This is a genomic window from Sphingobium sp. BYY-5, from assembly GCF_022758885.1.
Classification (GTDB): Bacteria; Pseudomonadota; Alphaproteobacteria; order Sphingomonadales; family Sphingomonadaceae; genus Sphingobium.
Map to the genome: position 1 here is coordinate 1 of NZ_JALEBH010000001.1, position 911,993 is coordinate 911,993.

The window sequence follows — 911,993 nt, forward strand, 5'->3', positions numbered from 1 at the left end:
CCGTCATTAGGTCAGATGATGCAAAATGCTCGGGAAGCCCATGCTTTCCCGGTCGATGCTGATTGCGCCTTGTGAACCTGATGTTGGGGATCGATTAATAATGAAGGGCAGGGCTGCGGTGGCTGGATATCAGGCAATGGAAGTACAGGATGTTTCCGGCCTGGAATCCGCCTGGACTGCCATCCGTGCCGGTCTGCGCCGCGATCTGGGCGCGCGCCTGTTCGATCAGTGGCTGAAGCCTGCGCGGCTGGGCGACTATTGTCCGGACTCGCAGACGCTGGACCTGTTCGTTGCGACCGATTTCAGCGCCAATTTTGTGTCCGGTCACTTTGGCGACCGCTTGCGCATGGCATGGCGCAGCGCTGGCGCTGCGGTGCGCGAGGTGCGGGTGCGCCGCGCACCCGACGCCACTGGCCCCCGGCTGCTGGAAGTGGCCAGCGTCGAGTCGGTGGAAGAGGTGGCGCCGTTCGTATCGCCCGTCGCCTCCAATTTTCATCCGCGCCACGGCTTTGCCGACTTCGTGGTGGGCGAGACCAACCGCCTGGCCTATTCGGCCGCACAGGCGATGGCGGGCGAGGCGCAGCCGCGTTTCTCCCCGCTCTTCATCCATGGCGGCACCGGCCAGGGCAAGACGCATCTGCTCCATGCGATCGCCGCCGCCTTTTCCGCCCATTCGCCATCGGAACCGGTACTCTATATGTCGGCCGAGCGTTTCATGATGGAATTTGTGAACGCGATGCGCGCCAATGAGACGATGGCGTTCAAGGCGCGGCTGCGGGCGGCGCGCCTGCTGCTGATCGATGATATCCAGTTCATCGCCGGCAAGGGATCGACGCAGGAGGAGTTTCTCCACACGATCAACGACCTGATCGACACGGGCGCGCGAATCGTCGTGACCGCCGACCGTGCGCCGCAGATGCTTGAATCGATTGATGCCCGCATCCTTTCGCGCCTGGCAGGCGGCCTGGTCGCCGATATCCGGCCGGCCGATCTCGACCTGCGCCTCGCCATCCTCGAATCGAAGCGCGCCGTCGCTGGCGATCCGCCGGTGCCCAATGCGGTGATCGATTTCCTCGCCCGTTCGATTCGTTCCAACGTGCGTGAGTTGGAAGGCGCCTTCAACAAGCTGGTCGCTTATGGCCAGCTCACCGGTCGATCGATCGATCTCGACTTCGCGCAGCAGATGCTGGCCGATGCGGTGCGCGCCAATGCCCGCCGCATCACCGTGGACGAGATTCAAAAGCTCTGCGCCGCCCATTTCAAGATTGACCCGGCCGAGATGCGTTCCAAGCGCCGCGCCCGCGCTGTCGCTCGTCCGCGTCAGGTCGCCATGTATCTCGCCAAGAAAATGACGCCGCGTTCGCTGCCCGAAATCGGCCGCATCTTCGGCGGTCGCGACCACAGCACCGTGATCCATGCGGTGCGCACGATCGAAGCGCTGCGCGAGAGCAATCCCGACATGGATGCCGACGTGCGCGCATTGCTACGCCAACTGGAAGGCTGAAGCGCCACTGGCACAATATGGATGATCGGTTAGGCTGGCGACATGATTCGCCAGCTAGCCCTCATCCTTCTCGCCGCCTTTACCCTGTCCCCCGCGCTTGCGCAGACGGTGCCGGCGGCGTCCAATCCCGCTGACGTGCGGGTCGCGCTGGAAACCGACAAGGGTCGGATCGTCGTCGCCGTGCATATGGACAAGGCGCCGATCACCGCCGCCAATTTCCTGAAATATGTCGACCAGAAACGGCTCGACGGCTCGCTCTTCTACCGGGGTGTCGGTGCGGCCGACTATGGTTTCGTCCAGGGCGGGGCGCAGAATGATCCCAAGCGCATTCTGCCGCCGATCCGGCATGAACCGACGACGCTGACCGGCCTCACCCATGATGATGGAGCGCTGTCGATGGCACGCTATGCGCCGGGTAGCGCGACCGGTGATTTCTTCGTGGTGCTGGGCAAGATGCCCGCTATGGACGCCCATCCCGATGCCGCCGGCGACAATCAGGGCTTTGCCGTCTTCGCCCATGCGGTCGAGGGATTGGACGTGGTGAAGGCGATCCTGGTCGCGCCCAAATCACCGACTGCGGGAGAGGGAGTGATGAAGGGGCAGATGCTGGAGACGCCGGTCAAGATACTGACGGCGCGCCGGGTGCCCTAGGCGCCATCTCCACTGCCCTGATCGATGATGCGTGCGGCCGCCATGTCGGCGGTGACATTGCCCACGGTGCGGAAAATGTCGGGCACCGTTTCCACCGCCAGCAGCAGTGGCAAGGCCTCCACCGGCACACCCATGGCCAGGCAGATGGGACCGGTGGTGGTGAAGAAGGTGATCTGGCCAGGCAGGCCGACCGCCGCCAGATTGACGATCGCGGCCACTACTACGCCCATGACGAGTTGCGTCGGGCCGATCGTCACGCCGTTCATCGCCGCCACATAGAGGGCGACGCCCAGATTGGCCGCCGGGCTGGTGATGCGGAACAATGATATGGCCAACGGCAACACGATGCTGCGGGTGGTTTCCCGCACCGCCAGCGGGCCGTCGCTGGCCTGGATCATGGCCGGCAACGACGCGATCGAGCTTTGGGTGGAAAAGGCGATGGCCTGGACCGGGAAGGCAGCGCGGGCGAAACGGCCGGGCGCGATCCGCCCGAGGATGACGACGATCGGATAGACCAGCAGCGTCACCAGCAGGCAGAGGAGGACGATGAAACCGATATAGTGGAGCAGCGCCCCTGCGGTCGCGAGGCCCGATCGTGCGCCCGCCACCAGCGCCAGCGCGAAGACGCCGATCGGTGCCAGCCACAGCACCCAGTTCACCATTACCAGCAGTGCGTCGGCCAGCCCCTGGAACAGGTCGGTGATCTGCGCGCGGCGGGCTTCGGCGATGCGCGTCACCGCGAAGCCGAAGATCAACGCGAACAGCACCACCGCCACGACCTGCCCATCGGCGGCGGATTTGAACGGATTAACCGGGATGAAGCCGAGCAGCCATTCGGCCGATGGCCGCACGTCAGGCACTTCCGCGACATGGCTGGCGCCCGTCACCGCGCCGATAGCGCCGGCCGGTACGGGCCAGAGATGCAGCATCAGCGGCCCCGCCAGCGCGGTGACAGCCGCTGATCCCAGCAGCAGCGCCGCGAACAGGCCGATGGTCCGGCCCGCCATCCCATTGCTGCGCGCGGTGGTCGCCGCCTGGGCGATGCCGGTGACGAGCAGCGTGAAGATGAGCGGGATGAGCGGCATTTGCAGCCCGTTGAGCCATGCCTTGCCGATGGGCTGGGAGGCCGCCACGATGTCCGTTCCCCAGCCGCCGCCCCATTCAGCAAGCGCGATGCCGCAGGCCAGCCCGGCGACAAGGGCGATCAGGATGCGGACGGTCAAGGACATGGACGGCTTTCCCCTTTCTTGGTCCGCTTCGCTCCGGCGAAACGGACCATGTCAGTCTATGCCGCTATGCCCTTTAGAGGACAGGAAAAACTTCTGCCTCTTTCACTCCCCGAAGCCGCGCGGGGCCGCATCGATCACGGTGAAGGCGCCTGCGCCCACTTCCGACACTTCCAGCGCCCGCTCAGCGACGCCGGTGCGGTTGAAGCGGAACGCGCCGTCGATGCCGGAAAAGCCGCCCGCATCGCGCAGGCGCGCATTGGGGAAGGCGGTGCCCGGCTTCCAGTCCTGCGCAATCCGTACCGTCAGCAGCACCGCATCATAGCCCAGCGAGGACAGGCGGAAGGGCGCGCTGCCGTAGCGGGCGCGATATTTGGTCGCGAGCTGGCGATAAAGGGCGTCGGACACGCTGGCGAACCAGGCGCCGCGCAGCACCGGGCTGGAGGCGAGCGAGGCGTCGGTGTTCCACAGCTCCGTACCCAGCAGCCGCGCGGTCGCGCCGCCATTCTTGCGCACGATCGGCGCGACCTGCAACGCCACCCGGCCGCTGTCGGCGATCAGCAGCGCATCATAGCTAGAGGATGCCTGCAATTTCTTGACCGCTGCGGTGATCGACGCGGGCGACCGGTCGAAGGTCTGCATCGACACCACCGTGCCGCCCGCCTGTTCGACCGCGCGCAACAGCGCGTTGCCCGCACGCTCGCCATAGGTGCCGCGCGGCACCAATGCGCCGAAATTGCTCAGCCCCTTTTCGCGGGCGAAGCCGACGACCCGCTCGATCGACTGGTTGGGATTATAACCCATGATGTAGACGCCGTTGCCGGCGGCGCTGGCGTCGTTGGAAAAACTGATGACCGGCACATTGGCCCGCGCTGCGATCGGCCCGATGATGCGGGCGTCCTCCGCCAACAACGGCCCCAGGATCAGGCGGTTGCCCTCCGCCAGCGCCTTGTTGACCGCCGCCGCCGCGCCCAGCGCGGTGTCATAGGTGGTGATGCGCACCCTGTCGGTCTTGGTATCGAGCAGCGCCAGCGTGGTCGCGTTGGCGATCGACTGGCCGACACCGGCATTGGGGCCGCTCATCGGCACCAGCAGTGCGACGCGATGCCGCGCGGTGTCGGTGGGCAGGCCTTGCGTCACTTCCGGCCCAGTCGGTTGGGTGGGGCCGGTGGGGGTGGTCGGTGCCGGCCCCTTGGGCACGATCGACTGACAGGCGGCGAGGAACAGGGCCGCCCCCATGAAGGCGATCCGCGCGCCCCGTTTCACGGCTGCGAATACATCTGCTTGCCGTGGGGCATCCGTCTCTGTCATCTGGCGTCCTTATGGAAACTCGAAATTCAGGGCTTGAGCCAGGGCTTTACATCGTTGCAGGGCCGATCGGCAACCTCGGAGACCTTACGCCGCGCGGCGCCGAAGTCTTGCGGCTGGCCGATGTGATCGCCGTGGAAGATACACGGGTGAGCGCACGGCTGCTACGCCATGCCGGATCGGACCGGCCGATGGTCCCCTATCACGACCATAGTGCAGAGGCCGTGCGGCAACGGCTGATCGATCGGATGGCGAGCGAATCGGTCGCGCTCCTGTCGGATGCGGGAACGCCGCTCATCTCCGATCCGGGCTATAAGCTGGTGCGCGACGCGCGTGCGGCGGGGCGCAAGATCACGACCCTGCCCGGTCCCAGCGCGGCGATCGCGGCGCTGACATTATCGGGCCTGCCGACCGATCGCTTCCTCTTCATGGGCTTCCTGCCCAGCAAGGCGAAGGCGCGGGGCGACGCGCTGGACGAGGTGGCGACGCTGCGCGCGACTTTGGTCTTCTACGAAAGCGGCCCGCGCCTGTCGGAAAGCCTGTCCGCCATGGCCGCGCATCTGGGCGATCGCGAAGCAGCGGTCAGCCGCGAGATCAGCAAGACGTTCGAGGAAACGGCGACGGGTACGCTCACCGAGCTTTCCGCCCGCTATGCCGATGCCCCGCCCAGGGGCGAGATCGTCGTGATCGTCGGCCCGCCCGGCGAAGCCCCGCCGCCCAGCGACGAGGATGCCGACGCGGCCTTGCTGGAGGCGCTGACCCGCCTGCCCGTGTCCAAGGCAGCGGGCGAGGTGGCCAAGAAACTGGGCCTCGACCGGCGTGCGCTCTACGACCGGGCGATGGAATTGAAGGGGTGAAAAAGCAGGCGGCGGAACAGCGCGGGCGTCAGGCGGAACGCATCGCCGGTTGGTGGTTGCGCCTGAAGGGCTGGCAGATTGTCGGCCGCCGCCTGCGCACTCCGGCGGGAGAGGTCGATCTGGTCGCGCGCCGGGGCAGGATGCTTGCCTTCGTCGAGGTGAAGGCACGTGGTTCTGCGGCGGAACTGGACCTTGCGATCGACGCCCGGCGGTTGGCGCGGGTGGCGGCGGCTGCGGAAATCCTGCGGCACGACCTGGCCAAGCCGGGGGACGACATGCGAATCGACGTCATCCTCCTTGCACCCGGCCGCGCGCCGCGCCATCTGGCCAATGTCTGGCATGGGGGGTGAACATTGGCTCTGCCCACGCTTCGTCACTTTATGAGGTGCGCTGAATGACCATACTCAACCCCCTGACTGTCGCCGTGCAGATGGACCCGATGGAGGGCATCAAGATCGCGGGCGATTCGACCTTCCACATCATGCTGGCGGCGCAGGCGCGGGGGCATCGCCTCTATCATTATCTGGCGCCCGACCTCACCTACCGCGATGGGCGGGTGCTGGCCAAGGCGCACCCGGTGAAGGTGCAGAAGGTGGATGGCGACCATTTCGCGTTCGGCGCGCCGGAAATGCTGGACCTGGGCCGCGATGTCGATGTCGTGCTGATGCGGCAGGACCCGCCCTTTGACCTGAGCTACATCACCGCTACCCATTTGCTGGAGCGGGTGCAGGCAGAAACCCTGGTGGTGAATGATCCCGCCAGCGTCCGTAACGCGCCGGAAAAGTTGTTCGTGCTCGACTATGCGCGCTTCATGCCGCCGACGATGATCACCCGCGACCTTGCCGAGGTGAAGAGTTTCCTCGCCCAGCATGGCGAGATCGTGGTGAAGCCGCTCTACGGCAATGCCGGGACGGCGGTGTTCCATGTCGATGCGAGGGGATCGAATCTCTCCGCGCTGGTGGAAATCTTCAAGGCGTCATGGGTTGAACCCTTCATGGTCCAGGCCTTCGTCCCCGGCGTCGCGAAGGGCGACAAGCGCATCGTGCTGGTCGACGGGGAAGTCGCGGGCGCGGTCAATCGTATTCCCGGCGCGGGCGAGATCCGCTCAAACCTTGCGGTCGGCGGATCGGCGGCCAAGACCGAACTGACGGAGAAGGAGCGCGAAATCTGCGCGGCGATGGGACCGGAACTCAAGCGCCGGGGCCTGTTGTTCGTCGGCATCGACGTGATCGGCGGCGAGTGGCTGACCGAGATCAACGTCACCTCGCCCACGGGTATCGTCTCGATCGACGCCTTCGACGGCACCGACACCGGCGGCATGATCTGGGACTCGATCGACGCGCGCCTAGCGGCGCGGGCTGCGGCCTGATCCTTATGCTTTACCTTCGTCATGCCAGCGAAGGCTGGCATCTCCCTTCTACTTTCCACCCTTGCCATAAGAAGAGAGATGCCAGCCTTCGCTGGCATGACGGAGCAGTAGCTGAATGACCGACTGGGTTCTCCGCCTGATCGACGCGGGTGGCTATTGGGGCATCTTCTTCCTGATGGTGCTGGAAAATATCTTCCCGCCGATTCCGTCCGAACTCATCATGGGGATTGGCGGCATCCGGGTCGGGCAGGGGCGGATGGATATGGGCTGGCTGCTGCTGGCGGGCACTATCGGCACGACCATCGGCAATTATTTCTGGTATCTGGTCGGTCATATTCTGGGCTTTGCGCGGTTGAAGCCGCTGGTGGACCGCTATGGCCGCTGGGCGACGCTGGAGTGGCGCGATGTCGAGGCGCTGGACCGGCTGTTCGAAAAATATGGCCGGATCGTCGTCTTCGTCTTTCGGTTCATGCCCGCCTTCCGCACGATGATCTCGCTACCCGCTGGCCTGTTTCGCATGGGCCATATCCGCTTCCTGCTCTGGACGGCGGGCGGGGCGCTGATCTGGAATATGATCCTGGCCTATGCCGGCTATGTGCTGGGGCAGAATTTCAGCAACATCGACGCCTATGTCGGCCCCGCCGCCACTATCTGCGTGGTCGGCGCGGTGATCCTCTATCTCTGGCGGTTGGCGACCTGGCGGCCGAGAGGGTGAGTCAGGCGCGCGGATGGGCGTTGCGATAGATGTCCAGCAGATGTGCGGCATCGACCTGGGTATAGATTTGCGTCGAGGACAGGCTGGCATGGCCCAGCAATTCCTGGAGCGAGCGCAGGTCCGCACCCCGGCCCAGCAGATGGGTCGCGAAACTGTGGCGCAGCGCATGTGGTGTGGTCCGTTCCGACAGGCCCAGCCGTCCGCGTGCGCCCTGCACCGCGCGGCGGATGAGCGCGGGGGAAAGCGCCCCGCCCCGCGCGCCCCGGAACAGCGGCTGGTCGCGCGCCATGGGGTGAGGGCAGGCCTCAATATAGGCTTCGATTGCCTGCCGTACCTGCGGCAATAGCGGGACGATGCGGGTCTTGCCCCGCTTGCCGGTAACGCGCAGCGTTTCGGCCAGCGGCAGGATGTCGCCGTTCAGGCCCATCGCCTCGCTGATGCGCAGCCCCGCGCCATAGAGCAGCAGCAGCACCGCCCAGTCGCGCGCGCCGATCCAGCCTTCCCGCGCAGTTTCGGCGATGTCCTGTGCCAGCGCGACCGCTTCGTCAGGGGATATGGGACGGGGCAGGCCGCGCTTGACCCGTGGCCCCTTGAGTTGCGGCACACGGGCTTCCTCACCGCCGACGAACTTCAGAAAGCCGCGCACGGCCGACAATTCGCGCGCCGCCGACAGGTTGCCGATTCCGTCCATCCGCCGGCTGGTGAGGAAAGCGCGCAGGTCCGCCTGATCGAGGCTGGCGAGCGTCGCGGCCGTGACCGCTTCGCCGCGATGCTCCTCCAGAAAGGCGATCAGCCGCTCGGCCGTCGCCACATAGGCTCGCACCGTATGCACCGATCGTCGCCGGTCGAGGGCAAGATGCTGGCGCCAGCGTTCGGGAAGGAGAAGGCTCATGTTGGAAAGACCGGGCTTAACTTCGCACATTGCCCGCTGATTTCGACACTTATGTTCAAATGTTGGAAATTAAGTTGCGATGCACATGTCGTTCGGCGGGATGATGCGGCGGCCATGGCTCCAGCCTATCAGAGCCGCCGCGAATAGGACAGTTCGTCAGCCGCCGCCCTTGTAATCCGTCCCGAAATAGGCACATGGGAAGCATGGCTACCCCGTTCGATCCGGCCGATCTGCCGACCGGAATCCTGATGCCGCTCAGCCCCCTGGTGGCTCGCGTGCTGGCGCCCAATCCGTCGCCCTTCACCTACACAGGCACGCAGACCTATGTGGTGGGCGGTGATGCGGTCGCCGTCATCGATCCCGGCCCGGACGATCCGGCGCATCTGGCCGCGCTGACCGCCGCGATCGGCGGGCGGCCGGTGGTGGCGATAATGTGCACCCATACCCATCGCGACCACAGCCCGGCTGCGCGGCCGCTGAGCGAGAGGACCGGCGCGCTGGTCATCGGCTGCGCGCCGCTGACGCTGGACGATGACGGCCCGCGCGCCGACGCCGCGTTCGACGCCGATTATCGCCCCGACCGCGTGCTGACCGATGGCGAGCGGGTGACTGGGACGGGCTGGACGCTGGAGGCGGTGGCGACGCCGGGTCATACCTCCAACCATCTCTGTTTCGCCCTGTTGGAGGAAAAGGCGCTGTTCACCGGCGATCATGTGATGGGCTGGTCCACCAGCGTCATTTCCCCGCCCGACGGCGACATGAGCGCCTATATGCGGTCGATGCAGTTGCTGCTCGACCGGCCTGACATCGTCTATTACCCGGCGCATGGCGAGCCGGTGGAAAATCCGCAGCGGCTGGTGCGCGGCATGATGGGGCATCGCAAGCAGCGCGAGGGGCAGATATTGCGCTTCCTCGAACGCCATGGCGACAGCGCTATCCCCGACATGGTGGCGGAGATGTACAAGGGCGTCGACCCGCGCCTCTATGGCGCTGCAGGGCGATCGGTGCTGGCGCATCTGATCGATCTGGATGGCCGGGGCCTTGCCGTACCGACCGAGGACGGGCGATGGCAGATGCGTTGAGGCGCCACGCCGGGCCGATCGCGCTGGCGCTGCTGGTCCTGGGCGTCGGCGCGGCGATGCTGGTCGGCTGGCAGCGCTATAATCGCGACTATATCGTCTCCATGGAGGATGACGGATCGGCGGTGACGAAGATCATCGCGGAGAAGATTTCCGGCGCCAGCGCCCTGCGCGTCTCGCAACTCAACGGCACGATCCAGAGCACGGCGCAGGATGTGCGCGGTTTCGGCTGGCTCAAGTCCGACCAGGTGGTGAAGATGCCCTATTCGGTCGATTATTTCGTCGATCTCAGCGGCCTGACCGCCGCCGACCTGGAATGGAACGCGCAGACCCGCACCCTGATCGTCAACGCGCCCGACGTGAGGCCGGGCAAGCCCAATGTCGATGAAAGCCGCCGCACGCTGGTGCGCACCAATGGCGTTTTCGTCACGCGCGAAGCGGGCGAGGAACTGAGCCGCCGCACATCGGCCCATGCGCAGGCCCGCGCGGAAGCCTCCGCCCGGTCGCCCGAGCGCATGGCGCAGGCGCGCGACTATGGCCGCGCGGCCCTGGGCAAGTTGATGGCGGCGCCGCTGGGCGCGATGGGCTATGGTGACGCGCGGGTGCTCGTTACCTTCCCGCCGGAGCGCAAGGACGATCATCGCGAGCGATGGGACGTCACCACGCCGATCAACGAGGTACTGGCCAACAAGTCACAGCAGCGCTAGGGCGCGCGCAAAGGGCCAGCAATGGGACCGAGGAGTTACAGGGTATGAACGCTTTCACAGGCATTCCGCAGGGCACGGACCTGCGCGCGGAAATCGACCGGCTGCGCAAGGAACGCAACGCCGTCATCCTCGGCCATTATTACCAGTCGCCGGAAATCCAGGATCTGTCGGACTTTGTCGGCGATTCGCTTGAACTGTCGCGCAAGGCGGCGGAGACGGACGCGGACGTCATCGCTTTTTGCGGTGTGCGCTTCATGGCGGAAACGGCCAAGATATTGTCGCCGGAAAAGATCGTCGTGCTGCCCGACATGGATGCGGGCTGCTCGCTCGAAGATTCCTGCCCGCCCGCGCAGTTCAAGGCGTTTCGCGAGGCGCATCCCGATCATATCGCGCTCAGCTACATCAATTGTTCGGCCGAGGTGAAGGCGCTGAGCGATATCATCGTCACCAGTTCGTCGGCGGAAAAGATACTGGCGCAGATTCCCAAGGAACAGAAGATCATCTTCGGTCCCGACAAGCATCTGGGCGGCTATCTGAAGCGCAAGCTGGGCCGCGACATGCTGCTCTGGCCGGGCGTGTGCATCGTGCATGAGGCGTTCAGCGAAACCGAATTGCTCAAGCTCAAGGCGCAGCACCCGGATGCGCCGATCGCCGCGCATCCGGAATGTCCGCCCTATATCGTCGACCATGCCGATTATGTCGGGTCGACCAGCGGTATCCTCACCTTCGCCAAGACGATGCCCGGCGACACGCTGATCGTCGCGACCGAACCGCATATCATCCACCAGATGGAAAAGGCGGTGCCGGACAAGCATTTCATCGGTGCGCCCGGCGCGGACGGCAACTGCAACTGCAACATCTGCCCCTATATGGCGCTCAACACGATGGAAAAGCTGTACCTTTCGCTGCGCGACCTGCAGCCGCGCATCGAAATGGACGAAAGCCTGCGCCTCGCCGCCAAGAAGAGCCTCGACCGGATGCTGGAGATGGCGAGCAGCACCGTGGGGCAAGGGGATGTGGGCGCGCGCTGAGGAGTCCTCATGATAGAATTAAGCCAATTTATTGAATCGGTCCTTTTTGATATTTCAATGGGGGTCGCGAAGGCGAAAGTGCGAGCTGGCGACCTTGCGGCCATTGCTCCTCCTCTCATTGATGGAAAGCCTGTTAGCGAGGTAACCCATGTAGAGTTTGACATAGGAGTAAAAACGTCTTCAACGGATTCAAGTTCATCTGGAGCGGCCGGCAAAATTGGTGTTCGGGCGCGGATATTCGTCACGGATGCTTCGGCTGAACTTGGCGGGAATAAAGGTAAGAATGTTGAGAACAGGCATGAACATAATCATCGTGTTTTGTTCAAGGTTCCCCTGCATCTGACCGCAAATTATCGCAATAGCCCTAATTTAGAGGTTGATGCAGCAGTCATCGCGAAAGTTGAACAACGAGAGGCGTTGTTAGGGTCATGACCTTCTCGCTTCCCGGTTTCGACCTCGACGCCTTCGTTGCGTCTACGCTGGCCGAGGATCTTGGCCCGGACGGGCGCGATGTCACCAGCGAAGCGGTGATCCCCGCTGATGCGATCTTCGAGGGGGTGATGGACAGCCGCGACGCAGTGACGCTGGCGGGGCTGCCGATCGCCATCGCCTTCTTCCGCGCGCTCGACCCGGAGGTGGAGGTGGAGCAGCTCAGGCAGGATGGCGACCGCATACCGGCTGGGACCGACATATTGCGTATCCGTGGGCGCGCCCGTGCGATGCTGACGGCGGAGCGGTCGGCGCTCAATACCGTCCAGCACCTGACCGGCATCGCGACGATGACGCGCGCCTATGTCGATGCGATCCTGGGCACCGGCGCGACCCTGCTCGACACGCGCAAGACCATTCCGGGCCTGCGTGTGCTGGAGAAATATGCGACTCGCATGGGCGGGGCGACCAATCACCGGATGGGCCTGTGGGACGCGGCGATGATCAAGGACAATCATGTCGCCGTCGCCGGATCGGTCGAGGAAGCGGTACGCCGCGCCGTGGCGGCCGGCACAGAGCGGATCATCGTGGAGGTCGACCGGATCGACCAGATCGAACCCGCGCTGGCCGCCGGCGCCACGCATCTGCTGCTCGACAATATGGACGCGCCCACGCTGCGGGGCGCCGTAACCCTGGTCGGTGGCCGGGTGCCGACCGAAGCGTCGGGCGGGGTGACGCTTGACACTATCCGGGCCAGGGCGGACACCGGCGTCACCTACATCAGCGTCGGTCGCCTGACGCAATCCGCGCCCGCCGCCGATATCGGACTGGATTTCGCCTATGCTTAAGCCGCTGATCGCCTCCGCTTTCGCTCTCATGCTGATCGCCGCGCCGGGTGTGGCTCTCGCCCAGTCGGCGCAATGCCGGCTGCCTGCGCAGATCGAACGGCCCAAGATCGAAGGGCCGACCGCGAAGGAGCCAAAGCGTGTCCTGCCGATCGGCAGCTATACGCTGGCGATTAGTTGGTCGCCGCAATATTGCTCGACCGGGCCGGAGCAGGCCAGCCTGCAATGTAGCGGCCGCAGCGGCAAGTTCGGCTTCACCCTGCATGGCCTGTGGCCCGACGGCTATGGCAAGGAATGGCCGCAATATTGCCGCGCCGCCGATCTGGTCCCGCGCGAGGTGATTAGGCAAAATCTCTGTAACACGCCCTCGGTCCAGCTCATCCAGCATGAATGGTCGAAGCATGGCACCTGCATGGCGACCAAGCCGGAGCTGTATTTCAACCTGTCTCGCGCTTTCTATCAGTCGCTTCGCTATCCCGACATGGCGGCGCTGGCGCGGCGCAAGACGCTGACCGTCGGCCAGTTCGCGGACGCCTTCGCCCGCGCCAACAAGGGGTTGAAGGCGGAGATGATGCGCGTCACCACCACACGCGGCAACTGGCTGAGCGAAGTGTGGCTGTGCATGGACCGGGCGCTGGAATTCACCCGCTGTCCGGGGCATCAGGGCGGAGCGCCGGATAGCGCTTATCTGCGAATCAAGCCGGGGCCGAACATTCCCAACCCGCGCCGGTCTCCCGCTGCGCCCGTGCCGGTACGCCAGCCGGGTCTGCTGCTGGACCTCGATCCTAACGCCCAGCCGCTGACTGGAAGCGGCAACCCATAATCAGCCCAACCCATATCAGCCGTCGATCGTCACCGTCGAGGGATGGTGGCGGTCGAGATGCTTGCGGATGATACGCAGATTCTTGGTGTTCGACTTGTAGAGAAAGTCGAAAATATCCCCCGCGAAGGGAATGGCGCCGATGATCGTATCGACGCCGACATTGGCCGCCATGCGGGTGAGCTGCCATTTCGACATGCCCAGATTCCGGGCTTCCCATACGATCCATGCGCCCATGGCGGCGGTGGCAATGTCGCCGACCACCGGGATCAGCCCGACCAGGCCGTCCAGGCCGACCCGGCGATTGGTGCCGGGAATGACGAACAGCCCCTCCAGAACCGCCTCCATCGCCTCGACCCGGCGACGGATCGAAGCGGGATCGCGGCCGAAGCCGGGCATGTCCCGCATGATGCGGTCGAACTGATCCTGCGAAAGCGCCATGTGCCTGTCTCCTTGTCCCTTAATTGGGGCGGCGGAAGAGATGGTTCAATGGGTGCCGCGCGCGCGGCGAGGGCGTGAATCCGGTCAATCGCTTCGATGCCAGCGACCAACGCACCGGCGCCCCCAGGGCGATATAGCCATTATATCCCTGTACCAGCGCTTCGGCCTGGGCGATGCGGGCAGCCCGCTCATCGGCGCTGCTGGCCAGGCTCGCGGCCTGTAGCTGCGCGTCGGCGGCGGCGCTGCAACGGATTTTCCGGGCGCATCCGACCCGGCCCAGATACCAGAACGCGCTGTCATAGGGGGCGACCTCATCGACCAGGCGCAGGTCCGCTTCGTCGCGCATATCGACGCGGCGCGTATCGAGGCCGACGGCGGCCAGGTTGCGTCGCACCATGCCGAAGAGCAGGGTCGCACCGGGGCCGGCGGGCAACGCGATGCGCAATATCGGTGGCGCGCCATTCTCCGCCCGCCAGTGGGCGATGGTGGCGCCGGCCTGCGTGCGTCGGTCCTCCATCGACAGATTGGCCCAGGCAGGCGGCGTGGGCGCGCGGCCCAGGTCGATCTGCGACGGGACGATCTGCTCAGTCGTCGCCCATCCGCCCAGGGGGAAGATGGCGGGCAACTGGCTACGGTCAATCGCCATGTTGATGGCAGCGCGCGCATCGGCGTCATCCAGCAGTTTGCCGTCGCCCACCACCGCCAGGCCGAACAGACCCTGTACCGGATCGACCCGCACGGCATCGCGGTCGATCCCGGCCGGCACGAGCAGGGGCAGGTCGGTGAACCGTCCACCCAGAATCAGCGCAGCCTGGCCTCCGCGGAAACGAATGATGGCGAGCGCCGCCCGTTCGCTGCGCAGCACCCGAAGCTGGGATCGCGGGACCGGGCCTTCCGCTGATTCGTCATCGCCGCTCAACCGGTCGATCGGCGTCAGCAACAGCGTCTTGCCCTGTTGCGCGCGTCGATAAGGGCCAGTCCCGCCTTCTCGCGAGAGCAGGCCCATTTGCGGCTGGGCCAGCATCTGGAGCACGAAGGGCCGGGCTGCACCCAGGCGAATCTCGATCACCTCGCCAGTCATCGGCACCACCGTCTGCACCGCGTCGAGTGGCCCATCGGGGTCGAGACGCCGGAGCGAGACGATGCGCGCCATCAATATGCGGGCGACATCGGGCGCGGTGACGCGCGTTCCATCCGCCCAAAAGGCGCGACGCAGGCGAAAGATATAGCTGCGCCCTTCATCCTCGACGATCCAGCGCTGGGCCAGGGCAGGCACGATGTCGCCGCCCGCGTCGAAGGCGACCAGTCCCTGCGCGGTGCTTTCCAGCATCAGCTTGGCGGCGGGGTTGGGGAGATTCTGTAGCGGCTTCGCGAAATCGTCATGGCTGCCCACTACGCTGACGACCACTGGCCCGCTGCCTTCGCCAGAGCAGCCGGCCAGCGAAACGCCGAGTGCGATGCTGCCCAGCAACAGGCCGCGTCGGCAAGAGCGGAAAAAGAGGGGCAGGGGATCCATGTCGGCCACAGGAGTAACCCGTCATCGCGCCGCCGCCAACCGGGATCGGGCGATATCGGCAGTCATAAAAATGACATCGTAACTACGCCTGTTTGTAACAGGAAATTCATACGGGCGTCGCCAGACAAGAAAGGGAAACAGATGACGCCCCGATTTCGACTGGCTGCCGGCACCGCGCTGGCGCTGCTGATGATGCCGGCGCCGGCCGTTGCTCAGGCGATCAGTGCGGCGGAGGCGGCTTCGTTGCGAGCGCAGATCGCCGCGCTCAGGGCGCAGGTCGACCGGCTGGAAGCGCGATTGGATGGTCAGACGCCCGCACCCCAAGCCAGCGTTGTCCCACCGTCCCCGGCCGCCGGTGCGCCAGCCCAGATCGCACAAGCCAAGCCCGCGAGCGAGACCGCTGTCGGCTGGAAGGGTGGGCCGGTCTTTTCCAGAGGGGCAGCCAGCTTTCACGTCAAGGGCCGCATCCAATATGATGCCGGGCTGCTGATGACGCCGGGCGGCGTCAATGACCGCGCGAAGGGCTATTCCAACGAACTGCGCCGCCTGCGGCTCGGCGGGGAAGGGCAGTTGGGCGGCGGTTTCGGCTATAAGCTGGAACTGGAGCTTTCGGACAACAGCGTCGATCTGGTCGACACCTTCATCACCTATGAGAAGGGCAAATGGCTGATCACGCTGGGCAATCATAACGCTTTCCAGTCGCTGGATGAACTCATCAGCGATACCGGCGGCGCAGTCATGGAACGGGCAGCCTTCACCGACGCCTTCGGCTTTGAACGGCGCCTGGGTCTTTCGGCGCAATATCGGTCCGGTATCCTGCTGGCGCAGGCGGGTATCTTTTCCGACAGCGCCGATTCGCTGACCAATGACAGCGATGGGGCCGATGGCGGGGACGAGAATAACAGCTATAGCGTCGATGGCCGTGTCGTGCTGGCGCCCCGGCTGGGCAAGACCCAGTTGCATTTCGGCCTGTCAGGTCACTGGCGCGATTTGCAGCGGCTGAGCGAGACTCCCCAGCGATACCGGCAGCGCGCCTATCTCCACAGCGCGAACAGCCGCTTCCTGGCGACGCCCAACATTCCGGCGGATGGTGAGAGCCATTATGGTCTGGAGTTCGGCGGGGAGCGCGGCCCGCTCTGGTGGGCGGGGGAAGCGCACTGGCTGCGCGTATCGCGGCCGGGACTGGCCGATCCCACCTTCTTCGGCGGCTATGGTGAGGTCGGCTATGTGCTGACCGGGGAGAGCCGCGGTTACAAAAATGGCATTTTCGGCGTCGTGAAACCTGACAGTCCGGTCGGCAGCGGTGGCTGGGGCGCGCTGCAGGCGACGCTGCGCTATGATTATCTGAGCCTTAACGACAAGGATATTGTCGGCGGCACGCAGAATGGGATCATCGCGGCGCTGGTGTGGACCCCGATCGAATATCTGCGCTTCAACGTCAACTATGCGCATCTTGCCTATACCGACGCGGCGATCCTAGCTGGTGGACGAAGCGACTATGGGGTGGATGTGATCGGCTGGCGCGCGGAACTGGATTTCTGACCGGCTTGGACGGCCGGCGGAAACCTTATGCCAAGATGCGTAGAGAATGACTCATCAACTTTGGTTGCTTGTTCCCCGGCCTTCGCCGGGGAACGGGTCTATATCGGTTCCAATCAATGCAACCCGCTATTATGCTCAATTGCCATGCAAGCCTATGCTGGCATGACGAAAAAAGGGCGGCAACCTGAAAAGGTGCCGCCCGATATCCTCCGACCCTGGGCCGGAACGATGTGCCCCGGATATCCGGGGCGCACCGATTACTTCAGCTCGACGGTCGCGCCAGCTTCTTCAAGCTGCTTCTTGACCTTCTCGGCCTCGTCCTTGTTCACGCCTTCCTTGACGGCCTTCGGAGCGCCTTCGACCAGAGCCTTGGCTTCGGTCAGGCCCAGGCCGGTGATGGCGCGGACTTCCTTGATGACGTTGATCTTCTTGCCACCGTCGCCGGTCAGGATGACGTCGAATTCGGTCTGCTCTTCAGCAGCGGCGGCGGCGGGAGCACCAGCGGCCGGGCCAGCGACGGCGACGGCAGCGGCGGCCGAAACGCCCCACTTTTCTTCAAGAGCCTTCGACAGCTCAGCGGCTTCGAGGACGGTGAGGGCCGAAAGCTGGTCGACCAGAGCGTTGATGTCTGCCATTTGTCTAATTCCTTTTATGGGGCAATGCGCCCCGTCAGATGAGGGTCAAAAAATCGGATGGGAAACGGCTCAGGCCGCTTCCTTCTCCGCATAGGCGTTGAAGACGCGCGCAAGCTGCGCAGCCGGTGCCTGGGTGACGGTCGCGAGCTTGGTCGCGGGTGCAACGAGCAGCCCGACGATCTTCGCACGCAGTTCATCCAGCGACGGCATCGACGCCAGGGCCTTTACGCCCTCCGCATCGAGCAGCACTTCGCCCATCGCGCCGCCAACGATCTCAAGCTTGTCGTTGGTCTTGGCGAAATCGATCGCAACCTTGGCGGCGGCAACCGGGTCGACCGAGGTGGCGAGGCCGACAGGGCCGGTCAGCAGGTCGCTGATCGAGCCGTAGGCGGTGCCATCAAGGGCGATACGGGCGAGGCGGTTCTTCGTAACCTTGTAGGACGCACCGGCTTCGCGCATCTTCTGGCGCAGGACGGTCGACTGGGCGACGGTCATGCCGAGGTTGCGGGTCACGACGACCACGCCAACTTCTGCCAGCTCTGCGTTCAGCGCGGAAACGACCTCAGCTTTCTGATTACGATCCATGCCATTACTCCACTTCATGTTCGCCGACCTGCATCGGCAAACGACTAAACCCACGCCTTGCGGCATGGGGCACTAGGTCCGAAGGGGAGAGATCGACTGGCCCGCATCCATGAGAAACAGGCAGACCCGAATCGGGCGCATGGCCCGTTCGGCAAAGAACTTTTCCCCGTCTAGGCTGGACATTAAGAAGGGCAGATTCCCTTCACCAACTGTCTCGGACGGAAGACCCACGGCATTGCTGCCAGGAGTCTGCTGCGCGCGCCTTTAAGGGAAAGCGCGCGTTGTGTCACGCGGAATCTGGGGCGACCGGGCGCGCCTCCGTCGCGACAGGAAGGTCACAATCGGGCGACAGGGCGGGGCGTGCTGGTCCATCGGGCAGGATAGATCAGAAGAAATCCTACGGGGCGCAGCTTTCGTGAGATGGAATATCTGACCTTGCATATAGTGAAAGTGATTGGTTTCAGGCGGCCAGAGAGAGACATATTCAGCCTCTCCTGCAAGGGAGGGGAATGTCTTGGTTCCACCCCTCTTCGTCATCCCCGCCTTCGCGGGGATGACGATGGAGCAAAAGGGGCTGTCGCCTACCCATCCCATGCCGTCATGCTGACGAAAGTCAGCATCCATTGGCGCAATGGTTGTACGTTGATGAAAGGCTGAGGCTCATGGATCCCAGCTTTCGCTGGGATGACGGAATATGGGAATGTCCGCCCCACCCATTCCGCCCTTCGCCCCTGTTCCGTTACGCTTCTTCTTCCGGCGCTTCTCCCGGTGCTGCATCCACCCAGCGGCGCGCCACGGCATAATCATGCCCTGCGCGCAGGAAGGCGGCGATCGCCTTTTCGCGCTGTTTGGGGTCGAGCGGCGCCATGGCGTAGGGGCCGAGGCGCTTGCGGCGGGCGAAACGATCGGCCGCCGACCAGGCTTCCGATGCAATCTGCGCGTTCGCCTGTTCGCGATCGCTTTCCGCAATGCCTGCCGCGCGCAGCGTTTCTTCGATCCGGCGCGCACCATAGCCGCGCCGGGCCAGCGCCGCGCTCTTCATCACCGCATAGCCGGCGTCGTCGATATAGCCCAGTTCCACGAAGCGGTCGGCCAGTCCTTCCGGATCGGCGGGCTGTTCGCCACCCCAGCCGCGATCCCGCAATTTTCGTTGCAGATAGGCGAGCAGCTTGCCCCGGCTGATGGCGAAACGCGCGACATGACGCAGCGCCAGGTCGCGCAGCGCTTCCTCGTCAAGCGGCGGAGGGGGGCGTTTCCCGGTCATGCCGAATCTCAATGCCCGATGCGCCATGTTTATGCCACAGTCGGGCCGGAATTTTACCGTGCCTTGTCGGCTATTAAGCAATGCTGGAACGGAATAGGCGGTGCAACCGGCGGCCAAAGCTGCTAACGGCCGCGTTTTCGTAAGTTTAAGACATTGGGTGAAACCAATATGACGGGTTCGCAAGAGATGATGGCACCGACGCCGACCACTGACGATCTGCCGCGCCGCTTCTCTGATTTCGAGACGCTGGGGGAGGCGCTGGACTATGCGGCCCAGGGCAAGCGCGGCCTGAATTTCCATGATGCGCGCGGCAATCTGGCGCGCGCCTATCCGTTCAGCGAACTGCGCGCCGACGCCATCGCCTGCGCCCACCGCCTGATCGCCCATGGCGTGCAGCCGCAGGATCGCGTCGCGCTGGTCGCCGAAACCGGCGCGGATTTCGCGATGCTGTTCTTCGGCATCGTCTATGCCGGCGCCTGGCCGGTGCCGCTGCCGCTGCCGACCAGCTTCGGCGGCAAGGAAAGCTATATCGATCAGCTCAACGTCCAGCTTTCAAGCTGCGACCCGATGCTGTTCCTCTTCCCCAAGGAACTGGAAGAGATGGCGGGCGAGTCCGGTCGCCAGAAATCGGTGGAGAGCATCGCGTTCGAGGATTTCCTGGCCCGCGACGTCATCCCCGCCGACCTGCCCCAGGCGAAGACCGACGAGATCGCCTATCTGCAATATTCGAGCGGATCGACCCGCTTCCCGCATGGCGTCGCCGTCACCCATCATGCGCTGCTCAGCAACCTGTCGGCGCACAGCCATGGCATGGAAGTGCAGGACAGCGACCGCTGCATAAGCTGGCTGCCCTGGTATCATGACATGGGCCTGGTCGGCTGCTTCCTGTCGGTCGTCGCCAACCAGGTGTCGACCGACTATATGAAGACCGAGGATTTCGCCCGCCGCCCGCTGGCCTGGCTGGACCTCATCAGCCGTAATGAAGGCACGTCGATCAGCTATTCGCCGACCTTCGGCTACGACATCTGCGCGCGACGCATGTCGAGCCAGACTAAGGCGGCCGATCGTTTCGACCTTTCCCGATGGAGGCTCGCGGGCAATGGCGCGGATATGATCCGCCCCGACGTGATGCAGAGCTTCGTCGATGCCTTTGGCGACGCCGGGTTCAGCCCGAAGGCTTTCCTGCCCAGCTATGGCCTGGCCGAAGCGACGCTGGCCGTCACCATCATGCCGCCGGGCGAGGGCATCATCGTCGAACTGGTCGAGGAAACCGACCTGTCGGGCGGCGACGCGCCGGAGGGGCGTCCACAGCGTTTCCGTTCGATCGTCAATTGCGGCAAGCCGGCCAAGGACATGATCGTGGAAATCCGCGACGAAGACGGTGGCCTGCTGAACGAGCGGCAGATCGGCAAGGTGTGGACTACCGGTCCCAGCCTGATGGTCGGCTATTTCCGCGATCCCGAAGCGACCGCCGCCTGCATGGCCGACGGCTGGCTGGACACGGGCGACATGGGCTATCTGTCCGACGGCTATCTCTACATTGTCGGCCGCGCCAAGGACATGATCATCATCAACGGCAAGAACCACTGGCCGCAGGATATCGAATGGGCGGTGGAGCAGTTGCCGGGCTTCAAGCAGGGCGACATCGCCGCCTTCGCCATCACCACGCCGGGCGGCGAGGAAGCGCCCGCCGTGCTGGTCCATTGCCGGACATCGGACAATGAGGAGCGGTCGCGCCTGCGCGATCAGATCCGCGAGCGGGTCCGCGCGATCACCGGCATGAACTGCGTGGTCGAACTCGTGCCGCCGCGCACCCTGCCGCGCACCAGTTCGGGCAAGCTCAGCCGGTCGAAGGCGCGCAACCTCTATCTGACCGGCGAGATTCGACCCTACGACATCGCGGCCTGAGAGCAGGTTGCCATTATTGGGAGCTGGTTGTTCCCCGGCGTAGGCCGGGGTCCAGCTCCACGGCCTGAACTGGACCCCGGCCTGCGCCGGGGAGCATGAAATAAGTCCATAATTGGCTTGATGTTATTTCGCGTGCAGTTGCCGTTCCACCTGCGTCCACAGCGCGGAGAAGGCCTGCGCCGGGGGTGACGTAGGCGCGAAGGCGCCGAGCGGTTTGCGGCGTACCGTCATCTGCTCGATCGCGCTGGCCATCGGGATGGCGGGCCAGCCGGATTGTTCTTCCAGCGCCTTGCGATGGAGGCTCCGGCGACGATCGACCATCGAATAGACGGGCAGGATCGGCGCATGATTGCCGCCACGCTGGACCAGATAGCGGGCGACCTCCCCCATGGCGCGTTGCGACAGCGGTGAGGGGATTACCGGGATGACGATCATGTCGGAGGCGCGCAGCACCTGTTCGCTGGTTTCGGTGAGGCCCGGCGGGCAATCGAGGATGATGCGGTCATAATCGCGGCCCAGCGTTTCGATCAGCTTGGCGAGTCGTTTTTTCTTGTCCATCTCGCGGAACAGATGATCCAGGCCACGCAGCGACGTGTCGGCGGCGATCAGGTCCAGCCCCGGCACGGTCGATGGCTGGATCAGCTTCCTGATCTCCACATCCTTGCTGAAGATCGCCTGCGCCGCGTCGCGGCTGGTCTGGTCGGTGGAAATCAGCCAGCTCGATGCCGCCTGCGGATCGAGATCCCAGAGCAGCGTGCGCCGTTTCGAGATGCTGGCCGACGCCCAGGCGAGGTTGATCGCGAAGGTGGTTTTACCCACACCGCCCTTGAGGCTGTAGACGGCGATGGTCGCCAATACCGGTTCCTTTGCCATGAGACGGGAGGCTACGTTTTCCTCCCGTCAAAGCAAGGACTGAAATCATGTGATTGTTACACGGGCATGATGCAGCCTGACGGGACCAGGCGCATCGTCGAAAATGATCGACGATGCGACGGATCAGAGGATGTCGCGCACCATGTCCTGCGGGCGGCAGAAGCGCACGCCCTTTTCGGTTTCGACGAAGGGCCGGTTCACATAGGCGGGATTGGCGGCCATCGCGTCGAGGATTGCGTCGCCGTCCATGTCCGGAAGGCCGCGTTCCTGCGCATCGGTTCCCATCAACCGCAGCGCTTCACGCGGGGTCAGGCCGGCGTCGGCGATGAGTTGCGCGACCTTTGCCCGTGTATAGGGCGTCTTGAGATATTCGATCAACTCGACCTCGACGCCGGGCGTTTCCTGGAGGATGGCCAGCGTCTTGCGCGATGTGCCGCAATTGGGATTATGCCAGATGGTGGCCTTCATGATGTCGGGCTTTCCTGTGGTTGAAGGGACGGGGATGAAGGTGCGGCGAGCAGCCATCCGGCCATATGATAGCCCGCCAAGGCCCCTGCGCTCTGGGCGAGGATGAAGGCCGGGACGTCGAGGGGGCGGATGCCCGCGAAACTATTTGTCAGCGCGCGCGCCAGCGTCACCGCCGGATTGGCGAAGCTGGTCGATGCGGTGAACCAGTAGGCGGCGACGATCCAGGCGGCGACCAAGGCAGGCAGCGCGGCGGGGCGGAAACGTGCGCCCAGGCGAATGGTGAGCAGCAGGCCAAAGGTCGCAATGGCTTCCGCAAGCCACTGTGCCGGGCCGGTGCGCGTGGTTGCGCCAACTTGCAACAGCGACTGCTGGAACATCAAATGGCTGAGGGCCGTGCCCAGAAGGCCGCCGCTGCATTGCGCCGCGATGCGGGGCGCCCATTCGGCGCGGGGAGCGAGCAGCAGCGAAACGACGGGATTGAGGTGCGCACCGCTGATCGGTCCCAACAGGGTGATGAGGGCGTAGAGCATCGCCCCGGTCGCCGCGCTGTTCGCCAGCAGGGCAAGGCCCATATTGCCGCCCGACAGCCGTTCGGCCATGATGCCCGAACCGATCACGGCGGACACGAGCAGGGTAGTGCCGAGCGCTTCGGCGGCGGCTATCCTCTTCATGCTCCGTTGCCGCCCGGTTCACGGGAGCCGCCGCACAGGTCGGGCCGCCCGCCGCAGCATTGGTCGGTCAGAAACTCTACGAGACCACGGACCGCGGGCGGATTGACCGCATAGAGGAGGTGGCGCTGCTGGCGGGTGGACCGGATGAGGCCGGGCCGTTCCAACGCCGCCAAATGGTGGGAGAGGGTGGAAGGAACCACCCCCAGCCGTTCCGCTATTTCGCCAGCCGCCATGCCCTCGCCCGTTCCCGCAGCGAGCAGGCGGAACAGCGCCAGCCGCGTACCATGGGCGAGTGCGCCGAGTGCTTCAATGGCCTGGTCTGATTCCATATTTCGATATTACTCGAAATATGGAAATGCTCAAGCCTGCCCGTCCCGCGCCAGCCATTCTTCCAGCCACTTGATCGTATAATTGCCGTCGAGGAAGTCGGGATCGGTCAGCAGCGCCTGGTGCAGCGGGATGGTGGTCTTCATCCCTTCGATCACATATTCTTCCAGCGCGCGGCGCAGGCGCATGATCGCGCCTTCGCGGGTGCGGCCATAGACGATCAGCTTGCCGATCATGGAGTCGTAATAGGGCGGCACCTTATAGCCCTGATAGAGGCCGCTATCGACGCGGACATGCATCCCGCCCGGGACATGATAGCTGGTGACGGTGCCCGGCGAAGGCGCGAAGGTTTTCGGGTCTTCGGCGTTGATGCGGCATTCGATCGCATGGCCGGTGAAGCGGATATCTTCCTGCGCCACCGAAAGCGGCTTGCCCTCCGCCACGCGGATCTGTTCGCGAACCAGGTCGAGGCCGGTGATCATCTCCGTCACCGGATGCTCCACCTGCAGGCGGGTGTTCATCTCGATGAAGTAAAATTCACCATTTTCCCACAGAAACTCGATCGTGCCCGCGCCGCGATAGCCCATGTCGGCCATCGCCCTTGCGCAGATGCCGCCGATGCGTTCGCGCTCGGCCTGGCTGAGGATCGGCGAGGGGGCTTCTTCCAGCACCTTCTGGTGGCGGCGCTGGAGCGAGCAGTCGCGCTCGCCCAGATGGATGGCATTGCCATTGCCGTCGCCGAAAATCTGGATTTCGATGTGGCGCGGATTGCCGAGATATTTCTCGATATAGACGGTGGCGTCGCCGAAGGCGGCTTTCGCTTCCGAACCTGCCTGCTGCATCAGCGTTTCGAGCTGATCGGGCGAGGTGCAAACCTTCATGCCGCGACCGCCGCCGCCGGATGCCGCCTTGATGATGACGGGATACCCCGCCGCTTCGGCGATAGCTTTTGCTTCCTCAAGCTCGCTGACCGCGCCGTCCGACCCTGGGACCAGCGGCAGGCCTAGCGCGCCTGCGGTGCGCTTCGCCTCGATCTTGTCGCCCATTGTGCGGATATGTTCGGGCTTGGGGCCGACGAAGGCCAGGCCGTGCGCTTCCACGATTTCGGCGAACTTGGCGTTTTCCGACAGGAAGCCATAGCCTGGATGGATCGCGTCCGCGCCGGATATTTCCGCTGCGGAGATGATCGCTGCGACGTTCAGATAGCTGTCTCTGGCTGCGGGCGGGCCGATGCAGATCGCCTCGTCGGCCAGGCGCACATGCATGGCGTCGGCGTCGGCGGTGGAATGAACCGCGACGGTCTTGATGCCCATTTCATGGCAGGCGCGGTGGATGCGGAGCGCGATCTCGCCACGGTTGGCGATCAGCAGCTTTTCAATGGCCATAAGCGATGCGGGCCTTATTCGATGACGATCAGCGGCTGGTCATATTCGACCGGCTGGCCGTTATCGACCAATATCGCCTTGACCGTCCCGGCGGCGGGGGCGGTGATCGCGTTCATGACCTTCATGGCCTCGACGATCAGGATGGTCTCACCCGCGGCGACCTGCGCACCCACGCGGGCGAACGGCGCGGCGCCCGGTTCGGCCGACAGATAGGCGGTGCCGACGATCGGCGATCGGACCATGGTGCCGGCCGGAACGGCGGCTTCGGCGGCGGGCGCAGCGGGGACGGCCGCCGGAGCCGCCGCGACGGGCGCTGCAACGGGAGCGGGGGCGTAGACGGCGGCGGGCGCACCGCCAACCTTGCGCGCGACGCGGATCTTGCGATCGCCGTCTTCCACCTCGATTTCCGTCAGGTTGGTGTCGTCGAGCAGCGCGGCGAGATCCCGCACGAGTTGTACGTCCACCTGCATTGCGCCCTTTTCAATCTTATCGTTCATCGGAAGTCCCTGGACGGTGAATGTCGTATCTGGTGCCCGCGCCTATGCGTATTTACGGCAAAGCGCAACTTTTGTGCGTCGGAATCACGGTCGGCTATAGCTCCAGCGCGGCTTCCAGCGCCAGCATATAGGATAAGGGGCCAAAGCCCGCGATCGTCCCTTTTGCGGCCATGCCGACATAGCTTTTGTGACGGAAAGCCTCGCGTGTGTGCGGGTTGGACAGATGGATTTCGATCACCGGCACCGTCACCGCCTTGATCGCGTCATGCAGCGCGATGGAGCTATGGGTGAGGCCGCCGGGATTCATGATGATGGCGTGGGCGCCTTCCTGATGCGCTTCCTGGACCCAGTCGATCAGATGGCCTTCATGGTTCGACTGGCGGAAGTCGATCTCCACATGAGCGCGGTTGGCGGCATCCTCCATCCGCTCGGCGATATCGTCGAGCGTGTCATAGCCGTAAATTTCCGGCTCGCGGGTGCCGAGCATGTTGAGATTGGGTCCGTTCAGCACATAGATTTTGCGCGTGTCGGCCATGGCGATCCCCCTTCTTCTGTTGCGGCGGGGGCAGGGCCGCCCCTATATGCGGCACGATCCTTAGCCCTTCCTGTCTCGCTTAGTCGAGACATCTTCGCCATTCGGGAAAGCATAGTGAGCATAGACGGCACCATCTCCATCCATATCAATGGCGAGCATCGCCGCATCCGCCAGGGCATGACCCTGGCTGACCTGGCGAGCGAACTGGGTTTCGTGCCGGAAAAGGTGGCGGTGGAGCGTAATCTGGAGGTCGTGCCGCGGTCCACCCTGGCGCAGGTCAGGGTCGAGGATGGCGACGAGCTGGAGATCGTGCATTTTGTCGGCGGGGGCGATGCGTCTCCGGTCGACGACGATAGTTGGACCGTGGCGGGCAAGACCTTCCGATCGCGCCTGATCGTGGGCACCGGCAAATATAAGAGTTTCGAGCAGAATGCGGCGGCGCTGGCGGCGTCTGGCGCGGAGATCGTGACGGTCGCGGTGCGCCGGGTCAATGTCAGCGATCCCAGTGCGCCGATGCTGACCGACTATATCGACCCGAAGAAGATCACCTATCTGCCCAATACGGCGGGCTGCTTCACCGGTGAGGACGCGATCCGCACGCTGCGCCTGGCGCGGGAGGCGGGCGGCTGGGACCTGGTGAAGCTGGAAGTGCTGGGCGAGGCGCGAACCCTCTATCCCGACATGGTGGAAACGCTTCGTGCCACGGAAGTCCTCGCCAAGGAAGGCTTCAAGCCGATGGTCTATTGCGTCGACGATCCGATCGCCGCCAAGCGGCTGGAAGATGCGGGCGCCGTTGCGATCATGCCGCTGGGTGCGCCGATCGGGTCGGGACTGGGCATCCAGAACAGGGTGACGATCCGCCTGATCGTGGAAGGCACCAAGCTGCCGGTGCTGGTCGATGCGGGCGTCGGCACGGCGTCGGAAGCGGCGGTGGCGATGGAATTGGGCTGCGCCGGTGTGCTGATGAACACCGCCATCGCCGAGGCGAAAGACCCGGTGCTGATGGCTGCCGCGATGAAAGCGGGCGTGGAAGCGGGACGCATGGCCTATCGCGCCGGGCGCATGGGCAAGCGCCTCTATGCCGATCCGTCCAGCCCGCTGGCGGGATTGATTTGACCCTGCCGTAAATCCTTTCTTTTCGCTATCGCAGCAAATTGACCGACTCCTTTCCTCTGCCTATGGCAGGAGCAAAGACGGAAGAGGAACAGGCGATGGTGAACAAGCTCTACCCCGATGCCGCGGCTGCGCTGGAGGGGCTTCTCTTCGACGGGATGCATATCTGCGCGGGCGGTTTTGGCCTGTGCGGCATCCCCGAACGGCTGATCGACGCGATCCGCGATTCGGGGGTCAAGGACCTTACCATCGCCTCCAACAATGCCGGGATCGACGGCGAGGGGTTGGGTAAGCTGCTGCGCACGCGGCAGGTGAAGAAGATGATCTCCTCCTATGTCGGGGAGAATAAGGAGTTCGAGCGGCAATATCTGGCCGGCGAGCTGGAAGTCGAGTTCTGCCCGCAGGGGACGCTGGCCGAACGCTGCCGTGCCGGCGGCGCGGGCATTCCCGGCTTCTATACCAAGACCGGCGTTGGCACGCAGGTCGCCGAGGGCAAGGAAGTCAAGAATTTCGACGGACAGGATTATATCCTGGAGCGCGGCATCTTCGCCGATATCGCGATCATCAAGGGCTGGAAGGCCGATGAGAGCGGCAACCTGATCTTTCGCAAGACGGCGCGCAACTTTAACGCGCCCATGGCGACGGCGGCTAAGATCTGCGTCGCCGAAGTCGAGGAAGTGGTGCCGGTCGGCAGCCTCGATCCCGATGCGATCCACCTGCCGGGCATTTATGTGAAGCGCATGATCATCGGCGCGCCTTACGACAAGAAGATCGAGTTTCGCACGACGCGGGCGCGGGAAGCGGCCTGATGCCGGTGATGACGCGCATAGGCCTGGCGTTGCTGCTGGCGCCGCTGGCAGCCTGTGCAACGACGCCAACGGTCTCCGCGCCGCCCGCGACTGTTTCCGCGCCGCCCGCCAATCCGCCCGCAGGGATGCAGTATCTGTACGGGTCGGGCGAGGCGTCGGCGCTGTCGGTGCAGGCTTGGCATGCGCTGCTGGGCTATGTGACGGCGAAGGTGAAGGCGCGCCCGGTCGACAGCGTGGTGCTGGCGGACGGGGCGAGCCTCGATACGCCGAAATTCCTGCCCTGTGGCGACAGGCCGCTTGCTGCGATATTCGATGTCGATGAGACGGTGATGCTCAACATCGGCTATGAATATCATGATGCGAAGACCGGTCGGGGCTGGAACGCCGCCGAGTGGGATGCATGGGAGAAGAGTGGCGAGGGTGCGGTTAGCGCCGTGCCGGGCGCGGTCGAGGGCGTCGCCGCCCTGCGTGGCCTGGGCGTGACGGTCATCTTCAACACCAACCGCGCGGCCGCCAATGCCGATGCGACCGCGCGCGCCATCAAGGCTGCGGGGCTGGGCGATGTCGTGCATGGCCAGACGCTCTATCTGAGCGGCGACGACGCGATGGGTCCGCGCAAGGATGGCCGCCGCTGGACGATTTCCTCCAGATATTGCGTCATCGCCATGGGCGGCGACCAGCTTGGCGACTTTTCCGACCTGTTCAATGCCGGGCAGTCCGTACCCGCGCGCCGCGCCGCGACCCTGCAACCGCCGATCGCGGGTCTGTGGGGCAATGGCTGGTTCGTGCTGCCCAACCCCGTCTATGGCAGCGGCCTGAAGGGCGGGTTTGATGACATATTTCCGATGGACAAAAGGTGGGCGCTGCCCACCGATGGGGAGAAGCAATAATGCCCTGGACTCGTGACGAGATGGCCGCGCGCGCGGCGAAGGAATTGCAGGACGGCTTCTATGTGAACTTAGGGATAGGCATTCCGACGCTGGTGGCGAACCATATTCCCGATGGCGTGGAAGTGACGCTCCAGTCCGAGAACGGGATGCTGGGCATCGGCCCCTTCCCCTATGAGGGGGAGGAGGACGCCGACCTCATCAACGCGGGCAAGCAGACGATCAGCGAACTGCCGCAGTCGGCCTATTTCAGTTCGGCCGACAGCTTCGCGATGATCCGGGGCGGGCATATCGACCTCACCGTATTGGGCGCGATGGAAGTGGCGGAAAATGGTGACATCGCCAACTGGATGATCCCCGGCAAGATGATCAAGGGCATGGGCGGCGCGATGGACCTGGTCGCGGGCGTCAAGAAGATCATCGTCGTGATGGAGCATGTGTCCAAGAATGACGATCCCAAGTTCATCCCTGCCTGCACCCTGCCGCTGACCGGCCGGAATGTGGTCGACATGATCGTCACCGACCTGTGCGTGTTCCAGCGGCCCGACCATGATAGCCCGTTCAAACTCTTCGAACTGGCGCCTGGCGTGACCGCGGAGGAAGTCACTGCTAAGACGACCGCCCATTATATCAGCTAAGGTCACTCCATGAGCCTAGACGGCACCTATGACGACGCCAATGTCTTTGCGCTGATCCTGGCGGGCAAGATCCCGTCGACCAAGATTTACGAGGACGATACGACATTCGCCTTCCTCGATATCATGCCGCAGACGCGGGGCCATGCGCTGGTCATTTCCAAATGGTCCAAGGCCCGCAACCTGCTGGAGATCGAGGATGAGGCGCTGGCGCAGGTGATGGCGACTACCAAGAAGGTCGCCACCGCCATCCGCAAGGCGCTCGACCCCGACGGTATCCAGATCGCGCAGTTCAACGGCGCGCCGGCGGGGCAGACCATCTTCCACCTGCATGTTCATATCCTGCCGCGCTGGGAGGGCGACCCCAGGGGCTTTGCCGCCCATGGCCATGGCGCGCCGGTGGATGTAGGCGAATTGCAGGCGTTGGCCGACGAGATTCGCGCGCAGCTCTGATGCCTCTTTCCTTCTCCACCCCTCTGCGGGACAGGCGCTGAGATGGCTTTGCGTCCCTTCAATGCGCCCGGCGCGCGACTGGCCCTGCGGTCCAAACGCGCCAGCGAGCGGTTCCTGGGTCAGCGTGGCGAGAGCGAGGTTATCCTCGACCTGTCGCGGCTGCTCTCGCGGGCTTTCCATCCGGCGCCGACCGGGATCGACCGGGTCGAATATGTCTATGCCCGCGAATTGCTGGAGCGGCTTCCCGATCGGCTGGCCTTCGCCGCCGTCCATCCGGCGGGCGGCTATTATGGCCGGCTGGACAGTGCCGCCGTTCGCCAGTTCCTAGCCTTCACCGCGGCCAAATGGCGCAACGCCCGATCGGCCGACGCGGGAGAGGGCAAGGCGGCGGTGGTCCGCCACATGTTCGCCACCCGGCCCCGCCCCGTTCCGCGCGCGACCCGCCCGCGCATCTATCTGCAGGTGTCGCCGCACCATCTGGACGATCATGGCCAGGTCGGCGCGATCCTGCGCGCCGAGGGGGCGAAGCTGGTGACGCTGGTTCACGATGTCATCCCGCTCAGCCATCCCGAATATGCGCGGCCCCAGGGCGCCGACGAGCATCGCAAGCGGGTGCGCACGATCGACAGCTATGCCAGCGGCATCATCGGCAACAGCCAGGCGACGATCGACGCGCTTGTGCCGCACATGAGGCAGGGGCTGGATGGGCGCGTGGTGCGCGTCGCCCATTTCGGCGCCGACCCGCCCGACATTTTCGGCGCGCAGGACGAGAGCCTGCCCGACCGGCCCTATTTCGTCTACATCTCGACCATCGAGCCGCGGAAGAACCATCTTCTGCTGCTCAACCTGTGGCGGCGTCTGGTGGAGGAGCAGGGCGACCGCGCGCCGATGCTGGTGCTGGTCGGCCGGCGCGGTTGGGAAAATGAAAATGTCATCGACATGCTGGAACGGGCCGAGGCGCTGCGCGGCCATGTGATCGAAGCGGGCGAAGTGTCCGACAACCGGATGCAGGCGCTGGTCGCCCATGCCAGGGCGATGCTGATGCCTTCCTTTGCCGAAGGGTTCGGTATGCCGGTGGTGGAGGCGCTGGCAGCGGGCGTGCCGGTGATTTGCAGCGACATCATCGCCCATCGCGAGGTGGGTGGCGCTGCGCCCGACTATCTCGATCCGCTCGACGGTCTGGGGTGGATGCGCGCCATCTGCGCCTATGCCCCGCCGGATTCGGCGGAACGTGCGGCCCAGTTGGCGCGGATCGCGGACTGGCGCGCGCCGACCTGGCGTGACTATTTTGACATCGTTGCCGATCTGATCGAAGAAGTAACGGCTTCTGTTTCTTGACCTTCGTTCCCCCGCCGCCCAAGGATGGCGGCGAAGGGGCATGAAGATGCAGTGCGCGATGCGCTCAGGGAAGATGTGGCATGGGGCGGCGGCGGAATCGACTGGTCAGCCGGTTACTGCCGACTCATGCCCATGACTCCCTTTCTGCGATCCCCGCCCTTTCCCCATGTCGCGCCTTCGACGGCGGCGATAACCATGCTGCTTGGCGATGGGCAGGATGGAGAGGCGGTATCGGACAGCCTGCTCGATAGCGTGGTTGCGGCACGGGTGGGTGGCACTTTCTGGGGGCGTCGCCCGCCACCGGTGCGATTGCTGGTGCGGATCGGGACGCCGGTTGACCCCGAAGCGCTGGCGGGGCTGTATCCCGATCAGATCGGCCTGCTGCCGGGGAAGGGGCGAGCGCCCGTGGTCGGCAGGATGCTGCCGGCCGATTGTGATCCCTGGGCGCTGATCGAGGGCGCGCAGGCGCTCCATGCGATGGAGCAGGATGAATGGGCGCTGGTCGCCGGGTTGATGGGCGTGCCGGTGATCGGTTCGGATGGCACGCGGATCGATCCCGCAAGGCTGCGGGCGGCGGCAAGGGCCGCGATCGGCCAGGCGCGGTATCGCGATCCTTTTTCAGGTGAGCCGGTGGATGCGGCCGCAGCCGTTATGCAATTGGCCGACTGGCGGCGGCATCTGGATGGCAATCGCGGCATTGCCGCAGCCAGCGGCATGGCGTTCTGGAAGCGGGAAGCGATCCGCCTATTCTTGTGGGACGGGGTGCAATCGCCGCCCCTTCTGTCCGTATCGCGCGGTTTGCGCCGGGCGCGGCAGGAGAGGGGCGCGCTGGCTGTCTGGCCATCCCGCGTGCCGTCAACCACCGTGCAGGCTGCCGCCACGCAGCACATAGCGCTGGCGCAGGTGGAGGATGGGTTCATCCGATCGAGCGGCCTGGGCGCAGCCTTGCATCCGCCCGGGTCGGTGGTCGTCGACCGCACGGGCATTTATTATGACGCGCGTGCCGCGAGCGATCTGGAGATGCTGCTTGCGACCCATGATTTCCCGGCACCGCTGGTTGAGCGTGCGGCGCGACTGCGCGCGCGCATCTGTTCGGCCGGTGTGACCAAATATGGTCCGGAGGCTGGAGATATGTTGTCGCTCCCGGAAGGCCGGCGCACGGTGCTGGCCATAGGGCAGGTCGAAGATGATCTATCTGTCCGGTTCGGTGGTGCGGATGTCGGTGGCAATCTCGATTTTCTTGCGCGGGTGCGTCGTGCGGAACCCGACGCCTGGATCGTCTACCGCCCCCATCCCGATGTGCAGGCCGGTCATCGCAAGGGACATTTGACCGATGCCGTCGCCCTTGCCCATGCCGACGCGATCGACAGCGGCGCGCCGTTGATGGAACTGGTTCAGGCCGTCGATGAGGTGCATGTCCTCAGCTCCCTGACCGGGTTCGAGGCGCTTATGCGTGGCTGCCGCGTCACGGTACATGGTATGCCCTTTTATGCCGGCTGGGGGCTGACCCGCGACCTTGCCCAGGTGGTCGTCAGGCGGGGGCGGCGCTTGACCCTGGATCAGCTTGTCGCCGCTGCATTGATTCTCTATCCTCGTTATCTGGATCCGTCGACGCAATTGCCATGTGGACCGGAAGTGATGGTCGAGCGCATGGCGAGCGGGTCGACGCCGCCGGTGACATCGCTTATCCGGTTACGGACGTTACAGGGGAAGTTACGAAGATTTATGACATTGTCCGCAGAGTATCTTCGTGGTTGAAGCGTCGATGAAAACTTTCCTGTTCCTGCAAGGACCGCATGGCCCCTATTTCGCGATGTTGGCTGATGCCCTGCGCGACAGGGGGCATCGCGCGTTGCGGATCAACATCAATGGCGGCGACAAGATCGATTGGCCTGGAGTGGCCACGGATTATCGTGGCACTTTCCGCAACTGGCCGCTCTTCTTCGACGATTTCATTGTCAATCTAGGTGTCACCGACCTGATCCTATACGGTGATTGCCGACCCTATCATACATCGGCGCACGGCATGGCGCGCCTGCGCGGTCTGCGCGTCCATTGTATGGAGGAAGGCTATATCCGGCCCGATTTTCTGACGCTGCAGGATGATGGCGTGAACGGCAATTCGACCTTGCCGCTCGACCCGCAATGGTTTCTCGACCAGGTGCAAAACCTGCCTGATGCTGAAGTTGTCGAGCCGACTGTCCCTTCGACTTTCCGGGCACGGGCGCGCAACACCATGCGGAACGGCCTCGCGTCAGCGATGATGCGGCCTTACTTCCCCTATTACAGGACACATCGGCCACACAGTTTTCTGCTCGAATCGGCCGCCTGGTGCTGCAAGCTGATGATGCGGCAGGGAGAAGCGAGGCGATCGCTGGCAGTATGGGAAGCGATCAAGGATCGGCCCTATTTCACCCTGCCGTTGCAGCTCAATTCGGACTATCAGATCCGGGTGCATTCGCCCTTCGGCAATATGCGTGCTGCCTTGCGCTTCGTCATCAAGAGCTTTGCGCAACATGCTCCGAAACATGTCTTGCTGGTCGTGAAGCGGCATCCGCTCGATCCAGGCCTTGTCGCCTGGAATCGCCTGACAAAGCGGCTGGCGACTCATTATGGAGTCGCGGATCGGGTTTGCTATCTGGCTGACTGGGACATTGCCGAAGTGGTGGGCAGGTCGCGGGGTGTGGTGACGGTGAACAGTACGGTGGGAACGCTGGCGCTCAACAGCGGCAAGCCGGTGGTCGTGCTGGGCCATGCGGTCTACAAGGTGCCTGGCGTGGTTCACCATACCAGTCTCGACGATTTCTGGGCAGCGCCACGTCAGCCGGATATGGAACTCTATTCCGCTTTTCGCCGTGTGTTGGAGGACCGCTGCCTTATTCGTGGGGGTCTGCTCAGTGAGGCAGGGTTGCAGATGCTCGTCGCCAACGCGGTCGGGCGACTGGAAAAGGAGCCGTCCGAAGTGTTGCCGATGCCGCAACCGGTCGGACGCAGGCGACGGTCCATGGGTGTGGTGCGGGGTGACGCCGCCTGATCCTGCAGGCCGTGCTTTCAGGGACTGAGGCCAGCGTCGGCATGACGTGACCGATTGCTTATAATTATCTGGAATATCTTGGGAAATGGATGCCCGACGAGGATTCGAACCTCGATTGACGGAGTCAGAGTCCGTAGTCTTACCATTAGACGATCGGGCATCAGAAACGGGGTGGCCCCGCTTGGGAGGCCGCAGATAAGCGGGGTTTGGAGGCCGGTCAAGCCCTTTGTGCGCCTTGCCGGTCGACTTTCGCAAGTTGATCGACAAGGTGCCGCGGATCAGTGGCGCGTCCGCAGCCATCCCCCAGTCTTGGTCTTCTTGCTCACTAATTCTGCGCCGATCACGGTGATTGACGCGCGGCGTTCCGCAAATTCGGGAGACTGGAGGATCGAGCGGAGCATATCCGATTTCGAAACGCCGCTGCTGAGCAACGCTACATGATGCGAGAGGCCTGCGGGGTCGGGGTTGCGCCCAAGCGCCTGCTTGTAGAAAGCTTCGACAAAGGCTTGATCGTCGAGCGCGAGGATAGCGGGTACGTCGACCGTCGCAGACGGCGTGAGGTTGACTGGCGGTGGTGGCGCGACGACTTCACTTGCAAGCTTACGCATAACGTCGCCATCTTCTATTCGATCCATAAGCCGGTCATACAAGTCGGACTTGGCGATCAGATCGGTCGCAAAATCGAACAGCCCTTTCGACCATTCATGCCAATCTATGCCATCCCGCTCGACGACCGTCGATCGCCCGAATTCGACTGCTTTACGGATCTGTCCAGGCAGGTCCTGATCATCAAAATAGAGGAACAGGCCTTCGATCGAATCAAATGACGAAAGAATCTCTCGTGTCGCGGGAATATCGCGAGCCACAATCGGTTTGCCCAGGGTGAGCGCGTGCAACAAGGACAGGCCAAACCCCTCATAATAGGAGGGCAGGACGATCACGCTGCTTGTGGCAAAAAGCTCGTTCATTTCCGAGTCAGGCACCACGCCTGCCTGCAATTCGCGAATATTACGGAGTTCTCCACCATTGCCAGCGCCCATGACGATGACAGAGAGGCTGGGAATATGCTCGGCAATGATGCGTCCCGTGATTCCCGCTGCCTTGTGTGCGAAGTGATTGCCCATCACCAGAACATGCTCACGTCCCGTTGGCAGACCGGCGTAGCGGCCCTTGTAGGCAGCCAGCCTGGTTGGCAGGAGGCGAGTATAGTCGTCCGCCCGATATTTGCGCGAGAATCGGCTGACAAAAATATCGTGTGAGAATCGGCTGTTGAAAAACAGCCCGTTGGCATTGCGCGCAATATGGGACCAGAGTGTATAGACATTCTTGCCGCCATCCAAATTATTGCCGTGCAGATGGCCGCAATCCAAGGCTATGACATCCAGCATTCCGTAAATATTGATGGGGGCCAGATGTTCCATGACATTGACCTCATGCAGGTCGAAAGGCTGGCAGAGCAAGATCGAGATGGCATAGACGGGTGCGATCTCGGTGCGCAGTTTGATATTCTTCAACTTGCTCAGTCCATGAAATTCCGCTGCCGTGCGATCACAGATCACGTAAATTTCGAAATCGCCATGGGGCAGTTCATCCAAAGCATGCAGAATGTTCACATTCTGCTCATTGGTGCCATTGTGATGGCTGCCCATAGTGAGCAAGTTCAGCGCGATCTTGAGCTTGCCGTCGGCGGTCGGCACCAGATTCTTGATCTGGGTCATGGCCCGATATTCGGGTGAACGCTCAAATTCCTGCACCAGCGGCAGGAATTGGGGATGGCGTGCCGTCATTTTCTGAAGGTTGCTCTGCTGCTGTCCCTTCAAGTCCATTTCATGCAGCATGAAGGATGCGGAGCCGGCATGATAGGCGAAGGCATGGTTTGCGAGGGCGGCACGATAGCCCACTTTGCCGGCGCGCATCACCAAGTCATTTTCTTCCTCGTAGCCGATCCCGAATTCTTCATCCAGATAACCGAAATTGGCGATCACCTGCGGGGATATGAGCATGTAGAAGCCTACTGCCGTGGGCGCCAACGTATGGCGCGGTAGATGGCGATACACTGATTCCCATGCGATATGGCAAATCTCCGGCGTGGTCGCGATGCCGGAGAGATTGTGGGGGGACTGAGGGAAGGTGGCAATCGACGCATTGTTCGACCGTGGACAGACGAAGCCGATCTGTGGATCGGATTGCAGCACCGCCACCATTTCCGACAATGTATTCTGGTAGGTGATCGTGTCACTGTTCACCAGGATTGCGCCCGCACCATGTTTTTTGGCGATCGCTAGCCCCTTGTTGACGCTCTTTACGAAGCCGACATTTTCCGGATTGCGAATATAGATGTCGACAAGGCCTGCTGCCTGACACTCGGTCAGGTAGCGCCCGACTGCCTCGTCATCGGGCGAATCGTTGATGACAATGATCGTTGGACTATGGACACGAATTTCATCCAGATGCGCCGTCAGTGATTCCAGGCAGGCCCGAACCAGATCGACATTGCGATAAACGGGAATGATGAGGTCGAGTTTCATCGAAAGTCCTTGCTAACTGACAGTCTGCCCGGTGAAGGGTTCAATCCTGAGTGACGGGAAGGCGATCGCCCGTCAGGCGACCAGCGCAGCCCGCCCGGTCAGCGGACGCCACCAATCCTGATTGTCGAGGAACCAGCTCAGCGTATCGGCGAAGCCCTGCGGGAAATCGCGCGATGGTGCATAGCCCAATTCGGAACGAATCTTGGTCTCGTCGATCGCGTAGCGGCGATCATGACCCTTGCGATCCTGCACATAGGTCATGAGCTCGCCCGAAGGACGGCCCTTTGCGGCAGGCGCGTTCGGGAACATCGTGGCAAGGGCCGGTTTGCGGGCGAAAGCCTCATCCACACCATGACAGATTTCCTTGATGACCTCGATATTCGGCAGTTCCTGGCCGCCACCGACATTGTAGGTCTCACCAACCCGTCCCTTGCGCAGGATGAGTTCGATGCCGATGCAATGATCCTCGACATGCAGCCAGTCGCGGATGTTCATCCCGTCGCCGTAAATAGGCAGATTCTTGCCCGACAGTGCGTTGAGCGTGAAGAGCGGAATCAGTTTTTCGGGAAACTGGTAAGGGCCATAATTGTTCGAGCAGTTGCTCGTGGTCGTTTCCAGCCCATAGGTGTGATGATAGGCGCGTACCAGATGGTCCGATCCGGCCTTGGACGCGGAATAAGGCGAATTGGGCGCGTAGGGCGTGGTTTCGCTGAAGGCCGGATCATCCAGTTCCAGCGTGCCATAGACCTCGTCGGTGGAAACATGATGGAAGCGATGCGGTCGGCCAGTCCCCTTGTCGAGCCAGGCGGTCTTTGCTGCCTTCAGTAGGCTGTGCGTGCCGATCACATTGGTGGTGACGAAGGCGTCAGGCCCGGTGATCGAGCGGTCGACATGGCTTTCCGCGGCGAAATGGACAATGGTGTCGATGTCATGATCCGCTATCAGCCGTGAAATCAGTGAAGTGTCACAAATATCCCCTTCCACCAAGCTTATGTCATCTACCTCGGCAATATTGGCGGGATTGCCGGCATAGGTCAGGGCGTCTAGAACGACGATAGCATCGTTGGGCGACGTCTTGCGCCAATGACGAACGAAGTTTGCGCCAATAAAGCCCGCACCTCCCGTAACGATAAGATTGGCCATGTGTTTGTACTTTGCTCCTTCGCTGATCCACATTCAAATGCGGCGCGTTAAGTTGAAAATTGTGCAAACCCATCGGGAATTGTGATTCCCTCATCCGTTAAGATCAAGAAGTAGCCACAAATTGGCGTGCTTCGCAATCAAGATAAGATTTTCTGCATGACTTTGTGGATTCGGTAGGAACAGTTTCCGGATTCCGCCTCAACGGATATCATAGGGAGGCATGGTTAGGGGAGCGGAGCCGTGCTGAGGAAATGGAATGTTCGGGTTCGTCGATCCCCCATTTTACATCCTCCGATGGAATGGCAGATTGCCAACTCTATCGTATGATTATGACATCTCGGCCATCCAATCCGCGCGTCAGGGGCATCAACTTACGTCCAGCGAAACCAGGCCGACGCCCAATATGCGCCCATCCGGGGCCAACCCTATGGAGGCGGGAGAATGGGTCGTTTCTGGGCGCAGTTGAAGCAGAATATCACCACCGTCAACGCAGGATGGCGGTAGGCGCAACTGTACGAGCTGAGGCAATGGTCCGACACGGAAACTGCCCAGGAAATAGCCGTTGGCGCTGATGTCGACGTTAACCTTATTCCCGCCAAGGGGGATTAAAGCCAACAAAGTCAGGTGCACGGTGACATAGCCGCCGTGATGCTCTTCCAATGCGAAGCGGAGAGTCTGGACTGTGTCTCGGCCCCAGATGCCCCAAGGCTCCATGTCATACCAGCCGCTGGCCAGATAATCCTGCGCGTCCCGATAGTCGAACGGGCGCTCGGTGCCGAAATGGACCGGATAATTGCGTGGAAGAAAGGGGAAACCTGCCGGCGACCAAAGCGAAGCCGTTTCGGGACGAGAGGTGTTCGTCTGGCGGCGTGCAAGCGCTTCGTTGAGGAGCAACTCTACCAGATGCTGCACGCCATCGATGCGACTGATGCTGTGGAGTATCATTCCTTCCAAAGTGCCCAGACGTTGCTCGATCGTGGCGGTTGAGGCAGTTTGCACCTCGTCCGGTGGCGTTTGCGCATCATTATCTTGCTGTTCCATCGGTTTCATTGTTGGCGGCCAATCGCTTTCCTGTCGACCTATTTCATAGTGTGCCGGTTCAATTCTCCGGCATCTCGACGATCAGGTCGGCCAGTCTTTCGGCTTCCCGCAGATCGTGGGTGACGTAGAGGATGGGTAGGCCGATCTCGTCGCGCAGCCGTTCGATCAGTGGCAATATCTCCTCGCGTCGCGCCCGGTCCAGGCCGGTGAGCGGTTCGTCCATCAGCAGGAAGCGAGGGGCCGACAGGAGCGCTCGGCCGATCGCGACTCGTTGCGCCTCGCCGCCAGACAGGCTTGCTGGCATCCGGTGGAGCAGATGGCCGATGCCGAGAAAGGCAAGTACTTCGTCCTGCGAAAGGCGGCCTCCGGAACGGCGGCCATAGCGTAGATTGGCGTCGACCCGCATATGGGGGAAGAGTCGCAGATCCTGGAACAGATAGCCGGCGTGGCGCGCCGCGACCGGCAAGTCGATGCCGATGGCGCTGTCGAACAGCCGCTCGCCACCCACCGCGATATGCCCCTCGTCCGGTATCAGCAGGCCCGCGACCATGTTGAGGATGCTGGTCTTGCCCACGCCCGACGGGCCGGTCAGCGCGATCAGCCGGGCGTCGGCGCGGCAGGTGAAGGCGATGTCGCGATCACCCAGGCGGCGGCGGACGGCGATGTCAAAGGACATGGGTTACATGCCCCCGCGTGACCCGGCGGGCGAGTAGTTCGGACAGGAGCAATGCGCCGAGCGAAAGCAGGACCGAGATGATCGCGAAGCGGCTGACCGTGGTTTCGGCGCCCGGCACCTGCAGTGCAGCATAGATGGCGATCGGCAGGGTGCGGGTTTCGCCGGGAATGTCGGAGACGAATGTGATGGTCGCGCCGAACTCGCCGATCGAGCGGGCAAAGCCCAGCATCGCGCCCGCCAATATGCCGGGCAGCGAGAGCGGCAGTGAAATGGACAGGAAGCTGCGCAGGCGGGAAGCGCCCAGCGTCTGCGCGGCCTGCTCCAACCGCCGGTCGACGGCTTCGATCGACAGGCGCATCGCCCGCACCATCAGCGGCATGGCCATGATCGCAGCGGCGAGCGCCGCGCCGGTCCAGCGGAACAGCAAAGTAACGCCGAACCATTGATCGAGCCAGCGACCGATGGGGCCGTTGATGCCGAACAGGATCAGCAGCAGCCAGCCGGTCACGACCGGCGGCACCACCAGCGGCAGGTGGACCAGCGCGTCGAGCAGCAGCTTGCCGGGGAAGCGCCAGCGCGCCAGCACCCAGGCGAGCGCGAAGGCGATCGGCAGCATGGCTGCCACCGCGACCAGGCTGACCTTGAGCGAGAGGACGATGACGGCCCAATCGTCCGGCGTCAGGGAGACATTCATGTCCCGATGGGTGGGCGATATGGGTCCGCTCGTCAAGAAAGTGCGGCCATGCTCGGCAAGGTTGCGGATAGGGTGGGCGATGGTGTAGCGCGCAGCCGCATGGCGCGCGCCGCCATTCGCTTTACCCTTTCCTCTGACTGGATAGCCGTATGAAAGACTTGATCGCGTTCGACCTTGATGGGACCCTGGCCGAGAGCAAGCAGCCCCTGGGCGAGGCGATGGGTGAGGCGTTGGCCGACCTGCTGGAGGTTGCGCATGTGGCGGTGATTTCCGGCGGCGACTGGCCGCAATTCGACAAGCAGGTGGCGAGCCGTCTGCCGGTGCGCGCGGATGTGACCCGGCTGTGGCTGATGCCGACCACGGGCACGAAGCTGTACACATATGGGGATGGCGGCTGGAATCCGGTCTATGCCGAATTGTTCGATGCGGGGCAGAAGGGCGCGATCCTGGAGGCGTTCGATGCGGCGCTGGAAGCGACCGGCTTTGTGCCCGAACAAGTCTGGGGCGAACGGATTGAGGATCGCGGCAGCCAGATCACCTTTTCCGCGCTCGGCCAGCAGGCGCCGATCCATGCCAAGGAGGGATGGGACCCCGATTTCGCCAAGCGCAAGATCATCCAGGCAGACCTGCGTCGGCGCTTGCCCGGCCTCTCGATCAACATGGGCGGGGCGACATCGATCGACATCACTCGTGAGGGCGTGGACAAGGCCTATGGCCTCAAGAAGCTGCGCGACGCCAGCGGCATTGCGCTCGATGCGATGATGTTTATCGGCGACGCCATCTTCCCCGGTGGCAACGACTATCCGGCCAAGGAACTGGGGCTGGACACGGTGCGGGTGCGCGACCCGCAGGAAACGCTGGCGGTGATCGCGGCCATCGTTGCCTGCCAGAAATGAGGGTCAGGGCGCGCTGAAGCCATAGCGCGTCAGGATCGCGCGTCCCGCCGAAGACAGCAGGAAACGCCGAAAGGCTTCCGTATCCTTGTGCCGGCTGGCGGTCAATCGAGCGACGGGATAGCGGATCGGCGCATGACTGCCGACGGGAAAAGCGCCGATGACGGCAACGCTTTTGTTGGCGCGCGCATCAGTCGCATAGACGATGCCGAGCGGTGCGGCGCCACGCTCGACCAGGGCAAGGGCGGCGCGGACATTGTCAGTGCGGGCCACCTTGCTTTCGACCGACGGCCAGACGCCGAGCGCGGTGAGCGCCGCCTTGCCATATTTGCCGGCGGGGACGCTGTCGGGATCGGCCATGGCGAGGCGCCCGTCGCCCAGCGCGCGGGCGATCGGCATGGCGCGCCCGATCCGCAAGGAAACGGGCTTGCTGGCCGGACGGATCAGCACCAGCCGGTTGCCCGCCAGATTGACCCGCGTGCCGCGCGCCACCAGGCCTGCGCGCTCGACATCGTCCATCCATTCTTCGTCGGCGGACAGGAATAGGTCGGCAGGCGCGCCGGCCTTGATCTGCCGGGCGAGGGCGGAGGAACCGGCGAAGGAGAGGACCGGGCGGGGATGGCCGTGCGCTGCCCAGGCGTCCGCCGCCGCGTTCATCGCCTCCTGCATACTTGCTGCCGCCAACAGCAGCGGTCCGCGATCGCCGGGGGTGGCGTGTGCCATCGAGGAACCGAGCAGGGCGAACAGCGCCAGGGCGCGAAACAGCAGCGTCATCATGCCGCCTCTGTGCGCCGGTCGCGCCGACCAGGCAAGCGGCGCGCGCTTTTGTCCATGGCTTCAATCGGCTAGAGTCGGCGACAATGATCGATCGCATCCGGAATCCGCGCTAACCATGGCGATCGTGAGGAGCCAGTGCGGCCAGTGCGCCGTCGGTTGCGGCATCCGTGTATTGACGGGCGAGGACCGGCAGTTGCGGATCGAGGGCGACGCGACCCATCCGGCCAATGGCGGGTTGCTGTGCGCGCGGGCGCGCGTGCTGGAAGACAGCGTGGACCTTGACGGGCGGTTGCTCGATCCGCTGGTGCATGGGCGGCGGCAAAGCTGGGACAGGGTCATTGCGCAACTGGCGCGGCGTCTTTCCGCCATCCTTGCGCGTCATGGCCCCGGCAGCATCGCGCTGCATGTCGGCGGCGGTTTGCTGACCGAAGATTATTATGTCGCCAACAAGCTGATGAAGGGGTTTTTCGGATCGGCCCACATCCATGCGCCTTGGCGCGGCGGCCTCGCGGAGTTGCAGCGCGCCGCTTATGGCGAGGATGTGATGCCGGCCGCTTGCGAGGATATCGGCAGGGCCGGCGTCATCCTGCTGTTGGGCGCGACGATTTCGCGCGACTATCCGGTGCTGATCGACCGGGTTCAGGCGGCGCGGGCGGATGGCGCGCGGCTGATCCATGTCGCGCCGGCGGGGGAGGGGGATGCTCTGGAAGCCGATCTGCATCTGCCCGTGGCGCAGGACAGCATCGCGCGGTTGATCGGCGGCCTGCTGCTCCATTGTTACGACACCGGCTTGGTCGATCCGGACTGGTTGACGCATGGTGTCGCGGTGCCGCCCGGTTATTGGGATGCGCTGCGCCGGGGGCATGACATCTGGTCGGTCGCCCGTGGCTGCGGATTGCCGCCGGCATCGATTCGCGCCTTCTACGAGCTATGGGCCGCTGATGGTCGAGCGCTGACCCTGTCCAGTGCGGCGGATGATGGAGCATCGTCTGCGATCCTGAACCTGCATCTCGCCACCGGGCGGATCGGGCGGCCGGGCGCGGCGCCCTTCCTGATCGGCGGCGGCGCCAATGGCATGGGCGCGCGTGAGGTGGGGTGCAAGGCTGACAGCCTGGCCGCTCATATGGGTTTCGATGCCGATGCATTGGCCCGCACCGCCCGCTTCTGGGGCGCGCGCAACATGGTGCAGGAGACGGGGGGGCTGGAAGGCGAAGCGCTGCTGGAGGCGATGCGCGACGGTCGGGTCAAGGCGCTGTGGAGCATTGGTGCGGATGCCGGCGCAGCGCCATGGCTAACAGAGGCACGCGCATTGGTGCCCTTGTCGATCCGCGCGACCGATCGGGCTGAACCGGATGCGACCGGCTGGACTTTCCAACTGCCTTCGGCCGCCTGGATCGAGAAGGACGGGACACTGACCGGCATGGATCGGCTGATCAGTCGCCAGCGCCGCCTGCTCGATCTGCCCGGCGCGGCGCGGCCGGACTGGTGGATGCTGACCAAGGTAGCGCAGGCGATGGGATGGAACGACGCCTTCCACTATGAATGGGCCGCCGACATTTATCGCGAGCATGTGCGCCTGACCGCCTATCAGAATGACGGTATGCGGCTGCTCAACCTCAAGCGCCATGCGCCGATTTCCAACCCCGCCTATGAGGAGCTGACGCCCTGGCGCTGGGGCGAGCTGCCGTTCGACGAAGGGTGTTTCCCGACGCCTGACGGTCGCGCCCGGTTGCTGCCGGTCGGCGATCAACCGGACGCTGCAATGTCCTGAAGATGGGCGAGCAGTGTGTCGCCATTCGCTTGCCAGGTGAAGCGCAGCGCTGCTTCGCGCACTGCGGCCTGTGCGGGTGGATTGTCCAGGATCGCCCTGATGGCAGCGGCTATCGTATCGGGATCGCGCGCCACGATCCGGCCCGCATCGGGCCGGTCGAGCAACTCACGCGCGCCGCCCACGTCGCTGATGACGATCGGCGTGCCGCAAGCGAGCGATTCGACCCAGGCATTGGCCAGCCCTTCCGATTCGGACGGCAGCGCCATGACGTCGGCGGCGGCAAAGATACGCGGCAGCTTGTGATGCGGCACTGACCCCAGAAAGCCGATCCGCCGTTCGACGCCCAGGTCGAGCGCCAACGCCTCCAGCGCGCGGCGATATTGGCCCTGCCCCGCCAGCAGCAGGGTGACGTCGGGCAACTGTGGCAGGGCGCGCACCAACAAGTCCTGCCCCTTACGCGGAATGAGCGCGCCGACGCTGAGCACCACCGGCCCATTGAAATCCAGTGCGGCCTTGGCTGCCGTGCGATCGGTGACGTCGAAGCTGTCCAGATCGACGCCGGTATAATGGACCTGGATCTTGTCGGCATCGATGCCCATGCGCACCATCGACCGACGCATCGCGTCCGATACGGCGAGCAATCCGGCCGCGCCATCGGCGGCCCGCCGCACCATCTTGCGCGTGCCGCTTTGCGTGCCCCAATAATGGATGTCGGCCCCGCGTGCCTTGACCGAATAGGGGATGCCCAGCGCCTTCGACAATCGTTGCGCCACCGGGCCGTCCGGGAAGAAGAAGCTGGCGTCGATCACGTCGAACGGCTTTTCTGCATGGAGCCGCCTTATCAGCGGCAGAATCGCACGGGCCATGGCGCCGACATTGGTGCGGCCGCCGAACTTGGGAATGATCGGAAAGGTGGGGCGGTAAACCGTCAGTTCGCGCCAGCGTTCCTTGCGCGCCAGCGCGCGCAGCGGCGCATAGCGGCCGGCGAGCGAGAGCGGCCAGGGTGGGAGGCCGATCGGCGCGATCACGGTGACTTCGGCTTCGGGGCGGCTCGCCAGTTCCAGCGCCTGCCGTTCCACGAACACGCCGAAATTGGGCCGGCTGATGTCGGGGAAGAGGGTCGACAACATGAGGACGTTGAGTGTCATGGTCCCTCTCTGGATGCACAGCTTTTGACGCATGGTTAAGCGCAGAGCGGCGGAATGGCTAGAGTCGTCGGACGAGTTGCTCTGCAACGGCGGCCCAGGGCGGGTCGGTCAGCACCAGTTGGCGCGTGCCGGAGCCGAGCGGCAGCAGTTGCAGGCGGTCGCCTTCGCGGCCGATCAGGCGGCCGAACAGGAAGCGGCCGGCGGGGCGGGGCAGCAGCACGTCGCGGTTGAGCGCGTTGCCATATTCCTCCGGTGCGATGCGGCGGCACCAGATGGCGTCGCCCGCGCGATAGTCGCCGATGCTGGCGCCCACATGCACGCCGACCATGCCGTCCGAGGCGATGGAGGGCGGGAAGGTGAGGGCGCGGGTCGGTGCGCGTGCGCCATCGGGGCCGAGCAGCGCGGCGACGGTGATCTCGCTTTGTCCAGGCAGCGCCACCAGTTCGGCGCTGGTAACGCCCAGCGCCTGGGCGATGCGGTTCAGCCATTTGACCGACACGGTGCGGGTTCCGGTTTCCAGCCGCCCGATCGTCTGGGCAGTGGTGGGCGGATCGCACAAGGCGCCGACCTGCTCCAGGGTCAGCCCCTTCGTCTTGCGGACCTCACGGATGCGGGTAATCATGCGGGCCTCTTGAATAACCTATTTGGTTTTCTCTTTCCTACAAATTATCCGGCGTGGCAAGCATCATCATCCTGATTCTTTGTGATGGAGGCGCGGATGACGAACCATGTCGAACAGCTTGTCGAGGGGCCGGACGGCCGACAGCAGAAGGTGATGGTGCATCTGGGCGAATCGCCGCTGGCCTGGCTGCGGGCACGCGGGCATTTGAGCGAACGTCATTATGTTGCCGGCGACCTGCTGCGCGCAGATTGGGAAAAGGCCGGGCTTAGTGCGCGGGTGACGATGCGCTGGGATGCGGCCCCGCGCGAGGGCGGGCGGCATGGGACGTGGGGACGGGCCGATCCGACCCTGACGCAACTGTCCGCGCGCGAACGGTTCGACGGGGCGGTCAGCGCAGCGGGACCGGGGTTGGCGGATATCCTTTGGCGCGTCGCCTGCGCAGGCGAGGGGCTGGTCGCGGCCGAAAAGGCGCTGGGCTGGCCGAGCCGTGCGGGGAAACTGGTGCTGACCCTGGCGCTGGAGCGGGTGGCGGGCTGGTATCGGGTGCCTTGATGTCGTGTGTCAGGCAACCATGCCCGCGCCGAGCAGCAGGAGCAGCTTCACGTCCATCGCATAGCCTTCTGCGCGCCAGGCGGCGATCTGGTCGGGGAGGGTGTCGAGCGATACGCGATGGACATGGATGTCCTCTCCGTCGACGCCGCCGCCCTCGCCGGTCTTCTTCAGATCATAAGCGCGGAACAGGGTGAAGCTTTCCGACACCATGCCGGGGGAACTGTAGAATTGACCGAGCGATTCGAGGCGGGCCGGGCGATAGCCGGTCTCCTCCTCCAGCTCGCGTGCAGCGGCGAGGCTGGCTTCCTCGCCTTCCTCCTCGTCACCGACCAGACCAGCGGGCAGCTCGATGCATCGGCGGCCCAGTGGCACGCGATACTGGTCGACCAGCAGGATGTGGCGACCATCTTCTGCTTCGTCGATGGCCAGAATGACGGCGGCGTGGATACCGCGCGCTCGACCGACATATTCCCATCTGCCGCGTTTCTTGGCAGTGATGAAACGACCCGCCCACATTATTTCTTCGGGGACGGTCCGGTCGGGGTCGGTCATAATTCGATCAGCCTGTCGGGAAGTTCGTTGATGTCGTCGTCGGCGCGCGGGAAATGCGCGGCGAGCACCACGCCCACCTGGCGCACCGCTTCGGCGAGGCCTTCGCCCGCGCGGTCGGCGCGGATCGCATGGATCAGCGCAGCCATCGCCTCACCCCAGGCTTCGGGGGCGACTTTCTCGTTAATCGCGCGGTCGGCGACGATTTCGGCGCGATGTTCGTCGAGCGAGAGATAGATGAGCACGCCGGTACGCCCGCGCGTGCGGGCTTCGGCAGCGGTGCGGAAGAGGAGGATGGCGCGCCGTCGTACCCGTCGCGCCTTGGTTGCGCGCGGGGTCATCAGCATCCGCAGCGTCATGATCGCCAGCAGATAGCGCACGACCAGATATTTGAGGATGAGGATGCCGAGCAACCCCATCAGCAGTTTCCAGTCGGCCAGTTCATGCTCCCAGTCGAGCAGCAGCATGGAAAGGAAGCCGCGCAGGTGGGCGGGGAAGGCGGCCATCAGCGACAGGGCGATGAATACCGCCGCCACCGCCCAGCTCAGGCCCACATCATGATAGCTGTCGGATCGTCGTGCGACGATGGTGACGATCTCGCCGGAGGTGTGCGCTTCCGCTGCCGTCACGGCGGCGGAGACGAGGTCATGGTCGGCGGTCGTGAGATGAAGCTGCATCACCAATCCCCCGATGCGCCGCCGCCGCCGAAGCCGCCACCGCCTGAAAATCCACCGCCGCCGCTGTCGCCGCCACCCCAGCCTCCGCCGCCACCCCAGCCTCCGCCGCCACCCCAGCCTCCGCCGCCACCTGATCCCCAGCCGGAGCCGCCCGTTCCCGGCCCCCAGATGATGACGGGTGGAATGCCACCGCCACGCATGTAGCGCTTGCCGCCGCGTGCCCGTGACAGCAACGGCAGGACGACGAAGAAGACGATGAACAAAATGGCCCAGAAGCCTATGATCGAGCCGCCGCCATCGTCCTGCTTGCGCGCATTCGCTTCTGCGGTTGCGGCACGCTGCCTCGCCTGGTCAGGGGGCAGGGCGAGCAGGGTTGTGATCTCGTCCACACCGGCATTGACGCCGCCCGCCATGTCGCCGGCCTTGAAGCGCGGAGTAATGGCGGTGCGGATGATCTGGGAAGAAAGGGCGTCGGTCAGGATACCTTCCAGGCCATAGCCGACCTCGATGCGCACTTTCCGGTCGTTAGGCGCAATGATCAGCAGCGCGCCATTATTGTCCTTGTCGCCGATCCCCCAGGCGCGGCCGAGGCGATAGCCATAGTCGGATATGTCATAGCCCTGCAGGTCGGGGATGGTCGCCACGACCAGCGACCGGCCGCTCGCCTGCTTCTGCGCGATCAGTTTCTGGCTGAGCGCCTGTTCCTGCGCCGGATCGAGGATGCTCGCGGCATCGACCACGCCCTTGTCGTCGAACTTGGGGAAATTCTGTGCCCATGCTGCCGGCATGACGACCAGCAGCATGAGGAGCAGGAGTATGTGTGATATCCGCCGTAATGGACCGGCCATGTTCGCTCAGCCTTTCGACCGTTCGCGCTGTTCAGGCGCGGCGCTTGCCCCACCTGAATGTCGAAGGCCTGCACATTTCTTCAAGAACAAGAAAGAGCAGGGCTTCGACAGGCTCAGCCCGAACGGCGTTGTGGGAGGCAGATGTCCTGTGCGCACTGCCTCAATTGCCGAAATCGACCTTCGGCGCTTCCTCCGCGCCCGGCGTGGTCGCCTGGAACGGGGTCATGGGCTTGGCGCCATGGATCAGCTTCGCGCCGATCGCGTCGGGGAAGGTGCGGATGCGGGTGTTATAAGCCTGCACCGAGCCATTATAGTCGCGGATGGCGACAGCGATGCGGTTTTCCGTGCCTTCCAACTGCGACTGGAGTTGCAGGAAATTCTCGTTGGTCTTCAGGTCCGGATAGGCCTCAACCGAAGCGAGCAGGCGACCCAGGCCCTGGCTGAGCTGTGCCTGGGCAGCCTGGAACTGCGCGACCTTGGCGGGGTCGGACAAATCCTCGGCATTGATCTGAATCGATGTCGCCTTGGCGCGGGCTTCCGTGACCCTGACCAGCGTGTCCTGTTCCTGCTTGCCCGCAGCCTTCACCGTGGCGACGAGATTGCCGACCAGATTGGCCCGGCGCTGATACTGCGCCTGGACGTCAGCCCATTTGGCCTTCGCATCCTCCTCGGCGGTCGGCACGCTGTTGATGCCGCAAGCGGAGAGGGCAAGGGCGCCGAAGATCGGCAGCAGAAAAGTGGAGAAGCGGCGCAGGAGCGTCATGGAACATCCTCGGCTTTTGTTTCGACGATGGAAATAGGGCGTTGCCCCGTTCGACGCAACGGGCCATTCTGATATTATCGCAGTCAGTATAAGGGGTTTGTACATGGGCCTGATTTCTGAGTTCAAAACCTTCATCAACCGCGGCAACGTCATGGACCTGGCCGTCGGTGTCATCATCGGTGGCGCTTTCGCCACCATCACCAAATCGCTGACCGACGATCTGATTATGCCGGTGGTCGGCTATCTCTTCGGTGGAGCGGACTTTTCCGGCTATTTCCTCCGGCTTGGCGAAATCCCCGCCGGGTTCAAGGGCAATCCTGCCAGCTACACCGACCTCAAGGCGGCGGGCGTCGCCATGTTCGGCTGGGGCGAGTTCCTGACCGTGTTGGTGAACTTCCTGATCCTGGCGTTCATCATCTTCCTGCTTATCAAGGCAGTGAACAAGCTGATGCCCAAGGAAGATACCGCCGAAGCCACGCCAGAGGATGTCCTGCTGCTGCGCGAAATCCGGGATTCGCTCAAAAAATAATCGTTTATGCGACGAAACGAGGCTGCGGCGGGAACCATCCCTGTCGCGACCAGTTGATCGGCGTCAGGATTCGGCCGGCGTGACGCCGGCCGAATCCCGTACCGAATTGACGTCAGCCCGTGGGGCGCAACAGGAGAATACGCCGTGAAAACCTTCGTCACAGTTCTTGGTCTTGCCAGCATGATCGCACTCGCTGCGTGCGATTCCAAGCAGGAGAACAAGGTCGAGAATGTATACGAAAACCAGGCGGACGCCCTCGACAACCAGGCCGACAATATGGAGTCGGCGGCCGACAATCTGACCGGCAACGCGGAAAATGCAGCCGAAAATGCGGTTGGCACGCTGGAGAACAAGGCGGATGCTGTCCGCGAGGCAGGCGAGAAGGCGGGCGACGCCGTCGAAAAGAAGGCAAAATAAGAGCGAGCGGCTCAATTATCCGAGCCGTGTCAGGGGCGCTGCGATCCGATCGCGGCGCCCTTTTTGCGTCCCGCCGCCTTTAACGGCCCTTTAACCACGTCCCGCCATGATATGGCCGCGCGCCTCTGTGGGACCCAATGGGAATGGACGAACTACTACAGGAATTCATATCCGAGACCCAGGAAACGCTGGAGGCGCTGGCCGGGGAGGTTGTTGCGTGGGAGGCCGATCCTTCCGACCGTGACCGGTTGGATGCTATTTTTCGCTTCTTCCATACGGTGAAGGGAAGCTGTGGTTTCCTGAACCTGCCCCGGTTCGAGCGGCTGAGCCATGCTGCTGAGGATGTGCTGTCCGATATCCGCGCGGGCAATCGGCAGGCCGACCCCGCTACAGTCAACGCGGTGCTGGGCCTGATGGATCGGATCGGCGAATTGACCGAAGCCGTCGCCACGGGCGCCGCGCTCCCGAACGAGAATGACGATTATTTGATCGCGGCCCTTAGTACGCCGTCCGATGCCATGCCGGCCGAAGCGGGGGCGGGTTCCGTCGCCGTCGCGCGGCAGGGCAGCCAGGCAAGCCCGCGCACCATCCGCCTGCCTCTCAGTCTGATCGACCAGCTTATGAACGGCGTGTCGGACATGGTGCTGGCGCGCAACGAACTGTCGCGCAAATTGCGCGAGCGGTCTGCCGATCCCGAACTGGACACGGTGTTCGAGCGGTTGTCGGCCTGTGTGGCGGACATGCGCGACGTGATTTCCAAGACGCGAATGCAACGCGTCGATCGGCTGTTCGCCGCCATCCCGCGCATGGTGCGCGATCTGGGCCGCGAACTGGGCAAGCGCATCGATCTGACCCTGGAGGGTGGCGATGTCGAGATGGACCGCGAGATGGTGGAGATGGTCGTCGACCCGCTCACCCATATCGTGCGCAACAGCATCGATCATGGCATAGAGGCGCCGGACAGGCGCAGAGCCATGGGCAAGCCGGAAGCCGGCAAGCTGCGGTTGGAAGCGCGTCAGTCGGGCAACCAGATCGTCATCGCGATTGCCGACGACGGGGCGGGCATCGACACCGCGCGGCTGGTCGAAAAGGCGGTTGCGGCGGGACGGCTGACCCTCGATGCGGCTGCGCGCATGAACGAGCAGGAGAGGTTGGACCTCATCTTCCAACCGGGCCTTTCCACCGCGAGCCAGGTTACCGCCATTTCCGGCCGTGGTGTCGGCATGGACGTGGTGCGCGCCAATGTGGAACGGATTGGCGGTGTCATCACGCTGGATAACCAGGCGGGGCAGGGGCTGAGCATCACGCTGCGTGTGCCTCTGACGCTGACAATCATTCCCGGCCTCATCGTCCGCGCGGGCGGGCAGCATTTCGCGATCCCGCGCGCGGCGGTGGTGGAAATCCTCCATGACAACAATGCTATGCTGCAGATCAGCGAAGTCGGGGGTGCACAGATTGCCACCATTCGTGGCGTTCGCCATTCCATGATCGTGCTGGAGGATGTGCTGGGGATGGAGAAGGTGACGCAGGCTGGGCCGCGCGCGATCATGGTCGTGCGCTCTGCCACTGGCGTACCCTTTGCGCTGGGGGTGGCGGCGGTCGACAATCATGAGGAGCTGGTGATCCGTCCCGCTTCGCCGTTGGTGATGGCGACGGGCGTCTATGCCGGCATGACCCTGCCGGACAATGGCAGGCCGATGTTGCTGCTGGATGCAGCGGGATTGGCCAATGCCGCGCACCTGCCCAATATCATCGACGATCGGGACGCGCAGCAGCAGGATCAGGTCGATGCGCAGGCCGGGGTCGAAATGGTCGCCGCGCTGCGTTTCGAGGAATTGTCCGGCGAGCGGCGTCTGTTGAAATTGTCGCTGATCGAACGGGTCGAGGATATCGATGCGCGGTTGTTTGGCCGATCGGGCGGGCACGCTTTCGTTCGGCTCGACGGACGGCTGGTCCCGGTGGCCAATGGCCAGTGGAGTGTCGACCGGGACAAGGTTCCGGCATTGCGCCTGCGGGACGGTCAGCGCGAGGCCTGTTATCCGGTCGCCGCCGTGCTGGACATTGTCGAGATGCCGCTGGTGCCCGACATGGTGGTGGCGCAAGGGTTACTGAGCGGTGTGTCGGTGATCGAGGGCGATCATCTGGAAGTGCTCAATCCCTTTGCCTTGTTTGCGGCCCTGCCGGAAGAAACGATGGCCGAACGTCCGCGCGGGCGATGCCTGCTCGCGGATAGCGAGGATGGCTGGACGCGCGAGATACTCGCGCCCCTGCTGCGTCAGGCGGGGCATGATGTGATGCTGGGCTTGCCGGCCGACGCAACGGTCGATCCGCGAGATGTGGTGCTATGCAGCCGATCCGATGTCGTGGAGGCGGCGGAGATACTGGGCTGCCGCGTGGTGCAGCTACGCATCTCGCCGCGCGCGGCCGGGCCGCAGGATGACAGCATCTACCGTTATGACCAGGATGCGCTGATGGCAGCGATCGCCGGTGGACGGGGATAAAGCCATGGACAAACTCTATCTTCTGGCGATGTTGGCGGGCACGCGCGTCGCGGTCGAGGCCGGGGAGGTCGAGGCGGTGGTGAAGCTGACCGATATCTCGCCGGTGCCGGGGATGGGCGCGCATGTCGCCGGGCTGTCCGCGCTGCGTAGCCGCGTGCTGACGATCATTGATGTTGCCGCGATCGTGCACGGCCGGGCGACGGCATACCAGCAGCCCGGATTGGCCATCATCGCAGACATCAGCGGTCACAGCTATGGGCTGATGGTCGAGAATGTGTCCGACATCTGCCATGTGCCAAAGGGGGAGCTGCCGCTGCGCGGGCAGTTGGATGCCGCTTGGGCGCCCTATGCCCGCGCCATTATCGAACATGACGGGCAGTTCTGGCTGCTCGTCTCATTGGCCGGCTTCATCGAGGGCTGCATGGCGGCCCAGGCGGCCTGAATTCTTTCCCCGTGTTTACCAAATGCTTGGTTTTGACGGGTAAGCTCGTGCGTAAGGGCCGCACAATATAAAGGGACGTTTCATGAAGAATTGCCTGGTCGTCGACGATTCGAAGGTCATCCGAAAGGTGGCTCGTCATATTCTCGAATCGCTCGATCTGACGGTCAGCGAGGCGGTGGACGGGCAGGACGCCCTGACCCAGTGCGAAGCGTCCCCGCCCGATGTCGTGTTGCTCGACTGGAACATGCCGGTGATGAGCGGGATGGAATTTCTCCAGGCGCTGTCGAGCGCGCGGATGGAAGCGCGACCCAAGGTCATCTTCTGCACCACGGAAAATGGCATCAGCCACATCAAGGCAGCGGTTGAGGCTGGCGCCGACGAATATGTGATGAAGCCGTTCGACCGGGAAACGCTGGAAAGCAAGCTGACCATCGTCGGCGTCATCTGACCGCTTCGCCAGAGCCTGATCCGGGGCATTTCGTTTCTTTCTTTCATCGTTCGTGCAGAAGGCGACATGATGACTGCCATCGTGCCGATCATGACCAGTCACACCAGAGAACTCAAACCGGTTCGCACGCTGGTTGTTGATGACTCGGTCGTTGTGCGTACGGTCATCGAGCGCATTTTGAACGCAGACCTGCGCTATAAGGTGACGCACAAGACTGGCAGCGCCGAACATGCGCTGGGTTATCTGGCCGACAATGCGGTCGATCTGGTTCTCCTCGACATCGAACTGCCGGGACAGAGCGGGCTTGCCGCCCTGCCGGCCATTTTGCAGGCTGGCGCGGGGCTGAAGGTCGCGATCCTGTCGGGTAAATGCGAGGAGGGCAGCGCCGCGGCGGTCGAGGCGCTGGCGCTTGGCGCAAGCGACATCGTGTCGAAGCCGGGCAGTGGCAGCTTTGGCGAGCATTTTTCCCTGGCGCTGATCGAGCGGCTCAATCGATTGTTCGATGGCGGACCGGCAGAGCCGGTTCAGCCCCGCCCGATCACGCCACCCATCGTTCAATCGGCGGTGCAACCGCTAGCCTGCTTGGGCATCGGGGCGTCGACTGGCGGCATTCATGCTTTGGGCCAGCTTTTCCACGGACTTGCTGCGCCATTGGGCGTACCCATTCTGCTGACTCAGCATTTGCCGCTCAGTTTCACCGTTTATTTCGCGCAGCAACTTTCGCGCATGACCAGTTTGCGCGTGAAGGTGGCCGAGACCGGAGATTTGCTGGCGCCCGACACGGTCTATGTCGCGCCGGGCGACGCCAATCTACGACTGCGCAAGAGCTTGCATGGACGTGTGACGGTCCAGCTCGATCCCGCGCGCACGCCGGCCGGGAACCTGCCGGGCGTCGACCCGATGTTCGCCAGCATGGCGGATGTCTATGGCGCCGGCGCGGCTGGGATCGTGCTGACCGGCATGGGGCGCGACGGCATGGCGGGCGCGCGCGAGATTGTGGCAGCGGGCGGCTGGATCGTCGCGCAGAATGAAGCAAGTAGCGTGGTGTGGGGTATGCCCGGTTCTGTCGCCGGAGCCGGTCTGACCTGCGCGCTCATGGAGCCGGCAGCGATGATGGCCTTCGTCGCCCGGCGTGGAAAGGTATGCGTTTGATGACCTCTTCTCCTCCAATACCGACCGGTCGGCTGAATCAGGGCGCGGCGCGTCTTCTTTCCGGCCTGCTAGAGGCGCGGACGGGCCAGACCCTGTCCGAAGGGCGCGCCTGGCGCATGGAAACCGCATTGCGGCCGGTGCTGCGCGATCATGATTTGGTCGACATGGATAGTCTTGCCGCGACGTTGCTGCGCAACAGCGACGCGCCGCTGGAGGCGGCGGTGATCGACGCATTGCTTAACAATGAGAGCAGCTTCTTCCGCGACCTCCAGATCTTTGACATGATCGCCCGCCAGATCCTGCCGCATGTCCATACCGACCGGCAGGATCGCACGCTGCGCATCTGGAGCGCGGGTTGCTCGACCGGACAGGAGGCCTATTCGCTTGCCATCCAGTTGCGCAATGACTGGTCGCGTTGGAATGGCTGGCGCATCGAGATACTGGCGACCGATGTGTCGGGTGCCGCGATCGATCAGGCGCGTGCCGGCATTTTCTCCCAGATGGACGTGCAGCGGGGGCTGGCGATTGGCGATCTGATCAAATGGTTCGAACCCCATGGGGACGATTGGCGAGCCAGTCCTGAATTGCGGCGGATGATCGATTTTCGTCAGGATAATCTGTTCGATCCGGCCGTGCCAACGGGTGAATATGACCTGCTGCTCTGTCGCAATGTGCTGCTCTATTTCACGCCGGAGCGGCGACAGGTCGTACTCAGCCTGCTGGCGCGGCGCAGTCATGCGAAGTCGGTTCTGTTGCTGGGTGCCGGGGAAACGGTGATCGGTCAGGGCGGCGATTTCATCGCCCATCCTGAGTTTCGCGGCGGCTATGCGCGGCAGGGGTTGCTGCCAATTCCTACAGCAGGCCCGACGCGCCGCGCCGGCTGACCATCCGGGCGCCCCGGTCCTTAACCATGCTTGATTGCCGCGCCGGTCTCGGCCATGGTCGGTCACGGCCGCCGACTGTGAACAGGCGGACCGGAAGGGCGCAATGATCGAGTAGCTGTGGTGACTGGCCTTTCCCGATGAGCGACATTCCCATGATCGATACGCCGTCGCCCAATTTCGACGAGCGTAAATCGCCGGTCACGATGCTGGTGCTGCACTATACGGGGATGCCCGACGCAGCGAGCGCGATCGACTGGCTCGCCAATCCGGAATCGAAGGTGTCGGCCCATTATGTCGTGACCGAGGAAGGGCAGATCGTTCGCATGGTCGATGAAGCCAAGCGGGCCTGGCACGCCGGCCGATCACACTGGCGCGGCACCGACGACGTCAATTCGGCGAGCATCGGCATAGAGATCGTCAATCCGGGCCATGAATGGGGGTATCGCCCCTTTCCCGAAGCGCAGATGGGCGCGCTGGTCCCTTTGATCCATGACATCGTTCAGCGCCATGGCATCACCCGTGGCAACATCGTCGGTCACAGCGATGTGGCGCCTGCGCGCAAGCTGGACCCCGGCGAACTCTTCCCCTGGGGGCAACTCGCACGACTGCGTCTGGCGCTGCCGCGGCCGACCAGGAATCTGATGGACCCGCTCTGGACCGACAGCGCCTTCCTGCTGGCGCTGGAGCGCTTTGGCTATGACATTGCCGAGGCGGATGCGGCGGTGGTTGCCTTCCAGCGCCGTTTCCGTCCGGAACTGATCGACGGGGTGATCGACGGCGAATGTCGCGCCATCCTGCTCGCGCTGCTGCTGCCAAAGCCCCAGGGTGATGAATAAGCGGGATGACGGCGCGCGCGAATCGGGCTAAGGCGCTCGACGCCAGAGGGCCGGGCGGCCGCGGCGTGGCGGGTAACTTCCACGGCGAGGAAAGTCCGGGCTTCACGAAATGACGGTGCCGGCTAACGGCCGGCTGGAGCGATCCAAGGGACAGTGCAACAGAAAGCAGGTCGCCCAGTCTTTACGACTAAGCCTTCGGGCGGGCGAAATTGAAAGGGTGCGGTAAGAGCGCACCGCGCCCCCGGCAACGGGCGGCGGCACGGTAAACCCCACCGGAAGCAAGACCGAATAGGGGCGGCGCGCAGTCGCAAGGCTGCTAGGCAGATTTCGGCCGAGACCGCCCGGGTTGGTTGCTGGAGGAACGGAGCAATCCGTTCCCTAGAGGAATGGTCGCCTATCTCCTGAGCCTCTGCGCTTGGGAGTGGACAGAACCCGGCTTACAGGCCCTCTGGCATAATCCTGATACTTTGCTGCAGTGCGGGGGTGGCGTTTCGGCGCCTGAATCCCTACTCTGAGATGATGGCAAGACAGAGCCGATCCAATGACTGGGGATTTCCCCGTTGGCGCAGCTATGGCGCGACGCGTGAGGCGCAGCAGGTGCGTCTGTGCGATCGTCATGGCTGCGATAAGCCCGGCGATTGCCCGGCACCCAAATCCCCCAACAGCCCTGACCGCTGGTATTTCTGTGCGGATCATGCGGGCGAGTATAACAGGAACTGGGATTATTTTCAGGGCCTGGACCGTGAGGAACGGGAGCAGCGCGAACATGCCGAGCGGCGCGATGCGAGCGGCTTTCAGTCGAGCGCCTATCATGGCTGGGGCGGCCCCGGCGATGGCAGCCGTTCGCGCGATGAAATCCATGCGCTCAAGGCGCTGGAGCTGGAGGATGACGCCAGTTTCGACGCGGTGAAGAAGAGCTGGCGACGGCTGGCCAAGGAATATCATCCCGACGTCAAGCCCGGCGATGCCGATGCCGCCGTGCGGTTCCAGACCATTCAAGCCGCCTATGAAGTGCTGCGCACGGCTGAGGAACGCCGCACCTGGAAACCGACGGGCGTGGCCGATTAAGGACCATGTCCGCTCCAATTGGCGGAACGCCGTGCTGGTCTGCCGCAAATGCTCGAAGAAGCTGGACGGCGGTTTCGGTCCGCGCGGCGACGAACGACTGGCCAAGATGTTGCGCAAGCACCTGTCTCTGAAAAAGGGGCGTAGGGCGGACGCCGGCATTATCGAGGTCAATTGCCTGGGCGTCTGTCCCAAGGGCGCAGTCACGGTGGTGAACGGCGCGGACAGTCGGGAATGGCTGTTGGTGCGGCCGGATGCCGACCTGGATGAGCTGGCGGCGATGCTGGGACTGGCGATCGCCGGTCATCATTAATCCTATTCTTACCTTCTTGCCCCAAAGGCGGGCGGGATGAGATTGCTTACCCCCCTGCGAGGGCGTTGGACCCTGTTTGCGCAATGCGGGCTGATCCTGTCTGGCCTGACGGCGCTCTATGCCGTGCCACCGGCCAGCGGTCGAATGCTGCTCGTTCCGATGACGCAGCAAGGTCGGACGGTGCTGGCTTCGCTCGCTGTCACGCACGGCGCGCGCTTGGTTTCAGCCGGGCCATGGGCCGGATCGTTGCTGGTCGAAGGGCGGCGTGACCGGCTTGCCGTACCGCTGCTTCGTGCGGGGGTAATCGCGGTTTCGACGCGCGCGGGCGGCTGTGGCGAGGAAAGCCGATGAGTGCGCTCAATAGCCTTAGCCGCCTGCGCCTGCACGGGCTTCGCATCCTCGTGCTGGCAAGCTGGCTGTGGGCCGCCATATTGGGCCTGATGGCGCTTGCGCTAGGCCTGGATCATGGCGGTCGGGTGCTGTTCCTGTCCGCGCTGGTCAATGCGCTGCCAACGATCATGGTGCTGCGCCAGCGGAGTGACCTCGACGTGCGGCTTGCGGTCGGCACGCTCGCAGCGGTGCAGCCGGCGCTTGGCCTGTTTCTGATGTCCGGGCATCGCTGGCAGATGGACGGCCATATGTTCTTCTTCGTCGCGCTTGCAGGATTGGCGCTGCTCTATGACTGGCGACCGATCCTGCTGGCGGCGGGCCTGGTGGCGTTGCATCATCTGATGTTCAGCTTCCTTGCGCCTATTTGGGTCTTTCCCGGCGGGGGAGATGTGCAGCGTGTAGCGATCCATGCCGTGGCCGTGATCCTGGAGGCGGCGGTGCTCTGCTATCTGACGACGCGTTTGCGGGCCTTGCTACTGGCGCTTGATGGCCATGCGACCGGGGCCGCACAACTGGCCCAGGCGGCCGAGGCTGGACGCACTGCCGCCGAGGCGGCCATGATATCGAGCCGGGCAGCAAGCGAGCGCGAGGCGGGGCTGCGTGCCGAGCGCGAGCAGGAAAGGGCGCGCCTTGCTGCCGATCGTCGCGCTGGAACATTGCTGCTGGCGCAGGCTTTCCGCCAGTCGATCGCCGATGTGGTTCATTCCGTCAGCGCCGCGACCGGTGAACTGGAGGAATCGGCGCGATCGCTGAACGATGTGGCGCGCCGGGCGAGCGCCGGTACGGACGAAACGGTCGCGGCGGCCGAGCAATCATCCAGCCGCGCGGCGCAACTGGCGCGCCGGATCGAACAATTATCCGAATCGATCACAGCCATTGCGACCGCCGCGACCCAGCAGGCCACGCTGGGCGGCGAAGCGCAGCGTGTGTCGGGCGCGGGACGGCAAGCGATGCACGATATGGAAAATCGGACAGCATCGATCACCGGTTTCGCCGATTCCATCACGGAAATTGCTGCGCGCACCAACTTGCTGGCGCTCAACGCAACGATCGAAGCCGCGCGTGCCGGGGATGTGGGGCGTGGTTTTGCGGTCGTAGCCCAGGAGGTGAAGCAACTGGCGGGTCAGGCCGCCAGCGCGACCGGTGAAATCCAGTCGCTCGCCTCGTCCGCGCAACAGGGTGCAGGAATCGCGCAGGGTGCGCTGTCTGACGTGGCGGGAGCGGTCGAGCAGCTTGCGGATGCTGCGCATGAAATCCAGCGGGCTGTAGGCGATCAGCGCGACGCCACCGCCGCGATCGGGCAGTCAGCAAGGGATACGGCGCGCGATGCGACGCTGATGGCCGATCGCATGGAGCAAGTAGCCGACATGGCGCGTAGTACGGAAAGTCTGTCCGATCGCGTTTCCATCGCTGCTTCGGGGCTGTCGCGGACGGCGCAGGCCTTGCAGCGCGCGACCGATCAGTTCGTTGCTCAGCTTGAGGCGGCCTGAGAGGGAGCAGCCGGCGGGGTGCGATCACCCACGGCTTGGGCCAGCGGGTAGAGTATGCGGTTCTCGCAATCGATCCGCGCGCTCAAGGCATCAAGGATCGACCGCGTTTCCACGCAAAAGCCGGGCCATTCATGGGCGATCCGATCATCGCTCCAGCTCGCCATATAGACAGCGAAGCGATCCGACAGCGCGCCGATTTCCTTCTGCAATGCCATGGTTCGTTCGCGCACGACGGGATTCGTGGATCGCATCAGGGCCGGGTAGAAGATCCGATCTTCCAGTGCGAGATGCGTCATCAACTGCCGCGCCAGTTGCCAGCGTAGTTTCGCTACGCCCTGGGGGTGTCGATCGTCGGATATGGCCTGCGTCAGCAGCTGTGCTGTCAGGCCGATCTCTTCATGCTGCCGTCGCAGATCGCTCAAGTCCATGTCTGGCGCCTTCCGTCGCTACGGAAGGGGGATCATGTTCACGGGAGCCTTAATAAAATCTTGCGCTGCCTCCATAATGGAGGAGCGGCAGCGCCCTCCGCACCGATAGGATGCGGAGGGCGGACGCGGGATCAGGCCGGCTGGTCGGCGCGGCTGGCGCCTTCGCCGTCCAGGTTCAGCGCGGCGAAGTCCCAGTTGATCGCTTCCTTGAGGATGCGGTCGGCATAGCTGGGGCGTAGGTTGCGATAGTCGATATAATAGGCATGTTCCCATACATCGACGATCAGCAGCGGCAGGTGGCCTTCATGCGCGACGGGTGTGTCGGCGTCATGATAGCTGGCGACTTCCAGCTTGCCGTCCTTCAGGATCAGCGCAGCCCAGCCGCTGGCGAAATGCCCGACGGCTTCGGCTTTCAGCTTTTCGATCAGGGCATCGACTGAACCAAAGGCTTCGGTGATGAGGTCGAGCAGCTTGCCGGTGGGCGCGGTCTTGGTGGGCGACAGCGAGTTCCAGTAGAAGGTGTGGTTCCAGATCTGGCCGACCTGGTTGAACAGGCCGCCCTTGGCTGACTTGATCAGCTCGACCAGCGACTTGCCCTGCAGGGCGGCGTCCGCGGCGACCAGTTCATTGGCTTTCACGACATAGGCATTGTGATGCTTGCCGTGGTGGAAGTCGAAGGTTTCGACCGACAGGATGTCGCCGAAGGCATCCTTGGCATAGGGCAGATCGGGCAGAACAAAGGCCATGGCGGAACTCCTCGGGTTCGTTATGGGGCGGCCGCACGCAGGTCGGCGCGGCCGGTTGGTCATATGGTCCAGACGGGGCGTGGACGCCTCCGCCGCTTCCCATATGCTCCCCCAACGCCCAAGAAAACAGATATGTGCCTATTGCGAAACGATCGCAGAAATAAGGGCTTATCCTTGAGGAGGACTTGTCTCGCCGATATCGTCGCTTGCCGGTTCTTCACCCAAAGTCAGGCCATGGCGCATCAGCATCGGGATGTTGGCGGCGGCGAAGACCACCGACACGATGGTCACGCCCCAGACCTTGACCGCGAGCCATGTGTCGAAGTCCATCGACCGGCGCATCACCTCGTTCGCCACCGCCATGGCGACGAAGAAGAGTGCCCAGTTGCGCGATAGCTTCATCCAGCCGGTTTCGGTGAGGCCGTCATAGGCTGCCTGGAGCAGATATTTGAGCAGCGGCTTGCCGCGTAGCAGCCCGGCGAACAGCATCAGCGCGAAGAAGGCGTAGATGATGGTGGGCTTCAATTGAATGAAGCGCTGGTCGTGGAAATAGATGGTGAGGCCGCCGAAGAAGAGGATTAGCATCGCCGACAGCCAGAGCATGGGCGACACCCGGCCCAGCTTCACCTTGGAGATGATGACCGCGATCACGATCGAGGCCATGAAGGCCGCTGTGCCAAAGGTCATGGCGGTGATCGGATTGCCCGATCCCCAGATCCAGCCCGCGCCCTTGTAGGTCAGGAAGAAGACCAGCAGCGGCCCGAAGTCGAGCGCCAGGCTGAGCGTGCCGTTATGAGCGGGTTTGGCGTTAGCCATGTTCGTTTTTCCTATCGTCATCCTGCCGAAAGTCAGGATCCAGGGCGTCTGAACGCTGTGTGTTGGACTCTGGATGCCGGATCAAGTCCGGCATGACGGAGATGGGATGGGCATCACCGCGCATAGGCTGTCCCCGCGATTGCCCGCGCCATGTCGCCCGGATCGAAGGGGCGCAGGTCCTCGATCTTCTCGCCCACGCCGATGGCGTGGATGGGCAGGCGAAATTTCTCCGCTGCCGCGACCAGCACGCCGCCGCGCGCGGTGCCGTCCAGCTTGGTCATGACCAGCCCCGTCACCTGCGCGGTTTCCTTGAAGACTTCGATCTGGTTCAACGCATTCTGTCCCGTGGTGGCGTCCAGCACCAGGACAACGTCGTGCGGGGCGGCGGGGTTCAATCGGCCCAGCACCCGGCGCACCTTGGCCAATTCGTCCATCAGTTCGGTCTTGTTCTGGAGGCGCCCGGCGGTGTCGACGATCAGCACGTCGATGCCGGTGGCCGTCGCCTGCTTGACCGCGTCGAACACGATGCCGGCCGCGTCGCCGCCTTCCTTGCCCGCGACGATGGGGATGCCCAGCCGCTCGGCCCAGACCTTGAGCTGGCCGATCGCCGCTGCGCGGAACGTATCGCCCGCCGCCAGCATCACGCCATAGTCCTGCTCCAGGAAATTATTGGCGAGTTTGGCGATGGTGGTGGTCTTGCCCGAACCGTTGACGCCGATCACCAGGATCACCTGCGGGCGCGGGAAGGCCTCGATCTCCAGCGGGCGGGCGACGGGGGCCAGCACCTTCTCGATTTCCTCCGCGATAATCTCGCGCAGATACTCCTCGGTCAGTTCCTTGTTGTACCGCCCATCGGCCAGCCGATCGCGCACGCGCGCGGCCATGGCGGGGCCAAGGTCGGACATGATGAGCGCTTCCTCGATCTCGTCGAGCGTCTGCGCGTCCAGCGCGGCCTTGGTGAAAAGGCCGGTGAGGTTTTCGCCGAGCTTGTCGGACGTGCGCTTCAATCCGCCGAAGAGGCGGTCGCGCCAGGAAGTTTCAGCCATGTAAGTAAACCATCGTCATTCCCGCGAAGGCGGGAATCCATCTCCCGCCATATCCACAAGATGCAAGCTTGGGAGATGGATCCCCGCCTTCGCGGGGATGACGGAGGATGGGAATCCCTATCATGCCGCCTCTTGCGCGATCAGCGAGCCATTCTCAAGGCCCGTGATGCGCGCGCGCACGATGGAGGAGGGGCATTGTACCGACGCCAACCGCACCGGAGCAAAATTCTCGGCATGGCCAGAAAGCCCGTTCCGTTCCACGAGGACCGACTGCTGTGTGCCGATCAGGCTGCGCAGCCAGGCTTCGCGCCGAGTGGCGCAGGCGTCGCGCAGGCGGGCGGCGCGGGCCTTGATCGTCGCGCGATCGACCTGCGGCATCCGCGCAGCAGGGGTGCCGGCGCGGGGCGAATAGGGGAAGATATGGCCGTGGACGATGTCGCATTCGTCCACCAGCGCCAGGCTGTGTTCGAACATCGCCTCTTCCTCGGTCGGGAAGCCGGCGATGATGTCGGCGCCGATGCTGATTTCGGCGCGCGCGCTTTTCAGGCGCTCGACGATCCGGATCGCGTCGGCGCGGCTGTGGCGGCGCTTCATCCGCTTGAGGATCATGTCGTCGCCCGCCTGAAGCGAGAGGTGGAGGTGCGGCATCATACGGGGTTCATGGGCGATCAGGTCGAATAGGCGGTCGTCGATTTCCACACTGTCGATTGAGGACAGGCGCAGGCGGGGGAGGTCTGGCACGCCCTTCAACAGGCGCTCGACCAGCAGGCCCAGCGAGGGGCTGCCCGGTAAGTCGGGACCGTAGCTGGTGACGTCCACCCCGGTCAGCACGATTTCCCGATAGCCCACGCCGACCAGTTGCTTGGCCTTTTCCACCACCGCGCCGGCGGGGACGGAGCGGCTGTTGCCCCGGCCATAGGGGATGATGCAGAAGGTGCAGCGATGGTCGCAGCCATTCTGCACCTCCAGGAAAGCGCGGGCATGGTCGGCGAAGGCGGACGCCATATGTGGCGCGGTGTCGCGCACGGCCATGATGTCGGAGACTTTGACCTTCTCCGTCACATCAGCCCAATTCGTCACCCCAGCGAAAGCTGGGGTCTCACTTTCTTTGGGTGAGACAGAAGAAAAGAGAGATCCCAGCTTTCGTTGGGATGACGGAAGATAGGTTTCCGCCTCCATCTTCTCCCGATTGCCGATCACGCCGTCCACCTCCGCCATCGCGGCGAAGGTCTGCGGTTCGGTCTGGGCGGCGCAGCCGGTGACGAGGATGCGCGCGTCCGGGCGTTCGCGGCGCGCGCGGCGTATCGCCTGGCGGGTCTGGCGCACCGCTTCGGCCGTCACTGCGCAGCTATTGACCACGATCAGGTCATCCTGGCCCTGCGCCATATCCCGGATCGCCTCGCTCTCCGCGATGTTGAGGCGGCAGCCCATGGTGATGATGTCCGGCCCGCTCATCAGAAGCGGTCCCAGTCAGCCTCACCGTCGAAGACATGGGTGGCGGGGCCGGTCATGCGGATGGTGTCGCCCGCCGCCCAGTCGATCAACAAGTCGCCGCCCGGCAGGCTGACCGTTGTGGGGCCGCTGACCAGCTTGCGGCGGACGGCGGCGACGGCGGTGGCGCAGGCGCCGGTGCCGCAAGCGCGCGTCAGGCCCGCGCCGCGTTCCCACACGACCAGGCGGATATGATTGTCGCCGACGATCTGCGCGAAGTTGACGTTCACCCGCTGCGGAAAGAGGGGATCATGCTCGATCAGCGGGCCGAGCCGGTCGAAGTTCACACCATCCATATCGTCCACGAAGAAGATGACATGCGGGTTGCCGACATTGACCGCGGCGGGGGCGGGCAGGTCTTCCCAGCTTGCGCCCATGGTCAGCGTGTCCATGGGATAGGCGAGCGGGATCGCATCCCAGTCGAAGCGCGGCGCGCCCATGTCGACGCTGGCCCCGCCATCGACCGCCTTGGCGTCGAGCAGGCCGGCTTTGGTGCGGATCAACACGTCGCGCCCGACGAACAGCGGCACGCAGCGGGTCGCGTTGCCGCACGCTTCCACTTCGCTGCCGTCGGCGTTGAAGATCTGCATCGACACGTCGGCATCATCGCCCGTTTCGGCCTCGCCGATCAGGATCAACTGGTCGCAGCCGATCCCGGCATGGCGGTCGGCAATGGTGCGGGCGCGCGCCTCCGTCATGTCGAGCGCGCCGTTGCGCGCGTCGATCACGACGAAATCGTTGCCCAGCCCATGCATCTTCGAAAAACGGCCCATAATGGCCGCGCATGTAAGGCCTGTACGGCGAAAATGCCAGTGGTTCAGTTCCAGGCCAGCCGTGCTCTCCATGTCCCGGCTGCGGGTTGCCGGTTGGCATCCAAGGCCGGCAGGAACGTTACGCGAGCCATCAAGGTGGTGCACAGCGCCTGGTCGTGCATCGGGGAACCGGAACTTTCATCGATGGTGCAGTCCACCACCTTGCCGGTTTCATCCACGTGCAGGACATAAGCTGTGTGATGGCCCGAAGGAACCGGGCGAAGCATGGCGGCGTCCGCACCGGTGAACCATGTCCGTGGTTCGGATCGTGGAATGGGCTTGCTACGATCGAGTTCGTCAAAAGGGATGACCTTGCGCTTTGCCGCTTCTGCTTGTGCCGGCATTGTCAAGATGAGCGCATGAACGACGCCCACCAGCCATCTGTTTCCTGTCATTTGCTGCCAGTTCCCTGTTATCGCGCAACTGCGGCGCGTTTCCTTCCATAAAGGCCATATACAGCCAACCCTATCGCGTTCCATATCAGGCACGCCAAAATCGTCTTCATCGGCAGGCTGATGAAGAGGTAGGCGCAGCCCGCTATCGCGCCGATGCCGACGAACCAGGCGGCGGGGGTGCGGAAGGGGCGTCTGATGTCTGGCAAGCGCTTGCGCAGGACGAGGAGGCACAGGCCCACGGCGGTGAAGGCGATCAGCGTGCCGGCATTGGCGAGGGCGGCGATCTCGTCGATCGGCAGGACGCCAGCGATGATCGCGACCAGCACCGCCGTCACCAGTGTGATGCGGGCCGGGGTGCCGCGCTTCGAAATCTTCGCCAGCGATTGCGGCAGGAAGCCGTCGCGCGCCATCACCAGGAAGATGCGGCTCTGGCCGTAGAGGAAGCCCAGCAGCACGGTGGGCAGTGCGATCACGGCGGCGATGCCGACGATCCGCGCGATCGGTCCCTGGCCCATTTCGCGCAGGATGAGGGCGAGCGGTTCGGGGCTGTCGGCGAAGCGGGTGAAGGGCAGGGCGCCGACGGCGGCGGCAGCGACCAGGACATAGATCAGCGTGCAGATGACCAGCGACCCGACGATGCCGATGGCGAGGTCGCGGTCCGGGTTCTTCGCTTCCTCCGCCGCGGTCGAGATGGCGTCGAAGCCGTAGAAGGCGAAGAAGATGATCGCCGCCGCCGCCATCACGCCGCGCTCCACCCCGTCCGGCCCCATCGACTTGGCGAAGCCGAAGGGCATGAATGGCTCCAGATTCTGCGCATCGAAGGCGGGCAGGGCGACCGCGACGAACAGGCTGAGCGTCGCGATCTTGATGAGGACCAGCAGCGTGTTCAATCGCGCGCTTTCCCGCGTGCCGAACATCAGCAGGCCTGCGACCACGGCGATGATGAAGATGGCGGGAAGGTTGATGACGCCGCCCAGTTCCGGCCCCTTGGTCATCCATTCGGGGAAGCCCAGCGGCGTGAGCAGCGGTCCGGCATAGCCCGACCAGCCGACCGCGACGGTGGATACCACCAGCGAATATTCGAGGATCAGGCTCCAGCCGACAATCCAGGCAATGCCTTCGCCCAGTGCGACATAGGAGTAGCTATAGGCGCTGCCCGCCGCCGGCATCATGGTGGACAGTTCGGCATAGGCGAGCGCGGCGCAGGCGCAGATCGCGCCGGCAATGGCGAAGGAGAGCAGGACGGCGGGACCGGCGCGGTCGGCGCCTACGCCGATCAGGGTCAGGATACCGGTGCCGACGATCGCGCCGACGCCCAGCGCCAGCAGGTGCGGCCAGGACAAGGTACGCGCCATCTGGTGGCCCGCTTCTTTAGGCCTCATCGCCTCCATCGGCTTGCGGCGTGTCCAGCTCATGACGTCTCGGCTCCCCTTTTGCTCTGTCGAGGGCGTGTGCTGGCGCAAATGAGAAAAGTGCGCAAGCGTCGTGCGGCGGCGGGACGGCTTGTTACAGGATCGGGCTGGAGTGCTGTGCGAATCTTGCTTGGTGCCGGGGGTGTGGAGCAATGACGGTCGAGATGCGCGGGCGGGCGCGCCGCCTGAAACGAGTCGCGGACGCGCCACCACCGAAGTTCACACTGTCGTCGGCCTATTTTGACCAATTGCGACAGAAACGCATCGGCTTTGCGCCACAAACGCGACAGGGCGGCGACAGGCGCGCGCCACTGACGCGCCATCCGGGTCACATCAAGGTCACACCAGCGCGACAGGGAGGCGACCGTTGCGCGCCGTGGCGGCGGCGATGTGGCGGCAGTGTGGGAGGCGGGAGCGGTCATCTATCAGGGTAGATCAGACAAGTTCCTATTTTGAAAGGAGAAATGGCGGATCGTTCAGACAGGGCGAGCGGAGGTGCGTCTGGATGCGAGCAAAGGCGGACCTTCTTTCTCCCCTCCCTTCCAGGGAGGGGCCGGGGGTGGGTGCGCCGCGTTAGCGGCGCTCTGGCCTGGCGGTTGCAAGCTCGCTGCGCTCGCCACCCACCCCTAACCCCTCCCTTGAAAGGGAGGGGAATGTCTTGGTTCCACCCATCACAGCCATTCCTTATGGGCGCGCACGGCCCGCTTGCGCTTTGGTCGCCTTTCGCCTAAAGGCCGCGCTGCAATCGGTCGGTTTCCGGTCGATACCCTGATGACTCCAGGACGCCCAGGATGGGGCATCGGATGGACGCTGGCCGGCGAGGTTTCGCCCGCCGGCGATTTTGTCGTTTGACGGGGTAGGCATGTTTTCCGGGCCTTTCGGCCCAAATGAGGTGATGATGTTCGATTCGCTAAGCGATCGTCTCGGTGGGGTATTCGACAAGCTGCGTGGGCGCGGTGCGCTTACGGAGGACGATGTCCGTGCCGCGATGCGCGAGGTGCGAATCGCGCTTCTGGAGGCCGACGTCGCGCTTCCCGTCGTCCGCCAGTTCGTTGAGCAGGCGACCGAACGCGCGGTTGGCAGCGATGTTCTGCGCTCCGTCACGCCGGGCCAGATGGTCGTCAAGATCGTCTCGGACACGCTGACCGAAACGCTGGGGTCGGAAACGTCGGACCTGCTGATCGACGTGACCCCGCCCGCCGTCATCATGATGGTGGGTCTGCAAGGGTCGGGTAAAACCACATCCACCGCCAAGATCGCCAAGCGCCTGAAGGACAAGGAGCGCAAGAAGGTGCTGATGGCGTCGCTCGACGTCCAGCGCCCTGCCGCGCAGGAGCAGTTGGCGGTGCTCGGCACGCAGACCGATGTGGCGACGCTGCCGATCGTGCCGGGCCAGCAGCCGGTCGATATCGCCAAGCGCGCGCTCCAGGCGGCGAAGCTTCAGGGCTTCGACGTGGTGATGCTCGACACCGCAGGCCGTCTGCACGTCGATCAGGCGCTGATGGACGAGATGAAGGCGGTCGCTGATGTGGCGAACCCGGCGGAAATCCTGCTGGTGGTCGACTCGCTGACCGGCCAGGACGCCGTGAACGTTGCGACCAGCTTCTCCGTGCAGGTGCCGCTGACCGGGGTGGTGCTGACCCGTATGGACGGCGACGCGCGCGGGGGCGCCGCCCTGTCGATGCGCGCCGTCACCGGCCAGCCGATCAAATTTGCCGGCACCGGCGAAAAGCTCGACGCGCTTGAGCCTTTCCATCCGCAGCGTGTCGCGCAGCGCATCCTGGGCATGGGCGACGTCGTATCGCTGGTCGAAAGGGCCGCCGAGACGATCGACGCGGAGGAAGCCGACAAGCTCGCCAAGAAAATGGCCAAGGGTCAGTTCGACATGAACGACCTGCGCAGCCAGTTGAACCAGATGCGTCGCATGGGCGGCCTGGGCGCGCTGGCCGGGATGCTGCCGGGCCTCAAGAAGGCGCAGGCGGCGATGGCCAATAGCGGCGCCAACGACAAGACGCTGCTCCATCTCGATGCGATGATCGGCTCCATGACCCCCAAGGAGCGGGAGAAGCCCGCCCTTATCAACGCCAAGCGCAAGATCCGTATCGCCAAGGGCGCGGGTCGGACCGTGCAGGACGTCAACCGTCTCCTGAAAATGCATCAGGAAATGGAAACGGCGATGAAGAAGATCCGCAAGATGGGCGGCCTCAAGGGGCTGGCCAAGATGTTCGGCGGTGGCGGCATGGGCGGTCTGGGTGGCCTTGGCGGCCCGGACGGCGGGCAGGGTGGTCCGCCCGACCTGTCGGGTTTGGGTGGATTGGGCGGCAACATGCCGAAACTTCCGCCCGGCTTTCAGAATTTCATGAAGAAATAAGCAGTTTCAACAGATTAGTTTAGAGTAGAAAGGTAAGTTCCATGGCAACGTCCATTCGTCTGTCGCGCGGCGGCTCCAAGAAGCGCCCTTATTACCGCATCGTCGTGGCCGACAGCCGCGCACCGCGTGACGGCAAGTTCATCGAGCGCATCGGCAGCTACAACCCCGTCCTGCCCAAGGGCGACGAAAAGCGCGTCATCATCGACGTAGAGCGCGCCAAGCACTGGGTTGCCGCCGGCGCCCAGGCAACCGATCGCGTCGCTCGCTTCCTCGACGCCGCCGGCGTGAAGGAGCGCGCTGTTCGCAACAACCCGAAGAAGGCGGAACCGGGCCAGAAGGCCAAGGAGCGCGCTGAAGACCGTGCCGCCAAGCTGGCAGAGGCCGAGGAAGCCGCGAAGGAAGCCGCCGCAGCCGCTGCTGCTCCGGCCGTTGAAGAAGCGCCTGCCGAAGAAGCCGCCGCTCCTGTCGAAGAAGCCGCCGCTCCCGCCGAGGAAGCAGCCGTTCCCGCCGAGGAAGCTGCTGCCGAGCAGGCCGAGGGCTGATCCTCTTGACCGACAAGCCCGTCACTCTGGCCGTCATCATTGGTGCGCATGGGGTGGCGGGCGATGTCCGTCTGAAACTTTTTGGCGAAGGGGCGGAAAGCCTCAAAAGCTACAAGGGTTTCGATGTGGCGGGGCGCACGCTGACGCTGAAGTCGGTGCGCCCCGGCCCCAATGGCGCGGTCGCCCGTTTCGCGGAGATCGGTGATCGGAGCGCGGCCGAAGCCCTGCGCGGGACCGAATTGACCGTGCCCCGCTCCGCCCTGCCGCCTCTGGGCGAGGGCGAATATTATCATGCCGACCTGATCGGCCTTTCCTGCACCTCCAGTACCGGCGAAGCGCTGGGCGAGATCGTCGCGGTCGAGAATTTCGGCGCGGGCGACATCATCGAGGTTCAGCGACTTTCCGTTGGCGACAAGCCGGGCAAGCGCTTCATGGTGCCGATGCATGTCGTCATCCTGGGGGACGGCGGGGCCGTGATTGACGCCGCCTTCGCGGAATAGTATATACACTCCGTATATACGGAGGCTCCCATGGGCGAAGAATATAGGGCCAAGGTGTTCAAGTCGGGCAATAGCCTGGCTTTGCGGCTGCCTGCTGCGCTTGGCCTCAAGGAAGGCGCCGAGATGACCCTGCGTGAGGATAAGGGCAAACTCACGCTGGAACCTGTCGACGTACTGCCGCGCAAGATCGACCTGACCGGCATTGTCGGGACCATGCCCTGGCTCAAGGAAATCCCGCGTGAGGATTTCGATGATTCGCCGCGCGATTGGCATTTGCTGAACGGGCCGCAGGAGAAATAGATGCGGTATCTGATCGATACCAATTGCTGTCTCTATCTCTTCGCTAGCCAATATCCACGTCTCAACGCGCGTATCCTTGCCACCGACAAGGGAGATATCGGCTTGTCGGCTATCGTGTTCGCCGAACTGGCCCTGGGCAGCATGAATGGGAAGGCGCCGCCCATGGCTGCGCTGGAGCTGTTGGCGATGCAGATGCCGCTCCTGCCCTTTGACGCGACGGCAGCGCGATCCTATGGCGCGCTGCCTTTCCGTCGCGGGCGGTTCGACAGGCTGCTGGCCGCTCACGCGCTGGCCCTTGGCTTGACCGTCATCACCCGCAACCTAGCTGACTTCGCGGATATCCCCGGCCTGAAAGTCGAGGATTGGACGCAGTGACGAGACGCTTCTTCCCATGGCTGTTGCTCCTGGCCTTCCTCCCCGTGATGGCCCAGGCCGCCGATGAGAAGAAGATCGCCGCCGCCATCCCCGAGATCGACCGCCTCTTCGCCGACTTTCAGGTCGACAGTCACACGCCCGGCCTGGTCTATGGCATCGTCGCCAATGGGCGGCTGGTCCATGTGAAGGGGCTGGGCGTCCAGGATCTGGTGCGCAAGCGGCCGGTGACGCCCGACAGCCTGTTCCGTATCGCATCGATGACCAAGGCGTTCACGGCGCTGTCGATCCTGAAACTGCGCGAGGACGGCAAGCTGTCGCTGGACGATCCGGCGGAGAAATATGTTCCGGAAATGGGGGGGTGGATCTATCCGACCAAGGATAGTCCGCGCATCCGCATCCGCGATCTGCTGACCCACAGCGCCGGTTTCGTCGACGACAATCCCTGGGGCGACCGACAGACGCCGATGCCGCAAGAGGAATTTACCCGGATGCTGGCGCAGGGCGTGCCGTTCAGCACCGCGCCGGGCAGTCGCTACGAATATAGCAATTTCGGCTATGCGCTGCTGGGGCGGATCATCGCCAATGTGAGCGGCATGTCCTATCGCCGCTATGTCGAGCAGAACCTGCTCGTGCCGCTGGGCATGGCGTCGAGCGGCTATGAGGTGAGCGAGTGGCCGCTCGATCGCCGTGCGATGGGTTATCGCTGGGAAGGTGGGCGCTGGAAAATCGAGCCGACCATGGCGGATGGCGCCTTCGGGGCCATGGGGGGCCTGCAGACCAGCGCCAACGACTATGCGCGTTGGGTCGCCTTCCTGTTGTCCGCCTGGCCGGCGCGGGATGACGACGACAAGGGGCCGGTGTCGCGTTCCGCCGTGCGGATGTTGGCGGAGGGGAGCAATTTCCTGGGCCTGGCCCAGCGCAACGGAAAGAGTGGCCCGACAGCATGCAAGCAGGCAGCGGCTTATGGGTTTGCCATGCGGATCGCGCAGGACTGCGATCTGGGGCTGACCCTGGCGCATGGCGGCGGCTATCCCGGCTATGGCAGCCATGTGATGCTGATGCCCGATTATGGCGTGGGCATCTTCGTCTTCACCAACCGCACCTATAATGGTGGCGCCGGCCCGGCCTGGGATGCAGCAGTGGTGCTCAAGCAGGCGGGCGCGCTGATTGCTCGCACCGTGCCGGTATCGGCGCTGCTGGCGGAGGGCTATGCCGCAGCCGGGCGCATCTATGCGGCGGGTAATGTCGGTGTGGCGCGGGATCATCTGGCGATGAACTTCCTGATGGACAGCGATCCGGACAGTTGGACGAAGAAGCTCGCGGCGCTGAAGGGTGAGGTTGGGGCGTGCAGTACGGATGCGCCGATCATCGCCACGGGCAATCTGTCGGGCAACTTTACGTGGACCTGCGCAAAGGGGCGGGTGGCCGGTAGCCTGTTGCTCGCGCCCATAATGACCGCGCAGATTCAGGAACTCAAGATCGCGACCAAGACGCCCTGAACTGGACGCTGGCCGCACCTTGGCCTAAGCGCGGCCTATGGCCCAGATCATCACCGCTATCTACCTGTTGCTCATGCTCGCCGCAGGGTGGCGGCTGTTCGGTATCGGCTGGCCGCGCGGCGCGAAGCTGGCAGCGGCCGTCGCGCTGGTCTGCCCGATCCCGCTGCTGTTGCTGATCCCGGCGTTGCTGCATCCGGAGCGGCCCTTTAACGATCTGCTGCGGAACATGGGTGTGGCGCTGCTGGTGTGCGGCATCATCTGCATGGCGGGCGGCTGGTCTGTCGCCCGGATAAGGGCGCGCCGGAAATGAGCTTCACCGCGCAAATCCTGACGCTCTATCCGGAGATGTTTCCGGGGCCGCTGGGCGTGTCGCTGGCGGGGCGGGCGCTGGCCGAGGGGAAATGGGCCTGCAACCCGATCCATATCCGCGATTTTGCCGCCGACCGGCACCGCACCGTGGACGATACGCCGGCGGGCGGCGGGGCGGGCATGGTGCTGCGCGCGGATATATTGGCGCAGGCGGTGGATCATGCGCTGGAGGCGCGTCCCGACCTGCCCGTCCTGGCCATGACGCCGCGCGGCAAGCCCATCACCCAGGCGCGGGTGCGCGACCTGGCGGCGGGGCCGGGGGCGACGATCCTGTGCGGCCGGTTCGAGGGGTTTGACGAGCGTATTTTCGACGCGCGCCCGATCGAGCAGGTCAGCATGGGCGACATCATCCTGTCGGGCGGGGAAATGGCGGCGCTGCTGCTGCTCGATGCTTGCGTCCGGCTGCTTCCCGGTGTAATGGGCGCCGCTTCCAGCGGAGTCGAGGAGTCCTTTGAAACGGGCCTGCTCGAATATCCGCATTATACCCGCCCGGTGGAATGGGAGGGACGCGCGATCCCCGAAGTGTTGCGATCGGGGGATCATGCGAAGATCGCCGCCTGGCGGAAACAACAGGCGGAGACCGATACACGGCTAAGGCGGCCGGACCTTTGGGAACGTCATATCGGCGTTCGGGACCAGTCGCCCTCTGGTGCGCAGCAAACGACCAAGGACTGACGTTAGAATGAACATCATCCAGCAGATCGAGGCGGAAAGCATTGCCGCCCTCGCCAAGGACATTCCCGATTTCCGCCCCGGCGACACGCTTCGTGTCGGCGTGAAGGTCATCGAAGGCGAACGCAGCCGCGTCCAGAATTATGAAGGCGTGTGCATCGCCCGCTCGAACAAGGGCATGGGTTCCAACTTCACCGTGCGCAAGATTTCGTTCGGCGAAGGCGTGGAGCGTGTGTTCCCGCTCTATTCGCCCAACATCGATTCGATCACCGTCGTCCGTCGTGGCGTCGTGCGTCGTGCCAAGCTGTACTATCTGCGCGGCCGTACCGGCAAGCGCGCCCGTATCGCCGAGCGTCGCGACGTCCGCAGCGAGGATTGATCCTCCGTATCGCTTTTCGATAAGCGAAGAAACAAGAAGGCGGTGGTCATCGGACCGCCGCCTTTTTTGTTTGGGCGTTCGCGGTAAGGGATCAGGAAGCGTCTTTCCACGCGCGCCGATCCTTTCTATGCCGTTACGATCATGGCCTTGACTCACCGCCTCGCCATACTGGCCGACGAACCGGCCCTGTCCGCGCTGATGCTGCTGGCGATCGACCGGTTGCAGACCGGCTTTCTCGATCCCGCGCAGGTGAAGGCCAGTCACGCCTTCATGGGATTGGATAGTCGGCTGATTGCCGATGGCACCTATTTCGTTATCGAGAACGGAGGCGAAATCGCCGGGTGCGGGGGCTGGAGCCGGCGGGCGACGGCGTATGGCGGTAATCATAGCGCGGGCCGGGATGACCGGCTGCTCGACCCGGCCACGGAGGCGGCGCGGGTGCGGGCGATGTATACCCACCCCGATCATGTGCGCAAAGGCGTGGGCACGCTGGTCCTGACGCTGTGCGAAGCGGCGGCGAAGATGGAGGGGTTCGCCGCGCTGGAGCTGTCGGGCACGATGGCAGGGGTGCCGCTGTATCGCAGTTTCGGGTTCGAGGGGGTGCGGCCGTTCGAGGACAGCGGCGTACCGATGCTGCTGATGCGCAAGCCTATCTGACGGCGGGCGCCCGGCTGGTCCACCACAGGCCGGCCAGGCTGAGGAGCGCGGCTGCCGCCATGTAGAGGCCGACCAGCGCCACGCCCTGCGCCCCGATCAGCCAGGTGGCGACGATCGGCGCGAGCGCGCCGCCCACTATGCCGCCCAGGTTGAAGGCGAAGGACGCGCCGGTGTAGCGGAGCTGGATCGGGAAGAGGGAGGGTAGATAGGCGCCGAGCGGCCCGTAGATGAACCCCATCATGAACAGGGCGAGGCTGAGCGCGACGAAGATTGGCAGCAACGCGCCGGTGCCGATCATCGGCCCGAAGACGAGGCCCATCAGCAGCGTGCCGGCGCAACCCCAGGCTAGGACGCGGGTGGGGCTGCTATGGTCCGACCACCAGCCGGCGAGGATGATGCTCGCCGCCATGAACAGGATCGCGCCGAGCTGGATGGCGAGGAAGATTTCGCGGTCGATCTTGAGCGTGGTGGTGCCATAGCCGAGCGCGAAGGCGGTGGCGATATAATAGACGGCGAAGCAGGCCGCGCAGGCGAAGGTGCCTGCGATCGCCGCGCCCAGGTGGGAGGAGAGCAGGGTCGCCAGCGGCACGGCGGGTGGGGGCGCTTCCTTCTGAGCGGCGGCAAATTCGGGCGTTTCGGTGAGCTTGAGGCGGACCCAGAGGCCCAGGATCACCAGCACCGCGCTGCCCAGGAAGGGCAGACGCCAGCCCCAGGTGAAAAATTCCGCGTCGGTCAGGAACGCGCCCAGGATCAGGAACAGGCCGTTGGCGGCGATGAAGCCGACCGGCGCGCCCAATTGCGGGAACATGCCGAAGCGCGCCCGCCATCCGAGCGGGGCGTTCTCCACCGCCAGCAATGCCGCGCCGCCCCATTCGCCGCCCAGACCAAAGCCCTGTCCGAAGCGGAGCAGGCAGAGGATCAAGGGCGCCCAATAGCCGATCATCGCATAGGTGGGCAGGAAACCGATGAGCAAGGTGCAGCCGCCCATCAGCATGAGCGAGGCGACCAGCGTCGCCTTGCGCCCGATGCGGTCGCCATAATGGCCGAAGACCGCCGCGCCCACCGGTCGCGCGAAGAAGGCGAGGGCGAGGCTGCCATAGGAAGCCATCAACTGCGCCGAGGGTGAGGAGGAGGGGAAGAAGAGAGAGGGGAAGATCAGGCTGGCGGCGGTGGCGTAGATGTAGAAGTCGTAAAATTCGACCGCCGTGCCGATGAGGCTGGCGGCGAGCACGCGCTTGTGCCGCCACATTTCGCCTATGCCGTTTGTTTCCCTCATCTCGTTTGCCCCCACATCCTTCATAATATGCCTACAGACCCGATGAATCGCGTCTGAAATCTGCTCCGATCATCCTCCCCTGTAAGGGGAGGGGGACCACGAAGTGGTGGAGGGGTGTCCCCCTCTCGATAGGGGGACACCCCTCCGTCACGCGCTTCGCGCGCGCCACCTCCCCTGCCAGGGGAGGATGATATGATGCTGCCCTTTATCTTGTCCGTCGTTTCTGGTTCAGCAGTTCATAGGCCATCACCGCCGTCGCCACGGCGGCGTTCAGGCTGTCCGCCTTGCCCAGCATCGGCATCTTCACCAACTGGTCGCATTCGGCCTCATAGGCTTCGGGCAGTCCCTGCGCCTCATTGCCGACCAGCAGGAAGCTGGGGCTTTGATAGCGTGGTTCCTGATAATCTTGGCGGGCTTTCAGGCTGGTGCCAATCAGTTCGCCCGGCCCCTGGCGCAGCCAGTGCATGAACTCGCCCCAGCGTGCCTGGGTGATCGACTGGGTGAAGAGCGCGCCCATGCTGGCGCGCACCGATTCGACCGAGAAGGGATCGACGCAATCGTCGACCAGGATGAGGCCGCCCGCGCCGACCGCGTCGCCGGTGCGCAATATGGTGCCAAGGTTGCCGGGATCGCGCAGCGACTGGGCGACGATCCAGATGTCGGCCCGGTTGCGGTCCAGCTTTTCCAGCGGGGTGAGGCGGTCGCGGTAGACGCCGACCACGGCCTGGGCATTATCCTTGCCGCTGATCTTCGACAGGATGTCGGGCGTGGTTTCGATGACGTCGCCGCCCGCCGCCTCCATCGCCGCAATGAGGTCCAGCGCCAGCGCATGGGTGGAGCCGGCATGGAACAGCATTTCGGGCAGCACGCCTTCCTCGCGCGCTTCGGTGAGGATACGCAGCCCTTCGGCCAGGAACAGCCCCTCGGCCTTGCGGAACTTCTTTTCGCGCAAGGAGCGGACGCGCTTCACCAGCGGGTTGGAAAATCCGGTGATCTCGCGTGCCACGTCTGCTGCTGGTCCCAAATGAAGGAAAGAAGCGGTTTCTCTACCGGGGGAAAGGCGAAAAGGACAGGGGGAGGTTATGATGATCGCTACGCGATGGATTTGGATCACGAATTTTGCGAAGGAAGGGGCATGAACGTCGATACGCCCCCGCCGCTGCACGTCACGCCCAAGCTGGAGGACGGTTTCTTCCTCGGCGTCGTGCTGCTCGTCTCGATCGCCTTCGCGCTGGTCGTCGAGCCATTCTTCGCTGCCATATTGTGGGGCGTGATCGCCGCGATCGTCTTTGCACCGATCAACCGCCGGATATTGGCCGCGATGCCGACGCATCGCAACGGCGCGGCGCTGGCCACGCTGTTCCTGATTCTGGGCGTGGTGATCGTCCCGGCCTTTGTGCTGGGCGCGGCTCTGTTGCAGGAGGCGGCCTATTTCTATGGCAAGATCCAGTCGGGCGAAATCAACTTCGCGCGGCTTTTCTCGCAGGTGGTGGACAGCCTGCCCGACTGGGCGATGCCCTATCTGCGGCGGCTGGGCCTTACCAATTTCTACGCGGCTCAGGACATGGTGACACAGGGCGTCACCAGCAGCTTCCGCACGCTGGCGGCCCAGGCTTTCCAGATCGGGCAGAGCGCCTTCAGTTTCCTGGTGGCGCTGGGCGTGATGCTTTACCTCACCTATTTTCTGCTGCGCGATGGAGAGGCGCTGTCGCAGCGCGTGGCCGCCGCCGCGCCGCTGCGCGCCAGCCAGCGTCAGGCGCTGATCGAGCAGTTCGTCATCGTCATCCGCGCCACCATCAAGGGCAGCATCGTCGTTGCCATCGTGCAGGGGCTGATCGGCGGCATCGTCTTCTGGGCGCTGGGCATTCAGGGCGCGTTGCTCTGGGGGGTGCTGATGGGTGCCTTCTCGCTGTTGCCGGCGGTGGGCACGGGTCTGATCTGGGTGCCGGTCGCCATCTTTCTCTTCGCTACCGGCGCGATCTGGAAGGCGGTGATATTGGTGGTGTGCGGCGTGCTGGTGATCGGCATGGTCGACAATGTGCTGCGCCCGATCCTGGTCGGCCGCGAGACGCGCATTCCCGACTATGTGGTGCTGATCTCCACCCTGGGCGGGATCGATCTGTTCGGTTTCAGCGGCATCATCATCGGCCCGGTGATCGCGGCGCTGTTCATCGCGACGTGGAATATCTTCACGCGGATGCGGGGCGTGGCGGACGCGGGCTGACGCGACACGCCGAAGTTCACAGTGTCGTGGGGCATATCCGGGCCGATTCGCAGAAATTGCGACGGAAACGCGACAGGAACGCGCCGCCGACGCGACAGGGACGCCACAGCGGTGCACCGTCGAGGCGACGGCAGCGCGCCATGCGCGCGCCGGTTGCGCGACGGGTCGGTGGCGGTTGGGGGAGGCGGCAAGGACGGGCTGATCCATCCGACAGGATAGATCAGAGGAAATCCTACATTGGAAGGGTGTCGTCCGTGGGAGCGGTGGCGAAGATCGGGAATGGCAACGCGCCACCCCAAACCGCGTCATTCCTCGCCGAATTTGTCCTGGACCAGGGTGACGAGCTTGTCGAGGGAATCGATGGCGTCGGGGCCGACGGCCTTGATGATGATGCTGTCGCCCATGGCGGCGCCCAGCATCATCAGGCCCATGATCGATGTGCCGGTGACGTGGTTGCCATCCTTGCTGACGATGATGTCGGCGGACAGGCCGCTGGCCAGGGTCACGAACTTGGCGCTGGCGCGTGCGTGGAGGCCGCGCTTGTTGCTGATCCGGACTTCCTGGCTGATCTCGTTCATGTGGTGCTGCCCAACAGTTCCGACGCTACGCTGATATATTTCTGCCCCGCTTCACGCGCGGCGGCGACGGCGGCGCGGACGTCCATCACCTTGCGCGCGCTTTCCAGGCGGATGAGCATGGGGAGGTTGATGCCGGCGATGACCTCTATCTCGCCCGCCTTGAGCAGCGAGATGGCAAGGTTCGACGGGGTGCCGCCGAACAGGTCGGTGAGCAGGATGACGCCCGACCCGTCATTGACGCGGGTAACCGCCGCCGCAATGTCCGCGCGGCGCAGTTCCATGTCATCCTCCGGCCCGATGCAGATCGTGTCGATCTGCTGCTGCGGTCCTACAACATGTTCCATGGCGACAACAAATTCGGTCGCCAGCGACCCATGGGTGACGAGTACGAGTCCGATCATCTGATTTCGCGGCCCACCTTTGTCATGATTATGCTTTCGGGCCTCCCGGACGGCGCTTCTCCAGACTGTCCTGGGGCGCCGATTCTATATTGCGGTGCAAGACCGTGGGCGAAAAGCCCGCTTCTTGCAAGTGTCTCGCGACCCGTTCGGCGACATGGACGGAGCGATGCCGTCCCCCGGTGCAGCCGAAAGCCACGGTAATATATGTCTTTCCGCCCTCCGCATAGCGGGGCAACAGGGTGACGAGCAGATCCTCGATCTTGCCCACCGCTTCCTCATAGGCGGGGTCTTCCATGACATAGGCGGCGACGGCCGGATCGAGTCCGGTCCGGGGTCGCAGCGCGTCGTCCCAGTGCGGATTGCGCAGGAAGCGCATGTCGAACATCAGGTCGGCATTGCGCGGTACGCCGCGCGAAAAGCCGAAGGAGAGGATGGTCAGCACCGGTTCCGACAGCCCCTCGCGCGAGAAGCGGTTGCGGATTTCCTGTTGCAGGGCGTTGCTGGTGAAGCTGGTGGTGTCGATGACCTGGGCGGACCAGCGGCGCAGCGGTTCGGTCAGTTCGCGTTCGCGGGCGATGCCGTCGGCGGCGGGGCGATCGAGCGCAAGCGGGTGGCGGCGGCGGGTCTCGGCGAAACGGCGCTCCAGTTCGGTGCCGGAGCAATCGAGGAACAGGGTTTCGACATCATGGGCGTGCCGTTCGCGCAGCGCCTTGATCCGCTGGACGATGGCATTGGCGTCGAAGCCGCGGGTGCGCGCGTCGATGCCCAGCGCGAGCGGCCGGTCGTCGCCATCGACATGGCCGGCGGGCAGGGGCGTGTCGAGCAGCCGGTCGAGCAGCACGAGGGGGAGGTTGTCGACCACCTCCCAGCCCATATCCTCCAGCGTCTTGAGCGCCGTGGTCTTGCCCGCGCCGGATAGGCCGGACACCAGCAATATCGTCTTGGGCTGGGTCATGACAGGCCCAGCGTCTTGAGCGCCAGTTCGACCTTGATCGGGGCGGATGTTTCGAAGGGCGCGATCTTGACGACCGGCACCTGAATGCCAGCGATCGCGCGGTGCAGCGGGTCCAGCGGCATCCGGTCGACCTTGTCGAACAGGTCGGCCAGCAGGGCGACCGGCGCGTTCTCCATAGCGGGCAGGTCGACGATGCCCAGGCCGCGCACCTCCATCTTGCCCGCGATGGTCGCTGGCGAGGTGGCGAAGAGGCGGCCGTCGATCCGCTGCACCAGTGTATAATCGTCGCTCACCAATATGCCGCCACGGTCGATCAGGCGCAGCGCCAGGTCGGACTTGCCGCTGCCGCTGGGGCCGGATAGCAGGACGGCGCGGCCGCCAATGGCCACGCTGGTCGCATGAAGCGTTTCAGATGAAAGTGCGCGCGCCATATCCCCTGCGATCTTCTAGCCATAGTTGGCGGCGATGGAAATGGCTGTGGGGCCGGACCTATGTATTATTCCGATACGATCCCCGGATCGCGCGCCACCGCCATGGGCAGGCGCACGATGAAACGAGCGCCGCTCTGCGCATCTTCCCGGTCGCCGATGCTGATCCGGCCCTGATGCCCTTCGACGATCGAGCGGGCGATGGCGAGGCCCAGGCCCGAATGTTTGCCGAACGCCTCGCCCTCCGGCCGGACGCTGTGGAAGCGGCGGAAGACATGTTCGCGCTCGGAGACGGGGACGCCCGGTCCCTCATCCTCGACGCTGACCAGCACCTGGTCGTCGGCGACGGTGGCGATGATCCGCACCAGACCGCCTTCGGGCGAGAAGGAGACGGCATTATCGATGAGATTGTCGAGCACGCGGACCAGCCTTTGTTCCTCGCCCAGCACCACCGCGATATCCTTGCGCGGGCGGGCGAAGGCGAGGCGGACGCTGCGCGGCACCCCGCGCGCTTCGCGGGCCAACACCATCTTTTCGATCAGGAGGCCAAGGTCGATCGGCTCGAAACGGGTGCGGGACAGTTCGGCATCGACGCGCGACGCTTCGGCGATGTCGGTGACGAGCCGGTCGAGCCGGCGGACATCGTCCTGCGCGATGGCCATGAGCTGTGCGCGCAGGTCCGGCCGGTCCACCCGGTCGAGCGCGTCGAGGGCGGAGCGCAGCGAAGCAATCGGGTTCTTGAGTTCATGGCTGACATCGGCGGCGAAGGCGTCGGTCGCGTCGATCCGCTGACGCAGCGCCTGGCTCATGTCGGAAAGCGCGCGGGCGAGCATACCGATCTCGTCGCGCCGCTCAGGCAGGCGAGGCACCGTCACCTCGCGCGCGCGGCCCAGGCGCACGCGCACGGCGGCACGGGCGAGGCGCTGGAGCGGCTGGACGATGGTGCGGGCGAGGAAGAGCGAGAGCAGCACCGAGGCGAGCGCCGCGACTGCCAACACCATGCCCAGCCGCAGCCGTTCGGCGCGCACGGTGCGGGTGATGTCGCGCGCATTTTCGGTGGCGAGCAGGCTGGTCCCGTCCCTGCCCGCGACTGCCGCCGAGATCATGAAGGTGCGGTCGGGTGCGTAGCGATTTACCGCCTGGGGATGGCCGGTCTTGCGGGCGAGGGTGACTTCTGGCCAGGCGGCGGCGCGATCGACGGCCGGTTCCTCGAAATCGGGTGGCAGATCGGCCGAAACGACGCGGTCGACCAGCTTGTCGAGGAAGCGGGCGACATGGCGCTGCCATTCCTCCTCGGACGGCAGGCGCAGGCGGTAGCGCGGCGCGTCCATGGTGAAGCTGTCGGCGATCAGCATCCCGTCGGCGCCATAGCGACGGACCCGGTCCCCGGTCTGGCGGGAATAGGCGGCGATCAGGGCGTTCTGCCGGTCCGCCGGTGCATTTTGCAGGCCGATGGCGAGCAATTGCAATTCGCGCGCCGACTGATCCAGCCGGTCATCAACGATGCGCGTGCGATAGCTGTCGAGATAGAAGAAGCCGCCCGCCAGCAGGGCGAGCGCGAACACGTTCACCGCCAGGATGCGCGGGGTGAGGCTGAGCCGCCCCGACCAGCGCACCGCAAGCGGTGCGCATTCATTCTTCTGAGAAACGGTATCCGGCGCCATAGAGTGTGTCGATTGCGTTGAAATCGGAGTCTACCTCGCGAAACTTGCGGCGAAGCCGCTTGATATGGCTGTCGATCGTGCGGTCGTCGACATAGACATCATCCTGATAGGCGGCGTCCATCAACTGGTTGCGATTCTTGACCACGCCGGGGCGCTGGGCAAGCGTTTCCAGGATCAGAAATTCGGTGACGGTCAGGGTGACGTCCCTGCCGCCCCATTTCACCCGGTGCCGGGCCGGGTCCATTTCCAGCCGGCCACGAACGATGGGATCGGCGACCGGTTCGTCCGGCTCGCCGCTGACCTTGCTCACTTCGGCACGGCGCAGGATGGCGCGGATACGCGCGATCAGCAGGCGTTGCGAGAAGGGCTTGGAGATATAGTCGTCCGCGCCCATGGCGAGGCCCAGCGCCTCGTCCAGCTCATCCGCCTTGGAGGTGAGGAAGATGACCGGCATCTGGCTCTTTTCCCGCAGGCGGCGCAGCAGTTCGATGCCATCCATCTGCGGCATCTTGATGTCGAAGACGGCCAGGTCGGCGGGATTGTCGAGCAGGGCTTTCAGCGCGCCTTCCGGGTCGGAATAGATGCGCGTCATAAAGCCTTCCGCCTGAAGCGCGATCGACACGGAGGTGAGGATATTCTTGTCATCATCCACAAGAGCGACGGTGGCGGTCATGCGGCTACCCGGAAAGAACGGAAAGAAGAAGGTCCAGAGCGTTAGACCATGGTTGGCCCGGCCGCAAGGAAGCGGTGGCGGCACGCTCTGCGGCGTGGGCATGGATATTCGGGACGAATGGCCGCCCGACCCGATTTGACGACCGTTCCGCAAAGCCCTATGCCCGATGGGTCTGCAATAGTGCGGCCGCGCGACAAATAGATGCGGCGCATGAGGGGCGGATTGGTCGCAGGATGAAAAACATCGGCGACCCGACATTGTTAGATCAGGAGTAAAGGCGTGCAGGCCAAATCCTCAATCACCCTGGCGGACCAGGGCATTTCCGTGCGTGCCAATCAGTTCTGGAATCTCGGCACGGCGCCGCTGGTCGAGGCGGCTATCCGCAACGGTGAAGGCATATTGTCGAAGGACGGCCCGCTGGTCGTCAAGACCGGCAAGCACACCGGCCGCAGCGCCAAGGACAAGTTCATCGTCCGCGATGCGGAGACCGAAAACACCGTATGGTGGGGCGATACCAACGCGCCTATGACGCCCGCCCATTTCGCCGCGCTGAAGGAGGATTTCTTGCGCGCGCTGGGCGAGAAGGATGCGCTCTATGTCGCCGACCTGTTCGGCGGGTCGCAGCCCGAGCATCGCGTCAAAGTGCGCGTCATCAACGAACGGGCCTGGCATAATCTGTTCATCCGCACCCTGCTGGTGCGTCCCACGGCCGATGAACTGGCCGGCTTCACCCCCGAATATACGATCATCGACCTGCCGACCTTCCAGGCGGACCCGGCGCGCCACGGCACGCGTAGCGAAACGGTGATCGCGGTCAATTTTACCGAGAAGCTGATCCTGATCGGCGGCACGGCCTATGCCGGCGAGATGAAGAAGTCGGTGTTCGGCATCCTCAATTACCTGCTGCCGGTGAAGGGCGTGATGCCGATGCATTGCTCCGCCAATATCGGCCCGAACGGCGACACCGCCGTCTTCTTCGGCCTGAGCGGCACCGGCAAGACCACCCTGTCGGCCGACGCCAGCCGTACGCTGATCGGCGACGACGAACATGGCTGGTCGGACACCGCCGTCTTCAATTTCGAGGGCGGCTGCTACGCCAAGATGATCAACCTGTCGGCCGAGGCCGAGCCGGAGATATTCGCCACCACCAGACGGTTCGGCACAGTGCTGGAAAATGTCGTGATCGACGAGGAAGCGCGCACGATCGACCTGGACGACAACAGCCTGGCCGAGAATAGCCGGGGTTCCTACCCGATCGACTTCATCCCGAACACGTCGGAAAAGAATCTGGGGCCGGTTCCGAAGAATATCATCTTCCTGACCGCCGACGCCTATGGCGTGCTGCCGCCGATCGCGCGGCTGACCCCGGAACAGGCGATGTATCATTTCCTGTCGGGCTATACCGCGCGCGTCGCGGGGACCGAGATGGGCGTGACCGAGCCGACCGCCACCTTCTCGACCTGCTTCGGTGCGCCCTTCATGCCGCGCCATCCGTCGGTCTATGGCAATCTGCTCAAGGAACGGATCAACAAGGGCGGCGTCACCTGCTGGCTGGTCAACACCGGCTGGGCGGGCGGCAAGGCGACGATGCCGGGGATCAAGCGGATGCCGATCAAGGTGACGCGCGCGCTGCTCAATGCCGCGCTCGACGGCAGCCTGAACGATGTCGCGTTCCGCACCGACCCGAATTTCGGCTTCGAGGTGCCGGTGGCGGTGAATGGCGTGGACGCCACCATCCTGGACCCGCGCGCCATGTGGGCGGATGCCACGGCCTATGACGAAACGGCCGCGACCCTGGTCAAGCAGTTCGTGGACAATTTCACCCAGTTCGAGGAGCATGTCGACGACGGCGTGCGCAGCGCAGCGCTGACCGCGGCCTGAGAATTTGTTTGAAAATGCGCCGATAGGCGCCAAATGATCTCCCTTCCGGCGCTTTTGCTTTGGGTTGCGAGCGCAAAATGCTATTCTGACGGCTCATTTCATGCAGGAGTTCTAGGCATGTTCGAAGATCTGATTGGCAAGCTGGGTGGCCTTGAAGCGATTGCAGCGCAGATCGGTGTGTCACCGGAGCAGATGCAAGGGCTGCTGGGTGGGATCAGCGCCAAAATCGGTTCGGGCGAAACCAGCGTGGCGGCTCTGGCCGACACCGCGGCCGAGCATGGCGTGTCGGCCGACAAGCTGCAGGAACTGCTTGGCTCGTTTGGCGGGCCGGAAGCGATATTGGGCAAGCTTGGCGGCTTTTTCGACAAGGATGGCGACGGCAATCCGCTCAATGAGCTGGGCGGCATCGCCAAGGGCCTGTTCGGCTGAGGCCATTAGCTTGGGGCGCCCTGCAAAGGGCGTCCTTTGCTGTCCCCAAGTTTTTTTGGCCTTGCCTTCGCGGCGCTGACGGGCCATTCGCGGTGTCCGATTTTACTGCGAATGATCCGCAAGAAGCATCGCTCCGTGCGGTGTCTGCATGGCAAGGAAAAGGTCTTGACCGACGTGACGATCGAAAAGCCGGTTCTGGAACCCACCGGCGCACTTTCCGTGGAAACCGTGCTGTCGGTGCGCCACTGGAACGAGCATCTCTTCAGCTTCCGCATTACCCGCCCCGCCAGCTTCCGCTTCCGTTCGGGCGAGTTCATCATGATCGGCCTGATGGGCGACAATGGCAAGCCGCTGCTGCGCGCCTATTCGGTCGCCAGCCCCGCCTGGGATGAGGAACTGGAGTTCCTGTCGATCAAGGTGCAGGACGGCCCGCTGACGTCGAAGCTCCAGCTCATCCAGCCGGGCGATCAGATCTATCTCGGCCGCAAGCCGACCGGCACGTTGGTCACGGACGCGCTGCTGCCGGGCAAGCGGTTGTTCATGCTGTCGACCGGCACCGGCCTTGCGCCCTTCCTCAGCCTGTCGCGCGACCCGGATGTCTATGAATTTTACGAGCAGGTCGTCGTCGTCCATTCGGTGCGCCGGGTGAGCGACCTGGCGTTCCGCGACGAGATGGAAGGCAAGCTGGCGGAAGACCCGCTGGTCGCCGAACAGGCCGCGACCCAGTTCCATTATGTGCCGACCTGCACCCGCGAAGCGTTCCACAATAATGTCCGCATCGACAAGCTGGTAGAAAGCGGCGCGCTGTTCGAAGGGATTGAGGGGCCGGCCAGGTTCGATCCCGAAACAGACCGGATCATGATGTGCGGCAGCATGGAGATGATTAAGCAGTTCGCGGCCTGGTTCGAGGAGAACGGCTTCACCGAAGGCTCCAACGCCGCGCCGGGTCAGTTTGTGATCGAGCGGGCTTTCGTGGGCTGAGGCTGCCGGTCTGAGTGATTTGGGAAGGGCCGGGAGAGCGATCTCCCGGCCCTTTTTCATTTCCGTCATCCCGGCGAATGCCGGGATCCAGAGTCCCACAGGCTGCGCCTTGCCGCCCTGGATCCTGACTTTCGTCAGGATGACGGAGGTGTTTATACGGCCCGGCGCTCCGCCACCCAGGCGTCGACATTCTTCGCCAGCACGGTCATCGGCACGCCGCCGCTCTTGACCACGGCGTCGTTGAACAGGCGGAAGTCGAATTTCGGGCCGAGCGCCGTCTTCGCCATTTCGCGCAGGCGGACGATTTCGCCATGGCCGACCTTGTAACCGCAGGCTTGCCCCGGCCAGGCGCAATAGCGGTCGACCTCACCCTGGACATCCTCGACGCTGGAGCCGTTGGTGGTGGCGAACCAGTGGATCGCCTGATCGCGGGTCCAGCGCTTGGCGTGGAGGCCGGTGTCGACCACCAGGCGGCAGCAGCGATAGGCGATCGACTGGAGATAGCCCAGCCGCCCCGCGACATCGCCGTCATAGGCGCCCAGTTCGTCGCCCAGTTGCTCGGCATAGAGCGCCCAGCCCTCGCTATAGGCGTTGAAGGCGAGGAGAGAGCGGATGAGGGGGAGCTTGTAGGTATATTCGCCCTGCCAGATATGGCCGGGAATCCCCTCATGATAGCAGAGGGTGGGGAGCGAATAGCGGGGCCAGATGCTGGTGTCGCGCAGGTTGATATAATAGTTGCCGGGGACCGATCCGTCGATCGATCCCGCGCCCGCATAGGCGCCGGGCGCGCCGGCCTCTATCTCCACCGGCACGCGCTTCACGATCAGCTTGGCGGGAACGAGGGTCGCAAAGGCGCGGGGCAGGCGGGTGCGGATGTCGGCAAGGCGGCCGTCGATGAAGGACAGTATCTGCTGGCGGCCTTTGTCGTCATTGGGGAAGAGATAGCGCGGGTCTTTCCCCATCGCGGTCATGCGTTCGCCGACCGTGCCCCTGGTCATGCCCAGGCTTCTGAGCAGCCGGTCCATTTCCAACTGGAGTGCGGCGAGTTGATCGAGGCCGAGCTTGTGCACCTCCTCCGGCGTGCGGGTGGTGGTGGTGCCGGCACGGAGCGCCCAGGCGTAATATTCCTCACCCTGCGGCAGCTTCCACACGCCCGCATCCATGGTGGCGGTGGCGCGCTGGCGCTGGAGTTCGGTCACTTGGGCGGCGAGGGCGGGGGCGACCTTGTCGCGGACGATCGCTTGCGCCTTGGCGGCATAGTCGCCGGGCATGTCCTTCGTGCGGCGGGCGATGGAGGCGACGGGGACCCACTGGTCGAGCGGCTGGCCCTGGACCGTGGCCATTTGCTTCAATGTCTTGTCGAGCAGGAAGGCGGGGGCAACGACGCCGATCCCCGCGTCATGCCTGAGGCGTTCGGTTTCGCCGTCGAGGTTCGCGGCATAGGCGGTCAGGCGGGCGAGATAGGCATCGGCGTCTGCCGCATCCTTGATGCTGTGATTGGAGTCGAGGAAATCCGGGGTCTCGACGAAGCTGCCGGTATTCTGCGCGACGGCATAGGGCGCGTTGCGATAGGACCAGTTGCTGTTCATCATCGCCATGTCGCCGAAGGGGAAGGCGAAGCCGTCCGCCGCCAGTTCATGGGCGGCCAGCACCACCTCTACATCGGTGCGGGTGGCGGGCGAGAGGGGCGCGAGGTCGATGGCGCGGAGTTTCGCCAGGCGTTCCTGCACATGGGCGGCGATCTGCGCCTGACCGGCAAGGCTCTTGTCGCCCAGGCGGCTTTTGAGCGCGGCGCGGACGCCGGTGTCGATGCCAAGGCCGCTCGCGGTTTCGGGCGCGTCGGCCAGCATCGCTTCGGCCATGTCGGCCAGGACGGCTTCGGCCCGCGCGTCGGGCGTGCCTGTCGCGGCGAAGGCGCGGACGGGGAGAGCGGAAAGAGCGAAGGCGGAAGAGCCGGCGACGAGGAAGTCGCGGCGGGAGGTCGTCATGGGGCAGGGGTCTCCGTAGGAAATCTTTCCCTTAACTTCGCATATTTCCCGCATATTTCGACATGAAATTTCCTGTTCGCGAAAGATTATGATAAAAGATTATGACAGGGCCGCCGGTCCGGCCGATCCCGGCGGCGGGATGGTGACGGCGCGTCTCAGTGCATCCCAGTCGGTCGGGTCGAGCGGTCCCATGGCGCAGATGGTGTCAAGCATATCGCGCAGGGCGATGCGCTGGCGGTGGGGCATGTTGGCGCGCTGTCCCGTTCGCTCCGCGCTGATCGCGCGCAACGCCGCGAGCATGACGCGGTGATTGGAGACGAGCCGTACGCCGACCAGCTCGCCGCGACGGATGATGGGCCGCTCCTCCCGCCCCCCGATCAGGGCGAAGGCGCGGGCGCGGCTTTCGTCGAGGCCCATTTCCAGCGCCCAGTCCCAGGCGGCGGCGAAACTCTCGCCCCCGGCCTTCTGCCGCAGATGATAGGCCGAGCGCGGCGAACAGCCGACGCTTCGCGCCGCCTGCGCTACCACGCCGCAGCGGGACAGGGCGTCGATGCAAGCGCGCTGGGCATCGGCCGTCCAGCCGCGCGCGCGGCGCTGATGCGGGACGGGGGTGAAGTGGAGGAGGGATGGGGTCTTGCTCATGACGCGAAGGCTATCATGGGCGCGGATCTGTAGGACAGAGCCGATATCGGCTGGCGGCGTCGGGGGCCGGTGGCGTGGGGGACGGGCAGATGTGGCGACCCCGGAGGGCTGCCGACGAAAAGATAACTATACGGATCGCTTTGCCAGGTTGATGATCTCGGCCATGTGACCGGTGACTTGAACTTTGACGCCTCTGCCATCTGTATTCGGCGTCAGGATGATTGATTCGATCAGGCTGCGGATCGCGCTGGCGGCGCGTTCGCGGGCTATGCCGTCGGCGGCCAGCGCGATGTCCAGTTCGGCGACATAGGCGCAGTAACGTTCCCCCAAATCCTGCGACAGTTCGATCGGCGTGTCGGCCGCGAAGCTGGCCAGATGGTGTTCGACGTCGAGCAACTCTTTCCGCGCCGCCTGTAGCCGGTCTTTGACTTGCTGAAATTCTCCGGCGCCATCGGCGATCGCATCAACCAGGCGCGTCACGCGGGCGCGAAGGTCCGTCGCCTTGCGTTCGAGCGGCGCGCGATGCGTGTTTGCTTCTGTCTGCCGCGCCCGAATGCCTGCATTGTAGCGGGTAACGAAAAGGCTCACGGCTTCGGAATTGAGAAGCAATTCTTTCAGTTGTCCGAGCACCGCCCGCTCATAATGGACCGTCGAGATGGAGCGCGTATTGGTGCAGTCGCCCTGCGCCTTGTGGATCGAGCAGCCCCAGCGTTCCCGTCCGATGACAGTCCACGGGCCGCCACATTCGCTACAGCGGCCGAGCATCGAAAGTAGACGCTTGGGACGGCGGTTCTGCTTCTGTATGGTGCCATCAAACGCCGTATAGCGGGCTTCGATCTGCGCCCACTGTTCATCAGTTACGATGCGCAGGTGTGGGACTTCGACCGTGCGCCATTCGCTGAGCGGGTTGGAGCGAAGAATGCGGCGGCGCGTCTTGGGGTGATAGGTCTTGCGGAAGCGACCATAGATTTTGATGCCGCGATAGAGGTTGTTGCGGAGGATGCCATTCGCGCGGGCGCGGCCGCCATGGATGACGCTGACGCTCCAGTGCTTGCCTCTGGGGGCAGGAACAGCTTCGTCATTGAGCGCCTTGACAATGGCGCGCGCGGGAACACCAGCGATTGTTTCATCGAAGATGCGGCGGATGATCGCCGCTTCATCGTCATTTATTTCAAGAATGCCGCGCACGATTTCGCCGTCGGGGCCGATGGGCTTGACGACGCGATAGCCATAGGAACGGCCACCCGCGTTGAAACCTCGGCTGTGCTGACCACGCTGGCCGCGCCGCACGCGATCCGCCAAATCTTTGAGAAATCGAGCATCCATCAATCCTTTGATGGTGCCGGTGATTTCATCGACATGGCCATCTGCTAAAGTGAACAGGCGAGCGCCGAAATGTTCCAGATGCTCGCGCACTGCATGGGCATCGCCGATATGGCGCGCGACACGATCGGTCGCTTCGGCCAGAACCTGATCGACATCTCCGCGTTCAACGCGCGTGAGCATCGCATTCAGGCCGGGCCGTTGCATTTCGCTGATGCCAGCACGGCCGCTAATCTCTTCGTCAAAGAAGGTGTCAATTACCGTCCAGCCTTCACGGTCCACACGTTCGCGCAGCGACGCGAGTTGATCGGCGGTCGAGAGGGGATTCTGCAGGTCCGAAGAAAAACGGGCGTAGAGGATCGTGCGCATAGATTAGTGGGCACCCTTCACGTGCAAAGCGGACCTTGGAACACCGCTGCCTTCCTTAGTTCACGGTGGCGCGCGGGGCGGCGGCGGGGGAGGAGATACCGCGTATGCGCGCAATGTCGCGATCGACCATCAGGTCGGCGAGGGCTTCAACGATGCGCACGACGGCGGGGTCGAGAGGACGGGGCGATGTCATGAGATTTTCTTCCTGATGAAGGGGGCCGGGTCGATCTGTCGCCTTTGGACTACCGCCCGGCCAAAAATGTCGGGTGCCGATAATCAATCCATTCCCAACGCGGCGAGATAGGTCTGGAGGATTGCCTCCATTTCCTGCCGGTCATGAGGGGCCATCTTTCGTAGCCGGTAGATCTGGCGCATGATCTTGGGGTCGTAGCCGGTGGCTTTGCCTTCGAGATAGACGTCGCGAATGTCGTCGCTGATACCCTTCTTTTCTTCTTCCAGGCGTTCGATGCGCTCCATCAACAGGCGCAGTTGGTCGGCGGCGGCATTTCCATTGCTCATCGTGAGGTTCCTTTCGTGTTGGCGACCGCCCAAGCGATGATGAAGGGCGTGGCGAAAATGGCGGTGAGGATCAGGAGGATTTTGATCAGGCGCATCGACGGGCACCCTGCGCCTGTTCGTCTTGTTCGCAGCGCGTGCAGATGCCGGGTGTTTCGCGCGACCAAGTCGCAAGGGCGCCCAGGCGATCGGGCTGGTCGGTATGAGCATCCCAACCGCAGCGTGCGCACAACGGCGGATGTTGATGCGGCGGAAGGTCGGCCAATTGGCGATAAACATCAGCGCTGAACGGCATGGCGACCGAAAGGTCAGCTATCTGATGGAACCGAAGGCCCGGCGTCTCGATAGCGCGTAGGTGCCGCGCATAGAGTTTTCCGCCAAGGATGGCTGCGACCTGTTCAATCGACAGGTCGGCAGCGTGACGCCGCATGACAACATAGTCCCAGGGATGGATGATCGGTGTTTCGATAGCGGAGCGAGGCAGATCGGGGTGACGCATGTTCGATACTCCTGGCGTTGGATACAGAGCGGGGCGTTCCGACGCAGAGGGTGCGACGGGTGCGAAAATTCGGTTCGGGGGGAGCAGGCTCGCGTGCCTGCTGACGTCTTAGCTGGTCACGGTGTCGGCGATCTGCCGGCGTTGGGCGGGCCATCATCATCGTTCGCGGCGGGGCCGAATGATGATATTGGCAGCGTTTCGAGAGGTTGCGCCACCAAGCTGGGCCGGATGGTCCGCAGGGGCGACATGCCAACGACGAAGGTGTGCCCACAGGCCATTTCGTTGCGGCAGTGGTAATAGACCTCCCGGTACATCAATGACAGTTTCACGCTCGATCGCGCGAAGCTGTCATTGCCGCAGGCGGGGCAGGACACACGGGGCATACGTCTGTTGTCAGCCGTCACGATCTCCCCCTTGCTCCCAATGCTTCCTCACTTTTGTTTCCCCCATGAACCTGCTCAGCGGCATTGTTGTGCTGGAAGGATTTGAGCCGACCCAGCAGGCGGGCCATGTAAGTGCTGGCCTCTTCCGTTTCGGCAATGGCGCGGTGGATGTCGGTCAGGGACGCGCCGGGCTGCATCACATGGATGCTGCCAAAGACATCGAAGACGTTCCATTTGTGAGCCATGGGCAGGTTGTGCGAAAATTTCCCACAATATGCAAGGCAATTATTCCGTGATACTTTGTGCGAAAATTTCGGATGGTACACGTATGGAACATGTGAGCATTCGGCTGAGAGATTTGCGGAAGGCGGCGGCACCGCGTTTAACCGTGCGTGCTATGGCCGCCGCTCTGGATTTGCCGCTGGGAACATATGCGTTTTATGAAGCGCCGGCTAAGTTTAAAAAGGCAGCACTGCCTTTAGATTTGACGAGGAACATTGCTGCCGTCCTTGCGCGCCATGGTGTCGATTCTGCTGAGGTGATGAAGCTGGCGGGCCTCAAAGATGCGGAAGCAGAACCGGAAGCGCGGGAAATTGAGGCCGCGCGTCCCGCGTTTCAGTTTGTGTCGCTTCCCGTCGCTCTTCCTAGTGAAGCCGCGCTTGCTGATATGTTTGAAAGCTTGTTGGTGCTGGTGCCAAAGGGAGCGACGCGGGCCGAAGCCGCACGAATTCTCGCTCAGCGGCTTCCATCTGGTTTTGCAGCGATCGGACCTGCCGTGTTCGATCAGGGCACGGTTCCATTGATTGGAGGCGTAGCAGCTCCTCGAGCTTCCGCCAAAGATCATCACGGGCCTGCACAATCGTAGCGCAGCGCACGCTGCACTGCTGGCAAGCAAATTCACATCCTGGCGTAAATCGGAAGATACTCCTGCTCAATCCGTCATTCCCTATTTCGTTCTTGATTCGTTCCGTTTTTGACTAAAACGGATCAAGTGGGAAAGGGTTAACGGGCGGGAGAAAATTTCCTTGTAGACGAGGGGTTTGGCTTTGCCGAAGGCATGGCTTCGTTTAGGATAGCAGCTATTGCCCCGCCCGTGGCAAGGCACATGCTCTCCTACGGGATGATAGAGACATAGCTGACCGTCTCAACGCCGGCCAGAATGGAGCATGTACCAGTGCCGATGATGTTCAACATATTCTTGTTGTAGAATGCAGTGATGATCGATGCGGCAAGGCCCTGCCCGGTGGGCGTGGCCATGTCGATTACCCATTGATCGGTCGCACTTCCTGAGACGCAGGAAGCCTTTGGCCTTACCAAGCGGGCGCATATAGAGCCCGCTTTCAACGGCACGGTCGGACATGGGCATTTCTCGCGATATCATGTATCGCGAGCAGAATGGGCTCCGCTCGTAAGGCCAAGCTCGGGGTGCATTACACTAACGAATATGTGGCGTGGCACCGTGGCAAAGCTGCTTCCAATCCGATCCGCGGCCTGGCTGCAAATGATATCAACATTTATGGATTTAGGGGTATGCCTCATGGGACAAAGCCCAAGGACTGGACATAGGCATAGCCATAATTTGTGCATTCCGCCATGTTGGCGGTAACCAGATGATCTGTATCGCTTGCCCGGAAGCAGCGATGCAGTTCGGTCAGACCCGCTGCGTTCGAGGCGGCCGAATAGCCGAGAATGCCCTCCACCGTCTGTCCTTCGCAGTTGCTGGAGGCGGTGACAAAATGATTGCCCCCAGCCGCATCGTAGCAGCGATAGAGGGCGTAGCGCCCTGAACCCCCCGAAGTATAAAGATAGAAGGTGGGACCGGCTGCATCCATGCCGGCATTATGCCCCTCCATAAAGCCGAGCGTATAAAAATGGCCGCGGCTTGGCTCGAAAAAGGTAAAAACCGGGCGCTTTGTTGCATCAGCCTTCGCTACAAAGACGACAGAACGGTTGTCCGCCTTGTCATAGAGATAGATGGAGGTGGTGATCGCCGCAGGCCCCCTATCCGATACCGCGCCTACCAGCCGGCCCAGCTCGTCATAGCCATAGGTGAGCGTCTCGGCGCGCGCGACGCTCGCACAAAGCGATAGAACAGCCAATGCTACAGCCGATGCAAGAAAATGACGCATAAACCCCCGGAGTCTTGACGGATACGCAAGACGATCGATCATAATTTCTCGACTCTTTCTGTCCATGTCAATGGCTTTCCTACCACCGGAAAGATAGCTTCTTGTAAATAAAATAAAATCATGTGTGCTCCGGCTCTTCGCCTGGAATATAAGCGCTTTGATCGCAGGAGTGGGATGGCTCGTAATCCGATTTATTGTTGCATAAGCGATAATCCACTGGCACCGTAACAATATATCTCTCTGGCACGGGCCAGGGAATCGCTTTGTGGGGGCCATAAGGTGTTCGGATTATTTTTGATTGCCGCGCAGGCGGCAACGGGCGTTGCTGCGCCGGTGCAATGCCAGATCATTGCGGAGAAGGAAGAAGCGGCCACGCTTCTGATCGGCGTGTGCGGCGAGCAGGCCGTGATGCTGGGATCAGCCACGACCTACGAGAGCGCAGCACATGCGGGCACGGGCGCGGTCGTCGCGGTGGTGCACCGCCTTGAAGGTACGCAGGTGTTGATGGTGCGGCCCGGGCAAGAGGGAAGCGCCTTCCTGGAGAATGTGACGGGCGACCTTGCAAGGCAGGCGGGGCGATCGGCGGACGCCGGACTCGGTGACTTGACCGTCGACCTTTCGCGCTTTGCCGGGAACGGCATAATAGGGCTGACCGGTGCGACTGTTGCGAGCAGAAATATAGCTGCGCAGACTGCGCCGGCGCTGGGCGGACTCTCCATCGAAACATGGGTTGCCGATGAGGCAGCGCGGCGCGCCTTGCCGAAGGAGGAGCCTCGGGTGGTCGAGGTAATAGCGGAAGGTCGGGGGCCTGAGGCGCAGTGATGGATATTCGGGGGAAAGGTGAAATGATGCGTTACTGGCTCGCCATGCTGGCTGCGCTCGGGATCGTGGCGGCAAATGCTGCCCAGGCACAGGAGGTCGCGCCACCTCCGCCCTCCAGGATCAGTATCGATGGTAATTCGGTGAATCTCATGACCGGTCAACTCATTTCCGATGTCACGGACTTATCGATTGGACCTAGGAATCATCATGGGCTCCAATGGAATCGGCAATGGGTTTCGACCGGATGGGGACCAAGCAGCATTCCGCGCATTAATGGAAGTAGCGAAACGGTTACTGTAACGTTCCAAGGAAAAAGCACCGTTTTCATTTGGAATGGAGCGGATTACAAACCTGAAGATCCAGATGGATCGAAATTGGATCTTGATAGAACTGTATTTACAACGCCCGATGGAACGAGAGTCAATTTTTACCCTGACCAATCAGCCATTGGGATATATGCCGGCTCCAATCTCGGCCGTGTGACGTCTGTCGTATTCCCCGATGGGACAGAGCATCTTTACAGTTACGACCTTGGCTCCTTTCAAACTTGTTTCCCTGGGGGATGCGTTAACGCGCCTGTTTTCCGGCCAAAAGCTATAACTACTTCTATCGGTTATCAGATAAGACTAAAATATATATCTGATATTTTAACTGATAGAAACAGTTTAAATAACTGGTCGACTATAACTCGCATAACCGCACTCAATAATGCTATCGATTACTGTAACCCAACAGGAAATTGTACACCCTCATCTACTTGGCCATATGTCACCTATGCCGGCTCCAGTACACTGGTCTCATCCGTAACGGATGCAGCTGGTCGTGTGACTAACTACAGCTATGCAGGAAGCCGCCTTTCGGCAATTCGCATTCCCGACGCTGCTGTAAACACGGCGGAGGTCACCTATGATGGCTCTGGCAAGGTAGCGACGGTGAAGCAGGCGGGTCAGACGTGGAGTTACAGCTATGGCGCTGGCAGCACGACGGTCACGGATCCGCTGGGCCACCCGCGCTCGATCGGCTTCAACGCGAGCAGCTTGTTGAAGACATCCGAGACGAACGAGAATGGCTATACGACCAACTTCGAATATTGCACGGTCAATGACGCGACCTGCCGGATCAACCTTCTCAAGAAGGTGACGATGCCGGAGAGCAATTCGGCCAGCTATGAATATGACACGCGCGGCAATGTCACGAAGACGGTGCTGACGCCCAAGTCCGGTTCGGGCAATCCGGCCTTCGCGGCCTATCAGGCGACCTTTCCTTCGAGCTGTAGCAACCAGAAGACCTGCAACCAGCCGACAACCACCACGGATCAGGCAGGACAGGTCTCAAATTACGAATATGACGACAGCTCGGGCATGGTGAGCAAGGTCACCGCGCCCGCGCCTGCGGCTGGTCAAGCGCGTCCTGAGAGCCGCACGACCTTCGTCAACTTGCAGGCCTGGGTGAAGGATGCCTCGGGCGCGCTGGTGCCAGGATCGGCCGTGACGCGTTATCCCCTGACCATCTCGACCTGCGCAACCGGCAGCGCGCCGTCATGTGTGGGTACGGCCGCCGAAACGGTCGTCGAATATGCCTATCAAGGCGGGCCAACCACAGGGGCCAACATGCTGGTGGTTTGGCGTAAGGTCCGATCCGGCAATAATGATCCCGGCCAACTTCAGACGGTCAATTTCGGTTATGACGATATCGGAAACGTCACGAGCCAGACCGACGGCCTCGGCAACGCCATGCAGATGCGCTACAACAAGGCCCGCCAGATCGAGAGCCGCTGGACGCCCGATCCGGATGGAGCGGGCTCGAGGCGCCCGCGGATCGAGTTGATCCACTATGGCGCCTATGGCTTGCCGGATTCTGTCACGTTCGGTACGGTTGATTACAACGGTACTAATTTCGCCGCGTTGCAATATTATTTCCCCTATTATGACGGCTATGGCCGGAAGATTTACGATCGCATTCACGCGAACAATGTTGATTATGCGCTGACCCAAACCAGCTACGATGCGCTGGGCCGCGTGGATTGCGTTGCACAGCGCATGAACCCTGCCAATTATGGTGCGCAATATGGATCAGGCTCTCCCGCCTCGGCCTGCACGCACAGCAGTGCGGGCAGCAATGGCCAGGACCGGATCACCAAATATATATGGGAATGGGCCGGCGCGCTCGATCGGACGATCAGCGGCTATGGCACGCCAGCACAGCGGGACGACGCGCATTATCAGCGCAACCTGAACGGCTCTGTGATCCGTGCGGTGGACGGCAAGGGCAATGTGACCTCCTATGAATATGACGGTCACGACCGGCTGCTGCGGACCTGCTTCAACGCGACGACCTGCAACAGCGGGGCAGCGGACAAGTTCCTCTACACCTATGGCACGAGCGGCAATGACACCGGGCGGATCATCCGCAAGGGGCTGCGCGGGCATTCGGAAGCGGTCTATACCGAATATAGCTATGATGCGCTGGGTCGGGTCACCAACACCAATTATCCGGGCGACGGCTTCTTCGATCAGGATGTGAGCTACAGCTACGACAATTTCGGACGGATGACCCGGGCGCTGGACGCCAACACCCATTATGTCTCCTACAGCTATGATGCGCTGGGTCGGGTGACGAGCCAGGGCGACCAGGCCCAGTCCCTCACCATGCAATATGATGCTGCGGGACGGCGCACGCGGCTGACGTGGAACGACGGCTTCTATGTGACCTATGAATATGATCTCACTGGCGCGCTGAGATATATACGCGAGAATGGCAGTGCAGCCTTGGCCACATTTGGTTACGGCGACTGGGGCCAGCGTACCTCGATCACGCTCGGCAATGGCGCCAGGACCAACTATGGTTATACCGGCCCGAACCTGACGGATTTCAATATCTACCCCTCCAGCACGAACACGAGCTACGATCAGAAGATCGATCTTCAATATAATGCGGCCGGACAGATCACGACGCGGATCAGTTCCAACGACAGCTATGCCTGGAATGGGGCAGTCAACACGACGCGCGTCTATCAGACCAACGCGCTCAACCAATATAGCCAGGTCGGGTCGATCACGCCCAGCTATGACGTCAAGGGCAATCTGAGCAAGGCGGGCGGCGACACCTTCGCCTATAATGTCAACAATGCGCTGGTGACGTCGAGCAACGGCACGCAACTCTATCAGGACCCCGTGGGCCGGATGAAGCTGGTGGGCAACGGCACGACCTGGCGGGCATTCGAATATGACGGCCCGCATGTCGTGAGCGAGCGCCGATCGAGCGACCAGGCGATCCAGCATCGCTACGTCTTCGGACCGGATGACGACCAACCGCTGGTGTGGTACGACTATTCATCGGGCAGCCTGGTCAAGAAGTTCCTGTCGGCCGACGAGCGCGGCTCGATTGTGGCGGTGACCAATAGCAGCGGCGGGGTCATGAAGATCAACAGCTATGACGAGTTCGGCATCCCCGCCAGCGGCAATATGGGCATGTTCCAATATACCGGCCAGGCCTGGATACCCGAACTGGGCATGTACAACTACAAGAGCCGCATCTACTCCCCCACCCTCGGCAGGTTCCTCCAGACCGATCCCATCGGATACGGCGACGGCATGAACTGGTATAACTATGTCGGGGGAGATCCGGTTAACGCGCGTGACCCTAGTGGGCTGGCGTGCAAATCGCAAAACTGCAATGGTCCTGGCGAATCGATCGAGGTGAAGGCATCATGCCGCGGTGCTTCATGCGATCCGTTTTTCATGGGAATGGGCTCGCAGACGCTCATTCCATTCCTGAGTGAGCCAGGGCCATTCGATACCCCGATTAAATATGAACCCGTCCGAACGCCGCAAAGTGCGAAAATCCCGGCCTGCGAGTTATCATGGCTGTCAGGCCAGTTAAGTTCTGTCGGCGCTGATGCCAGCGAATTGGGCGACATCACATTTCATAATGGTTTGCCGCCTTTGGGAAGCGGTAACATATTAACTGATTTGGCTTTCAATAATGCCGGAGCGGTCACCAACGGTAACGACATATATGTCAACACCAACTTCTCTACATTTAGTGCTCCGGGAAACCGACTTCATTATGAAGAGATATTTCACGCTGTTCAGTTCAAGATGCTCGACAAGGCAGGCTTTTATGCGACTTACGGACTAAGTTCCTTGATGCAGGGTTTGATGGGCAATGATGCCTACAACGACAATATTCTTGAAAGCACCGCAAAGAAGGCCGCCAAAGCATTGGAGCGTCGATACGCTAGGGACAAGCCTTGCTAGGTAGTGACCGTTGCGGAGATATGATATGAGTATCGGCAAAATCGTTTTGATAACATTGATATTTTTATGCTTTGCCTTTATCTTCTTTGTAGGCTCTATGATGGGGGATTGCGGTCCTTCGATCAGTGATATCGTTTGTTCTGCCCAAAAAACCCATACAGCTCGGATGAGACTGGCCTTCGTCGGAATAGCGTATTTGGTTGCTATCTTTCTGGTCGTAAGGTCGAAGCGCGACAAAGACCTTTGAAAGGCTTAGGTTCGCTGGCTGACGTTCTCACACAGTCCTGCTCGTGCGAGACGGAGTGAACCGCCAGCGGCGGCGTTTTGCATGACTCACCCTTGATCCTGTGAGGCATGATTTCATAGGGATCGGAGCCTCATGAGGCGGTCGATCGTGTAATTGCAAGATTAAAGTAATGGCACCCCCGCCTGTGGCTGGGGTGCCATAAGAGTTTGTCGGCACATCGTTTTTGGGCCGATGAGCGATTTGGAAATGCGGCGGGCGGGGTCAGGGAGCAGTTTCCATTCGGACCTCCGTCCCGAACCCACCGCCATTGTCGAGCCGATGCGTGACCTCGGCGATCAGCCAGGTCGTCGCATCGATTTCGTCCTTGAACCCTGATGCCGTCACCCGCGCTTCGGGGAAGGCATCGGGACGGCCAAGCGCCAGCTTCACGTCCAGGCTGGCGGGCGCGCGTTTCAGCCGGTTGCGCTCCGCGACGGCGGCGCGTTTCGCGGATGCTTCGTCGGGATAGAGTTTGCGCAGCGTCTTCGCCCCGTCTGCCTTGCCCACGGTGACGGCCTGACGCTTCGCGCCCTTCCTGTCGTGCCAACTGGCGGTGACGCCTTCCTGTCCATCGCGCTTCTGGCGCTGCCATATATGCCCATCGCCATCGCGGCGGGCGATGGTGAGGGTAGGCAGCGCCTTGCCGCTGGCGGTAGCGCCAGCGCCCTTGCGGGCAAAGATCAGATGCTTGTCCTTGATCGTCGCCACGGCATCATGCTCGCGGCCGAGGCGGCGCAGGAAGGCGATGTCGCTTTCGCGCGACTGACTGATCGATTTGAGTGCGATCGCGGACAGGTCGGCCGCGACCTTGAGCGTCAGGCCATTGCGGCCCGCCACATCCTTCAGCACCGCGCCCAGCGTCGTGCTTTTCCAACTTTGCTCGCGCCGGTTGCGGATCGCGCTGGTGAAGTCGGCGGCGCGGGCGCGTATCCTGATCTGATCGGGCGGGCCGCTATGGGAGACGTCATCCACCTTGAAGCTGCCCTTTGCGACCAGGCCGATGGTGACGTCCCGCCCCTGTTTCCAGCCCAATTGCACGCTGAGCAGCGCGCCTTCCTTCGGGATCGACAACATCCCGTCCGTGTCGTCCAGCACGATATCCAACTGATCGGCTTCGTCACCGCGCTTTTCCGACAGGGTGAGCGATACAAGGCGCGGGCGCAGCCGGTCCGTCAAATCCTTGCCGTCCAGGGTAACGCGCCAGTCGGGAATATTGCTGATCCCCTCGGTCATGAGGTTGCTGCTGCGTCCGTGCTACTGGCGGGATCATCGACGCGGAGCAGATCGATACCGAAGTCGATCCGGCGCGGGCGGCCGTCAGACATCAGGAAGGCGTGCCGCTCATCGATCGCCTCGATCACGAAATTGCCGAACACTGCGCCGGTCCCGTCGATCAGCGGCAGCGCCTCGCCATCGTCGGCCATGGCGCGCAGATCATCGAGCGACACACGCCCATCGGCAATTTCGGCATAGACCGCCCCCGACAGGCTGATCGTTTCATCGCCCACGCCCAGAAATTGCGTGGCGTCGCGCGCGCCAACGCGACCGGATCGGACATGCCGCCAATCGGTTTTGCGCTGGAGTTCGTCATAGGGCAGCGTTCCGATCTCAAACAGGAACATGCCCAGCGCCATCAAGTGCATTACTTGGTCCCCTTAATCGTCCGCGAAGCTGCGCCCGCGCCGCTCACGCTCCATCTGTTCGATAGCCTCGCGGACTTGGCGTGCGATGTCCTGGGCCGGTGCGGCATTGGCGTGAATGGTGATGGTGTAGGTCGCGGAGACAGGCGCAGACGCGCCGCCATCGGCTCTGTTCGCGGACGAGGCTACTGGTGGCGCAATAGCGGCCATGGCAGGGGCCACCGAACCAGCCGCGATAGCGCTGCTGATCTGACCGGACATGGTGGCGATGCGCGAAAGGAGGGCGCTCCATCCTTCGCTGTCGTTGCCGCTGGCTTGCCCGGCAGAAGCGATCTTCAACCGCTCCGTCATATGGTCCGACAGGTCGGAGATACGGCCAAGCGGCCCGGTGGCATTGTCCGCAAGGCCCTGGTCCAGCCCGTCCATCACAAAGCCGCCAAGCCCGGCGAAAACGCGCGAGGGGGAATGGATGCCCAGCTTTTCCTTGAACCAGTTGGCGACGGCACTGGCCGCGCCAACGATGGTGGACTTGAGCGCGCCGAGCCTATCGGTAACGCCCTTGATAAGCCCCTGGATCAGGTTGCGGCCGATCTCGGTAAAATTGAGCGAGCGCAGATAGGCAAGGGCAGGCATGAAGGCGCGGATCAGCAGGCCAAGGGGCGTGAAGGTGAGGAAGGCGTCGATCAGGAAACCGATTGCCTCGCTGACCATGGCCTTGATGCCCTGCCACAAGCCGCCGAACCACGCCGATATAGCGCCCCAATTATCATAGATCAGATAAGCCACAGCGGCGAGCGTGGCGATGGCCGCGACGATCAGGAGAAGCGGCCCAAGCGCGATGCCGAGCGGTGCGGCAGCGGCGGTCAGTGCGGCGAAGGCCAGAGCGATACCGCCCAGCAGAATGAGCAAGGCGGCTCCTGCGCCCATGAAGATCATGATCCCCTTGGCGAGGGCCGGGTGCGCCTGCGCCCATCCGCGCATGGCGCTGGCGGCGGCACGCACATGATTGGCGAGCGCGACCACGGTGGGCAGCAAGGCGTTGCCCATGGTGATGTTGAGGCCGGAGAGGGCGTTGGTGGCAAGGCCGGTGGCCCCCTCGGTCGTTGCAATGCGGTTGAGGAATTCCGCGTGCATCGACCCGGCGGTCTTGCTGGTGTCGCCGACCAGGGCAAGCCGGGCCTTCAACCCGTCGAGATTGGTCAGCATTGGCGCGATGGCGGAGACGCTTTCGGAGCCGAAGAGCTGGGTCAGTATCCCGGCCTGTTTATCGACATCGAGCTTACCGATCCGCTCCATGACGTCGATGATCGCGCCGGCGGCGTCCTTCTGCATCCGCTTACTGACTTTGACCGCATCCAACCCGAGTGCCTGGTAGGCGGCCCGCTGTGACTTCGTTGCGGCTTCGCCCTTGGTGAGCGCCAGCATTGTGTTCTTGATGCCGGTGGACGCGACCTCACTCTGCACGCCGATGGAATCGAGCGTTGACCCAAGCGCCGCGATCTCCGGCGCAGCAAGGCCCGCCACTTTGCCCAATGGCCCGATGCGCGTAATGATGTCGGTGACGTTGGCGGCCTTACCGCCAAAACTGTTGGTCAATGCATTGACGCGGTCGCCCAGCGCGCGAACCCCCGCCTGGGGCAGTTCAAAGGCAGTGCGCCATTTCGCCATGGTTTCGCCCGCCACATCGGCGGTCATATCGAAGGCGACGCCCATTTCGGCCGCATCATTGGTAAATGCGAGCAATTGTTTGCGCTGATCGCGCAGGGGATTGCCCAATTTATCCATGCCCACGCCAGCGGCCCCCGCAGCGGCGGCGATCTGGGCCAGTTCATTGGCCGCCATGGGGATGGTCTCGCTCATGTCGAGAAAGTCGTTCGACATGCGCTCGATGGCAGGCTGCGCCATGTTGGTGACTTTGGACACGTCGGCCATGGCGCTTTCCAGCGTCATCGCCTGCCGGGTCGCCATGACGATCGGCGCACCGGCGGCGGTGCCGGCGGCCACCATGCCAAGGCCCATGCCGGTCGCTTTCTGGCTGACCGCATTCAGCTTTTCCGAGTTGCGATTGGCCTGTGCGACCTTTTCCAACTGCGCGGTCTGTTTGCGCAACGCCTGATTGGCCTGCGCCGTTTTAGCGGCCAGGCGATCTTCATGGTGGGCGAGGTCAGCGACATCGATCCCGGCAGAGGACAGCTTGGCCGACAGCCGCTGCAATTCTGTGCCCCCGTTTTCAATGCGGTTGGCGAGGTGTGCCGACTGTTTTTCGGTTCGCGCGAATTCGTCGCGCAGCTTCTTGGTCGGCTTTTCCGTCGCATCCAGTTGCGCGCGCAGCGCCGCCAGGCGCGTCTGGCTTTCCTGATATTGGCGATTGTCGTCGGCGAAACGGGATTCGGCCGCCTTATATTTGCCGACCTGCTGCTGGAGCGCATCGAGCGCCTTCAACTGTTTGTGCGTTTCGGCCAAATCCTTGCGCGCGGCCGACGACGCACCGGTGATGGACTTGAGCGGCGCGGTAATGCGATCCAGCCCCTCAAGAATGACCTGCAATCGGAGATTTCTGTCCGCCATTATCGCTTTCCGGGTTTATCAGCGGGTTTGGAGCGCCGGGCGGCCTGCTCGCGCCAGCCCATCAGTTCGGACAGATCCATTCCGTCCATGACGGCGGGCGACCAATGGAAGATGATCGCCACGTCCGCCATCGCGTCATCTACTGATCGAGGACAGCCGCGCGCTGCGACTTCTGCAACAAAAAACTCCCGATCTCTGCGCCGCAGGCCAACAGGTCCGCCGGTTCCATGTTGCTGACTTCGGCTTCGGTCAGGGTCGGCATGGTGATGCGGGGTAGCAGCCTGGTCAGGCTGTCCACCTTCAACTGGCCCAGATCGACCAGGGACAGGCCGCGTAGTTCGCCCGAACGAGGCTTGCGCAGTGTCAATTCTTCAATGCTGGCTTCCCCGCGCACGATCGGCGCATCGAGCGTGACGGTGCGGAAAATGGGGGTGGCGCTATCGCTCATGATAATGGTCCTATTCAAAGGTAGGGAAGGACTGCCCGCGCGCTGCGCGGGGCAGCGAGGATCAGAAGATGCCCAGTGCGGCGCGCTGCTCAGCCAGGCGGTCGACGCCGCCCACCATCTCAACCATGTTGAGCGGATCGATCTCGATTTCGGTGCGGCCGTTCCAAACGAGCTTGTAATAGGCGAGCGCAGAGGTGACGGTGAATTCACCGACCTCGCCGACTTCCTGATCGCCCATTTCGATTTCCGAATGACGACCACGCACGATCAGTTCGATAGTATCCCCAGCGCTGCTGTCGTCGCGCTGATAGGAACCGGCGAAGCGGAGATAGACGCCGTTCACCCGCGTCGTCCCATATTGACGCAGGACATCGCGCATCGGGCCGCCGCAGGTGAAGGATAGTTCCATCGCCTCCTGCCCCATGTCGATCGAGACCGGGCCGCTCATGCCGCCGCCGCGATATTCTTCCAGCTTGCGGGTGAGGGTAGGCAGGGTGACGGTCTTGACCTCGCCAACATAGCCAAGGCCTTCATTGAACAGCATCATATTCTTGAGGGTGCGGGGCAGTCCCATCACAGGCTCCTATGCAGATTGAGAGGGAGGCGCGCCGATCAGGCGGCCTGGGTCAACTGGCTCGCGAAATCGGCGAAATAGCTGTCGGTGATGCGCTGGTTGAAGCCCAGGTCTTCGAGCGGCGGCGGCACGGTGTAATCATAGTCGATGCGCAGCTTGCCCGCCTTGAGGCTGGCGGTGCTGTTGTTCGCTTCATCGAACCAGGCGTTGAAGCCGAGCACGACGCCGGCGGCTTTGAGATCGCGGCCGAAGCCGTTGATCGTTTCGACGATGTCCTTCGCCAGCGACGGGGTCAGCGGCTTGTCGAGCGCCCAGATCATGCCATTGACGACCGTGTCGGTCAGCAGTTGGGCGACGCGCACCGTGCTTTCGAAAGCGAAGAGCGGTTCGTCGGAACAGGTGCGGTTGCCCCAGAAGCGATAGCCGCTGTCGGTACGGATCAGCGCCGTGATTTGAGACGCATTGAGCAGGCCAGCTTCGGTGTCCTGATCTTCGATATCCCAATGCACATCCTTGGTCAGGCCGACGACGCCCTCCACCGCGACGTTGGAGAGGGTCTTGTGCGGCCCGACCTGTTCATCGATCAGCGCGCGCAGGCCCATGGCGCGGGCGGCGGCATAGCTGGTGACATTGGCGCTGGTGGCCGTGTCCCAGCTAAGGAAATCGGGCATGAGCAGCATCAATTCGCGCTGGGCGAAGTTCTTGCGATAATTGGCCGCTTCCCCCACGGTTTCGCCGATCGCACGGGCATAGGCAAAGCCGCGCAGCTTCTTCGCCACGACGGCCAGCGCCGTGGTGACGGCCTGCGTTTCAAGACCAGGCGCGCCGATGATCTTGGGGCGGACGCTGAGTTGCGCCTGTGCGGCCAGCAGCGCCTGCATCCCGGTTTTCTGCCCTTCCGCCGTCGTGGTGCCGATGACATTGCTGGCGGTGGCGGCGTCATCCTCCCCTTCGGCAACGCGGACGACCACGACAATAGGGCGGGTCTGATCGGCGATCGCGCGCAGGGACTTCGCCAGCGTGCCCAGCACGCCCGCCTTGCCGATCGCCGTTTCAATGTCGGTGATGAGGGCAGGCCGATCGAGCGGGAAGGTCGCGGCATCCGCATCGGACGCGGTGGCGACCAGGCCGATGATGGCGGTGGAAACGGCAGTCAGGGTGCGTGCGCCGGTCGTAATCTCGGTGACGGTGATGCCATGTTTGAAGCTGGCCATGGTGGCTCCTTGATAGAGGGGGCGTTAGAGGGTGAGGGGCAGGACAAGCCGGGTTCGGGCATTGGCGGGCGCTGTGTCCGTGCGTTCCGCATCGATCGTGACGATGGCCTGTCCGCGCCGTTCGCCCGTGGAGAGGCCGACGCGGCGCAGGCGGATGCGATCTTCAAAGCGGGAGAGGGCGAGCGCCGTAGCCGCGTACAGGCGCAGGATGTTCGCAGCGGTCATGGGCTGGTCGATCAGGTCGGGTAGCAGTGAACCATAATCCCGGCGGCCGACGCGCGAACCAACGGGCGTGGACAGAATATCACCGACCGATTGCCTGATATGGTCGAGACCATCGAGCGCGGCCCCGCTGCTGCGCGCCATGCCGGTCATCAGACGGGCGCGCCTGTCTGCGCGGTCCCGGCCTGGACGCCGCCATGCTTGTGGCTCTTGAGGCTTTTGCCGCCGCCGATCACGTCATCGGTTGCGTCCACCGTGCCGCTGACCGCGACATTACCATTGATCGTCACGTCGCCGTTGATGGTCGCGCCGCCGGGCGCATCGATCGTGGCCGTGCCGCCACCGGGCAGGGTCGCCGACAGGGTGTGCGCTGCATGATTGTAGATCAGGGTCGCGCCATCGGGGAATTCCAGATGGGTGACATCGGGATCGCTGGACGGGGCCGGGCAGGCGTCGGAGAAAAAGCCCAGCACGACCAGGCCGTTTTCAATATCGCCTTCGGGCGACAGCAGGACGCATTGTTCCCCCACGCTGGGCGGCGACCACAGACGGATGCCGCCCGCGCGCTGCGCGACCCAGGGCAGTTCGCCGGTGACAAGATCGCCGGATTCGACCGTGCAGGTGGCATTGGCATGGTCGACCGACGCGATGGTGCCGATGCGAATGACATCGCCGGTCAATTGTTCGGGGTCTTGGGTCTGTGCCATGGGGCGGACCATGGCGCGCCCGTGCCGCTATTTCGCGGGCCTGCATTTGTAGAGGCGGCCTCTACAAATGCAGGGAGTGGCCTGTCAGGCGGTAGCGGTCGGTTCAGCTTCGCTTGATCCGCCTTCCGGTTCGGGCTGAGGCATGGTGATGACGCCCAGGCCGATCTTGTGCGCGACGCCACGCGCCACATCCTCGACGCGCGTCTTGGTCGCTGCCCGGTCATAGCTGCCGTCATCCTTCAACACGGCATTGACGTCGCGCTTATGGACGATGTCACCGCTGGTGAAGGTCACTGGGATGGTCCTTTTATCGGCGTTGAACGCGCCGATTTTCGTGGTCAGATCAGTCATGGAAAATCCTTTAGACAGAGGGAGGGGTGGGCCATTCGACCGATGCGAGGTCGTTGGCGGTTTCGGTGAGGTCACGTAGGGCCTGACGATATACGCGCCATTCCTCGCGCTTGGCGGCCGTCAGCGGGCTATCGGGCACCTGCGTAAAGTCACAGGCGGCAAGTAGCCGGTCGCGCTTGGTGCGCATCTGGCGGAGCAATTCGGCGGCATCTGGCGCGGGTAGCGGGACAGCGACGGGATTGCCGCTGTCGTCCGCAACGATAGTCGATCCGCTGCACGCCGCTGCGATCAGAGCCTGATGGGCTTGTGCCGTGACGGGCCGCGCATCATCGGGAATATTGCCATGGATAGTGTCGTCCAAAAAGCCGCCAGCGCAGGCGCTGTAGAAAAGAGGCACGCGAATTTCTCCTTATCTGCCGATGGCCATCCACCAGGCGTTGGCCGCCGGGGCGGCGTTCCAAAAACTGGCCCCGTCTCTGCTCACGCTGTAGGGAAGCGGACAGTTGGCTTGCGCATTACCGTTGCCGATTTCGGTGGCGACGCCCGAATGAATATGGAAACAGGCGGTCGGGAACTGGATGGGGAAGGTGATGGACCCATAGGAGTCCGCGTTGCAGTAGACCATGCCCCACTGCATGATGAGGCCGTTGGGCAATCGGCAATAGCCGGTGCTGTCGAGGTTTCCGCTGGGCAGAATGTCGCTGAGTTGCCAGCCATCCAGCAGATCAGCGTCGAGGCCGGAGCCAGAGCCGTCATTGCCAGTGTGCCAGACTAAATTGCCGTTCCAGTGCATGACCCCGGAAGAGTTGAAGCCGAACGCCCCCCAGTTCACCGTCCCATTGTTCGATGTGACCTGAAAATAGGCATCGCCACCGTTGGATGGCGCGCGCAGGCGAAAGCCGCCGGTGACGCCGTTGGCGGGCGAAACCGCCTCTACTATGCCGGTGAATATTTGGCCTGCCACATTGGCGGGGGTGTAACCAAGGCGGGCCGGAATATTGGTGTAATAGCTGCTGTCTTGTCCATCGAGCAGGTCGGCGTCCAGGCCCGATCCCGCGCCGTCATTGCCCGAATGCCAGACGACGCTGCCGCCATATCGGAGCAATTCCTCATTCGCGTTGCAACCCAGCGTGTGGGGTGAGTTGCCGAAGCGGACGAAGCCGGCGTTCCAGTTGCCTACACCCCGGATCGAGAAGCCGTTCGCGATGTTGGAATCGCCAATAAACGCATCGTCGCCAAGGCGGATATTTGCGCCGTCGCCGTTGGCCGTCACACTGAGATAAGGCAGGCTCAAGCTGCCCGTCAGAGTGTCACCTGCCTTATTGACAGGGGTATAACCCAGGCGGGCTACGATATTGGTGTAGTAGCTCCCCTGCTGCCCATCGAGCAGATCAGCGTCCAGGCCCGACCCTGCGCCGTCATTGCCGGAATGCCAGATTTCATAAGCGTTCGCACCGAATGACCAACCGCCCAGCTTGAGCTTATTGTCCGTGTCGAGACCGAAGTAGAAGGCACGCTGGTTCGGACGGTGGAAGCAGAGCATGGCGGCACCTGTCCCATTGCCCCGCACCTCGATCTCGCCGAGGTTCGAGGCCGTGTTTGCCATGGCGCTGTCGCCCGTGCCGTTGCCCATGACCGTGATCCGGCCCGTCGCCACGTCACCGGCCTTGTTCAGCGGGGTATAGCCAAGCCGCGCGGTGATATTGGTGTAATAGCTGCCATCCTGCCCATCGAGCAGGTCGGCGTCCAAGCCCGATCCCGCGCCATCATTGTCGCTATGCCATATAGTGGCGCTGCCCCAGAGCAGGCCCGTACCCAAGGTAAGCCGCAGCGCATCCGGGTTGATCTGCAATCTTGTGCCCGCGTTAGCGGTGCTATTTTCACGAACGCTAAGCGTTGAGCCGTCCGCCACGAGATACCATTGCTTGGCCGTATCCGTTTCCGAAAACAGGATACGAGGCGCATTATGAGAAATGGTGAGGGGACCGGTAAATGTGTCACCAGCTTGGTTTGCTGGTGTGTAGCCGAGCCGGGCGGGGACATTGGCGTAATAGCTGCCCTGCTGGCCATCGAGCAGGTCTGCGTCCAGGCCGTTGCCCGCGCCTTCATCCTTGAGCGCTGCGGATTTGAGGCCCAGCGCCCCGCGCATGGCCACCGCACTGGCCGCCGTCAGCAGGGATTTGACGAAGGCCGATGGCGCACCTTCGCCAAAGCGGGCGTTGATCCAGTTGGTGACGGCGGACTTGACGCCCTTCGGCGTGACCGCACGCGCGCTATCTGCGCCCGCATCCGTTTCCGCATCGGTCGCCAGTTCCACCACGCCCTGCATCGATGTCGTAGCAGGCGGGTTCAGGAAGTTGGCGTTGCCAAAGCTGAGCGCGGTTGCGGCTACGTCAGCGAACTGGACGTCGATGGCCATCAAGAGCATCGCCTGCGCCGATTTCTCCACGATCACGGCGGACTGGCCATAAATGGCGAACAACGTGCCATCGGCCAGATAGAGGGCGAAGCTGCGCACCGTGAAGACGCCGGTGCCTTCATCGCGCACGATCAGGTGGATGGTGTCATCGGCCACCACATCGCCTGACAGGGTGTCGATGCGCTTATGTTCGCCGGGGAGAGATGTCGCGGTCTTGGAAGGGGTCAAGGCCGTGGCCGACAAGCCCACCTTGGCGATGGTGACGGGCGCGGTGCCGGTATTGGCGGCATTGACGAGCGCTGCGCGGCCTGCATTGGTGACGATGATGGTAAGAGCCATGGTTCCTCCGGTCAGGGGGCAGGAGTTTCTGGCGGCGCCACGCAGGACAGCCGCGCGTAGATGGTCGGGCGCGCCGCCGCGATCAGGCCGACGCCGGCCTTTGCGGTGACCCCTTGCGTGAAGGTGAAGTGAGAGCGCACCGGCTTGGCCCGACTGACTTCCGCAATGACCTGATCGACAAAGGCGGCCGACGCAGGCGCGCCCTGCTGGTCAAGGTTCAACACCAGGCTGAAAGAATAGGGATCGCCCTTTGGTGTCATCTGCCACCATTCGCGGATCGCGACCGATCCGCCGAAGCTTTGGACGACAGCGCGCACGGACGCAGCGGTGCCCTTCTGCCGAGCGATCGTGATCGCCTTGCGTACCCGTTCGCGCTTGACCGCTTCGGGCCAGTCCGATGACCAGTTGTCGAGCGACAGGCCCCAGGCAAGCCATGGTAGAAGGGCGATCGGGCAGTTGGAAGGCGACCAGACGTCTCGAACCAGCACGGCGATGTCGAGCAGCCGGGCAACGACCTGTTCCAGCGCCTTTTCCAGATCGGTCGAGGCAGGCGGCAGAATGGACGGATAGGTCATTCGCCCGTCCCCGCGTAGCTGAGCGTGACGCCGGTGCAGTAAGGGGCCTGCTCGCGCGAGATCACGATGTCCGCAGCCGGGGACGTCAGGACGACATTCTGCACGCCCTCAACATGCAAGGCGGCGAAGATGCCCGATCGAGTAATGTCGCGGCCAAGGCGATGGCTGGAGGCGACATAATCGTCCAGCTTGGCGCGGGCCGCGTCCAGCACCACACTGCCATCGGGACCGCTGAATGTCGTGATGGTGGCGTTGACGTTGTAATTGACGATCGCGGCGGACTGGACGGTGACAAAGTCGGTAAGCGGGCGACGCGTTTCGTCGGACACATAGGCGGCGACGGTCGCGATCAGCCCGGCGGATGCCGCGCCGGATCCGATGCGGGACAGGACCGACACCAGCACTTGGCCGGGGCTGGGACTAATCGCGCTGGCGTCCAGCACATCGGAGTCCGCCGACAGGGCGTGGAAGATATAGGCCCCTTCCGGTCCCGCGACCGAATAACCTTCGGGAGCCAGCACCATACGGCGGCGGAAATCAGCGTCGCTTTCCATCACCGCCGGGATCCCCAGCATTTCATCCGCCGGGGTGATGGTCAGGCGGGCGATGCCGAACAGGGCCGCGATATGGTCGAGGTCCGCGCCCACGGCATAGGCAGGCATGACGGCGCGGGCCGCATCATTCACGCGCTGGCGCAGCAATTGGGCGAAATAGGCGAACGTCTGGAGCAACTTCGACGCTGGATCGCTGTCCCGGCTCACAAAATCCGGCATCAGCGTCTGCATATATGCGACGGCGTCCGCATAGATCGTTTCGAAATCTAGCGGGTCGATGATGTCCGGCGCGGGAAGGCGCGACAGATCAACGGCGGTGAAGGTTGCATCGGCCATGGCGCCCATGTCGGCCGTCGGGTATGGCGGATGCTATCGGCTCCATTTGTAGAGGCCGCCTCTACAAATGGACTGGCGACCATCCGGGGGTATGATTGGCGCAGCCCTGCAAACAGAAAGGGCCGTAAAACCAGAGGGTGGTCATCAATCGATATCGCAATATGTTGCGCAAATATTTGCGCATTCCCTCTTGCTATTGCCCTCAGTCATGCGTAAATATTTGCGCATGGAACGGGACAGCAAAAAGATCGTCAGGCGTTTGCTTGAAGAGGGGTTTGAACAAGTGTCGGTCAAAGGATCGCACCACAAGTTCAGAAAGGACGATCGGACTATCATTGTTCCCCACCCGAAAAAGGATCTCCCTATCGGGACGGCCCGGAACATAGCGAAGATGGCGGGGTGGCTCTAAGCCGCCCCAGAGAGGTAAAGTGATGAAGGTTTTTTACGCGATCGTTCACAAGGATGAAGACAGCGCCTTTGGCGTGAGCTTCCCCGATTTACCCGGTTGCTTTTCGGCAGCCGACACGGAGGATGCGGTATTGCCCAAAGCCGTTGAAGCGCTCGACCTTTGGTTTGAGGATGCGGAGGAAGTCGTGCCCCGCTCGATCGAGCAGGTGCGCGCCGAGGTGGCGGATGAACTGGCCCAGGGCGCCTATCTGCTTGCCGTGCCGCGCGTCAGCAACGCCGGGAAAATGACCCGCGTGAACCTGTCCATGGATCGGGGTATTGTCGAGGCCATCGACGCCGCCGCCAGGATGCGAGGGTTGACCCGTAGCGGTTTTGTGGCCGAAGCGGCGCGCAACGAGATTGCGGGCCTGCACTGACCTGTCTTGCCGGTAGCGGAATGTCCGCATCGGAGCCAACTCGCGAGGATAGCTGACCTGCGCGAACTCGCGAGCATTGAGACCGCCCTCATCAATGGTCACTCGACTAATTGGGTGGGATCCCGCGAAACTATCTACCTAATTCGTCGAAAAAACGCGATATTTCTAACTGGCGAGAGCCCTGCCTATCACGGATCAAACCATAATGGGTGTCGGGGCAGCGCTCTCAGCTGCGGCTCAATCCGCAGCGGCGGCTTTGCTTTCAGCAACAGCCGGTTCAGCCTCTAGGACCGTGAGACCGGGCTCGATAGCGCCAAGCAGATCTTCTACCGAGGTCTGGTCGCTGCCCAAGAATTCTGCCGCCAGATCGCCGTCGCTAGTGTTGGCGGCTTCCTGCTCAGTCTTTTTCCGAGCTTCGATCTCAACCCGATCTTTTTCCCAAGCGGATATATATACTTTGTAATATTCCGGCACTTCGATGTCAGCACTACGGTACGCAAGCTTCAACTCCGGCTTTTCGATCCGGTATGCCTGAATGTAGCTTTCTAGATAATCAAATAATGTGCCTATCTCTGCCTCGCGCGGTCTATCAAGCAACTCCGCCTCCAGACACTCAACAGCCTCATGATTTTCATCGCGGCTTGTGATGAGCGAAATTACTGGATATTTTCTTCCACCCACAACGCCTTTGAATACCTGCGGCTCATGAAATGAAAATTTGCAATCAAATTTTGTAGTATCGACGTTGCGTTTTGCCTTGCAGAGCAAATAAGCAAGAGCAGGCGAAAGAGTCATCGCATCAATCGCTGAATTTCGCGAAATGCGAAAGCCGCCGTCGATACCTTTGCCTAGAAAATCGAATTTTCCCGGAGCTTCGTCTACAGCGATCTCGACCTCTTCGGTCAACAGGTCGTATCCTTCCCCGTACAAGGAATCGCCACCATTCAGCGACAATTGGATACTGCGATTAGGCGTCGGGAAAGCGGCGACCCATGCATTTCCCTTGGTGTTGAGATCGAAGGCACTTCCGATTTCCTCGCCAAAATCGATGAGAGCCTCCCTGAATGCGTACACATAGGCCGCTAGATGGGCTATGCTATAAACGCGATTCACAAAGAGAATTTCATCCCCGATGGTCTTCCAGACTTTGGGTAGATCGCTCTGTTCTTTTTCGTCAATTTCTGGATTGGAGGCGCAGAAATCCTCATACCGCTTTCGAAATATCTTCGGAAAGCGGCCATAGAACTTTTGGAAAGCCTTCATCCACACAAGGTTGTTGTGCGATTCTTTCGACTTGAAGGCCGTAGACCCGACTAGATCAACGGAAAGAAACAATCGAATACGATAGCCCGGCTTCGTAGGTAAAACGACGATATCGGCGCTCATACGTCAAAGACCCAATGCACGAGCCCTCGTATCTGCCGCAGAACGACTGACATCGAAGACTTCTTTGGCACCGTCCACGCCTGCAGAACTATAAACTTCGCTGAAAGCTTCCGCCGGCATAAGAAAGGCTGCAGCGAACCAATTAGCCTCAAGTTCGGCCCTGCGCTGATCCGAGTCACCCATGTCTACCCACCGGGTCGCCCGCATGACTGCACTGGGGCACGCCTTTTTAATTTTCGGTAGATGAAGCAGCAGGTGTCCGAGCTCATGAGCTATGGTGAATCTGTCGCGCAAACGAGACGTATTGGGGGACAAATAAATCGTATAATCATTCAGATTTCTAGCTACGATCGATCCGCTATCGTGATCTTCATCGCCACTGGAGCCGATTACTATCTTGCCTCCATGGTGCGCGACCAGCTCCTCCAAACTTTGCCCTGGCTTGTAGTCATAGATTTCAGCTACGCGTTGCGCGAAATCTTCTACAACGCTTTTCGAAGCTCCAACTCCCGTAGGTATCTGGTACAAAGTGCTCATGCTGCCTTACCCTCCTGCGCGAAAGCGCAGTGCCTGCGCGCGCCTACTTGGCCACATTACAGAACACAAACAAAAATCACCTTCTGCCTTGTAGCACGCTCACCAGCTCTCCAACGTCGCTTTGGGCATCTTACCCGAGCCACTGGCCGTTCGAAGTGTGAACATACACAACGATGCAGTGTTCCTGCACCGCCACGCTTCTCAGAAAATAGTGGTCCCACATCACTGGAGCAATAGCGCGGCAGAGTTCCATTCTCGACTTCTCATAGAGGTAGCGCAGCTTCGGCCGAAGGGCAACCAGCCTCTGAGGTCGGGTTCGCAAGAGGCGGTTATTCGAGGTGGCGTTAGCGAATGGCGAGAAAACCCCAGCCCCGGTCATGAGCAGAATGTCCGCTAATTGGTTTGCCGATGATCTCGCTCGAGCGGCTTGGCTGGGCGCAATGCCGATGAGCCGGTTCTATCAAGGCCCCGGCCTGTCCCATGTCCGCAACCCATCCCCTGAAGCTGTTCGCGCCACGGTTCGACGCCGGATTGAAGCTGCCGGGCAACACCCAACCACTTGCGGCTATAGCCACAGAAGAGCAACTGTCTTGAAAGCGGAAGAACGGGATGCAAGGCAGTGATGTCAATTGAGATGTTGAGCACACAAGATGCGTTGGAGCGCATCAAAGCAAGCACACAAGGCGGGCAACAGGTGCTTGGTGTGGACGGCTTCAAAATTGTGCCGGAGGGCTACATCGGACTGCTTGACCTGATTCTCGATTTGTCAGTTCATCCTATTTCCCCTCAGGCTGCCGAAAGCGCCGCTTTGCAATTCGTTGAGGCCAATGCTCGGGACGGCGTCATGTGGGAAATCGTTATCGGGAGGCCGACCATACGCTAACGACCAGTTTTCGTCGTTCATCGGGCTGACATGGATGCTCAATTGCAGACATTCTGCTTATCAGGCAGCATAGTCCCCATGAATTTGGCGGCAGATAGCATTATCGAGGAAATCGACGCCGGATCGCTTCATCCGACGACGCATCTGGTCGTTCGTGCCCTCCATCAGCACATCAATCTCGCTGACGACCTACAGCGTGAGGCGCTTGCAGCTTTTGATCGTGGCGACCAATCAGCCGACACGGGCCTGCAAAGTGCAATGTGGACGAAAATCCGAGAACTTGCGGTGGAAGACCAAAGCGGGATGCGACTTTCGATTTGCCTGACACGGCCGAATGAGGCCATTGACTGGTATCTGGCCGAATACATAATTGGTTGGGCGCGGGAGCAAGGGGTCGCCGAGCGACAGATCATTGATGCCTTCCACGCTCCCTCACGCGGGGGATAACGACCATGAGCGGACATCATTCAAAGTTTACCGTCACGTCTAAACCGGATCCTTACCCACCAAATGCCAGCGGCAATGGGCAGCGCTCCTATTGCCAAATATAGCGGGTAAAAGATCGCTCCCAAGGCAGAAGTGGAGCTTCCCGTCAGATTGGTGGTTCGGAGAAACTCGCGGTAGGGATACAATAAAGCTATCGCGGCTGTGCAAAATAGCCAGCGCATCCAAGCGTCAGGCGAACGACGCGCCAGCCAAAAAAGTCCGAATTGGGATGCCCCAACCACAGGTGCGAAAAGGAAGAGTGCAGGAACTCCGATGAACCACTGCACTAAAATTTCGAGGATAGAATATTCAAACCCAGTGGGGCCGACAGTCTCAGGGCCGCGCGTGAACAGCATGATAAATATGGGAACTGCGCATACCAAAGCATTGATCTTTAGTACGGCGTCAAGGCTTTGCCACCAGCTTGCAATCCGTCGTAACATGGTCGTCATTTGGTGATGATGCGGTATTCGTTTCCGCTTATCAATGTCCGATTACCTGCAATAGCCGCTAGTCCGAAATCCACCTTCGCAGCCATTCGTCAGCCTTCCGCGATGTGGGTATAGAGCAAATCGAGCAGATGCTCGCGATTCGCCGCCGTCGCGCCGAGCAGTTCGCGCTTGGGATAGGGTACCGCCTGCGCCCGCAATGACGGCTTGTCGCGCAGGCCATATTGATGGACACCTGCGATCTGCGACGCCTTGCCGGAAAAGCCGATCCAGAAACCCTGATCGTCCGTCCCACTGCGCAGAAACCGGGCGCTCGCGAGGCGCCGAAGCATCGCCTTGCGCCGGATGCCGCCGCGCCGGCGCAGGCTGCTGCCGCCAGCGCTACGATGCTCTTGCGGCACGGGGAGCCATTTGACGATCTTGTCGAACGCGAAGGAGCGGATCGCGCCCGCCTCAATGTCGAACCCGGTCATCATCCGGCCTGGTGCCCAGGTGAAGCTTTTCATGACGACCTTGCGTGGGCCACCGCCGCCGCTGGATGGATAGAGGAAGCAGGCCGCGCCCCGGCCCGTCATGGGCGGCTGCTTTTCCTTGCGCGCTTCGAAGGCCGCGCCGTCGGGTTGTCGTTGGGCGGCAACACGTTCCCGCTGGCTCGACGCCAGGCTACGGGCCATGCGGCGCATGAGCGCGCGGCGTTCGCCCGATGACAGGGTGCGCAGCAGCGCGCCTGCGATCCGTTCGATTTCGGTGAGATCGTCGGTCATGCCCCGGATATCAGGCAATCGGCGGTATGGCAGGGGTCAGGACGGCGTCGGGATCGTCGGTTTCGACCAGCAGGTCCACATTGCCAAAGCCCTGGAGGAAAGACGCGGTGACGCCATCAAAGGCATCGCCAAAATCCGGTTCGGGGGGATGCTGGACGTCATAGCCGCTCCCATCGGGGCGCGGCACCACCAGCACGGTTTCGGTAAGGTCGATCGACAGCAGGATATCGGACATTTCGCTATCCAGCAGTTCCGCCTCAAATTCGAAGGGCTGCGCGTCATCCCGGCGCAGGAGCTGGGGCTGTTCCTTTTCGATCCATGCCAGCATCGGCACCATGATGGCGTCGGCGTCGCCCGCAAATTCCCACAGGCCCACCTTGAGCGTGTAGCGATAGACGAACGACAAGGTCGCGGATCGGCGCGCGGCGACCTGGCCGCCCTCGACATAGATATGAAGGCGGTCAGGATGGGTTTTCAATTCCGGCAGGAAGGCGGTGAGCCATTGCCGCAGACTGTCGGCTTTGCGCATCGTCAATCCGCCTGTGCATTCGCCATGCGGGCCTGCGCCTGCAATTCGACCAGGGTGGCGCGGATTTGGCCCGCGACGTCATAGAGGGCGATGAGACTGCCGAGGCACTGCGCCCCGCTCATCTCGCCCCCATCAGTCCGCTGGACTTTCGGCAATGGGGCGGGTGTCGCCAACAATCCCCCAGAGATCTTCGCTGTTGGCCGTGGCGGCGGCGCGGTCGAGCAGGCCGACGCCATCAGCATCGATGCAGACATTGCGATAGACCGGACGCTCAATGACCTTCTGACTTTCATGATGGATTTCCCTGACATGGCCCTGCCGGGCATATTCGCTGGCCTGATAGCGTTCGCTCGATGCGTCGATCTGGCCCTGCAGCGCCCTGGTGGCGGCCGCCCGCGCCGCGTCGGCGCGCTTTTGCGCGGCCTGTTCCTGCGCGCTGCCGACGCTGGCACCATAGAAGAAGCCGCCGATCCCTGTCGTGCAGGCGGCCAGCGCGGCGGCCATGACGAGGTGCGATTTGCCGATCATGCCAGCAGCCCTTTGAAATAGGCCCGGCGCGAATAGGTCAGCACCTCCTGGCGGAGCCGGCCACCCCGATAGCTGGCATGAATCCAGCCACTATTGGGCTGCCCGCGCACATAGTTTTCAAGGATCAACTGGTCGAAGGGCAGGCGGTCGCGAATGAAGCTGGCCACCGTCAGATTATCGATGCCGGGGATTTCCAGATCGGCCGCTTCGCCTTTGGCGTGCTGGCTGGAGACGGACGAACCGACCGCCAGGCACAATTTGGGCGCGCGAAAGCCCGACGTGATACGGATCGGCCGCCCGAAATGGGCGCGCAGCGGCTCCAGCACCTTGGTACAGAGCAGCGTCATGGCGGCGATCTGTTCCGCATTGGGGGTGTTGTCGATCCGCTGCGCCTTGGCGGTGGCGGACGCGGTGAACTCGGCAAGAGTGAAATGGGGCGATAGCTGCATGGGGATTTAATCCTTCTTGGGCAGGAAGCGGTCGGCGATGCGGCCCGGCACGCTGGTCAGCGTGTCGGTGATGGCGCGCGCGATGCGGGGCGTGGCGTCGAAGGCCAACAGGGCGATGGCGAAGGCGATCGATTGCGCGACAAAGCCGGTCCAGTCGGTCACGGCGATGATGGCGATGGTCGCGTAATAGCTGACCGTCGAGCCAACCACCCATTGGAGGAAGCGCTGGCGGAAAGGCAGCGCCGGCTTCCATGCCTGGGCGACGGCCGAGCCGATCAGCGAGGGAGAGAGCGATCCGACGATGTCGCTCGCCGATTCCAGAAAGGGGCGCAATTCCATGGTTCAATCCCAAAGCTGAATGAGGGGGCGGACGCGGGTGGCGCCGGCGTCGGTGGTGGCGGGCACGGTAATGACGGTCCCCAGCGGCAGAATGGGGCCAAGGTCGGCCAGCCCCGGATTGGCGTCGAGAACGCGGGTGATTTCTCCCGGTCCAAGGCCAGCGTCGCGCCAGAGCAGCAGGTCCAGCTTGTCGCCCTGCCGGGCCACAAGTTTTCGGGCTATGGGGCGCTGCGTTGTCGCCATCAGATGAGGTCGACTTGTGTGCGGGTGCGGCCCAGTATGTCGCGCACGGCATGTTGCGCATCGCGGCGCAGTTCGCCGATGGTAGGGCCAAGTTCATCCGCCTGCGCGCCGCCGGCGGCCGTCGTATCGAAATCGCGATGGCGGTCGATCAGTTCGGCCTTGGCATAGAGGGCGATGGCGCGGGTGTAGCGGATCATCTGCACGCTCTGGCCGTCCAGTTGCGGCGCGGGCACGTCGGCCAGCGTCGAATGACCGGCGGCGACCGAGGCCATAGCGAAGGCGCGCAGATCGATTTCTACCGTCATGATTGCGCCAAGGATAGCGGCGCGCAGGCGGGCAGGCGTAATGCTGGTCGGGATACGCGCGGCTTCGCGTATCGATACGGGATCGATATCGGGGAAGAAGCCGTCATTGATGACGGGCACTTCCTCTGCCGGGGGCTGCTCCATCTGTGAGGCGGGAGGGCGGGCAACGAAACTCATGCCAGAATGACCTGGGCGAGCCGGTTCATCATCGCGATGCAGACCATGGTGGATAGGAGGCCGATGGCGAGGACGCAGGATGGCATCCAGCGTGGGCGCACATCCTCATGGGCGGCCAGGACACCGCCGACCAGGGCGCAGATCGCCAGGGCGGCGAAGGCCAGCGCGGCCAGCGAAAGGGCAAGCGTCTTGAAGATGAGCCAGATGGCAAGACCAATGGTCATAAATTCTCCGATATTGCCGCCGGCATACAGGGGTGGGGATCGGGTCAGATGGCGGCCCTGCGGCCCGAAAGCCTCCCGCATCGCGCGATCCGCCCCTGAGCGCCGGGGGCGAGCCTGTCAGGCGGCGCTATCGCCGCCCTGTTCGGTGTTGGGGTCGGGTGCGGCGGCGGGGATGGCCGCCAGCAGCTTGATCGCCCGCTTGATCCTGTCCTTGACGCCGATGCGGTCATGAAGGCGCTGGGCCTCGGTCAGGCTTGCCAGCGCCTGTTGCAGGACCGGCTTGCCCTCTTCGGCCACCAGGCTTTCGCCCCTGTCCAGCTGCTCGACGCCGATCGCTTTGAGCAGCTTGGCGCGGACCTGATCATGAATGTCGAGATGGCCGGTCAGGTCGGCCACTTCCTCCAGCGTCGCGAGGGAGAAGCTCTCGTTCGCGCCCTGCGCCTTGATCGCGGCATCGGCGATTTCCTCAATGAGGATAGTCGCCGCGTCGCGCTGGTAGCGCGCCGGCATGGCGACCCTATGTCGCATCACGAATTCAGCCAGGCTGATGGCGTTGTCATAGTCGCCGACATCGATCAGCCAGACCATGCAGGTCGGCACGACTTCGGCGGCAAGGCCCGTGCCCACGCCCGCATCAGCCGCGATGATGCCCTGCACCCAGGGTCGATATTCCGGCAGCATCTCGCGCTTGGCCGCGATCTTCATGTCGATCGAACGGATTTCCTTGAGGCGGCGCAGGTCATGGGTGAGGCGAAGGCCCATCTGCCGCGCGGCGATATCCGCCGGGGAAGGCTTGGCCGTCCCCGCTGCCGGCAGAGGTGCGGCAGCAGGGACGGTTGCCCCTCCATGTGCAGGTGCAAATGCTGCGGTGATGGTCTGGGCAGCGAGGATGCGTTCACGGTGGCGGCGAGCAAGGCTCATGCGCGTGTCCTGTCAGATGGAGGGGATGGGGGAGCGAGCAGGAGAAGCCGGCGATCAGGCCGGTTTCTTGCCCATCACGACATTTTCAACGAGGGCGACGCGGCCAAAATCCTCGACCACATAATCCTCGTTGACCGATTCATAATTTTCGATCTGGTCGAGCGCCGGTTCGTCCTTCACCTGACGGCGACGGGTTTCTTCCTGTACATAGATGGCCAGATTATCGAGGCTCGTGACCATCAGCGCGTCTTCGGGGAAGAAGGGCACGATGATGGCGCGCTTGCCGGCCAACTGCATGGGCAGGGTCAGGATGCGGTGCGCGGCCTCATTTTCGGTCGCGGTCGCGCCGGCACCCTGCAGAAGGTTCAGATACTTGTCCTTGACCAGCTTCCAACCGACAATGACGACAAGGTCGGTGTCGCTTCGGTGCCAGGGATCGAGCAGGTCGAGCGCGTCGAACGCCAGGGCGTCGAGGTTGGCATAGTCGGCCTCAGCCGTGTCGATGTTGGTTGCATCGCCATCGACCACTTCGACGCCGGCGGCGACATAGATCGCCCTGGTGGGATCGGTCGACAGTGCCCCGTCGTCCAGCACGCGTTCGGGCGCGCGGGTGCGGACCTTGTGCAGCCAGCCTTCATTGACGTCCTGCAGCAGCGGGTTGTCGGCGCGGTTCGTGGTTGGGGCGACCGAGGTGCCGTTGAAACCGATCATGATGCGGTCGCGGCCCTGCTGTTTCAGGATGGCGTCGCGAACAAGCGTCTGGAACTCAGGGCGGTGACGCCAGGCGTCCAGCTTGGCATATTTGATCGCCGTGTCATAGTTGGTCTGGCGGCAGTGGTAGCCGCCTTCATCGCTGGTGTCGGTCGGATCGGTCGGCGTGCGGCGGTCGCCGGCATTGGTGTTGGTGCGGCTCGCGATCGGGCGGGTGACGCCGACGCCGACCTTGTCGCCGGTCTGATTGGGGACCATGACGACGCTGATCGAACCCAGAAAGTCGCTCGACTCCTGAATTTTCTCTTCCAGCTTCTGTTCGACAACGGGCGCGACGGTGAATTTGGTGCCGGTGACTTCGGCGGCCTGGACGCCATTGAGCAGCGCGATCTGGCTGACATAGGCGGTGAAGGCGACGCGGGTTTCTTTACGCATGGTGGCTCCTGAGTGCGGGGGCGAGCGGGACGGGTGGGATCAGCAGTCGGTGACGATCGCCGCATTGCCGCCGGTGGCGAGCGCGCGGGTGAAGGAACCGGGCCGCTCGGTCGTTTCGAGGCGGGCCGTTAGCGCGGCCAGATCGGCGCCGATGGCCGCGACCGCATCATTGGCGGGCTTGGTCGCTGCCGCGATCTGATCGGCGACCGATGCACCGAACGCCGTGGCGAAGGCGGCCACGTCAAAGCCATTGTCATTGGCGGGCTTGGGATGTGCCGGCGGTGGAGCCGGTTCCTCCTTCTTCTCCTTCTTGAAGAAGGCCAGGATCGATTCGCCGATGCTCTTGCCGATCGCGTCGCTGTCGAGCGGCGCGGCCAGAATTTCGATCTGCGTTTCGCAGGCGTTGGTGAACAGGTTGGCGCGCGAGAGCGCCGCGAATTTCAGCGGCTCGGTGCCGAGCGATGCGGGCTGATCGGTGACGGCCAGGCCAACCAGATAGGCCTCGCCCGTGCCCGCGAAATTGGGATGAATTTCGCAACTGGTGAAAAGCTTCTGCCCGGCCTTGTTGAGGTCGATCAACTGATCATTGGCGTCGATTTCGGCATAAAGGCCAAGCAGCGTCTTCTTTTCGCCGCCGATCGTCAGTTCGACTTCTTGCGTCTTGAGCGAGACGACGGAGCCATAGGCGTTGAAGGGCGGAAGGCCGCTTAAGCCGACAATGTGGCTGCAGTTGATGCGGGCGGTATAGGTTTGCAGCGCATAATTTGCGGCGCACTGTTCCAGCCATTCGCGCTTGATCTCCCGACCATCAACGGTCGGGCCTTCGACGGCTACGCGGAAAAATTTGCTCTTGGCCATGGTCGGTTCCGGTTCCCGTGGTTGCGGGGCGGCGCGCCCCTGCGGTGATGGGAACAGAAAAGGGCGTTTGGGCGGCCTTTTCTCAAGTCGGTCCATTTGTAGAGGCGGCCTCTACAAATGGACGCCGATGATTAGGGGCAGAAACGCGCGGCATGGTCGCGGCAATGGCAAATCAATCCTCTTCTGGGCCAACCCCTCCGCAGCCCGGTGCACCTTCCGCCATGTGGCAGTTCGATCCGCGCCGTCATGCGCGCAGCCTCTATTGGCGCGGATGGGGCGTCACCCAGATCGCCGACGAATTCGCGCTGCACGGCCTGGTCAACGACAAGGGTGGGCCAATCCCTCGCGCCACGATCGAGGCATGGAAGCAGCGCGATCGATGGGATGATGCGCCATCAATCCGTAGAATCGAGGACGGCCTTGAAATCCGCCTCCTGACGCTGATCGCGAAGGAGAAGAAGACCAGCGCCGATTATGTCGAGATGGACGCGCTTTCGCGCCAGATCGAAAGCCTGGCCCGCGTCCGTCGCCACGATGCCCCCGGCGGCCATGCCGGCGACCTCAACGACAAGATCGCCAACCGCAACGCCGGGCCACGCAAGAAGGCGAAGAAGAACCATTTCACCGAGACCCAAGCGGCCGAACTCAAGCGCATCTTCCTCGACGGTCTCTATGATTATCAGCATCGCTGGTGGCAGGCGAAGGATCAGCGCACCCGCATGATCTTGAAGTCGCGCCAGATCGGCGCGACCTATTATTTCGCCTTCGAAGCGCTGATCGACGCGATCGAGACGGGCCGCAACCAGATATTCCTCTCCGCCTCCAAGGCGCAGGCGCATCAGTTCCGATCCTATATCGTGAGCTTCGCCAAGCTGGTCGGCGTTACGCTGACGGGCGATCCGATGCTGATCACGTCGGATCTGCGGCCAGCGGAGGAGGCGGCGGCCGAACTCCATTTCCTGGGCACCAATTTCCGCACCGCCCAGGGACGCCACGGCAATTTCTATTTCGACGAATTTTTCTGGGTCCATTCGTTTGAGGAACTGAACAAGGTCGCGTCGGGCATGGCGACCCATAAGAAGTGGCGCAAAACCTACTTCTCGACGCCGTCGAGCGTCGCGCACCCGGCCTATCCCTATTGGACCGGCGAGCGCCGCAACCGGCGGCGCAAGAAGGAAGATCGGATCACGATCGACGTCAGCCATACAGCGCTGGCGGCCGGCATGGTCGGACCGGATCGCGTATGGCGGCATATCGTCAATATCCGCGATGCCGAGGCGGGCGGGTGCGACCTGTTCGATATTGAGGAACTGGAAGACGAGTACGCGCCCGACGAATTCGCCAACCTGTTCCTGTGCGATTTCGTGGATGACAGTCTGTCGGCCTTCAAGTTCAACGACATGATCGCCTGCGGCTGTGACAGCCTGGTCGAATGGACGGATTTCAATCCGGAAGCGGCGCGGCCCTATGGCAATCGGTCGGTCTGGGCGGGCTATGATCCGCAGGAAAGCGAGACGGGGGATAATGCTGCCCTGGTGATCGCTGCGCCGCCGCTGATCGAGGGCGGGCAGTTCCGCATCCTTGAACGCCACCAGTTGCGCGGTCTCGATTTCGAGCAGCAGGCCGAATTCATCAAGGCGGTGTTGTCCCGCTATAATTGCTCCTATCTGGGCGTCGACGCGAAGGGCGTCGGTGCGGGCGTCTATCAGTTGCTCGCCAAGGTCGGCGCGCTGCCGGTCTGCGCGGTCGCGAAAATCGAATATTCGCTGGAACTGAAAGCGGGCATGATCATGAAGGCGCAGAACGTTATCCGCCGGGGCCGTCTCGCCTTCGACAGTGGTCTGCTCGACATCGTGTCGGCCTTCGTATCGATCAAGAAGACCCTGACCACCAGCGGGCGCAACGTCACCTTCAAGGCCGGGCGCGGCGGCAATGACGGCCATGCCGATCTGGCTTGGGCCACCATGCACATCCTCATGAACGAACCGCTCGACGGCAAGGAAGTGCCCAAGGGCAAGATGGAGATTTTCGAATGAGCAAGCGCGCACGCCGCCAGAAGACCCTGGGAATGAACCGCCGGGAGTCGGTCGCCGCGGCCAATGACAACCGATCGAGCGCGATCGAGGCCTTCACCTTCGGCGATCCCGAACCGGTGCTGAGCCGGGCCACGATGCTGGACATGCTGGAATGCTGGCATAACCAGCGCTGGTATGAGCCGCCGGTATCGCTGGATGGCCTCGCCCGTGCCTATCGCGCGTCCCCCCATCATTCGAGCGCGATCATCCTCAAACGCAACATGCTGGCGGCCAGCCTGGACCCAACGCCCTATTTGTCGCGTAAAGCCTTTGCGGGATTGGTGCAGGACTATCTGGTGATGGGAAATGCCTATGTACAGGCGATCTCCAACCGGCTTGGCGGGGTGATGCGGCTTGACCATGTCCTGGCCAAATATATGCGGCGCGGGGTCGAGCCGGGCCGTTTCTGGTGGGTGCCGGGATTCCAGAATGAGAGTGAATTTGACCGGGGCACGGTCCACCACCTGATGGCCCCGGACGTCAATCAGGAAATCTATGGCCTGCCCGAATATCTCTCAGCGCTGCAATCCGCGCTGCTCAATGAGAACGCCACCCTGTTCCGCCGCCGCTATTTCGAGAATGGGAGCCATGCTGGCTATATCCTCTATGCCACCGGCGAGTTTGCCGACGGCGATGTGGACGGGATGCGCAATGCGCTGAAAAAATCCAAGGGACCGGGGAATTTCCGCAACCTGTTCGTCCATTCGCCTAACGGCAAGGAAAATGGCATCAAGTTGTTGCCGATCGCCCAGGTGGGCGCAAACGACGAATTTCTGGGGATCAAGAACACGACGCGCGATGATGTGCTGGCCGCGCATCGGGTGCCGCCGCAGTTGTTGGGCATCGTTCCGGCCAACACGGGTGGCTTTGGCGATGTGACCAAGGCCACGGACGCTTTCTTCGAACTGGAGATCGGCCCGTTGCAGTCCGTCTTCCTCGAACTCAACGAGGCGCTGGGGTTCGAGGTGGTGCGCTTTGCCGAGCGGGTGAAGGCGGCGGCTTAGGCCGCCGCTTCGAACTTCATCCGCAGGCCCAGGGCGGGCAGCACCTTTAGCATCGTTTCCAGGGTCGGATTTCCGTCAACGCTCAGTGCGCGATAGAGAGCCTGGCGCTTGATGCCCGTTTCCTTCGCCAGTTCCGTCATGCCGCGTGCGCGGGCCACAATGCCGATGGCGGCAGCGATCGTATGAACATCGCCGGACGCAAGGGCATCGGCCAGCAGTTCGGCCTGATCCTCCGGCTCTGAGATATGTTCTGTCGCATCGAAGCGGGTCAGTTCGATAGTCATCTCCATTTCCTCCAATTGGTACAATCAACGCTAGGGCGGTTCAGGGTATCTGGGCCGCTGAACCATTCGGCAAATGCGGGAGTCTGCATCCTTTCCATGTTGTCACTTATATGTGACGATGAGCGATGTATCAACATTTAAGTGACATATGGTGCGAAGGGCTGGCCCGACGCGCGATCGAGGAGGGCGGTCCAGCCCATCGGTGCGCCGGCGGGGCCGCGACCCCATTTCGCGCGCTTATTCCCCCGCCTCGCCCGCGCACTTTTTATGTCGGTTTTGATGCAGTGGCGGCTATCGCCGCGAGACGGCCTAAGTCCTAGGCCGAAGCCGGCTCGAAGGCTGAGCTACGCTGATGCATTTTGATGCAGCTACAGCGCCGCTTGCGCGACTATCGTGAAATGCACTCGTTTTCACCTGGGCTCCCCCTGGGAAGCCCCCGGAGACGCGCAAGCGGCTCCGGCCCCCGACGGCGCGTCGGGAGTGCTTGATGGCCTTTCCAGGCAACGATGATGGTGGTCCCCTCAAATTACGTCTTGCGAAGCAAGTCCATCGCCCTTTTAATCTTCTACCCCTGGATAGTGTCGGGACTTCCGACTAGCGCTATCCCGCTGTTCGAGGGCGTTGCCCAAAGAATTTAAACGCGACATGAGTGTGGGATCGTCAGCCCTCTTAGGCTGCGATTGCAGGCCTTCTGGAGCCTTCCCGCGCCGTTTGATGAGCTTCCGACGCATTGCCGCCTTGAACGTTGCCCAGACCCGTCTGGGAGCCTGGCTGATGTCGAAATAAAAGGCATTGCTAATCTGTTCGCGCTGGGGGCCAGCCTGGCCGACTGTTTCAGCGACGATCGTGCGGCGGACCCAGCGAAGGCCCAGCCACTTCGCGAATCGCTTGCACGCCTCGATAGCTGTGGCGCGATGACAGCCCGCGCGATCGGCGAGTTCTTGATAACTCGGGTCGAGTTGCCCGGTTTTGAAATCCATCAGCTTGAGAAAGCTAAGTAGGATTCGGCGGTCGCCATCCTGAAGCCGATCACTTTCCTTGTAGCGGGTGACGCGCTGATCATGCAGCAACTCGTCAAATGCCTGAAGGACGGCACCGATCCAGTCCCAGCCATGGCGGACAGGTTGAAAAACCTGCGCGCGCTTGTCATCGATATCGTAGCTGTTGCGACGCGGAGTGCGTTTGCGGTCGGGGTCTTTGCGGTCTGCAAAGGCGCCAGCGATGTCACCGAAGGAGAGCGCCGTCATGCGTGCGCCCCTTGGAAACCGTTGAAAATGATAGGTTGTGTCTTGCGTTCGGTGAGCACAATATGCCCCTCAGAAACGCAAAGCGCCAATGTATCTTTTCGTTGGCGACCCCGGCAGGATTCGAACCTGCGACCATCCGCTTAGAAGGCGGATGCTCTATCCAACTGAGCTACGGGGCCGTGCCGCCTGTCGCGATAGCGGGCGTTACCACTGCTTGCAATCACCTGACCACAGGATAAGCATGGTCGCATGAGCAAGGGGACGCTTCGCAGGGTCGATGCCGGGCAGTTGGGCACGCGCCCGCTGCGCTATTATGATTTCCTCATGGCGGCGTTCGTTGCCATCCTGCTGCTGTCCAACCTGATCGGCGCGGCCAAGCTCTCGACCCTGGGCGGCTTCACCTTTGGTGCGGGCATTCTCTTCTTTCCCCTGGGCTATGTGCTGGGCGACGTGCTCACCGAAGTCTATGGCTATGCCCGCGCGCGCCGCTGCGTCTGGGCGGGCTTCGCCGCGATGCTGTTCATGGCGTTGATGAGCTGGGTGGTCGTTGCGCTTCCCCCGGCCGATGGCTGGCCCGACCAGAAAGCCTATGAGGCGGTGTTTGGCAGCACCTGGCGGATCGTCTTCGCCTCGCTCTGCGCCTTCTGGGCGGGCGAACTGGTCAACAGCTTCGTCCTCGCCAAGATGAAGCTGCTGACGCAGGGCCGATATTTGTGGACGCGCACCATCGGTTCGACCGTGGTAGGGCAGGGGGTCGACAGCCTGCTCTTCTATCCGCTCGCTTTCTATGGCGAATGGACCAACGCGCAGGTGCTGACCGTGATGGTCACGAATTGGGCGATGAAGGTTTTGTGGGAAGCGGTGCTGACGCCCGTCACCTATGCGGTGGTAGGGTTCGTCAAGCGGCGCGAGGGGCTGGACATCTACGATGGAGCCACCAACTTCACGCCCTTCAAGACCAGCCTCTAGTCAGCCCGGATAATCGGCCCGAACGAAATAAAGCCCGTCCGGCGGCGCATTGAGGCCCAGCGTCGCCCGGTCCTTCGCGTCCAGCGCCGCGCGCAGATCATCCGGTGTCCACCGCCCCATGCCGACCAGCGCCAGACATCCGACCATCGAGCGCACCTGATGGTGCAGGAAGGATCGTGCCGCCGCATGGATGGCGACGCGGTCGCCCTGGCGCTCTACCGCCAGCCGGTCGAGCGTCTTGACCGGGCTTTCCGCCTGGCAATGGGCCGATCGGAACGTTGTGAAATCGTGCAGTCCCACCAGTATCTGCGCCGCCACATCCATCGCGCCGGTATCGAGCGGCTGCACCACCCGCCACATCAGTCCCCGTTCGAACGTCAGCGGCGCGCGGCGATTGACGATGCGATAGACATAGGATCGCCCGATGCAGGAAAAGCGCGCGTGCCAGTCGTCGGCGACCGGCTCGCACGCCAGGATCGTCACCGGATCGGGCCGCATCTTCGCGTTCAGCGCCTCCATCAGGCGGAAGGGGGCGATGTCCTTTGCAATGTCCGCATGGGCGCGCATGGCAAGGCCATGGACGCCCGCGTCGGTGCGGCCGGCGGCGTGGATGACCGCGCGTTCGCCGGTGACGTGGAAGATCGCGTCCTCGATCGTCTGCTGCACACTGGGGCCATGGGCCTGGCGTTGCCAGCCCATGAAGGGGCGGCCGTCAAACTCGACGGTGAAAGCGAAGCGGGTCATAGGATAGGGGGCGTTCGTTTCGAGCGAAATCGAGAAAGCTGTGGCGCAGCGCTAGCCGCTTCTCGACACGCTCGAAGCGAACGGAGGTAGCATTTACCCATCCACCCGGCTCCCCGCCGGCATCTCATAGCCGCGCAGCAATTCGCCCGGCGTCATCGCCGCCTTGCCCGCGCGCTGGATCAGCGTCGGGCGGATTGCGTCATGGCCGCAGCCGATCAGCAGACTGTCGTCCAGCAATTCGCCCGGCGTTCCCGCATGATGCTCGATATGGGCGGTGAGGATGCGGAAGCGTTCGCCGCGATATTCGAAGAAGGCGCCGGGGAAGGGGTTGAAGGCGCGGACCTGCCGTTCGACCTGATGCGCGCCCTTCGCGAAATCGACGCGCGCCTCGGTCTTGTCGATCTTGGCAGCATAGGTGACGCCTTCTTCAGGCTGGACCATGGCCGGATGGAGTGCGATGTCGTCGAGCACTTCGACCATCAGGTCCGCGCCGGCCCGCGCCAGTTCGGTGGTCAGCGCGCCGGCGGTTTTGTCCTCGATCGGGGTGATATGCTTTGCGCGCATCGGCCCGGTGTCGAGGCCTGCCGCCATGTCCATGATCGTTACGCCGGTGACATTGTCGCCCGTCAGGATCGCGCGCTGGATCGGCGCGGCGCCACGCCAGCGCGGCAGCAGCGAGGCGTGGATGTTCATGCAGCCATGGCGCGGCGCATCCAATATGGCGCGCGGCAGGATCAGCCCATAGGCGGCAATCACCGCGACATCCGCCTTCAGCGCCGCAAAGGCGGCCTGCACATCGGCATCCTTGAGCGAAAGGGGCGTGCGGACTTCGATCCCCAATTCCTCCGCCCGGACGTGGACGGGGGAGGGGCGCAGCGCCTTGCCGCGGCCTGCCGGGCGCGGCGGCTGGCTGTAGACAGCGGCGATATCGTGCCCCGCCTTCATCAGTGCGTCGAGTGCCGGGACGGCGAAATCGGGGGTGCCCATATAGATGATACGCATGGTGGCCTCTCAAACCCCTTGTCTCCCCGACTTGCAACCCCTTATCTCACGATATGGCTTCTCCCGAAATCGAAGCGCTTACCCAGGCGCTGTCCCGCTTGCCCGGTCTTGGCCCGCGTTCGGCGCGGCGCGCGGTGCTGCACCTGCTCAAGAAACGCGAAGGCGCGATGGAGCCGCTGCTGCGCGCGCTGGAGGCGGTGAACGACCGGCTCGTCACCTGCCATGTCTGCGGCAATGTCGACACGGTCGATCCCTGCGGCATCTGCGCCGATCCGCGCCGCGACGCCCGCGCGCTTTGCGTTGTGGAGGATGTCGCCGACCTGTGGGCGCTGGATAAATCGCGCCTCTTCCCCGGCCGCTTTCATGTGCTGGGCGGTCGGCTTTCCGCGCTGGAGGGGGTGCGGCCGGAGGACCTGACCATCGACGCGCTGGTGGCGCGGCTGGAGCAGGGTGGCGTGGATGAGGTGGTGCTGGCGATGAACGCCACGCTGGAGGGGCAGACCACCGCCCATTATCTGGCCGAGCGGCTGGAGCGCTTCCCCATCCGCCTGACCCAACTGGCCCATGGCGTTCCGGTCGGCGGCGAACTGGACTATCTGGATGAAGGCACGTTGGCCCAGGCATTGCGGGCGAGAAGGCCGGTCGGATAGGCCGGTCGCTTGAAATAGCCCGTCGTTCCATCTATGTTCGGCGCATGGCCATTCTACCGATCCTTGAAGCGCCCGATCCTCGGTTGCGCACCATTTCCACGCCTGTCGCGGCGATCGACGACGATCTGCGGCAGTTGATCGACGACATGTTCGAAACGATGTACGACGCGCCGGGCATCGGCCTGGCCGCGATCCAGGTCGGCGTGCCCAAGCGGGTGCTGGTGATCGACCTGCAGGAACCCGAATCGGACGAAGAAGACGCGCCGCCGGTCAAGAAGCCGATGGTCTTCATCAACCCGGAAATCCTGAAAGGGTCGGAAGACCTGTCGGTCTATAATGAGGGCTGCCTGTCGGTCCCCGACCAGTTTGCCGAAGTGGAACGTCCCGCGGTGATCCGCGCGAGCTGGATGGACCGCGAAGGCCGCATCCATGAAGAACAGCTTGAAGGCCTGCTGGCCACCTGCCTCCAGCATGAGATGGACCATCTGGAAGGCATCCTCTTCATCGATCATCTGTCGCGCCTGAAACGCGACATGTTGTTGAAGAAGCTGAACAAGGCGCGTCGGGCGGCCTGATTACCTGAGCTGATCCACGCCTTTGCTGTGGATGAAAGCGCCTCAACCCTGCGGTTGGGGCGTTTTTCTTGTGTGCGGCAGGCGGCATTGCGCCACTTCTGGTAGGATGCCGTAAAATAGGTTAGGATGGCTTAGGTCAGGGGAGGCGGGTATAGACGCGCTGGCGCTTATCGGACTGGCAAGCAGTGTCAGCCTTCTGGCTGGATGGCGGCTATATCTTTGCATATTTGCCACGGGTCTGGCCATGCGAACCGGTTGGATCGCGCTGCCCGAACATCTCCATGGCCTTGCCATCCTCGCCAATCCGTGGGTGATCGGGGTAGCCGCAGTCGGACTGATTGCCGAATTTTTCGCGGACAAGATATTGTGGCTGGATTCCCTGTGGGACGGTGTCCATACGCTGGTACGCCCGATCGGCGGCGCTCTGCTCGCCATGGCGATCGTCGACCCACGGGACCCGACATGGCAGGTTGTGAGCCTGCTACTCGGCGGTAGCGCGGCGCTGCTGACCCACGGGGCGAAGGCGGGCACGCGCGCCGTCGTCAATACCAGCCCTGAACCCGTGAGCAATGTCGCTGTGTCCGCTGTGGAAGATACCGCGACGGGCACGCTGCTGCTGCTCGCGCTCTATAACCCGGTGATGGCGATAATCATTGCCCTGTTTCTGGCCGTTACAGCCATTGCCGTCCTGTTGCTGCTGCGCCGTCTCTGGCGGCGTATGCGCGCAATTTCATCGGGGGCATCCGATGGAGGAAAGGAACCGCCGCTGCCCATTGGCGGGTCTTGATTGTCGGTAGTAATGGGCGACGCAAGCAGGAGAACAGGAATGGAGTATGGGATTATCGGCTGGATTGTCGTTGGCCTGATCGCCGGCGCCCTTGCGAAGTGGATCATGCCCGGAAAAGACCCCGGCGGGATTATCGTCACGATATTGATCGGGATCGTCGGCGGCTTGCTGGGGGGCTTTATCGGCTCCAAAATCGGCATTTCTGGCGGCAATATCGTCAACATCCTGCTGGCGACCGCGGGTGCTATCATCCTTTTGTGGATCTACAGGCTGGTCAGGGGCCGGGTAGCCTGACGGTCATCAACCCGGTTCGAAAGATCGGAGCGTTTCCGCTCAATGTGGAAACGCTCCGGAGCTGATCCGGATGTGCAAAGGGGAGAGGAGCCATGCTCCTCCCCCCTTTTTTAAATGGCGGGATCAGCGTCCGGTGAATTTCCGGGCCATGCCCAGAATATCGTCAAGAGGATTGCCGTCCCCATTGAGGTCCAGCATCGAACCCAGTCCGCCAATGCCTCCGGCAGCAGGCGCCTGGCCCGCATTGCCCGGCTTTCCACCCAGAATACCGCCCAGGCCTCCGCCTCCAAGCAACCCGCCAAGCAGGCTGCCGAGGCCGCCGCCTGCGCCACCCGCCACCGCGCCACCGGCCTGTTTGGCCATCGCGCCGGCCACCAGCATCGCGACCATCGGCAACATCTTCTTGAGGATGGAGGTGTCAATGCCGCTTGCTGCCGAAGCGTGCTGCGCCACGGCTATCGATCCTTCCTTGGACCCGAACATTTCCCCCAGAAGGGCATTGCCGGAATCCACTGCAGTCGGTTGCGTCCCCACCACATTTTCAAACAGGCCGCCGCCGCCCAGGCCTCCGATCATGCCCAAAAGGCCTTCGACACCGGCCGGCTGATCCTGTGCCGATCGCTTGAAACCACCGAGCACGGCGGGCAGCAATGCCGCCACGCCCGATTGCGCCACATTGGCGGGAACACCCAACTGGCTGGCAATTGCGTCGATGCCGCCGCCCTGACCGATTATCGCCTGAATATCCATGATACCCTCCCAGTCCCGTCTCTCCGCCGATAAGTCGGCCCGGCACGTTAGCATGAGTCGCGATAGCGACGCGATTACTTTACATAGTGGCTGGATCGCGTCACCGCTTGCGAGTCGACAGATGATTACTTGCGGTGGGTTGATCTTAGGAAGGAGTAGCCCATGAGCATTTTCGGCAAGATCAAGGATGCAATCTTCGGCAAGAAGAAGGAACCTGAAGCGGCTGCGGCCGCCCCGGCTGCTCCCGCAGCGCCACCGGCGGGCGCCGCTGCCCCGGCCGCGCCTGTTGCGATCGGCGAAGTCGATGTGGAAAAGATCCTGAGCGAGACGGCCGCCAGTAGCGGGAGCACGCTGAACTGGAGAAGCTCGATCGTCGATCTGATGAAGCTGCTCGGCATCGATTCGAGCCTGGGCAACCGCAAGGAGCTGGCCACGGAACTGGGTTATACCGGCGCGCTTGACGGAAGCGCGGAGATGAACATCTGGCTCCACAAAGCGGTGATGCGCGAACTGGCCAAGAATGGCGGCAAAGTCCCGACCGCGCTGACCGATTGAGCTGAGCCTGACGTATGAGAAGAAGCAGAGCTGGCGGAGTGATCCGCCGGCTCTTTCTTGATTGAACGCCTCCGAGAAGGAGCAGAGGTAAATTTGATCCTCCCCTTACAGGGAGGATTGTTACGTCCATTTTTGGCCGCCTCCCTCTTTCTCAAGGGCCGCCCAGGAAAAAGCGGAATCCCGGATCAAGGCGGACCTTGTCCGGTGCGGGGGAGATACATTTCCTGCAATCGCCTTCGAACGTATTGCATTTGCGAAACAGCCCGCCGAAGCGCAGATGGATTGTGATGCTGCAATGCAGCAATTCACTATCGAGGCTGTAAGATGTTTTCCCTGCTGTCGCTTTATTTCGCCTATCGTCGCGATGTTGTGGTTGCCGAGCGCTATATCGCCGGTCTCGCCAAGGCCCAGGCCGAGGTCGCCGATACTGTGACCCCGACCCCGATCGAAGAGCAACTGCCGCTCGCGGCCTAATCCATGCGAAAAGGGCGGCCGAATGGCCGCCCTTCGCGTGATTTCCGATAGTTGCCCTGGATCAGGCGGCCAGGAACAGGTCCGGATCGAGCGCCATCAGCGCATCGGCGCCGCCCTCGATCTTCCGCCGCAGCGACCCGGCATCGGGCATGACCCGTTCGGCAAAGAAACGCGCCGTCACCAGCTTGGCTTCCAGATATTTGGCGTCGCCTTCCCCCGCGTCGATCAGGGCGGTGGCGACCTTGGCCATGCGCAGCCACATCAGGCCCGTCGCGACGATGCCGAGGATGTGCATGTAGTGATGCGCGCCGGCCCCGGCATGTTCGGGGTTCTTCATCGCATTCTGCATCAGCCACATGGTCGCCGCGCCCAACTGGCCGCTGGCCTTTTCCAGCGCTTCGGCCAGGCTTGCCAGCTTTTCATTGCCCTTCGCCTCGGCGACTTCATCGCCGACCATCTTGAGGAAGGACTGGAGCGCACGGCCACCGTTTGCGGGCAGCTTGCGGCCGACCAGATCCATCGCCTGCACGCCGTTGGTGCCTTCGTAGATCTGGGCGATGCGGGCGTCGCGCACATACTGCTCGACGCCATTTTCCCAGATATAGCCATGGCCGCCGAACACCTGCTGGCAGGCGACCGCCACGTCGAATCCCTTGTCGGTGCCATAGCCCTTGACCACCGGGGTCAGAAGCTGGAGCAGGTCGTCGGCCGCCTGCCGCTCTTCCTCGGTCGCCGCATGATGTGACAGGTCGACCTGCAACGCGGTCCACAGGATCAGGGCGCGTAGCCCCTCCGTGATCGCCTTGGCTTCCATCAGCATCCGGCGCACGTCGGGGTGGACGAACAGCGTGTCGGCCTTCTCATTCGGTTCCTTGGGGCCGGTCAGGGCGCGTCCCTGGCGGCGGTCCTTGGCATAATGGACGGCGTTCTGGAAGGCGATCTCCGCCTGGCCCAGGCCCTGGAGGCCGACGCCCAGCCGCGCCGCGTTCATCATGATGAACATGGCGGCCAGGCCCTTATTCTCCTCACCCACGATCCAGCCGGTCGCGCCGTCATAGTTCATGACGCAGGTCGCGTTGCCGTGGATGCCCATTTTATGCTCGATCGATCCGCAGGACACAGCGTTGCGATCCCCCAGCGATCCGTCATCACCCACGAACAGCTTCGGCACCACGAACAGGGAGATGCCCTTGCTGCCTTCGGGCGCGTCGGGCGTCTTGGCGAGGACGAGGTGGATGATATTTTCCGCCAGGTCATGCTCGCCCGCCGAAATGAAAATCTTGGTGCCGGTGATGGTATAGCTGCCATCGGCCTGCGGCACGGCCTTGGTCTTGATGAGGCCGAGGTCCGTGCCGCAATGCGGTTCGGTCAGGTTCATCGTGCCGGTCCATTTGCCCGACACCATGTTGGGGATATAGCGCTGTTGCAGTTCGTCGCTGCCCTTGGCGATGATCGCCGCGACCGCGCCCGCGGTCAGGCCATGATACATTTCGAACGCCTGATTGGCCGACAGCACATATTCGTCCACCGCCGTCGCCAGCACACTGGGCAGGCCCTGTCCGCCAAATTCCGCGGGTCCGTGGATCGTGGTCCAGCCGCCCTCGACAAACTGGTCGAAGGCCGCCTTGAAACCGGTCGGTGTGGTCACGCTGCCATCGGGATGCCGAGTGCAGCCTTCCTTGTCGCCCACCGCATTCAGGGGGAAGAGGACTTCGGCCGCCATCTTGCCGCCTTCGGTCAGGATCGCCTCGACCAGGTCGGGGGTGGCGTTCTCGAAACCGGGAAGGTTGGCGTAGCGGTCCAGCCCGACGATATGCTCCAGCACGAAGCGGGTGTCACGAACGGGGGCGGCATAGCTGGGCATGATCTTCTCCTGATATATTCTTTAGGTCCCCCCGGTTGGGGGGAGGGGTTATCTTGCTTGGATCGTCTCGACGAAGCTGGCCAGTTCGGCGATGGCGGCGTCGATATCATCCTTCTGCCGGGTCAGCAGGTCGATGCGCGCCTTGCACTTGTCCACGGTGACGCGGCGCTGTTCCTCATGCGCTTCGTCCGCGTCGTAAAGGTCGATCATCTCGCGGATTTCGGTCAGGCTGAAGCCCACCCGCTTGCCGCGCAAAATCCAGGCGAGCCGGGCGCGGTCGCGGCGCGAATAGATGCGCGACAGGCCCTGGCGTTCGGGCGAGATCAGCCCTTCATCCTCATAGAAGCGCAGCGCCCTGGCGGTGACGTCGAACTCTTCCGACAGGTCGGTGATGCTGTAGCTCTGCCGTTCGCTATGGTCGGGCAGTTCGATGCCGGCGATGCTGCTGCGCTTGTCCATGATGCCGATGTAGCCCTGCTTTACGTTTACGTCAAGGTTAGTGAATGGGAGTCCATCCCGCCCCTATGATCCTTTTGCCCCAGCGGCACGCAGGGGCCAAGCCGCTACGGCAAGGAGGAATGAATGGAATGACGGACGCGAATGGGCGCACCTGTCTTGGCGAGGACTGGAGCGGCGGGCCGATTCAGACTATGGGCGGCCCATGATCCGTCTTTCCGGCCTGAAACTGCCCCTCGACCACCCGGCCGAGGCGATGCCCGTCGCCATCTGCGCCCGCCTTGGTCTCGAACCGCAAGAGCTGCGTGGCCACAGCGTCGTGCGGCGCGGCAATGATGCGCGTCGCAGAAGTGCGATCCAGCTTGTCTACACGGTTGATATCGATGTCGCCGACGAAGCGGCCCTGCTCGACCGCTTTGCCACGGACCATGATGTCCGCCCGACGCCCGACACCGCCTATAGCTTCGTCGCCCATGTTCCCGAAGGCTGGCAGGGCAAGCGGCCGGTGGTGATCGGCGCGGGGCCGTGCGGCCTGTTCGCCGGCCTCATCCTCGCGCAGATGGGGTTCAGGCCGATCATCCTCGATCGCGGCAAGGTGGTGCGCGAGCGGACCAAGGACACGTGGGGCCTATGGCGCCGCGGCGAACTCAATCCCGATTCCAATGTCCAGTTCGGCGAAGGCGGGGCGGGTACTTTCTCCGACGGCAAACTCTATTGTCGGGTGAAAGACCCGCGCTTCCTGGGCCGCAAGGTGCTGGAGGAGTTTGTCGCTGCCGGTGCGCCCGATGATATTCTCTGGGAAGCGCACCCCCATATCGGCACCTTCCGCCTCGTCTCCATGGTGGAATCGATGCGCCGCCAGATCGAGGCGCTGGGCGGCGAATATCGCTGGCAGCATCGGGTCGACGATCTGGTGCTGGAGCGGCAGGGCGACGGCACGCAGGCGCTGCGCGGTCTCGTCCTGCACAACGGCGATGTGATCGAGACGGATCATGTCGTCCTGGCGGTCGGCCACAGCGCGCGGCCGACCTTTGAGATGCTGCACCGCCGGGGCGTGCATATGGAGGCCAAGCCCTTCTCGATCGGCGTGCGCATCGAGCATCCGCAAGGCTGGATCGATCGCGCCCGCTACGGCAATTGCGCCGGCCACCCGGATCTGGGCGCGGCGGCCTACAGCCTGGCCCATCATTGCGACAATGGCCGCACCGTCTACAGTTTCTGCATGTGCCCCGGTGGGCGCGTGGTTGCCGCCACGTCCGAAGAGGGGCGCGTCGTCACCAACGGCATGAGCCAATATAGCCGCGCGGAGTTCAACGCCAATTCGGGCCTGGTGGTCGGCATCGATCCGGAGCGCGATTATCCCGGTGGGCCGCTGGCGGGCATCGATTTCCAGCGCCATTGGGAATCGCTCGCTTATGTCGCGGGCGGCTCTTCCTATTGGGCGCCGGGGCAGACGGTGGGCGATTTCCTTGCCGGGCGGCCTTCGACCGCGCTCGGATCGGTCGCGCCCTCCTACAAGCCGGGCGTCACCCCGACCGACCTGTCCCAATGCCTGCCCGGCTTCGTGATCGAGGCGTTTCGGGAGGCGCTGCCCGTCTTCGGTCGCCAGCTTGCCCATTATGATCATCCCGACGCGGTGATGACGGGTGTGGAAACCCGCACTTCCTCGCCGCTGCGGATCACGCGGGGCAAGGATTTTCAGAGCCTCAACGTCACGGGCCTTTATCCGGCGGGCGAGGGGGCGGGCTATGCGGGCGGCATATTGTCCGCCGCGATCGACGGCATCAAGGTGGCGGAGGGCGTCGCGCTGGCGATCACCGCCGACTGACATTTTCCCGTCATCGGGTCGTCACGGCTGCGCCGCCGTCCGGTCTTGGCTGCGTCATCGCCCGGTCAAGGCCCTGTCATGCGGCTGGGGCAAAAAGCCTCGCATGTTGACCCATATTGATCGCTGCGTGCGCATCTCGCTGGCCGACAAGGCTCGGCTGCGCGTCCTTTTTCTCGCCAAACATGCGCGGGCGACCGGCGCGCCCGATGTGGTGGACGGCAATCACGCCATCTATCATCATGAGATGCGTACCACGCTGGAGGATATCGGCCTCAATATCCGTGTCGCCAACAGCTATGAGGCGTTGTTCGAGCGGCCGGATGTCGATTTCGTTGTCACCCTGCTCAATCGCGGCGGCTTCCAGAATAGCGAGATGATGGCGCCGCTCCTGCTGAGCTGGCGCGACGTGCCTCATATGGGCGCCAGTCCGATCTTGCGCGGGGTGTCGGACGACAAATATCTGAGCAAGCTGATCGCTCGCGCCCATGGCGTGCCGACCATGCCGGCACAGATTTTCCGCCGTGGCGGCCTGCCCGCCGAACCGGCCTTTCGCGCTGAACGGCTGGTGGTGAAGCCCAACGCTTCCTCCGCCTCTTGGGGTCTCGCTATGGTCGATAGCTGGGCCGAGGCGCAGGCGCAGATCGATTATCTGCATGGCGAAGGGCATGACGTGCTGGTGGAAGCATGGGCGCCGTTGCTGGACGTCGCCGTGCCGGTTGTAGGCGGCAGCGGGGGGCAGCCCTGGATCTTGCCGCCGATGATGTACGTGCCCGCCGATCCGCATCGCGCGCGCAGCCATGAGGAGAAGCGCGGCCTGATCGACGCGGGCGACGATCCGCTGGTTCTGGTCGAGGATCGCGCGCTGCTCGGCCAGCTGGAGGATATGACCCGCCGGCTGCTGCCCGAACTCTGGCCGTTCGATTATGGACGGTTCGAATTTCGCTATGATCCGGTCAGCGGCGCGGCGCAGTTCATGGAAGTGAACCTGTCCTGCAATCTCTGGTCGAAGAAGACCATTTCGCGTTCGGCCCGGTCGATCGGGGTGGATCACCAGACGCTGGTCGAAACCATCATCGGCCATAGCCTGGAACGGCAAGGATTGCTGACCGAGGCGCCGTTGCGGGTCGCGGCCTGATATGGGCGGCCTCACGACCGCGTTGGTGCTGGCGGGCAAGCGTAATGGCGCGACCGATCCGCTGGCGCTGGAGGCGGGCGTCACGCATAAATGCCTGGTGCCGGTAGCGGGACAGCCGATGCTTGTCCATGTCATCGACGCGCTGGCGGCGAGCGAACGGATCGGCGAGATTCGTATCGCGATCGAGGAACCGCAGGTGCTGGACGGGCTGGCGCAATTGCGCGGGCTGATCGCCACCGGCCGTCTGGTGCCGATCGCGGCGCGACCCAATCTGGTCGATTCGGTTCTGGCGGCTGCCGAGGGCGCACATTTTCCCCTGCTCATCACCACCGCCGACAATGTGCTGCTGACCCCGCCGACCGTGGCCGAGATGCTGGATGGCTGCAAGGCGCAGGCCGCCGACGCCGGGGTCGCCTTCACCCGGCGCGAATCGGTGCTGGCGGCGCATCCGGTAGGACAGCGGAAATTCTACCGCTTCGCCGAAGACAGCTATTCCAACTGCAACAGCTATTGGCTGAAGGACCGTGCGGCGCTGGGAGCGGCAGAGACGTTCCGGTCGGGTGGGCAGTTCGTGAAGCATCCGATGCGCATCATCGACGCTTTCGGCCTGGTGAACCTCATCCGGTTCCGTTTTGGCCTGGGCACGTTGGCGGCGACGTTCGAGCGTTTCTCGCGCCGTTTCCGCATGACGATCGCGCCGGTGATCCTGTCGGACGGTGCTGTGGCGATCGATGTCGATGATGCCCGAACGCGCGGCATCGCGGCCGAACTGCTGGGTCAGCGCGCCAGCCTGATGCAGGCTGCGGAGTAAGATTTGTTCACCATGCGCGCGGTCCCCAAAAGGGACGAGAATAGCCTGCTTGCCGCCTATCATGGCGGGCTGCGGCGGCACTGGCCGCTTAGCGCGCGCGCTTTTGCGCACTTGCTGGCATATGGGGGGCAGGGTGGCTGGTCGGCATCGGAACGGCAGCTGCTGCCGGATGCTGTGCGACGGGCTGGCCTGTCGATGCGCGATCGCAAGGGCTTGCACCGGTTGCTCAACCCCGCCGCTTTTCCCTTCACGGCCAACCCGCTCAAGAACAAACAGCTTTTCGCCCAGGTCGCGCAAGCGGCGGGGCTGCCGATCGCGGCAGCCTGCGACCTGGCGCGCGAGGATCTGGCAGGCTGGCTGGCGGGAGAAACGGATATCATCGCCAAGCCCAGCTTCCGATCCAAGGGGGAGGGGGTAGAGCGGTTCCAGCGCATGGACGGCGGATGGCGGGGCGGCGGCGGGCCGATCGCCAAAGCCGCATTGCAGGCCCGGCTGCGCGACCTCTGGCAGGCGGGCGGTGTGATCCAGCGCCGCCTGCCGACGCATGAAATGCTGGCCGACCTATCGCCCGGCGCCCTGCCGACCTTGCGGGTCGTCACCTGCCTGGACGAGGTGGGCGCGCCCGAAGCTTGCGGCCTGGCGCTGCGCCTGTCGGCGGGTGGCGCGCGACCGGTCGACAATTTCAATGCCGGCAATCTGGTGCTGGGGATCGACGATTGGGGCGCTTGCCTGACCGCCTGGCTGGGCGGCGCGGGACGGCCGACACGGCACGACCGGCATCCCACCACCGATGCGGTGATCGTCGGGACGCCTGTCCCCGACCTGATCGGGGCGATTGCGCTGGCTGGCCGCGCCCATCTCGCCTTTGCGACGGGCTTCACCGTGATCGGCTGGGATGTTGGGCTGACCAGCGCCGGACCGGTGCTGATCGAGGGGAATTGGAACCCCGGCACCGACATATTGCAACTGGTGTCGGGGCGGGGGCTGGCCGACACGCGGTTGGGCGCGCTGTATCGTCATCATCTTGACCAGTTGCCGGCCGATCGCTGGCGCGCGGCGCGGGTGATGGAATGGGACCGGCGCGGCCGTTGATCTGTGTCTATGTCCATGCGCTGGTCGCGACCGGCGTGGTGCGCAATGCGCGTCTGATCGCCGCCGATCTCGCCGCGCAGGGTCATGCCGTGCAACTGGTCACGGCGCTGCCGGGCGGGGAGGGCGTGCCGGGCGTGACGCATCACGCGCTGTTGGAAAAAGCGCGGCCGTCGCGCTTGCGGGAAAAGCTGCACGCCGCCATCGCACTGCGCCGCCATTTGTTGCGCGAACGGCCGACGATGCTGATTTCGGCGGGAAATCACGGCCATGGCACGGCCTGGGCAGGCAGTCGTGGCGTTCCGGGGCTGAAGCGAGTCTATCGCATCAGCAATGATATCATGCGCGTCATCCCCGGCGCGCCTTCGGGTGGTGTCCGGCGGTGGGGCCGGATCGCGATGGCGCGGTTGATCGCGGCGGATGCCGCCCATCTGGTGCTGGTGTCGCCGACTTTGGCCGATACGCCCGCCTTTGCCGGCGCCGCGCGGGAGCAGCGGCTCAGCGTGATCGCCAATGGTATCGACGTGGTCGCGGCGCGGCGACGGATCGGGGACGCTGCGCCCTATCCCTGGCTTAACGAGGATGTGCCGGTACTGCTCGCGATCGGACGGCTCGCGCCGCAGAAGAATTTCGACACCTTGCTTCGCGCCTTTGGGCTGCTGCGCCGGGAAAGGCCCGCGCGCCTCATCATCCTGGGGGAAAGTCGCGACGATGCGCGTGAGAAACTGACCGCGCAGGCGCGACAGATCGGCATTGCCGACGATCTTGCGTTGCCGGGCACGGTCGCCAACGTCTTTCCCTGGCTGGTGCGGTGCGACGCTTTCGTGCTGCCGTCCTGGTGGGAAGGGTCGGCCAATGTGCTGTTGGAGGCGATGGCGGTCGATGCGCCCTGCGTCGCATCGATAAGCGCGGGCAACGCGGCGCAGTTGCTGAATGATGGCCGTCATGGCCTGCTGATCGATCCTGCCGACGCGCAGGCGATGGCGCAGGCCATGGCCCGGCAGATCGATCCGGCTACGCGCATCCGTCCGGGGGATCGTATCGCGATGTTCGGGATGGAGAGCGTGTCGGCCGGCTGGGGGAAACTGGTCGACAGATTATTGACCGGGTGATCGAAACCGCCCGGCCATAGGCGGATCAGGCGGCGTCCTTCGCCAGTCCGGCGATCAGGCCCAGCACCCTTTGTGCATGGTCCTTTCGGCAGATCAGCAGGTCGGGCAGATAGACGTCGCTCTGGTTGTAGACCAGCGGCGATCCGTCGATGCGGCTGACGTGCAGGCCATGGGCCAGCGCCACGGAGGCGGGCGCCATGCTGTCCCACTCATATTGGCCGCCGGAGTGGAGATAGATATCGGCCTGGCCCAGGATGATGGCCATCGCCTTGGCCCCGGCCGATCCCATCGGCACCAGTTCGGCGTTCAGCGTCTGCGCCACCGCCACCGCTTCGGCGGCGGGGCGGGTACGGCTGACGACCATGCGCAGTTTTTCCGGTGCGGGCGGCACCACGCGCGGCTGGTCGGACCGCAGCACCGTGCCGCCATCCAGCCCCGGCAGCGCGACCGCGCCGATCACGGGAGCGCCGTCCACCGCCAGCCCCACATGGACCGCCCAGTCGGACCGCGCCTCGCCATATTCGCGCGTGCCGTCCACCGGGTCGACGATCCACACCCGGCTCTTGTCGAGCCGCGAGGGATTATCCTTTTCCTCCTCCGACAATAGCCCGTCGTCGGGACGTGTTTCGCGCAGCGCGTGGCAGAGGAACTGGTTGGCGGTCTGATCGCCGGCCTTGCCCAGCGCCTTGGCGCTGAACAGGCCGGACGATCGCACCTCGACCAGGATGCGCCCGGCCACCTCGGCAAGATGGGCGGCGAGGTCGGCGTCGGTCATCGCCGCGCTCATGGGATCAGCCTCGCAACGATCAGGTCGGCCGCTTCCTCGGGGGTCAGGCTGGTCGTGTCGATGCGGATTTCCGGATCGTGCGGCGGTTCATAGGGACTGTCGATGCCGGTGAAATTCTTGAGCTGCCCTGAGCGCGCCTTCTTGTAGAGGCCCTTCACGTCGCGGGCCTCTGCGTCAGCCAGCGGCGTGTCGATATGAACCTCGAAGAACTCGCCTGGCTGCATCATCTGCCGCACCATGTCACGTTCCGACCGGAAGGGCGAGATGAAGGCGGTGATGACGATCAGTCCTGCGTCGGTCATCAGTTTCGCGACCTCACCCACGCGGCGGATATTTTCAACCCGGTCGGCATCGGTGAAGCCCAGATCCTTGTTCAGGCCATGCCGTACATTGTCGCCGTCCAGCAGGAAGGTGTGGCGGTTCATTCTGGCGAGTTTCTTCTCGACCAGATTGGCGATGGTCGACTTGCCCGCGCCCGACAGGCCGGTGAACCACAGCACGGCCGGCTTCTGGTTCTTGATGCCCGCATGGAAATCACGGCTGACATCGGTCGCCTGCCAATGGACATTCTGCGCGCGCCGCAGCGAGAAGTGCAGCATCCCTGCGGCAACGGTGGCGTTGCTGATCTTGTCGATCAGGATGAAGCCGCCGAGCGTGCGGTTGGCCTCATAGGGTTCGAACACGATCTGCTTGTCGGTCGACAGGTTGGCGACGCCGATCGCGTTCAGCTCCAGCGTCTTGGCCGCCAGATGCTCCATCGTGTTGACGTTGACCTGATATTTGGGCTGCTGGACCGTGGCGGTCACGGTCTGGGTGCCGATCTTGAGCCAATAGGAGCGGCCCGGCAGCATCTCTTCATCCGCCATCCAGACAATGGTCGCCTCGAACTGATCGGCGGCCTGGGGCGGATTGTCGGCGAGTGCGATCACGTCGCCGCGCGAGCAGTCGATCTCGTCGGCGAAGCAGAGCGTGACCGACTGGCCGGCCACCGCCTGCTCCAGATCACCGCCAAGTGTGACGATGCGGGTCACTGTCGACGTCTTGCCAGAAGGCAGCACTCGCACCGCGTCGCCCGGCTTCACCGTGCCGGTCGCGATCAGGCCGGAAAAGCCCCGGAAGTCCAGGTTCGGGCGGTTGACCCACTGGACCGGCATACGGAACGGCTTGTCCGCGTCGGTCGCGCTGTTGACCTCCACCGTTTCCAGATGCTCGATCAGGGCCGGCCCCTTGTACCAGGGCGTATTGGCCGACGGGCCGGTGATATTGTCGCCCTTGAATCCGGAGATGGGCATGGGCGTGAAGGCCTTGATGCCGATCGATTTCGCGAACTCGGCATAATCCTTGACGATGCCGTCGAACACTGCCTGGTCATAGTCGACCAGGTCCATCTTGTTCACCGCCAGCACGATGTTGCGGATGCCGATCAGATGGGCGAGGTAGGAGTGGCGGCGGGTCTGGGTGAGGATGCCCTTGCGCGCATCGATCAGGATGACGGCAAGGTCGGCGGTCGAGGCGCCCGTCACCATGTTGCGCGTATATTGTTCATGGCCGGGCGTGTCGGCGACGATGAACTTGCGCTTTTCGGTGGCGAAGAAGCGATAGGCGACGTCGATGGTGATGCCCTGTTCGCGCTCGGCAGCGAGGCCGTCGACGAGGAGGGCGAAGTCGATTTCCTGCCCCTGGGTGCCGACCTTCTTGCTGTCCGCTTCCAGAGCGGCGAGCTGATCCTCGAAGATCATCTTGCTGTCGTAGAGCAGGCGGCCGATCAGGGTGGACTTGCCGTCATCAACGCTGCCGCAGGTGATGAAGCGCAGCATCGTCTTATGCTCATGCACCTTCAGATACTGGTCGATATCCTGCGCGATGAGGGCGTCGGTCTTGTAGATGGGTTCTGCGATGGTGTCGGTCATAATGAGAAAATCCCGTTCGGGCTGAGCCTGTCGAAGCCCTCTACTGAGCGAAGCGAAGTACCTCCCTGCGGTCGGTAGAGCCCTTCGACAGGCTCAGTGCGAACGGAGGGAGTGTGCGGGTTCAGAAGTAACCCTCCTGCTTCTTCTTCTCCATGCCGGCGCCACCGGCGTCCTTGTCGATCGCGCGGCCCTGGCGTTCCGACGTGGTGGTGAGCAGGGTTTCCTGGATCACCTCCGGCAGCGTCTTCGCCTGGCTCTCGACCGCGCCGGTCAGCGGGTAGCAGCCCAGCGTCCGGAAGCGGATGGAACGCATCACCGGCTCTTCGCCGGGATTCAGCGGGAAGCGGTCGTCATCGACCATCAGCAACATGCCGTCGCGCTCCACGGTCGGGCGTTCGGCAGCAAAATAGAGCGGCACGATCGGCACGTCGTTCAGGTGGATATATTGCCAGATATCCAGCTCGGTCCAGTTGCTGATCGGGAAGACGCGGATGCTCTCGCCCTTGTTCTTCCGGGCGTTGTAGAGGTTCCACAGTTCGGGCCGCTGGTTCTTGGGATCCCAGCCGTGCGATGCGGTACGGAAGGAGAAGATGCGTTCCTTGGCGCGGCTCTTTTCCTCGTCGCGCCGCGCGCCGCCAAAGGCCGCATCGAAGCCATGGAGGTTGAGCGCCTGCTTCAACCCTTCGGTCTTCCACATATCGGTGTGCAGCGGGCCATGGTCGAACGGGTTGATGCCGCGTTCCTGCGCCTCGGGATTCTGGTAGACCAGCAATTCCATGCCGCTTTCGCGCGCCATCCGGTCGCGCAGGTCGTACATCGCCTTGAACTTCCAGGTCGTGTCGACATGCAGCAACGGGAAGGGCGGCGGCGAGGGGTAGAAAGCCTTGCGCGCCAGGTGCAGCATCACCGCGCTGTCCTTGCCGACGGAATAGAGCATGACCGGCTTCTCAGCCTCCGACACCACTTCCCGCAGGATGTGGATGCTCTCGGCTTCGAGTCGCTCCAAATGGGTCAGAGTCTTTGCGTCCACCACTATATCCTCGATCCTCGCAATTTTCGTGCGCAGAGCCATGGCAGCAAGCGGCGGGACGGGAACCTCCCAAATGGGAGGATGCTTCCTCATCGCCTATGCGATGAGGCCACGTAGCGCGGTATCCGTCGGTCAGCTAATCAGGCGCCAGCCCGCGACGAGCAGCACCAAGGCCAGCAAGGGCTGCAATACCCGTTCGGGCACCTTCGACGCCAGCATCGATCCCAGGATGATGCCGGGGATGGAGCCTATGAGTAGATTGAGCAGCAGGAGCAGGTTGAAATTGCCGATCCACAAATGCCCCATGCCCGCGACCAACGTCAGCGGGACGGCATGGACGATATCGGTGGCGACCAGTTTCTGCAGCCGCATACGCAGCGGATAGAGTGCGAGCAGCAATGTCGCGCCCAGCGCGCCCGCGCCGACCGAGGTCAACGTTACCATCACGCCCAGGAGCGCGCCGGCCGCCATCGTCAATCCGGCCTGGTAACGCAGGAAGGTGCCCGCCGTGTCGGTGCGGGCGTTGACCGCCCAATGATGGAAACGGCTGCGGAACAGGGTGGCGAAGGCGGTCAGGATCAGGACGATGCCCAGTGCGGTCATGATGAGGCCGCTCTTGACCTGATGGGCGTCGACCTGTGCCAGCAGGATTAGGACGATGATGGCGGCGGGCAGGCTGCCGATGCATAGGCGGCGGATCACTTCATAGTCCGGTCCGCCCTGCGCGCCGCCATGACGGTGATGCACAAAGCCGCCCACAGATTTCGTGATGGCGGCGAACCAGAGGTCGGTGCCGACCGCGGTGGTGGGGGCGACGCCGAAAAGCAGGATCAGGATCGGCGCCATCAATGACCCGCCACCCACGCCGGTCATGCCGACCATGACGCCGACGAACAGCCCGGCGATCGCATGTAACCAATCCATTCCTGTTCCTTAGCCAACCATCTTGTGATTTCGTGACGGCTGACAGGGCATATCGGCAGCAATCGGTGGCGGAAAGCCTTTTGTCGACTCATCCTGTTGATATTGGCTTTGCTTCCGTTGCGGTGACGGCGCTTGCGGCAATCGGTGGACCGACGGGAAAAATATCCGTTGTTGCGAGGGCGGATTGCATATCCCCGTTTGCGTCAATAGACAGTGGCCTGGGGGCGCCTTTTCGCATTTGAAGCTGGAAGCGGATACCGAGAAGGCTGCGTTTGACGCTAATTTTATCAGGGGAATCTGACCATTTCTTCCGTATATTTTTCTTCGCCGGTCTACCCGGTGATCTTGTCGGGCGGATCGGGGACGCGCCTTTGGCCTTTGTCCCGGTCCGAATGCCCGAAACAGTTCATGCCTCTCGTGGGCGATCGGTCGATGCTGCAGGAAACCTTGCTGCGTACCACGGACAAGGAAGGGTTTGCGCCGCCGCTGATCGTATCCAGCGTGGATCATGCGGCGCTGATCGAAGAGCAGCTTTCTGCCATCGGTATTGAACCAGCCGGGATCATATTGGAACCGGAAGGGCGCAACACGGCGCCCGCCATCGCCATTGCAGCGCGCTGGATTGCGGAACGGGATCCGGATGCGTTGATGCTGGTGATGCCATCGGATCATGTCATAACGGAAGTCGCCCGTTTTCATGCCGCAATAGCGGCGGCCCTGTCCGCGGGACGGGATGGGCATCTGGTCACGTTTGGAATCCAACCGCATTATCCCGAAACGGGTTATGGCTATATCGCAAAAGGCCCTGCGCTTGATGAGGCTGGCGTCATTCATGCGGTCGCGGAATTTGTCGAAAAGCCGCTGCGACCATTGGCGGAGACTTATCTTGCCAGTGGGCGTCATTATTGGAATGGCGGTATCTTCCTGTTTGGGGCGCGGGCTTTTCTCGATCAACTGGATCGTCATGCGCCGGAAGTCGCCGTTTCGGCTGCGAAAGCCATGGCAAGCGCCAGGGTAGAGGCGGGCTTCACCTTGCCTGATGTGACCGCCTTCCGTGCGAGTCCCAATGTGTCGATAGACGTGGCTGTGATGGAGAAAACCGACCGGGCTGCCGTGGTACCGGTGGATATGGGCTGGTCCGACGTTGGTTCATGGGAAGCGCTATGGGCGATTCGCGCCCGTGATGGAGATGGCAATACGATCAAGGGAGGGGCAGTAACCATCGATGGTGCGGGCAACCTCATCTATGTCGATGGTGGCCCGCCGGTTGCTTCGGTCGGTCTGCGCAACATGGTGGTCGTGTCGACCGCTGCAGGCATATTGGTGATGCCGCGCGATCGGTCTCAGGATGTAAGGCTGGTTATCGATCGAATCCGGATGGGTGCTTTCGACTGAGCAATCTCAGTTTGGGTGGCGAGTGGGCGTCCGCTCGTGCCGTCCTGTCTAAAATCCTGGGGAGGCTCGACCGCTCCCCCGGATTTCTCGATTAGATATACGCGCAATTTGTGCGGATGTTGACCAACTCTCGGTAGGACAGGTCGAAGAAGGTCAATTCCTGTTCACAACATTATCGACCGTAGCGATCGGCAATATGGTCGACGCCAAGAGGTTGATGACCCTCTGAACGTCCGATATCGGATTGCTGGACACGTACAGCACATCCTTGTTGCGGATCTGAAAATACTGCATCATGAAATAGGTCGCGGGATCTTTCATGTCGGCGCGGTAGATGACCGGCACGCGCCCGTCCGGCCTGGCGGCAACGTCAGGACCGAGATTTGGCACCACGGCGGGATCCTCCCAGCGGAACAGGAACACGCCTCTCGGATCGGCCCGGCCATCCTGAAGTCCGCCGATGCGTCCAACCGCCTGTGCAAAGGTGATGCCCGTTGCTTCGAAGGTGATCTCCTGATTCTGGCCGATCGCGCCCAGTGCAATGAAGCTGTAAGGCTGAAACAACGCCGTCACAATGTCGCCTGGCCGCAATACTACATTCTGCCTGGGGTCGTTGATGACGGAGGTCAGCGGCATGGAAAACACCTTGCCGCCGCGACTGATCTGCACCGTCATCTTTTCCGCCGGATGCTTGGTACCGCCCGCGGCAGCGATCGCATCCAGGATAGTCTCTCCCTTGGGTGATAGCGGTATGCGACCGCTCGTTGTGACTTCACCGACTACGGAGGCATTGGCGCTCACGTTGCGAAACAGCCTCGCCGCGACCTCGGGCAGATGCGCCTTGCCGCGCAAGCGGTTCACGATCGCCTTTTCGATATCCGGCAATGTGCGTCCCATAACCTGCACCTGGCCCGCGAAGGGGATCGAAATATAGCCGGACGGATCTACGACAAAATCCGGTAGCACTGTCGAGCGGCTGGTGTCGACATTTGCAATATCGGAGTTACTGCCACCGAACAAAACGGCCGGCGGTGCTTCCCAAATGGTGATTCTCAGTACGTCACCAGCACCAACAATCTCGCTTACGGCAGGAGAAGCGCCCAGTTCGCCGGCGAAATCGGGCGTGGATGTGCGAACCCGCTGCGCGACCATCGGCGCATCCAGGTTGATGACCTGAATGCCCTGAATCGAAATGCTTTCGCTTTTACCAGCATTCGCAATCTGACTCGTACGCGGGCCTACCGTTGTGCAGGCGGATGTCGCAAGCAGTATGCTCACAAGGCAGAGTTTCGGAAGGCGAGCGCCGATCAGGCAATGCGACAAGCGGTTCATGAATTCTCCCAGAGCCCCCCGGCTCGACATGGCATGTAAAATCAGCCTTTCGACGAACCAGTCTTCAAACATGGTCGTCCGCCTCATACTCGCAGTGTTTCCACCTGTCACCTCATGCTCTCAGCATCCAGGACAGTGTTTCGTCAAGCGGAATGCGGGAAAGAGGTCCGATAACCGACTCTATGCGTGCGGCTGATCCGCAGAGAGTCTTCACTTCGTCGGCGCGGACAAATGCGGGATTGACCCGGACCCCGAATTCATGGGGTGAAAGCGCACGCACGGTGTCCAGCACATGCTGAAGACTGATCGCCTCGCCGGAACAGACGTTAAAGGTTCCGCCAATCGCAGCGGGCGCCGCCAGCAATCGGGCATAGGCGTCAACCACCATGCGAACGTCCGAAAAGTCACGGGCGACATCCAGATTGCCAAGTTCGATGACAGGCGCCCCACGGCGGACATGGTCGATGATCTTGGGAATGAGGAAGTTGATGGATTGACCATGACCAGTATAGTTGAACGGCCGGGTCACGATGATCGGCAACCGCGACGCGAACAGATTGCATATCAGTTCACTCGCCACTTTCGTGAGGCCATAATCATTCGCCGGCGCGGGCGACATGGCTTCATCCAATATGCCCGCGCGGCCATTTCCATAAATATTCGCGCTGCTGGCGACGAGGATGGATTGCGGTTTCCGCTTCATCGCCTCCAGCGCACCGAGAAGATTGCGCATCCCGATGACATTTGCGCGGTACATTTCTCCAATGTCGGCATGGGCGACAAAGGCGATCGCAGCGAGATGAACGACATGGTCCGGCTGAGCCGCCTCGATCACGGCGCGCAAACCTTCGGCATCGTCCAGGTCGCATATATAGGAGTCGGCAACGCCCTCGATGGAACTGTCGACAGGATCGCGCAACAAACCGCTGACCTGATGGCCGCTATCAGCAAGTCGCTTGGCAAGATAGCGGCCCGTAAAGCCGCCCACGCCGGTAATCAGGGTCCTGGTCATGGCCGGTCTCTTGTCAGAAGCTTGCGCCGGCTTCATTGCGGCGGAGGTCTGCCAACACCATCATCTCGCACAGCGCTTCCAGGGTCGTTTGCGGTGCCCAGTCCAGCATCTGCTTGGCGTAGCTGGCGTCGCCGATCAGCAGTTCGACTTCGGCCGGTCGGTAGAAGCGTGGATCAATGCGCATGACCGTCTTTCCGCTCGCACGGTCGATGGCGATTTCTTCACTGCCCTCACCGGAAAAATCGACTGCAATCCCTGCAGCCTTGAAGGCAAGGTGAACGAAACTGCGCACAGTTTCGGTACGGTTCGTGGCCAGAACATAGGTGTCCGGCTTTTCAGCCTGCAATATCCGCCACATGCCTTCGACATATTCCTTGGCAAAGCCCCAGTCGCGGCGAGCATCGATGTTGCCCAACATCAGGCAATCCAGCTTGCCCTGTGCGATCTTGGCAACACTGTCTGAGATTTTGCGTGTCACGAACTCGCGGCCGCGCAGAGGACTTTCATGGTTGAACAGGATGCCACTGCATCCGAAAATGTCGTAACTTTCCCGATAATTGACGGTGCTCCAATGGGCATAGAGCTTAGATACGCCATAAGGGCTGCGCGGCCAGAAGGGCGTGTTTTCCGTTTGCGGAACCGCCTGTACCTTGCCGAACATTTCCGACGTGCTGGCCTGATAGAAACGGATTGCCGGATTGACGACGCGAATGGCCTCTAGCAGGTTGAGCGGACCGATGCCGGTGATTTCGGCCGTGGTCAGCGGTTGGTCGAACGAGACGCCGACGAAGCTCTGCGCCGCGAGATTATAGACCTCGGTGGCTTCGGATCGCTGCAACAGCCGGATTGATGCGGATAAATCGGTCAGGTCATATTCGACCAGATGCAGGTCGGGATGAGCGGCGATTCCCAGTTCTTCGATCCGCCAGAAATTGACTGAGCTGGTACGGCGATAGGTGCCATAGACCTTATAGCCCTTGCCCAACAGAAGCTCGGCCAAATAGGCGCCATCCTGGCCTGTAATTCCCGTAATAACCGCTGTTTTCATAGTTTCGTTCTATCCAATTACCGTAGCTAAAATTCAGTTGTCTGTGCCCATTCCGCCGACGCGGGAGAGGGCGAAGCCAGCGTCTGCGGCTTCTGCGAGTGGGTATATGTTGCGCAGGTCGACGAGGACGGGCTGGGCCATGGAGGTGGCGAGGCGCTTGAGGTCGAGGGCGCGGAAGATGTCCCATTCGGTGACGAGGACGAGGGCGTCTGCGCCCTGTGCGGCTTCATAGGCGTCCTTGACCATGGTGACGCCGGGGACGAGCGGCGCTGCGACCTCCATGCCTTCGGGATCATAGGCGACGACCTTGGCGCCGGCATCTTCGAGCGCCTGGACGATGGCGATGCTGGGGGCGTCGCGCATGTCGTCGGTGTTGGGCTTGAAGGTGAGGCCGAGCAGCGCGACCGTCTTGCCGCGCGCGTCGCCGCCCAGCGCCTTGACGATCTTGCGGCCCATTGCCCGCTTGCGCAGGTCGTTGACCTGGACCACCGTCTCGACGATGCGGATCGGGGCGTCATGATCCTGCCCGGTCTTGACCAGGGCGAGCGTATCCTTGGGGAAGCAGGAACCGCCATAGCCCGGCCCTGCGTGCAGGAATTTGGAGCCGATACGGTTGTCCAGGCCAATGCCGCGCGACACGTCCTGCACTTCGGCGCCGACCGCCTCGCACAGGTCCGCCATCTCGTTGATGAAGGTGATCTTGGTCGCCAGGAAGGCGTTGGCGGCATATTTGATGAGTTCGGCGGTGCGCCGGCCGGTGAACATCAGCGGCGCCTGGTTGAGGTTGAGCGGGCGATAGACCTGGCTCATCACCGCAATGGCGCGCTCCGACCCGGTGGTGCCCACAACGACGCGGTCGGGGCGCTTGAAGTCGCCGATCGCTGCGCCCTCGCGCAGGAACTCAGGGTTGGAAACGACCTGGATGTCGAGGTCCGGGCGCAGGTCGCGCGCGATCCGCTCAACCTCGTCGCCGGTGCCCACGGGCACGGTCGACTTGGTGACGATGACCGCCGGGCCATCGAGCGATTCTACGATTTCCCGCGCTGCAGCATAGACATAGCTCAAATCGGCATGGCCATCGCCCCGGCGCGAAGGCGTGCCCACCGCGATGAAGATCGCGTCCGCGCCCTTGACCCCGTCCGCAAGGTCGGTGGTGAAGGTCAGCCGACCGGCTGCCGCATTGCTGCCTACCAACTGGTCCAGCCCCGGCTCGAAAATCGGCATCCGTCCCGATTCAATCGCCGAGATCTTGCCTGCATCCTTGTCGACGCACACAACATCATGACCAAAATCCGCAAAACAGGCTCCCGACACCAAGCCTACATAACCCGTGCCGATCATCGTGATTTTCATGATGCCTAACGGCCCCCGCGATAGGATTTGAGTTTTGCCCTAGCATGCTGATTTCTGATTACAAAGCAAAAGCAGGGGCGGTGTCGGCCTTCCTTTCATCGCACTATTGCAGTGCGTCATTCAAGTCACTGGACTTTGGCGGAAGCACCTCCTAACACAGCGGCGAAGAAGGGGCGTCTGGGTGCCGATGATTAAAATTCCTGAGCGTGTTGGCGGATTGCCGACCTTGTTTGTCGTTGCGGTTTTGATTCCCACGATAATTGCGGCAATTTATTTCGCGTTCAGTTCCGATGTATATATGTCGGAATCGCGCTTTGTGGTGCGCAGCCCCGACAAGGGATCAAATTCCGGCCTGGGTGCCCTGTTCAAGGGCGGCGGCCTGTCGAACGATGCGAACGAAGGTTATGCTACGCATGACTATGTGATTTCGCGTGATGCTCTTGCTACGCTCAATCGCGATGGATTGGTTACACATGCCTATGGCAATCAGGACGTGTCATTGTTCAACCGTTTCGATCCTTTCAAATGGAAAGGCGGACGGGAGCGGCTTTATGATTATTATTCCAATAAGATTGAAGTAAATCACGACACGGTGTCTTCAATCACAACCCTGAGGGTGCGGGCTTTTTCCCCGGATGATGCGTTTGAGATTAACCGCCGCCTGCTTATTCAGGCCGAAGCGCTGGTCAACAAACTGAACACGCGGGCGCGTGAGGATCTCATAAATTACGCAACGAATGAATTGGATGATGCCAAGGGGGTGGCGCGCCGCGCCGCACTCGCCCTGTCCGAATATCGGAACAGGGAAGGCATTGTCGATCCGGAAAAGCAGGCGACCGTCCAACTGCAAATGATCTCCAAATTGCAGGACGAGATGATCGCGACGAAGACCCAGTTGGTCCAGTTGCGTATTTTTACCCCCCAAAATCCTCAGATTCCCGTGCTTCAGGCACGTGTTGAGGAATTGGGCAGGGAAGTTAACCAGCAGATTGGTCTGGTCGCGGGCAGCCAGAAATCGCTTGCGGCGAGTGCGGTCCAGTTTCAGCGGTTGCAACTGGAAAGTCAGCTTGCTGACCGGGAACTCGCTGCCGCCATCAGTTCCTTGCAGGAAGCTCGGAATGAGGCGCGACGCAAGCGCGCTTATGTCGAGCGTATCGTCGAACCGAACAAGCCGGACTATGCTGGAGAACCGCGTCGCATCCGTGGTATTTTGAGCACTTTTGTCGTCGGCCTTGTCGTTTGGGCGGTGCTCTCCATGCTTATCAGCGGCGTCAAGGAACATCACGACTGATGGCTTCCGGCGATCATAACGTCCCGCAGACCAGCTTGCTGCAATCCTGGGTGGTCCAGCGACGCATCATTTTCGCCCTGGTGATGCGGGAGATCATCACACGCTATGGTCGCCACAACATCGGTTTCCTGTGGCTCTTCGTCGAGCCAGCCACCTTTACCATTGGCGTGACGGTGCTTTGGACGATAATGCGTTCGGTACATGGAGCTAATCTGCCAATCGCAGCCTTTGCCCTAACCGGCTATTCCTGCGTCCTTGTATGGCGCAATATGCCGTCGCGGGTGGTCGGGGCGATCGAACCTAACCTGTCTTTGATGTATCATCGCAACGTCCGGGTTCTGGATATTTTCATTGCGCGATTGTTGCTGGAGGGGATTGCCGTCGCCACTTGTTTCCTGGTGTTGACGTTGGTGTTTGCTGCCATCGGTTTGATGAATCTGCCTGAAGATCCGCTCAAGGTCGTTGTCGGTTGGTTGATGCTGGCGTGGTGGGGAGTGGCATTGGGCATGTTCATCGGTGCTCTGTCGTATCGTACCGAGCTTATCGACAAATTCTGGCATCCCGTCACCTATCTGCTTTTCCCTTTATCTGGTGCAGCCTTTCTGGTGGAAATCCTGCCGGAGGGTTTCAGGAAGGTGGTACTTTACCTTCCCATGGTTCACGGCGTGGAATGCGTGCGCGATGGCTTCTTTGGGTCTCAATTTACGCCCCATTATGACCTTTTCTATATGGGGATGATCAACCTCGTTGTTTCTTTTCTGGCGCTGATCGAAATTCGACGGGCCAGCCGGAACCTGGTCCCCGCATGATCCAGTTGGAAAATATCGCGAAAGCCTATCATACGCGGTCGGGGCTTCATTGGGTTTTCCGCGATGTAAACTTCAAGATCGAACGTGGCGAGAAAATCGGCATATTGGGTCGAAATGGCGCGGGAAAATCAACTCTGATCCGGCTCATGGGTGGGATCGAGCAACCCTCAAGAGGGCGCATTCTAGCCGATATGTCGATCAGTTGGCCGCTCGCTTTCTCCGGTGCGTTCCAGCATTCCTTGACTGGAATGGACAATCTGCGGTTCATCTGTCGCGTCTATGACAAGAATCCGGAAGAAGCCGTGGAGAAAGTCGAGGAGTTCGCCGAACTTGGACGTTTTCTGCGAGAACCCATAAGATCCTATTCAGCGGGTATGCGCGCGCGTCTGGGCTTTGGTATTTCTCTTGCCGTCGACTTCGATTGTTTTCTCATCGATGAAATCGTTGCTGTGGGCGATACCCGTTTTCAGCAGAAATGCCATGAGGAACTGTTTGTGAAGCGCCGGGATCGCGCCATGATTATCGTGTCGCACAGCGATAGCTATATTCGCGAACATTGCGATCGGGCATCGGTATTGTCTGGTGGCACATTGCACCATTTCACCGAAATGGAAGACGCCTACGCTTATTATCTGGCGCACGACAGGGAATGAGCTGGTTCGCCCGGCTGCTGCATCCCTTCCTCCCATCGGTAGCCCAGCAGCCCAAGTGGGAAGCGCGACGATTGCTGGTCGATGTTTCCACCATAGCGCAACATGATGCCGGAACCGGCATCCAGCGCGTGGTCCGGGCGATCTGGCTGCATCTTCATGCAATGAATCTGGGCGATATCACGCTCATTCCCGTCGCAGCGACCGCGCGGCGCGGATATAGCATCGCCGGTTTCGATCCGGACACCGGCCGATTGTCGCTACCCGATGCCAAGGCTCCGTTACTGCGGGCTGGGGCAGGGGATATCTTCCTAGGTCTGGATCTTGCGGCACATCGTCTGTCGCGGCATGAGGGGCAAATCGCTCGCTGGCGGCGGCAAGGGGCGAGTATCCATATCCTGGTCTATGATCTACTGCCGCTCCAGCACCCCGAATGGTTCCCCGCGAGCACCGGGCGCAATTTCCGGAAGTGGATAAAGATACTGGCCCGCCACGCGGATAGCGCCATCTGCATCTCGCGGCAGGTCGCGGCGGATTTCGATGAATGGCTTGCGGCGACCGGCGCCCGGCGGCGCGCGAAAATTGCGCTTCCTGTCATTCCCTTAAGCGGGGCGGTCGATGCCACCCGTCCCACCCGCGGTGTCGGCGACAAGGGGCACGAGGTCATTGCCAGTGTTGAACGACGGCCGACCGTGTTGATGGTCGGCACGGTGGAACCACGCAAAGGCCATGATTGCGTGCTCGATGCGACGGCGCATTTATGGCGTGTGGCGGGGGAGGATGCGCCGAGCCTGATTGTCGTGGGGCGTCCAGGCTGGCGCACCGATGAGTTGCAGGCGCGGATGCGGACGCTGGAAGAGGAGGAATCCCGTTTTACCTGGCTTAGCAAGGCATCCGACGAACTGTTGAGCGCTCTCTATGCCCGTGCGGCACTGGTAGTGGTAGCTTCGCGGGGCGAAGGGTTCGGCTTGCCGATCGTCGAGGCATTGCGGCAGGGACGAAAGGTGCTGGCCCGCGACCTGCCCATATTTCGGGAACTGGCGCGGCCAGGGCTGTTTTATTTTCACGATGAGGCGCCTGAGGCGCTGGGCGCGGCGATCCTCAGCACATTGCAAGAGCAAGATCCGGCGCCTTGGGCAGGCGATGGCTGGGATGACAGTACGGCTGCCTTGCTGCAACTTCTTGGCCTGAAAGGCGAGGCGGCGGTTCAACCCTGATCGATCGCGGCGCCAAGGCGCAAAGTCGAACAGACGGGAGCGAGGGCGTTACCCCTCTGCCCTGATGGCATCGATCATGATGCGCAGGTTGGCGCGCCAGTGCGGTGTGGGGCCACCCAGCGCGGCATAGGTCGTCGCCTTGTCCAGCACCGAATAATGCGGCCGTTTCGCCGGCGTTGGATAGTCGCTGGTCGGGATCGGCACGATCCGGGCAGCCTGACTCAGCAAGCCTGCTGCCAGCCCTTCTTCCTGGATAGCGACGGCGAAATCATACCAGCTTGCGGCGCCGCTGTCGGTATAATGATACAGGCCCGTGACGCCGGCGCCCGCCATCGTCCACAGCGCGGCCGCCAGACCCGGCGCATAGGTCGGCGTACCGATCTGGTCGGCGACGACGCGCACTTCCGGCCGCTCCCCCATTAGCCGCAACATCGTCCGCACGAAATTGCCGCCGGTGGGCGCATAGACCCAGGCGGTGCGCACGATGAGCGCATCCGGCCCGGCCAGTTGCTCGCCGCTCAGCTTGGTACGGCCATAGGCGCTCAGCGGGCCGGTGGGCGCGTCGGGCGCATAGGGCACGCCGGATAGGCCATCGAACACGAAATCGGTCGAGACATGGACGAAGCGCGCGCCGACAGCATGGGCGGCACTGGCGAGCGTGCCGACGGCCGTGCCGTTGATTGCCAGCGCCAGTTCCTCTTCCTGTTCGGCCTTGTCGACCGCCGTATAGGCGGCGGCGTTCAGCAGCAGGTCGGGCTTTTCCTGGGCGACAAAGGCTTGCACGGCCTCTGGCCGGGTGATGTCGAGTTCATCTGAGCCGACGCAGGTCAGCACGGCATTGGCGGGCGCGGTCGCCTGCAGTCCGCGGCCCAACTGGCCCTTGGCCCCGACGATCAGCGCCTTCATGCGAAAGCCTCGATCTCATGCAAGGAATGGCCGACCGCGTCCTTGCCGGATAATTGCGGTTCCAGCCCTTCGAGTGGCCATTCGATGCCGATGGCCGGATCGTTCCACATCAGCGAATGTTCGGCGGCCGGATCATAGGTGGCGGTGCATTTGTAGAGGAACTCGGTGCCATCCTCCAACGCGATGAAGCCATGCGCGAAGCCTTCGGGCACCCAGAACATGCGCTTGTTGGCGGCGGACAGTTCCACGCCGACCCATTTGCCGAAATGCGGGCTGGACTGGCGAATGTCGATCGCCACATCCCAGACGCGCCCGGCCGTGACGCGGACCAGCTTGCCCTGCGGATTGGGGTTCTGGAAATGCAGCCCGCGCAACACGCCTCGCGCCGATTTGCTGTGATTGTCCTGTACGAAGGTCAGGTCGAGCCCCGCTGCCTTGAAGGCGGAGGCGTTCCAGCTTTCGTAGAAGAATCCACGATCGTCACCGAACACCCGCGGCTCGATAATCAGCGGACCGGGAATGGCCGTTTCAATGACGTTCATGCGATCGCGCCCTTACCCTTCAACAGGTCCATCAGATAATTGCCATAGCCGCTCTTGCGCAGCGGCAAGGCCAATGCTTCGAGTTGGGCGTCATCGATGAAGCCCTGCCGCCAGGCGATTTCCTCCGGGCAGCATATTTTGAGACCCTGCCGCTCCTCCGTCACACGGACATAAAGGGCCGCATCGAGCAGCGATCCATGTGTGCCGGTGTCGAGCCAGGCATAGCCGCGTCCCATGATCTCGACCGAAAGCGACCCTTCCTCCAGATAGAGGCGATTGAGATCGGTGATTTCCAGCTCGCCGCGGGGTGAAGGTGCCAGGTCGCGGGCCATGTCGACGGCGCGGCCATCGTAGAAATAAAGACCGGTGACGGCATAATTGGACTTGGGCTGTGCCGGCTTTTCCTCGATCGTTTCGGCGCGACCATCCTTGTCGAAGGACACGACACCATAGGCAGCCGGATCTCTGACATAATAGCCGAAGACCGTGGCGCCGCTGTCGCGTTCGCTCGCGTGGGTCAGCAGGTCGACCAGACCGTGACCGTGAAAGATATTGTCGCCAAGAACCAGCGTGGACGGGTTGCCGCCCACAAAGTCCGCGCCGATATGATAGGCTTGGGCCAAGCCCTTTGGTTCAGGTTGGACGGCATAGGACAGGGATATGCCCAGTTCCTTGCCGTCGCCCAGCAGCGCCTGGAAAGATGGCGCATCATGCGGGGTCGTGATGATGAGGATGTCGCGAATCCCGGAGAGCATTAGTGCCGATAGCGGATAATAAATCATCGGCTTGTCGTAGACGGGCATTAATTGCTTGGAGACGCCTTTGGTCAATGGATAAAGTCTAGTGCCGGAACCGCCCGCCAATATTATTCCCTTGCGCACGTCTCTCTCCCATAGAAGGCGTTTTGGGGGTGTAAATGCCGGTCGCAGCGATTGCAAGATGATGTTGCGGTGCATCAAATAACGGTTGCAGGAGCAATCCTGTCATATCTCGTGAAGGAGAATCGTCTACAGCCACCCTCATCGAAAAGTGGTCCGACGAATAGTTGTTTGGATGCGGTCAATTGTGCGTGCGTCTTCAGGAGGGTTGGCTGGCGCGCCCGTTGAATCGTCGGCAGGTTTGATGTGTCGCATAGCTAAGTTGCGCCGCTAAAGTGAGGCATAATGCGGGCTTTCTCATTGACATGCGGGGTGCTGCGGTCAGAGATAAGAGGGATCAGGGGTGAAGAGGCGGGCCTTTAGGTGAATGATACGGTGTCGACGGTAGAAACAGGCGCGGCCAGCGGTGATAAACGGCCTGACCGGGCCGAGGATGATCTGGCCATTGGCATTTCCGGAGAACCAAAACGCACGGCTGTTCTGGTTGTGGCGATGCATCGTTCCGGAACCAGCGCCTTGTCGCGCGCCCTCAATCTTCTGGGTTGCGATGCACCTCCGGATAAGATGCCGGCAGACAAGTTTAATGAATCGGGCTATTGGGAATCCCGGCCTATCTATGAACTGAACGAGAAGATTCTGAGTTCGGGTGGCGGCGGTTGGGCCGATTGGCAGGAATTCAACCCGAACTGGTTCCGGTCTGCCGCCATGGATCGCTATCGCGAACGCGGGGTGGCGTGCGTCGAGGCTGAGTTCGGCAATTCCAACCTGTTCGTCATCAAGGATCCACGCTTCTGTCTGCTGATGCCCTTCTGGCGCAGCGTGTTTGAATCCATGGACATCGAACCGGTCGTTATCCATACGCTGCGCAATCCGATCGAGGTTGCTCGGTCGCTGGAACATCGCAACAAATTCCTGACGTCGAAGGGCGTTTTGTTGTGGTTGCGCTATACGCTCGAAGGTGAGCGCGGCAGCCGTGGCCTACGTCGTTTCTTCACCAGCTATGATGATCTGATGGAAGATCATGTCGGCTTCATCGAACGGTCGCAGGAAGCATTGGGTCTGTTCTGGCCGCGCAATTCGGACAAAACGCGCCGGGAACTTGGCGCATTTCTGACAGACGGATTGCGCCACCATCGCGAGCACGCCAAAGCGCTGCGTTCGCTGCATTATGCCGCCAAATGGGTGGAAACCGCCTATGATGTGTTGCGGGATTTTGCGGCGCGCGGAGAGGATGAGGATGGCCGGACGGCGCTTGATGCCGTCCATGCCGAATTTACCGCAGCCAGTCATGGGCTGGGTTCGATCGCCAAGGACAATGACGAGCGTTTCGCGCAACTGGCGCAGATGCAGGAGGAACGGGAGGCGCTCCAGGCTCGACAGATCGAGCAGGAGCAACATCGGATCGCCCTTGAGCAGGAGCGCGACGGGCTGCTGGAGCAGGCCAAGGCGATGGAAGAGGTCATTGCCCAGTCGAGCGATCGGTCGGTGGCAAGCAGTGCTGAGGCGAAGGCAGCGACTGCATTGCAGCGAAGCGAAGCCGCCCTCAAGGAAAAGGCTGCGATCGAGGAGCAACATCGCGAGGCGTTGGAAGAACGCGAGGCGTTGCGCGCCAAGGCGCGATCGCTGGAAAGCGAAATTGTGCAATTGCGCCAGCGGTCCGATGAGTTGAAGGCGGCGCAGGCGGAGGTGGAAGCGAAAGCTGTGGCGGCGCAAGAGCGCGCCGATGCCATCCAGCGGGCGAAAACGGCGCTGGAGGGGCGTCACCTGGCGACGCAGAAAGAACGAGATGCGCTTCGCCAAATGCAAGCGGAACTTGAGAAGGAGCGGGATACCGCCCTTGCGGATGGCAAGGCCGCGCGGGAGGAAACCGAAACGCTCCGGAGAGATTTGCAACTGCTGCGCGGCGCCTATGTGTCGCAGGCGGAGGTGGAAGCGAAAGCTGTGGCGGCGCAAGAGCGCGCCGATGCCATCCAGCGGGCGAAAACGGCGCTGGAGGGGCGTCACCTGGCGACGCAGAAAGAACGAGATGCGCTTCGCCAAATGCAAGCGGAACTTGAGAAGGAGCGGGATACCGCCCTTGCGGATGGCAAGGCCGCGCGGGAGGAAACCGAAACGCTCCGGAGAGATCTGCAACTGCTGCGCGGCGCCTATGTGTCGCAGGAGGTGCAATATACTGAAACCTACACGGAACGGAACGCGATCAACGCCGCGCTGGCAGAGCGTGAGGCATCACTGACGTCGCTGGAGCGCGAATTCAACGACACGAATGACGTGCTGGAGATGCGAACGCGCGAACTCGCCGATGTCATGCGTTTCCTGGCGGACGTGGAGCGGTCGGCAACCGACAGCCAGATAAGGGCGACACAGACCGAAAAGCTGGCGAAGCAATGGGAATCGCGCTCTGCTGAGTTGGTGGAGGAACTGGCGCAGGCGCGCGCAACCACCGATGCGCAACTTGCGGAGTTGCGAGATAGTTTGGCGCAAACCGAAAGTGCATTGCGGCAACGCCAGCTTGAGACGGAGCAGGCGGCGGATGCTCTGCTCGATGCGAAGAAGCAGGCGCAAAACGAACGTGAGGAATATGCCGGCGCGCAGTCCCGGTTGGAACGCGACTTGGCGGAAGCGCATGGAAAGCTGGAAGAGCTGAAGAATATACGGGCCGAGCTGGAGGAATCGGTCAATGCGCGATTCAACGAGATCGCGCAGATTACCGAACAGCTTGCGACGCGGGAAAACGATCTTGCGCAGATTACCGAGCGGCTTGCGACGCAGGAAGACGATCTTGCGCGCATGCATGGCGCACTGGCCGACCAGGAAAAGATGCTTGCGGACATGGATCGCCAGAAGAGATTGTTGCGCGCAACGGCTGCCGCCAGTCAAGCTGAACTGGAACGCCGGGAGGCGGAAGCAGCAGCATCGCACGTTGCAAGCCTGAATCTGTATCAGCATTTCACATCAGCGCTGCAAGCCATGCTCGCGAACGCCGTGCTTCCCTTCGCTTCCTTAACTCGCAAGCGGACGGAGGCGCGACAACGTGGCATCCTGGCGGAGTATGCGGCCTTTGACGCTGACTGGTATGTCGCTGCGCATCCGGATCTGGTTGATATGACGATGGATCCCGCGCTTCATTATATCCGTCATGGTCTGGCGGAGGGGCGCGCGCCCAATGCTGCGATGGAAGCTGTGCGCATCGCCGCTGTACAGGCTGAATGATCCTGTTCTGGGGCCGATCAACAAGATAATCGGCCTTCCGTCTGACGGCGCGTCAACAACGGCTGTTCGTTCACCCGATGCGAGCGATCTGGCGATGGTGGCCGAATTTTTGAGCTATATGGTCATGGATATCAGCAAAATATTGTTCCATCGACCTAATTACTTACTTATGCTCAAAGTGTTTCTAACAAGATCGTCAAAATTTCTGAACGCATCGTTTATTCCAAATTTGTTCAGAATGTGTCTCTTTATTCGATCACCCTGCCTCTGTACGGATTGAGCGCTGTTGATCGATGCTTCCAGGGCGACGATCCAGTCGCGTAACATGTTCTTGACCAGGCTTATTCCCTCGATGCCCGTGAACATGGCTCGATAGGATGGCACGTCGGAGACGAGCACCGGCAGGCCGAGCGCTGCCGCCTCCATCGCTTCCAGTCCGCTTTGGTGATGGTTGAGGGCGGGGTCGCTCAACGGCGCCAATGCAAAATCGAAATCTTTGGCCAGATCGCGCAACCAGTACACGAAATGCGTATAACTCTGCACGTCGGCTGGTACGTCGATCCGTTCTGCCCAGGCAGGGACGGGATTGTCCTGTACTCCGATCATCGCCATGCGGAAATGGGGGTGCCGTGACGCAATGACGTCAAGCGCCGGTTGGATCATACCAAAATCAGGGGTCTGGATAAGATTGCCGAAATACAGCGCGCGCACATGGCCATCATTCTGTCGGTGCGTCGCAGGTCCGCGCCAGAGTGCCGTGCTAAGCTGGTTGGGTAAATGGTGTGTGTCGCGATCCAATGCCGTCATGCGCGTCTGCAAGGACGCGGTCGATACTGTCACCCCTTTTGCGTTATCGATAAGAGGTTGCAAATGTGGTGCGCAGGCCTTGTACGCACCGTCGGGATCCCTGTCGTCCGGCATGCCCGTCAGATCGTCATCCAAATCGATCATATAGCCGATGCATGCTTCGTCACAGGCGTTTAACAATGGCTCTACCATTGCCGCCGGAATGACGTTTCCCTGGAGAATTGCGCCGTCGATGCTTCGGCTGCGCAGGTTGGCGAGCAAGGCATCGGGCGTCATGCGCACGTAAATGGCGTCGCGGGCAAAATCATTGCGGGAGCGTTCCAATAACCGAACCTCGGTGGAAATGCGCGCGCGTGTCAATGGCGGTTCGGTAGGCGTGGTTACGGCTATGAGGGGCGCGAGCGCCTGGCCGCGCGCCTGACGGTAGATGTTGAGATATCGTCCGCCCATTAACTCCGTCGTTTCGCCCAGGCCGGCCCCTTCCTGCCATGCGGTAAGGGCTGCATCCACGCGATCCTGCTCGCTCTTGTCGAACGCGATGGCCAGTATCTGCTGATAGAGGGCGTCGATATCCTGGTGCGGTAGCACCCAGCCCGCACCGCTTTCTTGAATGCGTGTGGCAACGGTAGGGAAATCAAGGACTATGGAAGGGACGCCAACGGACCAGAGTTCCGTCAAGGTATGGCAGTAGGTTTCGTTCCAGATAGAGAAGATGGCGCCAAGATGGATGTTCAACGCCTGGACGCGCAAAGCGAAGTCGTCCCGCTCATAGCGGCCGTGCCGGATGATGTTCGGATGGTCGATGTTCTGGGAATCGTCGGTCGTGCCCAGGATGTGGAATTGCAGTAGGCCTGCCTTATCGGCTTCTGCCAGGGCCTGTATGACGCCAAGGCCCTTCGCAATATCGATGTTTCCGGGAATGAGTATGCGCAGGGGCTCGCCACGCCGGGGGCGGACGCGCGCACGGGAAAATTCCGAAAAATTGCGGCCATGCGGAATGACATGGAATTTTTCCGGTTCGATTCCAGGTAGATATTCTAGAATCGTCGCACGAGTACTGGGCGACGTGGTGACGAACGCATCGCAAACGGACAGTGCCTGGCCGAAACGTTTGCGCCAATGTCTAATCCAGTTGGCCCCTTGATAGGGCATAGCGTCTTTGGGCCAGAGATCGGAAAACACTTCCCCTGTCAGCGCATCCAGATCGCCGCCATAATAGGTTCCATCCTCCTGCAGCAGTTTGATGGAAGGGCAAAGCGCATAGAAATCATGAAAGGAAAAGACGACGGCGCAACCATGCATCTTGGCGATGTTCGGCAGATTGAGACTGTGCCACGCCAGATGGCGGATATGCACCAGTTCGAAGTCGAAGCGACGCAGCCATTCTCCGACGATTTCGTCATATTCCGACGAAACATGCCGCAATGGTTCTACGGCTTCATGCAATTCGTGGCTGGCGACCTCCTCGAATATATTTCCGTTCTTGCGTATGAGCAGCAGCCGTTTGCTGTCGCAGTGAAGGAGCCAGGAATCAAAGTCGTCTGCCAGCGCGTTCATAAGGTCGAGATTGGTCTGCGGGGTGCCGCCCGCTTGTGTGGCGATGACGAACAACAATCTTGGCTGGGTCGCCCGCGCCGTGCTGCAATCCTGTACGGCCAAATGGACGCACATGCGGGCCAAGTTGATGTCGGCGCTAGTCGAAAAGGCGCGGATGGCGCTTTCATATTCCGGATAGCGCATATCGATCATCACACGACCCGCCTGCATCAACATAGTCTTGGCGGTGGTGGATTTTTTCGGGCGGCCATGAAAGACATAGGTGCGGTCATCGATCAGATGCGTCCATCCCGCCCGACCGGCGCGCATACAGAAATCACGCTCCTCGCCAGAGCCATGGGGGAATGTCCTGTCGAGTATACCGATTTCGTCCAGGCAATCGCGGTTGACGAACATGCAGAAGCCGTTTCCCGTCGGCGCCACGGGATATATGCTCAGGCTGCGGCGCTTGAAAGCGCGGGCAAAGGCGATTTCATCGACGCCAGGGGGCAATATATTATCATCGTCCATGTTCGGCGCCGAAAAGGCGCCGGCGCGATCCGACATGGCTGTGACGGTCGCAACGCGAGGGCGTGAACTGGCGGCCGTCAACATGCCCTCCAGCCAGCCGGGCGTTACGCGCGCATCACTGTTCAGCATGACGGCATGTTTCCGGCCGATGCTGTTCAGCCCCTTATTGATGGCTTCTGTGAGTCCCAAACCATCATCGTTGCGCAGGACGCGCATGTTCGGATGTGCCTGTGCCTGCTTCATCAGTTCCGAAATACGCGGATCGGTTGAAGCGTCGTCGATGAAAAGGATGTCGACATCCTCGGATGTGAAGGCGGCGAGTCGCTCGATGCAGACTTTCACGTCATCCGCCGCATTGTAGATGGGGACGATGACGGCCGTCTCCGCCAGATGGATTTTCGGCACACGGGCATGGCTGCGCAGGGCGCGCCTTCCCGTTTCCACCTTTATGTCGTGGCTTTCGATCTTTCCGTCGGGCAGCCGCAGCGCAATATTATATGTGCCTGGGTCAAGCAAATACAACGGCATGGCAACCTGAATGCCGCCTTGTCCTGCCGATCGCTCGTCGCGCAAGAGGTCATCGCGGCGCTGGTGGTTCCGGACTTTGCAAAAAAGGGCGCCGTCTATGAGTATGTCGACGGAGAAAATCTGCATCTTGTTGCAGCCATTGACGGCCCAACCGCGCAATTCCTTGTCCGTTACGCTGTCGATATGCGCGCTGCAATGATATGCGGCTATATGCTGAAGCGCTTCAATCTGCTCGATGGTTGCACGCAGGCTCACAGGTTGCTGCAACAGGATGGTCCGGTCGGCGTGCGACCGGATTTCGACCATGACCTCTTCCTTGTTGCCCAAATTGTGCGTCAGCCGGCCGTCCGTCACAAGCGAGCAGGCGAAACCATATTCACCGGAGCCAAACCCGGCGGTGATCAGGTCCGGTCGGCCGATATTTGCGGTTGCCGCAACGGCAACGGCTACGCCATCCACCCATATGTCGATGGTCAGCGGTTCGGCTTTGCCGTCCACCTTGATCCAGCCGAGGATAACGCCATCCTTGATCTGATCGATATGGCCAACATAGGCTTGGTCCATTGCCCGGCCTGCGTCAGGGGTGCCGCTGCGTGCGCTAACTAAGCTGGTCATGTAGAATCCTGGCGCATTCTCTATGGTGATAGCCTGTGCATGAGTGCCCGCTTAGCGACGGGGTGGATATTTGGATATACGAACTTGTTATGGAAATGTTTCCAACCATCTAGCGGGATATAGAAGAAACCATGGATTGCCGTTGGTCCCAATGTGACGCCCAAGAATCTTATGACGCTGTTTCCGGGATCACGGTGACGCATTGATTCCTGGTCGATGTTACAGATCAGATGGGCTGACCAGATCACGCAGAACTTCTTTCATCTGCTGCCCGAATCTGCACGAAATCGTTAAGGTAAGCAAAAGATACGTCCTTAATTTAGGGCATTTTGTCGCTTTTGATACTTTTTGACATTCTGGCATCCTTGATTTGAGCCATGCACAGGGTCACGCTGATTGTGTCCCCGATATAATGAACGATAAGCGCAAGTTTTATGCGTCGCAGATGCCTGGGGCCACAGGAGAGGCTACGGACCAATCGGTTCGCCAATTGGCGGTCCATATGGGACATGAGGGGAAGTTGGTGCAGAATGTGAAGCTGGCGGGGGCTGTATCCGCTGAGGACATCGCGCGTATCAGGGAGTCGGGGCTGTTCGATGAAGAATGGTATCTCGATACATATCCGGATGTGCGCATTCTTCAAATGGATCCGGTTGAGCATTATCTCTGGCTGGGCGCGCGCCTGCGACGCGACCCTTCGCGCTTTTTCAGCACGGTGGCGTATCTGGAGGTCAATCCCGATGTAGATGCAGCGGGCCTCAACCCGCTGGCGCATTATGCGAAGAACGGCAAACGTGAGGGGCGCAAGATCGCCCGGCGTCGGCGTGCGCTGGATCCCAAGTCCTGGCGCAAGGGCGATGTGCCGGTCATCGACGATGCGCCGTCCGTGCTGCTGTGCGCGCATGAGGTGAATGAACTGATGTTCGGCGGCGAACGCAGTTTCATCGACATGCTCGAAGCCCTCGCGCAGATGAGGCTCAATGTCTATGTCGCGGTGCCCAGGGAGGATAATCGCGATTATATCGAGCTGTTGCGCAAGAAAAGCGCCGGACTCTTCTCCTTCCCTTACTTTCAGTGGTCGAAAAACCGCAAACCCGACGAGATTTCGATCGAGGATTTCACCCACATCATCGAACAGTGCAATATCAGCCTGGTCTACTGCAATACGATCGTGTTGGTGGACCCGCTGATTGCTGCGCGTCGCGCCGGCCGGCTGACCGCCATCCACGCTCGTGAACTGATCGATCATGATGAGCATCTGCGACACCGTCTGGGCATGGATGCAGCGGGCATCATCGCCCGCATCCTGCAACAGACCGATTATGTGATCGCCAATTCCGCAGCGACGCAGAAGCTGTTTGCCGATAGCCGGCGCAGTTTCCATGTGCCCAACGTCGCCAAGGTCGATTCACTCGACATGCCCAATATGGTGGGCGAAAATGTCGTCTTTGGCATCATCAGCTCGAATATTCCCAAGAAGGGGATTGCCGACTTTGTGGAAGTCGCGCGCAAGGCGGAGGAACTGGTTCCCAATGCGCGTTTTCGCGTCATCGGGCCGAACAATGATTATGTCACCGAACTCCAGGCTGCGGGACTGCCAGGCAATCTGGAATTTGCCGGCTATGCCAACAGCCCGGCGGAAGCGATGGCGCAGGTCAATGTCGTTATGGCGCTGTCGCATTTCGCTGAATCCTTCGGTCGTACCGTGGCCGAAGCGCAGGCGGCGCACCGTCCGGTGATCGGTTATCGCTGGGGTGCTGTGCCGGAATTGATCGATGACGGACAGACCGGCTTCCTGGTGGAGTATAAGGATGTCGAGGCGGTGCTGGCGTGCGTCAATAAGCTCTGCAAGGAGCCGGAACTGATCGCGACCATGGGGGAGGCGGGCCGGCAGAAGATCGTGCGCCAGTTCGCGCCGGTCGTGCTCCGTAACAATCTGCGCCACGCGCTGTCGGCGATCCTGGCCGAAAATGTGCCGCTGCGCGCCGACGAGGCGCGTCGCCTGACGATTATCGTGCCGGTCTATAATGCGCCGGATGCGGTCGAGCGCTGCCTCAATTCCGTGCTGACCCGCACCGACCTTTCCAAGAATCGCGTGCTGATGATTAACGACGGCAGCAGCGACGCGCGTGTGCAGCCCTTGCTGGAAAGCTTTGCCCGCAATCCGGGTTTCCACCTGCTCGTGAACCCGCAGAATATGGGCTATACCCGCACCATCAACCGTGGGATCATTTGGGCAGGCGCGGATGATATCCTGCTGCTCAACAGTGATACGATCGTGCATGACGGCTGGATCGAAGGCATGCAAAAGATTGCCTTCGGCACGCCCAAGGCGGGCACGGTGACGGCGATGGGCGACAATAGTGGCGCCTTCTCCTTCCCGACCGCCAATGTCGTCAATCCCAGGCCCGATGGTCTGTCCCATGACGATTGGGCGAAGCGGATTATCGGTTTTACCGGGGAATCCGATCCGATCGACGTGCCGACCGGCAATGGCTTCTGCCTGTACGTCCGACGCGATCTGATGGACCATATCGGCCTGTTCGACGAAGAGGCTTTTCCGCGCGGCTATGGCGAAGAAAACGACTTCTGTATGCGGACGATCAAGGCAGGGTGGAAGAATTTCATATCCCCGCACGCCTATGTCTTCCATCAGCGCACCGCCAGCTTCGGGAACGAGAAGGAAGGGCTGATCAAGACGGCGATGGAGATCGTCAACCAGCGCTATCCCGATTATGCCCGCAAGGTGAAGGCCGCGTTCGGTTCAGGCCGGATGAAGGCGTTGCGCGCCCTGTCCGCCAAAGCCTATGAGGATGGTCCGGCGCCGTCGCCGCCCGCTTGGCGCGCCGCCGTGCCTGGCGAGCCGACCGACAGCGCCAAATATCGCGTCGGCCCCGAAAAGCGGTTTCAGTCGCTCAACCGCATGGTGATCGACTGGCATAGCCTGCGCGCTCAGGCGCCGCAGCGCGACCCTGATCTGGTGTCGATCATCGTCTGCGTCTACAATCAATATTCGCTGACGAACAGATGCCTCAATGCGCTGGTGCGCGAAGGTGAGCAGGCGAAGATCGAAATCATCATGGTGAACAATGCCAGCGATGAGGAGACGTCCGGTCTGCTCGACAGTTGGGCCGAAAAAGATGCACGCATCAGGGTCATTCACAATTTCGACAATCTGAACTTCTCGCTTGGCAATAATATCGGCTTCGCTGCTTCACATGGCGCACGTGTGATCTTCCTGAACAACGATACGGAAGTACAGGCTGGCTGGATGGAACCGTTGCTGGCGCCCTTGGCGGACCCGGAGGTAATGGGCACGCAGCCCAAGCTGCTTTACCCTGACGGTCGTGTTCAGTGTGTGGGCGTGGTCTTCTCCGGCAAGACGCCGCTCGGCTATCCTATCTATGTCGATGAAGCTGCGGATTCTCCGCTGATAGCCCAAAATCGTCGTTTCCGTGCGATCACCGGCGCCTGTCTCGCAATGCGCGCAACGGATTTCGCCGCGGTGGGCGGGTTCGACACGGTCTTCATCAACGGCCAGGAGGATATCGATCTCTGCTATCGTGTAGGCCATGGCCGGGATGTGTTCGAATATGTCGCAGGCTCGACCGTGACCCATCATGAAGGGCGAACCAAGGGACGAGGCCGCTTCATCAGCCACAACCGCTACAGCTATGCCGCGCGCTGGACCGGCGTGTTTCCAGGCGACGACGCCGACCATTATATCAGGGACGGTTTTGTGGTTGCCGAATATCAGATCGATCGTCCCGAACTGGATGGCACGGGTATCGCCTGCTGGCGAGGACGGATTGAAGCGAAGACTTGAATCTGACGTTCAGACGGCCAAACGATGATATGTCCATGAATGGCTGCCGAGCAGTGAGAGAATAGGAAGGATGCCTTTGGACAATCGTCGGGATGCACGCATGATTGGGTAGCTGTGGCACCTTATCGGCGGTCAGTCGTTGTTCATGGCTGGTGGTTTAGCTGAAGGGATTGCGTCGATCCTTTCCTGTCGACCCCGGTCATGAAGTAGAAGGACATCGATATGATGCGCTGGATGACTGCTGCTAAATGGGTCGGTATCCTGCTAGGCGGAACCGCGGCGGCCGCGGACGCGCCGGAACCGCAGCACCGTCTCTCCATGGATTTTGACGAGGGGCAGAGCGTGGCGGCGGACACAATAGTCGATCGCCGTGGCAATCAGGATTTTCGTCCAACCATCGATAAGGGGACCGAAGCGGCAAATCGGCCCCAGATCGTATCGCAGGGGTGCCATACGCCACCTGGCTGCCTGCGCATCTCCCTGGACCCAAGCGCGAAGGGTGCTCCGAAGAACAAGATCATGTATAGCTTCTGGTCGCATTACAAACCTTTGCCCGGCGGGGAGCAGGGCAGGATGCGCATCGGCGACAATGATATTACACATATCCGTTTTTCGATGAAGCTCGACCAGCACTACGATACGCCGCTTCACCAGATGATTCATTTCCAGATTTTTCAGCCACAGGAAGCGGGCAAAAATCCCGATGGCCAAAATATAACGCCGGGCGGTCCGGTGGTGTCGCTTCGCATCGTGCCGGTTTCACGGCGTCGGGATAAATCGCCTGACGTTGAGGAGTTCATCATCGCCGTCCGTAGCCCCGCAGCGCAAAGCTATTATTATTTCGATACCCGTGATCCTGGTGTCCTTTATCGCGGCGCCATTCGGAAAGGGGAATGGAATACATATGGTTTCGCGCTGCAATCTTCGGATGTTGGGGGTGAAATAGGCGGCAGAATCGCCTTCTGGCTGAACGGTCAGGAAAAGGTCGACAAGGTCGTCCCTTGGGGCTTCGACCCGGCGAAGTTTGCCGTCAGCCAGAATCTGGGCTTTGAACTTGGCAGCTATCGCAGTGCCGACGCCACAGGCCAGCAAACCGTCTATTTCGATGATGTGGAGATTGATCGCTGAAAGGGCAGGCGGCCCAGCCAATCCCATCGATCCACAAAAAAAAGCCCGCCGATGCAACATGCATTCGGCGGGCATTCTTATGCGTTCCTGAGGACGCAAAAGGCCTGGGAGCCGCTTTCCATATAGGAAGCGGCTCCCGTGCTTTCAAAGGTCTTATTCCATGTCCTCGGTGGTGAAGTCTTCACCCTGGACGGCGCCCAGCGGATCGTCGCCGATTGCCGCTTCCGGACCCTGCCGCAGTTCGGCGGCATGTTCCTCGGCGGCCGTTTTGGGAGCGATCAGGTCGACCTGGCTGGCGGCGCGGAGCGCGGCGCGCATCGCCGCATCGCGCGACGAGGCGGCAACGCGCAGGCGGTTCATGCCCGCACCGGTGCCCGCCGGGATCAGGCGGCCGACGATGACGTTTTCCTTCAAGCCGACCAGCGTGTCCTTCTTGCCCTGGACCGCCGCTTCGGTGAGGACGCGGGTGGTTTCCTGGAAGGACGCGGCCGAGATGAACGACCGGGTCTGCAGCGAGGCCTTGGTGATGCCCAGCAGCACCGGCTTGCCCGCGGCAGGCTGGAAGCCCGGCTGGAGCTTGGAGTTGATCTCCTCCATCTCCTCGCGGTCGACCTGCTCGCCCACCAACAGCGTGGTGTCGCCGGACTCGATGATCTCGACCTTCTGCAACATCTGACGAACGATCGTCTCGATATGCTTGTCGTTGATCTTCACGCCCTGCAAGCGATAGACTTCCTGGATTTCGGCGACCAGATATTCGGCCAGCGGCTCGATGCCGAGCACTTCCAGAATGTCGTGCGGATCGGGCGAACCACCGATCAGGTTGTCGCCGCGCTTCACGAAGTCGCCTTCCTGAACGTCGATCACCTTGCTCTTGGGGATCAGATACTCGACCGGCTCGCCGCCATCCTCGGGATTGATGGCGATCTTGCGCTTCGCCTTGTAATCCTTGAGGAACTGCACGCGGCCCGACACCTTGGCAATGATTGCATTGTCCTTGGGCTTGCGGGCTTCGAACAGTTCGGCGACGCGCGGCAGACCACCGGTGATGTCGCGGGTTTTCGCCGCTTCACGGCTGACACGCGCCAGCACGTCACCGGCCTGCACCTGGGCACCGTCGTCGACCGACAGGGTCGCACCCACCGCCAGCATGTAGCGGGCGGCTTCGCCCGACTGGTCGTCGAGCAGGGTGAGGCGCGGACGCAGATCCTCCTTGGTACGGGCGGAACCGCGATGCTCGATGACAACGCGCTGGGCGATGCCGGTTGCTTCGTCGGTCTGTTCGGTCAGCGTCTTGTTGTCGATCAGATCGACATATTTCACGATACCCGGTTTTTCCGTAATCACCGGCATGGTGAACGGGTCCCATTCGGCGAAGCGATCGCCCTTCTTCACAGTGTCGCCATCCGCAAATAGGATGGTCGCGCCGTAAGGCAGGCGGTGCGTTTCGCGTTCGCGACCTTCATTATCGATGATCGCGATCTCGCCGTTGCGGGCGAGCGACAGGCGACGGCCATTCTTGTCGGTGATGGTCGGCATGTCGCGCAGCTCGATCGTGCCGTCCGACAGCGCTTCCAGGTTCGACGTTTCGTTGAAGTTCGCCGCGCCGCCGATGTGGAAGGTACGCATGGTCAGCTGCGTACCCGGTTCACCGATGGACTGCGCCGCAATGACGCCGACCGCTTCACCGATATTGACTGGCGTACCGCGGGCAAGATCACGACCGTAGCATTTGCCGCATACGCCCATCTTGCTTTCGCAGATCAGCGGGCTGCGGATCTTCACGGCCTGCGTACCGATGGCTTCGATCTGCGCGATCATCGCTTCGTCCAGCAGGGTGCCGATCGGGATCAGCACGCTGCCGTCCTTGCTGTCGACGATATCCTGCGCAGTGGTACGGCCCAGGATACGCTCGCCCAGCGAAGCGATGACGCTGCCGCCCTGGACGATCGCCTTCATCTCCAGCGCCTTTTCGGTGCCGCAATCTTCTTCGACGATCGTGCAGTCCTGCGACACGTCGACCAGACGGCGGGTCAGATATCCTGAGTTCGCCGTTTTGAGCGCGGTATCGGCCAGGCCCTTACGAGCACCATGGGTCGAGTTGAAATATTCAAGGACGGTCAGGCCTTCCTTGAAGTTCGAGATGATCGGCGTCTCGATGATCTCGCCGCTCGGCTTGGCCATCAGGCCGCGCATACCCGCTAGCTGCTTCATCTGGGCTTGCGAACCACGGGCGCCCGAATGCGCCATCATGTAGATGGAATTGATCGGGGCCAGGCGGCCGGTCTTGGGATCCTTGGGCTGGGCGCGGATTTCATCCATCATGGCGTTCGCAACCTGGTCGCCGCAACGGCTCCAGGCATCGATCACCTTGTTGTACTTTTCCTGCTGGGTGATGAGACCGTCCTGATATTGCTGCTCATAGTCGGCCACCAGCGCCTTGGTTTCGTCGACGAACGTCACCTTGCTGTCGGGGATGACCATATCGTCCTTGCCGAACGAGATGCCGGCCTGGAATGCGTGGCGGAAGCCCAGCGCCATGATGGCGTCGGCGAACAGCACCGTGTCCTTCTGGCCGGTATGACGATAGACCTGATCGATGACGTCCCCGATTTCCTTCTTGGTGAGAAGGCGGTTGACGACGTCGAAGGGCACCTTGTGGCTCTTGGGCAGGCATTCGCCCAGCAACATGCGGCCCGGCGTGGTTTCGAACCGCTTCATATATTCCTGACCGGCCTCGTCGGTCTGCGGAACGCGGCTGGTGATCTTCGAATGCAGCGTCACGGCCTTGGCATAGAGGGCCTGGTGGACCTCCTGCATGTCGGACAGCAACATGCCTTCGCCCGGCTCGCCTTCGCGTTCCATGGACAGGTAATAGATACCCAGCACCATGTCCTGCGACGGCACGATGATCGGCTTGCCGTTCGCGGGCGAGAGGATGTTGTTGGTCGACATCATCAGCACGCGCGCTTCCAACTGGGCCTCAAGGCTCAGGGGAACGTGCACGGCCATCTGATCGCCATCGAAGTCGGCGTTGAAGGCCGAGCAGACCAGCGGGTGAAGCTGGATCGCCTTACCCTCGATCAGCACGGGTTCGAACGCCTGGATGCCCAGACGGTGGAGCGTCGGCGCGCGGTTCAGCATCACGGGATGCTCGCGGATCACCTCGTCCAGGATGTCCCAGACTTCCTTGCGCTCCTTCTCGACCCACTTCTTCGCTTGCTTGAGGGTCATGGACAAACCCTTGGCGTCGAGGCGGGCGTAGATGAACGGCTTGAACAGTTCGAGCGCCATCTTCTTGGGCAGGCCGCACTGGTGCAGCTTCAGCTCAGGACCGGTCACGATGACCGAACGGCCGGAATAGTCGACGCGCTTGCCGAGCAGGTTCTGGCGGAAGCGGCCCTGCTTGCCCTTGAGCATGTCGGACAGCGACTTGAGCGGACGCTTGTTCGCGCCGGTGATGACGCGGCCGCGGCGGCCATTGTCGAACAGGGCGTCGACGGCTTCCTGCAACATGCGCTTTTCGTTGCGGACGATGATGTCCGGCGCGCGCAGCTCCATCAGCCGCTTCAGGCGGTTGTTGCGGTTGATGACGCGGCGATACAGGTCGTTGAGATCCGACGTCGCGAAGCGGCCGCCGTCCAGCGGCACCAGCGGGCGCAGTTCGGGCGGGATGACCGGCACGACGTCCAGGATCATCCACTCAGGCCGGTTGCCGGATTCCAGGAAGCTCTCAACCACCTTGAGGCGCTTGATGATCTTCTTGGGCTTCAGTTCCGACTTGGTGGTCGCCAGCTCTTCGAGCAGGGCCTGCTTCTCGCCATCAAGGTCGAGGTCCATCAGCATCTGCTTGACCGCTTCCGCGCCGATGCCGGCGGAGAAGGCGTCCTCACCATATTCGTCCTGCGCGTCGAGCAGTTCGTCTTCGGTCAGAAGCTGGAACTTCTCCAGCGGGGTCAGGCCCGGCTCGGTGACGATGTAGGACTCGAAATACAGCACGCGCTCAAGCTGCTTCAACTGCATGTCGAGCAGCAGGCCGATGCGGCTGGGGAGCGACTTCAGGAACCAGATGTGCGCGACAGGAGCGGCCAGTTCGATATGGCCCATACGCTCGCGGCGGACCTTCGACACCGTGACTTCGACACCGCACTTCTCGCAGACGATGCCCTTATACTTCATGCGCTTATACTTGCCGCACAAGCATTCATAGTCCTTGATCGGACCGAAGATGCGCGCGCAGAACAGACCATCGCGTTCGGGCTTGAACGTGCGGTAGTTGATCGTTTCCGGCTTCTTGATCTCGCCGAAGGACCAGGACCGGATGCGTTCCGGCGAGGCGAGGCCGATCTGGATCTGGTCGAAGGTTTCCGGCTTCTGGATCGGATTGGCGAAGTTCGTAAGTTCGTTCATCTTCTTTTCCTCAATTCCCCTCCCGCTTGCGGGAGGGGTTAGGGGAGGGAATGTCTTGCGCTGAGGTTGGACCCATTACAGGCCCTCCCCCGGCCCCTCCCGCAAGCGGGAGGGGAGATAGGAGGCTTACTCCGCCGCCTGCGCCATGCCGTCGTCATCCTCGACCTCGTCCATCGCGGCGAGTTCGACGTTGAGGCCCAGCGAGCGCATTTCCTTGACCAGCACGTTGAAGCTTTCGGGAATGCCGGCCTCGAACGTATCGTCGCCCTTGACGATCGCTTCATAGACCTTGGTGCGGCCGACAACGTCGTCCGACTTCACCGTCAGCATTTCCTGCAGCGTGTAGGCGGCGCCGTAGGCCTGGAGCGCCCACACCTCCATCTCACCAAAGCGCTGGCCACCGAACTGCGCCTTACCGCCCAGCGGCTGCTGGGTGACGAGCGAGTAGGGGCCGATGGAACGGGCGTGGATCTTGTCGTCGACCAGATGGTGCAGCTTCAGGACATATTTGTAGCCGACAGTCACCTTGCGGTCGAAGGCGTCGCCGGAGCGGCCGTCATACAGAACGACCTGACCCGATTCATCCAGACCCGCCAGCTTCAACATTGCCGACACGTCGGCTTCGACGGCGCCGTCGAACACCGGCGTCGCCATCGGCACACCGCCGCGGACATTCTGCGCCAGCTCAACGATTTCCTCGCTGGTGCGCTGGTCGATCTGCTCGATATAGTTGGCGCCGTAGATCGTCTTGAGCAGTTCCTTCACCGCCTCAGGGGGCTGGCCCACCTCAGGGTTCGGATTGGCTTCACGCCAGCTATCCAATGCGCTGCCGATCTGGGCGCCCAGGCCGCGAGCGGCCCAGCCCAGATGCGTCTCGAAGATCTGACCGACGTTCATGCGCGACGGCACGCCCAGCGGGTTCAGCACAAAATCGACCGGCGTACCGTCCTCCAGGAACGGCATGTCTTCTTGCGGCAGGATGCGGCTGATGATGCCCTTGTTGCCGTGACGGCCGGCCATCTTGTCGCCCGGCTGCAGCTTGCGCTTCACCGCGACGAACACCTTGACCATCTTGAGCACGCCCGGCGGCAGTTCGTCGCCGCGCTGCAGCTTGTCGACGCGATCCTCGAACTTCTCGACGATCAGCTTCACCGCTTCGTCATACTGCGCCTTGACGGCTTCGATGCCGGCCTGGCGGACGTCATCCTCAACGGCGAACTTCCACCATTCGTGACGCTCGACCTCGCCCAGCAGGGCTTCATCGATCACCACGCCCTTCTTGATGCCCTTCGGCGCGGCGGAGGCGGTCTGGCCCAGCAGCATTTCCTGCAGACGGTTGAAGGTGGCGCGGTTCAGAATGCCGCGTTCGTCCTCACGGTCCTTGGCGAGACGGTCGATTTCCTCCCGCTCGATCGCCATGGCGCGCTCGTCCTTGTCGATGCCGTGGCGGTTGAACACGCGCACTTCGACGACCGTACCGGCAACGCCCGGCGGCAGACGCAGGGACGTGTCGCGCACGTCGCTCGCCTTTTCACCGAAGATCGCGCGGAGCAGCTTTTCTTCCGGGGTCATCGGCGATTCACCCTTGGGGGTGATCTTGCCGACCAGGATGTCGCCCGGCTCCACTTCGGCGCCGATATAGACGATGCCCGCCTCGTCGAGGTTGCGCAGCGCTTCCTCACCGACGTTCGGGATGTCGCGGGTGATGTCCTCCGGACCCAGCTTGGTGTCGCGGGCCATGACCTCGAACTCCTCGATATGGATCGAGGTGAAGACGTCATCCTTCACGATCCGCTCGGAGATCAGGATGGAGTCCTCATAGTTGTAGCCGTTCCAGGGCATGAACGCGACCAGCACGTTGCGGCCCAGCGCCAGCTCGCCGAACTCGGTCGACGGGCCGTCGGCGATAACCTCGCCGGCCTGCACCAGCTCACCCACCTTCACCAGCGGGCGCTGGTTGATGCAGGTGTCCTGGTTGGAGCGCTGGAACTTCTGCAGCGTGTAGATGTCGACGCCCGACTGGCCGGGTTCGACGTCGCCGGTGGCGCGGATGACGATACGGGTCGCGTCGACCTGGTCGACGATGCCCGCGCGGCGGGCCGCGATGGCCGCCCCGGAATCCCGCGCCACGGTGCCTTCCATGCCAGTGCCGACGAACGGCGCTTCGGCACGGACCAGCGGAACCGCCTGGCGCTGCATGTTCGATCCCATCAGCGCGCGGTTGGCGTCGTCATTTTCCAGGAAGGGAATGAGCGAGGCCGCGACCGACACCAACTGCTTGGGACTGACGTCCATCAGCGTGATGTTGTCCTTGGGCGCCATCAGGAATTCGCCGGCTTCGCGTGCGGAGATCAGATCCTCGGCGAAGCTGTGGTCGGGGTTCAGCTCCGCGTTCGCCTGCGCGATCGTGTGCTTGGCCTCTTCCATCGCCGACAGATAGACGACGTCGTTCGTCACCTTGCCGTCGATCACCTTGCGGTAAGGCGTCTCGATGAAGCCGTACTTGTTCACGCGGCTGAACGTTGCCAGCGAGTTGATCAGACCGATGTTCGGGCCTTCCGGCGTTTCGATCGGGCAGATACGGCCATAATGGGTCGGGTGAACGTCGCGGACTTCGAAGCCTGCGCGCTCGCGGGTCAGGCCGCCTGGCCCAAGCGCCGACACGCGGCGCTTGTGGGTGACTTCCGACAGCGGGTTGGTCTGGTCCATGAACTGCGAAAGCTGGCTGGAACCGAAGAACTCACGCACCGCAGCCACTGCGGGCTTGGCGTTGATGAGGTCGTTCGGCATCACGGTCGACACGTCGACGCTCGACATGCGTTCCTTGACCGCACGCTCCATGCGCAGCAGACCGACGCGATACTGGTTCTCCAGCAGCTCGCCGACCGACCGGACGCGGCGGTTGCCGAGATTGTCGATATCGTCGATCTCGCCCTTGCCGTCCTTCAGGTTCACCAGCTCCTTGACCACGGCGAGGATATCCTCGGTGCGGAGCGTGGTGACGCTGTCTTCGGCATCCAGGTCGAGGCGCATGTTCATCTTGACGCGGCCAACAGCCGACAGATCATAGCGTTCCGGATCGAAGAACAGACCGGCGAACAGCGATTCAGCGGTTTCCTTCGTCGGCGGTTCGCCGGGGCGCATGACGCGATAGATGTCGGACAGCGCCTGATCGCGCTCCTCGGCCTTGTCGGCCTTGAGCGTGTTGCGAATCCAGGGGCCGGTGCCGACATGGTCGATGTCGAGCAGTTCGAGGCGGTCGATGCCGACCTTATCCAGCTTTTCCAGATTTTCCGGCGATACTTCGTCACCGGCCTCGATGTATATCTCGCCGGTCTTCTCGTTGATGAGGTCATAGGCGCTGTAGCGGCCATAGACTTCCTCGGTCGGGATCAGCAGCGTTTCCAGCCCGTCCTTCTCCGCCTTGTTGGCGGCGCGGGGCGAAATCTTGTGACCGGCGGCGAACACGACTTCACCCGACTTGGCGTCGACGATGTCGAAGGCGGGCTTGAGGCCGCGCCAGGCTTCGGCGGTGAACGGAATCTGCCAACCGCCTTCGCCACGCACGTAGACGACCTTATTGTAGAACTGACCCAGGATTTCCTCGGCGGTCAGGCCCAGCGCATAAAGCAACGCCGTGACCGGCAGCTTGCGCTTGCGGTCGATGCGGACATTGACGATGTCCTTGGCGTCGAACTCGAAATCCAGCCACGAACCGCGATAGGGAATGACGCGCGCGGCGAACAGATATTTGCCCGACGAGTGGGTCTTGCCACGGTCATGGTCGAACAGGACGCCCGGCGAACGGTGCATCTGCGACACGATGACGCGCTCGGTGCCGTTGACGATGAAGGTGCCGTTCTGCGTCATGAGCGGCATGTCGCCCATGTACACATCCTGCTCCTTGATATCGAGCACGGAGCGGGTTTCGGTGTCCTGGTCCACCTCGAACACGATGAGGCGCAGGGTAACGCGCATCGGCGCGGCGTAGGTGATGCCGCGCTGACGGCATTCCTCGACGTCGTACTTCGGGTCTTCCAGCTCGTAATGGACGAAGTCCATCTCGGCGGTGCCGGCGAAGTCGCGGATCGGGAAGACGCTGCGCAGGGTCTTTTCCAGGCCCGACACATAGCCGATCGACGGATCGGAGCGCAGAAACTGTTCGTAGCTCTCCCTCTGGACTTCGATCAGGTTCGGCATCTGCACCACTTCGTGGATGTCGCCGAACACCTTGCGGATGCGCTTCTTAGCGCCGGTGTTGATCGTTGGGAGAGCCTTGGTCGCCATGCGTTGTCCTTGCCTTCATTCGTCATTTTTTTCGCATCCCAGCGAAAATTCAGTCCGGCGCAAGCAGTGAAAGGAGGTGATTCGCTCCTCTACCGCCACGCAAAAAGGTGCGGGCCGGGACTGTCCGATCCGCACTCTCAGCGTCTTGTGACCCTATGATTTCCGCCCATTCTACCCGAAACCGTGCGCTAGGCAGTTCGGAACCCGGCGAAAATCAAAGGCCGGTCCATAAGCGCGGGGAGCGCCGTCCGGATCGGATTTCGTTGACCTATATAGGCCCGCCTGTTGGATTTGTGAAGGGGGCAGGGGCTGCTTTACGCTAACTTGGGCCGGAAGCGACCCGCGTTGCTGTCCCAGCTCGGAACGTACTGCCTCTTCAAGCCGCGACAACATCCTCTCGCGGGACGAAGGGCGCAACGGCGGCCATGGCCTGCTCGATATAAAGCGCCTTCTCACCCACCGGTGCGATGTAATGCATCGCTTCTTCGGCGTCGCGCATGGAGGCACGACGGGCGATCACCCATGTCGCCAGATATTGTGAGGCGAGGCAGCCTCCCGCCGTCGCCACATTGCCATGCGCGATAAAGGGGGCATCGATTATCTTCACGCCCGCCTCAATCACCCAGGGCTTGGTAGTCAGGTCGGTGCAGGCGGGCAGATCGCCGATCAGGCCCAGCTTCGCCAGCAACAGCGTGCCCGAACATTGCGCTCCAATCAGTTGGCGGGACGGATCGAGCTTGATGCGGGAAAGCAGGTCCGCGTCCGACGCGATATTCCGGGTCTTGACCCCACTGCCTATCAGGACGACGTCGGCTTCCGCCGCAAACTCCAACGGCTGCTGACGCCGGACAGTCACGCCATTCATCGACGTAACATGTTCGGTCGGCGAGGTGATATGCGCCGCCCATCCCTTCGTTTTCATACGATTGAGGATGGCCGCCGCGACGAAGGAGTCCAACTCGTTGAAACCGTCAAACGTCAGAACCGCGATCTGCACTATAATCTCCGAAAAGGAAGACTTCTGAAAGCAGCTCCGTTTTACGGCGTCGAAATATCCAACGGAACGTCCAATTCCGATCTTTTGGTCTGCAAGCGGATTGTCCGTTCTCCCTGGCTGCCGTCGCCTCCAAGCGCCCTCAGATCACAGGATTCCCCTCGGCCTTCACCACGGTGCCGCCCTTCATCACGAAGCCGACCCGCTCCAGCAGGCGGATGTCCTTGAGCGGATCGCCGTCCACCGCGATCAGGTCGGCATAGCGGCCGGTCTGCACCGTGCCGACATCCTGGCTGCCCAGCAGGTCGGCGGCGCTGCCGGTCGCGGCCTTGATCGCATCCATCGGCGTCATGCCCGCACCGACCATCAGCGCGAACTCCTGCGCATTTTCGCCATGGCGCGACAGGCCGAACGTGTCGGTGCCGAACGCGATCTTCACGCCCGCCGCATAGGCGTCGCGCAGGTTCTTCTGGAGCAGCGGGCCGATCACCAGCGCCTTTTCGGCGGTGGAGGGGTTCAACTGTTCGGGATGCTCCTTCGCCCGCTGATAGACGCGCTCGCCCACCAGCATGGTCGGCACCAGATAGGCGCCATATTGCTTGAAGATCTTGTAGCTGCCCGCATCGGCATAGGAGCCATGCTCGATCGAATCGACGCCCAGCGCGATCGTATGGTCGATCGCCTGCTTGCCATGGGCGTGGGCCGCGACCTTCATCCCCAGCGCATGGGCGGTCTCAATCACCGCCTTGATCTCCTCATCGGTCATCAACTGGTGGGTGGGATCGTCGCCGATCGACATGACCCCGCCCGACGGCATGATCTTGATGAGGTCCACACCCTCGCGCTTCAGCCGCCGTACGGCGACCCGTGCAGCTTCGGGGCTGTCGATGATATTGTCGGCGATATGGGGAATATCCGCAAATTCGGTCCGCAGCCCGTTCACCGCATCGCCATGGCCGCCGGTCGGCCCCAGCGGCGTCCCCGACACCCACAGGCGCGGCCCCGGAATAACCTTGCCCTCGATCGATTTCTTGAGCGCGACGATGACGCCGGTATTGGCGCCGCAGTCGCGTACGGCGGTGAAGCCCGCCAGCAGTGTGTCGCGCACGAAGCCGGTCGCCTCGATCGCGTCCTCATAATCGCTGCGGGTCACACTGTTGCGGATCGGGTCGCCTGTGTGCCAGCCGGCGGTGATATGGTCATGCGTGTCGATCAAACCGGGCAGCACGGTCTTGGCGGACAGGTCCATCACTTCCGCGCCCTGCGGCGTCACGAAACCCGGCTGGATGGCGGTGATGCGGTCGTCCCGGATCAGGATCGACACCCGCTCGCGCGGCGCCGCGCCCGTGCCGTCGATCAGCCGCCCGGCATGGACCACGACATCCTTTGCGCTCGCCACGCCGGCCAGCGCGATCGCCGCCACGCCCAGCGCCCAGGCAGCGCGCTTCATCCTCTTCATGCAAACCCCCTTGTCGATGTCTGTCCGACAAGGTTGCGCGGCTGGAACGATCCGTCAACGGCCCTTGCGCATTTGGCCGTCCTCCCTGGTCAGGGTTGGGAAGCGGGAGCGGCGGCAGGCGGTATGATCTTCACCGTTTCGAACCGTTCCTTGCGCCGTACGCCCGCCAGCCCGGCGTCGTTGGAGGGGACCGGAGCGGGCACGACGACCGTCGGCACGCGCTGGCGCATACATTGGCTCGGGATGGCGCGGGGCGTCTGGGTGCAATTCCACAGCGCCCGCTGCAATCCGCTGCCGACATTGTGGATATAGGCGAAGCTCATCGCCTCGATCGCGCCATCGTCCAGCGGCAGCCTGGTCGGCGCGCCGCCCGCGCGCCAGGCCATGATGCGGCATTCCGGCCGTCCGGCGCAGAAGGTCTGCGCCATCGCCGGCCAGCTATCGGGCGTGCTGTCGCGCGCCAGTTCGACCAGGAAGCTCTTGCCGCCCGGCCCCAGCATCGCCAGCCGCGCGCCGCCGACCGTCTTGCCCAGTGATGTTTCGTTGATGATCTGCTGCGGTTGCGCCGCCAGCACCGCCGCGCCCGTTCCGGCCACCAGCACCGGCGGTCCGTCCGGCACCGTCTCGCCAGCGGCCTGATGGGCGGTTGAAAAGCGCGCGATCCGCGCGATCAGCGGTTCGCCCGTCTCGCCCCCCTTGCGAAAGGCGGGGGGCGTTCCCCACCATCCGCGCCAGCGGAAGAAAAGGTGCGTGCCGACCGCCGTGATCTTGTCCAGGCTGCCGCTCCAATAGGGCACGACCCAGTCGGTATGATAATGGGTGGCATGGCCGACCGCCCCGTAGACCTTGCCCGCCAGCGCATTGCGTGCGATTTCGCGCGCCCGGTCCCAGGCGGCTTGCTGCGGCGTGCGCGCCAACGCCCCGTCGCAGGTGAAGGTGAATTGGCAGCCGGTGCTGCGCTCCTGCCCCTGGAAGACGACGCCGCATACCGTCTTGGGAAAGGCGGGATGGCGCACCCGGTTCAGCACCACCTGCGCCACCGCTTCCTCGCCCACGGCATCGTCGCCCGCTTCGTAGATTTCCGCCGCCGCCAGACAGTCGGTCGCACGGGCAAGGTCCGTTTCCGACCCTGAAAACAGATAGGGCCGCGCGGCCGGATTGGGATCGCGGGAAAAGGGGATGTGGGCGTTGAACGTCCGCGCCTGATCGCGATCCAGTGCATAATTCTCGACCGGCTCAACCGGGGGAGGTGGCGTGCCGGGCTGTCCGGGTCGCGCCATCGTCGCATCGAAACGGGACGCGGCCCCGGCGGGACGCGGACGGCTTTCCCAGCCCGCGACGCAGAGGGGCAGGCCGACGAACAGCAATGCCCAGACCAGCCACATGAAAGCATGTGGCTGGGGTGAGGAGGATGCGTCGGTCATGCCCGGTCCGGTGCGACCTTATTCGGGCAGGAAGTCAGGCACAGACAGATAGCGTTCGCCGGTGTCATAGTTGAAGCCCAGAACACGGCTGCCGGCCGGGAGTTCCTTCAACTTCTGCGCGATCGCGGCCAGCGTCGCGCCCGATGAGATGCCGACCAGCAACCCTTCCTCGGTCGCGGCGCGGCGGGCGTACGCTTTGGCGTCCGCCGGATCGACCTGGATCACGCCGTCGAGCAACTGGGTATGCAGGTTCGCCGGAATGAAGCCTGCGCCGATGCCCTGGATCGGGTGCGGGCCGGGCTGGCCGCCGCTGATGACGGGCGACAGGGTCGGTTCGACCGCATAGACTTTCAGACCCGGCCACTGCTTCTTCAACACCTCGGCGGTGCCGGTGATATGGCCGCCGGTGCCTACGCCCGTCACCAGCGCGTCGATCGGCGTGTCGGCGAAATCGGCCAGGATTTCCTGCGCCGTGGTGCGGACATGCACGTCGATATTGGCGGGGTTCTCGAACTGCTGCGGCATCCAGCTACCGGGCGTCTGCCCCACCAGCTCCAGCGCGCGCTCGATCGCGCCCTTCATGCCCTTTTCGCGCGGGGTCAGGTCGAAACTGGCGCCATAGGCCAGCATCAGCCGGCGGCGCTCGATCGACATGCTTTCGGGCATGACCAGGATCAGTCTATATCCCTTGACCGCCGCGACCATGGCGAGGCCCACGCCGGTATTGCCCGACGTCGGTTCGATGATGGTGCCGCCGGGCTTGAGTTCGCCCGACGCCTCGGCCGCCTCGATCATGGCGAGCGCGATGCGGTCCTTGATCGATCCGCCGGGGTTCGACCGTTCCGACTTGATCCAGACTTCGGTGCCTTCCGGCGCGTCGGCGAACAGTCGGTTGGCGCGGATATGCGGCGTATTGCCGATGGTTTCGAGTATCGTGGCAGCTTTCATAGGGTCTTCTCCTGGCTGGCATCTGCTCGCCCGATTTCGGGTGGATCGAAGCTACGTGCTAGGCGCAATTCGGGAAAGAGTCGCGCCCAAATAAGGGTGATGATGATGGCGCCAACGCCGCCGCCGATGACGGCCGCGACCGGCCCGACCAGCGCGGCGAGGAAGCCGGATTCGGCCTCGCCCAGTTCGTTGGACGCCGAAATGGTGAGTTGCGACAGGCTCGACACGCGCCCGCGCATCGCGTCGGGCGTATGGAGCTGCACCAGCGACTGGCGTACGAAGACGGACACCATGTCCGCGCTGCCCAGCACGATCAGCGCGGCGACGCCCGCCTTGATCGCGATGCCATGCGGCAGGAAGGCGGTGCAGCCAAAGGCGATGGTGGCCAAGCCGAACAGGATGACCGCGCCCAGCATTTTCAGGCCGACCTCGGTCTTCATCGGCCGGAATGAGAACCAGAGCGCGGTGACGGCGGCGCCTATGCCCGGCGCAGCGGCCAGATGCCCCAGCCCCGCCGACCCCACATGCAATATGTCGCGGGCATAGACCGGCAGCAGCGCCGTCGCGCCCGCCAGCAGCACGGCGAACAGGTCCAGCGTGATCGTCGCCAGCACCAGCCGGTTGCCCCGCACATAGGCTAAGCCGTCGGCCATCTGGCGGATCGGGTGGCGGCTGGTGTCGCGTGGTGGCTGCGGCACCTTGCTGATCATCAGCATGGCGGCCAGTGCCACGGCATAGAGGGTTGCCGCCAGCGCATAGGCGCCCCAGGGGGTTGCCGCATAGGCATAGCCGCCCAGCGCCGGGCCGGCGATCATCCCGGTCTGCCAGACGACGCTGGAAATGGCGATGGCGTTGGGCAGCACCTCTATCGGCACCAGATTGGGGGCAAGCGCGCCATAGGCGGGGCCGTTGAAGGCGCGGGCGATGCCGACGATGACGGCAATGCCGAAGATCAGCGGCAGGTTGACCCAGCCTTCATAGGTGGCGAAGGCCAGCAGTGCCGACGCCGCCATCAGCAGCGTCAGGGTCAGCCGGGTGATGATCCGCCGGTCATAATGGTCCGCGACCCAGCCCGTCACCGGGGTCAGGAAGAAGAGCGGCAGGAACTGCGCCAGGCCGATCAGCCCCAGTTGCGCCGACGCACCCGCCGTCGTCATCGAATCGCGCGCGATATTATAGGCCTGCCATGCCAGCACGATCATCATGCTGTACTGCGCCAGCACGGCGCACAGCCGCCCGACCAGATAGGCCCGGAAATTACCGAATCTCAGAGGGTGGCGGGGCAGGGGAGGAGCCTTCATGGCGATGGCTTTAGCCGTGAGGCGGGGCAATAGGCAACCGCATCGCTAGACAAAGTACGCAGCTTTTCTTGGGCGAATGATGCGTCGCCTATCCGCCCCAGAAAACCGATCGGGAAAGCCGGTACCCCTGCTCGCGCAGGGGTCGGATTTCCCTCGATTCTACTGCCGCAACAGCACTCCGCTGACCGATCCGTTACGCACCGAGCAGACGAAGGGAATATCGCCATTTTGTGATGTGACGGTCCCTTCCACTTCCCATCCGGTGGACATGGTGCTGGCGTGGGCGGGGCCGATCAACCTGGAGGCCGGCCCGGCCTGATACAGCGCCTTCGCCGCGCAGGCATCGCGGGCCGCCTCGGCCGACGCGATCGACCCATAGCCGGGCGAGGCATAGGGCGTGCGCCGCGCTTCCCGCTCGGCCTGCCGGTCGCGCACGATGTCGCCGACGATCGCCGCGGCCACGACCTCACGCGGATAGATAACCACTTGTGCATGAATTGGCCCGGCGATCGTCATCATCATTATCATCGCCATAGCTGTACGGGTCGCTGTCTTCCTCATGTCGCTCCACTTCCCTGTTGACGTCTTTTCATAGCCTATTTGAACAGATTGCCCAATATGCCACGCACCAATTGATCAGCAGTGCTGTCCTTTCATGCGGCGGACCATGAAAAATCCTCCCCTGTAAGGGGAGGTGGCTGGCCGAAGGCCAGACGGAGGGGGGTCACCCTATCGAGAGGGGAACACCCCTCCACCGGCTTCGCCGGTCCCCCTCCCCTTACAGGGGAGGATTTTTATTGGCTCGCTCCCGTCACTTACGTTCAGAAAACGGGTTTGCAAACGCCATGATAGCCAAAAGAAAACCCGTTCGGCCCTTCGACACACTCTCCTGAGTGTGTCGAAGGGCCGAACGGGTCTTAGAACCTTAGAGACGGCAAGCGCTGCTTATTTGTCCCGCAGGCGCACCGGCAGGAAGATCGGTTGCTGGCCACGGCGCAGCACCTGCAGCAAGATGGCGTTGCGGCCCTGTCCGGCCACCGCCTTCACCTGCGCGTCCAGCTCCGCCTGGTTGGCGACCGGGCGGTTGTTGGCGGTGATGATGACGTCGCCACGACGCAGGCCCTTGGCGCCCGCATCGGTGGAACCGTCGACGGCGGTGATGACGATGCCGCGCGTGTCGGCCGAAACGCCCAACTGGCGGATGATGCCGGGCGTCAGCGGGATCGCCGAAATGCCGAGCGACTGTTGGGTCGCCTTGCCGGGGTTCGAATCCTGCTGGCTGAAATCCTCATCCTGTTGCGGGGCGAAGCTGTTCAGCTCATCTTCCGACGGACGTTCGCCGACGATCGCCGTCACCGTCTGGCGCTGGCCATTGCGCATGAGGGTGATCGGCACGCGCGCGCCGATCGACTGGCTGGCGATGATCGACGACAGATTCTGGTCGGCGGTCACTTCCTGGCCAGCGACGCTGACGATCACGTCGCCTGCCTTGATGCCGGCCTTGTCCGCGCCCTTGCCCGGTTCGACGCTCTGGACGAACTCGCCGCGATTCTTGGCAAGGCCCAGCGAATCGGCCATGTCTTCGCCCAGCGGGCTGATCTGGACGCCCAGATAGCCGCGCTTGATGCTCTGACCCTTGCGCAGCGTATCGACGATCGGCGCCGCCTGTTCCGACGGAATGGCGAAGCCGATGCCGACATTGCCGCCCGAAGGCGAGAGGATCTGGCTGTTGATGCCGATCACATTGCCGCGCATGTCGAACATCGGGCCGCCGCTATTGCCCTGGTTGATCGATGCGTCGGTCTGGATGAACTTGTCATAGGTGCCGCCGGTGCCGCGATGCACGGCGGAGATGATGCCCGCCGTCACGGTGCCCGACAAGGCGAAGGGGTTGCCGATCGCGATCACCCAGTCGCCCACGCGCGCCTTGGTGCTGTCGCCGAACTTGACGAAGGGCAGGGGCTTCTTCGCCTCGATCTTCAGCACCGCCAGGTCGGTGGCCGGATCGCGGCCGATCAGCTTGGCGGGATATTCTTCCTTGTTGGTGAGGGTCACGGTGATCGAATCCACCGTGGCGCCTTCCGCGCCAGCCGACACCACATGGTTGTTGGTGACGATGTAGCCGTCGGCCGAAATGATGAAGCCCGACCCCAGCGACTGCGCCTGGCGCGTCTGCGGCTGGCCGCTGCCCTGGCCGAACAGGTCGCCAAAGGGCGTGCCGGCGAAGGGGTTTTGCACCTGAACCCGCTGCTTGGTCGAGATATTCACGACCGCGGGTTGCAGTTTTTCGACCATGTCGGCCAGGCTTGCGGGAGCGCCGGTCGGGGCCGCCGCCTGCAAGCCTTCATTCTGCGCGATCTGCGCGCCGACATTGGAACTGGTGGTGACGGCGATGGCGGTACCGCCCAGCAGCAGGGCGCCGGTAATGGCATAAGCGTAACGCACTCGTGACGGTCCTCTTCAAATCTTCTGGGAATGGAAGGCGGGACTTTTAGGGAAGTCCTGACATGCGCCGCCTTGCCTTAACCCTCATTGAATGACGCTGGTTCCGTAATGATCCGTATGGATCATGACGAAAATTTAACGTCGCCCCTGAAATTGCCGCAAGAACTCATTATCCGGCGACAGGATGATGTTGGTCTGCCCGGTCCGGTCGGGCGCGAACGTGTAGCGATAGCTCTGCATGGCCCGGTAGAAATCATAGAATTGCGGGTCCTTGCCATAGCTTTCGGCGTAGATGCGCGCGGCGTTGGCGTCGGCCTCGGCGCGGATGATCTGCGCCTGCTTGGCGCCTTGCGCGCGGATGGTCAGCGCTTCCTGTTCGCGCGCGGTGCGCATCCGGGTGAAGGCGCTTTCCAGCGGCGTGCCGTCGGGCAGGTCGGCGCGCTTGATCCGCACGTCGACGATCTCAGCGCCATATTGACGGGCGACGCGATTGAGTCCCGTCTCGATATTCTGCATCACCTGCCCCCGCTCCGGGCTGAGCAGCGCGGCGAAGGGCCGCTTGCCCAGTTCGTTGCGGAGCGCCGAACCCAGGATCGGGCGCAGCGCGTCGGACACGCGATCCTCATTGCCCGCAGCAATATACATGCGCAGCGGATCGACGATGCGATAACGGGCGAAGGCGTCGACCTGCAAGCGGAGCTGGTCGGTCGAGAGCACTTGCTGCCGCTCCATTTCCACCGACAGCACGCGCTTGTCGATCCAGACGATCTGGTCGATGAACGGCCAGCGCCAGATTATCCCCGCGCCGGTATGGCCGAAATTTTCATTGGCCTGATAGCGGTTGATGATTTCCTTGGGATCGCCGAAGCGGACGATCACGCCCTGCTTGGTTTCCGGCACGATTGCAATGGTGCTGCCCAGGATGATGAGGGCGAGCAGCGCGATCAGGGCGAGGGCTACGGGATGGCGCAACAGGGTCATCACTGGCCTCCCGTGCTGTTCGCGGTTGCGGCTTCGGCGGGCGCCGCCTGCTGCGCCCGCCTCTTCAGTTCGGGCAAGGGCAGATAGGGCGTCACATTGCTTCCTTCGACGATGGTCTTGTCGACGTTCGACAGAACACCCTCCATGGTTTCATAATACATGCGCCGCCGGGTCACTTCGGGCGCAAGCCGATATTGTTCATAGACCTTGTCGAAGGCGGCGGCCTCGCCCTGCGCCTTGGCCGTCACCTGCTGGGCGGCGGCGCGGGCCTCGTTCAGATAGGTCTGCGCCGTTTGCTGTGCGGCGGACACTGCCTTGAAGGCGTCATTGACCGCTGTCGGCGGATCGGCCTGCTTGATCGCGACGCCCTGGATGCGGATACCCGATTTGTAGCCGTCCAATATCTCCTGCATCCGTTGCTCGACCTGCTGTTCGATGCTGCTGCGGCCCGCGCCCAGCGCATCGTCCAGGCTCACGCTGGCCAGGACGGATCGCATCGCGCTTTCCGCCACTTCGCGCACCGTCGCGTCCGGGTCAGAAAGCTGAAACAGATAGAGTTCCGGATTGCGGATGTTCCAGCGCACCGAATAAGCGAGGTCGATGATATTCTGATCGCCGGTCAGCACCAGATTCTCACTCTCCGCGCTCACCGACCCGACGTCGATGGTGCGGATTTCCTCGACATCGACCGTGGACACTGCCTCAAACGGGGCGGGCAAGGTCAGGCTGATGCCGGGAGAAAGCGTGCGGCTATATTTGCCGAGCAGGGTGACGACGCCGCGTTCCTGCGGGCCGACGCGGTGGAAACTGGTCAGCACCAGCCACAGCACCACCAATATGCCGATGGCGATGGGCCACAGCGCCTTGCCGGATGCGCGCGGGGGCAGGCCGCCAAAGCCGCCGCCCTGACCGCCACCGCCCTGGCCGAAGCTTTCGCGGCCCCGGCGCAGCAATTCCTCGATCGCGGACGGGCCTTTCTGTCCGCCGGATGGCTTGCCCGGCTGGGTCCACGGATTGCGCGGGCCGCCGTCGCCGCCGCCCTTCTGTCCGTCCCCGTCCGGTCCGTCATTCTTGCCGCCCCAGGGGCCTTGGACCATCGCTGCGATCGCGGGCATCCACCCGAATATTCTTCTCATGCCACCTTCTATAGGAAGGCTTATCCACGAAAAACAGTGCCAATGGCTGCGAATATTGCCTACAGGGCCTCGTCATGACCGATCTTGCCGATTTTACCGCCCGTCTGAATGCCCTGACCGACGGCCGCGCCAGCGCCCCGCGCGTCAAGGACGGGGTGATGACGCTAGCGCTCGACGTCGGCGGACTCTCCCCTGATCAGCGCGATGGCCTTGCTGCCGCGATCCGCGAAGGCGGCCTGACCGTGCCTGGCGTCACCGACGTTCGTATCGCCCAAACGGCGGAGCGAACGCTGACGGAGAGCAAGCCCCTTCGGATCATCGCCGTCGCCTCGGGCAAGGGCGGGGTGGGCAAATCGACCCTGTCGGCCAATCTTGCCGTCGCGCTGGCGCGGTTGGGCCTGAAGGTCGGATTGGTCGACGCCGATATCTACGGACCGTCGCAGGCGCGGCTGATGGGCAGCGAGGATCAGAAGCCGGTCGCGCGGGATAAGAAGCTGATGCCCGTTACCGGTGCGGCGGGCATTCCCATGCTGTCGATGGCGCATCTGGTCGAACCCGGCAAGGCGCTGGCCTGGCGCGGGCCGATGGCGGGCAATGCGTTGTCGCAACTGATCGATGCCGAATGGGGCGACGCCGAACTGCTGGTGGTCGACATGCCGCCGGGCACCGGCGACATTCAGCTTTCCATGGTGCAGAAGCATAAGCCCGCCGGCGCGGTGATCGTCTCGACGCCGCAGGATCTGGCGCTGATCGACGCCACCCGCGCGGTCAGCCTGTTCAATCAGGCGGGCGTGCCGATGGTGGGCCTGGTCGAAAATATGGCCGGTTATGCCTGCCCCCATTGCGGTGAAATCTCCGATCCTTTCGGGCAGGGCGGGGCGGAAAGCACGGCGGGCGACCTGTCCATGCCCTTCCTCGGCCGTATCCCGCTGGCGATCGACATTCGTCGCCGCTCCGACGCGGGCGATCCCCCGGCGGCGGGCGAAGGCCCCCATGCCGACGCTTTCCGCGCGATCGCGGAAAAGGTGGCGGACTGGCTCAAGCGGGCGGCTTGATTACAGGTCCAGATGCAGGAACTGGTTGAAGGCGCTCTTGGTATAATCGCCGAACGCATCGCCGTCGGTGAATCCATGCGCCCGGTAGAGCGTCAGCGCCGGGTTGAAGGCGGGGCCGCTGCCGGTCTCCAGGCTTAGCCGTCCCATTCCCCGCTGACGCGCCTGCGCGATGATGTGGCGCAGCAACACCGCCGCCGCGCCGCGCCGCAGATGGTCGGGATGGGTGCGCATCGACTTGATCTCGCCCTGGTCCGCGCTCAGCATCCGCAGCGCGCCGACCCCGGCGATCTCCTCGCCATCCCAGGCGGTCCAGACCTGGATGTCCGGCGATTGCAGGCCGGACAGGTCGAGCGCGAACACGGCGTCCGGCGGGCTGTTGGACAACATGCCGGACAGGTGCAACGCCAGTAGCGCGCGGGTTTGCGGATCGGTCAGGTCGTCGGGGCGAATGTCGAACATGCCGCTTCGCTATCGCAATCGCAGCGCCAAGGGAACGTCTTGCAAGCGCCTGCGTCCTCCCCATGTGTCATGAAAAGGAGATCGCCATGCCGCTCGCCGCCTCGCAAGACATTGCAACCCTGCTTCGGGAAACCCGCACCATCGCGCTGGTCGGTATTTCCGACCGTCCGGACCGCCCTAGCTATGGCGTGATGCGCTTTCTGCAGGATCATGGCTATCGCGTCCTGCCGGTCAATCCGCAGATCGCGGGCGAGCATGTCCATGGCGAATTTATCTGGGGCCGCCTGTCCGATATCGGCGTGCCGATCGATCTGGTCGACATCTTCCGCCGCAGCGAAGCGGCGGGTGAGGCGGTGGATGATGCCATCGCCATCGGCGCCAAGGCTGTCTGGATGCAACTTGGCGTCGTTAACGAAGCCGCTGCCGCCCGCGCCGAAGCGGCGGGATTGAAGGTCGTGATGGACCGCTGCCCGGCGATCGAAATCCCCCGGCTCGGCCTCGCGCCGATCGTCGCCGAATAGGTCTAGGCATTCGCGCCGCGCCTCTTTATCAGGCGGGCATGGCGCGCTTACCGCGGAAGCAATCAGACAGGAACAGGGGCATCAGCCGGCGTACCCTGCTGGTCGGTGGCGGCGCGGGCGCGGGGCTGCTGATCGCCTGGGGTGTCTGGCCGCGCAGCTATAAGCCCAATCTCAACGCCGGGCCGGACGAAACGATCGTCAACGCCTTCCTCAAGATCGACCGGTCGGGGCAGGTCATCGTCGTCGTGCCGCAGACCGAGATGGGGCAGGGCGTCACCACCATATTGCCGCAGATTTTGGCGGACGAACTCGGCGCCGACTGGCGCACCGTCGCGGTGCAGAGCGCGCCGGTCAGCCCGCTCTACGCCAACACGCTGCTGGCGCGCCAATGGCTGGCGAGTGACTGGACAAGGCTGCTGGGCGGTGCGGGCGATTGGGCGATCGGCCAATATGCGACCCGCAGCGCGCTGATGCTGACGGGTGGGGGCACATCTGTCCCCATGTTCCACGACGCCTATCGCGATGCAGGCGCGGCCGCGCGCATCCTGTTGTGCAAGGCGGCGGGCGCGCGCTGGAATATCCCCTGGGAAAGCTGCGACATTCAGGAAGGGATCATCTCCGACGGGGGCGATCGCCGGATGAAGATCGGCGATGCGGTCAGGGACAGTGTGAACTTCGACCTGCCCGACATATTGCCGCTGCGTCAGGGGCAGGACGGCCGCCTGACCGGGCAGGATCTGCCCCGGCTCGATACGCCGTCCAAGATCGATGGCAGCCATAATTTCGCCGCCGACATCCGTCTGCCCGACATGGTTTATGCCTCGATCCGGCAGGGGCCGATCGGCGATGCGGTCCTCGCCGGGCTGGATGAGCGGTCAGCCAGCGGCGTTACCGGTTTCCTGAAGCTGGTGCGGCGCGAACGCTGGATCGCGGCGGTGGCGAGCAACTGGTGGGCGGCGAACAAGGTGCTGGACCTGGCCGACCCCGTCTTCACCCTGCGCGGCAGGATGGTCAGCAGCGATAGTATCGGCGAGGCGCTGGAAAATGCCTTTGCCGGTTCCGCTGGACGCCGCCTCTATTCCCAGGGCGATCTGGCGCCGGTGTTCGAAGGGGCGACCATCCTCGCCAGCGAATATCAGGTTGAGGCTGGTCTCCACCTGGCGCTGGAACCGATGGGCGCCACGGCCCGCCTCACGGACAGCGGCGCGGAAGTGTGGATGGCGACGCAGGCGCCCGGCCTTGCCCGCGCCGCCATCGCCGATGCGCTGGGCCTGTCGACAGACGCCGTGACGCTCTATCCGCTCCATGCCGGTGGCTCCTTCGGCCGCAGAATGGATTGGGAGGCGGGTGTGCAGGCGGCGCTTATCGCACGCGAAATGGGCCGCCCGGTGCAACTAACATGGTCGCGGCTGGAGGATGTGATCCAGGACCGTCCCAGTCCGCCCGCCCACGCGCGCATGGCCGCCAGGCTGGGCCGCAACGGCACGGTCCAGGGCTGGCTGGCCAAGGTCGCGACACCCTGCGCCATGACGCAGAGCTGGGCGCGCATCGCCGAGGGCAAGCTGCCCTATGAGGCTGCGGAGGGGGCGGCGGACAAGGCGACCCGGCTGGCCGTCGCCGGCATGGCGCCGCTCTATGCCATCCCCAATTGGGCGGTGGACCATTATCCGACCGACGTCGGCCTGCCGGTCGGTTTCACGCGGAGCAACGCTCATCTCCACAGCGCCTTTTTCACCGAAAGTTTCATCGACGAACTGGCGCATCTAGCGAAGATGGAGGCCACGTCCTTCCGCATCCAGATGTTGGGTGGCAATCCGCGCCTTGCCCATTGCCTTTCCACGGCGGCGGCGATGGGCGGTTGGCAGGGCGGCATTCCCGGAAGCGGGCAGGGTATCGCCACGCACATGATGGACGGCGCCTACGCCGCCGTCATGGTGGAGGCGGCGATGCGCGGCGACAAGCTGAGCGTCAATCGCATCATCGCGGCCGTCGATGTCGGCGACCAGGTCAATCCCGACATTGCCCGCCAGCAGGTCGAAAGCGGGCTGGTCTATGGCCTTGCCTATGCGATGGGCGCGTCCGTCCCCTATGAACGCGGCTTTCCGACCCGCGCTATCCTGGGCCGGATGAACCTGCCGCGTCTGGCGGATGTCGGCGAAGTGACGGTCGAACTGATCCGCAGCACCGCCGCCCCCACCGGCGTCAGCGATCTCGCTGCGCCGCTGATGGCGCCCGCCATCGCCAATGCCCTTTACACCTGGACGGGTCAGCGGCTGCGGAGCCTGCCACTTGTGGGAAGCGCATGACCCGGCCCGTCGATCATCCCGCCGTTGCGATGCCCAAGGTCGGCATATTGCTGATGAACCTCGGCACGCCGGACGCGCCGGACGTCAGGTCGGTGCGGCGCTATCTGGCCGAGTTCCTGTCCGACCCCCGCGTCGTGGAAATCCCCAAGCTCATCTGGCAGCCGATCCTGCGCGGCGTCATTCTCACCACCCGGCCGAAGAAGTCCGCCCACGCCTATCGACAGGTGTGGACCGACCAAGGCTCCCCGCTCGCCGTCCACACCCGCGCCACGGCGCGGGCGCTGCAACAGGCGATGGGCGATGCGGTGACGGTCGACTGGGCGATGCGCTACGGCAATCCCGCCATTGCGAGCAGGCTTGCCGCGATGAAGGCGCAAGGGTGCGATCGCATCCTGCTGGCGCCGCTCTATCCGCAATATAGCGCCGCGACGACCGCCACCGCCAACGACGCCGCCTTCGCCGCGATGAAGGCGATGCGCTGGCAACCCGCGATAAGGACGTTGCCGCCTTATCATGACGACCCGGCCTATATCGGTGCGTTGCAGGCGGTGATCGAAGCGCATCTGGCGGCGCTGGATTTCCGGCCCGACGCCTTGCTCGCCAGTTTCCACGGTATGCCCGAACGCACGCTGCGCCTGGGCGATCCCTATCATTGCCAGTCGGTGAAGACTGTTCGCCTGCTGCGCGAGGCGTTGTCGCTGCCCGTCCATATGAGCTTCCAGTCCCGTTTCGGCCGCGCCAAATGGCTCGAACCGGAAACCGAGGCGACGCTCGCCAATTTGGTACAGGAAGATGTCCGCAATATTGCTGTCGTAACACCCGGATTCGCGGCGGATTGCCTTGAAACCCTAGAGGAAATCGCCCTGCGCGCAAAAGAGGTTTTTTTGACCCATGGTGGTGAAAATTTTGCCTATTTGCCCTGTCTAAACGCATCGGCGGAAGCTATCACTCTCTATCAGAGGCTTATAAGCCGCGAGCTTGCGGGTTGGATGGACTGACCCCCGAATTGGAAGAGGACGCTTTTATGTCGAGAGTGGCGATCGTGACGGGCGGGACGCGGGGCATCGGTGAAGCGATCAGTCTGGCGCTCAAGGAACTGGGCTATACCGTCGCCGCCAACTATGCCGGCAATGCGGAAAAGGCGAAGGCCTTCACCGACAAGACGGGAATCCCTGCGTTCAAATGGGATGTGGGCGATCATCAGGCTTGCCTTGACGGCTGCGCCGCCGTGGCCGAAGCGCTTGGTCCCATCGATATCGTCGTCAACAATGCCGGCATCACCCGCGACGGCGTGCTGGCCAAGATGAGCTTCGATGACTGGAACGAAGTGATGCGGATCAACCTGGGTGGTTGTTTCAACATGGCCAAGGCAACCTTTGGCGGGATGCGGGAGCGCGGCTGGGGCCGCATCGTCAATATCGGATCGATCAACGGCCAGGCCGGCCAATATGGCCAGGTGAACTATGCCGCCGCCAAATCGGGCATCCATGGCTTCACCAAGGCGCTGGCGCAGGAAGGGGCGAAGGCGGGCATTACCGTCAACGCGATCGCGCCGGGCTATATCGACACCGACATGGTCGCCGCCGTGCCAGCGCCGGTGCTGGAGAAGATCGTCGCGAAGATTCCGGTCGGCCGTCTTGGCCAGGCCCATGAAATCGCGCGCGGCGTCGCTTTCTTCTGTAGCGATGAGGGCGGCTTCGTGACCGGCAGCACGCTGTCGATCAACGGCGGCCAGCACATGTATTGATGGGGGAGGGCGGCCCTTTGGAAGCCTCAGGGCCGCCCCTCGCGCCGCCGGTGAAGCGGAGCGTCACCATCGCCGGACACCAGACGGCGATCAGCCTTGAACCGATATTCTGGGATACGCTGCGCCGTGTCGCGGCGGAGGAGAATGTGCCGATCAACGCCCTGATCGCACGCATCGACGTCGCGCGTCTGGCTGCCGACCCGGCGCCCAATCTGGCTAGCGCCATTCGATGCTGGCTGTTTGACCGTACGCTCCGGCAACGAATATAAGAATAGTTCGCATTAGCGTTGACAGTAAGAACGATTCGCAATAGCAGGCGCCCCAACTAAGAAAAGGGGACTCTGCTCCATGAGCAAGATTGCATCGACATCGTTTCTGGCCCTGAGCTGCGTTGGCGCGCTGGCTTTTGCGGCGACCGGCCATGCGCAGGAGGCCGAGCAGGGCCAGAGGCTGGGCGGCATGACCGTCACCGACACCGCGATCGATGAATCCGAAGTGAAGGTCGAAAAGGCAGAGTCGCCCAAATATGTCCGCCCGCTGCTGGACACGCCGCAGACCATCACGGTGATCGGCAAGGCAACCATACAGCAGCAGAATCTGCTGACGCTGCGCGACGTGCTGTCGACGGTGCCGGGCATCACCTTCGGCGCGGGCGAGGGTGGTTTCGGCTATGGCGACCGCATCATCCTGCGCGGCCAGGATGCCAAGAATGACGTGACGATCGACGGCGTGCGTTCGGGCGCGTTCCTGAACCGCAACGAAGTCTATAATATCGAGCAGGTCGAAGTCACCAACGGCGCCAACTCGGTCATGAACGGCGGCGGATCGGTCGCCGGTACGATCAACCTCGTGACCAAGCGCCCGCTGGCCGACGATCAGACGATCCTGAACGCGGGCATCGGCACCGATAATTATTATCGCGCGACGGTCGACGCCAACAAGCGCGTCAACGACCTGATCGCCGTGCGCATCAACGCCGTCTATCACAGGAATGACGTTCCCGGCCGCGATGTGGAGGATTATAAGCGCTGGGGCATCGCGCCCGCCATCACCATCGGCATCGACGGCCCGACCAGCCTGACCGTCCAGGCCGAACATCTCGATGACAAGGCGATGCCGCAATATGGTCTGCGCTATTATGCGAATAATGGCGGTTTCCTGTCGGACTTCGACCGCAGCGGCTATTATGGCTTCGCCAATCTGGATCAGCAGAACAGCAAGACCAATTCGTTGCAGGCGATCTTCTCGCACCAGTTCAGCGACGCGGTGAAGATCCGCAACCTGACCCGCTATGAGAATATTCGCCAGAACACGATCACCAGCCAGCCCAACGGCACCTTCTGCCTGGCGTCGACCGGCCGGCAGCCGATGGACATCAACGGTGTGTCGGCGTCCTGCACCACCACGACCGCCGGTGTCACCACCACGGTTCCGGCGGGCTACTACCTGCCGACCGGCGGTCGCGGCGTGCAGCGGATCATCACCAACGAGACCGCCTATAACCAGCTCGACCTGAGCGCCGATTTCAACACCGGCGGAATCGAACATACGCTGGTGATCGGCGCGTCGGCGATGTGGGAACGCTATCGCCAGAAACAGGGCACGTTGCCGCGCAACGCGGATGGCTCCACCCCGGTCTTCCCGATGGTCAACATCGCCAACCCCGGTGAAGTGGTCCAGGGGCCGGCGGGTTTTACCTATGGCAGCAACGTCTATACCGGCCCGATCAACTTCATCCTGGCCAGCAATAATGTCGGCGAGCAGACCAGCTATGCCGCCTATCTGTTCGACGCGGTGAAGTTCACCGACTGGTTCGAAATCAACGGCGGCGTCCGCTATGAAAAGGTGGAGGGCTTCAACCGCACCTTCACCTATAATGTGACGCCCGGTCCGTTGTTGGGCCAGACCAGCGCCGTGAGCGATCGGCTGGAGGTAGACAATAACCTCTTCTCCTATCGGATTGGTGCGGTGGTGAAGCCGACACCCAACACCAGCATCTATGTTGCCTATGGCAATTCGAAGCTGCCGTCGAAGGGATCGGTCGACGGGGCGTGCGCCGCGCCGAACGCCACGACCGGCCTGAACGGCAATTGCAACCTGAGGCCCGAAACGACGAAAAACTATGAGATCGGCGCCAAGGCTGATCTGTTCGACGCCAAGCTGCTGCTTACCGCGGCCTTGTTCCGCAATGATCGCGATACGATCAAGCTGGCATCCGGGGATGTCGATATCCCCGACCAGGTGTTGGACGGAAAGCAGCGGGTGGAAGGGATTTCGCTTGGCGCATCCGGCAACATCACCAGCAACTGGACCATTTCGGCCAATTACATGTATCTGAAATCGAAGATCCGCCAGGGCGTGTCCGATTTCTGTCTGGCCAACCCCGGCGTCAACAATGCGACGGGTAATTGCAGCGCAATCAACAGCGCCGCCTTCCCTGATCCGACCGCCGGCTATGCCCTTACCAACACCCCGAAACATTCGGGCAGTCTGTTCACCACCTATCGCTTCGGCTTCGGCCTGGAGCTGGGTTATGGCATCACTTACCAGGGCAAGTTCCTGCTCAACCAGCCGACGCTGACGCAGCTCGCGGCCGGCAATTATGTCGGCTACAATGTGCCGAGCTACACCATCCACCGTTTCATGGCGAACTATCCGATCACGGAAAATCTGAAGGCGCAGGTCAACGTCCAGAATTTCACCAACGAGAAATATGTGACGACCGTCCGCAACGCGGTGGGCGGTAGCTGGGCGCAGCCGGCGCCGACGCGGTCGGCCGTGTTCAGCCTGAACTATCAGTTCTGATCCACCATTCCCCCGGCACGTCCCGGCCGGGGGTAAGGATGGGCGGCGATACACTCCATTACTCCTCGGATCGCCGCCCATCCAAACTTTTCCGCACGACCCATAAACGCAATTGATTCGCATTAGGCTTCGCGTTATGGGCGCGGAAAGGGAGGCGCTTCCATGCTGCAAGCCGCGAGCCAGCCGATCGACGATTATGGCCCGTTGGCCGAGCCGGACGAGGCGCGCCCGCCGCTGCCGGTGGCGCAGCCTGTTTCCGCCGCGCTGGTTGCAGCCGGACGCTATCGTGCCCAGTCCCGGCCCAATATGCTTGCGATCATCGCCATCGTGGCGATCCATGCGCTGGCGATCGGCGCGCTGATCCAGGTGCGCAACCATGTGCAGCGCGTGGAAGCGGCCAGGCTGACGGTGGTCAACCTCAACCCGCCGCCACCGCCGCCCGCCGCCGAAACGCCACCCCCGCCGCCATCCACACCGCAGGTCGTGGCGCCACCGCCGATCGTGCGGACGCCGGTGCCGCCCCTGCCGCAGGTGCAGACCACGCCCGATCCCGTGCCGGTGCCGACGCCCGCCCCGGTGACTGTCGCGATCCCCGGCCCGCCCGCGCCCGCCGCTCCACCCGCACCGCCCAGCATGGTGCAGGGAGGCGACCTTGGCACGCAGATGGTAGCGGGCAAGCCGCCGCGTTATCCGATCGAAAGCCGCCGCAAGCATGAGCAGGGGACGGTCGTGTTGACCCTGATCCTGGGCCTGGATGGCGCGGTGGAGAGCGTCACCCTTGCCCAGAGCAGCGGCTCTTCCCGGCTCGACAATGCGGCGCGCGATGCGGTCAAGGGCTGGCGCTGGAAACCGACCATCCGTGGCGGGCAGCCGGTGCGGGTCAAGGGCGTGGTCGAAATCCCCTTTGTGCTGCGGATCGATGCGGCCTGAATTTCCATGCTGATCGCCATTCCCGACCTGATCGACGCCCAGGGCGTCGCCGCTATCCGCGCCGTCATCGACGCCGCCGAGTGGGTGGACGGCAACGTCACATCCGGCCACCAGTCCGCGCTCGCCAAGCGCAACCTGCAACTGCCCGAAGACTGCGACGCGGCGAAGCGGGCGGGGCAGATGGTGCTCGACGCGCTGGGCCGATCGCCTTTGTTCATTGCCGCCGCGTTGCCGCTCAAAATCTTCCCGCCCTTGTTCAACAGCTATGCCGGTGGGCAGAATTTCGGCGTGCATGTCGACAATGCGGTGCGCATCCAGGCGGGGACGGGCTTTCGCGTGCGATCCGACCTGTCGATCACGGTGTTTCTGGAAGAACCGGACGCCTATGACGGCGGGGAACTCACCATCGAGACGAATTTCGGCGTGCAGCAGGTGAAGCTGCCCGCGGGTCATGCGGTACTCTATCCCTCCTCCTCGCTGCATCGGGTTGAGCCGGTGACGCGCGGGCGGCGGATCGCCAGCTTCTTCTGGCTCCAGTCGATGATCCGCGACGATGGCGCGCGGCAGATGCTGTTCGACCTCGACCGCAGCGTGCAGGGCGTGGCGACCGCGCTGGGGCAGGGCCATGATGAGGTGATCCGGCTGACCGGCGTCTATCATAATCTGCTGCGGCGCTGGGCGGACGCCTGAGCCTGGGGTCACGGTTTCGATCTCCGCCGAAGTTCACACCGTCATTGACCCGCATCCGGAGCATTTTTGCGGCAATTGCGCCCGCGAAGCGGCAGTAATGCGTCGGCGACGCGCCACCGGCGCACCATCCGGGTCACGATGACGCACCACCGACGCGACAGCAACGCATCGCCCGCGCGACAGCAAGGTCACACCCTGGGCGCGGGCGGAAGAGGGTGGTGTAAAATGGCGGGCCTGGTTCATCCACCAGGATAGATCAGAGAAAATCCTACATTGGAAGAGGAATAGCGGCGGGTTTGGCGGGGACTGAAGCGAACCTTCTTATACCCGGCTGCGTAGAGAATGACTCATCAAGATCGACCGATTGCTGTTCCCCGGCGAAAGCCGGGGTCCAGATCCACGGTTCGAACTGGACCCCGGCTTTCGCCGGGGAACAGGCCGGCATGAGTTCTCATCAATGCATTTTGGTATTACTCCCCTCCCTGCAAGGGAGGGGTCGGGGGTGGGTAGGCGAGCGGAGCGAGCCTTACTACGTTGCGGCTATGCGCCGGGTTCCCGAACATCTGACGGCCAATGCACGCGCGCTTCGTAATGCGCCCACAGATGCCGAGCGCCTGATATGGCGGCGCATTTCTCAATATCGGCCCCGCTTCACAAGGCAATTGGTGATCGGTTGCTATATTGTCGACCTGGCTTGTCGCCCCGCAAAGCTGGCGGTGGAGTTTGATGGCGCCCAACATATCGACGCGCAGGATTAAGATGCCCGTCGATCGGCTTTCCTTGCGGGGCAGGGTTGGACGGTCATGCGGTTCTGGAACGTAGATGTAGTGCAGAATCCCGACGGGGTGGTCGAGGCGATCTTGCGCAAGGCCGCCGAGTGCCTCGGCGGCACCCACCCCCAACCCCTCCCTTGCAGGGAGGGAAGAAGAAATACGGACTGACCGCTCTCCACCCCCTTCTCGTCATTCTCGCGAATGCGGGGATGACGGTGGAAACTTGCATTTGCGCCCCGCGCCCCAACGTGCCCTTACCCCAGCATCGCCGCCAGCGCGGGGGTCATATATTCCTGCGCGCCTTCTTGCGTGCGCAGCACCAGGCGCGCGGCGAGGTTGTGGCGGGTGGCGAGCGTCATGCCGCGGTCCGGCCCCATGACGGTGATCGCGGTGGCCCAGGCGTCGGCGAGCATGGCGCTGTCGTGCAGCACGGTGACGGAGGCGACGCCCTCCCTGATCGGCGCGGCGGTCGCGGGATCGATGCTGTGGGAGAGGCGGGCGCCATCCTCGACGCGGAAACGGCGATAGTCGCCCGATGTGGCGACGGCGAGGTTGCTGAGCGCTACACGGAGCGTCGGGACGGTGAGGCCAGGCGGGGCTTCGACATCGACCCACCAGGGCTGGATATCGGGCTTGATCCCGTCGCCGCGCAGCTCGCCGCCGATCTCGACCAGGAAATGGGCGACGCCCAGCGCGCGCAGTGCCGCCGCGACGGCATCGACCGCAAAGCCCTTGGCGATGCCGGAGAAGTCGAGCGCGACGTTGGCGAGGCGGCGAGCCTTGCTGCCTTCCACCGCGATGCGGGTCCAGGGGGAGGGGACGGGGAGGGCGGAAGCGGCCCCCCTAGTCGGGCCGAAACCCCATAAGTCCACGAGCCGGCCGATAGCGGGGTCGAAGGCGCCGTTCGACAGCCGGGCAATCTCCAGCCCGGCGCGCAATACGGTCAGCATGTCGGCCGGGAGTGGCATCCATTCGCCGACGGGCGCGCGGTTGAAGCGGCTGATGGCGGAGTCTGCTTCCCAATTGCTCATCTGGTCGATGATGCGCGCCAGCACCGTTTCGATCGCGGTGGCGCAGCCTTCGGGCGGGTCGACGATCTGCGCGGACCAGTCTGTCCCCATGGTGGCGCCGCCCAAAGCAACGACAGCGCCCGTACGCCGCCGCCCGAGAAATGGCTCGGGCGACAGGCCGGGCGCTATCGCGATGCGGAGGCCGACGGGATGGGTCTGGCTCAGGGCGCCAGCACTTCCAGCGTGGTGATGTAGGAGGCGCGGCGCTGCGGCGGGCCGGCGGGCGCTTGCGGGCGTGGACCCTGCGGCGCGCCAGCAGCCGGACCGCCCTGGTTCGGACCGCCGGGACCGCCCTCACCACCGGGGCCGCCCTCACGGCCGCCGCCGATGCTGGCGTTCAGCCAGTACAGGCCCGGCTGTGGCCAGGTGATCGCGACCTTGCCGTCCTTGTCGGCGGCGAGGTCGATCTGGCCCAGGGCATCGCGGTAACGAATGCCGCCGGGGATGACCGTGAGCTTCAGGCCGGCGGCGGGCTTGCCGTCGAGCAGGAACTGGAAGGTCGCCGCTTCGCCCGACACCAGGTCGTTGGGGTGGGTGACGGGGACGAGTTCGATGCCGATGCCGGTCGGCTTGAAGATGGTGCTGGTGGGCGCGCCGAGCGTCACGAAAATCTCGTTGCGGCTGGACATTTCGGCGGTCTGTACGTCGGTCGCGCCAGCGGGAATTGTGCTGGCCAGCTTGTCCTTTGTAGTGCCGCGCGGCAGCCGCTCCCGCTTGCCGTTCAGCATATAGCTGCCCATGAGGGCGGTCGAAACATTGGCGATGCGATAGGTGCCCGGCTGGGTCAGATGCACGTCGAAGGTCGAGCGATATTTGCCGGTGGCGGCATTTTCGATCTTGCCTGCGCTGCCGTCCGGCTGGGTGACGGTGATGCCGTCAGTGCGCATCGGGAAATGTTCGAAATAGAAAAGATCGTTGGAGACGGCAGCGTCCACCGTGACCCAGCTTTCATTACCCGACAGGGTGGTGGACGAGGGCATCATCCATTGGCGATGCGCCTGCGCCGCACCGGCGAGCGACAGGACGGCGAGCGCGCCCGCAATCAGATATCTGGCCTTCATGATAGTCTCCCCCTTATTTGCTGAAGCTGAGGGCGACGGCGCCCAGTTCACTGCTGCCCTGCGCCTTGACGGTCGCGCCCGGCTTGGGCGGCCAGGCGAAGGGCAGGCGGACGACTTCGCGGCCGCCGACTTCGCGCGCGGCTTCGATCAGCAATGTGTAATTGCCCGGCGCGAGCTGTCCCAGCGGTCCCTTACCGGCGGTGAAGGCGATCTTCTGTTCGCCCGGCGCGCGGGTGGCGCCGGTGACGCCGTCGGCCGGGAACTGCATCGCCCGGCCCGAAGCGCGCCACCATTGGCGCACGTCGCGCAGCCATTTGGTGCCTTCGCCATTGCGCTTGTCATAATCATACCAGACCGACAGGCTGCGGGGCGCTGCCCCCTCCTTCTCGATCCAGATGGCGACATAGGGCCGGTGATATTCGGCGACCGACAGGCGCGGGATGGCGACGTTGAGGTTGAGCGTCTGGGCGCTGGCGGGCGCGGCGAGCGTGCCGGCTGCGCCGAGCGCCGCCGTGCCGGTCAGCAACAGGCTGTGGCGGATCTGCATGATATTCCCCCGTTTCAGTGGATGAAGATGATGGCGAGGATCGCCGGAATGGCGAGGCCGGCGGCGACCAGCGGCCAGGTGGTCGGGCGTTTCTTCGCATGAAGCTGAAGCAGCAGCAGGCCGGTGAGGGCGAAGAGGAAGCAGGCGACCGCGAAAATATCGATGAACCATTTCCAGGCGGTGCCGGCGTTGCGGCCCTTGTGCAGGTCGTTCAGATAGCTGATCCAGCCGCGGCTGGTGCTTTCGCTGGTGACGGCGCCGCTATGCCGGTCGATCGCGACCCAGCCGTCGCCGCCGGGGCGGGGCAAGGCGAGATAGACTTCGTCGGCGGACCATTCGGCGACGCCCGCCCCGCTCTGGCCGATGGCCTTCTCGACCCAGGCGGCGACCGGCACGGGCAGCGGCTTTTTCGTGTCGGGCGCATCGTCGGCCGCGACCTGCTTCAACAGAGTGGCGGGGAGGGTGGCGCTTTTTTCGACCGTTTTCGGCGCGCCTTCGACATCGGCGGCGTGGTTGAGGGTGATGCCGGTGAAGGCGAAGAGCAGCAGGCCGATGAGGCTGATTGCCGAGCTGACCCAATGCCAGGTGTGGAGCTGCTTCAGCCAGAAGGCCTTGGCGCTCTTCTTCTTGGGCGTCTGGATGCGGGCGGTTCCGTGCATCGGGAAAGCGATTGGTCCTGCGGGAAATGAGGTAGATCGCATAACGCGAACGACTCGCAATTGCAAATGAGTCGCGGGACATAAATTGTATTAAAATGTAAGGAAGCCGCGCCGGCTGCGATGGAAGCAGTGCAGCGGGCGACGGGCGCCCTGGCGGCGCTATTGACGGGCAGGGCTATCCCGCCTAGCCGCTGTGTTTACCGGACGTAATATGGGTTACATATTGCGCGGTTGTCGCGGTGCTGGATCGGCCTGCTCTTCATGGGCGTGCGGTGATTGCTGTTGGGAAAAAAAATATGCTGCTACCGGCCGTCGCTGCGGGAATGATGATGATGGGCGTGCAGGCGGAAGCCGACGCGCCGCAACTGGCCACGGCGCCCGTGGCGGAGGCCGGGGCGTTGCAGGATGTGACGCCCGCCGGGATCGCGCCGCAGGTGGCTGTGCCACCCGTGACCACCGAACCGGCGTCACCGCCCGCCGTCGTGCCGACCGTCCCGCCCGCTGCGGCCGACGGCGAGGACGGGCAGGACATCGTCGTCACCGGCGAGAAGGGCGCGCCCAAAGGCGATCCGCTGGAGCAACTCAACGCCAAGAGTTTCGAGGCGGTGCAGTCGGTGGACAAAGCAGTCGTGGAACCTGTAGCCAAGGCCTATAACAAGAGCCTGCCGCGCCCGGTGCGCAAGGGGCTGCGCAACTTCTTCTCCAATCTGGGCGAACCGGTCGTGTTCGCAGCCTATCTGTTGCAGTTCAAGCCGGGCAAGGCGGCGGAGACGGCGGGGCGCTTCGGGGTCAATTCGACGCTGGGCTTTCTGGGCCTGTTCGACGTGGCCAAGCGCAAGCCCTTCCACCTGCCGCACCGGAACAACGGCCTTGCCAATACGCTGGGCTTCTACGGCATAGGGCCGGGGCCGTACATGTATCTGCCGATCGTCGGGCCGACCACCTTGCGCGACATCGTCGGCGATACCGTCGACAAGATGATCCTGCCCTTCGCCGTGGGCAAGCCGTTCAACACGCCGGCCTTTGTCCTCCCCGCCACCATCCTCAACCAGTTGGGTGAGCGCGCCGCGTTCGACGAGACGATCCAGGCGATCCGCAAGGAAGATGACCCCTATACGGTCTATCGTACCATGTATCTGAAACAGCGGCAGGCGGAGATCGACGCGCTGCACGGACGCGCGCCCGCCGAGCCGGTGGTGCCGCTCTATGGCGAGGAATTGCCGACGCCGGGCAAGAAGGGCGCGCCCAAGGTAACGTTGCCGGATGCGGATGGGCCGGATGCCGATGTGCCGGATGTCGATGCGCCGGTAACGAACCAGCCGCAATAAGCGGCAAGATTTACAGAAAGGCCGTCATCCCCGCCTCCGCGGGGATGATGGTTGTTTATTACCTTCCCAGCAAACCGCGCGCCTGCCCGGCGATTTCGGCGAGCATCGCGACATTGGGTGTCGCGGCGGCCTTGGCGCGCTGGACCAGGGTGCGGAACTGGCGGACGCGGGCGCCCTTGGTCTGTAGCCATTCCTCGACATGGGTGGCGATGTCCTTGCCGCCATTCTTCCCGCCGCCCTGGGCGAGGAAGTCGAGCCGGACCTGCTGCATGTCGCGCGCCACGCCGGAGATGAGCAGGCGTTCCCACGGATCGGTCGGCTCCATGCGCGCGGCGGCGGATTGGACCCAGTCGATCCCGACCGCTTCACCTAGATGGGTGAAGGCGCGGGTCAGCGCGACTTCGTCCACCTCCATGCGGCCCGCCAGTGCAGCGATGCCGACGGCGCCGTCCAGCTTGAACAGGCCAGCGGTGCGCAGCGCCAGCGCTTCGGGTGCGCCGAGGCCGAGCAGGCGGTCGGTCACGGCATTGGTCCGCCGCTGCGCCTCGCTAGTCAGCAGATCGTCGACCTGCGCCGCCAGCTTGCCGACGCCGGCAGCCAGACGATCATGGCCCTGCGCGGGGAGCGTTCCTGCGGGCAGGGCGCGCAATATGTCCGCGATCTGCGCGCGCATCCCGCTGGCAATGTCGCTGAACAGGGCAAGGCGCGCGCCTTCCGACATGTCCGCCGCGTCGATATCCGTCCAGAGGGTGCGGATGTCGTAAAGCCGTTCGGCGATCAGGAAGGCGCTGGCCAGGTCGGCGAGCGAGCAGCCTTCCTCCTCCGCCAGTTCGAACGGGTGGATAAGGCCCAGGCGGTTGACGATGCGGTTCGCGACCTTGGTGGCGATGATCTCTTTCTTCAGCGCATGGGCGGCGATCGCGTCGGCTTCCTTTGCCTGCATCGCAGGGGGGAAGGCGGCGGCCAGTTCGCTGCCCATGCTGGCGTCGGTGGCGAGATCGCCCTGCTCGATCGCATCCTGCAGCGCGAGTTTGGCGGTGGAGAGCAGCACGGCGAGTTCGGGGCGGGTCAGTCCCTGGCCGTCCTGGCCGCGACGCAGAAGCTGGTCGTTGGCGGACAGCCCCTCCACCTGCCGGTCGAGCCGGCCGGTTTCCTCGAACGTTTCGATCAGGCGGACATAGGAGGCGAGGTCGGCCGCCCCTCCGGCTTCGGCGATGGACAGGCCTAGCGCCTGGAGCCGGTTATCCTCCAGCACGATGTCGCCCACGGCATCGGTCATGCTTTCCAGCAGCGCGTTGCGTGCTTCGAAGGGCAGACGGCCTTCCGCCATTTCCTTGTTGAGCGCGATCTTGATGTTGACCTCATTATCCGAGCAGTCGACGCCCGCCGAATTGTCGATGAAGTCGGTGTTGATGCGCCCGCCATGCAGCGAGAAGGCGATGCGGCCGGCCTGGGTGACGCCCAGGTTCGCGCCTTCGCCGATCACCTTGACGCGAAGCTGTTCGGCATTGACGCGCAGGCGGTCGTTCGCCGGATCGCCGACATCGCCATGGCTCTGCGCGGCGGCCTTCACATAGGTACCGATGCCGCCGAACCAGAGCAGGTCGGCCGGGGCCTTGAGGATGGCGGAAATGAGCGCGGCCGGTTCCATCTCCTTCTCGGTCACGCCCAGGATCGCCTGGATTTCGGGCGTGAGCGGCACGCTCTTGAGGCTGCGCGGGAAGACGCCGCCGCCCTTGGAGATCAAGGACTTGTCATAATCGTCCCAGCTCGACCGAGGGAGTTGGAACAGGCGGTTGCGCTCTTCCCAGCTCTTTGCCAGATCGGGCGAGGGGTCGAAGAAGATGTGGCGATGGTCGAAGGCGGCGACCAGCTTGATTGCCTTGCTGAGCAACATGCCGTTGCCGAATACGTCGCCCGACATGTCGCCGCAGCCCACCACCTGCACCGGTTCACTCTGCACATCGACGCCCATTTCGGCGAAGTGGCGCTGGACGCTGATCCAGGCGCCACGGGCGGTGATGCCCATCGCCTTATGGTCGTATCCGTTGGAGCCGCCGCTGGCGAAGGCGTCGCCCAGCCAGAATTTGCGGTCGAGCGCGATGGCGTTGGCGACGTCGCTGAAGGTCGCGGTGCCCTTGTCCGCGGCGACCACGAAATAGGGGTCTTCGCCGTCATGGATGACGACCTGCGCCGGGTGCTTCACCTTGTCGTTGACGATATTGTCGGTGACGGACAGCAAAGCGCGGATGAAGATGCGATAGCTTTCGGTGCCTTCCGCCAGCCAGGCGTCGCGGTCGATCTGCGGGTTGGGCAATTGCTTGGGATAGAAGCCGCCCTTCGCGCCGGTCGGCACGATGACGGCGTTCTTGACGCGCTGCGCCTTCATGAGGCCCAGTATTTCGGTGCGGAAATCGTCGCGCCGGTCGGACCAGCGCAGCCCGCCGCGCGCGACCGGGCCGGCGCGCAGGTGGATGCCCTCGACGCGCGGGGAATAGACCCAGATTTCGCGCCAGGGGAGCGGCGCGGGAAGGCCGGGGATCTGTGCGCTGTCGAGCTTGAAGGCGATGGCTTCGGCCGCCGCCTTGCCGAAGAAATTGGTGCGCAGCGTGGCGGCGATGACGGCGCGCAGCAGGCGCAGCACGCGATCCTCATCGATGGCGGTCACATGGTCGAGGCCGGCGTCGATCGCCGCCTGCGCCTGTGCGACCCGGTCCTCGGCGCCATCACGGGCGGCGGGATCGTGCAGCGCCTCGAACAGGGTGACGAGGCTGGCCGCCACATCCTGCGCGCGGCGCAGCGTGTCGGCGACGGTCGCCATGCCATAGGCCATGCCGGTCTGGCGCAGATAGCGGTAGAGGGCGCGGAACAGCACGACGGAGCGCGGGGCGAGACCGGCGGTGACGATCAGTTCGTTGAACCGGTCATTTTCTGCATGGCCCTCCAGCACCTGGGCGATGGCTTCGGTCACGATTTCGGCGCGGTCCACCACGGCTGCGGCATTGCCGCCGGCGGGCAGTTCCAGCACGAAGCGCTGGACATGGCCCAGCGTGCCGCCGTCGATCGGCGTCGTCATTTCCTCGATCACGCGGAAGCCGAAATTCTCGAAGACGGGGACGACTTCGGACAGGGCGACGGTGTCGTGGCTGTAGAGTTTGAGGCGCAGCCGTTCTGCGCTGTCTTCCGGATTGCGGTAGACGCGGATGGACTTGTCGCCGGGGCCGGACAGGCCATGGATCAGGCGGATGTCGATCGCCGCTTCGGCCGGACCCGCGCCGTTGCGATAGGCGAGCGGGAAGCCCGATGCGTAGCGCTGCGCCAGGGCGGCGGCACGGCCGCCTTCCTCGGTTTCGACCAGGGCTTCCTCGACGGAGGGCACCCAGCCGCGTACCATCTGCTTGAGCCGATGGTCGAGCGCCTCGTCATCGGGCACCACGCCGCCATCGCGCAGGTCGAGCGTAATGCGCAGCAGCGCCAGGCCGCCTTCCTCCAGCGCGATCGACCAGCTCAGGACCGGGCCATTGGCAGCCTGCGCCAGCATATCCTGCACCGCGACACGGCGCGCGGTCGACAATTCGTCGCGCGGCAGCCAGACAAAGGCGTAAAGGTGACGCGCCAATGCGCTGGTGGCGAGCGCCAGTTGCGGGCGGGGCCGGTCGCTCAGCGACATGAAGGTCAGCGCCAGCCGCTCCAGCGTTTCCCGGTCGAAGCCGATGGTGATGTCGTGCGGCAGGGCGGTCAGCGCATGGGCCAGCGTCTTGCCCGCATGGCCGCCCGGATCGAAACCGAACTTGTCCATCAGCGTGGACAGGGCCGAACGCAGCAGCGGCACCTTGTCCGGGGTCGCCGACAGGCCGGAACTGGTCCACATGCCGGCATGGATCGACAGCGCCTTCACGTCCCGGCCTTCGCGGATCGGGACGATGATGAGGTCGAGCAGCACATGGCGATGCACGCGCGACAGGCGGCTGGACTTGATGATGAGGGGGGTGCGCTTGCCTTCCTCGAACCAAACGAAGGCGGCCTCCAGCGACGTGGGCGCGATCAGCGGCTTGTCATGGCGGGTGCAGATGCCCAGCCGCGCCTCACTGCTGCCGTCGCGGCGCAGGATTTCTTGCCCGACCTGGGTGAAGTGGCGGGCGAGGAACCAGCGCAGCAGCGCGGCGCCTTCCTCATCGGGCACCGCGTCGGCGTCGCTGGCCATGGCGGTCTGCATCGACGCCCAGTCGGCCACCGTGGCGCGCACATCGGCCAGCGTATCTTCCAGCGCCTTTTCCAGCGCCCGGCGCGCCTTGGCGTCGGCGCGGTCGGCCTCGATATAGATCATGGATTCGCGGCGCGCACCGGGCGTGTCGTCGTCCAGGATCGCGGACAATGCGCCATCGCCGTCGCGCGCGACCGACAGCACCGGATGGAGCAGGCGATGGATGGTGATGTCCACCGCCGCCAGCGTGTGGGCGATCGAATCCACCAGGAAAGGCATGTCGTCATTGACGAGCGCGATGCGCATGAACCGGCCGGTGGCGCCTTCACCCAGCGTTTCGATGGCGATTGCCGGTTCGCCGGCCTTGCGGCCATTGGCCGTGCGCCCCAGAAAAGCCGCCGCAGCCGCGACGGCCGTGGTATCGAAACCCTCCCGCTCGCCCGGCAAAGCGCCGCGCGCCAGCGCTGCTTCCAGCGCCTCACGGATAAAAGTGTCAACTTCCTTGATCTTCGTATCAGCCGGCGCCGTCATTCGCTCACCTCTCAGCGCGGGTGGACCCCGCTTGCCTATCAAAACGGAGGAGACGCTGGATGGCCGCCAGGCGACTCCTCGGCATTGGAGGGCCTATATGCGCCGGAGTGATGAACGGCTCAAGACAAGAGCGAAACAAAATTTCCTGCGCGTGAAATAATATGATGCAGCGCAAAATGGGCCGTCCGCGCGAAAGCGGGGCCTGGGTCATGGCAGCGATTATGAGTCAGTTGCAGCGGCCTGTCGAGCGCCGATCTGGCCTGCGGGGAAGCATTTTGCGGCGAATGACGGCCGCCCGGCGGTGAGAGATGCCGGGGGAGATGCTGGGGCGATCGTCACGGCGCGGCGGCGGCGATCACGCGCTGGCCAAGGTCCGATCCTTCGGGCAGGGCGCCCACCAGGGCCAGGGAGCCGTCCGCCTCGCGCCGCGCGATCACGACGGCGAAACCGTCCGCATCGGTGTTGATCGCGACCGGATCGATTGGCGCTGCGGCCTTCATGGCGTCGCGGGCGATCCGGCGCTTGTCGGGACGTCCGGGCCGGGCGGAACGGCGCTGGGCGCGCTCGTCCCGCACCACTGCCTTGAGCCCGCCGACATAGGTGGCGAGATATTCGGCAAGCTGCCCGACGCCCAGGTCCGCCGCCAGCGCATGGTCCAGCGCGGTGGCATATTCGGTGATGCGCGTCTTGTCATAGGTCGCGCCGAAGACGAGCTTGATGATCGCGGTCATCGGGCTGCGTGCCTGGGTCTTGATCCCATAATCGGCCAGCAGTTCGGCATAATCGTCGGGCCGGGCGCGGGCGACCAGCGCGAAGTCATGGGCCAGGCTGACAGCGCGATAGAGGGCGGCGTGGCTGCGCGCCTCGCTGATGCGAACCCGTGCGGCGCCGTCACGCGCGACGGCGAGCCAGTCGGCGAGGGAAGCGTCCTCGCCAGGGCATTCCGTCCCCGTCAGGTCCAACCTGTCGTCATCATTGTTCGGTATCGACAGGCTGGCGGGGCCGTCGGCCCAGACCGGCGTCACCGCACGCGGTTCGGGCGCGGTGCGCAATGCTTCGCCGACTTCCTGTTCCAGCGACTGGTGCGCGTCGTCATTGGCCACTTCCTTCCAGTTGATGACGCCGAACACGAAGTCGATCACGTCCCCATCGGAGGAAAAGGGCATTAATATGCCGCGGTAGAGGATTTCCGCGCCGCGCTGATTGACGAATTCGGCCTCGAATCCGATCGGCGCGACATTGGCGATGATCTGCAGATAATGATCGGTCAGTCGCGACAGCAGCGACCGCGCCGGGACGTCGTTGATATAGTCGATCGTGCCTTCGATATCGCATTCCCGGCGCAAGGCCGGACCAAGATAGACGATCGCCGGGTTTTCAAGGCCGGTGCTGAAGTCCAGCAATACGCTGTGTGGGCCGAAATCCTCCAATTGCTCGGGCGAAAGATCTTCGATCGAGGGCAAGGTGCGGTCGCCCAGCAGCGATGCCCAATAATTATAGGCGCGCACCTGCATCCGCCGTTCGTCGGAACCCACGGCAGGCGGCGTTTCGATCGCCGCATCGGTGGCATCGTCATAATCATTCTGATCGTTGGCGACGGCATGTCCCCGCAGAGTGTCCATTTGGTCGATCCCCAAAACCCATGGAAAGCCTTCCCAAGGAATCGACATTGGCACTCGATGGTAAAGGGCGGGTAAAGACGCCGCCGCGACAAAAGGTTGCCGCCAATGCAATTTGTCCGCTTGTGCCGCGCGCCAACCGCTGTTATCTGCCCGCGCCAACGCCGCTTTAGCTCAGTTGGTAGAGCATCGCATTCGTAATGCGGGGGTCACAGGTTCGAGTCCTGTAAGCGGCACCAGGATCCCCCCCATCTACGGGGCTGAAAATCCTCAAAAACCCCGGAAATACTGGTCTATTGAGGCATTGGCTTTCCAGTGTTGTACGTCCTTGTCCACCTGCATCCAGGTGATTTGGGGGCCACGGATTGGGGGCCACAACGGCAAATTCGAGGTCGTGGCCCCCAATGCTTACCACAGTCGAAATTAATGCGCTTAAGCCAAGAGAGAAGGCCTATAAGGTGGCTGACGGGAAGGGCCTGTACCTTTTGGTCCAGCCATCCGGATCCTTGCTATGGCGCGTCAAATTTCGATTCCACGGGATCGAGAAGAGAATGGCGCTGGGACGATATCCTGACGTCAGGTTGACGTTTGGGCTTGTCGCCCTCGATGTCGGGCAGACGAGAGATGCCGTGTCGCTGCAGGCACCGATGCAGCGCTGAGCGGGTCAGATGCGGGATCGATGGCTGCAACGCATAGAGACAGTCGTCCAGCGGCAGCAGCGTGTGTCGCCGGAATGCGACAACCATCGCCTCCTCCGCCTCGGTCATGGTTGTGGAATGAGGGGCCTTCGGCCCGGTCTTCAGATCATTGACCGTCGTCCGCTTGCGCCACTTCGCCACCGTCTTGGGGTTGATCCCAAGCTCCCGGCTCAGCGTCGCGAGCGAAGCCTGCGATCGCTGTATTGCTGCTCGGACGGCGTGCGTGGTCGTGGCGCTCCCGTGACGTACTTGCCCCATAATGCTTCCTTCCATTCCAACGAAAGGATCGCACCATCAAACTGTGGGATCAAACACCTAGGGCAGGCGCTCGATCACGACGGATTGCAGCCGGTCATGCAGGTATCAACCGCGATCTGGAGATTGTAAGATGGTGGTTTGCTACCTTGGTAGCAGCTTATCGGTTGAGCGTTTAGTTCAGGATTTATACGTTCTATGCAGCGCAACCCCTGCGATGACGAGTGCGATCCCTGCCAACTCGGTCAAGCTTGGCACCTGGCGCAGCACAATGAAGCCGATCACCGTCGCGCTGGCGGGAAGTAGCGATAGGAGCAGGGCAAAGCTCGCGCGCGGTAGGCGCGACATAGCGAGCTGGTCGCAGACATAGGGGATCACTGAGGAAGACACGCCGACTCCGATCGCTGCCGCCAGCAGCAAAGGGTTCGAGAATGCCGGTAACGCGCTGTCGAGACCGAACGGCAGCGCGGCTATGGTCGCGACCAGCATTGCACAGCCGAGCCGGTCGATGCCCGAGACGCCCGCACCGCCGGACGAAATGTGATGCCCGAGAATGATGTAGCCCATGAACAGCGCGCAGTTGGTAAAGGCGAAGACGTAGCCGAGCGGCTCGCCTGCGATACGGATATCGGTCAAGACAAAAATCCCAGCCACTGCGAGGACCAGGGCGAGGAGATTGCGGCGCGCGCGTACGCCGTAGGCTGCAACCGTGATGGGGCCAAGGAATTCGATCGCACCCACCGTCGCCAGCGGCAACCGGGCTATCGCTTCATAGAACAGGGTGTTCATCGCGGCGAGGACAACGCCGAGCGCGACAATGATGGCCATGTCGCGCGATGCCAAAGTAGCGAAGGTTCGCCACGGCCGCCGCCAAATGGCGAAGATCAGCCCGGCACTGGCGATCCGTAGCCAAGCGACGCCGGGCGGAGCGAGACTGGCGAATAGCAGTACGGCGAAGGACGGGCCGAGATAGTGGAACACCGCGCTGACGAGGAAGAAGACGTGCGGCGGCAGCCGATCAACGATCTTCGGCGAAGGAACTGCGATGCTAGTGGCGCTATCAGTGGGCATGAGCGTAGGATAAGCGGAGAGAGCAGGCTATTGAATGTCAACTTGAAGGTGATATTCTAATTTTGCATTCAATTTTGTAAGCGGAGTTACGTTTGATCCTTCAGAAGTCGAAGCTGCTGCATGATCCGCGCAATGTGGAGTTACTCTCTCTGCTCGGGGATAATCCACGGCTTGGTGTCTCGGAATTGGCTCGACGGGTTGGCATGTCGGCGCCCGCTGTGCGGGAGCGGGTTTTGCGGATGGAAGAGGCGGGTGTCATTCGCGGCTATCGCCTGGAATTGGATCCCGCCGCCTTAGGCTATCCAGTTTCGGCTTATGTGCGCGTGCGCCCCGCGCCGGGTCAGCTTTCGAAGGTGGCCGAGTTAGCTCGTTCGCTGCCACAGATAGTCGAATGCCATCGAGTGACAGGCGAGGACTGTTTCGTGCTGAAAGTCCATCTGCCTTCGATCGGTGACCTCGATCAGGTGCTGGATCAATTTCTGACCTACGGCCAGACCACAACCAGCATCGTGCAGAGCACGCCGGTTTCGCTACGCAGCCTGCCTCTCCAGAAAATATTAGGGGAAGAGCGACGGCATTGATGGCCGCCGCCGATTGATGTGAGCCCCTGACGTTGGTCCAGCGCCAGAGGCTCACATCACTACAGTGCCGCTGGTGCGGCCGTCGTGAAATGCGCTCGTTATCACCTGGGCTCCCCCTGGAAGGCCCCGGAGACGTGCGAGCGGCTCCGGCGCCCGACGGTGCTTGATGGCCCAATTGGGCAAGGTTGATGGTAAGCGCACCATTTCCCGCCATATCGATAGTCCCGCGCTTGCGGATCGCGTTGTGGCCACGCTAGGTTTGGGCATGACCGACGCCCCTGCCATCACCATCGACGATATTCTGGATGCCGCGCGGGTGATTGCGCCTGCGGCGGTGCGTACGCCGCTGCTGGAAAATGCTAGGTTGAACGAGCGATGCGGGCGGTGCGTGTTGCTGAAATTCGAAGGCGCCCAGCATACCGGGTCGTTCAAGTTTCGCGGGGCGTATAACCGGCTGGCGCGGCTGGATGAGGCCGAACGGGCGGCGGGCGTTGTCGCCTGGTCGTCGGGCAATCATGCGCAGGGCGTGGCGGCGGCGGCGCGGATGCTGGGGATGCCCGCGACCATCGTGATGCCGGCCGACGCGCCCGCGATCAAGATCGCCAATACCCGCGCGTTGGGGGCGGAGGTGGTGTCCTATGACCGGCTGACCGAAAGCCGCGAGGCGATCGCCACCGATCTGGCGCAAAGGCGGGGGGCGACGCTGGTGCCGTCCTTCGACGATCCCTTCATCATCGCGGGACAGGGCACGGCCGGGCTGGAGATTATCGATCAAGCGGCGCAGGCCGGTGCGGAGATCGGGCAGGTGCTGGTCTGCTGCGGCGGGGGCGGTCTGACGGCCGGGATCGCAACAGCGGTCAAGGCGCGCGCGCCGCATGTCGATATTCATACCGTCGAGCCGACGGGGTTCGACGATACCGCGCGATCGCTCCGCAACGGGCAGCGGGAGGCGGTTGCGCCCGATGCCCGGTCCATCTGTGATGCGTTGCTGGCGCCGAGGCCCGGCGCGCTGACCTTTCCGATCAACCGGGCGCTGGTGACGAGCGGGCTGGTCGTGACCGACGATCAGGTGCGTGAAGCGATGCGCTTCGCCTTTTCGACGCTCAAGCTGGTGGTCGAGCCGGGCGGGTCGGTGGCGCTGGCGGCGCTGCTCGCCGGGCTGACGCCGGAGCGGGACGGCGCGGTGGTTGTCGTGCTGTCGGGGAGCAATGTCGATCCGGCCGACTATGCGGCCATCCTGAGCGGCGACGCCTGATTATCGCCAGGGCTATTGCGCGATCACCCTGACCGCGAAGGCGGCGGCGGCGGCGCGGGTTTCGACGCCCAGCTTTTCGAATATCTGTTCCAGATGCTTGTTCACCGTGCGCGGGCTGATGGTCAATATCTCGCTGATGACGCGGTTGGGCTTGCCATAGCTGATCCAGAGCAGCACCTCCGCCTCGCGCTGGGTGAGGCCGAAATGGCTTTGCAGGCGGCTGATGTCGGCCAGCGGATCGAGATGGTTGAGGCGGATCAGGATTTCGTCGCGGCGGGGGCGACCGACGATGATAAGTTCCACTGTGTCGCCCTGGCCGCTGTCTGCCTTGGCAGTGGTCCCGGCAGGCAGATCGTTGCCCAGCAGGCGCGTGACGGCGGTGCGCAGCAGAGCGGGCGGGGCGATGGCGCCGCGCGACCAACCGGGTTCCAGCGCTTCCATCAGCTTTTCCGCGCCCGGTGTGCTCCAGGAAAGCTGACCCTCGGTCGTGACCGCGATCAGGTTGCGCCCGGTCGCGTCGAGGGCGAACTGGCCGCCCTGGGTCTGGCGGGCGTTGGCCATGTGGACGCGGACGCGGGCCAGCAGTTCCTCGACCACGATGGGCTTGCGCACATAATCGACGCCGCCCGCTTCCAGGGCATGGACGACATGCTCGCTTTCGGTGAGGCCGGTCATGAAGATGATCGGGATGGGCGCACCGATGGGAAGCTGCTTGATTGCGCGCGTGGTTTCGAAGCCGTCCAGGCCGGGCATCACCGCGTCCATCAGGATGAGGTCGGGCGCGACATGCTCCAGCAGTTCCAGCGCTGCGTCGCCGCTGGTGGCGATGAGGACGGAAATATGCGCGGCTTCCAGTGTGTCGGTGAGGAAGCGTAGCGATTCCGGCGTGTCGTCGACGACCAGAACGGTGTCGTTGTGGGAAGGCATGGTCATCGGGCGGCCCTTATGGTTCTGATAAGCCCCTTGAGGTCGAAACGGTCGAGATGGCCGAGCAGGCGTCGGGTGAGAGGCTGGGCGTCGGGCACGATTTCCTCCAGCGCGCGAATGCTGGCTTCGATACCGCGGACATGACCGATGATCGCCTTCTGCTCAATGTCGGCGAGAAGGGGGGCGGCTTCTTCGGGCAAGGCGGGGAGGGCGTCATCCTCCGCTTGCGGAAGCGGCGTCAGGGGGGCGTCGCCGGTCCAGCGGATGCGAAGCTGATCGGCGATCGCGTCCAGCAGCGCGTCGAGATCGACCGGTTTCATCAGGAACATGTCGTGCGCCGCACGTCCGTCGCCGCCGCGATGATATTCATGCGCGTTGGCGGAGACCATGACGATGCGGACAGCGCCGCCCAGCCGTTCGCGCAGAATGCGGCATATGTCCCAGCCGGACTCGCCGGGCATGGAAATGTCGAGCAGGACGATGTCGGGTTTCTCATAGGCTGCGATTTCCAGCCCCACATGGCCGCTCAGCGCTTCGAACACCGTGAAGTCCAGCGGTTCAAGCAGGCCACGCAACACGGCAACCTGCGCGGCGTCATCGTCGATCAGCAATATCTTGCGGCGCGGACCTTCATAGCCCTTGATCGTTTCGACCGGCTGGCCGTCCGTCGCCTGGGCGGCGACATGGCCCAGCATCAACCGCACGGTGAATTGCGTGCGCCCATTCTGCATGTCGCCGCCCGGATCGCTGGTCACGGACAGGTCGCCGCCCAATATCTGTACCAGCGCCTGGGTGATGGCGAGGCCGAGGCCCACGCCCTTCTGCTTCTGCGCGTCGGGATTGGAGCCGCGTTCGAACGGGTCGAAGATGCGTTTCAGGTCGTCCGGCGCGATGCCGATGCCGGTGTCGATAATGTCAAAGGTCGCCATCTGGCTGCGATAGGCGACGCGGAAGGTGACGGAGCCGCTGCGCGTGAACTTGATCGCGTTGGAGAGGAGGTTGATGAGGATCTGGCGCAGGCGCTTTTGGTCGGTGCGCACGAAATCGGGCAGCTTTTCGGGCCGCTCGTACAGAAATTCGATCCCTTTCGCCTGTGCCTGCGGGCGGAACATGTTGGCGATCTGGTCGACGAAGGGGGAGAGGCGGACGGTTTCGTTGCTGATGCGCAGCACGCCGCTTTCGACCTGGCTGATGTCCATCAGCCCTTCGACCAGGTTGGTGAGATGTTCGGCGCTGCGGCGGATGACCTTGGCGGCCTCGATCGGCGCGATTTCATGGCCGCGCTCCATCAACTGGGCATAGCCGTAGATGCTGTTGAGCGGCGAGCGTATCTCATGGCTGACGCTGACGAGGTAGCGGCTCTTCGCAGCATTGGCGGCCTCGGCGGCTTCCTTCGCCCGTTGCAGCTCCGCCCCGGTCACGTCATGGGCGATCACCTCCTCCATCAGCTTCTGCACATGATGCTCGCTTTCCTGCATCGCCGACCGGCGGCTCTGATGGGCCAGCACGATCATCCAGGCGATCACCCCGCCGAACAGCGAGAAGAGCAGGAAGAGGCCCAGCATCAGGCTGCCGGTCTGGGTGGCGATGGAGGGCGCGCGGCGGGCGACCTGCCAGCCGATGCCGCCCAGCACCGCACCATTGGCCAGGGTGATGATTGTCATCACCGCGATGAAATGGCCGACAGGCGTGTGGACATAATCGGCGACGGCGCGCGGAAGCAGGCGTTCCAGCCAGCGCGCCGCCTGCTGCGTGGCGCGGCTGTCGCTCTTGCACCGGTCGTGGCAGCGCGCCTCCAGCGTACAGCAAAGCGAACAGATGGGCGCGGCATACATGGGGCAATGCGCCATGTCGGCGTGCTGGAAGGCGTTTTCGCAGATAATGCAGGTCTGCGCTTGGCTGCCTTCGGACCAGTGGGAGCGGCGGGCAATATAATAGCGGCCATGGGTGACGAGCGCGATGATCGGGGCGCTGGTGAAGGCGACCGCCATGCCGATGACCGGGGCGAAGGCCTGTGCCAGGGGACCGAGCAGGCCGAGATGCGCGCTGCCCGACACTAGGATCGACAGCAGCATCGCGCCGATGCCGACCGGGTTGATGTCATAGAGATGCGCGCGCTTGAACTCGATTCCTGATGGGGAGAGACGGAGCGGCTTGGAGATCATCAGGTCGGCCGCCAGCGCGCCGATCCAGCCCGCCGCGACCGTAGCGTAGAGGATCAATATCGCCTCGATCGCGTCGAAGATGCCGACTTCCATCAAGAGCAGCGCGAGCAGTACGTTGAAGATCAGCCACACGACGCGGCCGGGATGGTTGTGGGTCAGGCGGGCGAAGAAGTTCGACCAGGCGATCGACCCGGCATAGGCGTTGGTGACGTTGATCTTGAGCTGGCAGATGACGACGAAGAGGCCGGTCAGGATCAGCGACAGCCCGGCATGGCCCGACATGGCGGTGTAGATGGCCTGGAACATGGCGGTGGGGCTGGATGCCTCGCTTTGCGCCGCCGCGCTACGGATCAAGAAATGGGCGAGCCAGGAACCGAGCAGCAGTTTCATGCCGCCGATCAGCGTCCAGCCCGGTCCGCCCGCCAGCATCGCCGCCCACCATTTGCCCCGGCCGATCTTCGCCCTGGCGGGCAGGAAGCGCAAATAGTCGGCCTGCTCGCCGATCTGCGGCAGGAGGGACAGGAGCGTTGAAAGGGCGAAGCCGAAATAGAGCAGGCTGACGCTGCCGTCCTTCGCGCCCAACTGGCCGGTGAAGCGGCTCCATTCCGCCAGCGCCGTGGGGCCGGACCAGAGGATATAGGCGATCGGCGCGACCTGGAGCGCGATCCACACGCCTTGCGTGGCGTTCTGGAAGCGGGTGATGGCGCTCATGCCGTAAAGGGCGATGGGGATGACGACGAGTGCGCTCACCAGATAGGCGATGCTCATCGGCATTCCGGTCATGGCTTTGAGCGCCACCGCCATGATCGTCGCTTCCACCGAGAAGAGGAGGAAAGTGAAGCTGGCGTAGATGAGCGAGGTGAGGGTGGACCCCAGATAGCCGAAGCCCGCGCCGCGCGTCAGCAGGTCGATGTCCAGGCCGTGCTTCGCCGCATGATAGGCGATGGGCAGGCCGATGACGAACATCAACGCCACGGCGGCGGCGATGGCTGCGACGCTGTTGGCAAAGCCATAGGTCAGGGTGATGGACGCGCCGATCGCTTCGCAGGCGAGGAAGGCGGTAGCGCCGATCGCGGTGTTGGCGACCTGCCCCGCCGACCAGCGCCGAGCGCTGTCGGCGGTATAGCGCAGCGCATAATCCTCCAATGTCTGGCTGGCGACCCATTTATTGTAGAGCCGCTTTTCGCGCAGGACATAGGCGGCGCGGTCCATCGATCAGGCCGCTTGGGTCCGTAGACCGCCGGTCGTGACGATGAAGTTGATGATCGCGGGCAGGCCGATATTGTCCTTCAAATTGGTGAAGAGGAAGGGGCGGGTGCCGCGCATCTTCTTCGCGTCCCGGTCCATGACATTGAGGTCCGCGCCGACCAGCGGGGCGAGGTCGATCTTGTTGATGATGAGCAGGTCGGACCGGGTGATGCCGGGGCCGCCCTTGCGCGGGATCTTGTCGCCCGCCGACACGTCGATGACATAGATGGTGATGTCGGCCAGTTCGGGGGAAAAGGTCGCGGCCAGATTGTCGCCGCCGCTTTCGATGAAGATCAGCTCCAGGCCGGGGAAACGGCGGCTCATCTCGTCCACGGCGGCGAGGTTGATGCTGGCATCCTCACGAATGGCGGTGTGCGGGCAGCCGCCGGTCTCCACGCCCATGATCCGTTCGGGGACGAGCGCGCCGGAGCGGGTGAGAAACTCCGCATCTTCGCGGGTGTAGATGTCGTTGGTGATGGCGGCGATATTATGATGGTCGCGCATCGCCTTGCAGAGCCGGTCGGTCAGCGCGGTCTTGCCGGAGCCGACCGGGCCGCCGATGCCGACGCGCAAGGGGCCATGGTGCGAGGTCATGATCGAAAGAGCCTTGTATAGAGGGTTTCATGGGCGAGGCTGGCGAGTTCGAGATCGGGCGCGGCGGTGCCGAGATCGTCCAGTGCCGTGACGAGCGCCTTGTTCGCGATGGCGGGGATGGCGTGGGACAGGGCGGCAAGCGCAAGCTGCCCGTCGGTCTGGCCGAGCGGGACCAGGCGGACGCCGGCCGACACAAGATTGGCGGCGGTGGCATGGAGCCAGCAATGGAGCGCCGGTTCGAGCGGGATGGCGTGCGCGGCGCAGGCGAGCGCCATGACCGTGGCGTGGGCCATGGGCTGGTCGCCCCAGCGCTGCGCGAAGGCGTCGAGCGCGGGGTGGGGCCATGCCTTGCGCGTGACCGACAGGAAGGAGCCACCCTGCTGGCGGCTTTCGAGCGCGGTCTCGCTGCTGCCGCGAAAGGCGGCGGCGAGTTCGGCGATGGCGTCGAAGGCCGCCGCATCGCCCGCCGCGCGATGGGCATGGACGAACAGCACCGCGTCCACCCAGCCGCCGCCGCGCGCCAGCACCGCCTCGATATAGGCGGTGACGTCGGCGGCGGTGCGGACGCGGCCATCCTCCACCGCCGTTTCCAGGCCGTGGCTATAGGTGAAGCTGCCCACCGGATAGGAAGGCGAGGTCCAGGCCAGCAGGCGATGGAGGGCGGCGTCAGCCAGCATGGTCGTGGTGATGATGGGCATGGGAATGCTCATGATCGTGGTCATGATGATGATGATGATGGTCGTGGCTGTGACTGGCCCCCGAATAGGCGCCGCCTTCGGGGGTGAAGGGGGCTTGGACCTTGGTCACGGTCGCGCCCAGCCCCTCCAGCATGGCGTTGATGACATGATCGTCGCGCAGACGGATGGCGTGCGGGTGCAGTTCAGCGGGCAGATGCCGGTTGCCGATATGCCAGGCGAGGCGGATCATTGCGGCAGGATCGGCGGCGGTGACTTCCACCAGCACTTCGGGCGCAGCGAGGACTTCGACCAGCCGCCCATCCGACAGTTGCAGCGCGTCGCCATGCTGAAGGACGGTCGCGCGGGCGAGGTCGAGCAGGAAGGCCGTGCCATGATCGGCGGTATAATACCAGCGCCGCCGATGGCGGGCGTCATGGTCCAGCGTGATATGGTCGGCGGCCGGGCCGGACCAGTGGCCGTGGGGAAGGACATCGTGGGCGGTCAGCATGTTCGATCTATCCTAAAACCACATCCGTCATTCCCGCGCAGGCGGGGATCCATCTCCGGCCCTTTCGACAGGTGATAGGTTGGGAGATGGGTTCCCGCCTGCGCGGGAATGACGAGTGAATGGGAGATAGGGCAGCGCATCAAAACAGGAAATACCGTTGCGCGAACGGCAGGACACTCGCCGGTTCGCATGTCAGCAGTTCGCCATCCGCCCGAACCTCGTAGGTTTCGGGGTCGACCTGAATATCCGGCATGGCGTCGTTCAGGATCATCGACGCCTTCCCGATCCCGCCGCGCGTATTGTGCACCGCCTCCAGCGGCCGGACGAGCTTGAGCCGTTCGCCGATCCCCTCCGCAATCCCCGCTGCCGACACGAAATGCACCGCCGACAACGCGCCCGCGCGGCCCATCGCGCCGAACATCGGGCGATAATGGACCGGCTGGGGCGTCGGGATGCTGGCATTTGGGTCGCCCATCGGCGCGGTGGCGATGCTGCCGCCCTTGATGACCAGATCGGGCTTCACCGCAAAGAAGGCAGGCGACCAGAGGACGAGGTCGGCGAGCTTCCCCACGGCGATCGACCCCACGATGTGGCTGATGCCGTGTGCGATGGCGGGGTTGATCGTATATTTGGCGATGTAGCGCTTGGCGCGGAAATTATCGCTGTCGGCGTCGTCGCTGCCCAGGCTCCCGCGCTGCTGCTTCATCTTGTCGGCGGTCTGCCAGCAGCGGATGATGGTTTCCCCCACGCGCCCCATCGCCTGGCTGTCCGACGACATCATGGAGAAGGCGCCCAGGTCGTGCAGGATGTCTTCCGCCGCGATCGTCTCCTTGCGGATGCGGCTGTCGGCGAAGGCGACATCCTCGGCGATGCGCGGGTCGAGATGGTGGCACACCATCAGCATGTCGAGATGTTCCTCGATCGTGTTGACGGTATAGGGCCGGGTCGGATTGGTGGAGGAGGGCAGGACGTTAGGCAGCCCCGCCACCTTGATGATGTCCGGCGCATGGCCGCCACCCGCACCCTCGGTATGGAAGGCGTGGATGGTCCGCCCCGCGAAGGCCGCGACGGTGCTTTCGACGAAACCGGCCTCGTTCAGCGTATCGGTGTGGATCGTGACCTGAACGTCGTAATCGTCCGCCACCGACAGGCTGCAATCGATCGCGGCGGGGGTGGTGCCCCAATCCTCGTGCAGTTTCAGGCCACAGGCGCCCGCGCGGATCATCTCCTCCAGCGCGCGGGGCTGGCTGGCATTGCCCTTGCCGAACAGGCCGAAATTCATCGGCATGGTCTCCAGCGCCTGGAGCATCCGGCCGATATGCCAGCTTCCCGGCGTGCAGGTGGTCGCCAAGGTGCCGTGCGCCGGGCCGGTGCCGCCGCCCAGCATCGTCGTGATGCCTGCATTGAGTGCTTCCTCCACCTGCTGCGGACAGATGAAATGGATATGCGCGTCGATGCCCCCGACGGTCAGGATGCGGCCCTCGCCCGCGATGATCTCCGTGCCCGGACCGATCGGGATGTCGACGCCGGGCTGGATGTCGGGATTGCCGGCCTTGCCGATGGCATGGATGCGGCCGTCGCGGATCGAGACGTCTGCCTTCACGATGCCCCAATGATCCAGGATCAGCGCGTTGGTGATGACGGTGTCGGGCGCGCCCTCCGCACGGCTCATCTGGCTTTGTCCCATGCCGTCGCGGATCACCTTGCCGCCGCCGAACTTCACCTCCTCGCCATAGATGGTCCGGTCTTCCTCGACCCGGATGAAGAGGGAGCTGTCGCCCAGCCGCACCCGGTCGCCGACCGTGGGACCGAACATCCCGGCATAGGCGCGGCGGGACAGGGTTACGGGCATGAGACGCCCTTGCACCAATTAACATCGTCATTCCCGCGAAGGCGGGAACCCATCTCCCAACCTCTATTCTGGTTGCAACGCTGGGAGATGGATCCCCGCCTTCGCGGGGATGACGGATGATATTGATGAGTTCGCATCACAATTCCCCCATCACATCGCCCCGGAAACCAATGACCGTGCGGCTCCCGGCATAAGGGATCAGTTGCACATCCCGGCTCTGCCCCGGCTCGAAGCGCACGGCGGTTCCCGACGCTATGTCCAGCCGATAGCCGCGCGCGGCGTCGCGGTCGAAGCGCAGCGCGGGGTTGCTCTCCGCGAAATGATAATGGCTGCCGACCTGGATCGGCCGGTCGCCGCTATTGGCGACGGTGAGGATAAGCGGCGCGCGGCCTTCGTTCAGCACGATGTCGCCGGGGACGGTGAGGATTTCGCCGGGGATCATGGGAACCACCTCCACAACCGTTCGCCCTGAGCTTGTCGAAGGGCGTGCCTGAGCGAAGACGAAGGCACTTCGCTCCGCTCAGTGGAGGGCTTCGACAGGCTCAGCCCGAACGGATGTTGGTTGGTTGCCCTCACCGGATCGGCCTGTGGACGGTGACGAGCTTGGTGCCGTCGGGAAAGGTCGCCTCGACCTGGATGTCGTGGATCATCTCGGATATACCCTCCATCACCTGGTCGCGGGTCACGACATGGCCGCCGCTGGCCATCAGCGCCGCCACGGAGCGCCCGTCGCGCGCGCCCTCCATCACATGGTCGGTGATGAGCGCGATCGCTTCGGGATGGTTGAGCTTCACCCCGCGCGCCAGCCGGCCCCGCGCGACCATCGCGGCCATCGCCACCAGCAGCTTGTCCTTTTCGCGCGTTGTGAGTTTCATGGCCCTAACAGTAACAGATGGTTGGCATGGTCGGTGACAGTCCGAAGATGGCGGCGCGCAGCACCCCGGCGGCGCGCATGACGTCCTTGCGCAGCGCCTGCGGGTCTGCGCTGGTCAGGCGCAGGATGAGCAGCCCGTCGAAGCTGGTCGCGCCGCTGCCCGGTCCTTCGAACAGGCTGCGGGCGAGGTCGAGATAGTCGCCTGCATCAGGTCCGGCATAGACCAAAGTGGCGATGGCGGTTGCCTCGCCAAAGCCGAAGGGCGCGCGGCCCTGGGCCGCGAAATCGCCCTCGACATGGAGCGTGTCGGCCCAGACCAGCCGCCCGTCGCGGCGGATGCGCCATGCGTCGTGGATCAGACCCTGGCGGTAGGCTTCGCCCATTGCGCCGCGCCCCAGCACCAGCATCTCCATCGCCAGCATCCGCGCGTCGGGGGCAAGATCCGCCTCCAGCGTGCGGCGCATCCGGCTGCGATCGAACAGGATCGCCTCCTGCGCCAGCCATTCGCAGGCCGCGCTCGCGCCGATGGTGATGCGCGTATCGATGCGGGTGGGTTCGTCCTCGTCCAGCGCGCGATAGAGCTTCTCCGCCGCCTGCGGGACGATGGTCGCCGCCGCGCCGGGATCGACATGAATGTCGAGAGACAAGCGGTCGCCGCCGGTCAGGCCGCCGCAGGTGGTGACGGTGACGGCCAGCGGAAAGTCGCCCTCGCGTCCCTCCGGGAAGAGCAGCCGGGCGGGCGCGACCTGCGTCATGTCGCGGATGCCGCGCAGGGAAAAAGCGACCATGGCGCGCCCGTCCACCCGCTGATGCCGGGAGCGGGGCGGCAGGGCTATGGCGCGTTGGACGGTCATGAATGACATCTGGTCAGGCGCGGCGGGTCACGACATGGGGCATATGACGTATAGAACGAAAGGGCCGTGGGCATCCGCCAGCAGCCAAACACAATCCTCCCCTTACAGGGGAGGATTTGGTAGTCAGGTCGTCGGACGGCGGCTGCCCCGCGCGAAATTCGGATCGACCTTTTCCGCCTTGCCGTCCTTCGCGGCCTTCTCGCCGTAGAAGGGCTGGCCATGTTCGGTGGTCAGGTCGGAGAGATAGCCCGCCTGCTTGATGTCCTTCTTGCGCATGGCAACGCCAGTCAGGCAGGCGTGCATGATGAAATTGGCGTTTAGCGCGCTGCGATAGGTTGGGTCCAGCACCGGGGCCAGTTCGACGATCTCGAAACCGACCAGCTCATTCTCCGCGCACAGCCGCCGCACGATCGGGATCGCCTCGCGCATGGTCAGGCCGCCGGGGACCGGGGTGCCAGTGCCGGGGATGAACGCCGGGTCGAGCACATCGACGTCGAAGGAGACATAGAGTTTCTTGCCGCTTTCGCGGGCTTCCTTGAGTGCGCGCTCCATGGTGGCTTGCCAGCCATTCTTCTCGACCTCCGGCATTGCATGATAGCGCACGCCATTGTCGCGCATCCATTCGAAGCCCTCCTTCTCCGGCCAGGGGCCGCGCAGGCCGACCTGGATATAATTCCTGCCCAGCACATGGCCTTCCTTGACCGCGCGATAGACGGGGGCACCATGGGTGATGAAATGGACGCCGCCCTTGCCCGCGTCATAGTGGGAATCGAAATGGACGACGCCGAAACTGCCCTTGCCATGGACGTCGGCCAGCCCTGCTACATCGCTATATTCCAGGCTGTGGTCGCCGCCGACGATGAAGGGGATGGCGCCGGTGCGGGCGATTTCCGCCACGCGCTCACGGACATGGGCGACGGTGCGCTCGATGCTCATATTGTCGACGGCGATGTCGCCATAATCGACGATCTTCAGCTCCTTGGACGGGTCGACCATGGTGTACATGTCGATGCCGCCCGCGCCATATTGGGTGCGCATGGCCGATGGGCCGCCCTTGGCCCCGCGATAGCCCGACCCCATGTCGAGCGGCGCGCCCACGATCGCGACGTCGACCTTACCCGCCACCAGATCCTCCGGGAAGATCGCGACCGGCGCGCCCGCGAAAGTGGCGATGCCGCCGCCATAGACGCCGCCGCCCCGGCCATGGGCGTAATAGCTGAGTTCGAACGGGCCGGGTTCGCGCTTGGGGTCGAGGCCGCCGGGCCGGCGCAGTTTCCAGCCGTTGAAATTTTCATTGTCGGTGTCGAGCGGGATCGCCGCCATGTCTGTCCTGGCGTTGAATTTCGACGCCTTCACCGCGTCCATCATAGCTTCGATATAGGCGTCGATTTCCTGCGGACTTTTGGTCGCCAGCCGCTCGAACAGCTTGTCGTAGGAGCCGGCGAACATCTCCGCCGGGTCGGAAGTCAGAAATTCGCGCTTGTCCTTGCTCAGCCCCTTGATCCTGGCTTCTAGCGCGGGCGGGATGGTCGGTTTGTCATTCTGCGCCACCACCGCCGCCGACGAGATCACCGTGGCCGCGAGCAAGGCGCCCAGCAGCCCATGTTTCAGCCTCATCACGAACCCCTTTTCGAACCTTGACGTTTGTCCTGAAAGCTAGGTGCGGGCGACGAGGCGGCAATGGGGCGATTGACGTAGCCCCCCGATGCAACGGCCCGGACCCACAGGGAGTCCGGGCCGGAGCAGGCGCTATGGGAGAGGTGTTGTGCGCGCCTGCTGCAGAGCGGCCTCGGCCGCCCAAGGGGATCCTGCGAACGACCCCGCATCCGGCATAGCGGCTTGATGCGCCACGGCTCTACGTCAAACACCCTATCGAGCGTGGACGGGGGGCGGGGTAGCGCGGCGGACGGGATCTATCGGGGTTGGGACCATGACAAAGGCTGTGGCCACACCATGTTGATCGCCTCTCTCTTCCTGTTGTGGGTCATCGTCATCCTGCTGGTCGTCGCCGTCATCGCGCTCGCGCGGCAGGTGCGGCTGTTGCAGGATCGGGCGGCGGCAAGCCCACCGCGCGGGCGGGTGAAGGGCGCGGGCGGCAACGCGCCGATCGTGAGCGCGCCGACGCTGGCGGGGGACATGCTGACGATCGGCGGGCCGAGCGCGGACGGGCGCGCGATGCTGTTGCTGTTCATCCGCCCCGGCTGCCCGGCCAGCCGTTCCGCCATTCGCGACGCGCTGGCGCTGACCGACCGCAAGAAACTGCGGCTGCTGTTCCTGGGGGAAGGGCAGGCGGAGGAATATGGCGACCTGCTGCGCCAGCACCGCATTCGCGACACCGACATCATCCTGAACGCGCAAGTGCTGGGCGATTATCGCGCGGGCGACCGTCCGTCCGCCGCGCTGATCGATGCGCGGGGGCGGTTGGTGGCGCGCGGCGTGGTGGAAGCGCGGGCGCAACTGGACGCATTGCTGGTCCATATCGAGCCGGGTGAAATCGACGGGGAAGATAAGGAAGGCATGACCATCCTATCCTGATGCGACTGGACATGACGGGGCAGATCGGCATCTAATAGGGTACAAGAATATGGGGTAGGCATATGGCGATCAGTTTCACGGTGAACGGCGAGAAACGACAGATCGATGGCGATCCGGCCAAGCCCCTGCTCTGGGTGTTGCGCGAGGATCTGGACATGGTGGGCACCAAGTTCGGCTGCGGCGCGGGACTGTGCGGCGCCTGTACGGTGCATGTCGACGGCAATGCCGTGCGATCCTGCCAGACGCCGCTGGGCGATGTGCAGGGCATGGCGGTCACGACCATAGAGGGCGTGCAGAAAAGCGATCCCGGTAAGCGGATCGCCGCCGCCTGGGTGAAGCTGGACGTGCCCCAGTGCGGCTATTGCCAGGCCGGGCAGATCATGAGCGCGACCGCGCTTCTGGCGCAGACGCCCAAGCCGACCGATGAGGAGATTGACGGGGCGATGATGGGCAATCTCTGCCGCTGTTCCACCTATGTCCGCATCCGTGCCGCGATCAAGGACGCGGCCGGGATCAGGGAGGCAAAGGCATGAGCGCGACCGCCCTTTCCCGCCGCAGCTTCATCTCCGCCTCATTGCTGACGGGCGGTGGACTGCTGTTCGATCTCCATGTGCCGATGGCGCGGGCGGCGGACGGAACGCCGGTGATCCTGACGGCCTTCATCCGCATCCTGCCCGACAATCGCATCATCATCGGCGCAAAGAATGCGGAGGTCGGGCAGGGCGCCAAGACCATGTTGCCGATGATGATCGCGGAGGAACTGGACGTCGACTGGAGCCAGGTGACGATCGAGCAGACCCATGCCGACCAGTCCATCTTCGGCGGCCAGGTGGCGGGCGGCAGCCGCACCACGCCGCGCGAATGGCTGCCCACGCGGCAGGCCGGCGCGGCGGCACGGGCCATGCTGGTCGCAGCGGCGGCGCAATCATGGGGCGTGGCGCCCGATACGCTGAAGACCGCTGGCGGCAAGGTCAGCGATCCCGTATCCGGCAAATCCGTGCCCTATGCCGCGCTCGCGGCGGCGGCGGCGAAGCTGCCCGCGCCCGATCCGGCGACGCTGAAACTGAAAGACCCGGCCGATTTCCGCATCATCGGCCAATCGATCGGTGGGGTCGATACGCCCGCCATCGTCGCGGGCAAGCCGCTGTTCGGCATCGATTTCAAGCTGCCGGACATGCTCTATGCCGTCCTGGAAACCTGCCCGGCCTTTGGTGGTACTTTCAAGTCGGCCAATCTGGACGCGGTGAAGGCGCTGCCGGGCGTGGCGCATGTGCTGGCGATCAAGGGCGACGGCACGCCGGAATCCGGCTTCGATGGCGTCGCGATCCTCTCGAAAAGCTGGTGGAGCGCCAATCAGGCGCGCGAAGCGTTGAAGGTCGACTGGGACATGAGCGCCGTGAGCGGCTTTTCGACCGAGCGCTATGCCGCCCAGGCGGCGGAGAAACGCCAGGCGAAGGCAGATGGCGAGATTGTGCGAACCGGCGATGTCGATGCCGCCTTTGCGAGCGCGGTCAGGACGGTCACGGCCGACTATAGCTATCCCTTCCTCGCCCATGGCACGCTGGAGCCGCAAAATTGCACCGCCTTGTTCAAGGATGGCGCGATCGAGATATGGGCGCCGACGCAGAATCCGGAAAATGGACGCGGGCTGGTGGCCAAGGCGTTGAACCTGCCGCCCGAAAAGGTCCGCATCAATTTCTCGCGCATCGGCGGCGGTTTCGGCCGGCGATTGATGAACGATTATATGGTGCAGGCGGCGGTGATCGCGGCACAGTTGCCCGGCGTGCCGGTCAAGCTGCTATGGAACCGGCAGCAGGACATCCAGCGCGACTTCTACCGTCCCGCCGGCTGGCACGGTTTCCGCGCGGCGCTGGACAAGGGTGGCCGGCTGACTGCCTTCCACGATCATTTCCTGACCTTCGGCAAGGATGGCAAGCCGGTGCGCGGGGCGGAACTGTCCGCCAGCGAGCTGCCCGCGGGCCTGATCGACCATGTGCTGCTGGAACAGAGCTTCATCGCCACCAACATGCCAACCGGCTGGCTCCGCGCGCCCGGCTCCAACGCGCTCGCCTTCGTCTATCAGGCCTTCCTGGACGAAGTCGCGCAGGCGGCGGGCAAGGATCTGCCGACGCTGATGCTGGAGATTCTGGGCGACCCGAAGGTCATGCCGCGCGGGAATAACGCCCCGCCCTTCGTCACGGCGCGCGCCAGGGGAGTGATCGAAAAGGCCGTCGCGATGAGCGGCTGGGCCGAACGCAAGGCGCTGCCCAAGGGGACGGGCAAGGGCTTCGCCTTCTATTACAGCCATATGGGCTATTTCGCCGAGGTGCTGGAGGTCGCGCTCGTCGACGGCAGCCCCAAGGTGAAGACCGTCTGGGTCGCGGGCGATGTCGGCAGCCAGATCATCAACCCCATCAACGCATTGCACCAGGCGCAGGGATCGGTGATCGAAGGACTGGGCCAGGCGCTGGCCGGGCAGCAGATCACGCAGGTAGCGGGCGCGGTGGAGCAGGCCAATTACGACACGCACCCCTTCCTGCGCATCAACGACGCACCGGAGATCATCGTCGAATTCGTCAAGGCCGCCTATCCGCCCACCGGTCTTGGCGAGCCTGCCCTGCCGCCGGTCATCCCGGCCCTGGTCAACGCGATCCATGCCGCGACAGGCAAGCGCATCCGCAGCCTGCCGATTACGGCGGAGATGCTGGCGTAGCCGGGGGATCGACATGTCTTCGCGCTTTACCCCGGCCGTCAGCGGACCCGCACACTGAACTCGTTGCCACGGCCTTCGCCGATCGGCAGCGATTGTGAGAGATAGCCGTTCACACGATCATGGACATAGGCCTGATATTCAGGATCGAACGCATTCTCGCCCAGGATGATCGCGCCCGGCATCAAACCCGGCTCGACCAGTTTCAGCACTGGAAGATACAGTGAAAAGGCGCCGTCGATGAGCAACAAGTCGACGTCACTGCCGACATGCTGCAAGGTTTCGAGCGCGTCGCCCTCGCGTATTTCCACCAGGTCCGCCAGACCGGCCGCAGCGAGATTGGCCCGCGCCCGCGCCACCTTGGTCGGCTCGATTTCCGAACCGATGAGCTGCCCGCCGCCATTGTCGCGGAGCGCGGCGGCAAGGTAGATCGCCGATATCCCCATGGACGTGCCGAACTCAACGATCCGTGTAGCCTTGCAGGCGCGTGCGATCGCGTAAAGGAAGCGACCAAAGGCCGGAGAGACGGCCAGGAAATTTCCGGCCGTGCTGCGCGTGCTTGCTCGATAGTCTATCTTCTCTTTCGCCAGGAGGTCGGCGACCACCTGCTCCAGCGATGCGCCTGGGGCCTCGATCGCCGCCATCATTTCCTCGATATGCTGCTGATCGGAGATTTCGGCCTGGCGGTGCAGAGTGTCCAGCAACTTGCTGACGGGAGCAGAATCCAAGGTGGTCAAGATTTTTCCTTTCGAATTGGCCCTTCCGGACAAGGCGTTCAAAGCGACCTCGACAGGTCATGACCTGATGGATATTGGGATCAATGCATGGCGTCATTCCGAAGGTTGGACAGAATGTTATTCAATACCGCCAAATTTAGACGGATCATCGGGATATAGACGATGCCGATCCTGACCGCCGTCGATGGACCCGGCTGGATCGAGCCTGACGACGTGCCCCGTCCCATCGTGGCCTTCGGCGCCGCGATGGCAGATAGCGGCGGCTTCGAACTCCACCCGCACCGCCACAGGAAGGGGCAGATGCTGCTTGTCCAGCGCGGCGCACTCAGTTGCGAGGTTGAGGGCGGATTGTGGATCGTGCCGCCCGGAAGCGCCATCTGGATACCGGGCGGCGCACTCCACGCATTCAAGGTGACGGGCGCGCTCGAAGGCTATTGCGCTTTCGTCGATCCGACTGTCGGCGGAGGGTTGCCGGATTTGTGCCGTGCCGTTTCCGTGACCCCGCTGCTGCGGGCGTTGCTGGCCCGCGCCGCGCATCTTCCGTACCTTTACGAGGAAGGCGGCGCCAATTCGCGATTGGTGGCAGTGATCCTTGACGAACTCGTCACGGCGCGGATCGAGGATTTCCACCTGCCGATGCCCACTGACCCTCGCCTGCGCAGGGTCGCTGATGACATGATCGCGACACCAGCGAATCGCGGGACATTGGTTGGCTGGGCGCAGCGGGCCGGCATGAGTGAGCGGACCATGATGAGGCTCATCAGCCGTGAGACCGGTATGAGCTTCGGCCGCTGGCGTCAGCAACTGGCCGTCATGCTGGCGGTGAAATGGCTGGCGGGCGGGGCGTCAATCCAGCAGGTGGCCGCCGATCTTGGCTATGAGAGCGTGCCCAGCTTCGTGACCATGTTCCGCAAGGCGCTTGGTACATCGCCTGCCCGCTATATGGCGAACCGTCATGCGGATTGATCGTAGCGCTTTGGGCCAGGCATCAGTGGGCTGTCAGGTTTGACCAAGGGGAGCCATCCGCGGTGCTGCCCCATGCGTCATTTGACGTAGAGGGGTGGGCCTCCCGGATCGTCATAATTGGGGAGGAACGCCCGATGCGCCGGGTGGGTGTGAAAGGGTTTGCGCTGATGCGCCATGTGCTGGCTTCGTTGCGCGGGTCGCTTTTGTCGCTGCGCGGCTTGGCGAACCGCGATCCGTTCTTCGTCTTCCTGCTCGTCGCGGGGGCGATTTTCCTGCTTTATTGGGCGGTCAGCGCCCGGCATGAAGAGATTGATGTGCCGCTTTCCGTGCAGAAGAGCCTGTCCGACGATTATGAGATGATGGCGGGCAAGAAGCCCGACCGCCAGGCCAGGGCCAAGCTGATCCACGATTATGTCGCCGACGAGCTGTTGTTCCGCGAGGCGGTGGAGCGCGGTATGCACATGACCGACAAGACGACCAAGCAGCGGCTGATCGACCGGGTGCGCTTCATGATCGCAGGCGCACCAGCCGATCCCAGCGAGGACCAGTTGATGGGCTATTATGCGACCCATCGCGACCTCTATCGTGCCGAGCCGCGCCTGTCGGTGGACCATGTGTTTTTCGAGAAGCAGCCGGCCAATGCACCCGCGTTGCTGGCGATGTTGCAGTCGGGCGGCACGGTCAAGGGCGATGATTTCTGGATGGGGCATGACCTGCCCGACTATGGCGAATCCATGCTGCGCGGCATGTTCGGCCAGCCGTTCCTCGATAGGCTGAACAAGACGCCGACCGGGCAATGGGTTGGGCCGCTGCGATCGACGCGCGGCTGGCATTTCGCACGGGTGCGCGATCGGGGGGCGTCCGCGATGCTGCCCTATACCGAGGTGCGCGATCAGGTTCGCCAGGACTATCTCGCGGCCGAAACCGGCGCGTTGGTCGAAAAGGAGGTCCTGAAGCTGGAGACCGGCTATCGCATCAAGGTGGAGCAGTAACATGCTGCGTCGTGCGTTGCTGATCCTGGCGGTGGCGATGGGCTTTCCTGCGCCGGCGCAGGCCGATGTGTTTCGTGTCGGTGACTTTGTTATCCAGCCGGACGTCGACCCCGGCAGCTTCGAATTGAGCGCGTCGGTCCCCTCCGTCCTTGCCAGCGACAAGCGGCTGGGCCTGCCGCAGGGCTGTCGCGAGACGAGCCGTGAGAAGCTGACCGAGGCGGTGATGACCCGCTATGCGATCGGTATCGCCTGCGACCGGGTGCTGGCGGCGGAGGACGCGATCGTCACCCCGTGGGCGGTCGATGGCGGCACCTTCCTGTCCACCGCCACCGGCGCGCGGGTGCAGCAGGCGTTGCAGCCGGACGGCGACACGCTCTCCCTGCCGATCGGCGAAACGGTGGCGCGGAGCAGGGCGCTGCCGGAGGTCGCGGTCGAATATACGTGGCAGGGAATCGTGCATATATTGGGCGGCTGGGACCATCTGGCCTTCGTCCTGTGCCTCTGCCTGCTGGCGCGGGGGCGGTTCCTGCTGGCGCTGGTGACGACCTTCACCCTGGGTCATTCGCTGAGCCTTGCGCTGGCCTTCTTCGACATCGTCAAGGTGCCGGTGCCGCCGGTCGAGGCGGTGATCGCGCTGTCCATCGCCTTCATGGCGCGCGAGGCGATCCGCGCGAAGGAGAGCGACAGGGACGATCCGGGCAAGCGGCGGCGCCAGCTTGCGGTGGTGGCGGGCTTCGGCCTGCTGCACGGACTGGGCTTCGCGACCGTGCTGCGCGAACTGGGCGTGGCGCCGCAGGAGCGTTTGCCAGGCCTGCTCTTCTTCAACGGCGGCGTGGAATTGGGGCAGTTGATCTTCGTCGCCTGTGTGTTGGGGGTGATGAAGCTGGCCAGCATCTTCGACCGCGACCAGTGGGTACGGCAGGGCGCGCTTTATGGCGCGGGGATCGTCGGCTGCTTCTGGGTGATCGAACGGGTGGCGGGCTTCACCCTGGGGACGGCATGAGCCTGGAGGCGCTGGCGCGCGCGGCACTGGTGCGGGGCGACCTCCCGGCCGCAGCGCAGGCCGCGCAACGGCTGGCGATGGCGGAGCCGGACAAGCCGGGTGGCTTCTTCCTGCTGGGCATGGCGGCCGCGGAGGCAGGGCAGGTCGCCAAGGCGCTGCCCATGCTGGAGCAGGCGGTGGCGCGGGGCGGGGAGGCGGAGCATCTGGCGCAATATGCCCGGCTGCTGATCCTGCTGCGCCGTGATGGCGAGGCGGCGAAGGCGGCGCGGGATGCGCTGACGGCCGGGCCGGGGGATGCCCTGACGCTCGACACGATCGGCTGCGTGCTGGCGCGGCTGGGCGATCATGAGGCATCGGTTGCGCCTTTCGAAGGCGCGGTGGCGGCTGAACCGGGCAATCTGGGCTATCGCTATAACCTCGCCGCAGCCTGCGGGTTCGTTGGGCGAGTGGAGGCGGCGCGCGACCATTATGAGGCGATCCTGCGGGCCAATCCGGGCGACGCGCGGGTCCATTATGCGCTGGCCATCCTGTCGCGGCAGAGCGTGGAGGCGAACAGCGTGCCCCGGCTGGAGACGGCGCTGGGTGAGGCGACACGGCCGGAGGACAGGCGGCGCATCCGCTATGCACTGGCCAAGAGCCATGAGGATATGGGTAACGCCGCCGAAGCTTTCGCCCATCTGTCGGTCGCCAATGCCGCGCACAAACAGGCGATCGGCTATGATTTCGCGCAGGACGCGGCGATCTTCGACGCGATCGAGCGGCTGTTCGCCGATGGCGCGCCGAAGACGTGGGGCAGAGGGCTGGACGAGCCGGCGCCGATCTTTGTCGTGGGGATGCCGCGCACGGGTACGACCCTGGTCGATCGTATCCTGTCCTCCCACCAGCAAGTCGGGTCGGCGGGTGAGTTGCAGGCGATGCCGCTGGCGGTGAAGCAGTTGGCCGGAACGCGATCCCGCCTGGTGATCGACCCGGAGACGATCGCGGCGAGCGCGGCGGCGGACCCGTTGGCGATCGGCCGGGCCTATATGGCGCGCGCCAGCCACCACCGGCCCGAAGGCAAGGCGCGCTTCGTCGACAAGCTGCCGGCAAACTTCCTCTATGTCGGGCATATATTATGCGCGCTGCCGCAGGCGCGGATCGTCTGCCTTCGCCGCCATCCGATGGATACGGTGTGGAGCAACTACAAGAATCTGTTCGCCAGCCAGTCAGCCTATTATGCCTATAGCTACGACCTGATGGACATAGCGCGCTATTATGCGCGGTTCGACCGGTTGATGGCGCTGTGGGACCGGTTGTTTCCGGGCCGGGTGCTGCAGCTTTCCTATGAAGCGCTGGTCGCGGATCAGGAGGGCGGGACGCGGCTGCTGCTGGCGCATTGCGGGCTGGACTGGGACGAAGCCTGCCTGTCCTTCCATGAGAATGAGGCGGCGGTCGCCACGCCCAGCGCCGCGCAGGTCAGGCGGCCGCTCAATGCGGAGGCGGTCGGACGCTGGAAGCGGCATGAGGGCGACCTTTCGCCCGTGCATGAATGGCTCACCGCGCAGCAGATCGCGCTGGATTAGGGCGGATCGACATTCACAGTTTTAGGCGCTTCCCAAGCCGTCATGCCGGATCAGGTCCGGCATGACGTTGAAAATGAGGCTGAGGCTTCCGCATTAACCTGAATGTCGATCGGTCCTATAACCGTCGCGCGATGGCGCCGGCGGCCCAGCCCATGCCGACCGCAAGGAGGATGGCGGTCAGGCCGTAGAAGAAGGACCAGCGCTCGGCCGCCACCGCCATGAACTGCTCGAAGCCGGATTTGCGCACGGTGATGTCGCGGACGGCCGCAGCGACGACGCGGCCGTCCTGCACCAGGAAGGTTTCGGCGGTATAGTCGCCCACGATGACGCGCGCCGACATCGGCAGGCGCGCGCGATAGAGCACGCCGTCGGTGATCTCCAGCGTGCCGGGGCGTTCGACGAACAGGCCGGCGCGCTGGCGCAGGTCGACCAGCCCGGCCTGGAACCGGTCCAGTTCCGCGCTGTCGTTGAGCGAGGAGGGTGAGAGTTGCAGCTTGTCGACGCCCAGTTCGTAGATGGCGGCGGTGCGTTCATCGACGATCCGGTCGATCGGGCGCGACGAGGCCATGGCATAGAAGCTGGGCGCCGACTGGAAGCGCGCCCGATCGGCATTGACCCAGATGCCGGCGACCTTCTGCTTTTCGCGCATCAGGATCGACTGGTCCGGCCCCTTGAGCACCACCACGACATCGGCGGGTTTTTCCGGCCGTACGCCGCCCGGATAGACGATCGCTCCGAACAGCAGCAGATCGGCGCCGGTGAAGCTGTATTGGATCTCCACGTCGCGCTGCGACACGTCGGGCACCAGTTGCGGTTCGTCCGCCGCGCCGAGCAGCAGCGCTGCTGCCATCAGGACGAAGGGACGGCGCATCGTCAGTGAATCTCGATCGTGTAGATTTCGTCGGGCCGCCACCCCAGGCCGAGCGCCATGCGCGCCGCGACCAGCAGGACGATGGCGGCGAGCAGGATGCGCAGATATTCCGGCCGGATCGTCATGGAAAGGCGCGTGCCCACCTGCGCACCGGTAACGCTGCCGATCAGCAGCAGCATGGCCAGCACCAGATCGACGGCCTTGGTCGTCATGGCGTGCATCATCGTGGTCGCCATGGTCACGAACAATATCTGGAACAGCGACGTTCCGACCACCGACTGGGTCGTCATGCCCAGCAGATAGAGCATCGCCGGCACCAGGATGAAGCCGCCGCCCACGCCCAGCAACATGGTGAGGATGCCGGTCGCCATGCCGAGCAGCAACGGTGCGAGGGGCGAGATATAGAGGCCGGAACGGTAGAAGCGCCAGCGCATGGGCAGGGCCGCGACCAGCGGATGATGACGCCGCTTGCGCGCTTGCGGCTTCTGCCCGGTCTTGAGCGCGATCAGCGCCTGGATCGATTCCTTGGCCATCAGGCCGCCGATGCCGCCCAGCATCACGACGTAGAGGATGCCGATCACGGTATCGATCTGCCCCAGATGCTGCAGCAGGCGGAAAATGAGGACGCCAAGGCCCGCGCCGACCACGCCACCGGCGATCAGCACACCGCCCATGCGGAAATCGACAGTGCCGCGCGACATGTGCGTGACGACGCCCGATACGCTGGCGCCCGTGACCTGCGACGCGGCGGAGGCGGCGGCGACGGTAGGGGGGATGCCGTAGAAGATCAGCAGCGGCGTCGTGAGGAAACCGCCGCCCACGCCGAACATGCCCGACAGCAGTCCGACCACGCCGCCCAGTCCGATGATGACCAGCGCGTTCACCGACAGATTGGCGATGGGCAGGTAAAGATCCATGGCTTCTCAGGGCCTAGTCGCAAAGCGCGGCGATATAAAGGCGGCTTGGGCGGTGTCGGTCAAAAATCCGCGGCCAGGGTGACGGCGAGGCCGGAAGAGGGAGCCGCTTTCCCCGCAATCCGTTCCCGCCATTCGATGGAGAGGCGGGCGGCCGTGCTGGGCAGGGGGAGGCGGAGCTGGATTTCGGGGCCGATGTCGATCCGCTCGATCCCCGTTTGCGCGCCGCCGGAAATGGCCGCCCCGACCCGGAGGGGTGTATGGGCGATGGGGGACAGGAGCGAGAGCTTGCCGTCGATAAAGGCATCGCGACGGCGGAAGCCGACCAGACCGACCTGCGCATAGGCTTCGGCATCGATGCCTGGTGCGATCCGGGTAGGGCCGAAGCCACCCGCCGCCAGCACGGCCATCGCGTTGCGGGCGCCATCGGCCAGTTTGATGCGGCGTTCCATCGCAAAGCTGACGGGAAGGGCGGGGAATGGCTGGATGGCGACACCGATGGCGGCTTCGGGTGCTGTCGGGCGTTCGAGTGCGCTGGTGAGGCGGGCATAGGCGGCGGGGTGTCGGCGCGATCCTGGAGCCAGCGCATAGTCGATGCGAAGCCCCGCCTGCGATCCGCCGAGCCGCCCCGCTGTTGCGATGTCGGCGCGGCTGGCGTCGCCGGGCCGCCAGAGCGCCCAGGCGCTTCCGCGCCAACGACGGGGGTTGGGCTGTGCTGGAAGCCATACGGACAGCGGGCGGGGAATTGCGGACGGAATGCTGTTCATAGTGTCGATAGCATGATGCTGGCTGGCATAGACGCGCGGCGCGCCTCGATGGGTGGACGGAGATGCGAGGAGCACCGGTAGGGGCAGCCGGGTAGGGAGAGAATGCGATGTCAGAGCCATCCGCCGCGCGCCGTGAGGAAAAAGCGTAGGGCTGGCCCCGATTTTGGGGGCTGAGGGAGGCGCAGCAGCGGAAACGCCGACGGGGCGGGGCGAAGCGATAGCAGACAGCGGTGCGTCGGATATGCTTGGCTGGGCGGCAAGGCGGATCGCGACCCAGCCGATCATCAGCAGCGCGAAGAAGCGCAGAGGCCGGCCGCTACGGGTCGCCGTCATGGATCTGTCCGCAGGTCCGGGAAATGATGATGTGTCTTGTCCCATGTCAACGGCTTGCCGAGGAGCGAGCGGACATAGAGAAAGACGGCGCGACGGGCAGCCAGAATGGCGACAAGGTTGGCGACCACCGTACGCGGAATGGCGCCCAGCCCGTAACGCCAGCCATAGGCGTGCGTCACGAAGAGTACGCGCATGACCCCGCGCCAGATCATTAGGCCGAGATTGAACCAGAGGAGACTGGTGAGGAAGGGAGGCAGGGGCTGTGTCGGGCGTGGATAGACCTGATCGATCGCCCAAAGCGCCACCCAGAGCAACAGGGTCAGATAGGCGGCAAACAGCACCAGCGCGGTGAGCGCGGAACGCCGGTCGCGCAGGCGCATCCACCATTCGGCCACGCCGCCCTGCCATCCCATGCGATCCCATCCGGCGAGCGAGATGCCGACTATCCAGCGTGCCTTCTGCCTGACCGCTGCCTGGATGCTGTCGGGGAAATATTCGCGCGTCGCGACCAATTCTCCGGCGGCGTCGCGCATCCGGACGAAGACGCCGCGCCCGCCCATGGCGCGGATGCGCAGGCCTGCTTCATAATCCTCCGTCAGGCAGGACGGGTCGAACGGGCCATAGGCGGGATCGTGCGCCAGAGCCGCCAGCGCGTTCCGTTCGAAGGCGCAGGCGACCCCGGCTGACGGAACCGAAGCGCCCAGCGCCTCCCGGACAATCAGGAGCCGGCCATGGCTCTCTGCAAATTCATCGCCATAATGATTGGCGATGGCACGGGCGAACCAGCCGCCACGGCCGGGCAGGGGCAGCACGGGTAGTTGCACCAGGTCGAAACGGTCGATCATGAAGTCGAACAGGCGGATCTCGTCGGCATGGACGACATCCTCCGCATCGTGGAGTATGATCGCCTTGTAGCGGAAACCGCCAGCCTCCTCTTCGGCCAACATCGCGCGCCAGAGCAGGTTGAGGCAATCGGCCTTGGTCGTGGGGCCTTCACGGTTGTTGACGGCCAGCGTCAGGCGGGGGTCGCTTTCCGCGCATGTCGCAACGGCGTTGATCGTTGCCGGGTCGTTCGGGTAGGTGCCGACAAAGATGCGATAATGCGCTGCGCCCCAGCGGCTGAGCGCATTGTGCAGCATCGGCCCGATCACCGTCGCTTCCTGCCAGGCCGGTACGAAGATGGCGATCTTGCCGGGGTTGCAGGAAACGGGCAGGCTTGCGGTCGTCATCCGAGGATGGCGCGCATAGATGGTGAGGTCGCGCCAGGCTTTGCGGAAAAGAAACAGGAGATCGACAAGGACATCGTCAATGCCACCAAGGGCGAAGCCGACGGCTGCAAACAGCAGCAGTTCGTGATGCAGCGCGGCGAGTGCCGCAACCAGCATGTCCCCCAAAGGCTTGACCCCCGTGCCCGATCGCGAGAGAGGATGCCATCGGCCTCTGCCGCTTCCAAGCCCCTTGGCGTCCTTATGCACCAGAAGGGACCTATTTCGGATGAAGCATCGACCATCTTCTGCACTGCGGGATTTTCTGACTGGCGAGGCGGGCGGCGCGATGCTGCTGATCCTGGCCGCCGGCCTGGCGATGTTGTTCGCCAATCTGCCCGGCATGGCGGGCCATTTCTATCATGACCTGATCCATATGGAATTGGGGCCGACCCTGTCGCCCAAATTGGGTCCGATGACCGTCCATCTGTGGATAAATGACGGCCTGATGGCGGTCTTCTTCCTGGTCGTCGGGCTTGAGATCAAGCGCGAGTTCCTCGATGGCGGCCTGTCCACCTGGGACCGGAGACGTCTGCCTATCCTGGCTGCCGGGGCGGGGATGGTGGTTCCGGCGATCGTCTATCTGGCGGTTACGATGGCGCAGCCCGGCCTGTCCAGCGGATGGGCCATCCCCGCTGCGACCGACATCGCGTTTGCGATCGGCGTGCTGGCGCTGCTCGGCGATCGTGCGCCTGCCTCCCTCAAACTGTTCCTGACGGCGGTCGCGATCGTCGATGATATGGGGGCGGTGGCGATCATCGCCCTGTTCTACACCCATGGCCTGGACCTGGTCGCGCTTGCGGGCGCGGCTGGTGTGCTGGCGGTTATGTATGGTCTCAACCGCGCAGGCGTCCGGATGCTGGCCCCTTATCTGATCGGCTTTGTGCTGCTCTGGTATCTGACGTTGCTGTCGGGCGTCCATGCGACGGTGGCCGGGGTGCTCGCCGCCATGACGATGCCGATCCGCTGCACGCCCGGCGCGCCCGACGCGGAGGATAGTCCGCTGCACCGGCTGGAACATGCGGTGCATCCCTGGAGCGCCTATGCCATCATCCCGCTGTTCGGCTTCGTCAATGGCGGAATGACGCTCAACGGGGCCATGTTCGCGGCGCTGATCGCGCCCCTGCCGCTGGGCGTGGCGCTTGGGCTGTTTGTCGGAAAGCAATTGGGCATATTCGGGGCGATCTGGGCAGCGGTGCGGCTTGGTATCGCCGAACGGCCGGCCGGCGCCAGTTGGGGGCAGGTCTATGGCATGGCCATGTTGTGCGGCATTGGCTTTACCATGAGCCTTTTCATCGGCGCTCTGGCTTTCCCCGGCCAACCCTTGCTGGTGGAGGAGGCGAAAGGGGGCGTATTGATGGGATCCCTGCTTTCGGCCCTGATCGGCTATGCGGTCCTGCGCCTGGTCGCCCGCCGGCCGCACCATGCCGAACATCCGGCGTAATAGGCTATTCGCGCAGCCGTGCGATTATGTTAAGTTCAACTCGCCGCTATGCGTGCGACTCGCATAGCCGGTTCATCGACCAATCTCACGGCAATAAGCGAGGAGGCGAGATGAGCATGGAGATGGATGTCAACTACCTGCTGCATCGCCAGCAAATGTCATTGATCCGCGCGCAGGCCAGCCCTTCGCGGGAGGGGCGCGTGGCTTATGAGAGTCTGGCGCGCAGCTATACCGATCGGATCGACGCTTACCGCAGGGAAAATGAACGGCTGATCGTGCCCGCCCATTGAGGGGTGTGGCGTTGATGGACGGGGATGGTCAGCGTCGCTGGAGCAGACGTTCGATCGCATGGTGATGGGCTTCGTCGTCGCCGCATTCCTGTTCGAGAACATGTTTGATGCGTTCCAGTTCGGCTTCGGTCAGATGTTCGATGCCGATAAAATCGTTGCGTGCATTTTCCACGGCCCGGATCAGTTCGTCCAGCTTGGCCTGGATGGCTGATCCGTCGCGGTTCTGCGCATTCTGGATCAGGAACACCATCAGGAAGGTGACGATGGTCGTGCCCGTGTTGATGATGAGCTGCCATGTATCCGAATAGTGGAACAGCGGCCCGGTGAGGAGCCACAGCAGGACGACCGCGACGGCGAGGATGAAGGCGGCCGGTTGACCGGTCCAACTGGCGATCCGGTGAGAGAATGTCGCGAAAAACCTGCCCATTGTCGGCTCCCTATCGGCGCATCCGCATTTAGGTTGTGTTCAGGCATGTTTTGGCATGAATGATGGCATGACCACCATTTCTTTTCGTGCCGCCGTCGGCCTGCTTTCCCTGTCGATGCTTCTGGCGTCCTGCTCCGGCCTGTCGCCCGAATCGCGGCTGCGGGCGAAACTGCTGGAGGCTGGACTTTCGCCGCATATGGCGGGGTGTATGGCGGAACGGATGGCCAGCCGCCTGAGTATCGACCAGTTGCGCAAGCTGCAGTCGATCGCGTCGCTCCGCAAGTCTCACAGCGAGAAGCTGAGCAAGGATGAATGGCTCTACAAGCTGCGTGCGCTGGACGATCCGGAGATATCTCGGGTGACGAGCAAAGCGGTTCTGAAGTGCAGCTTGTGATCCCGATTTCACAATAATCCGGGGCCGTTGCCCGCAACGGTTTTGCAATTTTGCAAAGTGATTTTGCAAAATCTGCTGGCGCCGTCATTTCACCTGTGCTTAGCCGCTGGACATCAGGTTCAACGCAAAAGGACGGGCCAGCCCCATGAACATCCACGAATATCAGGCCAAGGAATTGCTGGCGAAATATGGCGCGCCGATCGCCGCTGGTTACGCCGCTTTCTCGGTCGAGGAAGCCGTCGAGGCCGCCAAGAAGCTGCCTGGGCCGCTTTATGTCGTGAAGTCGCAGATCCACGCCGGTGGCCGCGGCAAGGGCAAGTTCAAGGAATTGGGCCCCGAAGCGAAGGGCGGCGTCCGCCTGGCCTTCAACCTGGACGAGGTGAAGGCGCATTCGGCCGACATGCTGGGCAACACGCTAGTCACGATCCAGACCGGCGATGCGGGCAAGCAGGTCAACCGCCTCTACATCACCGACGGCGCCGACATTGCCAAGGAATTCTACCTGGCCCTGCTGGTCGACCGCGCCAGCAGCCGGATTGCCTTCGTCGTGTCGACCGAAGGCGGCATGGACATTGAAGAGGTCGCCCACTCGACCCCGGAAAAGATTCACAGCTTCTCGGTCGATCCCGCCGCCGGTTTCCAGCCGCACCATGGCCGTTCGATCGCTGCCGCGCTGGGCCTGACCGGCGATCTCGCCAAGCAGGCTTCGAAGGTTGCTTCATCGCTCTATGCCGCGTTCCTCGACACCGACGCCGAGCAGATCGAAGTCAATCCGCTGGCGCTGACCGAGCAGGGCAATCTGCTGGTGCTCGACGCCAAGGTCGGCTTCGACGGCAACGCCATGTTCCGTCACAAGGACATCGCTGCGTTGCGCGACCTGACCGAGGAAGACCCGGCGGAAGTCGAAGCTAGCGAATATGACCTGGCCTACATCAAGCTGGACGGCAATATTGGCTGCATGGTGAACGGCGCGGGCCTGGCCATGGCGACGATGGACATCATCAAGCTGAACGGCGAATTCCCCGCCAACTTCCTGGACGTCGGTGGCGGCGCTTCCAAGGAGAAGGTGACGGCAGCCTTCAAGATCATCCTGAAGGACCCGGCGGTGAAGGGCATTCTGGTCAACATCTTCGGTGGCATCATGAAGTGCGACATCATTGCCGAGGGCATCGTCGCCGCCGCCAAGGACGTGAACCTGTCGGTTCCGCTGGTGGTTCGCCTGGAAGGCACCAATGTCCAGCAGGGCAAGGATATTCTCGCGGCTTCGGGCCTGGCGATCGTCCCGGCGGACGACCTGGGCGATGCGGCCAAGAAGATCGTGGCGGAAGTGAGGAAAGCAGCCTGATCGGCTCTTTCGCCTGAACCAGACACCAAAGGGTGCGGGTGGTCCGGAAACGGGCTGCCCGCGCCCGTGCTGGCGTTGATAAGGAGGATGTTGAAGATGAAGATCCTTGTGCCCGTGAAGCGGGTTATAGATTATAATGTGAAACCGCGTGTGAAGGCGGACGGGACGGGCGTCGAGCTGGCGAACGTGAAGATGAGCATGAACCCGTTTGACGAGATTGCGGTCGAAGAAGCCATTCGCTTGAAGGAAAAAGGCGTGGCGACCGAGGTGATCGCGGTGTCGATCGGCGTGGCGAAGGCGCAGGAAACGTTGCGCACGGCGCTGGCGATGGGCGCGGACCGGGCGATCCTGATCCAGACGCCGGATGATGTTGGCGCTGACGTGGAGCCGCTGGGCGTCGCCAAGCTGCTGGCCAAGGTGCAGGAAGAGGAGGGCGCTGGCCTCATCATCCTGGGCAAGCAGGCGATCGACGACGACAGCAACCAGACCGGCCAGATGCTTGCCGCGCTGTTGAACCTGCCGCAAGGCACCTTCGCCTCCAAGGTCGAGGTTGAGGGCGACAAGGTCAGCGTGACCCGCGAAGTCGATGGCGGGCTGGAGACGGTGAAGCTCAACATCCCGGCGATCGTGACCACCGACCTGCGCCTCAACGAGCCGCGTTATGCGTCGCTGCCCAACATCATGAAGGCGAAGGCCAAGCCGCTGGCGACCAAGACGCCCGCCGATTACGGCGTCGATATCGCGCCGCGTCTGGAGACGCTCAAGGTTTCCGAACCGCCCAAGCGATCGGCCGGCGTCAAGGTCGCCGATGTCGATGAACTGGTGGCGAAGCTCAAGGCTCTGGGCGTCGCTGGGTAAGTTTTATTTCCGTTCGCCCTGAGCTTGTCGAAGGGCTGTTCTTCTTTTGAGGAAGTGCAGGGCTTCGACAGGCTCAGCCCGAACGGTGGTAGAGGATTTAAGACAATGAAGACTCTGGTATGGGTTGAACATGAGGGCGGCGCGGTCAAGGATGCGACCCTTTCCGCCGTCACCGCCGCTGCGAAGCTGGGCGAAGTGCATCTGCTGGTCGCCGGGCAGGGCGTCGACGGGGTCGCTGCCCAGGCCGCCAAGATCGCCGGTGTGGGCAAGGTCCATGTCGCTGATGACGCTGCTTTCGGTCATGCGCTGGCGGAGAATATCGCGCCGCTGGTGGTCGAACTGATGAGCCATCATGACGCCTTCGTCGTGCCGGCCACCAGCAACGGCAAGAATATCGCACCGCGGGTCGCGGCCCTGCTGGACGTCGCGCAGTTGAGTGACATCCTGTCGGTGGAGAGCGAGGATACGTTCACGCGCCCCATCTATGCCGGCAACGCGATTGCGACCGTCCGGTCGAAGGACACCAAGAAGGTCATCACGGTGCGCGGCACCGCCTTCGAGAAGGCGGCGGCCGAAGGCGGTTCGGCTGTGGTGGAAGCCGTGGCTTCGACCGGGGATAAGGGCATCTCCTCCTTCGTTGGCGCCGAGATCGCCAAGCTGGAGCGTCCCGAACTCACCTCCGCCAAGGTCATCGTGTCGGGCGGCCGGGCGCTCAAGGACGGCGAGACGTTCGAGGCGACCATCTTCCCGCTGGCCGACAAGCTGGGCGCTGCGGTTGGTGCGTCGCGCGCGGCGGTCGATGCGGGCTATGTGCCCAACGACTATCAGGTCGGCCAGACCGGCAAGATCGTTGCGCCCGAAGTCTATATCGCCATCGGCATTTCCGGCGCGATCCAGCATCTGGCCGGCATGAAGGACAGCAAGACCATCATCGCCATCAACAAGGACGAGGATGCGCCGATCTTCCAGGTCGCCGACATCGGCCTGGTCGGAGACCTCTTCAAGATCGTCCCGGAGCTTACCGAAAAATTGTAAGCCAGCGGTATGGAATAGGAAAGGGCGCGGGGTGAAAATCCCGCGCCCTTTTTCATTTTCCGAGCCGCCAGATGTATCCATCTGACTTGAAAATGCTTTTATTCGCAGTGGACGTCGTTCTTGTCGATCGCCCGGCCGGCCAGCGCGCCGCCGGCGCCGCCTAGGATGGTGCCCAGCGTTTTCGAACCGCCCGGTGCAATGACATTGCCCAGCACACCGCCCGCTATGGCGCCGACGATGGTGCCGGTGGTGCCGTCGTCGCGCTTGCAATAATAGCGGCCGTCGCGGTCGCGGTAGATCTGGTCATTGTCGCCCAGTTGGCGGCGCGGGTGATAATTCTGGTCCCGGTCGCGGTCGCGCCGATATCGCCGCGACTGGCCGTCATAATTGTTGCCGGGACGGTCATAGCCATAACCACCCCCATAATTGTCGGAAGCACAGGCGCCCAGCGGTAGCATGGCGACAAGAGCGATGGCGAGGATCGGTTTGCGCACAGGGACTCTCCTTCTTTCCCTCAACATTATCAGCGGGCCAACCCCGCAACGGCGGAATAGTTGCGTCTGGGTAACAATTTTATGTGACCAGCAGGCGCGTTGAAGGATGTCATACTAGGATGGATCGATGGGAACCCATAGCGACCTGTTCCCCGGCCTTCGCCGGGGAACAACCAGCCGATTTTGCTGAGTCATTCTCTCTGCAACTTGGTATTAATTGAGGGGGCGGGTCGGGTGGCTGGGGTTTTCGACCTGATCCTCCAGCCTTTCCTTGGCCTGGTTGTAGCGGGTGACGAGATCATTCTTGAACTCGGTCAGCTTGCCTTGGTCGTAGAGTTTCTTGCCGACATAGCCGGCGATGGCGCCGAAGATCAGGGTGCGGATCATGACATGCTCCTTGTTGCAGGTTGGAGCGATAACCGGCGGCGCGGCGGCGGGTTCCGCAGAGGGGCAGGAACGGCGCGACGGAGCGACGTGGGCGTGCGGCGGCCTATGCCTTATGCTTCGCCGGCGGGCACGTCTTCGCCCCGTTCGCGGCGGGCGCGGTTGGCGTCGCCCAGATCCTGGCGCTGGGCCATGGCGAGGAAAGCGGCTTCGGAGCGGAGACAGCGGTCGCGGACATTATCCAGCGTGGCGGCGTCGGCTTCGCCGCGGGCCTTGGCGGCGAGGGCGCGATAGTCGGGATTGGCCAAGACGATGATCCTTCTTCCCGAGAAAGGCCGGCCACCGGCAAGCGGCGCCCGACCGGCCCGCGCCGCGATGCCCACAGGGCGCGGCGCGGGCCAATATGACAAGGGGGCGCACGGCGACAGGCCGCCGCCCCGCAAGCCTTTATTCGGCGTGGGCGATGTTCACGGCCGCCATCTTGCCGCGACGGTCCTGCTCCAGATCATAGGAGACGCGGTCCTTTTCGCGCAGCGTGGCGAGGCCAGCGCGCTCTACGGCGGAGATGTGAACGAACGCGTCCGGGCTGCCGTCATCGGGAGCGATGAAGCCATAACCCTTGTCGGCGTTGAAGAATTTGACGGTTCCGACGATGCTCATGGTAGATTTCCTTCTTTACAATGCGACGCATCCCGTGTGGACGCGCCGGGTTGCTAGAGGGGCAGGGAAAGAAGGATATTAGGTGCCGCAAAGCGCCGAAGACCATCGATTTGCGACTATAGCTCGCTCCATATAGGCCATCGGCGCGCGAATAGCAAACGCGGGGTGATCGCGGGGCCGATGGGCTGCTGGAGGCGCGCCGATCCTGTCGCGGCGGGCCTGCTGTCGCCTTATCCCGGTTCGCTTTGGGCGTCCGCCTCCGCTTCCTCTTCCCCGGCAAAGCCGAAAAAGACGTCGCGGGCGCGGGCGGCGGCATCCTCATAGGGACGGCGTTCGGCTTCCTCATGCAGGGCGACCGCCGCTTCCTCCTCCGGCGTCAGGTCGCGCTCATAATCGTCGACGTCGTAGATCTCTTGGCTTTCCTCGCCGTCGAAGCCGGGCGGGGCGGGATAGTCGGTGCGCCAGACCTCCCGACCCTCTTCCCACCAGATGCCGCGCAGTTGGGCGGCGGCCTCATCGGGCGGAAGGGTCGCGCGGACCACCGGCGGGGTGCGAAGTTCACACCGTTCATCGGCGACGGAAATCTGCGAATTTTCAGGGGCGCGGGCGGAGTTGCGCAGCGCCATGCGGGCGGCGATGAAGAGGGCGACGGATGCGCCGGGAGAGAGGCTGGACGCCATAGCCTGGGCAGTGGCGTCCTCGACCGGTTCGGGCATGTCGGGCGCGCCGCCGTCGAGCATCCGGGCATCGTCCATGGTGCGGGCCATGGGTTCCTGGCCGGGTCGGGGCAGGTCGAGGCGCTCGGCCTCCGCCATGGCGACATCCTCCGGGCAGATCATGTCGAGAAAGGCGACGAAATCCTGCGCCACGATGCGGGCGAGCGCGGCGTCGCTGCCCTCCGCCGGATTGTCCGCCATGCGATCGAGCCGGGCGAGCATCGACATGGCGAGCCGGTTGTCGTGGCGATGGCGGGTCATTTCATAATTGTCGGGGTCGCGGCGGATAACCTCCTCCTGCCCCAGGATCGCGCGGGACAGCAGCGTGTCGGCCAGGCGCGCGCGGGCGATGAGGACGGCCGCTTCCCATCCCAGGCGAAAGGCGGCGCCGTCGCGGCGGATGCGCAGATTATAGGCCGCGCGCGAGGTGATGAGCGCGGATTCGCAGGCGAGGCGGATGACGCCGGTCGCCGCGAGTGTTTCGAGGAAGCGGCGCTGGCGCGCGGGACTCCAGCCGTCGACGCGGACCTGCGGTTCCGGGGTGGGGAGGTCGGGGAAATGATAGGACATGGGTCTGCGTGCCTCCGGCTGAGGGGTTTGCCGGGAGGGTAGGCAGATTATGGGCGTGTAGGACAGAACAAAATGGGAACGGTTTGGGGGCGTTCGGTCAGGCTTGGTAGTTCCCCGGCCTGCGCCGGGGAACAGGGAGGGTCAGGGGTATTGCTGGCGGGTATGGTGGAGGGCCAATATTTGGATGGCGTCAGCCTTGACGCGGTAAATGAGGACGTAGTTGGGATGGGCCATCGCTTCCCGCCTGCCGGGGACGCGGCCGGGGCGGTGCATATAAGGATGGTCGGGCAGACGATCGGCCGCGTGGCGGATCGCGGCGCCGATACGTTCGGCCGCCGCCGGATTGCGTGCCTCTATATAGTCGATGATGCTTTCGAGTTTTCGCAGCGCTTTCGACTTCCAGACGACCGGCAGCCCTAAGCGGTCTTGCGTCCGTCGACGCTTTTGCGCCTGTCGAGGATGGCCTGCATCCTTGCCATGGCTTCGTCATGCGGGATGTCGGGTTCGTCCGATGCCATCGCCGCCTCGACCTCTGTGCGGAACCAGGCGTCATAGGCTTCCGCTTCCTGCGTCGTCGCGAATTCGGACTCGATGGGGGTTAGCTTGGTCATGGGGTGGAGGATATCAGGGATGTAGGATGGTGTCGATTGAGGGAGGCGGGATCGCTTCGTTATGGTGGGAGTTCATTCCGAAATTCCGCAAATAGTCGCCATAGCCATTCTATCGCGCAATATTATAACTATTGACTATGGCTAAAATACGGATTATCTTGAATTTAAAGAAAAGGAGTGTTAATGATGGCGAGCAAGCCGCTTTTGGCGGTCTCGGCGAAGGATGTGGCTGGTAAATTCGGCTACTACACTGATGAGGCGATGCTTCGTCCAGTGGGTATTCAGAGGCATGGCGTCACGCGGGTCGTGATGCTGTCGTTGGACGAATATGAGCGCCTCCTGCGTCGGGATCGTCAGGTCATTTTGACGAGAGACCTAGATGACGAAACGCTCGATGCCATCCTCAATGCCGAAATCCCCGAAGAAGCATGTGCGCTCAACCAGCTCATGGACGATCCCGCAGCCGACTGACGTTCTGTCCTATTCCTATTTGTGGGAACGGGAGGCAGCGCAAGGGCGGGACGAGGGCGTAAAGGACCGACCGGTCGTTGTCGTGCTGGCGGCAGTGACCGAAGGTGATTTGCTGCAGGTCTATGTAGCGCCGGTGACGACGCAGCCGCCACGCGAGGCCAGCGGTTTTGTAGAAATGCCGATGGCGGTGAAGCGGCATCTGGGACTGGACGATGCGCGATGCTGGATCGTGGCGAGCGAGGTCAACCGCTTCATCTGGCCGGGACCTGATGTGCGGCCCGTGCAAGGCGGAGACGGGTCGCCCTATTATGGCAAGATACCGGGGAAGCTATTGGAGCAGGTACGGGCGGTCATGCGCGAGGGGAGGATACGGATTACGCCTAGGACGGAGTGAGTTTGGTGTAATTGGGCAACTGTCGCCGAAATCTCTGTGGCCTGAACTGGCCCCGGTCTGCGCCGGGGAACAGCCTTCAGCTTTTATGAGCTATGCGCTAACAGCTTGATATCACTCCGCCGCCACACTCTCCAACCCCAGCAACGGTGCGAGATAGTGCCCCGTAAATGACCGTGGCTCCTTCGCGACCTGCTCGGGCGTACCCTCCGCCACAACCTCACCGCCCTTGACGCCGCCTTCCGGTCCCATGTCGATGATCCAGTCGGCGGTCTTGATGACGTCGAGATTATGTTCGATCACCACCACGCTGTTGCCCTGGTCGACCAGGGCGTGGAGGACTTCGAGCAGTTTGCGGACGTCTTCGAAGTGCAGGCCGGTGGTGGGTTCGTCCAATATATAGAGGGTGTTGCCGGTGGCGCGGCGCGAGAGTTCCTTGGCGAGTTTGACGCGCTGGGCTTCGCCGCCGGACAGGGTGGTGGCCTGCTGGCCGACCTTGACATAGCCGAGGCCCACTTCGGCGAGCATCGCCATCTTGTCGCGGATGGGCGGGACGGCCTTGAAGAATTCGACCGCATCCTCGACCGTCATGTCGAGTATGTCGGCGATCGAGTGGCCCTTGAACTTCACCTCCAGCGTCTCGCGATTGTAGCGCGCGCCGTGGCACACGTCGCAGGTGACGTAGACGTCGGGGAGGAAGTGCATCTCGATCTTGATAAGGCCGTCGCCGGTGCAGGCTTCGCAGCGGCCGCCCTTGACGTTGAAGCTGAAGCGGCCGGGCTTGTAGCCGCGCGCCTGGCTTTCGGGGAGGCCCGCGAACCAGTCGCGGATGTTGGTGAAGGCGCCGGTATAGGTGGCCGGGTTGGAGCGCGGGGTGCGGCCGATGGGCGACTGGTCGATGTCGATCACCTTGTCGCAATTTTCGAGGCCGGTGATCTTGTCATGCGCGCCCGCGACGATGCGCGCGCCGTTGAGGGCGCGGGCGCTGGCGGCGTAGAGGGTGTCGATGGTGAAACTGGACTTGCCGGAGCCACTGACGCCGGTGATGCAGGTGAAGGTGCCGAGCGGGATAGACGCGGTGACGCCGCGCAGATTGTTGGCGCGGGCATTGTGGACGGTGAGCTTCTTGCCCGTGCCCTTGCGGCGCTTGGTGGGCACGTCGATGCGGCGGGTGCCGTTCAGATAATCGGCGGTGAGGGAGCCTTTTGCCGCGAGGATTTCGGGCAGGGTGCCCTGCGCGACAATGGTGCCGCCATGGACGCCCGCGCCCGGCCCCATGTCGACGATATAGTCGGCGTGGCGGATCGCATCCTCGTCATGCTCGACGACGATGACGCTGTTGCCGAGGTCGCGCAGGCGCTTGAGGGTCACGAGCAGGCGGTCATTGTCGCGCTGATGAAGCCCGATCGAGGGTTCGTCGAGGACGTAGAGGACGCCCGACAGGCCGCTGCCGATCTGGCTGGCGAGGCGAATGCGCTGGCTCTCGCCGCCCGACAGGGTGCCGCTGGTGCGGTCGAGGTTCAGATAGTCGAGGCCGACATTGTTGAGGAAGCCGAGGCGCTCGACGATTTCCTTGAGGATGGCCTTGGCGATCTGGTTCTGCTGGTCGTTCAGCTTTTCGGGCATCGCGGTGAAGAAATTCAGCGCGTCCACCACCGAGCGGCGGGTGGAGAGGGAGATGTCCTCGCCCGCGATTTTGACGGCCAGCGCTTCGGGTTTCAGGCGCGCGCCGTCGCAGGTCTCGCACGGCATGGCGGTCTGATATTTGCTCAGTTCCTCGCGCATCCAGGCGCTGTCGGTCTGGAGCAGGCGGCGGTTGAGGTTGCCGATGACGCCCTCAAACGCTTTCTTGACCTCATAGGCCTTCTTGCCGTCCTGGAAGCGCAGGGTGACAGGCTTGCCACCGGTGCCGTGGAGGATGATGAGCTTCACCTCGCCGGGCAGGTCGGCCCAGGGGGTTTCGAGCGAGAAGCCGAATTCCTTCGCGAGGGAACCCAGCACCTGCATATAATAGGGCGACGGCGGGTTGGACTTGGCCCAGGGGACGATGGCGCCCTTTTTCAGGGAAAGGGCTTCGTTGGGGACGACCAGTTCGGGGTCGAATAGCTGCTTTTCGCCCAGGCCGTCGCAGGCCGGGCAGGCGCCCATCGGCGCGTTGAAGGAGAAGAGGCGCGGCTCGATCTCCGCGATGGTGAAGCCGCTGACCGGGCAGGCGAATTTTTCGGAGAAGACGATGCGGTTGGCGGGGACCGCGCTACCTTTCATTCCCGTTCGCCCTGAGCCTGTCGAAGGGCCGTTCTTTTCCTCTGAAGAGAAGGACTGGGCTTCGACAAGCTCAGCCCGAACGGAGGAGGGGGCGGCGCCAAGGTCCGCCAAGGTCCCGTCCGCCAGATCCACAAAGGCCAGACCGTCCGCCAGTTTCAGCGCCTGTTCGAAGCTGTCGGCTAGGCGCGTGCCCATGTCGGGGGCGACGGCGAGGCGGTCGACCACGACTTCGATGTCATGCTTGTACTTCTTGTCGAGGGCGGGGGCGTCCTCGATCAGATACATTTCGCCGTCGATGCGGACGCGGGTGTAGCCTGCCTTCTGCCATTCGGCGAGTTCCTTGCGATATTCGCCCTTGCGGCCGCGCACCACTGGGGCGAGCAGGTAGAAGCGGGTGTCTTCGGGCAGGAGCATCACGCGGTCGACCATCTGGCTGACGGTCTGCGCACTGATGGGCAGGCCGGTGACGGGCGAATAGGGGATGCCGACGCGCGCCCACAGGAGCCGCATATAGTCGTATATCTCCGTCACGGTCGCGACGGTGGAGCGCGGGTTGCGGCTGGTCGTCTTCTGTTCGATGCTGATCGCGGGCGACAGGCCCTCGATATGCTCGACGTCAGGCTTCTGCATCATCTCAAGGAACTGACGCGCATAGGCGGAGAGCGACTCCACATAGCGGCGCTGCCCTTCGGCATAGATGGTGTCGAAGGCGAGGGACGATTTGCCCGACCCGGACAGGCCGGTGATGACGATCAGACTGTCGCGCGGCAGGTCGACATCGACGCCCTTGAGGTTGTGTTCGCGCGCACCGCGGACGGAAATGTGGGTCAACATGCGGAAAACCTCTGCGGCGGGAAGGGGAGGAGACTCATTGTTTCGTTCTTTATTTGTTCGGAGGGTGCGGGGCAAGCGGCTTGAAGGAGATTCCGCCGCAAAGCCGGGAAGAGGCTGGCCAAGCCGGAGCGGGTCGGGCAGAGGCGGGCGATGACGTTGCCTGATCCTTCCACCTTCATCGCCGCCGGCGCGAGCGCGGAGGTTTACCGGATGGATGGCGGGCGCGTGCTCAAGCTGTTTCACGCCGATGTCGATCCCGGCATCGTCACGCGCGAATATGAGATTGCGCGCGTGGTTCAGGCGATGGGCCTGCCGGCGCCCCGCGTCTTTGGCCTGGAAGCGGTGGCCGGGCGGCAGGGCATCGTCTATGCGGAAGTGCGTGGTCCCAACCTGCTGGCCTATATCGCGCGCCGTCCGCAGCGGGCGCGTTGGGCGCTGGAGCAGATGGCCCGGTTGCAGCAGCAGCTTCAGCAATGCCGGGTGCCCGCGCTGCGCAGCCGCAAGGCGATATTGATGCAGGATATAGAGTTCGCGCCGATAAGCGATGCACTGCGCGCGGCGGCGATCGAGCGGCTGGTGCAGCTTCATGAAGGCTATGGGTTGACGCATGGCGACCTGCACCTGGGCAATCTGATCGTGACCGAAGAGGCGACGGGGGCGAGGGTGAGCGTGATCGACTGGTCGCGGGCGGCGCGCGGCATGATCGCGGCCGATGTGGTGCGGACGGAGATGGTGATGCGCTTCGGGCTTGGGCGCGGCGAGGATGTCGGGCGCGTGGAGGCGGCGGTGCGGGATGCGGCCTGCGCCTGGTATGAGCGGCGCTATCGGGCGTTGTCCGGGCTGGACCCCGAAGCACTGGCGGCCTGGCGTCCGCTGGTGGCGCTCGCCTGGATGCGGCAGCGCGCGCCGGTGCGCGAGGCGGCCTTCGCCGCCTATCTGGCCGAAGCGCTGCGCGTCGCGGGATTGCCCCCGGTCGATTGATGTCGTTGGTCGGCGGTCGTGGGTGGTTGGTCGCCCGGCCATGCCGCCCGGCGTCCGGCGAAGGCCGATCATCGAACTGCCCGTCACCGGCCCCGTCATGTCGCTATGATGGTGGGCGTTAAGGGACGGTTCACCGCCTGTGGCGCCGTTTCTGTCCAGAGAGTTCATCCCGATCCTGGAGTGCCCGACAGCATCCTGGATACGCCCCCGGCATCCCTTGCGCCGGGGGCGTTTTCGTTTGGCGATCGGGGTGTTTGGCAAGCCGCTCGCTGAGCGTGGGTGACGGGGACGAGCCATAAAATCCTCCCCTGTAAGGGGAGGGGGACCGCTGCAGGCGGTGGAGGGGTGTCCCCCTCCCGATAGCGGGATACCCCTCCGTCTGGCCTACGGCCAGCCACCTCCCCTTACAGGGGAGGATTTTCGACGGATCGGCGAACGCCATAATCGTCTTTCTTTTGACTCCCTTTTCGTTGCGAGTCGTGCTTTCCGTTACGGAACATGTCGTTCGCGGCGGGGCAGATGTCGTTCGTCGTGCCGTTCGTCCCCCGTCATCCTGTCATTGGTCGAAGCCGGTGTCGTTGGCCGATGCCGATCGCATCCGGTCGAACCGGGCGCGCGGCGATCGCGGCCCGGACGTAAACAGGATGGGCGAGCGGGACAGGTGCTGACTCCGAAGACCTCCGGCCCTTCCCGTTCGCAACCCGGCGCCGCGATGCCCCCCGTTGGCGGCCCGGTCACAACAGGTTTTGAGGAGATATGCCCATGTTCCGTTCGTCCAAGATCGCCGCCGCCTTTGCCGCCGCGGCCGCCCTGATCGCCGCCGCCAGTGCGGCCTCCGCCGAAGATTTCCAGTCCAATGGCCGCACCAGTGAAGTCTATCATGGCGACCTCAACCTGGCGAAGGCCGACCAGCAGAAAGAACTGCGCAGCCGCATCGCCCGCGCCGCTTCCAGGGTCTGCGCCAGCACCGACCTGAAGAGCATGATGGCGTGCCGCAGCAAGGCGATCGCCCATGTCCAGGCCCCGGTCACAGCAGCCATCGCCCGCGCGGAAACCGGCGAGCGCTATGCCGCGATGAACAAGGATGTCCGCCCGGTCGTCGGCAACTGACCGCCGCCACCCTTCCTGACGCGCCGGAAACGGCAAAGGCCCGGAGCTGATCCGGGCCTTTTTGTCATGCCCAATAGGGTTCCCAGGGGTGGCGCAGGCGCATCAGCGCTTCGAGGTAGAAATAATCGCCCCAGATGCAGGCTTCATCCACGCCGGCCTTGTTGGGCATGTGGTAGACGGCGTGGAGCAGCAGGGCGTTCGATCCCTCCAGCGGGGCGAGATAGCGGTCGCCCAGCGTCTTCACGATCGCGACGGCCCAGGCTTCGTAGGTGGCGCGGGTTTCGTCCGACAGCGGCAGCGCCTGCGCGAGTTCTAGCAGGCCGCAGGCGGCGATCGCGGCGGCCGAACTGTCGCGCGGGGTGCCGCTTTCGTCGGTGAAGATGAGATCCCAGCAGCAGATGCCGTCGCTGGGCAGGCGGTTGAGGAAATGATTGGCGAGCTTGGCCGCCAGATCGAGATAGGCGGGGTCGGCGGTGTGCCGCCACGCCAGCGCGAAGCCGTAAATGCCCCAGGCCTGACCGCGCGCCCAGCTACTGTCGTCGCTATGCCCCTGATGGGTGCTGCCGTGGCGAGGCTTGCCGGTCCTGGTATCGACATAGAAGGTGTGGAAGGTCGAGGCGTCCGGGCGCACCAGCAGGCGGGCGGCCTGGGCCAGATGCCGGTCGGCGGCGGCGGCGAAATCCTTGTTCCCCGTCTCCCGCGTCGCCCAGTAGAGCAGGGGCACGTTGAGGTTGCAGTCGATAATCATCCGGCCGCGCTGCCGGGGGTCTTTCATGTCGCCCCAGGCCTGGATCACCTGCGCTACCGGATCGAAGCGCTTGAGCAGCAGGCGCGCAGCCTCCAGCCCGGAGGAGCGGGCCAGCGTGTCGCCGGTCAGCCGATGGCCCGCGCAGGCGGACAGGGTGTAGAGGAAGCCCAGGTCGTGATGATCGACATGGATGTGCCGCTCGACCCGCGTGGCGAAGGACTGGATGTTGCGTTCGGCGACCGAGCGGTAACGGTCTTCACCGGTCAATTGCCAGGCGAGCCACAGCATCCCGGTCCAGAAGCCGTTGGTCCATTCGACATTGTCGATCGGGGCATAGATGCCGCTTTCGCTGGATGGGGCCGGGAAATAATCGGTGAATTGCGGCAGCATCCGGTCGATCCGGGTGAGGGCGGCGGCGATCCGCGCGTCGAGATCGGCCGTGACGGGCCGCTCCAGCTTTCGCGCGGCCAGGGGTTCGTGGGCGATGGCGGTCATGGGCGCGGTTCCTCGACAAGGGGGAGGGTCGGCGCGCCTGCACTCGCGCGGTGGGGGGAGCCATGTTCGGGCGGGGTGGGAGAGAGGGCGAACAGCGACCAGGTCCAGAACAGCAGGGCAAAGCCCGCGATCAGGAAATAGCTGTGCTGGAAGCCGATCAGGTCATAGCTGATGCCGACCAGCGGCGAGAGGATGGCGAGGCCCAGCGAATGGCCGAAGCTGACGCCGACCATATAGACGGTGGCGGCGAAGCGGGCCTCGAAATGCCAGGCGATGTAGCGGAAGATCGACACGGCCAGGATCGGCAGTTCGATGGCGTGGGCCATCTTGCACATCGAAATGGTGATGGGACCGATGGCGAGGCCCGATCCGCCGATGCGCAGGATCATGATCGCCGCCGCCAGCAGCAGGCCGCGTGTCGCGCCGATGCGCCGGACGATCAGCGGGGCGACGAACAGGCCGCCCGCTTCCACGAAAATCTGCGCCGAATTGAGATAGCCGAACATGGCGTTGCCTTCTTCCGGCGTGGGGAAGAGGGAGGAGAAATAGAAGGGGAATTGCTGGTCGTAGACGAGATAGAGGTTCGTCACGCCCAGGATCAGGATCATGAAGCGCCAGAATTGCGGCTGGGACAGCAGCGAGAGCGAATCCCGCAGCGTCAGCCGGTCGGCCGCCGCCTGCGCTTGCGGATCGGGCTCGACCCGCGCCAGGTAGATGAGGGGCAGCAGCAGCAGGCCCGCCGCGCTGGCGAGGAAGAAATTGATTGCCGGATCGACATTGTAGAGCCGCCCGGAAAAGGCGGCGGCGGTCGCGAAGCCGATCGACCCCCAGAGACGCACGCGGCTATATTCGAATGCATAGCGCCGCCCGACCCGATCGACATAGCTTTCCAGCGCATAGCTGCCCGCCATGAAGGTGAAGCCGAGATAGAGGCCGCCTGCGACCGCGCCCAGCGGCAGGCTCCAGTGCAGCAGCGGCGCGTAGACATGGAGGAAGAAGGGACCGGCGAGGATCACCAGCAGGGCGATGAAGGTCGGAACGACCTTTCGGAAGCCCATGCGGTCCGACAGGAAGCCATAAGCCGGTTGCGCCAGCATTGCGCCGATCGAGTTGACGGCGAAGACCGTGCCGGCCTGCGTCCCGTTCAAGTGCAGCGAGCGGGTCAGCCAGATGGACAACAGCGAGATGGCCATGGCCTGGGCAAAGAAAAAGCAGAAAAGAAAGGCGCTGAGCGCGAGATAATTGCGCTTTCGGAAAGAGGCCACGACATCCCCATGATCTGTTATCGATATCAAATATGCCCGTTTGAAATCCGCTTGGCAAGCGCTATTGATTGACAGCCTCGCTAGATGAGTTATCGATATCATATCGATTATGCCGTGCCGACCATTTGCGGCCGAGCCTGTGGGGAGGAAGTTTCGTCGCATGAGTGAGGACAGGGAAGAGAAGGACGAGGCCGTCAAAAGCGCCCATCGTCCGGTCGTGACGATCCATGACGTGGCGCGTCATGCGGGCGTCTCTTCCATGACCGTGTCGCGCGTGATGACGGGCAAGCGCCATGTCAGCGAAGCCATGCGCGAGCGTGTCAACGCCGCGATCTCCGCGCTGAACTATTCCCCCAACCTGACGGCGCGCAGCTTTTCCAGCGCGGTGCGGGTGGGGGCGATCTATTCGAATCCTTCATCGTCGAACCTGGGCGCTTTCCTGATGGGCGCGTTCCGCCAGAGCGGCGAGAGCGGCTGCCAGTTCCTGATCGAGCCGGGCCGCAACGAGGAGGAGGCGCTGCAAAGCCTGCACCGCCTGATCGAATCGCGCATCGGCGGCGTCATCCTGCCGCCGCCGCTCTGCGATTCGGAAGCGGTGCTGGACCTGGCGCTGAGTTCGGACGTGGTGCCGCTGGCCTTTGCCACCGCCATCCCGCGCGAGGGCGTCTCGGCGATCATCGTCGACGATTATAAGGGCGCCTATGACATGACCCGCTACCTGATCGGGCTGGGGCATCGGGCCATCGGTTTTGTGCAGGGCGACCCGCAACATTCGCCCTCGCAGCGGCGCGAGCAGGGCTATCGCGCGGCGATGGCCGGCGCGTCGCTGATGATCCGGGACGAATGGATCGCGCCGGGCCTGTTCACCTACCGGTCGGGGCTGGACGCCGCGCGCCAGTTGCTGGGATCGGACCAGCGGCCCACGGCGATCTTCGCCAGCAATGACGATATGGCGGCGGCCATTACCGCGGTGGCGCATGGCATGAAGCTGACCATCCCCCGCGACATCAGCATCGTCGGGTTCGACGATGCGCAGATCGCGTCGACCATCTGGCCGGAGCTGACGACGATCCGCCAGCCGATTTCGGACATGGCGTCCCGCGCGGTGGCGCTGTTGAGCGAGCAGGTGCGCGAGGCGCGGACCGGCAGCAAGCCGGAAGTGCGGCATGTGCGCGAGATGCTGACATTGGTGGAGCGGGCGTCATCGGGGCCGGTGGCGGGCTGATCGTCGCCGATCCGCGCGAAGATTTCAGAAACGGGGGGAAGAGGGTGATGGCGCGGCGTTTCATGCGGACGGCCTGTCTGGCGTCGCTGTTGGCGCTGGCGGCGCCTGCCTTCCCGGCGGGGGCGAATGACGGCCGCTGGTTTGCGGACCAGGGCGATGGCAGCTATCGCAATCCGGTGCTGATCGGCGACTATTCCGATCCCGATGTCGTGCGCGTGGGGGAGGATTATTATCTGACATCCTCGTCCTTTACCGATGTGCCGGGCCTGCCGATCCTGCATTCGCGCGATCTGGTGAACTGGACGATCATCGGCCATGCGCTGACCGCGGTTCCGCCCGAAGCCCATTATGCCGCGCCGCGTCGGGGCGGCGGCGTGTGGGCGCCCGCCATCCGCCATCGCGACGGCCGGTTCCTGATCTATTATCCCGATCCCGACCGGGGCATATTCCTGGTTTCCGCCACCGACCCGCGCGGGCCATGGAGCGCGCCGGTGCTGGTGGAGGGGACCAGGGGCGTCATCGATCCCGCGCCATTCTGGGACGAGGACGGCACCGGATGGCTGGCCTATGCCTATGCCCGGAGCCGGGCGGGCAAGGCCAATATCATCGCTCTCAAGCGGCTGAACGCGGACGGCACGGCGACGCAGGGGGCCGAGCGGGTCATCATCGACGGGAACGGCCTGCCCCCGGTCAAGACCAGCCTTGGCCCGCGCCCCTGGCAGACGACCGAGGGGCCGAAGCTCTACAAGCGAGACGGCTATTATTATGTCTTCGCCCCCAGCGGCAGCGTGAAGGGGGGATGGCAGGGCGTGTTCCGCAGCCGGTCCATCACCGGTCCCTATGAGGGGCGCGACGTGATGGACCAGGGGCGCAGCGAAACCAACGGCCCGCATCAGGGCGCCTGGGTCACGACGCCCGGCGGCGAGGACTGGTTCCTGCATTTCCAGGACCGGGACAGCTATGGCCGGGTGGTCCATCTGCAACCGATGCGCTGGGCGAAGGGCTGGCCCGTCATCGGCGCGGATGCCGATGGAGACGGGCGGGGCGAGCCGGTGCTGCGTCATGCCAAGCCCGCGCTTCCGCCGCAGCCGGTCGCGGCCCCGGTGGCGGATGATGAATTTGATGGCGGCCTGTCGCTCGCCTGGCAGTTCGGCAGCAATCCCGCGCCCGGCTGGATGGTGGTGGAGGACGGATGGTTGCGGCTGACATCGGTGAGCGGGTCGGCCGATCACTATGAGAATGGCGCGATCCTCTCACAGAAAATCCCCGCGCCCGGCTTTACCGCGACCACCGCGATGCGCTTTGCGCCGCTGCGCGAGGGGGAAAGGGCGGGGCTGACCGTCCATGGCATGAGCTTCGCCTGGATCGGGGTGGAGCAGGGGAAGGACGGCGCGCATGTCGTGCAGGCGGCCAAGGCCGATCCCGCGCCGGGCGCGCCCATCCGCGTGACGCAAGGGCCGCCGCTGCCATCGGACCGGGTGTGGCTGCGCATGGAGGCCCGCCCCGTGACCATCAGCGTGCCGCCGCCGGACTTTTCGCCCTACTGGCCCTCCATGCTGCGGGAGACGCATATCCGGGTCGCGTTCAGCTACAGCCTGGACGGCGCGGCCTTCACGCCGTTGGGAGAGGCGTTCGAAACCCGCCCCGGCCGCTGGGTCGGCGCCCAGATCGGCCTGTTCGCGCAGGCCGCCTATGGCACGCCGTCGGCCGTGGCGACAACGGTCGGCCATGCCGATTTCGACTGGTTCAGGATCACCCCATGACGCGCAAAATCACCCTTCGGCTTGTCACCGCCGTCAGCCTGGCCGCGATCGCGCCGGCGGTGGCGGCGCGACCGATCGTCTACGACAATCCGCCCAGCAAAGCGCTCTACACCTATCATGACGACAGTTTCACGGTGCGTGTCCGCGCGCCGGGCGGCAAGTGGCAGGATCTGTATGAATATCGGGTGATGGTCGACCTCGACAATCCACAGCCCGCTTCGATGGTGACGTTCGGCATGGACGGGCCGGTGGAAGTGGCGGTGCAGAAGAACAACGGCGATGTGCGGCGGGTGGAAATCCGTCCCGGCTCCAAGGGCGTGCAAGCGCGGCTGGAGGGCAATATCGCATATTTCACGCTTGCCCGGCCGGCCAATCTGTCGGTCGAGTTCGACGGCGACCGGCTGCATAACCTGCACCTCTTCGCCAATCCGGTCGAGCCGCCGCTGCCGGACCGGGCGGACCCGAACCTCGTCTATTTCGGGCCGGGCATCCATGAACTGCCCGAAGGCCAGACGAAATTCCCGATCGGGTCGAACAAGACCGTCTATGTGGCGGGCGGCGCGATCGTGAAGGGGCAGATCGACATCAGCAACGCCAGCAATGTCCGCCTGATCGGCCATGGCATATTGGAAGGTGGGAAGGAGGGGATCAGCGTCCTCTATTCCCGCGACGTGACGATCGACGGGCCGGTGGTGCTCAACCCGCAGCATTATACCGTGATGTGCGGCCAGTCGTCGGGCCTGACCATCCGCAACCTCAAGACGTTCAGCGCCGGAAGCTGGACCGACGGGCTGGACATGATGAGCTGTTCGGACGTGACGATCGACGATGTGTTCCTGCGCACGTCGGACGACGCCATCGCCATCTATGCCGATCGCTGGGACTATCATGGCGATGCGCGCAACTATCGCGTGACCAATTCGACGCTGTGGGCCGATGTCGCGCACCCGATCAATATCGGGCTGCACGGCAGCAAGGATGAACCGCGCGTCATCGAGAATCTGACGTTCCGCAATATCGACATCCTTGGCCATGACGAGGATGACCGCAACTATCAGGGCGCGATGGCGATCACCGACGGGGACAATAACCTGGTCCGCAATATCCTGTTCGAGGATATCCGCATCGACAGCATCGAAGAGGGAATGTTGTTCAACTTCCGCGTGGTGTTCAACGAAAAGTACAGCCTGGCGCCGGGGTGCGGGATCGAGAATGTCACCGTGCGCAACGCCCGGTTCAAGGGGGGCATCGTCAACCCCGCCGTCGTGGCGGGCTATGCCGCCGACCGTGCGGTGCACAATGTGACGATCGAGGATTTCCGGGTCGGCGCCACGCCGCTCGGCGCGTCGGACGTGGAGGTGGGCGCGTTCGTGAAGGATTTCAGGCTGCGGCCCTGATGGGGCTGGGCCATCGCCGCTAAAGGAAAAGCGGGCCGCCAGAGACTGGCGGCCCGTTCGAGTTTGGGAGGTTGTGAGGGAGAAGCGTTCGTGCAGAAACCCTTCTCCCTCCATCCGGCAGCCGGGCGGCTGTCGAAACTGTGACGGCATGATGCCGTCGATCTGGTCCGGACCGATCTGTGGTCCGGGTGATGTGGTATCGATATCAGAACTGATGGCGCCATATGGGGTTGGTCACAAGATATTTGTTGGTTCCTGGGGCGGAATCATGTCGGTGGGGGCGTTGCGACGAGGGGTTGCGAGCGATCAGAAGGGGGCATTTTGTCTTCCTCCCTGGAAGGTTCGACAGAGTCACGTGTCTCTGTCGAAGGCCGGGGGTGGGTGCGCCGCGTTAGCGGCGCTTGCAACATGACGTTTTAGGCTCGCTGCGCTCGCCACCCACCCTTAACTCCTCCCTTAAAAGGGAGGGGGATATGTTGCTTCCACCAACACCGATCCTTGAGAGGGGGGCAGGGCGGGATGAAATCCGTGCTCAGGTCGTCCGTTCGAACAGGATGGCCTGGCCGCCGGAGGGTTGCATGGCGATCGGCAGGGTGTCGCCCTGCGCGACCTTGCGGGTGGAGATGACCACCGGGGTCGAGCGGGGCTGCTGGCCGGGTGCGCCGTCCGCGAAGATGGTGGCGCGCCAGTCGCCTTCGCCCAGGAAGCTGAGGGGGACGTCGATCCGCCGGGCATCCTCATTGGTCATGGCGCCCAGGAACCAGCGTTCGCCGTGCCGCCGGGCCACTGCCACGAACTGGCCGGGCTGGCCGTCGATCGCCCGGGTTTCGTCCCAGCTTGTCGGGCATTCGTCGAACCAGCGCAGCGCGGGCCAGGCGCCGGTCGCATATTTGGCGGGCGTGTCATACCAGTAGAGGAAGGTGAGCGGATTATAATAGACCGCCGCCATCGCCAGCTGGTGCGCGTTGGTGGTCTTATTCAGATAATGGTCGTAGCAGATCGTATAGTCGATCGGTCCCGACAGGGCGCGGGTGAAGGGCAGGGTGACATTGTGGCGCGCGGTCGGGAACTGCTCGTTGCCGCGCACCCCCTCCAGCGCGACATAGTTGGGCAGGGTGCGCTCCAGGCCCGCGGGGCGGAGATTGTCGTGCAGGTTGACGAGCAGGTGATGCTCGCCGCAGCTCTTCACCAGATCATAGATGAAGTCCGTATCTTCCTGCCGCCCTTCCCAGATGAAGCCGAACTTGATCCCGGCCACGCCCCAGCGCCGATAGGTGGAGACGATGTCCGCCAACTGGCGCATGGCGGGGACGCGGTCGACATAGAGGATGGTGCCGATGTTCCGCTTGCGCGCTTCCGCCACGATGGCCTGCATGTCGAGGCCGTCGATCGGGCGGGTCGCGTCGCTAGGGTCGGTGCCGTCGCCATACCAGTGGGCGTCGAATTCGATATAGTCGAGTTTGCGCTTCTCCGCGAAGGCGATGCCGTCCATGGCGCCGGCGTTGGAATAGGGCTTGCGGATGCGGAAGGCGCGGCCGGGCCTGATCCAGCCGGTGTCGCCCAGCCGGTTGGGCGTGGCGAGGGTCGTCACCAGTCCGGCTTTCTCCAGCAGTGCGGCGGGCGTATCGCTGACCAGGATCAGCCGCCAGGGCGTGGTGAAGGGCGTGTCGACGGAGAAAAGCGGCGCGGCATGGGTCTCGCCCGGCCCCGAATAGCCGGTGGCGCGGCCGGGGAAATGCATGAGGCGGGTGGTGACGCTCTGGTCCGTGTCGCCCGGCGCGAACATCAGGCGGGGATAATGAAGCCGGTCGGATTCGCTGATCGACAGGGACAGGCCGTCGGGCGTCGTCGCCAGCAGCGGCGTGTCGGCCAGCGCGCCCTTGTCGGTGCTGTTGGTGAGTTCGGGATGCGGGACCGGGGCGATCCGGCCGGGGGCCGAGCGGGCATAGTCGCCCTCGTCGCGGCTGCTCCAGATGTTGGTGCCGGTGGGGAAGCGAAACTCCATGGCTTCGCCGCCCAGTTCCACCTTGTTTCCGGGGGCCGCCAGCAGGACGAAGCGGATGGCGACGCCGTCGTCATGCGCCAGCAGGCGGATGGCGAAGCGGATGCGCGACCGGCGATCCTCAAACTGCGCCTCGATCTGATGGGCGCGGCCGTCATAGCGGGTGGCGATGCCGTAGGGCGGCGTCCAGCTATCGTCGATGGCGCTGGCCGTATGGCCCAGATAGCGGGCCTGGGGGCCGAGCAGCCGGCCATTGGCGAGGACGAGCGCCAGTTTGGAAGGCTCCAGGGCGGGTTTGCCGTCCAGGCTGGCGGACCAGAGGGGATAGTCGGCGGAGCGGCCCGGAAGCAGGAGTTGCGCGGTCAGCCTGCCGTTGGGGGAGGAAATCGACAGGGCGGTCCGGTCGGGCGCGGATTGCGCGTTCAGGGGCAGGCCGATCCCGCCGATCGCCGATACGCTCATCCCGCCGAGGATGGTGCGACGGGTCGGGTGCGAGGTCATGCGATATGTTCCGGTTCAGACCGTGGAACTGGACCCCGGCTTTCGCCGGGGAACAGGTAGGGTTTGTGTCATTAGCTGCCGAAGCTGTAGCGCAGCGTGGCGCCGAAGTTACGGCCGTTGACGAAATGCTGCCGTTCGATGCCGGTGGCAAGACCCGGCTCGCCCACGAAGCGGTCCGCCGCCTGGTTGGTGAGGTTCGAGGCCGTCAGCGACAGCGAGAAATTATGCGGCAGCTTGAAGTTCAGCGACGCATCGAGCAGCCCGAAGGAGCGGATGTAGCGGCCGTCGATCGGGTTGGTCGCGACGCCGAAGAGAACCGCCTTGGACCGCCAAGTATAGACGATGCGGGCCGAGATCGTCTTGTCTTCGTAGAGGCCCGCGACGGAATAGGCATATTTGGACGTCAGCGGCTGCATGGTGTTGACGCGCTGGCCGTTCAGGGTCAGCGGATTCTTGGTCTCCACATAGGTGAAGGAACTCACCACGCCGAAATGGTGGAGGAAGTCGGGCATGAAATCATAGTCGAAGAAGGTCTGGGCTGCGAGTTCGACGCCCTTGGCCGTGCCCTTTTCCGCATTGACCGTCTGCGTCAGGAAATACTGGTTTCCGGTGCAGTTTACGTTGGTAATGGGCGTAGGCGCGCCCGCGACGGTCTGGCAGGAACTGATGCCGCTGAAGAAACCGTCGATCTTCTTGTAGAACAGACCCGCCGAAACATAGTTGACTGGCGAGAAATAATGCTCGAGCGACAGATCGAAGCTGTCCGCCTTTTGCGGGCGCAGGTTCGGATTGCCGATCGACCCGTTGCCGCTGTTGACGTCGAAAACAAGCGTCGGATTGAGCGCGCCAAGATCGGGCCTGGTGATGCCCTTGCCATAGCCGAAGCGAACCAGCGTGTCGGGCGTGATATAGCCCGTCAGGTTGAAGCTGGGCAGGACGTCGGTGTAGGAGGAGGAACTGGCGTTCGGGATGATGTTCGCGGTTCCCGGCTGGGTAATCATGGCGCGGACGAACGTGTCGGTCTTCACGACGCGGACGCCGGCATTGCCCTTGATCCGGTCGTCCAGGAAGCCGAAGTCGGCGACGGCGTAACCGGCATAGGTTTTTTCGCTGAAATAGCGGCGGTTGAGGATATTTTCCGTCAGCGCATCTTCGGACTGAATACCGGCTAGCGGGAAACGGCCCGTGACATTGTCGCCCAGCACGGCATCGGGCGAGAAGACCAGATAGCCGCCGCGATAGCCGGCATCGCCGTTCATGAAATTGGTCGGCGACCCAACCACCAGATCGGTCATCGAGGTTACGGGGATGGCATTGGACTGATTGGCCGCCAGCACGGCGCCGTTCGTGGTCAGGTTTTTGCCCGCGAAGCTGTAATTATTATACTGGTCCTTCTGGGTGGCGTAGCGGCCGCCGACCTTGATGTCCTTGAGGAAGGAATTTTCGAAATCATATTTGAGGTCGAGCGCGGCGGCGATGCCGCTATCGTCCCAGACCTGGTTGGTGCCGTTCGCATAATTGTTGAACACCCAGCTTGACGGGGAAGCCAGGTCGGGGCCGGAGATGGCGACATTCTGCGGCGTGCCCAGATCGCGGGTGATGTTCCAGCCCAGGCCTGCCGCCGATGTCAGCGTGACCGAGCGATTATCCTGATATTGATCGGCCTTGACGTAGGAGAAGTCGAACTTCGCCTCCAGCCGGTCGGTCGCCTGCCATTTGACGTTACCGGCGATCACATAGGTCTTGTAACGGCGATGTTCGTCGCCGCCCGTCGACGTGAAGGTCGAATTGAGGAAGGTGCCGCCGGTGATATGCTGACCGGACAACAGGTCGTTGGAGCCGCCGTTCGCGTTGCGATTGGCCAGCATCTCATCGATCGTGAAGGCTTCGGTGGTGAGGCCCTGCGCGTAACGGCTGTCTACGGCGTTCAGGAACCGATAGTTCTGATGATAGAGATAGTCGTTGTAATTACCCTCGACCGTGAATTGCAGGTCGGGATTGGGCGCCCATTGGACCGCCGCGCTCAGGCCCTTGCGGGTGCGCTTATAATCTTCCTGCGCAATGTTGTTCTGCACGCCGACGGAGGAGAGGAGGTTCTGCCGGTCGGCCGCAGCGACCGTGGTCGGGTTGACGTCCGCCAGATAGGTGACGTCCGATCGGCCGACATAGGCGGAATTGAGGTTCAGGCCGGTGCCGACATTGGCGGCATATTCCGCGCTGTCCCCACGAATGGCGCGGCGGAACTGGGTGCCGCCCACGGAAGGTGTGTTGTCGCCGCGGTTGAAGCTCTGCGAATAGCTGCCCGCGACCAGCACGCCCAGTTCGCCGCCATCGCCAACATCCCAGCGCTTCGACACCATCCCGAAATATTCGGGGGTCAGCTTCTTGCCGAGGCCGTTGTAGCGGCCGCCCACGGCGGCGGATACGGCCATATCCTTGAAGTCGAACGGCTTGCGGGTGCGGATGTTGACCAGGCCGCCGATAGCGCCCTCGATATGGTCAGCGGAGGGGTTTTTGTAGACATCAAGGCCCGCGACCATGCCGGGGCTGGCGCCTTCCACGTTGAATTCGCGGCTGCCGGCGGTGAAATAGGCGCGGCCATCGACGCGGGAACCGGTCTGGCCCGTCAGGCCGCGGATGGTCAGGCCTGAACCGTTGCCGACGGGGGAGGCGGCTTCGCCGCCGAAGCGATAGGCCTGGACGCCCGGAACGCGGGTCAGCGTTTCCGCGACGTTGGGATCGGGCAGCTTGCCGATGTCGTCGGCCGTGATCGAATCCACGATTTCCATCGTGTTCTTCTTGATCTGGGCGCTGTTCTGCAAGCTGGCCTTGAGGCCCGTGACCACGATGTCCGCGCTGGAAACGTCGCCGCTTTCCTGCGGTGCGGCGGCCGTCTGCGCCATCACCGGCGTCACCGCGCTGGTGGCCAGCAGCATGGCCGTGACATGTGCGATCTTCTTCATATCCCCTCCTTGTTAGGCTTTTTGAACCGCATTCGAGCCGGGGACGAATCATATCCCGGACTGAATATCTGTTATCGATAGCATTATGATATCGATATCAGACAACATCCGCAACAGATTTTGAGCGGGACGGCAAAATTATTGCGGTTTTGGAGATGCGTCTTTCAGCGCATTGCGATGGGATCAGTGGGGCAGGGCGGCATCACTCCCTCCCCGATCGCGCACGCGTCAGACGCGGCGGTAACGAAAATACCAGACTTCATGGCCGATGCGGCGCGCCTTGGCTTCGTAGCGGGTTTCGGGCCAGCCGCCGGAGCGGACCTGGAAATCTTTCGGCTCGTGCGCCAGCCATTCGAAATCGGGATGGCCGTTCATCACCATCAGCGCCCAGCGCAGATAGACGGGATGATCGGTGCCGAAGCGGAACTCGCCGCCGGGCTTGAGCTTCTTCGCGATCATCGCGACCGGGCCGGGGTTCATCATCCGGCGCTTGGCGTGGCGCGCCTTGGGCCAGGGATCGGGATGGAGCAGGTAGACGAAGCTCAAGGCGCCGTCGGGGATGCGGCTGAGTACGTCCAGCGCGTCGCCCATATGCAGGCGGACATTGCCCAGAGCCTGGTCGCGGACATGGCCGAGCGCCTGGACGACGCCGTTCAGGAACGGCTCGCAGCCGATGAAGCCATGGTCGGGCAGCATGTCGGCGCGATAGGCCAGATGCTCGCCGCCGCCGAAGCCGATCTCGAAATGGAGCGGGCGATCGTAACCGAAGAGGTTCGCGGCGGTGACTTCGCCCTCCGTGGGCACGGAGAGGGCGGGCAGCAATGTATCGACCAGTTCCTGCTGGCCCTTGCGAAGCTTCGGCCCCGACTGGCGGCCATAGAGGCGGTTGAGGGTCGTGGGATCGCCGGATTTATGCGCTGTCATGGGGCGCGCGCTTAGCGGCGGCGGCGGCGCGGGGCAAGCAGGACGATGTCAGAATCCCAGCAACGGCCACAGCACTATCAGCAACCCGATGAGGCCGAGCAGGAAGAAAAGCGAGCGTATGACCGGCACGCCAAAGCCATAAAGCGGCAGATAGACGATGCGCGCGCCGAGCCAGATCCAGCCGCCCAGCGCGGTCCATTCGCTGGTCTTTCCCGCGACGACCACGCCGATCAGCGCGACGATGGCGATGGGCAGGGTCTCCATGAAATTGACCTGGGCGCGCGAAAGGCGACCGGCAAGCGCGTTCAGCGGGGGAAGCGCTTCGTCGCGCGCGCCCATGTTCCATTTGGAGCCATATTGCTTCGTCTTCACCTGGACGGCCGCGAAGATGTGGACGAGGAGCAGGATCATGCCCCAGGCAAGGATCGTGAGTTCTACGGGCATGGCGACGTCCTCCTGCGGGCGATTGTAGCAAGGTTGGCGCAGGTAGGACAGGCGGTGAAAGTTAGAGGGTGAAGCCCAGCCTTGCGATCAGGCTTGCGCCCGCATGGGCGCTGTTCGGGGCGTCGATGTCGGTGTCGGCGTAGCGCAGGCCGGCGGACCAGCGGCCCTGATACCAGTCGAGCGCGACGCCATGGTCCCAATAGCCGCCGCCCGGGCGCAGGCGCGCCGCCCTGACAGGATCGCGGACGTCACCGGTCGAGCGGCCGACATGGCCCGATAGGGTGAAGGGCGTGCCGGGGATGCCGACCGCCGTGCTGCCGGACAGATAGAGATTGTCGCCGCCGATCGCGGACTGGCGCGGGGCGTAGCGGGCGCCCAGATCGACGCTGGCCGGGCCGAGTGAGAAACCAGCGATCGCGCCGACTTCGCCATAATGCTGATGAGAGGCGCCGGGGAAGAGATGGTAGCGGCCCTCCGCCGTCAGCCGGAAGCCGCCCAGGTCTTTCCCATAGGTTGCGCCCAGGTCGAGCACGGCGTCGGCACCGCCATGGCGGTCGCTGCCCCAGAGCGTCGTGGCCGCGCCGTCGAGGCTGAGGCCTTGCGCCACGGGGACGGAAATCGCGCCGCGCAGGACCGGGTCGCCGTCGCTCCAGCTAAGGCCGCGGCGGCGTTCGTCGCTGGCGGCTTCGAGGGTGACGGTGGTGCCGGCCGCATATTGGGCGGCGGCCGGTGCGGCATGGACGGCGAGCAGGAACGCTCCCAGCCATGCCAGGCGGCAGTAGCGATCAGTTGGATGCAAGATTACGTACCGAATCCAGTTCAGCCAGGAGGCGCGCGCGATCGGCTTCCGCCACCGCGACCAGATGGGCCTCTATCTTTTCCTGATGCTGGGCAAGGTTGCGTGCTCCCGAATTGCGGCCGGGCGTGCAGGCGCCCGCTTCGCTGCCCGAAAAGCGCTTGTCAGTGGGGATGGTGCGGGCGAGGGCCGGGCCATGGTCCAGTTTGCGATCGACGACGATGGTCGCGGTCCATTGGCAGCGCTGGCCGTCCATGCGGTTGGGGGTCTTCGCGCCGATCGTCTTCGCGCGCATTTCCGCGCGGGCGGTATAGGTCGCGCCGAGCTGCTGGCCGTGATGCTCGACGGAAACAGTGTGGGTCGCGGCGGCGGCCGCGAGCGCGATTAGGGTCAAACTCATGAATATTCTCCTGCTTGTGACGCCGTACTTTGCTGCCCGGTCGTCAAAGGCGGATTTAGGTTTCCACTGTTGCCGGTTGTTTGCTGGATGATGAGGAATGGCTGCGCGTTCGGATATGGTCGACCACAAATGAAGGGTTGTTGCCCGCGCGCACGTCATCGCAACTTGCGTCGCTTCTTCAAATCGGACACATTTCGCGAGACAATAAGAGGAAAGCCGAATGTTCGCCCTTTTGCTTCTTCTCCAGTCGCCATCTTCCGATATCATTGTTACCGGCCAGCGTCTTGTCGAGGTGCAGGCAGAATGCGCCCGTGGCGATTGTACGCCGTTGCGCGACGCGCAGGCGACCATTGCTCTGGCCGAAGAAAAATTTCGCGGCGGAGCCTATCTCGACGCCAAGCGATTGTTGTCGGCCGCCATCGGCCGAAATCGCGACAAGGGAGCGATTGCGCCGCGCCCCGTCGCCGCCCTGTATGAGGCAATGGCTACGGTTTCCCTGCATGAGGGCGATCAGAACGATTATCGCCGCGCGGTCGCACATCAGGTCGCAATCCTGCGCGACAATCTGCCGCCCGATGATGTTGCGGTACTTTCTGCGACGACTGCGCTGGGCGATATGTGGATCAAGTTGCGCAACTATCGGCAGGCGGAAAGCACCTATCGCGGGATCGAGCAGGCGGCCTTGGCGGACGGTCGCGCCTATGCTGCAATGATGGCCGGAATGAAGCGGGTGTGGCTTGCGGCCGCAATGGACAAGCCGCGCGAGGCGAACCAGATGCTGAATGAACTGGAGCGCCGTCCGATCGCGCAGGAGCCGGGGTTTCGGACGGCGCTGAGGGTGGTGAGGCTACGCATCGCGGCCCGCGGCGGTGACGATGGCGCAATCACCAGATTAGTGGGCGAAATTGCGGAGGATCAGGATACCGGTCCTATCCTGATCTGGGCGCCGCCCTATGCCAGCAATGCGGCAGCCGACGCCAATGCCCAAGCGCGTTCATTTGGTGCGCCGGATCCGGTGCCGGTACGGTCGAGCGATCTGGCCAGCATCCAGTGGATCGACGTCGGCTTCTGGATACGGCCCGATGGCCGTACGGAGGAGGCAGAGATATTGCGCGGGTCGCGCACGCCCGGCTGGGCACCGACGATCCTGGCGCAGATTGCGCAGCGGCGTTATTCGACGCATCCTGATGCGAAAGATGCGGATGCCGCCGGCACCTATCGCATCGAGCGGGTTACACACAGGAGCGTCTATGTGACTCCTACGGGCAGTCATATTCGTCGGCGTGTCGCCGCTAGCGGCTTTGAGGTGCTTGATCTGACGCAGGCATCGGCTGCTTCGCCGCCGACTTAGCCCGCCGCCTTCGCCAGTCCCTTCGACAGTTGTAGCGCGCCGTTCAGTCGCGCCTGGGGGTCGGCCCAGGCGCGGTCGAGGACGATCTTGCTGTCGGGGCGCAGGCGGGCGACGCCGTTCAGGCGCTGGACGTAGGCGATGAGGCCCGCAGGCTTGGGGAAGCGGTCTTCGAAGAAGCTGACCAGCGCGCCCTTGGGGCCGACGTCGATCTTGGAGATGTTCGCGGTCATGCAATTCTGCTTGATCTCGATGATCTTGAGCAGGTTCTGCGTGGGCAGCGGCAGCTTGCCGAAACGGTCGATCAGTTCGGCGGCGAAGGATTCCAGGGCTTGGCGGTCTTCCAGTTCGTTGATGCGGCGATAGAGGCCCATGCGCAGGTCGAGGTCCGGCACATAATCGTCGGGGATGAGGATCGGCGCGTCGACCGTGATCTGGGGCGAGAAGCTGTCGCGGCGCGGCTCCAAGCCGACCCCGCCAGCCTTCGCGTCCATGATCGCGTCCTCCAGCATCGACTGGTAGAGTTCGAAGCCGACTTCCTTGATATGGCCCGATTGCTCGTCACCGACCAGATTGCCCGCGCCGCGAATGTCGAGGTCGTGGGACGCCAGTTGGAAGCCTGCGCCAAGCGTATCGAGGTCGGACAGGACTTTTAGCCGCTTTTCCGCCGTTTCGGTGATGATGCGGTTGGCGGGCGTCGTCATATAGGCATAGGCGCGGGTCTTCGACCGGCCCACGCGGCCGCGTAGCTGGTAAAGCTGGGCGAGGCCGAAACGGTCGGCGCGGTGGATGATGAGCGTGTTGGCGCTGGGGATGTCGAGGCCGGATTCGACGATGGTGGTCGAGAGCAGCACGTCGTAACGCTTGTCGTAGAAGGCGGACATGCGTTCCTCGACATCGGTGGCGCTCATCTGGCCATGGGCGACGATGGCCTTGATTTCCGGCACTTCGTTGCGGAGAAATTCCTCTATTTCGGTCAGGTCGGCGATGCGCGGCACGACGAAGAAGCTCTGGCCGCCGCGATAATGTTCGCGCAGCAGCGCCTCGCGGATGACCACGCCATCCCACGGCATGACATAGGTGCGCACCGCCAGGCGATCGACCGGCGGGGTCTGGATGACGGACAGTTCGCGCAGGCCCGACATCGCCATTTGCAGCGTGCGCGGGATCGGCGTGGCGGTGAGGGTCAGGACATGGACGTCGGTCTTGAGGGACTTCAGGCGTTCCTTGTGGGTGACGCCGAAACGCTGTTCCTCGTCCACGATGACGAGGCCGAGGCGCTTGAACTCCAGCCCCTTGGCGAGCAGGGCGTGGGTGCCGACGACGATGTCGATCGTGCCGTCGGCCAGGCCCGCCTTGGTCGCCTTCGCCTCCTTGTCGGGGACGAGGCGGGAGAGGTGGCCGATATTGACCGGGAAGCCGCGAAAACGCTCCTCGAAATTCATGTGATGCTGGCGGGCGAGCAGGGTGGTGGGGCAGATGACCACGACCTGCATCCCGGCCATCGCCGCGACGAAGGCGGCGCGCAGGGCCACCTCGGTCTTGCCGAAGCCGACATCGCCGCAGACGAGGCGGTCCATCGGCTTGCCCGCGCCGAGGTCTTCCACGACATCGCTGATCGCGCGGTCCTGATCGTCGGTTTCCTGATAGGGGAAGCGGTCGACGAAGGCGGGGTAGCCGGCTGCGTCGGGTTCCGCGACGGTGGCGGCGCGCAGGGCGCGTTCGGCGGCGGTCTTGAGCAGTTCGCCCGCGATTTCGCGGATGCGCTCCTTCATCCGCGCCTTGCGCCGCTGCCAGGCTTCACCGCCGAGCTTGTCGAGGGTTACGCCCTCATTCTCGCTGCCGTAGCGGGAGAGGACTTCGAGATTTTCGACCGGGACATAGAGCTTGTCTCCGCCGGCATAGGTCAGGGCGACGCAATCATGCGCGGCCTTGCTGACGGGGATTTGCGTCAGCCCCTCATAGCGGCCGATGCCATGGTCCATATGGACGACGAGATCGCCCGGCGAGAGGGTGGCCAGTTCCTGGAGGAAGGCGTCGGCGCTCTTCTTGCGCTTGGCGCGGCGGACGAGGCGGTCGCCCAGCATATCCTGTTCGGTGAGGACGGCGACGTCGGGCGCGGTGAAGCCATGGTCGAGGGCGAGGACGGTGAGGGTGACGCTGCCGTTTGCGGCGATGCCCAGCGCTTCCTGCCAGCTATCGGCGGCGGCGAGGCGGGTGACGCCATGATCGGTGAGCAGGCCGGACAGGCGCTCTCGTGCGCCGACCGAATAGCTGGCGATGACGATCTTTTTCTTCTCGCGACGCAGGGCGGCGATATGCTTGCCGACGGCTTCGTAGATGTTGCTGTTCTGCGCGCGTTCGGGGGCGAAATCGCGCGGGCTGTCCACCGCGAAGTCCAGCACGGTCGTGCTTTCGGGTTCGTGGAAGGGCGTGGTGCCGTGCATCGGCAGGGTCGCGACGGCAGCGTCCCATTCGGCGGCGTCGAGATAGAGGGAGTCGGGCTTCAACGGACGGTAGGAACCGGGGTCGGACGACTTCGCCTGGACGCGGTTGGCGTGATAGTCGCGAATCGCCTCGAACCGGGATTCCGCCGCGCCTGCGACGCCGGGGTCGCGGATCAGGACGGTGCCTTCGCCCAGATGGTCGGCGAGGGGGACCAGCTTTTCCTCGAACAGGGGCAGCCAATGTTCCATGCCGGCGAGGCGACGGCCGTCGCTGACCGCCTGATAGAGCGGGTCGCCGGTCGCGGTCGCGCCGAAGGTTTCGCGATAGCGGCTACGGAAGCGCTTGATCGTCTCCTCATCCAGCAAGGCTTCGGAGGCGGGGAGGAGGGTGAAGCCGTCGACATTTTCGATCGTGCGCTGGTCTGCGGGATCGAAGCGGCGGACCGTCTCGATCTCGTCGCCGAAAAAGTCGAGGCGCAGCGGTTGCTCCTCGCCGCCGGGGAAAAGATCGACGATGCCGCCGCGAATGGCGAACTCGCCTCGGTCATGCACCGTGTCGGTGCGGACATAGCCGTTCGCCTGGAGCATCTGCGCCAGCGTTTGAATCGCGATCCGCTCCTTGGGCGCTAGCTTCGCGACGAGCTGGCGGACGCGAAAGGGGGTGAGGGTGCGCTGGGTCATAGCCGCCAGCGTGGTGACGACCAGTTGCGGCCCTTTTGGCTTGGCCTGCAGGGCGTAGAGGCCCGCGAGCCGCGCGGATGCCGCGCGCAGCGAGGGGCTGGCGCGGTCATAGGGCAGGCAGTCCCAGGCGGGGATTTCGATGATCTCGATCTCCGGCGCGAAATAATGCGCTGTGTCCATGACCGCGCGCATGAGTTGCTCGTCGGAGGCGATGAAGACGGTGCGCCCGCCCGCCGCGCCGGCGGCGCGGGCGATGTCGGCCAGCAGCCAGGGCTGGAACCCCGCGGGCACGCCGGAGAGGGTGAGAGGCGCCTTCGCCTTCAGGATTTTCTGGAGATCGGTCATGCTATTTCTTCCTTCCTCCCCCTGAGGGGGAGGGGAACCGGCGAAGCCGGTGGAGGGGTGTCACGCTATCGAGAGGGGGACACCCCTCCGTCATCGCTGCGCGATGCCACCTCCCCTTACAGGGGAGGATGTATCAGTTTTCGATCTTCACGAAATCGAGTTTCAGGAATTTGTCCATCATCGGGCCTTTCCATGCGTCGGGGACGGGGATGGTGCCGAGCGCCCAGCCGATGATGTCGGCATCCTGCTCCTCCATGAAGCGTTCGAACCAGGCGATGTCCTCGCCCGACCATTCCATATGATAACGCTCGAAGAAGCCGCCGACCGTATAGTCCGCTTCCCGCGTGCCGCGATGCCAGGCCCGGAATTTCAGGCGGCGCATCAGGGGATTGTCGTTCACAATTTGTTCCTTTAACGGGCGCGGCAAAGAGGCCGATCGGGTGTTTGTATGACCGTCCCGGCTGCGGTGCTCTTGTTTGTCGCATTTTCCGAGCCGCCGGCCGTTCCGGCCGCCTCGAAAATGCTCTAGATGCCGTCAGATAGCCATGCGACCCGATATTCTCAATCCGTTCTTTGCCGAAATATCCCTGTTCAAGGGGATCGGCCCCGCGCTTGCCCGTCCGCTGGAGCGGCTGGGGCTGGCGCGGGCGGTCGATGTCGCCTTTCATTTGCCGGTCAGTTGGGTCGACCGGCACCTGACCGACGAACTGGACATGGCGGATGCCGGGCGGGTGATCGGCACGATGCTGACACCCGTCGATTATCGCGCCAGCGGTAGCACGCGGGCGCCGTTTCGCGTCGATGCGGTGGACGGGCATGGCAACCATGTCGCGCTCGTCTATTTCGGGAAGAACAGCGCCTGGCCGCGAAAGCTGCTGCCGCTGAATGAACCGAAATTCGTGTCGGGGAAGCTGGAAAGCTATGGCGACACGCTCCAGATGGTGCATCCCGATTATGTGCTGCCGCCCGAAGAAGCGGGCACGGTCCCGGCGCGCGAATCGGTCTATGGCCTGTCGGAGGGGCTGACCAACAACCGGATGCGCGATATCGCGATTCAGGCGCTGACCCGTGCGCCCGACCTGCCCGAATGGATCGAGCCGAGCCTGCTGGCGCGCAAGCAATGGCCCGCCTGGCGCGAGGCGCTGGCGCGGGTTCATGCCGATCCGTCCGACGCCAGGGCGCGCGAGCGGCTGGCCTATGACGAGATATTCGCCGGGCAACTGGCGCTGATGCTGGTGCGGCAATCGTCGCGGCGGCGGCGGGGCGTACCAATCGAGGGCGACGGGCGACTGCGCGCGATGCTGAAACTGCCCTTCGCACCGACCGGGGCGCAACGCCGCGCCACGTCCGAGATTGAGGGCGACATGGCGCAGGCGACGCCGATGCTGCGGCTGCTGCAGGGCGATGTGGGATCGGGCAAGACGCTGGTGGCGCTGATGGCGCTGCTCAACGCGGTCGAGGCGGGGATGCAGGGCGCGATGCTGGCGCCGACCGAAATATTGGCGCGGCAACATTATGAGACGCTGCGGAAAATGGCGGCGGGGCTGCCGGTCGAGATCGCGATCCTGACCGGGCGCGAGAAGGGGAAGGTGCGGGAAGCGACGCTGATGGGGCTGGCGGACGGGAGCATCGACATCCTCGTCGGCACCCACGCCATCTTTCAGGAAGCGGTGCAGTATAAGGCGCTGGGCCTCGCCGTGATCGACGAGCAGCATCGTTTCGGCGTGGCGCAGCGGATGATGCTGGCGAGCAAGGCGGAACGCGCGCCGCACCTGCTGGTGATGACGGCGACGCCGATCCCGCGCACGCTGACGCTGACCTATTATGGCGAGATGGACGTGTCGCGGCTGGACGAGATGCCGCCGGGGCGCCAGCCGATCCAGACGGTGGTGATGTCCGCCACGCGGCTGGACGAGGTGGTGGAAGCGCTGGCCCGCCATGTCGAGGGCGGGGGTCAGGCCTATTGGGTCTGCCCCCTGGTCGAGGAAAGCGAGACCAGCGACCAGGCGGCGGCCGAGGCGCGGGCGGAATCGCTGAAACTGCGGTTCGGCGATCGGGTGGGGCTGGTCCACGGGCGCATGAAGGGGCCGGACAAGGATGCGGCGATGGAGGCCTTCGCCGCCAACCGCACGCAGATATTGGTGGCGACCACCGTGATCGAAGTGGGGGTGGACGTGCCCAACTCCAGCCTCATCATCATCGAGGGGGCGGACCGGTTCGGGCTGGCGCAGTTGCACCAGTTGCGCGGGCGGGTGGGGCGCGGCGACAAGCCGTCGGTCTGCCTGCTGCTGCGCGGCAATGCACTGGGGGAAACGTCGCGCGCGCGGCTGGCGCTGATGCGCGAGACCAATGACGGCTTCCGCATCGCCGAGGAGGATCTGAAGCTGCGCGGCGCGGGCGAGGTGTTGGGCACGCGCCAGTCGGGCGAGGCGGAATTGAAGCTGGCGACGCCCGAACATGTGGCGGCGCTGGTCGATCCGGCGCGGGACGACGCGCATCTGCTGATCGAGCGGGACGGCGGGCTGGACAGCGCGCGGGGCCAGGCGGCGCGGACCTGCCTCTATCTGTTCGAGAAGGATGCGGCGGTGGGGTTGTTGCGCGGTGGGTAGGGCCGATCGACATTCAGCCTTTAAGGCGTTTCCTATCCCGTCATGCCGGACTTGATCCGGCATCCAGGGCCACAAAGGGCGGCACCTGCGACTCTGGATGCCGGATCAAGTCCGGCATGACGCTGAAAATTGGGCTGAGGCTTCTGCGTTAATCTGAGCCGGAAAGGTCGCGCCGAATGGATACTGACTTTCGTCAGGATGACGGAAGCTGTCCTTATGGCGCTATTCCGTTTGCGGGCATTACCAGGCCGTCCGGCGTGGCGGGATGAGGGCCATCATCGCGCTGTAGAGGGTGGGCGGGATCGGTTCCACAAACTCCATGCCCGCCCGGCCATCCTGAACCCAGCGGATTTCGGCGGGATAATCCTTCACCACCGGAAGCCAGACGGTGATGCGCTCTCCGGTCAGGCATTCGCCTTCGGTTCGGCACATCAGGCCGAGCGCCGAGATGTTGATGATCCGGATGCCCTGGTTGCGGCCGCGCACGGTCGCGTGGCTCACCATGTCGACCAGTTCGCGGCTTGCGCGACGCTGCTCGACGGACGGGTCGCGTGAACGCAGGACATGGCCGAGATCGGCAAAGACGGAGGACGACATGCCCCAAGCCTAGTGCCGCGAAATGGACGGTTTGCTAGAAAAGAGCGTTAACCTGCGGCTAACGCTCTTTTCCTGATCAGGCGACCACCAGCCCATGTTTCTTGGCGCCGAAGCTGAGCTTGTCGCCGGGCTTGAGCATTGTCGCCGGGTCGGTGACGACATCGCCATTCACGCGGATCGCGCCTTCGGTCAGCTTGCGGCGCACTTCCTTGTTGGATGTGGCGAAGCCGAGGCCCGTGGTGGCCTGCACCACGGTCAGGCCATCGGCGCCAAGGCTGACGGTCGGCAGGTTGGCGTCCGATGCGCCTTCCTCGAACGTCCGTCGCGCGGTTTCGGCGGCGGCCTGCGCGGCGTCCGCGCCATGGGCCATGGCGGTGGTGGCGTCGGCGAGGATTTTCTTCGCATCGTTGATTTCCGCGCCCTCCAGCGCCGCCAGCCGGGCGATCTCGTCCAGCGGCAGGTCGGTGAACAGCGCCAGGAACCGGCCGACATCGGCGTCCTGCGTGTTCCGCCAGAACTGCCAATAATCATAAGCGGGCAGGGCGTCGGCGTTCAGCCACACCGCGCCGTTCATGGTCTTGCCCATCTTGCCGCCGTCGGCCGTGGTGATGAGCGGGCTGGTGATGCCGAAGACCTGCGTGCCGTCGACCCGGCGCGCCAGTTCGATGCCGTTGACGATATTGCCCCACTGGTCCGACCCGCCCATCTGCAACCGGCATTCGGCGCGGCGCGACAGTTCCAGGAAATCATAGGCCTGGAGGATCATGTAGTTGAACTCAAGGAAGCTGAGCGACTGTTCGCGGTCGAGCCGCATCTTCACGCTGTCGAAGCTCAGCATCCGGTTGACCGAGAAATGCTGGCCGATGTCACGCAGGAAGGGGATATATTCCAGCTTGTCCAGCCAGTCGGCATTGTCGACCATCACCGCGTCGGTCGGGCCGTCACCGAAGGTCAGGAACTTCTCGAACACGCGCTTGATGCTGGCGACGTTGGACGCGATCGTGTCGCTGGTCATCAGCTTGCGCGCTTCGTCCTTGAAGCTGGGGTCGCCGACCTTGCCGGTGCCGCCGCCCATCAGCACGATCGGCTTGTGCCCCGCCTGCTGCATCCGGCGCAGCATCATGATCTGAACCAGGCTGCCGACATGGAGCGAGGGTGCGGTCGGATCGAAGCCGATATAGCCCGGCACCACCTGGCGTGCGGCGAGGGCGTCCAGCCCCTCCGCATCGGTCAGTTGATGGATGTAGCCGCGTGTTTCCAGCAGGCGGAGGAGATCGGACTGATAGTTGCTCATGGCGCGCGCCTGTAGCATTGGGACGAGAGCGATAAAAGAGGTGGAGTTTTCGATCATGCTAGCAATCGGTTTGATGTCCGGCACCTCACGCGACGGGATCGACGCCGCGCTGATCGAAACGGACGGGGAGGGCGCGGTGACGCCGGTTGCCTTCCACGCGATGGCCTATGATGACGATTTCCGTCAGCGCCTGGCGCAAGCCTGCCAGCGGGCGATGACCATGGAGCAGCCGGGTGCCGATCCGCTGATCGCGCCGGTGGAGGCGGAACTGACCGAACGGCATGTCGAGGCGGTCGCCGACCTGCTGGGGCGCAGCGGGCATATCGCCGAGGATGTGAGCGTGATCGGCTTTCACGGCCATACCGTCGCGCACCGGCCCGAACGGGGATGGACCTGGCAGATTGGCGATAGCGCGGCGCTGGCCGGCGGGTTCGGCATCCCGGTGGTGGGCGACCTGCGCAGCGCCGACGTGGCGGCGGGCGGGCAGGGTGCGCCGCTGCTGCCGGTCTATCATCGCGCGCTGGCGCAGGGGCTGGTCAAGCCGGTGGCGGTGCTGAACCTGGGCGGCGTCGCCAATATCACCTTCATCGGGTCGGACGGGACGCTGATCGCCTTCGACACCGGCATGGCGAGCGGGCTGATCGACAACTGGATGCAGACCCGTGGGCAAGCCGCCTATGATGCGGGCGGCGCGACGGCGGCGCAGGGGCGGGTGGATGAGGCGCGACTGGCGGCGATGCTGGCCGATCCCTGGTTCGACGCCCCCCCGCCCAAAAGCATCGATCGCGAACAGTTCAGCATCGGAGCAGTGGAGGGGCTGACGCTGGAGGATGGGGCGGCGACCCTGACGGCCTTCACCGCCGCCGCCGTGGCGCGGGGCGTGGATCATCTGCCCGAACGGCCGGCGCAGATATATGCGGCGGGCGGCGGGCGGCACAATGCGACCCTGATGGCGATGCTGGCGCAGCGGACCGGGGCGCAGGTGCTGTCGGTCGATGGCCTGGGCTGGGACGGCGACGCACTGGAAGCGCAGGGCTTCGCCTATATGGCGGTGCGGCACCTGAAGGGGCTGCCGATCAGCTTTCCGGGAACCACCGGAGCGCCGGAGCCGATGACGGGCGGGGTGCTGTTTCCGGCGTGACGAGTTCCCCCCCCCGCGGGGGAGGGAGAAAGCCCCTCCCTGCCCCTATCGTACGGGCGTCCAGGTCTGGGTCTTGCAGAAGAAGGCGATGCAGCCCTGCACCTTCAATGTGCCGTTGGCGTTGCGGCTGACCTTGCTGGTGTAGCTCTTGCCGCTTTCCGGGTCGTAGATCGTCCCCTTCCACAGGTCGCCATCGTCCGAAAAGCCGGAGAGCAGCGCCAGGCCGACGAGCGGTTTGGAGCGGAGCGCGGGGTCCGGGTTCTTGATGTCGGTCTGCGGGCGGCCCGGCGTGGGCTTCACGATCTTTTCGATCCGGCCGCAGAGTTGCTGGCCGCAGGGGGCGATGTTGACGATCGCCTTTCCATCGACCGTGGCCCAACGGCCGGTGACGGGCTGCGCCGCCTGGGCGGGCAGGGCGGCGATGGCGGCAAGGGCTGCGGCGGCAAAGGCGGCAGCGTGGCCGGCGGCACGGATGATGGTCATGTGATCCTCTCTTCTTTCCTCTGTTGTCGGAAGAAATAAGTGAGGAAACCACTGGGTTCCAGCCAAGAATTAACCGGTGCGGGCCATGGGCGGCAAGGACGTTACGGCAGCGCCTCTTGCCGCCCGCAGATTTTTTAAAAAGCGGTGCTGATCGAGCAGGCCGCCGGACCCAGGATGACGACGAACAGGGTCGGCAGGATGAAGAGAATCAGCGGCACGGTCATGATCGCGGGCAGGCGGGCGGCCTTTTCTTCCGCGCGCATCATGCGTTCATGGCGGAACTCGGCCGACAGGACGCGCAGGGCGCTGGCGAGCGGTGTGCCGTATTTTTCGGTCTGGATCATGGTCGTGACCACGCCCTTCACCGCATCCAGCTTCACGCGGTTCGCGAGATTTTCGAAGGCCATGCGGCGTTCGGTGAGGAAGCTGAGTTCGATCGCGGTGAGTTGGAACTCGTCGCCCAGTTCGGGATAGGCCTTGCCCAGTTCGCGCGCGACCCGGCTGAAAGCGGCGTCGACAGTCAGGCCCGCTTCGGCGCAGATGACCAGCAGGTCGAGCGCGTCGGGTAGCCCCTTGCGGATCGCGGCCGACCGTTTCTGCACCTTGTTGTCGATATAGAGGTCGGGCGCCTTGTAGGCGAGCAGCAGCGTGATGGCGAAGGCGAAAAAGCGCTTCATCGGCCCCCATTCGGGTTCGATGCCCACGCCATAGAGCAGGATCGCGGCCAGGCCGCCGATAAGGATCGGCAGGATCAGCCGGCCGAAGATCACCGTGACGGCCATATCCTTGGACCGGATGCCGGCCTGGGCCAGGCGGATCTGCGCATCCTTGAGCTGGTCGTCCTGCAACACTTTCAGGCTGGACAGGAAGGACCGCATCTGGTCGGTCGTCTGGTTCTTCTGCATCAGCTTGGCGCGGCGCTTGGCGGTCGACGCGGTGATGCCGGCCTTCAACTGCTCGCGCCGTTCGTTGAGCGCCTTGACGCGCTTGGCCATCGGATCGCGCACCGTCATCACCGCATAGAGGGCGAACAGCACCGCCAGCGTCGCTAGAGCCGCGAGCAGGGTGCCGAAATCGGTGGCGGTCAGGCCGAACAGGGTGCCGGCGGGGGTAGGCGCGTCCATGATCCTATCGCTCCCTTGTCAAATCTCGAAACTGACCATCTGGGCCATGATGAAGGCGCCTATGCCCATCCAGCACATGCCGCCGATGCCGATGACCTGCATCAGCGACAGCCCGAAAATGCCCGCCGGATCGGGCGTGAAGAAGGGGCTCATATAGTGGAAGTTGATGTAGGTAATCAGGCCAAACACCAGGGGGGGGAGCGCGCCGATGATATAGGCGGACGCCTTTGATTCCGACGACATGGCGCGGATCTTCAACTTCATCTGCGCCCGCTGGCGCAGCACGGTGGCGAGGTTGGACAGGGTTTCGGCAAGGTTGCCGCCGGTTTCCCGCTGGATCGCCAGGGTGATGACGAAGAACTGAAATTCCGCCGTGCCCAGGCGGTCGGCGGTTTCCTGCAACGCCTGCTCCATCGTGCGGCCGATCTTGATGCGTTCGGTGATGAGCTTGAACTCCACGCCCACCGGGCCGGGGATTTCGTTCGACACTACGCCCAGCGTCTCCGCGATCGGCAGGCCCGATCGCAGGCCGCGCGTCAGCAGTTCCAGCGCGTCGGGAAATTTTGCGGTGAACTGGCTGATCCGCTTGCCGATCAGGCGGCCGACCCACCAGTGCGGCAGGCCAAGGCCCGCGGCCAGGCCGACCATCAACGCGAACAGGAAGGGAAAGCCGCGCAAGGTCAGGAGGGCGGTGATGACCAGGAAAACGACGGCGCAGGCCGTCATATACTGGCTGAGCGTCCATTTTTTGCCGGTCATCCGTATCCGCTTGGCCAGATTGTCCGGATTGGGGATCAGCGACACCAGTAGCTTGGCTTCGGTCCCGGTCGGACGATTGGAGATGACCTTGCGCATACGCGCTTCCATCATCGCCTCGGTCGAATCGCTGTGGCGGCCACGGATCAGGGCGACGCGGCGTTTGCGCGCCTTGTCCGGCGACGGGCTGGCGAAAGCGACCAGGGCAAGGCCCAGCATCGTCGCCACCAGCACCGCGATCAACAGGATATTGCCGTCCATCTCTTCGCCTGTCCTTCATGAGCCGCCGGCAAAGGGCGGCGCTCCGTCAATCTTCCAGTGCGACCTTGGCCTTGCGGCGCGACGAGATCATGGTCTTGAAGTCGATCTTGCCGAGCAGGGAAGTGCCTTTCCTGGCTGTCGGCTTGCCGTCCGCGCCATCATCCGCCTCCGCCGCGCCCAGCGCTGCATTGAGCATCGCGGTGCAGGCTGCGCCGACCTTGCTGCTCTTGGCGGTTTCGGCGAGCGTCTTGCCGAGCTTGGCCGCCTGCGCCGCGACGCGCAGGTCGAAGGGGATGAGGACATCGATCTTGCGCTCGATCGACTGTTCGAAATCCTTGCGGCTGATCTCGGGCGATCCGGGATGGACGCGGTTGGCGACCACCACGAGACGCGACTGGGGCGCATTGGTCTTGAGCCAGGACAGGATACGGATCGTATCGCGCGCCGACGCCAGCGTCAGTTCGGTCACGACCAGCGTCACATTGACGTCGCTCATCAGGTGCGGATGCTGGATCAGCATGTTGCGCGGCAGGTCGATGACGCTGCATTCGAAAGCGAGGCGAAATTCCTCCATCAACTGGTAGAAGGCGCCGCCGTCGTTCAGCATCGGCTGGCTGATCGGCGCTTCGGCCGACAGGATGGCCAGCCGGTCACTCGCCCGCACCATCGCGCGCTCGATGAACAGCCCGTCGATGCGGCTGGGATTCTCGATCGCATCGGTCAGGCCGCGGCCCGGCTCCAGGTCCATGGCCAGCGCATTGGTGCCGAAATGAACATCGAGGTCGAGCAGCGCGGTCGGGTATTTCTTCTTTTCCGAAATCATCCAGGCGAGCGAGGTTGCGATGCTGGAGGCGCCGACTCCCCCCCGCGTGCCGACCACCGCCAGGGTACTGTGGGGCCGCTCCGGACCCGCTTCGCGCGGCGCCATGAACACGGCCTGCGCCTGCGCCAGCGCGTCGCGCAACTGATCCGCGCCAAAGGGCTTGAGCAGATAATCCTGGATGCCGCTGGCAATGAGATCGCGATAGAGGCGGACGTCGTTGACCTGGCCGGCGGCGATCACCACTGTTCCAGGCTCGCAGACTTCGGCCAGGCTGTTGATGTCGTTCAGTGGATCGCCGCTTTCGGACATGTCGACGAACAGGATTTGCGGAGAAGCGGTGATCGACAGGCTCTGCACGGCGTTGCGCATACCGCCCCTGCTCACCTTTTCCGGCGCCCAGCCCATTTCGGTCGCGACCGCGCACAGCATGTCGAAACTATGGTCGTCGCAGACGAAAGCGTGGAAGGGATCGCGCAGGCCTGCGCCGGGTTTCCAGGGTGCGTTCATCTTATTGGGCTCCCGCCTTTATCTGCTTGAGGTCGCCGGCGCCGGTCGGCGCCTTGTCGCGATAGGTGGAAATGGCGCGGTTGGACGTGGCGGTGCGCAGGTCGCTGTCCGTGCTCTGGCCGCGCACCAGATCCTCCGGATTGGCGACCATGGCGGCGAGGTTGCCGTTCACGCCGCAGCCGAAATTGGAGGAGGTGCCGAGATTCGTCTCGGTTTCCTGCTTCGCGCTCCAGTCCGGGCAGCCCGATATGTTGGCACTGGCGCGGCGCACGATCAGGCGGATCGCACCCTGGGGCGCGGCACCGGCAACGGCGGAGCTGTCTTCGCCCACCAGCAGGCCGTGGCGCGCCACGACGGCGGCAATCCCGTCGCGCAGCGCGGAGCCATGATAGCCGTCGGAGACGATCGCTACCTGATCGCCATAGCCAAGGCGGATAGAGGCGAACCAGTCGTCGAGACGGCGGGCTTCCACGGGAGCCAGCCTGTCGTCAGCCCCGGCCTGCACGTCGAAAGTGTAGCTGGCATAGCGCACCATCGGCTGGTGGATCGATTCGACGCTGCGGTTCTGACTGTCGGTCACGCAGCCTGCGAGTGACAGTGAGAGAACTGCCAGGGCGCCCAGCGACAGGCTGGACAGACGGAGAGGGATTTGGGAGGTCATGTCGTTCGTCCTTCCGTCAGAAGCTGAAGCCGGGGGTGGCGCTGGCGTCCTTGCCCGGCTTGCCCGGCGCGGCCTGCGAAATGCCCGGCGCGTCCGGTGCGCGGCTGGGCATCGCGCCGCGCGCGCCGCTCACCCCGTCATTACCCTGCTGCGCCAGCAGGCCCTGGGCCACATCGGCATTGCGGAACCCGTCGGTCGGCAACCCCACGTCCGATGCGTTCATGGGCTTCACCAGATAGGGGGTGACGACGATGACCAGTTCGGTCTCGTTGCGCTGGAACTGGCGCGATTTGAACAGGCTGCCCAGGATCGGCAGGTTGCCGAGGCCAGGGAGCTTGTTGACATTGTTGGACGCTTCATTGTTGAGCAGGCCGGCGATCATGAAGGCCTGACCCGAACCCAGTTCCACCGTGGTTTCGGCGGTGCGGCTCCTGAGCGCGGGGACACTGGCGCTGATCGAGAAGTCCAGGCTCGACACGGTCGGCCGGACGCGCAGGGAAATACGGCCGTCGGCCAGCACGGTCGGCGTGAAGGCCAACTGCACGCCATATTGCTTGAATTCGATGCTGTTGCCCGACGATGGCCCGTTGTTGACCGTATAGGGATATTCGCCGCCCGCCAGGAAGCTGGCGGTTTCGCCCGACAAGGCGGTCAGGTTGGGCTGCGCCAGGGTGGTGGCGAGGCCGCTCGATTCGGCCAGGTCCAGCGCCCCCGCAATGTCCATGCCCAGGATACGGGCGACGCCGCCCAGGCTGAAGCTGCCGTCGGCGGGATTGTTGAAGGTCCATTCCGCTGGCTTCGTAATAAGACCTGTGACGGCATCAATTTCCGGCTTTGTGTAGGTGGAGAAGGCGCGAGTGCCACCCCCTATGAAGCCGAGAGTGCCTCTGCTCTTGTCCGCGCTCGCGAAGTTGGTGCCGATCTTGTGGCCGACATCCTTGCTGACCTCGGAAATCTTGACCTGCAGCATGACCTGCAACGGGGTCGCCATGCGCAGGCGGCTGACCACGGTCACATCCTTGCCGACGAAGGCCTGGGTCAGCCGTTCGACCTCGGCCGCGTCCTCGGGCGCCTTGATCGTGCCGGTCAGCAGCACCATGCCGTTCATGTTGTTCACGGCGATATCCGCTTCCGGCATGGCCAGGCGCAGCATGTCGTCGATGCTGGTGATGTTGTTGCCGACGCGCACATTGCCCGAAAACAGCACTTTGCCGTTGGGGGCGGTGACGAAGACGGTGGTTTCGCCTGCCTTCTTCGCGATCAGATAGAGTTGATTCTGCGAGCGGACATGGACATCCACCACATCGGGATTGGCGATCACCACGTCGGACATTTTCGACGACAGGTTGACCACGCGGCTGCCGCCCACCGACAGCAGGATCGCATTGTCCTGCGCGCTGGAGGGGGCGGCGTTCAGTGCCGCCGTGGGCGCGATCATGGTCGCGACGGCCAGGCCCAGCGCGATCGCCGGGCCGGCAGATTTGTACGTGGACTTCATCTTACTTCCCCCCGACCGGCACTTCGGTCACGTTGGTTCCACGCGCCACGCGGATCACTGGCCCCTTGAAGGCGACGGTGCCGGCCGGTGCGCCATTAGGGCCGACCGCGGGCGCCGTATCCGCCTTGGCCGGGACCGAACTGCGCTGATAGCGTGACACGTCGGCGCCCGTGGAGTAGGTGGAACCGCGATCGACCGGGCGCGCCGCCAGCTTGGCGATGATCGCCTTTTCCGCCTTCGGGCTGGCGCCTTCGGGCAGGTCGACATCGCTGCCCGCAATGGCGGCGTCGAGGTCGGACGCACTGTCGGCGATCGAGCGCAGCGACATGGACAGTGATCCTACGGTCTGGGCGACCGCGATCTTTTCGGCGATCTTGGGCGTCACTTCGATGGTGACGTTGGAATAGGTCTGGACCACGGGCTTGCCGTCCGGTCCCATGGCGTCCATGCGCTGGTCGGTGGCGAGCACGCGCAGGTTGCGCAGGATGGTTTCGGACACTCTGAGCGGTTCGCCGTCGCCGCCGCCCGTAACGCTCTGCGTCAGGACCAGGTCGATGCGGTCGCCGGGAAAGACGAAGCCCGCGACCGAGCTTTGCGCCGATACCGGCACCGTCACGGCGCGCAGGCCCGGCCCCAGCGCAGCGGCCAGGAAGCCGCGATCACCGGGCTTGACCAGCCCGCCCTGCGTCAACGGCTGGCCCGCCGAGATGGCGGTGCGCACGACGCTGCCGGCGAGCTTGGCCGGATCGGCCTGTCCCTGCAGATAATAGGCCTGTTCGATCAGATCCTTGGGCCATGGCTGGAAGCGGAAGCTTTCGGCGTCGAGGATGGTGCCGACGGGCAGCGCCTTGGTCGCGACCAGCACATGGGGCAGGTCGGCGTCGGCCGGCATGGCCGCAGCGTTGACCTGCGGCGCGCTCGATGCGCCGAGCATGTTGCGCGCAAGCAGCGCTGTCGTGACGGCTATAATCAGCGCGCCTACCAGCAGCACGATCTTCTTGGCATCCATGACGAAATACGCCTCCCTAGAACGGGTGCACTGCCCCCAGTGCCCCATCCATCACGCAAAATGGTTAAGATAATGTTCGCCAAGCACCCAAAGGGCTGCGGCTGAAATGGCGACGCCATAAGGGATTTCGGGCTGGCCGGGCCTTTTCGCCAGCCGGTGATGCAGGACGGTCGCCAGCGTCACCGCGCCGCCCAGCAACGCCATGAGGACGATCAGGCTGAGCATCGCCTGCCACGGGAACCAGAGCGCCAGCGCGCCGAGCAGCTTGACGTCGCCGCCGCCCATCACGCCGATCGCGAAGAGGGCGGTGAACAGGATGAAGACGAGAGCGCCACCCAGCAACTGCACCGCCATGTCTGGCCACGGCTCCAGCCCGCAGGCCAGCCACCAGAGCGGCGCCAGCAGCGCGACGGTCAGGTTCAGCCGGTTCGAGATGATGCGCGCGCGCAGATCGGTGATCGCCGCCGCGATCAGCAACGCACCCAGGGCGACGATCAGCGCCAGCCGGAAATATTCCCCCAACATGGGCACTATTCCCTAGACCATATGGCTTACCGAATCGTAACCATGGGGGCATGGATTCGCCCTCTTTCCCTTCCCCGGCCTTCGACCGGCGCGCTTGGCCGACGGGCGGGCGGCTGGACCATTGGTCCGCGCCCGACGGCTGGCCAATCCGCCGCTACCGGCTGGGCGATGGGAGACGTGGCCGGATGCTGCTGCTCAACGGGCGCGGCGACATGATCGAAAAATATCTGGAGACCATGGATCATATGGCGCGGCGCGGCTGGGCCGTGACCAGCTTCGACTGGCGTGGGCAGGGCGGATCGGGGCGGCTGACCGATGATCCGCTATGCGGGCATATCGATGATTTCGCTGACTATATCGCGGACCTCCAGGCTCTGGCCGCCGACTGGCGCGCGGAGGGGGATGGGCCGACGGTGATGCTGGGCCATTCGATGGGTGGTCATATGCTGCTGCGCGCGCTCGCCGAAGGGATGCCGCCGCCCGACGCCGCCGTGCTGATCGCGCCGATGCTGGGCGTGCATAGCGCGCCGTTGCCGCGCTGGTTGGCGGTCGCCATTGCGCGCATGATGGTTGCCAGTGGGCAGGGCGAACGGCGGGCCTGGACGCAGAAGGAGGATAGCGAGCGGCTGCGGCGGATGCGGCAGAAGAGGTTGACCCATGATGTCGATCGCTATGCCGATGAACTGTGGTGGCGCGCCCATGACCCTGAGATCGCGCTGGGGCCGCCAAGCTGGACCTGGGTGGCGCAGGCGCTTGCATCGACGCGAGCGCTGGCGGAGGGACCGCAGGTGGCCGGAGTCGCCTGTCCGCTGCTGATCCTCGCCACCCAGGCCGATCAGCTCGTGTCGACCGCCGCGATCCGGCAAGTTGCGGCACGGCTTCCCCATGCGCGGTTGCATGTCTATGGGCGGGAGGCTGCGCACGAAATATTGCGCGAGGTCGATCCGGTGCGGTTGGACGCATTCGCCCGGATCGATGCTTTTCTGGACGAGATTGCGCCGCAAGAGACTGGAAATTGACAGCTTTCGACATTGTGATTGTGGGCGGCGGCATGGCCGGCGCGAGCCTTGGCGCGCAACTGGCGGTCGACGCGCGGGTGCTGATCCTGGAGATGGAGGATCGGGCGGGCTATCACGCCACCGGCCGTTCGGTTGCCTTCTGGGAGGAGACTTATGGCGGGCCAATAGTGCAGCCGCTGACCACCGCGTCGGGACCGTTGCTAACCGCGCCGGACCCGGATTTCCATCATGGCAGCTTCCTGTCGCCGCGCCGGACGCTGCATGTCGGGCGTGCGGGGGACGAGCCGGTGCGCGACGCGCTGCTGACGCAATTTGCGGGGAAGGTCGACCTTCAGCCGGTTGAACCGGGAGCGTTGGTGCCGGGATTGCGCCCGGAATGGACGCTGGGGGTGATGGAGGCGAGCTGCCGGGATATCGATGTCGCGGCGCTGCACCAGGCCTATCTGCGCCGGTTCCGGCAATTGGGCGGCGTGGTGCGGCTGTCGTCGCCGCTGCTGGGCGCGCAGGCGACGGACGGCGGCTGGCATGTCGAGACGCGCGAAGGGCCGGTTGCGTGCGGCGTGCTGGTCAATGCGGCCGGCGCCTGGGCGGATGAGGTTGCGCGGCGCAGCGGTGTCGCGCCGGTCGGCATCACGCCCCTGCGCCGCACGGTGGTGCAGTTGCGGGTGCCGGGCCTGCCGTCGCCCGACCTGCCCCGCGTCATGGATTTGCAGGGGCGTTTCTATTTCAAGCCGGAAGGGCAGGAGCGTATCTGGCTGACCCCACATGATGAGGAAGCGTCTGCCCCCTGCGACGCCGCGCCGGAGGAAATGGCGGTGGCGCAGGCGATCGCGCGCTTTGAGGAGGTGGTCGATTGGCGGGTCGGGGGGATCGAGCATAAATGGGCGGGGCTGCGCAGCTTCGCGCCAGATCGTGCGCCCCTTTATGGTTTCGATCCGGCAGTGCCGCGCTTTTTCTGGTTCGCCGGGCAGGGCGGTTTCGGCATCCAGACCGCCCCGGCGGCGGCATTGCTGGGCGCGGCGCTGCTCACCGGATCGGCCATGCCGGAAGCAGTTGCCAGCATCGATTTCGCTGCTTATCGTCCGGAGCGGTTTCGGTAACGCAACAAAGTCCGGAGGATATGCCATGGCCCACAAGTTCGTGATCGAGAAGAACAAGGCGGGCGAGTTCGTCGCCAAGTTCAAATATAATGCCGAGGTCATCTTCTGGACCGAAGGCTATACGTCGAAGGCGAGCGCGAAGAACGCGATCGACTCGATCCTGAAGAACGGCCCCGGCGCGCCTGTCGAAGAATCGGAGTAAACGGGCGGTTCCCCCGACGAGGAAAGGCGTGGGAACTACCGATCTTGATACGGCCATTGTCGGACATAAAATCCTCCCCTGTAAGGGGAGGGGGACCGGCGAAGCCGGTGGAGGGGTGTCACCCCATCGATAGCGGGGACACCCCTCCGTCTGGCTTCGCCAGCCACCTCCCCTGCGAGGGGAGGATGATGGTAAGCGGCCATGAGCGGACATTATTCCCTCGTCTGCAAGCGGGAAGGGAATGTCTTTGTTCCAACCCTATTTCCGAAATGACTCCGCCGCCGCGCAGGCGAGTTGGTCGGCGCGTTCGTTTTCGGGGTGGCCGGCATGGCCTTTCACCCATTTCCACGTCACCTGATGGCGCGCGGTGGCCTTGACCAGTTCCTGCCAGATCTCCGCATTCTTGACCGGTTTCTTGTCCGCGGTCTTCCAGCCATTTTTCTGCCAGCCGAAAATCCATTTGGTGATGCCGTCCATCACATATTTGCTGTCGGTGTAGAGCGTCACGCGGCACGGCTTCTTGAGCGTGTTGAGCGCCTCGACCGCCGCCATCATCTCCATGCGGTTATTGGTGGTCTGCGCCTCGCCGCCGGAGATTTCCTTCTCCGTGGTCCCAAAGCGCAGCACCGCGCCCCAGCCGCCGGGGCCGGGATTGCCCTTGCAGGCGCCGTCGGTGAAAATGTCTACGGTCGGAAGGTCGGTCATGAGAGAAGAGATGCCCTATTCTTCAAGGGAAGCAAGCAAGGGGCCGCGACAGGCTCAGCCCGAATGGCTGTTCGTTAGCGGCCCAGCAGGTCCGCCGGGTCGGCCTTGGCATAGAAGTCCAGCCGGCGGAGATAGGCGAGCGGGTCTTTCCGCGTCACCAGGGCATCGGCGGGTGTGTTGATCCAGTCATAGGCGCGCGTCAGCAGGAAGCGCAACGCCGCACCCCGGCACAGGATCGGGAAGGCGGCTCGCTCGGCCTCGCTAAGGCCATGCGCCTGCATGTAGCCCGCGCCCAGCGCCGCCGCGCGCTCGCCGAACCAGGTCGCGCCGTCGTTGCTGAAGCACCATGCGCTGTGGGTGACGGCCAGGTCGTAGGCGCGGATGTCGGTGCAACTGAAATAGAAGTCGATGAGGCCCGTCACCGCATCGCCGAGCATCAGCACATTGTCGGGGAAAAGGTCGGCGTGGATCACCGAGCGGGGCAGGTTGGCGGGCCAATGGGCATCGAGAAAGGCCAGTTCCTGCCCCACGCGCGCGGCGAGGCCCGGCGCGATCAGATCGAAATCCTCACCACATTTGTCGGCCAGCACATGCCAGCCATCCTTGTCGAGCGCGTTGCGGCGCTCGCCCGTAAAGCCCAGCGCCGCCTTGTGCAATTCACCCAGCGCCACACCGGCGGCGCGCGCCTGGCCGGGTGTCGGCTCCGTGACGGAAATGCCCGTCAGAAACTCGATCAGGCAGGCGGGACGGCCGGAAAGCTGCTGGAGCCGCTGGCCATCGCGGTCGGCGATGAAACGCGGAACCAGGCAGCCGCGCGCACCCAGATGGTCGAGCAGATCCATGAAGAAGGGCAGGTCCGCTTCATCCACCCGCTTTTCGTATAGCGTCAGGATATAGCGATGGCCGTGCCCGGAATCGGAAATGCTATTTGGGCCGGTGGTTTCCAGCAGATAATTGCTGTTCTCCACCCCTTCGGCGATGCCTTTGGCAGACACCAGGCGACCGGCGTCATAGCGGGTGAGGAAGGCGTCGATCTCTTCGGCGGGGACGTGGGTATAGACGGCCATGGTTCAAGCCGTTTCGAGGCCGCGCGGCAGTTTGAAGGCGATGCTTTCGCGCGCCGTTTCGACCTGCTCCTCCTCGACCGCGAAATGCTCGCCGATTCGGTTCACCACCTCGCGCACCAATATTTCGGGGGCGGAGGCGCCGGCGGTGAGGCCCAGCGTCTTCACATCCTTCAGCCAGTCGAAATCGATGTCGTCGGCGCGCTGGATCAGGCGGGCGGGCGTGCCTTCGCGCTCCGCCACCTCGACCAGCCGCAGCGAATTGGAGCTGTTGGGCGCGCCGATCACATAGAGCGCGTCGCAGCGGGCGGCGATCGCCTTGACCGCTGTCTGGCGGTTGGACGTGGCGTAGCAGATATCCTCGCCCTTGGGCGCGGCGATCGACGGGAAGCGGCGCAGCAAGGTCGCGACGATCGCCGCGGTGTCGTCCACCGACAGGGTGGTCTGGGTGAGGAAAGCCAGATTTTCCGGATCGGCTGGCGCGAACGTCTCGGCATCCTCGACCGTTTCGATCAGAGTCATCGTACCGGCCGGCACCTGGCCGAAGGTGCCGATCACCTCAGGATGCCTCTTATGTCCGACGAACAGGATATGGCGGCCGTCCTTGACCTGGCGTTCGGCCTGGCGGTGGACCTTGCTCACCAGCGGACAGGTGGCGTCCAGATAGTCCAGGCCGCGCTCCTCCGCCTTGGCCGGCACCGCCTTGGGCACGCCATGGGCGGAAAAGACTACCGGCACGCCGTCGGGCACCTGGTCCAGGCTCTCCACGAAGATCGCGCCCTTGGCTTTTAGTCCGTCGACCACGAACTTGTTATGGACGATTTCGTGGCGGACATAGACGGGGGCGCCATATTTCTCGATCGCCTTTTCGACGATGATGATCGCGCGGTCGACCCCGGCGCAGAAGCCGCGCGGGGCGGCGATCAACAGGGTCATGGGCGGCAGGGCGGCGGGCGCATCGGTCATCCCTGCCGCTTAGGCGAATGTCCGCCAAGAGGAAAGCCGCTTCCTTGCGGTTGCGTGGCGGGCGGGGGATGGATAAGGAAGCGCAAAGCTTTTGGCCCTCGTGGCCGCGCCAAGGAATATCTGCCTGTGAAAATGTCTCATATCGCCCTGACTGCTATGCTGGCACTGGCTTTGGCGGGTTGCTCGCGGCGCGGTGAGATTGACGCGACCGGGGGTATCGTCGCGGTGCGCTCCGCCTGCCCGACGGCGGCGATTCCGGCGCAGACCGGTGACATCACCCTGTTTAACCCGGCGAGCAGCACCGACGCTTCGGCGATCGATGTGGTGGCGAACATCACCAACCTGCGCTCGGCCTGCACGGACGGGGCGCAATTCTATACCGAGGCGACCTTTACCGTGAACGCGCGCCGTACCGACGCCAGCGCGGCGCGGCAGGTTGTGCTGCCCTATTTCTCCGCCGTGGTGCGGGGTGGCAACGCCGTGGTGGCCAAGCGGGTGGGGCAGGTGACGCTGAACTTCGCCGCCGGCGACTATCGCGCCAGCGCGCAGGCCAAGGCTGGCTCCTTCGTCGACAAGGCCGCCGCCACGCTGCCCGCCGACATCCAGACCAAGATCACGCAGAAGCGCAAGCCCGGTGACGCCGACGCCGCGATCGATCCCTTCGCCCAGCCCGACGTCAAGGCGGCGCTGCAGCGAACCAGCTTCGAGCTGCTCGTGGGTTTCAACCTGACCCAGGATCAGCTCAAATATAACGCGACCCGCTAAAGCCCATTGATTTGTTTCCGTTCGGGCTGAGCGAAGTCGAAGCCCGCCACTGAGCGAAGCGAAGTGCTTCACTCCGTTCAGCCTGGCCCTTCGACTTCGCTCAGGGCGAACGGAGTTGAAGGAAATTCGTCCCGTGTCCCTTTACACCCGTTTCACCGCCCATCTCGACGACGTGCTTGACGCGCTGGAGGCCGAAGGCGTGCTGCCCGCCGGTCTTAATCGCAAGCCCGTCACCGTAGAGCCGCCGCGCGACGCCGGCCATGGCGACCTTGCCACCAACGCCGCCATGGTGCTGGCCAAGCCCGCGGGCACCAATCCGCGTACGCTGGCCGAGGCGATCGTGACCAAATTGCAGGCGCTGGATGAGGTGGCGAGCGCCTCCATCGCCGGTCCCGGCTTCATCAACCTGACCCTTACCGACGCCACCTGGCGTGCCGAACTGGCGGCAATCCACGCCGATGCGGCGGACTATGGCCGGTCCGCCCTGGGGCAGGGCGTCACCGTCAATGTCGAATATGTTTCGGCCAACCCGACCGGCCCCATGCATATGGGCCATTGCCGTGGCGCGGTGGTGGGCGATGCGCTCGCCACGCTGCTGGAATATGCCGGGCACAAGGTGATCCGCGAATATTATATCAACGATGCGGGCGGCCAGGTCGATGTGCTCGCCCGGTCGGCGCATCTGCGCTACCGCGAGGCGCTGGGCGAGGATGTGGGCGTGATCCCCGAAGGTCTTTATCCGGGCGACTATCTGGTGCCGGTGGGGCAGGCGCTGGCGGTCGAATATGGCAACAAATATGTCGGCGCGCCGGAAGCGGACTGGCTCGTCACCTTCCGCAGCTTTGCCGTGGCGAAGATGATGGACATGATCCGCAGCGATCTCGCGCTGCTCGGCATCCATCACGACATCTTTTCGTCGGAAGCCGAATTGCAGGCGGCGGGCAAGCCCGATGAGGCCGAAGCCTGGCTACGCGCCCATGACCTGGTCTATGACGGTGTGCTGGAAGCGCCCAAGGGCGAACTTCCCGACGATTGGGAACCGGTCGAGCTGCCGCTGTTTCGATCGACCCGATTCGGCGACGATCAGGACCGGCCGATCAAGAAGTCGAACGGCGCCTGGACCTATTTCGGCGCCGACATGGCCTATCATTTCCAGAAGGCGCAATCCGCCGACCAGTTGATCGACATCTGGGGCGCGGATCATGCCGGCACGGTGAAACGCATCCAGGCTGCGGTCGCCGCTCTGACCGAGGGTAAGGCGCGGTTCGACGTCAAGCTGATCCAGATGGTCCGCCTGCTGCGCGATGGTGAGCCGGTGAAGATGTCCAAGCGCGCCGGTAATTTCGTGACGCTGGCCGATGTGGTCAAGGAAGTGGGCAAGGATGTCGTCCGCTTCACCATGCTGACGCGCAAGGCCGATGCCCAGATGGACTTCGACTTCGCCAAGGTGGTGGAAGCGTCGAAGGATAATCCGGTCTTCTACGTCCAGTACGCCCATGCGCGGATTTCCTCGCTGGGACGGCGCGCGGAAGAGGCGGGGATCGACCTGCCCGCGCCCGACCTGTCCCTTCTTGGGACGGCGGAACTGGCGATAGTCAAGCTCGCCTCGCAGTTCCCGCGCGTTGTGGAAGGATCGGCGCAGGCGCGCGAGCCGCACCGTATCGCCTTCTATCTCAATGACTTGGCATCGGCTTTCCATGGTTGGTGGAATATGGGCAATGACGATCCGCGCGCGCGCGTCATCCTGGCCGACGAACCGGCGCTCACCTCCACCCGCCTTTTCCTCAGCCGCGGAATAGGGCAGATTATCCGCAACGGTCTGGCCCTGATGGGCGTGACCGCCTTGACCGAGATGCAGTGATGATAGTTGGGGTGATCTGAAGATGGGCGACTTTGCGCGCGGTCGGCTCGATCTGGATGACGAGGACCGGCTTCCCTGGCTGGAGCCGGCTATCGATGAGGAAGAGGATCGGCTTTCGCCGTTGCGTCTGCTGGGGCTGATTCTGGTCGGGTTGGTGCTGATCGGCGCGGTCGTGGCCGGCGTCTGGTGGGTGCAGAACCGCGCCGGCGGCGCCGGGGGCGGCGCGGCGGGCGAAGGCAAGCTGATCGCGGCGCCGCAGGGCGACTATAAGATCCCCGCGCATGAAGCCGATGCCAAGAAGTTCGCGGGCGAGGGCGATGCCAGCTACGCCGCGAGCGAAGGCGTGGCGCGCGACGGCCGGATCGATCCCAGCCGCGTGCCCGAAGCGCCGATCACCGGCACCGCGCCCGCGCCCGGCAATACCAAGCCTTCCGTCGCGCCGCGCGCGGCGCAGAGCGTGTCCGCGCCGGTCACGGACGAGACTGCGGCCAAGCCCGCCGCCGCGCCCAAGGCGGCGGCAGCGGGCGGTACGATCCAGCTTGGCGCCTATGGCAGCGCGTCGGGCGCCAAGGACGCCTGGGGACGCCTCTCCAAGCGCTTCGCCTATCTTGCGCCGCTCGCCATGACGATCGAATCGGCCCAGGTGGGCGGCGGCACCGTCTATCGTCTGCGCGCTGGCGCCGGCGGGCAGGCCAGCATGATCTGCGGCAAGCTCAAGGTTGCGGGCGAAAGCTGCATGGTGGTGAACTGACAGGCGTTTGGGGCGACTACCCGTAGTTATGGCCGCCCCGCCATTTGCGCTTCGACAGGGCGCGCGGGGGGCGTTAGCATGGCGCGCATGAAGCCTGTCATCTTCGGCCTTGCCGGTGAAACCCTGACCCCCGACGAGCGCGCCTTCTTTGTCGAGGCGGAACCGGCGGGCTATATCCTGTTCAAGCGCAACATCGTCGACCGGGCGCAGCTACGCGCGCTCACCGATGATCTGCGCGCGCTGCACGGGCGCGACGATCTGCTCATCATGATCGATCAGGAGGGCGGGCGCGTGACCCGGATGCAAAGCCCGGTCTGGCCGAGCTTTCCGCCCGGTGCGATCTTCGACCGGCTTTATGACGTGGCGCCGTCCAGCGCGATTGCGGCGGCGCGCGCCAATGCGCGCGCGATCGCGCTGACGCTGGCGGAAGTCGGCATCACCGTGGACGCGCTGCCCCTGCTCGACGTGCGGCAGGAAGGAGCGAGCAACATCATGGGCGACCGGACGTTCGGCGCCGATCCGATGCGCGTGGCGGCGCTGGGCCGCGCAGTGTTGGAAGGGCTGGCCGAGGGTGGCGTGGTCGGCATCGTCAAGCATATCCCCGGCCATGGCCGCGCGCTGGTCGACAGCCATCTGGAACTGCCGGTGGTCGATGCGGACCTCAACGCACTGGAAACCGATATCGCGCCCTTCCGCACGCTCAAAAATGCGCCGATGGGGATGACGGCGCATGTCGTCTATACCGAATGGGATGCGGAGCGGCCGGCCACGCTGTCGCCGACCGTGATCGGTGAGATCATCCGCCGGCGCATCGGCTTCGACGGACTGTTGATGTCGGACGATCTGGACATGAAGGCGCTGAAAGGGAGCATCCCGGAACTGGCGGCGGGCGTGGTTGCGGCGGGATGCGACCTGGCGCTCAATTGCTTCGGCAAGATGGATGATATGGTGGGGATTGCGGCAGCGCTGCCTGAGATCAGCGCGGTGTCGCGGGCGCGGCTCGATCGCGCCATGGCGAGCGTGACGCGCGGAGGCGATCAGCCGCCGCTGGAGGAACTGCTGGCCATCCGCGACCAGTTGCTGGAGCCTGTGGCGGCGTGACCGGCTGAATGATGGGAATGGGTGGGAAGCGGCCATCCTCCCCTGGCAGGGGAGGTGGCAGGCCGGAGGCCTGACGGAGGGGTATCCCGCTATCGAGAGGGTGACACCCCTCCACCACTTCGTGGTCCCCCTCCCCTTACAGGGGAGGAATTTAAGGCCGCTAATTGTCGCCTTCGATTGCGCTTGAAACGATGGAGGCCGACCTCACCCGCCACCCGGCGAATTATGCCCGCCCGCCGGCACCGGGCCGCCGCTGGGGGCGTGGCTATGGTCGGGGTTGCTGTCCCAGTCGATATGATAGAGGTCGAAACGCCGGTCGCGCAGGTTGCGCACCGTGCCTTCGGCGCGCGCCCAGCTGAGGTCGGCCAGGTTTACGTCCGCCATCGTCAGTGTCTCGACATTCTCGGTCGATTCCGCCGCGATCCCGTCCCGCGCGAAGGGCAGGTCGCACGGCGTCAGGATCGCGCTCTGCGCATATTGGATGTCCATATTGTCGACGTTCGGCAAATTGCCGACATTGCCCGACATCACGACATAGCATTGATTCTCGATCGCGCGGGCCTGCGCGCAATAGCGCACGCGCATGTAGCCCAGCCGCGAATCGGTACAGAAGGGGACGAAGATGATGCGCGCGCCCTGGTCCACCAGCCGTCGCGCCAGTTCGGGAAATTCGCTGTCGTAACAGATGAGCACGCCGATCGGCCCGCAGTCGGTCTGGATCACGTCGAGCGAATCGCCGCCCTTGATATTCCACCAGAAGGCTTCGTTGGGCGTCGGGTGGATCTTTTCCTGGGTGTGGACCGATCCGTCGCGCAGCGCGACATAGGCGATATTCTGGATGTCGCCATCCTCGGCGCGGGTCGGGTGAGAGCCGCCGATGATGTTGATATTATATTCCAGCGCCATCCGCGTCAGCTCCTTGGTCAGGCGCGGGGTATAGCCGGTCAGCCGGTCGATCGCTTCGGCCGGGCTGAGCTTCTTCGTCTCGAAGGAGAGGAGGGGGAGGGTGAAGAGTTCGGGGAAGACGATGAAGTCGGAGCGATAGTCGGCCGCCACGTCGACGAAATATTCGATGTTGCGGACGAACTCGTCGAAATCCTTCACCGCGCGCGCCTGTAGCTGGCAGGTGGCGAGGCGGACGCTCTCCACGCCGCGCGGCACGCGCATTTCGGGGGCTTCGTCGGGATCGACATAGGGATTGCGCCAGACCAGATGGGCTGCGTGCCCGTCCGACTGCTTGTCTTCCGGCAGATAGTTTTCGAGCACGCCCAGCGGCTCGAACTGGTTCTTGAGCTGGAAGCTGATGACCTGGTCGCGCAACTTGCCGGTGACGACCTTGTCCAGATAGTCGGCCGGGCCGAGGACGCGGCGTCGGGCGCGGGCATAGCCCGGCATCCGCCCGGCGATGATGATGCCGTGCAGGTCCAGTTCCTCGGCCAGTTCCTTGCGCTCGTCATAAAGGCGCTGGCCGATGCGCAAGCCGCGCAGCTTGGGGTCGACCGCCATCTCATAGCCGTAGAGCCATTCGCCCGCCGCGCTGTGCCGCGTGCCGAAGCCGTTGGCGGTGATCTCTTCCCAATCATGGTGGGAGAAGGCCATGGATTTGCTGACCCGCATGGTCGCGCAATAGCCCACGACCTTGCTATCATAGAGGGCAACGAAGCAACCGGTCGGGAAATTGTTGATCTGGCCGCGCAGCGTGGCCAGCGAATAATTGGGCATCCCCGGATAGACGCGGGCGATCAGCCGCTGGATCGCGCGGACATCGGACGGAATTGCCGCGCGAACCTCCAGGCGCTTTTTGGCCGTCGTGGTCATGGGAAGCCTCCAGGCATGTTCCTCGGCCTTCGCCGGCGAACTGGATGTTTATCGCAAAGAAAAAGGCGGCCCCGGTAGTCCGGCGCCGCCTCATTCCGTTGGCGTACTGAACCGCGCAGGCGCGGATCAGTTCCGGGCTTTTATGCCCATTTGCCCATTTCGGCTTCCAGGTTGACGCGGATCTGTTCGAAGAACTGCTCCGTGGTCATCCAGGACTGTTCCGGGCCGATCAGCAGAGCGAGATCCTTGGTCATCGCGCCGCTTTCGACGGTCTGGATGCAGACCTTTTCCAGCGTCTCGGCGAACTTCACCACGTCGGGCGTCTCGTCGAACTTGCCGCGGAACTTGAGGCCGCCGGTCCAGGCAAAGATTGAAGCGATCGGGTTGGTCGAGGTCGCCTTGCCCTGCTGGTGCTGGCGATAGTGGCGGGTGACGGTGCCGTGCGCCGCTTCCGCTTCCACAGTCTTGCCGTCGGGCGAGAGCAGGACCGAGGTCATGAGGCCGAGCGAGCCGAAGCCCTGCGCCACCTGGTCCGACTGGACATCGCCGTCGTAGTTCTTGCAGGCCCAGACGAACTCGCCGCTCCACTTGAGCGCGGAAGCGACCATGTCGTCGATCAGGCGATGTTCGTAGACGATGCCAGTGTCTTTGAACTTCTGCGCGAAGCCTTCGGTCTCGAACACTTCCTGGAACAGGTCCTTGAAGCGGCCGTCATAGGCCTTGAGGATGGTGTTCTTGGTCGAAAGATAGACCGGCCATTTGAGGTTCAGGCCATAGTTGAACGAGGCGCGGGCGAAATCGCGGATCGAATCGTCGAGATTGTACATCGCCATGGCGACGCCCGAACCGGGGAAGTCGAACACTTCGCGGTCGATCACTTCGCCGTCTTCGCCTTCGAAGACCAGGCGCAGCTTGCCGGCGCCGGGCACCTTGAAGTCGGTCGCGCGATACTGGTCGCCAAAGGCGTGACGGCCAACGACGATCGGCTTGGTCCAGCCGGGGATCAGGCGCGGCACATTGGAAATGACGATTGGCTCGCGGAACACGACGCCGCCCAGGATATTGCGGATGGTGCCGTTGGGCGACTTCCACATCGACTTGAGGTTGAATTCCTCGACGCGCGCTTCGTCGGGGGTGATGGTGGCGCACTTCACGCCGACGCCATATTGCTTGATCGCGTTGGCGGAATCGATCGTGATCTGGTCGTTGGTCTCGTCGCGCTTCTCGACGCTGAGGTCGTAATATTTGAGGTCGATATCGAGATAGGGAAGAATGAGGCGCTCACGGATCCATTCCCAGATGATCCGGGTCATTTCGTCGCCGTCGATTTCCACGACGGGGTTTTTCACCTTGATCTTCGCCATAGCGCCTATTCGCCTTCTTCTCTTGGGTGGATTTATGGGGACGCCCTAGGCAAAGCGGCGGCAATGTTCAACTGTCCAGGGGCAGGAATATGCCGTGGCAGGCCCCCGGACCGGGATCGGTCGTTGTCAGGGGAACAGTCTCTGCCTAAAGACGGTGGCCATGGACAATGACGAGATCACGATTGCCGCGGGCGGCAATGTCAAATGGCGCTTCCCTTCGGTTCATCCGGAGGGGATGAAATTCGGCCTGATCGCGGTCGCGATCACCGCTGTCCTGTTCCTGTTGGGATGGGAGATTGTCGGCTGGCTGATGCTGATCGTCACCATCTGGGTTTTCGCCTTCTTCCGCGATCCCGTGCGTGCCGTGCCGCAGGATGAAGGGGCGATCATCGCGCCCGCCGACGGGCTGGTGACGCTGATCCAGCGCGTGCCGCCGCCGCGTGAAATGGCGGGGGCGAACGGGCTGGGCGACCAGCCGCTGATCCGCGTGTCCATCTTCATGAGCGTGTTCGACGTCCACATCAACCGCACGCCGATCGGCGGGACGGTGAAGTCGGTCGTCTATATTTCCGGCAAGTTCCTCAACGCAGACCTGGACAAGGCGAGCGAGGATAATGAGCGCCAGCATATATTGGTCGAGCGGCATGACGGGCTGCGCGTCGGCTTCACCCAGATTGCAGGCCTGGTCGCGCGGCGCATCGTGCCCTTCGTCAAGCCCGGCGACATGGTCGCGGCGGGGCAGCGCATCGGCCTGATCCGTTTCGGCAGCCGCGTCGACGTCTATCTGCCCGCCGGCACCGCGCCGCGCGTGATCCTGGGCCAGCGCACCATCGCGGGCGAAACTATCCTGGGCCAGATCGGCGACCGTCGCGTGGTGGCGGGTATCCAGCAGTGACATTTGCACCAACGGAATTGTCAGCAAGGGCGGTGTGGCCATGAGCCGCCAGCGGCGCGCGGTTCCGCGCGGGCTGCGCCGTGGTATCACCTTGCGGATGCTGGCGCCCAACGCGGTGACGGCGATGGCGCTCTGTTTCGGCCTGACCGGGGTGCGCTACGGCATTTCGGGCGAATGGGAGCGGGCGGTGCTCTCCATCCTGTTCGCGGGCGTGCTCGATGGGCTGGACGGGCGGATCGCGCGGATGCTGCGTGGGGAAAGCCGGTTCGGCGCAGAGCTGGATTCGCTGTCGGATTCGATCGCTTTCGGCGTTGCGCCGACGCTGATCCTCTATCTCTGGTCGCTGCACGCCATGCCGAAATTCGGCTGGGTCGTCGCGCTGGCCCATGCCCTATCCTGCGCGCTGCGTCTGGCGCGTTTCAACGCCAATATCGACGCGGATGAGCAGCCGCACAAATCGGCGGGCTTCCTGACCGGCGTTCCCGCGCCGGCGGGGGCGGGCTTGGCCTTCGTGCCGCTCTATCTGTGGCTGGTGACGGGCGAGGAGATTTTCCGCGCCTGGTATGTGGTCGCGCCCTGGACCGCTTTCACGGCGTTTTTGATGATCTCCAGCATCGCGACCTATAGTTGGTCGGCGCTGCGGTTGCGTAAGCGCATCCGGCTGGAGGCGATCGCGGTGGCCGGGTTGCTGGCGGCGTTGCTGGTGACGGACCCGTGGCTGACCCTGCTGATCCTGTGCGCGGCTTATATCGCGCTCATCCCCTTCGGCATCCTGTCTTACGCCAAGGTGAAGCGGCAGCGGGAGGCGGCGGCCGTCGCCTGACCGTCAGGCGGCGATCGCGCTGCCGGGCAGGGGCAGGATCGCCTTGCGCAGGCCATGCGTCACGCGCGGGCGGCGGACGCGCAGATGATAGACGGGCAGCGTCTGCGGAATCGGTTCGAACAACAGCGCGGCCATCATCTTGTCGCGATACAGGGTGAACATTCCGGCTATGGTGCCGATCGCCAGCAGGAAGGCGGCGGAAAAGAGGGTCGCAGCAACAAGAGTGAACATGGCGATCACTTTCTGACTTGCCATTCGCATGGCCTGGCGCACTATGACGGTTCCAGTCGGCTTGCGCCGCATTTGGCTCGTTCGTTCTCTTTATGTTCTCATTCGGGAACGGCGTCAACCCTTGCAATTGTTTTTTTTCGCGTCTAAAGGCGCGCCCATTCCACATGGGAATCGACATATCCGGTGCCGGTTGGAGGCTTGCAGCTTTCCTATGGTTCCTGATTCCCAGAGGTAGCAACCGGAAGGAGAAATATTATGGCGGCACCTGTCGTCACCATGCACCAATTGATCGAGGCTGGCGCCCATTTCGGCCACCAGACCCACCGCTGGAATCCGCGCATGAAGCCGTACATTTTCGGCGAGCGCAACGGCATCCACATCCTTGACCTGTCGCAGACCGTGCCCCTGTTCGGCCGCGCGCTGGACTTCGTGTCGGGCACCGTCGCCGCCGGTGGCAAGGTGCTGTTCGTCGGCACCAAGCGCCAGGCGCAGGACCCGATCGCTGACGCCGCGCGCAAGTCGGGCCAGCATTTCGTCAACCATCGCTGGCTGGGCGGTATGCTCACCAACTGGAAGACCATTTCCGGCTCGATCAAGCGTCTGAAGACCCTTGAGGAGAAGCTGTCGGGCGACACCCACGGCTTCACCAAGAAGGAAGTCCTCCAGATGACCCGCGAGCGCGAGAAGCTGGAACTGTCGCTGGGCGGCATCCGCGACATGAACGGCATCCCCGATGTCATGTTCGTGATCGACGCCAACAAGGAAGAGCTGGCGATCAAGGAAGCCAACACGCTGGGTATCCCGGTCGTCGCGATCCTCGATTCGAACGTCTCGCCCGATGGCATCGCCTTCCCGGTTCCGGCGAATGACGACGCCAGCCGCGCGATCCGCCTCTATTGCGACGCCATCGCCGCCGCCGCCACCAAGGGCAACCGTGGCGCGCAGCAGGCTTCGGGCGTCGATCTGGGCGCGCTGGCCGAGCCTGAGGTCGAAGAGGTCGCTGTCGAAGCCTGATAGGCGTCGCGCAACTGCAAGAATGACAGGTTAGGGCGCGCTCTTCGGGGACGCGCCCTAATGTCTATCTAAATCTTCGTTTATTTGAACCATCCACTATTAGGAGCCGAAACATGGCCGAGATTACCGCTGCTGCCGTCAAGGAACTGCGCGACCGTTCGGGCGCGGGCATGATGGACTGCAAGAAGGCGCTCACCGAAGCCAATGGCGACATCGAAGCGGCGACCGACTGGCTGCGCGCCAAGGGTCTGGCTGCCGCGCAGAAGAAGTCGAGCCGCACTGCCGCTGAAGGCCTGGTCGGCGTCGCCGTCGCCGGCACCAAGGGCGTTGCCGTCGAAGTGAACAGCGAAACCGATTTCGTCGCCAAGAACGACCAGTTCCAGGATTTCGTCCGCACCGTTTCGGCGATCGCGCTGGAAACCGGCGCAGCCGACGCAGAAGCCCTTACCGCGCAGGCGCACCCCGCTGGCGGCACCGTCGCCGAAAAGCTGGTCGCCAACATCGCGACCATCGGCGAGAACCAGAATGTCCGCCGCGTCGGCCAGGTCGAAGTGGGCCAGGGCGTCGTCGTTCCTTACGTTCACAACGCCGCTGCGCCGGGCCTGGGCAAGATCGGCGTGCTGGTTGCGCTGGAAGGCGACGCGCCCGCCGACGTGCTGGAGCCGCTGGGCAAGCAGATCGCGATGCACATCGCCGCCGCTTTCCCGCTGGCCCTGTCGGCCGCCGACATCGACCCGGCGCTGCTGGAGCGTGAGCGCGCGATCGCCGCTGAAAAGGCTGCCGAATCGGGCAAGCCCGCTGAAATCGTCGCCAAGATGGTCGACGGCGCGGTCGCCAAGTTCGCCAAGGAACAGGCGCTGCTGTCGCAGCTCTTCGTGATGGACAACAAGACCCCGGTCGCCGACGTCGTCGCCAAGGCGGCGAAGGATGCGGGCGCGTCGATCACGCTCAAGTCCTATATCCGCTTCCAGCTTGGCGAAGGCATCGAGAAGGAAGTCAGCGACTTCGCGGCCGAAGTCGCCGCCGCTGCCGGCGTCTGATCGTCAGCGCGGAAGCGATAGAGTGAGGGGAAGGGGCGTCCTGCGGGGCGCCCTTTTTCGTTGGGCTTGCGGTGATGCGCGGGACCATTATCCTGTCCTGTCATGGGATCGAAGCAACGTACGACATCGCTGCCACCGCCATTTTTGAAGCGGGTCTGGCTGAAGGACGATGATCCCGATCGCGCACCGGATTGGGCGCGTTATCCGTTCAATCTTCCGTTGATCCGCAATGGCGGTCTCGATTTTCATTTTTCGAAGCCCGTGACGATCCTGGTCGGGGAGAATGGCACGGGCAAGTCGACCTTGCTGGAGGCGATCGCACAGCTTGCGGGTTTCAGCGATTCCGGCGGGGCACAAGGGATGCGGGCCGTGGAGGCCGCACCGGCTTCCGCCCAGGATGCCGGGTCGTTGGCCGCGCATTTGCGAGGCGCGTGGCTTCCTCAAGTCAAGCAGGGCTGGTTTTTCCGTGCGGAGACATTCTTCTCAGTCGCGCGCTATCTGGACCAAGCGGCGCGTGAGTCCGGTGCTGTCGGGCCGAACTATCTGTCCGCTTCGCATGGCGAGGGTTTTACCGATTTCTTTGGGGAACGGATGGCACGGCACGGCCTCTACATATTGGACGAACCGGAATCCGCTCTATCCCCGCACAGACAGTTCGATTTCCTGAAACTGCTGCGTCGAATGCAATATGCCAATAATGCGCAGGTCATCATGGCGACCCACTCGCCGATCCTGATGGCGCTGCCCGATGCCGACCTGTGGCAGGTGGACAGCTATAGCGTGCGGCCGGTCGCCCTGGAGGATACGCCCCATTTTCGGCTTTACCGGGAATTCATGCTCTACCCGCAGGAAACGGTCGAGGCGATGATCGAGTGAGACCTGCTGTATCATGATTGCGCAAACGCCCCTTGGCATCCCGTTCTTGCGCCCCTAATGTCCCGGCCGCTTTCCCTGCCAGTTACAAGGATTCTTGCCCCGCATGACCCGGCCTGCCTTCAAACGCATCCTGTTGAAATTGTCCGGCGAAGTGCTGATGGGGCAGGGACAGTTCGGCATCGAGCCGGAGACCGTGGCCCGTGTCGCTGGTGAGATCGCCGCGGCGAAGGATGCCGGGTTTGAACTGTGCGTCGTCGTGGGCGGGGGCAATATCTTCCGGGGTCTGGCCGGCGCGGCGGCGGGGTTCGACCGGGCGAGCGCCGATTATATGGGTATGCTCGCCACCGTCATGAATGCGCTGGCGGTGCAGAATGCGCTGGAAAAGCTGGGTTATGACACCCGCGTCCAGTCGGCCATCCCGATGGCGTCGGTGTGCGAGCCTTATATAAGGCGCAAGGCCGTGCGCCACATGGAGAAGGGCCGGATCGTCATCTTCGCGGCGGGCACCGGCAGCCCCTTCTTCACCACGGACACCACCGCGGCGCTGCGCGCGGCTGAAATGAACTGCGACGCGCTGTTCAAGGGCACCAGCGTCGATGGCGTCTACAATGCCGATCCCAAGAAGGTCGGTGATGCGGTCCGCTATGACGAGATCAGCTTCGATCAGGTGCTGAACGACAATCTCAAGGTGATGGACGCCAGCGCCATTGCCTTGTGTCGCGAGAATAATATCCCCATCGTCGTCTTCAACATCCGCGAAACCGGCAATCTGGCAACTGTGCTGGCCGGGCAGGGCGTAGCGACGATCGTGAAAAATCAGGAGCGTTGAGAAGACCATGCCGCAATATGACAAAGCAGACCTCGAACGCCGCATGGCCGGCGCGCTCGAATCGCTCAAGGGCGACCTGAGCGGCCTGCGTACCGGCCGCGCCAATGTGCAACTACTCGATCCGGTGACGGTCGAAGTCTATGGCGCCCATATGCCGCTGAACCAAGTGGCGACCGTGTCGGCGCCCGAACCGCGCATGTTGTCGGTCCAGGTGTGGGACAAGGTCAATGTCGGCCCGTGCGACAAGGCGATTCGATCGGCGGGCCTGGGCCTGAACCCGATCGTCGACGGGCAAACGCTGCGCCTGCCGATCCCGGACCTGACGGAAGACCGCCGCAAGGAACTGGCCAAGCTCGCCAGCAAATATGCCGAAGGCGCGCGCATCGCCGTCCGCAATGTCCGTCGCGACGGCATGGACAGCCTGAAGACCGACGAGAAAAAGGGCGAAATCAGCGAGGATGAGCGCAAGCGGCTGGAAACAGAAGTCCAGAAGCTGACCGACAGCAGCATCGCGGATATCGACGCGGCGTCGAGCGCCAAGGAAAAGGAAATCCTCGGCCAGTAAGCCGGGGCTTTCCTTTCGCGGCCAAAGCACGCATTCCTATCCGATGGCCAGCCAAGCCAAGCCCGATCTGACCCGTGTCGCGCCTGCCCATGGCGTGCGTCATGTCGCCATCATCATGGACGGCAATGGCCGCTGGGCGAAGAAGCGGCTGTTGCCGCGCATTGCCGGCCATCGCGCCGGGGTGGAGGCGGTGCGCCGCGTCGCCCGCGCGGCGCAGGATATGGGCCTCGAATGTCTGACGCTCTATGCTTTCTCTTCGGAGAATTGGAAGCGTCCGGCGACCGAGGTGTCGGACCTGATGGGCCTGCTCCGCCACTTCATCCAGTCGGATATCGACGAATTTCACGCCAATGGCGTCCGGTTGCGGATCATCGGCAATTATCGCGCGCTCGACCCTTCGCTGGTCGATCTGATCGATGGCGCCATGGCCCGCACCGCTGGCAATACCGGCCCGGTGATCGCGATCGCGCTCAACTATGGCGCGCAGGATGAGATGGTGCGGGCGGCGCAGCGACTGGCTGATCGTGTTGTCAGGGGTGAGCTGGCGGCGCAGGATATTGGCGTCGATGCGATCGACGCCGAGCTGGACACCGCCGACCTGCCGCCGCTCGACCTGCTGATCCGCACGTCGGGTGAGCAGCGGCTCAGCAATTTCATGCTGTGGCAGGCGGCCTATGCCGAACTCTATTTCACCGACATGCTGTGGCCCGATTTTGACGGGCGCGCATTGGCGCAGGCGCTGGACGCCTTTCGCCTGAGGGACCGCCGGTTCGGCGGATTGTGATCCTATGACAAGCGAATTGCGCACCCGCACTATTGTCGGCGTCGCGCTGATTGCGGTGGCCCTGGGCGCCCTGCTGGCGGGCGGGCTGCTGTTCTGGCTGCTGCTGGTGATCGCTGGCGTGCTGATGCAGGGGGAATGGGGCGACCTGACCGGCGCCATGCCCGATCAGCGCAAGGCGGCGATGTTCGCCGTGTCGATTCCGCTGGCGTTGCTGTGCCCGCTGGCTGCCGGCATCGCTTGGCCGGTGCTGGCGGCGGGGGCGGCGGCCTTCTTCTTCGTCGCCTTCACCAGCCGCAACATGAAGCTGGCAGCGGGCATCCCCTATATCTGCGTGCCGATCGTCGCGCTCCAGTTCCTGCGGGCGGAGCAGCCCAATATCTATGGGTTGCTGCTCGCCTTCTGGGCGCTGTCGCTGGTGTGGGCGACCGACATCGGCGCCTATTTTGCCGGCCGGTCGATCGGCGGGCCGAAGCTGGCGCCGCGGATCAGCCCGTCCAAGACCTGGTCGGGATTGGCCGGGGGCGTACTGGCGGCATTGGTGCTGGGTTTCCTGCTGCACCGTTTTGCCGGGCTGCCGATCCAGTTGGCGGCGGCCAGCGGACTGCTGGCGGTGGCGGCGCAACTGGGCGACCTGCTGGAAAGCGGGATGAAGCGCAAGGCGGGGGTGAAGGATAGCGGCACATTGCTGCCCGGCCATGGCGGGGTGATGGATCGCCTTGACGGCGTGGTCGCCGCCGCACCGCTCGCCGCTTTATTCTATCTGATCCTGGTGCAGGGCGGATGAAAAGCATCTCCATCTTCGGTGCGACCGGATCGGTCGGCCTGTCGACGCTGGACCTGGTCCGCCGCGATCGGGACGCCTACCGGATCATCGCGCTCACGGCGAACAGCGATGTGGACAGCTTGGCAGCGCAAGCGCGCGAGACCGGGGCACAGCTTGCCGTGATCGGACAGGCGCGGCTTTACGGCGCCTTGAAGGACGCGCTCGCCGGATCGGGGGTCGAGGCGGCGGCGGGCGATGATGCACTGGTCGAGGCGGCGGCGCTGGGCGCGGACTGGACCATGGCGTCGATCGTCGGCTGCGCGGGCCTGAAGCCCACCATGGCGGCGCTCAAGGCCGGTGGCACGGTGGCGCTGGCGAACAAGGAATCGCTGGTGTCGGCCGGCGGGCTGATGATGGAGGCGGCGCAGGCCGCCGGGGCGACCCTGTTGCCGGTGGACAGCGAGCATAATGCGATCTTCCAGTGCCTTGCCGGTGGAAGTTTGGATGATGTCGCAAGGATCATCCTGACCGCGAGCGGCGGTCCTTTCCGCACCCGCAGCCGGGCGGAGATGGCGGACATCACCCCTGCGCAGGCGGTCGCCCATCCCAACTGGTCGATGGGCGCCAAGATCAGCGTCGACAGCGCGACGATGATGAACAAGGGGCTGGAACTGATCGAGGCGGCGCATCTTTTCCCGGTCGGACTCGACCGGATCGAGATATTGGTCCACCCGCAGTCGGTGATTCATTCGATGGTCGAATATCGTGACCGTTCGACGCTGGCGCAGCTCGGTTCGCCCGATATGCGCATCCCGATCGCCCATGCGCTTGTCTGGCCGCATCGGATCGCCACGCCATGCCAGCCGCTCGACCTCATAACGATTGGCAGACTCGATTTCGAAGCGCCTGATGACGAACGGTTTCCGGCGCTCCGTCTGGCGCGCGCGGCCGCAGCCGAGGGCGGGGCTGCGCCTGCCATCCTCAACGCTGCCAATGAGGTCGCGGTCGCGGCTTTCCTGGATGGCCGCATCGGCTTCCTTGATATTGCCATGATTGTGGAGGATGTGTTGGACCGCTATAGCGCGGCAAGGCCCCGCGCGATCGATGATGTGCTGGTGGCGGACGCCCAGGCGCGCGGCATGGCGGGCCAAGTGATGGAAAGATTGACGGCTTGATCCAGAATCCCGGCTTCCTGTTGACCGTGCTTGCCTTCGTGGCGGTCATCGGACCGCTCGTCTTCGTGCATGAGTTGGGCCATTATCTGGTCGGCCGCTGGTGCGGGGTGAAGGCGGAGGCCTTTTCCATCGGCTTCGGGCCGGAACTGTTCGCCTGGGTCGATCGGCGCGGCACCCGCTGGCGTGTCGCGGCGCTGCCGCTGGGTGGCTATGTCCGTTTCAAGGGCGACATGAACGCGGCCAGCATGACCGATCCGGCCTGGCTGGAAATGTCGGCGAAGGACCGGGGGGAAAGCTTCCCCGGCAAGCCGCTGTGGCAGCGCGCGGCGATCGTGGCGGCGGGGCCGGCGATCAATTTCCTCTTTGCCATCCTGATCCTGGCGACCTTCGCCTTCATCCATGGCGAAAGCCGCACGCCCGCTGTGGCGGGGCAGGTGCAGCCGGGCAGCGCGGCGGCGGCGGCGGACATTCGGGCAGGCGACCGGATCGTGTCGCTGGGGGGCCGGGACATGGCGACCTTCGACGATATCCGCCTCTATGCGCAGATCCGCCCCGGCGAACCGGTCGAGATCGTGATCGATCGCGCCGGTCAGCGCATCGTCAAACAGGGCATGATCGGCAGCGTCGCCGAGGATGATGGCCTGGGCAACAAGTTCAAGGTCGGCCGCCTGGGCCTGGCTCCCGGCAAGCCGGTGATCGTGCCGGTCAGCCTGTTGCGCGCGCCCGTGGTGGCGGTCGAGCGCACCGGGCAGATCGTCCGCACCATGGTCGAGACGCTGGGTCAGATCATCGGCGGCGGCCGGTCGGTCAAGGAACTGGGCGGCCCGCTCAAGATCGCGCAGGTTTCGGGCCAGGCGGCGACGCTGGGGCTGGAGAGCTTCATCTTCTTCGCCGCGCTGATCTCGATTAACTTGGGGTTCATCAACCTCTTGCCAATTCCCATGCTGGATGGCGGGCATTTGCTCTTCTACGGGATTGAGGCGGTACAGCGGCGGCCGGTTAGTCCGCAGGCGCAGGAATGGGCCTATCGATCGGGCTTGGCGGTGTTGATGGCGATGATGCTGCTGGTGACTTTCAACGATTTATCATCTTTTGGGCTGTGGAAAAGCCTCTCCGGCTTGATCGGCTGACGCGCTTCGGGCAGGGATGCGCCATTTGGTGACGTCTGTTGCGGCAGACATAAATTTTTTCGGGTTTTTTGAGGTGGAGCGGGTGACAGCGATTAAGAGCAGCATGAGGCAGCACCCGGTAGTGGCCGTCCTGTTGGCGACGACCATGATCGCGGGCTTGCCGGCGATGCCCGCGATGGCGCAGGATGCCGCAGCCTCTGCGCCCATTGCGGCGTCGACTGCTGCCGCCACGCCCGCGCCGCAGGGCACCATCCGCAACATCACCGTGACCGGCACCCAGCGCCTGGAACCGGATACCGTATTATCCTATACCAAGCTGCGCGTGGGCCAGCCCTACAGCCAAGAGATACTGGACCAGGCGCTGCGCGACCTGTACGAAACGGAACTGTTCGCCGACGTGCAGATCCGCAACGATAACGGCGTTCTGACGGTGGAGGTGAAGGAAAACCCCGTCATCAACCGTATCGTCCTTGAAGGTAATAAGCGCCTCAAGGAAGACAAGATACGTCCCGAAATAAAACTGGCGCCGCGCCAGATCTATACCCGGTCCAAGGTCCGCGCCGACGTCGCCCGCATCGTCGAGCTGTATCGCCGCCAGGGCCGCTTCGCCGCGACGATCGAGCCGAAGATGGTCCAGCTCGACCAGAACCGCGTCGATATCGTGTTCGAAATCTCGGAAGGGCCGAAGTCCAAGGTCCGCCAGATCAACATCATCGGCAACGAGAAGTTCAAGGACGGCGAACTGCGCAGCCAGATGGTGACGAAGCAGTCGCGCTGGTTCCGCGTCTTTTCTTCCGGCACCAGCTACGATCCCGATCGCCTGGCCTATGACCAGCAGAAGCTGCGCCAATTCTACCTGACAGAGGGCTATGCCGATTTCCGCGTGATTTCGGCCGTCGCGGAACTGACGCCCGACAAGCAGGACTTCATCATCACCTATGTCGTCGAGGAAGGCGATCGCTACAAGTTCGGCGACGTGAAGGTCGAATCCGACATTCGCGATCTGTCGGGCGACAGCCTGACCCGACGCCTGCCGATGAAGAAGGGCGACTGGTACAACGCCAAGCAGGTCGAGGATACGGTCGATACGCTGAGCGAGACGGCGGGTCTGTTCGGCTATGCCTTCGCGGACGTGTCGCCGGACTTCAACCGCGACAAGGACACGCTGACGATGGGGATCAATTTCAAGATCGCCAACGCGCCGCGCGTCTATGTCGAGCGGGTCGACATCAACGGTAATACGCTGACCCAGGACAAGGTCGTCCGCCGCGAATTCCGCCTGGCCGAAGGCGACGCCTTCAACAGCTTCCTGGTCAAGCGTTCGAAGGACCGCATCAACTCGCTCGGCTTCTTCCAGGAGAAGCTGGACATCGAGCAGAAGCCGGGTTCCGCGCCCGACCGCATCGTGCTGGAAACCAACGTCCAGGAAAAATCGACCGGCGAACTGTCGCTGTCGGCGGGCTATTCCAGCCTTGAACGTTTCATCGTCGCGGCGTCGATCACCCAGCGCAACTTCCGCGGCAAGGGGCAGGAACTGCGCACCTCGGTCAATTATTCGGCCTATTCGAAGTCGATAGAAGTGGGCTTTACCGAGCCTTATTTCATGGACAAGAATATCGCGCTGGGCGGCGACATCTATCGCCGCGACCTCAACAGCTTCCGCTATCTGACCAGCAACACCCGCGACACGACCTATGAAAATACGTCGACCGGCTTCCAGTTGCGCGCGGGCGTGCCGATCACCGAATATATGTCGCTGGCGCTGCGCTATCAGTTGAACTTCGACGATACGACGCTGGACAGGGCCACCTATTATACCGACGGCGTCTGCGATCCGCTGCTGGCGGGCCGCTATCTCTGCGACGCCATCGGCAAGCGGACCACCTCGTCGGTTGGCTATTCGCTGATCTATGACACGCGCGACAACCGCATCCGTCCGACGCGCGGCCAGAATGTCGTGCTGAGCCAGGATTTCGCGGGTCTGGGCGGCAGCGTCAGATATGTGAAGACGCGCATATCGGCGTCCAAGTTCGTCCCGCTGGGCGCTGGCTTCATCTTCTCGCTGTCGGGCGAGGGCGGCTATATCCACAGTCTGGAAGGCGAACGCCGCGACGCGACCGGCGAACTGGTCGAGAAGGTCCGCCTGGTCGACCGCTTCTTCCTGGGCGAACCGCAATTCCGTGGCTTCGACATCCGCGGCGTCGGCCCGCGCATCGTTCGTCGCTATTATTCGGCGACCGTGACCGATGGAGTCGCGACCGGAGTGGAAAATACCGGGAGTAACAATCGGACAGACGATGCGCTGGGCGGCAAGATTTACTATCTAACGCGCGCTGAAATCGAAATTCCGCTTGGCTCTGGCGCGCGCGAAATGGGGCTTCGTCCGTCGATCTTCATGGATGCTGGCGCCGTTGCCGGTTTGAAGAGGCCGGGTCTTATCAATGGCAATGGTCAGTTTGCGGGCTATTGCTCGGCGACCGGCCAGACCACGGTCAAGGCGGGAGGCACAGCCGCCAACCCGACCTGTCCCGCGAATTTCGGCACGGACTACTCCGTATCCAACGGCTTCGTGGAAACATATCTCGGCGACACGCTCAAACCGCGTCTGTCGGTGGGCTTTGGCGTCAACTGGAACTCGCCCTTCGGGCCGTTCCGCATCGACATCGCCAAGGCCCTGCTCAAGGAACCAGGGGACGACAACAAGCTCATCACCTTCAATGTGGGGACTCAGTTCTAATGAAGACTATCGTTAAAGCAGCGGCGCTCGTTCTGGCGCCCATGACCGCTCTGGCTCTGACCGCCGTTCCGGCCGCCGCCCAGTCGAAGGCGGGTATCGCCGTCGCCGACCTGCAGCGCGCCGTGGGCACCAGCGCCGCCTACACCGCCGCACGGACCCAGATCCAGACCACCTACAAGCCGCAGATCGATGCGTTCAACACGCGCAAGACCGCGATCGACGCCGACCTCAAGACCAAGGGCGACGCGCTGCAGGCTGCGCTGCGGGCTGCGAACAACAAGCCGACCCCGGCGCTCGAAACCCAGTATCAGCAGTTCCAGCAGTCGCAGCAGACCGCCCAGGCCGAACTGCAGCAGATGGGTCAGCCGATCGCGCTCGCCAACGCCTATGTCGAGGAACAGATCGCCGCGCGCCTTTCCGACGCGCTCAAGACCGCGATGACCAAGGCGAAGGTCGATCTGGTGCTTTCGCCGGAGGCCACCGTGTCCTATCAGCCGGCCGTCGACATCACCGACGAGGTTGTCACGGAACTCAACGCGCTGGTTCCCAGCGTCGGCATCACCCCGCCGGCCGGCTGGCAGCCGGGCCGCCAGGGTCAGGCCGGTGCGGCCGCTCCGGCAACCCCGGCGCAGGCGCCCAAGTCGCGCTGATCTGAATGACGGTAGAAGTTGAATCGACCGCGCGTGGCCCGATGGATATCCGTCGGGTCATGGCGGCGCTGCCGCACCGTTATCCGATGCTGCTGATCGATCGCGTGGTGTCGCTGGTGCCCAACCAGTCGATCCACGCGATCAAGGCGGTGTCGGTGAACGAGCCCTTTTTCCAGGGCCATTTCCCCACCCGGCCGATCATGCCCGGCGTGCTGATCGTCGAAGCGATGGCGCAGGCCGCGGGCGTGCTGGCCGTGGAATCGATGGACCTCGCCGATAGCGGCAAGCTCGTCTATTTCATGAGCATCGACGGCGCGAAATTCCGCTCGCCGGTGGAGCCGGGCTGCCTGCTCGACCTGCATGTCGAAGTGACTCAGAATCGCGGCGCGATCTGCAAATTCTCCGGCAAGGCGCTGATCGACGGCAAGCTGGCGTCGGAAGCCAATTTCGTCGCGATGATTACCGATCCGCCGAAGGATTGAGTCCTCCTGTTCCTCCCCTGTAAGAGCAGGGGAATTGCATATAGATCTGCCCTATGTTTTTTCGTCACCCTGAACTTGTTTCAGGGTCCATTTCGCCTCCTGGTTTGTCGGACCCGGAGGCGAAATGGATGCTGAAACAAGTTCAGCATGACGGTTGTAGAGAGGCGAAAGGCCATATGCGATTGCCGTTACAGGGGAGGATGAACATACACCCTTGCCAATCCGCGCCGAAACGGCTAACGGCGCGCCTTCGCATTTTTTCGCATCCGGCCGGTCGGAAACCGGCCACATAAGGAGCATAGCGCCATGAAGGCCGATACCCATCCCGACTACCACCTGATTACCGTCCAGATGACCGACGGCACCACTTTCCAGACCCGCTCGACCTGGGGCAAGGAAGGCGACACGCTGGCGCTCGACATCGACCCCAAGTCGCATCCGGCCTGGACGGGCGGCAACCGTCAGTTGGACACCGGTGGCCAGGTGGCGCGCTTCAACAAGCGTTTCGGCGGCCTGACGCTGAAGAAGTAATCGGCCTTCACGGTACGAATGGAAAGGGCGCCCGCGAGGCGCCCTTTTTTGTTTGATAGATCGTGCAAGCCAGCACTTACGTTATCGTTCGACCGGACATCAGTTTAAGAATACGGCCCTCCGCCATGGGAGGGCCGTCCTTTTGAGCCTAGGCGAGAACGCCGGTTATGTAATGGGTGCCCGTTGAACCGAGGCTAGTTATGGGGATGCCATTAATTTGAACCTTGTTCCCTGCGCCCCCGCTGATGCAGGATGGTTCGATCAGGGTTGGATCAATCTCCATATAGTTGTTGCTGGCTCCGACCAGATAGATGCCTTGTGGAAAAGCGTTAGTCCGTCCTGACAAAGCGGGCTGAAGAACCATGCGGCTACTATTATCGACCCGGATAGCAGCCTGATACGGATTTGCGATAATGTCGGGGTTGACTATGTCGGGGTTGATCCGGAAGCTGGAGCAGCTATCGACCCCGACCGGTCGGGCCATGTTCAACAGTTTGAGGCCAGCAACATTTGTTCCGCTCTGACGGACCGCATAGAAGCCCAGAGTCGTTCCGCCGCTGCCGATTGCTTGACCGCCAACGATGCTGATGCGGCCACCGCCATCATGAATATACAGAGCTGCAAATGCGGACGCTGCGCAAGCAACATAAGGATGAGCGATTTCAACCAGAGCGCTAGGAGCAAGCTGTTCGATATGGATGCCGATGTTTGATGCCTGATCGATGATGGGATGGCTGATGTGAAGATCAAGATTTGAACTTAACGTGCCTGCCGCCCCCGTCCCGGTCACATGGATGCCGACCGGGATTTGTGAGGTTTCGCACCACGAAAGGAAACTGTCGACGAAGGCGCCATCGAGCTTGAAGCCTACCGGATCGACAAGAGCGGGGGTTCCGCCCTGCGACGCTTTACACCGAACTAAATGTACTGACGCATTTCCCCCCGCCAAGACCGGTGGATTGCCCTTAAGCCAGAAGCCGCGCCAAATGTCGTTTATCGAACTCGATCCTGCGGACGACCGGAAAGCAAAGCAATCAACGTAGCGCGAACTTACATTTCCATAAATGGCAAAGCCAATCGAGCATTCCCAGCCAGCAACATTGCGAACTTCGCATTCATAGACATAGCGGGTCCTCAGGCCGGCCGGCGCATTATATTCATTTCCGCTAGCCGGGGGTGTGACGGGGGTGCTGTGCCGAAGCTGTATGTTCTTTACGAACACTTCACGAATATAGGTGCTCGGATCGCTTATTGAAGATGGCGTTGCGCCAACGATCATGACATCTTTCTGGCTGTTTTTAAGAACGATCCTCGTTCCTTCACCCGCATTGTAAGAAATGCAACCCTGCCCCGAAATCGTCCGAAAGGAATGATTAGAGCGGTTTCCGCACGAACTGAATCGGCAGGGGTTCCCTTTGCTGCGCTGATGTGATTCACGCTGTCTGCTGGTGGCAGGAGGCCAGCATGGATGGCACGAACGCTTTCACAGGACCTGCGGGACAGGGTCATTGCTGCGATTGATGGGGGTTTGAGTTGTCGGGGTGCGGCTGACCGGTTTGGTGTCAGCGCATCGAGCGCGATCCGCTGGCGGCAACGCGCGCTGGAACATGGTGAGGCTGTCGCCAAGCCACGTGGCGGAGACCGGCATTCGAGCAGGATCGAGGCGCATGGCGGCTTCATCCGTGAACTACTTGCCGAACAGGGCGACATGACCCTTGTCGAAGTTCAGGCTCGGTTGATCGAGCGGGGCGCCCCGGTCGGGATCGGCACGCTGCATCGCTTTTTCGTGCGCCACGGCATCACGCGGAAAAAAAGACCGGGCACGCGATCGAGCAAGACCGTCCCGACGTCCTGAAGCAGCGTCGCCACTGGTTCGACGGTCAGCTCGATCTGGAACCAGAGCGCCTGGTCTTCATCGACGAGACCTGGACGGCGACCAACATGACCCGCAGCCATGGCCGCTGCGCCAAAGGCGAGCGTCTGCGGATGGGCTTCCCGCACGGCCATCGCAAGACGACCACGCTGGTGGCCGGCCTGCGCATGACCGGCATGATTGCGCCGATGGTGCTCGACGGCCCGATCAACGGCGACTGGTTCGAAGCGTACGTAGCTCAAGTGCTCGTGCCGGAACTGCGACCGGGCGACATCGTAATCATGGACAATCTGTCGAGCCACAAGCGCACGTCGGTCCAGGTGCTCATCGAGGCCGCAGGTGCAGCCCTGCGCTTCCTTCCACCCTACAGCCCGGACTTCAACCCAATCGAGAAGGCGTTCTCCCGGCTCAAGGCAATGCTGCGCAAAGCAGGCGAGCGAACCGTTAGCGGACTTTGGGGCCTGATCGGAAAGCTCGTCGATATCTTCCAGCCCGACGAATGCGCCAATTACTTCAAATCGTGCGGATATGAGCCTGAATGAGTGGAAACCGCTCTAATCTCCCAACTATCGTTAATCCAGTAATCGGCTTTGGAGAGATTGACTTGCGGACAGAATGTGACGCATGCCTGCAACGCACCTAGGCAATCTACTGCGCTATTGTTAGTCTGTGCGCCCCACCATTCTGGGATGCCGTTAATCTCATCCCATGAACGTACCCAGGCGCCTGTCGAGCCGGTGGGATTGGAAGATGTTGGAATATAAAGGCCTTGTAGCGGATCGCTGCTAACCTGCGTAGAAAGATTGCCTGCCTTCCAGATGAACGTTCCTGACCGTCCTCTGTGGATGGCTCCCGCGTTGCAAGTGCAATTTGATGATTTAGCGAATTGGTCGGGTGCAGTCTTCTGTCCGGCCTGTTGATGCAGTCGATAGAAACTGCTGGCCCTGATGGAGTCCGCGAACAAGGTCCCATTCTGCTTATCAGGCTATGATGCCTTGGACCGTCATCTGGTTTTCCCTGTTCCCGGTCTGACCGGTATCGCCATCACATCGCGTCGCTCCCACAACCTCGTGAAGCTGATTTCCTCAGCTAATCCCTTCCTCCGTCAGGCCGGCAGGATCGGTCGATAGACCTCTGCGCGCGTCATGATTGCCCAGACGATGCGTGCCGTTTTGTTGGCCATGGCCACCGTCGCAACCCTCACAGGCTTCCTGGCCAGCAGCGCCATGAAATGCGGGCTCGCAGTTTCAGGTCTCGATCTGGCGTAACGGACCAGCGCAGTCGCGCCGATAACGAGCAGCTTTCGGAGATATCGATCGCCCATCTTCGTAATGCGCCCAAGGCGCTCCTTGCCCCCGCTCGAATTCTGAAGCGGCGTCAACCCAAGCCAGGCAGCAAACTGGCGGCCGGATTTGAACTGGCTCGGATCTGCCACCGATGCTGCAAGCGCTGTGGCACCGACCGGGCCGATGCCAGGGATAGTTGCGAGGCGCCGTGCAACATCATCGCTTCGCGCCAGGGCGGCAAGCGCTCGATCAATCTCGCGCAATTGCGCATGAACATTGAGGATTTGCTGTGACAGCATATCGACGATCCTCACGGCTGCGATCGGTATGTCTGGCGCCTTGCCATCGACCACCTGCCTCGCCATCTGAAGCGCCCGCTCGATACCTTCCGGAATGTCGATGCCGAACTCAGCCAACAGCCCGCGCATCATATTGATCAGCTGGGTACGTTGCCTGACCAACAGTTCACGGGCGCGATGCATCGAGAGGAATGCCTGCTGCTCGCGCGATTTCACAGCAACGAACCGCATCGTCGGACGCGTTACGGCCTCGCAGATCGCTTCCGCATCGGCAGCATCGTTCTTTCCGCGCTTCACATAGGGTTTGACGTACGCCGGCGGCATCAAGCGCACTTCGTGCCCCAAGGCGATCAGCTCTCGCGCCCAATGATGTGAAGTGCCGCATGCCTCTATGCCGACAAGGCAAGGCGGCAGTTTGGTGAAGAAAGGCAGCACCTGTGCTCGTCGCAGGGCTTTGCGCAAGACAACGGTCCCAGATGCGTCAACAGCATGAACCTGAAAAACACGCTTGGCCAAATCAAGGCCGACTGTGGTAATCTCCATGGCGGATGGCTCCATTGCTCGGGTTTGCCTGATAGCAACCCATCTTGGCACTCAGATGCCGTGAGCGGGAGCCATCCACCTCATCTGCTATCGCTCAGAAAGACGGTAGGATTGCTAGCGGGCGCCAAAGCGGACATCGCGGTCCGTGTCAGGACTGTAGTGACGGAAACCATAATATTCTCCCTCCATTGGAACAAAGGAAGAACATTTTGAAATCCAACATTGCAAGACATTTATGCAGCGTCGGATTTTATCCATTGGCGCAATGCAATCCCGGCAAAGCCGTCAGCCCAACCGATCCTCATCCAGAAATGCCGCCACATCGTCCAGCGCGACATCCTTCGACAGGAAGGTCGCTCCGATACCGCGCGCCAGCAGGAAGGGCAGGGTGCCTGCCGCCATCTTCTTGTCGTGCAGCATATGGCTGACCAGCGCCGGGCCATCGGCGGTGACATGGGCGGTGGCGAGGTCGTGGGGCAGGCCCACGGCCTTGAGATGCGCGGTCACGCGATTGGCCTCGGCGCTTGAACACAGACCCAGCCGCGCCGAATAGCGGAAGGCCAGCGCCATGCCCGCCGCGACACCCTCGCCATGGAGCAGCGTGTCGGAAAAGCCGGTGTCGGCCTCCAGCGCATGGCCGAATGTGTGGCCCAGGTTGAGCAGCGCGCGGCGGCCCGACGTTTCGCGCTCGTCATCGGCGACGATCGCCGCCTTGGCGCTGACACTGCGTTCGATCGCATAGGTGCGCGCGTCCGGGTCGCCCGCCAGCAGCGCGTCGGCATTGCTCTCGCACCAGGCGAAGAAGGCCGGATCGTCGATCAGGCCATATTTCACCACCTCGGCATAGCCGGCGCGGGTTTCGCGAGGCGGCAGGCTGTCGAGCGTCGACGGGTCGATCAGGACCAGGGCGGGCTGGTAGAAGCTGCCGATCAGATTCTTGCCCGCCCGCGCATTGATCGCGGTCTTGCCGCCGACCGACGAATCGACCTGCGCCAGCAATGTGGTCGGCACCTGGATGAAATGGCAGCCGCGCTTCAGGATCGATGCGGCAAAGCCGACCAGATCGCCGATCACGCCGCCGCCCAGCGCGACGATATGGTCGCCGCGCTCAATCTCCAGCGCCAGCAGCCCGTCAAGCAATTGCTCCAGATGACGCCAGCTCTTGGTCTGCTCGCCCGGCGGCAGGATGATCGGCTCGACCGCAATATTCGCCGCGCGCAGGCTGGCTTCCAGGCGGGGCAACTGGGTCGCGGCGACATGGGCGTCGGTGACGACCACCAGGCGACCTTGCCGTGCATAGCCGCGCAGCGTGTCGCCCGCGCGGTCCAGCGCGCCCTGTTCGATGACGATGTCGTAACTGCGCGCGTCCAGCGCGACGCGGACTAATGCCATGCCGTCAATTGCTCCATGATGCGCTCGACCGCGATTTCATGCGGCGCGGCGATGCTCTTCACGTGGATGGGGGCGAGCGCGTAGACCGGGTTGCGCACCGCCGCCAGTTCGGTCAGCACCACGCGCGGATCGCGATTCTTGAGCAGCGGCCGCCCGTCGCGGCGCGACACACGGTCGACCAATATGTCGATGTCGGCGTCCAGCCAGATGGCCGTTGCGAGTTCCAGGATCAGCTTGCGCGTCTCGTCCTGCATGAAGGCGCCGCCGCCCGTCGCGATCACCTTGGGCGCGCCATCCATCAACCGGCTGATGACCCGGCGCTCACCGTCGCGGAAATAGGTTTCGCCATAGCGTTCGAAAATCTCGGTCACGGTCATGCCGGCGGCCTTTTCGATTTCCTCGTCGGCGTCGACGAAACTGAGGCCCAGCCGTGCCGCCAGCCGGCGGCCGACGGTCGATTTGCCCACGCCCATCATGCCCACCAGGACGATGGGACCACGCCTGGCCTGGCCTTCCGGGATTTTGCTGTTTCGCTGCATGGCGAGGGGGGCTATACAGCCAGCCGTCACAGAGGCAAATCGCATCTTTCTTTGTCACCAGGCCTTGCAGGCCCGGAAAGCTATAGCCAAGGACCTATGAAGAATAATCGCAACTTAAGCAGTTTCGAAGGCAGCACGCGTCGCCGGAGCAGCCGCCTGCCGATCCTTCCCATCGTCCTGGTCGTTCTGGTCGCTGCGTTGCTTGCCTTTTTCTGGTCGCGCGGCGGCGAACAACCGCAGCAGCGCGTTGAAAAGACCATCCCTGCCGAGAAGCTGGGTCAGTAAGGCGGATGCGCTGGCCGCGGGCTAATGCCAAATGGGCGCTGGGCAGCTTCGCGCTCGCTCTGACCTTGCCCGTGGTGGCGCAACAGGCGCCCGAATCACTGTTGCCGCCCGGTTTCGGCGACGCGCCCGAAGCACCGGCCCCCGTGCCGCGACCTGCTCGCCCGGCACAGGCGCCGTCGCCCGCATCGCCTGCACCCGCCGTGCCCATGGTGCAGCCGCTCAATCCGTCTTCACCACCCGATCTGTCGCTGGCGCAGGACGCGCAGAATGCGGCCGAGGATGCGTTGACCCCGGAAGAAGTGGCCGCGCAGAAGGCGAAATATGACCTGCCCGCCACGGCGCGCCGCTCGCTTGCCCGGATCGGGCCGCTGACGCCGCAGACGCGCGGGTTCGGGCCGGATGCCTTCGGGAATGAATCGGGCAGGTTCCTCGCCACGCTGATGAAGGAAACCCACGCGCCGATCGTGTCGCGCTGGGCCTCCATCCTGCTGCGCCGGGCGCTGCTGAGCGCAACCGACACGCCGCGCGACATTGACGGAGCGGACTGGGCGGCCGAGCGCGCCTGGCTGTTGCTGCGCATGGGGGAGGCGGACAGCGCGCGCCTGATGGTGCAGAGCGTCGACTCGGACCATTATAGCCCGCGCCTCTACGCCATCGCGATGCAGACCTATCTGGCGACTGCCGATCCGGCGGGCCTTTGCCCCCTGTCGGCTGGCGCGCTGCGTTTCAGCAAGGAGCCGGGCTGGGACATGACGCGGGCGATCTGCCCGGCATTGTCGGGCGATCAGGGTACGGCCAGCGGCGCGCTCAACCAGGCGCAGCGCAAGGGGGTTGTGCGCGGCATTGACTATCGCCTGGCGGAAAAGGTGGTCGGCGCCGGTTTCAATGCGCGCCGATCGGTCAAGATCGAATGGGACGGGGTGGATCGCCTCACCGCCTGGCGTTTTGGCCTGGCGACCGCGCTCAATGTCGAAATTCCCGATACGCTCTATGCCACGGCAGGCCAGCATGTCCGCGCCTGGGAAGCGCGCGCGCCCGCGCTGACGGCGGTGCGACGGCGGCCCGGCGTCGATATCGCGGCGCGGCTGGGGGTCTTTTCCAATGCGGCGCTGGTGGACTTTTATGGCCAGCTCGGCACGGACGGCGATGCGCCGAACGACGTCGCCGACAAGATCGATGCGCTGCGCACCGCCTATTCGGGCGCGACCGTGGGCGATCGCCTGGGCGGTATGCGCAACTGGTGGCAGGACGGCGCGAAGCCCGATTATGTCGGCCTGATCGCGACCGCCCGCGCCGCTGCGGCGCTGCCGGTGTCACAGGCAGCGGCGCAGGATGCCGCCAACCTGGTCGCCGCCATGCTGACTGCCGGCTATGACCGCAACGCCGCCCGCTGGGCGCGTGCGGTCGGCCAGATTGACGGCGCGGGCGCGTCGCAATTCTGGGCGCTGCTGGCCGTCGGCGCGCCCAGCCCGGTGGTCGACATCAGTTCGAGCCGCGTGTCGGGCTATGTCGGCGATGCCGGAGCGGACAAGGGCCGTCTGCTGATCGCGGCGCTGGCCGGCCTGTCCCGCCTGTCGGCCGAGGACGCCGCTTCGCTGGCGCAGGATAATGGCTTCGCGCTCGCCGCCAACAGTCGTTGGGCGCGCGCCATCGGCGCGGCGGCGCAGCGGGGCGAGAAGGCGACCGTGGCGCTGCTGGCGGCGGTGGGGATGCAGGGCAATGAGTGGAGCCGCCTGCCGCCCGCCCATCTCTATCATGTCGTTGCAGCGTTGCACCGGGTCGGGCTGGACCCCGAAGCGCGGATGATCGCGGCAGAGGCGCTCAGCCGGGCCTGACTATGGGGCAGGATGACGCCGCCCTGATCGACCGCTTCCTCGAAATGATGGCGGCGGAGCGCGGCGCGTCGCGCAATACGTTGCTGGCCTATCGCACGGACCTGACCGGCGCGGGGGATTTGCTGGGCGGCTTGTCCGGCGCGACCAAGGACGGGCTGGGGTCGCTGGCGACGGCTTGGGCGGAGCTGGCCGCTTCGTCCGTCGCGCGCAAGGCGGCGGCGTTGCGCGCCTTCTACGGCTTTCTGGAGGAGGAGGGGCTGCGCGCCGACAACCCCTCAGCCGCGCTGCCGCGCCCGGTGACGCGCCGGTCGCTGCCGAAAATCCTGTCCACCGCCGAAGTCGATCGCTTCTTCGTGCTGATCGCCGAGCGGCTGGAGGGGGAGCATCCCGCGCCGCTCGACCTGCGGCTCGCCGCGCTGATCGAACTGCTCTACGGGTCGGGCTTGCGCGCGACCGAACTGGTATCGCTGCCGCGCCGGGCGCTGGCCCATGACCGGCCCTTCCTGATCCTGAAGGGCAAGGGCGCGCGCGAGCGGCTGGTGCCGATTTCCGACCGGGCGCGCGCCGCCGTCGCCGTCTGGCTGCGCCATGTCCCGGCGGACAGCGCATGGCTCTTTCCCTCCGGCAAGAGCCATTTGAGCCGCATCCGCCTCTATCAACTGGTGAAGGCGCTGGCCGCCGCCGTCGGCATCGCGCCCGAACGGGTCAGCCCCCATGTGCTGCGCCATGCCTTCGCCACCCACCTGCTGGAGGGCGGGGCGGATTTGCGCGCCTTGCAGGCGATGCTGGGCCATGCGGACATCGGGACGACGCAGATCTATACCCATGTCGACAGCCGTCGGCTGGTCGAACTAGTGAACAAGCGCCATCCGCTCGCCACCATGCCGCCCAAGATCGCGAATCCCCGCGTTGACGGCGACGCGCCAGCGCCTTAACGCCATGCCCCATGGTAAGTTTTCTGGAATTTGAGAAGCCGATCGCGGAGCTGGAAGCGCGCATCGTCGAACTGCGCGCCACCGCCAGCGTGGGCGACATCAACATCGACGGCGAGATCGCGACGCTGGAACAGCGCGCGACCAGGCTGCTGACCGACACCTATGCGAAGCTGACGCCCTGGCAGAAGACCCAGGTCGCGCGGCACCCGGACCGTCCGCATTTCAAGGATTATGTCGCGGGCATGTTCGACAATTTCATGCCGCTGGCCGGCGACCGCGCCTTTGCCGACGACCAGGCGATCCTGGGCGGCTTCGCCACGCTGGGCGAGCGCCGGGTCATGGTGATCGGCCATGAAAAGGGCGACGACACCGCCAGCCGCGTGCGCCACAATTTCGGCATGGCCAAGCCGGAGGGCTATCGCAAGGCGATCCGCCTGATGGAACTGGCCGACCGTTTCGACCTGCCGGTCGTCACGCTGGTCGATACGTCGGGCGCTTTCCCCGGCGTGCAGGCGGAAGAGCGCGGCCAGGCCGAAGCCATCGCCCGGTCGACCGAGGCCTGCCTGGCGCTGGGCGTGCCGATGGTGGCGGCCGTGGTGGGAGAGGGCGGCTCTGGCGGCGCGATCGCGCTGGCGGCGGCGAATCGGGTGCTGATGTTCGAACATGCGGTCTATTCGGTGATCTCGCCCGAAGGCTGCGCCTCGATCCTGTGGCGCACCGCCGACAAGGCGAGTGACGCGGCGACCGCGATGCAGGTGACGGCGCAACATCTGAAAAATCTGGGCGTGATCGACCGGATCGTGGTCGAACCGGTGGGCGGCGCCCATCGTGAGCCGGTGCAGGCCATCGCCAGTCTGGCCGCCGCGATCGAGGCAGAACTTGATTCGCTCGACGGCCTCACCCCCGACGCCCTGCGCACCGACCGCGCCGACAAGTTCCTCGCCATCGGGGCCTGAGAGTCTGTTTGAAAATGCGCGGAAGAGCGCATTTTGAGACCGCTAAGTTAAAGCAGAAGCCTAGGCCTCATTTTCAACGTCATGCCGGACCCTTCGACAGGCTCAGGACAGGCTTGATCCGGCATCCAGGGCACAAAGGGCGGCGCCTGCGACTCTGGATGCCGGATCGAGTCCGGCATGACGGCGCAGGAAGCACCTAATATCAAGATACATTGATGAGAACTTATACCGGCTCGTTCCCCGGCTTTCGCCGGGGAACTGGTCTGTAGGAGTTCCCATCCATGTATCTTGGTATAAGGCCGCTTCGACTTCGCTCAGTCCGAACGGATGAGGTGAATGGCACTCGATTTTCCGGGAACAGCCCGCCATTATCGCTCGTTAGGTGGCGGTCATGCGGGAGGATGAGGGTCTATGAACTGGAAGATTTCGCTGGGCTGCACGGGTGCGGCGCTGGCGGTGGCGCTGACCGCGCCAGCCGTGATCGGGCAGCAGCGCGCGATTCGCACCGTGTCGTCGATCAGCCAGCAGGACAAGGCGAGCGGCGCTAAGCAGCATCCTGAACTGCTCAAGGAATTTGGCGGCCCCTATGCAGGGCCGCAGGCCAGATATGTGGAGGCGGTCGGGCGGCGCATCGCGGTCCAGTCCGGCCTGTCCAACGCGCAGGGCGATTTCACCGTCACCCTGCTCAATTCGCCGGTGAACAACGCTTTCGCCATCCCCGGCGGCTATGTCTATGTCACGCGCCAGTTGATGGCGCTGATGAATGACGAGGCTGAACTGGCGGGCGTGCTGGGGCATGAGGTGGGCCATGTCGCTGCCCAGCATGGCCAGCGGCGGCAGCAGGCGGCGCAGCGCAACGCGATCGGCGGCGCCCTGCTGGGCGCGCTGGCGGGGGCTTTGCTGGGCGATTCGGGGTTGACCGGGCTGGTGCAGAAGGGGATCGGCACGGGCAGCCAGCTCCTGACCCTCAAATTCTCCCGCAGTCAGGAATATGAAGCGGATGACCTGGGCATCCGTTATCTGGCGTCCGCCGGCTATGATCCGCGCGCGCTGTCCGACATGCTCGCCTCACTGGCGGCGCAGAGCAATCTCGACGCGCAGGTGGCGGGCAGTGCGCGATCGACGCCCGAATGGGCCAGCACCCACCCTGATCCGGCGTCGCGTGTCGATCGGGCGGCGCAGGCGGCGGACGCGACGCGCGTCACCAGCACTGTGCGCAACCGTGATGCCTTCCTCAACGCGCTGAACGGTGTCCTTTACGGCGATGATCCCCGGCAGGGGGTGATCGACGGCAGCCGGTTCCGCCATCCTGACCTGCGCCTCAGCTTCTCCGCGCCCAGCGGTTTCGGCATGGAAAATGGCGCGAATGCGGTGTCGATCACGGGATCGGGTGGACAGGCGCAGTTCGGCGCGGCGCCCTATTCGGGTAATCTGGCGACCTATATCAACAGTGTCTTCGCCAAGCTGGGCGGCAGCAATGGCGGCGTGCCGGCGGGCGAGATCAGCCGCACGACCGTCAACGGCCTGCCCGCCGCCTGGCGCACGGTGCGCGCCTCCACCCAGTCGAGCCAGGTCGATGCGACCGTCTTCGCCTATGATTTCGGCGGCGGTAAGGCTTATCATTTCCTGCTGCTGACCCCGGCGGGGCAGGGTGTCGGTCCCTTCACATCGATGGTGCAGTCGGTCCAGCGCCTGTCCGCGCAGGAAGCGGCGGCGATCCGGTCGCGCCGGGTGCAGGTGCTGACTGTAAAATCCGGCGACACCATCCAGTCGCTCAGCCGTCGCATGGCCTATAGCGACTATCCGCTGGAACGCTTCCTGACGATCAATGCGCTCAGCGACAATGCCGTGCTGCGGCCGGGCGAACGAGTGAAGATCGTGAGCTGGTAGGCCGAGCACGAAAAGGGGCGGCGGAATTGCTTCCGCTGCCCCGATTTCGGCAAATATCTCTGGCTTAGCGCAGATTGCCTTCGACGTTGTTGAAGGTGCTGCCGAGCTTGGTGCCCAGGGCGCTCATGGCGCCGATGGCGGCGACGGCGATCAGCGCGGCGATCAGGCCATATTCGATCGCCGTGGCGCCCTTATCATTCTTCAGCATCTTACGGATGAACTGCATGTGACGTCTCCTTATATGGATATCCGGTAAACTACCCGGCCGCCCCGCTTGGTAATTCGTGGTCAGCAGGACCGGGGTAGAGCAGCACCGTTGAGAAAGGCTTAATGGGATGACAGCCTTTGTCAGATTTTAATGGTTAATGTTTCGTTACTTCATTGGTGACATTGTTCCACATGCCGGTGGTCTTGTTCGCGACATTGGAGAGCGCGGCGACCATGGCCAGCACGATCATGGCGATGATGAGGGCATATTCGACCGCCGTCGCGCCCCGCTCGCACCGGATCAGGCCCCAACGGGTGACGATTTCGATAAGCCCGCGCATCATTTCCCCAATTCGCTACAGACAGTCCCCGCCGGACATGTAAAGCAGCCAGGGTTAACAAAGCCCTCTCGTCTGGAGCGATATGCCGTCTTCCTCTCCCTTGTTCGTCGTGGCCGTGGCGTTGATCGATGCGGATGGCCGTGTCCTGTTGCAGCAGCGCCCGCCCGGCGGGTCCATGGCCGGATTATGGGAGTTTCCCGGCGGCAAGGTTGAGCCGGGCGAGACGCCCGAAGCGGCGCTGGTCCGCGAACTGGAGGAGGAGTTGGGCATTCATACCCATGAAAGCTGCCTGGCCCCCGCGACCTTCGCCAGCGAGCCGTTGGGCGACCGGCATCTGCTGCTGCTGCTCTATGTCTGCCGCAAATGGCAAGGGATAGCGGAGGCGCGTCATGCGACGGCGCTGAACTGGGTGCGGCCCGCGCAAATGTATGCGCTGGACATGCCGCCGGCGGACCTGCCGCTGATCGGGTTGCTGGAGGCGTTGCTATAGGGCTGATGGAGTTTTGGCTCGTACGCTGCGCTATCAGCCTCGTGCAAGACAAAGGCGACTATGGCGTTTGTATAACCCAGGTGGAGCGCGTCCGAGACGGATCAGAGGTCAATCTTCATCCTCCCCTGTAAGGGGAGGAGGACCACCGAAGGTGATGGAGGGGTGTCCCGCTATCGATGGGATGACACCCCTCCGTCTGGCCTTCGGCCATCCACCTCCCCTTACAGGGGAGGATTTCTTATGGTTCGTTGCCGTTACCTGGGTTCAGGGAGCGGGTTTGCAAACGCCATAGTCGCCAAGAAAAAAGGCGAGGCCACCGCCCGGAGGGTGCCTCGCCTGAATAGGGACTGTCAGGAATTCCGTGTGTGGGCGGGCATAATGGGTAAGAAGGAGACCCTGTATGCCTCGACGCAAGGAGCCGGCGATCCCGGCTGATTTACTCGATCAACTCTTGGCCGGCAGCGATGCCGCCAGTGCGCTCCAGCAGGGCGGCCTGCTGGATTCATTGAAGAAGGCGCTGGCCGAACGGGCGCTCAACGCCGAGATGGATTACCACCTTGGCGATGCCCCGCAGGTCGGGAACAGCCGCAATGGCTATGGCCGCAAGACGGTGGTGACGGACACCGGCAAGATCGAGATCGAGGTGCCGCGCGATCGTCATGCCAGCTTTGATCCGCAACTGATCGCCAAGTACCAGCGCCGGTTTCCGGGCTTCGACGACAAGATCGTCTCGATGTATGCGCGCGGCATGAGCACACGGGAGATCGTCGGGCACTTGCGCGATCTGTACGGTATCGACGTCTCGCCGGACCTGATCTCGACGGTGACCGACGCCGTGCTCGAAGAGGTCGCCGCCTGGCAGGCCCGACCGCTCGATCCGGCCTATCCGCTGGTTTTCTTCGACGCGATCCGGGTCAAGATCCGTGACGAAGGTCTGGTCCGCAACAAGGCTATCCACATCGCGCTGGGCGTGCGTGCCGATGGCGGCAAGGTCGTCCTGGGCCTGTGGATCGAGCAGAACGAGGGCGCCAAATTCTGGCTGCGGGTGATGAACGAGCTGAGGAACCGCGGTGTTGAGGACATCATGCTGGCCGTCGTAGACGGCCTGAAGGGCTTTCCAGAGGCCATCACCGCCGTGTTCCCCGAGGCGATCGTCCAAACCTGCATCGTCCACCTGCTGCGCAACTCGATGGACTTCGTGTCGTGGAAGGATCGCAAGGCGCTCGCTGGTGCACTGAAGACCGTCTACCGCGCCACCGATGCCATCGCTGCCGAGGAGGCCCTGACAGCCTTCGAGGCCGGCGAATGGGGTCGGCGCTATCCTGCGATCGGCCAGAGCTGGCGCCGTGCATGGGCCGAGGTTATCCCGTTCTTTGCCTTCCCCGACGAGGTCCGCCGCATCGTTTATACGACAAACGCCATCGAGGCGTTGAATGCCCAGCTTCGACGGGCGGTCAGGGCCAGGGGGCACTTTCCCAGCGACGATTCAGCGACCAAGCTGCTCTATCTGATCTTGAACCGATCCGAGAAAGAGTGGAAAATGCCGCCACGTGAGTGGTCCATGGCCAAGGCCCAGTTCGCCGTGCTGTTCGGAGAACGCTTCATCAAGGCCATGGCAGCGTAATGTTCAACCGCCCGCCCACACACGGAATTCCTGACAGTCCCCCTGAATATGGGCCGCGATGGTCGTTTCGTGCCAGATTGTTCCCCGGCGCAGGCCGGGGTCCAACTCCACGGTTCGAACTGGGCCCCGGCCTGCGCCGGGGAACAGACGCAAGCCCGCTATCAGTCCTCGGCGGCCTTGCTCTGCAACTGGATATAATTCTGGATGCCCATGCGTTCGATCATCTCGAACTGGGTTTCCAGCGTGTCGACATGCTCTTCCTCGCTTTCGAGGATGTACTGGAACAGGTCGCGGCTGACGAAGTCGCGGATCGATTCGCAATAGGCGATCGCGTCGCGCAGCACCGGCAGCGCCTCATATTCCAGTTCCAGGTCGGACTTGAGAATTTCTTCCACCGTCTCGCCGATCTTGAGGCGACCGAGCAACTGGAAGTTGGGCAGGCCGTCGAGGAACAGGATGCGCTCCGCCACCTTGTCGGCGTGCTTCATCTCGTCGATCGATTCGGAATATTCGAACTTGGCCAGCTTCTCGATGCCCCAATGGTTGAGCATACGATAGTGGAGGAAATATTGGTTGATCGCGGTCAGCTCATTCTTGAGCACCTCGTTCAGATAGTCGATTACCTTCGGGTCGCCCTTCATGGCGTTATACTCCGGCTGATTTGGGAACGCCGGGATTATAGGCGCAATGCACCTGGCTGTTAAGATGAAAACCCTTGAAAATCAGGGATTTTTTACTGCGCTATTGCGTCGGGTTCGCGATTATTTCGTGCGCATGATTTGCAATGTAATCAGGCCGACGCCCGTTCCGCGGCGATGATGGTGCGCGCGAAGGATACGCATTGGCCGCATTTGGGTCGGCGGCCGAAGCGGGCATAGGCGCTGCACGGCGTGTCGGCGCCGTCGCGCGCCGCTTCCCGCAAGTCCCTTTCACGAATGGCATTACACACGCAGACAACCATCGAGGCTCTTCTCCTGATAGCGGAGAGATAGCGTGCCTGATAATAGGTCGCAATAGTAATCAGCCGCTTCTGCGAATCTTTTGCACCTTGCCCTGGCTCAGGCTGCGCCACAGCCATTCGGCCGGACCCATCGCGAATCGAGTCGCATAGGGTTGCGACCAGAGCAGCATCGCCGCCCAGGCGCCGATCACGAACAGCGGCAGCACCGCTGGACGGACATGGGCGAAGAAGCCCAGGCCCCAGCCGTAGAAGATGGCGGTCATGACCAGGCTGGTGCCCAGATAGTTGCTGAGCGTCATGCGCCCCGCCGCAGCGATCCGGCCGACAAGGGGATTATCCTTGTGGCGCGCCAGCAGCCAGAGGATCAGCGCCGCCCAGCCGACCGTCAGCGGAATGCGGAATGGCAGCGACCAGGCCAGCGCCGCGCCATAGGTGGGAAGGGGCGCGAAACCGCTCCACCACGCCCACAGCGCCAGCGCGGTCATGGGCGGCACGCCGATCAGGAAGCAATGGCGCGCGGTCCGCCGATATTGCTCCGCGTCCCAGCCGCCGGTCAGGAAGCGGCCCTTCAGCATCGCCATGCCCAGCAACATGAAGCCCAGCGTCTCGAACCCATTGAACAACAGTCCCCAGAGCCAGTCGGTCGGGAAACCGGCCAGTTTCGTCTGGAGGATGGTGGAAAGGCCGCTGCGATAGGTAGCGATCTCGACTTGCGTGGCTGGGTCGGCGGGATCGGACAGGACGGCCATGAAGGCGGCGAAGCCTTCCCGCGTGGCGGCGCTGGCATCAACCCCGGTGGCGGCATGGCCCCAGAGATAGAGGCTGCCGATGAAGGCGGTGACCAGCAGGAACTGGAGCAGGAAGAAGAGGAAGGCGCGCTTGACCAGATCCAGCGGCTGCAAATGGACGAAGAGCAGGGCGAACAGGCTGGCGATCGCATAGACCCGCAAGATATCGCCCCACCACAGCAGGAAGAAATGCGCGCAGCCGATGACGAACAGCCATCCGGCGCGGATCATCTGCGTCCGGCGGCCGTCGTGGCCCGCCATCTCCTCCTTGTCGATCAGCAGCAGCATCGACGCGCCGAACAGCAGGGCGAACAGGCCGCGCATCTTGCCGTCGACGAAGATCAGGCTGACCGCCCAGAAGGCAATATCCCCGGCCGAAGGCGATCCCGCCACCGCCGGGTTGAAATAGGCGTTCTGCGGCAGGGCGAAGGCGGTGATGTTCATCCACACGATGCCCATCACCGCGCAGCCGCGCAGCACGTCCATGGCGGGGATGCGGGGGGAGGCGGTCATGCGGCGGCGGTTCCTTTGAGGGGCTGGTCAGAGCGCCAAGGCTCTGCCAATGCGCCTAGCCATGAATGACGCCCGCAAGCAACGGATAAGCGACGCCTTCGGCGCGGCGGCCGGGCAGTATGAGGCCCATGCCGGGCCGCAGCGGCTGGCGGCGACGCTGGTCGCCGACCTTGCCCGGCGGCAGAAGCCGGACGGCGGGGCGCGCATATTGGAAATCGGCTGCGGCACCGGCTTTCTCACCCGCGACATCCAGGCCCGCTGGCCCGGCGCGGAGTTGATCGCGACCGATATTTCTCCCCGGATGCTGGAGCAGGCTGCATCGCACGGCCGGGTTGCTGGCCGGTTCCTCACCATGGATGGCGAAGCGCCACCCTTTGACGGGCCATGGTTCGACCTGATCCTGTCCAGCCTGGCCTTCCAGTGGTTTGATGACCTGCCGGTGGCGATCGAACGGCTGGCGGGCCTGTTGCGGCCGGGCGGCAGCCTGATCTTCTCGACCATGGGGCAGGGTAGCTTCGCTACCTGGCGCGCAGCTCATGTGGCTTGCGGGTTGGAGGGCGGCGTGCCCGCCTATCCCACGCTCGATGCGCTGCGCGCGATGCTGGCGGGCCATGACGATGCGTTCGCCTTCGAAGAGACGGTAGTGCTGGAGACGACGGGTGCGCGTGCGCTGCTGGCGCATCTCAAGGGGATTGGCGCTGTGGTGCCGAACGAAGCGCATCGGCCACTGGGACCGGCCGCGCTGCGCCGGGTGATGGCGGCCTATGACGCGGCGGGCGGTCGCGACGTCTATCAATTGCTGCTGGGCCGGGTGACGCGCGCCGATCGGCCCTAGGATATTATCGCAAAGTGCGTATGCGCGAAGGATAGGCCCGGCGCGCGGCGATCCGGGCGATGGGCAGGCCGACGAGGATGCAGTGGGAGAAAAGCTGGTTGCCGATGCCCCAGGCAATCTTTCCGATCGGTTGCCCGGCATAGGCATCGGGCAGCCAGAGCGCGGGCCAGCGCGTCGGCCGGACCAGCCAATACATGATGATCCAGAGCAGCAGGCCGTAGAGCAGACCGGCAAGGATGGGATGGCGTCGAAGGCTGGGGCTACGCCGGGCCACGGCCATATAGGCGGCGGCCATGCAGGCGATGATCGCGAAATGGACAGCCAGACCGACCAAGGCCCAGAGCCAGGCGGGTTCCCCCTTGGCGCCGCCGCCGAACGGGCCACTCGCGACGAATTGCAGCACGGCGAGCGGAGACATGCCTGCCATACCGGCGAAGATGAAGGCGGACAGAATGTCGAGCGTGCCGGCGACCAACGTCGCCTGGATGATCCTCTCGCGCATAAGGTGCTCCCTTATTTGTGGGACGGATCATGACAGATTGAGAGGGGATTGTCTTGATGGGGCGAATGTCAGTCGGGTAGTCGTTCGAAACCCATGCCGATCGCCAGATCGTCCCAATGTGGGTTCAGTTCCTCGATTAGCGCAATTTCCCAGGCGCGATTCCATTTCTTGAGCCGCTTCTCACGAAGGATCGCTTCGTCCATCGTGCCATGTTGTTCGAACCACATCAGCCGGTTCACGCCATGGTCATGGGTGAAACCCGGAACTGCGCCGATCCGGTGCTGGTGGACACGCTGGATCAGGTCAGACGTGACGCCGATATAGAGCGTGCCGTTGCGCTTGCTGGCAAGGATATAAACGCAAGGCTGACGGATGCGATGCATCCGTTCTTGTTACATGCCCGTCGTTCCCGCGAAAGCGGGAACCTATCTCGCCCTCGGCAATCCAGTCGCGTAACGAGAATTGGGTCCCCGCCTGCGCGGGGACGACGGAGGAGGGTGGGTTAAAGTTCCGCGTCCATCAGGGCCGGGAAGAAGCCTTCATGGGCACTGCGCAGCGCGTCGAGCGAGACGCCAGCGACGTTGGCGCCGCCTGTCGTGCCGATCTTCACCGCGCCTGCAATCTCGACGCCCGCCGGGGCTGCGACGATGTAGCGACCCTGATCCTCTCCGAAGGCGGATGCTGTGGTCAATGCGATGTCGAGCGTCGCACCGATCTTCCCGGCCAGCGCCATTTCCGCGACCGTGACCAGAAGGCCGCCGTCCGAAATGTCATGGACCGCGTTGACCTTGCCTTCCGCGACCAGCGCGCGGACGGTGTCGCCATGGGCGCGTTCAACGGTCAGATCGACCTTGGGCGCGTCGCCGGCTTCGCGGCCCGCAATCTCGCGCAGCCAGATTGACTGGCCAAGATGGCCACCTTCTCCGCCGATCAGCCAGATCGCGTCGCCTTCCGCCTTGAACGCCACGGTCGCCATGACGTCCACATCCTTCAGCAACCCGATGCCGCCGATCGCCGGGGTCGGCAGGATCGCGCTGCCGCCGCCGGTCGCCTTGCTCTCATTGTAGAGCGAGACATTGCCCGACACGATCGGGAAGTCGAGCGCGCGGCAGGCGTCGCCCATGCCGTCCAGGCAGCCGGTAAGCTGCGCCATGATCTCGGGCCGCTGGGGGTTGGCGAAGTTCAGACAGTTGGTGACGGCCAGCGGGGTCGCGCCGACCGCGCTCAAATTGCGATAGCATTCGGCGATCGCCTGCTTGCCGCCTTCATAGGGATCGGCATAGCAATAGCGCGGCGTGCAGTCGGTGCTGATCGCAATGCCCTTTTGGCTGCCATGGACGCGCACCACGGCGGCGTCGCCGCCCGGACGCTGCACCGTGTCGGCGCCGACCATATGGTCATATTGCTCCCAGATCCAGCGGCGGCTGGCGATGTCGGGTGACCCCATCAGCTTCACCAGATCCGCGCCGATGTCGGTGCTCTCGGTGATCTCGCCCAGCGGCTGGACCCCCGACCAGCGCTTATAGTCGTCCTTCGGCATCGACGGACGGTCGTAGAGCGGCGCGTCGTCGGCGAGCGGGGCGAGGGGGATGTCGCAGACGATCTCGCCCTTATGCTCCAGCACCATGCGGCCGGTGTCGGTGACATGACCGATCACCGCGAAATCCAGCTCCCACTTGCGGAAGATGCTTTCCGCGAAATCTTCGCGACCGGGCTGCAGCACCATGAGCATCCGCTCCTGGCTTTCCGACAGCATCATTTCATAGGTGGTCATGCCGGTTTCGCGCTGTGGCACGTCGTCCATCTTCAAATGGATGCCGACCCCGCCCTTCGATGCCATCTCGACGCTGGAGGAGGTGAGGCCCGCCGCGCCCATATCCTGAATCGCGACGATCGCATCGGACGCCATCAGTTCCAGGCACGCCTCGATCAGCAGCTTTTCGGTGAACGGGTCGCCGACCTGCACGGTCGGGCGTTTGGCGTCGGCGTCGTCGCCGAAGTCAGCGCTGGCCATGGTCGCGCCATGGATGCCGTCGCGGCCGGTCTTCGACCCGACATAGACGATCGGATTGCCGATGCCGGACGCGGCGCTGTAGAAAATCTTGTCGGTGTCTGCGATGCCCACGGTCATTGCATTGACCAGGATATTGCCGTCATAGGCGGGGTGGAAATTCACCTCGCCGCCCACGGTCGGCACGCCCACGCAATTGCCATAGCCGCCGATGCCATGCACCACGCCGCTGATGAGATGCTTCATCTTCGGGTGATCGGGACGGCCAAAGCGCAGCGCGTTCATGTTCGCCACCGGGCGTGCGCCCATGGTGAAGACGTCGCGCAGGATGCCGCCCACGCCGGTTGCCGCACCCTGATAGGGTTCGATGTAGGACGGGTGGTTGTGGCTCTCCATCTTGAAGATGGCGGCCTGCCCATCGCCGATATCGACCACGCCCGCATTCTCGCCGGGGCCGCAAATGACCTGCGGACCCTTGGTCGGCAGCTTCATCAGATGGATCTTGGAGCTCTTATAGCTGCAATGTTCCGACCACATGACCGAGAAGATGCCGAGTTCGGTCAGGTTCGGCTCGCGGCCGAGGGCGCTGCGAACGCGGTCATATTCTTCCGGGCTGAGGCCATGTTCGGCGACGACTTCCGGGGTGATCTGGGTGGCGGTGCTGGACATGAGCGCGCCTTTAACGACGGTGCGGGCGAATCACAATGGTAGGTGTAGGACGGATATGCCTTTCCGCACTTCATTCGCGCCCGGCGCGGATTGCCGCGCCGCCGGCGAAGGGCGTGATGGCCACCAGTAGCAGGGATGCCGCGCCCAGGAATTTGAGCGCCGCGCCACTACCGTCGCCCAGCGTCCCCGCTCCGAAGATCAGCAACGGCACCGCCAGCGGCAGCGCGAGTAACCCCGCCAGCGCACCGCTCGACCGCAGCCCTGCGGTCAGCGTCGCCACCAGCAGCCCCAGTGCGGCCAGCGCGGGTGTTCCGATCAGCAGTCCCAGTTCCAGTTTCAGGATCGTGCCGATTTCCAGCTTCAACAGGGCGGCGGCGGGCAGGGTGGCGATCATCAGCGGGGGACCAAAGCCCAGCCAGTGGGCGATCAACCGCGCCGTCACCACCATTTCTTCACCGATGCCGCGCAGCGCGATCTGGTCCAGCACGCCCGCTTGCGTGTCCGGTGCGATGAGCCGGTCGACCGGCAGCAGGCTGGCGAGCAGCGCCGCGATCCACAGCATTCCCCCGCCGGTTCGCGCCAGCAACGCCGCGTCCGGCCCGACCGCGAAGGGATAGAGGCTGGCAACCAGCAACAGGAAAGCGATCGGCAGCCACAGACCGGCCGATCGCCATGCCTGGGTCAGGTCGCGGCGGCCGAGCAGCCAGAGCGTCCTCATGCCGCTTCCCCCTGATAATCGGCAAGCGCCACGGTCACGGGCGCCGCGATCGGCAGGGGCTGATGCGATGCCGCGACGACGATCCCGCCCGTCGCCAGATGTCGCGCCACCGCCTGACCCAACAGGTCGAGCGAGGCCGTGTCCAGCCCGTTGCCCGGCTCGTCCAGCAGCCAGACGCCCGCGCCGCTCGCGATCACGCGCGCCAGCATCGCGCGCTTGCGCTGCCCGGTCGATAGCATCCGCACCGGCACGTCGGCCAGAGGTTCGAGCGCCATCGCTGCCATCGCCGCTGGCACCGCTTCCGGCCCGGCCCGGTCCAGCTTCGCCCAGAAATCCAGTGCACGGGTCAAGGACGCCTCGCCGTCCAGCGCCAACCGTTCATCGGCCAGGGCGACGCCGCCCGATCGTTCCACGGTGCCGGAAAAGGCGGGCAGCAGTCCGGCGCAGACCCGCAGCAGGCTCGATTTGCCGATGCCATTGGGACCGGTCAGCAGCGCGCCGCCACCCGGCTCCAGCGTCAGGCCAATCCCGCGGAACAGCATCCGTCCACCACGCAGGCAGGCGACATCGGTCAGGCGCAGCGCCGCGCCGCTCATGGCGAAACCATATCCTCCAGCACATGCATGTCGATGTCGGACAGGCCGAAATGATGGCCGATCTCATGCACCACCACATGGGTGATGAGTGCGTCGAGCGGCACGCCCGTTTCGACCCATTCGTCAAGCAGCGGCCGACGGAAGAGATGGACGGTCGGCGGCGTGTCCCCGGTTTGCGCTTCATGCCCGACCGGGCGGCCGGTGTAGAGGCCGGTGAGGCCGAACGGGTCGTCTATCTCCATGTCCTTCAATATGTCCGCGTCGGCGAACTCCTCGACGAACAATATGACATTGGCCAGATATTCGCTGAAAGGCGCGGGCAGGCGACCCAGCGCTTCCAGCGCGAGCGTTTCAATCTCTTGAGTGGTGGGAGCGAAGCGGGATGGTTGACCGTTGGATGACATGGCAGGCACATAAACCCAAAGCATTGGATCGGGATAGAGTCATGATTGTCAGATTGAACGAAGAACAACGCGCGCTGGCGCTGGCTGATTTGCCCGAATGGACGCCGGTGGCTGAACCGGAGGGCATATCGCGCCGCTTCACCTTCCCCGATTTCAACGCCGCCTTCGGCTTTATGACGCGCGTCGCGATCCTGGCGGAAAAAGCCGACCATCATCCCGAATGGTCGAACGTCTATAACCGGGTCGATATCATCCTCACCACCCATGACGTCGGCGGCTTGTCGCGGCGCGACATAGACTTGGCCCATGCGATCGACGCGCTGCTGGGGTGATGGTCAGGAAACCGGCGGCGTCTCGATCCGGTCTTGATAGCCTTTGAGCGCAGAGATCACCGTTGGATCGCTCGCATAGCGGCGACGCAGCATCGCCAGCTTCGCGTCGGAACCCTGACATAATTCCGCAACATTTTCCTCGATATAGGCGCGACGCTCGGCGTCATAGGGTTCTTCGCCCCGGAAATGGTCGCAACTATCGCGCGTCACCATGAACTCGGTGACTTCGCGTGGGAAAGGCGCGGCGCTCGCCGCCACGTCGGAGGGCGGCAGGTCTAGCGGGAAATAGGGCGCGGGCTGCGCGCGCACCGTTACGATCGGGCCGGGCCTGGGTGGGGTCGCGGGCGGGGCTGGCGGAGGCAGGGGCGCGGCGTTGTCGACAAGGGCCAGCGGCGGCGCGGACATGGCATTGTCCGCCTGGACGCTGTCGTCCGACGCGCGGCAGCCGGCGACCAGCGCCAGCATCATCACTATCGGAACCAGCACCACACGCCTGCTCACCCGATTTCCTCCCGCAAGCTGGCGATCAGATCCGCGACATGCGGCAACCGCGACTCTTCCTCGTCGAGGATCGCCAGAAACGCGGCCCGCCTATAGTCGCGGAGCAGGTCGGGGGAAAGACGGCTTGCTGCGGGAACACTCGAAATCACGATGTCCAGAAGCCGCTCGACGCCATGCAGGCGCCCCCACAGATAGTCATTCTCGCGATAGACCCTGCTAAAAAAAGCTCCAAAATTATTGAATTCTATGCCTTTAAGTGTCGCCTCCGCGCCGCCGGACCGGATTGCCGTGCAATCTTCGGGGGAGATTCGGTCGACTTTTACCGGATCATATTCATCGACAGTGTCACCTTGGAGCAACGGTAATGTGGCGATGTCGGTGAAGGGAAAGCCGAGATAGGCGAGCAGCATCGTCCGCCGCCCGCCCCTGGGCAGCCCGGCGAAAGCCTCCGCCAGCATCAGGTCCACTCCGTCATCCCGCGCCTTGAGGCCGCGCGCCCGCTCCACCGCTGCCAGTGCGGCGGCGGCGTCGGTCGGCACCATTTTGGCTGCCGCAACCACCTCAGCCCCATGGAAATCGCTATCCTCGCATTCGGCATAGAGCGTCAGCGCGCCGTAAATGGCGTCGCGCATCGCCGCCACCGCCGGATCGTCGGCGTCGGCCTCTATCTCCAGCGTGTCGGCCAGCCGGCGCGCCAGATAGCGCAGGCGGCGGATGCGAAAGGCCAGATCATGGGCGCGGAAGAAGGCGACCGGGGCCGATGCGGACCCGCCCGCCTCGTTCAACTGGTCCGCGCCGACATTGCGCACCTCCGCCCAGATCGCCTGGCGATAGGCTTCGCGCATCATTGCGCTGTCCTCGCCGCTAAGGCGAAAAAGCAGGTCGCACAGGGTTTCGACGATGCCGGAGAGCTTGAGATGCCCATAGGCGGGATAGGCGTATCCAGCCGCGCTGGCCGCCCGCTGCTGCGCCTTGGCGCGCCAGGCGGACAGGCGCGCGGGTGTCGGCCGGTCGAGGAACAGCATCCTGCCGATCGCGCTTTCCACTTCCGCTTCGATGCCGGGGCGCAGGGCGGTGAAGATGTGCCGCATCTGCCTTATCCTCGCGGAATGGCGGTCGATCGCTTCCAGATTGTCGCGAATCGGCTGTTCGCGCGGAATGTCGCTGAGCGCGCCGAAGATGGTGCGGAAGAAGCCGGGCAGCGGGGCGTTCTCGCCGGTCGGGGTCTCCACCTGCTCGCCTTCCCGGTTGAGCCGAATGGAGCGATGACCCGGCTTGGGATCGATATAGACGAAGCGCCGATCCACCTCGCGCCGCGACGGCCGGTTGCGGAGCGCGCCGATCGCCTGGGCAAAGGGCGCGTTGGCCAGCACCGATCCGTCGATCAGCACGGCGTCCTCCGCCGTTCCGCGCGCGGCATGGCGGGGCAGGGCGCGGGCCAGGAAAGCATCGCGCGTCGGCCAGTTCCGATGCTTGCGTTTCAGCACGCGATCCAGTTCGCGCACGGTGAATGGCGGGAAGGCGCCGGGGAAGCTGGCGGTCGCCCGCGCGGCGAAGACCAGTTCGGCCGGATCGGCGAAGAGCCGTTCGCTTCCATCCTGGTGGCCACCGCTTTGCTTCCCGCCGCGCGCGCGGAAGCCGATCGACAGCCGATGTTCGGTCTCGATTACTTGAGGCGGGCTGTTGAGGTTGAGGCTCTGTGCATGACCCTCAAAATCGGTGACGGTCACGAACAGGTCGAGCGGATGGCCTTCGGGCAGCAGCGCTGGCCCGCGCTCGGCCGCTGCCATCGCGTCGAAGGCGTCGAGGATCATCGTGGTGAAAACCTCCCCGCCGAAGGGCGGCTCGAACCAGCGCGACCGGATGAGGCGGGACAGCTTCATCCGCACCTCCTCCCGCGTGTCGGGGGCGACGGTGCGCTCCACCGCATCGCCCGGCCGGCGCGCCGCCATCCATACCAGAGGCGTCGCCCAGAATTTCGTCATGGCGCGCGCCGGGCGGGCGTCGGGGTCCAGCAACCGGTCGACGTCGGCATTGTCCAGCCACAGGTCGGTCAGCGGCTCCAGCGACTGGCCCGTCTCGATGGCCTGGGCCAGGAAGATGCCGTTGATCCCGCCCGCACTCGCGCCGGCGATGATGTCGGGCATGACCCGCAGTCGGATGCCGTTTTGCGCCTCGATCGCCTCCAGCAATTGGCGATAGATGGCCTCACTGCCTGTGCTGGGCGGCGCATTGTCGTGGAAGGCCCGACTTGCCCGCGCCAGCCGCCATATCTCCTTGGTGATGCCGTGCATGTAGATCGCCAGGCTGATGCCGCCATAGCAGACCAGTGCCAGCCTCAGTTCCCGCTCCTTCATAAGGGATGGATCGCAGAGGCAGGGGGGAATGTCGAGGGGATGAAATGTCCCAGGCACCTCCTAGAGGGAGCTACCCAACCGAAAATTCCGCCCAGATCGGCAGATGGTCGGACGCCGTGCGCGCCGCCGCGCTTTCGTGGACGCCGCAGCGGGTCAGCTTCAGTCGTCCGCAATGCATGATCCGGTCGAGCTTTGCCACCGGCCGCCGCGCATGGAAGCTGCGGCCGCATGGCGCAAAACTGAAATGGCGGGCGAAATCGGCCAGGCAGCCGCGCCCGGCGCTCCATTCGTTGAGGTCGCCCATCAATATCGTCGGCATCGCCGCACTCTGCGTCGCGGCATGGATCACCGCCGCCGCCTGCCGCCGCCGCCACAGGCCCGACAGGTCGAGATGCATCCCGAACACGCGCACCGCGGCGCCTTTGAGCCTGATCTCCGCCATGGTCGCGCCACGCGGCTCCAGATAGGGGAGGTGGAGCACATTATGCGCCGCAATCTCCGCTTCCTTCCGCACCAGCAGGGCGTTGCCGTGCCACCCCATGGAATCGACATGGACGTTGAGCGGCACCGGCTTGTAGCAGCTCAGATTGTCGAGCAGCAGCGGCGGGATCGCGGCGGAGCGTATGCCGAAACGCCGGTCCGCTTCCTGCAAGGCAATGATGTCCGCATCCACCTCCGCCAGCACCTCCAGCACCCGTTCCGGCACCCGTCGCCGGTCGGTGCCGATGGCCTTGCGGATATTATAGCTGGCTACGCGGATAGTTGCGGGCATGTTGCCGTCAATAACGCGCAGTCATTGCGATTGTTGCCTGGACGTGGCAGCGCAAAGTTCGACGATCTTCTTGGCCAGATCCGCCTTGTCTGCCGGTGCCGTCACTTCGGCGAGATAATCCTTGCCCGTTTGCAGGCAGGATGCGCGTCCCAAACCGGTGGTCAGATTCTGCGCGGCGACGCCGGTGGAAAACAGTTTCCCGATCCCCAATCCCAGTTTCGGCTTGTTGTCGTTCTGCGCCAGCGCGACCCCGGTGTTGAAGCTGCCGAACACCGACAGGGCATCGCGTTTGTCATCGCTCTTGGCAAGTCGACCGAACTTGGTGGCGATCTCATAATAATCCTTCGCCTTGGCGCTCACATTTCCTTCCAGGGTCTTGGTCAGTCCGGAAAGACGGTTGACCTCTGCCTGCCTGGTCTGGAAATCGTTTGTCAGGGTAGCGGTTGTCCGCCCGCCCAACTCCGTGGTGATGCCGGCCAATCTGACCTGGTCGTCCGCTGTCGCGGCTGCGGCCAACCCGTTGATCCGGTCGCGTTCCCTGGCCTTGTCCAGTATCTTCTGGGTATCTTCCTGCGCCTGCTGCGCATTGGCCTGGGCCAGGATATGTTCCTGCATGGCGCGTTCGGCGCCCTGCTTGTCCTTGTAGGCGCGATCGACCGGATCGTTGCTGGTCTCGTCTTTGTTGTCGACCTTGTTGGTCCCGAAGATGAGGGCCAGGTCCGTTCTGCACGGCTGATTGCGGGCGCAGGGCCGGGCGACCGCCACCGGGACATAGGCGGCATCCAGCGACTTCATGCCGAAGGAAAATTCGGTGCCGGGCGTGTCGGCCGTGGCGGCGGCCAGTTGCAGGCCCACCTGCAATTTCGATGAATAGACCAAAGGCGCCTGCGGCAATTGGGCGCAGCCGCCCAGAGCCAGCGCCAACACCGAAGCGTACAGATGTTTTTGAACGATGCTCACTGCTTTTCTCCCCCCAGACATAAGTCAGTTCCGTTGAAGCCGCCCGCCTCCAGCGCCTGCACCAGCCGTTCCACATCGGCCGCTTTCGGCTGGAACAGGATGATCGTGCAGCGCTGAGAATCCTGCACATAGGCGGCGGTTTCGGCGGCATAGCCCAGCGTCGTCCCCTGGCTTTGCGCCACGACCCCCAGGCCTGCCGATCGGACCAGCAGCATGGATTGCGCATTTGCTGGTTTCACGCGCACGATTCCCGGCACGATTCGCGTTTGCGGGTCCGCGCCTTCTATGCGAACGATCGTGCAGCCGCTGGACAGGCAACATGCCGCCAGCAGCAGATTGGTGCGCCACCCCATCGTCTTCCCCACCCAGGCGAATCAGAACCTATCGCAATTGCACGCCGATGCGTAATCGTAATCCTATCGGAACTGGAGAAGATCGCCGCTATTGTGTTCCGTATATGTTCTGATATGCCTCAACCATGGCCAAGGCAAAGCGTAAATTCGTCTGTCAGCAATGCGGCACCGTCTCCAGCCGGTGGCAGGGGCAATGCGATGATTGCGGCGAATGGAACAGCATCGTCGAGGAAGCGGCCGAGACCGTCTTTTCCGCGCGCCACGACCTGCAGAATGGCGGCCGTGCAATCACGCTGGTCAGCCTCGACAGCGAAGTGGCGTTGCCCCCGCGCACCAGCACCGGTATCGCTGAGTTCGACCGCGCGCTGGGCGGCGGCATCGTCACGGGGTCGGCGACGCTGATCGGCGGCGATCCGGGCATCGGCAAGTCGACTTTGCTGCTCCAGGCGGCGGCGCGCATTGCCGCGCGCGGGCTGTCGGTCGCCTATATCAGTGGTGAGGAGGCGGCCGATCAGGTTCGCTTACGCGCGCAACGGCTGGGGCTGGGCAATGCGCCGGTGCAGCTTGCCAGCGCCACCTCCGTCCGCGACATCCTCACCACCCTGAGCGAAGGGCCGCCGCCCGCCTTGCTCGTCATCGATTCGATCCAGACAATGCACAGCGACCTGATCGAAGGGGCGCCGGGCACGGTCAGCCAAGTGCGCGCTGCGTCCCAGGAACTCATCAAATTCGCCAAGCAGCGCGGCACCGCGCTCATCCTGGTCGGCCATGTCACCAAGGACGGTAGTATCGCCGGTCCCCGCGTACTGGAGCATATGGTCGATACGGTGCTGGCGTTCGAGGGCGAGCGCAGCCACCAATATCGCATCCTGCGCGCGGTCAAGAACCGCTTCGGCGGCACCGATGAGATCGGCGTCTTCGCCATGGTGGCCGAAGGGCTGGAGGAAGTCGCCAACCCGTCCGCCCTGTTCCTGACCAACCGGGATGAGACGGTGACGGGCGCGACGGTCTTTCCCGCGCTGGAAGGCACGCGGCCCGTGCTGGTCGAAATTCAGGCGCTGGTCGTGCGTCTTTCCAGCGGCGCGACGCCCCGGCGCGCGGTGGTCGGCTGGGACAGCGGGCGGCTCGCCATGATCCTCGCCGTGCTGGAGGCGCGCTGCGGCCTCAGCTTTTCGACCTGCGAAGTCTATCTCAACGTCGCGGGCGGTTATCGCCTGTCGGACCCGGCCGCCGACCTTGCCGTCGCCGCCGCGCTCATTTCCGCCATGTCGGAACGGCCGGTCCCTGCCGATATCGTCCTCTTCGGCGAAGTCGCCCTGTCGAGCGAGATTCGCCCTGTCGCCCATTCCCCCCTGCGCCTGCGCGAGGCGGCGAAGCTGGGGTTCAACCGCGCCTTCATTCCCGCTTCGGCGGCCGATGGAGTGAAGGGAATTGCGGTCAGCGGCTTCCGCACCCTCGCGCAGCTTGTTGACCAGATGCTGGGACGCGGATAGCGACGGGCGCAATGAACGCCATCGACATCCTCGTCCTCCTCGCCATCGGCGGTTGCGCCGTGCTCGGCCTGTTGCGCGGCTTCGTGCTGGAGACGCTTTCGCTGATCGCCTGGGTGCTGGCGATCTTCGCCATCCGCCTGTTCCACGCTTCGGCCGCCGAGTTGCTCAGCGCTTTCGTCGGTTCGCCCAGCGGCGCGGCGGTGCTGGCCCTGGTTCTGGTCTTCGGCGTCACCTTCGGCGTGGGCAAGCTGATCGCCCATGCCATCGGCCGTCGAACCCGCCAGTCGGTGCTGGGACCGGTAGACCGGGTATTGGGCGCGGGATTCGGCGCGGTGAAGGGATTGATTGGCGCGACCCTGGTCTTCCTCGCCTTCAGCCTGGTCTATGACACATTTTACGGCCGCGCCGCGCGGCGCCCCGACTGGCTGTCCGACGCCCGCACCTATCCGCTGCTCAACGCCAGCGGCCAGGCGATCAGCGCCTTCCTGGCCGAACAGCGCGCGAAGAAGCCGGCAACGGAAAATCAATAAGCTCCGTCATTCCCGCGCAGGCGGGAATCCATCTCCCACCCCATCCTCTGCTGCCATGTTGGGAGATGGGTCCCCGCCTGCGCGGGAATGACCAGCGTAAAAAGATCAGGCCGCCCTAAAGCCAGCCCTTGTCCCGATAGGCCTCGACCGTCGCTTTCAGCCCTTCCTCGGTCGTTATCTGCGGTATCCACAGCCGCTTGGGCGGCTGCTTGCGCTTGGTGACGACCCAGTCGGGGTGGCAGAAATAATCGACCCGGTCGGGGGTCAGCTTCGCCTTCTTGCGGCGCACCAGCCGATCCGCTCGTGCCGCGAGGCTGAGCAGCCATTCGGGCGTCGCCAGCGTCCTTACCGACCGCCCGACCGCCCGGCCGATCGCCGCGCCGAAATCCTTGTGATCCCAGCCGCCCGGCGTGCCGTCGTCCACCTCGAACGTACGGGTCAGGCTGTTTTCCTTCTCCTGCGCCAGCGCCAGCAGCAGCCGCGCCAGATCGCTCACATGAATGACCGACATCCGCCCGCCCGGCGGCAGCATCATGAAGCCGCGCTTGGCCATGCGGAACAGCTCCAGCATCTCCCGGTCGCCCGGACCATAGATGGCGGGCGGCCGCACGATGGTCCAGTCGAGGCCGCTGGCCTTTACATAGCGTTCGGCCAGTTCCTTGGACCAGCCATAGTCCGACAGGCCCGGCTCCCGCGCCGTCAGCGACGATACATGGATCAGCCGCTTGATCCCGCGCCGACGCATCGCGTCGATCACCGCAACGGTCCCGCGCGCATTGCCTGCCTCGAACCCGTCGCGATCGGGGGCGTTCACCACGCCCGCAATATGCACCACGGCATCGGCGTCGCGCACCAGCGTATCGAGAGCGGCTGCATCCTCCAGCGACCCCGGAACCCATTTCAGCCTGGCGCGCGGGGGCTGCGCCCGGCGGGTCAACGCATTGACGCGCAGCCCTTCGCCCAGCGCCTGTTCGAGCACCTCGGCGCCGACGAATCCCGTCGCGCCTGTCATCGCAATCCGGAAAGGCGTCATCTCAGACCATCGCCATATGGTCGCGATGGACCAACACCGATCGGGGCATTTCTCCCAGCAGCGCGGCGATATCCTCGCTGCGGCGCCCGGCGATCTTCGCCGCCGCCTCGCTGTCATATTCGATCAGGCCGCGCGCGATCACCCGGCCATCCTGCGCGACGATATCGACCACGTCGCCGCGATCGAACACGCCCTCGACCTGAGCGACGCCGGCGGGCAGCAGGCTGTTGCCCTTGCCCAGCGCCTTTTCCGCGCCCGCGTCCACGATTACGCGCCCGCGCGTCGTCAGCCGGCCAGCCAACCAGCCCTTCCGCGCGCCCTTAGCCTGCGCCGCTAGGAAGATCGATCCGCGTCCGCTCGTGCCCCAATGCGACAGTGGAGCGTCGACCTTGCCCGAAATAATGGCCAGATGCGCGCCCGCACCGGTGGCGATCCGTGCCGCCTGGATTTTCGATACCATGCCGCCGGACCCCATGCCCGACGCCGAACCATCGTCGGCCATCGCCGCGATCCGGGCGTCTATCGTCTCTATCGTCTCTATCAGCATCGCGTTCGCATTGGCGTGCGGGTTGGCGGTGTAAAGTCCGTCGACGTCCGAAAGCAGAACAACCGCGTCAGCCCGTGCCGCCTGTCCGATGCGCGCCGCCAGCCTGTCATTATCGCCGAAGCGGATTTCAGCCGTCGCCACGCTGTCATTCTCATTGACCACCGGCACGACGTCCAGCGCCATCAGCCGTTCCAGCGTAGCCGCAGCGTTCAGGTAACGCCGCCGATTTTCCAGATCGTCCAGTGTCACCAACATCTGCGCGGCGGTGATGCCCTTTTCATGCAGCAGGCTGGCCCAGCATTGCGACAGGGCGATCTGCCCGGTCGCGGCGGCGGCCTGCGCATCCTCCAGCGATCCACGACCACCCTTGGGTAGCTTCAGTCGCCGTGCGCCCAGCGCGATCGCGCCTGACGACACGATGATGACCTGTTGCCCGGCCGCCTTGCGCGCGGCGACATCGGCCACCAGCGTACGCAGCCAGTCGACCCGCACCTCTCCGGCCGGATCGACCAGCAGGGCGGAGCCGATCTTGATGACCAGGCGGCGGACAAGGGCAGGGGGGAAACCGGAGAGGGGGATGGTCATGCTTCATTTCCCCCCTCCCTTTCAAGGGAGGGGCCGGGGGTGGGTGCGCCGCGCTGCGGCGCTTCTACGTCTCAACCGGGAACAGCGCTCGCTTCGCTCGCGACCCACCCCCGCCCCCTCCCTAAAAGGGAGGGGGGATTAGTTTGTCAAATCGGCGACCAGGTGGCTTCGCCTTTATCGCCACCATCCTCGTCTTCTTCTTCATCCGCCGCGCCCTGATCGAGCAGCGGCAGCACTGCGTCCAGCAGCGTGCCAACGCCTTCGCCGGTCGCGCCGGAGATGATGAACACATCCTCCACGCCTGCTTCCTCGCGAAGCTGGTCGGCGATGTCCTCCATCAGTTCCTGCCCCAGCAGATCGCCCTTGTTGAGCGCCACGATCTGCGGCTTTTCGTCCAGCCCGCCGCCATAGGCGGCCAGTTCGTCGGTCACGATGCGGAAGGCGTCGACCGGATCGTCGCTGGTCGCGTCGATCAGATGCAGCAGCACACGGCACCGCTCGATATGTCCCAGGAAGCGATCGCCGATGCCCGCGCCCTCAGCCGCGCCTGCGATCAGGCCGGGAATGTCCGCCAATACGAACTCGCGGTCGCGGTGCAGCACCACGCCAAGCTGCGGCTTGGTGGTGGTGAAGGCATAGGCGCCCACCTTCGCCCTGGTGTTTGTGACCTGGTTGATGAGGGTCGACTTGCCCGCATTGGGCATCCCGACCAGGCCGACATCGGCCAGCAGCTTGAGGCGCAGCCACACCCACATTTCCTGACCCGGCCAGCCCGTACCATGCTGGCGCGGGGCGCGATTGGTGCTGGTTTTGTAGGACAGGTTGCCGCGTCCGCCGTCGCCGCCGCGCAGGAAGGTGATGCGCTGGCCTACTTCGGTGAAGTCGGCCAGCACTTCCTGTTCTTCATATTCGGGATAGCCGTCTTCATCCTCGGTGCCTTCGATCGGCTGGGGATCTGACAAAATCTGCGTGCCGACCGGCACCTTGACGATCAGGTCGTCGCCACCCGCGCCATAGCGGTTCTTGCCCATGCCGGGCTGGCCGCGTTGCGCTTTGAAATGCTGGGTGTAGCGGAAATCGATCAGCGTATTAAGGCCAGCGACCGCTTCGAAGATGATATCGCCGCCCTTGCCGCCATTGCCGCCATCCGGGCCGCCATATTCGACATATTTCTCACGGCGAAAGCTGACAGCCCCGGGGCCGCCCCAGCCGGATTTGATATAGATTTTTGCTTGATCGAGGAAATGCATCGCGCGCCCATAGCGCTATCAGCGCAAAAGTTAAACCTTGGCCTGCGCTGCAAAGGTCGCAGCCTCCTGCATTAACGCCAAGGTCAGGCTGCGGGTTGCGATTTCGCGCGCTTTTTCGCGCGGCAGGCCCAGCGCTCCGGCCATCGCTCCGCCCAGTTGCGAATCACCCAGCGCCAGCAGCACCAGCATCAGCGTATTTTCCCGGATCAGCTCGCCCATATTCGGGGTGAGGGCGCTCGCCGCCAGCTTGTCGACCAGCCGGTGGATGGCATCCACCACGGGGTCCAGGGCATCCTCATTGCCCGACGCCAGCATCCAGCTCGCCAGCGCGCCCGCGCCTTCCCGGTCGAAAGCGTCGAAGGTCATGTCGACGATGATATGCGGCGCCAGAGCGCCGCGCCGCGCCGCGTCCACCGCTTCACCGATCTTGGCCGTGATCGTTTCGGCGAGATGGGCGGCCAGCGCTTTCTGCAACCCTGCCGCCGACCCGAAATGGTGGAGCAGATTGGCATGGGTCCGCCCGATCCGCCCCGCCACGGCCTTCAGCGTGACGGCCTGTGGTCCGGTCTCGATCAGCAGGTCGCGCGCCGCCTCCATGGCGACGAGGCGGCTTTCATCCGGGCTGAGACGGGCGCGTTTTATTGACATTGGTGTCAGTAACTCTTATTTACATCAATGTAAGTAATCGACGGAGCCATCCCCAGTGACCCCAACCGACCTCACCATCACGCCGCGCGACCGCCGTTTCGGGCGAGATCGCGCAGCCGCGCGACATTGGCTGAATGGCGATCCGATCGCCACGGCTTTTTTCAATGCGTTGTCGATCACCTTCCCGCGGGGCGAAGCCTATTTCATCGAAAGCGTCCGCGCCTTTCGCGACGGCGTGCCGGACCGGCTGGCAGGCGAGATCGCGGCCTTCATCAAACAGGAAGTGGTTCATAGCCGCGAGCATCTGGCCTTCAACCGGCAGGTGACGGGTCATGGCTATGACGTCTCACGCCTCGACGCCGACGTGACCATGGTGCTGGACATGGCGAAGCAGCGGCCCCCGATCGCCAGCCTGGCCGCGACCATGGCGCTGGAACATTTCACCGCTATCCTCGCCCATGAACTGCTGAGCGATCCCCGCCATCTGGAAGGCGCCGACCCGGAGATAGCCGCGCTCTGGCGCTGGCACGCGGTCGAGGAGATTGAGCATAAGGGCGTGGCCCATGACACCTGGGTCCACGCCACCCGCGACTGGCCGCGCGTCAGGCGCTGGTGGGTCAAATCAGCGATGATGCTGGTGGTGACGAAGAGCTTCCTGCACCACCGTGCGCGTGGCATGATGGATTTGTTGCGGCAGGACGGTGTCACCGGGCCACGGGCCTGGGGCGGGCTGCTATCCTATGCGCTGATCCGGCCGGGTGTCCTGCGCCGTGTGGCGTGGCCCTGGTTCAGCTATTTCCTGCCGGGCTTCCATCCGTGGAAGGTCGATGACCGCGCGTTGATCGCGCTGGCCGACACGCCCTATGTCGACGCGCGGATGGACGGAGCGCTGACGGCGGCTTGACCGAAGCGCGGCGGCGGTTTCTTATCGCCCCATGACCCAGCCACCCATATTGGAAACCGCCCACCTCATCCTCCGCCCGCATCGGGTGGAGGACTATGCCGCCTGCCGCATCCTGTGGAGCGATGCCCAGGTGGTGCGTCATATCGGCGGTGTGCCGCAAGAGGCGCAAGCCGTCTGGTTCCGCTTGCTGCGCTATGCGGGCATGTGGCCGATGCTGGGCTATGGCATGTGGGTGATCGAGGAACGCGACAGCGGTGCCTTCCTTGGCGAGGCCGGACTTCTCAGCGCCGAACGCGGCCTGCCTGAGCTGGAGGGCGTGCCGGAGGCGGGCTGGGTGCTCAGTCCGGATGCCTGGGGCAGGGGGATCGCCACCGAAGCGATGCAGGTGATTCTCGACTGGGCCGACAGGCATGTCGACGCCCCCTCGCTCCGCTGCATCATCGACCCGGACAATGCGGCCTCGATCAAGGTCGCGGAAAAGCTGGGCTTCACACCGCTGACCGACACGGAACTGGGCGGCAAGCCGACGCGGGTGTTCGATCGGGTTAGAAATCCTCCCCTGTAAGGCCGGGCTATCGCATATGGCCTTTCGCCTCTCTCCAACCGTCATGCTGAACTTGTTTCAGCATCCATCGCGCCTCCGGGTCCGACAAACCAGGAGGCGAAATGGACCCTGAAACGAGTTCAGGGTGACGAAGAGAGATTGGGCAGATGCCCCGCTCTTCCAGGGGAAGATCAGAGTTTTTCACGCCGCTACCGGCCATGAATCCCCATAGAGATCCATGGCCGGGTCGCTGCTCATTCGGTCGTCTTCGCCTTCCTCGAACACCAAGGAGTCGACCATGGCGTCGCGGCCCAGGCTGTAGCGTTTCTCGATCCGTCCGGTGAAACGGAAGCCCAGCTTGCGCAGGACGTTGCCCGATGCCGGATTATCGACGAAATGGCCTGCGCGGATGGCGGGGAGGCCACCGGCCCGCGCCATGCCCAGCACGGCGCGCGCAGCTTCGGTCGCGAAGCCCAGGCCCCAATAGGGGCGGGCGATCCAGTAGCCCAGTTCGGGATCGCCCTGCTCGTCCAGATGGACGCCGCATCCGCCGATCAGGCGCGGCGCGCCGTGGGTACGGGTGAAAATCAGCAAACGAGGCAGGCGCGGATGCTGCGGTAGCGCCAGAAAGGCTTCGGCGTCATCCAGTCCATAGGGGCTGGGTACGCGCGCCAGGTTGCGGACGACGGCGGGGTCGTCGATAGCCATGGCCAGGGCCTGCGCGTCTTCCATCCAGCCGGGACGCAGCAACAGGCGGGGGGTACGGGCGAACATTATCATCTCCTCTTCTGCGCGCCGCTAGCTGCCTTTCATGACGACTTGACGACGCTTTATTCCGGACATTTCCCCGCCTGTCCGACGTGCGGGAAGGCGTTGGGTTCCAGAGGTTTGAGGGATTATGAGGGGAGTATCCGCCCAACGGAAAAAGGGCGCCCCTCTCAAGTGAGGAGCGCCCCTTGTTCCCTCGGACTCCGGTATCGGACAGATGGTCCAGACACCGGGAGGATCGCCCCTTGCGGAGGACGACCCGTCATCAAGTCGTCCGTTATTCTGCGGCTTCGGCCAGCCCGTCCACCGATACATATTTGCGGCCGAGCTTGCCGGTGTGGAACACCACCTTGCCTTCGCCAAGCGCGAAGAGGGTGTGATCCTTGCCCATGCCGACATTGCGGCCCGGGTATACGCGGGTGCCGCGCTGGCGAATGATGATGTTGCCGCCGATCACGTCCTGACCGCCGAACTTCTTCACGCCAAGGCGCTTCGACTCCGAATCGCGACCGTTGCGCGACGAACCGCCAGCTTTTTTATGTGCCATGACCTAAACTCCTCGAAATCTTACGCTGTGGCTCAGGCGCCGATCGACACGATCTTGAGGATCGTGTGGTTCTGGCGGTGGCCGTTCTTGCGGCGATAATTGTGACGGCGGCGCTTCTTGAAGACGATGACCTTCTCGCCCTTGGCCTGCGCGATGATTTCCGCCGCGACGGTCAGCTTGGTAGCGTCCTTCAGGTCGCCGCCTTCACCGGCCAGCAGGACGTCGTCCAGCGTAACCTTGTCGCCGGCTTCGCCAGCCAGCTTTTCAACGACGATCTTGTCTCCGGCGGCGACGCGATATTGCTTGCCGCCTGTGCGCACGATAGCGAACATGGCTTGTCTCTTCTCGTTCAAATCTGCTTTCCGCAGATCATCAAGGACTAAGCCTGTCGACCCGCGCGGGAATGTGGCCCGTTAGTGGAATGACTCGCTCCTGTCAACCGATCCGCACCAGTATCCGGACTGGTTTTCGGTGCTTTCATTCCCTATCTTGGTCGTGACCAAGGGAATGAATGGACCTATGCGGCATTTGGGAACCGAAAAGCGGAAGGAAAGGGGCGGCATTGGCCGCACCGCGATCCTTGCCGCCTTTTGGACCCTGATCGCCGTCACGCTGCTGTCCGCACTTGCCCCGCTGGGACCGCCGCTCAGCCGCATGAAGGGTTCGGCCTTCAATCCCGCGACCAGCGAAGTGGTGCTCAAGGGGCGTACCCCTGTTAAGACGCAGGCAGTCCAGCCCGTCCGCCCGGATGACGGGCTGCAACCGGTGGGGCTTTTATGCCTGGCCGTGGCGCTGGTCGTCGGCTTCTGGCGTCTTTCGACAGCCGTCTTCGTTTCGATCGCGCCACATCGCGTCGCTCGCCTGGGCCTCGACCGTGCCCATCCTGCCCGAGCGCCGCCCGCCTCTTTCTGACGAATCGGTATTGGCCCGCCATGCGCGGGCCTTCGTCGGAAAGAGGAGTCTCTCTTATGCCTCGCAAGAATTTGCGACGCGGCCGTCGCCGTCGTCCGCCCTGGTGGTTCATGCCCGCCGTGATGGCGGGCATGGGTGTCGCCGCCGTGGCGCTGTCCGCGGCGATGATGACCATCGTCGAATGAGCGCTCGCCCCTCAATCACCGTTCGTTCCAAGCGAAGTCGAGAAGCGGACAGGACATGCGTCCCGTTTCTCGACACGCTCGGAACGAACGGAATTGGTTGAGTCGAGCCACATCTGTTAGTTTTTCGCCGGGCGCGTCACAGATTCGCAGCGCCAGGCGACAGGATTGAAAGGCATCTATGCCCCATCACACGCCCCTTATCGGCACTATCGTTGCCGGCCTTGTCGTCGCCTTCATCATGGGCGCCATCGCCCATCGCCTCAAACTCTCTCCGCTGGTCGGCTATCTGGTCGCCGGCATCATGGTTGGACCCTTCACCCCCGGCTTCGTCGCCGATGCGGGGCTTGCCAACGAACTGGCGGAAATCGGCGTCATCCTGCTGATGTTCGGCGTCGGCCTGCATTTCTCGCTTAAGGACCTGCTGTCGGTGAAGGCGATCGCCGTTCCCGGCGCGCTGGTCCAGATCGCGGTCGCGACATTGCTTGGCATGGGTCTGGCCCATCTCATGGGCTGGACGCTGATGGGTGGGCTGGTCTTCGGCCTTGCCCTGTCGGTCGCCAGCACCGTGGTCCTACTGCGCGCGTTACAGGGCGCCGATCTCGTCGAAACCCGGCGTGGGCGCGTCGCGGTCGGCTGGCTGATCGTCGAGGATCTGGTGATGGTCCTGGCCCTCGTGCTGCTCCCCGCGCTTGCCAGCGTCATGAACAATGCTGACGGCAGCGGCGGGGCAGGGGCGCTCGTCGCGCCGCTGCTTGGCACCCTGCTCAAGGTGGTGGGTTTCGTCGCGGTGATGCTGATTGTCGGCCGCCGCGTCATTCCCTGGGCGTTGCACTGGGTCGTCCACACCGGTTCGCGCGAGTTGTTTCGCTTGGCCGTGCTCGCCATCGCGCTTGGTGTCGCCTTCGGCGCGGCGCTGGCCTTTGACGTGTCGTTCGCGCTGGGGGCTTTCTTCGCCGGCATGATCCTGGGCGAAACCCCGCTCAGCCGCCGCGCTACGGAGGAGACGCTGCCCCTGCGCGATGCCTTCGCCGTGCTGTTCTTCGTGTCGGTGGGGATGCTCTTCAACCCGGCGATCGTGGTGCAGCACCCGCTGCCGTTGCTCGCCACCATCCTCATCATCGTTATCGGCAAGTCGATCGCCGCATGGGGCATTGTCCGCGCTTTCGGCTATCCCAATGTCACCGCGCTCACCATCGCGGCCAGCCTGGCCCAGATCGGTGAGTTTTCCTTCATCCTTGCTTCGCTAGGGGCTGGCCTGGGGGTTCTGGAGCCGGAGGCGCGCGACCTGATCCTGGCCGGTGCGCTGGTATCGATCTTCCTCAACCCGATCCTCTTCTCGATGATCGTGCGCGAACATAAGAAGGAGGATGATGAGGGCGAGGAAGCGAAGCAGCCCGCCGGTCATCCCGACCGTCCGCGCATCGGCCATGTGATTCTGGTCGGCTATGGCCGGGTGGGCAAGCTCATCGCCCAGCGCCTGGCCGAGCGACATGTCCATTTCGTTGTCGTGGAAGGCGATCCGGAACGGGTGGAGGAGGCCAAGGACGCGGGTGTTCCCGTTGTGCGCGGCAATGCGCTGGAGGACAAGCATCTGCTTGCTGCGGGCATTTGCGAGGCGCGCCATCTGCTGATCGCGGTGCCCGAAGGGTTTGAGGGCGGCGCGATCCATGAACATGCGCGGCACCTGAACGCCAATCTCCAGGTCATCGCCCGTGCCCATTCGGATGCGGAGGTCGCCCATCTGGAAGGGCTGGGCGTGCCCCATGTCGTCATGGGAGAGCGCGAACTGGCCGGGCGGATGCTGGCACTCTGCGGGGTTGGGTAATTAAAGCTGCGTTGAGAACGACTCATCAAGATCGAAAGGTTGCTGTTCCCCGGCGAAGGCCGGGGAACAGGTCCATATGAGTTTTCATCAATGCAGTCTGGTGTAACGTTATTTCCGTTCGCTTCTCGACACGCTCGAACCGAACAGAGTGACATTACCCGCGCGGTTTGCGTGGTCCGCCGGGGCCGCCGCGCTTGGGTCCGCCCTTGAAGGGGCGGGGCGCGTAGCCGGCCGGGCGCGGCCCGCGATCATTGGAGCGGTTGCCCTGGCGCTTATGTTCCCGTGCTTCCTCGCGCGGGGCACCGTCGATCGGTTCGAACGCCACGTCCGCGCCTTCGTCATTCGCTTCGCCGGTGCGCTTGACCGATGCAATGAAGCGGCTGGCGATCGCCTTGGGGATTTCGAACATCGTTTCGTTGGTGGTGATGCGGATCGCGCCAATGTCCTGCCGTGATACATGCCCACGACGGCAGATCAGCGGCAGCAACCAGCGCGGATCGGCATTCTGGCGCCGGCCGATGTCCATGCGGAACCATTGTGTGTCCTCAAAGCCCGGACGCGGCCCGTCGCGGCGGGGCGGCGCTTCGCTGGCGTCCAGCAGTTCTTCGGGTGCAGGCATCGCGGCGCGGGCGCTGCGCACCAGCATGGCGGCGATTTCCTTGGCGCTCTTGGCGGCCAGCAATTCGCCGCCCAGCGCCCAGTCGGATTCCTCCAACTCCATCGGCTCCAGCAGGCGTGAACGCAGCCGTTCGGCATCCTGCTGCGCGATCGCTTCCTTGCTCGGCGCGGTGGTCCATTCGACGGGGATCTTGGCCCCGCGCAGCATGGATTCGACACGACGACGGCGGGGGTAGGGCACGATCAGCACGGCCGTCCCCTTCTTGCCCGCGCGTCCGGTACGTCCCGAACGATGCTGCATGGTTTCCGCGTCGCGCGGCAGTTCGACATGAACCACCAGGGTCAGCGTGGGCAGGTCGATGCCGCGCGCGGCCACGTCGGTCGCCACACAGACCCGCGCCCGCTTGTCGCGCAGCGCCTGCAACGCATGGTTACGTTCATTCTGGCTATGTTCGCCCGACAGCGCCACGGCGGCAAAGCCTCGCTCGGTCAGGCTGGCGTGCAGATGACGCACATTGTCGCGCGTGGCGCAGAACAGGATCGCCGTCTCCGCCTCATGAAAGCGCAACAGGTTGACGACGGCATTTTCGATGTCGGACGGGGCAACGGTCATCGCCTGATAGCTGATGTCGCCATGGCCGCGTTCGGCCGAGATGGTCGCGATTTGCAGCGCGTCCTTCTGGTAGCGGCGGGCCAGCGCCACGATCGGCTTGGGCATGGTGGCCGAAAAAAGCAGGGTGCGGCGTCCCTCAGCCGTAGCGTCGAGAATCCCTTCCAGATCCTCGCGGAAGCCCATGTCGAGCATCTCGTCCGCCTCGTCCAGAACCGCAGTGCGCAGCGACGACAGGTCGAGCGCTCCGCGTTCCAGATGGTCGCGCAGGCGGCCCGGCGTGCCGACCACGATATGCGCGCCCTGAGCCAGCGCCCGGCGTTCCTTGGCGGCGTCCATGCCACCGACGCAGGTGGCGATGCGGGCGCGAGCGCCGGCATAGAGCCATTCCAGTTCGCGGCTGACCTGCAACGCCAGTTCGCGCGTTGGCGCGATCACCAGCGCCAGCGGCCAGGCGGGCGGTGGCAGGCGATCGGCGTCGCCCAGCAGTTCGCCGGCCATGGCGAGGCCAAAGGCGACAGTCTTGCCCGATCCGGTCTGTGCCGACACGATCAGGTCGCGGCCATGCGCTTCCGGTTCGGTGACTTCGGCCTGCACCGGTGTCAGCGCCTCATAGCCCTTGGCGGTCAGCGCCTGCGCGAGCAGGGGGTGGAGTGTTTCAAAAGACATATTCTCGTTTTCTCGTCGGTTAAGCGACCCGCCATTCCCGACGGATACGAACGACCGTTCATGTTCCCGATGCGGGAACTCAGGGGAAGGTCACGCCCCTGATTCCAAAATCCTCCCCTGCAAGGGGAGGGGGACCGCCGCCAAAGGCGGTGGTGGAGGGGTGTCCCCCTATCGAGAGGGTGACACCCTCCGTCTGGCCAGCGGCCAGCCACCTCCCCTTGCGGGGAGGATGATCTGATAAAATAAGAAAGCCTCCTTCCCCATTTCCGAGGAAGGAGGCTTGCCTATTATCTATAGCGCAAAAATCAGACCGAAGCGACTTCCGCCACATCGACCTTCACGCCCGGACCCATCGAGGACGACAGGGCGATCTTGCGGACATATTTGCCCTTAGAACCCGACGGCTTCGCCTTGACGATCGCGTCGACGAAAGCGTCGAAATTCTTGCGCAGATCTTCAGCGGAGAAGCTCGCCTTGCCCAGGCCAGCGTGGATGATACCGGCCTTTTCGACGCGGAATTCGATCTGGCCACCCTTGGCGGCCTTCACGGCTTCGGCGACGTTCGGCGTCACGGTGCCCAGCTTCGGGTTCGGCATCAGGCCCTTGGGACCCAGAACCTTACCCAGGCGACCGACCAGACCCATCATGTCGGGGGTGGCGATCACGCGCTGGAAATCGATGTTGCCGGCCTGGATGCTGTCCAGCAGATCCTCGGCGCCCACGATGTCGGCGCCGGCGGCGGTTGCCGCTTCAGCCTTGTCGCCACGGGCGAACACGGCGACGCGGACGTCCTTGCCGGTGCCGGCGGGCAGGGTGACGACGCCACGGACCATCTGGTCGGCGTGACGCGGGTCGACGCCCAGGTTGATCGCGATTTCGACGCTTTCGTCGAACTTGGCGGTTGCGTGGGTCTTGATCAGGCCCAGCGCTTCGTTGACGCCGTGCAGCTTCTCGCGGTCAACCGCAGTGGCCAGGCTCTTCGCCTTCTTGGTCAGCTTTGCCATGGTCTTAGCCCTCCACCACTTCGAGGCCCATCGCGCGAGCGGAGCCTTCGATGATCTTCGTCGCTGCGTCGATGTCGTTCGCGTTCAGGTCAACCATCTTGGCCTGGGCGATTTCAGCAAGCTGCGAGCGCTTGATCTTGCCGGCGACGACCTTGCCCGGTTCCTTGGAACCCGACTTCAGGTTGACGGCCTTCTTGATCAGATAGGTTGCCGGCGGCTGCTTCGTGACGAAGCTGAACGAACGGTCCGCATAGACGGTGATGATGGTCGGCAGCGGGGTGCCCTTTTCCATCTTGTCCGTCGAGGCGTTGAACGCCTTGCAGAATTCCATGATGTTCACACCGCGCTGACCCAAAGCAGGGCCGATCGGCGGCGAGGGGTTGGCGGCTCCAGCGGGCACCTGGAGCTTGATATAGCCCGTAATCTTCTTGGCCATTGTCACTCACTCTGTTGCTGGACGATCCGAAAATCGCCCGGTTCAAGTTTAGCGGTTCAACCGGAAGCCAAAGCCTCCTCCCGCACACATTCCCTAAGAGGGAATATTGTGCTCCTGCGAATGCAGGAGAACCCAGGGCCGCTTGCGCTGCGCCTGGAAACCCTGAGCTCCTGCTTTCGCAGGAGCACGGGGAAATATATCACTTCGACAGTTCGACCTGCTCGAAGTCCAGTTCGACCGGCGTGGCGCGGCCGAAGATCGACACCGACACCTTGACCCGGTTCTTTTCGAAATCCAGTTCCTCGACCACGCCGTTGAAGCTGGCGAAGGGACCGTCCAGCACCTTGACGCTGTCGCCGATCTCGTAATCGACATTGACCTTGTGCTTGGGCGCCGCTTCGGCTTCCTTCTGGGCGCCGAAATAGCGGGCGGCGTCCGCCTCGCTGATCGCCTGAGGCTTGCCGCTCGAACCCAGGAAGCCTGTCACCTTGGGTGTGTTCTTGACCAGGTGATAAATGTCGTCGTTCATCGCCAGCTTGGCGAGGACATAGCCGGGCATGAACTTGCGTTCGACCTGCACCTTCTTGCCGCGTTTCACTTCGGTCACGGTTTCGGTGGGAACTTCCACCTGCTCGACGAGCTGGGAGAGGCCCATGCGCTCGGCTTCGGTCAGGATCGATTCCTTGACCTTGTTCTCGAAGCCCGAATAGGCGTGGATGATGTACCAGCGCGCCATGTTACCGTCTCAAACTCCTGTTCAGAGCGTTTCGCTCAACGTCTCGCCGCCCTAAGTGGAGCGCCTTGCTCAACGACCAGCGGCAACGCCCAGTAGCCACTGGACGATTGCGCCGAAGAAGGTGTCGATGCCGAAGAAGAAGAGGCCCAGCAGCGTCGTCATGATGACGACCATCACGCCGGTCATCAGAGTCTCGCGGCCGGTCGGCCATACGATCTTCTTCGCTTCGGTCTGCACCTGATTGACGAATTCACCGGGGGAAACCTTCGCCATCATCTGCCTTCTAAATCGTCAAAACCAACACCAATTCGCGAAGCAACAGTCCGCCCTCCCGATCCCGCCCTATCTGGCGTCCGGGGGTGCGGCCGCTGGCTCCGCGACCATGCTTCGCCTGCGCACTTAGCCGCGAACCCCTGATTTATCAAGGGTTCGCGGCCAGTTCGCTTGGCAGGAGTGGAGGGACTCGAACCCACGGCATTCGGTTTTGGAGACCGACGCTCTACCAACTGAGCTACACTCCTGCACTGGCCGGAGCCAGCGAAGGAGGGCGCTTTAGCGTGGCCGGGCAGGGAGGGCAAGCGCCATTATGCGGCTTTTTGCACCGGCTTAGGGACTTGAGCGGTGCCGCATCCAAAATGCGCTCTTCCGCGCATTTTCAAACGGACTCTTTACAGAAACACCCCGCCCTTCATGATCCGCCGTGCGCGGCCCTGTACCGGCACCTTGTCGAACGGCGTGTTGCCCGCCGCCGCCGCCATCTTGTCCGAATCCACGATCCAGGGCGTGTCGGGATCAACGAAGATCAGGTCAGCCGCGCTGCCGGGGGAAAAGCTGCCTGCATTCACGCCCAGGATTCGGGCCGGATTGGCGGATAGGAGCGTCATCAGCCGGTTGATCGTCACATGCCCTTCGCGCACCAGGTTGAGCGACAGGGCGAGCAGGGTTTCCGCCCCCGCCATGCCGGGCGCGGCGTCGGCGAAGGGGAGGCGCTTGTCCTCCGGTCCGCGCGGGTCGTGGCTGGAGGTGATGACATCGACCGTGCCGTCCGCGACGGCGGCAAGGCTGGCCTGCCGGTCGCTTTCCGACCTGAGCGGCGGGGATAGGCGAGCGAAGGTGCGGAAATCGGTTGCCGCCTGATCGTTGAGGAACAGATAGGCCGGGCTGATGCCGCACGTGACCTTCAGCCCCTCCGCCTTGGCGGCGCGGACAAGCGAGAAGCCCGCCTGGGTCGTCACCAGCCGGAAATGGATCGATGCGCCGGTTTCGCGCATCAGCGTGATGTCGCGCGCGATCGCCATCGCTTCGGCGCAGGCCGGGGCATGGGGCAGGCCCAGCCGCGTCGCCGTTTCTCCGCTGGTCGCCACGGCTTTTGCGGTCAGGCCGCCATCTTCGGTATGGGCGATGAGGGTAAGGCCAAGGCCGCTGGCATAGGATAGCACCCGCAGCATCACGCCGGAATCGGCGATCCACTGGCGGCCCGTGCCCACGGCCTTGGCGCCGGCCGCCTGCATCAGGCCTATCTCGGCCATCTCCGTGCCTTTCAGGTCGCGCGTCGCCGCTGCGATCGGATGGACCCAGAAATCGGGCTTGCCTGCCCGCGCCGCCTCACGGATCAGGCCGACCTCATCCAACGGCGCGCGCTGGTCGGGCATCAGGGCGGCGCGGGTGATACCGCCGAAATGGAAGGCCGGTTTGTCGGTGGCAAAGACGCCCAGGTCGATGAGGCCCGGCGCGACCACCAGTCCCTGCGCATCGACGCGATCGGCGTTGCCGGGCACGTCGATCTGGCCCGTGGCGATGATTCGGTCGCCTTCGATCAGGATGGTGCCGGGGTTAAGGGTTGCTGCTGCCGGATCGGCCAGCTTGCCGTTGACGATGGCGAGGATAGTCATGCGGTAATCCCCCAGAAAACAAATGCCGTCATCCCCGCGAAGGCGGAGATCCATCTCCCAACCTTGCTTCTGGAGAGCGCGCAGGAGATGGATCCCCGCCTTCGCGGGGATGACGAAGGGTTGGAATGCGCCATCCCGCCCATCTCCGAGTCTTCGTCGGTCGGGATGGTCAAGACCATCCCTCCACGCCGCGCGCGCCGCGCGTCAGCACATCCAGGCACGCCATCCGTACCGCCACGCCCATCGCCACCTGCTCGGTGATCGCTGAGCGTTCGGGATGGTCGGCCACTATGCTGCTGATCTCCACACCCCGGTTCATCGGGCCGGGATGCATCACCAACGCATCGGGCTTGGCGATGGCGAGCCGCTCCGGCGTCAGGCCGTAAAGCGCATGATATTCGCGCGCCGACGGGATGAAGGCGCCATCCATCCGTTCATTCTGGAGACGCAGCATCATCACCACGTCCGCGCCATCCAGCCCTTCATCCATGCGGCTATAGGGGGTGGCGCCCAGCATCTCGACTTCGGGTGGCAGCAGCGTCGGCGGCGCGACCGCGCGCACCTGCGCACCCAGCGCGGCAAGGCAGAGCATGTTCGAGCGGGCCACGCGGCTGTGCAGCACATCGCCGCAGATGGCAACGACCAGCCCCTCGAACCCGCCCTTGCGGCGGCGGATGGTCAGCGCGTCGAGCAGAGCCTGGGTGGGATGCTGGTGCCAGCCGTCGCCGGCGTTCAGTACCGGGCAATCCACCTTGTCCGCGATCAGCGCCACCGCGCCCGAACTGGCATGGCGGATGACGATCACATCGGCGGCCATGGCGTTCAGCGTCATGGCGGTGTCGATCAGCGTCTCGCCCTTCTTCACGCTGGACTGGCCCGCGTGCATGTTGACGACATCTGCGCCCAATCGCTTGCCGGCAATCTCGAAGGACAACAGCGTGCGCGTGCTGTTCTCGAAAAAGGCGTTGATCTGCGTCATGCCCGCCAATCGGCCGTCATGTTTGCGCGCCTGGCCCTTGTTGGTCGTGGCCCAATGTTCGGCCTCGTCCAGCAGGAACCGGATTTCCCAGGGTTTGAGGTCGGCGATCGAAAGTAGATGCCGATGCGGAAACAACGCCTTGCCGGTCAACTCGGACCCGGAAGACTGGAAGGGGGTGTCGGGAATGAAGATGTCGGGCATGAACCGACCCTCTAGAGCGATTCCCGGCCAGATGGAACATCTGACCGATGGGAAATCGCCGGATGATGCCGGATACCGGCGAACTATGATCGCCTGTCGCTCAAGGCCCACCAGATGATACGCACCATCAGGGGCCAGCAGCCACAACTGAACTGGCGGGTAAAGCCAGCCTTAATATCGCTGTCTCGGCAATCTTCCGCTTTGGCGATGCGCATTTGAGGCGGCTTGCGCGGATCGGTCGGGGGGGCCGGTGGCACTTGTTCTATATCGACCGGCGCGATGGTGTCAGGCCACATTGCGATATCTCATGCCCAGGGTGGCATAGATCGCGAAAAGACGATCGAAATGCGTATCCATCGTTCCGACCTGGGCCGCTGCGTGGATCGCGCGCTGGCGCCAGGCGGCCGGGTTCGTTGCCGCCATATAGTCGATGGCATCGGCCAGGTCCGCAGGTTGCCCGGCGCGATAGCATAGTCCCAGACCCGGCCCGGCCTGATCGGCCGCGCCGCCTTCGTCCGGGACGATGACCGGCAGGCCGCTCGCCCGCGCTTCGGCTGCGATCATGCAGAAAGTTTCAGCCTCGCATCCATGGACCAGCGCATCGGCGCTGGCGAGCATGGTGGCGAGGGCGGCGCGGTCGCCTGTCGGGGCCAGGAGATGAATGTGCGGATTATGCGCCGCCGCCCGTCGCACGCGCGCGCTGTCCCGGCCATCGCCGACCAGGACCAGCCCGACCGATTGACGACAGCCCGCTATGGCGACAGCCCGGATGACCTGCGGCCACCGCTTTTCCGGTGCATGACGACCCGCGCCAATCAGCAGCAAGCTGTCGGGACCAAGGCCGCAACAGCGCAGTAGGTGGGTTCGCAAGGCTTCATCGCGGTGGCTGGGGGAGAAGATGCCCGGCTCCACACCCATGGGGATGGTTTGTATCCCGGTTACGCCCCCCTCGCGCAAGCGGCTGGACAGGCTTTCATTCGCGCTGACGATCAGGTCGAAAGCGGAATCGAGCCGCCTCAGGTGTCGCCAATACCAGTCGAAACCGCGGTCGATCACCGACCGAGATGCTACAGGTCCGAACCAGCGATAGGCGTAGGCCGATAACGGGTCGGCGTGCATGATGAGCGCGCGGGGCGCATTGCCTCGCCAGCGGCCGACCATGGCCGCACTCGACCAGGGAGATGAAGCCTCGACCAGATCGGGCTGCAACTCGTCCAGCATGGCATGCAGTGAGGCTTCGTCATCGAAATAATGATAGCGACGATCCAGTGGAAAACGCCGGCCGGGCAGCAGGACGATTCGCCCGTCACCGTCCGTCTGCACGACTGTGCTGCGTTCGCCCGGCGCCAGGATGATGATCTCATGGCCCGCTTTGGCTCCGGCTTTCAGCTTGCGTTCGACATAGGTCTTAACGCCGCCGCCCTGCGGGGCGTAAAAGGCGCAGACATCCACTATTCGCATGGCTTTATCGCTCCAGGGGGCCGAAGGAAAACAGACCGCGGCGGTAGTTCAGGGTGATGGAAATCGGTGTCGGCCCCGTCAGGGCGCGGGCGCTGGCGGCGCTGGCTGACGGCTTGCTCAAGCCCAGCTTCGGATTGCCCGCGAAGCCGATGCCGTCGATCGACACGGAGAATTTGCGGTTGCCATCGCGATCGTGCAGCAGGCTGAGCGCATAGACGCCCGGTCCCGGCGCGCGGATGCAAAGCTGGACGGGGCCGGAAGCGGGAACGGCGATTTCGACCCGTCGGAACGTCTTGCCCGCTGCGACCAGCACATTGTCGTCAGCCAGGAAATCGGTGTCGTTGGCGGGATAAAGTTCCAGCTTCAACCGCCCCTGGCGATCCTTGAGGCCGTTGGCCGTGACCAGGAAGGAAGGACCATGTTCGTCGGGGCGGCACTGGCCCTCCGCCTTCCCCAGATCGGGTGACGATGGCAGCGATGAGGTAGCCGCCCAGAGCATGAGGGCGATCATCACGCCCGCTTCCCGCGCCACAGGCCGCTGGCGCCCAGCACGATGCCGACCACCAGATGCGCGGTCAGGATAAGCGTGGCCATCAGCGCCATGGCCGACACGATTTCACTGTCCCGGCCGATCAGGAAGGCGGCCATGCCCGCAAAGACGACATCCTTGTTGGGCAGCAGCGGCAGGCGCGAAATCAACTGCCGTAACGTGCCCAGCAATATCCATGTGCTGAGGTCAACCGACGGCAGCAGCAGATGCCACATCGCCGCCGCCAGCACGGTGGTCGCGACGATGCGCAGCAGGTGGATGGCTGAAATGAACCAGAGTTCCGCCCTGGGCAGAGCGAAGAGCCGATGGCGCAGCAGCATCGCCACCAGGGATGTCGCCAGCACGAACAGGATGGACCCGGTGATTTCCCAATGGGTGGCACCGATGGGCAGAGCGTTGAACAACGGGATGGCGACCACCAGCATCGCCAGCGTGACGAGGTTGCCGACCAGGGCGGACAGGATCGTTACATCCTTCAGCGCGCCGAAGGGGGCCGCCTTGATCGCGGCGCTGCGCCGCGCCCAGGCATAGAAATAGACTTCGCCCAGATAGCCCAGCAATATCTCATTGCTGACCAGTTTGCGGAGCAATGCGCCGAAACCGCTGACGGGAATGGCCCATAGGCGACGGAAGATCACCCATTCCGATACCGGGCCTGCGGTATAATAAGCCGCGAAGGCCAGCCAGAAGAGCGGGGCGGTGGGCATGAGCGCCCACAGATTTGCCCTGTCGAGGCCGCGAAACTGGTGAACCGCAACCGCAAGGATCAGGATGGACACCAGAGGTCCCGCCCACAGCGTCCAGTTGCGACCGGAGCGGATCAGCGGTTGCGGGTCTATGACGGTGGTGAGGGGGGCGGCAACCTCTGGATAGGTGAGGGGGGATCGAAGGACTGAACCGGCGGATGTCTGGCCCGTCATACATGTCTCATCATTGTTGCTCCGTGCGCTCTGACGGCACGTCGGACCGGCCACCTCAGTCGAGGGGCAGGAAAATATTCTGTGGCCGGTGGGTGCGCCGGATTGCCTGGAAGCAGGCGAGATAGGCGTGCGAAGCCCGCTCGATGGTGAACCGCCGGGCCTGCGCCCGGCTCGCTGCACGATCCTGTCGCAGGTGGTCGGCATCGCGAATGGCGGCGCTTAACCCTTCCAGATCGCGCGGTTCGACCAGATGCGCCAGCGCTCCGTCGCCCGTCAGCGTGGCCATGCTGGCGCTGCATCGGGTGGCGATGATCGGCAACCCGGCCGCCAGCGCTTCCAATATGACGGCCGGAACGCCCTCATAATCCGATGACAGCAGGAAGATGTCGAAATCCGCGAGGCGGCTCGCCGGATCGGGGACATGACCGGCGAATGTCACGCGGCCATCGAGGTGGAGGTCGCTCGATAGGGCCGTCAGCATGGATCGTTCCGGGCCATCGCCATGGATGGTCAGGCTGTCCCCTGCGCTGGCGCCCTGCGCAAAGGCGCGCAGCATGAGCGGGATATTCTTCTGGCTGGCGAGGCGACCGATCGCGACGAAGCGCAGGTCCCTTGCACATGGCCCCCGGTCCATCCGGGGGGCGTGGTGCAGGCGCGCTATCTGCCGTTCGTCCAACGCCGGGTCGGGGATGATCGTTATGCGCCCGACGGCTGCGGGAATGGCCATACCGATCTCCGCCGCCATCGGACCTTCCATGCCGACGAAATGGTCGATGAAATATCCGTGCAGGCGCAACCATTGTCGATAAAGCCAGCGAACCGGCGGAAACATGTCGCGGCGGGCAAGGTCGTTGCTGATCTTTGCCACGATCGGCGGACAGCGACGGCCCAGCAGCAGCTTCATCGCCAGGGCGACGATCGTGTAGCTGTTGCCTGCGCAAAAGAGCGCGTCGGGCCGAAGCCGGGCAATGGCGCGCGGCAGGATGGCGATCATCCACAATGTCTCGATCCAGCCGATCGGGAAGGGAGGGCGGCGCGGCAAGTCATAGGCCAGGTCTGCCGCCAGTTCCGTTCGCGTCGCGCCGTCCGGCCGTCCCATCAGCAGCGGAGCGTCGACGCCTTCGGTGCGCCAGGCACGGACGAGGCGCAGCGCAACACGCTCGACGCCGCCTGGCTCGAAACTATGCAGGAAGGTCAGGATGCGCATATATTTCCCGTCCGATGAGCAGGTCTTCATAGCGCGCGGGCGTATGGCTGCGCCGGATGCGGCGCAGCGCATCATCGATGCTGCGCATCAGCGACGGGACATGCGCATCGCCGGGATGCACCGCCACCCGAACAACCGGCGCGCGGCGCAGCAAGGGCGGTAACAGCCGCGCGACGGCAAGGGAGGAGGCGATGCGTGCGCGGCTGCGGCTGGCCCAGGTGATGACCGGACCTCGCGCCAGAATCGCGCCGGTCGGGGGCGACCAGACCTTCATATGGTCCTCTGCCAGCATGAAGCCGGCCTGCTCCAGCGCCGCCATCGCCGGCGCGCCATAGAGCCAGGCCGGGGCGATGAAGCCCGCGACGGGCCGGCCGCTAATGCCCTCGATCAAGGTGCGGGCGTCGGCCATGCGCTGCCGGGCGGTTATATGATCCAGGCCCAGAAATTCGCCTTCGCCGGCGGTCATGTGGCGGGCCTTGAACCGCGACGCCGCGCCGGCATGGCGGCTGTCGTCGCGATGATACCAGCCATGGGCGAACAGGCTGACCCCCTGGTCGGACCAGCCCCGCAACCGCGTGGCGAAGGGCGATCCCGCAACCAGCGGATGATCGCCCCAATGGTTCGGCACGACCAGCATGGCCAGATGCTCCAGGGCCACGTGGCGCGACACATGCTCCATCAGCCGGTCCACCTCCGTTTCGAAACGCGGACCGACATCGTGGATCGACAGCAACAGGCGGCGCATGGTCACAGGCGAGAGCGCGGGCCGGCGAGGCGGATCGGCGGAGTCGATGCCATCGCTCTTGCCGGATGGAAGGCTATGGTCGTCGAAATTCTCTTCGGAAGCCAGCGGCGGTTGCGCATGATGCCCTTTCCCGTTTTCGCCGAGACGGCACCGATCGGCAGAACCGCAGTCGCCATGGCCACAGAAATTTCTTCCCGCGTCGGGGCATCACCAGGATCGCGCCACCGACAGCGTCAGCGTGCGCGGGCGCAGCGGCGTATATTGCGGTGCTGCGCGGATGGAAAAGGGATTGCCGAAAGCGAAGCTGTCGCCGCGCACGTTGAGCAGATTGTCCAGCCGCACGCCCAGCGTCCAGGCGTCGCGCGACAATTCGGCATTGGCCGAAGCCACCGTATAGTTGCCCATCTCCCGATCCAGATCGTCATCAAGCGACAGGCGCGCCTTGCCGATATAATTGGCCTGGATGGCGGCTTGCCCCTGCCAGTCGTCGGACAATCGGAAATGCTTGGTAAGCGCGATGCGACCTGCCAGCGCGGGCGCGACGGGGAGGCGGCGATCATCCAGTTCCACGCCGGTCGCCGTGTGGGTCAACCGGGCGGACTGGGCGCTGCCCCCGGCCGACAGGGTGAAACCCTTGCCGATGATCCATTGGGTCGAAATCTCGCTGCCGACGATCTCACCGCGCCCGGCATTGTGGGTCGATATCAATCCGTTGGACAACAGATAATCCGACTGAATTGCGTTCCATCGCGTATAATAGAGGCTGGCCGTCAGGGAGAACCGCCCGTCCTGCGATGATCGCCGCAGTCCAAGATCGAGGCTGCTCAGCCCATCGGCATCGAATTGACGCGACGCGGCCATATTCGCCGGTGCCAGACCGCCCGGCCGCATCGACCGCGCATAACGCAGAAAGAGCAGCCCCTGCTCGCCCAGGTCGAGCGATAGCGAAGCGCTGGGTGACAGGATGGTCTTGCTGATGCGCACCGGGCTGATGATCGGATGGGTGCCCGTGCCGTCCTGTGTGACGCTGTGGAACAGGCGCGCGCCCAGGGTCGCGTTGAGCCGATCGGCAATTTGCACCCTGCCTTCGCCAAAGGCCGCATATTCGATCACGCGCCGATCATAGGTTTCGACGGTCTGCGCGACATTGCTGTCGTCCGTGACCTGCCCGCCGCCGCGCGTCGTCGCCTGAAGATAGGATAGGCCGACCAGCCAGTGGTTCGATCCGGTCGGGGTGAGCCGCACTTCCTGATTCAGAACCGAATAGCGCCGCCGTTCATCGAAGCGGACGGGACCGGTAAGGCCGAAGGCCGCAGCCATCATGCTGGCGTCCAGAATAGTGTCGAAGTCATGATCGACATAGCTGGTGGCCGATGTCAGCTCCAGCGCGCCAATCTCTCCCTTGATCGTGCCATGCCATAGCTCGAAATCGTTTTCGTTCGGCTCCGCTATGGCGTGCGGCCGGATCAGCTTATGTCCGGATGCCAGCATATATTGGCTGTCGCGCGAATGGATGTTCTGAAATATGAAGCCAGCATCCACCGTCCAATGGTCAGCGGGACGCCAGCGGACGCCCATGCGCATCCCCGCCGTTTCGGTCGAGTTGCTGTCGCGCTGGCCACCTTCATTGTTGATCCAGCCGCCGTTCATGAACCGATAGATCGCACCACGCACGGCTAATGTACCGTCGATCAGCGGCAGATTGAGGATGGCTTCGGCGCCGGTGCCAGGCTGGCCGTCCTGCAGGGCTTCGCCCGACAGCCGCACTGAACCGAAGGTGCTGTCGAGATCGGGCTTGCGGGTGACGATATGATAAATGCCGCCCAGCGCTCCGGACCCGTATAGGGGGCCTTGCGGTCCCTTCAATATTTCGACCCGCTCCACGTCGATCAGCCGCAAATCCGGATCGGGGGCGTTGAACGTCACGCGCGCGTCGTCCACCTGGATTGCGACGGTGGATTGGCTCAGGCCGTTGAAAGGGCTGTCCGCGATCCCCCGAATGAACTGGCGGTTGCGCCCCGGTCCCATGTTGGTCGTCGCCAGCCCTTCCAGGTCCAGGCTGATGTCGCGGGTGGAGGGCGTGCGCGAGCGGGGGAGCGGCTGGAAGGAAAGGACAGCCACGGATAACGGTACATCGCTCAGCGATTGCAGCCGTTTCTGGGCGGTGACGATGATATCGATCGGTGGTGGCGCGACAAGTATGGGCGGCGGGGATGGAGGGGGTGGCGGCGGCGAAGGAAGAGGCGCCCTCCGGGCGCGCGGCGCATATTCGATCCGATAGAGGGCCGGGCCGACCCGCACGGCGTAAAGGCCCGTACCGTCCAACAGCTTCTGCAGAATCTTGTCGGAGGTCATCCTGCCGGTTACGCGCGGGGTCGCAATGCGGGGCATGTCGCCCTGAAAGCCCACCGAAATCCCGGTAATGGCGGAAAATCTGTCGATCGCGCTGCTGAGCGGCCCGGCCGGGATATCCACCTGCCAGGCCGGTTCACGCGCGGCGGCCGGCGAGGCCAGCAATACAGGTTCAGCGAGCAGCGCTAATGCGCACAGTTTCCCCCGCCGGTTGCGCGTCGACTCCCATGACGCCCACCAGATCGCCAACCAGCCTCGATCCGTCTCCGATGACCAAACTGCCCGAAAAATGTTTCTTCTCCACGGACGGATCGACCACGATCGCCTTACCAGAATAGCGGGTTATGTCTGCGGCAACGAGGGTCAATGGCGCATCGGTATAGGACAGGCGGCCGGACCGCCAACTACCGACCTGTGTCGTCTCGACCGGCCCAAGCGTGAAGCCGCGATCACTGCCCACAAGCTGATGCCCCGAATCCAGCCGGACCGGCTCGTCCCTATTGGGCGCTTTCACCGAAACCGTTCCTTCGGCGACGCCGACTCGAAAATTCCCGCCAGCCAGGTTGACGGAAAATTGCGTGCCGATGTCGCTGATGCGGTAATTGCCCGCCGATACTGTCAGCGTCCGGCCGGGATCATGGCGTACGTCGAAATAGGCTTCGCCGCGGGCCAGTTCGATCGCGGTCGCATCCTTGCCCGTCACGATGATCCGGCTCGCCGGTGCCAGAATGACGTTGGTCCCATTGGCCAGCGCCAGATTGCGGGTGGTTGTCCCATCATTGTCGTAGGTGGTGGAATCGGGGCCGAAACCGGAACGCAGGACAGGTGCGGCCACCAGCATCGCGAGGCTCGCGGCGATCGCTCCTGTCCAGAACATGCGGGGACGCCAGCGGCGCGATATCGGATCGGCTGTCGTCTCCACTACCGGTGCAGGTGCCAGCAGAAGCTTGATCCGGTCCCGGTTGTCCAGGATCGCAGCATCCAGCAGCGCAATGGAATCATAAGCGTCACGGTGGCGCGGATCGGTTTCCAGCCATGCCAGATAGCCGTCCCAGTCGGCGTCGTCCTGCTCAAGCGCTGCCTGCCAGGCAATCGCCTGGTCCAGCACCTGCTCGTTCATTGCGGGTCGCGCCGTCATGGCGTGTGCCTTTCTGCCCTTTTGATGTCCATATGACGATGGCGTGACAGCATTACCTCAGTTCTGCAGCGCACGTCGCAAATATTTCATCGCGACGGCCATATGCTTCTCGACCCCGCTCTTGCTGATGCCCAGCCGCTGGGCGACCTCGGCATGACTCAGTCCGTCCAGCTTGTGCAGTTCGAATGCCCTGCGTGCGCCGTCGGGCAGGTTGGCGATGGCCGACGCCAGCGTCGCCACCTCCTCGCGCGCCAATATTTCGTCTTCGGCGGTCTGGCTGTGATCTACGGCTTCGATGCCGGCCGCCGCGAAATCGGTTGCCTGATCGTTCCAGCGCCGGTCCCGCTCCATTCGCCGCCGCTTCTCCCGCAGGCGGTCCACCACCAGATTTTGGGCCATGCGATAGAGATAGGCGCGGCCGTTATCGATCGGCCCCGGCTGGACGGTGCGGGCCTTGAGCCAGAGTTCCTGCAGCACATCATCGGCTTCGGTCGTATCGCCCGTTCGTGCGATCAGAAAACGCCGGAGGTCGGCGCGGTGGACGCCATACAGGGATTCCAGGCCGCTATCGTCGTTCAGGCTCATGCCGCACGGTTTGCAGATAAGCGGCGCCGGCGGGAAGCAATTTTTTGACTTTCTGTGGGCGCGCCGAAATCGATCGCCGGTTTCCTACCCAATCGCGTTGCCGGTCGCACGGCTCAGCCATGGCGCCAGCGTGCGGTCATATCAGTGGTTTGTAAAAAACTGGCTGGGGCGGCAGGATTCGAACCTGCGCATGGCGGCATCAAAAGCCGCTGCCTTACCGCTTGGCGACGCCCCAGCAGGGTCGACGGACCGTCGACGCGGACGCCATATAACGTGTGATTGGCGAAAGGAAAGCCTAGTCATGATAGTTTGATGACGCCAATATGCATCTTGCCCTTTCGTCGGATCACAAGCCTCCATGTCGGTTCCCAACGCGCCCACCACCCAGGTTGCTTCCGCTTCGCCACTCTTCCTGCGTGAAGATGAGATTCGGCGCGGGATCGAGATGCTCTATTTCGGCTATTCGGCGCTCACCCGTTCGATCGATGAGGGATTGGCGGCGCAGGGGCTGGGCCGGGCGCATCACCGGGCGCTCTATTTCATCTCTCGCCAGCCGGACCTGACGGTCAAGGATCTGTTGCGGCTGCTGGCCATCACCAAGCAATCGCTGGGGCGTGTGCTGAACGACCTGGTTGAGCGCGGCTATATCGAGACGCGCACCGGGGCGAGCGATCGGCGACAGAAATTGCTGCGGCTCAGCCCGGCGGGGAAGGCGTTGGAGGCGGACCTGTTTCGCGCCTTGCGGGAGAAGATGGCGGCAGCCTACGCTCAGGCGGGGCAGGGGTCCGTCACCGGTTTCTGGCGTGTGCTGGAAGGGCTGATCCCAGAGGGCGACCGGTCGATGGTGTTCGGCCTGCGCGGCGGATAGTTGCCCTTACGCAACCTTTTTGGCATTCATACGCTTGTCGGGGGCAATGACGAGGGCAAGAGGAGCCTAATATGCGTACTATCCTTCTCTCCGGTTTTACTATCCTGGCGGCAGTCGGTTTATCCGCCTGTTCGGAAAAAACGCAGGACAAGCTGCAAAATGCAGGTTCGGCTATTGGTAGCGATGTAGGTAACGTTGTCGACAATGCCGGCGCGAAAATCGATAACGCTGGTGCGAAGATAGACAATGGTCTGGATAATGCCGGCCAGGCGATCAGCAATGGCGCGGACAAACTCGGCGCAGCGACCGACAAGGCCGCCGCCGATGCGAAAGCCAAGGCGGGCGAGATCAAGCATGATGTTGGTGCATCGCTGGAGAAGGCGGGTAGCGACCTCAAGAAGTGAGTGAGGTGGCGTAGCCTCCCTCACGCCTAACCCCCGTTCGTTTCAAGCCAAGGCGAGAAACGGATGGGGGTTGGTTCCAAAATGCGCTCTTTCGCGCATTTTCAAGCGAACTCCTAGGCCAGCGCGACATTCACGGTTTTAGAGGCTTCCTACGCCGTCATGACGTTGAAAATGAGGCCAAGGCTTCTGCTTTAACCTGAATGTCGATCCACCCTAGAAGACCACGTTGCGGATGAAGCAGACCGTTGCCGTTTCGTGATTCGCGAACAAATAGGGGCGGTCGCTGGTGAAGATCAGGAAATCGCCGGCCACGACCCGCTTCGGTTCGGCGCCCTCAATCTCCACCGTCAATACGCCTTCCTTCACATAGAGCATTTCGTGCCAGTCGGCGGCGTCGGCTTCGGCTGGGTAGGTTTCGCCTGCGCCCAGCGACCATGTCCACAGTTCCGCTTCCCGCGCGGCTGGCACCGTGCCGAGCAGGGTAGCGCGGCTGTCCGGGCTGGCGCCACGCCAGGCGAGGCTGTCGATGCGGCTGTTGTCCGGCATTTCGGGCGGGCGGACCAGGCGGGAGAAGCTGACGCCCAGCGCGTGCGCCAGCCGGTCCAGGGTCGAGAGGCTGACATTCGCTTCCCCGCTTTCGATGCCGACGATCATGCGGCGGCTGACCGCGGCCTGCGCCGCCAGCGCATCCTGACTGAAGCCGCGTTCGGTGCGGAGCGCGCGGACATTGCCGGCGACATGGGCGAGGACGTCCGGGCGCGCGGAGGGGTGATCTTGCGCTGGTGCGTCTTGACTGTGCAATATATTGCTCATAGGGCAATGTGCATTATGTTGCACAATAGCCTCCTCGACAAGCCCGCCCAGAGTCGCCTGATGATCGGCCGTCCCGAACTCGCGCTGATCGGCGTGACCATCCTGTGGGGCGGCACTTTCCTGATCGTCCATAATGCGGTGCAGATGACGGGGCCGTTCTTCTTCGTCGGCCTGCGATTCGGCACGGCGGCGCTGATGGCGCTGCCGTTCGCCTTGTCGGTGCTGCGCGGGATGACGGTGAAGGAATTGCTGGCGGGGCTGATGATCGGCCTGGGCATTTTCGTCGGCTATTCGCTCCAGACCTGGGGGTTGCAGACGATCAGCAGCAGCACGTCCGCTTTCATCACCGCGGCCTATGTACCGTTGGTGCCGATCCTGCAGTGGATCATATTGCGGCGGCGGCCCCGGCTGGCGAGCTGGATCGGCGTGGCGCTGGCCTTTGTCGGGCTGCTGCTGATCGCTGCGCCCAAGGATGGACTGGCCCTTGGCAAGGGGGAGGCGCTGACCCTGGTCAGCACGCTGGCGATTGCGCTGGAGATCATCTTCATCAGCCTGTGGGCGGGGAAGGTGAATGTCGCGCGGGTGACGCTGGTGCAACTGGCGGTGACGGCATTGCTTGCTTTTGCCTGCATGGGACCGGCGGGGGAGAGCGTGCCGCCCTTTTCCTGGACGGTGGTGCTGAGCGCGTGCGGGCTGGGCGCGATGACAGCGCTGATCCAGTTCGTGATGAACTGGGCGCAGCGCACCGTGTCGCCGACGCGGGCGACGCTGATCTATGCGGGAGAGCCGGTCTGGGCCGGGATCATCGGCAGGCTGGCGGGCGAAAGGCTGCCGCCCACGGCGCTGATCGGCGGGCTACTGATCGTGGCGGCGGTGATCGTCAGCGAGATGAATTTCGGGCGTCGCGCAAAGAAGCCGCAAAAGAGCGCGCTTAGCTGATCGGGAAACGGGAATCGCGACGATCGAAAGAGCCGGTTTTGCCGTAACGCGGGGCGGGATATGTAGGACAGCGATATTTTGCTTCGCCGTCATTCAGACCCAACGTCACCCCGGCGAAAGCCGGGGTCCAGGGTCATATGGCATGGGGCGTGAAACCCTGGATTCCGGCATTCACCGGAATGACGCCTAACCTACAATCATTGGCCTCTTAAAGTCGGATGACCAAAAGTGGAACCACCTCGTCATTGCGAGCGAAGCGAAGCAATGACGATTCAATCCAAGTCATCTCGCTCTAAACTTACCCCCGCCGGAACACCGGCGCGCGTTTTTCGAAGAAGGCGGCGAAGGCTTCCTGGGCTTCGGGGGAGGCGAGGGTTTCGCGGAAGAGCCGGGCTTCCTCCTCGATCCGGGCGACCAGGGCGGCGGGATCGCCCTTCATCAGGCGGCGCGTGGTGGCCAGCGCCTGGGGCGGCTTGGCCACCAGGGCGGCAGCCTTGGCGCGGGCATGGTCTAGCAGACCGTCGGCGGGAACGATTGCGGTGACGAGGCCGGCGCTGTCGGCGCTGTCCGCATCCATCGGTTCACCCAGCAGCAGCATCGCCGCTGCCTTGGCATGGCCCAGAGTCGCGGGCGCGAGCAGGCTGGACCCGGCTTCGGGGACAAGACCCAGATTGACGAAGGGCATGACGAAGCGTGCGTCGGGCGCGGCGTAGATCAGGTCGCAGTGGAGCAGCATCGTCGTGCCGACGCCTACGGCCTGGCCCTGCACTGCCGCGACCAGCGGCTTGTCGAAGGCGGCGATCGCCTGGATGAAGGCGAAGGCGGCGGCACCCCCCTCCGGCCCGGCCATGAAATCCTTGAGGTCATTGCCCGCACAGAAGGCGTCGCCCCGCCCGGCGATCAGCACCGCGCCGATTTCCGCCCGCGCCGACGCATCCGCCAGCGCGGCGGTCATGGTGCGGTACATGGCGGCGGTCAGCGCATTCTTCTTGTCCGGGCGATCGATATGGATTTCGATGACGCCCTTGTCCTCGATGATCGCGATATGCTCGCTCATGGGGCTGCCTCTCCTTGTTTGCGGCCAAGGGGAAATTGTTGGCGCAGGCCGTGCGCCGCGTCTATCCCCCCTTTCCATCCTGTCGATCGCCCGGAAGTGATGATGAACCGACTACGCCAAGCCCTGGACCCGTTTCTGCTGCTGCTGATCGCCACCGTTGCCCTAGCGTCCGTCCTGCCGGCGCGGGGGCAGGGCGCGGGAATCGCGGGGGCGGTGGCGGATGCGGGCATCGTGCTGCTTTTTTTTCTGCATGGCGCAAAATTGTCGCGCGAGGCGATCTGGAGCGGGGCCAGGGCGTGGAAATTGCACCTGGCGACGCTGGGCACGACCTTCGTGGCGTTTCCGATCCTGGGGCTGATCGTGGAGCGATTCGGCTTTGTCCCGGCGGATATGCGGGCGGGGCTGCTGTTTCTGGCGCTGCTGCCCTCGACCGTGCAATCCTCCATCGCCTTCACCGCGATCGCGCGGGGCAATGTCGCGGCGGCGGTGGTCAGCGCCTCCTTCTCCAACCTGCTGGGTATCGTCCTGACGCCGGTGCTGGTGGCGCTGCTGATGCAGAAGAGCGGCAGCGGGAGCCTTATCTCCCTGTCATCGGCGGAGGGGATCGTGCTGCAATTGCTGCTGCCCTTCGTCGTCGGGCATCTGCTGCGGCCATGGATCGGGGGCTTTATCGAGCGGCATAAGGCGATGATCGGCCGGGTCGACCGGGGATCGATATTGCTGGTGGTCTATGCGGCCTTTTCCGCCGCCGTGGTCGAGGGACTGTGGCACAAGGTGTCGAAGGGCGAATTGCTGGTGCTGGCGGGGCTGTGCATCGCCATGCTGGTGCTGGTCCTGATCTTCACCCTGCTGCTGGGCCGGATGCTGGGCCTGTCGCGCGAAGATGCGATCGTGCTGCAATTTTGCGGGTCGAAGAAGAGTCTGGCGTCGGGCGTGCCGATCGCGGGCGTGCTGTTCCCGGCGAGCGCGGTCGGGCCGATCCTGCTGCCGATCATGTTGTTCCACCAGATCCAGTTGATGGCTTGCGCCTATCTGGCGCGGCGCTATGGCGCGCAGCCATCGGCCGGGATGGCGCCGGCGGCAGCGGAATGAAGGCATAAACAGACAGCGATCCGGACAGCTTGATCGACGTTCTTTCTGCCGCTATTATACACCTGTAAAATTAAAGGGCGGCGCGGTGGAGCAGGCGCGGATGAATGGGGACGACCCTGATGCGGGATGGAGCCTGCCGGCCTGGACCTATGCCGATGCTGAGTTTTTCGGGCTGGAGGTGGAGCGTATCTTTCGCCCTTCCTGGCAGATCGTGGCCCATGAAAGCGACATAGCCGCGCCCGGCGATTTCCACACGCTCGACTATATCGGTGAAAGCGTGGTGGTCATCCGTGGCGATGACGGCGTGGTGCGCGGCTTCACCAATGTCTGCCGCCATCGTGGCGCGCGGATCGTGGATGGTCCTGGCGGCTGCGCGAAGAAGCTGGTCTGCCCCTATCATGGCTGGACCTATGAGAAGGACGGGCGCCTCTCCGGCGTGCCGATGAAGGCCAGCTATGGCGCGGCCTTCGCTCTGGCCGACCACGGGTTGGCTCCGGTCGAGGTGGAGACGTGGCACGGGTTTCTGTTCGTGCGGCTGGCCGATGATGGCGGGCCGTCGGTGGCGCAGATGATGGCCCCCTATGGGGAGGAGATCGCGCCCTATCGCTTTGCCGATCTGCGAGCGCTGGGGCGGGTGACGCTGCGGCCCCGTGCCGTGAACTGGAAGAATATCGGCGATAATTATTCGGACGGGTTGCATATCGCGGTCGCGCATCCGGGGCTGAAAAGGCTGATGGGCGACGGCTATGGCGTGGAGGCTTCGCTCCATGCCGACAAGATGTGGGGGCCGATCGTGGAGCGGCCCTCCGCCAACCTGTCCGAATGGGCCTATCAGCATTTCCTGCCCCCTGTGCCGCACCTGCCTGCCGATCGGCAGCGGCTGTGGACCTATTATAAGCTCTGGCCCAATGTCGCCTTCGACATCTATCCCGATCAGGTGGATTTCATGCAGTGGCTGCCGGTGTCGCCGACGCAGACGCTGATCCGGGAAATTTCCTACGCCCTGCCGGATACACGGCGGGAGATGAAGGTGGCGCGCTACCTCAACTGGCGGATCAACCGGCAGGTCAATGCCGAGGATACGGCGCTGGTCGCGCGGGTGCAGGCGGGGATGGCGTCGGCCAGCTTCACCGTGGGGCCACTCAGCGAACAGGAAGTGGCGCTGCGGCATTTTTGCGGACGGGTGCGCGCATTGATCCCGCAGGCGCGGTTGCATCATCCGCCGGGGGCTGGGTGGTCTTCCGGCAGTAATAACAATTTTCGTCATTCCCGCGAAGGCGGGAATCCATCTCCGGCCCTAACCCCCGATGCGAGGTTGGGAGATGGGTTCCCGCCTGCGCGGGAATGACGAATGTGGGGAAAGACATGACCAAATCCTACGACGCCGTCATCATCGGGGGCGGGCATAACGGGCTGGTCTGCGCCTTCTATCTGGCGCGGGCGGGTTACAAGGTGCGCATCCTGGAGCGGCGCGCTGTCGTTGGCGGCGCGGCGGTGACGGAGGAGTTCCACCCCGGCTTCCGCAACTCGACCGCCAGCTACACCGTCAGCCTGCTCAATCCCAAGGTCATAAGCGACATGAAGCTGGCCGATCACGGCTATCGCGTGATCGAGCGGCCGATCAGCAATTTCCTGCCGCAGCCCGATGGCGGCTATCTGAAGTTGGGCGGCGGGCTGGAAAGGACGCAGGCGGAGTTCCGCAAGTTCAGCGTGAAGGACGCCGAGGCGCTGCCCCCTTATTATGACGCGCTGGAAGTGGTGGCCGACGTGCTGCGCGACCTGGTGCTCAAAGCGCCGCCCAATGTCGGCGATGGGCTGACCATGGTTGTCGAGGCGCTAAAGCAGGGGCGGCGGGTCGCGAGCCTGTCCGTCGAGCAGCAGCGCGACGTGCTGGACCTGTTCACCAAGTCGGCGCGGACGTTTCTGGATAGCTGGTTCGAGAGCGAGGCGGTGAAGGCGGCGTTCGGCTTCGATGCGGTGGTCGGCAATTATGCCAGCCCCGACACGCCGGGCAGCGCCTATGTGCTGTTGCACCATGTCTTCGGCGAGGTGAACGGCAAGAAGGGCGCCTGGGGCCATAGCGTCGGCGGCATGGGCACGATCACGCAGGTCATGGCGAAGGTCGTGGCCGCCATGGGCGTGGAGATCAACCTGGAGTCGCCGGTCGCTTCGGTGCTGGTGGATGGCGCACGCGCGGTCGGCGTCAGGCTGGAGAGCGGTGAAGAGGTGATGGGCCGGTCGGTGATCGCCAATGTCGGGCCGAAGCTGCTCTACGAACAGATGATGGCGCCCGCCGACTTGCCCGCCGATTTTCGCAAGCGGATCAAGGCGTTCAAGGCAGGGTCGGGCACGTTCCGCATGAATGTGGCGCTGTCCGCGCTGCCCGACTTCACCTGTCTGCCAGGCGTGGGCGAGCATCACCAGTCAGGCATCATCATCGCGCCCACGCTGGACTATATGGACCGCGCGTTCATGGACGCGAAGCGCGACGGCTGGTCGAAGGCGCCGATCGTGGAGATGCTGATCCCCTCGACCATCGACGACAGCCTCGCGCCGGAGGGATGCCATGTGGCGAGCCTCTTCTGCCAGCAATTCGCGCCGGAACTGCCCAACGGCAGGTCATGGGACGAAGAGCGGGAGGCGGCGGCGGATCATATCGTCGCGACGGTGGAGGCTCATGCGCCGGGTTTCGCCAGGAGCGTGATCGCGCGGCAGATTCATTCGCCGCTCGACCTGGAACGGAAATTCGGGCTGGTCGGCGGCGACATCATGCACGGCAATCTGAGCCTGGACCAGATGTGGGCGGCGCGCCCGGTGCTGGGCCATGGCGCCTATCGCGGGCCGGTGAAGGGCCTCTATATGTGCGGCGCGGGTACGCACCCGGGCGGCGGCGTCACCGGCGCGCCGGGCCATAATGCCGCGCGCGAAGTGCTGAAGGACGGCGCGCTGTGGCGGAAGTGGCGGTAGCCGCCTAGTGGATTGATTTTGACATTTGCATCCCCTGGCGGTTGGGATGGGTCTGCAAATGTCAAAATCGTAAAATCCACTAGAATTAAATATTTCTAGTGGTCCGAAGAGATTCTGACATTCGAGAACCACCTAGCCTCAAGCGGTATCGAATGTCAGAATCGGACCACTAGCTCGCGATGCGCAGCATCAATTCGGCGGCTTGCAACAGGATAGACCGTTCCTGCTCATTGAGGCGATCGGTCATCACCGCCGACAGCCAGCGCCGCCGTTGTGACATTGCCCCGTTGAGGGCTTCAAGGCCGCGCCGGGTTACGGCAATGACTCCGCGACGACGGTCGGCGACATCCGCCTTGCGCTCGATCAGACCGTCGCGCTCCATCCGGGCAAGTAGCCGGCTAAGAGATTGTGGCTGGAGGCCTTCACAGCGGGCGAGCGCCGCCGCGCTCATCGGGCCGCCCTGGGACAGGGTGACGAGCAAGCCCAGCCCACCGCCTGTCAGCTCGGTCGATGGCGCAGATTGCCGCAAGCGACGCGCAAGCCGCATGGCCGCCCGCACGATGGTCGCTTCCTCACTTGTCCGATCATCACCACTCGACATTTAATACGCATGGCGTATATTTTTGCCGCAGTAAATGGAGATAGCAATGGCCGATCATTCGAACAGCAGGGTAGCGGCGATCATTCCATGCAACGATGTGGATGCAGCGGAACGATGGTGGAACCGGCTTGGATTCAGCCGCCCCGCCGAACAGGATTTCGGCGACTATCGTATGTTGTCCGATGGTGAAGGCGGCGAGGTTCACCTGCAACCGGCGGTGGAAGGGTGGCTGGTGCCCGGCCGGAACCCGTTCGGCATTTACGTCTACACGCCCCGCGTCGATGCGCTGGCGGCGATGGCGGGCAACGCGATCATTGAGGGGGTGAAGCGCGCCGAGCACAAGGAATGGGGCATGTACGAGTTCGCCCTCAACGGCCCGGACGATCTGCTTGTGCGCATCGGGTGGCCCAGCCGGCTCGTGTCATCCGAACTGTAGCTGCCGGAGATGAATGGCCGACAGGTTGCAACAGGCCCCTATTCCCCCATTCAGGGACCAGCTTTGCAAACGTGATGATCGCCAAAAAGAAAAAGGCCGGACCTCTTGCGAAGTCCGGCCGGTTGGCGTCCCGATATTGTGTGTGGATCAGATGTGGCAGGCGCGAGCGGCCTTGCCGGGTACGGTGATGGTCACGTCGTTGCCCGAACCCTTGATTTCATAGCCGCCTTCGGCGGTGAAGGGCTGACCGGCTTCGGCGGCGACCAGCTTGGTTGCAGCGCCGGTCTTCTCGGTGCGCAGCAGCGCCGTCTTGTCGTCGCTCATATAGTCGACGAACAACAGGCTGTTGTCCTTGCAGCGATACTGCTTGTTGGCCTTGACCGACGGCGGCAGTTCGACCGGCGCGGCGTTGGCGAGCTGAGCCGCCATCGGGTCGGCCGGGCCGCCCACGACTTCCGGTTCATCACTTTTGTTGCAGGCCGACAGCAACGCGACGCTGGCGACGGCGATAAGGGAGAGATATTGTTTCATAGCGATCCTTTTATGTGCACGTGCAACATGATGCGTCAACGCAAATTAGCGGTATAACCGCCATGCCCCTGATATGACGTCATGACTGTTTGATGACAGTGGAGGGGGCAAATCGCTTATTGCGGCCTGCGGGGTTGACCGGGGGGCTGGTCGCGGCCAATGCAAGGGCATGGCTGAGGATATTCCCACCCCCGATCTTGCGACCCTTTCCTTCGAGGATGCGTTGCGCGCGCTGGAACAGATTGTGCGTCGCCTGGAAAGCGGGGACGTGCCGCTCGACGAGTCGATTTCGCTCTATGCCCAGGGCGAGGAACTGCGCAAACGCTGCGCCGAGCGGCTGCAAGCCGCCGAAGCGCGGATCGCCAAGCTGACGGTCGACGCCAATGGCGCGGTGACCGGTTCGCAGCCCTTCGGCGCGGATTGAACGTCATGACCGGGGGAGGACGCGCCTCCGCAGCCGCCTTGGTAAAGATGCGCGCGTCGGACGTCGCGCAGGACATTGATGCCGCTTTCGACCGGTTGCTGTCGGCACCGGACGATCCGCGCCGCCGCCTTTATGATGCGATGCGCCATGCCGCGATCGGTGGCGGCAAGCGGCTGCGCCCGCTGCTGGTGCGGGCGGCGAGCGACCTGTTCAACATCTCCCGCGACTCGGCGTTGCAGGTCGGCCTCGCGATCGAGTGCATCCATGTCTATTCGCTGATCCACGACGATCTGCCGGCGATGGACGATGACGACATGCGCCGCGGCAAGCCGACGGTGCACAAGGCCTATGACGAAGCGACGGCGATCCTGGCGGGCGATTGTCTGCACGACCTGGCGTTCGAGATATTGGCCGACGAGGAAACGCATCCCGACCCGTTCGTGCGGATCGAGCTGGTGAAGGCGCTTGCGACCGCCAGCGGCCCGGCCGGCATGGCGGGCGGGCAGATGATGGATATGGAGGCGGAAAATACCCGCTTCGACCTGGCCACCGTTACGCGGCTGCAAAATCTCAAGACCGGGGCGCTGATCGCCTTTTGCGTCGATGCCGCCGCGATCATGGCGCGCCTGCCGCACGATGCGCGCACGCGGCTGCACGGCTATGCGCGCGATATCGGCCTGGCCTTCCAGATTGCCGACGATCTGCTCGATGTAGAGGGCGACGCGGACCTTGCCGGCAAGGCGCTGGGCAAGGATGCGGCGGCGGGGAAGGAAACCTTCGTCTCGCTGCTGGGCGTGGAACGCGCGCGCGAACAGGCGCATATGCTGGTCGATCAGGCCAAGACGCATCTTCATGGCCATGGTGCGGAAGCGGACCTGCTGCGCGCCATAGCCGACTATATCGTGGAAAGGGACCGCTAAGCCATGACGAAGCCGCGCATCGGCGTCTATCCCGGTACGTTCGACCCCGTCACCCTGGGGCATATGGACATTATCCGGCGCGGCGCGAAGCTGGTCGATAAGCTGGTGATCGGCGTCACCACCAACATATCCAAGTCACCCATGTTCTCCGACGAGGAACGGTTGGAGATGGTGCGCCGCGAATGCGCGGGGATCGATACGGAAATCGTCGTCACCGGTTTCAATTCGCTGCTGATGGACTTTGCCGAATCGCAGGGCGCCAGCGTCATCATCCGGGGCCTGCGCGCCGTCGCCGACTTCGAATATGAATATCAGATGGCGGGGATGAACCAGCAGATCAACAGCCGGGTGGAGACGGTCTTCCTGATGGCGGACGTCTCGCTTCAGCCGATAGCGTCGCGCCTGGTCAAGGAAATCGCCCTTTATGGCGGGCCGATCCACAGGTTCGTGAGTCCTGCGGTGCGGGACGAAGTGGTGGCGCGGGTAGAGGCGATCGGCCGTAAGGATAGCGCTTGATCGCTGTTTCAGCCTGCGTTCAGTTGCCAATCGCGATCAGCGCGTTATCAGGGCGATGCGACCCATAGGGCATAGTTTTTAAGGAAAGCCTCATTCATGCGTTTCACTAGCGCGCTCAAGACCGTGGCGATCGGCTTCGCCCTCACCGCGTCCGGCGTGGCCTTTGCCCAAGGGGGCGGGGGTGGCGGCGGCGGTGCCGAGGAGATGAAGAAGGCGGAAGCCGCCGTGCGTGCGCAGGAGAATGCCAAGTCGCTGGGCAATGACCTGACGCCCAAGCTGCCGCCCGCCACCGTGCCGGCCGATCCGCAGAATATCTGGGATCTCGACTTGTCGAGCGGCGGGCGCGTGCGCATCCAGCTTCGCCCCGACATCGCGCCCAACCATGTCGAGCGGATCAAGGAACTGACGCGGCAGGGCTTGTACAATGGCCTGAAATTCCACCGTGTCATCCCCGGCTTCATGGCGCAGGGCGGCGATCCCAAGGGCGACGGCACCGGTGGATCGCAGCTTCCTGACCTCAAGGCCGAATTCAACCCGATGCCGCATCTGCGCGGCACCGTGTCGATGGCCCGCGCCCAGAGCGAGGACAGCGCCAACAGCCAGTTCTTCATCGTTCTTCTGCCGCGTATGCAACTCGACAAGAAATATACCGTCTTCGGCCGCGTGATCGAAGGGATGCAATATGTCGACGCCATTCATGAAGGCGAGCCACCGGCCGACCCGACCGTGATCCTGCAGGCGTCGATCGAGAGCGACGGCAAGCCGCCGGTCACGGCTCCGCCCCCTCCGCCGCCCGCGGCGCCGTCGATCATAAGCGCGCCAGCCCTGCCCAGGGCCGCCGCGCCGGGGAAGGCCGCCCCTGCAAAGCCTGCGCCCGCGAAGCCCGCACCGAAGAAGAAATAAGCCGGGTTTCCCGACTGCCCTGTCATGCGCGTAGACCTGTTCGATTTCGACCTGCCGCCGGAGAATATCGCGCTCCGGCCAGCATCGCCGCGTGACAGCGCGCGGTTGCTGCTGGTGCCGGGCGACGGCGCGATGCAGGACCGGATCGTGCGCGACCTGCCGTCGCTGCTGCGCGCGGGCGACGTGCTGGTCTTCAACGATACGAAGGTCATTCCCGCCCAGCTTGAAGGGGTGCGTGGCCAGGCGAAGGTCGGCGCGACCCTGCACAAAAGGCAGGGGTTGCGCCAATGGCAGGCCTTCTTGCGCAATGCCAAGCGGGTGCGGGAAGGCGACCGGATCGATTTCGGCGCAGGCGTCACCGCCATTGCGGGTGCGCGCGATGAGGATGGCGGCGTGACGCTGGACTTCGAGGGTGAGGAGCCGGTGGAGGTGCTGCTGGAGCGGGCAGGGCGGATGCCGCTGCCGCCCTATATCGCCAGCAAGCGCCCGACCGACGCGCGCGACCGCAGCGATTACCAGACCATGTTCGCGCGCGAGGATGGCGCCGTCGCAGCGCCCACCGCCGCGCTGCACTTCACGCCGGAGCTCATGGCGGCAATCGCGCAGGCGGGCATCGGGACCGAGACGCTTACCCTGCATGTCGGCGCGGGTACCTTCCTGCCGGTGAAGGCGGACGATACCGACGACCACCGGATGCATGCCGAATGGGGCCGGATCGACGCTGCGACGGCGGATCGGCTGAATGCCGTGCACGCGGCGGGTGGCCGGCTGATCGCGGTCGGCACGACATCGCTGCGCCTGCTGGAAAGCGCGGCGGGGGAGGACGGCCTTGTCCGCGCCTTCGCCGACGAAACCCGCATCTTCATCACGCCCGGCTATCGCTTCAGGGTGGTGGACGGGTTGATGACCAATTTCCACCTGCCCAAATCGACGCTGTTCATGCTGGTCAGCGCCCTGATGGGCCGCGACCGGATGCAGGCGGTCTATGCCCATGCGGTCGCGACGGGATATCGTTTTTATTCCTACGGCGATTCCAGCCTGTTGCTTCCCGGACAAAGGGAATAGCGGCTTTTTATTCGGTTCATTAGTGAAACCTTTCAGACCTCAGGCGTTGATTCCCCAGGCAACATGAGGAAAACGTCCATGCAGATCGTATCGCAGACGGAATTGCCGTCCTTCGCACGAGGGTTCAGTCCACTTTATTATGTTGGCGAAACCAATCGCTGCCCGTCCTGCACGCGGCAGCATTGGATGGTGGGGCGCATGGTCGCCGAATGCGCCTTTTGCGGCATGGCTCTGCCGCTCGAACAGTTCAGTACCTACAGCGCCAGCCCGCGCATCGCCCGCCAGGGGACGAGCGCCGACGAACTGCCGGAGGAGTTGCGCGCCGTTTCCTGACGATCAGGCGCGCCCCACGAACAGAAACCCCACTGCGCCCATGATACAGGCGAAGGCGGCCAGGTGTCGCCAATGCAACGGTTCGCCCAGCACCGTGACCATGAAGCCACCGAAGACGATCAGCGCGATTGCTTCCTGCGCGACCTTGAGCTGTCCCGCGCTCCAGCCATGGGCGTAGCCGATCCGGTTGGCGGGGACGGCCAGGCAATATTCGAGGAAGGCGATCCCCCAACTGATGAGGATGACCAGCAGGATCGGCTTGTCCATCCCGCCCTTCAGATGCCAGTACCAGGCGGCGGTCATGAACAGGTTGGACAGGACGAGCAGGATCAGGGTCGGCATAGGGGCCTCGCGCGGGACGGAATGGCTGCTTTGGCATTGGCCGCCGCTCCGGCGCAAGCGGACATGGAAAAGAGCCGGTCGGGGCGAGCGGGACGGGCGGCCTCTCCGCGCTGAATTGCACCGGTTTTTCGCGGACGGGATCGAGGCCACGGGGAGGAAATTTTTCCGCAAAAGACCGTTGCCAGCGGAAAAATGCTCGCTTATAGGCAGCGCTCCTTTGGGGCCTTAGCTCAGCTGGGAGAGCGCGTCGTTCGCAATGACGAGGTCAGGGGTTCGATCCCCCTAGGCTCCACCATTTCCCTTCGAAATCATCGCCTCATGGCGCTCCGCATTCGTGCGGTGGCGATTCATGCGTGGGCCTTTACCGCCAGCCCGCCAAGCGCCTAGAGCGGTCGTCATGACAGAAGAACAGGATGCCGGGCGGCCTGCCGCCACGCTGGTGATCGTACGCGACCGGCCTGACGGTCCGCCTGATCTGCTGATGGTGGAGCGTGCGTCGACCATGGCCTTTGCCGCTGGCGCGCTGGTCTTTCCCGGTGGCGGGGTGGATGAACACGACCATGCGCTGGCGGCGCGGATCGGCGGCGCGCTGCCCATCGACGAAGCTGCCGCGCGGATCGCCGCGATTCGCGAGACGATCGAGGAAGCGGGGTTGGGCATCGGCCTGACCGGTGCGGTGGATGCCGCCGCCGTGCTGCGGCTGCGCGACGGCCTGCATGACGGCAGGCCGCTTGGCGAGTTGCTGGACCGGCATGGCCTGGGCGTGGCGCTGGACGCGCTGACGCCCTTCGCGCGCTGGCATCCCGCTCCGTTCGAGAAGGCGCGGCGGGTCTATGATACGCGCTTCTACCTCGCCCGTGCGCCCGAAGGGCAGGTGGCGAGCGTCGACACGACCGAGAATGTGCGGCTGTTCTGGAGCAGCGCGGCGGACATCATCGCCCGTTGCGATGCGGGGGAGGGGCAGATCATTTTTCCCACCCGGCGTAACCTGGAGCGGCTGGCGCTGTTCGGCTCCCATACCGACATGCTCGCCCATGCTGCCGCCTTTCCGGTGGAAAAGATACGGCCCTGGCGCGAGGAGCGCGACGGGGAGGCGCATCTGTGCATCCCCGATCATCTGGGCTATCCCGTCACCTCGGAACCCATGCGGCTGGTGCGGCGGGCCTAAGCTTGGCGCTTCAAGCTACTGCCCGAACCGGGCTTCCCGCGCTACACTCACGGCTTCGCGCGCGGCGGCTAGCAGCGCGCCGCTTTTCGCCTCGCATTCGCGCTGTTCATATTCCGCCTGCGAATCGGCGACGATGCCAGCGCCCGCCTGCACATGCATGACGCCGTCCTTCAGCACGGCGGTACGCAGGACGATGCAACTGTCCATGTTGCCGTCCGGGCCGAAATAGCCGACCCCGCCTGCATAGGCGCCGCGCGTTTCCGGTTCCAGTTCGGCGATGATCTCGCAGGCGCGGACCTTGGGCGCGCCGGACACGGTGCCGGCGGGGAAGCCCGCGAACAGTGCGTCGATCGCATCCTTGTCGTCCGCGAGGCGTCCGACGACGTTGGACACGATATGCATGACATGGCTGTAAAATTCGACGGTGTAGCTTTCCGTGACCGTCACCGATCCGGCAGAAGCGACGCGGCCGACATCGTTGCGGCCCAGGTCCAGCAACATCAGATGCTCGGCTCGTTCCTTGGGATCGGCGAGCAGGCTTTCGCGGTTGGCGGCGTCCTCCACCGCGTTCTTGCCGCGCGGCCTCGTGCCCGCGATCGGGCGGATCGTCACCTCGCCATTGCGGGCGCGGACCAGGATTTCCGGGCTGGACCCGATCAGCGCGAAGCCGGGCAGGTCGAGATAATAGAGGAAGGGCGACGGATTGATCCGCCGCAGCGCGCGATAAAGCGCGATCGGTGGAAGCGTGAAGGGGCTGGTGAAACGCTGCGCCAGCACCACCTGGAAGATGTCGCCCGCGACGATATAGTCCTTGGCCGCGTCCACCATCTGCGCATAACGACCCGGCTCCAGCACCGGCGTGACGTCGATCTCGGCGATTTCGGCGGGAGCGGAGAGGGCAGGCAGCGGCGCGGCGAGGCGCGCGGCGGTAGCGTCGATCCGCTCCAGCGCGGTCTCGATCGCCTTATCAGCGTCGGTGAAGCTGCCTTTCCACACCGGCGCGACGATATAGAGCGCGTCGGCCAGACGATCGAACACCAGGATGACGGTCGGCCGCACGAACAGCATGTCGGGCACGCCGATGGAATTGGGCGCGGGGCGGGGCAATTTTTCGACCAGCCCCACCGTCTCATAGCCGAAATAGCCGACCAGGCAGGCGAGTGCGGGCGGCAGTGCGGTGTCCATTTCCGCCCGGCATTCGGCCACCAGCGCGCGCAGCGCGTCGAGCGCGCCAGCCTTTTCGGGGACGAAGGCGTCGCGATTGGTCGCCCATTGCCGGTTGATTTCGGCATCCTGGCCCTGCGCGCGAAAGACCAGGTCGGGGGCGAGGCCAATCAGGCTGTAACGGCCACGCACCGCGCCGCCCTCGACCGATTCCAGCAGATAGTCGCCGCGATCGGATTCGAACAATTTGAGCGCGGCGGAGATGGGCGTGTCGGTGTCGGCGATCTGGCGCCGCCACACCAGCGCCGATTCGCCGCGCGCCAGCGCTGCACGGGCGCTCGTCACGCCGTCCGTCCCCCCGCTGGCCGCCATCTTACTGGTCGCCGCTGTTGGTGGATGCCAGCACCTGGCGCACCTGCGCTACGGCGCTCGGATTGCGCGTGACCTTCAGTTCCTTTTCGATCGCGCGTTCGAACTGCTGGCCATATTCCTGGCCGATCACTTCGCCCAACTGATCGCGCACCTGTGCCAGCAATTGTGGCTGCGCCTTGGCGTCGCCGCGCTCGATCTTGTTGAGCTGCACCACGAAATAGCCGCGATCCTGACCGATCGGCAGGGTCTTCACGCTATTCGCCGCCATCTGGAACATGATGCCGACTTCGGCCGGCGGACGCTGCTCGCCGCGCATGATGTCGGCGCGGCGGCCGCCCAGCATCTGCGGCGCGGGCAGTTTGACGCCGGCCTGAGCAATGGCGTCGGCCAGCTTCATCCCCTTGGCGACCTTCGCCTGGATCTGGTCGGCCAGCACCTTCGCTTTCTTGTTGCCTTCGTTGAGCTTGTACTGGGCCAGCACCAGTTGCTTGACTTCGGCCAGCGGCGGCGGAGCAGCGGTGATGATCTGGCCCGGCGCGACCAGTGCATAGCGCTTGTCGGGCGTGATCGGCACCAGTTGCGCGTCATCGTCGGCGCTCATGGCGAAGGTCGGGGCGACCAGCGGCTGGAGGTCGGCGGACGGTGTATAGGCCTGGTCGTTGACCTGCTTGCCGGTCGACAGCAGCGGCGGGCTGGTCTCCAGCGTCAGGCCGTTATCCTTCACCACTTCCTCGAACGTGCCGCCATCGGCGATCTGATTCTCCAGCTTGCCGGTGAAATCGGCCAGCAACTGCTTTTCCTTCTGCGCGCGCAGCGTTTCGACGATTTCGCCACGCACGGCGGCCAGCGGACGGGCGGCGGTATCGTTGAGCGCGGTGACGCGCAGCAGCAGCCAACCCAGCGAACCGCGCACCGGCCCCACCAGTTCGCCCTGTTTGGCGGCGAAGGCGGCATCGGCGATAGGCTTGCCGGCCGAAGCGGTCAGCGCCTCGCGGCTCTGGTCGGCCAGGGTCGCCACGGCCAGACCCGCGCCCTGCGCCGCGGCGGCCAGCGTCTTGCCGCCCTTCACCTGATCGGCGATCGCCTTCGCGCCGGCCTGCGTCGGCAGCACCAATTGCTCGACGGTGCGGTTCTGCTTGGCGGCATAGACGGCCTTGTTCTGGGTGTAATAGGCGCTGATCTCCGCTTCGGACGGCTGCGACGCCTGGGCGAAGCGGACCGCATCGACCAGGGCGTAGCGGATGCGGCGCTGTTCCGGGATAGTGAAGCGCGGACTGTTCGCCTTGTAATAATCGGTCAGTTGCGCGTCGGTCGGGTTTTTTTCATCGAGGAAGGCGACCGCCGGGATCGCGGCGACCGTGCCCTGGCGCGCTTCCAGCAGCAGCGAGGCATAGGGCAGAACCAGCGTTTCCGACGGACGGGCGCCCAGGCCGATGGGCGCGAGCAACTGCCGCTGGAGGATCTCGCGGCTGATATCGTCTCGCAGGGCCTGTTCGGTCAGCCGTTCGCGGGTCAGCAGGGCACGGAAACTTTCCTGGCTGAAATTGCCGGCCGCATCCTGGAAGGCGGGGATCTGCGCGATCTGTGCATCCACCAGCCGCTTCGAGATGTGGACGCCCTGATCGTCGGCGAAGGCGCGCAGGGTCAGCGATGCGACCAGTTGGTCATAGACCTGGGCCGCGCCGCCCTGGGCGAAGAAATCGGCGATCTGGAGGCCGGGGTTGGAGCGGCGGGCGTTTTCGAACACGCGCTGCACGCGGTCCTGAAACTCGCCCTGGCTCAGCGTCAGGCCCTTCGCCTTGGCCGCATTGCTGCCACTGAACATGGAGCCGCCGCCGAACTTGCCACTGGTGATGTCGCCCATGATGAAGGCGGCGGCAATGACGCCCAGGAAGAGGATCGCGAAGAGCGCGCCGAATTTGGAGCGAATGAAGCTGCGAAAGACAGAAAGCATGGGAGACCTGACACCTGCGGCTGTGTGGCGGCCCGCTTTAAGGGCGGATCGGCGCGGCGGCAAGGCTTGCACTGGACAAATGCGCGACTGCCGTTCATCGCCTCTATCCAGTTCCCGTTCTTCCGGGGAGACGCGAAGCCAAAGGTTCGTGACGGAGGGCGGGGGCGACGTGCAGCAATAACCATAAGGAAACGAGGCGGATGAACAGGCGAAAGCTGGTTGTCGGCAACTGGAAGATGAACGGGATGCGCGCGCAGCTCGACGAAGTGGAGGCGATCGGCCGGGTCGCGGCGGCGCATCCTGCCGTGGAAGTAGGCCTTTGCCTGCCGGCTACCCTCATCATGGCCGGGTCGGAACGGCGCGGTGCGGCGTTCATCGGCGCGCAGAACTGCCATATGGACATGAGCGGCGCCTATACCGGTTCGCTGTCGGCGGAGATGCTGGCGGAAGCGGGCGCGACCTGGGTCATCACCGGCCACAGCGAACGGCGCGAGGCGCGCGGCGAAACCAACGCCGACATCGCTGCCAAATCGGTCGCGGCGCACAAGGCGGGCATCAACGTCATCCTCTGTGTGGGCGAGACGATCGAGGTGCGCGACGCGGGTCAGGCGGAGGAGGTTGTGTCCGCGCAACTGCTCGCTTCGCTGCCCGAAGGCGCGTCGGCCGACTGGCTGGCCGTCGCCTATGAACCCATATGGGCGATCGGCACCGGCCGCATCCCGACGATCGAGGCGGTCGCGTCGATGCACGCCGCCTTGCGCGCCGCGCTGGCCAGCCGGATCGGTGCGGAGGCGGATGCGGTGCGAATCCTCTATGGCGGATCGATGAATGGCGACAATGCGGTCGAATTGATGTCGGTCGTTGATGTCGATGGCGGCCTGGTCGGCGGCGCCAGCCTCAGCGCCGCGAAATTCGCCCCGATCATCGAAGCCGCCGACGAACGCATGGCGGCTGCGGCCTGATTTTAGCGTCGTCATTCCGGCGAACGCCGAAATCCAGGGTTCGAGGCGTTGTGGGAGGGATGCTGGACCCCGGCGTTCGCCGGGGTGACAATGTGCGCGCTTTTCGCTCCGACTCGGTTGTGGAAAAGGCGCGGTTGCCCCCGCGCCCTATCATCGCTATGTGCGCGCCAACGCATTCATCACCGGACAGAAACGAGCCGCAATGTTCACCTTCCTCCTCGTCGTGCAGGCCATTGTCGCCGCCCTGCTGGTTACCGTCATCCTGATGCAGAAGTCGGAAGGCGGCGGTCTGGGCGTGGGCGGCAGCCCGGCGGGGCTGATGTCGGCGCGCGGCGCGGCGGATTTCCTGACCCGTTCGACCACGGTTCTGGCCAGCATCTTCGTGATTCTGTCGATCGTCATGGCGGTGATTGCATCGGTGCGGCACGCGCCCACCGATATCGACACGTCGCTGGTGAAGCAGGCGCCCGCCACGCAGAGCACCCCGGCGCCGGCTAATGCCGATCCGCTGGCGGGTGCAGCAGGCAATGCGGCGACGGCGCCCGCGCAAAATGGCGCGGTTCCGCTCGCTAACTAAACAATTCAACGATCTTTCGATCTTTTTTAAGCGCGCGTGGATTCGCGCGCTTGCTCTTTGTTGTTCCGAAAGGCTAATCCTTCACTCCCATGGCGCGGTATATTTTCATCACCGGCGGCGTGGTCTCCTCGCTTGGCAAGGGCCTGATGGCCGCATCCCTTGCAGCTTTGCTGCAAGCGCGGGGTTTCCGTGTACGAATCCGGAAATTCGATCCCTATCTCAACGTCGATCCGGGCACGATGTCGCCCTATCAACATGGCGAGGTCTATGTGACCGACGACGGGGCGGAAACCGACCTCGATCTGGGTCATTATGAACGTTTCACCGGGGTTTCGGCGCGCCAGTCGGACAATGTGACACAGGGCCGCGTCTACCAGACGATCATCACCCGCGAACGGCGCGGCGACTATCTGGGTGCGACGGTGCAGGTGATCCCGCACGTCACGGATGAGATCAAGGCCTTTGCCACCGCCGACACCGAAGACCTCGATTTCGTGCTCTGCGAAATCGGCGGCACCGTCGGCGATATCGAATCGCTCCCCTTCATGGAGGCGATTCGCCAGCTCCATAATGATCTGGGGCGTGGCCGGGCGATCTTCGTCCATGTGACCCTGGTGCCGTATATCGCGGCTGCGGGCGAGTTGAAGACCAAGCCGACCCAGCATAGCGTGCGCGAACTGACCTCGCTCGGCATCCAGCCCGACATATTGCTGTGCCGCTGCGAACATCCGCTGCCGGAAAGCGAACGCCAGAAGATCGCGCTCTTCTGCAATGTCCGGCCTGAGGCGGTCATCCCCGCGCTCGACGCCAGCAGCATCTATGCCGTCCCCCAGCAATATCATGCCGAAGGGCTGGACGATCAGGTGCTGAGCGCCTTTGGCATCACGGATGCGCCCGCGCCCACCATGGCCCGCTGGGACGACATCATGGATCGCCAGCTCAATCCGGAGGGTGAGGTCACGATCGGCGTGGTCGGCAAATATGTCGGCCTGCTCGATGCCTACAAGTCGCTGCACGAAGCGCTGCACCATGGCGGCCTTGCCAACCGAGTGAAGGTCAACATCAAGTGGATCGATGCCGAATTGTTCGAGAAGGGTGAGGATCTGGCCCTCAGCCTCGAACCGATGCACGGCATTCTCGTCCCCGGCGGCTTCGGCGTGCGCGGGTCGGAGGGCAAGATCGCTTCGGTCAGGTTCGCGCGCGAACGCAATGTGCCCTTCTTCGGCATCTGCCTTGGGATGCAGATGGCCTGCATCGAGGGCGCGCGGAACACGGCGGGCATCGCCGACGCCTCCACCACCGAGTTCGGCGAAACGTCGGAGCCGGTCGTCGGCCTCATCACCGAATGGATGAGCAAGGAAGGGCTGCAGAAGCGCACCGCCGAAACCGATCTGGGCGGCACGATGCGCCTTGGTGCTTATCCCGCCAGGCTCGACGGCAATAGTGTCGTCGCGGGCGTCTATGGCGCGACCGAGATCAGCGAACGGCATCGCCATCGCTACGAGGTCAACGCCGGCTATCGCGAGCCGCTGGAAAAGGGCGGCCTGATCTTTTCGGGCATGTCGCCCGACGGTACGCTGCCGGAGATTGTCGAGCGGCCCGATCATCCCTGGTTCGTGGGCGTGCAGTTCCATCCGGAACTGAAATCCAAGCCCTTCGACCCGCACCCGCTCTTCGCCAGCTTCATCCAGGCGGCGGTCAAGCAGAGCCGGTTGGTATAAAAGGAAACGGGGCCGACAAGGCCCCGTTTTTCGTTTCAGCCTTTCGGCGCGTCGAACAAATTCCGATATTGGCGCGGCTGCGACCGCAGATATTGATCGGGCGCCTTGACGCTCGCCCCCAGATGCGCCGCGGCGTGCCAGGGCCAGCGTGGATCGTAGAGCATTGCGCGCGCCAGCCCGATCAGGTCCGCGTCGCCCGTGCCGACGATCGCCTCGGCCTGTTCATAGTCGGTGATGAGGCCCACCGCGACCACGGGTATCGCCACCGCCTGCTTCACCGCGCGGGCCAGCGGCACCTGATAGCTGGGGCCGACCGGAATATCCTGTCGTGGGTCCAGGCCGCCGCTCGACACATGGATGGCGCTGCATCCATGCGCTTCCAACGCCTGGGCGAAAGCGATCGTCTGCTCGATATCCCAGCCGCCCTCGACCCAGTCGGTGCCCGACACGCGCATCGTCACGGGCCTGTCCGCCGGGAAGGCGGCGCGCACCGCGTCGAAAATCTCCAGCGGCAGGCGCATCCGGTTTTCAAGGGCGCCGCCATATTCGTCATCGCGCCGGTTGGAGAGGGGCGAGAGGAACTGGTGCAGTAGATAGCCGTGTGCGCCGTGCAACTGGATCGCGTCCAGCCCCAGATTCGCCGCGCGCCGCGCCGCCGCGACAAAGGCGTCGCGCAGCCGTTCGATCCCGGCCTGGTCGAGCGCCATCGGGGTGTTGGTAGCGGGCGTGAAGGGCAGGGCGGAGGGCGCGACCGTCTGCCAGCCATTGATCGCGTCCGGCGCGATCTGCGCGCCGCCCTTCCACGGCACTTCGGTGGACGCCTTGCGCCCCGCATGGCCAAGCTGGATCGCGATCGGCATGTCGGAATGGCGTCGCACACCATCCAGAACCCGTTTCATTGCGGCTTCCGTCCGGTCGTTCCACAGGCCGACATCGGCGTAGGAAATCCGCCCCTCCGGCAGGACGGCGGTCGCCTCGATCGTCAGCAGCGCCGCACCCGACAAGGCAAGCTGCCCCAGATGGATGAGATGCCAGTCGGTCATCTCCCCATCCACCGCCGAATATTGGCACATTGGGGCGATCACGATGCGGTTGCGGAGCGTCAGTCCGGCGACAGGAAAGGGCTGGAACAGCGTGGGAACGCTCATTCGATTCTCCGAACAGGGTTGGATGGGTTCGCCGGGGATCGGGTCAGGTCGCCGGCGTCAGCTTCAGCATCCGTCCCTGCGATCCCTGGCCGCCATCCTCCAGGAGCCACAGTGCGCCGTCCGGCCCTTGCTCGACTTCGCGGATGCGCGCGCCCATGTCCCACTGGTCGGCCTTTTCCGCCTTCTCGCCGTCCAGCTTCACCCGGACCAGCGCCTGGCTCGACAGGCCGCCGATGAACAGCGATCCCTTCCATTGCGGGAACATATTGCCCGAATAATAAAGCAGCCCGCCCGGTGAAATGACCGGGTTCCAACTGACCTTGGGCGGTTCGAACCCGTCGCCCGGCGCATGGTCGGGGATCGGCTTGCCGTCATAATGGTCGCCGTTCGATACTTTGGGATAGCCATAATTGAGGCCGGGCTTGATAAGGTTCACCTCATCCCCGCCCTTCGGCCCCATTTCCTGTTCCCACAAACGCCCGTCCTTGTCGAAGGCCAGCCCAAGCAGGTTGCGGTGGCCATAGGACCAGATGGCGGGGTTGAAGCCCTTGGCCGCCAGGGGATTGCCCGCTGCCGGCGTACCGTCCAGGTTCAGGCGCAGCACCTTGCCCAAGGTCGATTTGGGGTCCTGCGCCGGATCGAATTTCTGCCGCTCGCCATTGGTGAAGAACAGATATTTGCCATCGGGGGAAAAGGCGATGCGGCCCGAATAATGGCCGTTGCCATCGACATAGGGGCTGGCGCGGAAGATGACCTGCACGCCGTCCAGCTTCGTCGTTCCGTCGCTCGCCTGGTTGAACGCGCCCTTCGCCAGCGCCACGCCCTTCAATCCGTCGCGCTCCTCGGAAAAGCTGAAATAGACCGCCTTGTCCTTGGCGAAGCCAGGGGAGAGCACCACGTCCATCAGCGCGCCCTGGCCTGCGCTGTCGACCTTCGGAATGCCCGCGATCGGGATCTTCGTGCCGTTCTTCGGATCGAACAGGATCATCTCGCCCGCCTTCTCCGTCACCAGCGCGCGGCCGTCGGGCAGGAAGGTCATGGCCCAGGGCGAATCGAAGTCCGCGACGATCGATGTCTTGAACGGCTTGTCGGCCGACGCGGTCGTCTGGCTGTTGGCCCCGTTGCCCGAACAGGCGATCAGCAGGAGGGGGAGGGTGGCAATTAGGCTGCGCATTGTTCACTCCGTTCGCCCTGAGCTTATCGAAGGGCATTACTTCTTTTGAAAGAAAGCGGGGGGCTTCGACAACCCCGGATCAAGTCCGGCGCCGAACGGAAATGAATAAGGATTATATTTGTTGCAGATTTTCCACCTGCCGCCTATATCGCCCTTGCTTCCTTACATCGTCAAACATGTCGGGGTCGCGGGCGGAACGCTCGCGGCGCGGGGAAGCCGCATTATTTCGTGTACGGAGACTGCATGGCGGACATCGCCGAACTGACCGCGTTGATCGAACCCGAGGTGAAGGCCCTGGGCTTCGACCTTGTGCGCATCAAGCTGTTCGGGTCGGGCGACGAGCATACGCTCCAGATCATGGCCGAGCGGCCGGAAACGAAGCAGCTCGTGATCGAGGATTGCGCTACCATCTCGCGCCGCCTGTCGGACGTGCTGGATGAGGCTGACCCGATCGAGGAAGCCTATCGTCTGGAAGTGAGTTCGCCCGGCATCGACCGGCCGCTGACCCGCCTGTCCGACTTCCTGGAATGGGCCGGGCATGAGGCGAAGGTCAATGCGACCGAAATCGTTTCGGGCCGCAAGAGTTTTCGCGGCGTCCTGAACGGTGTCGAGGGGGAGGATATCCTCTTCGCCGACGCCAAGGCGGGCGACGTTTCCATTCCTTTCGCCCTTGTCGCCGACGCCAAGCTGGTGCTGACCGACAAGCTGATTGCTGCTAGTATGCCGCTCTCCTCCGATGGGGCGGACGAGTTTGAAACCGAAGAATAAGGGTTCATAACGTCATGGCCAACGCCATTTCCGCCAACAAGGCCGAACTGATCGCCATCGCCAATTCGGTGGCATCGGAAAAGATGATCGACAAGGCCATCGTCATCGAGGCGATGGAAGACGCGATTCAGCGCGCTGCCCGCGCCCGTTACGGCGCCGAGAATGATATCCGTGCGAAGCTGGACCCCGACAGCGGCGACCTGCGCCTGTGGCGCGTCGTCGAAGTGGTCGACGTGGTCGAGGATTATTTCAAGCAGGTCGACCTCAAGCAGGGGCAGAAGCTCAAGAAGGACGCCATCGTCGGCGACTTCATCGTCGATCCGCTGCCCGCGATCGACCTGGGCCGCATCGACGCCCAGTCGGCCAAGCAGGTGATCTTCCAGAAGGTCCGCGACGCCGAGCGTGAGCGCCAGCATGAAGAGTATAAGGACCGCGTGGGTGAGATCATCACCGGCGTCGTCAAGTCGGTCGAGTTCGGCCATGTCGTCGTGAACCTGGGCCGCGCCGAAGGCGTGATTCGCCGCGACCAGCAGATTCCGCGTGAAGTCGTCCGCGTCGGCGACCGCATCCGCTCGGTCGTGCTGAACGTCCGCCGCGAAAATCGCGGGCCGCAGATTTTCCTCAGCCGTGCGCATCCTGAGTTCATGAAGAAGCTGTTCGCGCAGGAAGTGCCCGAAATCTACGACGGCGTCATCACCATCATGGCCGCCGCCCGCGATCCGGGCAGCCGCGCCAAGATCGGCGTCATCAGCCGCGATTCGAGCATCGACCCGGTCGGCGCCTGCGTCGGCATGAAGGGCAGCCGCGTCCAGGCTGTCGTGCAGGAAATGCAGGGCGAGAAGATCGATATCATCCCCTGGTCGGAAGATACCGCCACCTTCGTCGTCAATGCGCTGCAACCCGCGCAGGTCGCCCGCGTGGTGATCGATGAGGAAGAAGAGCGTATCGAAGTCGTCGTGCCCGACGATCAGCTCAGCCTCGCCATCGGCCGCCGCGGCCAGAATGTCCGCCTCGCCAGCCAGTTGACCGGCAAGGCGATCGACATCATGACCGAAGCCGACGCCAGCGAGAAGCGCCAGAAGGAATTCGTCGCCCGCTCCGAACTGTTCCAGAACGAACTGGACGTGGACGAAACGCTGTCGCAGCTTCTGGTCGCCGAAGGTTTCGGCGAGCTGGAAGAAGTCGCCTATGTCAGCGTCGAGGAACTTGCCGCGATCGAGGGCTTCGACGAAGACCTCGCCGCCGAGTTGCAGAACCGCGCGCAGGAAGCGCTCGACCGCCGCGAAGCCGCCGCACGCGAAGAGCGTCAGGCGTTGGGCGTCGAGGATGCGCTGGCCGACATGCCGCACCTCACCGAAGCCATGCTGGTGACGTTGGGCAAGGCGGGCATCAAGACGCTCGACGATCTCGCCGACCTCGCCACCGACGAACTGGTGCAGAAGAAGCGCATCGATCAGCGTCGCCGCAAGACGGACAGCGGCAGCAGCGAGGACAAGGGCGGCATATTGGCCACCTATGGTCTTAGCGACGAGCAGGGCAATGAGATCATCATGGCCGCCCGCGCCCACTGGTTCGAAGAGGAAGCCTGAGACACCATGCCTTTTGTCGACATCCGTCTGGCCGGCAACGCCACGCGCGAGCAGAAAGCCGCGATCGTTGCTGACGTCACCCAGTCGCTCGTGGAGCGGCTGGGGAAGCCGGCGGGTGCCGTTCAGGTGGTGATCTCCGAAATCTCGACCGAGAATTACGGGGCTGGTGGGCAATTGCTCGCCGACCGCGATTCTCCCCAGCCTAGGGAGGACGCCAATGTTGCGGACACTCCCCGATGAGAGAATAGGCTCTCTCCACAGCGTCGGACTTGCCCTTTCTTCCGTTCTGGCGGAGGAGCGCGCATGACCGAACGCAAATGCATATTGACCGGCGACCGCGCCGATCCCGACACGCTGATCCGCCTGGCTATAGGGCCGGAGGGGCAGGTGCTTCCCGACATCCGCGCCAAGGCGCCGGGGCGGGGCGCGTGGATCGGCGTGACTCGTGCCGAACTGGAAATCGCGCTGGCCAAGGGCAAGCTGAAAGGCGCGCTCGCGCGTTCCTTCAAGGATGGCGCGCTCCAGATCCCCGACACGCTGCCGGAGATGATCGAATCCGGGTTACGCAAGGCTTTGCTCGACCGGATGGGGCTGGAGGCGCGCGCCTCCATGCTGCTGACGGGTTCGGAAAAAATCGATGTCGCCTGCCGCAAGGGCCAGGTGCAGTTGCTGTTCCACGCCGCCGATGCGGCCGCCGACGGCAACCGCAAACTGGACCAGGCCTATCGCGTCGGGCGGGAAGCGGAAGGCACGGATTTGGCCGGTCGCGTCTTGCCTGTGGACCGCGATGCCCTATCTATGGCAATGGGGCGGGATAATGTCGTCCATATCGCGGTGACCGACTCGCGGGCTGCTTCGCGCCTGCGCGCGGCCATAGGCCGCTTGGAAAGCTATCTGGGTTGCGCTAACGGGGCGCCTGTGCATGGGGAGCCTGCCTCCGCCGATGCGCCGGGCGTCACCGGATAAGCATTATATCGGGCGCCGGCGGGCCTATCCGGCCGGAGTGGAAGTGAAGGGTATAGTTCAGTCGTATGAGTGACAGCAAGGAAGACAAGCCGGTTCTGGGCCGCAAGCCGCTGGGCATCAAGCGGACCGTTGAATCCGGTCAGGTGCAGCAGCAGTTCAGCCATGGCCGCAAGAATACGGTCGTGGTTGAGGTGAAGCGGCGCCGTGTCCTGGGCAAGCCCGGTGAGACGACCGGTGCTGCCCCTGCGGCTGCGCCCCAGGCTGATCCGGCGCCCGCACCGGTTGCGCCGCGTCCCGCCGCACCCGCGCCGCATCAGCAGGCGCGCGCGCCTCAGCCGGCCGCTCCGCGCCAGGCGCCGCCGCAGAGCCTGATGTCGCGTCAGGAACTGCAGGCCAAGCTGCTGCGTGAAGCCGAGGAATCTCGCATGAACGCGCTGGAGGAAGCGCGTCGCCGTGAAGACGCCCAGCGTCTCGCCGCCAGCGAGGAAGAAAAGCGCCGCGCCGAGGAAAATCGCCAGGCCGCCGAAACCGCCGAGGCGGACTCCGTGCGTCAGGTTGAAGTCGAAGCCAGCGTTGCCGAGGATCAGGCCGCCGTCGCGCCCGCGCCGGTGGAGGAAGCCGCGCCTGTTCAGGAAGCGCCTGCCGAGGCCGAAGGACGTCCGGCAACCGCCATTGCTTCACCGCCGCCGCCGCGCCGCTTCACCCCGGTCACGCCGGTCAAGCGTCCGGAACCGGCCAAGCCCGACCGTGCCAAGCGTGGCGACGACAATCGTCGTCAGGCGGGCAAGCTGACCGTCACTCGTGCGCTCAGCGACGACGACAGCGCCCGTGCGCGCAGCCTCGCCGCCTTGAAGCGCGCCCGTGAAAAGGAGCGTCGCGCCCATTATGCCGGCGGCAGCCAGCCGCGTGAGAAGCAGTCGCGCGACGTGATCGTGCCTGAAAGCATCACCGTTCAGGAACTCGCCAACCGCATGGCCGAAAAGGGTGCGGACCTGGTGAAGGCTCTGTTCAAGATGGGCACCGCCGTCACGCTCAACCAGCCGATCGATCAGGATACGGCCGAGTTGCTGGTGGAAGAATTCGGCCACCGCATCCAGCGCGTGTCCGATGCCGACGTCGAAATCGGCATGGAAGGCGAAGTCGATGCGGCCGAAATGCTGCAACCGCGCGCGCCGGTCGTGACGATCATGGGCCATGTCGACCATGGCAAGACCTCGCTGCTCGATGCACTGCGCGGCACCAATGTGGTGTCGGGCGAAAGCGGCGGCATCACCCAGCATATCGGTGCCTATCAGATCAAGACCAAGGGCGGTGATCTCATCACCTTCCTCGACACGCCGGGTCATGAGGCTTTCTCGGAAATGCGCGCGCGTGGCGCCAACGTCACCGACATCGTCATCCTGGTGGTGGCGGCCGACGACGGGCTGATGCCGCAGACGATCGAGGCGATCAACCACACCAAGGCCGCCGGCGTTCCGATGATCGTCGCGATCAACAAGTGCGACAAGCCCGAAGCAAACCCGCAGAAGGTGCGCGAGCGCTTGCTGGAGCATGAGGTGATCGTCGAGGATATGGGCGGCGAGACGCAGGATGTCGAAGTGTCCGCGCTCAAGGGGACCGGTCTCGACACGCTGATCGACAAGATCCTGCTCCAGTCCGAACTGCTCGAACTGACCGCCAATCCCGATCGCGCCGCCGAAGGCAATGTGATCGAGGCGCAGCTCGACAAGGGCCGTGGCGCTGTCGCCACCGTGCTGGTGCGCAAGGGGACGCTGAAGATCGGCGACACCTTCGTCATCGGTTCGGAAAGCGGCAAGGTTCGCGCCATGATTAACGATCAGGGCCAGCAGGTAAAGACAGCCGGTCCTTCGACCCCGGTCGAGGTTCTGGGTCTGTCCGGCGTGCCGATGGCGGGGGATCAGCTCACCGTCGTCGAGAATGAAGCCCGCGCCCGCGAAGTCGCCGCCTATCGTCAGGAACAGGCGACCAAGAAGCGCACCACTGCCGCTCCGACCAGCTTCGAACATATGTTCTCGGCGCTGAACACCACCGTCATCGAATATCCGGTGGTGGTGAAGGGCGACGTGCAGGGGTCGGTCGAAGCGATCGTGACCGCGCTGAACCGCATCTCGACGGATGAGATCAAGGTCCGCATCCTGCATTCGGGTGTCGGCGCGATCACTGAGAGCGACGTCACCCTGGCTGCCGCCAGCCGCTCGCCGCTGATCGGCTTCAACGTCCGTCCCAACGCCAAGGCGCGCCAGTTGGCGGAGCGCGAGAAAATCTCGCTGCGCTATTATGACGTGATCTACGACCTGCTTGAAGAAGTTCGCGGCGAAATGGCGGGCCAGCTCGCTCCGGAGCGCATCGAAACCATCGTCGGCCGTGCCGAGGTGCTTCAGGTGTTCCCGGCGGGCAAGAAGGACAAGGCGGCGGGTCTGCTCGTTCTCGACGGCATCATCCGCAAGGGGCTCAACGCGCGCCTTACCCGCGACGATGTCATCGTATCGCGCACCAACATCGCGTCGCTGCGTCGCTTCAAGGACGATGTGTCCGAAGTCCGCGCCGGCATGGAATGCGGTGCGATGTTGCAGGACACGAACGACATCAAGGTCGGCGATACGCTCGAACTGTTCGAAGTCGAAGAGCGTCAGCGCACGCTGTAACGGGCTGTCATATGATAGGCTGCGGAGGAAAGTAACATGGTCATGCTTGGCACGATCACGCCGGTCCTCCGCAGTTTCGATGAGGCACGGACACGCGCCTTCTATTGCGACTTCCTGGGATTCAAACCGGTGTTCGAACATCGGTTCGAACCGGATTCGCCGCTCTATATGGGCGTGATCCTTGGGGCTTGCGAATTGCATCTGTCCGAACATTATGGCGATGCGACGCCTGGATCGGCCATTCGCATCGCCGTCGATGATGTCACGGCCTATGCGGCGCAATTGCGCGCGAAGAATTTCGGCAATGCCAGACCCGGCGCCCCTGACAAAACCGATTGGGGCAGTCTGGAATTGACCATTACCGATCCAGCGGGAAACAAATTGACCTTTTGCACTGATTTGCCGGAAGACGCGGCATGAGCAATTCCCAGGAAGGCCCGTCCGTCCGCCTCCTCCGCGTGGGCGAGCAGGTACGCCATGTCCTGTCCGACATCCTCCAGCGCGGCGACGTGCATGACGATGTGCTGACCCAGCATGTCGTCAGCGTGACCGAAGTGCGCATGTCGCCCGACCTGCGCCACGCCACCATCTTCGTGAAATCGCTGCTGGGGCAGGACGAGGAGGCCGTGCTTAAGGCGCTGCGCACCAACACCGCCTATCTCCAGCGCGAGGTCGCGACCCGAATCCGCCTGAAATATGCGGCGAAACTCAAATTCATCGCCGATGAGAGCTTCGACGAAGGCACCCATATCGACAAGCTGCTTCGCGATCCGAAGGTGGCCCGCGACCTGCCGCAGGATGACGGCGAAGATTGACTCTCGCTGCGGTAAGACGCATCTTACCGACATGAACGCCAAGACCATCCTGTCGGCGAAAGGCCAGATCGTCATCCCCAAGGATGTGCGCGACCAGCTTGGCTATATGACTGGACAGCCATTTGAGGTCGTGACGATGGGGGATAGCGTGCTGCTTCGGCCGGAACGCAAGATGTCGGGGCGGAGCTTTGACGAGATCATGGCGGAGTTTTACGCACGGATCAAATATGACGGTCCACCGGTGTCGATCGAAGAGATGAACGAGACCATCGCGGAGCATTGGGCGAAGAGCGGCGCAGAAGGCGATTGGTGAAGGCCGTCGACACCAATATTCTGGCGCGGCTGCTGATGGTCGATGACAAAGCGCAGGCATTTGCCGCGATGCAGCTCGTAAAGGCCGGTGTTTATATTCCTCTGACCGTCTTTCTGGAGACCGCTTGGTTGCTGCGTTCGCGCTATCGGCTGACCCGGTTGGAAACGGTGGAATCGTTGCGCGTTTTGCTGGAATTGCCGGATGTCATCATAGAAGCACGGGATGGTGTTATCTGGGCCGTCAATCGTTTTGAAGCGCGGGGGGACTTTGCTGATTTCGTCCATCTTGTTGCTTCGATGCAAGCAGATGCCTTTCTGACGTTCGACCGGGCGCTGGCACCGGCCGCTGGCAGCGACGTGCCCATAAAGGTGGAGACCGTGATCGCATGAGACTATTTGGGACAGCATTGGCGTTGGCATCGGCAATGATGCTGGCCATGCCCGCCGCAGCAAAAGACCCCGCCACCCATCCCGCCGTCACCACCGACCCGAAGCCCAACGCCGCCTATCCCGCCGGGATGAGCGCTTTCGTCATCCCTGCCGAAAACGGCGCGATGAATGCGGTCATGTATACCGCTGCGGGCGCGGGCATTCATCCGACCTTGCTGCTGCTCCACGGTTTTCCCGGCAATGAGCAGAATCTGGACCTGGCGCAGGCCGCGCGGCGTGCCGGGTGGAATGTGCTGACGCTGCATTATCGCGGTTCCTGGGGCAGCCCCGGCACTTTCTCCTTCGGCCATGCGTCGGACGATGCCTTCACCGCGCTGCAATTTCTCCAGCAACCCTCGACCGTCGCCAAATATCATATCGACACCAGCGCGATCGTCGTCGCGGGCCACAGCATGGGCGGCTTCATGGCGGCCGATGTCGCCGCCGCCGAACCGCGCGTCGCGGGCCTGTTCCTGATCGACCCTTGGGATCCGGCCCAGACCGTCGCGGCGCTCGCCACGCCGGAAGGGGAGGCGGGTTGGAAGGCGGAAGTGGCGGGCGACCTGCCGCCGCTCGTTGGCGCGACCTATGACAGCCTGACCGGCGAGATAAAGGCTGACGGCGCCAAGTTCGACCTGGGCCGCCGCCTGGCCGGCTATGGCCGCCGTCCGCTGACGATCATCGGCGCGGAAAGGGGCATCGGCGCCATGGCGCGCAAGGCCGCCGCCGACGCGCAGGGCGCCAATCCCGATGCGCGGCTGATGGTCTGGCCGACCGATCACAGCTTCTCCGACCAGCGGATCGCTCTCGCCGATGCGCTGGTCCGTTTCCTCGCTGGCGTCGCGCCGACCATCCGCTAAGAGCGGCTGATGGCGAAGCTCTATTTCTATTATAGCTCGATGAATGCGGGGAAATCGACCACCCTGCTGCAATCGGACTTCAACTATCGTGAACGCGGTATGGCGACGATGCTGTGGACCGCCGCGATCGATACCCGCTACGGTCATGGCCGCATCGCGTCGCGCATCGGGCTGGAGTCGGCCGCGCATCCGTTTGAGGCCGGGGTCGACATGCTCGCCGCCATCGCCGCGCAGCATCAGGCGACGCCGCTTTCCTGCGTGCTGGTGGATGAGGCGCAATTCCTGACCCGCGATCAGGTGTGGCAATTGGCGGCGGTGTGCGACCGGCTGGGCGTGCCGGTGCTCTGCTATGGCCTGCGCACCGATTTTCAGGGCGAATTGTTCGAAGGCAGCGCCCATCTTCTGGGGCTGGCCGACGCGCTGACGGAGATCAAGACGGTCTGCGACTGTGGTCGCAAGGCGACGATGAACCTGCGGGTCGATGCGGCGGGACGGGCGATCCGGCAGGGCGCGCAGACCGAGATTGGCGGCAATGAACGCTATGTGGCGCTGTGCCGTCGCCATTTCGTGGAGCAGATGCAAGGATGAACCGGATCGATCAGTTGCTTGCGCCGATCGACGCGCCCGGCCTGCATCTGGAGCAATTGCGCCAAGAGCATCGCGAAGCGCTGCGCGCCCTCTGTCCTGTCGATGATCCGGTGTGGGAGATTTTCCCAAACCGCTGGGCGGGCGAGGGTTTCGATCCCGCTTTCGATGCGACCCTCGCCAATCCGGATCGCTGCCCTTTCCTGATCCTTGCCGACGGCGAACCGGTTGGCATGTCGGGCTATCTGCATCTCAATCCGGCCGATAACTGGCTGGAACTGGGCGGCACCTATATGACGCCCGCCGAGCGTGGCACGGGCCTCAACGGCCGGATCAAGCCGCTGCTGATCGCCCGCGCGCTCGACTGCGGCTTCACCCGCATCGAGTTCCGCATCGACCAGCGCAATATCCGCTCGCAACGGGCGGTGGAGAAGCTGGGTGCGGTGCGCGAAGGCGTGCTGCGCAAGCAGCGCGTCACCTGGACCGGCCATGTCCGCGATACGGTGATCTATTCGATCCTCGCCGACGAATGGCGCGGGAGGGAAATGGGCGGCTAATCTGTCGCCCAGCCTAATTTGTCTCAAAGTGTCGCGCGGGCCTTCTGGCCGGGCGGTCGGTGCCCCATCTTGACGTCTTAAGGATGGAATATCGGGGGGGGCTGTTTTCCATCTGGAGAAGACCCGTGAAGAGATTGATCGCCTTTATCGCCGCGCTGTTGCTGATAGCCGGTGCATCCGCGTCCGCTTTAGCCGCGCCGATGGTGTCGGCCCCGGCAAACACCGAAGCCTCGATCCCCTTCATCGATCATGGCGGCGTCTGGAGCTGGCAGGCTGACGGATCGAAGGGACTCTATGTGCAGGACCAGCACCGCAACTGGTATTATGCGGCGCTGATGGACAGTTGCGCCGAACTGCCCTTCGCCAATGCGGTGGGTTTCGAAACGGGTGGGCTGGATACGCTCGACCGGTTCGGCACGGTGGTGGTGCATGGCCAGCGTTGCCCGATCACCAGCTTCACCCATAGCGACGGCCCGCCCGTCAAAGCGAAGAAGGGTTAAGCCGCGCTGGCGATCCAGCCCGGCAGGTCGGCCAGCCGCTCCAATTGAACGAAGCGGGCATGATCGGATGGCGCCCTGGCGCTTTCATGCGACCAGGCGCCCTCCTGCGGGATGAACGCGGCCCAGGCACCGGCTTCCAATGCCGGCAGGATGTCCGACCGCATCGAATCGCCCGCCATGACCGCTTCCTCCGGCGCGATGCCGAAGCGGGTGAAGAGCGTGCGGAAGGTGTCCGCCTTCTTGTCGCTGACGATCTCGATGCCCGAAAACAGGTCGCCCAGGCCCGACGCGGCCAGCTTGCTTTCCTGGTGCAGCAGGTCGCCCTTCGTCACCAGCACCAGCGGCCCGACCTGCGCCAGCGCCCGCAGCGTGACCTCCATCCCGTCGAACAGTTCGACCGGATGGGCGAGCAGCGCCCGGCCCGCCGCCAATATCCCCTCGATCATCGAAGCGGACAGCTTCTCGCCCGCCACTTCCACCGCCGTCTCGATCATCGAGAGGGTGAAGCCCTTCGCGCCATAGCCATAGAGCGGCAGGTTGCGCGTTTCGCAGGCGATCAGCCGCTCGCGCGTCACGTCAGCCTCGGCAAAGGGACGCAGCATGTCGAGCAGCGCATGTTCGGTCGCGTTGAAATGGCGCATATTGTGCCAGAGCGTGTCGTCGGCATCGAGGCAGATGAGCTTGATCGTCATGGGCGTCCATCTATCGCAGCCCGGCGTCCGGCGAAATCCCGAATTGGGGTGGCGTCAAAGGCTGACGGGGAGGATGCGAGCCGTCAGATGTTCCATCTGACTTGAAATCGCTCTACAGGCCGCCGCCATGCATGGCTGGATCATCCTCGACAAACCCCATGGCCTTGGCTCCACCCAGGCGGTGAGCGCGGTCAAGCGCGCGCTGCGCACCAGTGGTGCAGGCAAGTGGAAGGTCGGCCATGGCGGCACGCTCGATCCGTTGGCGACCGGCGTGCTGCCGATCGCGATCGGGGAGGCGACCAAGCTCGCCGGACGGATGCTCGACAGCGACAAGATCTACGACTTTACTGTCCGGTTCGGTGTTCAGACCGACACGCTCGACCTGGAAGGAAAGGGGATCGCGGAAAGCGACCATCGGCCCACGCTGGAGCAGGTGGAGGCGATCCTGCCGCGCTTTACCGGCCCGATCGAGCAGGCGCCACCGGCCTATTCCGCCATCCTGATAGACGGTCAGCGCGCCTACGACCTCGCCCGGAAGGGGGAGGAAGTGGAGATGAAGACGCGGTCGGTGACGATCCATGAGCTGGTCGTCACATCCTCCCCTGCAAGGGGAGGGGGACCGCCGCAGGCGGTGGAGGGGTGTCACCCTCTCGATAGCGGGACACCCCTCCGTCAGGGCTGCGCCCTGCCACCTCCCCTTTCAGGGGAGGAGATGGAGACTGTCACCCTCCGCGCCCATGTCTCCAAGGGCACTTATATCCGTTCCCTTGCCCGCGACATCGCGCTGATGCTCGGCACGGTCGGCCATGTCACCATGCTCCGCCGGCTGAAGGCGGGGCCGTTCACCCTGGAAACCGCGATTTCGCTGGACAAATTGGACGAAGCTGCTACGGGCGGCGGCATCGCGCAGCTTATGCTGCCGTTGACGGCGGGGCTGGACGACATCCCGGCTCTCGCAGTCTCTCCCGATGAAGCGCTGGCTCTCCGACAGGGGAAAGTGCTCATGGGGAAACCGCATACCGGCTTGTTACTGGCGATGGAAGGTGAAACGCCTGTCGCGCTGGTGGAGGCCAGTGGCCCGGAAATCCGGGTGGTGCGCGGCTTTAATCTCTAATTAGAAAGGAAGCCGATGTCGATTACTGCTGAGCGCAAGGAAGCGCTGATCAAGGAACATGCCCGCGTCGAAGGCGACACCGGTTCGCCGGAAGTCCAGGTTGCGATCCTCTCGGAACGCATCTCGAACCTGACCGAGCATTTCAAGGGTCATCACAAGGATAACCACAGCCGTCGCGGCCTGCTGATGCTGGTCAACAAGCGCCGTTCGCTGCTGGACTATCTGAAGAAAAAGGATGGGGCGCGTTACACCGACCTCATCGCCAAGCTGGGCCTTCGTAAATAAGGCTGCTAATGAAGGGACGGCCCCCCAGCGGGGCCGTTTCCGATTCCGGGGTTGGCGGCAATTCGGCTGCCCGTCCCACCAAAGCCACCTCCGTTCGCCCTGAGCTTGTCGAAGGGTTTTCTTTTTGAAAAGGAAGAATGGGGCTTCGACAGGCTCAGCCCGAACGGGTTGAGGGGGCGCATCCAAGGGGCACAAGGCTCCACCAAAGGCCCCGCCCGGCAATAGGGCCAGGCGGGCGAAGGAAAACAACATGTTCGATGTAAAGAAAGTTTCGATCGAGCTGGCAGGCAAGACCCTGACGCTCGAAACCGGCCGTATCGCGCGTCAGGCTGACGCCGCTGTGCTGGCGACCTATGGCGAAACCGTGGTGCTCTGCGCCGTGACCGCCGCCAAGTCGGTGAAGGAAGGGCAGGACTTCTTCCCGCTCACCGTTCACTATCAGGAAAAATATTCGGCAGCCGGCCGCATTCCCGGTGGCTTCTTCAAGCGTGAGCGTGGCGCCACGGAAAAGGAAACACTGGTTTCCCGCCTGATCGACCGTCCGATCCGTCCGCTGTTCCCCGAAGGTTTCTATAACGAAATCAATGTCATTGCTCAGGTTTTGAGCTTCGACGGTGAAAGCGAGCCGGATATCGTGGCGATGATCGCTGCGTCGGCTGCGCTGACCCTGTCCGGCCTGCCCTTCCTGGGTCCGATCGGCGCCGCCCGCGTCGGTTACAAGGATGGCGAATATCAGCTCAACCCGTCGCTGGACGAAGTGAAGACCGGCGAACTCGACCTGGTCGTCGCCGCCACCCACAATGCGGTGATGATGGTCGAATCCGAAGCCAAGGAGCTTTCGGAAGACGTCATGCTCGGTGCCGTCCTGTTCGCGCATGAAGCGTCGAAGAAGATTGTCGGCGCGATCATCGAGCTGGCCGAAAAGGCCGCGAAGGATCCGTGGGAAGTCGCCAAGGGCGATGACCTTGAGGACCTCAAGAAGAAGCTCAAGAAGCTGATCGGCAAGGACATCACCGCCGCCTACAAGCTGACCGACAAGTCGGCCCGTTCGAACGCGCTGAACGAAGCCCGCGCCAAGGCGAAGGCATCGTTCGCGGCCGATGGCCTCGACGCCCAGACCGTGATGGCCGGCATCAAGCTGACCAAGAAGCTGGAAGCCGAAATCGTTCGTGGCGCCATCCTCAAGGACGGCAAGCGCATCGACGGCCGCACCACCACCCAGATCCGTCCGATCGAAGCGATGGTGGGCTTCCTGCCGCGCACCCATGGTTCGGCGCTGTTCACGCGCGGTGAAACCCAGTCGATCTGCACCACCACGCTGGGCACCAAGGACGCCGAGCAGATGATCGACGGCCTGACCGGCCTGCATTATGAAAACTTCATGCTGCACTATAACTTCCCGCCCTATTCGGTCGGCGAAGTCGGCCGCTTCGGCGCGCCGGGCCGTCGCGAAGTCGGTCATGGCAAGCTGGCATGGCGTGCGCTGCATCCCGTGCTGCCCAGCAAGGAAGATTTCCCCTACACCATCCGCGTCCTGTCCGACATCACCGAGTCGAACGGCTCGTCCTCGATGGCGACGGTCTGCGGCGGTTCGCTGTCGATGATGGACGCCGGTGTGCCCCTGAAGCGCCCCGTGTCGGGCATCGCCATGGGCCTGATCCTGGAAGGCAAGGACTTCGCCGTCCTCAGCGACATCCTGGGTGACGAAGATCACCTCGGCGACATGGACTTCAAGGTCGCTGGCACCGAAAACGGCATCACCACGATGCAGATGGACATCAAGGTCGCCGGCATCACGCAGGAGATTTTCGAAGTCGCCCTGCGTCAGGCCAAGGAAGGCCGCGCCCACATCCTGGGTGAGATGAGCAAGGCGCTGTCCTCGACCCGCACCGAGCTGTCGGCTCATGCCCCGCGCATCGAGACGATCCAGATCGACAAGGCGAAGATTCGCGACGTCATCGGCACCGGCGGCAAGGTTATTCGCGAAATCGTCGCGGAAACCGGCGCGAAGGTCGATATCGACGACGAAGGCATCATCAAGATCAGCTCGTCCGACACCGCTCAGATCGAGGCCGCCAAGAAGTGGATTCTCGGCATCGTCGAGGAAGCGGAAGTCGGCAAGGTCTACACCGGCAAGGTCGTCAACATCGTCGATTTCGGTGCGTTCGTGAACTTCATGGGCGGCAAGGACGGTCTCGTCCACGTCTCCGAAATGAAGAATGAGCGCGTCGAAAAGCCGACCGACGTCGTGTCGGAAGGCCAGGAAGTGAAGGTCAAGGTCCTCGAAATCGATCCGCGCGGCAAGGTTCGCCTGTCGATGCGCGTCGTCGACCAGGAAACCGGCGAAGAGCTGGAGGACACCCGTCCTGCCCGCGAACCGCGCGAACCTCGTGGTGATCGTGGTGATCGGGGCCGTGGCCCGCGCCGTGATGGCGGCGATCGTGGCGGCCGTGGTGGTGATCGCGGCGGCGATCGCGGTCCGCGCCGTGACCGTGGCCCGCGCGATGACAAGGATGACGGCTCCAGCGCCGGTCTGCCCGACTTCCTGACCCAGGACTGATCGATACGATCTGTCGCTAAGGCGATAGGAAAAAAAAGGGGGCGTCCGGTTCGACCGGGCGCCCCCTTTTTCGTTTGGCGATTATGGCGTTTGCAAACCCGCTCGTCGAATGTTGATATAGGAGCAAGGTGCGAGAAATTCCTCCCCTGTAAGGGGAGGGGGACCGGCGAAGCCGGTGGAGGGTGTCCCGCTATCGATAAGGTGACACCCCTCCGTCAGGCGCTTCGCGCCCGCCACCTCCCCTGCCAGGGGAGGATGAAAATTTGCCCCGGATCATCCTCGGATGCGCGCCCTGAGTTTGCAAACGTCATAATCGCTTTTCATTTCGATGGAGCGACCGACCGATTTCGATCATCGGATTGGGGTGGCCTGTTGAACGGTCCGCAATTCTGCTGCTTGGCGACGGCGATCCGCTCGGCTATGACCCGGCCCATGCTGACGAAAACCCTGACGCGCATCGGCGCGGCCACCGCCCTGGTCCTGATCGCCTTGCCTGTGCTGACCGGCTGCTCGACATCGAAGAACAAGGCCGACACCCTCTATGTCGCCCGCGACGTGTCGACCCTCTATAATAGCGGCAAGGCGCGCCTCGACCGAGGTCAGTACAAGCTCGCCGCCGCCCTATTCGATGAGGTGGAGCGCCAGCACCCCTATTCGCCCTGGGCGCGCCGTGCGCAGCTCATGTCGGCGTTCAGCTATTATATGAACCGCGACTATCCGGAATCGATCTCGGCGGCGCAGCGCTTCCTGTCGATCCACACCGGCAACAAGGACGCGCCCTACGCTTATTATCTGATAGCGCTCTGCTATTATGAGCAGATTGCCGACGTCACCCGCGACCAGAAGATCACGCAACAGGCGATGGACTCTCTGGGCGAACTGATCCGCCGCTATCCCGACACCCGCTACGCCGCCGACGCCCGCCTCAAGATCGACCTGGTGAACGATCACCTCGCCGGCAAGGAGATGGAGATCGGCCGTTTCTACGAACGGCGCGGCCAATGGCTCGCGGCCACGCTGCGGTTTCGTTCGGTGATCGACAAATATCAGACGACGACTCATACACCCGAAGCGCTGGAACGGCTGGTGGAAAGCTATTTGTCGCTGGGTGTCCGCGATGAAGCGGAAAAGGCCGCTGCCGTGCTGGGGCGCAACTATCCCGGTTCGAAATGGTATGAACGCGCCTTCAAGATGATGCGGGAATATCCGCCCAAGGCTTGAGGTGCGGCACAGCGGCAACCTTGTTCCTCTTTTGTGCATTGACGGGTAGAAGCGCGTCATGCTGACCTCCCTCGCCATCCGCAATGTCGTGCTGATCGAGGCGCTGGACCTGGAGTTCGGCGCGGGTCTTTCCGTGCTGACGGGGGAAACGGGGGCGGGCAAGTCGATCCTGCTCGATTCGCTGGGGCTGGCGCTGGGCGCGCGCGCCGACAGCGGCCTCGTCCGCAATGGGGAGGCGCAGGCCAGCGTCGTCGCGACCTTCGATCCGCCCGTTGTCGATCATCGCGCCACTGCGTTGCTGGCGGAAAACGGCATCGACCTGGAGCCGGGCGAACCTTTGCTCATCCGCCGCCTGGTGAAGGCCGACGGTGGCAGCCGCGCCTTCATCAATGACCAGCCCTGTTCGGCAGCGCTGCTGCGCGACCTGGGTGGATCGCTGGTGGAGATTCACGGCCAGCATGACGATCGCGGCCTGCTCAACCCGCGTGGCCATCGTGCGCTGCTCGACAGCTATGGCCGCTGCGAGGCTGAAGCGGTCATGTCCGCACACGCCGCCTGGCGCGCGGCCGCCGCCGCGTTGGCGCAGGCGCGAGCCATCGTGGAAAATGCCGCGCGCGATCGTGATTATCTGACCCATGCGGTCGAGGAACTCCGCAAATTCGCGCCCGAACCCGGCGAGGAAGTGACGCTCGCCGAAGAACGCGCGACCATGCAGAAGGGCGCGCGCCTGACCGATGACCTTTCCGCCATCAGCGACTGCCTGACCGGATCGGATGGCGGCCTTGCCCAGTTGCGCCAGGCCGCGCGCCGGCTGGACCGTATCGCCGGCGAGGAGCCGTTGCTGACCGCCGTGCTCGAAGCGCTCGACCGCGCCGTGGTGGAGGCGGGGGAGGCGGAGGATCGCCTGGCCGAGGCGGCCGAGGCGCTGAGCTTCGATCCCGCCCGCCTCGATTCGATCGAAACCCGCCTGTTCGACCTGCGCGGCCTTGCCCGCAAGCATCAGGTGCAACCCGACGACCTTGCCGCCCTGCGCGACGAAATGGCCGCGAAGCTGGCGGCGATCGAGGGCGGGGAGGAGCATATCGCGACGCTGGAGGCCGATGTCGCGGGCAAGGCCGCAGCTTATCGCGCCGCCGCCCAGTCTCTGTCGGCCGAACGGCAATTGGCCGCCGGTCGCCTCGACGCCGCCGTCGCGGGGGAATTGGCGCCCCTGAAGCTCGACGCGGCCCGCTTTCGCACCGTGGTCGCCCCGCTGGACGAGGGGCAATGGAGCGGGCAGGGCATGGACCGGGTCGAGTTTGAAATCTCGACCAACCCCGGCGCGCCCTTCGCGCCGCTGGCCAAGATCGCGTCGGGTGGCGAACTTTCCCGCTTCATCCTCGCGCTCAAGGTCGCGCTGGCCGAACGGGGCGGGGCGGATACGCTGATCTTCGACGAAATCGACCGGGGCGTGGGCGGCGCGGTCGCCTCCGCCATCGGCGAACGGCTGGCACGCCTGGCGCAGACCAACCAGATCCTCGTCGTCACCCACAGCCCGCAAGTCGCGGCGCGGGGAGCAGGCCATATGCTGATCGCCAAGTCGAGCGACGGCACCGTCACCCGCACCGGCGTCCACGCGCTGGACGACAGCGACCGCCGCGAGGAAATCGCGCGGATGCTGTCGGGCGCGGAGATCACGGCCGAAGCGCGCGCGCAGGCGGAACGGTTGCTGGAACGGGTCTGATCTTCTCTTTCTGGTGAAACAGCTGCACTCTCCACCCGTTCGCACTGAGCTTGTCGAAGGGCTGTATTTTTTGAAAAAAGGACTGGGCTTCGACAGGCTCAGCCCGAACGGAGGGAAGGGAGTTCCGCCATGACCCATAACCGTAGAGACATGCTCAGCTTCACCGTTGCCGCCATGGCAGCAACCACCATTCCCGCCGCCGCGCAGGAGGCCAAGCCCAAATTCGGACTGATCGGCCAGATGCTCAGTGCCCCCGGCAAGCGCGACGAACTGGTCGGCTATCTGAAAGAAGCCACCGGCGCGATGCCCGGCTGCCTCTCCTATGTCGTGGCGCTCGACACCGCCAACCCGGAAGCGATCTGGATCACCGAAGTCTGGGACAGCCGAGAAAGCCATGCCGCGTCGCTCAAACTCTCCGCCGTCCGCGCTGCCATCGCCAAGGCGCGGCCTATCATCGCGGGCTTCCCACAACATTTCGAGACGGTGCCGGTGATGTGATAGCAACGTGCTCCTGCGAAAGCAGGAGCCCAGGATGCACGTCAATCCGTTCGACCCTAGGCTCCTGCTTTCGCAGGAGCACGACAGAGGTTAAGGCATCCTCATGACCGACCCCACCACTCTCACAGAAGCCGAAGCCGCCAACCGCCTGATGCGCCTTGCCAAGGAAGTGGCGCGGCACAACAGGCTCTATCATGACCAGGATGCGCCGGAGATCAGCGACGCGGACTATGACGCGCTGATCCGCGAGAATAACGTGCTCGAAGCCGCTTTTCCGCACCTGATTCGCGCCGATTCGCCCAATGCCCTGGTTGGCGCGGCGGCCACCTCCACGTTGAAGAAGGTGCCGCACGCCGTCCGCATGATGAGCCTCGACAACGGTTTTGCCGATGAGGATATCGCCGAGTTCCTGGCCCGCGTCCGCCGCTTCCTGGCGCTGCCTGAAACCGAACCGCTGGCGCTCACCGCCGAGCCGAAGATTGACGGCCTGTCCTGCTCGCTCCGTTATGAAAAAGGCGAACTGGTGCTGGCCGCGACCCGCGGCGACGGCGCGACGGGGGAGGATGTCACCGCCAATGTCCGCACGATTCCCGACATTCCCCAGCGCCTGGCCGGCCCCAATATCCCCGACCTGTTCGAGGTGCGCGGTGAGGTCTATATGGCCAAGGGTGATTTTGTGGCGCTCAACGCCCGCCTCCTCGCCGAAGCCGATGATCCCGAAAAGGCGCGCCAGTTCGCCAATCCGCGCAATGCCGCCGCCGGTTCGCTGCGCCAGAAGGACGCCGCCGTCACCGCCAGCCGTCCGCTGCGCTTCCTCGCCCATGGCTGGGGCGCGCACAGCGCCTTGCCCGCCGACACGCAACTGGGCGTCATGCAGGCGATCGCAAGCTGGGGCCTGCCAGTGTCGGACATGCTCGCCTGCGTCGACAGCCTCGAAGCCCTGATCGCCCATTATCGCGGTATTGAAGCCGCGCGCGCCGACCTGCTTTTCGACATTGATGGCGTGGTCTACAAGGTCGACCGGCTCGACTGGCAGCAGCGTCTGGGCTTCGTGGCGAAGGCGCCGCGCTGGGCGATCGCCCATAAATTCCCCGCCGAACGCGCGCAGACCACGCTTGAGGCTATCGACATCCAGGTCGGCCGCACCGGCAAGCTTACCCCGGTCGGCCGCCTGACCCCCGTCACTGTGGGCGGCGTGGTCGTTTCCAATGTGACACTCCACAATGCCGACGAAGTCGAACGCCTCGGCGTCCGCCCTGGCGACCGCGTCGTCGTCCAGCGCGCGGGCGACGTCATCCCGCAGGTGGTCGAAAATCTCACCCGCGAGGAGGCGCGCGCGCCTTTCCTCTTCCCAACCTATTGTCCCGTCTGCCAGTCCGAAGCGGTGCGCGAGGAGGGCGAGGTCGATTTTCGCTGCACCGGCGGCCTCATCTGCCCGGCCCAGCGCTTCGAACGCCTCCGCCATTTCGTCAGCCGCGTCGCGCTCGACATCGAGGGGCTGGGGGAGAAGTCCATAGAAGAATTTATCGAACTGGGCTGGATCAAGGAGCCTGCCGATATCTTTCGCCTCAGGAAACATGGTTCTGACCTGCTGGGCCGTGAAGGGTGGAAGGAGAAATCGGTCGACAATCTGCTCGCCGCGATCGAAGCCAAGCGCCAGCCCGACGCCGCGCGCCTGCTATTTGGCCTCGGCATCCGCCATGTCGGCGCGGTGACGGCGCGCGATCTGCTCAGGCGCTACACCACGCTGCCCGGCGTCCGCGCGCTGGCGCAGGAGATTATCGCTTTGCGCGACGCCGCCGATCCTGCCGAAACGCAGGCCAAGCGGGACAAGGCGATTGCCGAGCATATCGGGGTCGAGAATGTCGGCGCCGCCGTCGGCCACGCACTGGCGGACTTTTTCCACGAACCGCATAATGTGGAGGCGTGGGACGATCTTCTGTCGGAGGTTTCGCCGCCCGACTATGTGGTGGCAATCACCGTCAGCGCGGTGACGGGCAAGACCGTTGTCTTCACCGGCAAGCTTGAAACCATGAGCCGTGACGAAGCCAAGGCGCAGGCCGAACGGCTGGGCGCGAAGGCGGCGGGATCGGTCAGCGCCAAGACCGACCTGGTGGTGGCGGGACCGGGCGCGGGCACTAAGCTCAAGCAGGCAACGGCGCTGGGGATCGAAGTCATAACTGAAGAGGTATGGGCCGAGATCGTGAAGGCGGCGGGTTGAACATGCGCCGTCACCCCGGCGGAAGCCGGGGTCCAGGGTTTGACGGGCTGAGCATAAAACTTTGGATTCCGGCATTCGCCGGAATGACGGGAAAGAGGGGCTGGGGTGCTTTCCTCAAAACACCGGCATATTCGCCGGGTCTTCCGGGTCGGCGACCGGCGCGGGGATCGGCGTCACGGGCGAATGGATGCCGCATTCCACCTTGTCCCAACCGCGCCAGCGGCCCGCGCGCGGGTCTTCGCCCGGCATGACCTTGGAGGTGCAGGGTTCGCAGCCGATCGACAGATAGCCCTGCGCCTCCAGCGGATGGCGGGGCAGGTTTTCCCGGTCGAAATAGGCTTCCAGATCCGTCTTGGTCCAGTCGCCCAGCGGGTTGAGTTTCAACCGGCCATCCTCCACCTCGAACCGGGGCAGGTTCTGGCGCGTCACCGACTGGAACGCCTTGCGCCCCGAAATCCAGGCGTCCAGTCCATCCTTGGCGCGCTTCATCGGTTCGACCTTGCGGATTTCGCAGCAGCCGTCCGGGTCGTAGGACCAGCGCAGGCCGGTCTCGTCCTTCTTCGCGATCACATCGGCGATCGGCGTGACGGTGCGGCTGTCGGTGAACCCCATCCGCGTGATGAGCGTGTCGCGATAATGCAGCGTCTCGGCAAACATCTTGAGCGTATCGACGAAGATCACCGGCACGGTCCGGTCCGCCTTGGCCACCAGATCGAGCAGCACCGCGCTTTCCGTGCCGAAGGAGGAGACGACGGCGACATTGCCGGCGAGGCCTTCTGCAAACACGGTCTTGAGCATGGTCAGCGTATCGACGCCCTCGAACCGCGCGTTGAGCGCGTCGGCCTGCGCCTGGGTAAAGGTGGGTCGGGCGTCGATCAGGTCGATCTGGCGGGCAGGTTCAGCCATCTATTTTCTCCGGGTGCCGTTTCGCCCAGACGGGCTGGCGGCCGTCGATCGTCTTCTGATAGACGTCGGCATAACGGGTGAGCGCGCGTTCCACGGCGGCGTCATCCAGCGGCTTGGCGGGATGGAAGCTGTCGAAGCCGCAGCGGCGCATGGCGCTCAACTGGTCCACCAGCACGTCGCCCACGGCGCGCAATTCGCCCTGATAGCCCGATTCTCGTAGGATGCGCGCGGCCGAATAACCGCGCCCGTCGCCATAAGCGGGGAAGTTCACCTCCACCAGCGACAGGCGATCGAGATGCGGCAGCAATTCGCGCGCATCCTCGCCCGGCTCGATGCGGACGGCGGTGGCGTTGGACTGGCCGGTGAAGGATTCAACCGTCACGGCCGGCTCCTGCGCGGCTTCACCATCGCGGAAGGAGAGAAATTCAACCATGATTAAAACCCTCCCATCCAAACACCATCGTCATCCCCGCGAAGGCGGGGATCCATCTCCTGGCTTTGCGCCAGTCGATGCCGTGGGAGATGGGTTTCCGCCTTCGTGGAAACGACAAAGATTTTTTTGCGAGACGACAACTCAACCATAGATCGCCTCCTTGAAGGGCTTCATGCCGATGCGGCGATAGGTGTCGAGGAAGCGTTCGCCGCTTTCCCGCTGGGCGAGGTAAATGTCTGTGACCTTCTCGATCGCGTCGACCACGCCGTCCTCGGAAAAGCCTGGGCCGGTGATCTGGCCCAGCGAAGCATCCTCCGCGCCCGATCCGCCGAGCAGGAGCTGGAAATTCTCCACACCCTTCCGGTCCACGCCAAGGATGCCGATATGCCCGGCATGGTGATGGCCGCAGGCATTGATGCAGCCGCTGATCTTGAGCTTCAATTCGCCCAGTTCCGCCTGCCGCTCCGTATCGGCGAAGCGCTGCGCGATCTTCTGCGCCAGCGGGATCGAGCGCGCATTGGCGAGCGCGCAATAGTCCAGGCCGGGGCAGGCGATGATATCGGTGATGAGGTCGAGGTTCGCCTCGGCCAGCCCCGCCTCGTCCAGCTTCTGCCAGATGGCGTGGAGGTCGGCTTTCCTGACATGCGGCAGGACCAGATTCTGCGCATGGGTGACACGCAGTTCGTCGAACGAATAGGTTTCGGCCAGGTCCGCGACCAGGTCGATCTGCTCCGCCGAAGCGTCGCCCGGAATGCCGGTCAAAGGCTTGAGGCTGATATTGACGATCGCATAGCCCGGCTGCTTGTGCGCCGCGACCTGCCGGTCGACCCACAGGGCAAAGGCCGGATCGCTGCGGTCGATATCGTCCGACAGGCCGTCCTCATAGGCGGGATTGGCGAAGAAGGCGCGGATGCGGTCCAGTTCCTCGGTCGGCGGATTGAGGCCGAGGTCGCGCATATGGGCGAACTCCTCCTCGACCTGGCGCTTATATTCCTCGACACCGATCTCGTGGACCAGGATCTTGATCCGCGCCTTATACTTGTTGTCACGGCGGCCGTGGCGGTTGTAGACGCGCAGGCACGCCTCCAGATAGGAGACGATCTCCTCCTCCGGCACGAAATCCTTGATCTGCGGCGCGACCATCGGGGTGCGCCCCATGCCGCCACCGGCATAGACTTCCGCGCCGATGACACCGTCCCGCTCGACCAGCTTCAAGCCGATATCGTGCAGCCGCATCGCTGCGCGATCATCCTCGGTCGCGATCACGCAAATCTTGAACTTGCGCGGCAGATAGGTGAATTCGGGGTGGAAACTCGACCATTGGCGCAGCAATTCGGCCCAGGGGCGGGGGTCCGCCACCTCGTCCGCCGAAACGCCCGCATATTGGTCGGACGAGATATTGCGGATGCAATTGCCGCTGGTCTGGATGGCGTGCATCTCCACGCTCGCCAGTTCGGCGAGGATGTCGGGCGCGTCGGCCAGCTTGATCCAGTTATATTGCAGGTTCTGGCGCGTGGTGAAGTGGCCATAGCCCTTGTCATATTTCGCCGCGATCTCGCCCAGCTTGCGCATCTGCCTGCCGGACAGCGTGCCATAGGGGATGGCGACACGCAGCATATAGGCGTGAAGCTGAAGATAGAGGCCGTTCATCAGCCGCAGCGGCTTGAACTGGTCCTCGGTCAACGCGCCGGTCAGGCGGCGCTGCACCTGGTCGCGAAACTCCTCGACACGGGCGTCGACGATGGACTGGTCATATTGGTCGTAGCGATACATGTCAGATCACCCACTTGCCGATATCGGCCTCGGCGGTTTCGGGGATAAGGTCGGGGCGCACCGTCGGTCCCAGCGCGCGGATGCGGTCCTTGATATGCGCCGGGCGCACGCCTTCGTCCGTGACGGTCGCGTCGATCACATAGGCGCCCACGACCCGCAGCGCGGCTTCCTCGGTCCGCGCCAGGTCATCGCCCTTGTCGCCGACATCGACGGACTCGGCCACCTGCCGCGACCAGCCATCGCCAGCCCACCAGATGACGTCGCCCGATGCCAGATCATTCCCCGTCAGAATTTTCATTCTACCCTTTTCCCGTTCGGCCCGTTTGTTGTCAGGCCTTCCATAGTCGTTGCCGTGTCCCGATAGGCGAGGAGCACATCGTCCGCCAGCGCGTGGCCCGCCACCTCGCCCACCACGATCAGCGCCGGGCTGACTACCTTTTCCCGCTCCACCATGTCGCCCAGATCGGCGAGCAGGGTGCGCAGCGTCCGCATATCGGCGCGCGTGCCATTTTCCAGCACTGCGACCGGAATGGCGGGCGAAACGCCGTCGGCGATCAGCTTGTCGGCTATGTCGGCGGCGGTCGCGACGCCCATATAGATAACGAGCGTGCGCCCCTTGCCCGCCAGCCCCGACCAGTCCTGGTCGGTCAGGCCCTTGCACTGGCCCGCGACGAAGCTGACCGCGCTCGACGCCGCGCGATGGGTGAGGGGGAGCTGCGCCTGCGCCGCGCTGCCGATCGCCGCGCTGATGCCCGGCACCACCTCCACCGGCACGCCCGCTGTGCGACAGGCATCGACTTCCTCGCCGCCCCGGCCGAAGATGAACGGATCGCCGCCCTTCAACCGCACGACGCTGCGTCCCTGGCGGGCCAGATCGACCAGCAGCGCGTTGATCGCCTCCTGCGGCATGGAATGGCGGCTGCGCTGCTTGGCGACGGAAATCAGCTCGGCGTCGGGCGAGGCCAGCGCCAATATCGCGTCCGACACCAGCCCGTCATGCACGATCACCCCCGCCGCGCGGATCAACCGCGCGGCCTTGATCGTCAGCAGGTCCGGATCGCCCGGTCCCGCGCCGACCAGGTGGACGATAGCAGGTGCGTTGTCAGCCATGGTCGCCCACATGGCGAATGCGACGCATGAGTTCAATTCAGAATGGGTATGGCATGGATTAGGAAATGTTTTTGCGTGGGGGGGGAATGGGGAGCCGAGGCATCGCTCCCCGAACTCCGTCATCCCCGCGGAGGCAGGGATCCATCTCTCCAGCCTGGCGCTGGATGCATGGTCAGGAGATGGGTTCCCGCCTTCGCGGGAATGACGAAGTTGGGTGGGGAGGGGAATGGCGGCTTTCGGGAAGGCATCGGCCGATAGCGGTCATTTCGTCATGTCGGAAAAGTGATACCCCCGACCGGCGCTTGTTATGGCGGGCGGAGTAAGCTAATGCCTTGCGGCGACCAGATAGATAACGAGCGTGATATGTGGTCTTCATTCAAAGCATTAGCCGCCCGGATCGGCTTGTCGGCGGAAAAAATTGCTGCTGTCGAGCAGGAGGGTGGGACTTCGCTAGTCCAACACCCGCTCGATGAGGGCGTAGAGTTTGTCGTTCGCCCCGATCCGGACTGGACGCAGCGATTGCGCGAGGCGTGGCAAGGAAATCTCGTTAATAGCCGCCGCGAAACAGCCGGAACTTTTCAAATAATCGATGGCCTGTTGGAAATTAGCGACGTCGCTTCACCGGACAAGAGCATCACCATGCCGGTTGTTCCCGGAGAGTATGAGGTGTCCCTGACGATCGCCCATCTGGGATCGGAGCAGACCTACGACTACGAGGAGCACATCTCCCACGCGGTTGCGCTCCTGAAAGGGAATAGACATGTGGCAGCGATTGAGCCGCTTACCGATGAAGACGGCGTGGAACTTTGCGTGAATGCATATGCTGTGGGATTTGGAACCGATGGAGTTATTCGGGAGGCTTGTGGAGATCATGCGGGCCGTTGGGCCTTAAAGCTCGGCAACATGTTCTTCCCAGAATCTCCAAGTGCCGCAAATCGTAGGGATTGGATCACAATCAAGAATGATAATGGGCAGGGCGCAGTTGTTGCTTTTCATGCGGGTCATGGCAAAGACGATTATCCGGTTTTTCGGCTTTCGGACGCCAATGGGCAGACCATCGGTGTGCTAGCTGACTTTTTCGTTGATAATCGACCTTGGTAAACCGCGCGAAGCGTAGATCGTTAGCCCAGATACCGACAAACAGTGTTTTCTGTCAGCGTCCGCTCCTGAACATCACGCATTCCCGAATGAATGGCTGCCATTGCTCGCAAACTGTCCGCTAACAGATAACCCTCTCAATCCCCCATCGCGCTGACGTCGATCTCCCGGAGACCCACGCCCAGCGATGCGCGGGGTGTCTCGATCTCGGCCGATACCACCGGATAGGCGCAATAGTCGGCGGCATAATAGGCGCCCGGCCGGTGATTGCCCGATATGCCCACCCCGCCGAACGGCGCGGAGGAGGAAGCGCCGTTGGTTGGTCGGTTCCAGTTGACCACGCCGGCACGGACGTTGGACCAGAATTGGCTATATTGTTCGGGCGACCCGCCGATCAGCGAAGCGGACAGGCCATAGCGGCTGTTGTTGGCCTCCGCGATCGCAGCATCGAACTCGGCCACGCGCACCACCTGCAACAACGGCCCGAACAGCTCGACATCGGGCCGTTCCTTCATCGCCGTCACATCGATGATCGCGGGCGTCAGGAAGGGCAGGCCCTTCATCGGCCGCACCATATGCTTGATCGGCCGGCCGCCATGGCTCATCAGCCAGAGGAAGCTTTCGGTCAGGCCGTCCGCCGCCTGATTATCGATCACCGGCCCCATATAGGGCGGGGGGTCGGCATGAGGATGATCGACGATCAGCCGATCGGCCAGTTTCTTGATTTCCGCGATCAGCCGGTCGGCCAGGCTTTCCTTGACGATGAGGCGGCTGGCGGCGGTGCAGCGCTGGCCGCTGCTCAGGAAGGCGGACTGGACGACGATCGCCGCCGCAGCGTGGATTTCTGGCGTGTCCCACACGACGATGGGATTGTTGCCGCCCATTTCCAGCGCCAGGATTTTCGAAGGCTGGGCCGCGAACTGGCGATTGATCGCGATGCCCGTCTGCGCCGATCCGGTGAAGAGGATGCCGCCGACGTCCGGATGGGCAGCCAGCGCCTTGCCCGCCTCCGCATCGCCGATCAACAGCCGCACCGCATCTGTCGGCACGCCCGCCTCATGATAGAGCTTCACCAGCATCTCACCCACCGCGGGCGTCTTTTCCGACGGCTTGAATATTACGGCATTGCCCGCCAGCAGCGCCGGGATGATATGGCCGTTGGGCAGGTGCGCGGGGAAATTATAGGGGCCAAGCACCGCCATGACGCCATGGGGCTTGTGCCGCACCGACTGGCGCGCGCCTAGATTGGCCTCCAGCCGCCTTTGCCCGGTGCGTTCGGAATAAGCGGCGACGCTGACGTCCACCTTGCCCATGACGGCGGCGACTTCGGCGCGGGCGTCCCATAGCGGCTTGCCGGTTTCGCGCGCGATCAGGTCGGCCAGCGCCTCCTCATGCCGCCGCACGACATTGACGAAACGGCGCAACGTTTCGATGCGATAGGCGATGGGTTGCGCGGCCCATCTGGGCCAGGCGGCACGGGCGCGGGCGACCTCCGTATCGACGTTCCCCGGTTCGCCCTGCCAGAGCAGCACGCCGGTGGCAGGTTCATAAGATGCAAGCGCGACCATTTGGGGAGCGGTATGACGGATATTGGTTAAGGAAAGGCAAGGGACGTTGTAGCTCTTCTATAGTTTTAGGGCGTTTTCGGCGCGTCCCCATGCGCCGCCCCCATCCGCCGGATCGCCGCCACCTTTGCGTGCAGCGGACCCCAGTCATCGGCCGTGTCGATCGCGCTCCAGATCGCCTCTACCTCCTCTATGTGCATGGAGCAGGGCGCTGCGTCAGCCCAATAGGCGTGGTCCTTCGCTCCTGCCACAGCGGCAAAATTCGTGATCGCCTCGCGGAACGGCGCCCAGGCGGCGTCGCCGTAAGCCGCCCCGTCGCGCACCGCACCCCCACGCCAGTCGTGGAAAAATCGGTCGATCCCCGTGCCTGTCGTCACAAGTCCGCGCACCGCCGCCTCGATCATCGCGCCGGTGTCTCCGCCCGGCACGACTCCCAGCCGCCAGCAGAAGCGCCGCTGCATCGCTTCCCCGTACAGCGCCGGAAATCGCTCCAACTGTTCGATCAGCGGCGGCGCCTCCACCAGCGCGCGCAGCGACACTGCCAGTTGCGCCACGTCCCAATGGATCGCCTCCGCCTGCCGCCCGAAGGCGTAAAGGCCGGCATGATCGAAATAGGCGGCGGTGAAGCCCGCGTCCCAAAAGGGCGTGAAGCGCCACGGCCCATAGTCGAAACTCTCGCCCGTCACGTTGATATTGTCGCTGTTGAGCACGCCATGCACGAAGCCCGCGACCATATAGCTGGCCGCCAGATCGGCGGTGCGCTCCACTACTCGGCCCAGCAGTTGCGCGGGCGGATTGTCGCCCGGTGCTTCGCCATAGAGGCGCGTCAGCGTATAGTCGGTCAGCCGTTCCAGCAGCGCCTTGTCGTCATGGAAGGCCGCCCGCTGGAACGAGCCGATGCGGATATGCGAATGGCTCAAACGCACCATCGCCGCTCCGCGCGTGGGCGACGGCTCGTCATTCCTCTCCAGCGCCTCGCCGGTCTCGATGATGGAGAATGTCTTGGACGTGTTCACGCCCAACGCCTCCAGCATCTCGGTCGCCAATATTTCCCGCACCCCGCCTTTCAGCGTCAGTCGTCCGTCGCCGAAGCGGCTATAGGGCGTCTGGCCCGATCCCTTGGTGCCCAGGTCCAGCAACCGTCCCGCATTGTCCCGCAATTGCGCGAACAGGAAACCGCGCCCGTCGCCGATGTCGGGATTATAATGGCGGAACTGATGGCCGTGATAGCGCAGCGCCAGCGGCTGGGGCAGGCTGCCCTCCAGCGGCGTAAAGCGTCCGAAATGCGCGATCCATTGCTCGTCGCTCAGCCCCTCCAGCCCGACGGATGCCGCGGCCCGGTTGTTGCGATAGCGCAGGATCGCCTGCGGAAAGTCCGCCGCCGCGACCGGATCGGCGATATCCGGCATCAGCGCGTCGATTTCGGTGGCGGGACGATATTTGGCGGCTTGCGGCGTCTGGTTCATAAGGCGATATGGGGGAACGTCACCCGAAGGATCAAGCTTGAGCGGCTATAAGGACGGATATTGGTGGTCACCCGACGGGCTGCGGCTCCATTATCGGGATTATGACGGGGGCGACGATGGCCGTCCCCCCTTGCTCTGCCTGCCGGGGCTGACCCGCAACGCCCGCGACTTCGAACCGCTGGCGGGGCGGCTGGCGGGGGAATGGCGGCTCATCTGCCCGGACATGCGCGGCCGCGCCGAAAGCGCCTATGCCAAGGATGCGATGACCTATGTCCCGCTGACCTATTTGCAGGATATCAGCCGCCTGCTCGCCGATCTCGCCATCACCCGCTTCGTCGCGATCGGCACTTCGCTGGGCGGCATCATCACCATGCTGATCGCCGCAACCCAGCGCGAATGGCTGGCGGGCGCGCTGCTCAACGATGTCGGCCCGGCGCTGGACGATGCCGGGCTGGCGCGCATCCGATCCTATGTCGGCGTGGGCCAGTCGCATCCGACCTGGGTCCATGCCGCCCGCGCCCTGGCGGAGGGCAATGCGGACGTCTATCCCGGCTATGACCTGGAACAATGGATCGCCATGGCCAAGCGCCTCTACCGGCTCAACAGCGGCGGGCGCGTCGTGCTCGACTATGACATGAAGATCGCCGAACCGATCCGCGCCATGGGTAGCGAGGCGGGCGTCGATATGTGGCCGGTGATGCAGGCGTTTCGCGGCATCCCGACCTTGCTGCTGCGTGGCGAGCGGTCCGACCTGCTCAGCGCCGCCAGCGCCGATCGCATGGTGCGCGACATGGGGAAGGGCGCGGAGCTGGCGACCATCCCCCATGTCGGCCACGCCCCCGCACTGGATGAACCGGAAAGCGTGGCCGCCGTCGACCGGCTGCTGTCCCGCGTCCTGCATGGCTGAACCGCCCCATATTCTCCATATCCATGGCAGCTTCGACCTGGGCGGCAAGGAAGCACGTGCCGTGCGCCTGATGAACATCTGGGGTGACAGGGCGCGGCACAGCATCGTCAGCGCTGCGCCGGACGCTCTGGGCGCGCGTGCGGCGATCGAACCGCATGTAAGGGTGGACTTTCCCGGCGCGCCGCCGATGGCGGGTCGTCCGGGCTATGCGCGCTTTCGAAATATATCTAACTATCTGAAAAAATTCGATTTAATACTGACATATAATTGGGGCGGGATGGACGCCGTCATGGCGCATAACCTGTACGCTTCGCTGTCGGGAAAGATGCCGCCGCTGATCCACCATGAGGATGGCTTCAACGCCGACGAAGCGAACGGCCTCAACCCCCGGCGCAACCTCTACCGCCGCCTGGCGCTGCGCCACGCTCATGCGCTGGTCGTGCCCTCGATCCGGCTGGAAGGGGTCGCGCGCCAGACCTGGAAACAGCCGGCGCGCAAGGTGCATCTGATCCGCAACGGCATCGACATCGCCCGCTATGCCGCGCCGCCTGCGCCCGACGCCATCCCTGGCCTCCAGCGCACGCCGGGCAAGCTGCTTGTCGGTACGCTTGCGGGCCTGCGCCCGGTCAAGAACATCCCGCGCCTGGTCCGGGCCGTTGCCGCACACAGGGATCGCCTGCAACTGGTGGTGGTGGGTGAGGGGCCGGAGCGTGATGCTATCCTGGCCGAGGCCGCCGCCCATGGCCTTGACGATCTTCACATGGCGGGCTTCATGGACCGGCCGTGGCGTTTCGTCGGCCTGTTCGATATCTTCGCTTTGTCCTCCGACAGCGAGCAATTCCCCATCTCCCTGGTGGAGGCGATGGCGGCGGGAGTTCCGTCTGTTTCCATGGATGTGGGCGATGTCGCCCATATGGTCGCGCCGGAAAACCGGCCCTTCATCGTCCCGGATGAAAAAGGGCTGGCCGACGCGCTGGGCACGCTGGGCGCCAGCGCCGATTTGCGGGGGCGACTGGGCGCCGCCAACCGCCTCCGCGCCGTCCGCGACTATGCCGAAGAAACCATGGTTGGCGCTTATGCGTCATTATATGGTGAAGCTCTGGCCAGCCCCCTGATTTTGCGCTAGGGCGCGCGGAAATTCGTTATAGACAGCAATTGCTGCTATAGGGTTGCATTTACCCGGTCGCGGGGGCCGGGCCGTTTTCGCGGGAGATGTCGTTGTTCAAGGGGTTGAAGCCCATCGTCTATGGTGGCCGTGAAGTCTGGCCGCTGGTCGAAGGCGGCAAGGGCGTTGCCGTGTCCAACCATGCCAGTTCCGGCGCGTGGGCGGCTGCCGGGGGCATCGGCACGGTATCGGCGGTCAACGCCGACAGCTATGACAGTTTCGGCAACATCATCCCCCAAATCTATCATGGCCGCACCCGCCGCGACCGGCATGAAGAACTGATCGCCTACGCCGTCGATGGCGCGGTGGAGCAGGTGAAGCGCGCGTTCGAGATTGCCGGCGGCAAGGGCGCGATCAACATCAACGTCCTGTGGGAAATGGGCGGCGCGCAGCGTGTCCTCCACGGCGTCCTGGAAAAAACCAGGGGCATGGTGGCTGGTGTCACCTGCGGCGCGGGTATGCCCTATAAGCTGTCCGAGATCGCAGCGTCCTACAATGTCAGCTATCTCCCCATCGTCTCCTCCGGCCGCGCCTTTCGCGCGCTGTGGAAGCGCGCTTATTCCAAGGCGTCGGAATGGCTGGCGGCGGTCGTCTATGAAGATCCCTGGCTCGCGGGCGGCCATAACGGCTTGTCCAACGCCGAAGACCCACGCCAGCCGCAAGACCCCTATCCTCGTGTGCGCGATCTGCGCGCGACCATGCGCGAAGGCGGCATTTCGGACGACGTGCCGATCGTGATGGCGGGCGGCGTCTGGCATCTCAAGGACTGGAACGACTGGATCGACAATCCGGAACTGGGCGTCATCGCCTTCCAGTTCGGCACCCGTCCGCTGCTGACGCAGGAAAGCCCGATCCCGCAGCTCTGGAAGGAGCGGCTGATGCAGCTCGAACCGGGCGACGTGCTGCTGCACCGTTTCTCGCCGACCGGTTTCTACAGCTCCGCGATCCGCAATCCCTTCCTGCGCCAGCTTGAATCGCGTTCGGAACGCCAGATTCCTTTCAGCACCGAACAGGCCGGCGATCATACGCACCAGCTCGATGTCGGCGTGAAGGGCAAGAATTTCTGGGTGACGCTGGGCGACTTGCAGCGCGCCCGCGAATGGGTGGGGCAGGGCTTCACCTCCGCGCTCAAGACGCCGGACAACACGATCGTCTTCGTGACCGAGGAAGAGAAGGCCGAAGTCCGCAAGGACCAGACCGACTGCATGGGCTGCCTCAGCCAGTGCGCCTTCTCAAGCTGGATGGACAGCGAGACCAACTCGACCGGCCGCCTGGCCGATCCGCGCAGCTTCTGCATCCAGAAGTCGTTGCAGGAGGCCGTCCATGGCGGCGATCTCGACAAGAATCTGCTCTTCGCGGGGCATGGCGCCTATAAGTTCAAGCAGGATCCCTTCTATTCCAACGGGTTCGTGCCGACCGTGAAGCAGTTGGTCGACCGCATCCTGACCGGCAACTGATGGCGGCGGATATTCAGGGCCTGGCGGTGCTCCGTTATGAGACGCCGCATTTCGATATCGTGCGGCCGGGGCAGTTCGTGCTCTGCGCCGTGTCCGGTGAGCGAATCGATCTGGACGACCTCAAATATTGGAGTGCCGAGTTCCAGGAGGCCTATCGCGGCGCGGAAGAGGCGACTCGCGCCTTTCTGCGGCATCGCGGCAGCGATATCGGTTGACGGCGACTGGCCGGACGGAACGCCAATCGCTCTATGGCGTTGAGTTTGGCCCTTATAATTTCAAGATCGACCCATTTCCTTTCAGCGTCATTCGCGGGCGCCTTGTCGCAACTTTGCTGTTCCGCCGAGGCAAAAACTGATGTAATCTGTCCACCAAGGCGACAAAGATCGCTTTAGGGTGGAAGGATGTTACTGATGTCTCGTATCGACATTTTTGGTGATCGTATCTGCATCGTGTCGAGCCTGCTGATCGTCGGCTGGTTCCTCTACAGCGTGATGGCCTGACGGTCCTTTAGGACTGTCGACTGGCTTCAACGTCGCGCTGTGCTGCCGCCTTCCGTGCGGTCGCGCTTCCAATATCTATCCGTCCTGGGGAAAGAAATATGTTCAGCCATGTCATGGTTGGAACCAATGACATTGAAGCGTCCAAGGCATTTTACGACGCTCTATTCGTAACGCTGGGCAGCAAGCCGTCGATGACGGACGACAAGGGCCGCCTGATTTACATGCGTAATGGCGCCCTGTTCATGGTGACGCTGCCGATCGATGGCGCACCGGCCTGCCACGCCAATGGCGGCACGATCGGTTTTACCATGGCGTCAGCCGAGCAGGTCGACGCCTGGCATGAAGCGGGCCTGGCCACCGGTGGAACGACATGCGAAGAACCGCCGGGTGTACGGGACAACGGCTTTGGCCAGCTCTACCTCGCCTATATGCGTGATCCGGCCGGCAACAAGCTATGCGGCGTGCATCGGCCCGGCTGATCTAGAGCGGTTTCCGCACGAACTGAATCGGCAGGGGTTCCCTTTGCTGCGCTGATGTGATTCACGCTGTCTGCTGGTGGCAGGAGGCCAGCATGGATGGCACGAACGCTTTCACAGGACCTGCGGGACAGGGTCATTGCTGCGATTGATGGGGGTTTGAGTTGTCGGGGTGCGGCTGACCGGTTTGGTGTCAGCGCATCGAGCGCGATCCGCTGGCGGCAACGCGCGCTGGAACATGGTGAGGCTGTCGCCAAGCCACGTGGCGGAGACCGGCATTCGAGCAGGATCGAGGCGCATGGCGGCTTCATCCGTGAACTACTTGCCGAACAGGGCGACATGACCCTTGTCGAAGTTCAGGCTCGGTTGATCGAGCGGGGCGCCCCGGTCGGGATCGGCACGCTGCATCGCTTTTTCGTGCGCCACGGCATCACGCGGAAAAAAAGACCGGGCACGCGATCGAGCAAGACCGTCCCGACGTCCTGAAGCAGCGTCGCCACTGGTTCGACGGTCAGCTCGATCTGGAACCAGAGCGCCTGGTCTTCATCGACGAGACCTGGACGGCGACCAACATGACCCGCAGCCATGGCCGCTGCGCCAAAGGCGAGCGTCTGCGGATGGGCTTCCCGCACGGCCATCGCAAGACGACCACGCTGGTGGCCGGCCTGCGCATGACCGGCATGATTGCGCCGATGGTGCTCGACGGCCCGATCAACGGCGACTGGTTCGAAGCGTACGTAGCTCAAGTGCTCGTGCCGGAACTGCGACCGGGCGACATCGTAATCATGGACAATCTGTCGAGCCACAAGCGCACGTCGGTCCAGGTGCTCATCGAGGCCGCAGGTGCAGCCCTGCGCTTCCTTCCACCCTACAGCCCGGACTTCAACCCAATCGAGAAGGCGTTCTCCCGGCTCAAGGCAATGCTGCGCAAAGCAGGCGAGCGAACCGTTAGCGGACTTTGGGGCCTGATCGGAAAGCTCGTCGATATCTTCCAGCCCGACGAATGCGCCAATTACTTCAAATCGTGCGGATATGAGCCTGAATGAGTGGAAACCGCTCTAAAAGCCGGTTCAGGAACGCATCTTTTCAAACGGGCTTCCCAAGTCGGGCTGGCAATGCCCCAAGCAAAGCTATTTCGATTTTCTCAACCAAATCGCTAGATAGAGTGGCGAGCGCAACGCTCCGCGGCTTTTGAAGGATGTCAGCTTGCTCCGCGTCATCAACGGCTAAAGCGCACGGTTCCGAAGCGACCACGCCAGGTTTCGTGTTCCCTTGCTTTGAGGAGAAGACGATGACCCGCACCACCATTCGGTCCCGCCGGCAGCGCCGCGCCCAGCCGACCCAGAATATCTACCTGCCCCATTCATCCTGGACCCGTGTCGAGCCCGTCCCGGCGGCCAACGCCACGATTGCGCCCGACGATTTCTGGTTGCGGCTGGGGCTGTAGCGCCGGAGATGACCTCCTCCGGCTCTACCGGGCCAACCCTGTAACCGGCACCGCCGTCACCCCGTCCGCCTCGAAACTGGCGATGGGATAGGCGCAATAATCGGCGGCATAATAGGCGCTGGGCCGGTGATTGCCCGATGCGCCCAGGCCGCCGAAGGGCATGTTGCCCGCTGCGCCCGTGGTCGGCCGGTTGCGGTTGACCACGCCCGCGCGGCTTTCCTCCACGACACGCTGCCAGAGCGCTTCATCTTGCGAGATGAGACCAGCGGACAGGCCGAAGGCGGTGGCGTTGGCGGTCGCGATCGCCGCGTCGAAATCCGGCACCCGGATCACGGTCAGGACCGGCGCGAAAATCTCCGCGTCGGGCGCGTCGACGCCGGTCAGGTCGAGCAGGGCGGGGATGACGAAGGCGGCGCTGCGGTCCGCCACGCCATCAAAGGGGTGGATGACGCGCGCACCCCGCGCGATCAGGTCGCTGACGGCGCGGTGCGCGGCGGCGGCGGCCTGATCGGAGATGAGCGGTCCCATGAAAGCCTCGCCCGGCTCGTTCCAGGCGGCGATGGCAAGCTGTGCGGCCATGGCGGCGGTCGCCTCTATGATGGCGTCGCCGGTCGCGCCTTCGGGCAGGATCAGGCGTCGGGCGCAGGAGCATCGCTGGCCGGTGGTGATGAAGGCGGAGTTGACGATGATCGAGGCGGCGGCTTCGGGCGAGTCCCAGGCGATCAGTGGATTATTGCCGCCCAACTCCAGCGCCATGACGACATGCGGCCGGTCGACCAGCGCCCGTCGCAGCGCCGCGCCTGCGCCCGCCGATCCGGTGAAGAGCAGCCCGTCAATATCGCCCGCGACCAGCGCCTCGCCGGTCGATCGGCCGCCCTGCACCATGCTCAGCAATCCATCGGGCAGGCCTGCGGCTTCCCAGGCGTCGGCCATGGCCGCGCCGGTGGCGGGGGTGATTTCCGATGGTTTGAACACCACCGCATTGCCCGCAATTAGGGCCGGGACGATATGGCCGTTGGGCAGATGGCCGGGGAAATTATAGGGGCCGAGCACCGCCATCACGCCATGACCGCGATGGCGCAGCACCGCGCGGCCGAAGGGCATGTCGGCGCTTCGCTCGCCGGTGCGTTCGGCATGGGCCTTGATCGACACGTCGACCTTGGCGATCATCGATCCGACTTCGGCGTCGCTTTCCCATAATAGCTTGCCCGTCTCGCGCGAGATGAGTTCGGCCAGCGCGGCGCGCCGTTCGCCCAATATGGCGGCATAGCGCCGGGCGACGGCGATGCGGTCATCCACTGGCAGCGCGCGCCAGCCGGGCAGGGCGGCACGAGCGGTGGCGATGGCGCGGCGGCAATCGTCCGCGCTCGCGACCGGCCCTTCCCAGACCAGTCCGCGTGACGCCGGATCGAAGGACTGGAGCATCATACTCACCGGGCCGCGCTTTCGTGTGCGCTGGTCATGGCGAAGATGCCGGTGGCGTTGCCAGTGTCGAAGGCGAGGTCGAGCCTGCCCGTTTCCGGGTCGATATCGCGGCTGATAAATTCGTAGAAGGAACCGGGCACCCGGCGCAACTCGCCGTCGGCGAACAGCCGTTCCACGCTGTCGGCGCGGAAGGCGGTCTGGCGCACTCGGCCGCTGGCGGAGATTTCCAGGCGTTCCTTCATCGGCCGGTCCTCGGCCTTGAGGCGATCGGCGAGCGCGGCGACATCCGCCACCCGGTCGGTCGCATGGTTGAACCCATTGCCCTCGGTTGCGATCCAGGCGGCTTCGTTGGAGCGGGAAAGGAGCAGTTGATAATCGGCGAAGCCAGGCGGTTCATGCTGCCGGTCGAAGGCAGAGAGAAGGACCGGCAGAACGGCAATCGCGTCAGCGACCCGGACAGCTTCCCCAGCGGAAAAAAGCGTGAGAACGGCCCTGGCCCGATCATCCAGCGGATCGCGGCTGGTGCCGAAGACGCGCCCGGCCGCTGCGGCAAATTCCGGGTCGAAACGGTCGACATGAAGTTCGGACAGGAAGAATTGCGGGATCGTTTCGGGATAGTCGATATGGCGATAGGCGCGGCCGGTCATCTTGAGGCGGTCGAGCGGATAGACGGCCGCCATTTCATAGCCCAGCGGCAGGAAGATACGGGTGAAGGCGTCCTCGCCGCCGGGCAGGGCGCCGGTTGGCCCGTCGGGAAAGCGGATCGACCGGAGCGCACCATGGTCGAACACCACTTTGCCGTCGCGGGCCAGCGTGTCGGCGACATAGGCCGCCCCGCTCGGCACCCGGCGCAGCAGGTCGTGGAACAAGGTGACGTTCAATGCCATGGCAAAGGCGGCGCGGGACACGGTGTCGCCACGCTCGGCCAGCAGCGCGGGGTCGATCGCCAGCATGTCCAGCGTCTGCCGGGTGGCTTCCTCGCCCAGGGTCGCGACGACCAGTGTCTCGATGCTGCCCATATTCTCATTCGACATATAATGCTCCGGGATGACAGCGCCTTTATCGCAAGATAGAAAGGATTTTCAAAATGGCTAGCTATCATCAGTTGATGCGAGTTTGGAATGAGTTCTGTCCGCAAATGGTTGCCGCCGATGAGCGCGCTGACGGCTTTCGAGGCGGCGGTGCGCCATGGCGGCTTTTCCCGCGCCGGGGAGGAGATCGGCCTGACCCAGAGCGCGGTCAGCCGTCAGATCGCCGGGCTGGAGGATATGCTGCAGACGACCCTGTTCGACCGGATTGGACGGCGGGTGCGTCTGAATGAAGCGGGGCGGGCCTATGCCGAAGAACTGCTGCCCGCGCTCGACCGCATCCGCCGTGCGACGGCGCGCGCGTCGGCCCGGCCGTCGCAGACTGCGCTCAGGGTCGCGACTTTGCCCAGTTTCGGAATGCGCTGGCTGGCGCCGCGCCTGCCGCAACTGACCGCGCGCCATCCCGACCTGGTGATCGACTTTGCCGCGCGCTCACAACCCTTTGACTTCGGGCATGAAGATTTCGATGCAGCTGTCCACTTCGGTGTCGCGCAGGATTGGCCGGGGGTGGCCATGGACTTCCTGTTCCGCGAGGAAGCGGTGCCGGTCTGCGCGCCCGGTTGGCTGGCGACGCATCCGCTGCGCGAACCGGCCGACCTGCTGCATGTGCCGTTGCTCAGCCAGACTTCGCGTCGGGACGCCTGGGCGCGCTGGCTGACGGCGGCGGGGGTGGAGGCTTCGGGGCTGGCGCCGGGTCCGGCCTTCGAACATTTCCTGATGCTGGCGCAGGCGTCAGCGGCGGGTGCCGGGGTGGCGCTGATCCCCAGCTTCCTGGTCCAGCCGGAACTGGAGGCGGGAACTTTGGTCATCCCCTTCGCCCGGCCGATGTCGACCGAGCAGGCCTATTATCTGGTCTACCCGCCCGACGCGCTCGCCAGCCCGGCGGTAGCGCAGTTCCGGGATTGGATACTGGAGCAGGCGGGGTTGTCCAGATAACTACGACCCGTTGGGGAGTTCAAATCTTCTTCGGTATACAGTCTGCGCCTGCGGCCTTGATGCGGGTGCATAGTCGTTCGGCGTCGCCGCTGCTGGCGATGGGTCCGGCCTGAAGGCGGGTGATGGCGCCGGTTTTCACAAGGAAGAGGTGATAGGTGGACAGGCCACTGACCTTGCCGGTCAGGCGGCTCCACAGCGCGCGGGCATTGCCTTCCTCGCCGAAGGCGCCGAGCTGCACGCGCCAGTTGCCCGATGCGACCGGCTTGGGCGGGGCGGCGGCGACCTGAGGCGCGGGCCTTGGCGGCGCGGGTTGCGCTGTCGCCGGTTTTGGCGCGGCTGGAGGCTGAGATGGCGTCGAAGGTGGGAGGGCCGCCGTGCGCACCGGCGCCGGGGTGGTGCGGACGGGGGCGGGGTCGCTTGCCGCAAAACCGGCGTTCTTCCCCTGCTGCTCCATATTGGCGGCCAAGGCGAGGCCCTGTCTGCGCTGGTCCTCCGGGATATATTTGTCCATCTGGGTCAGGCTGGTCGAAGCCTGGGAGAGGCCCTGTGCCGCGGCCCGGCTCATCAGCGCGTAGGCGCGGACCCAATCCTTGCCGACCAGGTCGCCGTTGAACAGGGCAGTGCCGACGATATATTGCGCACGCGGCTCGCCCCGCATCGATGCGTGCTGTAGATAAGGCATGGCCCCGGCGCGGTCGCCCTGCTGGAACATCAGCAGGCCCAGATTATCCTCCGCGCGCATATGGCCTTGCGCGGCGGCCTTGCGATACCAGTCCATCGCGATGCTGAGGTCGGGCTGAACCCCGCGACCCAGCTTGTAGGCCTGACCCATATTGAACTGCGCATCGGGATCGCCACTGTCGGCCAGGGGCCGCCATTCACCGATCGCCTTGGCATAGTCGCCCTGTTGCCAGGCATCGACGCCCGTCTTCACATTGGCCAGAACCGGTCCCGACAGGCTCAGCACGGTCAGGCCCAGCAGGGCGCCGGCGGCCATGGTCCCCCAGTTATGCTTCATATTCCATGCTCCTGCTGCAATAGCGTGCGGCTGCTATGGCGGAACAAGGTTAAAGTCCGATTAGCATAGTGCGGGACGAGACGTCCCTGCCTGTTCTGCTCGTCGCGACGGCGGCAAGCCGGTTAACCGAATTTTAGGTGCGTGCATGGCAATCCCCGGCGGAACTGGATTTTCCTTGGGGGATATGCGTGCGGATATTGGCGTTGGCATCGCAGAAGGGCGGGTCGGGCAAGACCACCCTGTCGGGGCATCTGGCGGTGCAGGCCCAGCGCGCTGGCGCCGGTCCCGTCGTGCTGATCGACATCGATCCGCAGGGGTCGCTCGCCGACTGGTGGAATGAGCGGGAGGCGGAATTTCCCGCCTTCGCCCAGACCACAGTCGCGCGGCTGGCCGCCGACCTTGAAATTCTGCGCCAACAGGGTTTCAAGCTGGCGGTGATCGACACCCCGCCCGCCATCACCATGGCGATCCAGAGCGTGATTTCGGTGTCCGAGCTGATCGTCGTGCCGACCAGGCCCAGCCCGCACGACCTGCGCGCCGTGGGCGCCACGGTCGACCTGTGCGAGCGCGCAGGCAAGCCGCTGATCTTCGTCGTCAACGCCGCCACGCCCAAGGCGCGCATCACGTCCGAAGCTGCCGTAGCCCTGTCGCAGCATGGCACGGTCGCACCGGTGACGCTGCACCACCGCACCGATTTCGCCGCATCGATGATCGATGGCCGCACCGTGATGGAGGTCGATCCCAAAGGCCGCTCCGCCGGGGAGGTCGAGGCGCTCTGGTCCTATGTGTCGGACCGGCTGGAGAAGAATTTCCGCCGCACGGTCTTTTCCGTGCCCCATGGCAGCGTGGGCACCGTTGCCACACGTCCCGCCGGTGGTGGCTTCGGCCGCCGCGTGATCGGCCAGTAAGGGAGAGCATCGTCATGGCCGAACCCAAGCCGCTCGCATCGCTCACCTCCGGCCTGCTCGCCCGCAAGGGCGCGGCCCAGCCCGCCATGCGCCGTCCCATGCTCGGTTTCGGCCGTGGGGCGATCCCGCAGGATGATCTGGGCTGGAATGATATGGGCTTCGATGTCCAACCCGAACCCGTGCCGGTCGCACAGCCACCCGTCGCCATCGGCCTGACGCCGATGGGCGTCGTCGCCTCCGCGAATGTGCCGCCCGTTGTCGTGGAGCGCGCGGAACTGGCTGAACGGATCGGCGCCACGCAGGAACGCGCTACACCCGCGGCTCTACCGGCGCGCGGCCGTAAGGCCGCCTTCACGTTGCGGCTGGATGCCGAGCGCCATCTCAAGTTGCGGCTGGCGAGCGCGCTGACCGGCCGTTCGGCGCAGCAGATAGTGACGCAGGCGCTCGACGAATTTCTGGGCAACCTGCCGGATGTGGATCGGCTGACCCAGCAGTTGCCGCAAATACGCGGCGACGTGTGAACGAGAAGGGGGCTAGGCATATGAACCGCAAGACGTTCGGCGCGGCGGCGCTGTCCTCGCTGCTGGTCGCCACCACTATGGTCGGGTGCACCGGTGCAGCTTTCCGGCCGTCCGCTTCACTGTCCCAGCCGAAGGGCGATCCGGCCAAACTCGCCGCGACCGCCGGCAAGGCGCTGGCCGATCATGATGCGGCCAAGGCGGTAGAGGCGGCCGAGGGCGCCGTTCGGCTGGCGCCGCAAAATGGCGAATATCGGCAGATATTGGGTCGCGCCTATGTGCTGGCGGGGCGCTTCGCTTCAGCCGAAACGGCGCTGTCCGACGCATTCGCGCTGGGCAGCACCGATGCGCGCACTATCGTCAGCCTGGCGCTGGTGCAGGTGGCGCAGGGTCGCCCCGACGCCGCGCGCAGCCTGCTTGCCACCCATACCGATACCGTGCCCGCGTCCGATTATGGGCTGGCCATAGCCATGGCTGGCGATGCGGACGAAGGCGTGCATATCCTGTCCGAAGCGATTCACGATCCGTCGGCGACCGCGCGCACGCGCCAGAATCTGGCCTATGCCTATGCGCTGTCCGGCCGCTGGAAGGATGCGCGCCTGCTGGTGGGCATGGACCTTGATCCGCAGACCGCGAACAGGCGCATCACCGATTGGGCGCAGATCGCCAAACCGTCGCTGGCGCCGCAGCGCGTCGCCGCGCTGATGGGGGTGACGATCAGCGCGGCCGATCAGGGGCAGCCCGCCATGCTGGCGCTTGCCGCTCCTGCCGCCAATCCGGTGGAGATGGCCGCCGCCCCTGAGCCCGCCCCGCTGCCAGCTGCCGGACCGGTGCAGCTTGCCGTGGCTGCGGCGGAGCCTGTGACGCAAGCTGCGCCCGCACGCATCATGCGCCGCGACTTCATCGTTGAAGAGCATGGCCGCAGAGCGGTCCCGGCGGCGCGTGTTCATGCACCGGCGCAGGTGGCGCGCGCGCACCAGATCGCCTTCATCAAGCCGGTCGGCAACGCCAGCAACTGGGTGGTCCAACTGGGCGCGTATGACAGTGCGGCGATCGCCAGGGAAAAATGGATGGGGATGGCAGGGCGCAATGCGTCGTTTGCGGCCTTCCCGGTCCTGACCAGCCAGGCGAGAGTCAACGGCAAGCTCTATCACCGTCTGGCGGTCAGCGGCTTTGCCAGCCGCGCCGATGCCGTGTCGGCCTGTGGTGTGATCCGGTCGCAGCAGAGGCAGTGCTTTGTGCGCGAAACCGCGCCAGGCGCAACGCCGCAACGCTGGGCCGTAGCGTCGCGCGGACGCCAGTCCGCCTCGCGCTGAACCTGCTATCCGCCGCAGCCCACGTCCGCTTCGCTCATGCCATAGTCGGCGGCGGGCATAATCCCCTCGCGCGGCTGTTTGCAACGCGATAGGCTGGATGGGCGCAAAGGGAGGCGGCATGGGGATCATCGGGACAAAGGTGAATGGCTGGACGGGGCTATGCGCCTTGGCGGTGGTGCTGGCGCTGACCGCGGGCTGCGCCAGCCGGACCCATACGCCACGTTCGCGCGAATATTATCGGGGGCCGGTTTCCAGTCACTTCGACGGCGAACGCTTCTTCAATCCGGACGGGGAATCCGGCACGGGTGGCGCGCAGCACGATGGGCGGAAGAATTTCCTGGAAATCGCGCTGGGCAAGGCGGGCCATCATGACTGGCCGAAATCCGTTCCGGTGCATCAGACCGTTCCGCCCCGCCATGTCCAAGGCGACGATTTGCGCGTGACATGGATCGGCCATGCGACAAGCCTGATCCAGACGCAGGGGGTGAATATCCTGATCGATCCCGTCTGGGCGTGGCGGGATTCTCCGGTCCAGTTGGTGGGGCCCAGACGGGTTCGCGAACCAGGCGTAAAGCTGGAGGATTTGCCGCCCATTGACGCCATCCTCATCAGTCATAACCATTATGACCATCTCGATATCGATGCGCTCAAATTCCTCGTCCGGCGGGACAAGGCGCGGATCATCACGGGTCTCGGCAACGACAAGCTGCTATCCTATCACGGGCTGGAGGCCTGGGCGGGGGACTGGGGCAGCGTCGCCCCGCTCAAGCCGGGGATCGATATTATATTGACCCGCGCGCATCACTGGAGCGCGCACTGGATCGACGACAGGGACCGGTCGCTTTGGGTGGGGTTCCGCATCACCCTGCCGGGCGGGGACATATATTATGCGGGCGATACCGGTCCCGGCGACATGCAATGGGCGCCGGAAGCCAAGGGCGCTTCGCCGGTACGGCTCGCTCTGCTGCCGATCGGCCCCTATAAGATGACCGGGCCGCAGACCGGCAATCATATCCTGCCCGAAGAGGCTGTTGCGGCGTTCGGTCAGCTCAATGCCGCCTATGCGCTGGGCGTTCACTGGGGCACGTTCGAACTGGGGGGAGAGCCGATCGACGATCCCCCGCTACGACTGCGCGCAGCGATGGAGGCTCGGCATCTCGACCCGTTCCGCTTTCGCACGCTCGATGCCGGTGAGAGCTGGATGGTCCCCGCCCTAAGCCGGTGAAGACGGACTGAGCCTGCGGTTTCTCCGGCGTCAGCAACCAACGCAGAGGACCGGCAAAGATCGTGCCGGGGTGAAAGTCGCGCCCCGGTTCTTTCGCGGATCGAATGTCCATCGCTGATCCATCGAGGCTCCATCGATGCCAGTCACCTGGAATGGATCATCCATTGAGGGAAGAAGTCATGACGGTCCACGGAACATCGAATGCGGCGCTATGGAACAGTGCGGCGGAGCAGGCGCAGCGCGATGACGAGCCGATGGAGCGAGACTGGGGTTTCGTTCGCCCCTTCCTGTTCGGCTTCGCGGTTGCGAGCTGGATCATTCTGCTTTCGGGCTGCTCGCTGGTCACGTTGCCGGTCAAGGCCACCAGCAAGGCCGTGGATTGGAGCACCACCAGCCGAAACGAAGCCGACCGCAATCGCGGCCGGGAAATGCGCAAGCAGGACGAAGCCTATGCACGCTGTATGCGCGAACGGGCGGGGAATTGCTGAGAGTCGGAATATACTTGAGCGAAGCCCCGCCCGGCGGCGGACGCCGTGATGGCCGCGTTCGGTCATGGTGTCCGCCAGTTGAACATCCGCTTTGGGCTGTTGTGCGATCACGGCCAAGCGGCCGAGGCACCATCTTACCCCCCGAAAATGCACCCGGAACCTGTCCAAATTCTAACCGCAACATGAATTCGGCGTAATGTTTCGGATGCTGAACATTCGTTGCGCAATATTGTCACATATGCGTTCCAACGGCGGCCCTGTACATAAACGGGGCCAACGATGTTGCTCACCATTTCCACTGTTTCGACCCGATCGCTGTATCTGTCGCGCACGGCTATCGCGACCCTGGCGATCTGCTTGTCAGTCTCCGCACACGCCCAGGCCAGCGATGCCGACGGCGGCGACCAGTCCGCCATCATCGTGACCGGCGCGCGCCAGGCCCAGCGCGATGCGATCGCGGAGAAGATGGCGGCGGACAACACGGTGGAGACGCTGCGCGCCAATGATGTCGGCAAGCTGCCTGACCAGAATGTCGCCGAAGCGGTGAAACGCCTGCCCGGCCTGTCGGTGGCCAACGACCAGGGTGAAGGGCGCTATGTCATCATCCGCGGCATCGATCCCAATCTCATCAACGTCACGCTGAACGGCCAGACATTGCCTGCACCCGAACCGGCTGGCCGGGTCGTCAAGCTGGACGACCTGCCGTCGGCGATGATCCAGGCGATCACCGTCACCAAGTCGCTGCTCTCCAGCCAGGACGCCAATGCGGTGGGCGGCGAGGTGAATATCCGCACCAAGACGGCGTTCGACAATGCCAGGCCTTTCTTCCTCGACGCGCGGGCGTCGAGCGGCGTTTATGGTCTCAACCGGAAATTTCCCTATGAAATGGACGGCACGATCGGCGGTCGCTTCGGTGCCGACGAGCAGTTCGGCGCGGTGGTATCGGTCAACTATTCCAACCGCCCGATCGAGTCCGAGAATTTCCAGGGATCGGAGGATTACAGCCATGGGGGCATTCCCGACGGCAACGGGCTGCGCGACTATAATCTGACCCGTACGCGACTGGGCATCGTCGGCAATTTCGATTGGCATCCGAGCGATGCGGTGAAGCTGTACCTGCGCACCAGCTATTCGAAGTTCGAGGATCATGAGACGCGCGACCAGAATCGTCTGGCGATCACCGACTATGCCAGCGATCCGCTGGCGGGCACAGCGACCATGCTGATCCGCCGCCGTGAGGAGAATGACAACACCAAGTCGGCAACCCTGGGCGGCGAATTCGATGTTGCAGGTGGCAAGCTGGAGATGTCGGGCGGCTGGACCAAGGCGGTGAAGGAAGACCCGCTGCGCAGCGAATTCACCTTCACCAGCAAGAAGGGGAGCGTCGCGATCGATTATGACGCGAGCACCTATCCCTATACGCTGGTGCCGACCGGATCATCGGCCGGGCTGTTCACCACGCCGTCGCTGTTCACGCTCAGCAAATATAATCTGGAACAGCGCTACGCCTATGAGCAACTGTGGCAGGGCCGCGCCGATTACGAGCATCCGATCGCCATCGGCGACGACAGTGCGATCAAGGTCGGCGTCAAATATCTCGATCGCCACAAGAGCAACGACCAGAACAAGACCGACTATAAGAATGGCAGCACGGTTTTCAATGCGTCCTCGGTCGCCTATCAGGGTGACAGCGATTTCTATGATGGCCTGTTCGGCTTCGGCAACCGCATCGACTATTGGGCGGCGCGCGCCTATGCGGCGGCCAATCCGTCGGTCCTGAAGATCGACGCGGCCGGTACGCTCTCCGACAGTCTGTCGAGCGACTATGACGTCACCGAATCCATTACGGCGGGCTATGCCATGGCGACGCTGAAATTCGGCGGGTTGGCCCTGATCCCCGGCGTCCGGGTCGAACATACGGTGGATCATAGCAAGGCGAAGATCGTCGATGCCAATTCGACGCTGGATGACGATTATAACAGCTTCGGCCACACCAGTTATACCGACGTCTTTCCGGGCCTGAACGCGAAGTTCGCGGTCAATCCGAGCCTGTTCCTGCGCGGCGCGGTGACCACCTCGATCGGCCGACCCAACTATGCCAGCCTCGCGCCCTATGTCGTGGTCGAGGATGATACGGTGCCGAATATCTCGATCGGCAATACCGGCCTCAAGCCTTACAAGGCGGTCAATTATGACGCCTCGATCGAATTTTATCCCAACAAGGACAGCCTGTTCAGCGCGGGCTTCTTCCACAAGGATATCGACAATCCGATCTACGACTATTCGCAGCGCCTGACTAACGTCACCTATGGTAATGTCGACTATGCGACCGCCGACGTGTCGCAGCCGGTCAATGCCGACAGCGAGACGCTGACCGGGGTGGAACTCAACGCCCAGACCCAGTTCACCTTCCTGCCCGGTCTGCTGAGCGGCTTTGGACTGTCCGCCAACTATACCCATATCTGGGGCCATGCGACCGCTTCGGCGATCCGGTCGGGCAATATCCCGCTCTTCTACCAGTCGTCCAATGTGGGCAATGTCCAGTTGTTCTACGAGAAATATAATCTCGCGGTCCGCCTGGCCTTCAACTATCGGTCGGCCTATCTGGACGCGCTCGGCAGCGATGCGGGCACTGACGAATATACCGACGGCAATGGCCAGCTCGACCTGCACGCCAGCTATCAGGTCACGCCGCATTTCTCGCTGTTCACCGACATCAGCAACCTGACCGATGCGCCCTGGCGGCGTTATATCGGCAGCAAGCTCGATTTGATTGAACGCGAACATTATGGCGCGCAATATCGTCTTGGTGTGCAGTTGCACTTCTAGGTTGGGATGGACGGATATGCGCGGAACGATCGCGGGACTATTGCTGGCCACGATGGCCGTTTCGCCCGTTGTTGTGGCCGACGCCCCGCCAGGCCTGACCGTGGACCGGGCCGTGCTGCTGATGCGGCACGGCGTGCGCCCCCCGACCAAGGCGCCCGCCATGCCGGCGGGTGTCGCGGCGCAGGGCTGGCCCGACTGGCCGGTCAATCCCGGCTGGTTGACGCCCCATGGCGCCGATGCGATCGGCCGGATCGCGGCATGGGATGGCGGCCGCCTGCGCAGCCTGGGCCTGTTGCCCGCCAAAGGATGTCCGGCTGCCGATACGGTCCGGGTGATCGCCGACAGCGACCAGCGGACCATCGCGACGGCTGATCGCTGGATCGCCGCTGTCGCGCCCGGCTGCCGCGTGCGTAACGAGCACAAGCCACAGGACGCAGAAGACCCGTTGTTCAACGCGATCGGTGCGGGGCTGGCGTCCTATGATCCGGCCAGGGTCAATGCCGCCGTGGCGGCGGCCGTCGGGCCGGGTGGCATCGCCGCCCTCGATGCGCGCTATCGGCCGCTGCTGACCCGGCTGGACGTTATATTATGCGGTTCGGCGAAAAGCGCGTGCGGCGTGAGCAAGCAGGCCAGCGCCATCTCTCCGGCCGCTCCCGGCCAGCGGCCAAAATTGTCGGGCGCGCTCGATCGGGCTTCCACCGCGTCCCAGATATTGCTGCTGGAATATGCCGAGGGGAAGGCTGCGTCGCAGGTTGGCTGGGGCCGCGCCAAACCGGCGGATATCACGGCATTGTCGGCCTTTCACGCGCTTGAATTCGCGCTGATGGCCCGCCCGGTCCCTGTCGCTTCGGCCAGCCTCGCCGGTCTGGCGCCGCTCATTCGTCAGGGCCTGACCGGACCGGTGCGGGTCACGCTGATTTCGGGCCATGACACCAATGTCGCCAATCTGGGCGGCCTGCTGGACATCCACTGGCGGGTGCCGGGCCTTGCCGCCGACGATCCCGCGCCCGGCGGCGCCATCGTGATCGAGCGGCTGCGCGATACGCGCGGCGCGCTCTATGTCCGGGCGCTCTACCGGTCGCAGACGCTGGAGCAGATGCGCAGCGCGGCATCGCTGGCGAAGGACGCGCCCTATGCGGCGGTGCTGCCCATTCCCGGCTGCGCGGCACTGGGGAAGCAGGGCCTGTGCACTCTTGCCGATTTTGAACGAAAGCTCTCAATCTCCTGATAGGGTAGCGAAGATAGTGGCTCCCCTAGTGGGAGCCATTTCGAACTATTTTAGGTTCCCAACTGTTGATTTCCACTGAGAAGTGACCCGGGTTTTCCATCGAGAAGTGACCCGTCTGCGGATTATGTTTCGGGTGTCATGGGCGGGTCAACCCGTGGTTTTCTCCTTTCGGTTCTGATCTGCTTGGCAGAGCTGTTTTTGAAGCGGAAGCTATCGTTGCCGGTCTCCAGGATGTGGCAATGATGGGTAAGCCGATCGAGAAGCGCCGTGGTCATTTTGGCGTCGCCGAACACGGTGGCCCATTCGCTGAAGCTGAGGTTTGTGGTGATGATGACGCTGGTGCGCTCGTAGAGTTTGCTCAGCAGATGGAAGAGCAGCGCGCCCCCTGAAGCACTGAACGGCAGATATCCAAGCTCATCCAGGATAACGAGATCAGAGTGCAGGAGGCGATTGGCGATCTGACCGGCCTTGCCCTGTGCTTTTTCCTGCTCGAGCGCATTGACCAGTTCGACCGTCGAGAAGAAGCGGACGCGCTTTCGATGATGTTCGATGGCCTGGATGCCCAGCGCCGTTGCCACATGGCTCTTGCCGGTGCCAGGACCGCCGACCAGCACGATATTGTCGGCGATGTCGATGAAGTCGCAGCGATGCAACTGACGCACCAGAGCTTCATTGACCTCGCTACTGGTAAAGTCGAAGCCGGCCAGATCGCGATAGACAGGGAAGCGCGCGATCTTAAGCTGATAGGCCACAGATCGAACCTCCCGTTCTGCTGTCTCGGCTTTGAGCAACTGGGAGAGGATCGGAATGGCGGCTTCGAAGGCTGGAGATCCCTGTTCCATGAGATCGGTGACGGCCTGCGCCATGCCATGCATCTTGAGGCTGCGGAGCATGACGACGATGGCGCCGCTGGCAGGGTCATGACGCATGACGCTTCTCCTTGCGCAGATCATCATAGCGTTCGACATTGGCCATCGGCTCGCTGACCAGCTTGAGCGCCTGGGGCGCCGTCACCGGCGGCGTGGAGATCGGTTTTCCGTCGACCAGCCTGTAGAGCAGATTGAGGATATGGGTCTTGGTCGGAACGCCAGCCTCCAGCGCCATGGTGACCGCCGTCAACACCAGTTGCTCATTATGATGAAGAACCAGCGCCAGTATTTCGACCATTTCCCTGTCGCCGCCAGGATTGCGCAACAGATGTCGCTGCAGACGCTGGAACGCATCGGGTAGCTCAAGGAAGGGCGCACCGTTGCGCAGGGCGCCGGGCTTGCGCTGCACGACCGCCAGATAATGGCGCCAGTCATAAACCGTATGACCTGGACCGTCGTGAGAGCGGTTGATGATGCGCTGATGCGTGCAGATTGGCTGTCCCTCGGCGACGACCTGGAAGCGATCAGGATAGACGCGCAGGCTGACAGTGCGATTGGCGAAAGAGGCCGGTACGCTGTAGCGATTGCGCTCAAAGTGGATGAGGCAGGTCGGCGATACCCGTTTGCGATATTCCACAAAACCATCGAAGGGCCTGCCCGCAACCATCAGACACTCAGATTCATCGGCCCAGGCATTGGCAACCGATCCGGGTTCGATCCCGTGAGGGATGTCCTCCCATAACGCCTTGCAGCGCTCCTCCAGCCACAGGTTCAGCGCATCAAGGCTCTCGGCCTGCGGCGTTGGTTGCCACAGACGGTGCCGCGCATCCTGGACATTCTTCTCGACCTGCCCCTTTTCCCATCCCGCAGCCGGGTTACAGAACTCAGCTTCGAACAGATAGTGGCTGACCATCGTCAGGAAGCGTGCGTTGACGGTGCGTTTCTTGCCACGCCCGACCTTGTCGACGGCAGTGCGCATATTGTCATAGATACCCCGGCGCGGCACGCCGCCCAGCACGCGGAAGGCGTGATTATGGGCGTCGAACAGCATCTCATGGGTTTGCAGAAGGTAGGCACGCACGATGAATGCCCGGCTGTAACTGAGCTTGAAATGCGCGACCTGCAGCTTGGTCCGAACCCCGGCGATGATTGCCCAGTCCTCGCTCCAATCAAACTGAAAAGCTTCCCCCGGCGCGAACGATAGGGGCACGAATGTCCCACGCCCGCCAATCTGTTGCTGGCGCCGATAATCTTCGCGCCAGTCCCGAGCAAAAGCGGCAACCCGGTTGTAGGATCCTTCATAGCCCAGGCTCACCAGATCGGCGTGAAACTGCTTGATCGTGCGCTTCTGCTTGCGCGATCGGCCCATCTCGCGCCGCAGCCAGGCCGCCAGATGCTCAGCAAATGGGTCCAGTTTGCTTGGTCGATCGGGCACCTTGAACCGCGGATCGATCGTCTCGGACCGCAAATATTTGCGGATCGTGTTGCGTGATAGTCCGGTGCGCCGCGCTATCTCCCGGATCGGTAGATGATCGCGAAAATGCCAGCGCCGGATAACGCTTAATAACGCCATGTCCAACACTCCATATACCCTCGCTTGTCAAAGCCAGGGACGAGTTCAACATGGGTCAATTCTCAGTGGAAATTTACGCCCTACCCGGGTCACTTCTCAGTGGAAATCAACAGACAGGGGCGTGCAATACCTCGCCATGAACTACACCCAGCGCCTGGCGGAGGCCAACCTCGTGCCCTCGGTCGGCAGCGTCGGCGACAGTTACGACAATGCTTTGGCCGAGACGATCAATGGCCTTTACAAGGCCGAGGTCATCTGGCGCCAGCGGTCCTGGCCAAGCGCATCGGCGGTGGAAATGGCGACGCTGAGCTGGGTCGACTGGTACAACAACCATCGCCTTTTCGGCCCGCTCGGCTACATCCCACCCGCCGAGGCCGAAGCTAACTACTATGCGGCCATTGAGACCCTCGATATGGCTGCCTGAGTCAAACTGCACAGCCTCCAGAAAACCCGGGACGCTTCAACCTACAATCGCAAAGTGGCAAAAATTCCGCTTTGAATCTGTTGGTTTCGAACAGCACTTGGGCAAACGGACAACTGTCGGTCGCGTTCCGAGAACCGTTTGATATGCTTGAGAAAATGTCGCTTGGAGCTTCAGTGTCCGAGCCACCGGCAGGGCCGGGCGGCTCGGACAATTCTGAATGGCTCCCCGAGTAGGATTCGAACCTACGGCCATTCGATTAACAGTCGAATGCTCTACCGCTGAGCTATCGGGGAGCGGCCCGGCTCTCGCCGGGCAGGCTGCGCCTATAGCAGCGGCTTTTCGGATATGGCAAGGGCCTCGCGCGTCGCCCGTTCCAAAAAAGATCGGACGGCGCCGGGGCTTTGTTACCTAATCATGCGGTGATCCGACCACGAGTTTTTCCCGCAGTTCGACAGCGCCTTTGCGGATGCCGGTCATCGGCGCCTTCAGCGCTCCGAAACTGGCGCCGACATTCATGGCGTTGGGAAATTGCTTCGTGATTTCCGAAAGAAGCAGTTCGCCGTTGGTGCTGTCATAGATTTCCACGGCGTAGATGACCGATCCGGTCATCGTCCCTTCCTTGCCGCGAATGCCCTGAAAAGCATTATAGGAACCGCCGGCAAGATCGAACCGGGACAATGGCCCCAGCACGGATTTGGTGGGCGTTGCGCCCGTCAATGTGAGATGGATGCGCAGGGTCGCGGGGGCAGGGCGATCGACGATCTCGAAATCCCGCCCCAGTTCCTGCGTGAACTGATCCTCCATATAGCTGGCGAGTTGTTCGCGGTCCTCGACCGACAATTTGTGGAACTGGGCGTCGGCGCCATCATAGATTTCGACCGGGTCGATGATGACCTTGTAATAGCGGCGCCAATTGACGTCGGCCGCGAAGCGATACGGGACATGGGCGGCGTCCTTTTCATCGCTTGGACGCAGGACGGTGGACGACGCCAGCCCGCGATAGGCCAGCGGTTGCGGGCTGGCGCATCCCGCCAGTCCGAGGCTGTACAGGAAGATCGCCCCCATGGTTGCGAGGGATGTCCGGGGGAAGGGGGATGCCATATTTTGCTCCAATGCAGCGGCCAATGCCTGGGCCTTTGGAATCAGGCCCTGATCGCCAGAGCATCCACTTTGCGATGGAGCGCCAATGCGGCATTGATGGACGTTCGATGGAGAGGGAAAGGTGGCCGCAGGGCGGACACCGATCCTCCCGGATTCCTCCATCATCGCTCCATGCACTTATGGTTGGCATTGCAGCAGGCCCGGTATTTTGCGGGCTACCCGACCGCCTGGGTCCAGGCATGTTGCAAGGAGAAAATCATGTTGTTTCGCCCCATCCTGGCTTTCTTGACGCCGGCAGCCCTGCTTTTGCCCATGCCCGCCATGGCGCAGGTCCAGGGGACCTGGCGGGTGACGGGCGTCATCGACGGGAACGCCTTTGCGGTCGATTGCGCCTTCGAACCGCAGGGAAATCAGTTCAACGGCAAGTGCACGGATGTGTTGACGGGTGACAAGGGCAAGGCGGGCAAGGTCCACACGCTTACCCAGGGCAACGTCACCGGAAACAATGTCCGCTGGACCTATGTGACGAAGGTCATGTTCATGTCGGTGGACATTAATTTCGCGGGCACGCTGAGCGGCAACCATATGAGCGGCAGCATCACTGCGAAAGGCCGGAAGGGCAGCTTCGCCGCCGTCAGAAATCCTGCCTGATCCGTGTCCTCATCATCTTAAAGCCCGTTTGGAAATGTGCCAAAGGCGCATTTCCAAACGGGCTTTAAGCGGCAGGAGCGGCCGGGCCTGTTCAGGGGCGCGGTAGCGAAATCCGAATCTCCAACGACGCTTCTTCTATCCCGCTCCGGCGGGCCGTGACTGTTCCCCCATGCGCATGGATCAGGGCGGCGGCCAGCGCCGGGCCGACGCTGCTATGTGCAGCATTCGCGTCTTCATTCCCGACAGAATCGTAAAATGGCGCGAAGAGAAGATGTTCCTGCCCGTGCGCGCATTTCAGATCATTGCCCCAGACTGTAATGATGAGGTCATTGTCATCGCCGTTCCGGATCGTCAGGGATTGGCCAGGAGCCATACGCGAAAGGGCGAACCGGAAAATGGTGGTGAGCGCCCGGATCAGGCGCGCAGGATCGCAGTATAGGATGACCGGGCGGAGGTTCGGCGAAATATCGACCTGGGCGGCCCTGGCCTCCGATCGCACCTCTTCGACGGCCCGCTCGATGATGTGCCGGAAATCCACGGATCGCCAATCGAGCACCAGTTGGCCGGCTTGCGCCTTGACGAGGATGCCAAGGTCATCGACGATCCGCAGCAATTGATCGACCTGCTTGAGCAGGCGGTCGCATTCGCCCGTGGACGGATCGATGATGCCGTCCTCCAGGCCGTGTAGCCGCCCCTTGAGGATGGTGAGGGGCGTTCGCAACTCATGCGCTAGCCCGGCCGCAAAGATATGTCGGCCGCGTGCGATAAGGTCATTCACCGGCGTTTGCGCGCAAGGGACGCCGGGGCGATCATTGTCCGTTGTCGGGCGCTCCTGCTTCATGGTCATTGCCCGCGCCTTTCCCTGCACGCGACGGTCAACCTTTGAGCGATCATGCGTTTTCCAGCCATAGCCGATATCCGACGCCGCGAACCGGCTCGATCATGTCGGCGCAGCCCGCCGCCACCAGCTTTTGCCGCAGCTTCGACAAATGGCTGTCGATCACCCGGTCATAGGCGTCGCTCCCCGGCGCGGCCGCCTCCAGCAATTCCGCGCGCGAAAAGGCCCGGCGGGGGTAGCGTGCCATATGGGCCAGGATTTCGAACTCGGTCGGGGTCAGATTGAGGCGGCTGTCGGGTTTCTCCTCGCCCCGGCAACTGACGAGCCGGGCCTCCAGGTCGATATCGAGCGGGCCGACGGACAGGCGTTTGGGTTCCCGCTCTCCGCTGGCGCGGCGCAGCACGGCGCGGATGCGTTCGACCACCTCGGCGGGGTTGAAGGGTTTGACGACATAATCGTCGGCGCCGATGCGGAAGGAGGAGAGTTTGGAAACATCGTCATCGACCGCGGTCAGCATGATGACAGGCGTGCCGGCCCGCCGCCGGATGGCCGCGAGCACGTCAAGGCCATCGCCGCCGGGCAGGCCGATGTCGAGCAGAACCAGGTCGGGGGCGCTCTGGTTATGGACCATGATCGCTTCGGGCACCGAAGTAGCGCGCAATACGTGCATTCCGGCCCGCTCGATATAAGCGACCAGAAGGTCCGCAATCTCCCGTTCATCCTCGACGACCAATATTTTCGAAGCCATGTCTTCACCTCAATATCCGTCATGGCGTGGTTCCATGGAGAAACGGTGGAGATATTCTGCGCATCTTGCAAAGGGAAAGGGGTGGATGGATCGAGCAGGAATAGCGGCGGAGTGAGGTAGGGTGATCCGCAAAGCCTGCCGTCTCCCTGTCAGCACTCAGATAATCTCGACGGAAACGGCATGAAGCATCCATCATTTTCGGCTTGCTCCTCTTATCGAACCAGTAAGGTGCGTTTCCACGCCGCGCTTTCCGGGAATATGGCGTTGCTTCCATCCGAGCCGCCGGCAAGCGCGCCCCGTGACGAGCGGCTCCTGCTGACGGCAGGGGTGACGCATGAGCTTCGGACGCCGCTGACGATCCTCAAGGGGCGGCTGCACGGCATAGAGGATGGCGTCATCAGTCCGGATGGCGATGAAACCGCGCAGCTCCTGCGGCAGGTCGAGCATGTGCTGGAGATCGTCAACGATCTGGACATGTTGGCGCAGGTCGAACTGGGCCGTCTGAGGCTCTGTCGAAAGAGGGTCCGTCTGGCGGATATTGTCGGTTCTGTCGTGTCCGACCTTCGGCCCCTTTTTTTCAAGTATAATATTGATATTATTGAAAAATATGACGAATCTACCGTCGATATCGATCCGGTGCGGATGACGCAGATCGTGACCAATCTCATCACCAACGCCGCCAAGCATTCGCAGACAGGCGGCCGCATCCTGGTCGATGTCGAGCGGCGGGGCACCGAACTGTGGCTCAGCGTGCGCGACGAAGGCCCTGGTTTCGCGCAAGCCGATCAGGAGCGTATGTTCGCGCCGTTCTGGCGATCGACCGCCACCGTCAATCGCCCCGGTTGCCCAGGGACGGGCATGGGCCTTGCCCTGACGGCGCGCCTGGTCGAGGCGCACGGCGCGCGGATCAGTGCCGAGAACAGGACGGATCGTTCGGGCGCGTGTTTTCAGGTGATCCTGTCGGCGGCGTGAGAGCCTGTCTCGAAATGCGCGAAAGAGCGCATTTCGGAAGGCCGCACCGGCCCACACCCCCACCCGACCTCCCAGACATGGTATCCTGACGGGCGGTCGGGTGGGGGTGTGGGCCGGTGCAGATGCGCCAAAGGCGCATTTCGAGACAAACTCTAAGAGCCAGGCGGCCTTTCATGAATGGCCCTAGAAACTCCGCTCCAGGCGCAGCATGACCGTCCTGGGCTGTTGCGGCGTGAACTGGGGCTGGAGGCGGTAGGTGAAGGGGTTGCCGAAGGAGAAGCTGTTGCTGCGGTTGTCGAGCAGGTTCGATACGCTCAGCACGGCGCGCCACCCGTCGCGGCTCGCCGAAACCCCTGCGCCGACCAGCCAGCGCGCGCCGATGTCGAGCGGAAGGTTGGGGTCGAAACCCAGACGGGTCGGTCCCCAATAATTGGCGGACATATAGGCGCCCAGACCCCAGTCATTCACCTGGCGGTTCCAGCTAAGCCGCGCCCGTCCGGATATGTCGGGAAGGACGGGGAGCCTGAGGTCACTGTCCTCGATCAGGGCGGATTCCAGGCGGCCATGCTGGCGCGTGGCGGAAAGCTCCAGAGCAAAGTCGCGCCATGTGCCGCGCACCGCCGTTTCGATGCCATAGTTCGACGCATCGCCGACATTGGTTGTAACGACGAGGCCATCCAGCCCCACGCGATCGCTTTGCACATTATGCCAGCGCAGCGCGAAGCCCGTCAGGTCGAGATCGAGATGACCGTCGAGCAGCGACAGCCTGGAGCCCAGTTCGATATTATGGAGCTTGTCCGACGCGAAGGTGACGAGCGTGCCCGCACCGTCGAGATTGCGTCCGCCGGGCCTGACGGCGCTGGCGTAGCGCACCCAGAGCAGCGATCCGGGTGTGGGGCGCCACGCCAGCGCCGCGCTGGGCGAGAGGCCATATTGATCGATCGATGGATCGGATGTCTTGCGCGGATCGTCCCAGATGTTGGACACGAAGGCGCGCACGCCCAGCGTCAGGTCGAGATTGTTCCGAAGGGCGAGTGTGCCTTCGCCAAAGGCCGCCGCTTCCAGGCTGAGATTGCCCTGCCTGCGCACCTGTACGGAGCCGCCACTGTTCGCGTTGAACGTGCCGAAATTGACGTTGACCGCATCGACGATCGACACACCGGCGAGCCATTTGAACGGTCCCTGCGAACGGCTCAGCCGGAATTCCTGGGTGATGAGGTAGATGCTGCGCTTTTCGTCATAGGCGGTCGGCCCTGCCAGCCCGACCGATCCGGCCACCGCACTGGCGTCATAGCGGCTGACGACATTATTATTCTCGATCGCCGTCGATGACAGGAAATCGATGCCGCCGATCGGCCCTTTCGCGTCGATCCGGACCAGCAGGAAATTGTTGCGATTTGGTTCGGCAAGCGCCGTCGCGCGCGTTAGCCCTTCCGTCGCATAGGATGTATCGCGCGCCTTGAGGCCCTGGGCGACGACCGACAGGTCCATGGTCCAGCGAGCATCCGGTTTCCAGCGCAGATTCACGCGCCCGCCAAGACGGCGCACGCTGTTGATGTTCGTCTTTTGCCGCTCGCTATCGTCGATCCATCCACCGTCCCGGTCGACATAGGCGACGGCCCGCAGGCCCAGCCGATCGCGTATGAGCGGGACATTGACCCAGCCTTCCAGCGCGCCGCCATCGCCGCCGCGCGCGACCGTCGATCCTTCGATCGCGATGCCGCCTGCGCTTTCGTCCAGGCGCGGGCGATTGGTGTCGATCCGCACGACCCCGCCCAATGTGCCCGCGCCGTAGAGCGTGCCTTGCGGGCCGCGCAGAACCTCGACCCGGTCGATATCGACCAGCCTCAGATCCGGATCGGGGAGCGCATAATTGATGCGTGCGTCGTCCAGGAAGAGGCCGACGGTCGATTGGGTTGGGCCATTGAATGGGCTGTCGGCGACGCCGCGCAGGAACAGCCTTTCCTTCCCCGGTCCCATATGGGTCGAAAAGACGCTGCCGACTTCCTCGCCCAGATCACTCGATCCGCGCGCGCTCGATCCGCCGGCGAAGCGGTCTCCCGGCGCCACCGCTATCGACACGGGGGCTGATGAAAGCAACTGTTCCCGCTTGAGCGCGGTGACGACGATGTTCAGGGGCGGGGTGATGGGGTGTTGCGCCGGGCGGGGAGGCGGTGTGGTCGGACGCGATCCTTCGGGCGCGCGAACGAGCTGCCACAGCGCGGGCGCGACCTGACGCGCGCGCCAGCCGCTACCGGCGAGCAGGCGGGCGAGGGCTTCCCCCGGCTCCATCCGCCCGCGTACTGCGCGGGTGCGGATGGCGGGAAGTCGGCCCTGAACGGCCACGGAAATGCGCGCCTGGCGCGAGAGGGCGTCTATCGCCCCGGCAAGCGGGCCGGCGGGAATGTCGATCACAGTCGGGTTCGCATAGGCCCGCTCAACGTTGGCCGCGGCCGACAAGGCGAACGCGCCCATCGCCGCGGCGCACTTCCACTGGGAGAATCGCGCTAATCTGATCGGCAAGATCGGAACCATTTCGAATGAGCAATATGCCTGAAAGTTTGAGCTTGGCGATAGACGGGTCCACTTCGACGCGCGTCCCCATATAGCGGGACAGGTCAACCGCAACCATGTCGAGCGGCGCATTGTCGTAGACGAGGCGATCGTCGCGCCAGCTTCCGACCGTACCGGGGTCTATGGCGCGGATTTCAGCGGAGCCGCTCTTTTCTTCGCCCTGAAAGGCCTGACCCGCCGTCAGCCGTGTCGGCGCGCTGTCCCGCCAGCCTATATCGACGATCCCTTCTTCGACCGCCACGAACAGGCGACCGGGCGCGCGCGTCACCGTAAATCGCGTGCCGATGTCGCGGACGACAAATTCGCCGGAGCGGATTTCCAGAGGACGCGCCTCATCATGCCGGACATCGAAATAGGCGGCGCCCCGGTCCATCCGGACCCGCCCATCGTCGCCCATCGCAAGCTGACTGTTCCTGTCCAGCATCACCGTGCCGCCATTGCCCGCAAGCGCGATCACCTGCGGCTGTTCCGTCGTGGCATGGACGATCGGATCGTTGCCGCCTTGCATCATCAGCGGCAGGCCTATGGCGATAGCCGTCAGCGATGCGGCGATTGCGCCGCCCAGCCACCAGCGGCGGGACAGGCCGTGCTGATCGGGAACCGCTTCTTCCTCGATGGACGGCAGGCCGTTGTCCCGAACCCAGTCGGCGACGTCGGCATCGAGCAGGGCAAGCCGGTCATAGGCGGGCTGATGCGCCGGATGCGCATCGAGCCAGAGCGCGAACGCCGTCCAGTCGACATCGTCCGCCAGCACCTGAGCGTGCCAGTCGGCGGCGTCCTTTTCGATGTCCTCGTCATGATCGTGCGTCACGGCACTGCCTCTTGATGAATGGGCGTTGGTCCTTCGGAGGGAGACGGCGGGGTGGCTAGTCCACCCTACCTTGGTCGGCGGTTCACGGGTCGATTTCCCTGGCGAGATGCCTGAGCGCGGTCGCCATGTGCTTTTCCACACCCTTGCGGGAGATGCCGAGCTGTTGCGCCACTTCCGCATGGCTCAATCCCTCGATCCGGTGCATCCGGAACACCCGTGCGGCGCCCGGCGGCAGCGTGGCAAGCGCCCGGCCGATCTGCTCCGCACGTTTGCGCGCGGCAAGCTGCGCGAAGGCCGAAGGGCGTTCGTCCACATAATCCTCGCCGATCCGGCTGGTCGTGCTTTCGGTCCAGTCCTTTTCCCGCCGTGTCCGCCGCTCGCGCTCGCGGGCGCGGTCGACTACCAGGTTGAGGCCGACCCGGTGCAGATAGTTGACCGGATCGCGGAGCGGCCCTGACGCCCGGTCGAGGCGCAGATAGATTTCCTGCACGATCTCCTCGGCCTCGGCCCGGTCGCGGGTGCGGCTGATGAAGAAACGCAGCAGGCGATCGCGGTTCGCGACGAAAATCGCCGCCAGGCCGGATGCATCGTCGGCACCGGCCCTAACCATGAGCGCGCCCGCGTGGACGAACCGGAATGCCGCAGCGTCTTGCTGTCCGCTTTGGTGTCCACTTGGCCGTTCGCGTCGTTCTGGGAATCCAGGACATCATCGTCATCAACCGTCCTATCCACCCACATGATGGAGGAAGTGTGGAGATCGCCCGCCTTCATACAACCTCCATCGCCCTTGCCCCGATCCTCCATCGGCGATCCGTAATTTCGCGCCCGTCGGTCAGTATGTCCGACAATGAGGAGATTGAACATGATCTATCGTCTAGCCATCGTCATGGCGGGGATGGCCTTGCCTTCGCTCGCCATGGCGCAGACCCGTGAGTTGCATCGCGACCGCGAGCAAATTCGCGACGCGGAGCGTGATATGGACCGCGCTCAACGCTATGGCGAATATCGCCATGTGCGCCAGGCCCGCGAGAATCTGCGCGACGCGCATCGCGACTATCGTGACGACTGGCGCGACTATCGCGACCGCAACAGGGGGCTTTATGCACGCGGCGACTGGCGCGCGCCGTTCCGGTACGAACATTTCGCCACCGGCGCCACGCTGCGGCGCGGCTATTATGAACCGCGCTACTTTATCGCGGACTATCACCGTTACCGCCTGCCCGCGCCGCCGCGTTCGGCCCGCTGGATACGCCATTATGACGATGTCGCGCTGGTCTATCTGCCGACCGGACGGGTGCTGGACGTCATCCACGATTTCTTCCTGTAATATGACCGGGCGCTGGTCTTCCCAGCGCCCGGTAGTTCGTCATCGCGATCGTGGCGGACACAAGAAAAAGGCCACGTCGCAATAAGCGACGTGGCCACCCAAGGTGCGACCCAAGGGCTATCCATCCGGGCGGGATGTCCGGATCAGAATTTGTAGCGCACGCCCATCGTGCCGGAGATGGTGCGCATGGTGGGTTCGAAGGTGGTCGCCTGACCGCCGCTCACGCCGTCGAACTTCAGGCTGCTGACCTGCGTATAGCGCGCGCCGAGTTCCACGGTGACTTTCGGCGCGACCTTCACGCCGACGCCCGCATCGACGTGCCACAGCAGGCCCCAGTCCTTGCCGGAATAGTTGCTGGTCGTGCCGAGCAGGCTGTCGCTACGCGACAATTGAGCATCGACCCGCGCCACACCGACGCCACCGCCGACATAGGGTTCGATCATCGAGCTGAGCGGAATGTCGACATAGCCGCCGAGCTGGACGAACATCGCCTTGTTGCGGCCTTCACCGGTGAAGTCGTCCTGATTGAGGCCCTTGGCCTTGAGGCTCATATAGCCGGCCGACTGTTCGATGCGGAACATGCCGAAATCATAGCCGCCGCCCAGTTCGCCGGTGAAACCCGACTTATACTTGGTCTTCTCATCGAAGGTCGCCGATGAAGGAAGATCGGCGCTGTCGAGCTTCTGGTCCGGGCTGACGGCCATGCCGGCGCGGGCGACCGCATAGATGCCCTTGTCGTCTTCCTGCGCATGGGCTGAGGTTGAGAGGACCGGAAGTCCGAGGAAGCCGGCGAAGCACAGCATTGTCTTGTAACGCATCATTGGTGTTTTTCCCGTCAGAACGCCGCTCCCTGTGAGCAACGGTTGATCGGCGGGATAGGGGCGGGTGATTGATGCCTGTCGGAGGATCGATGGAGGATCGGTGGATGCCGAATGCGAATGCAGCGCCAATCGACATTCAGGTAGAGGCGGAAGCAGCAGGTTCGTTTTCAACGTCATGCCGGACTTGATCCGGTATCCAGAGTCGCAGGTGCCGCCCTTTGTGGTCCTGGATGCCGGATCAAGTCCGGCATGACGGCGTAGGAAGCCTCTGAAACCGGGAATATCGATCCGCCCTAAAAGTATGTGAGCACCGGAAGCGCGGAAAGCCGCCATTTGCAGCCCGTCAGAGCTGAATGCCGATTGGTCCTAGCTTGATGCCAGCAATATTGCCTCGCCTTTCGATCGCGCTCGCCAGACCGGCCCGGTTTGCGGTACGAGGCAGCGAGCAGGAAAGGGAGAGGGATGGAACGGCGTCATTTCACGATCATGGGCCTGGCGGCGGCGCTGTCGGGATCGATCGCTTCGGCCAGGGCGATGGCGGCCTGTGCGGGGCCACGTTGTGGCGCCCCGCTGCTTTATATCGGTACGCAGGGCAGCGGGCCGGGACAGGGCATTTTCGCCGCGCGCTTCGATCCGGCGACCGGCGCGTTGAGCGATCTTGGCCTCGCGATCGAAGCCGAGCGGCCCACTTGGCTGGTCCGCGATCCACGCAAGCCGGTCCTCTACACCGTCAGTGAAACCGGCGATGACGACCGGACGCAAGGTGGAGTCCTGGGCTATGCCGTGGATCGGGGCACCGGCGGGCTGAAGCTGCTGGGCCGGGTCGATTCCGGTGGCGCTGGACCCGCCCATCTTTCTTATGATGCGGCGTCGCGGACGCTCTTCGTCGCCAATTATGGCACTGGCCAGGTGGGGGCGATCGCCGTGAAGGCGGATGGTACGCCCGACGCAATGCGATCGGTCCAGGCGCCGACGGGATCAGGGCCGCACTGGCGGCAGAAAGGGCCCCATGCCCATGCAGCCGTGATGGACCCCAGCGGCCGCTATCTGCTTGCGGCCGATCTGGGGACGGATCGGCTGTTCGTTTATCGCTTTGACCCGGTGCGACAGAGCCTGGAGCCGGCCGCGACGCCTGCGCTCGCCTTGCCGCCGGGTTCCGGGCCGCGCCATCTGACCTTCTCGCCTGACGGCCGTTTCGCCTTCCTCGACACGGAATTGCTGGCGGAGGTCCATGCCTATCGCTGGGACGCGCGTAGCGGGACGCTGACTCAGACCGCAAGGGTTGCGCTCGACGCGCCCGATTTCGCGGGAACGCGCAGTGCGGCGGAGATTGCGGTCTCCCCCGATGGCCGCTTCCTCTATGTCTCGAACCGTGGCGCCAACCTGATGCATGTCTTCGCGATCGACCGCAAAAGCGGCGGGTTGACCGAGGTGCAGCGGATCGATTGTGGCGGCCGTGTGCCCTGGAGCTTCGGTATCGATCTAACGGGCCGCTGGCTGATCGTCACCAACCAGGGATCGGGCAATCTTGCCGTCTTCGGGGTGGATCGGGCGAGTGGTCGATTGCGCGTCACCGGCCACAGCCTGGCGGTGGACAAGCCCGTGTCTCTGGCCTTCTTTCCGTGATGCCGGACTATACCGAACTGCATTGATGTCGAGGCCCGTCAGTGCGGAAGGATGACGATGCCGGTCTCGGACGCCTTTGTATTCTTCCGGATTTTCTCGACATCCCTGGCGGTGATGTCCCCGCCCTTGTTGCCCCAGGATGTGCGCACGAAGGTCAGCAGATCGGCGATCTGAGCATCGCTGAGTTGCTCCCGGAAGGCGGGCATCCGATAGGCGTCGGGAACGCCATTGGCGACGACGCGCTGCGAGCTGTTCAACGTCACGTTGATCGACGATGCACTCTCAGTCGCCAAGGAGGAGGCGGTGCCGGCGAGCGGCGGAATCCAGGGCGCTTTGCCGCGCCCGTCGACGCCGTGGCAGAAACTGCATTTCGCCGCATACAGCCGCGCGCCCGACGTGGCTCCCTTGCCAAGGCTGGTGCTGGTGATGGGGCCTGTTTCATATTTCCATGGCGTGCCGTCGCGATCGGGATCGCCTGGCAGCGACTTGAGATAATGGGCCATCGCCTTCAGGTCGGTGTCGGTAAGAAACTGGGTGGAATTGTTGAACGCTTCGGCCATGGAACCGAAAACGACGCCATGCTGGTTACGGCCGGTTTTGAGGAAACGGTGAATATCCTCCTCGCTCCAGCGTGCCAGACCCAGGTTGAAGTCGCCACGCAGGCTGGGCGCATACCAGCCGTTGATGACCGCGCCCGACAGGAAGCTGCCGCTGCGCTGGTCCAGCCCTTTTTCGTTCATGGCGATCCCGCGGGGCGTATGACAGGCACCGCAATGCCCGGCCGCCTGGACCAGATAGGCGCCCCTGTTCCACATCGCGTCTTTCGACGGATCAGCGCGATAGGGTTCGCCCGGCATGAACCCGACATTCCAGAGTGCCAGCGGCCAGCGCATATTGAGCGGCCAGGGAATGTCGCTCTCCTTGCTCGCCAATCTGACCGGCCGTACCTTCTCCATGAAATAGGCGTAGAGCGCCTGAACGTCGGCATCGTCCAGTCTGGCATAGGAAGGGTAGGGCATGGCTGGATAGAGACGATGCCCGTCGCGCGCCACGCCCATGCGGACGGCGCGGTCAAAATCAGCCAGGCTATAGGCGCCGATGCCGGTTTCCTTGTCCGGCGTGATGTTGGTCGCGAAGATGGACCCCATCGGCGTCGGCATTTCCAATCCACCCGCATAAGCCGGGTGGCCGGGCAGGCTGTGGCAGGCGACGCAATCGCTCGCCCGCGCGACATATTCGCCGCGCTGGACGAGATCGGCCGATCGGGGCGCCGCCTGACCATCGAAGGGGGATGCCGGGGTCCGGTTCACGAACCATGCCGTTGCGCCGCCCACCACGAGCAGAACGGGTATCGAGACGGCGAGAAGTTTCTTCAGGCGCTGCTTGAATTTCATCTGTCCCATCCCTGTCTCGCTCAGGCGTCGAAGCTGAGCCGGCGGAGCGGCATACTGCGGACACGGTTGCCGGTGAGGCGCGACACGGCATTGGCCACCGCCGGCGGCACCGCAGGCAGGCCAGGTTCGCCGATGCCCCCCATCTTCTCTCCGCTTTCGACGATCTTCACATGGACCTTGGGCATATGGTCGAGCGAGAGGATCGGGTACATGTCGTAATTGCGCGCCACGGGCATCCCCTCCGCATAGGCGGCCTCTTCAAACAATATCTGCGACACGCCCAGCGCAACAGCGGAATTGACCTGCGCGTCGATGATGGCGGGGTTCACGATGCTGCCCGGATCGATCGCCTGCCACACTTCATGCACACGCACCTGGCCGTCGCGGATGGACACTTCCGCGATCGCGGCCGTCTCCGTGCCGAAGGGCGACGCCATGCCCAATCCGCGTGCGCGCTTGCTACCGTCCGGCGCGGTGAACGGGCCGCGCTGCCAACCGCCGGACAGGTCGACCGCGGCCTTCAGCAAGGTCGTGAGACGCTTATTGTCACGCAGAAGATGCAGGCGCAGGTCCAGCGGATCGCGTCCGCCTTCGTCGGCCATCTCATCAAGGAAGCATTCGTAGAAGAAATCGTTCATCGAATTGCCGACGGAACGCCAATAGCCCAGCATAGCCGGGTTCTTGACATAGACCTGGGCGATCCGCTTGTGCGGGATCGCATAGACCTTGTTGGTCAGCCCTTCGAGCGCGGTCGGGTCGATCTTGGGATCATGCGCGTTGGCGATCGCTTCGGTCGGACCTTCGGTGACGCTCACCGCTTCGATGACGGTGGGGTTCCCATCGCCGTCCAGCCCCGCGCGAAAGCGCACCACCGCCATAGGTCGCAGCGCATCGCGCAGAAATTCCTCTTCGCGACTCCAGATCAGCTTGACCGGCCGGCCAACCTCCTTGGCGAGCTGAATCGCCTGCGGATAGGGGTTGGCCGACTCGTACAGGAAGTGTCGGCCGAAAAAACCGCCAAGCAGCGGCGAATGGATGATGATCTTGCTCTGGTCGAGACCTGTTCGCTTGGCGATGTCGCCCAGGAACATTTCGGGCGCCTGGTTCGGAAACCATAGCTCAAGCGTGCCGTCAGGATTGTGCCGGGCCAGTGTCGACGGTGGCTCAAGCTGGGCATGGTTCACATATTGGCTATGATAGGTGGCGCTGACTTGCGTCGCTGCATCGTTGAGCGCGCGGGCGGGGTCTCCTTTGGTCTCGGCGGTTTCCTCCTTGCCGCCATTCCTGGCCATGCCGTCGCGGAAGCTGTCGGTCGCGAAGTCCGCGGGCATATAGCGCGGCGCGGCGCCGGGCGCGGGTTCCTGCCACTCCACCAGCAGCGCCTCGGCCGCGCGCTTGGCGTCCCACCAGCGTTCGCCGACCACGGCTACGGCGCCCGGCAGCCGATGGATCGACATGACGCCACGCATGGTCTTCACCTGCGCCTCATTGGTGATCGCGCCGACGGTCAATCCCAGGCGCGGCGCATGTTGGACGGCGGCGTGGACCATGCCGTCGACCTTGGCATCGATGGAGAACATCGCCGTGCCGGTCGATTTGTCGTGCATGTCCAGTCGCGCGACCGGTTTGCCGATCCATCGGAAATCCTTCGGTTCCTTGAGCGGAACCGTCTGGGGATCGGGCGCAGGCAGGTCCAGCGCATGGCTTGCGACTTCGCCATAGGCCAGAGACCGCCCGGATGCGGCATGGACGATACGGCCCGGCTCAGTCGTCAGCGTGTCGGCGGCAACTCCCAGCCGCCGCGCGCCGGCCTGTAGCAGAAGGTGGCGCGCGACCGCGCCAAGTTTGCGCATGGTCATGTAGCTGGTGCGCACCGACATGCTGCCGCCGGTGATGCGCATAGCGTCGTTGACGACCAGATAATCCGGACCGGGCGGTGCGCTTTCGACGGTGAAGGTCGCCGGATCGGCATCCAGTTCCTCGCCGACAATCTGCGCCATGGCGGTGAATATGCCCTGGCCGCCCTCTATGAAGGGGCTTAACAGGCGGACCGTGCTGTCGGGACGAATTTCCAGGAAGGCGGGAATGCGCGTGCCGGGCTTGATAACGGGCAGGGCAGCGCGAGCTTCACCAACCGGAAGACCAAAGCCCAGGACCAGAGCGCCGCTCGTCGCACCCGCCGCCTGGAGGAGAAAGCGGCGGCGCGAGATATTGACCGGCGCATCGATTGCAGTGCCAGCCGCGCGGGTGATCAGTCGGTTTATGTGGGTCATGCCTTTTCCGCCTCTTCCACATCGCCCCTTGCCAAGGCGATCGCGACGCCAACGCCAGTGGCGAGCGTAGCGATGGCCATGCCTGTCGGGAGCATGGCATCGGGCGCCGCCCCGGCTTCGGCGGCGCGCGGTCCGGCGACTTCGCGGATCGCGGCCCGAATTGCATTATAGGTTCCGCAGCGGCACAGGTTGGTCATCGTTGCATCGACCTGATCGTCGGTCGGTGCTGCAACCTCCTTGAGCAGGGCCGTTGCGGCGACAACCTGCCCCGATTGGCAATAGCCGCATTGGGGCACCTGATGCTTGACCCAGGCCGCTACCACCCGCTGGCCGACCGCATCGGCCTCGATCGCCTCGATCGTCGTGATCTTGCGGCCGATGGCCTGATCGACTGGCGTCACGCAAGACCGCGCGACGACCCCGTCGATAAGGACCGAGCAGGCGCCGCACTGGGCTATGCCGCATCCATATTTGGTTCCGGTGAGACCCAGATTGTCGCGTATGACCCATAGCAGCGGCGTGTCGCCTTCAGCGTCGATTTCGTGGTCCGTTCCGTTGATCTCAATTTTCATCGCCGCTTCTCTTCATGGGGCCGGGCGGCGGATATTTCTCGCGTGCGTGCGGGAATATCCCGAGCGTCAGCCGGCACAAATTAATGCGCCATGATAAGAGTAATGCGCGGCGCCATCAACATGAGCGCGTTTCACGCCATGTTGAGCATAAATCATCATTGTTTCGGATGCGTCTTGCGAGGCCACGCCTATGGACTTGCAGTTCAGCCGCGAATGAACAGGCTGCGCAACCACTGGGGACGACTGCGGCTGGCCGCGCGCCAGTTTGATTCCTCGCCGACCTCATCCTCATCGTCAGTACGTGGATCCAACAGTCGAATGCGCGCGCGCTTGAACATCGCTTTGTCGAACGTGACCAATATTAGGCTGTGTTCGAGCGCCGTCGCAGCGATCAGCGCATTGCGCTCTCCTTCTACCGCCACGTCTCCCCGCCGCAGCGCCACGATTGCGTCGACCGGCAAGATATGGCCGTCGAACGCGGGCACGACCTGCTGACGTACCCATGCCTGCAAAGCTGCGCCGCTCGCTTTGTCCTGGCGAGCGGCGCGCGCGCAAATGGCCTCCAATTCTCCGATCGCGAGTGCGGAGATGAACAGTCGGTCCCGCGCGACCCTGGAAGCCCAGGCGGTTACGCCATTATCCGCGCCCCGCCTTCGAGCATTGCGCAGTTCCAGAAGAATTGGGGTGTCCAGCAGAAACATCACCAGCGCCCCGACAGCACCAATTCCACATCAAGCGCCTCTGCCGGAGTCGCGAGAAGATCCACGATGCTCTCGCGCTCGCCGGTCAACTGGCGAAAATGGTCGATGCTCATGAGCACGTGCGTCGGCCTGCCGCGATCCGTGACGAACACTGGTTCTGCCCGTGCGATTCGCTTGGCGGCGCTTACGTCCTGATTGAATTCCCGGCTCGTTACCACCTTCATTTGTGCCTACATAGCTAGAATGGTTGCGCTACCTTATAGGTACGTTACTACTATGTGCGGTTGGTGCAACAGTTAGTCTGTGTGAACCAACAAAGTAATGACAGGCGGCGATTTCCAGTTGCGCGGCGCCTGGATCACGCCTTCCCTGAAGGTGCGCAACAGGTGTTGAAGCACCGGGCGTAATGTTTTTTGGGGAGGATGGGTGAATGAGTATGTTGAGCGAAGCCTGGTTTATATTAACCGACGTTCTCAGTCCCCACGGTCCCGCCGTTAACGCGGTCAAAAGCTATGCGCCGTCGGACTGCAGCATTCACTTTTTCCTTCAGCTTGCGGTGATCATCCTTACCTGTCGCGTCGTCGGCTGGCTCGGACAACGGCTGCTGAAACAGCCACAGGTCGTTGGTGAGATGATCGCCGGCGTCGTGCTCGGCCCCTCACTGCTGGGCCTGTTCTTCCCCGAACTGCAGAATGCGATCTTCCCCAAGGAAACGCGCAATGTGCTCTATGTCGGGGCGCAACTGGGCGTGGGTCTCTATATGTTCATGGTCGGCCTGACACTCCGCCTCGATCATTTCCAATCGAAGGCGAAGAGCGCTGCCGCCGTCTCGGCTGCGGGGATCGTTGCGCCGTTCGCGCTGGCGGCGTTGATCACCCCGATGTTGATCGGGATACCGGGCCTCTTCACGCCAGGCATCAGCCAGGTGAACGGGACGCTGTTCATCGGCGCCTGCATCGCACTGACCGCCTTTCCCATGCTGGCACGCATTATCAACGAGAATGGCCTCGCCAATTCGGCGCTCGGCACGCTGACCCTGACGGCGGGCGCGTTCGATGATGCGGCGTCCTGGTGCGTGCTCGCCATCGTACTCGCGACCTTCGGCGCCGGCGCGGGCGTCGCTGTCATCGCGATCGGTGGCGCGGTCCTATATACAGGCTTCATGCTGTTGTTCGGCCGGAAACTGCTCGCTCCGCTGGGTCGCGCGGTTGAGGAGCGCGGCGAGATGAGCACGCAGATATTGGCCATCACCCTGCTGCTATTCTGCCTGTCCGCCTTCCTGATGGACGCCATCGGGATTCACGCCATCTTTGGCGGCTTCCTTATCGGCGTATGTATGCCTCGCGGGCGTTTTGTGGAAGAGTTGAAGCAGAAGGTGGAGCCGATCGCGGTCGTCCTTCTGCTGCCGATGTTCTTCACCTATTCGGGGCTCAACACCCGAATGGACATGGTGAACTCGGCTTATCTGCTGCTGATCGCGGCGGTTATCCTCGCAGTCTCGATCCTTGCCAAATTCGGTGCCTGCTATGCCGCCGCGCGGCTGACGGGCGAGGATAATCGCACAGCGCTTGGCATTGGCGCGCTGATGAACTCGCGGGGGCTGATGGAACTGATCATCATCAACATCGGCCTGCAAAAGGGCATTATCGGCCCGACCCTGTTTTCAATGCTGGTGTTGATGGCGATCATCACGACGGTGATGGCAACCCCGCTGTTCGAGGCGGTCTATGGTCGCAAGGCTCGGCAGACCGGTGAGCTTGGGGCGCGAAATGCGGAACTCGCTACCGTCTGAGGCTAGTAACGCCCGTCTCTGTCGCGCCGGATAGGCGTCTTCCGGAGAACTGCCATGAAAATAGCGCTTCTATGCGCATCGGGCCTGCTCGTCGTCGGCACGGCGCAAGCCCAGCCGCTAAAGCTCACGCCCGGCGCCGACATGCGGCTGCGTTATGAGCATGTCGATCAGGATGGACTGCCGAAAGAGGCCGATGCAGTGACGCTACGGGTCCGTCCTGGTTTGACCGCTGACTGGCGGAACTGGTCCTTGCTTGTGGAGGCGGAGGGGGTGATCGCGTTCGACAAGGGCTATAATGATGGCACCAACGGCAAAGCTGCCTATCCCCTGATCGTTGATCCGGAAAATCTTGAACTCAACCGCATTCAGCTTCGCTATGCCAGCAAGGGGACGATAATCACTGCGGGGCGACAGCGGCTCAATCTTGCCGATGACCGGTTTGCCGGCACAGCGCCCTGGCGGCAGAGCGAGCAGACCTATGACGCCGTTCGCTTGCAGTGGGGCAAGCCGCTGGGGTTGAGCGCCGATGTCACCTATAGCTGGGACGTGCGGACGGTTAACGGGCGGTACGGCGGCGGCGCACGGCCGCAATCCATCGGGGGCAATAATGTTTTTGCCTTGATCAGCTACGGGATCAAGCCGGGCACGCTGAGCGCCTTCGCCTATCTTGTGGATCAGGACATGGCCGCCGTGCAGGGCTTCCGCCTTTCCAGCCAGACCTATGGCCTGCGCTTTGCAGGCAAGGCTCCGATCGCGAAGGACTTGTCGCTGGCCTATGTCGCGAGTTGGGCGCGGCAGAGCGATTGGCACCGCAATCCCAATCATTATGCAGCGGACTATTGGCTGGGCGAGATCAGCCTCGCCGGCAAGGCGCTCAGCCTGACCGGCGGTTACGAAGTCCTTGGCGCCGACAGGGGCGTTGCATTGACGAGCGTGCAGACGCCGCTTGCCTCGCACTTCAAGTTCAACGGATGGGCGGGCAAATTCACCGTCACGCCGCCGGACGGCCTGCGCGATCTTTATGGGACGGCGGGGCTTGGCTGGCGGAAGGTCGGATCGCTTGATGCCGTCAATCTTGGCGCAAGCTGGCATCATTTCACCAGCGACCGGATGCACCGCGCCTATGGCGATGAACTCGACCTGCTGGCGGGAATGAAATACGGGCACTATGCGCTGTCGGCACGATATGCCCATTACAGGGCCGATGGTTTCGCTACCGACACGGACAAGGGTTGGCTGCAATTCGACTGGACCCTGTGAGGGGCGTCAGCCGACGACCGGACGGTCCAAACGCTGGATCGATAATCAGGCGTTGATCTGCCGGATCAATGCCCGGTTGGTAGGCAACTCCTTGGTCGCCTGCTCGCTGAAACTCCGAATACGTGCAAACAGCTTGTCCGTCGCGGCGGAGGGAAATTCATCGGACCCTTCCGACAGACTGGTCCGGAAATCCATTCCGTAGAGAATATATTGGTAGTTGAAGAAGGCGAAACTCTCCAGGTCGAGCAGAAAATCGAAGCGGTTGGGTGGCCGGTGGCGCCATTGCCGCAGCAGTTCCTGTAGCGTTTCGGGGATCGACGCCGGATCGGCATTGTCCCGCCAGAAGGGTTCGTCGCGGTTGCTCAAGCAATAATGTAGTTTCAGGAAATCGATGATCCTTTCGTACCGCCCGACGATCAGCTTGTTGAAGCGTCTGGCCGGTGCGTCGATCGGTCCGGCAAAGGGGAAAAGTTCAGCCAGCATGGCCACCGCGGCTTCGATCAGTAAGACGCCGGTCGATTCCAGCGGCTCCAGGAAGCCGCCGGACAAGCCCACCGCAACGCAATTGCCGATCCATTGCGCCTCGCGATAGCCCGGCTCGAAGGGGATGATGCGCGCCTTGTAGGCATCATGACCGATATAGGTCCGCAGCACGTCCGCAGCCTGATCGTCGGTCATATGGGTCGATGAATAGACGCAGCCTATGCCGCGGCTACTTTCCAGCCCGATGTCCCAACTCCATCCGGCTGCGTGCGCGGTGGCAATGGTAAAGCTTTCAATGGGCGTGTCCGGGTCGGGGTAGGGGATTTTGCAGGCGAGGGCGCGATCGGTGAACAAAATATGTTTCACCGATTTGAACCCAGAGCCCAACGCCTTGCCGATCAGTTCGGCGCGAAAGCCGGAGCAATCGATATAGAGGTCGGCCTTCAGCGTTCCTTGTTCTCGGGTAAGGATTCGGGCGATGGTCCCATCCGCATCCAGCTCCGCGCCGGTCAGCAGTCCGGCGACATGCTTGACTCCCAATTCCATCGCGCGTTCCTGCAAAACGCGTGCGAAACGGGACGCATCGAAATGATAGGCATAGTTGAGCGGCGCTGAAAAGCCACTCTCGCCGAGCTTCTTGGGCGCCCTGCGGCTTTCAGCCACGCCATGTTGAATGGATACCGCCTGCGCGAAACGCGGTCGGGACAGTTCGTCCTTGTGCAGCCAGCAGGCCACAATATTGGCATCGTCGGTGTAAAGAGGAGCCTCGAAAGGATGGAAATATTGGTGACGGGCGCGATCCGGGGAAGGTTTATGTAGCCAATCGTCGAAACGAACGCCCTGTTTGAAGGTTGCAGACGTCGCGCGCAGAAAGCTGGTTTCGTCTATTCCCAGAAAATCAAGCGTCGAACGAATGGTGGGAAATGTTCCCTCGCCGACTCCGATGATCCCCATTTCCGGGGATTCAAGCAATGTGATTTCAATCCCGCCTTGCCCTGCGAGACGGAAAAAGCGCGCGAGATAGGCCGCGGTCAGCCATCCTGCAGTTCCACCCCCGACGATCAATATTCTGTGCTTGCAAGCCATCACCGAAGGATAGCGCAAGCCGGTGCCGAGGTGAACGGCCGATCAGTCAATCTGTATTGCGATACGCTGAGTCCATATCAGCGCGCATCGGAATCGATGTTGAGGCTGGATGTGCTGCGGCCGCCTCAAAGAAGGCGGCTTCTTCAAGCCGATATCGCTCGTAAAACCCGCCGGGCATAGACGGTGATGATGGCGAAGCAGATGGCGGGCAGCAGCATGGCGAGCGGCAGGCTACCCGCTTCGACCGACACCAGCCCCATCAGCGGCGGGAAGATGGCGCCGCCGATAATGGCCATGATGATGCATGAGGAGCCCAGCGGTCTGGCGGTTCCGAGGCCTTCGACGCCCAGGGCGAAGATGGTTGGGAACATGATCGACATGAAGAAGCTTACGAGGATCAACGCACCCAGCGCGGTCCAGCCCGAAGCAAGAGCCGCAACGGTACAAAGTACGGTATTGACCAGGGCATAGCTGCCCAGCAGCGTCGCAGGGCGCACTCGCGTCATGATCGCCGTCCCCGAAAAGCGACCGATCATGAAGAGAACCAGGCTGGCCGAAAGCAGAAAGGCCGCGTGCCGTTCAGAGATCCAGGGGGTTACATCCTTCACGAAGTCAATGAAATAGCTCCAGATTCCAACCTGCGCACCGACATAGAAAAATTGTGCGACGACCGCGCCGGTAAGTGGCCGATGTCGTGCGATTTTCCGGAACTGCATGAGCAACGGCGTATCATCCCTGGCCTCGCGCGCTTCGGGCATCCGCGCGACGGCAACGGCGATGGCGATGGCCAGCGCGGCCAGAGCGAGCAGCAGATAGGGAAGCTGTACGGTCGTCGCCTCGCTGGCGCGGTAGGTGGCCAGTTCGGTTGCGCTCATCGCGCGCAATGTTGTGTCCGAATGTTCGACGCCGGAGAAGATCAGCAAGCCGCCGATGACCGGTGCGAGACATGCGCCGAGGCCGTTGAACGCCTGGGCCAGATTGAGGCGCTGGACGGCCGTGGCCGGATCGCCGAAAAAGCCGACATAAGCGTTGGCGGTCGTTTCCAGACAAGCGGCGCCTGCGGCGATGACGAACAGGGCGAAGAGAAACATATTGAAGCTGAGCATCAGCGACGCGGGAAAGAAGAGCAACGCGCCGACGGCATAGAGGGCCAGGCCGATAAGGATGCCGGTCCGGTAGCCCAACCGGCGCATGGCAAGGCCAGCGGGCAGGGCGACCACGAAATAGCCGATATAGAAAACGAACTGGATGAAGCCTGCCTGCGCTCGATCCAGTCCGAGCGATTTTTGGAACTGGCGGATCAGGATATCGTTGAAATTATTGGCGAGTGCCCAGAGGAAGAACAGGCTGACGATCAGCGCGAAGCCCCAGCGATAGGAAGGCAGGATGAAGGAACGACCTGTCCCCTCGACCGATTCTGACATGGTTGCTTCGATTAACATGGCGTTCCTCTCCCCTTATTTTGTCGCGCGTCCCTCGTCGAAAGCGCGTGTCTAGAAGGTGGCGATGGCCTTCAGTACATGATCTGCCCCGGCGATCAGTTCGGGCAGGCGGGTGGGCATCTCCTCGGCGGAAAGGCTGTGGGTATGGAGTGCGTCAGTCGGAATCAGGTCGTGCTGGATCGCGTGCTTTACCTGCTCGAAATCGGCGGCCAACGCGTTGCGGCTGGCGATCAATGTGGTCTCGCGCTTGTGAAATTCCGGGTCAGGGAAGACAAGATCGCCCGGCGCTACACCGACCAGAACCAGCGCTCCGCCATGCGCGACATAATGAAGACTCTGCGCCATGGCCGCCAGTGAACCGGTGGCGTCGAATACGATGTCGAACATCTCGTCATCGGTGCGGCTGGCAAGGTCGGCGCCGAGGTCCGGACCAGCCTCAACCGTCGTTTCGAAGCCCAGCCGCTCACGGGCATAGGCCAGCCGGGAAGCCCGCGTATCGACCAGCGTGACATCGGCGCCGCACAAGCGCGCGAAGAGGCCGGCCGCTATGCCGATCGGCCCCGCGCCAACGACCAGCACCCGGTCCGTGGAGGAAACGTGCGCGCGCGATACCGCATGAGCGCCGATCGCCAGAAACTCCAGCATGGCGGCCTGGTCAATCGTCAGGCCGCTGGCGTCGATCACGGCGCTTTCGGGCACCGCGACAAATTCGGTCATGCCGCCATCGGCATGAACGCCGAGCACGCTGATGTTCATGCAGGCGTTGGGCTTTCCCTTCCGGCAGGCGACGCAGGTTCCGCAAGCGAGATAGGGGTTGATCGCGACCGTTTGCCCGACATGGAATGCTGAGTCGGGTCTGGCATGTGCGACCTCTCCGCTCAGCTCATGCCCCATGACGCGGGGATAGGCGAGGAAGGGATGGCGCCCGGTGAAGATGTGATAATCCGTGCCGCACAGGCCCACGCGCCGGATACGTATGAGCACGTCTCCCGGCCCGGCGGCAGGCGGCGGCCGATCCTCTATTCCAAGGCTATAAGGTTCGCGACAGACGACAGCTTTCATTTTCCACTCCATTGCCTGTGCGAATTGACCGCGACGGGTCTAGACGATCACTATCATATATGCAACTTAGTCATCGCATATGCTAATTGATGCCCATCACCATCTTTGGCGGTACGATGCTGCCACGTTCGGCTGGATTGCTCCGGGGTCGGCCATTGCGCGCGACTTTTCGGCTGCGGAGCTGAACATCGTTTTGGAGGCGACGAATATTGATGGCGCGATCGCCGTACAGGCACGGCAGAGCGATGAAGAAACCGCTTTTCTGCTTGAAACGGCAGCGCATTGCAGTCGCAGGCTCTGTCAGAGCAAATACACCTGACGTTCGAGGGATGGCGGGGTAGGGCAGGGGATGCCTCGCCCTCGTAAGCCTGCAAGTCCATTTCGGTATTTCAACTCATCGCCTGAGGTGATCCGCCTCGTGGTGATGATGTACGTGCGGTATCCTCTCTCGCTGCGGAACGTGGAGGACCTGCTCTTCGAGCGCGGTATCGATATCTGCCACGAGACGGTGCGGCTGTGGTGGAACCGGTTCGGCCCGCTCTTCGCAGGCGACATCCGTCGTCAGCGGGTGAGCCGTATGCGGGGCTTTCGGCACTGGCGATGGCACCTTGATGAGATGTACGTCAAAATCAACGGCGAGATGGTTTATCTCTGGCGAGCAGTCGACCACGAAGGCGAAATCCTCGAAAGCTACGTCACCAAGACCCGCGATAAGGCTGCTGCTCTGCGTTTCATGAAGAAGGCGCTGAAGCGCCATGGTTCGCCAGAGGCGATTACCACTGACGGCCTCCGCTCTTACCGTGCAGCGATGAAAGAGCTTGGGAACGAGGACAAGCAGGAGATCGGTCGCTGGGCCAACAACCGCTGCGAAAACAGCCATCTTTCATTCCGAAGACGAGAGCGAGCCATGCTCAGGTTCCGACAGATGAAGGCCCTACAGAAGTTCGCTTCTGTTCACGCCAATGTCCACAACCACTTTGCTCTCGAACGCCATCTCATCGACCGACAGACCTACAGGCAAAGACGCTCAGCCGCCTTGGCCGAGTGGCAGTCCCTCATGGCCTGAGGTGCATCTCCACCCAGCGGCAGCTACGCCCAGTGGAGGCCGGTTCGCATTAGACTGACAGCACCCTTCCCAGTGCTAGTCATGCCGATCTGCTCTGACGTGTCACACTCTGACTTGCCCGCCTGGATGCGCGAGCACTGGGTCGGCCGCGTTGGGGAACGTGATGACATAGGTCTCGCTCATCGCGCATCTCGCTCGATGTCAGCGGCAAGCCGCTCTGCATGGGTGAACATGACGCCATGCGCCGCGCCCTCGTAAACCACCAGCCGAGACTGCGGGATCAGTTCGGCATAGCGCCGACCGGTGAGATCGATCGGGGCCGACGCATCGCGATCGCCGTGAATGATCGTCACCGGCAACCGAAGCGCCGCCGCTTCCGCCCGGAAATCCGTGTGCATAATGGCGCGCTGGAAATCGATGGCGATCCGTCGCGAGCAGTCGAGGATCATGCTGCCGAGCCATTCATTGACCCTTGGATTGGTCCCCGGTGCGAACGCATCCGTGTTGGCGTCGATCCAGCCCGCAAGATCGCTCCCCATCTGCGTCATGAGCATATCGAGCATTTCGGCCGGCACGCCGGAGGGGTTCTCTTCCGACGCGACGAGAAGCGGCCCCACCGCGCCGACGAGGACCAGGCGCGATACGCGCGCCGAGCCAAACTGCGCGAGATAGCGGATCGCCTCGCCCGCGGCCCCGGAATGACATACCAGCGTGGCATCCGTCAGATCCAGCCCATCGAGGACAGCGGCCAGATCGGCGGCAAGGCTGTCATAGTCCGCAGTCCCTGGATCCGTCGACCGGCCGTGACCGCGGCGATCATAGGAAATCGTGCGCAGGCCTTTCGCGTTGAGCGCAACCATCGTCTCGGCCCATATCCGCGAATCCATGGCCCAGCCGGACAACAGCACCACCGGTTTTCCCGCGCCCCAATCGCGGACGAAAAGACGATGACTATCCTCGATTTCGATAAAAGGCGCCGTCATGCCGCACCTCCATCGAGAAAGCCTACGACCTCCGCGATGCGGCCTTGCTCGTTGACGCGCACGAAATCGGTTCCTCGCGCCACAGGCTCCCCGCTATCGGGCGAAAGCGCCCAAGAGAAACGGATATTGCCGCCATGGCCATCCACCGGGCCGGTGAGTGCGAAGCCATGTCCGGGGAATTGCGAACGCGCCGCGGCGATCATGGCCGAAATGCCCTCCCGTCCTTCTCCCTGCATCAAAGGGTCTACGTAGCGGGCATCTTCTGCCCACCCGTCGAGCAACGCATGTCTTTGTGCCTCATCGGCCTCGTTCCATGTCGCCAGGTACAGGCTGGCGATTCTGTCGGGGTCGTTCATCGGTCGTCTCCTGCTCTTGATGGGAGGCAGGATGACGCCCGATTGGCCGGCAGGCGATTACGTCAGAGGTAATGGCATCAAGGAAACTCTATGTTACCTCTCGGCCATGCAGACCGGAAACGAAACTGTTGGAGATATTCTACGCAGCTGGCGACAGCGGCGTCGCTTCAGCCAGATGGGCCTCGCCAACGAGGCCGAAATTTCCACCCGACATCTTAGCTTCGTCGAAAGCGGCCGTTCTCGCCCAAGCCGAGAGACGTTGTTACGGCTGGCAGAACCGCTGCGATTACCCTTGCGGGAACGCAATCGCCTTTTTCTGGCAAGCGGCTATGCGCCGCCCCATGTCGACCATGCGATGGACGCTCCTGACATGAGTGCCACGAAGGCGCTGATCGATCAGCTGCTTGCGGCCCATATGCCCTATCCGGCACTCGCGGTCGACCGCCACTGGACGCTCGTCTCGGCGAACGACGCGCTCAGTGGGCTGCTCGCGGGAACTGCCCCCACCCTGCTCGAGCCGCCAGTGAACGTCCTTCGTCTCAGCCTATCGCCGGACGGTCTGGCTCCCGCCATCGTCAACCTTGCCGAATGGCGGCACCACATTCTGACCCGGCTGCGCCAGGATGCGGACAATGCCGGCGATGTCACGCTGCTCGCCCTTCACGACGAACTCCGGGCCTTGCCTCATCCAGGTTCCAAACAGCCGCCGCGTCCCGCGAATGCGGTGGCCGTGCCCCTAGTGCTTCGCCATCCGGCAGTCGCAGCACCGTTATCGCTCCTCTCGACCACGACCGTGTTCGGCACCGCAACCAACGTGGCCCTCGCGGAACTGACGCTCGAATGTTTTTACCCTGCCGACGAGGCCACACGCGATGCCCTGTTGCGCTTGAGACAAGCGATTGTGGTCGGGGCATAGAGCCCTTAACCAACTTTATCGAGTAGATCTGGTGCGTGAATGACCGGTTGTCCCGGAAGCCGGCATAACGGATTGCCACGCCAAGTGATTGTTATCGAAACGAATTTTATCACGGGGAGAAGTACATGGCGTTCGAAGGTAGTTGTCACTGCGGAGCGGTAGCCTTCCGGGTGACTGAAGACGTGCCGACAGAAGCAATGAGCTGCAACTGCTCCCACTGTCGTCGCAAAGGATTTCTGCTGTCCTTTGTTTCATCAAGTGCGTTTTCAATCCTGAGTGGTGCAGATAATCTTACCGATTACCACTTCAACAAACATGATGTTGCACACCGTTTTTGTTCAACATGTGGCTGCCAGCCTTTTGGGAGTGGCAAAGGACCGACCGGCGCAGAAATGGCGGCCATAAATTTGCGCTGTGTGCCCTCAATCGACCTCGATAGCTTGACGATCCAGAAAGTGGATGGCGCAAGCTTCTGATTACCTACGCTTAGATTGGAGGTAGGCCAGTACGGGCAGAACTGCTTACCGACAGCCAGGATGGACTGACAATCGACTTGGAACCGAGCCGGCCGGACACCCCCGTTCTGGGCGACAACAATCACATGATTTCGGGCGCTCGGGTCATTCATGCGCGCGGGACGCTATGACGGAAAACCCCTCGTTCAGCGTTATCGGACATTCTCTCAATCCGACGGTGTTTTCGGATAGTCGCAGGAAAGGCATAGCCGCACGACATCGTCCGGAAAGCCTTTTCCGTAGAATTCCGCAGAGACTGCACGGATATCATGTGATTGCCGTCAGGGTAAGGCTGCTGGCCCGTTGTCGATCCCGTTCCGATCGTTGCGAAGTCTGCTTGGGGACCTGACGCCGGACATTGCAGTCGCGCGCGAACGCTAAAAACCTAGAAAGTTTCGCCAAATAGGTCGAGCACCGCTCGCCATACGCGCGTCGTGTGCTTCGGGTGATAGCTGACGCCGGGCACGGTGACCATGGTGTGATTGGTCCCTTCAGCGGGCGATCCATCCGGATTTCTCGGGCGCGCCCAGAAAGCGTGCTCGGCTCCGCCATAAATATTTACACGCCAATCGACCCCAGCCTCCTGGAGCGCATGGCCGAAAGTCAGAACTTGCTGAGGGGTGCAAAGGGGGTCTTCGGAGCCCGTGCACATAAGGAGAGTGCCGGTTACGTCGGTCCAGTCTTCGGTTTTGGCGTCTGGAAAGGCGGGATGAACGACCGCAATGGCCCTGAACGCGATGCCGACCTTTGCAAGTTCCAGCACAATTTGACCACCAGCGCCATAGCCGAGAGCGGCGATGCGGTTGGGATCAACACCGGGTTGCGCGAGAAGAACATCAAGCGCGGCACGACCGATAGCTTGCATCCGTTCGACATCGGCCAATAGGGGCATAACCCGGTCCAGCATCGCATCCGGCCGATTGAAGAACACCTCACCACCGTGATAATCCATTGCCAAAGCCAGATAGCCCTGCGCGGCCAGATCATCAGCTCGCTGCTTTTGATATTCCTCGAGGCCAACCCCATCATGTCCTATCAGCACCGCCGGCCAGGGCCCGGGACTGTCCGGCTGCGCCAGATGGGCAATCATGTTCAGACCATCGACATCATAGGTGACTTCGCGCGTTATGATCATCATTGTACCTTCTATCGAGCGATTGGGGCATCCCGCCTATGGCCCACACGACGTAGGGGCAATAGTCCGCTGATCCAGTTTGCTTCTCTGAAGCTGACAGTCGCATAACCACCAAAATTCCCGCCCGATGTGCGACAATCAGATGTTTTCCGACAGGTATCAGTAATGGCTGCTCTCCTATTCCATATTCTTCGAAGCGGAAGGACTGCAATCGCCGGAAGCGGGCATTCACGACCGGCGTCGGGAATGACGGGTAAGTCCCAATCCTTGCCATGAACCACCTCGCAGTCGGGCTGGAAGCTCTGGGAGTGGACGAAGCCTGGAACACAGGGGTCTAATTTGGGCAAAGCGGCATTATAATGCCGCTTTGCCCAAATAGAGTGCAACTTTGCTAACTTTCGCCGGATCGGCACTTCAGTGCCCTGGCCATTGCGGGGGTTTGAAGAGCTACGCATAGTGCTGAGGACAAAGCGATTGGCCGCTTCTGAGTCGCCGGACCCGATGGGATCGGGAATGGCCGCAAGGAGATTTCCAATGTTCATGCCGTTGAAGCAACAGGATAAATTTGGCTTCGGTGCAGGGGCTCCTCTGGCAGTGAGGGTGTCAACTAGCCGAGGGGGAAGGCGGCCGCCAAACCCCAGGCGGGATTCGAACAAATGCGAAAATAAAAAGGCAGGAAAAACAATGATATAGGAAATTCAGAAAAGGAACAAAAACAGGTCTGGAACGCTAACGCGTTGAAAAAAGACACAATTATCCCTTGTGAATTTTAGTGGCTCCCCGGGACCGACGAATCCGAGAAATACAAGCTGCCGATTGCCGTCGAACGTTCGCCAGAGCCTCCGAAGCGACGGAAACGCGACCGCGACCGTGACGAACGTATTCGGCTGGCTGGTGGCCCGAAGCCCTCGCTACGAGAAAAAGCATACGCCTTTGCCCGTGAAAGGGCCACCGTGAGAACTTACGATTTCACCGCCATCGGTATCCCAAGGCACTACCTGGCCTGGATGTGCGAGGAGGGCCTGCTGGTGAAGGTGGGCTATGGAGTCTATCGCGCCGCGGATCGCGAGGCTGCGTGATCTGGCTCGACCTACAGGTCGATGTCGCGCGGAGGTACGCGATCACGTGTCAGGTCGAGGCCCGCTCCAACCAGCGGCGATCGTAGAAGCGCAGCGACGATGCCGCCTTTGCCATCGAGAGCCTCGTTGATCTGGGTTCTGATGCGATCAGCCTCAACCCCTCCTTTCGCGAGCCTCTTCGCTAAGGATCGGATCATGTCACGGTCGCTCTCCAATCCTACGACCTCGTATTGGTTGATCTCGGTTTGCGATGTCGTGTTCGCGGCTGATCTCCCTTCACATACTCGCTATCGGCGCCGGCCAGGCTAGGTCGTCGTTCGGTCGTTGCGACTAACGCCCGCGGGTAGAAGGCTGCCTCCAAACCCGCGGGCCAACCGGACTATGCCTTTTCGGTCATATCCTCCAGTTGCTTGAGCGGCCTTTCCAGCGTTGCGCGCCATTTGGCAGGATAGACGATGTCAGGTCCGGACTCCGAGGTCGAGTATCGCAGCCCTTTGTCGGCCCACGCCTGCAGATCCGAAAGCGCATAGACGACGCGTCCGCCAATCTTGCGATAGACCGGACCGGTTCCATAGGTACGGTGCTTCTCGAGCGTCCGAGCCGAAAGCGCCAGGAAGCGCGCAGCCTCCTTGGTGACAAGGAAGCGCGGCGGAATTGTAGGTAGATGACTCACTTGTATTTCCTCATTTCCTCCCGTCGCAGATGACGGGCACGGAGAGGCGTCGACCAAGCATCTCGGGGCGCAATGCTTTACGACCAGGCATAAGTCATGATCTTTTTCCAGCGCAACGATGCAACGCCATGCTTCAAGGCATAGGACGCGCCCAACGTGCAGGCATCCAGATGGAATAGACGACCACCCCGCCGAGCTTTCGGTACTGAGGACCCGTGCCATAGCTTCGATGCTTCTCCAGCGTGCGCGCGGAGAGGCCGAGGAAACGAGCCGCCTCCACGGTCCGCAGGAAACGCGGGGGCAGGTTGATGTTTGATCGTGACATGATGGTCTCCTCATATGCGCACGCGGTGTGACGTGCAGGGGAGTTGTGGGCCCTGGCTCGCCGATGCCGAAGCGTTGCCACGAGAGGCTTGGACCTCTCACACGAGCAAAGACGAAGTATTTCGTGGATTTGCGATTGATTGTCTCGGGCCCGGCTCGGGCATCTATGCGCTGGGCCGTGTTTTCGATAGAACGGAATGAGAACTAGAAAGATGATCCGTCGTTGGTCGAGTCATGACGGCCCAGGGAGAGTTTATGGCGGCGAGCGTGTTCTTTTCGTACTCTCATGTGGATGAGGCGCTTCGGGATCAAGTCGAGACACAGCTCGCCCTCCTGAAACGGCAAGGGGTTATCGAGACCTGGCATGACAGGCGGATCGGCGCGGGTGAGGAGTTTGCCGGCGCCATTGAGCAGCATGTTGAAACCGACGACATCATCCTGCTGCTGGTCAGCGCCGACTTTATCGCCTCCGACTATTGCTACGACATCGAGATGAAGCGCGCGATGGAACGGCACGTGGCCGGAGAGGCGATTGTTATCCCGGTGATCCTGCGCGCGTGCGACTGGCATGGGGCTCCGTTCGGCAAGCTCAACGCGACACCGCCCAACGGCACTCCCGTCACCCAGTATGCAGATCGCGACCAGGCGCTGCTCGAAGTCGCTAAGGCGGTTCGGGGAGCGGTAGCTCGGCTGACACCCAAGCCCTCTCCAGCGGTAGCGACCAGATCCGTCGTCGCCGAAGCTGATGAGCCGCGCTCCTTCCTCCCGGCCGGCCCACGGTCCAGCAATCTCGCACTCGCCAAGGCCTTCACGGAGCGGGACAAGGACCGGTTCAAGCGCGAGAGCTTCGAATATATGGCGCGGTTCTTCGAGAATTCGCTCGCCGAATTGGCGGCCAGGAACGACGGCATTGAAGGCGACTTTCGCCGTATGGATGCCGATCACTTTGCGGCCGTCGTCTATAAGCAGGGACAGGCGGTTTCCCGTTGCACGGTTTTTTTGGGTGATGGTACCTTCGCTGGCGGCATTGCCTATTCGGCGTCGGAGACGTCCGCTAGCAATGGCTACAATGAGCTTCTGTCCGTCGAGGCGGACGACCAATCCATGTTCCTGCGCAGCATGGGCATGGCGGCGATGGGCGGCGGTCGAGACACCGCCAAGCTGACGCAAGAAGGCGCGGCTGAGCTTTATTGGGGCATGCTCATCGATCGCCTTCAGCCGAGCCGACGGTGAGAAGCATCAGTTGATGGAAAATGCATCAAACGGTGCGCGGTCGCGAAAGGTGCGGTGCCATGGAGGCGACAGGTAATATGACTATCGCCTGCCTGGGGTGGGGATCCCTGATCTGGAAGCCCGGTGATTTACCCATTGGAAATTGGCGCAGCGACGGCCCGGCACTTCCATTGGAGTTTGCTCGACTGTCGCGCGACGGACGCGTCACTCTAGTGATCATGGAGACTGCTCCGAGCGTTGAAGTGCTCTGGGCCGAGATCGATGCGCCAACTTTGGAGGTCGGCATTGCGCTTCTGGCGAAGCGGGAAGGTTGTCCTACTCATCGGATTGGTTACTGGCCGTGCAAAGGGAGCCGTTTGGCTCGCCACGAGAATGCAGTCGGTAGCTGGGCTCGGGCGAAAGGGATGGCGGGAGTTGTTTGGACGGCCCTACCTGCAAACTGGAATAAAGTTGAAGGCTTGGGGCCTACGGCCGACCAAATACTTGCGCATCTCGAAACCTTGGATGACGCCGCTCACGCGGAGGCGCTCAGGTACATTTTCAAGGCGCCTTCTCAAATCCAGACGCCATTCCGGCTGCAATTAGAACGTGTCCTCCGGCCCAGGAGCGGCTCTACGCCCGACGCACCGAGCACCTAGCCAAGGCGTCGCCGGCTGTGGGACGGTGGATATTCGTCCGGTGTTCCGCAGGAGCCGGGAACCCCTGCTATTTCCGTAAGCGGGGCCTGGAGGCCGCAGATCAGGCGGCTGCGGCGATCGGTTGCTGATCGGTCCGCCAGTTCCACGGCATGAGTTCATCCCAGCGGGTAGCAGGCCAGTTGCCAGCGATCCTGGCGATGACGTCGGCGATATAGGCCTGTGGTTCGAGGCCATTGAGTTTGGCGCTCTCGATGACGGAATAGATGGCAGCGGCGCGATCGCCGCCTGCTTTTGAACCTGCGAACAACCAGTTTTTGCGACCCAGGGCCACGCAGCGCATGGCGCGCTCGGCTATGTTGTTATCGATTTCCAGACGTCCATCATCGAGAAAGCGCGTCAGAGCGACCCAGCGCTTGCGACCATAGGCAATGGCCTTGGCCATCTCGGATTTGGGCGAAAGGCGGCGCAGGGCATCGTCGAGCGCCTGGCGCAGTTCGTCGATCAGCAGCTTGGTGCGGTCCTGTCGGCTTCGTCGTCGGATATCGGGCTGGTGGCCGCGAACCTCCGCCTCGATCTCATAGAGTTGGCCGATGCGTTCAAGCAGATCAGTGGTGAGCGGTGTCGGCTTGGTCGCATGAATGTCGAATATCTTGCGCCGGAAATGCGCCCAGCAGGCGACCTCGGTGACGCGGTTGGTGTCGTAGAGCTTGTCGTATCCGGCATAGCCGTCCGCCTGAAGATAGCCGGTGAAACTGGCCAGCTGCCGTTGGGGATGTGCGCCTGTCCGGTCGGTGGTGAACTCATACCAGACCAGCGGCGGGGTCATGGCACCGCAGCCCCGATCGTCGACGGCATAGGCCCAGAGCCTGCCGGTTGCCGTCTTGCCACGTCCCGGATCGAGCATGGGGACCGGTGTATCGTCGGTGTGGATCTTTGAAGCGGTCAGTCCGACCTCGCGGATGCGGTTGATGATCGGATCGAGCAGGACAGATGCCTGGCCGACCCAGCCTGCCAGCGTCGAGCGGTCGATCTCGATGCCCTGCGCGGCCATGATCTCGGCCTGGCGGTATAACGGAAGGTGATGGTCGAACTTGGAGACGACGACATGGGCCAGGGTGCCGAAGGTCGCCTTGCCCCGCGCTATCGCCTTCACCGGCGCGGGCGCCTGCACGATCTTCTCGCACGCCCGGCAGCTATATTTGGGGCGGATGGTCCGAACGACGCGCCACTGCACCGGCACGGCATCGAGCATCTCGTCGCTATCCTGCCCTAGCGGCCGCAGCGCGCCGCCGCAGTCGGGACAGGTGCAGTTACCCTGCTCGGGCTCGATCCGCTGCTCCTCGCGCGGCAGATGAGCTGGTAGCGTCCGAACCGGTGATGACCGATCGACGGCTACTGGATCGCCTCGACGCGCGGCGACGATGATGGCCTCGCCTTCGAGTTCTTCGAGCGCCAGCTCAAGCTGAGCGATCTGGGTATCGAGCTTCTCGGACGACTTGCCGAACTGCATCCGCTTGAGGCGCGCAATCTGCACGCGCAGCGTATCGATCAGGATGTCGCGGGCGGAAATATCGGCGTGGGCAGCTGCCAATGCAGCTTCAAGCTCGGCGATCCGAGCGTCTTTATCAGGGGTGGAAAGGCCTGCGTCCGACACCACGATCATATAGCAGATCGATGGTCGAAACGCTAATAAAAGCACCAGAAAATGGGCGTTTTACCCCGCCAATGAAGGAGTGAAAGTGCGTTCAGGTCGCCGCCAGTCGATGCCTTCCAAGAGCATCGAAAGCTGCGCCGCCGTCATCACCACCGACCCCGTCTTGGTCGACGGCCACACGAAGCGCCCCCGGTCCATCCGCTTGGAAAACAGACACATGCCCTGGCCGTCGTACCAAAGCAGCTTCACCAGATCGCCGCGCTTGCCCCGGAAAGCGAACAGCGCACCGGAATGGGGGCTCTGCTCCAGAACCTGCTGCGTCATCACCGCCAGGCCGTCGAAACCCTTACGCATGTCGGTCGCGTCGCAGGCCAGGAAGATCCGCGTCGATGGCGGCAGCGGGATCATCGCGTCAGGATACCGATCACCCGTGACAGGGCATCGGCATCGACCGTGGCATCCACGCTCACCCTGATACCAGACGGCAGTTCGATGCCAATCACGCCGCCGCTGCTCGCTGCAACTGTCGGGGCAGGCAAGGCTGGCTGCTCGCTGATCTGCACCTCCGCAAATGCCGGCTCGGCCAACTTGCGAACCCCGGCAAGCTCACCGGACATCGCCTGGCGCCGCCAAGTGTAGATCGAGCCGCTGCCGACATCATGGCGTTCACAGGCCGTACGCACGCAGCCCTCCGGGCCGAATGCATCCCGCAGCACGGATAGCTTCTGCTCTACCGTCCACCGCCGCCGACCCGACACCCGGCTAACGACCTCGATCCGACTACTCATACGATTACTCATATGACTACTCGCCCGTTCGCTTGCTGAAACCTCGATCTCGTCCGACACCCGCCACCTCGCTAAAAGAGCGGCAATCATCCCGGCGAATGGGCGCCGCGCAAGGCGGCCCTCAGGCCCCGCTTACCTATTTCCAAGCCCTGAAGCATGTGTCCTCCTGCACAGTGAGGATTGGTCGGGCATTGCTCCGGCCAGGGCTCTCGTCCGATTCCAATTCTAGAGCAGTGTTAGTCGACGCCCTATCCTGCAACGGTGTTCCAAACACACACGGCAACCATTGCGGAGGGGCGTTGAAATTCCGAGCTCGGACATCGGACATATGCGCGTATGCACTCAATAAATAGACACCTTTCAGCGTACTATGGCGAATTTTATCGCATCCTTGCGTAAGTTTGGCGGCTAGGCTACATATATGATGCAATGGAGACTCGGCATGCCCGACAGTGACAAGCGTGCAAATTTCGTACGGCTGGCGGAGGGGAGAACGCAGGTTGCTCTCGACGCAATTCGGAAGCTCGGTAACCTGTCAAACCGAAGAGCCTACGAATTCACGGATGCTGATATTCGTAAGATCAGCAAGGTTTTGAAGGAGGCGGTTTCCGACCTCGAGCGGCGGTTCGGCTCATCGAACGACGTGCAAGATAGCTTCAAACTGTAAGGAGTGGCGCATGCGTTCGGAGCATCTCGGGATTGGTGATCGTACCTTCCTCATCAATCGCCTGATCCAGCAGGCTCCGATCAACACATTGGTGCGCGAGTTCTTCAAGAACGCTGACGAAAATGCGGCGTTGGCGCCGGAGGGTCATCGAAACGTCGAGATATTCCCGACCCTCATCGACGGAGTACGGAAGCTGACGTTCTGGAACACCGGCATCGGAATGTCCGCGGTAGAACTCAAGACGGCCACCGATCTCAGTTCATCGGTCAACAAGATGATGTCGCTCGACGGCAACTTCGGTATCGGCGCGAAGGTGTCGGGGCTGGCTGCCTCTCCGGAGGGTATTCGATACAGGTCGTGCAAGAATGGCGAGGTGAACGAAGTCACCATTGGATATGACGAGGGCGAGGCCACCTACGTCCGGTTTTCCGTTCAATTGGCAGACGGTAGCAATGAGACCATCTATGATGTCACATCCACGGTTCTTGCTGAGGGAACCTCGATAGATCAAGATTGGACAGAGGTCGTGTTGTTCGGCGAAAGCCCCACGCATGACACCGTCGCTGAACCAATTGGTGTTGGCGTCGCGGTAGATCGCAGCTTCATTGCCACATCCATATTTCGACGCTTTGTAGAATTCTCACCTGGCGTGCAGGTTCGTATCGACGTTTCGATGACGAAGGGTGGCGGTAAGGACGAGACCGGGAAATTTCGTCAACTCAAGACGCTTGATGAAATCCTTGATCGTTTGCCTAGGTACGAAGACGTCACCGATTCTGCCACTGGGGTCACCGTTCGCTACATCCACGATCCTAAGCATGATGCATCGAGTCACACCTACAGCGCTCGCGCAAATGCGGCGACGGGTTCCACTACTTTTTGCGCGCTGGTGTATAGGGGCGAACGCTACGATTTTCGTACGCAGAAGGTCTGGTCATCTGTCGCGCCGACCTTTGGCATTCCGTTTGGATCGAAGGTCCTGACTGTTGAGATACGTCTACGTGATCAGGCGGCTTTTCCTAGTCAGTATCGGGATTCATTGACGTGGCGCCACGATCGATCGCCGCTGACATCTGATCACTATGCTTACCTTGTCCGCGAACTGATGCCGGACTGGGTCAAGGATGTCATCCGGAGTGAATCGCCAGATAGCGCGGACGATCTCAACGATCTTCAATCCGATTTACAGACGCTTCTCGACGAGCTGCGCGTGCCGACCAAGGTTATGAAGCGAGCGCCGGATCCGACGGCGCGTACCGAGCGGCACACATCTGGCATCCCGGAGGCGGAGCCCAGCACGCTTGAATCGGAACAAGATGAAGACACACCGGTCGGCGTCGTGCCGCCAGCAAAGGGGACAGAACCCCGAGCCTCAAAGACACGCGTGCGATATGCGCCCGATGGCGCGACCGCGTCCAAGCTCGCGCGTGCGCTTGAACGCGCTCCCGAGATCAAAATCCTGGATGACCCCGATGAAATCGCCGATCGTGGCCTGAAGGGGCGAGCCGCAAGGTTCTATGGCGAGGTTCAGATCCTCTTCGTCAATGGCTTATATCCAGCGGTCGCAAAGATGGCGGACGAGCTGGCCAATGAGTTCAGTGACGCCGAGGACCCGGACGAGGCACGCGCGATCGCTCTTCAGGCGTCTCAGCGGACCCTCGCGTACCGTGTCGGCAAGGCCACTTGTTTCGCGCTTGCCAAGCGTCTGCTCGACGACTGGTCGACGGAGGATTTGGAGCGGGCGACATCGCCCGAGTCTTTGTCGATGGCGGCCGATGATTATCGCCAAAGCCTCGCTGCGGGCCGCAAATGGATTAAGGATCGTGTTCGGATGGCCAGTGTTACGGCGCTTGGCTGAGGATACGCATCCGCTATCTTTGGCTAACGTCTTGGTTGTTTTAGTCGAAGCTTCTATTGATGATTAAGATGGGGTTTTGATCTTTAGGGGGGCGGGATGTGATGGCACGCGGCGTCAGCTATTGAAGCGCAAGGGGGACTTGCTTTGATGAATGATGCGCGCTCGCCATACTCCGCGGCCGAGCAGGGACTTGGTTTCATCTACCAGCCCCGATTGGCTCTGCTAAAAATTCTGTCGCTGCCGGAAAGCACCTCCGTCCTGATCGAGAAAAGCGACGATCTTGAGTTCGACACATCGAGCGGCCGAAAATCGCTGGCATCCTTAAAGCACAAGGCCCCCGGAGACCATCTCACTGATCTCGATACCGATTTCTGGAAGTCGGTTCGCGTGTGGCTGAAATACTATCTCGAAAATGGGCGGATGGCTGCTGACGCCAACTTCATGCTGTTCACGACAGCGGAGATTTCAGAGACCTCCTTCTTGACGATGTTCGCAAGCGACACGGGAGAGGAAGAGAGCCGCGAGACCAAGGCTTCCGCCGTCCTCGCGCAGAGCCAGAGCGCAGCCCTCGCCAAGATACGCGCCGAGTTGGCCGGACTGAGCGAGGAAGAAGCACACGACTTCTACGCTCGTATCACCATCTTCGACGGCAGCCCTCGCATCACCGACATTCCCCAGCTAGTGATCGACCAACACCTGCGGACGATCCGCCGGGAGTCGCGAAGCATCCTGTTCGAGCGACTCGAGGGATGGTGGACCAGCCTGATGATCAAGGTCCTCTCGGGCGATCGCACCGATCCCGTCTATGGCTACGAGGTCTCGGATAAACTGTCTGCGATCGCAGAAGAGTATCGTTCCGACAGCCTGCCGATAACCTTTCGCGGCAGGCTTCCTGATGGACAAATCGATGCAGCAAACGATCCTCGCCTTTTCGTGGAACAGCTAAGAGATCTCGATCTGTCAGCGACCAGGATTCAGAATGCGATCATCGATTATTACAGGGCGTTCGAGCAACGATCGAGTTGGGCGCGGGAAAACCTCCTCGTCCCAGGTGAGATAGAGGAGTATGAGGACCGCCTTGTCGATGAATGGTCGCGCTATCGGGAAGTCGTCTTCGAGGCTGTTCAAGGGTCCAGTGAAGACGAGGTCTTCAAGGCGGCCGGACGAGAGCTCTACCGTTGGGCGGAGCTTGAGACCCAGGCGCTTCGCATTCGGGAGCGTGTGACCGAGCCCTACGTCGTCCGCGGCGCGTTCCACATTCTCGCGAACACCCGGCCGAACCCAAAGGTCTTCTGGAATCCCCAGTTCATGAAACGCTTGGGAGAGCTGCTGGGAGTCGCTGCTTGAAACGCTGGGATGAACGACCGTTCGAAATCCGAAATCTCTTCAACCCGGCCTTCTGTGGCTTGGTGCTGTTCCGGGCCTTGGCGGCGTTCGAGGGGGAAGATTCAAGGGGCATGCCGTTCTCGCTATCTCTGCTCATTCTGCCTCTGTGCCTGCAGCGGGATTCGCGGGAGGTTCTCGCGCAAGGCAATCGAAGCTATTTCCTCAAGGTCATCGCGGCCAATCCTCAGATGCTGGTGGATCTTCCCAATCGCGTGACAGCCCTTCTCCCGTTCACACAGGAAGCGCTCGGTTTTCTGATGCAGCTCGGCACCATCATCGTTGAGCCAGACGGTCGGCTGAAAACCGTGCCGGAAGGCGTTCGCAAGACACCGTCCGGAACGACAGAGTCCGTCGCGTGCCAGCGAGTGGCGAAATATCTCGGTAAGGAGTTCGCCCAGATCGGTGATCGTGTGACGACCTATACCACCTTGGGGATCAGACCATGAAGATTAAGTCGATCCACCTCTACAGCTATGATGGCCGCCGACGGGACCTCAAGTTCCATCTGAATGGGCTTAACGTGATCACTGGCCGCTCATCGACCGGCAAGTCGGCGCTGTCAGAGATCATTGAATATTGCATGGGGCGGTCAACGTTCAACGTGCCCGAAGGCATAATCCGGGATCGCGTCAGCTGGTTCGCAGTCATCTTCCATTTCGACGGAGAAGAGGTTCTTGTCGCCAAGCCGTCGCCCGGCGCCGGCCGAAGCAGCTGCAGTACGGCGATGGTGCGGCGAGGTTCGGAACTTTCTGCGCCCGATTACGAGGCGCTGATCGTCAATGACGATGACAACGGCGTGGAGACCCTGCTCTCGCGCGTCCTAGGCATCCCGGAAAACACGACTGCCGTTCCGATCGAAAGCAGTCGCGAGAGCTATGACGCCAACATCAAACACACCTTCTATTATCTCTTTCAGAAGCAGACGATCGTCGCCAATAAGGACCAGCTCTTCTATCGCCAGAATGAACAGTTTCAGCCCCAGGCGATACGGGACACCTTGCCCATCCTGTTGGGCGTCTCGTCGCGAAACAGATACGAACTCGAAGCCCGACTGCGCATAGTGCAGCGGGACCGCCGCCTGAACGCCAAACTTCTCGAGCAAGCGACCTCCGCCATAGAAACCTCTGAGGAGAGGGCTTTGGGATTGCTATCGGAGGCGCGTGGAGTGGGTATCTTCGCCTCCGATCTAGGGGGCGGGGTCGCTGTCGTCGACATGCTTCGCAATGCTTTGGCATGGACGCCGGCGCCCGTTCCCGAGGACGATGGTCATCGGGTTGCGGCCATTGAGACGGACCTGTTCTCCCTCAGGGAGCAGCGCCGGGAACTCCAACGACGGATCGACGCTGCGGTGCAGTTCGCTAAACGCTCAGAAGGTTTTGAGAGCGAGGCGGTCGAACAGCGGGACCGCCTAGCGTCGATCAAAGCTCTGCCTACCAACAAGGAGACCGGGGAGTGGCAGTGGCCGTTCGCCGAGGCAAACTTGGCGCTGGGCAGCCCGATCGCCGGTATGCTGCTTGCCGAACTGGAATCGCTGGACCGGGAGATGAAGGCCGTCGTCGGCGAACGCCCCGCGCTTGACGCCTACCTTGCGGAACAGCGAAACGAAGTTCAGTCGGTCAGCGATCAGATCCGTAGCAAAGAAGTCGAGCTCTCTGCGGCGATTGCGGCCAATGAGGTCATCGCCCGGATGGGGGATCGGAACAATGCCGCGTCGCGTGTCGTCGGACGCGTGAGCCTTTTTCTTGAAAATCTCGTGCCGAATGAAGAGCTCGCCCGGCTGCAGGCCGAGGAACGCCGGCTAAAGGCCCGAGTAGAAGATCTCGAACGAAAGATTGGGGCGGATGATTCTGGTGAGCGCCTAGCCTCGACCCTGAACAACATCTCGATGCATATGTCGGGTTATATTACGGCTCTGGGAGGCGAATTCGGGCAGTTCCCGGCGCGCTTGGACCTGCACCATCTGACCGTGGTGATCGACCGGCCCAGCCGTCCGATTTATATGCCTCGGACCGGCGGCGGCGAGAACCATCTAGCATATCACCTGGCGGCCCTGCTGGCACTCCACCGGTTCGCGGCAAACAATCACCAGCCGCTGCCGCGGTTTCTCCTCATCGACCAGCCCACCCAAGTCTATTTCCCGTCCGAGACCCTCTACGCCGAAGCCGGCGGGTCAATCGAGAAGACCGAGAAAGACGCAGATCTCGAGGCGGTTCGGCGTTTGTTCGAGCTCCTAAAGCGATTTGGAGAAGTCGACGCACCTAGGTTCCAGATCATCGTGACGGAACACGCCAATCTTCGGGATGACTGGTTTCAAGAGGCGTTGGTCGAGTCGCCGTGGAACAAGCCGCCGGCGCTCGTTCCAGATGACTGGCCAGACGAGATAACGGTGGAGGACGATCTTGAATGAGGCGTCTCTGGCGGCACGTGGATCAGCATGCCCGGCGCGTCGAGCTACGCTTTTGCTGATAGTCTGAGAGGCGCGCAACAATGACATCTCTTTACGCACGTATGCGCGCCCACGGAACGCTGACCGAAACACCGGACGAGATTCCGGACGCGGTATTCGCGCTCCCGGCCACCCTGAACTGGATGCGGGCGAAGGCCATACTGGTTGCGGACCTCAACCTGAAATTCAGCACTGCCAGAACCTTTTACCAACGGGTTCAACGCAAAGACCTCACCGAGCCCCAGCTCAACTCGGTACTCGAGCAGCTGCTTTTCTCGTTGAACCAGATCGCCGCTCTTCGGGGGCTGGCGACCGTGCCTAACAAGGCCGACGTCGCCCGGGTGGGGATCGTGACCTGGTACTACGGGGTGTATGGTGCGGCTTCGGCGATGATCGCCGCCGCCGATGGCTCATTTCCGGAGACCCACGCCACGACGGCGCTTCAGTGGGACCGTCAGTTTGTGGCGCCGCAACTTGCGATGGAGCCCTTCAGCGATCGGCTTAGCAGCCTGGTTTCGTCCGACATTGACAGAGAACTGGCAGTGCCGCGATCTCGAGGTCGCCACTCGCTGACGTCTATTCCAACGACCATTGAGCAGGCATGGGGATGCCACGCGGAGTACCTGTCCGGCACAGCGTCTTGGGAGCAATGGAATCTTGAGCAGCGGGTTAGGCGGTCGCCGGAGTTCAGGGCTTTAGCCGTCGACAATTTTCGCACCAAGGCCGCTCGCACGCTACGGGATGAGGCGTTCGGTAAGAAGAGCATCGCTTTCCTGCATGAAGCATCAAGGTACCGGGGCAAGGCGAACTATCGCGATGCGATTTATCTTGCCTACGGAAAGTCTGTCCCGAAACTCGCCGAAGGATTCATTGATGATCTGGTGTCCGTTCTGACTGCCTTCTCGGCGATGGCGGCAGGGTATTGCTCGATTCGGATGGGGCGCGACCGGTGGGGGGCGTTCACGGATGACCTGGAAGAACGACGAGCAATCTCGCTCTCGCCGCTGGCCGTGTGGTCATAGCCCGCCGATTGCCTGTCTTTCCCCGCCATGGCCGCCGATTCTACGACTGGTGTTCTGAAGGGATGGGCGATCGTGGAAGGTATCGCTATTCTACGCCCGTCTTCGATCTGCCTTGCAATCCATTCTGGTCACCAGCCGGGCAAAACAGATCGTAGCGTACGGAAAATCGCACGCTGGCGCGTAGCATCGCGCCGTAGCGTACAAAAGGCGATGGCTCCCCGAGTAGGATTCGAACCTACGGCCATTCGATTAACAGTCGAATGCTCTACCGCTGAGCTATCGGGGAGCAACCCGGCTCTCGCCGGGCAGGCCGCGCCTATAGCAGCGGGTTTCCGGATATGGCAAGCGGCAATGTCGCTAAAAGTTACGCGATGAATTGTTCGGCCGCGATGCGGTCGTCCAGCGTATGTTCGGGGTCGAACAGCAGGGTCAAGGTGGTGGTGCGGTCGATCTGGATTTCCACCTGGGCGACGTCGCGGACCTCGCGCTGATCGGCGACGGCGCTGACCGGGCGCTTGATCGGATTGAGCACGGCGAAGCGGATGACGGTGGATTCGGGTAGGATCGCGCCGCGCCAGCGCCGGGGGCGGAAGGGGCTGATCGGGGTCAGCGCCACCAGCGCGGAGCCGAGTGGCAATATCGGGCCATGGGCGGAGAGATTATAGGCGGTGGATCCCGCAGGCGTTGCCACCAGCACGCCGTCGCAGACCAGTTCGGGCAGCACGGTGCGTCCGTTGACCTGTACTTCCAGCTTGGCGGTCTGGCGAGTTTCGCGCAGCAGCGAGACTTCGTTGATCGCGGGGATCGAGAATTGCTCGCCATCGACGGTTTCGACCATCATGCGCAGCGGATTGACCTTGAAGCTTTTCGCCTTGGCCAATCGCTGGTCCAGGCCGTCGAGCCGCCATTCGTTCATCAGGAAGCCGACCGTGCCCAGATTCATGCCGAAGATGGGCAGGATGCGGCGACTTTCCAGCATGGAATGGAGCGTCTGGAGCATGAAGCCGTCGCCGCCCAGCGCGATGACCATGTCGGCCTGCTCCACGGGCACGAAGTCATAGGCGGCGCGCAGCCGTTCCTCGGCCGCCCGGGCCGCCTGGGTGGGGGACGCGACCAGCGCGCGCCGCGGTTCGCTGCTCATCCGCCGGTGACGCTCATATGACGATGGGTGGCGGCGCCTTCGCCCGCGCCGATGCGGAAATCATGGGCAGCGGGTTTCAGGCGCAGGGCACGGTCGATGAGCGGCTGCACGGCAGGCAGGCCGCCGTCGCGCAGAGCCGTCTTGAAATCGACATGATCCTCATGGCCCAGGCACATGAAGATCTTGCCCTCGCAGGTCATGCGGATGCGGTTGCAGTCGGCGCAGAAATTGCGGGTGAGGGGTGTGATGAGGCCAAGGCGGACGCCCATCCCCTCCACCGCATGATAGCGGGCCGGGCCGCCGGTACGATGGGCTATGGGGGTAAGGGGGTGATGCGCGCCGATGGCGTCAGCGACATGTGTCAGGGGCAGATAATGGTCGGTGCGGTCCTCGCCCGTATCGCCCAGCGGCATGGTTTCGATCAGCGTCAGGTCGAAGCCCTGCGTGTCGCACCAGCGCAGCATCGGCAGGATTTCGTCGTCATTGACGCCCTTCAGGGCCACCATGTTGATCTTGACGGCAAGACCGGCGGCGCGCGCCGCGTCCAGCCCGGCCAGCACCTGATCCAGCTTTCCACCGCGCGTCACATGGGCGAAGCGATCGGGATCGCGGCTGTCGAGGCTGACGTTGATCCGCCGCACCCCGGCGTCGAACAGGTCGTCGGCATGGGTCGCAAGGCGGGTGCCGTTGGTGGTGAGGGTGAGTTCATCCAGACCCTGGCCCAGATGGCGGCCGATGCGGCGGATCAGGTCGCCAATGTCACGGCGCACCAGCGGTTCGCCACCGGTCAGCCGAATCCGGCGGATACCGCGCGCGACGAAGAGATCGGCCAGCAACGCTATCTCTTCCAGCGTCAGCACCTCGTTCTTCGGCAGGAACTGCATCCGTTCCGCCATGCAATAACGGCAGCGCAGGTCGCAGCGATCCGTCACCGAAATCCGCAAATAGCTGATCCGGCGGCCCAAGCCGTCTACCAAAGGCGCGGACGAAGGGGCGGCATTGGCCATGCAAGCATAGCTAGGCGATGGTCCGGGAAGGTGCAAGCACCCCCGTTGCGGTGATGCCAAGAGGTCGGTAACGCCTTGCTGTTAAATGCGGTGCGATGTGCGGCGTCAGGGAGACTGAGTGAAGTGAGCGGGGACGCCCCAGCGGATGGGCAGCGCAGTCTATTCATCCTGTCGCCGGGAGACCGCGACGGACTGTGCCAGGCCGTGCAGGCCATCGGCTGGCGGGCGATCGGCGCGCGCCGGCCCGACGATGCGCCGCAGCGTTTCCTGCGCAGCGAGGCGCAGGTGGTGCTGGTCGACCTGCGCGGAGACAGCGAAGCGGACATGTTGCTGGAGCCGCTGGTCCCTGCGACGGAGGCAGGCGGCGGCGCACTGGTCGTGCTGATCGACGGGGCGGATGAGGCCCATGTGCCGGCGCTGCTGGCGGCGGGGGCGACCCATTTCCTGACCATGCCCTTCACGCAGGACCGGCTGCGCGGCGTGCTGGCGTCGGCGCATCGGTTGGTCGAGCGGCTGGGCGGTGGCGCGCGCCAGAGCCAACGGGCGCAGCGCATCCGGCGTGGGGACGCGCTTTACTGGCAACTGGGTCGCGACGGAATGTTGCGATTGAGCGAATCGCTGGCGCGGCATCTGGGACTGGACGCGCCGGCCATCGCGCCCGTCGCGCTGCTGCGCCGGTTGCCGCGTGCGGAGCGGCAGGGCGTGCTGACGGCGTTGAAGGCGATGGCGCGGGCGGGGCGACCGGCGGCGTTGGCGCATGGCGTGCCGGATCGGCCGGGCGATCGGCTGGTCCATCATCTGCGGATCGAGGACGGGCAGCTTGCCGCCGATGTCGAATGGCTGTCCGAGCGGCATGAGCGCGACGGCGAGCAGCGCGATTATCTGACCGGACTGCGATCGCGGCAGGCTGCGCTGGACTGGCTGGACCGACGGCAGGGCCTGCCGACCACGTTGCTGCTGTTGTCCATCAGTCAGTTCGAACGGATGAACGCCGCCTATGGCCAGGTGGTGGGCGACGCGCTGCTGGGCCGGATCGCCCGGCGGATCGAGCGGATGGTCGATGATGTGGCCCCCGGCGCAATGGTGGCGCGAATCGCGGGGACGGAATTTCTGGTCGGCATGACCGGCGAGGCAGCGGCGAGCGAACGGGCGACCTTCCTGGCGCGGCAGTTGATCGGGGCTATCGGGCGGCCGTTCAGCGCGGGCGATCATCTGATCCGGTTGACCGCGCGCTGCGGCATCGCGCAGGCGCGGGTGGAGGATGACGCCACGCTGCTGTTGCGGCGCGCGGGCACGGCGCTGGCCGACGCGCGACAGGGCGGGGGAGAGGGTATCCGCATATTGTCAGCCGAGAAGCAGAGCCGGCAGGTCGACCCCGACCGGCTGGAGACGGACTTGCGGCTGGCTCTGGACCGGGGTGAGATCAGCATCGTGTTCCAGCCGCAATATCCGGTCGCGTCGGACCGGATCAGCGGGGTGGAGGCGCTGGCCCGGTGGAACCACCCCCATTATGGGCCGCTGGGCGCAGGCATCCTGTTCTCGACGGCGGAACGATCCGACTATATGCTGCCATTGTCGGCGCATATCCTGGGCGAGGCGTTGCGGCAGGCGGCGGCCTGGCCGGTTGCGCTGGCCGATCTGCGGCTGTCGATCAACGTTACTGCCGCCGACATCGCCCAGCCGCGTTTCATGACGGACCTGCTGGAGATGGTTGATCGCAGCGGTTTTCCGCGCGCGCGGCTGACGGTGGAAATTACCGAGAGCGGACTGATTCAGGATGTCGATGCGGCCGCCGCGCTGCTCCGCGCCCTACGTAGCGAGGGGCTGGCGGTGGCGATCGACGATTTCGGAACGGGCTATTCGAGCCTGGCCTATCTCAAGACCCTGCCGCTGGATTATCTGAAGATCGACAGCGGGCTGGCGCAGGATATTGCCGGGAGCGCCCGCGACCGGATCATCGTGCGGGGGGTGATCCACATGGCCAAGTCATTGGGACTGAAGGTAATCGCCGAAGGGGTGGAGACCGAGCAGCAGCTTGACCTGCTCGCCCGCGAAGGGTGTGATTATTATCAGGGCTTCCTGCGGTCGGCGGGGGTGCCCACGGCCGATCTGCTGGCGCTGGTCTTGCAGTGAAAGCAAGGATGCGCTGGCGCTGAAATGATGTTCCCCGGCGCAGGCCGGGGTCCAGTCCATATAGCGGAACTGGACCCCGGCCTGCGCCGGGGAACGCCATTCTGATGGAAGCCATCCCCGCGCAGGCGGGGATGGCGGGTATTTCTTAAAGAGCGGCCTTGAGCTTGTCGGCCAGGTCGGTCTTTTCCCAGGGGAAGAAGTCGCCGTCGGGCTTGCGGCCGAAATGGCCATAGGCAGCGGTCGGCTGGTAGATCGGCTTATTGAGGCCAAGGTGCGTGCGGATGCCGCGCGGGGTCAGGCCACCCAGTTCCGAAATGCCCTTGATCGCATCCTCGATCTTGTCGTCGCCGACGGTGCCGGTGCCATGGGTGTCGACATAGAGCGACAGCGGTTCGGCAACGCCGATCGCATAGGCGATCTGGATGGTGCAGCGCTGGGCCAGGCCGGCGGCAACCACATTCTTGGCGAGGTAGCGTGTGATGTAGGCGGCCGAACGGTCGACCTTGGTCGGGTCCTTGCCGCTGAACGCGCCGCCGCCATGGGGCGATGCGCCGCCATAAGTGTCGACGATGATCTTGCGGCCGGTGAGGCCGGCGTCGCCGTCCGGTCCGCCGATTTCAAAGCTGCCGGTCGGGTTGATATGATAGACGGTTTCGTCCGAAAGCAGGTCGGTCGGGATCACCTTGGCCACGACGGACTTCACATAGGCCTTCAGTTCGGCTTCCTTCTCACCCTGGTCATAGCCTTTGGCATGTTGGGTGGACACGACGACGGCGGTGCAGGCGACCGGTGTGCTGCCTTCGTAGCGGAGCGTCACCTGGCTCTTGGCGTCCGGCTCCAGGAAGGGCGCGGCCTTCGAATGGCGGTCAGCCGCCATGGTCTCCAGGATCTTGTGGCTGTAATAGAGGGTCGCGGGCATGAGGTCGGGCGTGTCGTCGGCAGCGTAACCGAACATGATGCCCTGATCGCCCGCGCCTTCATCCTTGTTACCGCTGGCATCGACGCCCTGTGCGATATGGGCCGACTGCCCGTGCAGATTATTCTCGAAGCGGAAGCTTTCCCAGTGGAAGCCATCCTGCTCGTAACCGATGCGCTTCACCGTTTCGCGGACGGTCTTTTCGATTTCTTCCTGAGCGCCCGGCGCCCATTCGCCATTTTCATAGACGCCCTTGCAACGGATTTCGCCGGCGAGGACGACGAGTTGGGTCGTGGTCAGCGTTTCGCAGGCGATGCGGGCTTCAGGGTCCTTGGAAAGGAACAGGTCGACGATGGCGTCGGAGATCTGATCCGCAACCTTGTCGGGATGGCCTTCGGAAACGGATTCCGAGGTGAAGAGGTAAGTGTTACGCATAGGACTCCCGTTAAGATGTTTGGGCGAATAGCGACATAAAGAAAAGTTTATGTGCCTATTAGCTTTTGCTGGGGCGCAAGGCAATGCCCAGTCCGAAAAGCAGCGCCATGACCGCGATAGCGGCCCAGTTTCCGATGTGCGCGAAGAGCGTCGGTGGCAAGGCGGGCGGCAGGCCGCCGTCGAGATAGCCCGCGCGATTGAGGCCGAGCGCGCGGATTACATGGCCGCGCGCGTCGATCTTGGCCGAAACGCCGGTAGGGGTAGCGCGGATGATGGGAACGCCCTCCTCCAGCGCGCGGAGGCGGGCCTGGGCAAGGTGCTGAACCGGACCCCAACTGCCGAACCAGGCGTCGTTGGACGGGTTGAAGAGGAAGGCTGGGCGATTCCTCGCGTCGATGACATGGCCGGAGAAGATGATCTCGTAACAGATCTGGACGCCCATCTTGAGGTCCGGGCGGCCGAGCGTGGCGGGCAGGGGCAGGCTCTGCGGACCGGGACCGGGCCAGAAATCCGCGTCGCCGGGGACGAGGCGTGACAGGCCGATCGGCTCCAATATGTTCCGCAGCGGCAGATATTCGCCGAAGGGAACGAGGTGCGATTTGTCGTAGCGGCCGGTAAGAGTCGCGCGCGGCGTGACGATCCAGACGCTGTTGTTGGCGCCGGCGAGCTTGTTCCCCAGGACGCCATTTTCCTCAACTGCCTTGAAATAAACCTTGTCCGCGCCGGTCAGCAGCAGGTCGCCGGGGCCGAGCAGGCCGGCGAGACGCGCGCGCCAGTCAGGCTCCATATCGAGATAGGCGGGGATCGCCGCTTCGGGCCAGAAGATCAGGCGCGGGGCCGGGCGAGGCTGGCCCGAAAGCGTCGCGAGCTTGCGGAAATTGCGATATTCGGCCGCTGGCGAATATTTTTCGTCCTGGCCGATATTGGGCTGGACCACACGGACGCGGGGTGCGCCTTCCGGCACCGGCGGGGCAGGGGAGAGATGGCCCCAGAAGGCAAGCAGCAGCAGCGGAACGAAGATCGCAGCGGCCGGGCGGTAGCGGCGGCGGACGGCAAGCAGGAGGCTGCCCGCGGCGAGAATGGTGAGAGCGCTCAGGCCGTAGGTGCCGATGACTGTTGCGGCGATGGCGATGCCGGTCGGCAGCAGGATGACGCCCAGCGGGTTCCAGGCGAAACCGGTGAAGAGGGTCGCGCGCAGATATTCGGCGGCGAGCCAGGCGGCGGCGAAGAGGAGGGGAAAGGAGAGGGCTTTCCAGCCGTCATCAATCCATCCTCCTCTGGCAGGGACGGATTTGGAGGAGAGCCACCACGCGCCCAGCGCCGCGAGGGCGGGGAAGAGGGCGAGGTAGAGGGACAGGATCAGGACCGCAGCATAGCCGAACCAGTGCGGCATCGAATCCTGATAGGTGAAGGCGTGGGCGATCCAGTTGAGGCTGAGGGTGAAATGGCCGACGCCGAACAGCCAGCCGCGCGAGAAGGCGGCGCGGCGGTCGGGTGCGCGCTCGACCAGCAGGATCAGCAGGGCGAGGCAGGCAAGGGTGACGGGCCAGAGTTTGAGCGGTTCGAAACCGGTAGCGGACAGGAGGCCCGCCAGCAGCGCCGCGACCTTGGGGTGGCGGGCGAAGGCGGTCTTCCTGTCCTTCATGTCGGCGGTCAGCGTATGGTGGCCATGATGGCGCCCGAACATTTATCGCTCTTCTGCCCGCCGCCGCTCAGCATGGAGGCGGCAAGGAAGCCGCCGGCCAGCAGCACGAGGAAGAGGGCAGAGAGAAGGGCGAGATATTTCTCGATGAACGCCTTGATCGGGCGGCCGAATTTCCAGAAGAGGAAGCCCACCAGCATGAACTGGAAGGCGCGGCTGACGATGCTGGCCCAGAGGAAGGTGAAGAGCGGCAGCCCGATGAAGCCCGCCGTGATGGTGATGAGCTTGAACGGGATGGGCGTCGCGCCCTTTGCTAGGATAATAAGCGCGGCGTTTTCACGCAGATAGCAGGCCGCGACCGGGAATTTTTCCGCCAGGCCCAGTGCGTGCAATATCTGTTGCCCGACGGCTTCATAGAGGAAATGACCGATCGCATAGCCGAACAATCCGCCGAGCACCGAGGCAAGGGTGCAGATGAAACCGAAGCGGAGCGCGCGTTCCGGGCGGGCCAGGCACATGAGGCCCAGCAGCGGGTGCGGCGGGATCGGGAAGAAGCTCGATTCCATGAAGGAAATGGCGAAAAGCCAGCGTTCGGCGTGGCGGTGCGCGGCCTTGGCCAGCGTCCATTGGTAGAGCCTGGTAAGCATCGCGGCGGGCCTAGCCGAGATCGTTCGTGCCTGCCAGCGCTTTTGCCCAGCCGATCCTTTCGCGCGACGGATCGAGCGGGCCTTTTAGCGGGGATGCGATGGCTTTGGCGTTTTGCCCGGCGATGCTTGATCGTAGCAGGGCGGCCGGTAGGATTGCTTCGTAAAGGAGAGACGCGATGCAGGGCATGGGTGAGGGCGGCTGCCCGTTCAGCTTCAACACCGATCCGGCGACGTTCCAGGTCGGCGATTCGGTCAGCTATCGGGTGACGGGCAGTCTGGAGGGAATGCCCTTTGCCGGGGTGCTGCTGGAGGTGCATGACGACCATGTCGTGCTGACCAGCGACCCGGACGACAAGACGAGCCGGATGCGCGCGACGCGGGAAAGCCGACCGGTGGTGCGGGAAGAGGATATATGCTGAACGCCTGTGCGGACAGGCGCGGGAGCGAGTGTTTGCGAGCATGAACTGGACCCCGGCCTGCGCTGGGGAACAGGTGAGTTGGGATAAGGCGCGCAGGCGGGTGCCGCGACCCCGGCATAGCATTGAATGCGCCGTCCACCCCCGACACGGCGTTGACTGTCCGGCGCCGTCTGGGCATGACCCCCTTCTTTAAAGTCCTGTTCGGTCGGCGCGTTTGATTTTCTCTTCCATCCCCTGGGCCAAGGTACGGCAGCGCGCGGGCGGCCTCGCGTTCGCGCTGGTGCTGAACCTGTTGCTGTTGCTGGCTCTGTTCACCCTGTCGCCCCGGTTCGAGCCGCCCAAGGAGGATAAGCGGCTGCCGGTGACGTTCGATGTGGAGAAGGGAGAACGGACCGAGCAGGAACAGGCCAAGGCCGAGAAGGCGGAAAAGCGCGAGCAGGACAAGGCGCAACCGCAGAAGCAGGCCGCGCCGGTGGTGCGGCCGCCGGTGCCGGTGGAAAAGCCTGCGGAACAGCCGCCTTCGCCCTTTCCCTTCCTGTCGCTGAGCCGGGAGCAGATGGCGTCGGCCGACATCGGCAACATGCCCAAGGCCGCGCAAGGCGCCGGGCAGGGGCAGGGCAACAGCGCAGCCGTCGTCGGGCCGGGCGAGGGGCCGGGTGGGGTGCAGTTGTTCGAGGCGGAATGGTATCGGCGGCCGACCGATGCGGAACTGGGGCCTTATATGCCCGCCAATGCCCCGGCACAGGGATATGGCCTGGTCGCGTGCAAGACTGTCGACCATTATCATGTCGAAAATTGCCAGACCTTGGGCGAATCGCCGCTGGGGTCGGGCTTTGCCAAGGCGGTGCGGCTGGCGGCCTGGCAGTTCCTGGTGATGCCTCCGCGCGTCAATGGCAAGGTGATGGTGGGCAGTTGGGTGCGCATCCGCATCGACTATACCCGCCGCACCGTGGACGCGGGGACGGGGCAGTAACGGAGCGGGGGGAGATTTTCGGGCCGGGCTAGAGGCGGTCAACGACCAGTTGCGGACCTAACCTTCATCGTCACCCTGAACTTGTTTCAGGGTCCATTTCGCCGGATTGAGCGAAGGTTTGCTGGGCCTGATGGATGCTGAAACAAGTTCAGCATGACGAATGGAAAATGGCAGGAAACCACTCAAGTCCGTCATCATTCCCGCGAAGGCGGGAATCCATCTCCCGACGTCTCACCAAGACTTGTGCAGGGGAGATGGTGCTCCGCGTTGGCCTGCGGTCGCCCTTCGGGCCGCGGGGATGACGATGGAGGAAAAGGGACTGTCGCTTCCCCATCTAGGCCTACCGCACGCGATACCATTTCGTTAAATCGGAAAGCGGTTCTTGCGGGTTGTCTACAACCGCACCCTGCTCGTAACGAAATTTCCTACGCGCATATGAATATGTCGAAACTTACGGGGCATGTGCGAAGTTAAGGCCGGCAAATCCTATTTATCGGTGGCGCCCCAGATGTCGGTCGCCTTCACATAGCCGCGCTGGCCCTTGACGTCGAAGGCGCACCAACCGCTCGAACAGCTGGACAGCCGCCCGACCACACCACGTTCCGCCCGGAACAAGGTCCGCGCGTCATCCTTGGCGGATTCGTGCATGGGTGCGATCTCCGCCCGGACGATCGCGGTCGGCGTGTCGCTCAACAGGCGGACGTGCATCCATCCCTGCGCGCCGTCCGCATCCTCGACCTTGCGCCACAGGCCCAGTACCTGCACCACCTTCACCGGCAGATCGCGGCGGCGATAGACCCAGTTGGACGGGTAATCCAGGCTCGGTCCCACGCGCATCCGCGCTTCGTCCTGGGCGAGCGATGCCCAATAAGGCACCGGCTTGGCGGGCGCCGCAAGCCCGGCGCCCGCCGCCGTCAGCGCTGCCCCCGCGCTTATACCCAACCAAAACCGCTTCATCGCAAACCCGTTACCCATGGCCATCCCATAACCCCTTGCGCAGCTTTGCGACAGCCCTTCCATCATCCGCCATTCAATCGTCCGGCCGGGCATATCCGCTTGACCCGCGCCCCGGCCAGGAATAGCGGCTTGAGGCATGGCCCAGAACCCGCGCAAGACTCGACCGCGCCCCGCCAAGCCGCGCGTCATCGTCACGCGCCGCCTGCCCCCCGATGTGGAGGCGCGCATGGCCGAACTGTTCGACGCCAGCTTCAATGTCGGCGACGTGGCGATGAATCGCACCGACCTCGCCCGCGCCATGACCCAGTGCGACGTGCTGGTGCCGACCATCAGCGACCAGATCGACGCCGCCCTGATCGAGGGTGCGTCGGACCGGCTGCAACTGATCGCCAGCTTCGGCAGCGGCGTCGACCATATCGACCTGCCTGCCGCCCGCGCGAAGGGCATAATCGTCACTAATACGCCCGGCGTCCTGACCGAGGACACGGCCGACATGACGATGGCGCTAATCCTGTCGGTCCCGCGCCGCCTGGCCGAAGGGGAAAAGCTGGTCCGCACCGGGCAATGGCGCGGCTGGAGTCCGTCCGGCATGTTGGGCCATCGCATCGGCGGCAAGAAGCTGGGCATCATCGGCATGGGGCGCATCGGCCGCGCCGTTGCCCGCCGCGCCCGCGCTTTCGGCCTGTCCATCGCCTATCATAACCGCCATCGCCTGCCCTTCGAGGTGGAGCAGGAATTGGAGGCGGAATGGCATGGCGAACTGGACTCGCTGCTGGCCGGAAGCGACATTCTTTCCATCCATTGCCCGCTCAACGCCGACAGCCGGGGCCTGATCGACGCGCGCCGCATCGGGCTGCTGCGTCCGGACGCCTATATCATCAACACTTCGCGCGCGGAGGTTGCCGATGAGCAGGCGCTGATCGCGGCGTTGGAGCAGGGGCGGATCGCCGGGGCGGGCTTCGACGTCTATGCCCATGAACCGGCGGTGGATGCGCGCCTGCTCGCCCTGTCCAACGTCGTCCTGCTGCCCCATGTGGGATCGGCCACCTTCGAGGGGCGCGACGCCACCGGTGCGCGCGTCATTGCCAATATCCGCACCTGGGTCGATGGTCATCGCCCACCCAACCAGGTGCTGGAAGGCTGGGTCTGACCTTCCGGGAATGCGGAATATACTTCCCTATCCTTCTGTTATGCGGGCGGAACAAGCGGCAGCGCCATGGGTTGAAGCACCCATTGCCGTTTAAAAAATTGGGAGGGATATTTCATGATAAAGCTCGCGATCATCTCGCTCGTCATCGCGGCCGTTCTGGCGCTGCTGGGTTTCGGTGGCGCGGCCGGTGCTTTCGTCGGCATCGCCAAGATCTTTTTCTTCATCGCCATTGCCATCTTCGCCTTGTTCCTGATCGTGGGAATCCTGGCTGGCAAGGGCGTCAAGGACGCGATAGACTGACGCCCATGACACAGATTGGCGCTGGCGTGGACGAAACCGGCAGGCTGTTGCGCGACGAAGCCGGCTTCCTGCTCCAGCGCGATCTGGGCGGCAGCTATCGCCTGGTCCTGCTCCGCGTGCCGGTCGATCATGTCGAAAAGCGTGTGCGGGTGCGCGGCTTTTACGCCGGCGACGATATTGTCGAAGCCGAGGGTGTGGCCGCCGCCTGATAGCGGGCGTCTGATCCTCTTGCTAAATGCTTCGGGGCAGGCGATCCATTGCGCCCATGCGTAAGATTCTTTCCATGATGTTCGTCCCCTTGGCTTTTGCGGTCGCGCCTGTCCTGGCGCACGCGCAGGCGTCCCATGACCAACTGACCAAGATCATTGATGACCATTGGGTCTGGTGGCTGTCTGCTCATCCGGTCGAGGCGACCGCGCGCGGCGTGCGCGATTATGACGACCGCATCTACGACATGTCGCTGGCCGCCCGCGACGCGCAGATCAGGGCGGAACAAGGCTTCGTCACCCGGCTGGAGGCAGTGCCGGCGCAGGGGCTGGACGCTGCCGACCGCGTGAATCGCGACGTGCTGCTCTGGATGCTGCGCGACGATATCGACAGCGATCGCCATCCCGCCGAACGGCTGATGCTCTTCACCACTTATTATGGCTGGCATCAGGGCTTTTCGGGCATGGCCGACGGGCTGCCCTTCTACAATCGCGCCGACTATGACAGCTATCTGAAGCGGCTGACGCTCTACCCGAAGCAGAATGGCGACGCGCTCGCCATCACGCGGCAGGCGATCAAGGGCGGCTATGTTCAACCCTGCTCCGTGCTGCAAAATTATGCGCCGACCATCAGCGGTATCGTCGACGGCAAGCCGGAGGAGACGCGCTTCTACGAGCCGTTCAAGCGGCCCAAGCCCCGCGACATCGGCGATGCTGACTGGAGTGCGATGCAGGCCCAGGCTGTGACGGTCATTCGTGACGTCATCACGCCCGAATATCGCAAATGGCACGACCTGTTCGTGACGGACTATCTGCCCCATTGCCGCAAGAGCGACAGCGCCTCCTCGCTGCCCGGTGGCGCGGCCTGGTATGCCAGCCGCGTGCGCGCCCACACCACGACCGACCTGACGCCGGACCAGATCCACCAGATCGGCCTGGATGAGGTCACGCGGATCGGTATGCGGATGGACGAAATTGCGGCCAAGGCCGGCTATCCCAGCCGCGCCGCCTATATCCAGCATCTGCGCACCGACCCGTCCTACTATGCCAAGATGCCCGAAGAGTTGCTGCGCGTCGCCGCGCGTCAGGCCAAGACGATCGACGGCCTGCTGCCGCGCTATTTCGGCACCTTGCCGCGCCTGCCCTATGGCCTGAAACCCATCCCGGCAGCGGAGGCGGAAGGAACGACGACCGCCTACTATATGCCCGGCGCGCCGGAGAGCGGCATTTCCGGCACCTATTTCGTCAACACTTCGAAACTCGATCAGCGGCCCTATTGGGAACTGCCAGCGCTCACCGCCCATGAAGCGGTGCCGGGCCATCACAACCAGATCGCCCTGCAACAGGAATTGCCGCTGCCGCCCTTCCGCAAATATCTGGCTGGCTTTACCGCCTATGTGGAGGGCTGGGCGCTCTACACCGAATATCTGGGCGAAGAGATGGGCCTTTACGACACGCCCGAAAAAATGATGGGCCGTCTGTCCTATGAAATGTGGCGCGCCTGCCGTCTGGTGGTGGACACCGGCATCCATGCCAAGGGCTGGGACAAGGCGAAGGCGGTGGCTTTCATGAAGGCGAACAGCGCGCTCAGCGACGCGAATATCGATGCGGAGGTCAATCGCTATATCAGTTGGCCGGGCCAGGCGCTGGGCTACAAGCTGGGCGAGATCAAGATCCGGGAATTGCGGGCGAGGGCGGAAACCGCGCTGGGACCGAAATTCGACCTGCGCCGCTTCCACGACGCGGTGCTGGCGCAGGGCGCGGTGCCGCTGACCGTGCTGGAAAGCCAGATCGATGGCTGGATCGCGACGGAGAAGGGGTGGTAAGAGTTTGTTTGAAAATGCGCGAAAGAGCGCATTTTGCGACCGCACCAGCCCTCACCCCACCCGGCCACCCATAGAATATAGAATACTGCCGTTGGGTGGCCGGGTGGGGTGAGGGCTGGTGCCGCAATTGCGTCATAGGCGCATTCTCAACCGCACTCTAAAATCCCCATCCTGCTCCCGTGAAAGCGGAAGCTCGGTTCAGATGGTGCTGCTGCTTTCTGCGAACCATTGTCAGCAACGAAAAATGACGGGGCGAAAGGTCCGATTGGCTGCTTTGTCCATTTGACTCGGCGGCCCTAATCTGTATGGCGGCCCGCATCGGGACATACCTGCTTCGACCACTGGTTGGGGCGCATCCCTACCACCTTGCCGTCCGGTCAATTTTCGCCGTTCGGCGAGCTTCTGGTGGAATCGCGTCATCCTCTGGCCGGGGCGCCATGCGAGGAGACGCACATCTTATGACCGCCATCGGACAGGACACCCTCGGCACGCGCGACACGCTTAATGTCGGCGGCAAGGACATTGCCTATTATTCGTTGAAGAAGGCCGCCGCGAAACTTGGAGACGTTTCGCGCCTGCCTTTCTCGATGAAGGTGCTGCTGGAGAATCTGCTCCGCTTCGAGGACGGCGTGACCGTCACCACCGACGACATTCAGGCGATCGTCAACTGGCAGAATGACAAGGGCAAGTCGGAGCGCGAGATCCAGTATCGCCCCGCGCGCGTGCTGATGCAGGACTTCACCGGCGTTCCCTGCGTGGTCGACCTGGCCGCCATGCGCGACGCGATGAACGCGCTGGGCGCCGACGCCAGCAAGATCAACCCGCAGGTGCCTGTCCACCTTGTGATCGACCACTCGGTCATGGTGGATGAGTTCGGCACGCCCAAGGCATTCGAGGACAATGTCGAGCTGGAATATCAGCGCAATATGGAGCGTTACGACTTCCTGAAATGGGGTTCGAAGTCGCTCGATAATTTCAAGGTCGTTCCGCCCGGCACCGGCATCTGCCACCAGGTGAACCTGGAAAATATCGCGCAGGCCGTCTGGTCTTCGGTCGATGCCGATGGCGTCACCGTCGCCTATCCCGATACCTGCGTCGGCACCGACAGCCACACCACCATGATTAACGGTCTGGGCGTGCTGGGCTGGGGTGTTGGCGGGATCGAGGCGGAAGCCGCGATGCTGGGCCAACCCGTGTCGATGCTCATCCCCGAAGTCGTCGGCTTCAAGCTGACCGGCACGCTGAACGAAGGCATCACTGCCACCGATCTGGTGCTGACCGCTACGCAAATGCTGCGCGCCAAGGGCGTTGTCGGCCGCTTCGTTGAATATTTCGGCCCTGGCCTTGCCTCGCTGTCGCTCGCCGACCGCGCGACGCTTGCCAATATGGCGCCGGAATATGGCGCGACCTGCGGTTTCTTCGGCATCGACGACAAGACGCTGGATTACATGCGTCTCACCGGCCGCTCAGAAGAGAATATCGCGCTGGTCGAAGCCTATGCCAAGGAACAGGGCTTCTGGCTGGACGCATCGGCCGAGCCGGTCTTCACCGATGTCCTCGAACTGGACATGAGCACGGTCGTCCCGTCGCTCGCCGGTCCCAAGCGTCCGCAGGACAAGGTGATCCTCACCCAGGTCGATGACGTGTTCAATGCTGACCTGGAGAAGGTCTACAAGAAGGCCGCCGCCGTCCGCGTTCCCGTTGAAGGCCGCACCCACGATATCGGTGACGGCGACGTCGTGATCGCCGCGATCACGAGCTGCACCAATACGTCGAACCCCGGCGTGCTGGTCGCCGCCGGTCTGGTCGCCAAGAAGGCGAATGAATTGGGCATGAAGCCCAAGCCCTGGGTCAAGACCTCGCTGGCGCCGGGTTCGCAGGTCGTCACCGACTATCTGGAGAAGGCTGGTCTCCAGTCGCATCTCGATGCGGTCGGCTTCAACCTGGTCGGCTATGGCTGCACCACCTGCATCGGCAATAGCGGCCCACTGGCCGAACCGATCAGCAAGGCGATCAACGGCAACGACATCGTCGCTGCATCGGTGTTGTCGGGTAACCGCAACTTCGAAGGCCGCGTGAGCCAGGACGTACGCGCCAACTTCCTTGCCTCGCCGCCGCTGGTCGTTGCCTATGCGCTGAAGGGCACCGTCACCACCGATTTCGTCACCACCCCGATCGGTCAGGGTAGCGACGGCCAGGACGTGTACCTCAAGGACATTTGGCCGACGAACGAAGAAGTCCGCTCGGTCATGGACGGTGCGCTGACCCGCGACATGTTCCAGAGCCGCTACGCCACCGTCTTCACCGGCGATGCCCGCTGGCAGGCGATCGATGTCACCGGTTCGGACACTTACACGTGGCGTGCCGGTTCGACCTATGTCGCCAACCCGCCCTATTTCGATGGTCTGACCATGACCCCGGCGCCGGTCACCGACATTGTCGAGGCGAAGCCGCTGGCGATCTTCGGCGATTCGATCACCACCGACCACATCTCGCCGGCCGGTTCGATCAAGGCGTCCAGCCCCGCGGGCAAGTGGCTGAGCGAGCATCAGGTCAGCCAGGCCGACTATAACAGCTACGGTTCGCGTCGCGGCCATCATGAAGTCATGATGCGCGGCACCTTTGCCAACATCCGCATCAAGAATCTGATGTTGGACGGCGTCGAAGGCGGCATGACCCGTTATGACGGCGAAGTCATGCCGATCTACGACGCAGCGATGAAACACAAGGCGGACGGCACCCCGCTGGTCGTCATCGGCGGCAAGGAATATGGCACCGGATCGTCGCGCGACTGGGCGGCGAAGGGCACCAACCTGCTGGGCGTCCGTTCGGTCATCGTCGAAAGCTTCGAGCGTATCCACCGTTCGAACCTGGTCGGCATGGGCGTGCTGCCGCTCCAGTTCAAGAATGGCGATACCAAGGACACGCTTGGCCTGACGGGCAACGAGACCTTCACCATCCAGAATGTCGCGGGTTTGAAGCCCCGCCAGGACGTGGATGTGATCGTGAAGCGCGCCGATGGTTCGACCTTCACCTTCACCGCGCTGTGCCGGATCGACACGATCAACGAGCTGGAATATTTCCTGAACGGCGGCATTCTCCAATATGTGCTGCGTAAGCTCGCCGCCTGATCGGCTGACGCACCGGATTAAGGAAAAAGGCTCCTTCCCTATGGGAGGGGCCTTTTTCTTTGCGCGACCCTCCCGGCCTGGCCAGAGAGGATAGCGATTATTTTCGTGCGCCAAGAAAGGCTGGGGTGGCGGGCGGCTATGGGATTGTCTACCGTTCGAATCAGCAATGAAGAGAGCGTTGATTGTCCGTCATGTGCCGCGCGAAGGAGCGGCGGGGTATCTCCAGCCGATCGAGGCGGCGGGCTATCATATTGACCGTATCGACGTGGCCAGCCCGGATTTTGCGGGCGTTGACCTGTGTGCGCCCGACCTGCTCATCATGATGGGCGGCCCGATGGGTGTCTATGAACAGGAATTGCACCCCTGGATTCCCGTGCAGATCGCAAAGCTGGCGATGCGGCTGGCGGCGGACAGGCCGACGCTTGGGGTTTGCCTGGGCAGTCAGATGATCGCGGCGGCGCTGGGTGCGCGCGTCTATCCGGGCGGGCAGATGGAGCTGGGCTTCGCGCCGGTGCGCATGAATGGAGCGGGTGCGGCCTCACCGTTGCGCCATATCGATGGAGTGCCTTTGCTCCACTGGCATAGCGACACGTTCGACCTGCCCGACAATGTCGAACTGCTGGCGTCCACGGACATATATGCACATCAGGCCTTTCGGCGCGGCGCCAATCTGCTGGCGTTGCAGTTCCACGCGGAAATGGGCGAAGATCCGCGCTTTGAGGATTGGCTGACCCATTTCTGGGCTGATCTTGATGTGGCGAAGCAATGCGTCATCGCCTTGCGCGGGGATCATGATGCGTACGGCCCCGGCGCGGTAGCGGCGGGGCGGGCCATGATCGGCGAATGGCTGGCTACGACTAAAGTATAAAGGGCGATGGTTGTGGCTTGATCTTCCCATCGTCTTTCTATTAACTCCGACAAATGATGAGGATGAACTGGAAGGCCAGCCGCCGCGACATGCTCGCGGGCGGTGTGGCGGGGCTTGCGGCTGCCGGCATGGCGCGCGCGGGGGAAACGCAACCGGGCAGGGGCGTGACGCAACTCGCGCCGCGCCCACCGATGGGATGGAATAGCTGGAACAGCTTCGCCACCACTATTACCGAAGCGCAGGCCCGCGAAACCGCACGGATCATGGCGGACAAGCTGCTGCCCTATGGCTACGACATCTTCACCGTCGACATCCAATGGTATGAGCCTGAGGCGTCGAGCTACACCTATAATGCCAAACCCAAACCAGCGATGGATGCCTATGGCCGGATGATCCCGGCGCCCAACCGTTTCCCCTCCAGCGCGGGCGGCAGGGGCTTTACGGCGCTCGCCAAGGAGGTTCACGCGCTGGGCATGAAGTTCGGCATCCATGTCATGCGCGGCATCCCGCGCGCGGCGGTGGAGCAGAATCTGCCGATCCTGGGTACGAAATATCGCGCGGCCGACATTGCCGACAGGAACAGCATCTGTTTCTGGAACCCGGATATGTATGGCATCGAGATGACGCGACCGGGCGCGCAGGCCTATTATGACAGCATTTTCCGCCTCTATGCCGACTGGGGCGTCGATTTCGTCAAGATGGACGATATGAGCCGCCCCTATGACGCCCATGCACCGGAGATTGAGGGCGCGCATCAGGCGATCCAGGCGACCGGCCGGCCGATCATCCTCAGCCTCTCGCCCGGCGAGACGCCGGTGATCCGCGGCGATCAGGTCCGCCGCTTCGCGCAGATGTGGCGCATCTCCGACGATTTCTGGGACGACTGGAAGATGCTGGAGGCGCAGTTCACCCGGCTGGAAAACTGGACGCCCTATCGCGGTCCCGGTTCCTGGCCCGATGCCGACATGCTGCCGCTCGGCCGGCTGGCGCTGGGCGCGCGCGATACGCTGTTCACGCCCGACGAGCAGCGTACCTTGATGACGCTCTGGTCGATCGCGCGCTCACCGCTCATCATGGGCGGCGATCTGCGGCATCTGGACGCGCCCACGCTGGCGCTGCTCACCAATCGGGAAGTGCTGGCGGTCAATCAGGCCAGCAGCGACAACCGCCCGCATTTCGTGGACGATGGCGGGCGCATCTGGTCGGCGAAGGTCGAAGGGGGCGTGGACCGCTATGTCGCCCTATTCAACACCGGTGACAAAACGCGCGAAATCGGCATCAAACTACGTGACCTGGGCATAACCGGACCGGTCGCGGTGCGCGACCTGTGGGAGGGCAAACCGCTCGGCCAACAGGCGGAGCGGATCGCGGCGATGCTGCCCCCTCATGGGGCAGGATTATATCGGGTGAGCGGGGCTGCGTGACAATGCCCCAGCGCCCGTCTCTGAAATGCTATGCGGCGCATAGTAAAATAGGGTAAATCACCATATCCTTCCGGTGCGTCGATGGCGTGCGCCGAAGCGAAAGGAATGGGTTGTCATGGAGATACTCACTCGTCGTCGCTTCATGGCCGCCACGGCCGCATCGGCGGCGGCCATGCCCCAGATGCTTCGTGCCCAGATCAGCGGCCAGAGTCGAATCATAGGCCAAACCTTCGTCGGCACCCGCAGGCCGGATGGTTATGGCACGGGCGGGGGCACGGCGATCATCGGGCAGAGCGATCTCTTGATCCGCGATTGCACTTTCCGTGATCTGGGGGACGGCGCGCTGCTGTTCCAGGAACCGGCCAGCAATATCGTCATCGAGGATTGCACGATCCACAATTGCTATCGCTTCATCAAGGACTGGTCGCTGACCCATCCTGATCCACCCGCGCCGCTGACCAGTTTCACCATACGCCGGGTGCAGGCGGATGCGCTGATCCGCGGTTTCATGCGGATAATCTATGGATCATCCCGTGGTGTGATTGAGGATGTGGTGGTGCGGGGCAATGGTCACTGCAACAATGATTCCGTTGGCTTCGCGCTCGACGACAGCGTCAATGACGTCGTTTATCGGCGGGCGCAGGCGCATAATTTCATTGAGGCCAAGCGCGACGCCGATCGATATTGGCAGGGTGACGGCTTTACCGATGAACGGGGAAACCGGAATATTCGCTATTATAGCTGTACGGCGACCAACAATACGGACGGCGGTTTCGATACGAAATCGGCTGGCGTCTTTCTGGAAAACTGCCTGGCCAAGGGCAACAAGCGCAATTATCGGCTATGGAATAGCGGACACCTGAAAAATTGTCGCAGCGAAGACCCGATCAAGCGTGGCGGCACGGGGGAGACGGCGCATTTCTCCTTCTTTGGCGAGACGGGGCCGACCTATGTGCTGGATCGGCCGGTCGTCCGCGCGGCGGCGGGCAACAGCGCTCCGGTCTTCTTTTTCCAGACGACCAAGCCCGCGTCCATCGCCATTTATGACGCCGATATCCATGCGCCCGATGCGACGTTGATCGTCGTTGACGGGCCGCAGCCGTCCATTCACTGGTATCCCGCGCGGCCGCAGCAGAAAATAGTCGTGAAGCAGAATCGGTAAGGCGATTTCGGAACTGGTGGCATTACCTGTCGGCTCCGAAACCGCGGCATGGTTCTGTTATTTCCGCGTGGCGGCGCTCTTGTCGCGTACAGCCTTGAACTCCGACCCCGGCTTCCATTCCGGCCAGCGCGTCGAGTTGGCGAGGTCGCGACCGATGTCGAGCATCAGGTCGATATCCTGCGCCGCGCCGTCCAGCTTCCATGTCTCGTCCACCGCGTCGCAGGCCTGATGATAGCATTTGCCGGTATAGGCATCGACCCAGGCCTGGCCCGCCGTGCGGCCGCCATCGACCAGGTCGGATGCGCCTGCAATGCCCATCATCAGCAGGACGGGCACGCCGCGCTTGGCCATGGAGAAATGATCGGCGCGGTAGAAGAGGCCGCGTTCGGGCAGGCTTTCCTGCGTCACCACGCGGCCTTGCGTCGCCGCTGCCTTCGCCAGATCATCCTCCAGCGTGTCCTGCCCCTTGCCGACCAGGATCACGTCCTTCGCCTTGCCCGCAGTCTGGAGGATGTCGATGGTGAGGTTGGCGACGGTCTTGTCGAGCGGATAGACGGGATTGACGGCATAATATTCGGAGCCGAGCAGCCCGCGCTCCTCCGCCGTCCAGGCGGCGAACAGGATCGAGCGGTCAGGGGCCGGGCCGGCCTTGAACGCGCGCGCGATTTCGAACAGCGACGCGATGCCCAGCGCGTCGTCATTGGCCCCGGCGCGATAGATGCGTCCCTGCGCGTCGGGCGCGCCCTTGCCATAGGCGTCCCAGTGCGCGCCATACATCACCGTCTCGTCGGGCCGCTTCGCACCGGGGATGCGGGCAAGGACGTTGGCGCTCTGCACCACTTCCTGCGTTACCGGGAAGGCGGCGGAGAAGGTGGCGCCTTTCAACGCCACCGGCTTGAACGCCTTCGACCGGGCCTGCTTGCGCAGCGCGGCAAGATCCAGTCCTGCGCCTGCGAACAGCGCCTTGGCGGCTTCTCCCTCGATCCAGCCCTGCACGGCCAGGCTCGTCACTTTGTCCGGCGCGCGAACCAGGTCGTAATTCTCGCCGCCGGGGCTGACCACCACGTTCCAGCCATAGCCCGCGCCCGGCGTATCATGGACGATCAGCGCGCCGATCGCGCCGCGCCGCGCGGCTTCCTCGAACTTGTAGGCCCAGCGGCCATAATAGGTCATGGTTCGTCCGCCGAACTTGCCCACGGCGTCCTCGCCCTTCACCGCCTCGAAATCGGGGTCGTTGATAAGGAAGACGGCAATCTTGCCCTTCAGGTCCACGCCCTTGAAATCGTCCCAGCCACGTTCGGGTGCGGACACGCCATGGCCGACGAAGACCAGAGGCGCCTTGTCCACGGCGACATGATCCCTGGGCTGGAGGGTGGAGAGATAGACCTGTTTGCCGAAGGTCCAGGGCGTTGCCGTTCCACCCTGCGCTACGTCCAGCGCTTCGGCCTTGCCCAGCTTCGTATGGAGTAGCGGCACCGTCTGCACCCACTGTCCGTCCGGACCGCCCGGCTCCAGCCCCAGCGCCTCGAACCGGGCGACCAGATAGCCGATCGTCCGTTCCTCACCGACTGTGCCGGGCGCGCGCCCTTCGAACAGGTCGGAGGCAAGGGTGCGGACCGACTGTTCAAGACGTGCCGGTTCGACAGTCTGGGCGTGAACGGGAAGGGTGGCGGTCAGGCCAAGGGCCAGGGCAAGGGCAAGGGTGCGTATGGTCATGCCCGTGCCTTAGATCATTTTCTAGTCAGGTGAAATCACCTGACGACTCGGAAAATGCGTTAAACCAAAAACTTAGAGTGGTGGATCCGATTGCATCGGATCCACCACTCTAACCCCCTGATCTCGCCGGGGAAAGCGCTTTAGAATTCGGTTTCGAGTTCGATCAGTTCGTCCGGCTCCGCCCGTGCCGCGTCGATCCACTCGCGCATCAGCGGCCAGCCATTGATCGTCTGGCAATAGGCGGCGGATTTCTGCGTCAGCGGGACGGCGTAGGACAGGAAGCGCTGCGCCACCGGCGCGAACATGGCGTCGGCTACCGTGGGCCGATCGCCGAACAACCAGGGACCGCCATAATTGTCCAGGCATTCGGCCCAGATCGCCTCGACCCGTTCGATATCGGGCCGTGCGCCGGGAAAGACCGGGAAGCGTGCGTGTCGCACCTTTAGGTTCATCGGCAGGGCGGAGCGCAGATTGGCGAAGCCCGAATGAATCTCGCCCGATACCGACCGGCAATGGGCGCGGATGATCCGGTCGGCGGGGTACATGCCCGCATCCGGATATAGCTCATGCAGATATTCGGCGATGGCCAGCGTGTCCCACACGCCCGCCCCTTCATGGGTGAGCCGTGGCACCAGCACGGAAGGGGACAGCAGCAACAGTTCGGCCCGACTTTCCGGATCGTCGAGCGCAATCAGCTTTTCGACGACCTGTAATCCTGCAAGGCGGCAGAGCAGCCAGCCGCGCAGCGACCAGGAGGAGTAATTTTTGCTCGAAAGTGTGAGTTCCGCGACAGCCATGGCAACCCTCCTACTTCAGGCGAGCGTCACATTTATGATGATGCAGTGCAACACAAAAAGCCTGTATAGCCTTTTGGCAAAAGACCGATTCGGTAACGGGTTCAGCATAAGGCACATTTGCGATCATGCGCATGTTATATAGTGGTTATCAGGCCTGGAATGACATGCTGGCGCCGGCGCGCCTGGGCGCGCAATGGGCGCTCGGCATCCGGGACAGGATGGGGCCGATGGCCGATTGGGCGATGCCGCGCCGCATGTTCGCTTTGATGGACGTGTTTCAGGGCGCGAAACTGACGCACAAGCGCCCAGCCTATGACATTCGCACGGTCGTGAGCGGCAATGCGGAGGTTTCGGTGCGCGAAGAGGTGGCGCTTGACCTGCCATTCGGCGACCTGCTCCATTTCGCCAAGGACGAGGTGGAGGTCGAACAGCCGCGCGTCCTGGTCGTGGCGCCGATGTCGGGCCATTTCTCCACCTTGTTGCGCAGCACGGTCGCGACATTGCTGCGCGATCATGATGTCTACCTCACCGACTGGAAAAATGCGCGCGACGTGCCGCTGGAGGCGGGACGCTTCGGTTTCGACGACTATGTCGACTATGTGATCCGCTTCCTTCAGGAACTGGGCGAAGGCGCGCATCTGGTATCGGTATGCCAGCCCTGCGTACCGGCCATGGCGGCGGTCGCGTTGATGTCGGAGGACAAGGACAAGGCAACGCCCCGGTCGATGACCCTGATGGGCGGGCCGATCGATCCCAATGCGGCGCCGACCGTGGTCAATGAACTGGCCAATGAAAAGTCGATCAAATGGTTCGAGGAGAATCTGATCTCGGTCGTGCCCCTCCGCTATGCCGGGCGCGGGCGGGAAGTCTATCCGGGCTTTCTCCAGCTTTCGGCCTTCGTGTCGATGAACATGGAGCGCCATGGCGCCAAGCATCGCGAACTTTACCAGTTGCTGGCTGACGGCAAGACGGTCGAGGCCGACAAGATCAAAACTTTCTATGAGGAATATTTCGCGGTCCTCGACATGACCAAGGAATTTTACCTTGAGACGGTGGACATGGTGTTCCAACGGACCTTGTTGTCGAAGGGCGAACTCACCGTACGCGGCCGCAAGGTGAACCCCGGCGCCATCCGCAAGACCGCGTTGCTGACTGTCGAGGGTGAGAAGGACGATGTCTGCGCCGTGGGCCAGACCTCCGCCGCCCATAATCTGTGCACCGGCCTGCGCCCGCACATGAAGCGTCATCACCTCCAGCCTGGCGTTGGCCATTATGGCGTCTTTTCCGGCAGCAAATGGGAAAAGCAGGTCTATCCGCAGGTGCGGAACATGATCCTGGCGATGAACTGACGCGCATCGGCGATCCCCCGGCCGTCCTGCCGCGCCTTCCCGGAGCGCAGCTTCATACCGGCCAAGCAAATCCTTCGCTTGCGCATATGGCCTTGCCGCCTATCTCTGTCGCCCACACGAATCGCAGTTGAAAGCCTGATATGACCGCCACCCACAGCACCCGCATGTTGATCCTCGGTTCCGGCCCCGCGGGCCTGTCCGCCGCCATCTACGGCGCGCGCGCGGGTCTGGCGCCGATCGTGGTGCAGGGGATGCAGCCCGGCGGGCAGCTCACAATCACCACCGACGTGGAAAATTATCCCGGTTTCAAGGACGTGATCCAGGGGCCGTGGCTGATGGAGCAGATGCAGGCCCAGGCCGAACATGTCGGCGCGCAGATGATGTATGACCAGATCGTCGATATCGACCTCAGCGAACGGCCTTTCCGCCTGACCGGCGACAGCGGCACCCTCTATATCGCCGACACCCTGGTCATCTGCACCGGCGCGCAGGCCAAGTGGCTGGGCGTCGAGGGGGAGGAGTATCTGCAGGGCAAGGGCGTTTCCGCCTGCGCAACCTGCGACGGCTTCTTCTATCGCGGCAAGAAGGTGGTGGTGATCGGCGGCGGCAACACCGCGGTCGAGGAAGCGCTCTACCTCACCAACCACAGTCATGACGTGACCCTGATCCATCGCCGCGATTCGCTGCGCGCCGAGAAGATCCTGCAACAGCGCCTGCACGCTCATCCGAACATAAAGGTGCTCTGGAACAAGGCGGTCGATCGTTTCGTGGGCGGCGGCACGCCGGAAGGGCTGGTGGGTGTCGACCTGATCGACACGGTTACGGGCGAAAAATCGCATGTGCCGACCGATGGCGGCTTCGTGGCGATCGGTCATCACCCGGCGACCGAGCTGTTCACCGGCAAGCTGCCGCTCGACGAAGGTTATCTCGTGGTGGAAAAGGGCACGACCCGCACCGCCATCCCCGGCGTATTCGCGGCGGGCGACGTCACCGACAAGATTTACCGCCAGGCCGTGACCGCCGCCGGTATGGGCTGCATGGCGGCGCTGGATGTCGAGAAATTCCTGGCGGAAGCCGATTTCGAACAATTGGTAGAGGCTTGAGCGTCTCTTGACCCTTCCCCTTCGGGGGAGGGATGAAGCAGGTCAGCCCATTTTCACCCGCGCGAACGCCACGAGCGAACCGAATGTCTCGAACGTATCGCCGTCGATATCGTCATCCTCGATCAGGATATGGAACCGGTCCTCAATCTCCGTGAGCAGGCCGGCGACGGCCATGGAGTCCAGTTCGGGCAGTGCGCCGAACAATGGGGTGTCCGCGTCGAACGCATCGACTCGTTCCTGCGTCAGGCCGAGTACGTCGCGGAGCAGCGCCCGCATCAGGCTGTCTGCATCGATGATCCGGTCGACCGGTTGAGAATTTTGCGCCCGCATGATGCGCGCCTAAATAGAGATGCGCGGCCTAACCTACAAGCGCCGAAATGGCCGTTCGCGCCGCAGGCAGCCAGGCGGACGCAAAGCGCGGGTTGAAGGCGTCGATCCGGTGGAGCGTGACGCGCCGTTCCATCCAGTCGGCCTTATAGCCATTGTCGCCGGTGCCATAGTCGATCAGGGCGACCCGATCCCCATCGATCGCTTGCGTGAACATCGCATGGCTGAGCAGCGTGCCCGGTGATCCACCGTCGCAAGCGCCGTCATGGCTGAGCTTGTGGATCAGCGCGACGCCATTCTCGATGGTCCAGAACTGTGTCGCCACCGCCCGCCCATCCTGCCGCGCAAAGCCCAGGCGCAACGTTCCGGCGGCGCTTTCCCGCTCCGCCAGCGCGCGCAGAAAGTCGAGGCCGCCCGCCGGTTCCGCCTCCTTCCAGCTTCGCGCGTGAACATCGACATAATCGCGCCACAGGTCATCGGTCAGCCGGTCGCTGATTGATAGGTCAAAGAGCGCGCCGCGTCCCTTGCGCTTGACCAGGCTGCGCAGGCGGCCGGGTCGTGATGCCCAATAGTCGGCGAAGCTGCGCCCTTCGACAGGCAGCAGGTGGCGTCCGCCCATGGTCCGCTCTACCGCCAACCAACCCGCGCGACGCAGGGCGGTGCGCAGGGCGGCGGCATCCTCCAGCGGATAAAAGTCGATCTGCGCATAATCCGTGAGCAACTGGCGCGCTATGACTTCGAGCAGGCGTTGTTGCGCCGCGCCATCGGGTGCGCCAAAAAAGGCGGGCGCCCAGGAAAAACTATACCAGTTGGCGAGTGCGCTGATCCGGCGCGGAGCGGGGGAGAGGAGGAACAGCCAGGCTTCGCGCCCATCCTCTTCAGCGGTGAGGATGCGGACGGGCATGGCGGGAAAGCAATGACGATGGAGCGCATCGAACCAATCGAGACGATCGAACAGGCCGGACACGGGCGCACGATCGAGCCGACCGGCGATCGCCTGCCGCACTTCATCCAGGCTGTGATATTCCCTTGGCGCTCGCAACCGACTATCTCCGCCCCCGTCACCGCCAAGCATAGGAGAAAAATCTGCACATGGAGTTAAGCGCCAGGGAGCCAAGTGCCGGTGACTGACTCTTTCCCGGTGATTGACGGAGCGCAGGTGCGTCCGGTCGACCATCTGCTGCTGCGCGGCGATCCGGCGCGTCTGGCGCTGGACGGGCGTTCGGGTAGCTATGACTATGCCGAACTGGAGCAGACGCTGGGTCGGCTGGCTGGCTGGCTGGCGGGCTTCGGGCTGGCGCCGGGTGCGCGGGTCGCGAGTTGGGTAGCCAAGGGGCCGGTAGCGGCGCTGATGCCGTTGGCCGCTCCACGCGCGGGCCTGGTCCATGTGCCGGTCAATCCGCTGCTCAAACATGCCCAGGTCGCCCATATTCTGGCGGACAGCGGGGCCGCATTGCTGATCGGCACGGCGGCGCGGCTCGACAGCCTGCAGCCGGGCGACCTGCCGGCGAACTGCCGGATGCACCGCGAGGATGACGCCGCCGCCGCGATGAGCGGGGGGCAGGCGATCGGTCCTTCGTCGGCAAAGTCGGATGATCTTGCAGCGATCCTCTATACCAGCGGTTCGACCGGGCGACCCAAGGGGGTGGTGCTGACCCACGCCAATCTCTGGCTGGGCGCGGTCGCGGTGGCCGACTATCTCAAGCTGACGCCGCAGGATCGCACTGCCTGCGTCCTGCCGTTCAGCTTCGACTATGGCCAGAACCAGCTTCTTTCCACCTGGTATGCCGGGGGATGCGTCTATCCGCTCGACTATCTGACGCCGCGTGACGTCATGAAGCTGGTCGACCGACGCGATATCACGACCTTGGCCGGTGTGCCGCCGCTCTGGGTGCAACTGACCGAACTGGACTGGCCGGCGGAGGTGGCGGCGAAGCTGAAGCGTCTGACCAACAGCGGCGGCGCGCTGACCCGGCCGCTGGTGGCGAAACTGCGCACGATCTTCCATCAGGCGGACCTCTATCCGATGTATGGCCTGACCGAGGCTTTCCGTTCCACCTACCTGCCGCCCGCGCTGGTCGACAGTCATCCCGATTCGATGGGCGGGGCCATTCCCTTCGCCGAAATATTGATCGTGCGCCCGGACGGCAGCTTGACCGATGCGGACGAGCCGGGTGAACTGGTCCATTGCGGCCCGCTGGTGGCGCAGGGCTATTGGCGCGATCCGGCGCGTACCGCCGAACGCTTCAAACCCGCGCCGGCCGCATCGCGCTACGGCGGCATGGCGGTGTGGTCGGGTGACACGGTGCGGCGGGACGCGCAAGGCCTGCTCTATTTCGTCGGACGCGACGATGCGATGATCAAGTCGGCGGGCAACCGGATCAGCCCGACCGAGATTGAAGAAGCCGCCGTTGCGGTGCCGGGTGTGGCCGAAGCGGTGGCGCTGGGAGTGAAGGATGAGCGGCTGGGGCAGGCGGTGCGCCTGCTGCTGCGCGCGGACGATTCCGCACTGGTCGATACCGTCGCCGCGCATCTCAGGCAGGAACTGCCGAATTTCATGCAGCCCAAGGATATCATCATGCTCCCCCAATTCCCCCGCAATCCCAATGGCAAGATTGATCGCGTGGCGCTGGCCGGGGAGCATGGCGCATGAAGCCCATGGGACCGATCCCGCACTGGTTCGGAGCGGAAGAGGGCATGTTGCTGATCGGCGGCTGTGGCGCGGCGAGCTTGGTGGACGAAGCAGGCGACACGCCGCTCTTCGCTTATGACATGAGCATCGTCGAGGCGCAGGTTCGCCGTTTTCGGGAGGCGATGCCCGATGCACTGCATCTCCATTACGCGGTCAAGGCCAATCCCTTCGCACCGCTGCTGATGCGCATGGCGCTGCAGGTCGATGGTTTCGACATCGCGTCGGGCGGCGAGTTGGAGATGGCGTTGGAAGCGGGCATGGCGCCGGATAGGATCAGCTTCGCCGGGCCGGGCAAACGCAATGACGAACTGTCCGCTGCCATCTTCGCGGGCGTCACCATTCATCTCGAATCGGAAGGGGAGGCGCGGCGCGCGCTGGCGGTGGCGGAGGCGATCGGCAAGACGCCGCGTCTTGCCGTCCGGGTCAATCCGGACTTCGATCTCAAGGGATCGGGGATGCGCATGGGTGGCGGCGCCAAGCCTTTCGGCGTCGACGCCGACCGGGCGGCGGCGTTGGCGCGGACGGTGATCGATGCCGGGGCGCAGTGGCAGGGCTGGCATATTTTCGCGGGCAGCCAGAATCTCGATGCGCTGGCGATCATAGAGACGCAGGCGGCGACCATCGCACTGGCGGCGCGTCTTTCCGATGAAGTCGGCGCAGCGCCCCCTCTGGTCAATCTGGGCGGCGGTTTCGGTCTGGCCTATTTCCCCGGCGACGAGCGGCTGGACATCCGACCGATCGGCGTGGCGCTCGACACGGCGCTGGAGGAACGTGCGGACATCCTCCAGGACAGTGATTTCGCGATCGAACTGGGGCGCTGGCTGGTGGGCGAGGCGGGCGTCTATCTGACCCGCGTCGTTGATGTGAAGGTCAGTCAGGGCGAAACCTTCGCTGTGGTCGATGGCGGTCTGCATCATCAACTCGCCGCCAGCGGCAATTTCGGCACGGTCGTGCGGCGCAACTATCCGATCGCGGTTGCCAACCGCTTCGGGCTTCCTCCATCGGCGGAGCCGGTGACGGTGGTTGGGTGCCTGTGCACCCCGATAGACCGGCTGGGCGACAAGGTGGCGCTGCCGCCGGTCGAGGAAGGCGACCTGATCGCCATCTTTCTGGCCGGAGCCTATGGCGCGTCGGCCAGCCCTGTGGCGTTTCTGGGCCACCCAAGTCCTCGCGAACTTTTACTTGGCTGATTCGGCCGGGACTTAACTCCTAACGGTATCTTTACCCTTTCACGGCAAGAAGAACCCCAAAGCCCTGTGTCGACACGCCGCCTCTCCTCTTGGGCGGCCGATTGCGCATGGCCACGCCAAGGGGTGAGAATATGCGTTTCGTGTCGGTTTCCAGGCTTCTGATCGGTGCATCGCTGCCCGTCGTCGCCTTGTCGGGGTGCGCCTCCGCGCCGTCCGGGCCGCAATTGCCCCCGGCGTCCTTCGTGTCGACTCAGGAAGGGCCGGGCGAGGAATATGTCATCGGCCCGCTCGACGACCTCACCATCTTCGTCTGGCGCAATCCCGAACTGGGGGCAAAGGTGCAGGTGCGTCCCGATGGGCGCATCACCACGCCGCTCATCACTGACATGCCGGCCGTGGGCAAGACACCCAAGATGCTGGCCGACGACATCAAGCTGGCGCTGACCCAATATATCGAAAATCCGCTGGTGTCGGTGATCGTCAACAATTTCAGCGGCACGTTCAGCCAGCAGGTGCGGATCGTGGGGGCGACGGACAAGCCAGCCTCCATCCCCTATCGCGCGAACATGACCTTGCTCGACGCGATGATCTCCGTCGGCGGCCTCAGCGAATTCGCCGCCGGAAACCGCGCGCGGCTGGTCCGGTTCGATAAGGAGACGGGCAGGCAGAAGGAATATCAGGTCCGCCTGAACGACCTGTTGAAGAAGGGCGACACCAAGGCCAATGTCATGCTCGCGCCCGGCGACGTCATCATCATTCCCGAAAGCATGTTCTGACCATGGCGGGGCTTTACGACGAATTGCTGGTCCTGCTGCACGGCATCTGGAACCGGCGCTGGATCGCGCTGGGCGTGGCCTGGGGGCTGTGCATGGTCGGCTGGCTGGGCGTGGCGTTGATCCCCAACAGCTACCAGTCCAAGGCGCGGGTCTATGTGAACACCCAGTCGCTGCTGGAAGACAAGATGGGCATCACCCAGGTCCAGTCGCAGCAGGATCTGGACCGGGTGCGCAGCACGCTGGCGAGCGCGGAGAATCTGGAAAAGGTCGTGCGCGAAACCGACCTGTCGCAGTCCGTGTCCGGCCCGCGCGACATTGCCGCGAAAATCACCACGCTGCGCGAAAATATCACCGTCATGGCGCAGGCCGATCCCAGCATGATCGACATCAGCGCCATCTCCGCCGATTCAGGCCTGTCGGACGGCGCCAATGCGCGCATCGCCCAGCAGGTGGTGCAGAAGCTGATCGATATCTTCCAGGAAGAAAATCTGTCGGGCGACCGTAACCAGACCAAGCAGAGCCTGGCCTTCCTCGACCAGCAGGTTGCCGCGCGCGGCAAGCAGATGGAGGCGGCCGACCAGCGCCGCGTCGAATTTGCCCAGCGCTATGTCGGCCTTTTGCCCGGAGCGGGTTCGATCAGCCAGCGGATGGACGCCGCCCGGATGGAAATCAACACCATCGATTCGCAGCTCGTTCAGGCGCAGAGCGCCTTGTCGGCGATGAACGGCCAGTTGGCGGGCACGCCGCAGACGCTGCCGGGCATGGGCGTTTCGGGCGGCCCTTCGCCACTGGCGCAGGCGCAGGCCAATCTCGGATCGATGCGCGCGCGCGGCTGGACCGCCAATCATCCCGACGTGATCGCCGCCCAGCGTGAGGTCGACGCCCTGCGCAAGGCAGGCGGCGGCAGCGCGGGCGCTGGCGGCGGCGGCACGCCCAATCCAGCCTATCTGTCGATCAAGTCGATGCAGGCCGAGCGCGCCGCGACCGTGCAGGCGCTCCAGACCCGCAAGGCGCAGCTCCAGGCCGATCTCAACACCATGATGTCCCGCCAGGTCGATGAACCGGGCATCGCGTCCGAGCAGGAAAAGCTCGACAGCGACTATAGCGCGCTCAAGGCGCAATATGACAAGCTGATGGCCGACCGTGAGGAAATCCGCCTGCGTGGTGAGGTGAAGACGGAAACCGGATCGGTCCAGTTCCGCGTCATCCAGCCGCCCAGCGCGCCGACCGCGCCTGCCGCGCCCAACCGACCGCTGTTGCTGCTGGGCGTGCTGGTCATCGGCATCGGCGCCGGCGTGGGTGTCGCCTTCGCCATGGGGCAGCTCAAGGGCACGTTCCCGACCGTCGCGCGGCTGGAAAAGGCGGTCGGCCTGCCTGTCGCCGGATCGATCAGCCAGATGCGCAATGCGGCGCAGGCGGCGGTCGAGAAACAACGGCTCAAATGGTTCGCCGGAGCGAGCGGCGGTCTGGCGGCCGTCTGCCTGCTGCTCATCGTCGTCGAATTTGTCCAGCGTGGCATGGCGTGAAGGAGCGGACTCCCATGAACCAGAATAGCACCACCAAGGGCCACGGATCGCTGATCGAGCGCGCGACCGAGATTTATGATTTCAGCGCCGCGTTAAAGGGACGTGCGGCCCCCGTGGTCGCCCTGCCCGCTGCACCGGTGGAACCGATCGCGCCGATATTCGCTGCCCCCGTCGATGCGCCGGTCGTGCGTGCGCCGGCCTGGACAGGAGCGGTCCAGCCCATCGATCATGTTGGGCTGGCCGAGGCGGGCTGCCTTCAGCCCGACGGCCCGGTGACGGCCATGAGCGAGGAATTCCGCCTGCTCAAGCGCGACCTGCTCGCCCAGTTGCAGGGCAGTGCGCGGGGCAACCGCATCCTCGTCTGTTCGGCGCATAGTGGCGACGGCAAGAGCTTCTGCGCGATCAATCTGGCGCTCAGCCTGGCGGCGGAGAAGGATCGGGAGATACTGCTGGTCGATGCCGATTTCGGCAAGCCGGGGATTCCGGCCAGGCTGGGTCTGACCGCTGGGCCGGGCTTGATGGATGCGCTGGCCGATCCGAATATCGCGATCGAGGATTGCATCATTCGCACTGATTTGCCCTCGCTGGCGGTGCTGCCGGCTGGCGAGCGCAGCAACAACGACACCGAATATCTGGCTTCGGCCCGGACCCAGCAATTGTTCGCGCGGCTGACCGAGGGGCGGCCGGATCGCATCCTGATCTTCGATTCCCCGCCACTGCTCGCGGCGTCGCCCGCCGCCGTGCTGGCTAGCCACGCCGCGATCGCGCTGCTGGTCGTGCGTGCCGACAGGACGAGCGAGAGCGCGGTGCGCGAAGCCGCCATGATGCTGAAGGGCGGGGCGCAGGTGCAATTGCTGCTCAATGCCGTCCGCTTCACCGGCGGCCGCCGCTTTGGCAGCTATTATTCCAAGGGAGAGCCGCGGTCATGACCGGCCGTTACTGGATTTCGGGCGCATTTTCCGTTGCGCTGGCGGCCATGGCCGTGCCGGCGCTCGCCCAATCCTCACAACAGCAACAGCGTCTCAACGTCGTACCCTATCTGGGCGTGGATCAGGTCGTCATGGCGCCGCTCAAGGGGGACGGCGACGTCCTGACCTATACCAATGTCACGGCGGGCGTGACGGCCGAAGTCCGGACCCGCCGGGTCGAGGCGGTCGTGGACGCGCAATATGTTCACAGCTTCGGCTGGGGCAGCCAGGCGACCGATCAGGATGTCATCAGCGGCATAGCGAGCGCACGGGTCAACCTGACGCGCGGCCTGTCGCTCAATGCCGGCGGCCTTGCGACGCGGGTGCGGACCGACGGACTGTCCGGCGCGGCCACGCTTAACAACAGCTTCACCAGCCAGGTCTATGCCGGTTATATCGGCCCGTCCTACACGACGCAGGTCGGTGACTTCAGCGTCAACGGCTCCTATCGGCTGGGCTATGCGCGGGTGGAGGACGACACCGGCGCCGATTTCCCCGGCGCGCTGCCCAGCGGTTCCTTCGCGGATAGCTGGAGCCACAGCCTGCGCGGATCGGTCGGCTTTGCGCCGGGCACTGTTCTGCCGGTCGGCCTGACCGCCAGCGCCGGTTATGACCGCGAAAATGCGAGCCAGCTCGACCAGCGGTTCGAGGATGCCTGGGGCCGGATCGACGCCACGCTGCCGGTGTCGCGCACCGTCGCGCTGGTGGGCGGGGTCGGTTACGAGAATATCAAGATCAGCCAGCGCTCGCCGGTGCTGGATGAAGATGGCGCGCCGGTCGTCCGTGACGGCCGCTATGTCACCGACAAAAATTCGCCGCGCGCGCTGATCTATGAATTTGACGACATCATCTGGGATGTGGGCGTGCTCTGGCGGCCCAGTCATCGCACTTCACTCCAGGCGCGCGTGGGTGAACGCTATGGCGGCATGACCTATCAGGGCAGTTTCCTCTGGCAGGGCAGCAACAGCAACTTCGCGCTGGTCGTCTTTGACGGGATCGACAGTTTCGGCCGGATGATTATGTCTGACGTCGCCGGGCTGTCAGGCAGCAACCTCAATGTCGTGCGCAATCCCTTCACCGGCGACCTGACCGGCTGCGCCTTCTCCGCCACCGGCGGCGGGCAATGCTTCAACGACGCGTTGTCGGGCATCACCGACGCCAATTTCCGCTATCGCGGTGTGTCGGCGCAATATGCGCTGCGGCGCGGGCCGTGGGGCTGGGGCGTGGGTGCGGGCTATTCGCAGCGCAAGTTCATCACGCCGCAGGGGCAGACCGTGCTGATCCGCGGGTCGCGGGATGAGAACTGGTTCGGCAATGCGTCGATGACCTATATGTTCAACGACCGGGACAGCATCGATACTGTCGCCTACGTCAATTATTTCAACGCCAGCGGCGGGCGGCCCGATATTCTCAACTACGGTGCTTTCACAAGCTATTTCAAAGGTCTGAGCCGCCGCCTGTCGGCATCGGCATCCGTCGGCATCGATGGGGCCAAGGCCGACGACATCGACACGGTCATCAGCGCCATGGGGCAGGTTGGCCTGCGCTACAGCTTCTAACCGGCGCCTGGGAGACGAAGAAATGTACGATCAATTCTACGGATTGCAGGGCCGCCCGTTCCAACTGACGCCGGACCCGCATTATTATTTCGAAAGCGCGACGCATCGCAAGGCGCTGTCCTATCTGGGCTATGGCCTGGCGCAGGGCGAAGGCTTCATCGTCATCACCGGCGATATCGGTGCGGGCAAGACGACGCTGGTCGGCCATCTGATGCAGACGATCGACCCTTCGCGGCTGACCGCGGTCAAGATCGTGTCGACGCAGGTGGAGGGCGACGACATGCTGCGCCTCGCCGCGCAGAGTTTCGGGCTGGCGACGGAGGGTTTCACCAAGGCGGCGACCCTGCAACAGATTGAGGGCTATCTCCATGCCCAGGCGCGCGCTGGGCGACGCAGCCTGCTGATCGTCGATGAAGGCCAGAATCTGGGCATTTCCGCGATCGAGGAATTGCGGATGCTGTCCAATTTCCAGTTGGGCGGTCAGTCGCTGCTGCAAATCTTCCTGCTGGGTCAGCCGGAGTTTCGCGACCTGCTGAAATCGCCGGAACTGGAACAGTTGCGCCAGCGCGTCATCGCTACTCATCATCTGGAACCGATGCAGCAGCGCGAGGTGGAACCCTATATCCTGCACCGCCTGGGCATCGCCGGCTGGATCGGCAATCCGGCCTTCACCCCGGCTGCCTTCTCGGCCCTTTATACGGCGACCGGTGGCGTGCCGCGCCGTCTCAACGCGCTGGTCAGCCGCGTGCTGCTGCTGGGCGCGATCGAGCAACTGCATGAGATTGATGCCGATGTCGTGGCGGCGGTTGTCGCCGACATGGGGCTGGATGCGGACTTCATGCCGGAACCGATGAAGCCGTCGGTTCTCGATATGGACGAGCCGCTGGTGGAAATGGTTGTCGCAGAGCCGGCGCCCGACGAGCAGGTGGTTCGGCCAGCACCTTTCGCCGCGCCCCTTACCGAACCTGCGTTCGTCGAAGCGCAGGCGGGTGAGGAAGACGAGAATATATTCGATCCGGACGCCGAACCACGCGAAAGGCTCGATGAACTGCGTCGCGACATGCAGGATGAGATCGCGGCCCTGCGCGCCGAAATCGCATCGCTGCGCGCGGTGCAGGCCCACGCCCCCTTCGCTGCGCCCGCACCGACGATCGATCCCGAAGCGCTCAAGGACTGTTTCACTCTGATCGAGGAACGGCTCTCCACGCTGGAGTTTCGCGCTGAGGAACAGGATGCCGCGTTGCGCCGCGTCCTGACCCTGCTGGTCGAATGGGTCGAGCGGGAGGACCGGATGGCGGATGTCGGTCAGGATATCGCCGTCGCCTGATCGCGCGGACAGAGGTGGAAATATCATGCAGAACGCCCTGTCGGTCGATGTGGAGGACTGGTTCCAGGTCGGCGCCTTCGAACGGACGATCGACCGGGCCGACTGGGACAGGCTGACCCATCGCGTCGAGGGCAATACCGATGCGGTGCTGGACCTGTTCGCGCAGGCGGGCGTCCACGCGACCTTCTTCACCCTGGGCTGGGTGGCGGAACGCTATCCGGCGCTCATGCGGCGCATTGTGCAGGCCGGCCATGAAGTGGCGAGCCATGGCTATGACCATGCCCGCGTCTTCACCTTCACCCCCGACCAGTTTCGCGCCGATCTGCGCAAGGCGCGCGCGATCCTGGAGGATGCGAGCGGACAGGCGGTGACGGGCTATCGCGCGCCCAGCTTCTCGATCGACCCCCGCTCCCCCTGGGCGCATCCGATCCTGGCGGAAGAAGGCTATCGTTATTCGTCCAGCGTCGCACCGATCCGGCACGATCATTATGGCTGGCCCGATTCCCCACGCTTCGCCTGGAAGCCGGTACAGGATTCGCCGTTGGTGGAACTGCCGGTGACGACGGCCCAATGGGGCAAGCGCAGGCTGGCGGCGGGCGGCGGCGGTTTCTTCCGCCTGCTGCCCTATGGTTTTTCGCGCTGGGCGATCCGGCAGGTCAACGAACAGGCCGGGCGGCCCGCCATCCTCTATTTCCATCCCTGGGAAATTGATCCCGGCCAACCGCGCGTTGCGGGCGCGCCGCTACGCTCCCGCCTGCGGCACTATAGCAACCTGTCGGTGATGGCGGCCAAGCTGCGCCGCCTGACGCGCGACTTCGACTGGACGCGGGTTGACGCACTGGCCGACGCAGAAGCGGCGCGCGCGGCATGATGGCGGGGAATGGTGCTGGCCCTTCTGTAACGATGCTCGACCTGAACGACCCGGCGCAGGCGCAGGCGGTTGACGCTTATGTGATGGGCCATGACGAAGGAACGCCCTTCCATCGTCCGGCCTGGCTCGGCGCGGTCGAGGAAGCGACGGGCAATCGCGCCCTGCTGCTGGCTGCTATCGGGCCTTCGGGCCGGATCGTCGGCTTCCTGCCGCTGCACCATATCAAGAGCGCGCTGTTCGGCGAGGCGTTGGTGTCCACCGGCTTTGCAGTCGATGGCGGCATATTGGCGGATGACGAGAATGTCGCGGCGGCTCTCGCCATGGAAGCGCAGGAACTGGCGCGCGCGCGTGGCGATCTGTCGCTCGAATTGCGCGGCGGCGCGGCCCCCGGAACTGACTGGGAACGGCGGGAGGGGCAGCATGTCAGCTTCGCTCGCCCGATCGCGTGCGACGATGAAGCCGAATTGCTGGCCGTACCGCGCAAGCATCGCGCCGAACTGCGCAAGGCGCTGGCCAATCCAGCGCTGACCATAGAGGTGGGCCGCGATCTGCGGCACCTTCGCGCCCATTATCATGTCTACGCCACCAGCGTCCGCAATCTCGGCACGCCGGTCTTCCCGGCGGGGCTGTTCCGTGCCGTGCTGGAACGGTTCGGGACGGACGCGGACATATTGATCGTGCGTGAAGGGGAGCGGCCGGTTTCGGCGGTATTGAGCCTTTATCACAACGGCCGGATCTTGCCCTATTGGGGTGGCGGCATCGGCGATGCACGGCGATTGCGATCCAATGAACTCCTATATTACCGACTGATGGGACATGCCAGGACGCGGGGCATGACCATGTTCGACTTCGGCCGGTCAAAGGTCGGCAGCGGCCAGGCGACATGGAAGAAGAGCTTCGGCTTCGAACCGCACCCGCTGGTCTATCATGGCTGGTCCGCGGACGGCGCCCGGCGCGACATCGATCCCAACAGCGCCAGATATCAGCGGCGGATCGATTTGTGGAAGAAGCTGCCCTTGCCGGTCGCCAATCTGATCGGCCCCTATATCGCGCGGGGGCTGGGATGAGCGGCGACATCCTCTTCCTCTGCCACCGCATCCCCTTTCCACCGGACCGGGGCGACAAGATACGGTCCTGGCATCTGCTGAAACGGCTGGCGGAAGCAAGCGCCGTCCATGTCGGCTGTTTCGCCGATGATGATCGCGACATGGGTTTTGCGGACGAACTGGCGCAGATCGCGGCCAGCCAGTGCGTGTTACGGCGTGACCGGTGGAAAGTCACCGCCGGGCTGACCGGCCTGGCGAAGCGCCAGTCGCTGCTTGTTTCGCTGTTCGATCATCCGGGACTGCACCAGTGGGTCGCGCGGACCCTGGCGGAACGACCAGTTCGTGCGGTCTTCGCTTATTCAGCGCAGATGGCGCATTTCGTGCCGGTGCTGCCGCCAGACATCCGCTTCATAATGGATTTCGTCGATTTCGATTCGGCCAAATATGCGACCTATGGTGCACAGGGCAGCGGCCCCATGGCATGGATCAACCGCCGTGAAGGACGACTACTGTTCGATTTCGAACGCAGGATCGCCCGGCGCGCCGCCACCTCCAGTTTCGTGAGCGAAGCTGAAGCGCAGATGTTCCGCGCCGCCACAGGCCACAATTCGCGTCGTGTGGTGGCGCTCGAAAATGGCGTGGCGCTCGATTATTTCGATCCGGCAGCGGATTTCGCGCCGGTCGAGGCGGGGCAGGGGCCGCTGCTCGTCTTCACCGGCCAGATGGACTATCGCCCCAATGTCGAGGCGGTGGAGAGCTTCGCGCGCGAAACGCTGCCCGCCATTCGGGTTGCCCACCCCGATGTTCGTTTCGCTATTGTCGGGCGCAATCCGGTGAAGGCGGTGCAGGCGCTGGCCGATCGGCCCGGCGTGATCGTGACCGGTGGCGTGCCTGATGTGCGCGGCTGGCTGGCGGCGGCGGATGTGGTTGTCGCGCCGCTGCGGATCGCGCGCGGCATCCAGAACAAGATACTCGAAGCGATGGCGATGGCCCGCCCCGTCGTTGCCTCGTCCCAGGCGGCGGAAGGCATCGACGCGACCGACGACGCGCATCTGCTGATTGCCGACGATCCCGCGCATGAGGCGGAAAAGATCATTGCCCTGCTCGCCGACCCGGCCCGCGCGGCAACGCTGGGGCGGGCGGCGCGAGCACGGATGGAAGAGCGTTATCGCTGGTCGGCGACGCTGGACCGGCTGCCCGACCTGCTGTTCGGCCGGGCCTCGGTCGGAGGTTGCATGGTATGACGGACCGTGCGCTGACGCCCGCTCGCTTGCCGCTGGTCGACCTGACCGGCTGGCGCGGCCATCTCATTGCGCTGGGCGTGGTGGCCTTCGCCATCCTGTCGCTCTTCTTCGACGATGTCTGGTCCATGGTGTCGATCTGGTGGAACGCCTCCACTTTCGGCCATTGCCTGTTCATTCCCTTCCTGATCGCCTGGCTGGTGCAGCAGCGCCTGGGCGGTCTGCGGCAATTGCAGCCAGTGGCCTGGGCGCCGGGCCTGCTGTGGCTGGGGGCGGGGGCCTTCGCCTGGTTGCTGGGCGCGGCGGCGGGGGTGGCGATGGTGCGCCACGGTGCGCTGGTCGTGATGCTTCAGGGCGCGACGATCGCGCTGCTCGGCCCGGCGGTCGCCCGTGCGCTGCTCTTCCCCCTCTTCTATGCCTTCTTCATGGTTCCCTTCGGGGAGGAGATCGTCCCGCCACTGCAACTGGTGACGGCGCGGCTTTCCATGCTGCTGCTCGACCTGTCGGGCGTGCCCGCGCATATGGAGGGCATCTTCATCACCACGCCGACGGGTTATTTCGAGGTGGCCGAAGCCTGTTCCGGCGCGAAGTTCCTGATCGCCATGACCGCCTATGGCGCGCTCGTCTGCAATGTCTGCTTCAAGAGCTGGCCGCGCCGTATCCTCTTCATGACCGGCGCATTGGGACTGTCCGTCCTGGCCAATGGCGTGCGCGCTTTCGCCACCATCCTCGTCGCGCACCTGACCACGGTCGACGCGGCGGTCGGCTTCGACCATGTCGTCTATGGCTGGGTCTTCTTCGCGATCATCATGATCGTCGTCATGGCGACAGCCTGGCCCTTTTTCGACCGCAAGCCCGGCGATCCCTGGTTCGACCCGCACGCCTTGCAACGGGAAGGGGAAGGCGGCGGTCCGGCGGGCAAGGTGGTGGGCGGCGCGCTGGCGCTGGTCATCGCCGCGCCGCTCTGGCTTGCTGCAACGGCTGCTGCTGCCGATCCGCTGCCGCCCATGCTGTCCATGCCGGCGATCAATGGCTGGAGCCGCACCGACGATCGTCAGGCCTATCCCTGGAAGCCGCGTTTCGACGGCGCGGATCATTTCGTCACCGGTCGCTATCGCAACGGGCGCGGGCAGGTGGTGGATCTCGCCATCGCCAGCTTTGCGCGGCAGGATGAGGGCCGCGAACTGGTCGGTTTCGGCCAGGGCGCGGCCGATCCCGACAGTGCATGGGTCTGGTCTTCGCCCGCGCGCGCGCCATCCGACGCGCGCGGCGAGCAGATCACCGCCCCCGGCCCGGTGGTGCGTCATGTGGTGAGCTTCTATATCGTGGGCGGCGGAGCGCCGACCGGCAGCAGGCCGGCGGTGAAGCTGGCGACGATGAAGGCGCGCCTGCTGGGCCGTGACCAGCGCGCCATCGCCATATTGGTGTCGGCTGAGGAAGGGGAGGACCATCCCGCCGACGCTGCCATTGCCGCTTTCCTCACCGATCTGGGAGATGTGCAGCTTTTGGCTGACCGCAGCATCGGCATCCGGCGATAATGCGCATTGCTTTCAATCCGTTCGCCCTGAGCTTGTCGAAGGGCCGCACTTACTTCAAGAAATAGCAGGGCTTCGACAGGCTCAGCCCGAACGGGGTATGATTTGTCGGCCGATGATCTAAAGACCAAACCATGTGCGGCATAGCGGGCATCTTCCATCTCGAAACGGCCAAGCCGGTCGATCCCGCGCGGGTGCGCGCCATGCTGGACGTGATGCCGCATCGCGGCCCGGACGGCAGCGGCATCTGGACCGCGCCGGGCGTGGGGCTGGGCCATCTGCGCCTGTCGATCATCGACCTCGCCGGCGGCGCGCAGCCGATGCTGACCGAGGATGAGAGCCTCGCGGTCGTCTTCAACGGCGAAATCTATAATTTCGCGGAAGTGCGTGGCGAGTTGGATGCCAAGGGTCATGTCTTCCGCACAGACAGCGACACCGAAGTCATTCTCCATGGCTATCGCCAGTGGGGGGAGGATTGCGTCAGCCATTTCAATGGTATGTTCGCCTTCGCCTTGTTCGACGCGCGCGCGCAATCGCTGTGGCTGGCGCGCGACCGGCTGGGAGTGAAGCCGCTTCATTATGCGCTGCTCTCCGACGGCAGCCTGATCTTCGGATCGGAACTCAAGAGCCTGCTCGCCCATCCGTTGCTGCGCCGCGCGCCGGACCTGTCGGCGGTCGAGGATTATATGGCCTATGGCTATGTTCCCGACGACGCCTGCCTGGTGGCGGGCGTGCGCAAGCTGGGCGCGGGGGAAACGCTGCGGCTGGTGCGCGGGCGGCCTCTGCCGCAGCCGCAACGCTATTGGGACGTCAGTTTCGCCGATCGCAGCAAGGCGAAGCCAGAGGTACTGGAGGAGGAACTGGTCGCCCTGATGCGGCAGGCGGTCCGATCCCGCATGGTGGCGGACGTGCCGCTCGGCGCGTTCCTGTCGGGGGGCGTGGACAGTAGCAGCGTCGTCGCGCTGATGGCCGAAGCGTCGACCCAGGCGGTCAAGACCTGCACCATCGGCTTCGACGTCGCCAGCCTGGACGAAACCGCCTATGCGGATCGCGTCGCCCGCCGCTTCGCCACCGACCATCGCAGCCGGATCGTGTCGCCCGACGATTATGGCCTGATCGACACGCTGGCCTTCCATTTCGACGAGCCGTTTGCCGATGCGTCCGCGCTGCCCACCTACCGGGTGTGCGAACTGGCGCGTGAGCAGGTGACGGTGGCGCTGTCGGGCGACGGCGCGGATGAGGCGTTTGCAGGCTATCGCCGCCACCGTTTTCAGATGCAGGGCGAACGGCTGCGTGCCCTGATCCCCGCGTCGGTGCGCCAGCCTGTGTTCGGGACGCTCGGCCGCCATTATCCCAAGGCCGACTGGGCGCCGCGTTTTCTACGCGCCAAATCGACTTTCCTGGAACTGGCGGGCGAGGGAGGCGAGGCCTATGCCAACTCGGTGGGGGTGACGCCCCATGCCTTGCGTCAGCGCTTGTTCAGCCAGGAGATGAAGGGGCGCCTGGGCGCATACCGGGCCGAGGATCGCTATATCAAGGCGATGGCGGATGCGCCCGCGCGCGATCCGATCGACCGGGCGCAATATGCCGATATCCGTTTCTGGCTGCCGGGCGACATTCTGACCAAGACCGACCGGATGAGCATGGCCGTCAGCCTGGAAGCGCGCGAGCCTTTGCTCGACTATCGGCTGGTGGAGTTTGCCGCGCGCCTGCCGGTCGCCCAGCGCATTCGCGGCAATAGCGGCAAATATATCGTCAAGAAGGCGATGGAGCCGTTCCTGCCGCAGGATATTCTCTATCGCCAGAAAATGGGCTTCGTGACCCCGATCAGCGCCTGGTTCCGTGGCGCGCTGGCGGGGGAGGCGACGGCCATCGCGGGCGGATCGGCGCTGGCGAAAACCGGCTGGTTCGACACCAAGATGTTGGCCAGGGTCGCGGCGGACCATCGTGCGGGCGTGTCCGATCATGGCCGGCTGCTTTGGCAATTGCTGATGCTGGACAAGGCGCTGGCGCGGTTGTTTGGAGTGTGAAGGCGTAATTCCGTTCGCCCTGAGCGAAGTCGAAGGGCAGGGCTGAGCGAAGTGAAGCCACTTCGCTAGGCTCAGTAGAGGGCTTCGACTTCGCCCAGCCTGAACGGGTTGTTGAGGCGTCAGTAACTCCCCCTTGCAACCCGCGTCCACGAATGCCAACGGGACACATGACGATAAATAGGGCGCATCAGTGACAGTCTCCAAGGAAATCGTGCGGCTGCGCCTCTATGCGCTGTGTCTCGCGGGGGACATGGCCGGGCTGTTCTGCGCCTTCCTGGCCGCCAATTATTTCGTGCTGGGCGCGCTCTGGGGCGAGCCGGGCAAGCCGCACGGCCTGGTGATGTTCGCCATGGTCGCGCCGCTCTATGCGTTGCTCGCGGTGCAGGGCGGCGCCTATGGCATCAACACGCTCGACCGCGTGCGGCGCGGTATTTTCCGCGCGCTGCTGGCGCTGGCGCAGGCGGCGCTGCTGATGCTGCTGATCGTCTATCTGGGCAAGATCGCCGAGCAGCTTTCCCGTCTGACCTTCCTTGCCGGGCTGCTGCTGGGCGCGCTGGCGCTGGCGCTGGTCCGCCTGGCCGTCGCGCGGCTGGCGGTGCGCCTGCTGGGCGATGTGCCGCACCTCACCGCTGTCATCATGGATGGCGTTGTCATCGAAACCGGCCCGCATATGGAGATCATCCAGGCCGACGCCGCTGACCTTCGCCCCGAACGGCATGATGCGGACATGGCGGCCCGGCTGGCGGCGGCGGTCGGCATGGCCGAACGGGTGATCGTCGCCTGTCCGTTTGAGCGGATGGACGACTGGTCGGCGGCGCTCAAGTCGCTGTCGGCCCGTGGGGAAATCGTCGTTCCCGAACTGCTGCGCTTCGCGCCGGCGCGGGTGGATGAATTTGACGGCCAGCCGACTATCATCGTGGCGGGCGGTCCGCTCCAGTTTCGCGATCGCCTCATCAAGCGCTTGTTCGACCTGATCGTCGCCAGCATCGCAACCCTGTTGCTGTCGCCGATTCTGATCGCCGCCGCGCTGGCGGTGAAGCTGACCAGCCCCGGCCCGGTGCTGTTCCGCCAGCCGCGCATCGGCAAGGATGGGCGCCCCTTTTCCATCTACAAATTCCGTTCGATGCGCAGCGAGGCAAGCGACCATAAGGCGGCGACCCTCACCCGGCGCGACGACGACCGGGTGACGCGCGTCGGCGCCTTCCTGCGCAAGACCAGCATCGACGAACTGCCGCAGCTCTTCAACGTGCTGAAGGGCGATATGAGCATCGTCGGCCCGCGCCCGCACGCCGCCGCCGCCAAGGCGGGCGACAGCCTCTATTGGGAGGTCGACGCCCGCTATTGGGAACGGCATTGCATCAAGCCGGGCATGACCGGCCTTGCCCAGGTGCGCGGCCATCGCGGCGCGACCGATCATCATCAGGATCTGATCGATCGCCTGCGGTCCGACCTGGAATATGTTAGCGACTGGTCGATCTGGCGCGACCTGCGGATCATCGTCGCAACTCTGGGCGTGCTCGTCCATCACAAGGCCTATTGAGCCGGTGGCGACCAACCTGATCCTGGCCGCCGTCCTGCTGCTCTGCCTGGTGGCCGTGGCGTGGCCCTTCCTCTTCTACCCGCTGATCCTGCGCCTGCTGCCGACCCGGCCGGAACAGCCGGCCGGAGGGCCGCTGTCCAGCGCTTCGCTGCTCTTCTGCGCATACAACGAAGCGGACAGCATGGCGGAGAAGCTGGCCAACCTCGCCATGCTGCGCCGTCGCCACCCCACGCTGGAGTTTCTGGCGTTTGACGACGGCTCATCCGATGGCACCGGCGACCTGATCGAACGGTACGGCGACCTCGTGACCCTGGTGCGCGGCCCCGGCCGCAGCGGCAAGGCGCATGGGATGAAACAACTCGCCGCCCGTGCGCGGGGCGATGTCCTGATCTTCACCGACGCCAACGTGCTGCTGGATGAGGAAGCGGTCGAACGGCTGCTCGCCCGCTATGCGGACCCGCAAGTGGGCGGTGTGCTCGGCTCGCTCCACTACATCGGCGCGGATGAGTCCGCGACCGCCTCGGTCGGCTCGCTCTACTGGCGGTTGGAGGAAAAGCTGAAGGACGAGGAATCGCGCACCGGCAATGTGCTGGGCGCGGATGGCTCGATCTTCTCGATCCGGCGCGCGCTCTATCCCGATTTCCCCGATAGCGTTCTGGACGACCTCACCGTCTCCATGGCGGTGATCTTCGCGGGCAGGCGCCTTATCAAGGCGAAGGACGTGATCGCCCGCGAACGGCTCGTGACCGCGCGCAAGGATGAATATCGGCGCAAGGTGCGGATCGCCGCGCGCGCCTGGCACACGCACCGCCATTTGGCCCCGCAACTGCGGAAGATGGCCGCGATCGACCGCTTCAAATATGGATCGCGCAAGATCATCCGCTGGTTCGGCGGCGTCATCATCCTGATCGGCGCGCTTGCGGCCGGCGTGCTCGCCATGCGGATTTCGCCGATGCTCTATCTTGCCGGTGCGCTGGCTGTCGCTTTCGGTGTCTGGATCGGCGTCCGTTCGAAAAGCGGGCCGTTCGCCGCGCTGGTCGACGTGCTGATCGCCTATGCTGCCACGATACAGGGGGTGGCGAGGGCGATGAGCGGACGCACCGTCACGACATGGAACCCGGCCAAGTCGCGCTGACCCTCTCGCCAAGGGCGCGTGATATTGTATAGGCCGATATCGACCCCATGCGGAGAATGACGTGATTACTGTCCAGCGGGTGACGAAGGTCGCCGGCAAGTATCTGACCAGGGCGGCGCTCAAGCTCCGCAAGGCGCTGGGCGCGCGGGCGACACGCGGCTGCTCTGCTTGCGGCGCGAACGTCATCGGTTTCTTCCGCTATGGCGACAATGGTGAATGGGGCTGCCCCGAATGCGGCGCGTCGCCGCGCGAACGGCTGATGAACTGGCTGATCGAGCAGGGCAGGCTCCAGGTGCCGACGACAGGGGCCGTCCTGCACATGGCGCCCAATGAAACGAGCCTCGTGCGCCGTTTCTCCGCCGCCGCCGATTATGTCCCCGCCGATCTGGACCCGGCCCGCTACAACACGCCCAACATGCGCCGCGTCGACCTGATGGAGTTGGCGGACACGGATCGTTACGACATCTTCTACGCCAGCCATGTGATGGAACATGTCCCCGACGACAGGGCAGTGCTGCGCAACATCCACCGCGCGCTTAAACCGGGCGGCGAGGCGTGGCTGATCGTCCCATTATGGGACAAGTCGACCGAGGATGGCAGCTTCGACATCCCCCCGCGTGAACGCGAGCGTCGTTTCGGCCAGTGGGACCATGTGCGTCAGTACGGCCCCGATTTCGCCGATCGCATCCGTGCCGCGGGATTTGATCTGGAGGAGGTTGACGTGTCCTCGATCGATGTCGTCCCGCGCCATTTCTACGCGCTGGAGGACCGGCTGTTCCGCGCCCGCAAGCCGGTAGAGGTCGCTCCGCGGTGAGCCGCCTTGCGCGGATGGAAGGCTCCGCCCGCATCCTGGCCCTGGTGAAGCTCGCCAATGTAGGGCTGGTCCTGATCTGGGGCTTCGCCGTCACCTTCGTCTTCGTGCGCGTGCTGCCGATCGCCGAATTTCAGGCCTTCCTGCTGCTCGTCGCCTTCGGCAACTTCACCATCTCGGCGGAGTTCGGCCTCACCAGCATCATCTACGCCCGCCTGCGCCAGCACTGGCTTGGCAGCGGCGGCGGGGAGGCGGATGGCGGCTTCCGGCTGGAGGAGATGGGCGTGCTGTTCCTCTTCCTCGGCCTGCTGGTTGCCGGGGGGACGCTGATCCTGCTGGCGGCGCTGGCCATGGGCTGGTTAAAGACATCTATACCATTGCTTTTTCTTCTCTTTTTCCTGTCGGCTTGCCTCAATCTGCCGGCCTTGCTGGCCAAGCGGGCGCTGGCGGCGGTGGACGGCAATTTCCTGTGGGAAGCGTTGGACTGCGCGCGGCGCGTGGTGACGATCGGGCTGCTGCTGGCGATCCTGATCGGGCTTGATCCCCGCCTGTCGGTGGCGCTGCAACTGGTCGCGAGTATCGTGGTGATCGCCTATGCGATCGGCCATGTCCACCGGCGCCTGGGCATGGACAAGCGGCACTGGCTGGCTTTCCGCGTCGGCGGCGGCCATGTGCGCACCCATTATCTGCGCGATATCGGCGCGTCGGCGGCTTACACCGTGTCGGACATCATCGCCTATAACGCGCCCTATTTCACCATCGCCGCGATGACGGCGGATGCACGGCCGATGCTGGTGTTCGATTTCTTCTTCAAGATGTCCAGGTCGCTGTCCATGTTGGTGCGGGCCATGGTGGAAGCGGCGCTGCCGCGCATCACCCGCGCCTATCATGCGGGCGACCGGGCGCGGCTGCGGCAATTGCTCCTGCGCGCGCTAGGCGCGGCCATGATCTTCGCGCTGGGCCTCGCGGCGGTGCTGCTGGTGGCGGGCGACAGGCTGTTCGCCATCCTGTTCGACGGACGCGCCGCGATCGACCGGGCGGACCTTGGCCTTATCGTCCTGGCGCTCGTGGCGCTCACGGCGCTGTGCGTTTCCGTCTATATCCAGGCGGCGTTGGGGCGGTTCAGTCAGTTGCTCGCCTGTTCGTTGCCTTTCCTTGCCGGATCGCTCGCCAGCGCGCCGTTGGCGCGACTATTCTGGCCGGAGCGCTTCGACCTTGCTTTCCTTGCTCTCTACGCCTTGGCCCTGATCGGGGTAGCGGGGCTGCATCTTCTGTCCCTGCGCAGGCTGCTGCGCGCATGAAGGTTGCGATGCTCGATCCGTCGCTCTTCACCGGGCGCTATGACGACAGCCTGTGCGCGGCGCTGGCGGGGCAGGGTGCGCAAGTGACGCTGCTCGGCCGGCCGATGCGCACGACCGACGCCATCACGCCGCAGGGCTACAGCTACCTCCCCCATTTCTTCCGCTGCAGCGAAGCGTTGCGCGCCCGGATCGGGGAAGGACGCGCCTTCCGCCTCGCCAAGGCGGCGGAATATGGCCTTGCCTGCGCGCTGGGCGACCTTGCGCCGTTGACCGCCACCGATCTGGTCCATGTCCAGTGGCTGCCGCTCGCCCCGGCCGACGGACTGATGCTCAAGCGATTGAAGGGGCATACGGCGCTGGTCCACACCGTCCATAATGCCGATGCCTATCATGCCGATGCGGGATTGCAGGGGCGCGGTTATCGGGCCTTGCTCGACCTGTTCGATGCGCTGGTCGTGCATGGCGACACGACGCGCGACGCGCTGGTCGGGCAGGGGATCGATCCGGCGCGCATCCATGTGACGCCCCATCCGCCGATGCGCCTCGCCACCGCCACGCCCGAAGAGCTTGTCGCCATTCCGGCCCCGGCCATTCCGCGCCTGCTCTTCTTCGGCACGATCCGTCCTTACAAGGGCGTTGACCTGCTTATAGAGGCCTGCCTCCAGCTCTGGCGCGCCGGGCAGCGGTTCGAACTGGCGCTGGCGGGCAAGCCCTTCATGGATGTCGCGCCCCTGATCGATGCGGTAGCGCAGGCCGGTTTCGCCGATCGCATCATCACCGATTTCGGTTTCCTGACCGAAGGGCGGCTCGACGCCCATATGGCGCGGGCGGACATGCTGATCTTCCCCTATCGCCATATCGATTCGAGCGGCGCCTTCCTGTCGGCGCTGCACCATGGCAAGGCGATGGTGACGTCGGACGCGGGCATGTTCGGCCAGTTGCCGGATGGCGTGGCGGTGAGGACGCCGGCGGGAAATGCGCCCGCGTTGGCCCGAGCCCTCTTGCCGCTGATCGAAAGCACGGCCATCAGGCAGGACTATGGCGCGCGCGCGCGCAGCTATGGCGAAGAAATGGGGTCTTGGAAGGATATGGCGGTGGCGACGATCGGCATCTACGAAACCGTGCTGGCCGCGCGCGCATGAACCGCTATCTGCGCGAACTGGCCGATCGCAAGCTGGCGCTGCGCCTCGCCTTGTCCGGCCGCGTCCATCAATATCCCGAAATCCAGGCGCTGAGGCGCTTCCTGTCGGCCTTCGCGGTCGACTGCCTGTTCGACGTTGGCGCCAATCGCGGCCAATATGCGACCATGGTGCGCATGGATGCGGGCTATAAGGGGCTGATCCTCTCCTTCGAGCCCAATCCCGATGTGTTCGCCGAACTGGAAAAGAAGGCCGCTTCCGACCGCAACTGGCATGTCTTCAACATGGCGCTGTCCGATTTCGATGGCGTCGCCAGCTTCAACATCATGGCTGCTGACCAGTTCAGTTCCTTGAAAAGCCCGTCCGATGCGCAAGACGCCATCTTCGCCGATCGCAACAAGGTGACGAAGACGGTGGAGATGCAGTGCCGTCGGCTCGATACGCTGCTGCCTGAACTCATGGCGCAGCATGGCTTTGCGCGTCCCTTCCTCAAGATGGATACGCAGGGCCACGACCTGTCGGTCTGTGAGGGCGCTGGCGACACGCTGGCCAGGATGCTGGGCGTGCAGACCGAACTGGGCGTGCGGCCCATTTATGAAGGCGGCACCGGCTATCGCGCGATGATCGACTGGCTGGAGGCGCACGGCTTCATCCCCTCGGCCTTCTTCGCCAACAATAAGGGGCATTTCCCGTTGCTGGTGGAAATGGACGGTATTTTCGTCAACCGGACGCTGGTCGAGAACTGATCGTGGGCGGGATGGCTGGTCATATTTCCGCGCGCCGCCTGTTCCTGGCGGGGGCGATCGGCCTGGGGTTGTGGCTGGGCGCGACCTTCCTTTGGCATGTGACCTATCGTCAGGGCATCAGCCTGGCGGTCATCCTGTTACTGGACCAGGATTTTCCGGCGCTGCTCGGTTCCTTGCTGCTGCTGACTCTGGCTGCGCCCTGGGCGGAGGGGAAGGGGTTCGCGCTTCCCAGGCCGACTGCGCGGATCGTGGTGCCGCTGATCCTGCTGCTGGGAATTGCCGCCTGGGCGGGGCATTACGCCCTGTTCCAGGATTATGCGATCAGCCGCGATGAGGAAGTGGCGCGCTTCGCCGCCGCCTATATGCGCGAGGGGCTGTTCGCCCGGCCGATACCGATCGAATGGGAACCCTATCGCCGGGCGATCATGCCCGAATTCTTCTCCCCCTTCGGCGCGGCGGATTATTGGACGGCGGCCTATCTGCCGGTGAACAGCGCCATCCAGGCGATCTTCTGGCAATTGGGCGATCCCAATCTTGCCGGGCCGGTGCTGCTGATGGCGGGGCTGTTCGCGCTGTGGCGGGTGGCGCTGCACCTGATGCCTGATCGGCCGGACGCCGTGTGGGTGACGATGCTGCTGGGCTTTTCGTCCAGCCAGCTCTGGGTCACGGCCATGACTCCCTATGCGATGACCGGCCATTTCGCGCTCAACATGATCTGGCTGGCGCTGGTGCTGCGCGGAGGATGGGCCGGCCATCTGACCGCGGGCGTGGTGGCGCTGATCGCCGCGGGCCTGCACCAATGGCATTTCCCGCCCATCTTCATCGCGCCCTTCATCCTTTGGATGCTGCTGGCGCGGCGCTGGACGGTGGCGGCTTTCCATGCGCTGACGCTGGTCGCGATCGTCATCGTCTGGGCCAAGCTCTGGCCCGGCTTTCTGCTCCATGCGCTGGGCGCGCCGACCGATGTTCGCCCCTCGGCCGGTGTCGCCGACAAGGTGGGCAGCCTGTTCCAGCGCCTGGGCGACCGCTGGCAACCGCTCGTCAATTTGAGCCGCTACATCGCCTGGAACAATATATTGATGGTGCCGCTCGCCATGCTGGGGATGGCGGCGATGCGCTGGCGCAGCATGATCCGGGGACGGGAAATCGCCCTGCCGTTGGCGCTGGGATGCGTCGTCGGCAGCCTGCTCGCGCTGGCGCAGGGCTATGGTTGGGGCTTCCGCTACGCCCATGGCTTCATCGGTCCCTTCTGCCTGCTTGCGGGGCTTGGCTGGGCGCATTTCCGGCCCGAAGGCGCGATGCGGCCGGTCTTCATCGGTCTGGCCATCACCGCCCTGGCGAGCAGCTTTCTGGTCTGGCGTACCTATGAGTTCGTGGCGCCCTATGCGGCGAGCCACAAGCTGATCGATTCGAGCGAGGCCGATGTCGTGCTGGTCGATCCGCGCGGCGGTCTCTACGTCACCGATCTGGTACGCGGGCGCAATGGTGTGCCGGGCAAGCCGATGGTGATGAACCTGGGCATGTTGACGCTGGAGCAGGTGGATACGCTGTGCGCTTCCTATGTGGTCGAACTGTTCGACCGCGCCGAGTTCCGCCCGCTGGGCGTGCCGTTGGCGCGCTGGAACCTTGGTCGCATGGACGCGCTGCGCGCGCATATGAAGGATGTGGGCTGCGACAAACCGGTCCAGCCGCCGCTGCCCGAAACCTTCGAAGATGCGCTGAGCACCGCCGACAACGCGATGTAGGTGAAAGGGCCATCGAGCGATGCCTTTGACCTGATACCAAGACACATTGGTGAGAACTCATATGGACCTGTTCCCCGGCGAAAGCCGGGGTCCAGTTCGAACCGTGGATATGGACCCCGGCTTGCGCGGGGGAACAGCAACCAGTCGACCTTGATGAGTCATTCTCTCCGCAGCTTGCTATGATGAAGCGGACAGGCGTTATTGCCCCTTCACATAGACGCGCTTGCCGCCGATCCAGGTTTCCAGCACCTGCGTCTGCCGAATGTCGGCAGGGCGCGCAGCGCTGATGTCGCGGTCGATCAGCACAAAGTCCGCGCGCTGCCCTGGAACCAGGCTGCCGAACTTCTTCTCGGCAAAGCCTGCATAGGCCGCCTGCCGGGTGAAACCGTCCAGTGCCGCTTCGAAGCTCACCCGCTGTTCGGGCATCCAGCCACCGGACGGCTCGCCCTTCGCGTCCTCACGGCTCATGGCGACGGCGATGCCGGGGAAGGGATTGGGACTTTCCACCGGCACGTCGGAGCCGAAGGCCAGCGGCACGCGATTGTCGAGCATCGTCTTCCAGGCATAGGCGCCCTTCAGCCGTGCCTCGCCCATGCGCGCCGTCGCCATGCGCCAGTCCGACGCCTCATGCACCGGTTGCATCGACGCGATCGCGCCCAGCGGGCCAAAGCGCGGCAGGTCGGCGGGATCGATGATCTGCGCATGTTCGACGCGCCAGCGCCGGTCGCCCTTATAGGTTTCGTTCAGTTCCTGGATGGCGTCCAATATCTCGCCATTGGCCGCATCGCCGATGGCGTGGACGGCGACCTGGAAATTATCCATCGCCGCGCGGCTCATGATGTTCCGCAACTGCGTGTCGGAAATCAGGGTGAGGCCGCGCTGGCCCGGTGCGTCGGCATAGTCGGCCTTCAGCCACGCTCCGCGCGACCCCAGCGCCCCGTCGAGGATCAGCTTGATCCCGCCCATGCGCAGATGATCGTCATAGAGCCAGGGCGTCGGCTCCGGTCCGGCGATCAACACCATATTGTCGAGGCCGGCGGCATAGGACATGATCCGCACTCGCAGCGCCCCGCGATCGGCCGATCGACGGAAGGCCTGCCAATCCTCGATGCTGGTGCCCATGTCGGCGATACCGGTGATGCCCAGCGCCAGCAGCGTACGCTGCGCTTTTTCCAGCGCCAGATCGCGGTCCTTGGGCGCGGGCGGCGGCACGAATCTTCGGATCAGGTCCATCGCCTTGTCGACGAACACGCCCGCCGGCTTGCCCGCCGCGATGTCGATGCGCCCGCCCGCCGGGGCCTTGGTCGCCGCGGTCACGCCCGCCGCGCGGATGGCGGCGCTGTTAGCCCAGCCGGCATGGCCGTCGATCCGCTCCAGCCAGACGGGAATGTCGCCGACCGCCGCATCAAGCTCGGCGGCGGTGGGAAAGCGGTTCAGGCCCCAGGCTTCCTGATTCCAGCCGGTGCCGATGATCCATTTGCGTCCCGGATTGGCCGCCACATAGGCGCGAATCTTCTCCTGTGCCTGCGCCAGCGATGTCGTGTCGGACAGGTCGAGCGTGATGAGCGACAGGCCAAGTCCCATGACATGGCCATGCGCGTCGATCAGGCCGGGGATCATCGTCTTGCCGCCAGCGTCCAGCTTGAAGGCCGGCCCCTTGGGGCGTTCGGGCCAGGGCTGGCCGCGCTTGGGCTTCTGCGGCTTATATTCGGGTTCCTGATAGCGGCCGGGGATCAGCTTTTCGACCTTGCCGTCATCGTCGATCAGTAGCGCGCCGAAATGCACGATCTTGCCATTCGCATCGAGCGAGATGCCGTTCACATTGTCGATCACGCCGGAAGCGAGCGCGGGCAGGGGGCAAAGGGCAAGCGCGATCGCGACGCTTTTGAACGCGCTGGAAGACAGATATCTGGTCATGCTCGGGTAATTCTCCGCACCAGTGCGCTGGTGTCCTGCCGATGGCCACCCATGGCCTGCACATCGGCATAATATTGATCGATAAGGGCCGTCACCGGCAGGGTGGAGCCATTGGCGCGGGCTTCCTCCAGTGCCAACCCCAGATCCTTGCGCATCCAGTCGACGGCAAAACCGAAGTCGAACTGGTCCTGCGCCATCGTCTTCCAGCGGTTGTCCATCTGCCAGCTTTGCGCCGCACCGCCGGAAATCGCCTCGAACACCGCGTCCAGATCGAGTTCCGCCGCCTGGGCGAAGCGCAGCGCTTCGGCCAGGCCCTGGATCACGCCCGCGATGCAGATCTGGTTTGCCATCTTGGTCGTCTGGCCCGCGCCCGCGCCGCCGACATGGACGATGCGCGCGGCATAGGCCTGCATCACGATCTTCGCTGCCGCCACCGCCGGCTCGCTGCCACCGCACATGATCGACAGCCGCCCGTTTTCCGCGCCCGCCTGTCCGCCGGACACCGGCGCATCGACGCTGTGGATGCCCCGGCTCTCCCCCTCGACGAACAATTGCCGGGCGATTCGGGCGGAAACAGTGGTGTGGTCGATGAACAGAGTGCCGGGCTGCATCGCGCGGAAAGCGCCCTCACGCCCCAGCGTGACCTGCGCCAGATCGTCATCGGTGCCGACGCAACTGATGATGATCTCGGCTTCCTCGGCCGCTTTGGTCGGACTGATCGCTACCTCACCGCCATAGGTCTCGACCCAGCTCTTCGCCTTGCCGATGGAGCGGTTGTAGACCGTCAGCCTATGCCCTGCTTTCGCAAGATGGCCTGCCATCGGGGCGCCCATCACACCCAAGCCGATAAACGCGATCCTAGCCATCAAGCCTCGTATAATTCGTGCGTCTAGCCCCGCCATAAGGCCAGTTTTCGGACAGTGCCAGTTTCTTCGCCCGCAATTTTCGTTTAGGGGGCGTGCCCATGAACACGCTAGCCAAGATCGAAAGCGCGCTGCCGCTGCCCGTCACCGTCGATGACATCCTTGCCGCCCGCACCCGTATTTCGGGCGCGCTGGTCAAGACGCCGACGCTGATTAGCCAGACGCTGTCCGACATGCTCGGCTGCAAGGTCTATCTCAAGTTCGAAAATCTTCAATTCACCGCTGCCTACAAGGAACGCGGCGCACTCAATCGCCTGCTGCAACTGGACGAAGCGTCGAAGGCGAAGGGCGTCATCGCTGCGTCGGCCGGCAATCATGCGCAGGGCCTGGCTTATCATGGCAAGCGGCTGGGCGTGCCCGTCACCATCGTCATGCCTACCACGACGCCAGTCGTGAAGGTCACGCAGACACGCAGCCATGGCGCGACGGTGGTGCAATATGGCGAGAAGTTCGATGACGCCTATGCCCATGCCCGCACGCTGGAGGTGGAGCAGGGGCTGACCTTCATCCATCCCTTCGATGAACCGGATATCATCGCCGGGCAGGGCACGGTCGCGCTCGAAATGCTGGAGGACGCGCCGGAGATCGATACGCTGGTCATCCCGATCGGCGGCGGCGGGCTGTTTTCCGGCATGGCGACGGCCGCGCGCGCGATGAAGCCCGACGTCAGGCTGGTCGGCGTGCAGGCCGAGCTTTATCCGTCCATGTATGATTTCATCAAGGGCGTCGATCTGGTCTGCGATGGTGACACACTGGCCGAGGGCATCGCGGTCAAGCAGCCGGGCGAACTGACCCGCCGTTTTGTCGAGCGGCTGGCCGACGACCTCCTGCTCGTCACCGAACGCCGGCTGGAGGAAGCCGTGAGCCTGCTGCTCCAGATCGAAAAGACGGTGGTGGAAGGGGCAGGGGCCGCAGGCCTTGCGGCCCTGTTGTCCTATCGCGAGCAATTTGCCGGGCGCACCGTCGGCCTGATCCTGACCGGTGGCAATATCGACACACGCCTGCTCGCCAATGTGCTGCTGCGCGATCTGGCCCGGTCCGGTCGTCTGGCGCGCCTGCGCATCATCCTGCAGGACCGCCCCGGCGCGCTGTTCCATGTCGCCCGCATCTTCGACCAGGAAGCGGTCAACATCCTGGAACTGGCCCATCAGCGCATCTTCACCAACCTGCCAGCCAAAGGTCTGACCCTGGACGTGGAGTGCGAAACCCGCGATCAGGCGCATCTGGAGCGTCTGATTACGGCACTGGCCGAAGCGGGTTACGAAGTCGCGCCCATCGAAGTTGCATGAATCGAACGTGCCGCCCCCTATTTTCATAGTAAATGCCCTTTTCAGCGGGGCATGAGGGCGGCATAGTTCATCCATGGACGATCAGCGGCATAACGTAGGAAAGGAGAGGCAAGCGTGACGGCGCCTTTTCGATTCCCGCGTTTCTTTGTCACCAACCCCAGCCCTTGCCCCTATCTTCCCGGCAAGAGCGAGCGGAAGGTGTTTACCGAGCTGAGCGGGGACAATGCCGCCGAACTAAACGACGCCTTGGGCCGGATCGGTTTTCGCCGCAGCCAGAATGTCGCCTACCGGCCGAGTTGCGCGGATTGTTCGGCCTGTGTCTCGGTACGGGTCGTTGCCAATGAGTTCCGGCCCAACGCGACGCAGCGCAAGCTCCTGCGCCGCAACGATGATCTGGTCATCACCGCCTGCAAGCCCTGGTCGACCGAGGAGCAGTTCGCCCTGCTCCAGCGCTATCTCCAATCCCGCCATCCCGGCGGCGGCATGACCGAAATGGACGAGATGGACTTTGCCGATATGGTCGAACAGTCCCCGGTGGACAGCCATGTCATCGAATATCGCGAGCCGACCGTTGATGGACGGACGGGCAAGCTGGTGGGCGCCTGCCTGACCGATCGGCAGGGCGACGGCTTGTCGATGATCTACAGCTTCTTCGACACCGAATTGCCGCATCGGCAGGGGCTGGGCAATTATATCATCATGGACCATATCCTGCGCGCTGCGAGCGCCGGGCTGCCCTATGTCTATCTGGGTTACTGGGTGAGCGGATCGACCCGGATGCAATATAAGGTCCGCTATCGCCCGCTCGAAAAGCTTGGGGCCAGCGGCTGGGTGCGTTTCGACCCGGCCGAACAGGCGCAGGTGGTTCGCACCGCGCCGCGCCGTACCGATCCATCATTGCCCGTGGAGCTTGCGGCTATCCTGCGCAAATAATCCCGCTGACCCTATTTGCAGCGGCAGGCGCGGCGGACCTTTCGCACCGGTGTCCGGTAAGCGACCCTCTCGGTCACATAGGTCGTGGTCGTCGTCGTGGTGACGGCGGGCTGCACCGTCACGGTGGTCACGATCGGCGCGGGGTAATAATAGCCGCCTGCGCTATAGCCGCCCATCGGCACGGGACCAGCACCCCAATGCGGCGCGATGGCATAGGGTGGGGCGTCATAGTCTACGCCCGCGCCACGCACCTCGCCCTCGAAACGGCCGTCGTAGGTGCCGCTGACCTTGCGGCCGTCATCGGTGGTCCATGTGCCGGTCCAGCGGCCTTCATATTCGTTGGCGCTGGTCACTATATCGTCGGCATAGCCATAACCGTCATCATAGCCCACGCCCGGCCGGCGCGGCGATGGGGCGTCCCGGCGCGCATCCTCCGCCTTGTCGATCGCCATACCGGCAACCGCGCCGACGCCGGCGCCGATCAGCGTCCCGGCGGTCCGGTTGCCGCGCCCGGCGATGCGATTGCCTGCCACGCCGCCCACGACCGCGCCGATCGCCGCTCCACCCACGCCATTGTCGCGGCGTGGCGCGTCATAGCCGCCTTCATAGCGACCCCAGTCGATATCGTTGCGATAGTCATAGACCCGGCCATAGCGGTCGGTCATGACCGCATCGTCATAATAGCGCGACCAGCCATAGCCGGAGGCGGGAACGGGCAGGCCATAGGCGCCGTAATTGGCGATATAATAGCTGGGGCTGATCCAGTAGCGCGGCAGGATGAAGCCGTAGACCGGACGCCGATAGCCGGCCCAGCCGCCGGGCGCGCGCCAGCCGGCATACCAGCGGCCATTCTGCCGTGGTCCCCAGCGGTGCATGTCGTTCGCGGCAGAAACGCGCGGGCCAGGGTTGCCGCCCGCAAACGCCGGCGATGCTGCGCCTGCAAGAGCCAGGGTGGCGCCCATCAGGACCAGAGCCGGCATTCGCATCATATATCTCCCCGTTGCCGCGATGCATCCACCGGACGGACGCGATCAAAATGCTGACATATCGTTTAACATGATGATCCGCGTCCATCCACGAGTCCCATCCAGCGATGCTGTCCCGAAACGGGGCGGACCGCCGGTGCGAAAACGAGCAGAAGGCCGGGTTGGGGGCTTCAGGCGATCCGCTTGGCGATGAGGGCGACGAGCGCTTCCAGTCCCTTCGCATCCTCCGTATCGAAGCGGGCGACGCGCGGGCTGTCGAGGTCCAGCACGCCGACCACCCGGCCGTCCACCAGCAGCGGCAGGACGATTTCGGACGCGCTCGCCGCATCGCAGGCGATATGACCGGGGAAGGCATGGACGTCCGGCACGAGCTGGGTCTCGCCCGTCCGGGCCGCCGTCCCGCAGACGCCCCGGCCCAGCGGGATGCGGATGCAGGCCGCCTTGCCCTGGAAGGGGCCAAGCACCAGTTCGTCGCCAATCATCCGATAGAAACCCGCCCAGTTGAGGTCGGGCAGAAATTGCCAGATCAGCGCGGACAGGTTCGCCATATTGGCGACAGCATCCGGCTCGTCCCGCGTCAGCGCGTCAGCGGCGGAAAGAAGATCGGCATAAAGGGTCGCCTTGTCGGCGTCTGCGGTGGGAGCGAAGTCGTACATCACTGCTCCTTAAACGGAGTCTGGGCGATCGCCTAGCATCCTGATCTTTAGTGGTTAGTAACCTTGTTTGCTTAGGAGGGCGGAACTTGCGGAGAAGATATCGATGGCCAGCATGAAGAAGATACCGCCGGAAATCGGCATTTCCTTGGCGATGTTGGCAGCGATGCTATTGTTCTCAGTCGTGTTTCGGCTTCCGATCATTTTTCCGGCCGGTGAACGCGCTGCCTATGTTGGGATTCATTATCTCTATCCGCTCATCGGTGTAGGTATCTGGGGTATATTTGCTTATTTCGGGCAGAAGAAAGCGTTAGCACGGACATTTTTGATCGCGTTGCCCTGTTATGTCGTCGTTCTTTTTGCTCATTTCAATATAAAACTGTGGATTCCTCACATAAATCCACTTGTTTATGACGAATTATATTGGTCTATCGATCAATATTTCCGCCCGGTTGTGGATATCTGCATGGCTATGCGTCGGATGATGGCGTCGTTCATACCTTATGAATCGAATTTTTACATGGTCGGCTATATTGCAATGTTCTATTGCAGTTTCTGCTATCATGCGGTGCGAACGCCGGAAGCTTTTTCGGAACTGGTCATTGCTGCGCTTCTGTTGCAGGTCATCGGTACGCTGGCCTATCTGGTTGCGCCGGCTGGCGGCCCCTTCATCTACGAACAGGGCCTCGACCCGATCGTCACCAACGGGCAGAAGAGTATGCTCGATTTTTATCAACATTCGGTTGCCGAAGGGCCGGTTTGGCTGGAGCGGAATGGCGGGGTTGCCTTCACCGTGGGGCTTGCGGCGATGCCGTCTCTGCATACCGCCGCAGCCTGTCTCTTTTTGGGCTTCGCGTGGCGGCATGGCCGCATATTGCTGCCGCTTTACGGTTTCCTGACATTTTTCATCATGGTGACTGCGGTTGCGACGCGCTGGCACTATCTGATCGATCTGCCCGTTGGCGTCTTGATCGCGTGGGTGTCGTTGATGGTGGCTAAAAAATTGTCACGGAGCGTGAGCGAAGAGGGCGCCACTACAATGCCCCCGATGCTCCAGCCCGAACCGGCCTGAGCCTGGTCGCGGCTGCTATGATGCTCGCTTTTGTCTCGCGACAGGAGCAAACATCCGTTCAGCTTCACTCCATCCGCACCTTACCGCGTCCCTGCTTCACCGAACTGCGCGCCTTCTTGGCGTCGACGCGGCGGGCTTTGGCCGCTTTGCCCGGCTTGGTGGCGATGCGGCGGGCGTCGCGTTCATGCGCCTTGGCGATCATCTCGGTCAGGCGATCGCGCGCGTCCTGGCGGTTGGCTTCCTGCGTGCGGAAACGATTGGCCTGGATCACGATCTCGTTGGCGGACGTCAGGCGCGATCCCGCCAGTTCCTTGATCTTGCGATAGGCGTAGGGCGGCAGGCCGAGCTTGAACAGGGTGACGCGCAGTTGCACTGCGGTCGCGACCTTGTTCACATTCTGCCCGCCGGGACCGCCGCCGGTGATGAAGCGCTCTTCCAGCGCATCATCGGGAATCTCAAAGTCCGGCATCGTCCAGTATCTCCGGCCCGAAACCGGCGGCGGTGAAGGTCGCGGGCAGGGGCGCGGTGGCTTCCGCAGCAGGCTTGTCGCCGCGCGGCATACTCAGGAAGCGGCTGTGCAGCAGCATCGCGCCGACACCATCGCCATAGACCGGATCGCCGACGATGCCGAAGCCCAGCCCATGCTGGGCATGGACGCGGATCTGGTGGGTGCGGCCGGTTTCGGGGGTGAAGGCGATCAGCGCGCGGCCGTCCTTTTCCGCCAGCTTGCGCCAGTGGGTGACGGCGGGCTTGCCCGCCTTGGCCGCGATCATGCGCCAGCCCTGCGCGGCAGTGCTGACCTTCTTCAGCGACAATTCGATCGTGCCTTCGTCTTCGGCTGGCACGCCTTCCAGCACCGCGACATAGCGTTTGGTGACGGTTCCGGCCTCGAACGCGGCGGCGAAGCGCTTATGCGCCTTGGGATTGCGGGCGAGCAGCAGGCAGCCGCTGGTGTCGCGGTCCAGCCGGTGGACCGGCAGCGGCCAGCGCTGGAAGCCGAAGGTCAGCGAGGCGAGATGATTTTCCAGGGCGATCGACCCGTCGCGCGGCGCATCCACCGGCAGGCCGGCGGGTTTGTCGAGGATCAGGGCCTCGCCATCGAGGAACAATACATGGTCGGTAAGAAGGGCCAAGAGGGGTATCCGATCGGGATTAAAGCGATTTCCAATCAGATGGAATCATCTGATGACTCGGAAATCGCGTTAACACAAAAATGGGAGCGATTGACGCGCGCGCGGCATCCTATAGGGCGTGAGGGCGATGGAGAACAGGGGGCATCCGCAGGCGCAATTCCGGCTCGACTGGGTCGATGTGGCGCGCGGGATCGGCATCATCGCCGTCGTGGCGGGTCATGTCTGGACGAGCGGGCCGTTGCGCAATGCAATGTACAGTTTCCACATGCCGCTCTTCTTCCTGCTGTCGGGGATGCTGTCGCGCTCGCATCCGGTGGGCGATTTTACCCGTCGTCAATGGGTCGGCCAGATGCGGCCCTATGCCGCCTTCCTGATCCTGCTGATCGTCGCCGACCAGATCATCGAGCGGTTGAAGGGCAATTTCCCCATCTTCCACCAATGGCCGGAGGATGTGGCGCCGATCCTGCTGGGCGGTTCCTGGCTGCGCGGGCCGTTTACCATCTTCTGGTTCGTGCCCTGCCTGATGGTGGCGCGCATCGCGTTCAATCTGGCGCTTTCCCGCTGGCCCGATCCGCTTGATCGGCGCTGGGCGACGGTCCTGCTGCCCATACTGGTTCTGGCCTATGCGTTGGGCCAGGGGACGGCAATTTCGCCGCTGGGATTGCTGAGTGTGCCGATGGCGTTCGTGCTGCTCTGGATCGGGGCGATCTGGCCGCGCATTCCCTGGCATAACGGGATGATCCTGCCATTGGCTGCTCTGGCCTGGGCGGGGCTGGCAGGGCTGATGCCGACGCTGAACATGAAGGCCGCCGACTATGGCTGGCCCTTGCTGTCGATCGCAGCGGCGGTGGCGACGTCGTTCCTGATCTTTCGCCTGTCAGCCCTGGTCGCGCGCTTTGCCGGACCGGTTGCGGCGTTGGGGCGGGCCTCGCTGGTCATCATGTACTGCCATGTCGCGGTGATCCATTATCTCTCTCCCTATCTCGGTAAAGCGGCGTTGCTGGGGCTTGCGTTGCTATTGCCCTTCCTGGCCTTTCGCCTGTTGCGGGTCACGCCGCTGCGGCGCGTCTTTCTTTAGGGCCAGGGTTCAACGCAACGCCGTCGAGCGCATGTTCTGTTGCAGGATCGCCGCCCGCTATGACAAGCTCGCGGCGATCACTTATTGAAGGTCAAACTTACAATTCAGGCACGATGTGCTGAGGCTATCGTAGGTGGCTGCGTCAGAATCAGGGTCAGAAGAGACCCAGGTGAGCGGATCCTTGCCACAGCGTGGACAGCGAAATTCGGAGATATGCTTGTTCTGAACAAATAATAATCGGGCTGACACTATTAGGCCAAGGCCAAATATCACGACGAACGGTATATTCTGTCCGGCTGCGGATAGCGATGCTCCGATAAACGAGAAAAACAGAATGAGCGCATATCGTTTTGCGTGAGAACGGTGTCTGTTATATTCGGCGAGCGTCATATCCAATGTCCGGCATTTTTTGTGCAGCGAGCCTATCGTGACGCAGGAATTTGCACCTGGCCGTCATAACTGCACCCGATCAGCGTTTTACCCGGAAATGCCGAATTTGTCGCGATTTGCAGGGTTGATCGGTTCTTGAAGCCAAATCCGGATTCCTGATCCACCTTGAGTGATTCATCGACGAGGCGCTCGCCCTTGAATTGCCCGGAACCTTCCAGAATATTGGTGATACCCTGCGCGGCGCCGAGCGCGGTGGGATCCTGCAGGTCCAGGACCGCAAACATCGCAGAACCCGTGAAGGCTACGACGTTTGTGTTGTAACCAAAGACGCCAAGCGGTTCGGGAAGATGGTATGATGAGAAGGTCAAACTCTTGGTCGGAAGCTTCACCCAGCCACGCGCCTTGGCGCTACCCGGACTGTCACTATCGCTGATCGATAGCGCAAAGCCGACATAATGACCGCCATCGATCCTGCAGGCCAGGACGTCGGCTATATCGACTGTGGCCGGGTCGAATGGCGCGGGCTGGGCTGCGTCCGCGACGGAGCACGACAACAGTGCCGCCAACGCAAGTATAAATCCGGCCCGCACTATTCTCTCTCCGTCGCATTGCTCTGATCGCATAATTATCTAGGCAACAGCCCGACATTGATAAAGCTCTATATGTTGCGGCTTGGCCTATACTCAGTGGAGATGACGCAGCTTGTCGGGGTTGCGCATGACGTAGATGGCGGCGACCTTGCCATCCTCGATATCGAGCGCGGTGGTCTGAACCTCGCCATCGGCCTCGCGGGTGACGAAGCCGGGTAGGCCGTTGATGATGCAGGTGCGCAGCAGGGTCGATCCATATTTGCCGAACAGCACGGCCAGCGCCTTGTGTACCTGCATGACCTGACCGAAGCCCAATGCAGGACGCACCGCCGCCGGGCGCTTGCCGCCGCCGTCGCTGTGCAGGCTGACATCCGCCGCGAGCATGGCGCCCAGCGCGCTCATGTCGCCGCTGCGCGACGCGGCGAAGAAGGCGTCGGCAATCTCCAGCCCGCGCTGCTTTTCGAGCCTGTAACGCGGCCGGGCATCGCGGACATGGGTGCGTGCGCGGGTGGCAAGCTGGCGACAGGCGGTGGCGTCGCGCCCGATCGTCGCGGCGACTTCCTCGAAGCCCAGGCCGAAGACATCGTGTAACAGGAAAGCGGCCCGCTCCAGCGGAGAAAGCCGCTCCAACGCCAGCATCAGCGGCAGCGCCACATCCTCCGGCTCCTCCTCTTCCTCGACCACCGGTTCCGGCAGCCAGGGGCCGACATAGGTTTCGCGCTGCACCCGCGCGGATTTGAGCTGGTCGAGGCAGAGGCGCGTCACCGTGCGGCGCAGAAAGGCTTCGGGTTCCCGCACATCGGCGCGGTCGGTTCCCATCCAGCGGATGAAAGCTTCCTGCACCACATCCTCGGCATCGGCGACTGATCCGAGCATCCGATAGGCCACGCGCGTGAGGCGGGGACGCAGCGGGTCGAAGCGCACCGCCGCGTCCTCCTGCGTCCCCCGCTCCATCAGGCCGCTGCCTTCATCGGCATGTCATACCAAAGGTTGAAGCCGATCGCGATGCGGTTCCAGCCGTTGATGATGTTTATCATCAGCGTCAGCTTCACCTGCTCCTCCTCGGTGAACTCCCAGTTCAGCGCTTCCTTCGCGGCTTCATGGGTGTGGCCCTGGGCGATTTGGGTCAGCGCCTCGGTCCAGGCCAGCGCGGCGCGTTCCCGGTCAGTGTAGCAGGGGGCTTCGCGCCAGGCGCTGAGCAGGTAGATGCGCTGTTCCGTCTCCCCTTTCTCGCGCGCTTCATAGCTGTGCATGTTGATGCAGTTGGCGCAGCCGTTGATCTGCGACGCGCGGATTTTCACCAGTTCGATCAGGCTGGGTTCCAGGCTGTCGGCGATGGCGGTGGAGAGGGCGGTCCAGCTTTTCATCAGATGCGGCGCGACGGCATAGGGGTTGATTGTATCGGTCATGATGCAGCTCCTTGGGTGGTTATCACTGTCATGACGAGATGGCTTTCCCAGATGTGACATGAAGGCGCGGAAATTTTCCAGCGCGGGTGATTTTCCCTGCCGGAGTCGAAGTTCACACCGTCGTACGCTAGCGGCGAGAGGCAACCATAAATCCTCCCCTGTAAGGGGAGGGGGACCGCTCGCGAAGCGAGTGGTGGAGGGGTGTCCCGCTATCGTGAGGGCGACACCCCTCCGTCAGTCGCTACGCGCCTGCCACCTCCCCTGCCAGGGGAGGATGAGTGTTGCGGACATAGTTCCCGTCATGCTGACGAAAGTCAGCATCCAGGGTTGTGCCTAGCCGCCCGGGATTTCGGCGTGCGCGGGGTCTCACTCAAATCATCATTCTCATCCGCCTGTGCATCCCCTAAGCGCGGCATATGAATCCCGATTATCTCTATTTCGCCTGCGCCGTCGTCGCCGTCGTCATTTCCGGCCTCGCCAAGGGCGGTTTCGCGGGGGCGGGGGCGCTGGCAATGCCGATCATGGCGCTGGGCGTCGATCCGGTGCGCGGGGCGGCGATCCTGCTGCCGATCCTGATCCTGCAGGATGCCGTGAGTGTCTGGGCGTTCCGGCGGACTTGGGACGGCCATATATTGCGGGTCATGCTGCCCGGCATGGCCGCCGGCGTGGGCCTTGGCTATGTCTTCGCGGCGCAGGTGTCGGAAAGCGCGGTGTTGGGGGCGTTGGGCGCCATTTCGGTGCTGTTCGGGCTGCAACGATTGTGGGTGGAGCGCGGCGGGGCGATCGTGCTGCCGTCCAATTCACCCGACTGGACAGGTGTCCTGTTCGGTGTCGCCAGCGGCTTTACCAGCCAGATCGCCCATGCCGGGTCGCCGCCCTTCCAGATGTGGGTGCTGCCCAAAAAGCTGCCGCGCGACATGCTGGTGGGGACGACCGCAGTTGCCTTCGCCACGATGAACTGGATGAAGGTGCCCGCCTATGCGGCGCTGGGGCAGTTCACGCGCGCGAACCTGACGGCGACGGCCATGCTGGCGCCAGTGGCGATCGCCGCGACTTTCGCGGGGGTGGCACTGGTGCGACGGGTCGACGCCGCGCGCTTCTACACGCTCATCTATGTGCTGATGGTGCTGCTGGGCATCAAGCTGGTGGCGGATGCGCTGATGGCCTGAAAAGCTACCGTCATGCCGGACCTGATCCGGCATCCAGGGCGGTTTGCGCCGACCCTGGATCCTGACTTTCGTCAGGATGACGGCAGGCAGATACCTATTCCTTCTCGCGCTTCTTGCGATGGGTGTCGAGGTCGAGGACGGTGGTGTCCAGCCCTTCGGGCAGCAGGCCCAGGCGGCGCGCTACTTCCTGATAGGCTTCGACTTCACCGCCCAGATCGCGACGGAACCGGTCCTTGTCCAGCTTCTCGTTCGTCGCCGCATCCCACAGGCGGCAGCCGTCCGGGCTGATCTCGTCGGCCAGGATGACGCGGCTGTAATCGCCGTCATAGAGGCGGCCGAATTCCAGCTTGAAGTCGATCAGGCGGATGCCGATGCCGGCGAACAGGCCGCACATGAAGTCGTTGATGCGGATCGCCATGTCGGCGATGTCGTGCATTTCTTCCTGCGTGGCCCAGCCGAAGCAGGCGATATGCTCTTCGGATACGAGCGGGTCGCCCAGCGCATCGTCCTTGTAGCAATATTCGATCAGGGTGCGGGGGAGCTGCGTGCCTTCCTCGATGCCCAGCTTCTTGCTGAGCGAACCGGCGGCGACGTTGCGCACCACGACTTCGATCGGCACGATCTCGACCTGACGCACCAGTTGCTCGCGCATGTTGAGGCGGCGGATGAAGTGGGTCGGTACGCCGATCTGGCCGAGCAGGGTGAAGATATGCTCGGAAATACGGTTGTTGAGCACGCCCTTGCCGGAGATGGTGCCCTTCTTCTGCGCATTGAAGGCGGTGGCGTCATCCTTGAAATATTGGATGATCGTGCCTGGCTCCGGACCTTCGTAAAGGATCTTTGCCTTGCCTTCGTAGATCTGGCGGCGACGGGCCATGCGCGTTCCTGTCTTGTCTCTGAAAACATTGCGCCCCGGCAATCGCGAATCGGAAAGGATCAGCGGGTGCCGGGGCTGCTCGGCAGGCCCATAGAACAAAGTAGACGGGGGTGCAATTGCGGTGGCTATTCTGCTCGACGTCGCCGCAGCCAGCGCATCGTATATTCCAGTCCGATGAGTGGGCCGCCGCAAACAGCCGCTAAAAAACCGAGATAAAGGCCGTAAAATGGCGCGCCGAGAGGTGCGGTCGACCGGCTGGTGAAATCGCCACTCACTAGGAAGCGATACAGTATAATAAGCATGACGACGGATGCGGCCGCAAATATGATTTTGAGGGGAATATATCTGGAAAACCAAATATATAACGCCATGACGAGTTGCGCCGCGCCGAGAAATGGCATCAGGAACAGAAATCCGAGAGGCGCGATTATGATTGTGCCCCAATCCCAGTCCGAGGGGTTCCCTAAAATGATGAAAAACATCGCAGTGCTTACAAAGGGAAGCGCGGCGGCGAATGCTAAAATTTTGTTCTTAAAGGTGTCTGCAAACATCTGGGGATTGTGGCAGATGTTGCGCAGAGTTCAATCTATTCGTAACTTTGAGTCCGGCTACGCCTCCTTCATCTTCCGATAGGCGTCGAACAGCGTCAGGAACCGGTCGATATCCGCCTTGCTGAGGAAATAGGGCGTGGCGAGGCGCAGCTTGCTGGGGTTGCCGCCGCGAATGCGGACCTTGTGGTTGGTCCAGAGCCAGTCCTGCAATTCCATCCGCTGGATCGAGGGCATGTTGACCGTGGCGATCGCGCCGCGCAGCGCGGGATCGGCCGAGGTCCAGCTTTCCGCGCCGCGCTTCATCATTTCGGCATGGATATAGTCGGCCAGGCTGCGGTTGCGTGCCTCGATCCGGTCCATGCCGATCATGCTGGCGAAGGCTATGGCGGCATTGAGGCCCATGAGCGTGGGGATGCAGGATGATCCGATCTGCATATAACGGTCGGCCATGCGCGTGGGATCGTCATAGCCGCCGGTGGCAATTGTGTTCCACACCCGGTCCATCACGCCCTTGTCGCGTAGGTAGAGGAAGCCCGTCCCCTTGGTGGCGAATAGCCATTTGTGCATCGATCCGGTATAAAGGTCGCAGCCTATGTCATTGAGATCGACCTTTATCATGCCGGGCGCATGGGCGCCGTCGAAAGCGGAGACGATCCCCTTCGATCGGGCGAGCGCAGCGATCTCCTTGGCCGGCAGCACCACGCCAGTCGCGGTGCTGATATGGCTGACGAAGATAATCCGCGTCCGGGGCGTGATCGCGTCGTTGATGCGGTTAAGGATTTCGGCCGCGTCTTTGGGTGGCTTGGGCATGGCGAATTTCTTCACCACCACGCCATAGCGGCGCTGGCGCAGCATCCAGGGCATTTCGCCCGATCCATGTTCCTCGTCGGAAATCAGCACTTCGTCGCTGGCTTTCATGTCGAAGCCGCCCGCGACATAGCTGTTCGCCTCCGTACAGTTGCGCAGGATCGCCATCTGTTCAACCCGCGCGCCCATGAAATCGGCGAAGGGCCGGCGATATTCGTCCCATGATCCATAGCCCCAGATCGGATAATCCTCCGACCCCGGCTGGGTCATCTGCTCGGTCGATTGAAAGCCGTCGAAAATGGCCTTCAGCACCGGGCGCGGCGAGGAGCCGACCGTGCCGACATTAAGGTTCACCACGTCTGCCGGGATCAGGAACTGGCGGCGCAACGAGGCCCAATAGGCGTCCTCATCCCTGCTATGGAGATCGGCGGCGGGCAGGGGGACGGATTGCAGCGCCTGAGCGCCGATCGGCTGGGCGAGGGAGGCGGCAGCGGCGCTGCCTAGGAAGGAACGGCGGTCGAGCATCGGGCACCTCTTGCGCAATGCGGGCCGGGACGGTCCCTGCATTGTCCTGCGCAAGGTTGAACGATGCTCCGGCGGAAATCCACCTGTCCCCCGTTCAGGCGGCTACGACGGTTTCCCCTGCGCCATAATAGGCGCTCTCGTCCAATATCCCCTCGCGCTTGGCGACCAGCGTCGCGACCAGCACCTGGCCGGCGACATTGACGGCGGTGCGGCCCATGTCGAGGATCGGGTCGATGGCGAGCAGCAGCCCCGCGCCTTCCAGCGGCAGGCCCAGGGTCGAAAGGGTGAGGGTCAGCATCACGATCGCGCCGGTGAGGCCCGCGGTCGCGGCCGATCCGATCACGGACACGAAGACGATCAGCACATAGTCGATGAAATGGAGCGGGATGCCGTAGAAACCCGCGACGAAGATGGCCGCGAGCGCGGGATAGATCGACGCGCAGCCGTCCATCTTGGTGGTGGAGGCCAGCGGGATGGCGAAGGCGGCATAACCCTTGTCGACGCCCAGCCGTTCGGTCACGGTTTCAGTGACGGGCAGGGTGCCGACCGAGGAGCGCGATACGAAGCCGAGCTGGATCGCCGGCCATGCCTTGGCGAAGAAGGGGCCGGGTTTCAGGCCGTTGGCGATCAGCAGGGTCGGGTAGACGACCAGCAGCACCAACGCGAGGCCGAGGTAGATGGCGGCGGTGAAAGTACCAAGCTGCGCCAGCGCGCTCCAGCCATAGGTGGCGATGGCGGTGCCGATAAGGGCGGCCGATCCGATCGGGGTCAGGCGGATGACCCATCCCAGGATCGCGCGCACCACGGCGAGCAGCGAGCGCACGAAGGCGAGGAACGGCTCCGCCTTGGCCCCGACCTTTAGCGTGGCGAGGCCGACCGCGATCGAGATGACCAGCAATTGCAGGATGTTGAAGGACAGGCTGGTGGTCGCCGCGCCGCCTTCCGCAACCTTGGTGCTGCCCGACAGGGCCAGGCTGTTGGCGGGCACCAGCCCTTTGAGGAAATCGAGCCAGCCGCCGACAGATTCCGGCTGCTTGGCCGCCAGCGCGGCGCTGCTGAGGCCGATGCCCGGCTGCACGATGACGCCGATGGTGATGCCGATGGCCACCGCGATCAGCGCGGTGATCGCGAACCAGAGCAGGGTCTGCCCGGCCAGCCGCGCGGCGTTGTCCAGCGCGCGCAGATTGGCGATCGATGCGACGATGGCGGCGAAGACCAATGGCGGCACGATCGCCTTCAGCAGCGAGACGAAGATCGAACCGACTGTCTTGAGCGTCGTCGCCAGCCAGTTGAGATCGCCGTCCGGCCCCGCGCCGATCTGGCGGGCGACAAGGCCCAGCAGCAGGCCCACGACCATGCCGGCAAGCACCTGAAATCCGAAACTGCGATACTGGAGGGCCATGACTCTTTTTCCTCTGGGCAAGCGGCGGCCTATATCGGATGCGCATTGTCCGATTGCGCGCAAGCAATTCTTTCAAGGGATGCAGCGCGGATAAGGCTGTCCTCTTTCCGCAAGCGCGATTTCCATCGGAAATCGCGTTAAATCAAAAATCTAATGTAGCCGGGCCGATGCAATCGGATCGACTATTCCAGACCCATGGTCAAACGCATTGGCCGGGCCGATCCGCTATGCCACAAAAGCATGATCGGTCCATCAGGGAGTGTAAATATATGACGATGCGGGGCGCATTGATGGGGGTGGCGCTGCTGGTCCTGCCGCAGGGCGTGCAGGCGGCGGCGGATGCGGGGACGGCGAAGGATATTCTCATGCGCTCCATCGCTCATCGCACCGTGGAGGGGGCGGGGCAGGTGCCCGGACTGGCTAATTATTATGCTGGCGTGCTCAAGACGGCGGGCTTTGCCGACGGGGACATCGTCATCACGCCGATGGGCGAGACGGCGACCCTGGCGGCGACGATCAAGGGCAGCGACCCGAAGCTGAAGCCCCTGGCCCTGATCGGCCATATGGATGTGGTGGCGGCGAACCGCGCCGACTGGACCCGCGATCCCTTCGTCCCGGTGGAGGAGAATGGCTATATTTTCGGGCGCGGGGCGGAGGATAATAAATATGATGTCGCGATGATGGTCGCGACCCTGGCGCACCTGAAGAAGGAAGGCTGGAAGCCGCGCCGCACCGTCATCCTGCTGCTGTCGGGGGATGAGGAGACCGGCATGGTCACGACCAGGGCGCTCGCGATGCAATATCGGGACGTCGAATTGCTGCTGAACGGCGATGGCGGCGGCGGGCTGCTCAACGACGCGGGCAAGCCCGTTCTCTACCAGTTGCAGGCGGGCGAGAAGACCTATGCCGATTTCGAGATCGGCTTCACCGATGCGGGCGGCCATTCGAGCGCGCCGACGCCGGACAATCCCATCTACCGGCTGGCGAAGGCGATCGACCGGATCGTCGCCTATCAGTTTCCGCCCATGCGCAACGAATTGACCAGGGCGTCGCTGGCGCTGTCCGCCGACCGGATGGACGGCGAGGTGGGGCAGGCGATGCGGCGCTTTGCCGAAACGGGCGATCCGGCCGCCGCCGACCTGCTCTCCTCCCGGCCGGAGTTCATCGGGCAGGTGCGCACGACATGCGTCGCAACCATGGCGCAGGCGGGCCATGCGCTCAACGCCCTGCCGCAAAGCGCGAAGGTCAGCGTCAATTGCCGCATCTTCCCCGGCGTGCCGATCGCGGACGTCAAGGCGCAACTGGTGAAGGTGATCGCTGATCCGACCGCAACAGTCACGACTTTGAACGATCCGACCGGCAGCGATGCCTCGCCGCTGCGGGCCGATGTGGTGAAGGCGGTCAGGGAAGCCGTGACGGCACGTGCGCCGGGTGTCACGGTGATGCCGGGCATGTCGGCCGGGGCCACCGACAGCCTCTATTTCCGGGCGCTGGGCGTGCCGAGCTATGGCGTTTCCAGCCTGTTCATGAAGGCTGAGGACGGTTTCGCCCACGGCCTGAACGAGCGGGTGCCGGTAGCGGGCATAGGTGCGTCGCTGGAGCAATGGGACCGGGTCGTCCGGGCGCTGGCGAGGTAGGGAGAACCCCGGAAATCGTCATTCCCGCGGAGGCGGGAACCCATTTCCCAACCGTTGTTTCAGGTGGCACGGTCAGGAGATGGATTCCCGCTTCCGCGGGAATGACGTTATCTTTTGTTCGAGCGAAGCTCAGCCCCGCACCGCAATCCCGTTCGCGGCGGAGAGCACGGCCTTGACTGATGCGGTCGCTACGTCGCTGTCGGTGCCGATGCCGAAGACAGTGCGGCCGTCGGGGGTACGGCATTCGACATAGGCGGCGGCGTTCACATTCGTACCCGCGCCGATCGCATGTTCGCTATAATCGGCGATCTCCAACTCCACGCCCAGTTCGTCGCGCAGCGCGGCCAGAACCGAGGAGATGAGGCCGTTGCCGCGCCCGGAAATGGAGCGCTCGCCACCCTGATGGGCGATCTTGCCGGTGAAGATGCGATCGCCCGCCGCGCCGCCTTCCTGATAGTCGATCAGCGCATAAGGCTGGTCGTCGGTCAGGCAATAATGCTCTTCGAACGCGGTGGAAATGTCGGCGGCATTGAGTTCGCGGCTCGACTGGTCGGCAAATGCCTGCACCACCTTCGAAAAGTCCGCCTGCATCTTCTTGGGCAGCTTATAGCCCTTGTCCTGTTGCAGCACCCAGGCGACGCCGCCCTTGCCCGACTGCGAATTGACGCGGATGACCGCTTCATAGTCGCGGCCCAGATCCTTGGGGTCGATCGGCAGATAGGGGACGTTCCAAATCTGGTCGTTGCGGGCTTCCTGCGCGGCAAAGCCCTTCTTGATCGCGTCCTGATGGCTGCCCGAAAAGGCGGTGAACACCAGTTCGCCGGCATAGGGATGGCGCGGGTGGACGGGCAACTGGTTGCAATATTCGACGGTCTGGATGACCTCGTCGATGTCGCTGAAATCCAGTTCCGGGTTGATGCCCTGCGTGTACATGTTGAGCGCGACCGTCACCAGGTCGCAATTGCCGGTGCGCTCGCCATTGCCGAACAGGCATCCTTCGACGCGATCCGCGCCCGCCATGATGCCCAGTTCCGCCGCCGCGACGCCGGTGCCCCGGTCGTTATGCGTGTGCAGCGATATCACCACGCTGTCGCGCCTGGAGATATTGCGGCAGATCCATTCGATCTGGTCGGCATAGATATTGGGGGTGGCGCACTCGACGGTGGCGGGCAGGTTCAGGATCAGCGGCCGCTCCAGCGTCGGCTGGAGAATGTCCATCACCGCTTCACAGCATTCCAGGCTGAAATCCAGCTCCGCGGTGGAGAAGGTTTCGGGCGAATATTCGAAATGCCAATCGGTGTCGGGCTGCTTGGCGGCATGATCGCGCAGCAGCTTGGCGGCGTTGACCGCAATCGCCCGGATCTCCGGCCGCTCCATCTGGAACACGATGTTGCGCCAGGCGGGCGAAATCGCGTTGTAGACATGGACGATCGCCTTCTTCGCGCCGCGCAGGCTTTCGAAGGTGGTGGCGATCAGGTCGGCGCGCGCCTGCGTCAGCACCTGCGGGAATACATCGTCGGGGATCGCGCCGTCGCGGACCAGGCTGGAAATGAAATCGAATTCGGTCGCGCCGGCCGCCGGGAAGCCGACTTCGATCTCCTTGACGCCGACCTTGAGCAGCAGGTCGAAGAAGCGGCGCTTCTTTTCGGCGTTCATCGGATCGATCAGCGACTGGTTGCCATCGCGCATGTCGGTCGACAGCCAGCGGGGCGCCTTCGTGATGACGTTGGACGGCCATTGGCGATTGGGCAGATCCACCTGCGGGAAGGCGCGGTATTTCTGCGTGGGGTCGGTCAGCATCATGGGATCAAACTACTTCCTGCAACGGGGCGCGGCCATGATTCGGAAAAGGGGCGCTCCCGATGTACGACTTGACTGTGATGGATGCCCTTAGGCGGATCGACGCTGCCCTTAGCCGGAAGGCAGCACAAAAGCCACGCCTAAGGGCGTGTAAGTCGTAGCAGGGTAAGAAGCGCGCGGCTCTGCATAGCGCGTCTCCCTAACCCCTTTCGGGGTCAGGGGTAAAGATGAATCTTTCCGGGCTGCGTTCAGGAGTGACGGAATATTGCGTCGATGGTCAGGTCAACCTTGTCGGACACGAACGGGCGGCCAAAGCCCATATCGAAATGGCTGCGATCGACCGTCATCGTTCCGGTGAAGTGCAGCACCGACAGGCCGGGGGCCTCATCGGGCGTCACGCCGACCAGGCGGACGGACAGGGTGACGGGGCGGGTTTCCCCATGCATGGTCAACTCGCCCGCAATCGGGGTCGGCACCTCGCCATGGGCGAGCGGGGCGTCCTGCGCGGTGAAGCGGACGGTTGGAAATTTCGCCATGTCGAAGAAGCTGTCGCCCTTGAGCATCGCGTCGGTCGACGTGTCGCCGGTGGTCAGCTTTTCGACCGGGAACTGGATGTCGACGGAGGCGCGGTCGGGTCGTGCCGGGTCGATCACCACCGAACCCTCCGGCGCGACGAAATCGCCCTCATAGCCGCCGACCAGCGCCTTCACATGGAAATGCACCTTGGTCGCGGCGCTATCCACCTGATAATGGCCGGGCGCGTAAAGCGCCGCACCTTGGGGTGGCACGCTAATATGGGGAGCCGCCGCCATGGGGGTGGGCGGCGGCGTTGCCGCCGCCGGCGCAAATCCAATCAAACCAAGCAGCAGAATGGCTTGCGCCGGACGGCTCATCATATTTGCTTTTTACTTCTGGAAGCCGGCGATGATCTTCAGTTCGACCGTGTCGCCCACGACGGGGACGTAAGCGCCCAGGCCGAAATCGCTGCGCTTGATCGTGCCGGTTGCAACGAAGCCGATATTTTCCTTCTTGTTCATCGGGTTGGCGCCCGCTCCATAAAATTCGGCGTCCAGCGTCACCGGCTTGGTCACGCCCTTGATGGTGAGGTTGCCGGTGATGGTCGCGCCGGTGCCTTCGGCCTTCACTGCGGTCGATACGAAGCTAGCCTTGGGGAATTTCGCGGCGTCGAAGAAGTCCGGCTTCAACAGATGTTCGTCAAGCGCGTCGACGCCCGTCTTCAGGTTCGCTATCGGCAATTCGATGCTGACCTTCGACGCGGAGGGATTGGCCTTGTCCAACGTCAGCGTGCCGCTGGGACCGGCGAAGATGCCGACATTGTTGGTGAAGCCCATATGGTCATAGGCGAAGACGACCTGGGTGTGGCCCGGATCGACGGTATAGGCGCCGCCGGTGACTTTGGCGACGTCCTTGGTGCCGGGGGCGGAGGTCGGCATCTGCGCGATGACGACGGTGCCGCCGGTGATGGCGATCAGGGCAGCGGCGGGGATCAGATATTTACGCATGGACAGACTCTCCAGGAAACGCACAAGGGGCCCGGCTAGAATAAGCCGAACCCCTCGATTGTTCCAGAGCCGTAACCGGAAACGGATCGTTCCCATATGCAAAGGATGTTGGATCATCCTCTCCTGTAAGGGGAGGATGGGAATTGGTCAGTTCTTGTCCTTATCGACCAGCTTGTTGGCGCCGATCCAGGGCATCATGGCGCGCAGCTTGGCGCCGGTTTCCTCGATCGGATGGCGCTGGGCCGCGATACGGCTGGCCTTGAGTTCCGGCTGGCCGGCGCGGTTGTCGAGGACGAAGTCCTTGACGAAGCGGCCCGACTGGATATCGGCCAGAACGCGCTTCATTTCCTTCTTTGTTTCTTCGGTGATGATGCGCGGGCCGGTCTTGATGTCGCCATATTCGGCGGTGTTCGAGATCGAGTAGCGCATGTTGGCGATGCCGCCCTCATACATCAGGTCGACGATCAGCTTGAGTTCGTGGAGGCATTCGAAATAGGCCATTTCCGGGGCGTAGCCGGCCTCGACCAGGGTTTCGAAACCGGCCTGGACCAGCGCAGTGGCGCCGCCGCACAGGACGGCCTGCTCGCCGAACAGGTCGGTTTCGCATTCCTCGCGGAAATTGGTCTCGATGATACCCGAACGGCCGCCGCCGACGCCCGAAGCATAGGAGAGGGCGATGTCATGGGCGTTGCCGGTGGCGTCCTGATGGACCGCGATCAGGCAGGGCACGCCGCCGCCCTTCACATATTCGCCGCGCACGGTGTGGCCGGGGCCTTTGGGCGCGATCATGATGACGTCCACGTCCTTGCGCGTTTCGATCAGGCCGAAATGGACGTTCAGGCCATGGGCGAAGGCCAGCGCCGCGCCGGGGCGCAGGTTGGCGTGAATGTCGTCGGCATAGATCGCCGCCTGATGCTCGTCGGGGGCCAGGATCATCAGCACGTCCGCCCAGGCGGCGGCGTCCGCGTTCGACAGCACCTTGAAACCGGCGCCTTGCGCCTTCTGCGCGCTGCCCGAACCGGGGCGCAGGGCGATGGCGACTTCGGCGACGCCCGAATCGCGCAGGTTCTGCGCATGGGCATGGCCCTGGCTGCCGTAACCCAGGATGGCGACCTTCTTGCCCTTGATCAGGCCGATGTCCGCGTCGCGATCGTAATACACCTTCATTGGATTAACCCTTTCTCGTCCTCCCATGCGGGAGGCGTCAGACAATAGTGATGGAACAGGAGCGCCGCGCAGCGGCGGCGCGAACGGAAATTCAGACCGGCTCTTTCCCCCGGATCAGGCCGACGACGCCGGTGCGACCGACCTCGACCAGGCCGATCTGGCGCACCAGGCCGACGAAATTATCGATCTTCTCGGTTGTGCCGGTAATTTCGAAGATGAAGCTTTCGATCGTGGTGTCGACCACCTTGGCACGGAACACGTCGGCCAGGCGCAGTGCTTCGATTCGGTCCTCGCCCGTGCCCGCCACCTTCACCAGCGCCAGCTCGCGCTCGACGAACGGGCCGTTTTCGGTAAGGTCCGTGACCTTGTGCACCGGCACCAGCCGGTCGAGCTGAGCGATGATCTGGTCGATCACCTTGGGCGGGCCGCTGGTGACGATGGTGATGCGGCTGATCGCATGATCGTCGGTGATGTCCGCCACGGTCAGGCTGTCGATATTATAGCCGCGCGCGGTGAACAGGCCCGCGATGCGCGCCAAAATGCCGGCTTCGTTGGAAACGGTCAGCGACAGGACATGTCGCTGGCTCAATTCTTCCTGGATATGCATCAGATTGCCCCGTTATCCTGGTCTTTGCGCCGGTCCCGATCCGTATCGGGCTGGTCATGGCGCTGCGAAATGGTGGCGGTGAAGGCGAAATGCCATGCGCCGTCGATATGATGCGCGAGGCGCACCGAAAAGCCCGTCACCGTGTCGAACACCCGGCTCAGCCGTTCGCCGACATAGCGGGGACCGGCCAGCACCGAACCGATATGGTGGTCGTTGAAATCGAACCCTCGGTCCAGATGCACTTCCCATTCCCTATTGTCCGGGTCGGCATGATCGGTGGTCCAGCCGGTGAGGTCGGCCGTTCCCGCGATCCGTTCGAAATCCCATGGCTCCGTCACATGGACGCGGAGCTTCAGATGTTGCGTCACATCCCGACCTTCACACCAGCGCCTTTGCCTCGTCCGACATGACGCCTTCGATCTGGTTGGGATCGAGCAGCATTTCGGTGTGGGCCGCGCCCGACGGGATCATCGGGAAGCAGTTGGACAGCTTTGCCACGCGGCAATCGACGATCACCGGGCCGGGGGTTTCGAGCATCTGCCTGATGCCCGCCTCCAGTTCCTGCGGTCCTTCGATGCGGATGCCGGTCCAGCCATAGGCTTCGCCCAGCTTCACGAAGTCGGGCAGGCTATCCGAATAGCTGTTGGAATAGCGGCTTTCATAGGTCAGTTCCTGCCACTGGCGGACCATGCCCATATATTCATTGTTGAGGATGAACAGCTTCACCGGCAGGCGATACTGGGTGGCCGTACCCATTTCCTGAATGTTCATCTGGACCGATGCGTCACCCGCGATGCAGATGGCCAGGCTGTCGGGGTTGCCCATCTGCGCGCCGATGGCGGCGGGGAAGCCGTAGCCCATCGTGCCCAGGCCGCCGGAGGTCAGCCATTTATTGGGCGCTTCGAAGCCGAAATGCTGGGCGGCCCACATCTGGTGCTGGCCGACTTCGGTTGTGATGATGACATCTTTGCCCGTCGCTTTGGTCGCCGTGTACAGGTCGGCGATGGCGCGCTGGGGCATGATCTCCACGCCATTTTCGGCATAATCGAGCGATTTTTTCGCGCGCCAGCCGGCGATCCGCGCCCACCATTCGGCCAGGTCCGCCTTCTGGTGATTGCGCAGCTTCCACAGGGCGATAATGTCGTCGAGCGCGCTGGCGATGTCGGCCACCACGGCGACATCGACATCGACGATCTTGTTGATCGAGCTACGGTCGATATCGATGTGAACCTTGCGGCTGTTGGGCGCAAAGGCGTCGAGGCGGCCGGTGACGCGATCATCGAAGCGTGCACCAACGCACAGGATCAGATCCGCCTGGTTCATCGCCCAATTGGCTTCATAGGTGCCGTGCATCCCCAACATCCCGACCCACTGGTCGGAGGAGGCGGGGAAGGCGCCCAGGCCCATCAGGGTGGAAGTGACGGGCGCGCCGGTCAGCGCGGCCAGTTCGCGCAGCAATGCGGACGCCTGCGGGCCGGAGTTGATGACGCCGCCGCCGGTGTAGAGGATCGGGCGATCGGCCGCGGCCAGCATCTCGACCGCCGCGTCGATCGCGGCGGCGTCCGCTTTGGTCTGCGGACGATAGCTGGCGTGGACCTTCAATTCCGGCCTGGCATAGGGCGCGGTCGCGATCTGGACATTCTTGGGAATGTCGACGACGACCGGGCCGGGCCGGCCGGTGGTGGCGATGTGGAACGCCTCATGAATGACGCCGGCAAGCTGGCCGGGCGTCTTCACCAGATAATTATGCTTGGTGCAGTGGCGGGTGATGCCCACCGTGTCCGCTTCCTGGAAGGCGTCGGTGCCGATCAGTTGCGTCGGAACCTGCCCGGTGATGACGACCATCGGGATGGAATCCATCAGCGCGTCGGTGATGCCGGTAACGGCATTGGTCGCGCCGGGGCCGGATGTGACGAGCACGACGCCGGGCTTGCCCGTCGAACGCGCATAGCCCTCCGCCATGTGAGTCGCGCCCTGTTCGTGGCGGACGAGCACATGCTTGATCGTGGGATGATTATAGAGCGCGTCATAAATGGGCAGCACGGCGCCGCCCGGATAGCCGAACACGACCTCGACGCCCAGATCGACCAGGCATTCGACCAATATGTCCGCGCCGCTCTTTTCGGCCACGATGATACTCCTCCGTTGATGCAAGTCGGGTGCTTTGCGCGCCCGCGCCTTTGATGGCAAGGCGCCTGCCTCTAGTGGACAGAAAATGACGGGTCAACCATTAATGTTGTAATTTAATTGCTAATTCATAGGATATTTTGTCATCAATATATCGTGCTTCGCGAGGCCAGCCGGACGGCGGCTGGTTCGCGAACCAGGTATATTGGCGCTTGGCATATTGGCGGGTGGCGATCCGGCCCTTTTCGATCATGCTGTACGCATCGCTGTCGCCTTTCAGGAAAGCGGCGATTTCCGGCACGCCGATCGCCCGCATCACGGGCAGGTCGGGGTCCAGGGAGCGGGCGAGCAGCGCCTCCACTTCCGCAATGGCACCGTCTTCGACCATCAACCCGAAGCGGCGGTCGCACCGTTCGATCAGCCAGTCGCGCGGCGGCAGCAGGATGAGCGGCGACAGGTGGATGTTGTCGCCGATCCCGCCCACCTTATGTTGCTGCCATGCCCTGAGCGGTCTGCCGGTGGAGCGTATCACCTCCAGTGCGCGGGCGACGCGGGTGGTGTCGGCCGGGGCGAGGCGGGCGGCGGCCTCCGGGTCTTCGTTGGCCAGCGCTTCATGCGCCTGCGCCACGGGCAGGGCACGGACGGCGGCGCGTATATCGGGATCGATGTCCGGCACCGGGGCGATGCCGTCGAGCAAGGTCCGGATATAGAGTCCGGTGCCGCCGACCAGCACGGGCAGCTTGCCCGCTGCATGGGCGGCGTTCACTTCCGCCTTCGCCTCTGCCGCCCAGCGCGCGGCGGTGCAGGCTTCCGCGCCGTCGATATGGCCGAACAGGCGGTGCGGCACGCCGCCCATTTCCTCTGGCGAAGGCCGGGCGGAGAGGATGGTGAGATCGGCATAGACCTGGCTGGCGTCGGCATTGATGACGACGCCATTGGTCGCCCTGGCAAGGCGAACCGCGAGCGCGCTCTTGCCGCTGGCGGTCGGCCCGGCAATAAGCGCGACCCGTGGGCGGGATTCGCCCTGCTGTGTGTCAGGAGTGTTCATGTTCGTCGCGACCTTAGTGGCAAGTGGCTCGATGGGGCAGGGGGATATTGCGCAGGCCGCCGACCGGCTGCGCGATGCCGGATGCCAACCGGGTGAGATCGCCTGGCTCGACGCGGGCAAGGCGGTGGACATCTTCTTCACCATCGATCCGGTCAAGGCCCGCGCGGCGTTGACCGATCTGGGGCAGGGCATCGACATCATCGTCCAGCCGATTGCCACCCGCGAAAAGAAGCTGCTGATCGCCGACATGGATTCGACCATGATTACGGTCGAGTGCATCGACGAACTGGCCGACTATGCCGGGATCAAGCCGCAGATCGCCGAGATCACCGAACGGGCAATGCGCGGCGAACTGGACTTTGCCGGCGCGCTGCATGAGCGGGTCGCGCTGCTGAAGGGGCTGGAGGATGCGGCGATCGACCGTTGCCGCGCCGAGCGCGTGGTCATCATGGGCGGGGCCAAGGCGCTGGTGCGCACGATGAAAGCGCGGGGCGCGAAGGCGCTGCTGGTGTCGGGCGGCTTCACCCGCTTCACCGGGCCGGTAGCCGAGGAGATCGGCTTCGACGCGGCGGTCGCCAACGTGCTGGAGATCGCCGACGGCGCGCTTCTGGGTACCGTGACCACGCCGATCGTCGACGCGGCGCGCAAACGGGCGGAGCTGGAAGCCGCGATCGCGAGCGGAATCGACCGTGCGCTGACCCTGGCGGTGGGCGATGGCGCCAACGATATTCCGATGATCGAAGGGGCAGGATTGGGCGTCGCCTATCGTGCCAAACCCAGGACGCGCGCGGCTGCTGCGGCCGAGATTGTTCATGGCGATTTGTCGGTGCTGCTCTATGCGCAGGGCATCCCCTCAACCGACTGGTTCATCGAATAACGGACTGTCACTATTAATGCACGGTTCGACGTCATTTCGGTCGGGTAATGGATTCGTTTCGTAACATTGTACGTTGGTCCGCTGCCGCCCGTTCGGCGGTGGAGAGGTGTAGAAGCGTTGGGCGATTTTTCGCTTTGCGCTGAGGGAGTTATGTATGAAAATCAAATATATGGCTTTGGCTGCCAGTGGGCTGCTTGCCCTGAGCGCCTGTGCGAAGAACGAGGCTCCAGTCACGACCGCACCGCCGGTCGGACCCGGCGCCATTGCTGGTACTATTGCCGCCGACCGTGATGGCGACGGCATTGTTGATGGCTATTACACCAGCGACGGCATCTATCATGCGATCCAGGGTCCGCCCTGCCCGCCGCCGCCCGCGCCGATGCCGTCCCGTTCGGGAGAACGCGGCTGATCCACATGGTCTTTCGGGCGCGGCCCATTCGCCGCGCCCTTTCGCTATGTATAACCTGCCTGTTGATTGGCGGCGCGTTGCCACAGGTCGCACAGGCCCAGCCCGATGCGGTGCAAGCCGCCAAGTCGAGCGTCGCGGCGGAAATCCGGGCGCAAGTGGGTGGGAAGTACAAGGATTTCTATGGCCCGCGCGGCTATTGGCCGCTCTGGGTGGAACAGGACCGGATCGGACCGCAGGCCGACGCGCTGCTGGCGATGATCGAGGATAGCGAGGCCGACGGCCTTGATCCGCACCGCTATGATTCGCGCAATCTCAAGCGCCTGATCGAGGAGGCGGACGCCAGTGCGACGCCCAAGGCGCTGGCGCGCGTCGATCTGGCCTTGTCGCGCAGCTTCGCCAGCCTGGTTGCCGACATGCGCCGGCCGGTCAGGGGCGTGACCATCCGCTATCTCGACAAGGAAGTGGAGCCGCGCGATGCCGACCCGTCCGATATCCTGCGATCGGCGGCGCTGACGCCATCGCTGACCGATTATATCCAGACGGCCGGCTGGATGAGTCCGCTCTATATGCGGTTGCGCAATGCACGGGCCAATTATCTCAAGAAATGGGGCGACCTGCCCGACATATTGGTGCCCGAAGACGTAAAGATGCGGCCCGGCGGCAAGGGAGCGGATATCGCTGCCCTGCGCCAACGGCTTGGGCTGGCGGATGGCGACACCTATGACAAGGCGCTGGTCGCAAAGGTGCGCGCCTTTCAGACCGACCATGGGTTGAAGCCGGATGGCGTCGCGGGCGCGATGACCGTTGCCGCGCTCAATCAGGGACCGGCGCGCTATGAACGGCTGCTTTCGCTCAATCTGGAGCGCGCGCGCCTGTTGCCCGGCCCCTGGACGCGCAATGTGGTGGTCGACGCCGCCTCGGCCCGGCTCTGGTATTATAGCAAGGGCGCGCTGGACGGCACGATGAAGGTCGTCGCGGGCGCGAAGGAGAGCCAGACGCCGCTGATGGCGGGGATGATCCGCTATGCGACGCTCAACCCCTATTGGAACATCCCGCCCGACTTGGTGGAGCGCAAGGTCGCGCCCAAGATATTGAACGGCGGCTCATTGAAAGCCATGCATTATGAGGCGCTGACCGACTGGAGCGCCAATCCCGCGCCCCTGGCGCAAAGCGCGATCGATTGGGATGCCGTGGCGGCGGGCCGGCAGGAGGTGCGCGTGCGCCAGCTTCCGGGCGGCGACAACGCGATGGGGCGGATCAAATATATGTTCCCCAACGATCTTGGCATCTACCTGCACGACACGCCGCAGCGCGAGCTGTTCGCCAAGGAAGACCGGCATTTCAGCAATGGCTGCGTCCGGCTGGAGGATGCGCTGCGGCTGGGCCGCTGGTTCTTCGGCAAGCTACCCGACGCCGATGGCGATGCGCCGGAGCAGCATGTGCCGCTGCCCCAGGCGGTGCCGGTCTACCTCACCTATCTGACCGCCGTGCCGACCGCGCAGGGGGTGCAGTTCCTGCCCGATGTCTATGGACGGGACGGGGAGTAGTCAGGGGGACGTCAGTGGATGCCTGCCAGCATCCACGCCTCCTTGTTCAGTGGATGCCTGCCAGCATCCACGCCTCCTTGTTCAGTGGATGCCTGCCAGCATCCACAGGGCCATGGCGACCATCATCACATTCTCGGTCAGCGACACGAAGCCCAGCGGTACATTGCTGTTGCCGCCGACGCAGGCGCATTTGAGTTCGCGCTTTTCGACATAGACCGCCTTGAACACCGACACCGCGCCGATCCCGCCGATGAACAGCGCGACCGGGATGGACAGCCAGTCCAGCGCCCGCGTCAGCATCAGCACGCCCGCGCCCAGTTCCAGAAAGGGATAGGCCAGCCCATAGGGCGGCAGGCGGCGGGCGAGCAGGTCATAGTTGAGGAACATGGTCGCGAAGCGATCCACATCCTGCAGCTTCAGCATGGCGAGCAGCATCATCGCAATGGCGACAAACCGCTCCAGCGTCATGAAGGAAATGAGCGGGAGGAAGGTCAGCCAGTTGACCGCCAGCGCCAGCAGCGCCGCCACTGCAAAGACGGCGAGCACCGGCACATAGCTGGTCGCCTTGGGGTCACGCACCTTGAGGCCTAGGTAGCGGCGCAGATCGTCATGGCCGCCGATCCGCTGCCCGTCGATGAAGATTTGCGGCGTGGTCTTCACGTCACGCTGCGCCTTGAAGGCGTCGGTTTCCTCCCGGCTTCTGAGCCAGTGGTCGTCCACGGCATAGCCATGGCGGCGGAGCAGCCAGCGGGCTTTCACCCCATAGGGACAGGTATGGCCGGGCATCACCATGCGGTAGAGGCTGGCGCTTTTTGAGGCGGGGTTGGTCATCATGACATCCTTGGCAATCTAACGGATGCCGCCCATATAAGGGCCGTACCATGGTACGGAGTCAAGGGATGGATATGACGATTTCCGCGCTGGCCCGCGCGGGCGGGGTTGGGGTGGAGACGGTGCGCTATTATCAGCGGCGCGGATTGCTCGACATGCCGGAGCGGGGAGAGGGGATGCGTCGCTATGGCGCGGCGGATGCGCGGCGGCTGTCCTTCATCCGGTCGGCGCAGGGGGCAGGCTTCACCCTGGAGCAGATCGGCGAACTGCTCCAGCTCGACGCCGGGCAGGATCGGGTGCGGGCGCGCATATTGGCGGCGGAACGGATTGCGGCGCTGGACGTGAAGATCGCGGAGTTGCAGACGGCCAGGCACGCGCTGGAGCGGCTGGCGCGACAATGTCATGCGTCGGAAGAAGGACCGTGCCCGATCATCGCGGCATTTGAAGGATGAGGCAGTAGCGGGCGTCCGATAAAATCCTTTCCTGGAAAGGGAGAGGAATCTCCTATGGAATAAATCTCTCTTTCTTCGTCATGCTGAAACAAGTTCAGCATGACGTTGCGTGTAAAGGGATGGCCCATATCCGATTGCCTTGCCCTGAAGGGGAGGATGGAGATTTGTCGCTGATCTTCCTTGATCGCCAAAGGAAAGGCCCGGCCGTTTGCACGACCGGGCCTCCTTCGACGGAGCCTGAGAAAGGGTTCAGGCCCTAAAATCAGGCCCAATAATCAGGCGCTGTAGTACATGTCGAATTCGACCGGCGAAGGCGCCATTTCCCAGCGATAGACTTCGGGCCACTTCAGCTCGATATAGGCTTCGATCTGGTCCTTGGTGAAGACGTCGCCCTTCAGCAGGAAGTCATAGTCGGCTTCCAGGCTGTTCAGAGCTTCGCGCAGCGAACCGCAGACGGTCGGCACCAGACTCAGTTCTTCGGGCGGCAGGTCGTAGAGATTCTTGTCCATCGCGGCGCCCGGATGGATCTTGTTCTCAATGCCGTCGAGGCCAGCCATCAGCAGCGCCGAATAGCAGAGATAGGGGTTGGCCATCGCGTCGGGGAAGCGGAATTCCACGCGCTTCGCCTTGGCGCCCGCGCCGTAGGGAATACGGCAGGAGGCCGAACGGTTGCGCGCCGAATAGGCCAGCAGAACAGGCGCTTCGAAGCCCGGCACCAGGCGCTTGTAGCTGTTGGTGGTCGGGTTGGTGAAGGCGTTCAGGGCCTTGGCGTGCTTGATGACGCCGCCGATGAAGTAGAGGCAGGTGTCGCTGAGGCCCGCATAGCCGTCACCGGCGAACAGCGGCTTGCCGCCTTCCCAGATCGACATGTGGGTGTGCATACCCGAACCATTGTCCTGCGCGATCGGCTTGGGCATGAAGGTCGCGGTCTTGCCATAGGCCTGGGCGACCATCTGCACGACATATTTGTAGATCTGCATACGGTCGGCGGTCTGGACCAGCGTGCCGAAGGTCAGGCCCAGTTCGTGCTGGGCAGCGGCGACTTCATGGTGATGCTTGTCGCAGGGCAGGCCCATTTCGAGCATGGTCGACACCATTTCGGCGCGGATGTCGGTGGCGGGATCGACCGGCGCGACGGGGAAATAACCGCCCTTGGCGCGCGGACGGTGGCCCAGGTTGCCGCCTTCATATTCCTTGCCGGTGTTGGTCGGCAGTTCGATGTCGTCGATCTTGAAATAGCTGGTCGAATAATCGTTTTCGAACCGCACGTCGTCGAACATGAAGAATTCGGCTTCCGGGCCGACATAGACGGTGTCGCCGAAACCGGCCGACTTGACGAAGGCCTCGGCGCGCTTCGCGGTCGAACGGGGATCGCGGCTGTAGAGTTCGCCGGTGTCGGGCTCGACGATGTCGCAGAACAGGATCAGCATCGGGGTGGCGCTGAACGGGTCGACATAGACGGCGTCCAGGTCGGGCTTAAGGATCATGTCCGATTCGTTGATCGCCTTCCAGCCTTCGATCGACGAACCGTCGAACATCAGGCCCTGGGTCAGCTCATCCTCGCCAAGCACGCTCGACACCATGGTCAGGTGCTGCCACTTGCCCTTGGGATCGGTGAAGCGGACATCGACCCATTCGATCTCCTTTTCCTCGATCATCTTGAGGATGTCTTTTGGCGTGTTGGCCATGTGCAGTTGCCCTTCTTTCAGAAATACCCCCCCGAAGGGGTAGATGGATGGCTTTCCCCGCCAGTCCCGCGGACCAGCGGGAAGGCAGGATCAGATGGCGTCGCTGTCGCGTTCGCCGGTGCGGATGCGCACCGCGCCCTCGATGTTGGAAATGAAGATCTTGCCGTCGCCGATGCGACCGGTCTGCGCGGCGGCGCAGATGGCTTCGACCACGCGGTCGGCGAGCGAGTCGTCCACGACGACTTCCAGCTTCACCTTGGGCAGGAAGTCCACCACATATTCGGCGCCGCGATAGAGTTCGGTATGGCCCTTCTGCCGGCCAAAGCCCTTCGCTTCGGTGACGGTGATGCCCGACACGCCCACTTCGTGCAGCGCTTCCTTCACCTCGTCCAGCTTGAACGGCTTGATGATCGCTTCGATCTTCTTCATCACTTATAGTCCCAACCCATGACGCACGCCGACATGCGGGCTGTGACCCACATGCTAAATCCTCAAGCGACGATCCCATGCCCCCCAAGGCACGCACCGTCTCCCTTGGCAATCAATTACCGTGCCAAATGGCGAATCGCTAGAACTGCTTTCGGCGATGCAGCAATCTTTGTCCATATTGCCCGGATTCCGGGCAATTTAGTGACTCATTGCCTGTTTTTTGGGCATGGTTTCGATGATCAGCGCTTATAAGGCGGGCAGTCGAGACCGGTCGGACTTTTGGTGAAGATTTCGCAGCCCGTTTCGGTGATGCCGATGCTGTGTTCAAACTGGGCGGACAGGGTCCGGTCGCGCGTCACGGCGGTCCAGCCGTCGTCCATCATCTTCACGCCAGGCTTGCCGATGTTGATCATCGGCTCGATCGTGAAGAACATGCCGGGCTTGAGTTCGGGACCGGTGCCGGGGCGGCCGACATGGACGACCTCCGGGCTGTCGTGGAAGACCTGGCCCAGGCCATGGCCGCAGAAATCGCGGACCACGCCATAGCGGTGCTTTTCGGCATGGCGCTGGATGACATGGCCGATGTCGCCCAGATGGTTGCCGGGCTTCGCCTGCTCGATCCCCAGCATCAGGCACTCATAGGTGATTTCCACCAGCCGGCGCGCCTTGATGGCGGCTTCGCCGACGATATACATGCGGCTGGTATCGCCGTGCCAGCCATCGACCTGCGGCGTCACGTCGATGTTGAGGATGTCGCCGTCCTTGAGCCGGTAGTCGCCCGGAATGCCATGGCAGATGACATTGTTGAGCGAGATGCAGCAGCTATGCGTATAGCCGCGATAGCCCAGAGTCGCTGGCACGCCGCCGCCGTCCAGCGTCATGCGGCGGACGATATCGTCCAGCTCGCCAGTCGTGACGCCGGGTACCACATGGGGCACCAGCGCGTCGAGGATTTCGGCGGCGAGGCGTCCGGCCTTGCGCATCCCGGCAAAGCCGGATTCGTCGTACAGCTTGATCGCGGTCGAGCGGGAGATCGGCGCGTCCGCCGTCATCGTCATATATTCGGTCATGGAATTGATATAGTCCCTGCGACCCGGCATGGCGAGTATCTTGGGTGAGTATTTTGGCCGGGTATCTTGGACCAGTGCCTTGATAGCCACACGGAAAAGAGGAACGGACATGGCGATGGAAGGCGGGTGCGCTTGTGGTGCGGTGCGCTATCGGATCGATGTCGATCCCATCTTCGTCAATAACTGTCATTGCGGCCTGTGCCAGCGGCAGAGCGGCGCGGCCTCGGCGGTCAACGCCTTCGTCGAGGTCGAGCATCTGCATCTCCTGTCCGGCACGCTGAGCGAGCATGAGGTTCCGACGGGCAGTGGAAAGGCACAGGCGATCGTGCGTTGCGCGGCCTGTGGCACGGCGGTCTGGAGCCATTATCCCCGCCTGGGCCGGTTGGGCGCCGCGATCCGTGTGGGCACGCTCGACGACCGGGCGGCGATTCGTCCCGACGCGGCGATTTTTGTCGCCGACCGGATGGGCTGGACCGGGCTGCCGGATGGTGTTCCCGTGTTCGAAACGAGCTACAAGCCGGCGGACATCCTGCCGCCCGACCGGCTGGGCAGGCTCATGGCGCTGGTCGCCCGTGCGGAGCAACAGGGTTGAGCGAACGCATCTGGACCGCAGCGCTGATCGTGATCGGCGACGAGATTCTCTCCGGCCGCACCCAGGACAAGAATGTCGCGCAGGTCGCGACCTGGCTGAATGTCCAGGGCATCCGCCTGCGCGAAGTGCGGGTGGTGGCGGACGATAGCGATGCGATCGTCGAGGCGGTCAACGCGCTGCGCGCGCGCAACGACTATCTCTTCACCACCGGCGGCATCGGGCCGACCCACGACGACATCACGGTCGACGCGATCGCCGCAGCGCTGGGCGTCGATGTGGAAATCCATGAAGGCGCGCGGGCGATGCTGACCGGCTATTATGAAACGCGCGGCGGGTTGACCGAGGCGCGGCTGCGCATGGCGCGGGTACCGGCGGGCGCCAGCCTGATTGAAAACCGCATGTCCGGCGCGCCCGGCATCCGCCATGGCAATATCTTCATCATGGCGGGCGTGCCCTATATCACAGCGGGCATGATGGAGAGCCTGACCGGCACGCTGGAGGGCGGGTTGCCGCTACTGTCGGCCACGATCGGCTGCTGGGTCGCGGAAAGCGAGATCGCCGACCTGCTGGGCGATACCGAGCGCGCCCATGAAGGATGCCAGATCGGCAGCTACCCCTTCTTCCGCGAAGGGCGCACCGGCGCGAATTTCGTGGTGCGATCGACCAGTCAGGCCGCGCTCGACGCCTGTGTCGCGGCATTATCCGCCGGGCTGGAGGCTGGCGGTTGGCAGGTGACGCCCGGCGGCATCTGACCCGCGCCTGGTCAGCGTTCGCGTGGCCGGTTGAGGTGGGAGAGCACTCCGCGCAATGTCCGAACCTCCAGGTGATTCCAGCCCGGCTTGGTCAGCAGGTTGCGCAGCGTCAGCTTGGTCGCGGGTGCGCGGTCGGGCGGGAAGAAATAGCCGACTTTCTCCAGCAGCGTGTTGAGCTGCCCGATCATGCCTTCCAGTTCCACCTGCGGCGCGGGTTCGAGCAGGTCGGTGACGGTCGGCTGTTCCAGATGCGCCTGCTTCGACCATTCATAGGCGCACAGGATCACCGCCTGCGCCAGGTTGAGCGACCCGAATTCCGGATTGATCGGCACCGTCACTATCTTGCGGGCGAGCGCGACATCGTCCGTTTCCAGGCCTGACCGTTCGGGGCCGAAGACGAAGGCGCTGCGTCCCTGCGCGGTGTGGATTTCGCGGGCGGCCTCTTCCGGCGTGACGACTGGCTTGGTGACGCCGCGCTTGCGCACGGTGGTGGCGTAGACATGGGCGCAGTCGGCCACGGCGTCGGCCAGCGTCTCATAGACTTGCGCGCCGTCCAGCACCACGTCCGCGCCGGCCGCCGCCGGGCCGGCATCGGGATTGGGCCAGCCGTCGCGGGGCGATACCAGCCGCATCTCGGTCAACCCGAAATTCAGCATAGCCCGCGCAGCCTTGCCGATATTCTCGCCCAGTTGCGGGCGGACAAGGACGATGACGGGGGAGAGGGGGGATTTGATGTCTGTCACAATTTTACCGTTCGTCCTGAGTAGGGGCTGAGCCTCTACATTTTCCGTTCGGTTCGAGCCAGGGTCGAGCGAAGTCGAGACCCGTGGTCGAGAACGGGCTGCGTCAGCGACTGCGTTCCAGTCACCTCGGATCAGGGCCTCTTTCTTCTTGCGCGACCAATCCTTTACCTGGCGTTCGCGTTCCAGCACGTCGATTCGATCCGTGAACGTCTCGCTGAAAACCAGTTCAACCGGACGGCGGTCATGGGTGTATCCCGGCAATTCACCCATCTGATGCTGGGCAATGCGTCGCTCCAGATCGTCGGTATGGCCGGTATAATAGCTGCCGTCCGAGCAGCGCAGGATGTAGATCCAGAAACTCATATTGCGCGTGGTTCTCGACAGGCTCGAACTGAACGGAGGTCGGGATGTGGGCCTAACTCACTCCCGCCCCACGGCCTTCACCGTGCCGGCAAACTCCTCGAAATCCTTGGCGTCGGTGAAGTCCTTATAGACGCTGGCGAAGCGGATATAGGCGACGCTGTCGAGGCGTTTCAAACCTTCCATCACCATTTCGCCGATCGCGCGGGCAGGGACTTCGCTGTCGCCGCTGGTTTCCAACTGGCGCTGGATGCCCGAAATCAGCTTTTCGATCCGGCTGGGGTCGATCGGCCGTTTGCGGCAGGCGATGCCGATCGACCGGGCCAGCTTGTCACGGTCGAAGGCTTCCTTGCGCCCCTCGCTCTTCACCACCCAGATATCGCGGAGCTGGATGCGTTCGAAGGTGGTAAAGCGCGCGCCGCAGGCCTCGCACTGGCGGCGACGGCGGATGGCGGCGCCATCCTCCGTCGGTCGGCTGTCCTTCACCTGGCTGTCTTCATGGGCACAGAAGGGGCAACGCATGTAACTTCAATACTCCGTTCGGGCTGAGCTTGTCGAAGCCTCGAAGCGAGGCACGTGACTCGCTTCGACCTGAGCGGAGCGAAGGCACTTCACTCCGTTCAGTGTAGCCCTTCGACTTTGCTCAGGGCGAGCGGAATCATGCTTACCCTGCGTAGATCGGGAAACGAGCGCACAGCTTGGCCACGCGCTCACGCACATTGGCCTCGGCCGCGGCGTCGCCATGCTCGCCCTTGTCTCGCAATCCTTCCAGCACATCGGCGATCATGTCGCCGATATCCTCGAACTCAGCCACGCCGAACCCGCGCGTCGTTCCCGCAGGGGAACCAACCCGAATACCGCTGGTCTTGGTCGGCGGCAGCGGGTCGCCCGGCACGCCATTCTTGTTGCAGGTGATGAAGCTGCGTTCCAGCGCCTCGTCCGCATCCTTGCCCGAAATGCCGAAGGGACGCAGGTCGATCAGCGCCAGATGCGTGTCGGTGCCGCCTGACACCACGGCCAGGCCGCGCTGCTCCAGCCGACCGGCCAGAGCCTTGGCGTTGGCGACGATCGCCTGGGCATAGGTCTTGAACTCAGGACGCAGCGCTTCGCCGAACGCCACCGCCTTGGCAGCGATGACATGCATCAACGGACCGCCCTGCAAACCGGGGAAGATCGCCGAATTGATCTTCTTCGCGATCGCTTCGTCATCGGTCAGGATCATGCCGCCGCGCGGGCCGCGCAGCGTCTTGTGCGTGGTCGTGGTGACGACATGGGCATGGCCGAACGGGGTCGGATGCGCACCGCCGGCGACCAACCCTGCGAAATGCGCCATATCGACCATGAACAGCGCGCCGACCTTGTCCGCTATGCCACGGAAGCGGGCGAAGTCGATCTGGCGCGGATAGGCGCTGCCGCCCGCGATGATAAGCTTGGGCTGGCATTCGATCGCCTGACGCTCGACATCGTCATAGTCGATGAGGTGCGTGTCTTCGCGCACGCCATATTGCACGGCGTTGAACCATTTGCCCGACATGCTCGGCTTCGACCCGTGGGTCAGGTGGCCGCCGGCATCGAGGCTGAGGCCCATGATCGTTTCGCCAGGCTTGACCAGCGCCAGCATCACGCCGCCATTGGCCTGCGCGCCCGAATGCGGCTGCACATTGACGAAATTACAGCCGAACAGTTGCTTGGCGCGATCGATGGCGAGCTGCTCGACTACGTCCGACGGGGCGCAACCCTGATAGTAACGCTTGCCCGGATAACCCTCGGCATATTTGTTGGTGAAGACGCTGCCCTGCGCTTCCAGCACCGCCTGGCTGACGATGTTTTCGGAAGCGATCAATTCGATCTGGTCCTGCTCGCGCTTCAATTCCTGCTGCACGCCGGCGAAGACCGCCGGATCGGCATCGGCCAGGCTGCGCGTGAAATAGCCTTCCGAACGAATGTCGGACAAAGCGGACTGGTCAAGGGTGGCTATGCTCATCTGGAGTCCTTTCAGAGCGCGGGCTGGGAGAGTTTCTCGACGCGGCCGGCATGGCGGCCACCGCCGAAATCGGTGGAGAGGAAGGCGGTGACGCAGGCCTTGGCCATGTCGATGCCGGTCAGGCGTGCGCCCATGGCGAGGACATTGGCGTCATTATGCTCGCGCGACAGGGCGGCCGACAAAGGCTCGCCGACCAGCGCGCAGCGGCAGGCGGGATTGCGGTTGACCGCGATCGAGATGCCGATGCCTGAACCGCACAGCGCGATACCGCGCTCCGCCGCGCCAGACGCGACGGCTGTCGCGAGCTTGTAACCATAATCGGGATAATCGACGCGGTCGGCGGTCGCCGGACCCAGGTCATCGACGTCATGCCCTTCGTCGCGCAGCCACTGGGCGAGTTCCGCCTTCAGATCGACGGCTGCATGATCGGAAGCGATAGCGATTTTCATGTGAGAAGCGTTCCTTCACCGAAAGGGTGATTCGTTTCTGCGCGCCTCAATAGGGGTATGAGGCCGCAATTGCCACAGTCCAGCGTGACGCTTATGGCATCGCACATGGCTGGTACGATTTTATCCATATTGATGCTTGCGGGCGTGCTGCTGACGGGCGGCGGCGTCTATGCGATCGCTAAGAAGGGCGACCGCAAGCGCGGCGTGCTTATGATTATCGCGGGATTAGTGATGTTCGCCAACGTCGCGATCACGGCGATACCCGGACCGGACCTGCCGGTGCTGGAGCAGCGTTAGGGCGGATCGACATTCACAGTCTGGCGCTTCCCAAGCCGTCATGACGTTGAAAATGAGGCTGAGGCTTCCGCTTTAACCTGAATGTCGATCGGTCCTAGGATTTCGGTTTGACGCGGGTCCAGTAGGCGGAATGGAGGTAGCTGTTGCCTGGGCCACCGAAGGCAGCAGTCGCTCCCGTCAAACCGATCTTGGCGAGTGATGCCGCAAGTTTTTGATCCTGTAGTTCTTCCGTCAGCTTTGCGGCTTGGGAGGCAGTGATGTCGGCCTTCAGGGCGATTTCGCACTGGGTTTCGCCGCACAAGGCACGTACTGGCTGCTCGATTCCATATTTACGCAACAGGACCGCATAGCGTGCGATGAGCGCTCTTTCCGTCGCGTCGGCCCATGCCGGATCGCGCTTCTCTTGGCGAAGCATGACGTAGCGTTGCGACGGTGTAGGCCCCCAGAAAGAACCGGCCAGCAGCGGATCATCCTTGGCCGGGTTGGTCGCATCCGGTGCGGCGGGCGTCGTTGCCTGCATGAAGAAGACGCCGGCAGCCAGGGCAGTAGTGGTGACAATCGCGATCATGACGGTTCCTCGAAACAGCGCGGACCGGGATGGTCCGACCGCTTCGGGCAGGTCTGCTATGGGCTGCCCGGCGGGGTCGACCCCGATAAACATGTCCCGATTTTCTTGGTCGGCCAAAAGGCGGGATAAAGCGCGGCTGCTGCCGACCCCGGTCTTGCGCCGCGCCTCCCGCAGTCGTTCATTGATCGAGCCGACCGACTTGCCGGTCAGCGTGGCGACGCTCTTGGCGGTATGTCCCTGGGCGAACAGGCGCAATATATCGCGCTCGCCGTCGTTCAGTTGCGACAGGTCCGGCATGTCTTCAGGCATGACGCGATCCTGTCACGGGCGACGGCTTGTGCAATCCCCAAAAAATTTGGACGGCGAATTCAGGAGGGTGGTTGCGTCGATGCAGCGTTAGGGCGCAGCGCCAGCGACGCTAGCAGGTCGGTCTGCGTGACCAGGCCTTGCAGCCGATGATCCGCATCGACCACCACCGCCTCGCGCCATGCGCCGCTGCTGAAGGGGCCGATCAGCCGTGCGACGGGCGTGTCGGGGTGGACGAAGAGGGAGCGGTGGGCAATGTCACCGGCCCTGTTCTCGGCCTTGCCGCTGAAATCGTCGCCGTCGCGCGCCAGGTCGAGCGCGCCGATCATGCCCTGTACGCGCCCGGCATCGTCGATCACCGGCAGCGACAGCAGGCCGCGTTCCCGCATCAGTGCGCGGGCGTCGGCGATCGGCTGGTGCGCGGCGACATGCAGTACGTCCTTCGACATGATCTCTCCGCAGCGCGCCGCGGCGCCATGGGTGCGTTCGGCGGCGCGCAGTTCGGTGTCGGCCAGCAATTGGCGCAGGTCGGCTTCATCGACATCCAGCGTATCGCCGAAACCATGGAGCGCGTCTGCGACATCCTGATCGGAGGGGCCCGCGCGTTCCAGCGGCGCGGGATCGGCGGTGCCATGGGGGGCTGGCGCCCTGGGCGCAACATGGGGGTAATTATGCCCGGACAGCCGATGGAAGAGGATGGCGACGACCAGCAGCAGTAGCGTATTCACCCCGACCGGCACCAGCGCGAACATATAACTGCTTGCCGCACCCTTCGCGCCCAGCGCGGCGGAGAGGGCCACCGCGCCGCCGGGCGGGTGGAGGCAGCGCAGCAGCGACATGACCGCGATCGCCGCGCCCACCGCCAGCGCGGCGGCCAGCGTCGGGTCGGATACCACCTTGGTCACGGCGATCCCGACCAGCGCCGAGACCATATTGCCGCCGAGCACTGGCCAGGGTTGGGCGAGGGGGCTGGCCGGCACCGCGAAGAGCAGCACGGCCGATGCGCCCATCGGCGCCACCAGCAGCGGATGCGCCAGGCCGTTGCCCAGCATCAACCCGCACAGCAGGCCGGTGACGGCGATGCCGCCGATCGCACCGCTGGCCGCCTTGAGGCGATCGACGACGTTCGGGCCGGATGGACCGGCGGGGATGAAGGCGCTGTAGTAGCGGCTCCAGATCAGGCGGACGTCTTTTTCGGGGGCGTCGGACATGCAGGCTGCGCTACCGGCGTGAGGCCGTCCGGCCAAGCAGGAAAATTCTCCGCCCCTTCAACCGGAGCTTTCGCAAATGATGCTCCGCTTCGTTGGCGGTGATCGAACGATCCTATCGCCCGGTCATCGCCCGCGCATTGGCCAGGAAGGTGCGGCCGATGCGGATTTCGCCGCCATCGGCCAGCGCAGCGAACCAGACGCCGCTGCCGTCATGGCGCAACCGCGCAATATGCTCGCGCCGGACGATGTGCGACCGGTGCAGGCGCACGAACTGCTGCGGGTCGAGCCGCTCCTCCAGCGAACTGATCGTCTGGTGTAGCAGATAGCTGTGCTGGGCGACATGCAGGCGCATATAGTCGCGCTCCGCCTCGATCCGGTCGATCTGGTCGGTGGCGATGCGGATCAACTCCGATCGATGGGGAACCCAGAACTCTTCTGCCCATTCGGGCTGGGGTTCGCTGGTGGTGGCGAGGGCTTCAGGCAACTGGGTGCGCAGCGCGATCTCCACCCGGTCGACCGCGCGGGTAAGCCGGTCATGGGCCACGGGCTTGAGCATATAGTCGACCGCCGCCAGGTCGAACGCCTCGACCGCGAAGCCTTCGAACGCGGTAACGAAGATCACCGCCGGCCGGATGCCCAGGCCGCTCACCGCGCGGGCGACGCCGATGCCGTCGAGCAGCGGCATGGCGATGTCGAGCATCACCAGGTCGGGCTTCAACCCCTCGATCAGGCGCAGCGCCGCCTCTCCGTCGGTGGCGGTGCCGACGAGGGCGATGCGCGGTTCGCGGGCGCAGAGCATCTGGAGACGTTCGATCGCGAGCGGTTCGTCATCGACGATCATGGTACGGATGGACATGGACGGTCAGCAACCCCGGCGGATGATGGGTAGGGTGAGGAGGACGGCAAAGCCCTCCGCTTCGCGCGGACCATAGACGATGCGGCCCTGATCGCCAAAGCGCGCGGTCAGCCGGTCGCGCACATTGGCGAGGCCGATGCCGCTGCCACGATCCGTCTCGCTTGGCGGATTGTTGCCGTTATCGGTGACGTTGATGTGCATCAGGTCGCCATCCTCGCGCGCGGTGATGCGGATTTCCACCGGGCTGGACGTGCGCGAAACGCCGTATTTGATGGCATTCTCCACCACCGGCTGGAGGATCAGGCCGGGGACGCAGGCGCCCATCAGGGCGGGCGGAATGTCGATGACGGTGGCCAGGCGATCAGGGAAGCGGACAGCTTCGATATCCAGATAGAGTTTCTGGAGATGCACCTCCTCCTCCAGCGGCACGTCGTCCAGCGGGTCGCCGGTCAGGCTGGTGCGATAGAAGTTGGACAGCGACATGATCATCTGTTCGGCCTCGTCGCGCCGGTCCTTCATCACCAGCGAGGAGAGCGAATTGAGGGTGTTGAACAGGAAATGCGGGTTCACCTGATAACGCAGCGAGCGCAACTCCGCCTGCTGGGCGGCGCGCTCCAGCCGCGCGGCGCGACGCTCGACCCGCCGGGCTTCCGCCGCATAGGAGAGGGCGAGGTAGAGGCCGGCCCAGGCGGACAGGAAGAAGAAGCGGCTCATCGCGTCTTCCACGATGGTAATGAGCAGATAATTTTCTTCGGTTGCCTTCTTTTGCATGTCCGCGTCCGGAAAGAGCGACATCGGATCATAGACGTTGAACATGTAATAATTGGCTGCCGCCATGGCGAAGGCGAAGGGGGCGGCCAGCGCGAAGGCCGCGATCACCCGGACCATCAGCGGCCGCCGGTCGAACTGCCGCAACACCAGATAGAGGACCCAGGTGATGATGATGCCAATGACCGCCACGACCATGCGACGCGCGGCCATCTCCATCTGCGCATCGAAGCCGACGACGACCGCCCGCAAGCTCACAACCAATGTATAGAAGAGCCAGAAACCCAATATGGAATATAGCGCGATCGCGGGAGAGACGCCGCGTTCGCCGTCTTCGGAAACGTTTGTCATCCTGCCTGTCTACGCGCCCCTACGCCGCTTGTCGCCCCGTCCATCGGTAGCTGGTCGAACGACTCCGCATGTTGGTCGAACGGCCAGGAGTGGAGGAACCGTGCTCAAGCTCCGTCCGTTGCCCTTCTGACGCGCCCATCCCCGCGGCGTGCAAGGAGAGAGAAATTGAACAGGAAACGCCCCATCCGCCCGCATAGCCGCGAGGAAGCCGGCGACGTGCGCGAAACCGACCGGCAGGACCATGCGCTCAGTCGTGAGGAGAAGCTGGAGGAGGGATTGAGAGACTCCATGGATGCCTCCGACCCGCCCTCGACCACCAAGCCGGGCGACCATGGCGACCCGGTGTCTTCGTCGGGTTACAAGCCGCAGCATTGATGGTTCCGCCGCTTTTTCTATGGTAGCTTGGCGGGGGCGGAAGAAATGGCCGCCGCATGAGAGAGGAGCGACACATCCATGCCCACGTCCTGCACTCCAGCCGTCGAACGCATTGCCCGCGTCCTTGCCGGACGCCAGTTGAGTCTGAACGGCGGGGGCAATGATCCCCATGCGGCAGGGGCGGTCGATGCCGCATGGCCCGACCATGTGGATGACGCCTATGCCATTCTCCACACGCTGCGCGAACCCGACGCCGATATGGCGCAGGCTGGCGACGTGGCCGTATGGCGCAGCATGATCGGCGCCGTGCTGGACCGGCGAACGGGTGTATAGAGTTTCTATAATTATTTCATATATTTATATGAAATTTTGAAGATGAATTTCAACCGCGCCCGGTGGGGTGCGGGGAGGAGGCTTGACCGAAATGACGCAGCCCATCTGTTTCCACGCAGCGTCGAAATAAGTGACGGAAAACAGGTGCTTTCCGGTCCGATTTCTGTCATCATGCTGTTGCACAAGGATGATTTTCATGTTGCGCTGCACAAGGAAATCTGATTCCTTGTGAATGACGGTGGAACAGGCGCTTAAGCCTTCAGAAAGCAAATGGAGCGCAGGTTCTGGCGTACGACTTGAAGTCGGAGGGCAAGAACATGGGCACGAGTGCAAGACCAGCGGATGGAGCCGTCACCCTGGCGGAGTTGCGTGAATTCGCCAGTTTTCCGTCCGCCACCCAACGCTATATCCGCCGATCGCTGGACATCGGGCTGCATCGCCGCGACGCGATGAAGCTCTGGTCGCGCGACCTAGTCGAGGAGGCTTCGATCCGGGCGCAGGCGCGGATTTACGGCCGCCTCGACGAAATCAAGGCGCGCGTGCCCGACGATAGCGGCCTGGAACAGGTGGAGCCGTTCATGGCGCCGCTTGTGACCGTTTCGGCGTTCGACTTGGGACAGGACCGTCTCGGCAGCTTTTCCGCCTATCGTTTCCTCTATGAGCGGCTGCTGGGCGCGGGCGCGCGGCCCTGGCTGCCCGGCGCCTTCTGCGCGGCGGCGAGCCTGCCGCATTTGCATCCCGACAAGCGGCGCCTGCTGCTCCAGTCGATCAGCGAGGCGGCGGCAACGGCGGTCGGATGGTCCAACCGCGAGCCGACCTTCTACCCCGAATGGGTCGAGAAGGTCGATATGAGCAAGGCGAACTGATCCGCCGGATCGACATTTACCGTCTTCTGGGCGCTTTCTGTGCCGTCATGCCGACCCCTTCGACAGGCTCTGGGCAGGCTTGATCCGGCATCCAGGGCCACGAAGGGCGGCGCCTGCGACTCTGGATGCCGGATCAAGTCCGGCATGACGTTGAAAATGAGGCTGAGGCTTCTGCATTAGAAAATCCTCCCCTGGCAGGGGAGGTGGATGGCGCGAAGCGCCAGACGGAGGGGTGTCCCGCTATCGATGGGGTGACACCCCTCCACCACTTCGTGGTCATCCTCCCCTTCCAGGGGAGGATTGGGGGCTGCCCTCTTTATGATCCGTCCGGCCTAGTCCTCAGCGGATCGGCGAGTCGGGCGACAGGCGCATGTCGAGATAATTGTCGACCGACTTCATGAGCTGGTCGAGTTCATGCTCGAAGAAATGGTTCGCGCCCTTGATTTCGTCATGATGGATGGTGATGCCCTTCTGGGTGCGCAGCTTGTCGACCAGCTTCTGGACGGCGCTGGCCGTCACTACCTCGTCCGACGTGCCCTGCACGATGATGCCCGACGACGGGCAGGGAGCGAGGAAGGAGAAGTCGTACATGTTCGCCGGCGGCGCGACCGAGATGAAGCCGCGGATTTCCGGGCGGCGCATCAGCAATTGCATACCGATCCAGGCGCCGAAGGAAAAGCCCGCGATCCAGGTGGTCTGCGCTTCGGGATGGAAGCTCTGTACCCAGTCGAGCGCGGCGGCGGCATCGCTCAGTTCGCCGATGCCATTGTCGAATGTGCCCTGGCTGCGGCCCACGCCCCGGAAGTTGAAGCGCAGCACCGCAAAGCCGCGCTTCACGAAGGTCTTGTAGAGCGCCTGGGTGATGCGGTCGTTCATCGTGCCGCCGCCCTGTGGGTGCGGGTGCAGGATCATGGCGACGGGCGCGCGCGGGCGGGGCGGGGGGCTGAAACGGCCTTCGAGACGGCCTTCGGGTCCGGGGAAGATAACGTCGGGCATGGCACCTGTTATGGTTCTGGGCCGCCGCGCCCCGGATAAGGAGCTTGGCAGCAAGGATAGGATCGGTGCGCGGGCCAAGGCTTGCGCTGGCGCGGCGCGGCAAACCGCCTATATAGATGCCGTCGCCATTTCCGCAATCAATGAGTAACGCCTCCTTGGCCGCCGACCGCCTATATCTCGATCACGCCGCGACCACCCCGATGCTGCGCCAAGCGCAGACGGCGATGATGGCGGCGTTGGCCAACTGGGCCAATCCGTCCAGCCCCCACGCCGACGGACGCGCTGCCCGCGCCACGCTGGAGGATGCGCGCGCGCGCATCGCGGCGGCGCTGGGGTGGGGTGGACATGTGATTTTCACTTCCGGCGCGAGCGAGGCGATCGCGATCGGCCTGACCCGCGCCAAGGCGGGGCGGATCGTGACGTCGCCGGTCGAGCATGACGCCGTGCTGCGTGTGACCGGGGGCGCGGAGCGGCTGGCGGTGGATGGCGATGGAATAGTTCTCTCCCTCCGTCATTCCCGCGAAGGCGGGAACCCATCTCCCACGCTCTCCGATGGTGCGACGTTGGAGATGGATCCCCGCCTTCGCGGGGATGACGGGAAGGAGGGCGGGAATGAAGGGAAGGAGAGCCGGAGTGAGGGAAAGGGAGGCGAGCCGACGCTCCTCGCCATCCAGCACGTCAACAATGAGACCGGCGTGATCCAGCCGCTCGACAGGCTCGATCGCGCCAACGCCATATTATTCGTCGATTGCGCCCAGAGCGCGGGCAAGTTGCCGCTGCCGGATGCCGACATGATCGCGATCAGCGCGCACAAGTTCGGCGGCCCGCCCGGCATCGGCGCGCTGCTGATCCGCGACCTCGCGCTGATCGAGCCGAGCGGCGGGCAGGAGCAGGGCTATCGCGCCGGGACCGAAAATCTCCCCGCCATTCTCGCCATGGCCGCTGCGCTGGAGGCGCGCGCCGACTGGCTTCCCAGGGCGATGGAATTGCGCGCCCGGCTGGATGCGGGGATCGAAGCGGCGGGCGGAGCGATCGTGGCGCGCGACGCCCCGCGCAACCCGGCCATCGCCAGCTACCGGATGCCCGGCCTGTCCGCCCGCGCGCAACTGATCCAGTTCGACCTCAAGGGTATATCCGTGTCGGCGGGCAGCGCCTGTTCGTCCGGCTCGCTCAAGACCAGCCATGTGCTGGGCGCGATGGGCTGGGATGAAGCGGCGGCGTCCGAAGTGGTGCGCGTCAGCTTCGGCCCGCAGACGAGCGATGCCGACATAGACCGCTTCCTCGAAGCCTGGACCGGCATGGCCCAGAAACTTTTAGCGCAGGCGCGCCGATGATCTATCTCGACTATCAGGCGACGACCCCGCTCGCCCCCGAAGCGTTCGATGCCATGGTGCCGCTGCTGCGCGATCAGTTCGCCAACCCGCACAGCGCTCACCGGCCCGGCCGCGCCGCCGCCGCGCAGGTGGAGGTGGCGCGTGACGAGATTGGCAGGCTGCTGCCAACGGGCGGCCGAACCCTCTTCACCTCCGGCGCGACCGAGGCGCTCAACATCGTGATCCAGGGCGTGCCTGCGGGCGGGATCGTCACTATCGCCACCGAACATGCGGCTGTCCTCGACACGGTCGAGGCGATGGGCCGGGCGGGGCGCGATGTTACCATCCTGCCGGTCGGCGCGGACGGACTGGTGAATATGGATGCGGCGCGAAATGCCATCCGCCCCGGCGTGGCGCTGGTCGCGGCGATGCTGGTCAATAATGAGATTGGCGTGATCCAGCCGATCGAGGCGCTGGCCGCCCTGGCGCATGATGCGGGCGCGCTGTTCCTGTGCGACGCGGTGCAGGGCTATGGCCGCGTGCCGATCCCGCAGGACTGCGACATGGTGGCGATCAGCGCGCACAAGATCCATGGCCCCAAGGGAATCGGCGCGCTCTGGCTGCGCGATGGCGTGAAGCCCGCCCCGCTGATCCATGGCGGCGGGCAGGAAGGCGGGCTGCGCTCCGGCACGCTTTCGCCCGCGCTATGCGCCGGTTTTGGCGTTGCCGCCCGGCTGATGCGCGAACGGGCGGAGGCCGACCGCGCCCATGTCGAAAGCCTGGCTGCCTTGGCGCGCGATCTGTTCCGCGACTGGACGCTGAACGGCAGCGCGACCGATCGCTATCCGGGCAATCTCAACCTGCGGCGGGACGGAATTGATGGCGCGCGGCTGTTGTCTCATTGCCGCAATATTGCTTTTTCGTTGGGAAGTGCTTGCGCAAGCGGGTCCGGGCGGCCTAGCCATGTGCTGCGCGCGCTGGGGCTGACGGATGGCCAGGCGCGCGGATCGGTGCGGATCGGCTTTGGCCGCTACACGACCCGGCAGGAACTGGAGAGGGTTGCAGAAGCATTGAATGAGGCGGCAGCCGTACAAGCGGCGCCGTGACAAGGGAGCGTCGCACCAATGACCAGGATCACCTTCATCAGCGCCGACGGGGAGCGACGACAGGAGGTCGACGCCCCGGCGGGATCGGTCCTGCTGGATGTCGCGCAGGCCGCGGGCCAGCCGCTGGAGGGCACCTGTGAAGGGCAGATGGCCTGCTCCACCTGTCATGTCATCGTCGATGCCGACGATTTCGCCAGGCTCCCGCAGGCCAGCGAGGATGAAGAGGATATGCTCGATCTTGCCGCCGCCGCCACCCGCACCAGCCGCCTGTCCTGCCAGATCGTGCTGGACGGCAAGCTGGAGAGCCTGACCGTTCGAATCCCAAGCGAATCCTACAATATGCAGGGCGTGTGATCCGACCGATGAAGACATTGACCGCTTTGGCCGCGCTGGCGCTGCTGGCCGCCCCGTCGATCGCCGCCGACGAGAAGAAGGCGCCAGACAAGGAACCGGTGCCGACCGGCCGCCTCGATTCGCTGATGCCCGCCGCGCCGCGCTATCTGGTGCCGCAGTCGGCGCTGACGTCGGTGCGCAACCCGGCGGAGATCGAGAAGGAAACCGGCGGTCGCCTGGGTGTGGCGCTGGTCGACAAATCGGGCGCGTTGCTGCTGGGCTTCAACCGGGACGATCGTTTCGCCATGTGTTCGACCTTCAAGGCGCCGCTGGCCGCCGCCGTGCTGATCGGCGCGGATGGCGGCAAGTTCGGCCTGGAGGGGACAATCCCCTTCAGCGACGACGACATCCTCGATTACGCCCCGGTGGTGAAGAAGAACAAGAAGCGCGGCCGCATGAGCATGGGCGAACTGGCGCAGGCGGCGGTCGAGGTCAGCGACAACAGCGCCGCCAACCTGCTGCTGCCGATGCTGGGCGGGCCGCCGGGCCTGACCGCCTTCATCCGCGCGCATGGCGACAGCGTGACCCGGCTGGACCGCAACGAACCGACGCTCAACGAAAATGCCGAGGGTGACGAGCGCGACACCACCACCCCGGCGGCGATGGCGGGGTTGATGGAGCGGCTGTTCTTCAAGGACATGAAACAGGAAAGCGCGGACAAGCTGCGCGCCTGGTTCAACGCCAGCAGCACCGGCGACAAGCGGATCAAGGCGGGCCTGCCGCAAGGCTGGACGTCGGGCAGCAAGACCGGGACATGCGGCAACGCCTATAATGACGTGGCGCTGGTCAAGTCGCCGGCAGGCGACGAATATATATTGGCGATCTATCTCGATCGGCCCACCGTCGATACGAAGAAAGCCGAAGCCGCCATCGCCGAAACCGCACACGCCGCGCTCGATTTCGTGAGCAAGGCGCAGAAGAGCGGGTTGGAGTAAGGGGATATGCCCCCACATCATCCCGGCCCCTTCGACAGGCTCAGGGCAGGCTTGATCCGGGATCCAGGGCCACTTTCCAAAACCCTGGATGCTGACTTTCGTCAGCATGACGGGCAGGGATGGCGAGATCATCCGCCTCTATAGTATAATGCTTGTCTATGGTCATCGGCGGCACCCCCTTGCCAACCCGTCATCACTTCGCCATATGCCGCGCCGGGAGTCGGGCGGGCGTGACCGTTGCGAACCTGGTCAGGTCCTGACGGAAGCAGCCACAGTGATTTCGTCACGGGTCGTTCCGGCTCCCACCCTCCATTCCTCATCCGGCCACCCTCTTTTCATCCGGCTTCGACAATCCCTGCCCGAACGGGTAGGACAATCTTATGTCCGATTCCCCGCAACCCTATCGCGTCCTCGCGCGCAAATATCGACCGCGCAGCTTTCATGAGCTGATCGGCCAGGACGCGATGGTCCAGACGCTGGGCAATGCGATCAAGCGCGGACGGCTGGCGCACGCCTTCCTGATGACGGGCGTGCGCGGCGTGGGAAAGACCTCCACCGCGCGCCTGATCGCCAAGGCGCTGAACTGCATCGGCACGGACGGGCAGGGCGGCCCGACGATCGATCCGTGCGGCGTGTGCGAACCCTGCCGCGCCATCGCCGAAGGGCGTCATATCGACGTGGTGGAGATGGACGCCGCCAGCCATACCGGCGTTGACGATGTGCGCGAGATTATCGAGGCGGTGCGCTATGCCGCCGTGTCGGCGCGCTACAAGATCTACATTATCGACGAAGTCCATATGCTCTCCAAAAACGCCTTCAACGCGCTGTTGAAGACGCTGGAGGAGCCACCCGCCCATGTGAAATTCCTGTTCGCCACGACGGAAGTGAACAAGGTGCCGGTGACGGTGCTGTCGCGCTGCCAGCGCTTCGACCTGCGTCGCATCCCGGCCGAACTGCTCAGCGCCCATTTCGCGCATGTGGTGGAAGCCGAGAGCGTCGCTGCCGAACCCGATGCGCTGACGCTGATCGCGCAGGCGGCCGAAGGGTCCGCGCGTGACGGCCTCTCCATCCTCGACCAGGCGATCGCCCATGCGGAAACGGGGCCGGATAGCCAGGAAACTGCCCCGCTCGTCACCGCCGCTCAGGTGCGCGACATGCTGGGCCTGTCGGATCGCGGATCGGTGCGCCGGCTGCTTGGCCTGTTGCTGGAAGGCGACACGGCCGCGCTGCTGGGCGCGGTGCGCGATCAATATGCGCTGGGCGTCGAGCCGCTCGCGCTGATGCGCGGCCTGATGGAACTGGTCCATGCCGTGACCCTGGTGAAGGCCGGGCGCGACATCAACAGCCCCGGTCAGTCGGCCGAAGAGCGGGAGGCGCTGGCCGAATGGGCTGCGCAACTGGGTTTCGCGCCGCTCCATCGCCTCTGGCAATTGCTGCTCAAGGGGCATGACGAAGTGGCGAGCGCCGTTCTGCCGATCGAAAGCTGCGAAATGGCGCTGTTGCGCGTCATGCACGCCGCGACCATGCCCGATCCGGGCGAGGTGGCGCGGCTGCTGCGCGAAGGTGGGGCGGTGACGGCAAGCGCGCCGGGCGCGGCGCCCATCGCGCCTTCTTCCGCGCCCGTCGCACGTCTGCCCGCGACCTTTCCCGACCTGATCGAAGCCTTGTGGCAGAAGGGCAAGGGGCAGTTGGCGCAGGAACTTCACGATTGCGTGGGCGTCGTGCGCTATGCGCCGCCGCAGTTCGACTATCGCCCGACGCCGCAACTGCCCGGCGATTTCGCGTCCCGCCTGCTGTCGGCTCTGCGGGAGATCACCGGCACGCCCTGGCAGGTGGCGCAGAGCGACGCGGCAGGCGAACCGACCTTGCTGGAGCAGGAGCAGCGCAAGACGGCCGACGCGCGCGCGGATATTTTGGAAACCCCGGTGGTCAAGGCGGCGATGGCGGCCTTCCCCGATGCCGAGCTGGACGACAGGCTCGAACAATGGAGTGCAGAAGCATGAAGGACTTGAACGAAATCCTGGGCATGGCGAGCCGTGTTCAGGAAGAATTGCAACGCGCGCAGGATAATCTCGACAAGATGGAGGTCGAGGGTGCGGCAGGCGGCGGCCTGGTCAAGGTGCGGGCTTCGGCCAAGGGACGGATCGTCGGCGTGTCGATCGACGAAAGCCTGCTGTCGCCTTCGGAAAAGCAGATGCTGGAAGATCTGGTCACGGCCGCCTTCAACGATGCGCGCAAGAAGGCGGATGAGGTCAGCAATGCCGAAATGGGCAAGATGACCGCCGGCCTGCCGCTGCCCCCCGGCTTCAAGCTGCCCTTCTGATCGGAGCATTGTGAGGCGATAAGCTGCGGTTCATTGTTACCACGATATGACAGGTACCGATTGATTGACGCGGCGGGCATCCCCATAAAGGCGATGTACTGCAAGGATGGGCCGCTTGTCTTGGCCCCGGAGAATGAATGACTACGCAATATCCCCTTCTGCCGTTGCGCGACATTGTCGTCTTCCCGCAGATGATCGTTCCGTTGTTCGTCGGCCGCGACAAGAGTGTGGCGGCGCTCGAAGCCGCGATGGAAGGCAGTAAGGAAATCTTCCTGGTGTCGCAATTGGACCCGGCGGAGGATGATCCGGGCCGGGATTCGCTTTATGACACGGGTGTCGTCGCGGTCGTGCTCCAGTTGCTCAAGCTGCCCGACGGCACGGTGCGCGTGCTGGTCGAGGGCAAGCATCGCGCCCAGCTTGAACATATGGAGACGCGCGACACCTATCTGATCGCCGATGTCGCGACGGTCGAGGAAATCGCCGCCGAAGGGCCGGAGGCCGCCGCGCTGATGCGCTCGGTCGCCGAGCAGTTCGAGAATTACGCGAAGCTCAACAAGAAGCTGCCCGCCGAAACGCCGGTGCAATTGCGCGAGATCGAAGATGCCGGTCGCCTGGCCGACGCCGTGTCCGCGAACATCAATGTCAAGGTCGCCGACAAGCAGTCGCTGCTGGTCGAGGCTGATCCGGTCAAGCGGCTGGAGATGGTCTTCGCCTTCATGGAAGGCGAACTGGGCGTGCTCCAGGTCGAAAAGAAGATTCGCGGCCGCGTGAAGCGGCAGATGGAAAAGACCCAGCGCGAATATTATCTGAACGAGCAACTGAAGGCGATCCAGCGCGAGCTGGGCAATGGTGAGGGTGAGGACGGCGACGAACTGGCCGAACTGACCGAAAAGATCGCCAAGACCAAGCTCAGCAAGGAAGCCCGCGCCAAGGCGACGGCGGAGTTGAAGAAGCTCAAGGGTATGCAGCCCATGTCGGCCGAAGCGACGGTCGTGCGCAACTATCTCGACGTGCTGCTGGGGCTTCCCTGGGGCAAGAAGGGCAAGGTCAAGACCGACCTCAAGAAAGCGCAGGCGATCCTGGACGAGGATCATTTCGCGCTGGAGAAGGTCAAGGACCGGATCATCGAATATCTGGCCGTGCAGGCGCGCACCAACAAGCTGAAGGGGCCGATCCTGTGCCTCGTCGGCCCGCCGGGCGTCGGCAAGACCTCGCTCGGCCGTTCGATCGCCAAGGCGACCGGGCGCGAGTTTGTGCGCCAGTCGCTGGGCGGCGTGCGCGACGAGGCCGAAATTCGTGGCCACAGGCGCACCTATATCGGCTCGCTGCCGGGCAAGATCGTGTCGAACCTGAAAAAGGCGGGCACGATGAACCCGCTCTTCCTGCTCGACGAGATCGACAAGCTGGGCCAGGATTTCCGGGGCGACCCGGCGTCGGCGCTGCTGGAGGTGCTGGACCCCGAACAGAATAGCAAGTTCCAGGACCATTATCTGGAGATCGACGTCGATCTTTCAGACATTATGTTCGTGACGACCGCCAACTCCTTGAATTTACCTCAACCTCTGCTCGATCGCATGGAGATCATCCGGCTGGAAGGCTATACCGAGGATGAGAAGGTCGAGATCGCCCAGCGCCATCTGGTCGCCAAGCAGGTCGACGCCCATGGCCTCAAGGACGGTGAATTCATCGTGACCGAGGAAGCCGTGCGCGACCTCATCCGCTATTACACGCGCGAGGCCGGTGTCCGCACGCTGGAGCGGGAGATTGCGCGACTGGCGCGCAAGGCGCTGCGCAAGATCCTGGAAGGCGCCTATGACAAGGTCGTCATCACGCCCGAAAATCTCGCCGATTTCGCCGGCGTGCAGAAATTCCGCCATGGCGTGGGCGAGGAAGAGAACCAGATCGGCGCCGTCACCGGCCTCGCCTGGACCGAAGTGGGCGGCGAACTGCTCACCATCGAAGCCGTGACCGTGCCCGGCAAGGGCATCATCAGGACGACCGGCAAGCTGGGCGAGGTGATGAACGAGTCGGTGCAGGCCGCCTTTTCCTATGTGCGGGCGCGGTCGCCCGGCTATGGCATCAAGCCCAGCCTCTTCAACCGCAAGGACATCCATATCCATCTGCCCGAAGGCGCGGTGCCCAAGGATGGCCCTTCGGCGGGCATCGGCATGGTCACGACCATCGTGTCGACCCTGACCGGCATCCCCGTCCACAAGGATGTGGCGATGACCGGCGAAGTCACGCTGCGTGGCCGCGTGCTGCCGATCGGCGGCCTTAAGGAGAAGCTGCTGGCGGCCCTGCGCGGCGGCATCAAGACGGTGCTGATCCCCCAGGAAAATGAGAAAGACCTGGCGGAAATCCCGTCCAACATCCGCGAAGGGCTGGAAATCGTGCCGGTGTCCCATGTGGATGAGGTGTTGGCGCGCGCTCTGGTGTCGAAGCCGGAGGCGATCACCTGGACCGAGGAGGATGACCTGGCCGCGCAGCCGTCGACCCTGGCTGGACGTGATAGCGACCCCACCTTGCGGCACTGAAACAGGGGGAAAGCACGGCAATCCCGACTTCGCATCAATTTGCGCAACAGGGCGCAAAATTTGGTCGAAGCCGGGGTTTTTGTCGCTTTCCCTTTGACAGGCGCAGGAATCCGCGCCTTATTGCGCCCCCTACGCCGCGATTCCTAACTAACCAACAGCACAAGGGGGTTCCCAAGGCATGAACAAGCAGGATCTTATCAGCGCAGTTGCTGAAAGCAGCGGCCTTAGCAAGAATGACACGACCAAGGCGGTCGAGGGCGTGTTCGACGCCATCACCGGTGCTCTGAAGAAGGGCGACGAAGTGCGCTTGGTCGGTTTCGGCACTTTCTCGGTTTCGCAGCGCAAGGCTTCGACCGGTCGTAACCCGCGCACCGGCGAAACCATGACCATCAAGGCTTCGGCCCAGCCGAAGTTCAAGGCCGGCAAGGGCCTTAAGGACTCGGTGAACTAAGGGTCTGGGCGCCTGCTCCCGGCAGGCGCTCGCTCTGATTTTTTGCCGGCGTCGCGGCCGGAAAGTTTTCAGGAGAGTGATGCGCGCGCTGGGGTTGAACCTGAGCGCGCGGATGTCGAAAGCGAAGGGGTGAAGGCGGCCAGCCTTCGCCCCTTTTCTCTATCCCGCAATCTCGACGCGCCAGCACGGGCGCGGTAGGGAGGGGACATGATGCATTGGACCAGAGCGTTTTCCAAACAGGTGGAATCATCTGCTGACCCGGAAAACGCGGTAAAACAAAAGCTGGAGCAGCCGAACCGATGTAATCGGATCGGAATCTGGTCCAGAATGGCATGGACCATGCCCGCGCTTGCTCTAGCGGCGTGCGCCGGGGGCAATTACCGCCCCGTCAGCGATAGCCCCGTGCGGATCGGCCCGCCCTACAAGGTGCGCGGCGTGACCTATGTACCCGCCGCCAATCCTGGTTATGACATGCTGGGCTATGCCAGTTGGTATGGATCGGAATCGGGCAATCGCACGGCGAACGGCGAACAGTTTCGCGCCAAGTGGATCACCGCCGCGCATACCAGCCTGCCGCTGCCCAGCTATGTCGAGGTGACGTCGCTGGAAACCGGACGCACCATCCTGGTCCGGGTCAATGATCGTGGGCCTTTCGCCGGTCGTGGGCGGATCATCGACCTGTCGCGCGGCGCGGCGGAGGAACTGGGCATCCGCGCCACGGGCCATGCCGCCGTACGTGTACGCGTTGTTGATCCGCCCGGAAAGGATCGCGCGCGGCTGCGCAAGGGCAAGCCAGCGCGCGAGCGGCCCAGAGTATCCGAAGGCACGCTCGCCGGCCTGCGTGCGCAATTGCAGGCCATGGGCCGTTGAACGCGCCGGTCCCGGCGGAACAGGCGGTGCGTCGCCTGGCCGCCGGGCATCCGGTCGTCGGGATGATCCTGTCCCGCTGGGCGGCGGTGCAACTGTCCGATGCCTGGCTGTCGGGCAGTCTGCTGGCGCAGGCGCGCTGGAACGAGATGTTCGGTTTCCCGCCGCTCCACGGGATCGCCGACGCCGACATCATCTATTTCGACGCCACCGATCTGTCTCAAGCGGCGGAACAGACGGCGGCGGAGCGGTTGCAGGCGGCTTTCGCCGATCTGCCGGTCCGTCTCGACGTCAAGAATGAGGCGCGGGTGCATCTCTGGTATCCCGACCATTTTGGCGTCGCGATCCCGCCCTATCGATCCGCGATTGATGCGACCATGACTTTTCCGACCACCGCTTCGGCGGTCGCCATCACGCCGCACGCCCTGTCCGCGCCCTTTGGCCTCGACGACCTGCTGGCGCCGCTGGTCCGGGCCAATGCAACCCAGATCGACCAGGCTTATTATGAGGCAAAAGCGCGGCGCTGGGCGGCGCATTGGCCCGATCTTCCGATCCTGCCCTGGAACGAGGCCGTTCGCCGCCCCGCCCCTTCGTAATAAAGTCTTCATTGTCCGCTTGACGGGGGAGGAGTGGCCGCATATGTGGCGCTTCTCGCGGGGCCGCTGGCCCCCATGGCGGTCGTAGCTCAGTTGGTTAGAGCGCTGGTTTGTGGTACCAGAGGTCGCGGGTTCGGATCCCGTCGATCGCCCCATTTTCCCCATTTTGTTGTGCCTTTCGGGGCTTCGCAGCGGCGCGATTGGCCGATATAGCGCAGCCATGGACGATGCGCGCGACAAGGGGCTGGCCCTCAATCCGAAATATGACGACAATGGCCTCATCACCGCTGTAGTGACGGATGACGCCAGCGGCGAAGTGCTGATGGTCGCGCATATGAATGCGCAGGCGCTGGCCCTGACGGTGGAGACCGGCCTTGCCCATTTCTGGTCGCGCAGCCGTCAGGCGCTGTGGAAGAAGGGCGAGACATCGGGCCATATGCTGGCGGTTCGCGACATCCGTATCGATTGCGACCAGGACGCCGTCTGGGTGAAGGCGGCGCCGGCCGGTCCTACTTGCCACACGGGCGCGCGCTCCTGCTTCTTCCGCCGGATCGGGCCGGAGGGTCTCAGCAGCGTCGATGCGGCGGGCTAGCCTTGCGTTCCTGATCCTGTTGACGGCCTGCCAGCGTGCGCCGGCGGGGGGCGATCCCGCGCGCGAAGCGGGAAGCATGTCGGCCTCCGGGCTGGAGCGGGCCGCGATCGAGAGCGGCGCTATCGCCGACGCTGGCAGGGTTTCGCCCGTGGGCCTGTTTCAACGCCGCCATGAAGCCGGGCGCGACGCTCTGTGCGTCATGCCGGGCAAGGACGGGCAGTTCCGCTTCGGGCTGGAGGCGAATTTCGGCGAAGAACCGCATTGTCGCGGCCATGGCGTTGCGCGCCGGGCGGGCGACAAGCTGATCCTGAGCTTCAAGGGCAGCGACCGCTGCATCATCGTTGCCCAATATGACGGGGATCAGGTCGCGCTGCCGGGCGTGGTCGATATGGCCTGCGCGGACCTGTGCGACGGGCGGGGGTCGCTGGAAGGCGTCAGCTTCCCGCGCATCGCCAATGACGCCGCCAGCGCCCTGCGCGCGAAGGATCGCGGCAACGCCCCGCTCTGCAAGACTTGAGCTTCCCGCTTAGCTCCGTTTAATCGAAGCGAACGGCTCTACTTCAATAACCGATATAGCGGCCCGGCCGATGGTTCACGACCAGCACGGCGTTCATCGCGGCGGCGGACAGGATCGACAGGGCGAACCGGTCGAGGCTGAGGAGCGGCAGCGAGCCGAGCAGGATCACGATGTCGCATCCCATCTGCGTGCGCCCGGCATTCCAGCCGCGCGACTTTTGCAGGATCAGGGCGACCACGCCGACGCCGCCCACGCCCGCGCCATGCCGGGCGATGGCGAGGATGCCGAAACCGATGATCGATCCGCCAAACAGGGCGGCAAAAAGCGGGCTGACCTTCGCCACCTGCATCGCCAGGGGCATGGCCAGTCCCATCGCCATGATCGCGACATTGGCGAACAGCGTCTTCAGGCCGAACGCCCGCCCCATCGCCCGCCCCGCGAAGAGGAAGAAGGGGATGTTGATGAGGATGAAGAGCGTCGCGGGCGACCAGGGGATGAGGTAGGAGAGTAGCAGCGCGATCCCCGCCATGCCGCCCGTCACCAGATTGGCCTGTTTCAGCAGCATCAACCCCATGGCGATGAAGGCGCAGCCGATGGCGATGGCATAGCCGTCTTCGGTCAGGCTGTGGGGACGGGCAGAGGATGGCTGCGAAGGCAGGAGGGGAGGCATGGCAAAGTCCGTGAAGCATGGGCGCCCCGGCCATCCTCTTGCTATTATATTGCGCGGCCTGATAGCGATGTGTCCGCCCGCTGCAAAGCCCGAAAGCGGGGCGGTCGTTCAGCCGCCCGTATCGACCTGCGCCGGGCCGAAGCTGTCGATCGCCTGGAACAGGCGGGTCAGCGCGTCGCGTTCCTCCGCCCCGATCTCCGGCCGCCACACTTCGAACAACAGCACTACGCGGGTTTCCTGGCTGCGGTTCCAGGCTTCATGCTCGAAGCTGTCGTCGAACAACAGCATTTCGCCCTTGCGCCACGCCCGCGTTTCCGCGCCGACCCGCAGCGCGCAGTCGCCGGGCGCCAGCAGCGGTAGGTGGCAGATGAGGCGGGTATTGAGCAGCCCGTGATGCGGCTGGATATGCGTGCCCGGCTTGAGCAGCGACCAGAGCGCCATGGGGGATCGGCCCGCGATCACCGGTATGGGCGCATGGGCCAGCGCGGCCATCACCGATGGGCAGCGCTCCGCATTTTCCGGCACAGGCGCGCCATTCTGCCAGAAATAGAGCGCGCCCCAGCTTGGATCGTCGCGCAGCGGATTATTGGGGGCGGGCCGGTCCGCCGATGTTTCGACATAGGGGGCGAACTCCGCCTCCTGCGCGCGCACGGCCGCCAGTTCCGCGACGATGGCGTCGGTCATCGCTTCCATCGGCGCGACCCAGTCGAACTCGTCGCGCTCATAGAAGGCGCGCTGGGGCAGGCCGGGGAAGTAGAACATACTCGGCTGTTGTAGATAGAGGGTACGCTTGCCCAGTAGCAGGTCGGTGGCATGGGCGACGCGGGGCAGGGGCGGCAGGTCGCGGACAGCGGCGATCAGATGATCCTCGAACCGCTTGCCCGATTGCGCGATGCTGGCCTGTGCCTGCTGGAGCAGCGGCTGGAGCTGCGACGGCGCGCCGGTTGTGGCTGCCTGCGCCAGGGCGGCCTGGAACCATCCGGTCGAGCCGCGCTCGTCGCCACGACGCAACGCATTCTGCCCCATGGCGAGCAGGGCGGGAATATTGCGTATATCGCCGTCCAGGATGTGCCGCAGCGCCGCCGCCTCGCCGTCCAGGTCGCCTGTACGGTTGCACGCCTGCGCCAGCAGCATCGCCGGCGGGTCCGCCATTTCCCGCAACGTCGCCAGCGCTACTTGCACATCGCCCCGCCGCAGGGCGGCGACGGCCGCCTCGGCCAGCATCGTCTCTCTTGCCTGATCGCTCATGCTCTCGCCTTATCGGGCGATGGGGCTGGACGAAAGCGGCTTATTCGGCCGCGGCCGGGGCGAAGTTTGCCTGCCGCCGTTCCAGCGTGATGGCGAGAAGGAAGATGGCCAACCCACCCAGCGCCAGCGCGCTGCCGATCCAGCCGGTGGACACCAGGCCATAGCCCGCCGCGATCGACAGGCCGCCCAGCCACGGGCCGATCGCGTTGGCGACATTGAACGCGCTGTGATGCAGCGCGGCGGCCAGCGTCTGGGCATCGCCCGCCACGTCCATCAGGCGCGCCTGGAGCGGCGTGCCCAGTCCGCCGCCGATGCCGATCAGGAAGACGATGATGCCGAGGGTCCAGATATTGCCGGCCATGATCGGGAACAACGCCAGCGACACAGCGCTCCAAAGCAGCACGCCGATGACGGTGCGATTTTGCGCCCGATCGGCCAGCCAGGCCGCGGCCAGATTGCCCAGAGTCAGGCCGACGCCGAAGATGATGAGGACCAACGGCACATAGGTTTCGGCCACATGGGTCACTTCGATCATGGTCGAGGCGACATAGGTATAGACGGCGAACATGCCGCCAAAGCCGATCGCACCGGTCAGCAGCGTCAGCCAGACCTGCGTTTTGCCGAGCGCGGTCAGTTCACGCATCGGGCTGGCCTTGGGATCGCCCGCATCGCGCGGGGCGTAGAGCGCGACCAAAGTCACCGTCGCCACCGCCAGCGCGGCAACCACGAAGAAGCCCGATCGCCAGCCCAGCGCCTGCCCCATCCAGTTGGCCACCGGCACGCCCAGCACGGTCGCGACGGTCAGGCCGGACATGACCTTGGCGATTGCCAGCGTTCTTTGCTCGATCGGCACCAGGCTGGCGGCGACCAGCGCGGCGACGCCGAAATAGGCGCCGTGCGGCAAGCCGGACAGGAAACGGAACAGCAGCATCCAGTGATAGCTGGGCGACAGGGCGGACAGGGCGTTGGCGATAGCGAACATCGCCATCAGCCCGATCAGCAGCGTCCGGCGCGGCAGTCGCGCGGCAAAGGCGGCGATCACCGGCGCGCCCGCCACGACGCCCAACGCATAGGCGCTGATGGCGTGGCCGGCGGTGGGGGCGTCGATGTGGAGATCGCGCGCGAAGAAAGGCAGCAGGCTCATCGACGCAAATTCGGTCGTGCCGATCGCGAAGGCGCCGACCGACAGCGCGAACAGGACAAGCGCGGGATGCGCGTTCTGGGGCCGGACGCCCATGGCAAGCTCCATGCTGCAATGCAAAATAATACGGAAGCCCCGCAAATGGGCCTGCTGACAGCGTTGGTCAACCCCGCATATGTATGAGATTCCTGCACGTGCAGTGGCGCTTTGGCAGTGCCTCAGCTTGAATTTCGGATTTCGACCCAAACCGGCAACGCAATCCAGCCCCGCTTGGCGCTACATGCAGACGTGACACGCCGCTTCCTTCCGGCCCGGTACTCTGGGTGCGTCATGTCCGGCTAGCCCGAACGCTCAGCCACCGATCGTCGGGCTTTCCGATGCACCGACGTACTTCGCTGACGGTCCAGCCGGTGTCTGTGAGTGCGGACAACAGGGCAGATTCGCGCCAGTACGTCTCGACGTAGCGCCGAGGCGCTACAGCGCTGCCGTGCGTGGACATCTTCTCGCCATCGCCTTCTCTAACCGAGGCGTGCAGTTGGCCGCCGGTCCGGGTCGCCTCGGCAAGCCGTCCAAGCACCGTGCTGAAATCCTCGCGCGCGATGTGAATCAGGCAGGCGCAGGCCCAGATCCCGTCGTACGGCGTGCCGGGATGCAGCGGGTCGGCCAGGTCTTCGGTCAGCGGGTCCAACAGGTCGGCCTCGTAACCACTCTCGCGAAGCAGTTCGACGAAACCCTTCGCAATGTCGGTGCGCCGGACACTCATTCCTCGCTTCTCAAGCTCAAGTGCATCTCGCCCGCCACCGCTTCCGATCTCCAGCACCCTGCCAGAGCCACCCAGCTCGGTTGCGAACGCATCGATCTCTATCGCGACCCATTCGGGCATCGCCGCAGCCTCGGCAGCATATTCCGCCGCGACCGCATCATAGGACCGCACCGTATCCCGGTCAGTGCTCATCTTGGCGCTCCTCCATCAAAAAAAGGCCGCGACGGGCGAGGGGACATCAGCCCGTTGCGCCCTTCACAGCTTCGGCTGTTGGTGACATCGCGGGCGATTGTCTTCCCAGCCATAACAGAAATTCGATCTAGGGCGGATCGACATTCAGGTTAAAGCGGAAGCTTCAGCCTCATTTTCAACGTCATGCCGGATCAAGTCCGGCATCCAGAGTCGCAGGCGACGCCTTTTGTGGCCCTGGATGCCGGATCAGGTCCGGCATGACGGCTTGGGAAGCGCATAAAACTGTGAATGTCGATCGGTCCTAAGACACAGCCCGCGTTCACGGCGTTCCTATGCAAATTGAGGCACGATCGGCACTTTTCGCAATTGATATGATTTAATTCCTGGCGCCCGATCGGCTATGGCGCGCCCATCATGACGGGGAATGACGGCAACAGGGCGCGCGGCGCCGCGCTGGCAGGGGCGGGGGCGGTGTTGCTGTCGCTCTGTTCGATGAATTTGGGCGCGGCCTTTGCCAAGACGTTGTTCCCGTTGGTGGGCGCCTATGGCATCGCCGCGCTGCGCATCGATCTGGCGGCGATCCTGCTGCTGCTTTTCCGTCGGCCATGGCGTCGTTCCATCCCCCGCGACGTGCGCTGGGCGCTGCTGGCCTATGGCGCGACGTTGGGCCTCATGAACCTGCTCATCTACCAGGCCTTTGCGCGTATCCCGCTGGGCATCGCCATGGCCATCGAAGTGACCGGGCCGTTGGCGATCGTGTTGTTCGGATCGCGCCGGCCGCGCGATTTCCTCTGGCTCGCGGCAGCGGTCGCGGGACTGCTCCTGCTGCTCCCGCTCAGAAGCGACGCGGCGCTCGATCCATTGGGTATCGCGTTCGCCTGCGGCGCAGCGGCCTGCTGGGCGCTCTATATCGTCACGGGCAAGCGCGTGTCTGGCGCGCTGGGCGGCGATGCCGTCGCCTGGGGGATGCTGGCCGCCGCGATCCTGGTCATGCCGGTGGGCCTGACCCATGCGGGCGCGGCGCTCTTCTCGCCCTGGGTGTTGATGGTCGGCATCGGCATCGCGCTGCTGTCGAGCGCCTTGCCCTATTCGCTGGAGATGGAGGCGCTGCGGCGGCTGCCCGCGCCGGTCTTCGGATTGCTCTTGAGTTCGGCTCCGGCCATCGGTGCGCTGGCGGGCTTCATCGTGCTGGGCGAGCGGTTGACGCCGGTTCAGTGGATCGCGATCGCCTGTATCGTCGTCGCCTCGGCCGGCAGCGCGCTCACCGCCGGGCACAAGCCCGCGATCGAGGATGCGCCTCAGTAAATTTCATCGTCATTACCCGCCAACCTGCGCCTTGCTCACGTCCAGCATCTTGCCGTTGGTGATGACCGCGATGTCGCCCAGCTTGGTGACGCCGAACAGCTTGCGCGCAAATTCCACTGGCACGCCGATGCAACCATGGGTGCCACGGCCATATTCGACGTCGCTGCCATGAATGAAGACGCCATCGCTGGTCAGGCGCTGCGCGTAAGGCATGGGCGCGTCGTAGAGGTTGGACACATGATCGGCGTCCTTCTGCGTGATCGGGAAGGCGCCCTGCGGACTCGGCTTGTCTGTCGCGCCGTAGAGGATGACCGCTGCGCCGATCTCGTATCCCGCACGGAACACGGACAGGGTTTCGGCCTTCAGATCGATGGTGATGATGACGGGACCGGTCGCGGGTGCGCCCTTCTCGTCCCAGACATAGTCGCCATGGCGAAAGGGGCCGTCGATCGGCAGCACCCGCTTCACCGTCAGCGCGCGCGGATCGATTTCCATCGGCTGGTCGCTGCGCCGTTCGGTGAGCTTGGCGGGAGCAGGGGCCGGTTTCGCCTCGGCCGCTTCGGCAGGGGCGCTGTCCTGTCCGGCGGGCCGGTCGATCCAGTGCATCGCCAGCAGCGCCGCGCCGCCCAGCCCCAGGCCGATCGCCAGCTTGGGTCCGGCGCTTTTCGCCAATGCCTTGAACAAGCCCGCCATATCCGTCCTCATGCCTCCAGTTGCGTCGGAGGATAAGGGCGAAAGGTTAAGCTCAGCCTTCGCGCGCCACTTCCGCCGCGGCGATGGCGGTCAGGTTCAGGATGCCGCGCGACGTGACGCCGGGCGTCAGCACATGGATCGGCTTGGTCAGGCCCATCAGCATCGGCCCGACCGTCGGCGAACTGGACGAAGCGGCGAGCGCCGTCAGCGTGATGTTGGCCGCGTCCAGATTGGGCATGACCAGCAGGTTGGCCGGCCCCTCGAACCGCGAATCGGGGATCAGCCGTTCGCGCAAGGCCTGGCTGAGCGCTGCGTCGGCGTGCATTTCGCCGTCCACCGCCAGTTCGGGCGCAATCTCGCGCACCAGCTTGAACGCCTTGCGCATCTTGCGCGCACTGTCGGTGTGCGACGCGCCGAAATTGGAGTGGGACAGTAAAGCCGCGCGCGGGATCAGGCCGAAATGCCGGAGTTCGGCCGACGCCGCCAGTGTCATTTCGGCGATCTGTTCGGGCGTGGGGTCCGGCACCATATGGGTGTCGGTGATGAACAAAGCGCCCGCGTCCAGGATCAGGCCTGACAGCGCGTAGACGCGGCTATGGCCCGGCACCCGGTCGATGATGCGCAGCACATGTTCGACCTGCCCCCAATATTCGGAGCGGCCGCCGACCAGCGCGGCGTCGACCCGGCCGGTGCGCAGCAGCATGGCGGCGGTCACGGTGGGGCGGCGATAGACATGGCGCAATATCTCGTCCGCTGGCACGCCCTTGCGCGCGGCGATGGCGCGATAGGCTTCCACCAGTTCGCCCATCACCAGATGGTCGGTTTCGGGATCGATCAGCTCGACATCCTTGTCGAGGTCTAGGCTAAGGCCCAGTTCGGGCAGCTTCTGTTCCAGGATGCGGCGGCGGCCGACGATCGTCGGCCGCACAATCCCTTCGTCCAGCGCGTCGCGAACAGCGCGTAACACGCGGTCATCCTCACCCTCGCCATAGGCGATGCGGCAGGCGCTGCCCCTGGCGGCCTCGAACACCGGCAGCATCAACTGGCCGGAACGGGTCGCCTGGCGGGTCAGGCTGCGCTTATATTCGTCCAGGTCCAGCGTCTTCTTCGCCACGCCGCTGTCCATCGCCGCCTTGGCGACGGCGACGGCGATCTCGCCGATCAGGCGCGGATCGAACGGGGTGGGGATGATATAGTCCGCGCCGAACACCAGCTTGCGCCCGCCATAGGCCTGGGCGACGCTGTCATGCGCGGGCATCCGGGCGAGGGCGGCGATGGCGTCGGCGGCCGCCACCTTCATCGCTTCGTTGATCTGCGTCGCGCCGACGTCCAGCGCGCCGCGGAAGATATAGGGGAAGCACAGGACGTTATTGACCTGATTGGGATAGTCCGACCGGCCGGTGGCGATGATCGCGTCGGGGCGCACTTCGCGCGCAGCCTCCGGGCGGATTTCCGGCTCCGGATTGGCGAGCGCGAAGATCAGCGGATTGGGCGCCATCAGCGGCAGCCATTCGGGCTTCAGCACGCCCGGCGCCGACAACCCCAGGAACAGGTTCGCGCCCGGCAGCACGTCGGGCAGGGTGCGGGCATTGGTGTTGCGGGCATAGCGCGCCATGTTGGGCAACATGCCCTCACGCCCGGCATGGATGACGCCGTCCTTGTCGGTCATGGTGACATTTTCGACCGGCAGGCCCATCGATACCAGCAGGTCGACGCAGGCCAGCGCCGCCGCGCCTGCGCCCGACGTCACCAGCTTCGCATCGGCCAGCGTCTTGCCCTGCAGCACCAGCGCGTTGCGCACGGCCGCCGCAACGACGATGGCGGTGCCATGCTGGTCGTCATGGAAGACCGGAATGTTCATCCGTTCCTTCAGCCGCGCCTCGATCGCGAAGCATTCGGGCGCCTTGATGTCTTCCAGGTTGATGCCGCCGAAGGTCGGCTCCAGCAGGGCGACGGCATCGACGAACTTGTCCGGATCGGTAGTGTCGACTTCGATGTCGAACACGTCGATGTCGGCGAATTTCTTGAAGAGGACGGCCTTGCCCTCCATCACCGGCTTGGACGCCAGCGCGCCGATCGCGCCCAGCCCCAGTACGGCGGTGCCGTTGGAGATGACGGCGACCAGGTTGCCGCGCGCGGTATATTCCATTGCCTTGTCGGGATCGGCGGCGATCTCGACGCAGGGCGCCGCGACGCCGGGCGAATAGGCCAGCGCCAGATCGCGCTGGTTCACCATGCGCTTGGTCGGCTCGATGCGGAGCTTACCGGGCTGGGGATAGCGGTGATAGTCGAGGGCGGCGCGGCGGGTGTTATCGTCCATGCGATGGGCCTTAGAGATTGCGTTCCGCTAGAGCAAGCCAGTGCGTTCCCATGGGGGCGTCGGCACGTAAAGCCCGGCGAGGAAATCGACGAAGGCGCTGATGCTGCGCGGCGGATTGGCCTGCGGCAGTTGCACCGCGAACAGGCCGACATCGGCGGACCCCTCATAGGCTGGCATTATCTGGCGCAGATCGCCGCGCACCAGCGCCTCGCTGATGTCCCAGAGTGATCGCAACGCAATGCCGCCGCCCGCCAGCGCCAGTTCGCGCACCAGTTCGCTGCTGTTGGTGCGTACATGGCTGCGCCCCTCGACCGTGACCGGCCCCTTGGGACCGACCAGCCGCCAGGGCATTTGTCCCTCCGCAGCGAGCAGCCGGTGCGCCTTGAGGTCGGCGATGCGTTCGGCTGTGCCGAACCGCTCCAGATAGGCGGGCGCGGCGCAGAGGATGCGCCGGTTGGTCGCCAGCCGCCGTGCAGTCAGGCCCGGCCCCGGATCGGCGGTGATGCGGATGGCCAGGTCCGCGCGGCTGTCGATCAGGTCGGCGAAATCGTCGGACAGGTCGACGCTCAGTTCCACCCTGGGGTGCGCATCCAGGAAGCGCTGGAGATAGGGCGCAAGGTGCATCCGCCCGAAGGAAGTCGGCGCAGTGACGCGCAACGATCCGGACGCCACCGCCGACGCGCCCGACACACGCCGTTCCGCCTCGTCCAGCGCCGCCAATATGCCGCGCAGGTCGGCGTGGAGCCGCTCGCCCGCCGGTGTCAGCGCCAGCCGCCGCGTGGTGCGATGGATCAGCTTCGCGCCCAGCCGTTCCTCCAGCCGCGCCAGTCGTTTGGACATCATGGCGGGCGAAACATGCATCCGCCGCCCCGCCGCCGCCAGCCCGCCTTCATCCACGACGCGCACGAACAGTTCATGGTCGGGGTCCATCATATTCGTTCACCATAAGAATGACTGTCTTCGAATAATAGCGAATATACGGCATAATGGGAATCGGTTATCTTCTCCCCTCATAGATCGTCATTCCCGCGTAGGCGGGAACCCATCTCCCAACGTCGCGGCTATGGCCAAGGCCGGAGATGGATCCCCGCCTGCGCGGGGATGACGGGGTAAAAAAGGAGTCGATCATGATCGAAAAATCCGGCCTTCAGGTCGCCACGCCACTGGCCGATTTCATCGAGCAACGCGCGCTGCCCGGCACCGGCATCGCACCCGATGCCTTCTGGACAGGCGTTGCCGACATCTTCGCGCGCTTCGCACCGGAAAATGCGGCGCTGCTGCGCAAGCGCGACACGTTGCAGGCGCAAATCGACGGCTGGCACGAACAGCGCAAGGGCCAACCGCATGACGCCGCCGCCTATCAGGCCCATCTGCGCGACATCGGCTATCTCGTTCCCGAACCCGCGCCCTTCGCGATCGGCAGTGAGCATGTCGATGATGAAGTCGCCCGCATGGCCGGGCCGCAACTGGTCGTCCCCATCCTCAACGCCCGCTTCCTGCTCAACGCCGCCAATGCGCGCTGGGGCAGCCTCTATGACGCGCTTTACGGCACCGACGCGATCCCCGGCGCGCCCACCGGCAAGGGCTATGACGCCGCGCGCGGCGCGCAGGTTATCGCCTGGGCCAAGGCGTTTCTCGATGATGCCATCCCGCTGGCGAACGGTAGCTGGGCCGAGCTGTCGAGCGACGATATCGCGCTCGCCGACCCCGCGCAATTCATCGGTACGAGCGGGAAGGGCCGCCTGTTCCGCCATAACGGCCTGCATATCGAGGTCGTTTTCGATCGCGATCACCCTATCGGCGCGACCGATCCCGCCGGCATCGCCGACGTCATCCTCGAATCCGCGCTGACCACCATCTGCGACCTGGAGGATTCGGTCGCAGCGGTCGACGCAGCGGACAAGGTTGCCGCCTACACCAACTGGCTGGGCCTGATGCGCGGCGATCTGACCGAAACCTTCGAGAAGGGCGGCAAGATGATGACCCGTGCGCTCAACCCCGACCGCGCCTATAGCGCGCCGGACGGCAGCGCCTTCACCTTGGCCGGTCGCAGCCTGTTGTTCGTCCGCAATGTCGGCCATCTGATGACCACGCCTGCCATCCGCCTCCCCAATGGCGAGGAAGCGCCCGAAGGCATATTGGACGGCATCGTCACCAGCCTGATCGCGCTGCATGACCTCAACGGCCGGAACGCCAACAGCCGCGCGGGCAGCGTCTATATCGTTAAGCCCAAGATGCATGGGCCGGAGGAAGCCGCCTTCACCAACCGCCTGTTCGACGGGATCGAGGACATGCTGGGCATGGCCCGTCATACGATCAAGGTCGGCGTCATGGACGAGGAACGCCGTACGTCCGCCAACCTAGCCGCCTGCATCCACGCCGTCCGCGACCGCATCGTCTTCATCAACACCGGCTTCCTCGACCGCACCGGGGATGAGATGCACACGTCGATGCAGGCCGGTCCCATGATCCGCAAGGGCGAGATGAAGGCGAGTGACTGGATTGCGGCCTATGAGGATCGCAACGTCCAGATTGGCCTTGCCTGCGGCCTGTCGGGCCGGGCGCAGATCGGCAAGGGCATGTGGGCCGCGCCCGATCGCATGGCCGACATGCTGGAGCAGAAGGTCGGCCACCCGAAAAGCGGCGCCACCACCGCCTGGGTTCCATCCCCCACTGCCGCGACGCTGCACGCGACCCATTATCACCGCATCGACGTCTTCACCCGGCAGGTCGAGCGCGCGGCGGAAGGAATAGCGCCGCTGGACAAGCTGCTGACTATCCCGGTCGCGGTCGGCCGCAATTTCTCCGAAGAGGAGATCGCGCAGGAACTGGACAATAATGCGCAGGGCATCCTGGGCTATGTCGTCCGCTGGATCGACCAGGGGATAGGCTGTTCCAAGGTGCCCGACATCCATGACATCGGCCTGATGGAGGATCGCGCGACGCTGCGCATTTCCGCGCAGCATATGGCCAACTGGTTGCTGCACGGCATCTGTACAGGCGAGCAGATCGACGCGGCCCTGACCCGCATGGCCGCCAAGGTCGACGCGCAAAATGCAGGCGATCCGCTCTATCAACCGATGAGCGGGCGGGAAGGGAAGAGCCTCGCTTTCCAGGCCGCCCGCGCGCTGGTGTTCGAAGGCGTCGCGCAACCCAGCGGTTACACCGAGCCGCTCCTCCACGCCTTCCGCGCGCAAAAGAAAGCGGAGGTCGAGTTGGAAATCGCGTAACTTCCCCGTCACCCCCAACTTTCCCGTCATCCCCGCCTGCGCGGGGATGACATGCTTTCGCTTGAACTTGGCAACCCTCCCATGCTGCGTTACCCCTCACCGATGCACAGCAGGGAGGTGGCATGACCATCATCGTCCATCATCTGAACAACAGCCGGTCGCAACGCATTCTCTGGCTGTTGGAGGAACTGGGCGAAGCCTATGAGGTCCGCCCCTATGAGCGCGACCGCAAGACGATGCGCGCGCCCAGGGAACTGCGCGCCATCCACCCGCTCGGCAAATCCCCGGTGGTGGAGGTTGACGGCCATCGCCTGATCGAAACCGGCGCGATCATGGACTATCTGGTCGCCCGCGCCGACAATCGTTTCGGCCCGCCCGCCGACGCGGAAGGCGCGATCCGCTACCGCCAGTTCCTCCATTATGCCGAAGGGTCGATGATGCCGCCGCTGCTGGCGCTGCTCGTCCTGGGCAAGCTCGGTCTGCTTGGCCGCCCCGCGCGCCCGACGGTGCAGCGCATGTTGGACGATCATCTCGACTGGCTGGAAAGCGAACTGGCGACCCGTCCCTATTTCGCGGGCGACAGCTTTACCGCCGCCGACATGATGATGAGCTTTCCGCTGGAGGCGTCCCGTTCGCGCGGGGGCCTGGACGAATCGCGCCCGCACCTGATCCGCTGGCTGAACGAAATGCACGCGCGGCCCGCTTTTCAGGCAGCGCTCGAGACCGGGGGACATTATGCCTACGCCTGACCGCCGCACATTGTTGCGCTACGCCGCTGCGGGCCTCGCCACTGCTGCGATCAGCCCGCGCCTCTTCGCGCAGGAGAAGGCGGGCGAAGCGCTCAGGTCGATCATCGGCGATGTCGTGCCGATCGGCAGGGCCGAACGCGCCGACCGCCTTGCCCGCGCGCAAAAGGCGATGCAGGCGGCCGGCATCGACGCCCTGCTGGTCGAGCCGGGCGCGAGCCTCATCTATTATACCGGCGTGCGCTGGCACCGGTCCGAACGGTTGACCGCCGCCGTCATCCCGGCCAGCGGCGCGCCGCTGATCGTCTGCCCTTTCTTCGAGAAGCCCTCGATCGACGAATCGCTCGCCATCCCCGCCGAAGTCCGCGTCTGGCAGGAGGATGAAAGCCCCTATGCACCGATCGCCGACTTTCTGACCGCAAAGGGGCTGGCGAAGGGGCGTATCGGCATAGAAGAAACAGTCCGCTATTTCGCGGTCGACGGCCTCAAGGCCGCGCTCCCCGCCGCGACCCTGGTGAAAGATCCCGTCACCCGCGCTATCCGTATGCGCAAGACGGCGGCCGAAATCGCCTTGATGCAGAAGGCTGCGGACGTCACCATGGCCGCCTATCGCTGGACCTACCCGCAGGTGAAGGCGGGAATGGTCCCCGCCGACATCGGCGCGCTGATGAGCGCCGCGACGAAGCGGCTGGGTGGCGAGGTCGAATTCAACTTGATCCTGCTCGGCGAAGCGGCCGCCTATCCCCATGGCTCCGGCAAGCCGCAGGCGGTGCGCGCGGGCGAAGTGGTGCTGATGGATTGCGGTTGCACGGTCGAGGATTATCAGTCCGACATCAGCCGCACCTTCGTCTACGGCGCCGCGCCCAATGCGCAGCAGCGCAAGGTCTGGAACGAGGTGTCGCAGGGCCAGAAGATCGCGATCGAAGCCGCAAAGCTGGGCGTTCCCGCCGGTTCGGTCGACGATGCCGTGCGCGGCTATTATCAATCGCTCGGCTATGGTCCCGGCTATGCGCTCCCCGGCCTGTCCCACCGCACCGGTCACGGCATCGGCATGGAGGGGCATGAGCCGGTCAACCTGGTCCATGGCGAAACCACCAAGCTGGACGTGGGCATGTGCTTCTCCAACGAACCAGGGCTTTACCTGCCCGGCACCATGGGCGTGCGCATGGAGGACTGCTTCCACATGACCGCGCAGGGGCCGCAATGGTTCTCGAAGCCGCCAGTGTCGATCGAGCAGCCGATCGGGTAAAGGATACGGAAATAGGCACCGTCATTCCCGCGAAAGCGGGAACCCATCTCCCAACCTTGCGCCTGCGGATATGGCAGGAGATGGGTCCCCGCCTTCGCGGGGATGACGAAAGTGAAAGTCGGGTTCAAATCCCCCGCTTGTGCGGCGGACCGCTTCTCACTAAATCGCCCCCATGACTTCGACCAACGACATTCGCCGCTCTTTCCTCGACTATTTCGGGGCCAACGGCCACACCATCGTTCCGTCGGCGCCTTTGGTGCCGCACAACGACCCTACGTTGATGTTCGTCAACGCGGGCATGGTGCCGTTCAAGAATGTCTTCACGGGGCTGGAAACGCGCCCCTACAAGACCGCGACGTCGAGCCAGAAGTCGGTCCGCGCGGGCGGCAAGCATAATGATCTCGACAATGTCGGTTACACCGCGCGCCACCATACTTTCTTCGAAATGCTGGGCAATTTCAGCTTCGGCGACTATTTCAAGGAACAGGCGATCACCCATGCCTGGACCCTGCTGACGAAGGAATGGGGCCTGCCCGCGGACAAGCTGACCGCGACCGTCTATCATACGGACGACGAGGCGTTCGACCTGTGGAAGAAGATCGCGGGCCTGCCGGAACATCGCATCATCCGCATCCCGACCAAGGATAATTTCTGGGCCATGGGCGACAGCGGCCCCTGCGGTCCCTGCTCGGAAATCTTCTACGACCATGGCGACCATATCTGGGGCGGTCCTCCCGGATCGCCCGAAGAGGATGGCGACCGTTTCGTCGAGATCTGGAACCTCGTCTTCATGCAATATGAGCAGGAAGCGAACGAGATCGTTTCAGAACTGCCCCGGCCCAGCATCGATACCGGCATGGGGTTGGAGCGCATCGCCGCCGTCATGCAGGGTGTCCATAACAATTATGACACGGATACGTTCAAGGCGCTGATCGAGGAATCGGGCGCGATCACCCGCACCGCGACCGATGGCGAATTTCAGGCCAGCCACCGGGTCATCGCCGATCATCTGCGCTCCACCAGCTTCCTGATCGCCGACGGCGTGCTGCCCGCGAGTGAAGGCCGCGGCTATGTGCTGCGCCGGATCATGCGCCGCGCCATGCGCCACGCGCATATCATCGGCGCGAAAGACCCGCTGATGTATCGCTTGGTGTCCAGCTTGGTGTCGGAAATGGGCGGCGCCTATCCCGAACTGGTCCGCGCCCAGCCGCTGATCGAGGAAACCCTGCTGCGGGAGGAAACCCGCTTCCGCAAGACGTTGGAAAACGGCCTGCGCCTGCTCGACGAAGCGACTGCCGACCTGGTTGAAGGCGCGGCCTTGCCGGGCGAAACCGCCTTCAAGCTCTACGACACGTTCGGCTTCCCCTATGACCTGACCGAGGATGCGTTGCGCACCCAGGGCCTGACGGTCGACCGCGCCGGATTCGATGCCGCCATGGCCGAACAGAAGGCCGCCGCGCGCGCCGCGTGGAAGGGATCGGGCGAGAAGGCGTCGGATGAAATATGGTTCGATATCGCTGAAAAGGCGGGGAATACCGAGTTTATCGGCTACAGCTCGACCGAGGGCGAGGGCGAGGTTCTGGCCATCGTCAGCGACGGTGTGAACTTCGACTCCGCGAGCGTCGGAGAGACGGTCACGATCATCACCAACCAGACGCCTTTCTACGGCGAAAGCGGCGGCCAGATGGGCGACGCGGGCACGATCTCCTCGCAGGGCGGCCTGTCCGCGACGGTCGAGGATACATCCAAGCCGCTCGGCCGCCTGCACGCGCACAGGGCGCTGATCGAGGCGGGCAGCGTCAAGGTCGGCGACACGATACATCTCAACGTCGATGTCGAGCGTCGCGACCGCGTCCGCGCGAACCACAGCGCCACCCACTTGCTCCACGCCGCGCTGCGCAAGGAACTGGGCGCGCATGTCACGCAGAAGGGCAGCCTGGTCGCGCCCGACCGCTTGCGCTTCGACTTCTCGCACCCCGAAGCGCTGACCCATAAGCAGATCGCGGCGGTCGAGGCGGATGTGAACGCGCAGATCCGCCATAATGACGAGGTCACGACCCGTCTGATGACGCCCGATGACGCCATCGCGGCGGGCGCCATGGCGCTGTTCGGTGAGAAATATGGCGATGAAGTCCGCGTCCTGTCGATGGGGAAGGGCGATGAGCATAGCTATTCGGTCGAACTGTGCGGTGGCACCCATGTTCGCGCGCTGGGCGACATCGCCTTGTTCAAGATCGTCGGGGAAAGCGCCGTTTCCTCCGGCGTCCGCCGCATCGAGGCGCTGACCGGCGAGGCTGCGCGCCTCTGGCTTTCCGACCGCGAGGACAAGCTGCGCCAGTCGGCCGCCGCGCTCAAGACCACGCCCGAAGAGGTGCCCGCTCGTATCGCCGCATTGGTCGAGCAAAGCCGCAAGCTGGAGCGTGAACTGGCCGACGCCAGGAAGGCGCTGGCGCTTGGCGGCGGGGGGTCGGCTCAGGCCGCTGGTCCGGAGAAGATCGGCGCTGTCGATTTCATCGGCCAGGTGATCGACGGTCTCGATCCCAAGGAACTGCGCGGCATCGTCGACCAGAACAAGGCGACCTTGGGCAGTGGCGTCTCTGCGGTCCTCGCCGTGGTCGATGGCCGCGCTACTATCGCCGTGGGCGTGACCGACGACCTGCTGGGATCGATCAGCGCGGTCGATCTGGTTCGCGCGGGCGTGGAAGCGCTGGGCGGCAAGGGCGGCGGCGGCCGTCCCGACATGGCGCAGGGCGGCGGTCCCGAAGGCGAAAAAGCGCGGGCCGCGATCGACGCGGTCAAGGCCGCGCTGGCCAGCGTCCCGGCCTGATCGACGTCGCAGGCGGGATTAGAGTCGGATGACATTGGATTGATCCACCTCGTCATTGCGAGCGTAGCGAAGCAATCCATTGTCGCAACATGGATTGCTTCGCTACGCTCGCAATGACGATATCAATGTCATCCGACGCTAATAGCTTTCCCCGCCGCACGATATTCGTCCCGTCCCGCGATTGTCGACGGTGCAGGCGGGCTTGCCGCCGACCGTCACGTCGCCTGATCCGGTTGCGACGATCTTTGCCGTCACATCCGCCGTCAGCACGATGCTGCCCGGCCCCTCATTGGTGATGCTTGCCTGCCGCGCGCGCAGCGGTTCGGCGGCGACGGCGCCCGGACCGCTGACCCGGATGTTCGCGACGCCCGCCCGCCCGGTCAGGATCGTGCGCCCGCCGCCCGCCAGCGTCAGGTCCAGCCGGTCGAGCTGAACATCGCCCACGCTGACATCGCCATTGCCGCCCAGCATGATCTGTCCGGACAACCCCTTCATCCGGTTGATCGCGATCGATCCGCCACCGGCCAGCACCACCCGCTCGATCATGCCGGTCGACAGGCGCAAGGTGGCCGCGCCGCTGCTCTTCTCGCCCGCCCGCGCCCGGTCCATGCTGACGATCAGCAGCCGCCCCGACACATCGACCTTCAACCGGTCGAGCGCGCCCTGATCGCCTTCCGCGCGCGCCGACACGCCACCGCCGGTGGTCAGCACGACCGTGACGGGCGCATCCACACGGATCGCGTCGAAACTGGTGATGGTGTAGCCGCGTGTCGCCGCGCTGGCGGGCGCGGCGACGGCCAGGCCCGCCGCGATCAGGGCGCGCAGCGCGCCTCGCCCGACCCCATGATGCTTTGCCTGCACTGCGCTTTGCCTTTCACCGTGACGTTGCCCGATCCCAGGATGTTGATATTGAATGGGCCGTCCGATGCAAAGGCGGCATCACCTGATCCCAGGATCGATACCTTGCCCTGTCCGGCCTTGAGGCCCGTACCGGAGAAATTCCCTGATCCGGTCACGGAAATGTCCGCCGTCTCCGCGGCTCCTGCGATGCTCAGGTCGCCCGATCCGGTGATCTCGGCCTTCAGCGCGCTAACATTGGCCGCCGCGATCTTCAGATTGCCTGATCCCGTCAGATCGGCGGTGAAAGAGGCGCCATCGGCGTGATCGACGTCGACATTGCCTGATCCGGTCGCATCGACGCTGTTGATCGTCGGCATCGAAACGCGGATGGTGGCGCCGCGATCATCGCTCCAGCTCATGCCGAACCGCTTCTTGCGCCCGATTTCCAGCCTGTCGCCATGAACCTTGATCTCCAGCCGATCGAGCACCTTCTGGTCTCCTTCGGCACGCACCGAAAAGTCGCCGCGCGTCACGATCACATTATCCGGTCCGGTCGCCTCGATCGCCGTAAAGTCCTTGAGTCGGGCCCATGACGATGGATTGGCGGACGGGGCTTCGCTCCGGTCATGAGTCCCTCCGGATTCCCGCGAACAGGCGGCGGGCACCAGGGCGAGGGAGGCGATCAGCACAGCGGGGGTGAGGGCGGTTCGACGCATCATGGTCTCCTGTAACTGTATTGCCAATATAATACACAATCTTCGTGGCGGTTCCAAGCCCCCTTGTTCGTTGCGCGTAAAAAGCCATGATAAGCTACTGGATTCATAAGGGGGGTCTTTTCCGATGCGCACGCCTTTCATTCTTCTTCCGCTGCTGGCGCTATGCCCCGCACCTGTCGCTTTCGCCGCTCCCGACATGTCGAAGAGCGACGGCGCGCGCTGGTGGGCGCATGTTCAGGCGCTGGCCAATGACGGGATGGAGGGGCGCGGCACCGGCACGCCGGGCTATGACCGCGCGGCCGACTATGTCATCGCCCAGTTCGAAACGCTGGGCCTCAAGCCCATGGGCGTGGACGGTTACAAGCAGCCGGTCGCCTTCGTGGAGCAGACAGTCCTTTCGGATCAAAGCAGCGCCGCGCTGGTCGATCCCACGGGCGAAAAGCCGCTGGCGGTTCCGGGCGACCTGATCTTCTCCGGCAGCGGCGGTCCCGTCCCCGAACGCATCGACGCATCGATGGTCTTCGCCGGCTATGGCCTGCATCTGCCCGAAGTCGGCCATGACGATTTCGCCGGGCTGGATATCAAGGGCAAGGTCGTGGTCGTGCTGTCCGGCGGTCCCGCCACTATTTCCGGCGCGCTCAAGTCCCATGCCCGATCGGAACGGACGCGTTGGCTGGCGGATCGGGGTGCGCTCGGTCTCATCACGCTGGTCACGCCCAAGCAGGTGGAAATTCCCTGGTCTCGGCGCGTTGCGCTGGCCAGTGCGCCCGCGCTCTATTTCGCCGACAACAGCCTGCGCGAAACCCAGACGGCCTTCCTTGGCGCGCAGCTCGATCCAGCCAAGTCGGCGCTGTTCTTCGAAGGTACGGGCCGGGATTTCAATGCGATCGCCGCCGCTGCGGATGCGTCCGCCCCGGTCCCCGGCTTTCCCCTTGCGCTGCGCCTGAAGGCGCAGGTCGCCGCCAAGCGCCGTGATCTTTCCTCCCCCAATCTCGTTGCCGTCCTGCCGGGCAGCGACCCCAAGCTACGCGGCGAATATGTCGTCCTTTCCGCGCATCTCGACGGCTATGGCATCGGCACGCCGATCAAGGGCGACGCCATCTATAATGGTGCGCTGGACAATGCCTCGGGCGTCGCCAGCCTGCTGGAGATTGCGCGCGCGCTCAAGGCGGGCAAGGACGCGCCGAAACGCTCCATCCTCTTCGCCATCGTCACGGCGGAAGAGAAAGGACTGCTCGGCGCCCGCTATTTCGCGCGGCGACCGACCGTGCCGCAGAAGAGCATCGTCGCCGATCTCAATTTCGACATGGCGCTGCCGATCTTCCCGCTGACCAGCGTGACGCCGGTCGGCTACGACCAGAGTTCATTGGGGCAGGATGCCGCGGCGGTGAGCGCGGCCATGAACCTGCCGATCACGCCCGATCCCTTCCCGGACCGCAACGTCTTCATCCGCTCCGATCAATATGCTTTCATCCGCGAGGGCATTCCCGCGCTTTTCTTCAAATATGGCTTCAAGGCCGGCACGCCGGAGGCGGAGACGGAAAAGGCGTGGCGCGCCAACATCTATCACTCGCCCTTCGACGACCTGAACCAGCCCGTCATGCCTGCCGAGACGGCCAAGCTGAACGACTATGTGACCGCCGTGACGCTCCGCGTCGCCAACGGCCCTGCCCGCCCGCGCTGGAACGACGACAGCTTCTTCAAGCGCTTCGCGAAATAGGGGAGGGAGTAGCGCGGCAGTTATGGGTTGGGTTGGGGATAGGACCAGGACATTCCCCTCCCTTTTAAGGGAGGGGAGTAAGTAGGTCCATTCCAGGTCGCCAGCGGACGCCGTACAGGTTCACGCCGCCCGTGTTCAGCCAGTGCGGCCCATCCGAAGCATGGGACAATCCGCCCCGCTTGATCCCCCTGGTCCCCGCGCCTACACCCGCTGGATGACCCATGCACCCTATCCGGCGCTGCGTATGCGCCGCACCCGTGCCGCGGCCTGGAGCCGGGCGATGCACGCTGAAAACCGCTTGTCGCCCAGCGACTTCATCTGGCCCTTGTTCGTAACCGAAGGCAGTCAGGTGGAGGAACAGATTGCCGCGCTGCCCGGCGTGTCGCGCTGGTCGGTGGACCTGATGGTCGCACGCGCGAAGGAAGCGCGCGATGCCGGTATCCCCTGCCTCGCCCTCTTTCCCAACACGCAGGTCGATCGGCGCAGCGACGACGGGGAGGAAGCGCTCAATCCCGACAATCTCATGTGCCGGGCAATCCGGGCGATCAAGGATGCCGTGCCCGACATCGGCATCCTGACCGACGTGGCGCTCGACCCCTATACCGCGCATGGTCAGGACGGGCTGCTGGACGAGACCGGCTATGTCGTCAACGATGCGACCATCGACATATTGATCGGCCAGTCGCTCAATCAGGCGGTGGCGGGCGCGGACATCATCGCGCCCAGCGACATGATGGACGGCCGCGTCGGCGCGATCCGCGAGGCGCTGGAGGAAACCGGCCATGCCAATGTCCAGATCATGGCCTATGCCGCCAAATATGCGAGCGCCTTCTACGGCCCGTTCCGCGATGCGGTCGGTTCGCGCGGCCTGCTCAAGGGCGACAAGAAAAACTACCAGATGGACCCCGCCAATGGCGAGGAAGCGCTGCGCGAAGTTGCTCTGGACCTGGCCGAAGGGGCGGACAGCGTGATGGTGAAGCCGGGCCTGCCCTATCTCGACATTATCGCGCGGGTACGTGACCGCTTTGCTGTTCCTGTCTTCGCCTATCAGGTGTCGGGGGAATATGCGATGATCGAACATGCCGCCGCTGCGGGGGCGGGAGATCGCGACGCGCTGATCCTGGAAACGCTGATGGCGTTCAAGCGGGCGGGCTGTTCGGGTGTGCTGACCTATCATGCGCTCCACGCGGCCAGGCTGCTGAATGGCTGAATTCCGTCTTGAAACGGATCGTCTCATCCTGCGCACCTGGCGCGAGAGCGATGTCGATCCGTTCATGCGGAACCTCGACACGGACGAGGTGATGCGCTGGCTTGGAGGGCGACAGCCGCGAACCCATTATGCCGACTTCCAGCAACGCATGGATCGCGCCCAGCAGGAACTGGGCCATTGCTACTGGATCATGGAAGGCAAGGCGGACGGCGCGATATTGGGCTTTTGCGGCCCGCGACGGGGGCGTCATCCCGGAACGCCTATCTATGGCGAACTGGAACTGGGCTGGCGATTATGCGCCAGCCATTGGGGGCTGGGCTATGCCAAGGAAGCGGCGCTGGCCACCATCGCGTGGTGCCGGACCAATCGGCCGCAGGATGGCCGGATCATCGCCTATACTGTACCCACCAATGTCGCATCCTGGGGATTGATGCGGGCGTTGGGCATGGATCGGCGGGAAGAGATGGATTTCGACCATCCCGCCTTTCCCGTGGGGCATCCGCTCTGTCGGCACATCGTCTATGCGCTGGACCGGACAGCATGATCCGCGATCGCCATCGGCGCATCTTCTCCTTGAACGGCAGGGGGTTGCCGCGCCATGATGGTGAGCGACGGCGGGGATCGACCAGGGTCGGATGAGGGGGAACGGATGATGATCGGAACGCGCCCACGCTTCGTCCTGACGATCTACGCGGGGTCGTTCCTGCTTTTCCTGGTCCAGCCGATGATCGCCCGCATGGCGCTGCCGCGCCTGGGCGGCGCGCCGTCGGTATGGAATTCGGCCATGCTGGTCTATCAGGCGCTGCTGCTTGCGGGCTATGCCTATGCCCACTGGCTGGGCCGCTTCGGTGCGCGGCGGCAGGCGATGATCCATCTCGGCCTGTTCCTCTTCTCCGCCATCTTTTTGCCGATCGGGCTGGCCGGGTGGCAGCCGCCTGCGGATGCGGAGCCGGCCCTTTGGGTGCTCGGGCTGCTGGGCGCGTCCATCGGTCCGCTCTTCTTCATCGTCGCCGCGCAGGCGCCGCTGCTGCAACGCTGGTTCGCCATCGCCGACGGGAGCGATCCCTATCCGCTCTATGCCGCGTCCAACCTGGGCAGCTTCGCCGGGCTGATCGCTTATCCGCTGCTGGTCGAGCCGCTGCTGACGCTCAAGGCGCAGAGCATTCTCTGGTCGCTTTGCTATGGCGCGCTCTTCTTCCTGGTCTATGCCAGCGCCCGCCGACTGCCGCTTGACGGGGAGGTCGCCGGAACACAGGAACTGGCCGACGCGGTGCCGCCACCGGACCGGCGCACCATGCTCTACTGGATCGTGCTGGCGGCCGTGCCATCGGGGTTGATGCTGGCGACCAGCCTTTACCTCACCACCGACATCGTCGCCATGCCGTTGCTCTGGGTGCTGCCGCTCGGCCTCTATCTGCTGAGTTTCTCCATCGCCTTTGCCACGCGCCGTGGTCTGGCCGAACTTTCTATGCTGGTTGCGCCAATTCTGCTGCTGATCGGCGCCTGCATCGCGTTTACGGGGGGCGTTCAGTTTCCGGTCTTCGTCGCCATCGGCATATTGGCGGTGTTGTTCGTAACGGCCGTCGCGCTCCATGCGCAGCTCTATGCCCTGCGCCCGGCAGCGGTGCATTTGACGCGCTTCTATCTGCTGATGGCGGTCGGCGGCATGATGGGCGGGCTGTTCTGCGCGCTGCTCGCGCCGCTCATCTTCGACTGGACCTATGAATATCCGATCCTGCTGGTCGCCGCCGCGCTCCTGCTTCCGGCGCGCGCACCCTTCCTGCGCCTGCCGCGCTTAATATGGGATGATCCGCGCCGCCGGGTCTGGCTGGCGGCGGTGATGCTCCTGCTGGGTCTGTCGCTGTCGATGATCGGCGGCGGGCTGCTGGCATCGGAGTGGAAATCCCCGCTGGTCAAGACAATTTGCTTTACCGCCATCATCGCCATGGGGGTATTGGCGCTGGGTCATCGGCTGTTGACGGCGGGGATGCTGATCTATCTGATGCTCTGCCTCAGCGGTTGGGAAAAGCTGGCCCAATCCGCGACGGGTATGCTGACGCGCAGCTATTTCGGCGTCTATGGCGTGGCTGACAAGGGTCCGGACGAACGCATCCTGTTCCACGGCACCACGTTGCACGGCATCCAGAATCGTGCGCCGGCGCAGGCGCTCGATCCCACCAGCTATTATGCGCCGGAGTCGGGCGTCGGCCTGGCGCTGCGCCATGCGCCGGACCTGTTCGGCCCGCGCGCGCGCATCGATGTGGTCGGCCTGGGGGCGGGGACGCTCGCCTGCTATATCCGGCCGGGCCAGAGCTGGCGCTTCTATGAGATTGATCCGGCCATGGTCGCGATCGCCCGCAACCCCGCTGACTTCACCTTCTTGTCGCGCTGCCAGCCCCATGCTGACATCGTGATCGGCGATGCGCGCATGACGCTGGTGCGGCAACCGGCTGGCGGTGCGGACCTGCTGGTGATCGACGCCTTCTCCTCCGACACCATTCCGATGCACCTGCTGACGCGGGAGGCGCTGGCCATTTATGGTCGCCGCCTTGCTCCTCACGGCCTGCTGCTCATCCATATTTCCAACCGCTATCTGGACCTGCGCCCGGTGCTGGCCGCCGGGGCGCGGGCAGGGGGCTGGCAAGCGCGGCTTCGCCATTATGTGCCGGACCAGCGCGACGCTGGCCGTCACTATACGGCATCGGTCTGGGTCGCCCTGTCGCGCGATCCGGCGCAGTTGGACCGACTGGTGGCGCGTACCGGTCCCGACCGATGGCAGGCCTTGCCCGGACGGTCCGGCTTTGCCGCCTGGTCGGACGATCATGCCAGCATCCTGCTGATCCTGAAGATCAGACCATAAGAGGAAAGCCATCATGCCGGCCCCTGCCTATCCCGACGTCAGCATCATCCCCTTCGGCGGCAAGGCGCCGGTGATTCATCCCAGCGCCTTTATCGCGCCGGGGTGCCGGATCGTCGGCGACGTGGAGATCGGCGAGGACGCCAGCATCTGGTATAATTGCGTGATCCGTGGCGACGTGAACCGGGTCCGGATCGGCGCGCGGACCAATGTGCAGGACGGCACGGTCATCCATTGCGACAGCCCCGGCGACCGTGTCGACGGCCGCCCCGCCGAAGGCTGGCCAGCGATCATCGGCGATGATGTGCTGATCGGCCACATGGCGATGATCCATGGCTGCGTGCTGCACGACCGGGCGTTCGTCGGGCTGGGCGCGATCGTCATGAGCGGCGCGACGGTGGAGAGCGACGCGATGCTGGCCGCGGGCGCGCTGCTATCGCCCGGCAAGACGGTGCTGCACCGCCAGCTTTGGGCAGGTCGTCCCGCCAAATATATGCGCGACTTGAGCGACGAGGCGCTGATCGACATGCGCGAGGGCGTGGACCATTATGTCCACAATGCCAAGGCGCATAAGGGGGCGATCAAGGCGGCGCTGGAATAGGGCGGTTTTAGGCACTTATTTGCACACCGTCATGCCGGACTTGATCCGGCATCCAGAGTCGCAGGCGCTGCCCTCTGTGGCCCTGGATGCCGGATCAAGTCCGGCATGACGCTGAAAATAAGGGTGAAGCTCTGAACCTCTAACAAGAGAGACCTCAGGGCTGCGGCAGACGTGCTTTCATCGCGTCGATGCGGTCATTCTGCTGGTCCACCTGCGCCAGAGTCGCGCTGCGGGCGGTGTCGATATCCGCCAGGCCGCCACGGGCCTTGCCATCGGCCACCTGATCGCTGCGCTCGACATAGAGCGTGTCCAGACTTGCCAGCGCCGACACGCTGTCGTTGCGCGCGGCTTCCAGGCTGCTGATCGCCACCTGTGCGGCGACCCATATGTCGCTGGATACCGCCGCGCCCGACGCTCTGTGCACGGCCTTGTCCGCCTTGGCATAGGCGGCGTCGAACGCGACCGCGCCCGTTTTCGCCTGCGCGACATAGCGTGCAATGTCGGCCGATAGCTGCGGATCGGCCGGCGCTGGCGCTGGCGGCGGCGCGACTTCGGCCACCGGAGCGCTCTCGATCGGCCGCTTGGCGAGCGAGGGATAGCCCGACTGCCCACCGGCGCAACCGGAAAGCAGCAGGGCCAGATAAGGCAGGAAGCGGCGCGGACTCATGATCTGCATTTAGGGGGGCGAGCGGCGTGGCGCAATGGCCTCAGCGCGGCAGAGCTGCTGCCGCGCGGGCCAAAGCCTCGATCTTCGCCGGGTCGATCGGTCCCTTGGGCACGACCCAGCTACCGCCGACGCATTTGATGAAGGGTTCGGCCAGCCATTTGGGCGCGGTTTCGGCGGTGATGCCGCCGGTGGGGCAGAAGCGCGCCTCATAGAGCGGTGCGGCCAGAGCCTTGAGCGCCGGCAGGCCGCCTGAAGTTTCGGCCGGGAAGAATTTGAAATGGGTCAGGCCCATGTCCAGCCCGCGCATGATGTCGCCGGCGGTCGCCGTGCCGGGCAGGAAGGGCAGGCCCGCCTCGATCGCCGCCTTGCCCAGCGGCTTGGTCAGGCCGGGGCTGACGGCGAAGCGCGCGCCCGCCTTCATGGCGGCGTCCAACTGCCGGGGGTTGAGCACGGTGCCAGCGCCCACGACTGCGCCCTCGACCTTCGCCATCTCGCGGATCACGTCCAGCGCGGCGGGCGTGCGCAGCGTCACTTCCAGCGCGGGCAGGCCGCCCGCGACGAGCGCCCGCGCGATCGGCAGTGCATCCTCGACCCTCTCGACCACCAGCACCGGGATTACCGGGGCCAGTTCCATAACCTGGGCGACGGTCAGGCTCATGCATTCTTCTCCCTAAAAGCGGCTGCGGCCCCGAACAGGCCGATTTCTTCATGGATAGCGCAACGGATCGGCACGGTCGCCATCAGGCTTTCGAACCGGCCCTTGGCCTTGAAACGGGTATGGAAGCCGCTCTGCGGCAGGAAATCGCGCATCCGCTGGGTCAGGCCGCCAGCCAGCACGACGCTGTGGGGACCATGGGCCAGCGCCAGGTCGCCCGCCACCGATCCGTAGCAGAGGCAGAAGCGTTCCAGCGCCGCGCGGGCGAAGGGATCGCTGCCGTCGAGCGCGGCCTGCCAGAGTTCGGGATCTTCCATCAGCACGACGCGGTCGTGGCCGATCGTGGCCATCGCCTTGTAGATATAGTTGAGGCCGGGGCCGGATACGATCCGTTCGGTCGACACGCGCAGGAACTTGTCGCGCAGATAGGCGAGGATCTTTTCCTCCAGATGATCGAGTGGCGCGAAGTCCAGATGGCCGCCCTCGGTCGCGATGACATGGGGATGACCGTCGTCATAGGCGATCATCGCCACGCCCAGTCCCGTGCCGGGGCCAAGGATGGTGACGCCGCCATCGCGGGGGAAAGGGCGGTCTTCGCCGAAGAGGAGCGGCAGATTTTCGTCGGGCAGGCGCGATACCGCATGGGCCACCGCCTCGAAATCATTGACCAGCCGCACCGTCCGCACGCCAAGGTCGTCCGCCAGCGTATCGGCGCGGATCACCCAGTTGCTGTTGGTCAGCTTGATGATTTCCCGCCCGATGGCGGTGGCAAAGGCGATCGATACGGCGTCGGGCAGGTCGCCATGCGCCTTCTCATCTTCGGCAAAGGCGGCCCAGCAGGCCTGAAGGCTGGGATAGTCCGCGACCTTATATTTGCGCACGGTACCAAGCGTCGGCACGCCCCTGGCGTCCAGCGAGGCGCGCGCGAAGCGGGCATTGGTCCCGCCAATGTCGACGGCGATGAGGTTGGTCATCAAAAAGGCATCCAATTCATTTGCCGTCATCCCGGCGAAAGCTGGATCTCACAAGGCCAGGCTGCGCCCGAACGCTAGAGAGGCCAGCCTTCACCGGCATGACGGGGTGATGTCAAATCTCGCTTTCCATCGCCGCCAGGATCGGCGACGCACCGGCTTCCGCCAGATCGCTGTGGTGGCGGAACAGGGCGAATAATTCGCGACCGGTGTCATAGGGCGGGGGCGGGGCGGCGGGAATGTCCCGCGCGTCCCATGTCGCCACATCGACCAGTGCCTCGACAGCGCCCGTTTCCGCGCAGACCCGCACCAGATCGCCGTCGCGCAGCTTGCCGATCGGTCCGCCGCCCAGCGCTTCGGGCGACAAATGGATGGCGGCCGGCACCTTGCCGCTCGCGCCGGACATGCGTCCATCGGTCAGCAGCGCGACCTTGAAGCCGCGATCCTGCAACACGCCCAGCGCCGGGGTCAGTTTGTGCAACTCCGGCATCCCGTTGGCCTTCGGTCCCTGGAAGCGGACGACGACCACGACGTCGCGCTCCAGTTCGCCCGCCTTGAAGGCGCGCAGCACGTCGTCTTGATCCTGGAATACGGCGGCGGGCGCTTCGATCGTCCAGCGTTCCTTGTCGACCGCGCTCACCTTCATGACGCAACGGCCCAGATTGCCCTGGAGCAGCTTCATGCCGCCATCCGCCTGGAAGGGGTTGGAGGCCGGGCGCAATATCGCCTCATCGCGGGAGGCCGGGACATCGCGCCACATCAGCGCCTCATCCTCTAGCACCGGTTCCTTGCCATAGTCGGTCAGGTCGGCCCGTGCGACGGTCAGGATATCGCGGTGGAGCAGCCCGGCGTCGAGCAGTTCGCGAATGACGACCGCCATGCCGCCCGCCGCGTGGAAATGGTTCACGTCGCCCGATCCATTGGGATAGACCCGCGCCAGCAGCGGCACGACATTGGAAATCTCGGCGAAGTCGGTCCAGTCGACATGGATGCCCGCCGCCCGCGCGATGGCGGGCAGGTGGATGGCGTGGTTGGTCGAACCACCCGTCGCCATCAGGCCGATGATCGCGTTGACGATCGCCTTTTCATCGACGCAATGGCCCAGCGGACGATAATCATTGCTGTCCCAGCCGATGTCGGCGATCCGGTGCGTCGCCGCACGGGTCAGTTCGGTGCGCAGCTTCGTGCCCGGATTGACGAAGGCGGCGCCGGGCATGTGCAGGCCCATCATCTCCATCATCATCTGGTTGCTATTGGCGGTGCCGTAGAAGGTGCAGGTGCCCGCGCCATGATAGCTGGCGCTTTCCGATTCCAGCAATTCGTCCTTGCCGACCTTGCCCTCGGCATAGAGCTGGCGGATGCGGACCTTTTCCTTGTTGGCGAGGCCAGAGGGCATTGGACCGGCCGGGATCAGGATCGTCGGCAGATGGCCGAAGCGCAGCGCACCGATCAGCAGGCCCGGCACGATCTTGTCGCAAATGCCCAGCAGCAGCGTCCCTTCGAACATCGCATGGCTGAGCGACACCGCGGTCGACAGGGCGATGGTGTCGCGGCTGAACAGCGACAGGTCCATGCCCGCCTGCCCCTGGGTCACGCCGTCGCACATGGCCGGCACGCCGCCCGCCACCTGGGCCGTCGCACCGACTTCGCGCGCGGCGATCTTGATCTGTTCGGGATAGCGGCCATAGGGCTGATGCGCCGACAGCATGTCGTTATAAGATGTGACGATGCCGATGTTCATCGCTGCGCCGGTACGGATGACAGCCTTGTCTTCGCCGCTCGCAGCAAAGCCATGGGCCAGGTTTCCGCAGGAAAGCTGCGCGCGGTTGGTGCCCGCGTCGCGGCCGCGCTCGATCAGGTCGAGATATTTGAGGCGCGAAGCGGCACTGCGCTCCACGATGCGGTCGGTGATCTTTGCGATCACCGGATGAAGATCAGTCATGCCAGCTTGCTCCGTCGCGTTCGATAAGGGCAATGGCCGAAGACGGACCCCAGTTCCCCGAAGAATAGGGGGCGGGCTTCACATTGGCCTCTTTCCACCCATCGATGATTGAATCGATCCATGTCCACTGCGCTTCCACCTCGTCGCGGCGGACGAACAGGGTCGCGTCGCCGGCCAGCAGATCCAGGATCAGCCGCTCATAGGCGATGCGCCGCCGCTGTCCGGCGAAGGCGGCGGTCAGCGACACGTCCAGCGTCACCTCCTCCAGATGCACCTGCCGTTCCAGGCCCGGCCTTTTGCTCATGATGGCAAGGCGGATATATTCTTCGGGTTGCAGGCGGATGACAAGCGTATTGGGTTCCAGACCCGTGCTGTGGCCGTCGCGACCGAAAATGCTGTGACGCACCGGTTTGAACTGAATGACGATTTCCGACTGGCGCGCCGGCATCCGCTTGCCGGTGCGCAGGTAGAAGGGCACGCCCTGCCAGCGCCAATTGTCGACATAGGCTTTCAGCGCCACGAAGGTTTCGGTGTCGGACGGCTTGCCCAGTTCGTCGGCATAGCCGGTGACGATCTGCCCCTGCACCGCGCCCGGCGTATATTGGCCGCGCACGCTATGGGTCTTGACCGTCTCGTCGGTCATCGGGCGCAGTGAGCGCAGCGCCTTCACCTTTTCGTCGCGCACGGCGGTCGGGTCCATGCGGGCGGGCGGCTCCATCGCGATGATCGACAGGACCTGGAGCATATGATTCTGCACCATGTCGCGCAGCGCGCCGACACCGTCATAATAGGAAACGCGGCCTTCCAGCCCCACCGTCTCACCCACGGTGATCTGCACATGGTCGATCGCGGTGGCGTTCCACAGCGGTTCGAACATCACATTGCCGAAGCGCAGAGCGAGCAGATTCTGCACCGTTTCCTTGCCCAGATAATGGTCGACACGGAAAATCTGCTCTTCGGCGAAAAGCGCGCCGATGCCGTCATTCACTTCTTTCGAGGATGCCAGATCCTTGCCGATCGGCTTTTCCATCGCGATCCGCGTCTTGGGCGTGATGAGGCCAGCGTCGGCCAGTCCCTGAGCGGTCGGTGCGAACAGCGAGGGCGGTGTGGAGAGATACACCGACAGACCGCGCTCCAGCCGCCCGTCGATCCGTTCGGCCAGCGCTTTGAATTGCACGGCATTGCCTGCCTCGACCGGCTGATAGCCGATCATGGTACGGAACCGTTCCGCAATCTCCGCCTCATAGCGATCGGCGGGCAGAAATTGCTGCAACGCCGCGCAAACTTCGCTGCGGAAATCGTCATCCGACATGGCCGACCGGCCCGATGCAACGATCAGGAAATCGTCGGGCAGCAGCCCGTCAGCCAGGAGGTTGTAAAGCGACGGAAAAATCATGCGGCGGGCCAGATCGCCCGTGGCACCGAATAACAGGAACGTGGCAGACGGTTCGGTCAAAGGAACACCCTTCTCCGTTTTGAAGTTGTCTATGTCTGCACGATGCCGCCCTTATAGCGAGCGCGGATCGTTACGCAAGAAGGCTATCGAGCATGTCGTCCTGCCGCAACATAATGCCTGTTGCGTTTCGTTCGATCCCTCGAAATCCGGCCTTTGCGGCGCACGCGAACCGCAATATGCGGGTCAGGCTGGCCCTTGCAACCCTATTCTGCCACGCCGCCAGTTGAAAATATGGGCGAGGGCGAGCAGCGCGCTCCCCGCGATGGTCCAGATCGCCTCCCGCCACGCGCCTTCGACCAGCACCGCGCCGATCCCCATCAACAGCAGGCCGGACAGGCCGAGAATCAGCGGAAGTCCCGACCGATGGGCGCGCTGCCCCTGGACCAGCGCGAACAGGCTGGTCGGAATGGCGAGCGCCAGCATCACGATATGGAAGGATTCGCCCGGATCGATCCGGCTCGCGAAAGCGGGGAGCAGCGCGAAGAGCAGGGGCAGCCCCAGGCAGTGCAGCGTGCAGAGCGAGGAAGCGCAGAGCGCGAATCCATCCAGCCAGCGGTTTGGCCCCGCTACGCCTTGGGCCGCCTGCCGCTCTCCGCAATCCGTCATATATAATCCAGTGTGATACAAAGTTACATTGCGGCGCATGTGGGAATGTCAGGGTCGTCTGTCAAGCACGCCATTTCCGATCCGCTATGTCAGCAACCGTTGCGGCAAGGATAAAAGTTTCGGTTGCTCCATTCCCGTCTGGAAATCCGCTAATCATGCACCTATAGGGGCGAGTAAGAGTCGATCCTTGGCCACGTCCCGTGTGCTGGATCGGCACGCGGATGTGGCGAAATGGTAGACGCAGCGGACTCAAAAACCGGTGTTGCGATAGGCCGTTCGTTCTATGCGGTAGAATTTTCTGAATGAAAGCAATGGCTTAATCGTTAGTCTGGAAGGTCGATTTAGGGCCTGCATTTTCTAGGTGCCGCATAGGAGCCGCTAGAAAGTGGGTTCAGGAGTATTTGGGAGGGCTCGCGAGGGTTCGAGCCAATTCCGGCATCAGTCGGAGTGAGGTCTGCTCACACTTAGTCTGTAGGGGTAGACGTTCAGGTGGTGGATGGGCGCACGAAGGGCTGGAAATTAAATTTGGCCCCCTCTATAGCGCCTCAAGAAGTTGATTCTTGGTCACGAGAGAGTGGCAATCGACGTGCGGGTGTGGCGGAATTGGTAGACGCAGCGGATTCAAAATCCGCCTCTGAGTGATCAGAATGTCGGTTCGAGTCCGACCACCCGTACCAATCAGAGCTTCGTTATTCACACCATGTCTGTGGTTCGGCGTGCAGAAAAGTCTGTGACGCAAATTTGCTGATGCGCTTTGCAGCGAAAGTGGCGGACAATAAACGCTAGCTTTACCGCGTGACCTGCCAAGGGTAGGGCCGCAATGCGACGGGAATGACGGCATGGACCCGGAAACTCAGGGGCCGCACCTCGGGCAGTGGTTTTCACGCAGCGCACTGCGAACGAGGATGGTCGTACAGTCAGCACCTTGTAGCAGCACTGACAATTGCTGCCGTCTGATCGGGGCGGCGCGAGGCTATGATCGGAGGAAAGAGGCAGGTGCCATCTCCAATTTCGGGCCACCTGCTCCCGTCGGGAAATAGTGTCTGTATCGATTAGCCAGACTGACCGATCATCGAAGCAGCAGACCAGTTGATGCCTTCATCGAGTCGAAAGCCAAGCCCGCCCACGCGGCCGCCGACAGATCTCGGAACGCAAACGGCGTGCCAACTTGAGAAGAGAGCAAAATCAGGCTCTTGGTGGCCTGACGTTGTCGTCGGGCGGACAATTTATCCAAAGCCACAGGACACAATGTCCGTGGAAAACAAGGCCCCATCGTGCTTACTTAGCCGGATGTTTTCAGGTGTATTGGACGTAGCTGATCATGGCTGACGAAAATCTTCGCTACAAGCCTTATGACCATCCTGCTGGAGGTTGGGGGGCGGCAGCCGCGACTGCCAAGGTGCTCCTCGAACAGAGCGTCGTTACGAAGGGGTCACGTGCCCTCCTGGCGATGAATCAGCCTGGCGGCTTCAAATGTCCAAGCTGCGCGTTCCCGGACGCTGACTGCAAGAAGACGCTCGAATTCTGCGAGAACGGGGCAAAGGCGCTGGCGCATGAGGCGACCAAGTTTCGCGTGACGCGCGAGTTCTTCGCCCAGCACACGGTTGCCGAGCTCATGGAGAAATCGGACTATTGGCTCGAGATGCAGGGTCGTCTCACCGAGCCGATGCGATACGAGTCCAAGAGCGACAAATATGTGCCCTGCTCATGGGACGAAGCCTTCGCATTGATCGGAAAACACCTGCTGGCGCTGGACAGCCCGCATGAAGCCGAATTCTATACGTCCGGCCGAACCCCCAATGAGGCGGCCTTCCTCTATTCGATCCTGGTGCGCCAGTTCGGCACGAACAATTTTCCCGATTGTTCGAACATGTGTCACGAACCCACGAGCCGCGGTTTGCCGCCGTCCATCGGCGTCGGCAAGGGCACCGTTATTCTCGAAGATTTCGAGCATGCAGAGGCGATCTTCGTCATCGGCCAGAACACCGGCACCAATTCGCCGCGGATGATGACCAACCTGGTTGAGGCACGCAAACGCGGCGTGCCCATCGTCGCGGTCAACCCAATGCCCGAACGCGCGCTCATCAAGTTCACCGAGCCGCAGGACGTGATCCAGATGGCGACCTTCGGCTCGACGCCGATCGCCAGCGAGTTCGTGCATATCAAGATCGGCGGCGATCTGGCGCTGCTGAAGGGCATGATGAAGGTCATGTTCGAGCGCGAGGCAAAGGGCGAGAAGATCCTCGATCATGCCTTCATCGCCGAGCACACACTGGGAATGGAAGCCGTGCGCGACGAGGTGATGTCGCTCAACTGGGCCGACCTCGTGGCGCACTCGGGGATCGAGGAAGCGCAGATCCGTCGTTGCGCCGAGATCTACATTCGCTCCAAGGCCACCATGATCTGCTACGGCATGGGCCTCACCCAGCACCAGCTGGGCTCGCAGCTTCTCCAGCAGGTTGCGAATATCCTTCTGCTCAAGGGCAATTACGGTAAACCGGGCGCCGGGATTTCGCCCATTCGCGGTCATTCCAACGTCCAGGGCGATCGCACGGTCGGCATCGACGAGAAACCAACGCAAGCCTATCTCGACCGCGTCCGGGACGTTTTCGGCTTCGAGCCACCGCGCGAACATGGGCATCACACCGTCGAGTCCGTCGAGGCGATGCTGAAAGGCACCGCAAAGGTATTCATCGGCATGGGCGGCAATTTCGTGCGCGCCGTGCCCGATACGGACATTTCCTATTCAGCGATGCGTAAGCTCGAACTCACCGTCGGCATCGCCACCAAGCTCAACCGCGGCCATCTTGTCCATGGGCGCGATGCGCTCATCCTGCCGGTGATCGCGCGGTCCGAGCGGATCGAGACCTCTGCCGGCGAGCAGTTCGTCACGATCGAGGATTCCATGTCGAACGTGACGGCGTCGCGGGGCGTTCTGACGCCGGCCAGCGAGCATCTCAAGCCCGAGGTCGAGATCGTCTGCCGCATGGCGATGGCCGCGCTTCCTGAGAGCAAGATCCCTTGGGAATCCTACATCCACGATTACACCCTCATCCGCGACAAGATCGCAGCGGTCTATCCCGAAATCTACGAGGATTTCTCGGGGCGGATCAAGGATCCCAAGGGATTCCATCTCGACGTGGCGCCGCGGCGCCTGGTCTGGCTCACCCCTACCGGCAAGGCGAATTTCCTGCTGCTGCCCGGTCTCGACGTCAACACGCCGGTCGATGATCCGGCCATGTTGCGGCTCGCAACGGTGCGCTCGCACGACCAGTTCAACACGACGATCTACAGCTATAACGACCGCTATCGGGGCGTTTACAACGACCGGATGGTCCTTTTCATGAACGAGGACGATCGTATCGCGCGGGGCCTTGAGCAAAGGGCGACCGTCGCGCTCGAGACGATCAGCGACGACGGGGTCAAGCGGCGCGTCGATGCGCTGACGGTCATCGACTATCCGATGCCGCGCGGCGCGATCGCGGGCTACTATCCTGAGCTCAATCCGCTCCTGCCGCTCGACTATTATGATCGCATGAGCGGCACGCCCGCCGCCAAATCGATTCCGGTCCGCGTCGTGGCGGCCCGAGCCACGAGAAGGGCCGCCATCGCATAATCTGGAACGATAACGGGGGGAGGCAGAGTGTTCGCGGATCTTGACCCAGTGATACTTGCCCGTGCGCAGTTCGCGTTCACGGTCTCCTTCCACTTCATTTTTCCCGCCTTCTCGATCGGGCTGGCGAGCTATCTGATGGTGCTCGAGGGCCTGTGGCTGAAGACCGGCAACGGCGTCTACGCCAATCTCTATCGCTACTGGATCAAGATTTTCGCCGTCGCCTTCGGCATGGGCGTCGTCTCCGGAGTGGTCCTGTCCTACCAGTTCGGCACCAACTGGTCGGTCTTTTCGACCAAGGCGGGGCCGATCATCGGCCCGCTCATGGCCTATGAGGTACTGACCGCCTTCTTCCTCGAGGCCGGCTTCCTTGGCGTCATGCTGTTCGGCATTAACAAGGTGGGCAAGGGGCTTCATTTCTTCGCGACGTGCATGGTGGCGCTTGGCACGCTGATCTCGGCGACCTGGATCATTTCGGTGAACAGCTGGATGCAGACGCCGACGGGCTACGCGATCAACGCGAAGGGCCAGTTCGTGCCGGCGGGCTCGTGGCTCGATATCATCTTCAATCCGAGCTTTCCCTATCGTCTCGTCCACACGGTCATTGCCGCCTATCTGACCACAGCGCTGGTGGTCGGCGCGGTCGGCGCCTGGCATCTGCTCAAGGATCGCTCGAACCCGGGCGCGCGCAAGATGTTCTCCATGGCGATGTGGATGGCGGCGCTCGTCTCGCCGATCCAGATCCTCGCGGGCGACCAGCACGGTCTCAACACGCTCGAGCATCAGCCGGTCAAGGTGCTGGCGATGGAGGGGGACTATGATCCGAGCCCTGATGGGGCGCCGCTGGTGCTCTTCGGCCTGCCGAGCAACGAGGAAGCGCGGGTCCGCTACAAGGTCGAGGTGCCTCATGTCGGATCGCTGATCCTCAAGCACGACCCCTATGCGCCGCTTCCGGGCCTGAAGGACTATCCGCGCGATATTTGGCCCCCTGCTCACATCATTTTCTGGTCCTTCCGGATCATGGTGGCGCTGGGCCTGGCCATGCTCGGGCTGGGATTGTGGAGCCTGCTCGCGCGGATGCGCAAGAAGCTCTATGACTGGGCCTGGTTGCACCGGGCCGCGGTTGCGATGGGCCCCGCCGGCTTCGTGGCGGTCATCGCGGGCTGGGTGACGACCGAGGCCGGACGGCAACCGTTCACTGTCTATGGACTGCTGCGCACGGTCGATTCCCATTCGCCCCTGGGAGCGCCTGCCGTGGCTGCGTCGCTTCTTGCATTCGTTATCGTCTATTTCGGCGCTTTCGGTGCCGGCACATACTATCTGCTGCGGATGATGGCGAAGCCGCCAAGCGCGGGCGAGCCGGAGCCAGCAAAGGTCCCGCAGCGTGCCGCCGGCATCACCCCTGCGGCGGGTGTCGTCGCTGCGCCGTCGCGGGAGGCTTGAGACATGGGACATCTTGATCTCACCATTGTCTGGGCCTGCATCATCGGCTTTGCCGTTTGCGCCTATGTCGTGATGGACGGCTTCGATCTCGGCATCGGCATCCTCTTCCCGATCTATTCGGTCGGCGAGGAACGCGACCAGGCGATGAACTCGATCGCGCCGGTCTGGGACGGCAACGAGACCTGGCTGGTGTTGGGGGGAGGGGGGCTGTTTGCGGCCTTCCCGCTCGCATACGGGATCATTCTGCCCGCGACCTATCCGCTGATGATCGCGATGCTCCTGGGACTTGTGTTTCGCGGCGTGGCGTTCGAGTTCCGGTGGCGCGACGCGGGCCATCGGCCGTTCTGGGACATGGCCTTCTCGCTCGGGTCGATCGTCGCTGCTTTCGCGCAAGGGGTCACGCTCGGGGCGATCCTGCAGGGCATTCATGTCGAGCATGACGCCTATGCGGGAGGCTGGCTGGACTGGCTGAGTCCTTTCAGCCTGCTCACGGGCTTGGCCGTGGTGATCGGTTATGCCCTGCTCGGCGCGACCTGGCTCATCTGGCGGACCGAATATCGCTGCCAGCAGCGGGCGCGACACCTGGCCGTCCCACTTGGCGTGGCGACGCTCCTGGCATTGGGGGCCGTGAGTCTGGCCACGCCCTTCCTCGCCTATGATTATTGGCGGCGCTGGTTTACGATGCCCGGCGTACTGCTCACGGCGCAGGTTCCGCTGCTTGTTATGATCTGTTCGGCGATCTTCTTCTGGAGCCTGAAGCGCGGCGCCGAACGCCTGCCATTCGTGATGGCGCTTGCCCTGTTCCTGCTCGGTTTCATTGGGCTTGGCATCAGCATATATCCCTATGTCGTGCCGCGCGCGGTGACGATCTGGGATGCCGCGGCGCCCTATCAGAGCCAGCTCTTCATGCTGGTCGGTTCGGTGATCATCATCCCTACGATCATTATCTATACGGGCTGGGCTTATTGGGTGTTTCGCGGCAAAGCCGGCACGCACGGCTACCATTGATGGGCGGTGAGACGTCCTTTCTCCAACGGCTTGGCTGGATGGTCGCGATCTGGGCAGGCAGCGTCCTCGCATTGGGCATCGTTGCCGGTCTCATCCGCATTGTCCTGAAGCCCTGAACTGAGCGGGACGGCCGTGGCACCTGACACCCTCAAAGCGCCCGTCGCGGAGGCATCTTCAAGGAAGCGCGCGCTGCCCGTCCTCGCGCTGACCGCGCTTGGTGTCGTCTATGGCGATATCGGGACCAGTCCCCTCTACGCCTTCAAGGTTGCGCTGGCTGCTGGCGTGAAATCCGGTCTCGGACCCGGACATGCGGCGTCCGGTATTGCCTCGCTCATCATTTGGTCGCTCGTCGTCATCGTTTCGATCAAATATGCGCTCCTGATCCTGCGCGCTGACAATCGCGGGGAGGGAGGCGTGGTCGCTATGCTGGCGCTGCTTGGCGTCACCTCCGGATCCCCCAACAGCCGAGGCACGGCCCTGCTCGTGCTGGGCCTGGTCGGCGCCGCTCTCCTCTACGGGGACGGCGCGATCACTCCAGCCATTTCGGTCCTGAGCGCGGTCGAGGGACTGAAGGTCGACGCACCTATGCTCGGCCATGCAGTGGTCCCCTTGACGCTTATAATCCTCCTCGCGCTGTTCTGCGTTCAGTCGAAGGGCACGGGATTTATCGGCAGGATCTTCGGGCCGGTCATGCTCTGCTGGTTCGTCGTCATCGCTGCGTTGGGTGTGGCCGCGATCGCTCGCCATCCGGCAATTCTGGCGGCACTCCTGCCTTCGCACGCGATAGGATTTCTGGCCGGAGCGCCGATCGCCGTCAGCTTCGGCGTCATGGGCGCGGTCTTTCTGGCCGTGACGGGGGGCGAGGCCATGTACGCCGACATGGGGCATTTCGGGCGCGGCGCGATCAGGGCGGCATGGTTCCTTGTCGCGCTTCCCGCGCTGGTCCTGAACTATCTGGGGCAGGCGGCGACCGTTTCCAGCGATCCCGCCGCCATCGCCGGCCCATTCTATAGCCTTGCGCCGGCCTGGGCCCATTATCCCCTGGTGGCATTTGCAACCGTTGCCACCATCATCGCATCGCAGGCGATCATCTCCGGGGCATTTTCGCTGACGCATCAGTCGGTCCAGTTGGGCTTTCTTCCCAGGCTGGCGATCTTCCACACGACGCGCGACGAGCGCGGACAGATCTACGTGCCGACGGTCAACTGGCTGCTCGCCGCTGCGACGATCGCGGCCGTGCTTATCTTCAAAACGTCCGATGCGCTGGCGGGGGCCTATGGGATAGCGGTTTCCGGGCTGATGGCGATCTCCACCTTCCTTGCCGCTCTGGTAGCGCTCCAATGGGGGTTTCCGCCGGTGCTAGTCCTGGCGGTCAATGGGCTCTTCATGGCCGTGGACCTGTTCTTCTTCGGCGCCAATGCGGTGAAGCTCTTCGAAGGCGGGTGGTTTCCGTTGATGATCGCGGGCGCGATCGCCTTCCTGATGCTGACATGGCGCCGGGGCGTGCAACTGGTCGATGCCGCAAGAGCTGAGCGACGGATCGAGGAGCCCCAGTTCATAGCGGCGCTCGAAACCAAGTCGGTCGTCCGGATCAGCGGCACGGCCGCATTCCTCTCGGCGGCGCGCAGCGGCATTCCACTCTCCCTGGCGGCCCATTTGCGGCACAACAAGGCCTTGCAGGACACGGTGCTGCTGGTCTCGGTCGTGACCGAAGAGGTGCCGGTGGTGGACCCTGGAAACCGGGCCGAAGTGCATGTGCTGAGCGCTGGCTTTGAGCGCGTGATCCTGCGGTTCGGCTTCATGGAGAGCCCCGACATCCCCGCCGGGCTGAGGGGTGCCCGGATTTGCGCCTCGGCGACCGATCTAGCGGACGCCACCTATTATATCGGGCATGAGACGGTCATTGCCGATCGGAAGGTCCGCGGGATGGCCAAGCTGCGCGAGTCCATCTTTGTCTGGATGCAGCGCAATGTGACGCCAACGGGCGCCTCGTTCGGGATCCCTTCGGAAAGCCTCGTCGAACTGGGAACAGAAATCCGGATTTGAGATGCTGCGGGAAGTCGCGGTTATCGTACCAGCAATTTGGGGCAGATTCTTGTATGTCGATCGAGCTGCTGTTCGCACGCTACGGTGTGATCGCCATCCTCTTCAGGGCAGGGCTCGAGGGCGAGGCGACAGTCATTGCCGGCGGTATATCGGCGCACCGCCAACTCATCCCGCTTTGGGAGGCAATGGTCGCTGCGGCTGCCGGCTCGTTCATGGTCGATCAGGCCTGGTTCTTCCTCGGACGCCACTGTCAGCATTATGCCTGGGTGCAAAAGGCCATGCGGCGGTCTGCGTTCGAACGAGCCACCACGCTCATCGGGAGACATCCGACGGCTTTCATTGTCGGCTTTCGCTTTGCCTATGGCCTGCGCACGATCAGTCCGATTGCAATCGGCGCGAGTTATGTGGCGGTGAAGACCTTCGTGCCCCTCGATGCCTGCGCAGCCTTCGTCTGGGGCACTGCCTTCACCCTCATCGGCTATGAGTTCGGGCAAGCCTTTTCCGGCCTTTTCCATGAGATCGGGCATGCAGCGCTCTACGGGTTGGCGATCGTGCTGGGGGTGGCGCTGGTGCTCGGGATCGTATCGCGCGTGACCCACCGCAGCGACGGACGCCCATGCCCGTGGCGGATGGGTGTCGGACATTTTGTCTTCTGGCGGGCGGACATCCTGTCTCCCCGATCGATTGCCGATCCAATAAATCATTGAATTTCGGTGCGACTTAAGTTGGCACGCCTATTGCTCTCATTTCTGCCGCGAAGACATGGAGGGGCGCATGCGACGACAGCATTGATGGAGTTCGGCGTTTCGACGGAGGCAATGAACGGGTGGCGGGGCATTGGTCCTGGAGCGCGTTCACAGTTCCGCACGGGACGTCCTGGATTCCATCCTCATCGAACAGACCATGAAATATGGCGATTTCCAGCGTGTTCCACACCGTCTCGCTTAGTTGTCGCCTTTAGGTTGGAGGATAGCAGCGATGAAGTTTCGTCCTTTGCATGATCGGGTGTTGGTGCGCCGTGTGGAAGCCGAGGAAAAGACCGCCGGAGGGATCATCATTCCCGACACGGCAAAGGAGAAGCCCCAACAGGGGGAGGTCATTGCCGCAGGGGACGGTACGCGCAGCGAAGATGGCAAGCTTGTGCCCCTCGACGTGAAGGCCGGGGACCGCATCCTGTTCGGGAAATGGTCTGGCACCGAGGTCACCATCGATGGCCAGGAACTCCTGATCATGAAGGAATCCGACATCCTCGGCATCGTCTCCTGATGCGGTCCGGACCAATCTGTGACGGCGGACAGTCAATACCCGTCGCGACAAGATCTCTTGCTCTCTGAAAGGAAAGTCACATGGCAGCGAAGGACGTCAAATTTGCGCGGGACGCTCGGGAACGGATCCTGAAGGGCGTCGACATTCTCGCGGACGCGGTCAAGGTCACGCTCGGGCCGAGGGGCCGCAACGTCGTCATCGACAAGAGCTTCGGCGCACCGCGCATCACCAAGGACGGCGTCACCGTCGCCAAGGATATCGAGCTCAAGGACCGCTTCGAGAATATGGGCGCGCAGATGCTGCGCGAAGTGGCGTCCAAGACCAACGACGCGGCCGGTGACGGCACCACTACCGCCACCGTGCTCGCCCAGGCGATTGTCCGCGAGGGCATGAAGTCGGTGGCCGCCGGCATGAATCCGATGGACCTCAAGCGCGGCATCGATCTCGCCGTGGCGAAGGTCATCAAAGAGCTTCAGGAGCGCTCGAAGCCCGTATCGGGCTCGCATGAGATTGCTCAGGTCGGCACGATCTCGGCCAATGGCGACCGTGAAGTCGGCGAGAAGATCGCTGAAGCCATGGAGAAGGTCAGCAAGGAAGGCGTCATCACGGTCGAGGAGGCCAAGGGCCTCGAGTTCGAACTCGATGTCGTCGAAGGCATGCAGTTCGACCGCGGCTACCTCTCGCCCTACTTCATCACCAACCCCGAGAAGATGACGGTTGAGCTGGCCGATCCCTACATTCTCATCCACGAGAAGAAGTTGTCGAACCTGCAGTCGATGCTGCCGATCCTCGAAGCGGTGGTGCAGTCGGGCCGTCCGCTTCTCATCATCGCCGAGGATATTGAGGGCGAGGCTCTGGCCACGCTCGTCGTCAATCGCCTGCGCGGCGGCCTCAAGGTCGCCGCGGTCAAGGCGCCGGGCTTCGGCGATCGCCGCAAGGCGATGCTCGAGGACATCGCCATCCTGACCGGCGGCAATGTCGTCAGCGAGGATCTCGGCACGAAGCTGGAGAGCGTGACGCTGGCCATGCTCGGCCAGGCCAAGAAGATCACGATCGACAAGGACACGACCACGATCGTCGATGGTGCGGGAACCCATGACGCGATCAAGGCGCGGACCGAGCAAATCCGCGCGCAGATCGAGACCACCACGTCCGACTATGATCGCGAGAAGCTGCAGGAACGTCTGGCCAAGCTGGCGGGCGGCGTTGCAGTCATCAAGGTCGGTGGTGCAACCGAGATCGAAGTGAAGGAGCGCAAGGACCGCGTCGACGACGCGCTACATGCCACCCGCGCGGCTGTCGAAGAGGGCATCGTCCCGGGCGGAGGCACGGCGCTGCTCTATGCGACCACGGCGCTCGAAGGCCTCAACGGCGAGGATGATGATCAGACGCGCGGCATCGATATCGTCCGCCGCGCGCTGACCTCGCTGGTCAAGCAGATCGCCGAGAATGCTGGCTTCGATGGCGCTGTCGTCTCGGGCAAGCTGCTCGACGGCAACGATCCGTCGATCGGCTTCAATGCGCAGACCGATACCTATGAGAATCTGGTCAAGGCCGGCGTCATCGATCCGACCAAGGTCGTGCGTACCGCGCTCCAGAATGCGGCGAGCGTCGCGGGCCTCCTGATCACGACCGAGGCATCGATCGCCGACCTGCCGGAAGACAAGCCGGCCATGCCGGCCATGCCAGGCGGAATGGGCGGCATGGACTTCTAAGCGAATGGTCGCGGGAGGACGAGCCGATGAGGACTGCAATCTGACTCCCGCAACCTGCCAATCGGGCCGGGCACCCTCCACCTCTCCACCGGCTCGATTGGCACCTTTCGATGAACCGTCACCAGCGCTCGCCTGCGGGGGCGACGTGACGATCCAAGATCATTTCGCGGGAACGGCTCGGTTGAGCGACCGCCGCGTCCATTGGAATTTTAGGAAGCGCCATGAACCTCGAGATGTTCACCGACCGCGCCAAGGGCTTTCTCCAGGCCGCGCAGACCGTCGCCATCAGGCTGAACAACCAGCGCATCGCGCCGGAGCACATCCTGAAGGCACTTCTGGAAGACGACCAGGGGATGGCGGCCGGTCTGATCGAACGGGCTGGTGGCTCGCCGCAGGTGGCAACGCGAGAGGTCGATGCCGCGCTCGCCAAATTCCCCAAAGTTTCCGGGAGCGGCGCACAGCAACCGCCCGCGCTCGACAATGATGCCGCGCGCCTCCTTGATTCCGCCGAACAGATCGCAAAGAAGGCCGGCGACAGCTATGTGACCGTCGAGCGGTTGCTTCTCGCCTGCGTGCTCGCGAAGGGCACGGCTGTCGGCAAGGCGCTCGAGCTTGCCGGCGTGACGGCCGACGCGCTCAACGATGCGATCAACACCCTCCGAGGCGGGCGCACGGCCGATACGGCGGGGGCCGAGGACCGCTATGACGCGCTCAAGAAGTTCGCGCGCGACCTCACAGAGGCGGCACGCGCGGGCAAGCTCGACCCGGTCATTGGCCGGGATGAGGAGATCCGCCGCACCATCCAGATCCTGGCGCGCCGGACCAAGAACAACCCGGTGCTGATCGGCGAACCCGGCGTCGGCAAGACCGCCATCGCCGAGGGTCTAGCGCTGCGTATCGCCAATGGGGACATCCCCGATACGCTCAAGGACCGCACGCTAATGGCGCTCGACATGGGATCGCTGATCGCGGGCGCCAAATATCGCGGCGAGTTCGAGGAGCGCCTCAAAGGCGTGCTCGACGAAGTGAAGGGCGCCGAGGGACAGGTCATCCTCTTCATCGACGAGATGCACACGCTGATCGGCGCGGGCAAGACCGACGGCGCGATGGATGCCTCGAATCTGCTGAAGCCCGCCCTCGCGCGCGGCGAACTCCACTGCATCGGTGCGACCACGCTCGATGAATATCGCAAATATGTCGAGAAGGATCCCGCGCTCCAGCGGCGCTTTCAGCCCGTCTTCGTCGGTGAACCGACGGTCGAGGACACGATCTCGATCCTGCGCGGGCTCAAGGAGAAGTACGAGCTGCACCATGGCGTGCGGATCACCGACGGGGCGATCGTGGCGGCGGCGACGCTCTCCAACCGCTACATCACGGACCGCTTCCTGCCCGACAAGGCCATCGACCTCATGGACGAGGCCGCCTCGCGCCTGCGCATGGAAGTGGAGAGCAAGCCTGAAGAGATCGAAAATCTCGACCGGCGGATCATCCAGCTCAAGATCGAGCGCGAGGCGCTGAAGAAGGAGACGGACCAAGCCAGCAAGGACCGGCTCGCTCACCTTGAGAAGGATATTGCCGAGTTCGAACAGAAGTCGAGCGAACTCACCGCGCGCTGGCAGGCTGAAAAGGAGAAGATCCAGGGCGAGGCGAGGATCAAGGAACAGCTCGACGCCGCGCGCGTGCAGCTCGAGCAGGCGCAGCGTGCCGGCGACCTCGCCAAGGCTGGGGAGCTGCAATATGGCACCATTCCGGACCTCGAGAGAAAGCTGTTCGAGGCACAGGCAATCGCCAAGGGCGCGATGCTGCGCGAGGAAGTGACCGCCGAGGATATCGCCAGCGTCGTCTCGCGCTGGACCGGTATCCCGGTCGACCGCATGCTCGAAGGCGAGCGGCAAAAGCTCATCCATATGGAAGAGGCGATCGGCAAGCGCGTCATCGGGCAGGAAGACGCGGTTGCCGCGGTGTCCCGGGCCGTCCGGCGCGCGCGCGCGGGCCTCCAGGATCCCAACCGGCCGCTCGGCTCCTTCCTGTTCCTGGGGCCGACGGGCGTCGGCAAGACTGAGCTGGCCCGGGCGCTCGCCGGTTTCCTGTTCGACGATGACCAGGCGATGGTCCGCATCGACATGTCGGAATTCATGGAGAAGCATTCGGTGGCCCGCCTCATTGGCGCGCCTCCCGGCTATGTCGGCTATGACGAAGGCGGTGTCCTCACCGAGGCGGTGCGGCGCCGGCCCTACCAGGTCGTGCTGTTCGATGAGGTGGAGAAGGCCCATCCGGACGTCTTCAACGTGCTGCTGCAGGTGCTCGACGACGGCCGCCTGACCGACGGCCAGGGCCGCACGGTCGACTTCACCAATACGCTCATCATCCTGACCTCGAACCTCGGTTCGCAATATCTCACCCAGCTTGGCGAGAATGAACCGGCCTCGGCCGCCGAGCCGCAAGTGATGGAAGTGGTGCGGGCCCATTTCAGGCCCGAGTTCCTCAACCGCCTCGACGACATCATCCTGTTCCACCGCCTCGCCGCCGACCATATGGCGCCGATCGTCGATATCCAGGTTGCGCGGCTCCAGAAGCTGCTCGCCGATCGCAAGATCACGCTCGACCTCAACGATGCCGCCCGCGCTTGGCTTGGGCGCGTCGGCTATGATCCCGTCTATGGCGCGCGTCCGCTGAAGCGCGCGGTGCAGCGTTATCTGCAGGACCCCCTCGCAGAGAAGATCCTGCAGGGCGAAATTCCCGACGGATCGACAGTGAAGGTCGACGAGGGCGACGGTGCGCTCAAGCTGACGGTCGAGTGATGGGGCGCGGGGCGGCAATCACCGGGAGCGGTACCATCCAGACCTGAGGGAGAAGAGGAATGGCGTCAGCAAGTGCAGTTGCCGGTGGACGGCCGCCTGGCATTCTCGACCGGGAAAACATTGTCGCCGGCTCCGATTTCAACCGCTGGCTGGTGCCGCCCTGTGCGCTCGCCATCCATCTCTGCATCGGCATGGCCTATGGGTTCAGCGTGTTCTGGCTCCCGCTTTCGCGCGCAGTCGGGATCTCGAGCCCGGTGACCTGCGAGGGAATGTCGCTTCTAGGCGCGCTGACAACCACGAGTTGCGACTGGCGCGTGAGCGACCTCGTCTGGACCTATTCGATCTTCTTCGTCGTGCTGGGTGCCGCGGCGGCCATGTGGGGCGGCTGGCTCGAGCGCGCGGGGCCGCGTAAGGCGGGGGTCGTGGCAACCTGCTGCTGGTGTGGCGGCATGGCGCTGGGTGCTGTGGGCGTTGCGATGCACCAGCTCTGGCTGCTCTGGCTCGGCACCGGCCTTCTCGGCGGCATCGGTCTTGGAATCGGCTACATCACGCCGGTTTCCACCCTCATCAAATGGTTTCCCGATCGGCGCGGCATGGCGACAGGCATGGCCATCATGGGCTTTGGCGGTGGTGCTATGATCGGCAGCCCGCTCGCCGACCGGCTGATGCACGCATTCGCCAGCCCCGCCGGGGTCGGTGTGTGGCAGACCTTCGCGGTACTCGCGATCGGCTATTTCGTCTTCATGCTGGCGGGCGCTTTCGGCTTTCGTGTGCCCACGGAGGGATGGCGACCGGTGGGCCGGACACCGCCAGCGACGATACATGCGTCGATCAGCCGTTTTCACGTCCATCTGAAAGACGCGCACAGGACGCCGCAATTCTGGCTGGTCTGGGGCGTGCTCCTGCTCAACGTTTCGGCCTCGATCGGCATCATCGGGGTCGCCTCGCCCATGCTGCAGGAAGTGTTTGGCGGCAGACTGATCGACAAGCCTGGTACGCTCTTCACCGCCTTCAACGATGCTGACAAGACTGCCGCTGCGGCCGTCGGCGCCGGCTTCGTCGGGCTCATCAGCCTCTTCAATATCGGCGGCCGGTTCTTCTGGGCGACCTCGTCTGACAAGCTCGGTCGCCAGCGGACCTTTGCCGTCATGACGGCAGCGGGCACGCTCCTCTATGGCCTCGCCGCACCGGCCCTGCTCGGCGGCTCCATCGGCCTCTTCATTCTCACCTTCTGCGTCTGCGCGTCCATGTATGGCGGTGGCTTCGCAACGGTGCCCGCCTATTTGGCGGATCTCTTCGGCACCAAGTTCGTCGGCGCAATCCATGGGCGCCTGCTGACGGCCTGGTCGACAGCAGGGGTTCTCGGGCCATTCATTGTCACGGCCCTTCGCGACAATCGCATCTCGGCCGGGATTCCGCGCGATCAGGTCTACCAACCCATCTATTGGACACTCGCCACGCTCCTTGTGCTGGCCTTCATCCTCAACCTTCTCATCCGCCCGGTCCATCCGCGCTTCCATATGGCTGCGGACGAGATCGTTCCTGGCATTTCCGAGGTCGGGCACGGAACGGCTGTGGGGCCGAAGGTTGGCGGGCCGGCCCGCCCCAGCGCTGCTGTTCTCCTGGCGTGGATCGCGGTGGGCATCCCGATCGCATGGGGCATCTATCAGACCGCTGCGAAGGCAGCGGTGCTGCTCAAGTAGCTTTCGAGGAGGCCAGCGGACGCATGGAACCGATCACTTTCAAGAACAAGGACAGGGTCGTCGCAGCCAATCTGCATCTTCCGCTTCCGTTCGACGATGCCAAGAAATATCCGGCGCTGATCTGTGTCCATCCTTCCGGGCCAAGTCGGGACCAGGCACATGACTATGGCACGAAGCTGACCCAGCTCGGCTATGCGACGCTCGTACTGGACGCCACATCGAAGACGAGCGCGGGCGAAGAGATCGGCACCGATCCTGGCGACCGGATCGAGAATATTCGCTGCGCGATCGACTATCTCGTCACCATGGCCTTCGTCGATGAAGGACGCATCGCAGCGGTGGGATTGGGCGCTGGTGCCGGCTACCTCGTGGGGGCGGCGATGTCGGACTACCGGATAGCCGCTCTCGCGGCCGTGGCGCCGGTCAATGTGGGCCGCATTCAGCGCGAGGGTGATCTGACGGCCGGCGCGGCGGCCGCGCGCCTGCGCGAGATCGGCCGCCAGAGGACGGCTGAAGCACAGGGAGCCGCCCCGAAGATTGTCGGCCTGGTGCCGGTAGCCGAGACGGAAGGCGCTGGCCCCGCGCGAACGCTCGACCTTGTGGAGGTTGTTGGATCCGGCGCGGCGGCCGGCGCCGAGCAGGCACCCACTGACTCGGCCAGCCTGCGCCTTGCGGACCTTGGCGCGGTATTCACGTTCGACGCATTTCATCTGGCGGACCAGTTGCTCGTACAGCCCCTGCAGGTGGTGATCGGTGACACCGACGATCCCTTTGGGTCTTACCGGGATGGCTTCCGGCTGTTTGATGCAGCTCGATCGGAACAAAAGGACATCGATATAATCGAGCAGTGCACGCACAATGATTTCTACAACGACCCCGACAGGATCAGCGCTGTTACGGCCAGGATCGGGACGTTCCTTAAAGACAATCTCTAGATGTTGCCCGCCCGCGAGCGCGGACGAAGGAGTGACGTTATGGCAAAGATATTGGTGCTCTATTATTCGAGCTATGGTCACATAGAGAAGATGGCCGAGGCTATTGCGGAAGGAGCGCGAAGCGCCGGAGCGAGCGTCGACATCAAACGGGTGCCCGAAACGGTTCCTGAAGAAGTGGCCCGCGCGTCGCATTTCAAGCTCGATCAGGCGGCGCCCATCGCGACCATCGAAGATCTGGAGAGCTATGACGCGATCGTCATCGGAACCGGAACGCGGTTCGGCCGCATCTCCTCGCAGATGGCGGCCTTTCTCGATCGCGCCGGCGGTCTCTGGGCGAAAGGAGCGCTGATCGGCAAGGTCGGTGCGGCATTCACCTCTACGGGATCGCAACATGGCGGCCAGGAGACGACACTCTTCTCGCTTATCACTAACATGCTGCATTTCGGAATGACGATCGTTGGTCTCGATTACGGCTTCGCCGGCCAGATGGGTTGGGATGTGGTTCGAGGTGGAGCGCCCTACGGTGCCACGACGATTGCCGGGAGCGACGGCAGTCGCCAACCCGATGCGAACGACCTGGCCGGGGCTGCTTATCTCGGCCGCAAGGTCGCGGACGTCGCGACCCGGTTGTTCGGATGACAATGGTGCGGAGGGCCCCTGCTTGACGACGGTAGCAACAGGATCAAGCGCCGAACCGCATTCGTCGCGGCTGACCGTCTATGCCGCCTTGGCCGGGAACGTCGCGGTGGCGTGTACGAAACTCGCCGCTGCCGTTGTCACCGGAAGCGCTGCGATGTTCAGCGAAGCCGTCCACTCGATCGTCGATACCGGCAACGAGGGGCTGCTTCTCTATGGCTTCCGACAATCTGAGCGTCGCCCGAATCTCGTCCACCCCTTTGGATATGGCCGCGAGCTCTATTTTTGGAGCTTCATCGTGGCTCTGCTTCTGTTCGGGCTCGGCGCTGGCGTCTCGCTCTACCAGGGCGTGCGCCATGTGATCGATCCGGAGCCGATCGAATATGCGCTGGTAAGCTATGTGGTGCTCGGTCTGTCGTTCGTGTTCGAAGGCGCGTCCTGGATCGTGGCGTGGCGCGGCTTCAAGCGGGCGCGGGGCGATCTGAGCTTTTGGAGAGCATTCCGCCAGAGCAAGGATCCGCCCGCCTTCATGGTCCTCTTCGAGGATAGTGCAGCGCTCATCGGCATCGCCTTCGCGGGCGCGGGGATCATGGCCGCTGACTTCCTTGACATGCCGGTGTTCGACGGCATCGCTTCGATCCTCATAGGTTTGGTCCTGGCGATCACCGCCGGCCTGCTGGCCATCGAGAGCAAGAGCCTGCTGATCGGTGAGCGGGCACCGCCGGCGCTGGTCGAGGCGATTTGCCGTTTGGTGGAAGAGCAGCCGGGGGTCGCTAACGCGAACAGCGCGCTCACGGCGCAACTGTCGCCGCATCAATCGATCGTCGCGCTCAGCATCGAGTTCGAGGACGGTCTGATGACCGATCAGATCGAGGATTGCGTGGCAGGGCTCGAAGCAAGGGTTCGCGCCGCTCATCCGGATGTGGTCGCATTGTTCGTGAAGCCGCAGACTCTGCGGCAGTTCGAGTCAGCGACGCGGAAGCGCTTCGGCAGTTATCCGATCAATTGAGGCCACCCGAGGGCGGCCGGCAAATAGTGGAAGTTTTGCAGCAAATGCCAGCCAGGAGACAGGGAGGAAGATATGAGCAACTATAGTAAGGCCCAGGGACTGTTTCCCATCGAAGACGGCTCGAAGGGTTGGGGTTGGATCCTGGCCTATGGAATTTTCTTGATATTCGGCGGGATACTGGCGTTTTTCAATCCGATCGCCACTGGCTTCGCGACCGGCGTCGTCTTCGGTGTCAGTCTCGTCATCTATGGCGTGTTCGCGATTATCGCGGGCGTCTCCGCCTTGTCGACGCGGTCCAAAATACTTGAGATCCTGCTCGGGATCATCGCTATCCTCGCCGGGGCGTTCGTCCTGTTCGACCCGTTCCAAGGTGCGGCATCGCTCGGATGGGCGATCGGGCTCTGGCTTCTCGTCTCGGGCATCTTCCAGATCATCTATGTGTTCCAGGGTGGTCATGACCGCGTCTGGCGCGCACTGCTCGGCGTGATCGACATCGTGCTGGGCGGGTATCTGGTGATCAGCGGGCCCCTCACCGGGCTTGCCTTCGTGGCTGCCATGGTCGGTTTCAGCTTCCTGTTCCGCGGCTTTTTCCTCACCAGCCTTGCCTTTACACTGCGAAAGGCCGCGCGGACCTGATGGGGCATCGTCATGCAATGCTTGCCGCGGCACAAACGCACGACCCTTGCGAGGGGGCAGGCGGGCTGTGGTGACAGGCTGTCATATCCGACCTGCCACGGCCCGGTCGTCCTGCAGGCAGCTCGCTCAAGAGGAACGAGATGCGCGCGAATTCCATTCTGACCAGGAAACAGACGGAACATGATCGTAAGATCGCAACCCAGCCTCAAGGATGTTCTGACTGCCATACATGGCTCAATTCTGCCGCGCATCGCGCGCCGACTTGGAACAATCGCCCTTGTGAGCGTCATCGCGATCCTGGCCGCAAAGGATCATCCGGGCATCTTCGCGCGGATTTCCGCCATGCCCTTCACGTTGATCGGCATCGCGCTCTCGGTGTTCATGAGCTTCAGGAACAACGCCTGCTACACGCGATGGTGGGAGGGCCGCCAGCTATGGGGAGAGCTGATCGTCGCGTCCCGCTGCCTCGCGCGCCAAACATCGAATTTCAAGGAGGAGGATCGGAACGACCTCCTGCGCGGCATTTGTGGCTTCGCTTCGGGTCTGGCGGCGCGGCTCCGCGGCGCCGATGAACCTGCGGCGATCAAGTTGTGGATCAAAATTGGACCAGCAGCCAAGGGACCCAACCCGACCAACGCCGTGTTGAATCAGTTGGGGGAGCTGCTCCTCAAGCTGATGGGCGAGGGCGCTATCACGCCGATCCATTATTCGGTTCTCGAGCGAGAGATGCACCGTTTGTCCGAGGTACAGGGCGCATGCGAGCGTATCGCCTCGACGCCGGTTCCATTCGCCTATTCGCTTCTGTTACAGCGCACTGCGCTGATCTTCTGCGTGATGCTGCCATTCGCGCTGGCAGGCTCGTTGGATTGGTGGACGCTCCTGCCGGTGCTGCTCACCGCCTACACCTTCTTCGGTCTCGACGCGCTCGGCCACCAGCTCGAGGATCCGTTTGGTCTCGAGCCGAATTGCCTCCCTCTCTATGCGCTTCGACGAACCGTTGAGCGCGAGATGCTCGCGCTTCTCGCTGTCGATGATCTTCCCGCCCCGGCTGAGCCGCGGAACGGTATCCTGAGCTGAGAAAGGGGCGGCATGTCCTTTCACTTCGCGACTCTATGGTATGTGGCCGAATGGATTGTGCGGATCGGTGCGCTGCTGGTCGTGCCGCAGCGGCGCACGGCAAACGCCACCCGCGCCTGGCTGTTGCTCATCTTCTTCCTGCCGATTCCAGGCCTGCTGCTCTACCTCCTCATTGGAAGTCCTCGCTTTCCCGCATGGAGGACAGAGCGGTTCGCGTCCTTGGTGCCCTATTTCCGCGAAACCGTGTTGGCATCGGCGGAGAACTCGCCGGAGCTCGGCGACAAGGCGGCAATCGCCGAGCTGGCCGACGATCTTGGCCGCATGCCGGTGGTCTCGGGCAATTCTGTTGAGCTGATCGACGTCTATGACGCCGTGATCAACAGGCTCGAACAGGACATCGACGGCGCCAACAGTTTCGTTCACCTCCTCGTCTACATCTTTGCCGACGATCATGTCGGGCAACGCATTGCTGCGGCGCTGGGCCGAGCGGTCAAGCGAGGCGTCGAGGCACGGGTCATGTTCGATCCGGTCGGCTCGCACAGCTGGCGCAAGGGAACCTTGAAAATGCTGCGGAGCCAGGGTGTCGATGTTCGGGAGGCACTGCCCTGGTGCATATTGCGCGACCGCTCGCGCGGAGACATGCGCGATCATCGCAAGCTCTTCGTCATCGACGGGCACATCGGATATGCGGGATCGCAAAATCTCGTGGCGAAGGATTTCCGGCCTGGCGTCGTGAACCATGAATTGGTCGCCAGGGTGACCGGTCCCGCCGTCGCGGAGATGGAAGCGATCGTGCGCGGCGACTGGTGCCTGGAGACCGGCGTGATGCCGGACCATCCCATTCGCGTCCCCGATGCGACGGGCACCGCTATCGTCCAGCTCCTGCCGAGCGGGGCCGATTATCGGCTCGAGGGCTTCGAGTCCTTGCTCGTGTGGCAGATACATCAGGCCACGGAGCGCATGGTGCTGGTGACGCCCTATTTCATACCGGATGTCAAATGGCCCTATCGGCCGCTTTATCGACGGCTGCATCCGCTTCGGAGACGCCTTCTTCTTCTTCGGCGGCCGCGGCATCGTCCTCGGCAACCAGGTCAGCATCCGTTGGTGTCTCGTCACCCGGAACGGGAGGAGGCACAACAGCGTCTGCGGCGCGTTTCACCGCGTTGTCCGCGGCCGCCTCATCTGCGCCCTGCTCGGCGGCCGCTTCGTTGTCGAGTGACTCTAGGTCAGCGTCGGATTTACCCATGGTTGCTCTCCATTGCTCGAGATCGCGCCCTTTGAAGCGGTTCAAAGCGGCCCTGTGCACCTAAACGGAATGCGCAGCACATTGATCTGTTCCTACGCTGCGACAGCCGTCCAAAGATTGACCATGTAACTGTGCCCTGAGTTTCTCAACGAGCACCAAATATCGACAGGAGGATAGATTATCATGATGGAAGAAGATCTACCATTGGGACATCGCGATATTGAACCGCTGATCTTGCGCGCGCTGGTCCGCACGCTGGTGGCCAAAGGTTTGCTCTCGGAAGATGATGTCCGGTCCCTCCTGTTTGAGGCGGCCAGGGGCCTGGCGATCGTTGGGGGCACTCTCACGCCGCAGGCGACCCGCGATATCGTGAACGAGGATCTGATCCGGCCCTTCCTGGAGGATCAGAAGCCGCAGCCCCTCGACTGAATTGGAGCTGTCTCCCTAGGCATTGACGAAAACCGCGCGGGGTGGGCCAGATGAGATTTCAGATTAGCGGACTGCACCAGAATGTCCTTTGGGTCATTTACGCTGCGAGCCGAGCGACAGCAGAGCATATGGCGGCCTTGTTCCGCAAGGAAGGCTACGCCAATGTGACTATTCGGGATCAGGAGGCATCTTAAGCTCGCGAGTAGTCAGATTGTACAGACGCTGGGTTTGAAACATTCGCGCCCTCGATGAGAATCGCTCGGCGCAGAGATCGGACGAGCCGGCCAACTCGGTCGACTCGTCCATGACCATCCGGGCAGAAGAATTTTCGCGCGAACAGCGGGTCACTTCTTCAGAGCGTCGCGGATCTCGCGAAGCAACACGACCTCGGCGCTGTCAGGAGCGGGTGCTCCTTCAGCGGTCTGCTGGGCCGCCATTGCCTTGTTGACGCTCCGCACCAGCAGGAAAATGATGAAGGCGAGGATCAGGAAATTGACGGCCTGCGTCACGAACTCGCCGTAACCAAGCAACGGCACGCCCGCCTTTTTGAGGGCGGCATAGTCGGTCGAATTGGCAAGAGCCGCCGGAACCTTGTCAGGTGAAAGGATGATGAAATGGCTCGAAAAGTCCAGGCCGCCGAATATCTTGCCGATCACTGGCATGATCACGTCCTCGGTGAACGACGTCACGATCTTCCCGAATGCGGCGCCGATGATCACCGCGACCGCGAGATCGATCACATTGCCGCGTGCGATGAAGGTTTTGAACTCGCTGAACATATCCCATTCCTCCTGTCAGTTGCTTGGTTGATGGCTCGGAACGCGCATGCCGATGTCGGCTAAATTGGCTCATCGTCGGTTTCGGGCCCCGTCTCAGTGATGAGCCGCGCGCTGCGCTGGCCGGTCGCATAGCTCCACATCCAACTCAGGGCGACGATCACACGGTTGCGCACCCCGATCAGGAAGAAAATGTGGACCGCGCCCCAGAGCCACCAGGCCAGCCGGCCGCGAAGCCGTATCCAACCAAAATCCACGACCGCCGCCCGCTTGCCGATCGTCGCAAGGCTGCCTGCATCGACATAGCGGAATGGGCCGGGGCTACTTCCGCCGCTCAGCCGCGCGTCAATCACGCGCGCGACATAGCGCCCTTCCTGCTTTGCGGCGGGCGCGACGCCTGGGACCAGCTTTCCCTCCGCGTCCTCGACGTGGGCGGTATCGCCGATCACGAAGATGTCTGGAAAGCCAGGCGCGGTGAGATCCGGCTCGACGAGTACGCGGCCTGGGCGATCGCAGGGCAAGTGCAGCCATTCCGCGACCGGTGAGGCCGCCACGCCGGCGGCCCACAGGATCGTCTTGGCGGAAAGGCGCTCTTCCCCGATGGCGACGCCATCCGCGTCGCAGGATGTCACCGACCGGTTGACCCAGACTTCCGCACCAAGCCTCTCGAGGGCCCGCTGCGCGTAGTCGGACAAGCTTTCCTTGAAGCTTGGCAGGATGCGCGGACCCCCTTCGATCAGCACCACGCGTACCTTGTCGAGGTTCACGTTGCGGAATTCGCCGCGCAATGTCTCATGGGCGAGCTCGGCCAGCGTTCCTGCCAGCTCGACGCCGGTCGGACCGCCCCCGACGATGGCGAATGTGAGATATTTCTGGCGCTCGACTGGGTCTTGGGTGCGCTCGGCTTCCTCGAAGGCTAGGAGGATGTCGCGGCGTATATGGGTCGCGTCCTCGATGGCCTTGAGCCCCGGCGCATAGGGCTCCCAATCGTCATGCCCGAAATAGGAATGCCGCGCGCCCGTGGCCAGGATGAGCGTGTCGAAATATATCGTCGCGCCATAGCTGGTGAGGACCCATTTCTCCCGGCCATTCACATAGATCGCTTCGCCCAGAAGGGTCGTGACGTTCGGCGCATTGCGGATCAGCGACCGCACGGGCCAGGCGATATCCGAGGGCGCGATCGCAGTGCCAGCCACCTGATAGAGGAGCGGCTGGAAGAGGTGGTAGTTTCGCCGGTCGAGCAAGGTCACCTTGACCGGCACGTTTCTTAGATTCCGCGCAGCCTCGATTCCGCCGAAACCAGCGCCGACGATCAGTACGTGGTGGACCCGCTCTTCTGGGGCAGTCCTTCGATCGGGTGAAGTGTCGGACGATGCGTTCCACATGAAGATTTTGCTCTCGTTTCGCAGCCGCCGGTGCCTCAGCGCTGCCCGACAGGGATCATCTCGGCTTGCGCCCGCGCAGCCTCGGGGGCCGCGCTATGCGTATCTCAGTCCGGATATGGGTCACGGCTCCGCGCAGCCCATGGAGCTGGTCGACGAGATGAAGGACGATGTCGACGCCTTCGTCATTGACGCCGAGATCGGACTTGAGGTCCCGGATGAAGCGGGCGCGCGCGGCGTCGATGTCCGAAAGGATGACCCGCTTCGCCTTGCGTTCGGGCAAGAGCCATTCGCGTTCGATCCAATCCTCGAGCAAACGCCGGTCGATACCCGATTGCGCCAGAAATTCGTCTATCTCGATCATCGTGCGTTCGCGTCCTCACGCGGATTGAAGGTTTTGCCCGCTTCCCAACTCGACACGAACTGCTCGAGCGCCGGATCGGTCGGTTTGGGCAGCATGATTTTGAGCTCCACAAACTCGTCGCCGCGACCGCCGCCACGCTTGGGAGCCCCCTTGCCCTTCAATCTGAGCTTGCTCCCCGTGTTCGACCCTGCAGGCACGGTCATCGTGACGTCCCCAGTGGGCGTTGCCACGCGAATCTTGCCGCCCAGTACCGCTTCCGTCAGCGAAATCGGGACTTCGACGGTTATGTCGTCGCCCTCGCGGGTGAAGCGCGGATCGGGACGCACCTCGATCTCAATCAAGGCGTCGCCGGGCCGGCCGCTCCCCATGCCGGGGGCACCTTTCCCCTTGAGGCGAAGGGTCTTGCCGTCGAGGATCCCGGCCGGGATCTTGACGTCGAGCGTTCCGCCGGTCGGAAGCGTGATCCTCTGATCGCCGCCCGTGATCGATTCCACGAAGCTGATCGTGAGGCGGTAATGCATGTCCTGGCCGTGGCGGTTCGCGCGGGCCTGGGCGCTGCGGCGGAACAGGTCTGCGAACGGATCGTCGCCTTCGCCGAAGTCGGCAAAACCGGCGCTGCTCGCATAGGGACTGTAGTCGTCGCCGGAAAAGTCGCGATAATATTGATGTTGCGGCCGCTCGGCACCTGTCTCGTCGATTTCGCCGGCGTCGAAGCGTTTGCGCTTCTCCGGGTCGCTGAGCAGATCGTAGGCGCCCGCGACCTCCTTGAATTTCTCCTCGGCCGCCTTGTCGCCCGGGTTAAGGTCCGGATGGAGCTTTTTCGCGAGCTTGCGATAGGCCTTCTGTATCTCGTCGGCCGACGCGGTCGAGGAGACCCCAAGCACCTCATAAGGATTGCTCATGGTCTACCCCCTGGCCGCCAGGACTGGCCCGTCGGTGAAGCTGCATTAGATTGCGATGCCATGCGAATTGATCCGCCCCTTGTTCTGGCTGTCTTGCTTCGATTGTAACGATACCTCACCCCGGCTGCGAGCGGCGCCGAGAAACACCGACCCGCTGGCCGCCGGGGCTGTATATGGTCGTTTCAGCAGCGACGAAGCTTGGCGCTCAAGACTTCTTTCCGTCGTCGTCGCTAACCTCGCTGAATTCGGCGTCGACGATTTCGTCGTCGTTCGACGCGGGTGCCTCGGGCGCCGGTCCAACGCTGCTCGCGGCCTCGATCTTCGCAGCGGCGCCCTGAAGGGCGGCGAGCTTTGCGGAAATCGCGTCGACATCGGTGCCGCCGAGTGCTTCCTTGAGGTCCGCAATGGCCGCATTGACGGCTTCGCGATCGCCATCGGACATTTTGTCCTTGTGCTCCTCATAGGCGCGCTCTGTCGTGTGCAGGACCGCCTCGGCGAGGTTCTTCGCCTCAATCACCTCCCTGCGCTTCTTGTCCTCGGCGGCGTGATCCTCGGCGTCCTTGACCATACGTTTGATATCGTCATCTGACAGACCGCCCGAGGCCTGGATGCGGATATTCTGCTCCTTGCCGGTGCCCTTGTCCTTCGCCGAAACGTTGACGATGCCGTTGGCGTCGATGTCGAAAGTCACCTCGATCTGCGGCGTGCCGCGCGGGGCAGCCGGGATGTCGGTCAGATCGAACTGACCCAGCAGCTTGTTGTCGGCCGCCATCTCGCGCTCGCCCTGGAATACACGGATCGTCACTGCGGGCTGATTGTCCTCGGCGGTCGAGAAGGTCTGGCTCCGCTTGGCGGGGACGGTGGTGTTGCGGTCGATGAGACGCGTGAAGACGCCACCGAGCGTCTCGATCCCGAGCGAAAGCGGCGTCACGTCGAGCAGCAGGATATCCTCGACGTCACCCTGCAGCACGCCCGCCTGGATCGCGGCGCCGATCGCCACCACCTCGTCAGGATTGACGCCCTTGTGCGGTTCCTTGCCGAAGATCTTCTGCACGGTCTCCTGGATTTTGGGCATGCGGGTCATGCCGCCGACCAGGATCACCTCGTCGATCTGCTCGGCCTTCAGGCCGGCATCCTGGAGTGCGTTGAGGCAGGGCTCCATCGTGCGCTGGACGAGATCCTCGACCAGCGATTCCAGTTTGCTGCGGGTGAGGGTGATAAGCAGGTGCTTCGGCCCGGAGGCGTCGGCTGAGACATAGGGAAGGTTGATCTCGGTCTGCTTGGTGGTCGAGAGCTCGATCTTCGCCTTTTCGGCCGCTTCCTTCAGCCGCTGGAGCGCGAGCTTGTCGCCGCGCAGGTCGATGCCCTGTTCCTTCTTGAACTCGTCGGCCAGATAGCTGACGATGCGCATGTCGAAATCCTCGCCGCCTAGGAAGGTGTCGCCGTTGGTCGACTTCACCTCGAAGACGCCATCGCCGATGTCGAGGATCGAGATGTCGAAGGTGCCGCCGCCCAGATCGTAGACGGCGACCTTGCCCTGCTTCTTCTTTTCCAGACCATAGGCTAGTGCCGCGGCGGTCGGCTCGTTGATGATGCGCAGCACATCAAGCCCGGCGATCTTGCCGGCGTCCTTGGTGGCCTGGCGCTGGGCGTCGTTGAAATAGGCCGGCACCGTGATCACCGCCTGAGTGACCGTCTCTCCGAGATGCGCTTCTGCGGTTTCCTTCATCTTCTGCAGGATGAAGGCGGAGATCTGCGAGGGCGAATATTGCTTGCCGTCCGCCTCCACCCAGGCGTCGCCATTGGGGCCTTCGACGATCTGGTAGGGGACGAGATCCTTGTCGCGCTCGACAATCGGGTCGCCGAAGCGCCGGCCGATGAGGCGCTTCACCGCGAAGATGGTGTTCGCGGGATTGGTCACCGCCTGACGCTTTGCCGGCTGCCCGACCAGTCGCTCGCCGTCCTTCGCGAATGCCACGATGGACGGCGTGGTGCGCGCGCCCTCGGAGTTCTCGATCATGCGGGCGGACTTGCCGTCCATGACGGAAACGCACGAATTGGTGGTGCCCAGGTCAATTCCGATGGCCTTGCCCATCTCGCTACTCCTCTGGTTCTAGGGTTCGTTTGCTGGCGGGTGAATGCGCGTCGGCGACAGGAGGCGCGCCCTGCAGGGGGCAGCGATTGAGCCACGATGTAGCGACTGCCTCTCCACTTGCTGCGACATCTCGGGAACACTCCGTTGCGCGACGAAGTTGAGGGAGCAAGAACTATGCCGATCCCGAGAACGGCGTTAAGAAGCTAGAAATACTCGAATTGTGAGGCCTGACCGCGCGCGGTCAGGACAGACTGTCCCGATACCGCTAGACAGAATGTCCTTCGTCCTCGCGAGCCTCGGCGGCATCGGGAAGCCACACGGAGAAGGTGGTTCCATTGCCCGGTTCGCTCTCGACCGAAAGTGCCCCTCCGGCCTGCAAGACCAGCATCTGGCAGATGGAGAGGCCGAGGCCATTTCCTTCACGTTGCTTTGTCGTGAAGAAAGGGTCGAATATATGTTTCAGCACGGCTTTGGACATTCCGGTGCCCGTGTCCGTCACTGCGACGGCGGACCCGGCCGCGCCGTCATCGCGGTCCTGGTCGAAGGTCCGCAACCCTAGCGTTCCCCCTTCGGGCATGGCATGCACCGCGTTCACGATCAGGTTGACGAGCACCTGCTGCAACTCGGTCTTGTTCATGCGCACCGTGTGCGTCGCGTGATCGTCCCGCTCGACGACAATCGCCGTCTTCTTCAGCAAATGCTCCACGAGCGGCATCGTGTCGGTAACGATCTGAGGCAAGCCGTTGATTTCCTCATATCCCGCATATTCCGCCGGCTTGGCGAATTGGAGGAGCTTTCTAACGATATCGCCGATCCGCTGGATCTGCTCGTCGAGAAGCTGGAATTCGAACTGGGCTTCGGCCGCCCGGTCGCCCATGGCGTCGCGTATGATCTCGAGATTGCCTTGCATGACCGCGAGCGGGTTGTTGATCTCGTGGGCGACGCCGGCCGTGATCTCGCCGATTGCCGCCAGCTTTTCCGCCATGACCAGCTGCTTGGTCGTATCCTCGATCTGCTTGCGGGCTCGTACGAGATGTTCCGTTCGCTCCTCGACGCGCCTGTTCAGCTCGCTGTTCCATTCGCGCAGCTGCCGATCCCGATCCTGAACCTGCTCGAGCAGGTGATCGAGATGCTGGGCAACCTGGCCGATTTCATCATTCCCATCGGCGTGGTCGGTGCGGGCGGCGAGATCGCCCTCCTCGACCTTGCTGATGGTGGACGACATGCGCTCGAGCGGCCTGAAGATGTCGGTCGCCCATTTCAGGAACAGCGGCACCGTCAGTCCTGTGACAAGGAGGAAGGCGAAAGTGATCGAGAGCAGGATCTCGTGCCGCATCGTGGTGAACGGCCTTTCGAGAAAGCCGACATAAAGCATGCCGGCCCGGCGCCCTCCCGTGTCCAGGATCGGCCTGTAGGCAGACACATACCAGTCGTTCACGACGAAGGCGCTGTCGAGCCAATTCTCTCCGTGCTCGAGCACAGCCGTGCGCACCGCCGACGAGACACGCGTTCCGATGGCTCTTTGATCCTTGAGCAGACGCACGTTCGTGCTGATCCGGACATCATCGATAAAGAGCGATGCCGTCCCGGCGCTCCCTTCGGGGAGGCTGGCGTCATGATAGACGAGCCCGTTGATGGTATCGACGAAGCGGAGATTGCGATTGAGCAGGGTTCCGCTCACCAGGGCCGCCGGCTCGCCATTGGGTAATCTGATCGGCGCAGCCGAATGAACCACCATTCCCCTTGTTTCGATCACCTTCGTCGTGGGGACCGCTTTCTCGGTGGGAACGAGCCTGATTTGCGCAACCTCGGCGAGTTTGGGCGAAACCGCCTGGAGGTCGGCGGCGGAGAAGAGGTCGATCCCGGTCTTCGCCTTGCCGGCCAGCGCCGCGCGCAACACCGGCCAGTCGGAGCGCATGGCAGCAGCACGCAGGGGGATATTCGAGGCGATGATCTCGTTCTTCGCGCTGATGACATACAGGAAGTCATAATGCTTCTGGCGGGCCTCACGGCCAAGCAAGGCGGGCAGGCCATGAGCCGAGCGCGGATCGGTGCCCATTGCGTCGCGAAAGCGGGCAGACGCGCCTAGTGACTGGAGCGAAGTCTCCATGCCCTCGAGGATCTGCGCCATATATTGGTCAGCGATCGTGAGATCGCCGTCCGCTTTCGATAGCAGCATGGCGTCGAACCTAGCGTTCCAGCGGTACATTGCGACGCCGAGGAAGATCGGCAGGATGACCAGCATGGGCAGCAGCGCAATGGCGAGCAGTCGATAGCGGACCGAGTGCCGTGTGCGGACCGCCTTGCCGGTCATGCTAGACATTCCAGGTCGCGCACTTCCGATCGACGGTTTTTCGGGAAATGCCAAGTCTGCGGGCGGCTTCCTCGCGGTCGCCATCGGTCTCCCTCAAAATCGACAATATGTGCCGCCGTTCGACGTCGGCGAGGGTTTTCGCCTTGCGATCGTTCCGCTCTTCGACACGTTCATACAGCTTGGGGAAACGTCCTAGAATGAGGGCGCGCTCGATGAAATTCCGCAGCTCGCGGACGTTGCCCGGCCAAGCGTAGCGGGCCAGATGAGCCCGGACCTTGTCGTCAATGGACACGGTGGGAAGTCCGAGCTGCGCGGACAGCTCGCGCATGAACAGCGATGCCAGATCCAGAACATCCTCACCCCGTTCGGCGAGCCGCGGCATATGGATCTCCATCACATTGATCCGATAGAAGAGATCCTGCCGGAAGGTGCCGGCTTCCACGCGGGTTGGCAGGTCGGCGTTGGTGGCGAAGATGAAGCGCACGTCGATGGGAATGTCCCGTTCGGATCCGACTGGCCGAACCCTGCGCTCTTCCAGAACGCGCAGAAGCTTGGCCTGCAGGGCAGGGGGCAGATCCCCGATCTCGTCGAGGAAGATGGTCCCTCCCTGCGCATATTGGATGAGCCCCTCTCTCGCGCCGCTGGCGCCTGTGAAGGAACCTTTCAAATGGCCGAACAGCTCGCTCTCGAGCAGATCGGCGGGGATGGCGCAGCAGTTGACCGGCACGAACAGTTTGTCGGCGCGCTGAGAAAGGGCGTGGATCGAGCGCGCAGCCACCTCTTTGCCCGTCCCGGATTCCCCGGTCAGCAATACGGTGCTGGGCAGCGGGGCTACGCGCGAGATCAGCTCACGCACCTCCTCGATCGCGTGAGACTCCCCGCAGAACTTGTTGCGCAGCCCTTCCAACCCAGAAACGCTTTTGAGCTCCTGGCGGAGAACCATATTTTCCCGTTGCAGGCGATTGCGATCCAGGCAGCGGGAGACGGCGCTCAGAAGCTGGTTCGATCGGAATGGTTTCAGCACGAAGTCGACGACGCCGACACGAAGGGCAGCGATCGCGGTGTCGAGATCGGCATGCGCGGTGATCAGGATGACGTCGGCGAAGAAACCCGTCGCGCGCTGTTCGGCAAGCCATTCCAGACCCGACTTGCCGGGCAGGACATTGTCCAGGATGACGACGTCATAGGGTTGCTCGTCCAGCTTGCGCGACGCTTCCCGCGTGTCGAAGGCTTCATCGATCAGTTTGCACCGGGGCTTCAGCGTCTTGACGAGGAAGTTTCGCAGGCCAGCTTCATCATCGACGATCAGGATCGAGGCTTGCGCGAGCCACGGCCAGAAATCGGGGTCCACCCCGTCGGCCTCTTGTTTTCGTACCGCCCGATCCACCATCGCATAGTCCCCGCATCCGTTGCCCGACGGATGCGATCGTGTCAGCCGAGGGCACCTCACCGCATGTGAATGAATCCTCTTATCCGTTCCGCGCACAAGTAGCACCGCATTCGGCGAGGTGCATCCCTTCTTGTCGATCGGCCTCACGACAATTTGTCACCGTCACTTTGGACTTTTTGTCCGCCGCCAACGCTTTTCAGAGCCTAATTCCTTGAAATCCGGCCAGATGCCATCTGGCACGCCTATTGCTCCTCTGATGCGGGTGAAGGAGCCGGAGAAACCGAATCCCGCTGTGCATTGGAACCGCGGCCAGAGTTTCATCCGGCTCAAGAACCCAGGCGAGGCCGGTTGCGCGCATCGCTCCTGGCTTTGGTTACGCTGGCGAGCGTCGAGCCTGAGAACGCATGGCAGCGGCGTGGGCGACCAGGCCAAAGGAGAGCGGTGATGGATGAGTTTGATTTTTACGTGAGCCCGAAGAAGCCGATGATCGGCCTCTACGTCAAGAAGGGAGCCGGACTTCCCGATCTCGTCGACGCAAAGGACTGGCTCTTCGACGGCACCGTTGGGCCAGACGAGGTGCCGGCGGCCACGGTCAACGAGATCGAGGCCAACGGCCACGCTTTCAAGGATCTGGACGCCGGCTAGGGAGGTCAGCCCTTCGCGGCCAAATCTATCGGTCTTTCGCCCAAACACAATCTGACCGGAGCTGAGCGATGCTTGAGATCGAATGTTTCATCAATCCGAAGAAGCCAGGCCTGCTGCTCTACATCCGTTATGGAACGGGGCTTTCCGCCATTCCCGACGCGGCCGACTGGGTGTTCAGCAGTACGGTCGCGGACACGGAGGTCCCGCAGGCTCTTCAGGACGAGATCAGCCGGACCGGCCACGCCTATCAGCAGCTGCCGCCCCCGGAGTGAGTAGCTGGCGGCCAACCACAAACAACGGGATGCACACCAGGGCCGGAGACGCATTATGACCGCCCCGAATGACACAGGCACCAACCGCAAAGCGCGCGAAAGCGCGCGTGGCGCCCGGGCGCCAAACCCAGCCGTCCGTTCCGACGCGCCGCCGGTCAGTCCGATCCCGGCGAATGCACAGCGACCCGACCGTTGAGCGCGCGCGCAAGATCGACTGCTTTCTCTCCCGGCCGCTTTTCGTCGCGGAGGTCTTCAGCGGAACTCCCAGTCGGTTCGTCGACCTCGATGACACAATTTCGGGCTTTCGGCGGCTGCGCAGCGGCGAGTTCGACGGGCTTCCTGAATCCGCCTTTTATATGGTCGGAAGGATCGCTGAAGCGCTTGAGAAAGCGAAGAGCCTGGCGGAAGAATGACGGGCATCGCAGCGGCCTTGATCCGATCTGCCACCCAAAAGGGAGTGAATTTGTGGACGCCATTGGAAACATCGAAAGTCAACCAGTCGCAGCGAAGCTCTCGCGCTCGGCGATATTCCTTGTCGCGACAATCAACGAGGGCAGTGAGTACGCAGATGCGGTGCGGTCATTCTGCGCGGATCTGTCGGCTTTCGTTCGCGCTGTGGGCTTTCGCGACCTCGATGGCGGCCTCTCCTGCGTCATGGGATTTGGTTCAGAGGCGTGGGATCGCCTTTTCGGCGCTCCGCGACCGAAGGAGTTGCACCCGTTTCAGGAAATCCACGGGGTTCATCACGCGGTCTCGACGCCCGGAGACCTTCTCTTCCATATCCGCGCCACCCAGATGGACCAGTGCTTCGAGCTCGCGCTCCAGATGATGGATCGGCTCCGCGGTGCGATCACCGTCGTCGATGAGACCCATGGCTTCAAATATTTCGACGAGAGAGATCTTCTGGGCTTCGTCGACGGGACCGAGAATCCAACTGGCCGGGCGGTCGCCGAAGCGGCCATTATCGGCTCGGAAGACCCCCATTTTGCGGGCGGAAGCTACGTGATCGTCCAGAAATATCTCCACGATCTCCCCAAGTGGAATGCCGTTCCCGTCGAACAGCAGGAAGGCATCATCGGTCGCAAGAAGCTGTCGGACATCGAGATCGAAGACAGCAAGAAACAGCCGTTCGCGCACAACGTGTTGAATGTCATCGAGGATGAGGAGGGCAACCAACTCGACATCCTGCGCGACAACATGCCCTTCGGCGATATTGGCAAGGGCGAGTTCGGTACTTACTTCATCGGCTACGCCCGGTCCCCCAGCCGTACGGAGCGCATGCTGCAGAACATGTTCGCCGGCAACCCGCCCGGCAACTACGATCGGATCCTCGATTTCAGCCGTGCGGTGACCGGCACGTTGTTCTTCGTGCCGACGGCCAGCTTTCTGGACGATGTGACGCCGGCTGCCCCGGCGGCGGCACCAAGTTCCGCTGATACGACAACACCCGCTGCCGGGGCTCCGGCAACGAATGCGGGCGCGTCCCTTGGCATCGGATCTTTAAAGGATGAGGACTGACATGAACAATCTCCACCGCGAACTGGCTCCCATCTCGGCCGCCGCCTGGGCGCAGATCGAAGAGGAAGCGTCCCGCACGCTCAAGCGCTATCTCGCCGCCCGCAAGCTGGTCGATCTGCTCGGACCCAAGGGCTTCGACCTGTCGGCCGTCGGCACGGGACACGCAAGCGACGTCCTGCCGCTCTGCGATGGCCTCAAGGTCGCGAAGCGCGAGGCCAAGCCCGTCATCGAACTGCGCGTGCCCTTCAAGCTAACGCGCAAGGCGATCGACGATGTCGAGCGCGGTTCCAACGACTCTGACTGGCAGCCGCTCAAGGACGCGGCCAAGACGATCGCCTATGCCGAGGACCATGTCGTGGTCGAGGGTTATGAGGCTGTCGGCATCCAGGGCATCCGCCAGATCACGAGCAATGAGAAACTGACGCTGCCTACCGACATCCGCGCCTATCCCGAGGTCATCGAACGAGCCGTCAACGAACTACGCCTCGCCGGCGTCAACGGTCCCTATGCTCTGCTGCTCGGCGCCGACCCCTATACAGCCATCACGGGAGGCAGCGACGACGGCTACCCGGTGCTGAAACACATCCAGAAGCTCGTCGACAAAGAGATCATCTGGAGCCCGGCGGTCAAGGGCGGTGTGGTGGTCACGACGCGCGGCGGCGATTTCGAGCTCACGATCGGCCAGGATCTGTCGATCGGCTATCTCAACCACGACGGCGAGGCGGTCGAGCTCTATCTGCAGGAAACGCTCTCCTATCAGACGCAAACTTCCGAGGCATCGGTGGTCCTCGATCCTCCGGCGGCGACACCGGCGGCCGGTTGAAGCTTGACCGGAGGAAGCTTGAACAAATGAGCGGGGAATGACCCACAGTATGATGTCTGAACAAGGTATAACGCCAGTGCCAAGGCTACAGACCGTCAATCTCGCAGTTCGCCGCCTCGGCTTTGCCGAACTGGGCGACTGCGCGATGCTGCGCAGCGTTCCACTTGAAACGCCCATTTCGATCGAGGTTTGCGGGATCGGCTACGCGGTCATGATGGCGACCCCGGCCGATCTTCGCGACTATGCTCTCGGCTTTGCTTTGAGCGAGGGAATCATCGAGCGGGCAGACCAGGTGCTTTCGATCGACATTCACAAGGTGGACGGCGGCATGGTCGCGCGCATCACCCTGCCCATTGAACGCGCCGACCGTGCCTTCGAACGCGCCAGGCTCCGCGTGACCGAAAGCAGCTGCGGCATCTGCGGCATGGAAAATATCGAACAGGTGTTGCGACCGCTGCCCAAGGTCGAGGCCCATATTTCCACCGATCGGAACGCGATCGCACGCGCCCTCGGCGCGCTTCGCGACCATCAGCCTCTTGGACGCGCAACCGGCGCGGTCCATGCCGCAGCGTTCTGCGCGCCCGATGGAGCGATCCTGCGCGTTCGCGAGGATGTCGGGCGGCACAATGCGCTCGACAAGCTCATCGGGGCCCTCGCCACCGAAGGGATCGATCCGGGCACGGGCTTCTTTCTGCTCACGGCCCGGTGCAGCTATGAACTCGTGGAAAAGACCGTCCGTGCCGGCTGTCCGATGCTGGTCACCATTTCAGCGCCGACGAGCCTTGCCGTCGAGCGAGCGGTCAAGGCCGGCCTGACGCTTGTCACATTGGCTCGGACCGATTCTGCTCTCATCGTCAACGACGATCACGGCAATATCGAATGAGGACGCTTGGCGTCGTCCTGGCCGGCGGCAAATCGAGCCGCTTCGGATCCGACAAGGCCCATGCGACCCTCGACGGGCGCGAACTGCTCGACCACGCCTTGCGGACCTTATCGCCCTATTGCGATCGCATCGCCGTCGTCGGCCGCCCGAACGACCTGATGCTGTCGGTGCCGGACTGGCCGTGTCCGGGCCTTGGGCCTCTGGGTGGGCTCGCCGGGGGACTGGCCTATGCGGCCGAGAGCGGGTTCGAACAGGTGCTGAGCATTCCCGTCGATTGCGTCCGCCTCCCTTCGGACATACTGGAAATACTCGATCCAGCGCCGGCCTGCCTTGAGGCCGTGCCGGTCATCGGGCTCTGGTCAACCACAAGCTTGACCGTACTTCGCCGGATTCTCGACGGCGGGCACGACCGAAGCATGAGAGCGTTTGGCCGCGCGATCGGCGCGCGATCCGTCACCGCCCCGTTCATCCCGCCCAACATCAATACCCCAGCAGATCTTGCGGCAACCGCCGCGACCTTCGCGGAGCAGCCGCTGTGAGCGCGCCGTGCGAGGCCAATCTATCGTATGAGCGCGCCCATAACCTCATGCGCGTTCATGTACGGCCCCTCGACCCGGAGACGATCCCGATCGCCGAGGCTGCCGGACGCGTGCTCGCCGAACCCTTGAGCGCGAGGGTCGATTCTCCGCGCGCCGACGTCGCAGCGATGGATGGCTTTGCCGTGCGTGAGGATACATTGACGCCCGGGCTCGGCAACCTCGCAATTGCCGGAACCACCTATGCGGGTGGACTGCCCGGAATGCCCTTGGATCGGCACATGGCGTGGCGCATCACGACGGGCGCGCCCGTTCCGGCGAACGCGGACCGGGTCATCCCCTTCGAACTGGTCGAGGAGAGGGCGGAATGCATATCCCTGGTGGAGCCGCTCCCAATGGGCCGGCATATCCGCAAGCGTGCAACCGATTTCAGTACTGGGCAGATCCTGCTTGATGCTGGCACGCTCCTCGATCCGGCTCGTTTGATTGTCGCGACCGCGTCCGATCAGCCCTTCGCGGTCGTTCACCGGCGGCCAAGGCTGCGGATCGTCGCCAGCGGCGATGAACTGAGCCCGGCCGGCGAGGCGGCGGCGCGCACCATGGGCGTGCCAGATAGCCTCACCGATGCGCTGCTCCTCTTCGCCCGCCTATGGGGCGCCGAGACCGACGGAAAGGCGATCGTCGGCGACGAGGCGGGGTCAATCGAGCAGGCGACCCGCTTTGCGATCGAACGTGCCGACATGGTCGTCGTCCTTGGCGGAGCGGCAAGCGGTGACCGAGACCTTTCCCGGCCAGCCCTGCTGGCGCTCGGGCTCGAGCTCGACTTCGCCGGTGTCGCCATGAAACCCGGGAAACCGGTCTGGTATGGCCGCATCGGCAGGACGCATGTCCTGGGGCTCCCCGGCAATCCGGCGGGCGCTCTGATCGCTGCGCGCCTGTTCCTCGCGCCGCTTCTATCCGCTCTTGGTGGACGTGGGTTCGACGCGGCATTCGCATGGCACGAAGCGAAACTGGAACACGCCGTCCCGGCCGGCGGCTCGAAAGAGCTCTTCCTCTATGCGCGGCAGGAATATTCCGCGGTCCGTATCATCGACAAGCAGTCCGCGTCCGCGCAGCTGCCCCTCGCTGCTGCGAACCTCATTGCCCGCCGACAAGCCAATGCCCCGGCACTGCTCGAGGGCGATACAATCACGGTCCTCGATCTATGAAGGAGCTGTTCGGGCCACTGGTCATGCAACTGTTCGATCCGACGCAGATCATCGGGGCGCTGGTCTATGGCGGGATATTCTTCGTCCTCGGGATAATCTTGTCCTGGGTTGTGCGCCGCCTGATCGCAACGGCCCTCAAGCACGACCAGTCCGATCGTATCGACCAGATCACGCTCTCATTCCTGAGTCATCTCGCGATCCTGATCCTGTGGCTGATCTTGCTCGCCTGCTATGCGCATCTCGTTCCGCCTCTCAACCGTATCGGGACGGCCTTGCTCGCGGGGGTCAGCCTCGTATCGGTCATCGTCGGCTTCGCGGCCCAGACCACCCTCGGCAACCTCGTCGCCGGCATCAGCCTGGTCCTCTACAAGCCCTTTCGTCGTGGTGATCGCATTCAGATCGCCGCTCCCACCAAAGATGAATTCGAGGTCGGCACCGTCGAGGACATCTCGCTCGGCTACACGGTGCTTCGGACTGACGACGGCCGGGAAATCATCATCGCCAATGGCGCAATGGCCCAGCAGACCATGATCCGGCTGCCGCGATCGACCTCAACCCAGGCCGAGCCGCAATCAGACACGCAGCAAACGACAGGGGGCAAGAATGTTTGACCGTGCACGAGCCTTGCTGGGGCGCCATATCGCGCCGCCAAAATTCCTGCTCTTCAGCGCCGCGTTCGTCCTGGTTTCGATCATTGCGAGCATAAAGCTGGGCGACCCCCGCATCGGGCTCCTTATCGGCTTCGACGCCGGAGCCCTTGTCTTCTTTGCGGCCGTTCTACCCCTCCTCAATGACGACACCCCGACGATGCGAGCAACCGCAAAGACCAACGATGCAAATCGTGCGGCGCTCCTCACCATCACGGTTCTCATCTCAACTGTCATCCTCTTTGCCGTCGGAACATTGATTGCCAGCAAGGCAACGATGCGCTGGGAAGGTGTGGCTCTCATCGTTGCGACACTCGCGTTCACCTGGTTGTTTGCGAACACGGTGTTTGCCTTGCACTACGCCCATCTCTACTATTCCCCCGATGGGGACGGAGATCGCGGGGGCCTTGAGGTCCCGCATGCCAAGGCGCCCAGCTACTGGGACTTCCTCTACTTCAGCTTCACGCTCGGGATGACCTTCCAGACGTCGGATGTGGCTATCAGCGGCCGTCACATGCGGCGCGTGGTTCTGGGTCAGTCTATGGCCGCCTTCCTGTTCAACATGGGCGTGTTGGCCTTCACCGTGAATGCACTGGGCGGGCTTTGACCAGATGCGGAGAGGAGGTACCGCTATTTTGGGCTGTGCGGAGGTCTTTGGCTCGCGCAGGAAAAAATATCTCGCCCTGGTCCGGAGCAGCGGAGTTCAAGTAGGCCTGAGAGCATTCACAGTGACGTGTTCCCTGGAAACTCCTGCAGTTTGATGTAGAGTCCACTTCGAGACGTCCAACGTGCGTGACTTCCTGGCTATCGTCTCGAACGCGTCTCACAATTCGGTGGCGCCTAGGCACCACCGAAAAGGCACAGGAAAAAGCTGTAAGAGCTGCCGCGCACGAAGCCGCGCGCAACTAAATGCAGGGCGGCCATTGAAGGAGATCGGTGGTGTCGGGTATTTGAGCGGATTGGATCGGCCCCTGCGGGATCGGGCAGCAACAAATTTCGAGTGGAAATAGTTCATAGGATATGAGGCCTGACCGCTCGGCCCCCGCTGCAAGGCCTCGTCATTCACACACCATATCGTTGGTAATGTGGATCGGCGGTGGTGTCGAAGGCTCGACAGGCTGCCCATTTTTGCAGATCTTCCAGCGCGTAAAATACTCTTCTCCGGAGTTTCCTGAACGGCGGTCCGCCGCCCACAACCCGCAGCTTTTCAAGTGTGCGTGGGGAAAGGCGGAGAAAATTGGCAGCTTCATCATTTGATAAGAACGTCGGGCTCTGAACTAGGATCGAATTATGCACGCTTGCTCCAAGAGGGCTGGTGGGGTGGCCGCATATGACCTTGCTGTCATTGACAATCCAGAAAAAATCATCTAGTTCCAGTATGGTTAGGCGTATTTTCTCTTTTCACTTGTAGCTCAAAATCCGCCGTAGCAATACATGTCGGTTCGAGTCCGACCATCCGCACCAGCACTCTCATGATCATAGGTGCTTCGCTTCTGGGAACGGATCGTTCCCTGCTGCGGCAGGTGGATCAGTCCGCCAGCCGCAGCGCGACTTCGTTCATGAAACGGGCGTCGTCATTCTTCGCCAGCCACTCCGCCTCCGCGCCGATCGCGCCCAGCATGTCGGCCAGGGCGTCCATCTCGCTCTTGGCGTAATTGCCCAGCACATAGCCATGGACCTTGTCCTTGTGCCCCGGATGGCCGATGCCGATCCGCACCCGGCGGAAATCCGCGCCGATATGCGCGTCGGTCGATCGCAGCCCATTATGCCCGGCATTGCCGCCGCCGCGCTTCACCTTGACCTTCATCGGCGTCAGGTCGAGTTCATCGTGAAAGACCGTGACGTCCTGCGGGGTGAGCTTGTAGAAGCGCATCGCTTCGCCCACCGAGCGGCCGCTTTCGTTCATGAAGGTGGCGGGTTTCAGCAGCAGGATTTTTTCCGGGCCGATCCGCCCTTCCTGCACCCAGCCCTGGAACTGCTTCTTCGGCGGCGAAAAGCGGTGCATGTCGGCGATCAGGTCTACGGCCATGAAGCCGACATTATGCCGGTGCATCGCATATTGCGCGCCCGGATTGCCGAGGCCGACCCAGATCTGCATGAAAATCCTCCAAACACACAAAACCCCGTTCGCCCTGAGCCTGTCGAAGGGCCGTCCTTCCTTGAAGAGAAGGGCAGGGCTTCGACAAGCTCAGCCCGAACGGGGTTGAGCAAAAACCGTACGGCTAGGAAAGGCTTATTCGCCTTCTGCTGCCGGGGTTTCGGCGTCGCCTTCGGCGCTCTTGAGAGCCGACGGGGCAACGATGGTGGCGATGGTGAAGTCACGATCGTCGATCGCGGTCTTCGCGCCCTTGGGCAGCGTCACCGCGCTGATGTGGATCGAATCGCCGACTTCGAAGCCCTGGAGGTCGACGACGACATCTTCGGGGATTTCAGCGGCGTCGACGATCAGTTCGACTTCGTGACGAACGATGTTCAACACGCCGCCCTTCTTCAGGCCCGGCGAAGCGTCTTCGTTGGCGAAGCGCACCGGCACGTTGACGTGGACGGAGGCATGTTCCGAAACGCGCAGGAAATCGGCGTGCAGCGGACGGTCGGAGACGGGGTGGAATGCCACGTCCTTGGCGAGCGTGCGGACAGTCTTGCCGCCGACTTCGACCATGATGACCGAATTGAAGAAGTGGCCGGTGCCGAGCTGTTTGCTGAGGAGCTTTTCCTCGACGTGGATCGACAGGGGTTCTTCATTATTTCCGTAGATGACGGCGGGAACGCGGCCCTCGCGGCGGAGAGCGCGGGAGGCTCCCTTGCCTGCCCGATCGCGTGCCTCGGCCGACAGCGTAAGCTGCTCGCTCATTGCGTGTCTCCAAAAGCAGATTGATACAATTTTCCCGCCACGCCTCCAGGGATGACCATAACGGGAAGGCGGCCCTTTAGCAGAAAGCGGTAGAAAGGCAAGAGGAAGGGGCGACGGACTGGCGCCTCCGTTTGAAATTTGACGGATCGCCTGTCGCATCCCAGCCGCGCCTTCTATATGCTTGGCGGAAAGCATGGAGATTAAATGGCTGACTTATACCTGAAGGCGTTGGAATCAGAGCGCAAGAGTCTTTGGGCTGCCTGTCGGCTGAAAGGCCTCGCCAAGGATACGCCAGAGCGCCAGCGCATAGCTGAACTGGATATCCTTCTTCACGAGCATAAGGAAAAGAAGAAGAAGGGCGCCTAATACTAAACTGCGTAGAGAATGACTCATCAAGATCGATCGGATGTTGTTCCCCGGCGAAAGCCGGGGTCCAGGTCCACGGTTCGAACTGGACCCCGGCCGAAGTTTATCCTGAGCGCCTGCTGCAAGCAGGCAGTCGAAGGGCCGGGGAACAGGCCAGCGTGAGTTCTCATCAATGTATCTTGGTATCAGCCCTGACAAAGCGGGAGGCCACCACATTAGCGGGCGACGCGCAAACCTCCGTTCAAAGCGAATGGAGGCGGTTACTGCACCCGCGTCACCGTAAATCCCCGCGCTTTCAGCAGGTCGATCAGATTCTCCCGCCCCGTCAGATGGCCCGCGCCGACCGCGATGAAGGGCCGCCCCTTCATCGGTCCGATCGCCTTCGCCCAATCGCGGTTGCGCGCGACCAGCACGGCTTCCTCAACTTGCGGGTCTGGTTGCTCGCCATGTTGGTCCTCCCTGGCGATGGCATCCATGTCGCCCTTGACCCAGGCTTTGAGGATGAGGTCGTACAGCGCCTTCATGTCCTTGGCTTCATGCACCGTCTGCACCAGCAGCTTGGCCTGCGCCGCTTCCGGTAGCGTATCGAACGCCGCGAACTGCCGTTCCACCGTCTCCAGTCCGTCGATCGGCTTGCCCGCTTTTTTGAAGGTCTCGATCAGCACCGGCTCCACCCCGTCATCCTGGCTGACATGGAGCGCCTGCTGGCTCGCCGCCGAGAGCAGCATCGCCGCCGCCCAGCTTTCATAGCCCGACAGCAGTTGCGAACTGGTGCCGCCATCGTCGATCGCCTTGACCAGTGCGGCCTTCTCGTCCATCGGCACGCGCGCCTCCAGCGGCGGCAGGCCGGGACTGCGGCCCATCTGCTCGAACAGGGCCAGCGTCTTCTGCTGGTCCTGCAAATCCGCCGCCTCCAGCACCAGCCGGTCCGCCTGCCCCATGGCGTCCCTGATCGCCGGTGTGTCCCAGGCGACGCCCCTGGGCAGGACATGGATCGTGCCGAACAACCAGCCGTTCATATCGCCGCGCTGCACCTGCCACAGCGCCGGGCCACCCTGCGCCGGGGGCTGGGGCGCCTTGTCGCAGGCTGCGATCAGGGTGAGGGCGAAAAGGGCGAGGAGCCCGGTGACGAGACGCATTATCGCGTCACTCCTTCACGCGATGCGTCACCACGCCCAGCGCCTTCAACTGCTCCTGCACGCTGTTCTTGCCCGCTAGATGGCCCGCGCCGACCGCGACGAAGACCGTGCCGGGCTGCTCCAGCCGCGCCTTGATCCACCTGGCCCAATTGGCGTTGCGGTCGGTCAGCAGTACCTGCGCCAGTTCCGGCGTCGCCTCCAGCGATTCGTTCATCGCCTTGGCCAGCTTGTCCGGCTGCCCCGCCTGCCAATAGGTCAGCAGGTCGCCAAATTCCTTCTCCATATCCGGCAAGCCGTCCACCGTGGCGTTCAGGAACTGTACCTGCTGCGCCATCGGCAACTCGGCGAAGAAGCCCACCTGCTGCTCCACCGTTTCCAGCGCGTCGACCTTCTTGCCCGCGGCCTGCGCTGCGCTGCGCAATATCTTCTCCGCGCCCAGGTCATTCCTGTATCCCAGCCGCTCCAGCGGCGCGACCGACAATATCATGCCCGCCATCCAGGGATTGAACATGTCGAATGTCTGCCAGGGCAGGCCATAGGATTCCATTGCTGCCTGATAGGCGGTTCGCGCCTTGTCGTTCAGCCGGTCGGACAGCTTCACCCCGTCCTTCGCCAGCGCCATGGTCGACATGGTTGCGCCCAACTGGCTGGGATCGTCCGGCTCGATGATTTCCAGCACCAACTGATCCGAACCGTCGAACGCCCGTTTCACGGTCCCGTCGAACCAGTCGATCCCCGGCTTCATCACATGGACGGTGCCGAACAGATAGATGGTCGTGTCGGCGTCCTTGACCTGCCAGAGGGCAGGGGTGGTGGTGTTGGCGGGACGGGCCTGCGCCACGCCGCCGACCAGCAGCAGCGCGGCGCTCAGCGCGCGCAGCAAAGCGGGGATCATCTTCATCCCCCTTCCATGGGGAGCGCAGGGCCGAAGGGCAAGCCGTTTAACCCTGATTGCCGCCGCTTTTCCTTGACCCCTCCGGCCTCATGCGCCAAGGCGCCAGCCACGTAAAACAGCTATTTCAGCAAGGACTATCCGTGGCCGAAGGCAAAGCGCTTTCCTTCCAGGACCTGATCCTGACCCTCCATGCCTATTGGGGGAAACAGGGCTGCGTCATCCTCCAACCCTATGACATGGAAGTGGGCGCGGGCACCTTCCACCCTGCGACCACGCTGCGCAGCCTTGGCCCGAACGCCTGGAACGCCGCCTATGTGCAGCCCAGCCGCCGCCCGACCGACGGCCGCTATGGCGAAAATCCCAACCGGCTCCAGCATTATTACCAATATCAGGTCATCATGAAGCCGTCCCCGGCGAACTTGCAGGAACTCTATCTGGGATCGCTGGTGGAAATCGGCATCGACCCGCTGGTCCACGACATCCGCTTCGTCGAGGATGACTGGGAAAGCCCCACGCTGGGCGCCTGGGGTCTGGGCTGGGAAGTCTGGTGCGACGGCATGGAAGTCACCCAGTTCACCTATTTCCAGCAGATGGGCGGCTATGACTGCAAGCCGGTCGCGGGCGAACTGACCTACGGCCTCGAACGCCTCGCCATGTATATTCAGGGTGTCGACAGCGTCTATGACCTCAAGTTCAACGACGCCGGTGTGACCTATGGCGACGTGTTCCTGGCGAATGAGCAGCAGATGTCGAAATGGAATTTCGAGATCGCCGACACCGAAAAGCTGTTCCGCTGGTTCAAGGACTGCCAGGCCGAATGGCGCCAGTGCATCGACGCCAATGTGCCGCTGGCCGCTTATGACCAGGCGATCAAGGCCAGCCATGTCTTCAACCTGCTCCAGGCGCGCGGCGTCATTTCGGTACAGGAACGCGCGAGCTACATGGGCCAGGTGCGCGACATGGCAAAGGGTAGCTGCGAGGCGTGGATTGCTAGCAACAGCGACGAATGGGCTGCGAAATATCCGGGGTGGGCGGCGTGATCTGCGCTTCGTTCATCCTCCCCTTGCAGGGGAGGTGGCAGCACGAAGTGCTGACGGAGGGGTGTTCTCCTCTCGATAGCGTGACACCCCTCCGTCTGGCTGCGCCAGACACCTCCCCTTCCAGGGGAGGATGGATTCTTGATGGACTTGAAGCATGACTGACTTCCTCCTCGAACTGCGCTGCGAGGAAATTCCCGCGCGTATGCAATTGAAGGCATCGGACGATCTCGCCCGCCTCTTTACCGAGGAACTGGCGAAGGCTGGCCTCAAGCCGAGCAGCATCGACAGCTTCGTCACCCCCCGCCGCCTCGCGCTGATCGCCCGCGACCTGCCGCTCGAAACCGCGGCGGTGAGCGAGGAATTTAAAGGCCCGCGCACCAGCGCCCCGGCCCAGGCGCTCGACGGCTTCCTGCGCAAGACCGGCCTGACCCAGGACCAGCTCGAAGACCGGGAAGGTGTCTGGTTCGCTGTCGTGAACAAGCCCGGCCGCGCCACCGCCGAAGTGCTGGCGCAAGCCGTTCCCGCCATCATCCGCGCCTTTCCCTGGCCCAAGTCGATGCGCTGGGGCGTCGCCAGCCAGACCACGGAAAGCCTGCGCTGGGTCCGTCCGCTCCAGGGCATCGTCGCCATATTGGGCGAGGAACTGGTCGATATCGAGATCGAAGGAGCATCGCCAGGAAAAGTGGGAACCGGTTTTCCGTCCGGCGATGCGGCCAACAAGAATGTCATTAAGTCAGGCTTCGCCACGCTCGGCCACCGCTTCCATCATCCCGGTGAAATCACCATTGGTGGTGCGCACGACTATGCCGAAAAGCTGCGCGCCTGCCACGTCATCGTCAGCCATCAGGAACGGCAGGCGATCATCGCGGCGAAGGCCGAAGAGGCAGCCGCCGCCAAGGGCTACACCGTCATCGAGGACAAGGGACTGGTCGCGGAGAATGCGGGCCTGACCGAATGGCCGGTGCCGCTGCTGGGCGATTTCGACCCGGCCTTCCTTGAGGTGCCGCCTGAGGTTATCCAGCTAACCCTGCGCATCAACCAGAAATATTTCGTGCTGCGCGACGCTGCCGGGAAACTGGCGCCCGCCTTCATCTGCACCGCCAATATCGAGGCGAAGGATGGCGGCGCGGCGATCATCGCGGGCAACCGCAAGGTGCTCGCTGCGCGGTTGAGCGATGCCCGCCATTTCTGGGAAGAGGACCAGTGGCATCATGAGGGGACGGGCGCGTCGCGTCGCCGTTCTACGCGCAAGACGCTGGCCGAACATGCCGAAAAACTTGTGCGCATCACCTTCCATGAGAAGCTGGGCACCGTCGCCGACAAGGTGGAGCGCGTCGCGAAACTCGCCCGCTGGCTGGTGGAAGAGGGGATCGTTACCCCCGACACATCCGTCACCCCAATATCAACCGTCATCCCCGCGAAGGCGGGGACCCATCTCCCGACCTCGCATCCGGACGCAGCGCCGGAGATGGATTCCCGCCTTCGCGGGCATGACGAAGATAAAAAAACGCTCGCCGACCTCGCCGAACAGGCTGCTTATCTCGCCAAGGCCGATCTCGTCACCGAAATGGTCGGCGAATTCCCCGAATTGCAGGGCGTGATGGGCGGCTATTACGCCCGCGCCGAAGGCCTGCCCGATGCCGTCGCCGACGCGATCCGCGACCATTATAAGCCGGTCGGGCAGGGCGATGACGTGCCGACCGCACCGGTTACGGTGGCGGTGTCGCTGGCGGATAAGCTGGATACGCTGGTAGCCTTCTTCGCCGCTGGTATGTTCCCGACCGGATCGAAAGACCCCTTCGCTTTGCGGCGATCGGCCCTGTCCATCCTCAGTCTGCTGACCGAAAACAAGATCCGCCTGTCGTTGGCGTCGGCTATTTCCTACAGCTTCGATCTGATCCGGCGGTCTTTCCTCAACACCCAGTTGCTTGCGGAACTCTCCAAACTACGCGGTAAAAATATTGCGGGTAATCAAGAACATCTGGGTCGTTTGATGGTCAGCATCATGGCGGGTTTCAATCCCGACCGGGCCTGGACGGGCGTGGAGCGTGACGCCGCCACCGCGCTGGTCAGCGAACTCCTCGACTTCTTCGCCGATCGCCTCAAGGTTCAGCAGAAGGAAGCCGGCGTTCGTCACGACCTGATCGACGCGGTGTTCGCGCTGGGCGGCGAGGATGATCTGATTCGCCTGCTCGCTCGCGTGAAGGCGCTCCAGTCCTTTGTCGCGACCGACGATGGCACGAACCTGCTCGCCGGCTACAAGCGCGCCGCCAATATCCTCAAGAAAGAAGGCGCAGAGGCGCTTGAACCCACCCGTCACCCCGGCCTTGAGCCGGGGTCCCGCTTGTCTGGCGGCGCTGAAGGCAGCGAGACCCCGGATCAAGTCCGGGGTGACGGAAGTGGACTGGTCGCGCAAAAGGCCCTTTCCTACATCCCCGAAAAGGCGGAAGCTGATCTGATCGCTGCGCTCGACGTGGCGGAACCGCAGGCGGCACAGGCTGTCGCGGCCGAGGAGTTCGAAGGCGCCATGGCCGCGCTCGCGACGCTCCGCGCGCCGATCGACGCCTTCTTTGACAGCGTCACGGTCAATGATGCCGATCCGGCCAAACGCACGACTCGCCTCGCGCTGCTGGCGCGGGTGCGTGATGCAGTGCACAATGTCGCCGACTTTTCGAAAATTACGGGATAAGGAAACGATATTCCAACTTCTACGGGAAATATGCGAAGTTAAGGGGGATATATCCTATATCCTCCTCTATTAAGCCGCTATCTGCGGTAACATTGTTGCAACGCACAAACTCGGCAATCAGTGCAGGGAGAGCCGGTACTATGGTTATGACGGAAGAGGCCCAGATGAGCAGCACTTCGACCCGCTATGTCTATCGTTTCGGCGGTGGCGTGAATGACGGGGGGAAGGGTGACAAGAACTTGCTGGGCGGCAAGGGCGCGAACCTGGATGGCATGGCCGCAATCGGTCTGCCGGTGCCGCCGGGTTTCACCATCACGACGGAAATGTGCACCCGCTATTATCAGGATGGCGGCGTCTATCCCGACAGCCTGAAGGCGGAAGTCGCGAACGGCATCACCCATATCGAGGGCGTGACCGGCAAGATCTTCGGCGACAAGGCCGATCCGCTGCTCGTTTCCGTCCGGTCGGGCGCGCGCATCTCCATGCCCGGCATGATGGACACCGTGCTTAACCTCGGCCTCAATGACGAGACGGTTCTGGGCCTCGCCGCCGCGAGCGGGGACGAGCGTTTCGCCTGGGACAGCTATCGCCGCTTCATCCAGATGTATTCGGACGTTGTGCTGGAACTGGACCATGGCGCGTTCGAGGAAGCGCTCGAAATCGCCAAGGAAGATCAGGGCTATACGCTCGACACCGAAATGACCGCCGACGACTGGAAGGGTCTAGTCGCCGAATATAAGGCGCTGGTCGCCAAGCTGTGGAACAAGCCCTTCCCGCAGGATGTGCATGACCAGCTTTGGGGCGCGATCAGCGCCGTGTTCGGTAGCTGGCAGGCGGACCGGGCCAAGGTCTATCGCCGCCTCAATTCCATCCCCGGCGACTGGGGCACGGCCGTCAATGTGCAGGCGATGGTGTTCGGCAATATGGGCGACACCTCGGCCACCGGCGTTGCGTTCACCCGCGATCCGGCGACCGGCGAGAATGCCTATTATGGCGAATATCTCATCAACGCGCAGGGGGAGGATGTGGTCGCGGGCATCCGCACGCCGCAATATCTGACCCTTGCCGCGCGCGAGCGGGCAGGGGCCAAGCCGCTGTCGATGGAAGAGGCGATGCCGGAAACCTATGCCGAACTGGCGCGGGTGTTCGACATCCTCGAAACCCATTATCGCGACATGCAGGATATCGAGTTCACGGTGCAGCAGGGCAAGCTCTGGATGCTCCAGACGAGGTCCGGAAAGCGCACCGCCAAGGCCGCGCTCAAGATTGCGGTCGACATGGCCAATGAAGGGCTGATCTCGGAAGAGGAAGCCGTCGCCCGTGTCGATCCCGCCGCGCTCGACCAGTTGCTGCATCCGACGCTCGATCCCAAGGCGCCCCGCGACGTGCTGACCAAGGGTCTGCCCGCTTCGCCGGGCGCGGCTTCGGGCGCGATCGTGTTCGACGCCGACACTGCCGAACGTCACAGCGAACTGGGCGACGCCGTCATCCTGGTTCGCGTCGAAACCAGCCCGGAAGATATTCACGGTATGCACGCGGCCAAGGGCATCCTGACCGCGCGCGGTGGCATGACCAGCCACGCTGCCGTGGTGGCGCGCGGCATGGGCCGCCCCTGCGTCTCCGGCGCGGGCAGCCTGTCGATCGACAATGCCGCCAAGATATTGCGCATCGGCAATCGCGAGTTGAAGGAAGGCGACATCCTCACCATCGACGGCGCCACCGGCGAAGTGATGGCGGGCGAAGTGCCGACCGTGCAGCCCGAACTGGCGGGCGATTTCGGCATCCTGATGGGCTGGGCCGACAAGGTTCGCCGCCTCAAGGTCCGCGCCAACGCCGAAACCCCGCTGGACTGCCAGACTGCGCGCGATTTCGGTGCGGAAGGTGTGGGCCTGTGTCGTACCGAACATATGTTCTTCGACGCGGCGCGCATCACCGCCGTGCGCGAGATGATCCTGGCCGACAGTGAGAAGGGCCGCCGCGCCGCGCTCGACAAGCTGCTGCCGGAACAGCGGGACGATTTCGCGCAGATATTCCTGGTGATGGCGGGCCTGCCCGTCACCATCCGTCTGCTCGACCCGCCGCTGCACGAATTTCTGCCGCATGGTGAAGCGGAGTTTGAGGATGTGGCCAAAGCCGCAGGCGTTGGTGTGGAAACGCTCAAGCGTCGCGCCGCCGAACTGCATGAGTTCAACCCGATGCTGGGCCATCGCGGTTGCCGCCTGGGCGTCACCTATCCCGAAATCTACGAGATGCAGGCCCGCGCGATCTTCGAAGCCGCGCTGATCGTGAAGGAACGGACCGGTCAGGCGCCGATTCCCGAAGTCATGATCCCGCTCGTCGCGACGAAGAAGGAGCTGGAGCTGATGAAGGCGATCGTCGATCAGGTCGCCAAGGATGTCTTCGCGGAACAGGGCGCGTCGGTCGACTATCTGGTCGGCACGATGATCGAACTGCCGCGCGCCGCGCTCAAGGCCGGCGAGATCGCCGAAGTGGGCGAGTTCTTCTCCTTCGGCACCAACGACCTGACGCAGACCACGATCGGCATCAGCCGCGACGACGCCGGCCGCTTCCTGACGCAATATGTGGACAAGGGCATCTTCGCCCGCGACCCGTTCGTCAGCATCGATGTGGAGGGCGTGGGCGAACTGATCCAGCTCGCCGCCGAACGCGGCCGTGCGACCCGTCCGGGCATCAAGCTCGGCATCTGCGGCGAACATGGCGGCGACCCCGCCTCGATCGCCTTCTGCGAGGCGACGGGGCTCGATTATGTATCGGCCTCGCCCTATCGCGTGCCCATCGCCCGTCTGGCGGCGGCGCAGGCCGCGCTGGCCAAGCGGTGATAGGAAAAGGGCGGGGCAAAACCCCGCCCTTTCTTTTACCGCACACCCCTATTTTTCCGTGGCTTGAATGGGGAACCGGGGCAAAGCTCCTCGCTTGGGCAAGGCCGTGGATGTAACCGTAGGAAAAGTGTAAAAAGGGGCTTGCCCAATCGGCCGGACGCTTCTATCTGCGCGTCTCCAACGCACCCGTAGCTCAGCTGGATAGAGCATCAGACTACGAATCTGAGGGTCGGACGTTCGAATCGTTCCGGGTGCACCATTTTTCAGAAGGGCTTTCGGTCCGGGCTTCCAGCCACGATCCGTCACCTTTCTCACGCACCCGTAGCTCAGCTGGATAGAGCATCAGACTACGAATCTGAGGGTCGGGCGTTCGAATCGCTCCGGGTGCACCATTTTCCAAATATGCGAATGCCGATGCCGCTATGGGCAGGCCGATCGAGACCTTTCAACCAAGGTCCGGGGCTGGCGGGTATTTGTGCTGGATCACCTCAAGCCGGACAATGTCATTATGGCCGCGCGCATTGTCGCGGACATATCCGACCCGTACCCATGAGTCCGCGTGGACAAGGCCTCCTCCCGATCCACTCCGGACATTTCGCAGCCCATTCGAATCGCGTCAGCCCATTGCCAGCGCCACCATCGCGTCGATGTCGGCATGGGTTTCCAGCAGCGCCGCGATCTCGTCCAGCGCGTCCTCGACCGACCGGTCATAATCCTCGCCCGCCGATTGCCCGCCCAGTCGCTTCAGCAGCGCGTCGCGCAACGCGCTATCGTTGAGCAGCCCATGGACATAGCTGCCCATGACGCGGCCGTCGCGGCTGATGGCGCCATCGGAATGTCCGTCCAGCATGGCGAAGGGGCGCGCGCAGTCCGGCCCGTCCGTTCGCCCCATATGCATTTCATAGCCGCTGAAATCGGCCTCCAATGCTCGCCCGCGTACTGCCTCTAACGTTTTTTTGCCGCTCAGCACCGTTTCCACGTTCAGCAGGCCCAACCCATTGATTGCGCCCGGCGGCCCCTCCAGCCCATCGGGATCGTCGATCCTCCGCCCCAACATCTGGTATCCGCCGCAAATGCCCAGCACCGCGCCGCCGCGCCGATGATGCGCGCGGATATCGATGTCCCACCCCTGCGCCACCAGCGCGCGCATGTCGGCGACCGTCGCCTTCGATCCGGGCAGGATCACTAGCGTCGTTTCGGCCGGGATGGGCTGGCCCGGCCCGATCATGCGCAGGTCGACCGCCGGTTCCAGCTTCAGCGGATCGAGGTCGTCGAAATTGGAAATGCGCGGTAACACGGGACAGGCGATCACCAGCGGCGCTTGCGTGGAGAAACTGCGCCGTTCCAGCACAACTGCGTCCTCGCTCGGCAATCGCGCCACTGCGTCCAGCCATGGCACCACCCCCAAGCCGTGCCAGCCTGACAAGGTTTCGATCTGGCGATAGCCGTCCTCGAACAAGGCCGGATCGCCGCGAAATTTGTTGATAAGGAAGCCGCGGATCATCGCCGCATCATCGGGGTCGATCACGGTTCGGGTGCCGACCATAGCGGCTATCACGCCGCCCCGGTCGATATCACCGACCAGTATCACCGGCACGTTCGCCGCGCGGGCGAAGCCCATATTGGCGATATCCCCGGCACGCAGGTTGATTTCGGCGGGAGACCCCGCACCCTCGACCACGACGATATCGCATTGTGCCTTCAGCCGCGCATAGCTTTCGAGCACCGCGCCCAGCAACTCCCCGCGTACCGCGCGGAAATTGCCCGAACCCAGCGTACCGCGCGCCTGACCATGGACGATGAGTTGCGATGTCCGGTCGGCCTGGGGTTTCAGCAGCACCGGATTCATGTCCGTATGTGGCGCAACCCCGCAGGCGATGGCCTGCAACGCCTGCGCCCGGCCGATCTCGCCACCATCGGTGGTGACGGCGGCATTGTTGGACATATTCTGCGGCTTGAACGGCCTGACCCGATAGCCCCGCCGCACCAGCGCCCGGCACAGCCCGGCAACCAGCACCGACTTGCCCACGTCCGACCCGGTTCCCTGCAACATGATAGCGCCCATGATCCCCTCCTGCCGGGCGTCGGCGGGCAGGGCAAGGGCGCGGTGATGAACGGTCAGGAAGCCGCTATGCGATGAAACTCAGTTTCCGCGCTGATAGTCCAGCGCATCGATGATCTTGCCGCCCGCCATGAACACCGCGCCCGAACAGGCAAGCGCCAGCAACTGACCGCCCATGCCGGGATAATGCTGCATATAGACCATGCCGCGCTCTGCCGCACCCAGGGCAAGGGCATAGATGACCAGGAACGCTTCGAACTTGGTCTTGATGGTGAAGAGGCGCTTGATCCGTTCCATCTCGGTCCTATCGGGTTGGATACCCCCGCTAGGGCACAAGGTCGCCCGATAGCTGCAAATCGTCAACGAGCGTTAACCATGATTGTTCGATCCGGGCGATCAGCCGTGTGTCCGCCAGGTCGTCCGGTGCGATTGTTTTGGGCCAATAGGCGGCAACGATCGCGGCGATGGCGTCCAGCTTCGCTTCGTCCACCAGGAATCGCGGATCGATGGTGGCGGGATCGGCCACGACGCGCAGCCGCAGGCAGGCGGGGCCACCACCATTGGCCATGGACTGGCGCACATTGACGGGGACCAGCCGGCGGATCGGGCCATTGCCCGCGATCATCTGCTGCAACCAGTCCCATACGGCCGGCGTCTCCTGCGCCTCGGTCGGCAGGATCAGCGCCATGCTGGCATCGGGCAGGGTCACGAGCTGCGCATTGAACAGATAGCTTTTGATCGCATCGCCCAGGCTGACCGCGCTCGCCGGTACTTCGACGATTTCCACACAGGGCAACGCTTCGCGCAGGGCGGCGTAGAAGGCCATCTTGTCGGCAAAGGCCTGTTCATGGGTGAACAGCACCCGCTCGTTCGCCACCGCCACCACGTCATTGTGGAAGGCGCCGGCCGCGATCGCTTCCTCCGACTGCTGCACGAACAGCGTCCTGGCTGCGTCAAGGCCATGGACGCGCGCGACCGCCTTGCTCGCCTCCACATGCTGCCGCGCGGGGAAGGGGCCGCCCGACTGGCCATAGACGAACACCTCAACGCCCGGCAGGTCGTGCCGCTCGGTCAGCCGCATATGATTGGCCGCCCCTTCATCGCCGAAGGGCGGGGGCACCGGATCATGCACGGCAAAGGCACGCTCGTCGGAGAAGGCGAGTCGCAATTGCGCCAGCGTCTGCGGCCATTCATGGCTGCGATGCGCCATGGTGACGAGATTGGCGACGGTCAGGTGCGTCCGCCCATCGGTTGTATCGGCGGCGGGAGATATGGTCGCCGCATTGGCTGCCCACATGGAGGAGGCGGACATGGCGGCCGCCCGGATATGCGGCTCCGCCTCGCCGACATCGGTGCCCAGCCGCGCGAGCCAGGCGCCGTCGGGGCGCCACTGGGGCAGGAATATGCCCTGTTTCAAACCCAGCCGGATGTTGCCGCGCATCTTTTCGATACCCTGCAACGCCGCCGCCCGTGGCTGCGATACGGCACCCGCATTGCGCGCAGAGGCAAGGTTGCCCAGGCTCAGTCCCGCATAATTATGGCTTGGTCCGATCAGTCCGTCGAAATTAATCTCGGTAACGCTCATGCTCGCCCCGCCATGGTGAAATTGTCGCCAATCTCCAACCCCAGCCGGGCCACACTGTCAGCGTCGAGCGATACCGCGCCATCCGGCCCTTCCTGTACAAAGCCCCAGGTGCAGCGATAATCGGCCAGCCGCCCGGTGGCGATCAGCATCCTGTCCCCGCCCTTGTCATGGGTGGCGGACAGGGCGACGTCGCGCGCGGCGGCGATGGTCTTCAACTGGTCGATCTGCCCCACCATGGTCGGGCCGCCGTCGAAAATATCGACATAGCCCGCATTGTCGAAACCCTCCGTCTCCAGCATCCGCATCGCCGCGCGACCATTGGGGTGGGGCAGGCCGATGACGGCGCGGGCGCTGTCGGTCAGCATCGCTGTATAGATCGGCGTCTTGGGCATCAGGTCGGCGATGAACTGGTTGCCGTTCACCGCGTTGAACTCATCCGCCTCCTGAAAATTCATGCCGAAGAAGCGCCCGGCGAGGCCATCCCAGAAAGGCGATCCACCCGCTTCATCGATGACGCCGCGCAGTTCCGCGATCACCCGGTCGCCAAAGCGCGCGCGATGATTGCGAATATAGAGATAGCGGCTGCGCGCCAGCAGCAGGCCCAGCCCCTCGGCGCGTTCACGTGGATGGAGGAAAAGGCCGCCGACCTCCACCGATCCTTCCAGGTCGGTGGTGAGCGAGAGCATCTGCGCGCGGAAGGTGCGGCCCAGTTCCCGGCTATGCTGGGTCAGCACGCCCAGGCGGTAGGAATAGAAGGGCCAGCTCTGCCCCACGGTGGAGAATATCTGGCAGGTGCCGCGAACCTGGCCGGTCTCGACATTCTCCAGCACCATGACGATCAGTTCGTCCTCGATGCTCTCGCTCTGCCGCGCCAGCGCCTTTTCGGTCCGCTCCAGCTTGGCGGCCAGCGCCGTGCGGTCGGGCGGCAGGTTGGTGAAGCCGCCGCCCGTCAGTTTCGCCATTTCATACAGCGTCTGCAAATCGTCCGCGCGCGCGATGCGCATGATGAAGCTCAAGCGGTCATCCCCTCTTTATGTGTCTCGTCCCGGATCGAATCGGCTCTGCGCGATCCGCCACAGCGTCAGCGCGGACAATCGCGCGCGTTCGGCCAGGCTGTCGGTCAGCAGAAATTCGGCATCGCTATGGATGCTGCCGCCGCGCACGCCCATCGTGTCGACTACCGGCACGCCGCAGGCCGCGATATTATTGCCGTCACACACGCCTCCGGTATCGCGCCAGCCGATAGAAAGCCCCAAGTCAGCGCCGCATTGCTTGACCAGTCCGAACAGTCGCTTAGCCTTCTCGTCCATCGGCTTGGACGGGCGGCCGAATCCGCCATGCAGATGCAGGCTGACATCATGTTCTCGTGCGACCGCCGCCATTGCGGTGTCGATCAGGGCGCGGGCGATCAGCTCATCCTGCGGCGTCTTCGGGCGGAAATTGACCCGCAGCACGGCATGGTCGGGCACGACATTGTTTGGCCCGCCGCCGTCGATCTTGGCTGGATTGCAGGAAAAGCCCGTGCCGCTTCCGGCTTTCAGCCGCAGCGCCAGATCGGCGGCCGCCAGTAGCGCATTGCGTCCTTCGTCCGGGTTGCGTCCGGCATGGGCGCTGCGCCCGGTGACGATGATCGAGAAATTGCCGCTGCCCGCCCGCGCGCCCGCCAATGTGCCGTCCGGCAGGGCAGGTTCATAGGTGAAGGCCGCGATCTTGCCCTGCGCCGCCTGACGCAGCAGCGCGGCGGAGGAGGGGCTGCCGACCTCCTCATCGCTGTTGACGACGACATCATAGCCCAGCGTTGCAATGGCATCCGAAGTTTCGAGCGCCGTGAGCGCTGCCAGCATGACGGCGATGCCGCCTTTCATATCGGCCACGCCGGGGCCGTTGAGGATGCCCGGCTCCAGCCAATTTTGCTGTTGGAACGGATGATCGACCGGGAACACCGTGTCCATATGGCCGGTCAGCAGCAGGCGGATAGGTGCTTGCGGGCGCACGGACAGGTGCAGGTGACGTCCATGGGTGATGGTCTGGACCTGGCCGTCGGGCGCGACGCTCTCGACCGGCACGGCTTCCACCAGTCTTATATCGCCCGGCAGGACGGCAAAGGCGTCGGCGAGCCTGTCCGCCATCTGCGCCAGGCCGTCCAGATTGCGCGATCCGCTGTTGATCGCCGCCCAATCCTGCACTTGGCCTAGCATGGGCGCGGCTGCCACGTGGTCCAGAAGCCTGAGTTCGGCTGGAGACAAGAGGGTCATTCTGGGGGTCTATCAGACCCCGATGCGCGCCTCCACCCCCGCACGAAAATTGCGTCGATCAGAAATCATATGTCAGGGTCAAACGGCTGAGCGTGTCGAAGTCCCGCGCCGACAGCAGCGTTTCCGATTCATACTGGACATTGTAGGACAGCGCCGCTGACCAGCGCGTGGCCACCTTGGTCTCGATCGAGGTCAGGGAATTGAGCGTGTAGACCTCGCTTTCGGCATAGCCGGCGGCGCTCTGCTTGATGGTCAGCGTGGGGGACGCACGCCAGGCCAGCCCCATGGAACCACGCACGCCCAGTTTGGTTTCGCGCTCGCCGGTCAGATATTTGGCGTGACGCACGGACGGACCGATATCCACCGACAGGTCCAGCGGCTTGCTCATGATCAGCTTGTAACCCACGCCGATCGACTCGGTATAACGTTCGTCATAGCCGATCGACGTGTCTCGTTCGAACTGCGTCAGCCCATAGGCGAAGCCGCGCGAATCGAACTCGTAGCGCGGCTCATAGCTTCCGAAATAGCGCTCGCGCGAGGTGATGCCATTGGCGCGGCGATAATCGGCGCTGGCCGTCAGCTTGTGGGTCCATTGCAGGCCGATTCGGGATACCGTCGCGTTGACGCTGATGCCGATTTCGCTGGTGGAGCCGGTGGAACGAAAGCCGCCCGCTTCGACCCGGCCAGTCCATAGGTCGCCGAAACTGGCTTCGCGAATCAGTGTATCATGCGTCGCCTTGGTCCGTTCCTTCCAGCTTGCGACCATTCTCTGGATTTCGCTGGAGGATTCGGGATTGGTCTGTCTGGCGATCTTGGCGACGGTCGCGATGTCCGTCTCATTGCCATTGGCGATCGCCGCCTCCAGCATTTCGCGCACGGTCGGCGGCAGTGGCACGTCATCGGTGGCGATGGCGGGGGTGGCACAGAGGAGGGAGAGCAGGAAAAGGGGCGCGCGCATGTCGTCTTCTTAGCCATCCGACCGCAGATTTTAAGCCCCCTTTTTCAAAGGATGCGTCAGATGAGCGCCCTGAACTCCTGTAATATGTCGCGATAGAGCTTGCGCTTGAACGGCACGATCAGTTCCGGCAGCGTTTCAGGCTCGGCCCATCTCCATTCGCGAAATTCCGGATGCTTGGTCCGGATGTCGACATCGCTGTCCTTGCCCAGGAAGCGGGCGAGGAACCAGATCTGCCGCTGGCCGCGATATTTGCCGCCCCATAATTTGCCGATCAGTTCGGGCGGCAGGTCGTAATAATGTTCTTCCTTGGTCGCGGAGATGATCTCGACATGCTCGCCGCTGATTCCCGTTTCCTCAAGCAACTCGCGAAAAGCCGCAGTTCTGGGATCTTCGCCGTCATCAATGCCGCCCTGGGGCATCTGCCAGGCTTCGACGGCATTATCGATTCGCTGGCCTACGAAAACCTTGCCGTCCATGTTGACGAGCATCATGCCGACGCAAGGCCGGTATCCCAATTCCTGATCGTTCGGCATTGAAGCCATCGGTTCCATATTCCTGCTGCAGGCCGGTTCCCACCCCTGGAAACGGCTCGTGTGTCGTAACGGATAGCGGGAAGATAAGCGGCGCTGGACATCTCGTCCATTGAGCGAATCGCGGCTTGTCCGATTTGCGATGGGTCAAGCCGGGGAACATGCTTGTGATCCCATCATTTTATTTTTGGCGTCGGCATGTAGAGGGTTGATACGGCGCCGTCTGGCAGGGGATGACGCGATGATTGCAGTAATGTTTCGCTTGCGGCAGAATTGGCGAAATGAACGCCACTGATCCCCGGCGCGGTCGGCGCGCCCTGACCATCCGGCAGCCGCACAGTGAAGGGGCGCCCGGCCGAATTGCGCGATGGTTGGCGCCGACCTTCCACCGGCTACTTGATCGGATCGACCATGGGTTGGAACAGGGCGTGCTGGAAGCCCGTTTGCCCGACGGCACGCGCCGCCTGCTGGGCGGGCGGGCGGAGGGACCGTCCAGTATCGTCCATATCCATCACTGGCGCGCGGTGATTCGCCTGGCCAGTTCGGGTTCGGCCGGCTGGTATCGCGCCTGGGCTGCCGGCGAATGGTCGAGCCCCGACCCGGTGTCGCTCTTCGCGCTCTTCATGCACAACGCCGTGCCATTGGGGCAGGTGGCGCGCGCCCACGGTCCAGCGCGCTGGATCGGGCGGGCAGCGCATTGGATGCGTCGCAACAGCCGGACCGGCTCGCGCCACAATATCGCCTATCATTATGATCTGGGGAATGATTTCTACAGCCTATGGCTGGACAGGAATATGCATTATTCCAGTGCATTGTTCCTTAATCCTGACAATCCGGTCGAAAATCTAGAGCAGGCGCAACGGCGCAAGGTTGATGCCATTCTCGACCGGCTGGTATTGAAGGATGGCGACGCGCTGCTGGAAATCGGTTGCGGCTGGGGCGGTTTGGCCGAGCAGGCGATGGAGCGGCGCGCGATCGCATATACCGGCCTGACCCTGTCGACCGAGCAGGCGGATTATGCGCGTGATCGCCTGGGATCAGGGGCGCAGATCGCGCTGACTGACTATCGCGACGCGCAGGGGCAATATGACGCCATCGCCAGCGTCGAAATGGTGGAAGCGGTTGGCCAGCGTTACTGGCCCGCCTATCTTGAGGCGATCCATCGATTGCTGAAGCCCGGCGGCAGGGCGGCGATCCAGTATATCCTGATCGATGACGCCATTTTCGAAGGCTATGCGCGCGGCGCAGACTTCATCCAGACCTATATCTTCCCCGGCGGGATGCTGCTTTCCGAAAGCCGTTTCCGCGCGCTGGCGGAACAGCAGGGTCTGGAATGGCGCGACGTGCATCGCTTTGGGGGCCATTATGCTGAGACGCTGCGGCGATGGCGCCAGCACTTCGACCGGGTGGTCGAGGAAGGCCGGTTGCCGGCCAGTTTCGACCAGCATTTCGTGGCCTTGTGGCGCTATTATCTGATCTATTGCGAAGGCGGTTTTCGCGGCGGCGGGATCGACGTGGCGCAGGTGACGCTGGTCAAGCCCGCCTGAGGTTCAGCCCTCGATCCGCATCCTGTGCCCGGTCGGCGTATCGGCCGTGACCAATTGCATAATGGCGTCGGCAACCACCTCCGGTGCCTTGAGGCTTGCTGGATCTTCGCCGGGAAAGGCGCGCGCGCGCATCGCCGTGCGGGTCGCGCCCGGATCGACGATATGGGTGCGTATGGCGGAGATATTCTTCACTTCCTCGCCATAGGCGCCGACCAGAGTCTCCAGCGCCGCCTTGGACGCGCCATAGGCCCCCCAATAGGCGCGCGGCGTCGCAACCGATGAGGTCAGCGCGACCACGCGCGCGTCGCCGCTCGCCCGCAACATGCCGTCGAACGCCGCGATCAGTGCCTGTGGCGCGCCGATATTGAGCGTCAGCAGCCGCGCAAATTCCTTGGCGTCGATCGCTTGGACCGCTGCCAGCGATCCCAGAGTCGCGGCGTTTAGGACCAGGATGTCGAGCGCCTGCCAGCGCCCGCCAATGGCCTGTGCCAGGCGTCCGATGCTTTCCCCGTCGGTCAGGTCGAGGGGCGCGATCGTCGCGCTGCCGCCCGCCCGGTGGATGCGCTCCTCCACTTCTTCCAGAGCGCCCGACGTCCGCGCCGTCAGCACGACATGCGCACCTGCCGCCGCCAGCGCTTCGGCCGTTGCCGCACCGATGCCACGACTCGCGCCGGTCACTAAAGCCAGTTTGCCGGAAAGGGGGAGGTCAGACATCCATGCTCCGTTCGCCCTGTCGAGGGGCATTTTTTAGGGAGGAAATGAAGATGGGGCATAGGATCGACCGCAGGATGCGGCAAATCCATTATCCCGCATAAGAAAGGGCGGCCGCGACGGGCCGCCCCGAAGGTCGTCAGACCACCCGCTCGGCGAGCAGTTCCAGTTGATTCTGCACCACCACGTCATCCTGATCGGTGAGGGTGGTGGGATAATCGCCGGTAAAGCAGGCGTCGCAATATTGCGGGCGGATGTCAGCGCGCTTCGTTTCGCCCAGCGCCTTGTAGAGGCCGTCGATCGAAATGAAAGCTAGGCTGTCGGCATGGATGAAATCCTGCATCCCGCCAATGTCCAGCTTGTGCGCCAGCAGCTTGGTGCGCTCCGGCGTGTCGACGCCGTAGAAGCAGCTATGCTTGGTCGGTGGCGATGCGATGCGCATATGCACTTCGGCGGCGCCGGATTCGCGCATCATTTGCACGATTTTGAGGCTGGTGGTGCCGCGCACGATCGAATCGTCGATCAGCACGATCCGCTTGCCTTCGATCAGCGCGCGGTTGGCATTATGTTTCAGCTTCACACCCAGGTGACGGACCTTGTCGCCCGGCTGGATGAAGGTGCGGCCGATATAGTGCGACCGGATGATGCCCAGTTCGAACGGGATGCCCGATTGCTGCGCATAGCCGATCGCTGCCGGTACGCCGCTGTCGGGCACGGGGATCACATAATCGGCATCGACCGGATTCTCGATCGCCAGTTGCGCGCCGATCGCCTTGCGGACCGAATAGACGCTGGAATTGTCGATGATCGAATCGGGACGGCTGAAATAGACATGTTCGAAGATGCAGGGCCGTGCGTGCGTTTCGCCGAACGGCCGGTGCGAGCGGATGTCGCCCTCATTGGTGACGATCACCAGTTCACCCGGCTCGACGGTGCGGACATAATCCGCGCCGACCACGTCGAACGCCACGGTTTCCGATGCGAAAATGGTCGCGTCGCCCAGCTTGCCCATCACCAGCGGGCGGATGCCCAGCGGATCGCGGCAGGCGATCATGCCTTCCGGGGTCATGACGATCAGCGAATAGGCGCCCTCGATCTGCTTGAGCGCATCGATGAACTTGTCGAGCAGCGTCCGGTAGCTGGATGTCGCCACCAGATGGATGATGACTTCGGTGTCCGAGGTCGACTGGAAGATGGAACCGCGGCGAATCAGTTCGCGGCGTAGCTTCATCGCGTTGGAGATATTGCCGTTATGGGCAATGGCGAACCCGCCGGAATTGAGTTCCGCATAAAGCGGCTGGACATTGCGCAGCGATGTTTCGCCCGTGGTCGAATAGCGCACATGGCCGCAGGCGGTGTCGCCGGGCAGGCCGCGAATCACTTCGTCCCGGTCGAAATTGCCCGCCACATGGCCCATCGCCCGGTGGGTATGGAAATCATGCCCGTCCCAACTGGTGATGCCAGCGGCTTCCTGCCCGCGATGTTGCAGAGCGTGAAGGCCGAGCGCGACGATGGCGGACGCCGTTTCCGCACGGGAAACGCCGAAAATGCCACATTCCTCGCGCAACTTGTCGTCGTCGAAGGGATTGGTCGTAAACATGGGTGTGAGCGGGTCCATTGCCGTTCATGGCAGGCCCATGAAGGCCTGCCTGTCCGCGCGCATATAGTCGCTTGAGGTTCGTTTGTCGCCTCCTTGTCACAAAAAAGCGAGGAAAGGCTAAGTAAACGCTGTGTTTCCGGGCCTTGTCCGGGCTGTGGCCGGGGAGCCGGAGCCTGTCTGCGCCGCTGCGCTATCGGCAAAATGCCCCACTGGCGCGACGCATCCGCCGTCGCTACACACAATCCCGATGCATCGTTTCGCCAATCCCGCCCGCTTCCTGAAGATCGCGCGTCCGCTGACCGGCTGGCTGTTCTGGCTGGGGCTGGCGCTATTGTTGATCGGCGTGGCGTGCGGCCTGTTCGTGACGCCGGCCGATTATCTGCAGGGTGAGACGGTACGCATACTCTATATTCATGTGCCTGCCGCCTGGCTCGGCATGGGCGGGTGGACCGGCATCACCATCGCGGCGCTGATGCAACTGGTCTGGCGCCACCCGCTCGCCGCCGTCGCGGGCCGGGCCATCGCCGCGCCGGGCGCGCTCTTCACCGCCATCTGCCTCATAACCGGCTCCATCTGGGGACGCCCGACATGGGGAACATGGTGGGAATGGGACGGGCGGATGACCTCCATGCTCGTCCTTTTCTTCCTCTATCTTGGCTATATCGCCCTTGCCAATGCCAGCGCGCGTCAGGGGCAGGCGAACGGGCAGGGTGGGGTGAGCAATGTCACCGCCATTTTCGGGCTGGTGGGGGCGGTCAACATTCCGATCATCAACCGTTCGGTGGTGTGGTGGAACAGCCTGCATCAGGGGCCGAGCATCACGCTGCGCGGCTCCAGCATCGATGGATCGCTGCTTTGGCCGCTGGGTCTGACGCTGCTGGGTTTCAGCCTGTGGTTCGCGGCGATCGTGCTGATGCGGATGCGGGCTATATTGGCTCAAAATAAGGTCGAGGCGCGAATGCAGCGCCTGACGCGCGGATAGGGGCGAGGGGATAGGAATGAACCAGTGGGCTTTCGTGATAGCTGCCTATATGGTGACGGCGGTCGGGACCGCGATCGTCAGTCTTATGAGCTGGCGCGCGATGCGCGGCGCCGAGACGACGGCCGAGAAACTGTCTGATCGCGCATGAAAGCCCGAAAGTGAAAGCAAAGCATCAAAGGCTTATCCTGGCGCTCGCGGCGCTGGTGGCGATCATCGGCGCGGGGCTGCTTGCCGTGTCGGCGCTGAAGGATGAGGCAGCCTATTTCTACGCGCCCAATGATGTGAAGACCAAGGGCGTCGAACCTGGCAAGGCCATCCGCCTGGGCGGCATGGTGGTGAAGGGCAGCCTGCACCGCGCGCCCGATGGCGTCACCATCCGTTTCGACGTTACCGACGGCAAGGCGACCGTGCCGGCCACCTTCAGCGGCATCGCGCCCGACCTGTTCAAGGAAGGCAGCGGCGTCGTCGCGGAGGGATCGTTCGACGGGAAAGGCACCTTCATCGCCACCAACCTGCTCGCCAAGCATGACGAACGCTACATGCCCCGCGAACTGGAGGGGATGAGCTATAACGAAACCACGCACGAGATGAAGGCGGAACGGTGAGGATGCGCCACCACCATTCCTCCCCTTTAAGGGGAGGGGGACCGGCGAAGCCGGTGAAGGGGTGTCACCCTATCGATAGCGGAACACCCCTCCGTCTGGCCTGCAACCATCATCCTCCCCTTACAGGGCCGGGCAATCGCATATGGATCTGCTCTATCCTTTTTCGTCACCCTGAACTTGTTTCAGGGTCCATTTCGCCTCCTGGTTTGTCGGACCCGGAGGCGCGATAGATGCTGAAACAAGTTCAGCATGACGATTGCAGAGAGGCGAAAGGCCATATGCGATTGCCCCGCCCGCAAGGGGAGGATTATTCAATGGCGGAGCCTTTCCCATGATCGCCGAAACCGGCCTCGCCGCGCTTTGGCTCGCCGCCGCGCTGGCGCTGCTCCAGCTTGTTCTCGCCTTCGCGGGTCTCAGGGGTGGCAAGCCCGAACTCCTGGCCGCCGTCCGCCCCGCCGCCGTGGCGCAGGGCGTCCTGACCGCGATCGCTTTCGCGCTGCTCATCACATTGTTCCTGCGCTCCGACATGTCGGTGCTGCTGGTCGCGACCAACAGCCATTCGATGAAGCCCTGGCTCTACAAATTCGCCGGAACCTGGGGCAATCATGAAGGGTCGATGCTGCTCTGGGTGACGGTGATGGGCGTCGCGGGCGCGGCGGTCGCCCTGTTCGAGCGGGCGTTGCGGCGCGATACCCATATGGCGACGCTGGGCGGGCAGGCGGCGATCAGCCTCGGCTTCTATGCTTTCCTGCTCTTCTCCTCCAACCCCTTCGCGCGGATCGATCCGCCGCCGCCGGACGGGCAGGGGCTGAACCCCCTGCTTCAGGACCCCGGTCTCGCCTTCCATCCGCCGACCCTCTATCTCGGCTATGTCGGCCTGTCGGTCGCCTTTTCCTTCGCGATCGGCGCGCTGCTGACGCGGCAGGTGGACGCGGCATTCGCCCGCGCCATGCGTCCCTGGGTGCTGGCCGCCTGGGTGCTGCTGACGCTGGGCATCACGGCGGGCAGCTATTGGGCCTATTATGAGCTGGGCTGGGGCGGATGGTGGTTCTGGGACCCGGTGGAAAACGCCTCGCTCATGCCGTGGCTCGCGGCGACTGCCCTGCTGCACAGCGTCACGGTGCTTGCGACCCGTGACGCGCTGCGCGCCTGGACGGTCATGCTGGCGGTTATCGCTTTCTCCATGTCGATGGTCGGCACCTTCCTGGTCCGTTCGGGCATCCTGACCAGTGTCCACGCCTTCGCCGTCGATCCCTCGCGCGGCAGCTTCATCCTGGCGTTGCTCGCTCTCTATATCGGGGGGGCGCTGGCGCTGTTCGGCTGGCGCATCGGATCGGTGCGCGAAGGCGCGCCCTTCGAACTGGTCAGCCGCGAGACCATGCTGGTCGTCAACAACCTGCTGCTCTCGGTGATCCTGGGCATCGTGCTGATCGGCACCCTCTATCCGCTGATGACCGAAGCCTTTGGCCACAAAGTATCGGTCGGCGCGCCCTATTTCGACCGGATCGCCGGGCCGATCGCGCTGACGCTGATGATCGCGCTGGCGGTGGGGCCGCTCGTCCGCTGGCGGCGCGACCGGGCAGCGGCTGTTGGCAAACGTTTGCTAGTGCCCGCCATCATTGCGCTTCTGGTGTCCGTTTTGCTGTTCGCTTTTGCCTGGGGACGGACGGGCATCCTGCCTTTCCTTGGCCTGGTCATTGCCCTGTCGGTGGGGGGAGCGAGCATGGCTCCGCTCTGGAAACGCAACTTGCTGCGCACCCCGCTCTTCACCTGGGGCATGGTCATCGCGCATCTGGGCTGCGCGGTCAGTCTGGCCGGCATGGCCTGCGACTCGGCCTTCACCGTCGAAAAGCTGGTCGCGGCCCGCCCCGGCGACACGATCCAGACCGCCGGCTGGACGCTGCGTTTCGTCCAGATCAGGCCCCTTGCCGGCGACAACTGGACCGCGCTCCAGGCCGATATGCAGGTTGACCGTGGCGGCACGCCCGTCCTCATTCACCCGCAATCGCGCTTCTTCTCCTCGCCGCCGACGACCACCAGCGAAGCCGCGCTGCTGACCCGCTGGAACGGCCAGCTCTATGTCGTGCTGGGCGATGAGGTGGAGGATGGCCGATGGCAGCTCCGCATCTGGTGGAAGCCCTTCGTCACGCTCATCTGGCTGGGGGGCGTCCTGATCGCGCTGGGCGGCGCGCTGGCGCTGGTCGGGCGGGAACGGCGCGGTTGGCTGCTGAAATGGCGCGCGGGAAGGAGCGAGGCATGAGGAAGCTGCTGATCTGGCTGCCGCTCGTCCTGTTCCTGGCCTTTATCGGCCTGTTCGCCAGCGGCCTGTTCCAGCCCGACGATCGCATCATCCATTCGCGCTTGGTCGGCCATCCGCTCCCGGCCTTCACCCTGCCGGCCGGGGCCAGCGACCGGTCAAGCCTGGCCAGCGCGCAACTGGCGACCGGCAAGCCGCGCCTGCTCAATATCTTTGCCAGTTGGTGCGTTCCATGCGCCGCCGAAGCGCCGCAACTGATGGCGTTGAAACAGGCGGGGGTGGAGATTGACGCCATCGCGATTCGCGACGCCCGGCTCGATGTCGACGGCTTCCTCAAGCGCTATGGCAATCCTTATGCGCGCATCGGGCTCGATGCGCGCAGCGAAGTGCAGATGGCGCTTGGCTCTTCGGGGGTGCCGGAAACTTTCGTGATCGATGGCAAGGGGCGCATCGCCTACCAGCATATCGGTGACATCCGTGCCGACGATGTGCCGATGATCCTCGACCGGCTGAGGGATGCGCAGTGAAGTTGTGGCTCGCTTTCCTGCTGGCGCTCGTCGCCGCGCCGCTCGCCGCGCAGACCGCCTTGCCGCCCGCGCCCTGGGCCGACCGTCAGATCCCCGACGCGGCGCAGGAGCACAAGGCCAAGGCGCTGATGGAGACCATTCGCTGCCTCACCTGCCAGAGCCAGTCGATCGCCGACAGCAATGCCAGCATGGCCGGTGACATGCGATCGCAGATTCGCGAGCGGATCATGGCGGGCGAGCAGCCTGAGGCGATTCGCGCCTGGCTGGTGTCGCGCTATGGCGACTGGGTGAGCTATGCGCCGACGGCCGCCCCGATTCTTTGGCCGCTCTGGGCTGCGCCGCTCCTGTTGCTGGGATTTGGGCTGTTGCTGCTGCGCGGACGAATCAAGCGGAGGAAGGGACGATGACGGGCTGGCTCATCGCCTTTGGCCTGGCGGCGCTGGCTTTTGCCGCCATGTTGGTCATCGGCCGCATTCCGCGCTCGACGCGAGAGATCACCGCCGCTGCGCTGTTGCTGGGCCTGGCCGGCTATGCCTGGCAGGGGCATCCGGGCCTGGCGGGCGCGCCGCGCAAGCTGGCCGAGACCAAGGGCGATGCCTTTGACGAGAAGCTGGCGGAACGGCGGCGCGGCCTTGCCGAACGGTTCGGCCCGGCGGCTCAGTGGATGATGTTGTCCGATGGCCTGGCGCGACAGGGCAAGACCAAGGAAGCGGCCAATGTCCTGCTTTCCGGCCTGCGCGCCACGCCCGACGACGCCAATCTTTGGCTGGGGCTGGGCAATGCGTTGGTGGCTCATGCCGATGGCGTGATCTCGCCTGGCGCGGACTTCGCTTACCGCCGCGCACTGGTGCTTGATCCCGAAGGGCCGGCGCCGCGCTATTTCTACGGGCTTGCACTGGCCCGCGCCGGGCAAATTCAGGCCGCGCGAGACCTTTGGGCGCCGCTGGCCGCGAGTGCTCCGGCGGGCAGCCAGGTCAAGGCGGAACTGGAAGCGAATATCGCGCGTATCGACTCCATGCTGGCGGCGGGTTCGCCTTCGGCGCGATGATGCAGTGCAGCGTTCGCATTGCGCGCTTCCCGGAGCCGTGATAGGGCGCGGCGGTTTACGGGGGTAAGCGACCGGTTCCACCGTCGTCTCCCCGAATGGGTGTCGAAACGAGCATGACCACTCGGCTTTTCCTTCATGGCTGATCTCCTTCCCAATAGCGCGCCGTCCTCGACTGACGAGGAGCAGGCTAGCCATAGCCATGCGCGGCAGAAGGCGACGCTGAAGCTGGTCATCGGCTCGATCGGCATCGTGTTCGGCGATATCGGCACCAGCCCCCTATACGCCTTTCGTGAAACCTTCGCGGGCCATCATCATCTCGACCTCGACCCCGATCATATATTGGGCGTCATCAGCCTGATGTTCTGGTCGATGATGCTGGTGGTGACGTTGAAATATGTCAGCATCATCATGCGCGCGGACAATAAGGGCGAAGGCGGCAGCCTGGCCCTGCTGGCGCTCATCAACGGCCAGGCCAGGACGCAGCGCTGGTCGCGCGGCATCATATTGCTGGGCGTGTTCGCCACCGCGCTCTTCTACGGCGACTCGATGATAACCCCGGCGGTGTCGGTGCTGTCGGCGGTCGAGGGGCTGGCGGTCTATAATCCGAACCTGGCGCCGGCGATCCTGCCGGTGGCGGTGCTGATCCTCTTCGGGCTTTTCTGGATACAGGGACTGGGCACCAATCGGGTCGCGGCGCTGTTTGGCCCGATCATGCTGACCTATTTCGTCACGATCGCGACGCTGGGCATATTGTCGATCGTGAAGACGCCGGGCATTCTCTATGCCTTCAATCCCTATTGGGCGGTGATGTTCTTCGTCACCGATCCGCTACCGGCCTTCCTGGCGCTGGGATCGGTCGTGCTGGCCGTGACCGGCGCGGAAGCGCTCTATGCCGATATGGGGCATTTCGGTCGCAGCCCGATCCGCGTGTCCTGGCTTTTCTTCGTACTGCCCGCGCTGATGCTCAACTATATGGGGCAGGGCGCATTGCTGTTTCGCGAGGGCGCGCCGGCGCTGCACAGCCCCTTCTACAATCTCGCGCCGCAATGGGGGCAACTGCCCCTCGTCGTGCTGGCCACCCTGGCGGCGATCATCGCGTCGCAGGCGGTGATCTCCGGCGCTTTCTCCGTCACGCAGCAGGCGATCCAGCTCGGCTTCATGCCGCGCCTGCGCATCGCCCACACCAGCGCCTCGGCCGCCGGCCAGATTTACATCCCCCTTATCAACTGGGGGCTGATGACGATGGTCATCCTGTTGGTGTTGGTGTTCAAGACATCGTCCAACCTGACCGCAGCCTATGGCATCGCTGTCACCGGCGCGATGTTCATCGACAATCTGCTGTTGACCGTGCTGCTCTACCGGCTGTGGCACTGGAAATGGTATTATGCCGCGCCGCTTTTGTTCGTTTTCTTCGTGGTCGATGGCGCCTATCTGGCGGCAAACCTGACCAAGGTGCCCTATGGCGGCTGGTTCCCGCTGCTGATCGGCTTCATCATCTTCACGCTGCTGACCACCTGGTCGCGCGGTCGGCGGCTGGTGCAGGATCGTCTGCGCGAAGCGGCCATGCCGATCCCGGTGTTCGTCGCCTCCGCCGCCAATAGCGCGGTGCGCGTGCCCGGCACCGCGGTCTTCATGACATCGACGCCCGATGGCGTGCCGCACGCGCTGCTCCACAATCTCAAGCATAACAAGGTGCTGCACGAGCGGGTCATTCTGCTGACCGTCAAGATCAAGGGCGTGCCGATCGTCGAGGATGATGGCCGCTGCAAGCTGGAGGATCTGGGCCGGGGCTTTTTCCGTATGGTGCTGCATTATGGCTTCATGCAGGAGCCTGACGTGCCCGCCGCGCTCAAGAATGTCACCGGCTGCGGCCAGGCGTTCAAGATGATGGACACCAGTTTCTTCCTCGCGCGCCAGACGCTGTTGCCGTCGGCCAAGCCGGGTATGCCGCTGTGGCGGGAGAAGATCTTCGCCTGGATGCTGCGCAACGCGGAAAGTGCGATGGAATTTTTCCGCCTGCCGACCAACCGCGTCGTGGAATTGGGCAGCCAGGTCGAGATTTGATCCCCCGTCTCGCCGAAGTTCACACCGTTCAGGGCGGAACGATCATGGGCGATCGTTTCCAAATGGAGCAATGAAAAGGGCGCGGCCTTGCGGTCGCGCCCTTCTTTCGTGTCGGCATTGCCCGATCAGGCGGCGTCGCGGTCCTTGGTGGTGATGTCCACCACCTGGCCGCCATTTACGGCGATCTTCTTGGGCTTCATCGCTTCGGGAATCTCGCGCACCAGTTCGATCGTCAGCAGGCCGTCGGCAAGATCGGCTTTCTCCACCCGCACGAAGTCGGCGAGTTCGAAACGGCGCTCGAAGCTGCGATTTGCGATGCCGACATGCAGGAACTTCGACCGGTCGGTGGAAGAGGTTTCATCCTTGCGGCCGATCACCTGGAGCAGATTCTGCTGCGCCGTGATGTCGATTTCATCGGCGCGGAAGCCGGCGACGGCCAGCGTCACGCAATAACGGTCTTCCGACAGGCGTTCGATGTTGAAGGGGGGGTAATTGTCGCCCTGGCTCAGGCGGGCATTATTTTCGATCAGATCGAAAAGACGATCGAAGCCCACGGTCGAGCGGCGATAGGGGGTAAGGTCGAAACCACGCATTGTCATAATCTCCCAAAGAGCAAAATGAACATGCCGAACCCAATGACTGGCATCCGGCGATACTGCGCCCGGCCCCTTTTTGAGGCGACCGGGACGAACTTGATATGGTTCGGTGAATTGCCCTTTCAAGGGCCGCTGGCGAGACGGATGCATCCGGGGGTAGGACGCTTTGTCCAATCGCCAATGAAGCGCATCGGGCGCAGTAACAAAAAAGCACCCGGATCATGTTTCCACGATCCGGGTGCTTAATGGACGATTGCTCGTCTCCCCCTTGGCCTGCCTCAACCGCTTCTTAGCCCCCTAAGCTCGAAGCGGGATGCAGTATCCCTGAACCACGGCCTTTCACCTGTGCTTCGAGTGTCTTGCTATGACCGGCGACCCCCCGTGTCACGGGCAAAATCGGGCTGCTGTGATTTTCGATCCGACGCTGTGGCGGGGATGCAACAATCCGGCAATGCTTGCCGGGCGCGCCACAGGCCTCATCTATTTGAATAGAGCCTGATTCCCGTTTTTCGGGAGCTACGCAAAGCGCTTTCCCCTCAACCGATCAAGCTCTAGATGATAAACCAGACCATTATTCGAAGGGCCGTCCGCGCCACATGATTCTCTCCCGCTACGAACGCATGATCGCCAAGCGTTACCTGTTGCCCGGCAAGGGGGAGGGTTTCATCTTCCTCGTCGCCGGCATCAGCCTGGTCGCGGTCATGCTGGGTGTCGCCGCGCTCATCATCGTGATGAGCGTGATGAACGGCTTTCGCGCCGAACTATTCGACAAGATCGTCGGCCTGAACGGCCATGCCGTGGTGCAGGGCTATGGCGGACGGTTGCCCGACTGGCAGTCGATATTGAAGGAGGCGAAGGCGACGCCGGGCGTCACCAGCGCCACGCCGATGATCGATCAGCCATTGCTCGCCACTTTTCAGGGGCGGGTCGAAGGCGTGCTGGTGCGTGGCATGACCGTGCCCGACATCCGGTCCAGTTCAACGCTGATAAAGAATGTCAAAGGCGGTAGCCTGAATGCCCTCAAACCGGAAAGCGGGAACGTAGCGATCGGATCGCGGCTGGCGGAAAATCTGGGCCTTCAACTGGGCGACACCATCACGATCATCAATCCTGCGGGCCGTGCCACGCCGTTCGGCACGGCGCCACGCGAGATCGCCTATCGGATTGCGGCGATCGTGGAGATCGGCGTGTATGATTATGACAAGGCCTTGGTCATCATGCCGATCCAGGATGCGCAGACATTGCTGTTGCTGGGCGATGTCGTCGGCATGATCGAGGTGCAGACGGTCGACCCCGACAGAGTCGGGCAGATATTGGAGCCGCTGGCGGCGAAAGTCGCGGGACGTGCGGTCGTGCAGGACTGGCGGCAGATGAACGCTTCGCTGTTCGAGGCGCTGGCGGTGGAGCGGGTGGCGATGTTCGTCGTCCTGTCGATCATCGTGCTGGTCGCGGTATTCAACATCCTGTCTTCGCTCATCATGCTGGTACGCGCCAAGACGCGCGATATCGCGATCCTGCGGACGATGGGGGCGAGCCGGACGGGGCTGGTCAAGATTTTCATGACGGTGGGCGTCACCATAGGCGCGCTGGGGACGGCGGCCGGCATGGCGCTGGGCTTCACCTTCCTCTTCTTCCGCCAGAATATGGTCGATGCGATCCAGTTCGTTACGGGTCAGAATCTCTGGGACCCCTCCGTCCGGTTCCTGAGCGAATTGCCGTCCAAGTCCGACCCGGTGGAAGTGACGGTCATCTGTGTGATGGCGCTATTGTTCAGCTTCCTCGCTACGCTTTATCCGGCCTTCAAGGCCGCCAATACCGATCCCGTGCAGGTGCTGCGCTATGAATGATGTTCTGAAGGTCAACGGCCTTACCCGCAGCTTCACCCAGGGTGGCGTAACGATCGAGGTGTTGCGCGGCGTCGACCTGTCGGTCGGGCCGGGCGAGATCGTCGCGCTGCTGGGGCCGTCCGGGTCGGGCAAATCGACCATGCTCCAGGCGGTCGGCCTGCTGGAGGGCGGGTTTGAGGGATCGATCCGCATCAATGGCGAGGAAGCGGCGAAGCTGGACAATGACGGGCGCACCCGGTTGCGGCGCGATGCGCTGGGCTTTGTCTATCAGTTCCACCATCTGCTGCCGGATTTCAACGCGACCGAGAATGTCATCCTGCCGCAGGTGATCCGCGACGTGGACATGGCGAGCGCGCGGGCGCGGGCGGAGTCGCTGCTGACCTCGCTGGGGCTGGGCCATCGGCTGGACCATCGGCCGAGCCAATTGTCGGGCGGGGAGCAGCAGCGCGTCGCGGTCGCCCGCGCGCTGGCCAACCGGCCCGCACTGGTGCTGGCGGACGAGCCGACCGGCAACCTGGACGAGCGGACCGCAGATGTCGTGCTGGCCGAATTTCTGCGGCTGGTGCGCGGCGAAGGATCGGCGGCGCTGGTGGCCACCCATAATGAACGGCTGGCGGCGAAGATGGACCGGGTGGTCCGCCTGCACGAAGGGCAGTTGGAGGAAGCGGCTGGAGCCGACGGTCAGGGGGCATCGGACTGATCCCTCCCGTCATTACTATCCTGGCTTTTGGCGGAGTTGTAATAGGGCGGATCGACATTCAGGTTAAAGCAGAAGCCTTGGCCTTATGTTCAACGTCATGCCGGACTTGATCCGGCATCCAGAGTCGCAGGTGCCGCCCTTTGTGGCCCTGGATGCCGGATCAAGCCTGTCCTGAGCCTGTCGAAGGGTCCGGCATGACGGCGTAGGAAGCCTCCTAAACCGGGAATGTCGATCTGGCCTAGAAGCTATCCCACTTCAAACCCCGTTTCGCGCTGACGAGTGGGTGAGATAATGTTCCCCGGCCCTTCGAGCGCCTGCTGCAAGCAGGCAGTCGAAGGGCCTGCCAATATATCGCGCATCGATATTACCCACAGCTTTCTTCCATGAGGGGTGGCGTCGAATCGGCGGGAGGGGGTAGATTGACCCGATGCCTCATGCCCCGTTCGTCCCGCTTCGCGTCTTTTCCTCCTTCACCATGCTCGAAGGCGCGATCGATCCCAAGAAGATCGCCAAGCAGGCCAAGGCGCTGGGCTTTCCCGCCGCCGCGATTACGGACCGGAACGGGCTGTACGGGTCGATGGCCTTTTCCGACGCCTGCAAGGGTGAAGGGGTGCAACCGGTCATCGGCGCGATGCTGGGCATATTGCGGCCGGGACGGCCGGCCAATGCGCCGCCGGTGCATGACTGGATCGCCCTCTATGCGCAGGATGCGAAGGGCTATGATAATCTCTGCGCGCTCGTGTCGATGGCGCATCTCGACCGGCCGGTCGAGGAAGTGCCGCATGTCACGATCGAAGTGCTGGCGGGGCGCACCGATGGCCTGATCGCGCTGACGGCGGGCGGGGAGGGCGCGTTGGCGCGCCTGTTCGCCGAAGACCAGCCGGATGCAGCGATCGCCTATGTCCAGCGTCTGGAGGCGTTGTTTCCGGGACGGCTCTATATAGAGATTTGCCGCCGGCTCGATCCGGTCGAGGGGAAGGCGGAACCGCAACTGCTCGACCTGGCCTATGCCCGCGACCTGCCGCTGGTGGCGACCAACCCCACCTGCTTTGCCGAACCGCATTTCCATGAGGCGCATGACGTGATGCTGTGCATCGCCGACAGCGCCTATGTCGAGACGCCTGACCGCCGCACCAGCTCTCCCGACGCCTGGATGAAGCCGGTGGGCGAGATGAAGCGGTTGTTCGAGGATCTGCCCGAAGCGCTGGCCAATACGCTGGTCGTCGCGCAGCGCTGCGCCGTCGCCGCGCCCAAGCGCAAGCCGATCCTGCCCAGCCTGGCCGGCGATATCGAGGGCGAGGCGCGGATGCTGCGCGAGCAGGCGAGCGCGGGTCTGGACGCGCGGCTGGCGAAGCTGGGCATCGTGTCGGACGAAGCGCGGCAACCCTATCTGGACCGGCTGAAATTCGAGACCGACATCATCATCCAGATGGGCTTTCCCGGTTACTTCCTGATCGTCGCCGACTTCATCAAATGGGCGAAGGATCATGATATTCCGGTGGGGCCGGGCCGTGGCTCCGGCGCGGGGTCGGTCGTCGCCTGGGCGCTGACCATCACCGACCTCGATCCGTTGCAACTGGGCCTGCTGTTCGAACGGTTTTTGAACCCGGAACGTGTGTCGATGCCCGACTTCGACATCGATTTCTGCGAAACGCGGCGCGGCGAGGTGATCCGTTACGTCCAGCAGAAATATGGCGCGGACCATGTGGCGCAGATCATCACCTTCGGTAAGCTCAAGGCGCGCGCGGTACTCAAGGATACCGGGCGCGTGCTCCAGATGAGCTATGGCCAGGTCGACCGGCTCGCCAAGCTGGTCCCGAACCATCCGACCGATCCCTGGACGCTGGAGCGCTCGCTGAACGGCGTGTCGGAGTTCCGGGCGGAATATGACAATGACGCGCAGGTCAAGCGGCTGATCGATTATGCGATGAAACTGGAGGGCTTTCCGCGCCACAGTTCCACCCATGCGGCGGGCGTGGTGATCGGCGACCGGCCGTTGCAGCAACTGGTGCCGCTCTATCGCGATCCGCGATCCGACATGCCGGTGACGCAGTTCGACATGAAATATGTCGAAGGCGCGGGGCTGGTGAAGTTCGACTTTCTCGGCCTCAAGACGCTGTCGGTGTTGCAAAAGGCGGTGCAACTGCTCAGCGCGCGTGGGGTCAAGATTGATCTCGACACGCTCGCCTGGGATGATCCGGCGGTCTACGACCTGCTCCAGCGCGGCGACACGGTGGGCGTGTTCCAGTTGGAATCGGAAGGGATGCGCAAGACGCTGGCCGCCGTGCGTCCGACCAATTTCGGCGACATCATCGCGCTGGTGTCACTCTACCGCCCCGGCCCGATGGACAATATCCCGATGTTTGGACGTCGCAAGAACGGGCAGGAAGATATTGAATATCCGCATATTCTCCTGAAACCGATCCTGGAAGAGACCTATGGTATCTTCGTCTATCAGGAACAGGTGATGCAGGCCGCGCAGATATTGGCGGGCTATTCGCTCGGCGACGCCGACCTGCTGCGCCGCGCCATGGGCAAGAAGGTGAAGGCCGAGATGGACGCGCAGCGGTCGCGCTTTGTCGATGGCTGCGCGGCGAGCGACATCAAGCCTGCGAAGGCGAACGAACTGTTCGATTTGATCGACAAGTTTGCGGGCTATGGCTTCAACAAGAGCCACGCGGCGGCCTATGCGCTGCTTGCCTATCAGACGGCATGGTTGAAGGCGCATTATCCGGCGGAATTCTATGCCGGGTCGATGGCGTTCGACATCCATCTGACCGACAAGCTGACCATTTTCGTGGACGATATGCGGCGCATGGGGCTGACCTGCCTGGCGCCCGATATCAACCGCAGCCAGGCCGATTTTTCGGTCGAGGCTGTGGCCTATGAGGGCGAGGATGCGCGGCTGGGCTTTGCCGTGCGCTATGCGCTGGGCGGGCTGAAAGGCGTGGGCGAGAAGGCGATGGAACAGCTTGTCGCCGAGCGGGAGGCGGCGGGGTCGTTCAAGAATCTCGATGATTTCGCCGACCGGATCGAACCGCGCCTGCTCAACCGGCGGCAGTTGGAAAGCCTGGCGGCGGCGGGCGCATTCGATGGCGTTCATGCCGACCGGGCGGGCGTCCACGCGGCGGCGGAAACCATATTGTCGGTCGCATCCAGCAATGCCGAAGCGCGCGAAAGCGGGCAGGGTGGCCTGTTCGGCGATGTCGAGACGCCCCATGCCGATGTTCGCGTGCCCCCGCATCAGGCCTGGACCGTGGCGGACCGCATGGCGCAGGAGAAGGAGGCATTCGGCTTCTATTTCTCCGCCCACCCGGTCGATCGCTACAGGCATCTGGCCGAAGCCCGCGGTGCGCGCAGCTATGGCGTCATCTGCCAGGCGCCGATGGGCACGCCCAACGCGGAAGGCCGCGTGATGACGATCATGGCAGCGATGGTGGAGGATGTGCGCTGGCGCGAAACCAAGCGTGGCGCGCGCTATGCCAACGCGACCTTCTCGGACCAGAGCGGCCAGTTTCAGGCTAGTTGTTTCGACGAGGGGGCCTGCAAGGCGATCGAGGAACTGGCGGCCGATGGCGATTGTGCGCTGTTGATCGTCGAACTGGACCGGCTGCCGGGTGAGGAAACGCCGCGTGTGACGGTGCGCGGGGTCGAGCCGTTCCGCCAGATCGCCAGCGCATCGCGGATGGAACTGACGGTGGACGTGGAAACGGCGCAGGCGGTGGCGGCGCTGGCCGAACTGCTCGCCGGGGCGAGCGGCGGGAGAAGCGAGGTCTTCCTGCGCGCGCGGGTGGGTCAGGACCAGGCAGCGCGGCTGTTCCTGGGCGACCAATATAGTCTGGGCGCGGACCAGGTGGACGCGATTGCGACGATAGCGGGGCTGTCGATCCACCGTTTCGAGCGGATGGACGTGAAGGCGGACGGGTATCGCACCCGGACGCGGCGGTCGGGTATGCGGCTGGTGGGGTGATGATGGAACGGCGAACAGGCTGGGCATATCGCTTGCGATCTCGCAAGGGTGTGGATGGTGATGGGGTGATCAGGCCTGTTTTCCGGTCGGACAATGACCTTTATCAATGGCGTTATGAATGGGGACTGATGACTGCCGCCACTGGCGGCATTCTGGCGGCGGTTACGCATTTCGATCTGGCTTTTCGGTTCTGGCCGGTAATTCTGCTGCCTGCAATTCTCCTATTCGGCTTGTCGCGGTGGCAGGCATGGCGCAATCGCCAGTTTGGCAAGCGCTTCAGTCACTATGAGAGTGATCAGATAAGTCGATGATTTGAAATAATTTTGAGTAATATGGTTCCTCAAAACAACCGCATCTGAGCGCCTTCGGGCGGTCGAAAAAGGTCTGTGCGCAGCACCAGCCTTTCGCCGCCTAGCCCCGCGCGCCGTCGCGCACGCACAAAGCGGGTGCGGATCAGGTCGGCCCAGACACCCTGTCCCTTCATCCGGCTGCCGAAATTCGGATCATTGTCGCGGCCGCCCCTTATGTCGCGGATCATGGCCATGACCTTGCCCGCGCGATCGGGATGATGTTCGGCCAGCCAGGCGCGGAAGAGCGGGGCGACCTCGTGCGGCAGGCGGACGAGGATATAGTTGACGTCGCGCGCGCCGGCGGCGGCCACGCGCGCGACCACGCTCTCTATCTCATGATCGTTGATGGCGGGGATGATGGGGGACATGTTCGCCGACACCGGAATGCCTGCCTCGGCCAGGCGCGCGATCGCCGCGATCCGCCGATCGGGATGCGGCGCGCGCGGCTCCAGGGTGCGGGCGATCCGGGGATCGAGCGACGTGACCGAGATCATCACCGCCACCAGATTGTCGCGCGCCAGGTCGGCCAGCAGGTCGATGTCGCGCAGGATGCGGTCGGACTTGGTGGTGATGAAGGTGGGGTGCCGGGTTTCGGCCAGCACCTCCAGCACCGACCGCGTGATCCGCCAGTCCTTTTCGATCGGCTGATAGGGATCGGTGTTGGTGCCCATCGCGATGGGGCTGACGACATGGCTCTTCTTCGCGAGTTCCGCGCGCAGCAGCACGGCCGCATCCGGCTTGGCGAAGAGCTTCGTTTCGAAGTCCAGCCCCGGCGACAGGTCGTGATAGGCGTGGCTGGGCCGGGCAAAGCAATAGATGCAACCATGCTCGCATCCGCGATAGGCGTTGATCGACTGGCTGAAAACTATGTCGGGGGAATTGTTGCGGGCGATGATGGTGCGGGGGTGCTCGACCGTCACCTCGGTCCGGAGCCGGTGCTTGGGTCCGTCAATCTCCTCCGCCGCGTCGAGCCAGTCGCCGTCGGCTTGTCGGTCTGGCAAGTTGAAGCGCTGGCTTTCGCGATTTTGCGTTGCGCCTCTTCCCTTTTCCACGGCCATGCGCAATATTAGAACATATAGGGAACATTGGCAAGGGCCGGTCTCTTTTGCGGGGGCTACTGGCGCGCGGCCCCCGGTCTTCCTATAGCTAGTCCATGGCATCCACCCAGAAACAGAAGACAGCCCGCGCCCCTGGCGCAAAAGTCCGGCCCGCCGGCTTCCCCACCCGCGATCAGGTGATAGCCTTCATCGCCGAGTCCGACACGCCCGCCGGCAAGCGGGAGATCGCCAAGGCGTTCGGCCTGAAAGGGCAGGAGAAGATCGCGCTCAAGGCGCTGCTCAAGGATATGGCGGATGAAGGGCTGATCGACATCGGTCCGGCCCGCGCCTTCCACAAGATGGGCGGCGTGCCCAAGGTGACGGTGCTGCGGATCGTAGATGTCGACGACACGACCCTGATCGCGACGCCCGAACGCTGGGAGGCGGAAGGCCAGCCCGCGCCGCGGCTGCGCGTGGTGGAGCGGGGAAAACGGGGCGCGCTGACGATTGGCGACCGCATCCTTGCCCGTACCGAAGAAGCCGGGCGCGGCTGGGTCGCGCATGTGATGAAAAAGCTCGCCAAGGCCAGCGAGGAATTGCTGGGCGTGGTCGAGGAGATGGCGGACGGCAAGCTGTGGCTGCGCCCCGTCGACAAGCGCATCCGCAAGGACACGCCGATCAGCGACGTTGGCACGGCCAAGCCCGGCGATCTGGTGCTGGCCGAGCCACATGGCCGCCCGCCGCGCATTTTCGCGCGCGTGACCGACATATTGGGCGATCCTTTCGCGCCGCGCAGCTTCAGCCTGATCGCGATCCACAAATACGGCATCCCCCATGTCTTCCCCGAACAGGCGGAGGAGGAAGCCGTGCAGGCGTCCGCCCTGCCGCTGCATGAGCAGAAGCGTGAGGATCTGCGCCATCTGCCGATTGTGGCGATCGATCCGGTGGACGCGCGCGATCATGATGACGCGGTCTGGGCCGCGCCCGACGAGGACGAAGCCAATCCGGGTGGGTATAAGGCGATCGTCGCCATCGCCGATGTCAGCTACTATGTCCGCCCCGGCAGCGCGCTCGACAAGGAGGCGCGCAAGCGCGGCAACAGCGTCTATTTCCCCGATCTGGTCGTGCCGATGCTGCCGCATCAATTGTCGTCCGACATGTGCTCGCTGCGTGCGGGGCAGGACCGGGCGGCGATGGCCTGCCACCTCACCATCAACGCGCAAGGCAAGGTCACGGCCTGGCGCTTCACGCGCGCGGTGATCCGCGTGGCGGCGGTGCTGGCCTATGAGAATGCGCAGGCGGCGATCGACGGTGAGCAGGAGAATGCCCTGCTGGAGCCGTCCCTCAAGCCGCTCTGGGCCTGTTGGGCGCTGCTGCAAAAGGCAAGGAAGGCGCGCGATCCGTTGGCGCTAGACCTGCCGGAACGGCGCGTGGTGCTGGACGAATATGGCAAGATCGTCAGCGTCGCGGTGCGCGAGCGGCTCGACGCCCATATGTTGATCGAGGATTATATGATCGCCGCCAATGTCGCGGCGGCCAAGGCGCTGGAACAGAAGAAGGCGCCGGTCATGTACCGCGTGCATGAGCCGCCCAGCCGCGAGAAGCTGGTGTCGCTCAAGGAATATCTGGCGACCTTCGACATCAGTTTCGCGCTGGGGCAGGTGGTGAAGCCCTCCACCTTCAACCAGTTGATCGCGAAGATCGGCGAGGCGGAGGAAAAGCCCCTGATCATGGAGCAGATATTGCGCAGCCAGACTCAGGCCTATTATGCGCCGCAGAATATGGGGCATTTCGGGCTGGCGTTGGGCAGTTATGCGCATTTCACCTCACCCATTCGCCGCTATGCCGACCTGTTGGTGCATCGCGCGCTTGTGGGCGCCTACGGCCTGGAACTGCCCGCGTCCAAGGGCGGGGCGATCCCCGACCGGTCGTCGCTGAGCCAGGATGATTATGAGAATATGGGCCGGGTCGGTGAGATGATCTCCGGCCATGAGCGGCGCGCGATGGAGGCGGAGCGCGAGACGGTGGACCGCTATGTCGCCGCCTATCTTGCCGCGCATGTCGGCGAGGTGGTGAAGGCGCGGATTACGGGCGTGCAGAATTTCGGTTTCTTCGCAACGGTCGAGGGGCTGGGCGGCGACGGGCTGGTGCCGGTGTCGACGCTGGGCGCGGAACGCTTCTTCTACGATGAGGCGGGCAAGGCGCTGGAGGGCGTGGAGAGCGGCGATCGCTATACGGTCGGGCAGCGGCTGGAATTGCGGCTGGCGGAGGCGGACCCGATCAACGGGGCCTTGCGCTTCGAGCTGCCCGATGCGCCCGCGCCGCGTGGTGGCCCGATGAAACGCGACCGCACCCGGCCGGGTATCAAGCGCGGGCGGCCTGCCAATATCCGGCATATGGGGGCGAAGCGGCGGAAGCATAAGCGGTAGGGTATCAATCGTCGTTGCGAGCGCAGCGAAGCAATCCAATGTCACGACGATGGATTGCTTCGCTGCGCTCGCAATGACGGAAATCAACTCAACCGGTCGATCGCATCCGCATCGAGGCCGCCGGGAATGATCATGATGGGGCAGGGGAGCTTGCCCGCATCGGCTCCGGCAAAGTGCGTGACCAGCTTGCCCGGATTGCCGCTGGCGGCTGCGCCCAGCACCAGGGCGGCGACGTCGTCCATTTCGTCCAGTGTCTTGCGCACCACGGCCACGGCATCGCCCTGACGCACGGTGATGCTGGGACGGATGCCGGATTCATCGGTCAGCGTGCCCGCCGCGCTCGTCACCAGCGCCTCGGCGCGTTGCAGCGCTTCATCCTCCATCGTCGCCTGTACGCCGCCCCACTGGACGAACTCGGCCGGCGGGATCAGCGCCAGGATGCGGACGGCGCCACCGGTCTTGGCGGCGCGGCGCGCGGCGAAGCGCAGTGCGGTTTCCGCCTCCGGCGATTCGTCCACGACAACCAGATATGTCCGCATTTCTTATCGCCCCCGCGTTGAACTTATGGCCTCGATGGTCGGGAAAATGCACCCAACGAACCAGTGAGGTGAAATGTGAGCCATAAACCTCCCTTCCGCAAGCGGTCGCTTGACCGATCCGGAGAATGGGTGGAAACGGGGCGCCAAATGGCGCGAGCCGATAATCAAGAAGAGGCCCCGAACGCATGAGCAAGACGATCCAGATGCCCGCTTTGTCCCCGACGATGGAGGAAGGGACGCTGGCCAAGTGGCTGGTCAAGGAGGGCGACACGGTGTCGTCGGGCGACCTGCTGGCGGAAATCGAGACCGACAAGGCCACGATGGAATTCGAGGCGGTGGATGAAGGCGTGGTCGCCAAGATCCTGGTCTCCGAAGGTTCCGAAGGCGTGAAGGTCGGCACTGTCATCGCCATCATCGCCGAAGAGGGCGAGGATGTCGCTGCTGCTGCCGCTGGCGGGGCCAAGGCAGAAGCCGCACCCAAGGCCGATCCGGTCCCTGCCAAGGCGGAAGCCGCTGCGCCGGCGCCGAAGGCCGATGCTGTTCCGGCCAAGGCTGCCGCCGCTGACGATCGCGTAAAGGCCAGCCCGCTGGCGCGCCGTCTGGCCGAAGCCAAGGGCGTCGACCTGTCGGCCGTGGCCGGCTCCGGTCCCAATGGCCGTATCGTGAAGGCGGATCTGGAAGGCGCCGCCCCCGCAGCCAAGGCTGCGGCGCCCGTCGCTGCCGCCCAGGCGCCTGCAGCCGCCGCCCCTGCGCCTGCCGCTGCCGCCGCGCAGGATTTCGGCATTCCGCACGAAGTCATCAAGCTCAGCGGTATGCGCAAGACGATCGCGCGCCGCCTGACCGAGTCCAAGCAGCAGGTGCCGCACATCTACCTGACGGTCGACGTCCAGCTCGACAAGCTGCTCAAGCTGCGTGGCGAACTCAATGCCGGGCTGTCCAGCCGCAACATCAAGCTGTCGGTCAACGACCTGCTCATCAAGGCGCTGGGCGTCGCGTTGATTCAGGTGCCTGAGTGCAACGTCCAGTTCGCCGGCGACCAGATGCTGAAATTCGCACGCGCCGATATCAGCGTCGCCGTGTCGATCCCCGGCGGCCTCATCACCCCGATCGTCACCGAAGCGGACAGCAAGGGCGTCGCCGCCATTTCGACCGCGATGAAGGATCTGGCCAGCCGCGCCAAGGACGGCAAGCTGAAGCCGGAGGAGTATCAGGGCGGCACCGCGTCGCTGTCCAACATGGGCATGTTCGGCATCAAGCAGTTCGAGGCTGTCATCAACCCGCCGCAGGGCATGATCCTGGCGATCGGCGCGGGCGACAAGCGTCCCTATGTCATTGATGACTCGCTCCAGATCGCGACCGTCATGTCGGCGACCGGCAGCTTCGACCATCGCGCGATCGACGGCGCCGACGGCGCGCGCCTGATGAAGGTCTTCAAGGAGCTGGTCGAAAACCCGATCGGCCTGCTCGCCTGATGGCGCATCCCGACGAGCAGCCGCCGGAAATCAGTCCGGCGGTGCGGGTCATCGCCATGCCCGCCGACACCAATCCCTATGGGGATATTTTCGGCGGCTGGCTGATGAGTCTGATGGATTCGGCGGCGGGTTCCGTCGCGGCCCGGCATAGCCATGGGCGCGCGGTGACGATTGCCGTCGAGGGCATGACTTTCCTGCGTCCCGTAGTCGTCGGCGATGAAGTGTCTGTGTTTGCGTCGCTGAAATCGGTTGGTCGGACATCGATGCATATCGCGGTCGAAGCCTGGCGGCGCACGCGCCATGACGACCGTTCCTATCGGGTGACGCAGGCGACCTTCACCTTCGTGGCGATCGGCGAAGATCGCCAGCCCCGTTCCGTACCGCCCCTGCAGGCGGAATAAGATAAGAGAGACTAAGCATGGCTGAGAATTACGATCTCATCGTTCTGGGCTCCGGCCCTGGCGGTTATGTCGCCGCGATCCGCGCGGCCCAACTGGGCCTGAAGACCGCCATCGTCGAGCGCGAGAATCTGGGCGGCATCTGCCTTAACTGGGGCTGCATCCCGACCAAGGCGCTGCTGCGGTCGGCCGAAATCTATCATTATATGCAGCACGCCAAGGATTATGGCCTGGTCGCCGAAAAGATCAGCGCCGATATCGAGGCTGTGGTGAAGCGTTCGCGCGGCGTCGCCAAGCAGCTTAATCAGGGCGTTACCCACCTGATGAAGAAGAACAAGATCACCGTCCATATGGGCGACGGCAAGCTGGTCGCGAAAGGCAAGCTGAGCGTCACCAAGGACGGCAAGGTCGAGGAACTGACCGCCAAGCACATCATCATCGCGACCGGCGCCCGCGCCCGCGACCTGCCGCAGCTCAAGGCCGACGGCAAGCGCGTCTGGACCTATCGCCATGCCATGACACCGCCGGAAATGCCGACCAAGCTGCTGGTCATCGGTTCGGGCGCGATCGGTATCGAATTCGCCAGCTTCTACAACGACATGGGCGCTGACGTGACTGTGGTCGAGATGATGGACCGGATCGTACCGGTCGAGGATGCGGACGTGTCCGCTTTCCTTGAAAAGGCCGTCAAGAAGCAGGGCATGACCGTGCTGACTAGCGCGAAGATCGAGAAGATCGCCGCGACCGACAAGGGCGTGACCGCGACGATCAAGGACAAGGACGGCAAGGATATCGCGGGCGAATATAGCCATGTGATCGTCGCCATCGGCATCGTCCCCAATGTCGAGAATATCGGCCTGGAAGATGTCGGCGTGGAGCCGGATCAACGCTATCATATCAAGACCGACCCCTATGGCCGCACCAATGTCGAGGGCATCTGGGCGATCGGCGACGTGACTGCGCCGCCATGGCTGGCGCACAAGGCGAGCCATGAGGGTGTCATCACCGTCGAGGCGATCGCGCAGGCGCTGGGCAACAAGGATGTCCATCCCCATGCCATGGACGTACGCAACATTCCGGGCTGCACCTATTGCCACCCGCAGATCGCGTCGGTCGGCCTGACCGAGGCGAAGGCCAAGGAAGCCGGTTACGAGGTGAAGGTCGGCATGTTTCCCTTCATCGGCAATGGCAAGGCGATCGCGCTGGGTGAGGCGGAAGGCTTCACCAAGACCGTGTTCGACGCCAAGACCGGCGAATTGCTGGGCGCGCACATGATCGGCGCGGAAGTGACCGAGATGATCCAGGGCTATACCATCGGCAAGACGCTGGAGACGACCGAGGCGGAATTGACGCAGACGATCTTCCCGCATCCGACCATTTCGGAATCGATGCACGAAAGCGTACTGGCCGCTTATGGACGCGCGCTTCATATCTGATCGCTGGACATGGCAGAAAGGCGCGGGGGCTTTGGCTCTCGCGCTTTTCTGTGTTCTGGGCATCGCGCTGGCGCAGCGGACGGGGTGGCTCGACGGGCTGAATGTCGGGTTGATGACGCGGGTGGGGCAGGCGCGGGAGAGCGCCGCTGGGCAGGCGATCACGCCGGTCATGCGGATCGCCTCGGTCCTTGGCGGGACGGCGGGGCGAATAGCATTTTTGGGGATCGCTCTCGCCTGGTTGCTATGGGCCGGCAGGCGTGGGGCGATGTTGTGGCTGACGCTCGCGATGGCGGGCGGCACTATCCTCAACCTCGCGCTGAAGCAGGTTTTTGCGGCGCCACGGCCGGACCTTCTGCCGCATCTCGATATCGTCCACAGCTACAGCTTCCCCAGCGGTCATGCGGCGGGGAACATGATGTTCTTCGGGCTTGTCGCGATGCTGGTCGCTTGGCGAGCAGGATATGTCCTTGCGGCCTTGATGATCGCGCTGATCGGGGTCAGCCGGGTCTGGCTGGGCGTGCATTGGCCGAGTGACGTGACCGCCGGATGGATCGAGGGGGTTGGCTGGCTCTTGCTATGCCGCGTCTGGCTACCAGCGCGGGGAGGGGAGCAGCAGGGCGCGGCCGATGCTCCGGTGCGGCGGCATCCCGTCGCTGGTGACGAAGCCATGGACCCAGAAACTGTCGAACAGGGTCGCGGCGGCGATCAGCAATAACGCGATAGCCGTGAGGGCGAAGAGGCGCGGCGCACCACGTAGTGGCCGATCCGGCGACAGCGCGAGCAGGATCAGGGGCAGCACTGGCAGGAAATAGCGGCCCTGTGTCCCCTGGATATAGTCGGCGCCGAGCGGCGTGCCGGTGAGATACATGGCGGTTTCGATCAGCAGCGCGACCCCGACTGCGACCGCCAGCCACCAGAGCCGCTGGCCGATGCCGAAGCGTGCGCCCGCGCCGCTCGCCACGCCCGCGCCCAGCATCAGAACGGCAAGCGGATAAGCGAGCAGCGGCAGCAGGATGGCATTCCAGCCGAAGCGGCCGACGATCTGGAGCGCATAGACCGGTGCTCGCTCGATCATGCTGCTGGCAAGAATACGGCCATAGGCGAGGGGATCGCGCAGGATGATGGCGAGCTGGTCGTGCAGCGATGCGGTCATCATTGTCGCGCCGGTCTTGCGCGACTGGATATGGTAAAGCGCCTGACTGCCGCCGGAATAGTGCATCCAGCCGATGAAAGCGATCGCGCCCAGGGCCATGGCGCCCAGCATCAGCCCCGGCCGCGGGTCATGGCGATGCTGCCGCCAGCGTAGTCCTGCAGCCATCAGCGGCAGATAGACGCCCTTGCACAGCGCCAGCAGCGGGCCGGCGACGAGCAAAGCAGTCGAGCGCGCGGGCGTCGCGCCCATGAAGCCGGTGCGCAGCGCCAGCGCGAGGCCGAGAAATCCAAGGCCGTTGATGACGGCGTCGGGGGACAAGGAACCGGTCTGATAGGCGAAGGTTGGCAGCAAGGCCGTGGCCAGCATGGCATTGCGGCCGAAGGGCAACAGGCGTAGCGCGGCGATCAGCAGCAGCAGGCCGGTCAGCGCATTGACCAGCCGCCCGACATAGAAGGCGTCGATCCACGGCAGGCTGAGTGCCTTGCCGAGCGACAGACCGGCCGCGCCCGGCGCATAGAGGCTGGGGGCGTAACTGGCGACATTGGGGAAGTCGGCGAAGGCGGTTCCGGGGCGGGAGTGATCGGCGGCGGCGCTGCGGGCCAGTTGCGCGCGGTCGAAGCGGCGGAGCGTGGCCGGAACGTCTGTCGGAAAATCGACCGCATGAATGTCCAGCGCGGCGCGGGGTAGTTCCGCGCCGATCGCGTCGCCGTGCCGTTCGGTCAGAAGCCGGCCCTGCATCAGCGAGAGCGCCTTCATATAATGCTGATTCTCATCCGGCGCCTGGAACGGCGGCGTCACGATCACGAAGAAGAAGGTGGCGATAGAAATAACGGCAAGCAACAGCTTTTCGGACGCACTCCACGGGGCGGCGAACAGCATGTCCGCGCCGCCATGTTGCTGTATCGATCGTCGTTCGTTTCGCATCGTCAGCGGCTGATCCCGGCTTACCTTATACCAGGATGTGTTGATGAGAACTCATATAGACCTGTTCTCCGGCGAAGGCCGGGGAACCACCAGCCGATTTTGGTGAGTCATTCTCTCTGCAACCTGCAATGACGATGTATCGCTAGTCAGGCTTAATATTTCGCGACAGTATCGAAAAATTGCCGGGCGAGCGCCTATGCTTCCACCTCTTCCCGCTTAACCGGGGGATGCAGGCGCAGGCGGGTGACGCGGCGGCCGTCGCTGGCGAGGATTTCGAGCTTCCAGCCGCTTTCCTCATGTTCGAGAATTTCGCCCGGATCCGGCACGCGGCCCGCGAGGACGAAGGCGAGGCCGCCCAGCGTGTCCACATCCTCCTCGACATCGCCCAGCTTCCGGTCGATCTCTTCGGCGACATCGTCCAGTTCGGCGCGGGCGTCGGCATCCCACAGGCCGCCGTCGAGCGGAACCAGCATCGCTTCGGGCGCGTCGTCATGTTCGTCTTCGACTTCGCCAACGATTTCCTCGACCAGATCCTCGAAGGTGAGCAGGCCTTCGGTGCCCGAATATTCGTCCAGCACGATGGCGAGATGGGTGCGCTTGGCGCGCATTTCGGCCAGCAGGTCGAGCGCCCCCATGCTTTCGGGGACATAGAGCGGCTGGCGGATCAGCGGTTCCAGCGTTTCCGGCACCGGCGACTTGCCCGCGAGGATCGCGAAGGCGTCGCGGATGTGGATCATGCCGACGATGGTATCGAGATTTTCGCGATAGACCGGGATGCGGCTATGCCCGGCCTCGGCAAACAGCGCCGCGAGGTCGGCGAAACTCGCCTTCTCCTCGATCGCCACGATATCGGCGCGGGGGAGCGCCACGTCGTCGACCGTATGTTCGGAAAAATGGAGCAGGTTGCGGACCATCTGGCGCTCTATCGCCGACAGGTCGCCCTTGGCTGGCGAACCGCCATTCTCGTCCTGCTCGTCTTCGTCATATTCGTCGAGCGCTTCCTCCAGTTCCTTGCGGAGGCTGGATTCCTCACCATCGCCGAACAGGAGCGACTTTATGCCGCTCCATAGGCCACCCTCGTTGCTACTGTCCGCTTCTTTCGAAGTGGCGCTGTCCTTCGGGCTGCCTTCAGCCATATCTTAGTCCTAATCCCCTGTTGTGCGATCCCCATAGGGATCGGCAAGGCCCATGCTGGCGAGCGCCGCAATCTCCAGCGCTTCCATCGTTTCGGCCTCATTGTCGTCCATATGGTCATATCCAAGCAAATGAAAAGTCCCGTGGACGATCAGATGCGTGGCGTGATCGGCGACCGATATGCCCTTTTCGGCGGCTTCCGCGGCACAGACGCCTTCCGCCAGCACGATGTCGCCCAGCAGCACCTCGCCATCGTCGGTGTTGGCGGTGGCCTGGAGCAGGTCGTCCTGGACCATGGGGAAGGACAGGACGTTGGTCGGCTTGTCCTTGTCGCGATAGGCGCGGTTGAGGCTGTGGACCTCTTCATCGTCGGTCAGCTTGACCGCGACTTCATAAAGGGTCTGGTCCGTGGCGAAGGCGGCATAGGGGCTGTGCGCGATGGCGGTGCTGACGGCGCGCTGGGCGAGAAATTCCCAGTCGATGTCCGGCCAGCCTTCTTCATGGAGGACGGCGACTTCAATCATTCAATCATTCCTTGTCCCGTTCGCACCGAGCGAAGCGAAGGCGCCTCGCTGCGCTCGGCATGGCACTTCGACTTCGCTCAGTGCGAACGGTGTGATTATCAAGCATCCGGCCCCTCATAGGCCTGGACGATGCGGCCGACGACCGGGTGGCGGACGACGTCGCCAATGCCGAAGGGCACCATGGCGATGCCCTCCACGCCGTCGAGCCGTGCCACGGCGTCAGCCAGGCCCGAAATGCCCGGCTGTGGCAAGTCGACCTGCTTGGGGTCGCCGCAGATGACCATGCGGCTGCCTTCGCCGAAGCGGGTCAGGAACATCTTCATCTGGGCGATGGTGGTGTTCTGCGCCTCGTCCAGCACGATGAAGGCGTTGGCCAGCGTTCGGCCACGCATGAAGGCCAGCGGTGCGATCTCGATCTCACCCGACGCGATGCGCCGCTCGACCTGTTCGGCCGGCAGCGTGTCGTGCAGCGCGTCGTAGATCGGGCGGAGATAGGGGTCGACCTTCTCCTTCATGTCGCCGGGCAGAAAGCCCAGCTTCTCGCCCGCTTCCACCGCCGGGCGGGACAGGATCAGGCGATCGACGCTGCCGGTGATGAGCTGGCTCACCGCCTGCGCGACCGCCAGATAGGTCTTGCCGGTGCCTGCCGGGCCAAGCGCGAAGATGATGTCGTTGCGGTTCAGCGCTTCCATATAGGTGACTTGCGTCGCAGAGCGCGGGACGATCGTCTTCTTGCGCGTGCGGATCATCACCTTGGGGGGTTCGGCCACGTCGGTGCGGATGATGCCGTCCAGCGTCGGTTCGGACGACATGGCGATGACGGCCTCGACCGCGCCGGAGTCGATTTCCTGCCCCGCCACGATACGGTTATAGAGGCCGGTCATGACGTCGCGGGCGCGGGCGGCGGCTTCGGCATCGCCCTCGATCTGCAGCTTATTGCCGCGCGCGGCGATATAGACGCCAAGGCGATTCTCGATCGCGACGAGATTCTGGTCATATTGGCCGAACAGCGCACCTAGCAGATGCGGCCGTTCGAAGGTGACTTCCAGACGCGCGCGTTCGGCGGTTTCGGTGCGATGATTTTGATTGGGTTTTTTCGACATTCAGCAGCCTCCCTTTCCCTTAGTCACACCCGCATGGGCGGGTATCCATCTCTTGCCGGTTGCGCCTGGTGGACAGGCCGGGAGATGGGTTCCCACCTGGGCGGGAACGACGTTGAGTAGGTTCAAGCGGCTTTCCTCCTGCTGAGTTCGCCGGCCAGGCTGTTCGGGCCGGCGCTGATGATATCGACGTCGATCATATCGCCGATGGCCAGTTCCGGCGCGGTCACGACGACCGACTGGAGCCAGGGCGACTTGCCGATGAGCTGGCCGGGGTGACGGCCCTTGCGCTCAAGCAGAATGTCGGTGGTGCGGCCGACGGTGGCGGCGTTGAACGTCACCTGATGCTGGTTGATGAGAGCCTGGAGACGGGCGAGCCGTTCGTCCATGACCTCGGCCGGGATCTGGTGATCCATGTCGGCGGCGGGAGTGCCGGGGCGCGGGCTATATTTGAAGCTGTAGCATTGCGCATAACGCACTTGGTCGACGATCTTCAAAGTATCTTCGAACTCGGCGTCGCTCTCACCGGGGAAGCCGACGATGAAGTCGCCGGACAGGGCGATGTCCGGCCGCGCTTCCCGCACCCGTTCGATGATGCGCAGATAGCTGTCGACGCTGTGGCTGCGGTTCATGGCCTTGAGGATTCGGTCATTGCCCGACTGCACCGGCAGATGGAGGAAGGGCATCAGCTTGGGTTCGTCGCCATGGGCGGCGATCAGGCCGTCGCTCATGTCGTTGGGATGGCTGGTGGTGTAGCGGATGCGCTTGAGGTCCGAAATTTTCGCCAGTTCGCGGGCGAGGCCGTCCATGCCCTGCGTGCGGCCCTTGTCATCCTCGCCGGTCCAGGCGTTGACATTCTGACCCAGCAGCGTGATTTCCCGCACGCCGCCATCGACCAGCGCCTTCGCCTCGTCCAGGATCGCGCTCCATGAACGGCTGATTTCCGCGCCGCGCGTATAGGGCACCACGCAATAGGTGCAGAATTTGTCGCAGCCTTCCATGATGGTGAGGAAGGCGGTGGGCCGCGCCTGCCTGGTACGGGCGGGCAGGGCGCCGAACTTCGACGCCAGCGGCATGTCGGTGTCGACCGCCTCCTCGCCGCGCCCGGCCTTGTCGATCAGGTCGGGCAGGCGGTGATAGGCCTGCGGGCCGACGACGATGTCGACATTGCGTGCGCGGCGCTGGATCTCGCCGCCTTCGGCCTGGGCGACGCAGCCGGCGACGGCGATCATCGGGCGGGTGCCGTCCTCGCGGGTCAGGCGGCCAATGTCCGAATAGACCTTGTCCACCGCCTTTTCGCGGATGTGGCAGGTGTTGAGGATGACCAGATCGGCCTCCGCGCCCTCCGCAGCAGGGGTCATGCCGCGCGTGCCCAGCATCTCGGCCATGCGCTCGCCATCATAGACGTTCATCTGGCAGCCGAAGGATTTGACGTGGAAAGTCGCTGGAGTCTTTTGGGCGTCGTTACGATTCATGCTGTCCAGCTATACAGGGGGCAACGCCGAAGCGGAAGGGCGCTGATGGGTGGCGATATCGTGCCTGGCCATGCTTTGCGCGATCCGTTCGTGCGCGATGGCGGCGATGGCCTTGCGATCAGCGCAGGTGGTGGGGTCGAACGGCTCCAGGAAGCGCAGCGTGACATTCACCACGCCCTGACGGCCCAGCACGCGCCGGGCATTGGCGCCGGCGGCTTCATCGCCCTGCCAGGCAATGTCGTCGCAGGCTGCGCCATAATCGATATGCACCGGCTGGATCATCATCGCGCGGGGCGGAGGCAGCAGGACCGACAGCAGCGACGGCTTGAACGGCAGGAGCGAGTGTCCATCGCCGGTGGTCCCCTCTGGGAAGAGGGCGACGGGCTGATGCCCCGACAGGGCGGCGCGCAGCGCTTCAAGCTGCACCGTCAGTGCGCCCCGCTTTTCGCGTGAGACGAACAAGGTGTTGTTCTGGGCCGCCAACCAGCCGATGACTGGCCAGCGCGCCACATCGTCCTTGGAAACGAAGGCGGCACCTGTCGCGCCGCCCAGCGCCAATATGTCAATCCAGCTTACATGATTGGCTAGCAGGAACATGTCGCCGCGCGGCGTGCGTCCTTCTGTTCGCACGCGCGCGCCGACTGATCGTGCGGCAAGCGCCAGGAAGCGGCGCGGCCATGGGGAAGGGCGGCGCACCAGCCGCCAGCATAGATGGGGGATCAGGCAGACCAGCAGGCTGCCGGCCAGCGCACCGATCCGCAACAGGCGACGGGCACCGGCCAAGGTCGATCAGTTCTTGCGGTCGAGCGCGACGCCGTAAAGTTCCATGCGATGGTCGACCAAGCGGAAACCGAGCTTTTCGGCGATCAGTTTTTGCAGTTGTTCCAGTTCCGGATCAACGAATTCGATCACATTGCCCGTCTCGACATCGATCAGATGATCGTGGTGCGACTCAGGTGCTGCTTCGTAACGGGCGCGGCCGTCGCCGAAATCATGGCGTTCCAATATGCCCGCTTCCTCGAACAGGCGCACGGTGCGGTAGACCGTCGCGATCGAGATACCGGGATCGATCGCGGCGGCGCGCTTGTGCAATTCCTCAACATCGGGATGGTCAGTAGCGTCGCTCAACACCTGGGCGATCACCCGGCGCTGTTCGGTAATGCGCAACCCTTTCTCGTGGCAGAGGGCTTCGACGTCGATTTTGCGGTTCATGCAGGCTCGCTTAATGGCTTCTTGCGAAAAGTCGAGCAAAGCCTAGCGACTTTTCCCCAAACAGGAAAGGGGCGCATCAGCGACGCGCCCCTTTCCGTGATAGACTTTCAGTCAATGTGGTCGATTATTTACCACGAGGCCGGCGGCGCTTGGTGCCCAGACCGATTTTCTTGGCCAGGCTGCGACGCTGTTCGGCATAATTGGGGGCGACCATCGGATAATCGGCGGGCAAGCCCCACTTGGCGCGATAATCGTCCGGCGTCATCTGATAATGGGTCATCAGGTGCCGCTTCAGCATCTTCAGCTTCTTACCGTCTTCCAGGCAGATGATGAAATCCGGCTTGATCGAAGAGCGAACCGAAACTGCGGGTTCCGGCTTTACTTCCGGAACGGCGACTGGCTGGTTCAGCGCGGCCAGGGCTGTGTGAACATTGTGGATCAGCGAAGACACGTCCGAAACAGCAACACTGTTGTTGGACACATGCGCAGCGACAATATCCGAGGTCAAAGTAATGAGCAGTTCGCTCTGAGCTGATTCGGTTTCCATTTTCACGTTTCCTACAAGGCTTTATTATGGTGCGACCCGCCCGAGGAATGCATGTTTCAGGAGCGGTGGCGCATCGCTAGACCTTGTTGCGTGATTTCGCAAGACCTGAATCTGTCACATTCCTATATCTATGCGAAAACTTAGCGCGTCATATAGTTGACCATCATTACCGCGATAGTAACCAGGGCGACGGTGGACATATTCGAAGCCGGATTTCTCATACAGATGAATAGCATTGTTACTGGCCCGTACTTCAAGATTCATCGATATGATGCCCTTGCGGCGCGCTGTAATGAAGCTGTTACGTAACAGCGTTTCGCCGATGCCACGTCCCCGCCAGAGCGGGGCGACAGCCAGCAGCAGCAACTCGCATTCGTCCAGCACCGACCGGACGAGGGCGAAGCCGAGCGGGGTCGCGTCCAGGCGTGCAATCGTCAGCCAGGTGCCGGGCATCATCATGACGCCGGCCAATTGCGGCAGCGTCCAGGCCTCGCCAAAGACGGGATCGAAGGCTGCGCTCATGACCTCCATCGTATCGGCCAGTGCGTTGCGATCCGTGTCTTCGTAAATGTCGAGATGAAGATTGGGGATCATGAAGCGGCGCGCTCCGCCATGGTCTTCGCATCGGCTCCGCGGCCGTAGATTGGTGTCGGCCGCAACGGGGGGAGGTGCGCTATTAGGGGATAATCGCTCGCGTCAGGGTAAAGGGTCAGGGCCGTCCCATGGCCGCGCGTCGTGACTAATGCTTCGGCGCCTGTTCCGAATATGGTCCGGGCTTCGATCTGCCGGGCGAGGTCGGCGATCGGGGTCGAGGCGACTGCGCTGGTAGCCGAAAGGCCGTCGGCGGCAAAGCTCTGCCAGAAAAGTTCGCCATGTCCGCCTGTGATGGCGATTATCAGCGGCTCTTGCCGATGCAGTTGCGCCGCGCGGGCGGCGATCAGGGACGGGGCGCTGTAGCCATGGAGGGGGATGTTCCAGGCGAGAGCAAGCGCGCGGGCGGCGGCGATGCCGATGCGCACGCCGGTAAAGCTGCCTGGGCCGACATCGACCGCGATGGCGTCGGCGCGCCCGCCGTCGGGGAGCGCGGCGATGGCGGGCAACAGGGCTTCGGCATGGCCGCGCCCGACAATGTCGTGAAATCGGCCGATCGGCGCGCCGTCATCCAGCAGCGCCACGGACAGGGCCTGTGTCGCAGTGTCGATCACCAGCAGGCGCAAGCAAGACTCCCTCAAGCGGCCGCAAAATGCGGATTCGCCTAGCGGTTAGTCGATCCGTCCGGATTTGCCAAATCGAAGACGCGGTTCAGACCGCGCGTACTTCGGTGACTTCGGGGACATAATGTTTGAGTAGCTGCTCGATGCCGTTCTTAAGCGTGGCGGTCGAGGATGGGCAGCCCGAACAGGCGCCCTGCATCTTGAGGTAGACGGTGCCCTTGTCGAAACCGCGATAGATGATGTCGCCACCGTCATTGGCGACCGCCGGGCGGACGCGGGTGTCGATAAGTTCACGGATCTGCTCGACAATCTCGGCATCCTCCGGATCGTCGGCGAAATCTTCATCCTCGGTCGGGACGCTGATGCCTGCCGCGCTGCCGGGGGCGAAGAGCGGCATGTTGGCGGAAAAATGCTCCAGCAAGGTGGCGAGTATGTCGGGCTTGACGTCGGACCATTCCGCGCCGGGCGCGATCGTCACCGATATGAAGTCGCTGCCGAAAAACACGCCGGTCACATCGCCCAGGCCGAACAGCGCGTCCGCGAGTGGGGAGGCTTCGGCTTCCTCCGGCGTTGCGAAATCGCGCGTGCCCGTTCCCATGACCGCGCGGCCGGGGAGGAATTTGATGGTCGCCGGATTGGGCGTCAGTTCGGTTTCGATCAGCATGGCGTCCATGTGGCGATTGGCGCGGCCAAGATCAAGGCGGGAACGGAACTTGCGGGAGGAGAGGCCCAAATCATGTTGCCGGGATGGCCGCTTGCTTTTTGCGTGCATCTGCATCATATGCGCCGCAACGCAGCAGATGGGCCGTGATGGCCCCATAGCGATTGGCAGCGTGATCGTCCGCAACCTTGGTAGCTGAACCAGCCGCCAAAGGACCACGGACCGGCCAATGACAGTCTGCGTCAAGCTTGAGGCTTCCCTTTTCACGCGGGTCGTTTCGTAACCCGCCTCGCGCCCTTCCTGCGTCCGCAGAGCAAGTTGGCGCCATGGCCGACTTGTGAGTTTTTTATATGCAATTCAATGAACTTGGTCTCTCCGAGCCCATTTTGAAGGCGCTCGCCGCCAAAAATTACGCCACCCCGACGCCGATCCAGCAGAAGGCGATCCCCGTTCTGCTGGAAGGACGCGACCTGTGCGGCATCGCCCAGACCGGCACCGGCAAGACCGCTGCCTTCGCGCTGCCCAGCCTTGATTATTTTGCGCGCAATCCGAAGGTTACGCCGGCCAAGGGCTGCCGGATGCTGGTGCTGTCGCCCACGCGCGAACTCGCGGCGCAGATTGCGCAGAGCTTCCGCGACTATGGCCGCTTCATGAAGCTGTCGGTCGAAACCGTGTTCGGCGGCGTGCCGATCAACAAGCAGATCCGTGCCCTGTCGGCCGGCGTCGACATCGTCGTCGCCACGCCGGGCCGCCTGCTCGACCTGATCGACCAGCGCGCCTTCACCATTCGCGATACGGAAATCTTCGTCCTCGACGAAGCCGACCAGATGATGGACATGGGCTTCATCCATCCGCTGCGCCGCATCGCCAAGCTGCTGCCGCAGCAGCGCCAGAACCTGTTCTTCTCGGCCACCATGCCGAAAGAGATCGAGGCGCTGGCCGGGCAGTTTCTGAACGACCCGATCAAGGTCAGCGTCGCGCCGCAATCGACCACGGCCGAGCGCGTGCGCCAGCAGGCGACCTTCGTCAACCAGGCGGAAAAGCAGGCGCTGCTGCATATTGTGCTGAAGAATGAGGATATCGACCGCGCGCTGATCTTCACCCGGACCAAGCATGGTGCCGATCGCGTCGTGCGGTTTCTGGAAGGGGCGGGCATCGACGCCTTCGCCATTCACGGCAACAAGAGCCAGGGTCAGCGCACTACCGCGCTCCAGGCATTCCGCCAGGGCAAGGTGAAGCTGCTGGTCGCGACCGACATCGCTGCGCGCGGCATTGATGTGTCGGGCGTGTCCCACGTCATCAACTTCGAAATCCCGAACGTGCCGGAGCAATATGTCCACCGCATCGGCCGCACCGCGCGCGCCGGGGCGGAGGGCGTCGCGATCAGCTTCGTGGCGGATGACGAGCGGCCTTATCTGAAGGCCATCGAGAAGGCGACTCGCGTGAAGCTGGAGATCGAGCCGCTGCCGGAGAATTTCCTGGAAGCCGTCCGCAACCTTCCCAAGCCTGCCGCGCCGCGCAAAGGGCCGAGCCAGTCCCCGGCGCAGCAGGCCAAGCGCGCCGATGGGCAGCGCCGCTACCAGGATCAGCAAAAGTCGCAGCGCGGCGCACCCGACAGGGCGCATCGCGGTGAAGGCGACGGAGCGGGCAAGGCGGCGCCGGGCCGCCGCCGGCGCCGTGGTGGCGTGGGTGCGCACAAGGGCGCCGTGCAGCGCACCGGCGCGCCGCGCTGATTAATGTACGGGCGCAATCGAGAAGCGTTTCTCGATTGCGCCCGATACGCATGAGGGCTTTGGGGCTATCGCGCCCCATGACCATCTTTGTCAGTGGCCATTCAGGAAAATGCCGTTAGGCTCCTGCGCCTATGCATTTTTCTTTCCGCCGTCCGGCCGCTTCGTCCATCATTCTTGCCCTGCTCCTGTCGGGTTCCCCGCTGCCGCTGGCCGCGAGGACCGAGCCGGTCGCCGTGTCGGCGGCGGGCGCGAACCAGGCGCAGGTAAGGCCCTGGCTCTACGAGAATAGCGATGTGCCGATCGATACGGCGTGGCGTTTCGGCACGCTGCCCAACGGTTTGCGCTATGCCATCCGCCGCAATGGCGTGCCGCCGGGGCAGGTGTCGGTCCGGCTGCGGATCGATGCCGGATCGCTGATGGAGCGGGAAGATGAGCAGGGCTATGCGCATTATATGGAGCATCTCTCCATGCGCGGCTCCCGCCATGTTCCCGATGGCGAATCCAAGCGTATCTGGCAGCGGCTGGGCGTCACCTTCGGCAGCGACAGCAATGCGCAGACGACGCCCACCGGCACGACCTATGCGCTAGATCTGCCGCAGGCGACGCCGGCCACGCTGGGCGAAAGCATGAAGATATTGGCCGGCATGATGACGGACCCCAATATCGTCGACAGCTCGGTCGATGCCGAGCGTGCGGTGGTGCTGGCCGAAAAGCGCGAAAGCGACGGGCCGCAAAGCCGCATCTCCGACGCCAGCCGCCAGCATTTCTTCGCCGGTCAACCATTGGCGGAACATGCGCCGATCGGCACGGTCGCGACGCTGAACGCGGCGACGGCGGCAAAGCTGGAGGCTTTCCATCAGCGCTGGTATCGTCCCGAAAATACCGTGATCGCCATTTCGGGCGATATCGATCCGGCGCTTGCCGAGCAGATCATCAAGGATGATTTCGCCAGTTGGACGGTGCCGGGCAAGGGTGCGGCGATCCCCGATTTCGGCGCGCCCGATCCAAAATCGCCCGCGACGCGCGTGCTGGTGGAACCCGGTGCTCCCATTGGACTGACCATGGCCTGGCTACGGCCGTGGACGCCCCATGCGGATACCATCGTCTACAACCAGGACAAGCTGACCGATGTGCTGGCGCTCCAGATCATCAGCCGCCGTTTCGAACAGGCCGCGCGTGCGGGCGGCAGCTTCCTCCAGGCCAGCGCGGATCAGCAGGATGTCAGCCGATCGGCCGACGGCACCTTCCTGACCATCATCCCCAGCGGCGATAATTGGGAAAAGGCGCTGGCCGATGTGCGCGCCATCGTGGAGGACGCCAAGGCCACGCCGCCCAGCCAGGCGGAAATCGACCGCGAATATGCGCAGATGGATATGGCGCTCGCCATCCAGGTCGAAAATGCGCCGACCGAGGCCGGCGCCAAGCAGGCGAGCGATCTGGTCAGCGCGGTCGACATTCGCGAAACGACGGTCAGCCCGCAGGCGGCGGTCGATATCTTCCGTGCGGGCAAGCCGGCCATGACGCCGACCAAGATATTGGAATCGACCCGGCGTCTCTTTTCGGCCGGCGTGTTTCGCGCTCTGCTCGTGACCGGGAAGGTCGAGCCGGGCGTCGATGCGAAGCTGGCGGCTGCCGTCGCCGCGCCGGTGAAGGCGGCGACCAACGCGCGTCTGGCGGACAAGCCGGTGACGATGGACGACCTACCTAAGCTGGGTGCGCCAGGCACGGTGGTATCGCGCGCGCCGGTCGGCCTGCCGGGCATGGAGACGATCAGCTTCTCCAATGGAGTCAAATTGACCCTGTTCGCCAATGATGTGGAGCCGGAAAAGGTCCGCATCAACGTGCGTTTCGGTCATGGCCAGCAGGATTTTTCGCCCACCAGGCCCGTGGCAAGCTGGGCGGGAGACTATGCGCTGGTGGCGAGCGGCATAGGCAAGTTGGGGCAGCGCGAACTGGACGAATTGACCATCGGCCGGCGCATGGGCCTGGATTTTGGTATCGATGACGATGCGTTTGAATTGCAGGCGATCACGCGCCCGGCGGACTATAAGGATCAATTGCGGTTGTTCGCGGCAAAGCTGGCCGCGCCCGGCTGGGACCCTGCGCCGATCAGTCGGGTGAAGACGGGCGCGATCGTCGCCTATGACGCCATGTCGCAATCGCCCGACGCCGTGCTGGGGCGCGACCTAAACTGGCTGCTGCACGACAAGGACGTCCGTTTCCGTACGCCATCGCGCCCGGAGATCGAGGCGTTGACGCCGCAGGCGTTCCGGGCGACCTGGGAACCGGTGCTGGCGTCCGGGCCGATCGAGATCCAGATTTTCGGCCAGGTCCAGGCGGCGGACGCGATCAGCGCGGTGGCGGCGACCTTCGGCGCGCTGCCCGCGCGTCCCGACGTTCCGGTGCCTGCCGTCAACAAGGTCATGCGCTTCCCCGCCCATGTAGAAGCGCCCGTCATCCTGCGGCACAAGGGGGACAAGGATCAGGCCGCCGCCGTCCTGGCCTGGCCGACATCGGGCGGCTTTGCCTTGCAGAAGGTAGGTCGGCAGCTCGAAATCCTGACCCAGATCTTCAACGATCGCTTGTTCGACAAGCTGCGGTCCACCGAAGGCGCGGCCTATTCGCCCAGCGTCCAGAATAACTGGCCTTTCTCCTATGACAGCGGCGGCTACATCCTTGTCACCAGTCAGGTCCGGCCTGACCGGATCGCCTATTTCTATGATGTGGTGAAGAGCACGGCGGCGGACCTGGTGAAAAACCCGGTCAGCGCGGATGAACTGCAACGCGCGGTCGCGCCGATGCAGCAGTTGCTGATGCGCGCGAGCACTGGCAACGCCTTCTGGATGAACCAGATGGAGGGAGCGACGCACGATCCCCGCTATGTTCAGGCGATGCAGAATATGTCCAAGGATATGCTGAGCGTGACACCGGCGGATCTGCAGGCGTTGGCCACAAAATATCTGGTGCCGGGCAAGAGCTGGTCGGCGATCGTCCTGCCGGAGGGTGTTGCGGCGAAATAAGCCATGGCAGTGTCTTTTCGCTTGCCCAGTCGGCGGGGGGAACGCTACCCGCCGCTTTACACAGGGCGGAGACAAAGACGAATGACGGACGGGGTGCGATGAGCCTGCGGGTCATATTGTCTGTCGAGGCGCTTGAGCCCCGGCTGTCGGGCATTGGGCGCTATAGCTGGGAACTGGCGCAGCGTCTTCCGTTCATCGAGGACGTGCACAACGTCCGCTATTATCGAAACGGCGAGTGGATCGCCGATCCGGCCCTGTTGCTGGATCCCGCTGGCATTCCGCTCTGGGGCAACAAGCAGTTACGCTGGTTACGCAAGCGGAACAAATGGGCGCTGCGGTTGCGTGACGCTGTGGTCATGCGGGGGCATATGTTCCACGGTCCCAATTATTTCCTGCCCGCCGCTGCGGCCGGTGGCGTCATCACCGTCCACGATCTCTCCATCTTTCGCTTTCCCGAAACCCATCCGGCCGACCGGCTGCGCCAGTTCGAACGCTATTTCCGCCTGTCGGTCGACAGGGCTGGCCATATCATCACCGATAGCGAGACGACGCGCACGGAAGTGGCGGATTTTCTGGGGTTCGACATGGCGAAGGTCACTGCCGTTCCGCTGGCGGCAAGCCCGGCCTTTCATCCGCGCTCGGCCGATGAGGTGGCCCCTACGCTCGCGCGCTATAATCTGGTTCCCCAGGGTTACGCTCTGTGCGTATCCACCGTGGAACCACGCAAGCGTATCACCGAATTGCTTCATGCCTGGGAAAATCTGCCGCCTGCGGTGCGTAATCGCTGGCCGCTGATGGTGACGGGCGGGGCGGGGTGGCTCAGCGAAGCCGTGCGCGATCTTATGGACAAGGGCGCTCGGCAGGGGTGGGTCCGCTATCTCGGCTTCGTGCCGGAGGAAGACCTGCCGCCACTATATGCGGGGGCGGCGCTGTTCGTCTATCCGTCCGTCTATGAAGGGTTCGGCCTGCCGCCTGTGGAAGCGATGGCGAGCGGTGTGCCGGTGGTGGTGGCCAATGCTTCCTGCCTGCCTGAAGTCACTGGTGGCGCCGCAATGCTGGTGCAACCCGAAGACGTAAGCGATTTTTCGCGCCGATTGGAGCAGGCGCTGCTCGATGCGTCGTGGCGGCAGGCGGCGGTGGAAAAGGGACTGGGTGTGGCCGGTGACTATAGCTGGGATCGCTGTGCCACCGAAACGGTGGCCGCGTATCAGCGGTTGGGATAAGGCCCGTCAATCAACGGCCTTGAGGCCTGCGACGATCATCTGTGCAGCGCGCCTGGCGGCGCATTCGGCGGTCAATTTCGGTCGCGACAGGGTGCGATGCCCAAAACCGAACATGCTGGCGAGAATCAATTCTTCCGCAGCTTCAAGCGCTTCGCCGGAGAGGTAGGGATTGGCGGTGCAGGCGAAATCACGCACATAGGCGCGAAAGCCAATACATAGATCGCCGATCGTTTTTCCAACGACTTCATTGCGAAATGACTCGGCCAATATGTCGAAGGACAATGCCTCGTCCTTTTCACTGCCGGCGCCGTGAAGCAGTATCTGTTCAAATGTCTGCTCGATGCTGATCTGGCCCGCGTCCAATTGGGATCGTAGCGCGGCCATGTGGGTTGTCCAGTCATCGGCGTCGGTCCGGACTATGGCCTCGATAATATCCTCCTTGTCCTTGAACAGGCGATAAATCTGCCCCACCGAAACCTGCGCAGCGGCGGCGAGATGCGCCATCGAGGTCTGGTGGAAACCCTTTGTAGCGAAAAGGTCACGCGCGGTGGCCAATATGCGAATTCGGCCGTCGTTTTTTTGTTGCGCTGCAACCATTTTCTACCCCTTGGCTTTTTTTGCGCCTTGAATATTCTGTGGCATGATCCTACGTCCCGAGCAAGCGGAATGAACGTTCATTCCGTCCATTTGATTCAAATCGAAACGGAATTCAGGCGATGCAAAAGGGGATTTTCACCGGATTGCTGACGTGCGCGTCGGCCTTGGCGCTGAGCGCGTGCGGCGAAAGCCAGCCGCCTGCGCCACCGCCTCCAGCCGTGGGCGTGGTGACGTTGAAAACCGAGTCGGCGCCGCTGCTCAACGAGCTTCCGGGCCGCATCGCGGCGGTCGAAACCGCGGAAGTCCGGCCGCAAATCAGCGGCGTCATTCGCCGTCGCCTGTTTGCCGAAGGGGGGTATGTCCGTGCCGGACAGACCCTCTATGAAATCGATGATGCGCCCTATCGTGCTGCACTTGCACAGGCGCAAGGCTCCCTGGCGCGCGCCAATGCGGCGATCGCTTCGACCAGCTTGCAGGCGCAGCGCTACAAAGACCTTGTGGGGATGAACGCTGTCAGCCGACAGGACTATGATAATGCCGTTGCGTCGGCGCAGCAGGCCCGTGCTGATGTTGCGGCGCAGCGTGGTGCGGTGCAGGCGGCGCAGGTGAATCAGAATTTCACTCGTATCAGCGCCCCTATTTCGGGCCGGATCGGCCGCTCGCTCTTCACGCCCGGCGCGCTGGTTCAGGCGGGGCAGGCCGATGCTTTGGCGACGATCCAGCGCACCGACACCGTTTACGTCGACGTGACCCAGTCCGCGGCGCAGGTCATCGACCTCAAGCAGGCGATTAAGAATGGCGGGGTGAGTGGAGGAGACGGGGCACGCATCCAGTTGCTGCTGCCCAATGGCAGCACCTATCCGATTGAGGGCCGCCTGCAATTTTCCGAGGTGACGGTTGACCAGACTTCCGGCGCCGTGACGTTGCGCGCGACTTTCCCCAATCCCGACGGGCTGCTCCTGCCGGGCATGTATGTGCGTGCCAAGCTGGTCGAAGGCCAGCGGACCCAGGCGATCCTGGCGCCGCAGCAGGGCATCAGCCGCGATCCGCGCGGCCGGGCGACCGCCATGGTTGTCGGCAAGGACAATAAAGTAGAGATGCGCCAGGTCGAGGTAGACCGCGCGATCGGCGACAAGTGGATCGTCACCAGCGGCCTGAAGGCCGGAGACAGGCTGATCGTCGAAGGGCTTGTCAATCTGCGTCCCGGCACGGTGGTGAAGCCCGGCGCGCCACAGCAAGTCACCGCCACCCAGGGTGGCGCCCCGGATGGTGCGCATGGTGCCCAGGGTGGAGCGAACTAAGCCATGGCCCGCTATTTTATCGATCGGCCCATTTTCGCATGGGTCCTTGCCATCGTCATCATGCTTGCGGGTCTGCTCGCGATCCGGACCCTACCGGTCGCGCAGTTTCCGGAGATCGCCCCGCCTGCGGTGACGATCCAGGCAACCTATCCCGGCGCCAACGCCCAGACTCTGGAAAACACCACCACGCAGATCATCGAGCAGCAGCTCAAGGGCATCGATAATCTGCGCTATTTCTCGTCGACCAGCGATGGTTCGGGAACGCTTAACATCACCCTGACCTTCGAGCAGGGCACCGACCCCGACATCGCGCAGGTGCAGGTGCAGAACAAGCTGGCGCAGGCCACGCCTTTGCTGCCGCAGGAAGTGCAGCAGCAGGGCCTGCGCGTCAGCAAGTCGACTTCCAGCTTCCTGCTCATCATGGCCGTCTATGCCGATGATGGCATTCACGATCAGGAAGATGCCAGCGACTTCATCGCGTCCAGCCTCCAGGACCCGCTCAGCCGCGTGACTGGTGTGGGCGATACCCAGTTGTTCGGCTCGCAATATGCGATGCGCATCTGGCTCGACCCCTATAAGATGGCCAATCTTGGCGTCACCACGGGTGACGTCAAACTGGCGATCTCGGCACAGAACGCGCAGGTTTCGGCCGGTCAGATCGGCGGCGCGCCCTCGCCCAAGGGGCAGGCGCTCAACGCCACCGTCACGGCCCAGTCGCGCCTGCGTACGCCGGAGGAATTTCGTAACATCCGCCTGCGCAGCAACAGCGACGGTTCGGTCGTTCTGCTTTCCGATGTCGGACGGGTCGAACTGGGCGCCGAAAATTATGGTTTCGGCGTGAAGTTCAATGGCCATCCGGCGTCCGGCTTCGCCATCAAGCTGGCGCCCGGCGCGAATGCGCTCGACACTGTCGAGGCGGTGAAGAGCCGTGTCGATCAATTGTCGAAGAATTTCCCAAACTGGGTGAAATATGACTTCCCGGTCGACAATTCGACCTTCGTCAGGCTGTCGGTCGAACAGGTCATCCATACCCTGTTTGAAGCGGTGCTGCTGGTTTTTGTCGTCATGTTCCTGTTCCTGCAGAACTGGCGCGCAACGCTGATCCCCACCATCGCGGTGCCGGTGGTGCTGCTTGGCGCGCTGGCTGTCCTGAGTGTGGCCGGTTTCACCATCAACACGCTGACTCTGTTCGGCATGGTGCTGGCGATCGGTCTGCTGGTCGATGACGCGATCGTCGTCGTGGAGAATGTCGAACGCCTGATCCAGACCGAGGGCCTCAGTCCCAAGGAAGCGGCGAGGAAATCGATGGACGAGATCAGCGGCGCGCTGATCGGCATCGGCCTTGTCCTGTCGGCGGTGTTCCTGCCGATGGCTTTCTTCGGTGGATCGACGGGCGTCATCTTCCGCCAATTCTCCATCACGATCGTCTCCTCGATGATCCTGTCGGTGCTGGTGGCGTTGATCCTGACACCGGCCTTGTGCGCCACGATTCTGAAACCCGCTGCGCACGGACATAGCTGGTCCGGGCCAATCGGTTCGGTGTTCGGCCGCTTCTTCGACTGGTTCAACCGGACTTTTGACAAGGGCGTGGTCCGCTATGGCGAGGGTGTCGAGAAGATCGAGCGTCGCTGGGGCCGGACAATGCTGGCCTATGGCCTGATCGCGATCGGCATGGCCTTCATCTTCCTGCGCCTGCCCAGCGGCTTCCTGCCGGACGAGGATCAGGGCATTATTATCAGCCAGGTGTCGCTGCCGGCCGGGAGCACATTGGAAGAAACCGAACGCGCGCTGACCAAGATGCGCGATCATTTCCTGGTCGATGAGAAGAAGAATATCTCCGCGGTCTTCACCGTATCGGGCTTCGGCTTCGTGGGTCAGGGGCAGAATGTGGGCATCGTGTTCGCCCGCACCAAGGACTGGGCCGACCGCAAGGGCGCGGACAACAGGGTGCCGGCCATCGCCCTCCGCGCCAACATGGCCTTCCAGAAGATTTCGGCGGGCATGGCCTTCGCCTTCGTCCCGCCGGCGGTGCAGGAACTGGGCAATGCGTCCGGTTTCGATTTCCAACTGCTCGATCAGGCCAATCTCGGTCATGAAAAGCTGCTGGAAGCGCGCAACCAACTGCTCGGAATGGCGATGACCGACAAGCGCCTGGCGCAGGTCCGTCCCAACGGGCTAGAGGATACAGCGCAACTCAAGCTGAACGTCGATCAGGCGGCGGCCGGTGCGCTGGGCATCGCCCAATCCGATGTCAACGACACGATCAGCACCAATCTGGGCGGTTCCTACATCAACGACTTCATCGATCGCGATCGTGTGAAGCGGGTCTATGTGCAGGCGGATGCGCCGTTCCGTACATCGCCCGATGCAATCGGCGCCTTCCATGTGCGCGGCAGCAGCGGCGCCATGGCGCCACTTTCCGCCTTCTCCACGACCGAATGGATACAGGGGCCGGCGCGTCTGGAACGTTTCAACGGCGTGCCTTCGATGAACATCCAGGGCGCACCCGCTCCCGGCGTGGCGAGCGGCACCGCGATGAAGGCGATGGAGGAGTTTGCCGCCAAGCTGCCGGCGGGTGTCGGCTATAGCTGGAACGGCATCTCCTATGAGGAGCAGACGTCCGGTGGTCAGGCGCCCTATGTCTATGCGCTCTCGATGCTGATCGTGTTCCTCTGCCTAGCGGCGCTCTATGAAAGCTGGTCGGTGCCGATCGCGGTCATGCTGGTGGTGCCGCTGGGTGTGCTCGGCGCGGTGATTGCCGCCACCCTGGCGGGGCTGAACAACGACATCTATCTGCAGGTGGGCCTTATCACGACCATCGGCGTGTCGGCGAAGAACGCGATCCTGATCGTCGAATTCGCCGAAGAGAAGATGCGCGAGGGCTTGCCGCCGGCAAGGGCGGCGCTGGAGGCGGGCAAGCTGCGTTTGCGGCCGATCCTGATGACCAGCTTCGCCTTCATCTTCGGCGTGCTGCCGCTGGCGGTGTCGACCGGCGCAGGTGCAGGCGGTCAGAATGCGATCGGTTGGGCAGTGGTCGGCGGCATGTTGTCGGCGACGGTGCTGGCGGTCTTCTTCGTCCCCGTCTTCTTCACCGTCGTGAAGCGGCTGTTCCGCGAACATAAGAACCATGAAGCGGCAGACGATACGGCAACGCCCGACGCGCCGCAGGAGGCTTGAACAACATGCGCAACATCAAAGCGCTGGGCGCCGTCACCCTCTCTCTGGCGCTGGCCGCCTGCGACATGGCGCCCAAATATGTCCGGCCGGAGCTGCCGGTGCCCGCCGCCAGCCCGCAGGGAGAGGCCTATGCCGCCGATGGCGCGCAGGGAGCGATCGTGCCGGCGGATACCGGCTGGCGCGATTTCTTCACCGATGCCCGTCTGGCGCGGGTGATCGAAACCGCGCTTGCCAATAATCGCGACCTTCGCCTGGCAGTGGCGAATGTGGCGCAGGCGCGGGCGCAATATCGGGTGCAGCGTGCCGACCTTCTCCCCACGGTCGGCGCCACCGGTACGGCGACCTATTCCGAGCAGCCCCTGGTCCAGTTCGGTCAGGACCAGCGGCTCAACACCGATGTCTATCAGGCGCAGCTCGGCATTTCCGCATGGGAAATCGACCTGTTCGGCCGGGTGCGCAACCTGACCAAGGCGTCGCAGGAGCAATATTTCGCCAGCGTGGAAAACCGCAACGCGGCGCAGACATCGTTGATCGCCGAAACGGCCAATGCATGGCTCAGCATGGCGGCGGACCAGGAACGGTTGCGCATCGCCCGCGACCTGGAGAAGGCGTTCGGCAAGACGCTCGAACTGACCAGGGCGCGTTTCGACAGGGGAGTCGCCTCCGAACTGGAGGTGCGGCAGGCCCAGACCAGCTATGACCAGGCGCGATCGGATATTGCCAATGCCACCACGCTGGTGGCGCAGGATCAGAATGCGCTGAACCTGCTTGCGGGCACCACCGTCCCCTCGGACGACCTGCCGCAGGCTTTTCCGGATGGCAGTGCGACGATCGATAATCTGCCCGCGGACATCGCGTCGGATGTGTTGCTGCGCCGGCCTGACATTGCGTCGGCCGAACATCAGCTACGCGGCGCCAATGCGAATATCGGCGCGGCGCGGGCGGCCTTCTTTCCGAAGATATCGCTGACCGCCGCTTTCGGTGCGACCAGCCTGGGCCTGTCCAACCTGTTCGGGTCGGGGACCGATTTCTGGTCGGTGGCGCCGTCGGCCAACTTACCGATCTTCGATTTCGGCAAGAACAAGGCCAATCTCCGCTACGCCAGGGCGACCTATGACGCCATGCTCGCCACTTATGAGATGAGCGTCCAGACGGGCTTCCGGGAGGTCGCTGATGCGCTCGCCCGCAGGGGTACGATGGGGCAGCAATTGGAAGCGCAGACGTCGCTGCGCGATGCCGCCCGCGTTGCCTATACCTTGTCGGAAGCGCGCTTCCGTGCGGGTGTCGATCCCTTCCTGACCACGCTGGATTCGCAGCGTTCGCTCTATACGGCCGAACAGAGCCTGCTGGCGACGCGGTTGACGCGGGCGAGTAATCTGGTGGAACTGTACCGGGCAATGGGTGGCGGCCTTAAATAGGCCGTCGCTTTGAACGCAAGGAGAGGGAAGCGGTGGCCATCGTTCCGCGTTAAACCGGCGCGGTAATGATGGAGACCGACATGAGCCTTGCCCAGATAATCTTCCAGTCCCCCGTGGGTGCGCTTCCGCTGGTGGCGAGCGATATGGGGCTGGTGGCCATTCTCTGGCCGGACGATAACCCGTCGCGGGTCCGGCTGGGGCGCATGGAAGAACGACCGGACCATCCCGTGCTTGTCGAAGCGCAGGCTCAGCTCACCGCCTATTTTGCCGGGCTGCGCAGCCGGTTCGACCTGCCGCTCGATCCGCGGGGCACTGATTTCCAGCGTAGCGTCTGGACGGCTTTGCTCGACATTCCGTTCGGCGAAACGTGCAGCTATGCGGACATTGCACGCGCCATCGGCCGTCCGTCCGCGGTTCGTGCGGTTGGCGCCGCCAATGGCCGCAATCCGCTTTCGATTGTTGCGCCCTGTCACCGGGTGGTGGGCAGCAATGGCGCGCTGACCGGCTTTGCCGGTGGGCTGGAGGTCAAGCGTTGGCTGCTCGCCCATGAGCAGGCGCATCGGCCGGATTGAATTTCCGGCTGTCCAATGGAGACGCATCGCTTATGGTGGAGGGCTAGATCCTCCAGCACGAACAGAAGCGGTCATGACGTCAGATTTGGATGGGATCGTTGCCGATATCACCGCCGCCATGCGCGAGGCCGAGGAACGCGGCACCGTCGCCAGCTATATTCCCGAACTGGCGAAGGTCGACCCATCCCAGTTCGGCATTGCGATCGCCACAGCAGACGGCCGCATCTTCACGGGCGGAGATGCTGACGCCGGCTTCTCGATCCAGTCGATATCGAAGGTTTTTGCGCTCACCCTGGCCCTGGGCAAGGTCGGCGACCAGTTGTGGGACAGGGTGGGACGGGAGCCTTCGGGCAATGCCTTCAATTCGATCGTCCAGCTCGAACAGGAGCATGGCATCCCGCGCAATCCCTTCATCAATGCTGGTGCGATCGTCGTCGCCGACGTCAATCTGGGCGGGCATCAGCCGCGCGTCGCGATCGGGGAGATGCTGCGCTTCGTCCGCTATCTCGCCGGGGATGATGGTATCGCCATCAATGAAGCCGTGGCCGCATCGGAAACCGCTACCGGTTTCCGCAACATGGCGCTCGCCAACTATATGCGCGCCTTCGACAATGTGCGCCACCCGGCCGATCTGGTGTTGGGCACCTACTTTCATCAATGCGCGATCGAGATGAGTTGTCAGCAATTGGCGCTCGCTGGGCGCTATCTGATGCTGGACGGGCGGCATCCGGGTGGGGGCAGGGTGGTGTCGCCCCGTCGCGCGCGGCGTATCAACGCGCTGATGCTCACCTGCGGTCATTATGACGCATCGGGCGACTTCGCCTTTCGCGTCGGCATACCGGGCAAATCAGGCGTTGGCGGCGGCATATTGGCGATCGTGCCGGGCCGGGCCTCTATCGCGGTCTGGTCGCCAGGTCTTAATGCCAGTGGAAACAGCCAGTTGGGCACACTGGCGCTGGAGGAGTTGGCGCGCCGCACGGGCTGGTCGGTGTTCAGTCCGCCGCCGGAAGGGGATTAACCTATCTCGTCGGCCCGAAGGCGGCGCAGCTTGGGCGCGGTCTGGAGTTGCGCCGCGTCCTTGATCCCGACCCTAAGATCCTCGCGCATCTGGTGGATGGAAGCGATCACCGGTCCCATGGCGACGCCCAGGTCCACTAGCGCCGTTTCCGCCAGTTGCAGCGAGCTTTCCAGTGTTTCCGGCACGGCGTCGCTGGCGCCGGCCTTGTAGAGTTGCGCCGCATGGTCGGTGTCGCGGGCGCGGGCGATGATGGGCAGATCAGGCACCCAGCCGCGCACCCGCTTGGTCACGCGCACGGACAGCACCGGGTCGTCCATCGTCAGGATCAGCGCACGGGCATGGCCCAGCCGCAATCGGTCGAGCATTTCTGCGCGCGCGACGTCGCCGAACAGGATCGGATAGCCCAGCCGCCGCGCCTCCGCGACCACATCGGGGTCGGATTCGACCACGATGAAGCGCTGATTATGGGTGCGCAGCAGGTCGCACACCATGCGCCCGACACGCCCGAAGCCGATGACGACTGCTGCCGCCTCTGTGTGCTCCTGCCCGGCTTCCACCGGCTCCTCGCCCAGCGCCATTTCCAGCCGGCGGGCGATGTCGTGGCCCAGCCGCGCCAGCAGCGGCGTAATGGTCAGGCCGATAGCGGTCACGATCTGCCAGAAAGCGGCGGTCGAGGGCAGAATCAGCTTGGCCGCCGCTGCCGCCGACAGCACGATCAGCGTGGTTTCGGAAGGGCTGGACATCAGCACGCCGACTTCCAGCGCCACGCCCTTGCGCGCGCCGGAGAAGTAGAGCAGCGCGCCAGTCACCAGCGTCTTGGCCAGCACCACGCCGACGACGGCGAGCAGCAGGCTCTGCCAGTTGGCCAGGATGACCCGGATGTCGAGGCTCATGCCGACGGTAATCAGGAAGACGCCCAGCGCCAGCCCCTTGAACGGCGCGGTCATCACCTCGACCTCGCCATGATAGTCGGTTTCGGCAATCAGGATTCCGGCGAGCAGCGCCCCCACGATCGGAGACAGGCCGGCGATCGACGTCACCATGCTGGACACGATCACGACCAGCAGGCTGGCGGCCAAGAAGACTTCGGGGCTTTTGGTCCGCGCTGCCTGACGGAAGACATGCGGCAGGAACAGGCGGCCCAGCACCAGCATGATCGCGATGGTGATCCCACCCCGGAGCAGAGTATTTATCATCTCGCTCCAGGCGCCGTCCGGGCTGGCCGCGACCGATGGCGCGAGCGCGCCGAGCATGAAGATGATGGGGACGAGCGCAAGATCCTCGAACAGCAGCATCGAGAAGGCGGCGCGCCCAACCGCGCTCTGGGTGCCGACCATCGGCAGCACGACGGCGGTGGACGACAGGGCCAGCGCCAGTCCCAGACCGATCGCGCCGGCGCCGGGCTGCCCCAGCAGATAGAGGCCGGCTGCGATCAGCAGTCCGCTGCCGATCAATTCGGTCGCACCGACGCCGAAGACCTGCGTCCGCATCGACCATAATCGCCGGAAGCTCAGTTCCAGACCGATCGAGAAGAGCAGCAGGATGACGCCCAGTTCGGCAAATGGCTCGATCGCTTCCCCGTTCGATATGGTGACATGATAGAGCCACGGATATTCACCGACTAGCGCGCCAAGTCCGGCCGGACCCACCGCCAGGCCGACCAGGATGAACCCGATTACCGGGCTGATGCGGAAACGGGCAAAGCCGGGAATAACCAGACCCGCCGCGCCAAGAATGACGAGGGAGTCACTGAAACTATTGGGATTGATTGCGCCAGCCATGACGCCATCATCGCGGTAAGCGCGGCAAATAGCCAGTGAGGTGAAAAAAAAGAACCGCCCCTGTAATGGTCGGGCTATTTCGTCATTACGACGATGGCGCTTTCCCGCAGGTCAGGATTGAACAGGAGGCGCAGCACCCTTTTGGTCATGCGCCAGCGCCGCTTGCTCAGCCAGCGTTTCGGATATGTGCGCGGCAGATAGAATGTATCGTGGAGCTGGTGCGAAATGGGCAGCACCCGAAAACCGGTAAAGCCCGCTTCCTTCCCCCGCGCGATGATGAGGTGCGGGGGCATGTCGCGTTCGTTGACGCCGTATTTCTCCATCGCCTCGATCGATCCGGGGGCCGTGCTGTGCCCTTCGCCCGGCTCGTGGGTGATGAGCAGGCCGCCGGGCTTCAGCGCGCGCCAGGCCGAACGGATCGCCAACGCTTCATCCTCCGCATGGTGCAGGGAGTCGAAGAAGATCGCTGCGTCGAACTGGCCGTCAAGGTCGAGATGCTCGTAATCGCTGCACAGAAAATGGGTGCGATGTTCCATATCGTTCAGCCGCGCATTGTCCTGCGCCAGCGCCACCATGTCCGGCGCGATGTCTTGCCCGACCACCTCATAGCCATGGCGGGCATAGAAGACGCTGGTCCAGCCACCGCCGCATCCCAGGTCCAGGATGCGCGCGGGCGGGGGCGGCAGCAGGCTCATGATGAAGCCGATGGAGATGAGCTGAATGCCGCATGACGGATCGGAAAAGGGCTTGGTGAGCGAATGCGTCGCTCCCCCTTCCCCTAGATTGGCGAGATAGGCGCGTTCGGCGTCTTTGGGCATTAAATAGGTCTCCACTCGAACCTCCGCCGTAGAATAGCTTGGTGCGAGCCTCAAGCGAACTTATCGCGTCCTGCCGCCGCCGATCGATAGGACGCTGCTTTGGAAATTGACGCGGATCATCGCCCGGCGCACATCGAAGGCGATTGGGCGGGCGAGAGAATCAGGCGTGACACCGGCGGAACAGCAGGAAATCAATCGGCGGCGCGACCGTCTGCTCGCATCGATCGCGTTGACGTCGGGGATCGGGTTGATCCTGGCGTTGCCCTTTGCGTTGCGGGCCGGGGCGGAATTTTTCCTGCCGCTGACCGCCGCGCTGGTGATCGCGATCGCTCTGGTGCCACTGCTCGAATGGATGGAACGGCGCGGCTTGCCTTCGGGACTGGCGGCGCTGATCGCTGTCGTGGGCTTCCTGCTCGTTGCCAATACCGCATTGGTGCTGATCGTCGTGCCGGCGACCGACTGGTTTCGCATCCTGCCTCAGCGCCTGCCGCAGATTCAGGCGAACCTTGCTCCGCTGATCGATTTCTATGCCAATCTTCAGCGTTTCGTGGACGAAACCGTTCAGATGCTGGCGACCGGGCCGGTGGCGGCGGCGCAGACGGCGGCGGTGGAAGCGCCCCGATCGCTGCTGCAATTTGCCGCAACTTCGGCGCCCTCCGCGATCATCCAGATGGTATTCGCGCTGCTCATCATCTATTTCTTCCTGGCCGGCTGGACGAAGCTGCGTCGCCGGACGATCAACAGCCGGGGTAGCTTCGACGGCGCGATGGCGGTGGCGCGCGTGATCCAGAATGTGGTCGACGCGACATCCGCCTATGTCATCACCATCGCCACCATCAATCTGTGCCTGGGGCTGGCGGTCGCCGTTGCGCTCTGGGTGATCGGTATGCCGTCGCCGCTGATGTGGGGCGGTATCGTCGCGTTGCTGAACTTCGTGCCCTATTTCGGGCCGATGCTGGCCGCCGTGCTGCTGGGGCTGGGTGGCCTCATGGTGTTCGATGATGTCTGGGTGGCGCTGCTCCCCGCCGCGCTACAGGTCGGCTTCCATCTGGTGGAGGCCAATGTCATCACGCCGTTGTTGCTCGGCCGGCGGCTGACGATGAACCCGTTGCTGATTCTCGTTTCGCTGACTTTCTGGGGATGGGTGTGGGGCACGCCGGGCGCGCTGTTGGCGGTGCCCTTGCTCATCATCATCCAGACGGTGGTGTCGGCGGCGGGAACGCCGGATATCGCCGGTTTCCTGTTCGAACAGGGCACGCTCACCGTCTCGCGCCGCAAAGAAAATCACGAGAAAGATGAAACTGATGTTGCGGACGGTTGACAGCATCGGCGGACGCTCATAGACGGCGCATCCACACCAAACGCGGGTGTAGCTCAGTTGGTTAGAGTGCCGGCCTGTCACGCCGGAGGTCGCGGGTTCGAGCCCCGTCACTCGCGCCACTTTCCTTGACCGGAGGGTGGAAGGTGTAAAAGATCCGCATCGTCTGGCGGCTGTGAAGCTGCGAATGGATGTCACCCTGCGCGGGTGTAGCTCAGTTGGTTAGAGTGCCGGCCTGTCACGCCGGAGGTCGCGGGTTCGAGCCCCGTCACTCGCGCCACCTTCCTTGATCGGGAGGTGATTTTTCTCAGATTCGCAATCTTCGATGGCCGTTCGGCCACAAGAAGGGCGCGTGCTTCGCGCGGGTGTAGCTCAGTTGGTTAGAGCGCCGGCCTGTCACGCCGGAGGTCGCGGGTTCGAGTCCCGTCACTCGCGCCATTTCTCATACATGCCTGTTCGACAGGCCATGGCAGGGCCGGCGTCGTTTTGAGACGCCAGCCCTATTTCCCATGCTTATAGTTCTTCGCCGGTCACGGCTGGGGGTAGCGGATCGGTGGCCAGCCAGCGATAGACGCCGCCTGCCGCCACTGCGCCGACGATCGGTGCGATCCAGAACAGCCAGAGCTGTTGCAGCGCCAGTCCGCCGACCAGCAGCGCCGGTCCCGTGCTGCGCGCTGGATTGACCGACGTGTTGGTCACAGGAATGCTGATGAGGTGGATCAGCGTCAGGGCAAGGCCGATCGCGATCGGCGCAAAGCCGACCGGCGCCCGGCTGTCCGTCGCGCCGAGAATGACCGAGAGAAAACCGAAGGTCAGCACCAGCTCGATCGCCAGTCCCGATGCCAGCGTATAGCCGCCGGGCGACAATGCTCCATAGCCGTTCACCGCCAGCCCGTTATCGGCCAGCGCGAAATCCGGCTGACCGCTGGCGATATACAGCAGCAGCGCGGCGGCCAGTACGGCACCCACCAGTTGCGCGATGATATAGGGTGCGATGTCGCGCACCGGGAAACGTCCTCCGGCCCACAGGCCGATCGTGACCGCGGGGTTCAGATGGCATCCTGAAATATGGCCGATCGAATAGGCCATGGTCAGTACCGTTAGGCCGAAGGCCAGGCTGACACCCAGCAGGCCGATGCCGACGTCCGGAAAGGCGGCGGCCAGTACGGCGCTGCCGCAGCCGCCGAAAACCAGCCAGAATGTCCCCAATGCTTCAGCGAAAAGCCTCTTTCCCAATGCTACCATCACCGTCTCCTGTGCCAGTGAGTCCATGCCACCGACGAAGTCTTTGTCCGGTGCGGGGTGGCGCCGCCCGATGCGAGAGGGGGAAAGCGGGGACGGCGCAGGCCCGTGCCGGGCGCGCAGGGAATGGTGATGGGCCGATCATCATGGCGTCACACTCCGTCCGGTAACAGATATTGCCCGGACATGGCCGGGCGCTCCGTTACGTTATCTCAACGGATTGATATCGATTCGCAGCGGGATTGTCACGGCCTATCGACTTGCGGCCTATCCGCGCCGCCAGCGCCCCGTCTCCATCCAGACGAGCAACCGCCTGAGCGGCAATATCCAGATCCACACGATGCCCAGCACGACATAGGCCAATGTCTGCGCCCAGACCGGCAGCGTGCCGATCAAGCCGGACAAGCTGGCGACCAGCACCGCCCAAAGCAGGATCAGGCCGATGATGGTCAACATCCCCACCGGTTTGCGCCAGCTCGGCTGGTGATAGTGGCGCGGATCGATGCTCACAGCTCAGGCCCTTCGATCAACTCGACTTCGGTCAGGATGGCGTGCAGCGGCAGATCCCAGGGATCGGCAGGCACCGTGTCGATCTCTTGCGCCGACCAGGCCAGGCCCACGCGCAGCGCTTCGGGGAAGCGGGCAAAGGCGCGATCATAATAACCGCCACCCTGGCCAAGACGATTCATCGCGCGGTCGAATCCGATCAGCGGCGCGATGATGACGTCGGGCGTGACGGGGCCGTCGCCCGGATCGGGATGGCTGGTGCGGAACAGGCCGGGCAAGAGGGGCTCTTCCGGCTGCCAGCGTAGAAAATCCATGCTGCCCAGCCGATCGAGTACGCGCGGCAGTGCCACGACCTTGCCCATCGCCTGCAATTGCGCGGCCAGGCGTTGCGCGGGCGCTTCGTCGTTCAGGCCCATATAGAGCGCCACGACCTGCGCCTGCGTCATATGGCGGGCAAGGGGGGAGGGGATCGCCTTGAACGCCAGCCGGTGCGCGAGCGAATCGAGCGTAGCGACGAAATCACGCCGCCGCTGCCGCGCGATCATGCGCAATGTCACCTTGTCGGGCTGTTCGTCGCTCATAGGCGCCTTACCTGATTCATCATCATGCTCTTGCACAGGCAGGCGCATGACCGCTCTGTAATCGAAAGATTTGCCTGGCGGCGGAGGAGGGTGACGGGACCGCCTCGGTCGTTTGCTGGAAGATCCTCTGACGCCTCAACGTCAGGTGGGGACCATGTAGATCGGGCCGGAACCCGCCCAGGGACAGCCCCCTTGGATGTGATTATCGCCTCAGGGATGTTCGCTAAAGCTCGTGCCGCGCAGTGCCCGTCATCGCCAATCTAGGCCTCCGAAGCGGTGGCGGCAAGTCCGGCGCGCAGCTTTTCTATGCGGGCGGTCAGCGCCTCGATCGCGCGGACCGCTGTTTCATCATCTTCTTCCAGCGGCAGCGGCTCTTGCCGGCCCGTCGTTTCGCTGCGCAAGTCGTTCAATTCGTCGGCCAGGAAGAGGGCAGCGAAAAGCAGAGTGCGGATTTCGGTCATGCCGGGCGTGGACCGTTGCGCCTGTCGGGCCTTTTCCTCGATTAATCGCGCCAGATAGGCCAGATGCGGCTCGTCCCCGTCGCGGCAGCCTATGTCATAATGGCGTCCGGCAATGTGCAGTGTCGTTTCAGCCATGGGTTCGTCCCTTGATATCCTCGATCAGTGCGTCGAGCGACCGTAGCGCCGCATGGGCGGCGGGCACGTCGATGCCGGGGGAGGGGACGGTATGTGGAGCCGCAACATTGTGGGCCACTTCTTGTTCGAGCTGATTGATCGCACGCTCTAACGCGCCGATCGCCAGCTTCATGCGCTCGCTAGCCATGTCTCTCCATAGCGAAAGCCGGGCGCACGTGAAAGCCGGGATCGGGCGGTTCGGCGCGGCTTTGCCCCCTGCGATGGTTGACGCATGGGGCTTGACGCGACAAAGGAGGCGCCAACTCGACTCGCCCGCAGGTGCGCGGGCCGTCCTTACGCCTGTTCAGGAAAGACGCCCGCCCATAATGACCGTTTCCGAAAAGTCGCTCGCCAACGCCATCCGGGCGCTCTCCATGGACGCCGTGCAGGCTGCAAATAGCGGCCATCCGGGAATGCCGATGGGCATGGCGGACGTCGCGACGGTGTTGTTCGGCGATTATCTGAAATTCGATCCGACCCAGCCCAAATGGGCCGACCGCGACCGTTTCGTGCTGTCGGCGGGCCATGGGTCGATGCTGATCTACTCGCTGCTGCACCTGACCGGCTATGCGCGCCCGACGATCGAGGACATCGCCAACTTCCGCCAGTTGCACAGCCCCTGCGCCGGCCATCCTGAGAATTTCGAGCTGGCGGGCGTGGAAGCGACCACCGGTCCGCTGGGTTCGGGCCTGGCGACGGCGGTCGGCATGGCGATCGCAGAGCGTCACCTGAACGCGCAATTTGGCGACGATCTGGTCGATCACCGCACCTGGGTGATCGCGGGCGACGGCTGCCTGATGGAAGGCATCAACCATGAGGCGATTGGTCTTGCGGGCCACCTGAGTCTGGGCCGCCTGATCGTGCTGTGGGACGATAACAAGATCACCATCGACGGCGCGGTCGACCTGTCGAGCAGCGAGGATGTTCGTGCCCGCTATGCCGCGACCGGCTGGCATGTCGTGTCGTGCGACGGCCATGATGTCGCTGACGTGCGCCGTGCGTTGGCGGAAGCCGTCGCCGATCCGCGCCCCTCGCTGGTCGCCTGCGCCACCAAGATTGGTTATGGTGCGCCGAACAAGGCGGGCACGTCGGGCGTCCATGGTTCCGCGCTGGGCGAAGCCGAAGTCGCCGCCGCGCGTGAGTTCCTCGGCTGGACCGCAGAGCCGTTCGTCATTCCCGAAGACATTGCCGCCGCCTGGCGCACGATCGGCGCCAAGGGCGCTGATGTTCGTTCTGCTTGGGAGGATCGTCTTGCAAGTAACGAAAAGGGCGCAGAATTTTTGCGCCGCATGGCCGGCGAACTGCCCACCGATTTCTCGCTCGAAACCTATATCGACAGCCTGATCGCCAATCCGCAGAAGGTCGCGACCCGCAAGGCGAGCGAACTGGCGCTGGGCGCGATCAACGATCTGCTGCCCGAGACGCTGGGCGGCTCGGCCGACCTGACCGGCTCCAACAACACCAAGACCAAGTCGACCGGTCCGCTGACCAGGGACGACTATAGCGGCCGCTATGTCTATTACGGCATTCGCGAGTTCGGCATGGCCTGCGCGATGAACGGCATGGCGCTGCATGGCGGCGTCATTCCCTATGGCGGCACCTTCCTGGTCTTTTCCGACTATATGCGCGGCGGTATTCGTCTGGCCGCGCTCCAGCAGCAGCGCGTCATCCACGTGCTGACCCATGACAGCATCGGGCTGGGCGAAGACGGCCCGACCCACCAGCCGATCGAGCATGTCATGTCGATGCGGATGATCCCGAACCTGGACGTCTATCGCCCGGCCGACATTGTCGAGACGGCGGAATGTTGGGAACTGGCGCTCAAGGATGCGACCGGCCCGTCGGTGCTGGCGCTGACCCGTCAGAACCTGCCGCAGTTGCGCACCGAAAAGAGCGAAAATCTGTCGTCCAAGGGCGCTTATCGCCTGGTCGCTGCGACCGCCGCGCGCAAGGTCGTGCTGATCGCCACCGGTTCGGAAGTCGAGATCGCCGTCGCCACCGCCAAAGCTCTGGAAGAACAGGGCATCGGCGCCGATGTCGTCTCCATGCCCAGCTTCGCGCATTTCGATGCGCAGGATGCCGCCTACAAGGCCGACATCCTGCCCGCCGATGTGCTGCGCGTCTCGATCGAGGCGGGCACGACCTTCGGCTGGGAACGCTATACCGGCCTCGACGGGCTGCGTTTCGGCATCGACGGCTTCGGCGCGTCGGCTCCGGCGGAAGCGCTCTACGACTATTTCGGCCTGACCGCCGCCAAGATCGCGCCGCAGGTTGCGGCCGCCCTCAATTCCTAACCGACCAACAAAACACCAGGAGGCTAGTGCTGTGGCAACGAAGGTAGCAATTAACGGTTTCGGACGCATCGGCCGCCTGGTGGCGCGCGCCATCCTGTCGCGCACCGACCATGACCTGGAACTGGTCAGCATCAACGATCTGGGCGATGCCCAGTCCAATGCACTGCTGTTCAAGCGCGATTCGGTTCACGGAAGCTGGGCGGGCGACGTCAGCGTCGACGGCGATTTCCTGGTCATCGATGGCAAGCGCATCAAGGTGACGGCGGAGCGCGATCCCGCAAACCTGCCGCACAAGGAACTGGGCGTTGACATCGCCCTGGAATGCACCGGCATTTTCACCACCAAGGACAAGGCTGGTGCTCATCTGACTGCCGGCGCCAAGCGCGTCGTCATCTCCGCGCCTGGCACCAATGTCGACAAGACCATCGTGTTCGGCGTCAATCATGACGCGCTGACCGCCGACGATATCGTGATCTCGAACGCTAGCTGCACCACCAACTGCCTCGCCCCGCTCGCGAAGGTGTTGCATGATGCGATCGGCATCGAGCGTGGCTTCATGACCACGATCCACAGCTATACCAACGACCAGAACACGCTGGACCAGTTGCACAAGGACATGCGTCGCGCTCGCGCCGCGGCTCTGTCGGTGATCCCGACCACCACCGGTGCCGCTCGCGCCGTGGGTGAGGTTCTGCCTGAGTTGAAGGGCAAGCTGGACGGGTCGTCGGTGCGCGTGCCGACGCCGAACGTCTCGGTCGTCGACCTGAAGTTCATCCCCAGCCGCGATACGACCGTCGAGGAAGTCAACAACCTGCTCAAGGCCGCGTCGGAATCCGGCCCGCTCAAGGGCGTGCTGGGTTATTCGGACGAACCTTTGGTGTCGATCGACTATAATGGCGACGCGCGCAGCTCGATCGTCGACAGCCTGGAAACGGCCGTCATCGAAGGCAAGCTGGTTCGCGTGCTGAGCTGGTACGACAATGAATGGGGCTTCTCCAACCGCATGATCGACACCACGGGTGTCGTGGCGAAGTTCCTGTAAGCATATATTTAACCTCCGTTCGCCCTGAGCTTGTCGAAGGGCACGGCTGAGCGGAGCGAAGCCACTTCCCCCGGATCCAGTCCGGGGTCAGTGGAAGGGCTTCGACTTCGTTCAGCCCGAACGGCAATTGGGATCAGGGGAAAAACATGACCAAGCCGTTCAAGACGCTCGACGACATGGGCGACATCCACGGCAAGGCCGTGCTGGTGCGCGAAGACCTCAACGTGCCGATGCAGGATGGGTCGGTCAGTGACGACACCCGCCTGCGCGCGGCGATGCCGACCGTGCTGGAACTGGCCGATCGCGGCGCCAAGGTGCTGATTCTCGCGCATTTCGGCCGTCCCAAGGGGCAGAAGAACCCGGAATTTTCGCTGTCGAAGATCACCCGTCCACTGACCCAGGTGCTGGGCCGCGAAGTGCAGTTCATCCCCGACTGCCAGGGCGAGGCCGCCGTTGACGGTATTGCGGTGATGCGCCCCGGCGACATCGCGATCCTGGAAAATACCCGCTTTCACGCCGGTGAGGAAAAGAACGACCCTGCGCTGGTGGACGCCATCGCCGCGATCGGCGATCTTTATGTGAATGACGCCTTTTCGGCCGCGCATCGCGCCCATGCCTCGACCGAGGGATTGGCGCACAAGCTGCCTTCCTTCGCCGGCCGGTCGATGGAAAAGGAACTGGACGCGCTTCAGGCCGCATTGGGCGAGCCGGTGAAGCCCGTTGCGGCGGTCGTGGGCGGGGCCAAGGTCTCGACCAAGCTCGACGTGCTCAACAATCTGGTCGCCCAGGTCGATCATCTCATCATCGGCGGCGGCATGGCCAATACCTTCCTCCACGCGCGCGGTGTCGATGTCGGCAAGTCGCTGTGCGAGAAGGATTTGGCCGACACGGCCGAGGCGATCTTCGACAAGGCGGAAGCGGCCGGTTGCACCATTCACCTGCCCTATGACGTGGTGGTGGCGAAGGAATTTGCCGCCAATCCGCCGTCGGTCCGCACCTGCAACGTGCATGAAGTGGCCGAGGATGAGATGATCCTCGATGTCGGCCCCGCCGCTGTCGAGGCGCTGGGCGATGTGCTCAAAAATTGCCGCACCCTGGTATGGAACGGCCCGCTCGGCGCGTTCGAGATCGTGCCCTTCGACACGGCGACCGTGGCGCTGGCCAAGACCGCCGCGGCCCTGACCAAGGAAGGTCAGCTCACCTCGGTCGCGGGCGGCGGCGATACCGTAGCGGCGCTCAACCATGCGGGTGTGGCGGCGGATTTCACTTTCGTCTCGACCGCCGGTGGCGCCTTCCTCGAATGGATGGAAGGCAAGGAACTGCCGGGCGTGAAGGCGCTGATCGGCTGACCTCATTATCGATTAGGGGCGTCAGCGCGGTGTGCTGGCGCCCCGGTCGAACAGCAAGAAGACCAGGGTGGCGACGCCGCCGATCGTCGCGCCTGCAAGTGCGCTCGCCGACCAGCCGCCGGCTTCATAGGTGGCCGACCCGATCACCGATCCCATCGCACCCACCAGGAACATCACCGTCACATAGGCGGCGTTGATGCGACCGCGTGCATGGGGATCGAGCGAGAAGATCAGCTTCTGCCCGGTAATCTGGCTCATCTGCACCGCGCCGTCGATCAGCACCGCCATGATGGTGAAGCCGATCAGGCTGCCCGCCGCCACGGTCCAATCGGCAAGCAGGAAGCAGACCGTCAGCCCCGCCAGCCCGATCAGCGAAGCCGGTCGAGTCAGGCGGCGGTCGGCCATCCAGCCCGCGACTGGCGCCACCAGTGCGCCGCCGGCTCCCGCCAGGGCGAAGGCGCCGATCCCGGCATGGCCCAGGTGAAACTCATGGATCAGCGCGAGCGGCGCTGCGGTCCAGAAGAGGTTGAACGCGGCGAACATCGACGCCTGGTAGAAGGCGCGCATCCGCACCACCCGATGCTTCACCAATTGGGAGAAGGTGGAAGTCAGCACTTCGCCATAATGCATCCCGCCCTTGGGCCGGCGCCGGGGGCAGGCGATCAGCAGCGCCACCGCGACGATCGCCATGGCGACAGCCGACAGGATGAAGGTGGCGCGCCAGCCGACCGATCCGGCCAGGAAGTTCGCGATCGGGCGCGACAGCATGATGCCGAAGAGCAGGCCGCTCATCACGGTGCCGACGACGCGCCCTTGTTTTTCCGGGGCTGCGAGGTGCGAGGCGAGGGGGATCAGAACCTGCGCGCCGGTGGCGGCGACGCCGGTCAGGATCGATGCCACCAGAAAGGTGGTGGGGCCGTTAGACGTGGCGATGGCGATGCAGCCCAGGGTGGTCACGGAGAAGGATATCAGGATGATGCGGCGATTTTCGAACAGATCGGCCATCGGCACCACCAGGAAGAGGCCGATGCCGTAGCCGAGCTGCGTCAACGTGGTTATCAGTCCCGCGACGCCCGCCGACATGCCGATTTCGGGGCCAATCACGTCGATCAGCGTTTGCGCATAATAGAGATTAGCGACCATCACGCCGCAGGCCACAGCCATCAGCAGGAGGGCGCCACGGGAGAGGTCGGTGCGGTCGGAAGGGAGAGGGGTGGCAGTCATGCGCGCCTCATGGGTCGCAAAATGCTACCTTTCAACCTATTTCGTGCAAACTATCAGGTGCAGGCCGCTACGGCGCTGGTTCATTGAGCAGCGGCACGAGCAGCGCATTCAGGGCATCGAGATCGAACGCGCCAGCCTTCGCGTAGCGCAGCTTGCCCGCGCGATCGATGACGAAATTGGTCGGTACACCCGTCAATGGCCCATAAGGCCCCTTGATGCGTCGCGCCGAAGGTATCGCCATCGCCGCGAACAGTTTCCTCAACTGCGCGATCGGCACGGACCCTTCGGTCGTGATGGCGAAGACTTTCAGTCCATGTTTTTGCTGCATCGCATAATAAGTGTCGAGCGTCGGCAGTTCCTTGCGGCAGGGCACGCACCAGGTCGCCCAGAAATTGAGCACCACCACCTGCCCCTTGAGGTCGGCGAGCGAGACCTTGCCGCCGTCGACCAGCGTCAGTTCGAACGCGGGCGCGGCAGCGCCGACGACTGGCTTTTCCGCCGCCTGGGCCGAAGAAAAAGCCATCAGCACGACCGCCGCCATGCCCAGCCACCCCCGCAACATCACCATGCAGCCCCCCATTGCTTCCCCTTGTCGCGGGATAGCAGCAACTCGCCGCCATGTCAGCGATAATGGCGCATTTCCGCCGGACTTTGCGGGGTGCGCTTCTTGCGGTGCGGCATGGGACTGGCTAACAGCCCGAAGATCGGCGATCATGACGCCGACGCCGCACCCGGCGGGCAGGCGATTGGAGCGCCGGCCACTCAGTCTATTTCGCGCTGCCGGAGGGGTGGCGCGTCCAAGGGAAGGTATGTGCAGATGCTGGATCAGACCATGAAACAGAAGATCGCCGACGGGAACGGCTTCATCGCCGCGCTCGATCAGAGCGGTGGTTCGACGCCGAAGGCGCTCAAGGGCTATGGCGTGGACGAGGGCGCCTGGTCCACCGAAGAGGAAATGTATGGCCTGATCCATGCGATGCGCAGCCGCATCATCACCGCGCCCGTCTTCACCGGTGACAAGGTGCTGGGCGCGATCCTGTTCGAACGCACCATGGATGGCGTTGTCGATGGCAAGCTGACCCCGGCCGCGCTGATCGAACGGGGCGTGGTGCCCTTCATCAAGATCGACAAGGGGCTTGAGGACGAAGCCGATGGCGTTCAATTGATGAAGCCCAATCCGGGTCTCGACGCGCTGCTCGCCCGTGCGCGGGGGCTGGGCGTGTTCGGCACCAAGGAGCGTTCGGTCGTCAACCTTGCCAATCGCGACGGCATCGCCGCCGTGGTCGCCCAGCAGTTCGAGGTGGGCAAGCAGGTTCTGGCTGCCGGCCTGATGCCGATCATCGAGCCGGAAGTGAACATCAAATCGCCCGAACGCGCGGAAGCGGATGCGATCCTGCTTGAGGAAATTCTCAAGAATCTCGACGCTTTGCCCGAAGGCGAGCAGGTGATGCTGAAACTGTCGCTGCCGGCCAAGCCCGGCCTGTTCGATCCGCTGGTCGATCATCCCAAGGTGCTGCGCGTCGTTGCGCTGTCGGGCGGGTTCAGCCGCAGCGAAGCCTGCGTCGAACTGGCCCGGAATCGCGGCATCATCGCCAGCTTCAGCCGCGCGCTACTGAACGATCTGCGCGACCAGATGAGCGACGAGGAGTTCAACGCCGCGCTGGGCGAAGCGATCGACGAAATCCACGACGCCTCGACCGCCAAGCAGCCGATCGCAGCCTGATCGGACGTCGTCGGGCATTGGCCGGGAATCCGTCTGACCCCAGCCAATGCCCGGCGCGCGAAGGCGCTGAACCGACGATGTATTTTTCCTATCATCACGCTACTGCGCCGATGATGTGGGTGTTGTTTGGGTTGATGGGTATTGAGGCGGCGGTTCTCCACTTTTGTGTTGCATTGTGGAAGCCATGGCTCGCGCTGCTGTTATCGCTGTTCAGTCTGTCGGCAATGGCTTGGCTTATCATCTTCATTCGTTCGCTGACGCATTGTCCTGTCCTGCTGAGCGATGACGGGCTGTCATGGCGCTGCGGCAATGTCCGGCGGATTGATGTACCAGTCGCGCAAATCGCGGGTATCCGTTATGATTGGGACGGTGCACTCATCAAAGCTCGCGATACGTTCAATGGCGCGCTCGTTGCCTATCCCAATATCGTGATCGATTTGCGTGAGCCTGTCGCGCTGGGCCGGCGGAAAATCCGACGATTGGCGCACAAGCTGGATGATCCGCAGGCTTTCGTTGCTGCGCTGGCTGGGTTACTGCATAAGATATGACCGACTTCACCGAAGAAGAGCTGGCGCTCGATCCGCATTTCGCCGACCAGTTCGAACAGGGCTTCCGTCCCGCCTGTCAGCTTTACCTGATTTCGCCGCCGACGATCGATGCGGCCTTTACCGATCGCCTCGCCGCCGCCTTCGACGGGGGCAGGGTCGCCGCGTTCCAGTTGCGGCTCAAGGGGCTGGATGAGGACGCCGTCGCCCGCGCCGCCGAGCCGCTGCAACGGCTGTGCGCCGAACGCGAAGTCGCTTTCATCATCAACGACAGTGCGGCGCTCGCCCATCGGCTGGGCGCGGACGGCGTGCATCTGGGGCAGGGCGATGGTGATCCGCGCGCGGCGCGCAAGCTGCTGGGGCCGAAGGTGCAGATCGGCATCACCTGTCACGACAGTCGTCACCTGGCGATGGAAGCGGGGGAAGCCGGGGCCGATTATGTTGCTTTTGGCGCCTTCTATCCCACCACGACCAAGGAAACGGCGCATCGCCCCGATCCGTCGATCCTGGGCTGGTGGACGACCCTGTTCGAGTTGCCTTGTGTCGCGATCGGCGGGATCACGGCGGATAATGCCGCGCCCCTGATCGCGGCGGGGGCCGATTTCCTGGCGGTAAGCGGCGCGGTGTGGACCCATCCCGATGGGCCGCAGGCGGGCGTGGCCGCTTTTGCCGAGCTACTTGGATAGTCTGTCCTATCGGCGCGGCGCGTGATATATTTATTCAATTCGCTCCGCTCGAAGCGAACGGGCATGATTTTCCGAAAATTTCCTACATAGGAAATTATATGTCAAAACTTACGGGAAATGTGTGAAGTTAAGGCCCGGACCGCGCCCCCTTGCCCTTCGCGCCGTCAGGTTGTAAAGGCGCGCCCAGCCTCCAAGAGGCCGGCTCTTTTCCACATTCAGACATATAGGCAGGCTCTTCCCATGAAGATCAGCGGCGTCGAGATTCGTCCCGGCAACAACATCGAATATGACGGAAGCCTGTGGCGTGCCGTCAAGATCCAGCACACCCAGCCCGGCAAGGGCGGTGCCTATATGCAGGTGGAGCTGAAGAACCTGATCGACGGCCGCAAGAATAACGTCCGTTTCCGGTCGGCCGAAACCGTGGAGCGCATCCGCCTCGACACCAAGGATTTCCAGTATCTCTACGCCGAAGGCGACATGCTGGTGTTCATGGATCAGGAAACCTATGAGCAGATCAACCTGGCCCAGGATCTGATCGGCGACGCCGCCGCCTTCCTGCAGGACGGCATGGAAGTGACGCTCGAAATGTATGAAGAGCGTCCGATCAGCGTCCAGTTGCCTGAAACCATCGAGGCGACCGTTGTGGAAGCCGACGCCGTGGTGAAGGGCCAGACCGCATCGGCCAGCTACAAGCCCGCGATCCTCGACAATGGCGTGCGCGTCATGGTGCCGCCGCACATCGTCAGCGGCACCCGCATCGTCGTCGATGTCTATGCCCGCGAATATGTGAAGCGCGCGGACTGAGCACGACCTATAAGCCCCTCCCTTTCAAGGGAGGGGGAAGGGGTGGGTGCGAGCGAAGCGAGCCTTCAGCCATCCCGAACGTTGCTGGCGATTGCTGACGCAATCGCACCCACCCCCTGCCCCTCCCTTGAAAGGGAGGGGGGAGTTTAGTTTATGGTATCGCACTCCGGTCTTCTCACCGTCATGGAACGCGCCGCGCGCAAGGCGGGCGGCAAGCTGCGTCGCGACTTCGGCGAGGTGGAGCATCTCCAGGTGTCTCGCAAGGGGCCTGCGGACTTCGTGTCCAAGGCCGATCAGCAGGCCGAAAAGACATTGGTCGAGGAGTTGCAGAAGGCGCGGCCCGACTGGGGCTTCCTGCTGGAAGAGGGCGGCGAGATCGCCGGCGATCCGACCAAGCCGCGCTGGATCATCGATCCGCTGGACGGCACCAGCAACTTCCTGCACGGCATCCCGCACTTTGCCATCTCGATCGCGGTCGAGGAACCGATCTTCGGCGGATCAAAGCGTGAGGTGACGACCGGGCTGATCTACCAGCCCGTCACCGACGAAAGCTATTGGGCGGAAAAAAGCCGTGGCGCCTGGCGGCATGACCAGCGTCTGCGTGTCTCCGCCCGCCGCGACCTGGCCGACTGCCTGATCGCCACCGGCATCCCGTTCATGGGGCATGGCGACATGGTGCAATGGACCCGCATCTTCGGCGCGGTGGCGCCGTCGGTCGCGGGCATCCGCCGTTTCGGGGCCGCCTCGCTCGACCTCGCCCATGTCGCTTCGGGCCGTTATGACGGTTATTGGGAAAGCGGACTTCAGCCCTGGGACGTTGCCGCCGGCCTGCTGCTGGTCCGCGAAGCGGGCGGTTTCACCAGCGATTTCCGGGGCGGCGATCAGCCGATCGAGCGCAAGGAAGTCATCGCCGGCAACGATGCGATCCACAGCAAATTGCACAAGCTGGTGGCCGGCGCGCTGCGCTAAAGTCCAACGAGGCCAAGCGGTTCAACCACTTGGCCTTTTTGCGATTCATTCTCACGGCCTTGGCCCCTTGCTTCGCATATGCAGCAGGCCTAAAGCGCCCTCACATTTCATTCGCCCAGGGGATTCCGTTGGTCGATCTAGCTCAATATCTGCCGATCCTGCTCTTTTTGGGGATCGCCTTGCTGCTTTCCGGCACCTTCGTCTTCCTGCCGATGCTGGTTGGCCGTCTCACAGGTGCGCACAAGCCGGACCCTGCGAAGCTCTCCGAATATGAATGCGGCTTTCCCGCATTCGAAGAGCCGCGCAGCCAGTTCGACGTGCGTTTCTATCTCGTCGCCATCCTGTTCATCATCTTCGATCTGGAAGCGGCGTTCCTGTTCCCGTGGGCCGTGAGCCTCGACCAGATCGGCTGGGCCGGCTGGGCGACGATGATGATCTTTATAGCGGAGCTGGTGCTCGGCCTCGTCTATGCGTGGAAGAAGGGAGCACTCGATTGGGAGTAGAACTCTATAATCCGGCGCCCGGCACCTTGCCGCCCGTCGGAACCCAGCCCGACCAGGATTTCTTCAATGCGCTGAACGGCGAAGTCAGCGACAAGGGGTTCCTTGTCACCTCGACCGAGGAGCTGTTCCAGTGGGCGCGCACCGGCTCGCTCTGGTGGATGACCTTTGGTCTGGCCTGCTGCGCCGTGGAGATGATCCACGTCAACATGCCGCGCTACGACATGGAGCGTTTCGGCGCCGCGCCGCGCGCGTCCCCGCGTCAGTCGGACGTGATGATCGTGGCGGGCACGCTGTGCAACAAGATGGCTCCGGCGTTGCGCAAGGTTTACGATCAGATGTCCAATCCGAAATATGTGATTTCGATGGGCAGTTGCGCGAACGGCGGTGGCTATTATCATTACAGCTATTCGGTAGTCCGTGGCTGCGACCGCATCGTGCCGGTCGATATCTATGTGCCGGGTTGCCCGCCGACTGCCGAAGCCTTGCTCTACGGCGTCATGCAGTTGCAGCGGAAGATCCGCCGGATCGGGACGATTGAGCGTTAATATGGGCCATTCCGCACCCAAGATCGTGAACCCGGAAGGCATCGCCGAGGAAATCGGCGCCCTGCTGGGATCGATGCTGATCGAAACCGTCGATCATGCCGATGAACTGACCTTCACCGTCGCGCGCGAAGACCTGGCCAACGCCATGGTCGCGCTGCGCGACATGGGCCATTACCAGCAGCTGATGGAAATCGCGGGCGTTGACTATCCGGATCGTCCGGAACGGTTCGAGGTCGCCTATCATCTGCTGAGCGTCACGCGGAACCACCGCGTCCGCGTGAAGGTGTCGACCGATGAGGATACGCCGGTCCCCACCGTCACGCACCTCTGGCCAGTCGCCGGCTGGCTGGAGCGTGAGGTGTTCGACATGTATGGCGTCATATTCGACGGCAATACCGACCTGCGCCGCATCCTGACCGACTATGGTTTCAAGGGCCATCCGCAGCGCAAGGACTTCCCGCTGACCGGCTATGTTGAACTGCGCTATTCCGAAGAGGATAAGCGCGTCGTCTATGAACCGGTGAAGCTGGCGCAGGATTTCCGCAGCTTCGACTTCATGTCGCCATGGGAAGGCGCGCAATATGTGCTGCCCGGTGACGAGAAGGCTGCGGCACCTGCCGCTCCGGCTGCGCCTGCCGCCGCGCCCACCCCCAAGGTGACGGAGAAGCCGGGCGTCAGCGGGGCGGGGGAGCCTACCGACAGCGCCGCGAATAAAAAGTCTGAGGACAAGGCCTGATGTCCGACTATCTGGAAAAGCTGGACCATGTGACCGACGCGGCGGACCCGACGTTCGGCGACACGGAAATCCAGAATTACACGATCAACTTCGGCCCGCAGCATCCCGCGGCGCACGGCGTTCTGCGTCTGGTCATGGAGCTGGACGGCGAAATCGTCGAGCGCTGCGACCCGCATGTCGGCCTGCTCCATCGCGGCACCGAAAAGCTGATCGAATATAAGACCTATATGCAGGCGCTGCCCTATTTCGACCGGCTGGACTATTGTTCGCCGCTCGGCATGGAGCACAGCTATGTTCTGGCTGTCGAGAAGCTGCTGAACCTGGAAGTGCCGCTGCGCGCGCAATATCTGCGCGTGTTCTTCGCGGAACTGACCCGCATTTGCAATCACATGCTGAACCTGGGTTCGCACGTGATGGACGTCGGCGCGATGACGCCGAACCTGTGGTTGTTCGAAATCCGCGAGGATTGCCTCAACTTCTTCGAGCGCGCATCGGGCGCCCGTATGCACTCGGCCTATTTCCGGCCGGGCGGCGTGCATCAGGATGTGCCGCTCAAGCTGCTGACCGACATTGCCGACTGGCTCGACACCCGCCTGCCGCGCCTGTTCGAGGACGCGATGAGCCTGGTGGTCGACAACCGCATCTTCAAGCAGCGCAATGTCGATATCGCCATCTGTTCGAAGGAAGATGCGCTGAAATGGGGCTTTTCCGGCCCCATGCTGCGCGGTTCGGGCATCGCCTGGGATATCCGCAAGGCGCAGCCCTATGACGTCTACGACCGGATGGAGTTCGACGTTCCCGTCGGCACCAACTATGACTGCTATGACCGGTTCATGGTCCGCGTCGAGGAAGTTCGCCAGTCCGCGCGCATCATGAAGCAGTGCCTCAGCGAAATGCCCGAAGGGCCGATCGCCAGCTTCGACCGCAAGGTTTCGCCGCCCAAGCGCGGTGAAATGAAGCGCTCGATGGAAGCGCTGATCCACCACTTCAAGCTCTATACCGAGGGCTTCCATGTGCCCGCAGGCGAAGTCTATGTCGCGACCGAAAGCCCCAAGGGCGAGTTCGGCGTCTATCTGGTCAGCGACGGCAGCAACAAACCCTATCGCTGCAAGATCCGCCCGACCGCCTTCTCGCACTTGCAGGCGATGGACTTCATGATGAAGGGCCACATGCTCGCCGATACAACCGCTGTCCTGGGCGCGATGGACATCGTGTTCGGGGAGTGTGACCGGTGAGGAAGCGCGAGCGCCTTCCGATTTGGATACACGCGCTGGTGCTGGGCTTCGTGGCTGCTGCGCTAGTCGGTTTGGGCAGGGTTGTTGATCTTCCAAGCGGGTTTATCGCTGGCGCAGCTTCGCTCGTAAGCTTCTTTTGGTTCTATCGCGGCGCGGACGCCGTGAAGATGCGGATACGGAATTAATGGCTGACGCAGTTCATATCCCCGATGAGGCTGAAACCCGAGCGCGCTGGGGCGCGTTCGAGTGGACCGCCGAAAATGCCGAACAGGCCAAGAAGGTCATCGCGCGCTATCCCGCCGGTCGCCAGCAGTCGGCGGTGATGCCGCTGCTTGACCTCGCCCAGCGTCAGGTCGGTGCGGAAACGCAGACCCAGGGCTGGCTGCCGGTTCCGGTCATGGAGTATATCGGGCGTCAGCTCGATATGCCGTACATGCGCGTCTATGAGGTCGCGACCTTCTACACCATGTACAACCTCGCGCCGGTCGGCCGCTATCATGTGCAGGTGTGCGGCACGACGCCCTGCATGTTGCGCGGCTCGGACGATGTGTTTTCAGCCTGCAAGAACAAGGGCCTGGTCAAGGGCGGCACGACCCCCGACGGCCTGTTCACCCTGACCGAAGTCGAATGCCTTGGGGCGTGCGCCAACGCGCCGATGGTCCAGATCAACGACGATAATTTCGAAGATCTGACCTATGACAGCATGAGCGCCGTCCTTGAGACGCTGGCCGCCGGTGGCCAGCCCAAGATCGGCCCGCAGATTGACCGTCAGACGAGCGCGCCCGAAGGCGGCCCGACCACTCTGAAAGAGATGGTCACTGCGAATCACGATTATCGGGGGGATTGGGCATGATGCTTTCTACCCCCGTCATCCCAGCGAATGCTGGGATCTCTCTTTTCTTTCCCCTCGCGCCAGTAGGCAGTGAGACCCCAGCTTTTGCTGGGGTGACGAACCTGGGAGGTCAGGCATGACCGACGCACCCGCACCAGCGGCTCCGCCGCCCTTCGTCGGCCCGCTAGCCGACAAGGACCGCATCTTCACCAACGTCCACGGCTATCAGGATTGGGGCGTCGATGCCGCCATGAAGCGTGGCGATTGGGACAATACCAAGAAGCTGATGGAAATCGGCCAGGACGCGATCATCGACATCATGAAGGCGTCGAACCTGCGCGGCCGTGGCGGCGCCGGCTTCCCGACCGGCATGAAGTGGAGCTTCATGCCGAAGGAAAGCAAGGACGGCCGTCCCAGCTTCCTGGTCATCAACGCGGACGAATCCGAACCGGGTTCGTGCAAGGACCGCGAAATCATCCGCCACGATCCGCACAAGCTGATCGAGGGCGCGCTGATCGCCGGTTTTGCGATGCGGGCGCGCGCCGCCTACATCTATATCCGCGGCGAGTTCATCTATGAGGCGAAGGTTCTCTTCGCCGCTGTCGAGCAGGCCTATGAAAAGGGCTTCCTGGGCAAGAATGCCTGCGGTTCGGGCTATGATTTCGACGTCTTCGTCCATCGCGGCGCGGGCGCCTATATCTGCGGCGAGGAAACCGCCCAGATCGAAAGCCTGGAAGGCAAGAAGGGCCAGCCCCGTCTGAAGCCGCCTTTCCCGGCGGGCGCAGGCCTCTATGGCTGCCCGACCACGGTCAACAATGTGGAATCGATCGCGGTTTCGCCGACCATCCTGCGGCGTGGCGCGGCCTGGTTCAATGGCTTTGGCCGTGAGAATAATCGCGGCACCAAGCTGTTCCAGATCAGCGGCCATGTGAACAAGCCCTGCGTCGTCGAGGAATCGATGTCGATCCCGTTCCGCGAACTGATCGACCGCCATTGCGGCGGTATCCGGGGCGGCTGGGACAATCTGCTGGCGGTGATCCCCGGCGGCTCCTCGGTGCCCCTGGTCCCCGCCAGGGAGATCATGGACGCGCCGATGGATTTCGACGGCCTTCGTGCGCTGGGTTCCGGCCTGGGCACCGCCGCCGTCATCGTCATGGACAAGTCGACCGACATCGTCCGCGCCATTTCGCGTCTCTCCTACTTCTACAAGCATGAGAGCTGCGGCCAGTGCACGCCGTGCCGCGAAGGCACCGGCTGGATGTGGCGCGTGATGGAGCGCCTGCGCACCGGTGACGCCGACCAGAGCGAAATCGACATGTTGTTCCAGGTGACCAAGCAGGTCGAAGGCCACACCATCTGCGCGCTCGGCGACGCGGCGGCATGGCCGATCCAGGGGCTGATCCGGCACTTCCGCCCGGAAATCGAGCGCCGGATCACTGAAAACAAGGGTAGCGCCCCCGTCATGGAGGCAGCGGAGTAACCATGCCCAAGGTCAAAGTAGACGGCGTAGAACTCGAAGTTCCGGCGGGCGCGACTGTCCTCCAGGCTTGCGAGCAGGCGGGGAAGGAAATCCCCCGTTTCTGCTATCATGAGCGCCTTTCCATCGCCGGCAATTGCCGCATGTGCCTGGTCGAGGTGAAGCCTGGGCCACCCAAGCCGCAGGCGTCCTGTGCGCTTCCGGCGGCGGACGGGCAGGAAATCCGCACCGACAGCGAAATGGTCAAGAAGGCCCGCGAAGGGGTGATGGAGTTCCTGCTCATCAACCATCCGCTGGATTGCCCGATCTGCGATCAGGGCGGCGAGTGCGATCTCCAGGATCAGTCGGTTGCTTACGGTCGGGGGTCGTCGCGCTATGACGAGAATAAGCGCGCCGTCACCGAGAAATATATGGGCCCGATCGTCAAGACGGTCATGACCCGTTGCATCCAGTGCACCCGCTGCGTGCGTTTTGCGGAAGAAGTCGCGGGCGTGCCGGAAATCGGCGCCATCTATCGCGGCGAGAATATGCAGATCACCACCTATCTCGAACATGCCGCCAAGAGCGAGCTGTCGGGCAATGTGGTCGATCTTTGCCCGGTCGGCGCGCTGACCGCCAAGCCCTACGCCTTCGAAGCGCGTCCGTGGGAATTGAAGAAGACCCATGCGATCGACGTGATGGATGCGGTTGGCACCAACATTCGCCTCGACAGCCGGGGTCGGCAGGTGCTCCGCGCCGTGCCGCGCATCAATGACGACGTGAACGAGGAGTGGGCGAGCGACAAGGCCCGTCACAATGTCGACGGTCTGGTGCGCAAGCGCCTCGACAAGCCGTTCATCCGCAAGGATGGCAATCTGGTTCCGGCGACCTGGGCGGAAGCCTTCGCCGCCATTGCCGCTGTCCAGCATGGCGGCAGCGTTGCGGCGATCGCGGGTGATCTGCTCGACTGCGAGACCATGTTCGCCGGCAAGGCGCTGGTCGAGAAGCTGGGCGGCACGATGCTGGAAGGCCGTCAGACCGGCCTGTCCTACGACGTGTCGAGCCTGTCGTCGGTGGTGTTCAACACGCCGCTGGCTGACCTAGAAACGGCGGATGTCATCCTGCTGGTCGGCACCAACCTGCGTTGGGAAGCGCCGCTGGTGAACACTCGTATCCGCAAGGCGATCAAGAAGGGCGCGAAGGTTTTCGCGGTCGGACCGGAATATGATCTGACCTACAAGGTCGAATGGCTGGGCAATGACGCCTCGCTGCTCGCCAAGCTGCCCAAGGCGGTTGTCGAAGCCTTCAAGGGCGCTGCCCGTCCGGCGATGATCGTCGGCGGCGGCGTGCTGGCCAAGGACGGCGCGCATGGTGACACGCTGGCGCTGGTCGAGACGTTGGGCCTCGTGAAGGACGCCGCTTCGGCAGGCTCAGGACAGGGCTGGAACGGTTACAACGTCCTGCACTTCGCGGCGGCCCGCATGGGCGGACTGATGCTGGGCTATGCGACCCAGGGCGGCATCAAGGCGGTGGCGGCGGCCAAGCCCAAGCTGCTCTTCTCGCTGGGTGCGGACGAAGTCGATTATTCGGCCTTCGAGGACAGCTTCAAGGTCTATATCGGCCATCATGGCGACAAGGGCGCCCATGCGGCGGATGTGATCCTGCCGGGCGCAAGCTATGCCGAAAAGGCGGGCACCTACGTCAATCTGGAAGGCCGCGTGCAGTTCGGTGAAAAGGCCGTGTTCGCGCCGGGCGACGCCCGCGAGGACTGGTCGATCCTGCGCGCTTTGTCCGAAGCGCTGGGCGCCAAGCTGCCGTTCGACAGCTTCGCGCAGCTCCGTGCGGAGATGGCGAAGGCGGTTCCCGCTCTGGGCGTCGAAGGTCTGGTCGATTATGGCTGGTCCATCCCCAAGCTGCCGACTGGTGCGACTGGCGAATTCGGTTCGCCGATCAAGGATTTCTACCTCACCAACGCGATCTGCCGCGCCAGCCCGACGATGCAGCAATGCTCGGCCGAGCTGATCCATGGTGAAAGCTTCGCGGAGGCCGCAGAGTGACCGCTTTCTTCCAAGGCCTGGGCCTGCCGTTCGAAGGCGCCTGGCTGCTCTCCACCGTCATCGGCATATTGGTGATCTGTCTGCCGGTCATGCTGGCGGTCGCGATGATCATCTATGCCGACCGCAAGATCTGGGCGGCGATGGCGCTGCGCCGTGGTCCCAACGTCGTCGGTCCTTTCGGCCTGCTCCAGTCCTTCGCGGATGGCTTGAAGGTCTTCCTTCAGGAAACCATCGTCCCGTCGGCCGCGAACAAGACTTTGTTCCTGATCGCGCCGATCATCACCTTCACGGTGGCGCTGATGGCCTGGGCCGTCGTGCCGTTCCAGGTGGGCGTGGTGTTGGCCAACATCAATGTCGGCCTGCTCTACATCCTCGCGATCAGCTCGCTGGGCGTCTATGGCGTGGTGCTGTCGGGCTGGGCGTCCAACTCCAAATATCCCTTCTATTCCGCGATCCGCGCCAGCGCGCAGATGATTTCCTATGAAGTCTCGATCGGCTTCATCCTGATCACCGTCGTTCTGTGGGCCGGCAGCTTCAACCTGACCGCGATCGTGGAAAGCCAGAAGGGCTATTATGGCTTCCTGAACGGTAACGGCTTCAACCCGCTGCTCTTCCCGATGGCGATCATGTTCCTGATTTCGGCCATGGCGGAAACGGCACGCGCGCCCTTCGACCTGACCGAGGCGGAAAGCGAACTCGTCGCGGGTTATCAGACCGAATATTCGTCCATGGCCTTCGCGCTCTTCTGGCTGGGCGAATATGCGAACGTGATCCTGATGTGCGCATTGAACGCGATCCTCTTCTGGGGCGGTTATCTGCCGCCGCTGGACTGGGCGCCGCTCTATTATGTGCCGGGCATCCTGTGGCTGTTCGCCAAGATCCTGTTTTTCTTCTTCGTCTTCTCCTGGGTGAAGGCGACGGTGCCCCGCTACCGTTATGACCAGTTGATGCGGCTGGGCTGGAAGATATTCCTGCCGACCTCGCTCTTCTTCGTCTTCCTGGTTTCGGGCTTCCTCATGCTGACGCGCTATGGAGGCGCACAATGAGCCTCGCTTATTACGTCAAATCGTTCACGCTCTGGGAGTTTGTGAAGGCGCACTGGCTGACCTTGAAATATTTTTTCAAGCCCAAGGCGACGATCAACTACCCGTACGAGAAGAACCCGATTTCGCCGCGCTTCCGGGGTGAACATGCACTGCGCCGCTATCCCAACGGGGAAGAGCGCTGCATCGCGTGCAAGCTGTGCGAGGCCATTTGTCCGGCGCAGGCGATCACCATCGAGGCGCAGCCGCGCGACGATGGCAGCCGCCGTACCACGCGCTACGACATCGACATGACCAAGTGCATCTATTGCGGCTTCTGTCAGGAAGCCTGCCCGGTGGATGCCATTGTCGAAGGCCCGAACTTCGAGTTCGCGACCGAAACCCGCGAGGAGCTGATCTACGACAAGGTCAAGCTTCTGGAAAACGGTGACAAGTGGGAGCGCGCAATCGCCGCGAACCTTGCCGCCGATGCCCCGTATCGGTAATGCGCGCCATGATTGAAACATATCCCGTTCGGGCTGAGCTTGTCGAAGCCCTTCTCTTCTCCTCGAAGAAAAGTGCAACCCTTCGACAAGCTCAGGGCGAACGGAAGTTGGGGGGTCGTCAGGACCAATGATCCATGTTTTCGCCTTTTATCTGTTCGCCATTCTGGTGGTGTCCAGCGGCGCGCTGACGATATTGTCGCGCAACCCGGTCCATTCGGTCCTCTGGCTGATCCTGGCCTTCTTCAACGCCGCGGGCCTGATGGTCCTGCTCGGCGCCGAATTCATCGCGATGCTGCTTGTCATCGTCTATGTCGGCGCGGTCGCGGTGCTGTTCCTGTTCGTCGTCATGATGCTCGACATCGACTTCGCCGAACTGCGCGCCGGTTTTGTCAGCTATCTGCCCTTCGGCCTGCTGATCGCGGCGGTGCTGCTGGCGGAAATCGTGCTGGGCATCGGCCTGTGGAGCGCCGGTCCCATCGAACTGGCGCAGCGCGCCGGTCCGGTGAACCCGGAACTCACCAACATCCAGGCGATCGGTGGGCTGCTCTATACCCGCTACATCTTCCTGTTCGAAGCGGCGGGCATCGTCCTGCTGGTCGCGATGATCGGCGCCATCGTGCTGACCCATCGTGCCCGTGGCGGCGTGAAGGGCCAAAACGTCGCCAAGCAGAACCGCCGCCGTCCGCAGGACGCCGTGCGTAACATCAATCAGCCCGTGGGGCAGGGGGTGGAGCTGTGATCGATCATTTCCACGCTGTCATCCCGAACTCGTTTCAGGATCCATTGGCTCTGATGTCCGAGCGTCATTGCGACCGTTGTTGCTCATGGATGCTGAAACAAGTTCAGCATGACGAAATTGAGGGGGCGGCCCGATGATCGGCCTTCAACATTATATGGTGGTCAGCGCCATCCTCTTCGTGATGGGGGTGCTGGGCATCTTCATCAATCGCAAGAATGTCATCATCATCCTGATGGCGATCGAGCTGATCCTGCTCAGCGTGAACATCAACCTTGTCGCCTTCAGCGCCTTCCTGGGTGATCTGGTGGGTCAGGTTTTCTCGATGTTCGTGCTGACCGTCGCGGCGGGTGAGGCGGCCATCGGCCTTGCGATCCTCGTCATTTACTTCCGTGGTCGCGGCACCATTGCCGTCGACGATGTCAATCGGATGAAGGGCTGATGCACGTGCCGGCCAATGCCATAATTTCCGTCATCCCGGACTTGATCCGGGATCCAGGGTTCCAGGCGCTGTACGATGTCGCCCTGGATACTGACTTTCGTCAGGATGACGTGGAGGGTCTTGCCCTGTGATCCAGCTTATCGTCCTTCTTCCGCTGCTGGCTGCCGCCATCGCGGGCCTTGGCAACAAGGCCCTTGGCAAGCTGCCGGCCAAGATCATCACCACCGGCGCGCTCTTTGCCTCCTGCGCAATGAGCTGGCCGATCTTCCTCAGCTTCGTGACCGGCCATGCCGAGCCTTATGTCGCTCCGGCCTTCACCTGGATTCAGTCGGGCAGCTTCGACGCCCAATGGGCGCTGCGGGTCGACACCATGACCGCGGTCATGCTGGTGGTCATCACCAGCGTGTCGAGCCTGGTTCATCTCTATAGCTGGGGCTATATGGACGAAGAGCCGGATCAGCCGCGCTTCTTCGCCTATCTGTCGCTCTTTACCTTCGCGATGCTGATGCTCGTGACGGCGAACAATCTGCTCCAGATGTTCTTCGGCTGGGAAGGCGTGGGCCTGGCGTCCTACCTCCTGATCGGTTTCTGGTTCCGGAAGCCCAGCGCAAACGCCGCCGCGATCAAGGCGTTCGTCGTCAACCGCGTCGGCGATCTTGGCTTCATGATGGGCATTTTCGGCACCTATCTGGTGTTCAATACCATCTCGATCCCGGAAATCCTGGCCGCCGCGCCGTCCATGGCTGGTTCGACCATCGGGTTCCTCGGCTATCGCTTCGATACAATGACCGTGCTCTGCCTGCTGCTGTTCATCGGCGCGATGGGCAAGTCGGCGCAGCTTGGTCTTCACACCTGGCTGCCGGACGCGATGGAAGGCCCGACCCCGGTGTCGGCGCTGATCCACGCAGCGACCATGGTGACGGCTGGCGTGTTCATGGTGTGCCGCCTGTCGCCGATGTTCGAAACGTCGGAAACGGCGCTGCATGTCGTCACCTATGTCGGCGCCGCGACCTGTCTGTTCGCCGCGACCGTCGGTACGGTGCAGACCGACATCAAGCGCGTCATCGCCTATTCGACCTGTTCGCAGCTCGGCTATATGTTTTTCGCGGCGGGCGTCGGCGCCTATGGCGCGGCGATGTTCCACCTGTTCACCCACGCCTTCTTCAAGGCGCTGCTGTTCCTGGGTGCTGGTTCGGTCATCCATGCGATGCACCATGAGCAGGACATGCGCTATTATGGCGGCCTGCGGAAAAGCATCCCGATCACCTTCTGGACGATGACGCTGGGTACGCTCGCCATCACTGGCGTCGGCATTCCGCTTCTCGGCGTTGGCTTTGCCGGCTTCTATTCGAAGGACGGCATCCTGGAGGCGGCCTTCGCGTCTGGCGGTGCAGGTGTCGGCGCTTATTATGTCGGCATCTTCGCGGCGCTGCTGACCAGCTTCTATAGCTGGCGCCTGGTTTTCCTGACCTTCTTCGGCAAGCCGCGCTGGACCCAGTCCGAACATATCCAGCACGCGCTGCATGACGCGCATGGACATGACGATCATGGACATGGTCACGACGATCATGCGGCCCATGGCGATCCCCATGCCCATGACCATCACGGCCATGCGCATGAAACGGGCGACGGCACGGGTGGCTATCATCCGCATGAAAGCCCGTGGGTCATGCTGGTGCCCCTGATCGTGCTGAGCCTGGGTGCGGTGTTCGCCGGCTTCCTCTTCCACGACCAGTTCATAGGGCCAGAGGGTGGCATTGAGTTCTGGAAGGACGCGATCGCGTTCGACAGCCACCTGATGCACGCCGCGCACGAAGTGCCGACCTGGGTCAAGTTCGGTCCGTTCGCCGTGATGCTGACCGGCCTGGTCATCGCTTGGCTGGCCTATATCAAGAACACCGACTGGCCGCGTCGCTTCGTCGCTACCTTCGGCGCGCTCTACCAGTTCCTGCTGAACAAATGGTATTTCGACGAGCTGTACAACGTCCTGTTCGTCAAGCCTGCCTTCGCCATCGGCCGCTTCTTCTGGAAGTTCGGTGACGTCGGCTTCATCGACCGCTTCGGGCCTAACGGTCTGGCTGCGCTGGTCGTGCAGGGCAATAAAGTCACCCGTCGGCTCCAGTCCGGCTACCTCTACACCTACGCGCTGGTGATGCTGATTGGCCTCGCCGCGGCAGCAACCTGGGCGATGACACGATAATGGACGGCTTCCCCATCCTTTCCCTGATGATGGCAGTGCCGATGGCGGGGGCCATCGCCTGTCTCTTCGCGGGCGCCAACAGCGCGCGCTGGATCGCCCTGATCGCCACTCTGGTGGATCTGGTGCTGGGCATCGCGCTCTGGGCGAATTTCGACCAGGGCGGGCTGCAGTGGCAGTTCCAGGAATATTACCCGGTCTTCGGGCGCTTCGCCTGGGCGCTGGGCATTGATGGCATCGCCCTGATGCTGATCGTGCTCACCGTCTTCCTGATGCCGATCTGCATCGGCGCAAGCTGGCAGGCGATCCAGAAGCGTGTCGGCGAATATATGGCGGCGTTCCTGTTCATGGAGGTGCTGATGATCGGCGTCTTCACGGCGCAGGATATCTACCTCTTCTACATCATGTTCGAAGCCGGCCTGATCCCGATGTACCTCATCATCGGCATCTGGGGTGGCGCGGATCGTATCTACGCTTCGTACAAGTTCTTCCTCTACACGCTGCTCGGCTCCGTGCTGATGCTGATCGCGATGATGTGGATGGTGCATGAGGCGGGCACGACCGAAATTCCGGCGCTGATGGCCTATAATTTCGATCCGCACATCCAGACCTGGCTGTGGCTGGCTTTCTTCGCGAGCTTCGCGGTCAAGATGCCGATGTGGCCGGTCCACACTTGGTTGCCCGACGCGCACGTCCAGGCGCCGACGGCGGGCTCGGTCATTCTGGCGGGCGTGCTGCTGAAGATGGGTGGCTACGGCTTCATCCGCTTCTCGCTGCCGATGTTCCCCGAAGCCTCGGCGCAGCTCGCGCCGCTGGTCTGGGGCCTGTCGATGGTCGCGGTGGTCTATACCAGCCTCGTCGCGCTGGTTCAGTCGGACATGAAGAAGCTGATCGCCTATTCCTCGGTCGCGCATATGGCGATCGTCACCGTCGGCCTGTTCGCTTTCAACCAGGCGGGCATCGAGGGCGCGATGATGGTCATGCTGGGCCATGGCCTGGTGTCGGGCGCGCTCTTCCTGTGCGTCGGCGTCATCTACGACCGTCTCCACACCCGCGAGATCGCCCGCTATGGCGGCCTCAGCATCAACATGCCGAAATATGCGGTGCTGTTCATGCTGTTCACCATGGCGTCGGTCGGTCTGCCGGGCACGAGCAACTTCGTCGGCGAATTTCTGTCGCTGATGGGCATCTACCAGGCATCGAGCTGGGTGGCGCTGGTCTGCACCACAGGCATCATCCTGGGCGCGGCCTATATGCTCTACCTCTATCGCCGCATCTGCTATGGCGAACAGGTCAATGCCGATGCAGCCGCCATGCCCGACCTGTCGGTCCGGGAAATCTGGCTGCTCGCACCGATCGCTGCCGCCGTTCTCTGGATGGGCGTCTATCCCGAGAGCTTCCTGGCGCCGATGCGGGCCGATATCCGCGCGCTCGAAGCGCGCCTCGCCCCTGCGGCACCCGCAGGAGATTCCAAGATCAAGATGGGTGTGCCCAAGCCTGCGGGCGAAGCACACCATGAAGAAGCACCGGCGCACGGGGAGGCGCACTGATGATCGACTCCGCTTCCCTTCTGGCGGTCCTGCCGGAACTTATCCTGACGGCGGGCGGACTTGCCCTGATGCTCGTCGCGGCTTTTGCCGGCGATAATTCGGCGCGCGTCGTCAACTGGCTGTCGGTGGTGACGCTGGCGGTTGCGGGCGTGGCCTTGTCCTGCTCGCTCGCCCATGGCCCGGACGCTTTTGATGGGCTGTATCGCGCCGATGCTTTCTCGGCCTTCGCCAAGGCGCTGATCTATGGCGCGGCGGCGGCGGCGATCCTGCTTGCGCCGCGCTTCTTCTCGGTCGGCGGCCATCCCCGTCCCGAATATCCGGTTCTCATCCTGTTCGCCGCCATCGGCATGGGCATGATGGTGTCGGCGGGCGATATGCTGACCCTCTATGTCGGGCTGGAGATGAACAGCCTCGCCTCCTATGTGCTGGCCAGTTTCATGCGCCAGGACGAACGCTCTTCGGAAGCGGGCCTGAAATATTTCGTGCTGGGTTCGCTGGCCAGCGGCATCCTGCTCTACGGCATTTCGCTGCTCTACGGCTTTACCGGCACGACCAGCTTTGACGGCATTGCGGTTGCCATGGGCGACGGCGTGTCGAACGGCGAACTGTTTGGCATGGTCTTCCTGCTCTGCGGCCTCGCGTTCAAGATCAGCGCGGTGCCTTTCCACATGTGGACGCCCGACGTCTATGAAGGCGCGCCCACCCCGGTCACGGCCTTCTTCGGCAGCGCGCCGAAGGTCGCCGCCATCGCGCTCACCGTTCGCGTAGCGATCGAAGCGCTGGGTCCGGCCGGGCTGGACTGGCAGCAGATCGTGATCTTCGTGGCGCTGGCGTCGATCCTGTTCGGCGCGGTCGCGGCCATCGGCCAGACTAACATCAAGCGCCTGATGGCCTATTCGTCGATCAACAATGTCGGCTTCGCGCTGATCGGCCTTGCCGCCGGTACGCCGGCCGGTGTTGCGGGCACGATGAGCTACATGGCCATCTATGTCCTGATGACGGTAGGCGCCTTCGCCTGCATCCTGCAGATGCGCGATGCGGAAGGCCGCCCGGTTGAAACCATCGCGAGCCTCGCCGGCCTGTCGCAGTCGCGCAAGGGGCTGGCGGCTGCGCTCGCCATCTTCATGTTCTCGATGGCCGGCATCCCGCCGCTCTTCGGTTTCTGGGCGAAGTTCCTGGTGTTCGACGCCGCGGTCGCTGCAAACCTGACGCTGCTGGCGGCCTTTGGCATCGCCATGTCGGTGATCGGCGCCTTCTATTATCTCAAGATCATCAAGACGATGTATTTCGACGAGCCGACCATCGCCTTCGAGGCGAAGGGCGGCCCGGTGGAAAATATCATCCTGACGGCCTGCGCCGTGGTGATCGTGCTGGGCTATCTGCTTAACCCCGTTCTGGATCAGGCGAGCGCCGCCGCTGCGGCGTCGCTCTTCTGACCATCCTTCGCTTCGTCGAGGAAACCGGCTCCACCAACGCGGACATGCTGGCGCTGGTGGAGCAGGGCGCACCCGAAGGGACATGGCTGCGGGCCGGTCGTCAGACCGGGGGCAGGGGGCGCATGGGTCGTGTCTGGGAAAGCCCGACCGGCAATCTCTATTGCTCCACCCTGGTGCGGATCGGGCCGAACGATCCGTTGCCGCATACGCTGGCGCTGGTCACGGCCAATGCCGTCCACGCCCTGGTCGCGCCACTCTGCGCGGGCCAGGCGCGGATCAAATGGCCCAATGACCTGCTGGTCGATGGCGCCAAGATCGCCGGTATCCTGCTGGAGCGTGTCGGCGACGCCATCGTCATCGGCATCGGCATCAATGTAGCTGGCCATCCGACCCATCTCGATCGTTCCGTGACCAGCCTTGCCGCGCAAGGTGCCGACGATGCGCAGGCGGGCGCGCTGCTCGAACGGCTGGCGCAGCTTTTCGCCCATTGGCTCGCGATCTGGCGCGCGCAGGGCCTTGACCCCGTCCGCACCCATTGGCTGCTCAATGCCCATCCCACCGGTACGGCGATGCGCGTGGTCCAGCCCGATGGCGAAGTGGTGGAGGGGGCGTTCGACACGCTCGACCGCCAGGGTATGCTGATCCTCCGCTTGGCGAATGGGCAGAGCCGTGCCATTCACGCCGGCGACATCATTCTGACCTGAGGGACGGGCCATGCTCCTCGCGATCGATGCGGGTAACACCAATGTGGTTTTCGCGCTGCTCGACGGGCGGGACATCCGCGCGCGCTGGCGTATCGCCACCGACCCGCGCCGCACGGCCGACGAATATGCGGTCTGGCTTCACCAGCTATTGCAGTTGGAGGGCTATGCGATGGCGGACGTCAGCACCGTCATCGTCGCAACCGTCGTGCCGCGCGCGCTCCACAATCTTCAGGTGCTGGCGGAGAAATATTTCAAGACGACCGCGCTGGTCGCCGGGCAAGCGCCGGTGGACTGGGGCATAGAGTTGGACGTCGCCGAGCCGGCCTCGGTCGGCGCCGACCGGGTTGTAAACGCCATCGCCGCCCACCATCTCTATCCCGGCGATCTGATCGTCATCGATTTCGGTACGGCCACGACCTTCGATGTGGTAGACTATAGCGGCGCCTATAAGGGCGGGATCATCGCACCGGGCATCAACCTGTCGCTGGACGCGCTGGTCGCCGCAGCGGCAAAGCTACCCAAGATCGCGATCGAGCCGCCAGAAAATCGTTCAGTGATCGGGCGGACCACGGTCGATGCGATGCAGATCGGCGTCTTCTGGGGCTATGTGGCGATGATGGAGGGGCTGGTCGCCCGCATTCGTGCGGAGATTGGCCGCCCGGCCAAAGTGATTTCGACGGGGGGCCTCGCGGTCCTCTTCAATGACAATAGTGATATTTTCGATGCGATTGCGCCGGACCTGACCATTCAGGGATTGGCGCTGCTGCACGAACGGAGTTTGAAAATAGAATGACACCTGAAAACGAGCTGCTCTTCCTGGCCCTGGGTGGGTCGGGTGAGATTGGCATGAATGTGAATCTTTATGGCTGCCAGGGCAAATGGGTCATGGTCGATCTCGGCCTGACCTTTGCCGATCCGGCCTATCCCGGTGTGGAACTGATCCTGCCGGACCTGAGCTTTATCGAGGAACGGCGCGACGACCTGCTCGGCATCGTACTGACGCACGGGCATGAGGACCATATCGGCGCCATCCCTTATCTGGCCGCCGACCTCGGCGTGCCGCTCTATGCCACGCCCTTCACGGCGGATCTGATCCGGCAGAAGCTGGAAGAGGAAGGGTTGACCAAGGAGGTTGAGCTCAACGTCATCGATAATGAGGGCAGCTTCAACCTCGGCCCCTTCGGTTTCCGCTATGTGCCGCTGGCACACTCGATCCCGGAGGGTAACGCCGTCCTGATCGACACGCCTTATGGTCGCGTCTTCCATACGGGCGACTGGAAACTGGATGAGCGCCCACTGCTCGGCCAGCCTTCGACGCCGGAGGAACTAACCGAGATCGGCGACGGAGGCGTGCTGGCGCTGGTGTGCGACAGCACCAATGTTTTCAATCCGCAGGCCAGCGGTTCGGAAGGCGATGTGCGCGAAGGGCTGATGCAGACCATCGCCGGCGCCAAGGGGCGCGTGCTGGTTACGACCTTCGCCTCCAATGCCGCGCGCGTGCAGACGCTGGGTGAAGTGGCGATGGCGACCGGGCGCAAGCTGTGCGTTGCCGGCCGCTCGCTCGACCGGATCATCAACACGGCGAAGGCTGCGGGTTATCTCAAGGATTTCCCGCCGACGATCGATTGGGATGACGCCATGGCGTTGCCCCGAAGCGATGTCATGATTGTCGCCACGGGCGGGCAGGGTGAGGCGCGCGCCGCGCTATCCCGGATCGCCTTTGACAGCCATCCGATCAAGCTGGCGGAGGGCGACCTGGTCGTCTTTTCCTCCAAGCAGATTCCGGGCAATGAAATCGCCATCGGCCGCATCCAGAATGCGCTGGCGACTGCCGGGGTGTTGATGGTGACGGATCGCCAGGCGGAGGTGCATGTTTCCGGCCATCCCGGTCGCCCGGAACTGGAAGCGATGTATCGCTGGATTCGGCCGGAAATCCTGCTGCCGGTCCACGGCGAACGCCGCCATATGGCGGAGCAGGCGCGGCTTGGCCTGACCAGCGGCATTCGACATGCGCCGGTCCAGTCCAATGGCGACCTGCTGCGGCTGGCCCCCGGCGCGCCGGAGATTATCGGGCGTGAAGATACCGGCCGGCTGGTGCTGGACGGCGATGTCATCCTGCCCGCCGACGGGTCTACGATGAACGAGCGGCGCAAGCTTGGCCTGCATGGCCAGATCAGTGTCGCCGTGGCGCTTGACCGGAAAGGCAAGCTGATCGGCGAGCCGGCCCTGCGGACGCAGGGCGTTCCGGTCGAAGAAGACAAGATGGCCTTCCTGGCGGAAGCGGCCGAAGAAGCCGCCGCGGTCGTTCCCAAGGGATCGCAGGAGGAAGAAGCGCTGCGGGAACGTGTACGCCTCGCCGTACGCCGTACCGCCACCCGCTGGACCGGCAAGAAGCCGGTAGTGGACGTGTTGCTGATCCGCGCCTAATCAGATGCCATGAACTGGTACGCGATCTTCGCCATTTATTTCCTGATGTGGGTCATCTGCGCCTTCATCATGCTCCCCTTCGGCATCCGCACGCCCGATGAAACCGGCGAAGTGTTGCTGAAGGGGCAGGCGGACAGCGCGCCCAGCAACTTCCGGCCGGGCCGGGTCGCGTTGCGCGCGACGATCCTGTCGCTGCTGTTCTTCGGCCTCTATTACGCCAATTATGTCCAGGGCTGGGTGACGATCGACATGCTGCCCGGTTATCGCCAGGGATGATGCTGACGGCGGTGTCCGCAGTATAGCGACCCCGCCCGGCGGGGCCTGTCTGATAGCAGATTTGGTCTGGCTACTTCATTGCAGGACGATATTCTGCAGCAGGCTGTCCATTTCATGGGTGACGGCGGGGGTTATGTCCATGCCATTGTTCCAGCCATAGGCATTGTCGCGCTCCAGCACGAGGCTGCAGGAAGAGCGCGTGACGACGCGCCCCAGCGCATCGTTGAGCGCACGATCAATCTGTTGCTGGCCACGTTGCTGGGCCGCGACGAAGCGCGCATTTTGTTGCTGGTCCAGGGCCTGCGCCTGTTGATTGAGCGCCGCCTGCTGGCGCTGATATTCGATCGGCGCGGTGACGTTCTGACGCGCTTCAAGCGCCCGGCGCTGCGCATCGAGGGCGGCGCGCTGTTGTGCGAGCGCGCCCGACAGCGATGCCTGCATCTGCCGCAATTGGACCTGCATCGCCTGGCCCGCGCGGGATGCGTTGATGGCCCCCGTGCGGGAGAGCAGGCAAAAACCCTGGATCGGTGGACCGAAAGTCTGCGCCGGCGCTCTCGCGCCAGCGCAGATGAACAATAAGACGACGAACGAGCTGATCAGATGTTGATTTCCACTGAGAAGTGACCCGGGTTTTCCATCGAGAAGTGACCCGTCTGCGGATTATGTTTCGGGTGTCATGGGCGGGTCAACCCGTGGTTTTCTCCTTTCGGTTCTGATCTGCTTGGCAGAGCTGTTTTTGAAGCGGAAGCTATCGTTGCCGGTCTCCAGGATGTGGCAATGATGGGTAAGCCGATCGAGAAGCGCCGTGGTCATTTTGGCGTCGCCGAACACGGTGGCCCATTCGCTGAAGCTGAGGTTTGTGGTGATGATGACGCTGGTGCGCTCGTAGAGTTTGCTCAGCAGATGGAAGAGCAGCGCGCCCCCTGAAGCACTGAACGGCAGATATCCAAGCTCATCCAGGATAACGAGATCAGAGTGCAGGAGGCGATTGGCGATCTGACCGGCCTTGCCCTGTGCTTTTTCCTGCTCGAGCGCATTGACCAGTTCGACCGTCGAGAAGAAGCGGACGCGCTTTCGATGATGTTCGATGGCCTGGATGCCCAGCGCCGTTGCCACATGGCTCTTGCCGGTGCCAGGACCGCCGACCAGCACGATATTGTCGGCGATGTCGATGAAGTCGCAGCGATGCAACTGACGCACCAGAGCTTCATTGACCTCGCTACTGGTAAAGTCGAAGCCGGCCAGATCGCGATAGACAGGGAAGCGCGCGATCTTAAGCTGATAGGCCACAGATCGAACCTCCCGTTCTGCTGTCTCGGCTTTGAGCAACTGGGAGAGGATCGGAATGGCGGCTTCGAAGGCTGGAGATCCCTGTTCCATGAGATCGGTGACGGCCTGCGCCATGCCATGCATCTTGAGGCTGCGGAGCATGACGACGATGGCGCCGCTGGCAGGGTCATGACGCATGACGCTTCTCCTTGCGCAGATCATCATAGCGTTCGACATTGGCCATCGGCTCGCTGACCAGCTTGAGCGCCTGGGGCGCCGTCACCGGCGGCGTGGAGATCGGTTTTCCGTCGACCAGCCTGTAGAGCAGATTGAGGATATGGGTCTTGGTCGGAACGCCAGCCTCCAGCGCCATGGTGACCGCCGTCAACACCAGTTGCTCATTATGATGAAGAACCAGCGCCAGTATTTCGACCATTTCCCTGTCGCCGCCAGGATTGCGCAACAGATGTCGCTGCAGACGCTGGAACGCATCGGGTAGCTCAAGGAAGGGCGCACCGTTGCGCAGGGCGCCGGGCTTGCGCTGCACGACCGCCAGATAATGGCGCCAGTCATAAACCGTATGACCTGGACCGTCGTGAGAGCGGTTGATGATGCGCTGATGCGTGCAGATTGGCTGTCCCTCGGCGACGACCTGGAAGCGATCAGGATAGACGCGCAGGCTGACAGTGCGATTGGCGAAAGAGGCCGGTACGCTGTAGCGATTGCGCTCAAAGTGGATGAGGCAGGTCGGCGATACCCGTTTGCGATATTCCACAAAACCATCGAAGGGCCTGCCCGCAACCATCAGACACTCAGATTCATCGGCCCAGGCATTGGCAACCGATCCGGGTTCGATCCCGTGAGGGATGTCCTCCCATAACGCCTTGCAGCGCTCCTCCAGCCACAGGTTCAGCGCATCAAGGCTCTCGGCCTGCGGCGTTGGTTGCCACAGACGGTGCCGCGCATCCTGGACATTCTTCTCGACCTGCCCCTTTTCCCATCCCGCAGCCGGGTTACAGAACTCAGCTTCGAACAGATAGTGGCTGACCATCGTCAGGAAGCGTGCGTTGACGGTGCGTTTCTTGCCACGCCCGACCTTGTCGACGGCAGTGCGCATATTGTCATAGATACCCCGGCGCGGCACGCCGCCCAGCACGCGGAAGGCGTGATTATGGGCGTCGAACAGCATCTCATGGGTTTGCAGAAGGTAGGCACGCACGATGAATGCCCGGCTGTAACTGAGCTTGAAATGCGCGACCTGCAGCTTGGTCCGAACCCCGGCGATGATTGCCCAGTCCTCGCTCCAATCAAACTGAAAAGCTTCCCCCGGCGCGAACGATAGGGGCACGAATGTCCCACGCCCGCCAATCTGTTGCTGGCGCCGATAATCTTCGCGCCAGTCCCGAGCAAAAGCGGCAACCCGGTTGTAGGATCCTTCATAGCCCAGGCTCACCAGATCGGCGTGAAACTGCTTGATCGTGCGCTTCTGCTTGCGCGATCGGCCCATCTCGCGCCGCAGCCAGGCCGCCAGATGCTCAGCAAATGGGTCCAGTTTGCTTGGTCGATCGGGCACCTTGAACCGCGGATCGATCGTCTCGGACCGCAAATATTTGCGGATCGTGTTGCGTGATAGTCCGGTGCGCCGCGCTATCTCCCGGATCGGTAGATGATCGCGAAAATGCCAGCGCCGGATAACGCTTAATAACGCCATGTCCAACACTCCATATACCCTCGCTTGTCAAAGCCAGGGACGAGTTCAACATGGGTCAATTCTCAGTGGAAATTTACGCCCTACCCGGGTCACTTCTCAGTGGAAATCAACAGGGCAGCTCAAGATGCGCAGCCAGACACGCCGCTATGACTTCGACCGTCAGCGAATTTGTGCCCATGTCACATGCCGATGCAAACTTCAGGACGACCTCATAGACGTCTCCATCGTCTGCTTCTGCAGCAATGACGATCGGTCGTGTGCGTCCGCTGCCCACTTCCCGGATATACTGGACCGCCTCTAACGTTCTTAACAAGCTCGATTTCTCCACCCTGCAGCGTGGCAATGGAGTGAAAGACAAACCTGCTGTCAAGCATCAAGCAACGGGAAAATTGTTTCAGGCTGGTTCTATCTGTTCCAGCGTGTTTAGAACCGATCTATTACCGAAGTCGGCCAATATTACCGCCAACATCGCTGCTAAGTGCTTGAAATCGCCTGGTGACCCCTACGGGAATCGAACCCGTGTTTCAGCCGTGAGAGGGCCGCGTCCTAACCGCTAGACGAAGGGGCCATAGGCCGCATTGGCGACCGGCAGGGGGAGGCGTTTAGCAGGCCGTTCCGCCGCGTCAAGCGAAAGAGGGCGACTGCAATGTTCCCATAATAAAAAACCACCCCATGCATAGCATGGGGTGGCCAAGGTTCAGGGAGGAGACGCCTCCAAAGGGGGGAGGCGCCCATACGACACACCCGAAAGGGGGGCAGGTGCGCCGTATGATCGATAGATAGGGCAGGTCGCATTGCCTTTCAAGGGGGAACGCGACGCCCAATCCATCAATTATTTGAGCCGCTTCGGGTTAACTTCCCGTTCAGGCTTCGACTGGGGTGGGGGCCGCTGGCGCTGCAGGAACCGCGATTGGTCCCTTGCCCTGCGAAACCTGCGCCTCGAAAATCTCACGCATCAGTTGTAGCGAGAAGAGGTGGGCGTGGATCAGGGGCAGCATACCGCTCTGGTTGATCTTGCGCAGTTGATCGCCGCGCAGGTCGCGCAGCTTTTCCTCATTGACCATGCGGAAACCGCGATAGACGAAGGGCTGGTCGTTGATCGGCGTCTGGATCGCGACTTCGCCGTCCATGAGCAGATCCATTTCCTGCAGGTCGCGCACAAACTGGCCGGTGCGGGCCGCAGCCTGCTCGAAATCCTCGCAGAATTTCAGCACTCCCTCGGTCAGTTCGGACGGCTTGCCGTCTTCGAACAGAGGCTGGCCTTCTTCGAACGCGCCCAGAGCCGGGCTGGTCGGATCGAAGCAGAGCGACAGTTCGTCGATGTCGGGACGCAGCTTGGCCAGCATCCAGGGATAACGACGGACATAGGCAGGCACATAGGCCGGGCCATTCAGCTTGCCTTCGTCATCCAGGAAGACGTTGATACCTTCGTTCAGACCCATCAGCGCCAGCGGCACGCTGTCGGCGCCGGCCGAGAAGATGATCGGGGTGAAACGCTGGGCCGAGACGAATTCATCGACGGTCAGCGGAATGGCATGTTGGTTGGCCAGGAATGGGGCGGAATCCACCGGCTGCGTTTTGTAGTCCGCATGATCCTGGCTGTTGAGCGGAATAAGGTCATTGTAGAAGATCGGCAGATTATTTGCGGGCGCGCTGGCCATGGTCAGGTCCATTCTCTCATAAATGCGGCGCGTCCGCACGCGCCGCGGGTCCAAATATTGGGGCAGGGCGATATAGGCCTTGCCGGTCAGGTGCAATCGCTTTGTCGGCGGCCGGTATTCAACCTTCGTCCGGCAACGGGATGAGTTTGCCGGGGTTGAACAGGTCTTTGGGATCGAATGCCGCCTTGATCGCGCGCAGGGCGCTGATTCGCGCTGGGCTGGCGAGCCGTCCCAGTTCGGCCCGCTTCATCTGGCCGATGCCATGTTCGGCGGAGATGGAGCCGCCCGCCGCGACCACTGCATTGTGGACGAAGGCGTTGATCGTCTGGCCCTGTGCGGCGATCCAGGCGGAGCCATCGCTGGTGCCTTTGGGCGCGCGAACGTGGAAATGGACATTACCGTCGCCGAGATGGCCGAAGGAGGATGCCGTGGTGCCGGGAAAGGCCGCTTCGGCCGCAGCCGCCGCTTCGACCATGAAGGCCGGCATTTTCGCGACCGGCACGCTGATGTCATATTGGAGCGCCGGCCCCTGCGCGCGCTCGGATTCCGACAGTGATTCGCGAATACGCCAGAAGGCCTCCGCCTGCGCCTCATTAGTGGCGATGGCGGCATCGACGGCAATGCCGCGCTCGAAGGCTTCGGCCAGCGCGCCTTCCAGTCGTTCGGATGGGCCGGGTTCGGACAGGTCGGCATGATCGACCTCGATCAGCACATGCCAGGGCGTACGTGTCTCGATCGGTGATCGGGTGCCGGGGATATGCCCCAGCACGAAGCCGAGCGTGTCGTTGGCGATGATCTCGAAACCCTCGACGCTGTCGCCCAGCCTTTCCTCGGTCAGGCGGAGCAGGCGGAGCGCATCGGCGGGCGTTTCTACCCCGACCCAGCCGACCGCGCGCGCGGCGATGGCGGGCGCCAGCCGCAGCGCGGCGGCGGTGACGACGCCCAGCGTCCCCTCCGCACCGATCAGCAACTGCTTGATGTCGTAGCCGCGATTGTCCTTCTTGAGCGCATCCAGCCCGTCGAAGATGCTGCCGTCGGGCAGCACCGCCTCAATCCCTTCCACCAGCGCGCGCATCGTGCCGTGGCGCAGCACCTGCGTCCCGCCCGCGTTGGTCGACACCAGGCCGCCGATCGTGGCTGATCCTTTGGCGCCCAGGCTCAACGGAAAGCGGCGCCCGGCGGCTTCGGCGGCGTCGTGCAGCACGCTCAGGATCACGCCAGCTTCGCATACCGCCAGATTATCCTCCGGCGACAGGCTGCGAATCCGGTTCATCCGACGCAGCGACAGGATGAGCGCGGAACCGTCCGCAGGCGGGGTCGCGCCGCCGACCATGGACGTGTTGCCACCCTGCGGCACCAGCGGCACCCCCAGTTCTGCCGCCAGTTTCACCGTTGCGGCGACCTCTTCCATGGAGGCGGGCGACAGGATCGCCGCTGCGGCGCCATGATAACGGCCCCGCCAGTCGCTGACCCAGGGGGCGATATCATCCTGCTCGTTCGTTACCCCTTTGGGGCCGAGCAGGGCGGCGAAGCGGTCGATGATGTCCTGTCCGATCATGGGGTGCACCTATGCCCCGGAATTCATCGACTGTTCAACCATATGCCGATAGGGTGCCACTCCCAAAAGGGGTCCGATTTGCTTCATTCCGTCCTGCTGCTCCTCATCGTGCCTGCCGCAGAGCCTGTGCAAATGGCGCAACTGACAATCCAGCAACGGGTCATCATCCGCGTGCCGATGGCGCGCAAGGGGCAGGCGCCGCCGCGAATCGCGCCGGACGGGGGCGATGACTGGGAAGAGAAAAAGGGGCCGCGCTGCATTGCGCTGCGTTCGATTCGCGGGGCTAGCATCGTGGTGCGCAATGGGGTCGATCTGCTGCTGGCGGATGAGCATCGCTATCGCGCCCGGTTAGAGCGGGGCTGCGATTCGACCGGTTTCTATTCGGGCTTCTATGTCGAGCCGCATGAGGACGGGTCGCTTTGTTCGGGGCGGGATGAATTACAGGCGCGCAGCGGTATGAGTTGTGCTATCGACAGTTTCCGTCGCCTGATCGCTGTCGATCCGGACGATTGACGGGAAATGATCGCCGGAAACTGCGCGAATTTCTTGACAAGATGCCGATATTTCCGCAAGGCGCGCGCGATTTCCGTCGTGCGGACGCGCAAGGCGGCTACCCTCCTGTCCCGGACATTTGAATGACTTTTGCCGATCTCGGCCTTTCCGACGAATTGCTCAAGGCCGTAACCGAATCGGGTTACGACACGCCCACGCCGATCCAGGCGCAGGCGATCCCGCCGGTGTTGATGATGAAGGACATCATCGGTATCGCGCAGACGGGAACGGGCAAGACCGCCAGCTTCGTGCTGCCGATGATCGACATCCTTGCCCATGGCCGCGCCCGCGCGCTGATGCCGCGCAGCTTGATCCTGGAGCCGACCCGCGAACTCGCCGCCCAGGTGGCGGAAAATTTCGAGAAGTACGGCAAATATCACAAGCTCTCCATGGCGCTGCTGATCGGTGGCGTGCAGATGGGGGATCAGATCAAGGCGCTGGAAAAGGGCGTCGACGTGCTGATCGCCACGCCAGGCCGCCTGATGGATCTGTTCGAGCGCGGCAAGATCCTGCTCAACGGCTGTAGCATGTTGGTCATCGACGAAGCGGACCGGATGCTCGACATGGGCTTCATTCCCGATATCGAGCAGATCTGCACCAAGCTGCCGGCGCAGCGGCAGACCTTGCTCTTCTCGGCGACGATGCCGCCGGTCATCAAGAAGCTGGCCGACCGTTTCCTCTCCAATCCCAAGTCGATCGAGGTGGCGCGCCCCGCGACCGCCTCCACCAACATTACCCAGCATCTGGTGAAGGTCGATTCGCGCAAGAAGCGCGAGGCGCTGCGCGCGCTGCTCGACGATCAGAAGGTGCAGAGCGCGGTCATCTTCTGCAACCGCAAGACCACGGTGCGGGAGCTTAACAAGAGCCTGCAACAGCATGGCTATCGTTCGGGTGAGATTCACGGCGATATCGACCAGTCGACACGCATCGCCGAACTGGAACGGTTCCGCGACGGCCTGGTCAATATCCTCGTCGCATCGGACGTCGCCGCGCGCGGCCTGGATATCAAGGGTGTATCCCACGTCTTCAACTTCGACGCGCCCTGGCACCCGGACGATTATGTCCACCGCATCGGCCGCACCGGCCGCGCGGGAGCAAAGGGCGTTGCCTATACCTTCGTCACCGATGCGGATGCCGAGGCGATCGACAATATCCAGAAGCTGATCGGCACCAAGATCGCCTATGCGCCCCTGCCGGGTGGGGCAGCCAATGGAACCGATCGCGCCGAAGCATCGAAGGAAGAGCCGCGCGCCGAAGGCCGCGACCGCAAGGACGACCGCCGTCGCAGCGAAAAGCCGCGCGACGAGAAGCGCCGCGACGAACGTCAGAGCGAACCCGCCCGTGAGGAGCGTCCCCGCGACGACCGGAAAGCCCGCCCCGCCGCGCCACAACGCCAGCGCCGCCCCGAAGTGGATGATGGCCCGGACGACGGGTGGAACGGCCCGGTGCCGGGCTTCCTGTCAGTCGGCTTCAACGGCTGATTGGCGGGCGGCGTCGGCCGCCGACCATTTTCAGCCGTAGCCCAAGATTATTCCGGACCCCAGAACCAGCCGCTCGTCTTGCCGAGGGCCTGATGCCTATGGCATATTCTGGAAGTGTCAAAACGATATGAACCTTCTTCGGACTTCCTGAAAGCAGTTATCGCCGAAGAAGTGCCTTTAAGCGGTGGGGAATTCGCCGCGCTGAACCTTGAACGGCTCATACAACTCACGCGTGATCAGGATCGCACAAACCGCGATTGGGCGACCTTGTTGCTAAGCCAAGAGGGTGGCGATACGCCCGCCGTTCGCGCTGCGCTGCTTGGCGCGACAACGGATGAGGACGAATTTGTCAGAGCGGAGGCAATTTTAGGCTTGGCAAGCCGCGATCCCGTCATCGCATTGCCGTTCGTGCTGGAGGCTCTAGGTGCGGAACAGGTCGCGATTCCGGTGCTAGAAGCAGCAGCAATTTGCGCCCACCCGTCGCTGACTCCAGACCTTAAAGTTTGGGCTGAACCTTCTGACGATCCATTTGCGGACGAACTTGCCGCCGCAGCATTAGCAGCGTGCGAACAGACCGGCGGCTAACGCCAAATTATCAACAAAAGCCGCCAGTCTCTTAACCACCCTTCTCGCCATTTACGTCTTGCCCATAATCGCCTGATGGCTGACATAAACCTGCGATGGGCAGATTGATACACATCAACGGTGCGCCGGGTGTTGGTAAACTGACCGTCGCCCAGATTATGGCGCAGCGATTACAAGCTCGCATACTTGATAACCACACAATCTATAATGTGGGGTTTGCTCTCGCAGATTTCGGAACCTCGGCGTTTTTCGATGTCGTCAGGGCTGTCAGGACCGTCGCCTATGAACGGATTTTGGAGCTTCCAGATGACGAAACCATCATCTTTACTGCCGCCGATTTTGATGATTCCGATTGGGGACGGGAAAGTTGGCAAGCCGTCGAACAGCTTGCCGTTTCTCGCGGCTGGCCGCTCTTCACGATTTCTCTCCTGTGCAACCCTGCCGAGCATAGGATGCGTATTGTCGACGAAGGTCGAAAGGGCCGTGGGAAATTACAGGATGCTTCGGCAGTGGATAGGCTGGGGCAGCGCCCGCTTATCATGCGTGCAGGCCCTTTGAGTATGCAGCTTGATACCACAGGCCTGACCGCTGACCGTGCCGCTGCGCAGCTCACGGATTGGATTGAATATATTGCAGCGCTGACTGCTTCTCCCGAGGCCAATTTTTAAAGTCGCCCGTCCGCTATATCATTCAGCATCCACCGGCTCGATCGCAATGGGTCGGCAGACGGTGCAAGCGAGACCCTACAACAACCCCTTGGCCCGCAGGCTTACATGTCCCTGCGCCCCAATGATGATATGGTCGTGGACGCTGATGTTCAGGCGCTTGCCCGCGTCGATGATCTGGCGGGTGACGTCAATGTCCTGGCGACTGGGTTCGGGCGATCCGCTGGGGTGATTATGCACGGTCAATCACGGGAGCCCACTCTGAAGCATGATGCGTCACGGTAAAGCACTATAAAGCATGATTATTCATGCCGGGTGGCGTGGGATCGATTGGCGGCTCACAGGGAGCGGTATCCGCAAAACCGGGATGCCTAATAGGGGCAGTTGATGCGTTGCTAGGCCGGGGCCACAATCTGCACTGAATAGGTATCCCAAATCAGTAGCTTAGACGGGTATGTCGGAAGGGTGGTTGATGGGGTGATCAATTTCTAACCCGTTGCGGATGGAGTGTCTGAGGGGCGGAGGCAATCGCCGGTCCGAGATCAGCGTGGCAGTGTGAGGGCTTATGCCTGAGCGAGTGTGCAGCAGTCGATGATCGTCCAGCCACGACTCGTCAGCGTCTCAAGTTCCCCTTCGCCGAATGCATCCTTGCGCATCGCGAGACACAACAGGTGCGTCGGCCGGGTCATCGCGACATAATGGAGCTTAAGCCGCCCGAGGATACGTGGACCTTCGAAGGCTTGCCTGCCTCTGCGGTTCGTCGAAGAGCCACCCGATTTCGTCCCCAGCAACCATGGCTTAAGTTCGCTCAGATGGTGGTTGTGGAAGAAGCTATCGAGCACCAGTGTAGCCGTGTGCGTTTCGCCCTTTACCGAATGGATCGAACCCAGGCGAATACGCACCTGCGGTGCGTCTGGGGGATAGGCGAACAGATTATCGGTGCGCGCGACGATTGCAGTTTCACCTTCAGCGAAGGCATGCGGCTGAGGTGTCGCCAAGAACGTAATGACATCGCCGTCCAGCGCGGCGGCACCGCTTAAATGCCGCACCACTGCCTCGATATGGTCCAGTGCTTCCGCCGCCCAGACCCCGGGGGTGATATCGCCTTGGTGTAATAGGACGATCTCCTGCAGCGCGAGATAGCTGGCCCGCGCATCGCTATCGTTGAGCATCTCGACGACCCGGCGATGCGGAGATTTTCGCGCGGTTCGGTGGTGCGTACCACCGGCAAGCTCACTCGCGGCGAGCAGTGCCGCCGCCGTCGCGTTAACCAGCCTTTCGGTGTTGCCATTGCCCGCCGTCTCAAACCGCGCTCGAGTGAGATATTGCGAGAAGCTGCTCGGGGCGGATTCTTTCCTCGCGCACGTCGGGTCGTAGCTGGGCACGTAGTGTCCCATCGCTCGCGGGATACGATCGTTCTCGCTGAGCTCGTGTACCCCTGCGACCGCGGTGAACACGCCTTTCTCAAGTGCGGCTCCGTCGAAGCTGTCCAGAAGATGCTTGCCGTAGCGCGTCAGCACTGCCTGCACAGATCCATCGTCAAACAGGAAAATCGCGGGTGCCTTGGGATCGGTGCCAAGGTGCTTGGGGGGCCCGGCGCCAATCAACGGCTGTGGTACGATCCCTAGGCCTTTGACCTGATCGGCGAGATCCTGCCCGAACCGGTAACTGCGGGGCATCGGATGCACCGCTCCGCTCGGAAAGAGATCTGTCGTGGCTCCGCTTTGGGTTGAGCTCGCATAGATGGCCTGGTTGGAATCGCCGAACCGCTGCCTGCGCGAGGGTGCGTCGCCATCGCAGAAGATTCGGTGCAGGAGTGCCGATTGTACTTCACTATTGTCCTGCGCCTCGTCGATGAAAACGAGGGGGAAACGCCGACGGAGAGTCGGGATCGTCCCAGGGCAGTTATCGAGGAGTTCGTTTGCCCAGATGAACATCTCGTCGAAGCAAAAGTAACCTTGTTCGCTGGAAGCCCGACGAGCGGCCACAATTGCCTGATATGTCGCCGTCAACGGTCCAAACCTGCCGGTCGTACCGCCACCGTAGTCTGGTTGACTATAGATCAGGCAGGACTCCGTCAGATTGGCCTGCTGCAACGCCCAGCGCGTATTGCTAGGCAGCAAGGCCCAACGCTTTGCGAGCGCAATTTGCGTATCGACGCAGCGCACCCAGACGCCCTTCGACCGGAGCCACGGCAACGCTAGATACTCGTTCACGAACGAGTGGATGGTACCGACAAAGTGGGGGTAACGCATGAGCGCGACACCGGCCGCCGTATTGCTGAGCTTTGCGCCAATCTCGTTTCGCGCCGCATTGGTGTGTGACAGCACGCAGATGCCGTGCTGGCGATGCGGCCAGCGCATTGCCAGCACGGCCAGTTTCGCGACAAGCAAAGTGGTTTTGCCGCTACCAGGACATGCCTCGAAATCGACGGTGTCGAGACGGAGCATCGCCTGAAATCGGCTGTCATCGCCCGCAACCGGTGCGAACCCTTCCGGCCCCAGACCCATCAACTCCGCCGCCCAGGCGACGTCCTCTTCGCGGATTAGATTCTCGAACATCGCTCAGGCCGCCGAGATGGGAGTCGCTGCGGGCGGGTCCGGTTCGGCTGCCGCGCTTCCGGCGGCTTGCGGCACGAACGGGCCGGTGACATGTGCGATTGCGGCGACCACGTAGGGAGGAAGCCGTGCCCGCAGGCCCTCTGCATCAAGTGCGCCGTCGGTGACCTCCTTCTCAAGCAGCTCGGCGAGATATTGCGCGCCGATCGCCTTGGATGCTCCGTCGGCCTCGAACAGCGCATACACATGTGAGGCGAGCGTTGGCTGATCGTGAGCGGCATTCACTAGCGCCTGATAGGCTGCGTCGGCGGCGGCGAGAACGGCGGCTTGGTTGGTGGTACCAGCATTGAGCCGCTCATCGGCGAGCGCCAGCGAAGCCGCGCGATAGACATGCTCTCCGAGTCCATGAAAGGCGAGGTCGTATTCGAGCGTCCACTCGTCGGCGACGAACGTCTCGACGTTCTGGCCCGACGCTTTGGCTTTGCGCTCAACCCGACGCTGCTCCAGCTGATCACCAGGGAAATCGGCTTTAATCCGCCATTGCCGCTTGGACGGCGGGCGGACCGGGATCGGCTGACCGGCCTCGAGCTTGCCAACGATCCACGGAGCGTTGTTGGGCATCACGTCCATGTCGGTGATGCAAGCGACGGGTATGTTGATGGCGCCATCTTTCGCCTCGTCCTCACGCATGAATACCCGCGCATAGCGTCCGAGCCCGACCCCGCCGACGTTGACCACGGATACACCATGATAGTGGAAGTCGCGGCCGAGCAGTCTGGCAATCACCGGCAGCAGGATATTCTCGGCATCGCCTTCAACGATCATCACGGCCCGGGCGAAGAACAGGTTTGCTTTGGTCACATCGAGGAAGCGTTCGAGGAATCGATAGTCCGACGCGCTGAGCTTGGTCGCGCCCTCGCACAGCGGGAATGCCCGCCCGCCCTCGATCAGGGCGATATTGTCGAGCTTTAGGTCAGAAGCGAGGTTGGGGCTGTGCGTCGTTACGATGATCTGGATGCGCTGTCCGTCGGCGCGCTTCTTCTCGGCTTGTTCCTGCAAGAACGACATTAGCCGGAGCTGGCGCTGTGGATGGAGATGCGCCTCGGGCTCTTCGATAAGCAGGAGCGGGAAACCGTCGCTTTCAGCAGCGAGCAGCAGCAGCTCGCACGCCATAAAGAGCAGGTTGTTGGAGCCGAGCCCGCGGGCATGCGCGCTCTCGGCATCGGGCGATGCGGTCAGTGCGAGTTCGAGCTTCTCGAGCAGCTGGCGCAATCTGAGGCTGTCGTCCTGTGCGCCGGCTACGCCAATCCGTGCGTGCAACAGATCGTTGGCGAACGAGAGCGGCTTAAGATACTCGTCGTTGAGTCGCTTGCGCGCTTGCTTGATGCCTTCGCTCTCGCCGAATAAATGGCTGGCGTAGTCGCCCAAGCCCAGTACGCTCAGCGTCTTCGGGTCGTCCGGCGGGTCGGCCAGCTTGTTAAACGGGTTGCCGGTGTCGCGGATTTCCTTGGTGTGCTGGAGGATCTGCGACAGCCGTGATCCTCGGCCGGCGCTCATCGCCCGCTCGGCGTCGCGCAAGGGCCGCAAATAGGTCGCGGTGAGTAGCGATCGTGCCCCCAAGTCGAGCAGGGGTCCGTCGCCTTTGGTGCCGGTGCGCCATTCGGGCGGCAGCACCCGGCGTGAGCTACCTTCCTTGGCATTTCGCTTCGCCACCCAGGTCACGATCAGTGCAGTGTCGGTGGCGCCCGCGATCGTCTCATAAGTGAGGAACTCGGCGAAAGCGCCGCGATCGGCAGTGGTCAGGCCACGGAAGGTCAGCCGAATGACTATTTGATCGGCATGATCGCTGCCGGGCGTCGCCTGATGGAAGTCCATCGGATCGACGCGTAAAATATCTTGGTCGCGAGTACCAAGCACGAGCCGGAGCGCGTCAATGATCGCAGTCTTCCCGGCATCATTCTCGCCAACCAGTGCGGTAAGACCCGGCTTCATCGTGAGCACAAAGGCCTGATCCCCCGCGCCATACAGGCGAAAGTTCTCGATCCGAATTTCTGCTATGTACACAGTATCCCCCCACACCGCAGAATAACAGTTAGATTGAAAGTGACAAACCGGCTTCTGCATTCTGCGCCAAAGCTATGATGACTGGAGTGCATTTACATGCCTGGAGCCCACCAGCGGCCGCCCTTCAAGATCGCCATGCAGGGCTGCTGACAATAGATCATCGCCTCGCGATGCACCTTCATCGGTAGTGGCTCCGCACGTCGCGTTCATGATACGTGCTGAGCCGGATCAACCTCGACTCAAGTGGCACAAGAATGTTCAAAAACTTGCAAAAGGAGCTCCGCCGCCTTGCTGAACTTCAGCAAGTTGAAGTGCCCCTTGAGGGGGACGCAGAGGGCTACGTCGATAAGGAGTGCCCAGCGGAAGCCTGCCTTTTCCAATTCAAAATCCACGGCGACGATTGGAAGAATATTGTGCGCGATGAGGAGGTGTTCTGCCCGTCCTGCCGCCACACAGCTCCGGCTAAATCCTGGTACACCACCGCCCAGATTGAAGCCGCAAAGCAGTATGCTCTTGGGACTGTCGTTAATCGCCTCAATGGCGCGATGCGAGCTGATGCTCAGGCGTCGAAGCGTCGTCAGAAGCGCGGCGCGTTCCTAAGTATCACGTTGGACGTGAAAGGTGGGCGCGATGCTGTGCTTGTGCCAATAGCAGCGGCAGAACCGATGCGCCTTCGCACGATCTGCGAGGATTGCGGGTGTCGATATTCTTACGTCGGCGCGGCATATTTCTGTCCAAGCTGCGGGAAGAACTCAGCCAGTCATACTTTCCTACAAACGCTGGCCACTATCCGTACCGCCGCCGGCCTTGGTGAGACCCTACGTTCGGCGCTCAGTCCTGACGAAGCCGAGGTGATGACTCGTGCGCTGCTTGAGAAAGCAATGCAGGACACCGTCACATCCTTCCAGCGCCTGGCCGAGCAGCTCTACGAAGCCCGGGCAGGGAAGCCAGCCCGCCGGAATGCGTTTCAGAATCTCGATGCCGGGTCGGAGTTGTGGGAGGCGGAACTCGGGGCTTCTTATGAGCAGCTTCTCGATGCCGTCGCCGTGAAGGGCCTGCGCGTGTATTATCAGCAGCGCCACCTGCTTGCCCACCAACAGGGCATAGTCGACAGCGACTACGTGAGCCGCAGCGGTGACACGAGCTACCAGGTGGGTCAGCGGTTGATCATCAAGGGCAGCGCGGTCCTGGAGTTCGCCGATCTTGTGGAACGGCTCGGCACCGCACTGCTAGCCCGTTGCGCTCCTGCACAGAAATAGGTTGTAGCGTAAGCGGGGCCTGGAGGCCGCAGATCAGGCGGCTGCGGCGATCGGTTGCTGATCGGTCCGCCAGTTCCACGGCATGAGTTCATCCCAGCGGGTAGCAGGCCAGTTGCCAGCGATCCTGGCGATGACGTCGGCGATATAGGCCTGTGGTTCGAGGCCATTGAGTTTGGCGCTCTCGATGACGGAATAGATGGCAGCGGCGCGATCGCCGCCTGCTTTTGAACCTGCGAACAACCAGTTTTTGCGACCCAGGGCCACGCAGCGCATGGCGCGCTCGGCTATGTTGTTATCGATTTCCAGACGTCCATCATCGAGAAAGCGCGTCAGAGCGACCCAGCGCTTGCGACCATAGGCAATGGCCTTGGCCATCTCGGATTTGGGCGAAAGGCGGCGCAGGGCATCGTCGAGCGCCTGGCGCAGTTCGTCGATCAGCAGCTTGGTGCGGTCCTGTCGGCTTCGTCGTCGGATATCGGGCTGGTGGCCGCGAACCTCCGCCTCGATCTCATAGAGTTGGCCGATGCGTTCAAGCAGATCAGTGGTGAGCGGTGTCGGCTTGGTCGCATGAATGTCGAATATCTTGCGCCGGAAATGCGCCCAGCAGGCGACCTCGGTGACGCGGTTGGTGTCGTAGAGCTTGTCGTATCCGGCATAGCCGTCCGCCTGAAGATAGCCGGTGAAACTGGCCAGCTGCCGTTGGGGATGTGCGCCTGTCCGGTCGGTGGTGAACTCATACCAGACCAGCGGCGGGGTCATGGCACCGCAGCCCCGATCGTCGACGGCATAGGCCCAGAGCCTGCCGGTTGCCGTCTTGCCACGTCCCGGATCGAGCATGGGGACCGGTGTATCGTCGGTGTGGATCTTTGAAGCGGTCAGTCCGACCTCGCGGATGCGGTTGATGATCGGATCGAGCAGGACAGATGCCTGGCCGACCCAGCCTGCCAGCGTCGAGCGGTCGATCTCGATGCCCTGCGCGGCCATGATCTCGGCCTGGCGGTATAACGGAAGGTGATGGTCGAACTTGGAGACGACGACATGGGCCAGGGTGCCGAAGGTCGCCTTGCCCCGCGCTATCGCCTTCACCGGCGCGGGCGCCTGCACGATCTTCTCGCACGCCCGGCAGCTATATTTGGGGCGGATGGTCCGAACGACGCGCCACTGCACCGGCACGGCATCGAGCATCTCGTCGCTATCCTGCCCTAGCGGCCGCAGCGCGCCGCCGCAGTCGGGACAGGTGCAGTTACCCTGCTCGGGCTCGATCCGCTGCTCCTCGCGCGGCAGATGAGCTGGTAGCGTCCGAACCGGTGATGACCGATCGACGGCTACTGGATCGCCTCGACGCGCGGCGACGATGATGGCCTCGCCTTCGAGTTCTTCGAGCGCCAGCTCAAGCTGAGCGATCTGGGTATCGAGCTTCTCGGACGACTTGCCGAACTGCATCCGCTTGAGGCGCGCAATCTGCACGCGCAGCGTATCGATCAGGATGTCGCGGGCGGAAATATCGGCGTGGGCAGCTGCCAATGCAGCTTCAAGCTCGGCGATCCGAGCGTCTTTATCAGGGGTGGAAAGGCCTGCGTCCGACACCACGATCATATAGCAGATCGATGGTCGAAACGCTAATAAAAGCACCAGAAAATGGGCGTTTTACCCCGCCAATGAAGGAGTGAAAGTGCGTTCAGGTCGCCGCCAGTCGATGCCTTCCAAGAGCATCGAAAGCTGCGCCGCCGTCATCACCACCGACCCCGTCTTGGTCGACGGCCACACGAAGCGCCCCCGGTCCATCCGCTTGGAAAACAGACACATGCCCTGGCCGTCGTACCAAAGCAGCTTCACCAGATCGCCGCGCTTGCCCCGGAAAGCGAACAGCGCACCGGAATGGGGGCTCTGCTCCAGAACCTGCTGCGTCATCACCGCCAGGCCGTCGAAACCCTTACGCATGTCGGTCGCGTCGCAGGCCAGGAAGATCCGCGTCGATGGCGGCAGCGGGATCATCGCGTCAGGATACCGATCACCCGTGACAGGGCATCGGCATCGACCGTGGCATCCACGCTCACCCTGATACCAGACGGCAGTTCGATGCCAATCACGCCGCCGCTGCTCGCTGCAACTGTCGGGGCAGGCAAGGCTGGCTGCTCGCTGATCTGCACCTCCGCAAATGCCGGCTCGGCCAACTTGCGAACCCCGGCAAGCTCACCGGACATCGCCTGGCGCCGCCAAGTGTAGATCGAGCCGCTGCCGACATCATGGCGTTCACAGGCCGTACGCACGCAGCCCTCCGGGCCGAATGCATCCCGCAGCACGGATAGCTTCTGCTCTACCGTCCACCGCCGCCGACCCGACACCCGGCTAACGACCTCGATCCGACTACTCATACGATTACTCATATGACTACTCGCCCGTTCGCTTGCTGAAACCTCGATCTCGTCCGACACCCGCCACCTCGCTAAAAGAGCGGCAATCATCCCGGCGAATGGGCGCCGCGCAAGGCGGCCCTCAGGCCCCGCTTACGTTGTAGCCATGCGGCCCTGCCTCCTGGCGAACAATGGGGATGGAAGTACAGTATCGTCTTTGCAGTGGGGAGTAGCCAGCGAGACGAGGCAAAAGGGTTATTGAAACGAACGACCTTGGAAGCGCGAGAAAGTCATCCGCTAGTCGCAGCTGTCGAAATACTGAGGCGTGCCGTCCCACAGTGAGTACAGCCTGCCATTACCCCAGAAGTGTTCCCGTCCACCACTTTCACTCCTAAACGCTACGAAGCGGATCGGATCGAGCTGAAACCGTGCACCGCCTTCATCCGGCATTTGCGTCCCTCGCTGTCCGTCGCCCGACACATCTCGATGGCCGATGGAACGCAGAATCACCTCGTGCGGATAGTCTGCTTCAATCACCGCAAACGAATTCAAAGTGACACCGGAGCCCCAACTGGCGACCACAACTTGTCCACTGAGCGGACTTGGAGAACGATTGGTGAGGAGCGGTGGGAGCGACAGTTCACCGCCGCCAAAATAGGTCTCTAGCTGCTGCGCGATCGTTCCACACCATTCCTGGATGCGGCCAAGATCGGCTAAATCAAGATTGGGTAGATGCAATTTCTGCCGTGCGTTCTGCGCATATTCACGGGCACCAGGCAGGTAACGGGACGTCGTGGCGAAAATGGCGTTCGGAGCGCCTTCAACCGCTGCCACCCCCAACAGCGCGGCCACCGCTTCCAGACCGATTGGCGTATCAGTGTATCGCTTCGCCTGAACCACCGCGACGATCTCGGGTATTGCTTCGCTCTGATAGAGACGATGGTCTATCCCGCCATCGCCGCTCCCCGGACCGATCTGCGTGTGAAATCCCTGGTTCCTGAACACTGCGTCGAGGAACTCTTCGAACTGGCGCCATCCCAGTTGTTTCAGCCGATCTGGATCACGGGCGAAGAATTCGAAAACCTCGCTATGCAGGCTGTAAAGCCGGCGCTCGGATAGTCTCTGAATCCACTGCCATCGGTAGACTTGCAGAAGATCTGCCTTGAATTCCTCGTCTTCTGGAATGATGAGGGCAGATGTACGGTTTTGTAACTCGTACCAGTAACCCTCTTGCTGTAAAAGTGCCCTAAATTCTTCCTCAAGGCGGTCCGTCTCGTAATGTTCGCTGTTGAAAATCGAGACGAGGTCGCCGTCTGAAACAAGCAACAAGCCCTCTCCGAGAAAAGGCGCGTCTCCTCGGTGCAGGAAAGGTGTTTTGAAAGCTGAGTCGAGCCACAGCTCGTTTCTCGTGGCCCACTCTATGATCTTAGTCTTGAGCGCCTCAAGTCGCCCGAGAATGACTTGGTCGCGCAGCAGGACGTTGCTTACCGTCGTTGCGGGACTAGTAGACCCGATAGCCACTGCGTCCCCCACATGGATACCCGTTCGGCGCTTTGTGTTCGTTGAGGGCGGTGGATTGTGTTTGTCGAGTGAACACCTTCTGGCAGTATGGGCATTGCACTTTGAATGCCTGCTTGTAGGGACTTGCGAGCCGTGAACGCCCGGCCGCCTGTCGCAGGCGGGACGAAGGCTTCGTTGCCGACCTCTGCGAGAATGCTTTCCCGAAGTATGCTTTGTTGCCTTGCTCGCCGGCCTTGGACAGCTCGATCTCGTGACGCGGCTCGAAGATTTCGTCCGTCAGCTCGATTCGGTTGATCCCAGTATTGATCAGGCTTTTGATTCCAGGAGGCGAGGTTCGGCCGCCAGTTCGATCATAGACGTACAGGTATTCTCGTGCCGGTTTTCCCGCTGCTCGCTTATACGCCAGCGAATATGGCTCAACGAACCGTTCGATACCGTCATAGGTCACTCTCAGGAGCTTCCGCGACGCGCCTGCCTCCATGATGACGTTGCGGTGTTCCGACGGAAAGAAGAGGCGCTCGCCCCAGCTTTGGCCGCCAACACCCTCGAACAAGCTTTCGATCGCCTGGCGGAAGCCGTCAGAAGCGCGATCGAAGCCAAACCTCGTCGACTTGGGGCACTTGATGAACTTCTCCCATACGCCGCCGAAGAACGTCATCGGCAGGCCGAGCAAGATCTCTTTCGCGGCCCCAGGGCTCGCACTGAAAATCGTCTTATCAAGGAAAGTCCGAAGCGTGAGCCCTCGGTCGATCTCGATGCTTCGGTTAATGAAGGTGGCGTAGACAAGGTCGAAGAGGTCATGAGAATGCCTTCGCTGAATGAGGCACTTCATCTTGTTTGCCACTATCTCCTCCAGCGCCATGCACTGGAGATCGGCGATACATGTTGAAGCATCGGAGTATGGGTGGATCAACGCGCGGGTGACCGGCGCGACGTGCAATCGATCGAACTCCGTCACATCAACCTTCACGCTGATGGTTAGATCGTCCTGATTGCCGAAGAAGTCGGTGAAGTACACCCGCCCTTTGTAGGACCGCCGTTGGCTGTCGATCATCAGGCCGGGCTCAAACGTGTTGCGATCCGTGTGGAACTGAACGCCACAGTCCGCCTGAGCCGCGCGGCAAGCTTGGTTTATCTCAGCTATGACGCGTTCCGCGTCGACCGCGGCCGGAGCCGAGAAGTCGAGATCGCTGGAGAAGCGGGTCTCAGCATAAAACGCTTTGCGTAGGCAGTTCCCGCCCTTGAACACCAAAACATTGCGTAGATATTCGTTTTCGAAGATCGACTTGAGAAGCCAGCCGAAGACGTAGTCGCGTTCCACATTCACATGGTGAATGTCGAACTCTACCGATTTTGCTTTGATCTCGTCCCTGTCGATCATTGTCAGCCCATAGCTTATTGCGAAGCTTGCCGCATCGGATCGAAAAAGCCAACCGGCGGTAGGCCACCACGCACTGCAATCCTTTTTCATCCAGTCCGGCGTCGTTACAGCCGGTTCTCCGCCAAAGGCTTTCCGCAGGGCCCTCGGCGCATGCCGACCTAGGAAGGATGGGCTGATTGGTAGCTGCGGCGGGTTACGTTCTGCCCGACCCCGGCCAGATGATGAGGTAATGCCCGTCTGCCTTCGATGCGCTCCCGGTGTTCACCGCATTTCCGACGGTGATGACGTCTTCGGACAGGAGGCCATCCAATCGCTATGCAGTTGGTCGGCCGGTGATAGTGCAACAGGCTGCTGCACAATTGCTGACCTGGGAGATTTCGTGGCGAGTCCTGCCTATCTGACTGTCGAAGAGGTGATTGAACGATACCGAGGGACGATAACCGAGGGCACGCTCCGCAATTGGCGTTCAATGCGGATCGGTCCTTCATTCCTCAAGCTGGGACGGGCTGTGCTCTATCCCGTTGCAGAACTCGATCAATGGGATCGATCGAATCTCGTCTTGTGCAAACGAGTGAAGTCGCTGCCATTGGAAGAAGCCAACGCCGAAGCTCGTGGACGGAGCATGGAGGCGGCCTCGGCGTGAAACTTCAAAGAGGCAGATTGCGCGGACGCGGAGATTCCGCGCCGCCAGTGTTTTCGTACTCACCTCGCGAGCCAGCGCTACTCTTCGTGCCGACTAGCTCCGATCGTAGCTGTCGATAGCGGGCAACAATCTCATCGCGCTGCTCAGGCGGCAGCGATGCGATCAATGATTCAAGAGACTGCGCCATGTTGGTTCCTCGGAGGTTGATCTGAACTCCGCCCATATCTCGTGGCTCCTCGCGCAACGGTCGGCAAGGGGAAATTCATTTCACGGCCGGTTTTGGCCACGGTGAAATGATGGTCACCGGAGGCAGCCAGAGGCGGATTCGAGCGGTGGGTTCGGGAGCGAAAATTGGGGGCGGTAATTGGGGTATGGGGAGCGGTTTCTAACCCCAAAACCGCCCCCAATTCGCTATTGTACTCTATGGCCCGATTGGCATGAAAACTTAGTGTTTACCGGTGGATATGCGTGATCCACCGTGATCATCCGCCCTGTAGTGGGGTGGTTGTGGACCAGGATCAGCGCCGCCGAGCCGAAGTCGATCGCGCGCCTGATGACTTCGCGCGTGTAGATCGCCGCCTGATCGATCGATCCGTCGCCCATATGATCGTCGCGAATCAGCATGTTGCGGCTATTGAGGTGCAATACCCGCACCCGCTCGACGCCCAGATAGGCCATGTCGGCGCGCAGATAGTCGAGCAGCGCCTGCCAGCTTCCCAGCACCGGCCGCGCGGCGACTTCGTTGCGGAGCATCCGCAGCGCGGTCGCCTGCACGATCTTGATCGCGGCGACGCTGGTGTCGCCCATGCCGGGCATCCGCGCGATCGTCTGCCAGTCGGCGGTCATCAATCCGCCGATGCCGCCGAATGTACGCAACAATTCCTTGGCCAGCGGCTTGGTGTCGCGGCGGGGGATGGCCAGCGCCAGCAGATATTCGATCAGTTCATGATCGTGCAGCGCATCGCCGCCGTTTTCCGCCAGTTTCTGCCGCAAACGCGCGCGATGCCCCGCGCCGTCATGGATGGATTTCGCGTCCTGCTCGGCCAATATTCCGTCTCCCCCCGTCGACGCCAAATGACGCTATGCGTTGCGGAATCGTGGAGCAAGGATATTTAGGGGGATGAAAGACGTTATGGTCCCGCTGCGGACCATCAACATCGCACAGAGCCGGGGTTGCCATAGGCATGGAAGAAGAGAACGGCGAAGAGGCGGTTCGCCGGGCGTGGTTACGCTGGCTGGGCGTGGGGACGGGGTCATTGGCGCTGGTGCTGGTGGGCCTGTGGACGCAGCGGGCGCCCATTGCCGAGAATTTCGTCAGCCGTGAACTCAACCGGCTGGGCGTTCAGGCAAGCTATGACCTGGTCGATGTCGGCCTGCGCACCCAGCGGATCGAGAATATCGTGCTGGGCGATCCGGCGCGGCCGGATCTGACCGCCCGCTGGGTGGAGGTCGACATCGCCTTGACCGGGCTGACGCCGCAGGTCGCGGCGGTGCGGGCCGGCGGGGTGCGGTTGCGCGGTTCCTATCGTGACGGCGTGATGCAACTGGGCGAACTGGACCGGTTTCGCGATCCGGATTCGACCGCGCCTTTCAGCTTGCCCGATATGCTGGTCTCGCTGGCCGATGCGCGGCTGACACTGGATACCGACGCCGGGTGGGTCGGGATGCAGATCGACGGCAAGGGCAATCTCCGCTCCGGCTTTCGCGGTCAGGTGGCGGCGGCGATGCCGCGCGCGTCGCTGGCCGGCTGCGGTCTCTCGCGGGCAACGGCAATGGTCGATGTCGCGATGCGGCAGGGGCAGCCGCATCTGTACGGGCCGGTGCAGGCTGACGCCTTCGCCTGTCGGGAGGCCGGCGCGGTGATCGCCAGACCGGCGGCGATTATCGACCTGACATTGGGCGAAGCGCTGGATCGCTGGGCAGGGCATGTCGACCTGTCGGGCGAAGCGCTGAAGGCGAGCGGCCTGGTGCTCGCCTCGCCCAATGGCCGCGTCGATTTCGACGGCACTTCCGCGCGCACCGGTGGGCGGGTGCGGCTGGGCGTCAAGGCGCTGACCGGGCAGGGTACGATGTTGCGTGACGCCCTGCTGTCGGGCGATTGGGTGCTGGGGAAGGACGGCAACAGTCTGCGGGGCACGCTAGCGGGTGAGGACCTGCATCTGGCCGGGCGTGATCCATTGGGCGCACTGCGCACCGCAGCGGTCGGGACGCCGGTGGGTCCGCTGGCGGTGCGACTGGCCGATGCGATGGTGAAAGCAGGGCAGGGCAACCGGCTGCGCACGGCCTTTGCCCTGGTGCAGAAGCCGGGCAGCAGCAGCCTGGTCATCACCGACACGGGGCTGGACGCCAACAGTGGTGCGCGGATCGGTATCGCGCCGGGAGGGCGGGTGACGCTGACCTGGCCCGGCAAGGCGGCGGGACCGGACTGGGCGCTTGACGGCGCGGTCACGACCCAGGGCGGCGATCTGCCCAAGGCGGCGTTGCGGCTGGCGCGGCGTCCGGGCGGCGGCTTTGGCGGTGAATTGTTCGTTGATCCCTATGCAGCAGGCGATGCACGGCTGGCGCTGGACCGGGTGCGCTTCACCGCCGACCGCAATGGCGCAACCCATTTCGCGACATCGGTGCGGCTTGATGGTCCGCTGCCCGATGGCCGCCTGCGCGGGTTGAGTCTGCCGGTCGAGGGGCGCGTCGCCGCCAATGGCGCGGTGGCGATCAATCCGGGCTGCGTGCCGGTTTCGCTGGTCGAGGCGCGCTACGGCAATTTCGCGCTGGGGCAGACGCGCCAGACGCTGTGTCCGGTCGATGGCGGCGCGATGGTCGCCATGGGGGCGGGCGGCGTGCGCGGCGGCGCGGCGATTCGCGACCTGGTGCTCAATGGTCGCAGCGGCGACAGCCCGATGCGCCTGACCGCCGATCAGGCGCAGATGGTGCTGGGCAAGGCGGGCTTTGCGCTTGCCCGTCCGGCGCTGACCATTGGTCCGCAGGATGCTCCCGTGCGCCTGATCGCCGCGACGATGGACGGTGCGATGACGGCGGGCGGCTTTGCCGGCAAGCTGAGCGGTGTGGGCGGACAGATCGGTTCCGTACCGCTGATCGTCGAGCAGGGAGCAGGTGACTGGCGCTTCGCCAAAGGCATCCTTGGCCTGCATGCGGCGATGACGGTACGCGATTCGGAGGCGGCGGCGCGCTTCAACCCGCTGTCCGTGCCTGATTTCGCGCTGACGTTGAAGGATGGCCGCATCGCCGCCACCGGCACGCTTGCCGCGCCGAAAAATGGCGCGACCATAGCGAAGACGGACATCGCCCATGATCTGGGCAGCGGGAAGGGGCATGCCGACCTTTCCGTACCGGGTCTGATCTTCAACAACAGCCTGCAACCCGACGCAGTGACGCCGCTGGCCTTGGGCGTCGTCGCAAACGTCAACGCGACCGTTGCAGGGCAGGGCCGAATCGACTGGACCGGATCGACCGTCTCCAGCACCGGCACCTTCCGCACCGACAATGCGAATCTGGCCGCCGCTTTCGGCCCGGTCGAAGGATTGTCGGGCGAAATCCGCTTCACCGACCTGATCGGCATGGTCACTGCGCCGGGGCAGGAGGTTCGGATCAAGTCGGTCAATCCGGGCGTGGAGGTGCATGACGGCGTCGTTCGTTATCGGCTGGAACCGGGGCAAAAGGTGCGAATCGAAGGGGGCGGATGGCCTTTTTCGGGCGGGCAACTGGTTCTGCTGCCGACGACCATGGATTTTTCGGCCGATGTCGACCGCTACATGACCTTCCGCGTCATCGGGCTGGACGCGGGCGCCTTCATCCAGGCGATGGAACTGGACAATGTGTCGGCGACCGGCACGTTCGATGGCATCATGCCGCTGATCTTCAATGCCAAGGGCGGGCGTGTCGCAGGAGGCGTGCTGGTCGCGCGCCAGCAGGGGATGTCGCCGCTGGTCATGCCCGAAGGCGTGCTGCCGACCATCCCCTGCGATCCGACGCGCCAGTCCGGCGTGCTGTCCTATGTCGGGCCGGTTTCGAACGAGCAATTGGGTACGATGGGACGCATGGCCTTCGATGCGCTCAAGAACCTACAGTATAAATGTCTGACAATCCTCATGGATGGCGCGCTGGATGGTGAGATGGTGACGAATGTCGTCTTCAACGGCGTCAATCGGGGCAAGCTGGGGGATGCGCCGGGCGGGATCGCGGGCAGTTTCATCGGGCTGCCCTTCATCTTCAACGTGCGGATCGCCGCGCCCTTCCGCGGGTTGCTGGGCACCGCTCAGTCCTTCATCGACCCTTCACAACTGATCCAGAACAGCATCGGCGACAAGGTTCAGGGTGAAATGCGCACGCAAACGCCCGCCAATGCGCAAACGGGTCTTGCGGTTCAGCCTGCGGAAAGCGACAAGGTGCGAAACGGGGAACCGAAATGAAGAAACGAACGATCATAGCGGCGGGCATCGCCGGATTGGCACTGGGGGGCTGCATCCAGGTGAAAGCTCCTGAAAAGCCGATCGAAATCAACCTGAACGTGAAGGTGCAGCAGGAGGTCGTGGTGAAGCTGCAACGCGACGCCCAGGATCTTATTCAGAATAACCCGGAGTTGTTCCCGCAATGACACGCAAGATGCTGAAGCCAAAGCTGATGATCGCCGCGGTTGCGCTGGCGAGCGGTTTCATGATGACGGCCCCCGTCCGCGCCCAGTCCGGCGCGGTTGTCGCCGCCATGAGCGCCGGCACGGTGGGCGAACAGGCCGACGGCTATCTCGGTATCGCCGGTTCGGTCGGCGCCGATGTCCGGTCCGAGGTCGAATCGATCAATATCAAGCGCCGCGCCGCCTATACCCAGCTTGCCGGCCAGCGCGGCGTGACGGTGCAGGATGTCGCTGCGGCTACCGGTTGCCAGACCTTGAGCAATCGGGTGAAGCAGGGGCAGGCCTATCGCATCGGCGCGGGCGCATGGCAGACCAAGGGCGCCGGGCCGATCGCGCTGCCGTCCTACTGCGCGAATGCGGGATAATATTTCGCTCTGGCGGACTTTTATCACCCCTTCGTACCGCAGGGATATTCTCTGCCGCAACCATGGTTGACTATCCGCAATCGCCTTTCTAAACGGGCCGCGCCTTGACGGGTGCAGCCGCAAGCGCCATGCCGCCTCACACGGATTGTCAAATCCGGATGGAGGATTGCCATGGCAGCGGACGCACCCGGACAGGACCCGGCGGGGGAGGACGCGCGAATTTCTTCTTTGGAAGAAAGGATTGCGCGGGCCGAACATGTCGAAAAGGTCAGGCAAGGGGCTACGGAGCAGCAGGCGGATGATGGATCACGCCTGGGCAACCGGGTTCTGGCTGAACTGATCGGGGGTCTTGTCGGCGGTGCGTTGATTGGCTGGGTTCTCGACCGGCTGCTCGGCACATCCCCATGGCTCCTGCTTGTCTTCCTCGGTCTTGGGATCGTGGCGGCGTTCAGGAACATCATCAGATTGACGACGACGAAGCGTCCCGACCAATAGGGGCGCTTTCTTCTTAGTCCGACGACAAGGCGTTACAGGGGTCAACGTGGCAGAATCCGGCAAAATCGATCCGATGCACCAGTTTGCGATCGAACCGCTGTTCGGGACGGATCATCTGTCGATCGGCGGCTTCAACATCGCCTTCACCAACAGCGCGCTCTATATGGTGCTCGCCGCTGTGGTGCTGTGGATCTTCGTGATCGGCGGCATGAAGCGCGAACTGATCCCCGGCCGGTGGCAGATGGCGGTCGAATATTTCACCGGCTTCATCAAGAATCTGCTGATCGCCAATGTGGGTGAGGGTGGCAAGAAGTACATCCCCTACGTCTTCTCGCTCTTCATGTTCATCCTGCTGGCGAACCTGCTGGGATTGCTGCCGCTGGGTCTGTTCGGGCTTCACCCCTTCACCTTCACCAGCCATTTCACCGCGACCGGCGTGCTCGCCATCATGAGCTTCTCGATCGTGCTGATCGTCGGTTTCTGGAAACATGGTTTCCACTTCTTCTCGCTGTTCGTGCCGCATGGCACGCCGATCGCGATGGTGGTGCCGCTCTTCTTCATCGAACTCGTCTCCTTCATGGTGCGTCCGTTCAGCCTGGGCCTGCGACTGTTCGTCGCGATGACCGCTGGCCACGTCCTGCTGAAGGTGCTTGCGGGTTTCGTCATCAACAGCGCCAACGCTTCGCCAGCGCTGGGCCTGACCGTGGGCACCGCCAGCTTCGTCCTGATGATCGGCATCAGCGCGCTGGAAATGCTGGTCGCGGTCATCCAGGCTTATGTGTTCGCGCTGCTGACCTCGGTCTATCTCAACGATGCCGAGAATCTGCACTGAGTTTCGACTAATTTCTTCAACGTTTAGACTGATTTAACAAGGGAGTTTACGACATGGACGCAGAAGCCGCAAAGCTGCTCGGTGCTGGCCTGGCCGCGATCGGTGCGGGCATCGCCGCCCTCGGTGTGGGTAACGTGTTCAGCGCGTTCCTGGAAGGCGCGCTGCGCAATCCGGGCGCTGCCGACGGCCAGCAGGGCCGCCTGTTCATCGGTTTCGCCGCGGCGGAACTTCTGGGTCTGCTGGCGTTCGTTATCGCCATGATCCTGGTGTTCGTGGCCTGACACACGAATTGGAGTGGGCGGGGCGGTTCAATCGCCGGCCTCGCCCGCTTCCCTTATTGACCGCCCTCTGATCGGACGGACCGAAAAATGCCTCAAATCGCGCAAATCGCCGATACCTATGCCAGCCAGATTTTCTGGTTGCTGCTGACGTTCGGCTTCGTCTTCTTCGTCATTGGCCTCGGCATGGTGCCCAAGGTCCAGGGCACGGCGGACGCGCGCGACGCGAAGATCAGTGGTGATCTGGACGCCGCCAAGGCGGCCTTCGCCCGCGCCGATGAAGCGGAAGCGGACTATCGCGTCCGTGACGCCGAAAACCGTGCCGCCGCTCAGGCGGTGATGGCCAAGGCGAAATCGGAAGCGGCCAAGTCTTCGGAAACGAAGCTCGCTGCCGCTGACGCCGAAGTGGCGGGCAAGATCGCCGCGGCGGAAGCACGCATCAAGGCCGCGAGCGAAGCGGCCCTGGCAGAAATCGAAACCGTCGCCGCCGATGCGGCGCGCGACATGGTGGCGCGCATCTCCGGCGTCGAAGCGTCGGATGAAGCGGCCCGCAACGCAGTAAAGGCGGCACTGGCCCATGGCTGAGGCAGCAGCACAGCATAGCGCAGCGGACGTCCCGCATCTGAATCAGGCGATCCACGCCGAAGGGTTGGAGCCGGTGGGCACCGTCGCGCATGAAGGCGTCGAACCGCACACCGATCCCAAGGCCGTCGGCATGGACGCGACCGCCTGGGTCAGTCTGGCGATGGCGGTGTTCATTGTCATCCTGCTGGTCAAGAAAGTGCCTGCCCTGATCGGCGGCGTGCTGGACGGCCGGATCGCGCAGATCAAGGAACAACTGGCCGAAGCCTCGAAGCTCCGCGCCGAGGCCGAAGCGCTCAAGGGCGAATATGAAGCGAAGCTGGCCGCCGCGGCTGGCGAGGCGGACGCGATGCGCAAGGCCGCCGAGCATGAGGCCGAAGGGCTGATTGCCGACGCCAAGATCAATGCCGAAGCATTGGTCGTCCGTCGCCAGAAAATGGCCGAGGACAAGATCGGCGCCGCCGAGCGTACTGCCATCGCCGGCATCCGCGCCAAGGCGGTAAGCGCGGCCACCGCCGCCGCTGCAACCCTGATCGCCCAGGGCCATGACGCCAAGGCGGACAAGGACCTGGTCGATGACGCGATCAAGGGGTTGGGCACGATCAACTGATCGGCTTGAACAGAATGTAGAAAAAGGGCCGGTGCGGACGACGCAGCGGCTTTTTTCGTTGGGGATCACGGCGTTTGCAAACCCGTATTCTTAAAAGATCCTCCCCTGGCAGGGGAGGTGGCGCGCGCGAAGCGCGTGACGGAAGGGTGTCACCCTCACGATAGCGGGACACCCCTCCACCACTTCGTGGTCCACCAAATTGCATTGATGAGAACTCATGCCGGCCTGTTCCCAGGCGAAAGCCGGGGCCCAGTTCCACGGTTCGAACTGGACCCCGGCTTTCGCCGGGGAACAGCAATCGGTCGATCTTGATGAGTCATTCTCTACGCAGCCGGGTATTACAGGGGAGGATGCGCGTACGAATGCCATCCCCGCCACCTCTGGCTTGGCCCATGTCTCCGCCACCGGGTTTCAATGTAGGATTTTCTCTGGTCTATCCTGCCCGATGGAACAGCACACCCCTAGCCTGACGCCTGTCTTTCCCCTGCCATCCGATCGGCGCTGTCCTGTCGCGCCAGAGGCGCGCGGGTGTCGCTCAACTGTCGCGTCGGTGTCGCCTCACTATCGCTTTTCTAGCGCATTTCCGTCGCAACTGGCGGAAAATGGCCGACGACGCTGTGAACTTCGTAGGAAAATGATCTGTATCAATTCCCGCGCGTCGGAAAGCCTGTCCGTACCTGCGTCAGGCTGTGACGCGGTCGAGATAAGGGAGACGATCGGTCAGGACCGGGGGCAGGCCATTGACGATCAGCGCACGGGCATGGTGCCAGAGAGCGGAGAGCAACAGCAGCGCCGATCCGATGACCAGGCTGGTGAGCGCCCAGGACAGTTCCACCGCGCCTGCCTGCTTGAACAAAGCGTAAAGGGCGAAGAGCACATAGGCGAGGCTGGACACCAGCAGCGCACGCCGGTCGATCGCCAGGGCCACCAGTCCAAAGGCGACGTAGAGTGCGATCACCAGCACTGCCCGTCCAGCGCCGATCTCGTCGCCGTCGAGTACGCCCAGTAGATGGAAGAGCGAATGGGCAATCATCGGCGCGGCGGCAAGGTGCAGCCAGAAAGCGACGTCCGACCGGCGGGTGATCCGCGCCCGATCGCTCATGTCCCAGTGCATGGCAAGAAGGAAGATGGCGACGCCCGCAGCCAGCAACAGCAGGAAGGGCAGGGTTTTATTATCGGGAAAAGCAGCGATGATGAGGCCCGCGACGACGCCTACCGCCGCGGTGGCGCCGGCCGCAACGGTGATCGCCACCTTGAAACGCTGCCAGTGCGCCCAGGCGACAAGGGTGTTTATGGCGGCGACGCCGGACAGGATCAGCGCGGCCTCGCTGTCCCCCGCGCGCGGGAATATCTGCGCGGCCAGCGTGCCCGACGCGAAGGCGATGCCGCCGACGAAGCCGCAGAGCAGCAGAATGGAGGGCAGGGCCATGCGTCGTTGACGGGTGAAATATTCGGCCAGACCCCAACTAGCCGCTGCGATCAGGACGCCGGACATGAAGACCGGTTGATGGTGATCGGGCACGCCGAATCGCAGGCTGTCGCCGAGCCAGCCAAGCGCCACGAGCAGGATCACGCTGGCGATCGCCACGAAGATATCGTTGAATCCGGTCAGCAGCCGGAAATGTTCTTCATCGACCACCGGGGTAGCGCGCAGTTGCGCCACATGGTCGCGCAACGCCTGCGCGGCCTGGGGCGTCATTGCGCCGGCCGCTACGGCATCCTGTAGATCGCTCTCGCTATACATCGGTCCTGCTCCTGGGACGTTCCTGTGCCGCGATGATATCATCACTGTATTATATCATCAATACAGTTATTTTGGCCTTTTTCCGTGGTCGCAGCGGTGTTAGCGCGAAGAGAACCACAAGAGAGGACGCCCGTTCATGACCCTGCCGCCGCTGCTCCATGACCGCTTGTCGCTGCCGCTGATCGGGTCGCCGATGTTCATCATATCGCAGCCTGATCTGGTCATTGCGCAATGCCGCAGCGGCATCGTTGGTGCTTTTCCTTCGCTCAATGCGCGGCCATCGGGTCTGTTTGAGGCGTGGTTGCGGCAACTGGGCGATACGTTGACGGAAAAGGATGCGCCCTTCGCCGTCAACCTGATCGTTCATCGCTCCAATACGCGGCTGGAGGAGGATCTGAAGCTCTGCGTCCAGTATCGGGTGCCGATCGTGATCACCTCGCTCGGCGCGCGGGAGGATGTGAACCAGGCGATCCATAGCTATGGCGGCATCGTCCTGCACGACGTCATTACCAATGTTTTTGCGAGGAAGGCGATCGAGAAGGGCGCGGACGGCCTGATCGCGGTCGCGGCGGGGGCAGGCGGTCATGCCGGGACGCTGTCGCCCTTCGCCCTGATCCAGGAAATCCGCCAATGGTTCGACGGGCCGCTGGCGCTGTCGGGCGCGATCGCCACGGGACAGGCGATCGCTGCGGCGCGGATGATGGGTGCGGACCTCGCCTATATGGGGTCGCCCTTCATCGCCACGACCGAAGCCAATGCCGATACCGCCTACAAGCGGATGATCGTCGACAGCAGCGCGGGCGATATCGTCTATTCGGACGTATTCACCGGTGTTCACGGCAATTATCTGCGGCCCAGCATCGTTGCGTCGGGGCTTGACCCGGACAGCCTGCCGGAGGCGAAGGACATGGATTTCGCGTCATTGACCGGCGGCGAGAAGAAGGCGTGGCGCGATGTCTGGGGCGCGGGCCAAGGGATCGGCGCGATCGGCAAGGTACAGCCGGCCGCAGATTTCATTGCCCAGTTGAAGGCCGAATATCAGGCGGCCGTCACGGGGTTCGCCGCCTGACGCTGGCGTCGGCGCCGGAAATGGCTTCCTCCTGAAGGAAGAGGTGCAATTCGGCGATCCAGCGGTCGAACTGGTCATGGTGCAGCCAATGGCCGGCATTGGCGAACTCGACCAGGCGGGCATCACGGAAATGCGCCATGCGTCCGTCATTGGCGGGATTGGAGGCCCAACTGTCCTTGCCCAGGCATAACAGGATCGGACAGGCGATCCGTGACCAGAAGGCAGGAAGTTCTTCGTCGCTTCCCGCCTGCGGTGCCGAATTGTTGAGGTAGGGATCGAACTTCCAGCTATAGCTGCCGTCCTCATTGCGGTTGAGGCCATGAAGCGTGAGTTGCAGCGCCCGTTCGAGCGACAGATGTTCGTTGCGCTCCCGCATGCGCCCCACCGCTGCCTCGATCGTCGGATAGCGCCTGGGCGTGCGGACGGCGCTGACGCGGCGGCTGTCGATCCATTGCCGCCAGGCATCGGTCACATCTTCCTCTGCCTTGTGCTTCAATCTTTCCGGCGACAGGCCCAATCCTTCGATGGCGACGATCCTGCGCACCTTGTCCGGAAAGAGACCGGCATAACGCAGGCTGATGGAGCCGCCGAGCGAATGGCCGACGATGGTCGCGGGCGTGCGATCGAACAGGTCGATCAGCAGCGCCAGATCATAGACGAAATTGGCCATCATATAGGAACCTTCGGGCGACCAGGCGCTGTCGCCATGGCCGCGCAGGTCTGGCGCGATGACATGATAGTCCTCCGCCAGAGCGCGCGCCGTCCAGTCCCAACTGCGTGCATGGTCGAATCCACCATGGACCAGGATCAACAAGGGAGCGGACGGATTGCCCCAGTCGAGATAATGCAGTCGCGACCGTAGCGACGTGAAAAAATGGGACGTTGGTGTCGGTGCGGTCGGCATGTCCATTCGGCTCCACGGAGGCTGGAGAATATGGGCTATGTCATACGACATTGGCCAACTGCCGTGTGCTTGCAAGTCCGAATGACCGGGAATGGGCTATTGAAAGGGAAAGCGCATGAGTGTCTTGACTTGCGCTGTCGCCCTGCCCACGACGCAGCGCGGCAATCAGGACGGGATGAGGCATGAGCATGGGTGCAGGCGCGACGATCACGGTCATCGGTGAGGCGATGCTGGAACTGAGCCGGGGTCAGGGGGATAGCTGGAACCTGCGCTATGGCGGTGATGTCATCAACAGCGCGGTGCATCTGGCTCGATCCGGTGACAAGGTTCGTCTGGCAAGCGCGCTTGGTGCCGACCCGATGAGCGCCGATCTGCGCGCGCAGTGGGAAGCGGAGGGCGTCGATACCGCACTGGTGCTGGCGGCGGCGGATCGTCTGCCCGGCCTCTATGCGATCGAGACGGACGCCGCCGGAGAGCGGACATTTCATTACTGGCGCAGTGAGGCGGCGGCGCGGCGGATGTTCGCTCTGCCTGACAGCGCCGCCATGGTGACAGAAGCGGGACAGTCCGACCTTCTCTATTTCTCGCTCATCACGCTGGCCATCCTGCCGGATGACGGGCGAGAGGCGCTGCTCTCCCTGTGCGAGACCGTGCGCGCGCGTGGCGGCAAGGTGGCTTTCGACGGTAATTATCGGGCACGGCTCTGGCCCGACGTGGCGACGGCGCAGCATTGGCGCGACCGGGCGATCGCGCTGGCGGACATCGGCCTGCCGACACTCGCCGATGAGGTGGAGATGGGCGAAGCCGATGATGCCCATGATGCAGCCGCCCGTTGGGGCGCGGACAAGGGGCGTGAGATCATCGTCAAGCTGGGTGGCGAGGGCTGCCTGGTGGGGAACGAACTGGTCGCGCCGCCGAAGCTCATCGACGTGGTCGATTCGAGCGGTGCCGGCGATGCTTTCAATGCCGGCTATCTCCATGCGCGGCTGGCGGGAGCTGCACCGGCTGAAGCGGCGTTGGCTGGGCACCGGCTGGCGGGATGGAATATCGGCAGGCGCGGCGCCATCCCTGCGAAGGATGCAGACGCACCCTATTAAGCCCCGTTGACAGCGCCCCATGGCTTGGGCCATGGACGCTTCACCGCGCGGGTGTAGCTCAATGGCAGAGCAGAAGCTTCCCAAGCTTACGACGAGGGTTCGATTCCCTTCACCCGCTCCAGTTCCCCGACATTCTGATGGTCAACCGACCTGCCGCTTCGCCAGCTTGCGGGCCAGGGTGCGGCGATGCATACCCAGGCGGCGCGCGGCTTCGGAGATGTTGAAGTCGCTGTCTTTCAGCACTTCATGAATATGTTCCCATTCCAGCGTCTTGATCGACGTCGGGCGCGGAGCGATCTGGGTGGTGGGATCGCCGCCTGAACGCGCGAAGGCCGCTTCGATATCGTCGGTGTTGGATGGCTTGGCGAGGTAGTTGGTGGCGCCGAGTTTGATCGCCTCCACGGCAGTCGCAATGCTGGCAAAGCCGGTCAGCACGACGATCAGCATCGCTGGATTATGAGCATGGAGGGCCTGAACGCAGGCCAATCCCGACTGGGGGCCGAGTTTCAGGTCGACCACGGCGAAGTCTGGCTTGTGCGCGGCAAGCATTGCATTGACCGATTCGAGGCTGTCGGCGAGCAGGACGTCATAATCCCGTCGCTCGAAGGAGCGCTTCAGGGTCTTGGCGAAGCTTTCGTCATCCTCGATGATCAAAAGCTGTCTTTCATTCGCCATCCGTCATTTCCTCCAGCGCCAGTGTGGCGAGGGGCAGGCGCAACTGGATCATCGCGCCGCCTTCCGCGCCATTGCTGGCATCCACTCGTCCGCCCAGCTTGCGGACCACATTGACGACCAGAAACAGGCCAAGGCCGCTTCCTTGTTTGCCCTTGCTCGACCGATAGGGCTTGCCGACATCGCTCAACATGTCCGCGCTGAAGCCCCGTCCATTGTCCCGCACGGCGATATGCAGCCACTGATTGTCACGGCTGACCATCATGTTGATATAGGTCGCACCCGCCTCGCGCGCATTGTCGAGCAGGTTGGTCACGGCCTGGCGGATCACCGGATCGGCGATGATGCGCGGATAATCGTGAGGACCAAAATCGCAGCGTAGCGGCATCCCCGGATTGGCGGTGCGCCAGTCGCGGGCGATATATTCGATGAAATTCTGGACGCTGGTGACTTCCGGCGCTTCTCCGCGTGCTTCGCCTGCGGACATCAATATGCCGCTCAGGATGGCCTTGCAGCGTTTGACGGCGGCCTCCATCTCCCCCACTTCCTCGACAAGCGTGGGATGTTGATTGATTTCGGGCATGTGGCGCCAATCGCCCAGAACCACTGCCAACTGCGCGAGGGGGGTGCCCAGTTCATGCGCGGCGCCTGATGCGAGCAGGCCCATGCGGACGATATGCTCCTCTTCCGCTGCCTGCTGGCGCAGCCGCGCCAGATAGGCTTCCCGGACCTGGAGATTATGGGTGATGCGGGTCATGAAGAGAACCAGCAGCACCGCGATCATGGTGAAGCAGACCCAGGTGCCGACGATATGCAGGTCGAAGAGCCGCCCTTCCAGCGCGTCGCTGAGATTGAGGGGCCGATAGGCGAAGGCAAGGCCCGCCGCGCAGAAGGAAGATACGGTGACGATCCCCCAAGCGCTCCAGCGGTGCAGCAGCATGGCGCCAAGCGCGACCTGGACCAGATAGAGGGAAATGAAGGGATTGGTCGCGCCGCCGCTAAGATAAAGCTGGGTGGTAAGAGCAATGACGTCGAACAGCAGCGCCAGGAACAGTTCGGCATGGCTGATGTCGGTGCGGCCGCGCAGCACCATCAGGCTGCCCAGATTCATGGCGACGGCGATGCTGGGAACCACCAGCATGGGGACCATGGGCAAATGGATGCCCATGCCATAATGAACGAGCAGGATCGTTGCGATCTGCCCCGCGATGGCAATCCAGCGAAGCTGGACCAGCAAGGCCATATTCTTGCGGCCGGCTGCATCGGCCGGCCATTGGCTGGGGAGCCAGCGCGCGCGGGTCGGCACCTTCGCGTTCATTCCAGGCGGTCTTTTCCTGTCTGGCGCATCACCAGCATATAGGCGCCCAGGGTCATTGCCGCCAGCGTGAACCAGGTGACGGCATATTGCAGATGATTGTTGGGGAAGTTGATGACCGTGAGCCCGCCCACGGGGAGGGAATTGGGGGAGGGGTCAGCGTCCGCGTCAATGAAATAGCTGGAAATGGCGTTCGGCAACCCGCGTGCCGTGGCGATCGCTTTGACATCGCGCGAATACCAGCGATTAGCGGCAGGGTCATTGTCGCGCAGGAAGCCGCCGCCGGGTTCAGTCAGGCGGAGCAGGCCGGTGATCCGGACGGTGCTTTGCGGCCGGTCATAGCCGTTCCTGGCTTCAGGCGGTACGAAGCCGCGATTGATGAGGAGGATGGACCCGTCGGCACGCCGCAGGGGTGTCAGCACCCAGTAACCGGCTCCGCGCACGGTCGATGCCTGCACCAGCGCGCTCTTGTCGTGGAGGAAGGTGCCGGTCACGGTGACGCGGCGATATTCGTCGTCCCTGGTCGCGCTGGCGGGAATGGGGACGGGGGCGGCGTGGATGCGGCTGTCGACGCGGGCGATCAGGTCGCGCTTCCAGGCGAGGCGCTGGACCTGCCAGGCGCCCAGCGCGCAGAAACCGGAAAAGAGAAGGAGGGCGATCAGCGTCAGGCCGATCAGGAAGGCCGGGGAGCGCCTGCGGTGCCCCCCGGTTTCTGCCGTTTTCACGGCATCTCGCTCATATGCTGCATGGTGCTCATGTCGCCATGCGGCATCATGTTGGCGTTGAGGTGATACATGACCCACATCGAACCCGACAGGGTGATGACCACCAGAACGATGGTGAACATCATCGCCATGAAGGACCAGCCGTTTTCGACGCGGGTGTTCATGTGCAGGAAGTAGATCATATGGACCACGATCTGCACTGCGGCGAAGGCCATGATGACGAAGCCGGTCAGTTGCGGATTGCCCAGTACGCCGGTCATCACAAGCCAGAAGGGGATGGCCGTCAGGATCACCGACAGGCCGAAACCGATCATATAGCTGCCGAAGCTGCCATGCGATCCTTCTTCATGATGGTCATCGTGATGATCGTGACCATGGGGATGGACGGCGTCGCTCATCGCAGCATTCCCATCAGATAGACAAAGGTGAAGACGCCGATCCAGATGACGTCGAGGAAGTGCCAGAACATGCTGAGGCACATCAGGCGGCGCTTGTTGGCGGGGATCAGCCCCTTCTTGGCGACCTGCACCATCAGCGTGATGAGCCAGATCGAGCCGAAGGTGACGTGCAGCCCGTGGGTGCCGACCAGGGTGAAGAAGGCCGACAGGAAGGCCGAACGCCATGGACCCGCGCCCTCATGGATGAGGTGCGAGAATTCATAGAGTTCGATGAACAGGAACGCCCCGCCGAACAGCAGCGTGACGACCAGCCAGCCCTGGGTGGCGCTGACCTTGTTCTTCTCCATCGCCAGCATGGCGAAGCCATAGGTGATCGACGAGAACAGCAGCATCGCGGTGTTGAGCGCGATAAGCGGCAGGTCGAACAGATCTTTCGGCCCCGGCCCGCCGGCAAAGCTGCCGCCGAGCACCGCATAGGTGGCGAAGAGGATGGCGAAGATGAGGCAGTCGCTCATCAGGTACATCCAAAAGCCCAGCATGGTGCTGTGGCCTTCATGGAGATGCGGTTCTTCGGGCAGATGATATGTCCGAGGTTCCAGGTTCGCAGTTGCGCTGCTCATGTTGGTCAGACTCCCGCCGCGAGGATGCGCGTGCGCTCTTCCTCGGTGCGCGTCACGACATCCTGCGGGATGTAGAAGTCGCGCTTGTAGTTGAAGGTGTGGCCGATGGCGACGGCGAGCAGACCCAGGAAGCTGAGGCCCGCGAGCCACCAGATATACCAGATCAGTGCGAAGCCGCAGAGCGTGGCGAGGGCGGCCAGGATGACCCCGGCGCCGGTGCTGCTGGGCATGTGGATCGCCTGATAGCCGCTCAGCGGACGCTGATAGCCGTTCTTCTTCATGTCGGCCCAGCTATCGGCGTCATAGATGACCGGGGTGAAGGCGAAATTATACTCCGGCGGGGGCGAGCTGGTCGCCCATTCCAGGGTACGGCCGTCCCAGGGATCGCCTTCCACCTTCAGTTCGTCACGCTTCCAGATGGAGACGGCGAACTGCACCAGCATCGCGCCGATGCCCGCCGCGACTATGGCGGCGCCGATCGCGGCGATGACGAACCAGATTTGCAGGCTCGGATCGTCGAACACGCGCATCCGGCGGGTCACGCCCATCAGGCCCATGATGTAGAGCGGGGTGAAGGCCATCCAGAAACCGACCTGCCAGCACCAGAAGCTCACCTTGCCCCAGAAGACGTTCAGCTTGAAGCCGAAAGCCTTGGGCCACCAATAATTGATCGCCGCGAACAGGCCGAACAGCACGCCGCCGATAATCACGTTATGGAAGTGCGCGATCAGGAACAGCGAGTTGTGCAGCACGAAGTCGGCGGGCGGAACCGCCAGCAGAACGCCAGTCATGCCGCCGACCGTGAAGGTCAGCATGAAGGCGATGGTCCACATCATCGGCAGCTCGAAACGGATTTTGCCGCGATACATGGTGAACAGCCAGTTGAACAGCTTCGCCCCCGTCGGGATCGAGATAATCATCGTCGTAATGCCGAAGAAGCTGTTGACGCTGGCCCCCGAACCCATGGTGAAGAAGTGATGCAACCACACTAGGTAGGACAGGATCATGATAGTGCAGGTCGCATAGACCATCGAGGTGTAGCCGAATAAGCGCTTGCCTGAGAAGGTCGAGGTGACTTCGGAGAAGACGCCGAACAGCGGCAGGATGAGGATGTAGACTTCCGGGTGGCCCCAGATCCAGATCAGGTTCACGTACATCATCGGGTTGCCGCCGAAGTCGTTCGTGAAGAAGTTGGTGCCGACATAGCGGTCGAGCGAGAGCAGGACCAGGGTGGCGGTCAGGATCGGGAAGGACGCGACGATCAGGATGTTCGCGCAGAGCGAGGTCCAGGTGAACACTGGCATCTTCATCAGCGACATGCCGGGCGCGCGCATCTTCACGATGGTCGCGATCAGGTTGATGCCCGATAATGTGGTGCCGACACCGGCCACCTGTAGCGCCCAGATATAATAATCGACACCCGTGGCCGGGCTATAGTCGATCCCGGATAGCGGCGGATAGGCAAGCCAGCCGGTCTGGGCGAATTCGCCCAGGAACAGCGAACACATCACCAGCACCGCGCCGCCCGTGGTCATCCAGAACGAGAAATTGTTCAGGAAGGGGAAGCTGACGTCGCGCGCGCCGATCTGGAGCGGGACGATATAGTTCATCAGACCGGTGATGAACGGCATCGCCACGAAGAAGATCATGATGACGCCGTGCGCGGTGAACACCTGGTCATAATGGTGGGCGTTGAGATACCCTTCCGACCCGTTGAAGGCGAGCGCCTGTTGCAGGCGCATCATGATCGCGTCGGCAAAGCCGCGCAGGAACATGATGAGGCCCAGCACCATGTACATGATGCCGATCTTCTTGTGATCGACGCTGGTGAACCATTCCTTCCAGAGATAGCCCCAGAGCTTGAAATAGGTCAGCGCTGCGACGACGGCTGCGCCGCCCAGCACCACCGCGACGAAGGTCGCCACGACGATGGGCTCATGCCATGGGAAGCTGTCCCATGTCAGACGACCGAAGATCATCTGCGTTGTTGTCATTGTACCGGTCATGCTTCTCACCGATGCTGCGCGTGCGCGTCAGCGCCGCTATGGGAGGAATGATCGGCGGCCGGAGCTTCCGTTGCGCCGGGCGCGCTGTGCACGCCCTTGCTGGGGTCGACCGGATCGATCACATGGCTGTTGGGATAGTCATATTGGAGGCCTTCGGTCTCCTTCGCCGACTCCTTGCCCGCCCCGCCCATCATGTTGATGTGCATCAACTCGCCCATGCAGCGTTGACCGGGCTTGGGGCAGAGGTTGACGACCGCATCGAACAACTGCGGATCGACGGCGGAGTAATAGGCGACGGGCGCCTTCTCGCTCGGCTTGGCAAGGTTCAGGTAGAGGTTGCGGTCGAGGTTCGTGCCGCTGGCCTTCACCTTGGCGACCCAGGAGTCGAAACCGGCCTGATCCAGCGCCTTGTAACCGAAACGCATATGGCTGAAGCCCGCGCCCGAATAATTGGCGGAGAAGCCGGTGCTGGTGACGGGTGCGTTGGCCACGGCATGGAGTTGCGTCTTCATGCCGGGCATGGCGTAGATCTGGCCGGCAAGTTCGGGGACGTAGAAGCTGTTCATCACCGTTGAGGCGGTGATGTCGAAGCGAACCGGAACATTGGTCGGCAACGCCATCTCATTGACGGTCGCGATGCCCAATTCGGGGTAGATGAAGAGCCACTTCCAATCGAGCGCAACGACCTGGACGGTCAGCGGCTTGACCTTCGGGTCGATCGCGGTTTTCGCGTCGATCCGGTCGAGCGGACGATAGGGGTCCAGCTTGTGGGTGCTCACCCAGGTCAGCGCACCGAGGGCGATGATGATCAGCAGAGGGGCCGACCAGATCAGCAACTCCAGCTTGGTCGAGTGATCCCAGTCCGGATCATAGTCCTTCTCGGCCGCCTTGTTCGCCGCGCGATAGCGCCAGGCGAAATAGACGACGAGCGCCATGACGGGCACGACGATCAGGAGCATCAGCGCAGTCGAGATCAGGATTAGATCGCGCTGTTGCACTGCAATATCGCCCGACGGGTTCATCACGACCCAGTTGCAGCCCGCCAAGGGCGCTGCAAGGATCGGAGCGGACCAGCGCAAAAGCCTGATCCAGTTGGGTGAGTGAAGGTGTGACATGGTGGCGCGCCTAACCATTCTGTACCGAGTCCGCCAGTGGGCAATTTGTCCAATTGTGTGCGGCCGCAAAAAATGTTTGGGATGTGGGATACTGCTTAGACTCTGTGGGTTTTCTGTTATGTTGCCATTCTCTGGCCGTCGGAAAACCGAAAACAGGCGCCGTCGGCCCAGCAAGGGAGCGGATGCCTATGAGTTCAGAGGTCATTACCTTCACCTCCACGTCACTTGAGGATGATGCGCGCCGAATCAACGCGCGCGACCACAAGATCGCGCCGGGTGATATTTCCATCGGTGTGATCATTGGTCGCACCTCCGAATTCTTCGATTTCTTCGTCTATGCCATCGCTTCGGTGATCGTCTTTCCGAGCCTGGTCTTCCCCTATGTGGATGCGCTGACCGGCACCCTCTATTCCTTCGCGATCTTCGCCGTGGCCTTCATCACGCGGCCAATCGGCTCGTTGATCTTCATGGCGATCGACCGGCGCTATGGCCGTGGAACGAAACTGACCGCTGCCCTGTTCCTGCTAGGCGGATCGACCGCGTCAATCGCCTTCATGCCCGGTTATGCGACGATTGGCCACTATGCAGCGGTCGTTCTGATCATTTTGCGCGCCGCACAGGGCATTGCGCTCGGCGGGACATGGGACGGCCTCGCCTCGCTCTTGTCCCTGAACGCGCCCAAGCATCAACGCGGCTGGTACGCCATGGTGCCGCAGCTTGGTGCGCCCTTGGCGCTGCTGGTCGCCAGCGGCCTGTTCGCTTTCTTCCTGCTGACGCTGTCGAAGGCGGATTTCCTTGATTGGGGCTGGCGCTATCCCTTCTTCGTCGCCTTCGCGATCAACGTCGTGGCCCTGTTCGCCCGCCTGCGCATCGTGGTGACGCATGAGTTTGAGCGTCTGTTCGAGCAGAAGGATCTCCAGCCCTCCGAAGTGCTGCCCACCGTCAGGGCGGAGGGGCGCAACATCATCATCGGCGCTTTCGCCCCGTTGGCGAGCTTCGCGCTGTTCCACATGGTGACGGTGTTCCCGCTCTCCTGGATCGCGCTCTACACCGACCAGCCGATCGAGCGCTTTCTGGTGATCGAAATGATCGGCGCGTCCGTGGGCTTGCTCGCTATCGTCGTCTCAGGTTTCATTGCCGACCAGATCGGTCGCCGCTCGCTGCTTGGCTGGTCGGCGCTCGGCATTGCGATTTTCAGTGTCATGGCGCCATTGCTGCTGACCGGCGGGGATCTGGGCGAAGTCGCCTTCACGATCCTGGGCTTTATGCTGCTGGGGCTGGCTTTCGGCCAGTCATCGGGCGTGGTTGCGTCAAACTTCGCCACAGAAGCGCGTTATACCAGTTCGGCCTTGACATCTGACCTAGCCTGGCTGGTCGGCGCGGGCTTCGCTCCGCTGGTGGCGCTGCTGCTGACGGTGAAGTTCGGTCTGGCCGCGTCGGGCATCTATCTGCTCTCCGGCGCGGTGGCGACCATGGTCGCGCTGTACGTCAACAAGGAACTGGCAGGCCGCGACCGTTAAATTGCTGCCCGCATCCGCCGAAGCGCCTTGCGGTCGAACCATCCGGTGAGACCGGGGCGCGAGCGGAAGCGGGGGAGCCATTGGGGATAAAGGCTTGATAGACGCGCGGGGAGGCCATCCGGCCCCTCGTGCGTCATGATATCCGACACGATCCGGTTCTGGAAGAAACGGACCGAATAGCTTGTCATGCGTCTATACTGCATCCCCCAGGTCGTGGGGCGGAAGAGGCTCACCTGCTCGCACAGGAAGCCCGCGCCATCGCAGGCAAGCACGCGCTCATCCACCCACTCGCTGTCGGCCTTCAGGTCGGTATGCGCCCAGGCCGCAACCAGTCCGTCATCGCCAATCAGATCGTCGGGCAGGCGCAGTCCGCGCTCGCGGATCGCCGCCACGAAGCGGCCCGACATGGCGTAAAGATCGCCGAACAGGCCACCTTCGGCGCGCAATCCTTCACGATAGGTCTCCACCATTCGCCCGTTCATCGGCATTCCGGCGACAGCGTTGGCCATAGGATGCGCAGCCAGCTCCGCCACCAGCGCATCGATCGAACCGGCGGCGATCTGCGCGTCGCCATCCATGAAGATGATGGTTTCTTCTCCGCCAGTCAGCAGATGATGCACGAAATGATTCCAGGTGCGCGACTTGCCGCCTTGGGCGATGTCATGAACGATGACGTTGATGCGCCCGCCTGCCGCCGTCATCGCCCGTTGTATAGTCGCATCGGTCGTGCCGTTCACCAGCACATGAAACAGCGTGTCCGGTCGGTCGAGTGGGAGCGAAGCGAGGCAGGCGCCGATCCGACGCTCCTCCTGATGCGCGAAGATGGCGACGGCGACCGTCATGACGCTTAGCGGAAATCCCAGCCCTGTTGACCATGCTGCGCGGCGTCGAGTCCCTCTGCCTCCGTTTGTGCATCAACTCGCATCGGGATGATGATGGACACGGTCAGCGCGGCGATGGCGCTGCCGACCATCGCCCAGAGCGCAACAATGACGAGACCGATGGCCTGACTCGTCAGCGCCCCCGACAGGCTGATATTCGCGTCGAAACCGACGCCGCCGAGTAGGGGCAGGGCGAAGAGCGGGAGCAGCAACACACCCGTCGCGCCACCCAGCCCATGGATGATGAAGATGCTCGCGTTATCGTCGACTCGCCGGTTTATGATGCTCGCGCCCAGGCGGCAGACGAGCGCCGCGATTGCGCCGATCATCATGGCGCCACCGGTTCCGACCAGCGCGGCCGAAGCGGAGATGGCGGCAATGCCCGCCAGAGCGCCTGACGGCACGCCGGTCGCGCTGCTCCGCGCGCCTAGCAGACGATCGAGCAAGGCCCAGACCAGCGCGGCGGCGCAGGCGGCGAAATGATAGTTCAGCAGAGCCGTCGCGGCGGCGTCGGTCGCCCCCAGCGCCCATCCGCCAACCAGGCCCGACAGGCCGATCCAGACCAGCGCACTCCCCGTGATGCTCAGCACGGCGCTATGGCCGGCATTGGACCGTTCGCGCCGTGCGCCGGCGATCAAGGTGAGGGCAAGGGCGGAAAAGCCTGCGACCATGTGGACGACCAGGCCTCCGGCGAAGTCCATGACGCCCAGATTGGCCAGCCAGCCTCCGGCCCATATGGCGTGGGCGACAGGCACATAGACCAGCAGCAGCCAAAGAAAAGCGAAGGGGAGAAGCCAGCCGATCCGTATTCGTTCCGCCACCGCGCCGACTAGCAGACTGACGGCGATCAGTGCTGGACCCATCTGAAACAGAACAAAGGCCGATTCCGGTACGGTTAGGCCATCGCGCAACTGCCCCAGATTGGCGAGGAGGATATTGGCACCACCGCCCAGCAAATCGCTGCCCGGCGCATAGACGAGGCTATATCCGACGATTGCCCAGCCTAGCGACACCACTGCCATCACGCCTGTGCCCTGCGTCATGACCGACAGGGCGTTGCGGACATTGGTTTGACCCGCATGACGCAACATCAGGCCCGGCAAAGCCGCGACCAGCATCAGCAGCGCGCATAGTATCATCCATCCCGTATCGCCGCTGTCAGCCACGGCGACCTGCGCAAAGGCGGCCTGTGGTGCTGCCAGCATGACCAGGAAGGAAAGAATCGAAGGAAGGCGCATCGTTGGGTCCGGAAAATCGACGATGGGTTCTCCTAGCCATTCGGGGTGAAGAATTTGATAAGGTGCCGCCGCATCAATGCCGTAGATGCCCGATGACCGGTGTTAGGGCACTCCGCATGATTTTCCCCAATGTGGAGCAATCTATATGGGGTGCATCGACCATAGAGGCGACGGCTGGCAAAGAAATCCCCGGCGGCGCTATCGCTTGAAGCGATTTTCGGGGGGCACTCCGCCGGGGATGGCTCCGCAGGTCGGGGGGTGCGGAACCTAAGCGAGGATCGCGGTAAATGTCCCGCGATCGATCATGTTCAGGAAGACCACAGCAGTATATCGTCGCGATGGCAGGCGATCAGGTCCGGTGCATAGATGCAGGAGACGTCAGTCAGCGCGAAGGAGTCGAAATAGCGATCCATCATGTCGTCGATATCCCGCGTAAGCCCCGCCGAGATACGCATCCGTTCAACATTGTCAGCGGGAATGAAGAGATATTCGCGCGGAATGACCCGGCTCTTCTGCCCTGCAAGCGATGGGCTGATTGCCCAATCCTGGATATGGCTCTTGATCTTTTCCGGCATCAGATCGTGGTAGACGCTGCCGAAACGTGAATGGGTCGATCGTTGGTACAGCCTGCCGGTGGCGGCCGAAATGCTCTGGAGTGACGGCAGCCGGTCGAACAGCCTGGCCCAATCGCCGCGAATGGCATGGTCGCTCCTGGCAATGAGCAGGGGGCGGATCACGTCGGAAGCGCTAATGCGCTCAAAGGCGCCGGTGATCGTAGCCAACTTCTCGACGTCCCAGGCCAAGTCGGTCTCATTCTTGCTCTGCTGGGCGTCAAAGGTGCAACTGCGAACGCCCGATTCATCGTTCCAGACGCCGACGACGGTGCCGACCGTCGAGTCGAGCAGGTTGCGATTGGCTTGAGTCCAGATACGCAGATCCTGTTCCGACGAGCAAAGCACGACGATATCCAGGCCACGGGCTGCGTGTGCAGTGGTCTGGATCGACATTGCCGGCGTAGCGATCCGCAAGCGGGCACGATTTCTGTTGAAATCTTCCGTCTCTGTGATCTGATTATGTGCCTTCCCGGCATGATAGCTCCCCAGCAACGCCGGGACCATCAATGGGGGCCAGTCCTTTGTGTAGCGTAGGATCAGTTCCCAATCGACGAGCCGGCGAAGCTGATCGTCGAACCCGCCGTGAAGGCCATGCAGCTTCCGACGATGCACGAAGATGTTCAGGTCGATGAAGTTGCGCTCTTCAAGCCTGCTGCGATTGAAGGGGCAAAGCCGGATCGATTTCTGTTCGATCTTGCTACCGTGCCCGCCGTTTGTGGGCACGGTCTGGTAGACGATCTGTCCGGCATAGGCGGATTGATAGCCGGGACGATCCGTCAGGCAGGCCGTCATGATGGCGAGATAATCCGCATCCCATTGATTGTCGGAATCAAGATAGGCGATGATTTCGCCCTTGGCCTCATGCAGGGCGTGGTTGCGCGCCGCGGAAACGCCTTGATTGCTGGGCAAGCAAAGGAGGGTGATGCGGGGATCATCGAAGCTTGCAACGACCGCAGCGGTGTCATCCGTGCTGCCATCATCGACGATAATCAGCTCAAAATGTCTATAACTCTGCTCCAGCACGGACTGGATCGCGGCACTGATGATGTCCGCACGGTTGAAAGCGGGCATGATGACCGACACAAGGTCGGTTATATTCAGTTGATCCGCCCGCTGTTTGAGCAGGCGCTTTTCCATTTCAAACTGCCGCAGCAGACTGGTCGCCAGTTCCGATCGGCCAGCGCCCATCCTATCCTCGCAATAGGCCCATTGCAGGAAGTCGCGCATCGAGAAATAGGGCGAAAAACCGCGATTGTCGTTCTGTACGGCGATGGTCGTTTTGGTGAGGCACGCATCATTTCCGGTCAAACGCAATTCGACGTGCAGATTTTCCTGCAACAAATGCCTGTTTTGCAGCCGCAGTGCGAAGCCGTGGCGCCCATCACCGATGCGCGCCCGTTTGAGATCTTCCCGGTAAATATCGGCGCATAGATTTTCAGCAATCGCCTCATGCTCGATGCGAATGTCGAGGCCTATTTTGACATCGGGATGAGCGAGATCGGCAACCCATCCCTGAAGCAGTCCATCGGCGACACTGTCGATATGGGCCCTGATATACGGTTCTTGGGGCTGACCGAAAATATGGCTTGAACTCCAGACATCCCCGTTGATCGTGTCGGAGACGGGCAAGCGACGCCCGTCCGCAAGAGTACGGATCTCGTAGGCATGTCGGTCCTCTCCTAAACGACGCGGAAAGGGCAGGGTGAAACCGGTTCCTTCGCAATAGCCGGCGTCCGCGACATCGGTGCGGGCGAGCGATGGCAAGATGGGGGCATGGGGTTTGCCGTCCCGAAACAACCAGGCCGAACCCGGTCGCCATTCGCCCGCCTGGGATGAATCCCGTTCAGCGATCCAGCCGCACAACTGGGCCTTGTCCTTGCGGTCGATGCGTCCGACGTTCTCGCATTCATCCGGCCGTTGAATTATATCGATCCGTTGACTGACGTCGATCATGCCCTTGGCATCCGCCTTGGCATCCTCCACCCCGGCTTCCACGCAACGTTCGAACAGCGGCAGAAACTCAGAGGCCGCTTTGGCGATCGCCTTGCGCAATGGCGCGATATAATGGCACTCTAGCCGGTCGAGGATAATGTCGGGGGCGACTTGCTGATTTTTTCGCGCCCATTTGCGAGCAAGCTGAAATCGGCCCCGGATCTCATTATAAATGACGTCGATGCCTGGGAAGGGATTCGGCGAGGCCGGTTGCAGGTTGCGCGCGGCGATGCTTGGCTCGACAACCAGCGCCATCCCTTTTCGCTTGGCCGCCATGCTCCAGTCCAGCACCGCATGGGAAGCGGACAGCTCTTCGGAAAGTAAGCCGATCTGATCGATTGCGGCTATTGGAAAGAACAGAACGCGATGATCCAGCGCGTGAGCGGTGTAGGCATCGCGTTCCACCAGAGGATCGTCCCCCGCCAATAGAGGCTCTGTCTCCAGACAGCCGGAGTGATCGTGGAAACTACGATAGCCACCATGAGCGATCCGCCCATTGTCACCGACGATGACAGCGGAGACGATCGCATTGTCGCGGCGAACGGACAGCAGGGTGGACAGGGCATCTGCGTCAAGGTGCACGTTGGGATCCAGGAGCAGCACATGCTCGCATCCATCGTCGCGCATGATGGACAGCAATATATTGGTCGCTGCGGCTGTTCCCTTTCGGGCATCGGCATAGACCAGAACGTCAGCCATCGTTTGCAAGCCGTAATGCGGAACGCCACCGGAGCAATCGTCGAATATATAAACATTGACGCTTGCGTCAGTCAGCTTGTGCAGCTCGGATAATTGCTCGCCGATCTGATCGACATTGCCGCTACCGATGATGCCAAGACCGATCTGTGCCGGGCCACCCGACTTGCGTATGGTCTCCACGGTTCGAGTCTTGCGGCCCACGCGGATCGTTTCCGTCTGTGGGGCGATCGATTGGATCAAGGTGTCGCGGAGAATGTCGCTGATCTTGCTCCAGGCCCGACCGGAGGATAATTTTCGTCCGGCAATCGATATCGCGGCGCGTTTCTCGTGATCGAGATCAAGAGCTTGCTCCAGTGCATCGGTCAGGGCACCGGGCACGTCCGGTTCATAGAGAATGCCAAGATCCGCTTCATCCACCAGCGACAGGGCGGGCAGACGGGGCGCGACGACGGGCTTGCCGTAATTGGCGGCAAGCATGAGATTGCCGGATGTCAGAACATCCCGATAAGGTAAGGCGATGATATCGGCCGCGCCAAAGAGCAGCGGCACTTTTGAATCCGGAACGAAGCCGTCCAGAATATGGATGCGGGGATTATTCTCTTCCATCAGCCGGGCATGTCCGGCGGTAAAACCGCCCATCGGCTTTCCGGCGATGAGCAAATGAACCTGATCCCGATCGGCACGGCTGGTGATGGCATGGAAGGCGCGGATCAGTTCATCCAGCCCCTTATATGGTCGGATCTGACCGAAGAAGAGGACCAGCGAGTCGACATCCTTGAGGCCGAGCAATTGCCGGCTCTGATATTTGCTGACAGCCTGCCCGTAACATCCCTCATAGCTGCCATGCGGTATGATGACGCATTTGCGTTCATCAAGTGCATAAAGTTCACGCACCTCTGCCAGGGCGGATTCGCTATGGAGATGGATGAGGTTGGCCGTTTCCGCCAGATGGCGATGAAATTCTGTGACCAATGTCCCGAACTGCGTATCGTGCGGCAGTCGGTTGTGAACCGTCCACAGGAAGATGCCGCCCGCCGCCTTGAAGGCTTTCACCGCTTGGAGGAAATTGCTGGCGCGAACCTGATAGTCGAAACCATCGACAACGTCGGAGAAGAGCGGATCGGGCCAATGGAGGTGGAAGATGGTCCGCTGATTATGCTCCGCTGCGAAGACGAGTTCCAGCGCGCGTTGGATGGTCCCGAATTCGACGCTGCCCTTCGATCGGAAAGCGCCGTACAGGCCATTCTGATAGGGATTGGTTGCCGTATAGTCCGGATAGGCGACAATGGTCGCTCCCTTGAGCGGGTCCGGGTTGGTTATGACGGCTGGTAGCTGGGAAGCGCTGGCAATGGGCGCATGGTCTTCAACACAGGAAGGCGCTGATTCCATATTCTCTTCGATCGACGGGACGTTGGGGAAAGATGCGACGTGCTGATCCATTTCATCCTCATCCCGGCCGGTCGCCAGAGCTGTGCATTGTCGGAAATATCCGCGCCGGTCGTTGGAAGACCGGCGCGGAAGTATGCGTCAGGCGGAGCGCTTGAGCGGAAGCGCTTCATCGAGCTGGATCGCCCGATCAGCCAAACGCTTGTGGATGGCATCGATCGTCTGCTGATCGCGTACAGCGTGGAAGCCGGGACGGCTGCCTTCGCGGCGGGTCCGGTCTTCTGGCTTCAGGCTGGTGACGTCGGCATTGTGGAAGAAGTCACGATTGCCGCCATCGGTGTAGGATTCCGAATAGATGCCATGAGCGTGGATCACGTCGAACTGATCGAGTTCGATATGATAATAGGAGAGCCGCTTCATGCCCTTGTCAGCGACGATGGTGGAACCGTTCACTAGATCCTTGGCGCGGATAAGCACGCCGTCGACATAGAGATGATGCCAGGGCGACACGCGAATGTCCTTGCTCGGCACATTTTCGCTTACCGCATCTCTCTTGACAAGAATGGGCCAGAAATCGTCCAGTTTGTCCGAGGGGATGTTTTCCACCCAGTCATGACGATAGCCGACCCAGCGAACTTCGCGCATACCGCTGCGTCCGCGTACCTTGTCGCCAGCCTGGATATCTTCCACGGCAATTTCGCCATTGTCCGTTTCGATCAACGTGCCGCGCAGGAAGCAGACCGGTGCGGTGAATACATCTGTGCTGCTGTTGAAGAAACTCGACGGATTGGCCTGGATCGCCGCCGCCAGTGATGCGTTGATGCCGTTGATATTGTAGGTGAACTTGTCGGCACCGAACAGGCCACGCTCCAAAACCAGTGTGGCGTTGCCCGACACTGAATCATAGGTGAAGTTATCGAAGTCGTAGCCGCTGGCTCCCAGGCTATCGCCCCAACTGAAACCATTCACGTTGAACGAACTGACGGTGTCGATCAGCCCCTTGGTATAGGCGAAGGAACCGGAGCCGTTGCCAGAGAAATTGACCGTCTGGGTTCCGAGAGTAACCCCCAGCAGAGCGGGGCCGGTTACCGAAATGCTCGACGAGTCACCGACATTATAGGATACTGCGGTGAGTGCGGATACGCCCGCAACACCATAATCGACTGTGAGACTACCGCCGTTGATTGCCGCGAAAGAAGGGGCTGCAGCGGCGCTGACATTCGCAAATGAACCGACTGTTGCGCTGACACCATCCACGGTCAGCGTATGCGACCCAACGGCAGTAAGATTGATGGTGTTAGTCGCATCAGCATTGCTGCTGTTGATCGTCTGATCGCTGCTACCAAGGTCTATACCTAGAATCGCCATTGTCTATCTCCCTTAAGTGGACATTCAATTTAACGTTCAATCAGCATGCGGACCCATTTTATTGTTTGTTATGTAAGTAATGATATTGCTTGTTTGTCCAAAATGAACTTTTTTAGGCTCAAACTGGATTTATATGATTATTCCTTTTCCGGCAGACGGGTGATTGTTGACCAGGATTGGTTCGTCGCTTGATTCAGCGCGAAGCCTGCCAGGATATAGACAGGAACCGTCGAGGCGGTTTCCTGGGCAATTGCTTGGCCACTCCTGGATTGGGTAAAGAATGTACGCATCATTCAGGCGGCCCTCTGCGTGTCGCCATCGGGCGGCTGAAACAGGGACCGGAATTCCATCAATTTGCGCAGGCTGTCGCGATAATCCCAATCGACCCAGACGCGCGTCAGGCTGGGACGGCCGAGGTGATATCCTTGCAGCCAGGTGACACCCAGAGCGCAGGCGGCATCCCGCTGCTGAATGGTTTCCACACCTTCGACGACGACCGTATCGACCAGCGATTGCGCCAGTCCGACCAGATGCTCGAAAGTCGCATAGGGGCGTGCAGAACGCGACGCTGCGCGCAGGAAAAAGGCGTCGATCTTCACAATGTCGGGATTGAGCGCGAGAATCTGACGTGTGGAGGTATGGCCCGCGCCAAAGTCATCGATCGCCACCCTGCATCCCAGAGCGCGCAGCTCGCTGACGAACTCAACCGCCTCCAGCAGTGAGGGTGGAGGTGCGGTTTCTGTAATCTCGATCACCAATCGCCGCGCCAGACTGCGATCACGGGAAAGACGATCCCGCAGGTTCGACCAGCTACTATTATAGCCGTTGAGATGGAAAGAGGCGCTTTGCCCGGAAATGTTGAGGCCAAGACAGACGAGCGGATCAGCTTCCAGTTCATCGAGAATGATGGACATGGCGCGTTGGTCCAGCACGCGGGCCAGACCGATCCGTTCCATCGCGCCAATAGAGGCGCCGCACGTCAGTTGCTGGCCGTCGGTCGACACCATCCGGAGCAGCGCTTCATAATAAAGGGCAGCTTCCTGTGCGATCGCGTTGCAAATGGGCTGCCATACGAAATGGGTTTCGCCGCGGTCGACACGATCAAGCAGAGCAACTGCCGCTTCCATGTCTGAGCGATATTGCTCGGTCCAATCCGCTTCTATCGTCACGGGATGTTCGGCGGGGCTCTTGGTGGCGCACAACATTACCTGTGCAGCCGAAAGAGCAGCGATGTCCCCCGCGCTGTCGGTATCGGAAACGAGATCATAGCCTATGGTCACTGACAACAAAAAGCGCTCGCCATCAAATTCGACCGGCCTCGCCATGACGAGTTGGCAGAATCCATCGATAACGGACGAGAGACTGGGTAGCTGCGCCCAGGAAGCCGCCGGGATCGACGCGGCGATCACGGCGCCGGATGACGGTTGAATCTGCGCACCCGGAAAATGGCGGTCAAGGAGCGAGGCAACCGCATCGCGTGCAGCGAAAGCAGCGGCCTCGCCATAGGCCGAACGGATCAGATCGAGGTTGTCGATCCGTAAAGCGAGAACGAGACCGCCTGCGCAGAAGCAGTCGATCACATGTCCCGTGTCATCCGCCTCCGTGCTGGCCATGTCGCCTCCTGGATCAACTGGTCGAGTGACAGAATAGTCAATTCTGTAACATCACGCAAGCGCAATGATTTTCAATGACAAAAATTATTCGCCGCGTCGATTACGTTAACCTTGAAAACTGGTCATATACGGCAAATTTTCCTATCCGGATGACCGATTCCATTTACCATCTTTACGCAGCTGCACGCTTGAGTTCATAAGTCGAATCTTCGCTCAACCAGGCCCTAGCCGCAATCTCACGCTCCTCAGAGCCGCTCGCATTGGCATAGATAGCCGTAGTCTTCATATCGGCATGACCAAGCCAGCGTTGCACCAGATTGAGGGGTACGCCTGAATGGATCGCACGAACGCCAAAGGCGTGACGCAATCCTTTTGGCACAGCCCAAGGCCCGGAAATCCGTGCCTTTTCCATTACTCCCGTCACTTTTCGATAGGCCGTCATCCGCGACCAGGGCCAGAAACGGCCATCCTTGCTGAGCTTCCCTTTCCTCACCCATTCCTGAAGCCGATCAAGCATCTTGAGTGGAAGGGGAACAGCTCGGAAAATCGCGCTATGACGCTTCTTCAGGCATTTGATAATTACATGACCAGAAGAAAAATCTATACTCTCTACCCCGATTGAGAGCGCTTCTGAAATCCTGCAACCGGTTACGGCCAGGAACCAGCAAAAGCTATATACATCTATACTTTCACTCTTTGCTACAGATAAGAATGATACAGTCTCGTTGTTCGTAAGATATTTTCGTTGCCCACCCCTGTCATGCATTGACCAAGGCACGTTCACCTCCATTTTATGTTCTTTGACATAAGGGAGATTGCCATTTTCTCGGTTATCAAAATGCCTCTCGGACATCGTTGATACAGAATTGACTATTTTGTAACATACATTTACATTATATTTCATGAACTTAACCTTTGCGCGACCTTGTTTTTGGTTTTGTACGTGATTCGGTGCCGTTTTTTGATCTGATCGTTGGCATTTGCGAATTTCACGCATTCCTCTTATTCTTGGTAATATTAAGTGCGTATGGATGGATAGTTATTTTATCTATTCGCTAATCTGGGATTTATTCCAGATATCCGATGAAATATTCTATTTATTTATGCGAATAATCTTGTGGAAATTGTGAAATTTCAGCCGTCCAGGCCCTTGTTGAAGGGCGTGGCAAAGGGACATGTACTGCGGTTCTTTGGTCGATCGAAGATGCTTCTCCCCTAAAGTTGCGCGGCGTTGGCAGGCCTGCCCTGCGCGGATTGATTTCATGCGGCAACATGTCCTAAAGTGCATGGAAGCGGTCGCTTTTATGGCTTTGGTATGTCCCTGGTAGATTTGATTGGATCGAGTCCGATCGCGGCTCTGATCTGTGATCCGCAGCAGGTCGATAATCCGATTGTGGAATGCAATGCGGCGTTCGAGACGCTGACCGGCTATACCCGTGAGGAGGTGGTGGGGGGCAGTTGCTGTTTGCTCGCGGGGGACGCTACGGAGCCTTGGCTGGCCGAAAACCTGCGTGCCGCAATTCGTGACCGTCGCCCGATCCTGATGGAAATCCTCAATTATAAGAAGGACGGAACGCCGTTCCGCAACGCCGTGCTGGTCGTCCCGATTTTCGACGAGACGGGTGCGTTGCTCTATTTCCTGGGATCGTTGACGGAGATTGAGGATCCCAAACTGGGACATGTCGCGAGGCGTTCAAACGCACAAAAGCGGATGGCGTTGTTGAGCAGGCGGCAACGCGAGGTGATGGTCCTCATGGCCGCGGGGCAACTCAATAAACAAATTGCCCATGCGCTGAATCTTTCGGAGCGCACTGTGAAAATGCACAAGGCTGGCCTGCTCAAGGCATTGGGGGTGACGAAGGCAGCCGATGCCATTCGGTTGGCCATAGAAGCCGGATATTGAGGCGATCGGCTACATCCGTCTTCGTTCCTGTCCAGAATAGCCTTTCAGTAGGGGTCGTCGAGTTCGACCGGTCGGAGAAACTTGATCGAACATTGGATGTCGTTGCGCACCATAACGATGCCTTCGACGGCATAATGGTCGACGAAAACCGTTACTTGGGCATTATGGCGCGGGATATAGCTTCCAGTCACGACCATCCCGGTCGGTAGGACCTTTCGGATATTGATATCAGTTAAGGTAGGGCCGTCCTGAAGGAGGCCGGGAAAAGACAAGCGGCGTTGCCGAAAAGATTCATATATTGCTTTTGCATCCATTGGCAGCTTGGCGGAGATTATGCCCCTTTGTTGTTGAAATAGGTTTCTGCTTATTAGCAGCGATCCATTGCTCGCGTAATAATATAGGAAAAACTAGTCAAATCGATATGGGTCCGTAATGAATTTATCAATTAATAACGGATAATTAATTGCCTGACATCGAAAATGGATTGCAGCCATGCCGCGTGACTTCACGAGAGGCGCGCAAGCGGACAGGCAACGTCGCGGACACTGCAAAGGTCAATCGCAGGGGAGAAATGGTGCACCCAAGAGGATTCGAACCTCTGGCCTTTGCCTTCGGAGGGCAACGCTCTATCCAGCTGAGCTATGGGTGCGTGACGCTGGTCAGAAGGCGCGGTTAGCAAAGTCCATCGTGCTGCGCCAGCACCAAAATCGTCTGCTGACGATCTTATTTTGCAGCCTTTTCCATCGGCTGGAATTTACCGAGGCCGCAGCTTGCACCCGGCTGGAGGCCGGGGCCGGCATTCCACAGCACGGTGATGATATCGACCGAGCAGAGCTGGGACAGGCTGGTACGGTAGGAGAAACGCTTCTCGAAACCCAGGCTGGGACAAGTGTTGGGCAGGGTGTTACGGTAGATTTTTCTGCCGTTCATCACGAAATCGATCCTTTGGTCATCCCGCACATTGGTCGACCGGATCGATTGGATCGGAATGCAATCAACCGCTTCTCCCTTGGCCACATAGGGATCCGGGGTGTCCTTCGCGATCGCTGGAGCGATACCGCAAGCGAGAATAAGACCCAGAGCCAGGCGGGCCGGGTGACGGACGGACATGGTTTTTCTCCTCTTATCCTGGCGATTCGACGGCACGGACCGCCGATTTCCGTCACTTTATAGCATAATACCAAGATGCATTGATGAGAACTCATGCTGGCCTGTTCCCCGGCGAAGGTCGGGGTCCAGTTCGAACCGTGGAACTGGACCCCGGCCTTCGCCGGGGAACAGCAACCAGTCGATCTTGATGAGTCATTCTCTACGCCGCTCGGTATAAGGCGACTGAACCAGGAGATAATGGAGGAGGGGCTAAGCGGCCTTGGGAGCGGGCGTCTTCGGCTTATAGCGGCACAAATCCGCCACGATACAGCGCCAGCATTCGGGACGCCGCGCCTTGCAGACATAGCGGCCGTGCAGGATCAGCCAATGATGGGCATCGCGGCGGAACGGTCCCGGCACGCCCTTGTCCAGCTTCTGTTCGACCGCCAGCACCGTCTTGCCGGGGGCCAGGCCGGTGCGGTTCCCGACACGGAAAATATGGGTGTCGACCGCGAAAGTCTCCTGCCCGAAAGCGGTGTTCACCACGACATTGGCGGTCTTGCGCCCGACGCCGGGCAGGGTGGTCAGCGTATCGCGATCCTGCGGCACCTCTCCACCGAAGTCACGGACCAGGATTTCGGACAGGGCGATGACATTCTTCGCCTTGCCGTTGAACAGGCCGATGGTCCTGATGTGCTGCTTCAAGCCTTCTTCGCCGAGATCGATCATTTGCTGCGGCGTGGTGACATCGCGGAACAGGGCGCGTGTCGCCTTGTTGACGCCGACATCGGTCGCCTGCGCGGATAGCACGACGGCGACCAGCAACTGATAGTCATTGCCATATTCCAGCTCGGTGCGCGGCGCGGGATTATCCTCCGCGAGGCGGCTGAAAAAGTCGAAGATCTGGGCTTTGTTCATGCGCGTCAGAGACCCAGCACGCCCTTCATGTCGTAGCGACCCGCGCTTTGACCCAGCAGCCATTGCGCACCCTTGATCGCGCCGCGGGCGAAGATGGCGCGGTTTTCGGCGCGGTGGCCCAGTTCGATCCGTTCGCCTTCGGTCGCGAAAATGACCTGATGATCGCCGGCGACCGACCCACCGCGCAAGGCAGCGAAGCCGATCGCGCCCTTGGCCCGCGCGCCGGTGATGCCGTCGCGGCCGCGTTCGCTCTTCTCGGCAAGCACGACGCCGCGTCCGCGAGCCGCAGCTTCGCCCAGCAACAGCGCGGTTCCGGAGGGGGCGTCCACCTTGTGCCGGTGATGCATCTCGACGATCTCGATGTCCCAATCATCGCCAAGGCCGGCGGCGGCCTTTTCGACCAATGCGGCGAGCAGGTTGACGCCCAGCGACGTGTTGCCGGTCTGGAGCACGGGAATGACTCTGGCCGCCTGATCGATCAGGGCGTGATGAACCGGCTCCAGGCCAGTGGTGCCGATCAGGATCGGCTTTTTCGCGGTAATGCAGGCGTCGAGATGGGCGGAGAGGGCGCTGGGGATCGAAAAGTCGATCAGCACATCGCTTGCTTCGGCCAATGCAAGCGGATCGGCGGTAATGGCGATGCCCGGCGCGAGTTCGCCGCCATTGCTGCGACCCGTGCCGCCGGCAATGCCGAGGCCGGATTCCGCCGCCACGGTGGCGATGGCGCGGCCCATGCGGCCGGCGGCTCCGAATATCCCGATGCTGGTCATGATGTTGCTTGTCCTGAATGCTGTGACAGGCGCGATGCCAGAGCGACGGCGCTTTGTCATCCCCGTGCAAACGCCCCGGTCAGCGTTCGGTCAGGCGCGGCATCAGTTCGACGAAATTGCAGGGGCGGAAACGATTGTCGAGCTGGGTGACGAGAATGCCGTCCCAGGCGTCCTTCACCGCGCCGGTCGAGCCGGGCAACGCGAAGATATAGGTGCCGCGCGCGACGCAGGCAGTGGCGCGGGACTGGATGGTCGATGTGCCGATGCTTTGATAGCTGAGCCAACGGAACAGTTCGCCAAAGCCGGGGATTTCCTTGTCCTGCACCTGTGCCAGCGCCTCCGGCGTCACGTCGCGTCCGGTGACGCCTGTGCCCCCGGTGGTGAGGATGACGTCGATCTGCGGATCATCAATCCAGATATTCAGCCGGGCGACAATGGTAGACTTGTCGTCTTTCTCGATATGGCGCGCCGCCAGGACATGTCCCGCGCCTTCCAGCCGTTCGACCAGCGCGTCGCCGGAACGATCCTCCGCCAGGCTGCGCGTGTCGGAGACGGTGAGGACGGCGATCCGAATGGGAATGAAGGTCCGGCTCTCATCGATCGGCATCAGTTGGAGCCGCCACCCATGGCAGCGCGGCCGTCCGCCTTACTGAGGCGCACGAGCTTCACCCCCTTGGCGTTGGGGAAGGTCGGCCACAGCCCCTGCGCCATGCCCGTCAGGCAATCGGCGCTGCCCTTCGCCTGAATCTGGTACATCCAGTAGTTGCGCATGACGATGTTCACATAGGCGCGGGTTTCATAATAGGGCAGCGATTCGATGAAAAGCAGCGGATCGCCCTTGTCCTTGACCTGGGTGTTCCAGCGCTGGACCGGCAGCGGACCGGCGTTGTAGGCGGCCATCACCTTGGGCAGCAGGCCACCGGTGGCGCTCATGTCGCGCAGCGCTTCCAGATAGCGCTGGCCATATTCCATGTTGGTCGACGGCACGAAGAGCTGGGACGTGGAGGTCATGCCGACATCTCCCGCCGTGCCGGGGCGGACCTGCATCAGGCCGCGCGCGCCCGCGCTGCTGACGACATCGGTGCGAAAGCCCGACTCTTGCAGAGTATGGGCGAAGATCAGCGACGGATCGACGCGCCAGCCGCCATCGGGACGCCAGTCGGGCGCGGGGAAGCGGGCAAAGCTGCCGGGCTGGGTGCCGGCGGGTCCGTTATGCGCGAGGTAAAGCTGGGTTGCCGGCAGGTTGAGCGCGCTGGAAAGGCGCAACAGCGCGTCATATTGGTCGCTGCCGCCGATCTTCGCCTGATAGCGGAGCAGCTCGTCGGCTCGACCATTTTCGCCGATCGCCGAAAGCGCGATGGCGGCGCGGGCATTGGGGCTGTTCTTCAGCTTTTGCCATTCCAGCGCACCGAACCGGCTGCCGACCGGTGCGCTGCCCAGGGGCAGTCCCAGCGATTCACGAGCGAGCAGGCCGTAAAAGGTCTCCTCCGAACGCGCCGCGAGTTTCAGGTAATTCTCAACCTTTTCCGCTTCGCCACAGACCATATAGGCGCGCGACGCCCAATAGGCGCCGGCCGAGCGCATATCCGCATCTGTCGCGAAGGCCGCGACATTGGCGAAGGCGGGCGCGGCCGTCCGGCAATCATTCTGACGCCAGGAAGCGAGGCCCGTTGTCCAGTGCGCCTGCACCGTCCAGTCGCCGCCCATGCGGGTTTCCAGCGCGCGGGCGGCCATGCGCCGGGCGTTGCTGTCGTCATTCTCGATATAATAGGCCCAGGCGACGCGCTGCCGCACTTCGGTCAGGCCCTCCGGGGTCAGGCCCGCTTCGCCGGTAGTGAGCAGGCCTTCGGCGCCGATCGGATCGTCATTCTTGACGAAACCCTGTATCCGCCCGGCAAGTGCCTGGGCAAGCATATCGGTTTTGGTTGGGGAGACATATTGGCGGCGCGGCGCCGCGCCCAGCCAGACCATCTTCTGGATTTGCGGCAGGGTTGGCAGGATGGTGGCCCCACGCCTTTGCGCGAGACGGGACAACTGATCGGCCTTGGGCAGCCATGCGGCCTTGTTGATGAGGTCGAGCAGGTCGAACAGTTCGACCTTGGGCGAGTTACGGGCAAGATAAAGTTCCGACAGCGCCACGGCGCGCACCGCGTCCTGCGCATCGAGCGTCTGGATCATCGCCTTGGCGTCGATCCATCTTTCCGCGCGCAGGGCGGCAAAGATCGCATTATAGCGCGCCTTGTCCCCGTCGCTCAGAACCAGCGGTGACGTGTCGGACGTCGCGATCGGCAAGCCTGGAAGTGTTTCGGCGCTTTCGGCCGCGGCCGGCGTAGCCATTGCGGTTCCCAGGGCTAGCAGGGCCAGGCAGGTGGCGGCACGAATCACGGACGATCTTCCTCGATCAGGCTTTGCAGGGTGCGCCAGCATTCCGCCTTCGCCGCAGGCTGGCTGAGCAGCAGGCGGGGGTGAAAGGTGGCGACGACGGGCACTGTGCCGCCATCATGATTGAAATCGCGTAAACTATGGCCCGATACGGCGCCGCTGTCGGTCGGCATCAATGCGCGGATCGTCCGGTCTCCGAGCAGCAGCAGCCGGCGTGGCCGCGCCAGATGGACCTGGGTCCGCATCCGCGCGGCCGCAATGGCGAGATCGGCGGCTTCGACCATGCCGCCGGGTGGGCGGGCAAAAAACAGGGAGGCGATATAGGCCTGCGCCCGATCGATCCCGATGGCGCGCAGCATGGCGTCGAACAGGACGCCCTCGCGATCGGCAAGCAATGATCCGGCGGCGACATCCGCCGCATCGGGCATGTCAGTGACAACCATCAATGGTGAATCGACGGCGCCGGAGGGGTAGATGGGGGGCGTGGGCCAGCGTCGTTCAGGATGGCTCGATTCGCTTTCGAGCCAGCAATGAAAGGCCTCAAGATCCTGCGGTTTGGCTTGCGGTGCGATTTCCGCCGGCTGCGGCGCGTGGGATGCGGAAACGGCCGCAGGCACGGGGCGCAACCAGTTATGCGGCGCTTCCGCTACGGCGCTCTCCACGCCGGCCAACTGCCACCACGCCAGATAGGCGTCGGCGGTCAGCGCCGCATTGTCCTGCATTATTCCCCGCATCACAATCATCTAGGGCCAGAGGTTGACGATCGGGTCAAGCTGCTTCATCGCCTTTAATGGTAAAGTGTTGGAGTAATGCGGCGATTGGATGACACGGGGTGCAGCCCGCCAATCGCCCGGAGGAGGGATGAATGAGCGAACGGGAATCGATGCCCTATGACATCGTCATCGTCGGCGGAGGACCGGCGGGACTGTCTGCGGCGATCCGGCTGAAGCAGTTGGCGAACGATGCGGGTCAGGAACTGGCCGTCTGCGTGCTGGAGAAGGGGTCGGAAATCGGCGCCCATATCCTGTCGGGCGCGGTGATCGATCCCAGGGCACTGGACGAACTGCTGCCCGAATGGCGCGACATGGGCTGTTCGCTGGCGGACGTGCCGGTGACGGACAACCAGCATTGGTGGCTGACCAGGGGCGGCAAGATTGCGATGCCGCATATCATGACGCCCGGCTGGATGCACAATAAGGGCACCTATACCGGATCGCTGGGCAATCTCTGCCGCTGGTTGGCTGAGCAGGCCGAGGGGCTGGGCGTGGAGATATTCCCCGGCTTCGCGGCTGCGGAAATCCTCTACAATGAGGATGGCAGTGTGAAGGGCGTCGCGACCGGCGACATGGGCATCGCCCGCGATGGCGAGCATAAGGGCGATTATCAGCCGGGGCTGGAACTGCACGCCAAATATACTTTCTTCGCCGAAGGCGCGCGCGGACATCTGACCAAGATTTTGAAGCGCCAGTTCGCGCTGGACGCCGACTGCGAACCGCAGGTCTATGGCCTGGGCATGAAGGAATTGTGGGATATCGATCCCGCCAAGCACAAGCCGGGCCTGGTCATCCACTCGCAGGGCTGGCCGCTGACCGACGCCTATGGTGGCGGCTTCCTCTATCATCAGGCTAATGGTCAGGTGGCTTTGGGCTTCGTCGTTGGGCTGGGCTATCGCAACCCGCATCTTTACCCGTTCGAGGAGTTCCAGCGCTGGAAACAGCATCCGGCAATCCGCCAGTTTCTGGAGGGCGGGCGCCGCGTTTCCTATGGCGCGCGCGCGATCAATGAGGGGGGCTGGCAGTCCATTCCAAAGCTGGTCTTCCCCGGCGGCGCGCTGATCGGCTGTTCGGCCGGCTTCGTCAACGTGCCGCGGATCAAGGGGACGCATACCGCGATGAAATCCGGCATGTTGGCGGCTGAAGCGGCGTTCGAGGCGATCCAGAATGAGCGCGCCCGCGACGTGCTGCACGATTATGATGATCGTGTGCGGTCGAGCTGGATCGCAACGGAATTGCAACTGGTCAAGAATGCCGAGCCGCTGCTGAGCAAGTTTGGCAACACGATCGGCACGTTGCTGGCGGGCATCGACATGTGGATGCGCACGCTCAAGATCGGCCTGCCCTTCACGATGAAGCACAAGCCCGACAATGAGAAGACCTGGCGCAAGGAACAGTGCGAGAAGATCGCCTATCCCAAGCCCGACAATGTCATCAGTTTCGATCGCCTGACATCGGTGTTCCTGTCGAATACCAATCATGAGGAGGATCAGCCGGTCCATCTGCAACTGAAAGACCCGGCAATCCCGATCAGCTACAACCTCCCCCTTTATGACGAACCGGCGCAGCGTTATTGTCCCGCCGGCGTCTATGAAGTGGTGGGGCTGGATGAGGGCGATCCCAAATTCCAGATCAACGCGCAGAATTGCGTCCATTGCAAGACATGCGACATCAAGGACCCGACCCAGAACATCAACTGGGTCGTTCCCGAAGGCGGCGGAGGACCAAATTATCCCAATATGTAAGCGCCTGATCCCGGTCCTGTTGCTGACGATCCCGGCGGTGGCCGAGGCGTCGGTCGATCCCGCCAGCGCGCTGCACGCCTATGCGCGGGCGCGGCTGGCGGATGGGGACGGCGCGCTGGGAAGCGCCGTGTCCAGCTACCGCGCTGCGCTCGCGTTCGATCCGGACAATACGGATATTGCGCGCCGTTCCTATGCGCAGGCACTGGAGAGTGGCGACCAGGCGCTGGCCATGCGATCGGCCGTCCTGCTCGATGCGCAGGGCATGTTGCCGCGTGACGGAACCTTGCTGTGGGTCGGTGACGCGCTGACGCGCAAGGATTGGGCGGGCGCACGCATTTTGATCGATCGCATGGTGGCGGAGGGTAATTTCGCCTTCCTGGCGCCGATCGCGCGCAGTTGGATCACGCTGGGAGAGGGACAGTATGTTCCCCCCGTGATCGAGGAAAAGGGACAGTTTGCCGCGCTGGCCCACCGCTATCTGGATGAGCATGTGGCTTTCCAGGCGATCAGGTCGGGTGATCTGGCAACGGCCTTGTCCGCGATGCAGCGGGCGATCAGCCTTCGCGCCAATGATAGCGCGGCCCTCCGGCTGAGCTTTGCGGGACAACTCGCCGCTCAGGGAGCGAAGGCGGAGGCGCTGGCGCTTCTGCCGGAGGGGAACGCGAATTTCACGATCGCGCGGACCGACATCAGTCGGGGCAAGGATAGTAAGGGGCGAACGGCTTTGTTGACCCCGGCGCAGGGCTTTGCGCGGCTGCTCTCGCGCCTCGCCGCCGACATCGCGTCGGACGAGGCGGGGATTACGCTTGGCATGCGGCTGGCGCGTATCGCCACCTTCGCCGATCCGCAAAGTGCGGAGGCCCATATCATCGCGGCCCAGTTGCTGACGATTGGCGGCTATCCGGCCTTTGGCGCTGCGGAGGCCGGGAAAGTACCGGTCAAAAGCTGGTATGGCGGATTGGCTCAGGCCGAACTGGTCAACGCGCAGGCCGAGACGGGCGACCGCAACGGCGCGATTGCCCTGGCCCGGACCCTCGCTGCCGAACCGGGCGCGGACGCCGAACGCCAGGTTCGGCTGGGCCGGTTGCTGGCGGATGCGAAGGATTTTACCGGGGCGGCGGCGGCGTTCAGGGCAGCGCAGGTCGGCTATGCCCCCGATGCCGTCCCCTGGACCCTTTTGCTGTTCGAAGGCAGCGCGCTGGAACAGGGAAAACGCTGGGACGAGGCACGAACCGTGCTGGAACGCGCCGCGAAACTGGCGCCCAATGAACCTGTGATCCTCAACTATCTGGGCTATGCGCAGATCGAACGGCGCCAGAATGTCGAGGAAGCGCTGAAACTGCTCAAGCGAGCGAGTGCGCTCAAGCCACAGGATGCGTCGATCACGGATTCGCTTGGCTGGGCGCAATATATATCCGGCGATGTCGCCGCCGCCGTGCCCGTGCTGGAACGGGCAGCGGCAGGAGCGCCGGGCGATCCAACGGTCAACGAGCATCTGGGCGATGCGCTGTGGGCGGCAGGACGTCGATATGAGGCGCGCTATGCCTGGAACGCCGCATCCGTCTATGCCGAAGGCGATGTCGCTGCGCGACTGGCGGCGAAGAGCAAGGAAGGATTGACGCCCGAATATGCCGCACCCTGACGTGGAGGCCGAAACGCTTGTCGAAACCGCCTATGCCAAGGTGAATGTCGCATTGCATGTGCGGGCGCGGCGGGACGATGGCTATCATGCTCTGGAAAGCCTGTTCGTTTTTGCCGAAGATGGCGATCGGCTGGAGGGGCAGACGACCGACGACGGCGTGATCGGCCTGATAATCGACGGCCCGTTCGGCGCGGGATTGGAGGCGGGGTCGGACAACCTCGTTACGCGCGCCGCGCGGGCGTTGCAGGCGCATATCGGTGAGCGACGGGGCGCAGCGATCCGACTGACGAAAAACCTGCCAGTTGCGTCGGGCATCGGCGGCGGGTCGGCGGATGCGGCGGCGGCGCTGCGGCTGCTGGTGCGGCTTTGGGATGTGCGGATCGAACCGGAGCGTTTGGCGGAGCTGGCTCTTGACCTGGGATCGGACGTCCCGGCCTGCGTCGCCAGCGTCACGCAATTGGTGACCGGACGCGGCGAGCATCTGGCGCGACACAATGTCGATGGGCTGGAAGGACTCCCGATGTTGCTGGTCAATCCGGGCGTTGGCGTGTCGACAGCGAGCGTCTTTGCCGGGTGGGACAGGCAGGATCGGGGTTCGCTCAACGCCGCCAGCCTCGAACTGCTGATAGAAGAGGGCCGTAACGACCTGGAAAATGCGGCTATTGCGGTGGCGCCGGGGATCGCGCAGATATTGGATGCACTGCGGGGTGCAGACGGCCTGCTGCTGGCGCGCATGTCGGGATCGGGCGCGACCTGCTTCGGGCTGTTCGGGAATATGGCCGCGATGGCGGACGCGGTACAAGCCGTGCGGGCGGAACATCCCGGCTGGTGGATCATGGAAACACGGATCAGGAGCGCATGAGCGAGGCCTTTACCCAGATTGACGGCGGTGCGCTCGACCTGTTGATCGTCGCCGATCATGCTTCTGCCCATGTGCCGGACGATATCGACCTGGGTATCGACCCTGCGCTGCTTGGGGAGCATATTGCCGTCGACATCGGCGTGGCGGAGGTAAGCCGGCTCCTGGCGGCCCAACTGGGAGCCACCGCGATCCTTGGCGGCGTGTCGCGGCTGGTGATCGACCTCAATCGGGAAGACGATGCGCCGGGACTGCTGCCGGTGATGAGCGACGGCCATGCCATTCCCGGCAATCGTGACGCCGACCTGGCCGAACGGATGCTCCGCTTCCACCATCCCTATCATCATCAGGTCGGCAGGCTGCTGGATGGCATGACGTCGCCCTTCATCCTGTCGGTCCACAGCTTCACGCCCCGGCTGACGAGCGATCCGGGGCAGCAGCGACCGTGGGACATCGGGATACTCTATAATCAGGATGATCGCGCCGCGCGGATCGCCATCCCCTTGCTGGAAACGGCGGGGCTTAAGGTCGGCGACCAATTGCCTTATTCAGGGCAGCTTCTGAACGCGACGATGAATCGTCATGCCGAAGCCAACGGCATCCCCTATCTGGGTATCGAGATGCGGCAGGATTTGGTGAACGACGCGGCTGGGCAGGCGCGTTTTGCCCGGATCATCGGGCCGGTTGCACTGGAATGCCGGGGACGGCTGGCATGAAAGGGCGGCTGATCGGGCTGGCGATGCTGATGGTGTTGGCCGGTTGCGATGGGCAGGCGCCAAAGGCGGACAGCGAAACGGACACCGGGCTAGTCGATGATGGCAAGGCCGACTGCATGACCGGCAGCGCGAAGCAATGGGCGCGTGACTGCCTGGTCGAACGCCGGGGTGACACGCTTACCATCCGGCATCCCGACGGCGGGTTTCGCCGTTTCCGGGTGCTGGCGGATGGGCGCGGGCTGGAGTCGGCCGACGGAGCGGAACCGGCGACGCTCAGCATCACCGGGAAACGGCAGATCGACGTGGCGGCGGGCGACGACCGATATCGGCTGCCGGCGCAGATCGCGGATACGGTGAAATGACCGGCGGGCCGATTCTGACGGCGGCGCAGATGCGCGCTGCGGAACAGGCGGCTTTCGATGCGGGCGTTGACGATTATGGCTTGATGGAGACTGCGGGCGCGGCGGCGGCGGAGATTATCTGGCGCGCGGGCCATCGGCGCGATGCGCTGATCCTGTGCGGGCCGGGCAATAATGGCGGTGACGGCTTCGTGATCGCACGGATATTGCGCGAGCGGGGCGTGGCGGTGCGAGTAGCGGCGCTGGGGGAGAGCCGGACCCTGTCGAGCCAGCGCGCCCGCGCGGCCTGGGCCGGGCCGGTCGAGGACATGATGACCGCTGAGCCGGCGACGCAGTTGGTGGATGCCTTGTTCGGTACGGGCCTGACCCGTGGGTTGGACGAAACGGTCGCAGCGCGACTGTGCGCGTTGGCGGATACGGCCATGCTGTCCCACGCCATAGACTTGCCAAGCGGAGTGGAGACGGACAGCGGGGCGCTGCTTTCGGCCATGCCGCGCTTTGGCACCTGCATCGCGCTAGGCGCCTTCAAGCCCGCTCATCTGCTCTACCCGGCGGCGGCGCGGATGGGCCGGTTGGTGCTGGCGGATATCGGCATCGCGATCCCAGATGCGGTGCATCGGTTGGCGCCGCCGCTGTTGCAGGCGCCGGGGGCCAATGCGCATAAATATAATCGCGGGCTGGTAGCGGTGATCGGTGGCGGAATGCCCGGCGCCAGCCTGCTCGCCAGCATCGCCGCCGCCCATTCGGGCGCGGGGACGGTGCGTCGTTTTGCCATCGACCGCCCCGTCGCCGGACCACATGCCATCATCAACCAGCAGGTCGAGGCACCCGGCGCGATCAGCAAGGCGCTGGAGGACACACGGATCAATGTCGTGCTGGTGGGGCCGGGGCTTGGTCTGGATGCCGATGGCCGGGCGCGGCTGGATGCGGCTTTGGATGCGGGGCATCCCATGGTGCTGGATGCGGACGCACTGACGCTGCTGGGTCAGCCGGGCGCACGCGCCATTCCGACCGGGGCGATCCTGACCCCGCATGAAGGCGAGTTTCAGCGGCTGTTCGGCGATCTTCCCGGTAGCAAGATCGATCGCGCGCTGGCGGCAGCGCGCGCATCGGGCGCGGTTATCATCTACAAGGGCGCAGATAGCGTGATCGCCGCGCCGGACGGACGGGCGGCCGTGGCAGGCGGCGCATCATTCTGGCTTTCGACGGCCGGGACGGGCGATGTGCTGGCGGGGCTGGCCGCCGGGCGGCTGGCGGTGACGGGCGATCCCTTCCGGGCGGCGTGCGAGGCGGTGTGGCTGCATGGAGAGGCTGCGCGGCGGTCCGGTCCGGCCTTTGTTGCGGATGATTTGCTTGGAGCGCTGCCAGCGGCTATCGCCGCGCGATTGTGACCGACACCGAAACAGACACCATCATCCGCGTCGCCGCCAAGGGCGATGGCGTTACCGCCGACGGCCGCCACTTTCCCCTGACCGCGCCGGGCGACCGGATCGGGCCGGATGGAGCTGTCCTGTTCGGTGTCCATCACGCTGCACCACCCTGCGACCATTTCCCGGCCTGCGGAGGGTGCCAGCTCCAGCATCTGGACGAGGTGAGCTATGCCGATTTCGTGACGGCGCGCGTCACTGGCGCACTGGCGGGGCAGGGCGTCACGCCCGACGCGGTGCTGCCGCCCCATATCTCCCCGCCGATGACGCGGCGGCGCGCATCGCTGCGTGCGGCGCGGGCGGGCAATCGCATCACCATCGGCTTTGCCGAGGAGGGCAGTCACAAGCTGATCGACCTGCAGATGTGCGCGGTACTCGATCCCCGGCTGTTCGCGCTGCTGGCGCCTTTGCGTGACCTGCTGGGACTGATCCTGCCGGATAAAAGGGCGGCGCATGTGCGCATGTCGCTGATCGATCAGGGCGTCGATCTGCTGCTCGAAGCTGTACGGGTCGATGGACTGGCGGCGGATGAGGCGCTGGGCGATTTCGCCCGCAGCCATGGGCTGGCGCGGCTTACCATCGATGAGGGCGACGGGCCGCAGACGCGCTGGGAGCCGGAGGCGGCGACAGTTAGCTTTGGCGGCGCGCCCGTGGGCTTTCCGCCTTTTTCATTCCTCCAGGCGACGCCCGACGGTGAGGCGGCCCTGGTGGGCGCGGTGCGGGAGGCTCTGCCGGAGACAGGGCCGATTGCCGACCTCTTCTGCGGCCTTGGCACTTTCGCTTTGGCATTGGGGGACAAACATGCGGTCTATGCAGCGGAGGGCGCGCGGGATGCCGTGTTGTCGCTGAAGCTGGCGGCGGCGCGGGCGCAGAGGCGTCTGATGGCGGATCATCGCGACCTGTTCCGCCGTCCGCTGACGCCCGAAGAATTGAGCCGTTTCGCCGCGGTCATACTGGACCCGCCCCGCGCCGGCGCGCGCGAACAGGTGCTGCAACTGGCCGCGTCGAGCGTGCCGCTGATCGCCTATGTCTCCTGCAATCCCGCCAGTTTCGCACGTGACGCGGCGCATCTGGTCGGGGCGGGTTACAGGCTGGAAAGCGTCAAACCGGTTGGCCAGTTCCGCTGGACCACCCATGTCGAACTGGTCGGCATCTTCCGCAGATAAGAAAAATCCCTCGCCGCAAGGGGGGAAGCGGCGAGGGATGCTATCCTCTCCAACGGGGAAGCTGGAACCGGGCTTAGCCCAGTTTGATGACGGTTGCGCGACGACGGGCCGGAACGGTTTCGGTGTAGAGGCTGGCCATCGGCTCATCCTCAACCTCGATCGTCGATTCCGATGTGAAACCATTGAAACCGGTGCGCATGGCCGCGCCATAGGCGCCCAGCATCCCGATTTCGATATAGTCGCCGGTCTTCACGTCCGCAGGGAGCATGAAGGGGCCGACCATATGGTCCATATCGTCGCAGGTCGGGCCGTAGAAGGAGAAGCCTTCCAGCTCCTCCTCGCTCTCTTCCTCGCGCAGCAGGGCGACGGGGAAGCGCCAGCCGATATGCGCCGCGTCGAACAGCGCGCCATAGGCGCCGTCGTTGATATAGAGTTCCGTGCCACGGCGACGCTCCACGCGCACCAGGACCGAGCTATATTCAGCAGACAGCGCACGGCCGGGTTCGCACCACAGTTCGGACGAATAGCTGACCGGCAGGCTTTCGAAGCCGCGATGGATGGCGTCGAAATAATTTTCCAGCGCTACCGGTTCCATGCCCGGATAGACGGACGGGAAGCCGCCGCCGACATCGATGATGTCGACCGTAACCGCCGCGTCGACGATTGCCGCACGGACGCGCTCGATCGCGTCGCTATAGGCCTGCGGGCTCATCGCCTGGCTGCCGACATGGAAGCAGATGCCCAGCGCATCGGCGGCCTGACGGGTCGCCATCAGCAGTTCGCGGGTCTCGCCCAGCTCTGCGCCGAACTTGGACGCCAGGCTCAGTTCCGAATGCTCGGACGACACGCGCAGACGAACGCACAGTTCCAGATCGGTAGCGTCATCCGTGGCGCGCATGATCTTTTCCAACTCGTCGATCGTGTCGAGCGAGAAGGTGCGCACGCCATGGACATGATAGGCTTCGGCGATTGCTTCCTCGGCCTTGACCGGGTGCATGAAGCAAAGCTTTACCTGATCCTCACCAACTAGCGTCTCGGCGACCAGGCGCACTTCTGCGATCGAGGCCACGTCGAAATGCGTGATGCCCGAAGCGTACAGCGTGCGGATCAGATCGGGTGACGGGTTCGCCTTGACCGCATAGAGCGAGCGGCCCGGAAACTTCTCAACGAAGAATCGAGCGGCCCGCGCTGCGGCTGCGGGACGAATCAGCGTTACCGGTGCTGCCGGTGTGAGGGTGGTCGCTACCCCCAGCGCGCTAGGATGCTTGTGCAATTCAAGGGACCTCCAGTGTAGTTCAGGGCGAAAAGCTGCCTTGCGGTGGAAGTCCCATGGGGCAGCGGACGGCCGATATATGCGGAGGGGTCCCCCCTGTAAAGCGCATATGAAAATATTATTGCGCGACCCGCTATGAAACGTGCGTCAGGAGAGGCGAGCCTTGAAGTCGGCGTAGGAAAAGGACCGGATTTCCTTGAGTTCGTCGGTTTCCGAGTTCCAAAGCCAGATGGCGGGCAGGGGAACGCCGTTGAATGTGTTGGTCTTCACCATCGAATAATGGGCCTGGTCCAGGAACGCGATCCGTGCACCCGGTTCCGCGCCGCCGGGGACTCGATAATCGCCGATAATGTCGCCCGCCAGGCAGGAAGGGCCACCGAGTCGAGTGACCGGACCCTCCGCCGGCTCATGCAGCATGGCGGGGCGATAGGGCGCCTCGATCACGTCGGGCATATGGCAGGTGGCGGAGATGTCGGTGATGGCGACCGGCATCCCATTGTCGATGACGTCAAGGATTTCACCGACCAATATACCCGCGTCGAGCGCCATCGCCTCGCCCGGCTCGATATAAAGCTCCAGCCCCGTTTGCGCCTTGATCCGATGGAGGAAGGCGATGAGGTCGTCGATCTGATAATCGGCGCGGGTAACATGGTGGCCACCGCCGAAATTCAGCCATTTCAAGCCAGCAATATGCGGCATGACGCGCGGTTCGATCGCCGCCCAGGTGCGCTGAAGCGGCAGGAAATCCTGTTCGCACAGGTTATGCACATGAAGGCCGTCGACCCCTTCCAGATGTTCGGCGCGAAGCTGGTCGATCGGGAAGCCGAGACGGCTGTGCGGCTGTGACGGATCATATTTGGGAACCTCCCCCTCCGGATTGAGGGGATTGAGGCGCAGGCCGATGTCGAAAACGCGGCCTTCGGCGCGGGCGGCGTCGATCACCGGTTTCATCCGCGCGATCTGACCGGGGCTGTTGAAGATCACATGGTCGGAAATCTTGAGGATTTCCGCCAGATCGTCGGGCTTGTAGGCGGCGCAGTAGGTCGCGACTTCCCTGTCTCCCTTGGGGCCACTATATTCCTCCCGCCCAAGGCGCGCCTCATAGATGCCGGAGGCGCAGACGCCGTCCAGATATTCGGCCACCACGCCCCCCAGCGACCACATGGAAAAGGCCTTGAGCGCGCCCAGCACTTTGATGCCCGCGCGGTCGCGAATGTCGCGCAGGACCGATAGGTTGCGCCGGATCGCTACCTCATCCACCACGAAAGCAGGCGAGGGGACGCGATACAGGTCGAAGCGGGCAAAGGCGGCGGGATCGCCGGCACGGGTTTCCATCTAGCAATAACTCCGTCATCCCCGCGAAGGCGGGGATCCATCTCCAACCCCATCCCCGGCGGGAGGTCGGGAGATGGGTTCCCGCCTTCGCGGGGATGACGATGTTTTGAACGTCCGCGGCGCTTAAAAGGCCAGCGGTGCGTCCAGTTCCTTCACCTGCCAGGGCAGGCCATGCTTGTTCAGCATGTCCATGAAGGGATCGGGATCGAACTGTTCGATGTTGAACACGCCTTCACCCTTCCACGCGCCGGTCAGCATCATGGCGGCGCCGATCATTGCGGGAACGCCGGTGGTGTAGCTGACCGCCTGATTGCCAGTTTCGGCATAGGCGTCCTCATGATCGCAGATATTGTAGACATAGACGGTCTTTTGCTGGCCGTCCTTCTCGCCGGTCGCGATGTCGCCGATATTGGTCTTGCCCTTGGTGGTGGAGCCCAGGCTGGACGGTTCGGGCAGCACGGCTTTCAGGAACTGGAGCGGAATGATCTCCTGGCCATTGTAAATGACCGGATCGATCCGGGTCATGCCGACATTCTGGAGGACTTCCAGATGCTTGAGGTAAGCGTCGCCGAAGGTCATCCAGAAACGGATGCGCTGGATTTCGGGATAATGGGTAGCGAGCGATTCCAGTTCCTCATGATACATGAGGTACATGTTCTTCTCGCCGACCTGATCGAAGTCGAACACCTGCTTGTGGCTGAGCGCCGGGCCTTCGACCCATTCCCCATTGGCCCAGTGGCGCGACGGCGCAGTCACTTCGCGAATGTTGATTTCCGGATTGAAGTTGGTGGCGAAATGCTGGCCATGGTCGCCGCCGTTGCAGTCGAGAATGTCGAGTGTATCGATCCGGTCGAGCAGATGCTTCTTGATGTAGCTGGCGAAGACGCTGGTCACGCCGGGGTCGAAACCGGACCCCAGCAGCGCCATGATGCCGGCTTCCTTGAAGCGCTCCTGATAGGCCCACTGCCAGCTATATTCGAACTTGGCGGTGTCGCGCGGTTCGTAGTTGGCCGTGTCGAGATAATCGACCTTCGTCGCGAGGCAGGCGTCCATGATCGCCAAATCCTGATAGGGCAGGGCGAGATTCACGACCAGTTTGGGCTGGACCTTCTCGATCAGCGCGATCGTCTCTGCGACATTGTCGGCGTCGACCTGTGCCACGTCAATGGTGACGCCGGTGCGGGCCTTCACCGATTCGGCGACTTTCTCGCAACTCACGATCCGGCGGCTGGCGAGCGTGATATGGCTGAAGATGTCCGGGTTTTGAGCCATCTTGTGGACCGCGACAGACCCGACGCCGCCCGCGCCAATGACCAGAACCTTGCTCAATTCAACTGCTCCATGACTATGGTCGCGCCCGATGCGCGAAAGCGCCCATATAGGGGCGTCGCGTGACAGCGCAAAGTCAGACTGTCAGAAGCTGGCGCCATCGACCTTTTGGATGCTGAGCGCGTCGATATCCACGGACGGCACGCAACGCAGGTTGACGGCGCGCATCGGTCCGTTGGGGGTCTTGCCGAGCGCGAAGGCTTCCGTGCCGCAGGTCTTGCAGAACTGGTGCGTGATATTGTGCTTGTAAAAAAGATAGTCGGTGAGCTGGTCCTCGCCGCTTTCCAAAGTAAACTGGTCCGCTGGCACGAAGGTCAGCATGAAGCCTTTGCGACTGCAATGTGAGCAGTTGCATGTCATGGCTTCGGCCGGCGCGTCGGCGGCTACGGTGAAGGTAACAGCGCCGCAATGGCAGCTTCCGGTATAGGCCATGATCTTGTCTCCCTTTATGCTGTTCCCTTATGATAGGAGGGGGAGGAAGAGAACGAAATGACCAATAGAAATATTTCCAGGCCACGCCTTCCGTAGGATCGTTCAGGCGCCGTCATCGCCGCGTAACGCGCGCGTAACGCGGGCGACATGCCATTGCCCTATCCGCGCCACCAACGACCCGGCAGCGAGGAGTGCGTCATGGCAGCGACAGCCCATCAAAAAGTCACGAACGCGGTGCACCGTCATCGCCACCTGTCGAAACAAGGGCTGCTGGAGCGCGCCTTCACTTTTGCGTTCCGCGGTCTCGTCTATGCCCAGATCTGGGAAGATCCGGCGGTGGATATGGAGGCGCTGGCGATCACGCCCGACAGCCATGTGGTGACGATCGCTTCGGGCGGTTGCAACGTGCTTTCTTACCTGACCGCCGATCCGGTGAGGATCACCGCGATCGACCTCAACACCGCGCATATAGCGCTCAATCGGCTGAAGCTGATGGCGGCGCGGACCCTGCCCGATCATGCCGCCTTTCACCGCTTTTTCGCGCAGGCGGACAACAAAGCGAACATCACCGCCTATCGCGCCTATGTCGCGCCGCACCTGGACGAAGCGACGCGCCGCTATTGGGAAGGGCGCGACCTGATCGGCCGTCGGCGGATCGGCGGTTTCGCGCGGGGCATCTATAAACATGGGTTGCTGGGGCGCTTCATCGGCGCGGCGCATCTGCTGGCGCGGCTGCATGGCGTGAACCCCAAGCGGATGCTGGATGCCCGGAGCCGCGAGGAACAGCGCGAAATCTTCGAGCGCGAACTGGCGCCGATCTTCGACAAGGGGTTCGTGCGCTGGCTGACCAGCCAGCCCGCCTCGCTCTTTGGCCTTGGCATCCCGCCCGCCCAGTTCCAGGCGCTGGCTGGCGACGATCGGATGGATAATGTGCTGAAGGCACGGCTGGAAAAGCTCGCCTGCGACTTCGACCTCAAGGATAATTATTTCGCGGTGCAGGCGTTCGGGCGCGGTTATGCCGGGGGCGAAGGGCCGCTGCCGCCTTATTTGCAGGCCGCCAATCACGAAGCGGTGCGGGCCAGAGCTGAACGGGTCGATGTACGGCATGTCAATTTCACCGACTTCCTGGCTAGCCAGCCGGCTGCGTCGGCGGATCGCTATATCCTGCTCGATGCGCAGGATTGGATGGATGACGATCAGTTGAATGCTCTGTGGGCGCAGATCACGCGGACGGCCAGGCCCGGCGCGCGTGTGCTGTTCCGTACGGCGGGCGAGCCGAGCATATTGCCGGGCCGGGTGGTTGATGCGGTGCTGAACCGCTGGGCGTATCATGTGGAAGCATCGCTGGATTATACCGCGCGCGACCGGTCGGCCATCTATGGCGGCGTCCACCTCTATGTACTGAAGGACGACGCGGCGTGAGCGGGCATCGCCAGTTGATGGACGGGGTCTATCGTTACCAGCGGCATATCTACGATCTGACCCGCAAATATTATCTGCTGGGGCGTGACGGCCTGATCGCCGATCTCGATCCGCCGGCGGGCGGAGCGGTGCTGGAGATAGGCTGCGGCACCGGGCGCAACCTGATTGCGGTGGGCAAGGCATGGCCCAAGGCGCGGCTCTATGGCGTCGACATCAGCGAGGCGATGCTGGAAACGGCGCGCCTGTCGGTGGCGAAAGCAGGGATGGGCGATCGGATGACGCTGGCGCAGGGGGATGCCTGCGGCTTCGATCCGGAGGCATTGTTCGGTCGGGCGCGGTTCGAGCGGGTGTTCATCAGCTATGCCCTGTCGATGATCCCGGAATGGGAAATGGCGCTGGCGCAGGCGGCGCGCTGCGTGGCACCGGGCGGCAAGCTGGAGATCGTCGATTTCGGCCAGCAGGACCGGCTACCAGCCATGTGGAGGCGGGCGCTGTTCGGATGGCTGGCGCGTTTCCATGTGTCGCCGAGGCGGGAGCTGGGGCCAGCGATCGAGCGGCTGGCACAGGATATGGGCGGCTTCCCGCACAGCCGGACGCTCTATCGCGGCTATGCCGTACGGGGTGGGCTGATTAGGGTTTGATCGTTGCGGTCATGCTGCTGCTGCCCATGCATTGCGCCGGACGATGAGGGTCTTCATAAACGGCAGGATGATCTGTCGGACTTGCGTTAGAGCATGACCGACGGTTGCCGGGCGAAGGTCCACGGAATCCAAGGGCAAATCGTATGAAAATGAAAGTTGTGATCGCGGCCGCATCTGCCGCCCTGCTTGCCGGACCAGGCCTGTCAGCCCAGCCGGATGCCGAACCGCTGATGGTTCGCATCGCAGAACTGGAAATCGATCCAGCGCAACTCGACGCCTACAAGGCCATCCTCGCCGAAGAGCAGGAGGCGTCCGTGCGATCGGAACCCGGCGTCCTGATGCTCCATTCGGTCGCGATCGCCGATAATCCGGCGCAGATTCGCTTGTTGGAAGTCTATGCGAGCCGGTCAGCTTATGAGACGCACATCAAAGCGCCGCATTTCATCAAGTACAAGACATCGACCGAGAAGATGGTGAAGTCGCTGAGGCTGGTCGAGACGCAGCCGATCTTGCTGTGCGCCAAGTCGGCTGGGCGGGAAGGCGGTCCAGTCATCTGCATGTGAAGACTGGCAAGGGTGGACGACAATCCGCCCCATCGCCCTCTTACGCTGCCTGCCGCGCGGCCTTTTCCAGTTCCAGGCGATCCCAGATTTCCGCCAGCGCTGATACCAGGTCACGCATCATCTCTTCGGTGTGGGCCGGGCCGGGCGTGAAGCGCAAACGCTCGGTGCCGCGCGGGACGGTGGGATAGTTGATCGGCTGCACATAGGCGCCATATTCGGCGAGCAATATGTCGCTGATCCGCTTGGCCTTGATGGGATCGCCGACCATTAGCGGGACGATATGCGTGACGGAGGGCATGACCGGCAGGCCGGCGTCGCGCATCAGTTGCTTGAGCGTGCTGGCCGAAGCCTGCTGGCCCTCACGCTCTTCACTGGAGCCTTTCAAGTGCCGCACGCTTGCCAGCACGCCCGCGACCAGCACTGGCGACAGTGAAGTGGTGAAGATGAAACCGGGCGCATAGCTGCGAATCACGTCCACGATCATCTGGTCGGCCGCGATATAGCCGCCCATGACGCCGAATGCCTTGCCCAGCGTGCCTTCGATGATGGTGATGCGACCGGCCACTTCGTCGCGTTCGGAAATGCCGCCGCCGCGCGCGCCATACATGCCGACCGCATGGACTTCGTCACAATAGGTCAGCGCATTATATTCGTCGGCTAGGTCGCAGATCGCGGCGATGGGGGCGATGTCGCCGTCCATCGAGTAAACGCTTTCGAAAGCGATCAGCTTGGGCGCATCGGGGTCTTCCGCATCAAGCAGTTCGCGCAGATGATCGGTGTCATTGTGGCGGAAGACACGCTTTTCGCATCCGGAATTGCGGATGCCCGCGATCATCGACGCATGGTTCAGTTCGTCGGAAAAGACGATGCAGCCCGGCAGCAGCTTGGCGAGCGTGGAGAGCGTCGCTTCGTTCGAGACATAACCTGATGTGAAAAGCAGCGCGCCTTCCTTGCCATGCAGGTCGGCCAGCTCGCCTTCCAGGTCGACATGATAATGGGTGTTGCCGCCGATATTGCGGGTGCCGCCCGAACCAGCACCGACATCGTGCAGCGCCTCTTCCATTGCGGCGACGACCTTGGGATGCTGGCCCATGGCGAGATAGTCGTTGGAGCACCAGACGGTGATCGGCTTGGGCCCGTTATGGCCATGGAAGCAGCGCGCATTGGGATAGGACCCGCGATTGCGCAGGATATCGATGAACACGCGATACCGGCCTTCTTCATGGAGCCGGTCGATCGCCTGCGAAAAGATGTGTTTGTAGTTCACTACGCCTGTCTTCCCGTTTCCTCGCGCGCTCATTTTATGCTGCGCCATCCTCTTACCCGATGCCGCATTTACCTGCGCAGCCCCGTCATTACCAGCGATAACCGCTCGCAACTCTAGGGAGAAAAACCTATTATTGTGATAGAAGTAATTCGCCATTGGACAAATGGCCCATGGCTTTCACAGCGCATCGATCCGGGTGAGGCCATAGGTGGCGAGCGCCGGCCGGAGCGCCTCCACCTTGTCGTCGATGCGGGTGAAGACGGCAGTGCCGGATGACGGTGCGTCGGGCCAATATTGCCCCTGGGTCAGGAAAGCGATGCGCCGGGCGATGCCTTCGCCGCCATGGACGAAGCCCATCGGATGCGGTGCTGCGGCGGCAAGTTCCTCTTCCACCAGCGGAAAATGCGTGCAGGCGAGGACGACCATATCCATCCGGTCGCCGCCGGGCTGATCGAGCAGGCCCGCCAGCGCATCCCGTGCGATCGCCGGGTCGAGCGTTTCGCCGCGCAGCTTCGCTTCGGCCAGTTGCACCAGCGCAGCGGAGCCATGGCGCAACATGATGCAATCCGCGCCATGTTCGGCAGCGAGGCGGTCCACATAGGGCTGGCGCACGGTGGCGTCCGTGCCGAGCACGCCGAAGACCCGGCTTTTCGAGAGAAGGGCTGCGGGTTTGATCGCTGGGACGGTGCCGACTACCGGGATGTCGAGCGCAGCGCGCACATGGGGCAGGGCGATGGTCGACGCGGTGTTGCAGGCGATGACGGCGAGGCGCGGGCGATAACGTTCGACCAGGCGCCCCAGCAATGCGGGAACGCGCGCGGCGATTTCCGTCTCGCTCTTGGTGCCGTAGGGGAAACCGGCGCTGTCGGCGGCATAGACGATGGGTGCGGTCGGGAGCGCCGCGCGGGCCGGAGCGAGAATGGAAAGCCCGCCCACGCCGGAATCGAAGAAGAGGATGGGAGCATCTGGAGCGACCGTCATTATATTTCCTATTTCGCGGGCCGTTGCCGGACTGTCAACATAAGGGCGGTACGCGGCCATTTGCGCCATTCCGTCAACCGGGCATAAGGTTCGCGTTGTTTCTGGAGCGGATGGGCTGTGACCATGGGCAGATGGACAAGGATCGGTATCTATTATCTGGTCGCAATCGGCATTTCCGCGTTGGCGCGCTATTATTGGCACACAGATCAGGCGACTTCCGTGGAGGCGGGCGCCTGGGCCATGTATCTCCATCTGGTTGCCGGCGCCGGTCCTGCCTTAGGCGCAATGCTGGTCTGGTTGCTATTCCGCTATCGCAGTCGGTTCAGTCTGGGCGGGACTAACCTTCCCCTTGCCCTCGTCATGGTCGCGGTTCCTGCGATCGTCATGGCAATCCGGGGCATTCCAAATGATTTCGGTATCGAGCCTCATCTTTTCGGCGTCCACATGGGGCTTTGGATCATGTTTTACGCCTTGTTGGAGGAAATCGGCTGGCGTGGTTATCTCCAGGATGAACTGGGAGGCCTGTCGGCGCCCGTTAAATACAGCATGGTCGGTTTGTTCTGGTATGCTTGGCATCTTTCCTGGCTGGGCGGCAATCCGTTGTCCAGTGAGCTTGCAACCCTGTTTTTCATGATCCTGGCCAGCGCAGGCATAGGTTTCGTGGCGGACCGCACCCGGTCCGTACTGGCGGCGACGGCCTTCCATATTCTTGGCAATATCATGGGCCTTACCACTGATTTTAAACGGATCATCCCTGACGATCATCACCGGATCATGATCTGCATTGTCTGCGTAGTGGCGTGGCTGGTGATATTGCGGGTTTGGCGGATATGGGATCGTCGCCGTCAGGCGGTGATTTCGGCATGAAGTCACTCGCCATTGCTTCGCGGCTACAGCTCCCCATTGCTCCGCGCGCCCGTCACGCTATGGTCGCGCGCAACTTCTATTGGCGAATTTCATGACCCCTCCCTGGCTTCTTCCCGCATTCGTCCTGGTTCTGGGCTATCTGCTCGGTTCCATCCCTTTCGGCCTTCTGCTGACGCGCTTTACGGGTGCGGGCGACCTGCGCAAAATCGGGTCGGGCAATATCGGCGCGACCAATGTGTTGCGCACGGGGCGCAAGGGGCTGGCGGCGACGACGCTGCTGCTTGATCTGTTCAAGGGGGCGGCGGCGGTGCTGATCGGCGCGGCGCTGATCGACGGTGGCGGGCCGATGGCTGGCGCGATGGCCTTTATCGGCCATTGCTACCCGGTCTGGCTGCGCTTTGCCGGGGGCAAGGGCGTGGCGACGATGATGGGCGTGGTGACGGCCATGTACTGGCCTGCTGGCATCACCTTCGCGGTCGTGTGGCTGGGGGCGCTGTTCGGAACCAAATGGTCGTCGGTGGGCGGCATGGCGGCCGCGGTGAGTGCGCCTATTGCCATGTGGGCCTTTGGTCGGCTGGATATTGTCCCGGTTTCGCTTGCGCTGGCGTTGATCGTGCTGTGGCGTCACCGGGCAAATATCGCCCGCCTGATGAAGGGCGAAGAACCCAAGGTGGGCAAGTCCAGGCTTGGAGCTTCGCCGGAGTGAGCGATCAGGAGCGGTTCGACCGGCTGCGTCTCATACGCTCCCCCCGGATCGGTCCGGTCAGTTATCGGCAGTTGCTCGCGCGCTTCGGCACGGCGGGCGAGGCGTTGCGCGCCATTCCCGATCTTGCCGCGCGCGGCGGCGGCCGGGCGAGCGTCGCCGATGCGGGCGCGGTAGAGCGGGAAATCGCGGCCAGCCGGGCATTGGGTGCGCGTTACTTGCTGATGGGCGATGCTGATTATCCCGCGCTGCTTGACCAGATGGAGGGTGCACCGCCCGCCCTGATCGTGCGGGGGGATGCGGCGCTGGCGGCCCGGTCCTGCGTCGCGATGGTCGGCGCGCGCAATGCGTCGGCGGCGGCCTGCCGCTTTGCGCGGATGCTGGCGCAGGAACTGGGGCAGCACGGTGCGGTCGTGGTGTCGGGTCTGGCGCGCGGCATCGATACGGAGGCGCATCGCGGATCGCTGGAAAGCGGGACGATCGGCGTGATCGCCAGCGGCATCGACATCGTTTTTCCGCCGGAAAATGCGGCTTTGCAGCGGCAGGTGGCGGAGGGCGGGCTGCTCGTCACCGAACATCCGCCCGGCACTCAGCCCCTGGCCCGGCATTTCCCGGCGCGCAACCGCATCATCGCGGGGCTGGCGCTGGGAACGGTGGTGGTCGAGGCTGCGCCCAGATCCGGATCGCTCATCACCGCGCGATTGGCGGGCGAGGCGGGGCGCGAGGTAATGGCAGTGCCCGGATCGCCGCTCGATCCGCGCGCTCAGGGGTGCAACGCGCTGATCCGAGAGGGCGCGATGCTGGTGCAGGGCGCAGCGGATATCATGGAGGCGATCGGCGGCTTCGATCCGCGGATGGTGCGGCAGGGCAGGTTCGACTTCATCGGTGAACCGGTGTCGAGCGACGTGGCGGCTCAGGATCGTACAGCGGTGATAGCCTTGCTGGGGCCCGCGCCCGTGCCGGTGGACGAAATCATCCGGTTGTCCGGTCTGTCGCCAGCGGTGGTGCAGACGGTGCTGCTGGAACTGGAACTGGCCGACCGGCTGGAACGACATGCCGGTGGGCGTATCAGTGGAAGAGAATTGACATGATCCCGGTGCGATCAAGGATCATCATCGACGAAAGCCGCAGGATCATGTCGATGATCGCTCAGCCCTTCTTTCTGGCGATCCTTCTGTTGAGCGGCATGGGCAGCGTTCTCTATGTTTATGTCGATGTGCGTGCCGGTGATTTATTCAGTAATATCGGCGTCTTCGTTGCTGGCGCGGTGCTGAATTATCTGGCCGTCCGGGCCGTGTCGGGCGATGATTCCCTGACCCCGCGACTGACCGGCTTGTTCGGCCTCAGCATATTATCCGGACTTGCGACCCTGCTTGGCCTGCTGTTGCTGATCTTGCCGGGGTTGTTCCTCTATCTGCGCTGGTTCATGGCCTGGCCCATATTTGTCGGGGAACGGACGAATATTATCGAAGCGATGAAAATCAGTTGGCAACGAATGAAGGGATGGGAAGTGGCTGCGGGTTTGCCTGTCGGCGCGCTTCTCCTTCTGTTTCTGGCTGGCTTAATCGGTCTGGATTATTTCGGCCATGCACCGGACAGGCCCAGCGGATTGATCGACGCATTTATCGGGAACGCCTTCATGAATGCACTTATCTTGCTGACTTATGTCGTCAGCGTCGCGAGTTATGCTTGCGTCGCTCGCGAAACGGCGGACTTGACCACTGGCGCTTGACGCATACCTCCACCACCCTACACACTCGCGCGTATACGTGAGAGATTTTGAAACCGGGGCCTGAATGCAGCTTGTCATCGTCGAATCGCCCGCCAAGGCGAAGACCATCGAAAAATATCTGGGCGGCGATTTCCATGTGCTCGCCAGCTACGGTCATATCCGCGACCTGCCGGCCAAGGACGGGTCAGTGGACCCGGACGACGGCTTTGCCATGTCGTGGGAAAATTATGGCGACAAGGGCAAGCAGCTCAAGGCGATCGCTGACGAGGCGAAGAAGGCGACGCGCCTGATCCTCGCGACTGACCCGGATCGCGAAGGGGAAGCGATAAGCTGGCATGTACAGGAGGTGCTGCGCGCCAAGAAGGCGTTGCCCTCGGTCGTCGATCGGGTGACGTTCAATGCGATCACCAAGGCGGCGGTGCTGGATGCGATGGCGAAGCCCCGCGCGCTGGACGAGGATCTGATCGACGCTTACCGGGCGCGCCGTGCGCTCGACTATCTGGTCGGCTTCACTCTGTCGCCCGTGCTGTGGCGCAAACTGCCCGGCGCCAAGTCGGCGGGCCGCGTCCAGTCGGTGGCGCTTCGCCTGGTGGTGGAGCGTGAGCGCGAGATTGAGAGCTTTACGCCCCAGGAATATTGGTCGGTCGCTGCCGAGATGGAGCAGGGCGGGCAGGGCTTCACCGCGCGCCTGGTCCGCTGGAAGGGCGAGAAGATCGATCGCCTGACGATCGGCAAGGAAGGCGACGCCATGGCCGCGAAGGCGGACGTGGAGGCCGGCCGCTTCACCGTCGAGAAGGTGGAGACCAAGCCGGTCAGCCGCAATCCTCCCGCGCCTTTCACCACATCGACGCTGCAACAGGAGGCTGCGCGCAAGCTGGGCTTTTCCGCCAGCCATACGATGCGGATCGCGCAGCAGCTTTATGAGGATGGCGCGATCACCTATATGCGTACCGACGGTGTGCAGATGGATGGCAGCGCCATCTCCGCCGCACGCAAGGCGATCGCGGAGCGTTATGACGGCGGTTATCTGCCCGAAAAGCCGCGCCAGTATCAGACCAAGGCCAAGAATGCGCAGGAAGCGCATGAAGCGATTCGTCCGACTGAGTTCGGCCGGGACAAGGTGGGGTCGGGCGATCATGCGCGCCTCTATGACCTGATCTTCAAGCGGGCGCTGGCGAGCCAGATGGCCTCCGCACGGCTGGAGCGCACCACGATCGACCTGGTCGATGGCAGCGGGAGCCATGCGCTGCGCGCCACGGGGCAGGTGGTGATCTTCCCCGGCTTCCTCGCTCTATATGAGGAAGGCCGCGACGACAGCGACGATGATGATAGCAAGCTGCTGCCGCGCCTGAACGAAGGTGACGCGCCCGCCAAGAAGAAGGTAACGGCCGAGCAGCATTTCACCCAGCCGCCGCCGCGCTATTCCGAAGCCAGCCTGGTCAAGCGACTGGAGGAACTGGGGATCGGTCGCCCATCCACCTATGCCTCGACGCTTCAGGTGCTCAAGGATCGCGACTATGTGCGGATCGAGAAGAACCGCTTCTTCGCGGAGGAGAGCGGCCGGCTGGTGACGGCCTTCCTCGAACGTTTCTTCGAACGCTATGTCTCTTATGACTTTACAGCGGGTCTGGAAGACGAGTTGGACGATATTTCCGGCGGCCGCGCGCAATGGCAGGCGGTGCTGGAAGCCTTCTGGCGCGACTTCAAGCCCAAGACCGCCGAGGTCATGGAGCAGAAGCCGTCGGACATCACCGCGGCACTCGACAAGTTCCTGGAGCCGATGCTGTTCCCGCCCAAGGCGGACGGCAGCAACCCGCGCGCCTGCCCGCTGTGCGGCGACGGGCAGCTTTCATTGCGTGGTGGCCGCTTCGGTGCGTTCATCGCCTGCTCCAACTATCCGGAATGTAAATTCACCCGCAAGTTCGGTCAGCCGGGCAGTAGCGGGGACGGCGCGGACACCGGGCCGGAGGTGCTGGGCCAGCATCCCGAAACCGGGCAGGATATCGTCAAGAAGTCGGGACGCTTCGGCCCTTATATCGAAATGGGTGAAGGCAAGGAGGCCAAGCGCGGCTCCATCCCCAAGGATCTGCCCGATGGCGAAATGACGCTCGACTGGGCGGTGAAACTGCTGAGTCTGCCGCGTGAAGTCGGCCTGCATCCTGAGACCGGCCTGCCGATCGTCGCCAATATCGGCCGCTTCGGTCCCTATTTGCTGCACGACGGCAAATATGGCCGGCTGTCCTCGACCGCCGAGATTTTCGAGGTCGGCATGAACAGCGCCGTGGTGAAGCTGGCCGAAGCCGCGAACAAGGGTGGCCGAGGTGGATCGTCGCGCGAGCCGCTCAAGGTGCTGGGCAAGCATCCGCGCACGGAAGCCGAGATCAAGCTGATGGCGGGACGCTATGGCCCCTATGTCACTGACGGCACAACCAATGCGACCCTGCCCAAGACGATCGAGCAGGACGCGCTGACGCTGGAAGAAGCGGCGCAACTGATCGATGCGCGGGCGGCGGCGGCGCCGGCCAAGAAGGGCAAGAAGAAGGCCGCGCCCAAGAAAGCAGCGACGAAGAAGCCCGCCGCCAAGACAACGCCGGCCAAGAAGAAGGCGGCGGCGGAGTAACCCGCTACCGCCGTCATTTCCATTCGGCGGGTGTCAGAAACGCTCGCCTACCAACTCCTCGCTGGTGATCCAGAGCGCTTCGGCCTTGATCGGGTCGAGCGCGTAGCTGCGCACGCCGCCTCTGATTGCGAAGCTGTCGTCATTGTCGTCGGCCAGTTCCGCGACATGGCAATCCTCGCAATAGCGGCCACCTACCGTGTCAGCATCGGCCACGACCGCGGCCCAGACCGAGGTCGCTGCGCCCTGTGGGATGGACTTGAACTCGAAGGCCGGTCGGCCGGCGGCGGCATTCGCTTCGTTCAGATTGTTGAGCAGGGCGGCCATATGTTCTTCGCGCATATGGCGGGTAAGCTCGGTGTGGATACCGCCTGGATGCACGGCCGTCGCGCGGACGCCGCGGTTGCGATGGCGACGGTCGAACTCAACGGCAAACAGGGCGTTCGCCGTCTTGGAGCGGCCATAGGCAAGAAATTCCTCATAAGGGCTATGGTCGAAATTGGGATCGTCTAGATCGACATCGGCGAAACGATGTCCGGCGGAAGAGAGGTTCACCAGTCGGCCGCCGTCCCTAATCAGCCCCGCGATCCGGTTGACGAACAGGAAATGGCCCAGATGGTTGGTGCCGAACTGGATTTCGAACCCGTCGATCGTCTTGCCGAAGGGGCAGGCCATGACCCCGGCATTGCAGATGACGATATCGAAGAGTCGACCATCGGCATGGAGCGCATCGGTACAGGCGCGCACGCTGGCGAGCGATGCGAGATCGAGTTCGATCAGTTCGAGCGAACCGCCTTGCGGGCCGGGGGCGATCTGCGCTGTGGCTCGATGAGCCTTGTCGAGGTCACGGGCGGTGCCGACGATATCAGCGCCATGGGCGACGAGCGTGCGGGCCGTTTCAACGCCGAGACCCGCCGACACGCCCGTCACCAGGATGCGCTTGCCGCTGAGGTCTAGGCCATCCAGCACCTCGTCCGTGGTGGAATATTGTCCGAAAATCTGGCTCATTGCATTCTCCTTGTCGATCGGGAACGAGCGCCAGATGGCGATGAGGCCGATCCATCGCGCGCCTGATCGGATCGAACTCTTGCCTGATCCTCTCAAATTAAGCCCGGCCGATGCCGGTCGCCCTTGCATCTATGCAGCCGCTTGCCGATCTTGGCGCCATGCAGGATCAACTCGACAGGCTTTGCGCCATCGCCTTGCGTCATTCGGGCAAATATGTGCCCGGAGATAGGCCGCGCGTCGGCGTGTATGTCGGTCATCAGACCGCTCTGCCGGAGGCCAGCATGTATGAGCCGATGGTTTGCGTGGTGCTGCAGGGCGCCAAGCAGGTGACGATCGGCGATCGGGTACTGCGCTATGATCCGGCCAGTTATTTCGTTGCCGCGCTAGATCTGCCGGCGCACGGTTGCATCATCGAAGCTTCGGCCGACAAGCCCTATATTGCCGCCGCCATGACGCTGAACCGGGAGGTGCTGGCCGAATTGCTATGCACGGCGCCCGAACGATCATCGGGCGAGGCCGCGGGCTTCCAGGTGAGCGCGATGACACCCGAACTGCTGGAGGCCTGGCTGCGCCTGTTGTCGCTGTTCGACCGACCGGAGGAAGTAGCCATATTGGGGCCGTTGATCGAGCGGGAAATCCTCTATCGGCTGTTGCACGGGCCGCAGGGGCACATGCTGCGACAGGCGGCGCAGACCGACAGTCGCCTGTCGCGTATCCGCTCTGCGATCGGCTGGATCAGGGCGCACTTCACGGCGCCGCTGCGGATTGAGGCGCTGGCCGAGATCGCCGGGATGAGCGCCCCTTCCTTCCACCGCCATTTCAAGGCAGCGACGGCGATGAGTCCGCTGCAATATCAGAAGGCGCTGCGCTTGCAGGAAGCGCGTCGGCTGCTGGTAGCATATGGCGATGCCGCCGCGACCGCCTATCGCGTTGGTTATGAAAGTCCGTCGCAATTCAGCCGTGAATATGCCCGCATGTTCGGTAACTCGCCGCTGCGCGATGCGGCGTTGCTGCGCGGGGCGGAGCCGCAGGTCGCTTAGAGTCTGTTTGAAAATGCGCGGAAGAGCGCATTTTGAGACCGTACCGGCCCACACCCCCACCCGGCCACCCATAGAATATAGCCGTTGGGTGGCCGGGTGGGGGAGAGGGCCGGTGCCGCAATGCGCCGATAGGCGCATTTTCAAACAGACTCTTAGGCCAGATCGACATTCACGGTTTTAGGTGCTTCCTAAGCCGTCATGCCGGACTTGATCCGGCATCCAGGGCACAAAGGGTGGCGCCTGCGACTCTGGATGCCGGATCAGGTCCGGCATGACGTTGAAAATGAGGCTGAGGCTTCTGCTTTAACCTGAATGTCGATCCGCCCTAGGCCAGCACCAGTGCGCCGGCGATGAGCGCGCCAGCCAGCAGGATTGCCGCCGCGATCCAGCGTGCGCCATTGGTATTTGCGTGGCTTTGCGAAGGCGGGTTTTCCTCCAGCTTTCGTGTCAGTGCGCGGAGCAGGCGGGGAGCATCGTCGGCGATGCGGGAAAGTTCGAGCAGCAGCGCGACCGCCTTGTCCGGCGCATGGGCCGCCGTCACGCGGTTCATCACCAATCGCCCGCGCGCCTTTTGCAGCGCATCGGACAGGTCGAAACCGGGCTGAATCGCGCTCAACACTCCGTCCATCGTGATGAGCGCCTTGAAGATCAGGGCGAGGTCGGGCGGCAGCACCAACCCTTCCTTACGCAGCAACGGGAAGAAATCCGCCACCATGCGGCCCAGTATCAACGGGCCGCTGCCATGGCGGGCGACCAGGAAATCGGCGGCGGTCAGCACGCGCTCGCGGCTGGGCGTACTGCCTTGCGACCAGGCAATCAGAGTGTCGGCCAGCGTTTGTGCGTCGCCGGAACGGAGCGAGAGGATGAAGGTCAGAAATTCCTGCTGCCGCCGCGCGCTGACATGGCCGATGAGGCCGAGGTCGAGCAGCGCCAGGCGATTGCCGGGCAGGCACAGCAGATTGCCGGGATGCGGATCGCCATGGAAGCGGCCGTTCACCAGCACCATGTCGAGCACCAGCGCGGCGCCCAGGTCCGCGATGGCGGCGGGATCGATACCGACGGCGCGCAGCGTGTCGCCGTCACGCGGAGGCACGCCTTCGACATAATCCATGACCAGCACGGTTTCGGCGCAATAGCGCCAGTGGATTGCGGGGACGACTATAGCGCGATTGGTGGCCAGGTCTTCGCGCAGCCGGTCGGCGTTGCGGCCCTCATTGGTGAAGTCCAGTTCCTCCAGTACCGTGTCGAGCAATTGCTGGACGAGCGCCTGGGGCTGGAAGCGGCGCGCTTCCTTGCTGCCGGCTTCGACGATGCCGGCGAGATGGGTGATGAGGCGCAGGTCGGCCTGCATACGCTGGCGAATGCCGGGGCGGCGGATTTTCACCACCACCTGCCGCCCGTCGTGCAGGGTGGCGCGATGCACTTGCGCCATGGAGGCGGCGGCGAGCGGTTGCGGGTCGAATGAGGCGAAGGCAGTTTCGGGCGGTTCGCCCAGCGCCTCCTCAAGCCGTGGGCGCAGCGTTTCGAAGGGCAAGGTCGGCGCGGCGCTGTGGAGCTTTTCGAACTCGGCGATCCAGGGTTCGGGAAGCAGGTCCTGCCGGGTGGCGAGGATTTGGCCGAGCTTCACATAGGTGGGACCGAGCGCTTCGAGCGCCTGGCGAGTGCGGCGGGGGAGGTCGGGAACGCTGTCCGCCTGCGCCCTGTCTCCCTTTGCCAATCCCAGCCGGGCGAGCAGCATGTCGAGACCGAAGCGGGTGGTGATGGCGGTGATTTCGGCCAGCCGTTCCCGGTCGCGGGCGGCCACGATGATCGTTTTCAGCATGGAGGCTCAACGATCATCTATGGCCAAATGTTTCGGGTGAGGAATGTCTTTTATAGCATGGGCGGATCAGTCCACCCAGTCCAGCCCGATGTCGCGATAGATGAAGCGGTCGTCCTCCCAATCCTCCTTCACCTTGACATGGAGGTAGAGGTGGACCTTGACGCCCAGCAGGTTGGCCAGTTCGGCGCGGGCTGTTGAGCCGATTTCCTTGAGGCGCTGGCCGCCCTTGCCCAACACGATGGCGCGCTGGGTCGGGCGGGCGACCAGGATTTGCTGGTGGATTTCGACGGATCCGTCATCGCGCTCCTTATATTGTTCGGTGTCGACAGCAGCGGCGTAGGGGAGTTCAGCGTGGAGTTGGTGATAGAGCTGCTCGCGGGTGATTTCCGCCGCCATCATCCGGTCGGTGGCGTCGGACACCTGATCCTCCGGGAAGTGCCATGGCCCCTCCGGCATGGCCTTGGCGAAGGCGGTCTTGAGTTCGGCAAGCCCATCCCCGGTCGCGGCGGAGATGAAGAAAGTCTCCTCGAAGCCGATCCGTTCGTACAGCTTCTGGGTATGGACCAGCAGCTTTTCCTTGATCGAAATGTCGACCTTGTTGAGGATCAGCCATTTGCGTTCCGGGCGGTGGATGAGCGCTTCGACGATCGGCTCCATCTTGGGGCCAAGGCCCGCCTTGCCGTCCACGATGAGCGCAATCAGGTCCGCGCCCTGCGCGCCGCCCCAGGCGGCCTGCACCATCGCGCGATCCAGCCGCCGCTTGGGCGCGAAGATGCCGGGCGTATCGACCAGCACGAGTTGTGCGTCGCCCTCAATCGCGACGCCCATGACGCGGGTCCGCGTGGTTTGCGCCTTGGGGCTGGTGATCGCCACCTTTTGCCCCACCAGCGCGTTCACCAGCGTCGATTTTCCCGCATTGGGCGCACCGACGATCGCGATAACGCCGCAGTGCTGGGAATTCATATCAGTTGTCAAATAACACTCCGTTCGCCCTGAGCTTGTCGAAGGGCCTTACTTTTCTTTGTGTGATCGCGCCAAGCTGGAGATCAATGTCCAATCCTCACGGATAAGAGCGAGCTTCTTAGCCCGGCTCCAGCCCTTGATCTGCCGTTCGGCCTCAAGCGCCTCCATACGCATGTCGAACGATTGCGACCAGACCAGTTTTATGGGCAGGCGTGTCTGGGTGTAGCCGGGGATTCCACCCTGGTCATGCTGGCCAATCCGTTGTTCCAGATTGTCGGTATGCCCGACGTAGAAACTACGGTCCGCGCAATGGAGCATGTAGGTCCAGAAGGCCATGCTTGGAGTAAAGAGGAAATAAAGCCCTCCGACAAGCTCAGGGCGAACGGGTTCTGGGAATTTCCCTTAACCCGCCAGCTTCTCCAACAGCGCTTTGGCCGCCGCCGTCTCCGCTTCCTGCTTCGATGCGCCGGTGGCGCTCGCTTCGCCTGCGCCCTTGATCGACACCGTTACGGTGAAGCGCAGCGCGTGTTGCGGGCCGGAGCGGTCGGTCAGTGCATATTCGGGGGGCTTGCGCTTGTTGGCGGCGGCCCATTCCTGAAGGTAGGATTTGGGGTGGCGCGGCGCGCTGGTCTGGGTATCGACCCGGCTGCCCCACAGGCGGCGGACGAGCGCGCGTGCCTCCTCCAGCCCGGCTTCCAGATAGAGGGCGCCGATCAGCGCCTCCATCACGTCGCCCAACACATTGTCACTGTCCGCGGCGCCATCGTCGCGGGCCTGCTTGCCCAGGATCAGATGCGTAGGCACGCCGGCGGCGCGCGCCACGTCGGCGCAGGTCTCGCCCGACACCAGCGCATTGTAGCGGCGGGAGAGCTTGCCTTCCGGCTCGTCGACGAAGCGTTCATAGACCCATTCGCCGATCAGCAGGCCGAGGATGCGATCGCCCAGGAACTCCAGCCGCTCATAGTTCAGCGCCTTGGCGCTGCCATGGGTTAGCGCCTGTTCGAACGCCGCCCGGTTCTTGGGCGCGCGGCCGATCAGTTCCTTCAGCCAGCCATCGGTGTCAGGCTTACTCAAAAGCCTTCCCCGATGCGGCTCCAGCGAGCGGCGGTGAACCAGGTCCAAGGGAGCAACCAGTTGGCGCTGCCATCGGTGGAGAAGACGGAGATCATCGCCTTGCCGACCAAATTCTCTTCCGGGACCAGGCCGATGCCACCGTTCTCGACCGCCGGAAAGCGGCTGTCGGCGCTGCGATCGCGATTATCGCCCATCATGAAGAGATGACCTTGAGGCACCAGCACCGTGTCGCGATCATCCGCCGCGCCGTCCTGAACCAGGTCGAGGACGTTGTAGCTTTTGCCGCCGGGCAGGGTTTCGCGGAACTGGGGATAGCGGCACTGTTTGCCGCCGCCGGGTGCGGCTTCTTCAAATTCGGGGCGATAGCAGGGGTAAGGGTTGCCTTCCTTGGTGGCGGCGGCCTCCATATTGGGCGTCACCGGTATGACCAGGTCGGCGACCTTCTGCTTGGGTATTGCCTGGCCGTTCAGATAGACGGTCCCGCCGCGCACCGCGATCATGTCGCCGGGCAGGCCGATGACGCGCTTGATATAGTCATTCTTCTGGCTCGGCGGGGCCTTGAACACCACCACGTCGCCGCGCTGGGGCGTGGAGGCGAAGATGCGGCCGGGGATCAGCGGGATGCTGAACGGCAGCGAATAGCGCGAATAGCCATAGGGCCATTTGGCGACCAGCAGATAATCGCCGATCAAAAGGCGCGGCTGCATCGATTCCGACGGGATGTTGAAGGGCGATATGATGAAGCTGCGCAGGATGAAGACGAACAGGCCCAGCTTGGCGAGAAACCAGATGAAGTCCCGCGTTTCGGATTTGGCTGTCATGAGTGTCCGTCTTTTCCTTCGCTCTGCCTCAAAAAGAGGCCGTCGCGGCTTTTGCGGTGTCCTAAAGGCCGCGTCAAGCACGCCGGATGGTGCATTGCACGCCGGACCTGTCTAAGCAGAGGGAGAATCGACCGGTGCAGCGTCGATCTCGACCAACGTCATAGAGGATATCGCATGACCAGCCCTGCACTGGCAGCCATTGCCGCGCTCCCGCAAGCTGACCTCAAGTCCATTTTCTCCACCGATCCCGATCGCCTGTCCAAGCTGGTGCTGAGCCAGGGGCCAATCCGGTTCGACTGGTCCAAGACCCATCTGACCGACGATCTGCTGGCCGGCTTCCTGAAGCTGGCCGAGGATCAGGGTTTCGCCGCCCGGCGCGATGCGCTGTTCGCGGGCGAGGCCGTGAACAATACCGAAGGCCGCGCCGCGGAACATCCCGCCGAACGGGGCGAGGGCAATGCCGAAAGCGTGGCCTTGGCCAAGGCGCTGCATAGCCGGATGCGCGCGCTGATCGACGCGATCGAGGTGGGGGCGCTGGGCGAGGTTCGCCATATCCTGCATATCGGTATCGGCGGGTCGGCGCTTGGCCCCAAGCTGATCGTCGATGCGCTGGACGGCGACGGCGTGCGGTACGACGTGGCGATCGTGTCCAACGTCGACGGCACGGCGCTGGAGCGGGCGATCGAGGGTTTCGATCCGCACGCTACGCTGATCGCGGTCGCGTCCAAGACCTTCACCACCACCGAAACCATGCTGAACGCGGCGAGCGCGATCAACTGGATGGTCGAGGCGGGCGTGGAAGATCCCTATGGCCGGGTGATCGCGCTGACCGCCGCGCCGGAAAAGGCGATGGAATGGGGTGTCGATGAAACCCGCATCCTGCCCTTCGCCGAGTCGGTGGGCGGGCGCTATTCGCTCTGGTCCTCGATCGGGTTCCCGGCCGCGCTGGCGCTGGGCTGGGATGCGTTCGAGAGCCTGCTGGAGGGCGCGGCGGCGATGGACCGCCATTTCCGCCTGTCCGCGCCGCACGAGAATGCACCGCTGATCGCGTCCTTCGTCGACCAATATTATACGCGAGTGCTGGGCTGCCAGACGCGCGCGCTGTTCGCCTATGACGAGCGGTTGGGGCTGCTGCCGTCCTACCTTCAGCAACTGGAGATGGAGAGCAACGGCAAGAGCGTGCAGCGGGACGGTACGCCGGTGGACGGGCCGACGGCAGCGATCACCTGGGGCGGGGTCGGCACCGATGCGCAACACGCGGTGTTCCAGTTGCTGCATCAGGGGACGATCCTGACGCCGGTGGAGTTCATCGCGTCGATCGAGCCGGGCAATGCGCTGGACCCGGCCCATCATCGCGCGCTGCTGGTCAACTGTTTCGCCCAGGGGGCGGCGCTCCTGCGCGGCAAGGAGAATGACGCCGATCCGGCGCGCGCCTATCCCGGCAACCGGCCGTCGACCACCATCCTGCTGGACGATGTGACGCCTGAGGCTTTGGGTGCGCTGATTGCCTTCTACGAGCATCGGACCTTCGCCAATGCGGTGCTGATGGGGATCAACCCCTTCGACCAGTTCGGTGTGGAACTGGGCAAGGAAATCGCCAAGTCCATCGAGGCCAATGGACCGGTCGGCTTCGATCCGTCGACCATGGCGCTGATCGACCTGGCGCTCGGCGGGGAGTGACCTAAATTAAGCCCCTCCCTTTCAAGGGAGGGGCTGCCCTTGCAGGCGGGTTATTGCATATGGAGAGAGGCTATCCATTTTCGTCACCCTGAACTTGTTTCAGGGTCCATTTCGCCACTCGAACCATCAGACCCGACGGCGAGATGGATGCTGAAACAAGTTCAGCATGACGGAATGAAAATGGGCGAAGGTCCATATGCGATAGCCCTCCCTTGAAAGGGAAGGGGGTATTGAGATTCCCATTTGTAACTCGCGCCTTCACCCGCCATATCCGCCCTCACCCTAGCGGAGGCCAAGCATGAGCGAGTTTGATTTCGACCTTTTCGTCATCGGCGCCGGATCGGGCGGTGTGCGGGCGTCGCGGGTCGCGGCGGCGCATGGCGCGAAGGTTGCGGTGGCCGAGGAGTACCGGGTCGGGGGCACCTGCGTCATTCGTGGTTGCGTGCCCAAGAAGCTGCTCATCTACGGCGCGCATTTCGCCGAGGATCTGAAGGATGCGCGGCGCTTCGGCTGGAACGTGCCGGATTGCGGGTTCGAATGGACCACGCTGCGCGACAATGTGCTGGGCGAGGTCGATCGGCTCGAAGGCCTCTATGGCAACACGCTGAACAGCCATAAGGTGGAGGTAATCCGGGAGCGTGCGACCGTCACGGGGCCGCATGGCGTCAAGCTGGCCAGCGGGCGCGAGATCACGGCGAAGGTCATATTGATCGCGACCGGCGCCTGGCCGATCGTGCCGGAGATAGACGGTGCGGAGCATGGCATCACCTCCAACGAGGTGTTCCATCTGGACGAATGCCCCAGCCGCATCGTCATCGTCGGCGGCGGCTATATCGCCAATGAGTTCGCCGGCATCTTCCACCAGTTCGGTGCCCAAGTGACCATGGTCAATCGCGGCAGCGACCTGCTGCGCGGTTATGACGAACAGATCCGCGACCGGCTGCTCCAGATTTCCATGACCAAGGGGATCAACTTCCGCTTCAACGCGAAGATGGAACGGATCGAGAAGCGGGACGACGGTACGCTCTGCCTCCATTTCGAGAGCGGTGATCCGATCGCGGCCGACATCATCCTCTTCGCTACCGGGCGCAGGCCGCATAGCGACGGACTGGGGCTGGAGACGGCCGGGGTCGAACTGAACGAGAAGGGCGCGATCAAGGTCGATGAGTATAGCCGGACAAGCTGCGAGAGCATCTATGCCGTGGGTGACGTCACCGACCGGCTGCAACTGACGCCAGTGGCGATCCGCGAAGGCCATGCCTTTGCCGACACGGTGTTCGGCGGCAACAAGCGCAAGGTTGATTATAGCTGTGTGCCGTCGGCCGTGTTCAGCCATCCGCCGCTGGCGGGCGTGGGCCTGACCGAGGCGCAGGCGAAGAACCAATATGGCACGGTGAAGGTCTATACCTCCGACTTTCGGCCGATGAAGAATGTGCTGGCCGGGCGGGAGGAGCGGGCGCTCTACAAGATGGTGGTCGACGCGAGCACGGACAAGGTTGTTGGTCTGCACATGATCGGCCCGGATGCGCCGGAGATTTTGCAGGCGGCGGCGGTCGCGGTAAAGGCCGGCCTGACCAAGCAGGATTTCGACGATACCGTCGCGCTGCATCCCAGCATGGCGGAAGAGTTGGTGCTGTTGAAATAATCCTCCCCGCTCGCGAAGCGAGTGGTGGAGGGGGGATGGGGCGCAATGCTGCCCTATATGGCCACCCCCCCTCCGTCAGCCCTGCGGGCTGCCACCTCCCCGTGCCGGGGAGGATATGAACGTCACGACCAGCGCGTCGCGCCATGCCGGTTGCGTCGGGTCTACGGCATGGATTTCAGTCACGCCATGTAGGATGCGGTGGTCGTCGATCAGCATCGTGTCGCCAGGCTGGACCAGCGTGAATTCGCCCAGCGGCGTGCCGTCGGGTGCGCCGATGCGGGTGACGCCTTCGCGGACGTTGCGGCGCTCGACCAGCATCACCAGCACATGGTCGACGCCGTCGCGGTGCATCCCTTCGGGAGTAGGGCGGCCGCTCTGGTCAGGCTTCGCCTCGATGCGGAACTGGTGGAGTTCGACATGCCAGTCGCCCTTGCGCCTGGGGTCGAAGCTGGCGGCGCAATAGGCGAGGATGGCCTGCATCGCGGGCATGTCGATCGTGGCCTGCTCCACCGGATCGAACCAGCGCTGCACGTCCCCGTTGAGCGGGTTATAGTCGCGGCTTTGATAATGGGGCTGGTGGGCCATGCGGGTGAAGCGGCCGCCGGCGCAGCGGAAGGTGGCATGGCGGCGGCGGCGATAACGCCCGCCGTCGGCCATGAAGAGATCGGGACCGAGATCGTCCCATGTTCGGGCGAAGCCGTTCCAGTCCGCTTCGGAAATGCCGAGTTGCGCCAGCATGTCCGGGCCGGGCAGGCGGGCATAGCCCTGCCGGGCCAGGATGTCTTCGATCGAGGAAAGGCTGTCCGTGTCGCTCATCCTGTTCATCCTAATGGAGGCGTGAGACGAGCGACAGGGCCAGTTTCCGCAAGGCGGATTTTCCATACCCCGTTCGTTTGGAGCCTGTCGTCAGGCGATCGTCGGGATCATCCCGCCTTCGACCCGAAGCGCCGCGCCGTTGGTGGCGGCGGCGAGCGGGCTGGCGAGATAGGCGACCATCGCGCCGACCTCGTCCGCCTCGATCAGCCGCTTGATGAGCGAGAGGGGACGCATCCTGGTGAAGAACTCGGCTTCGCGGTCGGCTTCGGGGGCGTCCTTATTCTCGACCACGGAGCGGATGAAATCGACGATCCCCTCTGATCGGGTCGGGCCGGGGAGGACCGAATTGACTGTAACGCCGGTGCCGCGAGTATGTTCGGCAAGGCCGCGCGAGATGGAAAGCTGGGCCGACTTGGTCATGCCGTAATGGATCATCTCGGCGGGCGGCAGCAGGCCGCTCTCGCTGGCGATGAAGATCACCCGGCCCCAGTTCCGTTCCAGCATTCCGGGGAAATAATGGCGGGAAAGGCGAGCGCCGCTGACGACGTTGACCTCGAACAGATGGTGCCAGTCCGCGTCGCTGATATCGGCGAAATCCTTCGCTTCGTAGATGCCCAGATTGTTGACGAGGATGTCGGTGGCAGGGGCGGCGGCGATCAGCGCTGCGGCGCCTTGCGCCGTCGCGGGATCGGCGAGGACGGCGTTCACCGAGGCGCCGATCTCCGCGATGGCGGCGTCCAGCTTGGCCTGGCTGCGGCCGGTGATGGTGACGGCGACGCCTTCTTCGGCAAGGCGTCTGGCGATGGCGAGGCCGATGCCGGCGGTCGATCCGGTGACGATGGCGCTCTTGCCGCTAAGTTTCAGATCCATAAGCTGTTTCCTCCTTGAAGTGGACAACAAGACGGACACAAGATAGCAGATGCGCAATTGATGATTAGAGCGCACCTTGTCACTTTAGAAGTGAATTATAATCATGGATAACCGGTTCGGCGATATCGAAATCTTCCTGACGGTGTCGAGCGAAGGGAGCTTTGCGGCGGCGGCCAAGGCGCTGCGGTTGACGCCATCGGCGGTCAGCCGGTCGATCGCGCGGCTGGAGCAGCGGCTGGGCGTGTCGCTGTTCCGGCGGACGACGCGCGCGCTGGCGCTGACGCGCGAGGGGCTGGCCTATCGTGACCGGATGGCGGTGCTGATCGGCGACATGATGGATGTGGAGGCAAGCCTCAGCCAGGACCGGAACGAGCCGCGCGGGCTGCTGCGGGTCAACGCTTCTCCCTCCTTCGGGGTCGAATGCCTCATCCCCTTGCTGCCGCGCTTTGCCGAGCGCTATCCAGCGGTGACGGTGGACCTGAGCCTGTCCGACATGATCGTCGACCTGGTCGAGGAGCGCGCCGACATCGCCATCCGCATCGGGCCGCTGCGCGATACGCGGCTGCGCGCAAAGAAGCTGGGGCATAGCCGCATGGCGCTGGTCGCCAGTCCCGACTATCTGGCGCGATGCGGGACGCCACAGACGCCCGACGACCTGGACGGGCATGACTGCCTGCGCTTCAGTTTTCGCCGGTCGGTCGACGGCTGGCCGTTCCGTGTGGGGAAGCGCGTGGTGCAGCGTCCGGTGGAGGGTAGTTTTTTCGGCAATTCGGGCGAAGTGGTGCGGCAGATGGCGATTGCGGGCTGCGGTATTGCGCGGCACGGCTATTTCCATGTCGCCAGCGATGTGAAGGCGGGGCGGCTGGTAGAGGTGCTGGAGGCGTATAATCCCGGCGATGGCGAGGATATCCACGCCCTCTACGCGGCGGAAGACCGGTCGGCGGCGCGGGTGCGCGCGTTTCTGGACTTTCTGGACGAGGCGATGGTGATTGCGGAGTGAGGGCGATTATCGGCAGGCTGCCCGCTTCTCACCCGTCCCCCTCAATGTCGGAAGAATAATGTCACCGACGCCACATGGTTGACGCGGGTGTTGCCCGCGCGCTGGTTGATGAGTTGGTTGAGATAGCCGATTTCGAGCGTCGAGGCGCCGGGCAGGCCGACTTCGGCGCCGACGAAGCTGCGTAGCTGGTCGAAGCCGCTGCGGGCGCCCCAGTCGGTGTCGTTGAGCGCGGCGAAACCCTCCGCATAGACGAGCGCGTTCACCGCGTCGCTGTCGGCCTTGAGCGGTTTTTCGTAGCGGATCATCTCACGCAGGCGCCAGCCCATATCGTCGCCGTCCGATCTCCAGCGCTGTTCGAGGCGCGTGCGGGACGAAAGTTCGCCGCCCCAGGGCTTGCCCAGCGTCCAGCTCAATTGTTGGAAGCTGCGTTCCTCATTGACGTCCTTGCGACCATCCATCGGCACGACGACATGGGCGTAACCCTGATAGACAGTGAGCGTGGGCGAGAGTTTCCAGCCCAGCGCGCCGCGGAAGATGGACTGGTCGATGCGGGAGACGCCGTCACCAATGCGCGGCTGGATCTCGACAAAATAGACCAGTTCGTCCTTGATCGATCCCATCGCGGTCAGGTTGATCCAGAGCTGTTCATCCTCGCTGGTGGCGGCGCGGACGGGGACGGAGAGCAGCGCGAGGCAGGCGGACAGGCAGAAAGCGAGGCGGCGCATGGGGTTCCTAGACACGGAAAGAAAGGTGAGCGGCCGGACTGCGGCTGCCATTCTCCCTAATGCGGGTGCGTTTCTATCTTGTTTCCCGGATGTTAGTTTGTGTCCAGTGCAAGAGAGGGTTGCATGGAGACACAAGCCTCTCCCGTTCAGGCTTGTACTGATTGAAACCAACCTGTTCCTCGGCGTAAGCCGGGGTCCAGTCCGACGGTTCGAACTGGACCCCGGCCTGCTCCGGGGAACAGATACCGTCAGGTAATGACGCTGGGCTGGTCCATGCCGGTGAAGCCACTGATGTCCGCTATTTCCTGCGCCGCTGCGATCAGGGGAGCCAGGGCGGTCGCGGTTTCGAGGGCGAGGTCGCCATCCGGGGCGACATAGCGTTCGATATAGACGCGCAGGGTCGCGCCCTCGGTGCCGGTGCCGGACAGGCGGAAGACGGTGCGCGACCCATCCTCGAACAGGATGCGGACGCCCTGGTTCCTGCTCACCGACTGGTCGGTCGGGTCGGTATAGGCGAAATCGTCGGCGCTCTTCACCGTGCCGCCGCTGTTCGACGTGCCGGGCAAGCTGTCGAGCCGGGCTCGCAGCGCCGCCATCAGAGCGTCGGCCTTGTCCTTGGCGATCGCTTCATAGTCGTGGCGGGCATAATAGTTGCGGCCATAGGTCGCCCAATGATCGGCCATGATGGTGGAGACGCTCTGCCTCCGGGCGGCGAGGATGTTGAGCCAGAGCAGCACCGCCCAGATGCCGTCCTTCTCCCGCACATGGTCGGAGCCGGTGCCGGCGCTTTCCTCGCCGCAGATGGTCGCCATGCCCGCGTCGAGCAGATTGCCGAAGAATTTCCAGCCCGTGGGCGTCTCGTAAAGCGGCAGACCCAGTTTCTCCGCGACCCGATCGGCCGCGCCGCTGGTCGGCATGGAGCGAGCGATGCCCTTCAAGCCCTGCGCATAGCCGGGCGCGAGATGCGCGTTGGCCGCCAGCACCGCGAGCGAATCCGAAGGCGTGACATAGCAATGGCGGCCGATGATGAGGTTGCGGTCGCCGTCGCCGTCGGACGCCGCGCCGAAATCAGGCGCGTCGGGGGCCATCATGCGATCGTAAAGTTGCTTCGCATGGACCAGATTGGGATCGGGATGATGATGGCCGAAATCGAGGAGCGGCGTGCCGTTCATCACCGTGCTGGCGGGTGCGCCGAGACGCTTTTCGAAAATCTCCACCGCATAGGGACCGGTGACGGCGCTCATCGAGTCGAAGGCGAGGGTGAAGCCGCCCGCGATCATCGCGCGGATCGCAGCGAAATCGAACAGGCTTTCCATCAGGTCGGCATAGAGGGCGACCGGATCGACCACTTCGACGGTCATGTCGCCGAGCTGGCTGGTCCCGATCGTGTCGAGATCGACATCGGCGGCTTCGAGGATCTTGTAGCTGTCGATGACCAGCGACCGGGCGTTGATCGCGTCCGTGACCTTTTCCGGTGCGGGGCCGCCATTGCCGATATTATATTTGATGCCGAAATCTTCGTCCGGGCCGCCGGGATTGTGGCTGGCGGAGAGGACGAGGCCGCCATATGCGCCCGACGATCGGATCAGATGCGAGGCGGCGGGGGTGGAGAGGATGCCGCCCCGGCCCACCTGCACCCGGCCGAAGCCGTTGGCGGCGGCCATTTTCAGCACCGTCTGGATGACTTCGCGATTGAGGTAGCGGCCGTCGCCGCCCACGACCAGCGTCGTTCCCGCAAAGCCTTCCAGACTGTCGAACACCGACTGGACGAAATTTTCCGCATAATGGGGCTGGGCGAAGATGCGCACCTTCTTGCGCAGGCCGGATGTGCCGGGCTTTTGGTCGGTGAAGGGGGTGGTCGTTACGGTCTGGATCACGCCGGCATCCTTTGGAACAATCGTGTCGATAGAAATCTTTGAGGCCCCCGCGGGCGCATATTGCAGTGCAGCATGTTCACCGTTTTTGTGCAAACCAGATGACATGGCGCGGCCCCTTGCCATTGTCGCGGGCGCGCACGGCGACCTCTTCGACGAGGAAACCGCTGCCGCGCAGGCGACGGGTGAAGGCGTCGTCGGAACCGGCCGACCAGACCGCGAGAATGCCGCCGGGCTTGAGCGCCGCGCGGGCGGCTTCCAGCCCCTTGCCATTATAGAGCCGGTCGTTGGCGGCGGCGGTGAGGCCGTCGGGGCCATTATCGACGTCGAGCAGGATCGCGTCATAAAGCCCATGCCCGGCGGCGATGACCGGGACGACATCGTCCAGCATCAGGGTGACGCGCGGATCGTCCAGGCATCCGGCCGCCAGTTTCGCCATCGGGCCGCGCGCCCATTCGATGATTTCGGGCACCAGTTCGGCGATGGTGATCCGCGCCGTGGCATCCAGCGCGCCCAGCGCGGCGCGCAGGGTAAAGCCCATGCCATAGCCGCCGATCAGCAGATGCGGCGCCTTGCACCCCTTCAGCCGATCGATCGTCATGAGCGCGAGCTGTTTTTCCGAACCGCTCATGCGGCTGCTCATCAATTCGTTGCGGTCGAGGACGATCATGAAATCACCGCCCCGGCGGTAGAGTTTCAGTTCCTGCCCACCCGGCACGGCGGCGGACCCCAGATATTCGCGCGGCGTCATAGTGCCCCTTCATACATAATCGATCGGCGATGTGGCGCATGGCAGCTTGGCTTCCGTCGCGCAAATGCTACAGGCGGTCGCGCGCGCCGGTCGACACATGGCTGATCGGCACGCTGGATGCTATCGGCCCGCCACCTTTCCAACCGAATCTTGACAGGCAGCTTTCTTCTTCATGCGCTATTTTCTCGACACCGAATTCAACGGCTTTGGCGGGGCGCTGATCAGCGTGGCCCTGGTGCCCGAGGACGGGGACCAGGAACTCTATTTCTCGCTGCCGTTGTCGGACGAGATCGAGCCATGGGTGGCGACCCATGTGATTCCCTATCTGCGCCATGTGCCGCCGGGCATCGACCATGAACTGGGACGGGAGGAAGCGGCCGATCTGGTCGCGGCCTATCTGGCGGGCGATTCCGATCCCGTCATCATCGCCGACTGGCCGGAGGATCTGGCCCATTTCTGCGCCTTGCTGGTCAAGGGGCCGGGGCAGATGGCGGGCATCGATTTCGGGCTGCGGCTGGAACTGATAAATGCGGCGGGCTTCAGCGCGGCGGCCAATAGCCGCGTGCCGCATAATGCGCTGCACGACGCGCGGGCGTTGCGTGATTTCTACATGGTCTATCGCGCCGGCTGACGACGGCCGATCCGGCTGCGCTCCAGTGCCCAGAGCAGGGCGCTGGCCGCCAGCCAGGCCAGCAGGAACGGCCAGGCGGGACCGGGGTGCTGCTCGCCTTTGGTGATATTGGCGGGTGCATCGCCGCGTAGCATCAGCGTGGCGTCGCGATCGCGGGCGGCGCGCATAGCGGGCAGGGCGTCGATGAGCTGGACATGGAAGGGCGTTACGCCGTCCTTCGTTCTCAGCAGATGCCACCCTGCGCTTGTCGGCCAGAAGGCGGCACAACCGTTGAGAGGGATCAGGCCGGTTCGGCCGCCTTCGGGACGCTCCACCTGCGCCTCTCCCGGCAGGCTGCATAGGATCATGCGTTCGCCGGTCCAATAGATGCCGTCGAGCGCCGTGGGCGCGGGGGCAGGACGAGCCACGGCGCTCAGCAAACTACGCCACCATTGGTCGAAGAGCGGCTGGCGGCCCGTCAGGGTCAGCGCATAGCTGTCGATCCCGGTGAAGAGCGCCATCCGTCCCGTTCCCAGCGCACGCCAGGCGGCGAGTGATGTTCCCCCGGCGTCCTGCAAGAGCGGTACGGTGTCGCGGCCCGATGGCGTGGCGGCAAGGCGGCTGATGTCGGGGAGCATGTCGTCGGGCATCGCTAGATCGTCGGGCCTGTCGGCTTCGGCGATGCCCTGGCGAGTGCGGGTGATGGCGGCGGCGGGCGGCTTGGGCAAAGCAAGCGGGGCAATTTCATTCTTGCCCTGGAGCGTGAAGCCCAGCGCTTGCCACTGGTTGCGGGTTGGGCCGTCGAGTGGGCCGCTGGGGCGCAGGATCAGGCCCAGCCCGTCGCGCACTGCGCCGAGAAGGGCGTTGCGCTGAGCGCCGAGCACCGCCCAGCTCCGATCATCGACCAGCACCGCGTCGAAGCGCCGCAGCGTCGCGCTGTCGATTGAGACGGGCGCATCGCCAAGCTGGATGCCGCCGCCCGCGCTCATTTGCGTCGTGACGGCGAATCCGGCGTCGATGGCCCAGCGACGCAGATATTTGACCTCCGGTCCTGGCGCACCCGCGAGGATCAGCAGGCGGGGCTTGGCGCTTTCGCGCACGATGACGGGCACGGTTGCCTGCTCGATGATGCGGTTGCCGTCTCGGATGCGCAAGGTGAAGTCGGCCACGCCGTCCGCGCGGGTGGTGCCGGTCAGAGTGAAATGGCCATCGCCATCGGCCGCGCCACTATCGGTTACGCGGCCGGCGGGATCGACCAGTTCCAGCGAGGCGTGTGGCAGGCCGCTGAGAGTGCCGCCCACGGTGAAGGTCGCGCCAGGGGCCGTGGGTGTTGGAACGGCGAGATTGATGATGCCCTTGGGCGGCGGGGGCGCGTTGAACCGGACGGCGACCTGGCGTGCCGCATCAATGTCGCGGGGCGTAAGCCCCTGGCCGAATATCTCTATCGACCGAGCGGACGGATGGCGGCGCAGCGCGGTGGCGAGGTCGGGCACGGCTTCGCCGGGGAGATTGCCCGCTTCGGGCAGGACGATAAGTGGCGCTCCTGTGGGGGAGAAACGCGAAGCTCCGGCGGTGGCGACCCGCAAATTGTCGCTCCCGCCGCTGATGGCGGGCGGGAACAGGCCGAGGAAGAGGAGGATTGCGCAGACCGGCTGGAGCAGCAGGAGCAGGGCGAGGCGGAGGCGCGCGCCATGATCCCCCGCCGCGCGATGCCAGAGGATGAGGCGGACAGTGGCGACCAGCACGGCAAGGCCGAGGATCGCGGCGACGATCAGGCGGAGGGTCATGGCGCGCCCCCCTCGATCGCGCGGAGATAGCGGGCGCCGGAGGCGTCGGCCGGGCGACGGCGGGCCGGCTGGCCGAAGGGGCGCTCCATCGCGCTCCAGAGTTGGGCGCGCAATTTCGTCCGGCAGGGCGTGCAGGCAGGATCGCGACGCACCGCGTCGATCGCGCCGCTCAGGGCCAGGGCATCGGGCAGGCGGACGGCATTGGCGCGAACCCATCCTTCCAGCGGGGCAAGGTTGACCGGTCCCCGGATCGCGTCCGGCCCGGCACCCAGCGCGCGCCAGGCTGCTGCTGCGGGGCCGTCCTGCCGTTCGACGGGGGTGATTTCGAGCTGGCGGCTGGCCAGCCCGTCGCGCTTGCCGGTCATGCGGCGGGTCGCGTCGATCGGCGGCAGTTCCGGCCCGACGCGGGAAAGGAAGATACGGGTCGCCTGTTGCACCTCCTTGATGAAGCGCAGCGCCCTATAGGCATAGGGCAGGGCGGCGTCGGGACGGCCGGTCTTGAGGTCGCGTTCGGACTGCCACATCTCGTCCACCGCTTGCTTCAGGATCGCGCGGGTTTCGGGATCGAGGCTGGAAGCGGGGGATTCGTCGTGGGGATGGCCAAATTCCGCCAGCACATCCTCCTTCTCGCCGAAGACGGTGGGAGCGGTCTGCGGCGGGCCGCCATGATCATGGCCGTCGCCGTCATGATGGCCATCGGCGTCGGCGGTGGGGAGTTCGGGTTGTCCTTCGCTCTCGCCGCCCAGGAACTGACTGTAGCGGCCGCGCAATATCTGCTGGTCGCCGCCGATCGCGGTCGAACGGGACAGAAAGCGGTCGGGGGCGAGGCCGCGCTTTTCCCTGAGAAGCTTTTCGATGTCGATGATGATCTGGCGCTGGCTGCGGAAATAGGCGGGCAGGGTGGTGTTGACCATGCCGGTGAGGCCACTGCTTTCGGGTTGTTTGGGCGATGGCCAGCGCAGGATGAGGCTGGGGCCACGCACTTCCTGCGGCGACGGGCTGCGATTGTCGCGGACGATGAGTTGCACCACCATATCGCCACCCGCCGCAAAGCCGAAGGTCGGGAAATCGAGGCGCGGGGCGAAGCGGCGGTCTCGCGCGGGGCCGCCGCCGGTGACGGCGATTTCCCGCTCGGTGAAGGTCACATTCTCCCCCTCCCCAATTGCGAGCGTGACGCGCAGGCGCGCGGTGGCGGCGACGCCATAATCGTCGGTGACGGCGAAGACCGGGGTCCAGCTATGCTGGCCGGGCTTGACCAGGGTCAGGCTGTCCGTGAGCGGTTTCACCTGCGGTGGGGCGTCGGGAATCGCATCCACGCGATGCAGCGGCGGGATCGGGCCATGGCCGCTTGCGGGATCGACGCGGTAGAGGAAGGCGGCTTCCAGCCCATGGCTGGCGATCCAGTGGGGGCCGTCGCGGCGCAGGGCAAGCGGCTGGCCTCCCAGCATCAGCAGCTTTGGCGCGCTGGCCTGCGGATCGAAGCGCAGGGTCCATTCCAGACGCGATCCCTGCGGCGCGCGGGCGTCGAGCGAGGCGGAGTCACGCACGGGGAGGCCGGTATAGGCGGGCGGGATGATGCGGAGATTTTGTGCGACGAGGCGGGGGATGCCGGGTTTCGCGGGGATGCCTTCGCTGCTGGGGGCGAGGAGCGGCGGGTTTTCGCCCGCACGCAGCCAGAGCAGGGCGGCGGCGATCAGGATCGCGGCGGCGAGGCAGAGGAGCAGCAGCGCATGTTTCGACCAGGCCGGGACGAGGTCTTCGGGCGTGTGCTGGTCAAGCCGGGCGGCGATGCGGGTGCGCTGGAGCGACTGGAGCGGGAAAAGCGGCGGGCAGTCGGGGAAGAGGAGAGCGCTGCTGTCCTCCAGTTCGGGGCGCGTGGCGTCGAGGGTACGGATCAGCCATGGCAGGTCGAAGCGGGCTGCACGCTGGCGGGCGATGAGCAGGGCGATGACGAGGGCGATCGCTGCGGTCGCAATGGCGGCGATCGGGCCGGCGAGACGCCAGCCGATCGTGGCGGCGGCGAGCAGGAGCGGGAGTGCGAGTGTCAGCGTGTCGGCGGCACTGCGCCGACGCGCGGGCGTGATCCAGTGGGTGAACAGAGCGTCGGCGCTCATGGCGCGATGCTCCGGCTGCGGCGGGTGGCGAGCCAGCGTTCGGCGAGTAGCAGTAGCGCAATCAGGAGAGCGAGCCACGGTTGGAGCGGCCGGGGCGGCTGGTCATAGGATCGGCCGCCGGTGAGCGGGGCATAATCGGCTGCGGCGACGCGGGAAGGCGTTGTTTCGGGTGCGATTAACAGGCGCAGTCGAGCGGGAAAGTGCGCTTCCAACAGAACGGGCATTTGCGAGGGGAGCAGGGGCCGGGTGAAGCGCAGCAGGCGGCCCTTGCCCATGGGCAGGGCTTGCGCCAGGGGCCGACCTTCGTCGTCGCGCCAGACGGGGATGGGGGCTTTGGCATTCTGCGGCATCAGCGTGTCGGAGGCGACGATGGCCTGTCCGCCCTTTTTGATCCATTGGGTGAGCGTTGCGGGCAGGGTGCCGCCGCCCATCCAGAAGAGGGGCTGGTCAATGGCGGGCAGCGGTGCGTTGAGCGGTCCGCTGTCGATGGCGGTGGGCTTGCCTGATGGTTGCCAGGCCAGCGCGGCAGCGCGCAGATAGCGCAGGCCGCTTGCATGGGCCTGATCGGATCGAAGGGCGATGCGGGGCGCGGGGGATGCGGTTCCGCGCGGGGCTGGCATCGCGCCGGGCGCGATCCGCCACGTCACCGCGCGCGACAGGCGCAGGCGGTCGGCGTCGGCGCCTTCGATGATGGTCGGGGTGATGATGGTGAGCGGCGTCCCGGCGGGAAGTTCGGCGTCGAGCTGGCGGATCAGGCTGGCGGCCGGCAGCGGGCTGGCGGGCGGGGTATCGTAAATCTTCGGGAAACCGGGGGCGAGCCAGTGGAGGCGGGCGTCGCCCAGCGTGGCCGGATCGACCTGTGTGCCCGGCACGACGGCAATATAGGGGCGGTCATCGCCTGCGCCGAACAGGACGGGCTGAGCCAGCCACAGGGCGGCGAGCGCCAGCAGCGCAAGGCGGAGCAGCAGCAGCGGCCATTCGTCGAAGCGCAGGCGCGAGCGGGGCTTGGGCCGTTGCCGCAGCCAGCGCAGCGCGGCGAAGTCGGTCGGCTGCTGCTCGCTCCTGCGCGCGATATGGATGATAAGCGGCACGATCAGCACCGCGAGCGCGGCCAGCGCTGCCGGGAAAAGCAGGCCCATGCTCATGCATATTCCGCCGCGCCATGAGCCGCGAACAGGCGACGCAGGGGGAGGTCGACGGGTTCGTCGAGGATGTGCGCGGCGTGGCGGATGCCGGTCGCTTCCAGCCGGGCGTGGAGCGTGTCGCGCGCCTGCGCGAAGCGGGCGATAAATTCTGCGCGCAGAGCTGCGCCGTCGGCGAGCAGTTCCTCGCCAGTTTCGGGATCGCGGAAGCGATGGCCGCCGTCGAAGGGAAAATCCCGTTCGGCGACGGTCAGCATCTCGATCACCAGTGTTTCCCGTCCGGCGGCGGCCAACTTCTCTGCCAGCGCCACTACGCCTTCGTCGAAACAGTCGCTGAGCAGGATCACCAGATCATGCGCACCGATCCGTTCCCAGACCGGACCTAGCTGGCTTTCCGCCGCGAAGCCGCGCGCCGGGCGGACTTTGAGCAGTTCCAGTAGCAGCCGGTCGCGCTGACGCAGGCCGGTAGCGGGGGGAAGCAGCGCGAGTCCCTGGTCGCCCAGCGCCATGAAGCCGAAGCGGTCGCCCTGCTGCATCGCGAGTTCGGCGACGGCGGCGGCGATGGCTTTCGCGGCGTCGAGGCGGCTGTAATCGGGGCGGGCGGCGTCAGACTGGCCCATGGAGGCGCTGGCGTCGATCAATATCCAGACCGCGACCGGGCTTTCGCGTTCCGCCTCCCGCACGAAGAATTTGTCGGAACGGGCGTAGAGCTTCCAGTCGATCTGGCGCAGTTCGTCGCCCGGTTCATAGGCGCGATATTGGGCGAATTCGAGGCCCGCGCCGCGGCTGTGGCTCTGATGCAGGCCGATGCCATGCGACCCCACAGCCCGGCGCGTGACAAGGCGCAGGCCGCGAAGGCGGCTGCGCACGTCAGGGGGGAGGAGATCGGTCATGGCGGGAGGTGTCAGGCGAGCGGGACGGCGCGAACCAGCGCGGCGACCACGTCATCGGCGCTGCGCCCTTCCGCCTCGGCAGCGAAGGAGAGCAATAGGCGATGGCGCATGACCGGGCCGGCGAGCGCAATGATATCCTCGCGCGTGGCGGCGAGGCGGCCGTGGAGCAGGGCGCGGGCCTTCGACGCCAGGATGAGCGACTGACCGGCGCGGGGACCGGCGCCCCATTTCACATATTTGCGGATATCATCCGGCGCGCCGTCGCCGGGACGGCTGGCGCGGACGATGCGCGTCACCCAGTCGAGCAGGTCGTCGCTCAGATGGACGTCGCGGACGAGCTTTTGCAGCGCCAGCACTTCCTCGCCCTGCATCACGGTGGGGACGGCGGCGGGTTTGGAGCCGGTGGTCTGGGCCAGGATGGCGCGCTCCTCCGCCTCGGTGGGATAATCGACCCGGATATGGAGGAGGAAACGGTCGAGCTGCGCTTCGGGCAGGGGATAGGTGCCGGCCTGCTCCAGCGGGTTCTGCGTCGCCAGCACGAAGAAGGGCGCGGGCAGGCGATGGGTGACGCCGGCATAGCTGACGGTCTTTTCCTGCATCGCCTCCAGCAGCGCCGCCTGCGTCTTGGGCGGGGTGCGGTTGAGTTCGTCGGCCAGCAGCAGGTTGGTGAAGACTGGCCCCTGCTGGAAGCGGAAGCTGCGGTGGCCGGTGCCATGATCCTCCTCCAGCAATTCGGTGCCGAGAATGTCGCTGGGCATCAGGTCGGGGGTGAACTGGACACGGCGGAAGTCGAGATTCAGCGCTTCGCCCAGCGATCGAACAAGCAATGTCTTGCCGAGGCCGGGGACGCCCTCCAGCAGGCAATGGCCACCCGCGAGCAGGCCGATCAGAAGTTGCTCGACAACATCGCCCTGCCCGACGATCGCCTGGCCGATCGCGGCGCGCAATTGGGTCAGCGCGCCAAGGCGGGTCTGGATTTCGGCTTCGGTGAGGTCGGTCATGATATTGATGGCCCTTAAATAATGACGTCATCCCCGCGAAAGCGGGGACCCATCTCCCGACGTTGCAGCGAGGGAGAGCGCCGGAGATGGGTTCCCGCCTTCGCGGGAATGACGAGCAATTGAAAAATCACACCGACAGCGCGTACATCACGATGTTGACCGCGAACTTCGTATTGTCCTCGGCCAGAAAGCGTTTGTTGCGCCAGTCATAATCCCATTCGCAGCCATAATCCTTGTTGCTGTACAGAACGCCCAGCCGCCCGTTCACCTCTATGCCCTTGAGATAATCATGGACGAGGTCGTCGCCCCAGCCGTTCAGTTCCAGCCCGGTGTTGGGCGGGCCGTCGAACTTGAAGAAGCTGCGGTAGAGGCCGTGGTTCTTGGGCAATAACTTCATCGCTTTTGGCCCGAATATCTTCGCCATCTGCGCCTCGAACGACCGGGCGAAGAGGCCGTCTATGTCATGATTGCAATCGTCCACCATGACAAAGCCGCCATTGCGGACATAGCGTTCGAAATTGCGCCGCTCGGCGGGCGAGAATTCCACCAGCTTGTGCCCCGCCATGTAACAGAAGGGCGCCGTCAGCATCTTCGGGTCCGACAGAGCGATGACATGCTCCTTCGGATCGACGCGCAGGGTGGTGTAGTCGATGAGCGAAGTGATGATGTTCGACGGCGCGCGCTGGTCCACGTCCCAGTCGCCGCTATCGTAGCGCAGGCGGGTGAACCAGAAGTCGTAGCTTCCGGCGGCTGCGAGTGGGCGGGCCAGCAATGTGCTGGCGAGGCCGTCGGCCATCAACCGAAGAAAGTCGCTGCGGGTCATTGGAAGATTGCGTCACGACATGCCGACCCTGGCTGAAACCCGTCATCCCGGACTTGATCCGGGATCCAGTGCCGCACAAAACTGGACTTGCGGCCTTGGATCCCGGCTGTCGCCGGGATGACGGCAATCAATAGGTCAGCACATTGCACCGTGGCGTCACACCGCGTCCGACAGCGACGTGAAGGTGAAGTCGCGCAACTTCATCGGCGGGACGACGATGTTCATCGACACTTCGTCTGGCGGCACGCGGACGGGCTTGCCCAGCTCTTCCACATTGTTGAGCATGATGACCGGGCTTTCGTTGAACCGGAAATTCTTGATCGGATATTTGATCTGCCCATTTTCGATATAGAAGGTGCCGTCGCGGGTCAGGCCAGTCAGCAGCACCGTCTGAGGATCGACCATGCGGATATACCAGGTGCGGGTGATGAGCACGCCGCGCTCGGTGGAGCGGACGAGGTCGGCGGTCGATTTGTCGCCGCCCGTCATCAGGATATTGCCCATCTGGCCGACGGCGGGCTTGCCCTGCTTCTGCGCCCAGTAACGGCTGTAATTGAGGTTGGTGATCTTGCCGCCCTTCACCATGTCCATGCGCTGGCGGGCTAGGCCGTCCTCGTCCCATGGCTCGCACGGCGCAACCGGGTCCCACGGGTCGGTGTAGAAATTGACCTGCGGGCCGAACACCTGTTCGCCCAGCTTGTTGCCGCCGCCCTTCTTCGACAGGAAGCTGCGGCCCTCATCGGCCTCGCGCGCGCCGAAATAGTAGAACATGAAGCCGATCAGGCCCGCGGCCGCCATCGGCTCCAGGATCACGGTATATTTGCCCGGCTCCAGCGCCTTGGCTTCGGCCGAAGCCGACGCCTTGCGCATCGCGATCTGGATGTCGCTGTTCGCCTTGAAGCGGGTGGCGTCCTGCGTGTCGGTGCCGACCCAGCCCGAACCGCGCCCATCCTCGGTGCGGACGGTGCAGGTATAATCGAGTACGGTCGAGCGCTGATAGCCGAAATTGCCCTTGCTGTTGGCGATCGCCTTGAAGCTCTGGCCATCCTCCAGATAGCCGGCCGCGATCAGGTTCTGCGTCTTGCAGGCGTTGATCGAGGTGGCGGCGACCTGTGCGCGATAATCGGGCGTGATGTCGGCGGTCGCCTGAGCAAAGGTCGGGCTGGGCTTGTAGACCTGCCGGGCGACGGCGGGCATGAACTCCGGATTGTCCGGGGCCAGCTGCGCCAGTGTTTCGGCCCGGCGCACGACCCGCTCCAGCGAGGCGTCGTCGAACTGGTTGATGGTGGCGGTGCCGATCTTCTTGCCATAAGCGACCTGCACGGCCAGTTCGATATCGTCGGTCAGACCGGCGGTGGACACATTGTTGCGGGCAAAGCGGATATTGCCCTGAGTCTTGCCGGTAAGCTGCGCGGTGCATTCGTCCGCCTTGGACAGGCCGACGACCTTGGTCAGGATAGCCTTGGCCTGCGCTTCGGTAAGGATGCTCATTTTCTTATCTCCCTAGGAGCCTGATCGTTTGAGGTGGAAGCGCCTTGCGCTGCCGCCGAAAACGTGAATCAGGCTCCAATCCAAAATTGCAGCGATCAGCCGAGCGAACGCGCGGTGTTGATGACGTTGATGCCGTTGAAGCGCGCGGTCGAGGAGCCGTGCGACACGGCGGACACCTGCGGCGGCTGGCCCTTGCCGTCGAAGAAGGAGCCGCCCAGGCGATAGTCGCTGGCGTCGCAGACACCGACGCAGGCGTTCCAGAATTCCGGGGTGCGGATCTGGTAGGCGACATCCTCGATCTGCTGGGTGATCTTGCCATTCTTGATCTCGTAGAAGAGCTGGCCGCCGAACTGGGCGTTATAGCGCTGCTGGTCGATCGAGAAGCTGCCGTCGCCGATGATGTAGATGCCGTCCTCGACCCCTGCGATCATGTCGGCGACGCTCTTCTTGGTCTTGCCCGGCTCAAGGTTGACATTGGCCATGCGCTGGAACTGGACGTTTGACCAGCTATCGGCATAGGCGCAGCCGTCGCTTTCCTTCTTGCCCTCGATATGGGCCTGATCGCGGATCGCCTGGTATCCGACCAGCTTGCCGTCGCGGATCAGATCCCACTTCTTTGTCTTGATGCCCTCATCGTCATAGGCGACCGCGCCGAGGCTGCCCGGCTGGGTCTTGTCCGCGACAATGTTCACTTGTTGGCTGCCATATTGGAAATGGCTTTGCAGCTTGTCCATCGTGGCGAAGCTGGTGCCGGCATAATTGGCTTCGTAACCCAGCACGCGATCCAGTTCGAGCGGATGGCCGACCGATTCATGGATGGTGAGCCAGGTGTGCGACGGGTCGAGCACCAGATCATATTTTCCGGGCTTCACCGAGGGCGCCTTGATCTTGGCGCGCGCCTGCTTGGCGGCGGCGACGGCGTCTTCCTTCATGTCGTAGCTGTTGCCGTAGACGATGACGCCGTTGGGCAGCACGGTCTTGCCCGAGGCTGCGCCATCGAGATATTCGAAGCCCAGGCCCATCGGTGCGGACAGGCCCTCGCGCGTGCGGAACTTGCCGCTGGCCTTGTCGACGGCGGTCACTTCGACCGGCGCCCAGATGCGGTGCACGTCCTGGTCGATATAGCTGCCGTCGGTGCTGGCGAAATATTTCTGCTCGTTCACCAGGAACAGGATGGAGCGGATGAAGTCAGCGCCCGCATCCATGGCCGCGGCGTTCACTCCCATCAGCAGGTCGACCTTGTCCTTGATCGGCACGGCCATGCTGTTCTTGACGATCGGGGTCTTCCAACTGACTTCGCCCACGCCCTTGGTGGGCGCGAGTTCGACCGGCGCGGTCTGGGCCGGTGCGTTGGCCTTGGCGATGGCGACGGCCTGTTGCGCGGCCCTAGCGACCGCTTCCTGGGTCATCTCGTTGGTTGCGGCGAAGCCCCAGGCGCCGTTGGCGATGACGCGGATGCCGACGCCGGACGATTCGGTGTTGACGATATTCTCGACATTGCGCTCACGGGTGATGACGAACTGGCGCAGATAGCGGCCGACGCGCACGTCACAATAGCTGGCGCCCGCACTTTTCGCAGCGTTCATCGCGGCGTCGGCCAGGCTCTTCTTGACTGCCACGTCGATGGCGCTGTTCAATTCCTCGGCGGCAATGACCTTGCCGAACATGGAAGGAAGGATAAGCCCTCCTGCGCCCACGGCGCCAAAGGCCAGAAAATCGCGTCTGTGCAAGGGGTGTCTCCCGCCTGTTATGCCCGCATGGCGCGGGTCGGTTTATGATTGGGTTGCGGCGCTGCTGCCGTACCGGTTTGATAAGGCGGGATCATTGCCGTCCGTACAGGCCGGGTCAAACATCTTTTACGAACGCGCAAGAAGCGGCTCCATGGCTTTCGACAGATGACATCTGTCGAAAAGCGCTGGCCACGCGCGTCGCGTCGACATGTAAAAATGGCGGGAAAGGCCTATACCATCCCGCCGATATGCCGCGTCACTTCAATGTGAAAAAGTTGGTCGGGGAAAGAGGATTCGAACCTCCGGCCCCTGCCTCCCGAAGACAGTGCTCTACCAGGCTGAGCTATTCCCCGACCGATGCCGAAACCGCTTTGTAGGCGGCCCCGTAAGGCAGGAGTGCGCCTATAGAGAGGGCTTTCCGGGCTGGCAAGCGGTCAGTGACGCTTTTTTTGCATGGACTAAGGGTTGTGGGGATTCATCGTGAATTGATGACGGCGGCAGCGAGATAGATCATTGCTGAGAAGCTTTGGTCTGTTTTGCAGGCACGCATGGCGATACGTTTGAACTCTTTGAGTTTGCAGAAGAAGTTTTCGATCAGGTGTCGCCATTTATACATTTCAGTGTCGAGCCGAATAGGTATGGCGCGGCGTGGATGCTGAGAGATGACGATCCTGGCACCGCGTTCGTTGAGATCGGCAATGATGTCGTTGCTGTCGAAAGCTTTGTCGGCAAGCAACGCCCCAAACTCGACGCCTTCGATCAGCGGGGCAACACCGACGCTATCGAAACGATTGCCCGGCATCAGGCGAAAGCGCACAAGGTTGCCCAAGGCATCGGTTAGCGCCAATATCTTGGTCGTCATGCCGCCTTTGGAGCGGCCAATGGCCTGGCTCGAAGTCCCCCTTTTGCACCTTGACCGTGCCGGTGAACTTTCACGATGGTCGCATCGATCATGGCGTATTCCATGTCTGGCTCCTCCGTCAAAGCATCGAAAATCCGCTTGAAAACATCCGCTTCGCGCCAATCACGGAACCGCCGAAACGCCGTACTCCAGTTGCCGAACTGGGCGGGCAGGTCGCGCCAAGGACTGCCCGTTCGCACAATCCACAGCACCGCCTCCATGAATAGTCGATTGTTCCTGCCGCTGCGTCCGGGATCGGTGATCTTGCCAAGACAATGCGGTTCCATCTTCGCCCACTGGGCGTCCGTCAGTACAAAACGATCCATCCGCACCAGGAAGCACAGTTGCCGCTAAATGGGAATCCTAAATCCCCACAATCCTTAGAGAAGGCCCGCACCGCGGAAGCTGAAGCGGGCCTGCCCCGCCCGGATGACATGGTCGGCAAGGCGCAGGTCGAGCGGGCGCAGGCTGCGCGCCAGAGAGCGGGTGAGCGCGATGTCGGCGGGGCGGGGCAGGGGCGTTTCGCCGGCGCGACGCCGTTGGAACAGGGCGATCCAACTGCTCTCGTCGGCCAGCAAGTGCTGGAGGAGCTGGTGCCATTCCTGGCCGACGGGCAGGACGTGGCGGGGCCGCCAGTCCTGGTCGAGAATCGCGATCATCAACTGATTGTCCCCACCCATGGTGGCAATCCTGCGGAACGGTTTCACCCAAGGGGAGGGCAAGCGCCTCCGTTATGGCGGGAAAGCGGGCGTGATCGCTCCATTATGACGGCAAGATTGGCGCGCCCTTCGGGCTGGGCTACAGCCGGAGGCATCAGACTCGTGAGTTCAGGATATTGCCTTGACCGATATGCACCGCCCGCCCGCACCCCATTATGAGCAGCAATATCTGGACCTGATGCGGCATGTCTGGACCCAGGGGAGTGAACGGGTCGATCGCACCGGTGTCGGCACGCGGTCGATCCTGGGCGCGACCATGCGCTTCTCCCTGGCCGATGACGCGGTGCCGCTGCTCACGACCAAGCGCGTCTACTGGAAGGTCGCGGCGCGGGAGATGCTGTGGTTCCTGACGGGCGACACCAATATCCGCGAACTGGTACGGCAAGGCGTACATATCTGGACCGACTGGCCCCTCGACGCCTATCGCCGCGCGACGGGCGAAGCGATCGATCGTGACGCCTTCGAGGCGAGGATCATCGCGGACGAGGATTTTGCGCGGCAATGGGGCGATCTTGGCCCGGTTTACGGCGCGCAATGGGTGAACTGGCCGCGTTACGAGCCGATGGGTGATGGCCTGTATCGCCGGGCGGAAAATGGGCACAACCAAATTGCCGACCTGGTGGAGGCGATTCGTAGGACGCCGGGATCGCGCCGCCTGCTCTTCACCGGCTGGAACGTTGCGGAGGTGGCGCAGATGGCGCTGCCGCCCTGCCATATGACCTATCAGTTCCAGGTGGCGGACGGGAAGCTTAACGGCGTGCTGTTCCAGCGCAGTTGCGACCTGGGGCTGGGCTTTGCCTTCAACATCTTCGGCCTATCGATGATGACCCGGCTGCTGGCGCAGCAGACCGACCTGGAGCCGGGCGAGATCGTCTGGCAGGGCGGGGACGTGCATCTCTATCTGAACCATGCCGACCTGGTTGAGGCGCAGATGGACCGGATTCCGTCCGGCGCGCCCAAGCTCCGGATCAATCGGCGGCCGTCCTCCATTTTCGACTATCGGATCGAGGATTTCGAAGTGGTTGATTATGCGCCGCAGGCCCATATTTCCGCGCCCGTCGCCGTCTGAAGAAGGAGCGGCAGGGACAGGCCGGAAGGAAATTGGGTCAGGAAGACTTGCCTTCCGCGACGTTGAAATATAATATCTGCATCAAGCAATATTATTGCGATGCACCATAGGAGGCAGGATGAGCGATCCGAACGGATTCGCAGGCGATGAAGGACAGGCGGGGCGCAATCTGCCGCCGCTGCGCCTGCATGTGCCCGAGCCGCCCGCGCGGCCGGGCGAAAGCGCCGACTTCACCCATTTCGATATTCCGCCCGCCGGCACGCAGCCGCGCCCGGATGAGGCCAGCCAGCCCGCCGACATGCGCGACATGGCCTATGGCCTGGTGCGCGTGCTGGATGAGGAGGGGCAGGCGGTCGGTCCCTGGAACCCCAAGCTGCCGCCCGAAACCCTGCTGAAGATGCTGCGCGCCATGGCGCTGACCCGCGCCTTCGACGCGCGCATGTTCCGGGCGCAGCGGCAGGGCAAGACCAGTTTCTATATGAAGTCGACCGGCGAGGAAGCGGTGTCGATTGGCGCCGCGCTGGCGCTGTCGCGCGATGACATGTGCTTTCCCAGCTATCGCCAACAAGGCATATTGATCGCGCGCGACTGGCCGCTCATCGACATGATGAACCAGATTTATTCGAACAAGGGCGACCGGTTGAAGGGCCGCCAACTGCCGATCATGTATTCGGCGCGGGAGGCGGGCTTTTTCTCCATCTCCGGCAACCTCACCACCCAATATCCGCAGGCGGTGGGCTGGGCGATGGCGAGCGCGGCGAAGGGCGATACACGCATCGCCGCTACCTGGTGCGGTGAGGGATCGACGGCGGAGGGCGATTTCCATTCCGCCTGTACCTTCGCCAGCGTCTATCGCGCGCCAGTTATCATGAATGTCGTTAATAATCAGTGGGCTATAAGCAGCTTTTCAGGTTTTGCCGGAGCGGAGGCGACCACCTTCGCCGCGCGGGCCGTGGGCTATGGCATTGCCGGACTGCGGGTGGACGGCAATGATATCCTGGCTGTCTATGCCGCGACTCGCTGGGCCGCTGACCGAGCACGCGCCAATGCCGGGCCGACGCTGATCGAGCATTTTACCTATCGGGTCGAAGGGCACAGCACGTCCGACGATCCGACCGCCTATCGTTCCGCCGAAGAAAGCAGCCTCTGGCCGCTGGGCGATCCGATCGCGCGGTTGAAGCAGCACTGCATCGCCTTGGGCATCTGGGACGAGGAACGCCACGCGGCGATGGACAAGGAACTGGCCGAAATGGTCCGCGACGCCGCGCGCGAGGCGGAAAAGAACGGCATTCTTGGCCATGGCCTCCACCATCCGATGGAATCGATGTTCGAGGATGTGTTCGAGGAAATGCCCTGGCACCTCAAGGAACAGCAGCAGCAGATGCTGGACGAATGGAAGGCGGCCGGGTTGTGAGGAGCTTTAATCATCCTCCCCTGGAAGGGGAGGTGACAGCACGCAGTGCTGACGGAGGGGTGTCCCTCTATCGGGAGGGTGACACTCCTCCACCGGCTACGCCGGTCCCCCTCCCCTTACAGGGGAGGATTGTCGAGTCCGGGGCGGAAAGATTGGCACATGACTGAAACGCTTCTCGAAACTGCGGTCGAAGTCCAGCAGATGAACATGATCCAGGCGATCAATAGCGCGCTGGACGTGATGATGGACCGCGATCCGGACGTGGTCGTGATGGGCGAGGATGTCGGTTATTTCGGCGGTGTGTTTCGCGCCACCGCCGGTCTCCAGCAGAAATATGGCAAGAACCGCGTGTTCGACACGCCGATCACCGAATGCGGGATCATCGGCGTGGCGGTGGGCATGGGCGCATACGGTTTGCGGCCGGTGCCGGAAATCCAGTTCGCCGACTATATCTACCCCGCGCTCGACCAGTTGGTGAGCGAGGCGGCACGGCTGCGTTACCGCTCGGCGGGCGAGTTCATCGCACCGATGACGGTGCGGTCGCCCTTTGGGGGCGGCATTTTCGGCGGCCAGACGCACAGCCAGTCGCCCGAAGGCATCTTCACCCATGTGTCGGGGGTCAAGACGGTGATCCCGTCGACGCCCTATGACGCCAAGGGGCTGCTGATCGCGGCGATCGAGGATAATGATCCGACCATCTTCTTCGAACCCAAGCGCATCTATAATGGCCCGTTCGACGGCCATTATGACACGCCGGCCAAAAGCTGGGCAGGGCATGAGGCCGCGCAGGTGCCGACCGGCTATTACCGCATCCCGCTGGGCAAGGCGCGGATCGCGCGGACGGGCGAAGCGCTGACCATTCTGTGCTACGGTACGATGGTCCATGTGGTGGAGAATAGCGTCGCCGCGCTGGGCATCGATGCGGAGATCATCGACCTGCGCAGCCTGGTGCCGCTCGACATCAAGGCGATCGAGGCGTCGGTAAAGAAGACTGGCCGCTGCCTGATCGTGCATGAGGCGACGCGGACCAGCGGTTTCGGTGCGGAATTGCTGGCGCTCGTTCAGGAGCGCTGTTTCTACCATCTCGAAGCGCCGATCGAGCGCGTCACCGGCTTCGACACGCCTTATCCGCATAGCCTGGAATGGGCCTATTTCCCTGGCCCGGTGCGTATCCGCGAAGCCATCACCAAGATTCTGAAGGACTAAAGAGTCATGGCTCTTTTCACATTCAAGCTGCCGGACATCGGCGAAGGCATTTCGGAAGCCGAGATCGTCGGCTGGCACGTCAAGGTCGGCGACCGGGTCGAGGAAGACCAGCCGATCGCCGACATGATGACCGACAAGGCGACGGTCGAAATGGAAAGCCCGGTCGCGGGCATTGTGGTGCGGTTGGCCGGTGAGCCGGGCGATCAGGTGGCGATCGGCGCCATGCTGGTGGAGATAGAGGTGGAGGGTGAGGCCGTCGCTGCGCCATCTCCGAGCGAAGCGGAAGTGCCGGGTGCGGTGGGGATCGAGGCTGCGACACCTACCTCCGTTCGCCCTGAGCCTGTCGAAGGGCCTTCCTTTTCTTCAAGCGCTGTTGCTGTAGAGAAAGTGGAGGGCTTCGACAGGCTCAGCCCGAACGGAGGGGAGGTTGCGACCAGCGCTGTCCTCGCGTCCCCCGCCGTGCGCGCCCGCGCTAAGGAACTGGGCATCGACCTCTCGCAGGTCAAACCCACCGGCGACCGCATCCGCCACGCCGATCTGGACGCCTATCTGCTCTACGGGCAGGGCCAGGGCTATCGCCCCGCCGGACGTTCAGCTAAACGCGCCGACGAGACGGTCAAGGTCATCGGTATGCGCCGCCGCATCGCCGAGAATATGGCCGCGTCCAAGCGGCATATCCCACACTTCACCTATGTCGAGGAAATCGACGTCACCGCGCTGGAGGAACTGCGCGAGCAGCTCAATGCGGGGCGCGGGGCCGGAGAAAATGGGCGTCCCAAGCTGACCATGCTGCCGCTGCTGATCGTTGCGATCTGCAAGGTGCTGCCCGACTTTCCGATGCTCAATGCCCGTTATGATGACGAGGCGGGCGTGGTGACACGCCATGGATCGGTTCATCTCGGCATGGCGACGCAGACCGATGCGGGGCTGATGGTGCCGGTGATCCGCGATGCGCAGGACAGGAATGTCTGGCAGTTGGCGAGCGAGATTCGTCGCCTGGCCGACGCTGCCCGCACCGGCAAGGCGAAGTCGGAGGAACTGTCCGGCTCGACGCTGACGCTGACCTCGCTCGGCCCGCTGGGCGGCATCGCGACCACGCCGGTCATCAACCGGCCGGAAGTGGCAATCATCGGCCCCAATCGCGTGATCGAGCGCCCGGTCTTCCGCGGCAAGGATATTGTCGCGGCCAAGCTCATGAACCTGTCGATCAGTTGCGACCATCGCGTGGTCGACGGCTGGGACGCGGCCAGTTTTGTCCAGGCGGTCAGGAAGCTGCTGGAGGCTCCGGCCTTCCTGTTCGTGGGTTAGGGAGCGCTGATAAATAATAGCAAACTGCGGCGAGGATGATTCATTTCCATAACAACCTTGTTCCCCGGCGCAGGCCGGGGTCCAGTTCCACGGTCCGAACTGGACCCCGGCCTGCGCCGGGGAACAAGGTTGCCATTATAAAAGCGGGCGTCCTCGATCAAAGATCGCGGGCTTTGCTAGGTAGCAACAGATATTCGAGAATATCATGCTGGTGCGGACGGCGGGACTTGAACCCGCATTCCCAGGAGGAGGCGGATTTTAAGTCCGCTGCGTCTACCGATTTCGCCACGTCCGCCCGATAGTCAGGGCTTGCTTCCCCTGACGGCTGGGGCGAGCGAGGTCAAGCGTCGCTTGCGGATTCGCCGTCGGCGTTGAGCCGTTCGCGCATTTCCTTGCCCGGCTTGAAATAGGGAACGCGCTTGGCGGATACCGGTACCTGTTCGCCGGTGCGGGGGTTTCGGCCCGTGCGGGCTTCCCGCGCTCGCGTGGTAAAGGCGCCGAAACCGCGCAATTCCACGCGACCGCCCGAAGCGAGCCGGTCCACGATTTCCTTGAAAAAGAGATCGACGATCCTCTCAACTTCCGGAACGGTCAGTTCTGGATTCTCGTCGGTCAGTTTCTGGATCAATTCCGAACGGATCATTGGTTCCCCAGCGCCCCTATGCTGTTCCCCTCCTGCATTTCATAAAGCTTTTGCAAGAAGTTGGCAATCGGGGTGCGCAAGATCGTTTCGGAAGGCCAAGAATGACAAAGGCCCGCCGGAACCAGGGTTCCGGCGGGCCTTTTTTGTAGCAATCCCGGAAGGGATCAGCCTTCGCTTTTCGCCTTGAGCGCTTCGCCCAGGATGTCGCCCAGCGACGCGCCGCTGTCGGACGAACCATATTGCGCGACGGCCTGCTTCTCTTCGGCGATCTGCATCGCCTTGATCGAGAAGGTCGGCTTCTTGGCGCGGTCGAAACCGGTCACCATGGCGTCGAACTTCTGGCCGATCTGGAAGCGTTCCGAACGCTGTTCGTCACGGTCGCGACCCAGGTCGCTGCGCTTGATGAAGCCGGTGGCGCCATCGTCGCCAGCCTGGACTTCCAGGCCGCCGTCGCGGACTTCCAGAACGGTCACGGTGATGATCGCGTTCTTGTTGAGGCCAGCGGCAGCCGCCGTGGTGCCGCCAGCGGCCGGACCACCACGCTCAAGCTGCTTCATGCCGAGGCTGATGCGCTCCTTCTCGACGTCGATGTCGAGAACGACGGCGGAAACCGTCTCGCCCTTGCGGTGCAGCGCCAGGGCGTCTTCGCCGGAGATGCCCCAGGCGATGTCCGACATGTGGACCATGCCGTCCACATCGCCGTCCAGGCCGATGAACAGGCCGAACTCGGTCGCGTTCTTGACTTCGCCCTCGACGGTCGAGCCGATCGGATGACGTTCGGCGAAGCTGTCCCAGGGGTTGTTCTGGGCCTGCTTGAGGCCGAGCGAGATACGGCGCTTTTCGGGATCGACTTCCAGGACGATGACATCGACTTCCTGGCTGGTCGAAACGATCTTGCCGGGGTGGACGTTCTTCTTGGTCCAGGACATTTCCGACACGTGGACCAGGCCTTCGATGCCGGCTTCCAGTTCGACGAACGCACCATATTCGGTGATGTTCGTGACGCGGCCCGACAGCTTCGCGCCGACGGGATACTTGGCCGAAGCGCCTTCCCACGGATCGCTCTCAAGCTGCTTCATGCCCAGGCTGATGCGCTGGGTGTCGCGGTTGATGCGGATGATCTGGACACGGACGGTGTCGCCGATGTTGATCATCTCGTTGGGGTGGTTGATGCGCTTGTAGCTGAGGTCGGTGACGTGCAGCAGGCCATCGATGCCGCCCAGGTCGACGAACGCACCATAATCGGTGATGTTCTTGACGACGCCTTCGATGATCTGGCCTTCGGCCAGCGTCTGGATGAGGCCGCTGCGCTGTTCGGCGCGGGTTTCTTCCAGAATGGCGCGGCGCGACACGACGATGTTGCCGCGGCGGCGATCCATCTTGAGGATCTGGAAGGGCTGCGGGATGTCCATCAGCGGGGTGACGTCGCGAACTGGGCGAATGTCGACCTGCGAGCCGGGCAGGAAGGCCACGGCGCCGTCGAGGTCGACGGTGAAGCCACCCTTGACGCGGCCGAAGATGACGCCTTCGACGCGGGTGCTCTCGGTGAACTCGGCTTCCAGCTTGTCCCAAGCGGCTTCGCGGCGGGCGCGGTCGCGCGACAGCATGGCTTCGCCATGGGCGTTTTCGACGCGGTCGACATAGACTTCGACTTCGTCGCCGACCTTCAGTTCAGCCTTCTGGCCCGGCATCGCGAATTCGCGCAGCGGCACGCGGCCTTCGGACTTGAGACCTACGTCGATGACGGCCAGGTCGTTTTCGATGGCGGTAACGGTGCCCTTGACGACGCGGCCTTCGAAGCCGCCGTCCTCGCCACCGAGGGAATCATTGAGAAGCGCGGCGAAATCGTCGCGCGAGGGGAATGCCGTAGAGGCCATATTATGTCCTTCACTCATCATTGCTGGCCAACCGGTTGTCTCCGGTGGTCTTTGGCCAAACTACCCAAAAAGCCGAATGCTTCCTGGGTATCCAAGGGGTTGGGCGTGGGAACGCGCAGCCAGGAAAAAGCGAAAAGGGCGCCCGGATGATCCGCGCGCCTTGACGGGTCACTTTTGGGAGTGACCTTCAAGCTGAGCGTCCACAAGCGCGATGGCCCGCTGGACGGCGGCGTCTATAGTCAAATCCGACGTATCTAGCAAGTCCGCGCCATCGGCTCGCATGAGCGGCGCATGGTCGCGGCTCATGTCGCGGGTGTCGCGCGCCTGAATGTCGGCGATCAGGCTGTCCATGTCCGGATTTCCGCCATGGGACAGGGCGTCCTTGTACCGCCGTTCGGCGCGAATGGAGACGCTGGCCGTCACGAAGATCTTCGCGTCGGCATCGGGCGCAATCACCGTGCCGATGTCGCGCCCGTCAAGGATGGCGCCGCCCGGCTGGGTGGCGAAGTCGCGCTGCCGCTGGACCAGCGCGTCGCGTACATTCTGATGCACCGACACGCGCGAGGCGAGACTGCCTACCGCTTCGCTGCGCAGGGCTGGATCAGCGAGGAGCGCGTCGTCGAAACCGCAGGCGGCGAGGGCGTCGGCCTGACGATCCGGATCGCCGCCCAGCTTGAGGACGGAAAGACCGACGGCCCGGTACAGAAGGCCGGTGTCAAGCACGGGCAAGCCATAGTGACGGCCCAGCGCCTTGGCGATGGTGCCCTTGCCCGACGCAGCGGGACCGTCGACGGCTATAATCATGCCACGGCGCCCAGCGACTGGAGCAGCGGCAGGAAGGTGGGGAAGCTGGTCGCTACCGGGCGCATGTCGTCGATGGTGACGCCCCCCTTCGATACCAGGCCCGCCACGGCGAAGCTCATGGCGATGCGGTGGTCCAGCCTGGTCGCGATCGGCCCGCCACCGGCGAGCGGTGCGCCGCCGCTGCCCTCGATGATGATGCCGTCTTCCAGCTCCTCTACCTGCACACCGATGGCGCGCAGCCCTTCGGCCATGGTGGCGATGCGATCCGATTCCTTGACCCGCAACTCTTCCAGGCCGCGGAAGACGCTGCGTCCCTCGGCGAGGGACGCAGCGATGAAGGCGACGGGATATTCGTCGATCATGCTTGGCGCGCGCGCCGGGTCGGGTTCGACGCCCTTGAGCGCCGACGCCGTGACGACAAGGTCGCCGACCGGTTCGCCGCCGACTTCGCGAGCATTGGTGACTTCGATCGATCCGCCCATTTCGCGCAGCAAGTCGATGAGGCCCGCGCGGGTCGCATTCAGACCGACATTGGCGATCGTCACCCTGGAACCCGGCACCAGCAGGGCAGCAACGATCGGGAAAGCCGCGGACGATGGGTCGCCGGGCACCACGATCTGCTGCGGCTTCAATTCCGCTTCGCCCGTAAGCGTGATGATGCGGGTGCCGTCCGCTTCCACTGCGACGTTCAGGTCCGCGCCAAAGCCCTTGAGCATCCGTTCGCTATGGTCGCGGGTGGGGATCGGTTCGACGACGCGGGTGACGCCCGGCGTGTTGAGGCCGGCGAGCAGGATCGCCGACTTGACCTGGGCCGAAGCGACGGGGAGGCGATAGTCGAGCGGCACGGCGGGGCAGGCGCCCTTCATGGTCAGCGGCAGGCGATCGCCGGGGCTGGTCATGAAGCTGGCGCCCATGCGCGAGAGCGGTTCGGTCACGCGGGCCATCGGGCGCTTGCTCAAGCTGGCATCGCCGATGAAGGTAGCAGTCAGGTCATGGCTGGCCAGCAGGCCCATCAGTAGGCGGGTCGACGTGCCGCTATTGCCCATGTCGAGCGCGGTCTGCGGCTGGAGCAGGCCGCCCACGCCCACGCCATGGATATGCCAGATGCCATCGGCGTCGCGCTGAATATCGGCGCCCATCGCGCGCATCGCCGCCGCCGTGGCGAGCACATCCTCGCCCTCCAACAGGCCTTCGACCCGGCTTTCGCCCACCGCCAGGGCGGACAGCATCAGCGATCGGTGGGAAATGCTTTTATCGCCTGGCACGGTGACGCTGCCGGACAGGGCCGGCGCGGCGGTGAAGGTCATGGGGGCGGGTTGTTCGCTATGCTGGGTCACAGGGTATCCGTTGTCTTGGAACCGAAAAAATGCGAGCGGCTTTTGACAGCGCGGTTCCGCTATGGCAAGGCGCCCGACGTTTCGCGGGCAACATCCGTTGCGCCGCGTGATTTCTGTTTTGAGCATCGAAGAAGGAACAGGCCGGACATGGTGAAGGCTGAATGGGGTACGAAGCGGACCTGCCCGAAATGCGCGACTCGCTTCTATGACCTGGGCAATGACAATCCGGTGACTTGCATCAACTGCAACACCGCCTGGGAACCGGAACCGGTGCTGAAGTCGAAGCAGCCGGTGCCTTATGAGGAAGTTGCGCCCAAGAAGGTCATCGAAACCGCCGACGGCGAGCTGGAGACGGCCGACGACGATCTGGACATCGATCTGGACGTCGATGACGATGGCGATTCGCCGGACAATGACGTCGATTTGGGCGGTGACGACGACCTAGGCGTCGATGCTGGCGGCAGCGATAATGACGACGACAATTAATTGAAATTTCTGCTTGCCATGGAGGTTGCTGCGACCTAATGGCAGCGACCTCCGAAGCGCCGGACCCAAACGGCGCTTCGGTCTGGTGACGGGGCCTTAGCTCAGCTGGGAGAGCGCCTGCATGGCATGCAGGAGGTCAGCGGTTCGATCCCGCTAGGCTCCACCATTCCGGACCTGATCCGGAGCCTCCCAAGCGAAAGCGAGGGGCGCCTTCATATTCGGCCGACGGTTTCGTACCGGACATGGCCTGATCCATTGGGATGCGGCAAAGGCCGCGACGATGGGGCCTTAGCTCAGCTGGGAGAGCGCCTGCATGGCATGCAGGAGGTCAGCGGTTCGATCCCGCTAGGCTCCACCAATTTTCGGAATATAGAAGATGTCCGGGAATATTTTCTCGGAAAGTTCCTGAGCGCAAGTAGAGCTTGCGCGGCGGCAATGATGTTTATGGGCCTTGATCCGGATATGATCTGCCTGCTGTCGGTGCCGGGTGGGAAAAAGCGATGGCTGATTTTGGCTAGCTTCAACCAATGATACAATCGTTACCCCGGACTTGATCCGGGGGCCCGCTTCTTCTTGGGTTGCGTTTGAGAAGGAAGCGGGATGCCGGGTCCAGCCCGGCATGACGAAATGGGAGCGGCAGGAAACGACCGAGGCTGTGTAAAAACGCGATCTCGTGGCGGCATTACGGTGCGGTAGCGATGCGGCGGGATGAGGCGATCAGGCGCGGATTGCCTGGATCAGCATCGGGACGCCGAGCATTCGGATCATACGCTTCATATTGTAGGCCAGAACACTGAGGCTCATCTCGGTCCGGACGTTTTTCAGGGTTCTGGTAAGGAAGGGCGTACTGCCCATCCAGGCTTTGAGCGTGCCGAAGACATGTTCGACCGTCTGTCTCCGCATACCCATGGCATCCGGCAGCTGATCCAGGCGCGCCTGCATGGCATCGAGTACCGCCTCACACGCCTGTGCCACGGCCGGAGGTCGCCATGGACCGTGCATCGGGATCGGTGAGGGATATCTGATTGTCAGGGGCTTGCTCGACTTGGGCAGCCATATCCTTCAGATACTGCATCTGACGCCGCAGCCCGGCGATCTTCTCCCGGATTTTGTCGGCTCGCATCTCGGGTACGTCGCTGTCCTCACGATCAGCCCTGTCGAGCGCGACCAGATAGCGTTCTATACTGGCCTCGACCTGTTCGATGCGCTTGGCCGCCTTATGCGCCGTGAAGTTGCGATCCTGGTTGTTCACAGCCTTGAACTTGCTGCCGTCCACCGCCACCGTGGCACCAACGAACAGGCCCATGCTCCGGCAGAGCAGCACGAACTGCGCGCATGCCGCGCGGATCGCAGCGCCATTATCGCGACGGAAGTTGGCGATCGTCTTGAAGTCGGGGGCCAGCCGGCCTGTCAGCCACATCAGCTCGATATTGCGGCCGGCTTCCCGTTCGAGCCGGCGGCTCGACTGGACGCTGTTGAGATAGCCGTACAGATATATCTTCAGCATCGTCGATGGATGATAGCCAGGCCGTCCCGTCGCTGCCGGCGTCATGCCCTCAAAGCCCAGAGCTTCCAGATCAAGCGCATCGATGAAGGTTTCGATCACCCGTACCGGGTTAGCCTCGCCGACATAGTCATCCAGCGATGCAGGAAGAAAACTGTCCTGCCGACGATCTTCCCCTTCGACAAAACGGCCCATGCCAAAGCCTCCCGAAATCTCGGAAAACCTTATCAGAAACCAACGTTTCTACACAGCCTCGACCAATGTTGGTCATTTGAATGGCTTCGCATCGTCCCTCTAAGCGGACGTTGACGCAAAACGCCTGATTTCCGCTCATTGCCGTGGTGGAATGATGGTTACGGTGCCGGGAGAAGGCGCTGTTGTGATTGTGGGGCGCTGTTCAGGCCGGATCAGAAAATCCGCGCAGGCCATGCCCAGTTGCGCCGGATTGTCGAGATCATATGCCCCATTCAAGCTGCCAAACGCCGCAATATCTGTTTTAGGCATGACGATATTGTCTTCCGGGTTGCGTGAGGTAGGCAATTCACGCATCCGCCCAAGAAATTCAGCGCGCATCGCTGCATATGTAGCCATCAGAAGGGGCGAAGCTGTGCGGTCAATCTCATCATCTATGCGCTTGGTATAGATACGCATTGGTCCAACAATGAATGAACGAGGGCGCATTTCACTCAGGTGTGGTTCTGGAACAATCTTACGAATGGCAGCAACCGTTGCAGGCACAAGAGATGGAACAAATTGGCGGCTAACTTGCCTCTTGCTTTCTGCGACCGCTCTACATCCTTTCTCAAAACCGACACGCTTGATTTCTGCCCGCATAGACGGGTCATCGTAAATGACTCTATATAACCTGCTCGGTACTCGGCTTTCTGCGATTGCAAGCTGTTTCAGGACATCGTCAGTCACCGTCGATTGGATCACGGGTGACGCGGCGCGAGCAGTTTCAGCCTGGACAGGCAATCCTGATGCAGTTTGCATCAACGCGATTACGACTAAGATCATGGCAGACGAATAGTACGCCTCTGATGGAGTGGGAAGATATCTTTGACGACTTCGCAAGGCCCTGTCGGCAATCACATAAAATCCGACAAGGGGCGGCGCGAAACCTACAGATTTCAGCCTCGAACGCTGTTGCGTTGCTCCTACGACCCTATAATGTCCGAAAAACACTGTCGGATTGCGAACGTGCGCGACAACCTCATGGGCGGGGTTTCCCGTCATGACGAATTGACCGCTAATAGGTTCTGCTTTTCCGAAAGCGGCGCGTCCGCCACCCACCCGCGTTCGTCGTTCATCGTCTGCGAATCACTCCGCGCTGCCGATAATCCTCTGGTATCGTTCGGGAATATAAGGCTGTCTGGCGGTGGGCGGCCACTCGCGGTCGTTACGAGGCGGCTCTATGGCCGTCGAAAACCGGCGTTGGCTTAATCTAATTCGCGGGCAAGAGTTTCGTTTGGTGAGACGTAAAGATCGTCATGTGCAAACGGCAGGGGTGCGTTTTCTCGCATCGCCGCTAACACCCTTCCAAAATCGGTTTGGCACCGAAAGCCAAGATCCCGTTCAAGCGCGGAGGGATCGTAAACCCGCCCGATACTGCGCGGGAGATGCCAACCTCGTTCTGCGAATATAGCGGGCGCGTCAGGAAAACATCGTGCGATGACCGAAATCGGATCGGCCTTTAGTGCGGCGCAAGCCTCACGCCCAAATGGCGGTGGCGCAGATACGATATAGTTGCCGAAGCCGATCGTTGATGCTTTCGTGAGGGCTGCAATATGCGCATCTGCACAGTCCTCAACCGTAAGCCGACGATTTAAGAACTCGTTGGCCTTCATGTTCTCACCAGCAAGCTCGCGATGCGTATCGTCCTCTTCGGGGAAGAAGCGAGCAGTGCGCAGGATGATAGTCGGCAGCCGTTGGTCAAGATGGATTAGCCGGCACATCTCCTCAGCCGCCCGTTTGGTCATGCCATAGATGTTGCGCGGTGTGAGCGGACCACTGGCCTCATCCAGCCACACTGTTTCAGTGGCCGTCTCGTCACGGATCGCCTGTGTGATCATCAACGACGTCGTCGAGGTAAAGACAAAGCTCGAAGTACCATTAGCCACGGCGGCTTCCAGCAGGTTGAGTGTCCCGGTTACGTTAACGTCGATAAATCGCTGCCGCGGATATCGGATGATGTCGGGCTTATGCAAAGCCCCGGCATGAATGACGCCTTCAAAGCGGTGCTCGGAAAAGAGCCGATCCACAAACGCGCGATCACTCACGCTACCAACGATGTCGGTTGGTCGCCCCGGCATTGGATCGAGTCCGATGACATGGTGACCAACCTCTTCGAGTCTTGGCTTCAAGAAACGGCCAAGCCAGCCAGATGATCCAGTTAATAGAACGCGCATGGAAGATCGGTAACATCACCCCGCCGAGCGGGGAAGTCCGCTATTGCTCGGTCCAGATCAAGACCCAATAGTCCGCTCTCCACCCGGCATCGTCGTTCCCAGCCTGCGAATCAGTCCGCACCGCCGATAACCTGCTGGTCGGATTCGGGATTGGAAAGCCGCCCAGCGGCAGGCGACCACTTGTTGCCATCCGCTCAACCGTTTTCGCATCCCGAAACCGGTCATAGATAGGTTGTCCAGCGGCAAGGTTCGAACTTGCAATCTGCCGAGGCAGGGCGGTTGTGACCGGCGGGTCTACCAATTCCCCAACGCTGGACGCCCTCCTTCTAGGCAACGATATTCGGATTGCAAAGCTGCCGATCCCCGAACGACCAGTTCTAGCCATCCCCGTCCGTTGCATTTGACTTCGAAAGCCGACACTGTTTGCCATCTCGAACAAACCTTATCGGCGAGAGCAAGGATAACGAATGAAAGCACGATTCGCGCTTATATCGCTGGTGATATTCGCGACCATAATCGTCCCGTTGGGAATCGGTGCGGTTCAGGGATTGGGGTTGAGCAAAGCTGCCGATGGCAACCAAACATTTCCTTTTGCGCGGAAATATTTCGGTGATGTGGTCGGTGATGACACAGAATATCGCAAAATGCGTGACGAATTTTCAGGCACGGGATGGGGATCGTTCGGAAATCGTGCGCCGGGGGTAAGTATATGTCAAAAACTGATCATCCGGAGTTTTAATCAACAAGACGAGTTAATAGGCGCTGCTTTGATTAATCAGCGGTCCGTAGTTCTTGATGAGATATTTGATCGGCCCGGCATAGAGGCAATTGAAGCATTGCCTAGCCCTGTAACGGGCGCGCTTCGGGCATGCAAATACACGATTGTTGCCGCAACCTGTCATATTTGGTCTCGACGGACGATTGCAAGTGCGATCAAATCGGCATTGCCAAGCCTTCAAAACGAAAAGCGCAAATGGCTGGTCGATAATGAGGCGGCAAGTTGCAAGGTTTCTGCGAAGTTTGGTCTTGGAACTAGCCTGCCCTACAGGCGCTGAACTCGCTTCCACCCGGAGGGGCTGTATTCAGCATTTCTGCGTCAAAAGCTGCCATTCCGCTCTCCACCCATTTCTTCATCCCGCGCAGGCGGGAACGTCGGGTGAGCCGCTAGGCAGGCTGGACGAAGCTGTCCATCACCCGTTTCCGCCCGGCCGTCTCGAAATCAATCTCCAGCTTATTACCTTCGATCTCCGCGACGGTGCCGTAGCCGAATTTCTGGTGGAAGACGCGCAGGCCCACGCTCATGTCGCTGCGGCTCTTGTTGCCCAGTGACACGGCGGAAGTGCGCGCCTCGACGATTCGTACCGGTTCGCGGCTGAACTGGCCGGACGATTGCGCTCGCTGCCAGCCGGGACCGCGCCCGCTGCCCCTTGCGACATTGGCGAAGGGATCGTCGCGTTCCGACCAGTTGGCGCGCCACAGCGATGCGCCGCCGGTCATGCTGCTTTCCTGCTCGACATGTTCGGGCGGCAGTTCGCCGACGAAGCGCGAAGGGATGGAACTGGTCCACTGGCCGTAGATGCGGCGGTTGGCGGCGTGGAGAATGATACAACGCTTGCGCGCGCGGGTGATCGCCACATAGGCAAGGCGGCGCTCTTCCTCCAGGCTGTTGAGGCCGCCTTCATCCAGCGCGCGCTGCGAGGGGAAGATGCCTTCCTCCCAACCGGCCAGGAACACCGTGTCGAATTCCAGCCCCTTGGCGGCGTGGATGGTCATGATCGTGATCTTGCGCTCGTCCGCCTGCGCCTCATTGTCCATGACCAGCGACACATGTTCGAGGAACGCGCCCAGCGTTTCATATTCCTCCATGGCGCGGGCGAGTTCGCTCAGATTTTCCAGCCGTCCGGCGCTTTCGGTCGTGCGCTCCGTCTGGAGTATCGCGGTATAGCCGCTTTCGTCCAATATCTGCCGCGCCAGTTCGGCATGGGGCAATTGCGCCGCCCGATCGCGCCAGCGGGCGAGATCGCCGATGAAACTGCCCAGCGAACGGCGCGCCTGCGGCGTCAGTTCGTCGGTGTCGAGGATGCGCGCCGCCGCCAGCGCCAGGGGAATTCCCTCCGCCCGCGCCAGCCGATGCAGCTTTTCCACCGCCTTGTCGCCCAGCCCGCGCTTGGGCACATTGACGATGCGTTCGAAGGCGAGATCGTCGGCCGGCTGGTTGACGAGGCGCAGATAGGCCAGCGCATCGCGGATTTCCGCCCGCTCATAGAAGCGAAAGCCGCCGACGATGCGATAGGGCAGGCCGATCTGGATGAAGCGGTCCTCAAACTCGCGGGTCTGGTGCTGGGCGCGGACCAATATGGCCACTTCGTCCAGCGATCCGCCGTTCCGTTCGATCGCCTCAATCTCTTCGCCGACACGCCGGGCTTCCTCCGGGCCGTCCCAGACGCCGACGACCTGCACCTTTTCCCCCACGTCGATGTCGGTCCAGAGCGTCTTGCCCAGGCGATTGCCATTTTCCGCGATCACGCCCGACGCTGCACCCAGGATGTGGGGCGTGGATCGATAATTCTGTTCCAGACGAATGATGGTCGCACCCGGAAAATCCTTTTCAAACCGCAGGATATTGGCGACTTCTGCGCCACGCCATGAATAGATGGACTGGTCGTCGTCGCCGACGCAGCAGATATTCTTGCGGGTCTGCGCCAGCAGCCGCAGCCAGAGATACTGGCTGGAGTTGGTGTCCTGATATTCGTCCACCATGATATAGCGGAATTTCTGCTGATATTGCTCCAGCACGTCGCGATGCTTCTTCAATATCGTCAGAATATGTAGCAACAAGTCACCGAAATCGCAGGCATTTACGTCCCGCAGCCGCGCCTGGTAAGCGGCGTAGAGCTTCTGCCCCTTGCCATGGGCATAGCCTTCGCTCTCGCCTGCGCCGACATCCTCCGGCGTCCAGCCCTTATTCTTCCACTGGTCGATCAGGCCGCCAAGCTGCCGCGCGGGCCAGCGCTTCTCGTCGATCCCTTCCGCCTGGATGAGCTGCTTCATCAGGCGCAACTGATCGTCGGTGTCGAGGATGGTGAAATTGGATTGCAGCCCGACCAGTTTGGCATGGCGGCGCAGCATCTTCGCGGCGATGGCGTGAAAGGTGCCGAGCCAGGGCATCCCCTCGACCGCATCGCCGATCATCGCGCCGACGCGCACGCGCATTTCCCGCGCGGCCTTGTTGGTGAAGGTGACGGCCAGGATTTCCGACGGCCAGGCACGGCGCGTCGCGATCAGATGGGCGAGCCGCGCGGTCAGCGCCGCCGTCTTGCCCGTACCCGCGCCCGCCAGCACCAGCACCGGCCCCTCGGTCGTCAGCACAGCCTCCCGCTGGGGGGTGTTCAACCCCTTCAGATAGGGCGGATCGTCGGGAGAGGGGGCTGGGAGCGTCATGACGGACAACTAGGGACAGGGGACGGCGGGAGCAAGGGCGGACCCTTGCGGCGGAGGTCTTTCTATGAGAACAAAAGGTGAATCATGCAAGGGAGGATGAACCATGGTAACAGGGAAATGTCAGTGCGGCGCGATCCGTTACGAAGCGTCGGGCGAACCTGCCTATAGTGGCCTGTGCCATTGCGCCGACTGCCGGGCGAGCGCGGGTGCGCCGATGGTGGGCTGGGCGCTTTTCCCGCAGGAGAAGGTGACGATCCACGGCGAACCGGCCCGCTACCAGTCGTCGGAAAATGCCACGCGCTATTTCTGCGGCAGATGCGGCACGGGGCTATTCTACGCCAATCCGGTGGTGTTCCCCGGATCGATCGACATCCAGACCGCGACGCTGGACGACCAGAGCGCCTTCCCGCCCCAGGTGCATATCCAGATGGCGGAGGCCGCGCCATGGATGACCAGGGCGCATGACCTGCCGAGGTTCGATCGCTATCCCGACGGGCCATACCGCGCCGGGGCGCGATCGTCCGGCGCGCATCCTGCACGTCCGGTCGTCTGCGCAAGGAACGACGGGTGCGTGCTTTCGGTTCTACGCCTGCCCAAGTGGGTAAACGGGGTGAAGAGCGTAGGAAAGGACGTTTCCGATGAAGACGATCATGCTGGCAGGCGCAGCCCTGCTGAGCTTCACCACCATCACAGGTATCGCAGTGGCACAGGACATGCCCGCCCCCAGCAGTCAGCCGCCTGCCGATCCCAATGCGAGCGTACCGACCGGCGCGGTTCCGCCCGATACGGGCATGGTCCCGGCTCCGGCGGATGTTCCCGACAACCCGTCCGCACCCGTGGGGTCAGCCGCCAACCCCGTGACGGTAGGCGGCAACATGACCCCGCCGCCGACCGAAGCGAAGGACTATCCGGTCTGTTCCAAGGCCGTGCAGGATAGCTGCATCAATCCGGGCGACGCCAGGAAGGGCCATCATTCAGCCGTCGGGAAGAAGAGCCGCAAGCATCACTGAGTACGCGCGTCGGGGCAGCGCAAGCGCTCCCCGACCGCCCCGGTTGCTGGACCGATGATCGATGCGAATGAGTCTGCTCTATTCCGGCGCTATGACAAGCGTCCCGCCCGCACGCTGATCGGCCAGGATATGGCGCGTTGTCGTTCCGGATCGCCCCACAGGTCGAGAAGGTCGGTCGCGAAGTCCGACAATCGCTGTTCCTGTCCAGCCTCCCGCGCGCGGCGGACGGCGGACCAGGTGCCGACATAGCCAAGCAGTTGATGCGCGTTCCAGTCGCGGTGGATGGCCATGGCCGGCACCGCGATCGCCGGGAAGGGAAAATCCATGTCGGCATAGCCATTTTCGACCATATGCCGTTCGGACGGCCAGTAAGGGCCGACATCTTCGTCGTGAAAATGGGCAAGCCGGTCGTTGATCGCCCCCGGATCGAGCCGGGCTACGCCATAGCTGACCAGCGCGATCGCCGCGCCGTCCATACCGATGCGCCGCGCTTCGGCATGGAAAGCGGGCAGGTCGAACCAATGGGCCGCCTGCGCGGCGGTGAGGAGGCTGGCCGCGCCATCCTCCAGCGGCAATGCTTCGGCGGCGGCGCAGCGATAGTCGATCCGGGCGTCGGGTACGGCATGGGCGATCTGGTCGGCACTGGGATCGACGCCCACGACCGCCTCGAAATATTCGGCTAGACGCCGCGTGAACTGGCCATTGCCGCAACCGACATCGACCGCCAGCCGCCGGTCAGGCGCGAGCGCGGCCAGCGCAGCCGCCAGTTCATCGGGATAATCCGGACGATAGCGCGCATAGTTGGCGCCACCTTGATCGAACCAGTTGGTGGCGCCTGTCGTCATCGCCTTCAATCCTCGGCCCGCAACAGAGTCAGTCGCGCCTTGCCGATGTCGCGCACGGCATCGATGGCGAACCCCTTGACCGCCACATCTTCGCGCCGTTCGGTTTCGATGCTGATCCAGGTCGCGCTGTTGGTCCAGCCGAGCCGCGACAATTTGTCGAGCGCCACTTGCCCCGCGCCGCTATCATAGGGCGGGTCCATGAAGATGAGGTCGAGCGGCTTGCCCGCCGGGCCGAGCGACAGGACGCTGGCTGCGCGGATGTCGGGACGGATGCCCAGCTTGTCGCCATTGGCGCGGATCGCGTCCAGCGCCGCCTTGTCCTGCTCCACGAACAGGCAGGAGGCTGCGCCGCGCGACAGGGCTTCGAAGCCCAGCGCGCCCGATCCGGCGAAGAAATCGCCCACCGCCAGCCCCTCGAAGGAACCGATGCGGCTGGTCAGCATGGAAAAAAGCGTTTCGCGCGTACGGTCGGCGGTAGGACGGGTTGCGTCACCCTTGGGCGCCGTCAGCGGCCGCCCGCGCCATTGGCCGGAAATGATCCTCATGCGTCCGGGTCTTTCAGGCTCTTGCGGAAGAGGATCAGGTCATGCTGGCGCACTTCCTCGACCGCCCCGACCGCCATTTCGTCCAGACTGAAGGGGCCATAGGCGGTGCGGATCAGGCGGTTCACCTTGAGGTCGAGATGCTCCAGAACGCGGCGCACCTCGCGGTTCTTGCCTTCGGTCAGGGTCATTTCGATCCACTGATTGCGGCCGGTGCGGCGTTCCAGATTGGCCTCGATCTGGCCATAGCGAATGCCGTCAATCTCCAGCCCGTCGAACAGGTCTTCCAGTTGTTGCTGGCTGACCTCGCCAAAAGCGCGCGCGCGGTAGGTACGCGGCACGCCGGTCGCGGGTAGCTCCATCTGCCGCTTGAAACCACCATCGGTGGTGAGCAGCAGCAGCCCTTCGGTGTTCATGTCCAGCCGCCCGATCGGCATCAGGCGCGGCAGGCCTTCGGGCAGTCGGTCATAGATGGTCGGACGCCCGGCCGGATCATGCTCGGTGGTGAGGCAGCCGGTCGGCTTGTGGAAGAGGAAGAGGCGCGCGGGCGGCGGCGCGGCGACCGCGACACCATCGACCGTGATGCCATGGAGCGATGTCAGCAGGGTCGCGGGGGTATCGATCGCGACACCATCCCTCGCGATGCGGCCATCCTCGATCATCCGCTCGATTTCACGGCGGGAAGCGATGCCCGCGCGGGCAAGCAGCTTGGCGATGCGCTGCGGTTCGCCCTTGCCATCCGACGCGGCGATGGCGTGGGCGGGATGGGGATTGGCCGGATGGGCAGGACCGGCAGCTTTTTTTGTGCCGGGCCTACGCGGCGGATAGGGCTTGGTCGCGCCGAAGCGCGGAGCATCGGCGCGCGGCCGGTCGGAACGGTTGCGGTCCGGGCGCGGACGTTCGGGGCGACCTTCTTCGCGCCGGTCGGGACGAGGGCCGTCCTTTGGCGCAGCGCTGCGTGGGGATGATGTGCCAGCGCGCGGTGCATCGCCGCGCGCGCGGTCGGGACGGTTGCGATCCGTAAGGGGACGCTCGGCACGGGGTTTCACGTTCCGATCCTTCGGCGCAGCATCGCGTGACGACGGTGCGTCGGGGCGTTTGCCGCCGGGGCTGGTCGGGCGTTTTGGGCCGCCGGGGCCTGCCCGTCGGGGCGGTCCGGATTTTTTCGGCGGTTGCACGGGCAATTCCTTTTCTTGCGTACTGGTCCTTCCCATATGAGCGGAAAGCCAGCAACAGGCTGAAATGAGCCGCTCCGGCGCTTGGGTGAGGGGGACTGTGGCAGTCCTTGGGCAACCTGGTGCGGGAACGCGGCGTTTCATCGGGTGCATGGCGGAAACAGGGCGGACTTGGCAAATGTTTTTCGGGCTGGTGAAAGAAGGGGAAGCACGCAAGCCGCGCCGCAAGGCCGTCCGCACCGTGTTGGTTGTGGAGGATGAACCGCTGGTCGCCTTCGACAATGAACATGCGCTGGTGCAGGCCGGGTATCGCATCGCCGCGACCGTGGACGATTACGCCCATGCGGCCCGCGTCATCGATGCGGGCGGGGTGGATCTGGTGATTGCCGACGTTACCCTGCACGGCAAGAAGAGCGGCATCGACGTTGCCCGTCATGCCGGGGCACAGGGGCTGCCGGTGCTGTTTGTCACCGGCCGATGCCCGATGGATGCGCGCGCGCTGGCGGTGGGATGTCTGGCCAAACCTTTCGCTCCGCGCGATCTGGTGGCCGCGATCGCCGTGGTCGACGCCGTGCTGCGCGGTGTGCGCCAGCCCAAGTCGCCGCCGGGGCTGAGCCTGTTCGCCCCTATATCCTGATCGTCGCCGCTGCCGTCGCAATGCGCGCTTGCCAGCGCCGGATCAGGCCATATGGTGGCGCCCGAACTGACGCCATCGGGGAACAGACACATCCATGAACGACGCCACACAGGCCAGCCATAGCTGGCTCGACGCCGTAAGGCCTTATGTGGAAAAGGCGCCGTTGGCGGCGTTTTTCCTGGGCGTTTCTTCGGGTGCGCCCTTCGCGATGATCGCGGCGACGCTGACGACCCGGCTGGCGCAGGATGGCATCGACAAGAAGGCGGTGACGGCCTTCACCCTGGCTTTCCTGGTCTATAATCTGAAATGGCTGTGGGCGTGGATCGTCGATGGCGTGCGGTTGCCGATCATCGGTCGAATGGGGCAGCGTGTGTCCTGGCTGCTCGTGGCGGGCCTGTTCGTCATGGCGGCCATGGCCTATCTGGCGCTGGTCGATCCCAAGACGAGCCTGATGCAGACCGCCTATGCCGCCATCCTGGTCGGCATGGCCGGCGCGACCTACGACATCGTGATCGACGCCTATCGCATCGAATTGCTGAAGCCTGAGCAACTCGGCGTCGGTTCGGGCATGTCGCAATATGGCTGGCGGATCGGTTCGGTCGCCGCCGGATCGCTGGCGCTGGTGCTGGCGGCGCGGATCGGCTGGCACGGCGCCTATCTGGCCTGCGCCCTGTTTGCGTTGCCGGCGATGCTGACGGGCCTGCTGATGGGAGAACCGGAACGGCATCGCGATCCGATCGCCCGGCGCGGTGTCAGCGAAGTCATGGCGTCGATCACCGGCCCGCTGGTCGAGTTCTTCAAGCGGCGTGGCGCCCTGTTGGTGCTGTTGTTCATCCTGCTGCACAAGATCGGCGACACGCTGGCCAACCTGACCTTCCGCCTGTTGTTCGACGATCTGGGCTATACCAATGACGAAATCGCCCTCTATGACGTCGGCATGGGCTTTTGGGCCTATCTGATCGGCATCTTCGTCGGCGGCATCCTCTATGCACGGCTGGGGATGAAGCGGTCGGTGTTGCTCAGCCTGATCCTGATGTGCGTATCTAATTTCAGCTTTGCCGCTCTGGCTGCGCTGGGGAAGAGCAATTGGGGCATGGCGGGCGCGATCGGTTTCGAGAATATCGCCAGCGGCATCGGCGGCGTCACGGTGGTGGCCTATTTCTCCGCGCTATGCGATCTGCGCTTCACCGCCGCGCAATATGCGCTGATCTCGGCGGCGGCGAGCATCGTCGGACGCTTCCTGACCGGCACGACGGCGGGGGGATTGATCGAACAGTTCGGTTATGTCGATTTCTACCTGTTGACGACCGCCTTGGCGGTGCCGGGCATATTGCTCTTCTGGTTGATGATGCGTGCGGGCCTGATCGACGCCAGCGTCGGAACGGCGGCGACGGAGACAGGCGAAGCGCCATGATCTTCCTCGTCGCGTCGATGTGCGTCCAGATTCTCTGCGCGGTTCATGCCATCCGGTCTGGCCGGAACCAGATCTGGCTGCTGTTCATCTTCCTCTTCTCGATATTGGGCTGCTTTGCCTATCTGGTGCTGGAAGTGTTGCCGGCGCATTGGAACAACCGCCATGTCCGCACCGCGCGGGCGCAGGTGGTGGGCAAGGTCGATCCGGAGCGGGCGGTGCGCGATGCCGAGCGGAGCCTGGAACTGGCCGAAACCGCCGCCAACTATATCGCGCTGGGCGATGCGCAGACGGTGCGCCACCGCTATGCCGATGCAGAGGTGGCTTATCGCAAGGCCTTGACGCTGGGACCGGGCAATGACTGGGCCACGCAGGTCAAGCTGGCCGCTATGCTGTTCGAGTGCGGGAAGAGCGGCGAGGCATTGCGCCTGCTGGATGCCGCGCCGGAACTGGCGCGCGGGAGCGAGTGGGACCGGCGCGCCTTGCTGCGGGCGCGCATATTGGCTGACCTGGGTCGGGTTGCGGAGGCGCGGACGCTGTTCGAGGATGTGGTGGAGCGGATGGCCGGTGAGGAAGCGCGATGCCATTATGCGGCCTTCCTGCTGCAACAGGGTGACAGCCATCGGGCGCGATCGATTCTGGAGGAGGTCGAGCAGCGCGCGCGCCGTATGGACCGGACGCAACGCGCATCGCAGGCGGACATGTATCGCTGGGCTGGTGAACGGCTTGCCGAACTACGACAGAATTAGGGCCGATCGATCTTTGTCATCCGCATGGCGTGATCGGGTTACGCCACATCCTCCACCTGGGGGAGGTAGGCGCCATAGCCTTCGGCCTCCATCCGGTCGCGCGGTACGAACCGCAGCGAGGCTGAGTTGATGCAGTAGCGCAGGCCACCTCGGTCGGGAGGACCGTCGTTGAACACATGGCCAAGATGGCTGTCGCCATGGGCGGAGCGCACCTCCGTGCGGACCATGCCGTGCGAACTATCATGCCGTTCCGCGACATTGGCCGGCTCGATCGCTTTGGTGAAGCTCGGCCAGCCGCAGCCGGATTCATATTTGTCGGATGAGGCGAATAGAGGTTCGCCCGACACGATGTCGACATAGATGCCCGACGCCTTGTTGGCGAGATATTCGCCGGTGCCGGGGCGTTCGGTGCCGCTGTGCTGGGTGACATGATATTGTTCGGGCGTCAGCCGGGCAACAGCTTCGGCGGTCTTGCGATAATCTGACATGTCATTCTCCCATCGGCGGAAGGTCAGCCCAATGCGGCGTCGATCATGAGCCGCCATATATTCGCGGCATCGCCTGTCCGTGCTTCGTCCGCCTCGTCCGGTCCGAGGTTGCGCATGATCTCCATGCCAGCCTCCAGTATATAGGGATCAGGTTCGCGAATTGCAGCGATCGCCGCCCGGGCATTTTCTCGGTACATGCGCCGCAGCATCTCGGCATCGGGATCATCCCAGTCCCATTCCGGTTGCACGGTGTCGTACATGGCTCGCGCGGCGCGTTCGATAGGAGTCATGGGCATGCGACATAGCATGACGATCGCGCAAAACCTACCGGTAGGGGGAAGTGCAACGTCAGGGAAGCGCGTTCAGGGTTGGAGCGAACAGATAAGAATTTCTGACAAAATTATCTCTATTTATCAGTTGCTTTTATCATGATTTTGCGATGCTTGATAAGCCTCATAACGCCGCGTGGCGATTTCGGCGCCTTCACGCAGGAGCGGCCCCAGCCGCCAGAAATCGCGCAGATGCCCCTGTTCCGGTTCGGCTGGCCGGTCCCATCCATAGTCATGGCGCAATCGCCCGAGATGGCCCGATTGCAGGATCGTTTCGGGTAGGATCACCGCGGCCCCATGCTGGTCGGGATCGACATAGATCGCATCGGCCTCGCAATAAAGTTCGCACATATAGCAGGTCTGGCACTGGTCGATCCGGGCCACCACGGGGGTTCCATCCTCCCGCGCGTCAAGCACATGGGTCGGGCAAGCGGCCACGCAATCATTGCAGCCGGTGCAGCGCTCCTCGAAAATATGGGCGATCATGCGGCGGCCTCGGTCGATTGGTGGAAGGGATGGGGCGTTTCAAGGCGAGTCCAGGCCTGTTCCAGCCCACCCGTCAGCATCCGTCGCCCGAACGCCGGATCGACGCCGGGTGCATCTATGCGCATATGCATACCCCGGCTTTCCTTGCGCGCCAGCGACGCAGCGCCGACCCAGCGGGCGGAGGCGAGCAGGGCCACCTGTTCACGCAGGCCCACCTTCGCCAGGCCGGTCGCATGGCCATGATCCGCGACGTCGCGCCATAGGGCATCCAGTCGGGACTGGGCTTCGGACAGCTTGGCCTCGCTGCGCCAAAGCGTGCCGTCGAAATGGATCGTGCAGGCCTGGGCCGCTGGAATGATTAAGGAAAGGTCGAGCGGCTTGACGTGGGAAGCCGGGCGCAACCCTACCTGCCCAACGGGAAGGGATAGGGGCGCACTGTGCCGGTTATGGCGGAGACTGGCCTCTGCCGCTGCCCTGCCCGCGACACGGCCGGAGGTCAGCGCCCAGGCGGCGTTTTGCGCGCCGCCGCCGCTGGTAGCGCCCGCCACCAACTCGCGCGTGGCGCAGTCGCCCGCGGCGTAAAGGCCGGTCACGCTGGTCCGGCAATCCTCGTCGATAATCTGAAGGCCGCCTGTGCCGCGCACAGTGCCTTCGCCGAACAGGCGGATCGGGAAGCGGGTTTCGAACAGGTCGATCCCGTGCCGCTCGAAGGGCGGGAGCGAAGCGGGCTGGATACGGCGCAACATCTGTTTGAGCAGGGTTGGCGCATCGCTGAGGTCGGCCAGAACCGGGCCTTCGTCCATCGCCTTGGCCAGCGCTTTCAGATGCGCCGCTTCGCCGCTCATCGGCGGCGGCACGTCCAGTTCCCGGCCGCTCTGGTCGAAGAAACGCGCCGCAAAATAGGGCAGGGTGCGGGTCGAGTTCCAGGCGGGGGACAGGGAGTAGGAGGCGGAAAATTCCATGCCGGACAGGACCGCTCCGGCTTCGGCGGCCATCAGAAGGCCGTCGCCCGTATTGCCATGGCTGCCGATCAGCCCGGAACGGAAGGCGCAGCCGCCGGTGGCGAGGATGACCGCGGGGGCATGGACGGACCAGGGCCGGTCGTCCAGCCGCGCATGACCCGCCGCGCCCGCCACCGCGCCCTCATCATCGACCAGCAGTTCCAGCGCGGGATGATGGTCGAGGATGGTGACGCCCCGGTCGATCGCGAAGCGCCGCAAGCCCCGCATATATTCCGGGCCGCGCACCCCCGAATAGAAGGTGCCGCCCTTGCCGTCGCTGTCGAACGGATAATAGGCCGCCAGTTCGGGCAAGGCGCGCCAGGTTTCGTCGATGATGCGCGCCATCCAGCTACGTTCGGCAAGTTCGAAGGATCGCGCATGGCGTTCCTCGATCGCCTTGGCGCGCTTGTCGACATCGGGCGGCACCCACCAGTGATTGGGGCCGCCCGTGGCGGTGACGCCGCTGGTGCCGACGAACCCCTTGTCCACCAATATGACGCGCGCGGCCGCACGGGCGGCCGATGTCGCCGCCCAGCAAGCCGCCATGCCGCCGCCGATGACCAAAACATCGGCGGTCAGCGCCAGCACGTCTTCCCGGCTCATTCGGCGGCGATCGGCTGAGGCTCGCTTCGCGCGCGGCTATGGCGGTTTTCCGGCACCGGCAGGCCCAGATGCCCGCGCAGCGTGTCATGGGCATAGTCCTTCCTGAACAGCCCGCGCTCTTGCAGGATCGGCACCACCCGTTCGCGAAACAGCGCGAAATCGCCGGGACGGGTGACGCGCAGGTTGAAGCCGTCCGCCGCGCGGCCGACGAACCAGCGCTCAATCTCGTTGGCGATGGTTTCGGGCGAGCCGACAAAGTCCGATTTCCACTGGCCGAAGCGATAGGCGGCCTGGCGTAATGTCAGCTTCTCCTCCGCCGCGACGCGGATGATGCGTTCGGCCTGGCCCTTGTAGCTGTTCAGCGTCACGCCGGAGAGATCGGGGAAGGGCGCATCCAGATCATAGGTTGAGAAATCATGATAGTTGAAGGCGCGGCCGACCTGCGTCAGCAGCTTGCCGATGTCGAGCGCGCCCTGCGCCGCCGCCGCGATCGCCTGCGCTTCCTCGTCGGTCTGGGCAATGGTGGGGACCAGGCCCGGCAGCACCTTGATAAGGTCGGGATTGCGGCCCAGCGCGGCGGCGCGCGCCTTCAGGTCCGCATAATAAGCGCGGCCGCTCTCGAAATCCTGGGACGCGGCGAAGGTGCCTTCGGCGATGGCGGCGCCCAGCGCACGGCCTTCGCTGCTGTCGCCCGCCTGGAAGATGACCGGCTGCCCTTGACGCGATCGGCTGAGCGCCAACGGTCCGGCGACCGAGAAATGCGCACCCTGATGGTCGAGCCGATGCTGCTTGCCTTTGTCGAGGAAGACGCCTGCTGCCCGGTCGCGCGGGAAGGCGTCATCCTCATAACTGTCCCACAGGCCCTGGACCACGTCCACGAACTCGCGGGCGCGGCCATAGCGCAGCTTATGTTCGAAATGCTCCTCGCGCCCATAGTTGCGCGCGGCGCCCTCCAGACCCGTGGTCACGACGTTCCAGCCAGCGCGTCCCCGGCTGATATGGTCGAGCGAACCGAACTGGCGCGCGACATTATAGGGTTCCC

The 911,993-nt window shown here is 63.4% G+C and carries 863 protein-coding genes, 22 tRNA genes, 2 other RNA genes and 9 pseudogenes (1 of these 896 running past the window's edge); 447 read left to right on the top strand and 449 right to left on the bottom strand.

Annotation, left to right across the window (positions count from 1 at the left end):
• Positions 1-100 precede the first annotated feature (100 nt).
• Positions 101-1,504, top strand: a complete 1,404-nt coding sequence (gene dnaA / locus MOK15_RS00005) for a chromosomal replication initiator protein DnaA (protein ID WP_242929696.1) — start codon at positions 101-103, stop codon at positions 1,502-1,504.
• Between the two features lie 42 nt (positions 1,505-1,546).
• Entirely contained in the window at positions 1,547-2,155 is a 609-nt protein-coding gene (locus MOK15_RS00010; protein ID WP_242929697.1) for a peptidylprolyl isomerase, read from the top strand.
• Here MOK15_RS00010 and MOK15_RS00015 read toward each other — a convergent pair.
• Together MOK15_RS00015 and MOK15_RS00020 are read right to left on the bottom strand one after the other, a co-directional pair.
• The gene (locus MOK15_RS00015; protein ID WP_242929698.1) at positions 2,152-3,384 is read right to left on the bottom strand and encodes a dicarboxylate/amino acid:cation symporter; all 1,233 of its coding nucleotides are present in this window, start codon (positions 3,382-3,384) and stop codon (positions 2,152-2,154) included. The genes MOK15_RS00010 and MOK15_RS00015 overlap by 4 nt on opposite strands.
• Positions 3,385-3,486: 102 nt before the next feature.
• Positions 3,487-4,692 carry a penicillin-binding protein activator gene (locus MOK15_RS00020; RefSeq protein ID WP_242929699.1) on the bottom strand — a complete coding sequence of 402 codons (1,206 nt, stop codon included), beginning with the start codon at positions 4,690-4,692 and terminating at the stop codon, positions 3,487-3,489.
• An 11-nt stretch (positions 4,693-4,703) separates the two neighbouring features.
• Between MOK15_RS00020 and rsmI the strand changes: the two genes are divergently transcribed.
• The 4 genes from rsmI to MOK15_RS00040 all read left to right on the top strand — a co-directional run bounded on the left by rsmI (position 4,704) and on the right by MOK15_RS00040 (position 7,630).
• Positions 4,704-5,546 (top strand): 16S rRNA (cytidine(1402)-2'-O)-methyltransferase, encoded by an 843-nt coding sequence (gene rsmI, locus MOK15_RS00025; protein ID WP_242929700.1) that lies wholly within the window; start codon positions 4,704-4,706, stop codon positions 5,544-5,546.
• Positions 5,543-5,896 carry a YraN family protein gene (locus MOK15_RS00030; RefSeq protein ID WP_242929701.1) on the top strand — a complete coding sequence of 118 codons (354 nt, stop codon included), beginning with the start codon at positions 5,543-5,545 and terminating at the stop codon, positions 5,894-5,896. The genes rsmI and MOK15_RS00030 overlap by 4 nt, the downstream gene beginning before the upstream one ends.
• A 44-nt stretch (positions 5,897-5,940) precedes the next feature.
• On the top strand, positions 5,941-6,915 hold the full coding sequence (gshB, locus tag MOK15_RS00035) for a glutathione synthase (protein ID WP_242929702.1): 975 nt from the start codon (positions 5,941-5,943) through the stop codon (positions 6,913-6,915).
• A 115-nt stretch (positions 6,916-7,030) separates the two neighbouring features.
• Positions 7,031-7,630 (top strand): DedA family protein, encoded by a 600-nt coding sequence (locus MOK15_RS00040; protein ID WP_242929703.1) that lies wholly within the window; start codon positions 7,031-7,033, stop codon positions 7,628-7,630.
• A 1-nt stretch (position 7,631) separates the two neighbouring features.
• Here MOK15_RS00040 and MOK15_RS00045 read toward each other — a convergent pair whose 3' ends face one another.
• Complete coding sequence (locus tag MOK15_RS00045) at positions 7,632-8,522, bottom strand: tyrosine recombinase XerC (RefSeq protein ID WP_242929704.1); 891 nt, start codon at positions 8,520-8,522, stop codon at positions 7,632-7,634.
• A 203-nt stretch (positions 8,523-8,725) separates the two neighbouring features.
• Here MOK15_RS00045 and MOK15_RS00050 point away from each other — a divergent pair, with 203 nt between their 5' ends.
• The 6 genes from MOK15_RS00050 to MOK15_RS00075 are packed head-to-tail and all read left to right on the top strand — an operon-like array spanning position 8,726 to position 13,436.
• On the top strand, positions 8,726-9,604 hold the full coding sequence (locus tag MOK15_RS00050) for an MBL fold metallo-hydrolase (RefSeq protein ID WP_242929705.1): 879 nt from the start codon (positions 8,726-8,728) through the stop codon (positions 9,602-9,604).
• Positions 9,589-10,308: a DUF4230 domain-containing protein gene (locus MOK15_RS00055; RefSeq protein WP_242929706.1), complete on the top strand. Its 720-nt coding sequence runs from the start codon at positions 9,589-9,591 to the stop codon at positions 10,306-10,308. Before MOK15_RS00050 ends, MOK15_RS00055 begins: the two co-directional genes overlap by 16 nt.
• A 44-nt stretch (positions 10,309-10,352) precedes the next feature.
• On the top strand, positions 10,353-11,339 hold the full coding sequence (gene nadA, locus MOK15_RS00060; protein ID WP_242929707.1) for a quinolinate synthase NadA: 987 nt from the start codon (positions 10,353-10,355) through the stop codon (positions 11,337-11,339).
• A 9-nt stretch (positions 11,340-11,348) separates the two neighbouring features.
• A complete protein-coding gene (locus tag MOK15_RS00065) occupies positions 11,349-11,771 on the top strand; it encodes a hypothetical protein (RefSeq protein ID WP_242929708.1) in 423 nt (140 codons plus the stop codon).
• Positions 11,768-12,616 (top strand): carboxylating nicotinate-nucleotide diphosphorylase, encoded by an 849-nt coding sequence (gene nadC / locus MOK15_RS00070; protein ID WP_242929709.1) that lies wholly within the window; start codon positions 11,768-11,770, stop codon positions 12,614-12,616. Before MOK15_RS00065 ends, nadC begins: the two co-directional genes overlap by 4 nt.
• A complete protein-coding gene (locus MOK15_RS00075) occupies positions 12,609-13,436 on the top strand; it encodes a ribonuclease T2 (RefSeq protein WP_242929710.1) in 828 nt (275 codons plus the stop codon). The genes nadC and MOK15_RS00075 overlap by 8 nt, the downstream gene beginning before the upstream one ends.
• A 15-nt stretch (positions 13,437-13,451) precedes the next feature.
• Here MOK15_RS00075 and MOK15_RS00080 read toward each other — a convergent pair whose 3' ends face one another.
• Positions 13,452-13,874, bottom strand: a complete 423-nt coding sequence (locus MOK15_RS00080) for a DUF4112 domain-containing protein (RefSeq protein ID WP_242929711.1) — start codon at positions 13,872-13,874, stop codon at positions 13,452-13,454.
• Between the two features lie 19 nt (positions 13,875-13,893).
• Positions 13,894-15,390 carry an ABC transporter substrate-binding protein gene (locus MOK15_RS00085; RefSeq protein WP_242929712.1) on the bottom strand — a complete coding sequence of 499 codons (1,497 nt, stop codon included), beginning with the start codon at positions 15,388-15,390 and terminating at the stop codon, positions 13,894-13,896.
• Positions 15,391-15,531: 141 nt separating this feature from the next.
• Between MOK15_RS00085 and MOK15_RS00090 the strand changes: the two genes are divergently transcribed.
• A complete protein-coding gene (locus MOK15_RS00090; protein WP_242929713.1) occupies positions 15,532-16,932 on the top strand; it encodes a porin in 1,401 nt (466 codons plus the stop codon).
• A 257-nt stretch (positions 16,933-17,189) separates the two neighbouring features.
• On the opposite strand, the gene rplL is transcribed toward MOK15_RS00090, so the two are convergent.
• The 3 genes from rplL to MOK15_RS00105 form a co-directional block, all read right to left on the bottom strand.
• Positions 17,190-17,567 carry a 50S ribosomal protein L7/L12 gene (gene rplL, locus MOK15_RS00095; protein WP_242929714.1) on the bottom strand — a complete coding sequence of 126 codons (378 nt, stop codon included), beginning with the start codon at positions 17,565-17,567 and terminating at the stop codon, positions 17,190-17,192.
• A 69-nt stretch (positions 17,568-17,636) separates the two neighbouring features.
• A complete protein-coding gene (gene rplJ, locus MOK15_RS00100; RefSeq protein WP_242929715.1) occupies positions 17,637-18,152 on the bottom strand; it encodes a 50S ribosomal protein L10 in 516 nt (171 codons plus the stop codon).
• A gap of 739 nt (positions 18,153-18,891) precedes the next feature.
• Positions 18,892-19,416, bottom strand: coding sequence for a RecX family transcriptional regulator (locus tag MOK15_RS00105; RefSeq protein WP_242929716.1), 525 nt, complete (start codon positions 19,414-19,416; stop codon positions 18,892-18,894).
• Positions 19,417-19,602: 186 nt separating this feature from the next.
• Here MOK15_RS00105 and MOK15_RS00110 point away from each other — a divergent pair, with 186 nt between their 5' ends.
• Positions 19,603-21,324: a fatty acyl-AMP ligase gene (locus tag MOK15_RS00110; protein WP_242929717.1), complete on the top strand. Its 1,722-nt coding sequence runs from the start codon at positions 19,603-19,605 to the stop codon at positions 21,322-21,324.
• Positions 21,325-21,447: 123 nt separating this feature from the next.
• Here the strand turns inward: MOK15_RS00110 and MOK15_RS00115 are convergent, their stop codons facing one another.
• The 7 genes from MOK15_RS00115 to aroQ all read right to left on the bottom strand — a co-directional run bounded on the left by MOK15_RS00115 (position 21,448) and on the right by aroQ (position 26,080).
• Positions 21,448-22,197: a ParA family protein gene (locus MOK15_RS00115; protein WP_242929718.1), complete on the bottom strand. Its 750-nt coding sequence runs from the start codon at positions 22,195-22,197 to the stop codon at positions 21,448-21,450.
• Between the two features lie 123 nt (positions 22,198-22,320).
• A complete protein-coding gene (locus MOK15_RS00120; RefSeq protein ID WP_242929719.1) occupies positions 22,321-22,665 on the bottom strand; it encodes an arsenate reductase family protein in 345 nt (114 codons plus the stop codon).
• Complete coding sequence (locus tag MOK15_RS00125) at positions 22,662-23,336, bottom strand: aquaporin (RefSeq protein ID WP_242929720.1); 675 nt, start codon at positions 23,334-23,336, stop codon at positions 22,662-22,664. Before MOK15_RS00125 ends, MOK15_RS00120 begins: the two co-directional genes overlap by 4 nt.
• On the bottom strand, positions 23,333-23,665 hold the full coding sequence (locus MOK15_RS00130) for a metalloregulator ArsR/SmtB family transcription factor (protein WP_242929721.1): 333 nt from the start codon (positions 23,663-23,665) through the stop codon (positions 23,333-23,335). Before MOK15_RS00130 ends, MOK15_RS00125 begins: the two co-directional genes overlap by 4 nt.
• A 30-nt stretch (positions 23,666-23,695) precedes the next feature.
• Positions 23,696-25,048 (bottom strand): acetyl-CoA carboxylase biotin carboxylase subunit, encoded by a 1,353-nt coding sequence (gene accC, locus MOK15_RS00135; RefSeq protein WP_242929722.1) that lies wholly within the window; start codon positions 25,046-25,048, stop codon positions 23,696-23,698.
• Positions 25,049-25,062: 14 nt separating this feature from the next.
• The gene (gene accB, locus MOK15_RS00140; RefSeq protein ID WP_242929723.1) at positions 25,063-25,545 is read right to left on the bottom strand and encodes an acetyl-CoA carboxylase biotin carboxyl carrier protein; all 483 of its coding nucleotides are present in this window, start codon (positions 25,543-25,545) and stop codon (positions 25,063-25,065) included.
• A 94-nt stretch (positions 25,546-25,639) separates the two neighbouring features.
• Positions 25,640-26,080 (bottom strand): type II 3-dehydroquinate dehydratase, encoded by a 441-nt coding sequence (aroQ, locus tag MOK15_RS00145; RefSeq protein WP_242929724.1) that lies wholly within the window; start codon positions 26,078-26,080, stop codon positions 25,640-25,642.
• A 114-nt stretch (positions 26,081-26,194) separates the two neighbouring features.
• Here aroQ and thiS point away from each other — a divergent pair, with 114 nt between their 5' ends.
• From thiS to MOK15_RS00185, 8 genes are all read left to right on the top strand, one after another.
• A complete protein-coding gene (gene thiS / locus MOK15_RS00150; RefSeq protein ID WP_242929725.1) occupies positions 26,195-27,196 on the top strand; it encodes a sulfur carrier protein ThiS in 1,002 nt (333 codons plus the stop codon).
• Between the two features lie 95 nt (positions 27,197-27,291).
• Entirely contained in the window at positions 27,292-28,002 is a 711-nt protein-coding gene (locus MOK15_RS00155) for a CoA transferase subunit A (RefSeq protein WP_242932582.1), read from the top strand.
• Positions 28,002-28,892 carry an HAD family acid phosphatase gene (locus MOK15_RS00160; RefSeq protein WP_242929726.1) on the top strand — a complete coding sequence of 297 codons (891 nt, stop codon included), beginning with the start codon at positions 28,002-28,004 and terminating at the stop codon, positions 28,890-28,892. The genes MOK15_RS00155 and MOK15_RS00160 overlap by 1 nt, the downstream gene beginning before the upstream one ends.
• Entirely contained in the window at positions 28,892-29,527 is a 636-nt protein-coding gene (locus MOK15_RS00165; RefSeq protein ID WP_242929727.1) for a CoA transferase subunit B, read from the top strand. Before MOK15_RS00160 ends, MOK15_RS00165 begins: the two co-directional genes overlap by 1 nt.
• A gap of 9 nt (positions 29,528-29,536) precedes the next feature.
• Positions 29,537-29,977 (top strand): HIT family protein, encoded by a 441-nt coding sequence (locus MOK15_RS00170; RefSeq protein ID WP_242929728.1) that lies wholly within the window; start codon positions 29,537-29,539, stop codon positions 29,975-29,977.
• 42 nt (positions 29,978-30,019) lie between these two features.
• Positions 30,020-31,315 carry a glycosyltransferase family 1 protein gene (locus tag MOK15_RS00175; protein ID WP_242929729.1) on the top strand — a complete coding sequence of 432 codons (1,296 nt, stop codon included), beginning with the start codon at positions 30,020-30,022 and terminating at the stop codon, positions 31,313-31,315.
• A 126-nt stretch (positions 31,316-31,441) separates the two neighbouring features.
• Positions 31,442-33,073 (top strand): beta-3-deoxy-D-manno-oct-2-ulosonic acid transferase, encoded by a 1,632-nt coding sequence (locus MOK15_RS00180; protein WP_242929730.1) that lies wholly within the window; start codon positions 31,442-31,444, stop codon positions 33,071-33,073.
• Complete coding sequence (locus tag MOK15_RS00185; protein ID WP_242929731.1) at positions 33,066-34,349, top strand: capsular biosynthesis protein; 1,284 nt, start codon at positions 33,066-33,068, stop codon at positions 34,347-34,349. Before MOK15_RS00180 ends, MOK15_RS00185 begins: the two co-directional genes overlap by 8 nt.
• Positions 34,350-34,435: 86 nt before the next feature.
• Here MOK15_RS00185 and MOK15_RS00190 read toward each other — a convergent pair.
• The 6 genes from MOK15_RS00190 to modB all read right to left on the bottom strand — a co-directional run bounded on the left by MOK15_RS00190 (position 34,436) and on the right by modB (position 40,431).
• A tRNA-Gln gene (locus MOK15_RS00190) sits at positions 34,436-34,509 on the bottom strand.
• A 118-nt stretch (positions 34,510-34,627) separates the two neighbouring features.
• Positions 34,628-36,877: a glycosyltransferase gene (locus MOK15_RS00195; protein WP_242929732.1), complete on the bottom strand. Its 2,250-nt coding sequence runs from the start codon at positions 36,875-36,877 to the stop codon at positions 34,628-34,630.
• A gap of 72 nt (positions 36,878-36,949) precedes the next feature.
• Positions 36,950-38,020, bottom strand: a complete 1,071-nt coding sequence (gene rfbB / locus MOK15_RS00200; protein WP_242929733.1) for a dTDP-glucose 4,6-dehydratase — start codon at positions 38,018-38,020, stop codon at positions 36,950-36,952.
• A 366-nt stretch (positions 38,021-38,386) separates the two neighbouring features.
• Positions 38,387-39,070, bottom strand: a complete 684-nt coding sequence (locus MOK15_RS00205; protein ID WP_242929734.1) for a hypothetical protein — start codon at positions 39,068-39,070, stop codon at positions 38,387-38,389.
• Between the two features lie 49 nt (positions 39,071-39,119).
• The gene (locus MOK15_RS00210) at positions 39,120-39,737 is read right to left on the bottom strand and encodes an ATP-binding cassette domain-containing protein (RefSeq protein WP_242929735.1); all 618 of its coding nucleotides are present in this window, start codon (positions 39,735-39,737) and stop codon (positions 39,120-39,122) included.
• A complete protein-coding gene (modB, locus tag MOK15_RS00215; RefSeq protein WP_242929736.1) occupies positions 39,727-40,431 on the bottom strand; it encodes a molybdate ABC transporter permease subunit in 705 nt (234 codons plus the stop codon). Before modB ends, MOK15_RS00210 begins: the two co-directional genes overlap by 11 nt.
• A gap of 149 nt (positions 40,432-40,580) precedes the next feature.
• On the opposite strand from modB, the gene MOK15_RS00220 reads away from it, so the two are divergent.
• Complete coding sequence (locus tag MOK15_RS00220) at positions 40,581-41,327, top strand: HAD-IIB family hydrolase (protein ID WP_242929737.1); 747 nt, start codon at positions 40,581-40,583, stop codon at positions 41,325-41,327.
• A 3-nt stretch (positions 41,328-41,330) separates the two neighbouring features.
• Here MOK15_RS00220 and modA read toward each other — a convergent pair whose 3' ends face one another.
• A complete protein-coding gene (gene modA / locus MOK15_RS00225) occupies positions 41,331-42,101 on the bottom strand; it encodes a molybdate ABC transporter substrate-binding protein (RefSeq protein ID WP_242929738.1) in 771 nt (256 codons plus the stop codon).
• A gap of 115 nt (positions 42,102-42,216) precedes the next feature.
• On the opposite strand from modA, the gene MOK15_RS00230 reads away from it, so the two are divergent.
• The gene (locus MOK15_RS00230; RefSeq protein ID WP_242929739.1) at positions 42,217-43,872 is read left to right on the top strand and encodes a molybdopterin-dependent oxidoreductase; all 1,656 of its coding nucleotides are present in this window, start codon (positions 42,217-42,219) and stop codon (positions 43,870-43,872) included.
• Here the strand turns inward: MOK15_RS00230 and MOK15_RS00235 are convergent.
• Both MOK15_RS00235 and MOK15_RS00240 read right to left on the bottom strand, forming a co-directional pair.
• Entirely contained in the window at positions 43,848-45,020 is a 1,173-nt protein-coding gene (locus MOK15_RS00235) for a glycosyltransferase (RefSeq protein WP_242929740.1), read from the bottom strand. The two genes, MOK15_RS00230 and MOK15_RS00235, sit on opposite strands and share 25 nt — an antisense overlap.
• 58 nt (positions 45,021-45,078) lie before the next feature.
• Positions 45,079-45,642, bottom strand: a complete 564-nt coding sequence (locus MOK15_RS00240; RefSeq protein ID WP_242929741.1) for a helix-turn-helix transcriptional regulator — start codon at positions 45,640-45,642, stop codon at positions 45,079-45,081.
• A gap of 96 nt (positions 45,643-45,738) precedes the next feature.
• Here MOK15_RS00240 and MOK15_RS00245 point away from each other — a divergent pair, with 96 nt between their 5' ends.
• Complete coding sequence (locus MOK15_RS00245) at positions 45,739-46,194, top strand: DUF6456 domain-containing protein (RefSeq protein WP_242929742.1); 456 nt, start codon at positions 45,739-45,741, stop codon at positions 46,192-46,194.
• A 9-nt stretch (positions 46,195-46,203) separates the two neighbouring features.
• Here MOK15_RS00245 and MOK15_RS00250 read toward each other — a convergent pair whose 3' ends face one another.
• The 4 genes from MOK15_RS00250 to MOK15_RS00265 form a co-directional block, all read right to left on the bottom strand.
• Positions 46,204-46,746 carry an NUDIX hydrolase gene (locus MOK15_RS00250; protein WP_242929743.1) on the bottom strand — a complete coding sequence of 181 codons (543 nt, stop codon included), beginning with the start codon at positions 46,744-46,746 and terminating at the stop codon, positions 46,204-46,206.
• Complete coding sequence (locus MOK15_RS00255) at positions 46,743-47,420, bottom strand: hypothetical protein (protein WP_242929744.1); 678 nt, start codon at positions 47,418-47,420, stop codon at positions 46,743-46,745. The genes MOK15_RS00250 and MOK15_RS00255 overlap by 4 nt, the downstream gene beginning before the upstream one ends.
• Positions 47,420-48,268, bottom strand: coding sequence for a TPM domain-containing protein (locus MOK15_RS00260; RefSeq protein ID WP_242929745.1), 849 nt, complete (start codon positions 48,266-48,268; stop codon positions 47,420-47,422). Before MOK15_RS00260 ends, MOK15_RS00255 begins: the two co-directional genes overlap by 1 nt.
• A gap of 160 nt (positions 48,269-48,428) precedes the next feature.
• Positions 48,429-49,031 carry a LemA family protein gene (locus tag MOK15_RS00265; RefSeq protein WP_242929746.1) on the bottom strand — a complete coding sequence of 201 codons (603 nt, stop codon included), beginning with the start codon at positions 49,029-49,031 and terminating at the stop codon, positions 48,429-48,431.
• A 103-nt stretch (positions 49,032-49,134) separates the two neighbouring features.
• On the opposite strand from MOK15_RS00265, the gene mscL (MOK15_RS00270) reads away from it, so the two are divergent.
• The 13 genes from mscL (MOK15_RS00270) (at position 49,135) to MOK15_RS00330 (ending at position 59,498) form a co-directional block, all read left to right on the top strand.
• Positions 49,135-49,560, top strand: coding sequence for a large conductance mechanosensitive channel protein MscL (gene mscL / locus MOK15_RS00270; RefSeq protein WP_242929747.1), 426 nt, complete (start codon positions 49,135-49,137; stop codon positions 49,558-49,560).
• Between the two features lie 144 nt (positions 49,561-49,704).
• Complete coding sequence (locus MOK15_RS00275; protein WP_242929748.1) at positions 49,705-49,977, top strand: hypothetical protein; 273 nt, start codon at positions 49,705-49,707, stop codon at positions 49,975-49,977.
• Positions 49,978-50,120: 143 nt separating this feature from the next.
• Positions 50,121-52,478, top strand: a complete 2,358-nt coding sequence (locus tag MOK15_RS00280; protein WP_242929749.1) for a chemotaxis protein CheA — start codon at positions 50,121-50,123, stop codon at positions 52,476-52,478.
• A gap of 4 nt (positions 52,479-52,482) precedes the next feature.
• On the top strand, positions 52,483-52,920 hold the full coding sequence (locus MOK15_RS00285) for a chemotaxis protein CheW (RefSeq protein ID WP_242929750.1): 438 nt from the start codon (positions 52,483-52,485) through the stop codon (positions 52,918-52,920).
• An 82-nt stretch (positions 52,921-53,002) separates the two neighbouring features.
• Positions 53,003-53,368 (top strand): response regulator, encoded by a 366-nt coding sequence (locus MOK15_RS00290; protein WP_242929751.1) that lies wholly within the window; start codon positions 53,003-53,005, stop codon positions 53,366-53,368.
• A gap of 69 nt (positions 53,369-53,437) precedes the next feature.
• Positions 53,438-54,520, top strand: coding sequence for a chemotaxis protein CheB (locus MOK15_RS00295; protein WP_242932583.1), 1,083 nt, complete (start codon positions 53,438-53,440; stop codon positions 54,518-54,520).
• Positions 54,511-55,404, top strand: coding sequence for a protein-glutamate O-methyltransferase CheR (locus tag MOK15_RS00300; RefSeq protein ID WP_242929752.1), 894 nt, complete (start codon positions 54,511-54,513; stop codon positions 55,402-55,404). Before MOK15_RS00295 ends, MOK15_RS00300 begins: the two co-directional genes overlap by 10 nt.
• Before the next feature lie 137 nt (positions 55,405-55,541).
• A complete protein-coding gene (locus MOK15_RS00305) occupies positions 55,542-56,240 on the top strand; it encodes an N-acetylmuramoyl-L-alanine amidase (RefSeq protein WP_242929753.1) in 699 nt (232 codons plus the stop codon).
• Positions 56,241-56,282: 42 nt separating this feature from the next.
• An RNA gene (gene rnpB, locus MOK15_RS00310) (RNase P RNA component class A) lies at positions 56,283-56,696 on the top strand.
• A 63-nt stretch (positions 56,697-56,759) separates the two neighbouring features.
• On the top strand, positions 56,760-57,308 hold the full coding sequence (locus MOK15_RS00315) for a J domain-containing protein (RefSeq protein ID WP_242932584.1): 549 nt from the start codon (positions 56,760-56,762) through the stop codon (positions 57,306-57,308).
• Positions 57,304-57,618, top strand: coding sequence for a (2Fe-2S) ferredoxin domain-containing protein (locus MOK15_RS00320; protein ID WP_242932585.1), 315 nt, complete (start codon positions 57,304-57,306; stop codon positions 57,616-57,618). The genes MOK15_RS00315 and MOK15_RS00320 overlap by 5 nt, the downstream gene beginning before the upstream one ends.
• Positions 57,619-57,654: 36 nt before the next feature.
• Positions 57,655-57,969, top strand: coding sequence for a hypothetical protein (locus MOK15_RS00325; protein WP_242929754.1), 315 nt, complete (start codon positions 57,655-57,657; stop codon positions 57,967-57,969).
• Positions 57,966-59,498, top strand: a complete 1,533-nt coding sequence (locus MOK15_RS00330) for a methyl-accepting chemotaxis protein (protein ID WP_242929755.1) — start codon at positions 57,966-57,968, stop codon at positions 59,496-59,498. Before MOK15_RS00325 ends, MOK15_RS00330 begins: the two co-directional genes overlap by 4 nt.
• On the opposite strand, the gene MOK15_RS00335 is transcribed toward MOK15_RS00330, so the two are convergent.
• The 8 genes from MOK15_RS00335 to MOK15_RS00370 all read right to left on the bottom strand — a co-directional run bounded on the left by MOK15_RS00335 (position 59,480) and on the right by MOK15_RS00370 (position 66,647).
• Positions 59,480-59,926 carry a hemerythrin domain-containing protein gene (locus MOK15_RS00335; protein ID WP_242929756.1) on the bottom strand — a complete coding sequence of 149 codons (447 nt, stop codon included), beginning with the start codon at positions 59,924-59,926 and terminating at the stop codon, positions 59,480-59,482. The genes MOK15_RS00330 and MOK15_RS00335 overlap by 19 nt on opposite strands.
• A 131-nt stretch (positions 59,927-60,057) precedes the next feature.
• Positions 60,058-60,672, bottom strand: coding sequence for a superoxide dismutase (locus tag MOK15_RS00340; RefSeq protein WP_242929757.1), 615 nt, complete (start codon positions 60,670-60,672; stop codon positions 60,058-60,060).
• Between the two features lie 168 nt (positions 60,673-60,840).
• Positions 60,841-61,488: a septation protein IspZ gene (gene ispZ, locus MOK15_RS00345; RefSeq protein WP_242929758.1), complete on the bottom strand. Its 648-nt coding sequence runs from the start codon at positions 61,486-61,488 to the stop codon at positions 60,841-60,843.
• A gap of 113 nt (positions 61,489-61,601) precedes the next feature.
• On the bottom strand, positions 61,602-62,534 hold the full coding sequence (gene ftsY, locus MOK15_RS00350) for a signal recognition particle-docking protein FtsY (protein ID WP_242929759.1): 933 nt from the start codon (positions 62,532-62,534) through the stop codon (positions 61,602-61,604).
• Between the two features lie 120 nt (positions 62,535-62,654).
• Positions 62,655-63,989 (bottom strand): tRNA (N(6)-L-threonylcarbamoyladenosine(37)-C(2))-methylthiotransferase MtaB, encoded by a 1,335-nt coding sequence (mtaB, locus tag MOK15_RS00355; protein WP_242929760.1) that lies wholly within the window; start codon positions 63,987-63,989, stop codon positions 62,655-62,657.
• The gene (gene dapF, locus MOK15_RS00360; RefSeq protein ID WP_242929761.1) at positions 63,989-64,798 is read right to left on the bottom strand and encodes a diaminopimelate epimerase; all 810 of its coding nucleotides are present in this window, start codon (positions 64,796-64,798) and stop codon (positions 63,989-63,991) included. The genes mtaB and dapF overlap by 1 nt, the downstream gene beginning before the upstream one ends.
• Before the next feature lie 44 nt (positions 64,799-64,842).
• The gene (locus tag MOK15_RS00365) at positions 64,843-65,232 is read right to left on the bottom strand and encodes a TonB C-terminal domain-containing protein (RefSeq protein WP_242929762.1); all 390 of its coding nucleotides are present in this window, start codon (positions 65,230-65,232) and stop codon (positions 64,843-64,845) included.
• A 17-nt stretch (positions 65,233-65,249) separates the two neighbouring features.
• Positions 65,250-66,647 carry an amino acid permease gene (locus MOK15_RS00370; protein WP_242929763.1) on the bottom strand — a complete coding sequence of 466 codons (1,398 nt, stop codon included), beginning with the start codon at positions 66,645-66,647 and terminating at the stop codon, positions 65,250-65,252.
• An 892-nt stretch (positions 66,648-67,539) separates the two neighbouring features.
• On the opposite strand from MOK15_RS00370, the gene ffh reads away from it, so the two are divergent.
• The 10 genes from ffh to MOK15_RS00420 all read left to right on the top strand — a co-directional run bounded on the left by ffh (position 67,540) and on the right by MOK15_RS00420 (position 74,308).
• Positions 67,540-69,015, top strand: a complete 1,476-nt coding sequence (ffh, locus tag MOK15_RS00375; protein WP_242929764.1) for a signal recognition particle protein — start codon at positions 67,540-67,542, stop codon at positions 69,013-69,015.
• A 41-nt stretch (positions 69,016-69,056) separates the two neighbouring features.
• Entirely contained in the window at positions 69,057-69,557 is a 501-nt protein-coding gene (rpsP, locus tag MOK15_RS00380; protein ID WP_242929765.1) for a 30S ribosomal protein S16, read from the top strand.
• Positions 69,558-69,562: 5 nt separating this feature from the next.
• Positions 69,563-70,057 carry a ribosome maturation factor RimM gene (gene rimM / locus MOK15_RS00385; RefSeq protein WP_242929766.1) on the top strand — a complete coding sequence of 165 codons (495 nt, stop codon included), beginning with the start codon at positions 69,563-69,565 and terminating at the stop codon, positions 70,055-70,057.
• A gap of 30 nt (positions 70,058-70,087) precedes the next feature.
• Entirely contained in the window at positions 70,088-70,357 is a 270-nt protein-coding gene (locus MOK15_RS00390) for an AbrB/MazE/SpoVT family DNA-binding domain-containing protein (RefSeq protein WP_242929767.1), read from the top strand.
• Entirely contained in the window at positions 70,358-70,732 is a 375-nt protein-coding gene (locus tag MOK15_RS00395; protein WP_242929768.1) for a type II toxin-antitoxin system VapC family toxin, read from the top strand.
• A gap of 47 nt (positions 70,733-70,779) precedes the next feature.
• On the top strand, positions 70,780-72,231 hold the full coding sequence (locus MOK15_RS00400) for a serine hydrolase domain-containing protein (RefSeq protein WP_242932586.1): 1,452 nt from the start codon (positions 70,780-70,782) through the stop codon (positions 72,229-72,231).
• A gap of 37 nt (positions 72,232-72,268) precedes the next feature.
• Entirely contained in the window at positions 72,269-72,541 is a 273-nt protein-coding gene (locus tag MOK15_RS00405) for a hypothetical protein (RefSeq protein WP_242929769.1), read from the top strand.
• The gene (gene trmD, locus MOK15_RS00410) at positions 72,538-73,275 is read left to right on the top strand and encodes a tRNA (guanosine(37)-N1)-methyltransferase TrmD (RefSeq protein WP_242929770.1); all 738 of its coding nucleotides are present in this window, start codon (positions 72,538-72,540) and stop codon (positions 73,273-73,275) included. Before MOK15_RS00405 ends, trmD begins: the two co-directional genes overlap by 4 nt.
• A 7-nt stretch (positions 73,276-73,282) precedes the next feature.
• Positions 73,283-73,651: a 50S ribosomal protein L19 gene (gene rplS, locus MOK15_RS00415; protein WP_242929771.1), complete on the top strand. Its 369-nt coding sequence runs from the start codon at positions 73,283-73,285 to the stop codon at positions 73,649-73,651.
• Positions 73,652-73,792: 141 nt separating this feature from the next.
• Entirely contained in the window at positions 73,793-74,308 is a 516-nt protein-coding gene (locus tag MOK15_RS00420; protein ID WP_242929772.1) for a GNAT family N-acetyltransferase, read from the top strand.
• Here MOK15_RS00420 and MOK15_RS00425 read toward each other — a convergent pair.
• Positions 74,301-75,584, bottom strand: coding sequence for an MFS transporter (locus MOK15_RS00425; protein WP_242929773.1), 1,284 nt, complete (start codon positions 75,582-75,584; stop codon positions 74,301-74,303). The genes MOK15_RS00420 and MOK15_RS00425 overlap by 8 nt on opposite strands.
• A 205-nt stretch (positions 75,585-75,789) precedes the next feature.
• Entirely contained in the window at positions 75,790-76,590 is an 801-nt protein-coding gene (locus tag MOK15_RS00430; RefSeq protein ID WP_242929774.1) for an RNA methyltransferase, read from the bottom strand.
• 129 nt (positions 76,591-76,719) lie between these two features.
• Between MOK15_RS00430 and MOK15_RS00435 the strand changes: the two genes are divergently transcribed.
• Entirely contained in the window at positions 76,720-77,808 is a 1,089-nt protein-coding gene (locus tag MOK15_RS00435; protein WP_242929775.1) for an AI-2E family transporter, read from the top strand.
• A 305-nt stretch (positions 77,809-78,113) separates the two neighbouring features.
• On the opposite strand, the gene MOK15_RS00440 is transcribed toward MOK15_RS00435, so the two are convergent.
• The 6 genes from MOK15_RS00440 to MOK15_RS00465 all read right to left on the bottom strand — a co-directional run bounded on the left by MOK15_RS00440 (position 78,114) and on the right by MOK15_RS00465 (position 82,507).
• On the bottom strand, positions 78,114-78,386 hold the full coding sequence (locus MOK15_RS00440) for an HPr family phosphocarrier protein (RefSeq protein ID WP_242929776.1): 273 nt from the start codon (positions 78,384-78,386) through the stop codon (positions 78,114-78,116).
• Entirely contained in the window at positions 78,383-78,787 is a 405-nt protein-coding gene (locus tag MOK15_RS00445) for a PTS sugar transporter subunit IIA (RefSeq protein ID WP_242929777.1), read from the bottom strand. The genes MOK15_RS00440 and MOK15_RS00445 overlap by 4 nt, the downstream gene beginning before the upstream one ends.
• A gap of 28 nt (positions 78,788-78,815) precedes the next feature.
• Complete coding sequence (gene rapZ, locus MOK15_RS00450; RefSeq protein WP_242929778.1) at positions 78,816-79,742, bottom strand: RNase adapter RapZ; 927 nt, start codon at positions 79,740-79,742, stop codon at positions 78,816-78,818.
• Positions 79,739-80,173, bottom strand: coding sequence for an HPr kinase/phosphatase C-terminal domain-containing protein (locus MOK15_RS00455; RefSeq protein ID WP_242929779.1), 435 nt, complete (start codon positions 80,171-80,173; stop codon positions 79,739-79,741). The genes rapZ and MOK15_RS00455 overlap by 4 nt, the downstream gene beginning before the upstream one ends.
• 65 nt (positions 80,174-80,238) lie before the next feature.
• Entirely contained in the window at positions 80,239-81,834 is a 1,596-nt protein-coding gene (locus MOK15_RS00460; protein ID WP_242929780.1) for a stimulus-sensing domain-containing protein, read from the bottom strand.
• Complete coding sequence (locus tag MOK15_RS00465; protein WP_242929781.1) at positions 81,803-82,507, bottom strand: response regulator transcription factor; 705 nt, start codon at positions 82,505-82,507, stop codon at positions 81,803-81,805. Before MOK15_RS00465 ends, MOK15_RS00460 begins: the two co-directional genes overlap by 32 nt.
• Positions 82,508-82,786: 279 nt before the next feature.
• Here MOK15_RS00465 and MOK15_RS00470 point away from each other — a divergent pair, with 279 nt between their 5' ends.
• The 3 genes from MOK15_RS00470 to MOK15_RS00480 all read left to right on the top strand — a co-directional run bounded on the left by MOK15_RS00470 (position 82,787) and on the right by MOK15_RS00480 (position 85,798).
• Positions 82,787-84,388 carry a phosphoenolpyruvate carboxykinase gene (locus tag MOK15_RS00470; protein ID WP_242929782.1) on the top strand — a complete coding sequence of 534 codons (1,602 nt, stop codon included), beginning with the start codon at positions 82,787-82,789 and terminating at the stop codon, positions 84,386-84,388.
• A gap of 117 nt (positions 84,389-84,505) precedes the next feature.
• Positions 84,506-84,817, top strand: a complete 312-nt coding sequence (locus tag MOK15_RS00475; RefSeq protein ID WP_242929783.1) for a hypothetical protein — start codon at positions 84,506-84,508, stop codon at positions 84,815-84,817.
• A gap of 165 nt (positions 84,818-84,982) precedes the next feature.
• Positions 84,983-85,798: a ferredoxin--NADP reductase gene (locus MOK15_RS00480; protein WP_242929784.1), complete on the top strand. Its 816-nt coding sequence runs from the start codon at positions 84,983-84,985 to the stop codon at positions 85,796-85,798.
• A gap of 152 nt (positions 85,799-85,950) precedes the next feature.
• Here MOK15_RS00480 and MOK15_RS00485 read toward each other — a convergent pair whose 3' ends face one another.
• The 5 genes from MOK15_RS00485 to MOK15_RS00505 form a co-directional block, all read right to left on the bottom strand.
• Positions 85,951-87,786, bottom strand: coding sequence for a DUF885 family protein (locus MOK15_RS00485; protein WP_242929785.1), 1,836 nt, complete (start codon positions 87,784-87,786; stop codon positions 85,951-85,953).
• A 99-nt stretch (positions 87,787-87,885) separates the two neighbouring features.
• On the bottom strand, positions 87,886-88,428 hold the full coding sequence (locus MOK15_RS00490) for a hypothetical protein (protein ID WP_242929786.1): 543 nt from the start codon (positions 88,426-88,428) through the stop codon (positions 87,886-87,888).
• Between the two features lie 126 nt (positions 88,429-88,554).
• Entirely contained in the window at positions 88,555-90,120 is a 1,566-nt protein-coding gene (locus MOK15_RS00495; RefSeq protein ID WP_242929787.1) for a recombinase family protein, read from the bottom strand.
• Positions 90,121-90,175: 55 nt separating this feature from the next.
• Positions 90,176-90,313, bottom strand: coding sequence for a hypothetical protein (locus MOK15_RS00500; RefSeq protein WP_242929788.1), 138 nt, complete (start codon positions 90,311-90,313; stop codon positions 90,176-90,178).
• Positions 90,314-90,396: 83 nt separating this feature from the next.
• On the bottom strand, positions 90,397-90,639 hold the full coding sequence (locus MOK15_RS00505) for a DUF2312 domain-containing protein (RefSeq protein ID WP_242932587.1): 243 nt from the start codon (positions 90,637-90,639) through the stop codon (positions 90,397-90,399).
• A 944-nt stretch (positions 90,640-91,583) separates the two neighbouring features.
• Between MOK15_RS00505 and MOK15_RS00510 the strand changes: the two genes are divergently transcribed.
• Both MOK15_RS00510 and MOK15_RS00515 read left to right on the top strand, forming a co-directional pair.
• A complete protein-coding gene (locus tag MOK15_RS00510; RefSeq protein WP_242929789.1) occupies positions 91,584-91,814 on the top strand; it encodes a hypothetical protein in 231 nt (76 codons plus the stop codon).
• Entirely contained in the window at positions 91,793-92,383 is a 591-nt protein-coding gene (locus tag MOK15_RS00515) for an XRE family transcriptional regulator (protein ID WP_242929790.1), read from the top strand. Before MOK15_RS00510 ends, MOK15_RS00515 begins: the two co-directional genes overlap by 22 nt.
• 248 nt (positions 92,384-92,631) lie before the next feature.
• Here the strand turns inward: MOK15_RS00515 and MOK15_RS00520 are convergent, their stop codons facing one another.
• On the bottom strand, positions 92,632-92,775 hold the full coding sequence (locus MOK15_RS00520; protein ID WP_242929791.1) for a hypothetical protein: 144 nt from the start codon (positions 92,773-92,775) through the stop codon (positions 92,632-92,634).
• Positions 92,776-93,053: 278 nt separating this feature from the next.
• Positions 93,054-93,689 carry a hypothetical protein gene (locus tag MOK15_RS00525; protein ID WP_242929792.1) on the bottom strand — a complete coding sequence of 212 codons (636 nt, stop codon included), beginning with the start codon at positions 93,687-93,689 and terminating at the stop codon, positions 93,054-93,056.
• Positions 93,690-93,926: 237 nt separating this feature from the next.
• Between MOK15_RS00525 and MOK15_RS00530 the strand changes: the two genes are divergently transcribed.
• The gene (locus MOK15_RS00530) at positions 93,927-94,469 is read left to right on the top strand and encodes a hypothetical protein (RefSeq protein ID WP_242929793.1); all 543 of its coding nucleotides are present in this window, start codon (positions 93,927-93,929) and stop codon (positions 94,467-94,469) included.
• A gap of 824 nt (positions 94,470-95,293) precedes the next feature.
• Complete coding sequence (locus tag MOK15_RS21965) at positions 95,294-98,728, top strand: RHS repeat-associated core domain-containing protein (protein WP_242929794.1); 3,435 nt, start codon at positions 95,294-95,296, stop codon at positions 98,726-98,728.
• Between the two features lie 508 nt (positions 98,729-99,236).
• On the opposite strand, the gene MOK15_RS00540 is transcribed toward MOK15_RS21965, so the two are convergent.
• The 14 genes from MOK15_RS00540 to MOK15_RS00605 form a co-directional block, all read right to left on the bottom strand.
• Positions 99,237-100,247: a contractile injection system protein, VgrG/Pvc8 family gene (locus MOK15_RS00540; protein WP_242929795.1), complete on the bottom strand. Its 1,011-nt coding sequence runs from the start codon at positions 100,245-100,247 to the stop codon at positions 99,237-99,239.
• Complete coding sequence (locus MOK15_RS00545; RefSeq protein ID WP_242929796.1) at positions 100,244-100,657, bottom strand: phage tail protein; 414 nt, start codon at positions 100,655-100,657, stop codon at positions 100,244-100,246. Before MOK15_RS00545 ends, MOK15_RS00540 begins: the two co-directional genes overlap by 4 nt.
• A 12-nt stretch (positions 100,658-100,669) precedes the next feature.
• Complete coding sequence (locus MOK15_RS00550; RefSeq protein ID WP_242929797.1) at positions 100,670-103,222, bottom strand: phage tail tape measure protein; 2,553 nt, start codon at positions 103,220-103,222, stop codon at positions 100,670-100,672.
• Positions 103,222-103,353: a GpE family phage tail protein gene (locus tag MOK15_RS00555; protein WP_242929798.1), complete on the bottom strand. Its 132-nt coding sequence runs from the start codon at positions 103,351-103,353 to the stop codon at positions 103,222-103,224. The genes MOK15_RS00550 and MOK15_RS00555 overlap by 1 nt, the downstream gene beginning before the upstream one ends.
• Before the next feature lie 8 nt (positions 103,354-103,361).
• On the bottom strand, positions 103,362-103,670 hold the full coding sequence (locus MOK15_RS00560) for a phage tail assembly protein (protein ID WP_242929799.1): 309 nt from the start codon (positions 103,668-103,670) through the stop codon (positions 103,362-103,364).
• Positions 103,671-103,731: 61 nt separating this feature from the next.
• Positions 103,732-104,244 (bottom strand): phage major tail tube protein, encoded by a 513-nt coding sequence (locus tag MOK15_RS00565; RefSeq protein WP_242929800.1) that lies wholly within the window; start codon positions 104,242-104,244, stop codon positions 103,732-103,734.
• 38 nt (positions 104,245-104,282) lie between these two features.
• Positions 104,283-105,458: a phage tail sheath subtilisin-like domain-containing protein gene (locus MOK15_RS00570; protein WP_242929801.1), complete on the bottom strand. Its 1,176-nt coding sequence runs from the start codon at positions 105,456-105,458 to the stop codon at positions 104,283-104,285.
• A 24-nt stretch (positions 105,459-105,482) separates the two neighbouring features.
• On the bottom strand, positions 105,483-105,833 hold the full coding sequence (locus MOK15_RS00575; RefSeq protein WP_242929802.1) for a GPW/gp25 family protein: 351 nt from the start codon (positions 105,831-105,833) through the stop codon (positions 105,483-105,485).
• A complete protein-coding gene (locus MOK15_RS00580; RefSeq protein ID WP_242929803.1) occupies positions 105,833-106,387 on the bottom strand; it encodes a phage baseplate assembly protein V in 555 nt (184 codons plus the stop codon). The genes MOK15_RS00575 and MOK15_RS00580 overlap by 1 nt, the downstream gene beginning before the upstream one ends.
• 84 nt (positions 106,388-106,471) lie before the next feature.
• Positions 106,472-106,738 carry a hypothetical protein gene (locus tag MOK15_RS00585; RefSeq protein ID WP_242929804.1) on the bottom strand — a complete coding sequence of 89 codons (267 nt, stop codon included), beginning with the start codon at positions 106,736-106,738 and terminating at the stop codon, positions 106,472-106,474.
• A gap of 10 nt (positions 106,739-106,748) precedes the next feature.
• Entirely contained in the window at positions 106,749-107,135 is a 387-nt protein-coding gene (locus MOK15_RS21970) for a tail fiber assembly protein (RefSeq protein WP_242929805.1), read from the bottom strand.
• Positions 107,136-107,147: 12 nt separating this feature from the next.
• Positions 107,148-109,496, bottom strand: coding sequence for a phage tail protein (locus MOK15_RS00595; protein ID WP_242929806.1), 2,349 nt, complete (start codon positions 109,494-109,496; stop codon positions 107,148-107,150).
• An 11-nt stretch (positions 109,497-109,507) separates the two neighbouring features.
• Entirely contained in the window at positions 109,508-110,071 is a 564-nt protein-coding gene (locus tag MOK15_RS00600) for a phage tail protein I (protein WP_242929807.1), read from the bottom strand.
• Positions 110,068-110,961, bottom strand: coding sequence for a baseplate J/gp47 family protein (locus MOK15_RS00605; protein WP_242929808.1), 894 nt, complete (start codon positions 110,959-110,961; stop codon positions 110,068-110,070). The genes MOK15_RS00600 and MOK15_RS00605 overlap by 4 nt, the downstream gene beginning before the upstream one ends.
• A gap of 91 nt (positions 110,962-111,052) precedes the next feature.
• Between MOK15_RS00605 and MOK15_RS00610 the strand changes: the two genes are divergently transcribed.
• Both MOK15_RS00610 and MOK15_RS00615 read left to right on the top strand, forming a co-directional pair.
• Positions 111,053-111,370, top strand: coding sequence for a type II toxin-antitoxin system HicA family toxin (locus tag MOK15_RS00610; RefSeq protein WP_242929809.1), 318 nt, complete (start codon positions 111,053-111,055; stop codon positions 111,368-111,370).
• Between the two features lie 22 nt (positions 111,371-111,392).
• The gene (locus tag MOK15_RS00615; RefSeq protein WP_242929810.1) at positions 111,393-111,785 is read left to right on the top strand and encodes a type II toxin-antitoxin system HicB family antitoxin; all 393 of its coding nucleotides are present in this window, start codon (positions 111,393-111,395) and stop codon (positions 111,783-111,785) included.
• A 237-nt stretch (positions 111,786-112,022) separates the two neighbouring features.
• On the opposite strand, the gene MOK15_RS00620 is transcribed toward MOK15_RS00615, so the two are convergent.
• Together MOK15_RS00620 and MOK15_RS00625 are read right to left on the bottom strand one after the other, a co-directional pair.
• Positions 112,023-113,171, bottom strand: a complete 1,149-nt coding sequence (locus MOK15_RS00620) for a hypothetical protein (protein WP_242929811.1) — start codon at positions 113,169-113,171, stop codon at positions 112,023-112,025.
• A 3-nt stretch (positions 113,172-113,174) separates the two neighbouring features.
• A complete protein-coding gene (locus MOK15_RS00625) occupies positions 113,175-113,708 on the bottom strand; it encodes an ImmA/IrrE family metallo-endopeptidase (protein WP_242929812.1) in 534 nt (177 codons plus the stop codon).
• A gap of 622 nt (positions 113,709-114,330) precedes the next feature.
• On the opposite strand from MOK15_RS00625, the gene MOK15_RS00630 reads away from it, so the two are divergent.
• Positions 114,331-114,591, top strand: coding sequence for a hypothetical protein (locus tag MOK15_RS00630; protein WP_242929813.1), 261 nt, complete (start codon positions 114,331-114,333; stop codon positions 114,589-114,591).
• 78 nt (positions 114,592-114,669) lie between these two features.
• The gene (locus MOK15_RS00635) at positions 114,670-115,038 is read left to right on the top strand and encodes a hypothetical protein (protein ID WP_242929814.1); all 369 of its coding nucleotides are present in this window, start codon (positions 114,670-114,672) and stop codon (positions 115,036-115,038) included.
• A gap of 20 nt (positions 115,039-115,058) precedes the next feature.
• Here MOK15_RS00635 and MOK15_RS00640 read toward each other — a convergent pair whose 3' ends face one another.
• From MOK15_RS00640 to MOK15_RS00695, 12 genes are all read right to left on the bottom strand, one after another.
• The gene (locus MOK15_RS00640) at positions 115,059-115,529 is read right to left on the bottom strand and encodes a hypothetical protein (RefSeq protein ID WP_242929815.1); all 471 of its coding nucleotides are present in this window, start codon (positions 115,527-115,529) and stop codon (positions 115,059-115,061) included.
• 89 nt (positions 115,530-115,618) lie between these two features.
• Positions 115,619-116,290, bottom strand: a complete 672-nt coding sequence (locus tag MOK15_RS00645; RefSeq protein WP_242929816.1) for a phage virion morphogenesis protein — start codon at positions 116,288-116,290, stop codon at positions 115,619-115,621.
• A gap of 10 nt (positions 116,291-116,300) precedes the next feature.
• Complete coding sequence (locus MOK15_RS00650) at positions 116,301-116,819, bottom strand: phage tail protein (RefSeq protein WP_242929817.1); 519 nt, start codon at positions 116,817-116,819, stop codon at positions 116,301-116,303.
• 132 nt (positions 116,820-116,951) lie between these two features.
• Entirely contained in the window at positions 116,952-117,347 is a 396-nt protein-coding gene (locus MOK15_RS00655; protein ID WP_242929818.1) for a hypothetical protein, read from the bottom strand.
• Positions 117,344-117,796 (bottom strand): D-Ala-D-Ala carboxypeptidase family metallohydrolase, encoded by a 453-nt coding sequence (locus MOK15_RS00660; RefSeq protein WP_242929819.1) that lies wholly within the window; start codon positions 117,794-117,796, stop codon positions 117,344-117,346. The genes MOK15_RS00655 and MOK15_RS00660 overlap by 4 nt, the downstream gene beginning before the upstream one ends.
• Positions 117,797-117,802: 6 nt before the next feature.
• On the bottom strand, positions 117,803-118,135 hold the full coding sequence (locus tag MOK15_RS00665) for a hypothetical protein (RefSeq protein ID WP_242929820.1): 333 nt from the start codon (positions 118,133-118,135) through the stop codon (positions 117,803-117,805).
• Between the two features lie 3 nt (positions 118,136-118,138).
• A complete protein-coding gene (locus tag MOK15_RS00670; RefSeq protein ID WP_347567161.1) occupies positions 118,139-118,342 on the bottom strand; it encodes a tail protein X in 204 nt (67 codons plus the stop codon).
• Between the two features lie 35 nt (positions 118,343-118,377).
• Entirely contained in the window at positions 118,378-118,860 is a 483-nt protein-coding gene (locus MOK15_RS00675; protein ID WP_242929822.1) for a head completion/stabilization protein, read from the bottom strand.
• Positions 118,857-119,084, bottom strand: a complete 228-nt coding sequence (locus MOK15_RS00680; protein ID WP_242929823.1) for a hypothetical protein — start codon at positions 119,082-119,084, stop codon at positions 118,857-118,859. Before MOK15_RS00680 ends, MOK15_RS00675 begins: the two co-directional genes overlap by 4 nt.
• 117 nt (positions 119,085-119,201) lie before the next feature.
• The gene (gene gpM / locus MOK15_RS00685; RefSeq protein ID WP_242929824.1) at positions 119,202-120,005 is read right to left on the bottom strand and encodes a phage terminase small subunit; all 804 of its coding nucleotides are present in this window, start codon (positions 120,003-120,005) and stop codon (positions 119,202-119,204) included.
• Positions 120,006-120,059: 54 nt separating this feature from the next.
• The gene (locus tag MOK15_RS00690) at positions 120,060-121,151 is read right to left on the bottom strand and encodes a phage major capsid protein, P2 family (protein WP_242929825.1); all 1,092 of its coding nucleotides are present in this window, start codon (positions 121,149-121,151) and stop codon (positions 120,060-120,062) included.
• 39 nt (positions 121,152-121,190) lie between these two features.
• Positions 121,191-122,009 carry a GPO family capsid scaffolding protein gene (locus tag MOK15_RS00695; protein ID WP_242929826.1) on the bottom strand — a complete coding sequence of 273 codons (819 nt, stop codon included), beginning with the start codon at positions 122,007-122,009 and terminating at the stop codon, positions 121,191-121,193.
• A 221-nt stretch (positions 122,010-122,230) separates the two neighbouring features.
• Between MOK15_RS00695 and MOK15_RS00700 the strand changes: the two genes are divergently transcribed.
• Positions 122,231-124,045: a terminase family protein gene (locus tag MOK15_RS00700; protein WP_242929827.1), complete on the top strand. Its 1,815-nt coding sequence runs from the start codon at positions 122,231-122,233 to the stop codon at positions 124,043-124,045.
• The gene (locus tag MOK15_RS00705; protein WP_242929828.1) at positions 124,042-125,088 is read left to right on the top strand and encodes a phage portal protein; all 1,047 of its coding nucleotides are present in this window, start codon (positions 124,042-124,044) and stop codon (positions 125,086-125,088) included. Before MOK15_RS00700 ends, MOK15_RS00705 begins: the two co-directional genes overlap by 4 nt.
• Here the strand turns inward: MOK15_RS00705 and MOK15_RS00710 are convergent.
• From MOK15_RS00710 to MOK15_RS00720, 3 genes are all read right to left on the bottom strand, one after another.
• A complete protein-coding gene (locus MOK15_RS00710; protein ID WP_242929829.1) occupies positions 125,085-125,372 on the bottom strand; it encodes an addiction module antidote protein in 288 nt (95 codons plus the stop codon). The two genes, MOK15_RS00705 and MOK15_RS00710, sit on opposite strands and share 4 nt — an antisense overlap.
• 557 nt (positions 125,373-125,929) lie before the next feature.
• Entirely contained in the window at positions 125,930-126,619 is a 690-nt protein-coding gene (locus MOK15_RS00715; protein WP_242929830.1) for a helix-turn-helix domain-containing protein, read from the bottom strand.
• 102 nt (positions 126,620-126,721) lie between these two features.
• A tRNA-Arg gene (locus MOK15_RS00720) sits at positions 126,722-126,798 on the bottom strand.
• A gap of 70 nt (positions 126,799-126,868) precedes the next feature.
• Here MOK15_RS00720 and MOK15_RS00725 point away from each other — a divergent pair.
• Positions 126,869-127,588 (top strand): queuosine precursor transporter, encoded by a 720-nt coding sequence (locus MOK15_RS00725; RefSeq protein ID WP_242929831.1) that lies wholly within the window; start codon positions 126,869-126,871, stop codon positions 127,586-127,588.
• On the opposite strand, the gene truA is transcribed toward MOK15_RS00725, so the two are convergent.
• Together truA and fmt are read right to left on the bottom strand one after the other, a co-directional pair.
• Positions 127,589-128,332, bottom strand: a complete 744-nt coding sequence (gene truA / locus MOK15_RS00730) for a tRNA pseudouridine(38-40) synthase TruA (RefSeq protein ID WP_242929832.1) — start codon at positions 128,330-128,332, stop codon at positions 127,589-127,591.
• Between the two features lie 93 nt (positions 128,333-128,425).
• A complete protein-coding gene (fmt, locus tag MOK15_RS00735; RefSeq protein WP_242929833.1) occupies positions 128,426-129,334 on the bottom strand; it encodes a methionyl-tRNA formyltransferase in 909 nt (302 codons plus the stop codon).
• A 53-nt stretch (positions 129,335-129,387) separates the two neighbouring features.
• Between fmt and recR the strand changes: the two genes are divergently transcribed.
• The 4 genes from recR to MOK15_RS00755 all read left to right on the top strand — a co-directional run bounded on the left by recR (position 129,388) and on the right by MOK15_RS00755 (position 131,640).
• Positions 129,388-129,984 (top strand): recombination mediator RecR, encoded by a 597-nt coding sequence (gene recR / locus MOK15_RS00740; protein WP_242929834.1) that lies wholly within the window; start codon positions 129,388-129,390, stop codon positions 129,982-129,984.
• Positions 129,985-130,028: 44 nt separating this feature from the next.
• The gene (gene def, locus MOK15_RS00745) at positions 130,029-130,559 is read left to right on the top strand and encodes a peptide deformylase (protein ID WP_242929835.1); all 531 of its coding nucleotides are present in this window, start codon (positions 130,029-130,031) and stop codon (positions 130,557-130,559) included.
• A 151-nt stretch (positions 130,560-130,710) separates the two neighbouring features.
• Complete coding sequence (locus MOK15_RS00750) at positions 130,711-131,346, top strand: DUF4126 domain-containing protein (protein ID WP_242932588.1); 636 nt, start codon at positions 130,711-130,713, stop codon at positions 131,344-131,346.
• Between the two features lie 12 nt (positions 131,347-131,358).
• Positions 131,359-131,640, top strand: a complete 282-nt coding sequence (locus MOK15_RS00755) for a GlsB/YeaQ/YmgE family stress response membrane protein (RefSeq protein WP_242929836.1) — start codon at positions 131,359-131,361, stop codon at positions 131,638-131,640.
• Between the two features lie 123 nt (positions 131,641-131,763).
• Here the strand turns inward: MOK15_RS00755 and MOK15_RS00760 are convergent, their stop codons facing one another.
• The gene (locus MOK15_RS00760; RefSeq protein ID WP_242929837.1) at positions 131,764-132,390 is read right to left on the bottom strand and encodes a DUF937 domain-containing protein; all 627 of its coding nucleotides are present in this window, start codon (positions 132,388-132,390) and stop codon (positions 131,764-131,766) included.
• Between the two features lie 162 nt (positions 132,391-132,552).
• Between MOK15_RS00760 and MOK15_RS00765 the strand changes: the two genes are divergently transcribed.
• Complete coding sequence (locus MOK15_RS00765; protein WP_242929838.1) at positions 132,553-132,945, top strand: DUF3597 domain-containing protein; 393 nt, start codon at positions 132,553-132,555, stop codon at positions 132,943-132,945.
• Positions 132,946-133,269: 324 nt separating this feature from the next.
• Complete coding sequence (locus tag MOK15_RS00770; protein WP_242929839.1) at positions 133,270-133,419, top strand: hypothetical protein; 150 nt, start codon at positions 133,270-133,272, stop codon at positions 133,417-133,419.
• Between the two features lie 61 nt (positions 133,420-133,480).
• Here MOK15_RS00770 and MOK15_RS00775 read toward each other — a convergent pair whose 3' ends face one another.
• On the bottom strand, positions 133,481-135,283 hold the full coding sequence (locus tag MOK15_RS00775) for an acyl-CoA dehydrogenase C-terminal domain-containing protein (RefSeq protein WP_242929840.1): 1,803 nt from the start codon (positions 135,281-135,283) through the stop codon (positions 133,481-133,483).
• Between the two features lie 48 nt (positions 135,284-135,331).
• Complete coding sequence (locus MOK15_RS00780; RefSeq protein ID WP_242929841.1) at positions 135,332-135,742, bottom strand: MerR family DNA-binding transcriptional regulator; 411 nt, start codon at positions 135,740-135,742, stop codon at positions 135,332-135,334.
• 202 nt (positions 135,743-135,944) lie between these two features.
• Here MOK15_RS00780 and MOK15_RS00785 point away from each other — a divergent pair, with 202 nt between their 5' ends.
• The 5 genes from MOK15_RS00785 (at position 135,945) to MOK15_RS00805 (ending at position 141,714) form a co-directional block, all read left to right on the top strand.
• On the top strand, positions 135,945-137,567 hold the full coding sequence (locus tag MOK15_RS00785; RefSeq protein WP_242929842.1) for an NAD(P)/FAD-dependent oxidoreductase: 1,623 nt from the start codon (positions 135,945-135,947) through the stop codon (positions 137,565-137,567).
• Positions 137,568-137,670: 103 nt separating this feature from the next.
• Positions 137,671-138,702, top strand: a complete 1,032-nt coding sequence (locus MOK15_RS00790; protein WP_242929843.1) for a phosphoribosylglycinamide synthetase — start codon at positions 137,671-137,673, stop codon at positions 138,700-138,702.
• 1 nt (position 138,703) lies between these two features.
• The gene (locus MOK15_RS00795; protein ID WP_242929844.1) at positions 138,704-139,513 is read left to right on the top strand and encodes a nucleotidyltransferase family protein; all 810 of its coding nucleotides are present in this window, start codon (positions 138,704-138,706) and stop codon (positions 139,511-139,513) included.
• Between the two features lie 12 nt (positions 139,514-139,525).
• Positions 139,526-140,605 carry a sugar-transfer associated ATP-grasp domain-containing protein gene (locus MOK15_RS00800; RefSeq protein ID WP_242932589.1) on the top strand — a complete coding sequence of 360 codons (1,080 nt, stop codon included), beginning with the start codon at positions 139,526-139,528 and terminating at the stop codon, positions 140,603-140,605.
• Positions 140,602-141,714 carry a glycosyltransferase gene (locus tag MOK15_RS00805; protein WP_242929845.1) on the top strand — a complete coding sequence of 371 codons (1,113 nt, stop codon included), beginning with the start codon at positions 140,602-140,604 and terminating at the stop codon, positions 141,712-141,714. Before MOK15_RS00800 ends, MOK15_RS00805 begins: the two co-directional genes overlap by 4 nt.
• A 25-nt stretch (positions 141,715-141,739) precedes the next feature.
• Here the strand turns inward: MOK15_RS00805 and MOK15_RS00810 are convergent, their stop codons facing one another.
• The 4 genes from MOK15_RS00810 to MOK15_RS00825 all read right to left on the bottom strand — a co-directional run bounded on the left by MOK15_RS00810 (position 141,740) and on the right by MOK15_RS00825 (position 146,365).
• On the bottom strand, positions 141,740-142,489 hold the full coding sequence (locus MOK15_RS00810; protein WP_242929846.1) for a 3'(2'),5'-bisphosphate nucleotidase CysQ: 750 nt from the start codon (positions 142,487-142,489) through the stop codon (positions 141,740-141,742).
• An 8-nt stretch (positions 142,490-142,497) separates the two neighbouring features.
• Positions 142,498-144,411: a sulfate adenylyltransferase subunit CysN gene (gene cysN / locus MOK15_RS00815; RefSeq protein WP_242929847.1), complete on the bottom strand. Its 1,914-nt coding sequence runs from the start codon at positions 144,409-144,411 to the stop codon at positions 142,498-142,500.
• Between the two features lie 121 nt (positions 144,412-144,532).
• The gene (cysD, locus tag MOK15_RS00820) at positions 144,533-145,483 is read right to left on the bottom strand and encodes a sulfate adenylyltransferase subunit CysD (RefSeq protein ID WP_242929848.1); all 951 of its coding nucleotides are present in this window, start codon (positions 145,481-145,483) and stop codon (positions 144,533-144,535) included.
• Positions 145,484-145,573: 90 nt separating this feature from the next.
• Positions 145,574-146,365, bottom strand: a complete 792-nt coding sequence (locus tag MOK15_RS00825; protein WP_242929849.1) for a sulfite exporter TauE/SafE family protein — start codon at positions 146,363-146,365, stop codon at positions 145,574-145,576.
• A 339-nt stretch (positions 146,366-146,704) separates the two neighbouring features.
• Between MOK15_RS00825 and MOK15_RS00830 the strand changes: the two genes are divergently transcribed.
• Entirely contained in the window at positions 146,705-147,760 is a 1,056-nt protein-coding gene (locus MOK15_RS00830; protein ID WP_347567162.1) for a mannose-1-phosphate guanylyltransferase/mannose-6-phosphate isomerase, read from the top strand.
• Positions 147,761-147,913: 153 nt separating this feature from the next.
• On the opposite strand, the gene MOK15_RS00835 is transcribed toward MOK15_RS00830, so the two are convergent.
• From MOK15_RS00835 to MOK15_RS00850, 4 genes are read right to left on the bottom strand one after another with little or no spacing between them, the layout of a single operon-like run.
• Positions 147,914-149,164 carry a polysaccharide biosynthesis/export family protein gene (locus MOK15_RS00835; protein WP_242929850.1) on the bottom strand — a complete coding sequence of 417 codons (1,251 nt, stop codon included), beginning with the start codon at positions 149,162-149,164 and terminating at the stop codon, positions 147,914-147,916.
• A 40-nt stretch (positions 149,165-149,204) separates the two neighbouring features.
• On the bottom strand, positions 149,205-150,104 hold the full coding sequence (locus tag MOK15_RS00840) for an NAD-dependent epimerase/dehydratase family protein (protein WP_242929851.1): 900 nt from the start codon (positions 150,102-150,104) through the stop codon (positions 149,205-149,207).
• Between the two features lie 13 nt (positions 150,105-150,117).
• Complete coding sequence (gene gmd, locus MOK15_RS00845; protein WP_242929852.1) at positions 150,118-151,152, bottom strand: GDP-mannose 4,6-dehydratase; 1,035 nt, start codon at positions 151,150-151,152, stop codon at positions 150,118-150,120.
• A 33-nt stretch (positions 151,153-151,185) separates the two neighbouring features.
• Positions 151,186-152,505: a UDP-glucose/GDP-mannose dehydrogenase family protein gene (locus MOK15_RS00850; RefSeq protein WP_242929853.1), complete on the bottom strand. Its 1,320-nt coding sequence runs from the start codon at positions 152,503-152,505 to the stop codon at positions 151,186-151,188.
• Positions 152,506-152,692: 187 nt separating this feature from the next.
• Here MOK15_RS00850 and MOK15_RS00855 point away from each other — a divergent pair, with 187 nt between their 5' ends.
• The 4 genes from MOK15_RS00855 to MOK15_RS00870 are packed head-to-tail and all read left to right on the top strand — an operon-like array spanning position 152,693 to position 156,472.
• Positions 152,693-153,796: a hypothetical protein gene (locus MOK15_RS00855; protein WP_242929854.1), complete on the top strand. Its 1,104-nt coding sequence runs from the start codon at positions 152,693-152,695 to the stop codon at positions 153,794-153,796.
• On the top strand, positions 153,796-154,605 hold the full coding sequence (locus MOK15_RS00860; protein WP_242929855.1) for an ABC transporter permease: 810 nt from the start codon (positions 153,796-153,798) through the stop codon (positions 154,603-154,605). Before MOK15_RS00855 ends, MOK15_RS00860 begins: the two co-directional genes overlap by 1 nt.
• Positions 154,602-155,258 carry an ATP-binding cassette domain-containing protein gene (locus MOK15_RS00865; protein ID WP_242929856.1) on the top strand — a complete coding sequence of 219 codons (657 nt, stop codon included), beginning with the start codon at positions 154,602-154,604 and terminating at the stop codon, positions 155,256-155,258. Before MOK15_RS00860 ends, MOK15_RS00865 begins: the two co-directional genes overlap by 4 nt.
• The gene (locus MOK15_RS00870) at positions 155,255-156,472 is read left to right on the top strand and encodes a glycosyltransferase family 1 protein (protein WP_242929857.1); all 1,218 of its coding nucleotides are present in this window, start codon (positions 155,255-155,257) and stop codon (positions 156,470-156,472) included. The genes MOK15_RS00865 and MOK15_RS00870 overlap by 4 nt, the downstream gene beginning before the upstream one ends.
• A 48-nt stretch (positions 156,473-156,520) precedes the next feature.
• Here MOK15_RS00870 and rfbD read toward each other — a convergent pair whose 3' ends face one another.
• Genes rfbD through rfbA form a run of 3 tightly spaced genes read right to left on the bottom strand, consistent with a single transcriptional unit; the run spans position 156,521 to position 158,801 of the window.
• The gene (gene rfbD / locus MOK15_RS00875) at positions 156,521-157,378 is read right to left on the bottom strand and encodes a dTDP-4-dehydrorhamnose reductase (protein ID WP_242929858.1); all 858 of its coding nucleotides are present in this window, start codon (positions 157,376-157,378) and stop codon (positions 156,521-156,523) included.
• The gene (gene rfbC, locus MOK15_RS00880) at positions 157,375-157,920 is read right to left on the bottom strand and encodes a dTDP-4-dehydrorhamnose 3,5-epimerase (RefSeq protein ID WP_242929859.1); all 546 of its coding nucleotides are present in this window, start codon (positions 157,918-157,920) and stop codon (positions 157,375-157,377) included. Before rfbC ends, rfbD begins: the two co-directional genes overlap by 4 nt.
• Positions 157,917-158,801, bottom strand: a complete 885-nt coding sequence (gene rfbA / locus MOK15_RS00885) for a glucose-1-phosphate thymidylyltransferase RfbA (protein ID WP_242929860.1) — start codon at positions 158,799-158,801, stop codon at positions 157,917-157,919. The genes rfbC and rfbA overlap by 4 nt, the downstream gene beginning before the upstream one ends.
• 561 nt (positions 158,802-159,362) lie before the next feature.
• Between rfbA and MOK15_RS00890 the strand changes: the two genes are divergently transcribed.
• On the top strand, positions 159,363-162,011 hold the full coding sequence (locus MOK15_RS00890) for a hypothetical protein (RefSeq protein WP_242929861.1): 2,649 nt from the start codon (positions 159,363-159,365) through the stop codon (positions 162,009-162,011).
• Between the two features lie 159 nt (positions 162,012-162,170).
• On the opposite strand, the gene MOK15_RS00895 is transcribed toward MOK15_RS00890, so the two are convergent.
• On the bottom strand, positions 162,171-166,028 hold the full coding sequence (locus MOK15_RS00895; RefSeq protein ID WP_242929862.1) for a glycosyltransferase: 3,858 nt from the start codon (positions 166,026-166,028) through the stop codon (positions 162,171-162,173).
• Positions 166,029-166,530: 502 nt separating this feature from the next.
• Here MOK15_RS00895 and MOK15_RS00900 point away from each other — a divergent pair.
• Both MOK15_RS00900 and MOK15_RS00905 read left to right on the top strand, forming a co-directional pair.
• Positions 166,531-169,854 (top strand): glycosyltransferase, encoded by a 3,324-nt coding sequence (locus MOK15_RS00900; protein ID WP_242929863.1) that lies wholly within the window; start codon positions 166,531-166,533, stop codon positions 169,852-169,854.
• 222 nt (positions 169,855-170,076) lie between these two features.
• The gene (locus MOK15_RS00905; protein WP_242929864.1) at positions 170,077-170,982 is read left to right on the top strand and encodes a hypothetical protein; all 906 of its coding nucleotides are present in this window, start codon (positions 170,077-170,079) and stop codon (positions 170,980-170,982) included.
• 153 nt (positions 170,983-171,135) lie between these two features.
• Here the strand turns inward: MOK15_RS00905 and rpoC are convergent, their stop codons facing one another.
• The 11 genes from rpoC to hflK form a co-directional block, all read right to left on the bottom strand.
• A complete protein-coding gene (gene rpoC, locus MOK15_RS00910; RefSeq protein ID WP_242929865.1) occupies positions 171,136-175,392 on the bottom strand; it encodes a DNA-directed RNA polymerase subunit beta' in 4,257 nt (1,418 codons plus the stop codon).
• Positions 175,393-175,518: 126 nt separating this feature from the next.
• Positions 175,519-179,679 (bottom strand): DNA-directed RNA polymerase subunit beta, encoded by a 4,161-nt coding sequence (rpoB, locus tag MOK15_RS00915; protein WP_242929866.1) that lies wholly within the window; start codon positions 179,677-179,679, stop codon positions 175,519-175,521.
• 376 nt (positions 179,680-180,055) lie between these two features.
• Positions 180,056-180,676, bottom strand: a complete 621-nt coding sequence (locus MOK15_RS00920) for a DJ-1/PfpI family protein (protein ID WP_242929867.1) — start codon at positions 180,674-180,676, stop codon at positions 180,056-180,058.
• Between the two features lie 139 nt (positions 180,677-180,815).
• Entirely contained in the window at positions 180,816-182,123 is a 1,308-nt protein-coding gene (locus MOK15_RS00925; RefSeq protein ID WP_242932591.1) for an amidohydrolase family protein, read from the bottom strand.
• Between the two features lie 98 nt (positions 182,124-182,221).
• The gene (locus tag MOK15_RS00930) at positions 182,222-183,556 is read right to left on the bottom strand and encodes a cell wall hydrolase (protein WP_242929868.1); all 1,335 of its coding nucleotides are present in this window, start codon (positions 183,554-183,556) and stop codon (positions 182,222-182,224) included.
• An 18-nt stretch (positions 183,557-183,574) separates the two neighbouring features.
• A complete protein-coding gene (cysK, locus tag MOK15_RS00935) occupies positions 183,575-184,504 on the bottom strand; it encodes a cysteine synthase A (RefSeq protein WP_242929869.1) in 930 nt (309 codons plus the stop codon).
• Positions 184,501-185,805, bottom strand: a complete 1,305-nt coding sequence (locus tag MOK15_RS00940) for an MFS transporter (protein ID WP_242929870.1) — start codon at positions 185,803-185,805, stop codon at positions 184,501-184,503. The genes cysK and MOK15_RS00940 overlap by 4 nt, the downstream gene beginning before the upstream one ends.
• 159 nt (positions 185,806-185,964) lie before the next feature.
• Positions 185,965-186,327: a hypothetical protein gene (locus MOK15_RS00945; RefSeq protein WP_242929871.1), complete on the bottom strand. Its 363-nt coding sequence runs from the start codon at positions 186,325-186,327 to the stop codon at positions 185,965-185,967.
• Between the two features lie 423 nt (positions 186,328-186,750).
• The gene (locus MOK15_RS00950) at positions 186,751-188,250 is read right to left on the bottom strand and encodes a Do family serine endopeptidase (RefSeq protein WP_242929872.1); all 1,500 of its coding nucleotides are present in this window, start codon (positions 188,248-188,250) and stop codon (positions 186,751-186,753) included.
• 135 nt (positions 188,251-188,385) lie between these two features.
• Entirely contained in the window at positions 188,386-189,234 is an 849-nt protein-coding gene (locus tag MOK15_RS00955; RefSeq protein WP_242929873.1) for a protease modulator HflC, read from the bottom strand.
• On the bottom strand, positions 189,231-190,367 hold the full coding sequence (gene hflK, locus MOK15_RS00960) for an FtsH protease activity modulator HflK (protein ID WP_242929874.1): 1,137 nt from the start codon (positions 190,365-190,367) through the stop codon (positions 189,231-189,233). Before hflK ends, MOK15_RS00955 begins: the two co-directional genes overlap by 4 nt.
• A 74-nt stretch (positions 190,368-190,441) precedes the next feature.
• On the opposite strand from hflK, the gene MOK15_RS00965 reads away from it, so the two are divergent.
• Positions 190,442-191,422: an Mrp/NBP35 family ATP-binding protein gene (locus tag MOK15_RS00965; RefSeq protein ID WP_242929875.1), complete on the top strand. Its 981-nt coding sequence runs from the start codon at positions 190,442-190,444 to the stop codon at positions 191,420-191,422.
• Here the strand turns inward: MOK15_RS00965 and MOK15_RS00970 are convergent, their stop codons facing one another.
• Positions 191,423-191,881, bottom strand: coding sequence for a GNAT family N-acetyltransferase (locus tag MOK15_RS00970; protein WP_242929876.1), 459 nt, complete (start codon positions 191,879-191,881; stop codon positions 191,423-191,425).
• 86 nt (positions 191,882-191,967) lie between these two features.
• Between MOK15_RS00970 and MOK15_RS00975 the strand changes: the two genes are divergently transcribed.
• The 9 genes and pseudogenes from MOK15_RS00975 to MOK15_RS01015 all read left to right on the top strand — a co-directional run bounded on the left by MOK15_RS00975 (position 191,968) and on the right by MOK15_RS01015 (position 201,821).
• Complete coding sequence (locus MOK15_RS00975) at positions 191,968-192,402, top strand: CoA-binding protein (RefSeq protein WP_242932592.1); 435 nt, start codon at positions 191,968-191,970, stop codon at positions 192,400-192,402.
• A gap of 38 nt (positions 192,403-192,440) precedes the next feature.
• Positions 192,441-194,708 (top strand): molybdopterin cofactor-binding domain-containing protein, encoded by a 2,268-nt coding sequence (locus tag MOK15_RS00980; RefSeq protein ID WP_242929877.1) that lies wholly within the window; start codon positions 192,441-192,443, stop codon positions 194,706-194,708.
• Positions 194,705-195,706, top strand: coding sequence for a ferrochelatase (hemH, locus tag MOK15_RS00985; RefSeq protein ID WP_242929878.1), 1,002 nt, complete (start codon positions 194,705-194,707; stop codon positions 195,704-195,706). Before MOK15_RS00980 ends, hemH begins: the two co-directional genes overlap by 4 nt.
• A 26-nt stretch (positions 195,707-195,732) precedes the next feature.
• Positions 195,733-196,455, top strand: coding sequence for an acetoacetyl-CoA reductase (gene phbB / locus MOK15_RS00990; protein WP_242929879.1), 723 nt, complete (start codon positions 195,733-195,735; stop codon positions 196,453-196,455).
• On the top strand, positions 196,455-196,724 hold the full coding sequence (locus MOK15_RS00995; protein ID WP_242929880.1) for a ribbon-helix-helix domain-containing protein: 270 nt from the start codon (positions 196,455-196,457) through the stop codon (positions 196,722-196,724). Before phbB ends, MOK15_RS00995 begins: the two co-directional genes overlap by 1 nt.
• 79 nt (positions 196,725-196,803) lie before the next feature.
• Positions 196,804-199,260, top strand: coding sequence for a TonB-dependent receptor (locus MOK15_RS01000; RefSeq protein ID WP_242929881.1), 2,457 nt, complete (start codon positions 196,804-196,806; stop codon positions 199,258-199,260).
• Positions 199,261-199,422: 162 nt separating this feature from the next.
• Entirely contained in the window at positions 199,423-200,190 is a 768-nt protein-coding gene (locus MOK15_RS01005; RefSeq protein ID WP_242929882.1) for an energy transducer TonB, read from the top strand.
• Positions 200,191-200,196: 6 nt separating this feature from the next.
• Complete coding sequence (locus tag MOK15_RS01010; protein ID WP_242929883.1) at positions 200,197-200,880, top strand: Fe2+-dependent dioxygenase; 684 nt, start codon at positions 200,197-200,199, stop codon at positions 200,878-200,880.
• A gap of 542 nt (positions 200,881-201,422) precedes the next feature.
• Positions 201,423-201,821: pseudogene (locus MOK15_RS01015) on the top strand (DUF559 domain-containing protein).
• Between the two features lie 86 nt (positions 201,822-201,907).
• Here MOK15_RS01015 and MOK15_RS01020 read toward each other — a convergent pair.
• The 4 genes from MOK15_RS01020 to MOK15_RS01035 form a co-directional block, all read right to left on the bottom strand.
• Complete coding sequence (locus tag MOK15_RS01020) at positions 201,908-202,774, bottom strand: FAD:protein FMN transferase (protein ID WP_242929884.1); 867 nt, start codon at positions 202,772-202,774, stop codon at positions 201,908-201,910.
• 110 nt (positions 202,775-202,884) lie between these two features.
• Positions 202,885-203,784, bottom strand: a complete 900-nt coding sequence (locus MOK15_RS01025) for a DUF4198 domain-containing protein (RefSeq protein WP_242929885.1) — start codon at positions 203,782-203,784, stop codon at positions 202,885-202,887.
• A gap of 13 nt (positions 203,785-203,797) precedes the next feature.
• Complete coding sequence (locus tag MOK15_RS01030; RefSeq protein ID WP_242929886.1) at positions 203,798-204,331, bottom strand: DUF2271 domain-containing protein; 534 nt, start codon at positions 204,329-204,331, stop codon at positions 203,798-203,800.
• A gap of 14 nt (positions 204,332-204,345) precedes the next feature.
• A complete protein-coding gene (locus MOK15_RS01035; RefSeq protein ID WP_242929887.1) occupies positions 204,346-204,990 on the bottom strand; it encodes a PepSY-associated TM helix domain-containing protein in 645 nt (214 codons plus the stop codon).
• A gap of 296 nt (positions 204,991-205,286) precedes the next feature.
• Here MOK15_RS01035 and MOK15_RS01040 point away from each other — a divergent pair, with 296 nt between their 5' ends.
• Positions 205,287-206,318 (top strand): VacJ family lipoprotein, encoded by a 1,032-nt coding sequence (locus tag MOK15_RS01040; protein ID WP_242929888.1) that lies wholly within the window; start codon positions 205,287-205,289, stop codon positions 206,316-206,318.
• A 58-nt stretch (positions 206,319-206,376) separates the two neighbouring features.
• Here MOK15_RS01040 and MOK15_RS01045 read toward each other — a convergent pair whose 3' ends face one another.
• A complete protein-coding gene (locus MOK15_RS01045) occupies positions 206,377-211,053 on the bottom strand; it encodes an NAD-glutamate dehydrogenase domain-containing protein (RefSeq protein WP_242929889.1) in 4,677 nt (1,558 codons plus the stop codon).
• Between the two features lie 335 nt (positions 211,054-211,388).
• Positions 211,389-212,675, bottom strand: coding sequence for a hypothetical protein (locus MOK15_RS01050; protein ID WP_242929890.1), 1,287 nt, complete (start codon positions 212,673-212,675; stop codon positions 211,389-211,391).
• A gap of 160 nt (positions 212,676-212,835) precedes the next feature.
• On the opposite strand from MOK15_RS01050, the gene MOK15_RS01055 reads away from it, so the two are divergent.
• Positions 212,836-212,911: transfer RNA gene (locus tag MOK15_RS01055), tRNA-Thr, on the top strand.
• Positions 212,912-213,076: 165 nt separating this feature from the next.
• Positions 213,077-213,331 (top strand): Arm DNA-binding domain-containing protein, encoded by a 255-nt coding sequence (locus tag MOK15_RS01060; RefSeq protein ID WP_242929891.1) that lies wholly within the window; start codon positions 213,077-213,079, stop codon positions 213,329-213,331.
• On the opposite strand, the pseudogene MOK15_RS01065 reads toward MOK15_RS01060, so the two are convergent.
• Both MOK15_RS01065 and MOK15_RS01070 read right to left on the bottom strand, forming a co-directional pair.
• Positions 213,254-213,628 (bottom strand): annotated as a pseudogene (locus tag MOK15_RS01065) (IS481 family transposase); the annotation flags it as partial. The gene MOK15_RS01060 and the pseudogene MOK15_RS01065 sit on opposite strands and share 78 nt — an antisense overlap.
• Before the next feature lie 177 nt (positions 213,629-213,805).
• A complete protein-coding gene (locus MOK15_RS01070) occupies positions 213,806-214,696 on the bottom strand; it encodes an EamA family transporter (RefSeq protein ID WP_242929892.1) in 891 nt (296 codons plus the stop codon).
• 92 nt (positions 214,697-214,788) lie between these two features.
• Here MOK15_RS01070 and MOK15_RS01075 point away from each other — a divergent pair, with 92 nt between their 5' ends.
• Both MOK15_RS01075 and MOK15_RS01080 read left to right on the top strand, forming a co-directional pair.
• Positions 214,789-215,277: an Lrp/AsnC family transcriptional regulator gene (locus MOK15_RS01075; RefSeq protein ID WP_242929893.1), complete on the top strand. Its 489-nt coding sequence runs from the start codon at positions 214,789-214,791 to the stop codon at positions 215,275-215,277.
• 265 nt (positions 215,278-215,542) lie between these two features.
• Positions 215,543-216,532, top strand: coding sequence for a threonine/serine dehydratase (locus MOK15_RS01080; RefSeq protein WP_242929894.1), 990 nt, complete (start codon positions 215,543-215,545; stop codon positions 216,530-216,532).
• Between the two features lie 12 nt (positions 216,533-216,544).
• Here MOK15_RS01080 and MOK15_RS01085 read toward each other — a convergent pair whose 3' ends face one another.
• The 10 genes from MOK15_RS01085 to MOK15_RS01130 all read right to left on the bottom strand — a co-directional run bounded on the left by MOK15_RS01085 (position 216,545) and on the right by MOK15_RS01130 (position 227,848).
• Positions 216,545-217,465, bottom strand: coding sequence for a DNA-binding response regulator (locus tag MOK15_RS01085; protein WP_242929895.1), 921 nt, complete (start codon positions 217,463-217,465; stop codon positions 216,545-216,547).
• A complete protein-coding gene (locus MOK15_RS01090) occupies positions 217,462-220,836 on the bottom strand; it encodes an ATP-binding protein (protein ID WP_242929896.1) in 3,375 nt (1,124 codons plus the stop codon). Before MOK15_RS01090 ends, MOK15_RS01085 begins: the two co-directional genes overlap by 4 nt.
• 3 nt (positions 220,837-220,839) lie before the next feature.
• On the bottom strand, positions 220,840-221,466 hold the full coding sequence (gene ureG / locus MOK15_RS01095; protein ID WP_242929897.1) for an urease accessory protein UreG: 627 nt from the start codon (positions 221,464-221,466) through the stop codon (positions 220,840-220,842).
• Positions 221,463-222,176, bottom strand: a complete 714-nt coding sequence (locus MOK15_RS01100) for an urease accessory protein UreF (RefSeq protein ID WP_242929898.1) — start codon at positions 222,174-222,176, stop codon at positions 221,463-221,465. The genes ureG and MOK15_RS01100 overlap by 4 nt, the downstream gene beginning before the upstream one ends.
• On the bottom strand, positions 222,133-222,651 hold the full coding sequence (ureE, locus tag MOK15_RS01105) for an urease accessory protein UreE (RefSeq protein WP_242929899.1): 519 nt from the start codon (positions 222,649-222,651) through the stop codon (positions 222,133-222,135). Before ureE ends, MOK15_RS01100 begins: the two co-directional genes overlap by 44 nt.
• A gap of 139 nt (positions 222,652-222,790) precedes the next feature.
• A complete protein-coding gene (gene ureC / locus MOK15_RS01110) occupies positions 222,791-224,503 on the bottom strand; it encodes an urease subunit alpha (protein WP_242929900.1) in 1,713 nt (570 codons plus the stop codon).
• A 136-nt stretch (positions 224,504-224,639) separates the two neighbouring features.
• The gene (locus MOK15_RS01115) at positions 224,640-224,945 is read right to left on the bottom strand and encodes an urease subunit beta (RefSeq protein WP_242929901.1); all 306 of its coding nucleotides are present in this window, start codon (positions 224,943-224,945) and stop codon (positions 224,640-224,642) included.
• A 130-nt stretch (positions 224,946-225,075) separates the two neighbouring features.
• Positions 225,076-225,378, bottom strand: coding sequence for an urease subunit gamma (locus MOK15_RS01120; protein ID WP_242929902.1), 303 nt, complete (start codon positions 225,376-225,378; stop codon positions 225,076-225,078).
• Between the two features lie 4 nt (positions 225,379-225,382).
• Positions 225,383-226,231, bottom strand: coding sequence for an urease accessory protein UreD (locus tag MOK15_RS01125; protein WP_242929903.1), 849 nt, complete (start codon positions 226,229-226,231; stop codon positions 225,383-225,385).
• 123 nt (positions 226,232-226,354) lie between these two features.
• Positions 226,355-227,848, bottom strand: coding sequence for an agmatinase family protein (locus tag MOK15_RS01130; RefSeq protein WP_242929904.1), 1,494 nt, complete (start codon positions 227,846-227,848; stop codon positions 226,355-226,357).
• Between the two features lie 336 nt (positions 227,849-228,184).
• Here MOK15_RS01130 and MOK15_RS01135 point away from each other — a divergent pair, with 336 nt between their 5' ends.
• The 3 genes from MOK15_RS01135 (at position 228,185) to MOK15_RS01145 (ending at position 231,479) form a co-directional block, all read left to right on the top strand.
• Positions 228,185-228,766 (top strand): methylamine utilization protein MauD, encoded by a 582-nt coding sequence (locus MOK15_RS01135; protein ID WP_242929905.1) that lies wholly within the window; start codon positions 228,185-228,187, stop codon positions 228,764-228,766.
• Positions 228,767-228,828: 62 nt separating this feature from the next.
• Positions 228,829-229,299, top strand: a complete 471-nt coding sequence (locus MOK15_RS01140) for a (2Fe-2S)-binding protein (RefSeq protein WP_242929906.1) — start codon at positions 228,829-228,831, stop codon at positions 229,297-229,299.
• Complete coding sequence (locus tag MOK15_RS01145; RefSeq protein ID WP_242929907.1) at positions 229,296-231,479, top strand: molybdopterin cofactor-binding domain-containing protein; 2,184 nt, start codon at positions 229,296-229,298, stop codon at positions 231,477-231,479. Before MOK15_RS01140 ends, MOK15_RS01145 begins: the two co-directional genes overlap by 4 nt.
• Before the next feature lie 38 nt (positions 231,480-231,517).
• Here MOK15_RS01145 and MOK15_RS01150 read toward each other — a convergent pair whose 3' ends face one another.
• Positions 231,518-232,213 (bottom strand): class I SAM-dependent methyltransferase, encoded by a 696-nt coding sequence (locus tag MOK15_RS01150; RefSeq protein WP_242929908.1) that lies wholly within the window; start codon positions 232,211-232,213, stop codon positions 231,518-231,520.
• A 162-nt stretch (positions 232,214-232,375) separates the two neighbouring features.
• Here MOK15_RS01150 and MOK15_RS01155 point away from each other — a divergent pair, with 162 nt between their 5' ends.
• The 4 genes from MOK15_RS01155 (at position 232,376) to MOK15_RS01170 (ending at position 236,736) form a co-directional block, all read left to right on the top strand.
• Entirely contained in the window at positions 232,376-233,179 is an 804-nt protein-coding gene (locus MOK15_RS01155) for a helix-turn-helix transcriptional regulator (protein ID WP_242929909.1), read from the top strand.
• Positions 233,180-233,313: 134 nt separating this feature from the next.
• Positions 233,314-234,171 carry a peptidylprolyl isomerase gene (locus MOK15_RS01160; protein WP_242929910.1) on the top strand — a complete coding sequence of 286 codons (858 nt, stop codon included), beginning with the start codon at positions 233,314-233,316 and terminating at the stop codon, positions 234,169-234,171.
• Between the two features lies 1 nt (position 234,172).
• The gene (locus tag MOK15_RS01165; RefSeq protein ID WP_242929911.1) at positions 234,173-235,174 is read left to right on the top strand and encodes a HupE/UreJ family protein; all 1,002 of its coding nucleotides are present in this window, start codon (positions 234,173-234,175) and stop codon (positions 235,172-235,174) included.
• The gene (locus MOK15_RS01170; protein WP_242929912.1) at positions 235,171-236,736 is read left to right on the top strand and encodes a tetratricopeptide repeat-containing sulfotransferase family protein; all 1,566 of its coding nucleotides are present in this window, start codon (positions 235,171-235,173) and stop codon (positions 236,734-236,736) included. The genes MOK15_RS01165 and MOK15_RS01170 overlap by 4 nt, the downstream gene beginning before the upstream one ends.
• Positions 236,737-236,851: 115 nt before the next feature.
• Here the strand turns inward: MOK15_RS01170 and MOK15_RS01175 are convergent, their stop codons facing one another.
• From MOK15_RS01175 to MOK15_RS01190, 4 genes are read right to left on the bottom strand one after another with little or no spacing between them, the layout of a single operon-like run.
• Positions 236,852-237,607: a TIGR02186 family protein gene (locus MOK15_RS01175; protein ID WP_242929913.1), complete on the bottom strand. Its 756-nt coding sequence runs from the start codon at positions 237,605-237,607 to the stop codon at positions 236,852-236,854.
• A gap of 2 nt (positions 237,608-237,609) precedes the next feature.
• Positions 237,610-238,524: a sulfite exporter TauE/SafE family protein gene (locus tag MOK15_RS01180; RefSeq protein WP_242929914.1), complete on the bottom strand. Its 915-nt coding sequence runs from the start codon at positions 238,522-238,524 to the stop codon at positions 237,610-237,612.
• A gap of 59 nt (positions 238,525-238,583) precedes the next feature.
• On the bottom strand, positions 238,584-239,621 hold the full coding sequence (locus MOK15_RS01185) for a hypothetical protein (protein ID WP_242929915.1): 1,038 nt from the start codon (positions 239,619-239,621) through the stop codon (positions 238,584-238,586).
• Positions 239,618-241,006, bottom strand: coding sequence for a glycosyl transferase family protein (locus MOK15_RS01190; RefSeq protein ID WP_242929916.1), 1,389 nt, complete (start codon positions 241,004-241,006; stop codon positions 239,618-239,620). Before MOK15_RS01190 ends, MOK15_RS01185 begins: the two co-directional genes overlap by 4 nt.
• Before the next feature lie 109 nt (positions 241,007-241,115).
• Between MOK15_RS01190 and nhaA the strand changes: the two genes are divergently transcribed.
• Entirely contained in the window at positions 241,116-242,330 is a 1,215-nt protein-coding gene (gene nhaA, locus MOK15_RS01195) for a Na+/H+ antiporter NhaA (protein ID WP_242929917.1), read from the top strand.
• A 110-nt stretch (positions 242,331-242,440) separates the two neighbouring features.
• On the top strand, positions 242,441-242,620 hold the full coding sequence (locus MOK15_RS01200) for a hypothetical protein (protein ID WP_242929918.1): 180 nt from the start codon (positions 242,441-242,443) through the stop codon (positions 242,618-242,620).
• 28 nt (positions 242,621-242,648) lie between these two features.
• Here the strand turns inward: MOK15_RS01200 and MOK15_RS01205 are convergent, their stop codons facing one another.
• Positions 242,649-243,047 (bottom strand): low affinity iron permease family protein, encoded by a 399-nt coding sequence (locus MOK15_RS01205; protein WP_242929919.1) that lies wholly within the window; start codon positions 243,045-243,047, stop codon positions 242,649-242,651.
• 67 nt (positions 243,048-243,114) lie between these two features.
• Between MOK15_RS01205 and MOK15_RS01210 the strand changes: the two genes are divergently transcribed.
• The 4 genes from MOK15_RS01210 (at position 243,115) to MOK15_RS01225 (ending at position 246,679) form a co-directional block, all read left to right on the top strand.
• Positions 243,115-243,441, top strand: coding sequence for a hypothetical protein (locus MOK15_RS01210; protein ID WP_242929920.1), 327 nt, complete (start codon positions 243,115-243,117; stop codon positions 243,439-243,441).
• A 145-nt stretch (positions 243,442-243,586) separates the two neighbouring features.
• The gene (sucC, locus tag MOK15_RS01215) at positions 243,587-244,786 is read left to right on the top strand and encodes an ADP-forming succinate--CoA ligase subunit beta (RefSeq protein WP_242929921.1); all 1,200 of its coding nucleotides are present in this window, start codon (positions 243,587-243,589) and stop codon (positions 244,784-244,786) included.
• A 96-nt stretch (positions 244,787-244,882) separates the two neighbouring features.
• Positions 244,883-245,644, top strand: coding sequence for an electron transfer flavoprotein subunit beta/FixA family protein (locus MOK15_RS01220; RefSeq protein WP_242929922.1), 762 nt, complete (start codon positions 244,883-244,885; stop codon positions 245,642-245,644).
• Between the two features lie 105 nt (positions 245,645-245,749).
• On the top strand, positions 245,750-246,679 hold the full coding sequence (locus tag MOK15_RS01225; RefSeq protein WP_242929923.1) for an FAD-binding protein: 930 nt from the start codon (positions 245,750-245,752) through the stop codon (positions 246,677-246,679).
• A gap of 98 nt (positions 246,680-246,777) precedes the next feature.
• Here MOK15_RS01225 and MOK15_RS01230 read toward each other — a convergent pair whose 3' ends face one another.
• The 7 genes from MOK15_RS01230 to MOK15_RS01260 form a co-directional block, all read right to left on the bottom strand.
• On the bottom strand, positions 246,778-247,173 hold the full coding sequence (locus MOK15_RS01230; RefSeq protein WP_242929924.1) for a glycine zipper 2TM domain-containing protein: 396 nt from the start codon (positions 247,171-247,173) through the stop codon (positions 246,778-246,780).
• Between the two features lie 213 nt (positions 247,174-247,386).
• Positions 247,387-247,560, bottom strand: coding sequence for a hypothetical protein (locus MOK15_RS01235; protein WP_242929925.1), 174 nt, complete (start codon positions 247,558-247,560; stop codon positions 247,387-247,389).
• 110 nt (positions 247,561-247,670) lie between these two features.
• A complete protein-coding gene (locus MOK15_RS01240) occupies positions 247,671-247,865 on the bottom strand; it encodes a hypothetical protein (RefSeq protein ID WP_242929926.1) in 195 nt (64 codons plus the stop codon).
• A gap of 139 nt (positions 247,866-248,004) precedes the next feature.
• Positions 248,005-248,217, bottom strand: coding sequence for a cold-shock protein (locus MOK15_RS01245; RefSeq protein WP_242929927.1), 213 nt, complete (start codon positions 248,215-248,217; stop codon positions 248,005-248,007).
• Between the two features lie 230 nt (positions 248,218-248,447).
• Positions 248,448-249,503, bottom strand: a complete 1,056-nt coding sequence (locus MOK15_RS01250) for a hypothetical protein (protein ID WP_242929928.1) — start codon at positions 249,501-249,503, stop codon at positions 248,448-248,450.
• Between the two features lie 141 nt (positions 249,504-249,644).
• Positions 249,645-249,917, bottom strand: coding sequence for a type II toxin-antitoxin system RelE/ParE family toxin (locus tag MOK15_RS01255; protein ID WP_347567214.1), 273 nt, complete (start codon positions 249,915-249,917; stop codon positions 249,645-249,647).
• A 2-nt stretch (positions 249,918-249,919) separates the two neighbouring features.
• A complete protein-coding gene (locus MOK15_RS01260; RefSeq protein ID WP_242929929.1) occupies positions 249,920-250,114 on the bottom strand; it encodes a stability determinant in 195 nt (64 codons plus the stop codon).
• Positions 250,115-250,297: 183 nt separating this feature from the next.
• Between MOK15_RS01260 and MOK15_RS01265 the strand changes: the two genes are divergently transcribed.
• Together MOK15_RS01265 and MOK15_RS01270 are read left to right on the top strand one after the other, a co-directional pair.
• The gene (locus MOK15_RS01265) at positions 250,298-250,585 is read left to right on the top strand and encodes a type II toxin-antitoxin system Phd/YefM family antitoxin (protein WP_242929930.1); all 288 of its coding nucleotides are present in this window, start codon (positions 250,298-250,300) and stop codon (positions 250,583-250,585) included.
• Positions 250,545-250,979, top strand: coding sequence for a hypothetical protein (locus MOK15_RS01270; RefSeq protein WP_242929931.1), 435 nt, complete (start codon positions 250,545-250,547; stop codon positions 250,977-250,979). The genes MOK15_RS01265 and MOK15_RS01270 overlap by 41 nt, the downstream gene beginning before the upstream one ends.
• A 111-nt stretch (positions 250,980-251,090) precedes the next feature.
• On the opposite strand, the gene uvrA is transcribed toward MOK15_RS01270, so the two are convergent.
• Positions 251,091-254,075 (bottom strand): excinuclease ABC subunit UvrA, encoded by a 2,985-nt coding sequence (gene uvrA, locus MOK15_RS01275; protein ID WP_242929932.1) that lies wholly within the window; start codon positions 254,073-254,075, stop codon positions 251,091-251,093.
• A gap of 150 nt (positions 254,076-254,225) precedes the next feature.
• Here uvrA and MOK15_RS01280 point away from each other — a divergent pair, with 150 nt between their 5' ends.
• Positions 254,226-255,056, top strand: coding sequence for an aminoglycoside phosphotransferase family protein (locus MOK15_RS01280; RefSeq protein ID WP_242929933.1), 831 nt, complete (start codon positions 254,226-254,228; stop codon positions 255,054-255,056).
• 762 nt (positions 255,057-255,818) lie between these two features.
• Positions 255,819-256,166: a UrcA family protein gene (locus MOK15_RS01285; RefSeq protein WP_242929934.1), complete on the top strand. Its 348-nt coding sequence runs from the start codon at positions 255,819-255,821 to the stop codon at positions 256,164-256,166.
• 64 nt (positions 256,167-256,230) lie between these two features.
• Here MOK15_RS01285 and MOK15_RS01290 read toward each other — a convergent pair whose 3' ends face one another.
• Together MOK15_RS01290 and MOK15_RS01295 are read right to left on the bottom strand one after the other, a co-directional pair.
• Entirely contained in the window at positions 256,231-257,409 is a 1,179-nt protein-coding gene (locus MOK15_RS01290) for a glycoside hydrolase family 88 protein (protein WP_242929935.1), read from the bottom strand.
• Positions 257,406-258,674: an oligosaccharide MFS transporter gene (locus MOK15_RS01295; protein ID WP_242929936.1), complete on the bottom strand. Its 1,269-nt coding sequence runs from the start codon at positions 258,672-258,674 to the stop codon at positions 257,406-257,408. Before MOK15_RS01295 ends, MOK15_RS01290 begins: the two co-directional genes overlap by 4 nt.
• Positions 258,675-258,834: 160 nt before the next feature.
• Here MOK15_RS01295 and MOK15_RS01300 point away from each other — a divergent pair, with 160 nt between their 5' ends.
• Genes MOK15_RS01300 through MOK15_RS01310 form a run of 3 tightly spaced genes read left to right on the top strand, consistent with a single transcriptional unit; the run spans position 258,835 to position 263,059 of the window.
• Positions 258,835-259,899: a LacI family DNA-binding transcriptional regulator gene (locus MOK15_RS01300; protein ID WP_242929937.1), complete on the top strand. Its 1,065-nt coding sequence runs from the start codon at positions 258,835-258,837 to the stop codon at positions 259,897-259,899.
• A 47-nt stretch (positions 259,900-259,946) separates the two neighbouring features.
• The gene (locus MOK15_RS01305) at positions 259,947-261,662 is read left to right on the top strand and encodes a glycoside hydrolase 43 family protein (RefSeq protein WP_242929938.1); all 1,716 of its coding nucleotides are present in this window, start codon (positions 259,947-259,949) and stop codon (positions 261,660-261,662) included.
• Positions 261,659-263,059 (top strand): glycosyl hydrolase family 28 protein, encoded by a 1,401-nt coding sequence (locus MOK15_RS01310; RefSeq protein ID WP_242929939.1) that lies wholly within the window; start codon positions 261,659-261,661, stop codon positions 263,057-263,059. The genes MOK15_RS01305 and MOK15_RS01310 overlap by 4 nt, the downstream gene beginning before the upstream one ends.
• Positions 263,060-263,591: 532 nt before the next feature.
• Here MOK15_RS01310 and MOK15_RS01315 read toward each other — a convergent pair.
• The 6 genes from MOK15_RS01315 to MOK15_RS01340 form a co-directional block, all read right to left on the bottom strand.
• Entirely contained in the window at positions 263,592-265,562 is a 1,971-nt protein-coding gene (locus MOK15_RS01315) for a glycoside hydrolase family 97 protein (RefSeq protein ID WP_242929940.1), read from the bottom strand.
• Positions 265,563-265,633: 71 nt separating this feature from the next.
• Positions 265,634-268,525, bottom strand: a complete 2,892-nt coding sequence (locus tag MOK15_RS01320; RefSeq protein ID WP_242929941.1) for a TonB-dependent receptor — start codon at positions 268,523-268,525, stop codon at positions 265,634-265,636.
• A gap of 228 nt (positions 268,526-268,753) precedes the next feature.
• Positions 268,754-269,449, bottom strand: coding sequence for a tRNA (guanine(46)-N(7))-methyltransferase TrmB (locus tag MOK15_RS01325; RefSeq protein WP_242929942.1), 696 nt, complete (start codon positions 269,447-269,449; stop codon positions 268,754-268,756).
• Between the two features lie 48 nt (positions 269,450-269,497).
• Positions 269,498-269,893, bottom strand: a complete 396-nt coding sequence (locus MOK15_RS01330) for an MAPEG family protein (RefSeq protein ID WP_242929943.1) — start codon at positions 269,891-269,893, stop codon at positions 269,498-269,500.
• 61 nt (positions 269,894-269,954) lie between these two features.
• A complete protein-coding gene (locus MOK15_RS01335) occupies positions 269,955-270,692 on the bottom strand; it encodes a TorF family putative porin (RefSeq protein ID WP_242929944.1) in 738 nt (245 codons plus the stop codon).
• Entirely contained in the window at positions 270,679-271,089 is a 411-nt protein-coding gene (locus MOK15_RS01340; RefSeq protein WP_242929945.1) for a hypothetical protein, read from the bottom strand. The genes MOK15_RS01335 and MOK15_RS01340 overlap by 14 nt, the downstream gene beginning before the upstream one ends.
• A gap of 220 nt (positions 271,090-271,309) precedes the next feature.
• Between MOK15_RS01340 and MOK15_RS01345 the strand changes: the two genes are divergently transcribed.
• Positions 271,310-272,440, top strand: coding sequence for a hypothetical protein (locus MOK15_RS01345; protein ID WP_242929946.1), 1,131 nt, complete (start codon positions 271,310-271,312; stop codon positions 272,438-272,440).
• Here MOK15_RS01345 and mfd read toward each other — a convergent pair.
• Together mfd and MOK15_RS01355 are read right to left on the bottom strand one after the other, a co-directional pair.
• Positions 272,437-275,910, bottom strand: coding sequence for a transcription-repair coupling factor (gene mfd, locus MOK15_RS01350; RefSeq protein ID WP_242929947.1), 3,474 nt, complete (start codon positions 275,908-275,910; stop codon positions 272,437-272,439). The two genes, MOK15_RS01345 and mfd, sit on opposite strands and share 4 nt — an antisense overlap.
• A 133-nt stretch (positions 275,911-276,043) precedes the next feature.
• Complete coding sequence (locus tag MOK15_RS01355) at positions 276,044-276,310, bottom strand: succinate dehydrogenase assembly factor 2 (protein ID WP_242929948.1); 267 nt, start codon at positions 276,308-276,310, stop codon at positions 276,044-276,046.
• 145 nt (positions 276,311-276,455) lie between these two features.
• Here MOK15_RS01355 and recG point away from each other — a divergent pair, with 145 nt between their 5' ends.
• The gene (gene recG / locus MOK15_RS01360; protein ID WP_242929949.1) at positions 276,456-278,519 is read left to right on the top strand and encodes an ATP-dependent DNA helicase RecG; all 2,064 of its coding nucleotides are present in this window, start codon (positions 276,456-276,458) and stop codon (positions 278,517-278,519) included.
• Positions 278,520-278,759: 240 nt separating this feature from the next.
• On the opposite strand, the gene MOK15_RS01365 is transcribed toward recG, so the two are convergent.
• Positions 278,760-279,116, bottom strand: a complete 357-nt coding sequence (locus MOK15_RS01365) for a PilZ domain-containing protein (protein WP_242929950.1) — start codon at positions 279,114-279,116, stop codon at positions 278,760-278,762.
• Positions 279,117-279,192: 76 nt separating this feature from the next.
• Positions 279,193-280,410 carry a tyrosine--tRNA ligase gene (gene tyrS / locus MOK15_RS01370; RefSeq protein WP_242929951.1) on the bottom strand — a complete coding sequence of 406 codons (1,218 nt, stop codon included), beginning with the start codon at positions 280,408-280,410 and terminating at the stop codon, positions 279,193-279,195.
• 55 nt (positions 280,411-280,465) lie between these two features.
• Between tyrS and MOK15_RS01375 the strand changes: the two genes are divergently transcribed.
• Positions 280,466-281,551, top strand: coding sequence for an anhydro-N-acetylmuramic acid kinase (locus MOK15_RS01375; RefSeq protein WP_242929952.1), 1,086 nt, complete (start codon positions 280,466-280,468; stop codon positions 281,549-281,551).
• A gap of 45 nt (positions 281,552-281,596) precedes the next feature.
• On the opposite strand, the gene MOK15_RS01380 is transcribed toward MOK15_RS01375, so the two are convergent.
• The 8 genes from MOK15_RS01380 to MOK15_RS01415 form a co-directional block, all read right to left on the bottom strand.
• Positions 281,597-282,034 (bottom strand): DUF2147 domain-containing protein, encoded by a 438-nt coding sequence (locus MOK15_RS01380; RefSeq protein WP_242929953.1) that lies wholly within the window; start codon positions 282,032-282,034, stop codon positions 281,597-281,599.
• Positions 282,035-282,168: 134 nt separating this feature from the next.
• Complete coding sequence (locus MOK15_RS01385; RefSeq protein WP_242929954.1) at positions 282,169-283,158, bottom strand: type II secretion system F family protein; 990 nt, start codon at positions 283,156-283,158, stop codon at positions 282,169-282,171.
• A gap of 18 nt (positions 283,159-283,176) precedes the next feature.
• On the bottom strand, positions 283,177-284,175 hold the full coding sequence (locus tag MOK15_RS01390; RefSeq protein WP_242929955.1) for a type II secretion system F family protein: 999 nt from the start codon (positions 284,173-284,175) through the stop codon (positions 283,177-283,179).
• A 46-nt stretch (positions 284,176-284,221) separates the two neighbouring features.
• The gene (locus tag MOK15_RS01395; RefSeq protein ID WP_242929956.1) at positions 284,222-285,505 is read right to left on the bottom strand and encodes a pilus assembly protein CpaE; all 1,284 of its coding nucleotides are present in this window, start codon (positions 285,503-285,505) and stop codon (positions 284,222-284,224) included.
• 1 nt (position 285,506) lies between these two features.
• Positions 285,507-286,166, bottom strand: coding sequence for a CpaD family pilus assembly protein (locus tag MOK15_RS01400; RefSeq protein ID WP_242929957.1), 660 nt, complete (start codon positions 286,164-286,166; stop codon positions 285,507-285,509).
• A gap of 16 nt (positions 286,167-286,182) precedes the next feature.
• Entirely contained in the window at positions 286,183-287,664 is a 1,482-nt protein-coding gene (locus MOK15_RS01405; protein WP_242929958.1) for a type II and III secretion system protein family protein, read from the bottom strand.
• A 1-nt stretch (position 287,665) separates the two neighbouring features.
• Positions 287,666-288,673, bottom strand: a complete 1,008-nt coding sequence (gene cpaB, locus MOK15_RS01410; protein WP_242929959.1) for a Flp pilus assembly protein CpaB — start codon at positions 288,671-288,673, stop codon at positions 287,666-287,668.
• 51 nt (positions 288,674-288,724) lie between these two features.
• The gene (locus tag MOK15_RS01415; protein ID WP_242929960.1) at positions 288,725-289,198 is read right to left on the bottom strand and encodes a prepilin peptidase; all 474 of its coding nucleotides are present in this window, start codon (positions 289,196-289,198) and stop codon (positions 288,725-288,727) included.
• A gap of 50 nt (positions 289,199-289,248) precedes the next feature.
• On the opposite strand from MOK15_RS01415, the gene MOK15_RS01420 reads away from it, so the two are divergent.
• Genes MOK15_RS01420 through MOK15_RS01430 form a run of 3 tightly spaced genes read left to right on the top strand, consistent with a single transcriptional unit; the run spans position 289,249 to position 291,519 of the window.
• Entirely contained in the window at positions 289,249-290,217 is a 969-nt protein-coding gene (locus MOK15_RS01420; RefSeq protein WP_242929961.1) for an alpha/beta hydrolase, read from the top strand.
• Entirely contained in the window at positions 290,214-291,317 is a 1,104-nt protein-coding gene (locus MOK15_RS01425; protein ID WP_242929962.1) for an FAD-binding oxidoreductase, read from the top strand. Before MOK15_RS01420 ends, MOK15_RS01425 begins: the two co-directional genes overlap by 4 nt.
• Before the next feature lie 25 nt (positions 291,318-291,342).
• A complete protein-coding gene (locus tag MOK15_RS01430; protein ID WP_242929963.1) occupies positions 291,343-291,519 on the top strand; it encodes a DUF1508 domain-containing protein in 177 nt (58 codons plus the stop codon).
• Positions 291,520-291,777: 258 nt separating this feature from the next.
• Here the strand turns inward: MOK15_RS01430 and rnhA are convergent, their stop codons facing one another.
• The 3 genes from rnhA to ispH form a co-directional block, all read right to left on the bottom strand.
• On the bottom strand, positions 291,778-292,224 hold the full coding sequence (gene rnhA, locus MOK15_RS01435; RefSeq protein WP_242929964.1) for a ribonuclease HI: 447 nt from the start codon (positions 292,222-292,224) through the stop codon (positions 291,778-291,780).
• Positions 292,225-292,298: 74 nt separating this feature from the next.
• A complete protein-coding gene (gene thrB, locus MOK15_RS01440) occupies positions 292,299-293,291 on the bottom strand; it encodes a homoserine kinase (RefSeq protein WP_242929965.1) in 993 nt (330 codons plus the stop codon).
• Positions 293,292-293,294: 3 nt separating this feature from the next.
• Positions 293,295-294,254 (bottom strand): 4-hydroxy-3-methylbut-2-enyl diphosphate reductase, encoded by a 960-nt coding sequence (gene ispH, locus MOK15_RS01445; RefSeq protein ID WP_242929966.1) that lies wholly within the window; start codon positions 294,252-294,254, stop codon positions 293,295-293,297.
• Positions 294,255-294,410: 156 nt separating this feature from the next.
• On the opposite strand from ispH, the gene MOK15_RS01450 reads away from it, so the two are divergent.
• The 4 genes from MOK15_RS01450 (at position 294,411) to nagZ (ending at position 298,732) form a co-directional block, all read left to right on the top strand.
• Positions 294,411-295,019: a hypothetical protein gene (locus MOK15_RS01450; RefSeq protein WP_242932594.1), complete on the top strand. Its 609-nt coding sequence runs from the start codon at positions 294,411-294,413 to the stop codon at positions 295,017-295,019.
• Positions 295,020-295,152: 133 nt separating this feature from the next.
• Complete coding sequence (gene argS, locus MOK15_RS01455; RefSeq protein ID WP_242929967.1) at positions 295,153-296,880, top strand: arginine--tRNA ligase; 1,728 nt, start codon at positions 295,153-295,155, stop codon at positions 296,878-296,880.
• 22 nt (positions 296,881-296,902) lie between these two features.
• Positions 296,903-297,631, top strand: coding sequence for an SPOR domain-containing protein (locus MOK15_RS01460; RefSeq protein WP_242929968.1), 729 nt, complete (start codon positions 296,903-296,905; stop codon positions 297,629-297,631).
• A gap of 87 nt (positions 297,632-297,718) precedes the next feature.
• On the top strand, positions 297,719-298,732 hold the full coding sequence (gene nagZ / locus MOK15_RS01465) for a beta-N-acetylhexosaminidase (RefSeq protein WP_242929969.1): 1,014 nt from the start codon (positions 297,719-297,721) through the stop codon (positions 298,730-298,732).
• 204 nt (positions 298,733-298,936) lie between these two features.
• On the opposite strand, the gene MOK15_RS01470 is transcribed toward nagZ, so the two are convergent.
• Positions 298,937-300,550, bottom strand: a complete 1,614-nt coding sequence (locus tag MOK15_RS01470; protein ID WP_242929970.1) for a carbon-nitrogen hydrolase family protein — start codon at positions 300,548-300,550, stop codon at positions 298,937-298,939.
• 140 nt (positions 300,551-300,690) lie between these two features.
• Positions 300,691-301,914, bottom strand: a complete 1,224-nt coding sequence (locus MOK15_RS01475; RefSeq protein ID WP_242929971.1) for an NADP-dependent isocitrate dehydrogenase — start codon at positions 301,912-301,914, stop codon at positions 300,691-300,693.
• 160 nt (positions 301,915-302,074) lie between these two features.
• Here MOK15_RS01475 and MOK15_RS01480 point away from each other — a divergent pair, with 160 nt between their 5' ends.
• Both MOK15_RS01480 and MOK15_RS01485 read left to right on the top strand, forming a co-directional pair.
• Complete coding sequence (locus MOK15_RS01480) at positions 302,075-302,809, top strand: phosphatidylserine decarboxylase (protein WP_242929972.1); 735 nt, start codon at positions 302,075-302,077, stop codon at positions 302,807-302,809.
• A 97-nt stretch (positions 302,810-302,906) separates the two neighbouring features.
• Positions 302,907-303,632 carry a phosphatidylcholine/phosphatidylserine synthase gene (locus MOK15_RS01485; RefSeq protein ID WP_242932595.1) on the top strand — a complete coding sequence of 242 codons (726 nt, stop codon included), beginning with the start codon at positions 302,907-302,909 and terminating at the stop codon, positions 303,630-303,632.
• Positions 303,633-303,635: 3 nt separating this feature from the next.
• On the opposite strand, the gene MOK15_RS01490 is transcribed toward MOK15_RS01485, so the two are convergent.
• Positions 303,636-303,863: a hypothetical protein gene (locus MOK15_RS01490; protein ID WP_242932596.1), complete on the bottom strand. Its 228-nt coding sequence runs from the start codon at positions 303,861-303,863 to the stop codon at positions 303,636-303,638.
• 255 nt (positions 303,864-304,118) lie between these two features.
• On the opposite strand from MOK15_RS01490, the gene rpsB reads away from it, so the two are divergent.
• The 13 genes from rpsB (at position 304,119) to rpmE (ending at position 316,439) form a co-directional block, all read left to right on the top strand.
• Complete coding sequence (rpsB, locus tag MOK15_RS01495) at positions 304,119-304,877, top strand: 30S ribosomal protein S2 (protein WP_242929973.1); 759 nt, start codon at positions 304,119-304,121, stop codon at positions 304,875-304,877.
• Between the two features lie 113 nt (positions 304,878-304,990).
• The gene (tsf, locus tag MOK15_RS01500; protein ID WP_242929974.1) at positions 304,991-305,917 is read left to right on the top strand and encodes a translation elongation factor Ts; all 927 of its coding nucleotides are present in this window, start codon (positions 304,991-304,993) and stop codon (positions 305,915-305,917) included.
• A 144-nt stretch (positions 305,918-306,061) separates the two neighbouring features.
• A complete protein-coding gene (locus MOK15_RS01505) occupies positions 306,062-306,793 on the top strand; it encodes an AAA family ATPase (protein WP_242929975.1) in 732 nt (243 codons plus the stop codon).
• Between the two features lie 103 nt (positions 306,794-306,896).
• Positions 306,897-307,622 carry a UMP kinase gene (pyrH, locus tag MOK15_RS01510; RefSeq protein ID WP_242929976.1) on the top strand — a complete coding sequence of 242 codons (726 nt, stop codon included), beginning with the start codon at positions 306,897-306,899 and terminating at the stop codon, positions 307,620-307,622.
• 7 nt (positions 307,623-307,629) lie between these two features.
• Positions 307,630-308,187 (top strand): ribosome recycling factor, encoded by a 558-nt coding sequence (frr, locus tag MOK15_RS01515; protein ID WP_242929977.1) that lies wholly within the window; start codon positions 307,630-307,632, stop codon positions 308,185-308,187.
• A gap of 43 nt (positions 308,188-308,230) precedes the next feature.
• Positions 308,231-308,971, top strand: coding sequence for an isoprenyl transferase (locus MOK15_RS01520; RefSeq protein WP_242929978.1), 741 nt, complete (start codon positions 308,231-308,233; stop codon positions 308,969-308,971).
• A 4-nt stretch (positions 308,972-308,975) separates the two neighbouring features.
• Positions 308,976-309,755, top strand: coding sequence for a phosphatidate cytidylyltransferase (locus MOK15_RS01525; protein WP_242929979.1), 780 nt, complete (start codon positions 308,976-308,978; stop codon positions 309,753-309,755).
• Positions 309,752-310,909, top strand: a complete 1,158-nt coding sequence (locus tag MOK15_RS01530; protein ID WP_242929980.1) for a 1-deoxy-D-xylulose-5-phosphate reductoisomerase — start codon at positions 309,752-309,754, stop codon at positions 310,907-310,909. The genes MOK15_RS01525 and MOK15_RS01530 overlap by 4 nt, the downstream gene beginning before the upstream one ends.
• On the top strand, positions 310,906-312,039 hold the full coding sequence (gene rseP, locus MOK15_RS01535) for an RIP metalloprotease RseP (RefSeq protein WP_242929981.1): 1,134 nt from the start codon (positions 310,906-310,908) through the stop codon (positions 312,037-312,039). The genes MOK15_RS01530 and rseP overlap by 4 nt, the downstream gene beginning before the upstream one ends.
• A gap of 103 nt (positions 312,040-312,142) precedes the next feature.
• A complete protein-coding gene (gene bamA, locus MOK15_RS01540; protein ID WP_242929982.1) occupies positions 312,143-314,776 on the top strand; it encodes an outer membrane protein assembly factor BamA in 2,634 nt (877 codons plus the stop codon).
• Positions 314,776-315,426, top strand: coding sequence for an OmpH family outer membrane protein (locus MOK15_RS01545; protein WP_242929983.1), 651 nt, complete (start codon positions 314,776-314,778; stop codon positions 315,424-315,426). The genes bamA and MOK15_RS01545 overlap by 1 nt, the downstream gene beginning before the upstream one ends.
• 5 nt (positions 315,427-315,431) lie before the next feature.
• The gene (gene fabZ, locus MOK15_RS01550) at positions 315,432-315,908 is read left to right on the top strand and encodes a 3-hydroxyacyl-ACP dehydratase FabZ (protein ID WP_242929984.1); all 477 of its coding nucleotides are present in this window, start codon (positions 315,432-315,434) and stop codon (positions 315,906-315,908) included.
• Between the two features lie 306 nt (positions 315,909-316,214).
• The gene (rpmE, locus tag MOK15_RS01555) at positions 316,215-316,439 is read left to right on the top strand and encodes a 50S ribosomal protein L31 (RefSeq protein WP_196224061.1); all 225 of its coding nucleotides are present in this window, start codon (positions 316,215-316,217) and stop codon (positions 316,437-316,439) included.
• A 148-nt stretch (positions 316,440-316,587) separates the two neighbouring features.
• Here the strand turns inward: rpmE and MOK15_RS01560 are convergent, their stop codons facing one another.
• The gene (locus MOK15_RS01560; protein WP_242929985.1) at positions 316,588-317,718 is read right to left on the bottom strand and encodes a hypothetical protein; all 1,131 of its coding nucleotides are present in this window, start codon (positions 317,716-317,718) and stop codon (positions 316,588-316,590) included.
• A gap of 189 nt (positions 317,719-317,907) precedes the next feature.
• Here MOK15_RS01560 and MOK15_RS01565 point away from each other — a divergent pair.
• Positions 317,908-318,854, top strand: a protein-coding gene (locus tag MOK15_RS01565) for an IS630 family transposase (RefSeq protein WP_242929986.1) whose coding sequence is annotated in 2 segments (ribosomal slippage) — positions 317,908-318,244 and positions 318,244-318,854 — 948 coding nt in all. Because the reading frame shifts where the segments join, the coding sequence is not laid out codon by codon here.
• A 563-nt stretch (positions 318,855-319,417) separates the two neighbouring features.
• Here the strand turns inward: MOK15_RS01565 and MOK15_RS01570 are convergent.
• The 3 genes from MOK15_RS01570 to MOK15_RS01580 form a co-directional block, all read right to left on the bottom strand.
• Positions 319,418-320,440, bottom strand: a complete 1,023-nt coding sequence (locus MOK15_RS01570) for an IS110 family transposase (protein ID WP_242929987.1) — start codon at positions 320,438-320,440, stop codon at positions 319,418-319,420.
• A 285-nt stretch (positions 320,441-320,725) separates the two neighbouring features.
• Positions 320,726-321,832: a 3-dehydroquinate synthase gene (aroB, locus tag MOK15_RS01575; protein WP_242929988.1), complete on the bottom strand. Its 1,107-nt coding sequence runs from the start codon at positions 321,830-321,832 to the stop codon at positions 320,726-320,728.
• Complete coding sequence (locus tag MOK15_RS01580; protein ID WP_242929989.1) at positions 321,823-322,371, bottom strand: shikimate kinase; 549 nt, start codon at positions 322,369-322,371, stop codon at positions 321,823-321,825. Before MOK15_RS01580 ends, aroB begins: the two co-directional genes overlap by 10 nt.
• A gap of 96 nt (positions 322,372-322,467) precedes the next feature.
• On the opposite strand from MOK15_RS01580, the gene MOK15_RS01585 reads away from it, so the two are divergent.
• The 5 genes from MOK15_RS01585 (at position 322,468) to MOK15_RS01605 (ending at position 328,272) form a co-directional block, all read left to right on the top strand.
• Positions 322,468-322,656 (top strand): hypothetical protein, encoded by a 189-nt coding sequence (locus tag MOK15_RS01585; protein ID WP_242929990.1) that lies wholly within the window; start codon positions 322,468-322,470, stop codon positions 322,654-322,656.
• Positions 322,657-322,661: 5 nt separating this feature from the next.
• Positions 322,662-324,491 (top strand): hypothetical protein, encoded by a 1,830-nt coding sequence (locus MOK15_RS01590; protein ID WP_242929991.1) that lies wholly within the window; start codon positions 322,662-322,664, stop codon positions 324,489-324,491.
• 2 nt (positions 324,492-324,493) lie between these two features.
• On the top strand, positions 324,494-325,426 hold the full coding sequence (locus tag MOK15_RS01595; RefSeq protein ID WP_242929992.1) for a tyrosine recombinase: 933 nt from the start codon (positions 324,494-324,496) through the stop codon (positions 325,424-325,426).
• Between the two features lie 11 nt (positions 325,427-325,437).
• A complete protein-coding gene (locus tag MOK15_RS01600; RefSeq protein ID WP_242929993.1) occupies positions 325,438-326,382 on the top strand; it encodes an acetyl-CoA carboxylase carboxyltransferase subunit alpha in 945 nt (314 codons plus the stop codon).
• Positions 326,383-326,793: 411 nt separating this feature from the next.
• Positions 326,794-328,272, top strand: coding sequence for a M48 family metalloprotease (locus tag MOK15_RS01605; RefSeq protein ID WP_242929994.1), 1,479 nt, complete (start codon positions 326,794-326,796; stop codon positions 328,270-328,272).
• A gap of 64 nt (positions 328,273-328,336) precedes the next feature.
• Here MOK15_RS01605 and MOK15_RS01610 read toward each other — a convergent pair whose 3' ends face one another.
• Together MOK15_RS01610 and MOK15_RS01615 are read right to left on the bottom strand one after the other, a co-directional pair.
• Positions 328,337-328,498, bottom strand: a complete 162-nt coding sequence (locus MOK15_RS01610; protein WP_242929995.1) for a Flp family type IVb pilin — start codon at positions 328,496-328,498, stop codon at positions 328,337-328,339.
• A gap of 136 nt (positions 328,499-328,634) precedes the next feature.
• Complete coding sequence (locus MOK15_RS01615) at positions 328,635-328,820, bottom strand: Flp family type IVb pilin (RefSeq protein WP_242932597.1); 186 nt, start codon at positions 328,818-328,820, stop codon at positions 328,635-328,637.
• Positions 328,821-328,902: 82 nt separating this feature from the next.
• Between MOK15_RS01615 and MOK15_RS01620 the strand changes: the two genes are divergently transcribed.
• Together MOK15_RS01620 and MOK15_RS01625 are read left to right on the top strand one after the other, a co-directional pair.
• Positions 328,903-329,310: a (deoxy)nucleoside triphosphate pyrophosphohydrolase gene (locus tag MOK15_RS01620; protein ID WP_242929996.1), complete on the top strand. Its 408-nt coding sequence runs from the start codon at positions 328,903-328,905 to the stop codon at positions 329,308-329,310.
• Between the two features lie 400 nt (positions 329,311-329,710).
• Positions 329,711-330,934 (top strand): IS256 family transposase, encoded by a 1,224-nt coding sequence (locus MOK15_RS01625; protein ID WP_242929997.1) that lies wholly within the window; start codon positions 329,711-329,713, stop codon positions 330,932-330,934.
• Between the two features lie 161 nt (positions 330,935-331,095).
• Here MOK15_RS01625 and bfr read toward each other — a convergent pair whose 3' ends face one another.
• The 3 genes from bfr to MOK15_RS01640 all read right to left on the bottom strand — a co-directional run bounded on the left by bfr (position 331,096) and on the right by MOK15_RS01640 (position 333,196).
• On the bottom strand, positions 331,096-331,575 hold the full coding sequence (gene bfr / locus MOK15_RS01630) for a bacterioferritin (RefSeq protein WP_242929998.1): 480 nt from the start codon (positions 331,573-331,575) through the stop codon (positions 331,096-331,098).
• Positions 331,576-331,724: 149 nt separating this feature from the next.
• Entirely contained in the window at positions 331,725-331,895 is a 171-nt protein-coding gene (locus MOK15_RS01635; protein WP_242929999.1) for a (2Fe-2S)-binding protein, read from the bottom strand.
• A 59-nt stretch (positions 331,896-331,954) separates the two neighbouring features.
• Positions 331,955-333,196, bottom strand: coding sequence for a DUF418 domain-containing protein (locus MOK15_RS01640; protein WP_242930000.1), 1,242 nt, complete (start codon positions 333,194-333,196; stop codon positions 331,955-331,957).
• 61 nt (positions 333,197-333,257) lie between these two features.
• On the opposite strand from MOK15_RS01640, the gene MOK15_RS01645 reads away from it, so the two are divergent.
• Positions 333,258-334,031: a methyltransferase domain-containing protein gene (locus MOK15_RS01645; RefSeq protein ID WP_242930001.1), complete on the top strand. Its 774-nt coding sequence runs from the start codon at positions 333,258-333,260 to the stop codon at positions 334,029-334,031.
• 4 nt (positions 334,032-334,035) lie between these two features.
• Here MOK15_RS01645 and MOK15_RS01650 read toward each other — a convergent pair whose 3' ends face one another.
• The 6 genes from MOK15_RS01650 to MOK15_RS01675 all read right to left on the bottom strand — a co-directional run bounded on the left by MOK15_RS01650 (position 334,036) and on the right by MOK15_RS01675 (position 338,931).
• On the bottom strand, positions 334,036-334,533 hold the full coding sequence (locus MOK15_RS01650; RefSeq protein WP_242930002.1) for a hypothetical protein: 498 nt from the start codon (positions 334,531-334,533) through the stop codon (positions 334,036-334,038).
• Between the two features lie 68 nt (positions 334,534-334,601).
• Positions 334,602-334,916 carry a GIY-YIG nuclease family protein gene (locus MOK15_RS01655; protein ID WP_242930003.1) on the bottom strand — a complete coding sequence of 105 codons (315 nt, stop codon included), beginning with the start codon at positions 334,914-334,916 and terminating at the stop codon, positions 334,602-334,604.
• A gap of 119 nt (positions 334,917-335,035) precedes the next feature.
• Positions 335,036-337,213, bottom strand: a complete 2,178-nt coding sequence (gene purL / locus MOK15_RS01660) for a phosphoribosylformylglycinamidine synthase subunit PurL (protein ID WP_242930004.1) — start codon at positions 337,211-337,213, stop codon at positions 335,036-335,038.
• Positions 337,214-337,283: 70 nt separating this feature from the next.
• On the bottom strand, positions 337,284-337,931 hold the full coding sequence (locus tag MOK15_RS01665; protein WP_242930005.1) for a heme exporter protein CcmB: 648 nt from the start codon (positions 337,929-337,931) through the stop codon (positions 337,284-337,286).
• On the bottom strand, positions 337,928-338,527 hold the full coding sequence (gene ccmA, locus MOK15_RS01670; protein ID WP_242930006.1) for a heme ABC exporter ATP-binding protein CcmA: 600 nt from the start codon (positions 338,525-338,527) through the stop codon (positions 337,928-337,930). The genes MOK15_RS01665 and ccmA overlap by 4 nt, the downstream gene beginning before the upstream one ends.
• Positions 338,524-338,931 (bottom strand): metallopeptidase family protein, encoded by a 408-nt coding sequence (locus tag MOK15_RS01675; protein ID WP_242930007.1) that lies wholly within the window; start codon positions 338,929-338,931, stop codon positions 338,524-338,526. Before MOK15_RS01675 ends, ccmA begins: the two co-directional genes overlap by 4 nt.
• A 41-nt stretch (positions 338,932-338,972) precedes the next feature.
• Here MOK15_RS01675 and MOK15_RS01680 point away from each other — a divergent pair, with 41 nt between their 5' ends.
• The gene (locus tag MOK15_RS01680; protein WP_242930008.1) at positions 338,973-339,263 is read left to right on the top strand and encodes a 4a-hydroxytetrahydrobiopterin dehydratase; all 291 of its coding nucleotides are present in this window, start codon (positions 338,973-338,975) and stop codon (positions 339,261-339,263) included.
• A gap of 3 nt (positions 339,264-339,266) precedes the next feature.
• On the opposite strand, the gene MOK15_RS01685 is transcribed toward MOK15_RS01680, so the two are convergent.
• The 5 genes from MOK15_RS01685 to MOK15_RS01705 form a co-directional block, all read right to left on the bottom strand.
• Positions 339,267-339,731: a hypothetical protein gene (locus MOK15_RS01685; RefSeq protein ID WP_242932598.1), complete on the bottom strand. Its 465-nt coding sequence runs from the start codon at positions 339,729-339,731 to the stop codon at positions 339,267-339,269.
• Between the two features lie 29 nt (positions 339,732-339,760).
• Positions 339,761-342,121, bottom strand: coding sequence for a patatin-like protein (locus MOK15_RS01690; protein ID WP_242930009.1), 2,361 nt, complete (start codon positions 342,119-342,121; stop codon positions 339,761-339,763).
• Positions 342,122-342,191: 70 nt separating this feature from the next.
• Positions 342,192-342,893 carry an endonuclease/exonuclease/phosphatase family protein gene (locus MOK15_RS01695; RefSeq protein WP_242930010.1) on the bottom strand — a complete coding sequence of 234 codons (702 nt, stop codon included), beginning with the start codon at positions 342,891-342,893 and terminating at the stop codon, positions 342,192-342,194.
• Positions 342,894-342,914: 21 nt separating this feature from the next.
• Positions 342,915-343,853 carry a hypothetical protein gene (locus tag MOK15_RS01700; RefSeq protein ID WP_242930011.1) on the bottom strand — a complete coding sequence of 313 codons (939 nt, stop codon included), beginning with the start codon at positions 343,851-343,853 and terminating at the stop codon, positions 342,915-342,917.
• A complete protein-coding gene (locus MOK15_RS01705) occupies positions 343,850-344,206 on the bottom strand; it encodes a hypothetical protein (protein ID WP_242930012.1) in 357 nt (118 codons plus the stop codon). The genes MOK15_RS01700 and MOK15_RS01705 overlap by 4 nt, the downstream gene beginning before the upstream one ends.
• Positions 344,207-344,331: 125 nt before the next feature.
• On the opposite strand from MOK15_RS01705, the gene radA reads away from it, so the two are divergent.
• Positions 344,332-345,699, top strand: a complete 1,368-nt coding sequence (gene radA, locus MOK15_RS01710) for a DNA repair protein RadA (protein WP_242930013.1) — start codon at positions 344,332-344,334, stop codon at positions 345,697-345,699.
• Positions 345,700-345,710: 11 nt separating this feature from the next.
• A complete protein-coding gene (locus tag MOK15_RS01715; protein ID WP_242930014.1) occupies positions 345,711-346,229 on the top strand; it encodes a CvpA family protein in 519 nt (172 codons plus the stop codon).
• 115 nt (positions 346,230-346,344) lie between these two features.
• On the opposite strand, the gene MOK15_RS01720 is transcribed toward MOK15_RS01715, so the two are convergent.
• The 4 genes from MOK15_RS01720 to MOK15_RS01735 all read right to left on the bottom strand — a co-directional run bounded on the left by MOK15_RS01720 (position 346,345) and on the right by MOK15_RS01735 (position 350,292).
• Positions 346,345-347,241 (bottom strand): NAD(P)-dependent oxidoreductase, encoded by an 897-nt coding sequence (locus MOK15_RS01720; RefSeq protein ID WP_242930015.1) that lies wholly within the window; start codon positions 347,239-347,241, stop codon positions 346,345-346,347.
• A 22-nt stretch (positions 347,242-347,263) separates the two neighbouring features.
• Complete coding sequence (proB, locus tag MOK15_RS01725) at positions 347,264-348,394, bottom strand: glutamate 5-kinase (RefSeq protein WP_242930016.1); 1,131 nt, start codon at positions 348,392-348,394, stop codon at positions 347,264-347,266.
• Between the two features lie 146 nt (positions 348,395-348,540).
• On the bottom strand, positions 348,541-349,644 hold the full coding sequence (gene obgE, locus MOK15_RS01730; RefSeq protein ID WP_242930017.1) for a GTPase ObgE: 1,104 nt from the start codon (positions 349,642-349,644) through the stop codon (positions 348,541-348,543).
• 30 nt (positions 349,645-349,674) lie between these two features.
• On the bottom strand, positions 349,675-350,292 hold the full coding sequence (locus MOK15_RS01735; RefSeq protein WP_242930018.1) for a TetR family transcriptional regulator: 618 nt from the start codon (positions 350,290-350,292) through the stop codon (positions 349,675-349,677).
• Between the two features lie 55 nt (positions 350,293-350,347).
• On the opposite strand from MOK15_RS01735, the gene MOK15_RS01740 reads away from it, so the two are divergent.
• On the top strand, positions 350,348-351,196 hold the full coding sequence (locus MOK15_RS01740) for a metal-dependent hydrolase (protein ID WP_242930019.1): 849 nt from the start codon (positions 350,348-350,350) through the stop codon (positions 351,194-351,196).
• 31 nt (positions 351,197-351,227) lie between these two features.
• The gene (locus MOK15_RS01745) at positions 351,228-351,761 is read left to right on the top strand and encodes a GNAT family N-acetyltransferase (protein WP_242930020.1); all 534 of its coding nucleotides are present in this window, start codon (positions 351,228-351,230) and stop codon (positions 351,759-351,761) included.
• A gap of 180 nt (positions 351,762-351,941) precedes the next feature.
• Here MOK15_RS01745 and MOK15_RS01750 read toward each other — a convergent pair whose 3' ends face one another.
• From MOK15_RS01750 to rplU, 3 genes are all read right to left on the bottom strand, one after another.
• Positions 351,942-352,514, bottom strand: a complete 573-nt coding sequence (locus MOK15_RS01750; RefSeq protein WP_242930021.1) for a GNAT family N-acetyltransferase — start codon at positions 352,512-352,514, stop codon at positions 351,942-351,944.
• Between the two features lie 271 nt (positions 352,515-352,785).
• Positions 352,786-353,055 (bottom strand): 50S ribosomal protein L27, encoded by a 270-nt coding sequence (gene rpmA, locus MOK15_RS01755; RefSeq protein WP_242930022.1) that lies wholly within the window; start codon positions 353,053-353,055, stop codon positions 352,786-352,788.
• A 32-nt stretch (positions 353,056-353,087) separates the two neighbouring features.
• Entirely contained in the window at positions 353,088-353,387 is a 300-nt protein-coding gene (rplU, locus tag MOK15_RS01760) for a 50S ribosomal protein L21 (RefSeq protein WP_242930023.1), read from the bottom strand.
• Positions 353,388-353,574: 187 nt separating this feature from the next.
• Between rplU and MOK15_RS01765 the strand changes: the two genes are divergently transcribed.
• The 3 genes from MOK15_RS01765 to ybaL all read left to right on the top strand — a co-directional run bounded on the left by MOK15_RS01765 (position 353,575) and on the right by ybaL (position 355,977).
• A complete protein-coding gene (locus MOK15_RS01765; RefSeq protein WP_242930024.1) occupies positions 353,575-353,967 on the top strand; it encodes a hypothetical protein in 393 nt (130 codons plus the stop codon).
• Positions 353,968-354,023: 56 nt separating this feature from the next.
• Positions 354,024-354,152 (top strand): hypothetical protein, encoded by a 129-nt coding sequence (locus tag MOK15_RS21810; protein ID WP_278254101.1) that lies wholly within the window; start codon positions 354,024-354,026, stop codon positions 354,150-354,152.
• A 178-nt stretch (positions 354,153-354,330) separates the two neighbouring features.
• Positions 354,331-355,977 carry a YbaL family putative K(+) efflux transporter gene (ybaL, locus tag MOK15_RS01770; RefSeq protein ID WP_242930025.1) on the top strand — a complete coding sequence of 549 codons (1,647 nt, stop codon included), beginning with the start codon at positions 354,331-354,333 and terminating at the stop codon, positions 355,975-355,977.
• Between the two features lie 154 nt (positions 355,978-356,131).
• On the opposite strand, the gene MOK15_RS01775 is transcribed toward ybaL, so the two are convergent.
• The 17 genes from MOK15_RS01775 to MOK15_RS01855 all read right to left on the bottom strand — a co-directional run bounded on the left by MOK15_RS01775 (position 356,132) and on the right by MOK15_RS01855 (position 372,315).
• Positions 356,132-357,874, bottom strand: coding sequence for a DEAD/DEAH box helicase (locus tag MOK15_RS01775; protein WP_242930026.1), 1,743 nt, complete (start codon positions 357,872-357,874; stop codon positions 356,132-356,134).
• Positions 357,875-358,179: 305 nt separating this feature from the next.
• A complete protein-coding gene (rplA, locus tag MOK15_RS01780; protein WP_242930027.1) occupies positions 358,180-358,878 on the bottom strand; it encodes a 50S ribosomal protein L1 in 699 nt (232 codons plus the stop codon).
• Positions 358,879-358,882: 4 nt separating this feature from the next.
• A complete protein-coding gene (gene rplK / locus MOK15_RS01785; protein ID WP_242930028.1) occupies positions 358,883-359,314 on the bottom strand; it encodes a 50S ribosomal protein L11 in 432 nt (143 codons plus the stop codon).
• Positions 359,315-359,513: 199 nt separating this feature from the next.
• Positions 359,514-360,050, bottom strand: coding sequence for a transcription termination/antitermination protein NusG (gene nusG / locus MOK15_RS01790; RefSeq protein WP_242930029.1), 537 nt, complete (start codon positions 360,048-360,050; stop codon positions 359,514-359,516).
• A 69-nt stretch (positions 360,051-360,119) separates the two neighbouring features.
• Positions 360,120-360,323, bottom strand: coding sequence for a preprotein translocase subunit SecE (gene secE / locus MOK15_RS01795; protein ID WP_242932599.1), 204 nt, complete (start codon positions 360,321-360,323; stop codon positions 360,120-360,122).
• A gap of 172 nt (positions 360,324-360,495) precedes the next feature.
• Positions 360,496-360,571: transfer RNA gene (locus MOK15_RS01800), tRNA-Trp, on the bottom strand.
• A 147-nt stretch (positions 360,572-360,718) separates the two neighbouring features.
• Entirely contained in the window at positions 360,719-361,942 is a 1,224-nt protein-coding gene (locus tag MOK15_RS01805) for a dihydroorotase (protein ID WP_242930030.1), read from the bottom strand.
• A gap of 169 nt (positions 361,943-362,111) precedes the next feature.
• The gene (locus MOK15_RS01810; protein ID WP_242930031.1) at positions 362,112-363,122 is read right to left on the bottom strand and encodes an aspartate carbamoyltransferase catalytic subunit; all 1,011 of its coding nucleotides are present in this window, start codon (positions 363,120-363,122) and stop codon (positions 362,112-362,114) included.
• Positions 363,123-363,407: 285 nt separating this feature from the next.
• Positions 363,408-364,583, bottom strand: coding sequence for a glycosyltransferase (locus MOK15_RS01815; protein ID WP_242930032.1), 1,176 nt, complete (start codon positions 364,581-364,583; stop codon positions 363,408-363,410).
• 4 nt (positions 364,584-364,587) lie between these two features.
• The gene (locus tag MOK15_RS01820; protein WP_242932600.1) at positions 364,588-365,094 is read right to left on the bottom strand and encodes a DUF2141 domain-containing protein; all 507 of its coding nucleotides are present in this window, start codon (positions 365,092-365,094) and stop codon (positions 364,588-364,590) included.
• Positions 365,094-366,053 (bottom strand): hypothetical protein, encoded by a 960-nt coding sequence (locus MOK15_RS01825; RefSeq protein WP_242930033.1) that lies wholly within the window; start codon positions 366,051-366,053, stop codon positions 365,094-365,096. The genes MOK15_RS01820 and MOK15_RS01825 overlap by 1 nt, the downstream gene beginning before the upstream one ends.
• Positions 366,054-366,108: 55 nt before the next feature.
• Positions 366,109-367,260, bottom strand: a complete 1,152-nt coding sequence (locus MOK15_RS01830) for a glycosyltransferase (protein ID WP_242930034.1) — start codon at positions 367,258-367,260, stop codon at positions 366,109-366,111.
• A complete protein-coding gene (locus MOK15_RS01835) occupies positions 367,235-368,005 on the bottom strand; it encodes a polysaccharide deacetylase family protein (protein ID WP_242932601.1) in 771 nt (256 codons plus the stop codon). The genes MOK15_RS01830 and MOK15_RS01835 overlap by 26 nt, the downstream gene beginning before the upstream one ends.
• A gap of 207 nt (positions 368,006-368,212) precedes the next feature.
• Positions 368,213-370,522, bottom strand: coding sequence for a TonB-dependent receptor (locus tag MOK15_RS01840; RefSeq protein WP_242930035.1), 2,310 nt, complete (start codon positions 370,520-370,522; stop codon positions 368,213-368,215).
• A gap of 7 nt (positions 370,523-370,529) precedes the next feature.
• Positions 370,530-371,495, bottom strand: coding sequence for a FecR domain-containing protein (locus MOK15_RS01845; protein ID WP_242930036.1), 966 nt, complete (start codon positions 371,493-371,495; stop codon positions 370,530-370,532).
• A gap of 57 nt (positions 371,496-371,552) precedes the next feature.
• The gene (locus tag MOK15_RS01850) at positions 371,553-372,080 is read right to left on the bottom strand and encodes an RNA polymerase sigma factor (protein ID WP_242930037.1); all 528 of its coding nucleotides are present in this window, start codon (positions 372,078-372,080) and stop codon (positions 371,553-371,555) included.
• 160 nt (positions 372,081-372,240) lie between these two features.
• Positions 372,241-372,315, bottom strand: a tRNA-Gln gene (locus MOK15_RS01855).
• Positions 372,316-372,438: 123 nt separating this feature from the next.
• Here MOK15_RS01855 and MOK15_RS01860 point away from each other — a divergent pair.
• A complete protein-coding gene (locus MOK15_RS01860; protein ID WP_242930038.1) occupies positions 372,439-372,948 on the top strand; it encodes a MarR family transcriptional regulator in 510 nt (169 codons plus the stop codon).
• 71 nt (positions 372,949-373,019) lie between these two features.
• Positions 373,020-373,352 (top strand): hypothetical protein, encoded by a 333-nt coding sequence (locus MOK15_RS01865; protein WP_242930039.1) that lies wholly within the window; start codon positions 373,020-373,022, stop codon positions 373,350-373,352.
• 213 nt (positions 373,353-373,565) lie between these two features.
• Here the strand turns inward: MOK15_RS01865 and MOK15_RS01870 are convergent, their stop codons facing one another.
• Positions 373,566-374,165, bottom strand: a complete 600-nt coding sequence (locus MOK15_RS01870; protein WP_242930040.1) for a helix-turn-helix domain-containing protein — start codon at positions 374,163-374,165, stop codon at positions 373,566-373,568.
• 15 nt (positions 374,166-374,180) lie between these two features.
• Here MOK15_RS01870 and MOK15_RS01875 point away from each other — a divergent pair, with 15 nt between their 5' ends.
• Entirely contained in the window at positions 374,181-375,104 is a 924-nt protein-coding gene (locus MOK15_RS01875; protein ID WP_242930041.1) for a DMT family transporter, read from the top strand.
• A gap of 298 nt (positions 375,105-375,402) precedes the next feature.
• Here the strand turns inward: MOK15_RS01875 and MOK15_RS01880 are convergent, their stop codons facing one another.
• Complete coding sequence (locus MOK15_RS01880) at positions 375,403-376,161, bottom strand: enoyl-CoA hydratase-related protein (RefSeq protein WP_242930042.1); 759 nt, start codon at positions 376,159-376,161, stop codon at positions 375,403-375,405.
• A 102-nt stretch (positions 376,162-376,263) separates the two neighbouring features.
• Between MOK15_RS01880 and MOK15_RS01885 the strand changes: the two genes are divergently transcribed.
• The 3 genes from MOK15_RS01885 to MOK15_RS01895 all read left to right on the top strand — a co-directional run bounded on the left by MOK15_RS01885 (position 376,264) and on the right by MOK15_RS01895 (position 380,220).
• Positions 376,264-377,253, top strand: coding sequence for a bile acid:sodium symporter family protein (locus MOK15_RS01885; RefSeq protein ID WP_242932602.1), 990 nt, complete (start codon positions 376,264-376,266; stop codon positions 377,251-377,253).
• 100 nt (positions 377,254-377,353) lie between these two features.
• Complete coding sequence (locus MOK15_RS01890; protein WP_242930043.1) at positions 377,354-378,601, top strand: aromatic ring-hydroxylating dioxygenase subunit alpha; 1,248 nt, start codon at positions 377,354-377,356, stop codon at positions 378,599-378,601.
• A gap of 17 nt (positions 378,602-378,618) precedes the next feature.
• On the top strand, positions 378,619-380,220 hold the full coding sequence (locus tag MOK15_RS01895; protein ID WP_242930044.1) for an NAD(P)/FAD-dependent oxidoreductase: 1,602 nt from the start codon (positions 378,619-378,621) through the stop codon (positions 380,218-380,220).
• 169 nt (positions 380,221-380,389) lie between these two features.
• Here MOK15_RS01895 and MOK15_RS01900 read toward each other — a convergent pair whose 3' ends face one another.
• On the bottom strand, positions 380,390-380,821 hold the full coding sequence (locus tag MOK15_RS01900) for a MarR family transcriptional regulator (protein WP_242930045.1): 432 nt from the start codon (positions 380,819-380,821) through the stop codon (positions 380,390-380,392).
• A 46-nt stretch (positions 380,822-380,867) separates the two neighbouring features.
• On the opposite strand from MOK15_RS01900, the gene MOK15_RS01905 reads away from it, so the two are divergent.
• Positions 380,868-381,257, top strand: a complete 390-nt coding sequence (locus MOK15_RS01905) for a glyoxalase (protein WP_242930046.1) — start codon at positions 380,868-380,870, stop codon at positions 381,255-381,257.
• Between the two features lie 147 nt (positions 381,258-381,404).
• Here the strand turns inward: MOK15_RS01905 and MOK15_RS01910 are convergent, their stop codons facing one another.
• On the bottom strand, positions 381,405-381,788 hold the full coding sequence (locus tag MOK15_RS01910) for a hypothetical protein (RefSeq protein WP_242930047.1): 384 nt from the start codon (positions 381,786-381,788) through the stop codon (positions 381,405-381,407).
• A gap of 169 nt (positions 381,789-381,957) precedes the next feature.
• Between MOK15_RS01910 and MOK15_RS01915 the strand changes: the two genes are divergently transcribed.
• The 6 genes from MOK15_RS01915 (at position 381,958) to MOK15_RS01940 (ending at position 385,949) form a co-directional block, all read left to right on the top strand.
• On the top strand, positions 381,958-382,212 hold the full coding sequence (locus MOK15_RS01915) for an exodeoxyribonuclease VII small subunit (protein ID WP_242930048.1): 255 nt from the start codon (positions 381,958-381,960) through the stop codon (positions 382,210-382,212).
• Between the two features lie 5 nt (positions 382,213-382,217).
• On the top strand, positions 382,218-383,132 hold the full coding sequence (locus tag MOK15_RS01920; protein WP_242930049.1) for a polyprenyl synthetase family protein: 915 nt from the start codon (positions 382,218-382,220) through the stop codon (positions 383,130-383,132).
• 3 nt (positions 383,133-383,135) lie between these two features.
• Positions 383,136-383,648, top strand: coding sequence for a pantetheine-phosphate adenylyltransferase (coaD, locus tag MOK15_RS01925; RefSeq protein ID WP_242930050.1), 513 nt, complete (start codon positions 383,136-383,138; stop codon positions 383,646-383,648).
• A gap of 96 nt (positions 383,649-383,744) precedes the next feature.
• Complete coding sequence (locus tag MOK15_RS01930) at positions 383,745-384,551, top strand: peptidylprolyl isomerase (protein ID WP_242930051.1); 807 nt, start codon at positions 383,745-383,747, stop codon at positions 384,549-384,551.
• Positions 384,552-384,575: 24 nt separating this feature from the next.
• A complete protein-coding gene (queA, locus tag MOK15_RS01935) occupies positions 384,576-385,616 on the top strand; it encodes a tRNA preQ1(34) S-adenosylmethionine ribosyltransferase-isomerase QueA (protein ID WP_242930052.1) in 1,041 nt (346 codons plus the stop codon).
• Positions 385,617-385,694: 78 nt separating this feature from the next.
• Positions 385,695-385,949: a hypothetical protein gene (locus MOK15_RS01940; protein ID WP_242930053.1), complete on the top strand. Its 255-nt coding sequence runs from the start codon at positions 385,695-385,697 to the stop codon at positions 385,947-385,949.
• 3 nt (positions 385,950-385,952) lie between these two features.
• On the opposite strand, the gene MOK15_RS01945 is transcribed toward MOK15_RS01940, so the two are convergent.
• A complete protein-coding gene (locus MOK15_RS01945) occupies positions 385,953-386,291 on the bottom strand; it encodes a DMT family protein (protein ID WP_242930054.1) in 339 nt (112 codons plus the stop codon).
• Between the two features lie 219 nt (positions 386,292-386,510).
• Between MOK15_RS01945 and MOK15_RS01950 the strand changes: the two genes are divergently transcribed.
• Positions 386,511-386,586: transfer RNA gene (locus MOK15_RS01950), tRNA-Ala, on the top strand.
• Positions 386,587-386,688: 102 nt separating this feature from the next.
• Positions 386,689-387,459, top strand: a complete 771-nt coding sequence (locus MOK15_RS01955) for an NUDIX domain-containing protein (RefSeq protein ID WP_242930055.1) — start codon at positions 386,689-386,691, stop codon at positions 387,457-387,459.
• A gap of 15 nt (positions 387,460-387,474) precedes the next feature.
• Here MOK15_RS01955 and trpE read toward each other — a convergent pair whose 3' ends face one another.
• Positions 387,475-388,995 carry an anthranilate synthase component I gene (gene trpE, locus MOK15_RS01960; protein WP_242930056.1) on the bottom strand — a complete coding sequence of 507 codons (1,521 nt, stop codon included), beginning with the start codon at positions 388,993-388,995 and terminating at the stop codon, positions 387,475-387,477.
• A 1-nt stretch (position 388,996) separates the two neighbouring features.
• Complete coding sequence (locus tag MOK15_RS01965; protein WP_242930057.1) at positions 388,997-390,949, bottom strand: peptidylprolyl isomerase; 1,953 nt, start codon at positions 390,947-390,949, stop codon at positions 388,997-388,999.
• A 200-nt stretch (positions 390,950-391,149) separates the two neighbouring features.
• Here MOK15_RS01965 and tpiA point away from each other — a divergent pair, with 200 nt between their 5' ends.
• The 3 genes from tpiA to MOK15_RS01980 all read left to right on the top strand — a co-directional run bounded on the left by tpiA (position 391,150) and on the right by MOK15_RS01980 (position 394,209).
• Positions 391,150-391,911, top strand: a complete 762-nt coding sequence (gene tpiA / locus MOK15_RS01970) for a triose-phosphate isomerase (protein WP_242930058.1) — start codon at positions 391,150-391,152, stop codon at positions 391,909-391,911.
• A gap of 202 nt (positions 391,912-392,113) precedes the next feature.
• Positions 392,114-392,488 (top strand): preprotein translocase subunit SecG, encoded by a 375-nt coding sequence (gene secG, locus MOK15_RS01975; protein WP_242930059.1) that lies wholly within the window; start codon positions 392,114-392,116, stop codon positions 392,486-392,488.
• An 89-nt stretch (positions 392,489-392,577) separates the two neighbouring features.
• Positions 392,578-394,209 carry a CTP synthase gene (locus MOK15_RS01980; protein ID WP_242930060.1) on the top strand — a complete coding sequence of 544 codons (1,632 nt, stop codon included), beginning with the start codon at positions 392,578-392,580 and terminating at the stop codon, positions 394,207-394,209.
• Between the two features lie 35 nt (positions 394,210-394,244).
• Here the strand turns inward: MOK15_RS01980 and MOK15_RS01985 are convergent, their stop codons facing one another.
• The gene (locus tag MOK15_RS01985; RefSeq protein ID WP_242930061.1) at positions 394,245-395,357 is read right to left on the bottom strand and encodes an NADH:flavin oxidoreductase/NADH oxidase; all 1,113 of its coding nucleotides are present in this window, start codon (positions 395,355-395,357) and stop codon (positions 394,245-394,247) included.
• A gap of 43 nt (positions 395,358-395,400) precedes the next feature.
• Positions 395,401-396,531 (bottom strand): PQQ-dependent sugar dehydrogenase, encoded by a 1,131-nt coding sequence (locus MOK15_RS01990; protein ID WP_242930062.1) that lies wholly within the window; start codon positions 396,529-396,531, stop codon positions 395,401-395,403.
• A 243-nt stretch (positions 396,532-396,774) separates the two neighbouring features.
• On the opposite strand from MOK15_RS01990, the gene rimP reads away from it, so the two are divergent.
• From rimP to MOK15_RS02055, 13 genes are all read left to right on the top strand, one after another.
• On the top strand, positions 396,775-397,299 hold the full coding sequence (gene rimP / locus MOK15_RS01995) for a ribosome maturation protein RimP (protein ID WP_242930063.1): 525 nt from the start codon (positions 396,775-396,777) through the stop codon (positions 397,297-397,299).
• Between the two features lie 14 nt (positions 397,300-397,313).
• Positions 397,314-398,888 (top strand): transcription termination factor NusA, encoded by a 1,575-nt coding sequence (gene nusA, locus MOK15_RS02000; protein ID WP_242930064.1) that lies wholly within the window; start codon positions 397,314-397,316, stop codon positions 398,886-398,888.
• A gap of 6 nt (positions 398,889-398,894) precedes the next feature.
• Complete coding sequence (locus MOK15_RS02005; RefSeq protein ID WP_242930065.1) at positions 398,895-399,128, top strand: 4-oxalocrotonate tautomerase family protein; 234 nt, start codon at positions 398,895-398,897, stop codon at positions 399,126-399,128.
• A gap of 63 nt (positions 399,129-399,191) precedes the next feature.
• Entirely contained in the window at positions 399,192-399,854 is a 663-nt protein-coding gene (locus MOK15_RS02010; RefSeq protein WP_242930066.1) for a DUF448 domain-containing protein, read from the top strand.
• A gap of 65 nt (positions 399,855-399,919) precedes the next feature.
• Complete coding sequence (gene infB / locus MOK15_RS02015; RefSeq protein ID WP_242930067.1) at positions 399,920-402,520, top strand: translation initiation factor IF-2; 2,601 nt, start codon at positions 399,920-399,922, stop codon at positions 402,518-402,520.
• 36 nt (positions 402,521-402,556) lie between these two features.
• Positions 402,557-402,940: a glyoxalase superfamily protein gene (locus MOK15_RS02020; RefSeq protein ID WP_242930068.1), complete on the top strand. Its 384-nt coding sequence runs from the start codon at positions 402,557-402,559 to the stop codon at positions 402,938-402,940.
• Complete coding sequence (rbfA, locus tag MOK15_RS02025; protein WP_242930069.1) at positions 402,937-403,335, top strand: 30S ribosome-binding factor RbfA; 399 nt, start codon at positions 402,937-402,939, stop codon at positions 403,333-403,335. Before MOK15_RS02020 ends, rbfA begins: the two co-directional genes overlap by 4 nt.
• A gap of 31 nt (positions 403,336-403,366) precedes the next feature.
• Positions 403,367-403,648 (top strand): AbrB/MazE/SpoVT family DNA-binding domain-containing protein, encoded by a 282-nt coding sequence (locus tag MOK15_RS02030; protein WP_242930070.1) that lies wholly within the window; start codon positions 403,367-403,369, stop codon positions 403,646-403,648.
• The gene (locus tag MOK15_RS02035) at positions 403,645-404,037 is read left to right on the top strand and encodes a type II toxin-antitoxin system VapC family toxin (protein ID WP_242930071.1); all 393 of its coding nucleotides are present in this window, start codon (positions 403,645-403,647) and stop codon (positions 404,035-404,037) included. Before MOK15_RS02030 ends, MOK15_RS02035 begins: the two co-directional genes overlap by 4 nt.
• Positions 404,034-404,936 (top strand): alpha/beta fold hydrolase, encoded by a 903-nt coding sequence (locus MOK15_RS02040; RefSeq protein ID WP_242930072.1) that lies wholly within the window; start codon positions 404,034-404,036, stop codon positions 404,934-404,936. The genes MOK15_RS02035 and MOK15_RS02040 overlap by 4 nt, the downstream gene beginning before the upstream one ends.
• Positions 404,937-404,945: 9 nt before the next feature.
• The gene (locus tag MOK15_RS02045) at positions 404,946-405,524 is read left to right on the top strand and encodes a thymidine kinase (protein WP_242930073.1); all 579 of its coding nucleotides are present in this window, start codon (positions 404,946-404,948) and stop codon (positions 405,522-405,524) included.
• Entirely contained in the window at positions 405,521-406,078 is a 558-nt protein-coding gene (locus MOK15_RS02050; RefSeq protein WP_242930074.1) for a GNAT family protein, read from the top strand. Before MOK15_RS02045 ends, MOK15_RS02050 begins: the two co-directional genes overlap by 4 nt.
• 125 nt (positions 406,079-406,203) lie before the next feature.
• Positions 406,204-406,578, top strand: a complete 375-nt coding sequence (locus MOK15_RS02055; RefSeq protein WP_242930075.1) for a DUF6491 family protein — start codon at positions 406,204-406,206, stop codon at positions 406,576-406,578.
• On the opposite strand, the gene MOK15_RS02060 is transcribed toward MOK15_RS02055, so the two are convergent.
• Positions 406,575-407,270, bottom strand: coding sequence for an HAD family hydrolase (locus MOK15_RS02060; RefSeq protein WP_242930076.1), 696 nt, complete (start codon positions 407,268-407,270; stop codon positions 406,575-406,577). The two genes, MOK15_RS02055 and MOK15_RS02060, sit on opposite strands and share 4 nt — an antisense overlap.
• Positions 407,271-407,397: 127 nt before the next feature.
• On the opposite strand from MOK15_RS02060, the gene truB reads away from it, so the two are divergent.
• From truB to ligA, 7 genes are all read left to right on the top strand, one after another.
• Positions 407,398-408,384, top strand: a complete 987-nt coding sequence (truB, locus tag MOK15_RS02065) for a tRNA pseudouridine(55) synthase TruB (protein WP_242930077.1) — start codon at positions 407,398-407,400, stop codon at positions 408,382-408,384.
• A 15-nt stretch (positions 408,385-408,399) separates the two neighbouring features.
• Entirely contained in the window at positions 408,400-408,669 is a 270-nt protein-coding gene (gene rpsO, locus MOK15_RS02070) for a 30S ribosomal protein S15 (protein WP_242930078.1), read from the top strand.
• A 250-nt stretch (positions 408,670-408,919) separates the two neighbouring features.
• Positions 408,920-411,229: a polyribonucleotide nucleotidyltransferase gene (pnp, locus tag MOK15_RS02075; RefSeq protein ID WP_242930079.1), complete on the top strand. Its 2,310-nt coding sequence runs from the start codon at positions 408,920-408,922 to the stop codon at positions 411,227-411,229.
• A 432-nt stretch (positions 411,230-411,661) separates the two neighbouring features.
• Positions 411,662-412,450 (top strand): outer membrane protein assembly factor BamD, encoded by a 789-nt coding sequence (locus tag MOK15_RS02080; protein ID WP_242930080.1) that lies wholly within the window; start codon positions 411,662-411,664, stop codon positions 412,448-412,450.
• Between the two features lie 58 nt (positions 412,451-412,508).
• Complete coding sequence (gene recN / locus MOK15_RS02085) at positions 412,509-414,173, top strand: DNA repair protein RecN (protein ID WP_242930081.1); 1,665 nt, start codon at positions 412,509-412,511, stop codon at positions 414,171-414,173.
• A 129-nt stretch (positions 414,174-414,302) separates the two neighbouring features.
• On the top strand, positions 414,303-414,671 hold the full coding sequence (locus MOK15_RS02090) for a putative quinol monooxygenase (protein ID WP_242930082.1): 369 nt from the start codon (positions 414,303-414,305) through the stop codon (positions 414,669-414,671).
• A gap of 103 nt (positions 414,672-414,774) precedes the next feature.
• Positions 414,775-416,892: an NAD-dependent DNA ligase LigA gene (gene ligA, locus MOK15_RS02095; RefSeq protein ID WP_242930083.1), complete on the top strand. Its 2,118-nt coding sequence runs from the start codon at positions 414,775-414,777 to the stop codon at positions 416,890-416,892.
• Positions 416,893-417,006: 114 nt separating this feature from the next.
• On the opposite strand, the gene MOK15_RS02100 is transcribed toward ligA, so the two are convergent.
• From MOK15_RS02100 to cobA, 5 genes are all read right to left on the bottom strand, one after another.
• The gene (locus tag MOK15_RS02100; protein ID WP_242930084.1) at positions 417,007-417,798 is read right to left on the bottom strand and encodes a phosphoadenylyl-sulfate reductase; all 792 of its coding nucleotides are present in this window, start codon (positions 417,796-417,798) and stop codon (positions 417,007-417,009) included.
• On the bottom strand, positions 417,791-418,231 hold the full coding sequence (locus tag MOK15_RS02105) for a DUF934 domain-containing protein (RefSeq protein WP_242930085.1): 441 nt from the start codon (positions 418,229-418,231) through the stop codon (positions 417,791-417,793). The genes MOK15_RS02100 and MOK15_RS02105 overlap by 8 nt, the downstream gene beginning before the upstream one ends.
• Positions 418,232-418,372: 141 nt before the next feature.
• Positions 418,373-420,004: a nitrite/sulfite reductase gene (locus MOK15_RS02110; RefSeq protein ID WP_242930086.1), complete on the bottom strand. Its 1,632-nt coding sequence runs from the start codon at positions 420,002-420,004 to the stop codon at positions 418,373-418,375.
• Position 420,005: 1 nt separating this feature from the next.
• Positions 420,006-420,302, bottom strand: a complete 297-nt coding sequence (locus tag MOK15_RS02115; protein WP_242930087.1) for a DUF2849 domain-containing protein — start codon at positions 420,300-420,302, stop codon at positions 420,006-420,008.
• Positions 420,299-421,114, bottom strand: a complete 816-nt coding sequence (gene cobA / locus MOK15_RS02120; RefSeq protein WP_242930088.1) for a uroporphyrinogen-III C-methyltransferase — start codon at positions 421,112-421,114, stop codon at positions 420,299-420,301. Before cobA ends, MOK15_RS02115 begins: the two co-directional genes overlap by 4 nt.
• Positions 421,115-421,441: 327 nt before the next feature.
• Between cobA and MOK15_RS02125 the strand changes: the two genes are divergently transcribed.
• Positions 421,442-422,215, top strand: a complete 774-nt coding sequence (locus MOK15_RS02125) for a hypothetical protein (RefSeq protein ID WP_242930089.1) — start codon at positions 421,442-421,444, stop codon at positions 422,213-422,215.
• A 134-nt stretch (positions 422,216-422,349) separates the two neighbouring features.
• On the opposite strand, the gene astD (MOK15_RS02130) is transcribed toward MOK15_RS02125, so the two are convergent.
• Together astD (MOK15_RS02130) and MOK15_RS02135 are read right to left on the bottom strand one after the other, a co-directional pair.
• On the bottom strand, positions 422,350-423,780 hold the full coding sequence (gene astD, locus MOK15_RS02130; RefSeq protein ID WP_242930090.1) for a succinylglutamate-semialdehyde dehydrogenase: 1,431 nt from the start codon (positions 423,778-423,780) through the stop codon (positions 422,350-422,352).
• 65 nt (positions 423,781-423,845) lie between these two features.
• Positions 423,846-425,243: a protein adenylyltransferase SelO family protein gene (locus MOK15_RS02135; RefSeq protein WP_242930091.1), complete on the bottom strand. Its 1,398-nt coding sequence runs from the start codon at positions 425,241-425,243 to the stop codon at positions 423,846-423,848.
• 37 nt (positions 425,244-425,280) lie between these two features.
• Between MOK15_RS02135 and MOK15_RS02140 the strand changes: the two genes are divergently transcribed.
• The 7 genes from MOK15_RS02140 to MOK15_RS02170 all read left to right on the top strand — a co-directional run bounded on the left by MOK15_RS02140 (position 425,281) and on the right by MOK15_RS02170 (position 431,195).
• Positions 425,281-426,150, top strand: coding sequence for an alpha/beta hydrolase (locus tag MOK15_RS02140; RefSeq protein ID WP_242930092.1), 870 nt, complete (start codon positions 425,281-425,283; stop codon positions 426,148-426,150).
• A complete protein-coding gene (locus MOK15_RS02145; RefSeq protein ID WP_242930093.1) occupies positions 426,143-427,276 on the top strand; it encodes a glycosyltransferase family 4 protein in 1,134 nt (377 codons plus the stop codon). The genes MOK15_RS02140 and MOK15_RS02145 overlap by 8 nt, the downstream gene beginning before the upstream one ends.
• A gap of 92 nt (positions 427,277-427,368) precedes the next feature.
• Positions 427,369-428,772 carry a nitronate monooxygenase gene (locus MOK15_RS02150; RefSeq protein ID WP_242932603.1) on the top strand — a complete coding sequence of 468 codons (1,404 nt, stop codon included), beginning with the start codon at positions 427,369-427,371 and terminating at the stop codon, positions 428,770-428,772.
• Positions 428,772-428,987 (top strand): DUF2093 domain-containing protein, encoded by a 216-nt coding sequence (locus tag MOK15_RS02155; RefSeq protein ID WP_242930094.1) that lies wholly within the window; start codon positions 428,772-428,774, stop codon positions 428,985-428,987. Before MOK15_RS02150 ends, MOK15_RS02155 begins: the two co-directional genes overlap by 1 nt.
• Positions 428,988-429,370: 383 nt before the next feature.
• Positions 429,371-429,751, top strand: coding sequence for a VOC family protein (locus MOK15_RS02160; protein WP_242930095.1), 381 nt, complete (start codon positions 429,371-429,373; stop codon positions 429,749-429,751).
• Between the two features lie 96 nt (positions 429,752-429,847).
• A protein-coding gene (locus tag MOK15_RS02165) for an IS630 family transposase (RefSeq protein ID WP_242929986.1) occupies positions 429,848-430,794 on the top strand; the annotation gives its coding sequence in 2 pieces (ribosomal slippage) (positions 429,848-430,184 and positions 430,184-430,794; 948 coding nt in all).
• Between the two features lie 245 nt (positions 430,795-431,039).
• Entirely contained in the window at positions 431,040-431,195 is a 156-nt protein-coding gene (locus MOK15_RS02170; protein WP_242930096.1) for a hypothetical protein, read from the top strand.
• A gap of 24 nt (positions 431,196-431,219) precedes the next feature.
• On the opposite strand, the gene astD (MOK15_RS02175) is transcribed toward MOK15_RS02170, so the two are convergent.
• Positions 431,220-432,623 (bottom strand): succinylglutamate-semialdehyde dehydrogenase, encoded by a 1,404-nt coding sequence (astD, locus tag MOK15_RS02175; protein WP_242932604.1) that lies wholly within the window; start codon positions 432,621-432,623, stop codon positions 431,220-431,222.
• Positions 432,624-432,625: 2 nt separating this feature from the next.
• Positions 432,626-433,654 (bottom strand): DUF1338 domain-containing protein, encoded by a 1,029-nt coding sequence (locus MOK15_RS02180; RefSeq protein WP_242930097.1) that lies wholly within the window; start codon positions 433,652-433,654, stop codon positions 432,626-432,628.
• An 87-nt stretch (positions 433,655-433,741) separates the two neighbouring features.
• Here MOK15_RS02180 and gcvA point away from each other — a divergent pair, with 87 nt between their 5' ends.
• On the top strand, positions 433,742-434,644 hold the full coding sequence (gene gcvA, locus MOK15_RS02185) for a transcriptional regulator GcvA (protein WP_242930098.1): 903 nt from the start codon (positions 433,742-433,744) through the stop codon (positions 434,642-434,644).
• A gap of 19 nt (positions 434,645-434,663) precedes the next feature.
• On the opposite strand, the gene MOK15_RS02190 is transcribed toward gcvA, so the two are convergent.
• Positions 434,664-435,662, bottom strand: a complete 999-nt coding sequence (locus MOK15_RS02190) for an SPOR domain-containing protein (RefSeq protein ID WP_242930099.1) — start codon at positions 435,660-435,662, stop codon at positions 434,664-434,666.
• Between the two features lie 188 nt (positions 435,663-435,850).
• Here MOK15_RS02190 and MOK15_RS02195 point away from each other — a divergent pair, with 188 nt between their 5' ends.
• From MOK15_RS02195 to MOK15_RS02225, 7 genes are all read left to right on the top strand, one after another.
• Positions 435,851-436,570, top strand: a complete 720-nt coding sequence (locus MOK15_RS02195) for a ParA family protein (protein ID WP_242930100.1) — start codon at positions 435,851-435,853, stop codon at positions 436,568-436,570.
• 14 nt (positions 436,571-436,584) lie between these two features.
• Positions 436,585-437,091: a hypothetical protein gene (locus MOK15_RS02200; RefSeq protein ID WP_242930101.1), complete on the top strand. Its 507-nt coding sequence runs from the start codon at positions 436,585-436,587 to the stop codon at positions 437,089-437,091.
• A gap of 20 nt (positions 437,092-437,111) precedes the next feature.
• The gene (locus MOK15_RS02205; protein WP_242930102.1) at positions 437,112-438,404 is read left to right on the top strand and encodes an SPOR domain-containing protein; all 1,293 of its coding nucleotides are present in this window, start codon (positions 437,112-437,114) and stop codon (positions 438,402-438,404) included.
• A gap of 97 nt (positions 438,405-438,501) precedes the next feature.
• Positions 438,502-439,629, top strand: coding sequence for an MBL fold metallo-hydrolase (locus MOK15_RS02210; RefSeq protein WP_242930103.1), 1,128 nt, complete (start codon positions 438,502-438,504; stop codon positions 439,627-439,629).
• Positions 439,630-439,883: 254 nt separating this feature from the next.
• Positions 439,884-440,117, top strand: coding sequence for a hypothetical protein (locus MOK15_RS02215; RefSeq protein ID WP_242932605.1), 234 nt, complete (start codon positions 439,884-439,886; stop codon positions 440,115-440,117).
• A 279-nt stretch (positions 440,118-440,396) separates the two neighbouring features.
• Positions 440,397-442,946, top strand: a complete 2,550-nt coding sequence (locus MOK15_RS02220; RefSeq protein ID WP_242930104.1) for a TonB-dependent receptor — start codon at positions 440,397-440,399, stop codon at positions 442,944-442,946.
• Positions 442,947-442,962: 16 nt separating this feature from the next.
• Positions 442,963-444,174, top strand: a complete 1,212-nt coding sequence (locus tag MOK15_RS02225; protein ID WP_242930105.1) for a histidine-type phosphatase — start codon at positions 442,963-442,965, stop codon at positions 444,172-444,174.
• Positions 444,175-444,296: 122 nt separating this feature from the next.
• Here MOK15_RS02225 and istB (MOK15_RS02230) read toward each other — a convergent pair whose 3' ends face one another.
• Together istB (MOK15_RS02230) and istA (MOK15_RS02235) are read right to left on the bottom strand one after the other, a co-directional pair.
• Complete coding sequence (istB, locus tag MOK15_RS02230) at positions 444,297-445,103, bottom strand: IS21-like element helper ATPase IstB (RefSeq protein WP_242930106.1); 807 nt, start codon at positions 445,101-445,103, stop codon at positions 444,297-444,299.
• Entirely contained in the window at positions 445,093-446,616 is a 1,524-nt protein-coding gene (gene istA, locus MOK15_RS02235) for an IS21 family transposase (protein ID WP_242930107.1), read from the bottom strand. Before istA (MOK15_RS02235) ends, istB (MOK15_RS02230) begins: the two co-directional genes overlap by 11 nt.
• A gap of 109 nt (positions 446,617-446,725) precedes the next feature.
• Here istA (MOK15_RS02235) and MOK15_RS02240 point away from each other — a divergent pair.
• A pseudogene (locus MOK15_RS02240) lies at positions 446,726-447,040 on the top strand (integrase core domain-containing protein); the annotation flags it as partial.
• A gap of 218 nt (positions 447,041-447,258) precedes the next feature.
• Here the strand turns inward: MOK15_RS02240 and MOK15_RS02245 are convergent.
• Together MOK15_RS02245 and MOK15_RS02250 are read right to left on the bottom strand one after the other, a co-directional pair.
• Positions 447,259-447,333 (bottom strand) — tRNA-Asn (locus tag MOK15_RS02245).
• Positions 447,334-447,448: 115 nt separating this feature from the next.
• Positions 447,449-448,105: a DUF3313 domain-containing protein gene (locus tag MOK15_RS02250; RefSeq protein ID WP_242930108.1), complete on the bottom strand. Its 657-nt coding sequence runs from the start codon at positions 448,103-448,105 to the stop codon at positions 447,449-447,451.
• A gap of 294 nt (positions 448,106-448,399) precedes the next feature.
• Between MOK15_RS02250 and MOK15_RS02255 the strand changes: the two genes are divergently transcribed.
• Entirely contained in the window at positions 448,400-448,792 is a 393-nt protein-coding gene (locus tag MOK15_RS02255) for a hypothetical protein (protein WP_242930109.1), read from the top strand.
• A 91-nt stretch (positions 448,793-448,883) separates the two neighbouring features.
• On the opposite strand, the gene MOK15_RS02260 is transcribed toward MOK15_RS02255, so the two are convergent.
• Complete coding sequence (locus MOK15_RS02260) at positions 448,884-449,639, bottom strand: HAMP domain-containing sensor histidine kinase (RefSeq protein ID WP_242930110.1); 756 nt, start codon at positions 449,637-449,639, stop codon at positions 448,884-448,886.
• Positions 449,640-449,682: 43 nt separating this feature from the next.
• Positions 449,683-450,378, bottom strand: coding sequence for a response regulator (locus MOK15_RS02265; RefSeq protein WP_242930111.1), 696 nt, complete (start codon positions 450,376-450,378; stop codon positions 449,683-449,685).
• Between the two features lie 258 nt (positions 450,379-450,636).
• Here MOK15_RS02265 and MOK15_RS02270 point away from each other — a divergent pair, with 258 nt between their 5' ends.
• The gene (locus tag MOK15_RS02270) at positions 450,637-451,350 is read left to right on the top strand and encodes a HAMP domain-containing sensor histidine kinase (RefSeq protein WP_242930112.1); all 714 of its coding nucleotides are present in this window, start codon (positions 450,637-450,639) and stop codon (positions 451,348-451,350) included.
• A gap of 183 nt (positions 451,351-451,533) precedes the next feature.
• Here MOK15_RS02270 and MOK15_RS02275 read toward each other — a convergent pair whose 3' ends face one another.
• The 3 genes from MOK15_RS02275 to MOK15_RS02285 all read right to left on the bottom strand — a co-directional run bounded on the left by MOK15_RS02275 (position 451,534) and on the right by MOK15_RS02285 (position 455,345).
• Entirely contained in the window at positions 451,534-453,873 is a 2,340-nt protein-coding gene (locus MOK15_RS02275; RefSeq protein ID WP_242930113.1) for a TonB-dependent receptor, read from the bottom strand.
• Positions 453,788-454,735: a FecR domain-containing protein gene (locus tag MOK15_RS02280; protein ID WP_242930114.1), complete on the bottom strand. Its 948-nt coding sequence runs from the start codon at positions 454,733-454,735 to the stop codon at positions 453,788-453,790. Before MOK15_RS02280 ends, MOK15_RS02275 begins: the two co-directional genes overlap by 86 nt.
• Before the next feature lie 82 nt (positions 454,736-454,817).
• On the bottom strand, positions 454,818-455,345 hold the full coding sequence (locus tag MOK15_RS02285; RefSeq protein ID WP_242930115.1) for an RNA polymerase sigma factor: 528 nt from the start codon (positions 455,343-455,345) through the stop codon (positions 454,818-454,820).
• Between the two features lie 252 nt (positions 455,346-455,597).
• Here MOK15_RS02285 and MOK15_RS02290 point away from each other — a divergent pair, with 252 nt between their 5' ends.
• A complete protein-coding gene (locus MOK15_RS02290; protein ID WP_242930116.1) occupies positions 455,598-456,062 on the top strand; it encodes an RcnB family protein in 465 nt (154 codons plus the stop codon).
• Positions 456,063-456,205: 143 nt separating this feature from the next.
• Here the strand turns inward: MOK15_RS02290 and MOK15_RS02295 are convergent, their stop codons facing one another.
• A complete protein-coding gene (locus MOK15_RS02295; protein WP_242930117.1) occupies positions 456,206-456,883 on the bottom strand; it encodes an outer membrane beta-barrel protein in 678 nt (225 codons plus the stop codon).
• 462 nt (positions 456,884-457,345) lie between these two features.
• On the opposite strand from MOK15_RS02295, the gene MOK15_RS02300 reads away from it, so the two are divergent.
• A complete protein-coding gene (locus MOK15_RS02300) occupies positions 457,346-458,509 on the top strand; it encodes a lactonase family protein (RefSeq protein WP_242930118.1) in 1,164 nt (387 codons plus the stop codon).
• 38 nt (positions 458,510-458,547) lie between these two features.
• Here MOK15_RS02300 and MOK15_RS02305 read toward each other — a convergent pair whose 3' ends face one another.
• The 5 genes from MOK15_RS02305 to MOK15_RS02325 all read right to left on the bottom strand — a co-directional run bounded on the left by MOK15_RS02305 (position 458,548) and on the right by MOK15_RS02325 (position 463,673).
• Positions 458,548-459,903 (bottom strand): cytochrome c, encoded by a 1,356-nt coding sequence (locus MOK15_RS02305; protein ID WP_242930119.1) that lies wholly within the window; start codon positions 459,901-459,903, stop codon positions 458,548-458,550.
• 20 nt (positions 459,904-459,923) lie between these two features.
• Positions 459,924-462,176 carry a xanthine dehydrogenase family protein molybdopterin-binding subunit gene (locus MOK15_RS02310; RefSeq protein ID WP_242930120.1) on the bottom strand — a complete coding sequence of 751 codons (2,253 nt, stop codon included), beginning with the start codon at positions 462,174-462,176 and terminating at the stop codon, positions 459,924-459,926.
• A complete protein-coding gene (locus MOK15_RS02315; protein WP_347567168.1) occupies positions 462,173-462,748 on the bottom strand; it encodes a (2Fe-2S)-binding protein in 576 nt (191 codons plus the stop codon). The genes MOK15_RS02310 and MOK15_RS02315 overlap by 4 nt, the downstream gene beginning before the upstream one ends.
• A gap of 203 nt (positions 462,749-462,951) precedes the next feature.
• The gene (locus tag MOK15_RS02320) at positions 462,952-463,449 is read right to left on the bottom strand and encodes a PIN domain-containing protein (RefSeq protein ID WP_242930121.1); all 498 of its coding nucleotides are present in this window, start codon (positions 463,447-463,449) and stop codon (positions 462,952-462,954) included.
• Positions 463,449-463,673 carry a type II toxin-antitoxin system Phd/YefM family antitoxin gene (locus tag MOK15_RS02325; RefSeq protein ID WP_242930122.1) on the bottom strand — a complete coding sequence of 75 codons (225 nt, stop codon included), beginning with the start codon at positions 463,671-463,673 and terminating at the stop codon, positions 463,449-463,451. The genes MOK15_RS02320 and MOK15_RS02325 overlap by 1 nt, the downstream gene beginning before the upstream one ends.
• A gap of 206 nt (positions 463,674-463,879) precedes the next feature.
• Between MOK15_RS02325 and MOK15_RS02330 the strand changes: the two genes are divergently transcribed.
• A complete protein-coding gene (locus MOK15_RS02330; protein WP_242930123.1) occupies positions 463,880-465,241 on the top strand; it encodes a cation:proton antiporter in 1,362 nt (453 codons plus the stop codon).
• A gap of 54 nt (positions 465,242-465,295) precedes the next feature.
• On the top strand, positions 465,296-466,501 hold the full coding sequence (locus MOK15_RS02335) for an alginate export family protein (protein ID WP_242930124.1): 1,206 nt from the start codon (positions 465,296-465,298) through the stop codon (positions 466,499-466,501).
• A 45-nt stretch (positions 466,502-466,546) separates the two neighbouring features.
• Here MOK15_RS02335 and MOK15_RS02340 read toward each other — a convergent pair whose 3' ends face one another.
• The 3 genes from MOK15_RS02340 to MOK15_RS02350 all read right to left on the bottom strand — a co-directional run bounded on the left by MOK15_RS02340 (position 466,547) and on the right by MOK15_RS02350 (position 470,574).
• On the bottom strand, positions 466,547-468,070 hold the full coding sequence (locus MOK15_RS02340; RefSeq protein ID WP_242930125.1) for a tryptophan halogenase family protein: 1,524 nt from the start codon (positions 468,068-468,070) through the stop codon (positions 466,547-466,549).
• A gap of 143 nt (positions 468,071-468,213) precedes the next feature.
• A complete protein-coding gene (gene fucP / locus MOK15_RS02345) occupies positions 468,214-469,494 on the bottom strand; it encodes an L-fucose:H+ symporter permease (RefSeq protein ID WP_242930126.1) in 1,281 nt (426 codons plus the stop codon).
• Positions 469,495-469,563: 69 nt separating this feature from the next.
• On the bottom strand, positions 469,564-470,574 hold the full coding sequence (locus tag MOK15_RS02350; protein ID WP_242930127.1) for a zinc-binding alcohol dehydrogenase family protein: 1,011 nt from the start codon (positions 470,572-470,574) through the stop codon (positions 469,564-469,566).
• A 79-nt stretch (positions 470,575-470,653) separates the two neighbouring features.
• On the opposite strand from MOK15_RS02350, the gene MOK15_RS02355 reads away from it, so the two are divergent.
• Together MOK15_RS02355 and MOK15_RS02360 are read left to right on the top strand one after the other, a co-directional pair.
• A complete protein-coding gene (locus MOK15_RS02355; protein ID WP_242930128.1) occupies positions 470,654-470,893 on the top strand; it encodes a hypothetical protein in 240 nt (79 codons plus the stop codon).
• A 30-nt stretch (positions 470,894-470,923) separates the two neighbouring features.
• Positions 470,924-471,640, top strand: coding sequence for an IS6 family transposase (locus MOK15_RS02360; protein ID WP_242930129.1), 717 nt, complete (start codon positions 470,924-470,926; stop codon positions 471,638-471,640).
• 179 nt (positions 471,641-471,819) lie between these two features.
• On the opposite strand, the gene MOK15_RS02365 is transcribed toward MOK15_RS02360, so the two are convergent.
• Both MOK15_RS02365 and MOK15_RS02370 read right to left on the bottom strand, forming a co-directional pair.
• Positions 471,820-472,551: an alpha/beta hydrolase gene (locus tag MOK15_RS02365; protein ID WP_242930130.1), complete on the bottom strand. Its 732-nt coding sequence runs from the start codon at positions 472,549-472,551 to the stop codon at positions 471,820-471,822.
• A 68-nt stretch (positions 472,552-472,619) separates the two neighbouring features.
• The gene (locus MOK15_RS02370; protein ID WP_242930131.1) at positions 472,620-472,979 is read right to left on the bottom strand and encodes a nuclear transport factor 2 family protein; all 360 of its coding nucleotides are present in this window, start codon (positions 472,977-472,979) and stop codon (positions 472,620-472,622) included.
• Between the two features lie 31 nt (positions 472,980-473,010).
• On the opposite strand from MOK15_RS02370, the gene MOK15_RS02375 reads away from it, so the two are divergent.
• On the top strand, positions 473,011-473,895 hold the full coding sequence (locus MOK15_RS02375; protein WP_242930132.1) for a helix-turn-helix transcriptional regulator: 885 nt from the start codon (positions 473,011-473,013) through the stop codon (positions 473,893-473,895).
• Positions 473,896-474,020: 125 nt separating this feature from the next.
• A complete protein-coding gene (locus MOK15_RS02380) occupies positions 474,021-474,371 on the top strand; it encodes a GFA family protein (RefSeq protein ID WP_242930133.1) in 351 nt (116 codons plus the stop codon).
• Between the two features lie 424 nt (positions 474,372-474,795).
• Here the strand turns inward: MOK15_RS02380 and MOK15_RS02385 are convergent, their stop codons facing one another.
• Positions 474,796-475,548 carry a dienelactone hydrolase family protein gene (locus tag MOK15_RS02385; RefSeq protein ID WP_242930134.1) on the bottom strand — a complete coding sequence of 251 codons (753 nt, stop codon included), beginning with the start codon at positions 475,546-475,548 and terminating at the stop codon, positions 474,796-474,798.
• Positions 475,549-476,432: 884 nt separating this feature from the next.
• Here MOK15_RS02385 and MOK15_RS02390 point away from each other — a divergent pair.
• Entirely contained in the window at positions 476,433-476,624 is a 192-nt protein-coding gene (locus MOK15_RS02390; protein ID WP_278254176.1) for a type IV toxin-antitoxin system AbiEi family antitoxin domain-containing protein, read from the top strand.
• A gap of 11 nt (positions 476,625-476,635) precedes the next feature.
• Here MOK15_RS02390 and MOK15_RS02395 read toward each other — a convergent pair whose 3' ends face one another.
• The 3 genes and pseudogenes from MOK15_RS02395 to MOK15_RS02405 form a co-directional block, all read right to left on the bottom strand.
• Positions 476,636-476,821 carry a hypothetical protein gene (locus tag MOK15_RS02395; protein WP_242930136.1) on the bottom strand — a complete coding sequence of 62 codons (186 nt, stop codon included), beginning with the start codon at positions 476,819-476,821 and terminating at the stop codon, positions 476,636-476,638.
• Positions 476,822-477,003: 182 nt separating this feature from the next.
• Positions 477,004-477,297 carry a helix-turn-helix domain-containing protein gene (locus MOK15_RS02400; RefSeq protein ID WP_242930137.1) on the bottom strand — a complete coding sequence of 98 codons (294 nt, stop codon included), beginning with the start codon at positions 477,295-477,297 and terminating at the stop codon, positions 477,004-477,006.
• A gap of 169 nt (positions 477,298-477,466) precedes the next feature.
• Positions 477,467-477,622, bottom strand: a pseudogene (locus MOK15_RS02405) (DNA-binding protein); the annotation flags it as partial.
• 254 nt (positions 477,623-477,876) lie between these two features.
• Between MOK15_RS02405 and MOK15_RS02410 the strand changes: the two are divergent.
• The gene (locus tag MOK15_RS02410; protein ID WP_242930138.1) at positions 477,877-478,854 is read left to right on the top strand and encodes a toll/interleukin-1 receptor domain-containing protein; all 978 of its coding nucleotides are present in this window, start codon (positions 477,877-477,879) and stop codon (positions 478,852-478,854) included.
• A 738-nt stretch (positions 478,855-479,592) separates the two neighbouring features.
• Here MOK15_RS02410 and MOK15_RS02415 read toward each other — a convergent pair.
• Genes MOK15_RS02415 through MOK15_RS02425 form a run of 3 tightly spaced genes read right to left on the bottom strand, consistent with a single transcriptional unit; the run spans position 479,593 to position 481,946 of the window.
• Positions 479,593-481,155 carry an IS66 family transposase gene (locus MOK15_RS02415; protein WP_242930139.1) on the bottom strand — a complete coding sequence of 521 codons (1,563 nt, stop codon included), beginning with the start codon at positions 481,153-481,155 and terminating at the stop codon, positions 479,593-479,595.
• 51 nt (positions 481,156-481,206) lie between these two features.
• Positions 481,207-481,554: an IS66 family insertion sequence element accessory protein TnpB gene (gene tnpB / locus MOK15_RS02420; RefSeq protein WP_242930140.1), complete on the bottom strand. Its 348-nt coding sequence runs from the start codon at positions 481,552-481,554 to the stop codon at positions 481,207-481,209.
• Positions 481,551-481,946 carry a transposase gene (locus tag MOK15_RS02425; RefSeq protein WP_242930141.1) on the bottom strand — a complete coding sequence of 132 codons (396 nt, stop codon included), beginning with the start codon at positions 481,944-481,946 and terminating at the stop codon, positions 481,551-481,553. Before MOK15_RS02425 ends, tnpB (MOK15_RS02420) begins: the two co-directional genes overlap by 4 nt.
• Before the next feature lie 430 nt (positions 481,947-482,376).
• Between MOK15_RS02425 and MOK15_RS02430 the strand changes: the two genes are divergently transcribed.
• The 6 genes from MOK15_RS02430 (at position 482,377) to MOK15_RS02455 (ending at position 489,313) form a co-directional block, all read left to right on the top strand.
• Positions 482,377-482,601, top strand: coding sequence for a hypothetical protein (locus MOK15_RS02430; protein ID WP_242930142.1), 225 nt, complete (start codon positions 482,377-482,379; stop codon positions 482,599-482,601).
• 10 nt (positions 482,602-482,611) lie between these two features.
• Entirely contained in the window at positions 482,612-484,459 is a 1,848-nt protein-coding gene (locus tag MOK15_RS02435; protein ID WP_242930143.1) for a hypothetical protein, read from the top strand.
• Between the two features lie 147 nt (positions 484,460-484,606).
• On the top strand, positions 484,607-485,806 hold the full coding sequence (locus MOK15_RS02440) for an ABC-three component system protein (RefSeq protein ID WP_242930144.1): 1,200 nt from the start codon (positions 484,607-484,609) through the stop codon (positions 485,804-485,806).
• Entirely contained in the window at positions 485,803-486,291 is a 489-nt protein-coding gene (locus MOK15_RS02445) for a three component ABC system middle component (RefSeq protein ID WP_242930145.1), read from the top strand. Before MOK15_RS02440 ends, MOK15_RS02445 begins: the two co-directional genes overlap by 4 nt.
• Positions 486,288-488,252 (top strand): DUF3732 domain-containing protein, encoded by a 1,965-nt coding sequence (locus tag MOK15_RS02450; protein ID WP_242930146.1) that lies wholly within the window; start codon positions 486,288-486,290, stop codon positions 488,250-488,252. The genes MOK15_RS02445 and MOK15_RS02450 overlap by 4 nt, the downstream gene beginning before the upstream one ends.
• Positions 488,253-488,332: 80 nt before the next feature.
• Positions 488,333-489,313: a hypothetical protein gene (locus tag MOK15_RS02455; RefSeq protein ID WP_242930147.1), complete on the top strand. Its 981-nt coding sequence runs from the start codon at positions 488,333-488,335 to the stop codon at positions 489,311-489,313.
• 211 nt (positions 489,314-489,524) lie between these two features.
• Here MOK15_RS02455 and MOK15_RS02460 read toward each other — a convergent pair.
• The 3 genes from MOK15_RS02460 to moaA all read right to left on the bottom strand — a co-directional run bounded on the left by MOK15_RS02460 (position 489,525) and on the right by moaA (position 491,461).
• Positions 489,525-489,599 (bottom strand) — tRNA-Asn (locus MOK15_RS02460).
• Between the two features lie 78 nt (positions 489,600-489,677).
• Positions 489,678-490,454 carry an NAD kinase gene (locus MOK15_RS02465; RefSeq protein ID WP_242930148.1) on the bottom strand — a complete coding sequence of 259 codons (777 nt, stop codon included), beginning with the start codon at positions 490,452-490,454 and terminating at the stop codon, positions 489,678-489,680.
• Entirely contained in the window at positions 490,451-491,461 is a 1,011-nt protein-coding gene (gene moaA / locus MOK15_RS02470; protein WP_242930149.1) for a GTP 3',8-cyclase MoaA, read from the bottom strand. The genes MOK15_RS02465 and moaA overlap by 4 nt, the downstream gene beginning before the upstream one ends.
• A gap of 123 nt (positions 491,462-491,584) precedes the next feature.
• On the opposite strand from moaA, the gene MOK15_RS02475 reads away from it, so the two are divergent.
• Complete coding sequence (locus MOK15_RS02475; protein ID WP_242930150.1) at positions 491,585-493,594, top strand: EAL domain-containing protein; 2,010 nt, start codon at positions 491,585-491,587, stop codon at positions 493,592-493,594.
• A gap of 145 nt (positions 493,595-493,739) precedes the next feature.
• Here MOK15_RS02475 and metK read toward each other — a convergent pair whose 3' ends face one another.
• Genes metK through MOK15_RS02490 form a run of 3 tightly spaced genes read right to left on the bottom strand, consistent with a single transcriptional unit; the run spans position 493,740 to position 497,234 of the window.
• Complete coding sequence (metK, locus tag MOK15_RS02480; protein ID WP_242930151.1) at positions 493,740-494,945, bottom strand: methionine adenosyltransferase; 1,206 nt, start codon at positions 494,943-494,945, stop codon at positions 493,740-493,742.
• A gap of 58 nt (positions 494,946-495,003) precedes the next feature.
• Positions 495,004-496,590, bottom strand: a complete 1,587-nt coding sequence (gene lnt, locus MOK15_RS02485; RefSeq protein ID WP_242932606.1) for an apolipoprotein N-acyltransferase — start codon at positions 496,588-496,590, stop codon at positions 495,004-495,006.
• Positions 496,591-496,598: 8 nt separating this feature from the next.
• On the bottom strand, positions 496,599-497,234 hold the full coding sequence (locus MOK15_RS02490; protein ID WP_242930152.1) for a YqaA family protein: 636 nt from the start codon (positions 497,232-497,234) through the stop codon (positions 496,599-496,601).
• Between the two features lie 176 nt (positions 497,235-497,410).
• On the opposite strand from MOK15_RS02490, the gene MOK15_RS02495 reads away from it, so the two are divergent.
• Both MOK15_RS02495 and MOK15_RS02500 read left to right on the top strand, forming a co-directional pair.
• A complete protein-coding gene (locus tag MOK15_RS02495; protein WP_242930153.1) occupies positions 497,411-497,653 on the top strand; it encodes a hypothetical protein in 243 nt (80 codons plus the stop codon).
• Between the two features lie 214 nt (positions 497,654-497,867).
• Complete coding sequence (locus MOK15_RS02500; RefSeq protein WP_242930154.1) at positions 497,868-498,626, top strand: hypothetical protein; 759 nt, start codon at positions 497,868-497,870, stop codon at positions 498,624-498,626.
• Positions 498,627-499,112: 486 nt separating this feature from the next.
• On the opposite strand, the gene MOK15_RS02505 is transcribed toward MOK15_RS02500, so the two are convergent.
• Complete coding sequence (locus tag MOK15_RS02505; protein ID WP_242930155.1) at positions 499,113-499,583, bottom strand: SH3 domain-containing protein; 471 nt, start codon at positions 499,581-499,583, stop codon at positions 499,113-499,115.
• Positions 499,584-499,719: 136 nt separating this feature from the next.
• Between MOK15_RS02505 and MOK15_RS02510 the strand changes: the two genes are divergently transcribed.
• From MOK15_RS02510 to MOK15_RS02545, 8 genes are all read left to right on the top strand, one after another.
• The gene (locus tag MOK15_RS02510; protein WP_242930156.1) at positions 499,720-500,733 is read left to right on the top strand and encodes a D-glycerate dehydrogenase; all 1,014 of its coding nucleotides are present in this window, start codon (positions 499,720-499,722) and stop codon (positions 500,731-500,733) included.
• A 114-nt stretch (positions 500,734-500,847) separates the two neighbouring features.
• A complete protein-coding gene (locus MOK15_RS02515; protein ID WP_242930157.1) occupies positions 500,848-501,033 on the top strand; it encodes a DUF1328 family protein in 186 nt (61 codons plus the stop codon).
• 5 nt (positions 501,034-501,038) lie between these two features.
• Entirely contained in the window at positions 501,039-501,242 is a 204-nt protein-coding gene (locus MOK15_RS02520; RefSeq protein ID WP_242930158.1) for a DUF5818 domain-containing protein, read from the top strand.
• A 56-nt stretch (positions 501,243-501,298) separates the two neighbouring features.
• Positions 501,299-503,065 (top strand): DUF885 domain-containing protein, encoded by a 1,767-nt coding sequence (locus MOK15_RS02525; RefSeq protein WP_242930159.1) that lies wholly within the window; start codon positions 501,299-501,301, stop codon positions 503,063-503,065.
• A gap of 458 nt (positions 503,066-503,523) precedes the next feature.
• Positions 503,524-506,196, top strand: a complete 2,673-nt coding sequence (acnA, locus tag MOK15_RS02530) for an aconitate hydratase AcnA (RefSeq protein ID WP_242930160.1) — start codon at positions 503,524-503,526, stop codon at positions 506,194-506,196.
• A 166-nt stretch (positions 506,197-506,362) separates the two neighbouring features.
• Positions 506,363-507,064, top strand: coding sequence for a glutamine amidotransferase (locus tag MOK15_RS02535; RefSeq protein WP_242930161.1), 702 nt, complete (start codon positions 506,363-506,365; stop codon positions 507,062-507,064).
• Between the two features lie 62 nt (positions 507,065-507,126).
• Positions 507,127-508,488 (top strand): glycoside hydrolase family 27 protein, encoded by a 1,362-nt coding sequence (locus tag MOK15_RS02540; RefSeq protein WP_242932607.1) that lies wholly within the window; start codon positions 507,127-507,129, stop codon positions 508,486-508,488.
• Positions 508,489-508,603: 115 nt separating this feature from the next.
• Positions 508,604-509,650 (top strand): right-handed parallel beta-helix repeat-containing protein, encoded by a 1,047-nt coding sequence (locus MOK15_RS02545; RefSeq protein WP_242930162.1) that lies wholly within the window; start codon positions 508,604-508,606, stop codon positions 509,648-509,650.
• A 57-nt stretch (positions 509,651-509,707) separates the two neighbouring features.
• Here the strand turns inward: MOK15_RS02545 and MOK15_RS02550 are convergent, their stop codons facing one another.
• Positions 509,708-511,366, bottom strand: coding sequence for a M28 family metallopeptidase (locus MOK15_RS02550; RefSeq protein ID WP_242930163.1), 1,659 nt, complete (start codon positions 511,364-511,366; stop codon positions 509,708-509,710).
• Between the two features lie 140 nt (positions 511,367-511,506).
• Positions 511,507-512,163 carry a glutathione S-transferase gene (locus MOK15_RS02555; protein ID WP_242930164.1) on the bottom strand — a complete coding sequence of 219 codons (657 nt, stop codon included), beginning with the start codon at positions 512,161-512,163 and terminating at the stop codon, positions 511,507-511,509.
• Between the two features lie 125 nt (positions 512,164-512,288).
• On the opposite strand from MOK15_RS02555, the gene phaZ reads away from it, so the two are divergent.
• Together phaZ and trxB are read left to right on the top strand one after the other, a co-directional pair.
• Positions 512,289-513,512: a polyhydroxyalkanoate depolymerase gene (phaZ, locus tag MOK15_RS02560; RefSeq protein WP_242930165.1), complete on the top strand. Its 1,224-nt coding sequence runs from the start codon at positions 512,289-512,291 to the stop codon at positions 513,510-513,512.
• 140 nt (positions 513,513-513,652) lie between these two features.
• Entirely contained in the window at positions 513,653-514,615 is a 963-nt protein-coding gene (gene trxB, locus MOK15_RS02565) for a thioredoxin-disulfide reductase (protein ID WP_242930166.1), read from the top strand.
• A gap of 42 nt (positions 514,616-514,657) precedes the next feature.
• On the opposite strand, the gene MOK15_RS02570 is transcribed toward trxB, so the two are convergent.
• Both MOK15_RS02570 and MOK15_RS02575 read right to left on the bottom strand, forming a co-directional pair.
• Positions 514,658-514,945, bottom strand: coding sequence for an acyl carrier protein (locus MOK15_RS02570; protein ID WP_242930167.1), 288 nt, complete (start codon positions 514,943-514,945; stop codon positions 514,658-514,660).
• 28 nt (positions 514,946-514,973) lie between these two features.
• Complete coding sequence (locus MOK15_RS02575; protein WP_242930168.1) at positions 514,974-515,984, bottom strand: GNAT family N-acetyltransferase; 1,011 nt, start codon at positions 515,982-515,984, stop codon at positions 514,974-514,976.
• A gap of 99 nt (positions 515,985-516,083) precedes the next feature.
• On the opposite strand from MOK15_RS02575, the gene MOK15_RS02580 reads away from it, so the two are divergent.
• The 19 genes from MOK15_RS02580 (at position 516,084) to MOK15_RS02670 (ending at position 540,120) form a co-directional block, all read left to right on the top strand.
• A complete protein-coding gene (locus MOK15_RS02580; protein ID WP_242932608.1) occupies positions 516,084-517,595 on the top strand; it encodes an acyl-CoA ligase (AMP-forming), exosortase A system-associated in 1,512 nt (503 codons plus the stop codon).
• Positions 517,592-518,824 carry a pyridoxal-dependent decarboxylase, exosortase A system-associated gene (locus MOK15_RS02585; protein ID WP_242930169.1) on the top strand — a complete coding sequence of 411 codons (1,233 nt, stop codon included), beginning with the start codon at positions 517,592-517,594 and terminating at the stop codon, positions 518,822-518,824. The genes MOK15_RS02580 and MOK15_RS02585 overlap by 4 nt, the downstream gene beginning before the upstream one ends.
• A gap of 131 nt (positions 518,825-518,955) precedes the next feature.
• A complete protein-coding gene (locus MOK15_RS02590; RefSeq protein WP_242930170.1) occupies positions 518,956-519,600 on the top strand; it encodes an XrtA/PEP-CTERM system exopolysaccharide export protein in 645 nt (214 codons plus the stop codon).
• Positions 519,601-519,602: 2 nt separating this feature from the next.
• Positions 519,603-521,126, top strand: a complete 1,524-nt coding sequence (locus MOK15_RS02595; RefSeq protein ID WP_242930171.1) for an XrtA system polysaccharide chain length determinant — start codon at positions 519,603-519,605, stop codon at positions 521,124-521,126.
• Between the two features lie 14 nt (positions 521,127-521,140).
• The gene (locus MOK15_RS02600; protein ID WP_242930172.1) at positions 521,141-522,055 is read left to right on the top strand and encodes a P-loop NTPase; all 915 of its coding nucleotides are present in this window, start codon (positions 521,141-521,143) and stop codon (positions 522,053-522,055) included.
• Entirely contained in the window at positions 522,052-523,653 is a 1,602-nt protein-coding gene (locus tag MOK15_RS02605) for a hypothetical protein (protein ID WP_242930173.1), read from the top strand. Before MOK15_RS02600 ends, MOK15_RS02605 begins: the two co-directional genes overlap by 4 nt.
• Before the next feature lie 22 nt (positions 523,654-523,675).
• A complete protein-coding gene (locus MOK15_RS02610; protein ID WP_242930174.1) occupies positions 523,676-524,980 on the top strand; it encodes an XrtA/PEP-CTERM system-associated ATPase in 1,305 nt (434 codons plus the stop codon).
• A gap of 25 nt (positions 524,981-525,005) precedes the next feature.
• Entirely contained in the window at positions 525,006-525,851 is an 846-nt protein-coding gene (locus MOK15_RS02615) for an XrtA system polysaccharide deacetylase (RefSeq protein ID WP_242930175.1), read from the top strand.
• Positions 525,848-526,918, top strand: a complete 1,071-nt coding sequence (locus MOK15_RS02620) for a FemAB family XrtA/PEP-CTERM system-associated protein (protein ID WP_242930176.1) — start codon at positions 525,848-525,850, stop codon at positions 526,916-526,918. Before MOK15_RS02615 ends, MOK15_RS02620 begins: the two co-directional genes overlap by 4 nt.
• Entirely contained in the window at positions 526,915-528,141 is a 1,227-nt protein-coding gene (locus MOK15_RS02625; RefSeq protein WP_242930177.1) for a TIGR03087 family PEP-CTERM/XrtA system glycosyltransferase, read from the top strand. Before MOK15_RS02620 ends, MOK15_RS02625 begins: the two co-directional genes overlap by 4 nt.
• Complete coding sequence (xrtA, locus tag MOK15_RS02630) at positions 528,138-529,676, top strand: exosortase A (RefSeq protein ID WP_242930178.1); 1,539 nt, start codon at positions 528,138-528,140, stop codon at positions 529,674-529,676. The genes MOK15_RS02625 and xrtA overlap by 4 nt, the downstream gene beginning before the upstream one ends.
• 131 nt (positions 529,677-529,807) lie before the next feature.
• A complete protein-coding gene (locus tag MOK15_RS02635; protein ID WP_242930179.1) occupies positions 529,808-531,703 on the top strand; it encodes an XrtA/PEP-CTERM system amidotransferase in 1,896 nt (631 codons plus the stop codon).
• Positions 531,704-531,893: 190 nt separating this feature from the next.
• The gene (locus tag MOK15_RS02640; protein ID WP_242930180.1) at positions 531,894-533,243 is read left to right on the top strand and encodes an exopolysaccharide biosynthesis polyprenyl glycosylphosphotransferase; all 1,350 of its coding nucleotides are present in this window, start codon (positions 531,894-531,896) and stop codon (positions 533,241-533,243) included.
• 4 nt (positions 533,244-533,247) lie between these two features.
• Positions 533,248-534,378 (top strand): glycosyltransferase family 2 protein, encoded by a 1,131-nt coding sequence (locus tag MOK15_RS02645; protein WP_242930181.1) that lies wholly within the window; start codon positions 533,248-533,250, stop codon positions 534,376-534,378.
• A gap of 61 nt (positions 534,379-534,439) precedes the next feature.
• On the top strand, positions 534,440-535,192 hold the full coding sequence (locus tag MOK15_RS02650; RefSeq protein WP_242930182.1) for a methyltransferase domain-containing protein: 753 nt from the start codon (positions 534,440-534,442) through the stop codon (positions 535,190-535,192).
• 14 nt (positions 535,193-535,206) lie between these two features.
• Complete coding sequence (locus MOK15_RS02655) at positions 535,207-536,490, top strand: hypothetical protein (protein ID WP_242932609.1); 1,284 nt, start codon at positions 535,207-535,209, stop codon at positions 536,488-536,490.
• On the top strand, positions 536,487-537,632 hold the full coding sequence (locus MOK15_RS02660; RefSeq protein ID WP_242930183.1) for a glycosyltransferase family 4 protein: 1,146 nt from the start codon (positions 536,487-536,489) through the stop codon (positions 537,630-537,632). The genes MOK15_RS02655 and MOK15_RS02660 overlap by 4 nt, the downstream gene beginning before the upstream one ends.
• The gene (locus MOK15_RS02665; RefSeq protein ID WP_242930184.1) at positions 537,629-538,375 is read left to right on the top strand and encodes an FkbM family methyltransferase; all 747 of its coding nucleotides are present in this window, start codon (positions 537,629-537,631) and stop codon (positions 538,373-538,375) included. The genes MOK15_RS02660 and MOK15_RS02665 overlap by 4 nt, the downstream gene beginning before the upstream one ends.
• An 11-nt stretch (positions 538,376-538,386) precedes the next feature.
• Positions 538,387-540,120: an MFS transporter gene (locus MOK15_RS02670; protein ID WP_242930185.1), complete on the top strand. Its 1,734-nt coding sequence runs from the start codon at positions 538,387-538,389 to the stop codon at positions 540,118-540,120.
• Between the two features lie 198 nt (positions 540,121-540,318).
• Here MOK15_RS02670 and MOK15_RS02675 read toward each other — a convergent pair whose 3' ends face one another.
• Together MOK15_RS02675 and MOK15_RS02680 are read right to left on the bottom strand one after the other, a co-directional pair.
• Positions 540,319-542,037 (bottom strand): amidohydrolase family protein, encoded by a 1,719-nt coding sequence (locus tag MOK15_RS02675; RefSeq protein ID WP_242930186.1) that lies wholly within the window; start codon positions 542,035-542,037, stop codon positions 540,319-540,321.
• Positions 542,034-542,903, bottom strand: coding sequence for an NAD(P)-dependent oxidoreductase (locus MOK15_RS02680; RefSeq protein WP_242930187.1), 870 nt, complete (start codon positions 542,901-542,903; stop codon positions 542,034-542,036). Before MOK15_RS02680 ends, MOK15_RS02675 begins: the two co-directional genes overlap by 4 nt.
• A 98-nt stretch (positions 542,904-543,001) precedes the next feature.
• Between MOK15_RS02680 and MOK15_RS02685 the strand changes: the two genes are divergently transcribed.
• Positions 543,002-544,249 (top strand): threonine ammonia-lyase, encoded by a 1,248-nt coding sequence (locus MOK15_RS02685; RefSeq protein ID WP_242930188.1) that lies wholly within the window; start codon positions 543,002-543,004, stop codon positions 544,247-544,249.
• Between the two features lie 114 nt (positions 544,250-544,363).
• Positions 544,364-545,182, top strand: coding sequence for an arginyltransferase (locus MOK15_RS02690; protein WP_242930189.1), 819 nt, complete (start codon positions 544,364-544,366; stop codon positions 545,180-545,182).
• An 11-nt stretch (positions 545,183-545,193) separates the two neighbouring features.
• Here the strand turns inward: MOK15_RS02690 and MOK15_RS02695 are convergent, their stop codons facing one another.
• Both MOK15_RS02695 and MOK15_RS02700 read right to left on the bottom strand, forming a co-directional pair.
• Positions 545,194-546,168: an RcnB family protein gene (locus MOK15_RS02695; RefSeq protein WP_242932610.1), complete on the bottom strand. Its 975-nt coding sequence runs from the start codon at positions 546,166-546,168 to the stop codon at positions 545,194-545,196.
• A gap of 170 nt (positions 546,169-546,338) precedes the next feature.
• Entirely contained in the window at positions 546,339-546,824 is a 486-nt protein-coding gene (locus tag MOK15_RS02700) for a GAF domain-containing protein (protein ID WP_242930190.1), read from the bottom strand.
• 103 nt (positions 546,825-546,927) lie between these two features.
• Here MOK15_RS02700 and MOK15_RS02705 point away from each other — a divergent pair, with 103 nt between their 5' ends.
• Positions 546,928-547,893 (top strand): phosphatase PAP2 family protein, encoded by a 966-nt coding sequence (locus tag MOK15_RS02705; protein ID WP_242930191.1) that lies wholly within the window; start codon positions 546,928-546,930, stop codon positions 547,891-547,893.
• A 64-nt stretch (positions 547,894-547,957) separates the two neighbouring features.
• Here the strand turns inward: MOK15_RS02705 and arfB are convergent, their stop codons facing one another.
• Positions 547,958-548,362: an alternative ribosome rescue aminoacyl-tRNA hydrolase ArfB gene (arfB, locus tag MOK15_RS02710; protein ID WP_242930192.1), complete on the bottom strand. Its 405-nt coding sequence runs from the start codon at positions 548,360-548,362 to the stop codon at positions 547,958-547,960.
• Positions 548,349-549,026, bottom strand: coding sequence for an RNA pseudouridine synthase (locus tag MOK15_RS02715; protein WP_242930193.1), 678 nt, complete (start codon positions 549,024-549,026; stop codon positions 548,349-548,351). Before MOK15_RS02715 ends, arfB begins: the two co-directional genes overlap by 14 nt.
• Positions 549,027-549,153: 127 nt before the next feature.
• Here MOK15_RS02715 and MOK15_RS02720 point away from each other — a divergent pair, with 127 nt between their 5' ends.
• The gene (locus MOK15_RS02720; RefSeq protein ID WP_242930194.1) at positions 549,154-550,104 is read left to right on the top strand and encodes an acyltransferase family protein; all 951 of its coding nucleotides are present in this window, start codon (positions 549,154-549,156) and stop codon (positions 550,102-550,104) included.
• Between the two features lie 422 nt (positions 550,105-550,526).
• Here the strand turns inward: MOK15_RS02720 and MOK15_RS02725 are convergent, their stop codons facing one another.
• From MOK15_RS02725 to MOK15_RS02735, 3 genes are all read right to left on the bottom strand, one after another.
• A complete protein-coding gene (locus MOK15_RS02725) occupies positions 550,527-551,060 on the bottom strand; it encodes a hypothetical protein (protein ID WP_242930195.1) in 534 nt (177 codons plus the stop codon).
• A 117-nt stretch (positions 551,061-551,177) separates the two neighbouring features.
• Complete coding sequence (locus tag MOK15_RS02730; protein WP_242930196.1) at positions 551,178-552,038, bottom strand: sigma-70 family RNA polymerase sigma factor; 861 nt, start codon at positions 552,036-552,038, stop codon at positions 551,178-551,180.
• Complete coding sequence (locus MOK15_RS02735; protein WP_242930197.1) at positions 552,038-552,493, bottom strand: carboxymuconolactone decarboxylase family protein; 456 nt, start codon at positions 552,491-552,493, stop codon at positions 552,038-552,040. Before MOK15_RS02735 ends, MOK15_RS02730 begins: the two co-directional genes overlap by 1 nt.
• A 416-nt stretch (positions 552,494-552,909) precedes the next feature.
• On the opposite strand from MOK15_RS02735, the gene MOK15_RS02740 reads away from it, so the two are divergent.
• Positions 552,910-553,662, top strand: a complete 753-nt coding sequence (locus MOK15_RS02740; RefSeq protein ID WP_242930198.1) for a sulfite exporter TauE/SafE family protein — start codon at positions 552,910-552,912, stop codon at positions 553,660-553,662.
• Positions 553,663-553,756: 94 nt separating this feature from the next.
• Here the strand turns inward: MOK15_RS02740 and purC are convergent, their stop codons facing one another.
• The 4 genes from purC to MOK15_RS02760 form a co-directional block, all read right to left on the bottom strand.
• Positions 553,757-554,539 (bottom strand): phosphoribosylaminoimidazolesuccinocarboxamide synthase, encoded by a 783-nt coding sequence (purC, locus tag MOK15_RS02745; protein WP_242930199.1) that lies wholly within the window; start codon positions 554,537-554,539, stop codon positions 553,757-553,759.
• 125 nt (positions 554,540-554,664) lie between these two features.
• A complete protein-coding gene (locus tag MOK15_RS02750; RefSeq protein ID WP_242930200.1) occupies positions 554,665-555,090 on the bottom strand; it encodes a hypothetical protein in 426 nt (141 codons plus the stop codon).
• Positions 555,091-555,147: 57 nt separating this feature from the next.
• Entirely contained in the window at positions 555,148-556,422 is a 1,275-nt protein-coding gene (locus tag MOK15_RS02755; protein WP_242930201.1) for an aminotransferase class V-fold PLP-dependent enzyme, read from the bottom strand.
• Positions 556,423-556,516: 94 nt separating this feature from the next.
• Complete coding sequence (locus MOK15_RS02760; protein ID WP_242930202.1) at positions 556,517-557,824, bottom strand: dicarboxylate/amino acid:cation symporter; 1,308 nt, start codon at positions 557,822-557,824, stop codon at positions 556,517-556,519.
• Positions 557,825-558,093: 269 nt separating this feature from the next.
• On the opposite strand from MOK15_RS02760, the gene MOK15_RS02765 reads away from it, so the two are divergent.
• A complete protein-coding gene (locus tag MOK15_RS02765) occupies positions 558,094-559,461 on the top strand; it encodes a M20/M25/M40 family metallo-hydrolase (protein ID WP_242930203.1) in 1,368 nt (455 codons plus the stop codon).
• Between the two features lie 129 nt (positions 559,462-559,590).
• Here MOK15_RS02765 and leuA read toward each other — a convergent pair whose 3' ends face one another.
• The 8 genes from leuA to miaA all read right to left on the bottom strand — a co-directional run bounded on the left by leuA (position 559,591) and on the right by miaA (position 567,733).
• On the bottom strand, positions 559,591-561,264 hold the full coding sequence (gene leuA / locus MOK15_RS02770) for a 2-isopropylmalate synthase (protein WP_242930204.1): 1,674 nt from the start codon (positions 561,262-561,264) through the stop codon (positions 559,591-559,593).
• A gap of 245 nt (positions 561,265-561,509) precedes the next feature.
• Positions 561,510-562,157: a YceI family protein gene (locus tag MOK15_RS02775; RefSeq protein WP_242930205.1), complete on the bottom strand. Its 648-nt coding sequence runs from the start codon at positions 562,155-562,157 to the stop codon at positions 561,510-561,512.
• A gap of 9 nt (positions 562,158-562,166) precedes the next feature.
• On the bottom strand, positions 562,167-562,784 hold the full coding sequence (locus MOK15_RS02780) for a YceI family protein (RefSeq protein WP_242930206.1): 618 nt from the start codon (positions 562,782-562,784) through the stop codon (positions 562,167-562,169).
• 147 nt (positions 562,785-562,931) lie between these two features.
• Complete coding sequence (gene ilvC, locus MOK15_RS02785) at positions 562,932-563,951, bottom strand: ketol-acid reductoisomerase (protein WP_242930207.1); 1,020 nt, start codon at positions 563,949-563,951, stop codon at positions 562,932-562,934.
• 91 nt (positions 563,952-564,042) lie between these two features.
• On the bottom strand, positions 564,043-564,558 hold the full coding sequence (gene ilvN, locus MOK15_RS02790; protein WP_242930208.1) for an acetolactate synthase small subunit: 516 nt from the start codon (positions 564,556-564,558) through the stop codon (positions 564,043-564,045).
• Positions 564,558-564,926, bottom strand: a complete 369-nt coding sequence (locus MOK15_RS02795; protein ID WP_242930209.1) for a hypothetical protein — start codon at positions 564,924-564,926, stop codon at positions 564,558-564,560. The genes ilvN and MOK15_RS02795 overlap by 1 nt, the downstream gene beginning before the upstream one ends.
• 10 nt (positions 564,927-564,936) lie before the next feature.
• Positions 564,937-566,688, bottom strand: a complete 1,752-nt coding sequence (locus tag MOK15_RS02800; protein WP_242930210.1) for an acetolactate synthase 3 large subunit — start codon at positions 566,686-566,688, stop codon at positions 564,937-564,939.
• 100 nt (positions 566,689-566,788) lie between these two features.
• A complete protein-coding gene (gene miaA / locus MOK15_RS02805; protein WP_242930211.1) occupies positions 566,789-567,733 on the bottom strand; it encodes a tRNA (adenosine(37)-N6)-dimethylallyltransferase MiaA in 945 nt (314 codons plus the stop codon).
• Here miaA and serB point away from each other — a divergent pair.
• The 3 genes from serB (at position 567,732) to MOK15_RS02820 (ending at position 570,566) form a co-directional block, all read left to right on the top strand.
• On the top strand, positions 567,732-568,610 hold the full coding sequence (gene serB / locus MOK15_RS02810) for a phosphoserine phosphatase SerB (protein WP_242930212.1): 879 nt from the start codon (positions 567,732-567,734) through the stop codon (positions 568,608-568,610). The genes miaA and serB overlap by 2 nt on opposite strands.
• A gap of 154 nt (positions 568,611-568,764) precedes the next feature.
• Positions 568,765-569,019: a hypothetical protein gene (locus tag MOK15_RS02815; protein WP_242930213.1), complete on the top strand. Its 255-nt coding sequence runs from the start codon at positions 568,765-568,767 to the stop codon at positions 569,017-569,019.
• Between the two features lie 5 nt (positions 569,020-569,024).
• Complete coding sequence (locus MOK15_RS02820) at positions 569,025-570,566, top strand: L,D-transpeptidase family protein (protein ID WP_242930214.1); 1,542 nt, start codon at positions 569,025-569,027, stop codon at positions 570,564-570,566.
• 81 nt (positions 570,567-570,647) lie between these two features.
• Here MOK15_RS02820 and MOK15_RS02825 read toward each other — a convergent pair whose 3' ends face one another.
• Positions 570,648-571,397 (bottom strand): glutaredoxin, encoded by a 750-nt coding sequence (locus MOK15_RS02825; protein WP_242932611.1) that lies wholly within the window; start codon positions 571,395-571,397, stop codon positions 570,648-570,650.
• Between the two features lie 68 nt (positions 571,398-571,465).
• On the opposite strand from MOK15_RS02825, the gene MOK15_RS02830 reads away from it, so the two are divergent.
• Positions 571,466-571,849: a MerR family transcriptional regulator gene (locus MOK15_RS02830; protein ID WP_242930215.1), complete on the top strand. Its 384-nt coding sequence runs from the start codon at positions 571,466-571,468 to the stop codon at positions 571,847-571,849.
• Positions 571,850-572,124: 275 nt separating this feature from the next.
• Here MOK15_RS02830 and glnA read toward each other — a convergent pair whose 3' ends face one another.
• From glnA to map, 3 genes are all read right to left on the bottom strand, one after another.
• Positions 572,125-573,537: a type I glutamate--ammonia ligase gene (gene glnA, locus MOK15_RS02835; protein WP_242930216.1), complete on the bottom strand. Its 1,413-nt coding sequence runs from the start codon at positions 573,535-573,537 to the stop codon at positions 572,125-572,127.
• Positions 573,538-573,627: 90 nt separating this feature from the next.
• Positions 573,628-573,966 carry a P-II family nitrogen regulator gene (locus MOK15_RS02840; RefSeq protein ID WP_179042296.1) on the bottom strand — a complete coding sequence of 113 codons (339 nt, stop codon included), beginning with the start codon at positions 573,964-573,966 and terminating at the stop codon, positions 573,628-573,630.
• Positions 573,967-574,205: 239 nt separating this feature from the next.
• Complete coding sequence (gene map / locus MOK15_RS02845; protein ID WP_242930217.1) at positions 574,206-575,036, bottom strand: type I methionyl aminopeptidase; 831 nt, start codon at positions 575,034-575,036, stop codon at positions 574,206-574,208.
• A gap of 109 nt (positions 575,037-575,145) precedes the next feature.
• On the opposite strand from map, the gene MOK15_RS02850 reads away from it, so the two are divergent.
• Positions 575,146-575,628, top strand: coding sequence for a GFA family protein (locus MOK15_RS02850; protein WP_242930218.1), 483 nt, complete (start codon positions 575,146-575,148; stop codon positions 575,626-575,628).
• Entirely contained in the window at positions 575,625-576,380 is a 756-nt protein-coding gene (locus MOK15_RS02855) for a molybdopterin-binding protein (RefSeq protein ID WP_242930219.1), read from the top strand. The genes MOK15_RS02850 and MOK15_RS02855 overlap by 4 nt, the downstream gene beginning before the upstream one ends.
• A gap of 11 nt (positions 576,381-576,391) precedes the next feature.
• Here the strand turns inward: MOK15_RS02855 and MOK15_RS02860 are convergent, their stop codons facing one another.
• The 4 genes from MOK15_RS02860 to rpiB form a co-directional block, all read right to left on the bottom strand.
• Entirely contained in the window at positions 576,392-577,486 is a 1,095-nt protein-coding gene (locus tag MOK15_RS02860; protein ID WP_242930220.1) for a TrmJ/YjtD family RNA methyltransferase, read from the bottom strand.
• Between the two features lie 57 nt (positions 577,487-577,543).
• Complete coding sequence (gene nrdR / locus MOK15_RS02865) at positions 577,544-578,005, bottom strand: transcriptional regulator NrdR (RefSeq protein ID WP_242930221.1); 462 nt, start codon at positions 578,003-578,005, stop codon at positions 577,544-577,546.
• Between the two features lie 142 nt (positions 578,006-578,147).
• A complete protein-coding gene (gene glyA / locus MOK15_RS02870; protein ID WP_242930222.1) occupies positions 578,148-579,467 on the bottom strand; it encodes a serine hydroxymethyltransferase in 1,320 nt (439 codons plus the stop codon).
• 11 nt (positions 579,468-579,478) lie between these two features.
• Positions 579,479-579,916 carry a ribose 5-phosphate isomerase B gene (gene rpiB, locus MOK15_RS02875; protein WP_242930223.1) on the bottom strand — a complete coding sequence of 146 codons (438 nt, stop codon included), beginning with the start codon at positions 579,914-579,916 and terminating at the stop codon, positions 579,479-579,481.
• A gap of 105 nt (positions 579,917-580,021) precedes the next feature.
• Here rpiB and MOK15_RS02880 point away from each other — a divergent pair, with 105 nt between their 5' ends.
• Complete coding sequence (locus MOK15_RS02880) at positions 580,022-580,213, top strand: hypothetical protein (protein ID WP_242930224.1); 192 nt, start codon at positions 580,022-580,024, stop codon at positions 580,211-580,213.
• Positions 580,214-580,307: 94 nt separating this feature from the next.
• Here the strand turns inward: MOK15_RS02880 and MOK15_RS02885 are convergent, their stop codons facing one another.
• The 4 genes from MOK15_RS02885 to MOK15_RS02900 form a co-directional block, all read right to left on the bottom strand.
• Positions 580,308-581,078 (bottom strand): hypothetical protein, encoded by a 771-nt coding sequence (locus tag MOK15_RS02885; protein ID WP_242930225.1) that lies wholly within the window; start codon positions 581,076-581,078, stop codon positions 580,308-580,310.
• Positions 581,079-581,149: 71 nt separating this feature from the next.
• Positions 581,150-582,298, bottom strand: coding sequence for an HPP family protein (locus tag MOK15_RS02890; RefSeq protein WP_242930226.1), 1,149 nt, complete (start codon positions 582,296-582,298; stop codon positions 581,150-581,152).
• Between the two features lie 112 nt (positions 582,299-582,410).
• A complete protein-coding gene (locus MOK15_RS02895) occupies positions 582,411-583,154 on the bottom strand; it encodes a LytTR family DNA-binding domain-containing protein (protein ID WP_242930227.1) in 744 nt (247 codons plus the stop codon).
• 6 nt (positions 583,155-583,160) lie between these two features.
• On the bottom strand, positions 583,161-584,273 hold the full coding sequence (locus MOK15_RS02900; protein WP_242930228.1) for a histidine kinase: 1,113 nt from the start codon (positions 584,271-584,273) through the stop codon (positions 583,161-583,163).
• A 165-nt stretch (positions 584,274-584,438) separates the two neighbouring features.
• Between MOK15_RS02900 and MOK15_RS02905 the strand changes: the two genes are divergently transcribed.
• From MOK15_RS02905 to MOK15_RS02920, 4 genes are all read left to right on the top strand, one after another.
• Entirely contained in the window at positions 584,439-584,648 is a 210-nt protein-coding gene (locus MOK15_RS02905) for a hypothetical protein (protein ID WP_242930229.1), read from the top strand.
• A 78-nt stretch (positions 584,649-584,726) separates the two neighbouring features.
• Complete coding sequence (locus MOK15_RS02910) at positions 584,727-584,981, top strand: hypothetical protein (RefSeq protein WP_242930230.1); 255 nt, start codon at positions 584,727-584,729, stop codon at positions 584,979-584,981.
• Positions 584,982-585,023: 42 nt separating this feature from the next.
• Complete coding sequence (locus MOK15_RS02915) at positions 585,024-585,203, top strand: hypothetical protein (protein WP_242930231.1); 180 nt, start codon at positions 585,024-585,026, stop codon at positions 585,201-585,203.
• Between the two features lie 95 nt (positions 585,204-585,298).
• A complete protein-coding gene (locus MOK15_RS02920; protein WP_242930232.1) occupies positions 585,299-585,847 on the top strand; it encodes a hypothetical protein in 549 nt (182 codons plus the stop codon).
• 339 nt (positions 585,848-586,186) lie between these two features.
• Here MOK15_RS02920 and MOK15_RS02925 read toward each other — a convergent pair whose 3' ends face one another.
• A complete protein-coding gene (locus MOK15_RS02925; protein WP_179042312.1) occupies positions 586,187-586,843 on the bottom strand; it encodes an alpha/beta hydrolase in 657 nt (218 codons plus the stop codon).
• 155 nt (positions 586,844-586,998) lie between these two features.
• On the opposite strand from MOK15_RS02925, the gene MOK15_RS02930 reads away from it, so the two are divergent.
• Genes MOK15_RS02930 through blaSGM form a run of 4 tightly spaced genes read left to right on the top strand, consistent with a single transcriptional unit; the run spans position 586,999 to position 590,590 of the window.
• Positions 586,999-588,177 carry an aminotransferase class V-fold PLP-dependent enzyme gene (locus tag MOK15_RS02930; protein ID WP_242932612.1) on the top strand — a complete coding sequence of 393 codons (1,179 nt, stop codon included), beginning with the start codon at positions 586,999-587,001 and terminating at the stop codon, positions 588,175-588,177.
• On the top strand, positions 588,174-589,262 hold the full coding sequence (locus MOK15_RS02935) for a cysteine desulfurase family protein (protein ID WP_242930233.1): 1,089 nt from the start codon (positions 588,174-588,176) through the stop codon (positions 589,260-589,262). Before MOK15_RS02930 ends, MOK15_RS02935 begins: the two co-directional genes overlap by 4 nt.
• 18 nt (positions 589,263-589,280) lie before the next feature.
• Positions 589,281-589,616 carry a 2Fe-2S iron-sulfur cluster-binding protein gene (locus MOK15_RS02940; protein WP_242930234.1) on the top strand — a complete coding sequence of 112 codons (336 nt, stop codon included), beginning with the start codon at positions 589,281-589,283 and terminating at the stop codon, positions 589,614-589,616.
• 8 nt (positions 589,617-589,624) lie between these two features.
• Entirely contained in the window at positions 589,625-590,590 is a 966-nt protein-coding gene (gene blaSGM / locus MOK15_RS02945; protein WP_242930235.1) for an SGM family class A beta-lactamase, read from the top strand.
• 40 nt (positions 590,591-590,630) lie between these two features.
• Here the strand turns inward: blaSGM and MOK15_RS21815 are convergent, their stop codons facing one another.
• Positions 590,631-590,756: a hypothetical protein gene (locus MOK15_RS21815; RefSeq protein WP_278254105.1), complete on the bottom strand. Its 126-nt coding sequence runs from the start codon at positions 590,754-590,756 to the stop codon at positions 590,631-590,633.
• A gap of 46 nt (positions 590,757-590,802) precedes the next feature.
• On the opposite strand from MOK15_RS21815, the gene ffs reads away from it, so the two are divergent.
• The 10 genes from ffs to MOK15_RS02995 all read left to right on the top strand — a co-directional run bounded on the left by ffs (position 590,803) and on the right by MOK15_RS02995 (position 598,470).
• An RNA gene (gene ffs / locus MOK15_RS02950) (signal recognition particle sRNA small type) lies at positions 590,803-590,900 on the top strand.
• Positions 590,901-590,970: 70 nt separating this feature from the next.
• Complete coding sequence (locus MOK15_RS02955; RefSeq protein ID WP_242930236.1) at positions 590,971-592,593, top strand: DNA polymerase III subunit gamma/tau; 1,623 nt, start codon at positions 590,971-590,973, stop codon at positions 592,591-592,593.
• Positions 592,590-592,913: a YbaB/EbfC family nucleoid-associated protein gene (locus MOK15_RS02960; RefSeq protein WP_242930237.1), complete on the top strand. Its 324-nt coding sequence runs from the start codon at positions 592,590-592,592 to the stop codon at positions 592,911-592,913. The genes MOK15_RS02955 and MOK15_RS02960 overlap by 4 nt, the downstream gene beginning before the upstream one ends.
• Before the next feature lie 137 nt (positions 592,914-593,050).
• Entirely contained in the window at positions 593,051-595,447 is a 2,397-nt protein-coding gene (gene lon / locus MOK15_RS02965) for an endopeptidase La (RefSeq protein ID WP_242930238.1), read from the top strand.
• A gap of 178 nt (positions 595,448-595,625) precedes the next feature.
• Positions 595,626-595,898, top strand: a complete 273-nt coding sequence (locus MOK15_RS02970) for an HU family DNA-binding protein (protein WP_242930239.1) — start codon at positions 595,626-595,628, stop codon at positions 595,896-595,898.
• Positions 595,899-596,237: 339 nt separating this feature from the next.
• A complete protein-coding gene (locus MOK15_RS02975) occupies positions 596,238-596,768 on the top strand; it encodes a septal ring lytic transglycosylase RlpA family protein (protein ID WP_242930240.1) in 531 nt (176 codons plus the stop codon).
• Positions 596,765-597,361 (top strand): nucleotidyltransferase family protein, encoded by a 597-nt coding sequence (locus MOK15_RS02980; protein ID WP_242930241.1) that lies wholly within the window; start codon positions 596,765-596,767, stop codon positions 597,359-597,361. Before MOK15_RS02975 ends, MOK15_RS02980 begins: the two co-directional genes overlap by 4 nt.
• A 78-nt stretch (positions 597,362-597,439) precedes the next feature.
• Positions 597,440-597,516, top strand: a tRNA-His gene (locus tag MOK15_RS02985).
• Positions 597,517-597,581: 65 nt separating this feature from the next.
• Positions 597,582-597,953, top strand: coding sequence for a phosphoribosyl-AMP cyclohydrolase (gene hisI, locus MOK15_RS02990; protein WP_242930242.1), 372 nt, complete (start codon positions 597,582-597,584; stop codon positions 597,951-597,953).
• Positions 597,940-598,470: a hypothetical protein gene (locus tag MOK15_RS02995; RefSeq protein ID WP_242930243.1), complete on the top strand. Its 531-nt coding sequence runs from the start codon at positions 597,940-597,942 to the stop codon at positions 598,468-598,470. Before hisI ends, MOK15_RS02995 begins: the two co-directional genes overlap by 14 nt.
• A gap of 43 nt (positions 598,471-598,513) precedes the next feature.
• Here MOK15_RS02995 and MOK15_RS03000 read toward each other — a convergent pair whose 3' ends face one another.
• The 4 genes from MOK15_RS03000 to MOK15_RS03015 all read right to left on the bottom strand — a co-directional run bounded on the left by MOK15_RS03000 (position 598,514) and on the right by MOK15_RS03015 (position 602,484).
• Positions 598,514-599,140, bottom strand: a complete 627-nt coding sequence (locus tag MOK15_RS03000) for a YitT family protein (protein WP_242930244.1) — start codon at positions 599,138-599,140, stop codon at positions 598,514-598,516.
• Between the two features lie 108 nt (positions 599,141-599,248).
• The gene (locus MOK15_RS03005; RefSeq protein ID WP_242930245.1) at positions 599,249-600,388 is read right to left on the bottom strand and encodes an aspartyl/asparaginyl beta-hydroxylase domain-containing protein; all 1,140 of its coding nucleotides are present in this window, start codon (positions 600,386-600,388) and stop codon (positions 599,249-599,251) included.
• 40 nt (positions 600,389-600,428) lie between these two features.
• On the bottom strand, positions 600,429-601,625 hold the full coding sequence (locus tag MOK15_RS03010) for an MFS transporter (RefSeq protein ID WP_242930246.1): 1,197 nt from the start codon (positions 601,623-601,625) through the stop codon (positions 600,429-600,431).
• Positions 601,626-601,857: 232 nt separating this feature from the next.
• On the bottom strand, positions 601,858-602,484 hold the full coding sequence (locus MOK15_RS03015; protein ID WP_242930247.1) for a class I SAM-dependent methyltransferase: 627 nt from the start codon (positions 602,482-602,484) through the stop codon (positions 601,858-601,860).
• A gap of 414 nt (positions 602,485-602,898) precedes the next feature.
• Between MOK15_RS03015 and MOK15_RS03020 the strand changes: the two genes are divergently transcribed.
• Complete coding sequence (locus tag MOK15_RS03020; RefSeq protein ID WP_242930248.1) at positions 602,899-603,789, top strand: EamA family transporter; 891 nt, start codon at positions 602,899-602,901, stop codon at positions 603,787-603,789.
• 12 nt (positions 603,790-603,801) lie between these two features.
• Here MOK15_RS03020 and MOK15_RS03025 read toward each other — a convergent pair whose 3' ends face one another.
• Genes MOK15_RS03025 through MOK15_RS03035 form a run of 3 tightly spaced genes read right to left on the bottom strand, consistent with a single transcriptional unit; the run spans position 603,802 to position 607,735 of the window.
• Positions 603,802-604,482, bottom strand: coding sequence for a L,D-transpeptidase family protein (locus MOK15_RS03025; protein ID WP_242930249.1), 681 nt, complete (start codon positions 604,480-604,482; stop codon positions 603,802-603,804).
• A gap of 52 nt (positions 604,483-604,534) precedes the next feature.
• Positions 604,535-606,802 carry an NADP-dependent malic enzyme gene (locus MOK15_RS03030; RefSeq protein WP_242930250.1) on the bottom strand — a complete coding sequence of 756 codons (2,268 nt, stop codon included), beginning with the start codon at positions 606,800-606,802 and terminating at the stop codon, positions 604,535-604,537.
• Between the two features lie 27 nt (positions 606,803-606,829).
• Positions 606,830-607,735 (bottom strand): LysR family transcriptional regulator, encoded by a 906-nt coding sequence (locus MOK15_RS03035; RefSeq protein ID WP_242930251.1) that lies wholly within the window; start codon positions 607,733-607,735, stop codon positions 606,830-606,832.
• 194 nt (positions 607,736-607,929) lie between these two features.
• Here MOK15_RS03035 and MOK15_RS03040 point away from each other — a divergent pair, with 194 nt between their 5' ends.
• From MOK15_RS03040 to alaS, 4 genes are all read left to right on the top strand, one after another.
• Entirely contained in the window at positions 607,930-610,032 is a 2,103-nt protein-coding gene (locus MOK15_RS03040) for a malate synthase G (protein ID WP_242930252.1), read from the top strand.
• Between the two features lie 122 nt (positions 610,033-610,154).
• Positions 610,155-610,781, top strand: coding sequence for a glutathione S-transferase (locus tag MOK15_RS03045; RefSeq protein ID WP_242930253.1), 627 nt, complete (start codon positions 610,155-610,157; stop codon positions 610,779-610,781).
• Positions 610,768-612,027, top strand: coding sequence for a Xaa-Pro peptidase family protein (locus tag MOK15_RS03050; RefSeq protein WP_242930254.1), 1,260 nt, complete (start codon positions 610,768-610,770; stop codon positions 612,025-612,027). The genes MOK15_RS03045 and MOK15_RS03050 overlap by 14 nt, the downstream gene beginning before the upstream one ends.
• 172 nt (positions 612,028-612,199) lie before the next feature.
• Complete coding sequence (gene alaS, locus MOK15_RS03055) at positions 612,200-614,854, top strand: alanine--tRNA ligase (RefSeq protein ID WP_242930255.1); 2,655 nt, start codon at positions 612,200-612,202, stop codon at positions 614,852-614,854.
• Between the two features lie 138 nt (positions 614,855-614,992).
• Here alaS and MOK15_RS03060 read toward each other — a convergent pair whose 3' ends face one another.
• Positions 614,993-615,715 carry a DUF2807 domain-containing protein gene (locus MOK15_RS03060; protein ID WP_242930256.1) on the bottom strand — a complete coding sequence of 241 codons (723 nt, stop codon included), beginning with the start codon at positions 615,713-615,715 and terminating at the stop codon, positions 614,993-614,995.
• The gene (locus tag MOK15_RS03065) at positions 615,667-616,413 is read right to left on the bottom strand and encodes a head GIN domain-containing protein (RefSeq protein WP_242930257.1); all 747 of its coding nucleotides are present in this window, start codon (positions 616,411-616,413) and stop codon (positions 615,667-615,669) included. The genes MOK15_RS03060 and MOK15_RS03065 overlap by 49 nt, the downstream gene beginning before the upstream one ends.
• Positions 616,414-616,534: 121 nt before the next feature.
• On the opposite strand from MOK15_RS03065, the gene MOK15_RS03070 reads away from it, so the two are divergent.
• The 5 genes from MOK15_RS03070 (at position 616,535) to MOK15_RS03090 (ending at position 622,798) form a co-directional block, all read left to right on the top strand.
• A complete protein-coding gene (locus MOK15_RS03070) occupies positions 616,535-618,130 on the top strand; it encodes a M28 family metallopeptidase (protein WP_242930258.1) in 1,596 nt (531 codons plus the stop codon).
• 214 nt (positions 618,131-618,344) lie between these two features.
• Positions 618,345-619,340 carry a porphobilinogen synthase gene (gene hemB / locus MOK15_RS03075; protein WP_242930259.1) on the top strand — a complete coding sequence of 332 codons (996 nt, stop codon included), beginning with the start codon at positions 618,345-618,347 and terminating at the stop codon, positions 619,338-619,340.
• Positions 619,333-619,884, top strand: a complete 552-nt coding sequence (locus MOK15_RS03080) for a GNAT family N-acetyltransferase (RefSeq protein ID WP_242930260.1) — start codon at positions 619,333-619,335, stop codon at positions 619,882-619,884. Before hemB ends, MOK15_RS03080 begins: the two co-directional genes overlap by 8 nt.
• Before the next feature lie 108 nt (positions 619,885-619,992).
• Positions 619,993-622,200 (top strand): fused MFS/spermidine synthase, encoded by a 2,208-nt coding sequence (locus MOK15_RS03085; RefSeq protein ID WP_242932613.1) that lies wholly within the window; start codon positions 619,993-619,995, stop codon positions 622,198-622,200.
• A gap of 13 nt (positions 622,201-622,213) precedes the next feature.
• The gene (locus MOK15_RS03090; protein ID WP_242930261.1) at positions 622,214-622,798 is read left to right on the top strand and encodes a gamma carbonic anhydrase family protein; all 585 of its coding nucleotides are present in this window, start codon (positions 622,214-622,216) and stop codon (positions 622,796-622,798) included.
• A gap of 154 nt (positions 622,799-622,952) precedes the next feature.
• Here MOK15_RS03090 and MOK15_RS03095 read toward each other — a convergent pair whose 3' ends face one another.
• From MOK15_RS03095 to MOK15_RS03120, 6 genes are all read right to left on the bottom strand, one after another.
• A complete protein-coding gene (locus MOK15_RS03095) occupies positions 622,953-623,465 on the bottom strand; it encodes a hypothetical protein (protein ID WP_242930262.1) in 513 nt (170 codons plus the stop codon).
• 40 nt (positions 623,466-623,505) lie between these two features.
• Positions 623,506-624,123, bottom strand: a complete 618-nt coding sequence (eda, locus tag MOK15_RS03100) for a bifunctional 4-hydroxy-2-oxoglutarate aldolase/2-dehydro-3-deoxy-phosphogluconate aldolase (protein WP_242930263.1) — start codon at positions 624,121-624,123, stop codon at positions 623,506-623,508.
• Positions 624,120-625,094, bottom strand: a complete 975-nt coding sequence (gene glk, locus MOK15_RS03105) for a glucokinase (protein ID WP_242930264.1) — start codon at positions 625,092-625,094, stop codon at positions 624,120-624,122. Before glk ends, eda begins: the two co-directional genes overlap by 4 nt.
• Before the next feature lie 112 nt (positions 625,095-625,206).
• Positions 625,207-627,033: a phosphogluconate dehydratase gene (gene edd / locus MOK15_RS03110; protein ID WP_242930265.1), complete on the bottom strand. Its 1,827-nt coding sequence runs from the start codon at positions 627,031-627,033 to the stop codon at positions 625,207-625,209.
• Positions 627,026-628,489, bottom strand: coding sequence for a glucose-6-phosphate dehydrogenase (gene zwf, locus MOK15_RS03115; RefSeq protein ID WP_242930266.1), 1,464 nt, complete (start codon positions 628,487-628,489; stop codon positions 627,026-627,028). Before zwf ends, edd begins: the two co-directional genes overlap by 8 nt.
• A 183-nt stretch (positions 628,490-628,672) precedes the next feature.
• Positions 628,673-629,095, bottom strand: a complete 423-nt coding sequence (locus MOK15_RS03120) for a MerC domain-containing protein (protein ID WP_242930267.1) — start codon at positions 629,093-629,095, stop codon at positions 628,673-628,675.
• A 588-nt stretch (positions 629,096-629,683) separates the two neighbouring features.
• Between MOK15_RS03120 and MOK15_RS03125 the strand changes: the two genes are divergently transcribed.
• The 18 genes from MOK15_RS03125 to MOK15_RS03210 all read left to right on the top strand — a co-directional run bounded on the left by MOK15_RS03125 (position 629,684) and on the right by MOK15_RS03210 (position 650,658).
• Positions 629,684-629,772, top strand: a tRNA-Leu gene (locus MOK15_RS03125).
• Between the two features lie 644 nt (positions 629,773-630,416).
• A complete protein-coding gene (locus MOK15_RS03130) occupies positions 630,417-632,711 on the top strand; it encodes an FdhF/YdeP family oxidoreductase (RefSeq protein ID WP_242930268.1) in 2,295 nt (764 codons plus the stop codon).
• A 27-nt stretch (positions 632,712-632,738) separates the two neighbouring features.
• Complete coding sequence (locus MOK15_RS03135) at positions 632,739-634,151, top strand: cytochrome ubiquinol oxidase subunit I (protein ID WP_242930269.1); 1,413 nt, start codon at positions 632,739-632,741, stop codon at positions 634,149-634,151.
• A gap of 3 nt (positions 634,152-634,154) precedes the next feature.
• On the top strand, positions 634,155-635,159 hold the full coding sequence (gene cydB / locus MOK15_RS03140) for a cytochrome d ubiquinol oxidase subunit II (protein ID WP_242930270.1): 1,005 nt from the start codon (positions 634,155-634,157) through the stop codon (positions 635,157-635,159).
• Complete coding sequence (locus MOK15_RS03145; protein WP_278254106.1) at positions 635,159-635,275, top strand: DUF2474 domain-containing protein; 117 nt, start codon at positions 635,159-635,161, stop codon at positions 635,273-635,275. The genes cydB and MOK15_RS03145 overlap by 1 nt, the downstream gene beginning before the upstream one ends.
• A 16-nt stretch (positions 635,276-635,291) precedes the next feature.
• On the top strand, positions 635,292-637,205 hold the full coding sequence (locus tag MOK15_RS03150; protein WP_242930271.1) for a KUP/HAK/KT family potassium transporter: 1,914 nt from the start codon (positions 635,292-635,294) through the stop codon (positions 637,203-637,205).
• Between the two features lie 53 nt (positions 637,206-637,258).
• Positions 637,259-637,912: a DedA family protein gene (locus MOK15_RS03155; RefSeq protein ID WP_242930272.1), complete on the top strand. Its 654-nt coding sequence runs from the start codon at positions 637,259-637,261 to the stop codon at positions 637,910-637,912.
• Positions 637,913-638,183: 271 nt separating this feature from the next.
• Entirely contained in the window at positions 638,184-638,471 is a 288-nt protein-coding gene (groES, locus tag MOK15_RS03160; protein ID WP_242930273.1) for a co-chaperone GroES, read from the top strand.
• A gap of 80 nt (positions 638,472-638,551) precedes the next feature.
• Positions 638,552-640,186 (top strand): chaperonin GroEL, encoded by a 1,635-nt coding sequence (gene groL, locus MOK15_RS03165; RefSeq protein ID WP_242930274.1) that lies wholly within the window; start codon positions 638,552-638,554, stop codon positions 640,184-640,186.
• Positions 640,187-640,407: 221 nt separating this feature from the next.
• Positions 640,408-642,987: an ATP-dependent chaperone ClpB gene (gene clpB / locus MOK15_RS03170; RefSeq protein ID WP_242930275.1), complete on the top strand. Its 2,580-nt coding sequence runs from the start codon at positions 640,408-640,410 to the stop codon at positions 642,985-642,987.
• A 59-nt stretch (positions 642,988-643,046) separates the two neighbouring features.
• Positions 643,047-644,690 (top strand): OFA family MFS transporter, encoded by a 1,644-nt coding sequence (locus MOK15_RS03175; protein ID WP_242930276.1) that lies wholly within the window; start codon positions 643,047-643,049, stop codon positions 644,688-644,690.
• Between the two features lie 23 nt (positions 644,691-644,713).
• Positions 644,714-645,625, top strand: a complete 912-nt coding sequence (locus MOK15_RS03180; RefSeq protein WP_242930277.1) for an alpha/beta hydrolase — start codon at positions 644,714-644,716, stop codon at positions 645,623-645,625.
• A gap of 39 nt (positions 645,626-645,664) precedes the next feature.
• Positions 645,665-646,264: an NAD(P)H:quinone oxidoreductase gene (wrbA, locus tag MOK15_RS03185; RefSeq protein WP_242930278.1), complete on the top strand. Its 600-nt coding sequence runs from the start codon at positions 645,665-645,667 to the stop codon at positions 646,262-646,264.
• 22 nt (positions 646,265-646,286) lie between these two features.
• Positions 646,287-647,270, top strand: a complete 984-nt coding sequence (locus MOK15_RS03190) for a cation diffusion facilitator family transporter (protein ID WP_242930279.1) — start codon at positions 646,287-646,289, stop codon at positions 647,268-647,270.
• A 72-nt stretch (positions 647,271-647,342) separates the two neighbouring features.
• Positions 647,343-647,906 (top strand): HdeD family acid-resistance protein, encoded by a 564-nt coding sequence (locus MOK15_RS03195; RefSeq protein ID WP_242930280.1) that lies wholly within the window; start codon positions 647,343-647,345, stop codon positions 647,904-647,906.
• Between the two features lie 180 nt (positions 647,907-648,086).
• A complete protein-coding gene (locus MOK15_RS03200; protein ID WP_242930281.1) occupies positions 648,087-648,983 on the top strand; it encodes a bestrophin family protein in 897 nt (298 codons plus the stop codon).
• A gap of 12 nt (positions 648,984-648,995) precedes the next feature.
• Positions 648,996-650,264 carry a phospholipase D-like domain-containing protein gene (locus MOK15_RS03205; protein WP_242930282.1) on the top strand — a complete coding sequence of 423 codons (1,269 nt, stop codon included), beginning with the start codon at positions 648,996-648,998 and terminating at the stop codon, positions 650,262-650,264.
• A gap of 148 nt (positions 650,265-650,412) precedes the next feature.
• Positions 650,413-650,658, top strand: coding sequence for a hypothetical protein (locus MOK15_RS03210; RefSeq protein ID WP_242930283.1), 246 nt, complete (start codon positions 650,413-650,415; stop codon positions 650,656-650,658).
• A gap of 344 nt (positions 650,659-651,002) precedes the next feature.
• Here the strand turns inward: MOK15_RS03210 and mscL (MOK15_RS03215) are convergent, their stop codons facing one another.
• From mscL (MOK15_RS03215) to MOK15_RS03245, 7 genes are all read right to left on the bottom strand, one after another.
• Complete coding sequence (gene mscL, locus MOK15_RS03215; protein WP_242930284.1) at positions 651,003-651,437, bottom strand: large conductance mechanosensitive channel protein MscL; 435 nt, start codon at positions 651,435-651,437, stop codon at positions 651,003-651,005.
• 59 nt (positions 651,438-651,496) lie between these two features.
• Positions 651,497-652,819, bottom strand: coding sequence for an NAD(P)/FAD-dependent oxidoreductase (locus tag MOK15_RS03220; protein ID WP_242930285.1), 1,323 nt, complete (start codon positions 652,817-652,819; stop codon positions 651,497-651,499).
• 55 nt (positions 652,820-652,874) lie between these two features.
• Positions 652,875-653,180, bottom strand: a complete 306-nt coding sequence (locus tag MOK15_RS03225; protein ID WP_242930286.1) for a chaperone modulator CbpM — start codon at positions 653,178-653,180, stop codon at positions 652,875-652,877.
• Positions 653,177-654,082 carry a DnaJ C-terminal domain-containing protein gene (locus tag MOK15_RS03230; RefSeq protein ID WP_242930287.1) on the bottom strand — a complete coding sequence of 302 codons (906 nt, stop codon included), beginning with the start codon at positions 654,080-654,082 and terminating at the stop codon, positions 653,177-653,179. The genes MOK15_RS03225 and MOK15_RS03230 overlap by 4 nt, the downstream gene beginning before the upstream one ends.
• Before the next feature lie 205 nt (positions 654,083-654,287).
• Positions 654,288-656,177, bottom strand: coding sequence for a molecular chaperone DnaK (gene dnaK, locus MOK15_RS03235; protein WP_242930288.1), 1,890 nt, complete (start codon positions 656,175-656,177; stop codon positions 654,288-654,290).
• Positions 656,178-656,442: 265 nt separating this feature from the next.
• Entirely contained in the window at positions 656,443-658,491 is a 2,049-nt protein-coding gene (locus tag MOK15_RS03240) for a HAMP domain-containing sensor histidine kinase (protein ID WP_242930289.1), read from the bottom strand.
• A 1-nt stretch (position 658,492) separates the two neighbouring features.
• The gene (locus MOK15_RS03245; RefSeq protein ID WP_242930290.1) at positions 658,493-659,881 is read right to left on the bottom strand and encodes a sigma-54 dependent transcriptional regulator; all 1,389 of its coding nucleotides are present in this window, start codon (positions 659,879-659,881) and stop codon (positions 658,493-658,495) included.
• 444 nt (positions 659,882-660,325) lie between these two features.
• Between MOK15_RS03245 and MOK15_RS03250 the strand changes: the two genes are divergently transcribed.
• The 10 genes and pseudogenes from MOK15_RS03250 (at position 660,326) to MOK15_RS03295 (ending at position 667,020) form a co-directional block, all read left to right on the top strand.
• Positions 660,326-660,526, top strand: coding sequence for a hypothetical protein (locus MOK15_RS03250; protein ID WP_242930291.1), 201 nt, complete (start codon positions 660,326-660,328; stop codon positions 660,524-660,526).
• Positions 660,527-660,594: 68 nt separating this feature from the next.
• Entirely contained in the window at positions 660,595-660,798 is a 204-nt protein-coding gene (locus MOK15_RS03255; protein ID WP_242930292.1) for a hypothetical protein, read from the top strand.
• Between the two features lie 191 nt (positions 660,799-660,989).
• Positions 660,990-661,211: pseudogene (locus MOK15_RS03260) on the top strand (F0F1 ATP synthase subunit beta); the annotation flags it as partial.
• A 61-nt stretch (positions 661,212-661,272) separates the two neighbouring features.
• On the top strand, positions 661,273-662,316 hold the full coding sequence (locus MOK15_RS03265; protein ID WP_347567215.1) for a Dyp-type peroxidase: 1,044 nt from the start codon (positions 661,273-661,275) through the stop codon (positions 662,314-662,316).
• 1 nt (position 662,317) lies between these two features.
• Positions 662,318-663,139, top strand: coding sequence for a family 1 encapsulin nanocompartment shell protein (locus MOK15_RS03270; RefSeq protein ID WP_242930294.1), 822 nt, complete (start codon positions 662,318-662,320; stop codon positions 663,137-663,139).
• Positions 663,140-663,215: 76 nt separating this feature from the next.
• Entirely contained in the window at positions 663,216-664,022 is an 807-nt protein-coding gene (gene fdhD / locus MOK15_RS03275) for a formate dehydrogenase accessory sulfurtransferase FdhD (RefSeq protein WP_242930295.1), read from the top strand.
• On the top strand, positions 664,019-664,561 hold the full coding sequence (locus MOK15_RS03280) for an NTP transferase domain-containing protein (protein ID WP_242930296.1): 543 nt from the start codon (positions 664,019-664,021) through the stop codon (positions 664,559-664,561). Before fdhD ends, MOK15_RS03280 begins: the two co-directional genes overlap by 4 nt.
• Positions 664,558-665,766 carry a molybdopterin molybdotransferase MoeA gene (locus tag MOK15_RS21975; protein WP_347567169.1) on the top strand — a complete coding sequence of 403 codons (1,209 nt, stop codon included), beginning with the start codon at positions 664,558-664,560 and terminating at the stop codon, positions 665,764-665,766. Before MOK15_RS03280 ends, MOK15_RS21975 begins: the two co-directional genes overlap by 4 nt.
• Positions 665,763-666,377 (top strand): mechanosensitive ion channel domain-containing protein, encoded by a 615-nt coding sequence (locus MOK15_RS03290; protein WP_242930298.1) that lies wholly within the window; start codon positions 665,763-665,765, stop codon positions 666,375-666,377. Before MOK15_RS21975 ends, MOK15_RS03290 begins: the two co-directional genes overlap by 4 nt.
• Positions 666,370-667,020 carry a DUF1345 domain-containing protein gene (locus MOK15_RS03295; RefSeq protein ID WP_242930299.1) on the top strand — a complete coding sequence of 217 codons (651 nt, stop codon included), beginning with the start codon at positions 666,370-666,372 and terminating at the stop codon, positions 667,018-667,020. The genes MOK15_RS03290 and MOK15_RS03295 overlap by 8 nt, the downstream gene beginning before the upstream one ends.
• A 455-nt stretch (positions 667,021-667,475) precedes the next feature.
• On the opposite strand, the gene MOK15_RS03300 is transcribed toward MOK15_RS03295, so the two are convergent.
• The 3 genes from MOK15_RS03300 to MOK15_RS03310 all read right to left on the bottom strand — a co-directional run bounded on the left by MOK15_RS03300 (position 667,476) and on the right by MOK15_RS03310 (position 669,264).
• Positions 667,476-667,709: a helix-turn-helix domain-containing protein gene (locus tag MOK15_RS03300; protein ID WP_242930300.1), complete on the bottom strand. Its 234-nt coding sequence runs from the start codon at positions 667,707-667,709 to the stop codon at positions 667,476-667,478.
• A gap of 232 nt (positions 667,710-667,941) precedes the next feature.
• Positions 667,942-668,511, bottom strand: coding sequence for an aminoacyl-tRNA hydrolase (gene pth, locus MOK15_RS03305; protein ID WP_242930301.1), 570 nt, complete (start codon positions 668,509-668,511; stop codon positions 667,942-667,944).
• A gap of 135 nt (positions 668,512-668,646) precedes the next feature.
• Positions 668,647-669,264 (bottom strand): 50S ribosomal protein L25/general stress protein Ctc, encoded by a 618-nt coding sequence (locus MOK15_RS03310; RefSeq protein ID WP_242930302.1) that lies wholly within the window; start codon positions 669,262-669,264, stop codon positions 668,647-668,649.
• A gap of 204 nt (positions 669,265-669,468) precedes the next feature.
• On the opposite strand from MOK15_RS03310, the gene MOK15_RS03315 reads away from it, so the two are divergent.
• Positions 669,469-669,630, top strand: coding sequence for a hypothetical protein (locus MOK15_RS03315; RefSeq protein ID WP_242930303.1), 162 nt, complete (start codon positions 669,469-669,471; stop codon positions 669,628-669,630).
• Positions 669,631-669,890: 260 nt separating this feature from the next.
• Here MOK15_RS03315 and MOK15_RS03320 read toward each other — a convergent pair whose 3' ends face one another.
• Entirely contained in the window at positions 669,891-670,769 is an 879-nt protein-coding gene (locus tag MOK15_RS03320; RefSeq protein WP_242930304.1) for a TraB/GumN family protein, read from the bottom strand.
• Between the two features lie 7 nt (positions 670,770-670,776).
• A complete protein-coding gene (locus tag MOK15_RS03325; RefSeq protein ID WP_242930305.1) occupies positions 670,777-671,670 on the bottom strand; it encodes a TraB/GumN family protein in 894 nt (297 codons plus the stop codon).
• Between the two features lie 134 nt (positions 671,671-671,804).
• On the opposite strand from MOK15_RS03325, the gene MOK15_RS03330 reads away from it, so the two are divergent.
• The 5 genes from MOK15_RS03330 to MOK15_RS03350 all read left to right on the top strand — a co-directional run bounded on the left by MOK15_RS03330 (position 671,805) and on the right by MOK15_RS03350 (position 678,625).
• Positions 671,805-672,704, top strand: a complete 900-nt coding sequence (locus tag MOK15_RS03330) for a glycine--tRNA ligase subunit alpha (RefSeq protein WP_242930306.1) — start codon at positions 671,805-671,807, stop codon at positions 672,702-672,704.
• A gap of 154 nt (positions 672,705-672,858) precedes the next feature.
• Entirely contained in the window at positions 672,859-675,393 is a 2,535-nt protein-coding gene (gene glyS, locus MOK15_RS03335; RefSeq protein ID WP_242930307.1) for a glycine--tRNA ligase subunit beta, read from the top strand.
• Between the two features lie 140 nt (positions 675,394-675,533).
• The gene (ppdK, locus tag MOK15_RS03340) at positions 675,534-678,233 is read left to right on the top strand and encodes a pyruvate, phosphate dikinase (protein ID WP_242930308.1); all 2,700 of its coding nucleotides are present in this window, start codon (positions 675,534-675,536) and stop codon (positions 678,231-678,233) included.
• A gap of 182 nt (positions 678,234-678,415) precedes the next feature.
• Positions 678,416-678,492: transfer RNA gene (locus MOK15_RS03345), tRNA-Arg, on the top strand.
• A 56-nt stretch (positions 678,493-678,548) separates the two neighbouring features.
• Positions 678,549-678,625, top strand: a tRNA-Arg gene (locus MOK15_RS03350).
• A gap of 224 nt (positions 678,626-678,849) precedes the next feature.
• Here the strand turns inward: MOK15_RS03350 and MOK15_RS03355 are convergent.
• From MOK15_RS03355 to MOK15_RS03385, 7 genes are all read right to left on the bottom strand, one after another.
• Complete coding sequence (locus MOK15_RS03355; protein WP_242930309.1) at positions 678,850-680,298, bottom strand: cobyric acid synthase; 1,449 nt, start codon at positions 680,296-680,298, stop codon at positions 678,850-678,852.
• A gap of 78 nt (positions 680,299-680,376) precedes the next feature.
• Positions 680,377-680,592, bottom strand: coding sequence for a hypothetical protein (locus tag MOK15_RS03360; RefSeq protein WP_242930310.1), 216 nt, complete (start codon positions 680,590-680,592; stop codon positions 680,377-680,379).
• A 28-nt stretch (positions 680,593-680,620) separates the two neighbouring features.
• On the bottom strand, positions 680,621-681,880 hold the full coding sequence (locus tag MOK15_RS03365; protein ID WP_242930311.1) for an N-succinylarginine dihydrolase: 1,260 nt from the start codon (positions 681,878-681,880) through the stop codon (positions 680,621-680,623).
• Positions 681,877-682,896 carry an arginine N-succinyltransferase gene (locus tag MOK15_RS03370; RefSeq protein WP_242930312.1) on the bottom strand — a complete coding sequence of 340 codons (1,020 nt, stop codon included), beginning with the start codon at positions 682,894-682,896 and terminating at the stop codon, positions 681,877-681,879. Before MOK15_RS03370 ends, MOK15_RS03365 begins: the two co-directional genes overlap by 4 nt.
• A gap of 15 nt (positions 682,897-682,911) precedes the next feature.
• On the bottom strand, positions 682,912-684,135 hold the full coding sequence (locus tag MOK15_RS03375) for a hydrolase (RefSeq protein WP_242930313.1): 1,224 nt from the start codon (positions 684,133-684,135) through the stop codon (positions 682,912-682,914).
• A gap of 58 nt (positions 684,136-684,193) precedes the next feature.
• Positions 684,194-685,093, bottom strand: a complete 900-nt coding sequence (locus MOK15_RS03380) for a DUF481 domain-containing protein (protein ID WP_242930314.1) — start codon at positions 685,091-685,093, stop codon at positions 684,194-684,196.
• Positions 685,094-685,149: 56 nt separating this feature from the next.
• Positions 685,150-685,635: an RNA pyrophosphohydrolase gene (locus MOK15_RS03385; protein WP_242930315.1), complete on the bottom strand. Its 486-nt coding sequence runs from the start codon at positions 685,633-685,635 to the stop codon at positions 685,150-685,152.
• A gap of 269 nt (positions 685,636-685,904) precedes the next feature.
• On the opposite strand from MOK15_RS03385, the gene MOK15_RS03390 reads away from it, so the two are divergent.
• On the top strand, positions 685,905-687,170 hold the full coding sequence (locus MOK15_RS03390; protein WP_242930316.1) for a cyclopropane-fatty-acyl-phospholipid synthase family protein: 1,266 nt from the start codon (positions 685,905-685,907) through the stop codon (positions 687,168-687,170).
• A 3-nt stretch (positions 687,171-687,173) separates the two neighbouring features.
• Here the strand turns inward: MOK15_RS03390 and MOK15_RS03395 are convergent, their stop codons facing one another.
• A complete protein-coding gene (locus MOK15_RS03395; protein ID WP_242930317.1) occupies positions 687,174-687,884 on the bottom strand; it encodes an SDR family NAD(P)-dependent oxidoreductase in 711 nt (236 codons plus the stop codon).
• A 136-nt stretch (positions 687,885-688,020) separates the two neighbouring features.
• Complete coding sequence (gene purF, locus MOK15_RS03400) at positions 688,021-689,481, bottom strand: amidophosphoribosyltransferase (protein WP_242930318.1); 1,461 nt, start codon at positions 689,479-689,481, stop codon at positions 688,021-688,023.
• 247 nt (positions 689,482-689,728) lie between these two features.
• Here purF and ccmC point away from each other — a divergent pair, with 247 nt between their 5' ends.
• The 8 genes from ccmC to MOK15_RS03435 all read left to right on the top strand — a co-directional run bounded on the left by ccmC (position 689,729) and on the right by MOK15_RS03435 (position 696,964).
• On the top strand, positions 689,729-690,463 hold the full coding sequence (gene ccmC / locus MOK15_RS03405) for a heme ABC transporter permease CcmC (protein ID WP_242930319.1): 735 nt from the start codon (positions 689,729-689,731) through the stop codon (positions 690,461-690,463).
• Positions 690,464-690,479: 16 nt separating this feature from the next.
• Positions 690,480-690,611 (top strand): hypothetical protein, encoded by a 132-nt coding sequence (locus MOK15_RS21830; protein ID WP_278254109.1) that lies wholly within the window; start codon positions 690,480-690,482, stop codon positions 690,609-690,611.
• A gap of 10 nt (positions 690,612-690,621) precedes the next feature.
• On the top strand, positions 690,622-691,068 hold the full coding sequence (gene ccmE, locus MOK15_RS03410) for a cytochrome c maturation protein CcmE (RefSeq protein ID WP_242930320.1): 447 nt from the start codon (positions 690,622-690,624) through the stop codon (positions 691,066-691,068).
• Positions 691,069-691,399: 331 nt separating this feature from the next.
• The gene (locus tag MOK15_RS03415; RefSeq protein ID WP_242930321.1) at positions 691,400-693,328 is read left to right on the top strand and encodes a heme lyase CcmF/NrfE family subunit; all 1,929 of its coding nucleotides are present in this window, start codon (positions 691,400-691,402) and stop codon (positions 693,326-693,328) included.
• A complete protein-coding gene (locus tag MOK15_RS03420) occupies positions 693,325-693,852 on the top strand; it encodes a redoxin family protein (RefSeq protein ID WP_242930322.1) in 528 nt (175 codons plus the stop codon). The genes MOK15_RS03415 and MOK15_RS03420 overlap by 4 nt, the downstream gene beginning before the upstream one ends.
• Positions 693,849-694,259, top strand: a complete 411-nt coding sequence (locus tag MOK15_RS03425; protein ID WP_242930323.1) for a cytochrome c-type biogenesis protein CcmH — start codon at positions 693,849-693,851, stop codon at positions 694,257-694,259. The genes MOK15_RS03420 and MOK15_RS03425 overlap by 4 nt, the downstream gene beginning before the upstream one ends.
• Positions 694,256-694,900, top strand: a complete 645-nt coding sequence (locus MOK15_RS03430) for a tetratricopeptide repeat protein (RefSeq protein ID WP_242930324.1) — start codon at positions 694,256-694,258, stop codon at positions 694,898-694,900. The genes MOK15_RS03425 and MOK15_RS03430 overlap by 4 nt, the downstream gene beginning before the upstream one ends.
• A 135-nt stretch (positions 694,901-695,035) precedes the next feature.
• A complete protein-coding gene (locus tag MOK15_RS03435) occupies positions 695,036-696,964 on the top strand; it encodes a potassium transporter Kup (RefSeq protein WP_242930325.1) in 1,929 nt (642 codons plus the stop codon).
• 125 nt (positions 696,965-697,089) lie between these two features.
• Here MOK15_RS03435 and MOK15_RS03440 read toward each other — a convergent pair whose 3' ends face one another.
• The gene (locus tag MOK15_RS03440) at positions 697,090-697,563 is read right to left on the bottom strand and encodes an Hsp20 family protein (protein ID WP_242930326.1); all 474 of its coding nucleotides are present in this window, start codon (positions 697,561-697,563) and stop codon (positions 697,090-697,092) included.
• A 593-nt stretch (positions 697,564-698,156) separates the two neighbouring features.
• Here MOK15_RS03440 and MOK15_RS03445 point away from each other — a divergent pair.
• The 4 genes from MOK15_RS03445 to MOK15_RS03460 all read left to right on the top strand — a co-directional run bounded on the left by MOK15_RS03445 (position 698,157) and on the right by MOK15_RS03460 (position 704,388).
• Positions 698,157-699,407: a lipoprotein-releasing ABC transporter permease subunit gene (locus tag MOK15_RS03445; RefSeq protein ID WP_242930327.1), complete on the top strand. Its 1,251-nt coding sequence runs from the start codon at positions 698,157-698,159 to the stop codon at positions 699,405-699,407.
• Positions 699,400-700,107, top strand: coding sequence for an ABC transporter ATP-binding protein (locus MOK15_RS03450; protein ID WP_242930328.1), 708 nt, complete (start codon positions 699,400-699,402; stop codon positions 700,105-700,107). The genes MOK15_RS03445 and MOK15_RS03450 overlap by 8 nt, the downstream gene beginning before the upstream one ends.
• A gap of 427 nt (positions 700,108-700,534) precedes the next feature.
• Entirely contained in the window at positions 700,535-704,077 is a 3,543-nt protein-coding gene (gene dnaE, locus MOK15_RS03455) for a DNA polymerase III subunit alpha (protein ID WP_242930329.1), read from the top strand.
• Positions 704,077-704,388, top strand: coding sequence for a hypothetical protein (locus MOK15_RS03460; protein ID WP_242930330.1), 312 nt, complete (start codon positions 704,077-704,079; stop codon positions 704,386-704,388). Before dnaE ends, MOK15_RS03460 begins: the two co-directional genes overlap by 1 nt.
• A 29-nt stretch (positions 704,389-704,417) precedes the next feature.
• Here MOK15_RS03460 and MOK15_RS03465 read toward each other — a convergent pair whose 3' ends face one another.
• On the bottom strand, positions 704,418-705,485 hold the full coding sequence (locus tag MOK15_RS03465; protein WP_242930331.1) for a PA0069 family radical SAM protein: 1,068 nt from the start codon (positions 705,483-705,485) through the stop codon (positions 704,418-704,420).
• Positions 705,486-705,580: 95 nt separating this feature from the next.
• Here MOK15_RS03465 and rnr point away from each other — a divergent pair, with 95 nt between their 5' ends.
• A complete protein-coding gene (gene rnr / locus MOK15_RS03470; protein WP_242930332.1) occupies positions 705,581-707,893 on the top strand; it encodes a ribonuclease R in 2,313 nt (770 codons plus the stop codon).
• An 83-nt stretch (positions 707,894-707,976) separates the two neighbouring features.
• Here the strand turns inward: rnr and MOK15_RS03475 are convergent, their stop codons facing one another.
• Positions 707,977-708,432: a universal stress protein gene (locus MOK15_RS03475; protein WP_242930333.1), complete on the bottom strand. Its 456-nt coding sequence runs from the start codon at positions 708,430-708,432 to the stop codon at positions 707,977-707,979.
• A gap of 185 nt (positions 708,433-708,617) precedes the next feature.
• Here MOK15_RS03475 and MOK15_RS03480 point away from each other — a divergent pair, with 185 nt between their 5' ends.
• The 4 genes and pseudogenes from MOK15_RS03480 to MOK15_RS21980 all read left to right on the top strand — a co-directional run.
• The gene (locus tag MOK15_RS03480) at positions 708,618-709,904 is read left to right on the top strand and encodes a pyruvate dehydrogenase complex dihydrolipoamide acetyltransferase (protein ID WP_242930334.1); all 1,287 of its coding nucleotides are present in this window, start codon (positions 708,618-708,620) and stop codon (positions 709,902-709,904) included.
• Positions 709,904-710,305 (top strand): acyl-CoA thioesterase, encoded by a 402-nt coding sequence (locus tag MOK15_RS03485; protein WP_242930335.1) that lies wholly within the window; start codon positions 709,904-709,906, stop codon positions 710,303-710,305. Before MOK15_RS03480 ends, MOK15_RS03485 begins: the two co-directional genes overlap by 1 nt.
• 17 nt (positions 710,306-710,322) lie before the next feature.
• Positions 710,323-711,738: a dihydrolipoyl dehydrogenase gene (lpdA, locus tag MOK15_RS03490; RefSeq protein WP_242930336.1), complete on the top strand. Its 1,416-nt coding sequence runs from the start codon at positions 710,323-710,325 to the stop codon at positions 711,736-711,738.
• A gap of 286 nt (positions 711,739-712,024) precedes the next feature.
• Positions 712,025-712,276, top strand: a pseudogene (locus tag MOK15_RS21980) (phosphatase PAP2 family protein); the annotation flags it as partial.
• A gap of 51 nt (positions 712,277-712,327) precedes the next feature.
• Here MOK15_RS21980 and MOK15_RS03500 read toward each other — a convergent pair.
• The 11 genes from MOK15_RS03500 to MOK15_RS03550 form a co-directional block, all read right to left on the bottom strand.
• The gene (locus MOK15_RS03500; RefSeq protein ID WP_242930337.1) at positions 712,328-713,815 is read right to left on the bottom strand and encodes a DUF2142 domain-containing protein; all 1,488 of its coding nucleotides are present in this window, start codon (positions 713,813-713,815) and stop codon (positions 712,328-712,330) included.
• 194 nt (positions 713,816-714,009) lie between these two features.
• A complete protein-coding gene (locus tag MOK15_RS03505; RefSeq protein ID WP_242930338.1) occupies positions 714,010-714,951 on the bottom strand; it encodes a hemolysin family protein in 942 nt (313 codons plus the stop codon).
• 9 nt (positions 714,952-714,960) lie between these two features.
• Positions 714,961-715,473, bottom strand: coding sequence for an rRNA maturation RNase YbeY (gene ybeY / locus MOK15_RS03510; protein ID WP_242930339.1), 513 nt, complete (start codon positions 715,471-715,473; stop codon positions 714,961-714,963).
• 98 nt (positions 715,474-715,571) lie between these two features.
• Positions 715,572-716,576, bottom strand: coding sequence for a PhoH family protein (locus MOK15_RS03515; RefSeq protein ID WP_242930340.1), 1,005 nt, complete (start codon positions 716,574-716,576; stop codon positions 715,572-715,574).
• Between the two features lie 122 nt (positions 716,577-716,698).
• Positions 716,699-718,048, bottom strand: coding sequence for a tRNA (N6-isopentenyl adenosine(37)-C2)-methylthiotransferase MiaB (miaB, locus tag MOK15_RS03520; protein ID WP_242930341.1), 1,350 nt, complete (start codon positions 718,046-718,048; stop codon positions 716,699-716,701).
• A gap of 9 nt (positions 718,049-718,057) precedes the next feature.
• Positions 718,058-718,831: a lysophospholipid acyltransferase family protein gene (locus tag MOK15_RS03525; RefSeq protein WP_242930342.1), complete on the bottom strand. Its 774-nt coding sequence runs from the start codon at positions 718,829-718,831 to the stop codon at positions 718,058-718,060.
• Positions 718,832-718,837: 6 nt separating this feature from the next.
• A complete protein-coding gene (locus MOK15_RS03530) occupies positions 718,838-719,260 on the bottom strand; it encodes a Fur family transcriptional regulator (RefSeq protein WP_242930343.1) in 423 nt (140 codons plus the stop codon).
• Positions 719,261-719,384: 124 nt separating this feature from the next.
• Complete coding sequence (locus tag MOK15_RS03535; protein ID WP_242930344.1) at positions 719,385-719,807, bottom strand: MucR family transcriptional regulator; 423 nt, start codon at positions 719,805-719,807, stop codon at positions 719,385-719,387.
• A 114-nt stretch (positions 719,808-719,921) separates the two neighbouring features.
• Positions 719,922-720,401 carry a GNAT family N-acetyltransferase gene (locus tag MOK15_RS03540; RefSeq protein WP_242930345.1) on the bottom strand — a complete coding sequence of 160 codons (480 nt, stop codon included), beginning with the start codon at positions 720,399-720,401 and terminating at the stop codon, positions 719,922-719,924.
• On the bottom strand, positions 720,398-721,024 hold the full coding sequence (tsaB, locus tag MOK15_RS03545) for a tRNA (adenosine(37)-N6)-threonylcarbamoyltransferase complex dimerization subunit type 1 TsaB (RefSeq protein WP_242930346.1): 627 nt from the start codon (positions 721,022-721,024) through the stop codon (positions 720,398-720,400). Before tsaB ends, MOK15_RS03540 begins: the two co-directional genes overlap by 4 nt.
• An 85-nt stretch (positions 721,025-721,109) precedes the next feature.
• On the bottom strand, positions 721,110-721,685 hold the full coding sequence (locus MOK15_RS03550; protein WP_242932615.1) for a NifU family protein: 576 nt from the start codon (positions 721,683-721,685) through the stop codon (positions 721,110-721,112).
• 347 nt (positions 721,686-722,032) lie between these two features.
• On the opposite strand from MOK15_RS03550, the gene MOK15_RS03555 reads away from it, so the two are divergent.
• The 3 genes from MOK15_RS03555 to MOK15_RS03565 all read left to right on the top strand — a co-directional run bounded on the left by MOK15_RS03555 (position 722,033) and on the right by MOK15_RS03565 (position 727,658).
• Complete coding sequence (locus tag MOK15_RS03555; RefSeq protein ID WP_242930347.1) at positions 722,033-723,415, top strand: DEAD/DEAH box helicase; 1,383 nt, start codon at positions 722,033-722,035, stop codon at positions 723,413-723,415.
• A 131-nt stretch (positions 723,416-723,546) separates the two neighbouring features.
• Positions 723,547-726,435, top strand: coding sequence for a M16 family metallopeptidase (locus tag MOK15_RS03560; RefSeq protein ID WP_242930348.1), 2,889 nt, complete (start codon positions 723,547-723,549; stop codon positions 726,433-726,435).
• Between the two features lie 98 nt (positions 726,436-726,533).
• Complete coding sequence (locus MOK15_RS03565) at positions 726,534-727,658, top strand: glycosyltransferase family 1 protein (protein ID WP_242930349.1); 1,125 nt, start codon at positions 726,534-726,536, stop codon at positions 727,656-727,658.
• Positions 727,659-727,664: 6 nt separating this feature from the next.
• Here MOK15_RS03565 and MOK15_RS03570 read toward each other — a convergent pair whose 3' ends face one another.
• Positions 727,665-728,255 (bottom strand): TetR/AcrR family transcriptional regulator, encoded by a 591-nt coding sequence (locus MOK15_RS03570; RefSeq protein ID WP_242930350.1) that lies wholly within the window; start codon positions 728,253-728,255, stop codon positions 727,665-727,667.
• Between the two features lie 119 nt (positions 728,256-728,374).
• Between MOK15_RS03570 and MOK15_RS03575 the strand changes: the two genes are divergently transcribed.
• From MOK15_RS03575 to MOK15_RS03595, 5 genes are all read left to right on the top strand, one after another.
• Positions 728,375-729,556 carry an efflux RND transporter periplasmic adaptor subunit gene (locus MOK15_RS03575; RefSeq protein WP_242930351.1) on the top strand — a complete coding sequence of 394 codons (1,182 nt, stop codon included), beginning with the start codon at positions 728,375-728,377 and terminating at the stop codon, positions 729,554-729,556.
• A 3-nt stretch (positions 729,557-729,559) separates the two neighbouring features.
• Positions 729,560-732,733, top strand: coding sequence for an efflux RND transporter permease subunit (locus MOK15_RS03580; protein WP_242930352.1), 3,174 nt, complete (start codon positions 729,560-729,562; stop codon positions 732,731-732,733).
• A 5-nt stretch (positions 732,734-732,738) separates the two neighbouring features.
• Positions 732,739-734,151, top strand: a complete 1,413-nt coding sequence (locus MOK15_RS03585) for an efflux transporter outer membrane subunit (protein ID WP_242930353.1) — start codon at positions 732,739-732,741, stop codon at positions 734,149-734,151.
• Between the two features lie 80 nt (positions 734,152-734,231).
• Positions 734,232-734,723 (top strand): methylated-DNA--[protein]-cysteine S-methyltransferase, encoded by a 492-nt coding sequence (locus MOK15_RS03590; RefSeq protein WP_242930354.1) that lies wholly within the window; start codon positions 734,232-734,234, stop codon positions 734,721-734,723.
• A gap of 73 nt (positions 734,724-734,796) precedes the next feature.
• Positions 734,797-735,741, top strand: a complete 945-nt coding sequence (locus tag MOK15_RS03595; protein ID WP_242930355.1) for a glutaminase — start codon at positions 734,797-734,799, stop codon at positions 735,739-735,741.
• Here the strand turns inward: MOK15_RS03595 and MOK15_RS03600 are convergent.
• Both MOK15_RS03600 and MOK15_RS03605 read right to left on the bottom strand, forming a co-directional pair.
• A complete protein-coding gene (locus MOK15_RS03600) occupies positions 735,738-737,522 on the bottom strand; it encodes a cation:proton antiporter (RefSeq protein ID WP_242930356.1) in 1,785 nt (594 codons plus the stop codon). The two genes, MOK15_RS03595 and MOK15_RS03600, sit on opposite strands and share 4 nt — an antisense overlap.
• 74 nt (positions 737,523-737,596) lie before the next feature.
• Positions 737,597-738,340: a class I SAM-dependent methyltransferase gene (locus MOK15_RS03605; RefSeq protein ID WP_242930357.1), complete on the bottom strand. Its 744-nt coding sequence runs from the start codon at positions 738,338-738,340 to the stop codon at positions 737,597-737,599.
• Between the two features lie 166 nt (positions 738,341-738,506).
• On the opposite strand from MOK15_RS03605, the gene MOK15_RS03610 reads away from it, so the two are divergent.
• The 4 genes from MOK15_RS03610 to MOK15_RS03625 all read left to right on the top strand — a co-directional run bounded on the left by MOK15_RS03610 (position 738,507) and on the right by MOK15_RS03625 (position 740,096).
• Complete coding sequence (locus tag MOK15_RS03610; protein WP_242932616.1) at positions 738,507-739,661, top strand: AI-2E family transporter; 1,155 nt, start codon at positions 738,507-738,509, stop codon at positions 739,659-739,661.
• A 42-nt stretch (positions 739,662-739,703) separates the two neighbouring features.
• Positions 739,704-739,780 (top strand) — tRNA-Asp (locus MOK15_RS03615).
• Positions 739,781-739,861: 81 nt separating this feature from the next.
• Positions 739,862-739,938 (top strand) — tRNA-Asp (locus MOK15_RS03620).
• Positions 739,939-740,019: 81 nt separating this feature from the next.
• A tRNA-Asp gene (locus MOK15_RS03625) sits at positions 740,020-740,096 on the top strand.
• A gap of 75 nt (positions 740,097-740,171) precedes the next feature.
• On the opposite strand, the gene aqpZ is transcribed toward MOK15_RS03625, so the two are convergent.
• The 5 genes from aqpZ to MOK15_RS03650 all read right to left on the bottom strand — a co-directional run bounded on the left by aqpZ (position 740,172) and on the right by MOK15_RS03650 (position 742,771).
• Positions 740,172-740,903, bottom strand: a complete 732-nt coding sequence (gene aqpZ / locus MOK15_RS03630; protein WP_242930358.1) for an aquaporin Z — start codon at positions 740,901-740,903, stop codon at positions 740,172-740,174.
• 264 nt (positions 740,904-741,167) lie between these two features.
• Positions 741,168-741,410 carry a DUF2842 domain-containing protein gene (locus tag MOK15_RS03635; RefSeq protein ID WP_242930359.1) on the bottom strand — a complete coding sequence of 81 codons (243 nt, stop codon included), beginning with the start codon at positions 741,408-741,410 and terminating at the stop codon, positions 741,168-741,170.
• Positions 741,407-741,988 carry a 5-formyltetrahydrofolate cyclo-ligase gene (locus MOK15_RS03640; protein ID WP_242930360.1) on the bottom strand — a complete coding sequence of 194 codons (582 nt, stop codon included), beginning with the start codon at positions 741,986-741,988 and terminating at the stop codon, positions 741,407-741,409. Before MOK15_RS03640 ends, MOK15_RS03635 begins: the two co-directional genes overlap by 4 nt.
• Positions 741,989-742,248: 260 nt before the next feature.
• Entirely contained in the window at positions 742,249-742,584 is a 336-nt protein-coding gene (locus tag MOK15_RS03645) for a cell division protein ZapA (RefSeq protein WP_242930361.1), read from the bottom strand.
• Entirely contained in the window at positions 742,577-742,771 is a 195-nt protein-coding gene (locus tag MOK15_RS03650) for a hypothetical protein (protein ID WP_242930362.1), read from the bottom strand. The genes MOK15_RS03645 and MOK15_RS03650 overlap by 8 nt, the downstream gene beginning before the upstream one ends.
• A 178-nt stretch (positions 742,772-742,949) precedes the next feature.
• On the opposite strand from MOK15_RS03650, the gene tkt reads away from it, so the two are divergent.
• From tkt to MOK15_RS03665, 3 genes are all read left to right on the top strand, one after another.
• The gene (gene tkt / locus MOK15_RS03655; RefSeq protein WP_242930363.1) at positions 742,950-744,917 is read left to right on the top strand and encodes a transketolase; all 1,968 of its coding nucleotides are present in this window, start codon (positions 742,950-742,952) and stop codon (positions 744,915-744,917) included.
• A gap of 31 nt (positions 744,918-744,948) precedes the next feature.
• Complete coding sequence (gene gap, locus MOK15_RS03660) at positions 744,949-745,959, top strand: type I glyceraldehyde-3-phosphate dehydrogenase (protein WP_242930364.1); 1,011 nt, start codon at positions 744,949-744,951, stop codon at positions 745,957-745,959.
• Between the two features lie 146 nt (positions 745,960-746,105).
• The gene (locus tag MOK15_RS03665) at positions 746,106-747,308 is read left to right on the top strand and encodes a phosphoglycerate kinase (protein ID WP_242930365.1); all 1,203 of its coding nucleotides are present in this window, start codon (positions 746,106-746,108) and stop codon (positions 747,306-747,308) included.
• Positions 747,309-747,329: 21 nt separating this feature from the next.
• Here the strand turns inward: MOK15_RS03665 and MOK15_RS03670 are convergent, their stop codons facing one another.
• Positions 747,330-748,532: an MFS transporter gene (locus MOK15_RS03670; RefSeq protein WP_242930366.1), complete on the bottom strand. Its 1,203-nt coding sequence runs from the start codon at positions 748,530-748,532 to the stop codon at positions 747,330-747,332.
• Between the two features lie 67 nt (positions 748,533-748,599).
• Positions 748,600-749,100 carry a TlpA disulfide reductase family protein gene (locus MOK15_RS03675; protein ID WP_242930367.1) on the bottom strand — a complete coding sequence of 167 codons (501 nt, stop codon included), beginning with the start codon at positions 749,098-749,100 and terminating at the stop codon, positions 748,600-748,602.
• Between the two features lie 249 nt (positions 749,101-749,349).
• Here MOK15_RS03675 and MOK15_RS03680 point away from each other — a divergent pair, with 249 nt between their 5' ends.
• The 23 genes from MOK15_RS03680 to MOK15_RS03790 all read left to right on the top strand — a co-directional run bounded on the left by MOK15_RS03680 (position 749,350) and on the right by MOK15_RS03790 (position 771,919).
• Positions 749,350-750,255, top strand: coding sequence for a fructose bisphosphate aldolase (locus MOK15_RS03680; protein WP_242930368.1), 906 nt, complete (start codon positions 749,350-749,352; stop codon positions 750,253-750,255).
• A gap of 77 nt (positions 750,256-750,332) precedes the next feature.
• The gene (locus MOK15_RS03685; protein ID WP_242930369.1) at positions 750,333-750,803 is read left to right on the top strand and encodes a hypothetical protein; all 471 of its coding nucleotides are present in this window, start codon (positions 750,333-750,335) and stop codon (positions 750,801-750,803) included.
• Positions 750,800-751,486, top strand: a complete 687-nt coding sequence (gene thiE / locus MOK15_RS03690) for a thiamine phosphate synthase (RefSeq protein ID WP_242930370.1) — start codon at positions 750,800-750,802, stop codon at positions 751,484-751,486. Before MOK15_RS03685 ends, thiE begins: the two co-directional genes overlap by 4 nt.
• A 240-nt stretch (positions 751,487-751,726) precedes the next feature.
• Entirely contained in the window at positions 751,727-752,290 is a 564-nt protein-coding gene (gene efp, locus MOK15_RS03695) for an elongation factor P (protein WP_242930371.1), read from the top strand.
• Positions 752,291-752,443: 153 nt separating this feature from the next.
• The gene (locus MOK15_RS03700) at positions 752,444-753,259 is read left to right on the top strand and encodes an inositol monophosphatase family protein (protein ID WP_242930372.1); all 816 of its coding nucleotides are present in this window, start codon (positions 752,444-752,446) and stop codon (positions 753,257-753,259) included.
• 128 nt (positions 753,260-753,387) lie between these two features.
• On the top strand, positions 753,388-753,762 hold the full coding sequence (gene ndhC / locus MOK15_RS03705; protein WP_242930373.1) for an NADH-quinone oxidoreductase subunit A: 375 nt from the start codon (positions 753,388-753,390) through the stop codon (positions 753,760-753,762).
• A 26-nt stretch (positions 753,763-753,788) separates the two neighbouring features.
• The gene (locus MOK15_RS03710; protein WP_009821731.1) at positions 753,789-754,307 is read left to right on the top strand and encodes an NADH-quinone oxidoreductase subunit B; all 519 of its coding nucleotides are present in this window, start codon (positions 753,789-753,791) and stop codon (positions 754,305-754,307) included.
• Position 754,308: 1 nt separating this feature from the next.
• Positions 754,309-755,043 carry an NADH-quinone oxidoreductase subunit C gene (locus tag MOK15_RS03715; RefSeq protein ID WP_242930374.1) on the top strand — a complete coding sequence of 245 codons (735 nt, stop codon included), beginning with the start codon at positions 754,309-754,311 and terminating at the stop codon, positions 755,041-755,043.
• Positions 755,043-756,278 carry an NADH-quinone oxidoreductase subunit D gene (locus tag MOK15_RS03720; RefSeq protein WP_242930375.1) on the top strand — a complete coding sequence of 412 codons (1,236 nt, stop codon included), beginning with the start codon at positions 755,043-755,045 and terminating at the stop codon, positions 756,276-756,278. The genes MOK15_RS03715 and MOK15_RS03720 overlap by 1 nt, the downstream gene beginning before the upstream one ends.
• Before the next feature lie 184 nt (positions 756,279-756,462).
• Positions 756,463-757,131 carry an NAD(P)H-dependent oxidoreductase subunit E gene (locus tag MOK15_RS03725; protein WP_242930376.1) on the top strand — a complete coding sequence of 223 codons (669 nt, stop codon included), beginning with the start codon at positions 756,463-756,465 and terminating at the stop codon, positions 757,129-757,131.
• Positions 757,132-757,246: 115 nt separating this feature from the next.
• Positions 757,247-758,590 carry an NADH-quinone oxidoreductase subunit NuoF gene (gene nuoF, locus MOK15_RS03730; protein ID WP_242930377.1) on the top strand — a complete coding sequence of 448 codons (1,344 nt, stop codon included), beginning with the start codon at positions 757,247-757,249 and terminating at the stop codon, positions 758,588-758,590.
• Between the two features lie 2 nt (positions 758,591-758,592).
• Entirely contained in the window at positions 758,593-760,623 is a 2,031-nt protein-coding gene (nuoG, locus tag MOK15_RS03735) for an NADH-quinone oxidoreductase subunit NuoG (protein ID WP_242930378.1), read from the top strand.
• Positions 760,620-761,669, top strand: a complete 1,050-nt coding sequence (gene nuoH, locus MOK15_RS03740; protein WP_242930379.1) for an NADH-quinone oxidoreductase subunit NuoH — start codon at positions 760,620-760,622, stop codon at positions 761,667-761,669. The genes nuoG and nuoH overlap by 4 nt, the downstream gene beginning before the upstream one ends.
• Positions 761,666-762,151 carry an NADH-quinone oxidoreductase subunit NuoI gene (nuoI, locus tag MOK15_RS03745; protein ID WP_242930380.1) on the top strand — a complete coding sequence of 162 codons (486 nt, stop codon included), beginning with the start codon at positions 761,666-761,668 and terminating at the stop codon, positions 762,149-762,151. Before nuoH ends, nuoI begins: the two co-directional genes overlap by 4 nt.
• Positions 762,152-762,278: 127 nt before the next feature.
• On the top strand, positions 762,279-762,890 hold the full coding sequence (locus MOK15_RS03750; RefSeq protein WP_242930381.1) for an NADH-quinone oxidoreductase subunit J: 612 nt from the start codon (positions 762,279-762,281) through the stop codon (positions 762,888-762,890).
• A gap of 133 nt (positions 762,891-763,023) precedes the next feature.
• Positions 763,024-763,329, top strand: a complete 306-nt coding sequence (gene nuoK / locus MOK15_RS03755; RefSeq protein ID WP_004211745.1) for an NADH-quinone oxidoreductase subunit NuoK — start codon at positions 763,024-763,026, stop codon at positions 763,327-763,329.
• Positions 763,330-763,456: 127 nt separating this feature from the next.
• Entirely contained in the window at positions 763,457-765,529 is a 2,073-nt protein-coding gene (nuoL, locus tag MOK15_RS03760) for an NADH-quinone oxidoreductase subunit L (RefSeq protein WP_242930382.1), read from the top strand.
• On the top strand, positions 765,529-767,076 hold the full coding sequence (locus MOK15_RS03765) for an NADH-quinone oxidoreductase subunit M (protein WP_242930383.1): 1,548 nt from the start codon (positions 765,529-765,531) through the stop codon (positions 767,074-767,076). Before nuoL ends, MOK15_RS03765 begins: the two co-directional genes overlap by 1 nt.
• Positions 767,076-768,512, top strand: a complete 1,437-nt coding sequence (nuoN, locus tag MOK15_RS03770; RefSeq protein ID WP_242930384.1) for an NADH-quinone oxidoreductase subunit NuoN — start codon at positions 767,076-767,078, stop codon at positions 768,510-768,512. The genes MOK15_RS03765 and nuoN overlap by 1 nt, the downstream gene beginning before the upstream one ends.
• A 2-nt stretch (positions 768,513-768,514) precedes the next feature.
• On the top strand, positions 768,515-769,216 hold the full coding sequence (locus MOK15_RS03775; RefSeq protein ID WP_347567216.1) for a biotin--[acetyl-CoA-carboxylase] ligase: 702 nt from the start codon (positions 768,515-768,517) through the stop codon (positions 769,214-769,216).
• A gap of 10 nt (positions 769,217-769,226) precedes the next feature.
• Entirely contained in the window at positions 769,227-770,009 is a 783-nt protein-coding gene (locus tag MOK15_RS03780) for a type III pantothenate kinase (RefSeq protein ID WP_242930386.1), read from the top strand.
• Positions 770,006-771,643, top strand: coding sequence for a ribonuclease J (locus MOK15_RS03785; RefSeq protein ID WP_242930387.1), 1,638 nt, complete (start codon positions 770,006-770,008; stop codon positions 771,641-771,643). Before MOK15_RS03780 ends, MOK15_RS03785 begins: the two co-directional genes overlap by 4 nt.
• 9 nt (positions 771,644-771,652) lie before the next feature.
• Entirely contained in the window at positions 771,653-771,919 is a 267-nt protein-coding gene (locus MOK15_RS03790; protein ID WP_242930388.1) for a DUF1467 family protein, read from the top strand.
• A gap of 75 nt (positions 771,920-771,994) precedes the next feature.
• Here the strand turns inward: MOK15_RS03790 and MOK15_RS03795 are convergent, their stop codons facing one another.
• From MOK15_RS03795 to MOK15_RS03820, 6 genes are all read right to left on the bottom strand, one after another.
• Entirely contained in the window at positions 771,995-772,495 is a 501-nt protein-coding gene (locus MOK15_RS03795) for an OmpH family outer membrane protein (protein ID WP_242930389.1), read from the bottom strand.
• Between the two features lie 84 nt (positions 772,496-772,579).
• The gene (gene istB / locus MOK15_RS03800) at positions 772,580-773,386 is read right to left on the bottom strand and encodes an IS21-like element helper ATPase IstB (protein WP_242930106.1); all 807 of its coding nucleotides are present in this window, start codon (positions 773,384-773,386) and stop codon (positions 772,580-772,582) included.
• The gene (gene istA / locus MOK15_RS03805; protein WP_242930107.1) at positions 773,376-774,899 is read right to left on the bottom strand and encodes an IS21 family transposase; all 1,524 of its coding nucleotides are present in this window, start codon (positions 774,897-774,899) and stop codon (positions 773,376-773,378) included. Before istA (MOK15_RS03805) ends, istB (MOK15_RS03800) begins: the two co-directional genes overlap by 11 nt.
• 493 nt (positions 774,900-775,392) lie before the next feature.
• A tRNA-Glu gene (locus tag MOK15_RS03810) sits at positions 775,393-775,467 on the bottom strand.
• A gap of 295 nt (positions 775,468-775,762) precedes the next feature.
• Positions 775,763-776,560, bottom strand: a complete 798-nt coding sequence (locus tag MOK15_RS03815; protein WP_242930390.1) for a SapC family protein — start codon at positions 776,558-776,560, stop codon at positions 775,763-775,765.
• A gap of 118 nt (positions 776,561-776,678) precedes the next feature.
• Positions 776,679-778,118, bottom strand: a complete 1,440-nt coding sequence (locus tag MOK15_RS03820; protein WP_242930391.1) for an FAD-binding oxidoreductase — start codon at positions 778,116-778,118, stop codon at positions 776,679-776,681.
• 78 nt (positions 778,119-778,196) lie between these two features.
• Here MOK15_RS03820 and MOK15_RS03825 point away from each other — a divergent pair, with 78 nt between their 5' ends.
• From MOK15_RS03825 to MOK15_RS03840, 4 genes are all read left to right on the top strand, one after another.
• Positions 778,197-778,631 (top strand): hypothetical protein, encoded by a 435-nt coding sequence (locus MOK15_RS03825; RefSeq protein WP_242930392.1) that lies wholly within the window; start codon positions 778,197-778,199, stop codon positions 778,629-778,631.
• A 122-nt stretch (positions 778,632-778,753) separates the two neighbouring features.
• Entirely contained in the window at positions 778,754-780,151 is a 1,398-nt protein-coding gene (locus MOK15_RS03830) for a DEAD/DEAH box helicase (protein ID WP_242930393.1), read from the top strand.
• A gap of 114 nt (positions 780,152-780,265) precedes the next feature.
• Positions 780,266-780,736, top strand: coding sequence for a HEAT repeat domain-containing protein (locus tag MOK15_RS03835; RefSeq protein ID WP_242930394.1), 471 nt, complete (start codon positions 780,266-780,268; stop codon positions 780,734-780,736).
• Between the two features lie 95 nt (positions 780,737-780,831).
• Positions 780,832-781,404 (top strand): hypothetical protein, encoded by a 573-nt coding sequence (locus MOK15_RS03840; RefSeq protein WP_242930395.1) that lies wholly within the window; start codon positions 780,832-780,834, stop codon positions 781,402-781,404.
• 75 nt (positions 781,405-781,479) lie between these two features.
• Here the strand turns inward: MOK15_RS03840 and MOK15_RS03845 are convergent.
• The 3 genes and pseudogenes from MOK15_RS03845 to MOK15_RS03855 form a co-directional block, all read right to left on the bottom strand.
• A pseudogene (locus MOK15_RS03845) lies at positions 781,480-781,641 on the bottom strand (JAB domain-containing protein); the annotation flags it as partial.
• Between the two features lie 323 nt (positions 781,642-781,964).
• Positions 781,965-783,962 carry a UvrD-helicase domain-containing protein gene (locus tag MOK15_RS03850; protein ID WP_242930396.1) on the bottom strand — a complete coding sequence of 666 codons (1,998 nt, stop codon included), beginning with the start codon at positions 783,960-783,962 and terminating at the stop codon, positions 781,965-781,967.
• A gap of 3 nt (positions 783,963-783,965) precedes the next feature.
• The gene (locus tag MOK15_RS03855; RefSeq protein ID WP_242930397.1) at positions 783,966-786,023 is read right to left on the bottom strand and encodes an AAA family ATPase; all 2,058 of its coding nucleotides are present in this window, start codon (positions 786,021-786,023) and stop codon (positions 783,966-783,968) included.
• 254 nt (positions 786,024-786,277) lie between these two features.
• On the opposite strand from MOK15_RS03855, the gene MOK15_RS03860 reads away from it, so the two are divergent.
• The gene (locus MOK15_RS03860; protein WP_242930398.1) at positions 786,278-787,282 is read left to right on the top strand and encodes a hypothetical protein; all 1,005 of its coding nucleotides are present in this window, start codon (positions 786,278-786,280) and stop codon (positions 787,280-787,282) included.
• 33 nt (positions 787,283-787,315) lie between these two features.
• On the opposite strand, the gene MOK15_RS03865 is transcribed toward MOK15_RS03860, so the two are convergent.
• The 5 genes from MOK15_RS03865 to MOK15_RS03885 form a co-directional block, all read right to left on the bottom strand.
• The gene (locus MOK15_RS03865; protein ID WP_242930139.1) at positions 787,316-788,878 is read right to left on the bottom strand and encodes an IS66 family transposase; all 1,563 of its coding nucleotides are present in this window, start codon (positions 788,876-788,878) and stop codon (positions 787,316-787,318) included.
• Between the two features lie 51 nt (positions 788,879-788,929).
• Positions 788,930-789,277, bottom strand: a complete 348-nt coding sequence (gene tnpB, locus MOK15_RS03870) for an IS66 family insertion sequence element accessory protein TnpB (RefSeq protein ID WP_242930140.1) — start codon at positions 789,275-789,277, stop codon at positions 788,930-788,932.
• A complete protein-coding gene (locus MOK15_RS03875) occupies positions 789,274-789,669 on the bottom strand; it encodes a transposase (RefSeq protein WP_242930141.1) in 396 nt (131 codons plus the stop codon). Before MOK15_RS03875 ends, tnpB (MOK15_RS03870) begins: the two co-directional genes overlap by 4 nt.
• A 264-nt stretch (positions 789,670-789,933) precedes the next feature.
• Positions 789,934-791,157 (bottom strand): restriction endonuclease, encoded by a 1,224-nt coding sequence (locus tag MOK15_RS03880; RefSeq protein WP_242930399.1) that lies wholly within the window; start codon positions 791,155-791,157, stop codon positions 789,934-789,936.
• Positions 791,138-792,538 carry a nucleotidyl transferase AbiEii/AbiGii toxin family protein gene (locus tag MOK15_RS03885; protein ID WP_242930400.1) on the bottom strand — a complete coding sequence of 467 codons (1,401 nt, stop codon included), beginning with the start codon at positions 792,536-792,538 and terminating at the stop codon, positions 791,138-791,140. The genes MOK15_RS03880 and MOK15_RS03885 overlap by 20 nt, the downstream gene beginning before the upstream one ends.
• Before the next feature lie 379 nt (positions 792,539-792,917).
• Here MOK15_RS03885 and MOK15_RS03890 point away from each other — a divergent pair, with 379 nt between their 5' ends.
• Positions 792,918-793,181, top strand: coding sequence for a helix-turn-helix domain-containing protein (locus tag MOK15_RS03890; protein WP_242930401.1), 264 nt, complete (start codon positions 792,918-792,920; stop codon positions 793,179-793,181).
• Between the two features lie 411 nt (positions 793,182-793,592).
• Here the strand turns inward: MOK15_RS03890 and MOK15_RS03895 are convergent, their stop codons facing one another.
• A complete protein-coding gene (locus tag MOK15_RS03895) occupies positions 793,593-794,228 on the bottom strand; it encodes a JAB domain-containing protein (protein ID WP_242930402.1) in 636 nt (211 codons plus the stop codon).
• Positions 794,229-794,365: 137 nt separating this feature from the next.
• Between MOK15_RS03895 and MOK15_RS03900 the strand changes: the two genes are divergently transcribed.
• From MOK15_RS03900 to MOK15_RS03935, 8 genes are all read left to right on the top strand, one after another.
• A complete protein-coding gene (locus MOK15_RS03900) occupies positions 794,366-797,608 on the top strand; it encodes a YdbH domain-containing protein (RefSeq protein ID WP_242930403.1) in 3,243 nt (1,080 codons plus the stop codon).
• Positions 797,605-797,793, top strand: a complete 189-nt coding sequence (locus MOK15_RS03905; protein WP_242930404.1) for a YnbE family lipoprotein — start codon at positions 797,605-797,607, stop codon at positions 797,791-797,793. The genes MOK15_RS03900 and MOK15_RS03905 overlap by 4 nt, the downstream gene beginning before the upstream one ends.
• The gene (locus MOK15_RS03910) at positions 797,790-798,194 is read left to right on the top strand and encodes a YdbL family protein (RefSeq protein ID WP_242930405.1); all 405 of its coding nucleotides are present in this window, start codon (positions 797,790-797,792) and stop codon (positions 798,192-798,194) included. The genes MOK15_RS03905 and MOK15_RS03910 overlap by 4 nt, the downstream gene beginning before the upstream one ends.
• Positions 798,195-798,365: 171 nt before the next feature.
• Entirely contained in the window at positions 798,366-798,689 is a 324-nt protein-coding gene (locus tag MOK15_RS03915; RefSeq protein WP_242930406.1) for an AtpZ/AtpI family protein, read from the top strand.
• 46 nt (positions 798,690-798,735) lie between these two features.
• Positions 798,736-799,521 (top strand): F0F1 ATP synthase subunit A, encoded by a 786-nt coding sequence (locus MOK15_RS03920; RefSeq protein WP_242930407.1) that lies wholly within the window; start codon positions 798,736-798,738, stop codon positions 799,519-799,521.
• A gap of 53 nt (positions 799,522-799,574) precedes the next feature.
• Positions 799,575-799,802: a F0F1 ATP synthase subunit C gene (locus tag MOK15_RS03925; protein ID WP_006961951.1), complete on the top strand. Its 228-nt coding sequence runs from the start codon at positions 799,575-799,577 to the stop codon at positions 799,800-799,802.
• An 87-nt stretch (positions 799,803-799,889) separates the two neighbouring features.
• On the top strand, positions 799,890-800,384 hold the full coding sequence (locus tag MOK15_RS03930; protein ID WP_242930408.1) for an ATPase: 495 nt from the start codon (positions 799,890-799,892) through the stop codon (positions 800,382-800,384).
• Positions 800,377-800,991 carry a F0F1 ATP synthase subunit B gene (locus tag MOK15_RS03935; protein ID WP_242930409.1) on the top strand — a complete coding sequence of 205 codons (615 nt, stop codon included), beginning with the start codon at positions 800,377-800,379 and terminating at the stop codon, positions 800,989-800,991. The genes MOK15_RS03930 and MOK15_RS03935 overlap by 8 nt, the downstream gene beginning before the upstream one ends.
• Positions 800,992-801,673: 682 nt before the next feature.
• Here MOK15_RS03935 and MOK15_RS03940 read toward each other — a convergent pair.
• Positions 801,674-802,735: a hypothetical protein gene (locus MOK15_RS03940; RefSeq protein ID WP_242930410.1), complete on the bottom strand. Its 1,062-nt coding sequence runs from the start codon at positions 802,733-802,735 to the stop codon at positions 801,674-801,676.
• Between the two features lie 136 nt (positions 802,736-802,871).
• On the opposite strand from MOK15_RS03940, the gene MOK15_RS03945 reads away from it, so the two are divergent.
• Positions 802,872-803,804 carry a nitronate monooxygenase family protein gene (locus tag MOK15_RS03945; protein ID WP_242930411.1) on the top strand — a complete coding sequence of 311 codons (933 nt, stop codon included), beginning with the start codon at positions 802,872-802,874 and terminating at the stop codon, positions 803,802-803,804.
• On the opposite strand, the gene MOK15_RS03950 is transcribed toward MOK15_RS03945, so the two are convergent.
• Positions 803,785-804,714 carry an alpha/beta hydrolase gene (locus MOK15_RS03950; RefSeq protein ID WP_242930412.1) on the bottom strand — a complete coding sequence of 310 codons (930 nt, stop codon included), beginning with the start codon at positions 804,712-804,714 and terminating at the stop codon, positions 803,785-803,787. The two genes, MOK15_RS03945 and MOK15_RS03950, sit on opposite strands and share 20 nt — an antisense overlap.
• A 182-nt stretch (positions 804,715-804,896) precedes the next feature.
• Between MOK15_RS03950 and MOK15_RS03955 the strand changes: the two genes are divergently transcribed.
• The gene (locus MOK15_RS03955; RefSeq protein ID WP_242932618.1) at positions 804,897-805,805 is read left to right on the top strand and encodes a sugar kinase; all 909 of its coding nucleotides are present in this window, start codon (positions 804,897-804,899) and stop codon (positions 805,803-805,805) included.
• Between the two features lie 47 nt (positions 805,806-805,852).
• A tRNA-Gly gene (locus MOK15_RS03960) sits at positions 805,853-805,926 on the top strand.
• A gap of 20 nt (positions 805,927-805,946) precedes the next feature.
• Here MOK15_RS03960 and MOK15_RS03965 read toward each other — a convergent pair.
• From MOK15_RS03965 to cyoA, 7 genes are read right to left on the bottom strand one after another with little or no spacing between them, the layout of a single operon-like run.
• Positions 805,947-806,480, bottom strand: a complete 534-nt coding sequence (locus MOK15_RS03965) for a response regulator transcription factor (RefSeq protein WP_242930413.1) — start codon at positions 806,478-806,480, stop codon at positions 805,947-805,949.
• Complete coding sequence (locus MOK15_RS03970; RefSeq protein ID WP_242930414.1) at positions 806,470-807,795, bottom strand: ATP-binding protein; 1,326 nt, start codon at positions 807,793-807,795, stop codon at positions 806,470-806,472. Before MOK15_RS03970 ends, MOK15_RS03965 begins: the two co-directional genes overlap by 11 nt.
• Positions 807,792-808,517 carry an SURF1 family protein gene (locus MOK15_RS03975; protein ID WP_242930415.1) on the bottom strand — a complete coding sequence of 242 codons (726 nt, stop codon included), beginning with the start codon at positions 808,515-808,517 and terminating at the stop codon, positions 807,792-807,794. The genes MOK15_RS03970 and MOK15_RS03975 overlap by 4 nt, the downstream gene beginning before the upstream one ends.
• Positions 808,514-808,915: a cytochrome o ubiquinol oxidase subunit IV gene (gene cyoD, locus MOK15_RS03980; RefSeq protein WP_242930416.1), complete on the bottom strand. Its 402-nt coding sequence runs from the start codon at positions 808,913-808,915 to the stop codon at positions 808,514-808,516. The genes MOK15_RS03975 and cyoD overlap by 4 nt, the downstream gene beginning before the upstream one ends.
• The gene (gene cyoC, locus MOK15_RS03985; protein WP_242930417.1) at positions 808,912-809,535 is read right to left on the bottom strand and encodes a cytochrome o ubiquinol oxidase subunit III; all 624 of its coding nucleotides are present in this window, start codon (positions 809,533-809,535) and stop codon (positions 808,912-808,914) included. The genes cyoD and cyoC overlap by 4 nt, the downstream gene beginning before the upstream one ends.
• 5 nt (positions 809,536-809,540) lie before the next feature.
• The gene (gene cyoB, locus MOK15_RS03990) at positions 809,541-811,541 is read right to left on the bottom strand and encodes a cytochrome o ubiquinol oxidase subunit I (protein WP_242930418.1); all 2,001 of its coding nucleotides are present in this window, start codon (positions 811,539-811,541) and stop codon (positions 809,541-809,543) included.
• A 5-nt stretch (positions 811,542-811,546) separates the two neighbouring features.
• On the bottom strand, positions 811,547-812,656 hold the full coding sequence (cyoA, locus tag MOK15_RS03995) for a ubiquinol oxidase subunit II (RefSeq protein ID WP_242930419.1): 1,110 nt from the start codon (positions 812,654-812,656) through the stop codon (positions 811,547-811,549).
• 188 nt (positions 812,657-812,844) lie between these two features.
• Here cyoA and MOK15_RS04000 point away from each other — a divergent pair, with 188 nt between their 5' ends.
• On the top strand, positions 812,845-814,176 hold the full coding sequence (locus MOK15_RS04000; RefSeq protein WP_242930420.1) for an MFS transporter: 1,332 nt from the start codon (positions 812,845-812,847) through the stop codon (positions 814,174-814,176).
• On the opposite strand, the gene MOK15_RS04005 is transcribed toward MOK15_RS04000, so the two are convergent.
• From MOK15_RS04005 to MOK15_RS04030, 6 genes are all read right to left on the bottom strand, one after another.
• Positions 814,173-815,018, bottom strand: a complete 846-nt coding sequence (locus MOK15_RS04005) for a glycosyltransferase (RefSeq protein ID WP_242930421.1) — start codon at positions 815,016-815,018, stop codon at positions 814,173-814,175. The two genes, MOK15_RS04000 and MOK15_RS04005, sit on opposite strands and share 4 nt — an antisense overlap.
• A 5-nt stretch (positions 815,019-815,023) precedes the next feature.
• A complete protein-coding gene (locus MOK15_RS04010) occupies positions 815,024-816,295 on the bottom strand; it encodes an ammonium transporter (protein WP_242930422.1) in 1,272 nt (423 codons plus the stop codon).
• A gap of 308 nt (positions 816,296-816,603) precedes the next feature.
• Positions 816,604-820,989: a glycosyltransferase gene (locus MOK15_RS04015; RefSeq protein WP_242930423.1), complete on the bottom strand. Its 4,386-nt coding sequence runs from the start codon at positions 820,987-820,989 to the stop codon at positions 816,604-816,606.
• Positions 820,990-821,127: 138 nt separating this feature from the next.
• Entirely contained in the window at positions 821,128-822,354 is a 1,227-nt protein-coding gene (locus MOK15_RS04020; protein WP_242930424.1) for a Hint domain-containing protein, read from the bottom strand.
• A gap of 293 nt (positions 822,355-822,647) precedes the next feature.
• On the bottom strand, positions 822,648-823,967 hold the full coding sequence (locus MOK15_RS04025; protein WP_242930425.1) for an EAL domain-containing protein: 1,320 nt from the start codon (positions 823,965-823,967) through the stop codon (positions 822,648-822,650).
• 172 nt (positions 823,968-824,139) lie between these two features.
• Positions 824,140-824,964 (bottom strand): tyrosine-type recombinase/integrase, encoded by an 825-nt coding sequence (locus tag MOK15_RS04030; RefSeq protein ID WP_242930426.1) that lies wholly within the window; start codon positions 824,962-824,964, stop codon positions 824,140-824,142.
• Positions 824,965-825,282: 318 nt separating this feature from the next.
• On the opposite strand from MOK15_RS04030, the gene MOK15_RS04035 reads away from it, so the two are divergent.
• Positions 825,283-825,870, top strand: a complete 588-nt coding sequence (locus MOK15_RS04035) for a LuxR C-terminal-related transcriptional regulator (protein ID WP_242930427.1) — start codon at positions 825,283-825,285, stop codon at positions 825,868-825,870.
• 44 nt (positions 825,871-825,914) lie between these two features.
• On the opposite strand, the gene MOK15_RS04040 is transcribed toward MOK15_RS04035, so the two are convergent.
• From MOK15_RS04040 to MOK15_RS04075, 8 genes are all read right to left on the bottom strand, one after another.
• Complete coding sequence (locus tag MOK15_RS04040) at positions 825,915-826,067, bottom strand: hypothetical protein (protein WP_242930428.1); 153 nt, start codon at positions 826,065-826,067, stop codon at positions 825,915-825,917.
• Between the two features lie 375 nt (positions 826,068-826,442).
• Positions 826,443-826,519, bottom strand: a tRNA-Arg gene (locus tag MOK15_RS04045).
• A 74-nt stretch (positions 826,520-826,593) separates the two neighbouring features.
• Complete coding sequence (locus MOK15_RS04050; RefSeq protein ID WP_242930429.1) at positions 826,594-826,980, bottom strand: hypothetical protein; 387 nt, start codon at positions 826,978-826,980, stop codon at positions 826,594-826,596.
• A 249-nt stretch (positions 826,981-827,229) separates the two neighbouring features.
• Positions 827,230-827,877, bottom strand: coding sequence for an endonuclease III (gene nth, locus MOK15_RS04055; protein ID WP_242930430.1), 648 nt, complete (start codon positions 827,875-827,877; stop codon positions 827,230-827,232).
• Between the two features lie 5 nt (positions 827,878-827,882).
• Entirely contained in the window at positions 827,883-828,647 is a 765-nt protein-coding gene (gene dapB / locus MOK15_RS04060; RefSeq protein ID WP_242930431.1) for a 4-hydroxy-tetrahydrodipicolinate reductase, read from the bottom strand.
• A gap of 79 nt (positions 828,648-828,726) precedes the next feature.
• Positions 828,727-829,254 (bottom strand): molybdenum cofactor biosynthesis protein B, encoded by a 528-nt coding sequence (gene moaB / locus MOK15_RS04065; protein WP_242930432.1) that lies wholly within the window; start codon positions 829,252-829,254, stop codon positions 828,727-828,729.
• Positions 829,254-831,032 (bottom strand): lytic transglycosylase domain-containing protein, encoded by a 1,779-nt coding sequence (locus tag MOK15_RS04070; RefSeq protein ID WP_242930433.1) that lies wholly within the window; start codon positions 831,030-831,032, stop codon positions 829,254-829,256. Before MOK15_RS04070 ends, moaB begins: the two co-directional genes overlap by 1 nt.
• Entirely contained in the window at positions 831,029-831,763 is a 735-nt protein-coding gene (locus MOK15_RS04075; protein ID WP_242930434.1) for a uracil-DNA glycosylase family protein, read from the bottom strand. Before MOK15_RS04075 ends, MOK15_RS04070 begins: the two co-directional genes overlap by 4 nt.
• 131 nt (positions 831,764-831,894) lie before the next feature.
• On the opposite strand from MOK15_RS04075, the gene MOK15_RS04080 reads away from it, so the two are divergent.
• Genes MOK15_RS04080 through MOK15_RS04110 form a run of 7 tightly spaced genes read left to right on the top strand, consistent with a single transcriptional unit; the run spans position 831,895 to position 839,716 of the window.
• Positions 831,895-833,547 carry an electron transfer flavoprotein-ubiquinone oxidoreductase gene (locus MOK15_RS04080; protein ID WP_242930435.1) on the top strand — a complete coding sequence of 551 codons (1,653 nt, stop codon included), beginning with the start codon at positions 831,895-831,897 and terminating at the stop codon, positions 833,545-833,547.
• A gap of 19 nt (positions 833,548-833,566) precedes the next feature.
• Positions 833,567-835,189, top strand: a complete 1,623-nt coding sequence (locus MOK15_RS04085) for a tetratricopeptide repeat protein (protein ID WP_242930436.1) — start codon at positions 833,567-833,569, stop codon at positions 835,187-835,189.
• Complete coding sequence (locus MOK15_RS04090; RefSeq protein WP_242930437.1) at positions 835,176-836,051, top strand: 4-(cytidine 5'-diphospho)-2-C-methyl-D-erythritol kinase; 876 nt, start codon at positions 835,176-835,178, stop codon at positions 836,049-836,051. Before MOK15_RS04085 ends, MOK15_RS04090 begins: the two co-directional genes overlap by 14 nt.
• A complete protein-coding gene (locus tag MOK15_RS04095; protein WP_242930438.1) occupies positions 836,048-836,764 on the top strand; it encodes an N-formylglutamate amidohydrolase in 717 nt (238 codons plus the stop codon). Before MOK15_RS04090 ends, MOK15_RS04095 begins: the two co-directional genes overlap by 4 nt.
• Positions 836,761-837,126 carry a hypothetical protein gene (locus MOK15_RS04100; protein ID WP_242930439.1) on the top strand — a complete coding sequence of 122 codons (366 nt, stop codon included), beginning with the start codon at positions 836,761-836,763 and terminating at the stop codon, positions 837,124-837,126. Before MOK15_RS04095 ends, MOK15_RS04100 begins: the two co-directional genes overlap by 4 nt.
• Positions 837,123-838,514 (top strand): NAD(P)H-hydrate dehydratase, encoded by a 1,392-nt coding sequence (locus MOK15_RS04105; RefSeq protein ID WP_242930440.1) that lies wholly within the window; start codon positions 837,123-837,125, stop codon positions 838,512-838,514. The genes MOK15_RS04100 and MOK15_RS04105 overlap by 4 nt, the downstream gene beginning before the upstream one ends.
• Complete coding sequence (locus MOK15_RS04110; protein ID WP_242930441.1) at positions 838,511-839,716, top strand: class I SAM-dependent RNA methyltransferase; 1,206 nt, start codon at positions 838,511-838,513, stop codon at positions 839,714-839,716. Before MOK15_RS04105 ends, MOK15_RS04110 begins: the two co-directional genes overlap by 4 nt.
• A gap of 73 nt (positions 839,717-839,789) precedes the next feature.
• On the opposite strand, the gene MOK15_RS04115 is transcribed toward MOK15_RS04110, so the two are convergent.
• From MOK15_RS04115 to MOK15_RS04130, 4 genes are all read right to left on the bottom strand, one after another.
• Positions 839,790-840,989 (bottom strand): type III PLP-dependent enzyme, encoded by a 1,200-nt coding sequence (locus MOK15_RS04115; protein ID WP_242930442.1) that lies wholly within the window; start codon positions 840,987-840,989, stop codon positions 839,790-839,792.
• Positions 840,990-841,136: 147 nt separating this feature from the next.
• Complete coding sequence (locus MOK15_RS04120) at positions 841,137-842,324, bottom strand: carboxynorspermidine decarboxylase (RefSeq protein WP_242930443.1); 1,188 nt, start codon at positions 842,322-842,324, stop codon at positions 841,137-841,139.
• Between the two features lie 123 nt (positions 842,325-842,447).
• Positions 842,448-843,653, bottom strand: a complete 1,206-nt coding sequence (locus MOK15_RS04125; RefSeq protein WP_242930444.1) for a saccharopine dehydrogenase family protein — start codon at positions 843,651-843,653, stop codon at positions 842,448-842,450.
• 84 nt (positions 843,654-843,737) lie between these two features.
• Positions 843,738-844,085: a GFA family protein gene (locus MOK15_RS04130; protein WP_242930445.1), complete on the bottom strand. Its 348-nt coding sequence runs from the start codon at positions 844,083-844,085 to the stop codon at positions 843,738-843,740.
• A gap of 198 nt (positions 844,086-844,283) precedes the next feature.
• Between MOK15_RS04130 and MOK15_RS04135 the strand changes: the two genes are divergently transcribed.
• From MOK15_RS04135 to MOK15_RS04145, 3 genes are all read left to right on the top strand, one after another.
• Positions 844,284-845,507, top strand: coding sequence for a DUF3419 family protein (locus tag MOK15_RS04135; protein ID WP_242930446.1), 1,224 nt, complete (start codon positions 844,284-844,286; stop codon positions 845,505-845,507).
• Positions 845,504-846,148 (top strand): class I SAM-dependent methyltransferase, encoded by a 645-nt coding sequence (locus tag MOK15_RS04140; RefSeq protein ID WP_242930447.1) that lies wholly within the window; start codon positions 845,504-845,506, stop codon positions 846,146-846,148. Before MOK15_RS04135 ends, MOK15_RS04140 begins: the two co-directional genes overlap by 4 nt.
• A gap of 143 nt (positions 846,149-846,291) precedes the next feature.
• Positions 846,292-846,711: an antibiotic biosynthesis monooxygenase gene (locus tag MOK15_RS04145; RefSeq protein WP_242930448.1), complete on the top strand. Its 420-nt coding sequence runs from the start codon at positions 846,292-846,294 to the stop codon at positions 846,709-846,711.
• Positions 846,712-846,751: 40 nt separating this feature from the next.
• Here MOK15_RS04145 and hemA read toward each other — a convergent pair whose 3' ends face one another.
• The gene (gene hemA, locus MOK15_RS04150; protein ID WP_242930449.1) at positions 846,752-847,978 is read right to left on the bottom strand and encodes a 5-aminolevulinate synthase; all 1,227 of its coding nucleotides are present in this window, start codon (positions 847,976-847,978) and stop codon (positions 846,752-846,754) included.
• 177 nt (positions 847,979-848,155) lie between these two features.
• A complete protein-coding gene (murI, locus tag MOK15_RS04155) occupies positions 848,156-848,959 on the bottom strand; it encodes a glutamate racemase (RefSeq protein WP_242930450.1) in 804 nt (267 codons plus the stop codon).
• A 123-nt stretch (positions 848,960-849,082) separates the two neighbouring features.
• Between murI and MOK15_RS04160 the strand changes: the two genes are divergently transcribed.
• The 5 genes from MOK15_RS04160 (at position 849,083) to topA (ending at position 854,881) form a co-directional block, all read left to right on the top strand.
• Positions 849,083-849,826 (top strand): CPBP family intramembrane glutamic endopeptidase, encoded by a 744-nt coding sequence (locus tag MOK15_RS04160; RefSeq protein ID WP_242932619.1) that lies wholly within the window; start codon positions 849,083-849,085, stop codon positions 849,824-849,826.
• 91 nt (positions 849,827-849,917) lie between these two features.
• On the top strand, positions 849,918-850,532 hold the full coding sequence (gene plsY / locus MOK15_RS04165; RefSeq protein ID WP_242930451.1) for a glycerol-3-phosphate 1-O-acyltransferase PlsY: 615 nt from the start codon (positions 849,918-849,920) through the stop codon (positions 850,530-850,532).
• Positions 850,529-851,620, top strand: coding sequence for a DNA-processing protein DprA (dprA, locus tag MOK15_RS04170; RefSeq protein ID WP_242930452.1), 1,092 nt, complete (start codon positions 850,529-850,531; stop codon positions 851,618-851,620). The genes plsY and dprA overlap by 4 nt, the downstream gene beginning before the upstream one ends.
• Positions 851,621-851,664: 44 nt before the next feature.
• Positions 851,665-852,261: a hypothetical protein gene (locus tag MOK15_RS04175; protein ID WP_242930453.1), complete on the top strand. Its 597-nt coding sequence runs from the start codon at positions 851,665-851,667 to the stop codon at positions 852,259-852,261.
• 64 nt (positions 852,262-852,325) lie between these two features.
• On the top strand, positions 852,326-854,881 hold the full coding sequence (topA, locus tag MOK15_RS04180; RefSeq protein WP_242930454.1) for a type I DNA topoisomerase: 2,556 nt from the start codon (positions 852,326-852,328) through the stop codon (positions 854,879-854,881).
• Between the two features lie 33 nt (positions 854,882-854,914).
• Here topA and MOK15_RS04185 read toward each other — a convergent pair whose 3' ends face one another.
• Positions 854,915-855,886 carry an SDR family NAD(P)-dependent oxidoreductase gene (locus tag MOK15_RS04185; RefSeq protein WP_242930455.1) on the bottom strand — a complete coding sequence of 324 codons (972 nt, stop codon included), beginning with the start codon at positions 855,884-855,886 and terminating at the stop codon, positions 854,915-854,917.
• 158 nt (positions 855,887-856,044) lie between these two features.
• Here MOK15_RS04185 and MOK15_RS04190 point away from each other — a divergent pair, with 158 nt between their 5' ends.
• A complete protein-coding gene (locus tag MOK15_RS04190) occupies positions 856,045-856,926 on the top strand; it encodes an AraC family transcriptional regulator (RefSeq protein WP_242930456.1) in 882 nt (293 codons plus the stop codon).
• 325 nt (positions 856,927-857,251) lie between these two features.
• On the opposite strand, the gene MOK15_RS04195 is transcribed toward MOK15_RS04190, so the two are convergent.
• From MOK15_RS04195 to lepB, 5 genes are all read right to left on the bottom strand, one after another.
• Complete coding sequence (locus tag MOK15_RS04195; RefSeq protein ID WP_242930457.1) at positions 857,252-858,748, bottom strand: AarF/UbiB family protein; 1,497 nt, start codon at positions 858,746-858,748, stop codon at positions 857,252-857,254.
• 66 nt (positions 858,749-858,814) lie between these two features.
• Complete coding sequence (gene era, locus MOK15_RS04200; protein ID WP_242930458.1) at positions 858,815-859,711, bottom strand: GTPase Era; 897 nt, start codon at positions 859,709-859,711, stop codon at positions 858,815-858,817.
• A gap of 48 nt (positions 859,712-859,759) precedes the next feature.
• Positions 859,760-860,047 (bottom strand): GIY-YIG nuclease family protein, encoded by a 288-nt coding sequence (locus MOK15_RS04205; RefSeq protein WP_242930459.1) that lies wholly within the window; start codon positions 860,045-860,047, stop codon positions 859,760-859,762.
• A 66-nt stretch (positions 860,048-860,113) separates the two neighbouring features.
• The gene (rnc, locus tag MOK15_RS04210; RefSeq protein ID WP_242930460.1) at positions 860,114-860,785 is read right to left on the bottom strand and encodes a ribonuclease III; all 672 of its coding nucleotides are present in this window, start codon (positions 860,783-860,785) and stop codon (positions 860,114-860,116) included.
• Positions 860,782-861,606, bottom strand: coding sequence for a signal peptidase I (gene lepB / locus MOK15_RS04215; protein ID WP_242930461.1), 825 nt, complete (start codon positions 861,604-861,606; stop codon positions 860,782-860,784). The genes rnc and lepB overlap by 4 nt, the downstream gene beginning before the upstream one ends.
• A gap of 174 nt (positions 861,607-861,780) precedes the next feature.
• On the opposite strand from lepB, the gene pgi reads away from it, so the two are divergent.
• Positions 861,781-863,286 (top strand): glucose-6-phosphate isomerase, encoded by a 1,506-nt coding sequence (gene pgi / locus MOK15_RS04220; protein ID WP_242930462.1) that lies wholly within the window; start codon positions 861,781-861,783, stop codon positions 863,284-863,286.
• 298 nt (positions 863,287-863,584) lie between these two features.
• On the top strand, positions 863,585-864,931 hold the full coding sequence (gene gor, locus MOK15_RS04225) for a glutathione-disulfide reductase (protein WP_242930463.1): 1,347 nt from the start codon (positions 863,585-863,587) through the stop codon (positions 864,929-864,931).
• Positions 864,932-865,006: 75 nt separating this feature from the next.
• On the opposite strand, the gene MOK15_RS04230 is transcribed toward gor, so the two are convergent.
• A complete protein-coding gene (locus MOK15_RS04230) occupies positions 865,007-865,747 on the bottom strand; it encodes a 2OG-Fe dioxygenase family protein (RefSeq protein WP_242930464.1) in 741 nt (246 codons plus the stop codon).
• Positions 865,748-865,837: 90 nt separating this feature from the next.
• Positions 865,838-866,617, bottom strand: coding sequence for an SDR family oxidoreductase (locus MOK15_RS04235; protein ID WP_242930465.1), 780 nt, complete (start codon positions 866,615-866,617; stop codon positions 865,838-865,840).
• A 103-nt stretch (positions 866,618-866,720) separates the two neighbouring features.
• On the opposite strand from MOK15_RS04235, the gene MOK15_RS04240 reads away from it, so the two are divergent.
• A complete protein-coding gene (locus MOK15_RS04240; protein ID WP_242930466.1) occupies positions 866,721-867,617 on the top strand; it encodes a LysR family transcriptional regulator in 897 nt (298 codons plus the stop codon).
• A 41-nt stretch (positions 867,618-867,658) separates the two neighbouring features.
• Here the strand turns inward: MOK15_RS04240 and MOK15_RS04245 are convergent, their stop codons facing one another.
• The 3 genes from MOK15_RS04245 to MOK15_RS04255 form a co-directional block, all read right to left on the bottom strand.
• On the bottom strand, positions 867,659-868,342 hold the full coding sequence (locus tag MOK15_RS04245) for a DUF2490 domain-containing protein (protein ID WP_242932620.1): 684 nt from the start codon (positions 868,340-868,342) through the stop codon (positions 867,659-867,661).
• Between the two features lie 248 nt (positions 868,343-868,590).
• Positions 868,591-870,219, bottom strand: coding sequence for an alpha-D-glucose phosphate-specific phosphoglucomutase (locus MOK15_RS04250; RefSeq protein WP_242930467.1), 1,629 nt, complete (start codon positions 870,217-870,219; stop codon positions 868,591-868,593).
• Between the two features lie 76 nt (positions 870,220-870,295).
• Complete coding sequence (locus tag MOK15_RS04255) at positions 870,296-870,967, bottom strand: spermidine synthase (protein ID WP_242930468.1); 672 nt, start codon at positions 870,965-870,967, stop codon at positions 870,296-870,298.
• Between the two features lie 172 nt (positions 870,968-871,139).
• Between MOK15_RS04255 and MOK15_RS04260 the strand changes: the two genes are divergently transcribed.
• Complete coding sequence (locus MOK15_RS04260; protein ID WP_242930469.1) at positions 871,140-871,598, top strand: hypothetical protein; 459 nt, start codon at positions 871,140-871,142, stop codon at positions 871,596-871,598.
• Here MOK15_RS04260 and MOK15_RS04265 read toward each other — a convergent pair.
• The 11 genes from MOK15_RS04265 to MOK15_RS04315 form a co-directional block, all read right to left on the bottom strand.
• Positions 871,583-873,364 (bottom strand): carboxypeptidase regulatory-like domain-containing protein, encoded by a 1,782-nt coding sequence (locus MOK15_RS04265; RefSeq protein ID WP_242930470.1) that lies wholly within the window; start codon positions 873,362-873,364, stop codon positions 871,583-871,585. The two genes, MOK15_RS04260 and MOK15_RS04265, sit on opposite strands and share 16 nt — an antisense overlap.
• Entirely contained in the window at positions 873,361-875,478 is a 2,118-nt protein-coding gene (locus tag MOK15_RS04270) for a DUF4175 domain-containing protein (RefSeq protein WP_242930471.1), read from the bottom strand. Before MOK15_RS04270 ends, MOK15_RS04265 begins: the two co-directional genes overlap by 4 nt.
• Complete coding sequence (locus MOK15_RS04275; RefSeq protein WP_242930472.1) at positions 875,475-876,623, bottom strand: BatA domain-containing protein; 1,149 nt, start codon at positions 876,621-876,623, stop codon at positions 875,475-875,477. Before MOK15_RS04275 ends, MOK15_RS04270 begins: the two co-directional genes overlap by 4 nt.
• A complete protein-coding gene (locus MOK15_RS04280) occupies positions 876,620-877,513 on the bottom strand; it encodes a DUF58 domain-containing protein (RefSeq protein WP_242930473.1) in 894 nt (297 codons plus the stop codon). Before MOK15_RS04280 ends, MOK15_RS04275 begins: the two co-directional genes overlap by 4 nt.
• Positions 877,514-877,524: 11 nt before the next feature.
• The gene (locus MOK15_RS04285) at positions 877,525-878,514 is read right to left on the bottom strand and encodes a MoxR family ATPase (protein ID WP_242930474.1); all 990 of its coding nucleotides are present in this window, start codon (positions 878,512-878,514) and stop codon (positions 877,525-877,527) included.
• 127 nt (positions 878,515-878,641) lie between these two features.
• Entirely contained in the window at positions 878,642-879,337 is a 696-nt protein-coding gene (locus tag MOK15_RS04290; protein ID WP_242930475.1) for a DUF4159 domain-containing protein, read from the bottom strand.
• A gap of 156 nt (positions 879,338-879,493) precedes the next feature.
• Entirely contained in the window at positions 879,494-880,828 is a 1,335-nt protein-coding gene (locus tag MOK15_RS04295; RefSeq protein ID WP_242930476.1) for a TldD/PmbA family protein, read from the bottom strand.
• 95 nt (positions 880,829-880,923) lie between these two features.
• Entirely contained in the window at positions 880,924-882,558 is a 1,635-nt protein-coding gene (locus tag MOK15_RS04300) for a TldD/PmbA family protein (RefSeq protein WP_242930477.1), read from the bottom strand.
• 276 nt (positions 882,559-882,834) lie between these two features.
• Positions 882,835-882,911, bottom strand: a tRNA-Pro gene (locus MOK15_RS04305).
• Between the two features lie 122 nt (positions 882,912-883,033).
• Positions 883,034-883,785 (bottom strand): IS5 family transposase gene (locus MOK15_RS04310; protein WP_242930478.1). Its coding sequence is split into 2 segments (ribosomal slippage): positions 883,034-883,455 and positions 883,455-883,785, totalling 753 coding nucleotides; the frame shifts between segments, so codons are not numbered across the junction.
• Between the two features lie 54 nt (positions 883,786-883,839).
• The gene (locus MOK15_RS04315; protein ID WP_242930479.1) at positions 883,840-884,139 is read right to left on the bottom strand and encodes a JAB domain-containing protein; all 300 of its coding nucleotides are present in this window, start codon (positions 884,137-884,139) and stop codon (positions 883,840-883,842) included.
• 169 nt (positions 884,140-884,308) lie between these two features.
• Between MOK15_RS04315 and thyA the strand changes: the two genes are divergently transcribed.
• From thyA to MOK15_RS04335, 4 genes are all read left to right on the top strand, one after another.
• The gene (gene thyA, locus MOK15_RS04320) at positions 884,309-885,247 is read left to right on the top strand and encodes a thymidylate synthase (protein WP_242932621.1); all 939 of its coding nucleotides are present in this window, start codon (positions 884,309-884,311) and stop codon (positions 885,245-885,247) included.
• A gap of 118 nt (positions 885,248-885,365) precedes the next feature.
• The gene (locus MOK15_RS04325) at positions 885,366-886,661 is read left to right on the top strand and encodes a 3-methyl-2-oxobutanoate dehydrogenase (2-methylpropanoyl-transferring) subunit alpha (RefSeq protein ID WP_242930480.1); all 1,296 of its coding nucleotides are present in this window, start codon (positions 885,366-885,368) and stop codon (positions 886,659-886,661) included.
• 201 nt (positions 886,662-886,862) lie between these two features.
• Positions 886,863-887,867 (top strand): alpha-ketoacid dehydrogenase subunit beta, encoded by a 1,005-nt coding sequence (locus tag MOK15_RS04330; protein WP_242932622.1) that lies wholly within the window; start codon positions 886,863-886,865, stop codon positions 887,865-887,867.
• Between the two features lie 6 nt (positions 887,868-887,873).
• On the top strand, positions 887,874-889,175 hold the full coding sequence (locus MOK15_RS04335) for a dihydrolipoamide acetyltransferase family protein (protein WP_242930481.1): 1,302 nt from the start codon (positions 887,874-887,876) through the stop codon (positions 889,173-889,175).
• A 209-nt stretch (positions 889,176-889,384) separates the two neighbouring features.
• Here the strand turns inward: MOK15_RS04335 and MOK15_RS04340 are convergent.
• The 5 genes from MOK15_RS04340 to aroA all read right to left on the bottom strand — a co-directional run bounded on the left by MOK15_RS04340 (position 889,385) and on the right by aroA (position 893,806).
• A tRNA-Leu gene (locus MOK15_RS04340) sits at positions 889,385-889,470 on the bottom strand.
• 45 nt (positions 889,471-889,515) lie between these two features.
• Positions 889,516-889,818 carry an integration host factor subunit beta gene (locus tag MOK15_RS04345; protein ID WP_242930482.1) on the bottom strand — a complete coding sequence of 101 codons (303 nt, stop codon included), beginning with the start codon at positions 889,816-889,818 and terminating at the stop codon, positions 889,516-889,518.
• 164 nt (positions 889,819-889,982) lie between these two features.
• Entirely contained in the window at positions 889,983-891,695 is a 1,713-nt protein-coding gene (rpsA, locus tag MOK15_RS04350) for a 30S ribosomal protein S1 (RefSeq protein ID WP_242930483.1), read from the bottom strand.
• A gap of 168 nt (positions 891,696-891,863) precedes the next feature.
• Positions 891,864-892,499: a d(CMP) kinase gene (locus tag MOK15_RS04355; RefSeq protein WP_242930484.1), complete on the bottom strand. Its 636-nt coding sequence runs from the start codon at positions 892,497-892,499 to the stop codon at positions 891,864-891,866.
• On the bottom strand, positions 892,496-893,806 hold the full coding sequence (gene aroA, locus MOK15_RS04360) for a 3-phosphoshikimate 1-carboxyvinyltransferase (RefSeq protein WP_242932623.1): 1,311 nt from the start codon (positions 893,804-893,806) through the stop codon (positions 892,496-892,498). Before aroA ends, MOK15_RS04355 begins: the two co-directional genes overlap by 4 nt.
• A gap of 177 nt (positions 893,807-893,983) precedes the next feature.
• Between aroA and MOK15_RS04365 the strand changes: the two genes are divergently transcribed.
• From MOK15_RS04365 to MOK15_RS04375, 3 genes are all read left to right on the top strand, one after another.
• Complete coding sequence (locus MOK15_RS04365; RefSeq protein ID WP_242930485.1) at positions 893,984-894,322, top strand: TIGR02300 family protein; 339 nt, start codon at positions 893,984-893,986, stop codon at positions 894,320-894,322.
• 90 nt (positions 894,323-894,412) lie between these two features.
• Positions 894,413-894,488 (top strand) — tRNA-Ala (locus MOK15_RS04370).
• Positions 894,489-894,604: 116 nt separating this feature from the next.
• Positions 894,605-894,680: transfer RNA gene (locus tag MOK15_RS04375), tRNA-Ala, on the top strand.
• A 359-nt stretch (positions 894,681-895,039) separates the two neighbouring features.
• On the opposite strand, the pseudogene MOK15_RS04380 reads toward MOK15_RS04375, so the two are convergent.
• The 3 genes and pseudogenes from MOK15_RS04380 to MOK15_RS04390 all read right to left on the bottom strand — a co-directional run bounded on the left by MOK15_RS04380 (position 895,040) and on the right by MOK15_RS04390 (position 898,234).
• Positions 895,040-896,021 (bottom strand): annotated as a pseudogene (locus tag MOK15_RS04380) (transposase).
• A gap of 135 nt (positions 896,022-896,156) precedes the next feature.
• Positions 896,157-896,843, bottom strand: coding sequence for a hypothetical protein (locus MOK15_RS04385; RefSeq protein WP_242930486.1), 687 nt, complete (start codon positions 896,841-896,843; stop codon positions 896,157-896,159).
• Positions 896,844-897,265: 422 nt separating this feature from the next.
• Positions 897,266-898,234: an NAD(P)-dependent oxidoreductase gene (locus MOK15_RS04390; RefSeq protein ID WP_242930487.1), complete on the bottom strand. Its 969-nt coding sequence runs from the start codon at positions 898,232-898,234 to the stop codon at positions 897,266-897,268.
• 467 nt (positions 898,235-898,701) lie between these two features.
• Here MOK15_RS04390 and MOK15_RS04395 point away from each other — a divergent pair, with 467 nt between their 5' ends.
• The gene (locus tag MOK15_RS04395) at positions 898,702-899,289 is read left to right on the top strand and encodes a hypothetical protein (RefSeq protein WP_242930488.1); all 588 of its coding nucleotides are present in this window, start codon (positions 898,702-898,704) and stop codon (positions 899,287-899,289) included.
• 109 nt (positions 899,290-899,398) lie between these two features.
• Here MOK15_RS04395 and MOK15_RS04400 read toward each other — a convergent pair whose 3' ends face one another.
• Positions 899,399-901,675: a UvrD-helicase domain-containing protein gene (locus MOK15_RS04400; protein WP_242930489.1), complete on the bottom strand. Its 2,277-nt coding sequence runs from the start codon at positions 901,673-901,675 to the stop codon at positions 899,399-899,401.
• Between the two features lie 103 nt (positions 901,676-901,778).
• On the opposite strand from MOK15_RS04400, the pseudogene MOK15_RS04405 reads away from it, so the two are divergent.
• Both MOK15_RS04405 and MOK15_RS04410 read left to right on the top strand, forming a co-directional pair.
• Positions 901,779-902,165: pseudogene (locus tag MOK15_RS04405) on the top strand (GFA family protein); the annotation flags it as partial.
• 148 nt (positions 902,166-902,313) lie between these two features.
• Entirely contained in the window at positions 902,314-902,685 is a 372-nt protein-coding gene (locus MOK15_RS04410) for a hypothetical protein (protein WP_242930490.1), read from the top strand.
• An 89-nt stretch (positions 902,686-902,774) separates the two neighbouring features.
• On the opposite strand, the gene MOK15_RS04415 is transcribed toward MOK15_RS04410, so the two are convergent.
• Genes MOK15_RS04415 through MOK15_RS04425 form a run of 3 tightly spaced genes read right to left on the bottom strand, consistent with a single transcriptional unit; the run spans position 902,775 to position 905,121 of the window.
• The gene (locus MOK15_RS04415) at positions 902,775-903,530 is read right to left on the bottom strand and encodes a class I SAM-dependent methyltransferase (RefSeq protein WP_242930491.1); all 756 of its coding nucleotides are present in this window, start codon (positions 903,528-903,530) and stop codon (positions 902,775-902,777) included.
• 5 nt (positions 903,531-903,535) lie between these two features.
• On the bottom strand, positions 903,536-904,075 hold the full coding sequence (gene rsmD / locus MOK15_RS04420) for a 16S rRNA (guanine(966)-N(2))-methyltransferase RsmD (RefSeq protein ID WP_242930492.1): 540 nt from the start codon (positions 904,073-904,075) through the stop codon (positions 903,536-903,538).
• Complete coding sequence (locus MOK15_RS04425) at positions 904,072-905,121, bottom strand: pseudouridine synthase (RefSeq protein ID WP_347567173.1); 1,050 nt, start codon at positions 905,119-905,121, stop codon at positions 904,072-904,074. Before MOK15_RS04425 ends, rsmD begins: the two co-directional genes overlap by 4 nt.
• Positions 905,122-905,425: 304 nt before the next feature.
• On the opposite strand from MOK15_RS04425, the gene MOK15_RS04430 reads away from it, so the two are divergent.
• The 3 genes from MOK15_RS04430 to MOK15_RS04440 all read left to right on the top strand — a co-directional run bounded on the left by MOK15_RS04430 (position 905,426) and on the right by MOK15_RS04440 (position 908,044).
• Entirely contained in the window at positions 905,426-905,884 is a 459-nt protein-coding gene (locus tag MOK15_RS04430; protein ID WP_242930494.1) for a response regulator, read from the top strand.
• A 94-nt stretch (positions 905,885-905,978) separates the two neighbouring features.
• Positions 905,979-907,298, top strand: a complete 1,320-nt coding sequence (locus MOK15_RS04435; protein ID WP_242930495.1) for an MFS transporter — start codon at positions 905,979-905,981, stop codon at positions 907,296-907,298.
• Positions 907,295-908,044 carry a tetratricopeptide repeat protein gene (locus tag MOK15_RS04440; protein WP_242930496.1) on the top strand — a complete coding sequence of 250 codons (750 nt, stop codon included), beginning with the start codon at positions 907,295-907,297 and terminating at the stop codon, positions 908,042-908,044. Before MOK15_RS04435 ends, MOK15_RS04440 begins: the two co-directional genes overlap by 4 nt.
• Before the next feature lie 38 nt (positions 908,045-908,082).
• On the opposite strand, the gene msrB is transcribed toward MOK15_RS04440, so the two are convergent.
• From msrB to MOK15_RS04465, 5 genes are all read right to left on the bottom strand, one after another.
• Positions 908,083-908,532: a peptide-methionine (R)-S-oxide reductase MsrB gene (msrB, locus tag MOK15_RS04445; protein ID WP_242930497.1), complete on the bottom strand. Its 450-nt coding sequence runs from the start codon at positions 908,530-908,532 to the stop codon at positions 908,083-908,085.
• 23 nt (positions 908,533-908,555) lie between these two features.
• Positions 908,556-908,822, bottom strand: coding sequence for a hypothetical protein (locus MOK15_RS04450; protein WP_242930498.1), 267 nt, complete (start codon positions 908,820-908,822; stop codon positions 908,556-908,558).
• A 123-nt stretch (positions 908,823-908,945) separates the two neighbouring features.
• Positions 908,946-909,347 carry a ferredoxin family protein gene (locus tag MOK15_RS04455; RefSeq protein WP_242930499.1) on the bottom strand — a complete coding sequence of 134 codons (402 nt, stop codon included), beginning with the start codon at positions 909,345-909,347 and terminating at the stop codon, positions 908,946-908,948.
• Entirely contained in the window at positions 909,344-910,951 is a 1,608-nt protein-coding gene (locus MOK15_RS04460) for an FAD-binding protein (protein WP_242930500.1), read from the bottom strand. The genes MOK15_RS04455 and MOK15_RS04460 overlap by 4 nt, the downstream gene beginning before the upstream one ends.
• Positions 910,948-911,993 carry the 3' portion of an LLM class flavin-dependent oxidoreductase gene (locus MOK15_RS04465; RefSeq protein ID WP_242930501.1) on the bottom strand. It continues 307 nt past the right edge of the window, so 1,046 of the gene's 1,353 nt are visible here — the last part of the coding sequence; its start codon lies beyond the right edge, outside the window; it ends in the stop codon at positions 910,948-910,950. The genes MOK15_RS04460 and MOK15_RS04465 overlap by 4 nt, the downstream gene beginning before the upstream one ends.

Coding starts and splice junctions, on each gene's coding strand:
- dnaA (WP_242929696.1), top strand. CDS start 101: ATGAAGGGCAGGGCTGCGGTGGCTGGATATCAGGCAATGGAAGTACAG.
- MOK15_RS00010 (WP_242929697.1), top strand. CDS start 1,547: ATGATTCGCCAGCTAGCCCTCATCCTTCTCGCCGCCTTTACCCTGTCC.
- MOK15_RS00015 (WP_242929698.1), bottom strand. CDS start 3,384: ATGTCCTTGACCGTCCGCATCCTGATCGCCCTTGTCGCCGGGCTGGCC.
- MOK15_RS00020 (WP_242929699.1), bottom strand. CDS start 4,692: ATGACAGAGACGGATGCCCCACGGCAAGCAGATGTATTCGCAGCCGTG.
- rsmI (WP_242929700.1), top strand. CDS start 4,704: ATGGAAACTCGAAATTCAGGGCTTGAGCCAGGGCTTTACATCGTTGCA.
- gshB (WP_242929702.1), top strand. CDS start 5,941: ATGACCATACTCAACCCCCTGACTGTCGCCGTGCAGATGGACCCGATG.
- MOK15_RS00040 (WP_242929703.1), top strand. CDS start 7,031: ATGACCGACTGGGTTCTCCGCCTGATCGACGCGGGTGGCTATTGGGGC.
- MOK15_RS00045 (WP_242929704.1), bottom strand. CDS start 8,522: ATGAGCCTTCTCCTTCCCGAACGCTGGCGCCAGCATCTTGCCCTCGAC.
- MOK15_RS00050 (WP_242929705.1), top strand. CDS start 8,726: ATGGCTACCCCGTTCGATCCGGCCGATCTGCCGACCGGAATCCTGATG.
- MOK15_RS00055 (WP_242929706.1), top strand. CDS start 9,589: ATGGCAGATGCGTTGAGGCGCCACGCCGGGCCGATCGCGCTGGCGCTG.
- nadA (WP_242929707.1), top strand. CDS start 10,353: ATGAACGCTTTCACAGGCATTCCGCAGGGCACGGACCTGCGCGCGGAA.
- MOK15_RS00065 (WP_242929708.1), top strand. CDS start 11,349: ATGATAGAATTAAGCCAATTTATTGAATCGGTCCTTTTTGATATTTCA.
- nadC (WP_242929709.1), top strand. CDS start 11,768: ATGACCTTCTCGCTTCCCGGTTTCGACCTCGACGCCTTCGTTGCGTCT.
- MOK15_RS00075 (WP_242929710.1), top strand. CDS start 12,609: ATGCTTAAGCCGCTGATCGCCTCCGCTTTCGCTCTCATGCTGATCGCC.
- MOK15_RS00080 (WP_242929711.1), bottom strand. CDS start 13,874: ATGGCGCTTTCGCAGGATCAGTTCGACCGCATCATGCGGGACATGCCC.
- MOK15_RS00085 (WP_242929712.1), bottom strand. CDS start 15,390: ATGGATCCCCTGCCCCTCTTTTTCCGCTCTTGCCGACGCGGCCTGTTG.
- MOK15_RS00090 (WP_242929713.1), top strand. CDS start 15,532: ATGACGCCCCGATTTCGACTGGCTGCCGGCACCGCGCTGGCGCTGCTG.
- rplL (WP_242929714.1), bottom strand. CDS start 17,567: ATGGCAGACATCAACGCTCTGGTCGACCAGCTTTCGGCCCTCACCGTC.
- rplJ (WP_242929715.1), bottom strand. CDS start 18,152: ATGGATCGTAATCAGAAAGCTGAGGTCGTTTCCGCGCTGAACGCAGAG.
- MOK15_RS00105 (WP_242929716.1), bottom strand. CDS start 19,416: ATGACCGGGAAACGCCCCCCTCCGCCGCTTGACGAGGAAGCGCTGCGC.
- MOK15_RS00110 (WP_242929717.1), top strand. CDS start 19,603: ATGATGGCACCGACGCCGACCACTGACGATCTGCCGCGCCGCTTCTCT.
- MOK15_RS00115 (WP_242929718.1), bottom strand. CDS start 22,197: ATGGCAAAGGAACCGGTATTGGCGACCATCGCCGTCTACAGCCTCAAG.
- MOK15_RS00120 (WP_242929719.1), bottom strand. CDS start 22,665: ATGAAGGCCACCATCTGGCATAATCCCAATTGCGGCACATCGCGCAAG.
- MOK15_RS00125 (WP_242929720.1), bottom strand. CDS start 23,336: ATGAAGAGGATAGCCGCCGCCGAAGCGCTCGGCACTACCCTGCTCGTG.
- MOK15_RS00130 (WP_242929721.1), bottom strand. CDS start 23,665: ATGGAATCAGACCAGGCCATTGAAGCACTCGGCGCACTCGCCCATGGT.
- accC (WP_242929722.1), bottom strand. CDS start 25,048: ATGGCCATTGAAAAGCTGCTGATCGCCAACCGTGGCGAGATCGCGCTC.
- accB (WP_242929723.1), bottom strand. CDS start 25,545: ATGAACGATAAGATTGAAAAGGGCGCAATGCAGGTGGACGTACAACTC.
- aroQ (WP_242929724.1), bottom strand. CDS start 26,080: ATGGCCGACACGCGCAAAATCTATGTGCTGAACGGACCCAATCTCAAC.
- MOK15_RS00155 (WP_242932582.1), top strand. CDS start 27,292: ATGGTGAACAAGCTCTACCCCGATGCCGCGGCTGCGCTGGAGGGGCTT.
- MOK15_RS00160 (WP_242929726.1), top strand. CDS start 28,002: ATGCCGGTGATGACGCGCATAGGCCTGGCGTTGCTGCTGGCGCCGCTG.
- MOK15_RS00165 (WP_242929727.1), top strand. CDS start 28,892: ATGCCCTGGACTCGTGACGAGATGGCCGCGCGCGCGGCGAAGGAATTG.
- MOK15_RS00170 (WP_242929728.1), top strand. CDS start 29,537: ATGAGCCTAGACGGCACCTATGACGACGCCAATGTCTTTGCGCTGATC.
- MOK15_RS00175 (WP_242929729.1), top strand. CDS start 30,020: ATGGCTTTGCGTCCCTTCAATGCGCCCGGCGCGCGACTGGCCCTGCGG.
- MOK15_RS00180 (WP_242929730.1), top strand. CDS start 31,442: ATGCCCATGACTCCCTTTCTGCGATCCCCGCCCTTTCCCCATGTCGCG.
- MOK15_RS00195 (WP_242929732.1), bottom strand. CDS start 36,877: ATGAAACTCGACCTCATCATTCCCGTTTATCGCAATGTCGATCTGGTT.
- rfbB (WP_242929733.1), bottom strand. CDS start 38,020: ATGGCCAATCTTATCGTTACGGGAGGTGCGGGCTTTATTGGCGCAAAC.
- MOK15_RS00205 (WP_242929734.1), bottom strand. CDS start 39,070: ATGAAACCGATGGAACAGCAAGATAATGATGCGCAAACGCCACCGGAC.
- MOK15_RS00210 (WP_242929735.1), bottom strand. CDS start 39,737: ATGTCCTTTGACATCGCCGTCCGCCGCCGCCTGGGTGATCGCGACATC.
- modB (WP_242929736.1), bottom strand. CDS start 40,431: ATGAATGTCTCCCTGACGCCGGACGATTGGGCCGTCATCGTCCTCTCG.
- MOK15_RS00220 (WP_242929737.1), top strand. CDS start 40,581: ATGAAAGACTTGATCGCGTTCGACCTTGATGGGACCCTGGCCGAGAGC.
- modA (WP_242929738.1), bottom strand. CDS start 42,101: ATGATGACGCTGCTGTTTCGCGCCCTGGCGCTGTTCGCCCTGCTCGGT.
- MOK15_RS00230 (WP_242929739.1), top strand. CDS start 42,217: ATGGCGATCGTGAGGAGCCAGTGCGGCCAGTGCGCCGTCGGTTGCGGC.
- MOK15_RS00235 (WP_242929740.1), bottom strand. CDS start 45,020: ATGACACTCAACGTCCTCATGTTGTCGACCCTCTTCCCCGACATCAGC.
- MOK15_RS00240 (WP_242929741.1), bottom strand. CDS start 45,642: ATGATTACCCGCATCCGTGAGGTCCGCAAGACGAAGGGGCTGACCCTG.
- MOK15_RS00245 (WP_242929742.1), top strand. CDS start 45,739: ATGACGAACCATGTCGAACAGCTTGTCGAGGGGCCGGACGGCCGACAG.
- MOK15_RS00250 (WP_242929743.1), bottom strand. CDS start 46,746: ATGACCGACCCCGACCGGACCGTCCCCGAAGAAATAATGTGGGCGGGT.
- MOK15_RS00255 (WP_242929744.1), bottom strand. CDS start 47,420: ATGCAGCTTCATCTCACGACCGCCGACCATGACCTCGTCTCCGCCGCC.
- MOK15_RS00260 (WP_242929745.1), bottom strand. CDS start 48,268: ATGGCCGGTCCATTACGGCGGATATCACACATACTCCTGCTCCTCATG.
- MOK15_RS00265 (WP_242929746.1), bottom strand. CDS start 49,031: ATGACGCTCCTGCGCCGCTTCTCCACTTTTCTGCTGCCGATCTTCGGC.
- mscL (WP_242929747.1), top strand. CDS start 49,135: ATGGGCCTGATTTCTGAGTTCAAAACCTTCATCAACCGCGGCAACGTC.
- MOK15_RS00280 (WP_242929749.1), top strand. CDS start 50,121: ATGGACGAACTACTACAGGAATTCATATCCGAGACCCAGGAAACGCTG.
- MOK15_RS00285 (WP_242929750.1), top strand. CDS start 52,483: ATGGACAAACTCTATCTTCTGGCGATGTTGGCGGGCACGCGCGTCGCG.
- MOK15_RS00290 (WP_242929751.1), top strand. CDS start 53,003: ATGAAGAATTGCCTGGTCGTCGACGATTCGAAGGTCATCCGAAAGGTG.
- MOK15_RS00295 (WP_242932583.1), top strand. CDS start 53,438: ATGACTGCCATCGTGCCGATCATGACCAGTCACACCAGAGAACTCAAA.
- MOK15_RS00300 (WP_242929752.1), top strand. CDS start 54,511: ATGCGTTTGATGACCTCTTCTCCTCCAATACCGACCGGTCGGCTGAAT.
- MOK15_RS00305 (WP_242929753.1), top strand. CDS start 55,542: ATGAGCGACATTCCCATGATCGATACGCCGTCGCCCAATTTCGACGAG.
- MOK15_RS00315 (WP_242932584.1), top strand. CDS start 56,760: ATGGCAAGACAGAGCCGATCCAATGACTGGGGATTTCCCCGTTGGCGC.
- MOK15_RS00325 (WP_242929754.1), top strand. CDS start 57,655: ATGAGATTGCTTACCCCCCTGCGAGGGCGTTGGACCCTGTTTGCGCAA.
- MOK15_RS00330 (WP_242929755.1), top strand. CDS start 57,966: ATGAGTGCGCTCAATAGCCTTAGCCGCCTGCGCCTGCACGGGCTTCGC.
- MOK15_RS00335 (WP_242929756.1), bottom strand. CDS start 59,926: ATGGACTTGAGCGATCTGCGACGGCAGCATGAAGAGATCGGCCTGACA.
- MOK15_RS00340 (WP_242929757.1), bottom strand. CDS start 60,672: ATGGCCTTTGTTCTGCCCGATCTGCCCTATGCCAAGGATGCCTTCGGC.
- ispZ (WP_242929758.1), bottom strand. CDS start 61,488: ATGGCTAACGCCAAACCCGCTCATAACGGCACGCTCAGCCTGGCGCTC.
- ftsY (WP_242929759.1), bottom strand. CDS start 62,534: ATGGCTGAAACTTCCTGGCGCGACCGCCTCTTCGGCGGATTGAAGCGC.
- mtaB (WP_242929760.1), bottom strand. CDS start 63,989: ATGAGCGGGCCGGACATCATCACCATGGGCTGCCGCCTCAACATCGCG.
- dapF (WP_242929761.1), bottom strand. CDS start 64,798: ATGGGCCGTTTTTCGAAGATGCATGGGCTGGGCAACGATTTCGTCGTG.
- MOK15_RS00365 (WP_242929762.1), bottom strand. CDS start 65,232: ATGACAGGAAACAGATGGCTGGTGGGCGTCGTTCATGCGCTCATCTTG.
- MOK15_RS00370 (WP_242929763.1), bottom strand. CDS start 66,647: ATGAGCTGGACACGCCGCAAGCCGATGGAGGCGATGAGGCCTAAAGAA.
- ffh (WP_242929764.1), top strand. CDS start 67,540: ATGATGTTCGATTCGCTAAGCGATCGTCTCGGTGGGGTATTCGACAAG.
- rpsP (WP_242929765.1), top strand. CDS start 69,057: ATGGCAACGTCCATTCGTCTGTCGCGCGGCGGCTCCAAGAAGCGCCCT.
- MOK15_RS00390 (WP_242929767.1), top strand. CDS start 70,088: ATGGGCGAAGAATATAGGGCCAAGGTGTTCAAGTCGGGCAATAGCCTG.
- MOK15_RS00395 (WP_242929768.1), top strand. CDS start 70,358: ATGCGGTATCTGATCGATACCAATTGCTGTCTCTATCTCTTCGCTAGC.
- MOK15_RS00400 (WP_242932586.1), top strand. CDS start 70,780: ATGGCCCAGGCCGCCGATGAGAAGAAGATCGCCGCCGCCATCCCCGAG.
- MOK15_RS00405 (WP_242929769.1), top strand. CDS start 72,269: ATGGCCCAGATCATCACCGCTATCTACCTGTTGCTCATGCTCGCCGCA.
- trmD (WP_242929770.1), top strand. CDS start 72,538: ATGAGCTTCACCGCGCAAATCCTGACGCTCTATCCGGAGATGTTTCCG.
- rplS (WP_242929771.1), top strand. CDS start 73,283: ATGAACATCATCCAGCAGATCGAGGCGGAAAGCATTGCCGCCCTCGCC.
- MOK15_RS00420 (WP_242929772.1), top strand. CDS start 73,793: ATGGCCTTGACTCACCGCCTCGCCATACTGGCCGACGAACCGGCCCTG.
- MOK15_RS00425 (WP_242929773.1), bottom strand. CDS start 75,584: ATGAGGGAAACAAACGGCATAGGCGAAATGTGGCGGCACAAGCGCGTG.
- MOK15_RS00435 (WP_242929775.1), top strand. CDS start 76,720: ATGAACGTCGATACGCCCCCGCCGCTGCACGTCACGCCCAAGCTGGAG.
- MOK15_RS00440 (WP_242929776.1), bottom strand. CDS start 78,386: ATGAACGAGATCAGCCAGGAAGTCCGGATCAGCAACAAGCGCGGCCTC.
- MOK15_RS00445 (WP_242929777.1), bottom strand. CDS start 78,787: ATGATCGGACTCGTACTCGTCACCCATGGGTCGCTGGCGACCGAATTT.
- rapZ (WP_242929778.1), bottom strand. CDS start 79,742: ATGACCCAGCCCAAGACGATATTGCTGGTGTCCGGCCTATCCGGCGCG.
- MOK15_RS00455 (WP_242929779.1), bottom strand. CDS start 80,173: ATGGCGCGCGCACTTTCATCTGAAACGCTTCATGCGACCAGCGTGGCC.
- MOK15_RS00460 (WP_242929780.1), bottom strand. CDS start 81,834: ATGGCGCCGGATACCGTTTCTCAGAAGAATGAATGCGCACCGCTTGCG.
- MOK15_RS00465 (WP_242929781.1), bottom strand. CDS start 82,507: ATGACCGCCACCGTCGCTCTTGTGGATGATGACAAGAATATCCTCACC.
- MOK15_RS00475 (WP_242929783.1), top strand. CDS start 84,506: ATGTTCGAAGATCTGATTGGCAAGCTGGGTGGCCTTGAAGCGATTGCA.
- MOK15_RS00485 (WP_242929785.1), bottom strand. CDS start 87,786: ATGACGACCTCCCGCCGCGACTTCCTCGTCGCCGGCTCTTCCGCCTTC.
- MOK15_RS00490 (WP_242929786.1), bottom strand. CDS start 88,428: ATGAGCAAGACCCCATCCCTCCTCCACTTCACCCCCGTCCCGCATCAG.
- MOK15_RS00495 (WP_242929787.1), bottom strand. CDS start 90,120: ATGCGCACGATCCTCTACGCCCGTTTTTCTTCGGACCTGCAGAATCCC.
- MOK15_RS00500 (WP_242929788.1), bottom strand. CDS start 90,313: ATGACATCGCCCCGTCCTCTCGACCCCGCCGTCGTGCGCATCGTTGAA.
- MOK15_RS00505 (WP_242932587.1), bottom strand. CDS start 90,639: ATGAGCAATGGAAATGCCGCCGCCGACCAACTGCGCCTGTTGATGGAG.
- MOK15_RS00510 (WP_242929789.1), top strand. CDS start 91,584: ATGAACCTGCTCAGCGGCATTGTTGTGCTGGAAGGATTTGAGCCGACC.
- MOK15_RS00515 (WP_242929790.1), top strand. CDS start 91,793: ATGCAAGGCAATTATTCCGTGATACTTTGTGCGAAAATTTCGGATGGT.
- MOK15_RS00520 (WP_242929791.1), bottom strand. CDS start 92,775: ATGGCCACGCCCACCGGGCAGGGCCTTGCCGCATCGATCATCACTGCA.
- MOK15_RS00525 (WP_242929792.1), bottom strand. CDS start 93,689: ATGATCGATCGTCTTGCGTATCCGTCAAGACTCCGGGGGTTTATGCGT.
- MOK15_RS00540 (WP_242929795.1), bottom strand. CDS start 100,247: ATGACCGAGGGGATCAGCAATATTCCCGACTGGCGCGTTACCCTGGAC.
- MOK15_RS00545 (WP_242929796.1), bottom strand. CDS start 100,657: ATGCACTTGATGGCGCTGGGCATGTTCCTGTTTGAGATCGGAACGCTG.
- MOK15_RS00550 (WP_242929797.1), bottom strand. CDS start 103,222: ATGGCGGACAGAAATCTCCGATTGCAGGTCATTCTTGAGGGGCTGGAT.
- MOK15_RS00555 (WP_242929798.1), bottom strand. CDS start 103,353: ATGGCGGACGTGGCGATCATCTTCCATTGGTCGCCCGCCGTCATGGAC.
- MOK15_RS00560 (WP_242929799.1), bottom strand. CDS start 103,670: ATGAGCGATAGCGCCACCCCCATTTTCCGCACCGTCACGCTCGATGCG.
- MOK15_RS00565 (WP_242929800.1), bottom strand. CDS start 104,244: ATGGGACTGCCCCGCACCCTCAAGAATATGATGCTGTTCAATGAAGGC.
- MOK15_RS00570 (WP_242929801.1), bottom strand. CDS start 105,458: ATGGCCAGCTTCAAACATGGCATCACCGTCACCGAGATTACGACCGGC.
- MOK15_RS00575 (WP_242929802.1), bottom strand. CDS start 105,833: ATGACCGGCATGGCGCGCAGCAGCGGGGCCGCGCTCGATGGTCTCGAC.
- MOK15_RS00580 (WP_242929803.1), bottom strand. CDS start 106,387: ATGGCACAGACCCAAGACCCCGAACAATTGACCGGCGATGTCATTCGC.
- MOK15_RS00585 (WP_242929804.1), bottom strand. CDS start 106,738: ATGACTGATCTGACCACGAAAATCGGCGCGTTCAACGCCGATAAAAGG.
- MOK15_RS00595 (WP_242929806.1), bottom strand. CDS start 109,496: ATGGCTCTTACCATCATCGTCACCAATGCAGGCCGCGCAGCGCTCGTC.
- MOK15_RS00600 (WP_242929807.1), bottom strand. CDS start 110,071: ATGACCTATCCGTCCATTCTGCCGCCTGCCTCGACCGATCTGGAAAAG.
- MOK15_RS00605 (WP_242929808.1), bottom strand. CDS start 110,961: ATGGCCGATGCAACCTTCACCGCCGTTGATCTGTCGCGCCTTCCCGCG.
- MOK15_RS00610 (WP_242929809.1), top strand. CDS start 111,053: ATGATTGGCGCAGCCCTGCAAACAGAAAGGGCCGTAAAACCAGAGGGT.
- MOK15_RS00615 (WP_242929810.1), top strand. CDS start 111,393: ATGAAGGTTTTTTACGCGATCGTTCACAAGGATGAAGACAGCGCCTTT.
- MOK15_RS00620 (WP_242929811.1), bottom strand. CDS start 113,171: ATGAGCGCCGATATCGTCGTTTTACCTACGAAGCCGGGCTATCGTATT.
- MOK15_RS00625 (WP_242929812.1), bottom strand. CDS start 113,708: ATGAGCACTTTGTACCAGATACCTACGGGAGTTGGAGCTTCGAAAAGC.
- MOK15_RS00630 (WP_242929813.1), top strand. CDS start 114,331: ATGTCAATTGAGATGTTGAGCACACAAGATGCGTTGGAGCGCATCAAA.
- MOK15_RS00635 (WP_242929814.1), top strand. CDS start 114,670: ATGAATTTGGCGGCAGATAGCATTATCGAGGAAATCGACGCCGGATCG.
- MOK15_RS00640 (WP_242929815.1), bottom strand. CDS start 115,529: ATGACGACCATGTTACGACGGATTGCAAGCTGGTGGCAAAGCCTTGAC.
- MOK15_RS00645 (WP_242929816.1), bottom strand. CDS start 116,290: ATGACCGACGATCTCACCGAAATCGAACGGATCGCAGGCGCGCTGCTG.
- MOK15_RS00650 (WP_242929817.1), bottom strand. CDS start 116,819: ATGCGCAAAGCCGACAGTCTGCGGCAATGGCTCACCGCCTTCCTGCCG.
- MOK15_RS00655 (WP_242929818.1), bottom strand. CDS start 117,347: ATGATCGGCAAATCGCACCTCGTCATGGCCGCCGCGCTGGCCGCCTGC.
- MOK15_RS00660 (WP_242929819.1), bottom strand. CDS start 117,796: ATGCAGCTATCGCCCCATTTCACTCTTGCCGAGTTCACCGCGTCCGCC.
- MOK15_RS00665 (WP_242929820.1), bottom strand. CDS start 118,135: ATGGAATTGCGCCCCTTTCTGGAATCGGCGAGCGACATCGTCGGATCG.
- MOK15_RS00675 (WP_242929822.1), bottom strand. CDS start 118,860: ATGAGTTTCGTTGCCCGCCCTCCCGCCTCACAGATGGAGCAGCCCCCG.
- MOK15_RS00680 (WP_242929823.1), bottom strand. CDS start 119,084: ATGACCATTGGTCTTGCCATCTGGCTCATCTTCAAGACGCTTGCCCTT.
- gpM (WP_242929824.1), bottom strand. CDS start 120,005: ATGAGCCTTGCTCGCCGCCACCGTGAACGCATCCTCGCTGCCCAGACC.
- MOK15_RS00690 (WP_242929825.1), bottom strand. CDS start 121,151: ATGCGTAAAGAAACCCGCGTCGCCTTCACCGCCTATGTCAGCCAGATC.
- MOK15_RS00695 (WP_242929826.1), bottom strand. CDS start 122,009: ATGGCCAAGAGCAAATTTTTCCGCGTAGCCGTCGAAGGCCCGACCGTT.
- MOK15_RS00700 (WP_242929827.1), top strand. CDS start 122,231: ATGTGGCAGTTCGATCCGCGCCGTCATGCGCGCAGCCTCTATTGGCGC.
- MOK15_RS00705 (WP_242929828.1), top strand. CDS start 124,042: ATGAGCAAGCGCGCACGCCGCCAGAAGACCCTGGGAATGAACCGCCGG.
- MOK15_RS00710 (WP_242929829.1), bottom strand. CDS start 125,372: ATGACTATCGAACTGACCCGCTTCGATGCGACAGAACATATCTCAGAG.
- MOK15_RS00715 (WP_242929830.1), bottom strand. CDS start 126,619: ATGACGGCGCTCTCCTTCGGTGACATCGCTGGCGCCTTTGCAGACCGC.
- MOK15_RS00725 (WP_242929831.1), top strand. CDS start 126,869: ATGAGCAAGGGGACGCTTCGCAGGGTCGATGCCGGGCAGTTGGGCACG.
- truA (WP_242929832.1), bottom strand. CDS start 128,332: ATGACCCGCTTCGCTTTCACCGTCGAGTTTGACGGCCGCCCCTTCATG.
- fmt (WP_242929833.1), bottom strand. CDS start 129,334: ATGCGTATCATCTATATGGGCACCCCCGATTTCGCCGTCCCGGCACTC.
- recR (WP_242929834.1), top strand. CDS start 129,388: ATGGCTTCTCCCGAAATCGAAGCGCTTACCCAGGCGCTGTCCCGCTTG.
- def (WP_242929835.1), top strand. CDS start 130,029: ATGGCCATTCTACCGATCCTTGAAGCGCCCGATCCTCGGTTGCGCACC.
- MOK15_RS00755 (WP_242929836.1), top strand. CDS start 131,359: ATGGGCGACGCAAGCAGGAGAACAGGAATGGAGTATGGGATTATCGGC.
- MOK15_RS00760 (WP_242929837.1), bottom strand. CDS start 132,390: ATGGATATTCAGGCGATAATCGGTCAGGGCGGCGGCATCGACGCAATT.
- MOK15_RS00765 (WP_242929838.1), top strand. CDS start 132,553: ATGAGCATTTTCGGCAAGATCAAGGATGCAATCTTCGGCAAGAAGAAG.
- MOK15_RS00770 (WP_242929839.1), top strand. CDS start 133,270: ATGTTTTCCCTGCTGTCGCTTTATTTCGCCTATCGTCGCGATGTTGTG.
- MOK15_RS00775 (WP_242929840.1), bottom strand. CDS start 135,283: ATGCCCAGCTATGCCGCCCCCGTTCGTGACACCCGCTTCGTGCTGGAG.
- MOK15_RS00780 (WP_242929841.1), bottom strand. CDS start 135,742: ATGGACAAGCGCAGCAGCATCGCCGGCATCGAACTGCCCGACCATAGC.
- MOK15_RS00785 (WP_242929842.1), top strand. CDS start 135,945: ATGATCCGTCTTTCCGGCCTGAAACTGCCCCTCGACCACCCGGCCGAG.
- MOK15_RS00790 (WP_242929843.1), top strand. CDS start 137,671: ATGTTGACCCATATTGATCGCTGCGTGCGCATCTCGCTGGCCGACAAG.
- MOK15_RS00795 (WP_242929844.1), top strand. CDS start 138,704: ATGGGCGGCCTCACGACCGCGTTGGTGCTGGCGGGCAAGCGTAATGGC.
- MOK15_RS00800 (WP_242932589.1), top strand. CDS start 139,526: ATGCGCGCGGTCCCCAAAAGGGACGAGAATAGCCTGCTTGCCGCCTAT.
- MOK15_RS00810 (WP_242929846.1), bottom strand. CDS start 142,489: ATGACCGACGCCGACCTCGCCGCCCATCTTGCCGAGGTGGCCGGGCGC.
- cysN (WP_242929847.1), bottom strand. CDS start 144,411: ATGACCGACACCATCGCAGAACCCATCTACAAGACCGACGCCCTCATC.
- cysD (WP_242929848.1), bottom strand. CDS start 145,483: ATGGCTCTGCGCACGAAAATTGCGAGGATCGAGGATATAGTGGTGGAC.
- MOK15_RS00825 (WP_242929849.1), bottom strand. CDS start 146,365: ATGGATTGGTTACATGCGATCGCCGGGCTGTTCGTCGGCGTCATGGTC.
- MOK15_RS00835 (WP_242929850.1), bottom strand. CDS start 149,164: ATGTTTGAAGACTGGTTCGTCGAAAGGCTGATTTTACATGCCATGTCG.
- MOK15_RS00840 (WP_242929851.1), bottom strand. CDS start 150,104: ATGACCAGGACCCTGATTACCGGCGTGGGCGGCTTTACGGGCCGCTAT.
- gmd (WP_242929852.1), bottom strand. CDS start 151,152: ATGAAAACAGCGGTTATTACGGGAATTACAGGCCAGGATGGCGCCTAT.
- MOK15_RS00850 (WP_242929853.1), bottom strand. CDS start 152,505: ATGAAAATCACGATGATCGGCACGGGTTATGTAGGCTTGGTGTCGGGA.
- MOK15_RS00855 (WP_242929854.1), top strand. CDS start 152,693: ATGATTAAAATTCCTGAGCGTGTTGGCGGATTGCCGACCTTGTTTGTC.
- MOK15_RS00860 (WP_242929855.1), top strand. CDS start 153,796: ATGGCTTCCGGCGATCATAACGTCCCGCAGACCAGCTTGCTGCAATCC.
- MOK15_RS00865 (WP_242929856.1), top strand. CDS start 154,602: ATGATCCAGTTGGAAAATATCGCGAAAGCCTATCATACGCGGTCGGGG.
- MOK15_RS00870 (WP_242929857.1), top strand. CDS start 155,255: ATGAGCTGGTTCGCCCGGCTGCTGCATCCCTTCCTCCCATCGGTAGCC.
- rfbD (WP_242929858.1), bottom strand. CDS start 157,378: ATGAAGGCGCTGATCGTCGGGGCCAAGGGCCAGTTGGGCCGCGGACTG.
- rfbC (WP_242929859.1), bottom strand. CDS start 157,920: ATGAACGTCATTGAAACGGCCATTCCCGGTCCGCTGATTATCGAGCCG.
- MOK15_RS00890 (WP_242929861.1), top strand. CDS start 159,363: ATGCCGGCAGACAAGTTTAATGAATCGGGCTATTGGGAATCCCGGCCT.
- MOK15_RS00895 (WP_242929862.1), bottom strand. CDS start 166,028: ATGACCAGCTTAGTTAGCGCACGCAGCGGCACCCCTGACGCAGGCCGG.
- MOK15_RS00900 (WP_242929863.1), top strand. CDS start 166,531: ATGGGACATGAGGGGAAGTTGGTGCAGAATGTGAAGCTGGCGGGGGCT.
- MOK15_RS00905 (WP_242929864.1), top strand. CDS start 170,077: ATGATGCGCTGGATGACTGCTGCTAAATGGGTCGGTATCCTGCTAGGC.
- rpoC (WP_242929865.1), bottom strand. CDS start 175,392: ATGAACGAACTTACGAACTTCGCCAATCCGATCCAGAAGCCGGAAACC.
- rpoB (WP_242929866.1), bottom strand. CDS start 179,679: ATGGCGACCAAGGCTCTCCCAACGATCAACACCGGCGCTAAGAAGCGC.
- MOK15_RS00925 (WP_242932591.1), bottom strand. CDS start 182,123: ATGAAGCGCGCTGCCTGGGCGCTGGGCGTGGCGGCGATCGCGCTGGCC.
- MOK15_RS00930 (WP_242929868.1), bottom strand. CDS start 183,556: ATGACCGACGCATCCTCCTCACCCCAGCCACATGCTTTCATGTGGCTG.
- cysK (WP_242929869.1), bottom strand. CDS start 184,504: ATGAAAGCTGCCACGATACTCGAAACCATCGGCAATACGCCGCATATC.
- MOK15_RS00940 (WP_242929870.1), bottom strand. CDS start 185,805: ATGAAGGCTCCTCCCCTGCCCCGCCACCCTCTGAGATTCGGTAATTTC.
- MOK15_RS00945 (WP_242929871.1), bottom strand. CDS start 186,327: ATGATGATGACGATCGCCGGGCCAATTCATGCACAAGTGGTTATCTAT.
- hflK (WP_242929874.1), bottom strand. CDS start 190,367: ATGAGAAGAATATTCGGGTGGATGCCCGCGATCGCAGCGATGGTCCAA.
- MOK15_RS00965 (WP_242929875.1), top strand. CDS start 190,442: ATGACCGATCTTGCCGATTTTACCGCCCGTCTGAATGCCCTGACCGAC.
- MOK15_RS00970 (WP_242929876.1), bottom strand. CDS start 191,881: ATGTTCGACATTCGCCCCGACGACCTGACCGATCCGCAAACCCGCGCG.
- MOK15_RS00975 (WP_242932592.1), top strand. CDS start 191,968: ATGCCGCTCGCCGCCTCGCAAGACATTGCAACCCTGCTTCGGGAAACC.
- MOK15_RS00980 (WP_242929877.1), top strand. CDS start 192,441: ATGGCGCGCTTACCGCGGAAGCAATCAGACAGGAACAGGGGCATCAGC.
- hemH (WP_242929878.1), top strand. CDS start 194,705: ATGACCCGGCCCGTCGATCATCCCGCCGTTGCGATGCCCAAGGTCGGC.
- phbB (WP_242929879.1), top strand. CDS start 195,733: ATGTCGAGAGTGGCGATCGTGACGGGCGGGACGCGGGGCATCGGTGAA.
- MOK15_RS00995 (WP_242929880.1), top strand. CDS start 196,455: ATGGGGGAGGGCGGCCCTTTGGAAGCCTCAGGGCCGCCCCTCGCGCCG.
- MOK15_RS01000 (WP_242929881.1), top strand. CDS start 196,804: ATGAGCAAGATTGCATCGACATCGTTTCTGGCCCTGAGCTGCGTTGGC.
- MOK15_RS01005 (WP_242929882.1), top strand. CDS start 199,423: ATGCTGCAAGCCGCGAGCCAGCCGATCGACGATTATGGCCCGTTGGCC.
- MOK15_RS01010 (WP_242929883.1), top strand. CDS start 200,197: ATGCTGATCGCCATTCCCGACCTGATCGACGCCCAGGGCGTCGCCGCT.
- MOK15_RS01020 (WP_242929884.1), bottom strand. CDS start 202,774: ATGGGGACAGACTGGTCCGCGCAGATCGTCGACCCGCCCGAAGGCTGC.
- MOK15_RS01025 (WP_242929885.1), bottom strand. CDS start 203,784: ATGAAGGCCAGATATCTGATTGCGGGCGCGCTCGCCGTCCTGTCGCTC.
- MOK15_RS01030 (WP_242929886.1), bottom strand. CDS start 204,331: ATGCAGATCCGCCACAGCCTGTTGCTGACCGGCACGGCGGCGCTCGGC.
- MOK15_RS01035 (WP_242929887.1), bottom strand. CDS start 204,990: ATGCACGGAACCGCCCGCATCCAGACGCCCAAGAAGAAGAGCGCCAAG.
- MOK15_RS01040 (WP_242929888.1), top strand. CDS start 205,287: ATGCTGCTACCGGCCGTCGCTGCGGGAATGATGATGATGGGCGTGCAG.
- MOK15_RS01045 (WP_242929889.1), bottom strand. CDS start 211,053: ATGACGGCGCCGGCTGATACGAAGATCAAGGAAGTTGACACTTTTATC.
- MOK15_RS01050 (WP_242929890.1), bottom strand. CDS start 212,675: ATGGACACTCTGCGGGGACATGCCGTCGCCAACGATCAGAATGATTAT.
- MOK15_RS01060 (WP_242929891.1), top strand. CDS start 213,077: ATGCTTACCACAGTCGAAATTAATGCGCTTAAGCCAAGAGAGAAGGCC.
- MOK15_RS01070 (WP_242929892.1), bottom strand. CDS start 214,696: ATGCCCACTGATAGCGCCACTAGCATCGCAGTTCCTTCGCCGAAGATC.
- MOK15_RS01080 (WP_242929894.1), top strand. CDS start 215,543: ATGACCGACGCCCCTGCCATCACCATCGACGATATTCTGGATGCCGCG.
- MOK15_RS01085 (WP_242929895.1), bottom strand. CDS start 217,465: ATGACCATGCCTTCCCACAACGACACCGTTCTGGTCGTCGACGACACG.
- MOK15_RS01090 (WP_242929896.1), bottom strand. CDS start 220,836: ATGGACCGCGCCGCCTATGTCCTGCGCGAAAAGCGGCTCTACAATAAA.
- ureG (WP_242929897.1), bottom strand. CDS start 221,466: ATGACCTCGCACCATGGCCCCTTGCGCGTCGGCATCGGCGGCCCGGTC.
- MOK15_RS01100 (WP_242929898.1), bottom strand. CDS start 222,176: ATGAGCATTCCCATGCCCATCATCACCACGACCATGCTGGCTGACGCC.
- ureE (WP_242929899.1), bottom strand. CDS start 222,651: ATGCTGACCGCCCACGATGTCCTTCCCCACGGCCACTGGTCCGGCCCG.
- ureC (WP_242929900.1), bottom strand. CDS start 224,503: ATGCCCGTAACCCTGTCCCGCCGCGCCTATGCCGGGATGTTCGGTCCC.
- MOK15_RS01115 (WP_242929901.1), bottom strand. CDS start 224,945: ATGATCCCCGGCGAAATCCTCACCGTCCCCGGCGACATCGTGCTGAAC.
- MOK15_RS01120 (WP_242929902.1), bottom strand. CDS start 225,378: ATGAAACTCACAACGCGCGAAAAGGACAAGCTGCTGGTGGCGATGGCC.
- MOK15_RS01125 (WP_242929903.1), bottom strand. CDS start 226,231: ATGACCGTCCAACGCGCCATAGCCCTGCCGCCCCGCTCCCGGCATCAG.
- MOK15_RS01130 (WP_242929904.1), bottom strand. CDS start 227,848: ATGAGGCTGAAACATGGGCTGCTGGGCGCCTTGCTCGCGGCCACGGTG.
- MOK15_RS01135 (WP_242929905.1), top strand. CDS start 228,185: ATGTTGATCGCCTCTCTCTTCCTGTTGTGGGTCATCGTCATCCTGCTG.
- MOK15_RS01140 (WP_242929906.1), top strand. CDS start 228,829: ATGGCGATCAGTTTCACGGTGAACGGCGAGAAACGACAGATCGATGGC.
- MOK15_RS01145 (WP_242929907.1), top strand. CDS start 229,296: ATGAGCGCGACCGCCCTTTCCCGCCGCAGCTTCATCTCCGCCTCATTG.
- MOK15_RS01155 (WP_242929909.1), top strand. CDS start 232,376: ATGCCGATCCTGACCGCCGTCGATGGACCCGGCTGGATCGAGCCTGAC.
- MOK15_RS01160 (WP_242929910.1), top strand. CDS start 233,314: ATGCGCCGGGTGGGTGTGAAAGGGTTTGCGCTGATGCGCCATGTGCTG.
- MOK15_RS01165 (WP_242929911.1), top strand. CDS start 234,173: ATGCTGCGTCGTGCGTTGCTGATCCTGGCGGTGGCGATGGGCTTTCCT.
- MOK15_RS01170 (WP_242929912.1), top strand. CDS start 235,171: ATGAGCCTGGAGGCGCTGGCGCGCGCGGCACTGGTGCGGGGCGACCTC.
- MOK15_RS01175 (WP_242929913.1), bottom strand. CDS start 237,607: ATGCGCCGTCCCTTCGTCCTGATGGCAGCAGCGCTGCTGCTCGGCGCG.
- MOK15_RS01180 (WP_242929914.1), bottom strand. CDS start 238,524: ATGGATCTTTACCTGCCCATCGCCAATCTGTCGGTGAACGCGCTGGTC.
- MOK15_RS01185 (WP_242929915.1), bottom strand. CDS start 239,621: ATGACGGCGACCCGTAGCGGCCGGCCTCTGCGCTTCTTCGCGCTGCTG.
- MOK15_RS01190 (WP_242929916.1), bottom strand. CDS start 241,006: ATGCTGGTTGCGGCACTCGCCGCGCTGCATCACGAACTGCTGCTGTTT.
- nhaA (WP_242929917.1), top strand. CDS start 241,116: ATGAAGCATCGACCATCTTCTGCACTGCGGGATTTTCTGACTGGCGAG.
- MOK15_RS01200 (WP_242929918.1), top strand. CDS start 242,441: ATGAGCATGGAGATGGATGTCAACTACCTGCTGCATCGCCAGCAAATG.
- MOK15_RS01205 (WP_242929919.1), bottom strand. CDS start 243,047: ATGGGCAGGTTTTTCGCGACATTCTCTCACCGGATCGCCAGTTGGACC.
- MOK15_RS01210 (WP_242929920.1), top strand. CDS start 243,115: ATGACCACCATTTCTTTTCGTGCCGCCGTCGGCCTGCTTTCCCTGTCG.
- sucC (WP_242929921.1), top strand. CDS start 243,587: ATGAACATCCACGAATATCAGGCCAAGGAATTGCTGGCGAAATATGGC.
- MOK15_RS01220 (WP_242929922.1), top strand. CDS start 244,883: ATGAAGATCCTTGTGCCCGTGAAGCGGGTTATAGATTATAATGTGAAA.
- MOK15_RS01225 (WP_242929923.1), top strand. CDS start 245,750: ATGAAGACTCTGGTATGGGTTGAACATGAGGGCGGCGCGGTCAAGGAT.
- MOK15_RS01235 (WP_242929925.1), bottom strand. CDS start 247,560: ATGATCCGCACCCTGATCTTCGGCGCCATCGCCGGCTATGTCGGCAAG.
- MOK15_RS01245 (WP_242929927.1), bottom strand. CDS start 248,217: ATGAGCATCGTCGGAACCGTCAAATTCTTCAACGCCGACAAGGGTTAT.
- MOK15_RS01250 (WP_242929928.1), bottom strand. CDS start 249,503: ATGTCCTATCATTTCCCCGACCTCCCCACCCCGGAACCGCAGGTCCGC.
- MOK15_RS01260 (WP_242929929.1), bottom strand. CDS start 250,114: ATGACCAAGCTAACCCCCATCGAGTCCGAATTCGCGACGACGCAGGAA.
- MOK15_RS01265 (WP_242929930.1), top strand. CDS start 250,298: ATGATGGCGAGCAAGCCGCTTTTGGCGGTCTCGGCGAAGGATGTGGCT.
- uvrA (WP_242929932.1), bottom strand. CDS start 254,075: ATGTTGACCCACATTTCCGTCCGCGGTGCGCGCGAACACAACCTCAAG.
- MOK15_RS01280 (WP_242929933.1), top strand. CDS start 254,226: ATGACGTTGCCTGATCCTTCCACCTTCATCGCCGCCGGCGCGAGCGCG.
- MOK15_RS01285 (WP_242929934.1), top strand. CDS start 255,819: ATGTTCCGTTCGTCCAAGATCGCCGCCGCCTTTGCCGCCGCGGCCGCC.
- MOK15_RS01290 (WP_242929935.1), bottom strand. CDS start 257,409: ATGACCGCCATCGCCCACGAACCCCTGGCCGCGCGAAAGCTGGAGCGG.
- MOK15_RS01300 (WP_242929937.1), top strand. CDS start 258,835: ATGAGTGAGGACAGGGAAGAGAAGGACGAGGCCGTCAAAAGCGCCCAT.
- MOK15_RS01305 (WP_242929938.1), top strand. CDS start 259,947: ATGGCGCGGCGTTTCATGCGGACGGCCTGTCTGGCGTCGCTGTTGGCG.
- MOK15_RS01310 (WP_242929939.1), top strand. CDS start 261,659: ATGACGCGCAAAATCACCCTTCGGCTTGTCACCGCCGTCAGCCTGGCC.
- MOK15_RS01315 (WP_242929940.1), bottom strand. CDS start 265,562: ATGACCTCGCACCCGACCCGTCGCACCATCCTCGGCGGGATGAGCGTA.
- MOK15_RS01320 (WP_242929941.1), bottom strand. CDS start 268,525: ATGAAGAAGATCGCACATGTCACGGCCATGCTGCTGGCCACCAGCGCG.
- MOK15_RS01325 (WP_242929942.1), bottom strand. CDS start 269,449: ATGACAGCGCATAAATCCGGCGATCCCACGACCCTCAACCGCCTCTAT.
- MOK15_RS01330 (WP_242929943.1), bottom strand. CDS start 269,893: ATGCCCGTAGAACTCACGATCCTTGCCTGGGGCATGATCCTGCTCCTC.
- MOK15_RS01340 (WP_242929945.1), bottom strand. CDS start 271,089: ATGAGTTTGACCCTAATCGCGCTCGCGGCCGCCGCCGCGACCCACACT.
- MOK15_RS01345 (WP_242929946.1), top strand. CDS start 271,310: ATGTTCGCCCTTTTGCTTCTTCTCCAGTCGCCATCTTCCGATATCATT.
- mfd (WP_242929947.1), bottom strand. CDS start 275,910: ATGACCGATCTCCAGAAAATCCTGAAGGCGAAGGCGCCTCTCACCCTC.
- recG (WP_242929949.1), top strand. CDS start 276,456: ATGCGACCCGATATTCTCAATCCGTTCTTTGCCGAAATATCCCTGTTC.
- MOK15_RS01365 (WP_242929950.1), bottom strand. CDS start 279,116: ATGTCGTCCTCCGTCTTTGCCGATCTCGGCCATGTCCTGCGTTCACGC.
- tyrS (WP_242929951.1), bottom strand. CDS start 280,410: ATGAGCAACTATCAGTCCGATCTCCTCCGCCTGCTGGAAACACGCGGC.
- MOK15_RS01375 (WP_242929952.1), top strand. CDS start 280,466: ATGCTAGCAATCGGTTTGATGTCCGGCACCTCACGCGACGGGATCGAC.
- MOK15_RS01380 (WP_242929953.1), bottom strand. CDS start 282,034: ATGACCATCATCCGTGCCGCCGGCCACGCTGCCGCCTTTGCCGCCGCA.
- MOK15_RS01385 (WP_242929954.1), bottom strand. CDS start 283,158: ATGGACGCGCCTACCCCCGCCGGCACCCTGTTCGGCCTGACCGCCACC.
- MOK15_RS01390 (WP_242929955.1), bottom strand. CDS start 284,175: ATGGACGGCAATATCCTGTTGATCGCGGTGCTGGTGGCGACGATGCTG.
- MOK15_RS01395 (WP_242929956.1), bottom strand. CDS start 285,505: ATGAACGCACCCTGGAAACCCGGCGCAGGCCTGCGCGATCCCTTCCAC.
- MOK15_RS01400 (WP_242929957.1), bottom strand. CDS start 286,166: ATGACCTCCCAAATCCCTCTCCGTCTGTCCAGCCTGTCGCTGGGCGCC.
- MOK15_RS01405 (WP_242929958.1), bottom strand. CDS start 287,664: ATGAAGTCCACGTACAAATCTGCCGGCCCGGCGATCGCGCTGGGCCTG.
- cpaB (WP_242929959.1), bottom strand. CDS start 288,673: ATGGATGCCAAGAAGATCGTGCTGCTGGTAGGCGCGCTGATTATAGCC.
- MOK15_RS01415 (WP_242929960.1), bottom strand. CDS start 289,198: ATGTTGGGGGAATATTTCCGGCTGGCGCTGATCGTCGCCCTGGGTGCG.
- MOK15_RS01420 (WP_242929961.1), top strand. CDS start 289,249: ATGGATTCGCCCTCTTTCCCTTCCCCGGCCTTCGACCGGCGCGCTTGG.
- MOK15_RS01430 (WP_242929963.1), top strand. CDS start 291,343: ATGGCCCACAAGTTCGTGATCGAGAAGAACAAGGCGGGCGAGTTCGTC.
- rnhA (WP_242929964.1), bottom strand. CDS start 292,224: ATGACCGACCTTCCGACCGTAGACATTTTCACCGACGGCGCCTGCAAG.
- thrB (WP_242929965.1), bottom strand. CDS start 293,291: ATGGCCGTCTATACCCACGTCCCCGCCGAAGAGATCGACGCCTTCCTC.
- ispH (WP_242929966.1), bottom strand. CDS start 294,254: ATGACCGATGCGCCCGCCGCCCTGCCGCCCATGACCCTGTTGATCGCC.
- MOK15_RS01450 (WP_242932594.1), top strand. CDS start 294,411: ATGCTGGCACTGGCTTTGGCGGGTTGCTCGCGGCGCGGTGAGATTGAC.
- MOK15_RS01460 (WP_242929968.1), top strand. CDS start 296,903: ATGGGCGACTTTGCGCGCGGTCGGCTCGATCTGGATGACGAGGACCGG.
- nagZ (WP_242929969.1), top strand. CDS start 297,719: ATGAAGCCTGTCATCTTCGGCCTTGCCGGTGAAACCCTGACCCCCGAC.
- MOK15_RS01470 (WP_242929970.1), bottom strand. CDS start 300,550: ATGACCACGACGGCCAAAAAGCGCCTGGAGGTTCGCGCGGCAATTCCG.
- MOK15_RS01475 (WP_242929971.1), bottom strand. CDS start 301,914: ATGGCGAAGATCAAGGTGAAAAACCCCGTCGTGGAAATCGACGGCGAC.
- MOK15_RS01480 (WP_242929972.1), top strand. CDS start 302,075: ATGGACAATGACGAGATCACGATTGCCGCGGGCGGCAATGTCAAATGG.
- MOK15_RS01485 (WP_242932595.1), top strand. CDS start 302,907: ATGCTGGCGCCCAACGCGGTGACGGCGATGGCGCTCTGTTTCGGCCTG.
- MOK15_RS01490 (WP_242932596.1), bottom strand. CDS start 303,863: ATGTTCACTCTTGTTGCTGCGACCCTCTTTTCCGCCGCCTTCCTGCTG.
- rpsB (WP_242929973.1), top strand. CDS start 304,119: ATGGCGGCACCTGTCGTCACCATGCACCAATTGATCGAGGCTGGCGCC.
- tsf (WP_242929974.1), top strand. CDS start 304,991: ATGGCCGAGATTACCGCTGCTGCCGTCAAGGAACTGCGCGACCGTTCG.
- pyrH (WP_242929976.1), top strand. CDS start 306,897: ATGACCCGGCCTGCCTTCAAACGCATCCTGTTGAAATTGTCCGGCGAA.
- frr (WP_242929977.1), top strand. CDS start 307,630: ATGCCGCAATATGACAAAGCAGACCTCGAACGCCGCATGGCCGGCGCG.
- MOK15_RS01520 (WP_242929978.1), top strand. CDS start 308,231: ATGGCCAGCCAAGCCAAGCCCGATCTGACCCGTGTCGCGCCTGCCCAT.
- MOK15_RS01525 (WP_242929979.1), top strand. CDS start 308,976: ATGACAAGCGAATTGCGCACCCGCACTATTGTCGGCGTCGCGCTGATT.
- MOK15_RS01530 (WP_242929980.1), top strand. CDS start 309,752: ATGAAAAGCATCTCCATCTTCGGTGCGACCGGATCGGTCGGCCTGTCG.
- bamA (WP_242929982.1), top strand. CDS start 312,143: ATGAGGCAGCACCCGGTAGTGGCCGTCCTGTTGGCGACGACCATGATC.
- MOK15_RS01545 (WP_242929983.1), top strand. CDS start 314,776: ATGAAGACTATCGTTAAAGCAGCGGCGCTCGTTCTGGCGCCCATGACC.
- fabZ (WP_242929984.1), top strand. CDS start 315,432: ATGACGGTAGAAGTTGAATCGACCGCGCGTGGCCCGATGGATATCCGT.
- rpmE (WP_196224061.1), top strand. CDS start 316,215: ATGAAGGCCGATACCCATCCCGACTACCACCTGATTACCGTCCAGATG.
- MOK15_RS01560 (WP_242929985.1), bottom strand. CDS start 317,718: ATGATCGTTGGCGCAACGCCATCTTCAATAAGCGATCCGAGCACCTAT.
- MOK15_RS01570 (WP_242929987.1), bottom strand. CDS start 320,440: ATGGAGATTACCACAGTCGGCCTTGATTTGGCCAAGCGTGTTTTTCAG.
- aroB (WP_242929988.1), bottom strand. CDS start 321,832: ATGGCATTAGTCCGCGTCGCGCTGGACGCGCGCAGTTACGACATCGTC.
- MOK15_RS01580 (WP_242929989.1), bottom strand. CDS start 322,371: ATGCAGCGAAACAGCAAAATCCCGGAAGGCCAGGCCAGGCGTGGTCCC.
- MOK15_RS01585 (WP_242929990.1), top strand. CDS start 322,468: ATGAAGAATAATCGCAACTTAAGCAGTTTCGAAGGCAGCACGCGTCGC.
- MOK15_RS01590 (WP_242929991.1), top strand. CDS start 322,662: ATGCGCTGGCCGCGGGCTAATGCCAAATGGGCGCTGGGCAGCTTCGCG.
- MOK15_RS01595 (WP_242929992.1), top strand. CDS start 324,494: ATGGGGCAGGATGACGCCGCCCTGATCGACCGCTTCCTCGAAATGATG.
- MOK15_RS01600 (WP_242929993.1), top strand. CDS start 325,438: ATGGTAAGTTTTCTGGAATTTGAGAAGCCGATCGCGGAGCTGGAAGCG.
- MOK15_RS01605 (WP_242929994.1), top strand. CDS start 326,794: ATGAACTGGAAGATTTCGCTGGGCTGCACGGGTGCGGCGCTGGCGGTG.
- MOK15_RS01610 (WP_242929995.1), bottom strand. CDS start 328,498: ATGCAGTTCATCCGTAAGATGCTGAAGAATGATAAGGGCGCCACGGCG.
- MOK15_RS01615 (WP_242932597.1), bottom strand. CDS start 328,820: ATGCGCGGGCTTATCGAAATCGTCACCCGTTGGGGCCTGATCCGGTGC.
- MOK15_RS01620 (WP_242929996.1), top strand. CDS start 328,903: ATGCCGTCTTCCTCTCCCTTGTTCGTCGTGGCCGTGGCGTTGATCGAT.
- MOK15_RS01625 (WP_242929997.1), top strand. CDS start 329,711: ATGCCTCGACGCAAGGAGCCGGCGATCCCGGCTGATTTACTCGATCAA.
- bfr (WP_242929998.1), bottom strand. CDS start 331,575: ATGAAGGGCGACCCGAAGGTAATCGACTATCTGAACGAGGTGCTCAAG.
- MOK15_RS01635 (WP_242929999.1), bottom strand. CDS start 331,895: ATGGTTGTCTGCGTGTGTAATGCCATTCGTGAAAGGGACTTGCGGGAA.
- MOK15_RS01640 (WP_242930000.1), bottom strand. CDS start 333,196: ATGACCGCCTCCCCCCGCATCCCCGCCATGGACGTGCTGCGCGGCTGC.
- MOK15_RS01645 (WP_242930001.1), top strand. CDS start 333,258: ATGAATGACGCCCGCAAGCAACGGATAAGCGACGCCTTCGGCGCGGCG.
- MOK15_RS01650 (WP_242930002.1), bottom strand. CDS start 334,533: ATGCGCGAGAGGATCATCCAGGCGACGTTGGTCGCCGGCACGCTCGAC.
- MOK15_RS01655 (WP_242930003.1), bottom strand. CDS start 334,916: ATGCATCGCATCCGTCAGCCTTGCGTTTATATCCTTGCCAGCAAGCGC.
- purL (WP_242930004.1), bottom strand. CDS start 337,213: ATGTCCAGCACCGCCACCCAGATCACCCCGGAAGTCGTCGCCGAACAT.
- MOK15_RS01665 (WP_242930005.1), bottom strand. CDS start 337,931: ATGAGGACGCTCTGGCTGCTCGGCCGCCGCGACCTGACCCAGGCATGG.
- ccmA (WP_242930006.1), bottom strand. CDS start 338,527: ATGAGCGGCGCGGCGCTGCGCCTGACCGATGTCGCCTGCCTGCGTGGT.
- MOK15_RS01675 (WP_242930007.1), bottom strand. CDS start 338,931: ATGTCATCCAACGGTCAACCATCCCGCTTCGCTCCCACCACTCAAGAG.
- MOK15_RS01680 (WP_242930008.1), top strand. CDS start 338,973: ATGATTGTCAGATTGAACGAAGAACAACGCGCGCTGGCGCTGGCTGAT.
- MOK15_RS01685 (WP_242932598.1), bottom strand. CDS start 339,731: ATGATGCTGGCGCTGGTCGCCGGCTGCCGCGCGTCGGACGACAGCGTC.
- MOK15_RS01690 (WP_242930009.1), bottom strand. CDS start 342,121: ATGAAGGAGCGGGAACTGAGGCTGGCACTGGTCTGCTATGGCGGCATC.
- MOK15_RS01695 (WP_242930010.1), bottom strand. CDS start 342,893: ATGCCCGCAACTATCCGCGTAGCCAGCTATAATATCCGCAAGGCCATC.
- MOK15_RS01705 (WP_242930012.1), bottom strand. CDS start 344,206: ATGGGGTGGCGCACCAATCTGCTGCTGGCGGCATGTTGCCTGTCCAGC.
- radA (WP_242930013.1), top strand. CDS start 344,332: ATGGCCAAGGCAAAGCGTAAATTCGTCTGTCAGCAATGCGGCACCGTC.
- MOK15_RS01715 (WP_242930014.1), top strand. CDS start 345,711: ATGAACGCCATCGACATCCTCGTCCTCCTCGCCATCGGCGGTTGCGCC.
- MOK15_RS01720 (WP_242930015.1), bottom strand. CDS start 347,241: ATGACAGGCGCGACGGGATTCGTCGGCGCCGAGGTGCTCGAACAGGCG.
- proB (WP_242930016.1), bottom strand. CDS start 348,394: ATGACCATCCCCCTCTCCGGTTTCCCCCCTGCCCTTGTCCGCCGCCTG.
- obgE (WP_242930017.1), bottom strand. CDS start 349,644: ATGCATTTCCTCGATCAAGCAAAAATCTATATCAAATCCGGCTGGGGC.
- MOK15_RS01735 (WP_242930018.1), bottom strand. CDS start 350,292: ATGTCAATAAAACGCGCCCGTCTCAGCCCGGATGAAAGCCGCCTCGTC.
- MOK15_RS01745 (WP_242930020.1), top strand. CDS start 351,228: ATGACCCAGCCACCCATATTGGAAACCGCCCACCTCATCCTCCGCCCG.
- MOK15_RS01750 (WP_242930021.1), bottom strand. CDS start 352,514: ATGTTCGCCCGTACCCCCCGCCTGTTGCTGCGTCCCGGCTGGATGGAA.
- rpmA (WP_242930022.1), bottom strand. CDS start 353,055: ATGGCACATAAAAAAGCTGGCGGTTCGTCGCGCAACGGTCGCGATTCG.
- rplU (WP_242930023.1), bottom strand. CDS start 353,387: ATGTTCGCTATCGTGCGCACAGGCGGCAAGCAATATCGCGTCGCCGCC.
- MOK15_RS01765 (WP_242930024.1), top strand. CDS start 353,575: ATGCGGCATTTGGGAACCGAAAAGCGGAAGGAAAGGGGCGGCATTGGC.
- MOK15_RS21810 (WP_278254101.1), top strand. CDS start 354,024: ATGCCTCGCAAGAATTTGCGACGCGGCCGTCGCCGTCGTCCGCCCTGG.
- ybaL (WP_242930025.1), top strand. CDS start 354,331: ATGCCCCATCACACGCCCCTTATCGGCACTATCGTTGCCGGCCTTGTC.
- MOK15_RS01775 (WP_242930026.1), bottom strand. CDS start 357,874: ATGTCTTTTGAAACACTCCACCCCCTGCTCGCGCAGGCGCTGACCGCC.
- rplA (WP_242930027.1), bottom strand. CDS start 358,878: ATGGCAAAGCTGACCAAGAAGGCGAAGAGCCTGGCCACTGCGGTTGAC.
- rplK (WP_242930028.1), bottom strand. CDS start 359,314: ATGGCCAAGAAGATTACGGGCTATATCAAGCTCCAGGTGCCCGCTGGA.
- nusG (WP_242930029.1), bottom strand. CDS start 360,050: ATGGCGCGCTGGTACATCATCCACGCCTATTCGGGCTTCGAGAACAAG.
- secE (WP_242932599.1), bottom strand. CDS start 360,323: ATGGCGAAGGTTTCCCCCGGTGAATTCGTCAATCAGGTGCAGACCGAA.
- MOK15_RS01805 (WP_242930030.1), bottom strand. CDS start 361,942: ATGACTATCCTCGCCATCGTCAACGGCAAGCTGGCCGATCCGGCAGCA.
- MOK15_RS01810 (WP_242930031.1), bottom strand. CDS start 363,122: ATGCCCGACATCTTCATTCCCGACACCCCCTTCCAGTCTTCCGGGTCC.
- MOK15_RS01815 (WP_242930032.1), bottom strand. CDS start 364,583: ATGCGAATAGTGGATGTCTGCGCCTTTTACGCCCCGCAGGGCGGCGGC.
- MOK15_RS01820 (WP_242932600.1), bottom strand. CDS start 365,094: ATGATCGCCCTCATGCTCTGGGCGGCTACCTCATCGCTGCCATCGTCA.
- MOK15_RS01825 (WP_242930033.1), bottom strand. CDS start 366,053: ATGACGGGCCAGACATCCGCCGGTTCAGTCCTTCGATCCCCCCTCACC.
- MOK15_RS01830 (WP_242930034.1), bottom strand. CDS start 367,260: ATGCGCATCCTGACCTTCCTGCATAGTTTCGAGCCAGGCGGCGTCGAG.
- MOK15_RS01835 (WP_242932601.1), bottom strand. CDS start 368,005: ATGCGCCGCCTGTTGCTGTCGATCCACGATGTCGGTCCGCGTTTCGAA.
- MOK15_RS01845 (WP_242930036.1), bottom strand. CDS start 371,495: ATGACGGCGCGACCCGCAATGAACGAGCAGGTGCTGGACCAGGCGATT.
- MOK15_RS01850 (WP_242930037.1), bottom strand. CDS start 372,080: ATGAGCCTGAACGACGATAGCGGCCTGGAATCCCTGTATGGCGTCCAC.
- MOK15_RS01860 (WP_242930038.1), top strand. CDS start 372,439: ATGTCGGTTCCCAACGCGCCCACCACCCAGGTTGCTTCCGCTTCGCCA.
- MOK15_RS01865 (WP_242930039.1), top strand. CDS start 373,020: ATGCGTACTATCCTTCTCTCCGGTTTTACTATCCTGGCGGCAGTCGGT.
- MOK15_RS01870 (WP_242930040.1), bottom strand. CDS start 374,165: ATGAGCAATATATTGCACAGTCAAGACGCACCAGCGCAAGATCACCCC.
- MOK15_RS01875 (WP_242930041.1), top strand. CDS start 374,181: ATGTTGCACAATAGCCTCCTCGACAAGCCCGCCCAGAGTCGCCTGATG.
- MOK15_RS01880 (WP_242930042.1), bottom strand. CDS start 376,161: ATGAGCGAGCATATCGCGATCATCGAGGACAAGGGCGTCATCGAAATC.
- MOK15_RS01885 (WP_242932602.1), top strand. CDS start 376,264: ATGAACCGACTACGCCAAGCCCTGGACCCGTTTCTGCTGCTGCTGATC.
- MOK15_RS01890 (WP_242930043.1), top strand. CDS start 377,354: ATGAATGGGGACGACCCTGATGCGGGATGGAGCCTGCCGGCCTGGACC.
- MOK15_RS01895 (WP_242930044.1), top strand. CDS start 378,619: ATGACCAAATCCTACGACGCCGTCATCATCGGGGGCGGGCATAACGGG.
- MOK15_RS01900 (WP_242930045.1), bottom strand. CDS start 380,821: ATGTCGAGTGGTGATGATCGGACAAGTGAGGAAGCGACCATCGTGCGG.
- MOK15_RS01905 (WP_242930046.1), top strand. CDS start 380,868: ATGGCCGATCATTCGAACAGCAGGGTAGCGGCGATCATTCCATGCAAC.
- MOK15_RS01910 (WP_242930047.1), bottom strand. CDS start 381,788: ATGAAACAATATCTCTCCCTTATCGCCGTCGCCAGCGTCGCGTTGCTG.
- MOK15_RS01915 (WP_242930048.1), top strand. CDS start 381,958: ATGGCTGAGGATATTCCCACCCCCGATCTTGCGACCCTTTCCTTCGAG.
- MOK15_RS01920 (WP_242930049.1), top strand. CDS start 382,218: ATGACCGGGGGAGGACGCGCCTCCGCAGCCGCCTTGGTAAAGATGCGC.
- coaD (WP_242930050.1), top strand. CDS start 383,136: ATGACGAAGCCGCGCATCGGCGTCTATCCCGGTACGTTCGACCCCGTC.
- MOK15_RS01930 (WP_242930051.1), top strand. CDS start 383,745: ATGCGTTTCACTAGCGCGCTCAAGACCGTGGCGATCGGCTTCGCCCTC.
- queA (WP_242930052.1), top strand. CDS start 384,576: ATGCGCGTAGACCTGTTCGATTTCGACCTGCCGCCGGAGAATATCGCG.
- MOK15_RS01940 (WP_242930053.1), top strand. CDS start 385,695: ATGCAGATCGTATCGCAGACGGAATTGCCGTCCTTCGCACGAGGGTTC.
- MOK15_RS01945 (WP_242930054.1), bottom strand. CDS start 386,291: ATGCCGACCCTGATCCTGCTCGTCCTGTCCAACCTGTTCATGACCGCC.
- MOK15_RS01955 (WP_242930055.1), top strand. CDS start 386,689: ATGACAGAAGAACAGGATGCCGGGCGGCCTGCCGCCACGCTGGTGATC.
- trpE (WP_242930056.1), bottom strand. CDS start 388,995: ATGGCGGCCAGCGGGGGGACGGACGGCGTGACGAGCGCCCGTGCAGCG.
- MOK15_RS01965 (WP_242930057.1), bottom strand. CDS start 390,949: ATGCTTTCTGTCTTTCGCAGCTTCATTCGCTCCAAATTCGGCGCGCTC.
- tpiA (WP_242930058.1), top strand. CDS start 391,150: ATGAACAGGCGAAAGCTGGTTGTCGGCAACTGGAAGATGAACGGGATG.
- secG (WP_242930059.1), top strand. CDS start 392,114: ATGTTCACCTTCCTCCTCGTCGTGCAGGCCATTGTCGCCGCCCTGCTG.
- MOK15_RS01980 (WP_242930060.1), top strand. CDS start 392,578: ATGGCGCGGTATATTTTCATCACCGGCGGCGTGGTCTCCTCGCTTGGC.
- MOK15_RS01985 (WP_242930061.1), bottom strand. CDS start 395,357: ATGAGCGTTCCCACGCTGTTCCAGCCCTTTCCTGTCGCCGGACTGACG.
- MOK15_RS01990 (WP_242930062.1), bottom strand. CDS start 396,531: ATGCGCAGCCTAATTGCCACCCTCCCCCTCCTGCTGATCGCCTGTTCG.
- rimP (WP_242930063.1), top strand. CDS start 396,775: ATGGCGGACATCGCCGAACTGACCGCGTTGATCGAACCCGAGGTGAAG.
- nusA (WP_242930064.1), top strand. CDS start 397,314: ATGGCCAACGCCATTTCCGCCAACAAGGCCGAACTGATCGCCATCGCC.
- MOK15_RS02005 (WP_242930065.1), top strand. CDS start 398,895: ATGCCTTTTGTCGACATCCGTCTGGCCGGCAACGCCACGCGCGAGCAG.
- MOK15_RS02010 (WP_242930066.1), top strand. CDS start 399,192: ATGACCGAACGCAAATGCATATTGACCGGCGACCGCGCCGATCCCGAC.
- infB (WP_242930067.1), top strand. CDS start 399,920: ATGAGTGACAGCAAGGAAGACAAGCCGGTTCTGGGCCGCAAGCCGCTG.
- MOK15_RS02020 (WP_242930068.1), top strand. CDS start 402,557: ATGGTCATGCTTGGCACGATCACGCCGGTCCTCCGCAGTTTCGATGAG.
- rbfA (WP_242930069.1), top strand. CDS start 402,937: ATGAGCAATTCCCAGGAAGGCCCGTCCGTCCGCCTCCTCCGCGTGGGC.
- MOK15_RS02030 (WP_242930070.1), top strand. CDS start 403,367: ATGAACGCCAAGACCATCCTGTCGGCGAAAGGCCAGATCGTCATCCCC.
- MOK15_RS02040 (WP_242930072.1), top strand. CDS start 404,034: ATGAGACTATTTGGGACAGCATTGGCGTTGGCATCGGCAATGATGCTG.
- MOK15_RS02045 (WP_242930073.1), top strand. CDS start 404,946: ATGGCGAAGCTCTATTTCTATTATAGCTCGATGAATGCGGGGAAATCG.
- MOK15_RS02050 (WP_242930074.1), top strand. CDS start 405,521: ATGAACCGGATCGATCAGTTGCTTGCGCCGATCGACGCGCCCGGCCTG.
- MOK15_RS02060 (WP_242930076.1), bottom strand. CDS start 407,270: ATGACGATCAAGCTCATCTGCCTCGATGCCGACGACACGCTCTGGCAC.
- truB (WP_242930077.1), top strand. CDS start 407,398: ATGCATGGCTGGATCATCCTCGACAAACCCCATGGCCTTGGCTCCACC.
- rpsO (WP_242930078.1), top strand. CDS start 408,400: ATGTCGATTACTGCTGAGCGCAAGGAAGCGCTGATCAAGGAACATGCC.
- pnp (WP_242930079.1), top strand. CDS start 408,920: ATGTTCGATGTAAAGAAAGTTTCGATCGAGCTGGCAGGCAAGACCCTG.
- MOK15_RS02080 (WP_242930080.1), top strand. CDS start 411,662: ATGCTGACGAAAACCCTGACGCGCATCGGCGCGGCCACCGCCCTGGTC.
- recN (WP_242930081.1), top strand. CDS start 412,509: ATGCTGACCTCCCTCGCCATCCGCAATGTCGTGCTGATCGAGGCGCTG.
- MOK15_RS02090 (WP_242930082.1), top strand. CDS start 414,303: ATGACCCATAACCGTAGAGACATGCTCAGCTTCACCGTTGCCGCCATG.
- ligA (WP_242930083.1), top strand. CDS start 414,775: ATGACCGACCCCACCACTCTCACAGAAGCCGAAGCCGCCAACCGCCTG.
- MOK15_RS02100 (WP_242930084.1), bottom strand. CDS start 417,798: ATGGCTGAACCTGCCCGCCAGATCGACCTGATCGACGCCCGACCCACC.
- MOK15_RS02105 (WP_242930085.1), bottom strand. CDS start 418,231: ATGGTTGAATTTCTCTCCTTCCGCGATGGTGAAGCCGCGCAGGAGCCG.
- MOK15_RS02110 (WP_242930086.1), bottom strand. CDS start 420,004: ATGTATCGCTACGACCAATATGACCAGTCCATCGTCGACGCCCGTGTC.
- MOK15_RS02115 (WP_242930087.1), bottom strand. CDS start 420,302: ATGAAAATTCTGACGGGGAATGATCTGGCATCGGGCGACGTCATCTGG.
- cobA (WP_242930088.1), bottom strand. CDS start 421,114: ATGGCTGACAACGCACCTGCTATCGTCCACCTGGTCGGCGCGGGACCG.
- MOK15_RS02125 (WP_242930089.1), top strand. CDS start 421,442: ATGCCTTGCGGCGACCAGATAGATAACGAGCGTGATATGTGGTCTTCA.
- astD (WP_242930090.1), bottom strand. CDS start 423,780: ATGGTCGCGCTTGCATCTTATGAACCTGCCACCGGCGTGCTGCTCTGG.
- MOK15_RS02135 (WP_242930091.1), bottom strand. CDS start 425,243: ATGAACCAGACGCCGCAAGCCGCCAAATATCGTCCCGCCACCGAAATC.
- MOK15_RS02145 (WP_242930093.1), top strand. CDS start 426,143: ATGGCTGAACCGCCCCATATTCTCCATATCCATGGCAGCTTCGACCTG.
- MOK15_RS02155 (WP_242930094.1), top strand. CDS start 428,772: ATGGCGGCGGATATTCAGGGCCTGGCGGTGCTCCGTTATGAGACGCCG.
- MOK15_RS02160 (WP_242930095.1), top strand. CDS start 429,371: ATGTTCAGCCATGTCATGGTTGGAACCAATGACATTGAAGCGTCCAAG.
- MOK15_RS02170 (WP_242930096.1), top strand. CDS start 431,040: ATGACCCGCACCACCATTCGGTCCCGCCGGCAGCGCCGCGCCCAGCCG.
- astD (WP_242932604.1), bottom strand. CDS start 432,623: ATGATGCTCCAGTCCTTCGATCCGGCGTCACGCGGACTGGTCTGGGAA.
- MOK15_RS02180 (WP_242930097.1), bottom strand. CDS start 433,654: ATGTCGAATGAGAATATGGGCAGCATCGAGACACTGGTCGTCGCGACC.
- gcvA (WP_242930098.1), top strand. CDS start 433,742: ATGAGTTCTGTCCGCAAATGGTTGCCGCCGATGAGCGCGCTGACGGCT.
- MOK15_RS02190 (WP_242930099.1), bottom strand. CDS start 435,662: ATGAAGCATAACTGGGGGACCATGGCCGCCGGCGCCCTGCTGGGCCTG.
- MOK15_RS02200 (WP_242930101.1), top strand. CDS start 436,585: ATGGCCGAACCCAAGCCGCTCGCATCGCTCACCTCCGGCCTGCTCGCC.
- MOK15_RS02205 (WP_242930102.1), top strand. CDS start 437,112: ATGAACCGCAAGACGTTCGGCGCGGCGGCGCTGTCCTCGCTGCTGGTC.
- MOK15_RS02210 (WP_242930103.1), top strand. CDS start 438,502: ATGGGCGCAAAGGGAGGCGGCATGGGGATCATCGGGACAAAGGTGAAT.
- MOK15_RS02215 (WP_242932605.1), top strand. CDS start 439,884: ATGGAGCGAGACTGGGGTTTCGTTCGCCCCTTCCTGTTCGGCTTCGCG.
- MOK15_RS02220 (WP_242930104.1), top strand. CDS start 440,397: ATGTTGCTCACCATTTCCACTGTTTCGACCCGATCGCTGTATCTGTCG.
- MOK15_RS02225 (WP_242930105.1), top strand. CDS start 442,963: ATGCGCGGAACGATCGCGGGACTATTGCTGGCCACGATGGCCGTTTCG.
- istB (WP_242930106.1), bottom strand. CDS start 445,103: ATGCGTCATGACCCTGCCAGCGGCGCCATCGTCGTCATGCTCCGCAGC.
- istA (WP_242930107.1), bottom strand. CDS start 446,616: ATGGCGTTATTAAGCGTTATCCGGCGCTGGCATTTTCGCGATCATCTA.
- MOK15_RS02250 (WP_242930108.1), bottom strand. CDS start 448,105: ATGGGGGCGATCTTCCTGTACAGCCTCGGACTGGCGGGATGCGCCAGC.
- MOK15_RS02255 (WP_242930109.1), top strand. CDS start 448,400: ATGTTGTTTCGCCCCATCCTGGCTTTCTTGACGCCGGCAGCCCTGCTT.
- MOK15_RS02260 (WP_242930110.1), bottom strand. CDS start 449,639: ATGACCATGAAGCAGGAGCGCCCGACAACGGACAATGATCGCCCCGGC.
- MOK15_RS02265 (WP_242930111.1), bottom strand. CDS start 450,378: ATGGCTTCGAAAATATTGGTCGTCGAGGATGAACGGGAGATTGCGGAC.
- MOK15_RS02270 (WP_242930112.1), top strand. CDS start 450,637: ATGGCGTTGCTTCCATCCGAGCCGCCGGCAAGCGCGCCCCGTGACGAG.
- MOK15_RS02285 (WP_242930115.1), bottom strand. CDS start 455,345: ATGGTTAGGGCCGGTGCCGACGATGCATCCGGCCTGGCGGCGATTTTC.
- MOK15_RS02290 (WP_242930116.1), top strand. CDS start 455,598: ATGATCTATCGTCTAGCCATCGTCATGGCGGGGATGGCCTTGCCTTCG.
- MOK15_RS02295 (WP_242930117.1), bottom strand. CDS start 456,883: ATGATGCGTTACAAGACAATGCTGTGCTTCGCCGGCTTCCTCGGACTT.
- MOK15_RS02300 (WP_242930118.1), top strand. CDS start 457,346: ATGGAACGGCGTCATTTCACGATCATGGGCCTGGCGGCGGCGCTGTCG.
- MOK15_RS02305 (WP_242930119.1), bottom strand. CDS start 459,903: ATGAAATTCAAGCAGCGCCTGAAGAAACTTCTCGCCGTCTCGATACCC.
- MOK15_RS02310 (WP_242930120.1), bottom strand. CDS start 462,176: ATGACCCACATAAACCGACTGATCACCCGCGCGGCTGGCACTGCAATC.
- MOK15_RS02315 (WP_347567168.1), bottom strand. CDS start 462,748: ATGAAAATTGAGATCAACGGAACGGACCACGAAATCGACGCTGAAGGC.
- MOK15_RS02320 (WP_242930121.1), bottom strand. CDS start 463,449: ATGTTTCTGCTGGACACCCCAATTCTTCTGGAACTGCGCAATGCTCGA.
- MOK15_RS02325 (WP_242930122.1), bottom strand. CDS start 463,673: ATGAAGGTGGTAACGAGCCGGGAATTCAATCAGGACGTAAGCGCCGCC.
- MOK15_RS02330 (WP_242930123.1), top strand. CDS start 463,880: ATGAGTATGTTGAGCGAAGCCTGGTTTATATTAACCGACGTTCTCAGT.
- MOK15_RS02335 (WP_242930124.1), top strand. CDS start 465,296: ATGAAAATAGCGCTTCTATGCGCATCGGGCCTGCTCGTCGTCGGCACG.
- MOK15_RS02340 (WP_242930125.1), bottom strand. CDS start 468,070: ATGGCTTGCAAGCACAGAATATTGATCGTCGGGGGTGGAACTGCAGGA.
- fucP (WP_242930126.1), bottom strand. CDS start 469,494: ATGTCAGAATCGGTCGAGGGGACAGGTCGTTCCTTCATCCTGCCTTCC.
- MOK15_RS02350 (WP_242930127.1), bottom strand. CDS start 470,574: ATGAAAGCTGTCGTCTGTCGCGAACCTTATAGCCTTGGAATAGAGGAT.
- MOK15_RS02355 (WP_242930128.1), top strand. CDS start 470,654: ATGCTAATTGATGCCCATCACCATCTTTGGCGGTACGATGCTGCCACG.
- MOK15_RS02360 (WP_242930129.1), top strand. CDS start 470,924: ATGCCTCGCCCTCGTAAGCCTGCAAGTCCATTTCGGTATTTCAACTCA.
- MOK15_RS02370 (WP_242930131.1), bottom strand. CDS start 472,979: ATGAACGACCCCGACAGAATCGCCAGCCTGTACCTGGCGACATGGAAC.
- MOK15_RS02375 (WP_242930132.1), top strand. CDS start 473,011: ATGACGCCCGATTGGCCGGCAGGCGATTACGTCAGAGGTAATGGCATC.
- MOK15_RS02380 (WP_242930133.1), top strand. CDS start 474,021: ATGGCGTTCGAAGGTAGTTGTCACTGCGGAGCGGTAGCCTTCCGGGTG.
- MOK15_RS02385 (WP_242930134.1), bottom strand. CDS start 475,548: ATGATGATCATAACGCGCGAAGTCACCTATGATGTCGATGGTCTGAAC.
- MOK15_RS02395 (WP_242930136.1), bottom strand. CDS start 476,821: ATGATCCGATCCTTAGCGAAGAGGCTCGCGAAAGGAGGGGTTGAGGCT.
- MOK15_RS02410 (WP_242930138.1), top strand. CDS start 477,877: ATGGCGGCGAGCGTGTTCTTTTCGTACTCTCATGTGGATGAGGCGCTT.
- MOK15_RS02415 (WP_242930139.1), bottom strand. CDS start 481,155: ATGATCGTGGTGTCGGACGCAGGCCTTTCCACCCCTGATAAAGACGCT.
- tnpB (WP_242930140.1), bottom strand. CDS start 481,554: ATGATCCCGCTGCCGCCATCGACGCGGATCTTCCTGGCCTGCGACGCG.
- MOK15_RS02425 (WP_242930141.1), bottom strand. CDS start 481,946: ATGAGTAATCGTATGAGTAGTCGGATCGAGGTCGTTAGCCGGGTGTCG.
- MOK15_RS02430 (WP_242930142.1), top strand. CDS start 482,377: ATGCCCGACAGTGACAAGCGTGCAAATTTCGTACGGCTGGCGGAGGGG.
- MOK15_RS02435 (WP_242930143.1), top strand. CDS start 482,612: ATGCGTTCGGAGCATCTCGGGATTGGTGATCGTACCTTCCTCATCAAT.
- MOK15_RS02440 (WP_242930144.1), top strand. CDS start 484,607: ATGAATGATGCGCGCTCGCCATACTCCGCGGCCGAGCAGGGACTTGGT.
- MOK15_RS02450 (WP_242930146.1), top strand. CDS start 486,288: ATGAAGATTAAGTCGATCCACCTCTACAGCTATGATGGCCGCCGACGG.
- MOK15_RS02455 (WP_242930147.1), top strand. CDS start 488,333: ATGACATCTCTTTACGCACGTATGCGCGCCCACGGAACGCTGACCGAA.
- MOK15_RS02465 (WP_242930148.1), bottom strand. CDS start 490,454: ATGAGCAGCGAACCGCGGCGCGCGCTGGTCGCGTCCCCCACCCAGGCG.
- moaA (WP_242930149.1), bottom strand. CDS start 491,461: ATGGCCAATGCCGCCCCTTCGTCCGCGCCTTTGGTAGACGGCTTGGGC.
- metK (WP_242930151.1), bottom strand. CDS start 494,945: ATGCGTAACACTTACCTCTTCACCTCGGAATCCGTTTCCGAAGGCCAT.
- lnt (WP_242932606.1), bottom strand. CDS start 496,590: ATGAAGGACAGGAAGACCGCCTTCGCCCGCCACCCCAAGGTCGCGGCG.
- MOK15_RS02490 (WP_242930152.1), bottom strand. CDS start 497,234: ATGCTTACCAGGCTCTACCAATGGACGCTGGCCAAGGCCGCGCACCGC.
- MOK15_RS02495 (WP_242930153.1), top strand. CDS start 497,411: ATGCAGGGCATGGGTGAGGGCGGCTGCCCGTTCAGCTTCAACACCGAT.
- MOK15_RS02505 (WP_242930155.1), bottom strand. CDS start 499,583: ATGAAGCGGTTTTGGTTGGGTATAAGCGCGGGGGCAGCGCTGACGGCG.
- MOK15_RS02510 (WP_242930156.1), top strand. CDS start 499,720: ATGGCCCAGAACCCGCGCAAGACTCGACCGCGCCCCGCCAAGCCGCGC.
- MOK15_RS02515 (WP_242930157.1), top strand. CDS start 500,848: ATGATAAAGCTCGCGATCATCTCGCTCGTCATCGCGGCCGTTCTGGCG.
- MOK15_RS02520 (WP_242930158.1), top strand. CDS start 501,039: ATGACACAGATTGGCGCTGGCGTGGACGAAACCGGCAGGCTGTTGCGC.
- MOK15_RS02525 (WP_242930159.1), top strand. CDS start 501,299: ATGCGTAAGATTCTTTCCATGATGTTCGTCCCCTTGGCTTTTGCGGTC.
- acnA (WP_242930160.1), top strand. CDS start 503,524: ATGACCGCCATCGGACAGGACACCCTCGGCACGCGCGACACGCTTAAT.
- MOK15_RS02535 (WP_242930161.1), top strand. CDS start 506,363: ATGAAGAGAGCGTTGATTGTCCGTCATGTGCCGCGCGAAGGAGCGGCG.
- MOK15_RS02540 (WP_242932607.1), top strand. CDS start 507,127: ATGAACTGGAAGGCCAGCCGCCGCGACATGCTCGCGGGCGGTGTGGCG.
- MOK15_RS02545 (WP_242930162.1), top strand. CDS start 508,604: ATGGAGATACTCACTCGTCGTCGCTTCATGGCCGCCACGGCCGCATCG.
- MOK15_RS02550 (WP_242930163.1), bottom strand. CDS start 511,366: ATGACCATACGCACCCTTGCCCTTGCCCTGGCCCTTGGCCTGACCGCC.
- MOK15_RS02555 (WP_242930164.1), bottom strand. CDS start 512,163: ATGGCTGTCGCGGAACTCACACTTTCGAGCAAAAATTACTCCTCCTGG.
- phaZ (WP_242930165.1), top strand. CDS start 512,289: ATGCGCATGTTATATAGTGGTTATCAGGCCTGGAATGACATGCTGGCG.
- trxB (WP_242930166.1), top strand. CDS start 513,653: ATGACCGCCACCCACAGCACCCGCATGTTGATCCTCGGTTCCGGCCCC.
- MOK15_RS02570 (WP_242930167.1), bottom strand. CDS start 514,945: ATGCGGGCGCAAAATTCTCAACCGGTCGACCGGATCATCGATGCAGAC.
- MOK15_RS02585 (WP_242930169.1), top strand. CDS start 517,592: ATGAAGCCCATGGGACCGATCCCGCACTGGTTCGGAGCGGAAGAGGGC.
- MOK15_RS02590 (WP_242930170.1), top strand. CDS start 518,956: ATGCGTTTCGTGTCGGTTTCCAGGCTTCTGATCGGTGCATCGCTGCCC.
- MOK15_RS02595 (WP_242930171.1), top strand. CDS start 519,603: ATGGCGGGGCTTTACGACGAATTGCTGGTCCTGCTGCACGGCATCTGG.
- MOK15_RS02600 (WP_242930172.1), top strand. CDS start 521,141: ATGAACCAGAATAGCACCACCAAGGGCCACGGATCGCTGATCGAGCGC.
- MOK15_RS02605 (WP_242930173.1), top strand. CDS start 522,052: ATGACCGGCCGTTACTGGATTTCGGGCGCATTTTCCGTTGCGCTGGCG.
- MOK15_RS02610 (WP_242930174.1), top strand. CDS start 523,676: ATGTACGATCAATTCTACGGATTGCAGGGCCGCCCGTTCCAACTGACG.
- MOK15_RS02615 (WP_242930175.1), top strand. CDS start 525,006: ATGCAGAACGCCCTGTCGGTCGATGTGGAGGACTGGTTCCAGGTCGGC.
- MOK15_RS02620 (WP_242930176.1), top strand. CDS start 525,848: ATGATGGCGGGGAATGGTGCTGGCCCTTCTGTAACGATGCTCGACCTG.
- MOK15_RS02625 (WP_242930177.1), top strand. CDS start 526,915: ATGAGCGGCGACATCCTCTTCCTCTGCCACCGCATCCCCTTTCCACCG.
- xrtA (WP_242930178.1), top strand. CDS start 528,138: ATGACGGACCGTGCGCTGACGCCCGCTCGCTTGCCGCTGGTCGACCTG.
- MOK15_RS02635 (WP_242930179.1), top strand. CDS start 529,808: ATGTGCGGCATAGCGGGCATCTTCCATCTCGAAACGGCCAAGCCGGTC.
- MOK15_RS02655 (WP_242932609.1), top strand. CDS start 535,207: ATGGAAGGCTCCGCCCGCATCCTGGCCCTGGTGAAGCTCGCCAATGTA.
- MOK15_RS02660 (WP_242930183.1), top strand. CDS start 536,487: ATGAAGGTTGCGATGCTCGATCCGTCGCTCTTCACCGGGCGCTATGAC.
- MOK15_RS02665 (WP_242930184.1), top strand. CDS start 537,629: ATGAACCGCTATCTGCGCGAACTGGCCGATCGCAAGCTGGCGCTGCGC.
- MOK15_RS02670 (WP_242930185.1), top strand. CDS start 538,387: ATGGCTGGTCATATTTCCGCGCGCCGCCTGTTCCTGGCGGGGGCGATC.
- MOK15_RS02675 (WP_242930186.1), bottom strand. CDS start 542,037: ATGACCAGATATCTGTCTTCCAGCGCGTTCAAAAGCGTCGCGATCGCG.
- MOK15_RS02680 (WP_242930187.1), bottom strand. CDS start 542,903: ATGGCTAGGATCGCGTTTATCGGCTTGGGTGTGATGGGCGCCCCGATG.
- MOK15_RS02685 (WP_242930188.1), top strand. CDS start 543,002: ATGAACACGCTAGCCAAGATCGAAAGCGCGCTGCCGCTGCCCGTCACC.
- MOK15_RS02695 (WP_242932610.1), bottom strand. CDS start 546,168: ATGCGAATGCCGGCTCTGGTCCTGATGGGCGCCACCCTGGCTCTTGCA.
- MOK15_RS02700 (WP_242930190.1), bottom strand. CDS start 546,824: ATGTACGACTTCGCTCCCACCGCAGACGCCGACAAGGCGACCCTTTAT.
- MOK15_RS02705 (WP_242930191.1), top strand. CDS start 546,928: ATGGCCAGCATGAAGAAGATACCGCCGGAAATCGGCATTTCCTTGGCG.
- arfB (WP_242930192.1), bottom strand. CDS start 548,362: ATGCCGGACTTTGAGATTCCCGATGATGCGCTGGAAGAGCGCTTCATC.
- MOK15_RS02720 (WP_242930194.1), top strand. CDS start 549,154: ATGGAGAACAGGGGGCATCCGCAGGCGCAATTCCGGCTCGACTGGGTC.
- MOK15_RS02730 (WP_242930196.1), bottom strand. CDS start 552,038: ATGGAGCGGGGGACGCAGGAGGACGCGGCGGTGCGCTTCGACCCGCTG.
- MOK15_RS02735 (WP_242930197.1), bottom strand. CDS start 552,493: ATGACCGATACAATCAACCCCTATGCCGTCGCGCCGCATCTGATGAAA.
- MOK15_RS02740 (WP_242930198.1), top strand. CDS start 552,910: ATGAATCCCGATTATCTCTATTTCGCCTGCGCCGTCGTCGCCGTCGTC.
- purC (WP_242930199.1), bottom strand. CDS start 554,539: ATGGCCCGTCGCCGCCAGATCTACGAAGGCAAGGCAAAGATCCTTTAC.
- MOK15_RS02750 (WP_242930200.1), bottom strand. CDS start 555,090: ATGTTTGCAGACACCTTTAAGAACAAAATTTTAGCATTCGCCGCCGCG.
- MOK15_RS02755 (WP_242930201.1), bottom strand. CDS start 556,422: ATGCTCGACCGCCGTTCCTTCCTAGGCAGCGCCGCTGCCGCCTCCCTC.
- MOK15_RS02760 (WP_242930202.1), bottom strand. CDS start 557,824: ATGGCCCTCCAGTATCGCAGTTTCGGATTTCAGGTGCTTGCCGGCATG.
- MOK15_RS02765 (WP_242930203.1), top strand. CDS start 558,094: ATGACGATGCGGGGCGCATTGATGGGGGTGGCGCTGCTGGTCCTGCCG.
- leuA (WP_242930204.1), bottom strand. CDS start 561,264: ATGATGCTGACCGACCCCACGCAGAAATACCGCGCCTTCCCGCAGGTG.
- MOK15_RS02775 (WP_242930205.1), bottom strand. CDS start 562,157: ATGATGAGCCGTCCGGCGCAAGCCATTCTGCTGCTTGGTTTGATTGGA.
- MOK15_RS02780 (WP_242930206.1), bottom strand. CDS start 562,784: ATGCGTAAATATCTGATCCCCGCCGCTGCCCTGATCGCCATCACCGGC.
- ilvC (WP_242930207.1), bottom strand. CDS start 563,951: ATGAAGGTGTATTACGATCGCGACGCGGACATCGGCCTGATCAAGGGC.
- ilvN (WP_242930208.1), bottom strand. CDS start 564,558: ATGCATATCCAGGAAGAATTGAGCCAGCGACATGTCCTGTCGCTGACC.
- serB (WP_242930212.1), top strand. CDS start 567,732: ATGTTCGTCGCGACCTTAGTGGCAAGTGGCTCGATGGGGCAGGGGGAT.
- miaA (WP_242930211.1), bottom strand. CDS start 567,733: ATGAACACTCCTGACACACAGCAGGGCGAATCCCGCCCACGGGTCGCG.
- MOK15_RS02815 (WP_242930213.1), top strand. CDS start 568,765: ATGAAAATCAAATATATGGCTTTGGCTGCCAGTGGGCTGCTTGCCCTG.
- MOK15_RS02820 (WP_242930214.1), top strand. CDS start 569,025: ATGGTCTTTCGGGCGCGGCCCATTCGCCGCGCCCTTTCGCTATGTATA.
- MOK15_RS02825 (WP_242932611.1), bottom strand. CDS start 571,397: ATGACCAACCCCGCCTCAAAAAGCGCCAGCCTCTACCGCATGGTGATG.
- MOK15_RS02830 (WP_242930215.1), top strand. CDS start 571,466: ATGGATATGACGATTTCCGCGCTGGCCCGCGCGGGCGGGGTTGGGGTG.
- glnA (WP_242930216.1), bottom strand. CDS start 573,537: ATGGCCAACACGCCAAAAGACATCCTCAAGATGATCGAGGAAAAGGAG.
- MOK15_RS02840 (WP_179042296.1), bottom strand. CDS start 573,966: ATGAAGAAGATCGAAGCGATCATCAAGCCGTTCAAGCTGGACGAGGTG.
- map (WP_242930217.1), bottom strand. CDS start 575,036: ATGACCGAATATATGACGATGACGGCGGACGCGCCGATCTCCCGCTCG.
- MOK15_RS02850 (WP_242930218.1), top strand. CDS start 575,146: ATGGCGATGGAAGGCGGGTGCGCTTGTGGTGCGGTGCGCTATCGGATC.
- MOK15_RS02860 (WP_242930220.1), bottom strand. CDS start 577,486: ATGAGTTTCTGGATCTACATCCTGCGCTGCTCGGACGGCAGCTATTAT.
- nrdR (WP_242930221.1), bottom strand. CDS start 578,005: ATGCGTTGCCCCTTCTGTGCCCATGAAGACAGCCAGGTGAAGGACAGC.
- glyA (WP_242930222.1), bottom strand. CDS start 579,467: ATGAGCATAGCCACCCTTGACCAGTCCGCTTTGTCCGACATTCGTTCG.
- rpiB (WP_242930223.1), bottom strand. CDS start 579,916: ATGAAAATCGCTATCGCTTCCGATCATGCAGCCGTCGATCTGAAGGCG.
- MOK15_RS02880 (WP_242930224.1), top strand. CDS start 580,022: ATGGCTGGTACGATTTTATCCATATTGATGCTTGCGGGCGTGCTGCTG.
- MOK15_RS02885 (WP_242930225.1), bottom strand. CDS start 581,078: ATGCCGGACCTGTCGCAACTGAACGACGGCGAGCGCGATATATTGCGC.
- MOK15_RS02890 (WP_242930226.1), bottom strand. CDS start 582,298: ATGTCCGACGCCCCCGAAAAAGACGTCCGCCTGATCTGGAGCCGCTAC.
- MOK15_RS02895 (WP_242930227.1), bottom strand. CDS start 583,154: ATGTCCATCCGTACCATGATCGTCGATGACGAACCGCTCGCGATCGAA.
- MOK15_RS02900 (WP_242930228.1), bottom strand. CDS start 584,273: ATGACAAACGTTTCCGAAGACGGCGAACGCGGCGTCTCTCCCGCGATC.
- MOK15_RS02910 (WP_242930230.1), top strand. CDS start 584,727: ATGCCCACGTCCTGCACTCCAGCCGTCGAACGCATTGCCCGCGTCCTT.
- MOK15_RS02915 (WP_242930231.1), top strand. CDS start 585,024: ATGAATTTCAACCGCGCCCGGTGGGGTGCGGGGAGGAGGCTTGACCGA.
- MOK15_RS02920 (WP_242930232.1), top strand. CDS start 585,299: ATGGGCACGAGTGCAAGACCAGCGGATGGAGCCGTCACCCTGGCGGAG.
- MOK15_RS02925 (WP_179042312.1), bottom strand. CDS start 586,843: ATGCCCGACGTTATCTTCCCCGGACCCGAAGGCCGTCTCGAAGGCCGT.
- MOK15_RS02935 (WP_242930233.1), top strand. CDS start 588,174: ATGATCTATCTCGACTATCAGGCGACGACCCCGCTCGCCCCCGAAGCG.
- MOK15_RS02940 (WP_242930234.1), top strand. CDS start 589,281: ATGACCAGGATCACCTTCATCAGCGCCGACGGGGAGCGACGACAGGAG.
- blaSGM (WP_242930235.1), top strand. CDS start 589,625: ATGAAGACATTGACCGCTTTGGCCGCGCTGGCGCTGCTGGCCGCCCCG.
- MOK15_RS21815 (WP_278254105.1), bottom strand. CDS start 590,756: ATGACCATAGACAAGCATTATACTATAGAGGCGGATGATCTCGCCATC.
- MOK15_RS02955 (WP_242930236.1), top strand. CDS start 590,971: ATGTCCGATTCCCCGCAACCCTATCGCGTCCTCGCGCGCAAATATCGA.
- MOK15_RS02960 (WP_242930237.1), top strand. CDS start 592,590: ATGAAGGACTTGAACGAAATCCTGGGCATGGCGAGCCGTGTTCAGGAA.
- lon (WP_242930238.1), top strand. CDS start 593,051: ATGACTACGCAATATCCCCTTCTGCCGTTGCGCGACATTGTCGTCTTC.
- MOK15_RS02970 (WP_242930239.1), top strand. CDS start 595,626: ATGAACAAGCAGGATCTTATCAGCGCAGTTGCTGAAAGCAGCGGCCTT.
- MOK15_RS02975 (WP_242930240.1), top strand. CDS start 596,238: ATGCCCGCGCTTGCTCTAGCGGCGTGCGCCGGGGGCAATTACCGCCCC.
- hisI (WP_242930242.1), top strand. CDS start 597,582: ATGGACGATGCGCGCGACAAGGGGCTGGCCCTCAATCCGAAATATGAC.
- MOK15_RS02995 (WP_242930243.1), top strand. CDS start 597,940: ATGCGGCGGGCTAGCCTTGCGTTCCTGATCCTGTTGACGGCCTGCCAG.
- MOK15_RS03000 (WP_242930244.1), bottom strand. CDS start 599,140: ATGCCTCCCCTCCTGCCTTCGCAGCCATCCTCTGCCCGTCCCCACAGC.
- MOK15_RS03005 (WP_242930245.1), bottom strand. CDS start 600,388: ATGAGCGATCAGGCAAGAGAGACGATGCTGGCCGAGGCGGCCGTCGCC.
- MOK15_RS03010 (WP_242930246.1), bottom strand. CDS start 601,625: ATGGGCGTCCGGCCCCAGAACGCGCATCCCGCGCTTGTCCTGTTCGCG.
- MOK15_RS03015 (WP_242930247.1), bottom strand. CDS start 602,484: ATGAGCACTGACCGGGATACGGTGCGGTCCTATGATGCGGTCGCGGCG.
- MOK15_RS03020 (WP_242930248.1), top strand. CDS start 602,899: ATGACGGGGAATGACGGCAACAGGGCGCGCGGCGCCGCGCTGGCAGGG.
- MOK15_RS03025 (WP_242930249.1), bottom strand. CDS start 604,482: ATGGCGGGCTTGTTCAAGGCATTGGCGAAAAGCGCCGGACCCAAGCTG.
- MOK15_RS03030 (WP_242930250.1), bottom strand. CDS start 606,802: ATGGACGATAACACCCGCCGCGCCGCCCTCGACTATCACCGCTATCCC.
- MOK15_RS03035 (WP_242930251.1), bottom strand. CDS start 607,735: ATGATGGACCCCGACCATGAACTGTTCGTGCGCGTCGTGGATGAAGGC.
- MOK15_RS03040 (WP_242930252.1), top strand. CDS start 607,930: ATGATCGAAAAATCCGGCCTTCAGGTCGCCACGCCACTGGCCGATTTC.
- MOK15_RS03045 (WP_242930253.1), top strand. CDS start 610,155: ATGACCATCATCGTCCATCATCTGAACAACAGCCGGTCGCAACGCATT.
- MOK15_RS03050 (WP_242930254.1), top strand. CDS start 610,768: ATGCCTACGCCTGACCGCCGCACATTGTTGCGCTACGCCGCTGCGGGC.
- alaS (WP_242930255.1), top strand. CDS start 612,200: ATGACTTCGACCAACGACATTCGCCGCTCTTTCCTCGACTATTTCGGG.
- MOK15_RS03065 (WP_242930257.1), bottom strand. CDS start 616,413: ATGATGCGTCGAACCGCCCTCACCCCCGCTGTGCTGATCGCCTCCCTC.
- MOK15_RS03070 (WP_242930258.1), top strand. CDS start 616,535: ATGCGCACGCCTTTCATTCTTCTTCCGCTGCTGGCGCTATGCCCCGCA.
- hemB (WP_242930259.1), top strand. CDS start 618,345: ATGACCCATGCACCCTATCCGGCGCTGCGTATGCGCCGCACCCGTGCC.
- MOK15_RS03080 (WP_242930260.1), top strand. CDS start 619,333: ATGGCTGAATTCCGTCTTGAAACGGATCGTCTCATCCTGCGCACCTGG.
- MOK15_RS03085 (WP_242932613.1), top strand. CDS start 619,993: ATGATCGGAACGCGCCCACGCTTCGTCCTGACGATCTACGCGGGGTCG.
- MOK15_RS03090 (WP_242930261.1), top strand. CDS start 622,214: ATGCCGGCCCCTGCCTATCCCGACGTCAGCATCATCCCCTTCGGCGGC.
- MOK15_RS03095 (WP_242930262.1), bottom strand. CDS start 623,465: ATGAGTCCGCGCCGCTTCCTGCCTTATCTGGCCCTGCTGCTTTCCGGT.
- eda (WP_242930263.1), bottom strand. CDS start 624,123: ATGAGCCTGACCGTCGCCCAGGTTATGGAACTGGCCCCGGTAATCCCG.
- glk (WP_242930264.1), bottom strand. CDS start 625,094: ATGACCAACCTCATCGCCGTCGACATTGGCGGGACCAATGCCCGCTTC.
- edd (WP_242930265.1), bottom strand. CDS start 627,033: ATGACTGATCTTCATCCGGTGATCGCAAAGATCACCGACCGCATCGTG.
- MOK15_RS03120 (WP_242930267.1), bottom strand. CDS start 629,095: ATGACGGATTGCGGAGAGCGGCAGGCGGCCCAAGGCGTAGCGGGGCCA.
- MOK15_RS03130 (WP_242930268.1), top strand. CDS start 630,417: ATGGCTGACGAAAATCTTCGCTACAAGCCTTATGACCATCCTGCTGGA.
- cydB (WP_242930270.1), top strand. CDS start 634,155: ATGGGACATCTTGATCTCACCATTGTCTGGGCCTGCATCATCGGCTTT.
- MOK15_RS03145 (WP_278254106.1), top strand. CDS start 635,159: ATGGGCGGTGAGACGTCCTTTCTCCAACGGCTTGGCTGGATGGTCGCG.
- MOK15_RS03155 (WP_242930272.1), top strand. CDS start 637,259: ATGTCGATCGAGCTGCTGTTCGCACGCTACGGTGTGATCGCCATCCTC.
- groES (WP_242930273.1), top strand. CDS start 638,184: ATGAAGTTTCGTCCTTTGCATGATCGGGTGTTGGTGCGCCGTGTGGAA.
- groL (WP_242930274.1), top strand. CDS start 638,552: ATGGCAGCGAAGGACGTCAAATTTGCGCGGGACGCTCGGGAACGGATC.
- clpB (WP_242930275.1), top strand. CDS start 640,408: ATGAACCTCGAGATGTTCACCGACCGCGCCAAGGGCTTTCTCCAGGCC.
- MOK15_RS03175 (WP_242930276.1), top strand. CDS start 643,047: ATGGCGTCAGCAAGTGCAGTTGCCGGTGGACGGCCGCCTGGCATTCTC.
- MOK15_RS03180 (WP_242930277.1), top strand. CDS start 644,714: ATGGAACCGATCACTTTCAAGAACAAGGACAGGGTCGTCGCAGCCAAT.
- wrbA (WP_242930278.1), top strand. CDS start 645,665: ATGGCAAAGATATTGGTGCTCTATTATTCGAGCTATGGTCACATAGAG.
- MOK15_RS03195 (WP_242930280.1), top strand. CDS start 647,343: ATGAGCAACTATAGTAAGGCCCAGGGACTGTTTCCCATCGAAGACGGC.
- MOK15_RS03200 (WP_242930281.1), top strand. CDS start 648,087: ATGATCGTAAGATCGCAACCCAGCCTCAAGGATGTTCTGACTGCCATA.
- MOK15_RS03205 (WP_242930282.1), top strand. CDS start 648,996: ATGTCCTTTCACTTCGCGACTCTATGGTATGTGGCCGAATGGATTGTG.
- MOK15_RS03210 (WP_242930283.1), top strand. CDS start 650,413: ATGATGGAAGAAGATCTACCATTGGGACATCGCGATATTGAACCGCTG.
- mscL (WP_242930284.1), bottom strand. CDS start 651,437: ATGTTCAGCGAGTTCAAAACCTTCATCGCACGCGGCAATGTGATCGAT.
- MOK15_RS03220 (WP_242930285.1), bottom strand. CDS start 652,819: ATGTGGAACGCATCGTCCGACACTTCACCCGATCGAAGGACTGCCCCA.
- MOK15_RS03225 (WP_242930286.1), bottom strand. CDS start 653,180: ATGATCGAGATAGACGAATTTCTGGCGCAATCGGGTATCGACCGGCGT.
- MOK15_RS03230 (WP_242930287.1), bottom strand. CDS start 654,082: ATGAGCAATCCTTATGAGGTGCTTGGGGTCTCCTCGACCGCGTCGGCC.
- dnaK (WP_242930288.1), bottom strand. CDS start 656,177: ATGGGCAAGGCCATCGGAATTGACCTGGGCACCACCAATTCGTGCGTT.
- MOK15_RS03240 (WP_242930289.1), bottom strand. CDS start 658,491: ATGACCGGCAAGGCGGTCCGCACACGGCACTCGGTCCGCTATCGACTG.
- MOK15_RS03245 (WP_242930290.1), bottom strand. CDS start 659,881: ATGGTGGATCGGGCGGTACGAAAACAAGAGGCCGACGGGGTGGACCCC.
- MOK15_RS03250 (WP_242930291.1), top strand. CDS start 660,326: ATGGATGAGTTTGATTTTTACGTGAGCCCGAAGAAGCCGATGATCGGC.
- MOK15_RS03255 (WP_242930292.1), top strand. CDS start 660,595: ATGCTTGAGATCGAATGTTTCATCAATCCGAAGAAGCCAGGCCTGCTG.
- MOK15_RS03270 (WP_242930294.1), top strand. CDS start 662,318: ATGAACAATCTCCACCGCGAACTGGCTCCCATCTCGGCCGCCGCCTGG.
- MOK15_RS03280 (WP_242930296.1), top strand. CDS start 664,019: ATGAGGACGCTTGGCGTCGTCCTGGCCGGCGGCAAATCGAGCCGCTTC.
- MOK15_RS03290 (WP_242930298.1), top strand. CDS start 665,763: ATGAAGGAGCTGTTCGGGCCACTGGTCATGCAACTGTTCGATCCGACG.
- MOK15_RS03295 (WP_242930299.1), top strand. CDS start 666,370: ATGTTTGACCGTGCACGAGCCTTGCTGGGGCGCCATATCGCGCCGCCA.
- pth (WP_242930301.1), bottom strand. CDS start 668,511: ATGCAGATCTGGGTCGGCCTCGGCAATCCGGGCGCGCAATATGCGATG.
- MOK15_RS03310 (WP_242930302.1), bottom strand. CDS start 669,264: ATGAGCGAGCAGCTTACGCTGTCGGCCGAGGCACGCGATCGGGCAGGC.
- MOK15_RS03315 (WP_242930303.1), top strand. CDS start 669,469: ATGGCTGACTTATACCTGAAGGCGTTGGAATCAGAGCGCAAGAGTCTT.
- MOK15_RS03320 (WP_242930304.1), bottom strand. CDS start 670,769: ATGCGTCTCGTCACCGGGCTCCTCGCCCTTTTCGCCCTCACCCTGATC.
- MOK15_RS03325 (WP_242930305.1), bottom strand. CDS start 671,670: ATGAAGATGATCCCCGCTTTGCTGCGCGCGCTGAGCGCCGCGCTGCTG.
- glyS (WP_242930307.1), top strand. CDS start 672,859: ATGACTGACTTCCTCCTCGAACTGCGCTGCGAGGAAATTCCCGCGCGT.
- ppdK (WP_242930308.1), top strand. CDS start 675,534: ATGGTTATGACGGAAGAGGCCCAGATGAGCAGCACTTCGACCCGCTAT.
- MOK15_RS03355 (WP_242930309.1), bottom strand. CDS start 680,298: ATGGGCGCTATCATGTTGCAGGGAACCGGGTCGGACGTGGGCAAGTCG.
- MOK15_RS03360 (WP_242930310.1), bottom strand. CDS start 680,592: ATGGAACGGATCAAGCGCCTCTTCACCATCAAGACCAAGTTCGAAGCG.
- MOK15_RS03365 (WP_242930311.1), bottom strand. CDS start 681,880: ATGAGCGTTACCGAGATTAATTTCGACGGACTGATCGGACCAAGCCAT.
- MOK15_RS03375 (WP_242930313.1), bottom strand. CDS start 684,135: ATGACCCTCTTGTCTCCAGCCGAACTCAGGCTTCTGGACCACGTGGCA.
- MOK15_RS03380 (WP_242930314.1), bottom strand. CDS start 685,093: ATGCGCGCGCCCCTTTTCCTGCTCTCCCTCCTCTGTGCCACCCCCGCC.
- MOK15_RS03385 (WP_242930315.1), bottom strand. CDS start 685,635: ATGGCTTCAATGCCGAACGATCAGGAATTGGGATACCGGCCTTGCGTC.
- MOK15_RS03390 (WP_242930316.1), top strand. CDS start 685,905: ATGAACGCCACTGATCCCCGGCGCGGTCGGCGCGCCCTGACCATCCGG.
- MOK15_RS03395 (WP_242930317.1), bottom strand. CDS start 687,884: ATGTCTGACCTCCCCCTTTCCGGCAAACTGGCTTTAGTGACCGGCGCG.
- purF (WP_242930318.1), bottom strand. CDS start 689,481: ATGTTTACGACCAATCCCTTCGACGACGACAAGTTGCGCGAGGAATGT.
- ccmC (WP_242930319.1), top strand. CDS start 689,729: ATGCATCGTTTCGCCAATCCCGCCCGCTTCCTGAAGATCGCGCGTCCG.
- MOK15_RS21830 (WP_278254109.1), top strand. CDS start 690,480: ATGAACCAGTGGGCTTTCGTGATAGCTGCCTATATGGTGACGGCGGTC.
- MOK15_RS03415 (WP_242930321.1), top strand. CDS start 691,400: ATGATCGCCGAAACCGGCCTCGCCGCGCTTTGGCTCGCCGCCGCGCTG.
- MOK15_RS03420 (WP_242930322.1), top strand. CDS start 693,325: ATGAGGAAGCTGCTGATCTGGCTGCCGCTCGTCCTGTTCCTGGCCTTT.
- MOK15_RS03430 (WP_242930324.1), top strand. CDS start 694,256: ATGACGGGCTGGCTCATCGCCTTTGGCCTGGCGGCGCTGGCTTTTGCC.
- MOK15_RS03435 (WP_242930325.1), top strand. CDS start 695,036: ATGGCTGATCTCCTTCCCAATAGCGCGCCGTCCTCGACTGACGAGGAG.
- MOK15_RS03440 (WP_242930326.1), bottom strand. CDS start 697,563: ATGACAATGCGTGGTTTCGACCTTACCCCCTATCGCCGCTCGACCGTG.
- MOK15_RS03445 (WP_242930327.1), top strand. CDS start 698,157: ATGATTCTCTCCCGCTACGAACGCATGATCGCCAAGCGTTACCTGTTG.
- MOK15_RS03450 (WP_242930328.1), top strand. CDS start 699,400: ATGAATGATGTTCTGAAGGTCAACGGCCTTACCCGCAGCTTCACCCAG.
- dnaE (WP_242930329.1), top strand. CDS start 700,535: ATGCCTCATGCCCCGTTCGTCCCGCTTCGCGTCTTTTCCTCCTTCACC.
- MOK15_RS03460 (WP_242930330.1), top strand. CDS start 704,077: ATGATGGAACGGCGAACAGGCTGGGCATATCGCTTGCGATCTCGCAAG.
- MOK15_RS03465 (WP_242930331.1), bottom strand. CDS start 705,485: ATGGCCGTGGAAAAGGGAAGAGGCGCAACGCAAAATCGCGAAAGCCAG.
- rnr (WP_242930332.1), top strand. CDS start 705,581: ATGGCATCCACCCAGAAACAGAAGACAGCCCGCGCCCCTGGCGCAAAA.
- MOK15_RS03475 (WP_242930333.1), bottom strand. CDS start 708,432: ATGCGGACATATCTGGTTGTCGTGGACGAATCGCCGGAGGCGGAAACC.
- MOK15_RS03480 (WP_242930334.1), top strand. CDS start 708,618: ATGAGCAAGACGATCCAGATGCCCGCTTTGTCCCCGACGATGGAGGAA.
- MOK15_RS03485 (WP_242930335.1), top strand. CDS start 709,904: ATGGCGCATCCCGACGAGCAGCCGCCGGAAATCAGTCCGGCGGTGCGG.
- lpdA (WP_242930336.1), top strand. CDS start 710,323: ATGGCTGAGAATTACGATCTCATCGTTCTGGGCTCCGGCCCTGGCGGT.
- MOK15_RS03500 (WP_242930337.1), bottom strand. CDS start 713,815: ATGCGAAACGAACGACGATCGATACAGCAACATGGCGGCGCGGACATG.
- MOK15_RS03505 (WP_242930338.1), bottom strand. CDS start 714,951: ATGGCTGAAGGCAGCCCGAAGGACAGCGCCACTTCGAAAGAAGCGGAC.
- ybeY (WP_242930339.1), bottom strand. CDS start 715,473: ATGATTGAAGTCGCCGTCCTCCATGAAGAAGGCTGGCCGGACATCGAC.
- MOK15_RS03515 (WP_242930340.1), bottom strand. CDS start 716,576: ATGTCGAAAAAACCCAATCAAAATCATCGCACCGAAACCGCCGAACGC.
- miaB (WP_242930341.1), bottom strand. CDS start 718,048: ATGAATCGTAACGACGCCCAAAAGACTCCAGCGACTTTCCACGTCAAA.
- MOK15_RS03530 (WP_242930343.1), bottom strand. CDS start 719,260: ATGAACCGCAAAATCGACGTCGAAGCCCTCTGCCACGAGAAAGGGTTG.
- MOK15_RS03535 (WP_242930344.1), bottom strand. CDS start 719,807: ATGGAAACCGAATCAGCTCAGAGCGAACTGCTCATTACTTTGACCTCG.
- MOK15_RS03540 (WP_242930345.1), bottom strand. CDS start 720,401: ATGATCCCCAATCTTCATCTCGACATTTACGAAGACACGGATCGCAAC.
- MOK15_RS03550 (WP_242932615.1), bottom strand. CDS start 721,685: ATGCTGATCGAAACCGAACTGACGCCCAATCCGGCGACCATCAAATTC.
- MOK15_RS03555 (WP_242930347.1), top strand. CDS start 722,033: ATGCAATTCAATGAACTTGGTCTCTCCGAGCCCATTTTGAAGGCGCTC.
- MOK15_RS03560 (WP_242930348.1), top strand. CDS start 723,547: ATGCATTTTTCTTTCCGCCGTCCGGCCGCTTCGTCCATCATTCTTGCC.
- MOK15_RS03565 (WP_242930349.1), top strand. CDS start 726,534: ATGAGCCTGCGGGTCATATTGTCTGTCGAGGCGCTTGAGCCCCGGCTG.
- MOK15_RS03570 (WP_242930350.1), bottom strand. CDS start 728,255: ATGGTTGCAGCGCAACAAAAAAACGACGGCCGAATTCGCATATTGGCC.
- MOK15_RS03575 (WP_242930351.1), top strand. CDS start 728,375: ATGCAAAAGGGGATTTTCACCGGATTGCTGACGTGCGCGTCGGCCTTG.
- MOK15_RS03580 (WP_242930352.1), top strand. CDS start 729,560: ATGGCCCGCTATTTTATCGATCGGCCCATTTTCGCATGGGTCCTTGCC.
- MOK15_RS03585 (WP_242930353.1), top strand. CDS start 732,739: ATGCGCAACATCAAAGCGCTGGGCGCCGTCACCCTCTCTCTGGCGCTG.
- MOK15_RS03590 (WP_242930354.1), top strand. CDS start 734,232: ATGAGCCTTGCCCAGATAATCTTCCAGTCCCCCGTGGGTGCGCTTCCG.
- MOK15_RS03595 (WP_242930355.1), top strand. CDS start 734,797: ATGACGTCAGATTTGGATGGGATCGTTGCCGATATCACCGCCGCCATG.
- MOK15_RS03600 (WP_242930356.1), bottom strand. CDS start 737,522: ATGGCTGGCGCAATCAATCCCAATAGTTTCAGTGACTCCCTCGTCATT.
- MOK15_RS03605 (WP_242930357.1), bottom strand. CDS start 738,340: ATGCCCAAAGACGCCGAACGCGCCTATCTCGCCAATCTAGGGGAAGGG.
- aqpZ (WP_242930358.1), bottom strand. CDS start 740,903: ATGGTAGCATTGGGAAAGAGGCTTTTCGCTGAAGCATTGGGGACATTC.
- MOK15_RS03640 (WP_242930360.1), bottom strand. CDS start 741,988: ATGAGCGACGAACAGCCCGACAAGGTGACATTGCGCATGATCGCGCGG.
- MOK15_RS03645 (WP_242930361.1), bottom strand. CDS start 742,584: ATGGCTGAAACGACACTGCACATTGCCGGACGCCATTATGACATAGGC.
- MOK15_RS03650 (WP_242930362.1), bottom strand. CDS start 742,771: ATGGCTAGCGAGCGCATGAAGCTGGCGATCGGCGCGTTAGAGCGTGCG.
- tkt (WP_242930363.1), top strand. CDS start 742,950: ATGACCGTTTCCGAAAAGTCGCTCGCCAACGCCATCCGGGCGCTCTCC.
- MOK15_RS03665 (WP_242930365.1), top strand. CDS start 746,106: ATGACCAAGCCGTTCAAGACGCTCGACGACATGGGCGACATCCACGGC.
- MOK15_RS03670 (WP_242930366.1), bottom strand. CDS start 748,532: ATGACTGCCACCCCTCTCCCTTCCGACCGCACCGACCTCTCCCGTGGC.
- MOK15_RS03675 (WP_242930367.1), bottom strand. CDS start 749,100: ATGGTGATGTTGCGGGGGTGGCTGGGCATGGCGGCGGTCGTGCTGATG.
- MOK15_RS03680 (WP_242930368.1), top strand. CDS start 749,350: ATGCTGGATCAGACCATGAAACAGAAGATCGCCGACGGGAACGGCTTC.
- MOK15_RS03685 (WP_242930369.1), top strand. CDS start 750,333: ATGTATTTTTCCTATCATCACGCTACTGCGCCGATGATGTGGGTGTTG.
- thiE (WP_242930370.1), top strand. CDS start 750,800: ATGACCGACTTCACCGAAGAAGAGCTGGCGCTCGATCCGCATTTCGCC.
- efp (WP_242930371.1), top strand. CDS start 751,727: ATGAAGATCAGCGGCGTCGAGATTCGTCCCGGCAACAACATCGAATAT.
- MOK15_RS03700 (WP_242930372.1), top strand. CDS start 752,444: ATGGTATCGCACTCCGGTCTTCTCACCGTCATGGAACGCGCCGCGCGC.
- MOK15_RS03715 (WP_242930374.1), top strand. CDS start 754,309: ATGGGCCATTCCGCACCCAAGATCGTGAACCCGGAAGGCATCGCCGAG.
- MOK15_RS03720 (WP_242930375.1), top strand. CDS start 755,043: ATGTCCGACTATCTGGAAAAGCTGGACCATGTGACCGACGCGGCGGAC.
- MOK15_RS03725 (WP_242930376.1), top strand. CDS start 756,463: ATGGCTGACGCAGTTCATATCCCCGATGAGGCTGAAACCCGAGCGCGC.
- nuoF (WP_242930377.1), top strand. CDS start 757,247: ATGACCGACGCACCCGCACCAGCGGCTCCGCCGCCCTTCGTCGGCCCG.
- nuoG (WP_242930378.1), top strand. CDS start 758,593: ATGCCCAAGGTCAAAGTAGACGGCGTAGAACTCGAAGTTCCGGCGGGC.
- nuoI (WP_242930380.1), top strand. CDS start 761,666: ATGAGCCTCGCTTATTACGTCAAATCGTTCACGCTCTGGGAGTTTGTG.
- MOK15_RS03750 (WP_242930381.1), top strand. CDS start 762,279: ATGATCCATGTTTTCGCCTTTTATCTGTTCGCCATTCTGGTGGTGTCC.
- nuoK (WP_004211745.1), top strand. CDS start 763,024: ATGATCGGCCTTCAACATTATATGGTGGTCAGCGCCATCCTCTTCGTG.
- MOK15_RS03765 (WP_242930383.1), top strand. CDS start 765,529: ATGGACGGCTTCCCCATCCTTTCCCTGATGATGGCAGTGCCGATGGCG.
- nuoN (WP_242930384.1), top strand. CDS start 767,076: ATGATCGACTCCGCTTCCCTTCTGGCGGTCCTGCCGGAACTTATCCTG.
- MOK15_RS03780 (WP_242930386.1), top strand. CDS start 769,227: ATGCTCCTCGCGATCGATGCGGGTAACACCAATGTGGTTTTCGCGCTG.
- MOK15_RS03785 (WP_242930387.1), top strand. CDS start 770,006: ATGACACCTGAAAACGAGCTGCTCTTCCTGGCCCTGGGTGGGTCGGGT.
- MOK15_RS03790 (WP_242930388.1), top strand. CDS start 771,653: ATGAACTGGTACGCGATCTTCGCCATTTATTTCCTGATGTGGGTCATC.
- istB (WP_242930106.1), bottom strand. CDS start 773,386: ATGCGTCATGACCCTGCCAGCGGCGCCATCGTCGTCATGCTCCGCAGC.
- istA (WP_242930107.1), bottom strand. CDS start 774,899: ATGGCGTTATTAAGCGTTATCCGGCGCTGGCATTTTCGCGATCATCTA.
- MOK15_RS03815 (WP_242930390.1), bottom strand. CDS start 776,560: ATGGCCAGCGCGCCCGCAAATAATCTGCCGATCTTCTACAATGACCTT.
- MOK15_RS03820 (WP_242930391.1), bottom strand. CDS start 778,118: ATGATCGGACAGGACATCATCGACCGCTTCGCCGCCCTGCTCGGCCCC.
- MOK15_RS03830 (WP_242930393.1), top strand. CDS start 778,754: ATGACTTTTGCCGATCTCGGCCTTTCCGACGAATTGCTCAAGGCCGTA.
- MOK15_RS03840 (WP_242930395.1), top strand. CDS start 780,832: ATGGGCAGATTGATACACATCAACGGTGCGCCGGGTGTTGGTAAACTG.
- MOK15_RS03850 (WP_242930396.1), bottom strand. CDS start 783,962: ATGTTCGAGAATCTAATCCGCGAAGAGGACGTCGCCTGGGCGGCGGAG.
- MOK15_RS03860 (WP_242930398.1), top strand. CDS start 786,278: ATGTTCAAAAACTTGCAAAAGGAGCTCCGCCGCCTTGCTGAACTTCAG.
- MOK15_RS03865 (WP_242930139.1), bottom strand. CDS start 788,878: ATGATCGTGGTGTCGGACGCAGGCCTTTCCACCCCTGATAAAGACGCT.
- tnpB (WP_242930140.1), bottom strand. CDS start 789,277: ATGATCCCGCTGCCGCCATCGACGCGGATCTTCCTGGCCTGCGACGCG.
- MOK15_RS03875 (WP_242930141.1), bottom strand. CDS start 789,669: ATGAGTAATCGTATGAGTAGTCGGATCGAGGTCGTTAGCCGGGTGTCG.
- MOK15_RS03885 (WP_242930400.1), bottom strand. CDS start 792,538: ATGATCGACAGGGACGAGATCAAAGCAAAATCGGTAGAGTTCGACATT.
- MOK15_RS03900 (WP_242930403.1), top strand. CDS start 794,366: ATGGAAGAAGAGAACGGCGAAGAGGCGGTTCGCCGGGCGTGGTTACGC.
- MOK15_RS03905 (WP_242930404.1), top strand. CDS start 797,605: ATGAAGAAACGAACGATCATAGCGGCGGGCATCGCCGGATTGGCACTG.
- MOK15_RS03910 (WP_242930405.1), top strand. CDS start 797,790: ATGACACGCAAGATGCTGAAGCCAAAGCTGATGATCGCCGCGGTTGCG.
- MOK15_RS03915 (WP_242930406.1), top strand. CDS start 798,366: ATGGCAGCGGACGCACCCGGACAGGACCCGGCGGGGGAGGACGCGCGA.
- MOK15_RS03925 (WP_006961951.1), top strand. CDS start 799,575: ATGGACGCAGAAGCCGCAAAGCTGCTCGGTGCTGGCCTGGCCGCGATC.
- MOK15_RS03930 (WP_242930408.1), top strand. CDS start 799,890: ATGCCTCAAATCGCGCAAATCGCCGATACCTATGCCAGCCAGATTTTC.
- MOK15_RS03935 (WP_242930409.1), top strand. CDS start 800,377: ATGGCTGAGGCAGCAGCACAGCATAGCGCAGCGGACGTCCCGCATCTG.
- MOK15_RS03940 (WP_242930410.1), bottom strand. CDS start 802,735: ATGTATAGCGAGAGCGATCTACAGGATGCCGTAGCGGCCGGCGCAATG.
- MOK15_RS03945 (WP_242930411.1), top strand. CDS start 802,872: ATGACCCTGCCGCCGCTGCTCCATGACCGCTTGTCGCTGCCGCTGATC.
- MOK15_RS03950 (WP_242930412.1), bottom strand. CDS start 804,714: ATGGACATGCCGACCGCACCGACACCAACGTCCCATTTTTTCACGTCG.
- MOK15_RS03955 (WP_242932618.1), top strand. CDS start 804,897: ATGGGTGCAGGCGCGACGATCACGGTCATCGGTGAGGCGATGCTGGAA.
- MOK15_RS03965 (WP_242930413.1), bottom strand. CDS start 806,480: ATGGCGAATGAAAGACAGCTTTTGATCATCGAGGATGACGAAAGCTTC.
- MOK15_RS03970 (WP_242930414.1), bottom strand. CDS start 807,795: ATGAACGCGAAGGTGCCGACCCGCGCGCGCTGGCTCCCCAGCCAATGG.
- cyoD (WP_242930416.1), bottom strand. CDS start 808,915: ATGAGCGACGCCGTCCATCCCCATGGTCACGATCATCACGATGACCAT.
- cyoC (WP_242930417.1), bottom strand. CDS start 809,535: ATGAGCAGCGCAACTGCGAACCTGGAACCTCGGACATATCATCTGCCC.
- cyoB (WP_242930418.1), bottom strand. CDS start 811,541: ATGACCGGTACAATGACAACAACGCAGATGATCTTCGGTCGTCTGACA.
- cyoA (WP_242930419.1), bottom strand. CDS start 812,656: ATGTCACACCTTCACTCACCCAACTGGATCAGGCTTTTGCGCTGGTCC.
- MOK15_RS04000 (WP_242930420.1), top strand. CDS start 812,845: ATGAGTTCAGAGGTCATTACCTTCACCTCCACGTCACTTGAGGATGAT.
- MOK15_RS04005 (WP_242930421.1), bottom strand. CDS start 815,018: ATGACGGTCGCCGTCGCCATCTTCGCGCATCAGGAGGAGCGTCGGATC.
- MOK15_RS04010 (WP_242930422.1), bottom strand. CDS start 816,295: ATGCGCCTTCCTTCGATTCTTTCCTTCCTGGTCATGCTGGCAGCACCA.
- MOK15_RS04015 (WP_242930423.1), bottom strand. CDS start 820,989: ATGGAATCAGCGCCTTCCTGTGTTGAAGACCATGCGCCCATTGCCAGC.
- MOK15_RS04020 (WP_242930424.1), bottom strand. CDS start 822,354: ATGGCGATTCTAGGTATAGACCTTGGTAGCAGCGATCAGACGATCAAC.
- MOK15_RS04025 (WP_242930425.1), bottom strand. CDS start 823,967: ATGGCCAGCACGGAGGCGGATGACACGGGACATGTGATCGACTGCTTC.
- MOK15_RS04030 (WP_242930426.1), bottom strand. CDS start 824,964: ATGCGTGAAATTCGCAAATGCCAACGATCAGATCAAAAAACGGCACCG.
- MOK15_RS04035 (WP_242930427.1), top strand. CDS start 825,283: ATGTCCCTGGTAGATTTGATTGGATCGAGTCCGATCGCGGCTCTGATC.
- MOK15_RS04040 (WP_242930428.1), bottom strand. CDS start 826,067: ATGGTCGTGACTGGAAGCTATATCCCGCGCCATAATGCCCAAGTAACG.
- MOK15_RS04050 (WP_242930429.1), bottom strand. CDS start 826,980: ATGTCCGTCCGTCACCCGGCCCGCCTGGCTCTGGGTCTTATTCTCGCT.
- nth (WP_242930430.1), bottom strand. CDS start 827,877: ATGAACAAAGCCCAGATCTTCGACTTTTTCAGCCGCCTCGCGGAGGAT.
- dapB (WP_242930431.1), bottom strand. CDS start 828,647: ATGACCAGCATCGGGATATTCGGAGCCGCCGGCCGCATGGGCCGCGCC.
- moaB (WP_242930432.1), bottom strand. CDS start 829,254: ATGCCGATCGATGAGAGCCGGACCTTCATTCCCATTCGGATCGCCGTC.
- MOK15_RS04075 (WP_242930434.1), bottom strand. CDS start 831,763: ATGCGGGGAATAATGCAGGACAATGCGGCGCTGACCGCCGACGCCTAT.
- MOK15_RS04080 (WP_242930435.1), top strand. CDS start 831,895: ATGAGCGAACGGGAATCGATGCCCTATGACATCGTCATCGTCGGCGGA.
- MOK15_RS04090 (WP_242930437.1), top strand. CDS start 835,176: ATGCCGCACCCTGACGTGGAGGCCGAAACGCTTGTCGAAACCGCCTAT.
- MOK15_RS04095 (WP_242930438.1), top strand. CDS start 836,048: ATGAGCGAGGCCTTTACCCAGATTGACGGCGGTGCGCTCGACCTGTTG.
- MOK15_RS04100 (WP_242930439.1), top strand. CDS start 836,761: ATGAAAGGGCGGCTGATCGGGCTGGCGATGCTGATGGTGTTGGCCGGT.
- MOK15_RS04105 (WP_242930440.1), top strand. CDS start 837,123: ATGACCGGCGGGCCGATTCTGACGGCGGCGCAGATGCGCGCTGCGGAA.
- MOK15_RS04120 (WP_242930443.1), bottom strand. CDS start 842,324: ATGGAAACCCGTGCCGGCGATCCCGCCGCCTTTGCCCGCTTCGACCTG.
- MOK15_RS04130 (WP_242930445.1), bottom strand. CDS start 844,085: ATGGCCTATACCGGAAGCTGCCATTGCGGCGCTGTTACCTTCACCGTA.
- MOK15_RS04135 (WP_242930446.1), top strand. CDS start 844,284: ATGGCAGCGACAGCCCATCAAAAAGTCACGAACGCGGTGCACCGTCAT.
- MOK15_RS04145 (WP_242930448.1), top strand. CDS start 846,292: ATGAAAATGAAAGTTGTGATCGCGGCCGCATCTGCCGCCCTGCTTGCC.
- murI (WP_242930450.1), bottom strand. CDS start 848,959: ATGACGGTCGCTCCAGATGCTCCCATCCTCTTCTTCGATTCCGGCGTG.
- MOK15_RS04160 (WP_242932619.1), top strand. CDS start 849,083: ATGGGCAGATGGACAAGGATCGGTATCTATTATCTGGTCGCAATCGGC.
- plsY (WP_242930451.1), top strand. CDS start 849,918: ATGACCCCTCCCTGGCTTCTTCCCGCATTCGTCCTGGTTCTGGGCTAT.
- MOK15_RS04175 (WP_242930453.1), top strand. CDS start 851,665: ATGTCGATGATCGCTCAGCCCTTCTTTCTGGCGATCCTTCTGTTGAGC.
- topA (WP_242930454.1), top strand. CDS start 852,326: ATGCAGCTTGTCATCGTCGAATCGCCCGCCAAGGCGAAGACCATCGAA.
- MOK15_RS04185 (WP_242930455.1), bottom strand. CDS start 855,886: ATGAGCCAGATTTTCGGACAATATTCCACCACGGACGAGGTGCTGGAT.
- MOK15_RS04190 (WP_242930456.1), top strand. CDS start 856,045: ATGCAGGATCAACTCGACAGGCTTTGCGCCATCGCCTTGCGTCATTCG.
- MOK15_RS04195 (WP_242930457.1), bottom strand. CDS start 858,748: ATGCTGAAAACGATCATCGTGGCCGCCCGCGACCGGGAACGGCTGGCC.
- era (WP_242930458.1), bottom strand. CDS start 859,711: ATGAATTCCCAGCACTGCGGCGTTATCGCGATCGTCGGTGCGCCCAAT.
- MOK15_RS04205 (WP_242930459.1), bottom strand. CDS start 860,047: ATGGCCTTCTGGACCTACATGCTCCATTGCGCGGACCGTAGTTTCTAC.
- lepB (WP_242930461.1), bottom strand. CDS start 861,606: ATGACAGCCAAATCCGAAACGCGGGACTTCATCTGGTTTCTCGCCAAG.
- pgi (WP_242930462.1), top strand. CDS start 861,781: ATGACCAGCCCTGCACTGGCAGCCATTGCCGCGCTCCCGCAAGCTGAC.
- gor (WP_242930463.1), top strand. CDS start 863,585: ATGAGCGAGTTTGATTTCGACCTTTTCGTCATCGGCGCCGGATCGGGC.
- MOK15_RS04230 (WP_242930464.1), bottom strand. CDS start 865,747: ATGAGCGACACGGACAGCCTTTCCTCGATCGAAGACATCCTGGCCCGG.
- MOK15_RS04235 (WP_242930465.1), bottom strand. CDS start 866,617: ATGGATCTGAAACTTAGCGGCAAGAGCGCCATCGTCACCGGATCGACC.
- MOK15_RS04240 (WP_242930466.1), top strand. CDS start 866,721: ATGGATAACCGGTTCGGCGATATCGAAATCTTCCTGACGGTGTCGAGC.
- MOK15_RS04245 (WP_242932620.1), bottom strand. CDS start 868,342: ATGCGCCGCCTCGCTTTCTGCCTGTCCGCCTGCCTCGCGCTGCTCTCC.
- MOK15_RS04255 (WP_242930468.1), bottom strand. CDS start 870,967: ATGACGCCGCGCGAATATCTGGGGTCCGCCGCCGTGCCGGGTGGGCAG.
- MOK15_RS04260 (WP_242930469.1), top strand. CDS start 871,140: ATGCGCTATTTTCTCGACACCGAATTCAACGGCTTTGGCGGGGCGCTG.
- MOK15_RS04265 (WP_242930470.1), bottom strand. CDS start 873,364: ATGACCCTCCGCCTGATCGTCGCCGCGATCCTCGGCCTTGCCGTGCTG.
- MOK15_RS04270 (WP_242930471.1), bottom strand. CDS start 875,478: ATGAGCGCCGACGCTCTGTTCACCCACTGGATCACGCCCGCGCGTCGG.
- MOK15_RS04275 (WP_242930472.1), bottom strand. CDS start 876,623: ATGAGCATGGGCCTGCTTTTCCCGGCAGCGCTGGCCGCGCTCGCGGTG.
- MOK15_RS04280 (WP_242930473.1), bottom strand. CDS start 877,513: ATGACCGATCTCCTCCCCCCTGACGTGCGCAGCCGCCTTCGCGGCCTG.
- MOK15_RS04285 (WP_242930474.1), bottom strand. CDS start 878,514: ATGACCGACCTCACCGAAGCCGAAATCCAGACCCGCCTTGGCGCGCTG.
- MOK15_RS04290 (WP_242930475.1), bottom strand. CDS start 879,337: ATGACCCGCAGCGACTTTCTTCGGTTGATGGCCGACGGCCTCGCCAGC.
- MOK15_RS04295 (WP_242930476.1), bottom strand. CDS start 880,828: ATGAGCATCCTTACCGAAGCGCAGGCCAAGGCTATCCTGACCAAGGTC.
- MOK15_RS04315 (WP_242930479.1), bottom strand. CDS start 884,139: ATGGGTGGGGACAATCAGTTGATGATCGCGATTCTCGACCAGGACTGG.
- thyA (WP_242932621.1), top strand. CDS start 884,309: ATGCACCGCCCGCCCGCACCCCATTATGAGCAGCAATATCTGGACCTG.
- MOK15_RS04325 (WP_242930480.1), top strand. CDS start 885,366: ATGAGCGATCCGAACGGATTCGCAGGCGATGAAGGACAGGCGGGGCGC.
- MOK15_RS04330 (WP_242932622.1), top strand. CDS start 886,863: ATGAACATGATCCAGGCGATCAATAGCGCGCTGGACGTGATGATGGAC.
- MOK15_RS04335 (WP_242930481.1), top strand. CDS start 887,874: ATGGCTCTTTTCACATTCAAGCTGCCGGACATCGGCGAAGGCATTTCG.
- MOK15_RS04345 (WP_242930482.1), bottom strand. CDS start 889,818: ATGATCCGTTCGGAATTGATCCAGAAACTGACCGACGAGAATCCAGAA.
- rpsA (WP_242930483.1), bottom strand. CDS start 891,695: ATGGCCTCTACGGCATTCCCCTCGCGCGACGATTTCGCCGCGCTTCTC.
- MOK15_RS04355 (WP_242930484.1), bottom strand. CDS start 892,499: ATGATTATAGCCGTCGACGGTCCCGCTGCGTCGGGCAAGGGCACCATC.
- aroA (WP_242932623.1), bottom strand. CDS start 893,806: ATGACCTTCACCGCCGCGCCGGCCCTGTCCGGCAGCGTCACCGTGCCA.
- MOK15_RS04365 (WP_242930485.1), top strand. CDS start 893,984: ATGGTGAAGGCTGAATGGGGTACGAAGCGGACCTGCCCGAAATGCGCG.
- MOK15_RS04385 (WP_242930486.1), bottom strand. CDS start 896,843: ATGATCTTAGTCGTAATCGCGTTGATGCAAACTGCATCAGGATTGCCT.
- MOK15_RS04390 (WP_242930487.1), bottom strand. CDS start 898,234: ATGCGCGTTCTATTAACTGGATCATCTGGCTGGCTTGGCCGTTTCTTG.
- MOK15_RS04395 (WP_242930488.1), top strand. CDS start 898,702: ATGAAAGCACGATTCGCGCTTATATCGCTGGTGATATTCGCGACCATA.
- MOK15_RS04400 (WP_242930489.1), bottom strand. CDS start 901,675: ATGACGCTCCCAGCCCCCTCTCCCGACGATCCGCCCTATCTGAAGGGG.
- MOK15_RS04410 (WP_242930490.1), top strand. CDS start 902,314: ATGAAGACGATCATGCTGGCAGGCGCAGCCCTGCTGAGCTTCACCACC.
- MOK15_RS04415 (WP_242930491.1), bottom strand. CDS start 903,530: ATGACGACAGGCGCCACCAACTGGTTCGATCAAGGTGGCGCCAACTAT.
- rsmD (WP_242930492.1), bottom strand. CDS start 904,075: ATGAGGATCATTTCCGGCCAATGGCGCGGGCGGCCGCTGACGGCGCCC.
- MOK15_RS04430 (WP_242930494.1), top strand. CDS start 905,426: ATGTTTTTCGGGCTGGTGAAAGAAGGGGAAGCACGCAAGCCGCGCCGC.
- MOK15_RS04435 (WP_242930495.1), top strand. CDS start 905,979: ATGAACGACGCCACACAGGCCAGCCATAGCTGGCTCGACGCCGTAAGG.
- MOK15_RS04440 (WP_242930496.1), top strand. CDS start 907,295: ATGATCTTCCTCGTCGCGTCGATGTGCGTCCAGATTCTCTGCGCGGTT.
- msrB (WP_242930497.1), bottom strand. CDS start 908,532: ATGTCAGATTATCGCAAGACCGCCGAAGCTGTTGCCCGGCTGACGCCC.
- MOK15_RS04450 (WP_242930498.1), bottom strand. CDS start 908,822: ATGACTCCTATCGAACGCGCCGCGCGAGCCATGTACGACACCGTGCAA.
- MOK15_RS04455 (WP_242930499.1), bottom strand. CDS start 909,347: ATGATCGCCCATATTTTCGAGGAGCGCTGCACCGGCTGCAATGATTGC.
- MOK15_RS04460 (WP_242930500.1), bottom strand. CDS start 910,951: ATGAGCCGGGAAGACGTGCTGGCGCTGACCGCCGATGTTTTGGTCATC.